General features: G+C 40.6%; 969 protein-coding genes, 13 tRNA genes, 1 other RNA gene, 2 pseudogenes, 6 riboswitches and 7 other annotated features (2 of these 998 running past the window's edge). Of the genes and pseudogenes, 809 read left to right on the forward strand and 176 right to left on the reverse strand.

Annotated elements, in window-relative coordinates:
- Positions 1–695: the 3' portion of a methionine adenosyltransferase gene (metK, locus tag ACE1TH_RS01525; RefSeq protein WP_099301570.1), read on the forward strand. The gene continues 505 nt to the left of window position 1, outside the view; only the last 695 of its 1,200 coding nucleotides appear in the window; its start codon lies off the left edge, out of view; it ends in the stop codon at positions 693–695.
- Positions 696–863: 168 nt separating this feature from the next.
- Here metK and ACE1TH_RS01530 read toward each other — a convergent pair whose 3' ends face one another.
- A complete protein-coding gene (locus ACE1TH_RS01530; RefSeq protein WP_099301569.1) occupies positions 864–1,376 on the reverse strand; it encodes a gamma carbonic anhydrase in 513 nt (170 codons plus the stop codon).
- 89 nt (positions 1,377–1,465) lie between these two features.
- Here ACE1TH_RS01530 and ACE1TH_RS01535 point away from each other — a divergent pair, with 89 nt between their 5' ends.
- Positions 1,466–2,248 carry an alpha/beta hydrolase gene (locus ACE1TH_RS01535; RefSeq protein ID WP_099301568.1) on the forward strand — a complete coding sequence of 261 codons (783 nt, stop codon included), beginning with the start codon at positions 1,466–1,468 and terminating at the stop codon, positions 2,246–2,248.
- Positions 2,249–2,469: 221 nt separating this feature from the next.
- Here ACE1TH_RS01535 and ACE1TH_RS01540 read toward each other — a convergent pair whose 3' ends face one another.
- From ACE1TH_RS01540 to mnmL, 3 genes are read right to left on the reverse strand one after another with little or no spacing between them, the layout of a single operon-like run.
- On the reverse strand, positions 2,470–3,036 hold the full coding sequence (locus ACE1TH_RS01540; protein WP_099301567.1) for a beta-class carbonic anhydrase: 567 nt from the start codon (positions 3,034–3,036) through the stop codon (positions 2,470–2,472).
- Positions 3,037–3,055: 19 nt separating this feature from the next.
- Entirely contained in the window at positions 3,056–3,625 is a 570-nt protein-coding gene (gene mnmM / locus ACE1TH_RS01545; RefSeq protein WP_099301566.1) for a tRNA 5-(aminomethyl)-2-thiouridylate-methyltransferase MnmM, read from the reverse strand.
- Complete coding sequence (mnmL, locus tag ACE1TH_RS01550) at positions 3,622–4,575, reverse strand: tRNA modification radical SAM protein MnmL/YtqA (protein ID WP_255225385.1); 954 nt, start codon at positions 4,573–4,575, stop codon at positions 3,622–3,624. The genes mnmM and mnmL overlap by 4 nt, the downstream gene beginning before the upstream one ends.
- Positions 4,576–4,729: 154 nt before the next feature.
- Here mnmL and ACE1TH_RS01555 point away from each other — a divergent pair, with 154 nt between their 5' ends.
- Positions 4,730–5,929, forward strand: coding sequence for an MDR family MFS transporter (locus tag ACE1TH_RS01555; RefSeq protein WP_099301565.1), 1,200 nt, complete (start codon positions 4,730–4,732; stop codon positions 5,927–5,929).
- 73 nt (positions 5,930–6,002) lie between these two features.
- Positions 6,003–6,220, forward strand: a binding site (T-box leader).
- Between the two features lie 53 nt (positions 6,221–6,273).
- On the forward strand, positions 6,274–8,688 hold the full coding sequence (gene leuS / locus ACE1TH_RS01560; RefSeq protein WP_255223651.1) for a leucine--tRNA ligase: 2,415 nt from the start codon (positions 6,274–6,276) through the stop codon (positions 8,686–8,688).
- Between the two features lie 33 nt (positions 8,689–8,721).
- On the opposite strand, the gene ACE1TH_RS01565 is transcribed toward leuS, so the two are convergent.
- Positions 8,722–9,981: a BaiN/RdsA family NAD(P)/FAD-dependent oxidoreductase gene (locus tag ACE1TH_RS01565; protein ID WP_375078266.1), complete on the reverse strand. Its 1,260-nt coding sequence runs from the start codon at positions 9,979–9,981 to the stop codon at positions 8,722–8,724.
- 134 nt (positions 9,982–10,115) lie between these two features.
- On the opposite strand from ACE1TH_RS01565, the gene ACE1TH_RS01570 reads away from it, so the two are divergent.
- Positions 10,116–11,297: a M20 metallopeptidase family protein gene (locus tag ACE1TH_RS01570; RefSeq protein WP_375078785.1), complete on the forward strand. Its 1,182-nt coding sequence runs from the start codon at positions 10,116–10,118 to the stop codon at positions 11,295–11,297.
- Here the strand turns inward: ACE1TH_RS01570 and ACE1TH_RS01575 are convergent.
- Positions 11,294–11,428, reverse strand: a complete 135-nt coding sequence (locus ACE1TH_RS01575) for a response regulator transcription factor (protein ID WP_099301562.1) — start codon at positions 11,426–11,428, stop codon at positions 11,294–11,296. The two genes, ACE1TH_RS01570 and ACE1TH_RS01575, sit on opposite strands and share 4 nt — an antisense overlap.
- 162 nt (positions 11,429–11,590) lie before the next feature.
- Here ACE1TH_RS01575 and ACE1TH_RS01580 point away from each other — a divergent pair, with 162 nt between their 5' ends.
- The 6 genes from ACE1TH_RS01580 (at position 11,591) to ACE1TH_RS01605 (ending at position 17,903) form a co-directional block, all read left to right on the forward strand.
- A complete protein-coding gene (locus tag ACE1TH_RS01580) occupies positions 11,591–11,992 on the forward strand; it encodes a secondary thiamine-phosphate synthase enzyme YjbQ (RefSeq protein ID WP_255223649.1) in 402 nt (133 codons plus the stop codon).
- A complete protein-coding gene (locus tag ACE1TH_RS01585) occupies positions 11,989–12,855 on the forward strand; it encodes an SMP-30/gluconolactonase/LRE family protein (RefSeq protein WP_375078267.1) in 867 nt (288 codons plus the stop codon). Before ACE1TH_RS01580 ends, ACE1TH_RS01585 begins: the two co-directional genes overlap by 4 nt.
- A gap of 163 nt (positions 12,856–13,018) precedes the next feature.
- Positions 13,019–14,632 carry a putative polysaccharide biosynthesis protein gene (locus ACE1TH_RS01590; protein WP_375078268.1) on the forward strand — a complete coding sequence of 538 codons (1,614 nt, stop codon included), beginning with the start codon at positions 13,019–13,021 and terminating at the stop codon, positions 14,630–14,632.
- A gap of 174 nt (positions 14,633–14,806) precedes the next feature.
- Entirely contained in the window at positions 14,807–15,943 is a 1,137-nt protein-coding gene (gene ftsW, locus ACE1TH_RS01595; protein ID WP_099301558.1) for a putative lipid II flippase FtsW, read from the forward strand.
- A 20-nt stretch (positions 15,944–15,963) separates the two neighbouring features.
- A complete protein-coding gene (gene rodA, locus ACE1TH_RS01600) occupies positions 15,964–17,124 on the forward strand; it encodes a rod shape-determining protein RodA (protein WP_099301557.1) in 1,161 nt (386 codons plus the stop codon).
- A gap of 53 nt (positions 17,125–17,177) precedes the next feature.
- Positions 17,178–17,903, forward strand: a complete 726-nt coding sequence (locus tag ACE1TH_RS01605) for a pseudouridine synthase (protein ID WP_099301556.1) — start codon at positions 17,178–17,180, stop codon at positions 17,901–17,903.
- Between the two features lie 14 nt (positions 17,904–17,917).
- Here the strand turns inward: ACE1TH_RS01605 and ACE1TH_RS01610 are convergent, their stop codons facing one another.
- Positions 17,918–18,136, reverse strand: a complete 219-nt coding sequence (locus ACE1TH_RS01610; protein ID WP_038482055.1) for a DeoR family transcriptional regulator — start codon at positions 18,134–18,136, stop codon at positions 17,918–17,920.
- Positions 18,137–18,525: 389 nt separating this feature from the next.
- On the reverse strand, positions 18,526–19,461 hold the full coding sequence (gene cysK, locus ACE1TH_RS01615; RefSeq protein ID WP_099301555.1) for a cysteine synthase A: 936 nt from the start codon (positions 19,459–19,461) through the stop codon (positions 18,526–18,528).
- A gap of 332 nt (positions 19,462–19,793) precedes the next feature.
- On the opposite strand from cysK, the gene ACE1TH_RS01620 reads away from it, so the two are divergent.
- Together ACE1TH_RS01620 and ACE1TH_RS01625 are read left to right on the forward strand one after the other, a co-directional pair.
- Positions 19,794–20,096 (forward strand): HicB family protein, encoded by a 303-nt coding sequence (locus ACE1TH_RS01620; protein WP_099301554.1) that lies wholly within the window; start codon positions 19,794–19,796, stop codon positions 20,094–20,096.
- A 132-nt stretch (positions 20,097–20,228) separates the two neighbouring features.
- Complete coding sequence (locus ACE1TH_RS01625) at positions 20,229–20,945, forward strand: SDR family NAD(P)-dependent oxidoreductase (protein ID WP_099301553.1); 717 nt, start codon at positions 20,229–20,231, stop codon at positions 20,943–20,945.
- Positions 20,946–21,027: 82 nt separating this feature from the next.
- On the opposite strand, the gene purU is transcribed toward ACE1TH_RS01625, so the two are convergent.
- Complete coding sequence (purU, locus tag ACE1TH_RS01630; RefSeq protein ID WP_099301552.1) at positions 21,028–21,891, reverse strand: formyltetrahydrofolate deformylase; 864 nt, start codon at positions 21,889–21,891, stop codon at positions 21,028–21,030.
- A 393-nt stretch (positions 21,892–22,284) separates the two neighbouring features.
- Between purU and ACE1TH_RS01635 the strand changes: the two genes are divergently transcribed.
- Positions 22,285–23,079 (forward strand): phosphotransferase family protein, encoded by a 795-nt coding sequence (locus ACE1TH_RS01635; protein WP_099301551.1) that lies wholly within the window; start codon positions 22,285–22,287, stop codon positions 23,077–23,079.
- Positions 23,080–23,126: 47 nt separating this feature from the next.
- On the opposite strand, the gene ACE1TH_RS01640 is transcribed toward ACE1TH_RS01635, so the two are convergent.
- Positions 23,127–23,363 carry a YtzH-like family protein gene (locus ACE1TH_RS01640; RefSeq protein ID WP_099301550.1) on the reverse strand — a complete coding sequence of 79 codons (237 nt, stop codon included), beginning with the start codon at positions 23,361–23,363 and terminating at the stop codon, positions 23,127–23,129.
- A 74-nt stretch (positions 23,364–23,437) separates the two neighbouring features.
- Here ACE1TH_RS01640 and trmB point away from each other — a divergent pair, with 74 nt between their 5' ends.
- Entirely contained in the window at positions 23,438–24,076 is a 639-nt protein-coding gene (gene trmB / locus ACE1TH_RS01645) for a tRNA (guanosine(46)-N7)-methyltransferase TrmB (protein ID WP_099301549.1), read from the forward strand.
- Between the two features lie 48 nt (positions 24,077–24,124).
- On the opposite strand, the gene ACE1TH_RS01650 is transcribed toward trmB, so the two are convergent.
- The gene (locus tag ACE1TH_RS01650) at positions 24,125–24,427 is read right to left on the reverse strand and encodes a hypothetical protein (protein ID WP_099301548.1); all 303 of its coding nucleotides are present in this window, start codon (positions 24,425–24,427) and stop codon (positions 24,125–24,127) included.
- A gap of 238 nt (positions 24,428–24,665) precedes the next feature.
- On the opposite strand from ACE1TH_RS01650, the gene ACE1TH_RS01655 reads away from it, so the two are divergent.
- Positions 24,666–25,739 (forward strand): M42 family metallopeptidase, encoded by a 1,074-nt coding sequence (locus ACE1TH_RS01655; protein WP_255223646.1) that lies wholly within the window; start codon positions 24,666–24,668, stop codon positions 25,737–25,739.
- The gene (locus ACE1TH_RS01660) at positions 25,736–26,245 is read left to right on the forward strand and encodes a DUF84 family protein (RefSeq protein WP_099301546.1); all 510 of its coding nucleotides are present in this window, start codon (positions 25,736–25,738) and stop codon (positions 26,243–26,245) included. The genes ACE1TH_RS01655 and ACE1TH_RS01660 overlap by 4 nt, the downstream gene beginning before the upstream one ends.
- 99 nt (positions 26,246–26,344) lie before the next feature.
- Here the strand turns inward: ACE1TH_RS01660 and ACE1TH_RS01665 are convergent, their stop codons facing one another.
- The gene (locus tag ACE1TH_RS01665) at positions 26,345–26,791 is read right to left on the reverse strand and encodes a YtoQ family protein (RefSeq protein WP_099301545.1); all 447 of its coding nucleotides are present in this window, start codon (positions 26,789–26,791) and stop codon (positions 26,345–26,347) included.
- 145 nt (positions 26,792–26,936) lie between these two features.
- Here ACE1TH_RS01665 and ACE1TH_RS01670 point away from each other — a divergent pair, with 145 nt between their 5' ends.
- The 22 genes from ACE1TH_RS01670 to ACE1TH_RS01775 all read left to right on the forward strand — a co-directional run bounded on the left by ACE1TH_RS01670 (position 26,937) and on the right by ACE1TH_RS01775 (position 50,231).
- Positions 26,937–27,947, forward strand: coding sequence for a PTS sugar transporter subunit IIC (locus ACE1TH_RS01670; RefSeq protein WP_099301544.1), 1,011 nt, complete (start codon positions 26,937–26,939; stop codon positions 27,945–27,947).
- A 15-nt stretch (positions 27,948–27,962) separates the two neighbouring features.
- Complete coding sequence (locus tag ACE1TH_RS01675) at positions 27,963–28,289, forward strand: thioredoxin family protein (RefSeq protein WP_099301543.1); 327 nt, start codon at positions 27,963–27,965, stop codon at positions 28,287–28,289.
- Positions 28,290–28,367: 78 nt separating this feature from the next.
- The gene (locus ACE1TH_RS01680) at positions 28,368–29,168 is read left to right on the forward strand and encodes a DUF1444 domain-containing protein (RefSeq protein WP_255223645.1); all 801 of its coding nucleotides are present in this window, start codon (positions 28,368–28,370) and stop codon (positions 29,166–29,168) included.
- A 64-nt stretch (positions 29,169–29,232) separates the two neighbouring features.
- Positions 29,233–29,835 carry a YtpR family tRNA-binding protein gene (gene ytpR / locus ACE1TH_RS01685; protein WP_375078269.1) on the forward strand — a complete coding sequence of 201 codons (603 nt, stop codon included), beginning with the start codon at positions 29,233–29,235 and terminating at the stop codon, positions 29,833–29,835.
- 60 nt (positions 29,836–29,895) lie between these two features.
- The gene (locus ACE1TH_RS01690; RefSeq protein WP_255223644.1) at positions 29,896–32,280 is read left to right on the forward strand and encodes a DNA translocase FtsK; all 2,385 of its coding nucleotides are present in this window, start codon (positions 29,896–29,898) and stop codon (positions 32,278–32,280) included.
- A 173-nt stretch (positions 32,281–32,453) separates the two neighbouring features.
- Entirely contained in the window at positions 32,454–33,761 is a 1,308-nt protein-coding gene (murC, locus tag ACE1TH_RS01695; RefSeq protein WP_099301539.1) for a UDP-N-acetylmuramate--L-alanine ligase, read from the forward strand.
- A gap of 195 nt (positions 33,762–33,956) precedes the next feature.
- Positions 33,957–34,403 carry a DUF948 domain-containing protein gene (locus ACE1TH_RS01700; protein WP_375078270.1) on the forward strand — a complete coding sequence of 149 codons (447 nt, stop codon included), beginning with the start codon at positions 33,957–33,959 and terminating at the stop codon, positions 34,401–34,403.
- 1 nt (position 34,404) lies between these two features.
- Complete coding sequence (locus ACE1TH_RS01705; protein ID WP_099301537.1) at positions 34,405–34,848, forward strand: YtxH domain-containing protein; 444 nt, start codon at positions 34,405–34,407, stop codon at positions 34,846–34,848.
- Between the two features lie 237 nt (positions 34,849–35,085).
- Positions 35,086–36,177: a bifunctional 3-deoxy-7-phosphoheptulonate synthase/chorismate mutase gene (locus ACE1TH_RS01710; protein WP_099301536.1), complete on the forward strand. Its 1,092-nt coding sequence runs from the start codon at positions 35,086–35,088 to the stop codon at positions 36,175–36,177.
- 291 nt (positions 36,178–36,468) lie between these two features.
- A complete protein-coding gene (gene ccpA, locus ACE1TH_RS01715) occupies positions 36,469–37,467 on the forward strand; it encodes a catabolite control protein A (RefSeq protein ID WP_099301535.1) in 999 nt (332 codons plus the stop codon).
- A 217-nt stretch (positions 37,468–37,684) separates the two neighbouring features.
- Positions 37,685–38,848 carry a thiolase family protein gene (locus tag ACE1TH_RS01720; protein ID WP_375078271.1) on the forward strand — a complete coding sequence of 388 codons (1,164 nt, stop codon included), beginning with the start codon at positions 37,685–37,687 and terminating at the stop codon, positions 38,846–38,848.
- Positions 38,849–38,887: 39 nt separating this feature from the next.
- A complete protein-coding gene (locus ACE1TH_RS01725; RefSeq protein ID WP_255301135.1) occupies positions 38,888–40,447 on the forward strand; it encodes a long-chain-fatty-acid--CoA ligase in 1,560 nt (519 codons plus the stop codon).
- Between the two features lie 16 nt (positions 40,448–40,463).
- On the forward strand, positions 40,464–41,339 hold the full coding sequence (locus tag ACE1TH_RS01730) for a branched-chain amino acid ABC transporter permease (protein ID WP_099301532.1): 876 nt from the start codon (positions 40,464–40,466) through the stop codon (positions 41,337–41,339).
- A complete protein-coding gene (locus ACE1TH_RS01735) occupies positions 41,332–42,324 on the forward strand; it encodes a branched-chain amino acid ABC transporter permease (RefSeq protein ID WP_375078272.1) in 993 nt (330 codons plus the stop codon). Before ACE1TH_RS01730 ends, ACE1TH_RS01735 begins: the two co-directional genes overlap by 8 nt.
- Positions 42,321–43,079 (forward strand): ABC transporter ATP-binding protein, encoded by a 759-nt coding sequence (locus tag ACE1TH_RS01740; protein WP_099301530.1) that lies wholly within the window; start codon positions 42,321–42,323, stop codon positions 43,077–43,079. Before ACE1TH_RS01735 ends, ACE1TH_RS01740 begins: the two co-directional genes overlap by 4 nt.
- A 1-nt stretch (position 43,080) precedes the next feature.
- Complete coding sequence (locus ACE1TH_RS01745; protein WP_255223641.1) at positions 43,081–43,785, forward strand: ABC transporter ATP-binding protein; 705 nt, start codon at positions 43,081–43,083, stop codon at positions 43,783–43,785.
- A gap of 20 nt (positions 43,786–43,805) precedes the next feature.
- Positions 43,806–45,005: an ABC transporter substrate-binding protein gene (locus ACE1TH_RS01750; protein ID WP_255223640.1), complete on the forward strand. Its 1,200-nt coding sequence runs from the start codon at positions 43,806–43,808 to the stop codon at positions 45,003–45,005.
- 18 nt (positions 45,006–45,023) lie between these two features.
- Positions 45,024–46,199, forward strand: a complete 1,176-nt coding sequence (locus ACE1TH_RS01755) for an acyl-CoA dehydrogenase family protein (protein WP_099301528.1) — start codon at positions 45,024–45,026, stop codon at positions 46,197–46,199.
- A gap of 13 nt (positions 46,200–46,212) precedes the next feature.
- Complete coding sequence (gene fabG, locus ACE1TH_RS01760) at positions 46,213–46,974, forward strand: 3-oxoacyl-ACP reductase FabG (protein WP_099301527.1); 762 nt, start codon at positions 46,213–46,215, stop codon at positions 46,972–46,974.
- Positions 46,975–47,185: 211 nt separating this feature from the next.
- The gene (locus ACE1TH_RS01765; protein ID WP_099301526.1) at positions 47,186–48,877 is read left to right on the forward strand and encodes a sigma-54 interaction domain-containing protein; all 1,692 of its coding nucleotides are present in this window, start codon (positions 47,186–47,188) and stop codon (positions 48,875–48,877) included.
- A 156-nt stretch (positions 48,878–49,033) separates the two neighbouring features.
- Entirely contained in the window at positions 49,034–49,801 is a 768-nt protein-coding gene (locus ACE1TH_RS01770) for an SDR family oxidoreductase (protein ID WP_099301525.1), read from the forward strand.
- A 19-nt stretch (positions 49,802–49,820) separates the two neighbouring features.
- Positions 49,821–50,231 carry a PaaI family thioesterase gene (locus tag ACE1TH_RS01775; protein WP_176554282.1) on the forward strand — a complete coding sequence of 137 codons (411 nt, stop codon included), beginning with the start codon at positions 49,821–49,823 and terminating at the stop codon, positions 50,229–50,231.
- Positions 50,232–50,269: 38 nt separating this feature from the next.
- Here ACE1TH_RS01775 and ACE1TH_RS01780 read toward each other — a convergent pair whose 3' ends face one another.
- The 3 genes from ACE1TH_RS01780 to ACE1TH_RS01790 are packed head-to-tail and all read right to left on the reverse strand — an operon-like array spanning position 50,270 to position 52,764.
- Positions 50,270–51,439: an acetoin utilization protein AcuC gene (locus ACE1TH_RS01780; RefSeq protein WP_375078273.1), complete on the reverse strand. Its 1,170-nt coding sequence runs from the start codon at positions 51,437–51,439 to the stop codon at positions 50,270–50,272.
- A complete protein-coding gene (locus ACE1TH_RS01785; protein ID WP_255223637.1) occupies positions 51,436–52,089 on the reverse strand; it encodes an acetoin utilization AcuB family protein in 654 nt (217 codons plus the stop codon). Before ACE1TH_RS01785 ends, ACE1TH_RS01780 begins: the two co-directional genes overlap by 4 nt.
- 42 nt (positions 52,090–52,131) lie before the next feature.
- Entirely contained in the window at positions 52,132–52,764 is a 633-nt protein-coding gene (locus ACE1TH_RS01790) for a GNAT family N-acetyltransferase (protein ID WP_099301521.1), read from the reverse strand.
- A gap of 184 nt (positions 52,765–52,948) precedes the next feature.
- Between ACE1TH_RS01790 and acsA the strand changes: the two genes are divergently transcribed.
- A complete protein-coding gene (gene acsA, locus ACE1TH_RS01795) occupies positions 52,949–54,658 on the forward strand; it encodes an acetate--CoA ligase (RefSeq protein WP_099301520.1) in 1,710 nt (569 codons plus the stop codon).
- A 52-nt stretch (positions 54,659–54,710) separates the two neighbouring features.
- On the opposite strand, the gene ACE1TH_RS01800 is transcribed toward acsA, so the two are convergent.
- Positions 54,711–57,206 carry a transglycosylase domain-containing protein gene (locus tag ACE1TH_RS01800; protein ID WP_375078274.1) on the reverse strand — a complete coding sequence of 832 codons (2,496 nt, stop codon included), beginning with the start codon at positions 57,204–57,206 and terminating at the stop codon, positions 54,711–54,713.
- A 105-nt stretch (positions 57,207–57,311) separates the two neighbouring features.
- Positions 57,312–57,518: a binding site (T-box leader), on the forward strand.
- A gap of 44 nt (positions 57,519–57,562) precedes the next feature.
- On the opposite strand from ACE1TH_RS01800, the gene tyrS reads away from it, so the two are divergent.
- The gene (gene tyrS / locus ACE1TH_RS01805; RefSeq protein ID WP_255223634.1) at positions 57,563–58,807 is read left to right on the forward strand and encodes a tyrosine--tRNA ligase; all 1,245 of its coding nucleotides are present in this window, start codon (positions 57,563–57,565) and stop codon (positions 58,805–58,807) included.
- Positions 58,808–58,901: 94 nt separating this feature from the next.
- Here the strand turns inward: tyrS and rpsD are convergent, their stop codons facing one another.
- Positions 58,902–59,504 carry a 30S ribosomal protein S4 gene (rpsD, locus tag ACE1TH_RS01810; RefSeq protein WP_099301517.1) on the reverse strand — a complete coding sequence of 201 codons (603 nt, stop codon included), beginning with the start codon at positions 59,502–59,504 and terminating at the stop codon, positions 58,902–58,904.
- Positions 59,505–59,716: 212 nt separating this feature from the next.
- Complete coding sequence (locus tag ACE1TH_RS01815) at positions 59,717–60,214, reverse strand: GAF domain-containing protein (RefSeq protein WP_255223633.1); 498 nt, start codon at positions 60,212–60,214, stop codon at positions 59,717–59,719.
- 168 nt (positions 60,215–60,382) lie between these two features.
- Here ACE1TH_RS01815 and refZ point away from each other — a divergent pair, with 168 nt between their 5' ends.
- Complete coding sequence (gene refZ / locus ACE1TH_RS01820) at positions 60,383–61,015, forward strand: forespore capture DNA-binding protein RefZ (RefSeq protein ID WP_375078275.1); 633 nt, start codon at positions 60,383–60,385, stop codon at positions 61,013–61,015.
- Here the strand turns inward: refZ and hisJ are convergent.
- Positions 61,001–61,801, reverse strand: a complete 801-nt coding sequence (gene hisJ, locus ACE1TH_RS01825; RefSeq protein WP_099301514.1) for a histidinol-phosphatase HisJ — start codon at positions 61,799–61,801, stop codon at positions 61,001–61,003. The genes refZ and hisJ overlap by 15 nt on opposite strands.
- A 190-nt stretch (positions 61,802–61,991) precedes the next feature.
- Here hisJ and ezrA point away from each other — a divergent pair, with 190 nt between their 5' ends.
- The 19 genes from ezrA to ACE1TH_RS01920 all read left to right on the forward strand — a co-directional run bounded on the left by ezrA (position 61,992) and on the right by ACE1TH_RS01920 (position 80,135).
- Positions 61,992–63,689, forward strand: coding sequence for a septation ring formation regulator EzrA (gene ezrA / locus ACE1TH_RS01830; protein WP_099301513.1), 1,698 nt, complete (start codon positions 61,992–61,994; stop codon positions 63,687–63,689).
- A gap of 108 nt (positions 63,690–63,797) precedes the next feature.
- Positions 63,798–64,934, forward strand: a complete 1,137-nt coding sequence (locus ACE1TH_RS01835) for a cysteine desulfurase family protein (RefSeq protein WP_099301512.1) — start codon at positions 63,798–63,800, stop codon at positions 64,932–64,934.
- Positions 64,934–66,139 carry a tRNA uracil 4-sulfurtransferase ThiI gene (gene thiI / locus ACE1TH_RS01840; RefSeq protein WP_099301511.1) on the forward strand — a complete coding sequence of 402 codons (1,206 nt, stop codon included), beginning with the start codon at positions 64,934–64,936 and terminating at the stop codon, positions 66,137–66,139. Before ACE1TH_RS01835 ends, thiI begins: the two co-directional genes overlap by 1 nt.
- A 76-nt stretch (positions 66,140–66,215) precedes the next feature.
- Positions 66,216–66,410 (forward strand): alpha/beta-type small acid-soluble spore protein, encoded by a 195-nt coding sequence (locus ACE1TH_RS01845; protein ID WP_035393924.1) that lies wholly within the window; start codon positions 66,216–66,218, stop codon positions 66,408–66,410.
- Positions 66,411–66,509: 99 nt separating this feature from the next.
- Entirely contained in the window at positions 66,510–68,096 is a 1,587-nt protein-coding gene (locus ACE1TH_RS01850; RefSeq protein ID WP_255223628.1) for an amidohydrolase, read from the forward strand.
- The gene (gene sppA, locus ACE1TH_RS01855) at positions 68,093–69,058 is read left to right on the forward strand and encodes a signal peptide peptidase SppA (protein WP_375078276.1); all 966 of its coding nucleotides are present in this window, start codon (positions 68,093–68,095) and stop codon (positions 69,056–69,058) included. The genes ACE1TH_RS01850 and sppA overlap by 4 nt, the downstream gene beginning before the upstream one ends.
- 11 nt (positions 69,059–69,069) lie before the next feature.
- Entirely contained in the window at positions 69,070–69,627 is a 558-nt protein-coding gene (locus tag ACE1TH_RS01860) for an RDD family protein (protein WP_375078277.1), read from the forward strand.
- 57 nt (positions 69,628–69,684) lie between these two features.
- On the forward strand, positions 69,685–70,341 hold the full coding sequence (locus tag ACE1TH_RS01865; protein WP_375078278.1) for a DUF2953 domain-containing protein: 657 nt from the start codon (positions 69,685–69,687) through the stop codon (positions 70,339–70,341).
- A gap of 31 nt (positions 70,342–70,372) precedes the next feature.
- Positions 70,373–70,813: a GerW family sporulation protein gene (ytfJ, locus tag ACE1TH_RS01870; protein WP_375078279.1), complete on the forward strand. Its 441-nt coding sequence runs from the start codon at positions 70,373–70,375 to the stop codon at positions 70,811–70,813.
- A gap of 162 nt (positions 70,814–70,975) precedes the next feature.
- Positions 70,976–71,473 (forward strand): thiol peroxidase, encoded by a 498-nt coding sequence (gene tpx / locus ACE1TH_RS01875; RefSeq protein ID WP_375078280.1) that lies wholly within the window; start codon positions 70,976–70,978, stop codon positions 71,471–71,473.
- A gap of 104 nt (positions 71,474–71,577) precedes the next feature.
- The gene (locus tag ACE1TH_RS01880) at positions 71,578–72,567 is read left to right on the forward strand and encodes a class I SAM-dependent methyltransferase (protein WP_375078281.1); all 990 of its coding nucleotides are present in this window, start codon (positions 71,578–71,580) and stop codon (positions 72,565–72,567) included.
- Positions 72,568–72,747: 180 nt separating this feature from the next.
- Positions 72,748–73,932: an acetate kinase gene (locus tag ACE1TH_RS01885; RefSeq protein WP_255223626.1), complete on the forward strand. Its 1,185-nt coding sequence runs from the start codon at positions 72,748–72,750 to the stop codon at positions 73,930–73,932.
- A 105-nt stretch (positions 73,933–74,037) separates the two neighbouring features.
- Complete coding sequence (locus ACE1TH_RS01890; protein WP_375078282.1) at positions 74,038–74,952, forward strand: CMP-binding protein; 915 nt, start codon at positions 74,038–74,040, stop codon at positions 74,950–74,952.
- Positions 74,949–75,713: an EcsC family protein gene (locus ACE1TH_RS01895; RefSeq protein ID WP_099301501.1), complete on the forward strand. Its 765-nt coding sequence runs from the start codon at positions 74,949–74,951 to the stop codon at positions 75,711–75,713. Before ACE1TH_RS01890 ends, ACE1TH_RS01895 begins: the two co-directional genes overlap by 4 nt.
- Before the next feature lie 178 nt (positions 75,714–75,891).
- Positions 75,892–77,103, forward strand: a complete 1,212-nt coding sequence (locus ACE1TH_RS01900) for an argininosuccinate synthase (protein ID WP_099301500.1) — start codon at positions 75,892–75,894, stop codon at positions 77,101–77,103.
- Entirely contained in the window at positions 77,100–78,476 is a 1,377-nt protein-coding gene (gene argH / locus ACE1TH_RS01905; protein ID WP_375078283.1) for an argininosuccinate lyase, read from the forward strand. Before ACE1TH_RS01900 ends, argH begins: the two co-directional genes overlap by 4 nt.
- 134 nt (positions 78,477–78,610) lie before the next feature.
- Entirely contained in the window at positions 78,611–78,751 is a 141-nt protein-coding gene (locus ACE1TH_RS01910; protein WP_176554281.1) for a hypothetical protein, read from the forward strand.
- A 138-nt stretch (positions 78,752–78,889) separates the two neighbouring features.
- Positions 78,890–79,642, forward strand: a complete 753-nt coding sequence (locus ACE1TH_RS01915; protein ID WP_375078786.1) for an SDR family oxidoreductase — start codon at positions 78,890–78,892, stop codon at positions 79,640–79,642.
- A gap of 46 nt (positions 79,643–79,688) precedes the next feature.
- Positions 79,689–80,135, forward strand: coding sequence for a hypothetical protein (locus ACE1TH_RS01920; RefSeq protein ID WP_375078284.1), 447 nt, complete (start codon positions 79,689–79,691; stop codon positions 80,133–80,135).
- On the opposite strand, the gene ACE1TH_RS01925 is transcribed toward ACE1TH_RS01920, so the two are convergent.
- A complete protein-coding gene (locus ACE1TH_RS01925) occupies positions 80,095–81,210 on the reverse strand; it encodes a M24 family metallopeptidase (RefSeq protein WP_375078285.1) in 1,116 nt (371 codons plus the stop codon). The two genes, ACE1TH_RS01920 and ACE1TH_RS01925, sit on opposite strands and share 41 nt — an antisense overlap.
- Positions 81,211–81,323: 113 nt before the next feature.
- On the opposite strand from ACE1TH_RS01925, the gene ACE1TH_RS01930 reads away from it, so the two are divergent.
- The 3 genes from ACE1TH_RS01930 (at position 81,324) to ACE1TH_RS01940 (ending at position 83,728) form a co-directional block, all read left to right on the forward strand.
- Positions 81,324–82,010 (forward strand): metal-dependent hydrolase, encoded by a 687-nt coding sequence (locus tag ACE1TH_RS01930; RefSeq protein ID WP_099301496.1) that lies wholly within the window; start codon positions 81,324–81,326, stop codon positions 82,008–82,010.
- Between the two features lie 98 nt (positions 82,011–82,108).
- Positions 82,109–82,348 carry a hypothetical protein gene (locus ACE1TH_RS01935; RefSeq protein ID WP_099301495.1) on the forward strand — a complete coding sequence of 80 codons (240 nt, stop codon included), beginning with the start codon at positions 82,109–82,111 and terminating at the stop codon, positions 82,346–82,348.
- Positions 82,349–82,417: 69 nt separating this feature from the next.
- Positions 82,418–83,728 carry a DRTGG domain-containing protein gene (locus ACE1TH_RS01940; protein ID WP_099301494.1) on the forward strand — a complete coding sequence of 437 codons (1,311 nt, stop codon included), beginning with the start codon at positions 82,418–82,420 and terminating at the stop codon, positions 83,726–83,728.
- Between the two features lie 123 nt (positions 83,729–83,851).
- Here the strand turns inward: ACE1TH_RS01940 and ACE1TH_RS01945 are convergent, their stop codons facing one another.
- Positions 83,852–84,139, reverse strand: a complete 288-nt coding sequence (locus ACE1TH_RS01945) for a YtpI family protein (RefSeq protein WP_176554280.1) — start codon at positions 84,137–84,139, stop codon at positions 83,852–83,854.
- 83 nt (positions 84,140–84,222) lie between these two features.
- On the opposite strand from ACE1TH_RS01945, the gene ACE1TH_RS01950 reads away from it, so the two are divergent.
- A complete protein-coding gene (locus ACE1TH_RS01950) occupies positions 84,223–85,158 on the forward strand; it encodes a DHH family phosphoesterase (RefSeq protein ID WP_099301492.1) in 936 nt (311 codons plus the stop codon).
- Between the two features lie 25 nt (positions 85,159–85,183).
- On the opposite strand, the gene ytrI is transcribed toward ACE1TH_RS01950, so the two are convergent.
- Both ytrI and ACE1TH_RS01960 read right to left on the reverse strand, forming a co-directional pair.
- Positions 85,184–85,702, reverse strand: a complete 519-nt coding sequence (gene ytrI, locus ACE1TH_RS01955) for a sporulation membrane protein YtrI (RefSeq protein WP_099301491.1) — start codon at positions 85,700–85,702, stop codon at positions 85,184–85,186.
- A complete protein-coding gene (locus ACE1TH_RS01960) occupies positions 85,702–86,037 on the reverse strand; it encodes a YtrH family sporulation protein (protein ID WP_099302146.1) in 336 nt (111 codons plus the stop codon). The genes ytrI and ACE1TH_RS01960 overlap by 1 nt, the downstream gene beginning before the upstream one ends.
- A gap of 100 nt (positions 86,038–86,137) precedes the next feature.
- On the opposite strand from ACE1TH_RS01960, the gene ACE1TH_RS01965 reads away from it, so the two are divergent.
- The 11 genes from ACE1TH_RS01965 (at position 86,138) to mdh (ending at position 100,408) form a co-directional block, all read left to right on the forward strand.
- Complete coding sequence (locus ACE1TH_RS01965; protein WP_375078286.1) at positions 86,138–89,413, forward strand: DNA polymerase III subunit alpha; 3,276 nt, start codon at positions 86,138–86,140, stop codon at positions 89,411–89,413.
- A gap of 141 nt (positions 89,414–89,554) precedes the next feature.
- Positions 89,555–90,757 carry an NADP-dependent malic enzyme gene (ystJ, locus tag ACE1TH_RS01970; RefSeq protein ID WP_099302145.1) on the forward strand — a complete coding sequence of 401 codons (1,203 nt, stop codon included), beginning with the start codon at positions 89,555–89,557 and terminating at the stop codon, positions 90,755–90,757.
- 9 nt (positions 90,758–90,766) lie between these two features.
- Positions 90,767–91,426: a FadR/GntR family transcriptional regulator gene (locus ACE1TH_RS01975; RefSeq protein ID WP_099301489.1), complete on the forward strand. Its 660-nt coding sequence runs from the start codon at positions 90,767–90,769 to the stop codon at positions 91,424–91,426.
- 23 nt (positions 91,427–91,449) lie between these two features.
- Positions 91,450–92,295: an acetyl-CoA carboxylase, carboxyltransferase subunit beta gene (gene accD / locus ACE1TH_RS01980; RefSeq protein WP_099301488.1), complete on the forward strand. Its 846-nt coding sequence runs from the start codon at positions 91,450–91,452 to the stop codon at positions 92,293–92,295.
- Positions 92,296–92,310: 15 nt separating this feature from the next.
- Entirely contained in the window at positions 92,311–93,288 is a 978-nt protein-coding gene (gene accA / locus ACE1TH_RS01985) for an acetyl-CoA carboxylase carboxyl transferase subunit alpha (protein ID WP_375078287.1), read from the forward strand.
- A gap of 141 nt (positions 93,289–93,429) precedes the next feature.
- Positions 93,430–94,389 carry a 6-phosphofructokinase gene (gene pfkA / locus ACE1TH_RS01990; RefSeq protein ID WP_099301486.1) on the forward strand — a complete coding sequence of 320 codons (960 nt, stop codon included), beginning with the start codon at positions 93,430–93,432 and terminating at the stop codon, positions 94,387–94,389.
- A gap of 23 nt (positions 94,390–94,412) precedes the next feature.
- The gene (gene pyk, locus ACE1TH_RS01995; protein WP_099301485.1) at positions 94,413–96,167 is read left to right on the forward strand and encodes a pyruvate kinase; all 1,755 of its coding nucleotides are present in this window, start codon (positions 94,413–94,415) and stop codon (positions 96,165–96,167) included.
- A 57-nt stretch (positions 96,168–96,224) separates the two neighbouring features.
- Positions 96,225–96,623, forward strand: coding sequence for an FxsA family protein (locus ACE1TH_RS02000; RefSeq protein ID WP_099301484.1), 399 nt, complete (start codon positions 96,225–96,227; stop codon positions 96,621–96,623).
- Between the two features lie 347 nt (positions 96,624–96,970).
- A complete protein-coding gene (gene citZ / locus ACE1TH_RS02005; RefSeq protein WP_099301483.1) occupies positions 96,971–98,086 on the forward strand; it encodes a citrate synthase in 1,116 nt (371 codons plus the stop codon).
- Between the two features lie 69 nt (positions 98,087–98,155).
- Entirely contained in the window at positions 98,156–99,421 is a 1,266-nt protein-coding gene (gene icd / locus ACE1TH_RS02010; RefSeq protein WP_099301482.1) for an NADP-dependent isocitrate dehydrogenase, read from the forward strand.
- A gap of 42 nt (positions 99,422–99,463) precedes the next feature.
- Positions 99,464–100,408 (forward strand): malate dehydrogenase, encoded by a 945-nt coding sequence (gene mdh / locus ACE1TH_RS02015; protein ID WP_099301481.1) that lies wholly within the window; start codon positions 99,464–99,466, stop codon positions 100,406–100,408.
- Positions 100,409–100,451: 43 nt separating this feature from the next.
- Here mdh and ACE1TH_RS02020 read toward each other — a convergent pair whose 3' ends face one another.
- Positions 100,452–101,069, reverse strand: coding sequence for a YitT family protein (locus tag ACE1TH_RS02020; RefSeq protein WP_375078288.1), 618 nt, complete (start codon positions 101,067–101,069; stop codon positions 100,452–100,454).
- 149 nt (positions 101,070–101,218) lie between these two features.
- On the opposite strand from ACE1TH_RS02020, the gene ACE1TH_RS02025 reads away from it, so the two are divergent.
- From ACE1TH_RS02025 to ACE1TH_RS02110, 18 genes are all read left to right on the forward strand, one after another.
- Positions 101,219–101,662, forward strand: a complete 444-nt coding sequence (locus ACE1TH_RS02025; protein ID WP_099301480.1) for an Lrp/AsnC family transcriptional regulator — start codon at positions 101,219–101,221, stop codon at positions 101,660–101,662.
- A gap of 100 nt (positions 101,663–101,762) precedes the next feature.
- Positions 101,763–102,482, forward strand: a complete 720-nt coding sequence (locus ACE1TH_RS02030; RefSeq protein ID WP_099301479.1) for a response regulator transcription factor — start codon at positions 101,763–101,765, stop codon at positions 102,480–102,482.
- A complete protein-coding gene (gene pnpS / locus ACE1TH_RS02035) occupies positions 102,475–104,238 on the forward strand; it encodes a two-component system histidine kinase PnpS (protein WP_099301478.1) in 1,764 nt (587 codons plus the stop codon). Before ACE1TH_RS02030 ends, pnpS begins: the two co-directional genes overlap by 8 nt.
- Positions 104,239–104,459: 221 nt before the next feature.
- The gene (gene polA, locus ACE1TH_RS02040) at positions 104,460–107,087 is read left to right on the forward strand and encodes a DNA polymerase I (protein WP_375078289.1); all 2,628 of its coding nucleotides are present in this window, start codon (positions 104,460–104,462) and stop codon (positions 107,085–107,087) included.
- Between the two features lie 14 nt (positions 107,088–107,101).
- Positions 107,102–107,926 carry a DNA-formamidopyrimidine glycosylase gene (mutM, locus tag ACE1TH_RS02045; protein ID WP_375078290.1) on the forward strand — a complete coding sequence of 275 codons (825 nt, stop codon included), beginning with the start codon at positions 107,102–107,104 and terminating at the stop codon, positions 107,924–107,926.
- Between the two features lie 58 nt (positions 107,927–107,984).
- The gene (gene ytaF / locus ACE1TH_RS02050) at positions 107,985–108,608 is read left to right on the forward strand and encodes a sporulation membrane protein YtaF (protein WP_255223607.1); all 624 of its coding nucleotides are present in this window, start codon (positions 107,985–107,987) and stop codon (positions 108,606–108,608) included.
- A gap of 16 nt (positions 108,609–108,624) precedes the next feature.
- Positions 108,625–109,215, forward strand: coding sequence for a dephospho-CoA kinase (gene coaE, locus ACE1TH_RS02055; RefSeq protein ID WP_375078291.1), 591 nt, complete (start codon positions 108,625–108,627; stop codon positions 109,213–109,215).
- A 159-nt stretch (positions 109,216–109,374) separates the two neighbouring features.
- Positions 109,375–110,406, forward strand: a complete 1,032-nt coding sequence (locus ACE1TH_RS02060; protein ID WP_099301474.1) for a glyceraldehyde-3-phosphate dehydrogenase — start codon at positions 109,375–109,377, stop codon at positions 110,404–110,406.
- 206 nt (positions 110,407–110,612) lie between these two features.
- Positions 110,613–111,005, forward strand: coding sequence for an adenosylmethionine decarboxylase (speD, locus tag ACE1TH_RS02065; protein WP_099301473.1), 393 nt, complete (start codon positions 110,613–110,615; stop codon positions 111,003–111,005).
- 123 nt (positions 111,006–111,128) lie between these two features.
- A complete protein-coding gene (locus ACE1TH_RS02070; protein ID WP_255301132.1) occupies positions 111,129–111,539 on the forward strand; it encodes a DUF1499 domain-containing protein in 411 nt (136 codons plus the stop codon).
- Positions 111,540–111,613: 74 nt separating this feature from the next.
- Positions 111,614–112,069: a transcriptional regulator NrdR gene (nrdR, locus tag ACE1TH_RS02075; protein ID WP_099301472.1), complete on the forward strand. Its 456-nt coding sequence runs from the start codon at positions 111,614–111,616 to the stop codon at positions 112,067–112,069.
- A 55-nt stretch (positions 112,070–112,124) separates the two neighbouring features.
- Positions 112,125–113,540: a replication initiation and membrane attachment family protein gene (locus ACE1TH_RS02080; RefSeq protein ID WP_375078292.1), complete on the forward strand. Its 1,416-nt coding sequence runs from the start codon at positions 112,125–112,127 to the stop codon at positions 113,538–113,540.
- Positions 113,541–114,467, forward strand: a complete 927-nt coding sequence (gene dnaI / locus ACE1TH_RS02085) for a primosomal protein DnaI (protein ID WP_099301470.1) — start codon at positions 113,541–113,543, stop codon at positions 114,465–114,467.
- Between the two features lie 120 nt (positions 114,468–114,587).
- On the forward strand, positions 114,588–115,700 hold the full coding sequence (mqnC, locus tag ACE1TH_RS02090) for a cyclic dehypoxanthinyl futalosine synthase (protein ID WP_099301469.1): 1,113 nt from the start codon (positions 114,588–114,590) through the stop codon (positions 115,698–115,700).
- A gap of 139 nt (positions 115,701–115,839) precedes the next feature.
- Positions 115,840–116,706, forward strand: coding sequence for a sporulation protein YtxC (gene ytxC / locus ACE1TH_RS02095; RefSeq protein ID WP_099301468.1), 867 nt, complete (start codon positions 115,840–115,842; stop codon positions 116,704–116,706).
- Between the two features lie 329 nt (positions 116,707–117,035).
- Entirely contained in the window at positions 117,036–118,964 is a 1,929-nt protein-coding gene (thrS, locus tag ACE1TH_RS02100) for a threonine--tRNA ligase (protein ID WP_375078293.1), read from the forward strand.
- A 146-nt stretch (positions 118,965–119,110) separates the two neighbouring features.
- Positions 119,111–120,106: a Gfo/Idh/MocA family protein gene (locus ACE1TH_RS02105; RefSeq protein ID WP_255223599.1), complete on the forward strand. Its 996-nt coding sequence runs from the start codon at positions 119,111–119,113 to the stop codon at positions 120,104–120,106.
- Complete coding sequence (locus ACE1TH_RS02110; RefSeq protein WP_375078294.1) at positions 120,107–121,030, forward strand: aldo/keto reductase; 924 nt, start codon at positions 120,107–120,109, stop codon at positions 121,028–121,030.
- A 115-nt stretch (positions 121,031–121,145) separates the two neighbouring features.
- On the opposite strand, the gene ACE1TH_RS02115 is transcribed toward ACE1TH_RS02110, so the two are convergent.
- Positions 121,146–121,466, reverse strand: a complete 321-nt coding sequence (locus tag ACE1TH_RS02115) for a hypothetical protein (protein WP_099301464.1) — start codon at positions 121,464–121,466, stop codon at positions 121,146–121,148.
- On the reverse strand, positions 121,463–121,999 hold the full coding sequence (locus ACE1TH_RS02120; RefSeq protein ID WP_099301463.1) for a GrpB family protein: 537 nt from the start codon (positions 121,997–121,999) through the stop codon (positions 121,463–121,465). The genes ACE1TH_RS02115 and ACE1TH_RS02120 overlap by 4 nt, the downstream gene beginning before the upstream one ends.
- Before the next feature lie 132 nt (positions 122,000–122,131).
- Between ACE1TH_RS02120 and ACE1TH_RS02125 the strand changes: the two genes are divergently transcribed.
- The 12 genes from ACE1TH_RS02125 (at position 122,132) to ACE1TH_RS02180 (ending at position 130,903) form a co-directional block, all read left to right on the forward strand.
- The gene (locus ACE1TH_RS02125; RefSeq protein ID WP_099302141.1) at positions 122,132–122,503 is read left to right on the forward strand and encodes an OsmC family protein; all 372 of its coding nucleotides are present in this window, start codon (positions 122,132–122,134) and stop codon (positions 122,501–122,503) included.
- Between the two features lie 155 nt (positions 122,504–122,658).
- Positions 122,659–123,381, forward strand: coding sequence for a YIP1 family protein (locus ACE1TH_RS02130; RefSeq protein WP_375078295.1), 723 nt, complete (start codon positions 122,659–122,661; stop codon positions 123,379–123,381).
- Entirely contained in the window at positions 123,382–124,713 is a 1,332-nt protein-coding gene (locus ACE1TH_RS02135; protein WP_375078296.1) for an efflux RND transporter periplasmic adaptor subunit, read from the forward strand.
- The gene (locus tag ACE1TH_RS02140) at positions 124,710–125,381 is read left to right on the forward strand and encodes an ABC transporter ATP-binding protein (RefSeq protein ID WP_099301460.1); all 672 of its coding nucleotides are present in this window, start codon (positions 124,710–124,712) and stop codon (positions 125,379–125,381) included. Before ACE1TH_RS02135 ends, ACE1TH_RS02140 begins: the two co-directional genes overlap by 4 nt.
- A 22-nt stretch (positions 125,382–125,403) precedes the next feature.
- Positions 125,404–126,597, forward strand: coding sequence for an ABC transporter permease (locus ACE1TH_RS02145; RefSeq protein WP_176554278.1), 1,194 nt, complete (start codon positions 125,404–125,406; stop codon positions 126,595–126,597).
- A gap of 60 nt (positions 126,598–126,657) precedes the next feature.
- Positions 126,658–126,780: a sequence feature (ribosomal protein L20 leader region), on the forward strand.
- 66 nt (positions 126,781–126,846) lie between these two features.
- Entirely contained in the window at positions 126,847–127,350 is a 504-nt protein-coding gene (gene infC, locus ACE1TH_RS02150) for a translation initiation factor IF-3 (protein WP_099301458.1), read from the forward strand.
- A gap of 38 nt (positions 127,351–127,388) precedes the next feature.
- A complete protein-coding gene (rpmI, locus tag ACE1TH_RS02155) occupies positions 127,389–127,592 on the forward strand; it encodes a 50S ribosomal protein L35 (protein WP_099301457.1) in 204 nt (67 codons plus the stop codon).
- A gap of 32 nt (positions 127,593–127,624) precedes the next feature.
- Entirely contained in the window at positions 127,625–127,984 is a 360-nt protein-coding gene (rplT, locus tag ACE1TH_RS02160) for a 50S ribosomal protein L20 (RefSeq protein ID WP_255223592.1), read from the forward strand.
- Positions 127,985–128,040: 56 nt separating this feature from the next.
- Positions 128,041–128,298 carry a DUF1294 domain-containing protein gene (locus ACE1TH_RS02165; protein WP_375078297.1) on the forward strand — a complete coding sequence of 86 codons (258 nt, stop codon included), beginning with the start codon at positions 128,041–128,043 and terminating at the stop codon, positions 128,296–128,298.
- Positions 128,299–128,327: 29 nt separating this feature from the next.
- Positions 128,328–128,912 (forward strand): TVP38/TMEM64 family protein, encoded by a 585-nt coding sequence (locus tag ACE1TH_RS02170; RefSeq protein WP_099301454.1) that lies wholly within the window; start codon positions 128,328–128,330, stop codon positions 128,910–128,912.
- A 141-nt stretch (positions 128,913–129,053) separates the two neighbouring features.
- Complete coding sequence (locus ACE1TH_RS02175) at positions 129,054–129,380, forward strand: DUF485 domain-containing protein (RefSeq protein WP_375078298.1); 327 nt, start codon at positions 129,054–129,056, stop codon at positions 129,378–129,380.
- The gene (locus ACE1TH_RS02180) at positions 129,377–130,903 is read left to right on the forward strand and encodes a solute symporter family protein (RefSeq protein WP_099301452.1); all 1,527 of its coding nucleotides are present in this window, start codon (positions 129,377–129,379) and stop codon (positions 130,901–130,903) included. Before ACE1TH_RS02175 ends, ACE1TH_RS02180 begins: the two co-directional genes overlap by 4 nt.
- Positions 130,904–130,961: 58 nt before the next feature.
- Here the strand turns inward: ACE1TH_RS02180 and ACE1TH_RS02185 are convergent, their stop codons facing one another.
- Positions 130,962–131,360, reverse strand: a complete 399-nt coding sequence (locus ACE1TH_RS02185; RefSeq protein WP_099301451.1) for a sigma-w pathway protein ysdB — start codon at positions 131,358–131,360, stop codon at positions 130,962–130,964.
- A gap of 160 nt (positions 131,361–131,520) precedes the next feature.
- Here ACE1TH_RS02185 and ACE1TH_RS02190 point away from each other — a divergent pair, with 160 nt between their 5' ends.
- Entirely contained in the window at positions 131,521–132,597 is a 1,077-nt protein-coding gene (locus ACE1TH_RS02190) for a M42 family metallopeptidase (protein WP_375078787.1), read from the forward strand.
- Between the two features lie 15 nt (positions 132,598–132,612).
- A complete protein-coding gene (locus tag ACE1TH_RS02195) occupies positions 132,613–132,897 on the forward strand; it encodes a hypothetical protein (protein WP_375078299.1) in 285 nt (94 codons plus the stop codon).
- A 7-nt stretch (positions 132,898–132,904) separates the two neighbouring features.
- Here ACE1TH_RS02195 and ACE1TH_RS02200 read toward each other — a convergent pair whose 3' ends face one another.
- Together ACE1TH_RS02200 and sspI are read right to left on the reverse strand one after the other, a co-directional pair.
- A complete protein-coding gene (locus tag ACE1TH_RS02200) occupies positions 132,905–133,087 on the reverse strand; it encodes a hypothetical protein (RefSeq protein WP_099301449.1) in 183 nt (60 codons plus the stop codon).
- Between the two features lie 105 nt (positions 133,088–133,192).
- Positions 133,193–133,399, reverse strand: coding sequence for a small acid-soluble spore protein SspI (sspI, locus tag ACE1TH_RS02205; protein ID WP_099301448.1), 207 nt, complete (start codon positions 133,397–133,399; stop codon positions 133,193–133,195).
- A 117-nt stretch (positions 133,400–133,516) separates the two neighbouring features.
- On the opposite strand from sspI, the gene ACE1TH_RS02210 reads away from it, so the two are divergent.
- The 15 genes from ACE1TH_RS02210 to uvrC all read left to right on the forward strand — a co-directional run bounded on the left by ACE1TH_RS02210 (position 133,517) and on the right by uvrC (position 151,252).
- The gene (locus tag ACE1TH_RS02210) at positions 133,517–134,260 is read left to right on the forward strand and encodes a TrmH family RNA methyltransferase (protein WP_375078300.1); all 744 of its coding nucleotides are present in this window, start codon (positions 133,517–133,519) and stop codon (positions 134,258–134,260) included.
- Positions 134,261–134,573: 313 nt separating this feature from the next.
- Positions 134,574–135,608, forward strand: a complete 1,035-nt coding sequence (gene pheS, locus ACE1TH_RS02215; protein ID WP_099301446.1) for a phenylalanine--tRNA ligase subunit alpha — start codon at positions 134,574–134,576, stop codon at positions 135,606–135,608.
- Between the two features lie 14 nt (positions 135,609–135,622).
- Positions 135,623–138,049, forward strand: a complete 2,427-nt coding sequence (gene pheT / locus ACE1TH_RS02220; RefSeq protein ID WP_375078301.1) for a phenylalanine--tRNA ligase subunit beta — start codon at positions 135,623–135,625, stop codon at positions 138,047–138,049.
- Positions 138,050–138,276: 227 nt separating this feature from the next.
- Positions 138,277–138,513, forward strand: coding sequence for a cell division protein ZapA (zapA, locus tag ACE1TH_RS02225; protein ID WP_099301444.1), 237 nt, complete (start codon positions 138,277–138,279; stop codon positions 138,511–138,513).
- 1 nt (position 138,514) lies between these two features.
- Entirely contained in the window at positions 138,515–139,054 is a 540-nt protein-coding gene (locus ACE1TH_RS02230; RefSeq protein WP_255223588.1) for a CvpA family protein, read from the forward strand.
- Positions 139,055–139,103: 49 nt separating this feature from the next.
- On the forward strand, positions 139,104–140,849 hold the full coding sequence (gene polX / locus ACE1TH_RS02235; RefSeq protein WP_375078302.1) for a DNA polymerase/3'-5' exonuclease PolX: 1,746 nt from the start codon (positions 139,104–139,106) through the stop codon (positions 140,847–140,849).
- The gene (locus tag ACE1TH_RS02240; protein WP_375078303.1) at positions 140,825–143,188 is read left to right on the forward strand and encodes an endonuclease MutS2; all 2,364 of its coding nucleotides are present in this window, start codon (positions 140,825–140,827) and stop codon (positions 143,186–143,188) included. Before polX ends, ACE1TH_RS02240 begins: the two co-directional genes overlap by 25 nt.
- Positions 143,189–143,201: 13 nt before the next feature.
- On the forward strand, positions 143,202–143,612 hold the full coding sequence (locus tag ACE1TH_RS02245; RefSeq protein WP_099301440.1) for a DUF350 domain-containing protein: 411 nt from the start codon (positions 143,202–143,204) through the stop codon (positions 143,610–143,612).
- Between the two features lie 356 nt (positions 143,613–143,968).
- Entirely contained in the window at positions 143,969–145,669 is a 1,701-nt protein-coding gene (locus ACE1TH_RS02250) for a long-chain-fatty-acid--CoA ligase (protein ID WP_375078304.1), read from the forward strand.
- Positions 145,670–145,765: 96 nt separating this feature from the next.
- Complete coding sequence (locus tag ACE1TH_RS02255; RefSeq protein WP_099301438.1) at positions 145,766–146,392, forward strand: fatty acid metabolism transcriptional regulator FadR; 627 nt, start codon at positions 145,766–145,768, stop codon at positions 146,390–146,392.
- Positions 146,393–146,409: 17 nt separating this feature from the next.
- Complete coding sequence (locus ACE1TH_RS02260; RefSeq protein ID WP_099301437.1) at positions 146,410–147,180, forward strand: enoyl-CoA hydratase; 771 nt, start codon at positions 146,410–146,412, stop codon at positions 147,178–147,180.
- A gap of 16 nt (positions 147,181–147,196) precedes the next feature.
- A complete protein-coding gene (locus ACE1TH_RS02265) occupies positions 147,197–147,967 on the forward strand; it encodes an electron transfer flavoprotein subunit beta/FixA family protein (protein ID WP_099301436.1) in 771 nt (256 codons plus the stop codon).
- 14 nt (positions 147,968–147,981) lie between these two features.
- Entirely contained in the window at positions 147,982–148,947 is a 966-nt protein-coding gene (locus ACE1TH_RS02270; protein WP_099301435.1) for an electron transfer flavoprotein subunit alpha/FixB family protein, read from the forward strand.
- Between the two features lie 158 nt (positions 148,948–149,105).
- Positions 149,106–149,420, forward strand: a complete 315-nt coding sequence (gene trxA, locus ACE1TH_RS02275) for a thioredoxin (protein WP_099301434.1) — start codon at positions 149,106–149,108, stop codon at positions 149,418–149,420.
- Between the two features lie 56 nt (positions 149,421–149,476).
- The gene (gene uvrC / locus ACE1TH_RS02280; protein ID WP_375078305.1) at positions 149,477–151,252 is read left to right on the forward strand and encodes an excinuclease ABC subunit UvrC; all 1,776 of its coding nucleotides are present in this window, start codon (positions 149,477–149,479) and stop codon (positions 151,250–151,252) included.
- Between the two features lie 17 nt (positions 151,253–151,269).
- On the opposite strand, the gene ACE1TH_RS02285 is transcribed toward uvrC, so the two are convergent.
- Complete coding sequence (locus ACE1TH_RS02285; protein WP_255301131.1) at positions 151,270–151,692, reverse strand: DUF2507 domain-containing protein; 423 nt, start codon at positions 151,690–151,692, stop codon at positions 151,270–151,272.
- 293 nt (positions 151,693–151,985) lie between these two features.
- On the opposite strand from ACE1TH_RS02285, the gene ACE1TH_RS02290 reads away from it, so the two are divergent.
- The 4 genes from ACE1TH_RS02290 to ACE1TH_RS02305 all read left to right on the forward strand — a co-directional run bounded on the left by ACE1TH_RS02290 (position 151,986) and on the right by ACE1TH_RS02305 (position 155,641).
- Complete coding sequence (locus tag ACE1TH_RS02290; RefSeq protein ID WP_099301432.1) at positions 151,986–152,594, forward strand: succinate dehydrogenase cytochrome b558 subunit; 609 nt, start codon at positions 151,986–151,988, stop codon at positions 152,592–152,594.
- A gap of 32 nt (positions 152,595–152,626) precedes the next feature.
- Positions 152,627–154,393 (forward strand): succinate dehydrogenase flavoprotein subunit, encoded by a 1,767-nt coding sequence (sdhA, locus tag ACE1TH_RS02295; RefSeq protein ID WP_099301431.1) that lies wholly within the window; start codon positions 152,627–152,629, stop codon positions 154,391–154,393.
- Positions 154,390–155,139, forward strand: coding sequence for a succinate dehydrogenase iron-sulfur subunit (gene sdhB, locus ACE1TH_RS02300; protein ID WP_099301430.1), 750 nt, complete (start codon positions 154,390–154,392; stop codon positions 155,137–155,139). The genes sdhA and sdhB overlap by 4 nt, the downstream gene beginning before the upstream one ends.
- A gap of 61 nt (positions 155,140–155,200) precedes the next feature.
- Positions 155,201–155,641 (forward strand): acyl-CoA thioesterase, encoded by a 441-nt coding sequence (locus ACE1TH_RS02305; protein WP_255223581.1) that lies wholly within the window; start codon positions 155,201–155,203, stop codon positions 155,639–155,641.
- A 23-nt stretch (positions 155,642–155,664) separates the two neighbouring features.
- Here ACE1TH_RS02305 and ACE1TH_RS02310 read toward each other — a convergent pair whose 3' ends face one another.
- A complete protein-coding gene (locus ACE1TH_RS02310) occupies positions 155,665–155,889 on the reverse strand; it encodes a helix-turn-helix domain-containing protein (protein ID WP_035398135.1) in 225 nt (74 codons plus the stop codon).
- Between the two features lie 374 nt (positions 155,890–156,263).
- Between ACE1TH_RS02310 and ACE1TH_RS02315 the strand changes: the two genes are divergently transcribed.
- The 12 genes from ACE1TH_RS02315 to ACE1TH_RS02370 all read left to right on the forward strand — a co-directional run bounded on the left by ACE1TH_RS02315 (position 156,264) and on the right by ACE1TH_RS02370 (position 164,825).
- Positions 156,264–156,527: a phosphocarrier protein HPr gene (locus ACE1TH_RS02315; protein ID WP_099301428.1), complete on the forward strand. Its 264-nt coding sequence runs from the start codon at positions 156,264–156,266 to the stop codon at positions 156,525–156,527.
- Positions 156,527–158,242 (forward strand): phosphoenolpyruvate--protein phosphotransferase, encoded by a 1,716-nt coding sequence (gene ptsP / locus ACE1TH_RS02320; RefSeq protein WP_375078306.1) that lies wholly within the window; start codon positions 156,527–156,529, stop codon positions 158,240–158,242. Before ACE1TH_RS02315 ends, ptsP begins: the two co-directional genes overlap by 1 nt.
- A gap of 122 nt (positions 158,243–158,364) precedes the next feature.
- Positions 158,365–158,829: a MarR family winged helix-turn-helix transcriptional regulator gene (locus ACE1TH_RS02325; protein WP_099301426.1), complete on the forward strand. Its 465-nt coding sequence runs from the start codon at positions 158,365–158,367 to the stop codon at positions 158,827–158,829.
- 38 nt (positions 158,830–158,867) lie between these two features.
- On the forward strand, positions 158,868–159,686 hold the full coding sequence (racE, locus tag ACE1TH_RS02330; RefSeq protein WP_099301425.1) for a glutamate racemase: 819 nt from the start codon (positions 158,868–158,870) through the stop codon (positions 159,684–159,686).
- Positions 159,687–159,819: 133 nt separating this feature from the next.
- On the forward strand, positions 159,820–160,059 hold the full coding sequence (locus tag ACE1TH_RS02335) for a DUF362 domain-containing protein (RefSeq protein WP_035398139.1): 240 nt from the start codon (positions 159,820–159,822) through the stop codon (positions 160,057–160,059).
- Positions 160,060–160,224: 165 nt separating this feature from the next.
- Positions 160,225–161,193: an oxygen-dependent tRNA uridine(34) hydroxylase TrhO gene (gene trhO / locus ACE1TH_RS02340; protein ID WP_099301424.1), complete on the forward strand. Its 969-nt coding sequence runs from the start codon at positions 160,225–160,227 to the stop codon at positions 161,191–161,193.
- Between the two features lie 130 nt (positions 161,194–161,323).
- Entirely contained in the window at positions 161,324–162,487 is a 1,164-nt protein-coding gene (locus ACE1TH_RS02345) for a GerMN domain-containing protein (RefSeq protein ID WP_099301423.1), read from the forward strand.
- Between the two features lie 98 nt (positions 162,488–162,585).
- Positions 162,586–163,323 carry a ribonuclease PH gene (rph, locus tag ACE1TH_RS02350; RefSeq protein ID WP_099301422.1) on the forward strand — a complete coding sequence of 246 codons (738 nt, stop codon included), beginning with the start codon at positions 162,586–162,588 and terminating at the stop codon, positions 163,321–163,323.
- A 3-nt stretch (positions 163,324–163,326) separates the two neighbouring features.
- On the forward strand, positions 163,327–163,920 hold the full coding sequence (locus ACE1TH_RS02355) for an XTP/dITP diphosphatase (RefSeq protein ID WP_375078788.1): 594 nt from the start codon (positions 163,327–163,329) through the stop codon (positions 163,918–163,920).
- On the forward strand, positions 163,917–164,438 hold the full coding sequence (locus tag ACE1TH_RS02360) for a metallophosphoesterase family protein (RefSeq protein ID WP_375078307.1): 522 nt from the start codon (positions 163,917–163,919) through the stop codon (positions 164,436–164,438). Before ACE1TH_RS02355 ends, ACE1TH_RS02360 begins: the two co-directional genes overlap by 4 nt.
- Positions 164,439–164,675: 237 nt before the next feature.
- Positions 164,676–164,749 (forward strand) — tRNA-Gly (locus ACE1TH_RS02365).
- Between the two features lie 2 nt (positions 164,750–164,751).
- Positions 164,752–164,825, forward strand: a tRNA-Arg gene (locus ACE1TH_RS02370).
- A gap of 62 nt (positions 164,826–164,887) precedes the next feature.
- Here the strand turns inward: ACE1TH_RS02370 and cynS are convergent.
- The 4 genes from cynS to ACE1TH_RS02390 form a co-directional block, all read right to left on the reverse strand.
- A complete protein-coding gene (cynS, locus tag ACE1TH_RS02375; protein ID WP_375078308.1) occupies positions 164,888–165,355 on the reverse strand; it encodes a cyanase in 468 nt (155 codons plus the stop codon).
- A gap of 107 nt (positions 165,356–165,462) precedes the next feature.
- Positions 165,463–166,143, reverse strand: coding sequence for a glycosyltransferase family protein (locus ACE1TH_RS02380; protein ID WP_375078309.1), 681 nt, complete (start codon positions 166,141–166,143; stop codon positions 165,463–165,465).
- A gap of 10 nt (positions 166,144–166,153) precedes the next feature.
- Positions 166,154–166,708, reverse strand: coding sequence for a CatB-related O-acetyltransferase (locus ACE1TH_RS02385; protein ID WP_099301418.1), 555 nt, complete (start codon positions 166,706–166,708; stop codon positions 166,154–166,156).
- An 84-nt stretch (positions 166,709–166,792) separates the two neighbouring features.
- Complete coding sequence (locus tag ACE1TH_RS02390) at positions 166,793–167,206, reverse strand: hypothetical protein (protein ID WP_099301417.1); 414 nt, start codon at positions 167,204–167,206, stop codon at positions 166,793–166,795.
- A gap of 264 nt (positions 167,207–167,470) precedes the next feature.
- Here ACE1TH_RS02390 and ilvD point away from each other — a divergent pair, with 264 nt between their 5' ends.
- From ilvD to ACE1TH_RS02505, 23 genes are all read left to right on the forward strand, one after another.
- Positions 167,471–169,135: a dihydroxy-acid dehydratase gene (ilvD, locus tag ACE1TH_RS02395; RefSeq protein ID WP_375078310.1), complete on the forward strand. Its 1,665-nt coding sequence runs from the start codon at positions 167,471–167,473 to the stop codon at positions 169,133–169,135.
- 3 nt (positions 169,136–169,138) lie between these two features.
- Positions 169,139–169,362: a binding site (T-box leader), on the forward strand.
- Positions 169,363–169,430: 68 nt separating this feature from the next.
- Complete coding sequence (ilvB, locus tag ACE1TH_RS02400) at positions 169,431–171,170, forward strand: biosynthetic-type acetolactate synthase large subunit (RefSeq protein ID WP_375078311.1); 1,740 nt, start codon at positions 169,431–169,433, stop codon at positions 171,168–171,170.
- Positions 171,167–171,685 (forward strand): acetolactate synthase small subunit, encoded by a 519-nt coding sequence (gene ilvN, locus ACE1TH_RS02405; RefSeq protein WP_375078312.1) that lies wholly within the window; start codon positions 171,167–171,169, stop codon positions 171,683–171,685. The genes ilvB and ilvN overlap by 4 nt, the downstream gene beginning before the upstream one ends.
- Before the next feature lie 17 nt (positions 171,686–171,702).
- Positions 171,703–172,731: a ketol-acid reductoisomerase gene (ilvC, locus tag ACE1TH_RS02410; RefSeq protein ID WP_099301414.1), complete on the forward strand. Its 1,029-nt coding sequence runs from the start codon at positions 171,703–171,705 to the stop codon at positions 172,729–172,731.
- Positions 172,718–174,262, forward strand: a complete 1,545-nt coding sequence (locus ACE1TH_RS02415) for a 2-isopropylmalate synthase (RefSeq protein ID WP_255223479.1) — start codon at positions 172,718–172,720, stop codon at positions 174,260–174,262. Before ilvC ends, ACE1TH_RS02415 begins: the two co-directional genes overlap by 14 nt.
- Positions 174,263–174,272: 10 nt before the next feature.
- Positions 174,273–175,361, forward strand: coding sequence for a 3-isopropylmalate dehydrogenase (leuB, locus tag ACE1TH_RS02420; protein WP_255225376.1), 1,089 nt, complete (start codon positions 174,273–174,275; stop codon positions 175,359–175,361).
- Between the two features lie 12 nt (positions 175,362–175,373).
- Positions 175,374–176,789 carry a 3-isopropylmalate dehydratase large subunit gene (leuC, locus tag ACE1TH_RS02425; protein ID WP_375078313.1) on the forward strand — a complete coding sequence of 472 codons (1,416 nt, stop codon included), beginning with the start codon at positions 175,374–175,376 and terminating at the stop codon, positions 176,787–176,789.
- A complete protein-coding gene (gene leuD, locus ACE1TH_RS02430) occupies positions 176,786–177,391 on the forward strand; it encodes a 3-isopropylmalate dehydratase small subunit (protein ID WP_099301410.1) in 606 nt (201 codons plus the stop codon). The genes leuC and leuD overlap by 4 nt, the downstream gene beginning before the upstream one ends.
- 168 nt (positions 177,392–177,559) lie before the next feature.
- Positions 177,560–178,615 carry a hypothetical protein gene (locus tag ACE1TH_RS02435; RefSeq protein WP_099301409.1) on the forward strand — a complete coding sequence of 352 codons (1,056 nt, stop codon included), beginning with the start codon at positions 177,560–177,562 and terminating at the stop codon, positions 178,613–178,615.
- A 154-nt stretch (positions 178,616–178,769) separates the two neighbouring features.
- A complete protein-coding gene (tig, locus tag ACE1TH_RS02440) occupies positions 178,770–180,068 on the forward strand; it encodes a trigger factor (protein WP_099301408.1) in 1,299 nt (432 codons plus the stop codon).
- Positions 180,069–180,378: 310 nt separating this feature from the next.
- On the forward strand, positions 180,379–181,650 hold the full coding sequence (gene clpX, locus ACE1TH_RS02445) for an ATP-dependent protease ATP-binding subunit ClpX (protein WP_099301407.1): 1,272 nt from the start codon (positions 180,379–180,381) through the stop codon (positions 181,648–181,650).
- Between the two features lie 139 nt (positions 181,651–181,789).
- A complete protein-coding gene (gene lonB, locus ACE1TH_RS02450) occupies positions 181,790–183,460 on the forward strand; it encodes an ATP-dependent protease LonB (protein ID WP_375078314.1) in 1,671 nt (556 codons plus the stop codon).
- A 198-nt stretch (positions 183,461–183,658) separates the two neighbouring features.
- Positions 183,659–185,986, forward strand: coding sequence for an endopeptidase La (gene lon, locus ACE1TH_RS02455; protein ID WP_375078315.1), 2,328 nt, complete (start codon positions 183,659–183,661; stop codon positions 185,984–185,986).
- A 2-nt stretch (positions 185,987–185,988) separates the two neighbouring features.
- Complete coding sequence (gene yihA / locus ACE1TH_RS02460) at positions 185,989–186,588, forward strand: ribosome biogenesis GTP-binding protein YihA/YsxC (protein ID WP_099301404.1); 600 nt, start codon at positions 185,989–185,991, stop codon at positions 186,586–186,588.
- Positions 186,589–186,751: 163 nt separating this feature from the next.
- Positions 186,752–188,125, forward strand: coding sequence for a glutamyl-tRNA reductase (gene hemA / locus ACE1TH_RS02465; RefSeq protein ID WP_099301403.1), 1,374 nt, complete (start codon positions 186,752–186,754; stop codon positions 188,123–188,125).
- A 357-nt stretch (positions 188,126–188,482) separates the two neighbouring features.
- Positions 188,483–189,415, forward strand: coding sequence for a hydroxymethylbilane synthase (gene hemC / locus ACE1TH_RS02470; RefSeq protein WP_099301402.1), 933 nt, complete (start codon positions 188,483–188,485; stop codon positions 189,413–189,415).
- Positions 189,415–190,167: a uroporphyrinogen-III synthase gene (locus ACE1TH_RS02475; protein WP_099301401.1), complete on the forward strand. Its 753-nt coding sequence runs from the start codon at positions 189,415–189,417 to the stop codon at positions 190,165–190,167. Before hemC ends, ACE1TH_RS02475 begins: the two co-directional genes overlap by 1 nt.
- Complete coding sequence (gene hemB / locus ACE1TH_RS02480; protein WP_099301400.1) at positions 190,151–191,131, forward strand: porphobilinogen synthase; 981 nt, start codon at positions 190,151–190,153, stop codon at positions 191,129–191,131. The genes ACE1TH_RS02475 and hemB overlap by 17 nt, the downstream gene beginning before the upstream one ends.
- 15 nt (positions 191,132–191,146) lie before the next feature.
- Positions 191,147–192,439: a glutamate-1-semialdehyde 2,1-aminomutase gene (gene hemL / locus ACE1TH_RS02485; protein WP_375078789.1), complete on the forward strand. Its 1,293-nt coding sequence runs from the start codon at positions 191,147–191,149 to the stop codon at positions 192,437–192,439.
- Positions 192,440–192,624: 185 nt separating this feature from the next.
- On the forward strand, positions 192,625–193,749 hold the full coding sequence (gene spoVID, locus ACE1TH_RS02490; protein ID WP_375078316.1) for a stage VI sporulation protein D: 1,125 nt from the start codon (positions 192,625–192,627) through the stop codon (positions 193,747–193,749).
- A gap of 7 nt (positions 193,750–193,756) precedes the next feature.
- The gene (locus tag ACE1TH_RS02495) at positions 193,757–194,635 is read left to right on the forward strand and encodes a hypothetical protein (protein WP_375078317.1); all 879 of its coding nucleotides are present in this window, start codon (positions 193,757–193,759) and stop codon (positions 194,633–194,635) included.
- Positions 194,632–195,636, forward strand: a complete 1,005-nt coding sequence (gene ysxE, locus ACE1TH_RS02500) for a spore coat protein YsxE (protein ID WP_375078318.1) — start codon at positions 194,632–194,634, stop codon at positions 195,634–195,636. The genes ACE1TH_RS02495 and ysxE overlap by 4 nt, the downstream gene beginning before the upstream one ends.
- Before the next feature lie 136 nt (positions 195,637–195,772).
- Entirely contained in the window at positions 195,773–196,462 is a 690-nt protein-coding gene (locus ACE1TH_RS02505; protein WP_099301395.1) for a hypothetical protein, read from the forward strand.
- A gap of 8 nt (positions 196,463–196,470) precedes the next feature.
- Here the strand turns inward: ACE1TH_RS02505 and ACE1TH_RS02510 are convergent, their stop codons facing one another.
- Positions 196,471–196,683 carry a hypothetical protein gene (locus ACE1TH_RS02510; protein WP_255223476.1) on the reverse strand — a complete coding sequence of 71 codons (213 nt, stop codon included), beginning with the start codon at positions 196,681–196,683 and terminating at the stop codon, positions 196,471–196,473.
- Positions 196,684–196,840: 157 nt separating this feature from the next.
- Positions 196,841–197,061 (forward strand) — a binding site (T-box leader).
- Between the two features lie 48 nt (positions 197,062–197,109).
- Here ACE1TH_RS02510 and ACE1TH_RS02515 point away from each other — a divergent pair.
- The 12 genes from ACE1TH_RS02515 (at position 197,110) to minD (ending at position 210,805) form a co-directional block, all read left to right on the forward strand.
- A complete protein-coding gene (locus tag ACE1TH_RS02515; RefSeq protein ID WP_375078319.1) occupies positions 197,110–199,752 on the forward strand; it encodes a valine--tRNA ligase in 2,643 nt (880 codons plus the stop codon).
- A 54-nt stretch (positions 199,753–199,806) separates the two neighbouring features.
- On the forward strand, positions 199,807–201,093 hold the full coding sequence (locus tag ACE1TH_RS02520) for a bifunctional folylpolyglutamate synthase/dihydrofolate synthase (protein WP_375078320.1): 1,287 nt from the start codon (positions 199,807–199,809) through the stop codon (positions 201,091–201,093).
- Positions 201,094–201,156: 63 nt separating this feature from the next.
- Positions 201,157–201,894 carry a prepilin peptidase gene (locus tag ACE1TH_RS02525; RefSeq protein ID WP_375078321.1) on the forward strand — a complete coding sequence of 246 codons (738 nt, stop codon included), beginning with the start codon at positions 201,157–201,159 and terminating at the stop codon, positions 201,892–201,894.
- 43 nt (positions 201,895–201,937) lie between these two features.
- Positions 201,938–203,005 carry a hypothetical protein gene (locus ACE1TH_RS02530; RefSeq protein WP_375078322.1) on the forward strand — a complete coding sequence of 356 codons (1,068 nt, stop codon included), beginning with the start codon at positions 201,938–201,940 and terminating at the stop codon, positions 203,003–203,005.
- 136 nt (positions 203,006–203,141) lie between these two features.
- Positions 203,142–205,091, forward strand: coding sequence for a S9 family peptidase (locus tag ACE1TH_RS02535; protein ID WP_375078323.1), 1,950 nt, complete (start codon positions 203,142–203,144; stop codon positions 205,089–205,091).
- A 136-nt stretch (positions 205,092–205,227) separates the two neighbouring features.
- Complete coding sequence (locus ACE1TH_RS02540) at positions 205,228–205,809, forward strand: Maf family protein (RefSeq protein ID WP_099301388.1); 582 nt, start codon at positions 205,228–205,230, stop codon at positions 205,807–205,809.
- 14 nt (positions 205,810–205,823) lie between these two features.
- Positions 205,824–206,513: a RadC family protein gene (gene radC / locus ACE1TH_RS02545; RefSeq protein WP_099301387.1), complete on the forward strand. Its 690-nt coding sequence runs from the start codon at positions 205,824–205,826 to the stop codon at positions 206,511–206,513.
- Positions 206,514–206,753: 240 nt separating this feature from the next.
- Positions 206,754–207,785, forward strand: a complete 1,032-nt coding sequence (locus tag ACE1TH_RS02550; RefSeq protein WP_099301386.1) for a rod shape-determining protein — start codon at positions 206,754–206,756, stop codon at positions 207,783–207,785.
- Positions 207,786–207,796: 11 nt separating this feature from the next.
- The gene (mreC, locus tag ACE1TH_RS02555) at positions 207,797–208,702 is read left to right on the forward strand and encodes a rod shape-determining protein MreC (protein WP_099301385.1); all 906 of its coding nucleotides are present in this window, start codon (positions 207,797–207,799) and stop codon (positions 208,700–208,702) included.
- Positions 208,699–209,223: a rod shape-determining protein MreD gene (gene mreD / locus ACE1TH_RS02560; RefSeq protein ID WP_099301384.1), complete on the forward strand. Its 525-nt coding sequence runs from the start codon at positions 208,699–208,701 to the stop codon at positions 209,221–209,223. Before mreC ends, mreD begins: the two co-directional genes overlap by 4 nt.
- 65 nt (positions 209,224–209,288) lie before the next feature.
- On the forward strand, positions 209,289–209,975 hold the full coding sequence (gene minC / locus ACE1TH_RS02565; protein WP_099301383.1) for a septum site-determining protein MinC: 687 nt from the start codon (positions 209,289–209,291) through the stop codon (positions 209,973–209,975).
- 32 nt (positions 209,976–210,007) lie between these two features.
- The gene (gene minD / locus ACE1TH_RS02570) at positions 210,008–210,805 is read left to right on the forward strand and encodes a septum site-determining protein MinD (protein ID WP_099301382.1); all 798 of its coding nucleotides are present in this window, start codon (positions 210,008–210,010) and stop codon (positions 210,803–210,805) included.
- Between the two features lie 71 nt (positions 210,806–210,876).
- On the opposite strand, the gene ACE1TH_RS02575 is transcribed toward minD, so the two are convergent.
- Positions 210,877–211,332, reverse strand: a complete 456-nt coding sequence (locus tag ACE1TH_RS02575) for a cyclic pyranopterin monophosphate synthase MoaC (protein ID WP_099301381.1) — start codon at positions 211,330–211,332, stop codon at positions 210,877–210,879.
- 158 nt (positions 211,333–211,490) lie between these two features.
- On the opposite strand from ACE1TH_RS02575, the gene ACE1TH_RS02580 reads away from it, so the two are divergent.
- Complete coding sequence (locus ACE1TH_RS02580; RefSeq protein ID WP_176554274.1) at positions 211,491–212,024, forward strand: biotin transporter BioY; 534 nt, start codon at positions 211,491–211,493, stop codon at positions 212,022–212,024.
- A 65-nt stretch (positions 212,025–212,089) separates the two neighbouring features.
- Here ACE1TH_RS02580 and ACE1TH_RS02585 read toward each other — a convergent pair whose 3' ends face one another.
- A complete protein-coding gene (locus ACE1TH_RS02585; protein WP_099301379.1) occupies positions 212,090–213,007 on the reverse strand; it encodes an aldo/keto reductase in 918 nt (305 codons plus the stop codon).
- Positions 213,008–213,128: 121 nt separating this feature from the next.
- Here ACE1TH_RS02585 and ACE1TH_RS02590 point away from each other — a divergent pair, with 121 nt between their 5' ends.
- The 10 genes from ACE1TH_RS02590 (at position 213,129) to ACE1TH_RS02635 (ending at position 219,812) form a co-directional block, all read left to right on the forward strand.
- Positions 213,129–213,851, forward strand: coding sequence for a M23 family metallopeptidase (locus ACE1TH_RS02590; protein WP_099301378.1), 723 nt, complete (start codon positions 213,129–213,131; stop codon positions 213,849–213,851).
- A complete protein-coding gene (locus ACE1TH_RS02595; RefSeq protein ID WP_375078324.1) occupies positions 213,844–214,686 on the forward strand; it encodes a M50 family metallopeptidase in 843 nt (280 codons plus the stop codon). Before ACE1TH_RS02590 ends, ACE1TH_RS02595 begins: the two co-directional genes overlap by 8 nt.
- A 70-nt stretch (positions 214,687–214,756) precedes the next feature.
- Positions 214,757–216,238: an Rne/Rng family ribonuclease gene (locus ACE1TH_RS02600; protein WP_375078325.1), complete on the forward strand. Its 1,482-nt coding sequence runs from the start codon at positions 214,757–214,759 to the stop codon at positions 216,236–216,238.
- Positions 216,239–216,293: 55 nt separating this feature from the next.
- Positions 216,294–216,367: a sequence feature (ribosomal protein L21 leader region), on the forward strand.
- Positions 216,368–216,379: 12 nt separating this feature from the next.
- Positions 216,380–216,688, forward strand: a complete 309-nt coding sequence (rplU, locus tag ACE1TH_RS02605) for a 50S ribosomal protein L21 (protein WP_099301375.1) — start codon at positions 216,380–216,382, stop codon at positions 216,686–216,688.
- A gap of 5 nt (positions 216,689–216,693) precedes the next feature.
- A complete protein-coding gene (locus ACE1TH_RS02610; protein ID WP_099301374.1) occupies positions 216,694–217,035 on the forward strand; it encodes a ribosomal-processing cysteine protease Prp in 342 nt (113 codons plus the stop codon).
- A gap of 4 nt (positions 217,036–217,039) precedes the next feature.
- Positions 217,040–217,318 carry a 50S ribosomal protein L27 gene (gene rpmA / locus ACE1TH_RS02615; RefSeq protein WP_099301373.1) on the forward strand — a complete coding sequence of 93 codons (279 nt, stop codon included), beginning with the start codon at positions 217,040–217,042 and terminating at the stop codon, positions 217,316–217,318.
- A 208-nt stretch (positions 217,319–217,526) separates the two neighbouring features.
- On the forward strand, positions 217,527–217,814 hold the full coding sequence (locus tag ACE1TH_RS02620) for an AbrB/MazE/SpoVT family DNA-binding domain-containing protein (RefSeq protein WP_099301372.1): 288 nt from the start codon (positions 217,527–217,529) through the stop codon (positions 217,812–217,814).
- A gap of 57 nt (positions 217,815–217,871) precedes the next feature.
- Positions 217,872–219,023, forward strand: a complete 1,152-nt coding sequence (locus ACE1TH_RS02625) for an amidohydrolase (protein WP_375078326.1) — start codon at positions 217,872–217,874, stop codon at positions 219,021–219,023.
- A gap of 25 nt (positions 219,024–219,048) precedes the next feature.
- On the forward strand, positions 219,049–219,183 hold the full coding sequence (locus ACE1TH_RS02630) for a hypothetical protein (RefSeq protein ID WP_255223468.1): 135 nt from the start codon (positions 219,049–219,051) through the stop codon (positions 219,181–219,183).
- 2 nt (positions 219,184–219,185) lie between these two features.
- Positions 219,186–219,812, forward strand: coding sequence for a uracil-DNA glycosylase (locus tag ACE1TH_RS02635; protein WP_099301370.1), 627 nt, complete (start codon positions 219,186–219,188; stop codon positions 219,810–219,812).
- A gap of 1 nt (position 219,813) precedes the next feature.
- On the opposite strand, the gene ACE1TH_RS02640 is transcribed toward ACE1TH_RS02635, so the two are convergent.
- Together ACE1TH_RS02640 and ACE1TH_RS02645 are read right to left on the reverse strand one after the other, a co-directional pair.
- Complete coding sequence (locus ACE1TH_RS02640) at positions 219,814–220,257, reverse strand: DUF4385 domain-containing protein (RefSeq protein WP_099301369.1); 444 nt, start codon at positions 220,255–220,257, stop codon at positions 219,814–219,816.
- A 141-nt stretch (positions 220,258–220,398) separates the two neighbouring features.
- The gene (locus ACE1TH_RS02645) at positions 220,399–221,613 is read right to left on the reverse strand and encodes an NAD(P)/FAD-dependent oxidoreductase (protein ID WP_375078327.1); all 1,215 of its coding nucleotides are present in this window, start codon (positions 221,611–221,613) and stop codon (positions 220,399–220,401) included.
- A gap of 33 nt (positions 221,614–221,646) precedes the next feature.
- Here ACE1TH_RS02645 and ACE1TH_RS02650 point away from each other — a divergent pair, with 33 nt between their 5' ends.
- The 12 genes from ACE1TH_RS02650 (at position 221,647) to ACE1TH_RS02705 (ending at position 232,662) form a co-directional block, all read left to right on the forward strand.
- Positions 221,647–222,363 carry a gamma-glutamyl-gamma-aminobutyrate hydrolase family protein gene (locus ACE1TH_RS02650; protein WP_255223466.1) on the forward strand — a complete coding sequence of 239 codons (717 nt, stop codon included), beginning with the start codon at positions 221,647–221,649 and terminating at the stop codon, positions 222,361–222,363.
- Positions 222,364–222,402: 39 nt separating this feature from the next.
- Positions 222,403–223,863, forward strand: a complete 1,461-nt coding sequence (locus ACE1TH_RS02655) for an amidase family protein (protein WP_375078328.1) — start codon at positions 222,403–222,405, stop codon at positions 223,861–223,863.
- Positions 223,864–223,935: 72 nt separating this feature from the next.
- Positions 223,936–224,409: a DinB family protein gene (locus ACE1TH_RS02660; protein WP_099301365.1), complete on the forward strand. Its 474-nt coding sequence runs from the start codon at positions 223,936–223,938 to the stop codon at positions 224,407–224,409.
- Positions 224,410–224,600: 191 nt separating this feature from the next.
- Positions 224,601–225,533, forward strand: a complete 933-nt coding sequence (locus ACE1TH_RS02665; RefSeq protein ID WP_375078329.1) for a phosphate ABC transporter substrate-binding protein — start codon at positions 224,601–224,603, stop codon at positions 225,531–225,533.
- A 90-nt stretch (positions 225,534–225,623) separates the two neighbouring features.
- Complete coding sequence (gene pstC / locus ACE1TH_RS02670; protein ID WP_099301363.1) at positions 225,624–226,553, forward strand: phosphate ABC transporter permease subunit PstC; 930 nt, start codon at positions 225,624–225,626, stop codon at positions 226,551–226,553.
- Positions 226,550–227,437 carry a phosphate ABC transporter permease PstA gene (gene pstA, locus ACE1TH_RS02675; RefSeq protein WP_375078330.1) on the forward strand — a complete coding sequence of 296 codons (888 nt, stop codon included), beginning with the start codon at positions 226,550–226,552 and terminating at the stop codon, positions 227,435–227,437. Before pstC ends, pstA begins: the two co-directional genes overlap by 4 nt.
- A gap of 10 nt (positions 227,438–227,447) precedes the next feature.
- Positions 227,448–228,251: a phosphate ABC transporter ATP-binding protein PstB gene (gene pstB, locus ACE1TH_RS02680; protein WP_099301361.1), complete on the forward strand. Its 804-nt coding sequence runs from the start codon at positions 227,448–227,450 to the stop codon at positions 228,249–228,251.
- A 16-nt stretch (positions 228,252–228,267) separates the two neighbouring features.
- Positions 228,268–229,044, forward strand: a complete 777-nt coding sequence (pstB, locus tag ACE1TH_RS02685) for a phosphate ABC transporter ATP-binding protein PstB (protein WP_375078331.1) — start codon at positions 228,268–228,270, stop codon at positions 229,042–229,044.
- A 12-nt stretch (positions 229,045–229,056) separates the two neighbouring features.
- Positions 229,057–229,704: a phosphate signaling complex protein PhoU gene (gene phoU, locus ACE1TH_RS02690; RefSeq protein WP_099301359.1), complete on the forward strand. Its 648-nt coding sequence runs from the start codon at positions 229,057–229,059 to the stop codon at positions 229,702–229,704.
- A gap of 86 nt (positions 229,705–229,790) precedes the next feature.
- Positions 229,791–230,159 (forward strand): hypothetical protein, encoded by a 369-nt coding sequence (locus ACE1TH_RS02695; RefSeq protein ID WP_099301358.1) that lies wholly within the window; start codon positions 229,791–229,793, stop codon positions 230,157–230,159.
- Positions 230,160–230,267: 108 nt separating this feature from the next.
- On the forward strand, positions 230,268–232,223 hold the full coding sequence (locus tag ACE1TH_RS02700; protein WP_375078332.1) for a chemotaxis protein CheW: 1,956 nt from the start codon (positions 230,268–230,270) through the stop codon (positions 232,221–232,223).
- Positions 232,216–232,662 carry a chemotaxis protein CheW gene (locus tag ACE1TH_RS02705; RefSeq protein WP_099301356.1) on the forward strand — a complete coding sequence of 149 codons (447 nt, stop codon included), beginning with the start codon at positions 232,216–232,218 and terminating at the stop codon, positions 232,660–232,662. Before ACE1TH_RS02700 ends, ACE1TH_RS02705 begins: the two co-directional genes overlap by 8 nt.
- Before the next feature lie 96 nt (positions 232,663–232,758).
- Here ACE1TH_RS02705 and asnB read toward each other — a convergent pair whose 3' ends face one another.
- Entirely contained in the window at positions 232,759–234,648 is a 1,890-nt protein-coding gene (gene asnB / locus ACE1TH_RS02710; protein WP_099301355.1) for an asparagine synthase (glutamine-hydrolyzing), read from the reverse strand.
- Positions 234,649–234,751: 103 nt separating this feature from the next.
- Here asnB and ACE1TH_RS02715 point away from each other — a divergent pair, with 103 nt between their 5' ends.
- The 9 genes from ACE1TH_RS02715 to ACE1TH_RS02755 all read left to right on the forward strand — a co-directional run bounded on the left by ACE1TH_RS02715 (position 234,752) and on the right by ACE1TH_RS02755 (position 241,587).
- A complete protein-coding gene (locus tag ACE1TH_RS02715; protein WP_375078333.1) occupies positions 234,752–235,093 on the forward strand; it encodes an IDEAL domain-containing protein in 342 nt (113 codons plus the stop codon).
- Positions 235,094–235,289: 196 nt separating this feature from the next.
- Positions 235,290–236,132 carry a dimethylarginine dimethylaminohydrolase family protein gene (locus tag ACE1TH_RS02720; RefSeq protein ID WP_375078334.1) on the forward strand — a complete coding sequence of 281 codons (843 nt, stop codon included), beginning with the start codon at positions 235,290–235,292 and terminating at the stop codon, positions 236,130–236,132.
- 53 nt (positions 236,133–236,185) lie between these two features.
- On the forward strand, positions 236,186–237,646 hold the full coding sequence (locus ACE1TH_RS02725; RefSeq protein ID WP_375078790.1) for an acyl-CoA carboxylase subunit beta: 1,461 nt from the start codon (positions 236,186–236,188) through the stop codon (positions 237,644–237,646).
- A 133-nt stretch (positions 237,647–237,779) separates the two neighbouring features.
- A complete protein-coding gene (locus ACE1TH_RS02730) occupies positions 237,780–238,328 on the forward strand; it encodes a hypothetical protein (protein WP_099301351.1) in 549 nt (182 codons plus the stop codon).
- 20 nt (positions 238,329–238,348) lie between these two features.
- Positions 238,349–238,729 (forward strand): rhodanese-like domain-containing protein, encoded by a 381-nt coding sequence (locus ACE1TH_RS02735; RefSeq protein ID WP_099301350.1) that lies wholly within the window; start codon positions 238,349–238,351, stop codon positions 238,727–238,729.
- 428 nt (positions 238,730–239,157) lie between these two features.
- The gene (locus tag ACE1TH_RS02740) at positions 239,158–239,418 is read left to right on the forward strand and encodes a hypothetical protein (protein WP_099301349.1); all 261 of its coding nucleotides are present in this window, start codon (positions 239,158–239,160) and stop codon (positions 239,416–239,418) included.
- A 56-nt stretch (positions 239,419–239,474) separates the two neighbouring features.
- The gene (locus tag ACE1TH_RS02745) at positions 239,475–240,251 is read left to right on the forward strand and encodes a prolyl oligopeptidase family serine peptidase (RefSeq protein ID WP_375078335.1); all 777 of its coding nucleotides are present in this window, start codon (positions 239,475–239,477) and stop codon (positions 240,249–240,251) included.
- A gap of 1 nt (position 240,252) precedes the next feature.
- The gene (locus ACE1TH_RS02750; RefSeq protein ID WP_099301347.1) at positions 240,253–241,074 is read left to right on the forward strand and encodes a YitT family protein; all 822 of its coding nucleotides are present in this window, start codon (positions 240,253–240,255) and stop codon (positions 241,072–241,074) included.
- A gap of 15 nt (positions 241,075–241,089) precedes the next feature.
- Positions 241,090–241,587: a BsuPI-related putative proteinase inhibitor gene (locus ACE1TH_RS02755; RefSeq protein ID WP_099301346.1), complete on the forward strand. Its 498-nt coding sequence runs from the start codon at positions 241,090–241,092 to the stop codon at positions 241,585–241,587.
- Positions 241,588–241,615: 28 nt separating this feature from the next.
- Here the strand turns inward: ACE1TH_RS02755 and ACE1TH_RS02760 are convergent, their stop codons facing one another.
- The 6 genes from ACE1TH_RS02760 to ACE1TH_RS02785 all read right to left on the reverse strand — a co-directional run bounded on the left by ACE1TH_RS02760 (position 241,616) and on the right by ACE1TH_RS02785 (position 248,118).
- A complete protein-coding gene (locus tag ACE1TH_RS02760) occupies positions 241,616–241,765 on the reverse strand; it encodes a hypothetical protein (RefSeq protein ID WP_176554272.1) in 150 nt (49 codons plus the stop codon).
- A gap of 15 nt (positions 241,766–241,780) precedes the next feature.
- Positions 241,781–244,744 (reverse strand): DEAD/DEAH box helicase, encoded by a 2,964-nt coding sequence (locus ACE1TH_RS02765; protein WP_375078336.1) that lies wholly within the window; start codon positions 244,742–244,744, stop codon positions 241,781–241,783.
- On the reverse strand, positions 244,716–245,969 hold the full coding sequence (locus ACE1TH_RS02770) for a hypothetical protein (RefSeq protein WP_099301344.1): 1,254 nt from the start codon (positions 245,967–245,969) through the stop codon (positions 244,716–244,718). Before ACE1TH_RS02770 ends, ACE1TH_RS02765 begins: the two co-directional genes overlap by 29 nt.
- Before the next feature lie 135 nt (positions 245,970–246,104).
- A complete protein-coding gene (locus ACE1TH_RS02775) occupies positions 246,105–246,710 on the reverse strand; it encodes a hypothetical protein (protein WP_375078337.1) in 606 nt (201 codons plus the stop codon).
- A gap of 118 nt (positions 246,711–246,828) precedes the next feature.
- Complete coding sequence (locus ACE1TH_RS02780; RefSeq protein ID WP_375078338.1) at positions 246,829–247,284, reverse strand: GNAT family N-acetyltransferase; 456 nt, start codon at positions 247,282–247,284, stop codon at positions 246,829–246,831.
- A 24-nt stretch (positions 247,285–247,308) separates the two neighbouring features.
- Positions 247,309–248,118, reverse strand: a complete 810-nt coding sequence (locus tag ACE1TH_RS02785; RefSeq protein ID WP_099301341.1) for a Cof-type HAD-IIB family hydrolase — start codon at positions 248,116–248,118, stop codon at positions 247,309–247,311.
- Between the two features lie 116 nt (positions 248,119–248,234).
- Between ACE1TH_RS02785 and ctaG the strand changes: the two genes are divergently transcribed.
- From ctaG to ACE1TH_RS02855, 14 genes are all read left to right on the forward strand, one after another.
- Positions 248,235–249,128, forward strand: coding sequence for a cytochrome c oxidase assembly factor CtaG (gene ctaG / locus ACE1TH_RS02790; RefSeq protein ID WP_099301340.1), 894 nt, complete (start codon positions 248,235–248,237; stop codon positions 249,126–249,128).
- Between the two features lie 12 nt (positions 249,129–249,140).
- A complete protein-coding gene (locus tag ACE1TH_RS02795) occupies positions 249,141–249,740 on the forward strand; it encodes an SCO family protein (RefSeq protein ID WP_255301130.1) in 600 nt (199 codons plus the stop codon).
- Between the two features lie 164 nt (positions 249,741–249,904).
- Positions 249,905–250,942 carry an N-acetyl-gamma-glutamyl-phosphate reductase gene (gene argC / locus ACE1TH_RS02800; protein WP_099301339.1) on the forward strand — a complete coding sequence of 346 codons (1,038 nt, stop codon included), beginning with the start codon at positions 249,905–249,907 and terminating at the stop codon, positions 250,940–250,942.
- Positions 250,943–250,955: 13 nt separating this feature from the next.
- Positions 250,956–252,185, forward strand: a complete 1,230-nt coding sequence (gene argJ, locus ACE1TH_RS02805; RefSeq protein ID WP_375078339.1) for a bifunctional ornithine acetyltransferase/N-acetylglutamate synthase — start codon at positions 250,956–250,958, stop codon at positions 252,183–252,185.
- Positions 252,186–252,197: 12 nt separating this feature from the next.
- Positions 252,198–252,962, forward strand: coding sequence for an acetylglutamate kinase (argB, locus tag ACE1TH_RS02810; protein WP_099301337.1), 765 nt, complete (start codon positions 252,198–252,200; stop codon positions 252,960–252,962).
- 15 nt (positions 252,963–252,977) lie between these two features.
- On the forward strand, positions 252,978–254,114 hold the full coding sequence (locus tag ACE1TH_RS02815) for an acetylornithine transaminase (RefSeq protein ID WP_099301336.1): 1,137 nt from the start codon (positions 252,978–252,980) through the stop codon (positions 254,112–254,114).
- A gap of 83 nt (positions 254,115–254,197) precedes the next feature.
- Entirely contained in the window at positions 254,198–255,274 is a 1,077-nt protein-coding gene (locus tag ACE1TH_RS02820) for a carbamoyl phosphate synthase small subunit (RefSeq protein ID WP_255223453.1), read from the forward strand.
- Positions 255,267–258,434: a carbamoyl-phosphate synthase (glutamine-hydrolyzing) large subunit gene (locus ACE1TH_RS02825; RefSeq protein WP_375078340.1), complete on the forward strand. Its 3,168-nt coding sequence runs from the start codon at positions 255,267–255,269 to the stop codon at positions 258,432–258,434. The genes ACE1TH_RS02820 and ACE1TH_RS02825 overlap by 8 nt, the downstream gene beginning before the upstream one ends.
- Positions 258,410–259,381: an ornithine carbamoyltransferase gene (argF, locus tag ACE1TH_RS02830; protein ID WP_375078341.1), complete on the forward strand. Its 972-nt coding sequence runs from the start codon at positions 258,410–258,412 to the stop codon at positions 259,379–259,381. The genes ACE1TH_RS02825 and argF overlap by 25 nt, the downstream gene beginning before the upstream one ends.
- 20 nt (positions 259,382–259,401) lie before the next feature.
- A complete protein-coding gene (locus ACE1TH_RS02835) occupies positions 259,402–259,581 on the forward strand; it encodes a YjzC family protein (RefSeq protein WP_375078342.1) in 180 nt (59 codons plus the stop codon).
- A gap of 132 nt (positions 259,582–259,713) precedes the next feature.
- Entirely contained in the window at positions 259,714–260,367 is a 654-nt protein-coding gene (locus tag ACE1TH_RS02840) for a hypothetical protein (protein WP_099301331.1), read from the forward strand.
- 29 nt (positions 260,368–260,396) lie between these two features.
- Positions 260,397–261,107, forward strand: coding sequence for an NAD-dependent epimerase/dehydratase family protein (locus ACE1TH_RS02845; RefSeq protein WP_099301330.1), 711 nt, complete (start codon positions 260,397–260,399; stop codon positions 261,105–261,107).
- A gap of 95 nt (positions 261,108–261,202) precedes the next feature.
- Entirely contained in the window at positions 261,203–261,862 is a 660-nt protein-coding gene (locus ACE1TH_RS02850; protein WP_099301329.1) for a cobalamin B12-binding domain-containing protein, read from the forward strand.
- Positions 261,849–262,592, forward strand: coding sequence for an STAS domain-containing protein (locus ACE1TH_RS02855; protein ID WP_099301328.1), 744 nt, complete (start codon positions 261,849–261,851; stop codon positions 262,590–262,592). The genes ACE1TH_RS02850 and ACE1TH_RS02855 overlap by 14 nt, the downstream gene beginning before the upstream one ends.
- A 46-nt stretch (positions 262,593–262,638) precedes the next feature.
- Here ACE1TH_RS02855 and ACE1TH_RS02860 read toward each other — a convergent pair whose 3' ends face one another.
- The gene (locus ACE1TH_RS02860) at positions 262,639–264,243 is read right to left on the reverse strand and encodes a peptide chain release factor 3 (protein WP_375078343.1); all 1,605 of its coding nucleotides are present in this window, start codon (positions 264,241–264,243) and stop codon (positions 262,639–262,641) included.
- A gap of 170 nt (positions 264,244–264,413) precedes the next feature.
- Between ACE1TH_RS02860 and ACE1TH_RS02865 the strand changes: the two genes are divergently transcribed.
- From ACE1TH_RS02865 to fabF, 4 genes are all read left to right on the forward strand, one after another.
- Complete coding sequence (locus ACE1TH_RS02865; RefSeq protein WP_375078344.1) at positions 264,414–264,581, forward strand: ComZ family protein; 168 nt, start codon at positions 264,414–264,416, stop codon at positions 264,579–264,581.
- Entirely contained in the window at positions 264,578–264,892 is a 315-nt protein-coding gene (locus ACE1TH_RS02870) for a hypothetical protein (RefSeq protein WP_375078345.1), read from the forward strand. The genes ACE1TH_RS02865 and ACE1TH_RS02870 overlap by 4 nt, the downstream gene beginning before the upstream one ends.
- A gap of 109 nt (positions 264,893–265,001) precedes the next feature.
- The gene (locus ACE1TH_RS02875) at positions 265,002–265,937 is read left to right on the forward strand and encodes a beta-ketoacyl-ACP synthase III (RefSeq protein ID WP_099301324.1); all 936 of its coding nucleotides are present in this window, start codon (positions 265,002–265,004) and stop codon (positions 265,935–265,937) included.
- A 42-nt stretch (positions 265,938–265,979) separates the two neighbouring features.
- Positions 265,980–267,221, forward strand: coding sequence for a beta-ketoacyl-ACP synthase II (fabF, locus tag ACE1TH_RS02880; protein WP_099301323.1), 1,242 nt, complete (start codon positions 265,980–265,982; stop codon positions 267,219–267,221).
- Positions 267,222–267,238: 17 nt separating this feature from the next.
- Here the strand turns inward: fabF and ACE1TH_RS02885 are convergent, their stop codons facing one another.
- The 3 genes from ACE1TH_RS02885 to ACE1TH_RS02895 form a co-directional block, all read right to left on the reverse strand.
- Complete coding sequence (locus tag ACE1TH_RS02885; protein WP_375078346.1) at positions 267,239–269,704, reverse strand: CBS domain-containing protein; 2,466 nt, start codon at positions 269,702–269,704, stop codon at positions 267,239–267,241.
- A gap of 73 nt (positions 269,705–269,777) precedes the next feature.
- The gene (locus ACE1TH_RS02890; RefSeq protein WP_375078347.1) at positions 269,778–270,218 is read right to left on the reverse strand and encodes a hypothetical protein; all 441 of its coding nucleotides are present in this window, start codon (positions 270,216–270,218) and stop codon (positions 269,778–269,780) included.
- Between the two features lie 57 nt (positions 270,219–270,275).
- The gene (locus ACE1TH_RS02895; RefSeq protein WP_099301320.1) at positions 270,276–270,869 is read right to left on the reverse strand and encodes a cell wall hydrolase; all 594 of its coding nucleotides are present in this window, start codon (positions 270,867–270,869) and stop codon (positions 270,276–270,278) included.
- Positions 270,870–271,467: 598 nt separating this feature from the next.
- Between ACE1TH_RS02895 and ACE1TH_RS02900 the strand changes: the two genes are divergently transcribed.
- Positions 271,468–272,124, forward strand: coding sequence for a CAP domain-containing protein (locus ACE1TH_RS02900; RefSeq protein ID WP_255223446.1), 657 nt, complete (start codon positions 271,468–271,470; stop codon positions 272,122–272,124).
- Positions 272,125–272,228: 104 nt separating this feature from the next.
- Here the strand turns inward: ACE1TH_RS02900 and coaA are convergent, their stop codons facing one another.
- Entirely contained in the window at positions 272,229–273,179 is a 951-nt protein-coding gene (gene coaA, locus ACE1TH_RS02905; protein ID WP_375078348.1) for a type I pantothenate kinase, read from the reverse strand.
- A 170-nt stretch (positions 273,180–273,349) separates the two neighbouring features.
- Between coaA and ACE1TH_RS02910 the strand changes: the two genes are divergently transcribed.
- From ACE1TH_RS02910 to ACE1TH_RS02920, 3 genes are all read left to right on the forward strand, one after another.
- On the forward strand, positions 273,350–274,189 hold the full coding sequence (locus ACE1TH_RS02910) for a DUF2268 domain-containing putative Zn-dependent protease (RefSeq protein ID WP_375078349.1): 840 nt from the start codon (positions 273,350–273,352) through the stop codon (positions 274,187–274,189).
- Positions 274,190–274,231: 42 nt separating this feature from the next.
- On the forward strand, positions 274,232–274,978 hold the full coding sequence (locus ACE1TH_RS02915; RefSeq protein WP_099301317.1) for a DUF3603 family protein: 747 nt from the start codon (positions 274,232–274,234) through the stop codon (positions 274,976–274,978).
- Between the two features lie 287 nt (positions 274,979–275,265).
- Positions 275,266–275,742 (forward strand): MarR family winged helix-turn-helix transcriptional regulator, encoded by a 477-nt coding sequence (locus tag ACE1TH_RS02920; RefSeq protein WP_099301316.1) that lies wholly within the window; start codon positions 275,266–275,268, stop codon positions 275,740–275,742.
- 19 nt (positions 275,743–275,761) lie between these two features.
- Here the strand turns inward: ACE1TH_RS02920 and trpS are convergent, their stop codons facing one another.
- Both trpS and ACE1TH_RS02930 read right to left on the reverse strand, forming a co-directional pair.
- Positions 275,762–276,751, reverse strand: a complete 990-nt coding sequence (gene trpS, locus ACE1TH_RS02925) for a tryptophan--tRNA ligase (protein WP_099301315.1) — start codon at positions 276,749–276,751, stop codon at positions 275,762–275,764.
- Positions 276,752–276,813: 62 nt separating this feature from the next.
- Positions 276,814–276,993: a hypothetical protein gene (locus ACE1TH_RS02930; RefSeq protein ID WP_099301314.1), complete on the reverse strand. Its 180-nt coding sequence runs from the start codon at positions 276,991–276,993 to the stop codon at positions 276,814–276,816.
- Positions 276,994–277,025: 32 nt separating this feature from the next.
- Here ACE1TH_RS02930 and ACE1TH_RS02935 point away from each other — a divergent pair, with 32 nt between their 5' ends.
- Complete coding sequence (locus ACE1TH_RS02935; RefSeq protein WP_099301313.1) at positions 277,026–277,550, forward strand: TlpA family protein disulfide reductase; 525 nt, start codon at positions 277,026–277,028, stop codon at positions 277,548–277,550.
- Here ACE1TH_RS02935 and ACE1TH_RS02940 read toward each other — a convergent pair.
- Positions 277,547–278,071 carry an HD domain-containing protein gene (locus tag ACE1TH_RS02940; RefSeq protein ID WP_099301312.1) on the reverse strand — a complete coding sequence of 175 codons (525 nt, stop codon included), beginning with the start codon at positions 278,069–278,071 and terminating at the stop codon, positions 277,547–277,549. The genes ACE1TH_RS02935 and ACE1TH_RS02940 overlap by 4 nt on opposite strands.
- 81 nt (positions 278,072–278,152) lie before the next feature.
- Here ACE1TH_RS02940 and trhA point away from each other — a divergent pair, with 81 nt between their 5' ends.
- The 9 genes from trhA (at position 278,153) to pepF (ACE1TH_RS02985) (ending at position 285,983) form a co-directional block, all read left to right on the forward strand.
- On the forward strand, positions 278,153–278,803 hold the full coding sequence (gene trhA, locus ACE1TH_RS02945; RefSeq protein WP_099301311.1) for a PAQR family membrane homeostasis protein TrhA: 651 nt from the start codon (positions 278,153–278,155) through the stop codon (positions 278,801–278,803).
- Positions 278,804–278,998: 195 nt separating this feature from the next.
- A complete protein-coding gene (locus ACE1TH_RS02950) occupies positions 278,999–279,223 on the forward strand; it encodes a hypothetical protein (protein ID WP_099301310.1) in 225 nt (74 codons plus the stop codon).
- A gap of 24 nt (positions 279,224–279,247) precedes the next feature.
- Positions 279,248–280,480: a putative glycoside hydrolase gene (locus tag ACE1TH_RS02955; RefSeq protein ID WP_255223444.1), complete on the forward strand. Its 1,233-nt coding sequence runs from the start codon at positions 279,248–279,250 to the stop codon at positions 280,478–280,480.
- Between the two features lie 148 nt (positions 280,481–280,628).
- Positions 280,629–281,195, forward strand: coding sequence for a GNAT family N-acetyltransferase (locus ACE1TH_RS02960; RefSeq protein ID WP_099301309.1), 567 nt, complete (start codon positions 280,629–280,631; stop codon positions 281,193–281,195).
- 17 nt (positions 281,196–281,212) lie between these two features.
- Positions 281,213–281,350, forward strand: coding sequence for a hypothetical protein (locus ACE1TH_RS02965; protein WP_176554270.1), 138 nt, complete (start codon positions 281,213–281,215; stop codon positions 281,348–281,350).
- Between the two features lie 318 nt (positions 281,351–281,668).
- Positions 281,669–282,064, forward strand: a complete 396-nt coding sequence (gene spxA / locus ACE1TH_RS02970) for a transcriptional regulator SpxA (protein WP_099301308.1) — start codon at positions 281,669–281,671, stop codon at positions 282,062–282,064.
- A 191-nt stretch (positions 282,065–282,255) separates the two neighbouring features.
- Positions 282,256–282,888 carry an adaptor protein MecA gene (gene mecA, locus ACE1TH_RS02975; protein ID WP_375078350.1) on the forward strand — a complete coding sequence of 211 codons (633 nt, stop codon included), beginning with the start codon at positions 282,256–282,258 and terminating at the stop codon, positions 282,886–282,888.
- Between the two features lie 96 nt (positions 282,889–282,984).
- Positions 282,985–284,139 carry a competence protein CoiA gene (locus ACE1TH_RS02980; protein ID WP_255223443.1) on the forward strand — a complete coding sequence of 385 codons (1,155 nt, stop codon included), beginning with the start codon at positions 282,985–282,987 and terminating at the stop codon, positions 284,137–284,139.
- Between the two features lie 38 nt (positions 284,140–284,177).
- Entirely contained in the window at positions 284,178–285,983 is a 1,806-nt protein-coding gene (gene pepF / locus ACE1TH_RS02985) for an oligoendopeptidase F (RefSeq protein WP_375078351.1), read from the forward strand.
- Between the two features lie 2 nt (positions 285,984–285,985).
- On the opposite strand, the gene ACE1TH_RS02990 is transcribed toward pepF (ACE1TH_RS02985), so the two are convergent.
- The 3 genes from ACE1TH_RS02990 to ACE1TH_RS03000 all read right to left on the reverse strand — a co-directional run bounded on the left by ACE1TH_RS02990 (position 285,986) and on the right by ACE1TH_RS03000 (position 287,634).
- Entirely contained in the window at positions 285,986–286,171 is a 186-nt protein-coding gene (locus ACE1TH_RS02990; RefSeq protein ID WP_141556758.1) for a hypothetical protein, read from the reverse strand.
- Positions 286,172–286,327: 156 nt separating this feature from the next.
- Positions 286,328–287,221, reverse strand: coding sequence for a ClpXP adapter SpxH family protein (locus ACE1TH_RS02995; protein WP_099301304.1), 894 nt, complete (start codon positions 287,219–287,221; stop codon positions 286,328–286,330).
- Positions 287,222–287,238: 17 nt separating this feature from the next.
- Positions 287,239–287,634, reverse strand: a complete 396-nt coding sequence (locus tag ACE1TH_RS03000; RefSeq protein ID WP_099301303.1) for a globin domain-containing protein — start codon at positions 287,632–287,634, stop codon at positions 287,239–287,241.
- A 167-nt stretch (positions 287,635–287,801) separates the two neighbouring features.
- On the opposite strand from ACE1TH_RS03000, the gene ACE1TH_RS03005 reads away from it, so the two are divergent.
- Entirely contained in the window at positions 287,802–288,485 is a 684-nt protein-coding gene (locus tag ACE1TH_RS03005; protein WP_255223441.1) for a lytic transglycosylase domain-containing protein, read from the forward strand.
- A 12-nt stretch (positions 288,486–288,497) separates the two neighbouring features.
- Here ACE1TH_RS03005 and ACE1TH_RS03010 read toward each other — a convergent pair whose 3' ends face one another.
- Positions 288,498–289,073, reverse strand: a complete 576-nt coding sequence (locus tag ACE1TH_RS03010) for a CYTH domain-containing protein (RefSeq protein WP_099301301.1) — start codon at positions 289,071–289,073, stop codon at positions 288,498–288,500.
- A 96-nt stretch (positions 289,074–289,169) separates the two neighbouring features.
- Here ACE1TH_RS03010 and ACE1TH_RS03015 point away from each other — a divergent pair, with 96 nt between their 5' ends.
- From ACE1TH_RS03015 to ACE1TH_RS03045, 7 genes are all read left to right on the forward strand, one after another.
- Positions 289,170–289,547 (forward strand): UPF0738 family protein, encoded by a 378-nt coding sequence (locus ACE1TH_RS03015; RefSeq protein WP_375078352.1) that lies wholly within the window; start codon positions 289,170–289,172, stop codon positions 289,545–289,547.
- A gap of 19 nt (positions 289,548–289,566) precedes the next feature.
- Positions 289,567–290,190, forward strand: coding sequence for a GTP diphosphokinase (gene yjbM, locus ACE1TH_RS03020; protein ID WP_099301299.1), 624 nt, complete (start codon positions 289,567–289,569; stop codon positions 290,188–290,190).
- 20 nt (positions 290,191–290,210) lie between these two features.
- A complete protein-coding gene (locus ACE1TH_RS03025) occupies positions 290,211–291,011 on the forward strand; it encodes an NAD kinase (protein WP_099301298.1) in 801 nt (266 codons plus the stop codon).
- On the forward strand, positions 291,004–291,906 hold the full coding sequence (locus ACE1TH_RS03030) for an RluA family pseudouridine synthase (RefSeq protein WP_375078353.1): 903 nt from the start codon (positions 291,004–291,006) through the stop codon (positions 291,904–291,906). The genes ACE1TH_RS03025 and ACE1TH_RS03030 overlap by 8 nt, the downstream gene beginning before the upstream one ends.
- An 89-nt stretch (positions 291,907–291,995) precedes the next feature.
- Entirely contained in the window at positions 291,996–292,775 is a 780-nt protein-coding gene (gene fabI, locus ACE1TH_RS03035; RefSeq protein WP_375078354.1) for an enoyl-ACP reductase FabI, read from the forward strand.
- Positions 292,776–292,880: 105 nt separating this feature from the next.
- Entirely contained in the window at positions 292,881–293,207 is a 327-nt protein-coding gene (locus ACE1TH_RS03040; RefSeq protein ID WP_099301295.1) for a DUF1360 domain-containing protein, read from the forward strand.
- Positions 293,207–294,271, forward strand: coding sequence for a glycosyltransferase (locus tag ACE1TH_RS03045; protein ID WP_375078355.1), 1,065 nt, complete (start codon positions 293,207–293,209; stop codon positions 294,269–294,271). The genes ACE1TH_RS03040 and ACE1TH_RS03045 overlap by 1 nt, the downstream gene beginning before the upstream one ends.
- Here the strand turns inward: ACE1TH_RS03045 and ACE1TH_RS03050 are convergent.
- From ACE1TH_RS03050 to ACE1TH_RS03060, 3 genes are all read right to left on the reverse strand, one after another.
- Positions 294,264–295,193 (reverse strand): CgeB family protein, encoded by a 930-nt coding sequence (locus tag ACE1TH_RS03050; RefSeq protein WP_375078356.1) that lies wholly within the window; start codon positions 295,191–295,193, stop codon positions 294,264–294,266. The genes ACE1TH_RS03045 and ACE1TH_RS03050 overlap by 8 nt on opposite strands.
- Positions 295,190–295,927 (reverse strand): hypothetical protein, encoded by a 738-nt coding sequence (locus ACE1TH_RS03055; protein WP_375078357.1) that lies wholly within the window; start codon positions 295,925–295,927, stop codon positions 295,190–295,192. Before ACE1TH_RS03055 ends, ACE1TH_RS03050 begins: the two co-directional genes overlap by 4 nt.
- Before the next feature lie 132 nt (positions 295,928–296,059).
- Entirely contained in the window at positions 296,060–296,761 is a 702-nt protein-coding gene (locus ACE1TH_RS03060) for a BMQ_0737 family morphogenetic spore coat protein (RefSeq protein ID WP_099301291.1), read from the reverse strand.
- 439 nt (positions 296,762–297,200) lie between these two features.
- Between ACE1TH_RS03060 and ACE1TH_RS03065 the strand changes: the two genes are divergently transcribed.
- Positions 297,201–298,454 (forward strand): nucleotide sugar dehydrogenase, encoded by a 1,254-nt coding sequence (locus ACE1TH_RS03065; RefSeq protein WP_255223436.1) that lies wholly within the window; start codon positions 297,201–297,203, stop codon positions 298,452–298,454.
- A 10-nt stretch (positions 298,455–298,464) separates the two neighbouring features.
- Positions 298,465–299,427: an NAD-dependent epimerase/dehydratase family protein gene (locus ACE1TH_RS03070; protein WP_255223435.1), complete on the forward strand. Its 963-nt coding sequence runs from the start codon at positions 298,465–298,467 to the stop codon at positions 299,425–299,427.
- On the opposite strand, the gene ACE1TH_RS03075 is transcribed toward ACE1TH_RS03070, so the two are convergent.
- Positions 299,410–299,841: a hypothetical protein gene (locus ACE1TH_RS03075; protein WP_255223434.1), complete on the reverse strand. Its 432-nt coding sequence runs from the start codon at positions 299,839–299,841 to the stop codon at positions 299,410–299,412. The genes ACE1TH_RS03070 and ACE1TH_RS03075 overlap by 18 nt on opposite strands.
- Positions 299,842–299,928: 87 nt before the next feature.
- Between ACE1TH_RS03075 and ACE1TH_RS03080 the strand changes: the two genes are divergently transcribed.
- Both ACE1TH_RS03080 and ACE1TH_RS03085 read left to right on the forward strand, forming a co-directional pair.
- Positions 299,929–301,569, forward strand: a complete 1,641-nt coding sequence (locus ACE1TH_RS03080; RefSeq protein WP_255223433.1) for a glycosyltransferase — start codon at positions 299,929–299,931, stop codon at positions 301,567–301,569.
- Between the two features lie 23 nt (positions 301,570–301,592).
- Positions 301,593–302,681: a glycosyltransferase gene (locus tag ACE1TH_RS03085; RefSeq protein WP_255223432.1), complete on the forward strand. Its 1,089-nt coding sequence runs from the start codon at positions 301,593–301,595 to the stop codon at positions 302,679–302,681.
- Here the strand turns inward: ACE1TH_RS03085 and ACE1TH_RS03090 are convergent.
- A complete protein-coding gene (locus ACE1TH_RS03090; protein WP_255223431.1) occupies positions 302,655–304,037 on the reverse strand; it encodes a glycosyltransferase in 1,383 nt (460 codons plus the stop codon). The two genes, ACE1TH_RS03085 and ACE1TH_RS03090, sit on opposite strands and share 27 nt — an antisense overlap.
- An 83-nt stretch (positions 304,038–304,120) precedes the next feature.
- A complete protein-coding gene (locus ACE1TH_RS03095; protein WP_375078358.1) occupies positions 304,121–306,409 on the reverse strand; it encodes an ATP-dependent helicase in 2,289 nt (762 codons plus the stop codon).
- A gap of 30 nt (positions 306,410–306,439) precedes the next feature.
- On the opposite strand from ACE1TH_RS03095, the gene ACE1TH_RS03100 reads away from it, so the two are divergent.
- The 12 genes from ACE1TH_RS03100 to ACE1TH_RS03155 all read left to right on the forward strand — a co-directional run bounded on the left by ACE1TH_RS03100 (position 306,440) and on the right by ACE1TH_RS03155 (position 309,990).
- Positions 306,440–306,772: a hypothetical protein gene (locus tag ACE1TH_RS03100; protein ID WP_099301283.1), complete on the forward strand. Its 333-nt coding sequence runs from the start codon at positions 306,440–306,442 to the stop codon at positions 306,770–306,772.
- 59 nt (positions 306,773–306,831) lie between these two features.
- Positions 306,832–307,830 (forward strand): ATPase, T2SS/T4P/T4SS family, encoded by a 999-nt coding sequence (locus ACE1TH_RS03105; RefSeq protein WP_176554267.1) that lies wholly within the window; start codon positions 306,832–306,834, stop codon positions 307,828–307,830.
- Positions 307,830–308,873, forward strand: coding sequence for a competence type IV pilus assembly protein ComGB (gene comGB, locus ACE1TH_RS03110; protein WP_255223429.1), 1,044 nt, complete (start codon positions 307,830–307,832; stop codon positions 308,871–308,873). The genes ACE1TH_RS03105 and comGB overlap by 1 nt, the downstream gene beginning before the upstream one ends.
- A gap of 161 nt (positions 308,874–309,034) precedes the next feature.
- Positions 309,035–309,107: transfer RNA gene (locus tag ACE1TH_RS03115), tRNA-Ala, on the forward strand.
- Between the two features lie 7 nt (positions 309,108–309,114).
- Positions 309,115–309,207 (forward strand) — tRNA-Ser (locus ACE1TH_RS03120).
- 104 nt (positions 309,208–309,311) lie between these two features.
- Positions 309,312–309,388, forward strand: a tRNA-Met gene (locus ACE1TH_RS03125).
- A 5-nt stretch (positions 309,389–309,393) separates the two neighbouring features.
- Positions 309,394–309,468, forward strand: a tRNA-Gln gene (locus ACE1TH_RS03130).
- 7 nt (positions 309,469–309,475) lie between these two features.
- Positions 309,476–309,547 (forward strand) — tRNA-Gly (locus ACE1TH_RS03135).
- Positions 309,548–309,632: 85 nt separating this feature from the next.
- Positions 309,633–309,703, forward strand: a tRNA-Gly gene (locus ACE1TH_RS03140).
- 20 nt (positions 309,704–309,723) lie between these two features.
- Positions 309,724–309,797 (forward strand) — tRNA-Ile (locus ACE1TH_RS03145).
- Between the two features lie 14 nt (positions 309,798–309,811).
- Positions 309,812–309,902: transfer RNA gene (locus tag ACE1TH_RS03150), tRNA-Ser, on the forward strand.
- Between the two features lie 6 nt (positions 309,903–309,908).
- Positions 309,909–309,990, forward strand: a tRNA-Leu gene (locus ACE1TH_RS03155).
- Between the two features lie 80 nt (positions 309,991–310,070).
- Here ACE1TH_RS03155 and yidD read toward each other — a convergent pair.
- A complete protein-coding gene (gene yidD / locus ACE1TH_RS03160; RefSeq protein ID WP_375078359.1) occupies positions 310,071–310,331 on the reverse strand; it encodes a membrane protein insertion efficiency factor YidD in 261 nt (86 codons plus the stop codon).
- Positions 310,332–310,492: 161 nt separating this feature from the next.
- Between yidD and comGC the strand changes: the two genes are divergently transcribed.
- The 7 genes from comGC to ACE1TH_RS03195 all read left to right on the forward strand — a co-directional run bounded on the left by comGC (position 310,493) and on the right by ACE1TH_RS03195 (position 312,823).
- Positions 310,493–310,804 carry a competence type IV pilus major pilin ComGC gene (gene comGC / locus ACE1TH_RS03165; RefSeq protein ID WP_099301280.1) on the forward strand — a complete coding sequence of 104 codons (312 nt, stop codon included), beginning with the start codon at positions 310,493–310,495 and terminating at the stop codon, positions 310,802–310,804.
- Entirely contained in the window at positions 310,791–311,222 is a 432-nt protein-coding gene (comGD, locus tag ACE1TH_RS03170) for a competence type IV pilus minor pilin ComGD (RefSeq protein ID WP_255223428.1), read from the forward strand. Before comGC ends, comGD begins: the two co-directional genes overlap by 14 nt.
- 52 nt (positions 311,223–311,274) lie before the next feature.
- Entirely contained in the window at positions 311,275–311,499 is a 225-nt protein-coding gene (locus ACE1TH_RS03175; protein WP_375078360.1) for a hypothetical protein, read from the forward strand.
- Entirely contained in the window at positions 311,483–311,926 is a 444-nt protein-coding gene (locus ACE1TH_RS03180) for a ComGF family competence protein (RefSeq protein ID WP_099301277.1), read from the forward strand. The genes ACE1TH_RS03175 and ACE1TH_RS03180 overlap by 17 nt, the downstream gene beginning before the upstream one ends.
- Positions 311,904–312,266 carry a competence type IV pilus minor pilin ComGG gene (gene comGG, locus ACE1TH_RS03185; protein WP_099301276.1) on the forward strand — a complete coding sequence of 121 codons (363 nt, stop codon included), beginning with the start codon at positions 311,904–311,906 and terminating at the stop codon, positions 312,264–312,266. The genes ACE1TH_RS03180 and comGG overlap by 23 nt, the downstream gene beginning before the upstream one ends.
- A 47-nt stretch (positions 312,267–312,313) precedes the next feature.
- A complete protein-coding gene (locus ACE1TH_RS03190; RefSeq protein WP_099301275.1) occupies positions 312,314–312,508 on the forward strand; it encodes a YqzE family protein in 195 nt (64 codons plus the stop codon).
- A 72-nt stretch (positions 312,509–312,580) separates the two neighbouring features.
- Complete coding sequence (locus ACE1TH_RS03195; RefSeq protein WP_038485837.1) at positions 312,581–312,823, forward strand: DUF2626 domain-containing protein; 243 nt, start codon at positions 312,581–312,583, stop codon at positions 312,821–312,823.
- 50 nt (positions 312,824–312,873) lie between these two features.
- On the opposite strand, the gene ACE1TH_RS03200 is transcribed toward ACE1TH_RS03195, so the two are convergent.
- Entirely contained in the window at positions 312,874–313,506 is a 633-nt protein-coding gene (locus ACE1TH_RS03200; protein WP_255223427.1) for an MBL fold metallo-hydrolase, read from the reverse strand.
- Between the two features lie 126 nt (positions 313,507–313,632).
- Between ACE1TH_RS03200 and ACE1TH_RS03205 the strand changes: the two genes are divergently transcribed.
- Positions 313,633–313,818 (forward strand): DUF2759 family protein, encoded by a 186-nt coding sequence (locus ACE1TH_RS03205; RefSeq protein ID WP_099301273.1) that lies wholly within the window; start codon positions 313,633–313,635, stop codon positions 313,816–313,818.
- A gap of 52 nt (positions 313,819–313,870) precedes the next feature.
- Here ACE1TH_RS03205 and ACE1TH_RS03210 read toward each other — a convergent pair whose 3' ends face one another.
- Together ACE1TH_RS03210 and ACE1TH_RS03215 are read right to left on the reverse strand one after the other, a co-directional pair.
- Positions 313,871–314,671 (reverse strand): YqhG family protein, encoded by an 801-nt coding sequence (locus ACE1TH_RS03210; protein ID WP_255223426.1) that lies wholly within the window; start codon positions 314,669–314,671, stop codon positions 313,871–313,873.
- Positions 314,658–316,334, reverse strand: coding sequence for a DEAD/DEAH box helicase (locus ACE1TH_RS03215; protein ID WP_255223425.1), 1,677 nt, complete (start codon positions 316,332–316,334; stop codon positions 314,658–314,660). Before ACE1TH_RS03215 ends, ACE1TH_RS03210 begins: the two co-directional genes overlap by 14 nt.
- A 158-nt stretch (positions 316,335–316,492) precedes the next feature.
- Positions 316,493–316,589: riboswitch (glycine riboswitch) on the forward strand.
- Positions 316,590–316,745: 156 nt separating this feature from the next.
- Here ACE1TH_RS03215 and gcvT point away from each other — a divergent pair.
- From gcvT to gcvPB, 3 genes are read left to right on the forward strand one after another with little or no spacing between them, the layout of a single operon-like run.
- Positions 316,746–317,837 (forward strand): glycine cleavage system aminomethyltransferase GcvT, encoded by a 1,092-nt coding sequence (gene gcvT / locus ACE1TH_RS03220; RefSeq protein WP_375078361.1) that lies wholly within the window; start codon positions 316,746–316,748, stop codon positions 317,835–317,837.
- 22 nt (positions 317,838–317,859) lie between these two features.
- Positions 317,860–319,206, forward strand: coding sequence for an aminomethyl-transferring glycine dehydrogenase subunit GcvPA (gene gcvPA, locus ACE1TH_RS03225; protein ID WP_255223424.1), 1,347 nt, complete (start codon positions 317,860–317,862; stop codon positions 319,204–319,206).
- Positions 319,203–320,690 (forward strand): aminomethyl-transferring glycine dehydrogenase subunit GcvPB, encoded by a 1,488-nt coding sequence (gcvPB, locus tag ACE1TH_RS03230; RefSeq protein WP_099301269.1) that lies wholly within the window; start codon positions 319,203–319,205, stop codon positions 320,688–320,690. The genes gcvPA and gcvPB overlap by 4 nt, the downstream gene beginning before the upstream one ends.
- Positions 320,691–320,742: 52 nt before the next feature.
- Here the strand turns inward: gcvPB and ACE1TH_RS03235 are convergent, their stop codons facing one another.
- Positions 320,743–321,129 carry a rhodanese-like domain-containing protein gene (locus ACE1TH_RS03235; protein WP_099301268.1) on the reverse strand — a complete coding sequence of 129 codons (387 nt, stop codon included), beginning with the start codon at positions 321,127–321,129 and terminating at the stop codon, positions 320,743–320,745.
- A 114-nt stretch (positions 321,130–321,243) separates the two neighbouring features.
- Here ACE1TH_RS03235 and ACE1TH_RS03240 point away from each other — a divergent pair, with 114 nt between their 5' ends.
- The gene (locus tag ACE1TH_RS03240) at positions 321,244–322,080 is read left to right on the forward strand and encodes a lipoate--protein ligase family protein (RefSeq protein ID WP_099302132.1); all 837 of its coding nucleotides are present in this window, start codon (positions 321,244–321,246) and stop codon (positions 322,078–322,080) included.
- A 78-nt stretch (positions 322,081–322,158) separates the two neighbouring features.
- On the forward strand, positions 322,159–324,462 hold the full coding sequence (helD, locus tag ACE1TH_RS03245; protein ID WP_099301267.1) for an RNA polymerase recycling motor HelD: 2,304 nt from the start codon (positions 322,159–322,161) through the stop codon (positions 324,460–324,462).
- Here the strand turns inward: helD and dat are convergent.
- Positions 324,459–325,313, reverse strand: coding sequence for a D-amino-acid transaminase (dat, locus tag ACE1TH_RS03250; protein ID WP_099301266.1), 855 nt, complete (start codon positions 325,311–325,313; stop codon positions 324,459–324,461). The genes helD and dat overlap by 4 nt on opposite strands.
- A gap of 140 nt (positions 325,314–325,453) precedes the next feature.
- On the opposite strand from dat, the gene splB reads away from it, so the two are divergent.
- The 3 genes from splB (at position 325,454) to ACE1TH_RS03265 (ending at position 327,989) form a co-directional block, all read left to right on the forward strand.
- On the forward strand, positions 325,454–326,482 hold the full coding sequence (splB, locus tag ACE1TH_RS03255) for a spore photoproduct lyase (protein WP_099301265.1): 1,029 nt from the start codon (positions 325,454–325,456) through the stop codon (positions 326,480–326,482).
- Positions 326,483–326,560: 78 nt separating this feature from the next.
- A complete protein-coding gene (mntR, locus tag ACE1TH_RS03260) occupies positions 326,561–326,989 on the forward strand; it encodes a transcriptional regulator MntR (protein ID WP_099301264.1) in 429 nt (142 codons plus the stop codon).
- Positions 326,990–327,092: 103 nt separating this feature from the next.
- Positions 327,093–327,989, forward strand: a complete 897-nt coding sequence (locus ACE1TH_RS03265; RefSeq protein ID WP_375078362.1) for a patatin-like phospholipase family protein — start codon at positions 327,093–327,095, stop codon at positions 327,987–327,989.
- Between the two features lie 18 nt (positions 327,990–328,007).
- On the opposite strand, the gene ACE1TH_RS03270 is transcribed toward ACE1TH_RS03265, so the two are convergent.
- Entirely contained in the window at positions 328,008–328,391 is a 384-nt protein-coding gene (locus ACE1TH_RS03270; RefSeq protein ID WP_375078363.1) for a hypothetical protein, read from the reverse strand.
- A 193-nt stretch (positions 328,392–328,584) separates the two neighbouring features.
- On the opposite strand from ACE1TH_RS03270, the gene ACE1TH_RS03275 reads away from it, so the two are divergent.
- The 3 genes from ACE1TH_RS03275 (at position 328,585) to efp (ending at position 330,849) form a co-directional block, all read left to right on the forward strand.
- Positions 328,585–329,085 carry a YqhR family membrane protein gene (locus ACE1TH_RS03275; RefSeq protein ID WP_255223423.1) on the forward strand — a complete coding sequence of 167 codons (501 nt, stop codon included), beginning with the start codon at positions 328,585–328,587 and terminating at the stop codon, positions 329,083–329,085.
- A 56-nt stretch (positions 329,086–329,141) separates the two neighbouring features.
- Complete coding sequence (locus ACE1TH_RS03280) at positions 329,142–330,206, forward strand: M24 family metallopeptidase (RefSeq protein WP_099301261.1); 1,065 nt, start codon at positions 329,142–329,144, stop codon at positions 330,204–330,206.
- Positions 330,207–330,291: 85 nt separating this feature from the next.
- Positions 330,292–330,849, forward strand: coding sequence for an elongation factor P (gene efp / locus ACE1TH_RS03285; protein WP_099301260.1), 558 nt, complete (start codon positions 330,292–330,294; stop codon positions 330,847–330,849).
- Between the two features lie 48 nt (positions 330,850–330,897).
- Here efp and ACE1TH_RS03290 read toward each other — a convergent pair whose 3' ends face one another.
- Positions 330,898–331,464 carry a shikimate kinase gene (locus ACE1TH_RS03290; RefSeq protein WP_375078364.1) on the reverse strand — a complete coding sequence of 189 codons (567 nt, stop codon included), beginning with the start codon at positions 331,462–331,464 and terminating at the stop codon, positions 330,898–330,900.
- A 146-nt stretch (positions 331,465–331,610) separates the two neighbouring features.
- Here ACE1TH_RS03290 and ACE1TH_RS03295 point away from each other — a divergent pair, with 146 nt between their 5' ends.
- From ACE1TH_RS03295 to ACE1TH_RS03410, 24 genes are all read left to right on the forward strand, one after another.
- Positions 331,611–332,066: a hypothetical protein gene (locus ACE1TH_RS03295; protein WP_375078365.1), complete on the forward strand. Its 456-nt coding sequence runs from the start codon at positions 331,611–331,613 to the stop codon at positions 332,064–332,066.
- A 121-nt stretch (positions 332,067–332,187) separates the two neighbouring features.
- Entirely contained in the window at positions 332,188–333,090 is a 903-nt protein-coding gene (gene spoIIIAA / locus ACE1TH_RS03300; protein WP_099301257.1) for a stage III sporulation protein AA, read from the forward strand.
- A complete protein-coding gene (gene spoIIIAB / locus ACE1TH_RS03305; RefSeq protein ID WP_255225373.1) occupies positions 333,084–333,599 on the forward strand; it encodes a stage III sporulation protein SpoIIIAB in 516 nt (171 codons plus the stop codon). Before spoIIIAA ends, spoIIIAB begins: the two co-directional genes overlap by 7 nt.
- A gap of 29 nt (positions 333,600–333,628) precedes the next feature.
- Positions 333,629–333,835 carry a stage III sporulation protein AC gene (gene spoIIIAC, locus ACE1TH_RS03310; RefSeq protein ID WP_038481281.1) on the forward strand — a complete coding sequence of 69 codons (207 nt, stop codon included), beginning with the start codon at positions 333,629–333,631 and terminating at the stop codon, positions 333,833–333,835.
- Positions 333,836–333,856: 21 nt separating this feature from the next.
- Positions 333,857–334,246 carry a stage III sporulation protein AD gene (gene spoIIIAD, locus ACE1TH_RS03315; RefSeq protein WP_099301255.1) on the forward strand — a complete coding sequence of 130 codons (390 nt, stop codon included), beginning with the start codon at positions 333,857–333,859 and terminating at the stop codon, positions 334,244–334,246.
- Between the two features lie 15 nt (positions 334,247–334,261).
- Positions 334,262–335,449, forward strand: coding sequence for a stage III sporulation protein AE (gene spoIIIAE / locus ACE1TH_RS03320; RefSeq protein WP_255223422.1), 1,188 nt, complete (start codon positions 334,262–334,264; stop codon positions 335,447–335,449).
- Positions 335,450–335,461: 12 nt separating this feature from the next.
- Positions 335,462–336,082 carry a stage III sporulation protein AF gene (gene spoIIIAF / locus ACE1TH_RS03325; protein ID WP_099301254.1) on the forward strand — a complete coding sequence of 207 codons (621 nt, stop codon included), beginning with the start codon at positions 335,462–335,464 and terminating at the stop codon, positions 336,080–336,082.
- Complete coding sequence (gene spoIIIAG / locus ACE1TH_RS03330) at positions 336,075–336,719, forward strand: stage III sporulation protein AG (RefSeq protein WP_099301253.1); 645 nt, start codon at positions 336,075–336,077, stop codon at positions 336,717–336,719. Before spoIIIAF ends, spoIIIAG begins: the two co-directional genes overlap by 8 nt.
- A 4-nt stretch (positions 336,720–336,723) precedes the next feature.
- The gene (locus ACE1TH_RS03335; protein ID WP_099301252.1) at positions 336,724–337,278 is read left to right on the forward strand and encodes a SpoIIIAH-like family protein; all 555 of its coding nucleotides are present in this window, start codon (positions 336,724–336,726) and stop codon (positions 337,276–337,278) included.
- 108 nt (positions 337,279–337,386) lie between these two features.
- Positions 337,387–337,734, forward strand: coding sequence for a hypothetical protein (locus ACE1TH_RS03340; protein WP_099301251.1), 348 nt, complete (start codon positions 337,387–337,389; stop codon positions 337,732–337,734).
- A 127-nt stretch (positions 337,735–337,861) separates the two neighbouring features.
- Positions 337,862–338,353 (forward strand): acetyl-CoA carboxylase biotin carboxyl carrier protein, encoded by a 492-nt coding sequence (gene accB, locus ACE1TH_RS03345; RefSeq protein ID WP_099301250.1) that lies wholly within the window; start codon positions 337,862–337,864, stop codon positions 338,351–338,353.
- Between the two features lie 19 nt (positions 338,354–338,372).
- Positions 338,373–339,734: an acetyl-CoA carboxylase biotin carboxylase subunit gene (gene accC, locus ACE1TH_RS03350; RefSeq protein ID WP_099301249.1), complete on the forward strand. Its 1,362-nt coding sequence runs from the start codon at positions 338,373–338,375 to the stop codon at positions 339,732–339,734.
- 13 nt (positions 339,735–339,747) lie between these two features.
- Positions 339,748–340,152: an Asp23/Gls24 family envelope stress response protein gene (locus ACE1TH_RS03355; protein WP_099301248.1), complete on the forward strand. Its 405-nt coding sequence runs from the start codon at positions 339,748–339,750 to the stop codon at positions 340,150–340,152.
- 117 nt (positions 340,153–340,269) lie between these two features.
- Positions 340,270–340,680, forward strand: coding sequence for a transcription antitermination factor NusB (gene nusB / locus ACE1TH_RS03360; protein ID WP_099301247.1), 411 nt, complete (start codon positions 340,270–340,272; stop codon positions 340,678–340,680).
- Positions 340,681–340,713: 33 nt separating this feature from the next.
- Positions 340,714–342,075, forward strand: a complete 1,362-nt coding sequence (xseA, locus tag ACE1TH_RS03365) for an exodeoxyribonuclease VII large subunit (protein WP_255223420.1) — start codon at positions 340,714–340,716, stop codon at positions 342,073–342,075.
- Positions 342,076–342,094: 19 nt separating this feature from the next.
- Positions 342,095–342,298: an exodeoxyribonuclease VII small subunit gene (gene xseB, locus ACE1TH_RS03370; protein ID WP_255225372.1), complete on the forward strand. Its 204-nt coding sequence runs from the start codon at positions 342,095–342,097 to the stop codon at positions 342,296–342,298.
- Positions 342,295–343,179 (forward strand): polyprenyl synthetase family protein, encoded by an 885-nt coding sequence (locus ACE1TH_RS03375; protein WP_099301244.1) that lies wholly within the window; start codon positions 342,295–342,297, stop codon positions 343,177–343,179. The genes xseB and ACE1TH_RS03375 overlap by 4 nt, the downstream gene beginning before the upstream one ends.
- Positions 343,180–343,343: 164 nt before the next feature.
- Complete coding sequence (gene dxs / locus ACE1TH_RS03380; protein ID WP_099301243.1) at positions 343,344–345,230, forward strand: 1-deoxy-D-xylulose-5-phosphate synthase; 1,887 nt, start codon at positions 343,344–343,346, stop codon at positions 345,228–345,230.
- Between the two features lie 6 nt (positions 345,231–345,236).
- On the forward strand, positions 345,237–346,052 hold the full coding sequence (locus ACE1TH_RS03385) for a TlyA family RNA methyltransferase (protein WP_375078366.1): 816 nt from the start codon (positions 345,237–345,239) through the stop codon (positions 346,050–346,052).
- 189 nt (positions 346,053–346,241) lie between these two features.
- Positions 346,242–346,691: a transcriptional regulator AhrC/ArgR gene (gene ahrC, locus ACE1TH_RS03390; RefSeq protein WP_099301241.1), complete on the forward strand. Its 450-nt coding sequence runs from the start codon at positions 346,242–346,244 to the stop codon at positions 346,689–346,691.
- Between the two features lie 18 nt (positions 346,692–346,709).
- On the forward strand, positions 346,710–348,389 hold the full coding sequence (recN, locus tag ACE1TH_RS03395; RefSeq protein ID WP_375078367.1) for a DNA repair protein RecN: 1,680 nt from the start codon (positions 346,710–346,712) through the stop codon (positions 348,387–348,389).
- Between the two features lie 126 nt (positions 348,390–348,515).
- Positions 348,516–349,802 carry a SpoIVB peptidase gene (spoIVB, locus tag ACE1TH_RS03400; protein ID WP_099301239.1) on the forward strand — a complete coding sequence of 429 codons (1,287 nt, stop codon included), beginning with the start codon at positions 348,516–348,518 and terminating at the stop codon, positions 349,800–349,802.
- Between the two features lie 233 nt (positions 349,803–350,035).
- Positions 350,036–350,827: a sporulation transcription factor Spo0A gene (gene spo0A / locus ACE1TH_RS03405; RefSeq protein ID WP_375078368.1), complete on the forward strand. Its 792-nt coding sequence runs from the start codon at positions 350,036–350,038 to the stop codon at positions 350,825–350,827.
- Positions 350,828–350,967: 140 nt separating this feature from the next.
- Entirely contained in the window at positions 350,968–351,720 is a 753-nt protein-coding gene (locus ACE1TH_RS03410) for a hypothetical protein (RefSeq protein WP_099301237.1), read from the forward strand.
- A gap of 22 nt (positions 351,721–351,742) precedes the next feature.
- Here ACE1TH_RS03410 and ACE1TH_RS03415 read toward each other — a convergent pair whose 3' ends face one another.
- Positions 351,743–351,991 (reverse strand): DUF2627 domain-containing protein, encoded by a 249-nt coding sequence (locus tag ACE1TH_RS03415; protein WP_099301236.1) that lies wholly within the window; start codon positions 351,989–351,991, stop codon positions 351,743–351,745.
- Between the two features lie 154 nt (positions 351,992–352,145).
- Between ACE1TH_RS03415 and ACE1TH_RS03420 the strand changes: the two genes are divergently transcribed.
- The 9 genes from ACE1TH_RS03420 (at position 352,146) to ACE1TH_RS03460 (ending at position 361,203) form a co-directional block, all read left to right on the forward strand.
- Positions 352,146–354,119: a sigma 54-interacting transcriptional regulator gene (locus tag ACE1TH_RS03420; RefSeq protein ID WP_375078369.1), complete on the forward strand. Its 1,974-nt coding sequence runs from the start codon at positions 352,146–352,148 to the stop codon at positions 354,117–354,119.
- A gap of 156 nt (positions 354,120–354,275) precedes the next feature.
- Positions 354,276–355,373 (forward strand): Glu/Leu/Phe/Val family dehydrogenase, encoded by a 1,098-nt coding sequence (locus ACE1TH_RS03425; protein ID WP_099301234.1) that lies wholly within the window; start codon positions 354,276–354,278, stop codon positions 355,371–355,373.
- 15 nt (positions 355,374–355,388) lie between these two features.
- Positions 355,389–356,810 (forward strand): dihydrolipoyl dehydrogenase, encoded by a 1,422-nt coding sequence (gene lpdA / locus ACE1TH_RS03430; RefSeq protein ID WP_099301233.1) that lies wholly within the window; start codon positions 355,389–355,391, stop codon positions 356,808–356,810.
- Between the two features lie 14 nt (positions 356,811–356,824).
- A complete protein-coding gene (locus ACE1TH_RS03435) occupies positions 356,825–357,826 on the forward strand; it encodes a thiamine pyrophosphate-dependent dehydrogenase E1 component subunit alpha (protein WP_375078370.1) in 1,002 nt (333 codons plus the stop codon).
- A complete protein-coding gene (locus tag ACE1TH_RS03440; protein ID WP_375078371.1) occupies positions 357,826–358,809 on the forward strand; it encodes an alpha-ketoacid dehydrogenase subunit beta in 984 nt (327 codons plus the stop codon). The genes ACE1TH_RS03435 and ACE1TH_RS03440 overlap by 1 nt, the downstream gene beginning before the upstream one ends.
- A 12-nt stretch (positions 358,810–358,821) precedes the next feature.
- On the forward strand, positions 358,822–360,078 hold the full coding sequence (locus ACE1TH_RS03445) for a dihydrolipoamide acetyltransferase family protein (RefSeq protein WP_375078372.1): 1,257 nt from the start codon (positions 358,822–358,824) through the stop codon (positions 360,076–360,078).
- A gap of 67 nt (positions 360,079–360,145) precedes the next feature.
- Entirely contained in the window at positions 360,146–360,574 is a 429-nt protein-coding gene (locus ACE1TH_RS03450) for a BrxA/BrxB family bacilliredoxin (protein WP_099301229.1), read from the forward strand.
- A gap of 122 nt (positions 360,575–360,696) precedes the next feature.
- Complete coding sequence (locus ACE1TH_RS03455; RefSeq protein WP_099301228.1) at positions 360,697–361,062, forward strand: hypothetical protein; 366 nt, start codon at positions 360,697–360,699, stop codon at positions 361,060–361,062.
- Positions 361,063–361,130: 68 nt separating this feature from the next.
- Positions 361,131–361,203: transfer RNA gene (locus tag ACE1TH_RS03460), tRNA-Arg, on the forward strand.
- A 73-nt stretch (positions 361,204–361,276) separates the two neighbouring features.
- Here the strand turns inward: ACE1TH_RS03460 and ACE1TH_RS03465 are convergent.
- Positions 361,277–362,053: a Cof-type HAD-IIB family hydrolase gene (locus ACE1TH_RS03465; RefSeq protein ID WP_255223413.1), complete on the reverse strand. Its 777-nt coding sequence runs from the start codon at positions 362,051–362,053 to the stop codon at positions 361,277–361,279.
- Positions 362,054–362,213: 160 nt separating this feature from the next.
- On the opposite strand from ACE1TH_RS03465, the gene ACE1TH_RS03470 reads away from it, so the two are divergent.
- Both ACE1TH_RS03470 and copZ read left to right on the forward strand, forming a co-directional pair.
- Positions 362,214–362,522, forward strand: a complete 309-nt coding sequence (locus tag ACE1TH_RS03470; RefSeq protein ID WP_375078373.1) for a metal-sensing transcriptional repressor — start codon at positions 362,214–362,216, stop codon at positions 362,520–362,522.
- A 29-nt stretch (positions 362,523–362,551) separates the two neighbouring features.
- Entirely contained in the window at positions 362,552–362,761 is a 210-nt protein-coding gene (gene copZ / locus ACE1TH_RS03475; RefSeq protein ID WP_099301225.1) for a copper chaperone CopZ, read from the forward strand.
- 34 nt (positions 362,762–362,795) lie between these two features.
- Here copZ and ACE1TH_RS03480 read toward each other — a convergent pair whose 3' ends face one another.
- Positions 362,796–363,347, reverse strand: a complete 552-nt coding sequence (locus tag ACE1TH_RS03480; protein WP_176554265.1) for a GNAT family N-acetyltransferase — start codon at positions 363,345–363,347, stop codon at positions 362,796–362,798.
- A gap of 149 nt (positions 363,348–363,496) precedes the next feature.
- Between ACE1TH_RS03480 and ACE1TH_RS03485 the strand changes: the two genes are divergently transcribed.
- A tRNA-Val gene (locus ACE1TH_RS03485) sits at positions 363,497–363,568 on the forward strand.
- A 79-nt stretch (positions 363,569–363,647) separates the two neighbouring features.
- Here ACE1TH_RS03485 and ACE1TH_RS03490 read toward each other — a convergent pair.
- Positions 363,648–364,673, reverse strand: a complete 1,026-nt coding sequence (locus ACE1TH_RS03490; protein WP_255223412.1) for an NADH:flavin oxidoreductase/NADH oxidase — start codon at positions 364,671–364,673, stop codon at positions 363,648–363,650.
- A 138-nt stretch (positions 364,674–364,811) separates the two neighbouring features.
- Here ACE1TH_RS03490 and ACE1TH_RS03495 point away from each other — a divergent pair, with 138 nt between their 5' ends.
- Positions 364,812–365,456, forward strand: coding sequence for an SDR family oxidoreductase (locus ACE1TH_RS03495; protein WP_099301222.1), 645 nt, complete (start codon positions 364,812–364,814; stop codon positions 365,454–365,456).
- A gap of 41 nt (positions 365,457–365,497) precedes the next feature.
- Here ACE1TH_RS03495 and ytvI (ACE1TH_RS03500) read toward each other — a convergent pair whose 3' ends face one another.
- Positions 365,498–366,595, reverse strand: a complete 1,098-nt coding sequence (gene ytvI / locus ACE1TH_RS03500; protein ID WP_099301221.1) for a sporulation integral membrane protein YtvI — start codon at positions 366,593–366,595, stop codon at positions 365,498–365,500.
- A 245-nt stretch (positions 366,596–366,840) separates the two neighbouring features.
- Positions 366,841–367,434, reverse strand: a complete 594-nt coding sequence (locus ACE1TH_RS03505) for a copper resistance protein CopC (protein WP_255223409.1) — start codon at positions 367,432–367,434, stop codon at positions 366,841–366,843.
- A gap of 189 nt (positions 367,435–367,623) precedes the next feature.
- On the opposite strand from ACE1TH_RS03505, the gene ACE1TH_RS03510 reads away from it, so the two are divergent.
- From ACE1TH_RS03510 to ACE1TH_RS03545, 8 genes and pseudogenes are all read left to right on the forward strand, one after another.
- Entirely contained in the window at positions 367,624–367,800 is a 177-nt protein-coding gene (locus ACE1TH_RS03510) for a hypothetical protein (protein WP_176554264.1), read from the forward strand.
- Between the two features lie 58 nt (positions 367,801–367,858).
- A complete protein-coding gene (locus ACE1TH_RS03515) occupies positions 367,859–368,959 on the forward strand; it encodes a mechanosensitive ion channel family protein (protein ID WP_099301219.1) in 1,101 nt (366 codons plus the stop codon).
- Positions 368,960–369,112: 153 nt separating this feature from the next.
- A complete protein-coding gene (locus ACE1TH_RS03520; protein ID WP_176554263.1) occupies positions 369,113–370,132 on the forward strand; it encodes an HD-GYP domain-containing protein in 1,020 nt (339 codons plus the stop codon).
- Positions 370,133–370,175: 43 nt separating this feature from the next.
- Positions 370,176–371,051, forward strand: a pseudogene (locus ACE1TH_RS03525) (AEC family transporter); the annotation flags it as partial.
- Positions 371,052–371,114: 63 nt separating this feature from the next.
- A complete protein-coding gene (gene dapD / locus ACE1TH_RS03530; RefSeq protein ID WP_099301217.1) occupies positions 371,115–371,834 on the forward strand; it encodes a 2,3,4,5-tetrahydropyridine-2,6-dicarboxylate N-acetyltransferase in 720 nt (239 codons plus the stop codon).
- A 60-nt stretch (positions 371,835–371,894) separates the two neighbouring features.
- A complete protein-coding gene (locus ACE1TH_RS03535; protein WP_099301216.1) occupies positions 371,895–373,103 on the forward strand; it encodes an aspartate aminotransferase family protein in 1,209 nt (402 codons plus the stop codon).
- The gene (locus ACE1TH_RS03540; RefSeq protein ID WP_099301215.1) at positions 373,100–374,227 is read left to right on the forward strand and encodes an N-acetyldiaminopimelate deacetylase; all 1,128 of its coding nucleotides are present in this window, start codon (positions 373,100–373,102) and stop codon (positions 374,225–374,227) included. The genes ACE1TH_RS03535 and ACE1TH_RS03540 overlap by 4 nt, the downstream gene beginning before the upstream one ends.
- Positions 374,228–374,293: 66 nt before the next feature.
- Positions 374,294–374,545, forward strand: a complete 252-nt coding sequence (locus ACE1TH_RS03545; protein WP_099301214.1) for a YkuS family protein — start codon at positions 374,294–374,296, stop codon at positions 374,543–374,545.
- A 100-nt stretch (positions 374,546–374,645) separates the two neighbouring features.
- Here ACE1TH_RS03545 and ACE1TH_RS03550 read toward each other — a convergent pair whose 3' ends face one another.
- The 5 genes and pseudogenes from ACE1TH_RS03550 to ACE1TH_RS03570 all read right to left on the reverse strand — a co-directional run.
- Positions 374,646–375,440 carry a mechanosensitive ion channel family protein gene (locus ACE1TH_RS03550; protein WP_099301213.1) on the reverse strand — a complete coding sequence of 265 codons (795 nt, stop codon included), beginning with the start codon at positions 375,438–375,440 and terminating at the stop codon, positions 374,646–374,648.
- A 108-nt stretch (positions 375,441–375,548) separates the two neighbouring features.
- On the reverse strand, positions 375,549–377,216 hold the full coding sequence (gene rnjA, locus ACE1TH_RS03555) for a ribonuclease J1 (RefSeq protein WP_099301212.1): 1,668 nt from the start codon (positions 377,214–377,216) through the stop codon (positions 375,549–375,551).
- A complete protein-coding gene (locus ACE1TH_RS03560) occupies positions 377,217–377,426 on the reverse strand; it encodes a DNA-dependent RNA polymerase subunit epsilon (RefSeq protein ID WP_375078374.1) in 210 nt (69 codons plus the stop codon).
- Between the two features lie 285 nt (positions 377,427–377,711).
- Positions 377,712–378,263 (reverse strand): peptide deformylase, encoded by a 552-nt coding sequence (def, locus tag ACE1TH_RS03565; RefSeq protein WP_099301210.1) that lies wholly within the window; start codon positions 378,261–378,263, stop codon positions 377,712–377,714.
- Positions 378,264–378,430: 167 nt separating this feature from the next.
- Positions 378,431–378,502 (reverse strand): annotated as a pseudogene (locus ACE1TH_RS03570) (YjcZ family sporulation protein); the annotation flags it as partial.
- Positions 378,503–378,801: 299 nt separating this feature from the next.
- Here ACE1TH_RS03570 and ACE1TH_RS03575 point away from each other — a divergent pair.
- From ACE1TH_RS03575 to opp4C, 10 genes are all read left to right on the forward strand, one after another.
- Positions 378,802–379,452 carry a YkyA family protein gene (locus tag ACE1TH_RS03575; RefSeq protein ID WP_099301208.1) on the forward strand — a complete coding sequence of 217 codons (651 nt, stop codon included), beginning with the start codon at positions 378,802–378,804 and terminating at the stop codon, positions 379,450–379,452.
- 450 nt (positions 379,453–379,902) lie between these two features.
- A complete protein-coding gene (pdhA, locus tag ACE1TH_RS03580; protein WP_099301207.1) occupies positions 379,903–380,988 on the forward strand; it encodes a pyruvate dehydrogenase (acetyl-transferring) E1 component subunit alpha in 1,086 nt (361 codons plus the stop codon).
- A 3-nt stretch (positions 380,989–380,991) separates the two neighbouring features.
- The gene (locus ACE1TH_RS03585) at positions 380,992–381,969 is read left to right on the forward strand and encodes an alpha-ketoacid dehydrogenase subunit beta (protein WP_099301206.1); all 978 of its coding nucleotides are present in this window, start codon (positions 380,992–380,994) and stop codon (positions 381,967–381,969) included.
- Between the two features lie 98 nt (positions 381,970–382,067).
- Positions 382,068–383,354, forward strand: coding sequence for a dihydrolipoamide acetyltransferase family protein (locus ACE1TH_RS03590; RefSeq protein WP_099301205.1), 1,287 nt, complete (start codon positions 382,068–382,070; stop codon positions 383,352–383,354).
- Between the two features lie 3 nt (positions 383,355–383,357).
- Positions 383,358–384,767 carry a dihydrolipoyl dehydrogenase gene (lpdA, locus tag ACE1TH_RS03595; protein ID WP_375078375.1) on the forward strand — a complete coding sequence of 470 codons (1,410 nt, stop codon included), beginning with the start codon at positions 383,358–383,360 and terminating at the stop codon, positions 384,765–384,767.
- Positions 384,768–384,922: 155 nt separating this feature from the next.
- Positions 384,923–385,942: an ABC transporter ATP-binding protein gene (locus ACE1TH_RS03600; RefSeq protein WP_375078376.1), complete on the forward strand. Its 1,020-nt coding sequence runs from the start codon at positions 384,923–384,925 to the stop codon at positions 385,940–385,942.
- Entirely contained in the window at positions 385,939–386,922 is a 984-nt protein-coding gene (locus ACE1TH_RS03605) for an ABC transporter ATP-binding protein (protein WP_099301202.1), read from the forward strand. Before ACE1TH_RS03600 ends, ACE1TH_RS03605 begins: the two co-directional genes overlap by 4 nt.
- Before the next feature lie 85 nt (positions 386,923–387,007).
- Positions 387,008–388,756, forward strand: a complete 1,749-nt coding sequence (locus tag ACE1TH_RS03610) for an ABC transporter substrate-binding protein (RefSeq protein ID WP_099301201.1) — start codon at positions 387,008–387,010, stop codon at positions 388,754–388,756.
- Positions 388,757–388,833: 77 nt separating this feature from the next.
- Complete coding sequence (locus ACE1TH_RS03615; RefSeq protein ID WP_099301200.1) at positions 388,834–389,799, forward strand: ABC transporter permease; 966 nt, start codon at positions 388,834–388,836, stop codon at positions 389,797–389,799.
- 31 nt (positions 389,800–389,830) lie between these two features.
- A complete protein-coding gene (gene opp4C / locus ACE1TH_RS03620) occupies positions 389,831–390,718 on the forward strand; it encodes an oligopeptide ABC transporter permease (RefSeq protein ID WP_099302128.1) in 888 nt (295 codons plus the stop codon).
- A gap of 40 nt (positions 390,719–390,758) precedes the next feature.
- Here the strand turns inward: opp4C and ACE1TH_RS03625 are convergent, their stop codons facing one another.
- Together ACE1TH_RS03625 and ACE1TH_RS03630 are read right to left on the reverse strand one after the other, a co-directional pair.
- Positions 390,759–391,151 carry a hypothetical protein gene (locus ACE1TH_RS03625; RefSeq protein WP_099301199.1) on the reverse strand — a complete coding sequence of 131 codons (393 nt, stop codon included), beginning with the start codon at positions 391,149–391,151 and terminating at the stop codon, positions 390,759–390,761.
- 117 nt (positions 391,152–391,268) lie between these two features.
- Positions 391,269–392,921: a glycine betaine uptake BCCT transporter gene (locus ACE1TH_RS03630; RefSeq protein ID WP_099301198.1), complete on the reverse strand. Its 1,653-nt coding sequence runs from the start codon at positions 392,919–392,921 to the stop codon at positions 391,269–391,271.
- Between the two features lie 271 nt (positions 392,922–393,192).
- Between ACE1TH_RS03630 and ACE1TH_RS03635 the strand changes: the two genes are divergently transcribed.
- Entirely contained in the window at positions 393,193–394,041 is an 849-nt protein-coding gene (locus ACE1TH_RS03635) for a polysaccharide deacetylase family protein (RefSeq protein ID WP_375078377.1), read from the forward strand.
- A gap of 190 nt (positions 394,042–394,231) precedes the next feature.
- A complete protein-coding gene (locus ACE1TH_RS03640; protein WP_099301196.1) occupies positions 394,232–394,369 on the forward strand; it encodes a GapA-binding peptide SR1P in 138 nt (45 codons plus the stop codon).
- A gap of 43 nt (positions 394,370–394,412) precedes the next feature.
- Here the strand turns inward: ACE1TH_RS03640 and ACE1TH_RS03645 are convergent, their stop codons facing one another.
- Positions 394,413–395,891 carry an aminotransferase class I/II-fold pyridoxal phosphate-dependent enzyme gene (locus tag ACE1TH_RS03645; protein ID WP_375078378.1) on the reverse strand — a complete coding sequence of 493 codons (1,479 nt, stop codon included), beginning with the start codon at positions 395,889–395,891 and terminating at the stop codon, positions 394,413–394,415.
- 111 nt (positions 395,892–396,002) lie between these two features.
- Here ACE1TH_RS03645 and ACE1TH_RS03650 point away from each other — a divergent pair, with 111 nt between their 5' ends.
- Positions 396,003–396,263, forward strand: coding sequence for a UPF0223 family protein (locus ACE1TH_RS03650; RefSeq protein WP_255223401.1), 261 nt, complete (start codon positions 396,003–396,005; stop codon positions 396,261–396,263).
- A gap of 119 nt (positions 396,264–396,382) precedes the next feature.
- Here the strand turns inward: ACE1TH_RS03650 and ACE1TH_RS03655 are convergent, their stop codons facing one another.
- Complete coding sequence (locus ACE1TH_RS03655; RefSeq protein ID WP_375078379.1) at positions 396,383–397,024, reverse strand: YktB family protein; 642 nt, start codon at positions 397,022–397,024, stop codon at positions 396,383–396,385.
- A gap of 161 nt (positions 397,025–397,185) precedes the next feature.
- Between ACE1TH_RS03655 and ACE1TH_RS03660 the strand changes: the two genes are divergently transcribed.
- The 3 genes from ACE1TH_RS03660 to ACE1TH_RS03670 all read left to right on the forward strand — a co-directional run bounded on the left by ACE1TH_RS03660 (position 397,186) and on the right by ACE1TH_RS03670 (position 399,175).
- On the forward strand, positions 397,186–397,374 hold the full coding sequence (locus ACE1TH_RS03660) for a hypothetical protein (protein ID WP_375078380.1): 189 nt from the start codon (positions 397,186–397,188) through the stop codon (positions 397,372–397,374).
- Between the two features lie 107 nt (positions 397,375–397,481).
- Complete coding sequence (locus ACE1TH_RS03665; RefSeq protein WP_099301191.1) at positions 397,482–398,273, forward strand: inositol monophosphatase family protein; 792 nt, start codon at positions 397,482–397,484, stop codon at positions 398,271–398,273.
- Positions 398,274–398,275: 2 nt separating this feature from the next.
- On the forward strand, positions 398,276–399,175 hold the full coding sequence (locus ACE1TH_RS03670; RefSeq protein ID WP_099301190.1) for an NAD(P)-dependent oxidoreductase: 900 nt from the start codon (positions 398,276–398,278) through the stop codon (positions 399,173–399,175).
- Positions 399,176–399,195: 20 nt separating this feature from the next.
- Here the strand turns inward: ACE1TH_RS03670 and ACE1TH_RS03675 are convergent, their stop codons facing one another.
- A complete protein-coding gene (locus ACE1TH_RS03675; RefSeq protein ID WP_099301189.1) occupies positions 399,196–399,378 on the reverse strand; it encodes a DUF5325 family protein in 183 nt (60 codons plus the stop codon).
- A gap of 194 nt (positions 399,379–399,572) precedes the next feature.
- Between ACE1TH_RS03675 and typA the strand changes: the two genes are divergently transcribed.
- Together typA and ACE1TH_RS03685 are read left to right on the forward strand one after the other, a co-directional pair.
- On the forward strand, positions 399,573–401,411 hold the full coding sequence (typA, locus tag ACE1TH_RS03680; protein ID WP_255223400.1) for a translational GTPase TypA: 1,839 nt from the start codon (positions 399,573–399,575) through the stop codon (positions 401,409–401,411).
- 20 nt (positions 401,412–401,431) lie between these two features.
- Positions 401,432–401,785, forward strand: a complete 354-nt coding sequence (locus tag ACE1TH_RS03685) for a YlaH-like family protein (protein WP_255223399.1) — start codon at positions 401,432–401,434, stop codon at positions 401,783–401,785.
- On the opposite strand, the gene ACE1TH_RS03690 is transcribed toward ACE1TH_RS03685, so the two are convergent.
- Positions 401,782–401,985: a YlaI family protein gene (locus ACE1TH_RS03690; RefSeq protein ID WP_099301186.1), complete on the reverse strand. Its 204-nt coding sequence runs from the start codon at positions 401,983–401,985 to the stop codon at positions 401,782–401,784. The genes ACE1TH_RS03685 and ACE1TH_RS03690 overlap by 4 nt on opposite strands.
- Before the next feature lie 215 nt (positions 401,986–402,200).
- Here ACE1TH_RS03690 and ACE1TH_RS03695 point away from each other — a divergent pair, with 215 nt between their 5' ends.
- Positions 402,201–403,520 (forward strand): PhoH family protein, encoded by a 1,320-nt coding sequence (locus tag ACE1TH_RS03695; protein ID WP_099302127.1) that lies wholly within the window; start codon positions 402,201–402,203, stop codon positions 403,518–403,520.
- Here the strand turns inward: ACE1TH_RS03695 and ACE1TH_RS03700 are convergent.
- Positions 403,517–404,029 carry a hypothetical protein gene (locus ACE1TH_RS03700; protein ID WP_099301185.1) on the reverse strand — a complete coding sequence of 171 codons (513 nt, stop codon included), beginning with the start codon at positions 404,027–404,029 and terminating at the stop codon, positions 403,517–403,519. The genes ACE1TH_RS03695 and ACE1TH_RS03700 overlap by 4 nt on opposite strands.
- A gap of 161 nt (positions 404,030–404,190) precedes the next feature.
- Between ACE1TH_RS03700 and ACE1TH_RS03705 the strand changes: the two genes are divergently transcribed.
- Together ACE1TH_RS03705 and pyc are read left to right on the forward strand one after the other, a co-directional pair.
- Complete coding sequence (locus tag ACE1TH_RS03705; protein WP_035398491.1) at positions 404,191–404,469, forward strand: Fpa/YlaN family protein; 279 nt, start codon at positions 404,191–404,193, stop codon at positions 404,467–404,469.
- Positions 404,470–404,600: 131 nt separating this feature from the next.
- Positions 404,601–408,047, forward strand: a complete 3,447-nt coding sequence (pyc, locus tag ACE1TH_RS03710; protein WP_375078381.1) for a pyruvate carboxylase — start codon at positions 404,601–404,603, stop codon at positions 408,045–408,047.
- An 87-nt stretch (positions 408,048–408,134) separates the two neighbouring features.
- Here the strand turns inward: pyc and ACE1TH_RS03715 are convergent, their stop codons facing one another.
- Positions 408,135–409,049, reverse strand: a complete 915-nt coding sequence (locus ACE1TH_RS03715) for a COX15/CtaA family protein (protein WP_306345936.1) — start codon at positions 409,047–409,049, stop codon at positions 408,135–408,137.
- A 362-nt stretch (positions 409,050–409,411) separates the two neighbouring features.
- On the opposite strand from ACE1TH_RS03715, the gene coxB reads away from it, so the two are divergent.
- The 6 genes from coxB to ACE1TH_RS03745 all read left to right on the forward strand — a co-directional run bounded on the left by coxB (position 409,412) and on the right by ACE1TH_RS03745 (position 414,630).
- The gene (coxB, locus tag ACE1TH_RS03720) at positions 409,412–410,446 is read left to right on the forward strand and encodes a cytochrome c oxidase subunit II (RefSeq protein WP_099301181.1); all 1,035 of its coding nucleotides are present in this window, start codon (positions 409,412–409,414) and stop codon (positions 410,444–410,446) included.
- 29 nt (positions 410,447–410,475) lie between these two features.
- Positions 410,476–412,350 (forward strand): cytochrome c oxidase subunit I, encoded by a 1,875-nt coding sequence (gene ctaD, locus ACE1TH_RS03725; protein WP_099301180.1) that lies wholly within the window; start codon positions 410,476–410,478, stop codon positions 412,348–412,350.
- A 1-nt stretch (position 412,351) separates the two neighbouring features.
- On the forward strand, positions 412,352–412,975 hold the full coding sequence (locus ACE1TH_RS03730; RefSeq protein WP_099301179.1) for a cytochrome (ubi)quinol oxidase subunit III: 624 nt from the start codon (positions 412,352–412,354) through the stop codon (positions 412,973–412,975).
- 2 nt (positions 412,976–412,977) lie between these two features.
- Complete coding sequence (locus ACE1TH_RS03735; protein ID WP_099301178.1) at positions 412,978–413,325, forward strand: cytochrome C oxidase subunit IV family protein; 348 nt, start codon at positions 412,978–412,980, stop codon at positions 413,323–413,325.
- A 214-nt stretch (positions 413,326–413,539) separates the two neighbouring features.
- Positions 413,540–414,085, forward strand: a complete 546-nt coding sequence (locus ACE1TH_RS03740) for a DUF420 domain-containing protein (RefSeq protein ID WP_099301177.1) — start codon at positions 413,540–413,542, stop codon at positions 414,083–414,085.
- 23 nt (positions 414,086–414,108) lie between these two features.
- On the forward strand, positions 414,109–414,630 hold the full coding sequence (locus ACE1TH_RS03745; RefSeq protein ID WP_375078382.1) for a TcaA NTF2-like domain-containing protein: 522 nt from the start codon (positions 414,109–414,111) through the stop codon (positions 414,628–414,630).
- Positions 414,631–414,685: 55 nt separating this feature from the next.
- Here the strand turns inward: ACE1TH_RS03745 and ACE1TH_RS03750 are convergent, their stop codons facing one another.
- Positions 414,686–415,039 carry a YugN family protein gene (locus ACE1TH_RS03750; RefSeq protein WP_099301175.1) on the reverse strand — a complete coding sequence of 118 codons (354 nt, stop codon included), beginning with the start codon at positions 415,037–415,039 and terminating at the stop codon, positions 414,686–414,688.
- A 174-nt stretch (positions 415,040–415,213) separates the two neighbouring features.
- Here ACE1TH_RS03750 and ACE1TH_RS03755 point away from each other — a divergent pair, with 174 nt between their 5' ends.
- On the forward strand, positions 415,214–416,308 hold the full coding sequence (locus ACE1TH_RS03755; protein WP_255223396.1) for a CAP domain-containing protein: 1,095 nt from the start codon (positions 415,214–415,216) through the stop codon (positions 416,306–416,308).
- A gap of 91 nt (positions 416,309–416,399) precedes the next feature.
- Here the strand turns inward: ACE1TH_RS03755 and ACE1TH_RS03760 are convergent, their stop codons facing one another.
- Positions 416,400–416,882: a PaaI family thioesterase gene (locus ACE1TH_RS03760; protein ID WP_099301173.1), complete on the reverse strand. Its 483-nt coding sequence runs from the start codon at positions 416,880–416,882 to the stop codon at positions 416,400–416,402.
- Between the two features lie 143 nt (positions 416,883–417,025).
- On the opposite strand from ACE1TH_RS03760, the gene ACE1TH_RS03765 reads away from it, so the two are divergent.
- The gene (locus ACE1TH_RS03765) at positions 417,026–417,517 is read left to right on the forward strand and encodes a YlbD family protein (protein WP_255223395.1); all 492 of its coding nucleotides are present in this window, start codon (positions 417,026–417,028) and stop codon (positions 417,515–417,517) included.
- A gap of 9 nt (positions 417,518–417,526) precedes the next feature.
- Entirely contained in the window at positions 417,527–417,793 is a 267-nt protein-coding gene (locus ACE1TH_RS03770; RefSeq protein ID WP_099301171.1) for a YlbE-like family protein, read from the forward strand.
- Here ACE1TH_RS03770 and ACE1TH_RS03775 read toward each other — a convergent pair.
- Positions 417,790–418,554 carry an ATP-grasp domain-containing protein gene (locus ACE1TH_RS03775; protein WP_375078383.1) on the reverse strand — a complete coding sequence of 255 codons (765 nt, stop codon included), beginning with the start codon at positions 418,552–418,554 and terminating at the stop codon, positions 417,790–417,792. The two genes, ACE1TH_RS03770 and ACE1TH_RS03775, sit on opposite strands and share 4 nt — an antisense overlap.
- Before the next feature lie 121 nt (positions 418,555–418,675).
- Between ACE1TH_RS03775 and ACE1TH_RS03780 the strand changes: the two genes are divergently transcribed.
- Both ACE1TH_RS03780 and ACE1TH_RS03785 read left to right on the forward strand, forming a co-directional pair.
- Positions 418,676–419,116, forward strand: a complete 441-nt coding sequence (locus tag ACE1TH_RS03780) for a YlbF/YmcA family competence regulator (RefSeq protein WP_099301169.1) — start codon at positions 418,676–418,678, stop codon at positions 419,114–419,116.
- 80 nt (positions 419,117–419,196) lie between these two features.
- Positions 419,197–419,475 (forward strand): YlbG family protein, encoded by a 279-nt coding sequence (locus ACE1TH_RS03785; RefSeq protein ID WP_099301168.1) that lies wholly within the window; start codon positions 419,197–419,199, stop codon positions 419,473–419,475.
- 25 nt (positions 419,476–419,500) lie between these two features.
- On the opposite strand, the gene ACE1TH_RS03790 is transcribed toward ACE1TH_RS03785, so the two are convergent.
- Positions 419,501–419,872: a DUF7147 family protein gene (locus tag ACE1TH_RS03790; protein WP_099301167.1), complete on the reverse strand. Its 372-nt coding sequence runs from the start codon at positions 419,870–419,872 to the stop codon at positions 419,501–419,503.
- Between the two features lie 268 nt (positions 419,873–420,140).
- On the opposite strand from ACE1TH_RS03790, the gene rsmD reads away from it, so the two are divergent.
- Together rsmD and coaD are read left to right on the forward strand one after the other, a co-directional pair.
- Positions 420,141–420,716, forward strand: coding sequence for a 16S rRNA (guanine(966)-N(2))-methyltransferase RsmD (gene rsmD / locus ACE1TH_RS03795; protein WP_375078384.1), 576 nt, complete (start codon positions 420,141–420,143; stop codon positions 420,714–420,716).
- The gene (gene coaD / locus ACE1TH_RS03800; protein WP_375078385.1) at positions 420,700–421,182 is read left to right on the forward strand and encodes a pantetheine-phosphate adenylyltransferase; all 483 of its coding nucleotides are present in this window, start codon (positions 420,700–420,702) and stop codon (positions 421,180–421,182) included. Before rsmD ends, coaD begins: the two co-directional genes overlap by 17 nt.
- Before the next feature lie 45 nt (positions 421,183–421,227).
- Here the strand turns inward: coaD and ylbJ are convergent, their stop codons facing one another.
- Entirely contained in the window at positions 421,228–422,406 is a 1,179-nt protein-coding gene (ylbJ, locus tag ACE1TH_RS03805) for a sporulation integral membrane protein YlbJ (protein ID WP_375078386.1), read from the reverse strand.
- A 181-nt stretch (positions 422,407–422,587) separates the two neighbouring features.
- Here ylbJ and ACE1TH_RS03810 point away from each other — a divergent pair, with 181 nt between their 5' ends.
- A complete protein-coding gene (locus ACE1TH_RS03810; RefSeq protein ID WP_375078387.1) occupies positions 422,588–423,370 on the forward strand; it encodes a patatin-like phospholipase family protein in 783 nt (260 codons plus the stop codon).
- Positions 423,371–423,373: 3 nt separating this feature from the next.
- On the forward strand, positions 423,374–424,396 hold the full coding sequence (locus ACE1TH_RS03815) for a SepM family pheromone-processing serine protease (protein ID WP_255223392.1): 1,023 nt from the start codon (positions 423,374–423,376) through the stop codon (positions 424,394–424,396).
- 86 nt (positions 424,397–424,482) lie between these two features.
- Here the strand turns inward: ACE1TH_RS03815 and ACE1TH_RS03820 are convergent, their stop codons facing one another.
- The gene (locus ACE1TH_RS03820) at positions 424,483–425,703 is read right to left on the reverse strand and encodes a nucleotidyltransferase (protein WP_099301161.1); all 1,221 of its coding nucleotides are present in this window, start codon (positions 425,701–425,703) and stop codon (positions 424,483–424,485) included.
- A gap of 180 nt (positions 425,704–425,883) precedes the next feature.
- On the opposite strand from ACE1TH_RS03820, the gene ACE1TH_RS03825 reads away from it, so the two are divergent.
- From ACE1TH_RS03825 to ACE1TH_RS03835, 3 genes are all read left to right on the forward strand, one after another.
- On the forward strand, positions 425,884–426,399 hold the full coding sequence (locus ACE1TH_RS03825) for a YceD family protein (RefSeq protein ID WP_099301160.1): 516 nt from the start codon (positions 425,884–425,886) through the stop codon (positions 426,397–426,399).
- 40 nt (positions 426,400–426,439) lie between these two features.
- On the forward strand, positions 426,440–426,613 hold the full coding sequence (rpmF, locus tag ACE1TH_RS03830) for a 50S ribosomal protein L32 (protein ID WP_099301159.1): 174 nt from the start codon (positions 426,440–426,442) through the stop codon (positions 426,611–426,613).
- 146 nt (positions 426,614–426,759) lie between these two features.
- A complete protein-coding gene (locus ACE1TH_RS03835; RefSeq protein WP_099301158.1) occupies positions 426,760–427,314 on the forward strand; it encodes an RsfA family transcriptional regulator in 555 nt (184 codons plus the stop codon).
- Between the two features lie 33 nt (positions 427,315–427,347).
- Here ACE1TH_RS03835 and ACE1TH_RS03840 read toward each other — a convergent pair whose 3' ends face one another.
- Positions 427,348–427,848: an N-acetyltransferase gene (locus ACE1TH_RS03840; RefSeq protein ID WP_099301157.1), complete on the reverse strand. Its 501-nt coding sequence runs from the start codon at positions 427,846–427,848 to the stop codon at positions 427,348–427,350.
- A gap of 153 nt (positions 427,849–428,001) precedes the next feature.
- On the opposite strand from ACE1TH_RS03840, the gene ACE1TH_RS03845 reads away from it, so the two are divergent.
- The 39 genes from ACE1TH_RS03845 (at position 428,002) to ACE1TH_RS04035 (ending at position 468,745) form a co-directional block, all read left to right on the forward strand.
- On the forward strand, positions 428,002–428,904 hold the full coding sequence (locus ACE1TH_RS03845; protein WP_375078388.1) for a 2-dehydropantoate 2-reductase: 903 nt from the start codon (positions 428,002–428,004) through the stop codon (positions 428,902–428,904).
- Between the two features lie 92 nt (positions 428,905–428,996).
- The gene (bshC, locus tag ACE1TH_RS03850; RefSeq protein WP_176554262.1) at positions 428,997–430,619 is read left to right on the forward strand and encodes a bacillithiol biosynthesis cysteine-adding enzyme BshC; all 1,623 of its coding nucleotides are present in this window, start codon (positions 428,997–428,999) and stop codon (positions 430,617–430,619) included.
- A 152-nt stretch (positions 430,620–430,771) separates the two neighbouring features.
- The gene (gene mraZ / locus ACE1TH_RS03855) at positions 430,772–431,203 is read left to right on the forward strand and encodes a division/cell wall cluster transcriptional repressor MraZ (RefSeq protein WP_099302126.1); all 432 of its coding nucleotides are present in this window, start codon (positions 430,772–430,774) and stop codon (positions 431,201–431,203) included.
- Between the two features lie 36 nt (positions 431,204–431,239).
- Positions 431,240–432,169, forward strand: coding sequence for a 16S rRNA (cytosine(1402)-N(4))-methyltransferase RsmH (gene rsmH / locus ACE1TH_RS03860; RefSeq protein WP_099301154.1), 930 nt, complete (start codon positions 431,240–431,242; stop codon positions 432,167–432,169).
- A 24-nt stretch (positions 432,170–432,193) separates the two neighbouring features.
- Positions 432,194–432,511, forward strand: a complete 318-nt coding sequence (locus tag ACE1TH_RS03865; RefSeq protein WP_375078389.1) for a cell division protein FtsL — start codon at positions 432,194–432,196, stop codon at positions 432,509–432,511.
- A gap of 53 nt (positions 432,512–432,564) precedes the next feature.
- Positions 432,565–434,745, forward strand: coding sequence for a penicillin-binding protein (locus ACE1TH_RS03870; RefSeq protein ID WP_375078390.1), 2,181 nt, complete (start codon positions 432,565–432,567; stop codon positions 434,743–434,745).
- A 177-nt stretch (positions 434,746–434,922) separates the two neighbouring features.
- The gene (locus ACE1TH_RS03875; RefSeq protein WP_099301151.1) at positions 434,923–436,857 is read left to right on the forward strand and encodes a stage V sporulation protein D; all 1,935 of its coding nucleotides are present in this window, start codon (positions 434,923–434,925) and stop codon (positions 436,855–436,857) included.
- Positions 436,858–436,946: 89 nt separating this feature from the next.
- A complete protein-coding gene (locus ACE1TH_RS03880) occupies positions 436,947–438,410 on the forward strand; it encodes a UDP-N-acetylmuramoyl-L-alanyl-D-glutamate--2,6-diaminopimelate ligase (RefSeq protein WP_375078391.1) in 1,464 nt (487 codons plus the stop codon).
- Positions 438,407–439,765, forward strand: coding sequence for a UDP-N-acetylmuramoyl-tripeptide--D-alanyl-D-alanine ligase (locus ACE1TH_RS03885; protein ID WP_375078392.1), 1,359 nt, complete (start codon positions 438,407–438,409; stop codon positions 439,763–439,765). Before ACE1TH_RS03880 ends, ACE1TH_RS03885 begins: the two co-directional genes overlap by 4 nt.
- Position 439,766: 1 nt before the next feature.
- Positions 439,767–440,744 (forward strand): phospho-N-acetylmuramoyl-pentapeptide-transferase, encoded by a 978-nt coding sequence (mraY, locus tag ACE1TH_RS03890; RefSeq protein ID WP_255223387.1) that lies wholly within the window; start codon positions 439,767–439,769, stop codon positions 440,742–440,744.
- Positions 440,741–442,099, forward strand: coding sequence for a UDP-N-acetylmuramoyl-L-alanine--D-glutamate ligase (gene murD / locus ACE1TH_RS03895; protein WP_375078393.1), 1,359 nt, complete (start codon positions 440,741–440,743; stop codon positions 442,097–442,099). The genes mraY and murD overlap by 4 nt, the downstream gene beginning before the upstream one ends.
- A 163-nt stretch (positions 442,100–442,262) precedes the next feature.
- Positions 442,263–443,360, forward strand: a complete 1,098-nt coding sequence (gene spoVE / locus ACE1TH_RS03900; RefSeq protein ID WP_099301146.1) for a stage V sporulation protein E — start codon at positions 442,263–442,265, stop codon at positions 443,358–443,360.
- 228 nt (positions 443,361–443,588) lie between these two features.
- A complete protein-coding gene (locus ACE1TH_RS03905; protein WP_255223386.1) occupies positions 443,589–444,350 on the forward strand; it encodes a cell division protein FtsQ/DivIB in 762 nt (253 codons plus the stop codon).
- Between the two features lie 297 nt (positions 444,351–444,647).
- Entirely contained in the window at positions 444,648–445,943 is a 1,296-nt protein-coding gene (gene ftsA, locus ACE1TH_RS03910; protein WP_255223385.1) for a cell division protein FtsA, read from the forward strand.
- Positions 445,944–445,985: 42 nt separating this feature from the next.
- Complete coding sequence (gene ftsZ, locus ACE1TH_RS03915; protein ID WP_099301143.1) at positions 445,986–447,092, forward strand: cell division protein FtsZ; 1,107 nt, start codon at positions 445,986–445,988, stop codon at positions 447,090–447,092.
- Between the two features lie 178 nt (positions 447,093–447,270).
- Positions 447,271–448,161, forward strand: coding sequence for a sigma-E processing peptidase SpoIIGA (spoIIGA, locus tag ACE1TH_RS03920; RefSeq protein ID WP_099301142.1), 891 nt, complete (start codon positions 447,271–447,273; stop codon positions 448,159–448,161).
- Positions 448,162–448,171: 10 nt separating this feature from the next.
- Positions 448,172–448,885, forward strand: coding sequence for an RNA polymerase sporulation sigma factor SigE (sigE, locus tag ACE1TH_RS03925; protein WP_099301141.1), 714 nt, complete (start codon positions 448,172–448,174; stop codon positions 448,883–448,885).
- A gap of 163 nt (positions 448,886–449,048) precedes the next feature.
- Complete coding sequence (sigG, locus tag ACE1TH_RS03930) at positions 449,049–449,834, forward strand: RNA polymerase sporulation sigma factor SigG (protein WP_099301140.1); 786 nt, start codon at positions 449,049–449,051, stop codon at positions 449,832–449,834.
- A gap of 87 nt (positions 449,835–449,921) precedes the next feature.
- Positions 449,922–450,230 (forward strand): YlmC/YmxH family sporulation protein, encoded by a 309-nt coding sequence (locus ACE1TH_RS03935; protein ID WP_099301139.1) that lies wholly within the window; start codon positions 449,922–449,924, stop codon positions 450,228–450,230.
- Positions 450,231–450,293: 63 nt separating this feature from the next.
- Complete coding sequence (pgeF, locus tag ACE1TH_RS03940; protein ID WP_375078394.1) at positions 450,294–451,124, forward strand: peptidoglycan editing factor PgeF; 831 nt, start codon at positions 450,294–450,296, stop codon at positions 451,122–451,124.
- Positions 451,121–451,825 (forward strand): YggS family pyridoxal phosphate-dependent enzyme, encoded by a 705-nt coding sequence (locus ACE1TH_RS03945; protein WP_375078395.1) that lies wholly within the window; start codon positions 451,121–451,123, stop codon positions 451,823–451,825. The genes pgeF and ACE1TH_RS03945 overlap by 4 nt, the downstream gene beginning before the upstream one ends.
- An 11-nt stretch (positions 451,826–451,836) precedes the next feature.
- Positions 451,837–452,280, forward strand: a complete 444-nt coding sequence (locus tag ACE1TH_RS03950) for a cell division protein SepF (RefSeq protein ID WP_255223383.1) — start codon at positions 451,837–451,839, stop codon at positions 452,278–452,280.
- 27 nt (positions 452,281–452,307) lie between these two features.
- A complete protein-coding gene (locus tag ACE1TH_RS03955; RefSeq protein WP_099301135.1) occupies positions 452,308–452,589 on the forward strand; it encodes a YggT family protein in 282 nt (93 codons plus the stop codon).
- A gap of 3 nt (positions 452,590–452,592) precedes the next feature.
- Positions 452,593–453,354, forward strand: a complete 762-nt coding sequence (locus ACE1TH_RS03960) for a YlmH family RNA-binding protein (protein ID WP_099301134.1) — start codon at positions 452,593–452,595, stop codon at positions 453,352–453,354.
- Positions 453,355–453,449: 95 nt separating this feature from the next.
- A complete protein-coding gene (locus tag ACE1TH_RS03965) occupies positions 453,450–453,974 on the forward strand; it encodes a DivIVA domain-containing protein (RefSeq protein WP_099302125.1) in 525 nt (174 codons plus the stop codon).
- A gap of 191 nt (positions 453,975–454,165) precedes the next feature.
- Positions 454,166–454,798: a TraR/DksA C4-type zinc finger protein gene (locus ACE1TH_RS03970; RefSeq protein WP_255223381.1), complete on the forward strand. Its 633-nt coding sequence runs from the start codon at positions 454,166–454,168 to the stop codon at positions 454,796–454,798.
- 131 nt (positions 454,799–454,929) lie between these two features.
- Positions 454,930–455,394, forward strand: a complete 465-nt coding sequence (gene lspA, locus ACE1TH_RS03975) for a signal peptidase II (protein WP_176554327.1) — start codon at positions 454,930–454,932, stop codon at positions 455,392–455,394.
- Position 455,395: 1 nt separating this feature from the next.
- Positions 455,396–456,304, forward strand: coding sequence for an RluA family pseudouridine synthase (locus tag ACE1TH_RS03980; protein WP_099301131.1), 909 nt, complete (start codon positions 455,396–455,398; stop codon positions 456,302–456,304).
- Between the two features lie 160 nt (positions 456,305–456,464).
- The gene (gene pyrR / locus ACE1TH_RS03985) at positions 456,465–456,995 is read left to right on the forward strand and encodes a bifunctional pyr operon transcriptional regulator/uracil phosphoribosyltransferase PyrR (protein WP_255223380.1); all 531 of its coding nucleotides are present in this window, start codon (positions 456,465–456,467) and stop codon (positions 456,993–456,995) included.
- Positions 456,996–457,135: 140 nt separating this feature from the next.
- A complete protein-coding gene (locus ACE1TH_RS03990) occupies positions 457,136–458,443 on the forward strand; it encodes a solute carrier family 23 protein (protein ID WP_099301129.1) in 1,308 nt (435 codons plus the stop codon).
- A 14-nt stretch (positions 458,444–458,457) separates the two neighbouring features.
- The gene (locus tag ACE1TH_RS03995; RefSeq protein WP_375078396.1) at positions 458,458–459,363 is read left to right on the forward strand and encodes an aspartate carbamoyltransferase catalytic subunit; all 906 of its coding nucleotides are present in this window, start codon (positions 458,458–458,460) and stop codon (positions 459,361–459,363) included.
- 25 nt (positions 459,364–459,388) lie between these two features.
- On the forward strand, positions 459,389–460,666 hold the full coding sequence (locus ACE1TH_RS04000) for a dihydroorotase (RefSeq protein ID WP_375078397.1): 1,278 nt from the start codon (positions 459,389–459,391) through the stop codon (positions 460,664–460,666).
- The gene (locus ACE1TH_RS04005) at positions 460,659–461,744 is read left to right on the forward strand and encodes a carbamoyl phosphate synthase small subunit (protein WP_099301126.1); all 1,086 of its coding nucleotides are present in this window, start codon (positions 460,659–460,661) and stop codon (positions 461,742–461,744) included. The genes ACE1TH_RS04000 and ACE1TH_RS04005 overlap by 8 nt, the downstream gene beginning before the upstream one ends.
- Positions 461,745–461,767: 23 nt before the next feature.
- Positions 461,768–464,956 carry a carbamoyl-phosphate synthase large subunit gene (gene carB, locus ACE1TH_RS04010; protein WP_375078398.1) on the forward strand — a complete coding sequence of 1,063 codons (3,189 nt, stop codon included), beginning with the start codon at positions 461,768–461,770 and terminating at the stop codon, positions 464,954–464,956.
- A gap of 68 nt (positions 464,957–465,024) precedes the next feature.
- On the forward strand, positions 465,025–465,804 hold the full coding sequence (locus ACE1TH_RS04015; RefSeq protein WP_375078399.1) for a dihydroorotate dehydrogenase electron transfer subunit: 780 nt from the start codon (positions 465,025–465,027) through the stop codon (positions 465,802–465,804).
- Positions 465,805–466,743 carry a dihydroorotate dehydrogenase gene (locus ACE1TH_RS04020; protein WP_375078400.1) on the forward strand — a complete coding sequence of 313 codons (939 nt, stop codon included), beginning with the start codon at positions 465,805–465,807 and terminating at the stop codon, positions 466,741–466,743.
- A complete protein-coding gene (gene pyrF, locus ACE1TH_RS04025) occupies positions 466,716–467,435 on the forward strand; it encodes an orotidine-5'-phosphate decarboxylase (RefSeq protein ID WP_255223374.1) in 720 nt (239 codons plus the stop codon). The genes ACE1TH_RS04020 and pyrF overlap by 28 nt, the downstream gene beginning before the upstream one ends.
- Complete coding sequence (gene pyrE, locus ACE1TH_RS04030) at positions 467,432–468,073, forward strand: orotate phosphoribosyltransferase (RefSeq protein WP_255223373.1); 642 nt, start codon at positions 467,432–467,434, stop codon at positions 468,071–468,073. Before pyrF ends, pyrE begins: the two co-directional genes overlap by 4 nt.
- 12 nt (positions 468,074–468,085) lie before the next feature.
- The gene (locus tag ACE1TH_RS04035) at positions 468,086–468,745 is read left to right on the forward strand and encodes a class I SAM-dependent methyltransferase (protein WP_255223372.1); all 660 of its coding nucleotides are present in this window, start codon (positions 468,086–468,088) and stop codon (positions 468,743–468,745) included.
- Between the two features lie 46 nt (positions 468,746–468,791).
- Here the strand turns inward: ACE1TH_RS04035 and ACE1TH_RS04040 are convergent, their stop codons facing one another.
- Positions 468,792–470,498 carry an Rqc2 family fibronectin-binding protein gene (locus ACE1TH_RS04040; protein WP_375078401.1) on the reverse strand — a complete coding sequence of 569 codons (1,707 nt, stop codon included), beginning with the start codon at positions 470,496–470,498 and terminating at the stop codon, positions 468,792–468,794.
- 143 nt (positions 470,499–470,641) lie between these two features.
- Between ACE1TH_RS04040 and ACE1TH_RS04045 the strand changes: the two genes are divergently transcribed.
- The 13 genes from ACE1TH_RS04045 to spoVM all read left to right on the forward strand — a co-directional run bounded on the left by ACE1TH_RS04045 (position 470,642) and on the right by spoVM (position 485,425).
- Entirely contained in the window at positions 470,642–473,359 is a 2,718-nt protein-coding gene (locus tag ACE1TH_RS04045; protein WP_255223370.1) for a cation-translocating P-type ATPase, read from the forward strand.
- A gap of 193 nt (positions 473,360–473,552) precedes the next feature.
- On the forward strand, positions 473,553–473,816 hold the full coding sequence (gene remA, locus ACE1TH_RS04050; RefSeq protein ID WP_035395155.1) for an extracellular matrix/biofilm regulator RemA: 264 nt from the start codon (positions 473,553–473,555) through the stop codon (positions 473,814–473,816).
- Between the two features lie 21 nt (positions 473,817–473,837).
- Positions 473,838–474,449 carry a guanylate kinase gene (gene gmk / locus ACE1TH_RS04055; RefSeq protein WP_099302123.1) on the forward strand — a complete coding sequence of 204 codons (612 nt, stop codon included), beginning with the start codon at positions 473,838–473,840 and terminating at the stop codon, positions 474,447–474,449.
- Positions 474,449–474,676: a DNA-directed RNA polymerase subunit omega gene (gene rpoZ, locus ACE1TH_RS04060; protein ID WP_099301118.1), complete on the forward strand. Its 228-nt coding sequence runs from the start codon at positions 474,449–474,451 to the stop codon at positions 474,674–474,676. Before gmk ends, rpoZ begins: the two co-directional genes overlap by 1 nt.
- Before the next feature lie 91 nt (positions 474,677–474,767).
- Positions 474,768–475,976, forward strand: a complete 1,209-nt coding sequence (gene coaBC / locus ACE1TH_RS04065; protein WP_375078402.1) for a bifunctional phosphopantothenoylcysteine decarboxylase/phosphopantothenate--cysteine ligase CoaBC — start codon at positions 474,768–474,770, stop codon at positions 475,974–475,976.
- Positions 475,973–478,369, forward strand: a complete 2,397-nt coding sequence (gene priA, locus ACE1TH_RS04070) for a primosomal protein N' (protein ID WP_375078403.1) — start codon at positions 475,973–475,975, stop codon at positions 478,367–478,369. Before coaBC ends, priA begins: the two co-directional genes overlap by 4 nt.
- 11 nt (positions 478,370–478,380) lie before the next feature.
- A complete protein-coding gene (gene fmt, locus ACE1TH_RS04075; protein WP_099301116.1) occupies positions 478,381–479,322 on the forward strand; it encodes a methionyl-tRNA formyltransferase in 942 nt (313 codons plus the stop codon).
- Positions 479,309–480,667, forward strand: coding sequence for a 16S rRNA (cytosine(967)-C(5))-methyltransferase RsmB (rsmB, locus tag ACE1TH_RS04080; RefSeq protein WP_099301115.1), 1,359 nt, complete (start codon positions 479,309–479,311; stop codon positions 480,665–480,667). Before fmt ends, rsmB begins: the two co-directional genes overlap by 14 nt.
- A gap of 50 nt (positions 480,668–480,717) precedes the next feature.
- Positions 480,718–481,464 (forward strand): Stp1/IreP family PP2C-type Ser/Thr phosphatase, encoded by a 747-nt coding sequence (locus ACE1TH_RS04085; protein ID WP_375078404.1) that lies wholly within the window; start codon positions 480,718–480,720, stop codon positions 481,462–481,464.
- A gap of 1 nt (position 481,465) precedes the next feature.
- Entirely contained in the window at positions 481,466–483,565 is a 2,100-nt protein-coding gene (gene pknB / locus ACE1TH_RS04090) for a Stk1 family PASTA domain-containing Ser/Thr kinase (RefSeq protein ID WP_375078405.1), read from the forward strand.
- A 41-nt stretch (positions 483,566–483,606) separates the two neighbouring features.
- Positions 483,607–484,491 (forward strand): ribosome small subunit-dependent GTPase A, encoded by an 885-nt coding sequence (gene rsgA, locus ACE1TH_RS04095; protein WP_375078406.1) that lies wholly within the window; start codon positions 483,607–483,609, stop codon positions 484,489–484,491.
- 2 nt (positions 484,492–484,493) lie between these two features.
- Complete coding sequence (rpe, locus tag ACE1TH_RS04100; protein WP_099301111.1) at positions 484,494–485,144, forward strand: ribulose-phosphate 3-epimerase; 651 nt, start codon at positions 484,494–484,496, stop codon at positions 485,142–485,144.
- A gap of 200 nt (positions 485,145–485,344) precedes the next feature.
- Positions 485,345–485,425, forward strand: a complete 81-nt coding sequence (gene spoVM, locus ACE1TH_RS04105; RefSeq protein WP_099301110.1) for a stage V sporulation protein SpoVM — start codon at positions 485,345–485,347, stop codon at positions 485,423–485,425.
- Between the two features lie 39 nt (positions 485,426–485,464).
- Here spoVM and rpmB read toward each other — a convergent pair whose 3' ends face one another.
- Positions 485,465–485,653 carry a 50S ribosomal protein L28 gene (rpmB, locus tag ACE1TH_RS04110; protein WP_035441949.1) on the reverse strand — a complete coding sequence of 63 codons (189 nt, stop codon included), beginning with the start codon at positions 485,651–485,653 and terminating at the stop codon, positions 485,465–485,467.
- A gap of 200 nt (positions 485,654–485,853) precedes the next feature.
- On the opposite strand from rpmB, the gene ACE1TH_RS04115 reads away from it, so the two are divergent.
- From ACE1TH_RS04115 to rnc, 12 genes are all read left to right on the forward strand, one after another.
- On the forward strand, positions 485,854–486,216 hold the full coding sequence (locus ACE1TH_RS04115) for an Asp23/Gls24 family envelope stress response protein (protein WP_099301109.1): 363 nt from the start codon (positions 485,854–485,856) through the stop codon (positions 486,214–486,216).
- Between the two features lie 55 nt (positions 486,217–486,271).
- On the forward strand, positions 486,272–487,909 hold the full coding sequence (locus ACE1TH_RS04120) for a DAK2 domain-containing protein (RefSeq protein WP_176554326.1): 1,638 nt from the start codon (positions 486,272–486,274) through the stop codon (positions 487,907–487,909).
- 19 nt (positions 487,910–487,928) lie between these two features.
- Entirely contained in the window at positions 487,929–488,789 is an 861-nt protein-coding gene (locus ACE1TH_RS04125) for a DegV family protein (RefSeq protein ID WP_099301107.1), read from the forward strand.
- A 63-nt stretch (positions 488,790–488,852) separates the two neighbouring features.
- Positions 488,853–489,515, forward strand: coding sequence for an L-serine ammonia-lyase, iron-sulfur-dependent subunit beta (gene sdaAB, locus ACE1TH_RS04130; protein ID WP_099301106.1), 663 nt, complete (start codon positions 488,853–488,855; stop codon positions 489,513–489,515).
- A 13-nt stretch (positions 489,516–489,528) separates the two neighbouring features.
- Positions 489,529–490,416 carry an L-serine ammonia-lyase, iron-sulfur-dependent, subunit alpha gene (sdaAA, locus tag ACE1TH_RS04135; protein WP_099301105.1) on the forward strand — a complete coding sequence of 296 codons (888 nt, stop codon included), beginning with the start codon at positions 489,529–489,531 and terminating at the stop codon, positions 490,414–490,416.
- Complete coding sequence (recG, locus tag ACE1TH_RS04140; RefSeq protein ID WP_375078407.1) at positions 490,416–492,461, forward strand: ATP-dependent DNA helicase RecG; 2,046 nt, start codon at positions 490,416–490,418, stop codon at positions 492,459–492,461. Before sdaAA ends, recG begins: the two co-directional genes overlap by 1 nt.
- Before the next feature lie 92 nt (positions 492,462–492,553).
- Positions 492,554–493,126: a transcription factor FapR gene (gene fapR, locus ACE1TH_RS04145; RefSeq protein ID WP_099301103.1), complete on the forward strand. Its 573-nt coding sequence runs from the start codon at positions 492,554–492,556 to the stop codon at positions 493,124–493,126.
- A 2-nt stretch (positions 493,127–493,128) separates the two neighbouring features.
- Positions 493,129–494,133, forward strand: coding sequence for a phosphate acyltransferase PlsX (gene plsX / locus ACE1TH_RS04150; protein WP_099301102.1), 1,005 nt, complete (start codon positions 493,129–493,131; stop codon positions 494,131–494,133).
- Complete coding sequence (gene fabD, locus ACE1TH_RS04155; protein WP_375078408.1) at positions 494,126–495,067, forward strand: ACP S-malonyltransferase; 942 nt, start codon at positions 494,126–494,128, stop codon at positions 495,065–495,067. Before plsX ends, fabD begins: the two co-directional genes overlap by 8 nt.
- A 1-nt stretch (position 495,068) precedes the next feature.
- Positions 495,069–495,812 carry a 3-oxoacyl-[acyl-carrier-protein] reductase gene (gene fabG, locus ACE1TH_RS04160; RefSeq protein ID WP_099301100.1) on the forward strand — a complete coding sequence of 248 codons (744 nt, stop codon included), beginning with the start codon at positions 495,069–495,071 and terminating at the stop codon, positions 495,810–495,812.
- A 71-nt stretch (positions 495,813–495,883) separates the two neighbouring features.
- A complete protein-coding gene (gene acpP, locus ACE1TH_RS04165; protein WP_099301099.1) occupies positions 495,884–496,117 on the forward strand; it encodes an acyl carrier protein in 234 nt (77 codons plus the stop codon).
- A gap of 158 nt (positions 496,118–496,275) precedes the next feature.
- Positions 496,276–497,058: a ribonuclease III gene (rnc, locus tag ACE1TH_RS04170; RefSeq protein ID WP_099301098.1), complete on the forward strand. Its 783-nt coding sequence runs from the start codon at positions 496,276–496,278 to the stop codon at positions 497,056–497,058.
- A gap of 43 nt (positions 497,059–497,101) precedes the next feature.
- Here the strand turns inward: rnc and ACE1TH_RS04175 are convergent, their stop codons facing one another.
- Positions 497,102–497,323, reverse strand: a complete 222-nt coding sequence (locus ACE1TH_RS04175; protein ID WP_099301097.1) for a DUF1128 domain-containing protein — start codon at positions 497,321–497,323, stop codon at positions 497,102–497,104.
- Positions 497,324–497,498: 175 nt separating this feature from the next.
- Here ACE1TH_RS04175 and smc point away from each other — a divergent pair, with 175 nt between their 5' ends.
- From smc to ylqF, 14 genes are all read left to right on the forward strand, one after another.
- Positions 497,499–501,062 (forward strand): chromosome segregation protein SMC, encoded by a 3,564-nt coding sequence (gene smc, locus ACE1TH_RS04180; protein WP_255223366.1) that lies wholly within the window; start codon positions 497,499–497,501, stop codon positions 501,060–501,062.
- An 8-nt stretch (positions 501,063–501,070) separates the two neighbouring features.
- Positions 501,071–502,057 carry a signal recognition particle-docking protein FtsY gene (gene ftsY / locus ACE1TH_RS04185; protein ID WP_375078409.1) on the forward strand — a complete coding sequence of 329 codons (987 nt, stop codon included), beginning with the start codon at positions 501,071–501,073 and terminating at the stop codon, positions 502,055–502,057.
- 90 nt (positions 502,058–502,147) lie between these two features.
- Entirely contained in the window at positions 502,148–502,483 is a 336-nt protein-coding gene (locus ACE1TH_RS04190) for a putative DNA-binding protein (RefSeq protein ID WP_375078410.1), read from the forward strand.
- A 19-nt stretch (positions 502,484–502,502) separates the two neighbouring features.
- Complete coding sequence (ffh, locus tag ACE1TH_RS04195) at positions 502,503–503,858, forward strand: signal recognition particle protein (protein ID WP_099301093.1); 1,356 nt, start codon at positions 502,503–502,505, stop codon at positions 503,856–503,858.
- A gap of 90 nt (positions 503,859–503,948) precedes the next feature.
- Positions 503,949–504,221 carry a 30S ribosomal protein S16 gene (gene rpsP / locus ACE1TH_RS04200; protein ID WP_099301092.1) on the forward strand — a complete coding sequence of 91 codons (273 nt, stop codon included), beginning with the start codon at positions 503,949–503,951 and terminating at the stop codon, positions 504,219–504,221.
- Between the two features lie 24 nt (positions 504,222–504,245).
- On the forward strand, positions 504,246–504,473 hold the full coding sequence (locus ACE1TH_RS04205) for a KH domain-containing protein (RefSeq protein WP_099301091.1): 228 nt from the start codon (positions 504,246–504,248) through the stop codon (positions 504,471–504,473).
- Between the two features lie 49 nt (positions 504,474–504,522).
- Positions 504,523–504,933 (forward strand): YlqD family protein, encoded by a 411-nt coding sequence (locus ACE1TH_RS04210; RefSeq protein ID WP_099301090.1) that lies wholly within the window; start codon positions 504,523–504,525, stop codon positions 504,931–504,933.
- Positions 504,930–505,448 carry a ribosome maturation factor RimM gene (rimM, locus tag ACE1TH_RS04215; protein ID WP_255223363.1) on the forward strand — a complete coding sequence of 173 codons (519 nt, stop codon included), beginning with the start codon at positions 504,930–504,932 and terminating at the stop codon, positions 505,446–505,448. Before ACE1TH_RS04210 ends, rimM begins: the two co-directional genes overlap by 4 nt.
- Entirely contained in the window at positions 505,448–506,191 is a 744-nt protein-coding gene (gene trmD / locus ACE1TH_RS04220) for a tRNA (guanosine(37)-N1)-methyltransferase TrmD (RefSeq protein WP_099301088.1), read from the forward strand. The genes rimM and trmD overlap by 1 nt, the downstream gene beginning before the upstream one ends.
- 18 nt (positions 506,192–506,209) lie before the next feature.
- Positions 506,210–508,033, forward strand: a complete 1,824-nt coding sequence (locus ACE1TH_RS04225) for an arginine--tRNA ligase (protein ID WP_375078411.1) — start codon at positions 506,210–506,212, stop codon at positions 508,031–508,033.
- A gap of 131 nt (positions 508,034–508,164) precedes the next feature.
- Entirely contained in the window at positions 508,165–508,512 is a 348-nt protein-coding gene (gene rplS, locus ACE1TH_RS04230; RefSeq protein WP_099301086.1) for a 50S ribosomal protein L19, read from the forward strand.
- 169 nt (positions 508,513–508,681) lie between these two features.
- Positions 508,682–509,146 carry a CHAP domain-containing protein gene (locus ACE1TH_RS04235; protein WP_176554259.1) on the forward strand — a complete coding sequence of 155 codons (465 nt, stop codon included), beginning with the start codon at positions 508,682–508,684 and terminating at the stop codon, positions 509,144–509,146.
- Between the two features lie 72 nt (positions 509,147–509,218).
- Positions 509,219–509,770, forward strand: coding sequence for a signal peptidase I (gene lepB, locus ACE1TH_RS04240; RefSeq protein WP_176554258.1), 552 nt, complete (start codon positions 509,219–509,221; stop codon positions 509,768–509,770).
- Positions 509,771–509,785: 15 nt separating this feature from the next.
- Positions 509,786–510,649, forward strand: coding sequence for a ribosome biogenesis GTPase YlqF (gene ylqF / locus ACE1TH_RS04245; protein WP_099301083.1), 864 nt, complete (start codon positions 509,786–509,788; stop codon positions 510,647–510,649).
- A 52-nt stretch (positions 510,650–510,701) separates the two neighbouring features.
- Here the strand turns inward: ylqF and ACE1TH_RS04250 are convergent, their stop codons facing one another.
- The gene (locus tag ACE1TH_RS04250) at positions 510,702–511,457 is read right to left on the reverse strand and encodes a sulfite exporter TauE/SafE family protein (protein ID WP_255223360.1); all 756 of its coding nucleotides are present in this window, start codon (positions 511,455–511,457) and stop codon (positions 510,702–510,704) included.
- Positions 511,458–511,530: 73 nt separating this feature from the next.
- Here ACE1TH_RS04250 and ACE1TH_RS04255 point away from each other — a divergent pair, with 73 nt between their 5' ends.
- From ACE1TH_RS04255 to ACE1TH_RS04710, 92 genes are all read left to right on the forward strand, one after another.
- Entirely contained in the window at positions 511,531–512,322 is a 792-nt protein-coding gene (locus ACE1TH_RS04255) for a ribonuclease HII (RefSeq protein WP_375078412.1), read from the forward strand.
- A 19-nt stretch (positions 512,323–512,341) separates the two neighbouring features.
- A complete protein-coding gene (locus tag ACE1TH_RS04260) occupies positions 512,342–513,031 on the forward strand; it encodes a hypothetical protein (RefSeq protein ID WP_375078413.1) in 690 nt (229 codons plus the stop codon).
- 62 nt (positions 513,032–513,093) lie between these two features.
- Entirely contained in the window at positions 513,094–513,261 is a 168-nt protein-coding gene (locus ACE1TH_RS04265) for a hypothetical protein (RefSeq protein WP_176554257.1), read from the forward strand.
- A gap of 136 nt (positions 513,262–513,397) precedes the next feature.
- Positions 513,398–514,558 carry an ADP-forming succinate--CoA ligase subunit beta gene (gene sucC, locus ACE1TH_RS04270; protein ID WP_375078414.1) on the forward strand — a complete coding sequence of 387 codons (1,161 nt, stop codon included), beginning with the start codon at positions 513,398–513,400 and terminating at the stop codon, positions 514,556–514,558.
- An 18-nt stretch (positions 514,559–514,576) separates the two neighbouring features.
- Positions 514,577–515,479, forward strand: coding sequence for a succinate--CoA ligase subunit alpha (gene sucD, locus ACE1TH_RS04275; protein ID WP_099301078.1), 903 nt, complete (start codon positions 514,577–514,579; stop codon positions 515,477–515,479).
- A 123-nt stretch (positions 515,480–515,602) separates the two neighbouring features.
- Entirely contained in the window at positions 515,603–516,460 is an 858-nt protein-coding gene (gene dprA, locus ACE1TH_RS04280) for a DNA-processing protein DprA (protein ID WP_099301077.1), read from the forward strand.
- Positions 516,461–516,558: 98 nt separating this feature from the next.
- Positions 516,559–518,631, forward strand: a complete 2,073-nt coding sequence (gene topA, locus ACE1TH_RS04285) for a type I DNA topoisomerase (RefSeq protein WP_099301076.1) — start codon at positions 516,559–516,561, stop codon at positions 518,629–518,631.
- 214 nt (positions 518,632–518,845) lie between these two features.
- Positions 518,846–520,156, forward strand: a complete 1,311-nt coding sequence (trmFO, locus tag ACE1TH_RS04290) for an FADH(2)-oxidizing methylenetetrahydrofolate--tRNA-(uracil(54)-C(5))-methyltransferase TrmFO (RefSeq protein ID WP_099301075.1) — start codon at positions 518,846–518,848, stop codon at positions 520,154–520,156.
- Positions 520,157–520,218: 62 nt separating this feature from the next.
- On the forward strand, positions 520,219–521,124 hold the full coding sequence (gene xerC / locus ACE1TH_RS04295) for a tyrosine recombinase XerC (RefSeq protein WP_255223357.1): 906 nt from the start codon (positions 520,219–520,221) through the stop codon (positions 521,122–521,124).
- 22 nt (positions 521,125–521,146) lie between these two features.
- Positions 521,147–521,686 carry an ATP-dependent protease subunit HslV gene (hslV, locus tag ACE1TH_RS04300; RefSeq protein WP_099301073.1) on the forward strand — a complete coding sequence of 180 codons (540 nt, stop codon included), beginning with the start codon at positions 521,147–521,149 and terminating at the stop codon, positions 521,684–521,686.
- A 31-nt stretch (positions 521,687–521,717) separates the two neighbouring features.
- Positions 521,718–523,121 (forward strand): ATP-dependent protease ATPase subunit HslU, encoded by a 1,404-nt coding sequence (gene hslU / locus ACE1TH_RS04305; protein WP_099301072.1) that lies wholly within the window; start codon positions 521,718–521,720, stop codon positions 523,119–523,121.
- A gap of 22 nt (positions 523,122–523,143) precedes the next feature.
- Positions 523,144–523,923: a GTP-sensing pleiotropic transcriptional regulator CodY gene (gene codY, locus ACE1TH_RS04310; RefSeq protein ID WP_099301071.1), complete on the forward strand. Its 780-nt coding sequence runs from the start codon at positions 523,144–523,146 to the stop codon at positions 523,921–523,923.
- Positions 523,924–524,277: 354 nt separating this feature from the next.
- The gene (flgB, locus tag ACE1TH_RS04315) at positions 524,278–524,673 is read left to right on the forward strand and encodes a flagellar basal body rod protein FlgB (RefSeq protein ID WP_099301070.1); all 396 of its coding nucleotides are present in this window, start codon (positions 524,278–524,280) and stop codon (positions 524,671–524,673) included.
- Between the two features lie 15 nt (positions 524,674–524,688).
- Positions 524,689–525,120: a flagellar basal body rod protein FlgC gene (gene flgC, locus ACE1TH_RS04320; protein WP_375078415.1), complete on the forward strand. Its 432-nt coding sequence runs from the start codon at positions 524,689–524,691 to the stop codon at positions 525,118–525,120.
- 10 nt (positions 525,121–525,130) lie between these two features.
- Positions 525,131–525,430: a flagellar hook-basal body complex protein FliE gene (gene fliE, locus ACE1TH_RS04325; RefSeq protein ID WP_099301068.1), complete on the forward strand. Its 300-nt coding sequence runs from the start codon at positions 525,131–525,133 to the stop codon at positions 525,428–525,430.
- Between the two features lie 22 nt (positions 525,431–525,452).
- A complete protein-coding gene (gene fliF, locus ACE1TH_RS04330; protein ID WP_099301067.1) occupies positions 525,453–527,036 on the forward strand; it encodes a flagellar basal-body MS-ring/collar protein FliF in 1,584 nt (527 codons plus the stop codon).
- 12 nt (positions 527,037–527,048) lie between these two features.
- The gene (gene fliG / locus ACE1TH_RS04335; protein ID WP_099301066.1) at positions 527,049–528,056 is read left to right on the forward strand and encodes a flagellar motor switch protein FliG; all 1,008 of its coding nucleotides are present in this window, start codon (positions 527,049–527,051) and stop codon (positions 528,054–528,056) included.
- Positions 528,049–528,837: a flagellar assembly protein FliH gene (gene fliH, locus ACE1TH_RS04340; protein ID WP_375078416.1), complete on the forward strand. Its 789-nt coding sequence runs from the start codon at positions 528,049–528,051 to the stop codon at positions 528,835–528,837. Before fliG ends, fliH begins: the two co-directional genes overlap by 8 nt.
- Positions 528,818–530,143: a flagellar protein export ATPase FliI gene (fliI, locus tag ACE1TH_RS04345; protein WP_375078417.1), complete on the forward strand. Its 1,326-nt coding sequence runs from the start codon at positions 528,818–528,820 to the stop codon at positions 530,141–530,143. The genes fliH and fliI overlap by 20 nt, the downstream gene beginning before the upstream one ends.
- Complete coding sequence (fliJ, locus tag ACE1TH_RS04350) at positions 530,140–530,583, forward strand: flagellar export protein FliJ (RefSeq protein WP_099301063.1); 444 nt, start codon at positions 530,140–530,142, stop codon at positions 530,581–530,583. The genes fliI and fliJ overlap by 4 nt, the downstream gene beginning before the upstream one ends.
- Positions 530,583–531,128 (forward strand): MotE family protein, encoded by a 546-nt coding sequence (locus ACE1TH_RS04355; protein ID WP_255223353.1) that lies wholly within the window; start codon positions 530,583–530,585, stop codon positions 531,126–531,128. Before fliJ ends, ACE1TH_RS04355 begins: the two co-directional genes overlap by 1 nt.
- Positions 531,129–531,132: 4 nt before the next feature.
- Entirely contained in the window at positions 531,133–532,731 is a 1,599-nt protein-coding gene (locus tag ACE1TH_RS04360; protein WP_375078418.1) for a flagellar hook-length control protein FliK, read from the forward strand.
- Positions 532,718–533,161 carry a flagellar hook assembly protein FlgD gene (gene flgD / locus ACE1TH_RS04365; RefSeq protein ID WP_099301060.1) on the forward strand — a complete coding sequence of 148 codons (444 nt, stop codon included), beginning with the start codon at positions 532,718–532,720 and terminating at the stop codon, positions 533,159–533,161. The genes ACE1TH_RS04360 and flgD overlap by 14 nt, the downstream gene beginning before the upstream one ends.
- 3 nt (positions 533,162–533,164) lie before the next feature.
- Entirely contained in the window at positions 533,165–533,941 is a 777-nt protein-coding gene (gene flgG / locus ACE1TH_RS04370; protein WP_099301059.1) for a flagellar basal body rod protein FlgG, read from the forward strand.
- 10 nt (positions 533,942–533,951) lie between these two features.
- The gene (locus tag ACE1TH_RS04375; RefSeq protein ID WP_099301058.1) at positions 533,952–534,170 is read left to right on the forward strand and encodes a flagellar FlbD family protein; all 219 of its coding nucleotides are present in this window, start codon (positions 533,952–533,954) and stop codon (positions 534,168–534,170) included.
- Entirely contained in the window at positions 534,167–534,595 is a 429-nt protein-coding gene (gene fliL / locus ACE1TH_RS04380; RefSeq protein WP_099301057.1) for a flagellar basal body-associated protein FliL, read from the forward strand. The genes ACE1TH_RS04375 and fliL overlap by 4 nt, the downstream gene beginning before the upstream one ends.
- A 14-nt stretch (positions 534,596–534,609) precedes the next feature.
- Complete coding sequence (fliM, locus tag ACE1TH_RS04385; RefSeq protein ID WP_176554254.1) at positions 534,610–535,599, forward strand: flagellar motor switch protein FliM; 990 nt, start codon at positions 534,610–534,612, stop codon at positions 535,597–535,599.
- The gene (gene fliY / locus ACE1TH_RS04390; RefSeq protein WP_255223351.1) at positions 535,592–536,743 is read left to right on the forward strand and encodes a flagellar motor switch phosphatase FliY; all 1,152 of its coding nucleotides are present in this window, start codon (positions 535,592–535,594) and stop codon (positions 536,741–536,743) included. The genes fliM and fliY overlap by 8 nt, the downstream gene beginning before the upstream one ends.
- A gap of 58 nt (positions 536,744–536,801) precedes the next feature.
- Positions 536,802–537,164: a response regulator gene (locus ACE1TH_RS04395; protein ID WP_099301054.1), complete on the forward strand. Its 363-nt coding sequence runs from the start codon at positions 536,802–536,804 to the stop codon at positions 537,162–537,164.
- Positions 537,139–537,771 (forward strand): flagellar biosynthetic protein FliO, encoded by a 633-nt coding sequence (locus ACE1TH_RS04400; RefSeq protein ID WP_099301053.1) that lies wholly within the window; start codon positions 537,139–537,141, stop codon positions 537,769–537,771. Before ACE1TH_RS04395 ends, ACE1TH_RS04400 begins: the two co-directional genes overlap by 26 nt.
- Complete coding sequence (gene fliP / locus ACE1TH_RS04405; RefSeq protein WP_099301052.1) at positions 537,768–538,448, forward strand: flagellar type III secretion system pore protein FliP; 681 nt, start codon at positions 537,768–537,770, stop codon at positions 538,446–538,448. The genes ACE1TH_RS04400 and fliP overlap by 4 nt, the downstream gene beginning before the upstream one ends.
- Positions 538,449–538,463: 15 nt before the next feature.
- Positions 538,464–538,733, forward strand: a complete 270-nt coding sequence (gene fliQ / locus ACE1TH_RS04410) for a flagellar biosynthesis protein FliQ (RefSeq protein WP_099301051.1) — start codon at positions 538,464–538,466, stop codon at positions 538,731–538,733.
- Positions 538,734–539,513, forward strand: a complete 780-nt coding sequence (fliR, locus tag ACE1TH_RS04415; protein WP_255223350.1) for a flagellar biosynthetic protein FliR — start codon at positions 538,734–538,736, stop codon at positions 539,511–539,513.
- Complete coding sequence (gene flhB, locus ACE1TH_RS04420; RefSeq protein ID WP_099301049.1) at positions 539,510–540,598, forward strand: flagellar biosynthesis protein FlhB; 1,089 nt, start codon at positions 539,510–539,512, stop codon at positions 540,596–540,598. Before fliR ends, flhB begins: the two co-directional genes overlap by 4 nt.
- Before the next feature lie 16 nt (positions 540,599–540,614).
- A complete protein-coding gene (flhA, locus tag ACE1TH_RS04425) occupies positions 540,615–542,654 on the forward strand; it encodes a flagellar biosynthesis protein FlhA (protein WP_099301048.1) in 2,040 nt (679 codons plus the stop codon).
- Positions 542,651–543,637, forward strand: a complete 987-nt coding sequence (locus ACE1TH_RS04430) for a flagellar biosynthesis protein FlhF (protein WP_375078419.1) — start codon at positions 542,651–542,653, stop codon at positions 543,635–543,637. Before flhA ends, ACE1TH_RS04430 begins: the two co-directional genes overlap by 4 nt.
- The gene (locus ACE1TH_RS04435; protein WP_099301046.1) at positions 543,621–544,205 is read left to right on the forward strand and encodes a hypothetical protein; all 585 of its coding nucleotides are present in this window, start codon (positions 543,621–543,623) and stop codon (positions 544,203–544,205) included. The genes ACE1TH_RS04430 and ACE1TH_RS04435 overlap by 17 nt, the downstream gene beginning before the upstream one ends.
- Positions 544,202–544,810, forward strand: coding sequence for a CheB methylesterase domain-containing protein (locus tag ACE1TH_RS04440; protein WP_099301045.1), 609 nt, complete (start codon positions 544,202–544,204; stop codon positions 544,808–544,810). The genes ACE1TH_RS04435 and ACE1TH_RS04440 overlap by 4 nt, the downstream gene beginning before the upstream one ends.
- Positions 544,807–545,418, forward strand: coding sequence for a chemotaxis protein CheC (locus tag ACE1TH_RS04445; RefSeq protein WP_255223349.1), 612 nt, complete (start codon positions 544,807–544,809; stop codon positions 545,416–545,418). Before ACE1TH_RS04440 ends, ACE1TH_RS04445 begins: the two co-directional genes overlap by 4 nt.
- On the forward strand, positions 545,418–545,891 hold the full coding sequence (locus ACE1TH_RS04450) for a chemotaxis protein CheD (RefSeq protein ID WP_255223348.1): 474 nt from the start codon (positions 545,418–545,420) through the stop codon (positions 545,889–545,891). The genes ACE1TH_RS04445 and ACE1TH_RS04450 overlap by 1 nt, the downstream gene beginning before the upstream one ends.
- A gap of 16 nt (positions 545,892–545,907) precedes the next feature.
- Positions 545,908–546,663, forward strand: a complete 756-nt coding sequence (locus ACE1TH_RS04455) for a FliA/WhiG family RNA polymerase sigma factor (protein WP_099301042.1) — start codon at positions 545,908–545,910, stop codon at positions 546,661–546,663.
- 12 nt (positions 546,664–546,675) lie between these two features.
- Positions 546,676–547,116 (forward strand): DUF6115 domain-containing protein, encoded by a 441-nt coding sequence (locus ACE1TH_RS04460; RefSeq protein WP_099301041.1) that lies wholly within the window; start codon positions 546,676–546,678, stop codon positions 547,114–547,116.
- A gap of 163 nt (positions 547,117–547,279) precedes the next feature.
- A complete protein-coding gene (rpsB, locus tag ACE1TH_RS04465) occupies positions 547,280–548,026 on the forward strand; it encodes a 30S ribosomal protein S2 (protein WP_099301040.1) in 747 nt (248 codons plus the stop codon).
- 89 nt (positions 548,027–548,115) lie between these two features.
- Complete coding sequence (tsf, locus tag ACE1TH_RS04470; protein ID WP_099301039.1) at positions 548,116–549,000, forward strand: translation elongation factor Ts; 885 nt, start codon at positions 548,116–548,118, stop codon at positions 548,998–549,000.
- An 85-nt stretch (positions 549,001–549,085) separates the two neighbouring features.
- Positions 549,086–549,802, forward strand: a complete 717-nt coding sequence (gene pyrH / locus ACE1TH_RS04475) for a UMP kinase (RefSeq protein WP_099301038.1) — start codon at positions 549,086–549,088, stop codon at positions 549,800–549,802.
- 2 nt (positions 549,803–549,804) lie between these two features.
- The gene (gene frr / locus ACE1TH_RS04480; protein ID WP_375078420.1) at positions 549,805–550,362 is read left to right on the forward strand and encodes a ribosome recycling factor; all 558 of its coding nucleotides are present in this window, start codon (positions 549,805–549,807) and stop codon (positions 550,360–550,362) included.
- 109 nt (positions 550,363–550,471) lie between these two features.
- Positions 550,472–551,248: an undecaprenyl pyrophosphate synthase gene (locus tag ACE1TH_RS04485; RefSeq protein WP_099301036.1), complete on the forward strand. Its 777-nt coding sequence runs from the start codon at positions 550,472–550,474 to the stop codon at positions 551,246–551,248.
- A gap of 14 nt (positions 551,249–551,262) precedes the next feature.
- Positions 551,263–552,060, forward strand: coding sequence for a phosphatidate cytidylyltransferase (locus tag ACE1TH_RS04490; RefSeq protein ID WP_099301035.1), 798 nt, complete (start codon positions 551,263–551,265; stop codon positions 552,058–552,060).
- Between the two features lie 37 nt (positions 552,061–552,097).
- Positions 552,098–553,240: a 1-deoxy-D-xylulose-5-phosphate reductoisomerase gene (gene dxr, locus ACE1TH_RS04495; protein WP_375078421.1), complete on the forward strand. Its 1,143-nt coding sequence runs from the start codon at positions 552,098–552,100 to the stop codon at positions 553,238–553,240.
- A 19-nt stretch (positions 553,241–553,259) separates the two neighbouring features.
- A complete protein-coding gene (gene rseP / locus ACE1TH_RS04500; RefSeq protein ID WP_099301033.1) occupies positions 553,260–554,513 on the forward strand; it encodes an RIP metalloprotease RseP in 1,254 nt (417 codons plus the stop codon).
- Positions 554,514–554,534: 21 nt separating this feature from the next.
- Positions 554,535–556,232: a proline--tRNA ligase gene (locus ACE1TH_RS04505; RefSeq protein WP_099301032.1), complete on the forward strand. Its 1,698-nt coding sequence runs from the start codon at positions 554,535–554,537 to the stop codon at positions 556,230–556,232.
- A gap of 70 nt (positions 556,233–556,302) precedes the next feature.
- Positions 556,303–560,583 carry a PolC-type DNA polymerase III gene (locus ACE1TH_RS04510; RefSeq protein ID WP_375078791.1) on the forward strand — a complete coding sequence of 1,427 codons (4,281 nt, stop codon included), beginning with the start codon at positions 556,303–556,305 and terminating at the stop codon, positions 560,581–560,583.
- A 202-nt stretch (positions 560,584–560,785) separates the two neighbouring features.
- Positions 560,786–561,256, forward strand: coding sequence for a ribosome maturation factor RimP (gene rimP, locus ACE1TH_RS04515; protein ID WP_099301031.1), 471 nt, complete (start codon positions 560,786–560,788; stop codon positions 561,254–561,256).
- 27 nt (positions 561,257–561,283) lie between these two features.
- Positions 561,284–562,390, forward strand: a complete 1,107-nt coding sequence (gene nusA, locus ACE1TH_RS04520; RefSeq protein ID WP_255223344.1) for a transcription termination factor NusA — start codon at positions 561,284–561,286, stop codon at positions 562,388–562,390.
- Between the two features lie 14 nt (positions 562,391–562,404).
- Positions 562,405–562,680: an RNase P modulator RnpM gene (gene rnpM, locus ACE1TH_RS04525; RefSeq protein WP_099301029.1), complete on the forward strand. Its 276-nt coding sequence runs from the start codon at positions 562,405–562,407 to the stop codon at positions 562,678–562,680.
- Complete coding sequence (locus ACE1TH_RS04530) at positions 562,677–562,985, forward strand: YlxQ family RNA-binding protein (RefSeq protein ID WP_099301028.1); 309 nt, start codon at positions 562,677–562,679, stop codon at positions 562,983–562,985. Before rnpM ends, ACE1TH_RS04530 begins: the two co-directional genes overlap by 4 nt.
- A gap of 13 nt (positions 562,986–562,998) precedes the next feature.
- Positions 562,999–565,167: a translation initiation factor IF-2 gene (gene infB, locus ACE1TH_RS04535; protein ID WP_375078422.1), complete on the forward strand. Its 2,169-nt coding sequence runs from the start codon at positions 562,999–563,001 to the stop codon at positions 565,165–565,167.
- Positions 565,167–565,448, forward strand: a complete 282-nt coding sequence (locus tag ACE1TH_RS04540) for a DUF503 domain-containing protein (RefSeq protein ID WP_099301026.1) — start codon at positions 565,167–565,169, stop codon at positions 565,446–565,448. The genes infB and ACE1TH_RS04540 overlap by 1 nt, the downstream gene beginning before the upstream one ends.
- Positions 565,449–565,557: 109 nt before the next feature.
- On the forward strand, positions 565,558–565,914 hold the full coding sequence (gene rbfA / locus ACE1TH_RS04545; protein ID WP_099301025.1) for a 30S ribosome-binding factor RbfA: 357 nt from the start codon (positions 565,558–565,560) through the stop codon (positions 565,912–565,914).
- 76 nt (positions 565,915–565,990) lie between these two features.
- Entirely contained in the window at positions 565,991–566,908 is a 918-nt protein-coding gene (truB, locus tag ACE1TH_RS04550; protein ID WP_099301024.1) for a tRNA pseudouridine(55) synthase TruB, read from the forward strand.
- 13 nt (positions 566,909–566,921) lie between these two features.
- Entirely contained in the window at positions 566,922–567,878 is a 957-nt protein-coding gene (locus ACE1TH_RS04555; RefSeq protein ID WP_375078423.1) for a bifunctional riboflavin kinase/FAD synthetase, read from the forward strand.
- Between the two features lie 139 nt (positions 567,879–568,017).
- Entirely contained in the window at positions 568,018–568,287 is a 270-nt protein-coding gene (rpsO, locus tag ACE1TH_RS04560) for a 30S ribosomal protein S15 (RefSeq protein WP_099301023.1), read from the forward strand.
- 164 nt (positions 568,288–568,451) lie between these two features.
- On the forward strand, positions 568,452–570,599 hold the full coding sequence (gene pnp, locus ACE1TH_RS04565; protein ID WP_099301022.1) for a polyribonucleotide nucleotidyltransferase: 2,148 nt from the start codon (positions 568,452–568,454) through the stop codon (positions 570,597–570,599).
- A gap of 106 nt (positions 570,600–570,705) precedes the next feature.
- Positions 570,706–571,707 (forward strand): polysaccharide deacetylase family protein, encoded by a 1,002-nt coding sequence (locus ACE1TH_RS04570; RefSeq protein ID WP_099301021.1) that lies wholly within the window; start codon positions 570,706–570,708, stop codon positions 571,705–571,707.
- Positions 571,700–572,944, forward strand: a complete 1,245-nt coding sequence (locus tag ACE1TH_RS04575) for a M16 family metallopeptidase (RefSeq protein WP_375078424.1) — start codon at positions 571,700–571,702, stop codon at positions 572,942–572,944. The genes ACE1TH_RS04570 and ACE1TH_RS04575 overlap by 8 nt, the downstream gene beginning before the upstream one ends.
- 47 nt (positions 572,945–572,991) lie before the next feature.
- Positions 572,992–573,234 carry a YlmC/YmxH family sporulation protein gene (locus ACE1TH_RS04580; protein WP_099301019.1) on the forward strand — a complete coding sequence of 81 codons (243 nt, stop codon included), beginning with the start codon at positions 572,992–572,994 and terminating at the stop codon, positions 573,232–573,234.
- A gap of 206 nt (positions 573,235–573,440) precedes the next feature.
- Entirely contained in the window at positions 573,441–574,328 is an 888-nt protein-coding gene (gene dpaA, locus ACE1TH_RS04585; protein WP_255223339.1) for a dipicolinic acid synthetase subunit A, read from the forward strand.
- A gap of 22 nt (positions 574,329–574,350) precedes the next feature.
- Positions 574,351–574,935 (forward strand): dipicolinate synthase subunit B, encoded by a 585-nt coding sequence (gene dpaB / locus ACE1TH_RS04590; protein WP_099301017.1) that lies wholly within the window; start codon positions 574,351–574,353, stop codon positions 574,933–574,935.
- 98 nt (positions 574,936–575,033) lie between these two features.
- Positions 575,034–576,089, forward strand: coding sequence for an aspartate-semialdehyde dehydrogenase (gene asd, locus ACE1TH_RS04595; protein WP_375078425.1), 1,056 nt, complete (start codon positions 575,034–575,036; stop codon positions 576,087–576,089).
- A 3-nt stretch (positions 576,090–576,092) separates the two neighbouring features.
- On the forward strand, positions 576,093–577,307 hold the full coding sequence (dapG, locus tag ACE1TH_RS04600; protein WP_099301015.1) for an aspartate kinase: 1,215 nt from the start codon (positions 576,093–576,095) through the stop codon (positions 577,305–577,307).
- A gap of 70 nt (positions 577,308–577,377) precedes the next feature.
- Positions 577,378–578,235 carry a 4-hydroxy-tetrahydrodipicolinate synthase gene (gene dapA, locus ACE1TH_RS04605; RefSeq protein ID WP_375078792.1) on the forward strand — a complete coding sequence of 286 codons (858 nt, stop codon included), beginning with the start codon at positions 577,378–577,380 and terminating at the stop codon, positions 578,233–578,235.
- A 489-nt stretch (positions 578,236–578,724) separates the two neighbouring features.
- Positions 578,725–580,398, forward strand: coding sequence for a ribonuclease J (locus ACE1TH_RS04610; RefSeq protein ID WP_099301013.1), 1,674 nt, complete (start codon positions 578,725–578,727; stop codon positions 580,396–580,398).
- A 178-nt stretch (positions 580,399–580,576) separates the two neighbouring features.
- Complete coding sequence (locus ACE1TH_RS04615; protein ID WP_375078426.1) at positions 580,577–581,302, forward strand: ClpP family protease; 726 nt, start codon at positions 580,577–580,579, stop codon at positions 581,300–581,302.
- Complete coding sequence (locus ACE1TH_RS04620; RefSeq protein WP_099301011.1) at positions 581,299–581,520, forward strand: YlzJ-like family protein; 222 nt, start codon at positions 581,299–581,301, stop codon at positions 581,518–581,520. The genes ACE1TH_RS04615 and ACE1TH_RS04620 overlap by 4 nt, the downstream gene beginning before the upstream one ends.
- Positions 581,521–581,605: 85 nt before the next feature.
- Positions 581,606–583,960, forward strand: coding sequence for a DNA translocase FtsK (locus ACE1TH_RS04625; RefSeq protein WP_099301010.1), 2,355 nt, complete (start codon positions 581,606–581,608; stop codon positions 583,958–583,960).
- Between the two features lie 43 nt (positions 583,961–584,003).
- Complete coding sequence (yfmF, locus tag ACE1TH_RS04630; protein WP_375078427.1) at positions 584,004–585,290, forward strand: EF-P 5-aminopentanol modification-associated protein YfmF; 1,287 nt, start codon at positions 584,004–584,006, stop codon at positions 585,288–585,290.
- Positions 585,287–586,579 (forward strand): EF-P 5-aminopentanol modification-associated protein YfmH, encoded by a 1,293-nt coding sequence (gene yfmH, locus ACE1TH_RS04635; RefSeq protein WP_099301009.1) that lies wholly within the window; start codon positions 585,287–585,289, stop codon positions 586,577–586,579. Before yfmF ends, yfmH begins: the two co-directional genes overlap by 4 nt.
- On the forward strand, positions 586,576–587,289 hold the full coding sequence (gene ymfI / locus ACE1TH_RS04640) for an elongation factor P 5-aminopentanone reductase (protein WP_375078428.1): 714 nt from the start codon (positions 586,576–586,578) through the stop codon (positions 587,287–587,289). The genes yfmH and ymfI overlap by 4 nt, the downstream gene beginning before the upstream one ends.
- Positions 587,290–587,358: 69 nt before the next feature.
- On the forward strand, positions 587,359–587,607 hold the full coding sequence (locus tag ACE1TH_RS04645; protein ID WP_099301007.1) for a DUF3243 domain-containing protein: 249 nt from the start codon (positions 587,359–587,361) through the stop codon (positions 587,605–587,607).
- Between the two features lie 159 nt (positions 587,608–587,766).
- Positions 587,767–588,534, forward strand: a complete 768-nt coding sequence (locus ACE1TH_RS04650) for a DUF3388 domain-containing protein (protein ID WP_099302118.1) — start codon at positions 587,767–587,769, stop codon at positions 588,532–588,534.
- Positions 588,535–588,555: 21 nt separating this feature from the next.
- Entirely contained in the window at positions 588,556–589,461 is a 906-nt protein-coding gene (locus tag ACE1TH_RS04655) for a helix-turn-helix domain-containing protein (protein WP_099301006.1), read from the forward strand.
- Positions 589,462–589,765: 304 nt separating this feature from the next.
- A complete protein-coding gene (gene pgsA / locus ACE1TH_RS04660; protein WP_099301005.1) occupies positions 589,766–590,344 on the forward strand; it encodes a CDP-diacylglycerol--glycerol-3-phosphate 3-phosphatidyltransferase in 579 nt (192 codons plus the stop codon).
- An 11-nt stretch (positions 590,345–590,355) separates the two neighbouring features.
- The gene (locus tag ACE1TH_RS04665; RefSeq protein WP_099301004.1) at positions 590,356–591,609 is read left to right on the forward strand and encodes a competence/damage-inducible protein A; all 1,254 of its coding nucleotides are present in this window, start codon (positions 590,356–590,358) and stop codon (positions 591,607–591,609) included.
- Positions 591,606–593,222 (forward strand): DEAD/DEAH box helicase, encoded by a 1,617-nt coding sequence (locus ACE1TH_RS04670; protein ID WP_099301003.1) that lies wholly within the window; start codon positions 591,606–591,608, stop codon positions 593,220–593,222. The genes ACE1TH_RS04665 and ACE1TH_RS04670 overlap by 4 nt, the downstream gene beginning before the upstream one ends.
- Before the next feature lie 197 nt (positions 593,223–593,419).
- Positions 593,420–594,469, forward strand: a complete 1,050-nt coding sequence (gene recA / locus ACE1TH_RS04675; protein ID WP_375078429.1) for a recombinase RecA — start codon at positions 593,420–593,422, stop codon at positions 594,467–594,469.
- A gap of 109 nt (positions 594,470–594,578) precedes the next feature.
- Entirely contained in the window at positions 594,579–595,568 is a 990-nt protein-coding gene (locus tag ACE1TH_RS04680; protein WP_099301001.1) for a metallophosphoesterase family protein, read from the forward strand.
- On the forward strand, positions 595,555–596,988 hold the full coding sequence (locus tag ACE1TH_RS04685; RefSeq protein WP_375078793.1) for an AAA family ATPase: 1,434 nt from the start codon (positions 595,555–595,557) through the stop codon (positions 596,986–596,988). Before ACE1TH_RS04680 ends, ACE1TH_RS04685 begins: the two co-directional genes overlap by 14 nt.
- The gene (locus tag ACE1TH_RS04690) at positions 596,985–597,236 is read left to right on the forward strand and encodes a hypothetical protein (protein ID WP_099300999.1); all 252 of its coding nucleotides are present in this window, start codon (positions 596,985–596,987) and stop codon (positions 597,234–597,236) included. The genes ACE1TH_RS04685 and ACE1TH_RS04690 overlap by 4 nt, the downstream gene beginning before the upstream one ends.
- A complete protein-coding gene (locus ACE1TH_RS04695; protein ID WP_099300998.1) occupies positions 597,229–597,891 on the forward strand; it encodes an OLD family protein in 663 nt (220 codons plus the stop codon). The genes ACE1TH_RS04690 and ACE1TH_RS04695 overlap by 8 nt, the downstream gene beginning before the upstream one ends.
- 134 nt (positions 597,892–598,025) lie before the next feature.
- On the forward strand, positions 598,026–599,603 hold the full coding sequence (gene rny / locus ACE1TH_RS04700; protein ID WP_255223335.1) for a ribonuclease Y: 1,578 nt from the start codon (positions 598,026–598,028) through the stop codon (positions 599,601–599,603).
- A 90-nt stretch (positions 599,604–599,693) separates the two neighbouring features.
- A complete protein-coding gene (locus ACE1TH_RS04705; protein ID WP_255223334.1) occupies positions 599,694–600,485 on the forward strand; it encodes a TIGR00282 family metallophosphoesterase in 792 nt (263 codons plus the stop codon).
- A gap of 113 nt (positions 600,486–600,598) precedes the next feature.
- Positions 600,599–600,859, forward strand: a complete 261-nt coding sequence (locus tag ACE1TH_RS04710) for a stage V sporulation protein S (RefSeq protein ID WP_099300995.1) — start codon at positions 600,599–600,601, stop codon at positions 600,857–600,859.
- A gap of 39 nt (positions 600,860–600,898) precedes the next feature.
- On the opposite strand, the gene ACE1TH_RS04715 is transcribed toward ACE1TH_RS04710, so the two are convergent.
- Positions 600,899–601,705, reverse strand: a complete 807-nt coding sequence (locus tag ACE1TH_RS04715) for a protein-glutamine gamma-glutamyltransferase (RefSeq protein ID WP_176554251.1) — start codon at positions 601,703–601,705, stop codon at positions 600,899–600,901.
- 174 nt (positions 601,706–601,879) lie between these two features.
- On the opposite strand from ACE1TH_RS04715, the gene miaB reads away from it, so the two are divergent.
- The 8 genes from miaB to hfq all read left to right on the forward strand — a co-directional run bounded on the left by miaB (position 601,880) and on the right by hfq (position 611,233).
- Positions 601,880–603,442 carry a tRNA (N6-isopentenyl adenosine(37)-C2)-methylthiotransferase MiaB gene (miaB, locus tag ACE1TH_RS04720; RefSeq protein WP_099300993.1) on the forward strand — a complete coding sequence of 521 codons (1,563 nt, stop codon included), beginning with the start codon at positions 601,880–601,882 and terminating at the stop codon, positions 603,440–603,442.
- Positions 603,442–603,861, forward strand: a complete 420-nt coding sequence (locus ACE1TH_RS04725) for a YlbF/YmcA family competence regulator (protein ID WP_099300992.1) — start codon at positions 603,442–603,444, stop codon at positions 603,859–603,861. Before miaB ends, ACE1TH_RS04725 begins: the two co-directional genes overlap by 1 nt.
- A gap of 194 nt (positions 603,862–604,055) precedes the next feature.
- On the forward strand, positions 604,056–604,622 hold the full coding sequence (locus ACE1TH_RS04730) for an outer spore coat protein CotE (RefSeq protein ID WP_099300991.1): 567 nt from the start codon (positions 604,056–604,058) through the stop codon (positions 604,620–604,622).
- 99 nt (positions 604,623–604,721) lie between these two features.
- Complete coding sequence (mutS, locus tag ACE1TH_RS04735) at positions 604,722–607,313, forward strand: DNA mismatch repair protein MutS (RefSeq protein ID WP_099300990.1); 2,592 nt, start codon at positions 604,722–604,724, stop codon at positions 607,311–607,313.
- Positions 607,314–607,323: 10 nt separating this feature from the next.
- Positions 607,324–609,207 carry a DNA mismatch repair endonuclease MutL gene (mutL, locus tag ACE1TH_RS04740; RefSeq protein ID WP_375078430.1) on the forward strand — a complete coding sequence of 628 codons (1,884 nt, stop codon included), beginning with the start codon at positions 607,324–607,326 and terminating at the stop codon, positions 609,205–609,207.
- A 13-nt stretch (positions 609,208–609,220) separates the two neighbouring features.
- On the forward strand, positions 609,221–609,997 hold the full coding sequence (locus ACE1TH_RS04745) for a class I SAM-dependent methyltransferase (RefSeq protein WP_255223332.1): 777 nt from the start codon (positions 609,221–609,223) through the stop codon (positions 609,995–609,997).
- A 21-nt stretch (positions 609,998–610,018) separates the two neighbouring features.
- Positions 610,019–610,960 (forward strand): tRNA (adenosine(37)-N6)-dimethylallyltransferase MiaA, encoded by a 942-nt coding sequence (miaA, locus tag ACE1TH_RS04750; protein ID WP_375078431.1) that lies wholly within the window; start codon positions 610,019–610,021, stop codon positions 610,958–610,960.
- Positions 610,961–610,999: 39 nt separating this feature from the next.
- Entirely contained in the window at positions 611,000–611,233 is a 234-nt protein-coding gene (gene hfq, locus ACE1TH_RS04755; RefSeq protein WP_099300985.1) for an RNA chaperone Hfq, read from the forward strand.
- Positions 611,234–611,275: 42 nt separating this feature from the next.
- On the opposite strand, the gene ACE1TH_RS04760 is transcribed toward hfq, so the two are convergent.
- Positions 611,276–612,244, reverse strand: a complete 969-nt coding sequence (locus ACE1TH_RS04760; RefSeq protein WP_375078432.1) for a tyrosine-type recombinase/integrase — start codon at positions 612,242–612,244, stop codon at positions 611,276–611,278.
- 197 nt (positions 612,245–612,441) lie between these two features.
- Between ACE1TH_RS04760 and spoVK the strand changes: the two genes are divergently transcribed.
- The 3 genes from spoVK (at position 612,442) to glnA (ending at position 616,192) form a co-directional block, all read left to right on the forward strand.
- Entirely contained in the window at positions 612,442–613,368 is a 927-nt protein-coding gene (spoVK, locus tag ACE1TH_RS04765; protein WP_099300983.1) for a stage V sporulation protein K, read from the forward strand.
- A gap of 82 nt (positions 613,369–613,450) precedes the next feature.
- Complete coding sequence (locus ACE1TH_RS04770; protein ID WP_375078433.1) at positions 613,451–614,719, forward strand: methionine gamma-lyase family protein; 1,269 nt, start codon at positions 613,451–613,453, stop codon at positions 614,717–614,719.
- A gap of 123 nt (positions 614,720–614,842) precedes the next feature.
- Complete coding sequence (glnA, locus tag ACE1TH_RS04775; RefSeq protein ID WP_375078434.1) at positions 614,843–616,192, forward strand: type I glutamate--ammonia ligase; 1,350 nt, start codon at positions 614,843–614,845, stop codon at positions 616,190–616,192.
- A gap of 243 nt (positions 616,193–616,435) precedes the next feature.
- Here glnA and ACE1TH_RS04780 read toward each other — a convergent pair whose 3' ends face one another.
- Positions 616,436–616,918 carry a hypothetical protein gene (locus ACE1TH_RS04780; RefSeq protein WP_375078435.1) on the reverse strand — a complete coding sequence of 161 codons (483 nt, stop codon included), beginning with the start codon at positions 616,916–616,918 and terminating at the stop codon, positions 616,436–616,438.
- Between the two features lie 264 nt (positions 616,919–617,182).
- Here ACE1TH_RS04780 and dinB point away from each other — a divergent pair, with 264 nt between their 5' ends.
- Both dinB and ACE1TH_RS04790 read left to right on the forward strand, forming a co-directional pair.
- Complete coding sequence (gene dinB, locus ACE1TH_RS04785; RefSeq protein ID WP_099300979.1) at positions 617,183–618,292, forward strand: DNA polymerase IV; 1,110 nt, start codon at positions 617,183–617,185, stop codon at positions 618,290–618,292.
- Positions 618,293–618,623: 331 nt separating this feature from the next.
- Entirely contained in the window at positions 618,624–619,832 is a 1,209-nt protein-coding gene (locus ACE1TH_RS04790; protein ID WP_375078794.1) for an MFS transporter, read from the forward strand.
- A 47-nt stretch (positions 619,833–619,879) separates the two neighbouring features.
- Here the strand turns inward: ACE1TH_RS04790 and lexA are convergent, their stop codons facing one another.
- On the reverse strand, positions 619,880–620,509 hold the full coding sequence (gene lexA / locus ACE1TH_RS04795) for a transcriptional repressor LexA (RefSeq protein WP_099300978.1): 630 nt from the start codon (positions 620,507–620,509) through the stop codon (positions 619,880–619,882).
- A 154-nt stretch (positions 620,510–620,663) separates the two neighbouring features.
- Here lexA and ACE1TH_RS04800 point away from each other — a divergent pair, with 154 nt between their 5' ends.
- From ACE1TH_RS04800 to ACE1TH_RS04840, 9 genes are all read left to right on the forward strand, one after another.
- Positions 620,664–620,822, forward strand: a complete 159-nt coding sequence (locus tag ACE1TH_RS04800; protein ID WP_176554250.1) for a hypothetical protein — start codon at positions 620,664–620,666, stop codon at positions 620,820–620,822.
- A gap of 30 nt (positions 620,823–620,852) precedes the next feature.
- Positions 620,853–621,515, forward strand: a complete 663-nt coding sequence (locus ACE1TH_RS04805; protein WP_099300977.1) for a YneB family resolvase-like protein — start codon at positions 620,853–620,855, stop codon at positions 621,513–621,515.
- A gap of 46 nt (positions 621,516–621,561) precedes the next feature.
- Complete coding sequence (locus ACE1TH_RS04810; protein WP_099300976.1) at positions 621,562–621,801, forward strand: DUF896 domain-containing protein; 240 nt, start codon at positions 621,562–621,564, stop codon at positions 621,799–621,801.
- 82 nt (positions 621,802–621,883) lie between these two features.
- On the forward strand, positions 621,884–623,878 hold the full coding sequence (gene tkt, locus ACE1TH_RS04815) for a transketolase (RefSeq protein ID WP_099300975.1): 1,995 nt from the start codon (positions 621,884–621,886) through the stop codon (positions 623,876–623,878).
- Between the two features lie 673 nt (positions 623,879–624,551).
- Positions 624,552–624,980, forward strand: a complete 429-nt coding sequence (gene sirA / locus ACE1TH_RS04820; RefSeq protein WP_255223311.1) for a sporulation inhibitor of replication protein SirA — start codon at positions 624,552–624,554, stop codon at positions 624,978–624,980.
- 93 nt (positions 624,981–625,073) lie between these two features.
- Positions 625,074–625,289, forward strand: a complete 216-nt coding sequence (locus ACE1TH_RS04825) for a YneF family protein (RefSeq protein WP_099300973.1) — start codon at positions 625,074–625,076, stop codon at positions 625,287–625,289.
- 87 nt (positions 625,290–625,376) lie between these two features.
- The gene (locus ACE1TH_RS04830; protein ID WP_375078436.1) at positions 625,377–627,125 is read left to right on the forward strand and encodes an ABC transporter transmembrane domain-containing protein; all 1,749 of its coding nucleotides are present in this window, start codon (positions 625,377–625,379) and stop codon (positions 627,123–627,125) included.
- Between the two features lie 3 nt (positions 627,126–627,128).
- Entirely contained in the window at positions 627,129–628,916 is a 1,788-nt protein-coding gene (locus tag ACE1TH_RS04835) for an ABC transporter ATP-binding protein (protein ID WP_375078437.1), read from the forward strand.
- A 147-nt stretch (positions 628,917–629,063) separates the two neighbouring features.
- Positions 629,064–630,149 carry an alkyl sulfatase dimerization domain-containing protein gene (locus ACE1TH_RS04840; protein ID WP_375078438.1) on the forward strand — a complete coding sequence of 362 codons (1,086 nt, stop codon included), beginning with the start codon at positions 629,064–629,066 and terminating at the stop codon, positions 630,147–630,149.
- A gap of 255 nt (positions 630,150–630,404) precedes the next feature.
- On the opposite strand, the gene ACE1TH_RS04845 is transcribed toward ACE1TH_RS04840, so the two are convergent.
- The gene (locus ACE1TH_RS04845) at positions 630,405–630,878 is read right to left on the reverse strand and encodes a DUF2621 domain-containing protein (protein WP_099302115.1); all 474 of its coding nucleotides are present in this window, start codon (positions 630,876–630,878) and stop codon (positions 630,405–630,407) included.
- A gap of 95 nt (positions 630,879–630,973) precedes the next feature.
- Here ACE1TH_RS04845 and ACE1TH_RS04850 point away from each other — a divergent pair, with 95 nt between their 5' ends.
- Positions 630,974–631,381 (forward strand): hypothetical protein, encoded by a 408-nt coding sequence (locus tag ACE1TH_RS04850; protein ID WP_099300970.1) that lies wholly within the window; start codon positions 630,974–630,976, stop codon positions 631,379–631,381.
- A gap of 65 nt (positions 631,382–631,446) precedes the next feature.
- Here the strand turns inward: ACE1TH_RS04850 and ACE1TH_RS04855 are convergent, their stop codons facing one another.
- Positions 631,447–631,536: a YjcZ family sporulation protein gene (locus ACE1TH_RS04855; RefSeq protein ID WP_035397209.1), complete on the reverse strand. Its 90-nt coding sequence runs from the start codon at positions 631,534–631,536 to the stop codon at positions 631,447–631,449.
- 67 nt (positions 631,537–631,603) lie between these two features.
- Entirely contained in the window at positions 631,604–631,732 is a 129-nt protein-coding gene (locus ACE1TH_RS04860; protein WP_099300969.1) for a small acid-soluble spore protein P, read from the reverse strand.
- A 216-nt stretch (positions 631,733–631,948) separates the two neighbouring features.
- Here ACE1TH_RS04860 and acnA point away from each other — a divergent pair, with 216 nt between their 5' ends.
- From acnA to ACE1TH_RS04925, 13 genes are all read left to right on the forward strand, one after another.
- The gene (gene acnA / locus ACE1TH_RS04865) at positions 631,949–634,666 is read left to right on the forward strand and encodes an aconitate hydratase AcnA (RefSeq protein ID WP_255223307.1); all 2,718 of its coding nucleotides are present in this window, start codon (positions 631,949–631,951) and stop codon (positions 634,664–634,666) included.
- 155 nt (positions 634,667–634,821) lie between these two features.
- Positions 634,822–638,142 carry an efflux RND transporter permease subunit gene (locus tag ACE1TH_RS04870; RefSeq protein WP_375078439.1) on the forward strand — a complete coding sequence of 1,107 codons (3,321 nt, stop codon included), beginning with the start codon at positions 634,822–634,824 and terminating at the stop codon, positions 638,140–638,142.
- Between the two features lie 279 nt (positions 638,143–638,421).
- Entirely contained in the window at positions 638,422–638,550 is a 129-nt protein-coding gene (locus ACE1TH_RS04875; RefSeq protein WP_099300966.1) for an FbpB family small basic protein, read from the forward strand.
- 52 nt (positions 638,551–638,602) lie between these two features.
- Positions 638,603–638,740, forward strand: coding sequence for an acid-soluble spore protein N (locus tag ACE1TH_RS04880; RefSeq protein ID WP_099300965.1), 138 nt, complete (start codon positions 638,603–638,605; stop codon positions 638,738–638,740).
- Positions 638,741–638,845: 105 nt separating this feature from the next.
- Positions 638,846–640,471: a copper resistance D family protein gene (locus ACE1TH_RS04885; protein ID WP_375078440.1), complete on the forward strand. Its 1,626-nt coding sequence runs from the start codon at positions 638,846–638,848 to the stop codon at positions 640,469–640,471.
- Positions 640,472–640,483: 12 nt separating this feature from the next.
- Positions 640,484–642,700: an AAA family ATPase gene (locus tag ACE1TH_RS04890; protein ID WP_375078441.1), complete on the forward strand. Its 2,217-nt coding sequence runs from the start codon at positions 640,484–640,486 to the stop codon at positions 642,698–642,700.
- 164 nt (positions 642,701–642,864) lie between these two features.
- The gene (locus tag ACE1TH_RS04895) at positions 642,865–643,290 is read left to right on the forward strand and encodes an acyl-CoA thioesterase (protein WP_099300962.1); all 426 of its coding nucleotides are present in this window, start codon (positions 642,865–642,867) and stop codon (positions 643,288–643,290) included.
- 314 nt (positions 643,291–643,604) lie between these two features.
- A complete protein-coding gene (gene nadE / locus ACE1TH_RS04900) occupies positions 643,605–644,432 on the forward strand; it encodes an ammonia-dependent NAD(+) synthetase (protein WP_099302114.1) in 828 nt (275 codons plus the stop codon).
- 102 nt (positions 644,433–644,534) lie between these two features.
- Complete coding sequence (locus ACE1TH_RS04905) at positions 644,535–645,002, forward strand: DUF4352 domain-containing protein (RefSeq protein WP_176554248.1); 468 nt, start codon at positions 644,535–644,537, stop codon at positions 645,000–645,002.
- A gap of 127 nt (positions 645,003–645,129) precedes the next feature.
- Positions 645,130–646,047 (forward strand): homoserine O-acetyltransferase MetA, encoded by a 918-nt coding sequence (gene metA / locus ACE1TH_RS04910; protein WP_255223302.1) that lies wholly within the window; start codon positions 645,130–645,132, stop codon positions 646,045–646,047.
- A 48-nt stretch (positions 646,048–646,095) separates the two neighbouring features.
- Positions 646,096–646,950 carry an alpha/beta fold hydrolase gene (locus tag ACE1TH_RS04915; RefSeq protein ID WP_255223301.1) on the forward strand — a complete coding sequence of 285 codons (855 nt, stop codon included), beginning with the start codon at positions 646,096–646,098 and terminating at the stop codon, positions 646,948–646,950.
- A gap of 21 nt (positions 646,951–646,971) precedes the next feature.
- Positions 646,972–648,198, forward strand: coding sequence for an EAL domain-containing protein (locus ACE1TH_RS04920; protein ID WP_255223300.1), 1,227 nt, complete (start codon positions 646,972–646,974; stop codon positions 648,196–648,198).
- A gap of 13 nt (positions 648,199–648,211) precedes the next feature.
- A complete protein-coding gene (locus ACE1TH_RS04925) occupies positions 648,212–648,520 on the forward strand; it encodes an iron-sulfur cluster biosynthesis family protein (RefSeq protein WP_255223299.1) in 309 nt (102 codons plus the stop codon).
- A 46-nt stretch (positions 648,521–648,566) separates the two neighbouring features.
- Here the strand turns inward: ACE1TH_RS04925 and ACE1TH_RS04930 are convergent, their stop codons facing one another.
- Positions 648,567–648,872, reverse strand: coding sequence for a YppG family protein (locus ACE1TH_RS04930; RefSeq protein ID WP_099300957.1), 306 nt, complete (start codon positions 648,870–648,872; stop codon positions 648,567–648,569).
- Between the two features lie 13 nt (positions 648,873–648,885).
- Complete coding sequence (locus tag ACE1TH_RS04935) at positions 648,886–649,305, reverse strand: Hsp20/alpha crystallin family protein (protein WP_375078442.1); 420 nt, start codon at positions 649,303–649,305, stop codon at positions 648,886–648,888.
- Between the two features lie 75 nt (positions 649,306–649,380).
- Here ACE1TH_RS04935 and ACE1TH_RS04940 point away from each other — a divergent pair, with 75 nt between their 5' ends.
- The 6 genes from ACE1TH_RS04940 to ACE1TH_RS04965 all read left to right on the forward strand — a co-directional run bounded on the left by ACE1TH_RS04940 (position 649,381) and on the right by ACE1TH_RS04965 (position 654,490).
- Positions 649,381–650,316, forward strand: a complete 936-nt coding sequence (locus tag ACE1TH_RS04940) for a dipeptidase (protein WP_255223296.1) — start codon at positions 649,381–649,383, stop codon at positions 650,314–650,316.
- A 69-nt stretch (positions 650,317–650,385) separates the two neighbouring features.
- The gene (locus ACE1TH_RS04945; protein ID WP_255223295.1) at positions 650,386–651,261 is read left to right on the forward strand and encodes a chemotaxis protein CheV; all 876 of its coding nucleotides are present in this window, start codon (positions 650,386–650,388) and stop codon (positions 651,259–651,261) included.
- 308 nt (positions 651,262–651,569) lie between these two features.
- The gene (locus tag ACE1TH_RS04950) at positions 651,570–651,866 is read left to right on the forward strand and encodes a HesB/YadR/YfhF family protein (protein WP_099300953.1); all 297 of its coding nucleotides are present in this window, start codon (positions 651,570–651,572) and stop codon (positions 651,864–651,866) included.
- Positions 651,867–651,890: 24 nt separating this feature from the next.
- The gene (uvsE, locus tag ACE1TH_RS04955; protein WP_375078443.1) at positions 651,891–652,769 is read left to right on the forward strand and encodes a UV DNA damage repair endonuclease UvsE; all 879 of its coding nucleotides are present in this window, start codon (positions 651,891–651,893) and stop codon (positions 652,767–652,769) included.
- 6 nt (positions 652,770–652,775) lie between these two features.
- Positions 652,776–653,297, forward strand: coding sequence for a peptide-methionine (S)-S-oxide reductase MsrA (gene msrA, locus ACE1TH_RS04960; protein ID WP_255225368.1), 522 nt, complete (start codon positions 652,776–652,778; stop codon positions 653,295–653,297).
- A gap of 32 nt (positions 653,298–653,329) precedes the next feature.
- Positions 653,330–654,490 carry an alpha/beta hydrolase gene (locus tag ACE1TH_RS04965; RefSeq protein WP_375078444.1) on the forward strand — a complete coding sequence of 387 codons (1,161 nt, stop codon included), beginning with the start codon at positions 653,330–653,332 and terminating at the stop codon, positions 654,488–654,490.
- A gap of 44 nt (positions 654,491–654,534) precedes the next feature.
- Here the strand turns inward: ACE1TH_RS04965 and ACE1TH_RS04970 are convergent, their stop codons facing one another.
- Positions 654,535–654,786, reverse strand: a complete 252-nt coding sequence (locus ACE1TH_RS04970; RefSeq protein WP_375078445.1) for a DNA alkylation repair protein — start codon at positions 654,784–654,786, stop codon at positions 654,535–654,537.
- Positions 654,787–655,047: 261 nt separating this feature from the next.
- Between ACE1TH_RS04970 and qoxA the strand changes: the two genes are divergently transcribed.
- The 4 genes from qoxA to qoxD are packed head-to-tail and all read left to right on the forward strand — an operon-like array spanning position 655,048 to position 658,937.
- Entirely contained in the window at positions 655,048–656,022 is a 975-nt protein-coding gene (gene qoxA, locus ACE1TH_RS04975; protein WP_099300949.1) for a cytochrome aa3 quinol oxidase subunit II, read from the forward strand.
- Between the two features lie 26 nt (positions 656,023–656,048).
- Positions 656,049–657,998 (forward strand): cytochrome aa3 quinol oxidase subunit I, encoded by a 1,950-nt coding sequence (gene qoxB, locus ACE1TH_RS04980; RefSeq protein WP_099300948.1) that lies wholly within the window; start codon positions 656,049–656,051, stop codon positions 657,996–657,998.
- A gap of 3 nt (positions 657,999–658,001) precedes the next feature.
- On the forward strand, positions 658,002–658,616 hold the full coding sequence (qoxC, locus tag ACE1TH_RS04985) for a cytochrome aa3 quinol oxidase subunit III (RefSeq protein WP_099300947.1): 615 nt from the start codon (positions 658,002–658,004) through the stop codon (positions 658,614–658,616).
- Positions 658,617–658,937, forward strand: a complete 321-nt coding sequence (gene qoxD / locus ACE1TH_RS04990) for a cytochrome aa3 quinol oxidase subunit IV (protein WP_099300946.1) — start codon at positions 658,617–658,619, stop codon at positions 658,935–658,937. It begins immediately after the preceding gene.
- Between the two features lie 42 nt (positions 658,938–658,979).
- Here the strand turns inward: qoxD and ACE1TH_RS04995 are convergent, their stop codons facing one another.
- On the reverse strand, positions 658,980–659,261 hold the full coding sequence (locus ACE1TH_RS04995; RefSeq protein ID WP_099300945.1) for a spore morphogenesis/germination protein YwcE: 282 nt from the start codon (positions 659,259–659,261) through the stop codon (positions 658,980–658,982).
- Positions 659,262–659,431: 170 nt separating this feature from the next.
- Between ACE1TH_RS04995 and ACE1TH_RS05000 the strand changes: the two genes are divergently transcribed.
- Both ACE1TH_RS05000 and ACE1TH_RS05005 read left to right on the forward strand, forming a co-directional pair.
- Complete coding sequence (locus ACE1TH_RS05000) at positions 659,432–659,704, forward strand: acylphosphatase (RefSeq protein ID WP_375078446.1); 273 nt, start codon at positions 659,432–659,434, stop codon at positions 659,702–659,704.
- Between the two features lie 19 nt (positions 659,705–659,723).
- Entirely contained in the window at positions 659,724–660,296 is a 573-nt protein-coding gene (locus tag ACE1TH_RS05005) for a TetR/AcrR family transcriptional regulator (RefSeq protein ID WP_375078447.1), read from the forward strand.
- A gap of 49 nt (positions 660,297–660,345) precedes the next feature.
- On the opposite strand, the gene ACE1TH_RS05010 is transcribed toward ACE1TH_RS05005, so the two are convergent.
- Positions 660,346–661,575: an aminopeptidase gene (locus ACE1TH_RS05010; protein ID WP_255223293.1), complete on the reverse strand. Its 1,230-nt coding sequence runs from the start codon at positions 661,573–661,575 to the stop codon at positions 660,346–660,348.
- Positions 661,576–661,688: 113 nt separating this feature from the next.
- Positions 661,689–661,732, forward strand: a riboswitch (PreQ1 riboswitch).
- A gap of 45 nt (positions 661,733–661,777) precedes the next feature.
- Between ACE1TH_RS05010 and queC the strand changes: the two genes are divergently transcribed.
- From queC to ACE1TH_RS05035, 5 genes are all read left to right on the forward strand, one after another.
- Entirely contained in the window at positions 661,778–662,440 is a 663-nt protein-coding gene (queC, locus tag ACE1TH_RS05015; protein WP_099300943.1) for a 7-cyano-7-deazaguanine synthase QueC, read from the forward strand.
- Positions 662,437–662,862 carry a 6-carboxytetrahydropterin synthase QueD gene (gene queD, locus ACE1TH_RS05020; protein ID WP_099300942.1) on the forward strand — a complete coding sequence of 142 codons (426 nt, stop codon included), beginning with the start codon at positions 662,437–662,439 and terminating at the stop codon, positions 662,860–662,862. The genes queC and queD overlap by 4 nt, the downstream gene beginning before the upstream one ends.
- Positions 662,855–663,568, forward strand: coding sequence for a 7-carboxy-7-deazaguanine synthase QueE (queE, locus tag ACE1TH_RS05025; RefSeq protein ID WP_375078448.1), 714 nt, complete (start codon positions 662,855–662,857; stop codon positions 663,566–663,568). The genes queD and queE overlap by 8 nt, the downstream gene beginning before the upstream one ends.
- Before the next feature lie 12 nt (positions 663,569–663,580).
- On the forward strand, positions 663,581–664,078 hold the full coding sequence (gene queF / locus ACE1TH_RS05030; protein ID WP_099300940.1) for a preQ(1) synthase: 498 nt from the start codon (positions 663,581–663,583) through the stop codon (positions 664,076–664,078).
- A gap of 272 nt (positions 664,079–664,350) precedes the next feature.
- On the forward strand, positions 664,351–664,491 hold the full coding sequence (locus ACE1TH_RS05035; protein ID WP_375078807.1) for a hypothetical protein: 141 nt from the start codon (positions 664,351–664,353) through the stop codon (positions 664,489–664,491).
- Here the strand turns inward: ACE1TH_RS05035 and sda are convergent.
- A complete protein-coding gene (gene sda, locus ACE1TH_RS05040) occupies positions 664,459–664,590 on the reverse strand; it encodes a sporulation histidine kinase inhibitor Sda (protein WP_218014780.1) in 132 nt (43 codons plus the stop codon). The genes ACE1TH_RS05035 and sda overlap by 33 nt on opposite strands.
- A 67-nt stretch (positions 664,591–664,657) precedes the next feature.
- Between sda and ACE1TH_RS05045 the strand changes: the two genes are divergently transcribed.
- The 6 genes from ACE1TH_RS05045 to ACE1TH_RS05070 all read left to right on the forward strand — a co-directional run bounded on the left by ACE1TH_RS05045 (position 664,658) and on the right by ACE1TH_RS05070 (position 668,956).
- Positions 664,658–664,891: a hypothetical protein gene (locus ACE1TH_RS05045; RefSeq protein ID WP_375078449.1), complete on the forward strand. Its 234-nt coding sequence runs from the start codon at positions 664,658–664,660 to the stop codon at positions 664,889–664,891.
- A gap of 195 nt (positions 664,892–665,086) precedes the next feature.
- Positions 665,087–666,481, forward strand: coding sequence for a circularly permuted type 2 ATP-grasp protein (locus ACE1TH_RS05050; RefSeq protein WP_375078795.1), 1,395 nt, complete (start codon positions 665,087–665,089; stop codon positions 666,479–666,481).
- Between the two features lie 12 nt (positions 666,482–666,493).
- The gene (locus ACE1TH_RS05055) at positions 666,494–667,405 is read left to right on the forward strand and encodes an alpha-E domain-containing protein (RefSeq protein ID WP_255223291.1); all 912 of its coding nucleotides are present in this window, start codon (positions 666,494–666,496) and stop codon (positions 667,403–667,405) included.
- 22 nt (positions 667,406–667,427) lie between these two features.
- On the forward strand, positions 667,428–668,270 hold the full coding sequence (locus ACE1TH_RS05060) for a transglutaminase family protein (protein WP_099300938.1): 843 nt from the start codon (positions 667,428–667,430) through the stop codon (positions 668,268–668,270).
- Between the two features lie 82 nt (positions 668,271–668,352).
- A complete protein-coding gene (locus tag ACE1TH_RS05065) occupies positions 668,353–668,793 on the forward strand; it encodes an SACOL1771 family peroxiredoxin (RefSeq protein ID WP_099300937.1) in 441 nt (146 codons plus the stop codon).
- Positions 668,777–668,956 (forward strand): hypothetical protein, encoded by a 180-nt coding sequence (locus ACE1TH_RS05070; RefSeq protein WP_375078450.1) that lies wholly within the window; start codon positions 668,777–668,779, stop codon positions 668,954–668,956. The genes ACE1TH_RS05065 and ACE1TH_RS05070 overlap by 17 nt, the downstream gene beginning before the upstream one ends.
- Before the next feature lie 41 nt (positions 668,957–668,997).
- On the opposite strand, the gene ACE1TH_RS05075 is transcribed toward ACE1TH_RS05070, so the two are convergent.
- Positions 668,998–669,627 (reverse strand): lytic transglycosylase domain-containing protein, encoded by a 630-nt coding sequence (locus tag ACE1TH_RS05075; protein WP_099300935.1) that lies wholly within the window; start codon positions 669,625–669,627, stop codon positions 668,998–669,000.
- Between the two features lie 124 nt (positions 669,628–669,751).
- On the opposite strand from ACE1TH_RS05075, the gene ACE1TH_RS05080 reads away from it, so the two are divergent.
- Together ACE1TH_RS05080 and ACE1TH_RS05085 are read left to right on the forward strand one after the other, a co-directional pair.
- Positions 669,752–671,053 (forward strand): FAD-dependent oxidoreductase, encoded by a 1,302-nt coding sequence (locus ACE1TH_RS05080; protein ID WP_375078451.1) that lies wholly within the window; start codon positions 669,752–669,754, stop codon positions 671,051–671,053.
- Between the two features lie 5 nt (positions 671,054–671,058).
- Complete coding sequence (locus ACE1TH_RS05085; protein ID WP_375078452.1) at positions 671,059–672,045, forward strand: class I SAM-dependent methyltransferase; 987 nt, start codon at positions 671,059–671,061, stop codon at positions 672,043–672,045.
- Here ACE1TH_RS05085 and ACE1TH_RS05090 read toward each other — a convergent pair.
- Positions 672,020–672,253 (reverse strand): hypothetical protein, encoded by a 234-nt coding sequence (locus ACE1TH_RS05090; RefSeq protein ID WP_099300932.1) that lies wholly within the window; start codon positions 672,251–672,253, stop codon positions 672,020–672,022. The two genes, ACE1TH_RS05085 and ACE1TH_RS05090, sit on opposite strands and share 26 nt — an antisense overlap.
- 555 nt (positions 672,254–672,808) lie before the next feature.
- Between ACE1TH_RS05090 and ACE1TH_RS05095 the strand changes: the two genes are divergently transcribed.
- From ACE1TH_RS05095 to ACE1TH_RS05105, 3 genes are all read left to right on the forward strand, one after another.
- The gene (locus tag ACE1TH_RS05095; protein ID WP_099300930.1) at positions 672,809–675,646 is read left to right on the forward strand and encodes a 2-oxoglutarate dehydrogenase E1 component; all 2,838 of its coding nucleotides are present in this window, start codon (positions 672,809–672,811) and stop codon (positions 675,644–675,646) included.
- A gap of 14 nt (positions 675,647–675,660) precedes the next feature.
- Positions 675,661–676,917 carry a 2-oxoglutarate dehydrogenase complex dihydrolipoyllysine-residue succinyltransferase gene (odhB, locus tag ACE1TH_RS05100; RefSeq protein WP_375078453.1) on the forward strand — a complete coding sequence of 419 codons (1,257 nt, stop codon included), beginning with the start codon at positions 675,661–675,663 and terminating at the stop codon, positions 676,915–676,917.
- A gap of 68 nt (positions 676,918–676,985) precedes the next feature.
- Positions 676,986–677,186, forward strand: coding sequence for a DUF6501 family protein (locus ACE1TH_RS05105; RefSeq protein ID WP_099300928.1), 201 nt, complete (start codon positions 676,986–676,988; stop codon positions 677,184–677,186).
- A gap of 64 nt (positions 677,187–677,250) precedes the next feature.
- On the opposite strand, the gene ACE1TH_RS05110 is transcribed toward ACE1TH_RS05105, so the two are convergent.
- The gene (locus tag ACE1TH_RS05110; RefSeq protein WP_375078454.1) at positions 677,251–678,300 is read right to left on the reverse strand and encodes an enoyl-CoA hydratase/isomerase family protein; all 1,050 of its coding nucleotides are present in this window, start codon (positions 678,298–678,300) and stop codon (positions 677,251–677,253) included.
- A gap of 322 nt (positions 678,301–678,622) precedes the next feature.
- A riboswitch (FMN riboswitch) is annotated at positions 678,623–678,761 on the forward strand.
- Between the two features lie 123 nt (positions 678,762–678,884).
- On the opposite strand from ACE1TH_RS05110, the gene ribE reads away from it, so the two are divergent.
- The 4 genes from ribE (at position 678,885) to ACE1TH_RS05130 (ending at position 682,169) form a co-directional block, all read left to right on the forward strand.
- On the forward strand, positions 678,885–679,532 hold the full coding sequence (gene ribE / locus ACE1TH_RS05115) for a riboflavin synthase (protein WP_375078455.1): 648 nt from the start codon (positions 678,885–678,887) through the stop codon (positions 679,530–679,532).
- 15 nt (positions 679,533–679,547) lie between these two features.
- Positions 679,548–680,741, forward strand: a complete 1,194-nt coding sequence (locus ACE1TH_RS05120; RefSeq protein WP_375078456.1) for a bifunctional 3,4-dihydroxy-2-butanone-4-phosphate synthase/GTP cyclohydrolase II — start codon at positions 679,548–679,550, stop codon at positions 680,739–680,741.
- 12 nt (positions 680,742–680,753) lie between these two features.
- Positions 680,754–681,224, forward strand: coding sequence for a 6,7-dimethyl-8-ribityllumazine synthase (gene ribH, locus ACE1TH_RS05125; protein ID WP_375078457.1), 471 nt, complete (start codon positions 680,754–680,756; stop codon positions 681,222–681,224).
- A 186-nt stretch (positions 681,225–681,410) separates the two neighbouring features.
- Entirely contained in the window at positions 681,411–682,169 is a 759-nt protein-coding gene (locus tag ACE1TH_RS05130) for a formate/nitrite transporter family protein (protein WP_375078796.1), read from the forward strand.
- A gap of 36 nt (positions 682,170–682,205) precedes the next feature.
- Here the strand turns inward: ACE1TH_RS05130 and ACE1TH_RS05135 are convergent, their stop codons facing one another.
- Positions 682,206–682,667 carry a DUF309 domain-containing protein gene (locus ACE1TH_RS05135; protein ID WP_375078458.1) on the reverse strand — a complete coding sequence of 154 codons (462 nt, stop codon included), beginning with the start codon at positions 682,665–682,667 and terminating at the stop codon, positions 682,206–682,208.
- A 90-nt stretch (positions 682,668–682,757) separates the two neighbouring features.
- On the opposite strand from ACE1TH_RS05135, the gene ACE1TH_RS05140 reads away from it, so the two are divergent.
- The 3 genes from ACE1TH_RS05140 to ACE1TH_RS05150 all read left to right on the forward strand — a co-directional run bounded on the left by ACE1TH_RS05140 (position 682,758) and on the right by ACE1TH_RS05150 (position 685,066).
- The gene (locus tag ACE1TH_RS05140; RefSeq protein ID WP_099300921.1) at positions 682,758–683,519 is read left to right on the forward strand and encodes a segregation/condensation protein A; all 762 of its coding nucleotides are present in this window, start codon (positions 682,758–682,760) and stop codon (positions 683,517–683,519) included.
- Positions 683,509–684,093: an SMC-Scp complex subunit ScpB gene (gene scpB / locus ACE1TH_RS05145; RefSeq protein WP_375078459.1), complete on the forward strand. Its 585-nt coding sequence runs from the start codon at positions 683,509–683,511 to the stop codon at positions 684,091–684,093. Before ACE1TH_RS05140 ends, scpB begins: the two co-directional genes overlap by 11 nt.
- A 106-nt stretch (positions 684,094–684,199) precedes the next feature.
- Positions 684,200–685,066, forward strand: coding sequence for a superoxide dismutase (locus ACE1TH_RS05150; protein WP_375078460.1), 867 nt, complete (start codon positions 684,200–684,202; stop codon positions 685,064–685,066).
- A 40-nt stretch (positions 685,067–685,106) separates the two neighbouring features.
- Here ACE1TH_RS05150 and cls read toward each other — a convergent pair whose 3' ends face one another.
- The 4 genes from cls to ACE1TH_RS05170 form a co-directional block, all read right to left on the reverse strand.
- The gene (gene cls, locus ACE1TH_RS05155; RefSeq protein WP_099300918.1) at positions 685,107–686,567 is read right to left on the reverse strand and encodes a cardiolipin synthase; all 1,461 of its coding nucleotides are present in this window, start codon (positions 686,565–686,567) and stop codon (positions 685,107–685,109) included.
- A 30-nt stretch (positions 686,568–686,597) separates the two neighbouring features.
- Positions 686,598–688,265 (reverse strand): ABC1 kinase family protein, encoded by a 1,668-nt coding sequence (locus ACE1TH_RS05160; RefSeq protein WP_099300917.1) that lies wholly within the window; start codon positions 688,263–688,265, stop codon positions 686,598–686,600.
- Positions 688,266–688,289: 24 nt separating this feature from the next.
- Positions 688,290–688,619 (reverse strand): phasin family protein, encoded by a 330-nt coding sequence (locus tag ACE1TH_RS05165; RefSeq protein ID WP_255223288.1) that lies wholly within the window; start codon positions 688,617–688,619, stop codon positions 688,290–688,292.
- Between the two features lie 125 nt (positions 688,620–688,744).
- Entirely contained in the window at positions 688,745–689,524 is a 780-nt protein-coding gene (locus ACE1TH_RS05170; RefSeq protein WP_375078461.1) for a DUF421 domain-containing protein, read from the reverse strand.
- A gap of 66 nt (positions 689,525–689,590) precedes the next feature.
- Between ACE1TH_RS05170 and ACE1TH_RS05175 the strand changes: the two genes are divergently transcribed.
- The 18 genes from ACE1TH_RS05175 to ACE1TH_RS05260 all read left to right on the forward strand — a co-directional run bounded on the left by ACE1TH_RS05175 (position 689,591) and on the right by ACE1TH_RS05260 (position 704,927).
- Positions 689,591–690,019: a hypothetical protein gene (locus ACE1TH_RS05175; RefSeq protein WP_099300915.1), complete on the forward strand. Its 429-nt coding sequence runs from the start codon at positions 689,591–689,593 to the stop codon at positions 690,017–690,019.
- A gap of 10 nt (positions 690,020–690,029) precedes the next feature.
- Positions 690,030–690,500, forward strand: a complete 471-nt coding sequence (spoVAC, locus tag ACE1TH_RS05180) for a stage V sporulation protein AC (RefSeq protein WP_099300914.1) — start codon at positions 690,030–690,032, stop codon at positions 690,498–690,500.
- A complete protein-coding gene (spoVAD, locus tag ACE1TH_RS05185; protein ID WP_099300913.1) occupies positions 690,500–691,516 on the forward strand; it encodes a stage V sporulation protein AD in 1,017 nt (338 codons plus the stop codon). Before spoVAC ends, spoVAD begins: the two co-directional genes overlap by 1 nt.
- Entirely contained in the window at positions 691,517–691,867 is a 351-nt protein-coding gene (gene spoVAE / locus ACE1TH_RS05190) for a stage V sporulation protein AE (RefSeq protein WP_099300912.1), read from the forward strand.
- Between the two features lie 276 nt (positions 691,868–692,143).
- Positions 692,144–692,335 (forward strand): transposase, encoded by a 192-nt coding sequence (locus ACE1TH_RS05195; RefSeq protein WP_141556751.1) that lies wholly within the window; start codon positions 692,144–692,146, stop codon positions 692,333–692,335.
- A 373-nt stretch (positions 692,336–692,708) separates the two neighbouring features.
- Complete coding sequence (locus tag ACE1TH_RS05200) at positions 692,709–693,854, forward strand: D-alanyl-D-alanine carboxypeptidase family protein (RefSeq protein ID WP_099300911.1); 1,146 nt, start codon at positions 692,709–692,711, stop codon at positions 693,852–693,854.
- Positions 693,851–694,447, forward strand: coding sequence for a nucleoside recognition domain-containing protein (locus tag ACE1TH_RS05205; RefSeq protein ID WP_099300910.1), 597 nt, complete (start codon positions 693,851–693,853; stop codon positions 694,445–694,447). Before ACE1TH_RS05200 ends, ACE1TH_RS05205 begins: the two co-directional genes overlap by 4 nt.
- Positions 694,447–694,980 carry a spore maturation protein gene (locus ACE1TH_RS05210; protein WP_099300909.1) on the forward strand — a complete coding sequence of 178 codons (534 nt, stop codon included), beginning with the start codon at positions 694,447–694,449 and terminating at the stop codon, positions 694,978–694,980. The genes ACE1TH_RS05205 and ACE1TH_RS05210 overlap by 1 nt, the downstream gene beginning before the upstream one ends.
- Before the next feature lie 153 nt (positions 694,981–695,133).
- Positions 695,134–695,862 (forward strand): pseudouridine synthase, encoded by a 729-nt coding sequence (locus ACE1TH_RS05215; protein ID WP_099300908.1) that lies wholly within the window; start codon positions 695,134–695,136, stop codon positions 695,860–695,862.
- A gap of 79 nt (positions 695,863–695,941) precedes the next feature.
- Complete coding sequence (gene resA, locus ACE1TH_RS05220; RefSeq protein ID WP_375078462.1) at positions 695,942–696,469, forward strand: thiol-disulfide oxidoreductase ResA; 528 nt, start codon at positions 695,942–695,944, stop codon at positions 696,467–696,469.
- A 15-nt stretch (positions 696,470–696,484) separates the two neighbouring features.
- Positions 696,485–698,143, forward strand: a complete 1,659-nt coding sequence (gene resB, locus ACE1TH_RS05225; RefSeq protein ID WP_099300906.1) for a cytochrome c biogenesis protein ResB — start codon at positions 696,485–696,487, stop codon at positions 698,141–698,143.
- Positions 698,136–699,326: a c-type cytochrome biogenesis protein CcsB gene (ccsB, locus tag ACE1TH_RS05230; protein WP_099300905.1), complete on the forward strand. Its 1,191-nt coding sequence runs from the start codon at positions 698,136–698,138 to the stop codon at positions 699,324–699,326. Before resB ends, ccsB begins: the two co-directional genes overlap by 8 nt.
- A 179-nt stretch (positions 699,327–699,505) precedes the next feature.
- Positions 699,506–700,222, forward strand: coding sequence for a response regulator transcription factor (locus ACE1TH_RS05235; RefSeq protein WP_099300904.1), 717 nt, complete (start codon positions 699,506–699,508; stop codon positions 700,220–700,222).
- A complete protein-coding gene (locus ACE1TH_RS05240) occupies positions 700,222–701,997 on the forward strand; it encodes an ATP-binding protein (protein ID WP_375078463.1) in 1,776 nt (591 codons plus the stop codon). Before ACE1TH_RS05235 ends, ACE1TH_RS05240 begins: the two co-directional genes overlap by 1 nt.
- A 49-nt stretch (positions 701,998–702,046) precedes the next feature.
- Positions 702,047–702,179: riboswitch (cobalamin riboswitch) on the forward strand.
- Positions 702,180–702,287: 108 nt separating this feature from the next.
- Positions 702,288–703,334, forward strand: coding sequence for a FecCD family ABC transporter permease (locus ACE1TH_RS05245; RefSeq protein WP_375078464.1), 1,047 nt, complete (start codon positions 702,288–702,290; stop codon positions 703,332–703,334).
- A 3-nt stretch (positions 703,335–703,337) separates the two neighbouring features.
- Positions 703,338–704,144 carry an ABC transporter ATP-binding protein gene (locus ACE1TH_RS05250; RefSeq protein ID WP_375078465.1) on the forward strand — a complete coding sequence of 269 codons (807 nt, stop codon included), beginning with the start codon at positions 703,338–703,340 and terminating at the stop codon, positions 704,142–704,144.
- Entirely contained in the window at positions 704,141–704,692 is a 552-nt protein-coding gene (locus ACE1TH_RS05255) for a cob(I)yrinic acid a,c-diamide adenosyltransferase (protein WP_099300900.1), read from the forward strand. The genes ACE1TH_RS05250 and ACE1TH_RS05255 overlap by 4 nt, the downstream gene beginning before the upstream one ends.
- 55 nt (positions 704,693–704,747) lie before the next feature.
- Positions 704,748–704,927 (forward strand): hypothetical protein, encoded by a 180-nt coding sequence (locus ACE1TH_RS05260; protein ID WP_099300899.1) that lies wholly within the window; start codon positions 704,748–704,750, stop codon positions 704,925–704,927.
- 131 nt (positions 704,928–705,058) lie between these two features.
- Here ACE1TH_RS05260 and serA read toward each other — a convergent pair whose 3' ends face one another.
- Both serA and ACE1TH_RS05270 read right to left on the reverse strand, forming a co-directional pair.
- Positions 705,059–706,645, reverse strand: coding sequence for a phosphoglycerate dehydrogenase (gene serA / locus ACE1TH_RS05265; protein ID WP_176554242.1), 1,587 nt, complete (start codon positions 706,643–706,645; stop codon positions 705,059–705,061).
- Positions 706,646–706,702: 57 nt separating this feature from the next.
- Positions 706,703–706,908 (reverse strand) — a binding site (T-box leader).
- 147 nt (positions 706,909–707,055) lie between these two features.
- Positions 707,056–707,310, reverse strand: coding sequence for a ferredoxin (locus ACE1TH_RS05270; RefSeq protein ID WP_099300898.1), 255 nt, complete (start codon positions 707,308–707,310; stop codon positions 707,056–707,058).
- Between the two features lie 116 nt (positions 707,311–707,426).
- Between ACE1TH_RS05270 and ACE1TH_RS05275 the strand changes: the two genes are divergently transcribed.
- From ACE1TH_RS05275 to ACE1TH_RS05290, 4 genes are read left to right on the forward strand one after another with little or no spacing between them, the layout of a single operon-like run.
- A complete protein-coding gene (locus tag ACE1TH_RS05275; protein WP_375078466.1) occupies positions 707,427–708,476 on the forward strand; it encodes a YpbB family protein in 1,050 nt (349 codons plus the stop codon).
- Positions 708,463–709,983 carry a RecQ family ATP-dependent DNA helicase gene (locus tag ACE1TH_RS05280; RefSeq protein WP_375078467.1) on the forward strand — a complete coding sequence of 507 codons (1,521 nt, stop codon included), beginning with the start codon at positions 708,463–708,465 and terminating at the stop codon, positions 709,981–709,983. The genes ACE1TH_RS05275 and ACE1TH_RS05280 overlap by 14 nt, the downstream gene beginning before the upstream one ends.
- On the forward strand, positions 709,976–710,170 hold the full coding sequence (locus ACE1TH_RS05285) for a hypothetical protein (RefSeq protein WP_099300895.1): 195 nt from the start codon (positions 709,976–709,978) through the stop codon (positions 710,168–710,170). Before ACE1TH_RS05280 ends, ACE1TH_RS05285 begins: the two co-directional genes overlap by 8 nt.
- Before the next feature lie 48 nt (positions 710,171–710,218).
- Complete coding sequence (locus ACE1TH_RS05290; RefSeq protein WP_099300894.1) at positions 710,219–710,629, forward strand: DUF2663 family protein; 411 nt, start codon at positions 710,219–710,221, stop codon at positions 710,627–710,629.
- Positions 710,630–710,640: 11 nt separating this feature from the next.
- Here ACE1TH_RS05290 and ACE1TH_RS05295 read toward each other — a convergent pair whose 3' ends face one another.
- Positions 710,641–710,937 carry a helix-turn-helix domain-containing protein gene (locus ACE1TH_RS05295; RefSeq protein ID WP_375078468.1) on the reverse strand — a complete coding sequence of 99 codons (297 nt, stop codon included), beginning with the start codon at positions 710,935–710,937 and terminating at the stop codon, positions 710,641–710,643.
- Positions 710,938–711,092: 155 nt separating this feature from the next.
- On the opposite strand from ACE1TH_RS05295, the gene ACE1TH_RS05300 reads away from it, so the two are divergent.
- The 58 genes from ACE1TH_RS05300 (at position 711,093) to ACE1TH_RS05585 (ending at position 765,307) form a co-directional block, all read left to right on the forward strand.
- On the forward strand, positions 711,093–711,299 hold the full coding sequence (locus tag ACE1TH_RS05300; protein ID WP_099300892.1) for a helix-turn-helix transcriptional regulator: 207 nt from the start codon (positions 711,093–711,095) through the stop codon (positions 711,297–711,299).
- A 236-nt stretch (positions 711,300–711,535) separates the two neighbouring features.
- The gene (locus ACE1TH_RS05305) at positions 711,536–712,381 is read left to right on the forward strand and encodes a helix-turn-helix domain-containing protein (protein WP_375078469.1); all 846 of its coding nucleotides are present in this window, start codon (positions 711,536–711,538) and stop codon (positions 712,379–712,381) included.
- A 273-nt stretch (positions 712,382–712,654) separates the two neighbouring features.
- Complete coding sequence (locus ACE1TH_RS05310) at positions 712,655–713,878, forward strand: M20 family metallopeptidase (RefSeq protein ID WP_375078470.1); 1,224 nt, start codon at positions 712,655–712,657, stop codon at positions 713,876–713,878.
- 170 nt (positions 713,879–714,048) lie between these two features.
- The gene (locus tag ACE1TH_RS05315; protein WP_176554240.1) at positions 714,049–714,945 is read left to right on the forward strand and encodes a MerR family transcriptional regulator; all 897 of its coding nucleotides are present in this window, start codon (positions 714,049–714,051) and stop codon (positions 714,943–714,945) included.
- 101 nt (positions 714,946–715,046) lie between these two features.
- A complete protein-coding gene (locus tag ACE1TH_RS05320; RefSeq protein ID WP_099300888.1) occupies positions 715,047–715,646 on the forward strand; it encodes a genetic competence negative regulator in 600 nt (199 codons plus the stop codon).
- Between the two features lie 74 nt (positions 715,647–715,720).
- A complete protein-coding gene (locus ACE1TH_RS05325; RefSeq protein ID WP_375078471.1) occupies positions 715,721–715,933 on the forward strand; it encodes a hypothetical protein in 213 nt (70 codons plus the stop codon).
- Between the two features lie 127 nt (positions 715,934–716,060).
- Entirely contained in the window at positions 716,061–716,750 is a 690-nt protein-coding gene (locus ACE1TH_RS05330; protein ID WP_099300887.1) for a response regulator transcription factor, read from the forward strand.
- Positions 716,747–718,192, forward strand: coding sequence for a sensor histidine kinase (locus ACE1TH_RS05335; RefSeq protein WP_375078472.1), 1,446 nt, complete (start codon positions 716,747–716,749; stop codon positions 718,190–718,192). Before ACE1TH_RS05330 ends, ACE1TH_RS05335 begins: the two co-directional genes overlap by 4 nt.
- On the forward strand, positions 718,189–718,821 hold the full coding sequence (locus tag ACE1TH_RS05340) for a LolA family protein (RefSeq protein ID WP_141556749.1): 633 nt from the start codon (positions 718,189–718,191) through the stop codon (positions 718,819–718,821). Before ACE1TH_RS05335 ends, ACE1TH_RS05340 begins: the two co-directional genes overlap by 4 nt.
- Positions 718,822–719,061: 240 nt before the next feature.
- Entirely contained in the window at positions 719,062–720,318 is a 1,257-nt protein-coding gene (locus tag ACE1TH_RS05345; RefSeq protein WP_099300884.1) for a Glu/Leu/Phe/Val family dehydrogenase, read from the forward strand.
- A 58-nt stretch (positions 720,319–720,376) separates the two neighbouring features.
- Positions 720,377–721,366, forward strand: coding sequence for a YpdA family putative bacillithiol disulfide reductase (locus tag ACE1TH_RS05350; RefSeq protein ID WP_375078473.1), 990 nt, complete (start codon positions 720,377–720,379; stop codon positions 721,364–721,366).
- A 17-nt stretch (positions 721,367–721,383) separates the two neighbouring features.
- A complete protein-coding gene (locus tag ACE1TH_RS05355) occupies positions 721,384–722,343 on the forward strand; it encodes an asparaginase (protein WP_099300883.1) in 960 nt (319 codons plus the stop codon).
- Between the two features lie 68 nt (positions 722,344–722,411).
- The gene (prsW, locus tag ACE1TH_RS05360) at positions 722,412–723,095 is read left to right on the forward strand and encodes a glutamic-type intramembrane protease PrsW (RefSeq protein ID WP_375078474.1); all 684 of its coding nucleotides are present in this window, start codon (positions 722,412–722,414) and stop codon (positions 723,093–723,095) included.
- A gap of 14 nt (positions 723,096–723,109) precedes the next feature.
- Positions 723,110–723,277: a hypothetical protein gene (locus ACE1TH_RS05365; RefSeq protein ID WP_176554239.1), complete on the forward strand. Its 168-nt coding sequence runs from the start codon at positions 723,110–723,112 to the stop codon at positions 723,275–723,277.
- A 124-nt stretch (positions 723,278–723,401) separates the two neighbouring features.
- A riboswitch (SAM riboswitch) is annotated at positions 723,402–723,501 on the forward strand.
- Between the two features lie 76 nt (positions 723,502–723,577).
- Positions 723,578–724,690, forward strand: coding sequence for a methionine biosynthesis PLP-dependent protein (locus tag ACE1TH_RS05370; protein ID WP_099300882.1), 1,113 nt, complete (start codon positions 723,578–723,580; stop codon positions 724,688–724,690).
- A gap of 5 nt (positions 724,691–724,695) precedes the next feature.
- The gene (locus ACE1TH_RS05375) at positions 724,696–726,552 is read left to right on the forward strand and encodes a bifunctional homocysteine S-methyltransferase/methylenetetrahydrofolate reductase (protein ID WP_375078475.1); all 1,857 of its coding nucleotides are present in this window, start codon (positions 724,696–724,698) and stop codon (positions 726,550–726,552) included.
- Entirely contained in the window at positions 726,549–729,998 is a 3,450-nt protein-coding gene (gene metH / locus ACE1TH_RS05380) for a methionine synthase (RefSeq protein WP_375078476.1), read from the forward strand. Before ACE1TH_RS05375 ends, metH begins: the two co-directional genes overlap by 4 nt.
- Positions 729,999–730,205: 207 nt before the next feature.
- Positions 730,206–731,042, forward strand: a complete 837-nt coding sequence (gene sleB / locus ACE1TH_RS05385; RefSeq protein ID WP_099302103.1) for a spore cortex-lytic enzyme — start codon at positions 730,206–730,208, stop codon at positions 731,040–731,042.
- A gap of 19 nt (positions 731,043–731,061) precedes the next feature.
- Positions 731,062–732,411, forward strand: coding sequence for a germination protein YpeB (gene ypeB, locus ACE1TH_RS05390; RefSeq protein WP_375078477.1), 1,350 nt, complete (start codon positions 731,062–731,064; stop codon positions 732,409–732,411).
- 148 nt (positions 732,412–732,559) lie between these two features.
- Complete coding sequence (gene cmk, locus ACE1TH_RS05395; RefSeq protein WP_099300878.1) at positions 732,560–733,231, forward strand: (d)CMP kinase; 672 nt, start codon at positions 732,560–732,562, stop codon at positions 733,229–733,231.
- Positions 733,231–733,812 (forward strand): lysophospholipid acyltransferase family protein, encoded by a 582-nt coding sequence (locus tag ACE1TH_RS05400; protein WP_255223277.1) that lies wholly within the window; start codon positions 733,231–733,233, stop codon positions 733,810–733,812. Before cmk ends, ACE1TH_RS05400 begins: the two co-directional genes overlap by 1 nt.
- 67 nt (positions 733,813–733,879) lie before the next feature.
- Entirely contained in the window at positions 733,880–735,007 is a 1,128-nt protein-coding gene (gene rpsA / locus ACE1TH_RS05405) for a 30S ribosomal protein S1 (RefSeq protein ID WP_099300876.1), read from the forward strand.
- 185 nt (positions 735,008–735,192) lie between these two features.
- Entirely contained in the window at positions 735,193–735,813 is a 621-nt protein-coding gene (locus tag ACE1TH_RS05410) for a YphA family membrane protein (RefSeq protein WP_375078478.1), read from the forward strand.
- A gap of 64 nt (positions 735,814–735,877) precedes the next feature.
- On the forward strand, positions 735,878–737,191 hold the full coding sequence (gene der, locus ACE1TH_RS05415) for a ribosome biogenesis GTPase Der (protein ID WP_099300874.1): 1,314 nt from the start codon (positions 735,878–735,880) through the stop codon (positions 737,189–737,191).
- A 22-nt stretch (positions 737,192–737,213) separates the two neighbouring features.
- Positions 737,214–737,831 carry a glycerol-3-phosphate 1-O-acyltransferase PlsY gene (plsY, locus tag ACE1TH_RS05420; RefSeq protein WP_099300873.1) on the forward strand — a complete coding sequence of 206 codons (618 nt, stop codon included), beginning with the start codon at positions 737,214–737,216 and terminating at the stop codon, positions 737,829–737,831.
- A 13-nt stretch (positions 737,832–737,844) separates the two neighbouring features.
- A complete protein-coding gene (locus ACE1TH_RS05425) occupies positions 737,845–738,873 on the forward strand; it encodes an NAD(P)H-dependent glycerol-3-phosphate dehydrogenase (RefSeq protein ID WP_099300872.1) in 1,029 nt (342 codons plus the stop codon).
- Between the two features lie 70 nt (positions 738,874–738,943).
- A complete protein-coding gene (locus ACE1TH_RS05430) occupies positions 738,944–739,210 on the forward strand; it encodes a stage VI sporulation protein F (protein ID WP_099300871.1) in 267 nt (88 codons plus the stop codon).
- A gap of 197 nt (positions 739,211–739,407) precedes the next feature.
- Positions 739,408–739,617, forward strand: a complete 210-nt coding sequence (locus tag ACE1TH_RS05435; protein ID WP_099300870.1) for a DUF2768 domain-containing protein — start codon at positions 739,408–739,410, stop codon at positions 739,615–739,617.
- Between the two features lie 14 nt (positions 739,618–739,631).
- Positions 739,632–740,360, forward strand: a complete 729-nt coding sequence (locus ACE1TH_RS05440) for a hypothetical protein (RefSeq protein ID WP_099300869.1) — start codon at positions 739,632–739,634, stop codon at positions 740,358–740,360.
- 204 nt (positions 740,361–740,564) lie between these two features.
- Positions 740,565–742,043 carry a stage IV sporulation protein A gene (gene spoIVA / locus ACE1TH_RS05445; RefSeq protein ID WP_099302102.1) on the forward strand — a complete coding sequence of 493 codons (1,479 nt, stop codon included), beginning with the start codon at positions 740,565–740,567 and terminating at the stop codon, positions 742,041–742,043.
- A 108-nt stretch (positions 742,044–742,151) separates the two neighbouring features.
- A complete protein-coding gene (gene folE, locus ACE1TH_RS05450) occupies positions 742,152–742,706 on the forward strand; it encodes a GTP cyclohydrolase I FolE (protein WP_099300868.1) in 555 nt (184 codons plus the stop codon).
- Between the two features lie 15 nt (positions 742,707–742,721).
- Positions 742,722–742,943, forward strand: coding sequence for a trp RNA-binding attenuation protein MtrB (gene mtrB, locus ACE1TH_RS05455; RefSeq protein ID WP_099300867.1), 222 nt, complete (start codon positions 742,722–742,724; stop codon positions 742,941–742,943).
- A gap of 89 nt (positions 742,944–743,032) precedes the next feature.
- Entirely contained in the window at positions 743,033–743,749 is a 717-nt protein-coding gene (locus ACE1TH_RS05460; RefSeq protein ID WP_099300866.1) for a heptaprenyl diphosphate synthase component 1, read from the forward strand.
- On the forward strand, positions 743,750–744,463 hold the full coding sequence (locus ACE1TH_RS05465; protein WP_099300865.1) for a demethylmenaquinone methyltransferase: 714 nt from the start codon (positions 743,750–743,752) through the stop codon (positions 744,461–744,463).
- A 20-nt stretch (positions 744,464–744,483) separates the two neighbouring features.
- Positions 744,484–745,371: a UbiA-like polyprenyltransferase gene (locus ACE1TH_RS05470; RefSeq protein WP_099300864.1), complete on the forward strand. Its 888-nt coding sequence runs from the start codon at positions 744,484–744,486 to the stop codon at positions 745,369–745,371.
- Positions 745,372–745,591: 220 nt separating this feature from the next.
- Entirely contained in the window at positions 745,592–746,563 is a 972-nt protein-coding gene (gene hepT, locus ACE1TH_RS05475; RefSeq protein WP_099300863.1) for a heptaprenyl diphosphate synthase component II, read from the forward strand.
- 453 nt (positions 746,564–747,016) lie between these two features.
- The gene (gene ndk / locus ACE1TH_RS05480; RefSeq protein ID WP_099302101.1) at positions 747,017–747,460 is read left to right on the forward strand and encodes a nucleoside-diphosphate kinase; all 444 of its coding nucleotides are present in this window, start codon (positions 747,017–747,019) and stop codon (positions 747,458–747,460) included.
- 134 nt (positions 747,461–747,594) lie between these two features.
- Positions 747,595–748,380 carry a CheR family methyltransferase gene (locus tag ACE1TH_RS05485; RefSeq protein WP_375078479.1) on the forward strand — a complete coding sequence of 262 codons (786 nt, stop codon included), beginning with the start codon at positions 747,595–747,597 and terminating at the stop codon, positions 748,378–748,380.
- An 81-nt stretch (positions 748,381–748,461) separates the two neighbouring features.
- Positions 748,462–749,634, forward strand: a complete 1,173-nt coding sequence (aroC, locus tag ACE1TH_RS05490) for a chorismate synthase (protein ID WP_099300861.1) — start codon at positions 748,462–748,464, stop codon at positions 749,632–749,634.
- A 1-nt stretch (position 749,635) separates the two neighbouring features.
- Positions 749,636–750,694 (forward strand): 3-dehydroquinate synthase, encoded by a 1,059-nt coding sequence (gene aroB / locus ACE1TH_RS05495; RefSeq protein ID WP_375078480.1) that lies wholly within the window; start codon positions 749,636–749,638, stop codon positions 750,692–750,694.
- A gap of 21 nt (positions 750,695–750,715) precedes the next feature.
- Positions 750,716–751,084 (forward strand): chorismate mutase, encoded by a 369-nt coding sequence (gene aroH, locus ACE1TH_RS05500; RefSeq protein WP_099300859.1) that lies wholly within the window; start codon positions 750,716–750,718, stop codon positions 751,082–751,084.
- A 209-nt stretch (positions 751,085–751,293) separates the two neighbouring features.
- Positions 751,294–751,479, forward strand: coding sequence for a hypothetical protein (locus ACE1TH_RS05505; protein WP_099300858.1), 186 nt, complete (start codon positions 751,294–751,296; stop codon positions 751,477–751,479).
- On the forward strand, positions 751,469–752,494 hold the full coding sequence (gene trpD / locus ACE1TH_RS05510) for an anthranilate phosphoribosyltransferase (protein WP_099300857.1): 1,026 nt from the start codon (positions 751,469–751,471) through the stop codon (positions 752,492–752,494). The genes ACE1TH_RS05505 and trpD overlap by 11 nt, the downstream gene beginning before the upstream one ends.
- Positions 752,487–753,254 (forward strand): indole-3-glycerol phosphate synthase TrpC, encoded by a 768-nt coding sequence (trpC, locus tag ACE1TH_RS05515; protein WP_099300856.1) that lies wholly within the window; start codon positions 752,487–752,489, stop codon positions 753,252–753,254. The genes trpD and trpC overlap by 8 nt, the downstream gene beginning before the upstream one ends.
- Positions 753,251–753,904, forward strand: a complete 654-nt coding sequence (locus ACE1TH_RS05520; RefSeq protein WP_099300855.1) for a phosphoribosylanthranilate isomerase — start codon at positions 753,251–753,253, stop codon at positions 753,902–753,904. Before trpC ends, ACE1TH_RS05520 begins: the two co-directional genes overlap by 4 nt.
- Positions 753,879–755,081: a tryptophan synthase subunit beta gene (gene trpB, locus ACE1TH_RS05525; protein WP_375078481.1), complete on the forward strand. Its 1,203-nt coding sequence runs from the start codon at positions 753,879–753,881 to the stop codon at positions 755,079–755,081. Before ACE1TH_RS05520 ends, trpB begins: the two co-directional genes overlap by 26 nt.
- Positions 755,078–755,887, forward strand: a complete 810-nt coding sequence (gene trpA, locus ACE1TH_RS05530; protein ID WP_375078482.1) for a tryptophan synthase subunit alpha — start codon at positions 755,078–755,080, stop codon at positions 755,885–755,887. The genes trpB and trpA overlap by 4 nt, the downstream gene beginning before the upstream one ends.
- 69 nt (positions 755,888–755,956) lie before the next feature.
- Positions 755,957–757,051 carry a histidinol-phosphate transaminase gene (gene hisC / locus ACE1TH_RS05535; RefSeq protein ID WP_099300852.1) on the forward strand — a complete coding sequence of 365 codons (1,095 nt, stop codon included), beginning with the start codon at positions 755,957–755,959 and terminating at the stop codon, positions 757,049–757,051.
- A gap of 35 nt (positions 757,052–757,086) precedes the next feature.
- Positions 757,087–758,178 (forward strand): prephenate dehydrogenase, encoded by a 1,092-nt coding sequence (locus ACE1TH_RS05540; protein WP_375078483.1) that lies wholly within the window; start codon positions 757,087–757,089, stop codon positions 758,176–758,178.
- A gap of 302 nt (positions 758,179–758,480) precedes the next feature.
- On the forward strand, positions 758,481–759,734 hold the full coding sequence (locus ACE1TH_RS05545) for a tetratricopeptide repeat protein (RefSeq protein WP_099300850.1): 1,254 nt from the start codon (positions 758,481–758,483) through the stop codon (positions 759,732–759,734).
- A gap of 114 nt (positions 759,735–759,848) precedes the next feature.
- Entirely contained in the window at positions 759,849–760,397 is a 549-nt protein-coding gene (locus ACE1TH_RS05550) for a ReoY family proteolytic degradation factor (protein WP_099300849.1), read from the forward strand.
- Positions 760,398–760,455: 58 nt separating this feature from the next.
- Positions 760,456–760,923 carry a YpiF family protein gene (locus ACE1TH_RS05555; RefSeq protein WP_255225314.1) on the forward strand — a complete coding sequence of 156 codons (468 nt, stop codon included), beginning with the start codon at positions 760,456–760,458 and terminating at the stop codon, positions 760,921–760,923.
- Positions 760,924–761,046: 123 nt separating this feature from the next.
- A complete protein-coding gene (locus tag ACE1TH_RS05560) occupies positions 761,047–761,538 on the forward strand; it encodes a Rieske (2Fe-2S) protein (RefSeq protein ID WP_375078484.1) in 492 nt (163 codons plus the stop codon).
- A gap of 14 nt (positions 761,539–761,552) precedes the next feature.
- Positions 761,553–762,224, forward strand: coding sequence for a menaquinol-cytochrome c reductase cytochrome b subunit (gene qcrB / locus ACE1TH_RS05565; protein WP_035398380.1), 672 nt, complete (start codon positions 761,553–761,555; stop codon positions 762,222–762,224).
- A gap of 34 nt (positions 762,225–762,258) precedes the next feature.
- The gene (locus ACE1TH_RS05570) at positions 762,259–763,044 is read left to right on the forward strand and encodes a menaquinol-cytochrome c reductase cytochrome b/c subunit (RefSeq protein WP_099300846.1); all 786 of its coding nucleotides are present in this window, start codon (positions 762,259–762,261) and stop codon (positions 763,042–763,044) included.
- A 53-nt stretch (positions 763,045–763,097) separates the two neighbouring features.
- Positions 763,098–763,700: a DUF1405 domain-containing protein gene (locus ACE1TH_RS05575; RefSeq protein WP_099300845.1), complete on the forward strand. Its 603-nt coding sequence runs from the start codon at positions 763,098–763,100 to the stop codon at positions 763,698–763,700.
- A gap of 55 nt (positions 763,701–763,755) precedes the next feature.
- Complete coding sequence (locus ACE1TH_RS05580) at positions 763,756–764,535, forward strand: sporulation protein YpjB (protein ID WP_176554237.1); 780 nt, start codon at positions 763,756–763,758, stop codon at positions 764,533–764,535.
- A gap of 127 nt (positions 764,536–764,662) precedes the next feature.
- Complete coding sequence (locus ACE1TH_RS05585) at positions 764,663–765,307, forward strand: zinc metallopeptidase (RefSeq protein ID WP_373454098.1); 645 nt, start codon at positions 764,663–764,665, stop codon at positions 765,305–765,307.
- A gap of 34 nt (positions 765,308–765,341) precedes the next feature.
- On the opposite strand, the gene ACE1TH_RS05590 is transcribed toward ACE1TH_RS05585, so the two are convergent.
- Positions 765,342–766,211 carry a YitT family protein gene (locus ACE1TH_RS05590; RefSeq protein ID WP_099300842.1) on the reverse strand — a complete coding sequence of 290 codons (870 nt, stop codon included), beginning with the start codon at positions 766,209–766,211 and terminating at the stop codon, positions 765,342–765,344.
- Positions 766,212–766,344: 133 nt separating this feature from the next.
- Here ACE1TH_RS05590 and ACE1TH_RS05595 point away from each other — a divergent pair, with 133 nt between their 5' ends.
- The 14 genes from ACE1TH_RS05595 (at position 766,345) to ACE1TH_RS05660 (ending at position 779,803) form a co-directional block, all read left to right on the forward strand.
- On the forward strand, positions 766,345–766,695 hold the full coding sequence (locus ACE1TH_RS05595; protein ID WP_099300841.1) for a nucleotide pyrophosphohydrolase: 351 nt from the start codon (positions 766,345–766,347) through the stop codon (positions 766,693–766,695).
- Positions 766,688–767,482: a 4-hydroxy-tetrahydrodipicolinate reductase gene (dapB, locus tag ACE1TH_RS05600; protein WP_176554236.1), complete on the forward strand. Its 795-nt coding sequence runs from the start codon at positions 766,688–766,690 to the stop codon at positions 767,480–767,482. The genes ACE1TH_RS05595 and dapB overlap by 8 nt, the downstream gene beginning before the upstream one ends.
- A 12-nt stretch (positions 767,483–767,494) precedes the next feature.
- Positions 767,495–767,908 (forward strand): methylglyoxal synthase, encoded by a 414-nt coding sequence (locus ACE1TH_RS05605; protein WP_176554235.1) that lies wholly within the window; start codon positions 767,495–767,497, stop codon positions 767,906–767,908.
- 53 nt (positions 767,909–767,961) lie between these two features.
- Complete coding sequence (locus ACE1TH_RS05610) at positions 767,962–768,444, forward strand: GNAT family N-acetyltransferase (protein ID WP_099300840.1); 483 nt, start codon at positions 767,962–767,964, stop codon at positions 768,442–768,444.
- 11 nt (positions 768,445–768,455) lie between these two features.
- Entirely contained in the window at positions 768,456–769,154 is a 699-nt protein-coding gene (gene bshB1 / locus ACE1TH_RS05615; RefSeq protein WP_099302100.1) for a bacillithiol biosynthesis deacetylase BshB1, read from the forward strand.
- Positions 769,155–769,162: 8 nt separating this feature from the next.
- Positions 769,163–770,314 (forward strand): N-acetyl-alpha-D-glucosaminyl L-malate synthase BshA, encoded by a 1,152-nt coding sequence (bshA, locus tag ACE1TH_RS05620; RefSeq protein ID WP_375078485.1) that lies wholly within the window; start codon positions 769,163–769,165, stop codon positions 770,312–770,314.
- Complete coding sequence (locus ACE1TH_RS05625; RefSeq protein WP_375078486.1) at positions 770,304–771,410, forward strand: CCA tRNA nucleotidyltransferase; 1,107 nt, start codon at positions 770,304–770,306, stop codon at positions 771,408–771,410. The genes bshA and ACE1TH_RS05625 overlap by 11 nt, the downstream gene beginning before the upstream one ends.
- A 17-nt stretch (positions 771,411–771,427) precedes the next feature.
- The gene (locus ACE1TH_RS05630) at positions 771,428–772,399 is read left to right on the forward strand and encodes a biotin--[acetyl-CoA-carboxylase] ligase (RefSeq protein WP_375078797.1); all 972 of its coding nucleotides are present in this window, start codon (positions 771,428–771,430) and stop codon (positions 772,397–772,399) included.
- A 205-nt stretch (positions 772,400–772,604) separates the two neighbouring features.
- A complete protein-coding gene (gene panB / locus ACE1TH_RS05635; protein WP_099302098.1) occupies positions 772,605–773,444 on the forward strand; it encodes a 3-methyl-2-oxobutanoate hydroxymethyltransferase in 840 nt (279 codons plus the stop codon).
- Positions 773,441–774,295, forward strand: a complete 855-nt coding sequence (panC, locus tag ACE1TH_RS05640; RefSeq protein WP_375078487.1) for a pantoate--beta-alanine ligase — start codon at positions 773,441–773,443, stop codon at positions 774,293–774,295. Before panB ends, panC begins: the two co-directional genes overlap by 4 nt.
- Entirely contained in the window at positions 774,295–774,678 is a 384-nt protein-coding gene (panD, locus tag ACE1TH_RS05645) for an aspartate 1-decarboxylase (RefSeq protein WP_099300836.1), read from the forward strand. The genes panC and panD overlap by 1 nt, the downstream gene beginning before the upstream one ends.
- Before the next feature lie 65 nt (positions 774,679–774,743).
- Positions 774,744–775,670 carry a CDC27 family protein gene (locus ACE1TH_RS05650; RefSeq protein WP_375078488.1) on the forward strand — a complete coding sequence of 309 codons (927 nt, stop codon included), beginning with the start codon at positions 774,744–774,746 and terminating at the stop codon, positions 775,668–775,670.
- Positions 775,671–775,697: 27 nt separating this feature from the next.
- Positions 775,698–778,499, forward strand: a complete 2,802-nt coding sequence (gene dinG / locus ACE1TH_RS05655; RefSeq protein ID WP_375078489.1) for an ATP-dependent DNA helicase DinG — start codon at positions 775,698–775,700, stop codon at positions 778,497–778,499.
- The gene (locus tag ACE1TH_RS05660; RefSeq protein WP_375078490.1) at positions 778,499–779,803 is read left to right on the forward strand and encodes an amidohydrolase; all 1,305 of its coding nucleotides are present in this window, start codon (positions 778,499–778,501) and stop codon (positions 779,801–779,803) included. Before dinG ends, ACE1TH_RS05660 begins: the two co-directional genes overlap by 1 nt.
- 138 nt (positions 779,804–779,941) lie before the next feature.
- Here the strand turns inward: ACE1TH_RS05660 and ACE1TH_RS05665 are convergent, their stop codons facing one another.
- Entirely contained in the window at positions 779,942–780,121 is a 180-nt protein-coding gene (locus ACE1TH_RS05665) for a hypothetical protein (protein ID WP_099300832.1), read from the reverse strand.
- Between the two features lie 130 nt (positions 780,122–780,251).
- On the opposite strand from ACE1TH_RS05665, the gene ACE1TH_RS05670 reads away from it, so the two are divergent.
- The 7 genes from ACE1TH_RS05670 (at position 780,252) to ACE1TH_RS05700 (ending at position 787,872) form a co-directional block, all read left to right on the forward strand.
- Positions 780,252–780,431 (forward strand): YpmA family protein, encoded by a 180-nt coding sequence (locus ACE1TH_RS05670; protein WP_099300831.1) that lies wholly within the window; start codon positions 780,252–780,254, stop codon positions 780,429–780,431.
- Positions 780,432–780,439: 8 nt separating this feature from the next.
- Positions 780,440–780,934 (forward strand): cell wall elongation regulator TseB-like domain-containing protein, encoded by a 495-nt coding sequence (locus tag ACE1TH_RS05675; protein WP_375078491.1) that lies wholly within the window; start codon positions 780,440–780,442, stop codon positions 780,932–780,934.
- 89 nt (positions 780,935–781,023) lie between these two features.
- Positions 781,024–782,316 (forward strand): asparagine--tRNA ligase, encoded by a 1,293-nt coding sequence (gene asnS, locus ACE1TH_RS05680; RefSeq protein WP_375078492.1) that lies wholly within the window; start codon positions 781,024–781,026, stop codon positions 782,314–782,316.
- Between the two features lie 134 nt (positions 782,317–782,450).
- The gene (locus tag ACE1TH_RS05685; protein ID WP_375078798.1) at positions 782,451–783,161 is read left to right on the forward strand and encodes a DnaD domain-containing protein; all 711 of its coding nucleotides are present in this window, start codon (positions 782,451–782,453) and stop codon (positions 783,159–783,161) included.
- 10 nt (positions 783,162–783,171) lie between these two features.
- Positions 783,172–783,831: an endonuclease III gene (gene nth / locus ACE1TH_RS05690; protein WP_375078493.1), complete on the forward strand. Its 660-nt coding sequence runs from the start codon at positions 783,172–783,174 to the stop codon at positions 783,829–783,831.
- Entirely contained in the window at positions 783,824–784,327 is a 504-nt protein-coding gene (locus ACE1TH_RS05695; protein ID WP_099300826.1) for a YpoC family protein, read from the forward strand. Before nth ends, ACE1TH_RS05695 begins: the two co-directional genes overlap by 8 nt.
- Positions 784,324–787,872: a dynamin family protein gene (locus tag ACE1TH_RS05700; RefSeq protein WP_375078494.1), complete on the forward strand. Its 3,549-nt coding sequence runs from the start codon at positions 784,324–784,326 to the stop codon at positions 787,870–787,872. The genes ACE1TH_RS05695 and ACE1TH_RS05700 overlap by 4 nt, the downstream gene beginning before the upstream one ends.
- Before the next feature lie 39 nt (positions 787,873–787,911).
- On the opposite strand, the gene ACE1TH_RS05705 is transcribed toward ACE1TH_RS05700, so the two are convergent.
- Both ACE1TH_RS05705 and recU read right to left on the reverse strand, forming a co-directional pair.
- Positions 787,912–790,635 (reverse strand): transglycosylase domain-containing protein, encoded by a 2,724-nt coding sequence (locus ACE1TH_RS05705; RefSeq protein WP_375078495.1) that lies wholly within the window; start codon positions 790,633–790,635, stop codon positions 787,912–787,914.
- Positions 790,636–790,655: 20 nt separating this feature from the next.
- Positions 790,656–791,249, reverse strand: coding sequence for a Holliday junction resolvase RecU (recU, locus tag ACE1TH_RS05710; RefSeq protein WP_099300823.1), 594 nt, complete (start codon positions 791,247–791,249; stop codon positions 790,656–790,658).
- 162 nt (positions 791,250–791,411) lie between these two features.
- On the opposite strand from recU, the gene ACE1TH_RS05715 reads away from it, so the two are divergent.
- Complete coding sequence (locus ACE1TH_RS05715; protein WP_255225304.1) at positions 791,412–792,323, forward strand: DUF2515 family protein; 912 nt, start codon at positions 791,412–791,414, stop codon at positions 792,321–792,323.
- 67 nt (positions 792,324–792,390) lie between these two features.
- Here the strand turns inward: ACE1TH_RS05715 and ACE1TH_RS05720 are convergent, their stop codons facing one another.
- The gene (locus ACE1TH_RS05720; RefSeq protein WP_375078496.1) at positions 792,391–792,504 is read right to left on the reverse strand and encodes a spore protein; all 114 of its coding nucleotides are present in this window, start codon (positions 792,502–792,504) and stop codon (positions 792,391–792,393) included.
- Positions 792,505–792,685: 181 nt separating this feature from the next.
- Here ACE1TH_RS05720 and racA point away from each other — a divergent pair, with 181 nt between their 5' ends.
- Positions 792,686–793,204, forward strand: coding sequence for a chromosome-anchoring protein RacA (gene racA, locus ACE1TH_RS05725; RefSeq protein ID WP_176554234.1), 519 nt, complete (start codon positions 792,686–792,688; stop codon positions 793,202–793,204).
- A 42-nt stretch (positions 793,205–793,246) separates the two neighbouring features.
- On the forward strand, positions 793,247–793,618 hold the full coding sequence (locus ACE1TH_RS05730) for a DUF1798 family protein (protein WP_099300820.1): 372 nt from the start codon (positions 793,247–793,249) through the stop codon (positions 793,616–793,618).
- Between the two features lie 89 nt (positions 793,619–793,707).
- On the opposite strand, the gene ACE1TH_RS05735 is transcribed toward ACE1TH_RS05730, so the two are convergent.
- Positions 793,708–793,905, reverse strand: a complete 198-nt coding sequence (locus ACE1TH_RS05735) for a hypothetical protein (RefSeq protein WP_099300819.1) — start codon at positions 793,903–793,905, stop codon at positions 793,708–793,710.
- Between the two features lie 197 nt (positions 793,906–794,102).
- Between ACE1TH_RS05735 and ilvA the strand changes: the two genes are divergently transcribed.
- From ilvA to ACE1TH_RS05765, 6 genes are read left to right on the forward strand one after another with little or no spacing between them, the layout of a single operon-like run.
- The gene (gene ilvA, locus ACE1TH_RS05740) at positions 794,103–795,347 is read left to right on the forward strand and encodes a threonine ammonia-lyase IlvA (RefSeq protein WP_099300818.1); all 1,245 of its coding nucleotides are present in this window, start codon (positions 794,103–794,105) and stop codon (positions 795,345–795,347) included.
- 20 nt (positions 795,348–795,367) lie between these two features.
- Entirely contained in the window at positions 795,368–795,892 is a 525-nt protein-coding gene (locus ACE1TH_RS05745; protein ID WP_255225303.1) for a type 1 glutamine amidotransferase domain-containing protein, read from the forward strand.
- Positions 795,855–796,835: a ribonuclease Z gene (gene rnz / locus ACE1TH_RS05750; RefSeq protein ID WP_375078497.1), complete on the forward strand. Its 981-nt coding sequence runs from the start codon at positions 795,855–795,857 to the stop codon at positions 796,833–796,835. Before ACE1TH_RS05745 ends, rnz begins: the two co-directional genes overlap by 38 nt.
- Positions 796,828–797,154, forward strand: a complete 327-nt coding sequence (locus tag ACE1TH_RS05755; RefSeq protein WP_375078498.1) for a thioredoxin family protein — start codon at positions 796,828–796,830, stop codon at positions 797,152–797,154. Before rnz ends, ACE1TH_RS05755 begins: the two co-directional genes overlap by 8 nt.
- Positions 797,138–797,569 carry a BrxA/BrxB family bacilliredoxin gene (locus tag ACE1TH_RS05760; protein WP_099300814.1) on the forward strand — a complete coding sequence of 144 codons (432 nt, stop codon included), beginning with the start codon at positions 797,138–797,140 and terminating at the stop codon, positions 797,567–797,569. The genes ACE1TH_RS05755 and ACE1TH_RS05760 overlap by 17 nt, the downstream gene beginning before the upstream one ends.
- Before the next feature lie 41 nt (positions 797,570–797,610).
- Positions 797,611–798,018: a TlpA disulfide reductase family protein gene (locus ACE1TH_RS05765; protein ID WP_375078499.1), complete on the forward strand. Its 408-nt coding sequence runs from the start codon at positions 797,611–797,613 to the stop codon at positions 798,016–798,018.
- A gap of 45 nt (positions 798,019–798,063) precedes the next feature.
- On the opposite strand, the gene ACE1TH_RS05770 is transcribed toward ACE1TH_RS05765, so the two are convergent.
- Complete coding sequence (locus ACE1TH_RS05770; protein WP_099300812.1) at positions 798,064–798,789, reverse strand: metallophosphoesterase family protein; 726 nt, start codon at positions 798,787–798,789, stop codon at positions 798,064–798,066.
- Between the two features lie 143 nt (positions 798,790–798,932).
- Here ACE1TH_RS05770 and ACE1TH_RS05775 point away from each other — a divergent pair, with 143 nt between their 5' ends.
- From ACE1TH_RS05775 to ACE1TH_RS05790, 4 genes are read left to right on the forward strand one after another with little or no spacing between them, the layout of a single operon-like run.
- On the forward strand, positions 798,933–800,048 hold the full coding sequence (locus ACE1TH_RS05775; RefSeq protein ID WP_375078500.1) for a conserved virulence factor C family protein: 1,116 nt from the start codon (positions 798,933–798,935) through the stop codon (positions 800,046–800,048).
- 13 nt (positions 800,049–800,061) lie between these two features.
- Positions 800,062–800,277: a hypothetical protein gene (locus ACE1TH_RS05780; RefSeq protein ID WP_255225300.1), complete on the forward strand. Its 216-nt coding sequence runs from the start codon at positions 800,062–800,064 to the stop codon at positions 800,275–800,277.
- Between the two features lie 49 nt (positions 800,278–800,326).
- Complete coding sequence (locus ACE1TH_RS05785) at positions 800,327–800,809, forward strand: PH domain-containing protein (RefSeq protein ID WP_255225299.1); 483 nt, start codon at positions 800,327–800,329, stop codon at positions 800,807–800,809.
- Positions 800,802–802,289, forward strand: coding sequence for a PH domain-containing protein (locus ACE1TH_RS05790; protein ID WP_255225298.1), 1,488 nt, complete (start codon positions 800,802–800,804; stop codon positions 802,287–802,289). Before ACE1TH_RS05785 ends, ACE1TH_RS05790 begins: the two co-directional genes overlap by 8 nt.
- A 23-nt stretch (positions 802,290–802,312) precedes the next feature.
- Here ACE1TH_RS05790 and ACE1TH_RS05795 read toward each other — a convergent pair whose 3' ends face one another.
- The 3 genes from ACE1TH_RS05795 to ACE1TH_RS05805 form a co-directional block, all read right to left on the reverse strand.
- Positions 802,313–803,329: a DUF2777 family protein gene (locus tag ACE1TH_RS05795; RefSeq protein WP_375078501.1), complete on the reverse strand. Its 1,017-nt coding sequence runs from the start codon at positions 803,327–803,329 to the stop codon at positions 802,313–802,315.
- An 81-nt stretch (positions 803,330–803,410) separates the two neighbouring features.
- On the reverse strand, positions 803,411–804,334 hold the full coding sequence (locus tag ACE1TH_RS05800; protein WP_099300806.1) for a hypothetical protein: 924 nt from the start codon (positions 804,332–804,334) through the stop codon (positions 803,411–803,413).
- A gap of 20 nt (positions 804,335–804,354) precedes the next feature.
- Complete coding sequence (locus ACE1TH_RS05805; protein ID WP_255225363.1) at positions 804,355–805,302, reverse strand: toxic anion resistance protein; 948 nt, start codon at positions 805,300–805,302, stop codon at positions 804,355–804,357.
- A gap of 522 nt (positions 805,303–805,824) precedes the next feature.
- Between ACE1TH_RS05805 and gltB the strand changes: the two genes are divergently transcribed.
- From gltB to kapB, 6 genes are all read left to right on the forward strand, one after another.
- Entirely contained in the window at positions 805,825–810,375 is a 4,551-nt protein-coding gene (gene gltB / locus ACE1TH_RS05810) for a glutamate synthase large subunit (protein WP_375078502.1), read from the forward strand.
- A gap of 67 nt (positions 810,376–810,442) precedes the next feature.
- Complete coding sequence (locus tag ACE1TH_RS05815) at positions 810,443–811,927, forward strand: glutamate synthase subunit beta (RefSeq protein WP_255225252.1); 1,485 nt, start codon at positions 810,443–810,445, stop codon at positions 811,925–811,927.
- An 83-nt stretch (positions 811,928–812,010) separates the two neighbouring features.
- Entirely contained in the window at positions 812,011–812,652 is a 642-nt protein-coding gene (locus ACE1TH_RS05820; RefSeq protein WP_375078503.1) for a YpjP family protein, read from the forward strand.
- Positions 812,653–812,758: 106 nt separating this feature from the next.
- Positions 812,759–813,013 carry a hypothetical protein gene (locus tag ACE1TH_RS05825; protein WP_099300801.1) on the forward strand — a complete coding sequence of 85 codons (255 nt, stop codon included), beginning with the start codon at positions 812,759–812,761 and terminating at the stop codon, positions 813,011–813,013.
- 5 nt (positions 813,014–813,018) lie between these two features.
- Positions 813,019–813,204, forward strand: a complete 186-nt coding sequence (locus ACE1TH_RS05830; protein ID WP_099300800.1) for a hypothetical protein — start codon at positions 813,019–813,021, stop codon at positions 813,202–813,204.
- 14 nt (positions 813,205–813,218) lie between these two features.
- Complete coding sequence (kapB, locus tag ACE1TH_RS05835; RefSeq protein ID WP_099300799.1) at positions 813,219–813,590, forward strand: kinase-associated lipoprotein KapB; 372 nt, start codon at positions 813,219–813,221, stop codon at positions 813,588–813,590.
- A 42-nt stretch (positions 813,591–813,632) separates the two neighbouring features.
- Here kapB and dapA (ACE1TH_RS05840) read toward each other — a convergent pair whose 3' ends face one another.
- The 3 genes from dapA (ACE1TH_RS05840) to ACE1TH_RS05850 all read right to left on the reverse strand — a co-directional run bounded on the left by dapA (ACE1TH_RS05840) (position 813,633) and on the right by ACE1TH_RS05850 (position 815,621).
- On the reverse strand, positions 813,633–814,532 hold the full coding sequence (gene dapA, locus ACE1TH_RS05840) for a 4-hydroxy-tetrahydrodipicolinate synthase (RefSeq protein ID WP_099300798.1): 900 nt from the start codon (positions 814,530–814,532) through the stop codon (positions 813,633–813,635).
- Positions 814,533–814,612: 80 nt separating this feature from the next.
- Positions 814,613–814,788: riboswitch (Lysine riboswitch) on the reverse strand.
- A gap of 52 nt (positions 814,789–814,840) precedes the next feature.
- Positions 814,841–814,993, reverse strand: coding sequence for an aspartyl-phosphate phosphatase Spo0E family protein (locus ACE1TH_RS05845; protein WP_099300797.1), 153 nt, complete (start codon positions 814,991–814,993; stop codon positions 814,841–814,843).
- 97 nt (positions 814,994–815,090) lie between these two features.
- On the reverse strand, positions 815,091–815,621 hold the full coding sequence (locus tag ACE1TH_RS05850) for a hypothetical protein (RefSeq protein WP_099300796.1): 531 nt from the start codon (positions 815,619–815,621) through the stop codon (positions 815,091–815,093).
- 497 nt (positions 815,622–816,118) lie between these two features.
- Here ACE1TH_RS05850 and ACE1TH_RS05855 point away from each other — a divergent pair, with 497 nt between their 5' ends.
- The 3 genes from ACE1TH_RS05855 (at position 816,119) to ACE1TH_RS05865 (ending at position 817,803) form a co-directional block, all read left to right on the forward strand.
- The gene (locus ACE1TH_RS05855) at positions 816,119–816,280 is read left to right on the forward strand and encodes a hypothetical protein (protein WP_176554230.1); all 162 of its coding nucleotides are present in this window, start codon (positions 816,119–816,121) and stop codon (positions 816,278–816,280) included.
- Between the two features lie 115 nt (positions 816,281–816,395).
- A complete protein-coding gene (locus tag ACE1TH_RS05860) occupies positions 816,396–817,010 on the forward strand; it encodes an alpha/beta hydrolase (RefSeq protein ID WP_099300795.1) in 615 nt (204 codons plus the stop codon).
- Between the two features lie 100 nt (positions 817,011–817,110).
- Complete coding sequence (locus tag ACE1TH_RS05865; RefSeq protein ID WP_099300794.1) at positions 817,111–817,803, forward strand: hypothetical protein; 693 nt, start codon at positions 817,111–817,113, stop codon at positions 817,801–817,803.
- Between the two features lie 24 nt (positions 817,804–817,827).
- Here ACE1TH_RS05865 and pepF (ACE1TH_RS05870) read toward each other — a convergent pair whose 3' ends face one another.
- Positions 817,828–819,627 (reverse strand): oligoendopeptidase F, encoded by a 1,800-nt coding sequence (gene pepF / locus ACE1TH_RS05870; protein WP_375078504.1) that lies wholly within the window; start codon positions 819,625–819,627, stop codon positions 817,828–817,830.
- A 160-nt stretch (positions 819,628–819,787) separates the two neighbouring features.
- Here pepF (ACE1TH_RS05870) and ACE1TH_RS05875 point away from each other — a divergent pair, with 160 nt between their 5' ends.
- From ACE1TH_RS05875 to ACE1TH_RS05930, 12 genes are all read left to right on the forward strand, one after another.
- Positions 819,788–822,043: a DEAD/DEAH box helicase gene (locus ACE1TH_RS05875; protein WP_375078505.1), complete on the forward strand. Its 2,256-nt coding sequence runs from the start codon at positions 819,788–819,790 to the stop codon at positions 822,041–822,043.
- A gap of 74 nt (positions 822,044–822,117) precedes the next feature.
- Positions 822,118–823,296 (forward strand): ribonuclease H-like domain-containing protein, encoded by a 1,179-nt coding sequence (locus ACE1TH_RS05880; protein ID WP_375078506.1) that lies wholly within the window; start codon positions 822,118–822,120, stop codon positions 823,294–823,296.
- A gap of 193 nt (positions 823,297–823,489) precedes the next feature.
- Entirely contained in the window at positions 823,490–823,966 is a 477-nt protein-coding gene (locus ACE1TH_RS05885) for a spore coat protein (RefSeq protein ID WP_375078507.1), read from the forward strand.
- Positions 823,967–824,017: 51 nt separating this feature from the next.
- Positions 824,018–824,557 (forward strand): SLOG family protein, encoded by a 540-nt coding sequence (locus ACE1TH_RS05890; protein WP_099300789.1) that lies wholly within the window; start codon positions 824,018–824,020, stop codon positions 824,555–824,557.
- A 102-nt stretch (positions 824,558–824,659) separates the two neighbouring features.
- A complete protein-coding gene (gpsB, locus tag ACE1TH_RS05895; RefSeq protein ID WP_099300788.1) occupies positions 824,660–824,980 on the forward strand; it encodes a cell division regulator GpsB in 321 nt (106 codons plus the stop codon).
- The gene (locus tag ACE1TH_RS05900) at positions 824,977–825,390 is read left to right on the forward strand and encodes a ribonuclease HI family protein (protein ID WP_099300787.1); all 414 of its coding nucleotides are present in this window, start codon (positions 824,977–824,979) and stop codon (positions 825,388–825,390) included. Before gpsB ends, ACE1TH_RS05900 begins: the two co-directional genes overlap by 4 nt.
- Before the next feature lie 48 nt (positions 825,391–825,438).
- Positions 825,439–825,813, forward strand: an RNA gene (gene rnpB / locus ACE1TH_RS05905) — RNase P RNA component class B.
- A gap of 99 nt (positions 825,814–825,912) precedes the next feature.
- The gene (locus ACE1TH_RS05910; RefSeq protein ID WP_099300786.1) at positions 825,913–826,176 is read left to right on the forward strand and encodes a hypothetical protein; all 264 of its coding nucleotides are present in this window, start codon (positions 825,913–825,915) and stop codon (positions 826,174–826,176) included.
- A 12-nt stretch (positions 826,177–826,188) separates the two neighbouring features.
- Positions 826,189–827,325 carry a THUMP domain-containing class I SAM-dependent RNA methyltransferase gene (locus ACE1TH_RS05915; protein ID WP_099300785.1) on the forward strand — a complete coding sequence of 379 codons (1,137 nt, stop codon included), beginning with the start codon at positions 826,189–826,191 and terminating at the stop codon, positions 827,323–827,325.
- Between the two features lie 133 nt (positions 827,326–827,458).
- The gene (locus ACE1TH_RS05920; RefSeq protein WP_375078508.1) at positions 827,459–827,743 is read left to right on the forward strand and encodes a hypothetical protein; all 285 of its coding nucleotides are present in this window, start codon (positions 827,459–827,461) and stop codon (positions 827,741–827,743) included.
- Between the two features lie 17 nt (positions 827,744–827,760).
- On the forward strand, positions 827,761–829,227 hold the full coding sequence (locus ACE1TH_RS05925) for a gluconokinase (protein WP_375078509.1): 1,467 nt from the start codon (positions 827,761–827,763) through the stop codon (positions 829,225–829,227).
- A gap of 77 nt (positions 829,228–829,304) precedes the next feature.
- Complete coding sequence (locus ACE1TH_RS05930) at positions 829,305–829,583, forward strand: DUF2564 family protein (protein WP_255225292.1); 279 nt, start codon at positions 829,305–829,307, stop codon at positions 829,581–829,583.
- Positions 829,584–829,608: 25 nt separating this feature from the next.
- On the opposite strand, the gene ACE1TH_RS05935 is transcribed toward ACE1TH_RS05930, so the two are convergent.
- Positions 829,609–829,926, reverse strand: coding sequence for an iron-sulfur cluster biosynthesis family protein (locus tag ACE1TH_RS05935; RefSeq protein WP_099300781.1), 318 nt, complete (start codon positions 829,924–829,926; stop codon positions 829,609–829,611).
- A gap of 78 nt (positions 829,927–830,004) precedes the next feature.
- Between ACE1TH_RS05935 and ACE1TH_RS05940 the strand changes: the two genes are divergently transcribed.
- On the forward strand, positions 830,005–831,528 hold the full coding sequence (locus ACE1TH_RS05940; RefSeq protein WP_375078510.1) for a carboxypeptidase M32: 1,524 nt from the start codon (positions 830,005–830,007) through the stop codon (positions 831,526–831,528).
- A gap of 33 nt (positions 831,529–831,561) precedes the next feature.
- Here the strand turns inward: ACE1TH_RS05940 and ACE1TH_RS05945 are convergent, their stop codons facing one another.
- On the reverse strand, positions 831,562–832,089 hold the full coding sequence (locus ACE1TH_RS05945) for a hypothetical protein (RefSeq protein ID WP_375078511.1): 528 nt from the start codon (positions 832,087–832,089) through the stop codon (positions 831,562–831,564).
- A gap of 381 nt (positions 832,090–832,470) precedes the next feature.
- A complete protein-coding gene (locus ACE1TH_RS05950; RefSeq protein ID WP_099300778.1) occupies positions 832,471–833,538 on the reverse strand; it encodes a tyrosine-type recombinase/integrase in 1,068 nt (355 codons plus the stop codon).
- A gap of 249 nt (positions 833,539–833,787) precedes the next feature.
- On the opposite strand from ACE1TH_RS05950, the gene fadH reads away from it, so the two are divergent.
- The 9 genes from fadH to ACE1TH_RS05995 all read left to right on the forward strand — a co-directional run bounded on the left by fadH (position 833,788) and on the right by ACE1TH_RS05995 (position 844,813).
- Complete coding sequence (fadH, locus tag ACE1TH_RS05955; protein ID WP_099300777.1) at positions 833,788–834,579, forward strand: 2,4-dienoyl-CoA reductase; 792 nt, start codon at positions 833,788–833,790, stop codon at positions 834,577–834,579.
- 103 nt (positions 834,580–834,682) lie between these two features.
- Positions 834,683–835,729, forward strand: a complete 1,047-nt coding sequence (locus ACE1TH_RS05960; protein ID WP_099300776.1) for an ABC transporter ATP-binding protein — start codon at positions 834,683–834,685, stop codon at positions 835,727–835,729.
- A gap of 71 nt (positions 835,730–835,800) precedes the next feature.
- Positions 835,801–837,354: an ABC transporter permease/substrate-binding protein gene (locus ACE1TH_RS05965; RefSeq protein ID WP_099300775.1), complete on the forward strand. Its 1,554-nt coding sequence runs from the start codon at positions 835,801–835,803 to the stop codon at positions 837,352–837,354.
- A 15-nt stretch (positions 837,355–837,369) separates the two neighbouring features.
- Positions 837,370–837,777 carry a CoA-binding protein gene (locus ACE1TH_RS05970; RefSeq protein WP_099300774.1) on the forward strand — a complete coding sequence of 136 codons (408 nt, stop codon included), beginning with the start codon at positions 837,370–837,372 and terminating at the stop codon, positions 837,775–837,777.
- A gap of 197 nt (positions 837,778–837,974) precedes the next feature.
- Positions 837,975–839,942 carry a DNA topoisomerase IV subunit B gene (parE, locus tag ACE1TH_RS05975; protein WP_099300773.1) on the forward strand — a complete coding sequence of 656 codons (1,968 nt, stop codon included), beginning with the start codon at positions 837,975–837,977 and terminating at the stop codon, positions 839,940–839,942.
- Positions 839,943–842,375 carry a DNA topoisomerase IV subunit A gene (gene parC, locus ACE1TH_RS05980; protein ID WP_099300772.1) on the forward strand — a complete coding sequence of 811 codons (2,433 nt, stop codon included), beginning with the start codon at positions 839,943–839,945 and terminating at the stop codon, positions 842,373–842,375.
- A 134-nt stretch (positions 842,376–842,509) separates the two neighbouring features.
- Entirely contained in the window at positions 842,510–843,433 is a 924-nt protein-coding gene (locus ACE1TH_RS05985) for an ABC transporter ATP-binding protein (protein ID WP_255225364.1), read from the forward strand.
- Positions 843,430–844,194, forward strand: coding sequence for an ABC transporter permease (locus tag ACE1TH_RS05990; protein WP_099300771.1), 765 nt, complete (start codon positions 843,430–843,432; stop codon positions 844,192–844,194). Before ACE1TH_RS05985 ends, ACE1TH_RS05990 begins: the two co-directional genes overlap by 4 nt.
- Before the next feature lie 82 nt (positions 844,195–844,276).
- The gene (locus tag ACE1TH_RS05995) at positions 844,277–844,813 is read left to right on the forward strand and encodes a TraR/DksA family transcriptional regulator (protein WP_375078512.1); all 537 of its coding nucleotides are present in this window, start codon (positions 844,277–844,279) and stop codon (positions 844,811–844,813) included.
- Between the two features lie 39 nt (positions 844,814–844,852).
- Here the strand turns inward: ACE1TH_RS05995 and ytvI (ACE1TH_RS06000) are convergent, their stop codons facing one another.
- From ytvI (ACE1TH_RS06000) to motA, 3 genes are all read right to left on the reverse strand, one after another.
- Positions 844,853–845,983, reverse strand: a complete 1,131-nt coding sequence (ytvI, locus tag ACE1TH_RS06000) for a sporulation integral membrane protein YtvI (RefSeq protein WP_255225286.1) — start codon at positions 845,981–845,983, stop codon at positions 844,853–844,855.
- 139 nt (positions 845,984–846,122) lie between these two features.
- Positions 846,123–846,893 carry an OmpA family protein gene (locus ACE1TH_RS06005; RefSeq protein WP_099300769.1) on the reverse strand — a complete coding sequence of 257 codons (771 nt, stop codon included), beginning with the start codon at positions 846,891–846,893 and terminating at the stop codon, positions 846,123–846,125.
- A complete protein-coding gene (gene motA, locus ACE1TH_RS06010) occupies positions 846,871–847,677 on the reverse strand; it encodes a flagellar motor stator protein MotA (RefSeq protein WP_099300768.1) in 807 nt (268 codons plus the stop codon). The genes ACE1TH_RS06005 and motA overlap by 23 nt, the downstream gene beginning before the upstream one ends.
- Before the next feature lie 160 nt (positions 847,678–847,837).
- On the opposite strand from motA, the gene ACE1TH_RS06015 reads away from it, so the two are divergent.
- The gene (locus ACE1TH_RS06015) at positions 847,838–848,719 is read left to right on the forward strand and encodes a YitT family protein (RefSeq protein WP_373454084.1); all 882 of its coding nucleotides are present in this window, start codon (positions 847,838–847,840) and stop codon (positions 848,717–848,719) included.
- A gap of 112 nt (positions 848,720–848,831) precedes the next feature.
- Entirely contained in the window at positions 848,832–849,419 is a 588-nt protein-coding gene (locus ACE1TH_RS06020) for a YdhK family protein (RefSeq protein WP_375078513.1), read from the forward strand.
- A gap of 42 nt (positions 849,420–849,461) precedes the next feature.
- Here ACE1TH_RS06020 and ACE1TH_RS06025 read toward each other — a convergent pair whose 3' ends face one another.
- A complete protein-coding gene (locus tag ACE1TH_RS06025; RefSeq protein ID WP_375078514.1) occupies positions 849,462–850,676 on the reverse strand; it encodes an MFS transporter in 1,215 nt (404 codons plus the stop codon).
- 137 nt (positions 850,677–850,813) lie between these two features.
- On the opposite strand from ACE1TH_RS06025, the gene ACE1TH_RS06030 reads away from it, so the two are divergent.
- Positions 850,814–851,284, forward strand: coding sequence for a peptide-methionine (S)-S-oxide reductase (locus ACE1TH_RS06030; protein ID WP_375078515.1), 471 nt, complete (start codon positions 850,814–850,816; stop codon positions 851,282–851,284).
- A gap of 82 nt (positions 851,285–851,366) precedes the next feature.
- On the opposite strand, the gene ACE1TH_RS06035 is transcribed toward ACE1TH_RS06030, so the two are convergent.
- From ACE1TH_RS06035 to ACE1TH_RS06045, 3 genes are read right to left on the reverse strand one after another with little or no spacing between them, the layout of a single operon-like run.
- On the reverse strand, positions 851,367–852,146 hold the full coding sequence (locus ACE1TH_RS06035) for a 3-hydroxybutyrate dehydrogenase (protein WP_099300763.1): 780 nt from the start codon (positions 852,144–852,146) through the stop codon (positions 851,367–851,369).
- A 49-nt stretch (positions 852,147–852,195) separates the two neighbouring features.
- Positions 852,196–852,708: a ClbS/DfsB family four-helix bundle protein gene (locus ACE1TH_RS06040; protein WP_375078516.1), complete on the reverse strand. Its 513-nt coding sequence runs from the start codon at positions 852,706–852,708 to the stop codon at positions 852,196–852,198.
- A gap of 43 nt (positions 852,709–852,751) precedes the next feature.
- Complete coding sequence (locus tag ACE1TH_RS06045; RefSeq protein ID WP_375078517.1) at positions 852,752–852,901, reverse strand: hypothetical protein; 150 nt, start codon at positions 852,899–852,901, stop codon at positions 852,752–852,754.
- A 146-nt stretch (positions 852,902–853,047) separates the two neighbouring features.
- Between ACE1TH_RS06045 and ACE1TH_RS06050 the strand changes: the two genes are divergently transcribed.
- From ACE1TH_RS06050 to ACE1TH_RS06065, 4 genes are all read left to right on the forward strand, one after another.
- Positions 853,048–854,481 carry a DEAD/DEAH box helicase gene (locus ACE1TH_RS06050; protein ID WP_375078518.1) on the forward strand — a complete coding sequence of 478 codons (1,434 nt, stop codon included), beginning with the start codon at positions 853,048–853,050 and terminating at the stop codon, positions 854,479–854,481.
- A 69-nt stretch (positions 854,482–854,550) separates the two neighbouring features.
- Entirely contained in the window at positions 854,551–854,847 is a 297-nt protein-coding gene (locus ACE1TH_RS06055) for a hypothetical protein (protein ID WP_255225279.1), read from the forward strand.
- A 63-nt stretch (positions 854,848–854,910) separates the two neighbouring features.
- Positions 854,911–855,204, forward strand: a complete 294-nt coding sequence (locus tag ACE1TH_RS06060; protein ID WP_099300759.1) for a hypothetical protein — start codon at positions 854,911–854,913, stop codon at positions 855,202–855,204.
- A gap of 123 nt (positions 855,205–855,327) precedes the next feature.
- Positions 855,328–855,765, forward strand: coding sequence for a PH domain-containing protein (locus ACE1TH_RS06065; RefSeq protein ID WP_255225278.1), 438 nt, complete (start codon positions 855,328–855,330; stop codon positions 855,763–855,765).
- Between the two features lie 101 nt (positions 855,766–855,866).
- Here ACE1TH_RS06065 and ACE1TH_RS06070 read toward each other — a convergent pair whose 3' ends face one another.
- Positions 855,867–856,106, reverse strand: coding sequence for a hypothetical protein (locus ACE1TH_RS06070; protein ID WP_099300757.1), 240 nt, complete (start codon positions 856,104–856,106; stop codon positions 855,867–855,869).
- Positions 856,107–856,295: 189 nt separating this feature from the next.
- Between ACE1TH_RS06070 and ACE1TH_RS06075 the strand changes: the two genes are divergently transcribed.
- Positions 856,296–857,594 (forward strand): homoserine dehydrogenase, encoded by a 1,299-nt coding sequence (locus ACE1TH_RS06075; RefSeq protein ID WP_375078519.1) that lies wholly within the window; start codon positions 856,296–856,298, stop codon positions 857,592–857,594.
- Between the two features lie 77 nt (positions 857,595–857,671).
- Here the strand turns inward: ACE1TH_RS06075 and ACE1TH_RS06080 are convergent, their stop codons facing one another.
- A complete protein-coding gene (locus ACE1TH_RS06080; protein ID WP_375078520.1) occupies positions 857,672–859,765 on the reverse strand; it encodes an alpha-amylase family glycosyl hydrolase in 2,094 nt (697 codons plus the stop codon).
- A 429-nt stretch (positions 859,766–860,194) separates the two neighbouring features.
- On the opposite strand from ACE1TH_RS06080, the gene ACE1TH_RS06085 reads away from it, so the two are divergent.
- Together ACE1TH_RS06085 and ACE1TH_RS06090 are read left to right on the forward strand one after the other, a co-directional pair.
- Positions 860,195–860,449, forward strand: coding sequence for a hypothetical protein (locus tag ACE1TH_RS06085; protein ID WP_099300755.1), 255 nt, complete (start codon positions 860,195–860,197; stop codon positions 860,447–860,449).
- 107 nt (positions 860,450–860,556) lie between these two features.
- A complete protein-coding gene (locus tag ACE1TH_RS06090; RefSeq protein ID WP_255225275.1) occupies positions 860,557–860,691 on the forward strand; it encodes a hypothetical protein in 135 nt (44 codons plus the stop codon).
- Between the two features lie 54 nt (positions 860,692–860,745).
- On the opposite strand, the gene ACE1TH_RS06095 is transcribed toward ACE1TH_RS06090, so the two are convergent.
- On the reverse strand, positions 860,746–861,372 hold the full coding sequence (locus ACE1TH_RS06095) for a nucleotidyltransferase family protein (RefSeq protein ID WP_255225274.1): 627 nt from the start codon (positions 861,370–861,372) through the stop codon (positions 860,746–860,748).
- A gap of 44 nt (positions 861,373–861,416) precedes the next feature.
- Positions 861,417–862,595 (reverse strand): pyridoxal phosphate-dependent aminotransferase, encoded by a 1,179-nt coding sequence (locus tag ACE1TH_RS06100; protein WP_255225273.1) that lies wholly within the window; start codon positions 862,593–862,595, stop codon positions 861,417–861,419.
- 515 nt (positions 862,596–863,110) lie between these two features.
- Here ACE1TH_RS06100 and ACE1TH_RS06105 point away from each other — a divergent pair.
- The 6 genes from ACE1TH_RS06105 (at position 863,111) to ACE1TH_RS06130 (ending at position 868,111) form a co-directional block, all read left to right on the forward strand.
- Positions 863,111–863,320 carry a hypothetical protein gene (locus ACE1TH_RS06105; RefSeq protein WP_099300752.1) on the forward strand — a complete coding sequence of 70 codons (210 nt, stop codon included), beginning with the start codon at positions 863,111–863,113 and terminating at the stop codon, positions 863,318–863,320.
- A 340-nt stretch (positions 863,321–863,660) separates the two neighbouring features.
- Positions 863,661–863,876 (forward strand): hypothetical protein, encoded by a 216-nt coding sequence (locus tag ACE1TH_RS06110; RefSeq protein ID WP_375078521.1) that lies wholly within the window; start codon positions 863,661–863,663, stop codon positions 863,874–863,876.
- Positions 863,877–864,745: 869 nt separating this feature from the next.
- Positions 864,746–865,246 (forward strand): tubby C-terminal domain-like protein, encoded by a 501-nt coding sequence (locus ACE1TH_RS06115; RefSeq protein ID WP_375078522.1) that lies wholly within the window; start codon positions 864,746–864,748, stop codon positions 865,244–865,246.
- A 477-nt stretch (positions 865,247–865,723) separates the two neighbouring features.
- Complete coding sequence (locus tag ACE1TH_RS06120; RefSeq protein WP_375078523.1) at positions 865,724–865,909, forward strand: hypothetical protein; 186 nt, start codon at positions 865,724–865,726, stop codon at positions 865,907–865,909.
- A gap of 1,017 nt (positions 865,910–866,926) precedes the next feature.
- On the forward strand, positions 866,927–867,754 hold the full coding sequence (locus tag ACE1TH_RS06125) for a tubby C-terminal domain-like protein (protein WP_375078524.1): 828 nt from the start codon (positions 866,927–866,929) through the stop codon (positions 867,752–867,754).
- 84 nt (positions 867,755–867,838) lie between these two features.
- Positions 867,839–868,111 carry a hypothetical protein gene (locus ACE1TH_RS06130; RefSeq protein WP_375078525.1) on the forward strand — a complete coding sequence of 91 codons (273 nt, stop codon included), beginning with the start codon at positions 867,839–867,841 and terminating at the stop codon, positions 868,109–868,111.
- Between the two features lie 212 nt (positions 868,112–868,323).
- On the opposite strand, the gene ACE1TH_RS06135 is transcribed toward ACE1TH_RS06130, so the two are convergent.
- Positions 868,324–870,396 carry an autotransporter outer membrane beta-barrel domain-containing protein gene (locus tag ACE1TH_RS06135; RefSeq protein WP_375078526.1) on the reverse strand — a complete coding sequence of 691 codons (2,073 nt, stop codon included), beginning with the start codon at positions 870,394–870,396 and terminating at the stop codon, positions 868,324–868,326.
- 199 nt (positions 870,397–870,595) lie between these two features.
- Between ACE1TH_RS06135 and ACE1TH_RS06140 the strand changes: the two genes are divergently transcribed.
- The 9 genes from ACE1TH_RS06140 to ACE1TH_RS06180 all read left to right on the forward strand — a co-directional run bounded on the left by ACE1TH_RS06140 (position 870,596) and on the right by ACE1TH_RS06180 (position 877,002).
- On the forward strand, positions 870,596–870,748 hold the full coding sequence (locus ACE1TH_RS06140; RefSeq protein ID WP_375078527.1) for a hypothetical protein: 153 nt from the start codon (positions 870,596–870,598) through the stop codon (positions 870,746–870,748).
- 54 nt (positions 870,749–870,802) lie between these two features.
- The gene (locus tag ACE1TH_RS06145) at positions 870,803–871,222 is read left to right on the forward strand and encodes a hypothetical protein (RefSeq protein ID WP_375078528.1); all 420 of its coding nucleotides are present in this window, start codon (positions 870,803–870,805) and stop codon (positions 871,220–871,222) included.
- 328 nt (positions 871,223–871,550) lie between these two features.
- Positions 871,551–872,312, forward strand: coding sequence for a class I SAM-dependent methyltransferase (locus tag ACE1TH_RS06150; RefSeq protein WP_375078529.1), 762 nt, complete (start codon positions 871,551–871,553; stop codon positions 872,310–872,312).
- A gap of 86 nt (positions 872,313–872,398) precedes the next feature.
- Entirely contained in the window at positions 872,399–872,929 is a 531-nt protein-coding gene (locus ACE1TH_RS06155) for a GrpB family protein (protein WP_375078530.1), read from the forward strand.
- A 53-nt stretch (positions 872,930–872,982) separates the two neighbouring features.
- Positions 872,983–873,468, forward strand: coding sequence for a DinB family protein (locus ACE1TH_RS06160; RefSeq protein ID WP_375078531.1), 486 nt, complete (start codon positions 872,983–872,985; stop codon positions 873,466–873,468).
- A 440-nt stretch (positions 873,469–873,908) separates the two neighbouring features.
- The gene (locus ACE1TH_RS06165) at positions 873,909–874,550 is read left to right on the forward strand and encodes a DJ-1/PfpI family protein (protein ID WP_375078532.1); all 642 of its coding nucleotides are present in this window, start codon (positions 873,909–873,911) and stop codon (positions 874,548–874,550) included.
- 58 nt (positions 874,551–874,608) lie between these two features.
- Positions 874,609–875,640 carry a serine hydrolase domain-containing protein gene (locus ACE1TH_RS06170; RefSeq protein ID WP_375078533.1) on the forward strand — a complete coding sequence of 344 codons (1,032 nt, stop codon included), beginning with the start codon at positions 874,609–874,611 and terminating at the stop codon, positions 875,638–875,640.
- Positions 875,641–875,866: 226 nt separating this feature from the next.
- The gene (locus ACE1TH_RS06175; RefSeq protein ID WP_375078534.1) at positions 875,867–876,628 is read left to right on the forward strand and encodes a hypothetical protein; all 762 of its coding nucleotides are present in this window, start codon (positions 875,867–875,869) and stop codon (positions 876,626–876,628) included.
- Positions 876,629–876,747: 119 nt separating this feature from the next.
- Positions 876,748–877,002, forward strand: a complete 255-nt coding sequence (locus ACE1TH_RS06180) for a hypothetical protein (RefSeq protein ID WP_375078535.1) — start codon at positions 876,748–876,750, stop codon at positions 877,000–877,002.
- Between the two features lie 78 nt (positions 877,003–877,080).
- On the opposite strand, the gene ACE1TH_RS06185 is transcribed toward ACE1TH_RS06180, so the two are convergent.
- Complete coding sequence (locus ACE1TH_RS06185; RefSeq protein WP_375078536.1) at positions 877,081–877,269, reverse strand: hypothetical protein; 189 nt, start codon at positions 877,267–877,269, stop codon at positions 877,081–877,083.
- A gap of 167 nt (positions 877,270–877,436) precedes the next feature.
- On the opposite strand from ACE1TH_RS06185, the gene ACE1TH_RS06190 reads away from it, so the two are divergent.
- The gene (locus ACE1TH_RS06190) at positions 877,437–877,634 is read left to right on the forward strand and encodes a hypothetical protein (protein WP_375078537.1); all 198 of its coding nucleotides are present in this window, start codon (positions 877,437–877,439) and stop codon (positions 877,632–877,634) included.
- A gap of 326 nt (positions 877,635–877,960) precedes the next feature.
- On the opposite strand, the gene ACE1TH_RS06195 is transcribed toward ACE1TH_RS06190, so the two are convergent.
- Positions 877,961–878,626 (reverse strand): hypothetical protein, encoded by a 666-nt coding sequence (locus ACE1TH_RS06195; protein ID WP_375078538.1) that lies wholly within the window; start codon positions 878,624–878,626, stop codon positions 877,961–877,963.
- A 69-nt stretch (positions 878,627–878,695) separates the two neighbouring features.
- Complete coding sequence (locus ACE1TH_RS06200; RefSeq protein WP_375078539.1) at positions 878,696–879,295, reverse strand: TetR/AcrR family transcriptional regulator; 600 nt, start codon at positions 879,293–879,295, stop codon at positions 878,696–878,698.
- A 336-nt stretch (positions 879,296–879,631) separates the two neighbouring features.
- On the opposite strand from ACE1TH_RS06200, the gene ACE1TH_RS06205 reads away from it, so the two are divergent.
- Positions 879,632–879,793 carry a hypothetical protein gene (locus ACE1TH_RS06205; protein WP_375078540.1) on the forward strand — a complete coding sequence of 54 codons (162 nt, stop codon included), beginning with the start codon at positions 879,632–879,634 and terminating at the stop codon, positions 879,791–879,793.
- Positions 879,794–879,943: 150 nt separating this feature from the next.
- On the forward strand, positions 879,944–880,237 hold the full coding sequence (locus ACE1TH_RS06210) for a hypothetical protein (RefSeq protein ID WP_375078541.1): 294 nt from the start codon (positions 879,944–879,946) through the stop codon (positions 880,235–880,237).
- 345 nt (positions 880,238–880,582) lie between these two features.
- On the opposite strand, the gene ACE1TH_RS06215 is transcribed toward ACE1TH_RS06210, so the two are convergent.
- On the reverse strand, positions 880,583–881,440 hold the full coding sequence (locus ACE1TH_RS06215) for a hypothetical protein (protein ID WP_375078542.1): 858 nt from the start codon (positions 881,438–881,440) through the stop codon (positions 880,583–880,585).
- 95 nt (positions 881,441–881,535) lie between these two features.
- On the opposite strand from ACE1TH_RS06215, the gene ACE1TH_RS06220 reads away from it, so the two are divergent.
- From ACE1TH_RS06220 to ACE1TH_RS06230, 3 genes are all read left to right on the forward strand, one after another.
- Positions 881,536–881,844, forward strand: coding sequence for a hypothetical protein (locus ACE1TH_RS06220; RefSeq protein WP_375078543.1), 309 nt, complete (start codon positions 881,536–881,538; stop codon positions 881,842–881,844).
- Between the two features lie 35 nt (positions 881,845–881,879).
- The gene (locus tag ACE1TH_RS06225) at positions 881,880–882,092 is read left to right on the forward strand and encodes a hypothetical protein (RefSeq protein WP_375078544.1); all 213 of its coding nucleotides are present in this window, start codon (positions 881,880–881,882) and stop codon (positions 882,090–882,092) included.
- 375 nt (positions 882,093–882,467) lie between these two features.
- Complete coding sequence (locus ACE1TH_RS06230; RefSeq protein ID WP_375078545.1) at positions 882,468–882,941, forward strand: hypothetical protein; 474 nt, start codon at positions 882,468–882,470, stop codon at positions 882,939–882,941.
- Between the two features lie 202 nt (positions 882,942–883,143).
- On the opposite strand, the gene ACE1TH_RS06235 is transcribed toward ACE1TH_RS06230, so the two are convergent.
- The gene (locus ACE1TH_RS06235; protein WP_375078546.1) at positions 883,144–883,353 is read right to left on the reverse strand and encodes a hypothetical protein; all 210 of its coding nucleotides are present in this window, start codon (positions 883,351–883,353) and stop codon (positions 883,144–883,146) included.
- Between the two features lie 127 nt (positions 883,354–883,480).
- On the opposite strand from ACE1TH_RS06235, the gene ACE1TH_RS06240 reads away from it, so the two are divergent.
- A complete protein-coding gene (locus tag ACE1TH_RS06240) occupies positions 883,481–883,930 on the forward strand; it encodes a hypothetical protein (protein ID WP_375078547.1) in 450 nt (149 codons plus the stop codon).
- Positions 883,931–884,384: 454 nt separating this feature from the next.
- Here ACE1TH_RS06240 and ACE1TH_RS06245 read toward each other — a convergent pair whose 3' ends face one another.
- Positions 884,385–884,543, reverse strand: coding sequence for a hypothetical protein (locus ACE1TH_RS06245; RefSeq protein WP_375078548.1), 159 nt, complete (start codon positions 884,541–884,543; stop codon positions 884,385–884,387).
- Positions 884,544–885,117: 574 nt separating this feature from the next.
- On the opposite strand from ACE1TH_RS06245, the gene ACE1TH_RS06250 reads away from it, so the two are divergent.
- The 16 genes from ACE1TH_RS06250 to ACE1TH_RS06325 all read left to right on the forward strand — a co-directional run bounded on the left by ACE1TH_RS06250 (position 885,118) and on the right by ACE1TH_RS06325 (position 900,211).
- Positions 885,118–885,882, forward strand: a complete 765-nt coding sequence (locus tag ACE1TH_RS06250) for an IclR family transcriptional regulator (RefSeq protein ID WP_375078549.1) — start codon at positions 885,118–885,120, stop codon at positions 885,880–885,882.
- A gap of 19 nt (positions 885,883–885,901) precedes the next feature.
- Entirely contained in the window at positions 885,902–886,675 is a 774-nt protein-coding gene (locus ACE1TH_RS06255; protein ID WP_099300740.1) for an SDR family NAD(P)-dependent oxidoreductase, read from the forward strand.
- Between the two features lie 24 nt (positions 886,676–886,699).
- Positions 886,700–887,167 (forward strand): PPC domain-containing DNA-binding protein, encoded by a 468-nt coding sequence (locus ACE1TH_RS06260; RefSeq protein WP_099300739.1) that lies wholly within the window; start codon positions 886,700–886,702, stop codon positions 887,165–887,167.
- 11 nt (positions 887,168–887,178) lie between these two features.
- Entirely contained in the window at positions 887,179–888,663 is a 1,485-nt protein-coding gene (locus ACE1TH_RS06265; RefSeq protein WP_375078550.1) for a class I adenylate-forming enzyme family protein, read from the forward strand.
- Positions 888,660–889,799, forward strand: coding sequence for a thiolase C-terminal domain-containing protein (locus ACE1TH_RS06270; RefSeq protein WP_099300737.1), 1,140 nt, complete (start codon positions 888,660–888,662; stop codon positions 889,797–889,799). The genes ACE1TH_RS06265 and ACE1TH_RS06270 overlap by 4 nt, the downstream gene beginning before the upstream one ends.
- Positions 889,800–889,802: 3 nt before the next feature.
- Positions 889,803–890,132: a Zn-ribbon domain-containing OB-fold protein gene (locus tag ACE1TH_RS06275; protein WP_099300736.1), complete on the forward strand. Its 330-nt coding sequence runs from the start codon at positions 889,803–889,805 to the stop codon at positions 890,130–890,132.
- On the forward strand, positions 890,120–891,505 hold the full coding sequence (locus ACE1TH_RS06280) for an FAD-binding oxidoreductase (protein WP_375078551.1): 1,386 nt from the start codon (positions 890,120–890,122) through the stop codon (positions 891,503–891,505). Before ACE1TH_RS06275 ends, ACE1TH_RS06280 begins: the two co-directional genes overlap by 13 nt.
- A 65-nt stretch (positions 891,506–891,570) precedes the next feature.
- The gene (locus tag ACE1TH_RS06285) at positions 891,571–892,602 is read left to right on the forward strand and encodes a DctP family TRAP transporter solute-binding subunit (protein WP_375078552.1); all 1,032 of its coding nucleotides are present in this window, start codon (positions 891,571–891,573) and stop codon (positions 892,600–892,602) included.
- The gene (locus tag ACE1TH_RS06290) at positions 892,599–893,117 is read left to right on the forward strand and encodes a TRAP transporter small permease (RefSeq protein WP_176554224.1); all 519 of its coding nucleotides are present in this window, start codon (positions 892,599–892,601) and stop codon (positions 893,115–893,117) included. Before ACE1TH_RS06285 ends, ACE1TH_RS06290 begins: the two co-directional genes overlap by 4 nt.
- Positions 893,118–894,440, forward strand: coding sequence for a TRAP transporter large permease (locus ACE1TH_RS06295; RefSeq protein WP_375078553.1), 1,323 nt, complete (start codon positions 893,118–893,120; stop codon positions 894,438–894,440).
- Positions 894,441–894,723: 283 nt separating this feature from the next.
- The gene (locus ACE1TH_RS06300) at positions 894,724–896,805 is read left to right on the forward strand and encodes a BglG family transcription antiterminator (protein WP_255225259.1); all 2,082 of its coding nucleotides are present in this window, start codon (positions 894,724–894,726) and stop codon (positions 896,803–896,805) included.
- Position 896,806: 1 nt separating this feature from the next.
- On the forward strand, positions 896,807–897,073 hold the full coding sequence (locus tag ACE1TH_RS06305; RefSeq protein ID WP_099300730.1) for a PTS sugar transporter subunit IIB: 267 nt from the start codon (positions 896,807–896,809) through the stop codon (positions 897,071–897,073).
- A gap of 20 nt (positions 897,074–897,093) precedes the next feature.
- Positions 897,094–898,455 (forward strand): PTS ascorbate transporter subunit IIC, encoded by a 1,362-nt coding sequence (locus ACE1TH_RS06310; RefSeq protein WP_255225258.1) that lies wholly within the window; start codon positions 897,094–897,096, stop codon positions 898,453–898,455.
- 366 nt (positions 898,456–898,821) lie between these two features.
- Positions 898,822–899,910 carry a response regulator aspartate phosphatase gene (locus ACE1TH_RS06315; RefSeq protein WP_375078554.1) on the forward strand — a complete coding sequence of 363 codons (1,089 nt, stop codon included), beginning with the start codon at positions 898,822–898,824 and terminating at the stop codon, positions 899,908–899,910.
- Positions 899,907–900,032, forward strand: a complete 126-nt coding sequence (locus tag ACE1TH_RS06320) for a hypothetical protein (protein WP_375078555.1) — start codon at positions 899,907–899,909, stop codon at positions 900,030–900,032. The genes ACE1TH_RS06315 and ACE1TH_RS06320 overlap by 4 nt, the downstream gene beginning before the upstream one ends.
- 47 nt (positions 900,033–900,079) lie before the next feature.
- Complete coding sequence (locus tag ACE1TH_RS06325) at positions 900,080–900,211, forward strand: hypothetical protein (protein WP_375078556.1); 132 nt, start codon at positions 900,080–900,082, stop codon at positions 900,209–900,211.
- Between the two features lie 229 nt (positions 900,212–900,440).
- Here the strand turns inward: ACE1TH_RS06325 and ACE1TH_RS06330 are convergent, their stop codons facing one another.
- From ACE1TH_RS06330 to ACE1TH_RS06375, 10 genes are all read right to left on the reverse strand, one after another.
- A complete protein-coding gene (locus tag ACE1TH_RS06330; protein WP_375078557.1) occupies positions 900,441–901,325 on the reverse strand; it encodes a serine hydrolase domain-containing protein in 885 nt (294 codons plus the stop codon).
- A gap of 73 nt (positions 901,326–901,398) precedes the next feature.
- Positions 901,399–901,545: a hypothetical protein gene (locus tag ACE1TH_RS06335; RefSeq protein ID WP_375078558.1), complete on the reverse strand. Its 147-nt coding sequence runs from the start codon at positions 901,543–901,545 to the stop codon at positions 901,399–901,401.
- 1,327 nt (positions 901,546–902,872) lie between these two features.
- Positions 902,873–903,094 carry a hypothetical protein gene (locus ACE1TH_RS06340; RefSeq protein ID WP_375078559.1) on the reverse strand — a complete coding sequence of 74 codons (222 nt, stop codon included), beginning with the start codon at positions 903,092–903,094 and terminating at the stop codon, positions 902,873–902,875.
- A gap of 156 nt (positions 903,095–903,250) precedes the next feature.
- Positions 903,251–903,643, reverse strand: coding sequence for a hypothetical protein (locus tag ACE1TH_RS06345; protein ID WP_375078560.1), 393 nt, complete (start codon positions 903,641–903,643; stop codon positions 903,251–903,253).
- A gap of 482 nt (positions 903,644–904,125) precedes the next feature.
- Complete coding sequence (locus tag ACE1TH_RS06350) at positions 904,126–904,335, reverse strand: hypothetical protein (protein WP_375078561.1); 210 nt, start codon at positions 904,333–904,335, stop codon at positions 904,126–904,128.
- Positions 904,336–904,596: 261 nt separating this feature from the next.
- The gene (locus ACE1TH_RS06355; RefSeq protein WP_375078562.1) at positions 904,597–905,424 is read right to left on the reverse strand and encodes a carbohydrate ABC transporter permease; all 828 of its coding nucleotides are present in this window, start codon (positions 905,422–905,424) and stop codon (positions 904,597–904,599) included.
- A gap of 10 nt (positions 905,425–905,434) precedes the next feature.
- Positions 905,435–906,361, reverse strand: a complete 927-nt coding sequence (locus ACE1TH_RS06360; protein WP_375078563.1) for a carbohydrate ABC transporter permease — start codon at positions 906,359–906,361, stop codon at positions 905,435–905,437.
- Positions 906,362–907,600 carry an extracellular solute-binding protein gene (locus ACE1TH_RS06365; protein ID WP_375078564.1) on the reverse strand — a complete coding sequence of 413 codons (1,239 nt, stop codon included), beginning with the start codon at positions 907,598–907,600 and terminating at the stop codon, positions 906,362–906,364.
- A gap of 18 nt (positions 907,601–907,618) precedes the next feature.
- Entirely contained in the window at positions 907,619–909,769 is a 2,151-nt protein-coding gene (locus tag ACE1TH_RS06370; protein WP_375078565.1) for a glycoside hydrolase family 3 N-terminal domain-containing protein, read from the reverse strand.
- Positions 909,770–909,931: 162 nt separating this feature from the next.
- Positions 909,932–910,900, reverse strand: a complete 969-nt coding sequence (locus tag ACE1TH_RS06375) for a LacI family DNA-binding transcriptional regulator (protein WP_375078566.1) — start codon at positions 910,898–910,900, stop codon at positions 909,932–909,934.
- 333 nt (positions 910,901–911,233) lie between these two features.
- On the opposite strand from ACE1TH_RS06375, the gene ACE1TH_RS06380 reads away from it, so the two are divergent.
- The 5 genes from ACE1TH_RS06380 (at position 911,234) to ACE1TH_RS06400 (ending at position 914,103) form a co-directional block, all read left to right on the forward strand.
- Positions 911,234–911,410 (forward strand): hypothetical protein, encoded by a 177-nt coding sequence (locus tag ACE1TH_RS06380; RefSeq protein ID WP_375078567.1) that lies wholly within the window; start codon positions 911,234–911,236, stop codon positions 911,408–911,410.
- A 170-nt stretch (positions 911,411–911,580) separates the two neighbouring features.
- Positions 911,581–911,811 (forward strand): hypothetical protein, encoded by a 231-nt coding sequence (locus ACE1TH_RS06385; protein WP_375078568.1) that lies wholly within the window; start codon positions 911,581–911,583, stop codon positions 911,809–911,811.
- Between the two features lie 397 nt (positions 911,812–912,208).
- A complete protein-coding gene (locus ACE1TH_RS06390) occupies positions 912,209–912,439 on the forward strand; it encodes a hypothetical protein (protein ID WP_375078569.1) in 231 nt (76 codons plus the stop codon).
- A 203-nt stretch (positions 912,440–912,642) separates the two neighbouring features.
- On the forward strand, positions 912,643–913,440 hold the full coding sequence (locus ACE1TH_RS06395; protein WP_375078570.1) for a phosphotransferase: 798 nt from the start codon (positions 912,643–912,645) through the stop codon (positions 913,438–913,440).
- 231 nt (positions 913,441–913,671) lie between these two features.
- On the forward strand, positions 913,672–914,103 hold the full coding sequence (locus tag ACE1TH_RS06400; RefSeq protein ID WP_375078571.1) for a DinB family protein: 432 nt from the start codon (positions 913,672–913,674) through the stop codon (positions 914,101–914,103).
- Between the two features lie 106 nt (positions 914,104–914,209).
- On the opposite strand, the gene ACE1TH_RS06405 is transcribed toward ACE1TH_RS06400, so the two are convergent.
- From ACE1TH_RS06405 to ACE1TH_RS06420, 4 genes are all read right to left on the reverse strand, one after another.
- Positions 914,210–914,380, reverse strand: a complete 171-nt coding sequence (locus ACE1TH_RS06405; protein ID WP_176554223.1) for a hypothetical protein — start codon at positions 914,378–914,380, stop codon at positions 914,210–914,212.
- Between the two features lie 18 nt (positions 914,381–914,398).
- Positions 914,399–915,175 (reverse strand): hypothetical protein, encoded by a 777-nt coding sequence (locus ACE1TH_RS06410; RefSeq protein WP_375078572.1) that lies wholly within the window; start codon positions 915,173–915,175, stop codon positions 914,399–914,401.
- A 259-nt stretch (positions 915,176–915,434) separates the two neighbouring features.
- Entirely contained in the window at positions 915,435–915,668 is a 234-nt protein-coding gene (locus tag ACE1TH_RS06415; protein ID WP_099300714.1) for a helix-turn-helix domain-containing protein, read from the reverse strand.
- Positions 915,669–915,956: 288 nt separating this feature from the next.
- Positions 915,957–917,351 (reverse strand): M28 family peptidase, encoded by a 1,395-nt coding sequence (locus ACE1TH_RS06420; protein WP_375078799.1) that lies wholly within the window; start codon positions 917,349–917,351, stop codon positions 915,957–915,959.
- Between the two features lie 283 nt (positions 917,352–917,634).
- Here ACE1TH_RS06420 and ACE1TH_RS06425 point away from each other — a divergent pair, with 283 nt between their 5' ends.
- The 5 genes from ACE1TH_RS06425 to ACE1TH_RS06445 form a co-directional block, all read left to right on the forward strand.
- Positions 917,635–918,327: a GOLPH3/VPS74 family protein gene (locus tag ACE1TH_RS06425; protein WP_375078573.1), complete on the forward strand. Its 693-nt coding sequence runs from the start codon at positions 917,635–917,637 to the stop codon at positions 918,325–918,327.
- Between the two features lie 333 nt (positions 918,328–918,660).
- Positions 918,661–920,007, forward strand: a complete 1,347-nt coding sequence (locus ACE1TH_RS06430; protein ID WP_375078574.1) for an NAD(P)-dependent oxidoreductase — start codon at positions 918,661–918,663, stop codon at positions 920,005–920,007.
- 11 nt (positions 920,008–920,018) lie between these two features.
- Positions 920,019–921,293 carry an NAD-dependent dihydropyrimidine dehydrogenase subunit PreA gene (gene preA / locus ACE1TH_RS06435; protein WP_375078575.1) on the forward strand — a complete coding sequence of 425 codons (1,275 nt, stop codon included), beginning with the start codon at positions 920,019–920,021 and terminating at the stop codon, positions 921,291–921,293.
- A 12-nt stretch (positions 921,294–921,305) separates the two neighbouring features.
- A complete protein-coding gene (gene hydA / locus ACE1TH_RS06440) occupies positions 921,306–922,718 on the forward strand; it encodes a dihydropyrimidinase (RefSeq protein ID WP_375078576.1) in 1,413 nt (470 codons plus the stop codon).
- 9 nt (positions 922,719–922,727) lie between these two features.
- A protein-coding gene (locus ACE1TH_RS06445; RefSeq protein WP_099300709.1) for a hypothetical protein crosses the window boundary here: on the forward strand, positions 922,728–922,746 show its 5' portion. Its footprint extends 191 nt past the window's final position; the window shows 19 of its 210 coding nt (coding positions 1–19); its start codon is at positions 922,728–922,730; its stop codon lies off the right edge, out of view.

The raw sequence follows: 922,746 nt of genomic DNA on the forward strand, positions 1-922,746 counted from the left end.
AAAACGAGACGCTTGACTACTTACGTCCGGACGGTAAGACGCAGGTAACAATTGAATATGATGACAACGATAAGCCTGTTCGTGTCGATACAGTTGTCATTTCAACACAGCATGCACCTGACATTACGCTTGAGCAAATTCAAGCGGATATCAAGAAGCACGTGATTGAAGCTGTTGTACCTGCTGAACTAATGGACAAAAACACAAAGTTCTTTATTAATCCAACTGGTCGTTTCGTAATCGGCGGTCCTCAAGGGGATGCTGGATTAACAGGAAGAAAAATTATTGTTGATACGTATGGTGGTTACGCACGTCACGGTGGCGGCGCATTCTCAGGAAAAGATGCAACAAAAGTAGACCGCTCAGGTGCATATGCGGCTCGCTATGTAGCGAAAAACATAGTCGCTGCTGGTCTTGCAGAATCTTGTGAAGTTCAGCTTGCGTATGCAATTGGTGTCGCTCAACCTGTTTCCATCTCGATTAATACTTTTGGAACTGGAAAAGCGGATGAAGAAACCCTTGTTACACTTGTGAGAAAGCACTTTGATCTTCGTCCTGCTGGCATTATTAAAATGCTCGACCTTCGTCGTCCGATTTATAAGCAAACTGCTGCTTACGGTCATTTCGGTCGTGAAGATGTTCAACTTCCTTGGGAAAAAACAGATAAAGCAGATGCATTAAAAGCAGAAGCTTAAATATAGAAAAGAAGAGCCTGGAAAAAATTCGGGCTCTTCTTTTATCTTATAAAGCATTTCCGATCGTGACGCCGCCATCAGCAACAATTTTTGTTCCGGTACAATAGGAGCTGTCATGGGAATGCACGTTTTCCTTTGATTTTATCATCATACCTTCTGTGTTGTCATTTACATGTCAATGCTTTTGTAGTATTGACCTCTCTCCACATATTCGGTGCGCACGCGCTCCATTTCTTTTTCATCGGCATCTGTTAAGTCACGCACAACTTTTGCTGGGCGCCCTAATGCAAGCGTATGGGGAGGAATTGTTTTTCCTGGAGGCACAAGGCTTCCTGCACCAATAAAAGCACCTTCTCCAATTTCGGCTCCATCAAGAATGGTGGACCCCATGCCAATTAACGCATTTTTACGGATAATGGCACTGTGTAACATCACTTGATGACCAATGGTCACATCATCTTCAATGACGAGGGTACGGTTTGGGCTTTGATGAAGCATGGACTGATCTTGAATATTGACTCGTTTCCCAATTCGAGTCGGTGCAACATCACCGCGAATGACAGTATGGAACCAGACGCTCGATTGTTCCCCAATCTCCACATCTCCAGAAATAACAGCGTTACTTGCAACATAAACAGATGAATCTATAGCCGGTTTTTTATCATAGTATGGTAAAATCATCCGAACATCTCCTTTCCCAATCAGGTTAAAATCAGCTATACTAATTTTATCGTACGAATATAAAAATAGCTAGGTAAGGAGGAGATGTCGTGCGTTATTTTGAAGTCCCAGAAGCACGAGGTGTAGCGGTTATCGTTCATGGAGCTGGTGAGCACAGTGGTCGCTACAATTGGTTAGTGGAGAAATGGAACTTACACGGCTTTGACTGCTTAATAGGAGATTTACCAGGGCAAGGAGAATCAAGAGGGAAGCGTGGGCACATCGATTCCTTTAAACAATACATAAAAACCGTAGATCGCTGGCTCAAGCAAGCTCGTTCCAAACAACTACCGATTGTACTAGTTGGCCATAGTATGGGTGGCTTAATTGCCATAAGAACGTTAATAGAACGCGATAATTCATTTATTGAAGCAGTCGTCCTTTCTGCTCCATGCCTTCAGTTAACTATGCGTGTGTCACCGCCAAAAAAAGCTGCGGCAAAAGTGTTGAACCATGTGGCGCCAACGTTCAGTATGCAGTCTGGGTTGAAACCGGAGCTGACAACGAGGAGTGAGTTGGTACGAGAAGCGTATACAAAAGACCCTTTACGTGTGACAAAGGTTTCAGCGCGCTGGTATCACGAGTTAAGCAAGGCGATGCTAACAACGCGACGGTATCCTGAAAAAATGCCGAATATCCCGATTTTATTAATGGTAGCTGGCGAAGATTATGTTGTTGATAGTCGAGCAGCACTGACGTGGTTTAATCATCTTGATGTGAGTCATAAGATGCTTAAAGAATGGAACGGCTTGTACCACGAGCTTTATAATGAACCTGAAAAAGAAGAAGTATTTCGCTATACGGTCAGCTTTGTGAACATGCTCATTCCATAAAGCTCTTCTATGTTAAAATAGGGATAGAGGAGTGATTCATAATGAGTAAATCCAAAGCAAAGAAGCACCGTGAAAAACGTGTGCGTGAAGGAAAACGAAATCCAGCACTTAATCGTGGTGTGTACGCAATGGCTGATTTAGCGACGAGAAAAACGAAGACAAAACAAGAATCGATCCAAAGACAAAAACATCGTCGCTTTGATGAAAGCGACGATGTTTTTTTAGTTTGGCTGAAGATCTCGTTGAACGACATCAAGTTTCCCTGTTTCTGGACTAATTACAAGCCCGTGAACCGTTACATCTTTAGGCAGTAGTGGATGATTTACAATCATATCAATGCTGTGCTTTACGCTATCTGTTACGTCTTCAAAGCCGGTTAAAAATGTATCAATATCAACGCCAGCGTAGCGTAACGAGTCGATGTGGTCCATTTTAATTCCACGATCTTCCGCTTTTTGAAGAACGTTATCAGAAGAAAGCCCCGTCATCCCGCAACCGTAATGCCCGACAACATAGACTTCCTCTGCGCCAAGCTCGTAAATGGCAACTAAAATACTACGCATAATACTTCCAAATGGATGAGAAATAACCGCTCCCGCATTTTTAACAATTTTGGCATCGCCATTTCGCAAATCCATCGCAGAATGCAACAACTCTGTTAAACGCGTATCCATGCACGTCAGGATGACAATTTTCTTTTGTGGAAACTTGCCGACAGAGAATTGTTCATATTTCTTGTTTTCTACAAAAGATTGATTAAATTCAAGAATGGTATCTAGTTTACTCATTTACTCATACCCCTTTGCTTTAGCGTTTTTCTATAACAACCACAAATGGTGGATTGTTGCGTTGATTGATAAATTGGTAAGAAGCAACATGTGCCTCTTCTTGCGGCAAGTTTGAAACGTAGTGGAGCACATCGTCTTTTTCTATTTTTCCTTCAGGATGTCCATGATAGATCACGAGCACAATGCGACCCTCTTTTGGAAGTTTCAAATAGATTTGTTCAATCGCTTGGATCGTTGTGTCTCCCGTTGTTGTAATCCGTTTATCCCCTCTTGGCAAATAGCCTAAATTAAAAATCGCCGCTCGAATCTGTGCCGTCTGAAAAGAAGGAAGCTGGTTGAGCTGTTCATGGCCGATGTGATGGAGGTCAACACGACCTTCCATCTCTCCGCTTTTCACTCTCGCTCTTGTTGCAGAGATGGCTTCTTCTTGAATATCGCAGCTAATCACTTTGCCGTTTGCACCGACGAGACCCGCTAAGAAGAGTGTGTCATGTCCATTTCCAGCCGTTGCGTCCACCACAGTGTCCCCAGATTGAATGACTTCTTGTAGCAAGGTGCGCGCATACGGTAAAATTCCTTGTACATTCATGATGAAACTCCTTTATAATACTTTCCCTGCCAGCTATTTCGCTTTTGAAATTCTGCTTCAATGCCGTTTAAAACGGACCACTTATTTGTGCTCCACATCGGTCCGATGAGAATATCTGCAGGACCATCACCTGTTAAACGATGAACCGTAATAGACGGAGGCAACACTTCAAGTTGATCGACAACAAGTTTTGTGTAGCTCTCTTGATCCATAAAATCGACGTATCCCTTTTCAAATTGTTTAACCATTGGTGTTTTTTTCAGCAAGTGAAGCAAATGAATTTTAATTCCTTGCACATCGAGCTTGGCTACTTCTTTTGCGGTTTCAAGCATCATCTCTTCTGTTTCAAGAGGTAGTCCGTTAATAATATGAGCGCATACGCGAATACCTTTCGCTCGTAGCTTTGCAACGCCCTGTTGATAACATTCATAATCATGCGCGCGGTTAATGATCTGTGCGGTTTTTTCGTGTACCGTTTGTAACCCTAATTCTACCCATAGGTATGTACGCTCGTTCAATTCAGCTAAGTAGTCAACAACGTCATCAGGTAAACAATCAGGTCTTGTCGCAATGGATAAGCCGACAACCCCTTCTTGCGCTAAAATCGTTTCAAAATAACTTCGAAGCGTTTCAACTGGCGCATATGTATTCGAGTAAGCTTGAAAATAGCCGATATATTTATCGGTTTTCCATTTACGAGCCATTTTATCTTTTTGCATGTGGAATTGCGTAACTAAATCATCTTTTCGGTCACCGGCAAAGTCTCCTGACCCTCGTTGGCTACAAAATGTGCAGCCTCCATACGCAACATTTCCATCACGATTTGGGCAATCAAAGCCTGCGTCTAGCGATATTTTCATTACTTTTGAACCGAAATAATCTTTCAGATGGTCATTCCACGTATAATAAAATTTCCCATTAAGGTTCGTTGGTTTTATATCCTGTACCATTTCAATCACCGTTGCCTTTTAAAGAATAAGCTTAGTGTATCATCTCTTCCATTAGAAGTCTTCCTCTTAAATGGTGTCAACGGAAAGTTGTTGCTAAATTCTTGAATTTCTTCTAAACTGATGAGGGTTTTGACATGATAAAGGAGGCGGGTTTATGCCTAAATCCATTTGGATTCTTATTATTGCGACAGCGATTAATATCACCGGTGCTTCGTTTCTATGGCCGCTTAATGCCGTCATTATGACGCAAATTCTTGGGCAAACGTTAACGGCTTCAGGGTTTGTATTAATGATTAATGCAGGCGCTGGTGTGGTTGGGAGTTTAATCGGTGGACGTTTATTTGATAAATTAGGCGCCTATCGAACGATTTTAATTGGCGCAACGACGTCTGCAAGTGCAGCAATCTTGCTTGCTTTCTTTTTTGAAACGTATGTACTTTACGGATTATTTTTAGCGTGCATGGGCTTTGGTTCGGGGATGATGGCACCGTCCATGTATGCATTAGCTGGAAGCCTGTGGCCAGAAGGAGGCAGACGACCGTTTAATGCGATTTATGTCGCGCAAAATGTCGGGGTTTCCCTCGGGACCGCATTAATTGGTGTGGTGACGCTTGTCCGTTTAACCGATGTGTTTATCGCCAATGCAGGCGTCCATGTCTTCATGCTCGGATTTATTGCTTTTTTCTTTCGCAAATGGGATGGACAACTTGGTCGAACCGCGGATGCTACGCTACAGGTTTCAAAAAAAGTTCCGTTTAAAAAGCAGTATCGTTTACATGCACTTTTTTTGATTTGTGGAGCGTTTCTCATCTCATGGATTGGCTATACTCAGTGGCAAGCGAATGTATCCGTCCATATTCAAGACTTAGGCATTGCGCTTCCTCTTTATAGTTTACTTTGGACCATTAATGGGCTTATGATCGTGTTTGCACAACCTCTGATCGCCTTGATTATACGAAAGTTCCACTTATCCATCAAAGGGCAGATGACAGCTGGCATCATTATTTTTGCCTTGTCCTATTTAGTGTTAACACAAGCGAGTGTCTTTACGATGTTTCTCATTGCCATGCTCATCTTAACCATTGGTGAAATGTTTGTCTGGCCAGCAGTGCCTACGATTGCGAATCAACTTGCTCCTAAAGGGAGAGAAGGGGCTTATCAAGGGATTGTAAACAGCATTTCAACAGGAGGAAGAATGATTGGGCCATTGTTGGGCGGTTTAATCGTTGATTTTTATTCAATTGAATGGTTATTTTTACTTATAAGTGGACTCTTGCTAGTATCAATTCCTCTTGTTCGTATTTATGATCGACCTCTGCAAAAAGAAGAAAAAGCGCAGCAATCCGCTTCATAATAGGAAAAATAGGTATATGTCTGCTTGACATTGGACATAACTTTGCATACAATGACGATAATAATCGATAATGATAACACAACCATAAAGGAGTAGTAGTGAACGCTTGGACAGAAGAGAGCTGACGGTTGGTGCAAGTCAGTCAGATAGCGTAGCGAACTCGCCTTTTAGTGATTAAGAATGAACGTAAAGTAGTTCTTAACGGCACACACCGTTATGTGTAAGTGATTAAGCAATAAGTGCTTAATAAACTGGGTGGTACCGCGGGATCTAACAGCTCTCGTCCCTTTTATAGGGATGAGGGCTTTTTGTGTTTTATCGGATTGGAAAAAGGAGGAAGATCAATGTCATTTTCACATCAACAAATTGAAAAGAAATGGCGAACGTTTTGGCAAGACAATAAAACGTTCAAAACAACAGAAGATCAGAATAAACCAAACTTCTATGCGCTTGACATGTTTCCATACCCATCAGGATCTGGCTTGCATGTAGGGCATCCAGAAGGCTATACCGCAACGGATATTCTTGCTCGTATGAAGCGAATGCAAGGGTACAATGTGTTACACCCAATGGGCTGGGATGCGTTTGGCTTACCAGCAGAGCAATACGCGCTCGATACAGGAAATCATCCTGCGATTTTTACAAAGGAAAACATTGAAACCTTTAAGCGTCAAATCAAAGAACTAGGATTCTCTTATGATTGGGATCGTGAAATTAGTACAACAGATCCAGACTACTATAAGTGGACCCAGTGGATTTTCATAAAACTATATGAAAAAGGCCTTGCTTATGTGGACGAAGTCGCTGTGAACTGGTGTCCAGCACTTGGGACTGTGCTTGCAAATGAAGAGATTGTTGATGGGGTGTCAGAACGTGGAGGTCACCCAGTCGAGCGTCGTCCGATGAAGCAGTGGGTCCTACGGATCACGGAATATGCAGATCGTTTGCTTGATGATTTAGAAGAACTTGACTGGCCTGAAAGTTTGAAAGACATGCAGCGCAACTGGATTGGCAAATCGGAAGGTGCAGAAGTAACGTTCGACATTAACGGTGAAGAGGTACGGGTGTTTACGACTCGCCCTGACACATTGTTTGGCGCAACGTACATGGTTCTTGCTCCTGAGCATAAACTTGTGGATCAAATCACAACAAGCGAGCAGAAAGAAACGGTTGAAACATATAAGAAACAAGTCTCGTTAAAAAGTGACCTAGAACGTACGGACCTTGCGAAAGAAAAGACTGGCGCTTTTACAGGTGCCTATGCAATTAATCCAGTTAATGGGGAAAAAATTCCGGTCTGGGTGGCAGATTATGTGTTGATCAGCTATGGTACTGGCGCGGTAATGGCGGTTCCTGGTCATGATGAGCGTGACTATGAATTTGCACAAACGTTTGAACTTCCGATTAAAGAAGTGGTTGCTGGTGGAGACTTGTCTCAAGAAGCCTACACTGGGGATGGCGAACATGTACATTCTGATTTCTTAAACGGGCTTCATAAAGAAGAGGCAATCACAAAAATGATAGCGTGGCTTGAAGAGAATGGCTCTGGATCGAAAAAAATTACGTATCGCCTGCGCGACTGGTTATTTAGCAGACAGCGTTATTGGGGCGAACCGATTCCAGTGATTCATTGGGAAGATGGATCGATGTCGACAGTGGCTGAAAGTGAGCTACCGCTCATGTTGCCAGAACTTGATGAGATCAAACCTTCTGGTACAGGGGAATCACCGCTTGCTAACGCAACAGAGTGGCTTGAAGTAACAGATCCTAAAACAGGTATGAAAGGCCGTCGTGAGACAAACACGATGCCGCAGTGGGCAGGTAGCTGTTGGTACTACTTGCGCTACATCGATCCAACCAATGAAGACGTGCTTGTGGATCCAGAAAAAGCGAAGGCATGGTTGCCAGTTGATATTTATATCGGTGGCGTTGAACATGCGGTTCTCCATCTTCTTTATGCACGATTCTGGCACAAGTTCTTATACGATATTGGCGTTGTCCCAACAAAAGAGCCGTTCCAAAAATTGTTTAACCAAGGGATGATTCTTGGAGACAACAATGAGAAGATGAGTAAGTCAAAAGGAAATGTAGTCAATCCAGACGATATCCTTGCGACTCACGGTGCTGATACACTTCGCCTCTATGAAATGTTTATGGGGCCACTTGATGCATCGATTGCTTGGTCGACGAATGGACTTGATGGTTCAAGACGTTTCCTAGAGCGTGTATGGCGACTCATTGTAAACGAAGAAACGGGGCAATTAAACGATAAAGTGCAAGATGCAGAGGCAACAGATGTGCTGACACGTACGTATCATCAAACGGTGAAAAAGGTAACAGAAGACTTTACTGAAATTCGCTTCAATACCGGTATTTCACAGCTAATGGTATTCGTTAACGAAGCAAATAAACAAGATATTTTGCCTAAAAAATTGGCAGAAGGCTTCGTGAAGTTGCTTTCTCCGATTGCGCCACATATTGCTGAAGAAATTTGGCAAAAGCTTGGTCATAGTGAATCGATTGCTTATGCGGAGTGGCCGATGTACGATGAGTCCCTATTAGTTGAAAATGAAATCGAAGTCGTTGTTCAAATTAACGGCAAAGTAAAAGCCAAATTGGTTGTAGCAAAAACCGCTTCGAAAGACGAACTCGAAGCAGCTGCCAAAGCAGATGCAAAAGTTCAAGAAGCCATTGGCGACAAAGCGATCCGTAAGATTATCGCTGTTCCTGGAAAACTTGTGAACATCGTTGTTGGATAACGAAAAAGCAGGGTGCTCATGGCACTCTGCTTTTTATTTGCTATTCAATGCCGCTCCAGAACCAGCTGTATAGCCAGTAGAAAAGGCACATGTAATGTTATATCCACCAGTATAGCCATGGATATCAAGTACTTCCCCACAGAAATAAAGCCCTTTTGTTTTCCGAGACTGCATCGTTTTTGGCTCAATTTCTTTCACGCTTACGCCGCCACCTGTAACAAATGCTTTTTCAATTGATAGAGTTCCGTTTGCTTTTAAAGGAAAAGCGGTTAAGGTTTGTGCAAGTTTTCGTAGTGCTTCGTGAGGCGTATTGGCACATACTTCTTGCTCGTTAATGTCTAGATCCTTATAAAGAAACGTGAGCAAGCGTTCAGGAGCAAAACCCTTTAAGACCGTTTTTAATGCTTTTTTTGGCTCAGCTTTTATTAGTGCGACGAGTTGTTGAAACAGGTCTTCATGGGAAGAGCCAGGAAAAAGCTGAATGCTCATCGGTATCCACTGCGCGTTGTATTTCTTTAATGCTTTGACGACATATTGGCTACAACGAAGGGCTGCGGGGCCTGAGATGCCAAAATGTGTGAAAATCATATCGCCTTCATGGGTTTTGATTTTTTTGCCGTTTGGCGCTGTAACCGTTAGTTCAATTTCCCGTAGTGATAGTCCTTGTAGGTCTTTGTTTGCGATAAATGGTTGATCGATTGTGATTGGAACTTCGGTTGGATAAAGCTCTGTAATCGTGTGACCTGCTTTTTCTGCCCACGGATACCCACTTCCATTACTTCCTGTGTGAGGGACAGATTTTCCACCAGTCGCAATAATAATCGCTTTAGTGGCAATCGTTGTTCCATCTTTCAACAAAACAGAATGTGGACCTTCTTCCGAAAAATGCATATCGCTTACTTCGGTGTTCGTACGAATATCTACGTTTAAGGCACGAATGCGATTGAGCAGTGTATCGACAACCGTTTGAGCTTTATCGCTAACAGGGAACATGCGTCCTCGATCTTCTTCCTTTAATTGAATCCCTAAGTTTTCAAAGAAAGTAATAATGTTTTCATTATCAAAAACCGAAAAAGGACTATGCATGAAGCGTCCGTTTCCCGGGATGTGCTCAATTAATTGTTTCCGTTCCATTCGGTTGGTGACGTTGCAGCGTCCTCCACCAGAAATGGCTAGTTTTCGACCTAATTTATTCCCTTTATCGAGTAAAAGGACTTTTGCTCCGTTTTCAGCAGCCGCAACAGCTGCCATTAAACCGGAGGGACCTCCACCAATAATGATGACATCGTACATCTTTTTTCCACCTATCGTTTAAACAGTATCTTTCTATTGTACACATTCTGACGAAAAACAAAAGCATGAAAACATTGCAGGAAATCGTTGAAAAAGAGCGAAAGTGAAAGAAGAAGAGAGAAAGGGTGATGGATATGTTGTTGGAGGCGAAAGAAAAAGTTACGCACGTATTTGAACAAATGGTTATGTGGCGAAGACATTTACACGAACATCCAGAATTATCGTTTGAAGAAGTAGAAACGCCACTTTATATCGAAAAACAGTTAAGAAAATTAGGCATTTCAGATATCACGACTGGTGTAGGCGGCCGTGGTATTGTAGCAAGAATAAAAGGGGCGAAGCCAGGAAAGACGATTGCCTTCCGCGCTGATTTTGACGCCTTACCGATTGAAGAAGAAAATGAAGTGGCTTATGCCTCTAAAGTACCTGGAAAAATGCACGCATGTGGCCACGATGGACATACCGCCGCGTTACTCGGTTTCGCTGCGATTATGAAAGAGCAGGTTGATCAACTAGCCGGGACGATTGTGCTCATTTTTCAACATGCAGAAGAGTTGCCTCCTGGTGGCGCAAGAGAAATGGTAGCGGATGGTTGCTTGGACGGGGTCGATGCGATTTTTGGTGCCCATGTTTCAAGCCATCTTCCTTTAGGCAACATGAGCTGTACGCCTGGTGCAGTTATGGCTGCCGTCGATAAATTTAAAATCCATATCCAAGGAAAAGGGGGACACGGTGCGCAGCCACATACAACCCTTGATTCCATTGTGGTCGGAAGTCAGCTTGTAAATGAACTGCAAACGATTGTAAGTCGGAGAATTGATCCAATGGCACCAGCAGTTGTGACGGTTGGCGTGTTTCAAGCAGGCACCGCTTTTAACGTGATAGCGGATACGGCAACGATTGAAGGTACTGTTCGTACATTTGATTCTGATGCTCGACAAAAAGTGGAAAAGGAAATGCGATCGATTGTGAGTGGAAAAGAGCAAAGCGCTCATGTCTCCACTGAAATCGATTATTTGAACGGCTATCCAACCCTTGTAAATAGTGAAGAAGAAAGCAAGATTGTCCGTCAATTAGCTACTGAAACATTAGGTGAAACTAGTGTAATTATGGCTCCTCCTATTTTAGGTGGAGAAGATTTTGCCTATTATTTAACAGAAAAACCAGGCGCCTTTTTCCATGTAGGCGGGCGAACGGAGGATGAATATACCCAATTCCCTCATCACCATCCTCGATTTGATTTTGATGAGCGAGCGCTTAGAAACATTACGTCATTGTTTCTTGCACTAGCAAATCATTATCTCGTGAAACGTTAAATCCAGCCTTTAGTCATTGCGAGATGCACAGCTTCCATTCGGTTCTTACAATCAATTTTCGTCATTACGTGCGAAAGTTGATTGCGACTCGTTCCTGGAGAGAGGTGCATCTCTTTTGCAATTTCTTTCATTGTTGCGACGAGCTTGTGTTAACAGCTTAAGCGAATTTTTGTCATTGATTGCGCCGAATACTAAGGACGGTGAGGCGTATCATTTCCAATGACAAATGTCACGAAGAAAGGTTAGTTTCAGTTTGTACACGGGTATGGCAGAGAGAAAGGGGCGATAAAAAGATGAAAACGTACATGATCAATACAAATGCGCACAGTGCAATGATTGATATTACCGAAAAGGTGAGATCCGAAATAAAAGATCAGGGAATTCAGAATGGATTTGTCATCGTCCAATCCCTCCATACGACGGCGGGTATTACAGTGAACGAAAATGCAGATCCTGATGTGGTAACAGATTTTTTAAGACGATTAGATGAAGTGTATCCGTGGCATCAAGAGAGCGATTTACATATGGAAGGGAATACAGCCGCTCATTTAAAAACGTCCACTGTAGGTCCATCTCAAACCATTTTAATAAATGAGGGTGACCTTGTGTTAGGAACATGGCAAGGGATTTATTTTTGTGAATTTGATGGACCGCGTCGCAATCGTTCATTTGCGGTAAAAGGAGTCGAAGGATGAAAACGATTGAAGCGAAAAAAGTTTGGGACGGTAGAGCCTTGTTAGGAGAAGGTCCTTTTTGGGATGAGCACGAGCAACGTTTGCTCTGGGTGGACATTGATGGTTACAAGCTACACAGTTATGACCCAGTCCGCGAAAATTTGGACACGTTACCTTTTGCGCAGCATGTAACAGCAGTTGTGAAAACGGACCATGGTGGTTTTGTGCTCGCTATGCGGGATGGACTATATCGGTACGTTGGAGATCGTTTAACGCCTCTTTTTCTCTTGCCTGATGGAGGGGAAGCGGTTCGTTTCAATGATGCCAAATGTGACCCGCAAGGTCGCTTATGGGCAGGGACGATGGCGTTTAATGGCAAAGATAACATCGGCATGTTATATCTACTTGATGAGGACGGAACCATCCATGAGGAAGTAAAAGACTTAACGATCTCAAATGGCATGGCTTGGGATGAGTCGAAGCATCTGTTTTACCATAATGAAACAACCTCAAGCACAACCACCATTTATCGGTATGAAGCTGGGGATACGAGAAATATAACGGCAGTTGGAGCGGTTCCCATCACTTATAGCGATTATGGAGGAAGCCCAGATGGCATGACAATTGATAAAGAAGGGATGCTTTGGGTTGCTTTATGGGGAGCAGGAGCTGTTATTAGAGTTAAGCCGACAACCGGTGAAGTGATCGAAACCGTTACAGTACCGGCTTCTCATACAACATCGTGCACGTTTGGTGGCGAAGATTATCAGACCTTATTTATTACAACAGCAGCGAAAGAAAATGAAGCAGACAGCGGTGGATTGTTTACCGCTAAAGTAAATGTTAAAGGTGTGCGTTCCCACTCATACAAAAGCTATGACTAAATACGGACAGGCTAGTTTATCGACAATTAAATATGTCGTTAAACTAGCTTTTTTTTGTGGAGAATTATTGAATACTTTTTGTCGGCTTGGATAGTTAAGGCAATGGATGTCAAACTATGCTAAAATGCGAAAGAAGTCTTTTTTTGGTTGAACGGGGGAAGTCATGGCTGGTTCAAAATTAATGCAAGGAACAAAAGTGTTAACCCTTGCAACGCTTATATCTAAAATGATTGGATTTCTTTATATTATACCTTTTGCTCCACTGGTAGGTGAACAAGGACTTGGACTCTATACACTTGGCTATCAGCCATACAGTATTATGATTGCGGTCGCTACAATGGGCGTACCAGTCGCTTTATCAAAATATGTTTCAAAATATCATGCGTTAGGCGATTATGATACGGCTCATCGCTTATTTAAATCAGGTATTCCGCTTATGTTAGGAACCGGCTTGGTTGCGTTTTTGATCTTATTTTTAAGCGCACCATTGCTTGCCAATATCGGATATACACCGAGTGAAAACGATCAATACCACTTTGATGATGTTGTATTTGTCATTCGACTTGTAAGCTTTGCGCTACTTATTATTCCAGTGATGTCGTTAATGAGAGGGTATATGCAGGGGTTTCAGCAAATGGTTCCGACTTCTGTTTCGCAAGTGCTGGAACAGATTGTTCGTATTGCCTTTATCTTAATAGCCGCTTTTCTTATTATGAATTTTGGTAGTGGCAATATGCCGCTAGCAGTTGGCTTTGCAACATTTGCTGCATTTTTAGGAGCACTTGGTGGACTAGCAGTTTTGATTTATTACTATCGAAGTCAACGAACGTACATCTTAAAGAAAGTGGAAGAGACGAAACAATCTGTTGAAGGTCGTCAACGGTTGCCTAAAATGTATAAAGAGCTCATTTCATATGCGCTTCCATTATCTTTTGTCGGTTTATCAATACCGCTTTTTCAAATGATTGATGCCTATACAATTGAGCGTGCGATGAACGCAGCAGGTCTTAGTCAAGGAAAGGAATTTATAGGTGTCCTAACAAACATGGCACATAAGATTGTGTTAATTCCGATGGCGCTTGCGACAGCTTTATCAATAACGCTCGTGCCAACGATTACAAGAGCGTATGTTTCTGGTGATCAAACAGTCTTACAAACGTATATAACCCAAACGTATCAAGTGATTTTATTTATTACGATTCCAGCATCATTTGGCATGTTTGTGCTAGCAGAGCCGATTTATTACTTCTTATTTGGTGCGAACGAAAGCTTTGTTCTCGGTGTGGAAACATTACGATACTATGCACCTGTTACGATTCTTTTTGCGGTTTATGCAGTAACTGGATCCATTTTACAAGGGATGAATCGTCAAAAAAATGCTGTGTTAAGCCTTATTATTGGTTTAGTATTAAAACTAAGTTTAACTTATTTATTTATTGTTTGGTTTGGTCCGTATGGTGCGATATGGACAACGTATATCGGATTTGGTGTCGCGCTTGCGTTAAACATTTATGCAATTGGTCGTCATGCCGGGTTTGATTACACGATTATCTTTAGAAGAACGATCCTCATTGCGGTATTTACAACAGCTATGATGATCGCTGTAGGGCTCATTTGGGGAGGCATGCGCGTCTGGTTAGGTGACGATGTAAGTCGAATTGGCGTAGCGGTTCCGCTCTTTATAAGTGTAGGTGCTGGTGTCATTGTCTACTTTTATTTAGGGGTTCGCTCCCATTTAGCAGGAAAAGTATTAGGGGATAAATTTAAGCTTAGATAGAGACGCTATGAACGTGTCTCTTTTTTTCCCACAGCTTTCCCATAATGTAGATGATTTTCGACATTTGTTTCACCGAAAAGCCTCTTTTTCCTGCGGACAAGCTTTGGTATAATGAAGCCAGTTTTATGAGAGTAAGAGACTTGAACATTTTAAACAAGTCAATTAGGAGGACGAATGAATTATTCCTTTCGTAAAGATAATGATTGGCTTTTAATTGGTGCAACCGTAGTGTTGGCATTGTTTGGTTTATTAATGGTCTATAGCGCTAGTTATGTAGAAGGCTATATTCGTGAGAATCCATACCATTATGTAACGAGGCAAGGAATGTGGCTAGGTTTATCAACTGTAGCGTTTATTATTTTAATGCATTTTCAATACAGACATTTTCAGAAAATCACACCACTTATCATTCTCGCTTCTTTTATTTTATTAGTCTTAGTGCTTGTCATTGGAATGGGTGAAGAAGTTGGTTCAAGTCGGTGGATTCGTTTTGGCCCAATTGGATTACAGCCATCTGAATTTGTTAAATTAGGGTTAATTATATATTTAGCACATGTGTATTCTCGAAAACAAGCGTATATCGATGATTTTGTAAATGGTGTCATGCCGCCGTTAATTGTAGTCGGTGTCATGTTTGGCCTCGTCATGCTACAGCCGGATTTAGGGACAGCAACTTCCATTATGTTAACAGCCATTCTACTTGTAATTATTTCTGGTGCAAGATGGCGGCATTTAATTGGTTTAGTCATTGTTGGCGGAGTTGTCTTTTCGGCGTTGGCTTTGCTTGAACCATACCGATTACAGCGATTAGTGTCGTTTATGAATCCGTTTGAAGATTTATCTGGAAGTGGGTATCAGTTGATTCACGGGTATTTAGCGATTTCAAACGGCGGATTCACTGGATTAGGTTTAGGTGAGAGCATGCAGAAGTTGCGAAATTTACCTGAAGGGCATACCGATTTTATTTTAACCATCATCTCAGAAGAGTTGGGCTTTTTAGGTATAGCCCTTGTGTTCATTTGCTATGGCATTATTCTCTTCCGCGGGGTTTCGATCGGGACAAAATGTAAAAGTCCGTTTGGGAGTTTACTTGCGTTTGGGATTGTCTTTTCAATTGCGATTCAAATTATTTTTAACGTAGGTGCCATTTCGGGTATGTTGCCGATAACCGGTGTCACGTTACCGCTTGTATCGTACGGTGGTACGTCTTTACTCGTTACATTGTTAAGTATTGCGATTTTAGCAAATATCCATCAAAACAATGAGCGACAAAAGCGTAAACAAGAGAATGATGAATCACTTAGTGCTTAATTGGAGTTTGGGGGCTTAAGATGGAACGAAAACAACATGGTCTTGATTACACACTTTTGTTCCTCGTATTTTTATTAATGTGTATTAGCTTACTCGCTATATATAGTGGGGCTGGACAATACTTTAATGAAGATCCGACATACTTTGTTGTGAGACAGGTCATTTGGTACGGGATTGGCGCCTTAATTATTGCGGGGGTTATGCTCGTTGATTTTGATCACTTTAAATTTTTAACGATCCCGTTATACGGTATCGGCATGATCCTGTTATTAGCAGTTGAATTTTTTGGGACGGAAAGAAATGGGGCGCAGCGGTGGATTTTTGGCATTCAGCCGTCTGAATTCATGAAGATTTTCCTCATTTTGGCGTTAGCCCATTTGCTTTATCGTTTAACGAGCGAGCGAAGTGATTTTACTGTAAAAGCAGATTTTATTTTGTTGGCTAAAGTGCTTGCTGTGAGTGTTCCACCGTTTTTCCTTATTTTAAAACAACCAGATTTAGGAACAGCGTTAGTGGTAGCGGCGGTTATTGCAACGATGGTCTTAATGTCAGGGATTCGCTGGAAAATTTTGTTCTCCTTAGTGGGGATCGTGGTCGCCTTCTTGGCATTCATGGTGTATATGCATCAAGCTCACTTTGAGTTTTTTAGCGAATACTTAATTGAACCTCACCAACTATCAAGAATTTATGGCTGGCTAACGCCGGATGAGGATACAAGTGGGATTGGTTATCAATTAAACCAAGCCATCCTTGGCATCGGTTCTGGACAGTTGTTTGGTAGTGGGTTTATGGAAGGCTTACAAACACAAGGTGATGCGATTCCTGAAATACACACAGACTTTATTTTCACTGTTATTGGGGAAGAGTTTGGCTTTCTCGGAGCGATGGTGTTGCTCGTTGTTTATTTCTTATTGTTTTATCGCATGATTATGATTGCTTTAACATGCAATAACTTATTTGGCACGTACCTTGTATCAGGCGTTATTGGTCTGCTTGTGTTTCAAGTGTTTCAAAATATCGCCATGACCATTGGCTTAATGCCGATTACAGGTCTTGCGCTTCCGTTTATAAGCTATGGAGGTAGTGCCTTATTAACAAATATGCTAGCGGTAGGGATCGTACTAAACGTCCACTACAGAACGAGAGAATATATGTTTAAAAGCAAAGAAGCGTATAGCTGAAGATAGGGGAACCTCCTTCAGCTATTTCTTTTGAGAAAGAAAGGGTTGTGAACATGAGATTGGATAAACTCCTCGCGAATGCAGGTTATGGATCACGTGCAGAGGTGAAAAAAATACTTAAACACGGCGCTGTTCATGTTAATGGAACACAGGTGAAAGATCCAAAAACTCAGGTCGATCCAGATCAGGACTCAATTCAAGTAAGTGGGGATGAGGTTGAGTACAAAGAATACGTCTACATCATGTTGAATAAGCCAAAAAATGTTCTTTCCGCAACAGAGGACCGTGTGCATAAAACCGTGATTGATTTAGTGTCAGCAGAGTATGGACATTACCCGCTTTTCCCTATAGGACGCTTGGATCTGGATACAGAGGGACTCATCCTATTAACAAATGATGGGCAATATTCCCATGAATTGATGTCACCAAAAAAACATGTAGGGAAACTGTATCGTGCTGAAATTAGAGGAAGCGTTACGGAAGAAGATGTTCGAGCGTTTGAACAAGGCGTAACGTTAAAGGATGGCTACACGACTAAGCCTGCACAATTAGAAATAAAACAAGCGGATGAATGGTCGATCGTACATGTAGAAGTTTCGGAAGGGAAATATCACCAAGTAAAGCGTATGTTTGAAGCGGTAGGGAAACAAGTAATTGAGCTTGAGAGATTAAGAATTGGCTCATTGTGGATGGATGAAAAATTGCCCCGCGGCCATTTTCGTGAATTAACGTCTGAAGAACGTCTCATGGCCAAAACAAACCAAAAAAAAGACCTATAAGGGTCTTTTCTTTTTTATGATACTTTTGTTTTTTTACTTGTTGCTTTCCATTTGCCTCGTGCTGAGCTAACGACCAAATTGTTATATTCAAGTACATTTAAGTCTCGCTGCACGGTTCGTTGAGTGATGCCGAACTCTTCAACTAATTCATTCGTCGTGACAGTTCCCTTCTGTTTGATGTACAAGTAGATGGACTTAATTCGAGTCAGCATACGATCAGTTGAAGTTTGCAAAAAACCACTCCTTCTTTAAATATGAATTCAAATCCCTATACCCAATCCTATGCAAATTGAAAACCATTTAATCCAATGTTGCTAAGTTAGGTGAGGTGATGGTCTTGATTGTCGTGCATCTAATCTAAAAAAGATCGCTCTCTAATTAGACACTTATAGTTTACACCAAAATAAGAAAAAGCGCAAAGAAGAAATCATGTAAATTGTTGGTTAAAATGGAACACCTGCAAGTAAACATCGTTAAAAAGCCGAACGTTTATGAATGTATCGAAGAAATTGTACAGAAAATAAACGGTGATTGCTTTAGCGATGGGATGCTTTACTAACGATTATATAAGAAAATCTTCGTAAATGAGGGTGACTCATTACGAAGATTATTTGAGTGATTGTTAGTCTTCAAACTGAAATAAATCTGTTGATAAATAACGTTCGCCTGTATCGCACGCAATCGCAACGACATGGTCATCAGGAGACATTGTTTTTGCTAGTTCTAGCGCAGCAAAGCAGGCAGCCCCTGATGAAGGACCAACTAGAATGCCTTCTAATCGAGCTAAATCACGTGTCGTCTTGTATGCATTTTCATCATCGATGCGTCTAATTTCATCATAAACGGTTTGATTTAAGATTGATGGAATAAAGCCAGGGCTTGTTCCCACAAGCTTGTGAGGACCAGGTTTGCCACCGGATAATACAGGAGAACCTGCAGGCTCAACAACATGAATAATTGCATCTGGGTAGAATTCCTTTAATGTCTCGCCAGTTCCGGTGATGGTTCCACCAGTTCCTGAAGCAGCGACAAAACCGGATAGGCTAACACCGATTGAATCAAGGCTATGTTTTATTTCATAAGCGGTAGTTTTTCGATGCGCATCCGGGTTTGCTTCGTTTTCAAACTGCATTGGCATGTATGCACCAGGAATTTCTTCAACTAGTTGTTTTGCTTTATCAATGGCACCTGGCATTTTTTTATCGCCTTCGGTTAAAACGACTTCAGCTCCATAAGCCTTAAGCAAGTTTATACGTTCTTGACTCATTGTGTCTGGCATCACTAAAATGGCGCGATATCCTCTGGCGGCTGCATTCATCGCCAGACCAATACCAGTATTTCCTGAAGTTGGTTCAATAATTGTTGAACCTTCTTTTAATAAGCCATCTTTTTCTGCTTGTACAATCATCGAATAAGCTGCACGGTCTTTCACGCTGCCGCTCGGGTTAAACATTTCTAGTTTTAAGTAGACGGCTGCTCCCTTTGAATCGCCTAATTTGTTTAAACGAATTAGCGGCGTTTCTCCAATTAATTCAGCAACATTATTTACGACTTTCATTTTTTCACCTCATTAAATGTCTTCCTCTACGTTACACATTATAAAGGCAATACAGAAGACATGCGAATATTTTTGCTTAATACATACGAAATGACGACTAGTATGAAACGATGTGTATGTATAGATTGACCAATAAATGATCAATTATTTTAACACAATCAATGCGATCTTTACAGATTCTTTAAAATTAATTAGGAAGGGCATTGAAACGTAAAGTCGTAAAGGCTATAATAAAAAGGTCGTGTTATTTTAATGTACGTTATTAATTAACAAAATTTACTAATATAAAACTAATTGTCATTGAGCTGTTCAGAAATAAAGGGAGGTATTTGATGGGCCAGGGCAGCTACATCTCTTTCTATGATTTACGTGTAAGGAAAGTATTTAATTGGCTCGGAGCGACTGAAATGATGGTCGAACTCATGGGGTTAGAAGAATGCGTAGGGTTTGGCGATACGTTTCTAGAAGCCAAAAAAAACCTTAATGAGAGCATTATTGTATGGGAACAAACATATGGGAAAGAGAGTTTCCCTCCACATTTGCAAAGACCGCAAATTATCTGGATTGATGCCCCAATGGATAAATCCGAATTTGCGTTTATTAATCATGAGCTATTAGCGTTAGAACAAGGGTAATGCAAACGTAAAAGCCTCCAAAGCGAAAAGGAGGCTTTTTTTATTTGTATATAACGAGGAACATGAGTAAATAGATCGTTTTTTATTAGAATGAAGAGGGTAAATAGTGGGTACAGGAAAGGATGATGGAACGTGAAAAACCGTTTAGTCGTTGTAACAGGTGGTGCGAATGGGATTGGCAAAGCTGTATCTCAAGCATTTGCAAAAGAAGGGCATCGTGTCATTACGATTGATAAAGAGAAGCAAACATGGGAACAAGAACGTGTAGTACCGTTGCAAGCGGATTTAGCAGATTATGAACAAGTGCAAGCAACTATGAACCACATTTCAGAAGAGTTTGGAACGCCTACTGTATTAATTAACAATGTTGGAGTCTCGACATTTAAAGATTTTTTTGAGTTAACCATTGATGAGTGGAACCATGTGCTGCAAACAAATGTAACAAGTACATTTTTACTCTCTCAAGGGTTTGCAAAAAAGATGAAAAAGGAGGAAAATCCTGCTGCGATCATTAACATTTCATCAACGCGTGCTTATATGTCTGAACCAGATTCAGAAGCATATGCGACCTCTAAAGGGGGGATTGTGGCGCTAACACATGCGATGGCCGTCTCTCTTCAAGATACAACCATCTCCGTCAATGCTATTGCACCTGGATGGATCCATACAGGCGATGTTGAAGAGTTAAGAGAGGTTGATCACCGCCAGCATCCATCGAAGCGTGTGGGTACACCAAATGATATTGCACAGGCTTGTTTATTTTTAGCGGATCCTAAAAATAACTTTATTAATGGTGAAACGCTCACAATTGATGGGGGTATGACAAGAAAAATGATTTATGAGCATTAAGTAAAGCGTAAGAAAAATAGCCTTAAAAAAGAAAGACGAATGTTCATTATCGAGAACATTCGTCTTTGCGTTACTACGTTTATTAAAATAAAATCGTTTTGTTTTGATGAACGATACAACGGTCATCCAAATGCCATTGAACGGCTCGTGCAAGGGCGATTCGCTCAATATTTCTGCCGACAATTCTTAAGTCTTTCGCAGAGTGACGGTGGTCAACGCGAATAACGTCCTGTTCAATAATAGGGCCTTCATCTAAGTCGTCTGTCACGTAATGAGCAGTAGCACCAATTAATTTAACGCCGCGCTCAAATGCTTTTGCGTAAGGGTTAGCGCCAATGAACGCAGGCAAAAACGAATGGTGAATGTTAATGATGCGCTGCGGGAATTGGGAGACAAATGTTGATGTTAAAATTTGCATGTAGCGAGCTAATACGACTAACTCAATATTATGCTCTTTTAACAATGCAATTGCAGCGGCTTCCGCTTCTTCTCTATTTTCTTTTGTTGCTGGAATATGATAAAAAGGAATGCCGTACGATTCAACTTCAGCTTGTGTATCTGGGTGGTTGCTAATCACAAGAGGAATGTCTGCGTATAATTCGCCCGCTTTCCATTTCCATAAAAGTTCAGACAAACAATGATTTTCTTTAGAGACAAAAATGGCCATTTGCTTCTTTCGTTGAGCTTCCTCTAATTTATAAGTGAAATCATGTGTGGCAGCCAACGTTTTGAGCCCTTGTTGGATCGCTTCAAAATGAGCGTGGTCTTTTTGCCATTCGAATTCGACTCTCATAAAAAATCGACCGTGCTCATGGTCAGTGGAATATTGGTCAGATTGAACAATATTGGCGTGATGATTGAAGAGCAATGTAGAAATTGCAGCGACAATGCCTGGTTTATCTTGACACGTTACAAGTAAGATTGCGCGATTTTCGTGATGGTGCACGTTTTGTTCCTCCGTTCTAAACACCTTTTAAACAAGTATATCGTTATATAACTCCCCTATTGAAGCAAACTTATTCGCTTGCTGTCAATCTTTCCTAAAGGAAAAAGCCGATTGACAGAATCATTTTTACTATGAGAAGATTCGATTTCTGCCAAAGGCATTTGGAAATAGTTTTTTTTAATCTCACGTTGACGTTTCTTATAAATTTTTGGTAACATAAGACCTACCTATTGATTGTGATCATGCACGATGCCGCTTCAATCGTAACGATTATAGAGTTGATTGAACAGATGGCAGAGACTTTGCTGTGCTCTGCTTCTTTTAATGGATTTTTTTTAATAGAAAAGCAGTGAGGAAGCGGAAGAAAAGAAAAGGAAATTGAGGGTGAACCTGGTGGAATTGTTTTTAGGAGAAGGCTGGGATGTCTTACCCGCTGGAGGCGCAACTGGTGAAGCATACGTTGCTAGACATGGCGACTATCAATTATTCATAAAGCGAAATTCATCTCCTTTTCTTGCGGTTCTTTCTGCTGAAGGAATTGTCCCGAAATTATTGTGGACGAAGAGGTTAGAAAGTGGTGACGTCATTACGGCACAGCGCTGGATTCAAGGGAGGGAACTTAAAGCGAAGGAAATGAGGAAAGCAAGTACAGCAAAATTGCTTGCAAATATTCATGATTCTGCTGACTTGCTTGATATGTTTACAAGGATGGGGAATAAACCGTTAGTTCCATCTGTAATGATTGAAAACATGCATTTGCAAGTATCGCTTTATGGACTTGATAACCCGTTAATTGATAAAGGCTTAAGCGAACTTGAGCGTTTACTTCAGCGATTAGATGACACTAAGTATGCAGTTTGTCACGGAGATATTAACCATAATAATTGGATGCGTGATGAACATGAGAATTTATATTTAATTGATTGGGACGGTGCGACCGTTGCTGATCCCGCTCTTGATTTAGGTCTATTGTTATATACGTATATCCCTGAAGATGAGTGGGCCGATTGGTTAGCCGTGTATGGCGAGCGGTTAACAGATTCCTTGCGATTAAGAATGTACTGGTATGTTGTGGCAAATAGCATTTCAGAGTTTCTTTGGCACTATAGTCGAAATAACGAAGATCAAGTACGTAGCTATGAAAAAAATTTGTCTTATTTAATCAATAGCTCATCTTATCAGAGATGAGCTATTTGTTTGAGGAGAGATAGCTTATTTCCTAGGAAATAAGCCAATTATAATTGTTCAAGCCAACTATTAATGGTTTGAGAATCGAATGTGTCGGTCTCTGTTGCGCTTGAAATTTGCGAGATCGTATCAGAAAGGCTCGAATCAAGCGATTGATCTTGAGCGACATTTGACAAGAGCTGCGTCAGTTGTTCGTGCTCGTTATGAGTGAGGAAATGCTCGGTTTGCTGACTGAGTAATAAGTCTTTAATTAACGAAAGTTTATGATTTGTTGATAAAGGCATGTTACACCTCCTTCCTTATAGCGTAGCTTGATTGTTTGAAAATTATTCAGAAATGATAAGAAAGAGGGATAGACATGCGTTTAAGACATAAACCGTGGGCAAGAGAGGAATTGAATAAACGACCAACGATTGTCATTCAAGAACCAGCTTTACAAAAAGGAAATTGGAAAGACATTTTTGGAAACAACAATCCAATTCATATTGAAGTTGGAACAGGGAAGGGTCAGTTTATAACGAAGATGGGACAAGCTCACCCCGAAGTGAATTTCATAGGCGTAGAGCGATACGAGAGTGTTCTTATTACAGCAATGGAAAACATAGAAGGCGCTGGGGTTTCAAACGTTAAGCTTTTAAGTGAAGATGTTGGCGATTTAACTGAATTTTTTTCAGCTGGAGAAATTAATCGATTGTTTATTAATTTTACGGACCCTTGGCCAAAAAATCGCCATGAGAAAAGACGTCTGACGCACGAACATTATTTGAGTATGTATCGCGAGGTGCTGGATGCTCAAGGAGAGATTCATTTTAAAACCGATAACCAAAGGCTATTTGAATACTCCCTTCATAGCATGTCTAGCTATGGGCTATCATTTAAAAATGTGAGCCTTGATCTCCATAATAGCGAGATGGAAGGCAATATTATGACAGAATATGAAGAGAAATTTTCTGCTAAAGGTGATCGGATTTATCGGTTAGAAGCAACGTTTTCATAAGCGAAAAAAGAGTCCTGCACCTTGCAGGACTCTTTTTAGTAAAAGGATTTAAATTTGTTCAAGCTTTAAAAGAACACCGCTGTTTATATCGGCAACGAATTCATATTGAACGGGTCCGTCGACTGTTGAACTTGTTAAGCCACCACGATAAGCTTGATACGTAAGACCTAAATGATTAATCGTTTCAGGCTGCATGTGTATCCAAGAGCCATGAATAATGTATTCTTGTTTTACTACTGCTTTCACTTTCTTTAGAACGGTCTCAGGCTTCATTTCATCCGATTGACAAGCTCTAGATGCTAGTACACCTATAAGAACGCCTACGCCAATCCCAATCGATAAACGTTTCAATTTAAACCTCTCCTTATGATAAAAAGTAAGTGGAGCGCCAGTTGATGGGTACAATTCATGATATCCCCTTAAATCAAAGAATAAAAACCATCTCTGTTAGAATCACCACTTACGATACCATAGTTTTGTGTGAAAAGTAAATCTCCTTTACATGACAACTCAATAGAACAAATGAATCGCTAGCTTATCTGAAAGAAATTTTGTAAAATAAAAAAAGAATAGCTTGTGGGAGGTACATATGAACGATCAAACAAAACAATTATTTCAGTCTTTAACCGAACTTGTAGGACCGCCAGGCTTTGAGCATGATGTTCGAGCATTCGTTAAAAAAGAATTATCGAAACATACCGACGAAATTATTCAAGATAAATTAGGCAGCACGTTTGGTGTCTTACGTGGTAATGAAGAAGGCCCAAGAGTAATGGTAGCTGGACACATGGATGAAGTGGGATTCATGGTGACTTCAATCAATGAAAAAGGACTAATTAAATTTCAAACATTAGGTGGCTGGTGGTCGCAAGTCCTTCTAGCACAGCGCGTACAAATCATGACCGATAATGGACCGATTATTGGAGTAATTGGTTCAACACCACCGCATTTGCTGCAAGATTCGCAGCGTTCAAAGCCCATGCCAATTGAAGAAATGTATATTGATATTGGCGCTGATGATCGAGACGATTGTCTATCGATAGGGATTAAGCCTGGACAGCCAATCGCTCTTGAATGCCCGTTTACGCCAATGGCGAACCCTAAAAAAATTATGGCAAAAGCTTGGGACAACCGTTACGGTGTCGGTCTAGCCATTGAATTGTTAAAAGAGCTTAAAGGAGAAACCGTACCAAATTTGCTCTTCTCTGGTGCAACCGTACAGGAAGAAGTCGGTTTGAGAGGTGCAGCAACAGCGGCACATATGATTCAACCTGATTTGAGCTATGTGCTTGATGCAAGTCCAGCTAATGATGCAACTGGTGGAAAAGATGCATTTGGTCATTTAGGCAAAGGTGCGCTAGTTCGGATTCATGACCGCACAATGATTACACATAAAGGGATGCGTGATTTTGTACTTGATACGGCAGAAGCAAATAACATTCCGTATCAGTTCTTCATCTCACCAGGTGGAACGGATGCAGGTCGCATTCATACGTCTGGCGATGGTGTTCCTTCAGCTGTCATTGGCGTATGTGCGCGCTATATTCATACATCTTCATCAATTTTACACATTGATGATTATGCTGCGGCAAAAGAATTGTTAGTCAAACTTGTCCGTTCCACTGATAAGTCAACGTATGAAAGTTTAACGTCGTACGTATGATGACGCTAGCAGTAGGGACAAAAAACCCTGCGAAAGTGCACGCTGTTAAAGATGTACTAATAAAAGAACCTATTCTCATTTCCTCGATTCCATCTCCTTCAGGAGTAAGGGATCAACCTTTATCAAGTGAAGAAACGCGAAAAGGGGCATTGAATCGAGCTGAAAGCGCAAGACAAGCGGAGGACGCTGACTTAGGAATTGGCCTTGAAGGTGGCGTGATGCGCGTTGAAGGCATTTATTATCTTTGCAATTGGGGTGTTTTAGTGACCCGAGATGGTCGTATTTACCCAGCTTCAGGTTTAAGTTTGCCGTTGCCTAAAACATTTAATGATTCGCTAGAGTCAGGGATAGAGCTTTCCCATATTATTGGCATTCAAATTGGTAAAAAAGATGGAGCAATCGGATTGCTAACAAATGGTCGCGTAACGCGTAAACAAATGTTTGCACAGCTTGTAGAGAGTTGTTACGGCATGTATAAATTTGAACAGCGTCCTACACTCCATTGAGGATGTTAAAAGACGAGTAATCCCGGATTACTCGTCTTTTCGTTGTTATCTAGTTATCTGAATCAATTTTACAATAGGGAACAATTATCGTTTTAAGATTTATTGTTCTGCGAAAATATAGGCTAACGTTTGAACCGCTTGTTCAGGTGTCTCGACCACGACTTGAGCTTTATTTGATAATTCTTTTAGGGCGTGGTGAAGTTTCTCTGGACGGATTAGAATAACGGGGATACCGGCTTCAATGGCCCTCGATGCATCCATAGCAGTATTCCATTGCTTGTACTCCTCACCAAATAAAGCGATGACAACGTCTGATTTTTTCATAAGGATTTGAGTTCGTAAATTGTTTATACTTGATGCAGCTTCATCTGTGTGAATGTTTGTCGGTTGCTCTCCTAAAATCATTTCACCAATTTTGTCACTTTTATCATGATTTTCCATTGGCCCATTAAAGGTTAGAGGTAAATCATCTTGCTTTGCTAAATCTTTAATTGTGTCGCGCCAATTTGAATGAATTTCTCCAGCTAAATACACATTTAGTTTCATTATAAAACTCCCTTTACATGTCTTTAGTTTCTATGATAATGGATATCCTAAATGAAGAAAAGTAAACCTACTCAAATTGTCTTGTCACATGAAAAGACATATCGTATTCTTAAAGAAGACAAGATTACTTTTTGGAGTGTGAGACATGAAAGCTTTTTTAGCGAAAAAAGGGGTTCAACCGTCGTTACGTACTTATTTTATTAAAGCGATGGGACAAATGACGTTTGGTTTGTTTGCGACATTAATTATTGGTATTATTATTCGAACAATTGGAGAACAAATTCAAATTGAGCAAATGATTGAACTTGGTCAATTTACGATGGACCTATATGGAGCAGCAATTGGTGCTGCGGTCGCTCTCGCACTGGTTGCACCTAATTTCGTCGTACTAGCAACAATTGTCTGTGGTGCTGCAGGTGCGTTTTATGGAGGGCCTGCTGGCAGTTTTTTAGCAGCTATAGTGGGAGCAGAAATAGGAAAAATTGTTGCAGGAGAAACAAAGATTGATATTCTCGTTACACCGATTGCGACAATTGTATCTGGGTATACCGTTGCATTTCTTTTAGGCGCGCCAATCCAGTTCTTAATGGTGTCGATTGGTGATGCGATTACGTGGGCGACAACTCAGCAACCGCTTATTATGAGTGGTGTTGTTGCGGTTTTAATGGGGTGGGCACTAACGGCGCCTATCTCTAGTGCTGCCATAGCAATCATGCTTGATGTACAAGGGCCTGTCGCCGCAGCTGCTGCGATTGGTTGTGCGGGACAAATGGTCGGTTTTGCGGTTGCTAGTTATCGAGATAATCGAATAAGCGGGCTACTTTCAATTGGTATTGGCACATCGATGCTGTTAGTGCCGCATATTATTCGAAACCCTCGCATTCTCATTCCGCCAACAGTGGCAAGTTTAGTTGCTGCTCCAGTTGGGACAATGGTCTTCGGTTTAATAAATAATGCAGCTGGAGCTGGAATGGGCACGAGTGGGTTAGTCGGACCGATTATGACTTTTACAGAAATGGGCTTTACGTGGTTGATTTTCACTCAAGTTGTAGTATGCTATGTAGGAATACCAGCGGTCGTTGCGCTCGTTGTATCTGAGTGGATGAGAAAAAAAGGCTGGATAAAAAAGAACGACATGAATCTTTTAGAAGGTTAAGATGGGGTGTATACGATGGAACATGTAGCAAGCGTTGAAGAATTTAACAAAATTAAAGAATCGGAGACAGCCGTTTTTCTATTCTCAGCTAATTGGTGTCCAGATTGCCGAGTGATTGAGCCGTTTCTACCTCGACTGGAAGTAGATTACCCGACGTTTACGTTTTATTATGTAGACCGTGACAAACTTATCGATGTTTGCATCGATCATGATGTGTTCGGAATACCAAGCTTCCTTGCTTTTTCAAACGGTGAAGAGTTAGCACGATTTGTTTCTAAAGACCGTAAGACAGAAGATGAAATTCAAACGTTTCTAACAGAAGCAGAAGCAAAAGTAGGCTAGGAGGTGAAATCAACCTCCTAGCTTTTTAGTTTTTAGTCGATTCGTGTTAAACTAAAGTACGAATAAGGAGGGTTAACGTTGAATCTTCAAACCTTTAGAAAACAAATCGAAGACAAATTACAACATGATGGCTGGACCATCCGTTATGACCATAAAGAGAGTACGTTACGTGTAGAAGATCCATCCATTAATAAAGGTGTAACGTTAGCGCTTAAACCATTATTAGCGCGCTGGGAACGAAAAGAGTACGATTCAATTGAAGAAGCGATTCGCCATGTACGAGTTGGGCTTATGTCAATGAAAGAAAGCGTCGCACTTGATGGAAAAGAAAAGCATATTTTTCCGGTTATACGGGCTGCATCTTTTCCAGAAGAAACGTCAGATGGAAAAAAGCTCATCTTTGACGTACACACAGCAGAAACAAGAATTTATTATGCGCTTGATCTAGGTGAAACGTACACGTTAATTGATGAAGCTCGTTTAGCAGACAGCTCTCTAGGGTTAAAAGAATTAAAAGAGATGGCGATGTTTAACATTCGTTCATTAGAGTGTCCAGTGAAGCAAGATGAGGTAGCTGGAAATACGTTTTATTTTGTAAGTGCAAACGATGGCTATGATGCAAGTCGCGTCCTTGATCAATCATTCATTGAAAAAATGGAACAAAAGGTTAAAGGGGAGCTAGCGATTGCAATTCCTCATCAAGATTCACTAATCTTTGCCGATATTCAAAATCACACCGGTTATGACGTTTTAGGACAAATGGCCTTGCAATTTTTCCGAAATGGACGAATCCCGGTTACCGCACTTCCTTTTGCTGTTGAAAGAGGAGAGCTTGAACCTGTATTTATCTTAGCGCAAAAAAAGCCTAAAGACCGATAGTCCAAGTTTAATTAATGAAGTATACTAGAAACGCTACGCTTACGTGTGGCAAGAGGAGCAGACGATGAACGCATTTTATAACAAAAAAGGAATTGGCGATGTCTTATTGCTTGTTAAGGAACAAGCTTCCATTGATGACCGTCTTGTGGAACAGCATGGAGACTTTGTCCAAATAAAAAATCGAACAACAGGTGCGCTAGCTGGTATTAATGTGCTACATGCATCGAATTACGGAGAAGTAGACGGGGAAGGCGCTATTGAATTAACGAAAGATATTGAAGCGCTCGTACAAAAAGCTGCGTCAGAAAATGGACAAACCGTTGATTTAAATTTTGAGCAAAAGCCACTATTTGTAGTGGGTCATGTAGAGAGTTGTGAACAGCATCCGAACGCTGATAAACTATCTGTTTGTCAAGTGGATCTAGGTGATGAAAAATCACAGATTGTGTGTGGAGCACCAAATATTGCTGCAGGTCAAAAAGTCGTTGTGGCAAAGGTTGGTGCCATTGTGCCTAGTGGATTGGTTATTAAAGAAGCAAAACTACGTGGAGAAGCGTCTCATGGGATGATTTGTTCTGCAAAAGAACTAGGGTTAAAAGATGCTCCTGCTGAAAAAGGCATTCTCGTATTGCCAGATGACAAGGAAATTGGATCTGCATATTTATAATTGTTAATAAGGCTGGCTCTTTTTAAGAATGCCAGCTTTTTTACTTCAGGTGGTGAAATCATGAATTTTTTGAACAAATGGTTCAATTACTTCAAAGGACAAGAAGATGAGAATCGAGATGAACCAATACATACATCCACTCATTCAGAGGAAGATGTAAAACGTCCAAAGCAAACCGATCAAAAGCCAGTTGAAGAGTTAGAAGATGCTAGGATGACGTTTTACTATGGCTATTCGTATCATAATCAAGAGAATAACGAAGGACAAAAGGAAAAGAGTCATCCAGAAAAAGCGATTGAGGCAAATTATCAAAAGAAGACTTCAACGCTAAGAACTAAAACACCGTCACGTGAGTCAACGTATTTTCAAGGAACATTTAAGCCTACAACGATTCCTTCGCCAGTACATGGGATTCAAAAAAACATGGTGAGCGATAATAGCGACTATAACTGGTTATTACGCAATACGAGACACGCGCAGCAAAGCTTTATTGAGCGTATGAACGAAAAAGATGATTCGATGTCTAACGATCAAGAACAAACAAGTGAGTCCGTACAGCTTTCACAAATCGTTGAAAAACAATCTGTAGTTGAAACAAATCGATTGATGCTTGCATCTTTAAAAGAGAAACATGTCGCTGACACAGAACCTGAAAATCAAGTTGAGGAGCCGACCGTTGTTCCAAAATCGGAAGAGGTAGTGGAGGATAACGAAAAGCAGCCTGAACTGGAAATGGAGCCGGAGGTTGTCGCCTCAGTCGTTGAAAGTGGTCCAGATGTAGAAACGGCCATTAAAGAGGAGTCAGAAATAGCGGTTATTGCTGAAGAAGAGTCTGTAACGCCAGAAGTGGTGGAGCCGATGGAAGAAGAAAGCACTCGTTTAGAAGAGCATAAAGTAGATGAATCGCCGAAAGAAATCCCAAGAAAGAGCACATCCAGGTCTTCTGAAAAAAAGGAGATTCCTTTTAATGTCTTAATGCTGCCAACAGATCGACGAAAGAAACAGCAGCATTCACGACAGGAAGAGCGAGTGGATCATTATGATGCGCCACCTCTTAAACTGCTTCATTATCCTGAGAGAACGACAGACGATGATAGCGCTTGGCTAGATGAACAAGCTACATTGCTTGAGGAAACATTGCTTAGCTTTCACGTTGATGCCAAAGTGGTGAATCGAACAAAAGGTCCAGCTGTCACTCGGTTTGAAATTCAACCAGCAAAAGGCGTTAAGGTGAACAAGATTACGAATTTAACAGATGATATTAAGCTGTCTTTAGCTGCAAAAGATATTCGAATTGAAGCGCCGATTCCAGGAAAAAATGCAATCGGAATTGAAGTGCCAAATCGAACGTCTACGCCGGTTATGCTCAGGGAAATTTTGCGAAGAGATGTGTTTCGTACTCCATCCTCTCCGCTTACGGCAGCTTTAGGCCTTGATATATCTGGGAACCCAGTTGTGACTGATTTAAAGAAAATGCCCCACGGTTTAGTGGCAGGCGCAACAGGTTCAGGTAAAAGTGTATGCATTAACTCCATTTTAATTAGTTTGTTATACAAAGCTTCACCAGAAGACTTAAAATTGTTGCTTGTTGATCCTAAAATGGTAGAATTGGCTCCTTATCACGATGTGCCTCATTTATTAGCGCCTGTTATTACTGATCCGAAGCAAGCGACTGCATCGTTGAAATGGGTTGTTCAAGAAATGGAGAGGCGCTATGAGCTCTTTAGTAAAACGCGGGTACGTGATATCGAGAAGTACAACGAAAGACACGAAAAGCTACCATATATTCTTGTAGTTATTGATGAACTAGCTGATTTAATGATGGTATCCCCTCAAGACGTAGAAGATGCCATTTGTCGAATCGCTCAAAAAGCGCGTGCATGCGGGATTCATTTACTTTTAGCAACTCAAAGACCATCTGTAGATGTTATTACAGGGTTAATAAAAGCGAACATCCCGACAAGAATTGCTTTTTCCGTTTCGTCACAAACCGATTCACGAACCATTCTGGACATGGGCGGTGCAGAGCGGTTATTGGGAAGAGGCGACATGCTGTTCCATGAAAATGGTGCAGCGAAACCGGTTCGCGTTCAAGGTACATTTGTATCTGACGACGAAATTGAAGCGGTAATCGACTACGCTAAAAAACAAGGATCGCCAAACTATGCGTTTGAAAGTGAAGCGATAGAGAAAGCGTTTGAACAAACAGAACAAGAAGATGAGTTGTTTGAGGATGTGTGTTATTTTGTCGTGGAACAAGGAAGTGGTTCTGCTTCAAGTATTCAACGCCGCTTTCGCGTTGGCTACAATCGAGCCGCTCGACTCGTGGACATGATGGAAGCAAGAGGCGTTATTTCTGGTGCGATGGGAAGTAAGCCAAGAACCGTGTTAGTAACGGAAGATCAGCTAAATCAAACGTTCCATTCAAAGTCAGATCTAGCTTGAACTTGAGAAAAAGACAAAACTTATATATGATATGTAATGGAAAGTGATGGATTGTATAGTGAATGACCGGACCATTTATAGGTTATCGCATATACTAAACATTATTAACGGAAATTTAGCGATTGGATCGGCACCTAGAAACGAACCTAGGGCTTAGATTGGAGGCTTTATCAGTGACAACCTACCATTTTACCGGAATTAAAGGCTCTGGTATGAGTGCGTTAGCGCAAATATTAGATGATATGAAAGAAGACGTTCAAGGTTCAGATATTACAGAAGCCATTTTCACTCAAAAACCTCTTGAGAAAAAAGGCATTCCGCTTCTTCCTTTTTCTGCGGATAATATTAAAGAACAGCAGCATGTCATTATGTCCGCTGCGTATGGAGAAAACCATGAAGAGATTGTTCGTGCACGAGAACTTGGTTTAAAAGTAGACGTGTACCCAGAATTTTTAGGGTCGTTTATTTCTCAATTTACAAGCGTAGCGATTACAGGATCTCATGGAAAAACATCTACAACCGGTTTACTTGCTCACGTCATCGGCTCAATTAAGCCAACCTCTTATTTGATTGGAGATGGCACAGGGAAAGGTACGACTGATTCCGACTACTTTGTATTCGAAGCGTGTGAATATCGTCGTCATTTCTTAAACTATTCGCCTGACTACTGCATTATGACGAACATTGATTTTGACCATCCAGATTATTTTAAAAGCGTGGATGATGTCATTTCTGCGTTTGAAGAAATGGCTCGACAAGTTAAAAAAGCGATCATTGCATGTGGAGACGATCAGCATTTGCAGGAGCTTAAAGCCAATGTACCAATTCTCTATTATGGCTTAAATGAAGATAATGATTTCCAAGCGCGAGACGTGAAAAGCACGTCAGAAGGAACATCTTTTGATGCGTACATCCGTGGAGATCGATACGGAACCTTTCTAATTCCAGGTTATGGCGACCACAACGTAAAAAATGCACTTGCGATCATTACGTTGTGTCATTATGAAGGCTTACAGTATGAAGATGTTGCGAAGCATTTAAAATCATTTGCAGGTGTAAAAAGACGCTTCAGTGAAAAAGTATTCGGCTCGCAAATTTTAATTGATGACTATGCCCATCACCCGACTGAAATTGCGGCAACCATTGAAGCAACAAAAAAGAAATACAAAGACCGTAAAGTAACGGCGATCTTTCAGCCACATACATTTACTCGTACAAAAGCGTTCTTACAAGAGTTCGCTGATGCGCTAAGTCAAGCCGATACGGTTTACCTCTGTGACATTTTTGGATCTGCAAGAGAAGATCAAGGCTCTCTAACCATTGAGCAATTACAACAATTAATTGATGGAAGTCACTTAATGCACGAATCAAAAATAGAACAATTACAGGTCCATGAGCACGAAGTATTACTGTTTATGGGGGCTGGGGATATCCAAAAATATCAAAAAGCCTATGAAATAAGTCAGAAAAAAAGTAGCTAATGCATAGTTTTTGATAAAGAAGGGTATAAGAAGGTAACTAGAACAGTTCTAGTTATCTTTTTTCTTTTTGTAAGATAAACAATTGTGAGCAGGAGATCGATGGGAAATGTCGAATTTGTTTTTGCAGCCCTCTATTTGAATCTTTTGTTTTAAGATTGTAGAATTGGGTAAAGAATTAAGGAGGGGGTATGCTAAGTGGAAGCTTTGTTATACATAAGTGTCTTTATTATAGCTGTAGCGATTGCACTTTTTGTTATTTACGTAATAAAAACACTAAAATCAACAACAAAGACATTAGAGCAAACATCTGCAACGATTAAATCGTTGGAAGGTCAGATGAAAGGCATTACAGCTGAATCAGAAGCTTTGCTTCAAAAAACAAATGCTTTAGCTGACGATGTGCAGCGTAAATCAGATTCACTACAGGTGTTATTTGATTCATCGAAAGACTTGGGAGAATCATTAAAATCCATTAATCATTCGGTGAGACAAGTAACGACAAAAGTGAATGCCGAAACCAGTCGAAATGCTGAAACAGTTTCGCAAGCCGTTCAATGGGGCCAAGCTGTTTTAGATTTCTATACAAAGTTTAAGCAACGAAAACAACAATTAGAACAAAATCAGTCCAAGGAGGAGTTTTAACATGGGAGATATGAATACGAAAGATTTTTTAATTGGTACACTAGTAGGTGGAATCGTTGGAGCGACAACAGCTCTTTTTCTAGCACCAAAATCAGGTAAAGAATTACGTAGCGATATTAGTGAGCAAGCTTATAACGCAAAAGAAAAAACGGCTCAACTAACAAACGACGTTTATGAAAAAGGAAATGAATGGGCAGATCTTGCAAAAGAAAAGTCTACAAACATAGCAAAAACGGTTTCTGATCAATCCCAACAAGTGGTTGATAAAGTGAAGGATTTAAGTTCTTCTGCAAAAGACGAAGCTGAGAATCAAATGGAAGAAGCGAAAAGCTTAGCAAAAGATTTAAAAGAAGATGCTGAAGAAGCCGGAAAAAATATTTCTGAAACGGTAAAAAGCGAAGTAAATGACGCTGAGAAAAAAGCAAAATCATCAGCTAAGAAATAATCTGAATTAAAGAGTCTTTTCATTACTTTAATGGAAGGGCTCTTTCTTTATGATGAAGATACGGAACGAACTGTCTGAGAAGCAAGGTGTGGCGGTTTTAATAGATCATCACGTATAGCATAATGACTTTAGTGCATAAAAGCGTTTAAGTAATAAAGAAAAAAACCGTGACTTTTTTTGATCTCTTCGTTATAATAGACAGAATAAATTAAAGATGCATGGGAGAGGTGGAGAGAAATGAGTCACGAACAGTTAGACGGCTTAAGAGATCAATTAGACAAAGTAAACTTGGACTTGTTAGAACAAATCAACAAGCGAGCGCAGTTAGTAAAAGAAATTGGGGAAGTAAAAAGACAGCAAGGGATTGCGCGATTCGATCCGGTGCGAGAGCGAAAAATGCTCGACCATATTGCTGAACATAATAGTGGACCGTTTGAAACAACAACGCTTCAGCACTTATTTAAACAAATTTTTAAAGCGAGTCTAGAACTTCAAGAAGAAGACAATAGTAAAGCGCTTCTTGTATCAAGAAAAAGGCATCCTGATAACACGACCGTTACTGTAAAAGGTGAGACGATAGGAGATGGCAAGCAGCGTTTCGTATTTGGCCCTTGTGCAGTTGAAAGTTACGAACAAGTTTTAGCTGTTGCAAAAGAAATGAAGAAGCGCGGTCAACGACTCCTTCGAGGCGGGGCATTTAAACCGAGAACGTCTCCCTATGATTTCCAAGGTCTTGGTCTCGACGGATTAAAGATCTTAAAGCGTGTAGCAGATGAACTTGATATGGCAGTAGTCAGTGAGATTGTGACACCGAAAGATATTGAAGTAGCACTCGATTACGTAGATGTCATTCAAATTGGTGCACGTAATATGCAAAACTTCGAATTATTAAAAACTGCTGGATCTGTGAAAAAGCCGGTTCTATTGAAACGAGGTTTATCAGCTACCATTGAAGAATTTATTCATGCTGCTGAATATGTTGTTTCAAAAGGGAACGACCAAATCATGCTTTGTGAAAGAGGTATTCGAACGTACGAAAAAGCGACTCGAAATACACTCGATATTTCGGCAGTACCAATTTTAAAACAAGAAACACATTTACCTGTTATGGTTGATGTTACCCACTCTACAGGAAGAAAAGACTTACTCCTTCCAACTGCAAAAGCAGCACTGGCTATTGGTGCAGATGCAGTGATGGCAGAAGTACATCCAGACCCTGCGGTGGCGCTATCTGATTCTGCACAGCAAATGAATTTTGACGAATTCCATTCATTTATGAATGATCTTGAATCGTCTGGTTTAATTAAACAAGCAGTCAATCAAGCCTAAACGTTCAATAGACACTTCCATTCACATGAATGGAGGTGTTTTTCGTGTTTAAATTTCCTTGAAAGCGGGCACATTAATAATGGTATTGATAAATCTGTTTTCCATAAAAAAGAAAACTGTTTTTCATTTATGAAAATTTTTGTGAACACGTGCTTATTTATTGCACTAAATCTTTGTTTATCGTATCCTTATAAGAAATGAGCTTGAAAAACAGAGTTAATGAACTTAATAATACACATTTTTATGAGAGCGAAAAGGAGGATAACTGCTGAACGTTGGCAGGAATAACATATGAATACAACAATTTATGATGTAGCACGAGAAGCAGGGGTTTCAATGGCAACTGTATCAAGAGTTGTGAACGGAAATCCGAACGTTAAACCAACAACACGGAAAAAAGTATTAGAAGCCATTGAACGCTTAGGCTATCGTCCAAATGCTGTGGCAAGAGGGCTTGCTAGCAAACGAACAACAACGGTCGGTGTGATTATACCTGATATATCAAGTATCTTTTTCTCAGAGCTTGCTCGAGGAATTGAAGATATTGCAACAATGTACAAATATAACATCATCTTGTGTAACTCGGATCAAAATAAAGATAAAGAGATTCACTTGATTAACACCCTTTTAGAGAAGCAAGTTGATGGAATTGTTTTTATGGGTGGCGAAATTACAGACGAGCATGCGGAGCAATTTAAACGTTCGCCTGTTCCGATTGTGCTAGCTGCCACATTAGATAGCGAGAAATCGTTCCCTTCTGTCAATATTGATTATACAAAAGCAGCTGAAGATGTCATTCAATATTTAATCGATAAAGGGCATGAGCGTATCGGCATGCTAAGCGGTTCTTTAGAAGATCCGATTAATGGCTATCAGAAATTTGCGGGTTATCGAAGTGCGCTCGAAAAGAATAACATTGAATTTGATGAAGATTTAATTGTCATTGGTGATTATTCGTATGACTCTGGGATTGAAGCAATGGATTCATTTGTAGAAGTAAGCAAAAAGCCGACTGCTATCTTTGCATCGAATGACGAAATGGCTCTTGGTGTCATTCATGGAATTCAAGATAAAGGCTTAAACGTACCTGGTGATTACGAGGTTGTTGGCTTTGACAATACGAGACTTGCGACAATGGTTCGACCAACTCTTTCAACCGTTGTACAACCGCTATACGATATTGGTGCCGTTTCGATGCGTCTCTTAACGAAATTAATGAATAAGGAAGAAGTATCTGAGTCCACTGTTACGTTGCCTCACCGAATTGAAAGCAGAGATTCAACGAAATAAATGGTTTTTGAAACGTTCCCTCACTGTGCTTATGCGCAGCGGGGGACGTTTTTTTGTTAAAAAAGTGATTTAAAAACGAATTAATTGAGTCATTCTTGCATCATTTCAAGCGTTACTTAAAAAAATCTTAATGAAGTTGCCTATACGTATGGACTTTTTCTTCTTGGCATAGGTCTTGCATATGTCCTTATACGAGATCAGTTAAAGGAGAGATAAAATGGTCGAAGCTGTTATCGTGTCAGCTGTACGTACACCAATCGCACGTTTTGGAGGAAGTCTTGCAAAAATGGAGCCCTATGAGTTTGGCGCCATCGTTATGAAAGAAGCGTTAAAGCGTGCTGAAGTGGATGGAAATGAAGTGGAAGATGTAGTGTTTGGAAATTGTTTAGCCGGCGGTGGAAATATGGCGAGAGTCAGCTTACTGCAAGCAGGTTTACCCGTTGAAGTTGCAGGCTTAACTGTAGATCGTCAGTGTGGATCAGGAATTAATAGTGTTGCTCTTGCTAGTGATCATGTAAAGCTAAATGAACAGCAGATTTACATCGCTGGTGGAACAGAGAGTATGACACGGTCCCCTTATTTAATGGCACCCCAAGAAAAACCATTTGATCGTCTTCCACCTTCGTTTTTAAAACGAAGATTATCACCTGAATCGATTGGCGATCCTCCAATGGGGATTACAGCAGAAACCGTCGCTGATTTCTACAATATTTCTAGACAAGAGCAAGATCAATATGCACTTCAAAGTCAAATGCGGATGGCTCATGCATTGGAAAATGGTTTTTTTGAAGAACAAATCATTTCATTACATGTCCCTTCTCAAAAAGGGTTGACTGTATTTAAAGAAGATGAGCATCCACGACCAAATTCAAACATTGAACGATTAAGTCAATTAAAACCGGTGTTTAAGCAAAATGGAACGGTAACAGCAGGAAATGCTTCTGGTGTGAACGATGGGGCTGCTGCATTAGTTGTGATGTCAGCAACGCAAGCTAAGCAAAGAGGCTTAAAGCCATTAGCGAAAATCGTCAATTGGGTCGTAGCAGGTGTTCATCCAACGATGATGGGAATGGGTCCTGTTCCAGCTATTCAAAAATTACTTCAAAAGACGAATGTGTCATTAGCAGACATCGACTTAGTTGAAATAAATGAAGCATTTGCAGCTCAAATACTTGCATGTAATAAAGAGTTAAACATTGATATGGACAAATTAAATGTCAATGGAGGCGCAATTGCGCATGGTCACCCGATTGCAGCAACGGGATCGATGCTTATCACTAAACTTTGCTATGAAATGCAAAGAAGTGGAGCCAAAAACGGAATTGTAAGCGCTTGCGTTGGAGGAGGGCAAGGTATTGCACTTTTATTAGAGTCTATGTAAATAACAAACGTCTTTAAAATGAAGAAAGGATGTGATGATGTGGATAAGAACGACTTCCGATATGAGGATGTTGTTATTCCAAACATTTCTCTTTCCACCTTGTTTGAGACAGCTGTTCAAGCGTATTCCCAGAACATCGCCCTCACATTTTACGGCAGGACTTATCGCTATGATGAACTTTATCAACAAGTTCTATGCGTCGCAAATGGATTAGCAGAAGATGGTGTGAAGCAGGGGGATCGGGTGGCGTTAATGCTACCGAATATGCCAGCGTACCCGATTAGTTACTTTGCTATTATGTATCTTGGTGCAAGTGTCGTTCAAATTAACCCAATGTATCGACCGAACGAACTGCTCTATATTTTACAGGATGCTAACGTAAGCACGATTATTTTGCATGAATCCTTGCAACCCGTCTTTTCTGAAATAAGAGAGGGTAGTCAAGTTAAACGGGTATACACGACATCCTTTGATAAGCCTTCAAGCTTTGATCGCTTACTTAAAAGCACACCGATTCAACAAAAAAGTGCGTTTGTTCAACCAAAAGAAGATGTAGCAGTGATTCAATATACTGGAGGAACGACTGGTCGATCAAAAGGCGCGATGCTTACCCATTTTAATCTTGTAGCGAACGCCTATCAGTCTTCAGTCACAATGAATACGGATGTGGAAGAAGAAATTGTTTTAACTGCGATCCCTTTATTTCACGTTTATGGCATGACGAGTGCTATGACAACAAGCTTTCTTCGTGGTAGTACGATTTTATTGTTATCGAAGTTTGATGTAGCTGAAATGGCAAAAGTGATTGAAACCGAACGTCCGACTAGTTTTCCAGGTGTGCCGACTATGTATATGGCGCTTATCCAGTACGCGAAAAAATATGGAAGTGATTTCTCTTCAATACAGCGTTGTACAAGTGGATCGGCTCCTCTACCGGTAGAAATGATTTACAAATGGAAAGCGTTAACTGGTGCAGATGTGTTAGAGGGTTATGGCCTTTCAGAGTCGTCTCCAGTCACACACCGCAATCCTTTTAAAGGTGTGCAAAAGCCTGGCAGTATTGGCATTACCGTGTCCAATACTGAAGCAAAAATTGTCGATATGGAAACAGGGCAAAGGGAACGTAAGAATGGTGAAGTAGGAGAACTAATTATAAAGGGACCACAAGTGATGAAAGGGTATCTCGGTATGGAAGTAGAGACTGCTCAAACATTACGAAACGACTGGCTGTACACTGGTGACTTGGCGAAACAAGATGAAGATGGCTACTTTTATATTGTAGGCAGAAAAAAAGAGCTTATTATTGCAAGCGGTTACAATGTATACCCAATCGAGGTGGAAAAAGTTCTTTATCAATTACATGATGTCGTAGAGGCAGCAGTGGTTGGGATACCAGATGCTTACAGAGGAGAGACTGTCAAAGCGTTTATAGTAAAAAAAGAAGGCAGTCTCCTATCAGAGTCAGAAGTGCTTAATCATTGTCGCTTGTACTTATCGCCTTACAAAGTTCCAAAGTTCATTCAGTTTGAAGGAGCTTTCCCAAAAACAGCTGTAGGGAAAATTTTAAAACGAAAGCTAATTGAAGAAGTCAACCCATAGGAGAAGGAGGACGTAAATGGACGTTTTACTCCAACAAATTGTCAATGGTTTAACGGTCGGAAGTGTGTATAGTTTAGTGGCTTTAGGATTAACGCTCGTCTATGGAATTCTGCACATCCCGAACTTTGCGCATGGTGCTCTTTACATGGTCGGTGGTTATATTACATTGCTTTCAATGACTTCACTTGGCGTTCCCTATTTCGTCGCAATGTTTATTGCCATTTTGGTTGTAGGCGTGCTAGCAATGTTGATGCAAAGGCTTGTATTCCATCCTTTACGTCATTCGCCACCTATTCATGACAAGATAGCAGCTATTGGTGTTTTATTATTTTTAGAAGCACTCGTTCAACTTATATGGGGAGCAGAATATCGATCTGTTACAACACCGTTCACCGAGGTCGTCTCCATTCTAGGTATTACTGTCACGCAACAACGGATTTTAATTATCTTTGCTGCAGTCATTGTTATGATTTTACTTCAGCTCTTTTTGAAAAAGACGAAAACTGGATCTGCTATTGTCGCAATGTCGCAAAATCGCGAAGGTGCATTTCTAGTTGGAGTGAATGCAAATAAAGTCGCCTTGTTAACATTTTTTATTTCAGGTGCATTAGCCGCGGTCGCCGCTTCCATTGCATCGCCTATTAATCTTGTGTATCCAGGCATGGGTCATCTTGTCATTTTAAAAGCATTCGTCATTATTATTATCGGTGGAATGGGGAGTATTCCTGGTGCAATCGTTGGTGGCTATATTCTCGGAATTACAGAGAGTTTGGGCGCAACCTTTATTTCAAGTACGTATAGCGATCTAATTGCTTTCGTTTTGTTAGTGTTCATTTTAACGATGCGTCCGCAAGGGTTATTTGCTAAAAAGGGGGCACACGCAAATGCGTAACGCGAAATCATTCGTTCTACCTGGCGTGTTCGTTGGCATTGCTCTCGTGTTTCCATTACTAACCTCGAATCAATATTTCATTTATGTGTTAACCATTGCGTTTATCTGGTCAATCGCGGTGTACGGGATGAATATTATTGGAGGGTATACAGGTCAATTATCGCTTGCTCACGCTGGTTTCTTTGCGGTAGGGGCCTATTCATTAGGGATTTTAACAGTGGATGTCGGCATGCCATTTTGGGTCGCGTTTCTATGTGCAATTGCCATTACAACAACCATTGGTTTACTTGTTGGTTTAGTGGCTTTACGTACAAAAGAACATTTCTTTGCCATTTACACATTATGTGTAGGCTATATTATCTATTTGGTGATCTATCAATGGGATGAATTAACCGGAGGGGTTAGAGGCCTGATTGGTATTCCTGCTCCAACGGCAATTGGACCACTTTCGTTTGATGGTGGAATAGGCACCTATTATTTAGTGTTACTGTTTCTTTTGCTTACAATTTTATTTGTGAAAGGGATCGCTACTTCATTGGTTGGTAGAACGTACATGGCAATCCGCAATTCTGAAGACCTTGCGCAAACAATTGGAATTAATACGATGAAGCAAAAGTTAATTTCCTTTGTCTTATCGACACTATTAGCAGGTGTCGCAGGGGCTTTGTATGCATCGACTGTACGGTTTATTGGTCCGGACCTCTCGTACACGATGATGACATTTGATATGCTCACCTACTTAATCGTCGGTGGAATTGGGACGTTGTTTGGTCCATTAGTAGGGACGCTGTTAATCGTTGTATTAACACAAGGCCTTCAGTTTATGGAAGAGTACCGGATGATCGTATTCGGACCGCTACTCGTTCTTTTAGTTATCTTTTATCCAAAAGGGATTGTTGGCGGGATTCAACAATTTTTACAACGACGTAAAATGCGCAAAAACAAGCAGAAAGCGTATAGCGAGCAAAAGGGGGAATCCATTTGATCTTAGAAACGAAAGGCTTAACAAAACGATTTGGTGGGCTAACGGCTGTTAATCAAATGGATATCGGAGTAGAGGAAAATAAATTAACCGCCATTATCGGTCCCAATGGTGCAGGGAAATCAACCTTATTTAATCTAATGAGTGGCTATTATCCAGTAAGTCAAGGGCAAGTGATGTATAAAAATGAAGACATCACTAAACGTAAACCTCACCAAGTCGCAAAGCTCGGGATTGCACGCACATTTCAGTCAACAAAGCTTTTTGAAAACGCCACAGTTTTTGATAATCTCATCATCGGAAATCGACTACGGACAAAATCAAATGTACTAGATACGATCTTTCGAACCCCTCGTTTAAGAAAAGAAGAAGCTTTATCAAGAAAAAAGGCGGAAGAAGTCTTAGCGTTTGTTGGGTTATTAGATCGAAAAGATCAACTGATTGCTGACATTTCTCAAGAAGCGAAGAAGCGAATTGCGATTGCATTAGCCCTTGCAACGGGACCAGAGATTGTGTTTTTAGATGAACCAGCTGCCGGAGTGAACCCTGAAGAGACGGATGGATTAGCTCAATTAATACGAAAAATGATTAACACAGGCCTGACGGTTTGTTTGATTGAGCACAAAATGAAGATGGTTATGGAATTAGCTGATCATGTCATCGTCATTAATTACGGTAAAAAAATTGCTGAAGGTAAGCCAGAAGACATTCGCCAAAATCCTGCAGTGATTGAAGCGTATTTAGGAGGCGGATCTTAACATGCTTAGGCTTTCAACGATTGCGGTTAAATATGGTCAATATGAAGCACTTAAAGAGATTGAAATGGTAGTGGAGAAGGGAGAACTCGTTGTTCTGTTAGGTGCCAATGGCGCAGGGAAAAGTACGCTTTTTCGAGCAATCAGTGGATTGACTCCACTAGAAGAAGGATTTATTTCGTGGAAAGAAAAGAAGATCTCTGGTCTCTCGCCAAGCCAGCTCGTCAAACAAGGGATTGTCCTTTGTCCAGAAGGTAGGAAGTTATTTCCTGAAATGACGGTATTGGAAAATTTAAAAATGGGTGCTTACGTGATAAAAGAAAAAAAGCAAATGACGGAATCGCTTGCCTATGTGTATCAACTCTTTCCGATCTTGGAAGAGAAAAAAGCAGATCCAGCAGGTTCTCTAAGCGGCGGCCAACAGCAAATGTTAGCAATTGGGCGAGCGATGATGGCTAAACCACAGTTAATTTTGTTTGATGAACCATCCATTGGCTTGGCTCCATTAATTGTGGAGCAAGTATTGGACGTGATCAAAACGGTGAATGAAGCTGGAACAACGGTACTTCTAGCGGAACAAAATGCGAATGCGGCGTTGAAAATTGCCGATCGTGGCTATGTCATTGAAAATGGACGCGTCGTGTTAGAAGGGACAAAAACGGAACTTCTCGCTAATGATGATGTCCGAAAAGCGTATATTGGAGCCTAGCAATGAAAGGAGATCGGTCAATGAAAACGAGAACATGGTTAGCATTAGGTCTAGCAAGTCTCTTCCTAAGCGCGTGCCAAGCAAACGAGGGAGCGGAGGGGGAAGTGGAAGGAGATGTAACCTCAACAACCATTGAAGGAACCGAAGTGATTCATATCGGTTTTAGTGGACCATTATCAGGTTCCGCTGCTTATTACGGTCAAAATGCGTTAAGTGGGTTAACGATGGCAGTTGATGAAATTAATGAAGCTGGCGGAATTGATGTTGCAGGGGAAACGCATTCCTTGAATGTTGTCACGCTAGATGACAAGTATTTGCCGAATGAAACAGGAGCGAATACGCGTAGACTCGTTCAAGAATACGATACACCAATCATTTATGTTCCTCATAGTGGCGGCATTTTTGCAACTCAAGTGTTTAACGAGCAAGAAGAATTTTTATTAGCAGCTTTTTCGAGTGAACCAGATATTACGCAGCAAGACAACGGGTTAACGTATCGTTTACCACCGACCTATGATCATTATGTGGACCCGTTTGCATCATACCAAATGGAACGATTCGGTCCAAAAATAGCGATGCTGCCAACGAATACTCAATATGGTTTAGATTGGGCCGATGAGCTACGTCCACATTGGGAGGCGATGGGCGGGGAGATTGTTTACGACGGAACCGTAGATTTCAGTAAAGATACTGATTTTTTTACAATCGTGACAAATGCTTTGCGTGATGATCCAGACGTATTATTTGTTGGTGGATCATCAGAACCAACAGGTCAAGTGATGAAACAAGCAAGAGAATTAGGATTTGAGGGTGGCTTTCTCATTATGGAGCAGGCAAAGCTAGATGAAATTGCGAACGTTTTTGATGGCGATTTAACTGAATTAGAAGGGTCGGTTGGCGTCGCTCCTCTTAGCTACAATCGTCATGAAGGCAATGCAGCTTTTATTGATAAATATGAAGAACGATACGATAAAGTACCAGGCTCAGAAGCCGGGTATCATTATTTCTCGATATATATTTTGACGGAAGCGATGAAAGCAGCTGGAACAGCAACTGATGCCTATGAAATTCGCGCTCATTTAAATGAAGGCTTAAAAGAAGTTCCGCCAGAATATCAGCTGTATGATGTGCCAGAAATTGATGAAGGTGGTGGAATGGTCACTTCATTTACAATGGCTGTTATTGAAGATGGGGAAGTTGTGTTAACCGTACAAGACTAATAGATGGGGGAATACTCGATGGACTTACGATTAAATGAAGAGCAACGAATGGTTCAACAAACGATCCGCCGGTTTGTAGAGAAGGAATTAATGCCGCTCGAAAACGAAGTACTCCGAAATGAATTAAATGGGAAACCAAGTCTTTCTGAAGAGAAGACAAATGAATTACAAGAAAAAGCAAAACAGATGGGCTTTTGGGGCATTAATACGCCAGAAGAATATGGAGGCGCTAATTTAGGTCAGATGATGCTGGCGCTCTTAACGATGGAGACTTCTAAAACATTCGTGCCGTTTAAATTTGGTGGTAGTGCAGACAACATTCTTTACCGAGCGAATGAAACGCAAAAAAAACAATACTTGCTGCCAACCATTAATGGCGAGAAGAAATCGTGTTTTGCGATGACTGAGCCAGGTGCAGGGTCGGATACACAAAATATTAAAATGACTGCTGTTAAAGACGGGAATGAGTGGATCTTAAACGGTGAAAAAACGTTCATTACAGGTGGAAATGACGCTGATTTTGTTATGGTGATTGCCGTAACTGATAAAGAAGCCCATGAAACCAAAGGGCGTCATGGCGTAACATGCTTTATTGTGGATCGATCCATGGGTTGGACATCTCAATATATCCATACGATGGGAGAATGGGGGCCAGCGTCATTATTTTTTGATAATGTTCGCGTACCTGAAGAAAATATTCTAGGGGACTTACACCGTGGCTATGATTTAGGGCTAGAGTGGATCGGTTTCGCACGCTGGATTGTTGGAGCAAGAGCAGTGGGCGCTTCTGAACGCTTACTAAACATGGCAATTGACTACGCCAACGATCGAAAAACCTTTGGAAAACCGATTGCAACACGCCAAGCGATTCAATGGCAAATTGCAGATTCTGCCGTTGAACTAGAAGCGGCGCGCTGGCTCGTCTTAAACGCAGCTTACACACTTGATCTTGGAGAAGATAATCGCCACTTAGCTTCAATTGCCAAACTTTATGGGGCAACAAAAGGAAACGACATTATTGATCGCGTATTACAGATTCATGGAGGCATGGGGTATACACGAGAATTGCCAATTGAGCGCTGGTACCGCGAGGCAAGATTGTGGAGAATCTATGATGGGACTGACGAGATTCAACGGCTCATCATTAGTCGAAATCTATTAAAAGGGCATGTGAAGCTTGGGGCACATATATAAAGGGGATGAGAGGATGCAACAATTTCACAAACAAACCGCACTCGTTACAGGTGGAAGTCGTGGAATTGGTAAAGCAGTGGCCGAACGGCTTGCGAGCGATGGCGCGAACGTAGTGATTTTTGATGTAAATGAACGTGCGCTAGAAGAAGCGGCTCTCTATTTTGAAAAACGGTCGCTTCATGTTCGAATGATGCACGTTGATGTCACGAACCGAGAGCAAGTGGAGGAAGGGATTGAAGCGATAATCAAGGAATGTGGGACCCTTGATATTGTTGTTAACAATGCGGGGCTTATACGTGACAACATGATGTATAAAATGTCCGATCAAGATTGGGACAGCGTAATGGATGTTCATTTAAAAGGCGCGTTCATTGTGACGCAAGCAGCGCAAACCTATATGGTGAAACAAAAATACGGCCGTATTATTAATTTATCTTCAACATCTGCTCTCGGTAATCGAGGTCAAGCAAACTATGCCACAGCTAAAGCAGGGCTACAAGGATTTACGAAGACGTTGGCAATTGAACTTGGCAAATATGGGATTACGGCAAATGCCATTGCACCAGGTTTTATTGAAACCGATATGACCAAATCAACAGCAAACCGTCTGGGCATTTCGTTTGATCAACTCATTGAAGCAAGTGTATCAAACATTCCTGTTGCTCGAAGTGGACAGCCAGAAGACATTGCACAGGCAGTTGCGTTTTTTGCAGATCAACGTTCAGGCTTTGTAAATGGTCAGGTTTTATATGTAGCAGGTGGACCAAAAGCATAAAGGAGATCTAAGCTTGTGTTTCAACAGGTAATCGGAAAACGATCAGAGCGAATAAAAAATACAAAAGAGATTCCAGGTATGTATACACATATCTGGAATTTTTTATTTTGTGAGAAAACAGGACTAATGAAAAGAAAAAAGAATATACAAGGAGATGGGTTCACTCTAGAGCACGTTCTTTTTACTTAAAGAAAGTGGTGAGGTGAAAGAAATGAAGGAGATTGACATTCATAAGCTACCATTTCCAAGTTTTTTAACGAATGAGCAAGGAGAGTTGCTCACATACAATCGTCTGTTTGAAAAAAAGTTTCATTATTTAATTGGTGATACGGATTGGAAGCGACATGCATTAGGTGGAGAAGATGGAGACCAAATAAAACTAGTTTATCTCGATTCAAACGATGAACATTTCCTCTTTTTAAAAGAAGAAAGTTCCAATGAGCCGGATCAATTATATGTTGGTATACGCGCCACATCTGTACATCCGCTTTTTCAACAATTAAAAGAAGCGGAACATGTGAATCGTGAACTAAATACGATCATTGAAAACTCGTATGATGGCATCTATATTACGGATGCCAATGGAACAACATTAAAAGCCAATAAAGCGATTGAACGGATCACAGGTATTCCACCGAGCTATTATCTCGGAAAGAATGTCGATTCGTTAGTAGAAAGAGGCATTTTAGAGAATTCGGTCACCCATAAAGTGCGGGCACAAAAGCGGGTAGTTTCTGTTGTCCAAAAAAATTTTGAAGGCAAAGAGACACTGTTTACGGGTACACCTGTTTTTGATCAGGATGGTCAGTTAGAAAAAGTCGTGACCAATATCCGCGATCTATCAGAATTAAATGATTTACAAAAGGCGTTGCGCAAAGCAACTGAATTAAATCAATCTTATAAGGTGGCGTTGGACAAATTGAAACATAAACGCCAGTCTGATGATGTGGTCGTGATGAGTCAAAAGATGAAAACAATCTATCAGATGGCTGAACGAATTGCGGATGTTGATGCCACAGTGTTAATTTTAGGTGAAACCGGTGTGGGCAAGGATGTGCTCGCTAAGCATATTTTTAATCAGAGCTACCGAGCAAAAGAAGGAAAGTTTATTAAAGTTAATTGTGGAGCGATTCCTCCAGAATTACTTGAATCGGAACTATTTGGCTATGAAAAAGGTGCGTTTACAGGTGCTAGTAACCGAGGAAAGGTCGGGATGTTCGAGTTGGCGCACAAAGGCATGCTTTTTTTAGACGAAGTGGGTGAGTTGCCGATTCACTTACAAGTAAAATTGCTTCGTGTGTTACAAGAAGGCGAAATTCAAAGAATTGGTGGAACACAGCCAAAAAAAGTGCGTGTACGAGTTGTAGCAGCCACTAATCGAAAGTTGCAAGAGATGGTTGACCAAGGGACCTTTCGCGAAGATCTATTTTACCGGTTAAATGTGATTCCGATTCATATTCCCCCATTAAGAGAACGTACAGACGATATCGTTTCGTTAGTCAATTTGTTTTTAAATCAATTAAACGAAAAATATGGCTTACATAAAACGATGGATCAGTCCCTTAAGCAGTTTTTTATTCAGCATCGCTGGAAAGGAAACGTGAGAGAATTATCAAATCTAGTAGAACGGATGTTATTAACAACAGAGGAACCGGTTATGGGTTTGGCTCATCTTCCTTCTGAATATACGCTAGCAAATGAAGCGAAAGATACAAACACGGTTTCCCTCAAATCAGTCATCGAACAAGCTGAGGAAAAGATCATGCGTCAAGCGGCTGAACAATATGGTTCAACGTATGAAATTGCAGAAGCGCTGAAGACAAGTCAGCCGACGGTTGTGCGGAAATTAAAAAAATATAATTTATCAGTGAATCAGTTTCAGCACACAAAAGCCAGTCTATAACCGAATATAAGTTAAAATTGAATCATTTTATTCAAATTTGAATTAAAAAGATGGTAAGGCTCCTCGTGTCTTAGCGTCTTTTTCACATGTAAAGGGTTTGAGTCAATCTGGCATTATTTTTGCATAGAAAAACAATATGACAAGGAGGAATCGTCTATGCTAGATAGGCTCTTTAATATTGATCAAAAAGTAGCAATCATTACGGGAGGAAGTACGGGTTTAGGACTTCAAATCGCAGAGACATTTGCTCGCGCTGGCAGTATCGTCATTCTTTGTTCAAGAAAAAAAGAACAGTGTGAAGAGAAGGCGAAGTGGCTATGTGAGAAAGGGTACAAAGCATTTGGATACGGGTGTGATGTGACGCAATTGGTTCAAATTGAGTCTCTTCTTACGAACGTTATCGATCAACACGGGAACGTGGATATTTTAGTTAATAATAGTGGCGCCACTTGGGGAGAATCGGTAGAAAAGATGCCGCTGGATGCATGGAATAAAGTAATGAATGTAAATGTAACGGGCACGTTTTTAATGAGTCAGCAGGTAGGAAAAGAAATGATTCGCAATGGTGGAGGCAAGATTATTAATGTTAGTTCAATCGCTGGCATGCGTGCAGAACCTCCAGAAGTGTTAAATGCGATTGGCTATAGTACAAGTAAAGCGGCAATCCTCCATTTCACAAAAGATTTAGCAAGAAAATGGGCAGCGCACAATATTCACGTAAATGCGATTGCACCGGGATTTTTTCCATCTAAAATGACAAGAGGGGTTTTGGAGGAAAAGGAAGCGTTGATTACAGCTAACAATCCGATGAAACGATTAGGCGATGATGAAACATTAATCGGGGTTATGTTATTTCTGGCGTCAGCAGCAAGTGATTATATTACAGGCCAGGTGATTGCGGTTGACGGAGGCAGTTCACTGTAGCATAAAAGGAGGACGATCAGTGGGAAACGAGGAGGAAGCGTCGATTCAATCGACTTTAACTAGAAGTAAGTTCTTTACATCGTTAGGATTTGAATTGGGAGATGATTCAGTAGAGCGACAGCTCCTGTTAACCGTTAGAGAAGACCATTTAAATTTGAATGGCACGATCCATGGTGGGGTCATTGCCACGATGCATGACAATATTGCGGGTATGATCGTTCGCTTTGAAACTAATTTGAATTGCGTAACGGTTGATCTCTCCATTCATTACGTAAAGCCGGCTTTTCAAGGGGAAGACTTATGTGCAACAGGTACCATCATTAATGAAGGCCGGAAAATCGTGATGGTCGATTCTTTTATTCGCACGATGGACGGAGCGTTGATCTCACGCTCAACGGCAACATTGAAAGTATTGTACCCATCCAGTTAAAAACAGAAGGAAAACCAGCCCTTTTGGCTGGTTTATGTTTAGCGTTGTTTATTCTGCTCTCTTCTAATGTGGTAAAGGGCTTTTTCCACAGTGAGACGATTTTTTTCCGTAATTTCTGCTCTGCGTGGAATAGTTGGAAATGCTGGATCAGACCAAGTAGATGGCAGAATTTCAGTTGCTTGGCTTTGCCATTGATCAAGCCAAGATTTAGGGATGTCGCCTTCAGCAAGATGGAGTTGTTCCGTCATCGCAAGCCAAATATAGGACCATGCTCGAGGCACAACACGCCACTTGTCATAGCCACCTCCTCCAATTGCTACCCAACGCCCCTCACAATATTCATGGGCGATTTCATGCACCATTCTTGGGATTTCTCTAAAGGCATCAATCGAAAGGTGAAGATGAGAGAGTGGATCGTAATAATGAGCATCGGCTCCATTTTGCGTCAGAATAAGATCCGGCCGAAAAAATTCGACAGCCTCTCGTAATGACTCTTTATAGGCATGTAAAAACGATTCATCTTCAGTAAATGCGTCTAGCGGAATGTTAATCGAATAGCCAAACCCTTTACCAGAGCCTTTTTCCGTTACATGTCCGGTTCCAGGAAATAAATAACGGCCTGTTTCATGAATGCTTAACGTGCAGACGTCTGGATCCTCGTAAAATGCCCACTGCACACCATCGCCATGATGAGCGTCTGTGTCAATGTAAAGCACACGTGCGTTGTAGGTTTGGCGCATGTATTCGATGGCGATAGAGGAATCGTTATACACGCAAAATCCGGAAGCTCGTCCTCGAAAGCCATGATGTAACCCGCCTCCTAAATGAAAGGCATGTTGGTACCCATCTCGCAAGACCGCATCACAAGCAGCCAGTGTGCCGCCGACTAAATAGGAAGAGGCTTCATGCATGTTCGGAAAGACAGGTGTATCTTCCGTTCCTAAACCGAACGTCTCTGCTTTTCCGTTTTGAAGCGTGCCTGCTCCGCCTTCTTTAACCGCTTCAATAAATGTTGGATCATGAATGAGCGCTAGCTCGTCATCTGTTGCTCGTTTTGGACTTATGGTGGTCGTATTGTCTAGTGCACCCATTTGTTCTAGTAATGAATGCGTAAGCTGCAATCGTAGAGGGTGGAATGGGTGCGTTTCACTAAACTTGTACGGATACGCATCGGCTCCATAAATAAATGCCGCTCGATCTGTTGTCATCGTGCCTCACCTCCCATAGAGGGAAGAGAAGGTCCGTATACATCATACCCGTTGTCTGCTAACTTGCTTATGACATTACGAGGGTCAATCGTCTGTACACGAAACGAAAGCATATGGTAGTTTTCTTTTTGACTAGGGTAAGCAACAGCACTAATGATATTTACCTTCATAGATTTAAAAATCGCGGCAACATCAGCTAGCATTCCAGGATGATTTTGAACGCAAACTTCAACAACGGACGTAGGTCGATCTGCCCCGAGTAATGACGTTAAGCTATAAAGAATATCCGATTCAGAAATAATCCCTGTTAAGCGCTCATCTTTTGTAATCGGCAAACAGCCAATGCGATGTTGGTAAAACAATTTGGCTGTTTCTTGAACATCATCGTCTTCGTGAGCGGTTAAAACAGGAGTGGCCATAATTGTTGTAATCGGTTTCAAAAATAGTGTCTCATCAAAGTCAGGAGACAAAATGGAAGGGCGACAGTCTCGAATATCTCGATCCGATAACATGCCTACCACTTGCATCTCATGAGTGACGATTGGTATATGGCGAATCTGTTGCTTAGCCATTAAATCAATGGCATCTTGAATGGTATCTGTTTCAGACAGTGTATGGACACGTTGTCGCATAATTAAGTGTAATTTCATAAGTGTAACCTGCCTAAGCAGCGAAACCTCCTTTCGTACTAATTAGTACATAAAGCGATTAACAAAACGCAGTTGATCAAATTGTTCCATAGAAGCTTGATCGATATTAGCGCCAATCCGTGCCATTAAGCAGTTAGCTGGGTGAGAACTAATTTCTGGATCATCAGTAGCAAACCAGATTAAGCCTCCTGCATTCATCATTTTCTCCATTACTTTGCGGTATTCCCAAACATCAAGGCCGCTTCCTTTTAAATCCCAATGCCAGTAGTATTCTGTTGTAATAATAATATAGTTTTCCATCGCTGGATCTTTTACGGACAAGCGCAATAAATGCTTTCCTAATCCTTTTGCGCGATACTCTGGTGCGATTTCAATTGCGCCTAATTCTATTAAATTTTCCATTTTCCCTTCTGACCAACGTTCAAGAGGATCAGGGTAAACAAACGTCACATAGCCTACAATTTGATTCTCATCTCGTATAACGTTAATGCGACCTTCTGGAAGTGCTGCGATTTCCATTAATGCTTTTTTTTGTGCTTGAGCTGGTCGAAACGAAACCAATTTCTCATGATAGTCTAAAGCATCAAGGGCTTCTGGTTCTAATGGGCCTTCTAAATAGAGGGTTTTTGAATCAAAAGAAAAGGCTTCTCTTATAAATTTCTTTGGATGGTCCATAGCTTCACCTCAAGTCAACAATCTACACGTACAGTATACTACAGAAAGGTAGCACGTCCCAGTAAAAAGCGAATGATTAGTAATTTAAGCGAACTTTAGAAAGTTAATAAGATTATTCAATTGAAATCGAGACGTTTCTTGTATATAATGAACTAAATTAGAGAAGGAGAGGTGTGAAGCTATTATGAAAGCGCTTCCTGTTATTGATGGACAATACAACCTAAAAAATTATGAAGATGCAAAAGAACAATTTGATTGGGATCAAGTGAAAGAACATTTCTCTTGGAATGATACAGGAAAATTAAATTTAGCATACGAGGCCATTGACCGCCACGCTGAAAACGGAAAAGCGGATCAAATTGCGCTTTACTATAGTGACGCACGTCGAGATGAAAGCTATACCTTTAAAGAGTTAAAAGCGTATTCCAACAAAGCCGCCAATGTGTTAAAAGAAGCGGGTGTAAAAAAAGGAGACCGTGTCTTTATTTTTATGCCTCGATCTCCAGAACTATATTTTGCTTTACTTGGAGCTGTCAAACTAGGGGCAATTGTCGGACCTTTATTTGAAGCCTTTATGGAAGGGGCAGTAAAAGATCGCCTTGAAGATAGTGGCGCAAAAGTACTTGTGACAACGCCGACTTTACTTGAGCGTGTACCGTTTAATGATTTACCAGAACTAGAAGCAGTACTTGTTGACGATAAAAACTACGAAGACAATGGTGCATTTCTTCAATTCAATAAGCGGTTAGAAGCAGCATCGGATGAGTTAGAAATTGAGTGGGTTGATAAAGAGGACGGGTTAATCTTACACTATACGTCTGGTTCAACTGGAAAGCCAAAAGGTGTGTTGCACGTCCATGAAGCGATGGTCCAACATTACCATACTGCAAAAATTGTCTTGGACTTAAAAGAAGACGATATTTATTGGTGCACAGCGGATCCAGGCTGGGTAACAGGTACGTCATATGGAATTTTTGGACCGTGGTTAGCGGGGATTACAAACGTTGTCAGAGGCGGGCGTTTCTCTCCGAATGATTGGTATGAAACGATTCAGCGCTACAATGTAACGGTTTGGTACAGTGCGCCTACCGCATTCAGAATGTTAATGAGTGCAGGGGACGAACTGGTGAAAAAATATGACTTATCGTCATTACGCCATGTATTAAGCGTAGGTGAACCTCTTAACCCTGAAGTCGTTCGTTGGGGAAAAAATGTCTTTGATCAGCGTATTCACGATACGTGGTGGATGACGGAAACAGGGGCGCAAATGATTTGTAATTATCCAGCAATGGAAATTCGTCCAGGATCAATGGGCAAACCGATTCCAGGCGTATACGCTGCGATCATTGATGATAAAGGAAATGAATTGCCTCCAAATCGAATGGGCAATTTAGCGATTAAAGCTGGATGGCCATCTATGATGCGGACCATTTGGAATAATGAGCAAAAGTTTAAAAGCTATTTTGAAATTGCTGGCTGGTATGTATCAGGTGATTCTGCGTACATGGATGAAGATGGCTATTTCTGGTTCCAAGGAAGAATTGATGATGTTATCATGACTGCCGGGGAGCGTGTTGGTCCATTTGAAGTTGAAAGTAAACTTGTGGAACATCCAGCTGTTGCGGAAGCAGGAGTTATTGGGAAACCAGATCCTGTCCGTGGCGAAATTATTAAAGCGTTTATCGCCCTTCGAGATGGGTATGAAGTGACGGATGAGTTAAAAGAAGAGATTCGTCAATTTGTAAAAACCGGCTTAGCTGCACATGCGGCACCGAGAGAAATGGAGTTTCGTTCCTCCTTACCTAAAACTCGTAGTGGGAAAATTATGCGTCGCGTGCTCAAAGCATGGGAGCTTGACTTACCAACAGGTGATTTATCGACAATGGAAGATTAATGCATAGCAAAAGCTCCAAGTGCCTTAGCACTTGGAGCTTTTTATCGATCGATTACTCGTCTTCGTTATCGGTTTCGCTCTCATCCGAAGACGTTTCGTCCGTTTCATCATCTGTTGAAGGATCACTACTGTCTTCCGTATCGTCAGCTGCATCTTCATCTGAACTAGAGTCATCATCTGAGCTAGATTCGTCACTACTGTCTGAAGCGTCATCGTCACCCTCATCATCGGAAGATTGACGTTGTCTTAATTCTTCAAGCTGTCTTTGCATCGTGCTCTTTAGTTCAGATTGGAACGGTGCAAGTCCGTCAATACGAGAAAGCATGTCGTTGTTATACAGGTCGGTTGTGACTAACCCTTCTTCATCACAAACCGCATTAGAAGATCCACCTGTTAAGCCACACACACGTCGCTCGGTTAGTCCTCCTGGACGTTGGAATCGGGTTCCTTCTGCTGTCATTAAGTTCGGTTGAACATTATAAGCAGCATTGGCAAGATTTGCCCAGATGTTTTGCGTGCGTTCACCAGTAGACATTCCGTTGTGTCTATTTAGAAGTGGAGCTTCTGTGCTACCTGAATAGCCATTCCATACGCCTAACGATACGTATGGGTTCGTGGCAATAAACCAAGAGTCAATGTCTTTATTTGACGTCCCGGTCTTGCCTGCCCAATCAGCGCTAAAGTTTAACAAGCCTGGGACGCGGCTCGCCGTTCCACCACTTGTATTAACAACATCGCGCATCATATCAACTAACAGGTAGTTTGTTTGCGGGCTCACGAAGTCAAATTCTTCTTTTTCGTGTTCATATACGACTTCTCCGTCGTACGTTTCGATTTTCTCGATCATATAGGCGTCAGGACGTATGCCGTCGTTTGCAAATGCAGTATAAGCAGACACCATTTGTTCGACGGTTGCCCCACCACCGCCAATAGCGGCTGATTCATATGGCGGCATACCTGGTACACCTGCAGCTTCAATTAGATGATTTTTCATTTCGTCAGGTACATGCCACCAAGCACGAACGGCTGGGACATTTCGAGAGCGTATTAAAGATTCACGTACAGTTAAATTTCCAGCGTGCTGTAAATCAAAATTCCCTATTGGCTGCCCATTTGATCGATACGTATCCGGTGTATCGGGAATGACTAGCCCAGGTTGTGTGACACCAGCTTCCAAAGCGCCGGCAAACGGTAGAATCGGTTTGATCGTTGATCCTGGCGAGCGTAAACGAGTTGTATGATTTAACTGGTTGTCTAAATCTTCTTCTCGACCACCGACAAAGCTCAAAATCGCTCCTGTACGATTATCAATTAGAACCGCACCAACTTCTTCCCGGTCTCCGCTACTATTGTTAGGGCCAAAATAGTAATCCGATTCGCCAGCAGCTTCGTTCATTACCTCATACAGGTCTTCCTCAATCGTAGTTGAAATTTTGTAGCCACCGTTTTCGATGCGATTGCGGACATCGGTGCGCATTTCTTCTTCTTCTAAATTTTGCGCGCTCGCGCTTAGTTGATCCCATCCTTCAAACGCCTCTTTTTCCACAGAAAGAAGGGCTTCAGTAGCGCGGTCAAGAATTTCAGAAGTTAGTCTTGGGTTACGCGCCATTGGATCAGGCGCATATTCAATAAAGTCCGCTGCTAAATCATAGTCAAGTGCTTCATCGCGCTGTTCTTGATCAATGTAGCCACTTTCGTACATGCGGTTCAATACGGTGCGAAAACGATTAAATCCAGGTTGTAAGCCGTCTTCATCTTTTACTTCTGCATCACCTGTAAATGGCGTGTACCCAAACGGGCTTTGCGGCATTCCAGCTAAATAAGCAGATTGTGCAAGGTTTAAGTCTGAAGCTGGTACGCCAAAGATACCCATTGATGCGGCCTGCACACCTTCTACATTCCGACCAGAAGCATTTCGACCAAATGGTACAACGTTTAAATAGGCCTCTAAAATTTCGTCTTTTGTCATGAAGTGTTCTAAGCGCATAGCTAACATGATTTCCGTTGCTTTTCGGTCAAACGAGACTTCATTGGAGAGAACCTGTTGCTTAATTAGCTGCTGAGTCAGTGTGCTTCCTCCCGTTTGGACAGAAGCATTGGAGAGTTCTTGCATCGTTGCTCGAAGAAGTGCTTTAGGGACGATGCCTTCATGTTCATAAAAATGTTCATCTTCTGTTGCGATAATGGCCGTTTTTACATCATCCGCAATATCATCTAAGGTAATAATATCCCGTTCGACATCACTGCGAATTTTCCCTAAATACACGTCGTTCGCTAAGTAAATTTCACTTGTTTCTGTTAACGAGCCAACGTGCGTGCGCAAATCTTCTTCTGTATACTCTTCCTCGTCATGAACAAGAGAGGCGAAATACCCTGCAGCAGTCCCTCCTGCAAGGACAATCAGTAAAAAGCCTATGATAAGTGCTACGAGCAATAAATTCCAAATAACTTGGTAGGTAATGCCTACCTTGCGAAAAAATTGAATGTCTGAGAGCTTTTGATTCATTTGCTCAAAAGACTGCCTTACATTTAATAGAAAAGATTTCATGTTTTCCCCCCTATAATGGTGAGTATACCATAAATAGGATAGCGGGCATACACGTTCTGTTGACTTTGAAAACGAGGTGTGATAAAACTATGCTTATATCTAAATACACAAGCGTTGAAAAGCCGAAGTATGCTTATAAATGGTAGCAATAGAGAGCTAGCGGGTGGTGAAAGCTAGCACGATCGATAAGCAGAATTACAGCTGGGAGCTTTCTTTGTGTTTGACACAAGGACGGGAAGACCGTTATTTATTGAGTGGGAGGTTTATAAACCTTCAACGAGGGTGGTACCGCGACGAATGTTCGTCCCTTTTAGGGAGGAGCTTTTTTTGTGTTTAAAAATAGAGGAGGAAGAGAGATGACGGAAGAAAAACAGCTTACGGCTGAGCAAGCTAGATTAGTGGATGAACAGGTTGAGACCCTTATGCGTGGAGTGGTTGAAATTGTTCCTGAAGAAGCGTTTCGTAAAAAGATTGAAAAAAGTGTTCGCACAGGCAAGGCATTAAAGATAAAACTAGGGATGGACCCGTCTGCACCGGACGTGCATATTGGGCATACGGTTGTCTTACAAAAATTACGTCAGTTTCAAGATTACGGGCATCATATCCAATTGTTAATTGGGGATTTCACTGGGAAAATTGGCGATCCAACTGGTAAATCAGAAACGCGTAAAGTATTAACTGATGAACAAGTAAAACAGAATGCGCAAACGTATGTAGAACAATACGGCAAGGTGCTAGATATGGAGAAAACAGAAATTCTTTACAACTCTCAATGGTTAACCGAGCTTAAGTTTGAAGATGTGCTAAATTTAGCTGGTCAAATGACGGTTGCGCGAATGTTAGAGCGTGAAGATTTTAATAAACGCTATAAGTCAGGTCAGCCTATTTCGGTTCATGAATTTTTCTACCCGCTTATGCAAGGATACGATTCTGTTGCAATGGAAACAGACATCGAAGTAGGAGGAACGGATCAAACGTTTAACCTTCTGATGGGAAGACAGCTGCAAGATGCGTACGGTAAAGAAAAGCAGGTCATGATGACGTTGCCGTTAATTGAAGGACTCGATGGGGTCCGCAAAATGTCGAAGTCGCTGAACAACTACATCGGAATTGATGAAGCGCCAAATGAAATTTTCGGCAAATCGATGTCGATTCCAGATGAGCTAATGGTGAAATACTTTAAGTTAGCCACAGATGTACCAATGGAAGAAGTAAACAACATTGAAGCGGGTTTAAAAGATGGCTCGGTTCACCCACGTGATGCAAAAATGCGTCTTGGTCGAAAACTTGTTGAAATGTACCACGGGGAAGAAGCAGCTAAAGAAGCGCAAAGCTATTTTGAAACGGTCTTCCAAAAGCGAAATCTTCCTACTGATTTACCAGTTGTGGAATGGACTGGCGAACAAACCGTATCATTGATTGATATGCTTGTTGAATTAAAGCTCCAAAATTCAAAAGGTGAAGCGCGCCGCATGATTCAAGGTGGCGGTGTGAAAATCAACGAGGAAAAGCAGGAAGATCTTCAAGCGATGATTACGGTAGAAGATGGCATGATTGTTCAAGTAGGAAAACGAAAATTTGCTAAACTAAGCGTTTCTTAATAGAAGTAAAAAGTGCTGCCCCTCTGGCAGTGCTTTTTTTATACACGAATAAAAAAACGTCCACCTTACTAGGCGGACGCTTCTTACAAACGTATTAACGAGAATACCACTCAACGATAAGCGCTTCTGTGATTTCAGCAGGAAGCTCAGAACGCTCTGGGAAACGTGTGTACGTTCCTTCAAGCTTTTCTTCATCAAATGATACGTATGCTGGTGTGAAGTCATTTACTTCTAGAGATTCTTTTACCGCAGAAAGGGTACGAGAACGCTCACGAAGAGAAATTGCTTGACCAGGCTTTACACGGTAAGATGGGATATCTACACGAGAACCATCTACTGTTACGTGACCGTGGTTAACAAGTTGACGTGCCGCACGACGTGTACGAGCAAGACCTAAACGGTAAACAAGGTTGTCTAAACGAGACTCAAGAAGAACCATGAAGTTCTCACCGTGGATCCCTGACATTTTGCCAGCATCGTTGAAGATACGAACGAATTGACGCTCATTTACGCCATACATATGACGAAGCTTTTGCTTCTCTTGAAGCTGAAGCGCGTATTCGGATAATTTTTTACGTTGGTTTGGACCGTGTTGACCTGGAGCGTAAGGACGCTTAGCAAGTTCTTTACCAGTGCCGCTTAGTGAAACACCAAGGCGACGAGATAGTTTCCAAGATGGACCTGTATAACGAGACATAAGTAGTCTCCTCCTTGTTATTTTGATTTGCAAAATAACAACCTGTCTGACAATCTCTGAATGCAGGTTATTCCATTTTCATGTACCTTCGCTTCGACAGCTAGAAGTTACACAGTACACCTCATACCTTGCAGCCGCGAGGAATGGAATAAAACAAACAACAGTTTGTCTCGGCTGTCTTTCACACCGAATAATCATAACCGAAATACCGTTTAAAAGTCAAGGTTTGCGTTTAAGAAAGGTTCAATCGTTGCAACAAATTGTTCTAAATAGACTTGGTCCTCTTCTGAAAAGCGATCTTTTATTGGGCTATCAATGTCTAATACGCCAATCACGGTGCCGTTTTGACGAACGGGTATGACAATCTCAGAATTCGATGCGGCATCGCATGCAATATGGCCTGGAAAAGCATGAACGTCTGCAACACGCATCGTTTGATTTTTAGAAACAGCTGTCCCGCATACTCCTTTACCAATGGAGATACGTGTGCAGGCTGGTAATCCTTGAAAAGGTCCTAATACGAGCTCATTTTCTTTTAACAAGTAAAATCCAACCCAATTAATATCACCTAAAAATTGTCCAAGAAGGGCACTTGCATTTGCATAGTTTGCGAGTGTGCTTGTTTCGTCTTCAAGCAAGGCCTTTGCTTGTTTTAACAATAATTCATATGCGTCTTTTTTGTTATCTGAGTACGTGTTCGTCGTAAACATGACAGATTCTCCTTTTAATATACATTAATCGCCTTTAAATCACGGGTTTTGTCTAAAAGTATTTGTTCTAAAATCCCAAGCTGAACAGGAGCTCGAGAATAGGAGAGCGAATACAGGTAGGAAGATGAGAAGGGTTTGAAAAAACCAACTTTACTCGGAGGTGACCTAATGAGTGATCAAACCAAAGAGTCCATTAAACATGCGGCTACCCGTTTATTTTATACACATGGCTATCATGGGACGTCGGTTCGAGATATTGCGAAAGAAGCTTCCGTCAATTCTGCGCTCATTTCCTACTATTTTGGAGGGAAACAACCATTATTTGAAACGTTAATGATCGAATTCTTTGAAGGTTATATTCAATCTATAGAAGAAGCCATGTATCAAGCAAATGTTGACGTCGATGCTGTGCTACCCAAATTATTTAAACACGTATTTACGTATCAACAGTCACGCCATTTATTAGCTAGAATGGCTCATCGTGAAATGACGATGGACTCGACCCTTGTTCGTGAAGTGATGAGTACGTATTTAAGGAAAGAGCAGTTCCTGTTAGAACAAATTATTCATGTGTACCTTGATCGGAAGCAACTAAAGCGGATTCCGGTTGACTTAACCGTGCTTCATTTACGGAATATGTTAACACTCCCGTTCTCTTCTCCACAATATTTACGTGAGTTATTTTTACTAGCGCCAGATGATCATTTGTTTATGAAACGGTATGTGTCTCATGCAGAACAGTGGATGAAGTCATTGCTACAGACAAAAGATACGAAGCGCCTTCACTTAGTCCGAGGGTAAAAGCGCCGTTTGACCACTTTGTAGACCAGAGACTGTATGAGCGTCGGACCCGTAAAGAAGTGGAATGCCCATCTTTTTAGCTACACGGGCAATTGGAAGAGGCGGGTACGTTTCTAAGCAATCTGGCTTGTTCATGCCGGCGCCGTTATAATCAAGCTGGAGCCCTTGGGCTTGAACTTCATTCAGGATCTCCATCCATTCCTGTTCAAAAAAATGACTCGCAGGGTATCGTCGTTGATATTTACGACAAAGAGTCATATGGCCGATTCGCTTTGGTTTGTACTTGCCTAAGTTTGCTTTAAGGGAGCGAAAGACTGTCTGATAATACAGCTTATAAACGGCATCGATACTACCTAGTTTGTTAGCGAGTGAAGCAAATGCGTCGGAACTAAAATCCATACAAGTATAGGCTGAATCAGTTTGAAGAAAATGAACCGATAGAATGCTGTCTTCTAAATGTGGACCGAATTCATTTAGCAACTCTTTCGTTTCCTCTTCATAGCCAGCAATATAATCAACTTCCATTCCCGTGAGTATGCGCAGTGAGCCCGCATACTCTTTTTTTAATTGCTCAATCGCAGAAAAGTAGGCACTCACGTCATGTATAGGCATGGCACTATCTTGTTCAGGTGTTGGGTCTACGAAAGTTGAAGGAAGTGGCGCGTGTTCGGTAAATGTTAGCTGCTTGATTCCCTTTTTGATGGCTTCTTCACAATAAGCAGCCATCGTATCATTAGAGCCATGGGGACAATACGGGCTATGAACATGCCCATCGCGTACGTGCATAAGAACCCTCCTTATTCGTGTGTTGTGACGAAGAAATGACTCAAATGTTAAAAATGTGAAATTTGTCGGCGAGCGATGTGTTGAATCTGCACACAAACTGTCGCTTTCATGATATTATAATACGTATTAGATATCGGATAAACTAGAAAGTTAGCAAAGTAGGAAAGAGCTTGTCGGAAGGGAGTCTCCAGTGAATATAATCATAACCATTGTTGTCGTCTTACTAGTCATTATTGTGATTGGCACAGTTGCTGGCATTTTGATTAGGCGAACAATACATAAATCAGTTGATGAATTAGACAATCGTAAAAACCAAATTTTAAATCGAAACATTTCAGAAGAAATATCAAAAGTGAAAAAGCTGAAGATGTCTGGTGAAACGGAACAGAAATTTGAAAGTTGGCGTAAAGACTGGGATGAAATACTTGAATCCATTTTACCTAGCATTGAAGAGCAACTCGTTGAAATTGAAGAACTAGCAGGAAAGTACCGCATTACAAAAGCGAAAGATCAATTGAAATGGGCGGAAAATCGTTTGATTTCTGTTGAACAACAGCTGGACGTAATGGTTGAGGATATTGATAAACTCGTTTCTGCTGAAGAAAAGAATCGAAGCGAGATCGCTTCAATTAAAGAACTTTATCAAGACTTGTCCACTGAACTGTTGAAAAAAAGAGGCTCATTTGGAGAGACGATTCAAGCTCTTGATGAAGTCATGACGAATACGAAACAAGCGCTAGTAGCGTTTGAAGAGTCAACACAAAATGGAAGTTACTTGCAGGCGCGAAAACAACTGCTTGAAACGAAAGACTCTCTTTATAGTTTAAATGAAAAGATGGAGCGGATTCCGTATCTTCTCATGCAAGTAAGATCGACCCTTCCAGGAGAACTGTCTAATCTCCAATTAGGCATTAAAGAGATGGAAGAAGACGGGTATCATCTTGAGACATTCTCGTTTCATTCAAAAATTGCTACGTTCAAGGAAGAAATTGACAAGGCATACATAGCTCTTAAAACGCTAGAAGTGGATGAGGCGGCGGCAACACTTGAAGACGTACAAGCTGAAATTGATAGCATGTATGAAACGTTGGAAAAAGAAGCGACGTATAAGAGTAAGTTACTCGCACAAATTCCTGTATTGAAAGCGGAAATTGAAAAAGCGAATAAGAATATGAAGCAGTTGTTAGATGAGACGACTCAAGTTGAAAAAAGTTATATGATCGCAAGTGAAGAGGTCCAGCTTCAGCAAACCCTTCAAAAAGATTTGCGAAATGTACAAAGTCAGTTAACCGTCATTATGGACGTCTTTGAAAACCAAAAGCAAACATTCTCATCTATTTTTGAGATGACCGAAGACTGGCGTATTCAAATGGAAGAGCTGTCAACCGGCATTGAAGAAAGCATTGATCGGCTTAGAAGACTGCGAAAAGACGAACTCCAAGCTCAAGAGACCGTAAGTCAATTAAGAGAACTTGTGCTTGAGTCAAAGCGCTTGCTCTATAAAAGTAATCTGCCAGGTGTACCTGTTACCTACGTGGAAACACTGGATGAAGCAGAAGCAAAAATTAACAAAGCGCTAGAAGCACTCCAGTCATTTCCCCTTGAAATGAGTCAAGTAGAAGCCCTCGTCCAAGAAGCGTCTGTTGTTGTTGAAAAAAATAGCAACGATATTCGAGAAATGGTGGAAACAGCGCAAATGGCCGAGCTTGCCATTCAATATAGCAATCGTTATCGTGGGCAGGATGAATCCGTGCGAAAAGAGCTTGATGAAGCGGAGCAAGCCTTCTTACAGTATGATTATGAAAAAGCACTGTCGATTGTCCAACATGCAGTTCAACGCTATGAGCCAGACTTAATGAACAAAGTGTCAAAACATATGAGTGCATAAACGAAGCTGAAAAACAGCTTCGTTTTTTGTCTGCAGTAGCTTCATTTCTGTGCTAAGATAAGCTTTGATTGTTCAAGCACAATTGGTTACCAATAAAGGAGTTCGTCCATGATCTATTTAGATAACAGTGCAACAACACGACCATATAAAGAAGTGTTAGACTTATATACAAAAATTTCGTATGACTACTTTGGCAACCCTTCTTCTTTACATTCGCTAGGGATGGAAGCCGAGCAGGTGATGAATCATGCTAGGAAAAAAATAGCACGATTTTTACAGTGCCGAACGGACCAACTTGTTTTTACAAGCGGAGGAACAGAGGCAAATGTACTTGCAATCAGAGGGGTTGTTTCAACGAGTAAACGATCTCACATCATCACAACCACTGTTGAGCATGCATCGGTTTACGAGAATATTCGCCAATTAGAAAAAGAAGGGCATGACGTTACGTATATTCAAGCTGATTCGTTTGGAAGGGTGACGGTGAAGCAAGTAGAAGATGCGATTCAAAAAAACACAATCTTAGTGAGTATTGGGCATGTTCAAGGGGAGCTAGGAACGATTCAGCCGATTGAGGAAATTGCCAAGCTGATTCTTTTGTATCCGCGGATTCACCTACATGTGGATGCCGTTCAAAGTCTGTTGAAAATCCCAATGGATCCCGACATCATAAAATCAATTGATTTTATGACGTTATCTGCTCATAAAATTCATGGAACGAAAGGGACAGGCGTTCTGTACGCTCGCAACCCTTCTGTGCTGACAGCAGTGATGCGTGGGGGAAAGCAAGAACAAGCATTACGACCAGGAACAGAGCATCTTGCAGGTGCAGCTTGTTTTGCAAAAGCATTAGAAATGGGCGAAAACGGTGCAGCAAAAAACCACCAACGTTTACACAGTTTTCGTGACAAGCTTCATAAAGCACTCGCATCGATTGAAGGGGTGTCGATCAATAGCCCGGAGCAAGATGGTGCCCCACATATTCTTAATATGTCGATTCCAAAAATTAAAGCAGAAGTACTTGTACAATCTCTTTCGAAAGAAGGTATTTACGTATCGACTCAATCGGCATGTTCAACGAAGACAGGTGCACCAAGTCGGATTTTACTTGGTGCAGGTCATGATCACGTTCGAGCAGAGTCCGCTATTCGGGTAAGTATGTCTTTTCTTACAACAGAGGAAGAAATTACGACGTTTATTCAGACAATGAAACGACTTGTTCCGTCACTTCAGGAGGTATATTAATGAAAATCGATCATATCGTTGTTCGCTACGGCGAGTTAGCGTTAAAAGGGAAAAACCGAAGCCATTTCGAAAAGCTATTACTGGCAAACATTCGAAAAGTATTAAAGCCGTTTCAAGGCGTTACAGCGAGACGAATTCAAGGTCGAATTATTGTCCACCTGCATGGTGCTGATGAAAAGCCGATTCAAGAAGCGTTGAAACATGTATTCGGGATTTATTCCTTTAGTTTGGCGATGCACGTTGAAAATGACACAAAAGCGATCCAAGAGGGCGCGTTATATTTTATTGAAAAGCTTCACCCAACAGTGAAAACATTCAAAGTTTCTTCAAGACGGGCGAATAAAGGCTTTCCAGTCAATTCACAAGAATTGAATCATGTAATTGGTGGGCATATTTTGCGCGCCTTAGATGGCAACATTAAAGTAGACGTGCATAACCCTGATCTTAACTTATCGATTGATGTTCGCGATGCAGGCACGTATATAACAGGAGGAGCAATTGAATCCGCTAAAGGGCTCCCTGTAGGAGCGAGTGGCAAAATTTTGCACATGCTTTCAGGCGGAATTGACTCGCCAGTAGCTGCCCATATGTTAATGGGGCGAGGAGCAGAAATTGAGATGCTTCATTTTCATAGTCCGCCTTATACAAATGAACGTGCAAAGCAAAAGGTGCTTGATTTAACGAAGGAACTAACAAAATACGGCACAAGTATTAAAGTCCACCTGGTTCCATTTACGGATATTCAAACGCATATTCATAAGGAAGTTCCGTCAAATTTTGAAATGACGATTATGAGACGGATGATGCTACGGATTGCAGATGCATTTGCACAAAAAAATGGTATTTTAGCGATCTCAAATGGCGAGAGTCTAGGACAAGTTGCTTCTCAAACGCTACACAGTATGAACACGATCAATGAAGTAACGAATCTGCCTGTTATTCGCCCTTTGATTGCGATTGACAAAGAAACGACGATTGCATACGCAAAACGAATCGGCACGTACGAAACATCGATCTTACCTTATGAAGACTGTTGCACGATTTTCCTTCCAACCGATTCAAAAACAAAGCCAAAACGAGAAGGTGCAAATAAATTCGAGCAATATGTAGAGATTGAAAAAAAATGTGAAGAAGCATTAAACGCCATTGAGACTGTTCATATCAATGCTTTTGAAGAGAGTTCAGCAATCGAAAACTTATTTTAAAAATTTTCCAGTGAATTTTTGTGTATGTTCTTCCCTCTTTCGCACATTCTAGAAGTACCGAAGGAGGTGAAACAACATGGCAAACACAAATAACTTAGTCGTACCTGGTGTACAACAAGCTCTTGACCAAATGAAATACGAAATCGCTAGCGAATTCGGAGTAAACCTTGGTCCTGATTCAACTGCTCGTGCTAACGGATCTGTAGGTGGTGAAATCACTAAACGTCTAGTAGCTCAAGCTGAGCAACAAATGGGTGGATATCAAAAATAATTTCATAAGATGGCTAGGAGCAGGAATCCCTGCTCCTTTTTCATGTTTTCTTCCGAACACTAATGCTATACTAGTATTGGAATAAAAAGGAGGAGGAAGATGGGGACACTTCTTTATAATGGAACCGTTTATACGATGGAAGCAGAAGGGAAGATCGCTGAAGCTGTCTACATTGAAAATGGAAAAATCGTCGATGTCGGGTTATCTAAATCATTAGAAAAGAAATGGGCAAAAACGGCTCCAGAAATGAAAAACCTTCACGGTGCTTTTGTTTATCCAGGCTTTGTTGATAGCCATCTTCATCTTATTGCTCATGGGCAAAAACGACTTAAGTTAGACCTTTCTGAATCAACGAAACAAGAGGCTCTCGCGCAATTAAACGACCTAACAGCAGGAGAGGAAGAGTGGATTGAAGCGCTTGGCTGGAACGAGCACAATGATCCCAACCATGAGCGATTAACAAGCTTAGATTTAAATCAGATTAGTCAAGAGCGTCCTATTTTTGTTATGCGCATTTGCCGACATGCGGCAATTGTCAATCAAACCGTGCTTGATTTAGCCGGCATTGATAACCATACAAAAGATCCGGTTGGCGGGAGAATTGAACGAGATGATAATGGACATCCGAATGGCATTTTGCACGACGCTGCTGTTCATCATGTGCAGAGCTTTATGCCGCCTATGTCAAAAGCCCAAGTTAAAAAAGCGCTCCAAGTTGCAGTTGAAGATTGTTACACCCACGGATTAACCGGTGGACATAGTGAAGACCTCCACTATTATAATGGACTTATGGAAACATTGGACATTTATCATGAGGTTGTGCGAGAGGAGAGGCCTTTTCGCGCGCATTTGTTAATTCATCATGAAGAACTGGATGCGTACGATCGATCTCCATATGTGGGGAAACAAGAATTAACACCTTACATCGAATTAGGGACCCTGAAAATATTTGCGGACGGTGCCCTAGGAGGAAGAACAGCTGCATTAAGTAAGCCATACCATGATGAGCCGAGCACGTCTGGTTTGCTTATTCACACACAATTTGCCCTTAACGATCTTGTACATAAAGCAAGAGAGCGAAATTTAGGCGTTGCGATTCATGTAATTGGGGATCAAGCGTTGGATATGTCGTTGCAAGCGATCGAACAAAACGGACAAACGAATAAGCGTGATCGACTCATTCATGTACAGGTTGCTCGAAACGATTTACTTGCACGAATGAAGCAACTGCCTTTAATCGTGGATGTGCAGCCGCATTTTGTCGTATCTGATTTTCCGTGGGTAGAGGATCGACTTGGCGAAGAAAGAATGCCTTATGCATTTGCATGGAAAACATTGTTAGAAGCTTCTATTCCGTGTGCTGGTGGATCGGACGCACCAATTGAACCTGTTGAACCCTTGAAAGGTATGCATGCGGCTGTTTTCAGAAAAAATGACCAAGGTGTTTATAATGAAAGTGAAGCACTGACGCCTTATGAAGCAGTCTCTTTATTTACAACAGGGAGTGCTTACGCTATTGGAAAAGAAAAGACCAGAGGACAAATCAAGCCTGGATATGATGCAGATTTGACAATTCTTAATCAAAATCTCTTCACAGGGGATGAAAACGTTTTTGAACAAGCTCAAGTTTTAGCAACGATCATCAATGGGTATACGGTATTTGAAAAAGGAGGAAGAGAGCGATGAAAGCAAGAAGGTGGATTGCGTTAGGGATAGGAGCCTTTGTCCTATTGTTTACGCTTATTACGACGATTACTGTTGCATTTAATACATATTCAGCTCCGGTAATGGGTGGAACAGAACAGACCATTATAAGTGACGGGGACCCAACTGGGCAAATTGCGTTGCTTGAATTAAACGGGGCTATTATTGATTCAGGCGAACCAGGCATTTTTGATACGGCTGGTGGCTATAATCATGCGGCGTTTTTAACGGAACTAGAAACAGCCATGACGGATCGTAGTGTACAAGGCATCATTATTTCTGTAGATTCGCCAGGTGGTGGAATTCTTGAATCAGCAGAAATTCATTCAGCGATCGAAGAAATTCAAGATCAGACTGAAAAACCAATTTACGTTTCAATGGGTGGAATGGCTGCATCTGGAGGCTATTACATTGCAGCACCAACCGACCGTATTTTTGCTACACCGCAAACGTTAACAGGATCAATTGGGGTAATTATGAGTTCATTAAACGTAGCGGAGTTGCTTGATAATATTGGAATCGAAGAACAAGTTTACAAAAGTGGGCCGTATAAAGACATTCTTTCACCAACACGAGAGCCATTAGAAGAAGAAGATGAAATCATTCAAGGTATTGTAGATGAATATTATGAAGAATTTGTCGCAATCATTTCTGAAGGGCGTGACATGCCAGAAGATCGTGTCCGTGAATTAGGTGATGGACGAATCTATACGGGACGTCAAGCGTTAGAGGAAGGTCTTGTAGATGAGCTTGGATCGCTTGAAGATACGATTACGGCAATGCGTGAGGAACTTGGTGCGAATTACCAAGTGGTTTCAAATGAAGCGTTGCCTGGGTTTGGCAATTTATTTGGTTTATCAGTCAAGCAACTATTTGGCAATGACACGGAAATCAAACTAGACTTTAATCAACCGAAGCCATACTACATGTACAATCACGAGTGAGGTGGTGAAAAATGGATCAGACAACAGGATCAATTCGAGTAAAACGACATTTACGAAGAGAAGAGGACTCCATGAACCCAACGAAGAATCATGCTGTTGAAGAAACAGCGTTTGTCCAAAGACGGTATGCAGGTTTTTGGATGCGGTTTTGGGCATTTCTCTTTGATTTACTAATTTTAAGCGGAATAAACGGGGTACTTGTCAATACATGGGCACCATTTATTGCGAGTAGTGACTCTCAATGGTCGTTTTTCTTTACGGCTTTCTTTCTCCCGAGCGTACTTTATGCGATTTTATTTTTTCTCTATTTCGGATTAATGACGCGTTTCTTTAGACAGACGCTTGGAAAGATGATTTTTGGTATCGAAGTCATCTCTGCAAAAGGTGACCGATTAACGTGGGGGCAATTGTTTTTTAGAGAAGGAGTCGGCCGTTTTATACATCAAGCGCCGATTTTGGGGAATCTCACATTACTCGCTTATATTGTTGTTGCCTGTACACCAAAAAAACAAGGCGTGCATGACTTATTTGCAGAAACGTACGTAGTACATGTAGAAGAAACCAGCTAAATTTAGCTGGTTTTTTTTATATTAATTTGCACATAGTAAAGGAAAGGAGGGAAAATCATGCTTTACTGGATTTTAACACCACTTATTAGTTTACTACTGCTTATTTTAATTATCCTATTTATTCCATTAAAAATTCATATGCGTTATGCCCATCATCAAAAAGATGATTTATTAACGGTTTATGTATATTTTTTAAAAATAAAACTTTACACATTAAATGTTCCAGTTGTTCAATTTAACGCATCCACACAAACCGTAACGGTTGAAGAGGATGAAAAAACAGTTAACAACGCTTCTAAAAAGAAAAAGAAGTGGGGAATAGCCGATTTACGAATGCTTTTAAAAAAAGCAAAGCGGTTTGCCGCTCATTTTCCAAAGATGAAACAGTCCTTATACCGGTTTTTATCAAAATTAACGTTTAAACATGTAACGTGGAAAACGGAATTTGGCACAGGAGATGCGGCAACGACGGCTCAAGTAGCAGGTCTTATTTGGACAATAAAAACCTGTTGTCTCGGTTGGGTCCAAGCAAAAGTAAGATGGGATGGGGAACATAAACTAGAGGTAACGCCTCATTTTCAAGCAAAAGGCTATCGCTTGTTCCTTTCATGCATAGTGACGTTCACTTTGTGGCACGCTATCGTTACAATGCTGTTGTTCTTATTCAGCTATAAAAAAGTTGAGAAGCGTTTTAATCAAGCAACGAGTGCGTAAATGCTTACCAATGATAAAGGAGTATGAGAAGATGGAACATCCAATTCAAGGTTTAATGAAAACCGCGATGGAAAACATTAAAGCAATGGCAGACGTCAATACGATTGTCGGAGATCCAGTTGAAACCCCAGATGGAAGTATTATTATGCCTGTCTCAAAAGTAGGCTTCGGTTTTGCGGCTGGAGGAAGCGAGTTTTATACAGAGCATTCCGGTACTTATGCGGAACAAGGCCATCCATTTGGTGGAGGGAGCGGTGGTGGTGTATCGATCACGCCAATTGCGTTCCTCGTTGTGAATCATAAAGGCGTAAACATGGTCCATTTAGATAGCTCAACTCATTTATACGAACGGTTATTGGATTTGGCTCCGCAAGCTTTCGAAAAAATTCAGCATATGATGAAGCATGACGAGCATGATCACCCAGCAGATAATGACCATGAAGAACGACCTTATGAGGATCCAATTGTATAACTCGTTCACCGAATAATGTTTCCTTAATAAAAAATAGATCTTCGTAAGTGCGTGATGTCGCTTACGGAGGTCTTTTTATATTTGAAAAACGACCATGCATTATTTTTGCAATAAAAGCAGGAAAAAAGTTATGATAAAAAGGATAAAAGGAGTGGATGATAAATGACACAAGTTACGTTTAAGCAAAAGCCTGTCACATTAGTAGGGAATCAAATTCAAGCAGGCGATAAAGCACCAGATTTCCAAGTCGTTGCAAATGATTTGTCTAATGTTTCCCTTTCAGACTATAAAGGCAAAGTAAAGTTAATTAGCGTTGTTCCGTCCATTGATACTGGTGTATGTGATGCGCAAACACGTCGTTTTAACGAAGAAGCGGCGAGCTTAGACAACACAGTTGTTTTAACAATTAGTGTTGATTTACCTTTTGCTCAAAAAAGATGGTGTGCAGCAGAAGGAATTGAAAACGTCCAAACTCTATCTGATCATAAAGACGTATCGTTCGGACAAGCATACGGCGTGTTAATTGAAGAATTACGTCTTCTTGCTCGCTCTGTATTCGTTGTAAATGAGCAAGATGAAATTGTTTATGCACAGTATGTGAGTGAAGTGAGCGAACATCCTGACTATGAAGCTGCATTAAACGCAGTGCGCAACAACTAAATCTGATCAACAGGTGAAAACAAAAGTCCACTCTAGAGTGGACTTTTCGTGTGTAAATCTGTACAATACGGATCAGTAAAGTGAGAACAAAAGGGTGAAAAACAATGGAAGAACAATCAAATGTGGCAACATTATATGAATATTTAAATCATAGTGCTCAATTGTTAGAACAAACACTAGAGATCACTTATTTAGACGCTTTAGCAGAAGCAGGGGATAATTTATTTGAGAAAGGTGTTATTCAACCAGTTCCTCAAGATAAACATGCCCAGCTACTTGCATTAATGGAGCCTGTTAAAGAAATTTCTTTTTCAAAAGAAGAAATTCGCAAGGCGTTTCAACTTGCGGTTATTAAAGGGATGAAAGGCGTTGTTCAGCCTCATCACTCTATGACGCCTGATGCTGTGAGTTTGTTTATGAGTTACCTCGTTAATAAACTTCAAGGTACAGAAAAAAAGGGAGATGTTTTGGACCTTGCCGTTGGTTCAGGGAACTTACTTTTTTCAATCTGCAATCACGGAGAAGATCGAATCGGACAAGCGTACGGATTTGAAGTGGACGAAACGCTACTGAAAAATGCATTTGCTAGTGCAAATTTACAACAGCATGAAATACAGCTTTTCCACCAAGACAGCCTTCAATTAAAAGTTCCTAACGTGGATCTTGTTGTTGCTGATCTTCCTGTTGGCTATTATCCAAAAGATGATGTGGCCAGTGGATTTGAATTAAAAGCGGAAACAGGTCATGCGTACATTCATCATTTAATGATTGAGCAAGGAATTCGTGCGTTGCATGATGAAGGGTTTGGTGTACTGCTCGTACCGAATTTCTTGTTTGAAAGTGATCAAGCAGAAAAACTGCATGCGTATTTAAAAGAACATGCGGTTATTTTAGGCTTGCTACAGCTCCCTTCTTCAATGTTCTCCAATGCTCAGCAGCAAAAAAGCATCTTAATGATTCAAAAGAAAGGGAAGAACATGCATAAGCCTCAGCAAGCGCTTCTTGCAGAGCTACCATCCTTCTCGAATGCGAAAGCAATGCAGGACATGATGAGCAGTATTAATAACTGGTTTACAGAACAGCTAGGTCGGTAAAGCTGGAAGGGTATCATGAGGTTCATGGTATCCTTTTTTTATTGAAATGAAATATATGAATTGATGGTATATTTCAACTACTTCAATGTATGCGCTTTACCAATTTTGACCGCTTGAAATGCGTGTTTGAGAATGCTTAAATGATAGAGATGGCTTTAGATAAAAGGAGTGCAAGAAAACATGGCTACAATTATGGCAATTAACGCAGGGAGTTCATCCCTTAAATTTCAACTACTTTCCATGCCTGAAGAGACAATTATTACAAAAGGGCTTGTAGAGCGTATCGGATTAAAAGATTCTGTTTTTGCAATCGAAAAAAATGGCGAAAAGCACGAAACAACATCTGACATTGAAGATCACTCAGAAGCAGTGAAAATGTTGCTTGATAAGTTAACAAGCTTAAACATTATTTCTTCTTTAGATGAAATTGAAGGCATTGGGCACCGTGTTGTTCATGGTGGAGAAAAGTTCAATGACTCGGTATTAATCACAGATGATTTATTAGCTGGAATTGAAGAAGTATCGGAACTAGCACCATTGCACAACCCAGCAAATATTACAGGAATTAAAGCATTTAAAGAAGTATTACCAAACGTTCCATCTGTTGCGGTATTTGATACTGCATTCCACCAAACAATGCCAGAGCATGCGTATTTATACAGCTTGCCTTATGAGTATTATACCGAGTACGGCATCCGTAAGTATGGTTTCCACGGGACATCACACAAGTATGTGTCTGAGCGCGCGGCGGAAATGCTTGATCAGCCAATTGAAGACTTAAAGATGGTCTCTTGCCACTTAGGAAACGGTGCAAGTATTGCAGCGATTGAAGGCGGAAAATCAATTGATACATCAATGGGCTTCACTCCTCTAGCTGGTGTGACGATGGGTACACGTTCTGGCGATATTGATCCTGCTCTTATTCCGTTTATTATGGATAAAACAGGTCAATCTGTAGAAGAAGTGATCTCAACATTAAACAAGCAAAGTGGACTACTTGGAATTACAGGATTCTCAAGTGATTTACGTGATATTGAAAGTGAAGAAGAAAAAGGAAACGAACGTGCAAAAGTCGCCCTTGATGTCTTTACATCAAGAATTCAAGATTACATTGGTTCTTATGCAACACGTATGGGTGGCATTGATGTGCTTATTTTCACAGCTGGTATTGGTGAGAATAGTACAGTTGTCCGCGAGCGTGTTTTAAAAGGACTCGAGTTTATGGGCATTGAAGTTGACCTTTCAAAGAATAATGTACGAGGCAAGGAAACTTTCCTACAAACAGCAGACTCAAAAGTAAAAGTATTAATCGTTCCAACAAACGAAGAAGTGATGATTGCACGCGATACCGTTCGTTTAACGTAAACGATAGTACGCACCTTGCTCGGCTTGCAAAAGCCGTTGCAAGGTGCTTTTTGTGCTTTGCCTTTTACCCATATCTCAGATAAGATAATGATGGAGGTGTTCACGATGGAAGCGCGGTTTTTTATGATTCGAGAACGTGAGATTAAGCAAGCGTCAAACGGCTCGCTCTATGCAAACTTTGTTTTACAGCAGCAACATACCCTCCTTTCTGCTCGATTATGGGATATTACCGATGACCAGCAGCAGAAGTTTTCACCAAAATCTGTTGTAAAAGTTGAAGGGACGCTCGAGACGTTTCGTTCAAAACAAATGTTAACGATTAAAAAGATTCGATTAGCGACAGAAGACGACCATATTAACCGAACCGAGTTAATATCAAAACCTGGGTTATCGAGAGAAGACTTATGGCATGAACTTCGAATGATGATGGATGAGATCCAATCACCGACTTTACAGCAAGTCGTAAAAGAGGTGTACAGCAATCGCGCAATTCGCGAGAAGGTAACGACGTATCCTGCGGCAAAAACATATCACCATGCATATTATGCGGGTTTACTCGAACAGATCGTCGAGTTAATGTCATTAGCGTTGCACGTGCTTCCTTTATATAAAACCATTAACCGTGATACGGTACTAGCAGCGTGCTTATTAGGCGACATTGGCAAAATTCAAGCCCTTCATGATCCGCTTACACCTGAATATACGCAAGCTGGTGAACTCATTGGTCAAGTCATTTTGAGCATTGAAATGATTAATCAAGCGGTACATCAACAAGGGATTGATCAAACCGACCCTCAATTAATGCAAGTTAAACATACAATCCTTGGCCAATATGATCAAACAGAAGAGACGTCTGTTAAACCGAAAACCGCAGAAGCCATTTTGTATTTTTATTTGAAACGTATGAATACGGAATTACGAGCTTTGGAACAAGTGGAAGAGGGATCGTTTCCTTATGTTCCTTTATTTAAACGAAACATGTATGTAAACGCAAATGAGGAAGGAGAGAGTGAAGAGTGACTGAGCTTGAACGTTGGCAAGAGGAGCTACATACATATGAACGTCGACTGAAAAAACGAGCGAAGAAGGAAAGAAATATACATAATGTGGATAACCTGGAAAGATGGACGCAAACGGTCGATCCATTTATGATCCAATTTTATGAGTGGTTTCAAGCAGATCGGTTGCAACCTTCTGTTCAGACCGGTGTAAAACTAGAGTCAACGGATACTGTAGCTGATTGCCTAGAGAAAGAACAGCTCTTACATAAAGACTTAGCGCGTTTACGTTTATATGGGCTCGCGCAAGGTGGAACCAGTATGTATTCAACGACAACAATCCTCACACAAATTCCAGCGGTCCTGTACTTAACAAGAAAAGCAATTGATAAAATTCGTTATTTTTATCAGTTTCAAGAAAAAGGCGAAACGGCTGAAGCGATTTTGTCGCTGCGGTTATTTTTATATACTTACCTCCCCGATTATGCAAAGTACGAAGAATGGGAGTCTTTAAAAGTAGATAGTGCTTACATCGATGAGTCTGAACCGATGTATGTAGGGAAAGAAGATATCTTATCTGAAACAATCGTTATCCAAATGCTTAAACAAGTGACGCGAATGTATATGTATAAACATCTGACTGAAAAGAAGTTCCCGTTAAAACGTCTGGTGCTCGGTACCTATCAAGCAACTCTATCTTATCGCCATATGCAAACCGTCACAGAGGATGCACAAATGTTTTATCGAAAGCGCTGGCTCGCGAACAATCAAGCAAATTTTTAAACAAAAAAATGCCAAAACCTCTTGTCAAATGAAACATTGGCTGTTAAAGTTATGTATATTCATAAGTTAAGAGTTTGGTTTTATACAACTGGAGTGATTGCTCCGGTTCATTTTTCACCCTTTACTGTATAAAAATAATATAAAAAGAATTTTTATTCATAAATTGGAGGAGATTTTTGTGGCGAACGAAAAAGTAGTATTGGCATATTCTGGTGGATTAGATACATCTGTAGCAGTGAAATGGTTAGCGGATAAAGGCTATGACGTAATTGCAGTCGGTCTTGATGTTGGAGAAGGAAAAGATCTTGAGTTCGTAAAACAAAAAGCATTAACAGTAGGTGCAGTTCAGTCATATACAATTGATGCGAAAAAAGAATTCGCAGAAATGTTTGTGTTACCTGCGCTTCAGGCTCATGCGCTTTATGAACAAAAATACCCATTGGTATCTGCGCTCTCTCGTCCACTCATCTCAAAAAAACTAGTGGAGATTGCCGAACAGACTGGAGCAACAGCTGTTGCGCATGGCTGTACAGGGAAAGGGAACGATCAAGTTCGTTTTGAAGTCTCGATTCAAGCACTAAATCCTGATTTAAAAGTACTTGCTCCAGTGCGAGAGTGGGCATGGTCAAGAGACGAAGAAATCGAATATGCAAAAGCGAATCATATCCCGATTCCCATTGATTTAGACAATCCTTATTCAGTTGACCAAAATTTATGGGGAAGAAGCAATGAATGTGGGATTTTAGAAGATCCGTGGGCGACACCGCCAGAAGGTGCATACGAACTAACGGCTCCTTTAGAAAAAACACCTGATACAGCAGATACGTTAGAAATTCAATTTGAAAAAGGTGTTCCAGTTGCGATTAATAATCAAGCGATGGCGCTAGACGAATTGATTCTCTATTTAAATGATGTAGCTGGAAAACATGGTGTCGGACGTATCGATCACGTAGAAAATCGTTTAGTCGGTATTAAATCCCGTGAAGTTTATGAATGTCCAGGCGCAATGACGTTAATTCAAGCTCATAAAGAACTTGAAGATTTAACATTGCCGAAAGAATTAGCTCATTTTAAACCGGTTATTGAAAAGAAATTAACGGAAATTATTTATGAAGGCTTATGGTTTTCAAGCCTTCAGCCGGCACTTCAAGCGTTTCTTAAAGAATCACAACAGCATGTTACAGGTGTTGTTCGCGTGAAGCTCTTCAAGGGACATGCGATTGTTGAAGGCAGAAAGTCTCCGTATTCTTTATATAATGAAAAGCTTGCTACGTATACGCCTGATGATGAGTTTGATCACAATGCAGCAGTCGGCTTTATCTCTTTATGGGGTCTTCCAACGAAAGTGCATAGCATGGTGACGAAAGCGAAAGAGGAGGTCACAACGTGAGTAAGCTATGGGGCGGGAGATTCACAAAATCTGCTGAGGAGTGGGTCGATGAATTTGGTGCTTCGATCGGGTTTGATAAGCAGTTAGTTTTTGAGGATATTCAAGGCAGCATCGCCCATGTGACGATGCTTGCCGCCTGCGAGATTGTCACACAAGAGGAAGCAGATACGATTCTTGAAGGCTTGCAGCGTTTACAGAAAAAAGCCGAAAATGGAACGCTTGCTTACGAAGTGGCACAAGAAGACATTCATTTGAATATTGAAAAACAATTGATCGATGAAATTGGACCAGTGGGCGGAAAACTTCATACTGGAAGAAGTCGAAATGATCAAGTCGCAACCGATATGCATCTTTATCTTCATAAAGAAACAAAAACGATTATGGAAGCGATTCGAGCGATGCAAGAGGCTCTTGTTAAACAAGCGCAGGAACATGTGGAAACGCTCATTCCAGGGTACACGCATCTCCAGCGTGCGCAACCGGTGTCATTTGCTCATCATCTACTAGCTTATTTTTGGATGCTTGAGCGAGACTATAGCCGCTTAGAGGATAGTTTGAAACGTGTAAACCTTTCCCCGCTTGGAGCAGGTGCATTGGCAGGGACGACGTTTCCCATTGACCGTCATATGACTGCGGATTTGCTTGGGTTTGATGGCATTTACGAAAACAGTCTCGATGCAGTGAGTGATCGTGATTTTATTCTTGAGTTTTTATCTGCTTCTTCGACATTGATGATGCATTTATCACGTTTATGCGAAGAGATGATTTTTTGGTCGTCCCAAGAGTGTCAGTTTATTGAATTAGATGATGCATTTGCAACAGGCTCAAGTATTATGCCACAAAAGAAAAACCCAGATATGGCAGAATTAATTCGTGGGAAAACAGGACGTGTATATGGAAATCTCTTCTCGCTGTTAACAACATTAAAAGGGTTACCGCTTGCGTACAATAAGGACATGCAGGAAGATAAGGAAGGTATGTTTGATACAGTTGTCACTGTAAAAGGTTCATTGCGCATTTTTTCTGGAATGATTGCGACAATGACGGTGAAAAAGAAGAACATGGAAGCAGCGGTAAACCAAGATTTTTCCAATGCAACAGAATTAGCGGACTATTTAGCAACAAAAGGGATGCCGTTTCGAGATGCCCACGAGGTTGTCGGCAAGCTTGTGCTCACTGCGATTCAGCGCAACGTTTATTTGCTCGATTTAAACATGGATGAGTATAAACAAGCTAGCTCGTTGTTTGATGAAGAGATTTATGATGTCTTACAACCAAAAACGGTTGTCGCCCGTCGCAACAGTGCAGGTGGCACAGGATTTACTCAAGTTGAAGCGGCAATTGAAAAAGCAACTAGCATATTAAACGATTAACGAAGATGCGACTGGATAGGAATAATCCAGTCGCATTTTTTTGAAGTAGCGAAAGCTTCGCGGTGCTGTACACCCGTCAAATCTTTAATAGTTTACCTATTTTAAGGAATGCTAAGAAAAAGGAGGCGTTTTAAATGGATAAACACGAACAAGTAGCAAACGATCAATCTGGGGAAGAGGTGTCTCACGATCAAATTCTTGCTTCTTATGAACAAGGTACAATTGACGATCAAGTGACAGAACAAAAAAAGAAGAACATCAACGTCACGGAGTAATTCCGTGGCTTTTTTAATTGCGTCGGCTAAAAGCTAGAATAGGATCATTAAAGAAATAGGGAAGGCTTTATTTTGCGTATTACGCTCAAGGTGGTGTATCTTAAAAAGAGATAACTTAGCAGAGTGATGGTGATGAGTATGCGACATGCAATGATAACAGCTGGGACAAAAGGTCTCGGGTTAAAAGTGACGGAAGCTTTTCTTGCCGCAGGCTATCGTGTGACGGTTACTTATTTAAGCGACGAGGAAAGGGCGAAAGCATTAATGGAAACATGGGGAGAGCACCGTGTGCACATTGTGCAAGCCGATGTGACGAAGCGGGATGATTGCAAGCAACTAGTTGATGCTGCGCGTTCTTTTGCTGGTCGAATGGATGTCTTTATACATAATGCAGGGCCGTATGTATTTGAAAAGAAAAAACTTATTGATTATAGTGAGTCCGAATGGAATGACATGATTGATGGCAATTTAACGTCTTCATTTCATTTATTAAAAGAGGTCGTTCCAATTATGCGAGAGCAACAGTTTGGACGAATCGTGTTTTATGGATTTCAAGGAGCGAATAATGCCCCTGGCTGGATTTATCGATCTGCTTATGCAGCAGCAAAAGTTGGGTTAGTCTCATTGATGAAAACCATTTCAATTGAGGAAGCAGCGTATGGAATTACTGCGAATATGGTATGTCCTGGTAATATTATGGGGGAAATGAAAGAAGCGACGATTGCTGAAGCGCGCCAACATAGCGATCACAATACACCAATTGGACGCTCTGGAACAGGTGAAGACATTGCTCGAACGGTGATGTTTTTATGTGAAGATAACGCTGACATGGTGACCGGTACAGTTGTAGAAGTGACTGGAGGAGTCGATGTGATTCATCACTATCGATGAATAAATTGCTTAAAATGACACACGTTAATAAAAAAGAGGTGTCAGCATGAAAAAAGCGATTCTTGTTTTTCTTCTTTTGTTACTTTGCTTGCCATTTAACCTTAAAACAGCTGAGGCCGTTTCTGGAAATGAATTGATGGAGGCTTTCTCTATTCGTGTGACGGTTGTAGAAAACGAGGTCGAGTATCAATGGGAATTTGATAATCCGAGCCATTACGAATATGAACAAGGAACGAAAGTGCTTAAAGGTGACCACGCAAAGGTGCAAGTTGTAAAAATGTTGTCTTTGCTACAGCTAGAGCAAGAGAAAACAACGGAACAATACAAAGAGGTATTGGAAAAATTGTATCCTGCCATGACGAGCTTTGAAATTCGTTGGATGGATGATCAAAGTGAACGATACGTGTGGCGTTGGAAAGAAACTGAAACCAAGGGGAGTGCTCCCCTTGGTTTTATTGCATTTGACGAACGGGAATGGTTACAAGCGTCTTAGGGAAAATGGTCAATGATTCAACCCCATCAGCCGTCACAACAACATCATCTTCAATCCGCACACCCGCTACACCAGGAACGTATATACCAGGTTCAATGGTAAACGTCATGCCTTCTAAAAGAATGTCCGTATTATTCTCGCTCATAGAAGGAAATTCGTGAACATCAATGCCGAGCCCATGTCCTAATCGGTGAGGAAAGTAGTCGCCGTATCCTGCGTCTATAATGATACTACGAGCTGTTTTGTCGAGGTCGCCAATGACAAAACCAGGACGTACAGCCTCAATTGCAGCTTCTTCTGCTTGAAGAACGGTGTGATAAATGTGAACCTGTTCTTCTGATACGTCACCGTAAGCAACAGTACGCGTAATGTCTGAACAATAGCCACCAACAACAACACCTAAATCGAATAGGACAAACTCCCCTTCTTTTAAGGCACGATTTCCTGGTTTGCCATGAGGGGAAGAAGCGTGGTCGCCGAATAAAACGGTTGTTTGAAACGACATCTCTCGTATGCCTTGTTTCTTTAATTCATATTCAATTTCTGCAACAACCTCTAGTTCTGTTATCCCTGTAAAGAGTGCTTTTGCGCCGAACTCAATCCCAGCATCGGCAAAAGCTGCTGCTTCTTGCAAAATGGCTAACTCCTCATCGGATTTAATTAAACGTCTTTGCATGAGCACATGTTCGCAATCCGCAAATGACGTCGATGCACATAATGCTTGCAGGGCTTGAACGCGAGCATACGTCACAATTCGTTCCTCAATTAAGATTGATAAATGCTCACCTAAATCGAGTTTTTCAATACTAGCTGAAATCTTGTCCCACACGTTTTCGTGATCTTGATACGTCAAAAGGTCCCCTTCGTAACCAGCTGCTCGAACGAGTGCTTCTTCCATTTTCGGAACAACGAAAAAGAAGTGGTCTTGAAAAAGAAAGAGTGCCATTAAGCGTTCATGGGGATCGGCACGTAACCCTGTTAAGTAAAATAAATTTTCCTTGCTCGTAATAAAGGCCATTTGGGCGCCTTCTTCTTGTAAATGTTTCTGCATATGTGTCAGATGTGATTGATTCATCGTGTACCGTCCTCCTCTTCTTCTTTATTATAAAACATAAAAGTAGGAATGTTTAGGTTAATTGTAAACAGGTTATGTAAAGGAAATAGAACACGAATTTGGAGGGATCAAGAATGGATGTAAGTTTTCATGGACATTCAGTTGTAAAAATTAAAACAAATGGAAAGACCATACTTATTGATCCATTTATTACGGGAAATGGACAAACCGATTTAAATGCGCAAGAAGAAAACCCAGATGTTATTCTTCTTACTCATGGTCATAATGATCATGTAGGAGACACGGTGGAGATTGCAAAGCGTTCGGGAGCGCTAGTTGTTGCTGTTGCGGAACTTGCGACATATATGGGTTTCCAAGGTGTTGAATCCGTTCACCCAATGTCAATTGGCGGTTCGTATGAATTTGATTTTGGAACAGTGAAATTTACGCAAGCGTTCCATGGTTCTTCGTATACAGAAGAAGACAATCAAAAAATTGTTTATACCGGAATGCCAGGTGGCATTTTATTTACTGCAGAAGGTAAAACGATTTATCACATGGGCGACACTGCCTTATTTAGTGATTTGAAAATGATAGGTGAACGAAACGACATTGACGTGGCCTTCGTTCCAATGGGCGATAATTTTACAATGGGACCAGACGATGCGGAAACAGCAGTTGAATGGGTCAACCCTAAACTCGCTGTGCCGATTCACTTCAACACTTTCCCACCCATTAAGCAAGATGCAAAAGCATTTGTCGAGCGTCTTCCAGAAGGAAAAGGGAAATTGTTAGAAGCAGGAGAAGGAATTCAACTATAAGTTGTTTGAAGCTGATTACAGGATTTTTGCCTGTTTTCAGCTTTTTCTAGTCATGTTTCGGTTCAATGATCATAAAGTAGTAGACAAGGAGGGATACGATGAAACAACGTGGAATCATTTGTCTATTGCTTGCTTGTATTATGGGTGCTTACGCCTTTGAACATTTGCCGTTTAAAGAAGCTGGATTAAGCCAAGTTTTTGCCTTTTCGTGGGTGGGGTTTTGCCTGCTTGTTGTGATTGGAAATGGACTGGCTGTTCTAAAAGCCCAGCGCCTCGAGAAGAAACAAAAGATGACGGTCAAGGCATCTACTGTAAAAAAGTTAAGACAGTATGGATAAGAAGTTGCTAGGGCACCACGTCAAGTCGTATACTTATAAGAAGTGATAGGGTGAAAGCGTGGTGCCAAAGTGACAAAACATGAGCAAATTATTGAATACATTACTCAACTTTCAATCGGAGGGAAAATTTCCGTTCGTCAAATTGCAAAAGCAATGTCGGTAAGTGAAGGTACAGCTTATCGGGCAATTAAAGAAGCAGAATCACAAGGGCTCGTTTCAACAATCGAACGAGTCGGTACCATACGAATTGAAAAAAAGAAGAAAGAAAACATTGAGAAGTTAACCTTCGCTGAAGTCGTCAACATTGTCGATGGACAAGTTCTTGGTGGTCGTTCAGGGTTACATAAGACATTAAGTCGATTCGTTATTGGCGCCATGAAAACCGAAGCCATGATGCGGTATGTATCACCAGGAAATCTTCTCATTGTCGGAAATCGATATCAAGTGCATAAAATTGCGCTTGAAACAGGAGCGGCCGTGCTCATTACTGGTGGATTTGATACGAGTTCTGATGTCATTAAACTTGCGGATGAATTAGAATTACCTGTTATATCCACATCGTATGATACATTTACAGTCGCTGCGATGATTAATCGAGCCATCTATGATCAGCTAATTAAAAAAGAAATTGTCGTTGTAGACGATATTTTAATTCCATTGGAAAAAACCTATTATTTAACAATAGGTGAGTCTGTTCAGGATTGGCAAGAACTGAATACACAAACAGGTCATAGCCGTTATCCTGTTGTAGACACGACGTTAAAAGTCCAAGGAATGGTCGCTGCTAAAGATGTGTTTGATCAATTAAAACAGCAGCCGATTGAAAAAGTCATGACTCAAAACCCTATTACTGTAAATGAAAAAACTTCTATCGCAGCGGTTGCTCATATTATGGTATGGCAAGGAATTGAGCTATTGCCTGTAACCGATGGACAACGAAGGCTGATCGGTGTTGTCAGTAGGCAAGATGTGTTAAAAGCGATGCAAACGACGCAAAGACAGCCGCATGTTGGTGAAACATTGGAAGAAATTGTCACAAGCAGAATGGAACAAGTAACTGAAAACAAACAAGAACCAATTTATCATATTGTGATTAGCCCTCAAATGACGGACCAATTAGGGACTGTTTCATATGGCGTTATGACAACGATTATGATTGAAGGAGCCCGGCGTACGCTACGCATGCATAAGCGTGGTGATATTGTTGTGGAAAATTTAACGCTGTATTTCTTGAAGCCCGTGCAAATTGATACCGAAGTGAAAGTTATTCCACGCTTATTAGAAATTGGACGGAAGCACGGTAAATTCGATGTGGAAGTGTATCGAGAGGGAGAAATTGTTGGAAAAGCGTTATTAACGGCGCAGTTAATTGAAGGGTAGAACAAAAAATAGTAGCATATAAGCGTGTGACACGTAAAAAGACGAATGATCCTATCGGAAATTCGTCTTTCATTATGTATCCTTTTTTCTGAGCGTATAACGACATGATTTTTCTTAATCCTTTTAATGAAGTTGAGCCGTATAGTGTTTGTGCGCACGTACTCCGTGGTACACATTAATACCACCAACTAAGAGAAAAATACCACCAACGATTAGCTGAATCGCAGTGAAATCAGATAGGAAAAGTAAAATAATACTAATGGAGAGTAAAACGCTCCCTAAAGCAAGTTGTGCCCGTGATTCTAAAATCTTCTTTTCAAGTGAGTCGTTTAAACGAAAGGCCTTAATGCGGCTAAAGAGATATAATAGAAAAGCTACGATCGCAATAATAACAAGAATTTGATTGATCATACAGATCCCCCTATAAAACATTCTGCTCTTATTGTACAGTTAATAAAAAGAAAAGACTAGTTCTGATTGAAAGAGGTTATCACATGTTTAAGCATATTATTGAAAAGATTGAGCAGTTCGAAACGATTATTATTCATCGACACGTTCGTCCAGACCCAGATGCATTAGGATCGCAAATGGGGTTAAAAACAATGATCCAACAAACGTTTCCCGAAAAACACGTCTATGCCGTTGGAGAGGAAGAACCTTCCCTTACTTTCTTAGGGAGAATGGACCGTATTGAAGATAGTCGCTATGAAGGTGCGCTTGTCATTGTTTGCGACACAGCGAATACGGCTAGAATTAGCGATGACCGATATGACAAGGGAGAGGTGCTAATAAAGCTCGACCATCACCCAAACGAAGAGCCTTATGGCGATATTGTGCTGGTTGATACAACGGTTAGTTCGACTTCTGAACTTATTGTAGCGTTACAAGAAGATACACCGATTCTTACATTAAATGAAGAAGCAGCCTTCTTACTCTATGCCGGAATTGTTGGAGACACTGGGAGATTTCGCTTTCGAAACACGACTGGCGAAACCTTAAAAAGGACCGCTCTTCTTTTAGATCAAGGAATTGACACTCAGCAATTATTTAACCAACTTTACCGACGTTCTTTACCACTAGTACGATTAGAAGGCCATATTTTACAGCATTTTGAACTATTCGATGACAAAGTAGGGGTCATGCGTTTGCCAAAAGAAACGCTTGAATCATTTCATGTTACGGCGAATGAATCTTCTCTACTCGTTAATTGTTTCTCTGGCGTTGAAGATATTCAAATGTGGGTCTTTTTTGTGGAAGAGGAAGAAAGCATTCGCGTGCGTTTGCGCTCAAAATCCATTGTCATTAATGAGATTGCCAAGCAACATCATGGCGGAGGTCACCCTGTAGCCGCTGGTGCAACAGCTTATTCTTGGGAAGAAGTAGAGGTTATTATTGGTAAGTTAAGAGAACTAGCGAAACAACACATCTAAAAAGCTTATCGACATTATCGATAAGCTAGCGGTTGCTTCTTTGTTCTTCGTCAATGATCTCGACGTCAATCCGAAACTCTGGCAACGCGTAAGTTCGCGTAATTTTTACGGTGTATTGATTGTCGTTTAGTTTATAAACTTTATTTTCAACGGCGCTCTCCATCACTTCTGTTAAACTTGCGATTGTTTCAATATTTGTTCCTTGCAAATGTTGAAGTTCCTTTAGAATTTGTTGGCGGAGTTCGTAGACGTTTAGCTGACTAAGATGATAACGCTCGGCATTTAAAATCGTAACGGAAACGGTTTGAACGATTAATTGTCGAGCATTTTCTTCGTTTTGAAGCGTTAAATCGTTTAAGAACTGGGCATTTTTTTCTTGAAGTTCTTGAATAATAATGTCTTTCTTTCCAATTTCGCTATAAAGGCGATCGTGCTTTTGACCATATTCAGCGATAAAGAAAGACCAGCCAATTAAAACGCCAATCATTATTCCTGAAAAAAAACGGAGCCACCCGGAATGTTTGGAATAATTAGGAACAAACATTAGACAGGATCACCAACGATCCACCTCAGCAAAATGGACCCAGACTGGGCGCCGCAAAAAGCAACGAGCAGCATAGCAAGAGTTCTGTATATATCTTCATGAACGCCGCTAAACAAACCACTTTCAATTTTTGTAATGGCGTCAAAGGAACCGCCAATCGCAGCAACGATCGCCCATATTTTTAAACTGTTTGATAAGCTGAATATTTCACTGAGAACAGGCTTTCCAATTAAAAATGCACCAATACCACCAATTAAGGCACCACCAATCATCACACCAAAGGCGATAAAGAAATTCATTACTAAGTGAGCAAGCATTTCTCTCGTTAAAAGCATCATTCTCACCACCTATTTGTATGTATACTTATATATAAGGACAAACTACTTTTTTTATGACACTATTATTGCAACTAGACATTAAAGGAGAGTGATGGTGTTGAGCACCTTACTTTCAAACATTTATAGTGAACATAGTCTTTTAAAATCAGGATTAACCATTAAAGCCTATGTCCAGCAAGCAAAACAATTAGGTTACAAAAATATTGCCCTAACAGATTATCATACACTAAGCGGCGTCTATCCTTTTATTAAGGAATGCGAAGCGGCTGGTTTAAAGCCTTTAATCGGGATCGAGTGCACGGTTCTTGTAAAAGATGTCCGGATCGTGGTTCGTTTATTGGCTAAAAATGAACAAGGCTACCAGCAATTAATCGAAATCAGCTCAGTGATAGGGTTAAGTAAAGATAAAGGCATTTCTTATGAGCAGTTTCAACTGTATTCAACCGAATGCATCATTTTTTTATCGGAGCAGTCATTTATACAAGCAAAAGATTGGTATAAGCGGTGGCTAGCGCTGACGTCCCATAGTGAGGGGCGATTAGAGGTAAGAGGTGTACAAGATTACCAGCTTGTTGAGTTTGCTGATGCCCATCATCTTTTATGTGTCGCTGCTCCTCCTGTCCGATTCAAAGAGGAGGAAGACTTTTCTTTGTATCGTTTAATACGAGCGATTGGAACAGGAACAACAGTCGATCATGTCGTGATTGAAAAAGAGTTAGAAGACGGGTATTTGTTACGACTAGACAAACGAGCTGAGTCGTTTTCAAAAGCGATGTTACGTGAAACGGATCAAATTGCCGAACGTGTTGAGGCGTTTTCTCTTTTTCATGAACCGATCATTCCTTCCTATGACGGTTTAAGTCGTGAGGACGCTAATCAACTGTTGTATAAAAAAGCGTATCAAGGGATGCTTCGTCGATATGATGATCAACCAACAGAAGAAGCGGTTGAACGTTTACAAAAAGAGCTAGACGTAATTAATGAGCTTGGCTTTTCCTCGTACTTTTTAATCGTGGCAGACTTTATGCAGTTTGCACATCAATCCGCTATACTAACCGGACCTGGCAGGGGTTCTTCTGCCAGTTCGCTAGTAGCATATTCGCTTTTTATTACAGATGTTGATCCACTGAAACATGGACTTTTATTTGAACGATTTTTAAATCCTGAGCGATTATCGCTTCCGGATATTGACATTGATTTTCCTGATTATCGGCGTGATGATGTCATTCAGTATGTGAGAGAGCGATTTGGGGAAGATCGTGTGGCGCAAGTGTTAACGTTTGGTACGTTCGCAGCAAGAGCGTCGATCCGTGATGCAGGAAAAGCGCTCGGGTTAAATAGTAGCTTTGTTGATCGAGTTGCCAAGGCAATGGAAGCCTCTTTGACGTTAGAACAAGCGGAGTCAAAAGGGGTATTTGCAAACTTTGAATCTACAGATCTTCATACGCTTCTTTTATATGCCAAACAGTTAGAGGGCATGCTTCGACATGAATCTACACACGCGGCAGGGGTCATTATTAGCGATCGGCCGTTAAAGGAAAAAGTCGCGCTGCAGTATGGAAGTGATGACCGAATCATTACTCAAGCTGATATGGAGAGCCTTGATGCGCTAGGTTATGTGAAGTTTGACTTTCTCGGTTTACGAAATCTCACGCTGCTCGAACAAATGCTCCATATGATTAAGCAATCCACTGGCCAACACATTGACTTACGCTCAATTCCATTTGATGATGACAAGACATTTGCCTTGTTACAAGAAGGAAACTCAACAGGTATTTTTCAGCTTGAATCAGACGGAATGAGGCGTGTTTTAAAGCAATTAAAACCATCGAGCTTTAACGATATTGTGGCAACAACTTCTCTTTATCGACCAGGCCCAATGGCATTTATTCCAGACTATATTCAGCGAAAGCACGAGCGCAAAACGAAATTCTCTAAGCATGAAGCCATCAACCGCGTGCTGCAATCAACGTTTGGGGTCATTGTGTACCAAGAACAAATCATTCAGTTGATTCAAATTAGTGCAGGGTATAGCCTTGCTGAAGCAGACGTATTTCGTCGAGCAATTAGTAAAAAACAACGTGAACTCATGAATAAAGACGCTTTTGTTGAACGATCTATTGAGCGAGGGTACACAAAAGAAGAGGCAGAGAATCTCTTTTCTCTCATTGAAAAGTTCGCTAATTATGGATTTCCGAAGTCCCATGCGACGGCTTACAGTATGATTAGTTATTGGCTGTCTTATTTGCGTGTTCACTATCAAAAGGCTTTTTTTGCGGCGCTTTGTTCAGCAAACTGGCAGGACCATCAAAAATTATATAACTATATTTACGAAGCTAGAAAAGCAGGTGTTGACGTTCTCCCACCTTCTGTTACGAAAAGCGATGTGCTTTTCACAGTCGAGGATCAAGGGATTCGTTTCGGACTCTTACCGATTTCCATGGTGACGCGACGCGTTGTTGAGAAGATAAAAGAAGGAAGTAATGAGTCGTTTGCAGACTTTTTTGCGTTTGTCGCAAATGTGTATTCACCAGCTGTTAACCAACAAATTTTGACGGCGCTTGTTAAATCAGGGGCATGTGATTTATTCGGAATCTCAAGAGCTGTTCTTCTTGCAAATGTTGATAAAGCGATTGCCTTTGCAAAACAAATTGAAGATTTTAAGCAATCAGCAGGTGGGCTGTTTACGATTAACCCTGTCACACCATCTTACATTGAAATCGAACCGTCTACGAAGATGGAAGAATTAAGTTGGGAAAGAGAAGTGTTAGGCTTTTATTTTTCAGGTCACCCGATTGAAAATGTGAAAGAACGGCTAAGTCAACGTAAACGGACAACGTTACTTGATGCAACCCCGTCAAGAAAAGAAATTCTTATTGCTGTTTTAGTCAAATCTGTGAGGAAAATCACAACAAAAAAAGGAAAAGCAATGGCTTTTTTTGTAGGAAGTGATGAGACAGAGGAATGCGATTGTGTCGTATTTCCTAACGTTTGGCAAGAGATAGAGCAAGTGTTAACGGAAGGAAGTCTTGTGCTGTTAAATGGCGTTGTGGAAGAGCGTGAAGGTAAAAAACAATTTATTGTTCAACAAGCAAAAGACATCAAGCAATTGCCAACTTCAGTAAGAAAAAAGAGTATGTCGATTCATATTGATATTGAGCAAGACACACCAACAAAATTAAGTGATTTAAAATATATATTAAGTCGAGATAGGGGGACGACATCTGTAACCCTTTATCGAAAAAAAAATCAATCAAAAATTAAGCTGCCTGATAAATATGCTGTTGAGCCAAGCAAGCGGACACTTCTGCTGTTAAAACGATTATTTGGCGAAGGGAATGTTCACGTGGAAGAAGAGGATTATGAATCGTAAGCGAAAGAACTTTCAGTCAACCTATTGGCAGATGGAAGCAACGTGTTTATAATAGAAAGCGAACATTAGGTGGTCTGACCAGTCAGGTTTCATTATAAAGGAGAGAGAATCGTGCCTACTACTAGAGAAGAAGCGCTTCATATGCACCGTGTTAATCAAGGAAAATTAGAATCAAAAGCAAAGGTACCTGTTAAAGATGCTCGAGATTTAAGTCTAGCTTACTCCCCGGGAGTAGCGGAACCTTGTAAAGAAATTTTTGAAGATGTTGAATCAGTTTATGAATATACAATGAAAGGCAATATGGTTGCGGTAGTTAGTAACGGTACTGCTGTGCTTGGATTAGGAAATATTGGTCCTGAAGCATCATTACCAGTAATGGAAGGAAAAGCGGTATTATTTAAATCATTCGCTGGTGTGGATGCATTCCCTATTTGCTTGCGTTCAAATGATGTAGATGAGATTGTCAATACTGTTAAAATGCTAGAGCCAACATTCGGTGGCGTTAATTTAGAAGACATTGCAGCGCCAGATTGTTTTGTTATTGAAGAACGTTTGAAGAAAGAAACGAATATCCCAATTTTTCATGATGATCAGCACGGAACAGCAATTGTTACCCTAGCTGGATTAATCAATGCGTTAAAATTAAGCGGGAAAAAGCTTTCTGAAATTAAAGTTGTTGCGAACGGCGCTGGAGCGGCAGGTATCGCAATTATTAAATTGATGCTACGTATGGGTGTGCGCGATATTGTCATGTGTGATACAAAAGGTGCGATTTATGAAGGTCGTCCATATGGAATGAACGGCGTAAAAGAGCAAGTCGCTAAGCGTACCAATCCAAACAAGCAAGAAGGACAATTAGAAGACGTGATTAAAGATGCAGATGTCTTTATCGGTGTGTCTGTTGCTGGAGCTGTGACAAAAGAAATGGTTGAAAGCATGAACGTCGACCCAATTATTTTTGCAATGGCGAACCCAGTACCAGAAATTATGCCAGAAGACGCAAAAGCTGCTGGCGCATCTGTTATTGGAACAGGTCGTTCAGATTTTCCAAACCAAGTGAATAACGTACTTGCATTCCCTGGAATTTTTAGAGGGGCATTAGATGTACGAGCTACGCATATAAATGAAGAAATGAAAGTCGCAGCTGTTTATGCGATTGCGAACTTAGTTGATGAAAAAGACTTAACAGCTGATTATGTCATTCCTGCACCTTTTGATCCACGTGTTGCCCCAGCGGTTGCAGCTGCTGTTGCGAAAAAAGCAATGGAGACAGGTGTATCAAGAGTGAAAGTTGATCCGGAAGATGTTGCGGAGAAAACAAGACAGTTGACGATCATCGATTAAGGAGGCACAATGGCTACCGATAAGCGCTACATCGAAATTATTCGTGCCCTTAGCGAAATTATTCAGCATGATGACTTAAAAAGTGGCGATAAGCTACCGTCAGAAAGAGAATTAAGCGACCGACTTCAAGTCGGTCGCTCCTCCATTCGTGAGGCGCTGCGCGGTCTTGAACTTTTAGACATTATCGAGACTAAAAGAGGCGAAGGGACCTTCATGAAGGCGACTTCAAGCTACCGATTAGTGGATTTGCTGTTATCTTTTATTTTAAAAGACGACCAAGCAAGGAAGGATTTAAGTGAGACAAGGCGAATTGTAGAGTTAGAAGCGTTAAAATTAGCAATTTATCGCATATCAACGGAAGAAATTCAACAACTAGATGAATTCATTACGCACTCAAAATTAAAATGGAGTCATGGCGATTTTCCAGTAGAAGCAGATTATCAATTCCACGAAACCATTGTACGAGCATGTGGAAATGTCTTGCTCTACAATATATGGAAATCGCTTGTCGCGTTTAATAAAGAAGCAATTAAGGAATCTTTAGAACGCAAAGGAAGACCGCCTGAATCCATTAAAGAGCACGAGTTAGTCGTGGAAGCCATTAAGCATCGAGAAGTAGAAGAGGCGTTAGAAGCGATGAGTCATCACTTGAAAAACAGCCGTTTTTAAAGGATATAGCAAGGAGCGATTCCATGTTAAAAGATATGTTTTCAAAGAAAAAGAAGCGATATGCAACCATCCCATCTGAGCGAGCAAAGAAAGAAGTGCCAGAAGGATTAATGACGAAATGTCCATCATGTCGAACCATTATGTACACAAAAGATTTAAAAAAGAATTTAAGTGTGTGCCGTACATGTGGGCACCATCACAGAATGGGCGCGTGGGAGCGGATTGAATCGTTAACTGACGAAGGTACGTTTAAGGAAATGGATGCAGATGTGGTTGGCGGAAACCCACTTGGATTTCCTGATTATGAAAGCAAGCTTGAAAAAGACCGTGAAAAAACGGGCTTAAAAGAAGCATGCATTTCAGGAGAAGGTGAAATGAATGGCTATTCTGTCGTACTGGCAGTGATGGACCCGGATTTTCGTATGGCAAGCATGGGCGCGGCCGTTGGTGAAAAGTTAACGCGAGCAGCTGAACGGGCGCTAGAAACAAACTACCCGCTTATTATCGTTGCAGCATCTGGTGGTGCCCGTATGCAAGAAGGCATGATTAGTTTGATGCAAATGGCAAAAACAAGTGCTGCCCTAGAACGGCTAGATCGAAATGGTGGCTTGTTCATTTCTGTCATGACCCATCCAACAACAGGAGGCGTCTCCGCTAGCTTTGCTTCACTTGGAGACTATAATTTTGCAGAGCCAAAAGCGTTGGTCGGTTTTGCTGGACGTCGAATTATTGAACAAACGATACGAGAAGAGCTTCCGGAAGATTTTCAAACAGCTGAATTCTTATTAGAGCACGGGCAATTAGATCGAGTGATCCCGCGACTTGAAATGAAAGAGACGCTAACAACCGTGTTGGCAATTCACCAGTAGATAGGGGGAGCGAACATGACGACGGAAAAAGAGTTTGAAAAACCAGTAATTGAGCTTCGAAATAAAATCGACGAGCTACGGAAATTTGCAAACGAAAAAGAACTGGATTTAAGTTCTGAAATTCACAAGATGGAGACTCGGTTACGTGAATTAGAAGAGTCTGTATACACGAATATTCAGCCGTGGGAACGCGTTCAAATCGCTCGAGATCATGAACGTCCAACGAGCCTTGACTATATTGAGTTAATGTTTTCCGATTTCTTAGAACTCCATGGTGACCGTTTATTCGGTGATGATAAAGCGATTGTTGCAGGGATTGCTACATTTGATGATCAGCCAGTCACCGTTATTGGCCATCAACGTGGAAAAGATACAAAAGAGAATATTATGCGTTACTTTGGATCGCCTCACCCTGAAGGGTATCGAAAAGCTTTGCGCTTAATGAAGCAAGCGGAAAAGTTTAATCGACCGATCGTTTGTTTTATTGATACAAAAGGGGCGTATCCTGGCAAATCAGCCGAGGAAAGAGGGCAAAGTGAAGCGATTGCACGAAACCTTCTTATGATGGCAGGATTGAAAGTTCCAACGATTAGTATCGTCATTGGAGAAGGTGGAAGTGGTGGTGCACTAGCACTTGGTGTTGCCGACCGCATTTATATGCTAGAAAACTCAACGTACTCTGTTATCTCGCCAGAAGGTGCAGCGGCATTGCTTTGGAAAGATTCTACACAAGCGAAAAGAGCAGCTGAAACGATGAAAATTACAGCGCCTGATTTATATGAGCTGGGTGTCATTGACTCAATCATTGAGGAACCAAAAGGTGGAGCACAACGAGATGTACATGAACAAGCGGCTAGTATGAAACAAATTTTGCGCGATGCATTAGCGGATTTGAAAGCAAAATCTGTAGAATCTCTATTAGATGAGCGGTATGAAAAATACAAGAAAATGGGCCAAATTTCCGATAAACGAATCAAAGCAGAATCAAAATGATTTGGAAGTGCTTTCATTGATATGAAAGCATTTTTTGTAGTGTGGTAACACTTGTGTTCGTGAAATCAAAGTGGTATCTTTACTTGCAGAGACTATGTGAGACAATGTTTTTTGTCTTCGTGTTCGTTAGGAGGAACTGAATTGAAACGTATTGGTGTGTTAACAAGTGGTGGCGATTCACCAGGTATGAATGCAGCGATTCGCGCCGTTGTTCGAAAAGCAATCTATCACGGAATTGAAGTGTATGGTATTTCATATGGCTACCAAGGGTTAATTGAAGGCGACATTAAGAAAATGGAGCTTGGTTCTGTAGGGGATATTATTCATCGCGGTGGTACGATGTTATATACAGCACGTTGTGAAGAATTTAAAACGCTTGAAGGTCAAAAAAAGGGTATTGAGCAGTTAAATAAATTTGGAATTGAAGGGCTTGTCGTGATTGGTGGAGACGGGTCTTATCGTGGCGCTCAAAAGTTAAGCGAGCATGGATTCCCAACAGTAGGTGTCCCTGGAACGATTGATAACGATATTCCAGGAACTGACTTTACAATCGGGTTTGATACAGCACTAAATACGATCATTGACGCCATTGATAAAATTCGCGACACTGCAACGTCTCATGAACGTACGTATGTGATTGAAGTAATGGGTCGTCATGCTGGAGACTTGGCACTTTGGGCTGGTCTTGCAGATGGTGCAGAAACCATTGTGATCCCAGAAGAAGAACATGATATGAGCCTTATTCTTGCTAACATCAAACGTGGTGTTGAACGCGGGAAAAAGCACAGCATTATCATTGTAGCTGAAGGTGCTGGATCAGGTTTTGATTTCGGTGAGAAGATCAGTACGGAAATGAATGTAGAAACTCGTGTAACGGTCTTAGGACATATTCAACGTGGAGGCTCACCAACTGGAGCAGACCGTGTTTTAGCTAGTCGTCTTGCAGCAAAAGCCGTTGACTTATTACTTGAAGGAAAAGCGGGCATGACTGTAGGGATACAGCGTAATGAAATTGTGTACCACTCTATTAATGACATTTTAGATCAACCCCATAAGATTGATACAAATATGTACAAGCTCTCGCAAGAGCTATCTATTTAAGAAGAATTTGTAGGAGGAACAAAATGCGTAAAACAAAAATCGTATGTACAATTGGACCAGCTAGTGAGTCGGTCGACCAACTCGTATCGTTAATTGATGCTGGCATGAACGTAGCACGTTTAAACTTTTCACACGGAGATTTCGAGGAGCACGGAGCGCGTATCCGCAACATCCGTGAAGCTTCGGAAAAAGCAGGTAAGACCGTAGCCATTTTACTTGATACAAAAGGTCCGGAAATTCGTACCCAGACTGTTGAAAATGGTGCGATCGAGCTTGAAAAAGGACAGGAATTAGTTGTTTCAATGGAAGAAGTTGTTGGCACAACGGAAAAGATTTCGATCACATACCCAGGGCTCGTAAATGATGTACATGCGGGCAGCATCTTATTGCTAGACGATGGCCTCATTGGTCTTGAAGTGAAAGAAGTCCGCAATCAAGAACTCGTAACGGTTGTTATGAATAGCGGAACATTGAAAAACAAAAAAGGTGTGAACGTACCGAATGTCAGCGTAAACCTTCCTGGGATGACGGAGAAAGATGCAGCAGATATTACGTTCGGCGTTGAGCAAAACGTTGATTTTATTGCGGCATCATTTGTTCGTCGTGCGTCTGATGTATTAGAAATTCGTGAGCTCCTTGAAAAAAATGGTGCTGCGGACATCGCTATCATCCCTAAGATTGAAAATCAAGAGGGTGTTGATAACATCGATGAAATTTTGGAAGTGTCTGATGGCCTTATGGTTGCACGTGGTGACCTTGGTGTAGAAATTCCAGCTGAAGAAGTGCCCCTTGTACAAAAACAACTGATTGTTAAGTGTAATGAGCTTGCTAAACCTGTTATTACAGCGACTCAAATGCTTGATTCGATGCAACGTAATCCACGCCCAACAAGAGCCGAAGCTAGTGACGTAGCGAACGCAATTTTTGACGGTACAGATGCAATCATGTTATCAGGCGAAACTGCTGCTGGAGATTATCCAGTTGAATCGGTTCAAACGATGCATAACATTGCAAGTCGCACAGAACAAGCTTTAAACTACGAGCAAATGCTTAGCAAGAAGAGTAAAGAGTCGAAGCAAACGATTACGAGTGCGATTGGACAGTCTGTTGCGCATACTGCTTCAAACTTAGATGCGACTGCGATTTTAACAGCGACTGAAAGTGGACATACCGCTCGTATGACGTCTCGTTTCCGTCCAAAATCGCCAATTCTTGCCATTACAAGCAACGAAAGAGCATTCCGTAAGATGGCTTTAGTATGGGGTGTAACGCCTTTACTTGGTAAACAAGCAAGCTCAACTGATGAAATGCTTGATTTAACAGTAGAAGCTGCGATTGGCTCTGGTCATGTTGCCCAAGGAGATCTTGTAGTCATTACTGCAGGCGTTCCAGTTGGTGAAACAGGAACGACCAATTTATTAAAAGTCCATGTGCTTGGTGAAGTGAAAGCAAAAGGACAGGGGATTGGTCAGCGTTCTGGTGCAGGGAAAGTCGTGATTGCTGAAAATGCAGCAGAAGCAAATGCGAAAATGACTGAAGGCGCAGTATTAGTGACAAAATCAACAGATAAAGACATGATTGATGCGTTTGAAAAAGCAGCAGCTGTTATTACGGAAGAAGGCGGATTGACGTCCCATGCTGCAGTTGTAGGCTTAAACTTAAGTACACCTGTTGTCGTTGGCGTTGAAGGTGCACTCGCCTTATTCACAGACGGTGAAGAAGTAACCGTTGATGCTAAAACCGGAAACATTTACAGTGGAAAAGCGCGTGTATTATAATAGAAAGAAAAAGAAGAGCAAAGGCTCTTCTTTTTGCTTATCATCGAGGAGGCACGGATGTTGAAACGACTGCTGTTCCCTATCGCAATTGGTGTTCCTTTAATTGAACTGTTGCTTATTGTGCTATCCGTTCAATGGATTGGTGTATGGTACACCATTTTAGCTATGCTTACAACGAGTATCGTAGGGTTTCTCTTTGCACGCCGACAAGGAATGCAAGTACTGCGTTTGGCTCAATTACAAATGCAGAAACAACAAGTACCAAGTCAAGCGCTGATTGATGGTGCGTGTATTTTTATTGGGGGTGCGCTTTTAATGCTCCCAGGCTTCTTTTTAGATGTAGTAGGCGCATTCTTCTTAATTCCTTGGACAAGAGGAATTATTAAAGCTGGACTGCTTAAAGCCATTCACACAGGGATTGCTAAGGGTCAGTTTATTGTCATAAAAAGAAGATAACTTGTCAAAATATGCTGGTTATAGCCGTAATTTTAAAATTATGGTATGATATGAAGTGCTTAGGTTGTTCGAAAAGCACCTCATATTGTACCTAATGGTTTTAGGGTTTTTAATAATCTTGCTAGTGGGTATAGGAAGATGTAGCTTTTTTATGCAGTCTATAGAAAGTTGTTTTTAAGCTTGGCTTATGTCTAGTCTACTAGACTATGAGCACTTCCTAGATTCATACTCGAATCACGTTCTTTCACAATGAAGGAGATAGGAGAGTTCGCATCCTTTTGCGAAACCGCTTCACTTGGGTACCATACGTCTGGTGAAGGATTTATTAGAGAAAAGGAGAGATATAGGTGACTACTACTCGTGGATTAGAAGGTATTGTAGCAACACAGTCAAGCGTAAGTTCAATTATTGATGATGAATTAACGTATCAAGGCTACGGCATTGATGATTTAGCTGAAAATGCTAGCTTTGAAGAGGTCATTTATTTACTTTGGAACGGCGAACTTCCTACCAAAGAAGAATTGAAATCGTTTACAGAGCAGTTGGCTGCTGAAGCCGAGGTTCCTGAAGAAATTTTCGCTCAAATGAAAGCCTATCCAATTAAAGACGTACATCCAATGGCGGCTTTACGCTCTGCTATCTCAGCACTTGGTTTATTTGACTCAGATGCAGAAAAGATGGACGAAGAAGAAAATTACAAAAAAGCGATTCGTCTTCAGGCGAAAATCCCGACAATCGTTACAGGTTTTGAACGAATTCGCTCTGGTCAAGAGCCAATTCAACCGAACCAAGAGCTTTCCTTTGCCGCGAATTTTCTGTATATGCTGAATGGCGAAACGCCTGATGATCTTTCGATAGAAGCATTTAACAAAGCACTTGTTTTGCACGCTGATCATGAGCTTAACGCGTCAACATTCACAGCTCGTGTATGTGTGGCAACCTTATCAGATGTTTATTCTGGCTTAACTGCTGCGATCGGCGCGCTTAAAGGACCTTTACATGGTGGAGCAAACGAAGCGGTAATGAATATGCTTCTAGATATTAACGAACCAGAAGAAGTAGAGCCTTATCTAAGAAAAGCATTAGACAACAAAGAAAAAATAATGGGCTTTGGTCACCGCGTTTACAAAAATGGTGATCCACGTGCAAAGCACTTACGTGATATGTCAAAACAATTAACAAGTGTTGTGAACGAAACTAAATGGTATGAGATGTCCATTCAAATTGAAGAAATGATTACGAAAGAAAAAGGGTTGCTTCCAAACGTTGATTTTTACTCTGCAACGGTTTACCACAGCCTTGGCATTAAACATGATTTGTTTACGCCAATTTTTGCAGTGAGCCGTACTTCAGGTTGGTTGGCGCATATTTTAGAGCAATACTCAAACAATCGTTTAATCCGACCACGTGCAGAATATATTGGTCCAGATAAACGTTCTTATGTTTCCATTGAATCAAGATAACAACTAGTTTAATGTAAAAATGGACGGAAAATTTCCGTTCTACATATTTTGGATGGAGGGAATAGAAACATGGCAGCAGAAAAAATTCAAACTAATAATGGTGTATTAAACGTACCAAACGAGCCAATTGTACCTTATATTGAAGGAGATGGAACAGGTCCTGATATTTGGGCAGCTGCTTCTCGCGTGCTAGACGCAGCAGTAGAAAAAGCTTACGGTGGCGAGCGCAAAATCCACTGGAAAGAAATTTTAGCTGGTGAAAAAGCATATAACCAAACTGGCGAATGGTTGCCTTCTGAAACGTTAGACGCCATCCGCGAATACTTAATTGCGATTAAAGGACCGTTAACAACACCAATTGGTGGAGGAATTCGTTCATTAAACGTGGCGCTTCGTCAAGAGCTTGATTTATACACGTGCCTACGTCCCGTTCGTTACTTTACAGGCGTACCATCACCTGTTAAACGTCCAGAAGACACAAATATGGCAATCTTCCGTGAGAACACTGAAGATATTTATGCTGGGATCGAGTTCCAAGAAGGTTCTGACGAAGTTAAGAAAGTTATTTCTTTCTTACAAGATGAAATGGGTATTAACAAAATCCGTTTCCCTGAAACATCTGGTATTGGGATTAAACCAGTATCGAAAGAAGGTACTGAGCGTATTGTCCGTGCGTCTATCCAGTATGCATTAGATGAAGGCAGAAAGAGCGTAACGCTTGTTCATAAAGGAAACATCATGAAATATACAGAAGGTTCATTTAAGAACTGGGGCTACGAGTTAGCTGAGCGTGAGTTCGGCGATAAAGTGTTCACATGGGCTGCGTATGACAAGATTGTTGAAGAAAAAGGCCGCGATGCTGCTGATCAAGCACAAAGTGAAGCAGAAGCAGCAGGGAAAATCATTGTGAAAGACTCGATTGCAGATATCTTTTTACAACAGATCTTAACTCGTCCAAAAGAATTTGATGTTGTGGTGACAATGAACCTTAACGGTGACTACATTTCTGATGCACTAGCTGCTCAAGTTGGTGGAATTGGAATTGCACCAGGCGCAAACATTAACTACGATACGGGCCATGCTATTTTTGAAGCGACACACGGTACAGCTCCTAAATATGCAGGCTTAGATAAAGTAAATCCATCGTCTGTTCTTCTATCTGGTGAGTTGCTTCTTCGTCACCTTGGCTGGAATGAAGCAGCAGATATGATTATGACATCAATGGATAAAACAATTGAAAGTAAAGTTGTCACGTATGACTTTGCTCGTCTAATGGATGGTGCAACGGAAGTTTCTTGTTCTGGATTTGCAGATGAACTAATCAAGAACTTGTAAACGTCAATGTTCGAACCACAATTCGAGTAAGGAGATGTTAGCATGGCTATTACACGTAGAAAAATTTCGATTATTGGTAGTGGATTCACTGGAGCAACAACCGCATTAATGGTTGCCCAAAAAGAACTTGGTGACGTTGTTTTGGTTGATATTCCAGACATGGAAGGTCCGACAAAAGGGAAAGCGTTAGACATGATGGAATCAACGCCTGTACAAGGAGTCGATTCTCGCATAACCGGTACGTCGGATTACGCTGACACGAAAGGTTCCGATGTGGTTGTCATTACAGCTGGAATTGCACGTAAACCTGGAATGAGTCGCGATGATTTAGTATCCACAAATGCGAAAATCATGAAATCTGTTACAAAAGAAATTGTGAAACATTCGCCTGATTGCTACATTATCGTCTTAACAAATCCAGCAGATGCGATGACATATACTGTATTCAAAGAGTCTGGGCTTCCAAAAAATCGTGTAATTGGACAATCTGGTGTGTTGGATACAGCTCGCTTCAGAACCTTCATTGCGGAAGAGTTAAACCTTTCTGTAGAAGATATTACGGGATTTGTACTCGGTGGTCACGGTGATGATATGGTACCATTGATTCGTTATTCTGCTGCTGGAGGCGTTCCGCTTTCCACGTTACTTTCTCCAGAGCGAATTGAAGAGATTGTTGAACGTACCCGTAAAGGTGGCGGAGAAATTGTAAGCCTACTGGGTAATGGAAGTGCCTACTATGCACCAGCTGCATCGTTAACACAAATGGTGGAAGCCATTGTAAAAGATAAGAAACGTGTCATCCCTACAATCGCTTATCTAGAAGGGGAATATGGCCAGCAGGATCTTTATCTTGGTGTGCCGACCATTCTTGGTGGTGATGGAATCGAAAAGGTGATTGAACTGGAATTAACAGCGGACGAACAAAGTCAGCTTGAGAAATCTGCTGATTCTGTTCGAAACGTTATGGGTGCTTTACCAACCGCATAAAAACAAAAAAGCCTCTATAGAGGCTTTTTTGTTTTTCTTATGGTTAGGCTCTAGCGACAGCCGGCTTTTTAACCTTTACGGTTTTCTCGTTTTTAACGAAGCTGTTTTTAAATAGGCTAATGACTTTCGATGTAATCACAATTGATAAAATAGAAAGCAAGCCAGGTATAACCCCAATAACGAGGAAGCTAAGCAAGACAACTGTAGCGTCAAAGATAAAATTTGTTTTTCCAGGATCAATGCCCGCTTTTTTCTGTAGAAACAAAGCTAAGATGTTTGCGCCACCGAGAGACGCTTGATTTTTAAAGAGTAGCGTTAACCCTAAGCCGATAGATAATCCACCAAATACTGCACCTGCGAACATGGGGATCGTGAAACTAGGCAAAAACGTATCTACAGCTGTTAGAAGTGATAACAATGTAACCGACAGCGCTGTAATGATGGTGAAGGATAAGCCCATTCGCATGAACGAGAAAATATAAAACGGGATGTTTACTAGGAAAAACAAGAGAGAAAAGGGGAGGCTAATTAAATAGGAGAGCGTTAACGTTAATCCTGCCGTACCTCCAGTAACAAGTCCAGCGTGGCGCAGTAAGAGTACACCAAGTGCAACGATAAAGCAGCCAGCCAAAATGGATGCCATCTTTCGAATAAAGTTCATGTAATCACCTTCATGTTGTTATTATCTTAATTTTATATAACAATGACCGACTTTTGTATAACAACTAGTAGGATCTTCTAAAATGTGGTTTAATAAATGAAGGGAAATGATAAATTATTTGTACAAAATGAAAAAGGTGATCTTTTTTTATGGATAGAATGGATTGCGATATCCTTAAATTGCTACAAGACAATGGAAGAATGACGATTAGTGAATTATCAAAGGAATTAGCGTTAAGTCGACCAAGTATGTCTGAAAGACTTGTCCGTCTTCAAGAAAAAGGCGTTATTCAAGGGTTCACAACAAGAGTTTCGTTAAAAGAAATTGGCAAGGATATTCTTCTTTTAATTCAAGTGAGCGGTTTAAAAGTCTCTTTATCTGATTTTGAACAGATTATAAAAGAAGAGAAAGATATTATTGAATGCCATCGTGTTACTGGAGAAGTAAGTTATTTCTTAAAAGCTGCTGTTTCGGACGTGAACAATATGCGTGCGCTAATTGATCGATTAATCCCTTACGGAACGATCAATACTTCTACTGTATTAAACTCGCCTGTGCCATATCGGACGATTCTTCCTGACATAAAGGAATAGCACTATTTCATATTTTTGCTATACTAAGGAAGAATAGAGAGAAGAGAAAACATAAGATAAGATCGTTCAAACAATAGATAAAGGAGTGTCAACTACCTATATGGCAAAGCGCATTTTAGTAGTCGATGATGAACCATCCATTTCCACTTTATTAAAGTACAACTTAGAACAGGCTGGTTTTGAAGTGGAAACGAGGCTAGATGGTCTAGCTGGGTTTGAACGAGCAAAAGAGGTTCCGTTTGATTTAATTGTGTTAGATCTTATGCTTCCGAGTATGGATGGGATGGATGTATGTCGAAATTTGAGACAGGAACATATTTTTGTACCTATTCTTATGCTTACGGCCAAAGATGATGAATTTGATAAAGTCCTCGGGTTGGAATTAGGTGCAGATGATTACATGACAAAACCTTTTTCTCCTCGCGAAGTATCGGCGAGAGTTCGTGCCATTTTGCGGAGAGTAGAGCAAACCCAAGCTTCCAGAGAGGAAGTAGCGGTAAAAGGAAAAGGGCGTGTCATTAAAGATCTCACCATTTATCCTGATAATTACGAGGTGTATGTTAAGCAAGAATTGTTAACATTAACGCCGAAAGAATTTGAATTACTTGTTTATTTATCCGAAAATAAAGGTCGAGTGCTGACAAGAGATCAGCTTTTAAATGCTGTATGGAACTATGAATTTGTTGGTGATACACGAATTGTTGATGTCCATATTAGCCATTTACGTGAAAAGATTGAACCCAATCCAAAAAAACCGGTCTATATTAAAACGATTCGAGGGCTTGGCTATAAATTGGAAGAACCCATTCTAAATGAATAACGTAAAAAATCGGTTTATTGTTAGTATAATGCTCGTCGTTACCTTCGTTCTGTTAGCTTTAGGTTTAACGTTAGGGGCGTGGTCAAACGAGCAATATGTTAACTTCGTTGAAGAACGTATGAAAAATGAAACAGCTTTAGCAACTTGGACGGTAGCGGAAAATGGTTTCCCTGAACAAGAAGAGGCGCAGGAAATCGCGACGAAAGCTGGGGAAATTTTTGAAGGGCGTTTAACAATTATAGCCGCTGATGGAACGGTGTTTGGAGATTCATGGGCAAACCCAGCACAAATGGAAAATCATTTAAATCGACCAGAAATTGTACGAGCTTTAGCAGATGACGATGTTGAGCTTCGCTATAGCGAGACGATAGGGGAAGATTTGCTTTATTATGCGCAACCTCTTTATGAAGCGGATGAGCTTTTAGGCTACGTCAGAATTGGACTGTCTGTTGAGTCCTTGAATCAAATCAATCATACTGTTTGGCTCGTCATTTCAGTAAGCTTTATTTTAGCATTTTTAATCCTTTTTCTCCTTGTGAGCCGAATTACGAAACAAATTATACGTCCGATTGATCATGCGACAAATGCAGCAATACGATTAGCTGAAGGTGACTATAAGACGAGAACATTTGAAGATCAGCACAAGGAATTAGGTCGACTTGGTCGATCCATTAATATTCTCGCTTATAATCTAGAACAACTCTCTAGACGTCACCAAGTACAACAAGAACAGATGGCAGCGTTGATTGATCATATGGGAAGTGCGCTCCTCTTTATTAATGTTCGTGGGGATGTGGAGTTAATTAATCGAACCACCGAACAAGTTTTTAATGTAGAGGCTTCAAGCATTACAGGAAAACCTTATTATGAAGTCGTACCGAGTGAAGAATTAAGCAAATTCATTCAAACCATTTATATGACAGAAAATAAGCAACGGGGTCAAATCGAATGGACAGATCATTTTTTCACAAAAGTATACGACGTGTACGGGGCGCCTGTTGTCACTAACGCTAGTCGATTAAGAGGGGTGACGATTGTTCTTCATGATATTACAGAACAAAAGAAACTCGAACAAATCCGAAAAGACTTTGTTGCCAATGTTTCGCATGAATTAAAAACGCCTGTAACTTCGATTAAAGGGTTTGCGGAAACGCTGATTGACGGTGCGTTAAATGATCGAGAATTGTCGATGCAATTTTCAGAAATTATTTGGAAAGAAAGTGACCGACTTCAATCACTTATTATGGATTTACTTGAACTATCGAAAATAGAAAATGCTCAATTTTTACTTCATCTAGAAAGCATTTCATTGAAGGAAATTTCTGATGAAGTCGTGACGTTGCTAGCGAGTAAAGTAGATGAAAAAGAGATGACGCTAAGGGTAACCGAAACTGGAAAATCGGTAATAGAAGGGGATGCCCAACGTTTAAAGCAAATTATTTTAAACTTAGTCACGAATGCAATCGCGTATACTCAATCAAAGGGCTCTGTCGCTATTCATCTCATTGAAAAAGAAAATGACGTTGAATTGCATGTGCAGGATACGGGCATCGGTATTAGTACGCCTGAAAAGCTGCGTATTTTTGAACGGTTCTACCGAGTTGACCGAGCAAGAAGTCGTAATTCAGGCGGGACCGGCCTTGGCTTAGCTATTGTCAAACATTTAGCTGAAGCGCATCAAGCGAAACTAGAAGTAGAAAGTGAAGAAGGCGAAGGGTCTACCTTTAAAGTGATCTTCCCTAAAAAACAAGCTTAACAAGATCTTTACACATTGTTTAAATGAACTTCATATAGGTCGCTTACACTATAGGAGAACGGTCTTATCCAGATCGATAATCCTCTGTCGGTCGACTTTGATGGCAAGAGCATCTGCTCTTGTCTTTTTTTTACGTACGCTCGTTCCCATCTGTTTTCTTTTTTATTTATGAGTATGGTACAATACCGATACATGTTAAGTCAGGAAGGGGAAGATCCCGTTTGAAAAAATTAGTTCTAATTGATGGCAATAGTATTGCATATCGTGCTTTTTTTGCATTGCCATTATTGAGCAACGATAAAGGTGAATACACGAATGCCGTTTATGGCTTTACGACAATGCTTTTAAAGGTATTGGAAGACGAAAAACCTACCCATCTTCTTGTCGCATTTGATGCTGGTAAATCAACATTTCGTCATAAAACATACGCAGAGTATAAAGGGACGCGCCAAAAAACCCCCTCGGAGCTTTCTGGTCAAATTCCGATGATTCACCAACTTTTGGACGCATTTTCAATTAAGCGTTATGAAGCGAAAGACTATGAAGCAGATGATATTATTGGGACTCAAGCGGTTGAGGCTGCAAAAGAAGGCTACGAGGTTGTCGTTATAACAGGCGATAAAGATTTGCTTCAGCTTGTAGATGATCATATTGAAGTTGTTTTGACACGGAAAGGAATTACGGAAGTCGATCGCTATAATGAACAAAAAATTGATGAGCGCTATGGATTAAAACCAAAGCAAATCATCGATTTAAAAGGATTAATGGGCGATACTTCTGATAATATTCCAGGTGTTCCAGGTGTAGGAGAAAAAACGGCTTTAAAACTGTTAGCGCAGTTTTCAAATGTAGAAACCGTTTTAGAATCGATTGATCAAGTTTCCGGAAAAAAATTAAAAGAGCGATTAGAAGAGAATAAAGAACAAGCGATTTTAAGTAAAAAACTAGCGACGATTATGACGGAAGTCCCGTTAGATACTCCTTTAAATGAATTACTTTATAATGGCTATGATTATAATCAAGTGAAAGAATTGTTTAAATCGTATTCCTTTCAATCTTTATTAAATCGGATTGGAGCAGATGAAGAGGAGCAAGAAGAGGTATTAGACGACTTCAAATACGACATTGTTACAGATGTCACTTCTGATCACCTTGTCAGCCCTTCAGCTCTAGTCGTTGAGATTTTAGGAGAAAATTATCATCAGTCTGAGATTATTGGGTTAGGATTGACCAATGAAAACGGTAGCTTCTTTATTCCAACTTCGGTTGCAGTCGAATCTGAAGCGTTTCAATCATTCATGGCGGATGAACAGAAAGAAAAATACTTATTTGATGCCAAACGAGCTGTAGTCGCTTTAGCATGGCAGGCTATTGAATTGAACGGTGTAGCATTTGATTTACAAATGGCGTCTTATTTACTTGATCCATCCTTGTCTTCTCATGAAATTAGTGATATTGCTTCCCGAAAAGGAGCAGTGCGTGTGCAAGAAGATGAGACGGTGTATGGAAAGGGCGCTAAACAAGCTGTTCCCGAAGAAGAAAAATTGGCTGAGCACTTGGCGCGCAAAGCGAATGCAATGTTTGTGTTAAAAGATACCCTTGAAGACGAATTAAAGCAAAATGAACAGTATTCGCTATTTGCCGAGCTGGAAATGCCTCTTTCTATCGTATTAGGGAGAATGGAACGAGAAGGAATAAAAGTTGATCGAGAACAGCTACAACATATGGGCGAGGACTTATTGAAGCGTTTAGAAACGTTGGAACAAGCGATTCACAAAGAAGCGGGCGAGTCGTTTAATATAAATTCGCCGAAGCAACTTGGACAAGTATTGTTTGAAACACTTGGGCTTCCTCCTGTGAAGAAAACGAAGACAGGTTATTCGACGAGTGCGGACGTCCTTGAGAAACTTGCCGGTGCGCATCCGATTATTGAGCATATTTTGTTGTATCGACAGCTGGGCAAGCTCCACTCAACCTATATTGAAGGATTATTAAAAGTAGCTGATGAAAAGACAGGTAAAGTCCATACACGATTTAATCAAGCATTAACACAAACGGGTCGATTGTCTTCTACTGATCCGAATTTACAAAACATCCCGATTAGACTTGAAGAAGGTAGGAAAATTCGTAAAGCGTTTGTACCATCGAAAGACGATTGTGCCATCGTCTCTGCCGACTATTCTCAAATTGAACTACGGGTGCTAGCCCATATTTCTGGTGATGAACGAATGAAAGAAGCTTTTTTGAAAAACATGGATATTCATACAAAAACAGCAATGGATGTTTTCCATGTTGATGAAGAGAACGTAACAGACCAGATGAGAAGAAGTGCAAAAGCGGTTAACTTTGGCATTGTTTACGGGATTAGTGATTACGGGTTATCGCAGAATCTCGGTATTACACGAAAAGAAGCAAAAGAATTTATTGACCGTTACTTAGCTAGTTATCCAGACGTTAAAGCCTATATGGAAAACGTTGTGAAAGAAGCTAAAAAAATGGGTTACGTGCAAACGATGTTAGCGAGAAGACGTTATCTTCCAGAACTTTCAAGTAGCAATTTTAATCAAAGAAGTTTTGCAGAACGTACAGCGATGAACACGCCGATCCAAGGGACGGCCGCGGACATTATTAAACAAGCGATGGTTCAGATGAGCGAAGAGCTTGAAAACTCTTCTATTGAAGCGACCATGCTCTTGCAGGTACACGATGAATTAATTTTTGAGGTAGTTAAAAAGGACGAACAAGCGCTAAAGGATTTAGTCACAAAGGTAATGGAGAATGCTCTCGAGCTAGATGTGCCGTTGCAAGTCGATGTGTCGAGCGGTCCTTCTTGGTATGACGCAAAATAAGGAGGAGAAGAGTTGTGCCTGAATTACCTGAGGTGGAAACTGTAAGGCGAACGTTACTCGAACTCGTTCGTCACAAAACGATTCAACAAGTCACGATTCATTGGCCGAAAATGATTAAGGAACCTGATGATGCCCAAGTATTTATGCGGCAAATCGTTGGGCAGACAATTCATGATGTTCGGCGACGAGGAAAATTTTTACTGTTTGAACTAACTGATTTTGTGCTCGTTTCTCATTTACGCATGGAAGGACGCTATGGATTATATAAATCTGACCAAGATGTTGACAAGCATACGCACGTCATCTTTCATTTTGACGATTACACAGAATTACGCTATGCCGATGTGCGAAAGTTTGGGACGATGCATTTGTTTCAAAATGGAACAGAGGAAACGATGCTTCCGCTCTTACAGCTTGGAGTTGAACCTTTTTCAGAACAATTTACAGTCGAATTGTTACAAACGGCTTATGAGCAATCTAAACGAACAATTAAAACGGCGCTACTTGACCAAAAAACGGTTGTAGGTTTAGGAAATATCTATGTAGACGAGGCGTTATTCCGTGCGGCGATTCAACCGGAGCGTCTTGCTTCATCCATAACAGCGGAAGAGATGACGGTGTTGCATCGAGCCATTATCGATACGTTGCAAGAAGCGGTTGATGCTGGAGGAAGCTCCATTAAATCGTACGTGAATGGCCAAGGTGAGATGGGCATGTTTCAGCAAAGTCTTCATGTGTACGGGCGGAAAGATCAACCTTGTCATCATTGTGGAACGCCGATTGTAAAGACGGTTGTAGGTGGTCGAGGTACTCATTTTTGTCCACTTTGTCAACATTAACACTCATGCTGTCCCCTCCATATACTATTTCAAAGATGGAATAGTAAGGAGGGTTTTTTTGTCGTCCTTAATTGTTTTAGCTATGGCATTAAGTTTAGATAGTTTTGGTGTTGGCTTAACATACGGCATGCGAAAAATTAAGATTCCTTGGCATTCGCTCGTTTTTATCGGTTTATGTTCTGGTATCTCGATTTTAATTGCGATGAGTGTAGGGACCACCCTCGCGCAGCTGATTTCTGTGTCAGCAGCGGAAATGCTCGGTGCTTTTATCTTAATTGGCATTGGAGCTTGGGCAGTGTTCGAGTCGTATCGACCTCAAAAAGAACATGTACAGAAGCAACAAAAACAAGAAGTTGATTTTACGATCAAGATGTTTGGGTTTGTCATTCATATTTTACGAGATCCAGAAAAAGCCGACATGGATTCATCAGGAACTGTAACAGGGCGTGAAGCACTTCTACTCGGTTTAGCACTTTCTTTAGACGCATTTGGTGCTGGGATTGCTGCTGCATTAATGGGTTTTTCTCCTCTTGGGCTGGCACTATCAGTTGCTTTTCTTAGTGTAATGTTTGTATTATTAGGGATGGTTGGGGGACACCGTCTTGCTCATGTGAAGTGGGTAAAACGATTATCGTTTCTTCCAGGCATTTTACTTATACTTATTGGGCTATTGAAGCTGTAGTGGAGGGGTAAGCGTCTTGAATATTGGCTTAACTGGTGGAATTGCAAGTGGAAAATCTTTCGTTTCAACATACCTTTCTGAAAAAGGTCTTCCTATCATTGATGCGGATAAAATAGCGAGACAGGTTGTAGAACCGGGAACACCTGCGCTTGAACAGATTGTGAATCAATTTGGTGAAAAGATTTTACAAACAGATGGTCATTTGGATCGAAAAGCTCTAGGCTCGATTGTGTTTGCAAGTGAAGAAAAGCGGAATCAATTAAATCGAATCGTTCACCCAGCGGTCAGAGAAAAAATGTTACATGATGCAGCGGCATATAAAGAAGAAGGCTACGACACGATTATTTTTGATATTCCACTTTTAGTTGAGAGTCATCTCTTTCATTTAGTTGACCAAGTTTGGATCGTTTATGTAGATGAAGAAACGCAATTAACACGACTTATGGAACGGGATGGATCAACGAGAGAAGAAGCGTTACAGCGAATTCGCGCGCAAATTCCGTTAGATCAAAAAATCCAATACGGTGATCAAGTCATCAAGAACTCAGGCACAAAGCAAGAGACAGCTCAACAAATTGATCAGCTGCTACGCGAACTTCAACAATAATAAAAAAAGCGTAAGAGGCTACATGAATGAACCATCATGTACGCCTCTTTTTCTTATTTTACGAAAATAATGGAGTTATCAGGTTCATTTATGTTATACTAATTCATAGAATACTAATAAAAAATATAACACATTTCAGACCGAGAGGATGAAATCCAGATGAAGACAAACATAGCGATCAATGGTTTTGGAAGAATTGGAAGAATGGTATTTCGAAAAGCATTCATGGAAGGCAACGTAACGATTAAAGCAATTAACGCCTCTTATCCAGCGGAAACGTTGGCGCATCTTATAAAATACGATACGGTTCACGGTCCGTTTATGGGAGAAGTATTTGCTCAAGACGGGAAATTGTTTGTGAATGGAAATGAAATCGTTTTACTAGCAGAAAGAGACCCTAAATTATTGCCATGGTCCGATCTGAAAATTGATATCGTCATCGAAGCGACTGGTAAATTTAAAACGCGAGAAACAGCTGGCTATCATTTAGAAGCTGGCGCAAAAAAAGTCATTATTACTGCTCCAGCTAAAGGTGAAGATGTCACAATTGTGATGGGCGTAAACGAAAGCGATTACAAGGATAGCGATGATATTTTATCAAATGCTTCATGCACAACGAATTGCCTTGCTCCTGTAGTAAAGGTATTAGAAGAAACATATGGCATTGAAAGTGGAATGATGACTACAGTTCATTCTTATACAAACGACCAAAAAAATATTGACAACCCTCATAAAGATCTACGTCGTGCTCGTGCTTGCGGTCAATCCATTATTCCAACGTCAACAGGTGCAGCAACGGCTATATCCAAAGTATTACCTGCTCTTGAAGGCAAATTAACAGGGATGGCCCTTCGTGTGCCGACACCAAATGTTTCGCTTGTAGACCTTGTGGTGCAATTAAAAACAGACGTCACGGTTGACGAGATCAATAGCACGTTTGTTCATGCCGCGAACCATTCTATGAAAGGCATTTTAGGCTATACGAGTGAACCTCTTGTATCGATTGACTTTAATGGGGAAGAGCAGTCCGCAGTGATCGATGGTCAGTCAACGACTGTGTTAAATAGTCGTCAAGTAAAAGTGCTTGCATGGTATGATAATGAGTGGGGATATTCATGTCGCGTTGTTGATTTAATGAACTATGTTGCTGAACGATTAACCAATAAAAAAGAAGCATATTCAGCTTCGTAAATGAGTTTCCTTTTATTTCTACAAAATACGGTTGCAATAACGATTTAAAACAAGTATACTGAATCCCGTGAGTTCGTTTAACTACGGGATTCGTTTTTCTTGCAGCATGGGTTAGGACCTCTTTGGACTAACTTTCCCCCCTGTACGAATGCGATCCTACATGCAAAAAAGCTGCATGGCGAATAACGATTAAGGGGGATATCGATATGGATACAATGGGTCGTCATGTCATTTCCGAGCTTTGGGGTTGTGACACTGAGAAATTAAACAACATGGAATTTATTGAAAAAGTATTTGTTAATGCCGCTTTGAAAGCAGGAGCAGAAGTAAGAGAAGTTGCGTTTCATAAGTTTGCTCCACAAGGTGTTAGTGGGGTTGTGATTATCTCCGAATCACATTTAACCATTCATAGCTTTCCAGAGCACGGCTATGCAAGTATTGATGTGTATACATGTGGTCCAATTATTGATCCTAACGTTGCTGCTACGTTTATTGCAGAAGAGTTAGGTGCGAAAACGAGCGAAGTAGTAGAGATTCCTCGTGGAATGGGTCCAATTAAAATCGACAAGAAAATGGAAATGAGTGAAAGTGCTCGTTAATGAATAAAAAGTATTGCATCAGATGCAATACTTTTTTTGTGCGATTCGCACGCTTACTTAGATAAACGAAGCCGTAACATCAAGAAACTTGTGGTATGATAGGAAAAAAGGTGAAAAAGGGAGATGAAGGCTTTGGGCGTTCGGGATACGTTCAATCGAGTATTTAGTACGAGAACAGAAACAGGGGAAATTCATCCAAACAAAGAATTGCAAACGCGCTACTATAAAACGACAAAAGATAAGGCGATGACGGCAATTGAAGAGTTGTTAAAAAAACGTGGTTTTCTAATAAAGCGAAGCGAAGAGGAACGTGGTGAAATCGTTGCGCAATCAGCTAAAGGAAAAAAAGTGCTAATTGTTGTCTCTGTGATCACCGTCAAACCGTTTCGTACGGCTGTTGATTTTTCATGCGCGACAGATACAGCCCTTCCAAGTGATTTTGGAAGTAGTAGAAAACTGACTCTTTCATTGTATCGTGATTTAGATAACACGCTGACTTATATCGGATCTGCGCTTGGAAGTGAATTGCTTTAACCTCTTGCCAGAACGAGTTTTTTTTACTATGATAGACTAAAATGAGTGTATAGGTCGCAAATGGAGATGATGAGATGCGCTGTCCCAAATGTCACCATAATGGTACACGGGTACTAGATTCAAGACCAAGTGACGAAAGTCGATCCATCAAACGAAGACGAGAATGTGAACAATGTATGCAGCGTTTTACAACCTTTGAAACGGTTGAGGAGACGCCTTTACTTGTCATAAAAAAAGACGGGATGCGTGAAGAGTTTAGTAAAGAAAAAATTCTTAGAGGACTCGTGCGCGCGTGTGAAAAACGCCCGGTTCCAATTGAAACACTAGAAGACATCGTCTTAAACGTAGAAAGACACTTGCGTGATGACGGCAAGAAAGAAGTTCAAAGTGAAGATGTTGGGGAACTCGTTATGGGGTATTTGGCAGAAATCGATGATGTTGCTTATGTAAGATTTGCATCTGTCTATAGGCAATTTAAAGATATTAATGTTTTTATTAAAGAACTAACAGATTTAATGAACAAAGGATAAAAGGAGCTAAAGCGAAGCTGCGCTTAAGCTCTTTTTTTCGCTAGGAGGAAAGAATGTGTCTGGACACTGGAAAGACGTTTTACCAGTTGACTCCTATTGTATAAGGCTAGCGGACTTTATTACGGAGGTGGACGCTCATGTGCTCACCTTACTTTATCAACCTTTAATTGGAACAGATGCCGTTGGTCTCTTTAAAAGTCTAGTTGCACAGTTGCCAAATGGAGTCTATGAAGGTGATTTTCATACCCATCAACATTTAAGTTTAATGGTCGGACTATCGATGTCGGATTTGCTTGAAGCACGTAAAAAACTAGAAGCCATCGATTTAATGAGAACGTATCAACGAAAATCATCATCAAAGCGTGCTTTTATATATGAGATCCAACCACCGATGAAGCCGCATCAATTTTTTAATGATGATGTGCTAAGTGTGTTTCTTTACAATAAATTAGGGAAAAATGGGTATCGAGGGATTAAAGAACGATTTAGCTTAAAGCAAATAGAGAGTGACGCGTTTGAAGAAGTAACGGTAGCGTTTTCTGATGTATTCGCATCCTTCCAACACTCAGAGATGCAACCGGCTTTGATGAATCGACAAGGTGATGCAGAACATGACCATCTGGACACGATAGGAAAAGACAAGAAGCAAGGATTGTCTTTTCATACATTTGATTTTGATTTAATGAAACAATCGTTATCAAGCTACGTTGTTCCAAAAGATGTGCTGACAAAAGAACGAATGCAGCTCATTGAAAAACTCGCATTTGTTTATCAAATTGAGCCTCTTACAATGGCGAATCTTGTGGAGCGATCCATCGTAAATGACGAACTCGATGCGAAAAATCTTCGCAAGACTGTTCAGAACTGGTATAAACTTGAGAGTAGTGCAGTTGCACCGGCGCTTGGTTTAAAGACCCAACCTGTAGCAAAGCGAACGGTTCAGGCCGAACCCCAGTCTGAAGAAGAGCGAGTCGTTAAATTTTACGAAGAAACCGCCCCTCTTACTTTGTTGGAATTAAGGCAAGAAGGAGCGGTCGTTTCACCCCCAGATTTAAAGATTATTGAAGAGCTCATGGTTGATTATTTGCTGAATCCGGGTGTTGTTAACGTCTTAATTGACTATAATTTGTTCCAAAACGATATGAAATTGTCCAAGCTTTTCATGCAAAAGATTGCCGGTCATTGGAAGCGGAAAAAAATTAGTACCGTGCCAGATGCAATCCATCTTGTGAAAACCGATAAACAGAAGAAGAAAGAAGGCCAAGCGAATGCCGCTTCTGGAAGGCGGAACAAACGTCAAGATCAATTGCCGAAATGGCTGGTACAAGAAAAAAATGATGGAAAAAAGCAAGAGATGAAAAAAGATACAAACAGTCAGAAAGAAAAAGCGAGTGGCACTGCTGATACGCAAGAGCTTGCAGATTTAATGGCTGAACGTAATCGGCGCCGAGCGCAGAAAGGAGAGTACTAAATGGATTCCATTCAAAATGCTTTTGCTTCAATGGATAAAAATGGACGACTTCAAAAGCAAATTTCCGAGCAAAAGCGGCGTGTTACAACGTCTAAGCCAGTTCAATCCTTTTTACAAGAACATCATGAGGTTACCGAAGACATGATTGATCGTGGTTTAAGTAAGCTCTATGAATTTAAGAAAGAGCGAGAGAACTGCGAAGCTTGCCCGGGCTTGGAAAAGTGTCCTAATATGATGCAAGGGTATCGGCCCACAGTGTATGTGGAAAGAGGTGGTCTTGAGCTAACGTATTCAAAGTGTCCACTTAAAATCGACGACGAAGAAAAAAGTAAGCAACAAAAGCTAATCCAGTCGTTTTATATTCCAAAAGATGTGCTGGAAGCGACATTTGATCATATTGACCAAGATGCTGCGCGGACAAAAGCGATTACAGCAGCCATTAAGTTTGCAGCACAAGCACAACCTGGAGAACATGGAGAAGGTCTGTATTTGTACGGCAAATTTGGTGTTGGGAAATCGTATCTTTTAGGTGCTATTGCAAATGATTTAAAAGAAAATGGAATTAAAAGCTTTTTGATTTACACACCTGATTTCTTTAGAGAGATGAAAGGTGCGATTGGAGACGGTACGTTTCAGGAAAAACTTGAAGCCGTTCGAACTGCACCTGTATTAATGCTAGATGATATCGGTGCAGAAACAACAACAGCGTGGACACGAGATGAAATTTTAGGACCGATTCTTCAATACCGAATGTCTGAACGTCTGCCAACGGTTTTTACATCAAATTATGATTATGAAGAATTAGAAAACCAACTTGCTTACTCTGATAAAGGTGGAACAGAAGAGTTAAAGGCAAAGCGAATCATGGAACGAATTAAGCATTACACAGCGTTTGTGGAAGTGGAAGGAAGAAACCGGCGTAGCTAAGAAGGGAGCGCATCCCTTCTTTATTTATGCCTGTTATGAAGCTGATTGAATTGGAAGTTTAAGATTATCTATGATACGATTAAAGAGACTACTAGACTATTTGTGCTTGGGGGTACAAGAATGAGTGTAGATGCGATTTTAGAAAGAGCTGTAAATGGTGAGCGCATATCTATGGCAGACGCTGTAGAACTATATAAATGTGATGATTTAGATAAACTAGGCCGAGCGGCAGACACAATTATGAAACAATGGCACCCTGAGCCTGTCACAACATTTGTCATTGGACGAAACGTCAATTATACAAATTTCTGTGATACATATTGTTCATTTTGTGCGTTTTATCGTCCTCCGAATCATAAGGATGGCTATGTTCTTGATGATGAGGTGATTTTTCAAAAGATCAAAGAAACGGAAGATGTTGGTGGTACAGAAATCTTGATGCAAGGTGGTACCAACCCGAATTTAAAACTTGATTATTATACAGATCTGTTAAAAGGAATTAAAGAACGGTTTCCAAACATTTGGATGCATTCCTTCTCACCGGCTGAAATTTGGAAGATAGCCGACGTCATGGATATGACTGTGGAGGATGTGTTACGTGAACTGCATGAAGCCGGCTTAGATTCAATGCCTGGTGGAGGCGCGGAAATTCTAACGGAAGAAACGAGAATGCGCGTAAGCCGTTTAAAAGTAACAGCGGATCAGTGGCTTGAAGCGATGAAAGCAGCGAAAAAGGTCGGCATGTTTGGTTCGGCAACAATGGTCATTGGATTTGGAGAATCGTTTGAAGAGCGAGCGCTTCATTTACAGCGTGTTCGCGATGCACAAGACGAAACAGGCTGCTTTACAGCATTTATTTCTTGGTTGCTTCAACCAGAAAATACAGGGTTAAAGCGTTTAGAGAAATTGACGCCTGAAGATTACTTAAAGAACGTTGCGATTTCACGAATCTTCCTTGATAACATTGCCAATTTCCAATCTTCATGGGTAACGATGGGGCCCGAAGTAGGGAAAAAATCGCTTCACTTTGGATGCAATGATTTTGGAAGCACAATGATGGAAGAAAACGTTGTTTCAGCAGCAAATACAACCCACAAAGTGAATTCCAACTTAACGTTAAAACTAATACGCGAAGCAGGGAAAATTCCAGCTCAACGTAATACGAAGTACGACGTCCTTCATCGATTTGAAGGGGACGAAAAGGTTGATAAAGATTTCGTCATGCAAAATTAATAAACCTCTTAAAATACTCTTGAGCGCACACGCTTGAGAGTATTTTTTTGTAGTGGCATGTTTTGTTTATTTTCACATAAGTTAAGAGTAGGTGAAGGATACGTGCAAACGTAGTTGGAATAGTTAGGGGGACTCAAGTTTGCTTGCCATTTATGTTAAAGAAGAAAAAAGTCGTCAAAGGCTTTATATGAAGATGGCTCAATCAATGGGGGAATTAATGAAACTTGGATTAGAGGCGACGGTTGAACAGAGTGAAGAAAATAAAATGGTTCTGTCCTTTATAGAGAAAGACCCGGATCTCACAGAGTCCTATCAATGTTTTCTGGCGGCTCTGTTAACAGAAGATGTTTTGGCAACGTATGAATCAGGTTGGTTAACGGAGGTAGCAAGTGAGAGTTACGAATCGTGTGAAGAAGAGCGCAAACAAATTGTTGCCATTGCACAATCAATCTTGAACGGGGATCGGGAGGACTTACTTTGTAAGCAGCTTGCGAGTAATCGTTGTAGAGCGTTGTACAAAGCGTTTTTTCAACAACTGCTGTCTGAAGAGCCGCTTTATTATGAAGCCTTTCTTACCTTTCGAATAAAAGAATACACGGAATTCTTAATGGATTGTATTGAGCTAGCAATTGATGAATATTGCTCAGAGCAAGAGCATCAAACCACGGTTGATGCGATTCGCCAAACTGTCGCGTTACAAAAGACGAAACGATCTGTTATTTATTTAGTACATAATGAAACGTTTCGAATTTATGATGACTATTTTCGAGAGTTAACAGCAGACGAGTGCCAGTTTTACATTACGGAATCGCTTGAAAATGATGCGTTCGTAGGGAAGATGGAACAACTTATTTTATCACTAATTGAAATGTCCCCTGAATACATCTACGTTTTCACAAAACAACCGGACCACCACACCATTTTGCTTATTCAAACCATCTATCAAGAACGATTGAAAATTTATCCGCTCGAACGATATGTTTCAACAACGCTCGATCCTGTTTAGTAGCAATGAACCTAAATTAGACTTGCAATCGGTAGGACGATCTAGTTATAATAAGAAAAAAGTACAAGAAAAGTCATGATAAGGACAAGATTACTCAAAACGTTGCTCACTAGAGAAAGGGGTCTAGGCTGGAAGCTCCTAAGCAATGCTGAGTCATTACCACCTTTGAACTGCTTCAATGAATTAAGTAGTTGAAGCCGGCCCGCAACCGTTATGTGTATGTAGAGTATTTTAATAGGGTGGAACCACGAAACCACACTCGTCCCTTTTGTTTAAGGAACGAGTGTTTTTTATTTGAAAAAATTGAAAAAGAGGAAGGTTGAACCGACATGGCAGACATGGAGTTTGTATTCCCCGACGGAGCGAAAAAGTCGTTTCCAGAAGGAACATCAACAGAAGATATTGCGGCTTCGATAAGTCCAGGTTTAAAGAAAAAAGCGTTAGCAGGAAAGATTAACGGTGAATTAATTGATTTAAAAACTCCGTTACCTCATAGTGGGGACATTGAAATTGTGACACCACCATCTGATGATGCACTAGAAATTATGCGTCACAGTACGGCCCACTTAATGGCTCAAGCGGTTAAGCGTCTTTTTCCAAATGTAAAACTAGGCGTCGGTCCGGTCATTGAAGGTGGCTTTTATTACGATATAGATGCAGATGAATCCATTACAGCTGAAGACTTGCCTAAAATTGAAAAAGAGATGAAGAAAATTGTTGCTGAGAATCTCGAGATTGTACGGGAAGTAGTTAGTCGTGATGAAGCCATTGCTCGATTCAAAGAAATAAACGATCCCTATAAGCTGGAGTTAATTGAAGCCATTCCAGAAAATGAAGATGTAACCATTTATAAGCAAGGAGAATTTTTTGACTTATGTAGAGGGATTCATATTCCGTCTACAAATAAAGTGAAAGAATTTAAATTGCTTTCTACGGCTGGCGCATACTGGCGTGGAGATTCGAAAAATAAAATGCTACAGCGAATTTATGGTACGGCGTTCTTTAACAAAGAAGACTTAAAAGCGCACTTGCGCATGCTTGAAGAAGCAAAAGAGCGCGACCATCGCAAATTAGGAAAAGAGCTTGGGATTTTTGCATTATCGCAAAAAGTGGGACAAGGTTTACCGATGTGGTTACCAAAAGGAGCAACCATCCGTCGAATTATTGAGCGCTATATTGTTGATAAGGAAGAACGTCTTGGGTATCAGCACGTCTACACACCTATACTTGGTTCTTCAGAACTTTATAAAACGTCAGGACACTGGGAGCACTACAGCGACGATATGTTTCCGCCGATGGAAATGGATAATGAAACGCTCGTATTACGACCGATGAACTGCCCGCATCACATGATGATTTACAAACAAGACATGCGTAGTTATCGTCAACTGCCTCTCCGTATCGCAGAACTAGGCATGATGCATCGTTACGAAATGTCAGGTGCCGTCTCTGGGTTACAGCGTGTAAGAGGTATGACGTTAAACGATGCCCACATTTTCTGTCGTCCAGATCAAATTAAAGATGAATTTGTTCGTGTTGTGCGTCTAGTCCAAGAAGTATATAAAGATTTTGGGCTAGAAAATTATTCGTTCCGTTTGTCTTATCGGGATCCAGAGGATAAGGAAAAGTATTTCGATGATGATGAGATGTGGAATAAAGCACAATCGATGTTAAAAGAAGCGATGGACACACTTGGTGCAGATTATTATGAAGCCATTGGAGAAGCGGCATTTTACGGCCCGAAATTAGATGTCCAAGTTAAAACGGCACTAGGTAAAGAAGAAACACTTTCGACCGTCCAGCTCGACTTCTTGCTACCTGAGCGGTTTGATTTAACGTATGTGGGAGAAGATGGGAAGCAACACCGTCCAGTCGTTGTTCACCGCGGGGTTGTATCCACAATGGAACGCTTTGTTGCGTTCTTGCTTGAAGAATATAAAGGAGCTCTGCCAACGTGGTTAGCGCCTGTGCAAGTGCAGCTCATTCCTGTTTCAAATGAAGCGCATCTGGACTACACGAAAGATGTTCAAGAAACGTTACAAGTAGCTGGAGTGCGGGTTGAGATTGATGACCGTGATGAAAAACTCGGCTACAAAATTCGTGAATCGCAAATGCAAAAAATCCCTTATATGCTCGTATTAGGCGATAAAGAAGTTGAAGCAAATGCAGTCAACATTCGAAAATATGGGGAGAATGAATCAACATCAACATCCCTGAATCAATTTGTCCAGATGATTCAATCCGAAGCACGTAAATAAATGCATACCTCTAAACCGACTTTCAGCTTATGAACTTGCGAAAGTCGGTTTTTTGTTTCGGTACATATATGCAATAAGCAGAATGTTTAGGATTTTATTTCGTTTTTATGCTAGCATAGGTGAAGAACATGTATTGGAGGGATAAGATGAAAACAGTAAAATGGGGTGTTCTAGGTACAGCAACGATTGCGAAGAAGTCGGTAATACCAGGCATTATGGAATCATCACTAGGGGAACTTCACGGAATTGCAAGTCGTACACAGGAGGCAGCGGAAAAAGTCGCAACAGCGTTTTCCATTCCGAACGCATATGGATCTTATGAAGCGTTGCTTGCCGACCCAGAGATTGACGCGGTTTATATTCCTTTACCGAATCATTTACATAAGGAATGGGTACAAAAAGCAGCGGCAGCTAAAAAACATATACTATGTGAAAAACCTTTAGCACTAGATGCAAAAGAGGTAGAAGACATGATGAAAGCTTGTGAAGAAGCGAATGTTCTTCTTGTTGAGGCTTTTATGTATCGTCATCAATTACGTTACAAACAGATCCTAACTGATATCGAAAATGGTGAAATAGGCGAACTAAGAGGCATTCGTGCAGCGTTCTCATTTAACAATTCAGGGGATTATCAAAATTTTCGCATGAAGCGAGAGAACGGTGGAGGAAGTTTATTTGATGTTGGCGTGTACCCACTAAGTTTGGCAAGAATGATTTTTGGAGAAGAACCGAATGCCGTAACGACTCATAGTTTCACGCCGGCTACTCATGATTATGTGGATATGGTTACGGCAGGACTTGTTGAATTTCCAAATGGAAAGTTTTTAACATTTGATTGTGGCATGTGGTCAGCTTTTCGAAACGAGGTCGAAATTTTAGGAACTGATGGCAGGATCGAAATTGCAAACGCTTTTACAGGTGGTAGCGAGGGATATGACCTTTTTAAAGGAGACGAGGGTATCCATAAAGAAGTGAATGATACGAATCACTATGCAAAACAAGCGGACCAATTTGTTCGAGCTGTATGGGGAGAAGAAGCGCCATTATTTTCAAGTGAAGACTCGTTAAAAAATCAACAATTGCTAGACGCTTGTATGAAATCCCAACAAAATCAAACGCGTATTTCTTTAGGAGGCCATTAAATGAGAGCGATTTCAATAGCAGGTGTGCCAAAGCCGATTTCATCGTTAATTATGGGATCAGACTATTTTTCGCCTGATGAGCAAAACCGAGTCAACGAAATAATTGATCAGTTTCTTAGTATTGATGGGAATACGATTGATACCGCCTATATTTATAATGGTGGAAAGAGTGAAGAAGCAATTGGGAATTGGATTGACAAAGGCAATCGTTCTAACATTAATTTGTGGACAAAAGGCGGGCATCCAAATCAAAAGGGCCACACCATTAACCAGTACGAGCTTACTGAACAGTTAAAAGAAAGCTTGGACCGTTTAAAAACCGACAAAGTAGAATTATATGCTCTTCACCGTGACGATCCGACAGTTCCGGTTGGCGCAATTCTTGAATGGCTCAATCGTTTTATTGAAGATGGGTATATCGAAGCGTTTGGAGGTTCAAATTGGTCTGTGGAGCGACTTGAAGAGGCAAATGCCTACGCGACTGAACATCAGTTAAAAGGCTTTTCTTTTTCAAGTCCCAATCTAAGCTTGGCTAAAGCACAAGATCCGTATTGGCCAGGTTGCTTAAGTTTGACAGGGACAGATGTTGATTGGCACAGCAATACGAAACTACCTGTTCTTTCTTGGTCAGCCCAAGCAAGAGGTTTCTTTACTGGTCGCTTTTCGAGAGAAGATCGAAGCAATGAAGATCTTGTCAGGGTGTTTTATAATGATCAAAATTGGGAGCGTTATGACCGTGCAACACGTTTAGCAAAGGAAAAAGGGCTGACTACCATTGAAATCGCTCTTGCTTATGTTATTAATCAATCGTTCCCAACAGCAGCTATTATTGGCCCTCAAAATCAACAAGAAATGATTTCATGTGCGAGAGGGGCCGCGTTAACGCTTTCAAAAGATGAAGTCGATTGGTTAGATTTAAAATAATTTAGTACAAGAAGTGATCTAAATAGATCTGAGCACAATGCTGATCTGAAATTGGCAATGGCCCTATCACAAAGAGGGTCACCGCCGATTTTAGATCTTTTTGGGCTATTTTTACTTAACGTTCAAACTGAATGGTCTCAACCACAATTACTTGTGCGTCTTCTAGTGCAATCGTTTCATGGTTTTCTTTTGCTGTCCACTCAACCATTTGTAAAGGCAGTAGCTCACAAGATTCTTGATTTGATCTTACTTCCACTCGGCCTTGAATACAACATAAACGTTGTCCGGTTTGAGCTTGATGCATGCCGATTTTTTCACCTTTGGCAATGGTTATGAACGAAATGTTTGTCGCTGCGCTAGTTAAGGCTAATGGAAAAGCGAGTGCATTCGAATGATGTTGTGTTAGCTTCTTGGGGGATAGGGTGGATACAATCATAAACCATCTCCTGCTTTTTTTAAGATGGACGCGATAAATGCTTCTTTCCCTTTTGTATACGCTTTTTGATCTGACGGAAATCGTTGAGCTAAATCAATTTTTAATGCCTCGTATCCTTCAGCATCTGAAGGATGTGATTGTAAATAATCACGAAACGTGATGAAAGATTTAAATGTAGGTGAAGCATGCTCAACAATATGAAGAACGACTGATTTTTCTTGTGTTTCAAGACTAGTAAATTTCGCCATAACAAATCTGTCTTTTAAGTTAACGTTTTGCAAACGATAATAGTGATGTTGCTTTAGCTTCTCAAAAGGAAATTGCTCAAAAATCGTTAAAGATTGAATACCTACACATAGATCAAGTAGAGGTTTTGCTCTAATTCCTGGTATGGCTGTTGAGCCAATATGTTCAATCGTAGGTGAAAATGCCCGTAATAGGTGAGTTAATCGCTGTTTTTCTGTTTGAAATGCTTCTGACCAGGCTTTTTGATGAGACAGGAGATACACATCATTGTTTTTTAAACCAAGCAAAAAAAATCACTCCTTCACGTAGTGTTATTCATTTTACTGAATTTTCTCGTCAATCACCAGTCTGTTATTTGTCGCCGCAAAAGGGTATAATACTAGAAGAAATAAGGAGGTATTCTTTTGCTAACGTACAAAATGAAAGACATTGGTTATTCAATTGATTTGCCTTACGGGCAGCTTGATATAAGCGGGGATGAATCAGCTGGTTTTAGACCGTTTCAACTACTTGTTTCATCGATCGCAGTTTGTAGTGGAGGCGTATTTAGAAAAATTTTAGAAAAAAAACGGCTCTCATACAGAAATATTGATATAGAGGCAGATGTTGTTCGTAATGAAAAAAGTGTAAATGAAGTAACGGAAGTTCATTTACGGTTCATTATAGAAGGGGCAGAAGCGAGTCAAGAAAAGCTAGAAAAGGCGTTGGAACTAGCTACAAAAAACTGTCCAATTGTGCAATCGGTGAATGGAAGCATTTTAATTACGGAAACGATTCAAATTAAGTCATAGTGATTGTGAACATCTCGGAGTGAGAAATTCCGAGGTGTTTTTTCTGCGTGCAATTTCAAACGAAAAGAAATTTTCTAAAGTTTTTCTAAAGTGGCACCATTTTACGACATTTATATGTATAATTAAGGAAATAAAAAGAAAAAGGGGATCATGGAATGGAACAAAGAAGTGAGGCGTACGACCTCGAAGAGATTCATACCGTTAAAAAACCAAATATTTTTTCATTTCTGTTTAGCCCAATTAAACAGTTCGATCGAATTCGTTATGAACCTAGAGCGCTAGGTCCAATGTTTTTGATTTTAGCCATTGTATTAATTGGTTTACTTATTCCTCTTTTAGCTGGACAAGGCGGTCTGTTGCCAACTGGGATAGGTGATTCCTATAGTGAAGACATGTATATGGATGAGTATTATTATGAGTCTGATCCACTTTCAAGTATAAACGTTGAATCTTTTATAATGGGAGCGGTTTTATGGATTTCGATTTTAGGAATATTTGCAATTATTCCACCTGCTTTAGCGCTTCTTCTCTTTGCTTTTAGTAAGATGCATAACCGTGAAACAACGTATGGAGCACTTTACTCAATGACGGTTTTCGCTTCGCTTGTGCCAAGCATCGGATTTTTATACATAATGATTATGAATACAATTGCAAGTACGTATGGCTATATCTATACAGCGCCAACGGTATTTGTCAGTGAAGAACATCTTCTCTATCCTTTTTTAGCAAGTTTAGAAGTATCAACCATTCTCTTTATCATCCTTATCGTCATAGGTTTAATGCGCACAGCTGCTTTTGATCGCTTAGTAGCGTTAGCAGTTGGTGTAGGGATGTATGCGGTGGTCTTTATTTTTCAAGTTATAGGAGGCATGTTGTAAGTGAAACTATGGGCAAAGGGAATTGTTGCGGGTCTTGTGGTCGCATCGGTTACCACATTTACGATCTATGGAATGACAACAGGGAGAGACTTAGCCGCGAGCGGGCAAGAAGAGTTATTTGATCTAGTTTCACCGATGTATGAAGACTTAAGTACAACGGTAATGGTGCCTGGTTCCTTAGAGTTAGTAAATCGACAAATCGTACAACCTTCCTCAGATGAAGGGGCGTATGAGATATTAGTTGAGACAGGTGAAGACGTGGAGGAAGGCACACCTATTCTGCAATATAGTACAACAGAAATCGATTTTGAAATTCAAGATATAGAATTGCAAATGCAACAAAGCCAAGCAACCATTACAAGTTTAACGTCATCAGAGGCCGAGATAAACAGGCAAAAATCGAGCCCCGATGTTCAACCGACTTATTTAGAAGATGAGGAAACAGGAGAGCGAATGGAAGTAGAACCGCTCGTATCGATTGCGGAATTAGACGCTCAACTTACTGAACTGGCTCAGCAAAAAAAAGCTGAGAATTTCACTTTAACTCGACTTGAAAACCAGCTAGAGACAGCGAAGAAACAAAAAGAAGAGCGAACGTTGACAAGTTCCATTAATGGAAAGGTTCTAAGCATTAATGATCAGGGAGACACGACCGACGATTTCGGAAATTCATTGCCGTTAATGGAAATTGCGGATACAACACAGTTTACCATTACAGGCAATGTGTCAGAACGTCAATCAATGGACGTTGAGCTTGGTCACGTAGCTTCGATGTACTCAGATTCAATTGAAGATGGATTTTGGACAGGAGAAGTGGTTGATGTGGCCTATTTTCCAGCTGAAAGTGATGAATGGTATGGCGATTCAGCAGGCTCTCAGTATCCTGTTACGATTCAAATTACAGAAGGCGACACAGAGCAATTGCGTCCTGGTTATCAAATGATGGCAGAGATCGTGACGAGTGAGGAAATGGGTTTAACGCTCGATATGGGACTCGTCCTTTATGATGAATTGGGCAGTTATGTGTTTGTGTACGAAGACGGGGTCGCGGTTCGTAGAGATGTTGAAATCGATTATGCAAACGACTATGCTGTCCAAATTTTAGAAGGGTTAACGGAAGAAGATCTTGTTATTGCCGATTATATGGGTATCGTAACAGAAGGCATGCTCATTACACCAAATGAAATCATGGAAGAAAATGATGAAGACGAGGGCTTCGAAGACGGTTTCGAGGAAGAATATGAGATTGAAGATGGAGAATTGTTTGAAGATGACTTTATAGAAGAGGATGACCCTGAACTAGAAGAGCAAGAGGGGGATGATGAGTTGTGATTACGTTAAATCAAGTGACGAAATCGTTTCGATTAGGTCCTACCTGGTCACAAGTACTTGCGCCAATCGAGTTAACGATTGAAAAGGGCAGCTTCATGTCTATTATGGGGCCTTCTGGTTCGGGCAAATCAACGCTTATGAATATTCTAGGTTGTTTAGACAAGCCGACAACTGGTCAATATTCGTTGGATGAAGAAATCATTGGCATGCAAACGCCAAAACAACTTGCTCGAATTCGGAACCGAAAAATCGGCTTCGTGTTTCAACAGTTTCATTTACTTCCACGGCAATCAGCCTGGAAAAATGTTGAGCTTCCACTAATCTATAGTGGAATGAAGAAAAAAGAACGAAAGCAGCGAGCGTTTGCAGCGTTAGAAAAGGTCGGGTTAGCAGATCGCGTACACTATAAACCAACGTCTTTATCAGGGGGGCAAAAACAGCGTGTGGCAATTGCCCGGGCAATAGTAAATAACCCGTCATTAATTTTAGCGGATGAACCGACTGGTGCACTTGATACAAAGACAAGTGAGTCAATCATCCAGCTGCTGCGAGAATTGAATCAAGCAGGTGCAACGGTCGTCATTATTACCCATGAAACGGAAGTTGCTGCGAAAACAGATCGCATCGTTTATGTTCGAGACGGGAAACTTCAAGAAGCTGCATCGTAAGGTTGGGGAAAGGATTGAATCAGTGAATATTATTGAAAACATAAAAATGGCTTTTAGTTCAATCGCCGCTCAAAAGATGCGCGCTATTTTAACGACACTTGGAATTATTATAGGGGTTGCAGCAGTAATCATGGTTGTCGCAATTGGGCAAGGAGCTGAACAAAAGTTAAAAGAACAAATGATTGGCGTTGAGAATATTCGACAAGTTTTCTTTGAGCCTTCAGAAGAAGATCAAATGCAAAACCCGAATATATGGTATGGACAGCAATTTACTGAACGTGATATTGAAGACATTGAGCAACTGTCTGATGTTCAAGCGGTTGTAGCAACAGCCTATGATTATCGAAATTTAACGGTCAATGAACAAGAGAGTGAAGCGGAAATTCTTGGCACAACGATGCACTATTTTGATCTTTATGGCTACGAGGCAATGGATGGAGCATTGTTAACACCTATTGATTTTCTAGCAGGAACAGGAAAAGCTGTTCTTAGCCCATCTTTAGCAGAGATGCTTTTTCCGTATGAGTCGCCAGTGGGGCAATCGATTAAAATTGGGGCATACCCCATTGAAATAGTTGGTGTATTAGCACCTTCAGAGAGCGTGCTTAGCTATGACAGTACACAAGTTATTATGCCCTATGAAACGTGGAAGCAAGTTTTTTTCCGGGAGGGTTATTCAGGGCTTAGCATCCGATCAGAATCTGTTGAGTCTGCTGAGTGGGCAGTAGCTGACACCATTCATACACTGAATACGAATCACGATACAGTAGACGCTTACCAAAGTCATGATTCCAGTCAATATTTAGAAGCAGATGCAGGCATTACACAAATTATTACAATCATTATTGGGGGTATCGCTGGAATTTCCTTGCTTGTTGGCGGCATTGGCGTTATGAATATTATGCTTGTATCGGTTACTGAACGAACAAAAGAAATTGGTATCCGTAAATCAATGGGTGCCACAACAGGGCAGATTATGCTACAATTTCTTGTCGAATCAGTTGTCTTAACTTTTTTAGGTGGAATCATAGGCATTGTTGTTGGAAGTGCTCTCGTGCTTCTAATTGGATCAGGCTTTAACTTAGATGTTGCTTTATCCATCCCAGTAATTGTCATCGCTTCAACGTTTTCAGTTGTTGTAGGAATCATTTTCGGAATCCTTCCGGCAAATAAAGCTGCAAAACTGAACCCAGTTGATGCACTTCGTTATGAATAGATCTACATTCCGTTGACAGGGAAGTTGAATCGTGATATAGTAGCTTTTGTGTTAGTCAAATAAAGCAAGAAGAAGCACCCGCTTCTCACCTGTTGACGTTTGTTGTCAGGTTAGAAACCGTCAGTTTTTTAAATTAAGCTGATTAAATGTGGGTGCCGTGTGTACTCGCATTTTTTTGCGTATCGACGTTTTATATTGCTTTAGCTGCATCACAAAAACCACTGGAGGTGGCTCATTATTAGCAAGGACATGTTGGTCAATGAAGGGATTCGAGCTCGAGAAGTACGTTTAATTGGCGCTAATGGCGATCAAATTGGCGTGAAATCAAAGCATGAAGCACTGGAAATGGCGCAAAAAGTAAATCTTGACCTTGTCTGCGTGGCACCAAATGCGAAACCGCCTGTCTGCCGTATCATGGATTACGGAAAATACCGTTATGAGCAGCAGAAAAAAGAGAAGGAAGCGCGTAAAAACCAAAAAATTGTTACGGTTAAAGAAGTTCGTCTTAGTCCAACGATTGAAGACAATGACTTTAATACGAAATTAAAAAATGCGCGTAAATTTCTTGAAAAAGGCGATAAGGTAAAAGCTTCAATTCGTTTCCGCGGTCGTGCAATTACGCACTCTCAAATTGGGCGTGACGTACTAGAGCGTCTTGCAAAAGAATGTGAAGATGTTGCCACTATTGAAGCTCGTCCGAAAATGGAAGGGCGCAGCATGTTTCTCATTATGGCTCCAAAAGCGGAGAAATAATTATAGTTTTTAGGATTAGTTAAAAGGAGGACGTTATTATGCCTAAAATGAAAACTCACCGTGGCGCTGCAAAGCGTTTCAAGAAAACAGGAACTGGCAAGCTAAAGCGTTCACACGCGTTTACTAGCCATATGTTCCGTAACAAGTCTCAAAAGCAAAAGCGTAAGCTACGTAAGTCTGCGATCGTTCACTCTGGAGACTTCAAACGTATTCGTCAAATGCTAACATACAAGAAAAAATAAACTGTTCGTTCAGATAGAAGGAGGGATTTGCGATGCCAAGAGTAAAAGGTGGATATGTCGCTCGTCGTCGTCGTAAAAAGGTTTTAAAACTAGCTAAAGGATATTACGGTTCTAAACATACGTTATTTAAGTCCGCACAAGGACAAGTAATGAAATCACTTCAGTATGCATACCGTGACCGTCGTCAGAAAAAGCGTGACTTCCGTAAACTTTGGATCACACGTATTAACGCTGCGGCGCGTATGAATGGTCTTTCTTACAGCCGTCTTATGCACGGACTAAAGCTTGCTGAAATTAATGTAAACCGTAAAATGCTTGCTGAGCTAGCAGTGAATGATGAAAAAGCATTCGCTCAATTAGCAGATCAAGCAAAAGCTAGCTTAAATAATTAATAAAAAGTACAGCCCCGTGGCTGTACTTTTTTAAAGTATATAGGGGAAGTTATAGAATGATTATTTATCTATCGCTGCTTTCGGTTTTTACAATGCTGTTAATGGGTATGGATAAGCACAACGCACGGAACCGAAAAAGTCGGGTACCAGAAAAAAGTCTGTTTTTATTAGCACTCATAGGCGGAAGTGTAGGTCTTTTAGCAGGCATGTATGTGTTTCGACACAAAACAAGAAAATCTGGATTTAAATATGGGATACCATCAATCATCCTCATTCAAATAGGGATAGGGTTGTTCATTTACTCGTTATTGTAGCATATACATGAAAAGAAGGAGGCGTAACTATGGAAGGCTTGCTAAATGATACTCTCGCCTATATTGAAGCTGCTGGATGGTACGCACCAATGTTGTTTATCATCCTTCACATTATACGTCCAATCCTTTTTCTACCTGTTTTACTCGTTACATTAGCCGGGGGCTATGTATTTGGCATGTTTTACGGGATGATTTTTTCATATGCTGGGTTAATGGGCGTGAGTCTAACCTTTTATTGGCTGATCGAACGGTTTCCAAGCATCTATGAAAAATTAAAAGGGATTAAAGAAAAGCTTTTTGGTTCAAAAGGGAACGTGAATATTTGGCAACTACTACTACTACGAATTATGCCATTTGTCCATTTTCATGCACTATCATTCTATGTTATGGAAGAATCCAAAAATTATCGTGATTATGTAAAAACGTCGGCAATCATAAATATCTCACCTGCAGTTGTGTATACAGCGTTCGGAGGGTTAATTCATCAACTTCCACTTCCGGGAGTAGTGGCTTTTGCTTTATTTTTACTTTTATTTATGTTCATCTTACGCCCGAAAAAACACGATGACCCAATTCATACAGATGATATAGAGGCCCCAATACTGCAAAAGTAAGGGGTCTTTTGTTCGGAAATAATTTTTAGAAAATTATTAATTGACTTATTGTTAGCGTTTACATAAAATGAGTATATTCACATACGTGAAGGGGGAGTAAAGAAATTAGTCTAAGCGATGAATGAATCGAGGAGGGGTTTTATGAGAAAAAAACAGGATACGTATTATGAGAAAGTTGAGAAAAGTCCTTCATTTAGACAGTTGATGAAAGAGAAAAAAGCATTCTTAATTCCTTCAATTATCTTTTTTATGATCTTTTATTTTTCTTTACCTATATTAGCTGTTTACACGGACCTTTTGACGGGACAGGTCATTGGTGAAATTACGTGGGCATGGGTGCTGGCTGTCGCGCAGTTTATTATGACTTGGACTCTTTGTATTTTATACGTGAAAAAAGCGGCTCGATTCGATAAACTTGCAGACAAAGTCATTGAAGAAAATGAAGAGAAAGAGAGGGTTAGCCTATGAATGCAGCAGTTATCTCTTTATTTTTAGCAATCGTTGCGCTTACCCTAGTTATTACATATTTTGCGGCAAAACGCACAAAAACAGCAAGTGAATTTTATACAGCTGGTGGGGGATTAACAGGTTGGCAAAATGGACTTGCGATTGCAGGAGATTATTTGTCAGCGGCCTCGTTTTTGGGAATAGCAGGGGCCATTGCACTATTCGGCTTTGATGGGTTTTTCTATAGCATCGGTTATTTAGTAGCGTATCTTGTTGTCATGTTCATTGTCGCTGAGCCATTGCGTAATCTAGGTAAATACACGCTTGCGGATATGATCCACTCTCGCTTTGATGCTAGAAAGGTTCGTGGTGTTGCGGCTGGAAGTACAATTACCATCGTTGTTTTTTACATGATTGCACAGCTAGTAGGGGCGGGAGCACTCATTCAATTATTATTTGATATTCCTTACACGTGGGCAGTGTTATTAGTTGGAGTCATGATGACAACGTACGTATTGTTTGGTGGCATGACTGCAACGAGCTGGGTACAGATTGTAAAAGCAACACTTCTCATGATTGCAACGGTTCTCATTTCAATCATGGTGCTGATTCAATTTAATTTCAATATTTTAGAAATGTTTTCGACAGTTAGTGCCAATGAAGGATCTGGTTTTTTGAATCCTGGTGGTCAAGGGAGAGCACCGATTGATTCCATTTCATTAATGCTTGCATTAGTTCTTGGTACGGCGGGACTGCCGCATATCTTAATGCGTTTCTTTACAGTCCGAGATGCGAAAACTGCAAGAAGTTCTGTTGTGACCGCTACTTGGATCGTAGGGATTTTCTATCTATTAACCATTTTCTTAGGATTTGGTGCTGCTGCATTTGTTGGTTCAGAGGCCATTATGGAAGCAAACCCGGCTGGAAATATGGCGGCTCCGTTGTTAGCACAAGAACTTGGTGGTGAACTATTTATGTCGTTTGTAGCCGCTGTAGCTTTTGCGACAATTTTAGCGGTGGTTGCAGGACTCGTTTTATCAGGAGCTTCTGCTTTTGCTCACGATGTTTACGGACAAATTGTTAAAAAAGGCAAAGCGACGCCGAAGCAGGAAGTTGTTGCAGCAAGACTTGCATCTGTAACTGTCGCTATTCTTTCTATTGTGCTAGCCCTTTTCGCACAAAATTTAAATGTGGCGTTTTTAGTGGCATTAGCCTTTTGCGTAGCGGCGAGTGCGAATCTACCTGTTATTGTGTACACCATTTATTGGAAGCGCTTTAATACGGCTGGAGCAATTACGGCGATGCTGTCGGGATTACTGTCTGCTCTCTTTTTAGTCGCTGTTAGTCCAAACGTGATTCGAGCAGATGGTGGGGCTTTTATTACAGGTGAACCGTTAATTGACTTAACGAATCCGGCAATCATTTCTGTACCAATCGGCTTTTTAGGTGGAATTGTCGGTACATTCCTTTCAAAAGAACGGAATGAGCAGAAGTACGCTGAAGTGAAAGTTAGAGCAAACGTAGGATTGAAACAAGCAGAGTAAATCAAATCGCAGTAAATAAGAAGCGTTCGGCTCAGAGTCGATCGCTTCTTTTCCTGAATCAAGTATTGGTAGGGTTTGATTTTTTTAGAAACGCTTTTACAGGTTGGTTCCATTCAATTACAGCTTGTGGATAGCGAATGCGAATTTCTTCCTCAAGAAAGTGGAAATCTTCATAGCGAAAGCCTTTTAATGTATGGGCATCCGTATGCATTTGAATGCGGGTGACGTCGAAGGAATCAGAAGTAGCCTCAAGGTATTTTTCCCCTTCAAACATAAGTCCTTTATACGTAATAAAGAAATTTTTTCTGACGTTATCTTCATCATCGAGAAAATAAAATTCGCGCTTCTCCTGTGCCTTAGAGAGCTTTCTTTCTGGTTTCAATGTATATTTTATGAGGCTATAAGCAATAACAATAATAGCTGTGATCATTAAGATTTGAAACAGAATCACAAGCATAACAAGCAGCTCCTCTCAAAATCGTCCTCTTTTTATCCATACGTGTAAAGAGATCGTTAGGTTTCATTATTAGTTATAAAGTTTCCCGCTGAACTTGTCTACTAAACGTTTGTTGAAAAAAAGAAATTTCGCTATACTACATATAATGATAATTGAAGGAGTGCTAAAAGTGGATCAAACGTTACAGATGTTAAAAGCTTTAACGGATGCGAATGGAATTTCTGGTTTTGAAAAAGAAGCAAGAGATGTGATGACATCATACATAACGCCTTACGCGGACACAATTGAAACCGATCATCTTGGAAGCTTAATTGCGAAGAAAGTAGGAAATGAGAATGGCCCTAAAATTATGATTGCCGGTCATTTAGATGAAATTGGCTTTATGGTAACGTCGATTGATGATAAAGGGTTTATACGTTTTCAAACAATTGGTGGTTGGTGGGGGCAAGTGATGCTTGCGCAACGGGTAACCATTATGACGAAAAAAGGAAATGTAACAGGGGTTATTGGATCAAAACCACCGCATGTTTTAACGCCTGAAGCGAGAAAAAAACCTGTTGATATTAAAGACATGTTTATTGATGTAGGGGCAAGTTCAAAAGAAGAAGCAGCAGAATTCGGTGTTACACCTGGTGATGCGATTGTTCCTGTATGTGAGTTTACTGTTATGAATAATGAAAAGATGCTGATGGCTAAAGCGTGGGATAACCGAATTGGCTGTGCCATTGCCATTGATGTGTTAAAACAACTACAAAACGAACAACATCCAAATATAGTTTATGGGGTCGGTACGGTTCAAGAAGAGGTTGGATTAAGGGGAGCAAAGACAAGTGCCCACGCCATACAACCAGATATTGGCTTCGGCGTAGATGTTGGAATTGGCGCTGATACACCAGGGACAAAAGGAGAAGGGACGCTTGGTAAAGGCCCGCAAATAATTCTGTTTGATGCATCTATGATCCCTCATAAAGAGCTTCGTGATCTCGTGGTCAATACGGCAGATGAAAACAATATCCCGTATCAGTACGATTCACTAGCTGGTGGTGGAACGGATTCTGGCTCTATTCACTTGACGGCAAACGGTGTACCTGCATTATCCATTACCGTAGCAACGCGTTACATTCATACGCATGCAGGTATTCTTCATCGAGACGATTATGAAAATACGGTGAAATTACTCGTTGAAGTCATTAAAAAATTAGACGCAGACACGGTAAAACAGTTAACGTTTGGCTAAAAAGGGAGTTCTATCATGAATGTGTTTGGTAAATGGTCATTTGTTTTAACGTTCATTTCTGCGATTATGTTAAGTGTGTTTACGGTTTTCCTTGTTACAGGATTTGCGACAACGTTTCCTGCATGGGTAACAAATGCATTAGGCTCGATTGCTTTACTCGTTCTTTTTGCAGGGGTAGGATTTAGTTTGGCTTCAATTGGTAAAGGGGAAACAGGGAAGTGGAAATTAGCCCCATGGGTATTAATTGGCATAAGTGTCATTGTGTTAATGATTTTAATGAATGTTGTTTACATGAATTAATAAATCATTATTGGTACGATCGATTACGAATTAAGTCAATTCCATATAAAAAAATACTGACATGGAGCATGAATAGAAAAAAACGAAAACCACGAAAGCCGTATGTATCCATTGGATGTTGAAACATAAACCATACACTATAAGCGAGTAATACAAGCGCAACAAGTGAAAAAAACCACCGATAAAGCATAGGATCTTCCTTTCGAAGACAGACATGCTTCCATCTTATGCGCTTGTCACATTGAATAGTCGCCGCAAAAGCAATAGAAAAAGCGAGCGGAATCGCTCGCTTTTTTTAGTTCAACCCTTTACTGATTTCAGAACAGAGCTGATCTTTACTCGATTCATCGGCTTGTTGCCAATAAACTTCAAAGAGAACCCCAAGGCCAGGAAGCATTTTTTCTTCGCCGCTTTGAATGGCGTCTAAAATCGTTGCTTCAACATCTTCTTGACTTGAACCTTGGATATTAGACATAATTGCACCACGTAAATTAAATCCCATTTGACAACCTCCTAAAGTAAATGAATCATGGATAGTATGGCTTAAATGGGCTAGTAATTATGTACAAAACCAGCTATTCTTTAGTTAGAAGTGATTGGATAAAGTGAGGGCAAATGCTTGAAAACGATTGAATCAACAAAAAATGAACGAGTAAAAGCTTGGAAGAAGCTTCATACAAAAAAGGGACGAGAACAAAGCGGATTATTTTTAATTGAAGGAGAGCATCTTGTAGAAGAGGCGATCGCGGCAACTTTTGACTTGGAAGCGATTATCACGACTCGAGAGGAATGGCGTACGTCTTTTGCTGGCGATGTATTCTATGTCACTCCTGGGGTGATGAAGGAATTATCGCAAACAGAAACTGCACAAGGCGTAATGGCGGTTTGCAGAAAAAAGAAATGGAAAGAGCCTTATTCTTTAACAGGAACGTATGTATTTCTAGATCGTCTTCAAGATCCTGGGAATGTTGGTACTATCATTAGAACGGCTTTGGCGATGAATGTAACAGCGGTTGTATGTGGACATGGTACCGTTGATTTATATAATGACAAGGTCATTCGTTCTACTCAAGGAGCGCTGTTTCATCTGCCTGTTTATCATGGCGATTTACACCAGTGGGTAGATGCTTGTAAAGACGTGAATACACCAGTTATTGGGACAGCTCTGACAAATGCTAAGCCATTAAATAAAAACGTCACGTACGAATCGTTTGCTTTGCTTGTTGGAAATGAAGGTGAAGGGGTTCAACCTTCTTTGCTTGAAAAAACCACAGAGAATGTGTATATCCCGATACATGAACGGGCAGAATCGCTAAACGTTGGCATTGCAACTGGGATCTTATTGTTTTCTTTACAAAGGTAACCTTGCAAGTGACGTGTAAGTTGATTATAATAGAGGACAATTAAATACAATGAAAAGCAATGATGGAGAGTAGTACGTTTAAGACCACCTTACAGGGAGATGTTGCCATGACTGGGAGCAACATCAAGGAACGGATGAGCTGAATTCACTCTTGAGCTGTCGTCTTTAAAGGATGAATCCGGTGTTGAGCCGTTATAAGAATGAAGTCAACGTTTTACGTATGTAAACTAAGGGTGGTACCACGAGCTTTCGTCCCTTTCCATGGGGATGGAGGCTCTTTTTTTGTGTCTTGAACTATAAAGGAGGCTATACGATGCGAGATCAATTAGAGGCTTTAAAACAAGAAGCGTTAACAAAAATTGAAGGCGCGCAATCAGAAAAAGAACTACAAGAAGTGCGCGTCGCATACTTAGGAAAAAAAGGACCGATCACGGAAGTATTACGTGGGATGGGCAAATTATCGGCAGAAGAACGTCCTGTTATAGGTGCGCTAGCAAATGTTGTCCGAGACGACATTAAAACAGCGATAGATGCGAAGATGGAAACAATGGCTTCTGCGGCAATGGAAGAAAAGCTGAAGTCAGAGACCATCGATGTCACGTTACCTGGAAGAGAAGGGAAACAAGGGACTGTGCATCCGCTTAACAGTGTTGTGAAGGAGATTGAAGACATTTTCCTTGGAATGGGTTTCTCAATTGGTGAAGGACCTGAAATTGAAACGGATTATTACAATTTTGAAGCGTTGAATTTACCAAAAGAACACCCTGCTCGTGATATGCAAGATTCTTTCTATATTACGGAAGAGATGCTGTTACGCACACAGACATCACCAGTACAAGCGAGAACAATGGAAGCTCATGAAGGAAAGGGCCCTGTCAAAGTAATCGTTCCCGGAAAAGTATTCCGTCGTGATGATGATGATGCCACTCACTCCCATCAATTTATGCAAACTGAAGGATTATATGTGGATAAAGATGTACGCATGAGTGATTTAAAAGGCGTGTTAGAGTTATTCGCCAAACAATTTTTCGGACAAGATCGCGAAATTCGTCTACGTCCAAGCTTCTTTCCATTTACAGAACCGTCTGTTGAGATTGACGTTTCATGCGGTATTTGCAAAGGACAAGGATGTCGTGTATGCAAGCAATCTGGATGGATTGAAGTATTAGGTGCCGGAATGGTCCATCCACGTGTATTAGAAATGAGCGGTTTTGATCCAAACGAATATAGCGGCTTTGCATTTGGAATGGGCGTAGAACGACTAGCCATGCTTAAATATGACATTGATGACATTCGTCAGTTTTACACGAATGATGTGCGGTTTTTACAACAATTTCAAACAAAGTGAGGGGAGAGAGATAAATGTTAGTTTCATACGATTGGTTGCAGGAGTACATTGAGCTTCATGATGTCACGCCAGAAGAGATTGCTGAGAAAATGACGCGGAGTGGGATCGAAATTGATTTTATTCACGATCGGAATAAAGGCGCAAGCAACGTTGTGGTCGGGTACGTGACCACAAAAGAACAACATCCTGATGCGGACAAGCTGAATGTATGCCAAGTAGACATTGGTGAAGAGGAGCACGTGCAAATTGTATGTGGTGCGCCAAATGTTGATGCAGGTCAGTACGTTGCAGTCGCAAAAGTAGGGGCACGTTTACCAGGAGATGTGAAGATTAAGAAGGCGAAATTAAGAGGTCAGCTTTCTCAAGGGATGATTTGCTCGTTACAGGAGTTAGGAATAGAAGGGAAGCTTGTTCCGAAGCGCTATGCAGAAGGCATTTATGTTTTCCCGGAGGCAGCAGAAGTAGCGCCTGGCGACGATGTTTTATCCGCTATGGCTTTACACGATCGTGTGCTTGAACTTGATTTAACAGCGAATCGTTCAGACTGTATGCATATGATTGGCGTGGCCTATGAGTTAGCGGCATTGTACGATCGACCTGTGAAAATGCCTAAAATCAAAGTGCGCGAAATTAAAGAAACGGCGGAAGAGCATATTCGTGTACAAGTAGAAGATGCTGAAGATACACCGTATTATCAAGCTCTTGTTATTAAAAATGTAACCATTGCTCCGTCCCCAGCCTGGCTTCAAAATCGTTTGATGGCAGCGGGTATTCGTCCGATTAGCAATGTGGTCGATATTACGAACTATGTACTGCTTGAATATGGACAGCCTCTACATGCTTTTGATTTTCATGCGCTTGGAACAGGTGAAATTCACGTTCGCCGCGCAGCAGAAGGTGAAGCGTTTACGACATTAGATGGGATTGAAAGAACGTTAGCGAGCGAACAGCTTGTGATAACAAACGGGAAAGAGCCCGTTGCTTTAGCAGGAGTTATGGGAGGACTGGATTCTGAAGTAACAGATGCGACGACAACGGTTGTATTAGAAGCAGCTTCATTTTCACCTGCCCTTGTTCGAAAGTCTTCGAAACTAAGCAATGTTCGAAGTGACTCAAGTGCACGATTTGAAAAAGGAATCAATGAAGGCAGAATTGGAGAAGCAGCTAGAAGAGCCGCTTATTTAATCCAAGAACTTGCTGGTGGACAAATTCTAAGTGGCGAAGTGACTCAAGATCATCGCGATAAAAAAGAAACCACGATTTCGTTAAACTTAGAGCAAATGAACCATCGCTTAGGAACAGAATTAACCATTTCTGAAGTGGCTAGTATCATGGGTCGGCTCCAGTTACCTTGTGAAAAAGTGGACCAAGATCTTGTTGTTTCGATTCCACAGCGTCGAAAAGACCTTGTCATTAAAGAAGATTTGTATGAAGAAGTGGCGCGGATTCATGGGTACGATAACATCCCTTCAACGCTCCCACTGGGAACGACAACGCAAGGAAAGCGTTCTTGGAAGCAAGCTGTCCGTTCACAAATTCAACGTGCCCTTAGCGGTGCTGGGCTATCAGATGTAATCAGCTATTCATTAACGAGTCCGAAAAAAGCAGCTCGTTTCGTTGAGGATGGTTATGAGCCAATTCGAATCGATAAGCCGATGAGTGAAGAGCGCAGTGTAATGCGTACAAGTTTGTTGCCACATTTATTTGATATTGCAGCACATAATCGGAACCATCGCAATCAAGACCTTTTCATCTATGAATTAGGATCCGTGTTCTTAACGGAAGAAACAACCTTGACGGAAATACCTAAAGAAGAAGAACGGTTAGCAGGTTTAATAAGTGGCACGTTTCTTAACCATATGTGGCAAGCAGAGAAGAAACAAAGCGATTTCTTTTTATTAAAAGGGATGTTGGAGCAAGTGTTTGTTGAGCTCGCTTTAATGGATCGCATAGCTTTTAAGCAAACAGAGCAACAAGATTTTCATCCAGGACGTACAGCTGAAATCTTGTTTGACGGCATTGCGATTGGCGTAATTGGTCAGGTTCACCCTGCTCTACAAGCGGAGTGGGATATCGATGAAGCCTACGTGTTTGAGTTAAAACTTGAAGGACTTGTAACTTCAGCGAACCAAACGACTGTTTATCAAGGCGTACCGAAATTTCCAGCAATTGTCCGTGATATTGCACTTGTTGTTGATAAAACGATTCCAGTTGCTGACCTTACAACAGTCATTCGTTCGACTGGAGGCGATTTATTAAAGCACGTGAAGTTGTTTGACTTATACGAAGGCGAACATCTAGAAGACGGGAAAAAATCCGTTGCGTTTTCATTAACCTATCGACATAATGAACGGACATTAACAGATGAGGAAGTACAAGCACAGCACGATCAGGTACTTCAAGCGTTAACGGACACGTATCAAGCGAAACTACGCTCATAAAGACTAAAAGGAACGAGCTCTCTTGTCTTCAAGAGGGCTCGTTTTGCTTTGTCACCTATTAATGCAAGGTCAATGAGGGAAGCTTCTATTTATAAATTCAATCAATTTTTACCTAAAAAGCGAATGAGCATGGGATTGACTGGATTTAGCAGTTTCCAATTTTAGTGCGACATGGTATCATGAAGATTAGTTTCAACTAAATGCCTTAACGGTTTGGAGGTTCTCTCGTGGAAAATGATGACAATAAAACGAGGACGACAGTCCGTATTCAAGGTCAAACGTATAATGTGGTGAGTGAAGAACAAACTGCCCATGTCAAAGCGGTTGCCAAATATATAGACGGAAAAATGGATGAATTAAAAAAGAGAAATCCATATTTAGATACAACAAAATTATCCGTTTTAACAGCGTTAAACATTGCGGATGACTATTTAAAATTAAAGCGAGATATTGAAGGAGAGTAAGATGCTCAGTTTAGTGATTCTTGTATTGTTGCTTTTTGGCTTCTTTATAGGGAGACGTAGAGGATTTATTCTGCAGTTAATCCATTTAGTGAGCTTTTTTGTAGCAATTTTTATTGCGTGGCGTTATTATGAGCCATTAGCGAATACCATTCGATTATATATTCCCTATCCGGATTTTTCGAGCGACGGTACAATTGGGATGATTATTCAATCATTTGATGCAGAAAGTGTTTATTATTCTGCCATTGCGTTTGCGATCCTATTTTTCGTTACCAAAATTATCTTGCATATTATAGGTTCGATGTTAGACTTCGTTTCGCATTTACCAATCTTAAAAACCGTCAATCGGCTATTAGGTGGCGTATTAGGATTTCTAGAAATTTACCTTTTACTATTTATTTTGCTATTCGTCGCAACCGTAGTACCAGTTGAAGGTGTTCAAAGCGCACTTCAATCGTCTGTTGTTGCAGGAATGATGATTGAACATACACCTTATTTATCAGATTGGTTAAGTGAATTATGGGTAAGGCCTTCATTTTAATGACAGCTCGCGCATAGCGAGCTTTTTTTTGTAAAGGAGCGACAAATAAATGGATAAGAAACAAGTTATTAAAGCGCTTGAAGACATTGCGCTTTATCTTGAAATTAAAGGAGAAAACGCCTTTAAAATATCAGCGTATCGCAAAGCGGCTCAAGCACTCGAAAAAGATGAACGTCCCCTTCAAGAAATGGAGAAGCCGCAGGATCTACCGGGAATTGGAAAAGCGACAGCAGAAGTCATTAAAGAACTTAAGGAAACGGGTCAATCGACTGTTCTTGTTGAATTACAAGAAAGTTTGCCTGCCACTTTAGTAGAGTTAATGCATGTTCCTGGTCTCGGAGGGAAAAAAGTAGGTCGCTTATATCGCGAGCTAGGAATTGAAGACAAAGATGGACTGCTTCAAGCTGCCCAAGCAAATAAAATTCAGGCGTTAGAAGGTTTTGGTGCTAAATCAGAAGAAAAAATCATTCAAGTAATTGAAACGTGGAGTGTGCGGCCAGAGCGACTTCCACTAGCGGCTGTTTTACCGATTGCAGCGAACATTGAAGCGCAGTTAAACGATTGTACAGGGATTATCCGCTACGGCCGAGCAGGTAGCTTAAGACGTTTAAGAGAAACTGTCAAAGATTTAGATTATATTATCGCTACAGATGAGCCTGCAGTTGTTAAACAACAGCTGCTCGAATTAACTGGCGTGACAGATGTTATCTCTAAAGGGGATACGAAAATTTCGCTCGATATAAAAATAGCGCACCATACAATTTCCGTTGATTTTCGGCTAGTAGAGGATGATGCTTTTGCGACGGCCTTGCACCATTTTACAGGCTCAAAAGATCATAATGTTCGAATGAGACAGTTAGCAAAACAACAAGGGGAGAAGATTAATGAGTATGGTGTAGAAGTGTTGGAGTCAGGTGACCTTTTAACGTTCAAAGATGAAACGTCCTTTTTTAAACATTTTGGTCTTGGCTACATTCCTCCAGAAGCAAGAGAAGACGGAACGGAAATCGACCTTGACCCTCAAGCATTTTCTTATGAAATGAAGTCGGACCTCCATATGCATACAACGTGGAGTGATGGCGCACAATCGATTGAAGAAATGGTTGAGGCTGCAGGAGAAAGAGGCTATCATTATATAGCGATTACGGATCACTCGCAGTTTTTAAAAGTAGCCAATGGACTTACAATCGAACGTTTAAACCAACAGCATCAAGCTATTCGTCAATTGAATAAAGAAAACAAGCATGTGCATGTGTTTACCGGTGTTGAGATGGACATTTTACCTGATGGTCGTTTGGACTATCCGGATGATGTCATAGCATCCGTTGATTTCGTTATTGCGTCCATTCATTCATCGTTTTCACAAAGCGAGGAGCAAATCATGGCTCGATTAAAAGCAGCTATGTTCCATCCGGCAGTTGATTTAGTTGCCCATCCTACAGGGCGTCTTATTGGAAAGCGAGAGGGATATAGCGTTGATGTCGAGCAGCTCATCCAGTGGTCAAAAGAAACGGGTACCGCACTTGAGTTAAATGCTAACCCAAATCGACTTGATTTAGAAGTGAAGTGGTTGAAACGAGCGGCGGAAGTAGGAATACCGATTTCCATAAATTCAGATGCCCATCGGATTACAATGCTTGATGATGTGAAATATGGATACGGACAAGCAGCGAAAGCGCGTTTAAACCAAAATCAGATCATAAATACTTGGTCAAAAGAGAAACTATCCGCATGGTTAACTATGAAAAAGCAAGATAGGAGGCTTTCATCATGGAGCACGTTCTCCGAGTACTAGAATATGGCAAGATGAAGTCACAGCTAATGACGTTTGTGGCATCGAGCCTTGGAAAGCAACAAGTACAGGCGCTAAAGCCATCGATAAATATGGAAGACGTTCAACTTATGCAAAATGAGACTGGTGAAATGAGTACAGTCATTCGCCTTAAAGGTCACATTCCTTTAGGGGGAATTAGTGATATAAAACCGCATGTAAAGCGAGCTGCAATTGGCGGAGTTCTTTCTGCTAGTGAGCTAACTGAAATAGCTGGAACGCTATACGGGAGTAAGCAACTAAACTATTTCTTCGAGGAAATTGAGGAAGAAGGGCACATCGAGATCCCGCTTCTTCAAGAGTTGATTCAAGAGCTAGAGCCTCTATCTCCACTTGAAAAAGAAATTAAACAATGTATTGATGACTACGGTGCGGTTTTAGATCAGGCTAGTCAATCATTGCGTACAATTCGTCATCAGATCCGAAGCTTTGAATCAACAATTAAATCAAAATTAGAATCCATAACCCGTGCAAGCGGGACGAGAAAAATGTTGTCGGATGCAATTGTGACGATTCGTGGTGACCGTTACGTGGTTCCTGTAAAGCAAGAATATCGTGGTAGCTTTGGTGGGATTGTTCACGATCAATCGTCGTCAGGAGCGACATTGTTTATAGAACCATCTTCTATCGTGACGCTAAATAACCAGTTAACGGAAGCAAAAGCGAAAGAGAAAAGAGAGATTGAGCGAATTTTAACAGCCCTGTCTGCCCAGGTAGCAGAAGAAGCAGATCAATTGCTAACGAATGTAGAGATTGTAGCAAAAATAGACTTTATTGCAGCAAAAGGATATTACGCGAAATCAATGAAAGCCGTCCAGCCGAAGTTAAATGACCAAGGTGTAATTGATTTGAGGCAAGCACGCCATCCATTATTACCTGCTGATGAAGTGGTACCAAGTGATATCGCAATGGGCAACGAGGTTCGTTCACTTGTTATTACTGGACCAAATACCGGAGGGAAAACAGTCACGTTAAAGACAATTGGCTTGCTTACCTTAATGGGTCAGTCTGGTCTGCATGTTCCTGCGAATGAAGAAACGGAGCTTGCGGTGTTTGAACATGTATTTGCAGATATCGGAGATGAGCAATCGATTGAACAGAGCTTAAGTACCTTTTCATCTCATATGAAAAATATCGTTTCAATCCTTGAAGATATGAATGCTCAAAGCCTTGTATTATTTGACGAGCTTGGAGCAGGGACCGACCCAACCGAAGGGGCTGCCCTCGCCATTTCGATTCTCGATCATGTGTACAAAAAAGGAGCGTTAGCAGCGGCCACCACCCACTATAGTGAGTTAAAAGGGTATGCATTTAACCGTGAAGGGGCTATTAATGCAAGTGTGGAATTCGATGTGGAAACGTTAAGACCAACATACCGCCTGCTTGTTGGTGTACCTGGACGAAGCAACGCATTTGCGATTTCAAGGCGATTGGGTTTAGCGGAAGGTATTATTGATGAGGCGAAATTACAAATTGATAGTGATTCTACCCAAGTCGAAAATATGATCTCTTCTCTTGAAGATAGCCGGAAATTGTCGGAGCGAGAGTGGAGCGAAGCATCGAAAATCCGTTCTGAAGCAGAGCGTTTGCGATCGGATCTAGAGAAAAAACTTGAAGAATTTGAAGCCATGAAAGAAAAAGTAATGGAAGAAGCAGAAGCAAAGGCGGCAAAGGCAGTTGCAGATGCTCAAGAAGAAGCAGAAGTAATTATATCCGAATTAAGGGATATGCAAAAAGAAGGATACCGTGTGAAAGAGCATCAGCTCATTGATGCCCGAAAACAGCTATCAGAAGCAACGCCAAAGCTGAATAAAAAACAAAAGCAAGTGAAAAAAGCGGCAGAAAAAGCTAAAAAAACCCCGCAAGCTGGTGACGAGGTAAAAGTCATTAGTTTTAACCAAAAAGGGACAGTGCTTAAAAAAATTAATGAAACGGATTATCAAGTTCAGCTAGGTATCATGAAAATGACGGTTGCGCTAGATGACATGCACGTACTTGATCAACCGAAAGCACAAGAACCTCAGAAAACCATTACAACCATCCGCGGCAACGACGCACATGTGAAATCAGAATTGGATTTACGAGGTGTCCGTTATGATGAAGCGATGAATAAAATTGAAAAATACATTGATGATGCTTTGCTTGCTGGTTATCACCAAGTCTCAATCATTCACGGAAAAGGTACGGGTGCTTTACGTAAAGGAGTTAAACAGCTTGTCGCAAATCACCCTCGAATTAAATCATCTAGAGATGGTGGCATGAATGAAGGCGGGATCGGCAATACGGTAGTGGAATTAAAATAGGGGGCTCGTGTAAATGGAACGCTTATTGTCAAATGAATGGATCTTGACGATTGCAAACTACAGTGTAACCATTTTAATGCTGATCGTTTTTTTAGCCATTTTCGAAACGGTGACAAAGTACAATAACTGGGAAGAAATAAAAAAAGGCAATGTTGCAGTAGCAATGGCAACAGGAGGGAAGATGTTTGGTGTCGCCAACATCTTCGCGACTGCCATTCAGCAGTCAGAATCCCTTATTACGATGCTTTTATGGGGTGGTTTTGGCTTCACGCTTTTACTGTTTAGCTATTTTATATTTGAATTCTTGACACCGGGATTTAATGTCGATGAGGAAATCGGAAACGATAATCGTGCAGTTGGTTTGTTGTCACTTCTGCTTTCGGTCGGGTTGTCATTCGTTATTGCAGCGGGAATAAAACAATAGGGGTTTGTTTATGAAACTTTTAATTCGAATACTATATATTTGTTGCGGCATTTTTGCGCTTGCTGGGATCATTTTTTTACTCATATATGCTTAAGAAAAAGAGACGGGTTTTCCCCGTCTCTTTTTTATAGGTACGTTCAAGTTGATTGATGGTTTATGAGTAGATTCATGCAGTTTTTAATTGATCATGGTTCCATATTTTTAAGAGTTGCACTAAAAAAAGAGACGTTTTGAAGAAAAGTGAAATTTTTTAGAAAAAATAAGAAAAAACATTTGGAAACTGTAAGCGATTACAATACAATGGAAGGGAGGAGAATGCATTTCTATTGTGAGGAGCCTGATCAAGGAGGAGAACGATGGAGACTGTTGAAAAAAGATGGACGAAGCACTATCCAACGAGTGTGAAAGAATCAATCAATTATGATGAGCATCCATTGCAATATTTTTTCACTGAATCTGCCAAAAAGTATCCTGAACATGAGGCTGTTCATTTTCTAGGTAAGTCAATGACATATGAAGATTTGCATAATCAAGCATTAAGATTTGCAAATCAACTTGTGAAACTGGGGGTGAAAAAGGGCGATCGTGTGGCTGTCATGTTGCCAAATTCGCCGCAATCAATCATAAGCTACTATGGCATTTTAATGGCAGGTGGTATTGTTGTTCAAGTGAACCCATTGTATGTGGAAAGAGAGCTACAGCATCAACTTTCCGACTCTGGGGCTAAACTTATTCTTTGTTTGAATTCCGTTCTTCCCCGTGTGCAAAAAGTAATGGATCAAACGCCCGTTGAGCTCGTAATTGTAACAGGTATACCTGACTACTTACCATTTCCTAAAGGGCTATTGTTTCCGCTTGTTCAAAAAAAGCAAGGGATTCCAAAAGTGAAGGTTGAGTATTCTGAACGGATATTAAGCTTTACTAAGCTGATTAAAGAAGGCAAGGCAGAAGATCCCAACGTTGCTGTTTCGAGTTCTGACCTTGCGTTGCTTCAATACACAGGTGGTACAACAGGATTAGCGAAAGGTGTCATGCTTACACACTATAATCTAGTTGTGAATGCACAGCAATGCGATGCATGGCTTTATAAAGCCGAGCCTGGAAAAGAGAGAGTGCTCGGGGTGATGCCGTTTTTCCATGTATACGGAATGACGACGGTGATGAACGTTGCGGTGATGAAAAGTCAAACGATGGTTCTATTACCTCGGTTTAACCCTAAAGACGTGCTAAAGACGATTGAAAAGCAAAAAGTAACCCTCTTTCCAGGTGCGCCAACTATGTACATTGCTTTGTGCAAACAAGACGATATCGGCGAGTATGATTTAACGTCTGTTAATGCCTGTATTAGTGGGGCCGCAGCGCTTCCGCAAGAAGTCCAGCAGAAATTCGAAAAACTAACAAATGGCCGAATTGTTGAAGGATATGGTTTGACAGAAACCTCTCCTGTTGCATGTGCAAACCCAATTTGGGATAAGCGGAAACCAGGGAGTGTCGGCATTCCTTGGCCAGACACAGAAATTATGATTTATTCTGCAGAGAAAGATGGCCCGGCGGAAACAGGGGACATTGGTGAAGTATTTATAAAAGGCCCTCAAGTCATGACTGGGTATTGGAATCGACCAGAAGATACGAGTCAGACATTCCATGGAGACTGGTTTAAAAGTGGCGACATGGGCAAAATGGATGAAGATGGCTATGTGTATATAGTAGACCGTAAGAAAGAACTAATTATTGCCAGTGGTTATAATATTTATCCACGGGAAATTGAAGAAGTATTATACGAGCATGAAGAGGTTGTTCAAGCGGCGGTTGTCGGTGTTCCAGATGAATACCGAGGCGAAACAGTTAAAGCGTTTGTTGTGTTAAAAGAAGGATCAACAATGACAGAAGCAGATTTAAAAGCCTATTGTGCGAAGCGGATGGCAGCATTTAAGCTACCGAAGCTCTATGAATTTCGAAGTGAACTGCCCGCTACATTAACAGGTAAAATATTAAAGAGAGTATTATTAGATGAAGAACGAACAAAGGAAGACTCGCAGAAAAAAAAGCAAGCCTAGAGAAAATGGTTTCTTTGCTCAGCGAGTGGCGAGCAAGGAAACCTTTTCTTAGATCATTTGACAATAGAGCTCTCATTTATTATAATCAAATTATGAATGAATATTCATTCATGTTTGTTGCAGGGAGAGATTGTATTGAGTAAACGTAAAGGTCAAAAATTTGATCAAATCATTGATGCTGCTGTTCTCGTCATAGCGAAGCATGGGTTTCATCAAGCGCAAGTTTCTAAAATTGCAAAAGAAGCCGGAGTAGCAGATGGAACGATCTATTTATACTTCAAGAATAAAGAAGACATTTTGATTTCTTTATTTGATGAAAAAATGGGCGCTTTTGTGGAGACAAGCAAGCTCAAAATTGAAAAAGAAAAAACAATTGAAGACAAGCTGAAGGTTTTAATTTCGTCTCATTTCTCTCAACTAGAAAAAGATTATCATCTAGCTGTTGTGACCCAGCTGGAATTAAGGCAGTCAAAAGTAGAATTGAGACAAAGAATAAATCAAGTTTTAAAAGGATATCTTCTCTTAATAGACGAAATAGTACAAGAAGGGAAAGAGCACGGCACGTTTTATGTCGACTTAGATCCTTTATTGGCGAGACAAATGATCTTCGGCACACTTGATGAGGTTGTATCAAATTGGGTGATGTCTGAAGGGAAGTTCTCGCTTAAAAAACAAACACATACAGTCCAAAAAATGCTCTTACACGGGTTAACTGGACGCTAGGAGAGGAGTTGAAAAGAATGGAGAATGTTGCGTGGAAGGTTGAGGATGGTGTTGCGGTTGTAACGTTGACCCGTCCTCCTGCCAACGCACTGTCACGAGCAGTGATGGCAGAATTAGACGAGATTTTTGAAAACGTATACAAAGATGAAGAGATTAAGGTAGTTGTGTTAAACGGAGAGGGAAGGTTCTTCGCGGCAGGCGCAGATATTAAAGAATTTACAGACGTTAAAGACGATCAAGAATTTGCTCAACTCGGTCGAACCGGGCAAGAAACGTTTTCAAAAATTGAAAACGCACCAAAGCCTGTTATTGCAGCTATTCACGGCGCAGCGCTAGGTGGAGGACTTGAACTAGCCCTAGCTTGCCACATCCGTCTAACAGCGAAGGGAACTAAGCTAGGCCTGCCAGAATTAAACCTTGGCTTAATTCCTGGTTTTGGAGGGACGCAGCGCTTGCCGAAATTAATTGGGAAAGCAAAAGCGACTGAACTTATGCTAACGAGTGAACCTATTGGCGCAGAAGAAGCGTATCTTCTCGGTCTTGTAAATCACGTCGTACCAGAAGAAGAACTTTTTTCACATGCCATGTCCCTCGCTAGAGTCATTGCAACGAAAAGCCCTTTAACGGTTGAAAAAACATTATCCCTTGTACATGAAAGTGATAATGAGTTAACCGTAGGCTTAGAAAAAGAGCGGGATGCGTTTGCGGAAGTATTTAAGCGCGAGGACCGTAAAGAAGGCGTTCAAGCGTTTTTGGAAAAAAGAAAACCTGTTTTTAACGGGAACTAATAGAGGAGGTTCAAGCATGAATATTTATGTTATTTTAAAACGCACATTTGACACAGAGGAGAAAATTTCAATTTCAAATGGTCGAGTACAGGAAGATGGAGCTGAATTTATCATTAATCCTTATGATGAATATGCAGTTGAAGAAGCGCTTGTACTTCGTGATGAGCACGGTGGCGAAGTAACGGTTGTGACAGTCGGAGAAGAAGACGCTGAAAAGCAGTTACGTACGGCATTGGCGATGGGTGCTGACAAAGCAGTTTTATTAGATCGTGAAGATGTAGAAGAAAGCGATCCATTTACGACGGCATCTTTGCTACACGCTTACTTTAAAGATCAAGAATTTGACATTATTCTTGCAGGAAACGTTGCGGTTGATGGTGGGTCCGGTCAAGTTGGACCACGTTTGGCTGAACTATTAGATATTGCTCAAGTAACGACTATTACTGATCTTTCAATTGACGGGCAAACAGCGACAATCGTACGTGATGTTGAAGGGGACGAAGAAAAGCTTGAGGCGCAACTCCCTCTTCTTGTAACAGCACAGCAAGGGTTAAATGAGCCTCGTTATCCATCGCTTCCAGGGATTATGAAAGCAAAGAAAAAACCACTTGAAACGCTCGATCTTGATGATCTAGATGTAGATGAAGATGATGTTGAAGCAAAAACAACGGTGAGCGAAGTGTACTTGCCACCTGAAAAACAAGCCGGCAAAAAATTAGAAGGTGAACCAAACGAGCAAGTGAAAGAACTCGTTTCATTATTACGATCTGAAGCAAAAGTGATATAAGGAGGGCACACGACATGAGTAAAAAAACACTTGTCATTGCAGAAGCAAAAAATGGGGAATTACGAAATGTTTCTTTTGAATCGATTGGCGCAGCAAAACAACTTGCTGACGGTGGCGAAGTTGTAGCAGTTTTAGCTGGAGATGCGATTAAAGACCTAGCAAAAGAATTATTTGCATATGGAGCGGATCGCGTCATTGCAGTTGAAAACGGTGACTTAAAACATTACACGACAGATGGATACAAGCAAGCACTGCTCCAAGTGTTTGACAAAGAAAGTCCAGATGCGGTTGTACTAGGTCATACGTCAATTGGTAAAGATATTTCTCCACGTCTAGCAGTAAAGATGGATGCGGCGCTTTTCTCTGACGTTGTTGGCATCGAGGATGGTCAATTTACAAGACCGATTTATTCCGGAAAAGCGTTCGAGAAACGTACAACGGAAAATGAAAAATTGATTGTAACGATTCGTCCAAACAATATAGCCGCTCCAGAAAAAACTGAAGGCAGCACAGGTGAGGTTGAGACCCTTTCTGTCGATATTAAAGATTTACGAACGATTGTAAAAGATGTTGTGAAAAAAGCAACTGGTGGAGTCGATTTATCTGAAGCCAATGTCATTGTTGCTGGCGGTAGAGGCGTTAAAAGTGAAGATGGCTTTAAACCTCTTGAAGAATTAGCCGAGCTTCTTGGTGGCGCAATTGGTGCCTCTCGTGGTGCATGTGACGCGGAATATTGTGATTATTCGCTTCAAATCGGGCAAACGGGGAAAGTCGTAACGCCAGATCTGTATTTTGCGATTGGTTTGTCTGGAGCTATCCAGCATTTAGCCGGAATGTCAAATTCAAAAGTCATCGTTGCGATTAATAAAGATCCTGAAGCACCAATTTTTGATGTTGCGGATTACGGCATAGTTGGCGATTTATTTGAAATTGTGCCGCTTCTGACAGAAGAATTACGCAACGTACTCGTTACAAACTAATCATAAAGTCACTTGCGTGAGCAAGTGACTTTTCTTTTTAATCTTTATCGTTTATCATAAATCAACAGTGGGCACTCTAATTAACGAGCATATTGTTTTCTTGCTTTAAACTGGAGTGTTATACTTTAAGTACGTTTTTATGGAAAGGGGATTTTAAAATGGCAATTGTAAATGCAACTGATCAAAATTTCGCAGATGAAACAAAAGACGGAGTCGTTCTTGTAGACTTTTGGGCACCTTGGTGTGGACCTTGTAAAATGATTGCACCTGTTTTAGAAGAGTTAGATGGAGATCTTGGCGATTCAGCAAAGATTGTAAAAGTCGACGTTGATGAAAACCAAGAAACAGCTGGCAAATTCGGCGTCATGAGCATTCCAACATTACTTGTTCTTAAAGACGGTGAAGTAGTCGATAAAGCAGTAGGCTTCCAACCAAAAGAAGCACTAGCTGAACTTCTTAACAAACAAATGTAAAACGATCCGCCTTCTTTTAAAGGGAGGCGGTTTTTTTACACGTAGGGGGATTGTTTATGACGGATACCATTCAAAATAAACTTCCGCTTCTTCCTGATAAACCCGGTTGCTACTTAATGAAAGATAGGCAAGGCACAATTATTTATGTAGGAAAAGCGAAAGTGTTAAAAAATCGCGTTCGCTCATACTTTACCGGAAGTCATGATACGAAAACACAGCGTTTGGTTTCAGAAATTCATGATTTTGAATACATTGTCACCTCTACTAATATTGAAGCGTTAATCCTTGAGCTGACGTTAATAAAAAAGCACGATCCTAAGTATAATGTTTTGCTGAAAGACGATAAAAGCTTTCCATACATTAAAATCACGAATGAAACACACCCACGCCTTGTCATTACGCGACAAGTAAAAAAAGATGGTGGAAAGTATTTCGGTCCTTATCCGAATGCTGGAGCCGCTTCAGAAACGAAAAAGTTGTTAGATCGGCTTTACCCACTAAGAAAATGCCGGAAAATGCCTGATTCCGTTTGTTTGTACTACCATATCGGTCAATGCCTCGCGCCTTGTGTATATGAAGTGACAGATAAACAAAACCAAGAAATGATTCAAGAAATTACGCGGTTTCTAAAATATGGTCATACGGAAATTAAAGAAAGTTTACAAACGAAGATGACGGAAGCGGCGGAAAAGCTTGATTTTGAACGCGCCCAAGAACTGAGAGATACGCTTATTCACATGGACAAGGTCATGGAGAAACAAAAAATGTCGTTCACCGATCAATCAGACCGGGATGTATTTGGCTTTACCTATGATAAAGGCTGGATGTGCGTACAAGTATTCTTTGTTCGTCAAGGGCGATTAATTGAGCGAGATGTTTCGTTATTTCCGATTTATCAAGAGGCAACCGAAGAGCTACTCACGTTCATTGCCCAATTTTATTTGGAAAAAAATCACGTCAAGCCTAAAGAAGTGTTTGTGTCTGAGACTGTAGATGCTGACTTACTTACAGAGCTTTTAGAGATCAAAGTAACACAGCCAAAAAGAGGGCAAAAAAAATCTTTGCTTGATTTAGCGGAAGAAAATGCTGCGATTGCGCTGAAGGAAAAATTTTCGTTAATTGAGCGTGATGAGGAACGGACGATTAAAGCCGTTGAACGTTTAGGAACGGCGATGAATATCCATCCACCTTATCGAATTGAGGCGTTTGATAATTCAAATATTCAAGGAGTTGATCCGGTTTCTGCGATGGTCACGTTCATCGATGGAAAGCCAGCACGTAAGCACTACCGCAAATATAAAATAAAAACGGTAGAAGGTCCAGATGACTACGGATCGATGCGAGAAGTCGTCCGTAGACGCTATCTTCGCTTGTTAAAAGAAGAGGCTCCATTACCAGATCTCGTCGTCATTGATGGAGGGAGTGGGCAAATTTCTGCTGCAAAAGAAGTACTGGAAGACGAGCTTGGGCTAACCATTCCTGTTTGCGGATTGGCGAAAGATGCGAAGCACAAAACGTCACAACTATTAATGGGGAATCCTCCTGAAATTGTGCCCTTAAAGCGAGACAGTCTTGAATTTTACTTGCTACAACGTATTCAAGACGAAGTCCATCGATTTGCAATTACGTTTCACAGGCAAACACGATCAAAAAGTTTCTTTCAATCGCAGTTGGACGATATACCTGGAGTCGGTGAAAAGCGTAAGCGAACGCTTTTAAAAGCATTTGGTTCAGTAAAAAAAATGCGTGAAGCGGACATGGCGCAATTGGAAGCATATGTGCCAAAATCAATCGCAAAACTAGTATATGAAAAACTGCAGTCTGAATCATAAACTGCAGTTTTTTTAATTTACACCGCTAACGTATCTTTATGGTCGAAATGAACCGTGAAGCGAACTGTCTTCCCTTTTTTCACAAAAGTAGCTGCCGTAGCAATGGCAAAATGGGTTTCAAGGGTTTCTGCTAGAAAACCTGCTTCTAGTTGATAAGAACGCTCATCATTCTTCGTCATCCAGTCTCCGCTTAAATCAAAATGCCATTCATTTTTTTTCTGTTTGGAAAGATGCAATTCTCCCCAATAAACTTGTTCAAAAAACGTATGTAATTCTTCTACTTTTTCTAATTTGTATTTACGCGCTAACGATTTTCCTACCCAGTATAATAGTTGATCATGCTCTTTGCCGAGAACGAGCTGCAGCACATCATTTCGAATTAAGTCGTAGCCTACAAAATCATTGGTTGATTCACTCATAACAGCACCTCTTTGTTTCAAAAATTGCTCCTTCTATAGTACATTTCTTTGCCTCGTTTGTCAGCCTTTTTAAAAATCCAATTCGATTGAAGATTCAAAACCCTTTTAAATCAATAAGAATTGAATCCGTTTTCTTGACTCGAAAATGCCCTCGGAGTAAAATGAAAGTGTTCTGTTTGTTTCATAGTTTTATTGATTTTGTGAAAATAGGCGCGAAATGAAGTAGGAGGTACTGCTATACGAAAGAGATAGAAATTTTCATTCATTTCTAAAAGGGGTAAGAAACTGGAAAACATTTGTGGAGGGAAACGTGTATGCCGAGTAATTTAGAGTATTTTAATCGTAGACTGCATTCGTTATTAGGAGTTATTCCTATTGGTATTTTCTTAATTCAGCATTTTGTGATCAATCATTTTGCAACTAGAGGTCCTGAGGCGTTTAACCAAGCGGCGCACTTTATGGAAAGTTTGCCATTTCGTTATGCGCTTGAGATTTTCGTTATCTTTTTGCCAATTATGTTCCACGCAGTTTATGGTATTTACATTGCGTTTAAAGGAAAGAGCAACACAAGCCGTTACGGATTTTTTAGAAACTGGATGTTTTTACTTCAACGTATATCAGGTGTCTTTTTAGTCATTTTTATTGCTTGGCATGTGTGGGATACAAGAGTTCAAGCAATGCTTGGTCAAGAAGTGAATTACGAAATGATGGCAGATATCTTACAAAATAACTGGATGTTTGCATTTTATATAGCTGGTATCGTTGCAGCGACATTCCATTTTGCGAATGGATTATGGTCGTTTGCCGTATCTTGGGGAATTACAGTAACGCCGAAATCACAAAAAATCATGACATACGTATCAATCGCAGTATTTATCGCACTTACATATGTAGGCGTCGCTGCGGCTCTAGCATTTGTGTAAAAAAGACATGCAACGTGTAGGGAGTGGACTTAATGAGTAAAGGTAGAATAGCTGTAGTGGGCGGCGGTCTAGCCGGATTAATGGCCGCAATAAAAGTAGCTGAAAAAGGGGTTCCAGTTGATCTGTTTTCAATTGTACCTGTAAAACGTTCGCACTCCGTTTGTGCGCAAGGTGGAATTAACGGAGCTGTAAATACAAAGGGGGAAGGCGATTCACCAGCCTTACATTTTGATGACACGGTATACGGAGGCGATTTCTTAGCAAACCAACCTCCTGTAAAAGCAATGGCTGACGCCGCGCCGTCGATTATTCACTTAATGGACCGTATGGGCGTTATGTTCAACCGTACCCCAGAAGGATTACTAGATTTCCGTCGTTTTGGTGGGACGCAACATCACAGAACGGCATTCGCAGGTGCGACAACGGGCCAACAGTTGTTATATGCATTGGATGAGCAAGTTCGTCGTTACGAAGTGCAAGGTCTTGTTACGAAGTACGAAGGTTGGGAATTTTTATCTGCCATTGTTGATGATGGCATTTGTCGTGGACTAACTGCACAAGAATTAAATTCAGCAGAAATTCGAAGCTTCCCAGCGGATGCTGTCATTATGGCAACTGGTGGACCGGGAATTATTTTCGGAAAATCAACAAATTCCATGATTAACACTGGCTATGCAGCTGCAAAGCTTTATGAGCAAGGTGTCGCGTACGCTAATGGTGAGTTTATTCAAATTCACCCAACGGCGATTCCAGGGGATGATAAATTACGTCTCATGAGTGAATCGGCTCGTGGTGAAGGTGGACGAGTTTGGACATATAAAGACGGCAAGCCTTGGTATTTCTTAGAAGAAAAATATCCAGCGTACGGAAACCTCGTACCTCGTGATATTGCAACACGAGAAATTTTCCATGTATGTGTAGACGAAGGTTTAGGCATTAACGGAGAAAACATGGTCTACCTTGATTTGTCTCATAAAGATCCAAAGGAACTTGACATTAAGCTCGGTGGGATCATTGAAATTTATGAGAAATTCATGGGTGATGATCCTCGTAAAGTACCAATGAAAATTTTCCCTGCTGTTCACTATTCGATGGGTGGCATGTGGGTTGATTACGATCAAATGACAAATATTCCTGGATTGTTTGCTGCAGGTGAGTGTGATTATTCACAGCACGGCGCGAATCGATTAGGTGCAAACTCGTTGCTATCGGCGATTTATGGCGGAATGGTTGCTGGACCGAAAGCACTTGATTATATTAACGGCTTAGAGCACGCTGCGGAAGACTTATCTTCTTCAATGTTTGAAAGAGAAGTGAAAAAAGAGCAAGATAAATTCGATTCGATTCTTCGAATGGATGGGAAAGAAAATGCATACGTTCTTCACAAAGAGCTTGGCGAGTGGATGACAGACAACGTTACGGTTGTTCGTTACAATGACAAGCTATTAAAAACAGATGAAAAAATCCAAGAGCTTATGGAACGTTTCAAAAACATCAACATTAACGATACTTCTCGTTGGTCCAATCAAGGAGCATCGTTTACTAGACAACTTGAAGGCATGTTAAATCTAGCGCGTGTCATTACAATTGGTGCCTACAATCGTAATGAAAGCCGTGGCGCTCATTATAAACCAGACTTCCCAGAGCGTAACGATGAAGAGTTCTTGAAAACAACAAAAGCTTGGTACAATCCAACAACTGGAGCTCCTGACTTTGAGTTTGAAGACGTCGATACTTCATTGATTAAACCTCGTAAGCGTGATTACACTCAAAAAAGTAAAGGAGCTGGAGCGAAATGAGTGAAATGATTACGATCATTATCTCAAGACAAGATGGTCCGGATGGCGGAGCATACGAAGAAGAGTTTAAACTTCCTTATCGTCCTAACTTGAACGTTATTTCTTGCTTAATGGAAATCCGTAGAAACCCTGTAAACGCTAAAGGGGAACATACAACGCCTGTTGCGTGGGATATGAACTGTCTTGAAGAAGTATGTGGTGCTTGTTCGATGGTTATTAACGGCAAGCCACAGCAATCATGTACAGCGTTAATCGACAAACTGGAGCAGCCGATTCGATTAGAGCCAATGCGTACGTTCCCGATCGTTCGTGACTTAATGGTTGATCGCAGCCGTATGTTTGACTCGTTAAAAAAAGTGAAGGCTTGGATTCCAGTAGATGGAACGTACGATTTAGGTCCTGGACCGAGAATGCCTGAAAAACGTCGGCAGTGGGCTTATGAATTGTCTAAATGTATGACATGTGGTGTATGTTTAGAGGCTTGTCCGAACGTAAATTCAAAATCCGAATTTATCGGACCGGCTGCGCTGTCTCAAGTTCGACTTTTCAATGCTCATCCAACTGGTGAAATGAACAAAGAAGAACGTCTTGAAGCTTTAATGGATGAAGGTGGTCTTTTGAACTGCGGGAACTCACAAAACTGTGTGCAGTCTTGTCCGAAAGGAATTCCACTAACAACTTCTATCGCTTCTCTAAATCGCGCAACAGCGCTTCAATCATTCAAAAACTTCTTCGGTAGTTTCTAAAAATTAGAGAGAAGGGCTGTCTTTCTTAGACAGCCTTTTTTTTATAAAAGGAGAGACCTCAATGCGTTTACCAGACTATATAGAAAATCTAGAAAGTTGGAAAAAAGAATTTTCTTATTTTACCGATATCCGTGTTCGTTTTTCGGAAACGGATGCATTTGGTCACGTCAATAATACAGTAGCGTTTGTTTATTTTGAGCAAGCTAGGCTAGAATTTTTTGAAAGTAAAGGGTTAATGGAAGAATGGATGAAAGGTCAAGGCTTAATCATTGTAACAGCAGATTTACATTGTGATTATGTAGCACAAATTAAATACGGTGACACTGTTCAATTAGGTGTGAAAATTCATCGAATGGGCTCGTCATCAATGGATGTACATTATGTCGGATTAGTGAACGGCAAACCGGCATTGTTTGGCCGCGGTTCTCTCGTTCAAATTGATGCATATTCAGGAAAAGCGTCTCCATTCCAAACAACGTTTAAAGAAAAAATCCACGCATAAAAAAAGCCCTTTGCAGGCTTTTTTTATATTTGAATTTCCCCAAGTCGAATAAGCTCAATAACTGCTTGAGAGCGCCCCTTAACTCCCAATTTCTGCATTGTGTTCGAAATGTGGTTACGAACAGTCTTTTCACTGATAAAAAGATGATTAGCTATTTCTTTTGTCGTCTGATCTTGGACAAGTAGTTCGAATACTTCGCGTTCCCTCTTTGTAAGCAAGGGTTTAGGTCCGAAGTCTGCTCCTTTCAATATGTTCACTCCTTCATGCCGGGCTAAGAGATGGTTGTCATCACCAGAAAGGCTTTAGTCAAAACAGTATATGTATAAAGATTGGAAGGTGTGAGCCTTCATGTAAAAACTTATCGATAAGATTGTTAGATGAAGCTTTTGAGCAATTTATGTCGTAATTAGTCAAAATACAAAGAAACGAGGATTCTTTTGTGTTGAAAGGGGAAAAAGGGCATGCTATAATGACGATGTTTTAATCGAAGGTCTAAACAACAGTAATGTTTAGTTTTTTTTATGAAACATCTTGTTATTTATTGATCATTCGGGGTAAGAAGTTTAGAAAGATCAAACTTAGACACAACTAAAAATTATTCTATAGAAAAGAGGAAACAATTATGCCAGAAAAAACATTTAAAATTACGGCGGAAACAGGTATTCATGCACGTCCAGCTACGCAATTAGTTAACAAAGCAGGTCAATTCTCTTCTGATATCACGTTAGAGTACAAAGGGAAATCTGTTAATTTAAAATCAATCATGGGTGTTATGTCACTCGGTGTAGGTCAAGGTGCAGATGTAACGATTAAAGCTGAAGGATCTGACGCTGATGATGCACTTGCAGCAATTGAAGAAGTTGTAAAAGAGGGATTAGGCGAATAATGAGTAACAACTTAACAGGAATCGCTGCTTCAGCTGGAATAGCGATTGCTAAAGCGTTTGTTCATGAAGAACCTGACTTTACGGTGAAACAAAAAGAAGCAGCGAATAAAGAGACTGAAGTAGAGCGTTTAACGGCTGCGTTAGCGCAATCAACAAAAGAACTTGAGCTAATTAAAGAAAAAGCGCACAAAGAACTTGGCGAAGACAAAGCGGAGATTTTCTCTGCTCATTTACTCGTTTTAAGTGACCCAGAACTTATTGATGCTGTCAAAGCTAAAATTAATGAAGATGGTGTTACAGCAGAGTTTGCGCTAAATGAAGTAGCGGATATGTTCATCACAATGTTTGAAAACATGGACAATGCCTACATGAAAGAGCGTGCTGCGGATATTCGTGACGTCTCTAGACGTGTATTGGGACATCTTATGGGCATACAAGTCGTTTCTCTTGCCGCGATTGCAGAAGAAACTGTTATTATTGCTCATGATTTAACTCCTTCTGATACGGCGCAACTGAATCCAGAAGTGATTAAAGGGTTTGCAACGGATATTGGCGGACGTACGTCTCACTCGGCAATTATGTCTCGTTCTCTTGAAATCCCTGCTGTTGTTGGGACAAAAGAAGCAACGAAATCCGTGAGCAATGGCGATATTATTATCGTTGATGGAATTGATGGTAACGTCATTATTAATCCATCTGAAGAAGAACTTGCAGCTTACAAAGAAAAGCAAAGCAAATTTGCTGAACAAAAAGCAGAATGGGCGAAGCTTGTTAATGAGAAAACGTTGACACAAGATGGCGTTCATGTTGAGCTAGCTGCAAATATCGGCACGCCTCAAGATCTTGATGGTGTAATTGGTAACGGCGCTGAAGGAATTGGGTTATATCGAACAGAGTTTCTTTATATGGGCAGAACAGAACTTCCAAGTGAAGAAGAACAGTTTGCAGCGTATAAAGAAGTAGTTGAGCGTATGGAAGGTAAACCTGTTGTGATTCGTACATTAGACATCGGTGGCGACAAAGAACTTCCTTATCTTGACCTACCTGAAGAGATGAACCCATTTCTAGGTTTCCGTGCCATTCGTCTTTGCCTAGAAAAGCAAGATATGTTCCGAGATCAGTTACGTGCTCTTCTTAGAGCAAGTGCATTCGGGAATTTGAAAATTATGTTCCCAATGATCGCAACGATTGAAGAACTAAGAGAAGCAAAAGAAATCTTAGCTGATGAAAAAGCAAAACTTCAAGCTGAAGGTGTTTCGGTTTCTGAAGAACTTGAAGTAGGGATTATGGTTGAAATTCCGTCTACAGCTGTTGCTGCACCACAGTTTGCAAAAGAAGTTGATTTCTTTAGTATCGGAACAAACGATTTAATTCAATATACAATGGCTGCGGATCGTATGAATGAGCGTGTTTCGTATCTTTACCAACCATACCACCCGGCTGTATTAAGACTAATTGATATGGTTATTAAAGCAGCTCATGCAGAAGGTAAGTGGGTTGGCATGTGTGGCGAAATGGCTGGAGATGAGATCGCCATTCCATTGCTTCTCGGACTTGGTTTAGATGAATTTAGTATGAGTGCGACTTCGGTATTGCCGGCTCGTAGTCAGCTAAGTAAACTTTCAAAAGAAGAATTGAGCGATTTTGCTCAAAAGGCGCTACTTGAAAGCACATCGGAAGCAGTCGAAAACTTAGTGAAAAAGCATTACGCTTAAAAAGGAAGCCATTTTTGGCTTCCTTTTTCTTTTGATTAATTGGCTGGCTGTTGCGAGAACGTGAAGGAGTTAGGTACAATAGGAGAAAGAGAACTGTTCGACTATCTATGGAGGTGTTTTGATTGGAGAAAGCTTATGACGTACATGATCGCCAATTTGAGGATATTGAAAGGTCTTTACGAAAAGTAGCGGATTTAGTAAGGCAGAAAGGGAGAGAGATTTTAACGCATTTCCCTATTACGCCTCCGCAATTTGTGGCACTACAATGGCTCAATGAATACGGGGACATGACCATAGGAGAACTTTCTGATCGTATGCACCTTGCATGTAGTACAACGACAGATTTAATTGATCGAATGGAAAAGAACGAACTTGTCACACGTGTACGTGACGAGTCAGATCGTCGTGTCGTTCGTATACACTTAAAGAAAAAAGGACAAGAGATCATTTTAGAAGTCATTAAAAAGCGGCAGCACTATTTAGCTGAGATGCTTGAAGACTTCTCTTGTGAACAAGTTAACATACTTGAAGAAAATTTAAGCATGTTGTTAGAAACAATGAAAACCAAACGAGAGATTCGTTCATAATATTGTAGGAGCGACAGTTCAGTTGAGGAGAGAACACTATGGATAAACCGATCGGCATTATCGATTCGGGTTATGGTGGTTTAACGGTTGCAACGGAAATGATGCGACAGTTGCCAAAAGAAAGTATTTATTATGTTGGAGATTCAAAGCGATGCCCTTATGGACCAAGAACGGTTGAGGAGGTTCGTCGTTTTACGTGGGAAATGATTAATCATTTACTTGAGTATGAAGTGAAAATGCTCGTGATTGCCTGTAATACAGCAACAGCGGTCGTTCTTCATGAAGCGCGCGAAAAACTATCGATTCCAGTTGTTGGTGTGATTCAACCAGGGGCAATTTCAGCAATGAAAGTAACGAATAACCAACATATTGCTGTTATTGGAACATCCGGGACGATTAAGAGTAATGCCTACCCGTATGCGCTGGAAGCAATTAGCGAGAACGTAAAAGTAGAAAGTTTGGCGTGTCCACTATTTGTTCCGCTAGTTGAACAAGGGATCGTAGCTGGAGAAGAAGCAGAAGGCATTGTAGAGGAATCCCTTGCACCAATTAAAAATGGTCAATTCGATACGTTAATATTAGGCTGTACCCATTACCCATTGTTAAAGCCGGTAATTGAAGCGTATCTCCCGTCTCACGTTAACGTGATTTCATCAGGCGAGGAAACGGCGAGAGAAGTGAGCAGTGTATTGTTCCACCAATCATTAAATCGAAAAGCGGCTGAGGCGCCGACGCACCAATTTTTCACAACTGGGGCAGCAAAGCCGTTTGAAGAATTCGCTCGGAAGCGACTTCATCTTTTCCCAGCAAAAGTGGAATCAATTACATTTGAACATCGTTTAAAAATTGAGCGTTAGGGTACAAATAAGGTAAGTTTTTTGAGTGAAATGCTTTATGTTTTTGGGAATCGAGTGTATGCTAGTACTATAGTGAACCACTAAATTTTGAAGTAAACAAGCTTCAGTTAAATAAAAAGGAGTGTAACAACGAATGGCTTTTGTAATTTTAAGTCCATGTATTGGCGAAAAAGCTGGCGAGTGTGTTGACGTTTGTCCGGTAGATTGTATTGAAGAGGGAGAAGATCAATACTACATCAACCCTGATATTTGTATCGATTGTGGTGCTTGTCAAGGCGTATGTCCAGTAGATGCCATTGTAGAGGAATACGAAATGGCCCCTGAAGATGAAAAGTACTTAAAGAAAGCTGAAGCATTCTTCGGTGTAGAATAAATAAGCTAGAAGAGCCTGAGGTTCAATCAGGTTCTTCTTTTTTATATGCTAGACATTTGGTGATTTTTTTGTATAATATGTAGTGGAAACCATGAAGCACAGATGTGATTAATAAGGTAAGCCACCTGCAAATTGTATCTTGCAAATATAAGGAGATAGGTGAACATGGAAAAAGAATATCGCGTATTGTTGTATTATTACTACACCACGATTGAAGACCCGGAACAATTTGCTATCGATCATTTAGCATTTTGTAATAGCCTTGATTTAAAAGGAAGAATATTAGTTGCGAGTGAAGGAATTAATGGAACGGTATCTGGATTAAAAGAACAAACAGATCAGTATAAAACAGCACTGGAGTCAGATCCGCTTTTTAAAGGGATTGTGTTCAAAGAAGATGTAGAAGACAAGCATGCGTTCAAGAAAATGCATGTTCGTCCGCGAGAAGAGCTCGTGACATTACGTCTTCATGAAGATGATGTAAACCCGTTAGAAATGACAGGGAACTATCTTTCTCCTTCCGAGTGGAAAGCAGCGATGCAGGAAGAGAACACCGTTGTGATTGATGCCCGCAATGACTATGAGTATGACGTTGGTCATTTTAGAGGTGCGGTTCGACCAGATATTAAGACATTTAGAGAATTACCTGAATGGATTCGTGAAAATAAAGAGCAATTTGAAGATAAAAAGATCTTAACATACTGCACAGGCGGTATCCGCTGTGAAAAGTTTTCAGGCTGGTTAAAGCAAGAAGGATTCGAGGATGTATCCCAACTACATGGCGGTATAGTCACATATGGCAAAGACCCTGAAGTGCAAGGTGAGCTATGGGACGGTCAGTGCTATGTCTTTGATGAGCGCTTGACTGTACCAATTAACCAAGTAGATCCCAAAATAATCGGGAAAGATTATTTTGATGGTGAACCGTGCGAGCGCTATGTGAATTGCGCAAACCCAGAGTGTAATAAACAAATTCTTGCTTCTGAAGAGAATGAACACAAATATGTACGTGGATGTACGCCGGAATGCCGTGTTCACCCACGCAATTTATATATTAAAGAACAGCAGTTGTCACCTGAACAACATCAAGAACGATTGGACGTTTTAGGTGAAAAACTACCTGTTCGATCGTAAATAGCAGCTCTACTGCAAAAGCTTATTGACTAAGTCGATAAGCTTTTTTTTATTTTCTTTGAACAAGCTGGTCTAAACGATCGAGGATGCTCGTATACATGAAAGTACAACCATTCTGGGAGGGAAAGCAATGCGGAAATTAATTGGAATTAGTGCGCCTCTAATTGTCACACTCACTTTGGCGGTTGGGTGTTCAACAGGAGCAGATGAGCCTGTAAGTTTAGACGAGCCGGAAATCACGTACACGAATGAAACGGAAGAAGTCGATCCTTCCTTGATTGATGAAAGTGAAGCTGGGGAAGAAGCAGCAGATGAGGACGAAGATGAAGATGCTTCTGATGCAGACGAAACAGATGAATCAGCCGAAGGTGCTGAAGGCTCTGAAGAAACAGAGCAAACACCTGACCAAGATGTAGATGCGCAAAATTTGCGTCAGCTCTATTTATTCGATAGCAACGGTATGGTCGTACCTCAAACGATTGAATTGCCGAAAACAGATACAACGATGAAGCAGTCGCTCGAATACCTTGTGGCAGATGGACCTTTACAAGATGTATTGCCAAACGGGTTTAGAGCTGTCTTACCTGCAGGCACAACGGTGGATGTTAATCATCTAAAAGAAGATAAAATTGCAGTTGCGAACTTTTCAAACGAGGTAGAAGACTACAATTTAGAAGATGAAAAAGGCATGTTTGAAGCCATTACTTGGACGTTAACTCAATTTGATGATGTTGACGAAGTGAAAATTGAAGTAAATGGGGTTGAGCTTGAGCAACTACCGATGAGCGAATCGCCAATTGTCGGAAACTTTAGCCGAGAAGATGGCATTAATATTGATTATGGCAATGTTGTTGATTTTACAAATAGCCAAGATGTAACGGTATACTTCCTCGGTTCTCATGAAAATGAAACCTATTACGTTCCAGTAACGCGACGAGTCGCAGAAACAGAAAATGAAATAGCTACGGTTGTCAATGAACTAATTGATGGTCCTTCCATAGGTATGCGAACGTTGCTAACGGAGATGAATGATGAAATCGAGTTGTTAAATGAACCGGAAATCAAAGATGGGGAACTCGTTTTGGACTTCAATGAAGCGATACAAACGATGGTTGGGGAAGACGCTTATATTGAACAATCGATTATTGAATCGATTGCCCTATCGTTAACGGAACATCGTGATGTAGAGAAAATTTCGATCTTGGTAAATGGCCAAGAAGACATCTTCTCAGAATCGGGAGAAGCGGTAGAGACCATTCAACGTCCCGCGCATGTAAACAAAAATCCACTATAAAAAATTGGGCACCTGTTCCTACAGGTGCTCTTTTTATTATGTTATACTATACGACGAACTAAGAGAAAATCTTCTGGATAAGAAGAGGGGTTAAAAGTATGAGAGTGGATCAACGAAGCGAGAATCAAATTCGACCAGTGGAAATTATACCGCATTTCACGAAGCATGCGGAAGGGTCAGTTTTAATTACAGTTGGCGATACAAAAGTTATTTGTACAGCAACGATCGAAAATAAAGTGCCGCCTTTTCTGCGGGGGCAAAAAAAAGGTTGGCTTGCAGCGGAATATGCCATGCTCCCTAGAGCGACAGAACAACGAACGATCCGTGAAGCAGCGAAAGGGAAGCTTAGTGGAAGAACGATGGAGATTCAACGTTTAATTGGCCGTTGCCTGCGCACAGTCGTCGATTTAGACAAGCTTGGCGAGAAGACGATTTGGATCGATTGCGATGTCATCCAAGCTGATGGAGGTACACGTACAGCCGCTATTACAGGGGCATTTGTCGCAATGGTGTTGGCTTTACAAAAAACTTCCGGATTAAATGCGATTCCCGTAAAAGACTATGTTGCAGCGATATCAGTCGGAATTGTTGATGAGCACGGAGCGATTTGTGATTTAAACTATCAGGAAGATTCCAATGCTGATGTAGATATGAACGTAGTGCAAACAGGTGCTGGTCAATTTGTTGAAATTCAAGGCAGTGGAGAAGAAGCTGTATTTAGTCGAGCCCAATTAAATGAACTGTTAGATCTGGCTGAAGAAGGAATTCAACAGCTAATTGAGGTCCAAAAATCAATCGTGGGAGATTTGTTTTTGCCTAATTCAAAGGAGGCATGAATGATGAATGAAGTCATAATCGCAACAACGAACAAAGGAAAAATAGAAGATTTTAAAAAGTTGTTTCAGGGCACGTATGAAGTAAAATCTCTTTTAGACTTACCATCGTTTCCTGAAATCATAGAAGATGGTCAAACGTTTCAAGAGAATGCTAGAAAAAAAGCAGAAGTGCTTGCAAAAGCTATGGGTCAACCTGTCATTGCTGATGATTCAGGTCTTGTCATTGATGCGTTGGATGGAAGACCAGGCGTGTTTTCAGCACGCTATGCTGGTGAAGATAAAAACGATCAAGCCAATATTGAAAAAGTGCTAGAAGACTTGAGGGGCGTGTCCGAAAGAGATCGTACAGCACGGTTCGTATGTACGATTGCTTTTGCAGATCCAGAAAAAGAAACATCTTTTTTTGAAGGAACGTGTGAAGGTCTTATCGCTCATGAACAAGCAGGTGAGCATGGATTTGGCTATGATCCTATTTTCTATGTTGCCGATAAAAATAAGACGATGGCTCAATTATCTCTTGAGGAAAAGAATAAAATGAGTCATCGTGCAAAGGCGATTCAAAAGTTAAACGAGTATTTGTTAGGAGCGTCTTCATGAAAATTCTAGTCATAAGCGACACGCATGGTTGGGAACAAGAGCTTGAATCATTTTTGCAGCCTTTACGTGACCAAGTTGATTTGATTTTACACGCAGGTGACTCGGAGCTACAGGCTGATTCAAGTCAATTAAAGGACGTTGTGACCGTAGCAGGAAACTGTGACGTTTTTTCTTCGTTCCCTTCAGAAAGATTACTCGAAGCAAGTGGTTTAGTTATTCAGTTAACCCATGGCCATTACGAAGGCGTCAAAAGTTCATTAACTGAATTAGCACAGAAAGCACAAGAGAATAAAGCCACAATTGCGGTCTATGGTCATACCCACATTCCAAAAGTGCAGCGGTTCGGAGAGGTCATAACGATCAATCCGGGTAGCTTACGACTGCCAAAAGGCAAGTATGCAGGCTCTTATTGCGTGGTAGACATAACCGACGAGGCAATTCAAATTAACTATTTCACGATGGACGGTACGGCAATTGAAGCGCTCGAAGCAACCTTTAACCGAAATGACGTCTCTTAAGAAAAAATTGTTAAGAAGTAGTTGACACATTTTATTTAATCATGTATATTTATAAGCGTCGCAATTGTTGTTGTGGCGCTTATACATAATGTAGTTTAGTGGTAAAACCTCAGCCACGAGCGACGCTTTATGAAATGCGACGAGTTGTTCCGACGCATAATACTTCCTTGATAAGCGAGAAGAGGAAGGAACATGATTGTAGGGTGCGGAATAAAATGAGGATAATCTAAAAATAATGCGGGTGTAGTTTAGTGGTAAAACCTCAGCCTTCCAAGCTGATGATGTGGGTTCGATTCCCATCACCCGCTCCATTGTCCCAGTAGCTCAGCAGGATAGAGCAACGGCCTTCTAAGCCGTCGGTCGGGAGTTCGAATCTCTCCTGGGACGTTCAATAAGCGATAGACGAAAAACCTCTTACAGATGTAAGAGGTTTTTTTTATACACGCCGTTTACCACTTATTATAGGGGAGGAATTTTCCATTCATTGTGACAACAACTCGATTACCTTTTGGATTTTCTTCCTTTTCAATATCAAGTGTGAAATCAATGGCACTCATGATGCCATCACCCATTTTTTCTTGTATGACTTCTTTAAAAGTCGTTCCGTATACTTGAATAATTTCATGGAATCGATAAATAAGCGGATCGGTGGGGATCGTTTGGTCGAGCGACCCCTTTGTAGGATAAAGTTGAAGAGTGTCCGAGATGGAATCATCTAATTCTAAGCATTTTACCAATGCATCCGCTTCTTCTTTGTTTAACGTGTTTTGTCCCATAATTGCGGAGGCGATATATACGGGATGAAGGTTTGTTGCTGCCGCTAAATCATCATAGGTGAATCCTTTTTCTCTTTTTGCTAATAAAATGGCATCTGTTGCTTCTTCTTTTTGAAAGCGTTGATACGTTCTTTGCTCCACAAGTCATCTCTCCTTCTTGATTTCCTAATTCATTGTTTAAAGGAAAGCGTACCAAAGATGTAAAAAATGTTCAGGGAGGCTGTGAACCTTTCTTACATCTTTTTTTATTATGTCTTTGTAGATTCTTCAATAAGACTGCGCCATTTTTGAAAAGCGGGTAATGCGTCATAGTACCCTTTCATTGTTGAGGTTTTGCAATAATGAATGACCCAAGGACTTGGTTGATGAGCAATGCCTACATCGTAATCGTGTGTTGAAAAATGTAAGCATTGAGCCGTATCGTAAAAGTGCCACCCTTTTATCGCTTCTGGCCAAGAGAGATCATATTGGGTAGCCATTAACAGACCATCAACACATGCCGCTTTTCCATACATATAAGTGGTTTCCATACACGTTGTTTGCGTATACGTATCACGAACTTCTATGATTTTTCCTATTTTATTTTCATAAGGACTTTGCCACCACATGCCATGGTCTGGAAGCTGGCGAGCGCCAATGACGCCAAATAATCCTAACTTTTTATTATTGTGAAATAAAAAGAGGAGGTCATAGAGAAAGGATTGGTTTAAAATGAATGCATCTTGATGAAGGTACACTTTGTATGTACCTTTAGCTTTCTTCATACCCTCATTATATCCAGCTGTCATGCTAGTTGCGTTATAAATAGGCACGGTTTCAATTGATATATCAGAAGGAATCGAAAGTTGCTGAATATGAGCAAGGCACTGTTCATACAGCGTTTCATTGCTGACGCAACTAATAAAGCTAATGGTTGTTTCTGAAATCATGTTGACCTCCTTATTTATTTCGATTTTTAGCGTATAAAAACAGTTCATTCAATCGGTTTGATTGCAAAAGAGGAGAGATTTGTTTTACTTCGTCGTCTGGCCAATGCCACCATTGAATGGCTAAAAGACCTTGTCGTTGTTCTTCAGTAAAGCGTTCGCTAATCTGTTTAGCGGGGTTTCCAGCAACGATCGTATATGGGGCTACATTTTTTGTCACAACAGCATTGGCTGCAATAATGGCTCCGTCTCCAATGGTAACCCCGGATAAAATAACAGCGCCGCTCGCTACCCAAACATCATTGCCAATGATAATATTCCCTTTACTTGTTGGGTGCTCATTTGTTTTTGCTATATCAGGATAAAGAACGTTGAATGGATAAGTCGTCACCCAGCCTACTTGGTGATCAGCACCTAAAAGAATTCGAATACCGGCGGCGAAAGAACAATATTTTCCTATTTTTAACGTAACTTCTGGAACGAGGTGAAGAAGATCGATAGGGGACCCGTATGAAAAAGAACCGATGTCAAAGCCTTGTAAATTTGGGTGGTCATTTAAAAAAAACATAAGTTACCCCTCTCCTTGATTCTCTAACATTCTATTCAGCGATATCATCGCCTATGAAAGGGGCCAAAATAAAAACGCCCTTATTTATTGCGAATAAGAGGCGTTGTTAAGCGTATGTGTTTGGTTTTGGAAAGCATATAAAAAAGAATGAATGTCCTCGTTTTTATAGTCTTCAGAAATGGAATAAACCGTCCAACCTTTACGCTCTAAAGAACGTATCTTTTTTTTATCTTTAAGAAAGTCTTGTTGCTTCAAAAATGCAACACGATACGGAACAAGTGCAACATAAACAGCTATTTGGTCAACAACATAATCCGGAGAGGCATAAAAGCCGCGTTCTTTTAGAGAACGACAAAGATTTTGTTGTGACTCATTTTTGCATTCGTTCCAGTGATTCGTAACAAGCACGAGAGAAGGACGTTTAATAGGTTTAAAGAAATGAAAGAGAAACGAAAAAGGAGTGAACAAACGTTTCTTTTTATTTCGGTTTGTCTGCATAGGATCACCTCTTTGTTTACTATCCCCGTTTTTTAAAAAAATATAGCCATTTTTCAAAAGAAATTTTCTGACGAATAATCCTTAATCCCCTGATACTGTAAGCGTATACAAATGACAGAAAGATTAAAATTCTTTTTAAAAAAGGGTTGACCTGCATTTTTAACAGGCGTATAGTAAGTCTCAATAAAGATAAACGAAAAAACAAATGTGTTTTTCAGGTGGATACAATTTCGCTTGAAGAAACGGAAATAAGGGGAGATTAGCATGAGAAGCGACATGATCAAGAAAGGAATTGATCGCGCACCTCATAGGAGTCTTCTTCGTGCGGCTGGTGTAAGTGAAGAAGATATGGATAAACCTTTTATCGGGGTTTGCAATTCATATATTGACATTATACCTGGGCACATGCATCTCAATAAGTTTGCAGAAGTAGCAAAGCAAGCCATTATTGATGCCGGAGGGATTCCGTTTGAATTTAATACAATAGGTGTAGATGATGGGATTGCAATGGGGCATATTGGGATGAGGTATTCATTACCAAGTCGAGAAATCATTTGTGATGCGGCAGAAACTGTTATTAATGCACATTGGTTTGATGGTGTTTTTTATATTCCAAACTGCGACAAAATTACGCCAGGTATGCTTATGGCATCAGTTAGAACGAATGTACCATCGGTTTTTGTATCAGGTGGTCCGATGGAGGCAGGAAGAACAAAAGATGGGCAAAGCCTTTCACTTGTTTCTGTCTTTGAAGGCGTAGGCGCATTTTCGTCAGGAAAACTGACAAGAGAAGAATTGCTTGAAATCGAACAGCAAGCATGTCCGACATGTGGTTCTTGTTCAGGAATGTTTACAGCAAATTCTATGAATTCTTTAATGGAAATGTTAGGCCTTGCGTTGCCTGGAAATGGTACTCTCGTTGCTACTTCACAAGCACGCCATGACTTAATTAAAGATGCGGCTAAGCACCTCATGAATTTAATTGAAAAAGATATTCGTCCACGAGACATTGTCACAGAGGAAACGATTGATGATGCATTTGCATTAGATATGGCGATGGGTGGCTCAACGAACACCGTGCTCCACACACTAGCCATTGCGAATGAAGCTGAAATTGAATACGACATGACGCGAATTAATGAAGTGGCAGAACGGGTACCTTATCTTTGTAAGGTAAGTCCAGCCTCTGATTATTCAATGGACGATGTTCATAAAGCTGGTGGCGTTGCGTCTATTATAAAAGAATTAATCCACATGGGTGCGATTAAAGGAGAACGGTTAACGATAACTGGTCAATCTCTTTACGATACCGTTGCCCATGCAGAAATTACAAATACAGATGTCATACGAACTCGTGAAACGGCATATAGTCCGGTAGGTGGCTTGTCTATCTTATATGGCAATATTGCTCCAGATGGTGCTGTTATAAAAGTCGGAGCCGTTGATCCGTCAATCAAAATCTTTGAGGGTGAAGCGATCTGCTTTAACTCACAAGAAGAAGCGCAGGAACAAATTAATAAAGGCATGGTTACAGAAGGGCAAGTTGTCATTATTCGATATGAAGGCCCTAAAGGTGGACCGGGTATGCCGGAAATGTTAGCGCCGACTTCTGCAATTCAAGGTCGAGGGTTAGGTACAAAAGTAGCGTTAATGACAGACGGTCGCTTTTCAGGTGCTTCTAGAGGGATTTCAATTGGTCATATTTCGCCTGAAGCTGCTGAAGGAGGCCCAATAGCCTTTGTCGCAGACGGAGATCAAATTACAATTAATCTCATTGACCGCACGATTCATTGGGACGTGGCAGATGAAGAACTAGCTCGTCGACGAGAAGGCTGGATTGAACCAGAACCGAAAGTGAAAAAAGGCTATCTTGCTCGTTATTCAAAACTTGTTACGTCCGCCAATACAGGCGGTATTATGAAAATTTAATAGACGAATACGTTGAGAAGGAAAGTAGCGTTCATTTTTATCTACAGAGAGCCGTTGGTAGCTGGAAAACGGTGATAAACGATACGTGAAACTCACCTTCGAGTACGACTTTGAAAAAAGAGTAGGAGTCGTCGGATGATTGAAGAAAATCATTCGTTATCAAAAAATGAGGCTAATGCATTATTAGTGAAAAGGGTGGTACCGCGAGAGACTTTCTCGCCCCTTGTATGACGATCATACATGGGGTTTGAGAAGGTCTTTCTTTTTGTATATAGGCGGAAGGGAGAGAAGACAAATGCTACATGCGAGTGAAAAAACAGACGAGAAAAATAAGGATTTGCAAGAGAAAAGCGGCCCGTGCAGTGGCGCTGAAATTTTGCTAAGGTCGTTAGCGAAAGAAAACGTCGACGTAATTTTTGGTTATCCTGGAGGGGCAATCCTTCCTACCTATGATGAGATTTATAAGCTAGGTATTAACCATATTCTAGCGCGTCATGAACAAGGTGCGATACACGCGGCAGAAGGGTATGCACGGGTAACAGGGAAGCCAGGTGTTTGCATCGTTACATCAGGGCCGGGGGCAACAAATGTCGTAACCGGCATTGCAGATGCAATGATCGATTCGTTGCCATTAGTTGTGATTACCGGTCAAGTTGGAACAAAAGTTATTGGAACCGATGCTTTTCAAGAAGCGGATATGCTCGGAATTACAATGCCAATCACAAAACATAACTACCAAGTTCGTTCTGTAGAGGAGCTATCGCAAACGGTAAAAGAAGCATTTCATATTGCTCAAAGCGGTCGACCAGGACCTGTTTTGATTGACTTGCCAAAAGATATCTCTCAACAAGAGACGCTGTTTTCTTATAATAAACCTGTTTACTTACCTGGGTATCAGCCAAACGCCAGACCGAATAAGCAGCAAATTCGAAAGGTTCTGGAATCAATTCGAGCAGCTAAAAAACCTGTCTTGCTTACAGGTGCAGGTGTCCTACACGCTGGAGCTGCTGAAGAACTAACCGCGTTCGTTGAAGAAACGAATATTCCGCTTGTATCAACATTACTTGGTTTAGGTTCTTACCCGGGAAATAATCAGAATCACTTAGGGATGGCTGGCATGCACGGAACGTATGCGGCGAATATGGCGCTACATGAAGCAGATTTTCTCTTAAATATTGGTTCACGATTTGATGATCGCCTGACTGGGGTTTTAGAACATTTTGCTCCAGATGCTAAGATCGCACACATTGATATTGATCCTGCTGAGATTGGAAAAAATATTCATGTTGATATTCCAGTTGTAGGCGATGCAAAGGCAGCTTTAACGTTGTTGCTAAAAGGCAACCTTGGCTCCCTTTCACAGCATGATGACTGGCGTGAACAAACGCAACGGTGGAAGAAGGACTATCCACTCTGGTATAAGCTAGATAAAGAAACGATAAAACCACAAGAACTTATCGAAAAATTGTACGAAGAAACCGAGGGAGAAGCGATTGTTACAACAGATGTTGGTCAACATCAAATGTGGGCGGCGCAATTTTTTTCCTTCAACAAACCTAATCGCTGGGTCACTTCTGGGGGGCTCGGGACAATGGGCTTCGGTTTCCCTGCAGCGATTGGCGCACAAATTGCTGAACCAGAGCTTCCGGTCATCGCGATTACAGGGGATGCTGGGTTTCAAATGACACTCCAAGAAATGTCGATCTTACAGGAGTTGCAGCTTCCAGTAAAAATCGTCATTGTAAATAATGCATCACTCGGAATGGTTCGGCAATGGCAACAACTTTTCCATGGTGAAAGGTATTCTCATTCTCTTTTTCCGATTCAACCAAACTTCACAAAATTGGCAGAAGCTTATGACATCAAAGCAATAAAAGTTGACAAACGGTCAAAATTAGGAGATGCCATTAAAGATACGTTTACCCATCAAGGTCCTGTTTTGCTCGAAGTGTGTGTCGCACAAGAAGAAAATGTTTACCCAATGATTTGTCCAGGGCAAGGTCATCATTGTATGGAGGGAGTTGAGCCACTATGAAACGGACGATAACGGTTCTCGTTCAAAATCGCTCAGGTGTATTGAACCGCATTACCGGTCTTTTTGCTCGAAGGCAATACAATATTGACAGCATTACAGTCGGCGTAACCGATAACCCAACCGTTTCGCGAATGACATTTGTTGTTGTAGCGGATGCAATGGAAAACATTGAACAAGTGATGAAGCAACTTCATAAGCAAGTGGATGTTTTAAAGGTAAAAGATGTAACGGACGAAGCAACAGTATCTAGGGAACTTGCACTTGTGAAAATTTCCGCAACTGCTGAGCAAAGAGCAGAAATAGGCTCTTTAGCTGAAACCTTTCGTGCACAAATGATTGATGTTGGAAGAGACTCGCTAACTTTGCAAGTTACTGGACATACAGACAAGGTAGAGGCTTTTATTGAATTAATCAAAACATACGGCATCCAAGAAATTGCCCGAACAGGTGTAACAGCTATTAATCGAAGCGTGAAGTCGCAAACAGAGGCATCTCGTTTAACACTTATTCATTAAAAAAGGGAGAGATTATCATGGCAAAAGTTTATTACAATGGTGACGTGAATGAAGGGTTTTTACATGAAAAGACGGTTGCGGTTATTGGATATGGTTCTCAGGGACACGCACATGCGCAAAATTTAAAAGAATCCGGTGTAGATGTAATCGTTGGACTCCGTCAAGGAAACTCTTGGGAGAAGGCAAAGGAAGATGGTTTTAACGTTTATTCCGTACAAGAAGCGGCAGAAAAAGCGGAAGTCATCATGGTTCTATTACCAGATGAACAGCAGCCAGACGTCTATAAAGAATCAATTGAAAAGGAATTAACAGCAGGTAAAGCCCTAGTGTTTGCCCATGGTTTTAATATTCATTTTAATCAAATTGTTCCTCCAAGTCATGTAGATGTTTTCCTTGTAGCCCCTAAAGGACCGGGTCATTTAGTTCGCCGAACGTTTACAGAGGGAGCAGGTGTACCAGCATTGATCGCTGTTCAACAAGACGCAACTGGAGAAGCGAAGAATCTTGCGCTTGCTTATGCGAAACAGATTGGTGCAGCCCGAGCTGGTGTGCTAGAGACATCGTTTAAAGAAGAAACGGAGACAGATCTATTCGGAGAACAAGCGGTTCTTTGTGGCGGAACTTCCGCGCTTGTAAAAGCTGGATTTGAAACGCTCGTGGAGGCTGGGTATCAGCCAGAAATTGCTTATTTTGAATGTTTGCATGAACTAAAGCTCATTGTTGATTTGATGTATGAAGGTGGTCTAGAGTATATGCGCTATTCCATTTCAGATACAGCGCAATGGGGAGATTTCCAAGCAGGGCCACGCATTGTAACTGACGAAACGAAGAAAGAAATGCGTGCGATCTTAGATGATATTCAAAAAGGGAAATTTGCGAAAGGTTGGATTTTAGAGAATAAGCTAAATCGTCCTGAATACAACGCGATTAATACAGCAGAAGCGAATCATCCTCTTGAAGTGGTAGGACGCGAACTTCGAGAAATGATGCCATTTGTAAAACAATCTAAATCGAAAAAAGGAGCCGTTGGACATGGGCAAAGTTAATATTTTTGATACGACTTTGCGAGATGGAGAGCAATCTCCAGGGATTAATCTTAATCACAGAGAGAAGCTGGATATTGCGTTTCAGTTAGAGCGTCTGGGAGTAGATATTATTGAGGCTGGGTTTCCAGCCTCCTCAAAAGGAGATTTCCAGTCGGTTAAAGAGATCGCTACACAAATTAAAGCCTCATCGGTAACAGGTTTAGCTCGTTCGAAGGAAAGCGACATTGATGCATGTTGGGAAGCGCTGAAGGCAAGTGCTGAACCAAGAATTCACGTATTCCTTGCGACCTCTCCTATTCACATGCAATACAAGCTGAAATTAACGCCAGAACAAGTGATTGAACAGGCGGTAGAAAGCGTCAAGTATGCAGCAAAGAGATTCCCACACGTTCAATTTTCAGCAGAAGATGCAAGTCGTTCTGACTGGGGGTTTTTAGCAAAAATAATCGAAGCAACGATTGACGCGGGTGCTTCGGTTATTAATCTACCAGATACAGTTGGGTATACGATGCCAAAGGAAATATCCGAATTATTTGAATATATTAGCCAGACTGTACCAAATATAGATCGAGCCATCCTTTCGACCCATAATCATGATGATCTAGGTATGGGTGTGGCGAATTCATTAGCTGCTATTCAAGGTGGGGCGCGACAAGTCGAATGTACCATAAACGGGATTGGTGAACGGGCAGGAAATGCTTCACTTGAAGAGATTGCGGTCGGGTTACACATTCGTTCTGATTACTATGAAACAGGGACGAATATCCAGCTTAATGAATTGAAGCGAACAAGTGCCTTAGTAAGTCGGTACACATCCATGCCTATTCCAAAAAATAAAGCTGTTGTTGGGTCAAATGCGTTTGCGCATGAATCAGGTATTCATCAAGACGGAATGTTGAAGCATAAAGAAACCTATGAAATTATTACGCCAGAATTAGTAGGAGCAACGTCTTCAAATCCACTTGGAAAACATTCTGGACGACACGCGTTTCAAGAAAAAATGAAGGCGCTTGGTTTTAAAGGATCTTCTGAAGAATTGATCACGCTTTTTAACGCGTTTAAAACGTTAGCAGATAAAAAGAAGATGGTTACGGAAGATGATTTATATGCGCTAATGATTGATCAAGGCGACGAGGATCAAGAACATCAGTACAAACTTGAAGCGCTACAAGTTTCTTATGGAACGAATCAAACACCAACTGCAACGATAAAATTAAAGCATGTCAAAGGAAGCGAATATACAGAGGCGAGCACAGGGTCAGGCAGTGTAGAAGCCATTTACAATACACTAGCCAAATTGACCGATTTTCATTATCGATTGAAAGACTATCGGATTCAATCCATTACAGAGGGAGAAGATGCGCTAGCTGAAGTACACGTTAATCTATCAAAAAACGATCGATCTCATTCAGGTCGAGGCGTCGCCAATGATGTATTAGAAGCATCAGCAAAAGCGTACATTCACGCTGTAAATCGATTTTCACATGAAGAAAAACGACTACAAGAACCATCGACTTCAACAGTAGGCTAGGAGGCAAATGATGAATAAAACAATTACGCTACTAGCTGGGGACGGCATTGGACCAGAGATTGTAAAAGCTGGTAAGGAAGTGCTGGAAGCTGTTGCCAATCGCTTTGGTCACCAGTTTACTTTTCAAGAAGCACATATTGGAGGGGCGGCTCTTGATGCTACAGGAGAACCGCTCCCAAAAGAAACCATTCAAAAGTGTAAAAACGCTGATGCTTGTTTACTCGGAGCCGTTGGTGGGCCGAAATGGGACGAAAATCCTCCACACCTTCGTCCTGAAAAAGGGTTATTGGCTATTCGACAAACCCTTAATCTTTATGCAAACTTACGGCCTGTTCAAGTGATGGATGCCCTCGTCGACGAATCTACACTTAAAAAAAATGTCATTCAAGGGGTAGACGTTCTCATTGTCAGAGAATTAACTGGCGGAATTTATTTTGGAACGCCTCGTGAACGTCGGCAGATCGATGGGAAAGAAGGGGTAGTTGATACACTTGTTTATAAAAAAGAAGAAATTGAACGGATTCTCCACCGTGCCTTTCAATTCGCTCAATTAAGAGGGCGTCATGTAACGTCTGTAGACAAAGCGAACGTCCTCGAGTCAAGCAGAGTATGGAGAGAATGTGCAGCAGAAATTGCGCAACAATATCCGGATGTTACCCTTGAGCACATGCTCGTCGACAATGCGGCCATGCAGCTTATTCGAAATCCAAAGCAGTTTGACGTGCTTGTAACTGAAAACTTATTTGGTGACATTTTGAGTGATGAAGCTTCTATGATAACAGGATCGCTTGGAATGTTGCCATCTGCGAGTTTAAATTCATCGTCGTTTGGTCTTTATGAACCTGTTCATGGATCAGCACCTGAACTAGCTGGACTCAACGTTGCGAATCCACTGGCGACGATCTCCTCAACGGCTATGCTATTACGCTATAGTTTTGAAATGTCTGAAGAAGCAGATTGTGTGGAACAGGCAATTCGTACCGTATTAAATAAAGGCTATCGAACAGCTGATTTAGCGCATAATCGAGCGACCGCCTGTTCAACGAGTGAAATGACGGCTGCTATCATTAACGAAATCAACGTTGCGATACATTCTTAGGAGGCTTTGAAGATGGGAAAAACGATTATTGAAAAAATATGGGAGAAACATACGATTGTTTCCGAAGCGCAGAAGCCAGATTTACTTTATGTCGATCTACACATGGTGCATGAAGTAACGTCTCCGCAAGCTTTTGAAGGTCTAAGAATAGCAAATCGTAAGGTCCGCAGGCCGGAAAGAACATTTGCGACCATGGATCATAATGTGCCAACTTTTAATCGTTATGACATTCAAGACCAAATTGCCCGCTTGCAAATGGAAACGTTAGCTGACAACTGTCGGGAATTTGGCATAGAAATTGCCGATTTAGCGCACCCCGATAATGGCATTGTGCATGTAATCGGTCCAGAGCTTGGTCTTACACAACCAGGTCATGTCATTGTATGTGGCGATAGTCATACGTCGACCCACGGTGCATTTGGAGCACTTGCATTTGGAATTGGAACGAGTGAAGTGGAGCATGTACTTGCGACGCAAACGGTTTGGCAATCCCGCCCTAAAACGTTACAAGTTCATATTACTGGGCGATTAGGTACCGGAATTGCTGCAAAAGATGTCATCCTTGCGATTATCTCAAAATTTGGCGTGAATGTTGGTACTGGCTCAGTCATTGAATTTACGGGAGAAGCGATACGTGGAATGACAATGGAAGAGCGAATGACGATTTGCAATATGTCTATTGAAGCAGGGGCAAAAGCAGGATTAATAAGTCCAGATGTTGTAACGTATGATTATTTGCGCGGTCGAAGTCGTGTACCTGATGGAAAAGAATTTGAAGAACTTGTTGCATACTGGTCAACGTTAGCAACCGACCAAGATGCCACATACGATCACTCTGTTACCATTGATGCAAGTGAAATAGAGCCAATGGTTACGTGGGGAACCAACCCTGGTCAAGGACTTCCGATTTCAGCAGTGGTTCCAGATCCAAGTATGGCTGTAAATGAAACGGAGCAACGAGCCATTTCCCAAGCGTTAGCTTATATGGATTTAGAACCGCACACGCCACTAAATGAGATAGCCATTCAGCATGTGTTTATTGGCTCATGTACGAATTCTCGTTATAGTGACTTGGAAGCAGCGGCTCGAATTGTTAAAGGGCGAACCGTTCATAAAACAGTTACGGCAATGGTCGTTCCTGGTTCTGAAAAGGTAAAGCGAAGAGCAGAAGAAGAAGGGTTAGACCAAGTCTTTATTGAAGCCGGTTTTGAATGGCGTAGTTCCGGCTGTAGCATGTGTCTTAGTATGAACCCGGATCGAGTACCTGAAGGCGAACGTTGCGCGTCGACGTCTAACCGAAATTTTGAAGGACGACAAGGAAAGGGTGCGCGCACTCATCTTGTCAGTCCACCAATGGCCGCAGCTGCAGCGATTAGTGGAAAATTTGTTGATGTACGTACATTTGATATAAGGAGTGATGTAACATGAACCCGATCCGCCTTCATATTGGCAAAGCAGCGGTGTTAGATCGTGTGAACGTGGACACCGACCAAATCATTCCAAAGCAATTTTTAAAACGAATTGAACGAACAGGTTTCGGAAAATTTTTATTTTACGATTGGCGGTATCAGGCTGAAGGAGTGGAGAACCCTCATTTTGAGTTGAATAAACCTGACGCCCAAGGAGCAAGCATTTTAATAAGTGGTGACAACTTTGGCTGCGGCTCTTCAAGAGAGCACGCCCCGTGGGCTTTATATGATTATGGATTTAAAGTTGTCATTGCACCGAGTTTTGCGGATATTTTCTATAATAATTGTGTGAAAAATGGGCTTCTACCTGTTAGGCTTTCAAACGAAGAAGTAAAGCGGTGGATGGAAATTGCAAAGGAAGAAAAAGGTCAACTAACTGTTGATTTAGTTGAGCAGAAAGTAACGTTTGAAGAAGAGGTTTCTTCCTTTACCATTGATGAGCATTGGAAAAATATGCTGATAAATGGTTGGGATGAGATTGATTTAACGTTGAAACTAGAAGAAGAGATCACCGCTTTTGAACGAAAATATACGGCATCCTCGACAGCTAGATTCGGGTAGCGAATACGATTTTTCGACACCCTTTACTCCTTAGTGTTAAACTAAGGAGTTTTCTTAGGTTTTGAAAGAAAGGGATTAGGGAAGGAATAACGAATAAAAACATGGAGACCTTTTGGATAAGGAAAACGTACGTGTTAAAGTAAGGGATAAGGAAAGCAGGCGATAAAATTGGAACAGGATAAGCAAAAAAAGAATAATGTCATTTTATTTCCTGGTTTAGTGAAGCGTTTAGTAGAAGAAGGAATGAATGAGCTTAAACAAAAACAGGCAACGAAAGCCCATCAGTTGTTTAAAGAAGCTGCCTCACATGACGAAACAGATCCACAAGCACGGTTTGGCATTGTTTTAAGTCTAATAGAGTTGGAACGACAGGAAGAAGCGGTCCAAGAAACAGAAGTGTTGCTGAATGAAGGAATTGGAAATTACTTTGAAATTTTGCAGGTTCATGTTTCTTTACTTGTTCAACTTTCGCACTATGATCAAGTTGTTCATTTATTAGAGGCCGTATTAAGCGAAGATAAAATTCCAGCTAAAGACGCCGAAATGTTTTATGAACTTCTTCATTTTAGTAGACAGATGAGCGAGTCGAAAAACTATGATGCCAAAGTGTTAACGGATGATAATCAGGAAGAGACAATGATGGAACTCAAAGCAGGACTTCAAGCTGCAAATGAACCAGCAAAATGGAATGCTTTGCAAAGTGTGCGGAAATTAGGTTTAACTTCGCTACAAGGCGAGATCCGTAAATTTGTGGAAAATAAGCAAACGAATCCGCTTATGCGTACATATGCACTTCAACTTTTGCACGAGTGGGGCGACTCCAAGCCACTGACGTACGAACGAGAAGATCAAGCGATTATTGTTACACCAAGTGAACTTGAAGAGCCTGGAAAACGACAGGTTGATCAAGCTATTCGAGCAGCGCTTGAAGGGCAGCTAGAGCAAGATGATCCAACCTTATTACATATGGCAAAGCAGCTTCACCACTCATATTTATTAATGACGTACCCATTTGAACTCAACCCTGAGAATCCTCAAGCATGGGCATGCGCGTTTCATCTTGTCGCTGCAGAACAATTAGGATTAGATACGGATGAAGCAGATATGGTGCAATGCTATGGCTGCGAACGATTTGATGTTTTGTCTGCATCCAATGAAATCGAAGCGCTTGAACAAGATATTTTAATTGAAGCACAAAATCAAAATGACTGGTTTCATACATAATGAAGGAACATGATTTGTATTATATTTAGGAATGTAGTGTCGGTTAATTTAAGGAAGAGGAAGACATTGAAAGATAAAATCGATATGTTATAATGGAATGGTTGTCAAAAACGTGATAAAGTAGTGTAGAAATTACATGTTGGAGGGAAATATTATGTCTGCAAATTGGGAAAAAACAGAACAAAATACAGGCGTCTTAACGTTTGAAGTTGAAGCAGATAAAGTCAACGACGCTTTAGATAAAGCTTTTAAAAAAGTTGTACAGAAAGTGAATGTACCTGGGTTTCGTAAAGGGAAAATGCCTAGAAGTCTTTTTGAAAAGCAATTTGGTGTTGAGTCTTTATACCAAGATGCCATTGACCTTATGCTTCCAGAAGCATATTCAAATGCTGTAGAAGAAACAGGAATCTTTCCGGTTGATCGTCCAGAAGTGGACATTGAGTCAATTGGCAAAAACGAAAAAGCGGTATTTAAAGCGACGGTAACGGTTAAACCAGAAGTGAAACTTGGAGACTACAAAGGATTAGAAGTAGACGTCCCAAGTACAGAAGTGACAGATGAAGACGTTGAAGAAGAAGTAACAAAACTTCAAGAACGTCATGCTGAGCTTGTTGTTGTTGAAGACGGAGAAATCCAAGACGGCGATACAGCTGTTCTAGATTTCGAAGGCTTTGCGAACGGGGAAGCATTTGAAGGCGGAACGGCAGAGAACTATTCACTAGAAATTGGTTCTAATTCGTTTATCCCAGGTTTTGAAGAACAACTTGTTGGTCTAAAAACAGGCGATGAAAAAGATGTAGAAGTAACGTTCCCTGAAGAGTACCACGCAGAAGACTTAGCTGGTAAGCCAGCAACGTTTAAAGTGAAAATTCATGACGTTAAGCGTAAAGAGCTTCCTGAACTTGATGATGAATTTGCAAAAGACGCTAACGAAAATGTTGAATCTTTGGACGAGCTTAAAACGGAATTACGTAAGACGCTTGAAGACCAAAGAAAGACTGATTCAGAAAATGCAGTACGTGACGCCCTTCTAGAAAAAGCTGCTGATCAAGCTGACATTACTGTACCAGAAGCGATGGTTAATTCTGAAGTTGATCGTATGCTACAAGAATTTGGACAACGTCTCCAAGCTCAAGGCATGAACTTAGAAATGTACTTCCAGTTCTCTGGTCAAACAGAAGAAGATATGCGTAGCCAGTTCAAAGAAGACGGAGAAAAGCGTGTACGTGTAAACTTAACGCTTGAAGCGATCTCTGAACAGGAAGACGTTCAAGTATCGGATGAAGAAGTGGAAGAAGAAATTCAAAAAATGGCTGACATGTATCAACGTTCAGCTGACGAAATTAAAGCATTGTTATCTGCACAAGGTGGTCTTGATACAGTGAAAGGTGATCTTAAAATGCGTAAAGCCATTGACGTATTAGTTGATCATAGCAAAGAAGCGACAGCTTAATGTGAAAGGTGCGGGCTAACTCCCGTACCTTTTTCAATTATCAAACGTCATCCTGCATGAAAGCAGTCCTATATTCATATGCTTAGTATGATTGCCCTTTAAATTGAACAAAATGATAGTAGCTTAAAAAAAGGATTTTTTGATTTAAGCTTGAATTGTACTCAGAGAGGGTAGAGGAATAGCAATCTGCTTGAACTCGTACATAAAATGCATATTTCTAGTTTGTTGAATTAGTCTATGCTAAAATGATTTGACATTACAGTTTAATTGTATTCAAATCGAAAAAAGAAATCCTGTAAGGGGTGAGGTTATGTTTAAATTTAACGAAGAAAAAGGGCAGTTGAAATGTTCTTTTTGCGGAAAAACACAAGATCAAGTGAGAAAGCTAGTAGCTGGACCTGGCGTCTATATATGTGATGAGTGCATCGAGCTTTGTACAGAGATTGTGGAAGAAGAGCTTGGAACGGAAGATGAAGTGGAGTTAGAAGAAATCCCGAAGCCAAGTGAAATTTGTGTCATTCTTGATGATTACGTTATTGGTCAGCGTGATGCAAAGAAATCATTAGCCGTTGCAGTCTACAACCACTATAAGCGAATCAACTCAATGGCTCGCTCTGAAGATGTAGAGCTGGCGAAAAGTAATATCACGCTCATTGGACCAACAGGAAGCGGTAAAACATTACTTGCACAAACACTTGCTCGAATTTTAAATGTGCCGTTTGCTATTGCTGATGCGACTTCATTAACAGAAGCTGGTTATGTAGGTGAAGATGTAGAAAACATTTTACTCAAACTAATTCAAGCGGCTGATTATGATGTGGAAAAAGCGGAAAAAGGGATTATTTATATTGATGAGATTGATAAAGTTGCTCGTAAATCCGAAAATCCATCAATTACACGAGATGTTTCCGGTGAAGGTGTTCAACAAGCACTATTGAAAATTCTTGAAGGAACAACAGCGAGTGTACCGCCACAAGGTGGTAGAAAGCATCCTCATCAAGAATTTATTCAAATTGATACGACGAATGTTCTCTTTATTTGTGGTGGAGCATTTGATGGAATAGAACAAATCATTAAAAGCCGTTTAGGTAAGAAAATCATTGGCTTTGGCTCAGATGATTCAAAACAAGAAGAGCTAAAACCAGGCGAGTACTTATCAAAAGTGCTTCCAGAAGATCTTCTTAAATTTGGCTTAATTCCAGAATTCATCGGACGTCTTCCGATTATTTCAAGTCTTGCTCCTCTTGATACAGATGCCCTCGTTGAAATTTTAACGCAGCCAAAAAATGCGCTCGTTAAACAGTATCAAAAACTACTTGAGCTTGATGAAGTTGAGCTAGAGTTTACAGAAGAAGCATTGAAAGAAATTGCGAAAAAAGCAATTGAACGTAAAACAGGTGCTCGTGGACTTCGTTCCATCATCGAAAGCATTATGCTTGATGTAATGTTTGATCTTCCTTCAAGAGAAGATGCAGTGAAATGTATCATTCATGAAGGCTGTATTACCGATGGTGCGGCGCCGATTATTAAATCAGCTGATGGAACAGAGCTGTCTTTAAACAAACCGAAAGAAAGTGCGTAAGAGAAACCACGTTGGCGATGAGCTAACGTGGTTTTTTTGCATCGTGTTTAGAATTGGAAATAATGCGCTTCGATGTTTAAGACTAATGGCTTGCCTCAAGGTCATACTAACGACAACATACTATTTAGGAGGCATACAAATGGGCTTTACAACGATTGCATTATTTGTCCAATTATTTTTTGGCATTATCATCGGAGTTTATTTTTGGAACTTGTTAAAAAACCAGCGTAGTCAAAAAACGTATATTGATAAGGAATCTAAAATCGAATTAGATAAAATGAAAAAATTACGAGCAATCCGATTATCAGAACCGTTAGCAGAAAAAGTTCGTCCGAGATCATTATCAGAAGTTGTTGGACAAGAAGATGGGCTTAAAACATTAAGAATGGCATTATGCGGCGCAAATCCGCAGCATGTCATCATTTACGGTCCTCCAGGAGTCGGGAAAACAGCCGCAGCTCGACTTGTACTCGACGAAGCGAAAAAAAGTGACCAGTCGCCGTTTCAGTCAACGGCGGTTTTTGTAGAAGTAGATGGCGCTACGTCAAGATTTGATGAAAGAGGGATTGCCGATCCGTTAATTGGTTCTGTACACGATCCAATTTATCAAGGAGCTGGCGCAATGGGCCAAGCTGGTGTTCCCCAACCTAAGCCAGGAGCTGTGACAAAGGCACATGGTGGAATTTTGTTTATTGATGAAATTGGTGAATTACACACGATCCAACAGAATAAATTATTAAAAGTGCTTGAAGATCGAAAAGTTTTTTTAGAGAGTGCCTATTATAGTTCAGAAAACGACCAAATTCCTTCCCACATCCATGATATTTTCAGACGAGGCTTACCAGCAGATTTTCGCCTAATTGCTGCTACGACGAGACAACCAGAAGAAATGCCACCTGCGATTCGTTCTCGTTGTTTGGAAGTGTTTTTTAGAGGATTAGATCCGTCTGAAATTGAAGAAATCGCACAGCGAGCAGCTGAAAAAGCAGCGATGACCCTTACTACTGAAGCCTCAAAAAAGATCGCTTCTTACGCCACGAACGGTCGTGAAACCGTTAATATGCTCCAAATCGCTGTTGGTGCAGCCCGTGCAGATGGTCGTCAAGAAGTTCAACTGCAAGATATTGAGTGGGTGGCGCATTCAAGTCAAATGGCACCGAGACCTGAGCGACAAATTCACGAAACCCCTGCGATCGGGTTAGTAAACGGCTTAGCTGTTACAGGGCCAACCAGTGGTGCATTACTTGAGATTGAGGTTCTCGTTCACGAAAACGTAGGTCATGGGAAGCTGACGATAACTGGAATTGCAGAAGAAGAACAATCCGGGTCACAAGTTCGCTCTATTAAGCGGAAAAGTATGGCTCGCTCCTCGGTTGAGAACGTCATTTCTGTTTTAAAACGGAAAGGTGTACCAACGAATGATTATGATATCCATGTTAATTTTCCAGGTGGAACTCCTGTAGACGGACCGTCAGCCGGTATAGCGATTGCGACAGGGATTTATTCAGGGATTGAACAAGTACCTGTATCAAATGAAATCGCCATGACAGGTGAGTTAAGTATTCATGCAAAAGTAAAACCAATTGGTGGTGTCATTGCAAAAGTAAAGGCAGCAAAAATGGCTGGTGCAAAAACCGTCATTATTCCAAAAGAAAACGAACAAGCGATATTAAAGAAAATTGATGGAATTGAAGTGATTGCAGTTACAACACTAGATGAAGTCTTTGATTTAGCGTTCTGCAAGGAGGAAGATGATGAAAATGTCATTCCTGCACAAACCTTCTCAACTGGAGGAATTGTTCCAATCTAATTAATGGACAACAAAGCCCTTCGTAAGCTAGAATGAGTAGATGGTTAACAAAAGCGAAAATGGATGATTGAAGCGTCACTCTTCTAAGAATGGCGCTTTATCCATTGTGTATATCATCGTTTTAAATTTTCAGCATAGAAATAAGATGATTAGACATAATGAATTTTTTATAAAGATAAAGGCGGAGGTGTCATGCGGATGGTTGACCAATTACAAGAACGCCGAGTTCCGCTCCTTCCTTTGCGTGGTGTATTAATCTTCCCAGGGGCAATTATGCACTTAGACGTAGGTCGTGAAAAATCGGTAAAAGCATTAGAAGAAGCTAAACAGAACGATCAATATTTATTTTTAGCAACACAAAAACAAACGACAAAAGAAGATCCAACGGAAGAAGATTTATATAGAGTAGGAACGTTTGCGAAAATTGTGCAGTCCACGAAGCTTGCGAACGGAACAGTTCGTGTGCAAGTCGAAGGCGTACAGCGTGCCGAGCTTGTCACATTTAATGACCATGGAGATGTGTTAGTTGCAGATGTTACTTTGTTCGATGAGGATACAAAAGCAGATTCTGAAACAGAAGCGTTAATGCGAACACTGCTTTCCATGTATGATCAATTCTCGAAGCAATCAAAACGTGCTTCTCAGGAAACTTTAGCAACATTAAAAGAAACAACGGTTCCCGAGAAATTTGCTGATTTAATCTCTGCAAATTTAACGTTAAAATTAGCACAAAAACAAACGCTACTTGAGTTAATCGATGTAAAAGAGCGGCTAAAAAAGCTAATCGAATATCTTGGGAATGAGCAAGAAGTATTAGGATTAGAGAAAAAAATTGGCCAACGCGTTAAGAAATCAATGGAAAAGACGCAAAAAGAGTATTATCTTCGCGAGCAAATGAAAGCTATTCAAAAAGAGCTTGGTGATCGTGAAGGAAAAACAGGTGAAATCGCAGAGTTAAAAGAAAAAATTGAAGCTGCGGAAATGCCAGAACATGTGTATGAAAAAGCATTAAAAGAATTAAGTCGTTACGAGAAAATGCCTGCAAATGCAGGTGAGAGTTCCATTTTGCGAACGTACTTAGACTGGCTCGTCCAGCTTCCATGGACCACTCAAACAGAAGATCAGCTTGATGTGAAAAAAGCAGGCAAAATTCTTGATGAAGATCACTATGGATTAGAAAAAGTAAAAGAGCGTGTGCTTGAATATTTAGCTGTTCGAAAACTTACGAATTCGATGAAAGGACCGATCCTTTGTCTTGCAGGCCCCCCAGGCGTCGGAAAAACGTCGTTGGCTCGCTCAATCGCGCGTTCGTTAAATCGTAAATTTGTACGGATGTCGTTAGGTGGCGTTCGTGATGAAGCAGAGATTCGAGGTCATCGTCGAACGTATGTCGGAGCCATGCCAGGTCGCCTCATTCAAGGAATGAAGCGTGCGGAAACGGTAAATCCAGTATTCCTTTTAGACGAAATCGATAAAATGGCGAATGATTTTAGAGGAGATCCAGCGTCAGCATTACTTGAAGTATTGGACCCTGAACAAAACAATACATTTAGTGATCATTATTTAGAAGAAGCGTATGATCTATCCAACGTCATGTTCGTCACAACCGCAAACAATATTGGCACGATTCCTGCGCCGTTACTGGACCGAATGGAGATCATTTCGATTCCTGGTTATACAGAGCTTGAGAAAAAGCAAATTGCACGGAACTATTTACTACCGAAACAAATTAAAGAGCATGGTTTAACAAAAGCGCAAATGCCAGTAAAAGACGAAGCGCTCACAAATATCATTCGGTATTATACGCGTGAAGCAGGTGTCCGAAACCTTGAACGCCAATTAGCGACAGCGTGTCGAAAAGCAGCCAAAATGGCTGTGATGGAAGAACGTAAACGGGTAACGGTTACGGAAAAGCTAGTAGAAGAGATGCTCGGGAAGCCAAGGTTCCGCTACGGCATGGCAGAACAAGAGGATCAAATCGGTGCTGCGACAGGATTAGCTTATACAGCCGCTGGAGGTACAACACTGGCGATTGAAGTGTCTGCCGTTAAAGGAAAAGGCAAGTTAACGTTAACAGGAAAACTTGGTGACGTGATGAAAGAGTCTGCCCAAGCGGCGTTTAGCTACATCCGTTCCCGCTCGGAAGAATTGTCTATTGCGGCTGATTTTAATGATAAGACTGACATTCACATCCACGTTCCAGAAGGGGCAACGCCAAAAGACGGCCCATCAGCAGGTATTACGATGGCGACAGCGTTGATTTCTGCCTTAACTGGTCGAAAAGTGAAGCGTGAGGTCGGAATGACAGGCGAAATTACGTTAAGAGGCAGGGTTTTACCAATTGGTGGGTTAAAAGAAAAAGCAATGAGCGCCCATCGAGCAGGTTTAACAACGATTATTATCCCGAAAGACAACGAAAAAGACATTGACGATATTCCTGATAGCGTTCGGGAAGAGCTAACGATTGTGTTGGTTGAACACTTGGATCAAGTGTTGGAAGTCGCATTGAATGAGAGTGAAGAATAAAAATGAAAGTAACAAAAGCTGAACTAGAACATGTAGCAGTTAAACCGGAACAATATCCAGCAACGCGTTTACCAGAACTTGCGCTAGCAGGTCGATCTAACGTTGGAAAGTCTTCGTTTATTAACAAAATGCTTAATCGAAAAGGGTTGGCCAGAACGTCTGGTCAACCTGGTAAAACCCAAACTCTTAATTTCTATGAAATTAATGAAATGCTGTATTTCGTTGATGTTCCAGGTTACGGATATGCAAAAGTATCAAAATCAGAACGTGCAGCATGGGGGCGAATGATTGAAACGTATTTGTCGGAAAGAGAAGAGCTTAAAGCTGTTTTACAACTAGTGGATGCTCGTCATAAGCCGTCTGAAGACGATAAGCTAATGTATAACTGGATGAAACATTTTGAGATTCCTGTTATTATTGTCGCAACAAAAGCAGATAAAATCTCAAGATCTAAATGGCAAAAGCACTTAAGTATTATAAGCAAAGAACTTGATCGTGACCCAGATGATCCGCTGCTTTTATTTTCCTCAGAAAGTGGTTATGGAAAAGAAGAAGCTTGGAAAACGATTCAATCTCATTTACAGTTGGCGAAAAATAAGTAGTGTATGCACTGCTTATTTTTTACTTGTTTTGATTGTCTCTGATTGTTCACAAAAAAATTTTGAGTCCTTATTTAGACATGTTATAATTTAGGCATGATATAATGAGAATTGGATAAATTAGAAGAAAGAGATTGGAAACGTACAGCTTTAGGGGGCTTTTTAAATGCATACGATTGTCGTAGGAGTGAATTATAAGTCTGCCCCGGTGGAAATTCGCGAGAAACTAGCTTTTGATGAAGAGCAATTGCCAGCGGCACTTGCCCAGTTGCGTTCAGCGAAAAGTATTATGGAATGTGTGATTCTTTCAACGTGTAATCGCACAGAGCTTTATGTTGTTGCAGATCAAATTCATACCGGAAGGCACTTCACGAAAACTTTTTTAGCAAACTGGTTCTCCATTAATAAAGATGAATTAACGTCATATTTGACGATAAAAGAAAATGATCATGCGGTCGAACATCTTTTTCGAGTAGCGTGTGGTCTTGATTCAATGGTTATTGGCGAAACACAAATTTTAGGTCAAGCCAAACAAGCGTTTCAACTTGCCCAGTCATTGCAAGTGACGGGAACGGTGTTTAATCAATTATTTAAACAAGCCATTACACTCGGTAAACGAGCTCACAGTACGACGGCGATCTCCTCTCAAGCCGTTTCAGTTAGCTATGCCGGTGTCGAGCTGGGGAAAAAAATCTTTGGAAGCTTTGAAGGAAAGCGTGTACTCATTGTGGGTGCAGGTGAAATGAGTGAGCTTACCGCAAAGCATATACATGCGAATGGAGCCGCTTCCATCGTTGTGATGAACCGTAGTCTTGATAAAGCGGAAGCGCTTGCGAATCAGTTTAACGGGGAAGCCGTGTCCTTTCAATATTTAACTGAACAATTAAAGCAAGCAGATGTGGTGATTAGTTCCACAGGTGCAAGGGAATTTGTGCTTACCCAAAACAATACGTCAGATGCGTTACAGGAACGAGAAGATCGTCCTTTATTTATCATTGATATTGCTGTTCCCCGGGATGTCGACCCTGTGTTAAATGAATGGGAAAATGTTCATATTTACGATATTGACCACTTGCAGCATATTGTCGAGTCAAATAAACAAGAGCGTGAGAAAGAAGCAGAAAAGATTTCTCTCATGATTGAAGAAGAAATTGTGGAGTATAATACGTGGGTAAACACACTTGGTGTCGTTCCTATTATTACAGCTTTACGAGGAAAAGCATTACAAATTCAAGGGGATACGATGTCAAGTATTGAGCGTAAACTACCTCATTTAACTGAACGAGAGTTAAAGGTGTTGCGTAAGCATACAAAAAGTATTGTGAATCAATTGCTTCGTGATCCGTTAACAAAAGTAAAAGAACTTGCTGCTGAACCAGATGCGCAGTCTTCTTTACAATTGTTTACTGATATCTTTGCGCTTGAAGAATCTTTGGAAGAACAAAAGGATCGTGAACGACAAAGTGAGATGAAAGCATTATGGAGACAGGAAAGTGGATCATTCACCGAATTAGATGAAAGCATTGCACTTCGCTCATAAACCTTTCTAAAAGATGTTTACAACCAGTTAGTTGGCGGGAATAATTGATGAAAGGTAATGACAAGAGATCGTCTCTTAAGAAAGCCATTTCACACTAAATGAAAATTGTACGAGCAGCAAGCATAAGAAATAAGCGCATCAGTCGGCGACCTTAAGAGAAAGGAAGTAGGTGGACATCTTGAGCGTAAGATAGCTGTCTAATTTCTTTTTTTATGAAAACATCGGTTCTCGCAAATGCGTGAACACGTGTTGAGGAGAACGTCGTCGTTGCGCTTTTTTCATTCACTTTGACGTGAAACAAGTGAATACATAACGATAAATACATAAACGAACGACAGCTGTTTTAGGAGGAAAAGGATGAGAAAAATTGTACTTGGTACAAGAAGAAGTAATCTTGCCATGACGCAAACGAACTGGGTCATTGACCAGTTTAAACAAATGAATGCACCGTTTGAGTTTGAAATAAAAGAAATTGTAACAAAAGGCGATCGCATTTTAGACGTCACGCTTTCCAAAGTTGGTGGAAAGGGGCTTTTCGTAAAAGAAATTGAAGAAGCTTTACGCACAGGGGAAATTGACGTGGCTGTCCATTCTATGAAAGATGTACCGTCAGAAATTTTGCCTGAATTTGATTTGAGTGCCATTACTGACCGTGAAGACCCGAGAGATGCCATTATTAGTGAAAATCATGTTCCTCTTCACGAACTGCCAGAAGGTGCAATCATTGGGACGAGCAGTTTAAGAAGATCTGCCCAAATTTTACACATGTATCCGCATTTAAAAGTTCAGTGGATTCGTGGCAATGTAGAAACGAGATTAAGAAAATTAAAGGAAGAATCCTTCTCTGCCATTGTACTAGCCGCTGCTGGTTTGAATCGTTTAGGGTATGAAGAAGGCACTGTAACCGAGTATTTGCCTGCAGAAGATTGTATTCCAGCGATTGGCCAAGGTGCGCTAGGGTTAGAATGTCGACAGGATGACGATGAAGTGAAAGCCCTTCTTAATCGGATTAATCACCAACAAACAGCCTTAGCCGTTAGAGCGGAACGATCGTTTTTACACAAGCTTAATGGTGGATGCCAAGTGCCTATTGGCGGGTTTGCAACTGTTGATACTGATGGGGAGATTTCGTTAACAGGGTTAGTGGGCTCACCTGATGGAAAAGTGATTTTAAGAGAATCATTAACAGGTCGCGATCCTGAAAAAATGGGACAAGACTTAGCTGAGTTGCTTTCGGCTCAAGGAGCGGAAGATATTTTAAACAAAGTGAGAGAGAATTTAGATCAGTGATGCAACGGTTGCAAAATAAACATATTTTGCTTACACGGGAAAAAGAAGATGCAAAGCTGCTTGCGAAAAGAATTACGGAAGCAGGAGGTACCCCTCATTATTTACCGTTAATCAACATTGTGTATCGTGAATCGTCAGAAGAAATCTATTCACATATTGCTGAATATGATTGGCTTGTGTTTACAAGTGCGAACGGGGTTCGTTCATTTTTTTCTAATTATAAAGATGGTCCGATTCAAGGGAAGATTGCGGCTGTTGGAAAAAAGACAGCGAAGGTCCTTGAGTGTTTTCACCAAAATGTAGCGGTGATTCCCAATGTACAAATAGCGGAATCGTTAGCGCAAACCTTATTAGACCATATTACGCAACGTGATAGCGTGTTAGTGGTAAAAGGTCAACTAGCGGGACAAGTTCTGATAAAAACGCTAACTGCTGCCAATATAGATGTTGACGAACTTGTTACATACGATACCGTCATGCCTAATGATGTCTATGAACAAGCCGCTCGTCTTCCGAATGTTACATTTGATTATGTCACATTAACGAGTGCTTCGACGGCGACGCATTTTCATGATGTGCTACAGAAGTGCCCTTTATCATATAAAACATTTGCCTGTATCGGTCCAAAAACAAGGAGTAGAGCTGACCAGCTAAGGTTAACACCAACGATAACCGCTCAGTCTTATTCAGCTGAGGGATTATTTCATGCGATTATGATGAAGGAGGAACAAACGGATGAACACAACATTTAATCGTCACAGACGATTACGCAAAACGAGTGGAATGCGGGCGATGGTTCGAGAAACGACACTATCTGCTAATGATTTTATTTACCCTTTATTCGTTACAGAAGAGGAGAATCAAAAAAACGAAGTCTCGTCCATGCCAGGCGTCTACCAATATTCATTAGATCGTTTAAATGAAGAAGTTGAAGAAGTACAAAAGCTAGGCATTCATGCCATTATCCTATTCGGTTTGCCGCATCATAAAGACGAAATTGGTTCAGAGGCATTTGCTAGTCATGGTGTCATTCAACGAGCCACTAAACAAATAAAAGAAGTTTTTCCAGACATGTTAGTGATTGCAGATACATGTTTATGCGAGTTTACTGATCACGGTCATTGTGGCATTATCCGCGATGGAGATGTTGTGAATGATGAGAGTCTTGAGCTTTTAGTTCAGACCGCTGTTTCTCAAGCTGAAGCAGGGGCTGATATTATTGCCCCTTCAAATATGATGGATGGCTTTGTGGCAGCGATTCGAAAAGGCTTAGATGAAGCGGGATATGTTGATATACCGATTATGTCTTATGCCGTGAAATATGCGTCTGCTTTTTACGGACCATTCCGTGATGCTGCGAATAGCGCACCAGCATTTGGTGATCGAAAAACGTATCAAATGGATCCTGCTAATCGTGAAGAAGCATTACGAGAAGCCGCATCTGACCTTGAAGAAGGAGCAGATTTTTTAATTGTTAAACCGGCACTGTCTTATTTGGATATTGTTCGAGATGTGAAAGAACGGACAAATGTGCCAATTGTCGCTTACAACGTTAGTGGTGAGTACGCCATGGTGAAAGCAGCTGCACAAAATGGCTGGGTAAACGAAAAAGCGATCGTACTTGAAAAGTTATTAAGCATGAAGCGAGCAGGTGCTTCACTCATTTTAACGTACTTTGCAAAAGATGCTGTTAAATGGTTACAAGAAAAGAATTAGGGGGGAATGGAAACAATGGCCAACTATGAGAAATCAAAGCAAGCGTTTGAACAAGCAAAGCCGCTAATGCCAGGTGGAGTAAATAGTCCAGTACGTGCATTTAAATCGGTTAATATGAACCCGGTTTATATGAAACAAGGAAAAGGATCAAAAATAACGGATTTAGATGATAACCAGTACATTGATTATGTTCTATCATGGGGACCGTTAATTCGCGGTCATGCGGATGATATGGTTGTAGAAGAATTAAAAAAAGCAACAGAGCTTGGTACGAGTTTTGGTGCGCCTCATGAACTGGAAACAAAGCTTGCTGAATTAGTTATTGAGCGTGTCCCTTCAATTGAAGTCGTGCGAATGGTGAACTCTGGTACGGAAGCAACAATGAGCGCCTTACGTTTAGCTAGAGGCTATACAGGACGCAATAAAATCTTGAAGTTTGTTGGCTGCTACCACGGACACGGCGACTCTTTACTAATTAAAGCAGGATCCGGTGTCGCTACCCTCGGTCTACCTGATAGTCCAGGAGTGCCAGAATCTGTTGCAAAAAATACGTTAACGGTGCATTACAATGACCTGGATAGTGTGAAGTATGTTTTTGATCACTATGGAGATGATTTAGCCGCTGTTATTATTGAACCTGTTGCTGGTAATATGGGTGTTGTGCCTCCTGAACCTGGATTTTTAGAGTCGCTTAGAGAATGGACAACGGCTAACGGCACCGTGCTCATTTTTGATGAAGTGATGACTGGTTTCCGCGTAGGCTATGAGTGTGCGCAAGGCGAATTAGGTGTGACACCTGACTTAACGTGTCTTGGCAAAGTGATTGGCGGAGGACTTCCTGTTGGTGCCTTTGGTGGAAAACGTGAAATAATGGAACAAATTGCGCCAAGTGGTCCAATTTATCAAGCTGGAACCCTTTCTGGGAACCCGTTAGCTATGACAGCAGGGTACTATACGTTGTCACAGCTGACAAGAGAGGATTACGATACGTTCCGTCGACAAGGGGAACGTCTAGAACAAGGGCTTGCAGAAGCAGCATCAGCTCACGGCATTCCTCATACGATAAATCGTGCCGGTTCAATGATTGGTTTGTTCTTTACGAATGAGAAAGTAACCAATTTTGAGCAAGCAAAAACATCAGACTTAGATTTATTTGCAAACTATTTCAGAGGCATGCTTGCAGAAGGAATTTCGATTGCGCCTTCACAATTTGAAGGGTTGTTCCTTTCCACGACGCACTCTGATGAAGATATTGAAGAAACGATTGCTGCTGCCAATCGAGTGTTTGCGTCCCTTGCATCGAAATAAATAGAATGCACACGGAAGAAATCTTCTTGAATGAAACGATCATTCAGGAAGATTTTTTTTGACTACATGTTTATCGTTCTGTCAATTTCATAACGAATGAGAAAGGTAGCATATTCATCGTCGCGTGCACATAGACGTAATAGTGTACGTGTACAACGGATCACGGTGAAAAAGGAGGAATTAAATTGTCTCAAGAACAGTCGTCAGCATTAACGTTTTCAATTGAAGACTCTGTTTGGCTTAATAAAGGACAACAAATTGATGAAATTATTGGGATGTCCCTCACACCTGAAATTTCTGTCATGCAAATGGATGATCACGTCACGATTCAAGGTGGCCTTCGTTTTGTTGGTGAGTACAAAATGATGGAAGAAAACAGACAGATGGATGAGGAAGAGATGGATGAAGATGAAGATTCTTCATTTACAGCTCTTAGTGATTTCCGTAACTCTGGTGATATTCAAAAAGAGACAGAAACAGGCACTGGACAAATTGAGCATGTGTTTCCAATTGACATCACAATTCCAATGACTCGCATTCAGCATGTAGATGATATTTATGTAGAAGTGTCTAGTTTTGATTACGATTTACCAGAAAAAAGTTGTATTCAGCTTACTGCTGATGTTTCAATTAGTGGCGTAAAGTCAGACGAGCAACAGCGTGAAATTGAATTGATTGATGCAGAGTATGATTATGAAGAAACAGAAGAAGACATTGAAACGGTCGTGCAGGAAGAAGAAGCGCAAGAAGAAAGCACTGCATTCCAATTTGAAGCGTATAAGTCTCACCAAGAAGAGCCTGAAGAAGAGGCTGAAGAGGTGCAAGTCGCTTATGAGCCAAAAGAAGAGGCGCCTTCATATGAACGCAATCGTTCAATGGAGCAAGATATAATTGAGACATTTCAGCAATCAGACTGGCAGGAAGAAGATCATCAAGTGGAAGCTCAATCAGATCCTACCACATACTCAAATCAAGATGTGGAAGAAGCTCCGGCTTATCGATATGTAACAGAAACAGAGCAAATGGATGTCCATGAAAGCTATGAGCCTGAAGAAGTGGATATTGAAGAAGAAGTACAAGAAGCCGTCAAAAAAGAAAGAGATAGTGCTTCTTACTTAACGAGTATGCTTCGAAACGAAGACGAGCAGTTTTCAAGATGGAAAATGTGTATTATCCAAGAAGAAGAAACGCTTCAAGTCATTGCCGATCGCTACGAACTTTCCACTAGCCAACTTACGCGATACAACAACTTAGATAGTGAAAAAGTTGAAGAGGGGCAAATTATCTATATACCTTCGAAGAGTAAGTAGGTGACCTATGATTGAGCGCTTAAAAAATGAGTACGGGTTTAAGGAAGCATCTTCTATCGAGGGAAACCAGCTTGAGACGGATAAAGGGGTAAAACAGCTTTGCTACTGGAAAGATGAGGACTGTTTGAAATGGCATATAGCATGGCGTGACCACTGTAGTGTCGCGCCTTATGTGATTATGAATCGTATGTTGCGAACAAAAAAAGGCTCTGCTTATATTCAAGAGGGAGATGCTTATATTAGTGTACATGATGTGATCCGCTCAAATGAGAGAGAAAAAGGAAGCGAAGCACATTGGGGAGAACTAGTGGGCGTAATGATCATAAATGGGCGGGAAGATCGAACCGTTAAACCGTTATCGGGAAACATTGAACAGGAGTATCCATTTTTAGAACAAGCCAATCGGCAGCAAAAATTGTTTTTTTATACGTTTCTTCAAGAAGCCAATCGTCGCTTAAATCAAGCAAAAAAAGTCTTGCGTGCTGACGAAATCGAGGTTCCTAAAATGGCGAATATAAGCAATCTTAGAGGGGAAATCTATGGATCACTGTTTGTTGTTGAAGGGGGTACGGAAAGGCCCGAATACGGCTATGATTCCTTGAATGCTTTTCTAAAAGAATGGTATTTAAATGAAGGAGAGCAGTCCCTTGAGGCTCTATTAGACGCAGTTGACCAAAAAGCACAACTTACTGCTTACGAACGAAAAGCCATTATGGCGACGGTATTACTTCCAGATGAGGTAAAGAGACTAAACCAGGAATCGGAGACGATGAATGAAGCAGAAGTAAGCGAGGTCATTGCTCAGTTGAAAGAAGAGTGGGATCGGACTCAGTCTTTTGCTTCAACCTTAGCAAAATGGCTTGATTCAAAGAAGGTGAAGAAATGAATGCGTTTATAGAAGCATTACTCTATTATTATGATTTAATGCCAACTGCGATTGAACAAAAAGGCAAGATTTATCGAGTGGAGACGGAGCAAGGGGTCTTTGCTTTAAAAGAGTCGAGTATGGATCCTGTACAGGCAGAAGAGTGTATTCATGCTGTTAGAAAACTGGCGCGACTTAAATATCAGTCATTTGTTCCCATCGTGCCAACAAAATTTGGGGAACATTCCTTATTTATTTCTGGGAAATCCTATTATTTAATGCCGTGGATTGAAACGCAAGATTATCAAGGAAGACAGTCTGTTGAAGAAATTATGGCAGATTCAATTGGGACGATTCATCGAATGACGGTAAAATCTCAAACCGCAACGAAAGAAGTCATTGATCAATCTTGTGAACGATTACTATCAAGGTGGGAGATGCATTCTCTTGAATTAGCTCGATTTGCAGATGAAGCTGAAATGAAACCTTATTTATCTCCATTTGAACTGTCGTTTCTGACTCATTTTAAAATGTTTGAACAGTTAGCTGATGAAGCAACGACTCACTTGGAGAAGTGGTACAAGACTACTGTTGACAAAGGATCTTATCGCAGTGTCTTAACCCATGGTCGCTTATCGAGGAGCCACTTTTTGCATGCGACGAATGGACAACATTTATTTATAAACTTTGAACGGGCAAGTTTGGATACGCCTGCAAGAGATTTAGCGACATTGTGTCGTCACGGCTTTCCGCATTCCCTATGGGATGAAGATGAAGTGCTGCGCTGGTTTGCACGGTATGAACAACACTTACCATTAATTAACGCAGAAAAGTATCTAGTGAGTGCTTATCTTTTGTTTCCTGAACCGATTTACTATACGATGATGAATTATCGTCAAGGTGGGAACGAGCTTGAATTAACGCAAAAACTTGAGAAGCGCATTTATGCGCTACGTAAAGTTCAGCGTTTTGTTCCGAAAATTGTGCCGCAAGATGAAGAACAGGCAAGTAATCAGTCCTAAGCTGATGCTTGCTTTTTTATGATTTTACACTTGAAAAAAAGAAAAAAATGGCATTAAATAGATAGAAGAATGCGTAGTTTAGGACGATGCGGGTATGCTTAAAGTAACAGCAGACGTGAGGGAGTAGGTGTAAGGGATGAAACAAGGAATACCTTATGAAAAGCTTGAAGAAAAAAAGAGTAAGCTTAGCGCTGAAAAAAAAGTGCTTTTTGAAGAGGTCGTCCACTATATGGAAGCCGCAAGCTTTTCGAAACGGAAGCGATACCAACTGCTACATCAAGTGTTAGATGAATGGATCTATGCTGAAAAACATAATCTTGAATTAGCTCTTAATCAAAAAAATATTTATACGTATTGTGAGAAGCGAACAAAGGGACTTCCTCAAATGTCAACAGCGTTAAAAACAGCATTATTGCTGAGAGGCGGAGTTTTTCTTTTTGTTATCTATTTTGTCTTACAGCTTATTATTCAAACAGTAGGATTATTTGAGCCGAATATCCAAGCAGCGTCCTTTTCATTTCTGCCAATCTTATTGCTAGCAGGATTTGGTTTATTAGGTGTCTATGTATTTGACAAAAGTAGTCAAAAAGAAAAGACCTTTATGTGGAAGATGTCAGGTATTCTTCTACAAGCTGCTGCTTTTCTACTCTTTTTTGCAAGTATGCGATTGTGGGATGGTGTGCTAACGATTCAATTAAACTTGTTGAATTCATTTATTCTCGCACTCTTTTTTACTGTTACGTTTTTTCTAGTTGGAAAATGGAAGCAACAACTTGAAGAAAAAGAAACGGAAAGGGATCAAAATGATGTCATCTTATTTTCCTAAGATGAGTCTTAGACGATCCCAAAGAACAAGCAGATAAAAAAGACGATCATAAGGGTTAAAAGGAATAAATCAACCGCTGTTGGTAAAAGCAACGTGCGAATGAGCTGAAACACTAAAATCGGCGGTAAACATTGCAAACAAATGAACTTAAAGCGACCAAATTTTTTAGGCGGACCAGGTGGGGGACATGGGGGTGGAAACCCTTGAAATCGTTTCGCCATCGTGTCAGTTCCTCCTTAATCGTATTGTTTCTGTAGTGTATGCACAGCGCCTAAAACTGTTGCAAAAACAGTTGAAGATGTATAGACTATAGAAAATAAGCCAAAGCTGTTATTGACGAAAGTGAAAGCAAACGATAAAATACGAACATAACCTATAAAACAAGCTATGATCAGGAGGAGTAAAGAAACTGCTTCTTTAGAGAGGAAAGACCTCGGCTGAAAGTCTTTCTAGAAAGTAAGTTCTTGAAAGTCGCCTGTAAGCTTTTCTGTTGAACGATGAAGTAAGCAGAAACGGACCGAACCGTTATTCGATTTGAGTTGCACAGAGATCGTTCTGTGAACAAAGGTGGCACCGCGAACAATCCCTTCGTCCTTTGAGACGGAAGGGTTTTTTTGTATTTTATTTTAAAGAAGGAGGACTGTTTAATGACGGAACAGCATGCAATGCCGACAAAATATGATCCGAGTGAAACAGAGAAGAAATGGTATGATTATTGGAAGAAAGGCGGTTTTTTTACACCTACTGATGATCCGGATAAGGAACCGTATTCAATTGTTATTCCTCCACCAAACGTAACTGGAAAGCTACATTTAGGCCATGCGTGGGATGCGACGTTACAAGATATTCTTGCTCGTACAAAGCGTATGCAAGGGTACGATACACTTTGGCTTCCGGGAATGGATCATGCCGGAATCGCAACGCAAGCAAAAGTAGAGGCTCGACTAAAGGAACAAGGAATTTCCAAGCATGATCTAGGCCGAGAAGGGTTTCTTGAGAAGTCATGGGAATGGAAAGAAGAGTATGCAGAATTTATTCGCCAGCAGTGGGCTAAAGTCGGAATCTCTGTTGACTATTCAAGAGAACGATTTACGCTTGATTCTGGTTTATCAGATGCCGTCAATGAAGTGTTCGTTTCTCTTTATGAAAAAGGACTTATCTACCGAGGCGAGTATATTATTAACTGGGATCCACAAACAAAAACGGCGCTTTCTGATATTGAGGTTATTCACCAAGACGTCCAAGGTGCGTTTTACCATATGGAATACCCGTTAGTAGATGGTACAGGGTCAATTAAAATTGCAACGACTCGTCCTGAGACGATGCTCGGTGATACCGCGGTAGCCGTTCATCCAAAAGACGAGCGTTATAGCCATTTAGTCGGCAAAAGCGTTAAACTTCCTATTGTCGGGCGAGAAATTCCGATTGTTGCAGACGATTATGTTGATCGTGAATTTGGTTCTGGCGCTGTAAAAATTACACCTGCGCATGACCCGAATGATTTTGAAATTGGTAATCGCCACGATCTTCCTCGCGTCTTGGTTATGAATGAAGATGGTACGATGAATGAACATGCAGGCATCTACCAAGGACTTGACCGATTTGAATGCCGTAAAAAAATTGTCAAAGACCTTCAAGAAACAGGCGTCCTATTTGAAATTGAAGAACACTTGCATTCAGTTGGTCATTCTGAACGAAGTGGTGCCGTTGTTGAACCGTATTTATCCACACAATGGTTCGTGAAAATGCAGCCTCTTGCGGAAGAGTCACTTAAGATGCAAGAAGATGAAGAGACGAAAATTACGTTTGTGCCAGAGCGCTTTGAACATACGTATACACGCTGGATGGAAAACATTCGCGACTGGTGTATTTCAAGACAGCTTTGGTGGGGCCACCGTATCCCTGCTTGGTATCATAAAGAAACCAATGAACTGTACGTAGGAAAAGAAGCGCCAGCAGACAGCGAAAATTGGGTACAGGATGAAGACGTGCTTGATACGTGGTTTTCCTCTGCGTTATGGCCATTTTCTACAATGGGCTGGCCGAATGAAGACGCAGAAGATTTAAAGCGATACTATCCAACAGACGTTCTTGTAACAGGCTACGACATCATTGAATTCTGGGTATCACGAATGATTTTCCAAGGAAAAGCTTTTACGAATGAACGACCGTTTAAAGATGTGCTAATCCATGGCTTAATTCGTGCAGCGGATGGCAAGAAAATGAGTAAATCACTTGGAAACGGTGTTGATCCGCAAGACGTCATTGAAAAGTATGGCGCCGATTCCCTTCGTTTCTTCTTAGCAACCGGGAGTACGCCAGGCAATGACTTACGTTTTTACTGGGAAAAAGTCGAATCGACGTGGAACTTTGGAAACAAGATTTGGAATGCGTCTCGCTTTGCCTTGATGAACATGGAAGGCTTAAGCTATGACGAGATTGACATAACGAAAGAAAAAACAATTGCGGACAAATGGATCTTGACACGTCTTGGTGAAACGGCAGAGACCGTGACCCGCTTAATTGATAGCTATGAGTTTGGTGAAGCAGGACGGACGCTGTATTCCTTTATTTGGGACGATGTATGTGATTGGTACATTGAAATGGCGAAGTTAACGCTTTACGGGGAAAATGAAGAAGCAAAAGCTACGACACGTTCGGTTCTCGCCTACGTGTTGGACCATACGATGCGTATGCTCCATCCGTTTATGCCGTTTATTACAGAAGAAATTTGGCAGCACTTGCCGCACCAAGGAGAGTCGATTACGGTTGCGGAATGGCCAGCGTTTACACGTTCCTTTAACAATCAAGAAGCGGTTGAAGATATGGAGACGTTAAAGACATTAATTCGTTCAATTCGAAACACCCGTTCAGAACTAAACGTGCCGATGAGTAAGCAAATTGAACTGTTCATTCGCCCTTCAGATGATGCGATGAAAGCTCGATTAGAGCGCGGTTCGCTTTACATTGAGAAATTCGCCAATCCAAGTCAACTGATCATTCAAAAAGACCTAGAAACACCGGAAAAAGCGATGTCTCATGCGTTAACAGGAATGGACATTTTCTTACCGCTTGCAGGTTTATTAGATATAGATGCAGAAATTGCCCGTCTAGAAAAAGAAAAAGAGAAGTTAACGAAGGAAGTTGAACGGATCGAGAAAAAATTGGGCAACGAAGGCTTTGTTGCGAAAGCACCAGCTCATGTCGTTGAAGAAGAAAAAAGCAAAAAAGAAGACTATGAGTTAAAACGCAAAAAAGTCATCGATCGAATTGAAGAATTAAGTGCCTAAACAAATTGAGCTCAAGCGAGTATACGCTTGAGCTTCTTTTAAGGAGGAAGTACATTGAAAACGAGTAAAGAGGCGATTGAGTGGATTCATTCTCTTTTACCTTTTGGCATAAAACCAGGTCTAAAGCGAATGGAATGGATGCTTGAACAACTGAATAACCCCCACAAAAAGCTAAAGGCCGTTCACATTGGCGGAACAAATGGAAAAGGGTCTACCGTCAGCTTTTTACAACATATGTTGATGGAAAAAGGCTGGCAAGTAGGTACGTTTACGTCACCGTATATTGAACGTTTTGAAGAACGAATCTCGATTAATGGAGAACCCATCTCAGAAAAAGACCTTGTTTGGGGAGCAAATCAAGTACGTCCGCTTGTAGAAGAACTTGCAGAGACTGAGCTCGGTTCGCCGACCGAATTCGAAGTAATTACCACAATCATGTTCGTTTATTTTGCTACGCGAAAGCAACCTGATCTTTGTTTAATTGAAGTTGGACTAGGTGGTCGATTTGATTCAACCAATGTACTTGAACCGCTCGTATCCATTATTACAATGATTGGACACGATCACATGCATATTTTAGGAGACACGTTAGAAGACATTGCATATGAAAAAGCAGGTATTATAAAAAAAAGCACGCCTGTTATTATTGGTGATGTAAAAGGTGAGCCAAAACAGGTCATCGCCAATCAAGCTGCTACTCAAGATGCGGCTGTATACTTATTAAATGAAGACTTTTCTTATGAAACAGTTAAGTCCGACCAATTTAGTTACCACGGAACTACGTTTGGCTCGTACCGCTTATCTATGCTTGGGACGCATCAGCATCATAACGCAACCCTTGCATTAAAGGCGATTGAAATACTGGATGACGTGTGCGAAATGTCGACTTCACCTGAAGAAAAAGCAAAGGGGTTACTACGCACAACGTGGCCCGGGCGATTGGAGGGGCTTTCCAATCAGCCAGCACTAATCGTTGATGGTGCTCATAATCAAGAAGGATTTTTAGCACTTGCGGACACCATTCAGCATCAGTTTCATGAAAAACGAATTTCGCTGTTTATCGGAGTTACGGAAGGTAAAGATGTGACGCCGCTAGTAAAACAACTAAAAGAATTAATGGTTACGTACTATTGTTGTTCCTTTTCATTTTTCCGAGCAGCTCCTGCGCAACAACTATATGACCAAATTGAACACACTACAGAAAAACTGCTTGTTGAAAACTGGAAGCAGGCGTTAAAAGATCGATATGAAACAGCTACTGAGGACGAATTAATTATTATTACAGGTTCGCTTTATTTTATTGCCGACGTTCGTCAATTTGTGCAGCGTTTAAATAACTAGCAGGTAAATGACCAATTTTGTTGAATCATAGAACAGTCCCATAAAAAAGGAGGCGTTGCGGGATTGGATGATTCACTATTCATTAGTATTTATTTGACGATTGTCGGCATGGTAGTAGGCTCTTATTATCTAGCTTTTATCTCAAGAGGTTCATTTAAACAGTCCGTAGCGGGGCGATCGCGCTGTGCAAGCTGCAAACGTCAATTGCGAACTAAAGACCTTGTGCCAGTGTTATCGTTCCTGCTTTTAAAAGGAAGGTGCCGGTATTGCGCTCATAACCTGCCTCGTCATTTTCCTCTTGTTGAAGCCGGAACAGGTGGACTATTTTTCCTCGCTTCGATTCATGCAGAAAGCTTATCAGAACTCTTCATGTCAATTCTTCTCGTTTCATTATTAGTCCTCATCACTTTAACCGATATTCAATCGTTTCGTATTCCGAATCGGATTCTGTTGCTTTTTTCGATTCCGCTGCTTCTTCTTCGTTTTATGAATCACCCCTACTCATTTCAAGGCTTTTCCTTCACTATTGGTCTTGTTCTTTTATTTATCTTACTTTATGCTTATCAAAAAGGGCAATTAGGTGGCGGAGATGTAAAACTATTTGTCGTGTTCATGGTTTTACTGGGGATTCAGTCTACGCTCCTTATTATCATGATTTCTTCAATGGTCGCACTTTTATACACCGTGACTCGGCGTTCCGTGTGGGCAAACTTTCTAGAACAAAAACGCATCAAGCTTCCGTTTGCGCCATTTATTAGCATTGCGACCATAATTGTTTATTTTTCACCTAATCTGGTCTAAATGAAGACAAGCCTCATAGTATAGTAGAAAGGGGTGTTTATTCATGAGTGATCAAAAGCATACGATGAATTTTAAATTCTCTCAATCAAACAAAAAATCAAATCGTCCTGCACCCGACAATGAATCGCATAATCCAATTGAAGTTTGTAGTTGGGATGAACCTACTGACGAAGAGCAGGTACCAAATCAGCAAGACGACGATTTCGAGCCAAAAAGAGATAAAGTCATTGATTTTACGGACAAGTTAAAAACAAAGAAAACGGGCAACGAACCGTTTTGGGATGATGGGGATCGTTCGCGAGCGCCAAAACTTCCACCTAAAAACCGAAAAAATAAAATTCAGCTCAACCTTCCTTGGCCAATCATTGGTGCAGTGATGTCTGCCGTAATTGTTGGGTTAGGGTTAGGCGTAGTGGTTTTTCAATTTTTTATTAATGATGATACGGGCTATAGCGAAGCTGCTTTGCCAGCGCAAGCAACAGTATACACCGATGTTTCCTTTCCTAGCCTTCATGTTGATGTTGTTCAAGGAGCCGCGTTTACCGATATAGATACCGCTCAACAAGTCGTAGATGAAACAAAGGATAAAGGATTCCCCGCTGTCTTAATTCCTGGTGCAGAGAGTCAATACATGTTCTTAGGTGTGGCGAATGATCAAACAAAAGGAACGAAATTAAGCGATTATTTTGGCGATAACGGTCAGGAAACTTATGTAAAAACGTACACAGTTGAAGGAGGAGAAGTGACTGTTGGTGGGGAAGATGCAGCTACTTGGTATACAAATGCAAATGCGGTTTACCATTTCTTAAGCAGCGTCTCGTCTGAATTAATGGTCGCAAACGAAAGTGGATCCATTAATGAAGACAATCTATCACAATTAAATCAATCTGTTGAACAATTGCGCAATTCACGAGACGTGGCTTTTTCACAGATGAATGAATTAGCAAAAGAAAATAGTTTACGTTACGCGGATACGTTATTTACCGCTGCGAGTGCGCTGAACGACTATCAAGCGTCAAACAATCATGAAGCACTTGAACATGTCCAACAAGGACTGCTTGAGCTCATTGTGGAGTATGAAGAAGTGCTAACATCAATTAATGAAGTCTAAACAAATAGCGTTTTCGATAACATCTTGTAAAGGGCTGATTATCGGAGCGCTTTTTAAATTGCATGACTTTTGAGAAAGGTTTTTCTTTCGTCAGCCGAAAGATTTCGGTATACTCAATAAAAAGGGAGGGAAACCAGTGAAAGAATTAACCGCAAGTTCATTGTATCAGTTAAAAACCGTTACAAATCCCGTTATTTCTCCAGACGGCAACCAAGCGATAGTCGTTGTGACGGAATTAAAAGAAGAAGAGAATGCATATGAATCGCATTTATATGTTGTAAATTTAAAAACGAGTGAAAAACCAACGCAATTAACTTTTGGAAAAGGAAGTTACGTCTCGCCAAAGTGGTTACCATCCGGTGATGGCTATACATATCTCGCCAGTGTAGATGGCAAGAAAAAGCAAGTGTTTGTGAAACGAGGTTTGGCACAAGAAAAACAAGTAACCGATGAAAAGCAAGGGGTACAAACGTATGCCTTGGCAGCAGATGGTAGATCGATTGTTTATTCCGCTTTGTATAAAGAAACGACAAAAGAAGAGAATAAGCCACAACCACTTGTTGTTGATCGGATGAAGTATAAATCCGATGCAAGAGGCTTGTATGATGAGAGCACTGTTCGTATCGGTCACATTGATTTGACAACGAATAAGCAGCAATGGTTAACAAGTGAAAAAGAAGATAGCCAGCTACTCGACTATTCCGCTGATGGAAAGCATCTTTTGTTTACAAGTGACCGTTTGGATAACAAAGATTTTTCGTTTACTTCCCATGTCTACATGCTAAATATGGATACAAATGAGGAACAACAAGTGACGAAAGAACCTCACGTCATTACAGGTGGGGCATTTTCTCCAGATGGACAAGCAGTGGCATTGCTTAGTCATCAACGTGAATATGAAAATGCAACATTGCCGAATCTCGTTATATATCATTTAGAGACAGGAACTGTTTCGAATGTAACGGAAGATTTTGATCAGTATTTAGGTGATGGTGCAATTGGTGATTTTCTTCAACAGAACGGATCAAATGGGATTCGATTTTCTAATGATGGGGATGCCGTTTACAGTTTGGTTTCTAACAGAGGAGCCGTCAATGTGTGGCGCTTTGCTTTATCCGGTGAAAAAGAAAAACAAACGAGCACGGATGCGCATATTAACGGCTTTGATTTCTCTGAGAATGAATTATATGTAACGCATAGTCGTGTTGAGGAACCGAGCGAATTTTATCATGTCAATCAACAAGAGGAAGAGTTAGAACGACTAACAACCTTTAATCAGAAGGTCGAGCAGACGACTTCCTTCTCTGTTCCTGAACCGTTTCATTTAAATCGTGAAGATGGTTCGTTTGTAGAAGGTTGGTTAATGAAGCCAATCAATTATGAAGATGGACAACCGTATCCTTTAATCGTAGAAGTGCACGGTGGCCCGCATGCGATGTATGCCAATACGTATTTTCACGAGTTTCAAATGCTAACGGCGAAAGGATATGGTGTGCTCTATACAAATCCACGCGGAAGTCATGGCTATGGTCAAACCTTTGTTGATGCGGTAAGAGGAGACTATGGAGGTGGTGATTACAAAGATCTTATGGAGATTCTTGATCACGCTGTTGAAACCCATACGTGGATTGATCAAGCAAGGATAGGTCTGACCGGCGGGAGTTACGGCGGGTTTATGACAAACTGGGCTGTCGGACATACGAATCGTTTTAAAGCAGCAGTGACACAACGCTCGATTTCTAATTGGATCAGTTTTTATGGTGTTAGTGATATTGGTTATTATTTTTCCGATTGGCAAATAAAAGCAGAACTAGATGACATCGAAACGTTGTGGAATCATTCTCCCTTAAAATACGTCGCGCACGTTGAAACGCCGTTGTTAATTTTACATGGCGAGAACGATTTAAGGTGTCCAATTGAACAAGGCGAACAGTTATTTATCGCGTTAAAGCGTCTTGGGAAAGACACACGATTGATACGTTTTCCTGAAGCAAACCATGAATTATCGAGAAGTGGAAAGCCTAATTTAAGGATTGAGCGATTAGAAGCCATTCTCGGCTGGTTTGAGCGCTATTTAAAAATATAAAGAATTGTGTAGCAAGGAGGCTTATTGAGTCTTCTTGTTTTTTCATTTTCTGGAAATGATGCTTGTTTTTTATACGCAATTATTGGTAAACTAATGCTAACACTTGTACAATAAAGAAAAAAAGTAGAGGTGTCCCATGAATCCATCCCTCCTATTAGCTTCAAGTTCCCCAAGGCGAAGCGAACTCCTTAAGCAATGTCGTATTCCATTTACCGTATTTTCAAGTGATGTTGATGAAACGCTTCATGAACATCAAACGGTTGAAGAAGCAGTCTGTACGTTAGCAAAAAGAAAAGCAGAAGCGGTCGCGAACCAATTTCCTCAACACGTGGTTCTTGCTGCAGATACAATTGTTTCGTTAAATGGCGAGCATTTAGGGAAACCAAAATCAAAGCAAGAAGCCAAGCATATGCTACAGGCTTTATCTCATTCAACTCACGCTGTGTCTACTGGTGTAGCCATTATAAGTCAAGATCATTCGGTCCATTTTTCAGAAACCACATCTGTGACGATGACGACGATCGATGAATCCTTTTTAGAGCGTTATTTACAAACGGATGAATGGATAGATAAAGCAGGTGCTTATGGGATTCAAAGTTTAGGTGCATTATTTGTTTCAGAAATAAAAGGCGATTATTACACGGTTGTTGGCTTACCTTTAGTAAAAACAATTCAAGCATTGTCCGCGTTTCACATTTACCCCAACATTCCTTCGTAAAAGGAGCGATCAGCGTGTCGATTATTATTCGTGATGTTCCACTTCAAGAACGCCCCCGAGAACGATTCCTTCGAGAGGGGGCAAAAGCACTCTCAAACCAAGAAATACTTGCCATTATGTTACGAACCGGTACGAAACACTATTCTGCACTACACGTCGCTTCAACCTTGCTTTCAACGTATAAAACACTGACTGCATTAAGCGAGGCGTCTCTAGAAGAAATGAAGCTCGTAAAAGGAATTGGTGAAACAAAAGCGATTGAGTTATCCGCCGCCATTGAACTAGGCAAACGCATCTTACGTGAGGGAAAAGGTGAAAAACGAGTGGTTTCTTCACCAGATGATGCGGTGCAGCTAGTGGTCGATGACCTGGTGGGCATTCATCAAGAGCATTTCGTTGTGCTTTATTTAAATACAAAAAATTATGTAATAAAGCAAAAAACTGTTTTTATTGGCAGTTTAAATGCAAGTATTGTCCACCCGCGAGAAGTATTTAAAGAAGCGCTTCGTACTTCTTCCGCTGCTGTTATTTGTCTTCATAATCATCCTAGTGGGGATCCTTCACCGAGTCCAGAAGACATTAGTGTGACAAAAAGGCTGTATGAAGCTGGGAAAATTCTCGGTATTACTTTATTGGATCATATTATTATTGGCGACGAAGCGAACTTTATTAGTCTAAAAGAACGAGGTTTTATAAGTATGTAAAAATAACGACAAACATGAAATGATTTTTTTTTGCCTGGGGAACTTTAAGGCTATTTTTTTTGCGTACATTTCGATATAATAAAGGGTATGAGTTTAGGTTATAGTGATGTCAAAACGTAGCGAAAGCACGCGCATCATTTATAAATGGATTGAGAAACCACGAACCTACGTGAAATAAAGGGAGGATATCTGTCTATTTTTAGGTCGCATTGATAAAAGCGGAAGAGACAGTATACATACATGTTTGGAAGCAGAGATATTGGAATTGATTTAGGTACAGCAAATACACTTGTTTATACAAAAGGAAAAGGGATTGTTCTACGTGAACCATCTGTTGTTGCGTTACGAACAGACACAAATTCGATTCAAGCTGTTGGGGATGATGCAAAAAAAATGATTGGTCGAACACCTGGGAACATTGTGGCAGTTAGACCGATGAAAGACGGCGTAATTGCAGATTTTGATACAACAGCAACGATGCTTAAACATTTTATTCAACAAGCGATGAAAAACAGTTCGATGTTTAGCCGTAAGCCTGCGGTTATGGTTTGTGTTCCGTCGGGGATTACTGCAGTTGAAAAACGTGCAGTTGAAGATGCGACGAAGCAAGCAGGGGCAAAAGAAGCGTACACACTAGAAGAACCATTTGCTGCGGCAATTGGCGCAAATTTACCAGTATGGGAACCAACAGGAAGTATGGTTGTTGATATTGGTGGCGGAACAACGGAAGTCGCAATTATTTCATTAGGTGGGATTGTAACAAGTCAATCAATTCGTGTGGCAGGCGACGAAATGGACGATGCGATTATCCAATATGTGAAAAAGACGTACAACCTAATGATCGGGGAACGCACAGCAGAAACGCTTAAATTAGAAATTGGTTCGGCAAGTTCTGATGATGAAGAAAACCAAGATATGGACATTCGCGGTCGCGACTTGTTAACAGGCCTTCCTAAAACCATTTCGGTAACGTCAGCAGAAATTTCTGGTGCTTTATCAGATACAGTTGATACGATTATTGAAGCTGTAAAAGATACGCTTGAACAATCTCCGCCAGAGCTTGCTGCTGATATTATGGATCGTGGTATTGTTCTAACAGGTGGAGGGGCTCTCCTGAGAAACTTGGACAAAGTGTTAAGTGAAGAAACAAATATGCCTGTAATTGTTGCTGAAGAGCCGCTTGATTGTGTAGCAATCGGAACGGGAAGAGCGTTGGAGAATATCCATTTATTCCGTACTAAAGCAGGTTCAGCTCGATCAAATTGGAAATAGAGGGATAGGGAATGCGATCTTTTTTCTCTAACAAAAAGCTTATCGTCCTATTAGTGAGTATCATTTTTTTAATGGCGCTAATTGGCTTTACAATGAGAGATGACCGAAATTTATCCCAACCTGAACAAATTATGCGCGATGCGGTTGGTTGGGTTCAAAACCTTGTGTCGGCTCCTGCACATTTTTTCGGGGGGATCTATGAAAACGTAAGTGAAATCATCCACGTATATGACGAAAATCGCTTACTACGCACAAGACTAGAGGAATATGCGCAACTATCGGTTCAGAAAGATTTACTAGATGAGGAAAATGAGCGGTTAAGAGGAATGTTGGAAATCGACGAAACGCTAAGTGACTACTCGCGTATTTCAGCAGTTGTCATTAATCGCTCTCCAGATGCGTGGGAACAGTATATTGGCATTAACCGCGGTGAAACAGATGAAGTAACAGACGATATGGCTGTAATTGATTCGCAAGGTGGGCTTGTTGGGAAAATCAATGATTCAAGCAAATTCACCTCATATGTACAGTTATTAAGTGATAATGACCCAACAAATCTTGTGTCTGCACAAGTATTGGTTGAAGAGGGCGATCAAGATCCGGCAATGGGCTTTATCGAAGGCTATGATGTAGCAGAAGACCGATTAATTATGCGGAAAGTTGACATTGACGTGGAAATTTCAGAAGGTGAGATGGTCACAACTTCTGGTTTAGGTGATGTGTACCCTTCAGGGTTGTTAATCGGTGAGGTGGTTGAAGTAGAAGTAGATGAATTTGGCCTTTCGCAAAACATTTACATTGAACCGACTGCTGATTTCTCAACGCTTGACTACGTGTTTGTGGTACAAAGACATTTGCCAAGTATGGATACAGATATAGAAGAGCTAGAAGAGGACGAAGAAGGTGACGGAGAATGAGTCGAACGTACTTTTCGATCGTCCTTGTTTTTCTATTCGTTATAGAAGGTTCTCTCCTTCCATATATGCTCGCTAATTACACAGAGGCGACGCAATATGTTGTTCCAAGGTTAGTGTTAATGACCATTGTTTTAGTAGGCTTATATTCTGGAAAGCAAGTCGCGTTAATCTATGGACTTGCTTTCGGCTTACTTTACGATGTGGTCTATACAAATTACTTAGGTATCTACATGTTTGGATTTGCTTGTCTAGGATATTTAGCAGCCGTTCCTTTAAAAGCAGTGAAAGAATCGGCGCTATGGGCCGTTCTACTATGTGTGTCAGCTGTGTTTCTATTTGAGTATTTTCAGTATGGTTTATTTTATATTTTAAGTGTAACGTCAATGACAGGTGGAGATTTCTTTTTGAATCGATTAATTCCGACCCTTGTCTTAAATAGTGCATTTGCAATCTTACTTGTACTACCGTTTAGAAAATTAGCGGACTATGTCAATGAGCAAGCGAGCTTTCGTAATCGTTAAAGCAGGAATTATGTGTTGAACGTGGAATCTATTGTTACAATGGGAGTTAGTAGAGGTGAATGTGAATGTCACAAGTGAAATCACTGGTAACAATTAAAGGAACAAAGGATGGGCTTATTTTCTTATTTGATGATCGTTGTTCATTTGAGCAGTTAATTGACGATTTACGTGAAAAACTGTCCTCTGATTATTATAAGAGTGAGAAAGATGATCCAATTGTTTACGTACAAATTGATTTAGGGAACCGTTTATTGACAGAAGCCGATCGCAAGATTATCGAATCCATCATTACTTCTAATAGTCACTTACGCGTACATCATTATCATTCAAATGTTATGACTGTCGAAAAAGCGAAAGAGATGCAAGAAGAAGTGCAAACGGCGACACTTACGAGAATGATTCGATCAGGTCAAGTCGTCAAAATGAAAGGGAACGTTTTGTTAATTGGTGATATTAATCCTGGCGGCTGCTTAATGGCTACTGGTAATATTTATATTATCGGTGAATTAAAAGGGAAAGCACACGCAGGATATGAAGGAAAAACAAGCGCGTTCATTTGTGCAAGCTATATGTCGCCAACAAGCTTACATATTCATGAACAGATGATTCACTTTGCAGATGAAGTCGTTGAAGATACAAGCATGCAAGCAGCATATATTGAAGACGATAGTGGTGAGATTGCATTAACAAAAGTTCAACGATTATTTGATGTTGAGATTAGAGGTTTAAAAGAAGCAGAAGCTGTTTCTTAATTTGAATCGTACGAGAGAAAGGGGATATAAGCGTGGGCGATGCAATTGTAATTACAAGTGGTAAGGGCGGTGTAGGTAAAACAACTACATCTGCAAACATTGGAACTGCGCTTGCTCTAGAAGGAAAAAAAGTTTGTTTAATTGATGCGGATATCGGCTTACGAAATCTTGATGTTGTAATGGGTTTAGAGAACCGAATCATTTTTGATTTAGTTGACGTTGTTGAAGGAAATTGTGATTTGCATCAAGCGCTTATTAAAGATAAACGTTTTGATGGCAACTTATATTTATTGCCAGCAGCGCAAACGAAAGATAAAACGGATATCTTGCCTGAACAAATGAAACGTCTTGTAGATGAATTGAAACAAGAATATGATTTTGTTATTATCGATTGTCCAGCAGGAATTGAACATGGTTTCCGGAATGCAGTAGCAGGTGCGGATAAAGCAATTGTTGTCACAACACCAGAAGTTTCCTCCGTCAGAGATGCGGATCGAATCATTGGACTTCTTGAGCAAGAAAAGATTGAACGACCGAGGTTAGTTATCAACCGTATTCGAACCCATCTAGTTAAGAACGGCGAAATGCTTGATGTTGATGAGATTACGAAAATCTTAGCGATTGATTTAATTGGCATTGTTGTTGATGATGACCAAGTGATTAAACATTCGAATAAAGGGGAGCCAATTGCGCTTCATTCTACAAGCAAAGCGTCTATTGCCTATCGCAATATTGCACGACGCATTTTAGGTGAAACAATTCCTCTTATGTCACTTGAAGAATCGACAACGATGTTTACGAAAATAAAACGATTGTTTGGTGTACGATAGATAAGTTTAGAAAAAGCAGCTACTGAGGAGAATCCTCGGCAGCTGCTTTTTTCAAAAAAATAAAGAGCGCTTTACGCTCTTTGGTTTCCTTTTCGAGAGAGGTAAGTTGGACCTAAGACGATCGATTGAGAGTCCTGTTGACAAAGATCGTAAACAGCCAAAGCCGAAATCGAAGCCGCGGTCATTGCCTCTGTGTGAACCGGTAAAGCATGTTTTGCCTTTACTTCGACTTCAATAATGAGTTCCCAGCTGCCTGAATGTACTTCCCAATGAAACGAAATATCTATGTACGTTAACGCTTTTGAGTGATTATTAGGAAGAAGCGTTGATGTATGTTTAGCAGCCATAATGCCAGCAAACCGCGCGTTTTCTAAAACTTGTTTATGTTTCAGATCGCCATGTTGTAATTTTTCGTAAAGCTCTTTATCGATCTGAACGCTTGATTTTGCAAACGCATGTTGTTTTGCTGAAGTCATTGAAGAAATATCAATAAAGCCACTATGATCTACTTCGTGCCTTCGCCTCATCCTACCCCTCTTTTCTCGACGTATCTATACCTATTATGATAATCGACTTAACCAGCTGGCGTCAAGATAAGCCCCTCATTGTTAACCTTATAAAAATTAAGTTGACAATAAAACGTCAATTCGATAATGTAAAAGAAAAAAGAATGAGGAAGATTGCGATGGGGATTAAAGATTTAACAAAAATTTCTATGATGACGGCTGTCCTTGCTGTCTTAGGGGTTATACCACCTATTCCGCTACCTATTTCTCCGGTACCGATTACAATTCAATCAGTCGCACCAATGATGATTGGTGGGGTGCTAGGTGGAAAACGTGGCGGTCTATCCGTACTGTTATTTATTTTTCTGGTTGCTTGTTCGCTTCCGTTACTAGCCGGTGGACGAGGAGGGATTGGATTTCTCTTTGGTCCGACTGGTGGGTACATATTTGGATGGGCTGTTGTGGCTTTTGGAATTGGTTTCTGTGTGACAAGGCTGAAACATAAGTCGTTTATCAAGGTGTTTAGCATAAACCTTTTGTTTGGCCTAGGCGTTTTATATGTATGTGGAGCAAGTTACCTTGCTGCTACTTCTGGGATGGGCTTTGGAGAAGCGCTCTGGTTAAATGTCTTTTACATTCCTGGAGATGTGGTAAAAGCGCTATTGGCAACCGTTATCACGCTACGGGTGTTAAAAGCAATGCCAACAATATAACAATTGAATACAAAAAAACTTCCTCTGACCGAAATCAATGAGGAAGTTTTTTGTCTTAACCGTTCTTAAACGCGGTGTTGTGAATACTCGTCTTGTTTGGTTATCCGCGCAAGATTATCGATTTCTTTTTCTGTTAATGATTCACTTTGAGCAGCTTGAACATTTTGGCGAACTTGTTCAATGCTGCTTGCACCTGCAATGACGCTTGCAACAGGTTTATGAGATAAGCAATAGTTGAAAGCCAGTCCGTTCATGGAATGTGCACGTGCGTAGTTCTGCATAAGAATATCTTTTAACTGAGCGAGTTCTTTAGTGGAGTACGATAAATATCCATCTTTTGCAGCATCCACCGACTTCAACGTTCGATCACTCAAGATTCCTTTTGCAAGTGAGCCTCGCGTAATGACGCTTACGTCATTTTCCTGTAAATAGGAGAAGTACTCTTCCGGACGGCGGTCTAATAAACTATACTGCATCATCACGGAAACAATCGAAGAACGTTCAACATACTCTTTAATGACATTGGGTCGAATCGACGAAATACCATATTCACGAATATATCCTTCTTTTTTTAATTCATCGAAAGCGGCGATGGTTTCGTCGATCGGGTCATCGATAGTACCACCATGTAATTGGTAGAGGTCAATATAATCAAGCTTTAAGCGAACCAAGCTATCTTTTGCAGCTTGTTTGATATGGGCTTTTGAAGGATCCCACTCCCAACCATCTTTTCCTTTCTCAAATCGATTGCCTGCTTTTGTGCCAATAATGAGCTGGTCTCTTTTCCCTTGAATGGCTTGACCAATAATGCTCTCGTTCTCGCCAAAATCATATAAATCCGCTGTATCAATGTAATTCACGCCTAAATCAATTGCTTCATCTACAATGGCAGTTGCTTTGTTCCAATCTGTCCCGAGCGACATGCCACCTAATCCTAATTCACTAATAAATAGAGAAGAGTTTCCTAATTGATTTTTTTTCATACGATCACTCCTTATGGAAGAACTATTCCCCAATTATTTTAGTATTAATCTGAATAGATGAACAGGACAAGTCATAAGATGGAATGTATAGATTTGCGATAAGTAACGGGGAGGGTTCTAAGTGGATCGAAGAAAACAAATTGAAAAACAAATTGCTTCCAAACAAAAACAAAAAGAAAGCGCTCCAAATACTTCTTCAGCAACGCGTCCTGGCTTAGACAAGTTCGCTGAACAAAAACCTGAATCAACTCGTTTCCATAAGGTTCTACTACAGCTTGTGATTGCTGGTTGTTTATTCTTTGCGATAGGGATTGTGTATGACGGCAACCATCGAAATTTAGACAGTGTACAGGCGGTAGTAGACCAGGCGTTTGAGGAACATTTTCAGTTTGCGGCGGTATCTTCATATTTTGAAAGCGTGTTTGGTTCTCCTTTAGCGCTACTTCCTGATCAAAGAATGCAAGAGGGATCGGATGATGTGGTCAATTATGCCTTGCCAGCTTCAGGGACGATTAAGGAAAGTTTTTCTAAAGACAGAAAAGGCATTTTACTTGAAACAGGCCTAGGAGAAGACGTTAAAGCTGTTAAAGGCGGTCATGTCATCGAACTTTACGAGGGAGAGGATGCCTCAGGGCAAGTTGTAGAACTTCAGCATCAAGATGGAACTGTTTCAGTGTATGGGATGCTAGATGATGTGAATGTACGGCCTTACGACATTCTTTCAAAAGGAGCAGTTATTGGCTCTGTTGTTGAAGCGGATGAAGAGCAAGCGGGCATGTTTTACTTTGGTTTAAAACAGGATGGCGATTACATTGATCCGAGCACAGTGATCAACTTTGATTAATCTCTTAAAAAAAGTCCACATTCATCCGCTTTTTTGGCTCATTATTGCAATGGGTGTCATAACTGGACGATTTAAAGAGGTCGTAATGCTTCTTGTGATTGTACTTATCCATGAAATGGGTCATGTCTGGATGGCGCATCGCTTTGGGTGGAAAATCTTAAAAATAGAATTATTACCTTTTGGTGGTGCTGCTGTGTTAGAACCAAAAGGTATTCCACCTGCTCGAGAAGAATGCTTTATTGTTCTTTGGGGACCAGCACAACATATTTGGATGATTGCTTTGTCCTATGGCCTGTATCATTTTTCTGATGTTTGGCTTTATCAAGATCATCAACTTTTTGTTAGTCATAATATCGCGATCTTACTCTTTAATTTAATCCCTATTCATCCGCTAGATGGTGGAAGACTAATTCAACTGCTTTTTTACAAGTTGGTTCCTTACAAACAAGCGATAAAACTTTCTTTCGTAACATCAAGTATTTTTTTGTTTAGTGGGTTTCTTTTCGTCGTTTTTTATTCCATGCAGCTCAATCTCATCATGATTTTCTCTTTTTTACTCCTTACACTCATTTTAGAGTATAAGCAAAGAGAATATCGGTTTATCCGTTTTTTAATGGCGAAAAAAGAGGATTATACGTCGAATCACGCTGTCCCTATCCTTGTTGAGAAACAGGCGACGATCAAAACCGTCGTTGAAAAAATTAAAAAAAATGCAGTACATACAGTCGTCGTAAAAGACGGAACCAATCAAACAACCTTTTCACTGCAAGCTTTATTAGATGTCTACTTTCGTGAAGGCGGTCACGTGCCTTTGCATACCATTCCGAAAAGCTAGCGGAGAGTGTTGTCCTTTTTTTTATCATCCTTTAAACTGAAAGGGAGTGAAAAAGGAGCAACGATTGGATATGACGAAAACGATTTTAATGAAACAAACAGCTTTAAAAAGAGAAGCAGTTTTGGTTGATCAAGAGAAGGCTGTGGAGTGGACGATTGAGAGTGAGTTCATTCCTCATCTTATCGGTTCAGTTTATAAAGCGAAAGTAGAGAAAGTTATACCGAATATGCAGGCAGCATTCATTGATATCGGAAGCGATAAAAATGGCTTTTTACATCGAGACGAGCTTTATGCTTTTCAAAAAGATCAACGTGAGGGAAAAGACGAGCTGTCTATCGCCCAATACTTAAAAGCAGGGACAGAATTAATCGTTCAAGTAACAAAAGAAAGTGACGGGACAAAAGGACCAAGATTAACCGAAATCATTTCCTTACCTGGCCATGGGATCGTCTACTTACCAGCTGGTCAAGAAGTGTCGATATCAAAAAAAATTGACGATGAAAACAAAAGACAAGAATTGAAAGAGAAAATCTCGCCATTATTAAAAGAAGGTGAAGGGGTTATCGTCCGTACGCAAGGAAGCGGTACCTCGATTGACGAAATAAGCGAGGAATTAAGGTTTTTACGCGCTTTGTGGCAGAAGACACAAACCCATCAAGATCAAATTCCGTATCGACTGTATCAAGGATCATCCCTAATTGAACAGTTAGTGAAACGTCAATCGAAAGAAGAACTCCATGAGTGGGTTGTTGATCATTATGATGATTTTAAGCTCGTCCAGCAGTTGCTCCCTGCTTCGTTAAAAGATCGAGTCCGTTTAGTTCCAGGCAACGAGGATGTTTTTTCGACAGTTGAGAAGCAGCTGGACAAAGCATTAAGGCGTCATGTGTGGCTCAAAAATGGTGGTTACTTAATTTTTGATGAGACCGAGGCTCTAACCGTTGTAGATATTAACTCTGGCAAGTATAAGAAAAAAAAGGATAAGTTCGCTATGGCCATTGAAGTGAACCAAGAAGCGGCGATAGAAATTTGCCGTCAATTACGGTTGCGCAATTATAGCGGAATGATTTTAATTGATTTTATTGAAATGGAAAACGAGCGTGCGCAAAAGAGAATCGTGACACTAGTGGAGAAAGAGCTTGAACAAGATTTAGTGAAGACGAGTGTTAAAGGGTTTACAAAGCTTGGCATGCTTGAATTAACGAGAAAAAAAACAGCGCGACCGATAGCAGAAGGAATGCAAGAACCATGCCCAACCTGTCATGGGAGCGGACGCGTTCTCACGGATTTTGGTCACGCATTTCAATTAGAAAATGAATTAGTCGGCTATCGTGGTGAAGCGTGTATCATTATTGGGGCTCATTCATCGATTAGGGAGCTTTTTTATGAAAACGATGAAGCTGTGTTAAAACGATTAGAGGCATGGATGGATGCACGCATTTATTTCGTGGAAACCCATTCGTTAAGCAGCAGGAAACCATATGAAGTAATGTTTCACGGAGATTATGAATCTGCGAAGGAACGACTTAAAAGCCTTGCGATCAGTGATTGACAGTGGATCAAATCTTATGCTATGATGATGTGTGTTAGTGATTTGGTAGCACCCAATGAACTTACAACCGCGCGGATTAGGTGTTAAATGGACGTGTTCCTGCCTAAAATGGCGAGTCTTATGTTATGAGGAGGTGCAGAGATGTACGCAATTATCGAAACTGGTGGGAAACAAATCAAAGTAGTAGAAGGTCAAGAGATCTATGTTGAAAAACTAGATGCTGAGGCTGGAGCAGAAGTAAGCTTTGATAAAGTTCTATTTGTAGGTGGCGACTCAGCTAAAGTCGGCGTTCCATTTGTAGACGGTGCATCTGTTACAGGCACGGTTGAAAAACACGGTCGTAACAAGAAAATTATCGTATACAAAATGAAAGCAAAGAAAAACTATCGTCGTAAGCAAGGCCATCGTCAACCTTATACAAAAGTTGTTATTGGCAAAATTAACGGGTAAGACCGATGATACGTATTCAATTTAACCATGATCAAGAAGAGAACATTACCATGTTTACAATGAGTGGCCATGCCGAAGCAGGACCACATGGACAAGATATTGTTTGTGCAGGTGCTTCAGCCGTTTCAATTGGAGCGATTAATGCTGTTCATGCGTTGTGTGGAGTGGATCTTGTTGTTGATTTGGCTGGTTCAGAAGGTGGCTATTTACACTGTGAAGTTCCAGAAAATCTGGATACCAAAACATATGATGATGTTCAATTGCTTTTGAAAGGGATGGAGCTATCCCTTCAATCAATGGAAGAATCATATCGCTCATTTATGAGTATTGAAACCGACAGGAGGTGACGATATGTTAAGAATGGACCTTCAATTTTTCGCTTCGAAAAAGGGAGTAGGTAGTACGAAAAACGGTCGTGATTCTCGTTCAAAACGCCTTGGTGCTAAACGTGCCGATGGTCAAGCTGTAACGGGAGGATCAATCCTTGTTCGTCAAAGAGGTACACGTGTTTACCCTGGAACCAACGTTGGTAAAGGTGGAGACGACACACTATTCGCGAAAGTGGACGGTGTTGTTAAATACGAGCGTGTTGGCCGTGACCGTAAACAAGTAAGTGTATATCCAGCATAAAACCTTGCATTCGCAAGGTTTTTTTTGTCGAAAATCATTATCTGAAAAATGATCAAAAAGTACTACATAAGCTAGCAGCTTTTGGAATTCAGGTGCGACTTAACACTAATTTTGTCGAAATACACTATAAAAAAAGGAAAAGATGAAGTAAACTAGAATGGTGAATAAATAGGTAAAATTAGGAATTAGTTAAGGAGGACTCGTTGAAGTGAAATCAACAGGTATTGTAAGAAAACTAGATCAGCTCGGACGAATTGTTATTCCAAAAGAATTAAGGAGCATGTTGAATATAGAAATTAAAACACCGCTTGCGATTTTAATTGATGGTGACCAAATTGTGTTAGAAAAGTATCAACCCTATAGCGCATGTTTGATTACTGGGGAGAGTTCAGATGAGAACCTTATGCTTGCAAATGGTAGTATTTGTTTGAGCAAAGAAGGCGCTGAACAATTGATTAAAGAATTGCAAGATCGAATGGATTCCAAACACCGTTAGCCAAAAAGAAGGCAACGGTTTTTTTGTGTCGAAATCATACACTAGGGGGAATAAAACATGACAAAAACACTTATTGTAAATGGGAAGGTTTGGACAGGAACCCAAGAAGAGGTTGTGCTGTTCGACATTCTTGTAGAAGGAACAAAAATTGTAAAAGTAGAAAAAGAAATTGATCGACAAGCTGATTGGCTAGTCATTGATGCGAAAGGGGGATGGGTGACACCTGGAATGATTGACGTCCATACGCATCTAGGGGTCTATGCACAAGACGTAGGAAAAGCTGGTCACGATTTTAATGAAACTACAAAACCATGTACACCGGAAGTTCGGGCACTAGATGGCATTCACCCAGAAGATAGTGGATTTGCTGATGCGAGAAGAGCAGGAATTACGACTGTGCAAGTGTTGCCTGGCAGCGCAAACGTCATTGGTGGAGAGACATGTGTCATTAAAACAGTGGGAAATACGGTGGAAGACATGATTGTGCAGTCGCCATCAGCGATGAAAGGGGCGCTCGGTGAAAACCCGAAAAATATCCACGGCCCTAAAGGGAAAATGCCTCTTACGAGAATGGGCGTTGCAGCTGTACTTCGTCAAGAATTAATGAAGGCTCAAGATTATGGGAAACAAAAAGAGCAAGGCACACTCACCATGAGAGATTTAGGGATGGAGCAATTGCTTCCTGTTGTAAAAGGGGAACTGCCAATGCGAATTCATGCCCACCGAGCGGATGATATTGTGACAGCCATTCGAATTGCAAAAGAATTTAACCTAAAAATGACCATTGAGCATGTAACGGAAGGGCATTTAATTGTAGATGAACTACGTGCGAGTGGGCATCGTTTTACAATTGGACCAACATTTTCGGCGCGGTCAAAACAGGAGTTAGCGAATAAAAGCTGGGATACAGTGAAACGATTTGCCGATATCGGTAGCCCCTTTACAATTACGACGGACCATCCCGTTATTCCAATTGAGCATCTGATTACAACAGCATCTCACGCCTTGAAACATGGTGTGAGCGAGAACACGATGCTAAAAGCATTAACCGTTTATGCGGCAGAGCATTTACAAATAGAAGATCGATTAGGTACGCTGGAGGAAGGCAAAGATGCCGATATCGTCATATGGAGCGAGCATCCTCTTGCGATGACTTCAGTCGTCCAACAAACGATTATAAATGGTGAGGCGGTCTATACTAAGCAGTAAAGACTAAGTAGGGAAGTAGGTTTGAATGGTGAATCGTGATCAAAATCGGATTAACGAGCTTTATCAATCGATTTGGTGTGCGGCTAATGATGGTGAACGGAAACGGTATATTACAAAATTAGCTTTGCTACAAGCGCAAGTAAAAACTAGAAGAGGATAACAATGTATAAAGAAGAGACGATAAAAGAAGCGAAACGACGAATGCATCCATATGCATGCGAAGGCTTTTTAGAAGGCGCGGGAAACGAGCAAGCAGACGTTTTATTTGTAGGAGAAGCACCAGGCAGAACGGAAATTGTCACAGGAAAACCTTTTTCAGGTCAATCAGCAGAAAGTTTCCAAACCTACCTGCAATCTATTCAGCTAACGCGGGAAGAGATCTTTGTTACGAGTGTGGTTCGAAGCAGGCCGTATAAAACAGACCTCAAAAGTCAGCAAAAGCCGATTGAAGAGAGAGGGAATCGAACGCCAATCAAAAAAGAGATAAACGCCCACGCAATCCTTTTAGATGAAACAATTGACCACATTAACCCCAAAGTTATTGTGACGCTAGGTAGAATTGCGCTCGAGCGAATTGTTGGTTCGTCGTTTAAAGTGAACGAACAACATGGAAAGCCTTTTTGTAGTAAAATTTTACGTTATTCAAAAGAAGGCGTTTACGAACGCAGCAACAATTGGTTTATAATCTTTCCCACATATCATCCGTCCTCTGTATTTTATCGGCAGCATTTGAAAGAAACAATTGCAGCGGATATGCAAGGTCTGAAGCAACTACTAACCGTTGATTAAGTTAGCCATAACGGTCTTGGTGTTGCTTTTTCTTTTTTAAATAGTCTTGGTCTTCCCGCGCTTTTATCCATTTCTCTTCGAAATAAGACGCTGCTTTTGCTTTTTCATCATCAATATCTCGGTCATTCAGGTTCCCGTCTTTATCGTACTTTTTGCCTCCAGGGTAATTTGCATATCTTCTAGCTCGCGTGTAGCCCATCTGCAAAAATTTTCTTGCCATATCCATGCCGACCAAATCATCCGCTTTTTTATAAGCGAGAAACTGTTCATAGATTGTTTCAGAAGATTCTTTCGCGACATCAGGAGTTTTAAATCGCCAATTTGGGAGAATTTCACTTTTATATGGTTCAATCATTAATACGCCTTGTTCTCCACGCCCGACACGATACTTCTCAGGCTGCTTTCGATGATCCGCGTCTTTGTCCATCTGGTCATAGTAACTCATTGTCATCCCTCCATTTCATTTTCATACCCGATTTAAGCAACTGTAAGCAAAAAAGACTCGAGTTTCGTTCAACTCCAACGTTTCTTTTAAAAAAAGATGAGTAATCACTACTGGATTAATCATCTCTTGTGCTCGAGCCTTTTATGGTTTAATAATTGATTGGACGTTAAATAAAGTATCGGAAAGGGGAACCTCTCGTCCTGCAAGACATTCGGCGAGTGCGTAGCCAATATAAGGTCCAGCTGTTAAACCAGTAGAACCGAGACCGTTCGCAATCCACACGTTTTCGTAGTTTGGCATTCTTCCGAAAAGCGGCATGTGGTGTGGGCCAACAGGTCGAAACCCCACTTTTGTTTCTACATACGATGCGGTTCGTAATCCTGGGGCAACGGAAAACGTTTCATGTAGTAAGGTGTGAACCGCATCGGCAGTCACGGACGGATTAAAATTCGTATGATTTTCATACGTAGAGCCAGCAACAATCTTCCCGTTAGGAAAAGCTAACAGATATTGATTTCCAGGAGGGATGACCACAGGCCATTGGGATGTATCTTGGTCAATTTGTAAATGAACTATTTGTGCTTTTTGATCGCGAATATCTACTGCGATGGAAGTCCGTTCGAATAGCGGCTTCACCCAAGCGCCATTCGTAATTATTAATTCGTCGTATTCAAGCTCGCCTTCTGAAGTGAAAACGGCTAACCGCCCGTTCGCTTGCTCTTCAATTGACGCTTTTTGATGAATAATGGTTGCGCCTAGACGTTGTGCGGCTTGCTGCATGGAGTGATTTAACGATTGACCGTCAACACGCCCAGCTCCTTCTACGAATACACCATAATAGCGTGTATCGAGAACAGGGAATCGCTGCTGTATGTCGTCCCCTTCAAGATAAGTCAGTTCACCAATTTCCGGGGCGTCTTGTCGTTTAATTTTTGCGCGTTCGATGGTATCAAGAACATTTTCTTTTTTTTCGTGAATCCAGAGAGCACCGGTTCGTTTGAAACCAGTATCTTCGCCGCCGAACGAAGCCAGCGTTTCTACAAACGATGGGTAGTAGGCTGCACTGTTTTTCACGAGCTGGTACCAAGCTTGGTTTCGTCGTTTCGATAACCAAGGACACACAATTCCAGCAGCGGCATTTGTTGCTCGATTTGGATGCTTGTCATCAACGAGAACGACATCGTACCCTTGCTTTGCTAAATGAAATGCGGTGGAGCTACCAACAATGCCTCCACCAATTAAAACCATTCGTTTTCTCATAAAATAATGCCTCACTTTTTGCGTATCAATCATTAGAAAAGCGTAGCGAATCAAAGCAAAAATGTCAATTTCAGCATTGACATCATTTTTTTTCATACGCATAGTGTAAAGAAAAAGGAGGCGGATAACATGCTAACCATCGGCATCACTTCTTCGATTGTTGACGCAGGGAGACTAAGTACGGCGCTAGATAATATTGCGGCTATCAATGGGAAACAAGTTCTGCCATTTGTGCTTCCAAATATTGAACCAACGAAAGCTTGGTCATACGTAAAGCAACTAGATGGTGTGTTAATGACAGGTGGAGGCGATATTAATCCAACGCTGTTTCATGAAGACCCTCATCCTCAACTAGGGAGTATTACACCAGAGCGAGATTTATTTGAGATGGCACTTGCAAAAGCGGCTTTAGCAGAAGAGAAACCGGTGCTTGCGATTTGTCGAGGCATGCAAATCTTAAATATTGCGGCTGGAGGAGATATGTATCAAGATTTACCGAGCCAATTTCAAAGCGAATTAATTCAGCATCAGCAACGAGCTCCGAGAGAGTATGGTAGCCATCAAGTCCAAATGAAGGATTCTTCTATACTCGCATCAATTGTTGGAACACAAACCATGTTTGTAAACAGTTTTCACCATCAAGCGGTTAGACAAGTATCTTCCCCTTTAGCGGTGGTCGGTTGGACAAATGACGGTGTTATAGAAGCGATTGAACACGAAACACACCCTTTTCAAGTAGGCGTTCAATGGCACCCTGAAAATATGAAGGATGAGCATTCAAAAAAGCTTTTTCAAGGTTTTCTCAAAGCTTGTGAGTCATGGAGAAGCAGATCAAAAGCAAATTAATGTGCGTTCTTTTATACTGAAGAAAAGGAGGCAGACTACATGGATTTTCGTGAATATAAGCAATACGATGGGGTGGCGTTAGCAGACTTAATAAAAAAACGGAGTATTCAACCGTTAGACGTCCTTCAAGCTTGTTTAGAAGGGATGAGGGCTCATCAACAATTAAATGCAGTCGTCTCAACTCGGGAAAAACAAGCAAGAGAAGAGTTAAAAGATCTCCATGGGGAGCAACTCTTTAAAGGCGTCCCGTTTTTATTAAAAAACTCGTCTCAAGCGTTAAAAGGGGAGGAACTAAACGGTGGGAGCGCGTTATTAAAAGGATCTGTTGCGACAGAGTCCAGTCATTACACGAAACGCTTGCAACATGCTGGGTTTATTATGATGGGTTATACGAATTCTCCTGAATTTGGTTTGAAGAATATCACGGAACCGAAATTGTACGGGGCAACCAAAAACCCGCATAATGATTCATATTCTCCAGGTGGTTCGAGTGGTGGAGCTGCAGCGGCGGTGGCGAGTGGGATCGTCCCAATTGCTGGAGCAAGTGATGGAGGGGGTTCCATACGTATTCCTGCTTCGTTCACAGGGCTTGTGGGCTTAAAACCAACACGAGGTCGTACACCTGTCGGACCTGGTGCAGGACGTCAGTGGCAAGGAGCAGCGATTGATTTTGTCTTAAGTCGGTCGGTACGGGATAGCGCACGGGCACTAGATGTGCTGCAAACGTATCAACCAGAAGCGGCCTTTCATACACCTTTATTTGTAGAAGGGTTTGAAGAGACGATGCATCAAGCACCACCTATGCGTATTGCGTACTCCTATGAGTCGCCAGTTGGTACACCTGTTTCAGACGATGCGAAAACCGCACTGATGCAAACGGTTCAGTATCTTGATTCTCTTGGGTATGAGATAGAAGAAGCGTCTCCATCCATTGATGGTCGTTATTTAATGCAGCAATACTATTTAATGAACGCTGGCGAAATGGCAAATATGCGTAGGCGTTTAGAGAAAACAATTGGTAGAGCTCTTCGTGAAGAGGAGCTGGAAACGGAGTCGTTTGTTCTCTCGGAGGCTGGAAGACATGTGTCGGCAGCTCAATATGCCAGTAGTCTGACTGCATGGGACGAGCATGCAGCAAAAGCGATGGCTTTTCATCAAAACTATGATTTGTATTTAACACCAGGAACTGCATCGATTGCACCGAAAATTGGTGAGCTCACGCCATCTTTAGAAGAAGAGCAGAGGTTGAAAGACTCAGTGCAGAGACTTGGCGCTCAGGATCAGCTTGATCTTGTTTATGAGATGTTCTTACCAAGTTTGACGTACACCCCTTTTACACAACTTGCAAATTTGACCGGGCAACCAGCGATGAACATCCCTGTATATCAAACGAATCAAGGTATGCCTATCGGTGTTCAAGCGATAGCGTCTAAAGGAAATGAAGCGTCACTAATACGCTTAGCGGCAATGCTTGAACAAAGTGATTTGTGGCAAGGATAAGGTCGTCTTACTTGTATGTTTTTGATCGTTTTTACTATACTAAGAAGTGACGTAGAAAAGGAGCTGGTAAGCATGTATCGCAAAGTAGAAGATTTTATTCAAGAATGGAAACAAGAATCTTATTTAACATCAGCGGTTTTAGACGCTGTGTCAGATGAAAAATTAGGACAAGCGATTGAAGAAGGACACAACACTTTAGGTTGGTTAGGTTGGCACTTGACGACATCTCCTGTCTTTTTTGTAGGACAACTAGGTGTGAATCTTGACGTAGAGCTTGCGGAAAAACAGCCGAGCAGTGCGAGTGTTATAAAAGATTCATATGATCGCGTAAGTCAGGCGTTGCTTCAAGCAATGGAAAAGATCGAATCAGACAGCTTTATGGAAGAAGAGCTCGAAGCCTTAGGTGCAACGATGACAAAAGGAACGATGCTACGTATGCTCGTTAGCCATCAAACGCACCATCGTGGGCAAATGACGGTTCTCCTTCGTCAAGCAGGGTTAACGGTACCTGGAGTCTATGGGCCAACAAAGGAACAAACAAACTAAGAAAATAATCGTGTAGATGTGAAACGTACTGATCATGATCAGTACGTTTTTTTTATGTTCATTTGTAAAGGTGGTCTTCATGCTTTTTACAAAAGCTTTACACGAGCCATATATGAACTTAATACTTGCCATCTATACTTGGGCTTGTAAGAACGATACCGAATGCTTAACAAATAGGGGGAAACAAACAGATGAAGAAGTTAAACCTTGGAGCAGTTTTTGCAGCATTTCTATTAACAGCAGCTGCATGTGGATCAGATGAGGGAACGAATGGTGATGGTGACAACGCATCAAATGGTGGAGATAGCTCCAATGATAATAATACAGAAGAAGTATCAGGAAGCATTCTTGTAGCAGGATCAAGCGCAATGGAACCGCTTGTAGCCGCGGCAAGTGAAGTGTTTATGGAAGAACATCTGGAAGCAAGTATCTCTGTACAAGCTGGTGGGTCTGGTCAAGGACTTTCTTCCATTGCAAGTGAACAAGTTGACATCGGGAACTCGGATGTATTTGCGGAAGAGAAAGACGATATTGATGCAACCAATCTTGTTGATCACCGCATTGCGGTTGTAGGAATGGGTCCAGCCGCTCACCCTGAAGTCGGTGTAGACGATCTATCAACGGAAGACATGATTAATATTTTTACAGGAGAAGTAACGAACTGGAGTGAAATCGGTGGCGCAGATGAAGAGATCGTTCTTGTCAACCGCCCAGATTCTTCTGGAACGAGAGATACATTTGTAAAATATGGCCTTGAAGGAAATGAGCCTTCATCTGATGCAATTACAGAAGATTCATCAAGTACAGTGCGTCAGATTATTAGCGAGACACCTGGTGCAATCGGCTACCTTGCTTTCTCGTACTACGATGACCAAGGTTCGGTTTTACCGTTAGCAGTAGATGGCGTTGAGCAAACCGATGAAAACGTCATGTCAGGAGATTTCCCAATCTGGGCCTATATGCACTCTTATACAAATGGAGAGCCTGAAGGGTTAACAAAAGCGTTTATCGACTTTCTGTTCAGCGAAACGGTTCAAGATGGTGTCATTCCAGAAATGGGCTACATTCCTGAAACGGGGATGCAAATAGAACGAGATGCTGAAGGAAATGAAACAGCAAAATAAAGAGAAGAAAAGGGGGCTTTGGTTAAAAAGGCCGAGCCTCTTTTCAAACATTGATTTTCATTGAGGAGAAGATCAAGGAGGAACGTATTCATGCCAGCTACCCAATCTGTAGCAGACCGTTTGCTAGATAAAAAGAAAACAATAAAAACAGAACGCAAAGGGAAATTGATTGTTTACACATGTGCAACCATTATTATTTTAACAACTGTATCGATTACACTTTTCCTAGTCTTTCGCGGAATGCAAGCTTTTGTTGCTGACGGCGTTAGTCCGATTGAATTTTTAACTAGTCTAGACTGGAATCCGGCCCGGAGTGCCGATCAAGGCGGACCAGCTTATGGTGCTTTACCTTTTATTGTCGGCTCGTTTGCCGTAACCATTTTAGCTGCGTTAGTGGCTGCGCCGCTTGGAATTGGTGCTGCCATTTACATGACTGAAATTGCGCCAAGTTGGGGACGGAAAATTCTCCAACCAGCAGTAGAGCTATTAGTCGGAATTCCATCAGTTGTTTATGGGTTTATTGGCTTAACGCTCATTGTTCCTTTTATACGTGAAAATGTTGGTGGACAAGGATTTGGCTTATTAGCTGGAATGGTCGTATTATCCATTATGATTTTACCGACTGTGACAAGTATTGCGACCGACGCGCTTCGATCTGTTCCAAATGGGATTAGAGAATCATCGCTCGCTTTAGGGGCAACGAGATGGCAAACGATTCGCCGCGTCATTGTGCCAGCTGCTGGACCGATGCTATTAACGGCGATTGTTTTAGGAATGGCCCGTGCCTTTGGTGAAGCACTCGCTGTACAAATGGTAATCGGAAATTCTCGAACCATTGCAGAATCTTTACTTGATCCAACTGCAACATTAACGACGATTATTACATTAAACATGGGACATACGGTACCTGGAAGCACGGAAAACAACGTGCTCTGGTCATTAGGATTAATTCTTCTAGTGATGTCTTACTTGTTCATTATCATCGTTCGTTTCTTGTCATCTAGGAGGCGTTTTTCATGAATAAACGATGGACAGATCGATTAGCGACATCCGTATTTACACTGATTGCGCTTCTCATTGTAGCCGTATTAGCAAGTTTGATTAGTTATATATTGGTACGTGGGATTGGCCAACTTGATTTTAACTTTTTAACAAGTCCGCCGAGCTCATTTCGTGAAGGTGGAGGAATTGGTCCACAACTATTTAACTCTTTTTATATTCTTGTTCTAACGATGTTATTTACTGTTCCTCTTGGTCTTGGTGGCGGGATTTACATGGCTGAATACGCAAAGCCTGGCAAGGTAACAGATTTTATTCGTACATGTATTGAAGTATTAGCGTCCCTTCCATCCATTGTTGTAGGTCTTTTCGGTTTACTTGTCTTTGTACAATTAACCGGCTGGAGCTATTCAATCTTAGGCGGTGCCCTTGCGTTAACAGTCTTTAATTTACCTGTCATGGTGCGTGTCGTTGAGGATTCCATTACAAGCGTTGCCCGTGAACAAAAAGAAGCAAGCTTAGCTCTTGGCATTACGCATTGGGATACGATTCGGACGATTATTTTGCCAGCGGCATTCCCAGGAATTTTGACAGGAGTTATTTTATCAGCAGGACGTGTGTTTGGTGAAGCGGCTGCGTTATTATTTACGTCTGGCGTGACGACACCACGACTTGATTGGGCAAACTTTAATCCATTTTCAGAGACATCACCATTAAACGTGTTTCGACCAGCAGAAACGTTGGCTGTTCACATTTGGAAAGTAAACACTCAAGGGCTTGTTCCCGATGCTAGAGATATTGCTGACGGTGCGGCGCTCGTACTCATTATTGCTGTTCTGTTATTCAATTTAATGGCCCGACTTCTTGGACGCTATGTACACAAAAAATTAACGTCTGCAAAATAGGAGGAATTCCATGTCAACTTTAACCGTTCGAAAAGAAGAACAACAGACTGAGATTGTAACGGAAAACACGTTACTAAAAGCAGAAAACATTAACATTTATTATGGAAAGAACCACGCTGTTAAAGACCTTTCTTTAGCAGTCAATCGCAATGAAATTCTTGCGTTAATTGGTCCTTCAGGCTGTGGGAAATCGACATTTTTAAGAAGTATTAACCGGATGAACGACTTGATTCCATCAGCAAGCGTTACAGGGAAAATGATGTATGAAGATGTGAATTTGTTGAGTGACGCGGTTAATGTAGTGTCGCTTCGAAAAGAAATTGGGATGGTGTTTCAAAAAGCAAACCCATTCCCAAAGTCGATTTATGATAACTTGACCCACGGACTCCGTTTTCACGGTGTGCCGAAGAAAGAATGGAAAGGCATCGTGGAAGAGTCGTTAACGAAAGCGGCTTTATGGGATGAAGTGAAAGACCGTTTGCACGAGTCTGCACTTGATCTTTCCGGAGGACAGCAACAGCGCTTATGTATTGCGCGCACGCTCGCTTTAAAGCCAGAAGTCATTTTACTAGACGAACCAGCTTCAGCACTAGATCCGATCGCCACTGCAAAAGTAGAAGAATTAATGATCGAGTTAAAGAAACAATATACGGTTGTTGTTGTAACGCATAATATGCAGCAAGCTTCTCGTGTATCGGATCGAACGGCATTCTTTTACAACGGTGAATTAATTGAAACAAACGCTACGGAGAAATTATTTAGTAATCCTGATCATAAGCAAACGGAAGCCTATATTTCTGGTCGATTTGGTTAAGGAGGAGAGATCCATTATGGTGGCAACATTGGAAGAAACGCGAGCTGTGTATCAAGTGAAAGATTTTAATTTATGGTACGGACAAAATCATGCGTTGAAAAATATTAGTTTAGCGTTAAATGAAAAAGAAGTGACGGCGATTATTGGTCCGTCCGGTTGCGGAAAGTCGACGTTTATCAAAACATTAAACTTAATGTCAAAGTTAAATCCAACGATTAAAATGTCGGGAGAATTGAACTATCACGAACAGAATCTGTTGCATACATCAATGGACTTAGCGGATCTTCGTAAACAGGTCGGAATGGTGTTTCAGAAACCGAACCCGTTTCCAAAGTCAATTTATGAAAATGTCGCCTATGGTCCACGTGTTCATGGTGTTCGTAAGAAAAAAGAATTGGATGAAATTGTTGAAACTAGTTTAAAAGGTGCGTTCCTTTGGGATGAAGTGAAAGATCGACTAAGTAAAAACGCCATGGGCTTATCAGGTGGGCAACAGCAGCGCTTATGTATTGCTCGTGCGCTAGCAACAAAGCCAGAAGTATTATTAATGGATGAGCCAACGAGTGCGCTTGATCCATTATCAACAACAAAAATTGAAGAACTAATTACGTCTTTAAAAGGAACGTATACCGTTGTAATCGTGACACACAACATGCAGCAGGCGGCACGGATTTCTGACAAGACCGCATTTTTCTATATGGGTGAACTGATTGAAATTGACGATACAAGAAAAATATTTTCAAATCCTGAACATAAGCGGACTGAGGCTTATATTTCAGGTCAATTCGGTTAAGGGGCGAAGCATATGTTACGTAGCATGTTTGTGCAACAGCTTGAAGAATCCGTCACGCATATTCAGGAATTAGGAGAGCGAACCCTTGTGCAGCTCGATCGGGCCATTGCTTGCTTTGAGACAGGGGATACGAGTAAAGTAGATGAGATTATAGCGAATGATAAGAAAATTAATAAGCGAGAGCTTGAATTAAATGAGCAAGTTTTTGATATTATTGCGCGTCAACAACCTGTAGCAAGTGATCTTCGTAAGCTAATTGTTGTGATGAAAATAAGCGGCGATTTAGAACGAGTTGCTGATTTAGCGGTTGATATGGCAAAAGTATCGCGACGGATTTCAGCAGTAGACGATGACACAATTAGCGAGCTTTCTTCATTGGCAAAAGATGCTCGGGCTATGGTCGCAAAAGCACTCGTCGCCTATAAAGAGAAAGATGTGTTTGCAGCCCAGCAGCTAGCGAAGGAAGACGACGTAATTGATGAACGGTTTGGAAAGTTTATTAAGCGTTTGTTCAGACAAGATGTGAATGAACAAAATATTGAAGAAACCACGCAACTAGCTTTTATCGCTCGGTATGTGGAGCGGATTGCAGATTATGCGACGAATCTATCAGAGTGGATTATCTATGAAGCGAATGGGCACCATTTTGATTTAAACTAGCGAGAACCTCGGTTCTTGCTAGTTATTTTTATGCTATACTAGAAGGGTGAATTGAAACCTATTCTATTGCTAGAGGAGGGCAACGTGTGATTCCTGCCCAAACCTTTTTACCATACTTACAGTTTCATAATCATGTATGGCCGCTTTTCTTTATCGGAGCAGCCGTATGGTTGATCCTCACGTGGTTTGATTTGCAAACAGGCAGAAAGCTTATTGCCGTGTTTGTCAGGTTAACACAAGTTCTTTTACTGTTAACAGGTGTCGTGATTTTATATATGTATCAATTTACCCCTTATTATAGTGTGAAAGGGGCAATTGCCCTTTTACTGTTTATCTTTTTTGAAACGAGTCGACTGGCATTAAAGCGGAAGAACTATTCTTTATTTGCGCTACATATAAGCATCTTTCTATTTTCTGGATTAATGGTTTGGCTGTTAGGGATAAATGGTCGTTAGCAGTTCTGGAGTATTTCTAAATGGCTATCAACTTTCATTAGAATAAATCCGATAAAGAATACGAGAGCACTTGCGCTCGTATTCTTTTTTGCTAAGGTGGAGAATGTGTTGAGTCAAAACCAGTACTTAACGATGTTTATTGAAGAAGGTCATGAACATCTTTCACTTATAAATGAACAACTGCCTCAACTATCAGAAGAGGACAATCAAACGACTACGCTTAACGATGTCTTTCGGTCGGCACATACAATTAAAGGTATGGCCGCTTCAATGAATTTCACTGTTATGGCCGATGTTACACACCAATTTGAGAATATACTAGACGATTTAAGAACAGGGAATGTGTCTTTAACGGATGAGCATATGAATCTCTTTTTTATGATTGTCGACTTTCTTGATAGTTCGCTTGAATCGATTGAGGAAAATGGAACCGAACTTCCTTATGGGAGAGAGTTAGAACAACAACTTCAGTGCATGAACCAAAATGAAGTCGGTCCGCTTGAGCAAGCTGATATAGATAGCTATACGTTGCGGATGCTGGAACAAGCGCTTGAAGAGGGGATTCCACTTAAAACGGTTCATGTTGAAGTGGATGAGCAAGCGATGCTAAAAGGCGTTCGTGCATATATGGTGGTGAATGAACTTAGTAATTTAGGAGAAATTTTACATACAAGTCCAAATACTGAAGCTCTTGAAGAAGGCTTGTTTGATCGTAGTTTTCAAGTGATTGTAGCAACAGGGTCAGAGGCTCACGCCGTTGTTTCAATCATAGAAGGGTTAAGCGAGATTACAAGCGTAAACGTGAAAGATTTCGTACTTGAGCAAACCGAATCAACTGCAAGCGTGAATAGGAAGGAACAAAAGGTTGTTGAAAAAGGAGAGCCAGCAGATGCACGTGTGCAGAAATCCATTCGTGTGCAGCTATCTAAATTAGATGACTTAATGTATATGTTTGAAGAGCTTGTAATTGAAAAAAGTAGGTTAGCGCAATTAGCGAAACAAATTGATCAGCCCGATTTAACGGTGACGGCAGAGAAAATGAATCGGAGCATTAGTCATTTGCAATCTGTGATGCTCTCTATTCGAATGATGACGTTAGATACGGTATTTACTAGATTTCCAAAAATGGTCCGCAAAATTGCAAAAGAAGTCGACAAAGACATTCATTTTGTTATGGAAGGCGGGGAAACTGAAATTGATAAGGCTCTGATTGATGAATTAAGTGATCCTTTGCTCCATTTATTAAGAAATTCGATTGATCATGGCATCGAGCATCGTGACATACGAAAGGCTCATCACAAAGCGGAAAAGGGAACCATCACGCTACGCGCTTTTTATAAAGGTAGCCGGGTTGTGATTGAAATTGAGGATGACGGAGGTGGCATCGACCGGGAACGAGTGTTGCAAAAAGCGTTGTCTCTTGATTTGCTAACCGAAGAGGATGCAGCAAATCGAACCGATGAAGAAGTCTTTCAACTTCTCTTTCAATCTGGGTTTAGTACAGCTGACACAGTAACCGATTTATCAGGTCGAGGAGTTGGTTTAGATGTTGTTAAGACAAATTTAGAAAAGATTGGTGGAACCATTGAAGTCGCTTCTCGACCAGGCGAAGGATCTACCTTTTTCATTTCACTACCATTAACGGTTTCAATCATGGAAGCACTACTTGTCCGTGTTAACAACGACACATTCGCTATTCCGGTCTCTGCTGTACTAGAAACTGCAACAATCAAAACGGAAGACATTCACTATTCGCAACATCAAGCAATGATTGATGTCCGTGGTCTCTATACTCCCGTAGTCTCTTTGCGAACGTTTGTGGGAATAGAGGTGGATGAGCAAGAGGAGTGGTCGGTGGTGATCTTATATCAAAAAAATAAGTTAGTCGCGTTACGTGTAGATGATTTCGTTGGCCACAGTGAAATTGTCTTAAAGTCTCTCGGCTCATTATTAAAAGGAACGACGGGGTTGTTAGGGGCCACCATCCTTGGAGATGGAAAGATTGCAATGGTTTTAGATACCTCCATGTACTTCCAGAATGAGTGGAGGATGAATCATGAGTAATCCATTAGAAAAATTGCTCCTTTTCACAGTAGGCGAGCAAGACTATGGCATGCATTTGCAAAATCTCCTTTCAATCGAACCTGTTAACGGGATTGCTTCTGTTCCAAATACGGCGAAAGTCATAGAAGGGGTTGTCCTCGTTCGTGGAGAGCTGATTGCTGTCGTAGATATGAATCAAATTTTAAACGGCACAAAAGCAACGATTACAAGGCATTCCCGGTTATTAATTTGTACCTCGCAAGAGAAAGACGTTGCGCTACTCGTTGATCAGGCGAGCGACATTTTACGTGTCGAGGCTGAGGCATTTCAAGACACAAATGATGTTCAGTCTAAAACACCATTTATTCATCAGTTTGTACAAGCGGAGACTGGTCTCGCGTCAATGATTGATCTTCACGAGCTGCTGACGTACATTGAAACCAATAAAGCTGTAGTGTAATGGTTCAAAAATCTTTATAGACAAATAAACGAAAGTACTAAAAAAAGAATCTTCCTGAAAGACGTTGCGATACGCCTTCAAGAAGATTCTTTCGCGTTATATGACAATTTTGCTTACTTTCTCGCTTTTGCTTTTGTTAGCAAGATGAAGATCATGCCACATCATGAAGCAAAGAACGGTCCATAATTTTCGACTGTAGTCTGCTTTTCCTTGGCGGTGATCTTCTAACATTTGCAGTAAGAAGGATTTATTGAAATATTCATCCGCACCGCTCGTTTTAATCGTTTGTTGTGCCCAGCTGTACAGCTCGTCTTTAAGCCATACGCGGATCGGTACAGGGAAACCGAGTTTTTTACGGGAAACAATGGAGTCTGGTACGATCTCTTTCATCGCTTCTCTTAGAACAAACTTTGTTGTATTGTTTGCTAATTTTAAATCTGTTTGCAATGAGCGGGCAAATTCAAAGACTTCTTTATCAAGAAATGGCACGCGTAATTCAAGCGAGTGGGCCATTGTCATACGATCCGCTTTAACAAGAATATCACTAGCAAGCCACGTATGCATGTCCACATACTGCATCTTTGTGGAATCGTCATAGTGACGGACCGCATCATAAAGCGGACGTGTCACATCCGTATATGGATGGGACGCATCATATGAATGAAACAGCTCTTTCTTTTCCTCTTCATTGAAAATAAACGCGTTCCCGACATAACGTTTTTCAATAGGTGTTGTTCCTCTTAATAAAAATCCACGCCCTTTAACAGACGAAGGTAAACGTTGCGCAAATCGGTTTAAAGCTGGGTGCAAGCTTCTTGGTATTTTATCAAAGAATTTTAAATCTAACGGCTCGCGGTAAATCCGATAACCACCAAATAATTCATCAGCACCTTCTCCGGATAAAACAACTTTTACGTGCTTCGCTGCTTCCTTTGCAACAAAATAGAGGGGAACAGCTGCTGGATCGGCAACAGGCTCGTCCATATGCCACATAATTTTAGGGAGTTCCTCTAAAAATTCCTCTGGCGTAATTAATTTTGAAACATTCCGGACGCCTAATTTTTCTGCGGAGTCTTGAGCTAAATCAATCTCGCTATAGCCTTGTGTTTCAAAGCCGACTGTAAAAGTTAATAGTTCTGGGTGTCGTTCTTTGGCAAGCGCGACAATTGCGGTAGAATCAATGCCACTTGATAAGAATGAACCAACAGGAACATCTGAACGCATATGTTTCTCTACGGAATTTGTTAACACGTCTTTCGTTTCGTTTACTAACGACTCAAGCGATTGATTGCGAGAGTGCTGGTAGAACGAGCGATCGCTGTAGCTTGTAACGTCGATTGATAAATGCTCATCAATGGTTAAGTAGTGACCCGGTAATAGTTTTTCCACATGATTTGTTAATGTATGTGGTTCTGGTACATATTGAAACGTTGCATAATGCTGTAACGAATCTGTACGTATTTGCACTTCATCAATGTAAGGCATAAGAGATTTTTGCTCTGAACCAAAATGAAGACGGCCATTGTCTCTCATGTAATAAAACGGTTTAATACCGAAACGGTCGCGACCACAGAAAAGGATTCTTTCTTCAGTATCCCAGATTGCAAAGGCAAACATCCCGCGCAGTTTTTTGATCATGTCTTTGCCTTCATGCGCATACATCGCAATGAGTACTTCGGTATCCGAGTGCGTGCGGAACGTTACTCCTCGCTCTTGTAATGCTTCTCGAAGTTCAATATAGTTGTAGATCTCGCCATTAAACACCATTTGATAGCGACCTTCTTGATAAGAAAAAGGCTGTGAGCCGTTTTCTAAGTCAATGATGCTTAAGCGTTTAAAGCCTAGTCGAACAAACTCGTCTTTATATTCGCCTGTTTGGTCAGGTCCACGATGGTGGATCATCTCTAAAGCTTCCGTCCACGTCTGATCATCAGCGTGGTTGTTTTCGTTATGTTTGTGTAAGAGCTCTCCAATAAAACCACACATAAGTGAGGCACCTCCGAATAAGTAGGGTGAAAAAATGGCATGAAAAAATGGGTTGGAAGATCCAACACCCTCAGGTTTATGACCATTCTTTTCAGGGTAAAACATGAGTAAATTAAACGATATCATCATAACAGATGGAGGGAGAACAATGAAAGAGCCATTTGCCATTGATAAGAATGTCCTGAAGCAGTTGCACATTATTAACAGTTTAGAAGTTCGTACTGATCTTACTGTTCAATCTCTCTATGCTCGTGCTGTTCTTACGTATTCAAGTTATTACTTTAAAGAACAATATTTAAGAAAGCAAATTGATCAATCGCTTGAATGTCGTGATAAGGAAACATTTTATATTCTTACTTCAGAGCTCTCGTCTCACATCGAAAGTCATAAAAATGGAAAGACCATTTCTGAAAATGGCTATAATTTATTTTTGACTTTTCATTAAGATCAGGCCAAGTATGTTGGTCTGATTTTTACGTTTTTATGATTTATCTTTTAAATGGATAAGATATCCTTATTGTAGTATACACTTAGGAAAAGGTATACGAATATATAAAAATATAATGGAAAAAATTGATTTTTACAATCCTCTATGCAAATCTTAATAAAGAATTGATTCAAAAGATAGGAGTCATTCACTCATGAAAAACGAAACCGTTTATTGTCAATCTGAATTTGATACATTAACAGAAGTGATTGTGTGCGAACCAACGTATATGACAATTAAAGAACCGATCAACGAAACGCAACGGAAGTATATGAAAGAGAATATTGATAAAGAATTAGCTTCTTCCCAGCACCGTACGCTTATAGAAACGATGCGGGCTGAAGGCGTTAATGTGCGAATGTTGCCGCCTCAAGCATCCTTTCCTGAACAAGTCTTTATGCGCGATAGCGGATTTACGATTGAAAACGTATTATATGTTGCGCGAATGGAAAGCGAAATTCGACAAGGTGAGGAAAAAGAGCTTGCGAATTTTTTAAAAGCGATAGATCGTCCGTTTCAACCTATTCAAGAAGGGACAATTGAAGGCGGAGATGTCATCGTCACGGAAGATGTTATTTATGTCGGTGCGAGTGGTCGTACATCCTCAAATAGTTTATCCATGTTAGAGCAGAATCATGGTAGTAAACAATTTCAATGGGTGCCGTTTGATCATAAGTACTTGCACTTGGATTGTGTGTTTCAACCAATCTCGAAACATGAAGCACTCGTATATCCGGAAGCCATTGATTCCGAGGCTTATCAACTGCTGTCTGAACGTTACGATTGTATTGAAGTTTCAAAAGAAGAACAATTTAATTTAAGTGTTAATGTACTGTCGATAGGAGAAAAGCGCATTTTAGCGCTGCCGCAAAACAAAAAAACGAACCAAGCGCTACGAGATCGTGGATATACGATTATTGAAGTTGATTTTTCAGAGATTATCAAATCAGGTGGTTCATTTCGATGTGTCACCTTGCCTATTCACAGACAGCCTTAACGCATAGCGTCACCCTTTTTGGTTACATTACAACAAGAACCTAAAAAGGGTGGATCGCAATGGACAATCAAGAAGAACAAGAATACGAGAAACGATTAAAGATCATTTCATTAGGCGGCGGAATTGATAAGCAAGAAGCGCAAAAGAAACGGGGGAAGCTATTAGCACGAGAGCGGATTAGTCAGCTTGTTGATGCGAATAGCTTCTCTGAGTTGGATCGATTTGCATCAGGTTTAGACGGTCAACCAAGCGATGGTGTCATTACTGGTATTGGCAAAATAAATGAGCAAGATGTTTGTATTTATGCACAAGACTTTACAATTGTCGGTGGTACGCTCGGAGGCATGCACGCACAAAAGATTTGCTCATTAATGGATCTAGCATACAAACATCGGATGCCGATTATTGGCTTGCTTGATTCAGGGGGGGCACGTATTCAAGAAGGCATTGAGGCGCTGCACGGTTATGGAGAAATATTTAAACGAAACGTTCAGTACTCAGGCGTAATTCCTCAGCTATCGGTTATGCTTGGACCATGTGCAGGAGGATCTGCTTACTCTCCAGCATTGAGTGATGCGATCTTTATGGTCCGATCGATCAGCCAAATGTTTATAACAGGACCGAAAGTTCTCCAAGCAATAAGTGGAGAGACGCTATCGCCTGAAAGTCTTGGCGGTGCAGATATACATGCAACCAAAAGCGGACTAGCTCATTTTGTTGCCGATACAGAGCAAGAAGTGTTTTTACAAGTGAAAGAGTTTTTATCTTTTTTAGAAAATCAAAAGACGCCAGATGGGTCTAACATCGCTACAACAACAGGAATCGAAACGTGTTTACCAAAAGATGAGCGTGAAGTATATAATGTGAAAGAAATTATTGCGTGTCTTGCAGACCAACAGCATTTGTTTGAATGGTCAAAAGGATTTGCAAAAAACATCGTGACGGGTTTTATTCGTTTAAATGGAAAGACGGTCGGTGTTTTAGCAAATAATCCGCTTCATTTAGCTGGTTGCATTGATATTGATGCAAGTGATAAAGGTGCACGGTTTGTTCGTTTCTGCAATTGTTTTCACATTCCATTGCTCGTGTTAGAAGATGTTAGTGGATTTATTCCTGGAAAAGATCAAGAATACAAAGGTTTATTGCGCCACGGTGCTAAACTTATTTACGCATTTGCTGAAGCATCTGTACCGAAAATCACCGTCGTACTTAGAAAAGCATACGGAGGTGCGTTTGTCGCATTAAATAGTAAAGGAATAGGTGCAGATCTAGTGGTTGCTTGGCCGTGTGCATCTATTGCTGTTATGGGGCGGCAAAGTTCAAGAGCGATCGTGGAGGAAAAGTCTAGTATTGATGTAGAAAAGACGGATTCTCCCTATTATGCTGCAAAAAAAGGGTATATTGATGATGTGATTTTGCCAAGGGATACCCGTTCGTTTTTAATTCGTTCGTTTCGCTATTTAAATGCCAAACCTGTTGAGGAATCAAGAAAACAAGGGAATATGCCAATGTAAGGGCTAGGAACTAATAGAAAACAATCATAAATTCTTCTTCGATTTAACGCTTTTTCGTTTTTAAATGGACGCTCTTATGGTACGATACGAATGATTAACGAACATTATTGTACGAGAAAGAGAGTCGTTTTAAATGGTGATCTTATCTGAAGGCTGGTTTCAGTTTATCCTTATTACTAGCTGCATTGTTTTACTAGCAGTGACCCTCTTTATTGTCCATCGTAACATTCAAAAGAGAAGTGGGGATACAAGAGGTAGAGAAAGGACAAGTTCCTTTTTAGTCTTTATAACAGTGTTGACACTATACTTTGCTATTTCTGTTTTTGTTCCAACGGTATATAGTGGCGATGTTGTTATTGCAGACAATCAAGAAGAGCATATTGAACAAGAACAGGCGCGTTACGTAAGTTTAGGATCGGTTTATCGCGTTCATGCAATTGATACGAGAGACTATACGAGAGATATTCAAGATAGAACGGTAGCCTTTCAGATTCAATCGTTTCAGCCTCTTTATGAGGTTGTATCTGAACATGATGATTTCATTCGGTCTGATGGTACGATTGATGTAGCAAGCTACATTGATGACGTGGTTTTACCTGTCTTTGAACAATTGGAAGCTGAAGAAGTGACGTTAACGCAGCTTCGAGAGTCGTTGCCGCATATTGACATAACGATTGAATAAGCGAAAAACTGGAGGTTGCTATGAGTAAAAGTGAAGATGGTATTTTACAGATATCTACAGATGAATTGAAAGACGAGTTACAAAACAAAAAACCTCAAGACGAGCCTATTGTTATTGATGTTCGCGAGGTAACTGAATATGAAGATGGACATATCCCAGGGGTTCCACTTATTCCGATGAATGAAGTGCCATCCATGCTTAAAGAAATGGATGAAGACAAGAGCTATATTTTGGTTTGCCGAAGTGGACGAAGAAGTCAAAATACAGCAATGTACATGAAGGAACAGGGGTTCAACAATGTCCGTAATTACGATGGTGGGATGTTAGACTGGGACGGCGAGCGTTCTTTTGGTCAAGAATGGATCGTTAAAGAGCCGAAAGAACTGTACACAAAGAAATAAGTTTTAGTTTGTTGAATGGAATTAGAATGAAAAGAATCTTTATGAGTGTGCTATGAGCACTTATAAAGATTTTTCTTGTTTTTTTGTTGAAACAGTTTTTATTTAGATTTTTATTTTTAAATTCGTGACATTTGTTGTAATCCGATGACGTTTTGCCGACCTCCAAGGAAACAGTGCGTGTTTGAAAACGTTGGAGCGTAATTTTACGCATAAATGGATAAAACGTGTCCGAGGAAAAGAAGACACCATGAGCGTAAATAAACGCGCAGTGAAAATAAATGTCGCCAATGTGCCTGTGGTAAACGATCGCTTTTGTGTAACGCTTAGGAATAATGAAATTGAATCATTCTTTTAGGTTTATGAAGTGTCATTTAGGGAACATACTATAAGGAGAATCGTTGATTTTGTTTAGAGAGGGGTTTTTTGTAATGGATGCAAAGAAAACAATTGTTGCTGTAGCATCGGCAGCCGTAGCAGGAGCATTGACGGTTTACTTAGTAGATGGTGATAAACGAGCAGATTTAAAAGAAAAGAGTCAAGACTTTTTAAACAAAGTGACAGGGAAATCAAAAGATGAAAAAATTAAATCTTTCCAATTGGGGAACCCTAGACCCTATACGGAAGACAGCAAAATGGTTGACGAAGGATCTTTATACAGTATCCAGCGTTATAACGAAAAGTATCAATAATTTTGTAAAAGCTGCCTTCTTGGCGGCTTTTTTGAACGTAGGAGTGGATCAAAGAAATGCGAATTCAAGAAGATGTGATACATAACATTCCTTTACTGATTGTCGAGGAAGAAGAACGTGGTGAAAAACCAACGTTGTTTTTTTATCATGGCGTCACAAGCGCAAAAGAACATAATTTACATATTGCGTATACGATTGCAAAAAAAGGATTCCGAGTGGTATTGCCAGATGCGCTTTATCATGGTGTCCGACAGCCAGGAGAGGGCTCGAAAGACCCGTACCTACATTTTTGGACGGTTGTCCAACAGTCAATTGAAGAGTTTCCGCATCTTGTAGAGGCGATTCATGAACGATTTCAAACCGATGAGAACCAGCTTTTCATTGGTGGTACCTCGATGGGCGCAATTACTTCATATGGGATTTTGCAGCAATATGATTGGGTCAAGCATGCATGTTTGTTTATGGGAGCACCTCAATACGAAGAATTTGCAAAATTAATGTTTGAGATCGCTACAAAACGTGGTATGAACATAACAGAGGAACAAAAAGAAGCCACTTTAGAACAGGTACGTATGTATGATTTATCGCGGGATGTACAGGTACTTGAAGATCGTCAGCTATACATCTGGCACGGTATGGAAGATCAGACGGTTCCTTATCAGTTCGCTCACGATTTTATTGCACAACTAAAAGCATCTTCTATCGTTCAAGACAAGCAAGTGACATTCTATCCTGAAAAAGGGGCGGATCACAAAATAACGCGAAGTGCTATGCTCGATGCTGCGAATTGGTTTGAAAAACAAGTGGAAAGCCAGAACCGGGTGACGATGTAAAATGATTCGTAAACTTGGAAAAATCTTCATTGTTATTATTGGTTCGTTTTTACTTGCAAGTTCACTAAATTTCTTCCTTCTACCAGCTGATGTATTTGCGAGTGGCTTTACGGGTGTCGCCCAGCTTTTATCCTATGTTGTGCCATTATCTACAGGGATTCTATTATTGCTATTAAACATCCCAGTCGCAATCCTTGGCTGGCTTAAAGTTGGAAAAAGCTTCACGATCTATAGCTTTGCAAGTGTTGTGCTGACAACAATCTTTTTAGAAGTGTTGCCTGTTTATGCCTTTTCTGAAGACATTATGTTAAATGCCGTCTTCGGTGGGGTTATCGCTGCAGGTGGCGCAGGATTGCTTCTTAAATGGGGCGCATCTTCAGGTGGTTTGGATATTATTGTACTCGTGTTAGCGCGAATGTCCGACCGGCCTGTTGGCAGCTTTTTCTTTATTTTAAATTCAATCATTGTTGTGGCATCAGGAATTATGCTAGATCCTGAAAAAGCATTATTTACGTTAATTTCTATCTATGTAACCTCTCGCTTTATCGATGCCATCCACACTCGCTATGTAAAACTGACTGCAATGATTGTAACAAAAAATGCAGATACACTTAATAAAGCCATTCATCAACGTTTAACAAGAGGGATTACGCGTATACCAGCTAAAGGCGGGTATACGTTTGAGGAAAAAGAAATGTTAGTGATTGTTATTACGAGGTACGAGCTGTATGAGCTGAAAAATATTGTTGAAGAAGTCGATCCGGCTGCGTTCACGAACATTGTTGAGACAGCGAACATCTTCGGGTTGTTCCGGAAAGATTAATAGGAGGAATTTGTTTTGAAAACGTTGAATGTACTAATGGGCCTGACGTTTGCTTTTACATTAGCAGCTTGTGGTGGCCAGGCTGAGGAAGAAGAAGATCAGAATATTCCAGCTGGAGGAGATTCTACTATGTCTGAGGAGTGGGTATTTACAGTTGATCATCAACTTTCAGATGATATGCTATTTGTAGACATGTACATTGAAAACGGAACAGATGAAGCACAGACGTTAACCTTTCCATCGCAACAATTATATGAAATCACACTTGTGAATGCACAAGAAGAAGAAGTATTTCGTTACTCGGATGAGCATATGTTTGCTCAAAGCGTAACGGAAAGAACGTATGAGCCAGGCGAAATTGAAGACGTGCGAGAAGAGATTTCTACAGAAAATATGCCAGCAGGAGCGTATATGATGACAGTGGAGCTTTTAGTTGACGAAAGTATTGTTGAATCACTAAGCGATCCAAATACGTTTACACGGTCTGTTGAAGTAGAAATTAGTGAATCGTAATAAAAAGAAAGAAGGTAGAGACTCGTCTCTACCTTCTTTCTTTTGCTTTTTGCTGGATACGTTCTTTTAATGCTTTCCACTCTGGCGTTCCAGCTTCCGTTTGCGGAATGGTAACGGTCTTGGTGTCTTCTTCACGCTCAGTGGTTTTCCAAAAAGACTCAAATGGCTGTTTCATCATGATTTCACCAACCTATTAACTTAATCGTAATAAAGAAAGTAATTCTTCATCGCTTAGTTCTGTTACTTGTGAGGAAGAGGCTAAAATGCCGTCGGCCAAATGTTGCTTGCCTGTAATCATTCGATCAATTTTTTCCTCAATTGTCCCTTCTGTTAGCAACTTGTAAACATGAACTTCGTCTGTTTGGCCAATTCGATAGGCGCGATCGGTTGCTTGGTTTTCAACTGCTGGATTCCACCATCGATCGTAGTGAATGACGTTCGTCGCTTTTGTTAAATTTAAGCCAACGCCGCCTGCTTTTAGTGATAAAACAAAGAAGGAAGGGCCTTCACGATCTTGAAAGGTTTCAATCGCTTCTAGTCGTTGTTTCTTTGTTAATCCTCCATGTAAAAAAGAGGTTGCACCATACGTTTCTTCTAGATAGGAACGTATGAGTTTGCCCATTTCTTTATACTGGGTAAAAATGAGTGTACTTTCTTTTCGCTCATAAATTTCATGAATCAATGTTTGGAACGTTTCCCACTTACCGGAACGATGCGCTTCAATAGGTGCTTTTAAAAATTGAGCTGGATGGTTACAAATTTGTTTTAAACGCGTGATTGTCCGTAAGATAAGTGCGCGCCGCTCCATTGTTGAAACCGAATGAATTTGGTCTTCAATATCATTGACAATTGCTTGGTATAAGCCTACTTGCTCAATCGTTAATGGAACGTGCTTCAACTCCTCATGTTTTGCAGGTAAATTTAATTCTGAGTCCGTTGTTTCTTTTGTACGTCTTAAAAGAAACGGATGAATCACTGTTCGTAGCTGTTGCTGGCGCTCGTTGTCTCCGTCTTTTTCGATTGGTTTAATGTACGTTGCATAAAACTGCTTATAGTTGCCAAGTAAGGACGGATTCAGTAAATCCATTAATGACCATAGTTCCGTTAATCGATTTTCAATCGGCGTTCCAGTTAACGCAATTCGATGTGTCGCATGGAGCTTGCGAATGGCTTTACGCTGTTTGGTTTCTTTATTTTTTATATGCTGGGCCTCATCTAGAATAAGGCCATTCCAATTGTACTCGTGAAGTAGACGTTCATCTCGTAATGCAAGGGTATAAGATGTAATGACTAAATCGTATTCACTCAGTCGTTTATCTTTTTCAAGAATTCGATCGTTGCCATGGTGAATAAATACGTTTAGTTCAGGAGCGAATTTTTGACATTCTGCTTCCCAATTATAGAGCAGGGAAGTCGGACAAATGAGTAAAAAAGGCTCCGCTTTTTGCTGTTGTTGCTCAAGTATATAAAGGAGGTAAGCAATGGTTTGAATAGACTTTCCTAAGCCCATATCATCTGCTAAACATCCTCCAAACCCAATTTGGCGCAAGTGAACGAGCCAACTAAAGCCTTGTTGTTGATACATGCGTAAGCTGCCTTGGAGTGTGGAAGGCACAGGTACAAGAGCAGGTTCGCGTCGGTACAATTGTGGTAGCTTCTCTTGAACTTTTTCCGACCACTCAATAGAAAGGTCAATGTCATCAAGTTCTTCAAGACCGTCCTCTTCTTGATCTAGGCGCCATGCATCTAAATACGTATACTGATCTTGAATTTGATCCAAAAAGTTCTTAAGCCGTTCTGCAAGGTTTGGATCCCACACAAGCCATTGATTATTAAGATGCAAAAGTGATTTTTGTTCACTTACGTACGTTTGAAATTCTTCTTGTGACATTTCTTGAGACCCAACCATGATTGAATAATCAAATTGTGACAGACTGTTCCAATTCAAGATAGGGTCAACACCGCTATAACGATCTTGCTGCATGTCTTTTAATTTCACTTTGATAGATGGTGTTTGTTTTAACTGGTTAGGCACGATTAAGGTTACACCAATTTGCTCAAATCGATCATGTTGCATAAACAGCTCAAATGCCTCTTCGCTCGTAACCGTAACAGTTGGTGCCGATAAGCTAATAGCCGATAGCGTATGGAAATCATCTTGTATTTGCGACAAATCTTTCTTTAATTGAGGAATGGGGTTTGTCAGCCAAGGGTGGTCCCCTGTTAACAATTGTTTAACCGGAATTACTTGCTCACGATTTGTTCGATCAATTAAGGCAAGGGAAAGCGTCCAGTCCACTTGGTTTTCCTTTGGTTCATTTAATACAATGGCTGTTTTAAACGGTTCTCGTTGCTTTACCCCTAACCGGTCTTGAATCGCATGGGGTGACCAATTTTCTTTCGTTGTCATTGGGGTTCTCGTTTTTAATGTTGATAGAAGAGGCTGTAATGGTTCTTCAACAGACTGCTTCCATTCATCATAGAGGACCGTGACCTCTTCTTCTTGTAATAACTCACGAATTGTGCAATCAATCAATGCTTCCATAATAGATTTACGCTGAGCATAGTGCTCCTCTTCCTCTTGCTCCATGGATTGATTTTCTTGACTGGTGGCGATGGAGAACGATGACATTGGTATCGACGAAGCCCAATTTATATACCACTGTTCTTTTACTTTTAAAACCCATTTTCCAGATTGATTCGGTTCAAAATAACCCTCTTCAATTAAAGTGTAAACGTCATCCATAAACCGGAGCCAAATGTTAAAATCGTCTGCTAGCTGGAAATCTGTTTTCCATGTGCGAAACAAAGGTAGGAACTGAACAAATTCTTCTAAAGTGAACGAAATGCCTTCTATTGGAAAAAAATGTGTTTTCCATGAATCGGCCGATTGATAAATAATTGTCGATCCGACATAGGACTGAAATTCACGTTGAACGAGAGGGACGTGAATAATTGACCGTGATAGTGTTAAAAACGTTCCGTAAAAAGAAATAGGATCGTTTTGAAACAGTCGTAACTTTAATTCGAAAGGGGAGTAGAGAAAAGGATAAATAAACCCGCTTTTCGCTTGATTGGTTTGACCTTTTGCCTCTGCCCAAACGAAAAAGGACTGATTGACCCAGCCACTATGAATCCATATGGATGATTGGTTCACGACGTTTCAACTCCTCAATAAACGCTCGATACGATTGATATCGTTTATATAATGCTTGTTTGTATTGCTGATAACGCTCGGTTTTGTTCATACGCTTATAGATAGAAGCAAGTTTTTCAACGTACTCAGCTGCTTCCACGTAATATTTTCGTGTGCGTTTTTCTGCCAATCGAATGATAAATTGATGAACAACTGGTAGTGAAAGAGCTGGTCTCTCTTGTACAAGCTGCTCTAATAACTGTTGCTTTTGCTCATGCAAATCAAGTGGATTTGTTTCATGTTGCAAGAAATATTGCTGTGTACGATCATAATCAGGGTATTGAATTAAAATCTGTGCATAAACGAGCTTATTCGCTTCACTAAAGAGCCGTCGCTCCAAAGGGGGGAGCAAATAATCTAACACAAGTTCTTTTTGTTGCTCCGAATAATGACTCATCAACGTCTGAAACCGTTTAAAAGAAGGGGCCTTTAACCAACGATCCCATGTCTCATATTGAATAGACGATGAATGATGCAAAGAGGCAGATTGATCATAGTAGTCCTGCAAAACACCTAGCTTATCTGTTTTGTTAGGAAAAAATGTCTCAAACCATGATAATACTTGCTCATATCGTTCTCGATGGGTCAATAAAGACAGGTGTGCAACGGCTTCATCAGGTGTTAATGGTTGAGCTTGCTGCATTAACGACTTTGCAAGTGATTCTTTTCCGATATATAAGAAGAAGTAGCTCATCGTTATGCTAAATGAGCGAGACGCTTTCTTCATATCATGCTCATGAAAATAATGATCGAGCTTATCAATTTGATCTGCAGAGAATGCTTTCATAAACGTATAGAACAATCTCGAGTAAGGAGCGTGTTCGTCTTCCATTGAAGCAATCAATGATGACCCTAATGTTTTAGCAAAGCGGGTCTTTAATTTTTTTGATTTAGAAAACGACGACTCATACATCTGGTGGGTGACAGTATCAAAAAATTGATTGAACCGTCTCTCGAGTGACGCCCACTGGCCATCTCCTTTTGCTTGTCCATATAAAAAATCAATGATAATAAAGCACCCATTGAGTTGTTCATCTTCTTTAAATGTATGTAAGTGATCTCGTACCTCGAGCCCATATGACTCGATTTGAGCTGGTGCGAGGTAACGGGAAGATCGAAGTTTGCGATTCAATCCTTTTAAATAAGGTTCCATTTCTGTGCGCAAGCGCCGATAAGCGTTAGACAATTTTTCACCTCATGATAAAACAGTATCTCTCTATTTTACCTTTTTTACTGAGGAAAAAAAAGTCTAGCTAAGGATTTGAGCAAAAACCGTTAAACTCAAAAAAAAAGCACAAGATGTGCTATCAATAGAAGTGCGCTAAAGCTTTAACAGTTTTTCTACTTGTGAGCGACGGTTTACCAGTTTTTTTAGTCGATGTTTATGTTCGACCATCGCTTCTTCATTCTTTACTTCCATTGCCTCAAAAAGCTCCATAAGGATGTAATTGATTTCTAGATTCATCACATTAATCATCGTTTTCGGGCCAAGCGATTTTCCATTTTCCTTATATTGAATCATCGGTACATTTTTATTCGCCATCCCTTGCTCACTCCCTTCAATTTCTACTGTAGAGGCAATATCTCCGTGCTCATAGGTTGTGACATAATGTGGGCCTTCCGTCATTCGCTTCACAATGCCTGTTCCTTTTTCAGATTGCAATAAATGTTCCAGTACATCAGAAAGAGTAGCATCGTACACATAAAGTTTTTTGGCTGTCATGGTCAAAAAATGATCGTTTCGGATAAAAGGAAGTTCATGAACCAAGTCTTCAAATTCTATAATAAGATAAATAAAATTTGAGTCATAGCGCCAGTGAAGTTCATACTCATTTGCCATCATTTTTTTTATAAACTGATGTAGCGCTCGTTTTGTGATTTTAATTGAAAGTTCTTGAAATTCTGTCGGCCAAGGAATTGCAGTCATATTCTTACACTCCTTTTACAAAAGGCACTAAATGAGAGATTGCTTTAGTCTATGTAAAATCGCAAAAAAAAAGAAGCTATACGCCTAGTTATGGAAGAAAATAGGCATATAACTTCAATTAAAAACGGAAGGAATACCGTTTGGACACAACATCATAAAAACCGAGGGAATTATATAAAGATTTTGTGGCTTCATTATTTAAACCAGTTTCGAGCTCAATGCCTTTAATATTACGTGTTTCAGCCCAGTAAATAATCCGAAGCAACAGTTTTTTTGCGATGCCTTGGTTCCGGTACTCTTCTTCAACATAAATCTCGTTGAGCCAAATGTACTGTCCGCCTTTTTGAAAGCTAGTCATTGTATTGAAAAAAGCAAATGCAACTGCTTGACCTTCGTAGCGTGCAATAAAGAAATACGTTTTTGATTGAGGGAGAAGGGCTTCATTCAAAAGGTGTTCAATTTGCATCATCGCCTTTTTACCAGCAATGTTGTGAAGCTGTTTTTCAAAAAGATAGGTCAGTTCGCGTTTTGTTTCAGCCGTTGTATCCGCTGAAAGTTCATCAATTTCAACCATGAGGTCCCCTCCCAAAAATAGAAATTAAAGTGTCAAGGCTTTTTCAAGATACGCAGCAATGCCATCTTCTTCGTTTGAATCGGTAACTGCATGTGCAATGTCTTTTAACTCTGGAATCGCGTTCCCCATTGCAATCCCTTGTCCGGCAAACTGAATCATTTCTAAGTCATTTTCCTCGTCGCCAAACGCGATAATATGCTCAGTGTTAATGTTGTAATGTTTTGCTACTTCATGTAAAGCGGTCGCTTTCGTAACATGGTTCGGGGCAATCTCAAGAACAGATACGTGGCTTTTCCACCAACGCTGTAACGTTGTTTCGGTATTTGTTTGGTCGAGAGTATCGCGCAATGCTTGTACGCGGTCCACTTGAGGTTCAACTAGAATAGCAGTAGGTGGTTCTGTTAACAATGATTCTATTGACCCTGAAGCAATGGGCTCAATGCCGTCAGTTAAAAAATTTGCAAAAAACCCTTCATTTTTCATCATATAAAAAGAGTCATTCATTTCAACCATCATATTTTCAATGCCGACTTCTTTACAAATCGAAATAAGGTGAAGGCTTGTCTTAAGATCGATGGTTTCTTTTGTAGTCGGGTATTGTTTATCAAGAGGATGATGAACACTCGCACCATTAAAATTAATAATAGGTGACGTCAAATTTAGCTCTTCGTAGTAGCGTTTGCTTGCTCTGTAAGGTCGCCCAGTTGCAATAGCAACAATATGGCCTGCTCTTTTCGCTTTTAAGAGCGCTTCTTTTGTACGCGGGGAAATCGTTTGATTTTCTGGAAGTAATGTGCCGTCTAAATCTAAGGCGATTAAATGTCTTTGTTTCATAAGCGCTCCTTTATTTAAATTAGTAACAAAAAATACACGGAAGCACATTTGGATTCAACTATAGATGTGCTATGATGAGTACGTAAGAGAGATCCTGCTTGAAAGGAGTAATAAATATGGAAACGTTTGCCTCAAGCTTGGGATTCCGCGCATTATGGACACCAGAGTTGCTTGTAACGATTGTCGTGATAGCCATTTTATATGGCTTACTTGTGCGAAGAACAAAAACTGGCACAGTGAAAAACATGATTTTCTTCATGAGTGGTTTGCTAGCGCTTTATTTAGGCTGGGGAAGTCCACTTTATGTATTTGGGCACGTCATGATGACGATCCATATGTTACAAATGGTTTTTGCTTATTTTATCGCAGTGCCTTTGCTATTACTCGGTATTCCGAGGCAATGGTATGAAGCATTTTTAAATAGTAAATGGGCGTTTCGACCGCTACGTTACATCTGGAATCCAATTGTTGCACTGCTCTTATTTAATGGTCTATTTTCATTCTATCACGTTCCGCTCATGTTTGACACGCTTATGCAAGCACCGTTCTTACATAGTCTTTATCAGTGGGTATTACTTATTGCGGCGGCGCTAATGTGGTGGTATATTTTAGCTCCTGTGCCGAGCACGTACAAGCTTCCTGAGTTACGACGTATTTTTTATATTTTTGCAAATGGTTTATTAATTACACCTGCTTGTGCACTCATCATTTTTGCTCCTAATGCTATGTATGCTGTATACACCGACCCGTTAATTTGGGCGAATGTCATGGCGTATTGCTTACCTGGGGGAGCAGGACCAGAAGCATTGCTTACAGCATTCGGAAGTCCTGAGGCACTTCAGTTTCTCGATGCTCGGACGGATCAGCAATTAGCTGGTGTTTTAATGAAAGTATTTCAAGAAATTGTTTATGGGATTGCCATTGGCTATGTCTTTAAACAATGGTTGAAAAAAGAAAAAATGCAAGATGGTGAATTAACCATTAGCGATATTCCCCAATCTCAAGGGTGAAGGGTGGTTTCTTTGAAAGTAATTGGAGCGATATTCACAGTATTGATGCTATCAGGGTGTGGATGGATGTATGAAATGGGTCAGAATTCTGAGTTTGATATCTCGGAAGCTGACATTACGATTCCTGCTTTTACATTTGTGAATCAAGAGAATGAAGCAGTTGGCTCTAGTGATTTGGAAGGTGACTATTGGCTGGCGAATTTTGCCTTCACAAACTGTACGACCGTTTGTTTAACGATGATGCCAAATATGAACCAGCTTCAAAATGATTTAGAGTCAGAAGGTCATAATGTTCAATTTGTTACATTTACCGCAGACCCGATTGCGGATACGCCGGAACAGCTGAATCAATATGCACACAACATCGGAGTAGAAAATAAAAATTGGGATTTCTTAACAGGATATTCAATTGAAGAGCTTGAAACATTTTCAAATGAAGCGTTTCGAGTTCCTTATGCACACGGTGAGCAACCGGAAGATATTATTCATTCTACGAGTTTCTTTTTAATGAATACAGAAGGACACGTTGTAAGAAAATACAACGGTCTGGAGATGAATCAGGAAGAGATGCTTGAAGATATTATCGCGACGATCTCCCAAGAAAATATGTAATAAGCTAGCATCTAGCCTTTGGCTAGGTGTTTTTTTGATTTCATCACTTATATGCTTCAATAAACATTACCTGAGTAAAAATAAAATAAAAATACAGTTGAATTTATTTTTATTCATATTTATAATAGGTAAATATCAAGAAAAATCGTTTCGGGAGTGAGAGGATGAAGGTTGGTATTATCGGCGCTAGTGGATATGGTGGCATAGAGTTATTACGGTTTTTACATGAACACCCTCAAATTCAATCTATTAATCTTTATACATCAAATGATGATGGTCGGCCATTGACTTCACAATATCCGCATTTGTTAAACGGGAATAAATATACATTGAGGCCGTTGGAAGAAGCCGAGTTGATGGACGACATTCATACTGTCTTTTTAGCGACTCCTCCAGGTGTTTCTAGTAAGTGGAGTGGCTGGTTACGCAATCAAGGTATGCGTGTGATTGATTTGTCAGGAGATTTACGGCTTGCATCTCCAGCAGTCTATGAAACTTGGTACAAAAGAGAAGCGGCGCAAAAGGAGCTACTTGAACAATCAGTATACGGGCTAAGTGAATGGAAAAAAGAGCAAATAAAAAATGCCTCTCTCGTAGCCAACCCAGGCTGTTTTCCAACGGCTATTTTATTGGCACTTTTGCCCGTTTTGAAAGCGAATTTCATTCAAACTCAGTCTATTATTATCGATGCCAAGACAGGAACGTCTGGTGCAGGGAAGAGCCCTTCATCGATCACCCACTTTAGTGAAATGAACGAGAATTTTAAAATATACGGCGTAACGTCACACAAGCATACGCCTGAAATTGAGCAACAGTTAATGGACGTGGTTGAGAAAGAACTGACCGTTAGTTTCCAACCACATCTAGTTCCAATGTCGCGGGGAATTATGGCAACCATGTATGCCACTGGCACAAATGGAGTGGATGCTCAGCAACTACATACTTGTCTAACGAGCGCATATGAACACGATCCATTCGTTCGAATACGAGATATTGGAGATTTTCCAGCGACAAAGCATGTGTACGGAAGCAATTATTGTGACATTGGTGTGGCTTACGATGAGCGCACAAACCGGGTTATCCTCGTATCAGTTATTGATAATTTGGTAAAAGGAGCTGCAGGTCAGGCGATACAAAATTTCAATATTATGAATAACTTTGAAGAAAAAACAGGGTTAGGGATGCTGCCTATTTACCCGTAAATGAGGTGAAACAATGTTTGTTAGTGAGCAAATACACACGGATGTAAAGGTAATAGAGAACGGTTCAATTGCTGACGTAAAAGGCTTTTATACCACAGGCGTTCACTGCGGTTTAAAGAAAAATAAATTCGATCTTGGCCTTATCTATTGTGATCGTCCAGCAGAAGCGGCAGGCGTTTTCACACTGAATCAAATTCAAGCTGCCCCACTTAGGTTGACGAAACAGGCTTTAAAGAAAAGCGGCCAATTACAAGCGGTCATTGTTAACAGTGGCAACGCAAATGCAGTAACAGGCAAGCAAGGAGAAGCAGATGCAAAAGAAATGCAACAGTTACTAGCTAAAAAAATAAATGTATGTGATGAATTTGTTGCGGTTTCTTCTACAGGTGTAATTGGAGAGAAGCTGCCAATGACTAAAGTAAGAGCAGGCATTGATGCATTATCTATTCATACTCAACCATCTGCATTTGCGGAAGCGATTTTAACAACAGATACGGCAACAAAGGAAATCTGTGTCGAAGTGATCATTAATGAACAAGTTGTACGCATTGCAGGTGTAGCAAAGGGTTCAGGAATGATTCATCCAAATATGGCGACGATGCTTGGCTTTTTGACGACGGATGCAACCATAGAGGCACCAGCTTTACAACAACTATTAAGTGAAGTCACAGATCAAACATTTAATCGAATTACTGTTGACGGTGACTGTTCAACAAATGACATGGTACTAGCCCTTGCATCAAAAGCGGTAGATCATCAAGTGTTATCCAAACAACACCCACAGTGGGAAACGTTTAAACAAGCATTTCAACGATGCGCCACGTCGTTGGCAAAGATGATTGCGCGAGACGGAGAAGGCGCGACGAAGTTAATTGAAGTGAATGTGAGTGGCGCAGCATCGGATGAAGAAGCAGGTCAAGTGGCAAAGACGATTGTTGGTTCAGATTTAGTGAAAACAGCTGTGTTCGGTAAAGACGCGAACTGGGGCAGGATTATCGGTGCGATTGGGTATAGCGGTTGTACAATGTCGCCAAATAAAATTGATATTGAAATTGGACCATATCCAACACTAGTAGAAAGCGAGCCTTGTGGAACAAATGACGCCGCCATTACTGCTTATATGACGGAAGAAGAGACGATTGTGCTTACGGTTGATTTACATATCGGCGATGGAACAGGAAAAGCTTGGGGTTGCGATTTATCCTATGATTATGTCCGAATTAACGCAGGTTATCGTACTTAGGAGGTTGTCAATATGAGCAAACGAACAGTAATTAAAATTGGTGGCAGCATGCTTGCTGAGTTAAGTGCGGACTTTTACAAGGGCTTAGCTGAACGACAGCGGGCAGGCGAGGAAATCATTATTGTGCATGGTGGAGGACCCGCTATTAATGAACAACTCGTTAAAGCAAAGATTACGATTGAATTTGATCAAGGTTTACGAAAAACAACAGGCGAGGTACTGGCGATTGTAAAAGATGTATTGTTTGAGCAAATGAACAAGGGCATCGTCAAGACGCTTCAGCAAACAGGTGTTGAAGCTGTTTCATTAAGTGGATTTAAACATGCATGTATCCAAGCAGAACTAATCGATGAAGCACGATTAGGATTTGTTGGCGCTGTTACGTCGGTTCAAACAAAAATAATTGAAGAAATTTTGTTAAAAAATGCGATTCCGGTAATCGCGCCACTTGGACTGACTTCATGTGGAAGGGAAGTCAATATTAATGCAGACACTGTTGCTGCTTCTATAGCAAAAGCATTAGCGGCAGACGAGTTTATCGTCGTAACGGACGTTGATGGCGTTTATATTCAAAAGCAAAAAAAAGCAAAATTAAATGAAATTGAAATCAATCAATTTATTGAGCAAGGTGAAATTACCGGAGGAATGATTCCAAAAGTGACAGGCGCATTAAATAGTTTGTCGGATCATCTAACCTGTGTTCGAATCGTGAGCGGAAAAGAAAAATTAACCTTAAACAGCGGTACAATGATTGAGAAAGGGACACTTGTTCCATAAAGAACGGAGTCGAATATGAGCTATTTATTTCCTACTTACACGAAAAAAGAAATCCAGTTAACACAAGGAAAAGGATCATACGTATATAGTCAAGACGGAACACGCTATCAGGATTTTATGTCCGGTATAGCCGTGACAAATTTAGGACATGGTCATCCTGCCATTGTTCAAGCGTTACACAAACAAGCAGACTTACTCTGGCATGGATCGAACCTTTTTCATTATGAGATCCAGGAGCAAGCTGCTAAAATGCTGGTCGAAAAAAGTGTTTGTGACGCTGTGTTCTTTTGTAACAGTGGAGCTGAAGCAAATGAAGCAGCCATTAAGCTTGCACGCAAAGCATCAGGAAAATCGCATATCATCACGATGAATCAATCGTTTCATGGTCGCACACTTGGTTCAATGGCGGCGACTGGACAGGAAGCCGTTCATCAAGGGTACGGTCCAATGCTCGATTCATTTACGTACGTGCCATTCAACGATTCCGAAGCGCTTGAGTTAGCGGTTCAGCCTGAAACAGCTGCGATTATGATTGAAGTGGTTCAAGGTGAAGGCGGTGTGCACATTTTAAGTGAACAATTTGCCAGCACCATAATGAAGCTAAAAAAAGAAAAAAACCTTCTCGTCATTATTGATGAAATCCAAACAGGCATCGGACGAACAGGTACATTTTTTGCATATGAGCATTATCAACTTGACCCTGATGTGATTACGGTAGCCAAAGGGCTTGGGAATGGATTTCCGGTAGGGGCGATGCTTGGTAAGTCCAATCTAATAGAACATTTTCAAGCAGGTGCTCACGGGTCGACTTTTGGAGGAAATCCGTTAGCGATGGCAGTTGTTAAAGCGGTTTTAGAAACGATGAGTCAGCCGCAATTTTTACAAGAAATAAAAGACAAAGCCGATCGATTTAATGACACGCTGCGACAAGAGCTCTTAGCATGTGCGAGTGTGAAAGACATTCGAGGAAGTGGGTTTTTAATTGGGATTGAGACGACCGTTCTTGCACAAGAGGTTATTGACGCGTGTGAAAAGAAAGGACTGTTGCTTTTACCAGCAGGGAAACACGTCACCAGACTTTTGCCCTCACTTTTAATAGAAGAACAGGAGTGGAATGAAGCAGTATCGATTTTAAAAGCGGCTCTTAATTGAAGTGGAACAACCAATTTTTTTTGCAAGTTAATGTATTTTTATCCGAATTAAAGAATATTTATTCTTCATTGAGGTGATGAAAGTTGAAAGGATACGTTTTGTTAGAAAGCGGAGAACAGTTTGCAGGAAACTGGCACGGCAAGGAACCAGTTAACGGGGAGATTGTCTTTTTTACAGGCATGACTGGCTATCAAGAGGTGATAAGCGATCCATCATTTAAAGGTCAAATTGTTGTCTTTACGTATCCGATGATTGGAAATTATGGAATAAACGAACATGATTTTGAAAGCAATGGACCGCAAGTAGAAGGGGTTGTCTTAGCGGAAGTAGAGCAATCTCCTTCTCATCATAGTCAAATGGAAAGTTTTTGTTCGTATTTAGAAAGGCACGATATTCCGTATGTCACAGGAATTGACACACGAGCAATCGTGAAACGAATCCGTAAACATGGAGATATGAAAGCGACACTTACATCAAATAAAATGACAAAGAAAACAGGGGAAGAATCATTGGAACACCAAGAAGTTGTTCCGCTCGTAAGTGTTCAAAAAAACAAAGTGTATAATCCTCATGGAAAGCAGCATGTCGTGTTAATTGATTACGGCTATAAACATTCTATTGCTCGAGAATTATCGACAAAAGGAATGAAGGTGACGGTGGTTCCTTACCAAACCTCAAAAACAGAAATTGAGCGCTTGCAACCAGATGGTCTTGTTCTTTCAAATGGACCTGGAAACCCAAAGAAGCTACACGCCCATCTTGAAGAGATTCGTGAGCTGGCACGCATCTATCCGACTCTTGGCATTTGTTTGGGGCACCAGCTACTCGCCTTAGCATTTGGCGCTGAAACAGAAAAGTTAGGATTTGGGCATAGAGGGGCCAATCAACCGGTGCTCGATTGTCATACGAATCAAGTGTACATGACGAGTCAGAATCATAGCTATGTAGTAAAAGAAGGTTCTATCCAAGAAACAGACTTCACCGTCCGCTATATCAATATCAATGACAAGAGTGTAGAAGGGCTCATGCACAACCATTTACCGATTCTAACCGTTCAATTCCATCCAGAAGCAAGTCCAGGGCCAGTCGATTCAAACGCCATTTTTGACACATTTATACAACAGCTTCCTGTAAAGGAGAGAGATCATTTATATGCATAAACAATCAATCAAAAGTGTCCTTGTCATCGGGTCTGGACCGATTGTCATTGGTCAGGCCGCTGAATTTGATTACGCTGGCACCCAAGGTTGTCTAGCTTTAAAAGAAGAAGGCATTCGTGTCATTCTTTTAAATCCTAATCCTGCAACGGTTATGACAGATGAGCATTGTGCAGATGTTGTCTATTTCGAACGCTTAACTGCAAAAACCGTTGAAGACATTCTTGTAAAAGAAAAACCTGACGGCTTGCTTGCAACGTTAGGAGGCCAAACAGGATTAAATTTGGCGTTAAAGCTTCATGATGAAGGGACTTTAGACAAACATGGCGTGCAGTTACTTGGTACACCAATTGAATCAATAAAAAAAGGTGAGGATCGTGAATTGTTCCGGGATCTAATGAATGAGTTGAACGAACCTGTGCCAGAAAGTGACATTATTCATACAGTCCAAGAAGCGGTGACGTTTTCACAAACAATTGGATTCCCGATTATTGTACGACCTGCCTACACCTTAGGAGGTTCAGGAGGCGGAATTGCCAAAAATGAAGCAGCGTTACGCACAATTGTTGCAAATGGTCTTAAGCAAAGTCCGATCAATCAATGTTTAATAGAGAAAAGTATAGCTGGATTTAAAGAGATCGAGTATGAGGTAATGCGAGATAATAACGATACGTGCATCACAATTTGTAATATGGAAAATATCGATCCGGTCGGTATTCATACTGGTGATTCAATCGTGGTTGCACCTTCTCAAACGTTATCAGATCGTGATTATCAAATGCTTCGATCTGCTTCAACGAAAATTATTCGAGCACTAGGAATTATTGGCGGGTGTAATATTCAATTTGCTCTTGACCCTCATAGTGATCAATATTATTTAATTGAAGTAAACCCTCGTGTTAGTCGTTCTTCAGCGTTAGCATCTAAGGCAACAGGGTACCCGATTGCGCGGATTGCGGCGAAATTGGCAGTTGGTTATCACTTACATGAGCTCTTAAATCCAGTCACCGGACACACATACGCGAGCTTCGAGCCGGCGCTTGATTACTGTATTGTGAAATTTCCTCGTTGGCCTTTTGATAAATTTTACAATGCAGACCGCAAGTTAGGTACTCAAATGAAAGCAACAGGCGAAGTGATGGCGATCGAGCGCTCTTTTAATGCTGCGCTCCAAAAAGCAGTCCGATCATTAGAAATTGGCTATTATGATCTTGGTAAAGGTGAGTTTTCCCATGAAGACGATGCGACATTATGGAAAGCAGTAGTGGAAGCAGACGACCAACGATTGTTTAGACTGTTTGAACTTTTACGCAGAGGCACAACGATTGAAGCGTTACATCAGCAGACGAAAATTGATGCGTTCTTTTTACAGCGATTCGCTCAATTAATAGCGTTAGAAAAAGACATTGAACAAGTGTCTCTAAAACGTGTAACAACTGCGCAAATGAATGATTATAAAAAAGCAGGGTTCTCGGATGCGACGTTAGCTTTTTTATGGGAAGAAGACGTAAATAACGTTCGAAACGTTCGTCAACAAATGAACATTAAACCGGTTTATAAAATGGTGGATACGTGCGCAGGAGAATTTGAAGCACAGACGCCTTACTTTTATTCCAGTTACTTTGGTGAAAATGAAAGCGTGCCGTCAACAAACAAAAAAATTGTGATTATCGGTTCGGGTCCGATCCGAATCGGGCAAGGAATTGAATTTGATTATTGCTCTGTACATGGAGCGAACACCGTAAGAGAGCTAGGTTATGAAGCTATTATCATCAATAACAATCCTGAAACCGTTAGTACAGACTATATGACGGCTGATCGTCTTTATTTTGAGCCACTTGCACTAGAAGATGTGCTAGCGGTTATCGAAACAGAGGCTGTTGCTGGCGTCATCGTAACGTTAGGTGGCCAAACAGGCATTAAGCTGACAAAAGAGTTAGAGGAGGCAGGGGTGCATGTCTTTGGCGTCTCCGCAGCGACTGTCGATCAATTAGAAGAACGTGATTCTTTTTACGATCTTCTTTCATCGATTGATGTTGAACCAATCCCTGGAAAAACCGTAGCTTCGATGGAAGAAGCGATTGCTTCATGTGAACAAATGACCTTTCCAATTTTAGTTCGTCCTTCATTTGTAATTGGAGGGCAGGGGATGGCGATTTTGCATTCAAAAGAACAGCTGGAGGAATATTTAGTCAACCATCCTTATAAAGGGTTATTTCCACTTTTAATGGATACGTATGTGCAAGGCATTGAAGTGGATATGGATGTCTTGACTGATGGAAAATCAATTCATGTTGCTGGAATATTTGAGCATATTGAACAAGCTGGCGTTCATTCTGGAGATAGCTTAGCAATTACCCCGCCGTTTCGACTTAGTGAAGCGATTAAGCAACAAATGGTGGACATGGCTAATAAGCTCGCTCAGGCAATGACATTTAAAGGGGTTTTTAACATTCAATTCGTTCTACAAGACGAACGTGCGTACGTGATTGAAGTGAATCCTCGAGCATCACGAACGGTTCCTTTACTCGCCAAGCTTTCTGGTGAACCATATATTCATTATGCAACGCGTTTAATGGTCGGGGAAACGTTGGAACAATTAAATGTCAAAACGGGCAAACTCCCTTACTTTGCAGCCAAAGCACCGGTTTTTTCTTATGGGAAACTAGCGGGGCTCGATCCGAAATTAGGGGCAGAAATGAAGTCAACTGGTGAATTACTGATGATTGGCAATACACCGGAAGAAGCATTGGCGAAAGTGAGTGCGCCGTTTGAAACTCTCCCTGCGCTATTTGAAAAAGAAGAAGAAAAGTCGATTTTCTATTGTGTGGAGCCTGCGCTTGAAAAAGCTTGTAATCCCTTTATCGAACAGTTAGAAAGAGAAGGGTTTACCATTGTGAAAGCGGATTTTGATCAATGGGTTTCTTCTCCAGAAGCCAAAGCGCTGATTGATATTTCTTATCCAGGTCAAAATGGAAATGAAGGCAATCGTCACAAAGCATTGGCAAATCAACTTACAGTTCTAACGGAAGTGGAAACGTTAGGTGCGTTTCTCCACTATTTTTATCACCCGTCATTCTCGTTACAATCGATTCAGGAGTGGCGTTCAAAAACGTTTGAAAAAAAGGAGTCGATCTCATGCAAAGCACTGCCGTCAATTTAACGGGAAAACATCTGTTAACGTTATTCGATTATTCGGTTGAAGAAGTGACTTATTTACTTAGTGAGGCAGCCAAAGGGAAAAAAATGTTTCAAAACGGCGAAAGTTCGTCAGTATTAAAAGGAAAATCACTAGGAATGATTTTCGAAAATGCGTCAACAAGAACAAGAGTCTCGTTTGAAGTAGGAATGACGCAATTAGGAGGCCATGCGTTATTTCTAAGCCCTAAGGATTTACAAATAGGACGTGGCGAGCCGATTAAAGATACCGCTAATGTATTATCTCGTTACGTAGATGCGATCATGATACGTACAAATTCACATCAGACTGTAGAAGAGTTAGCTGCGCATTCATCCGTTCCTGTTATTAATGCACTAACGGATGCTTACCACCCTTGCCAAGCGCTTGCGGATGCATTAACAATTCAAGAAAAGAAGGGAAAGCTTGCTGGTCTGTCACTTGTTTACGTAGGAGATGGAAATAATGTGGCGCATTCACTCATGGCTGTCGGTGCAAAAACAGGCATGAATGTGACGATTTCAAGTCCGAATGGATATGAAGTAGACCCAATTATTTTAAAGCATGCGCAAGATGCCGGTAAGCAAACAGGAGCAGTGATTTCACTGCAGGCCGACCCACATTTAGCCGCAAAAGGTGCTGATATCGTTTATACAGATGTCTGGACAAGTATGGGGTATGAAAATGAACAGAGCAAGCATATACAAGATTTACAAGCCTATCAAGTTAATGACGAGCTGATGGCTGCTGCGCATAAACAGGCCATTTTTATGCATTGTTTACCTGCTCATCGAGATGAAGAGGTAACAGGCAGCGTCATTGATGGAACCCAATCTGTTGTATATGACCAAGCTGAAAATCGTCTTCATGTGCAAAAAGCGATTCTGCGTTCGGTAATTGCACATAATGGTATCACTTTCGGGGGACTCTAATCCGCAGAGGTGGTGGAATCATGGGTCAAAATAAACAATTCACTCCAGGGCAAAAAGCCCCTAATAACGGCATGTACGTTGAGATTGGGGAAACGGGAAGCATGGTAACGAGACCGAAATCGGTTCATTTACATGCTGGAGACGAATTTCCTGAAACAACAAATGACGATCGAAAATGGACACAACAGCGGAAACCATAAACTAAGAGGCTACACACAATGTTGCATACATGTGTGTAGTTTTTTTAGTGGAATGATAAAAAATCACTTTCACATTTATGAAATTATACATAAGCTATAACGACTATCAACTATTCAGGAGAGATGAACGACATGCCTGTTTATGTCCGTTATATAGACTTAAATGGCTGTAAGAATAGCTATTGTATTCCAGAAAAACCAAATGGATATGCGCTTTTTATGCTGCTTGATTACCGATTATTAACACCTGACACTGCAGAGCAATTAATTGAGACATTTGTAAAAAAAGGCTACACCGTATTTTCATCTAATTTGCTGTTAGCTGAATGGGGTTCCAAAAAAGCGGTCAAACATGCTGAACACTTAATTCAACTCCTTTTACGGCAAGAGACGATTAATGAACGTATATTTTTATGTGCAGAAGGAACAGGTGCACTTATTGCACAGCAATTGTTTACAAAAGAAACGATCCAAATTCGAGCAGCTACATTTATTCATCCCTTTTTATCGTTACAGGACTGCTTGCATGCTTATAAAAAAGACGAACTAGCGTTAAAGCGATTTAAAAAAGAAATGCGTTCTCAATACGGCATAAGCCAACTCCAACCAGCGTCGTTAAAAGCCATTGATCAAACGTTATTTGCACCTTGTACATTACCTGTTTTACATTTTTCGGAAAACGAAATCGTGAAGGACGAATCAAAAAAAGAGTTGCTTAGTGAACAATCCCGTCTATTTAGTGAAATGAGTCGTTTTTATCAAGCTTTTATTTCAAGAGATCGGTGAATGTCAGAACAACGTAAGGAGTCGTGATAATGAAGAAAGTTACCGTGATTGGCGGACTAGGTTTTTTCGGAAGCCATCTAAGCAATCGTTTCTTAGAAGAAGGTTGGGAAGTAAACGCGATTGATTCAATGGAGAAGAATGCCGAAGAGAAAAAAGCGATTGACATGACCATGGGTAGAAATGCTAATTATACATGCTTTCCCGATGCTGCGAGCAATTGCATAGACCGTGCAAAATCGTCATGTTATATTTACGCAGCTAGATCTTCTAGAGTTGAAGAGGTTGTCGCGGTTGCCGAAAAATTAGATAAGGATGACCTTTTTGTGTATCTCTCTATGTCAGAAGCTCACTATCTTTACAGAACAGGTAATGACTCTCAATATGAAGAAGAGGTTGTTTCAATTGAAACAGCATTATTGAAAGTAGCAACAGACCGTTCGTTTTCAATTTTAATTTTACGTGCGCCGTTAACGTACGGACTTCATAGCGATATACCTCTTTCCTATGTTGCTGAGAAAGTCGAGTCGAACGAGGAACTTTTATACATCGATGATTTTGTGACGTATATTTTTGAAACAATTCAATCGTCTATCGCATCTTCTGCTTTAGAAGAAAAGAGGAATCATACGATTGATCGAGATGAAATTCTACACGATTCAGCAACAACATCGATCAATGAAGGATATCTCCTTTATAAAGAAGCACAAAAAAAGTGGATCCGACAAAATGACTTAAAATAACTAGTTTTCCATCAGTTTCTCGTACTTGCGTTCGCTTACTAAAAACGTTACTCTTAATATAAGGTTCAATAGGGTAAAAGGAGGCGGAACAAGTTATGGAACAGTCATGGGAAGTTTTAGTTGATGCATTACTCGTCGGGGATGAAGATGCTGCCTGGGAATGTGTCCGTCGCCTTTCAGATGCTGGATATGATAGTATTTGGATCTATGAAAACCTACTAACGAAAGCGATGGCGCATACAGGTGTGTTGTGGGAACAAAATAAAATTACAATTGCAGATGAACACTTAGCGACATCGACATGTGATTTCGTGTTAACGCGCTATTATCATTATATTCGTCAGTGGAAAAAACCTAAAAATGGGAAAAGCATGATGTTTTTATGTTTAGATCAAGAACAACATGACTTAGGAATAAAAATGTGCGCTTGTTTACTGGAAGAATATGGATGGACGACGCGCTTATTAGGCGCAAGTGTTCCGCTAGAACAAGCGGAAATGATGGCGAAAAAATGGCAGCCAGACGCTATTGCCATTTCAGTTTCTATTCCATACCATGCTCGGAGCTTAGATTTATATATTGACACATTAGAAAATTTACCACATAAACCAACCATTGTTATTGGCGGGCGCCTTGTTTCAATGTATGATTTAAGTCCGTTATGTAATGAGCAGACCGTTTTAATCGGCACTTTAACACAATTAGCTGAATGGCAAGAAAGCCAATTAGGGGTGAAGGCGGATGTCCGAAACTAATCAATTACCTGTTCCCTACTTTGAGCTAGATGAAACGTATAAAATTGTTACACGTTCAACGCAAGCAAACCAAGCATTTAAGCAAGCAGAATCTTTCTTGGAACTTTTAGATATAGGAAGTGTGGAGAAAGTGAAACGCTTTTTTTCTAGTCGAGAAAGCGGAAAGATTGAAATGAACATGGATACCATTGAAGCACCTTATGTGTTGCATAATATGTTCGTCAATTGGGATGAGAGTCGAATTCATGTTATCTGTATTAAACAAGATGGAAATTTAACGGAGCTTATTGAAAAAGTACAAAAGCAAAGTCGGCGTTTAGCGCAAACGGACTTTGAATTACTTGAGAAAAAAGAAGAGCTAGAAGAGTCGCTAAGTATGATTAAACAATTGTCTGCTCCGTTTATATCCATTTCTTCAGAACTTGCGTTTGTACCGTTTTTTGGTGACTTAGATGAGCATTTAATCAAACAAAACCAAGAAATCATTTCGAAAAATGTGTATCAAGCAAATTTTGACTACCTCTTTTTTGATTTTAGTGGTGTTGGAAACGTCACGAGTTTAGGAATGAGGGAGTTGTTACGTTTAGTCCAAGCTTTACAAATTATGGGGATTGAAACACGCGTTATTGGTCTTAGGCCAGAGCATGCTCAACTTGTTCATGGAAATGACATTCAAAAACGCGCTGAGTTTAACGGAAGTTTAGCAGAAATGATTCGCAAACATATGTAAGAAAACGCTCAGAGAGAAGCCATCTCTACTGAGCGTTTTTTTGCGGTTATTCAACCGTTTTCTTATAAAAAGAGTTTTCGTAGAACATGAGGTTCGGGTATTTCTCTTTTGCCGTTCGCATTTGAAATTCATTTTCAAATAAAGCAACAATCCGACCTTCTTTATCGATGACGAGATTACGCTGTTTGTCTTTAAAGAGATTCATATCTTTTTCTTCTCCGTCAATCCAACGTGCAAAAGAGAATGGTTGACGATCCATTTGGATGTCGACATGGTACTCACTTTTTAAGCGATGTTCAAGCACTTCGAACTGGAGGACGCCGACCACACCGACAATTTGTTGTTCGATATATTTATTATAGGTGCGAAATAGTTGTATGGCGCCTTCTTCTGTTAATTGTTGCAAGCCTTTTTCATAAGACTTATGCTTTAGCGCCTCTTTAACGGTAATTGCTGAAAAATGTTCTGGCGAGAAGTGAGGCATCTCACTAAACTCGAACGATTCTCCTTCAACAAGGGTATCACCGATTCGGAAATGACCAGGATCAAACAAGCCAATAATGTCACCAGCGTATGCTTCATCAACAATGCTACGGCTCTGAGCCAAGAACTGAGTCGGTTGAGAAAGTTTTAATGGTTTATTTGTTCTTACATGTTTAACGGCCATCCCCCGTTTAAATGTACCAGACGTAATTCGTAGAAACGCAACTCGATCTCGGTGTTTTGCATTCATATTCGCCTGTACTTTAAAAATGAAGCCTGAAAACTGTTCACGTTCCATCGGATCAATTGTTCCAATGGAGCTGTCTCGCGGACTTGGTGCAGGTGACAAATTTAAAAAGTGGTCAAGGTATGTTTGAACCCCAAAGCTTGAAATCGCCGAGCCAAAAAAGATTGGTGTTAGTTCACCTTTATTAATTTTGTCGAGATCATAGTCATCCCCTGCAACATCTAGTAGTTCCAATTCTTCACGAAATTGTTGTATAAGCTCTTCATCTCCAACAACTTCATCAATTTTAGGATCATCGGGACCAGTGACGGAGATAATATCAATATCTTTCGGATTGTTCGGGTTAAAAAGTTCTAATCGTTTATTGATCCGATCATATACGGCTTTAAACGATTGCCCCATGCCGATTGGCCAGCCCATTGGAAACGAGCGAATACCTAATAGGTTTTCAAGTTCTTCCATCAGTTCAAATGGATCTCTCCCTTGACGGTCAAGCTTATTAATGAACGTAAAAATTGGGATTCCACGAAGCTTACAAACTTTAAATAACTTTTTCGTTTGAGCCTCGACCCCTTTCGCTGCATCAATTAACATCGTCGCAGAGTCAGCTGCCGTTAATGTGCGGTACGTATCTTCTGAGAAGTCTTCGTGACCTGGCGTATCTAAAATATTGACGTGATAGCCGTCATACAAAAATTCAAGCACTGAGCTTGTGACGGAAATACCACGTTGTTTTTCAATTTCCATCCAGTCACTTGTTGCGTGTTTGGCATTTTTTCTGCCTTTAACCGTACCGGCTTCGCGAATGGCTCCACCAAACAACAAAAGTTTTTCTGTTAAGGTTGTTTTCCCTGCATCAGGGTGGGAGATAATCGCAAAGGTTCGTCTTGAATTAATTTTATCTGTTATTGTTCCGTTCATGTTCATCCTCATTTCCAAACGTCGATTTCCCTATTATAACAAGTTTTTCTTTGTGTTTCACTTTCCTTTTTGAATTAGGGTCAATTCACTTGATTATAAAAAACCAATCAGTTACGTTAATAAAGATATGAAGGAGGTTTTTAACAAAATGACTGAACAAGAAAAAAAACATGGCGTTTATGCAAATTGCAATGAAATACGTACCTGAAGCGAAAGAAATGTTAGAAGCAAAGGGGATCGAAATAGGTTTCGATGATCTTCAGCCGATGTTAGCTTTGTTTACAAAAGTAATGAACGAGGCATATGAATTAGGTCAAAAGGATGAGGAGCAAAAATGACACAGCAGCCGTTAACGACATTTATGAAACCGGTCCAAGAAGGGATTGGCTACATAAAAGATGGTCACTATGAACAAGGATTGGAAAAAATGAAGCCTTTTATTAAGATGGTGGAAGAAGCAAAAACGTTACCGATCCAAATTTTTTACTATTATGCAGTAGCCCAGTTCAAATCAGGAGACGTTGAAGGGTTTATGTCCACATACGAGTTAATGAAGATGCAAGAAGCAGCAAATGGAGCTGAAGAAAAGATGAAGGCTGATTTAGATGCTTGGTTTGAAGCGTTGCTGAACGGATTAAACGAGCAATAAAAAGGGTTCGTCCTATGAAAAGCGAAATAGTACTAGACAGCTTCTTAAATTGTTTGCTAATATTAGTATCAGGTACTAATTTCTGTTTGAGATGGAAGGGGATTCATCCATGGCAAAAGCAGGCTTACTCGGTATGGGACGCTATGTTCCTGAAAAAGTAGTCACAAATAAAGATTTCGAAGCATTTTTAGAAACATCTGATGAATGGATTCGTTCGCGCACAGGAATTGAAGAGAGACGTTTCGCTGAAGATGTAGAAACGTCAGAAATGGCTTTTCAAGCAGCTCGACAAGCGTTAGAGATGGCGCAAGTAGAGGCTGAAGATATTGATTTAATTTTAGTTGCAACGGTGACACCAGATATGCCGTTCCCAAGTGTCTCTTCAATGATTCAACATCGATTAGGTGCGAAAAAAGCAGCCGCAATGGATATAAGCGCTGCCTGTGCTGGGTTCATCTACGGGATCGCCACGGCGCAACAATTTATTGAAACAGAAGCTTACACCAATGTTCTTGTTATTGGCGTGGAAAAACTAACAAAAGTGACAGATATAAATGATCGGAATACAGCGGTTTTATTCGGGGATGGCGCAGGCGCTTGTGTGGTTGGACCAGTTTCTGAAGACCGCGGAATTTTAGCGTTTGATTTAGGTTCGGATGGATCAGGCGGCATGCATATTAATAAAAAGAATGAATTTATTGAAATGAATGGTCGAGAAGTATTTAAATTTGCTGTTCGCCAAATGGGAGACGCCTCTATTCGAGCGTTAACAAAAGCGGGCTTAACGAAGGAAGATGTAGACTTTCTTGTTCCTCACCAAGCGAATATCCGCATTATGGAAGCTTCTCGTGAACGACTTGAATTACCGAAAGAAAAAATGTCAGTAACCGTCAATAAATATGGAAACACGTCTTCTGCTTCCATTCCGATGGCGATGGTTGAAGAGATTGAAGCCGGTAAAATTAAAGACGGAGACTTGTTAGTCCTTGTTGGATTTGGTGCTGGTCTTGTTTGGGGTTCAGTTGCTTTACGCTGGGGCCGGTAAGCGAAAACTAGGAAGTAGAACGAATTAAAGGAGCGAACTATAGTGGAAAAACGACGAGTGGTTGTAACAGGGATCGGTGCTGTTACACCTTTAGGACTTCATGCAGCAAGCTCTTGGGAAGCCGCTATTGCAGGCAAATCAGGGATCGGATATTTGACGCGAATTGATGCAGATTCGTATCCAATGAAAGTGGCTGCCGAAATCAATGATTTCGATCCAGCCGATTTTATGGATAAAAAAGAAGCTAGACGAATGGATCGATTTACACAATTTGCTGTTGCATCAGCAAAGCAAGCGTTAGAAGACTCTGGCTTAGAAATTAACGAGGACAATGCGGCACGTGTTGGCGTATGGATTGGTTCAGGTATCGGTGGAATGGAAACCTATGAAAATCAATTTCGTACGTTGCTTGAAAAAGGGCCAAGACGCGTTAGTCCATTTTTTGTACCAATGATGATTCCAGACATGGCAAGTGGTCAAGTATCCATTTTTACAGGTGCAAAAGGACCAAATTCTTGTTCGGTAACAGCATGTGCATCAGGAGCAAATTCAATCGGCGATGCGTTCAAAACGATTCAACGTGGCGATGCAGATGCAATGATTGCTGGAGGAAGTGAAGCACCTATTACAAATATGGCTGTTGCAGGCTTTTCCTCAGCAAAAGCCATTACGACCACAGATAACCCGGAAAAAGCATCACGCCCATTTGATGTTAATCGTAGTGGATTTGTAATGGGAGAAGGTGCCGGTATCTTAATTCTCGAAAGCCTTGAGTCTGCAAAAGCCCGTGGCGCAAAGATTTATGCAGAAATTGTTGGCTATGGCTCTACCGGCGATGCTCACCATATGACCGCGCCTGCTCCAGATGGAGAAGGTGGGGCTCGTGCAATGGCAGCAGCGATTGCAGATGCAGGGTTGAAAAATGAAGAGATTAGCTACATTAATGCTCATGGTACGAGCACTGATTTGAATGACCCATTTGAAACGCAAGCGATTAAATCGGTTTTAGGTGATTATGCGTATGATGTTGCGATCAGTTCAACAAAATCAATGACAGGCCATTTATTAGGAGCGGCAGGGGCAGTTGAAGCTATTTTTTCTGTCAAAGCAATTGAAGAGGGGATTGTGCCGCCTACCATTAACCTTGAGGAGCCGGATCCAGAGTGTGATTTGGACTATGTACCGAATGAGGCACGGAAAATGGATGTTCAAGCGGTTTTAAGCAATTCATTAGGCTTCGGTGGACACAACACGTCATTAGTATTTAAACGATTTGTCGAGTAAGAAAAACCAGTATGAGACTAGATCTCATACTGGTTTTTTTGATGTGTAATCCAGTGTAACGCTTCTTCTTTTGTGCTGAATCTGTTGAGTAGTTGCTGTTTTTCAATTTCAAAAAGCAACCGTGAAAATTGTTGACCAGGTTCAAAGCCAGCCGTAATCAGATCACTCCCTGTAACAAGCGGTAGGAGCTGTTGACGCCTCTCTACGTACTGAATGAGTGAAGGGTTTTTAACACTCGGCAACGAGGCAATAAAAAGAATGGCTTCATCTTCTGCTGTAGCAAGCGCATCATGGAGTGTAAGGAGTGACGTAAGATGTGTTGCACGCTCGGCTCTTTGAATATCGTTTAATAATTTTCTTTGCCTCTTCGTCAGCGCAAACGGCTCCACTTTTTTTGCGTAATGTCCGTGTTGCTCGTATGCAATAGCGATTAACGATAAATAGAGAACCTCGTTAAGCTGTAAGTTAAACAGCGTTTTAATATGTGCCATTTTTGAGGTGTCGAGTTCATTTCCAAAAAGGAGCATCCACACATTAAAATGATCAAGTGTCTTAAATTGATCAGGAAATTGCTTTTCTTGTAACATAAGCTCAAGTTCGTGGTACAGGCGCTGTTTGCTAATATGCAATAAAGCATCGTTCATGTTTGTAGCTTGTTTCATGGTGTTATGATCGAAGTGAAACCCAAGTCTTGTGGCAAGTCGAACGCCACGAAAAAGACGGGTCGGATCTTCAATAAAGCTTAATGGATGTAAAATCGTGATTTCTTTTTTGGTGATTTGTTCACGACCTTTAAATGGGTCAATAATTTTGCCGAAATGTGAAGGATTAAGCTGGACGGCAATGGCGTTGATGGAAAAATCACGTCGAGCTAAATCCTCTTTAATGGACCCTGCACGTACTTCTGGAAGGGCACCCGCTCGTTTATAAAACTCTTTTCTTGCTGTGACAAGATCAATTTCATATTCATGAGACCACGTTGTAGTTAAGAATGAAGCATGACTGCGTACGTGACCACCAAATGCGTCTGCAAGGGATTCAGCAAATTCAATTGCGTTGCCTTCTATAACGAAGTCCATGTCTTTAAACGGTCGTTGTAGAATAAAATCACGGATAATGCCGCCGACTAAATAAATTGACACCCCTTTATCATCAGCGAACTGACCCATTTTTTGAAGGAATGAAAAGCGTTCATGACCAAAAAAGCGCGCAAGATCGTCAGAAGAGTACGACTCGCTTGTGGACTGTTGGCTGTGAATAAGATCACTCCGTGTAATGATGCCAATGACGTGTTGATTCGAGTCAATCACAGGAATACGGCCTATTTGGTGGTCAATCATTAGCTGCTTGACGCGCTCAATTGACTCTGTTGCTTCAACAGATATGACTTGTTTTGTCATGTATGAGGAAAGAAGCTTTTCTCCTAGATGGAATTGCTCCGCTTTATGTAAATCTTGTTTTGTCATAATCCCTGAAAGTCGACCATTCGTATCTACAATGGGAAAACCAGAATGATGAATGTGGCTACTGGTAGCAACTGTTTCCTTGATTGTCGAATGTTCTGAGTACGTGTGAACAGGCCATGACATAATTGATGAAACAGGGTCTTGAATGCGAATCATGTCTTCAAGTGCTTGTCGCACAAATGGTAAGGACTCTTGTAATCCTTGGTGTCGACAAATGGCGGAAGCGGCGTAAGGATGTCCGTTTCCACCTAACTGTTTAGCAAGTGTATGCACAGGCACATCGTTGCTGTTTGCTCTTGCAATGACATAGGTATGCTTGTGTAATTGGCATAAAACAATCGTGGCATCTGGCGCAAACAGGCGATGAATTTCCTCTGCTACAATTGAGACATCTGATATGTAGGTATCAGCAACACAAGTGGTAAGGGCGACCGTTTTACCGTGTACCGTTTCAAACGTAACATTTTCATAGAGGGTATCAAAAAGTGGATGCTCTCCAGCCGATGAACGTAAAAATTCGCCTATCAGCTTCAGGTCCATCTTGTTCGTTAATAAAAACGCAGCGGCATTAAGGTCGTTAGGTGTTACGGTATCGTTTGTTAATAAGTTTGTATCACTATATAAGCCAAGTCCAAACAGAGTTGCCTCAATCGCTGATAAGGAAATGTCCTGTTGTTCTAATTGCTTTACGAGTAGCGTAATGTTTGCACCTGTTTCCCCGGTATGATGATGATCAATGGATTTACTAGGAATGGTTCTATTCTTTACATAATCGGTTATCCCTGCTCGTTCAGGAGTGGCGCAATCAACATATGTAATGTGCGTTACGCAATCCCAGTTCATCTCTTCATAGCTCTGCCAGCCAAACGCATCTGCATAAAGATGTAAAAATTGCTTAACGCGCGCTCCTAGTTGGGGAGAGAGGCAAACGTTGGCTTCTGGTTGCAATTTTTTTGTAGCGAATAAGGAGGCAAGGCCGTCAAAGTCAAGGTTTGTATGGCTGACAATAATTTGCACACCAAGACTCCTTTCTCATTGGTTTGTCATTAGTATAACAAAAAAACAACAGCTTTAGCCGTTGTTTGCTTGTTTATCGGTATACATCAAGGACGAAACCTTGGCGCATATAGGATGCCAATGCAGATCTCTTGCTCGATTTGCGAAGATGGTGAGACAATGCTTCTATATCTTTAGTAGAAGCGTTTTGTCCGGTTAGCGCATCAATAGATGGTTCGATGGCTTGGTAAAGTTGACGAAAAATATAGTGTGTTTTTAAAAAATGTAACGGTTGTTCAGCAGGAGGGTGGGACTGATTAGGTGCGATTTGCTCATCTTGCTTATGATACGCAAAGCCGTAACTATAAATCTCATTTTCAGATACATCACGTCCTGTAGCCAATGTAGGGATAGCATGACGGACCCGTTCAATTGAATCAACCGACTGAGGATTTGAGCGGCTGTGAATGGCTGAAGTCACCATGCGGTCATAGCGAGCGTTACGTTCCAATGTGATCACCTCTTCTTTATCCATACCCATATCTATGAAAAAAACACATTGCCTTTGCAGACAATGTGTTCTGTCGCGCATTTATTTAGCGAAAACATGATTGCCGATGACAATGGTCTGTTCTCTTGTTGCGACCCAACCACTTGTAGCTGTAACTGGGTTATAAAAATAAATGGATTGTTGACCTAGACCGCGGTACGTAATCGCTTCATTAACAGCTTGGCGTGATTCTTCATCGGCATCGTTATGAATCGCACCGTCTAATACAGGTGAAAAAGCATAATGACCAGACGGCGTCACTTGATGAATAACGTCGTACATGGTATCAGGGTAATCATCGTGGTCCAAACGATTTAACAGGACAGTCGCCACGGCAACTTTCCCCTCGTAGGACTCGCCTCGAGCTTCTGCATATACGAGCTGAGCCATTAACTCACGATCCGCTGCCGTAATGGCTGTTGGGATTGCTAATGTCGTGCCAGCTTCAATTTGGTCAGAGGCCAAGTGGTTCAAGCGTTGAATGGATGCTTCCGATACACCGTAACGCTCACTAATGGTATATAACGACTCACCTGTCTGCACAGGATGCTTTAAGCTTTTACTTTCTGAAACAGCTGTTGAAAACAAACTAAAACCAAATAATGCAACGAATGAAAGAGTTATTCTTTTAATCATAACGTGATTCACTCCTAATAAAAGTTAAATTTAATAAATGCACGTGAATGAATTTCATCATAGGTAGCAATAGTCATTTTGCGAATGTGACATTCTTTATATTAAATAGTGACGACTCCTACGGGAACAGCGCGTGTCCGAAGACAATGGAGCGGTTTTCGCGTAATGGCTGAGGCTGTGCCCGAGAAAAGCGTTCGCCAATTTTAATAGAGGGCTCGCCTTTTTCGCATCAATTTGAAGGTATGAAATTGACTCACGTAAATACTTTAACAAAAAATGATGAAGAGAGAACTAGGAATGTTTTCCAAACTCTTTTGAACTCGATACAGACAACGATCAATTAATTATGACAATGATGTAACAGATAAAACAAAGATTACATCTTGGTAACAAAACCTGTTTATTTTCCAGGTGAATTTAATCGAATCCGACTCGATGAAACGTTTTAAACCGTGCGCCAACCGTATGTTACAAATCATTGCAAGATGGATATAGATGATAATTTTTCCATCGTTTATCAAAAAAAGCTATGCTAGGATTGCCTTGTGCTCAAGACGTTGGGCGAAAAAAATTCACATTTTCTTAGGAGGAAACCGGAATGAAGAAACTTGCGATTACCACATTTGTAGCAACACTAGCGTTAGGGTTTACTCAGGTTGATCAAGCAGAAGCATCATCTGGTCATCAATATAAAGGAACACCAATTCAATGGAGCAGTGACTGTTTTGTCATGGATCAAAACGGTTCATATGGTGAATGGCAACAGCCAGGGAATGGTCAAATAGAGGAAGAACCAGAAGTACCTGTAGAAGAGCCGATCGTTGAAGAAGAGGAAGAAGTAGCTGAAACAGAAGAGGTTGCAGATTCTGGAGATGTTAGTGCAGAAGAACAGCAAATGGTTGATTTAGTGAACTCAGAACGTGCTCAAAATGGACTTGCACCACTTGAAATTGACGAAGAACTAACAGAAGTTGCGCGCGTGAAAGCACAAGATATGATTGACAACAATTACTTTGCTCACGAATCACCAACATACGGTTCACCGTTTCAAATGATGGATCACTTTGGTATTACATACCAAACGGCAGGTGAAAATTTAGCGGGTAATCAAACCGTTGATCGTGCCCACACATCTCTTATGAACTCTCAAGGTCATAGAGAGAATATTTTGAGTAGTAACTATTCTGAAGTAGGAATTGGCATCGTGGATGGTGGCCCTTACGGAAAAATGTTTGTTCAATTGTTTAAAGGATAATCAATTGGGTAACACTCTGATCCTCAACTAGTCTTAAAGGCTAGTTGAGTTTTTTTGTAGGAAAAGCCTCAAGAAGTCCTGTCTTGAGGCGGTTAAACGGGCTATTATTTACGCAGTTGAATTTGTTCCACGCGATGTTCTTTCCCTTTTGTCAAAATTAAATCTGCACGTAGCCGAGTTGGTTTAATGTTTTTATCTAAATTGACTCCGTTAATGGATTGCCAGATTGATTTTGCCATCTCTGTAGCTTCTACATCACTTAAATCTTTGTAACGATGAAAATAAGAACTAGGGTCTTGAAAGGCTGTATTCCGTAATAAATGAAATCGTTCAACGTACCACGAGATAATATCTTCTTCATCAGCATCAACGTAAATACTGTAGTCGAAGAAATCTGAAACGAATAAAGGTGGCATTCGTTTCCCTTTTCGATTTACTTGTAATACATTAATCCCTTCTACAATGACAACGTCTGGTTGCTCGATCTTTTGAGATTGATCGGATTCAATATTGTACGTCAAATGAGAATACACAGGCGCTTCTACTTCTTTTACACCAGATTTTAGCTCAGTAAGAAATGAAATTAAACGACGAATATCGTAACTTTCTGGAAATCCTTTTCGTTTCATCAAGCCTCGTTCCTCTAGCACTTCATTCGGATATAAAAATCCATCTGTCGTGACAAGCGAGACTTTCGGCTGATTTGGCCAACGTTCTGCAAGTGTCTGAATTAAGCGAGCCGTTGTGCTTTTTCCTACAGACACGCTACCTGCAATGCCGATAATAAAAGGAACGCGCGTCCGGCTTCGCTGAAGAAATTTATTCATATCTTGATGTAATTGAACATTGTGATACATACGTTTATAAAGCAATTCTGATAATGGTAAATACACATCATTAACTTCTGAGGAAGAAATGGTCTCATAAATACCTTCAATATTTTTTCTTTCTTGTTCTGTTAACGTTGCATTCAATCCTTTATTTAAAGAAGCCCACTCTTTGCGGGAAAGGGAAGTAAATGCGTCTAACGTTTTTGTCAGCTCATCCGTTGTCATATGGATCTCCTTTGCGACAGTTCTATACGAGTGTGTAACAGAAGCGTAGCACGGTAGCACGCGATAATCAAGATTGGCGTCTTCCTTGCATAGTGTAAATGAAAGCGTCTTTTTTTATGCGAAGGGCATTTAATCTAATTAGGATACCGGTTTTAAATAAGGAGGAGAAGATGGCTGTCATTCGAACAAATAAATGGATTCAATTGTTCCTAAAACATGCAGATTCACAACGTGAGCTAGAATCTACGTATTTACGATTATTTGTTAATCCATTGCAACCTCTTTTTCAATTTCAAAACGATGAACAGTTAGCCGCTTATTTGCAGAAGGTCGGTCTTTTTACAGTAAATGATAGGGAGCAGTTACCGGCATTTATTGACCATGATTACTGGTCAATCTTGCAAGCGCAATTTCTGAAGTTAAAACAAGCGTGGAATGGACCGAATGTGCCAATTTATGTACTTATGGCGAATCAATCACTGGAAAATAGACAAGATGATGTAAGAGGAATGATGGGATTAAGTTTTGAAAACGGAATTTTGCTACTCATTCCAAGCTCAATTGAACAAAACCATTTGCGTGCGCTATTAACTCATGAATATCATCATGTATGTCGCCTTTCTCATACGAAGGAATCTGAACAGTCGATTACACTTTTAGAGTCAATGGTAATGGAAGGGTTAGCTGAACTCGCAGTGAAAGAATACGTTGGTGAATCCAGTATCGCTCCTTGGGCGCTAAAGCAAAAGAGCAATTGGAAAACGATGTGGAATCAATATTTATTCGAAAAAACGCTTGTCATTAAAGGACGGAAAGAACATAAAGATTTTCTATACGGAAGTCGAAAAAAAAGAATTCCCTACATGATGGGCTATACGCTCGGCTATTGCCTTTGCAAAGAAGCAGCCTTACAGTTAGGTGAAAAATCCGTCACGCTATTAACGACTCCAGCAGAAAAAATCTATCGACATGGATATATAGAAAATGGGTTTAAGAACAATGAGCCATGACCATACTGATTCCAAGAGCAACCTACCAGGGAGGAATAGAGTATGGTAATGATGCGAGATGTATGGGTAAATTGGTTTGAAGGCGAAGAAAATGGCTATAACGTCTGTGAGTTTCATGAATGGAGAAGTGAAGATCGTGTTGAGGTTCTGGACCAAGTGAAATTAATACGAAGCAGTGTGGATCTTTTTTCTTATATTGAAAATCAATTGCTTGATCTACCTCAAGATTTGTTAGATTCCGTTCACCAAAAAAGTTATTTACGAAAAAATATGTCGCGAATTCAATTGGATTATTGCTTTATTGTATCTGATGGCACGAGAATTATAGCGGTTGACACAATGGGCTACAAGACGCCTATTCGAAAAAGTCGACTAACACCAAGACAAGAACAATTGGTTTATGAAGCGCTCAACGATCAAGAAGTTGAATATTATGAAATTTTAGAGCCGTTACCTGAAAAGGATTATCACATGCTTTCACTAAGTCCTAATGAGTTACAAGGACTTACCCGCCGTGAACGAAGTTTGAAGCAATTATTGTTTACCGTGCTTGATCAGCTTTATACAACGGCTTCCGATGCAGAGTTAATTTACTGGTGTACGGAATGGGATCCAAATGCATATGAACAATTGAAAAATAAATCACGAGAAGATGTATGGGCCTATTTAATAGCTGGTGTGGAAGCAGGATGGTCTCAAGAGCATTACCAGTTATGTAAAGCGATGGTAAAAGGGCATACGTTCTTTGAGAAGTTGTGGGAACTTGAACACCCAGAACGTGTAAAGTAAGGGTTTGTTAAAGCGTTTTATTTACATCAATTCGGCTTTCTCTTATAATAATAAGTAAAAAGGAGGGAAAGTCGGATGGATACAAATGATTTAGCTTACTTGATTATGCAAATCTTTACGGTCATTTTATTAGTAGGAACACTCGGTCTATCTTTTTTCGTTGGGAAAGTATTGAAAAAACAAAACGGCTATTAAGTGAAATAAAAGGGTTCCATCTAAGGAAGCCTTTTTTTCATCACGAGCACTCATACATAATCTGAACGGTGTAACTCAAAGGATGTGGTGACTTGAAAAGTTCGCTTATAGAAGCCATGGATGTTTTTAAAGATGTATTTTTTTATGGCCATCAAATTATTGAAGAAGAACTAACTCACGAATTTCGTGAGCTCTCACCTGAGCAGCTAGCTGTACTAATTATTATTGATTTATCGGGGCCATTAACGTCAAAAGAGATTGCGGCTTTTCAAAGAACCCATAAAAGTGCAGTATCAAATCGATTAAAAAAGCTTCAGCAAAAGCAATTAATTCAGTTTAAAGAGAGCGAGCAGGATAGTCGACTCAAATATGTTTCCTTTACAGAAGAAGGGGAAGCAAAAATGAAAGCCTATCAAGATGAAGTTCATGCCTATTTTACAACGTTATTTTCGGATTTTGAAACGCAAGAGATTGCTCAATTTTACCAATTAATGAATAAAATTCGAGATCGACTTCGCCATTATAGTTCCGTAAAGATCGCTGAAAATAAGCGCAAAAGAACACGCTAAAGGCGTGTTCTTTTTAATGCTATTTTCTTTTACGACCAAGTCCCATCGCATTTTCCGCTTTTTTCAACGTTTTATTTGCTATTTGCGCCGCTTTTTCAGCACCAGCATCTAAAATATCGTCAAGTTCGCTTGAATCAACCAACTCATAATAACGTTGTTGAACGGGTTCAAGGGTTTGAATAACAGCTTCCGCAAGGTCAGATTTAAACGGGCCATAGCCGGATTGTTGATAACGGTTTTCAAGTGTTTCGATGCTTTCATCCGTGCAAAGAGAAAAGATGGACAGCAAATTGGAAACAGCCGGTTTATTTTCGGGATCAAAGCGAATCGTCCCATCAGAATCTGTAACCGCACTCTTCATTTTTTTCTCAATCGTTTTCGGATCGTCCAATAGAGAAATATAGCTCTTTGGCTGTGGGTTTGACTTACTCATTTTTTTACTTGGATCATTAAGAGACATAATGCGAGCGCCGACTTTAGGAATTTGTACTTCTGGCACTTTGAAAACATCCAAATATTTATTGTTAAAGCGCTCAGCAAGGTTACGTGCTAATTCTAAATGCTGTTTCTGGTCCTCTCCAACAGGCACAATATCGGTTTGATACAATAAAATGTCTGCAGCCATTAAAGGTGGGTATGTAAGTAAAGCTGAAGATACGCCATCTTTGCCAGCAGATTTGTCTTTAAACTGTGTCATACGTTCCAATTCACCGATATAGGAAAGGCACTGCATCATCCAACCTAATTGAGCGTGGGCGGGCACTTCTGATTGAATAAATAATGTTGATTTATTCGGATCAATGCCTGATGCGAGATACAGTGCTGCGAGACTGCGAATTTGTTGACGTAATTTTAATCGATCTTGGGGTACCGTAATGGCATGTTGGTCAACAATGCAAAAATAACTATCATAGTCATACTGCATTGCTGAAAAATGTTTCAGTGCACCTAAATAATTTCCAAGCGTTAACACACCGCTCGGCTGAATTCCGGAAAATACCGTTTGCATAACGTTCACTCCTGTTCATCTACTCCTAAATTATCCTAATTCAGAATTCATATAAATGCAACTTACTCCTCAAGAGATGATTCTTTTTGTTTTGATTTTTTCTTCCGCACGATAAATACGCCAATATTTAGTGCGAGTAAAAGGGAAAACCATAAGAAGGAATAAGGTATATCTTGAAACAAGATGACAAATAGTAAAAAAGCAAGAACGGCAATAAACTGTAAAAGTTCTAATCCTTTCATAATCGTACTCCTAACTTCGAAAGAGGGATATCATGACGTTCTCTAAATGGCTAAGCCAATGTTTAATTATTTGTATACTAGTACTGGCAACAACGGAAGTTCTTGCTGTTCCAAACGAAGTAAGCGTTGAAGGTCCATATATGGAACAAACCTTACCTTCGTTTTCAGGCTCCACGTTAAACGGCGATCCTATCGCTTATGAAAAGGGGACGCATCATAAAACGGTCATTCATTTCTTTGCAACGTGGTGCTATCCATGTCAAGAAGAGATGCCGGCTATCGCTGCGCTTAGCAATGTTCTGCAACAACAAGAAGGAAGCCAATTTATTCCCGTTAATTTAACAAGTTCCGAACGGAGTAAAAACGACATCGCGCCTTTTTTACAACAGTACGAAGCTCAGTTTGACCCAATCCTTGATCTTAATGGAACCTTACAAAAGCAGTTTCAAATTTTTGGTGTTCCAACAACGATTGTGGTTGATCAAGATGGAATCGTTACTCAACGAATCAATGGCCCAATAACAAAAGATGACTTTCAACTTATAAGCGAGCCTTAACCTAGCTGTTTTTTTATGACAGCATCGACTTGAACATCTAACTCTATAAGCAGCTGACGCGCACGATCCATATCAATCGTCCGATAATGATGATCGCCACCAGGTTCCTCATCTAAAGTGTCTGCTTTTGCGACAATATTTTGTAGCGGTGTTAAAGCAAGGTCGTGAGAGGGCAGGTAAGAATCTGTATGAAGTAAAATCGCGACAGCAATCTCTTTTGCTTTTCTAGGATGTTCCCCAAGTCGAATGAGTAATTTGTGCGCTCGCTCTGCGCCTTTTATAGGATGAATGTCGAATGCTTTGTATAAACTATAATCCCATTTTCCATTTTTGTACCACATATAGTGACCAATGTCGTGCAAAAAGGCGGCTTTTGTAGCTAAGTCAACGTCTACTTTATGGTCAATCGCTAGCGCATAGCCATGGTAAGCAACACGAATGGCGTGCGCCATCCCGGAACGGTTAATGTATTTTTGTGTAATATGATGATCAAACACTTGTGTTAATGTAACATCTCTCATATTTTCACTCCTTTTAAGCAATATGCAGTTTTAATTACCTATGCTATAATGGTTTAAAGCGTTTGTAAAGGAGAGGTTTAATTGGCGGAAACGCATATTTTCACGAAACGAGAAGAAGTTGCAAACGCGGTTACACACGGAATTGGAACACTGCTTAGTATAGCAGCTTTAACGTTACTTATTGTGTATTCGAGTTTGTATGGTACAGCTTGGCATGTCGTGACCTTCACGATTTATGGAGTAAGCATGCTACTTCTTTATGTTTCCTCTACAATGGTTCACAGTTTTCCACCAGGTAAAGCAAAGGACGTATTTGAAATTTTGGATCATGCAGCGATTTATGTATTCATTGCCGGAACGTACACACCCATCGCGCTTATCTTAATAGAAGGTGCATTAGGGTGGACGATGTTTGGTATTGTCTGGGGTCTTGCAATTGGTGGAACGATTTTTAAAATTTTCTTCGTAAAGAAATTTTTATTTATCTCTACGCTCATTTATTTAGCGATGGGGTGGCTAGCAATGATCGCCATCGTCCCAATTTTTAATGCGCTATCTACAACTGGTTTATGGTATCTAGTCATTGGTGGGTTGTTTTATTCAATCGGCACCATTTTTTATATGTGGAGAGGCTTTCGGTACCATCACGCAGTTTGGCATTTATTTGTTATCGCGGGCTCCGTCTTTCATTTTTTCCTTATTTTGCACCACGTCTTGCCTGTCGGTGTTTAAATGTACGAACACGAAGCGTGCTCACACTTGTCGTGAACATGCTTTTTTTTGTGTGTTCACTCAAAGTTTGATTCTTTCTTTAGATGCAATTTGGGAAAAAAGGAAGCTTCTTGAAAAAAATTAGAAGTTTTTCTAGCATTTTGATAGCAATAATGAAGTAAGAACGTTATACTTTATGTCGAGGAGGCTCGTTATTTGTATATTACGTTAGATCAATTGTCCACCTATCTAGGACTTACGGAATCGTACATAAAAGAACAGCTTCTTTTAGGAAATGTTAAGGGTGTCTATGACGGTAAACAATGGCTTTTCAACAAAGAACAATTTGCTATGCAAAAAGATCAGCTTGAGCATAAGCGAAGACAGCTTCTGAAAGAGTTAGAGCTAGAAGAGGACTGGGACGCTCGGGACGAAGATTAACGATAAAAAACGGGGAGTGTAAGTATGAACACATTTATGAAACGAACATTCTTTACCATCGGTGCTGGAGCACTAGGTTCTGCTCTGCTTTTAGCAGCGACGACTACAGAAGCAAAGGCTGACTCAGGTGTTGCCCTCATGCATTCGCAAAAAGTTGCAAACGAAAATAATGGATTTGAAATCCCTTCTTCTTCTGCACGTTTTGTGTACCAATCTGGCTACCATTTTGACTATCCAGAAGATGGGGTAAGAGGAATTTTCCTAACCGCTCATTCAGCAGGTGGTTCACGATTAAATACATTAGTTGATTTTGTTAATGAAACAGATATTAATTCAATGGTTATTGATATTAAAGATGATACCGGAAATATTACGTATATGCCTGATGAAGACTCCCCTTTTTATGATATTGCTAAAAATTATATCGATGATCCGGCGGAAATGATGTCAGTGCTTGAAGAAAATGAAATTTACCCTATTGCTCGTATCGTTGTTTTTAAGGATTCTGTTCTTGCAGACTTAAAGCCAGAATTGTCGTTTAGAGAAAGTAACGGCGAATTATGGAAAAACCGTAACGGTGATGCATTTGTGAATCCATTCTTAGAAGAAGTATGGGATTACAATGTTGAAGTTGCGAAAGAAGCAGCGAAAATGGGCTTTAGAGACGTGCAATTTGACTACGTTCGTTTCCCAGAAGGATTCTTAAATCGCTCTGATAGTTTAACTTACGGTTTAGGTAATTACGATGATGGGGAAGGGGATACAGTAGATAGCAGAATTGACGCTGTAGCTGATTTCGTTGGATATGCGCGTGAAGAATTACAACCATTTGATGTTGAGGTATCTGTTGATATTTTTGGAGCTGCAGCACGTGGATTTGAAGAAAACGTTGGACAAGATTTCGTGAAAATTTCTGAAAATGTAGATGTTATTTCGTCTATGCCTTATCCGAGTCACTGGGGACCATTTTCAATTGGAAATATTGATAAACCAGATCTATATCCTTATGAAGTAATGGATGAGTATTCACAGTTAGAAAACGATGTTCTTGATGAGTTAGGCGATGAGAAACCTACGCAAAGACCATGGTTACAAGACTTCACTGCTAGTTACTTAGGTGCAGGGAACTATACAAATTATGGTGTAAATGAAATTGAAGCGCAAATTCAAGCGCTCTATGACAATGATATTCATGAGTTTCTATTATGGAACGCAAGCAACACGTATACTGAAGGTGTTGACTACGTTAACCCATAAATTACGTAAAACCGGTCGATTGGTTGCAAAGCCAAATGACCGGTTTTTTGCATGAAATGATTTGCGTCTGTTTGGGTACACTAGCGGAAACAGGTTTTCTTTTAGCGGAATAACGGTATAATAAGTGATAAGACGAGGAGGAATGAATATGAAAACATGGTATGATAAGCTAGCGGAATATTTTCCAATTGAAGAAATGAAGTCTGAGGAACATATGAAATTGCTGTTAAAGGAAAAAGGAGATGTGTACCACAAAGATGAAAGTGACAAACATGTCCTAATGTATGTCGAAACCGATGAGTTTGTTTTTGTTGATTATTTATTTGTGTCCAGTCATGCTCGAGGTGAAGGACTAGGGAAAAAATTATTGGACCAATTGAAAAAAAAGCAAAAGCCAATTATACTTGAGGTAGAACCAGTTGATTATGAAGATACCGATACAGAAAAAAGACAGCGGTTTTATGAGCGAGAAGGGTTTACTCACGCAAAATCGATTGGCTATCGTCGGCGTTCTCTAGCGACAAATGAAGTAAATGAACTAGAAATTCTTTTTTGGTCACCAGAGAACGATGATGAAAATACGATATATGAGCAAATGAAACATACGTATGAAACGATTCACACGTACAAGGATGAACATTTGTACGGAGAATCGTATGAACCAGTAAATAAAGTGTTGACGTATGATGAACAAAGCAAACCAGTTAAACCTTAAAAAAGGTGGTGTTTGTGGTGCATAAAAAGAAAAAGCAAAAAAATAAAAAGAAACGACGTATTTGGGAAGATTTATTAAAAAAACGTTTCGGCCGATTTCGAAAACGTCGGTTAAACGATAACCCTTATCCGCAATCAAAAAAATGCAGTGCATAATAAAAAACTCTTTCTATAAGCGCTTTACGTGGCGCTTTATAGGAAGAGTTTTTTTATGTTGTCCATGTGAAATTGTCGCACATAGAGATACGTAAATAAGTTTTTTCGTTATTAGGTTTAAAAAAGAATCCTTCAGGGTACTTATACCTATAGTTGTAGTCTTTCACATATTTTTGTTTAATCTTTGTATAAGTTTTACCGTTCAACCCTATACAACTATTAGACAAACTTGTATAATAAGAATTGTGATTAAGTGAACGAATGCACATAGAATGTAAATCTAATTTGATTATTTACGTAAAGGAGAGATTCAATAAGATGGTCACACTACTAACATCCCCTAGTTGTACATCTTGTAGAAAAGCAAAAGCATGGTTAGAAGAGCACAATATTCCTTTTGAAGAACGGAATATTTTTGCAGCACCACTCTCTGTAGAAGAAGTTAAGCATGTTGTACGTATGACAGAAGATGGGACAGATGAAATTATTTCAACGCGCTCAAAAGTTTTTCAAGAGCTGGATGTTGAATTAGAATCTCTTCCATTACAAAAATTGTTTACAATAATCAGTGATAATCCTGGTTTGTTACGTAGACCGATTATATTCGACGAAAAGCGTCTTCAGGTTGGTTATAACGATGCGGAGATTCGTCGCTTTTTACCGCGGAAGGTTCGTACATTCCAACTTCAAGAAGCACAACGTCTTGTAAATTAATGACCTTCTGTTCAATGCAGAAGGTTTTTTCTTGACTTTTAAAAATAAATAAGAGAAAATTATAAATCAATAATCTCGCCGAAAAGATGCAGATTCATTTCATTTTTTTCGTATCTATCATACAATAGAGATAGAGGATCTGCTCACTTCTTGAGTTGAACAACCATTATCCGTTAGGAGGGGGAGCGAGAATGGAGATTGAACGCGTAAACGAGTCAACAATCCGATTTTTTATTACGTATAAAGATATTGAGGAACGTGGTTTCGAACGTGATGAGATCTGGTATAATCGTGAACGAGGAGAAGAACTCTTTTATGACATGATGAATGAAGCAAGCGATCGTGATGATTTTGAACTTGACGGTCCATTGTGGATTCAAGTTCATGCACACGACAAAGGCTTAGAAATTCTCGTGACACGTGGCCAAATTTCTGATGGGAATATGAAGCTTGAAATTCCAGTTAAAGAAGACGACTTGGAAGACAAAGACGTCGATCATCTTGATGAGATAAATAAACAAGTGGATTCTCAGTATGATCAGCTTGAAATTATTATTGGCTTTAGAGAACTAGAAGATGTCATTTCATTGAGTCATTCTGTTCAGCCTGATCATGTGCCAAATAGTTTATACCACTATGAAGGGCGTTACTTCTTGCACATCCATTTCAGCAATGATCATTATACTGAGGATGAACAAGATAATTTGTTAAGTCGAATGCTCGAATATGGGTATGAGTCAGAATTGACGATTTATCGTTTAAAAGAATACGGAAAAGAAATTGCTGTTGACAATGCACTAGATGTAATGAAGACAGCGTTTTAATAAGAACGTCTGCGGGCGTTCTTTTTTTGTTTTTTTGCAGGAGTTTGGTGATAAATACAAGAATGTATGAAAGAAAGAGCTGCGAGGAGGGATTATGTGTATACTGCACGAAATCGAGCGAACGAGCCGATTTACATTAGCAGAGCCTATTCGAAACAGTATTGGGTATCAAAAAGAGAAAGAGAGTTGTTTTTCTGTCCTGTCTGCGATCGCGAGGTTGTCATAAAATTAGGGAGTAAACGGAGCTGGCATTTTGCTCATCGCGTGTCGACATCGTGTACGGGAAAAGCAGGTAAAGAAACATTGTTACATGAACGAGGAAAGAAGATGCTTTACACCTTTTTTGAAAAAAGTTTTCCGCGAACAAAACTCGAATCGTATTTACCCCAAACAAAACAACGTCCAGATATTTTGATAGAAGCCAATCAATTCGTTATTGAATACCAATGTTCTGTCATCAGTGTAGAGCAAATCGTAAAGCGGAACGACGATTACCACGCGCAACGATTAAAACCAATTTGGGTTTTAGGTTCAAATCGATTAAAACGTCTCGGAGCGAGTATGTTTCGGCTTCAGGAATATGAATATTATGCGATTTTTACGAACAATCAACAGCGATTCCTTTACTATTTTGACCCCGACATCCAAACCTTCTGCCTTCTTACAAATTTAATCAGCCTACACAAAAACCTTATCTTAGCAAATTGCCAATTTATAAAAATGGACCAACTTACACCTGCAAACTTCTTCTTACCTGCATCTAGCCAAATAACAGCTATTGCGCGTGTATATGATGCGTTTCGAAAAAAAGCTTCAACACGAACACTTCTCCAATTTCCACATTTGTTAACGTATTATCTACAAATGCAGCGTGAACAAACACCTCCAATTGTTGGCTGGTCTCTTCCAGCACAACTCTATTTCCTTCCTTCTCCATATGAATGGCAAACCTTTTTTATTTTTGAAGGTCTTGAGACACTTCCACTCCATCATAAAGTTTCACGATCGACCATCTTAAAGCAATTTCAATCCATTTACGACCGATATCAATGGCGCGTCAGGACTCGATGTACACGTGAAACAGTACAGGTGCTTATTGTATCGCAATATATAGATTTACTGGTTTCGTTTGGATATTTAAAACGACATAGCGATGGCGTTTTAGAACGGGTTTCAAACGCGATGGACATCAGTGAAAAAAATATAGCGTTAATGAAAAAGTGGACAGAAACATGCGGTAATTTTAAATAGTTGTTATAATAGGAAAACAATAACGAGGAGGCTAAATCATGTCAAACGGCAAAATTTTAAAGCGCGCTGAAATTCCTGAAGCATCCACTTGGGATTTAGAATCGATTTTTTCAACGGTTGAGGAATGGAATCAAGCCTGTACTGAAGTACAAGTTGAATTAAATACGTATCAATCATTTAAAGGGAAGGTAACTGAATCAGCATCGAACTTGTATCAAGCGCTTGAGAATTACTATGAACTGGAAGTGAAGGCATCTAAGATTCTCGCTTATGCCCGTCACGATAGTGATGTAGATAAAACAAATGCTACTATGCAGGAACGTAGTGAAAAAGCGATGCAGCTGTATATTTCCTTTCAAGAGAAGACCGCTTTTCTTGAACCGGAAATTGTGGGACTTGATTCGAAAACACTAAAAACGTATGTAGAGCAACATGAACCACTGGGTAAATATGACGCGTATTTTTCGTTTATTGAACATCGTAAGGAACATATTTTATCAGAACATGAAGAAGCTTTGCTTTCTCGTCTCAAAGAGCCTTTTCACGCTTCAAGTCATACGTATTCCTTATTAACAAATGCAGATCTAACGTATCCGTCTATTAAAGGTGAAAAGGGCGAAGAGATTGCTGTGACGTCAGGACGTTTTTTAACATTGATGGCACACCCTAATCAGTCTATTCGTAAGCAAACGTATGAATCCTATTATCAAACGTATGAACAATTTAGCCATACAATTGGCTCTCTATTAAATGGAGAAGTAAAAGCGAAGCACTTTGAAGCGAAGATGAGAGGTTATCGCAATGCAAGGGAAGCCGCTTTGAACGAAACCTTTATTCCAGAACGAGTGTATGATCAACTTGTAGACACTGTAAATGATCATCTTCCTTTGCTTCATCAATATATGAAGTTGCGGAAAAAACAACTCCACCTTGAAAAACTCCACATGTATGATGTTTATACACCGATCGTGAAAGATGCTGAATTAACGTTTACATACGAGGAAGCAAAAGAGACGATGCTTGCTTCGCTTGCGCCACTCGGAGAAGAGTATGTATCGATTGTAAGAAAAGGCTTAAACGAGCGTTGGGTGGATGTTTATGAAAATAAAGGGAAAGATAGCGGTGCGTATTCTGGAGGGAGCTATGCAACAAAGCCGTTTATTTTAATGAACTGGCAAGATACCCATAGTAGCTTATCCACCTTAGCGCACGAATTCGGGCACAGTGTTCATAGTTATTATACAAGGAACACGCAACCTCCAGTCTACGGTCACTATACGATTTTTCTAGCTGAAGTCGCATCAACGTTAAATGAATTATTGCTTCATCGTTATTTAATGCAAAAAGAGCAAGAGAAACAGAAGAAGATTTACTTGCTTAACCAATTGCTTGAAAGTATTCGAACGACAGTGTTTAGGCAAACCATGTTTGCTGAATTTGAACACATTTTGCACATGAAACATGAAGAAGGAGCAGGTGTGACAAAAGATTCATTAGCAGCAGCTTATAAGGCTCTTAACGAAAAATACTATGGGCCAGATGTTGTCACAGATGACTTAATTGCTTATGAATGGGCAAGAATCCCGCATTTCTTCATGAATTATTATGTGTATCAATATGCGACTGGTTTTAGCGCGGCTGTTGCGTTATCGGAACAAATTTTAACGGAAGGAGAGCCTGCTGCTGAGCGCTTTGTTTCATTTTTAAAGTCAGGTATAACCGAATTTCCAATTAACGTATTAAATAAAGCAGGGGTAAATATGACGTCTGCGGAACCTGTGCAAGCAACCATGAAGCGGTTTGAAGAAACGCTTCATGAACTAGAGCAGTTGCTTGAGCAATGAGGTTAACCACGTGATCGGTAGCCTTTAAAACGATGTTTTTTTTGAGTGGGTTTAAAGAAATAATAGCTAGCAAAAAACAATAATGGCGCGGCAAGCCAAATCGGGAATAGATGCAGTAAACTGAGCAAATATAGACCGAATGCGATAAGCAAAATGGCAAAACGTATAAGAAAAACACTCTTTTTCAATGGTGATACACCCCTTATATGTAAAAGAACTGTCACATGACGTTGAAGGTTCTACTTGCTTTCTTCTTTCATTATACGTTAAGATAGATTTTGCATGTCACATTCCTTTTGAAAAAATAAAGAGCGACGCCTCCTTAACTGGGGGCGTCGCTTTTCTTATGCGATCCATTTCCAAAACGTACCATATTTAAATGGGACAGCTTCTACTTTTTGTTGCAACATCAAAGTTTTTAACGAACGTTCTACTTCCTCAGGGCTTTTATCAAGCACAGTCGCAATTTCTGATGTCGCTAGAAAGCCGTAATGGCGCAAAAATACTTCTAGCTGAGGGTGAGACGCTCGTTCTGGTTTATGCCCCAACATGTCTTCTAGCAATTGTTCATAAATGTGATAAGGGTAACTGCCAGAGACTTTTATGCCCGCTTCCTCAGAATTGCCGTTAAAGAAAACAAGGCTTGGAACGGATTCAACATCCATTTCAGACGTTGTTTGAATATCACATTGAAGCGCCTTTGTTGCCGTAGCTGAATGAAGATCCGCTAAAAAGACATCTTCATCAAGTCCAGCTTCTCGAGAACATTCTTTCAAAATCGCCTCGTCGGTTACGTTGCATTTTCTTAGAAATAACGCTTCACGTAGCTTTCTTAGAAAGCGATGTCCTGCACGTGGACCTTGTAGTTCAGCAGCTTTTACTGCCATAAACGCATTATATGGGTGAAGGTCCATTTTATTTAGTTCAACGTTTCCAGCACAGCACATGGTTGGATCGAGTGTTTGCTCTCGTTGGCTTCTCTTTTTAAGAGAGCGGTCAAAAGCATTCCAATGTGAAAGTTTACCGGCTAGTAAGATGCGGACTTTAAAATAATGACCATACTCGATTTGTAGCTTTTTTATAATTGGTTCCATGGACCAACACTCTTGACAAAGTGGGTCGATAAAAAGATAAATTTCAATCGGTTTTTTTAATGGCAATCGTTCGCGTGAGTCGGAGATGCCACAAATACCCAGTTCTTGATTACATTCTTCAAAGGAATGACGTTTAAGGTTCATGGTACAACTCCTTTCTTTTATCTTGGTGTTGATGCGTGATTCACCATATGATGGGCGGTAAGTGTAAGGCGCTGCATCATAAAATCACGAATGTCACCTGATAAATGCACGTCGTCCATCGCCTGTTCCATACAGGACAACCAAGCCTCCGCTTGGATAGGGGTAATGACAAAAGGCATATGTCGCGCTCGAAGCCTAGGGTGACCGAACTCCTCAGTGTATCGTTGAGGACCACCAAAGAACTGCGTTAAGAATTTTTTTTGCTTGTCTTTGGTTTCTGTTAAATCATCAGGAAATAAATGTTGTAGATCGCTATGCTGCTTAACGTAGTCGTAAAACGCTTCAACGAGTTGGTCGAGTTTTTCTTCGCCACCAATTAAAACGTATGGACGCTGATTTTCTTCGTCAGACACCTTTACCTTCGCTCCTTTTAATTCAATACCATATATCTATTGTAGCAACGATTAAGAAGTTGGGCAAATCATGTGTTTTATAATAGAGAAATAGGGTAATCTATATTGTCTAAAATTAGCGATCCTTGTACAATAAAAGAAAATGATATCGGGAGAAGGTGTTGGAAATGACGATTCAATTCTGGCCAGGAGTAACTACACACGCACAGTCTTCTGTAAATCAACCAAGCCAAACAAAACAACATGACTTTAACTCCTTTTTATTTAAAGCGATGCAGCAAACGCTTTCGACTCAAACATCGGGACTGCCTATGCCGTTTCTAATGCCGTTTTTAAATAGCCAACAAATGCTACAGCCAAATGGAACAAATCAAGCAAGTCAAGCAAATGGAGCGAATCAAGCGAGTGTAGAAACGGTGTACCCAACTTCAAACCAGGCTTCTTCGCTTAAAACGGTCAGTGATGCCAATGCTCAACCTTATTTATCGCTCATTGAACGGATCTCGAAAGAACATCAAGTGGATCCGAACTTAACGTTAGCGATTATAAAGCATGAATCAAACTTTAATGAGAAAGCGGTTAGTTCGGCAGGCGCGAGTGGATTAATGCAGCTTATGCCTGGGACGGCACGGGGGCTTGGTGTTACATCTATTTTTGATCCCGAGCAGAATATACGTGGTGGTGTCCGCTATATTAAAGATATGTTAACCCGTTACAATGGAGATGTCTCTTTAGCACTTGCGGCGTATAATGCTGGCCCGGGAAATGTAGATAAATATGGCGGCATACCTCCATTTAAAGAAACGCAGGCGTATGTGCCAAGAGTATTACAGACATTTAAGCAGCTGTAAAACAATGTTGCTTTACGAAAGGTAAGGCGATGTAGCAAAGAATCGAGCGACTTTGTTTTTAGCTGGTTTATACTCGATATGTTGATCCTGTAAAAGTTCAAATAAAACAGTTGTTGCTTGAGTCATAGACGTTCCTTCATATTCAATTTCAAAGTCTTCTCGATTGTTGTACACACTATGATCAAGGCAGATGATTCCATCTTTATAAGGGTAAGTCGAGCGATGGGTCGTTAACTGTCCATAATGGTGAAAAGAAGGAACGTTTCCTAGCAAAGCTTCAATCGCTGTTTTTACGGCACCATCGGGAAGGGTGCCTGTGTTTAATAGTGCCAATTCTTCTGCATGTAATGATTGATGTGTTTCCACCATTCCTTCCTCCGTTTGCTGCTTTAATGTGAGCGTAGCCTTTTGTTCTTTCGTACGGACGCGTAAAGCGGCAGTTTGCTGCTTTAACATGAACGCTTCTGTATCGTAGTAGTCATTCATTTGCGTAACAGCTTTCTTTTTACCAAACCATTGTTGTAAGGTTTGATATTCTTCGTTTGTTAAAAGGGATTTTGCCTCGTATTCCATTTCAGTTGTCATCATGTTCGCTCCTTCATTATCTATTCTCTCATCGTGTGTGTTTTAGATCCTTTTTATGATAAAATAAAATCGGAAAAAGAGGCAAGTTGGAGGTTTTGGATGAATTATTTACACGTAAAGGCTGTTGAAGTAGAAGAGGAAGTTGCAACCGTATATTTAGAGCAAGAACTAGATGAACGTCTTGGAAAAGAAATGAAAGATGGAGAACGAATTCTTGTGGATTCAGATCAGTTTGCTTTTATTTATATCATAGAAGACGAAGAAGGTTTTTATGGAATTCGTTTTGATGAGCAGGTTTGGCCACAGCTAAAAGAGGGTTTTAACAAAGGAACGACTTATTTTCTTAAGTTAAATGAGATGACCCGATTAACATTAGCTGAATTTAATGAAGAAATGACCTTTCTGCTAGAAAATATCCGAGGAAATGGAAACTATGGAGAAGCGTTCGAACAAACAGTTAAAGCCATGTTTGAATAGCGAAAAGTAGGTGATAAAAGTGGATTGGGATTCTTTTTTAACGCCATATAAACAAGCAGTAGACGAGCTTAAAGTGAAATTTAAAGGGATACGTGAACAATACCAAAAAACATCGCTTCACACACCGATTGAGTTTGTAACAGGTCGTGTCAAACCAATATCGAGCATATTGAATAAGGCAGAACGAAAGCAAATCCCGCTTGACCGCTTGGATGATATGCAAGATATAGGTGGTGTGCGCATCGTCACGCAATTTGTAGAAGATATTGATAAAGTCATAGATTTAATTCGATCACGGACAGATTTTGAGATTGTTTCAGAACGCGATTATGTGAAAGAAAAAAAACCAAGTGGGTATCGCTCATACCATATGATGCTACGGTATCCAGTGCACACGATAAAAGGAAGCGAGCATGTTATTGTGGAGCTCCAAATCCGAACGATGTCAATGAACTTTTGGGCCACTATTGAGCATTCATTGCGATACAAGTACAGTGGTGAAATTCCCGATGATATTAATATGAGGCTGCAGCGTGCATCGGAAGCAGCGTTTTGGCTAGATGAAGAAATGTCGATTATACGTGATGAAGTGCAAGAAGCCCAACGTATTATTACGGCTAAACAGCGGCAAAATAGAGGGTAAAACAGGGGGGGGCGAATGGCTTGAAATTTACAGTTGCTTCGAGAGGGGATCACCTCTCGAATGAATTGTGCGAATCCATGAAAGAAAAGCTGTTAAAAGCAGATTTGATTCTTGACCATGAGGCGCCAGACATTGTCATTACAGTAGGTGGAGATGGCACACTACTCGAAGCGTTTCACTTATACGCACACCGTTTGGAAGAAACGGCTTTTGTTGGTATACATACAGGTCATTTAGGCTTTTACGCGGATTGGGTTCCTGAAGAAGCGGATCATTTAGTGACACATATTATAAAAACACCATATCAAATTGTTGAATACCCTTTATTAGAAGTTGTTATTCGTTATCGAGATGGACGAGCTTCTCGACGTTATTTAGCATTAAATGAGTCAACGATCAAAAGTTCAGAAGGATCTCTCGTTTGTAATGTAGAAATAAAGGGAGAAGCGTTTGAAACATTTAGAGGGGATGGCTTATGTATGTCCACGCCATCTGGCAGCACAGCTTATAATAAAGCGTTAGGTGGAGCTATTTTACACCCATCGCTCGCGTCGATCCAGCTGTCTGAAATGGCTTCAATTAACAATCGGGTATACCGTACGCTCGGTTCACCGCTCGTCTTACCACAACATCATACATGTTTACTTAAGCTTTTAAACGATGTCTCTGTTCAAGTGACGATCGATCATTTTAATGTTCCTATTTATGAAGAAAATGTCGACACTGTTCAATGCCGTGTTGCAGAAGAAAAAGTTCGGTTTGCTCGCTTTCGACCATTTCCTTTTTGGAAGCGAGTGAAGGAGTCGTTTATTAGTGAATAGAACACAATTTATTTGGCGCGTACAAAAAAGTGAGCATACTCTCTCACTACGCGCTTTTTTACGTGAACGAAAAAATCTTTCAAAACGTCTTCTTTCCGCGATAAAGTTTCAAGGGGGAGGGCTCTATGTTAACGATTGTCCCGTTAGTGTGAGGTCGGAACTGAAAGAAGGAGACGAGGTTCGGATCTGTTTACCTGTTGAAGAAGTGAGTCCATCCTTAAAACCGCAAAAAGGCAGATTTACGATTTATTATGAAGACGCCGATGTGCTTGTCGTTCATAAACCGGCAGATGTTGCGACGATCCCTTCAAAGGACCATCCAGATCATACACTAGCAAATTCGATTATGCATTATTATCACGAAAACGGGATTCACGCTACGTTCCATGCTGTAAACCGTTTAGACCGGGGAACGAGCGGTCTGTTGCTTGTTGCCAAACATCGATATGCTCATGATTTGCTTTCAAAGGCACAGAAACAAGGAGCATTAAATCGAACTTACGCAGCATTGGTAACAGGTGTGCCGCCAAGTGAAGGGACGATTTCAGCTCCAATTGGAAGGAAAGAGACGAGTATCATTGAACGAGAAGTACGTGACGATGGAAAGCCTGCTGTTACCCATTACAAACGCATCGCAACGAACGGTGAATGGAGCCTCGTCCATTTAAGACTCGAAACTGGAAGGACTCATCAAATCCGTGTTCATCTTAAAACGAGTGGGTACCCCATCATAGGTGATGGGTTGTACGGCGGGGACCAACGTGTATTTACACATCAAGCGCTTCACTGCTTCCAAATTCATTTCACACAACCGCTCACAAATGAAAAAAAGATCATTCAAAGTGATCTTCCGAGCAGTTGGGATTTCTATACGAACGCAATGAAAGAAGATTAATAGAGGATTCTTAAGCCGTAAGCTAGTTGCACAATAAAAAATGTGATAAACTATTAGTACCTGATAATAAAAAATGGAGGATGATTCCGATGAAATCAATTGACTTAACAGGCCGTACGTATGTGGTAATGGGTGTTGCGAATAAACGAAGCATCGCATGGGCAATTGCCCGTTCGTTAGATGAAGCAGGGGCAAAAATTATTTTTACATACGCTGGTGAGCGATTAGAAAAAAACGTTCGTACGCTTGCTGAGTCTCTTAGTGGAGAGCATCTCGTGTTGCCTTGTGACATAACGAGTGATGAAGAAATTGATGCGACATTTGCGCAAATTAAAGAACAAGTAGGGGTAATTCACGGTGTTGCGCACTGTATAGCGTTTGCTAATAAAGAAGAATTAGAAGGCGAATATTTGAATGTAACCCGTGAAGGTTACTTAATGGCACAAAATATTAGTGCGTACTCGCTAACGGCTGTTTGTAAAGCTGCCCGACCACTTATGACAGAAGGTGGAAGTGTGATTACAATGACGTACTTAGGTGGCGAACGAGTAGTGAAAAACTACAATGTCATGGGCGTTGCAAAAGCGGCACTAGATGCAAGTGTGAAGTATTTAGCGAATGATTTAGGAAAAGAAGGTATTCGTGTCAACGCCATTTCTGCTGGTCCGATTCGTACGCTAGCAGCTAAAGGAATTGGCGGTTTTAATGAAGTCTTAAGAGAAATTGAAGAAAAAGCTCCGTTACGAAAAACGACCACGCAAGAAGAAGTTGGCGATACAGCTTTATTCCTAGTAAGTGATTTGGCTCGTGGCATCACTGGCGAAATGATCCATGTTGATGGTGGTTATAGCACATTATCTTTAGTTTAGACAAAAAGGGCGTCCGGAGGGGCGCTCTTTTTTTCGGTGTGACATTTTTGTCTCTTCATATTTAAGTGAAGCCATTCATAGAATGGTTGGATAGGAGGGATGAGGATGACTTGGTTTGAATGGATAATCTTAATCATGGCAACAGGAAGAATGACGCGTCTTCTTGTGACGGACGAGATCATGGAATGGTTTCGACAACCGTTTATTGAGTTAAAAGAAGAAGGAGATTCACTTTATGCGTACCCAAAAGGAAGAGGCTTACGTAAATTTATTGGGTCGCTTCTTTCATGTTATTGGTGCACAAGCGTGTGGGTGGCTCTCTGCTTTTTTGTAGGATTTATCGTGTTTCCTGCTTTCTTTTTCCCTGTCTTTCTCTGCCTCAGTATTGCATATGGCGCAGCGATTTTTGAAGCTGCCAGCAGGCGCCTCTAATGTATACACTTTTAATCCACCATAATGGAGGAGGCGGTGTTAGCCAATTCCTAAAAACTCGAAAACATACGTTTACAATAGAATGTATGCCACTTGCGCGAGGATACTGGCTTCTATTTCAAGCAAAAAAAGAACGCTATTTAACGATGAAAGCGATCGTTCAACGACTGCGTCGGCTCCCAATACAGCACATAGAAGTTCATCATGTGTGGGGGTTTCGTATAAATGAGATACAGGCGTTACTAGAAGAACTGTCAGTGCCTTATGACGTTTTTCTGCATGATTATTATGGCGTTTGTCCAGCTGTTTTCTTTTTAAATGATCACAATCGTTATTGTGAAATGGAGAAAGATCCACTCGTTTGCCAGCGTTGTTTAGAAAATCAACATAAATCGAAACGATTACTTACATTTGGGCCACCGCCACATACGGTTGAAGCGTGGCGAGCGTCATTCAACCTGCTTTTTCAGCGCGCTTCTCTGATCATTGCACCGAGTGAATCCACTAAACAAGCTTATCTTACATACTTTCCAGTCTTATCAATTGCTGTTCAACCTCATCCACTTCCCTCCATAAAAAAAAGTGTGCATAAGCAGTCAATACGGCGTAACCAAACTCTACATGTAGCCGTGATTGGATCGATTTATCAACATAAAGGAGAAGCGGTCCTGCTTGAATTGTTGAATAGAATGGAACAGGCTACTGCACCCTTACCACTCAGTATTTATTCTTATGGAAGTCTTGCCCCAGCGCTTTCGGAAAAAAGAATGATTCACGAAAGAGGGACGTATGAGATTGACAATCTTGCGGATCTGCTTCTGGAAGATGCCATTGATCTCATTTGCATTCCTTCCATTGTCCCAGAGACGTTTTCCTATACTACTCATGAAGCGATGCTACTAGGCTATCCTGTGCTTGCGTTTAACCTAGGAGCGCAAGCGGAAGCAATAAAGACAAACCGTGCGGGCTGGCTAGTGGAGTCGACTACTGGAGAAGCGTTGTATAAAAAATTAAAAGAATTATGTGAAGCGAAACAAAAAGAGCTGGAATCGGAGCTTACCTAGATTCCAGCTCTTTGTATATAGTATATGCACGATCGGAAAAACGATGGCCATGTATCCGTTGACGACTTCTATATGCATGGTCTTTTCTTAAATCTGAATCATTTAGAAGGGTTTGCACGGCATGAAGCAACTGTGAAGTATCGGTGAACGTAACGATTTCTTGATTCGGAAAAAATGTCTCAATTCCTTCGCGGTATTCACTTAGCTGACATGCTTGAGAAGCAGCGATGTCAAATGTTCGATTATTAATACTGGTTGCCATGATTCCATCATGTGCAGTACGGTAGCTATTTAAAACCATTTTTGCTTGTCGATAGAACGCACCTATTTCTTTAGGGGCAAGCCAGGTTGCTTTGTGATAAGCGTTAGGCGGACATTGATCTGGACGCCACGGACCCACAATCGCTAAAGTTAAGTCGATGTTTTTGGCGATAGCATGTAACCATTTCACTCGATTTTCATATGGATAGCCTGCAAATACAAGATCATACAGAGGTGAACTTTCTGCAGGATAAAACCAGTCCTCTTCAAAACCGAGAGGTAAGAAATCTACATGATCGTACTGATGCTGTTGACGGTACAGGTCAACTGCAGCGGTATCAACGGACCAAGCTTTTGTTGCAATCGAGAGAATGTCCATTGAAGGTGAAACATAATACGGGTCTTCGGTTAGCCAGACTGCTAAAGGTGGAAGATGACCAGCGCAAAAAAGCTCTTTTTCATCTTTCGAAAAAAAATAGCCATTGAACGTAATGATCCAATCAATCTGGTGTTGTCTGCAAAACGAAACGAGTCGGTTATTTTTAAATCGATTGTAAGGTTCATCAACTACTGTGCAATGGCGTCTTAATCCTTTTGTTAGAGAACGCTCAAAATCGCTATAAATGCCACCGTAGGGTGCTTTTAGCAATAAAATATTCATGATACTGTAAGCGTAATCGTGTTTAAGGAAGCTTTTCCTTCTGGTAGTTCAGCTCCATAAACATATCCTGATACTTGTAAAGAAAGCGATTTGTCCTGAGCTTGTGTCGGGATAATAATTTCAAAATCAGAGAATGTAATGGTTGATTGTGCTGGAATTTCATCAATTGGAGGGGTTAGCCAGAATTGGCCTGTTTCTTTCGCTTGCTTATCATCCTTATCTTCTACAAATCTCCACGTGTCGGTCACACCATCTCTAGAAACCGAATATTGATTTAAATTTGTTTTTGAGCGCTCAATGCGTCCAGACAAATTTGCAAGCGCTGGTTTGTTAAAACTTAAACAAATAACTGGATTAATAAAGGAAGAAGAACTACGATTTTCTATGACCATATGTCCTTTAATAACAAATGGCTCGTCATCCTTTGTTTCAAAAGGTGCCATAATTGCGTAAGTGAAATAAGAATCAATTTGAATGGTGGGTTCTTCCACTTTAAGATTCGCTTCGCTTTTTAAAGGCTCAGCTACTTCTTCTTGGATAGCAATCGCAGGATTGTTCGCCAACTCTTCTATACGCGCGGTTAGTTCATGAATGACTTCATCTTGATCAAGCAGTCGTTTGTGCTGATCAGCAAGGATACGATCTTGCTTCACAACTTCAGAACGGTAATGAAGAAGTTTTTGGTTTAACTGAATCATTTTTTTATCTTGTGTGTTGCTTCGCTCTTCTGTCAATTGAACCGCCTCACTTTTTGATAGCCTTCGTTTATTCTATGAGAAAGCAATCGATTTAAGAAGAGAAAGCTACACATTCGCTAGACAAGACAACGCAAAAAGCCGCACGATTAGGTGCGACTTCCATCCTGTTTATTTTACGGTTGATTTTTTCCCGAACCCTTTGCCAGGGAAAACAACTGGACATTGTGGCGGGAATTTATTTTCGCTGCAAATGACATCAGAAACAGGAAACTCATGTCTTGGTTTGCAGTATGCTGCTTCAATTTCTAAGCGAACATCTGCGAAGACGTGTACATCTAGACAGAATGAGAAGGAGATGTCTAGTTGTGAGAAGTTTGTATCGCAAACAACTTCTGCATCACATTGACCTGCAGAAATAAAAGCATCTACAGATGTTCCTTCAGGTGCGCAAAGATAGAATGTTTGAATCGTTGCAAAGTCGATTGGATCAGAAGTACAGATAAGGTTCCCAAGCTCATCTAAAATATCAACTTCAATTAATCCTTTTGCTAGTACTTTTACTTTCTCTAAGCAAACATCTTCGCCATTCGGTAGCGTAACTTCAACTTCCGTACGACCGAAAGGATTTGTCACTTCGTTTGTCAAAAGAGAATTTTCAAGTACACGACAAACAGTTTGGTAATTTGGGAATGCTTGTAGTAATGCGCATAAAGAGCCTGGTCCCGGTGTTGGACCTGTGCAATCTGGGAAAAGCGTCGATAATTCTGGCTCTCTGAAACTAAGTGTTGGTAAATCAACTTGGCGTGTTACCCAATCAAATACTTTAGGAACACTGATGCAAACATTGTGTTTTTCATGGTCGTGACTCATGGAGGGACCTCCTTTTAATTTTAACCGTTAGTCAGCTTTAGAAAAAAATGAACAAAGCAACTAAAGGCGTTCGGACTACTGTATATTATGACTATTGTCTAAATATGTGCGGCTTATTTTGAAACCTTAAACAAACTTTCTTCAATCTGCATAGAATACATCGAGCCATACTTTCTATATAAGGAGAGAATAAGATGCAGTACAAAAAAAATCCTCAAGGATACTTTGTGACGAAAAAGCCAGTTGCGAAACCTGTATCAGATAAAAAGCACAACACCGGCTGTTGTGGAAAAAAAAGACCATAGGTTCATCTATAAACCCACACCATTCTATTCTATAGATTGGTGTGGGTTTTTGTTTTGCTGAACATTTTGGTTTTCAAATGAATAGTGTAAACCAATAGGCAAATGTGTAGGGAGAATGAATAAAGGAGTTTAATATGAAGAAACAAAAAATTGCCATTATTGGTTTAGGGTTTGTAGGGCTACCTTTAGCATTCGAATTCAGTAAAAAAGGCCATGATGTTATTGGCATTGATTATGATGAAAATAAAATCGCGCAATTAAACCAGCGTCAATCGTATTTAAGCGAAATGACAGATGAAGCCATCGTTGAATTAATGAGCTTTCCTTTTGTTGCAACGACTGTTTATGAAGAAATCAATCAAGTTGATGTCATCCTTATCTGTGTACCAACCCCTTTAGCAAGCACAGGATCGCCAAACCTTTGTTATGTACAAATTGCTTTAAATCAAATGCTGCCATTTTTACAAGAAGGGCAGCTACTGGTTTTAGAAAGTTCTACCTTTCCTGGAACAACCGAAGAGATTGTCGTGCCGATTGTTGAACAGGGAGGCTTCGTCGTAGGAGAAACCATTTTTATCGGCTACTCGCCAGAGCGATTGGACCCTGGGAATAAAAAGTTTCATTTAAGGAATGTGCCGAAAGTCATTAGCGGGATAACATCCAATTGTTTAGCTGAAGTAAAGCGCCTGTACGAGACGTTGTTTCACGAACTAATTCCAGTGAGTTCAACACGAACCGCAGAGGCAGTGAAGATGGTTGAAAATGCGCAACGCTTTATTAACCTTTCGTTCGTTAATGAAATGGCACGGGTGTGTAATGAACTTGATGTGGACATTTGGGAGGTTTTGCAAGCTGTCGAAACAAAGCCATATGGCTTTTCAGGATATCGACCTGGTCCAGGAGTAGGTGGACATTGCATACCAGTTGATCCCCTTTATTTAAAATGGAAGGCGAATCAAGCAGGAAGTCCAACTCATTTTATTGATGTAGCTAAAGCGATTAATGATGAGCAGCCTGAATATATTGTCAATCGAGTCCGTTCGCTTATACACCCCCTTGACCAAAAAAGCATCTTACTGATCGGCTTAAGCTACAAAAAAAATAGCAAAGATGTGAGGGAATCAAAATCAATTGTTGTAGCGGAACAGCTAATTCAAGCTGGCTGTCAAATTTCTTATTATGATCCATTTGTTTCAATGTGCTCGTTAAATGATCGTCTGTACCATTCAATTGATTTAACGAAAGAAGGATTGGCGTCATTTGATCTAGTTGTCCTTTTGACCGATCATGATCAATTGGATTACGACTTTATTATGCAGCATAGCCAATTGATCTTTGACACGAGAAATCGACTAAATGGAAACACGCCGCATCTTTTTACGCTTTAGGAGGAAACGAATGAATATTTTAGTGACCGGAGGAATTGGTTTTATTGGCTCTCATTTAACAGAGCTGCTTCTAGCGGAAGGCTTTCAGGTTTGTGTGATTGATCAAGATAATACTGACTCTGTTATGAATCAGTTCAAGCGATCGGCGAATTTTAATTTCGTCCATGGGAAAGTAGAAGATGAGGCAGTAATGGAGAAGTGGGTTGGTTGGGCAGATGTTGTGTTTCATTTAGCTGCCTCTTTAAGTGTAAAGCGCTGTGTTGAAGAACCTGATTTTATTATTAATGGTAACTTAATCCCTGCTCAAGTTGTATTAAATAAGGCGTTGAAATTTAAGAAAAAAGTCGTATTTGCCTCTACTTCTGAAGTGTACGGAAAAAGTGAAGCCATTCCGTATCAAGAGGACGGGGACAGATTATTAGGCGCAACCTGTACACATCGCTGGTGCTATGCAACGGTGAAGGCTTTAGAAGAGCATATGTTTTTAGCGGCAGCAAAAAAAGGGCTACCCGTCACGATTTTACGGTACTTCAATGCATACGGACCTCGGGCGAAGTCAGGTTTATATGGAGGGGTTATTCCCATTTTCATCACTGCTGCCTTGCGGAATTCCCCTCTGTACGTACATGGTGACGGGTTACAGTCAAGGTGCTTTACGTATGTGAAAGATACTGTTGCGGCAACACGGTTTGCCGTAAATCATACGTGTAATGGGGAAGTAATAAACGTTGGTTCTGCTAATGAAATGTCGATTTTACAACTTGCAAAAGTCATTATTGACCTAACTAATAGTAAATCAGAGATTCAATTTACCCCCTATAAAGAAGTCTATGAAAGTGGCTTTGAAGACATGAAGAAACGTATACCGTGCACAAAAAAAATGGAGCAGTTGTTACATTATCATGCTCAAACACCTCTTAAGGAAGGGTTAACTGAGACGATTGATTACTATCGGTTACTTCTTGGTTCGTGATTTTATGCTTCGAGAAAACCAATTGGTCGTGTGATCGTCTGTTTCAGGCGAATCTTGCTCCTCTTGTTCAGGAAGTTTTGCTTTGCTTGAAAAAAAGATGGACTCATCTGCTGGGAGTGTCGTTCGACTTGTTTCAGTGACCTTTGAAGACGTCTCTTTCTGCTGAGTCGAGTGAGGTGTAGTGGAGTTCGGCATGACTGGCTCATTTTTAGTAGGAGGATGTGACTGTTGCTTCAATGCAGTAATTTCTTCAAGAAGTTTTTCATTTTCCGTTAGCAACTCATCAATCATATTGTAATGATAATCATTTTTATAGCGATTAAGCTCTTTCGTTAATCGAGTAATTTCTGATTCTGCATGAATTAACCGTTGATGAAGCTGTACGGGTGTAAGTCGTGAAGTGGATGATGACATAGCGTTCAGTCCTCTCAACTAGCTTTTCTATAACCATATGAAAGAACGATGTTAATCATGATGAAAAAAGAAGAAAGGAGCTGACAAATGCAATATTTTCAGCGCAAAACTCAACGTGCGTATCAAAAGCAAGTGCATACAGAAAAAAAGCGACCGGTGCACCGAAATCGCTCGTTTCGATTAGCGGTAATCGTTCCAGCAATGAACGAAGAGGATACACTTGGGGGCGTGCTTGATGAAATTAATCGGCTAGAACCGGATGACCTTATTGTCGTGGTAAACGGGTCGACAGATCAAACCGCAGCGATTGCCCAGTCTAAAGGAGCGAGAGTTGTCCACTATCAATATCCACTCGGAAACGATGTTGGTCGAGCAATTGGTTTGAAGGAGGCCCAGGCAGATATTTATTTAATAACAGACGCCGATATCATTATAAAAGCGGAGCAATACCTCCCGTTTATTAAAGCGATTGAACAAGGCGAGGATGCTAGCATAAACTCAATTGATTGGATTACCCATTATGAAAAAGCGGATACAATCTCTGCAGCACGTTATTTTCTAAATGAAGTGCAAGGACGATCCGATTTAAGAGCAGAAAATCTATTAACCATTCCTCATGCTATTAGTCATTCTTTAAAAGAAAATATGGGGGTGAGCGCATTTGCAAATCCGATGCTAGCGACGAGCGTCTGTTTAGAAAAAACGAAAAAAGTAAATTCACCTTATGCCATCGATGTATTAAAAATGAATAAGCCAAGAAAGAACCATGTCGCTAGAGGAACGGAGATTCTATCTCTCGCCATGCAAAGGATGCAAGGAGATGCGCTAGAAGCAATTGCTTACTATGTTAGCGAAGCGAGTCAGCCGGTTATAGAAACGGAGATCAGCTATAGCGAAAGCGATCGAAACCATTGTCGAGAACAATGGTGGAGTGGGCATGAAGAAAAACCAGTCTCTTTCATTGTTTATTTCGATCAGTCATACGACCCAAGCATGGTGACCACGATCGCTCAATTACAGCGTAATGAAACGATTGAAGTGATTCCCATTGTTGTAGAAGAGTGTTCCGTTCTATGCTGGCAATTTCAACAAATGAAGCAGCCGTATATTCGGCTAACGAATAGCGATAAGCTGGGCCATGCTTATGAAATGGGCCGCTATTTAGCTAGAGGGCAGTTTTGTCTGTATCATCATGGCTTCATCCCGCTAGCGGTTTATCAGATCGCTCAATTCGTCGACCAAGCAACGGCTAATCCTGATGCTTTCATTGTGAATGATCAAGAAGACCATTTTACAACGCTTGAACAAATGGACAGTTTTTTTAAAGGACAACAACTTGTAACGATGTTAAATCCATCTGTAAACATTCATTTATCAAGTGTGCTCCTCCCACCGTTTTTGTTGCCGACATCGTTCGCATGCGAGGTACGTTCGCCTGAAAACCTTCAAATTGATCTTTTTGTCGATCAAGTGCCTGTCGTAAAGGGTGCGAAAGTAGATGTGCGTGCCTACTTGCAAAACAAACAGCAGGATTTGCTCCGTGATTTGCTTAATGGATTTAACCATTTATTTTTAAAAACGAATCGACGTGGTGGATTTACGGATGAAGGAAGAAGGCGGGAACTCTTACCATCATTATCATTTGCTGACTGTTTAAAGCAAGTACAGGTGAAAAAAGCAAGCGTGTCCTATATTCATACAGGCACAACACAGCCTGAGCGCACATAAACTGGGCTGTGGAGGTGGTGCACGTGATTGAAATCAGTTTGTGTTTGATTGTAAAAGACGAGGAACAAGTTTTAGCGCGTTGTTTGGAAAGCGTAAAAGAAGCGGTGGACGAAATTGTTATTTTGGATACAGGCTCAACCGACCGAACAAAAGAAATCGCGTCGACTTTTACGGACCACGTGTTTGATTTTAAATGGGTCAATCACTTTGCAAAAGCGCGTAATCAAGCATTTTCCTATGCGACAAAACCATATGTGATGTGGCTCGATGCCGATGATGTCTTAAAAGAAGACGATGTAAAAAAACTCATTCACTTAAAATCAACGCTCCCTAAAAAAGTCGATGCGGTATCCATGGATTATCATTTAGCTTTTGACGAAAGTGGTCGTCCTAGTTCAAGTATAAGACGGTTTCGAATTGTAAGGAAAGACCGTGGGTTTGTCTGGCATGGAGCCGTTCATGAGTATCTTGAAGTATTCGGCGAACTTTACCATAGTGACATTGCTGTTACGCATTTAAGTGTTGACGATGGGCACGATCTTACGCGAAACCTAGATATTTATGAGCAAATGAAAGCATCTGGAGAAACGTTTACACCAAGGGACTTATTATATTATGCAAATGAGTTAACGGACCACAGGCGATTTGAAGATGCGATTGAGTATTATTTGAAGTTTGTTAAGACGGAAAAAGGGTGGTCCGAAGATCTCATTCGAACGTGTCACAAACTGTCCGATTGTTATTTAAATTTAGGCGTGCCAAAACAAGCGAAAGAATGGGTGTTTCGTGCATTAGAATACGGAAAACCAAAACCGGAAACATGCTGTCGAATCGGACATTTATTTTTAGAAAAGCAAGCATTTGCAGAAGCGACTTTTTGGTATGAGCTAGCAATTGCAAATAAAGAAGAAAATGCTTACTTTCAAAATGTTGCTTGTGAGACGTGGATTCCGCACCTACAGCTTGCGGTTAGCTATGATAAACTTGGCATGGTTGAAAAAGGAAATGAGCATAATGAACAAGCTGCAACGTATTTACCGAATGACAGTCGGATTGAGTACAATCGTACGTATTTCAAAGAGCAATTAAAGCTTCTTGAACAAAACGACTGATTGGTACGTTCGAATCGCGTCTGTAAGTCCATCTAAATCAAAATCGAATTTTTTGCCGAGTAAGCTAACTTCATTAAAAAACGTACTTACTTTTGCGTCAATTGGCACATGGGTTGAAAATTGTTGCCGGATTGAAAACTGATCAGTTGGAAATAACGTATACAACGTTTGTGGTGTGAAAAAGCGTAAATGCGTTTTATCGAGAATGCCAGCGTCTCGATAGTCAAAGCGACCTGATAAGAGCGGTAAAAGAGCTTCTGCATGACCAATATTCGGAATACTTGCGATGATGGCGCCGCCTTTTTTTAAAAAGGCTGCATACTGTTGAACGATTTTCCATGGGTCTTTTAAATGTTCAAGGATATCTGCAAATAGAATGACATCAAAGGACTCTTGCTTTAAAGGCGGGACTGTTTCGTCAAGATTAATGGCATAGACAGCTTTGTAATAACTACGAGCGATCTGTGCCATTTTTTCATTTCCTTCCACGCCTACAAGTTCACTATTTTGACGGTTGATAAGCTGCAAACCAGTAGCGCCAGCACCACAGCCGATATCGAGTATCTGCTTGGCATCTTGAGGGACAAGTTGTACAAGTTCAGGTCTACCGTGCATAAAGTAGGAAAGATCTTCTCCCCATTTTTGAACGTAGCGCTGATAATTATCCAAATACGTTTGATTAAAATTAATTTCAGGGCTACCGGTAAACGTTGCGTGACCATGATGATGGACGTGGACGTCTAAAGCAATCGCTAATCGGTAGCCGGACTGTACGGCTCTTAAACAAAAATCATCGTCTTCAAAAGAGCCGATTTCGAAACGTTCATCAAATCCGCCAATATCTTCTAATACCTTTTTTCTTACGAGTAGACAAAAGCCCACTAACCGCATAACGTATGCTTTTTTTTCATGGAAACGTTTGTGTCTTGTTTCAACGTAGGCCTCAATTTCTTCTAGTGAATGGTAGGGATCTTGAATAAGCTGTTCACCACTTACATAGTTACTCATTGGACCTACTAAGCCTATTTTTTGATCAGAATCAAGAATTTTCCTCATTCGTGTTAACCATTCTTTTGTCACAATCGTATCGTTGTTTAAAAACAAAACCTCATTCCCAGTAGCAAGTTCAGCGCCTTGATTACAAGCTTTTGCGAAACCTTGATTGCTTTCATTTGCCACGAAGATGATTCGTGACTCTTTTGTAAGATGGGCTACCGTGTCATCGGTTGAACCATTATCAATGACAATCACTTCAATCTCTTCTGGATTCGTGTGAGTAAAGAGACTTTCTAAACACATCTTTGTTAACGCCCACTGATTGTAGGTTAAAATCACGATACTCGTTTTTCGTCTCATTTGCCTTGCCACCTTTCCATGTTCATGTCCTTTAGTACTCTATGTCATGAAAAGGTTGTACTAGTCCTGAGGAAAAAAGCCGCTCACGAGCGTGAACGACTTTGTAATAGCGGAAGCAAAAAGCGTGAGACAAAGCTTTTATGTTCAAAGTAATAAAGAGGGGCGGACAAATAAAGAAAGGATTTTGCACGAGTCATCGCAACATACATTAATCGTCTTTCCTCTTGAAGCGGTCCCTCATCTCCATCTTTTAAAGCGTCAAGTGCATAATCGTGAGGAAGGGAGCGGTCAACGCAACCGATCACAAAAACTTGTTCGAATTCAAGCCCTTTTGCACGGTGAATGGTTAACAGACGAACGCCTTTTTTATTTGTTGACTGCTTATGTTCATTTACTTTTTGCGTCATCGCATCAATATAGTGTAGAAATGAAGCGACTGTCTCATGTTGACGGGCAAGCGCTTTTAACTGCTTAAATGCGTCACTGCCTTTATCAAGCTGATTGCCTTCTTGTGCTTGTTTTTTTAAGGTATCTTTAAAACCGATATCTTGCTCAATACTTTCTAATGCTTGAATTGGCGTAAGAGCTGTTAACCTACGACATAACCCAGGGAGTTGATGCAACTTTTTTTTCTGAAAGGGTTGTGTATTTGTTAAAAAGGGAAAAGCTTCTAGTAACGTACAACCGCGTTGTTGCTGTAATTCGAAAAGTTCACGCTGCTTGTCTGCTTTTAAGAAAAGTGCTTGCAAGGCATAGGGCGCTGCTTCAACGTGGTCTTCATAGAGAGCGAGCCGTAAAAAAGCGAGAGCCTTTTTGACTATGGGTTTCTCATAAAAGGTCCCTATCGATTGATCCATTAAAAAAGGAATGTCAGCGTCAATGAGTCGTTCTAGTAACGCTCGAACAGACGCTGTTGTCCGAAACAAAATAGCAATGTCATCAATGACTTGTCCATCTGATTGTTTGCGAAGAATCTCTTCAACGATAATGGATGCTTCTTCTTCTTCATTATAAGGATAAAACAATAATGGCTTTTGTTTCGCTTCACTTCGCTGTGCGTGCAAAGTTTTTTGTAGACGACTTGAATTTTTTTTAATGACAGTATTTGCAGAAGCAATAATTTCGTGTGTGGAACGATAATTTTGCTCTAATGAAACAACAGTCGCATTAGGATAATAGGATGTAAATTGTTGAATGAAGTGAGGGTCACTCCCTCGAAAAGCATAGATGGACTGATCGTCATCGCCAACCACACATAAGTTCCGCTGTTTTGCAGACAGCATGCGGACAATTTCAAATTGAAGAAGATTAATGTCTTGAAACTCGTCAACGGATAAATAAGTAAATCGCTCTTGATATCGCTCAAGTAAAGGCGGGTTTTCTCTAAGCAACTGAAAGCACCCTAATAAAATATCGTCGAAGTCATAAAGCGTCTGACGCTGTTTTTCTTCTTCATAAGTCACATAAATGGATTTCACCTTTTTTTCAAAGTTTGTTTTTGTTGTAACCTCATCTGGTTGTAGCATATGGTTCTTCCAATAGCTAATTTGTGTGACAGCTGAATCGTATGCAAATTCGTTTTCGTCGTAGCCGAAGCTTAATCCAATCTGCTTAATTAGCGGCAGAGGGGATTGGAGTAACCGAGAGTGGTGCCATTGATCAGGGTGATGATGTTTGAGCATTTGTAAAAAAAGACTATGGAACGTGCGGATCAATAATTGCTCACCCATTTTTCTTGTAATATTTGGGTAGAGCATCATGCGTTCTTTCATTTCTTTTGCCGCTTTAGACGTAAAGGTGACAAGGGCCATTCGGTTTATTGGGATATTGAGCTCGGTTAACATATAAGCGGCTCTTGCAGTGATTACACGGGTTTTTCCGCTTCCTGCACCTGCGAGAATAAGTAATGGACCATTAATTTTTTTTATACTGTTCCATTGTTCTTGATTAAAGGTTAATGAGGCTGCCTCTAGTGTCGATCTGTATGGATCATGGTCGTGCGTTTGCTCTGTATCTGGTTGAAACGATTGCAGACCAGTTAAGGATTCCGCTTCTTTCCAAATCGTTTCTGTTTGTTCGTTTCCGCCAATTTGGTTGTTTTTCGGTAGACTAAAGCCAGCAAATTCTTTTGGCTTTTCTATTGGTGCTTTTGTTGGAGGGGATGCAAGTTGATTTTTCCGACAGGCATCCTTCACGGGTTCCGGATGAATAAATAAAGGTTTATCTTGAATGAATAACGTCATGCGCATAGGAGCTTGACAATAAGTACAAGTAAGATTGCCTTGTTTACTTGCCAAATACAATTTATTCCACTCAGAACGTTCAAGAGTGTGTAAGTCAATTTGTTGGTTAAAATAACGTGCGATATGCATGAGAGCTCCTTTCAATCTCTTATCGTATCAATGAAAGGGAAAGAACTCAATAAAAAGCTGGAGGCGACAAAAGTGAAACAGGAGACTTGTGAACTATGTGAGCGTAAAGGAGTGCGAACGACGGTTCATCATTTAACACCAAAAGAAGAAGGGGGAACGTTTAAACCGACGGCAGATCTCTGTGTGCCTTGTCATAAACATATTCACGCGGTCTATACAAATAAAGAGATTGCTTCTAGGTTAACAACAATAAAAGAGTTAAAACGAGATGAGAAAGTAAGTAAATTTATTAAATGGATTCGAAAACAACCGGCGGAAACAATCCCAAAAATAAAAAAAGCAAATAGACGCAAAAAAAGATGAGAAGGAAATGGGAAAACGATGTCGAATGGGTTATACACATAAAAGGAAAGGAGGGTATTATGCTCGAAACATCCCATTCGTTTATAAGTGATACTTTACTAAGTAAAGCATTAGAATTACAAGCCTCTGACGTTCACCTTATTCCGAATCAGCATGGCTATGATGTGCATTTTCGTATGGTAGGAACTTTAACGTTTGTGTACACGATGAATACAGATGAAGCAAAAAAGATTTTAAACCATCTGAAGTACATTGTAGGCATGGACATAAGCGACCGGCGTCAATCACAAAGCAAAGCATTTGAGTACATGTGGAACGAACAACCAATTGCGATGAGAATCTCAACGCTCCCCACAACCCCGTTAGAAAGTATTGCGATTCGAATTTTAAACAGTTCTTCCATCGTCCCGCTACAGTCCCTTTCCCCTTTCTTAAAAGATACCCATCATTTCAATCAACTCTTATCGGCACTCCCTGGCTTGTTTTTAGTAACCGGTTCAACAGGCTCTGGCAAAACCACCACCATTTATTCATTTGTAAAACAACTTGTTCAAATTGGAGGCTTTCGAATTATCTCTGTCGAAGATCCAGTCGAGCATCGATTGCAAGGCATAACGCAAGTTGAAATTCAATCAAGAGGAGGCTTAACGTTTGAACGGGCATTACGAGCAATTTTACGACATGATCCCGATGTTATTGTCATTGGAGAAATAAGAGATAAAGAAACGGCAGCTCTTGCAGTTCAAGCGGCCATTACAGGTCATTTTGTCATTGCTAGTCTTCACGTGACAAATTCAGCCTTAACCATTGATCGATTAAGAGATCTTGGCATTGGTGGGAACCTATCTTGTCTTCAAGCAATTGTGTATCAGAAATTGATTGCACAAAAAGGAGCTGATCAAAGACTCGCCGTTTTTGATTGGCTGTTGGCACATCAATTAAAAGAAGTAGGAGAAGGGAAGCGAAAGCCTCGCCCTTTCTTAAAAAAAGCTGCAAAAGCATGGGCAGTAGGAATTCTTGACGACGATGCGTGCATTCGTCTCAGTAGGGTGGAGTAATGATGTTTCGTTCAGTGTGGAAAAAACGAAACAAACAAGCCGACATTTCATTTATACAAAAACTAGGTGAATTGTTGCAAAGCGGCTATAGCGCAGATCAAGCATTATCCTTTTTATCGGTTCAAGTAAATGATGATTGGAAAGAGATGATTCGTTCAATTAAACAACAACTAACAATGGGCCAGCCGCTCTCAAAAAGTTTGCAAGCATTAGCGTTACCAAGTGATGTTCAATCATATATCTTTTTTTATGAAGAGCAAGGGCAAGTGGCAGACGGGTTAATGGAAGCAGCAAAACTTTATCAAAAACGGCTTAAAACGACACTGCAGCTGCAAAAACTATTACGGTATCCGCTCGTATTAGCATTTGGTGTAATGATGGCTTTGCTGATTTTAAATCTGTACATCGTTCCACATTTTCAATCTCTTTTTTCAACGTTAAATCAATCCCCACCACGTTTTATTCTTTTTTTCTTTTCTTTCCTAGAGAATCTTCCATATGTGTGTATCGCCTTCTTGCTTTTAGCGAGTATTGGATACGTGAGCAGCAAACGCTATATTCACCATTTAACCCCACATGAAAAAGTTCACATTTTATTAAAGTGGAAACTTTCGCAAACGATTATGAAGCAGGTAATTACATTTTATTTCTCGCTACAGCTTGGGAAATTGCTGCAAACAGGAATGTCCATCAATGAGGCATTAAATATTTTTGAAAAGCAGTCGTATTTGCCTTTTTTTAAAGATGAAGCACGAAAAATGAATCAAAGTTTAAAGCAAGGAAATAGTTTAGCATCGTATATGCGACACCAACCTTATTATTTAAGTGAACTCCCAATTGTCGTGGAGAACGGTAGCCGAACAGCCAAGTTAGCGCTAGACTTACAATTTTTTAGCGAATGGATTATTGAAGAGTTAGATCGGAAATTGGAAAAGCTGCTGCAAATAATACAGCCGATTTTGTTTGTATGTATAGGTTGTTTTATCTTTTTCTTGTTTTTAATGATCATGCTTCCCATGTATGAAATGTTTGATCTCATGTAAGCAAAACTTGCATGAGATCCAATTAATCGGTAAAATAAAACCATTAATTCGTTTTCCAGAAAAAAGTTTATAAAAAACACTTGTGCTTTTATAAAAGCTGTGATATATTATTAAATGTCGCTGAGGTAATCACTTGAGACGACATACATATACGAATTTATGGGGCCTTAGCTCAGCTGGGAGAGCGCCTGCTTTGCACGCAGGAGGTCAGCGGTTCGATCCCGCTAGGCTCCACTTATACGGAGGAATACCCAAGTCCGGCTGAAGGGATCGGTCTTGAAAACCGACAGGGGTGTCAAAGCCCGCGGGGGTTCGAATCCCTCTTCCTCCGCCATATTTACTCTTCAGCAACAATAGATGCCTACGCTTCTTTGAAAGACGAGAAGAGGAAGATGTTGGACATCATTGGATAATCATCATCTAAATACTTTGTAACGACGCGGGGTGGAGCAGTCTGGTAGCTCGTCGGGCTCATAACCCGAAGGTCGGTGGTTCAAATCCGCCCCCCGCAACCAAACTTTGGGCTATAGCCAAGCGGTAAGGCAACGGATTTTGATTCCGTCATTCCCTGGTTCGATCCCAGGTAGCCCAGCCATTTATATGCGGAAGTAGTTCAGTGGTAGAACACCACCTTGCCAAGGTGGGGGTCGCGAGTTCGAATCTCGTCTTCCGCTCTTTATTTGAAATAAAGAGCGTTTAATGTTATACTTAATTCATATTGTTTAAGTGAATACGTTAGTAAGATTTTATTTTTACCATGCGGGTGTAGTTTAGTGGTAAAACCTCAGCCTTCCAAGCTGATGATGTGAGTTCGATTCTCATCACCCGCTTTTTTATTTTGTGAAAAAAGGGGCCTGTAGCTCAGCTGGTTAGAGCGCACGCCTGATAAGCGTGAGGTCGGTGGTTCGAGTCCACTCAGGCCCATCCCTATATATTACGGAGAAGTACCCAAGTGGCTGAAGGGGCGCCCCTGCTAAGGGTGTAGGTCGTGTAAGCGGCGCGAGGGTTCAAATCCCTCCTTCTCCGCCAGAAATCGCGGGTGTGGCGGAATTGGCAGACGCGCTAGACTTAGGATCTAGTGTCTTATGACGTGGGGGTTCAAGTCCCTTCACCCGCATAAAACAAATACGTTAAAACAATGGAGATGTTCTCCATTGTTTTTTTATGCATTGAGCTACAATCGTGAATGAAAATCCATTAACGATGGATATGTTCTTTCTTTTTTACCTCGGGTACATGGTCAAAGCCTCCAGGGTGAAAGGGATGACACTTTAGAATGCGCTTAATGGTTAAATAACTCCCTTTTATTGCTCCGTGCTGTTCGATTGCTGTTAAACCATACTGAGAACAAGTCGGATAAAAGCGACATCTTGGTGGAAGTACGGAGGAAATATATTTGCGATAAAAACGTATGATGGCTAATAAAATTGATTTCACAGTAAAGATCCTTTCATCCATATTCCCTCTATTATATCAAAAAGAGTGCTAAGAAAAAAAGAGCCAAGAAATTTCAAAAAGTAGTCAAATTTAGCAGGAGTTTGTAAGGATTTGTCAAATAAAGTAGAGACACATAAAGAAAGGAGGTTCAGGATTATTTAATCTGTCTGATGAGGTGATTTATGATAAAGCGCTTAAAGAAAGATGATGGCTTCACGTTAATTGAAATGCTCGTTGTGTTAATGATTATTTCCGTTTTACTGCTTATTGCACTTCCTAATATGAGCAAAAACACGGATATGGCAGGTGGAAAAAGCTGTGATGCGACAAAGAAACTTGTGCAAACTCAAGTTGGCGCTTATGAAGTCGAACACGGAAAAATTCCTGCCTCACTTGATGTCCTCGTATCTGAGGGCTATGTGGACCAAATCACATGTGCTTCAGGCAAGAAATTAGTTTTAAATGGAAAGCAAGTTCTTATTGAAAACGAATGAAGGTTTTTCGCTCATAGAGCTCCTCTTTACACTTCTTCTTATATCCGTTTTTCTTCTTCTTCCAATCCTTTACATTCAATCACAAGATAAAAAAATCGAACAACAAACGATTGAGCAGTTAAAACATGATCTTTTATATGCCCAACATGTTGCCATGACAGAAGGTAAAGTGACGTCTGTCCAATTTGAAGACAATACGCTGATTATCTATGTTGAACAACAAGAAAAAACGCGTGTCCAGTACCCAACTTCTTTGGAAATGGAACCAGTAACCCTTGCCCTTCAAGACGTTTCATTTTTGGCAAATGGTCATCCTCGTAAGTCCGGTTCATGGGACGTGCGCACGCATTATCATCATGTACGTTTTACAATCCAAATTGGAAAGGGGCATATTGTCTATCGCCAACAGGAGTCATGATGAAGGTTTTATACTGCTAGACGCTATAGGTGCTTTTCTATTAATTAGCCTCATGAGTTTAAGTTTAATACCTGCTTGCATTTGGCTAATAGAAGAAAGGCGAGCAATTGATGAAGAACTCTCACTCTTGTACGATTTAGAGAAAAGTCGTCTTTCCTATCATTCTGGTTCTCAAAAAGCATGGGAACAAATAGGAGATGATTCAATGTATAGGAAGTGTCAAGAAAGTCATTTAAAACGAAGTAAAGCACTATGTGTCTATGTGTTGGAAAAATGATACAGGGTTTACGTACCTTGAACAGTTAATTGGATTAAGCTTATTAAGCCTAGTTGTCCTCGTTTTGCCGAATATCTTCCTTGTTGTCACAACAACTGAAAATGCCGGTAACGATGATGTGATTCGCTTTTTTAATCATGTTTCTCAAGAAGCAAAAGAAGCAGATGCAATAAGATGGAAAGACAATGAATTAGAATTGTTTATAGACGATACGGTTATTTCCTATGAAATGAGGCTAGAAACAAGAATTCAACGGTTTAGAGACAAAAAAGGACATGTCGTCGTATTAGAAGGGGTAGACTCCTTTTCATGTTCAATAAAAGACGTACACTATACATGTAGCCTGACAATGAACACCGGCAAAATGTACGAGAAATTGATTGTATCAATGAAAGAGTGGGTGCATGATTATCAAACAGTCAGATGAAGGGCTGGTTTTTCTACCAACCCTCTTTTTTCTTCTTCTGCTAACGATCTTTTTATTATGGCAACTGAATCAATATCAACGTGAACATGCTTATCTGATTCAACAGCATGAGTATATGCAGCTTGAAAACTTACTACATCTTGGTTTGCAACAAGCCCTTGATGATTACGAAGATGCCTTCCACATTTCGGTTGATATCGGAGAGGTTAGCGTGCAAATGGTTCAAAAAGATGAGAAATTAATCAAACTGACAGCTGTTCTTAAAAATGGAAAAAAACGAACAGCGACATTTACGTTAGAAAAATCTGGTGATATCAGCTCATATAAAGAAGGATTATAGGATAAAACAAATTGAATTTGGAAAGACTGGTAGCAAGAGGTGACAGGATGTCTTTTCAAGATTTACTTAAATTTGCAACGCAAGAAGCGGTAAAAAAAATTGATGAACCAAAATCTGAACGTCATCGAAAGCGCGAGGAAAAGAAAAGCGAGCAAGAACCACTTTCCCATTGGGCTTTTGGAATCATCCCGTTTGCACTCTCCGTATTTAAACGACAAAGAAAGAACGAACGGCATAAGTAAGCATTTACAAAAAATCATCTTCTCGTATATAATGAAGAGGACAGCCGTCTAAGATAAGGAGGGGTAGACATGATGGATCGCATGTATCGAGGCCTAGGTTTTTGGACAGGAATTTTTGCAGTTTTATTTTATATTGGAAATATGTATAATATGTCACTCCTGTTCTTTGCTCAAACGTTTATTTTAATTGCGCTTGGCTACCTAAAGCTGTCTGAACGTGTATATGTGTATATTTTTGCTGGCTACTGTACTGTATTTTTCGTAGGGTTTACGTACTACGCTTTATTTATTAATGTACCAAGCTTTGGCCACTAGTATATACATACATTAAACCGCCGCTTAACATTTGTAAGCAGCGGTTTCTTTTAATAACCTGTTAGAAAAGGATTATGGTCCATTTCTTGACCAATGGTTGTCAACGGACCGTGACCAGATGCAACGGTGGTCTCTTCTGGTAAAGGAAGTATTTTATGATGGATAGAGGATAGTAATTGAGCATGGTTTCCGCCATGGAGATCTGTTCGACCAATTCCTTGCTGAAATAACACATCGCCAGAAAATAGGATAGCTTCTTCTTTGTAATAAAACGATACACTTCCTGGGGAATGACCTGGTGTATGAAGCAACGAAAATGTAAAAGAGCCTATCGTTAATTCTGTTTCATCTTCAAGATCATAGTCAGCCGGTTTGGCAGTTGTTAACGCTCTGCCTGTTAAGCGAGAAGAACCATTTAAAGAGGGATCGCCAAGCCAAGTATGTTCCTCTGTATGTAAATAGACAGGAATATCAAAAGCGTTTCTCACTTCATCCACAGCGCCAATATGGTCAAAATGAGCATGTGTTAACAGGATGGCGAGCGGGTTTAACTGTTCATTGTTTATCCAGTGTATAAAGGCTTCTGCGTCGCCACCAGGGTCAAAGATAACAGCCTCTTTTTTATCGTTATATAGGACGTAGGCATTCGTTTGAATCGGTCCTAAAGGAATTTGTTTAAACATAGGGGCTACCTCCTTTTCTTGTGAGTTAAAGTGTATCACAGCCCATTCGAATAGAAAAGAAGAGCGCTCGACAAACGCAATGAAAACGAGTACAATAAGATCAAATACATACTGGAGGAAAAGCTCATGGTTTTTGCAGTTATGGCATTATTTGTTGCAATTTTTTCTTTTGCAGGTGCAATTGTAAGTTTAAAAAGAAAGAACTTCTTTGCAGTAGGATTTAGCGGGGTTTCTGTACTAGTGTTTGGGTTCTTCTCCATTGCAACGATTTATAGTTATCTCGTTCACGGTGGAGGTGTTCCGCTCGAATAGAATGGAGCGGAATCTAAAAGAAGCAAGCTGCCAACGCAGCTTGCTTCTTTTTTTATGATTGAAACATTTGTTGGTGCAAATAAAAGATGCCGCCATTGACAATGGATACATGTATGTGTGGCTCGTATCGTTCTTGTAACGCATCTTTTTCAGCGAAGTAGCTTTCTGGTTTATCATCAGTTCCTTCGTAAAATGATTCTAATAGTTGTTCATCGTTAGCCCATCGTGTATGTGCAGCAGCAGCCCAGTGCGTTGGTTCATTCTCAATATACGTTTTCATAACTTTTTGCAGTCGCTTTAACCCCGATTCCAATTTCACGAGAGGGGAGAGGGTGAAGCAGTAGTCTGGTATTTTAGGCGTGAGCGTGAGCTGATCAACTTTATCAAAAAATTGTGGAACAATTTGCCCGTTAATTAAATTTAACCCAAGGGACAGCAAAACATCTTTCTTTCGATCGCATTGGAAAGAAATGTTTGCATTAACCGCTAACCACGGGTGTAGCGGATGCGAACCAGTTGTCAGATTTGGAGCTGATTCATACATGCGAATGAAGGCCCCAAGTTCATTTGCTGAATCAAAGATCTGTGATAAGCGAGGAGAGCCAAAGTGGATCACTTCACCTTGCAAATCTTCTGGAATGCGATTTTGATCAGTGATGAGCGTTATCGTCATTGGATTAGGTTCGGACCCGATTTTTTCTTGATAGTGCCAATAAAACGGGCGATTCATTAACGCTTTATCTAGCTTAATTGACAGCTTAACCGTTAAATGAGCAGGGGACTCTTCAACGATTGAACTATCGTGAGCAAGAAAATAACGTTTTAAATACTGGTGAATATCAAGCTGATTCATGATCTTCCTTCTCCTCATTTTCTGACTTGAGTTCCTCTTGCGCCTCATTAATAACAGCTGCGAGATGATCGAATTTAATCTTCATTTCACCGTCTGAAGACGATTGTTCAATAATGTTATTTACATGTTCATCTAAATCTGGAAGTTCGATTTTCGCAAGAATGTCGTCTAATTGTCCGATCACCGATTCAAACAAATGTATTTTATCGTACAGCAAGTCGAGAATTTTTTGCTCAATGGTTTCTTGAACCGCAAAATTGTATATCTGAACATCATGCTGTTGACCTAAGCGATGGAGCCGACCAATTCGCTGTTCGATTCGCATTGGATTCCAAGGTAAATCGTAATTAATGATGTGGTGACAAAACTGTAAGTTGATTCCTTCACCGCCAGCTTCTGTTGCGATAAGCACTTGCGCGTGGTTGCGAAATAATTCACGCATCCAGTCTTTTTTTCCTCGCTTAAATCCACCGCGAAAGGGAACTGAACTAATATTGTGTTGTTTAAAAAACCATTGTAAGTACATTTGAGTGGCGCGGTATTCCGTGAAAATAATGACTTTGTCATCTATGGATTGAATCAATTCTAAAGCTTTTTCCGCTTTTGCGTGCCCTTCAATGGTTGCAGCTTCATTGAGCAGCGCGACTGCATTACTCGGGTCATTACCATTTTCCTGTGCTTTTTCGATTGTGTTTTTAAGCGTCATAAATACAGCTTCGCGACTTGAACACAATTCTCGTTTTAACGTTAGCAATGTAAAGTGATTCAGCCCCGCTTGATTATGCTCAAGCTTTTCATAAAATTGTCGTTCACTATTGCTGAATTGAATCGGAATGGTTTGCACAACACGTTTTGTCCACTCAATTCCCGTATCTTCACGACGATTACGCACCATTACTTGTTGAACGAGAGAGCGTAATTGTTCATCATTTTTTGCTGATCGTTTATCGGCACGGAAAGCTTTATCGAAACTCTCGATATTTCCTAAATGTCCTGGTTTTAAAAGAGAGACAAGGTTAAAGATTTCCTCAAGTTTGTTTTGTACCGGGGTAGCGGTTAACAATAAGCAGTATTTTTTCTTTAATAAACGAATGAATTCATAGTTTTTTGTTTTAGGATTTTTTAATTTATGTGCTTCATCAATGATCACCATGTCGTAAGGTTGATCCAACACAATCTCCCGGTGGGGAGGACGTTTTGCGGTATCAATTGAAGCAACCACGACATCACATTGTTCCCATACGTATGCTTTTTTTTGAGGGATCGCTGGTATATAAAACTTCGAATTGAGTTCGTTTGCCCACTGTGAAACTAATGAAGCAGGCACTAAAATAAGTACTTTTTTTACAAGACCGCGAATCATATATTCTTTTAATACAAGACCAGCTTCAATGGTCTTACCAAGGCCTACTTCGTCAGCAAGAATCGCTTTTCCGTGCATTTGCTCAATGACTGTTTCTGCCGCTTCAATTTGATGTTGAAACGGTTCGAGTTGAGGCAGATATCGTGGTGCTACCAACCCACTAAACTCTGGTATTTGTAAATGTTTTTGCGCTTCAAAAGCAAGTTTATAGGTTTCAAAGTCTGACCACGGGCCATCTTGAGCGATTTTTTCTAAAAACCGAACATTCCAATCATTATCAAAGTTAATGTTAATATCCAACGGGTTCACATCCTTTATATTTCGAAAAATATGCTGAAATTCAGAAAAATTTGTTGCGTAATTCATTGTCCGTTGGTAGGATTAGAAGTATTAACAGACTTTTTTTAGTATGTACCAAATCTGAGGTTTTAAAACGATTGTTTAATTGAATAAAGCGGGTGATGGTAAAGGGAGAGACTATGGCCAATCCGGTACATAGCGCCGAAGGAGCAAACAAATGTGAATCTCTCAGGCAAAGAAGACTTTTACTTGACGCATCTCTGGAGAGTGCTTGAGCAACGAAGCCACCTACGAAGACAATTCAGAATAAAATGAGTTCTGAATGAAACTTTCTGGTTCAAAGGACAGAGCAGACACACTGGTGTTTGCTTTGTCCTTTTTTTATTGAGAAGAGCCTTGAGGAGGGTCATAATGACGTTAAAACGAACACCTTTATTTTCTTACTATCGAAATCTTGCGAAAACCGTAGATTTTGGTGGATGGGAGATGCCAGTATCTTTTAGTGGAATTAAAGCTGAACATGCTGCCGTTCGAAAAGCTGCCGGTTTATTCGATGTTTCGCATATGGGAGAACTAGAGGTAGAAGGAACAGATGCAGAAGCGAATTTACAACGACTTTTAACGAACGATATTATGAAAATGAAAGATGGCCAAGCGCAATACAATGCCATGTGTACCGAATCAGGTGGGACGGTTGATGATCTCATTGTGTATCGACGTTCTGAAAACGCGTATATGCTTGTTTTAAATGCTGCAAATATTGATTCGGATATTGCGTGGATTAGCGATCATGTTCAGGGAGATGTAACGTTAAAGAATGTGTCTGAAGAAATGGCTTTACTTGCTATTCAAGGCCCTAAAGCGATTGAGATTGTCCAGTCTAAAACAGACGTCGATCTAAATGAAATCAAACCGTTTCGTTTTCAAGAACACGTCATGCTTGGGGCGGTCTCCGCATTTGTTTCGCGAACAGGTTATACAGGTGAAGATGGATTTGAACTTTATGTATCGAGTCACGACGCTGGAACGCTTTGGAAGGATCTATTGGAAGCAGGTGAACCATTTGGTTTACTTCCATGTGGCTTAGGGGCTCGGGATACGCTACGGTTTGAAGCAAAACTTGCGTTGTATGGGCAAGAATTAACTCGAGAGATTTCACCTATTGAAGCAGGGATTGGTTTTGCTGTCAAAGTGGATAAAGCAACCCCATTTATCGGTCAGGACGTATTGAAAGAACAGAAACAAGTTGGACCGAGTCGTAAGTTAGTTGGCGTTGAAATGGTGGGCAGAGGGATTCCGCGTCATGGTTATGACGTCTATAAAGAAAACGAAAAAATCGGATTTGTCACATCGGGCACACAATCGCCAACACTCGGAAAAAACGTCGGCCTCGTGTTAATAGAGGCAGCTTATACGACATTAGACACGGAAGTTGAGATCGATATACGTGGAAAACGGGTTCTAGCAAAGGTCGTTAAAACCCCATTTTACAAACAAAGTTAAAAGGCTGAAGGAGGAATTATAAGTGGAAGCACATCGCTATTTACCAATGACCGAGCAAGACAAACAAGATATGCTAGCAGCAATTGGTGTTCAATCTATTGACGAATTGTTATCTGATATCCCACATGAGACACGATTCACACGCAAGCTTGCCATCGAGAAAGCGTTAAAGGAGCCGGAGCTCTTATCTTTTTTTCAAGGATTGGCAAACGATAATACGTCAATTAAAGACTTTCCATCTTATTTAGGTGCTGGTGTGTACGAACATTATATTCCATCAATCGTTGATCATGTCATTTCTCGTTCAGAATTTTATACAGCGTATACCCCGTATCAACCTGAAATTTCGCAAGGGGAATTGCAAGCAATCTTTGAATTCCAGACGATGATTTGTGAACTAACAGGCATGGATTTAGCCAATTCATCTATGTATGATGGTCCGACAGCGTTAGCAGAAGCAGCGATGTTGTCTGCTGGACATACTAAAAAGAAAACCATCCTCGTTTCAAAAGCGGTTCATCCGGAAGCGAGAGATGTGTTGCGTACGAATGCGTATGGTCAAAATTTAGAAGTGAAAGAAATCGATACTAAAAATGGAACAACAGACATAGAAGCGTTAAAAACGATGCACGGAGATGATGTTGCTTGCGTGATTGTGCAACATCCAAACTTCTTCGGTAGTTTAGAATCTTTGGCGGAAATAGAAGAAATTACGCATACATCTAAAGCACAATTTGTTGTTTCAAGTAACCCTCTTGCCCTAGGCCTATTAAAGCCACCTGGTGCATTTGGCGCAGACATCGTTATTGGCGATGCGCAGCCATTTGGGATCCCGACTCAATTTGGTGGACCTCATTGTGGTTACTTTGCGACAACAAAAAAATTGATGCGAAAAGTACCAGGTCGTTTAGTTGGTCAAACGGTTGATGAAAATGGGCACCGTGGTTTTGTGCTTACATTACAAGCGCGTGAGCAGCATATCCGCAGAGATAAAGCGACATCGAATATTTGTTCAAATCAAGCGTTAAATGCGCTTGCTGCGTCCGTTGCTATGACAGCTATTGGCAAAAAAGGCGTTAAAGAAATGGCGACACAAAATGTGCAAAAGGCAAATTACTTAAAGAAACAGTTAAATAACGAGGGCGTTCTTGTTCAGCAAAACGGCGCAACCTTTAATGAATTTGTTGTCGAGCTAAACCAACCCGTTTCAACTGTCAATCAATCGTTGTTTAAAAAAGGGATTATCGGTGGATTTGATTTAGGTGAGGTGGATAAGGATCGTACTCACCACATGCTCATTTGTGTAACAGAACTTCGAACAAAAGAAGAGCTAGATCAATTCGCAAAAGAACTGGGGGCGTTTGCATGACAATTCAACATGGTGGGATGGCACTGATTTTTGAAGAGAGTAAGGAAGGTCGTTTAGGTCATAGCTTACCAGAATTAGATATTCATGAAGAGGAGATTTCCTCTATCATTCCTGAAGCGTTTTTACGAGTTGATGAGCCAGAACTTCCGCAAGTATCAGAGTTGCAAATTATGCGTCATTATACAGCTTTATCGAAGCGAAATCATGGGGTAGACTCCGGCTTTTATCCATTAGGTTCTTGTACAATGAAATACAACCCTAAAGTGAATGAAGATGTGGCTAGAATAGAAGGACTTAGTCACGTTCATCCTTATCAACCGGCTTATCAGGTTCAAGGTTCGTTAAAAATGCTTTACCAACTGCAAACGTCTCTTGCTGAAATTACAGGTATGGATGAAGTCACACTGCAGCCAGCAGCTGGAGCGCACGGGGAATGGACTGGATTAATGATGATTCGCGCCTTTCATGAAGCGAATGGCGATCATAAACGAACAAAAGTGATTGTGCCAGACTCCGCACACGGGACCAATCCAGCCTCTGCAACCGTAGCTGGTTTTGATTCCGTAACCGTAAAAACAAATGAACATGGGCTAGTCGATTTGGACCATTTACGAGAAGTTGTAAATGAAGAAACAGCTGCCTTAATGTTAACAAACCCGAACACCCTCGGTTTATTTGAAGCAGATATCGTAGAAATGGCGACAATTATTCACGAAGCAGGTGGAAAGCTTTATTATGATGGAGCGAATTCAAATGCGATACTAGGCATTACGCGACCTGGAGACATGGGCTTTGATGTTGTTCATTTAAACCTTCATAAGACCTTTACTGGTCCTCATGGCGGAGGTGGACCAGGTTCAGGTCCTGTTGGAGTGAAAAAAGAGTTAATGCCGTTTTTACCAAAGCCAATTTTAACAAAAGTAGACGATTTTTATACGTTTGATTATGATCGTCCGAAATCAATCGGTCGTGTAAAGCCTTACTACGGAAATTACGGCATTAATTTACGAGCGTATACGTACATTCGCACGATGGGCGCAGATGGGTTAAGGCTTGTTTCCGAATATGCTGTTTTGAACGCGAACTATATGATGAGACGTTTAGCGCCTTATTATGATCTTCCGTATACTCAGCATTGCAAACATGAATTTGTTTTATCCGGTAAACGTCAGAAGAAGCTTGGCGTGCGAACCCTAGATATTGCAAAACGTTTGCTAGATTTTGGCTATCATCCACCGACTATCTATTTTCCTTTAAATGTAGAGGAATGTATGATGATTGAGCCAACGGAAACAGAATCAAAGGAAACGCTGGATGAATTTATTGAAGCGATGATTCAAATTGCCAAAGAAGCAGAAGATACACCTGAAATTGTTCAGGAAGCGCCTCACCATACCGTTGTGAGCAGATTAGATGAAACGTTAGCAGCGAGAAAACCTGTTTTAAAATATGAGCAACAGCACGGAGAAGCGGTGCATTCTTAAAAAATCGTAAAAAGAAAAGCAGCTGTGAGCGACAGCTGCTTTTTCGATGCGATTATTTTTTCTTCTTTACTTTGCCTGTCCATTTACGGAAACCGCCTTTTAAATGCGAAATATCTCCAGCGCCCCGTTTCTTTTTGATCACTTTTGCTGCTTGTTTGCTACGGGCACCGGATTGACAATAAATATAGACTGGTTGATCTTTACGAATCTCATTTTGTCGCTGGCGAAGTTGAGACATCGGAATATTCCGGGCGCCTAAGATATGCCCACCATCAAATTCACGGGTTTCTCGAACATCTATAAGTTGCGCTTTTCGATAGCCTTTAATAAACTCGTCTTGAGAAAGTGTTTTTAAATATTTTGGTGTGCGTAAGCGAATCACAATAAACGTTACTAACGCTATTGTCAGTACAATAAGAATAATTGTTTGTAATTCCATAATTCTAGCGAACTCCCCTTCAATGATTCATCTTTCTTTATTATATCGAGAGGGAGCGTGTTTTTCAATCTTAAGTATGTAAGAACGAAAACTACAACAAGAAGGATGCGATTCATAATGAACGAAACGTGGCGTTTTATAAACTCAGGAAACAAAAGTCCAGCATATAATATGGCGTTAGATGAAGCTTTATTAACATGGCATAGTCGTGGAGATATTCCTCCGACGATACGGTTCTACGGTTGGAATCCAGCGACACTTTCCATTGGCTATTTTCAACAATTTGAAAAAGAAATTAATATGAACATGGTAAAGGAAAAAGGGCTAGGATTTGTTCGTCGACCGACAGGTGGAAGAGGGGTTCTTCATGAACATGAGCTAACGTATAGTGTGATTGTCTCTGAGGAGCACCCATTTATGCCGGCTTCGGTTACGGAAGCGTACCGCGTGATTTCAACGGGTTTACTAGAAGGGTTTAAACAGCTAGGATTAGAGGCGTATTTTTCTGTACCTGAAAGCGCAAAAGAAAAGGAAGCGCTCAAAAATCCCCGCTCGTCTGTTTGTTTTGATGCCCCATCGTGGTATGAGCTCGTTGTGGAAGGTAGAAAGATTGCCGGCAGTGCGCAGACGAGGCAAAAAGGGGTTATTTTACAACATGGTTCCATTGTGTTCGATTTTGATGTAGACAAGCTGTTTGACTTGTTCCATTATCGATCCGATCGCATCCGTGAGCGCATGCAGCAACAATTTCTGAAAAAAGCCGTTGCAATTAACGAGTTAAGGTCCACGCCGGTTTCAATGGAAGAAAGCATTGTCGCCTTTAAACGAGGATTTGAAAAAGGGCTACATATCACGCTTCAGCCATATACATTAACGGATGAAGAAGAAAGAGAAGTCCTGCAACTTGCTAAGGAACGTTATGAAAATGATGAATGGAATTTTCGACGGTAAAAGCTTGAACTGGCAATTTCGATTATGCTACGATAGTCGATACTGTTGAAAAAGGAGTTCGCGAAAGGACGTGTTTCTTTGCAATTTGAATTTGAACGAGCTGCTTTTATTCATGCATTTATTCGTACAAAACAAACATTAATTAAACAACAGCTTGAAGGCGTGACGGAAGACGAAAAAGAAATAAAAGAAACGTTTTGGGATAACGTAACAATGAATTTTTCCAATGCGGAAGATGCGGAAGAGACAATTTCAAGTATTCGTCAGCAAGCTGAGCTTTTACATGAACGGGAACGTAGCGAAGAAGTACTGAAAAAACAAATGCGCACGTTACGTCGACTAGCGCACGCACCTTATTTTGGGCGCATTGATTTAAAAGAGCAGGGACAGTCACAAGCTGAGCCCATTTATATTGGGTTAGCCTCTTTAATGGATGAGTCTGAAGAAGACTTTCTTATCTATGATTGGCGTGCGCCTATATCGAGTGTTTATTATGATGCTGAAATCGGTTCGGTTTCCTATGAAGCGCCTGCTGGAACAATTAAAGGGGAGTTAACGGGAAAGCGTCAGTACGTGTTTCGGAGAGGGCACTTGAAGGCGATGTTTGACACATCCTTGGCAATTGGCGATGAGCGTTTAAAAGATGCGCTAAGCGATCAAGCTTCAACGTCAATGAAGACCATTGTAGCGACGATTCAAAAAGAACAAAATAAAGCGATTCGAAATGAAAAAAATCGTTTTCTGATCGTTCAAGGTGTAGCAGGTAGCGGGAAAACATCTGTTGCGATGCAGCGAGCAGCCTATTTATTATTTCGTCATAGAGAACAGCTCGACGCACAACAATTAATTTTATTTTCCCCGAATGAACTGTTTTCGAGCTATGTCTCAACCGTATTGCCTGAACTTGGTGAAGAAAACATGACCCAGCAGACGTTAAAAGGGTATTTATATAAACGCTTAGGACATAAATTTACAGTTGAAAATCACTTTGAACAACTTGAATACATCTTGTCTAATGAACAAACCGACCGTTTTCGAACGCGTAAACGAAGCATTGAGTTAAAGTCTAGTCCGAGTTTTAAAGAACGGTTAGATGAGTGGATCGGTGCCCTCCAAATGGAAGGAGTCCTCTTTAAAGATTTACGCTTTAAAGGAAGAACGATTGTAAAAAAAGCGGACATCCAAACGTATTTTTATTGTTTGAATAACGAGGTTTCTTTACAAAATCGTTTGAAATTAACGGCGGAGTGGTTGTTAAAGGAGCTAGCTAAACAAGAAGGCAGAGAGCGATCCAGTGAATGGGTTGAGCAGGAGCGAGAGTTAGTTGATAAAGAAGCGTTAATGAAGACGTACCATCAAGTTGATGGGAAGTATCCAAATGAAGATCTGTTTGATTTAGAAGACCAACAAGAAAAGTTACTTGAGAAACAAATTGTAAAAGAAGCCTTTCGCCCACTTCAAAAACAAGTACGTTCGTTTTCATTTTTAGACATTGATCGTATGTATGAACAATTTCTCATGTCGGACATTCATGCAAATGTGGAGGGTTTTTCTCAGGTGGCTCTTTTTACGGTTCATGAACTAAAGCACAATCGGTTGCTCTATGAAGATTCTGCACCTTATTTGTACTTATTGGATCAGTTAAAAGGATTACGAGTGAATCGATCGATTAAACATGTATTTATTGATGAAGCACAAGATTACTCGTCCTTTCAGCTCATGTATTTACAAATGCTGTACCCTCGAGCTCGCTTCACGATTGTAGGTGATTATTCGCAATCGTTGAATCACCAAACTGGCACAACGGCAGATCTCTTGTCAGGCACGGGGCTGCCGCAAGAGTCAACGTATATAGAATTTCATAAAAGCTATCGGTCGACGAAACCGATTATGTTATTTTGTCGAGAGCTCTTGCCGAAACCGGAAGTAGTGGAGCCGTTTGATCGGGATGGCAAGCAGCCTACTGTTGTAAAGGCAAGCAATCAAATGACCATGATTCAACCGATGGCGGAAACGATTGAAGCGGCTCAAGACAGCGGGTATCAAACGATAGCTGTATTAACAAAAACGGCCCAAGAAGCGAAAAAAGCACACGCTGCTTTAAGTGAGTGGCTCCAAATTCAGCTCGTAACAGAAGATCACCACGAGTATGAAACCGGTATTGTTGTATTGCCAACGTACTTAGCAAAAGGGATTGAATTTGATACGGTCGTCGTTTTTAACGCCTCAGATGAAAATTATCAAACAGAACAAGAACGGCTTCATCTTTATACAGCTTGTACGAGAGCGATGCATGAGCTTACGTTGTTTACGGTTGGCGCTCCATCACGTTGGATGGAAGGCATTTCGACTTCATTCTATAAAAAACAAACGCTATCCTAGACGGAAGCGTTTGTTTTTTTTGTAACGCGTTCTTGAAATGCGTGCTGAAGTTTTTTGGTTACTGGACCAACGTTTAACGTCGTTTCAATGTCACCTTTAAATGAATGAATAGGAACAATTTCAAGTGAAGTGCTTGAAATGAAGGCTTCTTCTGCATGTAACAGCACTTCTTTTGGAAACGGTTCTTCAATAACAGTGAGTCCCAAGTCAGAAGCAATTGCTACTATTTCTTGTCTCGTAATCCCATTTAAAATGAGGTTGTTTGCAGGATGTGTATAAAGGGTTTGGTTGTTTACGAGAAATAAATTAGAAGATGAACCTTCCGTCACCCCTGTATCACGATAAAGAATGGCTTCATCGCAATCATGGTCGAATGCTTTTCGCTTTGCCATGACGTTGCCAAGCAAATTAATTGATTTGATGTCGCATCGTAACCAGCGAACATCTTCCGTCACGTATGCAGCGACACCTTGTTCTTGTTTTTGGCTGACCCCTTTATCAGGTAAATCGAATCCGAGAATGACTGGTTCTTCGTTTTTCGTATAAAGGTGGTTTCGATCCGCTACGCCACGAGTTATTTGTAAGTAGATGGATCCATTTACGGTTTGAACTTTTGTTTTGTAGTCGTGAAGCAATTTTTTTAGAATTTCTTTTTCATAAGGGATCGCTAGTTCAATCTTTGCTGCACTTTCATAAAGACGATCAATATGTTCATCTAATGTGAAAAATTCTTCGTTATAAACCCGGATGACCTCATAGACGCCATCCCCGAAATGGTAGCCGCGGTCTTTGTACGAGATGGCTACATCCGCTTCATCAAGGATTGAATCATTAAAGAGAACGTATGTCATTAAGGTGCCCTCACTTTTTATCGTATTTACTTTATTATTTTCCGTAATCCTTAACAATTTGTCAATATTGAGCAAAAGCTTTGTATGAAATTGTCTATTTTTAAGCACGCTAACACTATTCAAGTTGGAAAGGAAGTTAAATTGTGAAGCCGTTTTACCCACAACTCGTCTACATTGAGCCGAAAGCATTGGATTATCCACTAGGAAAACAATTATATGAAAAGTTTAAAGCAGAAGGGGTCGAAATTCGCGAAACCACTTCCCACAATCAAGTAAGAAATATTCCTGGCAAAAATGATAATCAAAAATATCGGAATGCAAAATCAACTCTTGTTATTGGTGTACGGAAAACGTTAAAGTTTGATACGTCTAAACCATCGGCTGAATATGCAATCCCGTTAGCAACAGGGTGTATGGGACATTGTCATTATTGCTATTTGCAAACGACCCTTGGAGATAAACCGTACATTCGAACGTATGTGAACCTAGAAGATATTTATGAATCAGCTGAAACATATATTAAGGAGAGAGCGCCCGAAACAACGCGATTTGAAGCGGCGTGTACATCTGATATTGTTGGGATTGATCATTTAACCCATTCGTTAAAAAAGACGATTGAATTCATGGGAGAGCGTGACCACGGTCGACTTCGATTTGTGACAAAATACGGTCACGTTGATCATTTGCTTGATGCCAAACATAACGGGAATACACGCTTTCGGTTTAGCGTGAACTCAGCTCACGTTATTAAATACTTTGAGCCAGGAACCTCATCTTTTTTAGAAAGAATTGAAGCCGCTGGAAAAGTAGCAAAAGCGGATTATCCGTTAGGCTTTATTGTGGCGCCAATTATTTGGCATGAAGGGTGGGAAGAAGGCTATCTTGAGCTGTTTGAACGTTTAGAAGCAATCTTACCTACGTATGCAAAAAAAGACCTTACGTTTGAAATGATCCAACATCGGTTTACGAAAACCGCTAAGCGAATTATTCAAAAACGCTACCCAAAATCAAAGCTTGAGATGGAAGAAGAAGAACGAAAATACAAATGGGGTCGTTACGGTCGAGGCAAATATGTTTATCAAGATCAACAAGCAGGTGAATTGCGTGACACGTTAACCGAATACATTGACCGTTTCTTTCCGCAAGCGAAAATTGAATACTTCACGTAATCTTCCTTGGTTCTTCCTCATCTTTTATAGTAAGATAGGATAGAATGGATATTGTCCGCTTTGGATTGGGGGGAGTCTATGCCAACACCGAGCATGGAAGATTATTTAGAACGAATTTATATGTTGATTGAAGAAAAAGGCTACGCCCGTGTATCTGATATTGCGGAGGCGCTTGAAGTCCACCCTTCTTCCGTAACGAAAATGGTTCAAAAGTTAGATAAAAGCGATTATCTTGTTTATGAACGATATAGAGGCTTAATATTAACGGCAAAAGGAAACAAAATTGGCAAACGTTTAGTATATCGCCACGAGTTACTTGAAGACTTTATGAAAATTATTGGCGTCAACGATGAACATATTTATCAAGATGTAGAAGGAATCGAGCATCATATTAGTTGGGATGCCATTGATCGAATTGGCGACCTCGTCCAATATTTTCAGGAAAAAGAAAGTCGGATCGAGACATTACGAGATATTCAAAAGAAAAACGATCAGAATGAGAATTAAACGTGCAACAAAGGTGTTTGGATCACAATCCATGCACTTTTTTTGCGTTATAGAAATGAGCCAACCCTCTTGCTACATACATTTTTAAAAAGGAGGGATTGCCTTGAAGGTGGATGCTGTTTTTGCGGGCGGAGGGGTAAAGGCCTTCGCCTTCGTAGGCGCAATTGAGGAAGCAGAACAGAGTGGACTAGAATTTGAGCGCATTGCAGGTACAAGTGCAGGTTCAATTGTCGCTGCATTTTTAATGGCTGGATATACAAGTGAGGAAATTAATCACTTATTAAACTCATTAGATGTATCGACGTTTCGAGATGAACGGCTTGCTTTCGTTCCGTTAAAAATAGCCAAATGGCTAAATTTATATTTTCGAATGGGTTTATATAAAGGAGATCGACTAGAGGAATGGCTAAAGGAACAGCTTCACCAAAAAGGCGTTGCGACCTTTAATGATTTGCCTCCAGGTTCACTTAGAATTGTTGTATCGGATGTAACGAGAGGCCAAATGGTTGTTCTTCCTGACGACTTGCCTAAGTATGGACTTGATCCAAATCGTTTTAGTGTTGCAACGGCGGTGCGGATGAGCTGCAGCATTCCTTTCTTTTTTGAACCTGTAAAGTTAAAAAGTCAAATGGTTGGCAACAATTCTTCGTATATTGTTGATGGCGGCTTGTTAAGTAATTTTCCAATGTGGATTTTTAAAGATGGTAAGCGAGGTGGCTACCGAAGGCCAGTGATTGGGTTTCAATTAGCCCCCCAAAATGGAGATAAGCATGGAAACGATATTCATAACGCCCTTGATCTTTATAAAGCGATTTTTGAGACGATGACCCATGCACACGATGCACGCTATATTAGCAGTGAGCATGCAAAAAACATTGTCTTCATTCCGGTTGAGCATATTAAGTCGACTGATTTTGACGTCACGATTGAAGAAAAACAAACGATGATTGATTTAGGAAAAGAAAAAACAGCACGGTTTCTAGCTAGTTGGACTGGATAAAAAAAGAAAAAAGCATCGCTATGCTTTTTTCTTTTTTTTAGCGTTTTTCCCTTCAATGACTGTCAAGTGTGGAGAAGAACGCCGTTTTGGTACTTTTTTAAGTTGTTTTTGATTTAAGTCTCGTTGTTTTGAAGAGGATGGCATCGATTTTTTCGTTGGCGGCTTCACCGTGCTTGTTCGCTGTGCTTTTCGGATTTGAGACCGATTGGGCGCTTTAGAGGACCCTTTTTTCACTGGAGTCCCATATCGTTTAGATAGGTAAAGGCGATACCCTAAGTAAAATACGCCTACAAATAAAGCCATCCCGCCGATCGCACTTAAAAAGTAAGGAATGTTTGAAAGAATTTGAATAAAAGCCAGTAAGCAAATGATTGGCACTAAAATCATAAATAATTTTTTCATAACGATCCCCTTCCTATAGCGTAACGCAAACGTCGTTTATTTCTACTCTTAGTATAAAGTGTTAGGCACCGTGCAATCAAGTCTATGATTCATTTCTATTTAGTATGGCTTTTAAAAAGAATTGTAAACAACCGAATAAACCAATCATGTTTTGTTTATTTTAGGACACCCTAGAACTGGAGGTGTCTTAGTAGTGAACAAAACAGATAAAGAGATTATGGATACGAAGCAGATGGGATTTCCAATGAAAGTCGTGTTGATTGGTTTTTTTGGTGGCTTAATATGGTCATTTGTCGGCTACGCCTGTTATTATTTCCATTTAACGGAAGTGGGGCCTTCTTTTGTCTTGTTGCCATGGGCATTAGGAGATTGGAAAATTGGTCATACTGGTCAAGTAGTAGGGATGGCTGTCATTGCCGTACTATCAATAGGCATTGCTTTTTTATATAAAGTTCTTTTACAAAAGGTAAATAGTATGTGGCCAGGCGTCGGATTTGGAGTCGTACTTTGGGTGATTTTGTTTTATATTCTAAATCCATTTATCGTTGATTTAGATCCTGTCCAAAGCTATTCATTAAATACAATTGTCACGACGCTATGTTTATTTATTATTTATGGATTATTTATTGGCTATTCCATTTCTTATGAGTATGCTGAACAAAAAAGTTCGATGACCCAGGGTGAGTCCGTTTAAAGCTTGTTAAAGTTGTGCTACAATTTTCTTATACGATAAAGAAAAGAGGGAATTGCATGACGATTATTCAATCTCTACAAAATAAGCTAAATGAATACAATCTTGATGGATTTCTTGTAATGAGTAGTGTGAACCGCCGCTATATTAGTGGGTTTACAGGAACGTCTGGCGCGGTTTTACTTACAAAAACAAAGGCGCTCTTCATTACAGACTTTCGTTATGTTGAGCAAGCGGAATCTCAGGTGAAAGACGCTCAAATTGTCAAGCAAACGGGAACGTTAATGCAAGAAATTTTCACTCAGGTAAACGCATTACAACTAAACAAACTAGGGTTTGAAAAAACAAAACTTACATACGCAGAATATGAACAGCTTGATGAGTTCCTTGCAGAAGTAGAACTCGTGCCTGTGGAAAACATTGTTGAATCGTTACGTCTCTTTAAAACCGATGCAGAAATTGAAACAATGAAAGAAGCGGCAGCGATTGCTGAAAAAGCATATGAACATATTCAAACGTTCATTAAACCAGGTGTAAAAGAAATCGATGTATCAAACGAGCTTGAAATGTTTATGCGTAAGCAAGGCGCCGTTTCTTCTTCATTTGACATCATTGTCGCATCAGGAGCTCGTTCAGCGTTACCCCACGGTGTCGCCTCAGATAAGGTGATTCAGTCTGGTGAACTTGTTACGCTTGATTTTGGCGCCTATTATAATGGCTATTGTTCGGATATAACGCGAACATTAGCAGTCGGTGACGTATCAGAGGAATTAAAAAACATTTACGAGATTGTTCGTGTAGCGCAACAGCGCGGGATTGATGAAATCAAACCCGGAATGACTGGTAAAGAAGCGGATGCATTAACGAGAGATTATATTACCGAACAAGGCTATGGCGAGTATTTTGGTCACTCAACTGGACACGGGTTAGGAATGGAAGTCCATGAGGCTCCTGGTGTGTCCCTTAAGTCAGACGTTGTGTTAAAACCTGGTATGGTGGTCACTGTAGAACCGGGTATTTATATACCTGGCGTTGGTGGCGTTCGTATTGAAGATGACATTCTCATTACTGAATCAGGGAATGAGCGCTTAAATTATTCAGCAAAAGATTTGATCGTGCTCTGAGAAGGAATCGGAAAAGGCGAAGACACACTCAGAAAGCTGTGGTATAGTAACTATTGGAAATAACCGCGTAAATGGAGGACTTTGAATGATTTCAGTAAACGATTTTAAAACAGGTTTAACAATTGAAGTGGATAACGGCATTTGGCAAGTTATGGAATTCCAACACGTGAAACCTGGAAAAGGTGCAGCGTTTGTACGCTCAAAACTTCGTAATCTACGTACAGGCTCCGTTCAGGAAAGAACGTTCCGCGCAGGTGAAAAAGTTGCCAAAGCGCATATCGAAAATCGTCGTATGCAGTATCTTTACGAAAGTGGCGATATGCATACATTTATGGACAACGAAACGTATGAGCAACTAGAACTACCAACGAAACAAATCGAGCACGAATTAAAATTCTTGAAAGAAAACATGGAAGTTCATGTTATTACGTTTGAAAGCGAAACGCTTGGTGTTGAGGTGCCAAATACAGTAACGCTTGAAGTTACCGAGACTGAACCTGGTATAAAAGGGGACACGGCTTCTGGTGGTACGAAACCAGCGACAGTGGAAACTGGTTTAACGGTTCAAGTGCCTTTCTTTGTAAACCAAGGAGATAAACTGATTATTGATACACGTAATTCGTCTTACGTTTCTAGAGCATAAGGAAAAAAGGTTTACGCTTAGCGTAAACCTTTTTATTTTAAGCGCGTCTTATTTTTCGAGCTCGTATGCGGTGATTAACGACTCTTTTAAATACACAGCAACTTCCTCTGCCGTTAACGAGTCTGTATGCATTTGCGAGTGGTTTAGAGCATAGGCTTCCTGTCGAGCTGTGTACAACTCTTGTAATTCTTCCGTAGATTTTCCTTTGAGTATTGGTCGATTCCCTGCTAGCATATGAATGCGATCTTGCCAAGAATCAAATCGAATATCAAGAAAGATGACTAGACAATGCTTTAAACAATAAGAGCGAATGTCTTCCTGAGTAAAAGCACCACCACCAAGGGAAATCACTTTCATTTTTCCAGCACTTTCACGCAATACATGGTCTTTCTCAAGTTGACGAAAGTAAGGTTCTCCATATTGCTCAAATAATGTAGGAATGGACATGCCTTGTGTTCGCTCAATTTCAGCGTCAATGTCAATAAAGTCACGATAAAGTTTTTTAGCAAGTAAACGACCAACAGTTGTTTTTCCAACGCCCATAAAACCTACAAGGACGATATTTCGTTCAATTAAGGGTAAATGATTCACGGTACAACACTCACTTTTATTCATTATGCTTTAGTATAGCAAGAAATGATCGGTTATGCTTGAAGAAATTACACGAATATTCTTGTTGCAACTTTAGATGGAATCGAGTAAACTAATATTACATTAATTCCGATAAAGTAGATAAGAATAATAAGAAAGGGGTATTTGTGATGAAAACGAAAATGATCGTAGGTCAGTCTCATCAAGCTGAGGGCTTAGCGAGCTACGTCGAACAGAAATTTGCGTCAGTAGAACGCCATCGGCTTGATACGCTATCCGCAGCTGAAGTGGATGATTGGAAGACCGAATCGACTCACATTCTTTTTATTATTCCAGCAAAAAAAATACCGTATCTTCAATTAAAACGTTTGTTAAGTAACATGCCTAAACAGCATAAAACGACAGCTGTTACGTTAATGACAACCGATGGGACGACAGCCCATCACGCGATTATTCAAATGTCGCTAAGGGGGCATTTCCCTTGCTATACACATATTCAACTACCAGAGTATTCAGTGCAGTTAAAAGTAAATGGACAGTTGATTGAAAATGACAAGTTTTTAAAACGGCTACGACCGTTACAGCAAATGTTTCAATCCTATACGTTCACAAAAACGGTCTCCTAAGCAGGAGGCCGTTTTATTTTGGATAACATGAGTTCTGAACTTGTCTACTTATACATAACGTAATACAAAACCTATGAAACATTTTAGGTCAAACGATTTTCCATAAGAGAGGGAAGAGCAGATGCATTCCATTCTTAATTTGCTGCCTGAACACGTAGAGGCGTACGTAAGAGACATGATGGTAAAAGATGAAAGTATAGAAGAGATTCGGTTGCGGATTCACCAACCGATTGAATGTTTATTTGCAAATGATGCGCAGTTTTCTTCAATCCGCTTCACGGAGCAAGATGCAAATTTCTTTTTGAATCAGTTAAGCGAGTACTCGTTATACGCATTCGAAGAAGAGCTTCAAAAAGGCTATATCACGATTGAAGGGGGCCATCGTGTTGGCTTAGCTGGAAAAACCATTCTTGATCAAGGGAGAGTTAAATCGATTCGGCCCATTCGTTCGTTCAATATTCGAGTCGCAAAACAAAAGTTAGGTGTGTCCGATAAACTTGTTCCTGAACTTTATGATAGCAAGACAGGGTGGCGAAATACGTTAATTGTTGGGGCGCCTCAGACTGGTAAAACAACGTTATTGCGTGATTTAGCACGAAATATAAGTGCAGGCTCAAAAAGAATCCCTGCTAGCAAAGTGGCGATTGTTGACGAACGTTCCGAGATAGCTGGCTGCATGAACGGTGTTCCACAGCACGAATTAGGAACAAGGGCAGACGTATTAGATGGCTGTCCAAAAGCAGAAGGCATGATGATGATGATTCGATCAATGTCGCCGCAAGTCATGATTGTGGATGAAGTAGGTCGAGAAGAAGATGCATATGCCATTCTAGAGGCAAGGCATGCAGGAGTCGTGTTAATGGCGACTGCACATGGTCGTTCATTTGAAGAAGTCTATAAGCGTCCAATTTTTAAACAACTTCTAAATGAACAAGCGTTTGATCGAGTGGTTGAAGTCGGGCGCACGCCCTATCCAGGTGCGATTAATAAAATTCGAATACCAACATTGGTTAAGCCATCATGAGATGGCTAGGTGCACTTTTAATTATCGGTTGTACGACTATATACGGGTTTTATCAAGCTCGTTTATTACAAGAGCGACCGCGCCATATTCGCCAGCTACGGTCTGCACTCCAGTCTCTTGAAGCGGAGATGTTGTACGGGCAGACGCCTTTGGCAAAAGCTTCACAAAATATTGCTGAGCAATTAAAAGGTCCAGTTGCCGCTTTATTTGCAACGTTTTCTCGCCGTTTAGCGGAAAAGAAAGCGACAGCAAAAGATGCATGGGAAACAGCGATTCATGATACGTGGAAAGATCTTTCTTTACAAGAAAAAGAAAAAGAGGTCTTGCTACAATTCGGTGCGACTCTTGGAACGATGGACAGGGTTCATCAACAAAAACAGTTAAAACTTACGCAGACACATTTAGAAAGAGATGAAGAAGAGGCGAAAAGCATCCAAGCGCGTTACGAGAAAATGTATAAAGCATTAGGCGTTTTAGCTGGTTTGTTAATCGTCATTCTCATGATGTAGTGGAGATGGACTAAAGGAGGAACAGTGACGTGGCCTACGATGTAAATACAATCTTTCAAATAGCTGGAATTGGCATTATTGTCGCCATGCTCCATACAGTACTTAAACAAATGGGAAAAGAAGACTGGGCTCACTGGGTGACGTTAATTGGATTCGTTGTCGTCCTTTATATGGTGGCGACGATTGTCGATGATTTATTTCAAAAAATTAGAAGCGTGTTTTTATTTCAAGCTTAAGAAGAGCGGAGGGGATCAGCGATTGAAATCGTACAGATTGTCGGTTTAGGTCTTATCGCCACGTTCTTAGCTTTAATTGTGAAAGAACAGAAGCCTGTTTTTGCGTTTCTGTTAACGATGTTTGTAGGCGCGCTCATCTTTTTATTTTTACTAGATGAAATTGCGAGTGTGATTCAGCTTATTCAAGACTTGGCCGCACAAGCTAATATTCATACAGTTTACTTGCAAACAATTTTAAAAATCATTGGAATTGCCTATATTGCAGAATTTGGTGCGCAAATTTCACGGGATGCTGGTCATGCAGCGATAGCGAGCAAAATTGAATTAGCTGGAAAGATTTTTATACTCGTTCTCGCGATTCCAATCATTAAAGCAGTGATTGAGATGATACTCGCTCTACTCCCGTCGTAAGGAGGACAAGCATAATTGAAAATCAAAGCCGCTTTTATCATTGTCATTCTTATGCTTTTTTTTCCTGTTTTTCAGCAGACAGCATTCGCCGCTGAAGAAGACCCGAACGAGGCGATCAATGAACTTGTTGAGGAACAAATCGACTTATTAAAAATGGATGAAGTGCAAGCGTACTGGAATCAAATTGTTGATGAGTACGGTGGTTTTTTACCTGAAAGTCAAAAAGGTTCTTTCACTGATTTTTTAACTGGTGAAAAGACGTTTGATTTAAAAGAATGGTTTATCGGTTTTTTGAAGTATTTGCTGCATGAGCTTATTTTGAACGGGAAATTACTCGGAATGATTTTATTGTTGACGATTTTTTCTTATATCCTGCAGTCGTTTCAAAATGCTTTTGAACAACATACTGTTAGCAAAACCGCATATGCTGTCACCTTACTCGTGTTATGCATGATCGCTATGAACGGGTTTCATAGTGCCATGACCTATGCCATAGAAGCGATTGATACAATGGTCCATTTCTCCATAGCCCTCTTACCGATGTTAATTGCGTTAATGGCTTCGTTAGGCGGGCTATCGAGTTCGGCGCTGTTTCATCCTGTCATCATTTTTCTCGTGCATACGAGCGGCATTCTAGTTAAAACGTTTGTCTTGCCGATGTTGTTTATATCAGCTGTGCTTGGGATTGTCAGCACCTTTTCAGACGATTATAAAGTGACAAAATTAGCGACTTTATTTCGAACCGTTGCTTTAGGTTTACTTGGCGTCTTTATGACCGTTTTTCTTGGAGCAGTTTCCGTTCAAGGGACGACGGCTGCAGCAGCAGACGGGTTGACGCTTAGAGCCGCTAAATTTATAGCAGGTAACTTTATCCCTGTAGTTGGACGGATGTTCACAGATGCGACAGACACGGTCATGAGTGCTTCATTATTACTGAAAAATACGATTGGCATGGGCGGCTTAGTGATGTTGCTCGCAATTTGTGCATTCCCTGCAATTAAAGTTCTGTCGATCGCCTTGATTTTTCAACTATCGGCAGCGGTTTTACAACCATTAGGAAATGGAGCCATTATTGAGTGTTTATCTATTATTGGCAAAGCGGTCATGTATATCTTTGCAGCAATGGTATTAATTGGGTTTATGTTTTTTCTAGCGATTACGATTATGGTTGCGGCGAGTAATATTGCATTTATGATGCGGTAAGGGAGTGATGACATGGACTTTATTAATGAGTGGATCACGTCGATTGTCATTCTGATCATTTTAGCGGTTGTCTTAGAAATGGCTTTACCGAACACCAACTTAAAAAATTACGTAAAAATAACGGTCAGCCTGTTGTTGCTCCTTTTCTTACTGCAACCTGTGTTAAAAATTTTTTATGAAGACCCTGATGAATGGCTACATACCGTTATTCAACAAGACTTAAGAGCGGAAATGGATATGGAGGAAGAAATAAATTCTCAAAAAAAAGATATAGAAAAGTTCTTTGATGCATATACATCTGAACAAGTGGCTGTCCAATTAAAAGACCAAGCAAGTAAAGACTTGAAAGATGAACTAGATGTCATGGTCACGGACCTTTCTCTGGTGCAAGGTAACGATGGGGAATTCACGCATATCGAAGTGGCCATCGCCCCTTATCAAGAAGGCGAGGGTACAAGCACAGCGCAATCAGGGGATGTTAAACCAGTTTCCATTGTTATTGGGGAGACGGAACCTGAGGAAGAAGCACGGTCTTATGAAGATGAGGACGTAATCTCCATGTTAGCAACCATTTGGGAAGTGCCGAGTTCAGTCATTACGCTTAGAGAGGAAGGGGGATGGGTGAATGAATAACGAAGCGAAAGATACGGATTGGTTTAAGAAATGGTTGCCGAAACAGCCCGATAAAAAAAAACGCAAAATTTCGCCCAGGTATATTTTACTCTTAGGCGGCATAGGCGTCCTGTTCATGCTTTTCGGTCAACTGTATCAACCAGATTCAGGTGACATTCCAACTGTTGCACCTGAAGAGGACGAAGAAGCAGTACCAACGTTTGCAAGGGAATCAGAAAAAAACTCAATGGAAGATTATGAGATGCGTTATGAAAACGAGTTAAGGGATTTATTAGCTGAAATTGTTGGCGTAAACGCTGTTTCGGTTAATGTGAATCTTGCTGATTCAGAAAGAAATGTGTACGAGACCAACGTTCGATCAGGAAAACAAACAACTTCAGAAACGGATCGAGAAGGCGGTACTCGTCAAGTAGAAGATGTACAGGAAGAAGAATCCGTTGTGATTATCCGAAACGGAGATAAAGAAGAAGCGCTCATAAGTTCTACGGAAAAACCGACAGTCGCAGGCGTACTTGTTGTAGCTGAAGGCGTGGAGAATGTTCAAGTGAAAGCGTTTGTTATTGAAGCCGTCACACGCTTACTAGACGTTGCGCCACATCGTGTCTCCGTATTACCAAGAAAAATCGAGGAGGAATAAAGAAATGGTCTTAAAAAAACAAACAGTCTGGTTGCTAACAATGTTAAGTTTAATGCTTGTACTAGGTGCTTATTACGTCATAAATGATTCAGATGATCAAGCAAGCTCTGGATCGATGATGGATGAAGCCCGTCAAATCGTTGATGAACTTGGTGATGAAGAAGGGGAAGACGAAACGAATGATGATCTTCTTAGCCAAGTGTCTGGTAGCGATACAATGACTGAAGCGCGTTTAAAGCGTGATGAAGTGCGTTTAAAAGAAGCAGAACAATTTTCTCGTGAAGCGTCGAGTGAAGAAAGTTCAGCAGATGAAGTAGTGGAAGCAAACGATCGTGCGCTTGACGTTCTAGCATTTACAGATGTGGAAGAACAGCTTGAAGAATTAATTAAAGAAATTGGCTATTCAGATGCGCTTGTTATGACAGCGGATGATAAAGTAGAAATTATGGTGCAAGCCGATGCTCTTTCCAAAACGGAAGCTCTTACCATTATGTCTTTAGCTCGTGAAGAACTAAGTTTAACTGAACAAGATCAAGTATTAGTCAAACATGGAGAATAAAGGGAAGAGAGCTTGAAGCAATTCAAGCTCTCTTTTAGATTGAGCATGCAATCACTCTTCACACATGGTATAATACAGCAATGTAGAATGAAACAAGGAGAGATTGTAATGGATTGGTCCGATTTAACTGAAGGGGCAAAGGCTGTCCTTGAGCAAACAAGAAACATTAAAAACGATCACATACAAATTGTAGAATTTGAAGTAGGGTTCGCAGAAGAAGTGGAAGATGAAGATGGGGACTCCTATAAAGTGTCTATTCAAGAAGAAGACTACGCAAATTTAAAACAGTATACGCAAGAAAATGAATATGGCGATAAGTTCCATATGGCAAGAAATAAAAATATCGTCAAGATTATTGTGCTTGAAAATGGAAAGATTCCGGACAACCTCTCCGAATTTCCAGTATTTCGCCAATATAAAAGTGAAGCAAACAATCCAACAGAACCAGCTGAGTAAAGAGGGGAAACCCTCTTTCCTCTTTGTTTACAATGAGAAAGATACATAAAGGAAATGACGTTGCTAATAGAGAAGTAGTAAATTGAGTTTGTTCAATGATATGAACGAAATAAGGAGTTGTATTGCTATGTTAAAAGTTGAAGAAATTAAAAGTTTAATAGATGCACTGCATGAATCGTCCATTAATGAGTTAGAATTAGAACAAGACAATGTGAAACTTTCATTAAAAAAACAAGTCGCTGTTCAAGTTGCCGAACAACCTCTCCAGGTTGCAGCTCAACCGTCTGCTAAAAGTGTACCGACTCACGATACACGAGTGGTTGAAGAGACAAATGTTGAGACAGAAACGGTAGTGGAAACAAAAGAAGACAACAAAAATTTAATTACCGTGACATCGCCTATGGTAGGAACGTTTTATTCGGCGCCTTCTCCAGATGCCGACCCTTATGTACAAGAAGGAGATGCGGTTAATGAAGATACTGTCGTCTGTATTGTAGAAGCGATGAAGCTAATGAATCCAATCGTATCTGAAACAAAAGGGAAAATTGTAGAAATCGTTGCCGAAAACGGTGAGCTTGTAGAGTATGGTCAGCCATTAATGGTTGTGGAACGTCAATAACTAGGGGCGAGGACACGTTATGATAAAAAGAGTCTTAATTGCAAATCGAGGAGAAATTGCGGTACGTATTATCCGCGCATGTAAGGAGCTAGGGATTGAAACCGTTGCAGTCTTTTCTGAAGCAGATGCAGATGCATTACACGTGCAATTAGCAGATGAAGCATTTTGTATCGGACCGACGGCCTCAGCAAAAAGCTATTTAAACTTTACAAACTTAATGAGTGTCGCAACGCTTACAGAGACGGACGCGATCCACCCAGGTTATGGATTTCTTTCGGAGAATGCCAATTTTGCAGAAATCTGCGGGGATTGCAACATTACGTTTATTGGGCCGAGTCCTTCGGCAATTAGCAAAATGGGGACAAAAGATGTCGCGAGAGAAACGATGAAAGCTGCTGGTGTACCAGTTGTTCCCGGTTCTGAAGGAATTGTTGAATCATACGAAGATGCCAAAGAAGTTGCGAATACCATTGGATACCCAGTGATTATTAAAGCGACTGCTGGCGGTGGCGGAAAAGGGATTCGCGTAGCTCGTGATGAAAAAGAATTGAAATCTGGGCTTGAAGTGACGCAACAAGAAGCAGCTACTGCTTTTGGAAATCCTGGCGTTTATTTAGAAAAATATATTGAAGATTTTCGTCACGTAGAAATTCAGGTTCTAGCAGATAATTTTGGGAATACGATTCATTTAGGTGAGCGCGATTGTTCGATTCAACGTCGATTGCAAAAACTTGTTGAAGAAACCCCGTCTCCTGCACTAACGTCAGAGAAACGTGCGGAAATGGGAGAAGCGGCAGTAGCGGCAGCAAAAGCGGTAGAATACTCAGGCGCGGGCACTGTCGAATTTATCTATGACCACCATACTGGGAACTATTACTTTATGGAAATGAATACTCGGATACAAGTTGAACATCCGGTAACCGAAATGGTTACAGGAATAGACTTAGTAAAAGAGCAGATTCGCATAGCAAACAATGAGACACTTTCCGTCAAACAAGAGGAAGTAACGTTTAAAGGTTGGTCCATTGAATGCCGAATTAACGCCGAAAACCCATTTAAGAATTTTATGCCATCTCCTGGAACGATCCAAGACTATTTAGCACCTGGTGGATTTGGCGTGAGAGTTGATTCAGCAGCTTACCCTGGCTATAAAATTAGTCCGTTCTATGATTCTATGATTGCCAAAGTGATTACTCATGGTGAGACAAGAGAAGAGGCGATCGCCAAAATGAAGCGAGCTCTTGAAGAATTTGAAGTAGACGGAGTGGACACAACGATTCCATTTCATTTACATTTGTTTAATCATGAGAAGTTTATTTCAGGGGATTTCAATACGAAATTCATTGAAGAATATGAAGTGATGCCAGCGAAACAATCGTAAAGGAGTGTTAAAGATGGAAGATCATCAGTTATTAGAATTAGATGAAGAAAAAAGCGGGTTAGGGAAAGTCGAAATTTCACCTGAAGTGATTGAGGTCATTGCAGGTATTGCTACTCAAGAGATTGAAGGCGTAGCGGCATTACGCGGCAATTTTGCTGCTGATGTTGCAGAGCGTTTAGGCCGTAAGAATCATGGTAAAGGTGTAAAAGTAGATTTAAATGAAGAAGGCATTAATGTTGATGTTTCCATTGTTATTGCTTATGGAGCATCTGTACCTGAAGTCGCAAAGTTAATTCAATTAAACATCCAGCAAGCCCTTGAAACGATGACTGCGATTCAGCTTACAGAAATTAACGTTCATGTCGTAGGCGTGTATTTTGATACACCAAATGCACCAATTGAAGAAGAAGTTGAATAACGATTCACCGATGATATGGAGAAGAGAATCGACCATGGTCGATTCTCTTTCTCTGTGTTTTTACGTATAGCAGGTTTTACGTTATAATGAAAAGCATAAATGAAAAAGGAGTTAACTATGAACAGACGTGTGGCAAGACTTCGAGCCGTACAAGCTCTCTATCAGCTTAGCCTTGTTTCAACTTTGGAAACAAGTCAAGCAATTGAGAACACGCTCAACCATGAAGAACAAGCAAGTGACTTTTTCCTCCAATTGTTGGAAGGGACGTTACAGTACAAAGAACATTTAGATGAATTGCTTAGTCAAAATTTAAAAGGCTATACGATTGACCGTCTAGGTCATGTTGATCGTTCTATTGCGCGAATGGCCTTATACGAAATGTTATATATAGATGATATTGAAAAAAATATTACATTGAATGAAGCAATTGAATTAGCAAAAGCATACGGAGGTCAAGAAGCGGGGCGTTTCATGAATGGCGTTCTTTCTGGTGCGTATGAAACAGCATTAAAAAAAGATCATCAATAGGTTGAAATGAACCAAGAGGGAAGGAGGGCTACGATGGAAGCATGGTCCGTAAGTGAAGCAACGAGATACATCAAACGACTAATAGAAAGCGACTCTCATTTAATTGAAGTATGGATTAGAGGAGAACTCTCTAACTTCAAACGCCATTCTAGAGGGCATATGTATTTCACAGTCAAAGACGAGAATGCTCGTATGCAGTCTGTCATGTTTGCCGGATACAATCAGCATTTGCGCTTCTTGCCAGAAAACGGGATGAAAGTGCTTTTACGTGGGGAAATCAACGTGTATGAACCTTATGGACAATATCAATTTTACGTAAAAGAAATGCAGCCAGATGGTATTGGAAGTTTACATGTGGCGTTCGAACGGTTAAAACAGCAGTTAGAAAACGAAGGATTGTTTGCCCAAGAGCGCAAAAAACCTATTCCCGTCTATCCTAATCATATTGCAGTGATTACCTCTCAGACAGGAGCGGTCATACGAGATATTTTAACAACAGTAAAAAGACGGATGCCGAATGTGCGTGTGACGCTTTTACCTGTTGCGGTTCAAGGTGATTTCGCACCAGCTTCAATTGAACGAGCGATACTTCAAGCAAATGAAGCAGCTATTTTCGATGTCATTATTGTTGGTCGAGGAGGCGGCTCGATTGAAGAACTCTGGGCGTTTAATGAAGAGCGTGTTGTTAGAGCGATTAGTGCTTCAACCCTCCCAATTATTTCAGCAGTAGGGCATGAAACAGATTATACCATTAGCGATTTTGTGGCAGATTTACGAGCCCCTACGCCAACAGCTGCAGCTGAAATGGCTGTTCCCGATATTCGCGAGAAATTAAATCAAGTGCATACTTATCAGCAACGAATTGTAAGAGCGATGGAACAATTGGCTGAAAAAAAACGCGCCCAACTTCAGTACCTTAAGCGCTCATATGCGTTTCGCTCACCCAAACAGATGGTCGAACAAAAAGAGCAGCAGCTTGATCAAGCTGTAGAGCGTATGAACCGAGAGATACAGCGAAGCATCAAAGAAAAGCAAATGATGTTTCACGCAACTCATCAACGCCTTTTACGAAATCAACCAGCTACACTGGTCAATGCGCAGAAAAAAGACCTCGAGCGACTGGACCAAAGGCTAATACACGCTCTTGAAACTCAAATGAACGAAAAGCAGAAGCAACTGGATTCCCTTCTTGCTCAGCTCGAACTTCTTAGTCCATTAAAGATCATGAATCGTGGGTATTCGCTAGTGTATAAAGAAGACAAACTTCTAAAATCTGTTGATGAGCTAGAGGAAAATCTTGAAGTTCGCCTTCTTTTTAAAGATGGCCGGGCTACTGGAGTTATTAAAGACATTAATCACGAAGGAGTTGACCAAGGTGGAGAAACAACAGAATGATATTCCTTTTGAAGAAGCAATGAAACAGCTTGAAGAAATTGTAGAAGGTCTTGAGCAAGGTGACGTTGCACTGGAAAAGGCGATTGACTTATATAAAAAAGGAATAAATCTATCCAAAACTTGCCATGATAAACTTGTCTCGATTGAAAAGCAACTGGATCAAATTATGACAGAAGACGGTGAAATGTTAGAGCTTAATATGAAGAAGGAGGAAAGTGAGTGAACCATACATTTGAATCGTTTTTAAATGAAACGAAGCAATTGATTGAAAGGGAATTACCTGAGTACGTTCGCTCGCTTGATGCTGAACATCGTTTAAAAGAAGCGATGTTGTATTCTTTAGAAGCAGGTGGGAAGCGGGTACGTCCTGTTTTATTAATGGCTGTTTTAGATGCATATAATTGCCCGATTAAAGATGGAATTGAAGTAGCCTGTGCATTAGAAATGGTTCACACTTATTCCCTCATTCATGACGACTTACCTGCAATGGATGACGATGATTTACGACGTGGAAAGCCGACGAATCATAAAGTGTTTGGGGAAGCAACGGCCATTTTAGCAGGAGATGCGCTCTTAACCCATAGCTTCTCCCTTCTCGCTGAAGTGAAGCACTTGTCTGCGGAAACAAAAATTCAGCTTGTTTCATTATTTAGCAAAGCAGCAGGCGCAAGAGGAATGGTCGGTGGTCAATTAGCTGATATGATCGCTGAAGGAAAGTCTCTTGATGTTGACCAGCTTGCATCGATCCATAATCGGAAAACAGGAGAATTGCTTGCTTTTGCAGTTAAAGCAGGGGCAATCATCGCAGGCGCATCAGAACACGAGACTAAATTGTTGAGTGCATACGGAAAAGAAGTTGGTTTATTGTTTCAAATAAAAGATGACATTCTCGATTTAGAAGGTAGCGTTGAAGACATAGGAAAGCCAGTCGGCAGTGACGTACATAATGACAAGAGCACCTATCCTGGCATATTAGGTTTGGACGGAGCCAAAACAATGTTGTCTAATCATTATGAGCAAGCATTACATTACCTGGATGAACTTGGATTAAGGGATACATTATTAGAAGATATGGCCACTTATATTGTTGATCGGGATCGTTAAAGAACCAGCACCGTTTGGCTGGTTTTTTTTGTGAGAATAGTGTATGGTTCACAATACAGGGTATTACTGTTCTAGATAGACTTGTTTTTGTTATAATAATGATACATACGATAACATTGACGAGATAGACGGATAAAAATGATTAGTAAATGGAGGTTTCGTTTATGAACCTTGAAGAAATAAAAGACCCAAGCTTTCTTAAACAATATTCAAATAAACAGCTTGAAGAATTAGCAGCAGATATTCGACAATTCCTTATTGAGAAGCTATCTGTGAACGGAGGCCACATCGGCCCAAACCTTGGTGTCGTTGAATTGACATTAGCTTTGCACCAATTGTTTGACAGCCCAAAAGATAAATTTTTATGGGATGTGGGCCACCAAGCTTATGTACACAAAATATTGACGGGTAGAGCGGATCGCTTTGATACGATGCGTCAATATAAAGGATTATGTGGATTTCCTAAGCGCAATGAAAGCGAACATGATGTATGGGAAACTGGGCACAGTTCAACGTCCTTGTCAGGTGCAATGGGGATGGCAACGGCTAGAGATTTAAAAGGAACAGATGAAAGTGTTGTTGCGATTATTGGTGACGGCGCGTTGACTGGTGGGATGGCTCTTGAAGCTTTGAATCATATTGGTCATGAGCAAAAGAACTTAATTGTTGTTTTAAATGACAATGAAATGTCCATTGCACCAAACGTAGGCGCTCTTCATCATATTTTAGGAAAGCTTCGTACTGCAGGAAAATATCAACGTGCAAAAGACGACATGGAATGGTTGGTACGAAAAATTCCGGCATTTGGCGGAAAGCTTGCTGATACAGCAGAGCGTGTAAAAGATAGTTTGAAATACATGGTCGTTTCTGGCATTTTCTTTGAAGAAATGGGCTTTACGTATCTCGGACCTGTCGATGGTCATGACTTAGAAGATTTAAAACATAATTTAAACTATGCAAAAAAAGTGAGTGGTCCTGTTCTTGTTCACGTTCTAACGAAAAAAGGAAAAGGTTATAAACCGGCTGAAGAAGATGCAACAGGTGCTTGGCACGGTACTGGACCTTATAAAATTGAAAATGGTGAGATGGTGAAAAAAGCCGGACCGCCTAGTTATCCAAGTGTGTTTGCAAATACACTAAAGACAATTGCTCGTGAAGATGATCGTGTAGTGGCGGTTACGCCAGCAATGCCAGGTGGCTCAAAACTTGATTTATTTGCGCAAGAGTTTCCAGATCGAATGATTGATGTAGGGATTGCAGAGCAACACGCAGCGACGATGTCTGCTGGACTAGCTACACAAGGAATGAAACCAGTGTTTGCTGTTTATTCAACGTTTTTACAGCGTGGATACGATCAAGTCGTTCATGATATCTGTCGTCAAAACTTAAATGTCTTAATTGCAATTGATCGTGCGGGCCTTGTAGGTGCTGATGGTGAGACGCACCAAGGAGTGTTTGATATATCGTTCTTAAGAGCGCTACCAAATATGGTCATCTTGAATCCAAGAAATGAAAACGAACTACAGCACATGCTTTATACAGCTGTAAAATATGATGATGGTCCAATCGCTGTGCGTTATCCAAGAGGAAACGGTACAGGCGTGAAAATGGATCAGCAATTAAAACAGCTGCCAATTGGTAAATGGGAAGTGCTAAATGAAGGAACCGATGCGGTCATTTTAACATTTGGTACGATGATTCCAGTAGCGGAAAAGGCAATTGAGACAATGACTGCTCAAGGTTATAATGTACGTCTTGTCAATGCGAACTCTGTTAAACCACTGGATGAAGACATGCTGCGTACGATTGCAGAAGAAAAGCTGCCAATTTTAACAATTGAGGAATCCGTTCTTCAAGGTGGGTTTGGTAGTGCGGTAATGGAATTTTATAACGAAGAGGCGCTTCAAGTAGATATTAAGCGACTAGGTATTCCAGATTGGTTTATTGAACATGGAAGTGTGAAAGAACTTTATGAAGAAATTGGCTTAACGTCAGAACGAATTTCTGATTTATTGCTTTCTGAACTTCCACAAAAAAAGAAAAGAGCTTAATGGCGCATGGGAAAAAAAGAAAGGCTTGATGTCCTTCTTGTCGAAAGAGGTTTAACTGACACGAGGGAAAAAGCGAAAAGAAGCATTATGGCGGGGCTTGTGTTTAGCGAGCATGAACGACTTGATAAGCCTGGTTTAAAAGTCGATTCTGATCTGCCAATACGAATTAAAGGCGATACGTTGAAATATGTAAGTCGCGGTGGGTTGAAGCTAGAAAAGGCCCTCGAAGTCTTTGAACTAGAAATTAAAGATAAAGTGGGACTTGATATTGGTGCATCCACAGGCGGGTTCACTGATTGTGCCCTTCAGAACGATGCCAAATCAATGTATGCGGTGGACGTCGGCTATAATCAACTTGCATGGAAAATTAGGCAAGATGACCGTGTAACGGTGATGGAGCGAATGAATTTCCGCTATGCGACACAAGCTGACTTTACGAACGAGCGCCCGCAATTTGCTTCAATCGATGTATCCTTTATATCGCTAAAGTTAATTTTGCCTCCGCTATTTGATATTTTATCTGATGAAGGAGACGTCATTGCGTTAATTAAACCTCAATTTGAAGCAGGAAGAGAACATGTTGGAAAAAAAGGCATTGTTCGCGATCCACTTGTTCATAGAGACGTAATTGAAACGGTTTTATCAACTGCTCATACGATTGGATTTAGTTCATTCGGTCTTGCGTTTTCCCCGATCACAGGTGGAGATGGGAATATTGAGTTTTTGCTTCATTTAAAGAAACGAGCAACCGTTGAAAAACTAGACGATGAAGAAGTGAAGCGAATTGTCGACGCGTCACAAGCGCTTCGAAAAAAAGAATAACAATCTGGACCCTCTCTTTAGCAAATACTTGAAGTGACTGCTTATGCAGTTCATGTCATGTAAATAAAGGAGGGTTCTTTTACAGTGATGTTAAATGCAATGGTTCCAACCTTGCTCAATTAGGGTAAACTGTAGATAATAGAAGAAACACCGTCGGAAAATGAATCTGTTAGAAGGTTAGGTGATGGCATGACTAAAGGACAACGCCATATAAAAATTAGAGAAATTATTACGAATGATGAAATTGAAACGCAAGATGATTTAGTCGATCAATTAAGAAATGATGGCTATAATGTTACACAAGCAACAGTTTCAAGAGATATTAAGGAACTTCATTTAGTGAAAGTACCCATGCAGGATGGACGCTATAAATACAGTTTACCGGCTGATCAAAAATTTAATCCTCAGCAAAAACTTAAACGAATGTTAACGGATAGCTTTATTAGTATTGATCAATCAGGCAATTTAGTTGTGATGAAAGCGATGCCTGGGAATGCAAATGCAATAGCGGTGTTAATTGACAATTTAGATTGGCCAGAACTAATGGGGACCATTTGTGGAGATGATACCATTTTAATTATTTGTCGAACGGAAAAAAATGGCGAAACCGTGACAGAGCGATTTTTAAATATGCTTTAGAAGGGTGGACTTGCTTGTATGTTAATGGAATTAACCGTTAAGAATTTTGCGATCATCTCTTCTCTTACCATTCCATTTGAAAAAGGGTTAACCGTTTTAACTGGAGAGACGGGAGCCGGGAAATCAATCATTATTGATGCAATCGGTTTGCTTTTAGGTGGGCGAGGATCGGTAGAATTTGTTCGTCACGGAGAGAAAAAAGCGGAAATTGAAGGCTTATTTATTATTGAAGATGCCCGTCATATTGAAGCGAAATTAGAATCATTAGGAATTGACATGGAAGACGATATGCTCATTATGAGGCGAGAAATTACCCATACAGGAAAAAGCATTTGTCGCATAAATGGAAAGCTTATGACGATCGGTACATTGCGAGAAATCGGACAGGCCCTTGTTGATATCCATGGTCAACATGAACACCAAGCGCTCATGCGCGAAGACGAGCACCTTTCATTATTGGATCAATTCGGTGGAGATACGCTCAAAAAAGCGCTAAATGAATACCGAAAGCTTTTTACGAAACTGGAAACGACAAACAAACGAATCAAAGAATTGGATCAAAACGCACAAGAAATTGCGCAAAAGACCGATTTGTATACGTATCAACTTGGTGAAATTTCCAAAATAAATTTGCAGGTTGGAGAAGACGATCAGCTTTTAAAAGATCGTAACAAGCTTGCCAACAGTGAGAAATTATTTGAGTCTCTGACGCGTAGTTATGAACATTTATACGGTGAAGACAAAGGGCTCGATTATCTAAGCGGAATGCTTAGTCATCTTGAAAGTGCCGCTGGCATTGACGAAGACCTGCAGCCTCTCTTTGAACAAATGTCGTCAAGTTACTATTTAATTGAAGAAGCTTCTTATTCAATTCGCGAGGCATTGGATCAAGTTGATTTTAACCCCTCCTTACTCGAAGAGGTAGAAAATCGTTTAGCAGAAATTGAGAAGTTAAAGCGGAAATACGGCTCATCGGTAAAAGACATTCTTACATATGCAGAAACCATTGAGCGCGAATTAGAGGAAATGGAAAATAAAGATATTCATTTAGAGGACTTGCAAGATACAAGAAACGCCATCATCGAAGACTTAACAATTGAATCTGAAACCATAACGAAAATCCGAAAACAATTAGCACAGCAGTTAGAGGCAGCTTTGATGACGGAATTAAGCCAACTTTACATGGAGAAGGCATCCTTTCATGTTGAGTTAGAGCAAACAGATTCCTTTTATAAAAATGGACAAGATCAAGCTGCTTTTTTAATTTCAACAAACCAAGGCGAACCATTAAAATCATTAATTAAAGTGGCTTCCGGCGGAGAAATATCACGAATTATGCTAGCGCTAAAAACGATTTTTTCGGCTTCTCAAAACCTTACTTCTGTTATTTTTGATGAAGTGGACACAGGCGTAAGTGGTCGCGTTGCACAAGCCATCGCTGAAAAGATGTATCATATTTCTGTTGGTTCACAAGTACTATGTATTACACATTTGCCGCAAGTTGCTGCAATGGCTGATCAACATTTATTTATTAGAAAAGAAAATAAAGCAGACCGTGTAAAAACAGAAGTGATTTCATTAAATGAAGAAGAAAAAACAAATGAACTTGCTCGAATGCTTTCTGGATTTGAAGTAACGGACATTACTAAAGAAAATGCAAAAGAATTATTAGCATTAGCAAGTCACAAAAAAACGTAATTGGAAAAAGCGACCTTGATTAGGTTGCTTTTTTCTTTTATTTACAGTTATATTTCCGTCTACTCAAGGCAACATTAATAGTACAGCCAGCATGGAGGTGTAGGTTGGGAGTGAGGAGTGAAAAGGTTGAAAAAAGAGGGTGTACGGTATGTGATTGGGGTCTTGTTTGTAGTTTGTCTACTTTTTTTAGGATTTAATCAGCAATTCAAACAATTTATTGAAATTCCTACATCAATGGTTTTATTTGAAGGAAGTGAAGAGGTTATAGAAGCAAGTGGCTTCGTGATCGATGATTCTTCACATGTGCAGATGGATCAAGTAGAGAGCCAAACCATTTTTCAAGGCATCAAAACGGGGAAAACGAACGTTACAGTCCAGCATGGAAACTGGCCAACGAAGAAGATTGATGTCTCCGTTTTACCGGAGATAAAAGTTGTTCCTGGTGGTCAATCCATTGGCGTAAAGCTTAATACTGAAGGTGTATTAGTAGTCGGCCATCATAAAATTGATACTAAAGCAGGCCAGAAATCTCCAGGCGAATTTGCAGGCATTGAAGTTGGTGATATGATCACAGATATAAATGGGGAGAAAATGCATACCATGAGTGAAGTTTCGCGGCTTGTGCAGCTTGCTGGAGAAGAAAATGAAAATTTAAAAGTAAAAGTGTTGCGTGGCGAAAAAGAAATTACAACGGTTTTAACGCCGGAAAAGGCAAAAGGGGATCATTTATACCGACTAGGTTTATATATTCGAGATTCTGCAGCTGGCGTTGGGACAATGACATTTTATGATCCTGAGAGTAAGCGTTATGGTGCTTTAGGCCACGTGATTTCTGATATTGATACAAAAAAACCTGTATCGGTATTAAATGGACAGTTATTGCGCTCATCTGTGACCTCCATTTCTAGAGGATTGAACGGGGAACCTGGTGAGAAGCTTGCGAGTATATCGAAAGACCGTGAAATATTAGGCACCATTAATAAAAACAGTTCATTGGGCATATACGGCACACTAAACGACAAAATCGAATTGAAAAACAAAGCATTTGATCAACCAATGCCTATTTCAACATCAGCAGAGGTTAAAAAAGGTCCTGCTAAAATTCTTACAGTTGTAGATGGAGAAGAAGTAGAGCAGTTTGATATTGAAATTGTATCTAATACGCCTCAAGATCGTCCTGCAACAAAAGGGATGGTAATAAAAGTGACGGATGAACGGTTGCTTGATAAAACAGGTGGAATTGTTCAAGGGATGAGTGGAAGTCCAATTATTCAAGGAGACAAGATTGTCGGGGCTGTTACCCATGTGTTTGTGAACGATCCAACATCTGGATATGGATGTCACATAAGCTGGATGCTTGAAGAATCAGGAATCCATACAGGTTTAATTAAACATCAAGCTAAAGCGAGTTAATCTCAGCTTTGCTTGATTTTTTTTACATAAAAGTCTTTCAAGAATCGCCACATCCTTCATTGCGATATGGTATATTAAAGAAAAGTGACATAGAAAAGTTGTCGAAAACCATAAGAAACACTAGAAAAAAGTAGGATTTGCTATAATTAAATTCTAAATGAATTATTTAAAAGGATTGTTTGCATCTTTGTCGAATCGGTTACATACAACAAAAGGAACTGGGGGAAAACATAATGAGTCAAATTAACGTTTGTATCGCTGATGATAACAGAGAATTAGTGCATTTATTGAGTGAATACGTAGGTGCGCAACCGGATATGGAAGTAGTCGGAACCGCTTTTAATGGACAAGAATGTTTAAGTTTAGTTGAAGAAAAAGAGCCAGATGTGCTGCTATTAGATATTATTATGCCGCATTTAGACGGATTAGCTGTGTTAGAACGTTTAAGTCAAAAAAGTAATCGCCCGCAAATTGTGATGTTAACAGCTTTCGGTCAAGAGGATGTAACGAAGCGAGCAGTTGATTTTGGTGCCGCTTACTATGTCTTGAAACCGTTTGATATGGAAGCGCTCATGTCTAAAATTCGAGAAATTGCTGGCAATCAACAAGTTCGTGTACCGAAAACGACGTCAATGTCTTTTGCATCAGTACCAAGAAAAGAAGGAAAACAAATTAATCTTGATGCGAGCATTACAAGCATTATTCATGAAATTGGTGTCCCAGCGCATATTAAAGGTTATATGTACTTAAGAGAAGCGATTTCAATGGTTTACAAAGACATTGAATTGTTAGGTTCCATCACAAAAGTACTGTATCCAGATATTGCGAAGAAATTCAACACTACGGCAAGTCGCGTTGAACGAGCAATTCGTCATGCGATTGAAGTGGCATGGAGCAGAGGGAATATTGATTCCATCTCGAACTTATTTGGTTATACAGTCAGTCATTCAAAAGCAAAGCCGACCAATTCAGAATTTATTGCAATGGTTGCGGATAAGCTACGCATTGAGCATAAAGTAAGTTAAGTAGAAAAGAGTAAACATGGTGAAGCATGTTTACTCTTTTTTTGAATGGATTTGATTGTTTATCTCATACTAAAGATGACCCTTTTCAATCTTTAGCGTTTAAACGTGGATAAACAATAAAAGATGTTGGTGATGAAACGATGATTCCTGTTTTATTCTTATCGCTGCCAATTATTGCGGTAGCTCTGATGTATGGCTTTCATGATATGCGCTGGCATGAACATAAAAAGCCTTATGCAGTCCCGTTTAGTTTAGGGGCATTTATTCTATACGCGTATCTTGCGTTAAGTTCTTTGTTAGTCGGCCGACATTTTTTCTTTTCTTATATCGCAATGGGCTACATGATGGTCTCTTGGGCGTTAGGCTTTTATCTTGATGTCAGTCAAAAAAAGTTTTACTTAAAAACGGTTAAACAAGCCATCTTAAAAAATGGCGTAATCGTTAGTTATTTGCTCGCACTAGGTTTTTTTTCCTATTTGTTAGCTTCAGGTGAGGGGAAGTCATTTTTCATTGTTAGTTTGCTTTTTCTAGTGTTTCCTATTTCGGCTTACTTTGCAAATAAAGTCCCGTATCGCTTAATGATGTATTTCATTGTTTTAGCGGTTATTGGTTGTTTTTTTATTGTGACCCCAACCTTTATTGATGTGCTTTACTTATTGACAATCATTTATATTGCCATCGTGCTTGAAGTAGAAGATCAAGCAAGCTATGGGTTTAATGGTTCCTTTGTACTTGGCGCAATCATCGCTTTCTGGGCTGTAGCGGTTCCTGAAGAACCTGTGCAAATCATGTTTCTTATTTTAGGACTAGCCGGATTAACCGTTTTTATCTTTTGGCCACTTATGAAGATAGCGATCGGAAAGTGGCTTAAGCAAACCGATATCGCAAAATAAAAACAGCTGTAGAGCTTTAACTCTATAGCTGTTGATCATTTTTTAAAAAGGTTTCAGAAACTTTGCCTCGTTTTTTATCTCTATGGAATATAAATCCTGCCATTAATCCTAATCCAATAAGAAAGAAAAGAAGACCAGCGATAAATTGAACCCATAAAGTAGGGTAAGGAAAAAGCTCAACGAGAAAGAATGCGTCTCGCATTAATTTAATACCGTAGCCAGCACCAACAATCGGGATAAGTACAATGAATAAAGCAATTATTCTGCCCATAGAACAGTCCTTTCTTGAACATACTCCACATCTATTGTAGACTAAAAAAACCTTTCTGGACAAGTTTAATCTTGCATAAGCTTGTTAATTGTACGATACTAAAAAGAATGGCAGCAGCATTTATGACCAACTACTAAAAATTTAGAGGTGCGAGATGGAAAAAATCCTGTTTATTGATGACGGTCCTGATGCATTTGCCTTATTAAGATGTTTAATTCATATGCCCATGTTTTCAGTATCTGCCATTTGTTCTGAAAACCAGGAAACGCAATCGTTAGCTCTGGACCATCAGATTGCTTTAATTGATACAATTCCTCGAACTCATCATTATGACACGGTCTTGCAGGCAAGTAACTCGCATCAATCGAATCAGCTCATTATGACGTATGAGGACGCATGGTCTGTCATTAGTAATGAGCTTGATAAACAAACTTTTATGCATAAAGCCATTGATTCCATTGATGATGGGGTTCTTATCGTTCGGGCAGACAATACTGTACTGTATCTTAATGACTCTGCTGCTAAGATGGCAGATGTTCAACAACAAGAAAGTATGGGGATGCAAATCCAAACGTTATTACCAAATAGCGGTTTGCCAAGAGTGATTGAAACCGGGCAAGCCGAACACAATCAACTGCAGACCTTTATGAATGGTACTAAAATTGTCACGACCCGTATACCTTTGCACGCAAATGGACTCATTACTGGTGCAATTGCTGTCTTTAAAGATGTCACAGAAGCAAAACAAATGGCTGAGCAAATAACAGATTTAAACCGGATGAGAGAAATGCTTGAAGCGATCATAAACTCTTCAAATGATGCCATTTCTGTGGTTGATGAATATGGCGTAGGTTTGTTAATAAATCCTGCTTACAAAAAAATAACAGGTTTAACGGAAGATCAAGTAATTGGGAAGCCTGCAACAACGGACATCTCTGAAGGTGAAAGTATCCATATGCAAGTGTTACAAACCCAAAGGCCAGTGCGAGGTGCTCGTTTGAAATTGGGACCGAATAAACGGGATGTAATCGTAAATGTGGCACCTGTAGTTGTAGATAAAAAGTTAAAAGGTAGCATCGGTATTATTCACGATGTATCAGAGTTAAATCTGCTCATGGGTGAACTAAAGCAAGCAAAGAAAAAAATCGCGAGTCTAGAAGCACGATATTCTTTTCAAGATATACTCGGTCAATCAAGCGGCATTCAGCACGCGATTGCACAAGCGAAATTAGGAGCTAATACAGCCTTGCCTATTTTACTTCTAGGTGAAACTGGTACCGGAAAAGAATTGTTTGCACATGCGATTCATCATGAAAGTAAACGAAGGGATAAACCGTTTGTCCGTGTAAATTGCGCGGCTTTAACGGAGTCCTTACTGGAAAGCGAGTTATTTGGCTATGAACAAGGTGCTTTCTCTGGCGCATTAAGAACAGGAAAAAAAGGGTTGTTTGAAGAAGCTGGTGAAGGCAGCATTTTCCTTGATGAAGTCGGAGAAATGTCTCTTCAAACCCAAGCAAAGCTCTTACGCGTGTTGCAAGAAAATGAAGTGGTACGAGTTGGAGGAACAAAGCCAGTAAAAATAAAAGCTCGGGTAATAGCGGCGACAAATGTAAATTTACAAGTTTTATTATCTACAAAGCAATTTCGAGAAGATTTATACTACCGCTTAAATACATTACCTATTTATATTCCGCCTCTACGAGAGCGCTCAGAGGATATTCCAACCATATCGTTAAGCTTAATAGAGAAAATTAACGAAGATTACGGTCGTAATATAAGAAGAATTAGCCATGAAGCGCTCAACCAATTGCAACACTATCCATGGCCTGGGAACATTCGTGAACTTGAAAATGTATTAGCGCGTGAAATGATTTACAAAAACTTAGGTGAAACTGAAATTGAAACAGTCGCGCTTACAGAGCCGAATGAGTCGCAAGATGAGATTGAGCAGGGACTACAGTCGAATGTAGAAGCCGAGACGCTTGACCATTTTTTGGCAGAAAAAGAGCGCTCATTTCTTTTACAAACGTTAGAACGAGTTGATTATGTAAAAACGGAAGCGGCAAAGCGGCTTGGCATTTCTGTTCGCTCATTATATTATAAATTAGAAAAACATAAGATTGAATGATGTTGCATGCAATATTTTTCAGGGGAGTGCAAGAATTTGCACAATGAAGGTGTGGAAAACCTTATTCCTTAAGATTAATAGTTGGCATTGTTTTTGCATGAAAAGAGAAAGAAACCATGTCTAAGACTAGCTAGAATTCTTATAGGGGGATTTAAAATGAACTTATTTACAAAGATGCAGGAAAAAGATTATGAACAACTTGTGATTTGCCAAGATCAAACGTCAGGATTAAAAGCGATTATTGCCATTCATGATACGACGCTTGGGCCAGCACTTGGAGGCACAAGAATGTGGAATTATAAAACTGAAGAAGAAGCTTTTGAGGATGTTTTACGTCTTTCAAGAGGGATGACGTATAAAAATGCTGCCGCAGGATTAAATCTAGGTGGCGGAAAAGCCGTAATTATTGGTGATGCACGAACAGATAAAAATCCAGAAATGTTTCGAGCGTTCGGACGCTACATACAAGGCTTGAATGGCCGCTATATTACGGCAGAAGATGTCGGTACGACCGTTGAAGATATGGACACAATTCATGATGAAACCGATTATGTTACAGGGATTTCACCTGCTTTTGGTGCTTCAGGAAACCCTTCGCCTGTGACTGCTTATGGTGTGTATGTCGGAATGAAAGCCGCGGCTAAAGCAGGACTAGGTACGGAAGACTTAGCGGGTAAAACAATTGCTGTTCAAGGTGTTGGAAATGTATCGTATAATTTATGTAAGTATTTACACGAAGAAGGCGCGCAATTAATTGTGACAGACATCTATAAACCATCCGTTGAAAAAGCTGTCGCAGAGTTTGGTGCTAAAGCAGTTGATCCTGATGATATTTACGAGCAAGATTGCGACATTTTTGCACCGTGTGCTTTAGGAGGCGTCATTAATGATGAAACGCTTTCGAAATTAACAGCAAAAGTAATTGCTGGAGCCGCAAACAACCAGTTAAAAGAAGAGCGTCACGGCCACCTTCTTCAAGAAATGGGCATTGCGTACGCGCCAGATTACGTGATTAATGCTGGAGGCGTCATCAATGTTGCCGACGAATTAAATGGATACAATCGTGATCGTGCATTTAAAAAAGTAGAAGGCATTTACGACAATGTCTCTCGTGTATTTGAAATTGCTAAAGCGAAACAAATCCCAACGTCTCAAGCAGCTGATAAGATGGCTGAGGAACGAATTGAACGTATGCGTTATGCAAGAGGCACGTTTTTACAAAATGAACACCATATTCTTTCACGTAAAAAATAATGGAGGCAAACAACCATGGCAGAGAATTATGATCTCGTGATCGTGGGAGGCGGAACAGGCGGTTATGCAGCCGCCATCCGCGCCTCACAATCAGGGTTAAAAACAGCACTTGTTGAGGAACAATTGTTAGGAGGCACATGCCTTCATAAAGGGTGTATCCCTAGTAAAGCGTTGCTTAGAAGTGCAGAGGTTTTTCGTTTAGCGAAGGAAGCTGCTTCATTTGGCGTGACGGTTGGAAAGGCCGAGCTAGATTTCACTAAAGTTCAAGAACGAAAGCAAAGCATTGTTGATCGTTTAGCGACGGGTGTAAAGGGATTAATGAAAAAAGGAAAAATTGATGTATACGAAGGAAGAGGTACGCTGCTAGGGCCATCCATTTTCTCGCCAACACCTGGCACTGTGTCGGTAGACTTAGGTGACGGAGAAAATGAAATGTTAATTGGCTCCAACGTTATTTTGGCAACAGGCTCTTCTCCAAGAACTTTACCACAAACACCATTTAACGGATCATCAATAATCAGTTCAGAAGAGGCGTTAAACTTTGAAGCGTTGCCTTCATCGATCGTCATAGTTGGCGGAGGTGTGATTGGCGTTGAGTGGGCATCGATGCTCATTGATTTTGGTGTCGAAGTAACAATTGTGGAAGCTGGTGATCGAATTCTTCCAACTGCTGACAAAGATATTTCCAAGGAAATGATGAAACAGCTCCAAAATCGAGGTGTAACCATCTATACACGAGCAACGCTTAATGAAGCGGACTTGAAAATAGAGGATCATTCCGTGACCGTTTCGGTTTCGTGTCAAGACGAAACCTTATCGATTCCTGTTGACAAAATGATGGTATCGATTGGTCGATCAGCAAATGTAAAAAACATTGGCTTAGAGAACACAGACATTGTTTTGGAAAGCGGTTACATAAAGGTGAATGAATACGGTCAAACGAAAGAATCCCACATCTATGCGATTGGAGACTGTGTTGGGGGGCTTCAACTTGCCCATGTGGCTACTCATGAAGGACTCATTGCTGTTGCTCATATGACACGTGAGCCAGTTGAACCGTTAAATCCAACAATGGTACCTTCTTGTATTTATAGCTTTCCCGAATCTGCTCAAGTTGGATTGACAGAGCGTGATGCGAAAGAGCAAGGCTATCAAATTAAAGTGGGAACATTTCCATTTGCGGCAGTCGGCAAAGCGCTCGTTCAAGGAGAAGAAGAAGGGTTTGTTAAAGTGATTTCTGATGAGAAAACGAAAGATGTTCTTGGTGTTCACATTATTGGCTCTCATGCAACGGATTTAATAAGTGAAGCGGCACTAGCGAAATATTTAGATGCTGCGCATGTTGAATTAGGAGACATGATTCATCCGCACCCGACCATGTCGGAAGCAATCGGTGAAGCCGCATTATTAATTGATAAACGCGCAATTCATATGTAATAGGAGGGATTCATATGGCAAAACAAAAACATGAGCAGCTCGGTTTGACCGATGCAGAAGCCATTGATATTTATAGAACGATGTTACTTGCCCGTAGAATTGACGAACGGATGTGGTTATTAAATCGGGCTGGAAAGATTCCTTTTGTCATTTCATGTCAAGGGCAGGAAGCGGCGCAAGTAGGTGCAGCGTTTGCGCTTGATCGAGATAAAGACTATGTACTGCCTTACTATCGGGATATGGGCGTTGTCCTTACATTTGGCATGACTGCGAAAGATTTAATGCTGTCTGGCTTTGCAAAAGAAGAAGACCCGAATTCCGGTGGACGCCAAATGCCAGGTCATTTTGGTCAAAAAGTAAATCGCATTGTGACAGGATCATCACCTGTTACCACTCAAGTCCCTCACGCTGTCGGGGTTGCTTTAGGTGGTCGCTTAGAAAAGAAAGACTTTGTTACGTTTACAACGTTTGGAGAAGGATCCTCCAACCAAGGAGATTTTCACGAAGGAGCGAATTTCGCAGGAGTGCACAAGCTACCTGTTATCTTTATGTGCGAAAATAATAAATACGCCATTAGTGTACCGATTGAAAAACAACTTGCTTGTGAAAAGGTTTCAGACCGAGCGATTGGTTATGGGATGCCAGGTGTCACGGTGGATGGAAATGATCCTCTAGCTGTGTATGAAGCTGTGAAAGAAGCCGCAGACCGAGCGAGAAAAGGAGAAGGGCCGTCTTTAATTGAAACGGTTTCGTATCGCCTTACACCTCATTCAAGTGATGACGATGATCGTGCGTATCGTTCACGGGAAGAAGTGGCAGAAGCAAAAGCGAAAGATCCTGTTCATACATACGCCACATATTTAATGGATGCTAACTTATTAAATGAAGAAAAGCTGAAAGAAATGGAAGAAGAAGTGAAGCAGCTCGTGAATGAAGCGACAGAATATGCGGAAGAAGCGACGTATGCGGATCCAAGCACAACGTATTTACATGTTTATGGCGAGGAGGGGAACTAATGGCTGTTTTATCTTATATTGAAGCCGTAACGAAAGCGCTGCATGAAGAAATGAAGCGGGACCAAAAAGTCTTTGTTTTAGGTGAAGATGTTGGAAAGCGCGGCGGAGTGTTTCGCGCAACGGCAGGTTTATATGAACAATTTGGAGAAGCACGTGTCATTGATACGCCACTAGCAGAATCGGCTATTGCCGGCGTTGGTATAGGTGCGGCGATGTATGGAATGCGTCCTGTTGCCGAGATGCAGTTTGCCGACTTTATTATGCCAGCAGTCAATCAAATTGTGTCTGAAGCGGCGAAAATCCGCTACCGTACAAACAATGATTGGACGTGTCCGATTACTATTCGTGCGCCTTACGGTGGAGGAATTCATGGTGCACTCTATCATTCACAAAGTGTTGAAGCGATGTTCGCGAATACACCAGGATTAAAAATTGTCATGCCCTCGACACCTTATGATGTAAAAGGTCTTTTAAAAGCAGCAATACGATCAGACGATCCGGTTCTATTTTTTGAACATAAGCGTGCGTATCGCTTAATTAAAGGCGAGGTTCCAGATGAGGAGTATACACTTCCAATTGGAAAAGCGGATGTGAAGCGTGAAGGAGACGATGTCACCGTTATTACGTATGGGTTGGCTGTACATTTCGCGCTACAAGCAGCGGAGCGTCTTGAAAAAGAAGGGGTTCAAACCCACGTACTTGATTTGCGAACGGTGTATCCGCTTGATCAAGAAGCGATTATAGAGGCAGCTAAGAAAACAGGGAAAGTGTTATTAATTACCGAAGATAACAAAGAAGGAAGCATTATCAGTGAAGTTAGTGCAATCATTGCAGAACACTGTTTGTTTGATCTGGATGCGCCAATTAAACGCTTGGCTGGTCCAGACGTGCCAGCTATGCCGTATGCACCGACATTAGAAAAAGAGTTTATGATTAACCCTGATAAAGTCGAGCAAGCCATTCGCGACTTAGCAGAGTTTTAAAGGAGGGATACAATGGCGACAAAAATGACAATGCCTCAGCTTGGTGAAAGTGTCACAGAGGGAACGATAAGCAAATGGCTTGTGGCACCTGGGGACAACGTAACGAAGTATGAACCCATTGCTGAAGTAATGACGGATAAAGTGAGTGCAGAAATTCCGTCTTCCTACACAGGGGTTATCCAAGAACTCCTTGTCGAGGAAGATGACACGGTTTCAGTCGGTACAGAAATTTGCTCCATTCAAGAAGAAAGAAGCAAAGAGGCAAAAGAAGGCTCAAACCAACAAGAGAATCAGCAAGTTGAATCGGAAAAACCAGCAAACACGACTGAAGCAACGGATCAACGGAACCGCTATTCTCCTGCTGTTCTTCGATTATCACAAGAGTACGGCATCTCATTAGATGATGTTGCAGGATCTGGAAAAGGGGGCCGTATTACAAGAAAAGATGTTGAAGCGCATCGGAAGAATGGATCATCCTCGACAGCTCAGCCTGATCAAGCACCCGTTAAAGTGGAACAACCGAAAACAAAAGCTGAAGACGTACAGGTTCAAAGCTCCGCTGGAGATACAGAAATTCCAGTATCAGGAATCCGTAAAGCGATTGCCGCAAATATGGTAAAAAGCAAAACAGAAGCGCCTCATGCTTGGACGATGGTTGAAGTTGATGTAACCAATCTTGTTAAGGTACGTCAACGTCAAAAAGATGTATTTAAAGAAAAAGAAGGATTTAACCTTACGTATTTGCCTTTCTTTATGAAGGCATGTGTCGAAGCGTTAAAGGAATATCCTGAAGTGAATGCGCAGTGGGCTGGCGACAAAATTATTCGCAAAAAAGATGTTAACCTATCGATGGCTGTTGCAACAGACGACGCACTGTTTGTACCAGTAATTAAAGATGCAGATGAGCTGACTGTTAAAGGATTAGCGAAACGTACGAATGAGTTAGCAAAAAAAGTAAGAGCTGGTCAATTGAAAAGCGAAGATATGAGCGGAGGAACGTTTACCATTAATAATACAGGTTCGTTTGGCTCCATTATGTCTCAGCCTATCATTAACGCACCTCAAGCAGCGATTATGTCTGTTGAGTCAATCGTCAAGCGTCCTGTTGTGATGGATACAGAAGCAGGTGAAGTTATTGCGATTCGGCACATGGTCAATCTCTGTCTATCCCTTGATCACCGCGTGCTAGATGGTTTAATTTGTGGGAAATTTTTACAATCAATTAAAACAAAACTTGAATCAATCGATGAGACGACGTCGATCTACTAAGTTTGATTTTAAAAACTTGTGCAAACCAATCGTTTCCCCTAAAATATAAGGGAAGGAGGGTGATTTCATGCAACAATTTAATTTTTTCATGAATGATGTCGTACAAGATGCGAGAAATGATATGGTTCAAGCAGGCTATACGCAATTACAAACAGCCGAGGACGTTGAGCAATCGTTAACAGAAAAAGGAACAACGCTCGTTATGGTGAACTCAGTCTGTGGGTGTGCCGGTGGTATTGCGCGTCCTGCTGCCGCTTATATGAAGAATTATGAGGCAACACCAGATCGTTTTGTGACTGTTTTTGCTGGTCAAGATAAAGAAGCGACTGCTCGAGCAAGAGAGTTCTTTAAAGGATATGGTCCATCTTCCCCTTCATTTGCGCTTTTAAAAGATGGCGAGATTCAAATGATGGTCGAGCGTCATGAAATTGAAGGTCATGAGCCGATCCAAGTTGTTCAAAAACTTGAACAAGCATTTGATGCTCACTGTAAATAAGACCACAGGACTTGCCCCAAGGAGGAGTTTTCTCCTTTTTAGGGGGAGTCCTCTTTTTTTCGATACAGTCGCATGCCAAAGTTTCCTATGGTATAATAGCCAAGAGCAAAGGGGGTAAAATCATGCAAGAACAATATGATAAAATTCAGCATTACTTGAACATGGAAGATGACATTACGTTTAAAGAATTTCAGCAATTCTATAAAGAGGTTGTTGACGAGTTAAGCACCATTCACCAAGGAATGGATGAAGAGACACTATGGAAAGCGTTGTTTGTTGTGGAAAATGTGATTTCAAATGCAGACGGTCGTGCTAGTGAAGTAAAAGGTACAGAAGCAAAGAAATATAAAAAGATGTCACAGCGTCTTCAACTCTATGCGAAGAATTTTGGCGTTCGTCTTGGACAAGCAGGGTATAAGGAAGAAGACATTAACGAGCGTTTTAAAGTGATGTTTGCTGAGGGCGAAAAGAACCATCAATCTTCTTAATTATGGCTAGAGGGAGATTTTATAATTGACAACTCCCTCTCATTCAAGTATATTTATACGTGTCGTTGGCGCCTATGGTGAAAGGGGATATCACACGAGATTCCGGTTCTCGCGTTGTGGGTTCGAATCCTGCTAGGCGCGTTTGAAAGATGTTTACATAAGCACGAAAGAAAGAGCACGCTCCTGCGTGCTCTTTTTATATACCTTTGGCGTGTTAATTCAGTAACCCAACAAGGGAAAGGCCATGCTTGATGCCATCTTCATTAACATGTTTCGTAATGTAACGAGCTTGCGATTGTACTTCTTGAGGCGCATTTCCCATCGCTACGCCATGTTCAACATAGGAGAGCATCTCAAGATCATTTAATTGATCACCGAATGCGTAAACACTTTTTAAATCAATCCCTGCGTGTGCAATAAATTTCGAAATCCCAATTGCTTTCGAACCGTTAACTGGGAGGACGTCTACGGATAGAGGATGCCAGCGTACGAATTTAAAATCTGGAAACCGCTCACGGTAGTCTGCTTCTTCATCTGGTTTACAAAATAACAAGGCTTGATGTAAATGGCTTTGTTCATAATAATTAGGGTTATAAGTGGGTAAATCTAATTTTAAAGATGACATACTTTCTCGAATATCAGGATGATCCGCGTGATTTGCTGTAAACGCATCTGCAGACATAAAAATGAGTGGATGATTAGACGTTGAGGCATAGCGCTCGAAGCGACTAAATGTTGTTGGGTTTAAAGTATCTTGATAAATGAGCTCGCCTTTATAAACGACGTATTGTCCATTAAAACAAATGTAGGAATCAATGTTCAGCTCATCTCGTAATTCTTTAAAAAAATAAGGGGCTCTACCCGTTGCGATTGCAACATGATGCCCATCCCGTTGTAGCTGTTTAATCGATTCTTTTGTCGATGAAGGCAATTCCTTGTTGTCATCTAAAAGCGTCCCATCAATATCAAAAAAAATCGTTGCTTTCTCCATAGTTCCACTCCCAATACATTGATAAATTCGTTTTTCTCTCTTGTAAGATCTTCTACATCAAAAAGATATCGCATTGGCTGTAGCGTGTCAATGATGAAACCCTTGTTTTTACAATCAAACATGGATCTTGTATACTAAAAGAAAGATCGGGGTGAGTGTAATGCATAAGCAACAATCCGTGACAACGGAGCAAAAGACGCATCGACATCATGATGAAAAGACATCATTAACGAATCGTTTAAAGCGCATTGAAGGACAAGTGCGAGGGATTCAAAAAATGGTTGAAGACGATCGCTATTGTGTGGATGTACTCATTCAATTGTCAGCCATTCAAGCGGCTTTAAGAAAAGTGAGTATGACCTTGTTGGAAGATCATTCCAAGCATTGTGTGTCTGATGCTATTAAAAATGGAAATGGTGACGAAGCAATTGCGGAATTAATGGATGTTATCAGTCGGTTTTCGAAATAAGCCTGTTTTAACTAAGAGGAGGTAAGAAAATGGAACAATCAATTATTAAAGTAAGCGGTATGTCTTGTCAACACTGTGTAAAGTCAATTGAGCAAGCCTTAGGGAGCCTTGATGGAGTAGAGCAAGTTGATGTTGCTTTAGATAAGGAAGAAGTGAGTGTTCGCTATAAAAAAGACCTTGTTAGCCTCGACGGTTTGGAAAATGAAATTGAAGAGCAAGGGTATGATGTGAAGAAGTAAAAAAACCGTTCGCCTCGTAAGGCGTTCGGTTTTTTTAGCGAAGGGATGAATCAAGTTCTTCAGATAAAATGGAGAAAACAAGTTGATCCACAAATTTATCCCCTTTTTTTAATGCGCCGCGTAAGCGCCCTTCATGCATAAAGCCGAGTTTATGTAAAGCATGGTAGGATCGATCATTTTCTGGCTCAATTCTTGCTTCAATTCGGTGTAGGCCCAGACGAGTGAAGCCGTCTTTAATAATCTCAAATAGCGCCTCAGAAGCGTAGCCTTTTCCCCAGCACGTTTTACTTAACTCGTAACTAATAGTGCCGCTTTCGTGCTCGCTATGGAAACGATCAAAACCGCATGTGCCAATTACCGTATTTGTATCTTTTAATATAATAGCGTATCGGGAAGATTGGCCAGCTTTAACTTGACTTTTTAATAAAGAAATAAGCTGTCGTGCTTCCTCTTCTGTTGTTAATCGGTCAATTTTCATGTATCGGGTTACTCGGATGTCAGACCAGATTGGTAAAAGCGAAGGGGCATCATCTAACGTCAGTTCACGTAAAAGTAGTCTAGGGGTACTAAAGCTTTCAGAATCCAACAGCTTTCACCATCTCTCTATCGTATTACTCGTATTCTAGCATGTAGTCGACATATTTGTACAATGAAACTAACAGATAATAAAAGAATAGTTGACTTCTTTAAAATGATTTGCTACTATAATATTTGTTGATCATACATAATGATTAGGCGCTGTTAGCTCAGTGGGAGAGCACTTGCTTGACAGGCAAGGGGTCACAAGTTCAAATCTTGTACAGCGCATCTAAATAAAAACTCGTCATACAGCCGATGTATGACGAGTTTTTTTATGAAATAAATGGAGGCGTGTTCTCAAATTTTGTTAAAAGGTTGCTTGTTCATATTGTTTTGGTGCATGGATGTCTAAATTGAGTTGTTTAGCTGCTGAGAACGTCCAGTACGGGTGAGAAAGCAGTCCGCGACCGATGGCCACTAAATCAGCATCATTTGAGCGAATGGCGGCGTTCGCGATTTCTGGATTTTCCAGCATACCAACTGCCATAACTGGCACGCCAATTTCTTGCCGTATTTTTCGAGCGAAAGGAAGCTGGTAACCAGCGTAAGGTTTCTGAAAACGTGCTGAACTAGGCTTGCCTTCACCACCGGAACTAACATCAAACATGTCAACTCCTGCTTCTTTTAACGTACGGGTAAAGGCAACTGCATCACTTAATTCATACCCTTCCTCTACATACTCCACGGCAGATATTCGCATAATAAGCGGCATATCTGTAGGCATAACAGCTTTCATCGCTTTAATGACTTCTACTGCAAATAATGTCCGCTCTTCTCCGTAACGATCTTGACGCTGATTGGTATAAGGAGATAAAAATTGATGAATTAGATATCCGTGAGCACCGTGAAGTTCAATGACATCAAATCCAGCTTCTACTGCCCGACGTGCTGCATCTTGATAGCCAGTCACTAAACGTTTAATATCGCTTTTTGATGCTTCATAAGGTGTTTTAAACGTTTCATCGTAAGCGATAGGAGATGCTGAAATAGGTGAATCCGTATCTTCAGCTTTTCTGCCAGCATGGGCAATTTGAATGCCTATCTTCGCGCCGTGCTTGTGTGCTTGTTCAACGATAGGTTTGAAAGCATCACGGTGTGCATCTGACCATAAGCCTAAACAGTAATCAGAAATCCGACCATCTTCTTCTATATTTGTCATTTCAACTAAGATCAATCCAACACCACCTACAGCTCTTGTTGTGTAGTGGTGCAAATGCCAGTCTGTGGGCATTCCATCTTTTCCAACCGCTGAATACTGACACATGGGCGACATGACGATGCGATTTTTTAGTTCAAGGTTTCCAATTGTATATGAAGACATTAAGTGATTCATATTTTCTCCTCCTTTTTCATTATTAACGGTAATGCCCGAACGATCTGGAAGCAAGCAATCTGCTTAATGCGTTGATGTTTTTATTCTATTGACTAGGGGTAATATATAAGTAGTAGAAGCAAGAAAGGATGAGAATACATGAACGTTTTTGTCATTGGTGCAAATGGACAAATTGGTCGTCATTTAGTGCAGAAATTAGAAAAACATACGAATCATACGCCGACAGCAATGGTTCGCAAAACGGAACAATATGAAAATTATCAAGATCTAGGAATTCATGCTGTAATCGGTGATTTGGAAGGACAACCAGAAGATCTTACTTCATTGATGGAAGGCATGGATGTCGTTGTTTTTGCAGCAGGGTCTGGTGGCCATACTGGAGCTGATAAAACAATGATGATCGATTTTGACGGTGCGATTAAGTCAATGGAAGCTGCTAAACAAGCAAATGTTGATCGCTTTATTATTGTGAGTGCCATCGGCGTTCATAATCGCGACAACTGGATGTCTAAAGCCCCTTACTACAGTGCTGCGAAACATTATGCCGATGAATGGCTGAAAAATAGCGGATTAGCCTATACAATTATTCGTCCAGGCGGATTGACGAATGAAGATGGAAACGGAAAAGTGAAAGTGGCGACAGAACTTGAGCGAGGCGATATTCCAAGAGAAGATGTCGCGAATGTGATTGTCGCTTGTTTAGAAGATGATAGTACGGTTAATCAAGCCTTTGATTTAACGAGCGGAAATCATTTAATTGAGGATGCATTAAAGCAACTATAATATAAAAGAAGCTGCATGGAGTATGAATCCACGCAGCTTTTTTAATCAGGAGTCGTTTTTGGCGTTGAAACGGGTGCTTTTTCAGCGGTTAATTGAAACAGTCCTGCTTCTTTTGCTGAACGAATGGCGATATAAACAAATGGACCTAAAATCAGACCGAGCACTCCGAAGAAAACAAACCCAAAGTACATCGACAAAACAGTCGGTAACGCATTTAAGCCAATCGAATCACCTAGTACTTTCGGTTCGATGATCCGGCGAATGATTAATAAAACGAGCGCAAGAACGATTAATTGAACCCCTTGTGCAGTACTGCCAATAATCATCGCAATCAATCCCCATGGGACAAGGATTAATGCTGGGCCGACATAAAGAGGAATAATATCGACTACCCAGATGAGAATGGACATAATGAGCGCGGGTCCAGGAGCGATAAATAATAAACTTATGTAACAGACAAGAAACACGCCGACACTTAAAATAAACTGAGCTTTCCAGTATCCTAAAAACACTTTTCCCATACGTCGAAACACGAATTGTAATTTTTGTGAAGTGTCGTCTTTAAATAAATTAAATGTATTTGTTAACAGGCGTGGTAAGTCCAAGCTAAATAAGAAAAGAGTGATCACGTAAATAAGCGCAACAAAGAGCAAATTCGGTATCGATTGTAGCCACGATGCAACGGACGTGATCACAGTCGCGGTAATACCTAGTACAGCGTCAACCATCGTAGTGGACAACCGCTCTAATTCTGCGACAATGGCTGTACCTTGTGGAATGCTCTCAAGAGTTGTTTGAAACCCATCAATCATGTCGTCGGCAAACTGTTGTACTTCAAAGGCATATTGAGGGATTTGCAAAGACCAGCTGTAAATTGATTCTACAAGATAACGGATCGATACATAAAGTAGAATCCCGCAAATAAGTAAAAAGGATAAGAAAACGATCGTAACCGGTAAAAGTCTGCGTTCACTTTTCATTTTACGCTTTAAGTATTTTACAAATGGCTCAAAAATCATGGCGGTTAATAGAGCCAAAAGAATGGGCATAAAAGCAGAAAAATTAAAGTATACAAATAGCGCCGCCGCAACAATCAGTAAGAAGATGATCAGTTTCTTTAAAACGGGGCGATTAAGCATAAAATAAGACAACCTCCTCTAATACAACACAGCACATGATTTTAGTGTAGCCAAGCATACTTTTTTAAAGAGGGCTATCTTTTTCATCAAATTAATTGTGCTGACATTCAGTATCTTCTTCTTATTATAGCTGAAACTTTATCATCTCAAAACGAAAATTTATGTATTTCTTTTATTTTTGTATGAATTTTGCATGAGATTAGTAAAAAAACAAGCCATGTTTTATACATGACTTGTCAACACGGTTATTTCTTTTTATTACGTGAAACAACAAATCCAATTAAACCACCAATGAATAAAATGGCTAGAATGATTGAGATCCATAGGACGGCAGAACCTGAATCAGCATTGTCTGTTTCTGACTGCTCATCTTCAACATTTGTTTCTTGTTCAGAAGCATCATCAGTAGACTCTTCTTCAGTCGCGTCTTCATTGGTTGTGTCTTCTTCTGATGTGCCTTCTTCTACCTCTTCTTCAGGAACGTTCACGGTAAATGTAAATTCACCATCAATGTGGTGCGTGTCGTCTCCGATATTTTCCCAATAAACGATGTATTCGCCGTTTGGAAGCGGCTCATCAAATTGAGCTGTAATGACAGTAGACTCTACTTCAACAGAAGCAGGCTCGATTTCTTCATTCGTTGTATTGTTTGTCACTTCAATATCTCCGTTAGCGATCCCAGCATCAAATGTAACGGTAATTTCATCTACTGGTTCCGTGACCTCTTCATTCTCACTTGGTGAAGTAGACTCTTGATGAGAATGAGCGAATGCCACATTTGTTGGCAAAGCAAACATAAAGGCTAAAAGTAGGATAAAGCCTGTTAGTAATTTTTTCATTTCGAAACCCTCCAAATCGTTTTCTCGCTTTTATCATAACAAGAAAATGTGTGTTTTTAATGAACTCTACGTTTGTCTACAAAATCGTCACGATTACTAGTATAGACGGATTTTAAGTTCAGGAATCATTTTATGAAGAAATAAAAGGTGGCTCATTTCACATACTAACAAAAAAGGAGTATGGAGACCGTGAAAGAAAAACGAATTGATTTGATTTTATTGATAAGTGTAGTCATCTGCATCTGTTTTGCTTGTTCGTATACAATTCGCTCGAGGCCAATGGTTTATGTTGAGAACCGACCAACGTTGTATACAATTAGTCAAAAGTCCAAACTTGGTCGTTTATTTCGCATTCTTTTACAATAGCCTATTCGAAAAGTCCATGCTAGAATACGGTTAGAGTAATTGTAAGAGGAGATGAACCATGAATGCAATTTGGGATTCAATTGTAACATTTTTTGTAGAATTTCCATGGCTATCCCTTCTAATAGCGCTAGGAATTTTTACCTTATTTCTTCTATTTCGGAAGATCTTTATTACGTATTTGTTTAAAATTATTTTAGGCTTATCACGAAAAACACATGCTACATTGTTGACGCAGCTTTTGCTTTCTTATGAGAAGCCGCTCCGTTTTCTCTTTGTGATTATTGGGGCGCGTGTAGCGCTAACGTATTTTGGCGTTGAGTTTTCGGATAATGTTGCGTTGATGCGACTGTTTAACGCCAGCTTGATCATTCTAGGTGGTTGGGGATTGTATAATTACGTGTCCACCCACGGAACATTCATGGCTTTCACAAAAAAGAAACTACAGTTAAGCGATGACCATATGTTGCTTCCCTTTATTTCAAACATTTTGCGGTTCGTCGTGATTGCTTTGACATTTGTAACCGTCTTGTCAAGCTTTGGTGTTGATGTCAATGGCTTTATCGCAGGGTTAGGTCTTGGGGGCTTAGCTTTTGCTTTGGCTGCTCAAGAAACAGTGGCGAACTTTTTTGGTGGAATTGTCATTATTACGGAAAAGCCATTTAAAAAAGGAGACTGGATTTCGTCTGCTTCTGTTGAAGGGACTGTAGAGGACATTACATTCCGCAGTACAAAAATTCGAACCTTTGATGACGCCATTGTGGTTGTTCCGAATAAAACGTTGTCTAATGAAGCGATTACGAACTGGTCGGAAATGAACATGCGTAGAGTAAATTATTCAATCGGTGTCGGCCAAGAAACAACCCGATCTGAACTAGAGCATGCTGTACAAGAAATTAGGAAGCTTGTGATCAGTCATCCTGGTGTGGTGACGGATACGGTTATGATCTATTTTGATGAATTTGGTGAGACGAGCTACAACATTTTCATTTATTATTTTACAAAAACCGTTGCTTGGTCTGAATGGCACGACGTAAAAGAAGAAATTAACTACGATATTCTTGATATCTTATCAAAAGAAGGCGTATCTGTTCTAAAACCTATTGTGGTGTTTGATTCCCATGAACACGAACAACACCAGCTAGAAAAAGCAGAGAGTTAAGTGGAGAGTAAATGAATAGCTGCGACCGAGATCTTTATGAATGAGAAACGACATTCATAAAGGTCTTTTTCACGTTGTCGATCATAAATAGTCTTTCTAAAAAAGAATTCATTCGCTATAATAATGAAAGCGTTACGATGGGGAGGAACGTGTATGGAACTACATGGTGATATGAAATACGTGCGTTTACAAGAAGTGCTGCCTGGCGCATTATTAGGAAAAGAAATTTTTTCTGTTGATGGACAGATTCTTTTGCGAGAAGGGGCGTCGTTAACTACCTTGCATTTAAAGCGCTTAAAAAAATTTGGAATCGATGTCTTACCACTTCAAGTGCCAAAAAAACAAGCGAAATCGTACGATCATTTACATGTATACATGGCCAATCTGAAAACGATTGTAGAAGAAAAATCGGTTACTTGGAAAAAAAGATTCGAAACGCTCTTCAAACAGGTTATAAAAGACCCGCAATTGCAAGAATGTTTGGCTTATTTAAAGGCGAGAAGTGACTCAATTTACGTTCACTCGCTAAGTGTCGCCTTCCTTTCAACGAGCATGGGATTTCAACTAGGCTATAAAGACAAAGACTTAGAACGCTTAATTCGAGCAGCGTTGCTTCATGATGTCGGAAAAGTGGTTTCGCATCAGTATACACAAAAAGGGGTAGCGTTTGGTCATGACCATACGTGGAGAGGGTATAATTATTTACAGTCATTAAGCCATGTTGATCAATTAACTTCAATTGTTGCGCTAACCCATCATGAAACCGTGGATGGGAGTGGGTACCCTAGACAATTAAACGCCCACATGCTCCATGATATAACGCAAATTGTAGCAATAGCAAATGTATACGATCAATTAACTCATCAACGAAATATAAAGTCGCTCATGCCTCCGTCTGATGCGTTAGAATTTATGCTCGCATTTACGTCTAAACGATTTAATCCGATAGGTATGGCAGCTTTAATGGATTGCATTGCTTTATTTCCGACGGGCAGCCAAGTGATTCTTTCAAATGGTGGGGTCGGAACGGTCGTTGCGCAAAACCGTGGCTTGCCTCATCGTCCGATTGTGAAACTGATTTACATAGACAACCAGAGTGAAGAGGAATTGAACGTGGAAACCGTGGATTTAGCAAAAATACTCACTCTTTTTGTGACGCAATTTGTTTCTTAACAGGTAGAAAGGTTGAATGTTGTGACCATTTTTTTTTCAAGTAGTCTTGCCTGTCTTTCTTATTTTTGGCGCAGGCTTTCTCTTGCAACGCGCAAGTATGCTCGATATCCGTTCGATTTCAAATTTAGCGATTTACATTCTTACTCCGTGTCTTGTTTTCCGTACCTTCTATACATCTCCTCTTAATATGGACTATTTATTTATGGTCATTTTTTCATTGGTACTAATGACTGTCCTTATTAGTATAACGAAACTTTATGCAAAAATAAGAAAGCTTTCTGTTCAAGATGAAAGCGGAATGATTTTGTCGACTGCTTTTATGAATGTTGGTAACTATGGCACGCCTATTATTTTATTTGCATATGGACAAACGGCTTTTGATTTAGCCATAACCTTCATGGTTCTTCAGTCAATCATTATGAATATTTTCGGAGTTTATTATGCGGCGCGAGGGAAAGCATCAATGACGTTTGCAGTAAAAGCAATTTTTAAAATGCCAGCTACGTACGCGACAGTCGTAGCACTCGGGCTTAATGTTTTTTCTATTCCGTTTCCGCAACCGTTCTTTTCCACGATTGACCTAGTAGCCGAAGCGGCGATTCCAGTCGTTATGCTTATACTAGGGATGCAGCTAGCGATGATTGAGTGGAAAGCATTTGATTGGGAAAAAATTAGCGTAGGTGTATGCATTCGGATGATTTTTTCACCTCTATTGGCATACGGGATTACATTATTCTTACCAATTGATGAATTGCTCCGAAATGTTCTTGTTGTTGCTGCAGCGATGCCAAGTGCTGCAACAATTGTCATGTATGCGGTTCGGTTTGATGCAAAACCGAAGTTGGTTTCGACGATTACGCTTGTCACAACACTAGTCAGCTTAGTCTCAATTACATTTATTATTTGGATTTTAAGCTAGTTCATTGCATTTTTTCGTAACACACTTTATCATAATGAACAGTGATAAAAGGAGGCAATACAGATGAACATGATGGATGCAAACGAGATTATTCAATTTATTTCAAAAGCAGAAAAGAAAACCCCTGTTAAGATACATATTAAAGGTGAGTTAGACAAGCTTTCTTTTGATCAAGCTGTACAAACATTTTTCAATGGTCAGACAGGCGTTATTTTTGGAGACTGGGCATTAATTGAGCCTGTTTTAAAAGAAAACGAAGCAAGCATTGAAGATTATGTTGTTGAAAATGATCGCCGCTATTCTGCTATTCCGTTACTAGATCTTAAAGACATTGAAGCGCGTATTGAGCCAGGCGCGATTATCCGTGATCAAGTTGAGATTGGTAAAGGTGCAGTTATTATGATGGGCGCCAGCATTAATATTGGTTCCGTTATTGGTGAAGGAACAATGATTGACATGAATGCTGTACTAGGCGGACGTGCAACAGTAGGGAAGAATTGTCATATTGGTGCAGGTTCTGTATTAGCTGGTGTGATTGAACCGCCTTCCGCTTCCCCGGTTGTAGTGGAAGATGGCGTTGTTGTTGGTGCGAATGCAGTTATTCTAGAAGGTGTTCGTGTTGGAGAAGGAGCGGTTGTAGCGGCAGGAGCGATTGTAACAGAAGATGTGCCAGCTAATACAGTCGTTGCAGGAACACCGGCAAAAGTCATTAAAGAGATCGATGAAAAAACAAAAGGTAAAACAGAAATTAAGCAAGAACTACGTCGTTTAAACGAAGATTAATTCAATCGTGCAGCTTTGCCTTTTGGGCAAAGCTGTTTTCATAAAAAAGGAGTCTTTGAAATGGATTGGCTTAAAAGAGATGAACAGGCTTTAATGAACACATACCGTCGCCTTCCGATCGTTATTAAAGAAGGTCAAGGAAGCTATTTAATTGATGAAGAAAATCGCCGTTATTTAGATTTCATTACGGGGTTGGCTGTTAATATTGTTGGCCATTCTCATCCTGCTATTATGGAAACCTTACAAGAACAAGGTACAAAATTTTTACATATCTCAAACTTATACGTAAACAAGCCCGCGGTAGAGCTTGCTGAGAAATTATCTGAAAAAACAATTGGTGGAAAAGTGTTCTTTGCCAATTCTGGAGCAGAGGCAACAGAAGCGGTTATTAAACTTATTCATAAATGGAGTAAACAACAAGATTTTGCAAAAAAAGGTGTTGTTGTGTTAAAGAGAAGTTTTCATGGACGAACGCTAGGTGCCATGAAACTTACAAGGCAAGAGGGAGTGTATCAAGATTTTCCGCTACATGATTTACCGGTTTATGAAGTGGAGCCTGAAGATGTGCATGGGTTAAAAGAAGTTTTAGAACAGTATCAGCCTGCCGCAGTTTTACTGGAACCTGTCCTTGGGTCTGGTGGGGTTGTCCCGCTGTCACATGACTATTTACAACAAATTGAATCCCTCTGCAACGAACACGATGCATTATTTTGTATGGATGAAATTCAAACAGGGATGGGGAGAACAGGCACTCTTTTTGCATATATGCAAGCGACCGTGACACCAGATGTAGTGTTATTTGCAAAAGGAGTTGGAGGGGGCTTGCCGCTCGGTGGTATGATCGTGGACCCACGCTTAAATGATTTATTTGCTCCTGGTGATCACGGGACGACATTTGCACCATCGCCATTAAGCTGTGCGTTAGGGTTGACTGTGCTGGATCTTTTAGAAGAGGGGTTATTAGCGCATAGTCGAACAGTCGCTTCACATTTACAAGAGTCACTCGAAACGCTACAAAAAGAGTTCCCTTCTTTGCTTGAATCTTACCGTGGTAAAGGTATGATGATGGGACTTCCGACAAAATTAAGTGCGCAACAAGTTGCTACAATCCAACAAAAAATGATAGCAAAAGGTGTGCTTGTAGATGTCACCCAGGGGACGATTATTCGACTGCTTCCCCCGCTTATTGTTTCACAGGAAGAAGTAAATGCGTTTATCGCTTGTTTCAAAACCGTATTAGATGAAATGGAACAGGAGTTAAATGAATGAAAAAAGACGAGTTAATTCAATTAAGACGACAATTCCACCAAATTCCGGAATTAGGGTTTGAAGAATTTAAAACACAGGCATTAATTTTAGAAACAATCGCAGGGATGCGACAGGAGCGTTTAACCGTATCGACGTGGAAAACAGGGGTACTTGTTAAAGTTGAAGGCGAAACACCCTATACGGTTGCTTATCGAGCAGATATAGACGGTTTACCTCTACATGAAGACACGAATCTTTCCTATGAATCTCAGCACAAAGGCAGTATGCACGCTTGCGGGCATGATCTTCACATGACGATTGCGCTAGGCATGTTGCAACATTTTAGTGAAACGAAGCCTCCAACATCCTTATTATTTATTTTCCAACCTGCTGAAGAGGGGCCAGGTGGAGCAAAGCCGATGTTAGAAGAAAAGATCTTGGACCAATGGCAGCCAGATGAAATCTATGCGCTACACATTGATCCGAATTTACCAGTTGGGACGATCTCAACGAAGCCTGGCCTTCTTTTTGCCAATACTTCTGAACTATTTATTGATTTTAAAGGAACTGGCGGCCACGCAGCTTACCCGCATACGGCGAACGACATGGTCGTAGCGGCAGCGCACTTTGTTACGCAACTGCAATCCATTGTCTCTCGTAATATCGATCCGCTCGATTCTGCTGTCGTCACAATTGGCGTGATACAAGGTGGGACAAAGCAGAACGTGATCGCAGGACAAGCAAGAGTAGAAGGAACGATTCGCACGCTGTCAATGGAAGCGATGCAAAAAGTAAAAGAGCGGATTGAAGCGTTAACGAACGGCATTAAAGTCAGTTTTTCTTGTGAGGCGACGATTGATTATGGTTCTAACTATTGCGAGGTTCGGAATCACGAAGCGTTAACGAACGCATTTATTCAATTTAGCGAGAACCAGCCTAACGTTCACTTCACTCTCGCAAAGGAAGCCATGACAGGAGAAGATTTTGGCTACTTTTTAAAAGCGTATCCGGGAATGATGTTTTGGCTAGGTGTCGACAGCTCATTTGGTTTACACGATGCACGACTGAATCCAAATGAAGATGCCATTGAAGTCGCAGTTAGGCATATGTGTGCATTTTTAGAACAAAAGTCTACTACTTTGTAACAAAGGCTGAATAATTCATTTAGTCAACGCGCATACTACCTCTGAATGATAGAAGGAGGGTTTAGTATGGCGAAAATTGGTGTTCAGTCTGGTCTAACAGATATTGAAAACGAGCTACAAACGTTAGGACATGATGTGGTTCATGTTCAGAACGAAACGGATGCAAGTGGTTGCGATTGTTGCGTCGTATCTGGACGTGATGCAGATGTTGCAGGAATGAGTCCTCAAGGCAATATGAGTATTGTTTCAGCAGACGGTTTAAGTGCACAAGAAGTTGGACAACGCGTGGAACAAACATTAAGCAATCAAAATGGATAGAAAAAAGGTGCTGTTACGTATAACAGCACCTTTTCTTATTTACGAGCGACATAGCCTACACTATGATATTGACAGCCTAACTATTAATAAACTTTGTTTATCACGGTGATTCCTGATTAGCGTCTTGTTGCTGATTTTCAAAGTAGTCGCGAATAACTTTTCTTAACTCGCGCTCAACGGCCCATTGCTGCATATTTTCGGTCTTTGCAATTACGCGAATAACGGTAGCAGCAAGGTCGTTTGTTTCTACACCAATGACTTCTGGCTTCGTAATAAGAGCCGGATGAGAAAAGGATTCAATGGCTGTTTGTATTTTTTGAATGGAATCTTCTGTTGTTTCTCCAGCAGGTATCGTTAAATCAACAAGTGCACGCATATTTCCTCGTGAATGGTTGTCTACATTTGTAATGTTTCGATTTGGAATATAGTGAAGGGTACCGTCAAATCCTCGAATCATCGTTGTTCGGAACCCAAGTTCTTCGACAATTCCTTCAATGCCGGCTGCGCTTACATAGTCTCCTACTTCTAACTGTCGCTCTAAAAGTAAGAAGAATCCAGTCACGACATCGCTAACCAATCCTTGTGCACCAAAACCAATCGCTAAGCCAACGACACCGGCAGCTGCAAGTAATGGTCCTAAATGAAAGCCAAGTGTGTCGAGAATATTAAAAGCGATAATAAAAAATAGAACATAGGAAAACACGTTAAGCAATAGTTTTTCTAACGTTTGAAGTCGAGCAGGTGAAACTTGTTTCTCTTGTTTTTTGTTAAACACTTTTTTAATGAGCTTTTTCCCAACGGAGCGTACAATAAAATAAATAATAATGGCAAAGAGGATTTGCCATAACGTTTGGGTAATGGGATGATAAAGCACGTCATTTACATTCTCTAGCATCGTGTCATTCCTTTCGTTACTTTATGCAAAATTGAGCGTACCATATTTACGGAAAGATCTCAAAAGCTTTACGATAAAAAACGCTGCAATATGCTGCAGCGTTTTTTCTTATACTTCCATGATGATTGGTAAAATCATTGGCTTCCGTTTTGTTCTTTCGTATAAAAACGGACCGAGCAAATCGGATATTTCGTTTTTGATTTCGGACCATTGATTGGTCTTTCTTTCCATTACTTGATGAAGGTGAGCGGTTAATAATTTCTGTGCTTCGTGGATGAGGTCTCCTGATTCACGCATATAAACAAAGCCACGTGAAATAAGATCCGGTCCTGCAGTCACCTTAAATTCTTTCATATCAAGACTAACTACGACAATGACTAACCCTTCCTCTGACAAGATTCTTCTGTCACGTAAAACAATGTTGCCAATATCGCCAATGCCGTTTCCGTCAACGTACACAGAACCAGATGGAATCTTTCCTACAACGCCAGCTTCATTCGGATGTAAGGCTAATACATCGCCATTGTCCATAATAAAGCAGTTATCTTTTGCGACGCCACATTCTTGAGCTAATTTAATGTGCGTTTTTAACATCCGGTATTCACCATGAATCGGCAAGAAGTACTGTGGCTTCATTAACCGTAGCATAAGTTTTTGTTCTTCTTGTCCACCATGACCAGACGTATGAATATCATTTAATGGCCCGTGAATCACATTTGCACCAGCTCGATAAAGTTGGTTGATAATTTTCCCAACTGACAAGGTATTGCCAGGAATAGGGGAGCTTGAAAAAACAACGGTATCCCCAGGAATAATTTGAATTTGACGGTGAGTGCCAAACGCAATACGAGACAAGGCAGCCATTGGTTCCCCTTGACTACCAGTACAAAGAATTGTTACTTGATGGTCAGGGAGTTTATTTAGCTGAGAATGCTCAATAAATGTGTTTTTTGGCGCGTTAATATATCCTAGCTCTTGTCCGATCGCAATGGCAGAATCCATCGAACGTCCAAATACACATACTTTTCGATTGTTGGCAACTGCTGCGTCAATGACTTGTTGCAAACGGTGGATATTTGAAGCAAATGTAGCGAAAATGATGCGGCCATCGACTTTGCGGAAGATGTTGTTAATGCTATCGCCGACTTTTCGTTCAGACATAGTGAAGTCAGGAATTTCACTATTTGTACTGTCTGAGAGGAGGCATAACACACCTTCTTCTCCGATTTTAGCCATTTTCGTTAGGTTCGCTGGCTCTCCAACAGGTGTAAAGTCAAATTTAAAGTCACCTGTATGTACAACATTTCCAGGAGGCGTTTTAACAACAACACCATAAGAGTCAGGTATGCTATGGGTTGTCCGAAAGAACGATACTGATGTTTTCGTAAACTTAATTACTTGGTCTTCGGAAATGGGATGTAGCTTAGCGTTACGAAGTAGGCCATGTTCTTCTAATTTTCCTTTGAGCAGACCAAGAGCTAGCTTTCCTCCATACACATCAATGTTTAATTCTCTTAATAAATAAGGAATTCCACCAATGTGGTCTTCGTGACCATGTGTAATAAATAGCCCTTTAATCTTATCTTTGTTCTTCACAAGATACGTATAATCGGGGATCACATAATCAATTCCAAGTAAATCGTCTTCCGGAAACATAATTCCAGCATCAATAAGAATGATTTCATCTTGAAACTGAACACCGTACGTATTTTTCCCGATTTCACCCATTCCTCCGAGAGCAAATACGGCGGTTTGATTATTTTTTACTTGTTTCATTTACGCATTCACAACCTTAAAATCTTCACGTTGCTGCTCATACTCTAAGAATGAACCAGTGAGCGGTGTAATGTATTCAATATTATAAGGCTCATCTACAAGCTTAGCACGAACATCACTAACACTCTCTGCCTCAATATATAAAGATTCTGTACGTTCTCTTACAGGGGCTTGCGAAAAATCTTCTTGAATAAATACTTTAAAAATCATGATTAAACCTCTCCTTTTACTACCATTGTTTATCTATTATATAGGAAATGAGGCTTTTTAGAAATGCCAAAAAGCCAACCCGTATAAATAATACTGGATGGCTTACAGTCTTGCCACTTTAAAGTGGTCTTACACATCAAGAAATAATGACTTTGGTAAAAGATCTTTGCACCGCTTTAAGAGTTTTTCACGCCATTTTTTTAACAAAAGAAAAACCCCCTCTCTACTTGTTTTGCTCTTAGTTTGTAGTAAAGCTAAGAAAAAACACGAGGGGGTTTTTGGGAATTATAGCGCATAACCAGGTACGGGTTGTTTAAACGGATCTTCTAGTCCTTCTATGCGATCATAAAACATGACGCCATCTAAATGGTCGAGTTCATGTTGAAAAACAATGGCGATGTATCCGCGTAAACGTAATGTTACTTCTTCATTGTTATGATCGATTCCTTTAATTGTTAAACGGGCGTGTCTCGGGACAATGCCTTCAACTTCACGATCAACGGAAAGGCATCCTTCTCCATTTTCTAATTGATTTTGTTCAACTGAATGGCTAATAACTTTAGGGTTTGCAATTCCTAAACTATATAGTTTATCGTTCTCATCCATCGCGTGTACAGCAAACAAACGTTTTGAAATACCGATTTGTGGCGCAGCAAGACCAACCCCTGGGCGCAAGTCGTACTTCTCCGCCAACTCAGGGTCTTGGCTATTCTGTAAAAATTCAAGCATAGATGTAAGCGTATGGCGGTCTTCATCACTTAATGGAATGCTGACTGGTTCAGCCACTTTTCTTAAAACAGAATGTCCTTCACGAACAACATCATTCATCGTAATCATATAAGTACCACTCCTTTCCCTTTCTTTCAATAGTTTAAGGATTATTATTCTTATGTGCAAGCAGAAAAAAGCGACACGATTTCCTCGTGTCGCTTTTTCGCTTAAATTTCTTATTTTTTCGGACCGTGACCAGGACCTGGACCACAGTCTGGACCTTCGTCAACGCCGCCGGCGAACCAAGATGCACCAACGATAATTAATAGAATGAAAAGAACAACGATTAGTGCAAATCCTTTACCACCACCGCCACCGCAGTTCTGTTGCGTGTAGCCATATCCGTATCCATAAGGCTCACAGCATTGATCGTAACCATAGTTATATCCGTATTTTTCAGCGTAGCTCATGTTTGAAATTCCTCCTTTAATAACCACCACACTAGGCGATTTATATAGCTATCCTATGCAGAAGTTGAAAAGATGTTTGGATAAATGCCTATTTATTTTTTAAAATAAAAGTAAATGCTTGCCAAATACCTATTTGTTAGATATTGTGAGAGAAGAGAAAAAGAAGTTGAGAAAACTCGAAGGAGGAGAGGTTTTTGTCGAAAAAGTTTATTGCTACTGTAGCCTTTTCAAGCTTGTTTTTAGCAGCTTGTGGTCAAACCGCTACAGAGTCGATTCATAGCTCGTTAGAAGAAGCCGCTGAAATAGAAAATGAAGGTTTTGATGAGCTACAGCAACCAATGTTAGATGCCGAGGAGCAAGAGGCAGAGCTTTATTCGCAAATTGTCGATTTAGATATGGATGCTTACGATGAAATCGTTGAATTATCGGATCAAGCAATTGAATCTGTTAACGAACGTCGCGAGCTGCTTGCAGAGGAAAAGGAAAGCATTGAAGAAGGGTATAGTGCGTTTGAAGATGCAGCAAGTGATTTTTCCGAACTAGAAGATGATAATTTAGTTGATTTAGCAAATAATGTTCAAGAAGCGATGGATAATCGCTATGCAAGCTATCAAGACTTACATACCATTTATGAAGAATCGTTAGACTTGGATGAACAATTATATGAAATGCTTAAAGATGAAGAACTAGATGCAGAAACGTTAACCGCACATATTGAAGAAACAAACCAAAAGTATGAAGACCGTCGTGAAGCAACGGAGCAGTTTAACGAATATACGACAGCGTATAATGATGCGAAACGCGAATTTTACGAAGCGTCTGATTTAGAAGTAAGTTTTGAATAAGCTTTAGCTTGTCGACAAAGTCGATGAGCTTTTTTAATGTAAAAAAGGCGCGAGGGAAGTGTTTTGATTGATTGCGGTTACATGAGAACATTTAAATTCGATCTGTACTAGTTCAGAATTTACGTATACTATAACACATGGATTTTTGAAGCGTTTCCAAAGATTGTTAGTGGATATCGCGATTAATAAGTGTGCAAAAGGATTGACGATTGTTAGGTCGTTCATGTAGACTAACAATCAGTAGGGAGTTGTACTACTAGATATTCCATTTCATTGTAACAGATGACCGCATGTTTCTTACGTAAACAACAGTCTGGTTTAACAACGTCTTATTGCGGTTATGTAATCTTTAGGATTGGGCATGCTAACAGTGCATTTTTCATATGAAAAACGTATACAAGCAAGAATTCACATACCGCTTTTAACTAACTGAAAGGATTGGTGAACAAATTGAGTACAAGAACAATTGATCAAGTTGAAGAACAATTTGAGACCTTCCAGATTCTTAATGAAGAAGGAGAAGTCGTGAATGAATCAGAAATGCCTGATTTAAGCGACGAACAACTACAAGAATTAATGCGCCGTATGGTCTACACGCGTATTTGGGATCAGCGTGCGATCTCGCTAAACAGACAAGGACGATTAGGTTTCTACGCGCCTACAGCGGGACAAGAGGCATCTCAACTTGGTTCTCACTTTGCGCTTGACCAACAAGACTGGATCTTGCCAGGGTATCGCGATATCCCACAAATTGTTTTCCATGGTTTGCCATTACACCAAGCGTTTTTATGGTCTCGTGGCCACTTTAAAGGAAGCCAGTTTGAAGATGGACTAAATGTTGTTGTACCACAAATTATTATTGGTGCACAAATTATCCAAACTACAGGTGTTGCGCTAGGACTTAAGCGTAAAAAGAAAGATAACATTGCGATCACGTATACAGGTGATGGCGGTGCGTCACAAGGTGATTTCTATGAAGGAATTAACTTTGCTGGTGCGTATAATGCTCCTGCAGTATTCATCGTTCAAAATAACCGTTTTGCCATTTCTGTACCAGTTGAAAAACAATCTGCTGCGAAAACAATTGCGCAAAAAGCAGTTGCTGCTGGAATCGAAGGCATTCAAGTAGATGGAATGGACGTACTTGCAGTATACAAAGCAACACTTGACGCTCGTAAGCGCGCGTTAGCTGGAGAAGGTCCTACATTAATTGAAACATTAACATATCGTTATGGTGCTCATACAATGGCTGGTGATGATCCAACTCGTTACCGTACATCTGAAGAAGATGACGAGTGGGCGAAGAAAGATCCACTTATTCGTTTCCGTAAATTCCTTGAAGGCAAAAAGCTTTGGAGCGAAGAGAAAGAAAACGAAGTCGTTGAACAAGCAAAAGAGGAAATCAAACAAGCGATTAAAGATGCAGATAAAACACCTAAGCAAAACGTTACAGATTTGCTAGGATTTATGTTTGAAAACCCTCCAGTGAACATTCGTGAACAATTGGAAGAGTATACGGCAAAGGAGTCGAAGTAACCTATGGGTAATTGGACAATGGCGCAAGCGATTACGGATGCCATGCGTAATGAGCTTAGCAAAGATGAAGATGTACTCGTTTTTGGTGAAGATGTCGGCCAAAACGGCGGCGTTTTCCGTGTAACAGAAGGTTTACAAAAAGAATTCGGTGAAGAGCGTGTATTCGATACACCACTTGCTGAGTCTGGTATCGGTGGTTTAGCAATTGGTTTAGCCCTTACTGGACATCGTCCTGTAATGGAAATTCAATTCTTCGGTTTCGTATTTGAAGTATTTGATTCAATTGCAGGTCAAATGTCGCGCTGGCGTTTCCGTTCAGGCAATAAGCAAACAATGCCTGTTACTGTTCGCTCTCCATTTGGTGGCGGTGTAAAAACACCTGAAATGCATGCAGACTCATTAGAAGGTTTAATGGCGCAAACACCTGGACTTAAAGTTGTTATTCCATCTAACCCGTATGATGCCAAAGGTCTTTTAATTTCAGCGATTCGTGATAACGACCCCGTTGTATTTCTTGAGCACATGAAATTGTACCGTTCATTCCGTCAGGACGTTCCTGAAGATGAATATACAATTGAGCTAGGAAAAGCTGATACGAAGCGTGAAGGAAAAGATATTACGATCATTGCTTATGGTGCTATGGTACAAGCTTCGATGAAAGCAGCAGAAGAGCTTGCTGAAGAAGGTATTGAAGCGGAAGTAATCGATTTAATGACTGTAAGCCCATTTGATGTGGAAACCGTTGTCGCTTCTGTTGAAAAAACAAACCGTGCAATCGTTGTACAAGAAGCGCAAAAGCAAGCTGGAATTGCATCACAAATCGTGGCAGAAATTACAGAGCGTGCGATTCTTTCGTTAGAAGCTCCTGTACTTCGTGTCACTTCACCTGACACCGTTTATCCATTCGCTGCAGTTGAAGATGCATGGTTGCCTAACCCAGCAATTATTGTTGAAAAGGCGAAAGAAGTTATTAACTTTTAAGTAAGGAAATGAAGAAAGTGACGAAGCTAGTCGAAAACTAGGTCGTTCTTTCTTTTATAGAGATTGAATTCGAGTTATAATGAAGGAGGCGCTTAGCCGTGGCTTATAAATATAAACTGCCAGAAGTGGGCGAAGGAATCCATGAAGGCGAAATTGTAAAATGGTTTGTTAAAGAAGGCGACGAAATTAAAGAAGATGATATCCTTCTTGAAGTACAAAACGACAAATCTGTAGTGGAACTGCCATCTCCAGTTGATGGGAAAGTACTTGAAGTAAAAGTAGACGAAGGCACGACAAGCTACGTTGGAGACGTTATCTTAGTCATTGATGATGGTTCTGAAGACGATGGGGAAGAAGAAAGCGGTGGCGAAGAGTCTGGAAAAGACGAAAAAGCAGAAGCTTCTTCTGATGAAGAAAAAACAGAAGAAAAAGCAGCTCCGTCAGCTGATTCAGATTCAAGCGACAACGCTCGTGTCATTGCGATGCCATCTGTGCGTAAATATGCACGTGAAAAAGGCGTGACGATTTCAAGTGTAAAAGGCTCTGGTAAAAATGGCCGCGTTGTAAAAGAAGATGTGGATGCATTCTTATCTGGCGATCAAAGCGAAGATACGTCTTCTGCTGATCAACAAGAAGAAAAAGAATCAAAAGCGACAACTTCTGCGCCAGCTGCTTCTAATGAACAATTAGAAGAGCGAGTACCGTTAAAAGGTATCCGAAAAGCAATTGCCAAAGCAATGGTGAAGTCGAAGCAAACAGCACCTCACGTTACGCATCTTGACGAAATTGATGTAACAGCACTAGTTGCTCATCGTAAACAGTACAAGCAAATTGCAGCTGATCAAGGAACGAAGCTAACGTATCTTCCTTACGTTGTAAAAGCGTTAACGTCTGCAATCCGTAAGTACCCTGCAATGAATGCGTCAATTGATGACGAAGCAGGCGAAATTGTTTACAAAAAGTACTTTAACATTGGAATCGCAGCAGACACGGATCAAGGTTTAGTTGTTCCAGTTGTTAAAGACGCAGACCGTAAATCAATCTTCCAACTGGCAGATGAAATTAATGAGCTAGCTGGAAAAGCCCGTGATGGTAAACTTTCTGCTGCAGATATGCAAGGCGGATCAGCAACAATTTCCAACCTTGGTTCTGCAAGTGGACAATGGTTTACGCCAGTAATTAACCACCCAGAAGTAATGATTCTTGGTATTGGTCGAATTGAAGAGAAGCCAGTCGTAAAAGATGGCGAAATTGTTGTGGGCACAATGCTATCACTATCAATTAGCTATGATCACCGTTTAATTGATGGTGTAACAGCGCAAAGTGCATTAAATCAAATCAAGCGTTTGCTTAATGACCCACAATTACTATTGATGGAGGGGTAAGACATGGTTGTAGGAGATTTCGCACAAGAAGTAGATACGCTCGTAATTGGTTCTGGTCCAGGAGGCTATGTGGCTGCTATTCGCGCAGCCCAGCTAGGACAAAAAGTAACAATCGTTGAAAAAGATAGCATGGGTGGTGCTTGTTTAAACGTTGGATGTATTCCATCAAAAGCGTTAATTCAAGCAGGTCACCGTGCGCATCAAGCTAAATCTTCTGAAGATATGGGGATTATTGCTGAAAACGTTACGGTTGATTTTGACAAAGTCCAAGAATGGAAGGGCTCTGTTGTTAATAAATTAACTGGCGGCGTTGAAGGATTGTTAAAAGGAAATAAAGTCGAGATCATCCGTGGAGAAGCTTATTTCTCTGGTGAGGATTCCGTTAAAATTATGGATGAGAAGAACTCAAGCACGTACAAGTTCAAGAACTGTATTATTGCTACAGGTTCACGTCCAATCGAAATTCCTTCGTTTAAATATACAGACCGCGTTATTAACTCAACTGGCGCACTTGCATTAAAAGAAGTGCCGAAGAAAATGGTTGTTATTGGCGGAGGCTACATCGGTATCGAGCTTACAGGTGCATACGCAAACCTAGGTACTGAAATTACTGTATTAGAAGGTTCTAAACAAATTTTACCTGGCTTTGAAAAGCAGATGGCGAAATTGGTTGAGAAGAAGCTTAAAGCCAATAATGTTACTTTCCATACAGAAGCAATGGCTAAAGGCGTGGAAGAAACAGATAAAGGCGTTAAAGTAACAGCTGAAGTAAAAGGTGAAGAAACAGTCATTGAAGCGGACTATGTTCTTGTAACTGTAGGCCGTACACCAAATACGGATGAGCTTGGTCTTGAAGGTATTGGAATTGAGATGACGGATCGCGGAATCATCAACATTGATAAGCAGTGTCGTACAAATGTGAAAAACATTTATGCGATTGGGGACATTGTCCCAGGTCCAGCGCTTGCTCACAAAGCTTCTTATGAAGCGAAAATTGCTGCTGAAGCGATTAGTGGTGAAGCATCTGAGATTGACTATTTAGCGATTCCAGCTGTATGTTTCTCTGAGCCTGAACTTGCAACAGTTGGTTATACAGAAGCAGAAGCAAAAGAAGCAGGCTATGATGCGAAAGCAGCGAAATTCCCGTTTGCAGCAAATGGTCGTGCCCTCTCTCTTAACGATACAGAAGGCTTCATGAAGCTTGTTACGCGTAAAGAAGATGGGTTAGTAATCGGTGCTCAAATTGCTGGGCCAAATGCTTCAGATATGATTGCTGAAGTAGGTCTTGCAATTGAAGCAGGTATGACTGCTGAAGATATTGCGTTAACGATTCATGCTCACCCATCTCTTGGTGAGATCACAATGGAAACAGCAGAAGTAGCGCTTGGAACACCAATTCACACAATGCAATAAATTTAGAAGTCCTTTATGTGATGTAAAAGTCATATAAAGGGCTTTTTTTGCGTAAATAAAATACTGTAAGAAATTCTTTCAAAAAAAGATTGGCAAACGTACTTTTTGTGCTATAATTATCAAAAAATTAGCAAATTAAAACAGCGGAGGTTGAGATGGGAAAGCCATTACTGGAGCTTAATAATGTTAAAACGTATTTTCAAGTAGATAAAAATCGCTTAGTTAAAGCTGTAGATGGCGTAAGTTTTCATATTGCCCAGAATGAAGTTGTCGCGCTTGTCGGTGAATCTGGAAGTGGGAAAAGTATGACCTCCATGTCTATTATGGGCTTAGTCGATTCCCCAGGAGAAGTGTCTGGTGAGATTGTACTAAACGGAACAAACTTAAATGGATTGTCTGCAAAAAAATTAGACAAGTATCGCGGAAAAGACATTGCAATGATTTTCCAAGAGCCTATGACGTCGTTGAATCCCGTTTTTTCAATCGGAAATCAGATTATTGAAACAATAAGAAAGCATACACGTACATCAAAAGCACAAGCGAAAGAACGAGCAATTGAATTGCTAAGGCTGGTTGGATTTAGCCGTGCTGAAGAAAGTTTAAGCGAGTTTCCACACCAGTTATCAGGTGGCATGCGACAGCGTGTGATGATTGCGATTGCAATGGCATGTAACCCAAAATTACTAATTGCAGATGAACCAACAACCGCTCTAGATGTAACGATTCAACAGCAAATTTTAGACTTAATGCTTAAAGTGAAAAATGAGTTTCAATCATCCATTTTATTAATTACACATGACTTAGGTGTCGTAGCCGAAACAGCGGATCGTGTACTCGTGATGTACGGTGGACAGATTGTTGAAGAAGCACCAGCCTATGAATTATTTACAAATCCTAGCCATCCTTATACACAAGGCCTTTTAAAAAGTATGCCAAACTTAGAAGACGATAAAGAACGGTTAGATGCCATTCGAGGAATGGTCCCTCCCGCTCATCGGTTTCCATCAGGCTGTCGCTTTGCTTCAAGGTGCGATTTTGCCACAGAATGGTGTGCCGATAAGATGCCTGAACTGATTGAAACAGAGGGTGGTAGAAAAGTTCGTTGCCTTTTGTATGAAGCTGGATCGCTTACACCTGACGAACAACGTCTTCAAGAGAGAGAGGTTCATTTATGATGGATGTTCTTGTAGAAGCAAAAGACATTAAGATGCACTTTCCAATAAAACAAGGTGTCATAAAACGAACGGTTGGACATATAAAGGCAGTAGATGGGATTTCATTAAAAATCTTTGAAGGAGAATCACTTGGAATTGTAGGCGAATCTGGTTCTGGAAAATCAACTTTAGGAAGAATTTTGATGCAGTTACAAAATCAAACGAACGGTGACGTTTATTTCCGTGGGGAAAAGATATCCGGCATCTCAAATCGAAAGTTAAGACCGTATCGTCGCGATATGCAAATGGTTTTCCAAGATCCATACGCTTCGTTGAATCCAAGAATGAGTATTGGGGAACTAATTGAAGAGCCGCTGCTTATTCATAAAACAGTCGAAACAAAAGCGGAGCGAAAAAAAAGAGCCGAAGAATTACTAGAAACCGTCGGCCTGCCAAAACAATCGTATGACAAGTATCCACATGAATTCTCTGGGGGGCAAAGACAACGAATTGGCATTGCCAGAGCGTTAAGTACGAAACCGAGTTTAATTATTGGTGACGAGCCTGTTTCAGCTTTAGATGTATCGATACAATCGCAAGTCTTAAATTTAATGAAAGATTTACAAGACGAATTTAAGCTTACATATGTGTTTATTGCTCATGACTTAAGTGTTGTCAAACATATTAGTTCAAGAGTAGCGGTGATGTACCTAGGAAGAATTGTCGAAATTGCCAATAAAACTGATTTGTACGAAAATAAGCTTCATCCTTATACCGAAGCATTAATTTCCGCTGTGCCATCTACAGATGTAACGTTTCAGAAAGAAAAAATTGTCTTAAAGGGAGAGTTGCCGAGTCCAGCGAATCCACCTGTAGGCTGTGCGTTTCACACTAGATGTCCACACGTGCATGACCGCTGTAAACAGGAAAGACCGGAGCTAGTGGAACATACGCCAAATCATTTTGTCGCTTGTCATTTGTATACAGAGAAAAGCGAATAAGCGTGAATTTTATAGAGGAGGTGAGGCTTCTACATACGAAGGTCTTACCAATAAAAAGGGTGAACACACATAAGGGGGAAGATGAATGAAGAAAAAGCCGTTTTACACATTTTTAGCAACGGCCGTATTTGCAACAGCTTTAGTGGCTTGTAACGGTGGAGATTCAGAAACAGGAACAGATGGTGAAGAAGGAGAAGGCGGAGGAGAAGCGGTTGAAGGTGGATCTATAACGCTCGGAATGACATCTACACCAGAAAATCAATTTAATCCAATCATTTATTCATCTGTTTATGATAACAACATTATTACGTTTGTAAATGAAGGTTTAACGACACAAAATAGTGAGCTTGAATTTGAGCCAGGCTTAGCAAGTGAATGGGAATTTAGTGACGACATGCTAGAGCTTACGTACCATTTAGAAGAAGGCGTAACGTGGCATGACGGTGAGCCGTTTACAGCAGATGACGTTGTCTTCACGTTCACTTCTATTGCTGATCCAGGCTATACAAGCACAGGAGCAACTCGTCACTCTTACGCCAGTTCGTTAGTTGGCTATGAAGAATATTCAAGTGGTGAGTCAGATACGTTTGAAGGGGTAGAAGCGATTGATGAGCATACAGTTCGCTTTTATTTCAAGGAGCCAAACGTAAAAGCATTAGCGGATACAGCGATTGGCATTTTCCCGCAACATAAATTTGAAGGAGTAGCGGTAGAAGACTTCCCGAATCACGCTGCTTCAACTGATGCTGGAGAAGTAATCGGAACAGGACCATTCAAATTACAAAGTGTATTAGAAAATGAGTCTTATGAACTTGTTGCCAATGAAGATTATTGGAAAGGTGCACCGGAACTTGATGCGATTACATGGCGTGTTGTTGATGCAAGTGTAGCGGCAGGAATGCTTGAACAAGGTGAGCTTGATTTTATGCCGAATTATTTCCCGGCAGCTGATTATGATCAAGTTGATGCAGTTGAAACATTGAGTATTAATGAGCAGCCAGCACTTGGTTATCAACATATGTCATTAAAAATGAATCACGGGCCAAACGATGATTTGATTAATCCAGATGCTTGGACACCTAATGAGAAATTTGAAGATGTCCGATTCCGTGAAGCGATTTTTAGCGCTGTTGATCGTCAGTTGTTTATTGATAGTTTCTTACGAGGACATGGCGAAATGTTAGATGCGCCGTTTGCTGAAGCTTCATGGGTGTATGATCCAGAAGGAGTCGAAGGGTTCACGTATGATCCTGAACATTCAAAAGCGCTCTTAGAAGAAGCTGGCTATGAGGACACAGATGGCGATGGATTTGTAGAAGACCCAGACGGGAATGAGCTTGTTTTAAATATCGACTATCCACTTGGAAATCCTGTTCGTGAGCGTGTGGCGCCGGTTGTAGCAGAGCAGTTAGCGGAAGTTGGGATTAACACAAATGTTCGAAATCCAATGGAAGCTGGCGTTTACTTTGATAACATTCAAAACAATGAAGATGAGGATTTAGATATTTACCTTGCAGGTTGGAGCTTAGGTTCTGGTGACCCGGATCCAGGAGATTTATATCGTTCAACGGCAATGTTCAACTATACGCGTTTCCAAAGTGAAGAGCAGGATCAGCTACTTTTAGAAGCGGTTGACCCAGACCAAGCTTTTGATAATCAGGAGTTTAGACAAGAGAAGTATATGGAATGGGCACAGTTGTTTATTGATAACTCGTATGTTCTTCCTCTCTATGCAGAAAGTGAAATCTCTGTCTATAATTCTCGTTTACAAGGTGTAGAGTTCTTGCCACATACGTACACAAACGATACGCATTTATGGTACGTAACGGAGTAGGCGGTATGTAAAGAGGGCAGCAACGAGTATCTGCTGCTTTCTTTTCTTCATTTGTTAGGCAGACAGGAGGAAAAACGATGACAAAATTTATTATCCGGCGACTACTTTTATTTATACCGATGCTTGTCATTGTAACGATGGTTGTTTTTTTCTTCGCATGGTTAGCTCCAGGTGATGCATTAACTGGAGAAATTGTTGACCCATCTTTACCTGCAGAGGTTTTGGAACAACAAAGAGACTTGCTAGGCTTAAATGATCCTTTCATTGTTCAATACTGGAACTGGTTGTCAAACATCGTTCAAGGGGATTTAGGTCAATCCATGAGTTTTAATGGAAGAGACGTAAGTGATTTAATTTTACAACGTTTAGATAATACGTTTTATTTAGGTGTTTTCTCGTTGTTTATCACATTGTTGTTTGCTATCCCAATTGGTATTTATTCGTCAAGAAAAAAATACTCTGTTTTGGACTATAGCGCAACAACATTTGCGTTTTTAGGATTAGCAACACCCAATTTCTTTGCGGCGTTACTAGGAATTTATTTATTTTCATTTACATTAGGTTGGCTACCCACTCAAGGGTCAATGGCTTCACCAAGTTTAACAGGTTGGGATGCGTTTATTAGTCGACTTCATCACTTAATATTACCAGGTATTACGTTAGGGCTCTCTAGTACAGCCGTCTTTTTACGTTACTTACGATCAGAAATGCTTGATTTAAAAGGTAGCGATTTTATTCGAACAGCACGTGCCAAAGGAGTTGGCTCAAATTCAGTTCTGTACAAGCATACATTGCGAAATGCCTTAATTCCGATTATTACGTTGCTAGGTATTGAATTTGGGACGATCTTAAGTGGGGCAATTATTATTGAAACCGTGTTTGGTTACCCAGGAATTGGGACGCTATTTGTTTCATCACTAGCAAATCGGGATTATCCAGTTATTATGGCAATAAACTTAATTGCAGCGATGACAATCTTAGTTGGAAATTTATTGGCAGACATATGCTACGCGATAGCAGATCCACGAATTCGATTAGACTGAGGTGAGACCATTGGAACCAAAACGAGTAGATATGCAGCCTTCACCGCCTCAATTCACGCAAGTAGAGGAAAAAAGCTTAAGTCCGACACGTTTAGCATTTAACCGTTTCAAAAAAAATAAATTAGCGATTACAGGAATTGTGTTCCTTGCACTGATGGTTCTAGTCGCAATATTTGCTGATGTTATTGCCACCCACGACCCAACACAAAGTAATTTAGCAAAAGTAGAAGCAAATGCAGATAGTGAAAACATTCTTGGTACAGATCAATCAGGTCGAGATAACTTTTCTCGCTTGGTGCACGGTGCCCGTATTTCGTTGACCGTCGGCTTTTTTGCAATGCTTTTTACCGTACTAATCGGTGGGAGCTTAGGATCAATAGCTGGATATTATGGAGGGAAAGTTGACTCTGTTATTATGAGGGTAACGGATGGGATGTTAATTTTTCCGTTCTTACTATTATTTTTAACGATTGTTGCTGTGTTACAAAATATTACCGTTCCAATTTTCATATTCGTTATTGCGTTAACATCGTGGACTGGAATTTGTCGGATGTTACGTGGCACGTTTCTTTCTATTCGAGAAAAGGAATACATATTAAGTGCAAGAAGTATTGGTTGCTCAGACTTAAGAATTATTCGTAAGCATTTTATTCCCAATGCTGTAGGTCCGATCATTGTTAATGCAACCATAATGATGGCTTCAATGATTGTGGCTGAGTCGGCATTAAGTTTTATTGGCTTTGGTATTCCTCAGCCAACACCAACGTGGGGTAATATGTTAACAGAGGCGCAAAGTGTGAGGATTTTACGGAATAACCCAGAAGCTTGGATACCGCCTGGTTTATGTATCGTTTTAACTGTTCTGGCCATTAACTTTATTGGAGATGGTTTACGAGATGCGTTTGATTCAAAATCATAGCACGAAATAAGAGGGGATAAGTGTTCATACTTATCTTCTCTTATTTTGTAGATTGGCGAATTTCACGAACAACTTGGTCGAAGTCTTGTTTGCCAGATAGTCGTAAAATCTCTTCTTCCCCCTTATAAATGAGCAGACAAGGGAATGTGTCAATATCAACGTCATAATAAGAAACAGAACGCCGATCTGTTGATTCTTTAAAGATAAATTCGTGAAAGGAGAAATGATGATTCATTTGTAAGTGTTGAATAGCGTTATAGTATACACGCTCTTTGGCAAGCTTGTTCTCATCGGAGAATAAAATAAGCACGACTTGACTGGTTTCACTGGAATGAGCTTTTCCTGTAGTCGTTGAACCAGGTATCAAGGAAAAAATCGCAATGAGAATGATGGCACTAAACGTAATCGTAAAGACAATATGACGTTTTTTCATGCTTTACCATCCTCCCTTTAAAATTTCCATTACGTTTCCGTACCCGTATCAAACAGGAAAAAAACGTAAAATCTTGAAAATAAAACAGCACCTTCAATTGGAAGGTGCTGTTTGGCTTTACTCTTTATCTTTGGTGTCGTCGCTTTCTACTTCATCGTTTGTGTTTTGCAGACGACGACGTTCTCTCTTAAGCAGTTGTTGTTCGCGTTTGACGCGCTCACGTTCGTTACGTAAAGCAAGTCGCTCTTGACGAAGGCGTTCTCGGCTAACGGTTAGCGTTTCCTTCTCATTTCGTAACTCTTTAAAGAGAGAGACAATCATGAGAATGATAATGATGGCAAACGGGAAGGCGCCAATAATCGAGGCAGTTTGTAAGGCATCCAAACCTTCTTCACTCGTCACGAGTAAGACACCCGCTGTACCTGCAATAATTAATCCCCAAACTAATTTTACCGAATTTGGTGGGTTTAAGTTACCGCCAGTTGTTTGCATCCCTAATACAACTGTTGCTGAATCGGCAGAAGTAATAAAGAAAGAAGCAATTAGTAAAACCGTAATGAGTGCGACAAAGAAGGTGAGTGGGAACTGTTCAAGTAAGGCAAATAATGCCATTTCAGTTCCGCCTTCTTGCATTTGCGCGTACAAGCCACCGCCATTATTTTCAAAGAAAATGCTTGATCCTCCGAAGACACTAAACCAAAAGGCTCCGAATAACGAAGGAAGAGCAATGACGCCAATAACAAACTCTCGAATGGTACGTCCTCGTGATACGCGGGCAATAAAGGCGCCTACAAATGGTGCCCAAGAAATCCACCAAGCCCAGTAGAAGAGGGTCCAATCTTGCACCCAAGAAGAGTCAGGGTCATAAACGTCCATACTAAAGCTCATCCCAAAAAAGTTTTGAACGTAGCTTCCAATTCCTTGCGTGAAAACACCCATAATGTAGCTGGTCGGTCCGAGTAACAAGACGAATGCCATTAATAAGATGGCTAAACGAACATTTAAGTTACTCAAAATTCGAATGCCTTTATCAATACCAGTTGTTGCTGAGATTGAGAATAATACCGTTACAATGAGAATAACTGCAATTTGAAACACATTATAATCAATTGCATCAAGAGATGGGAATAAGTAAATGAGTCCCGCCGTAATTTGAGCAGCCCCAAAACCTAATGATGTTGCCGTCCCAAAGATTGTGGCAAAAACAACAAAGACATCAATTGTTTTTCCAATTGGACCGTGTACCCGATGACCGATAAGAGGACGGAACGTAGAACTAAATAGTGCAGGTTCGTCTTTTCGATATTGGAAATACGCAAGCGTTAATGCCACCACTGAATAAATGGCCCAAGGGTGTATGCCCCAGTGGAAAATGGAATAACGCATCGCTTCAGCAGCAGCTTGCTGTGTGCCAGGTTCTGCATTAGCAGGTGTGAAAAAGTGCGATAATGGTTCAGCGGAACCCCAAAAGACTAGTCCGATCCCCATTCCGGCTGTAAATAAAAACGCGAACCAGGTTAAATATGTATATTCTGGTTTTTCATCTGGTTTTCCTAGACGAATACTTCCAAATGGACTTACAATTAAATAAATCCCGACCGCCACATAAAATGTAGCAGATAGTAAATAAAACCATCCTAATTCAGTTGAAATAAAACCTTGAATGTTTTCTGTTACTTCAAGCATATTTTCTGGAAAAACAACACCCCAAAAAATGAATGCAAGAGCAACGGCCACAGAAATATAAAATACCGACGTTGCTTGCTTCATATTGATTGTCAACCTTTCCAAATGATTTTCTTTTTTAAAAACAAGACAAAATCATACCATAGATAACTTTAATGTGCCAGAGTTCATCTTGATAAAGACAACGTTGTTTACCCTAATCTGCTGATTAATAAACCTGTTTGTAGTATGAAAAAAAAGAGGAATTTTATACATATGTCAAATTGATGGCTTTTTTTCAAATTGCTTTTTCACTGTCGAAATAAGGAAAAAAATGTTATGATGAGTCAAGAACATTCTGAGAGGGGTCAATGTAATGAAGAAATGGCTTTTAGTACCTGCTGTAAGTTTACTTGCTTTATCAGCTTGTGGATCTGATGAGACTGACAATTCATCTGAATCCGTTAATGTAGATGGGGACGAGCAAACGGAACAAAATACAGAAGTAGATAGTGAAACAGAAGCTACAGAAAATGAAGCGGATGAGAATGAAGATACAGCTTCTGCCGATGAAGGTGAAGATGAAGAAGTAGAAGTTGTTTACGAAATTAACCCAAATATGTGGACAGTAGAACCAATTGAAGGAACAGACGCAGATCCAGAAGTGGTTTTACTTACGATTGATGATGCACCAGATAAGCATGGGGTTGAGATGGCAGAAACATTGAAAGAACTTGATGCTCCGGCAATCTTTTTTGTGAATGCACACTTTATAAATACAGATGAAAAAGCTGACGAATTAAAACAAATTCACGAAATGGGCTTTGAAATTGGAAATCATACGATGAGTCATCCGAACTTAAGAGAAATCTCTGAAGAAGAACAATATAATGAGATTGTTGGTTTAAATGATAAGATTGAAGATATTATTGGAGAACGACCAAGATTTTTCCGTGCGCCATTTGGTGCGAATACGGATTATGTAAAAGAAGTTGTGGAACAAGAAGATATGACGCTTATGAACTGGACGTATGGCTATGACTTTACTGAAGGTTATATGACAGAAGAAGCAATTGCGGATATTATGGTGAACGCACCAGAACTAGGTAATGGCGGTAATCTTCTTATGCACGATCGAGAGTGGACAAATGCTGCCCTTGAAGACATTGTTACGGGTCTGCAAGATAAAGGGTACGGCTTTGTTGATCCTGATCAATTAAAGTAATATCAAATGAAACTCTTGCCTTTTGGCAAGGGTTTTTATTATATGTTCGGCTGTATCTAAATATGATCATTAATGAGGCGAATAAAAAATAATTGTGACACACTAATTAAAGGTTGACGAATACAATAAGACATACTATTATAGGTAGTAAGGAAACGAAAGCGATTACAATTACTGAGGAGGATGTATTGTGGGAACATTCATATGTCAAGTTTGCAGCCAGACATTAGGTCACTTTGAGGGAGAAAAAGTAAGTCGCCTTTATGCTGTGTCAAACTGTACGCACTGCCAGGCAAAATCCGCAAAGCCATCTTCATCACAAAAATAAATAAACATAAAAACAACGTAGCGTCTCTCGCTACGTTGTTTTTTTATACGATGGCTGATTGTTCTTTAATGACTTTTAAAAAAGCAAGTGTTTGATCTTCTGGTCCTTGAACAGGTAAGCCAGCAGCCATATTTTCTTTTACATAGTCTAAATTCTCTTGGGTAATGAGCTCGCCTGGACTTAGAATCGGAATTCCAGGCGGATACACCATGATAAATTCAGCGATTATTCTCCCTGTAGACTCTTGAAAAGAAACAAATTCTGTTTGTGCATAAAACGCATCCCGAGGAGATAAAGCAAGAGTAGGAATGTCTGGTACTTTCACATCAAGCTGAACGGTTTGCTTTTCCGATTGTTTAAAGGAATGGGCTAATTCCGTTAATGCGTTCAAAAGCAAATCAACCTTCGTCTGGTCGTCACCAAGCGTAATAATACAAAGAATATTATAGAGGTCAGAAAGTTCTACCTCAATTCCATAGTTGTCACGCAACCAAACCTCGGCTTCGTACCCACTAATTGATAACTCGTTTAACGAAATAAAAAGTTTCGTTGGATCGTGAGCGAATGTCGCAGATGACGTTAAGCACTCTGCGCCTACACAATGGATGCCATCAATGGAATTTAATCGTTTGCGAGCAGAATGAGAAAGATCAATGACTCGAGCGAGCTCAGATCGACCTTTTGTTGCCAAATGTTTTCTTGCAACATCTAGAGAAGCTAGTAAAAGATACGACGTTGATGTTGTTGTTAACATACTCATAATAGCGGTTGTGTGGTCAACCGATACAAGTCCAGATTTAACATTTAATACGGAGCTTTGAGTGAGCGATCCACCTAGCTTATGGACGCTTGTTGCAGCCATATCGGCACCAGCTTCCATGGCACTAATAGGCAGGTCCTCTGAAAAATGGGTGTGAACCCCGTGTGCTTCATCAACAAGTACAGGTATTGATGCGCTGTGAGCTATTTTTACAATTTCTTTTAAATCACATGCAAAGCCGTAATATGTTGGGTTAATGACGAGGACGGCTTTTGCATCGGGGTGAGCCTCGACGGCACGCTGAATCGATTCTGTTGTAACGCCGTGCGCAATTCCATGTGTACGGTCAACAACTGGGTGAACAAACACAGGCATGGCGCCTGAAAAGATAATGGCAGACATGATCGATTTATGGACGTTCCGGGGAACAATGATTTTATCGCCAGGTTTGCAAACACTCATAATCATCGTCATAATGGCACCACTTGTACCTTGTACCGAAAAAAAGGTATAATCTGCACCGAAAGCATTTGCTGCTAATTGCTGGGCTTCGTGAATAAAACCATGTGGATGATGAAGGTCATCTAGTGGCGCAATATTAATGAGATCAATTGATAATGCATTTTCTCCAATGAAATCTCGAAAAGACGGCTCCATACCTTGTCCTTTTTTGTGACCGGGAATATGGAAAGGAGTTGGATTTTTACTTGCATATTGTTTAAGCCCTGTAAATAAAGGCGTTTTTTGCTGATCAAATTCCATGAAACGAACACCTCATTTCTTTAACACACATGCGTCTAATTTTACGCAAGCAAGAAGAGTATAGCAAATGAAGGTCGATTTCGCTATTAAAAAATGAAAGGATGAGAAAGAATGAATATTCCAATCCGTTACGAGTGGAGTCAACAAGAAATTGTCGACGTCGCTGAGTTTTTTGATTTAATTGCTCAAGCGCAAGAGAAAGGTGTTGAGGCAAAAAAACTTCGAGAAGCGTATGCGATGTTTAAAAACGTTGTACCGTCAATGTCAGAGGAAAAGCAAGTATTTCGAGAAGTTGATGAACAGCTCGGTTTATCGTGCTACAAATTAGTCAAACAAGCAAAAGAACATGATGGCATAATTAAAGCTAATTAATAGTGAAAAGGTTGATTTTTACTTAGTAGACAACCACGCTTTCCCCGCTAAAACCAAAACGATTAATCCTAGGATTAATCGTTTATTTGTGGTGTTCATTGTTTCTTGTTCGTGTCTGTTTATTCGATTGACTGTTCGTTTAGTGCTGTGTAGGAAAGCTTGTACAAGGGCAGAAGCGTATCCATTGTCGTTTTGATTTCGATCATTAATGCTTCGCCATCTTGAACAAGCGGATCATTAGAAGAAATGTGCTTCCCAACAAGGAATTCAGCTTTTTTAACATCGCGAAAACGCTCAAGGCTGGCGGTTAAGTCTAACGTTTGAAATGATTTTGCAGGTTTTTTCGTGTGGTCAAGGGAAACAACGTAATCTTGAGGAATCGTCGTGTTCAAATCCTCTTCATGCTCAAGAAATAACTTCGCGATCTCCTGCTTACCGGGAAGTTCGTAAATATAAGCGAGCCAGATAAAAAGGTGATCATCAAATAAACCGACTTGAAAATGAGGGTGTTTTTTGTAGCCTCTTTTATTGGAAGCGACAGCTAACCACGTATCATTTGGTGGATTTGTCGTACGTCGAGCATGCTGAGCAATGTGTAGGTGCATATCTGTATCAAGGGCTTGGGCCAAATGTGCTCGAAGCTCTTCACCAATAATTTGAAATTTAGGTTGGATGGAAGACCGAATTGCTTCCATTCGAGGTTCTAACCCTTCGATTGTAAATGTATGAAAATCTTCTTTTGTGAAACCAACATGTGTCATGATTCATGCTCCTTTCAATCTATTACCTAAGCTTAGCGAACTTTTTCTAAAAGATCAAACCGCATTGATTTACGAAATCCTCTAGGCGAAACCCATTATGTATGGTATAATATCTGAAAATTTAAAAACATGTGCCGACCGGTACAAAAGGAGAGCCGCAGATGAAACAAGTCCTTCCGTCTTTTCAATCACTTGAACCTGAGAACCGTTTGTCCGTCTTGCGCCTTGAAATTGATTACCAATTAATGACGTTGTATGACGCGATTTTAGCAGAAAACAACGAAATGATGAATCAAAGTAAAGCATTATTAGATGAATATAGACAAGAAATGTTAAGCCTTCAAGCGTAAAAGAAAAAGTGCATGTGTGCTTTTTCTTTTTTTTTGAAGTGGAAGAACTTTGTATTCAAAATTGTTTATGAGATAATGTACAGGAATGAAGCTTGTAGGAGGTAAACATGGACGTGACATGGAGAGAAATTGAACAGCAAGCAAAAGAGTGGATTTTTCAAGCAGGGGAACAAATAAAAGACGCGTTAAATGGCTCATTCGCCATTGAGACAAAATCTAACCCCGATGATCTTGTTACAGATATTGATAAGTCGACGGAGGCATTTCTTTATAAAAAGATTCGCCATACATATCCAGAGCATCGTTTTTTAGGTGAGGAAGGAGTTAGTGAAGCGATTGACCATCTCGATGGGATTGTCTGGATTGTTGACCCAATTGATGGAACAATGAATTTTGTGCATCAGCGACAGAATTTTGCTATTTCCATCGGTATTTATGAAAATGGGATTGGAAAAATTGGGCTGGTCTACGATGTTATGAAAGGAGAACTGTTTCATGCGAATGATCAAGAAGGGCTATTCATTAATGAAGAGAAAGTAGATAAACAAACAGAACGGCCTCTTCATGAAGCGATTATAGGGCTTAATTCCAACTGGCTGCTTGAAGAACGTCAATATCAAAAAGCATTAGTCGAAGTAGCGAGAAATTGTCGTGGAACAAGGTCTTATGGTTCTGCAGCGTTAGAAATGGCTTATGTTGCTGTAGATCGAATAGACGCGTATATTAGCTTGAACTTGTCACCTTGGGACTACGCCGGGGGAGCAATTTTATTAAGAGAAGCTGGGGGCATATCAACACGGTTAGACAACCAAGAGCTATCGTTTCTAAAGAAAGGAACGGTTCTAGCTGCTAAGAAAGAGCTCCATCCAACTATCATCGAACATCTTCAGGAGGGATAATCGTGAGAATAGGTTTTATTGGACTTGGGACAATGGGATTACCGATGGTCAAGCATCTCGTAGATGCTGGATATGAAACGTATGTAGTCAGTCGAAGTAGAAGTCCGATCGAAACAGCTGTTGCGTATGGGGCTGTTGAAAAAGAATCGCCTAGGCATTTAATGGAAGCCGTTGATATGGTAATGACGTGTTTGCCAACACCTAGTTCCATTAAAGACGTTTATGATGGTGAAGACGGATTGATCGCTGGAGCTTCAAGAGGGAAAATCATTATAGACCATTCAACCGTTGATCCAGCTACGAATGAATGGGCGTACAAAGCAAGCGCACAAAAAGGGACAGCATTTGTTGATGCGCCAATTAGTGGGGGGCCCATGGGGGCAGAAGCTGGTACTTTAACGATTATGTGTGGATGTGATGAAGAAATATTTCCAGCGATTCAGCCTGTTTTAAAAGCTTTCGGAGACTATATTGTTCGTGTTGGAGAAGTCGGAAGTGGTACAACAGTTAAATTACTAAATAATATGCTCATCGGTGTGCACCAATCTGCTCTAGCTGAATGTTACGTGATGGCGGAAAAAGCCGGAGTGGATCCTGCAATTGCGTACGACGTAATTAAAAGAAGTGCAGGCTTCTCAAAAAGTATGGATTGGGCGGTAGACGCAATTCTTGATCGTAATTTTGATGCACGCTTTTCCATTAATTTATTGGACAAAGACATTAAATTAGCGCTAGGATTAGCTGATGAACTGAATATGCCTCTTGAACTCGTGCAGTTAGGAGCAAGTAAAGTCGCTCACGCAAAAGAAAAATATGGACATCAAGATGTGAGTGCCATTATACGTCCTTTAGAAGAAGCAACCAATACAATTGTCAAAAGACGAACAAAGGAGAACCATTAATGGCTCTCCTTTTTAACAATTTAATTATGGCTATTCACGTTTTTTTTTCGTAATCCAAACCCAAGTCCCATGGAGACAACAATTCCGACGATAGAGATAATGGCGATTAAAAGACTACGTTCAGCAACCGCAACGCCGATCCCCATAATACATAGTACAGTTATAATGGATAGTGTTAGGAATATCACATTTTCTTTATTCAAAACCTGTCTTACCCCCTCTGTTCACTAATAAATAGTGTAACGCTTTCTCGTGCTGAGGGAAAGTATTACGTGTGACAAAAAGGGAAACATTTTTTTATGTGGAACGTTTTTTAAATAAAATAGGAACTGATTCAACTTTATGCTATACTTAGACAGTTGAACATCTCTATGGTGGAAATAAAGGAGAGAATAAAATGAACGTACGTGAAGATATAAGAAATATTGCGATCATCGCTCACGTTGACCACGGAAAAACGACGTTGGTAGATGAATTGTTGAAACAATCTGGAACGTTCCAGCAACATGAAACAGTTCAAGAGCGCGCAATGGACTCCAATGCTTTGGAAAAAGAACGAGGTATTACCATTTTAGCGAAGAATACAGCGATTAATTACGCAGATAAGCGTATCAATATAATGGATACTCCAGGGCACGCTGACTTCGGTGGTGAAGTGGAGCGAATCATGAAAATGGTTGATGGTGTGTTGCTTGTGGTTGACGCCTACGAAGGCTGTATGCCGCAAACTCGTTTTGTATTAAAAAAAGCACTTGAACAAAAGTTAACACCGATTGTTGTTGTGAACAAAATTGACCGTCCAGCAGCAAGAGCAGCTGAAGTGGTTGATGAAGTGGTTGATTTATTTATTGATTTAGGAGCAGATGAAGATCAGCTTGATTTCCCAGTTGTCTATGCATCTGCCATTAATGGAACATCTTCTATGAACCCTGATAAGCAAGAAGATTCAATGGAAGACTTATTTAAAACGATTATTGAATCAATTCCTGCACCAGTTGATAATAGTGATGAGCCACTTCAATTTCAAATTACCTTACTAGATTATAACGATTACGTTGGTCGGATTGGTGTTGGTCGAATTTTTAGAGGAACCATGAAAGTTGGCGAGCAAGTTGCGTTAATGAAGCTTGATGGTTCTGTGAAGCAATTCCGCGTAACGAAAATGTTTGGTTTCCTTGGCTTAAAACGTGTCGAGATCAACGAAGCCAAAGCAGGCGATTTGATTGCTGTTTCAGGAATGGAAGAAATTAACGTTGGTGAGACAGTTTGTCCTGTTGATCAACAAGAAGCGCTACCGACATTACGAATTGACGAACCGACGCTTCAAATGACATTCCTTGTAAATAATTCGCCATTTGCTGGAAGAGAAGGCAAGTTTGTGACAAGCCGTAAGCTAGAAGAGCGTTTGAAATCTGAATTAGAAACAGATGTAAGCTTGCGTGTTGAGGATACTGATTCTCCAGATGTGTGGGTTGTTTCAGGTCGTGGTGAGCTCCACTTATCGATTCTGATTGAAAACATGCGCCGCGAAGGGTATGAACTTCAAGTATCAAAACCAGAAGTAATCATTCGTGATATTGATGGGGTTAGAAGTGAACCGGTTGAACGTGTGCAAATTGATGTTCCTGATGAGTATCAAGGTGCTGTTATGCAGTCGATTGGTGAACGTAAAGGTGAGCTTGTTAATATGACAAACACTGGAACAGGACAAGTTCGACTTGATTTCTTAGTTCCTGCTCGTGGGTTAATTGGTTATACTACTGAGTTCCTTACGCAAACACGCGGTTATGGCATTATCAATCATTCATTTGATTCGTATCAACCAATGGTTGCTGGTCACGTCGGTGGTCGTCGTCAAGGGGTTCTTGTTTCAATGGAAACTGGAAAATCGACGCAATACGGCATTATGGGTGTTGAAGATAGAGGAACCATTTTCTTAGATGCTGGTACTGAAATTTATGAAGGTATGATTGTCGGTGAACATACAAGAGAAAATGACTTGACTGTCAACATTACTAAAATGAAACAACAAACAAATGTTCGTTCAGCGACGAAAGATCAGACGGTTACGATGAAGCGTCCACGTATTTTAACGCTAGAAGAAGCGCTTGAATATTTAAATGACGATGAGTATTGTGAAATGACGCCAGAATCCATTCGTTTACGTAAGAAGATCCTGAATAAATCAGAACGTGAAAGAGAAGAGAAACGTAAAAAGCTAGCTTCGAATTCATAAGATGAGCGAAGGGGGGCATCATGATGCAAAACGAGGAAGAGATGGTACCTGTTGAAAGTTTGTCTTGGTTAATGCAGGCTACCTATGAGCAGCCTTGGATTGGGTTTGCAGCTTTTGTTGTCACAACATTGCTTACTGTTCTCGTTTTTAACTTAGGGTTTGCTCGAAAGTTACCAGTGTTAAAAATGGTCGTTGTGTATATTATGCTTATCATTGGAAGCTTTGGCCTATGGTTTTTAGAATTTGTGTTTGGGGCGCCAATTATGGCAGTACTCGCAATTTCTGCTTTAGTACTGGGGATTTATCGTTTTCGTTTGTTTATGCATCGAAAAGAAAAAGCACGATCCGAAGAAAATGGAGGGAGCGTTGGTTAAGGCCAATCGCTCTCTTCTTTTTGTCTATGGGGAACTGAAAAATTTCCTGTCGCTTTCCGCTCGTCTGTTCGCTTCGTAATTCGCTCTTGGCAATGCTCGCACATATACGTGTGAATCGGGCGATTGCGGAGTTTTTTTGCTATTACACTATAATCATCAATATCTTCTATTTTATCGCAAATCACACATTGTACTTTCATCTTACGTCTTTTACGACCTACACCTCTCTTTACCTCTATCTAGTCTTAGTGTATCGAATTACAGGACAAAAAGAAACTCTCATAATAATCAATAATCACTCGTCTAAGTTGTTGTCTTCATTCATACGATTAAAAGGAGAGGAAGCTTGCTTCATTGAAAGGCAAATTCTTGACGCACTTACTTAGGAGGCGTTTTTTTGACTAATGCCAAGAAAATGTATGTTCTTGATACGAATGTATTATTACAAGACCCGTATTCGCTCTACCAATTTCAACCTCATGACGTCATTATTCCAGCAATTGTTCTTGAAGAAGTGGATTCAAAAAAGAAAAACATGGATGAAGTAGGTCGGAATGCTCGTATGATTGCGAGAATCATTGATCAATTAAGAGAAGATGGAAAGCTTCATACCGGAGTGGCGTTAAAAGAAGGAGGATCCGTTCGAGTAGAACTAAACCACCGTTCATTTCAGCATTTAAAGCATGTGTTCGCTGAAATGACGAACGATAATCGCATTATTGCGGTGGCGCTAAATTTACAAATGGAAGAAAACGAAAAAGCAAATGGACGAGATGTTGTGCTCGTAAGTAAAGATGCACTCGTCCGAGTGAAAGCAGACTCGTTTGATTTACTAACGGAAGATTTTTTGAATGACCGGGTCATTGAAAGCGACGAAGGTTATAATGGGTATAAAGATTGCTATACAAATCAGGAAGTCATTAATGCATTTTATCAAAATGGAGAAATTTCCGTTGATGAATTAGAGGTTGGTCAGCTGTACCCAAATCAATTTGTTATTTTAAAAGATTATACGCAAGCTTCAAGTTCCGCTATTGGAAAAGTTGACTTATTAGGAAAGAAAGTAAAGCCTTTAATTGGTGAATATGATCATGTATGGGGGATAAAGCCGCGTAATGCTCAGCAAAAGATGGCATTCGAGCTGTTGCTTCGAAATGATTTGCCGCTCGTCACGTTAGTCGGCAAAGCAGGTACCGGCAAAACACTGCTTTCATTAGCGGCAGGCTTGTTGCAAACGGAAGATTTACACCTGTATAAAAAGCTCATTGTCGCTAGACCTGTTGTCCCACTAGGAAAAGACATCGGCTATCTACCAGGTGAGAAAGAGGAAAAATTAAAGCCGTGGATGCAGCCAATCTACGATAATTTAGAGTTTTTATTTGATACAAAAAAACCTGGAGAATTGGATCGTATTCTTGCTGGCATGAGTTCAATTCAAGTGGAGGCTCTTACGTATATTCGCGGTAGAAGTATACCTGATCAATATATTATTATTGATGAAGCACAGAATTTAACGAAGCATGAAGTGAAAACGATTTTGACGCGAGTAGGTGAGCGAAGCAAAGTCGTCTTGATGGGAGATCCGCAACAAATTGATCATCCATATCTTGATGAATATACAAATGGGTTAACGTATGCGGTCGAAACGTTTAAAAAAGAAGCGCTGAGCGGCCACATTAAATTAATTAAAGGGGAACGTTCAGCGCTTGCACAATTAGCGGCAGATTTACTTTAAACAAATTTGAGTTGCTTCACGCGCTTAATAGCTGTTTTGCTCGTACCGTCTGCCACGTAAAGGTGTACAGGTCCATCTTCTTTTAAAGGCTGTCCGTGATCAGAAAAAGCAGCAACTAGAAAATCCGCTTTTTCAATCGGTAGGGTTACGTGTTGATTCTCCGTTGTTTCAACTAGAATGGACTGAGCGTCATCATAAGGTGCAGCGTTGCGGATAAATGAGCGCAACGGCATGCCGAAAGAACCGTTAATCAATTCTTGGCGATCATATTTGATTCGATTTGAATCACGGTTTGGGTTTGGTGGCTCAGAACCTTGAAGCATTTCTTTATCAAATTGCTTTGAAATTTTTTGTGTATAATTTGCTAAATCATTATCATCCTCAAGCTGGATCGTGGATTCAAAAAAAGTTTGCAAATCAATCTTTCTTTCATCAAAAATCCAAACAGTTGGATCAATGGTTAATGGTTTCTTCACTTTACCAGAAATAAAAAAAACAAATTCTTGCATGGAATCCCTCCAAAAGTATGTACGATAGTGAAAAGTATACGCCTTCATTTGATATTTGTCACGATTAGAAACTTATTGAGCGTAATGAAAATGATTGCATTTTGACGCAAATGTCTATAGTATGGAAAGTAGGACACTAACTCAGACGAGGAGGGGATAATTTGACGTTACATGCTGTGACAAGCCAAAGTGAAAAAGCGTACAGTTTACTTCAAGAAGATGCGGAAAAAATCCGTCAGCTTATTGAGGTTCAGCTTGAAAACTTAACAATGCCGCAATGCCCCCTCTACGAAGAGGTTTTAGATACAAGAATGTTTGGTTTATCAAGGGAAATTGATTTTGCCATTCGACTTGGGCTTGTTGAAGAAGAAAAAGGGAAAGGGATCTTAAGTGAGCTAGAAAGAAAACTAGCGTTGCTTCATGATTCTTCTCTAAAGTAGTAGTACCAAACCGGGACGCTGATGCGCCCGGTTTTTCTAAAACCTTTTTATGCATATTAGTTGCGAAATTTAGAGAAATCAGTCAAAGTAAAGATAAAATACTTAAATGCTTGAGGAGAGGGAATACGTACATGAATGGACTACATAACATTAATAAAGTTTTAGTAGCAAATCGTGGTGAAATTGCTATTCGGATTTTTCGTGCATGTTCTGAACTAAATATCCGTACTGTTGCGATTTATTCAAAGGAAGATACAGGCGCATTTCACCGTTATAAAGCGGATGAGGCTTACTTAGTTGGAAAAGGAAAGAAACCGATTGATGCTTATTTAGATATTGAAGACATTATCGCTACAGCAAAAGCTCATGATGTAGACGCCATTCATCCAGGATACGGCTTTTTGTCAGAGAATATTGAATTTGCTAAACGTTGTCATGAAGAAGGCATCCGTTTTGTTGGTCCGGAGCTCGAGCATTTGGAAATGTTTGGCGATAAAATTCAAGCTAGAGAGCAAGCGTTAAAAGCAGGTCTTCCGGTCATCCCAGGTAGTGATGGACCTGTAAGTAATTTAGACGAAGTGAAATCATTTGTTCAAGAACACGGCTATCCGTTTATTATTAAAGCATCTTTAGGCGGTGGCGGTCGTGGAATGAGAATTGTTCGTACGGAAGAAGAATTAAAAGAAGCATATGACCGTGCAAAATCTGAAGCCAAATCGGCGTTTGGTAATGATGAAGTCTATGTTGAAAAATTTGTTGAGCGTCCGAAGCATATTGAAGTTCAAATTTTAGCGGACAAGCATGGCAATATTGTTCATTTACATGAGCGTGATTGTTCTGTCCAACGTCGCCACCAAAAAGTGGTCGAGATTGCACCGAGTGTTTCGTTAACGGATGAAGTGCGAAACAAGATCTGTGATGCTGCTGTTCAGTTAATGGAAAATGTCCAATATGTCAACGCTGGTACAGTGGAATTCCTTGTAACCGATGACGGAGCTTTTTACTTTATTGAAGTAAATCCTCGTGTTCAGGTTGAGCATACGATTACAGAAATGGTAACAGGCATTGACATTGTACAATCACAATTAAAAATTACAGCAGGATACAAATTACATGAAAAAGAAATTAACATTCCTGCTCAGAAAGACATTCATTGTTTTGGCTTTGCGATCCAGTCGCGTGTCACAACGGAAGATCCGGCTAATGGGTTTATGCCAGATACAGGTCGTATTAACGCCTATCGTTCAAGCGGCGGATTTGGTGTTCGTCTCGATGCAGGGAATGGATTCCAAGGTGCCGTTATCAGCCCTCACTACGATTCACTCTTGGTAAAGGTGTCGACGTGGGCATTAACGTTTGAAGATGCTGCCCTGAAAATGGTTCGGAACCTCAAAGAATTCCGAATTCGAGGCATTAAAACGAATATCGCTTTTTTAGAAAACGTTGTAACGCATGCTCAGTTTTTAAATGGCGAGTACAACACAGGTTTTATTGATCAAACACCAGAATTATTCGTTTTCCCTAAGCGTAAAGACCGTGGTTCAAAAATGCTGTCGTTTATTGGGGAAACCGTTGTAAATGGGTACCCAGGTTTGCAAAAAGGAGAAAAGCCTCTCTTTGATACACCTGTGCTACCAAGCTTTGACCAAAGCGAAACGGTGAAACCTGGCACGAAGCAAATTTTAGATGAAAAAGGTCCGGAAGGTTTAGCTCAGTGGGTAAAAAACGAGAAAAACGTGCTTTTAACCGATACAACGTTCCGAGATGCTCATCAATCCTTACTTGCTACTCGTGTGCGGACACATGATTTAAAGAAAGTAGCAGAACCGACTGCTCATTTATTGCCAGATCTTTTTTCAATGGAAATGTGGGGTGGTGCAACGTTTGATGTAGCCATGCGATTCTTACATGAAAATCCATGGGAAAGACTGCTCGTGTTGCGCGAGAAAGCGCCAAATATTTTATTCCAAATGCTCCTCCGTGCATCGAATGCGGTTGGGTATACAAGCTATCCCGACAACGTCATTTATGATTTCGTACAAAAATCAGCCGATGCTGGAATCGATGTGTTCCGAATCTTTGATAGCTTAAACTGGGTGGAAGCAATGAAACCGGCGATTGATGCGGTGAGAGAAAGTGGGAAAGTTGCGGAAGTAGCGGTTTGTTATACAGGAGATATTCTTGATAAAAACAAGACAAAGTATGATCTTGCTTATTACAAAAAAATGGCGAAAGAGCTCGAAGCTTCTGGTGCACATATTTTAGCCATTAAAGACATGGCAGGTCTCTTAAAACCTGAAGCGGCCTATCAGCTCGTAAGTGAACTGAAGCAAACGATTGATATTCCAATTCACTTGCATATGCATGATACAAGTGGCAACGGCGTCTTCTCCTATGCACGTGCAGTTGAAGCTGGTGTAGATATCGTCGATGTGGCTGTTAGCTCAATGGCAGGCTTGACCTCGCAACCGAGTGCGAATAGCCTTTATTACGCATTAGCAGGAACGGAACGCCAACCGAAAATGAACATCGAAACGTATGAAAAGCTTGATCAATTTTGGTATGATACGCGCAAGTTTTACCAAGGATTTGAAAGCGGCATGAACGCTCCGCATACAGAAGTTTACGAGCATGAAATGCCAGGGGGACAATATAGCAATCTCCAGCAACAGGCAAAAGCTGTTGGACTCTATGAAAAATGGAATAACGTCAAAAAAATGTATCGAACGGTCAATGACATGTTCGGAGACATTGTCAAAGTGACGCCATCTTCCAAAGTCGTAGGTGATATGGCGCTTTACATGGTACAAAATGAGCTGACAGAAGAAGACTTGTATGAAAAAGGGGCAAGTTTGGATTTCCCTGATTCTGTGGTGGAGTTTTTCCAAGGACAGCTAGGAAAGCCGTATCAAGGGTTTCCTGAAGAATTGCAGCGCATTATACTAAAAGGAAAGATGCCAATTGAAGGGCGTCCTGGTGCTGAGTTAGAACCGGTTGATTTTAAAGCAGTGAGCAAGCAGTTATATAATGAACTGGGTCGTCAAGTTACGAGTCACGACGTGTTGTCGTATTTGCTCTATCCGAAGGTGTACAAAGAATATGAAGAATTTAGCGAACGATTTGGTGATGTTTCAGTGCTTGATACGCCAACGTTCTTCTACGGGTTAGATCTTGGAGAAGAAGTGGAAATAGAAATCGAACAAGGGAAAACCTTAATTGTAAAATTAATTTCCGTTTCAGATCCACAACAAGACGGTACCCGAATTGTGTATTTTGAGCTTAATGGGCAGCCCCGTGAAGTAAATATTTTTGATTTAGATGTAAAAACAGATGCCGTTCTCCGTCCAAAAGCTGAGAAAAATAATTCGAGTCATATTGGAGCATCTATGCCTGGTACAGTTGTAAAAGTGCTTGTTTCTGAAGGAGATGAAGTGAAAAAAGGTGATCACCTCATGATTACAGAAGCGATGAAAATGGAAACAACCGTGCAAGCTGCAAAAAATGGCGTGGTAAAGAAAGTCCATGTGAAAGATGCCGAAGCGATTTCGACTGGAGATCTATTAATTGAAGTAGAATAAGGAGTGAAAGCTTGCTGATTCGTTACGTTCAGCAAGCTTTTTTGCCGAAAAAAACCTTCATGATCGATTCATCATGAAGGTTTAATCTTATTTTTGTCGATGGCGAAGAACGAGCATTACCATATAACATAAAACGGTAAAGAGTAGTGAAATAAGTAATGCGTGGAAAATACCAATGGTTAGCGTCGAATTTTCTGTTAACACAACCGCGATACCAGAGGCTGCTTGTCCAGCAACAAGAATAATCGTTAGTACAGAACAAAACACCAATACTGCTTGAGATCGATACGTTTTTAATGTCCAAATGAATAAGATTACTAGTAGCGCAACGAGAATCATTGCCGCCCCGCGGTGTAAGAGTTGGACCGCGATTCCGCTGTGAAAAATCGATGGAATGAGCTCCCCATTACAAAGTGGAAAACCGGAGCAAGCGAGTGTTGCGTCACGATGTTTGACATAAGCGCCGGTGTAAATCGCTAAGTAAGAATAAATGGTTGTCCCAATTACAAACCACTTGTATGACTTTGAAACAATTGGTACATAATGTCTTTTAGGGTTGCTGTCTTCAAAGGCAAGTCTTGTAAGTAAGACAACAGAGGCAAAGGATAGGGCTGAGAATCCGAAATGAAGGGCCATAATTAAGTCAGATTGACCAAAAACAACCGCGCCTGCTCCTAATAAGCCTTGGAAAATAATCATGAAAACGGAGATAATCGCTAGAAATTTTGTTTCTTGGAGATGTTTTAATGTTCTCCACGACCAAATGGCCATTAGAATAACGAGCATCCCGACAATGCCTGCAATTAAGCGGTGAGAAAATTCAATAACAGTTTCAGGTGGTGGATCAATCGGGATCACTTGTCCAAAACAAAGGGGCCATGTTTGGCCGCACCCTTCACCCGAACCAGTGTTTGTTACAACGGCTCCTTGTATCAAAACAAGAAGTACACCTAATGAGGTGAATACGCCAAATCTTTTTAGTCCTTTATGCAATCGTTTCACCTTTCCTTCTATAAACTTGTTGAAAAGTATGATAAAGTTAGTATGGGTCTTATAATGTACTTTCTCCATGATAAGAAAATGAACAGGGTAAAGTCAATTTTTCAACTGCGAACAATTTTTGAAGATTGTAAATGTGAAAATCGTGTGAACAAAAGGAATTTGATGAAACCGCCCACATTTTCGGTTATAATCGATATTGTGGGAGAATGTAAGAATATGTGTGTAAGTAAATATACATATTCCGCCATGAATAAAAAAGGTTGTATCCGTTTTCGAATCTTGTAAACTGTTCAACCATTTTGTTATTCACGCCGCTGTTTGAAAAGGCCAAGACAATTACATAGAAAGTGAGGGAAACGAACATGTTAAAAAACCTACTGTGGCGCTTAACACCTGCAGCTCTTGTGCTTGTTTTTTTATCAGGCTGTCTTGGTGAAGAAAACCTAACTGCTCTTGATCCAAAAGGAGAAGCGGCACAATGGATCTACGATAACATGGTCTTGTCATTAATTATTATGACATTTGTATCCGTTGTCGTGTTTGCAATTTTCTTCATTATCGTCGTGAAATTTCGTCGAAAAGAAGGCGATGATGAATTACCGGAACAAGTTCACGGAAATACAGCGATGGAAATTACCTGGACTGTTATCCCTGTGCTCTTACTCATCATCTTATTTATTCCAACCGTAACAGGAACGTTTGAATTCCATGTGGATGCTGATCCAGCTGAACATGAAGATGCGGTATACATAAACGTTACTGGGCACCAGTACTGGTGGCAGTTTGATTACGAAGAAGGCTTTACCGCTGGCCAAGAAGTGTATATTCCTGTTGGAGAACGTGTAGTATTTGAACTGAACGCAGAAGATGTGATTCACTCCTTCTGGGTACCCGCATTAGGTGGAAAAATTGACAATATTCCTGGAATTTCGAATGCCCTATGGTTACAAGCAGATGAACCAGGTGTTTACCTTGGAAAGTGTGCTGAATTATGTGGCCCATCTCACGCCCTTATGGACTTTAAAGTTATCGCGCTAGAGCGTGACGAATATGACCAGTGGGTCGAGGACATGCAAGGCGTTGAAGCAGAAGAAACAGCCGCGAACGCAGAAGCAGGATATGAAGTGTTCCAAGAGAATGCATGTATTAACTGTCATGCGATCGGTGGAGAAGGAATGGCAACAGGCCCAACATTAACAAACTTCGGTGACCGTCAAAAGTTTGCCGGCGTTTACGATATGGATGACGATGAAGAGCTTGCGAATTGGATTCGTAATCCTGAAGAGTTAAAGCAAGGCAATAACATGCCGGCTCATGATATCAATGATGAGGATATGGAAGACTTAATCGAGTACTTACGCTCACTACAAGTCCGTCCAGCAAATTCGGATAATTAAAAGGAAGATTGGGTAAAGGAGGGTCTTGATTGGCTAGTTATAAAAAAGAAAAAGGCGTCATTTGGGACTGGCTAACAACGGTTGACCATAAAAAGCTCGGCATCATGTACTTGATCGCCGGGACGCTTTTCTTCTTAAAAGCTGGACTAATGGCTGTTTTCATGCGAATTCAGCTCATTATACCTGAAAATAGCTTTTTAACCGGACAAACGTTTAATGAATTTATTACGATGCACGGAACCATTATGTTGTTCTTGGCAGCCACCCCGCTCTTATTTGCATTTATGAACTTTGTTATACCGCTTCAAATCGGTGCTCGAGATGTTGCGTTTCCGTTCGTCAATGCATTAGGATTCTGGATTTTCTTATCAGGTGGTTTATTACTATCAACAAGCTGGTTTTTTGGTGGAGGGCCAGATGCAGGTTGGACTGCTTACGTTCCGCTATCACTAAATGAAGAACAGCTAGGACTTGATTTCTATGTACTTGGACTTCAAGTATCAGGGATTGGTACGCTAATCTCAGCAATTAACTTCTTAGTAACTATTATCAACATGCGTGCACCAGGAATGACGATGATGCGCTTGCCTTTATTTGTATGGACATCATTTGTTACATCAACGCTCATCTTGTTTGCATTTACACCACTTGCTGCAGGACTTGCGCTTCTTATGCTCGAACGGATTTTCGACGCGCAGTTCTTTAACCCGGCAGCTGGGGGGAACGTTGTCATTTGGCAACATATTTTCTGGATCTTTGGTCACCCGGAAGTATATATTCTCGTATTGCCAGCATTTGGGATTATCTCTGAAGTTATACCAGCATTTTCAAGAAAACGCTTGTTTGGCTATACGGCAATGGTTTTTGCCACTATGATTATCGCGTTTCTAGGATTCATGGTTTGGGCTCACCATATGTTTACAGTTGGTATAGGACCAGTAGCAAACTCCATCTTTGCGATTGCGACGATGACGATTGCGGTACCAACCGGTATTAAAATCTTTAACTGGCTCTTCACGATGTGGGGCGGGAAAATTACTTTTAATACAGCGATGTTATTTGCATCATCCTTTGTGCCAACCTTCGTACTTGGTGGGGTAACAGGGGTCATGCTTGCAATGGCACCTGTCGATTACTTATACCATGATACGTACTTTGTTGTAGCGCATTTCCACTACATCATTGTTGGTGGGATTGTCCTTGCGCTTTTTGCCGGTCTCTTTTACTGGTATCCAAAAATGTTTAATCATAAGTTAAATGAAAAATTAGGTGTTGTTTTCTTTATCCTCTTCACCATTGGTTTCCATTTAACATTCTTCGTTCAGCATTTCCTCGGATTAATGGGAATGCCGCGCCGTGTGTATACATATTTAGGCGGTCAAGGACTGGATGAATTTAACATGATTAGTACAATCGGAACATTCTTTATGTCAGCTGCAGTCATTGTCCTTGTGATTAACATTGTGTACTCAGCGATTAAAGGAGAGCGTGTTATTGGGATTAATGACCCTTGGGATGCACGTACGTTGGAGTGGGCTACACCAACACCTGTTCCAGAATATAACTTTGCTCAAACACCACAAATTCGTTCACTTGACCCACTTTTTTATGAAAAAGTACACGGGGACGGAACGATGAAACCGGCTGAACCTGTTGATGAGATTCATATGCCAAACGGTTCCATTTTGCCATTGATCATTTCAGTTGGTTTGTATTTCTTAGGCTTTGGTCTAATTATGTTAGAAATGTCAGAGCCATTTATTAGCCCGTGGATCGTTGTTGCTTTAGGTGGTTTACTCACATTTGGTGGGATGGCTGCTCGTTCTATTAAAGACGATCACGGTTATCACATTCCGAAAAGCGTCATTCAATCGGATCTTAAAAAGCAAGGAGGTGGCAAATAATATGGCTGGTGCAGTTGATACATCCAAAGGTTTACCATCTCACCCGGAAAGGGCGACGCTGGAAGGAAAGAATAAGTTCTTAGGTTTCTGGTTCTTTCTAGGCGGGGAAACCATCATGTTTGCCACTTTCTTCGGAACGTATTTAGGGTTACGTAATGGTGTTGGAAGTGGTCCAGCTTCTGATGAAATTTTTGCACTTCCGCTTGTGTTTATCATGACAATGATTCTTTTAACGAGCTCGATGACAAGTGTATTGGCAATGTTTGCGATGAAGAAAAACCAATTTAGAAAAATGATGACGTGGATGATTATTACAGTCGTTCTAGGTGCTGTTTTCTTAGGGTTAGAAATTTATGAGTTCCAGCATTACGTTCATGATTATGAATTTGGTTTTACAACAAGTGCATTTTCGTCTTCATTCTATACACTTGTTGGTTTACATGGTGCTCACGTGTTGTTCGGTCTTTGTTGGATCACGTTGCTTATCATTAAAAACATGCGCACAGGTATTACGTTAACGAATGCTCCGAAGTTCTATGTTGCAAGTCTTTACTGGCATTTCATCGACGTTGTTTGGGTATTTATCTTCACCGTCGTTTACTTAATGGGAGCAGGAGGTTATTAATTATGGCTGACGACCACTTAAGCAAACCGTTTGAGAAAAGTTCACTAACAGCTGCTGAAAAGCGTGAAATGAAGCGAGATATTAAAAAACAGTTTATCGTGTTTATCTTACTCCTGTTTTTAACGGTTCTCGCGTTTGTCGCTGTAGGTGCAGACCTTATTCCAAATAACTTTGCGGTACCATTTATTTTAATTCTTGCGATCGTGCAGCTACTTCTGCAACTTTTGTTCTTCATGCATATGAAAGACAAAGACCATGCTTGGGCAACGGTATTTATGATTACTGGTATTTTTGTAACCATGCCGACGATTGTGGCATTAATGCTGTTAATTGGTGTTGTAAAGTATTAGGAAGAATGAAGAACGGCTAAAAGAAAAAGCGGGTATGGACATGACGCCATATCCGTTTTTCTTTGTGTATGATCAATTTGTTTAGTAGATAGAAGTTGTATGTTTACGTTTATTGTTCACTAGATTGTAAATACTAGAGCTAGTGTGGGACGGTATCACTTTGTAGTATACTTAGACTATACAGTTGAGAAAGTTTTGCTAAGGAGTGACAACTATGGATAATGGTTTTGACAAACCAATAAAAAAACGAAATTACAAACCAGCTATTATTATTATTTCGATTGTTTTAATTGGCGCGATTGGGGTTTTAGCTGGTTTGCCAGGCGTTGATGACTTTGATGCGTTTGATGTAACGATTCTTCCGCTAATGAATGCCATCTTTAATACATTTACATTTTTGTTTTTAGTCGGTGCATTAATTGCAATTATGAAAGGAAAAGTACGCATTCATAAGCGTTTTATCTATGCTGCATTCGTTACAACAACCTTTTTCTTGTTTACGTATGTTGGGCACCATTTCTTAGCTGAATCAACAGCGTTTGGTGGAGAAGGCTTTGCAAAGTACTTTTATTATTTCATTTTGATTACACATATCGTGTTAGCCGCGGCAATTGTTCCGTTAGCACTCACAAGCGTTGCGAGAGCTTGGAATGGCGAGAATCAAAGGCATAAGAAAATTGCTCGGTGGACGATGCCAATATGGCTTTATGTGAGCTTTACAGGTGTATTAGTTTACATCTTGATTTCACCTTACTATTAAAGGTTCCCCTCCATTTAGAACTTTTGTATACTAATGAAAGACAGGGTGGACAGAAAGGGTTTGTTGTGCGAACAACTAAACATGTACTTCCTCTATTGGTAATGATGCTATTCCTTGCCGCGTGTGGGTATAGTGAACCAGAAAACTTGGAAGAAATTAACGATGAAGAAGTGGTTGAATCGATTACGACATTCGTGCATGATTATAAGGATGAGATGTTGTTAGCGATTAATGAGAACCAAACGGAGCGGTTAGAGGAAGAGTTTCTTATTCCAAACACATCGTTTTATCATGCTTTACATCGGTTAAAAGAAGATTTACAAAAAAATAATTCACGTAAAGAGCTCGTTTCGTTAGAAGTTGACGACATTTGGTTTGAACCTGAAGAAGGAGATTACTACGCGGACGCACATGAACACGTTCAAGTTGTGACAGGTGATGATGTAGAAGATATTGAACGAGAAATTCGTTTTCATATTATCGAAGGTTCAGATGGGACATACCGTCTATATACCATTATTAATGAGAATGAAGAAAGATATTAAAGACAAATGAAAGTTGCTTGCTATAAAAAAGAGCCGTCGCAAGGGACAGCTCTTTTTATAGTTCATCTTCAATTCGTTTAGCTAACAACTCTAGCTTCTTTTTTGATTTTTCGACGATGGCGTCAGGGAATGTCTCTCCTTCATATTCTACGCCATGTGGATAATAGTGCTTTCCTAAAACAGGACTCATAATTTGGACGATGGTTGATTGAGCTGGGATATCCCCCTTCACCGCGTAAACAGGTACTCTTAAGTAAAAGGTTCCTTCGTGGTGCACCATTTTGTAGTCAAACATTGCGCGCTCGTAATCCCACTGATCGGCATGAACGAAGCCAACTGATTCTGCTGAGTCATGTACGAGTGTAAATTTAATTTGATGGTTTTCTAGACCTGTTTCCGTGAATTTCAAAAGTATTCCTCCTTAACTAGCTGTTTCACACTTCTTAATCATAGTATGAAACGCTTTCTTATGCAACGTTTTAACAGATCTTTTCCTCTGACCCTGTTGGAAGATGAAAGGTTTTATTCAAGTGAGATGATCGAACAGCGATATCCTACAGGATAAAGGAAAGAGTGGTGCTTCGTGTATAAACGTCTCGGTCTATTATCCGTACTATTAGTTATTTTATTTATTTTAATCAATGAATATCGCCAACTCCCGTCAGAAGCGGTGGTTGGTTATGAGTTATCAACAAAGCAGCCATCTTTACATATGGACTATACGAGTCGAGCAATCCCTTCTTTTTTAGAACAAGATGAGATGAATCCCGATGCGGAACGAAATGAGGCGGTACCGTTTTCTTCTAATATTGGTTCGCTTATGGGCTTAAATACCGAAGAAATTGTTGACGCGCTTGGAGATCCGAAGCGTATTGATCCTTCAGCGTTCGGCTATGAATCATGGATTTATAACAATGTTGAGGCAGGGTATTTAACAATTGGCGTAAAAGATGACCAGGCTGCAACTGTAGTCGCACAAGGTTCTCCCATTCATGCGTTTTTAGGGGAAGGCGAGCTTAGCTTTGAAGCGTTAAATCGGATGTTCTTGTTCAATGAGACGGTTCCACTTGAAACAGAAACAGGCTTGTTTACATTTCAGTTATCGGAACAAGACTTGCAAATGAGACCAATCGCACAAGTGGGCGATTATTATATTCAATTTTATATGGATATCCATACAAATACATTGGCTTCAGTTCGGTTAATGACAGACGAAGTATTGTTAAATCAGCGTCCTTATTCATTCCGATACACAAACGACCTACCTGAAAAAGTGTCGCTCAGTCAATCTGATATGGAAAAAATTGATGAAGCGAATGAAAAGCAAATTTTTGAACTAACAAACGCAATTCGAACAAGCTACGGTTTAAAGCCGTTTACTTGGTCCGATGATGTTGCTCAAGTTGCGTACAACCATAGTAAAGATATGCACGATGAAGAATATTTTGATCATGTTTCGCCTATACATGGGACGCTATTAGATCGTTTTCACGCTGGACATGTTTCGTTTGCGGAGGCAGGGGAGAATATTGCTTTTAACTATGTTGACGGTATTGCAGCTGTTGGTGGTTGGTTAAACAGTGATAGTCATCGCGTGGTGTTGCTTCATGAAGAATTTACTGATCTTGGAGTAGGTGTGCACGACTCGTATTACACACAGAACTTTTCGGTTGAATAAAAGGAAAAGGTACGGATCGACCATTGTCTTTCCGTACTTTTTGTATGAAAAAAAGCCCATCAACCAACGGGCTAACGAGCTATACAAGCAATTATTTGCGCGGAATGACATAAAACGTTCCAGTAGCCTTTGCGATTAATTTCTGTTCATTATTATAGGCGTTCCCTTCAACAATGATAAGTTGCTTTCCAGCATGAACAACGGTCGCAAAACATTCTAAGTATTCGCCAACGCCAGGTCGTAAATAATGAATATTTAATTGAGATGTTACAGCTGTTAAATCATCAGGTAACGCTTCCATTGCAGCGCCACCCATAGTAGAGTCAAGAAGTGTTGCCGTCATTCCACCATGAACAATTTCTAGTGGATTATGAATAAGCGGGGTAATCGGTACACGAATCGAAAATGTGTCTTTAGACGGTATGGATGCTTCTGCTTTCGTAATCCCCGATAAATACGTTAATTGTTGTTTCTGTTGCTTAGCTAAAAAACCATCAATGACTTGCTCTAGAACCGTTTGTTCTTCTTCTGATGCGTTGTTCATAAATGTACGAATTTTGTCTTCTACTGTCACTATTTTCACCTTTTCATTTCTTTATATTGCGGACAAGTATTAGTGTATCAAATCTAACGAATAAATAGCAAAAAAACATGAACATTGGACCAGACTATTGTATACACTACTTATATATAAGTCTATAAAAGGGGATGAGTCAGATGAATCAAACCAATCTGCATCCTTCGGTTCGGCAATTTAAAGTTTTTGTGCGAAATCATCCAGGTTTAGTAACGGAAGTGAAGGATGGGAAGCGGACATTACAAGATATTTATGAGGAATGGTCGATTTTAGGTGAAGAGCATGAGCAGTGGCAGCCATTTCTTTATGATGAAGAGATTCAATCGGGCCAACAAGTAAACGATCAACAAGAGCAAGAAGAGGTTCAGGAGGAGCAAACATCAACAAATGCAGCGGAATCGACTACTTCAAGCGATGCGACTGAAGAAGAGAGTGCAGCAGGTACAGGAGAGTTTCTAGGTCAGTTAATGGGTTTAGTAAAAAAAATGAATGTCCAAGATTTACAATCTCATTTAACACAGTTTAGTTCAGTACTTGGGAATGTACAGAACTTAATGCAGACGTTTCAAAGACCACAGGAGCCTACCCGTTCGTCGGAAAGTGAATCGCCTTTTTCGTTTAGGCGTGACTAAGGAGTGCTTATGAGAGAAGATATTCGCTTAAAAATGATGCAGGATGCAAAATTACGTGAATTTATGCGTTATCATCCGGAATGGTACCGTACCTTGTCTCGAAATCCGCAGCGATTAAATGAAATGGAAAAAGAGTCGAATTACTTTTATGGTAAGACGTTTCCTCAGCGTGTAGAGCGCATGCAAAATAATGTGAGTATGATGGTGATGCTAATGGAAATGATTAAAATGGGTCAGAGTACAGTTTCAGAAACCGTGCAGTCTGTAACGAATTAACTCGTTACAGACTTTTTGATATGCGCGTAAATGTAATCTTCAACGCGTATACCTTGAGCTAAGAACCCTTGATTTCCGAATAACGTATTGAATTCTAAAATATAAAATTGGCCATCTCTGACAATAACGTCAAAGCCAACATGATCCAATGAAAGTTTTTTTGCCACTCGTTCAACGAGTATAATAGCCTCTTGAGGAATCGATTCGAACGAGATCACCCCGCCTTGCGCAACATTGTTTTTGAAACCACTGCTTTCTCGCCAATAGCTATTCACGACTTTATCACCAATAACGCATAGTCGAAGGTCTCGGTTTGACTCGATGTACTCTTGCACATACAAAACATCATGATTCGATGCATAGGCGTGAAAATCTTCTTCGTTTTGAATAAGAAACACACCTCTTCCCATTGATGAGCGGGTGGTTTTCGCTACGAAAGGAAAGGCGAATGTGTCGAGCACATCTTGTACGGTTTTTGAGCTTGATCCTAAGATGAGTGTATAGGGAATGTTTGTCGGACAAATTGTCCATAGCGCTCGGGTCATTTCAATTTTGTTATAGCCGAGGTGGATACTCTCGATACTTGGGAATATTTTCTTTTTTAAGCCGTAAACAAGGCTGTTCACTTGCCAATTTTCTGGAAATAAACAAAGGTCGGCTTGCTCAATTCGATTTTGATCTTTAAACATATTTTCTGGTTTTACATAGTCAATACCAGGAAGTCCAATCGTTCGAAACGGGTTGAACGTAATTAAATTCATGTAAGCGTCCTCCAGTGTGTGTCGAAAGAATTATATGGAAGAAACCTGTCCTTGTCAAATTGAAAAAAACCTTTCGATCTACTAAATACCCATGATACAATATGCTAGAGGAGGTGCAGCCGTGATAGCTACATTAGATACTGTTGAACTACTTAACGCCTCTGATGAACTCGCATCCGTTGTTCTTCAATCAGAGCTGTTCGCACAGTATATCGAAGCGCGTGATCGCCTTAATCGTGATACTGAAGCTCAACAAAAAATTGAACGGTTTTCTAATTTAAAAGTTGCGCATGAAGAAGTGCAACGGTTTGGGAAATACCATCCTGATTATAAAACCGTATCAAACGATATACGTACAGCAAAGAGAGATTTGGATCGAGACGAATCTGTTGCTGAGTTTAAAAAAGCTGAAACGGAGCTTGAAGATTTATTAAATGAATTGAGTGGCGTGCTTGCCCATACGGTTTCGCCATCAATTAAAGTACCAACTGGAAATCCATTTTTTGATTCGATGTCATGTAGTGGTGGATGTGGTTCTGGTGGTGGATGTAGTTGCGGATAACGCAGCTACATTCTTTTACATAAAAAAAGAAAATTGTGGTAAAATAAAGTAATGATTTTTTAAAAAGAGGGGTATGAGCTATGTTAAGTCCAAGTCGTCAAGGGATTGTTGTTTGGCTTACATCACTAAAGTATGCAAGGCAGTTACGACGCTTTGGCCATGTTCAATACGTATCAAAAAAAATGAAGTATGTCGTGTTCTACTGTGATCAAGAGAAAGTAGACGACATTATTGATAAATTGCAGTCGTTTCATTTTGTGACTGATGTGAAGCCTTCTATGCGACCGTTCGTGAATACCGAGTATGAAGATGCAAAGCCTGATAAAGCGAAAGAATATGATTATAAGCTAGGGATTTAAACCAGACGTTCGTCTGGTTTATTTTTTAACTCATAGGGGGGATAACTCGCTGTGATCGTAACAGTCCGATTAGGTAACGAGCATATTGCTCTTCATCAAAAAATTGGTTAAGTGCCTTTACAGCAACTGTATGGACAGTGAGGTCTTCTTGGTGTGCAAAGGCTGTAAATTGTTGTACTCTTTTACTATCTGGTTTAAAGCCTTCAAGACAAAGGTAAATGGGCATAAAGGTAGACGGATGACGAGCAGGCTTGAAAACAATGCCGAGAGACAAGCGGTCTTCTAACGTTTGAAGCTGAAAACAAGCAAGTAAACGAGCTTTGTTTGATGACGCAAGTTCCATCAGTTCAAAGAAATCAGCGTGACCATTACCTAGTTTAATGACGCGTTGGTTCATCTTTTCTTCCTACTTCCTTCTCTAGAATCGCTTGCATCATACCATGTCTTTGGACGAGTGTCGATAAAAAAAGGCATTCTTCACGAAGAAGAATGCCTTGCCATGATCCACATGGCAATGGGAGAGGAGAAACCGGAGGAAGATCTTATGGGGAAATGTAAGTCTTCTCCGCGGTTGTCGCAACACGATCTGTGTTGCTAGATTTAGTATGTACAAGAAACGCATGCGTTATACATGTATTCATTAATTCATAGGATAGGGTGATAATGTGAGGGTAATCTCAGGTGAACAAGGTGGATTAAAACTTAAGCCTGTTCCTGGTAAACAAACAAGGCCAACAACAGATAAAGTGAAAGAATCAATTTTTAATATGATTGGCCCTTATTTTGAGGGGGGACAAGTGCTTGATTTGTTTGCAGGCAGTGGAGCGCTTGGAATTGAAGCGATAAGCCGAGGGATGGATAAAGGATTTTTTATTGAAGCGCAACATCAAGCCGTGCAAACGATTCAAACGAATTTAACCCATACAAAATTAAGTGATAAAGCAACTGTTTATAAAAATGACAGTTTGAGAGGTCTAAAAGCAGTTATTAGCCGCGGTGAAACCTTTCAACTAATAGTAATTGATCCTCCATATGCTAAGGCAGAGTTATACATAAAAGATGCATTAGAAAAAATTAATGGTAGTGAGGTCTTGGAGCGAGGAGGCCTCATCGTTTGTGAAACAGCCGCATCAAGCGAACTGCCTCATTTTGAACATTTATCTATTATTCGCTCGGAACGATATGGAGAAACCAAAATAACGATATATGAAAGGGTGAATGTAGTTGAGGAAAGCAGTTAGTTCAGGTAGTTTTGATCCAGTTACAAATGGACATATTGATTTATTTGAACGAGCGGCAAATCAGTTTGACGAATTAATCATTGTTGTGTCTGTAAACAGTAAAAAAACGCCGCTTTTTTCCTTAGAAGAGCGGGTTGAATTATTAAAACGAGCAACAGCTCACATCTCTAATCTAACAGTGGAGCCTTTTACAGGTTTACTTGTTGATTACGCAAAAAATAACGGCGCCTCAGCCATTATACGGGGGTTACGCTCGAGCACGGATTATGATTACGAACATAATATTGCTGCAATGAATAAAACCATTGTTCCAGATGTGGACACGCTTTTTCTAATGACAAAACCTGAATATAGTTATGTGAGCTCTACGATCGTAAAAGAAGCGGCGAGCTACGGCGGAGATGTGTCCTCGCTCGTGCCCGCGGCTGTGGCTGACGCGTTAAACCGTGTGTATGCAAAAGAATAAGGGATCGTCGCCTAACGCAATTGAAGTGTCTAATTCATTAGATTTCTAGCTTAAGCGATCGTCTTTTTTTACGTGAGGGATTTTGAGCACGATAAACAAGCTTAGGAAGAAAAATGTTATGTATGGTGACCAGTCAAGAAACGAATGCCATACAGTTTCTGCAAATGTTGGGAGCATCCTACTGTCAGGACCGCTCACTTCATCTGTTAACGGTTTATATAATAAATGATAAAAAACAACGACAAGACCAGCTGCTGCAATACCTTGTAATAACCGTGCTAAAAGAAATGGGCGAAAGCGGATGTCTGATTCAGCAAGTATGCTGGCAACTTGTGCTTGAATAGAGAATCCACCAAAGCCAAGAATAAATGAAACAACGATAATTTGAGATAAAAAATCAGCGGATGTTGTTTCACTAATAATTTGCGCCCCAATTGTGATTTCGAATAAACCAGAAATAAAAGCGTGAGCTAGTTCTGGAGACAGACCAATGTGGCCAAAAAGATGACTGACGAAAAATGCAATGATCGCTATAACCCCTAATAAGCTTAATAATTGATTTAAAACGGAGAACAAAATAATAAATCCACCAATCAACAGTAACGTTTCAATGGATGATCGAACGGCATCTCCAAGGAGTTTTCCAATGGTCCGACCATCCTTTATCCGTTCTTGGTGGAGGGCTGCGAATGCATCGGTGATGTGTAAACGCTTCTTACCATGTGTACGAGGTAACGTTTCCGTTTCTTTTCCGTAGAAGCGAAATAAGAAACCAACAAATAAATTGCCAACATAATGAGCAAGCGCGAGAATCATACCTAAAGCCGGATTATGAAAAAAACCTACGGCGATTGCGCCAAAAATAAATAAAGGATTAGAAGAATTGGTAAAGCCTGCAAGCCGTTCTCCTTCGATACGCGTAATCTTTCCCAGTTTACGCATTTGCACAGCTAATTTAGCGCCAGCAGGGTTTCCGCTTGCGAGGCCCATCGCCCAAACAAAGCCACCAATTCCCGGTACTTTAAAAAGGGGGCGCATAAGCGGTTCAAGAACAACGCCGAGAAACGCGACAACGCCAAATCCGATAAGTAGTTCTGATACAATAAAAAAAGGCAACAATGATGGAAAGACAACGTTCCACCACATATCTAGTCCTCGTGTGGATGCGTCAAGAGCCTCTTTCGGAAAAAGAACGAGTGAGAGAGCTAAAATAATTGCTGCCATAGCAAAGATGGCGGATTTAATAAGAGAGGTTTTTCGCGCTTCATGCATGCATTCAGGACTCCTTTACTGTGGCTAGCAAACAAAAGCATGTCCCTATAAATATACGCATACGGATTTTGTTTAGACCATAAGATTAAAAGCAGATGTAAGGAAGTGCATCAGGAGAAAAGGAGGGGCTCATGTGGAAGCGAATCGCCCTAGAATTGGACTTGCATTAGGCTCTGGTGGCGCACGAGGTTTTGCGCATATTGGCGTACTACGTGCACTTGAGAAGGCGGGGATTCACATCGATTTTCTCGCAGGAAGTAGCATGGGTGCTCTTGTAGCAACGATGTATGGAGTCGGTCATTCCATTGAGCATATGGAGCGTTTTGCAAAGCTATTTAAAAATAAATTTTACTTAGATTTTACCGTTTCCAGGCAAGGGCTAATTGCGGGTGATAAGATTGAAAGTTTAGTACGTATATTAGCGAAGCAAAAAACGTTTAAAGAGCTCAATAAAGAGGTTCGGGTCGTGGCGACAGATTTGTTAACTGGAAATCGAGTCATTCTAGCTGATGGCGATGTGGCAAAAGCAGTCCGAGCGAGCATGTCGATTCCAGGTATTTTTGTACCGGTCAAATGGGGCGATCAACTCCTGGTTGATGGTGGAGTGGTGGAACGCGTGCCTGTGTCGGTGGCGCGCGAAATGGGTGCCGACATTATTATTGGCGTGGACGTATCTTTTTTTCGTTCCCATTTAAAAACGTCGTCTATTCATGAAATTGTTATGCAAACGATGGATATTATGGGTAGAGAACTAGCTCGCAAACAAAAGGAACAAGGGGACATTATGATTCGTCCAATTATTAAACATTCTTCTCCGTTAGATTTTTCCGAAACGGAGAAACTGATTGAACAGGGTGAGCAGGCATGCCAAAACGTATTGCCTGAAATAAAGGATAGAATGAAGCAGTGGAGGTAAAGAATGGAACAAAAGCGAAAGTCATTTCCATGGGTAAAATGGCTCGTCCTTGTCGTTGTCTTACTTGTAATCGTTCGTCTTGAACTGCCGTACTATTATAGTCAACCAGGATTGGCGCAATCTGTAGAAGAGATGGTCGATGTAAGAGATGGAAATAAAGATGATGAAGGAACGTTTATGTTAACGACAGTGAGAAGTGCAAAAGCGACACCGGCATTAATGGCGTGGTCGTGGTTTAGTGAATTTCGGTCTCTGAATCCAGCACCGTCTGGTATGACAGATGAAGAATATGACCAGCGACAACAGTTGTTAATGTCAAACTCTCAAGATGATGCAAAAATTGCAGCCTTTCAAGCATCTGAAGCTGGGGAAGTGGAGATTGAATATACCGGCGTCTATGTTGTAGGTACCACTGAAGGCATGTCCGCTGATGAACAGCTGGAGCCTGGTGACATTATTACCCACGTTGATGGGGAAGCCATTGAGACAAGTGAAGCGCTGATTGATACACTAGCGATGTATTCTGAAGGGGATATTGTCACACTGACGTTTGAACGAGAAGAAGAAACCCTTATGAAAAACCTTGAATTTTCTTCGTTTCCGGACGAGTTAAACATGGATCGTGACCGCGTTGGCGTAGGAGTATCAGTAGAAACGGTTCGAACAACGACCTTTACTCCAGAAGTCGACATTGCTGCAGGGGCAATAGGGGGGCCTTCAGCGGGTCTTATCTTCGCATTGGAAGTATATAGTCAATTAGAAGATATTGATTTAACTGCTGGCTATCAAATTGCTGGAACAGGAACGATCAATGAAGATGGGGACGTAGGGTCCATCGGTGGTGCAAACCAAAAAGTAGTCGCTTCCGATCGAGCAGGAGCGGACTATTTCCTCGTCCCAACAAGTGGAAATAATTATGAAGATGCACGTGCAGCGGCTGAATCCATTAACACAGATATGGAAATTGTGCCAATTCAAACGTTTGAAGAAGCATTGAGCTTTTTAGAAACCTTACAAGATGAATAGTACGGGTTAAAAAAATCGTCGCACTGATCCAAGCTAAGGGTTGTGCGACGATTTTAAATGAGAGAGATGAACATTGTGTTCCAGTGTTATTCATCTTTTATGTAAACTGGTGTCGCTTTAAATTCACGCTCGATCGTGTTTGCATGAAGGGATGCTGGTTTTGTTAACCAATAGCAATTTGTTGCTCGTTGGTCAAGAGCACCTAATGTACCGTAATGCTTTAGTTCAGCTTCTCTTGTAATGATAGGGAGGGTGAAGCTTTTTTTATGCTCATTTAAGTATTGTCTTCCCTTTTGACTCATGCCAAGTAAACGAATGTAAGAATGGTCGGCTTCTAAACGTGCTGCTTCGACTTGTTTTTTCGTTGTTCCAGTTAATAAATGGACAAACAAACGTTGTAGCCTTGTGCTCGTATACCGTTTTGTTTTCAATCGATTGAGCCAGTCTTGAAAAGTGGTTGCTACTTTTCCAGTCTCAATTAATCGGTATTCCAAGCCTTCTTCACATTCAGCAATCTCTTTTAACTCTTCAGGGCTGCGGGTTAAAATTTGATAGTTGAGATAAGGAAAATAGGCTTCCCAAAAGTGAAACTGACCATGTTCTTCTTTATAATTGTCTAACAATAATCTTGAATAAGGAGGTAAAACGTGTTCAGTTGTTTTGTTTTGGTTAAGCGCGTGGCGAATACTTGTGGCGCTTGCAATTGAATGGGTTCCGAGATCTTCGTCGTGATAGTTTGCTACAATACGTTTTGTTGTAAAAGCTTGCATTGATGTATGTTGGGCATAGAGTTGCTGAACATAATGGAACCCAAGAATATTATTTGGCTGGTTTAACGGTAGCTGCTTGTCAGAACCAACTAAAGATGAAAAGGCCTCGGCGCTTGCTTTAGGGTATGAATCGCCTTGTTTTAAATAGTGTCGTACATAAGCGTCATATTCAGCCTTATGGGTACGGATAAAAGTCGCAAGATCTGTAAAACGCTTGATTTCCCCTTCTTCACTGCCGAAGTGAAGCGAGGAGCAGCACAACGCTGACAGAATTCGAACCGCACCTTCTGCGAAATAGGGAGCGGTTTGAACCGCGTATCCATAAGGTAGTTCAACTACAACATCAACGCCTGTTCGGAGCGCCATTTCCGCTCGAACCCGTTTAGAAAGTAGTGCTGGTTCTCCTCTTTGTAAAAATGATCCGCTCATAACGGCTACTACTACGTCCGCTTGTGTATCTTCTTTTGCTTTTAACACGTGATGCAAATGACCATTATGAAACGGATTATATTCAACTACAAGACCGACGGCTTTCATTCAAACCCTCCTTTTTTTGCATGAAAAACGTTCTCGTGATAAACTAAATGTTAGTCGTCTGTGGCTACATTATACAAGAATAACGGCAGAGAATAAAAGGCTTTTGCTGTAAAGAAATAAGGTTGACATTCCTGTCGTTGAGACTTATAATGATTTTTGTTGCCTATGAGGTGAGGATACATGAAATGGACCGTTCAAGCTCTTCAACAAGCGCGAAATGAATCGTTTCATTTTGATGAAAATGTAACGTTGGAAGATCAATTAAAAGAACACCAGGATGTTCGAGCCGCAAGTCCTGTTTCCTTTAAAGGGACAGCAAATGCAAGTCGAAACGTGTTTTCATTTGATTTTGCTGTGAAGGGGCATTTGGTTTTACCTTGTTCCCGAACATTAGCGGATGTCGAATGGCCATATGATATAAAAGGTCAAGCTCATTTTGTCCCAGAAGGTGAAATGCCTCCTTCCCATTTAAGAGAAGAAGATGTTTTCACGTATGCGGGTGATGTGATTGATTTATCTCATATGATACAAGAGCGCATTCTTGTAGAAATTCCTATGCAAGTGTTCGCTGATAAACCAACCGAAACACCTGCTCCTTCTTCTGGGAAGGATTGGGAATTGGTTTCAGATGAGAAGAACAGTGACCAAATTGACCCAAGGCTAGCAGACTTGGCGAAATTCTTTGATGAAAAATAAGCGCTATTCTTCGACTTAATTTTAAGGAGGTGTAATAAACATGGCAGTTCCATTTAGAAGAACATCTAAGACTAGAAAAGCGAAGCGTCGTACGCATCTTAAACTAGAAGTACCAGGTATGGTAGAATGCCCAGATTGTGGAGAGTACAAACTTTCTCACCGCGTCTGCAAAGAGTGTGGTTCTTACAAAGGTGAAAAAGTAGCTTCAAAATAAAAAGAAAGCCATTCGATGGCTTTCTTTTTTTTTGTATAAGCAAGAGTAGACTTGGAGATGATGTTTTAATAGAAACGTCTATTTCTGTAAATTGGAGCATAGACTTAACTACGGTTTAAGTGGATAAGGAAAGGGAGGGGCTAAACATGACGGCAAATCGTCAAGATGCATGGTCGCATGAAGATGATTTACTTTTAGCTGACACCGTATTGCGTCATATTAGGGAAGGAAGTACGCAGCTAGCAGCATTTGAAGAAGTTGCAGACGCACTTTCTCGAACGAGTGCAGCGTGTGGATTTAGATGGAATTCAACAATCCGAAAAAAATATACAGCAGAAGTAAATATGGCGAAGAAAAAACGTACGGTATTAAAGAAGGAAAAAGCAAAGTCAGATTCAGAAATGGTGTATCAGCATGAGCCAGAAGAAATTCAAGCAGCACCAATTGATCATGTAGAAGAGGTTTCACAAGAAAAGCCATTAGACTTAGATGCAGTCATTGATTACTTACAATCAATGAAAGCAAAGCAAGATGTTGACGATGCAAGCATGCTTAAAGCGGAAAATGAAATGCTAAAAGAAAAGCTCGAAAAAGTAGAGAAAGAAAAGAATGTCATCACGCAGGACTATCGCTCTCTTCTAGAAATTATGGATCGTGCTCGGAAGTTAACCAATCATAGTTTGCTTGAAAAGACATTATAAAACAGCCGCGTGAAAACACGAGGCTGTTTTTTCTTATTCTTGGGATTGTGTTTGTTTCGGTTTTGGCTTCTTTTGTTCAAATACGCCGGAAGGGAACCAAACGTAAGGACTTTCGCCACGGTCACGCTCTTCTTGATACGTAATCGGTTCAAAACCGAGCTTTGACCAAAATTCGCCTGTGCTTTGGCGGGCGTTTGTTTTAACCGGAATTTCAAAGCTTTTAGCAAAATCAATTAAGGCACGTCCGTACCCTTGACCGCGATAAGGCTCTAGCACTTCAAGCTTCCATAATTCTAGATAATCTTGTGGAGGGTCAAAATACTGATCGAAGTTTCCGTCAATTTGATACAGACTCATCCGTGCAACAAGTTTTTTCCCGTAATAAATGCCATAAAAAGGAGACTCGCTATCATTCTCAACGATGCTTTGATTTAAATCATCTTTCATCGAAAGCTCAGCTGCGCCATAATCACGAAAATTCCTAAACTCTTCTAAAGTCTTATAATTAATTAGTAGTCGTTCAACTTTAATCATTGTGTATAAAACCTCCTGCTCCACTGATGTGTTCTTCTTTATTTTACTATAAATTGAATGGAAGCGCATTAAAAACAAACATGTTTGTCAATTTAAAAATCAACGATCACCACGTATAATGGGAAGTATTCAAAAAGTAGTGGTGGTGGAAGGATGAAAATTGCTGTGATCGGAGCGGGTGCAGTTGGATTGTTTATAGCTGCAACGCTACGAAGTGAAGAGGTTGACGTGTCTTTATTTATGCGAAGCAAACAAACTGCTGCTCTCATAGAAGCAGACGGGGTTAACGTGAAGCGAAAAGACCAAGACTTTAATGCGAGGGACTTCTTGATAAACAGGTCGTTAAACGAAACGTATGATGTCATTATTGTTTGTGTGAAGTCCTACCAAGTTAAGCAGGTAGTAGAAGAATACCGTAGGCTTGATGTAAAGGGGACAAACTGGCTATTTTTGCAAAATGGAATGGAGCACTTGCAAACTATTGAACAGCTTTCAGAGCCTGTCTACGTTGGAATTGTTGAATATGGATTACTGAAAGACGTAGATAAACCTAATCTTGTTTCTGTGAAAGGGGAGGGGAGAGTGAAAATCGCTGCTTTTCGTAATGGATTTGCAGGTGGAACGCTTGACTTCACTACTCTTATTGCACCCAATCGGTTATCGTTTGTGTGGCAGAACGACTATAAAGATATGCTAGAATCAAAGTTAATTATGAATGCGTGCATCAATCCGTTAACGGCATTATTAAACGTAAAAAATGGAGCATTAATCGCCAATCCTTTTTATGAGCAAGTGATGGAGCGGTGTTTTTTAGAAGTGATGCTGGTGTTAAACCGATGTGATCGAGATGAAAAGTGGCGAGAAGTAAAGCGCATTTGCGAACAAACGAAAGAAAATCAATCGTCGATGTTAACGGACTTACGACAAGAACGCCCGCTAGAGTTGGATGGAATTGTTGGATACCTTTTAAAGAAAGGAAAGGAGCGTCAACTTCCAATTCCGCTGCTTTCTTTATTGTACGAGCTGTTGCAAGGAAAGCAAGCGATGTACAAATAGGAGATGATGAAGCAACTTATTTGGTTGTGTCACCTGTTTTTGCTATGATGGTAAGCGGATATGGAAAATGGCTGATGAGGAGAAGATTTGCTATGAAAATTGAGGAGCTTAGTGAGAATACCTTAAAAGGCTTCGCCGCCGATTATGAGAAAAGTCAAGAGCAAATGGCTGACTTTTTTTCTTACATCCCATCGGATAAGCAATGGTTACAAAAACGATGTCAAGATTTAACGGACCGTCGTTTTACGCATAAACAAGATGTTATTACGTATTTGGAACGGAATATGGAGAGCCTTCCGAATCGAAAAAAAATCGAGGAGCAATTACATAAATTAAAGCAAGAAGATGCGATGGTTGTTGTAGGTGGACAGCAAGCTGGCTTATTTACTGGCCCTTTATACAGTGTTTATAAAGCAATCACCGTCATTGTACTTGCGAAATCCTATGAAAAAAAGCTAGGCCGTCCCGTTGTACCGTTATTTTGGATTGCAGGGGAAGACCATGATTTGGATGAAGTGCGAACAATCTATAGACCTGAAGCAACGAAATGGAAAAAACGATTGCTTGCGGATGAAGTGGATGGGACATCTGCTTCCAAAAAGGTTTTACCACAAGCGGAACTACACGACCTAATTAGTGAGTTATTTTCAGCGCTACCCGAAACGAGCCATACGGCTGAATTAAAAGGAAAAGTTGACCATCATGCAAAACATGCCCGTACATATGTCGACTTTTTTATGACGATGATGCACGACTTGTTTGCAGAAGAAGGCTTGCTTTATTTAGATAGTGATGATGAAGCGTTAAGAGCCATTGAAAAGCCATTTTTCAAAAGCCTTATTGATCGTGTGGAAGACTTGCAAACGGCTTACATCGATGGAGAAACTCGATTTGCAGAGCAAGGCTATCAGAAACCGATTGATACAGATCAAGACAATGCCCATCTTTTTTATACAGTCGATGGAAAACGTCATCGACTTAACTATAGTGACGAGATCTTTTACATTGCAGAAACGTCAATACGATTCTCGAAATCGGAATTACTAGCAGAACTTGATGAACATCCTGAAAGGTTTAGCAACAATGTAGTAACAAGGCCGCTTATGCAAGAATGGTTGTTGCCTTCGCTTGCTTTTGTAGGCGGACCAGGAGAGATTGCGTATTGGGGCGCGTTAAAAGATTGCTTCTCATGCTTTGAATTTAATATGACGCCTGTTGTGCAACGATTTTCAGCAACGATTGTACCAAGATCTGTTGAAAAACATTTAGCCGACAAAAACGAAGACCCTGCAGCCTACATTAACGGGAATGGTCCACAGTTAAAGCAACAATGGCTTGATCGCCAGCATTCATTTGAGATTGAAGAGGAGATTCAGCGTGCCCAGCAGCAAATGGAAGTCGCTCATCTTCCGTTACGAGAGCTGGCGAAAGAAATGGATCCAACAGTTTATGACCTAAGTTTAAAAAACAAAGCCTTCATAGAAGATCAATTAGTTCGTCTCAAAGCATTTATGAATAAAGAAATGAACCGTCGCTACGAAACAGAATTGAGAAAATATGATGAAGCAATTCGCTGGTTGCATCCTTTTTCTAGTTTGCAAGAACGAATTTTAAACCCAATTATTCTGTTAAACCTTGCAGGGACCGACAGCATCCAACGCTTCATAGATGAATTAGATGGAGATTCATATCGTCACCTTTTAATTTACATCTAATCCTGTCAGTGCTTGTCAATAAAAAAATCAACGGAAAATCCTGTAGGAATGCAGGATTTTTTTTTATTTCGTGGAAATGTGCACTTCAGAGTGGTACAAAGTGGGGGTTTGTGGTAAGTTTAGGGGAGAAAGTGGTGGGAGGTTGGCAGCGTATGTTTTTAGGCGAATATCGGCATACCATTGATGATAAAGGCCGCATGATCGTTCCTGCCAAATTCAGAGAACCGCTCGGCGCTTCGTTTGTTGTAACAAGAGGCTTGGATCACTGCTTATTTGTCTATCCAAAAGCAGAGTGGGACAAGCTTGAAGGCCAATTAAAAGAACTCCCTTTTACTAAAAAAGATGCCCGTGCGTTCACTCGATTCTTTTTTTCAGGTGCTGCAGAGTGTGAATTGGATAAACAAGGAAGAATAAATGTTCCGAATCACTTACGAGAGTATGCTAAATTAGAAAAAGAGTGTGTAGTCATAGGCGTGTCAAGCCGAGTAGAAGTATGGAGTAAGTCTCTTTGGGAAGACTATGTGTCAGACTCGGAAGACTCTTTCGCAGAAATTGCGGAGAATCTCGTTGACTTTGATCTATAGCTCTAAAGCAAATTGAAAAAAGGAATTAGGTGCAAGATGTTTTTACATACAACTGTGTTAAAAGAAGAATCGGTTCAACAATTGGACATTAAAAAAGATGGAATCTACGTGGACTGTACCTTAGGTGGTGCAGGTCACTCGAAACGAATTGTTGAGCAGCTTGATCAAGGCCATCTGTATGCGTTTGACCAAGATGAAAAAGCAATTAATCATGCAAAAGAAGTGTTGCAAGATCAGCTCCATAAAGTGACATTCATCCGAAGTAATTTTCGTTTTTTGAAAGACGAGTTAGCAGAGCATGGTGTTCATGAAGTAGATGGGATTCTGTTTGATTTAGGTGTCTCTTCTCCGCAATTAGATGAAGCGGAAAGAGGGTTTAGCTACCATCAAAACGCGCCACTCGATATGCGGATGGATCAGCGTGCAGAGCTTACCGCTAAACAAGTTGTGAATGAGTGGACCTTTCAAAAATTGATGGCGATTATTTCTCGCTATGGGGAAGAAAAATTTGCTAAACAAATTGCGAGAAAAATTGAAGCAGTGCGAGAAAAAGCTCCAATTGAGACAACCGATGAATTAGTTGAGATTATAAAAGATGCGATTCCAGCTCCTGCTCGTCGGGCTGGAGGTCATCCGGCAAAACGAACGTTTCAAGCGATCCGCATTGCCGTTAATGATGAATTAGGTGCATTTGAAGACGCTCTTGTTGATGCGCTCCAGTTGTTAAAGCCAAGTGGGCGCATAGCGGTTATTACGTTTCACTCTCTTGAAGACCGTTTGTGTAAACAAGTGTTTAAAGAGAAGACGTCGATTCCTGATTTGCCAAAGGGATTACCGATTATACCAGATGATAAGCAAGCGCCATTCAAATTAGTGACGAGAAAACCCATTGTTGCGTCAGACGAAGAGCTGAATGAAAATAATCGCTCTCGCTCAGCGAAATTACGTGTGATTGAAAAAAGGTAGGCACGATTAAAAGGAGGATAAAGGATGTTAGCTAGACAATCGTACACACAGCCACAGGAACGCCCGATTCACAAGGAAAAACAAGTCATTCGTTACCGTGCAAGAATTACACTAGGTGAAAAAATGATTGCCACGTTGTTCGCAATCGTTGTATTTGCTATGCTGTGTTTGATTGTACATAATTACTCGAACATTTACGGATTAAGCACGTCTGTTCAAAGTGAACAAACGAGAGTAACTGAATTGACAATGGAAAATGATGGGCTAAAAACAATCCTTGCTGAAGAGAGTGCGCCAGTGAATGTCATGCGTCGAGCGAAAGAGATGGGGATGCAACCATGACTAGTTCAAATTTGAACTAGTTTTTTCTTTAGATTTTTAAAGGAGGAACCGAATTGGAAATAAAACGCGCCGTTACAAACAAGCGAGCTGTTGTCCTACTGTTTATTTTCTTAGCGGTATTTGCTGTTTTAGTAGGGCGAATCGCTTATATACAACTTGCAAAAGAAGTAAAAGGAAATGATTTGGTTGCAATGGCAGAAGAGCGTTACAACCAATCGGAAGTATTGCCGAGTGAGCGAGGCTCCATTTTAGACCGAAATGCAAGCGTGTTAGCTGAGGATGTTCCAGCCTATCATGTGCTTGCGGTATTGTCAGAAAATCAAGGCGAAGGAAATTATATCAAAGATACCGAGGCAACAGCTGAGCAACTGGCTCCTTATGTTCAATTAGAAGTGGATGAATTGGCGAGCATGCTGAACAAAGGAAAAGAAGAAGGACGCTATCAAATTGAATTAGGGCCAACGTCTCGATACTTGCCGTATGAAACAAAGGAAGACATTGTTGAACTACAGTTACCAGGCATTCAAATGGAAGAAACGACACGCCGTTATTATCCGAAACAAACGTTTGCTTCTCATGTGATTGGTCAACAGAGTGTCAATGAAGAAATCAATAATATCGGTTTAGAAGGTCGATTAGATGAGTATTTAGCTTCAGAGGATGGCGCAATTGAATATAGTCGATTAGGCAAAGTGAATTCACCAGCGGAAAATATTACGTTGCCTCAAGATGGAGCTGATATTCAGTTAACCATTGATACAAGAATTCAAGCCTCAATGGAACAAGCGATGTCTCAAGTAGAATTAGAATATGCGCCAGAAAAAATGACCGCAATTGCTGCGGACGCAAATACAGGCGAGATCTTGGCGATGTCAAACCGTCCGAGTTTCAATCCGAACCAATACGGACAAATTGAAAATTATTTGAATTACGCAGTTACCGACGCGGTTGAGCCAGGTTCAACCTTGAAAATGTTTACCGTTGCTGCGGCCATTGAAGAAGGATATTTTAATGATGAGCAAATGTTTAAATCTGGTAATTATGAAATTGACATGAACAGTAAGATCCACGACGTTAACCCTGACGGTTGGGGGGAGATCACGTATGAGGAAGGGTTCCATCGTTCATCTAATGTGTTAATGTCTAAGCTTGTTTTAGAAGATTTAGGGATCGAACCATTTTATCAATACTTAGAAGCATTCGGCTTTTCACAGCCAACTGGCATTGACCTTGACCAAGAAAGCCCTGGTCGACTTGAAAAAGGAAGACGGCTTGATGCTGCAACAACAGCGTTTGGACAAACGTCGACGATGACGCCGATTCAGCTTATTCAAGGAGCGACGGCAATTGCCAATGGTGGCACGATGATGAAACCGTATATCGTCCAAGAGATCCGTGATGAAGAGGGTGAATCGTTGCAACAAGGAGAAAGTGAAGTGGTGGGAGAGCCGATCTCAGCAGAAACGGCTGCTCACGTACGTGACTTGCTCCGTGGCGTTGTAACAGAAGAGCACGGAACAGGAAATAAATACAATATTCAAGGTCTTGAGGTAGCTGGAAAAACTGGGACCGCGCAAATTGCTGAACAAGGTGGCTATTTAAAAGGGAACGGTCAGTATTTGTATTCGTTTCTTGGAATGGCTCCATATGACGATCCGGATATCGTTGTCTACGTATCCGTAACAAAGCCTAATTTAAGCTCAGATCAATCTGGAAATGACCCTGTGTCGACTATTTTTAATGCCGTAATGCAAAGTAGTATGGCGTACCTTGACTTAGAGCCGAATGACGAAGAATTACAAGAAGAAGCAGAAGATCAAGGGTTCCATATGATTGAAGCAATTGGAGAACGGACGTCTCAAGCGACCGAAACCCTTGCGGACAAAGATGTCGTTGTAATCGGTGACGGGGATACAATCGAACATCAAGAACCGGAAGCAGGCACGCGATTACTAGAAGATGAAACCGTCATTCTTATTACAAATGGTGATGAAAAAACCATTCCTGATATGAGCGGATGGTCAAGAAGAGACGTATTAAAAATGGTCCATTTACTTGATTTAGAGTTAGATTACTCAGGCAGTGGCTATGTTGTTCAGCAAGAACCGATTGCAGGCACAGCGATAGCTGAAGGAGATGCTGTTTCCGTAACCCTTGAATCAACGCCGCCACAAGATGTAGATGAGACGGAAGAGGAAACCGAAGCGAGCGAAGAAGACGCAAGTGATGAGTAAATGTAGTCAATTTAAGCTTAAGAAACCGATAAACACCTCGAGATTCCTAATCTCGGGGTCTTTTTTTGTAAAAGCCCTTATTTAGTTGTTCACAGACAGCTCGTTCTAAATTTAGTGATTGCCTCATAGGGTTAACCATAGGACAGGATGCTAATGAATAGAAGGTGGGGAAGAGCCGTGCGAGTTTCAAATGTGACCGTTAGAAAACGGCTTCTATTGTTATTTGCTGTAGGATTTGTTGTGTTTACAGTAATTGGAGCGCGTTTAGGATATGTGCAGTTCGGACAAGGATTATGGTTAACAGAAAAAGCAGAGGATTCTTGGGGTCGAGACATTCCGTTCCAACCAAAAAGAGGAGACATACTGGATCGTGATGGTGTAGAACTCGCAACGAATATTAGTACGCCTTCGATTGTGGCGTTTCCTAGACAAATTACAGATCCTGTTGATGCTGCAGAGAAATTAGCCTCTGTATTAAAAGGGAATCAAGAAGAGATTTACAAAACTATTACGAAGAGAGAAAGTAAAGTATACATTCGGCCAGAAGGTCGGAAAATGGATCAAAAAGTAGCGCAAGAAGTTCGACTGTTAAATTTAGAAGGCATCTACATTGCCGAAGATTCAAAGCGCCACTATCCGTTTGGTAGTTACTTGTCACATGTTTTAGGATTTGCTGGCATTGACAATCAAGGACTTACAGGACTTGAATACGTATACGATGATAAACTAAAAGGAAAAGAAGGCTACGTTTCGTTTTATTCAACAGCAAAAAATACGAAGATGCCGAATTTGGCAGATGAATATACAGCGCCGATTAACGGATTAAATTTAAAATTAACGATTGACAGTGAAGTGCAAACGATTATGGAACGAGAGTTGGATATTGCCGAAGCAAAGTACGATCCTGACGGGGCTATGGCGATCGCCATGAATCCGAAAAACGGGGAAATTTTAGCGATGAGCAGTCGTCCCCACTTTAATCCTGAAAATTATCGCGACGTTCCTGCAGAAATTTACAATCAAAACAAACCAGTATGGATGCAGTATGAGCCTGGATCAACGTTTAAGTTAATCACCTTAGCGGCAGCACTAGAGGAAGATCTTGTAGATTTAGATAACGATCATTTTTATGACCCAGGGTATGTGGATGTGGCAGGTACAAAGCTTCACTGTTGGAAACGAGGAGGCCACGGTTCGCAAACGTTTTTAGAAGTCGTGCAAAATTCCTGTAACCCTGGGTTTGTCGAGCTCGGGCAGCGTTTAGGGAAAGATCGATTGTTTGACTATATTGAAGACTTTGGTTTCGGGCAAAAAACAGGCGTTGACTTACAAGGAGAAGCAAAAGGAATTTTGTTTAATCGTGATCGAGTAGGACCGCTAGAGCAAGCGACGACTTCTTTCGGTCAAGGGGTGGCAGTGACGCCAATCCAACAAGTTGCGGCCGTTGCAGCAGCGGTAAATGGGGGCTATTTGTATGAGCCTTATATCGCCAAAGAATGGGTTGATGATGTAACGGGAGAAGTAGTGGAACGTACGAACCCGGTGATGAAACGACAAGTCATTTCGCCAGAAACATCTGAGCAAGTTCGCTATGCAATGGAACACGTCGTTGCGCAAGGGTCTGGGGTAAAAGCGTTTGTTGATGGGTATCGTGTTGGGGGGAAAACGGGAACCGCACAAAAAGCAAAAGACGGTCGCTATTTAGAAAACAATTACATTCTTTCTTTTCTTGGCGTTGCACCTATGGATGACCCGGAAATTATCGTTTATGTTGCGATTGATAACGCGACTGCTCCCTTACAGTATGGAGGTCAAGTTGCGGCACCAATTGGCGGTAAAATTATTGGCGATAGTTTAGAAGCGATGGGTGTAGAAAAACGAAACGATCAAATTGAAAAAAAATTAACTTGGGATGAAGAAGGTTTAGTGGAAGTTCCGAATCTACTTGGTCGAACGACAAGAGACATTTATGAATCGCACTATGAACTGCGTCTTTCTGCCTCTGGAGAAGGGGATGTCGTCGTTCGTCAAGCCCCGGAACCAGGTTCTAGAGTGCCAAAAGATTCAACAATCCGTGTATATATGGGTGACAAAACGAGTGAGAACGACTAAAATAAAAGACGTGTGTTTATTACTCATTCATCTTTAAACAACTAGAAACGTGGATAAGATTGATTGTTGAACGTTGGAGGCAATAAAAAATGAAATTAGAAGAATTGCTTCACCAAATTAGAGGCATAAAAATAGCAGAAGAGAAAGAAGCGGCGATTGAGATTGATCATTTAGAGATGGATTCTCGAGAAGTGCGTGCTAAAACATTGTTCTTCTGTATTAATGGCTATACGGTAGACGGACACGATTTTGCTAAAAGCGCGTATAACAATGGAGCTGTCGCTATTATCGCAGAAAAGGAGCTTGACCTGCCTATTCCTGTATTTGTCGTTCGTGATACAAAGCGAGTGATGGCACAGCTTGCGAATCGATTTTATGATAACCCGACAAAAAAATTACAATTGATTGGTGTAACAGGAACAAACGGCAAAACATCTGTCACGCACATTTTAGATCAACTTTTTAGACAAGAACAACGCACAACGGGCTTGATTGGAACGATGTATACGAAAGTCGGCGACGAAGTGATTGAAACGAAAAATACGACGCCGGAATCGCTCGTATTGCAGCAACGATTCCAAGCGATGGTTGATCAAAAAGTCGATACAGCATTGATGGAAGTGTCTTCTCATGCTCTTCACTTAGGGCGTGTGCGTGGATGTGACTTTGATATTGCGATTTTTACAAACTTGTCGCCAGATCATATCGATTATCACCAAACGATGGATCACTATATGTATGCAAAGAGTTTACTGTTTTCACAACTTGGTAACACTTATGATGGGAAAACAGCCATTTTTAATAGTGATGATCAAGTGGCGGATCAACTGATTCAAATGACAACAGCAGATATTATTACTTATGGAATAAAAAAACCAGCAGATATCATGGCTTCCGATGTTCGCATTGAATCTAACGGAACGACTTTTACCCTTACGGTCTTCGGAGAATCGGTCGAAATTAAAATGAGTTTAATTGGCTTATTTAATGTCTATAACGTGTTAGCAGCAGTGTCTGCGGCATATGTATCAGGATTCTCGCTTTCATCGATTCAAAAAGGGTTAGCGCACATCTCAGGAATTGCAGGTCGGTTTGAGCCTATAGACTCTGGTCAGGATTTTGCCGTCATTGTAGACTATGCCCATACACCGGACAGCTTGGAAAATGTATTAAAAACGGTTCAAGACTTTGCAAGCAACAAAGTTCGTGTTGTGGTTGGTTGTGGTGGAGATCGTGACAAATCGAAGCGACCAGTTATGGGAGAAATCGCGGTAAGATACGCAGATGAGACGATTTTCACGTCTGATAACCCTAGAACGGAAAATCCTTCAATGATTTTGCAAGACATGACGGCAGGGCTCGATCGTGATCAATATCGTTTAATTGAAGATCGGACGGAAGCGATCCATTACGCCATGAATCAAGCCGAGAAAAATGATATTATTGTCATAGCCGGAAAAGGACATGAGACGTATCAAGAAATCGGTCGAAACCGTACGTACTTTGATGACCGAGAAGTGGCAAGGACAGCGTTAAAGGAGCGAGTAAAATGATTGAATCAAAAATGGTTGAATCCGTTGCAAAACAAGTGAACATTCAACAGGACGTTCGATCTTTTGAATGTGTCACAACTGATTCAAGAAAACAAGCGAAGCATGCGCTGTTTATTCCGCTCGTTGGCGACCGTTTTAATGGTCATCATTATCTTCAAGCAGCTATCGATTCTGGCGCTACAGGATCGATTTGGCAAGAGGATGAACCCATCCCAACGTGGCTACCTGCTGATTTTCAACTTTATTTTGTTGAAAACTCGCTAGTGGCGCTTCAAAAACTGGCTCAAGTTTATCGCGATGCTGTTAATCCTTATGTCATTGGCATTACGGGTTCAAATGGAAAAACGACAACAAAAGATATTGTTTTCCAACTCTTAGGTGGGGAACCGTATGTCCATCGTACTGCTGGGAATTTAAATAACCATATTGGTTTGCCCTTGACGCTGCTTTCAATGTCGCGTGACTGCAAATTTGCCGTTGTTGAGATGGGCATGAATCATGCAGGAGAAATTTCGCTTCTTTCCAAACTAGCGCGACCAGATTTGGGCATTGTAACAAATATTGGGGAAGCGCATATTGAACATTTAGGTTCAAGAGAAGGTATCGCAAAAGCGAAAATGGAAATGCTAGATGGTTTAAAACCGAACGGAGCGCTCGTAATGGATGGAGATGAACCGTTGCTAGAATCGTTTCAGCAGCAAGAAACGATTTCAATTGGTTTTGGCGCTGCTGCAACAGAAACCATTTCTGACGTGAAACAAACAAACGAGGGGTATACCTTTTCGTTTTTAGGTGAATCGTTTTGGCATTTGCCTCTACTTGGCAAGCATAATGTAAAAAATGCGGCGTATGGCATGTGGATCGCACAGCGACTAGGTGTACCAGATAGCTTGATAAAAGCGCGTCTAGCGCAAACGGCGATTACAGGTATGAGGCTTGAACGAGTAGAAGGTCCTGAAGGCTCGATCTTTATTAACGACGCCTATAATGCGAATCCTAGTTCGATGAAAGCTGCAATTGAGACGGTAAAATCAATGTCTGGTTTTCACAAGAGAATTGCGGTACTAGGAGATATTTATGAATTAGGACCTGATGAAGAAGCTCTTCATCGAAGTGTAGCAGAAGCCATTGATGCACCGATCACCGATGTTATCTGTGTCGGAGAAAAGGCATTTTGGATTTACGATGAATTAAAGAAACAGCATGGGTCAGTAGCGATTGACTACGTAGAAAAAGTCGAAGATGTAGCCGCGTTAATACGACCACATTTGAAACATGACACCGTTGTATTGCTAAAGGCATCACGACGTCTTGCTTTGGAGCAAGTGTTATCGGCTGTCAAAGGAGGCGCTTAAAATGGAAGAATGGACGTTACTGATCGTCCTCTCGGTGTCCTTTTTATTTGCGGTCATACTCTCGCCGATTTTTATTCCTTTCCTTAGAAGGTTAAAGTTCGGACAGAGTATTCGTGAGGAAGGACCGAAATCACATCAAAAGAAAAGTGGTACACCGACAATGGGTGGTATTGTCATTGTCTTGTCCATTCTTGTAACCTCATTATTAATTGGCTTTGTCTTTTTTGAGTTTACACCTGAATTACTATTGTTGATGCTCGTAACAATTGGCTACGGGCTCGTTGGCTTTTTTGACGATTATTTAAAAGTCGCGCGTAAACATAACCTAGGGTTAACGTCTAAGCAAAAACTAGTCGGTCAGCTCATTATTGCAGGATTGTTTTACGTTGGACTGCTCTATATTGATTTAGACACGATGATCTCTATTCCAGGAACAGAGATTGGAATTGACTTAGGATGGTTTTATGCAGTTCTCGTTGTTGTCATGCTGCTAGCAGGAAGCAACGCTGTGAACTTAACCGATGGCCTTGACGGTCTTTTAGCAGGAACAGGTGCGATTGCGTTTGGTGCATTTGCGATCTTAGCGTGGAGCGCTGGATTTATTGATGCAGCACTTTTTTCAACTGCGATTACTGGTGCGGTACTCGGGTTTCTTGTATTTAATGCCCATCCCGCAAAAGTTTTTATGGGTGATACCGGCTCCTTAGCATTAGGCGGGGCGATAGCGGGTATTGCAATTTTAACTAAAATGGAATTAATGCTGATCATTATCGGTGGCGTTTTTGTGATTGAAACCCTATCCGTTATTATTCAAGTCATTTCGTATAAGACAACAGGTAAACGTGTATTTAAAATGAGCCCTCTACACCATCATTATGAGTTAGTTGGTTGGTCTGAATGGCGAGTTGTTGTGACGTTTTGGTTACTAGGCATGGTGTTTGCCATTATGGGGATTTATATTGGAGTGTGGTTAACATGAAGCCCTTTTCAAGTTTAACGAACAAACCAGTTCTTGTTGTGGGCCTTGCAAAAAGTGGAATGGCAGCTGCACTGGCACTTCATAAACTTGGTGCGATTGTCACTGTGAATGATGGAAAGCCTCGTGAGGAAAGCAAAGAAGTTGAAAGCTTGGAAGAGAAAGGGATAACGGTTGTAAGTGGTGGTCATCCATTGCATTTATTAGACGAAACAAGCCTCATCATTAAAAACCCCGGAATTCCATACTCGAACTTGCTTATTTCGGAAGCCGTCCAGCGTGACATTCCAGTTTGGACAGAAGTGGAGCTTGCTTATCATTTATCTGAAGCTGAGATCGTTGCGATTACAGGCTCAAATGGAAAGACGACAACGACTACACTCGTGCACGCGATGCTAATGGACTCAGAAAAAACACCTTTAATAGCTGGGAACATTGGTACAGTGGCTACGGGGGTTGCGTTAGAAGCAACGGCGGACGATATCATCGTCCTAGAGCTATCTAGTTTTCAACTTATGGGCATTGATCAATTCAAACCTAAAGTTGCAGTTTGGCTCAATTTATTTGATGCGCATTTGGACTATCACGGGACAAAAGAGTTATACATAGAGGCAAAGGCTAAAGTGTATCAGAACATGACAGAATCAGATTATCTCGTCTATTCAGCGGATGATGCCATTGTGTCAAGTTACGTTCAGAATGCTTCTACAACACTCGTCCCTTTTTCAACAACATCCACCCAACCAACAGGTGCCTATGTGAAAGACGGGGCCATCTATTTCAAGGAAGAAATGATTTGTGCGCTAAACGAAATTGTATTACCAGGAGCGCATAACTTAGAGAATATGCTTGCTGCTGTAGCCGCTGCTAAATTAGCAGGTGCGAAAACGACACAAATTCAAAACGTCCTGACTACTTTTACAGGTGTGAAACATCGTCTACAATACGTAGGAAATGTTCAGGGGCGTAAGGTATATAATGATTCAAAAGCAACAAATGTATTGGCTACACAAGCTGCACTTACATCGTTCTCAAAGCCTGTTGTCTTATTAGCAGGCGGGCTTGATCGTGGCAATGATTTTGACGATTTAGCACCGAGCTTGTCTCACGTTAAAACAATGATTGTATTTGGTGAAACAAAAGACAAGCTCGCGTCCCTTGCTACCCGTCTAGGCATTGATGTTGTACAGGCTGTTGATGTTCGTGACGCTGTAAGAGAAGCGTTTATTCATTCAGCAAAGGAAGACGTCATCTTGCTTTCGCCAGCGTGTGCAAGCTGGGATCAATATGCAACGTTTGAAGAACGTGGGGACGCCTTTTTGGCGGCTGTGTCACAAGTGAAAGAGTTACAGGGATAGCGTGAACTTGCTTATAGAGTTACTTAAAAAACGGATGCCTTTATGGGATCCGTTTTTTTGTTGAGTTCGGAAAAATTGGAAGAGTCAGAGGCAATGTTTTGGACATGTTTTCCCCTTCTTGTTCATATAGTGAGGAAGAGAAGGTACATGCTGGGGGTGAACAATGAACAAAGAAAGACAGGCGCCCGACTATATCTTAATTGTTGCAACCATCGCATTGCTCGCAATTGGATTAATTATGGTATACAGCGCAAGTGAAGCGTGGGCAACCTACCGCTTTGATGATTCATTGTTTTTTGCAAAGAGACAATTTTTCTTTGGAAGTGTAGGGGTCCTGTTAATGTTCTTCATATCAAGAGTTGATTATTGGACTTGGCGCACCTATTCAAAAGTATTGTTAATCATTTGCTTTGTGTTGCTCGTCCTTGTTTTAATTCCAGGAGTTGGATTAGTGCGTGGAGGTGCAAGAAGTTGGTTAGGAATTGGTGCATTCTCCATCCAGCCGTCAGAATTTATGAAGATCGCAATGATTATTTTCTTGGCCAATTTTTTAGCTGTTAACCAAAAGCGAATTGTTTTATTTCGAAAAGGGCTATTGCCAGCATTAGGTTTTGTTATGGTTGCCTTTGCGATGATTATGTTGCAACCAGACTTAGGGACAGGCACGGTCATGGTAGGAACATGTGTGGCGATGATATTTATCGCTGGCGCTCGTGTGAAGCATTTTATGGGCTTGTTTTTAATTGGCGTAGCAGGGTTTGTTGTGTTAATCATTAGTGCGCCTTATCGAATAAAACGAATTACTTCCTTTCTTGATCCGTGGGCAGACCCAATGGAAAGTGGTTTTCAGATCATCCAATCTCTTTTGGCTATTGGTCCTGGTGGATTGTTAGGAATGGGGCTAGGAGAAAGTCGACAAAAGTATTTTTATTTACCCGAACCACAGACCGATTTTATTTTTGCGATTTTAGCAGAAGAATTAGGTTTTATGGGTGGTGTGTTCGTTTTACTTTTATTTGCCGTTATTTTCTGGCGTGGAGTCCGAATTGCGCTAGGCGCCCCAGATTTATTTGGTAGTTTTCTAGCGGCAGGTATCGTCACCATGATCGTCATTCAAGTGATGATTAATATTGGGGTGGTTACAGGGTTGATGCCTGTAACCGGGATCACGCTTCCGCTTTTAAGTTATGGTGGTTCATCCTTAACGTTAATGCTAATGTCTATCGGGATTTTAATTAATATTAGCAGGCATAATCGGTAAACCAATCGTAGTTTTTCGTCGATACATGTAGAGAGAGGGGGGTTTCCCTTCTCTCTTTTTATTATTAATAGAATCAAAAAGGGGATTTATGATAAAATGCAGAAAACATAACGATAATTGGTTTTGTTTGATAATAAATAGGGAATAGAAGCAAGTCTAGCATCTTTTTTATTTTATAGAATTGCTTGTGTTCAATCATCAACTGATGAATTCGTTGGAGGAATGAATGTGAGTAGAGATGAAAAAGTGGTATCTGTAAACGAACGAATTCCCACTTTACAAGAAAAACGACGTCGTAAAGCGAACAAACGCTTATTGAGTATTGTGATTGTGTTTTTCTTTTTAATTATGGTGCTCGTTTATTTTCAAAGTCCGCTTAGTGAAGTGAAAGCGATTCATGTAGAAGGAAATCAATTGCTTACGGAAGAGGAAATTCGTCAAGCGAGTGGACTAAGTGAAGGTATGAATATATGGAACATTGATAAGGACCAACGCATTAATCAAGTCGCTCAATTAAAAGAAATTGAATCTGTAGAGATTCATCGTACCCTTCCTTCGTCGGTCCAAATTCGAGTGGAAGAGTATCCTCGTGTTGGGTATGTGTATAGCGATGAAGGTTATTTACCCCTTCTGCAAAATGGACAAACGCTTGATACCGTACACGAAAGTCAGTTGGTTGGCGATGCGCCCATTTTAGTTGATTTTGAAGACGAAGAAACCCGTGCAATAATCGGTGATCAATTAATGAATACGGCTCCGGAAATTGTTGGACGAATATCAGAAATTATCTATACGCCAACAGAAGAAGCACCGGAAGAGTTAACTTTGTATATGACGGATGGGATTGAAGTTCGGACAGATTTATCGTCATTTGCAGAATACATGCAACCGTATCCGCAAGTTCATGCACAAGTAGATTCATCTCGATCAGGTGTACTTTATATGAAAATGAGTCCATATTTTAGAGAGAACGAAACGGCTGAAGAGTAGGGATTTGGAAGGATTTTTTTGCTCTACTTTTCTTCCGACACACGATATGAAGCGGTTCAAGCCGTTGATGAACACGTTTATTTCATTATGTAACACATTCTTAATAGAGGGTTGCGAAAGGTTTTATCTTTTCACCTGCAGAAACATGGTGTAGACTAAAGAACAAGAGCCTTAAAACATACATAATGCTACGAGATTTAAAAGGATTCTATTAACGCTTGTCGAATACTGTTTGTGTGATAAAAAATTGAAACTATGAAAGTTGAACACCATGATTGTGCAGATGAGGAGGTGCCATTGGTGAGTAATGAAACATATGTAAGTTTAGATATTGGAACATCTTCAGTAAAAGTCGTTGTGTCGGAGATTGCTGGAGGTTCAATAAACATTTTAGGTGTCGGCAGTGTTCCTTCTGAAGGAATTAAAAAAGGAGCCGTCGTCGATATAGATGAGACGGTAAAATCAATTAAACGAGCGGTCGATCAAGCCGAGCGCATGGTCGGCATTCAAATTGAGCATGTTGTTGTCGGCGTGAATGGAAGTCACATTGAATTAACGCCTTGTCACGGTGTAGTAGCAGTTTCTAGTTCAGATCGAGAAATTGAAGTAGAAGATGTACGTCGTGTAATCGATGCTGCGCAAGTGATGTCAATCCCGCCTGAGCGAGAAGTGATTGATGTCATTCCAAAACAATTTATTGTTGACGGTTTAGATGAAATTACAGATCCTCGCGGAATGATTGGCGTTCGTTTAGAAATGGAAGGAACGTTAATTACTGGGTCAAAGACGGTCTTACATAATTTATTGCGATGTGTAGAGCGTGCAGGGTTGTCAATTGCTGAAATCAGCATTAATTCACTAGCTACGGGTTCAGTCGCTGTGTCAAAAGACGAGAAAAGTTTAGGTGTATGTGTACTCGAAATTGGTGGAGGTTCAACGACTGTTTCCGTTTTTGAACAAGGTTCGCTCGTTGCGCTGTCGGTGTTACCAATCGGTGGCGATCATATTACAAATGACTTAGCTGTTGGGTTAAAGTTGACAACGGAAGAGGCTGAGCGAGTAAAATGTAAACATGGACATGCTTTTGTTCCAGAGGCATCAACAGAAGAACAAATTACTATCCAGAAAATCGGCTCGAACGAAAGACATACCATTACGCAACAAGAATTAGCAAGTATTATTGAACCGAGAGTTGAAGAGATCATTGAGCTATGTGCACGGGAATTGGTACGATTAGGCTTTAAACAGTTCCCAAGTGGGTTTGTACTAACAGGTGGAGCTGTTATGATGCCTGGTGTACTAGAGTTAACGAAAGACATGCTCGAAGGTAATGTTCGAGTTGCCATTCCGAATTATATCGGTGTACGCGAGCCACGCTACACGGTAAGCATCGGATTGATTCACTTTGCACACAAAAATGGCCGTGTACAAGGAAAAGAAATTGCAGCTGCTTTTTCGTCAGCTGAGCAGGTTCCTGAAGAGGCGAAAGCCGCACCTGTTGCCAAGCGAAGTAAGCGAAAAGAAACCGAAACGGTGCAAGATGAGAAAAAAGAATCCAAGATGAAATCTTGGTTTAAGACATTTTTTGATTAATGAAGAGAAGCTTACTGCCAGTATGGTTAGGGGGACAAATAAATGTTTGATTTTGAAATGGACATGGAACAATTAGCACAAATTAAAGTCATCGGCTGCGGTGGCGGCGGTTCTAATGCTGTAAACCGTATGATTGAAAATGGATTACAAGGTGTGGAATTTATTGCCGTTAATACAGATGCACAAGCGCTGCATCTTTCAAAAGCTGAAAAGAAATTACAGCTTGGAGGCAAATTAACAAGAGGTCTAGGTGCTGGAGCCAATCCAGATATCGGCAAAAAAGCTGCTGAAGAAAGCCGTGAGCAGCTAGAAGAAGTGCTAGGTGGAGCGGACATGGTCTTTATTACCGCTGGAATGGGCGGTGGTACTGGAACCGGTGCTGCACCTGTAATCGCTGAAGTCGCAAAAGAAATTGGTGCCTTAACAGTAGGGGTTGTTACAAAGCCATTTACATTTGAAGGTCGGAAGCGTCAAAACCAAGCGCTTTCAGGAATCGTTGCGCTTAAAGAAAAAGTCGACACGTTGATTGTCATTCCAAATGACAGATTGTTAGAGATTGTTGATAAAAATACACCGATGCTTGAAGCGTTCCGTGAAGCGGATAATGTTCTTCGCCAAGGTGTACAAGGGATTTCAGATTTAATTGCTACACCTGGTTTAATCAACCTTGATTTCGCTGACGTAAAAACGGTCATGAGTGAAAAGGGATCTGCGCTTATGGGCATTGGGATTGCTACTGGTGAAAACCGCGCGGCTGAAGCGGCGAAAAAAGCGATTTCTAGTCCGTTACTTGAAACGTCAGTGGACGGCGCGCAAGGCGTGTTAATGAACATCACTGGTGGAACAAACCTTAGTCTTTATGAAGTGCACGAAGCAGCGGAAATTGTTTCTGAAGCATGTGATGAAGAAGTAAATATGATTTTTGGTTCTGTTATTAACGAAAACTTGAAAGATGAGATTGTTGTGACGGTCATTGCCACAGGTTTTGAAGAAGCGGAAAGAAAACCTCAACCGCGTCCATCTACACAAAAACCAGCGCAATCTAAGCAAGTCGAATCAAAATCATCAGAAAAGCAAAAGCCAAGCAACGACGAACAATCGGATACACTCGATATTCCAACGTTCTTACGAAATCGTAGAAATCGTTAAATAGGCTAAAAAGACCTGTTACCAGCTTCATAGGGTAACAGGTCTTTTTTTGTTGTTCGCAGAAAGGACAACGTTTGGCAAAAGCTTTCAAAATAACAGGCTTGTCCTTGCCACGAAGTGACAGACTTCCTTCTTCGTATCTACTATACTAAGTTTTATCACTATAGGGGGAGCCTTCATGACCGTTTATCTAGACTTAATTTGGTTACTGAATCTAGGAATTGATTTTCTTTTAATCATAGGAACGGCTCTCTTGTTAAAACGAAAAAAAAACTATGTGCGTATGGGGGCTGCTGCTTTTTTCGCTTCTCTCGTTGTGTTTTTTATGTTTACGCCTTACGTTTCCATCTTTATGAACCCAATTGTTAAGTTTATTTATTCTTGTTTTATTGTATTCATTGCTTTCGGATACATACGTTTTACTTTTTTTCTGCAAAATCTAGCCGGTTTTTTTTTCCTTACTTTTGTTACTGGCGGCGGGCTGTTTGCGATGCATTATTTTTTTCAAACTGATGTTGATTTAATGGCTCATTTACCAGGACATGGACTCGGTGGTAGTACAATAAGCTGGGCGTTTGTGCTTATTGGTTTTCCCCTGGTGTTTTGGTTTAGTAAACAACAAGTTGATACCTTCAAGATAAAAAAAGTACATGCAAGTGAAATGGCAACAGTGAAAATTGAAATTGAAGACTTTACATTTGAAACAAGGGGGCTTGTCGATACTGGAAATCAATTAAAAGATCCACTCACTCGAGCGCCAGTGATGATTATTGAAGCACATCTACTTCATCCGTTACTTGGAAAACAACAGACCGATGACATGCTCAATATGGAAACGAAAGAAAATCATCCATTTATGCATCGAATTCGCCTCGTGCCGTATAAGGCGGTAGGGCAAAAACAACCGTATTTAACTGCATTTAAACCTGATCAAGTGACCATTTATTATGGCGATGAACAGTTTGTGACAAAGCGTGTGTTGTTAGGGCTGTATGGAGAAGCGTTATCGGCTGAGGGGCAGTATCAAACGATTATCCACCCTCAGCTAGTTATTTCACAAGTGAGCTAAGGAGGAAGCGATGATAAAAATGAAATGGAAGTTACTTATAGTTCGTCTACTGAAAAAGTTTGGGATGAAAGAAGATGAAATTTACTACATTGGTGGGAGTGAGGCATTACCTCCGCCATTATCAAAAGAAGAAGAAGCTGAACTACTTCAAAAACTACCAAATGGAGATGAAGCAGTAAGGTCTGTCTTAATTGAGCGTAATCTTCGACTTGTTGTTTATATTGCAAGGAAGTTTGAAAACACCGGCATCAACATTGAAGATTTAATTAGCATTGGTACGATTGGACTCATTAAAGCCGTGAATACCTTTAATCCAGAGAAAAAAATTAAACTAGCGACGTATGCTTCACGTTGTATTGAAAATGAAATTTTGATGTATTTACGTCGTAACAATAAAACTCGCTCAGAAGTGTCGTTTGATGAGCCGTTAAATATTGATTGGGATGGGAATGAATTACTCTTATCAGATGTCCTCGGAACAGAAGAAGACATTATTACAAAAGGAATTGAAGAGCGAGTGGACCGTCGGCTTCTCGTAAAAGCGCTGCATACCTTGTCTGCCCGTGAAAAACAAATTATGGAGCTACGCTTTGGGTTAACAGGTACAGAAGAAAAGACACAAAAAGACGTTGCGGATATGCTAGGAATTTCACAATCGTATATCTCTCGATTAGAAAAACGAATTATTAAAAGGCTACAAAAAGAATTTAACAAAATGGTTTAAAAATGAAAGCGATGAGCAGAAAAAATTATTTCTAAATTTTAGCAGTGTCGTGACAAGGGTAAGTCTCCGTTTTCCGATTTCCAAACATAAAACGAGTGCATAAAATTTTTTTCCCAGGGAGATACTTTTTTTGACATCATCTTCCGTTTAGGGGGTAAAGAATTTGACTCGTAATAAAGTAGAAATCTGTGGCGTTGATACATCAAAGCTACCCGTTTTAAAAAATGCTGAGATGCGGGAACTTTTCTCGCAGCTACAGTCAGGGTATGAGCCGGCAAGGGATACATTAATTAATGGCAATCTTCGGTTAGTCCTTAGCGTTATTCAGCGTTTTAATAATCGCGGTGAGAATGTCGATGACTTATTCCAAGTCGGATGCATTGGGTTGATGAAATCCATTGATAATTTTGATTTAGGTCAAAATGTAAAGTTTTCAACTTATGCGGTTCCGATGATTATTGGAGAAATTCGACGATACTTAAGAGATAATAATCCGATTCGCGTATCTCGATCATTACGAGATATTGCGTATAAAGCGTTACAAGTTCGGGATCAGATGATGGCAGAAAAGAAAAGAGAAAATGAACCAACTGTTCAAGAAATCGCGGCGGTATTAGACGTACCAAAAGAGGATATTGTGTTTGCACTGGATGCAATACAAGATCCAGTTTCTTTATTTGAGCCGATTTACAATGATGGTGGTGACCCAATCTTTGTGATGGATCAAATTAGCGATGAACGAAACAAAGATGTAAATTGGGTAGAAGAGATCGCTTTAAAAGAGGCAATGATTCGATTGAATGATCGTGAAAAAGTCATTTTAAATATGCGTTTTTTCCAAGGGAAAACACAAATGGAAGTAGCTGACGAAATAGGGATCTCCCAAGCACAAGTGTCACGTCTAGAAAAAGGTGCCATTCAACAAATGAATAAGCATATCGAATCGTAAAAAAGTCGTTGCTGTTGCAACGGCTTTTTTTCTTGTTCATAAATGATTCTAGGAGAAGCATATAGTAAGATAAAAGGAGGGAATGTGATGATTAAAATATCTGAACTCTCGTCGAAAGACATTGTGAATATGGAGAATGGGAAGCGTCTAGGTCATTTAAATGATTTAGATATTAACTTGAATACAGGTAGAATTGAAGCGATTATTATTTCAAGCCAGGGAAAGATGATGAATTTATTAGGAAGCAGAGATTCAAATGAAACCATCATTCCTTGGAAGAATATACTGAAAATTGGTTCTGACGTCATTTTAGTAGAGCTACCTGAACGTTACAAGCAAAAGCAAATGATTACGGAATTGGAGCAAGAGCCAGAAAGAAAAGAACCGCAACGGTAAACATTTCTTCTCCGCAGGCATTATGGTAAAATAAAGCGAGGAATACAAAAAGGAGTCACAACGATGAAAGCAAACTGGCAGTTACTCACAGAACGAGTAGAGTATGAAACCAATTTTAATTCTTTAGACCAAGGGTTGTTCGCCGGTTTTACAACACGTCATGGCGGTGTGAGCAACTCACCCTATGATTCGTTGAACATGGGCTTTCATGTTGAAGATTCTGCTGATGCGGTTGTACATAATCGTGAGCGCGTTGCTCACGATATCGGTTTTGCTCTTGATGCTTGGATCGGTTCTGAACAAGTTCACCATGCAACGATAGCGGAAGTGACGGAACACGATCGAGGAAAAGGGGCGCGCCAGCTTAATACAGCTGTTCAGGGAACAGATGGGCTTTATACAAGCGATCCAAATGTTCTGTTGACAAGCTTGTATGCAGATTGTGTCCCGCTTTATTTTTTCTCGAAAAAGAGCAAAATGATTGGCCTTTGTCATGCAGGTTGGAAAGGGACAGTGGCGGAAATTGGGCCTAAGCTAGTGAAAATTTGGGTTCAAGAGCACGCTGTTGATCCTCATGATATCTACGTTCTAATCGGTCCTTGTATTTCCAAACAAGCGTATGAAGTCGATCACCATGTCATGGAACAGGTAAAAACGCTCTTACCTGGAGACAACATGAACATCTTTACGCCCACTCAGAATCAGCGCTATTTACTTGACTTACCTGCTTTAAATCGATTGTTATTAGAGCGTGCGGGTATTCTCCCTGAGCACTTGATTGAATCTGATCGATGTACCTATGGGGAGGAGCGTTATTTCTCTCATCGACAAGCAGAGGGTAAAACAGGTAGAATGATGAGTATGATAGGCTTAAAGAAGGTGAAAGAAACATGAAGACAAACGTAGAAGAGAATCGTGCTGCACTACGTTCTCGTATTGAAACTGCTGCGACTAAAGTGGGTCGGTCGTTAGAGGATATCCAAATTATTGCTGTAACAAAGTATGTTTCAGTCGAAACGGCTAAAGCCGCAATAGATGCAGGCATTTCTCATATAGGTGAAAACCGCATAGAGGGTCTGCTTGCGAAAAAAGAAGCGCTCGATACAGAAGATGTTGACTGGCACTTCATTGGCTCGCTGCAATCGAGAAAAGTGAAGGACGTTGTCGGTGAAATATCGGTACTCCATTCGCTTGATCGCTTAAGTTTAGCCAAGGAAATTCAAAAACGTTTAAATCAGCAAGATCAAACGCTACGATGTTTTGTGCAAGTAAATGTGTCTGGAGAAGAATCCAAAAGTGGACTAGCTCCTGGTGAAGTTGAGCCATTTATTGAAAAGCTAGAAGCGTATGACCGCATAACAGTGGTGGGTCTTATGACAATGGCGCCGTTTGTTGACGATGCTGAAGAAACGCGTCCCTATTTCAAAACGTTAAAACAACTGCAACAATCGATTGCCGATAAAAACTATGAGCACGCTCCTTGCACAGAAGTGTCGATGGGCATGTCGAATGACTTTGAAGTGGCAATAGAAGAAGGTGCTACGTATATACGCATTGGAACCATTCTAGTAGGCAATGAACACGTGTCTGAATAAGGAGGATGGAAATGGGCTTTAAATCAAAGTTTAAAACGTACTTTAATTTAGATGACCATGTCGAAGAAGTCGAACGTTATGTAGACGAGCCTGAAGAAGATGAGGGACGAACAATGCCAAATCGATTTCAAGGAAATGAAGCAAAAGAAAAAGAAACGCAATCGAATATTGTGAGCTTAAAAAGTGTTCAGCAACATGCGAAAATGACGCTGATTGAGCCACGTTCATATGATGAAAGCCAAGACATTGCGGATCAATTAAAGAATCGGAAAACAGTCGTTATTAATTTACAGAGAATGGAACACGATCAAGCATTACGGGTAGTAGATTTTTTAAGCGGAACCGTATATGCTATTGGAGGAGACATTCAAAAAATTGGTGCGAGTATTTTCATATGTGCACCAGATAATGTGGAAATATCAGGGTCGATTAGTGATATTGCTAATCAATTTTGATTTTACAAGGTAGGTGATGAGAGCAAGATGGAATTGTTTGTTAACTTTATATTTAACCTGATACGTTACTTAGCGCTAGGGTACTTCTTTGCGATTTTAATTTACATCATCATGTCATGGGTAGGTGGAAGAGATTCCGCTTTTGGCGAATTCCTCGGCAGTATTGTTGAACCGTATTTAGGAATTTTCAGGAATATTATCCCACCAATTGGCATGATCGATTTATCGCCGATTGTTGCGATCTTCCTTTTAAACTTAGCGGTTCGTGGTTTAGGGCCAGTTCAACAGTGGATTATGGGGCTATTCTAGACGATGTACGAACATTTTCGAAAGGAAGAGCACCCTTTTGTTGATCAAGTCCGCGACATGATTGAGTCCGTCACCTTGTTTCATCAAGAACGGCTGACGGATTTTCTTGACCCAAGACAGCAAGATATTTTGACTTCGATTGTAGGAAAAAATGAGGAGTGTGAGCTTCTCTTTCATGGTGGCGCTCAAGGCTGTGAGCGAAAGCGGGCTCTTTTGCGACCGATTTATTTACAGGATGAGCCGCCAAAATGGGGAATTACATTTTTGTACGCTTCGTTTTCCTCAAAATTTGTAACGATTTTGCATCGTGATGTATTAGGTGCACTCATGAATACAGGGTTAAAACGTGAGAAGTTTGGTGATATTGTTGTAGGCGATGACTTCTTTACGTTTGCAACAGCGACAGATACAGCAGCTTACATACGAATCTCGCTTGATTATGTCGGAAAAACCTCGATTTCATTGGAAGAAACAGATACAATGGAATTAGAAGAAGAACATTGGCAAACAGAGCAGGTGCTTGTTTCCTCGATGCGATTGGATGCTGTTCTTTCTTCTGTGTACGGTTTATCCCGTTCAAAAGGGGTTGAAGCGATTTCCAAAGGATATGTAAAAGTGAACTGGCGATTGGTTGATCAACCAGCTTTTACATTGGCAATTGGTGATTACTTGTCTCTGCGTGGCTACGGTCGTGGAAAAGTCATGCATTCAGACGGGACAACCAAGAAAGAAAAAATTCGTTTAACAGTAGGACGAAAGAAGTGATTTTGCCTTGACGGCGAAATTTGTTGTTTTTAGAAGGTATTTTTCGGGGAATGTCGAATGAAGAAAAGAATCAAGATTTCATGGAGGTGGGACGGTTGCCATTAACGCCGTTAGATATTCATAATAAAGAGTTTACACGCTCGTTTCGCGGGTATGACGAAGATGAAGTAAATGAGTTTCTTGATCAAATTATTAAAGATTATGAAGCGGTCCTTCGAGAAAAAAAGGAATTGTTTGAACAAGTGAACAATCAAGATGAAAAACTTTCACATTTCCACAATATCGAAGAAACCTTAAATAAATCCATTATGGTTGCGCAAGAGGCTGCAGATGAATTGCGTAACAATGCTCACAAAGAAGCGCAGTTAATCGTGAAAGAGTCGGAGAAAAATGCAAACCGAATTGTTAACGAAGCGTTAAGCAAGTCAAGAAAAGTAATGATGGAAATGGAAGAGCTTAAAAAACAAGCGTCTGTTTATAAAATGCGGTTTAAAATGCTAATTGAGGCGCAGATGGAAATGCTTCAGACAGACGATTGGGAACAATTTGCTGGCAGCGAAGATAACTTTAACGAAGAAGAACTGCTTAAAGAATTTGAAGAACAAGAGAGCAAATCGTAAGGTACATTTTACATACAAGATGTAACGGTTTATCTGCGTTATTGAAATAAGGATTTTAAATGAAGCATCGACTCACGTTCCGTAGAGATCGATGCTTTTTGCATGAGAAACAATGCTCTTTAAGCTGGTTTTATTTGGCGCTCAATGAATACGTAGAACGGGTCATCCTACGTATAAGGAGTGATTCTAAAATGGATACAACGTGGTATAAAAGTAAGCTGATTGAACGAAGAGAACAACTCGTAAAACATCAATCTTCTCATGATCCAAAACAACAACAGGCGGAGTTATCAAATTATGATAATCATCCTGCTGATAATGCGACGGATTTATTTGACCGAGAAAAAGATGAAGCATTATTTCAACACGCGGAGCATGAACTTCATGCAATCGACGATGCGTTGGAAAAAATTGATCATGGTACGTATGGCTTTTGTGAAGTGACGGGGGAACCCATTCCTGAAGAAAGACTTAAAGCCTATCCAGAAGCACGAACTGTTGCCTCGGTGGCTCCCCAATCTGTTCCCACGGATCGACCTGTTGAAGAAGAGGTTGTACAAGGGTTTGAAGCGTATAATAAGGACCATGATGAAGATGAAACAGAGTTTGATGGAGAAGATGCCTATCAAGCAGTTGCTCGTTTTAATGATACGTCGTTGGAATACGATGAAGAAACAGGAGATACCGACTTGTACGGCGCAAATGGTGTGGAGGATTTTGAAGGATTTCTTTCCACAGGAATTGATGGGTATCATGGTCCGGACAGTGTGACGGTTGAGCAAAATGAACATTATAGTGCTTATCGAAAACGAGACCAGACGTAATAGTGGTTCGCGCTTAATACGGAGGTTTTATACCTCTGTATTCCTTTTTTATATGAACGTAATTGCTCAGTGGAGAAAGAACAGACATTTATTTGTATTTATGCTACACTAATCCTATTACATAGTGGAGGATACGGATGGCTTACATAATTGCGTTACTTATTATCGGACTTGATCAGTTAACCAAATGGCTTGTTGTTGAAAATATGGTTATCGGTGAACGCATCACAGTCATTGAAAATGTTTTTTACATTTTCTCTCATCGGAATTCTGGTGCGGCGTTTGGCATTTTGCAAGGGCAGATGTGGTTGTTTTACATCATTACCGTCATTATGGTTGGTGTGATTATTTATCTGATTCAAACGGAAGCTAGAAACCATACGTTATTAAAATGGGCTTTAGGCCTTATTTTAGGTGGCGCGATCGGGAATTTTATTGATCGGCTTTTTCGTCAAGAAGTGGTTGATTTTATTGATACATTTGGAAACTTCCCGATCTTCAATATTGCTGACTCGGCTTTAACAGTCGGAGTGGGGTTATTTTTGATAAATTTAATTTTAGAAGCTAGGCGTGAAAAGAAGGAGAGCAAGAACTAATATGAAACAATGGACAATCGATGAAACACAAATAAATGAGCGAATTGATAAGATGATCGTTCTATTACATGGTGATACATCACGAACCCACGTACAAAAATGGATTCAAGACGGTCTAGTGACTGTGAATGAACAAGTAATTAAAGCAAATTATAAAGTTCAACAAGGTGATGTGATTGACGTTTCGGAACCAGAATTAGTGTCAACGGAAGTGAAAGCTGAAAATATCCCCTTAGACGTTGTCTATGAAGATGCAGATCTCATTGTCGTCAACAAACCGAGAGGCATGGTTGTACATCCAGCACCGGGGCATTCAAGCGGGACACTCGTCAACGCGCTTCTTTACCACTGTACCGATTTGTCAGGCATTAATGACGAAGTTCGACCTGGCATCGTACATCGAATCGATAAAGATACGACAGGTTTAATTGTTGCCGCAAAGAATGATCACGCTCATGAACATTTATCCAAACAATTAATGAACAAAACAACAAAGCGTCAATATAAGGCGATTGTACATGGTGTGCTTTCTCATAAGAAAGGAACCATTGATGCGCCAATCGGTCGAGATTTAAAAGACCGTCAAAAGATGGCGGTAACGGATAAAAACAGTAAGCAAGCTGTTACACATTTTACGTTGGAAGAAACGTTTCGCGCTTTTTCTTACGTGACGTGTGAATTAGAAACAGGGCGGACTCATCAAATTCGCGTACATTTTCAATATATTGAACATCCATTGGCAGGAGATCCGAAATACGGCTATAAGAAAACATTGCCGATTGCTGGACAAGCGCTACATGCAGAAACCCTTGGCTTTGTTCATCCGAGAACAAATGAAGAACTTTTGTTTACTGCACCAGTGCCTGAAGACATGGAAACATTATTGCAAGATTTACGAAAACAAGATTGACAAATCCTTTCGTGTGATGCATACTACAATAGAAGATTATAGGTCCTTTAAGCATAGTCCTGTGAGGCTATCAAGGAGTCGGTGAATTAGGATACGTCTATCTAAATCCCTAGCTGCTCCTTTTGGACAGGTAGGGATTTTTTTGTGAGGAGGTTCGACGATGGCAAGAATGATCATTGATGAAGATGCGATGCGCCGCGCAATAACGAGGATGTCACACGAGGTGATTGAGCGAAACAAAGGCGTAGAGAACTGTGTGTTAGTCGGGATTAAGACACGAGGCATTTATCTTGCTAATCGGTTGGCTCAACGAATTAAGGATATTGAAGGACAAGATATTCCGGTCGGTGAAGTGGATATTACGCTTTATCGTGATGATTTAACACCTAAAACAAGCGATCAGCAACCTGTTTTACAAGGAACCGATATACCGGTTGATATTACCGGCAGAACCGTCATTCTTGTAGACGATGTACTTTATACAGGAAGAACGGTGCGATCTGCGCTTGATGCGTTAATTGATTTAGGAAGGCCTTCATTAATACAACTCGCTGTATTAGTTGATCGAGGGCATCGTGAACTGCCAATTCGACCTGATTATGTTGGGAAAAATGTGCCAACTTCGAAGCAAGAGCGCATCTCCGCTAAGCTTAAAGAAGTAGATGAATTAGACGAAGTCACAATTGTATAGCTCCTCTTTAATCGTAGTCCTGTGAGGCTGGCAAGAGGAATAAGAATGCACGCAAAGCAATACGTTTGTGCTTCTTTCTTGCCGCCTCCTAGACTCTAGGGGGCTTTTTATATGAAGAAAAAGGCAAAAGGAGAAAATTGATGAAACAACCAAAAATGAGATTAGGCATCCAAGAAATACCTCGAGCGGATCAATGGCTCTTGTTCAGTTTACAACACTTATGCGCAATGTTTGGCGCAACGGTACTCGTTCCATTTTTAATTGATATGAGTCCAGCAACGGCTCTTTTATCAAGTGGACTAGGGACATTGGCATTTATCCTCATTACAAAGGGGCAAGTACCAGCCTACTTAGGGTCATCGTTTGCCTTTATCGCTCCGATCTTGTCCGCACAAGCAATTGGAGGTACGGAAGGAGCGATGATCGGAAGCTTCTTCGCTGGAATCATTTATGGAATTGTAGCACTCATTATTAAAGCGGCAGGAACAAACTGGATAACAAAACTTTTACCACCAATTGTTGTAGGTCCAGTTATTATGGTAATTGGTCTAAGCTTAGCAACGACGGCAGTGGATAATGCCATGTATTTACCGGGAACGGACGAATATAGTCTTGTTCACATCATAACAGCAGGTATTACATTAGGGGTTGCTGTCATTGCGACGATGTACTTTAAAGGGTTTTTAAACTTAATACCGATTTTACTTGGTTTAATTGCAGGTTACGCATTCGCGCTCACACAAGGCTTAATTGATTTAAGTCCGATTCGAGAAGCAAACTGGTTCGCAGTTCCTGAATTAATCATTCCATTCTACACGTATGATCCATCCTTAAACTGGGCAATCATTGCCATTATGGCGCCTGTTGCGTTAGTGACATTGGCGGAACATACAGGACAATTAATGGTGTTAAGCAAGATTTCTGGAAAGAACTTTTTGCAAAAACCAGGCATGCACCGAACGGTCATGGGTGATGGTGTAGCGACGATCATAGCAGCGAGTATCGGTGGACCACCGAATACCACATACGGTGAAAACGTTGGCGTCATTGCGATTACTCGAGTGTTCAGCGTCTTCGTGATAGCAGGTGCGGCAGTGTTGGCGATTACATTCTCGTTTATTGGAAAAGTGGCCGCGTTAATCAGCTCGATTCCTGAAGCGGTAATGGGCGGCATCTCCATTATGTTGTTCGGGATTATCGCTTCTGCTGGTATACGCATGCTCGTCGATAATAAGCTTGACATGGGTGAAAAAAGAAATATGGTCATTGCATCGATTATTCTCGTAGTGGGGATCGGTGGCGCAACTGTACGCTTCTCCGACACATTTGAAATTGCAGGTATGTCACTCGCCACCATTATTGGTTTAGTCCTACATGCTGTCTTGCCAAATAAAAACGTTAGCTACGGTGAACAAAACATGTTTGAAGAAAATCCGGAACAACACTAAAGGAGGATGTACGAATGACGGTTCAATTATATGGCTCTCGCAATCAGAGCCTCTATACGATGACACAATTACACGTAGACGAGGTGTACGAGATTCTTCAGCAAGCTGAGCGATTTGCAAACGGGGAAACGTGGCAATCAAGAGAACAAACCTTTATCGCAAACTTATTTTTTGAACCGAGTACACGTACACGATTTAGCTTTGAAGTAGCGGAACGCCGACTAGGTTTTGACGTCTTACAATTTGATGGGGCGTCATCAAGCACTCAAAAAGGAGAATCTTTATACGACACTGTGCGAACACTGCAATCCATAGGTGCAAGCGCCGTCGTGATCCGTCATTCAAAAGATGAATTTTATGAAGAGTTAAAAGAAATAAACATTCCGGTTCTTAATGCTGGAGATGGGTGCGGCAATCATCCAACCCAATCGCTTTTAGATTTGCTAACGATTAAGCAAGAGTTTTCCCGGTTTGAAGGGCTGACGGTCACGATTGTAGGGGATCTTCAACATAGTAGGGTAGCGCGCTCAAACGCTGAGATTCTTCAACGGTTAGGGGCAACGGTAACCATTGCTGGTCCGATTGAATGGATGGGGGATTTCCAGACTCGCTATCGATATCTCTCAATGGATGAAGCAGTTAAAACTGCAGATGTGGTCATGTTGCTCCGAGTCCAGCATGAGCGCCATGATGATGCGTTTCCTTTTTCCAAAGAAGACTATCATCAACGTTACGGCTTAACGACTGAACGTGAAAAAAAGATGAAGCAAGACAGCATTATTATGCACCCAGCCCCAGTAAATCGTGATGTTGAAATAAGTAGTGCATTAGTTGAATGTGATCGTTCTAGAATTTACAAGCAAAGCGAGAATGGTGTGGCCATTCGCATGGCGGTGTTAAAACGAGCGTTACAACGTTAAGTTTAAAAAAGGGGATGAAGACAAAATGACACTAAAAATTAGCAACGGATTTATCATAAACGCGGCAGGCGAGAAAGAGCAAAAACATTTGTTTGTACGGGATGGCCATTTTGTAGAGGAAACAACTGAGGTTACAAAAGAAGTTGACGCCGATAACCTGTTGATTACGCCAGGTTTTGTTGATCTTCACATCCACTTAAGAGAACCAGGTGGCGAAAAGAAAGAAACGATTGAAACAGGTACAAAAGCAGCAGCGAGAGGGGGATTTACGACAGTAGCCGCGATGCCGAACACAAGGCCAGTTCCAGATACAGCTGAAACGATGACTGCATTAATGGCACGAATTGCTGAAAAAGCACATGTGCGCGTGCTTCCTTATGGCTCCATTACAACGAGACAACTAGGAAAAGAGTTAACAGACTTCTCAGCTCTTAAAGATGCAGGCGCCTTTGCGTTCACAGATGACGGGGTCGGCATTCAAGACGCTGGCATGATGCTTGCGGCGATGAAAGAGGCAGCAAAGCATCAAATGGCTGTTGTCGCTCATTGCGAAGATAATACATTGATCAACGGTGGTTCTGTGCACGAAGGACAGTACGCCAAGCAAGAAGGCTTAAACGGGATTCCATCAGTATGTGAATCTGTACATATTGCAAGAGACGTGCTGCTTGCAGAAGCGGCAAATTGTCACTACCACGTTTGCCACGTGTCGACGAAAGAGTCTGTACGTACGATTCGAGATGCAAAAAAAGCAGGGATTCGGGTAACCGCAGAAGTAACGCCGCATCACCTGCTCTTAAGTGAAGAGAACATTCACGGTCAAGATACAAATTTTAAAATGAATCCGCCGCTTCGATCAAAAGCGGATCAAGAAGCGTTGATTGAAGGATTACTCGATGGAACAATTGACTTTATCGCAACAGATCATGCACCGCATACTCAAGAAGAAAAACAAACGAGCATGGATCGAGCGCCGTTTGGCATTGTCGGACTCGAAACGGCTTTCCCATTATTGTATACCCATTTTGTCGAGTCGGGATCGTTTCGCTTAAATCAGCTCATTGATTGGCTGACCACAAAACCAGCAGAAACATTTGATCTTCCATATGGAACATTAAATGTCGGAGCTCCAGCCGATTTTACGCTAATTGATTTACAAGCAACGGAAACGATTAACCCTGAGACATTTTATAGTAAAGGTACAAACACACCGTTTGTAGGGTGGACGTGTACAGGAATTCCACATGCTACTTATGTAGCAGGCGAGGCGGTTTTTACAAAGGAGCGAGTAAACCATGGATAAACAACTGATCTTAGAAGATGGCACCGTATTTATTGGTGAAGGTTTTGGAGCTGACGTAGAAATAAGTGGCGAAGTTGTGTTCAACACGGGAATGACTGGCTATCAAGAGATCTTGTCTGATCCATCCTACTGTGGGCAAATTGTGATGCTAACGTATCCGCTAATCGGGAACTATGGCATCAATCGCGATGATTTTGAATCCCTTGACCCGGCCATCTCTGCCTTAATCGTGCGAGAAGTAGAGGATGAACCAAGTCACTATCGAGAACAAGAATCGCTCCATGAGTTACTCGTTGCAAAAGGAATTCCAGGGTTAGCAGGAATCGATACACGTATGTTAACGAGAAAGATTCGCGCACGCGGAACAATGAAAGGCTATGTGTGCTCGTTATCAGTAAAGGTTGAAGATGTGGTCGAAGAGCTCCAGCGCATGCCCCTTCAGACGACGCAAGTATCGCAAGTATCAGTAAATACGGCTTATCATGTCCCAGGAAAAGGAAAGCGCGTTGCATTAATTGATTGCGGGATGAAACATGGCATTTTACAGTCGCTCATTGAACGACAATGCGATGTAGTCGTTGTGCCATACAACACAACTGCACAAGAGATCAAACGCCTCGGTGTTGATGGTGTGCTTGTTTCAAACGGTCCTGGAAATCCTGAAGATGTTCCTGAAACGATTGAAACGGTACGTGCTCTGGTAGGAGAAATCCCGCTATTCGGAATCTGTTTAGGCCACCAACTTTTAGCACTAGCAAGTGGTGCAACCACGAGCAAATTGACATTTGGTCATCGTGGATCGAATCATCCTGTGCGGGAATTGGAAACAGGTCGAATTGATATTACAGCGCAAAATCACGGGTATACCGTTGATCTCGCTTCTTTAGAAGGAACAGAATTACTGTTAACGCACGAAGCGGTTAACGATGGCACAGTGGAAGGATTATCCCATAAACGAGCAGCTGCCTTTAGCGTTCAGTATCATCCAGAAGCAAACCCAGGACCGCATGATGCAAATGATCTCTTTGATCGTTTTGTCGAGATGATGAAAACAGTAAAAACAAACGTACTTGTTTAATAGGAGTAGGGGAGAGTGTTGTTATGCCAAAGCGTACAGATTTGAAAAAAATTCTTGTGATCGGATCAGGTCCGATTGTAATCGGTCAAGCAGCTGAGTTTGATTATGCAGGGACACAAGCGTGTCAAGCGTTAAAAGAAGAAGGATACGAGGTTATTCTCATAAATTCAAATCCTGCAACGATCATGACAGACACAACGATGGCAGATCGTGTCTATATTGAGCCGCTCACGCTCGATTTTGTAACAAGAATTATTCGGAAAGAACGTCCAGACGGACTACTGCCAACGCTAGGAGGGCAAACAGGTCTCAACATGGCGCTTGAATTGAAGAATGCGGGCGTGCTTGAACGCTACGACATTGAGCTACTTGGAACAAAATTGAGCGCAATTGAACAAGCAGAGGATCGTGAGCAATTTCGCGCGCTTATGAACTTACTAGGTGAGCCGGTTCCTGAAAGTGAAATTGTCCATACGCTAGCCGAAGCGGAAAAATTTGTTGCGCATATTGGCTTCCCAGTGATCATTCGACCCGCCTACACACTTGGTGGTACAGGTGGAGGCATCGCTTATAATGATGAAGATTTACAAGAAATTGTTGCGAGTGGGTTAAAATATAGCCCAGTTACGCAATGTTTAGTGGAGAAAAGTATTGCGGGCTTTAAAGAAGTAGAGTACGAAGTCATGCGCGATGCACAAGATGAAGCAATCGTTGTTTGCAACATGGAAAACTTTGATCCCGTCGGTGTTCATACAGGAGATTCGATCGTATTCGCTCCTAGCCAAACCTTATCTGATCGCGATTACCAAATGTTACGGAATTCCTCTCTTTCCATTATTCGCGCACTTGGAATCGAAGGGGGCTGCAACGTACAGTTTGCCCTCGATGCACATAGTGATCAATACTATATCATTGAAGTAAACCCGCGAGTCAGCCGTTCATCTGCTTTAGCATCAAAAGCAACAGGCTATCCAATTGCCAAAATTGCCGCGAAAATCGCAGTAGGCTACCATTTGGACGAGTTAAAAAATCCAGTAACAGAAACAACGTATGCAAGCTTTGAACCAGCGTTAGACTATGTTGTGTCGAAAATTCCACGCTGGCCTTTTGATAAATTTGAAAGTGCCAACCGTACATTAGGGACGCAAATGAAAGCAACTGGTGAAGTGATGGCGATTGGACGTTCGCTAGAAGAATCGCTTCTAAAAGCCGTTCGATCACTTGAAGCAGGCTATGACCATATTCAAGACGCAACGCTAGACATGCAGTCTGAAGAAGATTTGCTCAAGAAAATATCGAAAGCAGACGATGAGCGCCTGTTTGCGATTGGTGCGCTGCTTCGAAAAGGAACATCTATCGAAACAATCTATCAAACAACGAAAATTGATCGTCTCTTTTTGCAGAAACTAGCGCGGATCGTCGCATTAGAGGGACAGTTGACCGAGGCAAGAACGAACGAAAAGCTGTTCCGAAAAATCAAAAGAGCAGGATTTGCCGATTCGTTTATCGCCAAGAGATGGGAGACGGAGGAGCAAGCTGTATTTGAGTTAAGAGATGCAGCGGGAATTAAGCCGGTTTTTAAAATGGTCGATACATGCGCAGCAGAATTTGCTTCGGCTACACCATATTTTTATAGCACGTATGAACGTGAGAATGAATCCGAGGTGACTGAAAGAGAGAGCATCCTCGTTCTAGGCTCAGGTCCAATTCGAATCGGTCAAGGCATTGAGTTTGACTATGCAACCGTTCATACTGTTTGGGCGATTAAAGAAGAGGGGTATGAAGCGATTATTATGAATAATAATCCGGAAACCGTCTCGACAGACTTTTCTACCTCTGACAAACTTTATTTCGAACCTTTAACGATTGAAGATGTCATGAATGTCATTCACCTTGAAAATCCAAAAGGGGTCATCGTGCAATTTGGTGGGCAAACGGCGATCAACCTTGCTGCGGATTTAGCTGCTCGAGGCGTGAAAATTATTGGCACTCAGCTAGACGATATGGACCGTGCTGAAAATCGGGATAAATTTGAGCAAACGTTGATGAATTTAGCGATTCCACAACCATTAGGCAAAACGGCAACCTCGGTCGAGGGTGCGGTAACGATTGCCAATGAGATTGGTTATCCCGTTCTAGTGCGTCCATCGTATGTATTAGGCGGACGGGCGATGGAGATTGTCTATCATGAAGAAGAGCTTCTTCGCTACATGCAGTCAGCTGTTAAAGTAAATCCGAAACATCCAGTGCTCGTTGATCGTTATTTAACAGGGAAAGAACTTGAAGTCGATGCGATCTCAGACGGGAAAGATGTCTATATACCAGGCATCATGGAACATATTGAACGAGCAGGGGTCCATTCCGGTGATTCCATCGCGGTTTACCCGCCTCAAACGGTTCCAGAATACTTAAAAGAACGGCTGATTGAACGAACGACTAAAATTGCCCGTGGATTAAACATTATTGGACTTCTAAACATTCAATTTGTGTGGCATCAAGATGACGTCTTTGTACTAGAAGTAAATCCACGTTCTAGTCGTACGGTACCGTTTCTAAGCAAAATAACAGGGGTGCCAATGGCAAATGTTGCAACTCGCGTTATGCTAGGAGAAAGCCTTGCATCACTCGGTTATGGCACAGGCTATCATCCTGAAGCAAAAGAAGTCTCGGTGAAAGTTCCAGTCTTCTCGTTTGCGAAGTTACGTCGAGTCGACATCACTCTTGGACCGGAGATGAAGTCAACGGGAGAAGTTATGGGGCGTGACCGTACATTAGAAAAAGCGTTATATAAAGGACTTGTAGCATCAGGTATGAATATTCCTACTCACGGATCGGTTTTGTTCACCATCGCTGATAAAGATAAGCAAGAATCGATTGAGATTGCGAAACGCTTCCATGAGATAGGCTTTAGCATTATGGCGACTTCTGGAACAGCAACCTTGTTAGAGATGGAAGGGATTCCTGTTCGTGTCGTTAATAAAATTAATGAAGGCAAACCTCATTTACTTGATCTTATACGCCAAGGGGAAGCCCAGTTTGTCATAAATACTCTTACAAGAGGAAAACAACCAGCTCGGGATGGCTTTAGAATTCGCCGCGAGTCCGTTGAAAATGGTGTTGTTTGCCTCACATCGATTGATACAGCAGCAGCTTTGTTAAGCGTACTTGAGTCAATTACGTTTGCAGCAGAAAGCATGCCGCAGCCGGTATAAATTGTGAAAACGGGTCACGGCCACAGGTGCGTGACTCTTTCCATGAAAACATCAGAGGGGGAATCAAGATGAGAGATCGCTATGGCGCATTAACAGTTGTTGAGCAAACATTACTTGCAAAAGACAGCTATCAGCTTGTTTTGCAAGGGGAAACGGTTGCGCAGATGACGCAACCTGGACAATTTTTACATGTTCGTGTAGGGCATTCGGAAGATCTACTTTTACGTCGCCCAATTAGCATTGCTGACGTTGATGTAAACAAACAGCAAGTAACGATGATTTATCGCGCTAGTGGCGAGGGAACATCTCGACTTTCACACTATGAAAATGGAAAAACGTTAAACGTCATGGGTCCCCTCGGAAAAGGATTCCCTGTTGAAGAAGCACAAACAGGTGATGTTGCACTACTTGTTGGAGGCGGTATCGGTGTGCCGCCACTCTACTATTTAGCAAAACAACTCGTAAAAAAAGGGGTTCGCGTGATTAGTGTGCTAGGCTTCGCTTCAAAACAAGATGTCTTTTACGAAGAAGCATTTAAAGCACTCGGTGATGTGTATGTGACGACGGTTGATGGTTCTCACGGCGTCCACGGTTTTGTGACAAATGCCATTGACGAATGCGAGCTCAAGTGTGATGTCCTTTTTGCATGCGGTCCGACACCAATGTTAAAAGTGATGTCCGAGCGATACCGAAACCAAAAAGCGTTTATTTCGTTGGAAGAACGAATGGGTTGTGGAATCGGTGCTTGCTTTGCCTGTGTGTGTGCGGTTGAAGATGGAGATGCCCATGAATATCGTAAAATTTGTTCGGATGGACCGGTATTTCCAGTCGGGGAGGTTGTACTATAAATGAATCGATTAGAAGTGAATTTACCAGGGTTATCGATGAAAAATCCAGTCATGCCAGCTTCCGGTTGCTTTGGATTTGGCGGCGAGTATGCGGAATTCTTTGATTTAAATCAACTAGGGGCCATTGCAATAAAAGCAACGACGCCAGAACCGCGATTCGGAAACGCTACACCTCGTGTTGCCGAAACAAAAGCAGGTATGCTCAATGCAATCGGCTTGCAAAATCCCGGATTAGCTGGGGTAATTAAAAAAGAATTGCCTCGGTTTGATCGCTACGATGTGCCGATTGTAGCAAATATTGCAGGTTCAACAATGGGCGACTATATTGAAGTCGCCGCCCGATTATCGGCAGAACAAAACGTACACGCGTTAGAGCTGAACATCTCATGTCCGAACGTCAAACAAGGTGGAATTGCATTTGGAACCGTACCTGAAACCGCCGCCGAATTAACAAAAGAAGTTAAAGCTGTTTCTAAAGTACCGGTATACGTCAAGCTGTCTCCGAATGTTACGGATATCGTAGCGATGGCAAAAGCAGTTGAAACAGCTGGTGCAGATGGACTGTCGATGATTAATACCCTGCTCGGCATGCGAATCGATCTTAAAACACGTCAACCGATTTTAGCGAATACATACGGTGGATTATCGGGTCCAGCAATTAAACCAGTCGCATTACGCATGATTCATCAAGTCAGCCAACAAGTCGACATTCCGATCATTGGAATGGGCGGCATTCAAAATGCGCAAGATGTCATTGAGTTTTTACTAGCTGGTGCGAGCTGTGTTGCGGTAGGAACAGCGAACTTCGTCGATCCGTACACATGTCCAACGATTATTGACGAATTGCCACAGTACTTAGATGAGATGGAAATGAACAGCATTACGGACATTATTGGAGGGAGCTGGAAATCTTGCAAAACCCACTCTTTATCGCGCTAGATTTTAATCATCGCGGAAAACGAAGACAATTTCTTGAACATTTTTCAAACGAAACGATTGATGTCAAAGTCGGTATGGAACTTTTTTACCGTGAAGGGTTGAAAGTGATTGAAGAATTGAAAGAGGCACAGCACGATCTTTTTCTTGATTTAAAACTTCACGATATCCCAAATACAGTGAAACGAACGATGCGTGTGCTCGCAGAAATGGAAATTGATATGGTGAACGTACATGCTGCCGGTGGGCAAGCCATGATGGAGGCTGCAATTGAAGGATTAGAAGCAGGTACACGTCCAGGAAAAGAACGACCAAAATGTATTGCTGTGACACAGCTAACAAGTACAAACGAAGACATGCTCAAACAACAGCTTCACATCGATCGACCTTTAAAAGATGTTGTCTGTTCTTACGCACAGCTAGCAAAAACGTCTGGTTTAGACGGAGTCGTTTGCTCAGCCAAAGAAGTGCCATTTATTCATGAAGAATGCGGCCAAGACTTTTTAACAGTTACCCCTGGAATTCGTCGAGCAGAAGACGATAAGGCAGATCAAATGCGTATCGTAACTCCTGGCGAAGCAAGACAATTAGGAAGTTGGGGAATCGTTGTCGGTAGAAGTTTAACGATGGCAACAGATCCTCTACATGTTTATAAAGACATGCATTCGGAATGGAAGGGAGTGACTCTTACATGAGTCAAACAATTGCTAATCACCTACTCGATATTCAAGCTGTTACATTATCACCAAACGAACCGTTTACGTGGAGTTCAGGATTGAAATCACCCATTTATTGTGACAATCGCTTAACGATGTCGTATCCACGTGTACGAAAGGACATTGCAAAAGGACTGGCTCAATTGATTAAAACCTATGCGCCAGATGCGGATGTTGTGGCCGGAACGGCTACCGCAGGAATTCCTCATGCCGCATGGGTCGCGGAAGAATTACAGCTACCGATGATCTATGTACGAGGTAGCGCAAAAGGTCATGGGAAGAAAAATAAAATTGAAGGACATTTACCGGCTTCTAGCAAAGTAGTCATTATTGAGGATTTAATCTCTACAGGAGGCAGCTCGATTGCTGCTGCCGATGCTGTTCGAGAGGCTGGAGGAGAGGTTTCCTTTGTTGCTGCCATCTTTTCTTACCAATTAAATGCAGCTGAACTAGCGTTTAAGCAGGCAAATTTAGACCATCACGTTCTCTGTGCATATAGTGAATTAATTGAACAAGCAAAGGAAAGAGGGTTTATTTCTGTGCATGAGCAGCAAAAGCTAACCTTATGGCGAGAAAATCCACATAATGAAGATTGGCTTACCGTTCGTTCATCATAAGAGGAAGGTAGGATGTCTATGCGTAAAATGGAAGGCAGTGAATTTGATCCGTTAGTCAATTTCTTTGACGAGATGGTCCAAACGGATTGGCTGTCCGCAATTCATGCGGAATTAAAGCTGTTCTCAAGTTCGTGGGAAAACAAGCGGGTGCTTGATGTTGGCTGTGGTACCGGACGATTTCTGCTTAGAGGCGTAAAAGAAGCGAAAGAATTGGTCGGTGTAGATATTTCCGGGGAAATGGTTAAGCGAGCAAATGACTTATTCACAAATGCCAAAGTCGATGATAAGGCCCATGCAAAAGTTGGGGATGCACTAGCGCTTGCAGAAACAGACGCGTCCTACGACCGTGTCTTCTCAACGTGCGCATTGTTTTTATTGCCTTCAATCGAAATTGGAATCGCTGAATTACGAAGGGTGACAAAACCTGATGGTGAAGTGTTTCTCTTAAATCCTGCTCCCCATATGTCGATTGCAACAGCTTCAAGCTATGCCAAAGCCTATGAATTTTCTGATAACGAAAAAGCATTTTTACTGAAGTGGGCAAGCGTATCGGAACGACGTCATCGTAAAAGCGAAACAGAATTAACCCGTCTTTTAACAGATGCAGGCTTTTCACAAGTGGAGCATCGAAACGTGTTAAATGGTCTCGGGATGATGACAAAAGCCTATTAAAAAAGAGTGAGCGTATGGAAGAGTTTTCTCCATACGCTCATTTTCGTTATGCTTTCAATTGTCGAACCTTTTGTTCATTAGGAGTGACGAATAATGTCGTTTGATTGTCGTATGTCACGTAGCCGGGCTTTGCGCCATTTGGTTTTTTAACGTGGCGAATTTTTGTGTAATCAACAGGCACCGAACCAGAGTCTCGCGCTTTCGAGAAAAACGCAGCAACAAGAGCAGCTTCAGCTAACGTAGTGTCGTCGGGTTCTTCCGCACGAATGACAACATGAGAACCTGGAATATCTTTTGTATGCAGCCAAATGTCGTTTTGACGGGCAAGACGATTGGAGAGATACTCATTTTGACGATTGTTTTTACCGACAAGAAACTCGATTCCTGTCGATGATTGGTACCGTTCGAGTGTAGGTGTTGTGGCTTGTTTTTTCTTTTTCTTGCCTTGCTGAAGGCGTTTTTTTAAATAGCCTTCTTCCATTAATTCCTCACGAATTTCTTCAACGTCACGAGGAGATGCTGAATCCATTTGCTGAATGAGGGTGTCTAAGTAAGCTAATTCTTGTTTGGTTCTATTCATCTGCTCGACTACTTCTAAACGTGCGGTTTTTGCCTTTTGGTATTTTTTAAAATACCACTGTGCATTTTCTGAAGGCGTTTTTTGCGGGTCTAGTTCAATCGCGACCATTCCACCAGTTTCATCGTAATAGTCAACTACTTCAATTTGAGTATGACCTCGCTGAACGAGATGCATATTTGCTGTCAGCAACTCGCCTAATTTTTGAAACTTCGACGCTTCTTCTGCTTGTGTTAATGTTTGTTCTAGTTTTTTTTGTTTGCGAACATTTTTTTGGTATTCGTTTTTTAACAATCGATCCAAATCATGCGCTTGCTGTTTCACTCGATCGCGCTCTGCTTTTCCGTAATAAAATGAATCTAGTAGTTCACTTGCACTTGAAAAAAGCTGCCGTTCACCTTCCACATGTTGCAAAGAGACATAAGAGAACGTTTCTTTTTTCCCTTTTACATATTCGAATGAATACTGATGCTCACGAATTGCTGCCATAATTGCTAAAAATGATTCCGGTAAGGATGTTTGATTTGCAAACGGAGCGCGACTGACAATTTCTTTCGTTAAAAGTGGTGACAGTCCAGCAAACGCTGATACAAGCTGCTTATCTAATTTCCCGGAATTAAAATCAATTTGCTTTAATACATCATCCGCATTGGCTTGAAGCGGATCTTTTTTATCTTGAGCAGGTGGAGCTTTATACGTTTGACCTGGACCAACTGTTCTGTAGCTGCTTTGGTCAAAGCGCACATGTTTAATACTATCCAAGATCCCTTCTGTATGCGGGTTCAATAAAATGATATTGCTATGGCGTCCCATAATTTCAAAGACAAGCGTTCGTTCTGTTTGGTCGCCAAGCTCATCTTTATTGGCAACAGTCATACGAACGACACGGTCAAACCCATCTTGGGTAATCGATTGAACAAAGCCACCTTCAAGATGCTTACGAAGCAACATACAAAACATCGGAGGCTCGCTTGGGTTATCGTATTTTTCTTCTGTTAAATGAAGCCGAGCAAATTGAGCATTTGCTGAAGCAAGTAAGGCGTAATTTTTCCCTTTTGCCCGGATCGTTAAAATTAATTCCGTTTTAAACGGCTGATGAATTTTTGAAATTCGTCCGCCAATTAAGTGTTGAAGTTCATGTGTAATCGCTCTTGTCATCATGCCATCGTAAGACATGTGATCACCTCTTTACTTTCTGCGAATCGTTTCCTTGATAAAGTATAGCATTTTTTTGGGACTTGCTGAATAAGATGGCTTGTAAGTATAGCATGTACAGTTTATGAGGACAAAGGGTGGATGTAGATGTGTGAGGTGTATTCATGAAATGGTATAGCATGAAGCCTGAAGAAGTGGAACACAAGACGAATGCAAGCATAACGAAAGGTCTTACAGACAAAAATGTCAAAAAACGCGTCAGTACGTATGGATTGAACAAGCTTAAAGAAGCAGAAAAGGCATCAGCGTTGGCGACTTTCCTCGCTCAATTTAAAGATTTTATGGTGCTCGTCTTACTGGCAGCAACGTTGATTTCTGGTTTAATTGGTGAAATGCTTGATGCGGTCACGATTATGGGTATTGTGTTTTTAAATGCCATACTTGGGTTTGTTCAAGAACGCAAGGCCGAGAAATCCCTTGATGCATTAAAAGAACTTTCAGCGCCACAAATGAACGTGAAACGAAATAATGAATGGACGAAAGTATTATCAACTGAAATTGTTCCAGGCGACTATGTGAAAATAAGCGCTGGGGATCGGGTTGGTGCAGACTTACGTCTCATCTCTGTATCAGGTTTACGGATTGATGAAGCTTCTTTAACCGGTGAATCGGTTCCGACCCATAAACATCACCATCCCATTGAACAGCAAGACGTTTCTCTCGGTGATCAGGAAAATATGGCGTTTATGGGAACAATGGTTACACAAGGAAGTGGAACAGGCATTGTTGTTGGCACTGGAATGAAAACAGAAATGGGCAAAATTGCACATCTTCTTCAAGAAACAACCAATGTCGTCACCCCCTTACAGCGTCGTCTTGAACAACTAGGGAAGACCTTAATTGCGGTTGCGTTGCTTCTAACTGCCCTAGTCGTAGGCATTGGGGTTATACAAGGCCATGACGTGCAAACCATGTTTATTTCCGGGGTATCACTAGCTGTTGCGGCGATTCCAGAAGGCTTGCCAGCGATTGTAACGGTTGCGTTAGCGTTAGGCGTTCAGCGGATGATTAAGCGTCGCGGTATTGTACGTAAGCTTCCTGCCGTCGAAACATTAGGGTGTGCATCGGTCATTTGTTCCGACAAAACTGGAACTTTAACGCAAAACAAAATGACCGTTAAAGAATTATGGACAGCAAATGAGCACGTTCACGTTACTGGAAATGGGTTTGAAACAGAAGGGACGTTTAAAGAACACGATGCTGTTGTATTACCAGATAAAAAACCAACTTTAAGCCGACTGTTAAGTTATGGCGCTCTTTGTAACAATGCCTCTTTTGTTAAAAAAGACGTGCGTGAAAAGCGTAAAACGAAACAAAAACTTGTATTAGATGGAGATCCAACGGAAGGGGCGCTCCTCCTTTCAGCCATGAAAGCAGGCTATTCAAAAGAAGGTTTACACGAGCAGTACAGCCGAGTAATAGAGTTTCCGTTTGATTCGGCCCGGAAAATGATGACCGTCGTCATAAAGGATAAAAAAGGCCAATCGTACGTAATTACGAAAGGGGCACCAGATGTTGTCCTTGCTCATTGTGAGCGCATCCGCAAAGGGGCGATGGATGAACAGTTAACCCAATCCACACGTCAGCGAGTAAATGAGACTGTAGATGAAATGGCAAGTAAAGCGTTGCGAACCATTGCCATTGCGTATCGTCCGTTACGCTTAGGGGAAACGGTTCAAACAACAAAAGAAGCAGAAACGGATTTAACGTTAATCGGCATTCAAGGCATGATCGATCCTCCGCGGGAAGAAGCGAAACAAGCGATTCAAGAATGTCGAGAAGCCGGTATTAAAACAGTCATGATTACAGGGGACCATAAGATTACGGCCGCAGCCATTGCAAAAGAGCTTACGATATTGCCACATGGTGGACTCGTGATTGATGGAAAAACCCTTGATAGCCTTTCAGTGGACGAACTGCAAGAAATGGTGGATGACATTTACGTCTATGCGCGGGTGTCGCCTGAGCATAAGCTGAAGATTGTTCAAGCACTTCAAAAGAAAGAACATATTGTGGCAATGACTGGGGATGGCGTGAATGATGCGCCTGCCATTAAAGCGGCGAATATCGGCATATCTATGGGTATTACCGGGACAGATGTGGCAAAAGAAGCATCAGAACTCGTGCTTGCTGACGATAATTTCTTAACGATTAAAGAAGCGATTAAAGAAGGGCGAAACATTTATGAAAATATTCGTAAGTTTATTCGCTATATGCTCGCTTCAAACGTAGGCGAAATTCTCGTTATGCTGTTTGCAATGATTTTAGGCATGCCGTTGCCGCTCGTAGCAATTCAGATTTTGTGGATTAATCTCGTAACAGATGGACTGCCAGCTATTGCGCTTGGCATGGATCAAGCGGAAGGCGATGTGATGAAACGGAAACCTCGAAAACAAAATGAAAGTGTTTTTGCTCGGGGTCTTGGCTGGAAGATTATCAGCCGTGGCATTATGATTGGGGTCGTGACGATTGTCGCGTTTGCATTAACGTATAATAATGATCCTGAACAGCTTATCCTAGCGCAAACTGTTGCATTTTTGACGCTCGTTATGGCACAATTAATTCATGTTTTTGATTGTCGAAGTGAGTATTCGATTTATCACAGAAATTTATTTGAAAATAAATACTTAGTTGGGGCTGTGCTAATCTCGGTCATCCTTATGGTCGCCGTTATCTATGTACCGCAACTACAACCGATTTTCCATACTGTGCCTCTTGGTTTACAAGAGTGGCTTCTAGTAATGGGAATGGCAGCGATTCCTACTGTTGTACTTGGTGGATTTCAGTTATTCAAGAAACATGACGTCCGTTCAGCCGCATAAATACACCCGAAGTCCTTGTCTATTCATAGATAAGGGCTTCGTGATCTTTACGGCACATGCGAAATAAGGTAAAATTAAGTTTACACGAATCTTGTACGAGTTTTAAAAACCATTTTATCCGTATAACAAAAGAGAGATTTGGTATAATGAATGATAGAATAGCAGCTCGTTTACTTTTTTGGAGGATTGAAGAATGACCATTAAATTAATTAATATTGGCTTCGGCAATATTGTCTCCGCGAATCGAATTATTTCGATTGTCAGTCCAGAATCAGCACCGATCAAGCGCATTATGCAAGAAGCTCGGGAGCGAAATATGTTAATTGACGCGACATATGGAAGAAGAACACGAGCTGTCATTGTTACAGATTCTGACCATGTAATTTTAAGTGCGGTTCAACCAGAAACCGTTGCCCAGCGATTACATACGAAAGACGAAGAAGCTGACGAGGCTTAAGCAGGAGGGTAAACCATTTTGATGAAGAGAGAAAAGGGGCTGCTAATTGTTCTGTCAGGTCCAGCTGGAGTTGGCAAAGGAACGGTTTGTGGGGCTCTTCGAAAACAAGATACAGCCATTCAATATTCTGTTTCAGCGACAACGAGAAAACCACGAGCTGGGGAAGAGCATGGTGTTAACTACTTCTTTAAATCAAGAGAAGACTTTGAACAAATGATTAAAGATGAAGCTTTATTAGAATGGGCGGAGTACGTAGGAAACTATTATGGAACACCTGTTGAATACGTTAGGGAAACGATTAACGCTGGAAAAGACATTATTTTAGAAATTGAAGTTCAAGGCGCACAGAAAGTACGTCAAGCGTTCCCAGAAGGTGTATTTATCTTTTTAGCACCGCCAAGTTTGAAAGAATTACGTGATCGAATTGTTGGTCGTGGAACGGAAACCGAAGCGATTATAAATGAGCGTATGCATGTGGCAAAAGAAGAAATTGACTTGATGCGCATGTATGATTACGTGGTTGAAAATGATGAGGTTGAGCTTGCGGTGGAGCGAATTAAGTCGATTGTCACAGCTGAGCACTGTCGAAGAGAACGATTAAAATACCAAGAATTAGTTGAGGTGAAAAAATAATGCTATATCCATCCATTGATAGCTTATTAGAAAAATTAGACTCGAAATACTCCCTTGTCACTGTCTCTTCAAGACGAGCAAGAGAAATGAAAGAAGTGCCAAGCCGCACACCGCTTGTTCCAGATGCAAAATCATACAAGTTTGTTGGCTTAGCGCTAGAAGAAATTGTTGGAAATCAATTAACACACCGTGTTCTATCAGAAGACGAATTAAATAATAAAGAGTAAATCGTAAGCTGTCTTCGTAGACTAATCAGCATGTTTTGTGTCAACAACGTGCTAGTAGAGGAGACAGCTTTTTTTATGTGGGGTGATGAACGTGTTGAAGAATAAAACCATTGTTATTGGCGTAAGTGGGGGAATTGCGGCGTTTAAAAGTGCGGCGTTGGTTAGTAAACTAACACAAGCTGGGGCAAACGTCTATGTCGTTATGACTGAATCAGCAAAGCAGTTTATCGCGCCGACAACGTTTCAAGCACTTTCAAGAAATGAAGTGTTTACAGATACGTTTTATGAACCAGATGCAACAAAAATTGCTCATATTGATGTAGCGGATCGAGCTGATTTAGTGCTCGTGGCACCAGCAAGCGCCAATACGATTTCAAAATTAGCGAATGGAATCGCTGACAATATGTTAACGACGCTATTACTCGCGACAAAAGCACGAGTTGTTATTGCGCCTGCGATGAATGTCAATATGTATGATCATCCAGCAACGCAGCGTAATTTACAACAATTAAAAACGTATGGCTATCAGTTGATTGAACCAAATGCGGGCTACCTCGCTTGCGGCTGGGTAGGAAAAGGCAGAATGGCTGAACCAGAAGATTTGCTCGAGCTCATTCAATTGATGATGATTGATAAGACCATTTTTACAGGAAAGAACGTTCTCATTACAGCCGGTCCGACGAGAGAAAAAATTGATCCGGTTCGCTACTTGTCAAACTATTCATCGGGAAAAACAGGCTATGCGCTAGCGCTTGAAGCAAGAAATCGTGGTGCTCACGTTACGCTTGTTACCGGTCCAACAGGGTTAACGCCACCAACAGGCGTAGAAGTGATTTCAATTCAATCCGCAGAAGACATGTATCGAGAAGTCACGGCTCGCTACGATAAAATGGATATTGTAGTCAAATCTGCAGCAGTAGCCGATTATGCAGCGGAAACGGTTTCCGACCAAAAGCGAAAAAAACAAACAGAGGATTGGTCTCTTTCTCTTACAAAAACAAAAGATACGTTAAAACGTCTTGGGGAATTAAAGCAGCATCAACTATTAGTCGGATTTGCTGCAGAATCGGAACATGTTGAGCAGTATGCAAAATCTAAGCTTGAACGCAAAAATTTGGATATCATTGTCGCGAACAATATTACAGCTGAAGGGGCTGGTTTTGATCACGATACAAATATTGTGACAATTTATGCGAAAGATGGCCAAGAACGAAGCTATCCTTTAGCGACAAAATCAGAGGTGGCTCGCCACATTTTTGATGAAATGGAAGATTATTTGAATAGAAGAGATGCTTTGTGATTGCACGTATTATTGTTGATGTACCAACGGCCCAGACAGATCGGCAGTTTGACTATCTCGTGCCTCAAGCGTGGACAACGGTCGTGCAGCCAGGCGTTCGGGTTGTTGTGCCATTTGGCCCTCGTAAAATTCAAGGCTTTGTCGTTGAACTTGTCGAAGTAAGTGATGTGAAGAAATTAAAAGAAATAACGGAAGTGCTAGATCCAGTTCCTGTTTTAAGTAAAGAGTTGTTAGCGCTAGGAAAATGGCTCGCAAACTCAACGATTTGTTTTCAGGTAACGGCATTTCAAGCGATGCTTCCTGCCGCATTGAAAACGAAAGTATCAAAAAAAATTAATTTACTTGCAGATCGATCGCAGCTAACGCATACGCTTCAAGCATTATTCCAGCAGGATCAGCTCGATTGGGATGACGTAAAAAAACAATCGCCACAACATCTCGTTGATATTAAAAAAGCGATGGAAGCTGGGCTAGTAGAATTAGATTATGCAACAAGTGCCCACACAAAAATGAAAACACAGCGTGTCGTAGAGTTTGTACATGGGACGGAAGAAGATTTAAAGGAACTCCAACGAAAAGCCAAAAAGCAATGGGTGTTGCTCACACATTTAAAAGAGAACAAGCAAGTTCCGACGCAAGAACTGTTAATAAAAACGAACACAAGTCGAGCGTCGTTAAAAGCATTAATCGATAAAGGATTTGTGCGAGAGTGGGACCAAGAAGTCTATCGTGATCCAACGTTAAACGAAACGTTTAAAAAGACGGCACCGCTATCGTTAACAGAAAACCAACAGCTTGTTTTAGACGAGATTTCCGAACCGATTGATAAGGAAATCCACACAACCATGCTTTTACACGGCGTAACAGGAAGTGGAAAAACGGAAATTTATCTTCAGGCGATTGCCAAAGTGTTAGAAAAAGGGCAGCAAGCGATTATGCTCGTACCTGAAATTTCGTTAACGCCACTTATGGTTGATCGTTTTAAAGCGCGATTTGGAGATTTAGTTGCGATCATGCACTCTGGATTATCAAATGGAGAGAAGTACGATGAATGGCGAAAGATTCATCGAAAAGAAGTGAGTGTCGTTGTCGGTGCCCGATCTGCAGTATTTGCTCCTTTTGATCAACTGGGTATTATCATTATTGATGAGGAGCATGAGACGAGCTATAAGCAAGAAGAGGCGCCACGCTATCACACGAGAGATGTAGCCATTTATCGTGGGGAATCTCATCGAGCACCAGTGATTTTAGGGAGCGCCACACCATCTATTGAATCGTTTGCTCGTGCAAAAAAAGGCAATTATAAATTGCTCTCACTAGGTGAACGAATTAACGCCAGACCGATGCCGGACGTCACGATTGTGGATATGCGGCAAGAGTTACGTAACGGGAACCGGTCCATGTTCTCGACTGCCCTTCTCGACGGTTTAAAAGAGCGTTTAAATCGAGGCGAGCAGACAGTTCTTTTCTTAAATCGCAGAGGCTATTCCACGTTCGTGATGTGCCGCGATTGTGGGTATGTGGCCACATGTGATTACTGCGATATTTCTTATACGTATCATCGGAAAGGGCATGCACTTAAATGTCACTATTGCGGCGACGAAAAGCCGATGCCGACGAAGTGTCATGAATGTGAAAGTGAGCATATTCGCTTTTTCGGTTCAGGGACGCAAAAGGTGGAGGAAGAGCTTTATAAGTACTTTCCTGAAGCGAAAGTGATTCGTATGGATGTCGATACAACACGGAAAAAAGGCTCTCATAAAGCGCTTTTAGATGCATTTGGGCAAGGGAAAGGCGACATTTTGCTAGGAACGCAAATGATCGCAAAAGGACTAGATTTTCCTAATATCACGTTAGTAGGTGTGCTTGCTGCAGACTCCATGCTTCATATACCTGATTTTCGAAGTGCTGAACGAACGTTTCAAGTCCTTGAGCAAGTAGCTGGTCGAGCTGGTCGTGCTGAATTAACAGGAGAAGTGATTGTTCAGTCCTATACACCTGATCACTATAGTATCCAACTTGTGAAACAACACGATTATGAGCAGTTTTATGCTAATGAGATGCAAATTCGGAAACAAGGTGGGTATCCGCCTTATTACTTTATGGCGTTAGTCACGATTTCGGATGAAGATTTAGCATCAGTCATTAAAGCATCAGGTAAGATTGCTGCATACTTTAAACAAGCTCTTTCAGATGAAACGATTATCCTCGGCCCAGTTGTCTCGCCGATTGCTCGGATCAAAGATAGATATCGCTATCAATGCGTGATAAAATACAGGCATGAACCAAAGCTACACGATACGCTAGAAGCGGTGTTAAACCACTATCAGCGAGATAAAACAAACAAAAGGTTAGCCATTAGTATGGATGTCCATCCGTACTTTTTTATGTAAGAGTAGGAGTGATGAACGTGAACGTAGTTTTTATGGGGACGCCGGAATTCTCGGTGCCTGTTTTAAAGAAATTAATGGAGCATCATCGCGTGATGGCCGTTGTCACGCAACCAGATCGACCTGTTGGAAGGAAGCGTGTTTTAACGCCAAGTCCTGTTAAAGTGGAAGCGCAAAAACACGATATTCAAGTGATCCAGCCAGAGAAAATTCGAGAGAACTATGAAGAGATTGTCTCGTTAACTCCTGACATTATCGTTACGGCAGCTTACGGGCAAATCGTTCCTCGTGCTTTGTTGGATGCGCCTAAATACGGTTGTATTAATGTCCATGCTTCATTGCTTCCGAAATATCGTGGTGGAGCGCCTATTCACCAAGCGATTATAGATGGGGAAAAAGAAACTGGTATTTCCATTATGTATATGGAAGAAAAACTAGACGCAGGAGATGTATTAGCTCAACAAGCAACGCCGATTGAAGCAGACGATGATGTTGGAACGATGCATCATAAACTAAGTGAAATTGGAGCCAATTTGCTTATCACAACAATGGAAGAAATTCAGTCAGGGCAGGCAAAAGCCGTTCCTCAAGAAAGCGATCAAGTCACGTTTGCGCCAAATATTCGTCGTGAACAAGAAGAACTGAGCTGGCAAAAGCCGGCGCAGCAGCTTGCGAATCAAGTACGCGGCATGCGCCCTTGGCCAGGCGCGTTTACATGGTTCGAAGGCAAGCGTTTAAAGGTGTGGGCAGCCACTGCCACAACCGAAACGACTTCCATCAAGCCGGGAACGGTGCTACGGAGCAATAAAGAAGGCATTTTTGTTGCTAGTGGAGAGGGGACAGTTCTCTGCTTAACCAATGTGCAGCTAGCAGGAAAAAAAGCAACGAATGCTGGTCAGCTCTCGCAACAATTTTCTCAATCCATACAACTAGGAGTACAGCATGACGAAGGATAACGTAACCGTACGAGAAGTCGCGCTTGATGCACTAATAAAAATTGAAAAAAACCAAGCATACAGTCATTTACTCGTTAACCATACGCTAAAAGAAGCAGGATTATCGCAACAAGATACAGGACTTTTAACAGAGCTTGTCTATGGGACAATTGCTCGTCGACTAACCCTTGATTATTATTTAAGTCCATTTTTACAAACAGGCAAAAAGAAGCGCGAACTTTGGGTTGATGTGCTATTGCGCCTGTCTGTTTATCAAATGGTTTATTTAGATCGAATCCCCGATCGTGCCATTGTGCATGAGGCTGTAAAGATCGCAAATAAACGAGGTCACAAAGGGATTAGTGGATTAATTAACGGCGTCCTCCGCTCTATTCAACGTGAAGGGGTGCCAGCTATTACGGCAATTGAAGATGAAATTGAGCGTTTAGCGGTTGAGACAAGCCATCCAGAGTGGTTAGTGAAAAAATGGGTTGCGCAGTATGGTTTTCAAGATGCTCAAGCAATGGCATTGCAAAACAATCAACCACCAGAAACAAGTTTGCGTGTGAATCAAATGAAAGTGACGGTTGCTGAAGTCATCGCTCAGTTTGAAACGGAAGGTATCGAAGCCGTTCCATCAAGCATTCTTCCAGAGCTGGCTGTTACGATCAAAAAAGGAAACCCCTTTTCAACAGCGGTTTATAAGACGGGTCTTGTTACCGCACAAGATGAAGCATCTATGTTGGTAGGGGTGCTAGCTGGTGTAGAAGAAGGTATGGATGTACTTGATACATGCGCAGCTCCTGGAGGAAAGACAACCCACTTAGCCGAAGCGTTAAATGGAACTGGAAGTGTGACGTCTTTTGATTTACATAAACAAAAGATTCGTCTTATCCAGGAACAAGTGGATCGGCTACAGCTTTCGAACGTAAAGGCTGCTATGCAAGATGCAAAAAAATTAACGGAGCGTCTAGATGGTTCTTATGATCGGGTTCTCGTTGATGCTCCTTGTACAGGTTTAGGCGTGATTCGTCGGAAGCCGGATATCCGCTGGTCCAAAACCGAAGAAGATACGGTTCGTATTGTTGATACACAACGTACGATTTTAGAGAATGCCAGTCAATTTGTTCATCAAGGTGGTACGCTTGTTTATAGTACCTGTACAGTTGATCATGAAGAGAACGACCACGTTGTAGAAGCCTTTTTAGCCTCTCATGAGTTTGAAGTCGATACGAATGCGTATGAGCGATTGCCTAGTCGTGTACGAGAAGAAGGGCGCTTTGGTCCTTATGGATTAACGATTTTGCCCCAAGATTTTAAAACAGATGGCTTTTTCATGGTTGCGTTAAAACGAAAAGAAAGCTAGACTATCCCGTCTATAAAACGTCATGATAATGAACAAATGAGGTGAAGTTTTTGGTCGAAAGCACTGCTTTTTTAACGGATATAGGAAGAGTTCGCTCAAACAATGAAGATAATGGTGCGATTTTAACATCAACGAACGGCACGCTTGCTTTTGTAGCTGATGGGATGGGCGGGCATTCCGCTGGCGATGTAGCGAGTGCAATTGCGCTCCGTATTATGAAAAAAAAGTGGGGCGATTTATCACAACCGATGACTGCTATGGAAGCAGAGACGTTTTTACAACAAACGTTTGTTGAAATGAATGAAGCTATTTATACCCATGCCAAAGAAAACAAAGAATGTGACGGGATGGGAACGACGGCTGTTGCTGCTTTTTGTACAGATGAGTATGTAGCCGTCGCTCACGTAGGAGACAGTCGGCTGTATGTAGTAACAGATCAAGGGCTTAAACAACAGACGATGGATCATTCACTTGTTGCTGAACTCTTGAAAAATGGGCAATTGTCTCCGGAAGAGGCAGAAGATCATCCCCGCAAAAATGTTGTGTTACGCGCACTTGGTACAGAAGTGGACGTAAAGGTTGAGACAGAAACGATAGCGGCAGATCCGATTAAACTTTTAATGATTTGCTCAGACGGTTTATCGGATAAGGTAAAAGACAATGAGTTGGCCATTGAATTGGAACGAGAGGATGAGCTGTCCCTAATTGCTAAATCGCTCGTTGCACGTGCAAATGATCGCGGAGGCGAAGATAACATTACAGTCGCTTTAGTACGATTCACTGAGGAGCTACAATAAAATGATTGGAGAACGTATTGGTGACCGCTACGTCGTTTTGGACAGCATCGGCGGCGGTGGTATGGCAAATGTGTATTTAGCATTAGATGTCATTTTAGATCGTCATGTAGCGGTAAAAGTCCTTCAACCTCAATTTTCAAAAGATGAACAGTTTATTAAGCGGTTTAGAAGAGAAGCGCAGGCGGCTACAAGCTTGACCAATCCTCACATCGTCAATATTTTTGATGTTGGTGAAGAGGAAGATCTCTATTACATTGTGATGGAGTATGTGAAGGGTCGAACGCTGAAAGAAGTCATTCAAGAAGATGGTCCTTTAGATGTTGCAACTGCGCTTGATTATTTTAAGCAAATTTTACATGGTGTTGGCCATGCCCACGCGATGCAAATTGTACATCGGGATATGAAGCCACAAAATATTTTGATTAGCGAGGATGGAGAAGCAAAAGTAACAGACTTTGGTATTGCACGAGCCATGACATCGACAACGATTACCCATACAAACTCTGTGATGGGCTCTGTTCATTATTTGTCTCCAGAGCAAGCTCGTGGTGGCCATGTGACGTACCGCTCTGACCTTTATTCCCTCGGGATCGTTTTGTTTGAAATGGTCACAGGGAAGATTCCTTTCTCTGGTGATACGGCTGTGTCGATTGCGATTAAACATTTGCAAAACGAAATTCCGTCTGCAAGAGAGCTTGTACCGAGCATTCCGCAAAGTGTTGAAGACATCATTAAAAAGGCAACGATGAAAGATCCGAATTTACGGTTTAACGCAGCGGAAGATGTGATCTGGGCTTGTGACGTGGCGTTGGATCCCAATCGAGAATCGCCCATTTTGACAGATGATCAAAGTGAAGACCTCGACCAAACAAAAGAACTGCCGCTTGTAGCTGGGTTTGTAGCGAACGAAGATGAGGAAAAAACAATTGAAATTCCTGCGCAAGTAGAAGAAAAGCCTGAAGAAGCGACAGAGGGAGCAGAACATCAAAAAAGCGCTGCTCCTGTCGGGAAAACGAAAAAGAAAAAGAAGAAAAAATGGTTATGGGCGAGCATCATCGGTCTCCTCGTATTAATTGGCTCTCTTATTCTTGTGTTTACCGTATGGAGTGAAGTATTTTTCGTCGAAGAAAGGAATATTCCTGATGTGGTCGGCATGGAAGAGGCAGATGCGATTGCCGAGATTGAAGAGAACCAGCTTGAAGCAAGTACGGAACCAATTTCCAGTGAGGATTATGAGCCAGGGCAAGTGGCAAATCAGTCTCCACGAGCAGGAAGAACGGTAAAAGAAGGTTCGGAAGTGACGCTTTATATTGTTGCGTCCCGTGAAGAAGTGACGCTTGATGATTATTCAGGTTATACCTTTAGTCAAGCAGAGCGCTTGCTCGATCAGCTAGGGTTTAGTGTAGAAGAACAAGCTAGAGAAGATAATAGCGCTCAAGAAGGCACGGTTATTTCACAAAGTCCTTCCTCAGGCTCCAGCGTTGTGCCTGCGGATACAACGATTGTGTTAACAGTGGCTGTGCCTGAAACGATACAGCTTGATGATCTTGTTAATCAAACAGAAGAAGACGTGCGTGCTTATTTTAACACAGAAGGATTAAGGGGAACGTTCGAGCGTGAACACGATGAAGATATTCCAGAAGGGCGTGTGATTCGTCAATCACCAGAACCACTTACTTCTATGAATCAAGGAGACCGTGTTGAAATTGTGCTTTCCCGTGGGCCAGAACCGAGTGAGCCAGATGAATCTGCAGACGTACCACAACAGCCTGAAGGTGAAGTGGAAGACCCGGTGGATGCAGATCCAGTGGAGGATCCAGTTGATGAAGAAGAGCCAAGTTCTGTGTATCGTGTCACGCAAACCGTTGTTGTGTCAGAAGAACATTTAGCTCAAGAACGGAGCTTTGATGTCCGTATTGTAGCTACAGATGCGAATTCACAAGGGGATGAGCGCGTCGTCGTTGAAGAAACCATTTCGGAAACGACGGAATTTACGATTGATTTACGCGTCAGCCCAAGTTATCCAGGCTCCTATGAAGTTTACATTGATGGAGAGTTCAACCGCGAATCGGACGTGTACGAATATGAAGATGATGAGTAGAAGCTGTCTTTCATGACAGCTTCTCTTAAAGGAGGAATGGCATGCCAAATGGACTAATTATAAAAGCGTTAGCCGGCTATTATTATGTATATGATAAGGGAACAATCACCCAATGTCGCGCAAGAGGTGTCTTTCGCAAGCAGAAGCGTTCTCCTCTTGTTGGGGATCAAGTAGAGTATCAAGCAGAAAACGAGACGGATGGATATGTAATGGACATTATGGAGCGCAGCAACGAGCTCGTTCGCCCACCCATTGCAAACGTTGATCAAGCATTCTTAATATTTTCGGCGAAAGAGCCTAATTTTTCAACAACGCTGCTTGACCGCTTTCTCGTCCATGTCGAGCGACAAGAGATTTTGCCGATTATTATCATTACAAAAATGGACTTAGTTCACCAACAAGATGAAAAAGTTGACATAGAAACGGTGGTGTCGCTCTATAAAGAAATCGGCTACACGGTTTTATATGCGTCTTCTAAAGAACAATTAGATCCATCCACACTTACACCATATATTGAAGGGAAAGTAACGGTCATTGCTGGTCAGTCTGGTGTAGGGAAGTCGTCTTTCTTAAATACGTTGAAGCCGGGGATGAATTTAGAAACAAATGAAATCTCAAGCCACTTAGGACGAGGAAAACATACAACTCGACATGTTGAACTTATCGAAATTGAAAAAGGCTTAATTGCTGACACACCAGGGTTTAGCTCACTAGATTTTGAAGATATGGAACAAGAAGAGCTACGCTTTTATTTTCCAGAGTTTGTTGAGCGAATGGATGGTTGTAAATTTCGAGGCTGCTTACACGATAAGGAGCCAAAATGTGCGATAAAAGACGCTGTGAAAGACGGACAAATTCAGGCATCTAGACACGAACACTACCTTCAATTTTTAGAAGAAGTAAAAAGTCAAAAAAGGAGATATTAATGATGACGAAAATTGCCCCTTCCATTTTAGCAAGCGACTTTTCAAGAATGGGGGAGAACATTAAAGAGATGGAACATGCTGGAGCCGACTGGATTCACCTTGATGTGATGGATGGTCAATTTGTACCGCCGATTACATTCGGTCATCAGATGGTAGAAGCCATTCGCCCTTTTACCAATTTACCGCTTGATGTCCATCTTATGGTTGAAAAACCAGAAAATCAAATCGATTTTTTTGTGAACGCAGGTGCAGATTGTATCAGTGTCCATGTAGAAGCAACAAAGCATGTACATAAGACGATTCATTCTATTAAAGAAGCGGGTTTAAAAGCGGGCGTTGTTTTAAATCCTGGTACTCCGGCACAGGCCATTATGCCTGTTCTACACGATGTGGATTTTGTTCTTCAGATGACCGTTAATCCTGGTTTTGGTGGCCAATCGTTTATTCCGACTACGTTAGAGAATATTAGACAGATACGTGCTGTTATTGATGAACAACAGCTTCCTGTTGACATTCAAGTAGACGGAGGAATCAATGCTGAAACGGCAAGAGCTTGCGTGGAAGCTGGAGCTACCATTCTTGTTGCAGGTTCATCGATCTTTAAAGCAGAGAACTATGAGAAGGCAATTGCTGAAATTCGAGGCGGAAATTAGGTCTGATTTTCTTTTCTCCAGCATACGCTAGAGTAACGACGGGTGGACACGTTTGCTTGTAGGAATGTTCTATTAAAATGAGTAGAGGTCAAAGAGATTGTAGCCTTCGTTTTAATACGGACTCCCCCTATATGTAACGTGTGCTCGATTGATATTCTTAGAGCTAGGGCCGGTTTGAATGCTCTTTAGGAGGAGGATCTATGAAATTCTATACGATCAAGCTACCGAAGTTTTTAGGGGGATTTGTAAAAGTAATGCTTGGCTCGTTTAAAAAAGACTAATCAAAAAAACGCCTTGCGCATGCAAAGGCGTTTTTTTGATTAAACACGTTCTACTTTTCCGGATTTAAGTGCACGAGCAGAAACGTATACACGTTTAGGTTTTCCATCTACCATGATACGAACTTTCTGTACGTTTGCACCCCAACGGCGCTTTGTTTTATTCATTGCATGAGAGCGCTTGTTTCCAGAACGCGCTTTACGACCAGTAATATAACATTCACGAGCCATGTCAGTGGCACCTCCTTAAAACAGTCTCGTTTTTCATCACGATGACTTAGTCACCCAAGTATCTTAGCATAGCCTTTAAAAGAAAGCAATAAGTAAAGACAAGTAAATCTCCTTGACTAAAAAATGACTTTTAAAATAGTGGGTGTTATAGTAAAATATTGATACGTATGCACATTGTATTTTATTGAAGGAGGCAAACCATGACTATTGAATTGAAAACACAATTAGGCACAATTGATGTGTCTCAAGATGTTGTTGCGACCATTGCTGGAGGAGCCGCAATTGATTGCTACGGAATTGTTGGAATGGCCTCACAGAAACAATTTAAGGATGGATTAAGCGATTTATTAGGAAGAGAAAATTTCCGCCGCGGAGTCATTACACGTGAAGAGGAAGAAGAACTTCATATAGATATGTACATCATCGTCAGTTACGGTACGAAAATATCTGAGGTTGCGCATAACGTCCAATCAAAAGTAAAATATCATTTGGAAAAAATGCTTGGTCTTGAAGTGGAATCTGTAAATATTTTTGTACAAGGGGTTCGTGTGACGAATCCATAGGATTAAGGGGGAAGACAAGGTGACAAAGAAATTGAAAGGTCAAGAGCTCGCTCATATGTTTATTGAAGGGGCGAATGAGCTCGGGAAAAAAGCGGACGTCGTAGATTCGCTTAACGTATTCCCTGTACCTGATGGCGATACCGGTACAAATATGAATTTAACGATTACTTCCGGTGTTAAAGAAGTGCGTCAACAAGCAATTGAAGAAGCAAGCAAAGTTGCTGGCTCGTTCGCAAAAGGATTGCTTATGGGGGCACGAGGGAACTCAGGTGTCATTTTATCTCAACTTTTCCGAGGTTTCTCAAAAGAAGCCGAAGGGAAAACGGAATTAACAACAGAGCAATTTGCACAAGCAATGGATGCAGGGGTTAAAACGGCGTACAAAGCTGTTATGAAACCGGTAGAAGGAACAATTTTGACCGTTGCAAAAGATATGGCAAAACATGCTGTGAAAATCGCGAAGAAAGAAACAGCTTTTGAAGGATTTTTAACGTCTATTATTAAAGAAGGGGAGCGCTCCCTTGCAAAAACACCTGATCTACTTCCTGTTTTAAAAGAAGTAGGTGTTGTTGACTCTGGTGGACAAGGCTTATTATATATTTATGCTGGGTTTCTACAAGCGCTTACAGGCGGCGAAACGATTCGTATTTTACAAGAGCCTAAAATGGACGAGATGATTCGCGCTGAGCATCACCATGACGGTCATGGCGATATGGATCCGAGTGACATTGAATTTGGCTATTGTACAGAAGTGATGGTGAAATTTGACGCTGAGCAACTTTCACAAAATCCTTACGATGAAGATAAGTTTCGCTTGAAACTAAGCGAATTTGGAGATTCTTTATTGGTCGTATCCGATGATGATTTGTTAAAAATTCATATTCATGCGGAGTACCCCGGACAAGTGGTTACAGAAGCGCAAGCATTTGGATCACTCGTACAGGTAAAAGTAGAGAATATGCGCGAACAGCAATCGAATTTATCAGATTCTCACGCGATCAAAAAATCAGAAAAAGCATCCAAGCCGAAAGAACAAGCTGAATTTGCTATGGTTGCTGTGTCAGTCGGTGCAGGGATTGAAAAGATCTTTAAAGGTTTAGGCGTCAATGAAGTCGTTGCTGGTGGACAAACGATGAATCCAAGTACAGAAGATATTGTTCAAGCGATTAAGCATGTACATGCGAAAAATGTTATTATTCTGCCAAACAACAGCAACATCGTCATGTCTGCAGAGCAAGCAGCAGAAGTAGCTGATGTGAATTGTGTCGTCGTACCAACCAAAACGGTGCCTCAAGGTTTAGCCGCTTTACTTGCTTTTAATCCTGGACGTTCTGTAGAAGAAAATGCTTCGGCGATGGAAGAAGCAATGAAAGATGTCAAGACCGGTGAAGTAACCTATGCAGTTCGCGATACAGAAATGGATGGTCAATCGATAAAAACAGGCGATTACATGGGTATTTACAACAAGAAGATTGTTGCATGTGGTCAAGATGTATTTGAAACGGCTCAAGGGTTGCTAAACGATATGCTAGAGGATGATTCAGAAGTTGTAACAATTATCACTGGGGAAGATTCAAAAGATGATGTAACGAAACAACTAGAAGGTTTTCTAGAAAATCATAAAGCTGATGTAGAAATTGATGTAGTGGAAGGCGGACAGCCTCTTTATTCCTATATCTTTTCTGTTGAATAACGAAATGGGAGGGAATGCAATGGCGAAAGTAAAAGTTGTGACCGACTCAACAGCAGATATCCCAAATGAACTCGTTGAGCAATTAGGGATATCTGTCATTCCGTTAAACGTTCATTTTGGTGATGAGCAATTTGAAGACGGTGTAACCTTACATCCTAGTGAATTCTACAAACGCTTAAAAGAAACAGACGTGATGCCAAAAACATCACAGCCTTCTCCGCAACAATTTGAAGACTTATATCGGTCGATCGCGACGGACGAGACAACTGAGATTTTGTCGATTCATCTTTCTTCAAAAATGAGCGGAACGACGCAAGCGGCCCTTATTGCAAAAGATGCGTTAGCAGATGAACTATCCATTCACGTATACGATTCAAAGCGTGCTTCGTACGCGATTGGAATCGTTGTGGTAGAAGTAGCGCGACTAGCTGCACAAGGAGCAGATTTAAAGACTTGTCAAGCTCGTCTCGATCAACTTCTTAATGATGCAACCGTTTATTTTATGGTTGATACACTTGAATTCCTTCAAAAAAATGGGCGGATTGGCAAAGCATCAGCTTTACTCGGTTCTCTTTTAAAAATGAAGCCAATTCTTTCATTAACGTCTGAAGGAGAAGTGTATCCGCATGAAAAAGTTCGTGGACAGAAAAAAGCGGTGTCGCGATTAATGACGCTTTTACACGATCAATTTGGTGAGAATCTCGTCCAAGTTGGCATTTCTCATGCCGTTAATGAAGAACTTGCACAAGCATTAGCTGAAGATGTAAAACAAGAATTTAACGTTGAATCAGTGGTCATAACTGAAATTGGAGCTGTAATTGGAGCCCATGTTGGACCAGGAACGGTTTCTTTATCAATGACAAATGTAGATCCAAATTAACGAGAAGGTTGCCAACTGTCATTGATGGCAACCTTTTCGTTCGATTGCTGGAGGGATTGAAAAATGAAATATAGAACGGTTTTTGATATTATTGGACCGGTGATGATTGGACCATCAAGTTCACATACAGCCGGAGCCGCTCGAATTGGAAAAGTAGCGCGAACGCTATTTGGAAAGCAGCCTGATCATGCTGATTTGCATTTTTATGGTTCGTTTGCCAAAACGTATAAAGGACACGGCACGGATGTAGCGGTTATTGGAGGATTACTTGATTATGAAACCGATGATGAGCGGATTCGAGAAGCGTACAAAGAAGCAGAACGAGCAAATTTAACCGTTTCCATTTTTGAAGAAGGCCAGATTGATCATCATCCAAATACGGTCCGAATTAAACTTTATAAAGAGGATGAGACGTTTGAGCTTGTTGGTGTATCCATTGGTGGAGGAAAGATCGAGATCATTGAATTAAATGGCTTTGTTCTTCGCTTATCTGGTAATCACCCTGCTATTCTCGTTGTTCATCAAGACCGCTACGGGGTGATTGCTGCTGTCAGCAATTTGCTCGCAAAACACGAGTTAAATATCGGCCATATGGAAGTGTCACGAAAAGAAAAAGGCGAACAAGCGCTAATGGTGATTGAAGTCGATCAAAATGTGGATGCTTCCATTCTTGAACCGTTAGAAAATTTACCAAATATTACACATGTAACGAAAATACACGATTAAGGAGGGAATGGATATGTTTCGTAACGTATCAGAATTGCTTGCTCTAACAGAAGAGAAGCAGTGTTCCATTTCCGAAGCGATGATTCAGCAAGAAATTGAAGTCACTGGAAAATCCAGAGAAGACATTTTATCTAAAATGCGGGTGAATCTTGAGACGATGGAAGCTGCCTCTAAACGAGGAATTGAAGAAGATGTTGTATCTGTTTCTGGTTTAACCGGTGGTGACGGCAAAAAACTTGCAGAATATATTCGTAAAGGGCAGTTTATTGGAGGAGAGACGACTCTTCTTGCTGTTGCGAATGCGATGGCAACCAATGAAGTGAACGCAGCAATGGGAACGATTTGTGCAACGCCTACTGCCGGGTCAGCTGGGGTCGTACCGGGGGTGCTATTTGGAGTTGAAGGGAAATTAAACCCGACTGAAGAACAGAAGCTTGCGTTTCTTTTTACAAGTGGCGCGTTTGGCTTTGTTGTCGCAAACAATGCATCGATCTCTGGTGCTGCTGGTGGATGTCAAGCGGAAGTAGGGTCGGCGACTGGGATGGCGTCCGCTGCTTTAGTAGAATTAGCTGGTGGGACGCCTAAACAATCTGCTCATGCGATGGCGATTGCCTTGAAAAATATGCTCGGGCTTGTGTGTGATCCTGTTGCTGGGCTAGTTGAAGTGCCTTGCGTGAAACGAAATGCAGCTGGTGCGTCTCTAGCAATTACTGCTGCGGATATGGCGCTAGCTGGGATTGAAAGTCGAATTCCGTGTGATGAAGTAATTGAAGCAATGTATCGAATTGGTCAAACAATGCCCGAATCTCTAAGAGAAACTGGTGAAGGTGGCCTTGCAGCAACACCGACAGGACGCCGTTTGGAGGCAGCTGTATTCGGAAAGACAGCTGAACGAGACTAGTGGATTTAACAAAGCTACGTGTAGACACTGTAAAAGGAATTGGGGAAGAAAGCGCAAAAGCTTTGGGAGGTCTTGGAATATATTCGGTCCAAGACCTTTTGGAATTTTTTCCATTTCGATATGAAGATTACTCGTTAAAATCACCAACAGATGTAGCGCATGAAGAGCGCGTCACGATGGTCGGTACTGTTCAAAATGAACCGTCTGTTCGTTATTTTGGAAAGAAAAAAAACCGTTTATCGTTTCGAATGGTCGTGGATGGCGTGCTTGTACAAGTTATTTTCTTTAATCGTGCTTTTTTAAAATCAAAGATAACTGTGCAGGCACCAGTCACTGTAACCGGGAAATGGGATGCGCATCGATTAACGATCACAGGAAACGAGCTTAAATTTGGTGAAGTAGAGCGAGAAGGAAATGTAGAGCCTGTTTATCACGCAACGAGCACGATTTCAAGTAAACAATTACAGCGCTGGATAAAAGTAGCTTTAGATACTTATGCGGATCACTTGGTAGAACCACTCCCTTTATCGATACGGGAACGCTACAAATTGATGAATAAAAGTGAAACAATCCGTCATCTCCATCACCCGCTGCATCCAGAAAAAGTAAAGCAGGCAAGACGACGATATGTTTATGAAGAACTCTTATATTTCCAGCTCCGCATGCGCGTATTTAAGCAGATGAATCGAGAACTGCAATCAGGTAAACGTTTGGATGTTCATCATGAACACATCACCCCATTTTTAGAAAGATTGCCATTTACATTAACCGGTGCACAAGATCAAGCAGTGAAGGACATTTTAACAGACATTGCCTCTCCTTACCGGATGAATCGTTTATTGCAAGGGGATGTAGGATCAGGTAAAACCGCGGTTGCGGCAGCTTGTATGTATGCAGTGGTCAAAGCTGGTTCGCAAAGTGCGCTGATGGCACCAACGGAAATTTTAGCAGAGCAACATGCTAAGTCTCTTGTAGATTGGTTTGAACCACTAGGCATTACTGTCGCCCTTTTAGCGGGATCGGTGAAAGGCAAAAAACGTACGCATTTACTTGAACATATTGCCTCTGGCGATGTTGATATTGTCGTCGGAACGCACGCACTTATTCAAGACGATGTTTCTTTTAATGCGCTCGGTCTTGTGATTACGGATGAACAGCACCGTTTTGGTGTTGAACAGAGAAGGGTGTTGCGTCAAAAAGGAGAAAGCCCCGATGTTTTATTTATGACAGCAACCCCAATTCCTAGAACGCTTGCGATTTCTGTCTTCGGCGATATGGATGTATCTGTGCTTAATGAACTTCCAGCTGGACGAAAGCCAATTGAAACCTATTGGGTCAACCATGATTTGTTTGAACGTGTGTTAACGTTTATCGAAAAAGAAATTAAGGCTGGGCACCAAGCGTACGTGATCAGTCCGCTTATAGAGGAATCAGAAAAACTTGATGTGCAAAATGCGATTGATCTACATACGATGTTGGCGCAGCACTATAACGGGGCTGTTAACGTTGGTTTGATGCACGGACGTTTGTCAGCAGCGGAAAAAGACGAGGTTATGAATGCTTTTGCAAAAAATGAAACGCAATTACTTGTGTCTACAACCGTTGTTGAAGTAGGTGTAAATGTGCCAAATGCGACGGTCATGGTTATTTATGACGCAGATCGATTTGGGCTTGCGCAACTACACCAATTAAGAGGGCGAGTTGGTCGTGGAGAAGCACAATCAACATGCATATTAGTAGCGAAACCGAAATCTGAAGTAGGCAAAGAGCGAATGCGCATCATGACTGAAACGACAGATGGATTTGAGCTATCTGAAAGGGATTTAGAGCTTCGTGGCCCTGGGGACTTTTTCGGCTCAAAACAGAGCGGATTGCCAGATTTCAAACTAGCAGACGTGGTTCATGATTATCGAACCCTTGAAACAGCTCGTCAAGATGCAGACGTCATTATTCGTTCAAATGTGTTAGAGCAAGATCCTGAATATATCCATTTAGCTACCTATTTAAACAGGGTAGGCGCTTACACTGGAGAAAAAATTGATTAAGACTTGAATGAAATCGAAAAGAACTTTATACTAGTCTTAGTACCTAGTCATAATATAAATGATAGATAGACAGATGGATGGAGTAACGAACGATGCGAATAAAGAAAAAGGAACGGCAAGTACAACTTACCAAACTGCTAAATGAAAATCCATTTATGACAGATGAAGCCTTATCTGAGCATTTTTCCGTTAGTATTCAAACCATACGTTTAGATCGAATGGAAAAAAACATTCCGGAATTACGAGAGCGCATTAAAGATGTTGCCTACCAGCATCGGGATACGGTCATCTCGTTATCCCCAGATGAAATCATTGGTGAAATTATTGATCTTGTTTTAGAGAAACAAGCGATATCAATTTTTGAAGTGAATGAAGAGCACGTATTTGCCCGTAATGGAATTGCTCGTGGCCATCACTTATTTGCGCAAGCCAATTCATTAGCAGTTGCGTTAATGAATAATGAGCTTGTATTAACAGCTAAAGCAGATATTCATTTTAGACGCCCTGTTCGGCTAGGGGAGCGAGTAATTGCAAAAGCGGAAGTGAAGGAAACCCAAGGTGAACGAACGAAAGTCACCGTTACGAGTAAAGTGAATCAAGAAATCGTATTTGATGGTGAATTTTTTATGTTTAAGCAAGTAGAATCGGAAGAAAAGGGCGATTGATCATGAGAATAGCAATTGATGCAATGGGTGGCGATCACGCCCCGAAAGCACAAGTAGATGCCGCTATTCGAGCGGTGAAAGAATTCAGCGACCTTGAGGTAACGTTAATTGGCGATGAGGAAAAAATAAAGCCTCTCTTATCTGAAGTGAACAAACAAATAACGATTATGCATACAGTAGAGTCGATCTTAGATACAGATAAACCGACAACAGCTGTTCGTCGAAAAAAAGATGCTTCAATGGTGTTAGCAGTGAATGAAGTAAAGCAAAATCGTGCAAGTGCTGCCATTTCATCTGGAAATACAGGTGCCTTGATGACGGCGGGCTTACTTTATGTTGGACGGCAAAACGGCATTGATCGTCCAGCGCTATCTCCAATGCTGCCGACTAAAAATGGTAACGGCTTTTTGCTTTTAGATGTTGGTGCGAATATGGAAGCGAAACCTGAACACCTTCTTCAATATGCGGTTATTGGAGATGCCTATATGCAAAAAATTCATCAGGTGGAGCAGCCGCGCATTGGTCTTTTAAATGTCGGTACCGAAGCAGGAAAAGGAACAGAACTAACAAAAGAAGCGTATAAACTACTAGATGAAAGTTCGCTTCATTTTGTAGGGAACGTTGAAGCTAGAGACTTACTAGACGGTGTCTGTGATGTCGTTGTCTGCGATGGCTTTTCAGGAAATTTAGTCTTAAAAACCATTGAAGGAACAGCGAAAATGCTGTTTTCAATGTTGAAATCAGAATTAACGAGTTCATTTTCAGCAAAGCTTGCGGCGGGCGTGTTAAAGCCGAAACTAACAGGATTAAAAAACAAAATGGATTACTCCGAATACGGTGGTGCAGGTTTGTTTGGCTTAAAAGCACCTGTGATAAAAGCACATGGTTCTTCAGATGCAAATGCGTTCTTCCATGCAATACGCCAAGCCAAGCTTATGGTCGATCAAGACGTTGTTTCCGTCGTTGAAGCGAATATCACAGCAAATAGGAGGTCTGAACATGAGTAAGGTTGCGTTTTTATTTCCTGGTCAAGGCTCGCAAAAAGTTGGCATGGGAACGGAATTTTTTTCATCCAACGAACGAGCTAACGCGATTGTGGAACAAGCAGATCAGGCGCTAGGCTTTTCGTTGCGAGAGTTAATGAAAGAAGGTCCTGAAGAGACTTTAAAACAAACTGCTTATGCGCAACCTGCCCTTGTAACGATGAGCACGGCAGTTCTGCAATTATTTCATGAGCAAGGCATTCAACCAGATTATGTGGCAGGACACAGTTTAGGGGAATACGCAGCTCTTGTTGCGAGTGACGCGATATCGTTTGAAGAAGCGGTTGTGCTTGTGCACGAGCGAGGAACATTAATGGAGCAAGCTGTTCCAAATGGTCAAGGCGCTATGGTGGCGGTGCTAGGACTTGAACAAGAGACGCTACAGTCTATTTGTACGGAAGTGACAGACGGCGGGGAAGTCGTTGATCTTGCAAATTTAAACTGCCCTGGTCAAATTGTGTTGTCTGGGACAGCGGAAGGAATTCAACAAGCAAGTGCGCTTGCTAAAGAAAAAGGGGCAAGACGAGCGCTCCCACTTGCTGTAAGTGGTCCATTTCACTCTTCATTAATGAAGCCTGCAGCAGAACAATTTGAAGCAAATTTACATCGTGCTACAATTACGATGCCAATGGTGCCTGTTGTCGCAAACGTGACCGCTGACGTGGTTCACGCGCCGGAAGTCATTCGAGCGCTTCTTGCTGAGCAGTTGTATTCTCCGGTCCGGTTTGAAGAAAGCATTCAGCGTATGATTGATTTAGGTGTTCAAACGTTTATTGAAATCGGAGCTGGCAATGTTTTAACTGGATTAGTAAAAAAAATAAACCGTGATGTACAAGCGTATGCGGTGAATGACGAAGCATCGTTTAATAAAGTCGTTGAGGTGCTGAAAGGGGAATAACATGTTCACTGGACAAACAGCAATTGTAACAGGTGCTTCTAGAGGGATTGGAAAAGCGATCGCGCTAGAATTAGCGAAAAATGGCGCTAATATTGTTGTGAATTTTGCAGGAAATGAAGCGAAAGCTGAAGAAGTTGTAAGTGAAATTAACGCGTTAGGTCGAGAAGCAATGGCCATTCGAGCGAATGTAGCGGTTGAAGATGAGGTAAAAGGTATGATTAAAGAAACCGTTACGCGTTTTGGCTCTGTTGACATTCTTGTTAACAACGCAGGGATTACCCGTGACAACTTAGTGATGCGTATGAAAGAATCAGATTGGGATGAGGTATTAGCCATAAACCTTAAAGGCGTATTCCATTGTGCGAAGGGTGTTAGCCGTCAAATGATGAAACAACGGTCTGGACGGATTATTAATGTCGCATCTGTTGTAGGAGTGTTAGGAAATCCTGGTCAAGCGAATTATGTCGCTGCCAAAGCAGGAGTAATTGGTCTGACAAAAACATTGGCAAAAGAATTTGCTTCTAGGAATATTCTCGTAAATGCGGTGGCGCCAGGATTCATTACAACGGATATGACAAATGAACTAGAAGGCGATACGAAGGATGCGCTCTTAGGCCAAATTCCACTTGCGAAACTTGGTCAGCCAGAAGATGTCGCTCGTGTTGTTCGTTTTTTAGCAAGTGAAGATGCTGCCTATATGACTGGACAAACGTTACACGTCGATGGCGGGATGGCAATGCCATAAAATGTGTTGACATGCAATCGATGTGTCAGTACAATTTCATTTGCTGACACTTTTGAGAGGAGGTGACTTGTGTGGCTGATGTAATGGAGCGCGTAACGAAAATCGTCGTTGACCGTTTAGGTGTTGAAGAATCAGAAGTAACGCTTGAAGCGTCATTTAAAGATGACTTAAAAGCTGACTCACTTGATGTGGTGGAGCTTGTGATGGAACTCGAAGATGAGTTTGACATGGAAATTGCTGATGAAGATGCAGAGAAAATTGCAACGGTTAAAGATGTTGTCGACTACATAAATAACAACGTATAACCGATTGAAGAGAGCCCTTTCAGCGACCCTGTCAGGGCTCTTTAACACATCTTTACACATATAGAACAGAAAGAATCTGTTAAAATGATGACAGGAGAAAGAAATTACAAGAGTTTGTGCTCTTACATTTTTTAAGCTCCAGCATCTGGAGGTAGCATATGGTACAACCATCAAAATATCAACGAAAATCAAAACCACAAGATCGAAAACGAACGCAACGTCGCTTAGAACTCACGGAACAACAAAAGCGTCAATTTGATGATCTACTCGTACGTACGTCACTAACATTTGAAAATCGCAAACTGTTGATTCAAGCATTTACACATTCATCCTATGTGAATGAACAGCGTATTTTTTCTTCTTCGGATAATGAACGCTTGGAATTCCTTGGTGATGCGGTGCTAGAACTTGCTGTTTCACAGTATTTGTTTAAAACATATAAAGCAATGAGTGAAGGCGACATGACGAAGCTAAGGGCGTCCATTGTATGTGAACCATCACTTGCTACATTCGCTGAAGAATTAAACTTCGGAGAACTCGTTTTACTTGGAAAAGGGGAAGAAGTAACCGGTGGGCGAACGCGGCCGGCTTTATTAGCGGATGTGTTTGAGGCTTTCATTGGCGCACTATACCTTGACCAAGGTTTGGATGCTGTTTTCTTATTCTTATCACGTTTTATGTACCCGAAGATTAAAGAAGGGGCATTCACCCATAAGATGGATTTTAAAAGTCAGCTACAAGAATTTGTCCAGCGTGATAATCGTGGTCAAATCAAGTACCAAATCGTGCAAGAACGAGGTCCTGCACACGACCGTGAATTTGTCTCGAATGTGCGGTTAAATGAAGAAACGATTGGGACCGGTACAGGACGTTCAAAGAAAGAAGCGGAGCAATTGGCTGCGAAACAAGCACTCGATGCGTTAAATTGGAAAAAAAGCTAGAGAAAAGAAGCAATTAGGCTCCTTTTTTCTAGCTTTCTTTTTATTACGTTTCACGAAGTTGTCCCAGCTCTTGAACAATTTCATCCATTTCACTAATAGAAAAAGACGGCTGTCTCATCACATGTGTATGTAAAGCGATTAAATCGTCATGTTTAGTAGGTGAAACACTATTGGCTTTAATGACGCTAGCATTGACAACGTTTAACTTCTTTTTAATCTCTTCAACTAATGTTTCTACTTCATTTGAAGATAAAGATTGACCCATCGAAACCCCTCCTTTATATGAATAAACTTACGATAACACGTTTTCGAATGAAACAAAACTCTGAAGAGATTTTCCACATGTCACAAGGTTTTTTTATGTGATAGAATAGGATGGTTCATAGAATAAATGATTAAGAAGTGAAGATTAGTATTGAGTATGAAAGCAGGGAAGGTTTATGTTCCTTAAACGGATAGAGGTCAAAGGGTTTAAATCCTTTGGCGAACCGATACAGGTTGATTTCGTCCAAGGTGTAACAGCTGTTGTTGGACCAAACGGTAGCGGGAAAAGTAATATTGCGGACGGTATTCGATGGGTATTAGGTGAACAAAGTGCACGTTCGCTTCGAGGGGCGAAAATGGAAGATGTCATTTTTGCTGGGAGTGATACGAGAAAAGCGGTAAATGTCGCAGAAGTATCGCTTATCTTAGATAACGAAGATGAGCACTTAGCGATTGATTATAGTGAAGTTCGCGTAACGCGACGCCTGTATCGTTCAGGAGAGAGCGAGTATTTATTGAACGGAACGACGTGTCGATTAAAAGATATAACGGATTTATTTTTAGATTCTGGCCTTGGGCGCGAAGCTTATTCGATTATTGGTCAGGGGAAAATTGAAGAAATTTTGAGTAGCAAGGCGGAGCAACGACGGTTAATTTTTGAAGAAGCCGCTGGCGTTTTAAAATACAAAACAAGAAAGTTAACTGCTGAAAAACGATTAAATCAAACAGAAGAAAATTTGCATCGTGTCAATGACATTTTAAATGAGCTTGAAGATCAAGTTGAGCCATTGCGCGAACAAGCAGCTGTTGCAAAAGAGTACAATCGTTTAAAAGAAGAATTAGAACAGCTAGACGTGCAAGTGATAACAGAAGAAATTTCTCATTTACATACAGAGTGGGAAAGCCAATCGCTGGAATTAGCAAACTTAAAAACACTCATTGAAAAACAACGAACTCAACTGGCCTCTAATGAAGAAGAACTAGAGACAATACGACAACAACAGCGCTCTAGTCGTGAAAAAAGTTCAGACGTTCAGCAGCGTTATTTGCAGATTAGTGAAGAGCTTGAAAAAAACGAAGGCCGAAAAGGCATTTTAGAAGAAAAACAACGAAGCAAACAAAAAGATGAAGAACAAAGTAAACAAGCATTGGCTCAAAAACAAGAAGAGAAAGACCGATTGGCGCTAAAGAAAGCAGAATTAGAAAAAGAAAATGAGACGCTAACGCAAAAGAGTCGCGCTATAAATGAAGCCTATCAAAAGCTAGAAAAAACCCTTTCGCAATCAAAAGAAACGATCGCAGCTCATATTGAAGATGCAAAAGGAGACTACATTGAGTGGTTAAATGAGCAAGCGTCTCTTCGAAATGAACGTCGTTACTTAAATGAACAAGTCGAGCAAAAACAACGCTATTCAGATAAAAATCAGTCTGAACTAGCCTCTCTTGATGAAACGCTTCTTGAAGGTGAACGCGAATTAAAAAAACAAAAAGCGGAACTGGATGCGATTCAATCAAAAGTAGAGAAGCAAAAAGAGGAATTATATGCTCTTCGTGAAACGGAAGAATCGGAAAAAGAAGCGCTGTTCAAAAAAGAAACGAAGCTGTATGAAGCCTATAAAATCATGCAAAAAGTGGATGGGCGCAGAGAAGCTTTGCAAGAAATGGAAGAGGATTTCTCTGGCTTCTTTCAAGGTGTAAAAGAAGTATTAAAACAGCGGAATCGATTAACAGGCGTCATTGGAGCGGTTGCAGAATTAATTCATGTTCCGCAAAGAGTGGAAAAAGCGATTGACATCGCCCTTGGTGGACAAGCACAGCACGTGATTGTGGAAGACGATGCTGCCGCTCGGGCTGCGATTGGGTATTTACGCGATCAGCGAGCTGGACGGGCGACATTTTTACCTGTTAAAACGATTAAACCTCGGGTTATTCCAGAAGCGGTCGTAGGAGCCCTTAGCCGGGAACAAGGATTTGTTAGTATTGCTTCGGATGCTGTAAGTGTCAATGAAAGCTACCAGCATGTGATTCAGTCTTTGCTTGGGACGACAATTATTGTAGAAGAACTAAAAGCAGCCAATCGAATTGCTAAACAATTTAACCACCGTTATCGGCTCGTAACCCTTGAAGGAGATGTCGTGAATCCTGGTGGTTCGATGACAGGAGGAAGCGTCAAACAAAATCAATCATCGCTGATAAGTCGAAAGCGTGAAAAAGAAGAATTAGATGAGAAAAAAGCACAGCTAGACGAAGCGATTGCTTCCTTAGAACAACAGGTTGCTACCTTTAAAACAGCTCGAGATGAAAAACAGGGTCACATTCAAGTGTTACAAGAGAAAGAATCGGCGTTGGTGCATGACTATGAACAAATCAAACAAGCTTACCAAAGTAAAGAGCTTGAGGTTACACAATTAAAACGCGAACATGAGCGGCTAGAACGGTTAAAAGCGTCAGATGAACAAGAAGGCGACGTAACGAAGAAACGCTTATCTGACATTGAGCAAGCTGAGCAACGTGCCGTGCAAGAAGCAGCTCAATTAGAGAAAAAAATTGAAGAGCTTCAGCTTCAGCTCGATCATGAGCAAGTAGCGAAAGAAAAAGCGCGGGCGGAGTTAACGGAATTGAAAGTGCAGCGAGCAGAAATTCGTCAGCAGCTCAATTATAACCAAAGTCAACTTGAAGAAACGACAAGACAATTCGAGCAGGTCGTACAAGCGCTTGAATTGGAGGTAGAAAACTATCAATTGCTCCATTCAAGTTCTGGTGAGCAGACGCTAACAAAAGAGTCGCTAACAAAATTAATTACAGACGGCACCAACGAAAAAGCGTCTCTTGCAAAACAATTAGACTTATTAAATGACGAAGAGACGAAGTACCATGAAAAATATGAACGCCTTGGCAAAGAAAATAAGCACAATCAAGAGGAACTGGAGACGATTTTGACGAAGAGTCAAACGTTAGAAGTGCGAGTGAATCGTCTTGATGTCGATTTGGACTATCGCTTAAATCGCTTAAGAGAAGAGTATGAGCTGTCTTACGAAGGAGCGAAGCAACGGTATCCCATGTCAGAAACGCTTGATGAGGCGAAAAAGAAGCTGACGCTGACAAGGCGTTCAATTGAAGAACTAGGTGTCATTAATCTTGGTGCGATAGACGAATATGAAAGGATTAATGGTCGATACCAATTTTTAACGGCGCAGCGAACAGACTTGCTTGACGCCAGGCAGTCGCTTGATCAGGCAATTGAGGAAATGGATGAAGAGATGAGCAAACGATTTATGACGACTTTTGCGCGTATTCGTACTCATTTTCAAGAAGTGTTTGTGAAGTTATTTGGCGGCGGCGATGCGGATTTAATCTTAACGGATGAAAACGCGCCACTGACAACAGGCATAGATATTGTGGCTCGACCTCCTGGAAAGAAAAAACAGCAGCTTGGCTTGCTTTCTGGCGGAGAACGGGCGTTAACGGCCATTGCGCTCTTGTTTGCGATCCTCCAAGTGCGCCCAGTGCCGTTCTGTGTGCTAGATGAAGTCGAGGCGGCGTTAGATGAAGCGAACGTAAGTCGCTTTGCCCAGTATTTACGCGATTTTTCCACTCGCACTCAGTTTATTGTCGTAACGCACCGTAAAGGGACGATGGAAGGTGCTGACGTCCTGTACGGGGTCACAATGGAAGAGTCAGGCGTATCAAGAGTCGTTTCTGTTCGGTTAGAAGAATCAAGACAAATGATTGAAAGTTAGGTGAGCCAATGAGCTTTTTTAAAAAATTAAAAGATAAGATGACACAGCAAACAACCGATGTATCAGAAAAATTTAAGAGTGGTTTAGAGAAAACGAGAACGAGCTTCTCAGGAAAGATGAACGAACTTGTTGCTCGCTACAGGAAAGTCGATGAAGACTTTTTTGAAGAGCTAGAAGAACTGTTAATTAGTGCAGATGTCGGTGTGACGAATGTAATGGAACTTGTTGATGAGTTAAAAGATGAAGTTCGTCTACGCAATATTAAAGACACGGTCGAAATCCAGCCAGTTATCTCAGAAAAGCTTGCTGGCCTGCTTGAAAAAGATGGAGACGATGCAGGGTTAAACCTGAAAGAAAACGAGTTGTCTGTTATTCTCGTTGTTGGTGTGAACGGAGTTGGCAAGACAACGTCCATTGGTAAACTGGCGCATCTTTTAAAGAGTCAAGGGAAATCCGTTGTGCTAGCAGCTGGCGATACGTTTCGAGCTGGGGCGATTGAACAACTCGACGTTTGGGGAGAACGAGTCGGTGTGCCTGTCATTAAACAGCAAGCCGGGTCAGACCCAGCAGCGGTCATGTATGATGCGGTGGCAGCGGCAAAATCAAGGCAAGCGGACGTGCTTATTTGTGATACAGCTGGGCGACTACAAAACAAAGTCAATTTGATGAACGAACTTGCAAAAGTGAAACGTGTTATTGAGCGAGAAGTGCCTGGCGCGCCTCACGAAGTCTTGCTCGTGCTTGATGCGACCACAGGTCAAAATGCTTTAGCACAAGCAAAAGCATTTGGACAATCGACGGATGTGACAGGCTTAGTTCTTACAAAACTCGATGGAACAGCCAAAGGGGGAATTGTTATTGCAGTTCGGCAAGAACTCGACATCCCTGTTAAATTTATTGGGCTAGGTGAGCAAAAAGACGACTTACAGCCATTTGATGCGGAACAGTTCGTTTATGGCCTTTTTAAAGACATGATTGAATCGAACGAAGCGTAGTTAATTATGTTGTTAAGATAAAAACTTGACAGCAGAACGTTGATGTTGTAACATGTTTAATCGTAAAGGGAATTGACTTAACAAGGAGAAATGACCGTGCTCGATAAGACGTTACGCATGAACTACTTGTTTGATTTTTATCAGCCCTTATTAACGGAAAAACAGCAAAACTACATGACCCGTTATTATTTAGATGACTATTCGCTTGGTGAGATTGCTGATGAATATGAAGTGAGCCGCCAAGCAGTGTATGATAACATTCGACGAACGGAAACGATGCTTGAAGATTATGAGGCAAAGCTTGGTTTGTTAGAAAAGTTTGAAGCCCGTCGTTCGATTGTATCGCGTTTACGCGAATACGCTAAAGAGGACGATAGAGAGCAGCTGTTGAATGAACTGACGGATCAATTAGAGAAACTTGATTAGGACGTAGGAGGCGATTTTATTGGCATTTGAAGGACTCGCCGCACGCCTGCAAGATACGTTAACCAAAATCCGCGGAAAAGGAAAAGTAAGTGAACAAGACATCAAAGAAATGATGCGTGAAGTTCGCTTAGCTCTTCTTGAAGCAGATGTTAACTTCAAAGTCGTGAAGCAGTTTATTGCGAGTGTGAAAGAAAAAGCGTTAGGTCAAGAAGTCATGAAAAGCTTAACGCCAGGGCAACAAGTCATCAAAGTGGTGAATGAAGAGTTAACGGCATTAATGGGCTCTGAACAGAGCAAAATTGCAGTTGCCTCAAAAGCACCAACGATTGTGATGATGGTTGGGTTGCAAGGTGCTGGTAAGACAACAACTACGGCAAAACTTGCGAACCATCTACGCAAAAACCACAATCGTAAGCCACTTTTGGTTGCTTGTGATGTCTACCGTCCTGCCGCAATTAAGCAGTTAGAAACGCTTGGTAAACAGCTTGACATGCCTGTGTTTTCACTAGGCGATCAAGTAAGTCCCGTTGAAATTGCGAAACAAGCGGTTCAAAAGGCAAAAGAAGAGCACCATGATTATGTTCTTCTTGATACTGCTGGGCGCTTGCATATTGACGAAACGTTAATGACCGAGCTCTCGGACATTAAGGAAACGGTCAAGCCTGATGAAATTTTACTTGTGGTTGACTCCATGACAGGTCAAGACGCTGTCAACGTAGCGGAAAGCTTTAATGAGCAGCTAGATGTGACAGGCGCAGTCTTAACGAAGCTTGATGGCGATACCCGTGGAGGTGCCGCAATCTCGATTAAAGCGGTAACGAACACGCCGATTAAATTCGCAGGTATGGGGGAAAAGATCGACCAGCTCGAAGCGTTCCACCCAGAGCGAATGGCATCCCGGATTTTAGGGATGGGAGATGTTCTTTCTCTTATTGAAAAAGCACAAACAAATGTAGATGAAGAAAAAGCAAAAGAACTAGAGAAGAAATTGCGGACAATGGACTTTACATTTGATGACTTTTTAGAGCAGTTAGAACAAGTCAAAAGCATGGGCCCGTTAGAAGATTTACTTGGTATGATGCCAGGTATGAACAAAAAGGGTATGAAAGATTTAAAAGTTGATGAAAACCAACTTGTTCGAGTTGAAGCGATTGTTAAATCAATGACCCCCCTTGAAAAGCGTGATCCCGCTGTGATTAATGGAAGTCGTCGGAAGCGAATTGCGAAAGGAAGCGGTACGACCATTCAGGACGTGAACCGCTTATTGAAACAATTTGAAGATATGAAGAAGATGATGAAACAAATGTCGGGTATGCAAGCTGGAAAAGGGAAAAAACGAGGTAAAGGTCTCGGTGGGTTTAAACTCCCATTTTAAATCGTACTGATTTAAAAAAACCTTGTCCGAACGTATCATTAATGATATGATTAAAAATTGTGTTTAATATTATTTGGAGGTGTACAGCTAATGGCTGTTAAAATTCGATTAAAGCGTATGGGTTCTAAAAAAGCCCCATTTTACCGTGTAGTAGTTGCAGATTCTCGTTTCCCACGTGATGGACGATTCATTGAAGAGATTGGAACATATAATCCAATCGCTCAACCTGCTAAAGTGGAGATCAAAGAAGATAAAGCACTTGAGTGGATGTTAAAAGGTGCGAAGCCTTCTGATACAGTTCGTAACTTGTTCTCAAATGCAGGTCTTATGGAAAAGCTTCACAACGAAAAAAACGCTAAATAATCACTCCTAAGGAGGATCAAATGGATGAAAGCTTTGGTTGAACATATTGCGAAATCATTAGTGGATTACCCTGATGCTGTGCAAGTCGAAGAAGCGCAAGAGGAAAGAACAACGGTTTTACGTCTTTCTGTCCATCCAGATGATATGGGAAAAGTGATTGGAAAGCAAGGCAAAACAGCGAAGGCGATTCGTTCAGTGCTTTATGCTGCAAACAAACAACATGAGCGGGTACGACTCGATATTGCTGATTGAAAAGGGAGAGGGAAACCTCACCCTTTTTTTTGCATAGGAGGAATGTGTGATGAAATGCATCCGGAAAGCATCTGTCAAACACGTATTGACTGAAAAGAAACGTCAGGAATTGGCACAATCATTCCAAGAGGAACAAGCGCAATATGAAAAAGAAGTGAAGCAGCTAGAATTTCAACTTCAGCGTGCCCAAAAAAAAGCATCCGCACAAACAGCACCTTCACTGAAAGAAAGATTCGATTCAGAAATTAAAAAACGGCAAGATAAGCTACAGTCAATCCAGTTTAAATCCGAACAACTACATCATTTAGCGGACGGCACAGAAGTATTTGTTGAATACACAGATGTGTTAGTCGATGTAGCTGTAGGTGAAAAGTGGGTTTCAGCACAAGCGCCGTTGACGATTGTTGTAAAAGATGGCATGATACATGAAATTAGAGAAAGCGAGAACAAAGACACATGACACAATGGTTTAATGTTGGAAGACTTGTAAATACACACGGTGTTCGTGGAGAAGTAAGAGTATTAGCAAATACTGATTTTGGAGAAGAGCGATTTGCAATTGGATCGCAACTAAAAGTAGCCGGTCGACCAGAAGAAAAAGGAACGATGCTACAAGTCGCAAGCCATCGTAAGCATAAGACTTTCGATTTGCTGACGTTTGAAGGCTACACGAATATAAATGAGGTAGAGGGCTTTAAAGGAAACTACCTGTATGTATCTGAAAAGCTCTTAAGTGAACTTGAAGAGCACGAGTTTTATTACCATGAGATCATCGGCTGTCGGGTTACTGATGAAGAGGGAAATGATCTGGGGACGATTACAGACATTATTGAAACAGGGGCAAATGATGTGTGGGTAGTACAACGCTCAGGCAAAAAAGACTTACTTCTTCCATATATTGAACAGGTGATAAAAGAAGTCGATCTTGAAGCAAGCGTTGTGAAAGTTCACGTAATGGAAGGGTTAGACGATTGATGAAAATTGATATATTAACATTATTCCCGGAAATGTTTTCAGGGGTGTTTGGATCATCAATTTTAAAACAAGCACAAGAAAAAGGCGTTGTTTCCTTTCGCGCAATTGATTTTCGCGGATTCACTGAAAATAAGCACAAGAAAGTGGATGACTATCCGTATGGTGGTGGAGCTGGAATGGTGCTGACCCCCCAGCCGATATTTGATGCTGTGAATCAGATTACGGAGCAACAGGAAACGAAACCGAGAGTTGTGTTGCTTTGTCCGCAAGGCGAGCGATTTACTCAAGCAAAAGCTGAAGAATTTGCAAACGAAGAACATCTAGTGTTTCTGTGTGGGCACTATGAAGGATTTGATGAGCGCGTACGGCAATTCCTCGTAACGGACGAAGTATCAATTGGAGATTTTGTCTTAACTGGCGGTGAATTAGGTGCGATGGTTATTGCAGATAGCGTTACACGTTTACTTCCTGGTGTGCTCGGAAATGATGATTCTGCCATAACCGATTCATACTCTACGGGGCTTTTGGAGCATCCTCATTATACGCGACCCGCTACATTTCGTGGCATGGATGTACCAGACGTATTGTTATCTGGCCATCACGAAAAGATTGAAGACTGGCGCAGAAAAGAGTCTTTACGGAGAACGTTTCATCGGCGCCCAGATTTACTTGACGTCTATTCATTAACGAAGGAAGATGAGGCATTTATTCAACAGCTAAAAGACGAGCAAAACAAACCATAGCATAAAGGAGAAACAACGATGAACATAGGGCAGGTTTTACAACAAGCGATTGACGATATTGTCGCTTCTTACTCTACAGAGATCCAGATTGAAATCGAACAACCCGCGCAATTATCCCACGGCGATTATGCTACAAATATTGCGCTGAAGCTTGCGCGAGTCGCACGAAAAAATCCATTTGATCTTGCTCATGAGTTGAAATTGAAGTTAGAAGAAAAGCAGTTACCTGTTAAGCAAATTGATGTTGTAAAGCCTGGATTTATTAATTTTTTTGTCGCTTGGGAACAAGTCACATTTGACATGAACCAACTTAAATCAGATCAACAGCGAAAAGTTGTGATCGAACATACGTCCATTAATCCAAATAAATCTGCTCACATTGGTCATCTTCGTAACGCTTGTATCGGTGACACTCTTGCACGCATGATACGATATGATGGAAACCAAGTTGAAACCCATAACTATATTGATGATTTAGGTAATCAGCTTGCAGATACATTAACGGCTCTCCTACATATTGAATCAGATAAACCTGCTGTCCGTTTTGGCGACTATTGTTGGGATGTCTATTCATCTTTGAACCAACTGTACGATAAAGGAGAGCGCTCGACCGAAACGAGAGATGACGTACTACATAAGCTTGAAGAAGGGAATAACAGCGTGTCGTGGCTCGGTTATGCAGTGGCCGACAAACTATCTATGGAGCATGTAGAAGAAATGGGTCAATTCGATATTTCATACGATTTGCTCGTATGGGAAAGAGACATCGTCCGCAATGGTTTTTGGCAAAAAGCGTTTGAAACCTTGCAAACAACAGATGTGTTTTTTAAGCAACAAGAAGGGACGCAAGCAGGTTGCTGGGTCATTCGAACAGGAGAAGAACAAGATGACCACTCATCTGAGTATCTAGCTGATAAAGTGTTAGTACGGTCTAACGGAGTATTGACGTATACAGCTAAGGATATTGCGTACCATATGTGGAAGTTTGGCTTGCTAGAGAACGACTTTTCTTATAAGAAAAAAACAGATACGTTATGGACAACCGCGGCCGATGGACAAGCGCAATCTTTTGGACGCGCTGATACAGTCATTAATGTCATTGATTACCGTCAAGAATACCCGCAAAAAGTCGTAAAACAAGCATTGCATGCAGTTGGCTATGAACAACAAGCAGATCAACTGAAGCATGTTTCTTACGGTGTAGTCTCTTTAAGTAAAAAGACAGCATCCACTTTAGGCCTTGAAACTGTAGAAGGTAAAGATGTATACGCAATGTCAGGACGAAAAGGCATCGGTATTAAGATAAGCGAATTGATTGAAGAAATGAAAGAAGCGATTCGCACTCAAAGTCCGCAAGCGAACGATGCAACAATCGAAGCCCTTACTTTTGCCGCTATTCGTTACAATATGCTTCGCTACAACACAACGTCAGATATTGTATTTGACTTAGAGGAAGCAACGCAAGTAACTGGGAATACAGGGATCTATTTAATTTACACTTATGCTCGGGCAAACAGCATCACGCAAAAAGCACAACAAGAGGGACTCAAGTCTCAAGGGTATTCATTTGTCGAAGCAGAAGATACGGAACGAGCGATTTTAAAACATCTTGCTGGTTGGACTTTGGCTATGGAGCGTGGTGTTAGTGAACTAGAGCCAAATTTACTTTGTACGTATGCATTCGAATTAGCGAGTCTTTACAATCGTTTTTATGCGCAATGTCCAGTCATAAAAGCGTCGCCAGAGCAACAAAAAAGAAGACTGAAACTAACGGGACTGGTCATGGCACAACTAGAAATAATCTTTTCTATTTTAGGGCTACCAAAACTTCAAAGAATTTAACAGACTAGTTGTTTCCAATCGGTGTTTATGCTATGATGATTGTTGTGACTAATGATGAATCATTAGTAAGATTACGATATTCCGCTGCTTTATGAAGCATGAGTGTCTGTTGGGAAGGAGGGAACGATACGATGAGCAACCTGATTAAAGAAATCACTACTGAGCAGTTGCGTACTGATCATCCTGATTTTCGTCCTGGTGATACTCTTTCAATTCACGTAAAAGTTGTTGAGGGTACACGTGAGCGTATTCAGTTATTTGAAGGTGTTGTCATTAAGCGTCGTGGTACTGGTATCAGTGAGACGTTTATTGCACGCAAAATCTCTTATGGTGTAGGTGTTGAACGTACATTCCCACTACATTCACCGAAGATCGAAAAGATCGAAGTGAAGCGTCAAGGACGCGTACGTCGTGCGAAACTTTACTACCTACGTAACCTACGTGGTAAAAAAGCACGTATTAAAGAAATTCGTCGCTAATCAAAACGTTATAACGGCATGCCGTGCTGTAAACGAAAAGAACGTTCCTTCTAGAAGGAACGTTTTTTTGTCGGGTATAAAACTGCTAATAGGTAAAAGGACAGGCATATTAACCGCTTCTGCATACACTAAACCGATGAAGAACGTTTATGTGAAACGGAGGGAAAAGATGTCAAGTGTACAAACTGTTTTATCAATTGCACAGTCACAAATCGGGTTAGAGGAAGAACCAATTAATCAAATCAAATACAATGACTGGTACTATGGCTCGGTTAAAAATGGAGACGAGTATCCATGGTGTGCGACTTTTATTTCTTGGGTGATGCATCAAGCAGGAATATTGTCGGCGGTCTATGGAAAGTATGCCTCATGCCGTCAATTATTTTCAGCTTTAGAAAAACGAGGACGGGTGGTAGACAGCCCTCGAAAAGGGGATCTCGTATTTTTCTGTTGGACCGGAAATGACTTGCTGACCCACATAGGTTTGATTGAAGATGTGTCACTTCTGTCCTTTAGCTCAATTGAAGGAAATTTTTCAGATTGTGTACAGCGAATGGAACGACCGTTTCTTTCCTATGAATACGAAGTTTTTTTTGCTCGGCCAGCGTATGAAGACATGGTTTCGCATTTGTGAGTGCTTCTTTCATATAACCGATGACCAGCGCATAATAAACATGGTATGATAAAGGCAAGGGAGGGGCGCGATATGAAGAGTCGCACAAATCTTGTTGAGTGGGCGAAGATACTCACTATTGCATTAATGACTACCGTTGTTGTCCGCATGTTTTTGTTGGCGCCGATTGTGGTAGATGGCCACTCGATGCAGCCAACGCTTGATTCGGGAGACAAGATGATTGTCAATCAAATCGAATATACCTTCTCGCAGCCAGATCGATTTGATATTATTGTCTTTCATGCCCCTGAAGGAAAGAATTATATTAAACGCGTAATTGGCTTACCAGGAGATGAGCTTGTCTATCGTGAGGATACCTTATATATTAATGGAGAAGCTGTGGAGGAACCTTATTTAGACAGTCTTAAAGGAACCCTTTATCACGGTCAACCGTTAACAGGTGATTTCACGCTCCAAGAGATTACTGGTGAAGCTGTGATTCCAGAAAAATTTTATTTTGTAATGGGAGATAACCGTCGTTTAAGCAAAGACAGTCGAGCCATTGGACTTGTATCGGAAGAGGATGTCATTGGCAAAGCAAATGTCATTTTTTATCCATTTGAAAATATATCAATTGTAGATTAGTAAGTAGGTGTAATGATGAAAACCATTCAATGGTACCCAGGGCATATGGCAAAAGCCCGCAGAGAAATAAATGAAAAGCTTTCAATGATTGATGTGGTCATTGAATTGTTAGATGCGCGAATTCCTTTGTCTTCGCAAAACCCTGTTATTGATGAACTTGTTCAAAATAAACCACGCCTTATTTTATTAAATAAATCGGACTTAGCCGATCCGAAGCAAACAGAGCGTTGGAAGCAATATTTCGAAAGCCAAGGCCATGCTGTTGTGGAAGTAAATTCGCAAACAGGGCAAGGAGTAAAAAAAATTGTCCCTGCATGCCAGTCGTTAGCAAAGGATTTATACAAAAAATGGGAAGCAAAAGGGATGAAGCCAAGAGCGTTACGAGCCGTTATTTTAGGAATACCAAATGTTGGTAAATCAACATTTATTAATCGTCTTGTTAATAAGCGGCAAGCAAAAGTAGGCGACCGTCCTGGTATAACAAAGCAGCAACAGTGGATTAAAGTGGGAACGAGTTTAGATTTACTCGATACACCAGGGATTTTATGGCCGAAGTTTGAAGATCAGGAAGTAGGTTTTCGACTAGCCGCTACAGGTGCAATTAAAGATGAAATTCTTGATTATGGTGATGTGGCAGCATTTGTGCTCCGTTTCTGTATGCAGGCGTATCCTGCGCAGTTGCAAAAGCGTTACGATATTAGTGAAGACGTAGACACGGAAGATATTGGGGCGTTGTTTGATGAAATTGGACGCAAAAGAGGCTGTATTCTACGCGGAGGTCTGATCGATTATGACCGCACGGCAGAGCTTGTTCTGCGGGAATTACGAAGCGGCACGATTGGACGGATGACGTTGGAAAACGTCCCTGAACATGAATAGCTAGGAAAAGAAAAAAGCACGAAGGTCAATGGACCAACTGTGCTTTTTTTCTTTACGAGAAAAATTCAACCATTAAGCGAATCGCCAAAATAAGAACAGTGACGATCAACACAATGCGAATCCACTGTGTATGCTTCCCTAACACCATCCGACTTCCGAGAAACGCACCACCAATGTTTCCGATAGCCAAAACAATTCCAACTAGCCAATTTACTTGGCCATTAACAGCGTAGATAACAAGGGAAAGCGAGACAGAAATTCCAACAATCATGATTTTGATTAATGTTGCTTCAGCGAACGATTTTTTATATAGTAAGATTGCTAGAATCATAATATAAAAGCCGACACCAACTTGAATAAAACCGCTGTAAAACCCAATAAATCCAAATAAAGCGAGACCAATAAAAGAAATAATTGGAGTGAGGACAACAGATTGATCTACTGCTTGAATCGGATTCCAAATTAAAAAAACAATCGATGTAATCATAGTAAGCGCTAAGATTAGGATAAAGACTTGGTCACTTATGGACAAAGCCGATAATGCCCCAAACGCTGCTCCGGTAGCAGCTGCGATGTAAATCGCTGCATGTCGCTTTAATTGAAGCGACTGTTTTTGTTTAAATGTGATGATCGACGTGATGCTTTGCGCGACAATAGCTACGCGATTTGTTGCATTGGCTTCTGTAGCAGGCAGCCCGACAAAAAGTAGTAAGGGGAGTGTTAATAGAGAGCCTCCTGCAGATACGGTGTTTATAATACCGGCAATAAAGCCGATCAGGATAAGGATGATCCCTTCTGTTAAGGCCATACATATGAACTCCTATTCTTAGAATCTTGTTTTACTATAGCATATATTTTGAATGATTAAGGGGCAAAAACACGTGATTTCGATTTCAACGATAAAAGAACAATTAAATAATGAAGAACTAACAAATGAAGAGGTAAACCGTCTGCGACTAGACGAACGAAAAGGTGTGCAAGCGTTACTAAAAAAATACGATCGAGCGTTGGCGCAAACAAAACAATTGGAGACCATGCACGTTGAAATGAGCCTTCATGAACAAGAATTAAGGGATAATGGGTATGCGTTGATCTGTGGTGTAGATGAAGTAGGACGAGGTCCTTTAGCTGGTCCCGTTACAGCAGCGGCTGTTATATTGCCAGCTGATTTTAAACTGTTAGGGTTGACCGACTCAAAAAAATTATCGAAAGAAAAGCGCGAACAATACGCTGTCTACATAAAACAACATGCAATCGCCTATCAGATCGTCAGCGTGTCCGCACAAGAGATTGATGAAACAAACATTTTATTAGCGACAAAAAAAGCAATGACCGAGGCGATCCAACAACTACAGGCAGCAGCGGATTTTCTTCTATTAGATGCGATTGAACTTAAGCTTGACACACCGCAGCGATCATTAATAAAAGGGGATGCAAAAAGTATCTCAATCGCTGCTAGCTCGGTATTGGCAAAAGTCTGGCGCGACGGTTATATGGAGGAACTGGCGAAAACCTATCCGGAATATGGGTTTGATGATCATGCTGGATACGGAACAAAAAAGCATTTAGAAGCGCTCCAGTCGTACGGACTAACGCGTGAACATCGCCGTTCTTTTAAACCGGTCCTAGAGCGGGCAGGTTCGTTGATTCATTCAAAGGATGTGGCTGAATAAAGGAGGTAGTGAAAGCGACATGCACGACATGACTAGTCAGTGGGCCGTTAATCAATATATTGTCGGTACGGTTACGATGCTTTATCCAAAAGAAAAGCTTGCGGCTATAACGATTCAACATCAACGACTTGTTGCTTCTTTAGATGCATCTTTAGAAGTAGACAAGCGCTATTGGTTTCGTATCAAACACGTGACACCTGTTTTAACGCTACAAATGGTTGTGCCATCCGACTCTATTTCGGTTTTAAGCGATTATTTAAAGGTGAATAAAGAACTATTAACGGTTTTTCATTATACCCATACACCTTTCACTCAGCAGCTGTTGGACGAGCTAGAATCATTAAGAAAAAAAGAGCGCCGAACCCGTAAACAACTATGTGAAGCCGTAGTAGCGTGTAAACGTCATTGGAGTGTATCGGTAACCCCGGAACATCTCAAATGGATTTGGTTAGTGGGAAACCAGACTCTAAATGTTCAGACGATGACAAATAAGCTACAACAATGGCTCAAGCAACAAAATATCTTCGAAAAAAGCGTGAATAAGGACGGAAACAGAAGTGATGAGCAGCAGAGTGGTGCCATGTTTCAGCTAGTAAAAAGGTATCAAAACGACTATGCCAATGACCCTTCTTTCCAAATTATTTATGCTTATTTCGCTTTGAAAAATGAACAGAAAAAACATCGACGTCCAATTGATATCAAGCTGTAAAAGCGCTACATAAATGCCCCTATTTTGCTCATATTAAGAGGAGAATAGGAGGCGTTTTTCGTATGACAAAAAAACAAAAGCATCAAGAAGAGTTTTCAGGTGAATTCGGTCACCTTCAACCGAGCGTTCAACAAGATCAGCAAGCAAAGGGATTTAAAAAGCTGTTTGAAAAGAAAGACAATAATGAGAAAAAAAGCGAAAAAAAGGAGAATAAAGAAGAAAAGAAATGAAATTGTCGGAATGATAGCGTTTACCCCTCCACAAGAACGAAAAAAAGTGCTAAAATGAAAAAGGATTTCGTCTTAGTAACGAAAATTCTCGTACATGAGCGTTGGATGTACGATATAACAGGAGGCTGGAGAGAGAATGAATATCCATGAGTATCAGGGTAAAGAAATTCTTCGTTCTTACGGAGTTGCCGTTCCAAACGGTAAAGTAGCATTCTCTGTTGACGAAGCAGTAGAAGCGGCAAAGGAACTTGGTTCTTCTGTATCTGTCGTAAAAGCGCAGATTCATGCGGGCGGACGTGGAAAATCCGGTGGCGTTAAAGTCGCAAAAAACTTGGATGACGTTCGTACATATGCGGATGACATTCTAGGGAAAACACTTGTTACACACCAAACAGGACCAGCAGGAAAAGAAGTAAAGCGCTTACTAGTTGAAGAAGGCTGCGACATTAAAAACGAGTACTATATTGGACTTGTAGTTGATCGCGCTACATCAAGCGTTGTGCTAATGGCTTCTGAAGAAGGTGGAACAGAGATTGAAGAGGTTGCTGAAGCGACACCTGAGAAAATCTTTAAAGAAGTGATTGATCCAGCTGTTGGCTTACAAGGATTTCAAGCAAGACGTGTTGCCTTTAACATAAACATTCCAAAAGAACTTGTTGGTCAAGCGGTTAAATTTATGATGGGCTTATATAAAGTCTTTGTTGATAAAGACGCATCCATTGCAGAAATTAACCCTCTTGTTACAACAGGTGATGGCAAAGTTATGGCGCTTGATGCGAAATTTAATTTTGACTCAAATGCCCTTTACCGCCATAAAGACATCGTTGAACTACGTGACTTGGAAGAAGAAGATGTAAAAGAAATCGAAGCTTCTAAGCATGATTTAAACTATATTGCATTAGACGGTAACATCGGCTGCATGGTGAATGGTGCTGGCCTTGCGATGGCGACAATGGACATCATTAAACATTATCATGGTGATCCCGCAAACTTCCTTGACGTAGGGGGCGGTGCGACAGCTGAAAAAGTTACAGAAGCATTCAAACTAATCCTTTCTGATGAAAACGTAAAAGGAATTTTTGTTAATATTTTTGGTGGTATCATGAAATGTGACATCATCGCTGAAGGTGTCATTACTGCTACAAAAGAAGTCGGTCTTGATATCCCATTAGTTGTCCGCTTAGAAGGAACAAATGTGGAACTTGGTAAGCAGCTTCTAAAAGATTCAGGCTTAAACATTACAGCCGCTGATTCAATGGCTGATGGCGCACAAAAAATTGTAGCTTTAGTGAAATAGAAGGGTGGAGCTAGACGAATGAGCATCTTAATTAATAAAGAGACGAAAGTCATTGTTCAAGGAATTACTGGCGCTACTGGTTTGTTTCATACGAAGCAAGCGCTAGAATATGGTACGAACATCGTTGGTGGCGTGACACCTGGTAAAGGTGGAACAGAAATCGAAGGCGTTCCAGTATTCAACACGGTTGAAGAAGCAGTGAAAGCAACAGGTGCAAATGCAACGGTTATTTATGTGCCACCAGCGTTTGCAGCAGATGCAATCATGGAAGCAACGGATGCGGAGTTGGATCTTGCAATCTGCATTACAGAAGGCATTCCGGTAATCGACATGGTGAATGTGAAACGTTACATGGACGGAAAGAAAACGAGATTAATAGGGCCAAACTGTCCTGGTGTCATCACTCCAGACGAATGTAAAATTGGCATTATGCCTGGATACATTCACAAAAAAGGTCACATTGGTGTGGTTTCTCGTTCTGGTACCCTTACGTATGAAGCGGTGCACCAACTTTCTACAGCTGGCATTGGTCAGTCTTCTGCTGTTGGAATTGGTGGAGACCCTGTAAACGGTACAGACTTCATTGATGTCTTATCACTTTTTAATGATGATCCTGATACGTATGCGGTTATTATGATTGGTGAAATCGGTGGTACCGCTGAAGAAGAAGCAGCAGAGTGGGTTAAAGCAAATATGAACAAACCTGTTGTTGGATTCATTGGTGGTCAAACAGCTCCTCCAGGAAAGCGTATGGGCCATGCTGGCGCAATTATTTCTGGTGGTAAAGGAACAGCTGAAGAGAAGATTAAAACAATGGAAGCATGCGGCATTCGTGTTGCAGCAACACCATCTGTTATGGGTGAAACACTCATTGAATCTTTGAAAGCAAACGATATCTATGACAAAAGTGTCACGCACTAAGACGTCTTTGAAACTCCTTGCGATCTTGCAAGGGGTTTTCTCTACTAATTTCAGAAAGGACTGAATCGAATCGACCCTCGCTTAATTCGCCTTGTCCACGTAAATGCAGTGCTTTATAACCAAATGGCTTGTTGGAAACGTTTATTAACATGGGACCCCAACATAACGAAAATCTATACAGCCTCAGTGGCAACAATTCGTAACGTTCTTCAAGTAAAAGAGCCAACACTCACAAAACTCCTGCACTGGATCGCCCACTCAACCCCTGAAGCATATGTTTCGAAGCTCCAACAGCAAGATATCCACGTTCTCCAACTAGATGATCCTTCTTACCCCTCATTATTAGCAGAGATTTATGATCCTCCTGTTCTTCTGTATGGCAAAGGAAACCTTCAGCTTTTAGCTACAAAAAAAATTGCGCTCGTAGGTTCACGTTCACCTACAAGCTACGGGGCACACGCAGTCGAATCTTTAACAAAGGTATTGACCGAAGCAAACGTGACGATTGTGAGTGGCATGGCACGGGGAATTGACGCTCATGCACACCGTTTTGCAATAAAGGCAGGTGGTTCGACCATTGCAGTGACTGCGTCTGGTTTTGAGCACCCTTACCCAGTTGGGAGTAAATTATTTATGGAAGAATCCCCATCTACAGCCCTGCTAACGATCTCTGAGTATCCTCCACACGTTAAACCGCAAAAATGGCATTTCCCTATGCGGAACCGCATTATAAGCGGTCTCTCCTATGCAACAATTGTAATTGAAGCCAAACAAAAAAGTGGTTCCCTTATTACCGCAGACTGTGCACTTGAACAAGGAAGACATGTTTTTGCTTTACCTGGCTCCATTTATTCTTTAGAATCTGAAGGGGCGAATTGGTTAATTAGCCAAGGAGCTTATTGCCTCTATCATGAAAGGGCTTTATTTGAATGCATGCCGAGCTTTATGTCGAATTCTATCGAAGAACAACGATTTTGTTAATTGTAGGAAGTTCGGTTTGACAAACGGGGAAAGTCTGTTTAATAATGAGGAAGATTTAATTCATAAATAGAGAAACTAAGATGAGGGAGTTGCTTTACATGTCCGATTATTTAGTAATCGTGGAATCTCCCGCTAAAGCCAAAACCATTGGTAAGTATTTAGGTAAGAAGTATGTCGTAAAAGCTTCTATGGGTCATGTGAGAGATTTACCTAAAAGCCAAATGGGCGTTAGTGTAGAAGAAAATTATGAGCCTCGTTACATTACAATACGCGGAAAAGGTCCAGTGTTAAAAGAATTAAAAACAGCGGCAAAAAAAGCCAAACGCATTTATCTTGCGGCTGACCCGGATCGTGAAGGGGAAGCCATCGCATGGCATTTGGCCCACAGTCTAAATATAGATGAACATTCCGATTGTCGTGTTGTATTTAATGAAATCACTAAAAATGCGATTAAAGATGCGTTTAAACAACCAAGACCCATTAATATGGACTTAGTGGATGCGCAGCAAGCAAGACGTATTTTAGATCGATTAGTAGGCTACAACATTTCACCTTTATTATGGAAGAAAGTAAAAAAAGGATTGAGCGCTGGCCGTGTGCAATCTGTAGCCGTTAAACTCATTACGGATCGTGAAAAAGAAATTCAATCTTTTACACCGGAAGAGTATTGGAGTATTCAAGGCCAATTTATGTATGGCAAGGAACAATTTGAAGCGCGATTCCACAGTATAAAAGGAAACAAAGAAACATTAGCAACCGAAGATGAAGTGAACCATGTATTAAACACACTTAATGGAAAAGATTTTCGTATAGCGGAAGTGAAAAAACGTGAGCGTAAACGAAATCCCGTCGCTCCGTTTACCACGTCATCGCTTCAACAGGAGGCTGCTCGAAAACTTAATTTCAGAGCAAAGAAAACCATGTTAATCGCGCAGCAGTTGTATGAAGGGATCGACTTAGGCAAGCAAGGTACTGTTGGTCTTATTACGTATATGAGAACAGACTCAACAAGAATATCAGACACTGCTAAACAAGAAACGTATGACTATATTCAACAAACGTATGGCGAAGAGTATACGAAAAAAGAAGCACAAAAGCAGAAACAAGATAAAAAAACGCAAGATGCGCACGAAGCCATTCGACCAACGTCTGTTTTGCATGAACCAAAGCAAGTGAAAGAGTATCTATCCCGTGATCAACTGCGTTTATATCGCTTGATTTGGGAGCGTCTTGTAGCCAGTGAAATGGCTCCAGCCGTGATGGATACGATGACGGTTGATTTAGAAAACAACGGCGTTCTTTTCCGAGCGAATGGGTCAAAACTAAAGTTTCCTGGTTTTATGAAAGTGTATATTGAAGGCAATGATGATAATAAAAAAGAAGAAGATCGCTTATTGCCGGATTTAAAAGAAGATGAAACGGTACAAAAAGAAGAGCTCACGCCTAACCAGCACTTTACACAGCCACCGCCGCGCTACACAGAAGCAAGGCTTGTAAAGACTTTAGAAGAACTTGGAATAGGACGGCCATCTACGTACGCACCAACCTTGGATACAATTCAACGTCGTGGTTATGTCGCTTTAGATGAAAAGCGATTTGTACCGACTGAATTAGGCGAAATCGTCTTAGACTTAATCGTTGAATTCTTCCCGGAAATTCTCGATGTTGAATTCACTGCAAAGATGGAAGAAGATCTTGATAGCATTGAAGATGGTCGAGACAATTGGATTGAGATTATTGACCAATTTTACAAGAGCTTTGAGAAAAGACTTGAAGTTGCGGAAGAAGAGATGGAAGAAGTCGAGATTAAAGATGAACCTGCAGGGGAAGATTGCGAAAAATGCGGGCATGAAATGGTCTACAAAATGGGGCGCTACGGCAAATTCATGGCATGTTCAAACTTCCCAGATTGCCGAAATACAAAAGCAATTGTAAAAGACATTGGCGTCACATGTCCGACCTGTAAAGAAGGCAATATTGTTGAACGAAAAAGCAAGAAACGCCGAATCTTTTACGGATGTGACCGGTACCCAGAATGTGAATTTGTCTCATGGGATAAACCAATTGCACGACCATGTCCGAAGTGTGAAAGCTTGCTAGTCGAAAAGAAATCAAAAAAAGGTGTATTCGTCGCCTGTACTTCATGTGATTATGAGGAAGAAAAACAGTAAAATGTCGAAATTTATCGTTTTGTAGTAGCTATTAGTTGAAATCAATGAGTAAAGATACTATGATATGAGTACGATCAAATGATGAGCCTTCACTCTACCGAGGAGTGAAGGCGTTTCTATGAATGAATAAATGTGAGCGGTATACCTTTACGCTGACAAACGTTACGTTATTGAATGTTTATTCACGAGTTTTTTCGTTTAAAGGGGAATGAAGATGACAGATCAAAAAGAAATACACGTAATTGGTGCAGGACTTGCTGGAAGTGAAGCGGCGTGGCAAATTGCAAAGCGCGGTGGCAAAGTCCGATTGTATGAGATGCGACCAGTCAAACAAACGCCTGCGCATCATACGGACAAGTTTGCTGAACTTGTATGTAGCAATTCATTAAGAGGAAATTCACTAGCTAATGCAGTTGGTGTACTTAAAGAAGAAATGCGTCGTTTGGATTCAGTTATTATTAAAGCGGCCGATGAAGCAGCGGTTCCTGCTGGTGGCGCACTGGCTGTGGATCGACATGATTTTGCTGCTCGCGTAACAAATTATGTAAAAGAGCATCCAAATGTCACTGTTGTAAACGAAGAACTAACAGAAATTCCGGATGGCCCAACGATTATTGCAACAGGTCCACTAACATCGAAAGCGTTATCGGACCAATTACGTGCGTTAACAGGTGAAGAATCGCTTTATTTTTATGATGCAGCAGCACCTATTCTTGACGCTGAAACCATTGACCGTGACAAAGTTTATTTAAAAAGTCGATACGATAAAGGTGAAGCAGCTTATTTGAACTGTCCAATGACAGAAGAAGAGTTTAATCGCTTTTACGATGCACTCATCGCAGCCGAAACGGTTCCTTTAAAAGAATTTGAAAAAGAAATTTTCTTTGAAGGCTGTATGCCAATTGAAGTTATGGCAGGTAGAGGACGAAAAACCATGCTTTTTGGACCGCTTAAGCCTGTAGGTTTAGAGGATCCGAAAACAGGGAAGCGTCCATATGCGGTTGTTCAACTGAGACAAGACAATTTGTCTGGAACGTTGTTTAATATCGTCGGATTCCAGACTCATCTAAAATGGGGACCACAAAAAGAAGTGATTCGAATGATTCCAGGCTTGGAGAATGTGGATATCGTTCGTTATGGTGTGATGCACCGTAATACGTTCTTGAATTCACCGAAATTATTACGTCCTACTTACCAAACGAAACAGCGTGACGATTTATTCTTTGCTGGGCAAATTACTGGCGTAGAAGGATATGTTGAATCGGCCGCTGCAGGTTTAACAGCTGGGATTAACGCGTATAAACAAAGCGTTGGTGAGACATTAGTACCGTTTCCTGAAGAAACGATGATTGGAAGTATGGCTGCTTATATTACAACAGCAAATCCAGATAACTTCCAGCCGATGAATGCGAACTTTGGACTTGTTCCTCCGATGAATGTTCGGATAAAAGTGAAAAAAGAACGCTATGAAGCATTGGCAGAGCGGGCATTAGGGTCAATTCAGAATTTTATGAAAGATATGTGACTTTTGTTGCCTAACGTTCCGCAATTGTGTTAGAATTTATAAGTTCTAAGAGGGAGGACAAAATGGTGGAATCCAAGGAAGCGCAATGGCTGAGTTGGTTTGTTCGTTATCTTGAAGTAGAGAAAAATTGTTCTTCATGGACAGTTACGCATTATACAAAAGATATTGAGCAATTTTATACCTATTTGTCTACACATGATTCAAAACGTTTACAAGAGCTGGTTCATCAAGATGTACGCTATTTTATTAGCGAACTTGTCGATAAAGGGTATTCAAAACGTACAATAGCTCGAAAGTTATCATCCCTACGTAGCTTTGGTAAATTTCTCGAACGAGAGCACGTTCTTTCCGATAATCCTTTCTTACATGCTCATACACCAAAACAAGAGACGAAGCTCCCCCGGTTTTTATATGAAGAAGAGATGGATCAATGGCTTCGGCTACTTCCAACGACTACGCCATATGATTTCCGTGATAAAGCCATTATTGAACTGCTTTACGCAACGGGAATTCGTGTGTCAGAATGTAGTTTGTTACATCTTGAACAAGTGCATTGGCAGTCTGGGACTGTGCGTGTTTTTGGAAAGGGTAGAAAAGAACGATACGTTCCATTCGGAAAAAAAGCCGAAGCAGCTTTACATGATTATTTGCAACAAGCGAGACCTAAACTGTTAACGGAAACAAGTGTCACCGAAGCGCTGTTTCTAAATAATAGAGGAAACCAATTAAGTGATCGAAGCATTCGGAAGATTGTGGCAAAACGAATACAGCAAGCAGCTGTTCAAAAAAGAATTAGCCCCCATGACATACGCCATTCTTTTGCGACCCACTTGTTAAATGGTGGAGCAGATTTAAGAACGGTTCAAGAACTGCTTGGTCATGAATCTTTAAAGACAACGCAAATTTACACTCATGTCAGCAAAGAACGGCTATATTCTGTCTATAAAAATTTTCATCCAAGAGCCTAGTATGAAAAAGGAGCGTTGAGAAATGGAATCTTTTCACGCAACAACCATTTTTGCTGTTTCGCATAACGGACAGTTTGCTATGTCTGGTGATGGTCAAGTTACACTTGGAAACGCAGTCGTCATGAAGCATACAGCCCGAAAAGTGAGAAAGCTTTACAGAGGAAAAGTTGTCGCAGGCTTTGCAGGTTCTGTAGCAGATGCATTTACATTGTTTGAAAAATTTGAAGCAAAGCTGGAAGAATACAACGGCAATTTACAACGTGCTTCTGTAGAGCTTGCAAAAGAGTGGCGCAGCGATCGAGTGTTAAGAAAGCTTGAGGCGATGCTCATTGTTATGGATAAAAACGACCTCCTTTTAGTGTCAGGTACGGGTGAAGTCATACAGCCTGATGACGGGATTTTAGCCATTGGTTCTGGAGGGAATTACGCATTAAGTGCAGGACGTGCGCTTAAAACCTTTGCTCCACAATTAACGGCAAAAGAAATCGCCGAAGCGGCTTTAAAGACAGCAGCGGAAATTTGTGTGTATACAAACGATCAAATTATTGTAGAAGAGCTTTAACTATAATCATGACAAAGGAGTGCACGTAGGAATGACTAGTTCACTAACGCCAAGTCAAATTGTGGAACGATTAAATCAATATATTGTCGGGCAACAAGGAGCAAAACGGTCTGTTGCGATCGCACTTAGAAATCGTTATCGTCGAACGCTCTTGGACCAAGACATGCGAGATGAGATTACCCCAAAAAACATCTTGATGATTGGACCAACTGGGGTCGGCAAAACGGAAATTGCGCGGCGGTTAGCCAAGCTCGTTGGTGCGCCTTTTATAAAGGTGGAAGCGACTAAGTTTACTGAAGTAGGGTATGTTGGTCGTGATGTTGAATCAATGGTTCGTGATTTAGTGGAGTCGAGTGTTCGACTCGTTAAGGAAGAACGGGTGGCTCTTGTCAGAGAACAAGCGAAAGAATTAGCCGATAAAAAATTGATAAACTTACTTGTTCCTTCATTGAAAAAGGAAAGCAACTACAAAAACCCTTTTGAAATGTTGTTTCAATCTCCAGGTAACGAAGAAGCTGATCAAGAGGAAGAGACCGATGAAGAAGATTTAAACCGGGCTAACCTTAAGAAGAAAATGTACGAGAAGCTCGTTCATGGAGAGTTAGAAGATCGAACTGTAACGATTGAAGTGTCTGAACAGTCACAAGGATTTATGGATCTTTTTCAAGGTGGAGCGGGCATGGAACAAATGGGCATGAATATGCAAGAAATGCTCGGGAATATGGTGCCAAAGAAAAAGAAAAAAAGACGAATGTCTGTTGCAGATGCTCGGGTAGTACTAACAGAAGAAGAAGCACAGAAACTAATCGATATGGATGACGTTACGCAAGATGCGATTAAACGAACCGAGCAAGTGGGCATGATCTTTATTGATGAAATCGATAAAGTCGCTGGGAAAAATGATCAAGGTGCAAACGTGTCTAGAGAAGGGGTCCAGCGTGATATTTTACCAATTGTTGAAGGATCAACAATCGTTACAAAATATGGCGCAGTAAAAACCGACCATATTCTCTTTATTGCAGCTGGAGCATTTCACATGGCAAAACCTTCTGATCTTATTCCGGAACTGCAAGGGCGTTTTCCGATCCGTGTTGAACTTGGCAGCCTTTCGGTTGATGATTTTGTCCGTATTCTTGTAGAGCCTGATAACGCGTTAATTAAGCAATATAAAGCTCTTTTGCAAACAGAAGGTATAGAAATTACGTTTTCAGACAAAGCTGTTCATAAGATTGCGACGATTGCGAGTCAAGTGAATCAAGAAACAGAGAACATTGGTGCTAGACGACTTCATACACTTTTAGAAAAATTATTAGAAGACTTGTCTTTTGAAGCGCCAAATGTAAATATGGAACGTCTCGAGATTACGGAACAGTACGTTGAAGAAAAGCTCGGAACGATCGCAAAGAATCAGGATTTAAGTCAATTTATACTTTAAATTTTAAGGAGAAGATGAAAAAATGGATTTATTAACAAGAACAAGGAAAATTAACGAGATGCTTCAAAAGACAAGCGGTCAGCATGTTAACTTTAGAGAAATGGCGATTACATTGCGCGAAGCAATTGGATCAAACGTTTTCGTTGTAAGTAGAAGAGGAAAGCTACTTGGTTTTTCAATTGAAGAAGAGATTGAAAATGATCGTATGAAAAAAATGCTTGATGATCGTCAATTTCCTGAAGAGTATACAGAAGGACTATTTAAAATTGAAGAGACGTCAGCAAATATTGATGTAGATAGCGAATACACGGCATTCCCTGTTGAAAATCGCGACATTTTCAAAAATGGTTTAACGACGATTGTGCCAATTAAAGGTGGCGGTCAGCGTCTAGGTTCTCTTATTCTTTCTCGTCTAGAAAATCATTTTAGTGATGATGATCTTATTTTAGCAGAATATGGTGCTACGGTAGTTGGAATGGAAATCCTTCATGAAAAAACACAAGAAATTGAAGAAGAAGCTCGTAGCAAAGCGGTTGTGCAGATGGCTATTAGTTCATTGTCGTACAGTGAACTTGAAGCAGTTGAGCATATTTTTGAAGAGCTTGACGGCAGAGAAGGGCTTCTTGTAGCAAGTAAAATTGCCGACCGTGTAGGCATTACACGTTCTGTAATTGTAAATGCGCTTCGTAAGCTTGAGAGTGCAGGCGTTATCGAATCTCGTTCTCTAGGAATGAAAGGGACGTATATTAAAGTATTAAATGACAAGTTTTTAGTAGAATTAGATCGTTTAAAAGAAAACTAAATCGATATCGTCAGGACGTGCTCGAATCAGAAATGATTCAAGCACGTTTTTTTGTTGCTAAAGTCTTTGGAATAGGGGAGGGTGTTTTTCCAATCATCTAGTACAATTTCCATTCTTTTAGTAGAGATAGAAAAAATTATCTAGGTTAAAAGGTATGCTCTATGATTTATTTATAGGCATATAGTCTATATTAAACATAAAATCATTAGTGCTTTGGGCTCAAAATCAAAAATATTTGAAAAGTGCTTAGACAAAAGCATAAATAACTAGTAAAATTTTATCATGTATAAATGGACTGGTAAAATATGCTTAAATTCGGGACGGATGATCTTTCCGAATGGATAGGAGGCAAACATGTTTACCACACAATCGATATCAGTTTTAGAAGGGGCGCTTCAGTACGCGACAGATCAGCAAAAAGCGATCTCTTCAAATATTGCTAATGTTGACACACCGAACTATAAAGAAAAGTCAGCATCGTTTCAACATGTCCTACAAACGGCTCAGGCGAATGGAAGTGAGTTTGTGGCTCGTAAGACGGACGATCGTCATATGACGTTTCCATTGCCGCATATAAGTCAAGAAAACATGAAGCAGCAACTGCAGCAATACAATCATAACGGAAACAGTGTAGACATTGATAAGCAAATGAGTTTGATGGCTGAAAATCAACTTTACCATCAGGCACTCGTTGATCGATTAACGAGTAATTTTCAATCATTAGAAACGGCAATTCGAGGAAGTAGATAGAGGAGGGATTCACGCATGTTTGATAGTATGAATGTTTCTAGCTCTGCTTTAACATTGCAACGATTAAGAATGGATGTATCATCGAGTAATATTGCGAATGCGGATACGACAAGAGGTCAGCTTGTAAATGGTGAATGGCAGCCTTATCAACGAAAAATGGTTGTTCAACAACCGCAATCATTTGCGAACCATCTTCAACAAGCGAAAGCGCAATTGAATGAAGGGGTTGTTGCACGTGTGATTGTCAATGACGGGACACCACCAAGCCTTATTTATGACCCTGTACACCCAGATGCAAATGAGCTTGGTTACGTTGCGAAGCCGAATGTGGACATTGCGCGAGAGATGGTGGATATGACAAGTGCTACTCGATCATATGAGGCGAATGTAACGGCACTACAAGCGAGTAAAGGGATGTTAATGAAATCGCTAGAGATCGGAAGGTAGGTAGAAGATCATGCAAATTCAATCCGTTCAATCTCCTTTTCAAATTGGACAAGCGCAGCGCACCGAAGTCAAACCAGAAGTCGCAGGTGAACAATCGTTCCAACAAGCTTTAACGACTGCGTTAGAAAAAGTCAATGAAGCCCAGTTACAATCTTCAGCAGCAACACAAGCGATGGCTCGTAAAGAACCAATTGACTTACATGATGTGATGATTACAGCGAATAAGGCTTCTGTTGCATTGCAAGGAACGCTTGAAGTGAGAAATAAAGTCGTGGAAGCATACCAAGAAATGATGCGTATGCAAGTCTAAGGTATGTCTAGATGGAGGCGTCATGAGCGAGAAAGTAAATGAGTTAATATCAAAAATGAAACTTCTTTGGAATGAGCGTTCAAAATTACAAAAAAGTCTACTTATTGCAAGTTTTATTGTCATTATGCTAATTATTGCTGTGCTAATTGCATTAAGTTTTCGGACGAACTACGCGCCATTATATAGCAATCTATCACTTGCTGAAGCAGGTCAAATACAAGAAGAGTTGGAAGGTCGAGGGATTACGACAGAAGTCGCAAACGATGGCACAACCATTCTTGTTCCTGAACAAGAGGTGGACCGTTTAAAAGTTGAGTTAGCTGCTGAAGGTTTACCACAAAGCGGCAGCATTGATTATAGTTTTTTCCAAGAACAAATGGGCTTTGGCATGACAGATAATGAATTTACTGTTATTGAGCGGTCTCTTATGCAAACGGAATTAGCTGAATTAATTCGGAGCATCTCTGGTGTGCAACATGCAAATGTTGTCATTACGTTAGCCGAAGATAGCGTATGGTTAAACGCTGGTCAAGAGGAAGCGACTGCTGCAGTTGTGTTAGATTTAGCGGCTGGAACAACATTAGATCAAAATCAAGTAAAAGCGCTTTACCATTTAATTGCGAGAAGCGTACCTAATTTACCATTAGAAAACATTGTCTTATCTGATTCAAACTTTACGAATTATACATACCAAGAAGAAGAACAGTCACCGACGGGGTCTTATCAATCTCAACGTGAAATCAAGCAAGAAGTTGAAGCGGATTTAGAACAAACTATTATGCAGCTGCTTCATGCAGTCGTAGGTCCGAATAATGCAATCGTCTCTGTCACAACCGACATTGATTTTACGCAAGAACAGCGCACGGAAGATTTAGTAGAACCAGTTAATGAAGAAGATATGGAAGGTTTAGCTGTTAGTGCAGAACGTGTAACAGAATTTTATGAGGGAACTGGGGCTAGTGAAGGTGGCGTCACCGGGACAGGAGATGAAATCCCGAATTATACGGGAAGCTTACCTGGCGGTGATAGTGAATCTGAGCGTACTGAAGAGCGGGTTAACTATGAGTTTAATCGCATTCATAAAGAGATTGTAGAAAGTCCTTATCGAATAAGAGATTTAAGTATTCAAGCCATGATTAACCCGCCAGAAGGGGTTCAACAATTGCCGGCACAACAAATGGAAAACATTACTGCGATGTTGGATACAATCGTGCAAACAACAATTCCAGCATCAGCGGATGGAGAAAATGAGCCTATTGCGAACCGAGTGTCGATTTCTTCAATCCCATTTGCAGAGACCGCTCAAGCAGAAGCACCAGAAGAAGCGCAAGGTCTTCCTCTTTGGATGATTATTGTTGCTGGGGTGTTAGGATTGTTTATCATCGTGCTAAGTATGGTCTTGCTGAAGACGCGTAAACAAGCTGTTGATTTAGCTGTTGATGAGCAACCAGAACGACTCGATCATGAAGAATTTGATTCGGTACCGTTTCAAGAAAGAGAAGAGCGAAATGATCAAAAACAAATGAAAGAGTTGAATCATTTAGCTAATCAAAACCCAGAAGAATTTTCAAAGTTACTTAGAACATGGTTATCTGAGGATTCGTAAAGGAGTGATCACTTGGCCATTGTAAGATTAACAGGAAAACAAAAAGCCGCAATATTATTGATCTCACTTGGTCCTGATTCAGCTGCTCAAGTATATAAGCATTTAACCGAAGAAGAGATTGAACTATTATCGCTTGAAATTTCCGCTGTTCGAAAAGTCGATAAAGACATTCAAGCTACTGTTTTAGAAGAATTTCATGCGATTGTCAGTGCACAGGATTACATTGCTCAAGGTGGAATCGCTTATGCGCGGTCGATCCTTGAGAAAGCATTAGGTGAAGAAGGCGCTGCGTCAATAATGGAACGGTTAACGTCAACGATTCAAGTACGTCCGTTCGATTTTGCACGTAAGTTAGATCCTTCACAAATTTTAAATTTTATTCAGCATGAACATCCACAAACAATTGCTGTTATTCTCGCTTATATTCCTTCAAAACAAGCAGGACAAATCATTTCATCTCTACCAGAAATGATTCAAACCGATGTGGCTCGTAGAATTGCGATGATGGATCGGTCATCTCCAGAAGTCATTTCTCAAGTTGAGAGAGTGCTTGAAGAGAAGCTATCACAAACGATTTCACAAGACTATACAGAAGCTGGTGGGATTGAAGCCGTCGTTGAAGTATTGAATGGTGTTGATCGATCGACGGAGCGAACGATTCTAGATGGTTTGTACATACAAGACCCAGAGCTAGCAGAAGAAATTAAAAAACGAATGTTCGTGTTTGAAGATATCGTTACGTTAGAAAAACGAGCTATTCAACGCGTCATTCGTGAAGTGGAGAATGATGACCTACAGTTAGCGTTAAAAGTTGCGAGCGAAGATGTAAAAGAATCTGTGTTCTCAAACATGTCGCAAAGAATGTCTGAAGCGTTTAGAGATGAAATGGAGTATATGGGGCCAGTACGTTTACGTGATGTAGAGGAAGCGCAATCACGAATCGTTGCAAAAATTCGCGACCTTGAAGACATCGGTGAAATTGTGATTGCGCGAACGAATGGAGAAGACATCCTTGTCTAAGATTATTCGAACCCATACAGCCACAGCCCTTAATCGCTCGATTCGTATTCAGCCGATTCAAGAAGGATCAATACAATCTTTTGAAAGTACCACTACAGATGAAAGAAATCAGAATGCTGCCTCAGTCGATTTTCTGAAGGAAGAACAAAGAAAAGCTAGACAAGAAGCAGAGCAGCTGCTTGAGAAGGCTAAAGCAGAAGCGCAAAAAATGGAAGAAACGCTCGTAATACGCAAAGAAGAACTTGAACAAGAAGCTGAAAAGCAAAAGGCGCAAGCGCAACTTGACGGGTACGAGGCGGGCTTTGCTGCTGGGGAGTCACAAGCCTCTGCTATCTATGAAACAAAGCTTGCAGAAGCCCAGCGTATGCTCGAGCACGCTCAAGCAGAAGTTCAAAACTCGATCGAAAAGAATGAACCTTTTTTAATCGACTTGGCGATGACAATTGTAGAGCGTATTTTAGGTCAAAAGTTAGCGGAAGCGGATGTCATCTTTGCTATGATGAAGCAAATTTTACAAGAAGTTCGTGAATTTGAAATCGTTAAAGTTTATGTTCATCCTCATTGGTACGAGCAATTAGTTTTTAGAAAAGAAGAATTGTATCAATGTCTAGTGAGCTGTAAAGATTTTCAAATCATTCCTGATATCCATAGCCCCGAATCGAGTTGCGTCATTATGACGAACGCTGGTCGATTAGATGCTTCGTTGGATACGCAATTAAAAGAATTGAAACATCAATTAACGAGTGTGATAGGTAGAGAACATGTGGACACAACTTATTAATCACGTCGAAAAAAGCAGCATGTATAAATGGTATGGTCAAGTAAAAAAAGTTACGGGTTTAACGATCGAATCTTCAGGGCCGAGATCATTCGTTGGAGAACTTTGCTACATTTGGACTGGTCGTGAAAAGAAAACGAAGATACTCGCAGAAGTGGTTGGTTTTCAAGATGATCGTGTGCTGTTAATGCCTTTAGACCGAATTGAACATATTGAATTAGGAAGTATGGTTGAAACGACAAACAACGCTCTTACGATTCCCGTAGGACCATCATTAATTGGAAAGCTGCTAGACGGTGTAGGTACACCCCTTGAGTTAGAAAGTAGCACAGTGAACGTTGAAGCGATGTACCCAACCGATCAGGATCCTCCTTCACCAATGAGCCGGCCGCGCATCACGGAAGTCATGAGTGTCGGTGTAAAAGCGATCGACAGTATGTTAACGATGGGAAAGGGACAAAGAGTAGGTATTTTTGCTGGAAGTGGTGTAGGGAAAAGTACACTTATGTCCATGATTGCTAGACAATCAGACGCAGACATAAATGTTATTGCGCTAATTGGTGAGCGTGGCAGAGAGGTAAGAGACTTTGTTGAAAGAGATTTAGGTGAAGACGGTTTAAAGAAATCGGTTCTCGTTGTTGTTACGTCAGATCAACCGCCTCTACAACGAGTAAAAGGCGCATTAACGGCGACAGCTATCGCTGAATATTTTCGTGACCAAGGGCTGTCGGTTAATTTGATGATGGATTCCGTCACTCGTTTTGCAATGGCTCAGCGAGAAATTGGGTTAGCAATTGGCGAGCCGCCAACGACAAAAGGGTACCCACCCTCCGTTTTTGCGAAGCTACCGCAATTATTAGAACGGACAGGAACGAGTGCAAAAGGAACCATCACAGCGTTTTATACGGTTCTTGTTGATGGGGATGATATGAATGAACCAATTGCAGATGCTGTCCGAGGGATTTTAGACGGGCACTTTATTCTAGATCGACAGCTAGCGAATAAAGGCCAGTTTCCAGCCCTAAATATCTTAAAAAGTGTGAGCCGCTTAATGAATGAGCTTGTTTCACCAGACCACAAAGCAGCAGCTAAAGAAATGCGTAAGTGGCTCGCTGATTATGAAGAGTCAGAAGACTTAATTCAATTAGGAGCATACAAACAAGGTGCCTCACCTTCTATTGATCGAGCAATAGAAGCCATGCCGTACTTGTTGCAGTTTTTGTCACAACAAACTGACGAAACATGCACGTTCGAATCGACCTATAACGAAATGTTGCATGTAGTGAAAGGAGTGAGCCGTGACGGATGACGTTTTCATTCTCATTACAACAAGCGATGAACGTGAAAAACCGTGAAAAACATCAAGCGAGAAAACGGTTTGACGATGCTCAAAGAGAATTTGAAGTAGTGGCAACATCTTTTTATGAGCTGTTAAAAGAAAAAGAACGACTCGAACGAAACATGGAAGAACGCCAACTTACAGGTGTGAGAATAGATCAATATGTTAGTCAAAACGTCTATCTTTCTCGCTTAGAAAAAACCATTTCTGAGAAAAAAGTAGAGACGGACGGGGCGCGAAAAAAGATGCTAGAGCAAGAAATTGAATATAAAGTGCGTGCGAAATCATATAAGCAATTTGAGCGCTTAAAACAAAGACAAGCGCAGCAGCACGAAGCTGATGAACGAAAACGAGAGCAGCAACAGATGGATGAAGTAAGTATAAGTCAATTTAACCGAGCGTTTGTCTAATGAAAAAACAAAAGAAAAAGCAATCACGACTTCTCGTGTTTTCATTCGTTACGCCAATTATTCTTATAGTGGTTATTGGATTTATCTATGTAGGCCCTCTGTTTGGCATGCCAAGCATGAGTTCATTTTTCAATTCTTCCAGCGATACAAATTCGGAAGCGGTTATTGCTGAACTTGAACAAGAAGTCATGACGCTACAGGATCAACTAAGAGAGTTAGAGAATGAATTCGTTGTCAAGGAAGCTGAATGGCGTTCATTGGAAGAGGAACGAGCAAGCGAATTGCAGCAAACGGAAGAAAACGAACCTGTTTCAATAGAAACCGCAACGAACAACGATGAGGTAGATGGATTACAAAACGTCATCAAAACCTACCAACAAATGTCATCGAAGCGAGCAGCTGCCATTATCGATGAATTGGCAATCGATGTCGCCTATGAACACGTTCGTTCAATGGATGAATCACTAAGAGCGAGTATCGTAGGGCGATTACCCGCCGATAAAGCAGCACAACTCTTAGAACAGTTAGCAGATGAAGGCGGGTGACCGTATGATTCAATTATTGAGTACAACGTCCGAAAATCGTTCTTCATACAATTCTTCTAATGGGAAACATCATGAGAAGACTGCATGTTTAAATACTAGTTTATTCGCTCAAGCAATCGCAGCCACGCTACAGGAAGCTATTCATGAGCAAGAAAGCGACGTTGTAAAAGAAGGCCTTAATCAAGAAGCAAATCTTTCTTATGATTCGAGCAAGAAAGCAAACGAAGATCTACTTGCTGAAGAACGGGTTATGTTTATAAATGAAGGAGAACATACTCTTCAACATAGTGAACGGCAAGAAACAAACACGAATCAACCTACAAGCAGCTCTTATGAGCAAGAGGAGCAGAACGATTTACACAACAGCGTTTTTGGCGAAGAAAGTCGATTGGCAATAAACCCAAACCTTGATCGTAGCAAAAAATTGGATCAGGGGACGATGATTTCCAGAGAACGCTACCATAGTGTGGAAGGTCAAGACATTGAAGGGCAACCTATTCGCTCTTCTCTTCAAAAAGAACATCTGTTTCGCCATGAAACGGAAGAATCGATTTCTTTGAATAAAGATGGGTCAGAAGAAAAAATGGAAGGCAACGCATCGCTTTTTCTACATACAGCTAATGAGTCTTCCCATCATTCCAACAAGTTGTCGCCGCTTTTTAATGAGAATCGCGAGACGGAGAATACATACCAGCAAGAACAGCAAGAACTTCCTTACGAACGCCAAGCGTTCCTTACGAACAGTCAAGATAAGGCAAAAATACAAGCAATCGTCTTCGAGCAAGAAACGGGTGATAAACAAGCACCCGCTCATAAGCAAGAAATGGACGCTCAGCAAGCATCCGTTCATAAGCGAGAAATGAAAGATCAACAAATACCCGTTCATAAGCAAGAAGTTGCTGACAAACAATTAGACGAGCATCTTGAAGGTGAGGGAAAGCCAAGTATACAAAAAACCAATCAGCTTCACTTACAGCCTAGAAGCGAGCAAAACCAGTCACAAGAAAGTTCGACGTTTAGCAGTGAGCGTTTACCTGATGCGAATTATGAGCGGGGGCTTCCTGCACTTAACGGAGAAACTCAAAAACATGGTTGGGTCTTTGAGTTAAAAGAAGAGGGAGTCGATGCGCCTCAAGAAATACGCTCAACTTCATTTCTAGGGAAACAACAAGAATCAGTCGATTCGTTATTAGCGAGGCAACTGCTGCGCATTTTACGGGCAGCAAAGACCACTTATTCAAATGGACGCCAGCAACAAATAATGTTGAAGCTACATCCTGAATCACTTGGACGTGTCAATATACAGTTTATTCAACAAGCCCAAGGCTATATGGTTCGTATTTCCGCTGAGCGATCGTATGCAAAAGAGGCAATTGAACGTTCGCTGCCACAACTTCGTCAATTGGGAGCTTTGCAAGATACGAAAGTTGAAGTGCTGCAAATCGAAGACGAGTTACCTGAAGAAAATGAGCACCATAGCCAACAGGAACAAGATCGAAAAGGACAGCAAGTTGAACAGTTAGGAAAGAAATCGAAAACGAATTTTAAAGAATGGATGGCGGCAATCTTACAAACAGAGGTGAAGCAAGATGACGCAAATTGATCCAAGTCTGTACCTTTCATCACAGCAACAGCAAACGAAAGGACCGGCCAATCCGTTAGGGCAAGAAGCGTTTTTGCAGTTGTTAATTACGCAGCTTCAACATCAAGATCCGACAAATCCAATGGAAGATCGAGAATATATCGCTCAGTTAGCTACTTTCTCTCAACTTGAGCAGTTAACTCAGCTCAACGCTACCATGCAATACATGTATATGGATCAAAAAAGCCAGCAGTTGATGAACTTAAGTGAAATTATCGGCAAAGACGTTACATGGAAAAAAGAAAGTGAAGAAGGTCAAGGGAAGGTTACAGCTGTAAAGTATGCACAAACGGGAGAAATGATTGTTGAAATCGACCGGGATAACTGGATAGAAGCTGGTCATCTGTTAGAAATACGTGAACACACTCAAACAAAAGAACAGGAGCGGTAAATAATGATTCGATCAATGTACTCTGGTATTTCAGGTATGAAAGGGTTCCAAACAAAATTAGATGTAATTGGAAACAATATTGCAAATGTAAACACACACGGATTTAAAAAAGGACGTGTCATGTTTGAAGATTTAATGAGTCAACAGATGCAGTCTCCTCTTGCTCCTGGAGCAAATCAAGGTGGGGTAAATCCACAACAGGTTGGGACTGGTTCAACTGTAGGCGCAATAGATACAGTTCACGGTGAAGGACCTGCTCAAAGTACAGGGCGCTCACTTGATTTAATGATAAATGGCGACGGGTTTTTTACAGTTTCTTCAAATGGTGAAACGTATTACACAAGGGCTGGGAATTTCTATATCGATGCAAATAACAATATTGTCAACAGCTCTGGCGCTTACTTGTTAAATAATGCTGGCAACCCAATTCAAGTTCCTGCAGATGCAACAGATGTGACAATTGATTCAGCGGGAAACATGAATTTTATCGGTTCTGACGCAGCTGGGACGGCACTACGATTAACAACATTTGCGAATCCTGATGGCCTAACAAAAGCAAGTGGTAATCTCTTTGCTGCTACAGCTGCATCTGGAGCGCCAAACTTTGCTGCTGGTAATGGTGCTGGTACAGTACAAAGTGGCTTTTTGGAAATGTCGAATGTGGATTTAACAGATGAATTTACAGAGATGATTGTTGCGCAAAGAGGGTTTCAAGCTAACTCACGAGTGATCACAACGTCAGATGAAATTTTACAAGAAATTGTGAATTTAAAAAGGTAGGCGAGCGTAAATGATTTCGGTCACGCGATTAAATGGACGCTCCATGTTATTAAATCTATTGTTAATTGAACACGTTGAAGCGCTCCCTGATACAACGATAACACTTGTAAGTGGAAAGAAAATAATCGTTGCAGATTCGTTAGAAGACGTAGGCAAAGCGATTAATCAAAGAATGCGAGAGATCGGTCTCGTCGGGACATATAAACAGCAGGAGCTTGATAAGGAATGAAAAAACGACTTCTAGGAGTTACATTAAGTTTAATCATTGGTGCCGTCCTCTTAATTGGAGGACTGTACGTACTGAATATTGGTCCGTTTGAAGAATCTACAGCAGATGCGGGCACTTCCATTGACGAGATCAACAAGCGTTCGTTTGATACGGAAGAAATGACAACGAATTTAAAAAGTGGTGAGTTCATACGGGCACAATTTCGAATCCAGCTTGATGAGCCACAAACATTAACAGAGTTAGAAAAGCGAGATTTTCAAGTGAAACATGTCGTATTGCTCGCGCTTGCAGAGATTTCAGCAGATCAATTGATCGGTTCAGAAGGCATAGAAGAATTAGAAGAACAGATTCAAACACAATTAAACCAACACCTTGACTCAGGGCGTGTGGAGGCTGTGTATACCACGACTAAAGTTGTGCAATAAAAAGAGGTGTGCTTATGGCAGATGTATTGTCACAAGGGGAAATTGATGAGCTTCTTTCAGCATTAACAACAGGTGAAATGAATGCAGAAGATTTATTGAAAATGGAGGCCGATAAAAAAGTACGCACGTATGATTTTAAACGAGCATTGCGTTTTTCAAAGGATCAAATGAGAAACCTTTCACGTATTCATGAAAATTATGCGCGTATTTTAACGACTTATTTTTCGGCAAGGCTTCGGTCTCTCGTTCAAATTCAAGTTGCTTCCGTTGAACAAGTGCCTTATGAAGAGTACATTCGCTCGATTCCGTCGATGACGTTTTTAAATGTCGTTGAACCGAGGCCGCTTGAAGGTCGCTTTTTACTCGAAACCAATCCCAATATTGCGTATGCAATGTTTGATCGCGTACTCGGTGGTAGGGGGACGAGCATTAACAAAATTGATAACTTAACAGACATTGAAAAAAATATTCTTTCGGGTTTATTTGATTCAATGGTTCGTAGTTTTGCAGAGGCATGGACATCTGTTGTAAAGCTTGAACCTGTTTCAGAAACGACAGAGGTAAATCCTCATTTTTTACAAATGGTTTCACCAAATGAGACCGTTGTCGTCATTTCGTTGTCAACGAGCATTGCTGAAACGTCTGGACTAATGACGATTTGCTTGCCTCACGTTGTGTTAGAGAGCGTCTTACCGAAATTAACAAATCATCACTGGTTTCAAGAACAGCGCAGAACCATGTCTCCAGAAGAAGAGGACGTGATGAATCGACAGCTTAAAAAAACATCGATTGATGTCGCTGTGGAACTAGGGGATGCTGACATTACGATCGAGGAATTTTTGAAATTAAGTGAAGATGACGTTATCCCGTTAAGTCAAGCGATTACTTCCGCTTTAAACATTAATGTTGGCGGCGCGTTAAAGTTTAAAGGGCAACCGGGTTTACAGCGAGAACGAATGGCTATTCAAGTGACTGAAATTGTAGGAGGAACGGAAGATGAGTGAGAAACCTCTTTCTCAAGATGAAATAAATGCCCTCTTAAAAGGGTTAAAAGAAGAAGAGCCTAAAACGGATACTTCATTAAATGATGAAGTGAAGATTGAAGACATTTTAACGCCGATGGAACAAGATACAATTGGAGAAATTGGAAACATTTCGTTTGGCAGTTCAGCTACCGCTTTATCGACATTGTTAAATCAAAAAGTGGATATTACCACACCCACTTTGTCTTCCATAAACAAAGCAACGTTAAATGACTTATTTCCCCATCCCCATGTAGTCGTATATGTTGATTATACGGAAGGGTTTGAGGGTTCGAACTTATTTGTGATAACGATAAAAGATGCAGCGATTATCGCAGATCTCATGCTTGGAGGATCTGGTGAAAACCCGAACGAAGAATTAACTGAGATGCACTTAAGTGCGGTTCAAGAAGCGATGAATCAAATGATGGGTTCAGCATCAACATCAATGTCAACATTATTTAATCGTCGTGTAGATATTTCCCCACCTCGTGTTCAAATTGTTGATTTTAAAGAAAAAGAACGACCTGATTATGTACCTGATGGTGACCATCTTATTGCAATCTCATTTTCTTTAAAAGTAGGTCATTTAATCGATTCAAAGCTTCTGCAAATTATCGGAGTTCCTTTTGGCAAGAGCTATGCGCAAGCTTTACTTGGTGAATCACAAGCACCAAGCAGTGAAAATGACGGAGTAGTTGAAGCTAAGCAAGTTGAGCGAGAACCGTCACCAGTTCGTGAAGAAAGTGTAAACACGAGTGATCGACCTGCACAAAGTCAGCGAAAGGCTATGACGGAAAAAGAACATGTTGTCGAGAAAGCTATTTTTTCTAATTTTGAAAAGCCGAGTTTGCCAACTAGTGAGATGAAAAATCTCGATATGCTTCTCGATATTCCTCTGGAAGTAAAAGTGGAATTAGGTCGTACGAAGAAAACAATCCAAGAAATTTTAAGTATTTCTCAAGGGTCTATTATTGAATTGGACAAGTTAGCCGGAGAGCCGGTTGATGTACGGGTAAACGATCGTTTAATTGCAAAAGGTGAGGTTGTCGTCATTGATGAAAACTTTGGCGTACGCATTACTGATATCGTAAGTAAAAAAGAACGGATTAATCACTTAAATTAAGCACAGTACATACGAACGGATACGCTCGAATGAATTGACGAAAAGGGAGAACATGTAAATGGGGAAACAAATTTTAATTGTAGATGACGCGGCTTTTATGAGAATGATGTTAAAAGATATTTTAGAAAAGAACGGGTACACGGTTGTGGCCGAAGCAAATGATGGCAACGAAGCATTTGAGAAATACAAAGAAACGTCACCTGATCTTGTAACGATGGATATTACGATGCCTGATAAAGATGGCATTAGCGCGCTTAAAGAGATCAAAGAGTATGATCCAAACGCCAAAGTCATTATGTGTTCAGCGATGGGACAGCAAGCGATGGTAATTGATGCGATTCAAGCAGGGGCAAAAGATTTTATTGTTAAACCGTTTCAAGCTGAACGAGTGATTGATGCGATTTCAAAAGCAATCGGTTAAGGTTCTTATATTTGTAGTAGTCGTGCTTTGCTTTGCCCTGGCAGAGCATGAGCACGTCTTTGCGAAAGATTGTAGCGTGCAAGAAGCTATGGTCGCAGAAGACTGCTCGACCTCTACGACTGAAGAAGAAAATCAAGATGGTGTTGTGACGACGGAGTCTCCTTGGCTAAGTGGCTTAAAAATGATCGGAGCACTCTTAGTCGTAATCGTTCTTTTGCTCACGATTTTAAAATTTATTAATAAGCGATCTCGTTCGTTTCAAGAGTCAAAAGGGTTGTCGCTGCTATCAGGAGTTTCATTAGGAGGGAATCGATCGATTCAACTCATTAAAGTGGGGGAAAAGCTGCTCGTTGTTGGCGTAAGTGAACAAGTGCAGTTATTAGATACGATTGAAGACCCTGAAGAGATTGAAGCTATTTTGAAAAAGCATCAGCCTGATATAAATCAAAGCGGAATCAATCATGTATTACCGTGGTTTCGTTCAAATGAAAAGAAACGGCAAGTTCCGGTATCGTTCCAAGATATTTTAGCAACACGCTTACACATATCGGAACAAGGATTAGATAAAGCGTCTAGAATTGGTTCGAAAGGGCCGAAGTCTCCATGATTGATGGAATTGTCCTATCTTTTTTGTCGGTTGATTTTTCAAATGAAGGAACGATTGCAACAACGTTACAGATCGTATTGCTTATTACGATTTTGTCGATTGCTCCAGGTATTCTTATTTTAATGACTTGTTTTACAAGAATTATTATTGTGTTGTCTTTTGTTCGTCAAGGATTAGCAACTCAGACAACACCCCCTAATCAGGTTTTGATTGGGTTAGCGCTTTTTATGACATTTTTTATTATGGCTCCTGTGATACAAGATGTGTATGAAACGGCCTATGTTCCCTTAACAGAGGGAGAGTTAACAGGTGAAGAAGCGCTAGATACAGCCATTGTACCGATAAAAGAATTTATGGCACAGCATACCCGTGAAAAAGATTTGGCATTATTTATGGGCTATGGAGGGTACGATCAACCTGAAACATTGGAAGATGTGCCGATAACCGCGTTAATTCCAGCCTTTGCGATTAGTGAGCTCAAAACAGCGTTTCAAATTGGTTTCTTAATTTTTATTCCTTTTCTTGTGATCGATATGATCGTTGCTAGTGTATTAATGTCGATGGGGATGATGATGCTGCCACCAGTTATGATTGCCTTGCCGTTTAAAATTCTTTTATTTGTTCTCGTGGATGGCTGGTATCTTGTTGTTCAAAGTTTACTCATTAGCTACCAATAGGAAGGAGCGTGTGAAATGAGTCTTGAAACGGTAACAAATCTTGCTCAAAGTGGTGTTTGGACCGTACTACTTGTTGCGGGCCCTTTATTATTGATTGCCTTAATTTTAGGTTTAGTCGTAAGTATTTTTCAAGCGACCACACAAATTCAAGAACAAACGCTTGCATTTATACCGAAAATCGTTGGCGTACTCGTTGGGTTGGTTATTCTTGGCCCGTGGATGTTATCGCAACTTACAGAGATGACCTACAGCATTTATAGCAATTTGTTTAGGTATATTGGCTAGATGGAGTCGTTTATTCAAGTTTATCCAGCTTTTTTACTCGTTTTTATTCGGATTGCATCGTTTTTTATTGTGCTACCTCTATACAATTATCGAACAATTCCAATGCCGTTTAAAATCGGTGTAGCAGGAGTGGTGGCGCTGTTGCTTGTTTTCTCAATTGACTTTCCCGCCATAACGATTGATGGCTTCTATGCGCTATTAATTATAAAAGAGGCCCTTCTTGGCGTGCTGACCGGGTTAGTGGCAATGATGTTGCTGTATGCTGTTCAAATTGCAGGGGGATTAATTGATTTCCATATGGGGTTTATGCTTGCAAATGTTGTTGATCCACAAACAGGTGCACAAAGCCCGTTAACAGGTAGTTATCTATATATATTCGCACTTTTATATTTACTCTTAATTGACGGCCATCACTTATTACTAGATGGAGCCGTCTATAGTTTTCAATTTGTACCGATTGACCAATTATTTTTACCACTATCATCAGCGTCTGTTATTGAGCATGTTGCCATGTTAATGGGGTTTTTATTTGCTTTTGGCATATCAATGGCTTTTCCTGTTGTTGGTTCACTGTTTCTAGTTGACATTGCATTAGGTATTGTGTCGAGAACGGTTCCGCAAATGAATGTGTTTGTTGTCGGTTTGCCTATTAAGTTAATTGCAGGATTAATCATTCTCTTTATCTATATCGGCGTTTTCTTCATGAGTATGAACTATTTATTTAAAGAAATGATTTTAGCAATGCGAACGTTGCTAGAACTGTTTGGAGAAACCATATGAAACGTAGACTAGAGATGAATTTACAGTGGTTTGCTGATGAGAAAACGGAAAAGGCTACGCCTAAAAAACGTCAAGATTCACGAAAAAAAGGCCAAGTACCGAAGAGTCAAGACGTAAATACGGCACTTATGCTATTCATTGCATTTATCGTCCTATGGTTATTCGCTGGACCAAGTGTGTTTAAAGGGCTGCAAGGCATGATGTCCGATATGTTTTCCCGTTTTCTTCATTTACAAGTTACGGAAAGCACGACAGCAAGTTTATTTCGTGAACTAACATGGCATATGGCCATTATCGTGCTGCCGATCATGGCTATCACTGTGTTCGCTGGTGCGTTTGGAAGCTTTTTACAAGTCGGTTCACTTTTTACAACGGATCCTTTGAAATTAAAGCTAGAAAAGCTCGATCCGATAAAAGGAGCAAAGCGGATTTTTTCTGCTCGTGCTTTAGTTGAGTTAGCGAAGTCAATCTTAAAAATCGTTTTCGTGGGCTCCGCTGTTGTCATTGTGCTTTATCTTAATATAGAAGAAGTCTTAACATTATCGCAAAAGAATATTGAAGTAAGTGCCGTTACGGTCGGTGAGCTTGCTATGCTTATGGGCATTGTGGCTTCGATTCTATTATTAATTTTGGCGATACCTGATTATCTTTACCAACGTTATGACCATGAGAAACAAATTCGAATGTCAAAAAAAGACATTCGTGATGAGCACAAAACGAGTGAAGGGGATCCGAAAATTCGAGCAAGAAGAAAGCAGAAACAGCTCGAAATGTCGATGTCCCGCTTGGCGCAGGAAGTACCAAAAGCAGATGTGATTATTACGAATCCAACTCACTTTGCCGTTGCAATTGCTTACGATCAAACGAAGGCTGACGCGCCTTATGTTTTAGCGAAAGGAATGGACTATGCTGCAGAGCGAATTAAATCGATTGCGAAAGATCATGACATTCCGATGGTAGAAAATGTTTGGCTCGCTCGTTCTATGTATGCGCAGCTAAATGTAAACGACCAAGTTAATGAAGAAATGTTTCAAGCTGTTGCAGAGGTTCTCGCTTACGTGTATCAATTAAACGGCGCTCATTAAACAAGGAGGGGAAAAAGTGAAAGCAAAAGATCTTAGTATACTTGTAGGTGTGATATTAATTATTGTCATGCTTATCATTCCGCTCCCTCCATTTATCTTAGATGTACTCATTATCTTTAATATCTCGTTATCTTTGCTTATTTTATTAGTCGCTTTAAATACGAAAAATGCTTTACAATTTTCTGTATTTCCAACGATGCTCTTGCTTGTCACACTCTTTCGACTTGGACTAAGCGTCTCGACAACACGCTCCATTTTAGGGGAAGCTCACGCAGGAAACGTGATTGAAACGTTCGGAAGTTTTGTAATCGGCGGGAATGCGGTTGTAGGTTTTGTCGTCTTTTTAATTCTCGTTATTATTCAATTTCTTGTTATTACAAAAGGAGCAGAGCGTGTATCAGAAGTAGGGGCGCGATTTACTCTTGATGCGATGCCAGGGAAACAGATGAGTATTGATGCTGATTTGAACGCAGGATTAATCTCCGATCGTGAGGCAAAAGCGCGACGCGAAAAAATTGAAAATGAAGCTGACTTTTATGGTTCGATGGATGGTGCGAGTAAATTTGTAAAGGGAGATGCCATTGCGAGCATCATCATTGTTATTATTAATCTAGTCTTTGGACTGGTTATCGGCATGATGCAAATGGGAATGGATTTATCGACCGCTGCAAGTACGTATACGCTTTTGACAGTTGGAGATGGTCTTGTCACGCAAATACCAGCGCTCTTAATCTCTACAGCAACAGGTGTCATTGTAACAAAAGCTGCATCGGAAGGAAATTTAGGGAATGATTTAACGAAACAGCTACTTGCTTATCCAAAGCTTCTTTATGTGACCGCAGCAACGATTTTCTTATTAGGAATTACGACGCCGATTACAAAGGTTGTGACGTTTTCAATTGCAGGTTTATTAGCATTTGCTGGATACCGATTATCACAAGCCCATGATGAAGAAGAAGAGCTTGCGGAAAAATTAAACGATCACGTGCCGGAACCAGTTGAACCTACTGGCCCAGAATCCGTGTTGGGCTTAATAAAGATGGATCCGATCGAATTTGAATTCGGGTATGGACTCATTCCTCTTGCAGATGCCAATCAAGGCGGCGATTTGCTTGATCGTGTTGTGATGATTCGTAAGCAAATGGCGCTTGAACTAGGAACGATGATTCCGGTTATTCGCATTCGAGATAATCTTTCATTAGAGCCGAATGCATACACAGTTAAGATCAAGGGCGATCTTGTTGCGAAAGGGGAGATTTTGCTCGATCACTACATGGCGATGAGCACTGGAATAGAAGATGAATCGATAAACGGCATTCCAACGGTAGAACCGGCATTTGGTCTTGAAGCAATCTGGATAACAGAAGACGTTAAAGATGATGCTGAGCTTTCTGGTTACACCGTTGTTGACCCGCCAACGGTTATCTCAACTCACTTAACAGAACTATTAAAAACATATGCGTACGAGCTTTTAGGTCGAGAAGAAACAAAAGCGTTAATCGAGCACATCAAAGAAACGTATCCAACCCTTGTCGAAGAGGTGACGCCTTCACCGTTAACAATTGGTGACATTCAAAAAGTACTAAAGAATTTATTGCGAGAGCAACTGTCGATTCGTAATCTACCAATTATATTTGAAACGTTAGCAGATTATGGCTCACGTACAAAAGATATGGATATCGTGACTGAGTATGTTCGACAATCGCTGTCTCGACAAATTTCGGAACAATTAACCGATGAAAATCGGAAACTCTCCGTTATTACGTTAGCAAGCGACGTTGAAAAACGACTTGTTGATGCGGTTGGACAAAATGAAAATGGAAGTTTCTTAGCTTTAGCACCAGCAGATTCACAGGCCATTTTGCAGCAAACGGCGACTGAAACAACAAAGCTTGCGGAAATGGGGCAACAAGCCATTATTTTATGTTCACCGGCTGTTCGCATGTATATGCGACAACTTATTGAGCGCTATTTACCTCAAGTACCAGTTATTTCATACAATGAACTGGACTCAAGTGTTGAGGTGCAGAGTGTTGGGGTGGTGAGATTACAATGATCATAAAAAAAATAAAAGCGCCAACCTACGAAGAAGCTGTCGAAGAGGTGAAGCAAAGCATGGGAGAGCGGGCAGTTATTCTCCATAGTCGCTCGATGAAAGAAGGGGGCTGGCTTGGCTTTTTTCAAAAAGAGTTTGTTCAAGTCACGGTTGGAATGATGGAAGAAACGAACAAGCGCGCTCCGGAAAAAGAGAAAACCTCGACGTTGCCTGTTTCTGTCTCGCGTCAGATCGATCAGCTTGAAGTCACGCCAGCAGTGAAAAAGCGCTTATTGCTAACGGCAAAGATGATTCAAGACCGTGGAGAAACAGATCCTCAGCGTATTTTTAACGGTGTGCTAGATGCTACGTTAAAGCCTAAAACGACTAAATTAGGAGAAAAGCGCATTGTTTGTCTTGCAGGACCAACAGGTGTTGGGAAAACAACGACATTAGCAAAAATTGCTGCTAAAGCGCTGTATGAAGATGGGAAGTCGCTCGCATTTATTACCCTTGATACGTACCGGATTGCGGCAGTTGAGCAGTTAAATAAGTATAGCGATATTTTAGGGTGTCCTTGCTATGTTGTCTATGATCCAGAAGAATTAGATGCGCTTTGTGAAGAAATTGCGGCCGATATGATTTTAATTGATACAGCAGGAGATAATTATCTTCATTCAACGTTGTCACCACAATTAACGCAGTTTCTAAATAACCGATCCGATGTTGAATGTCATTTAACATTAAGTTTAACAATGAAAACAAGTGATGTGCATCGAATTTTCACGCAGTTTCGTGATGTGGCGTTACATGGCATGATTCTAACGAAAAAAGATGAGACGCGAACATTATCATTATTGGCAGAATTGCTCTATCAGCAATCTGTACCCATTTCCGGTGTGACGACCGGGCAAACTGTACCGAATGATATCTGCTTTCCGCATGCAGAAGAATTAATAAAGTGGTTACGTTTTGGGGGAGATCAACATGGATCAAGCGCATAATTTGCGAAAGCGATCAATTGAACATTCATTACATAAGAGAAAAGCCCTTCACCTATTTATTTCGAATGCAGATGACGCCTGCATCGTTGAACGATTGATTCATTCCTTGAGTGATTACGGGTATGAAGCGTGCGGCATTTCTACATCAGCAGCAAAGGCTCACTTTCGAGTGAAATTTCAAGATCAGTTACTACATTCAGATCAGGTGAAGCAATTAACAACAATTCGTATTGATGTGCTGTTATATATTCAAACTTGGACTGATTCCTTAATTCAAACAGCTGATCTTCCTCGCTTGTTTTTTCTTTCTGCAAACGAAGACCAGTTAATTAAAACGTATCAAAAAATAAAACAGCGTCCTTTTCTGCGAACATATGTAATTGGGACAGGTAATCCTGAGGAGAGAAGGAATCAACAGGTGCTTGAGAATCTAAAAGACACGGTAAAACAATATGTGCAAGTGGATGTGGTTGACCTTGGCTGGCTCGAGCGCTCTCGAGAGGATTTTACCGATGGAATCTATGAAACGACTAGTTTGCTTATTCAAGATTGGCTGGTCACCGTATGAAAACTGAAATGAGTGGGGCTACAGCGAATTCAAGCGAGCTTGTTGTCGTAATTGGTTGTTCTACAGGTGGACCGAGTGCTTTACAACGCGTATTTGAACAATTTCCACATACGTTTCCTTATCCAATTGTTGTCGCCCAACATATGCCAGCCCACTTTACAGCTTTGCTTGCCAGTCGTTTAAATGAGCGTTTCCCATTTACAATCAAAGAAGCTCAACACGGGGAACGTTTAAAGAATAGCACGATTTATATTAGTCCTGGTGGTCAGCAAACGATGCTAATAAAAAAAATGAATGGCGCCTATATAAAGATTGTTGAGCCTCAAACAGGTGATCTTTATCATCCGTCAATTAATGACTTATTTGCTTCCACCGTATGGTTTAAGAAAAAAGTGCTTATTATTTTGTCAGGCATGGGAAATGACGGATCAGCGTCGTTAGCTCGTGTAAAGGAATCGGGATCATGTGTCATTGTTGTCGAATCCGTTGAAAGTGCAGTAATAGCTGGAATGCCAAATGCCGCACAAAAAACCGGTTATGTAGACGAGGTGTTGACGAGTGAGGAAATTGGAAAATGGATTATTTCGAAAGGAGCGTTCTTGTGATCAATCAAGCTGATATGCTAAAAGAAGTAGCTAATATAAGCACAGGGTACGCAGCCACAGCGCTATCCACTTTGTTAAATGAAAAAGTAACAATGAATGTACCAGAAATCGACGTTCGCGCAATAGAAGATTTACCTCGCTTGCGCGTGTATCATCAAGAAGCGTGTGGCGTTGTATTTTCTCCTTTAGAAGGAGAGATTCGGGGAACAATCTTTTTTTTAACTAACATTGATACAGCTATTCAATTGACGAACAAATTGCTACCTCTTGAAAAACAAGTGAGTGATTTGTTGGAACAGCCGCTAGCTCAATCCGCATTTCAAGAAGTTGGAAACATTATGATCGGCTCATATATTTCTGCAATTGCGTCATTAACAAACGTACAAGCTTACCCACTTGTGACAGAACTTAGTCTCGACATCGGTAGTGCTGTGCTAGCAGAAGCGACATATCACCTTGTTGATCACGAAACATTTGTTTTTATGGAAACGACGATGACCATTGTAAATGACCTACAAAAATTAGAAGGGGTATTGATTTTTCTACCCGACAAAGCTTCTATTCACGATCTTTCTGCGGCACTGCAGCGTTTAAACGGATCAAGCTAATGGAGACGATTTCGATTGGTGAATGGAAAATACTAACAGGTACAGGCACACTGAGGACATGTGGTTTAGGTTCGTGTATAAGTGTCGTTCTTTATGACCGTGCACATGGAATAGCAGGGATGGTGCACATCATGCTTCCGGATGCTTCGCAAGCACGAAAAGGGCCATTTAATCCTTGGCGCTATGCGGATACTGCACTGAATCTTTTGCAAGAAAAACTCTTAAAGGTAGGTGCGACCAACCTTCAAGCAAAAATGGTTGGTGGGGCTCAAATGTTTCGCTATGTGATGCGAGAAGAATTTATGCAAATTGGAAAACGAAATATTGAAGCTACGACGACTTGGTTGGAACAGGCGCATATCCCGATTTTGGCAAGAGAAGTCGGTGGAACAGTCGGAAGAACAGTAGAATTTGATTTGCCAAGCTGTACGATGCGTGTACGGACGGCAAATAAACCCATTAAATTGCTTTAGACAGGAGAGGAAGAGAATGAAGTCAGAAGCTGAACTGTGGGCATTGTGGATCGAGACAAAATCAAGTGCAGCCATTGAAGCTTTAATTCAGCACTATTTACCTCTCGTTCATTTCCATGTCCAGCGAGTGTCAAAAACATTACCGATTTCAGTGACGAAAGATGAATTGAAAAGTCACGCTTTGGAAGGTCTGTTTGACGCGATCCAAAAGTTTGACGCCAATCGAGATTTAAAGTTTGATACGTATGCATCTTTTCGGATACGGGGAGCGATGATTGATGGCTTAAGAAAAGAAGACCGTTTGCCGCGCACGGTTCGCGAAAAAATCAAGCGAATGGATACAGTTGTTGAGCAGCTTGAGCAATCTCAAGGTCGATCTGTTGCTGCGAGTGAGATTGCGCGCGAAATGAATGTTACGGAAAAGGAAGTATCTTATCTTAAATTTGAGCAATTAAATAGTACAAACCTTTCGTTTGATGATGTATTATCAACCTCGACCGATGTTTCTTATCACGTCCAAGTGCGCGATGAACAAATGGAGCAACCAGGTGAAGCGTTAATTCATTCCGACACAAAGCGGGAACTTGTTGAACGAATTAAAGCTTTGAATGAAAATGAACAGCTTGTTATTCAATTAAGCTATTTTGAAGAATTGTCGTTAACGGATATTGGCAAAGTGCTCGATTTATCAACATCAAGGATTTCGCAAATTCACGCAAAAGCAATTAAAAAATTAAAACAAGGATTTGCTGAAAAAGCGTTTGTCCGTTAATAAGGAGGATTTATGGTTGTCACGCTATTGCTTTTACTCATCGCAATTGGTTATCTTAGTATAAAAGTTGCAAAACTTCAGCGAGACGTAAACGAGCGTTTAACAAAAGAAGAACTAGAGGCATCGCTTGAACGCTTTCTACAAGATGTTAAGGAAGACAATGAAGCAGTTGTTCACGCCGTTCAAAACAAACACGTACATACAGAAACGCCCCCTCCGGACTCTAAACAGCGTTCAGTTTCAAACATTCTTCCTTTTGAACACCGGTTAAAAGAAGGGCCGATAGAGCCTGTAGTCTCTGAGCAACTGAACGTGGAAGTAGATCACATGCATAAAAAGGTGCATCAGCTTAAAAGTGAAGGCGTTTCTTCAATAGAAATTGCGAAAGAACTAGCCATGGGTGTAAGAGAAGTAGAGCTTATCTTGAATCTTACGCAGCGTAAACAAAAATAATTGTCGAGTCGTCTTGCTTATCCCTCTTGGATGTGATACGATAATTGACGGTGTTAAATACACACGCAGGAGGATTTTGGCGAAGGTGCTCTTATCATTGATAAGTGTGTCGTCAAGAAATGAATACTGCGGAGGATAAAAAAACCTTAAGGAGGTGTTTGGTGTGGCAGTTATCTCCATGAAACAATTACTTGAAGCAGGTGTTCACTTCGGTCATCAGACTCGTCGTTGGAACCCGAAAATGGATCGCTACATCTTCACAGAAAGAAACGGTATTTATATTATTGACCTTCAAAAGACGGTCAAAAAAGTCGAGAGTGCGTACAACTTCGTTCGCGATCTTGCAGCTGACGGAGGGAAAATTCTTTTCGTTGGTACAAAGAAACAAGCACAAGATTCAGTTCGTGACGAAGCGATTCGTTCGAACATGTACTTCATCAACCAACGTTGGTTAGGTGGAACATTAACAAACTTTGAAACGATTCAAAAGCGTATTACGCGTCTTAAGAATCTTGAAAAAATGCAAGAAGATGGCACATTTGATGTCCTTCCTAAAAAAGAAGTTATCCTTCTTAAAAAAGAAATGGATCGTCTTGAGAAATTCTTAGGCGGTATTAAAGACATGAATAGCATTCCTGATGCGTTATTCGTTATTGATCCTCGTAAAGAGCGTATTGCAATTGCGGAAGCACATAAATTAAACATTCCGATTGTAGCAATTGTTGATACAAACTGTGATCCAGATGAGATTGACTATGTGATCCCTGGTAACGATGATGCGATTCGCGCAGTTAAGTTGCTAACTGGAAAAATGGCTGATGCTGTAATTGAAGCAACAGCTGCTGAAGAAGAAGTTTTAATGGAAAATACGGATTCAGAAGAAGACGTTGAGGAAACGACGACAGCATAAATGTTGGACTCCAAAAAGGGTGGTGAAGGGAGATTAACCCTTTCCCACCCTTTTTTTGTGAAAAAGATGTGTAAACAGGAGGAATTACAATGGCAGTTACAGCGAGTATGGTAAAAGAACTTCGCGAAAAAACAGGCGCTGGTATGATGGATTGTAAAAAGGCGCTTGTAGAAGTTGACGGAGATATGGACAAAGCGATTGACTTCTTACGTGAAAAAGGAATTGCAAAAGCAGAAAAGAAAGCGGATCGTGTCGCAGCAGAAGGTTTAACATCTGTTGTAACGAACGGCAATAAAGCAGTAATTGTTGAAGTAAACTCTGAAACGGATTTCGTTGCAAAAAACGAAAACTTCCAAGCGCTTGTAAAAGAATTGGCAGAGCATGTTTTAGCTGAAAATCCAGCAACAGTGGAAGAAGCGTTAGAGCAAAACTTCAAAGGCGGTAGCGTGACAGTATTATCGCACATTAATTCTTCAATCGCGAAGATTGGTGAAAAGCTTTCACTACGTCGTTTTACTGTTGTTGAAAAAGAAGATGGCGATGTTTTTGGTTCTTACCTACACATGGGTGGACGCATTGGTGTACTTACACTAATCGGCTCTTCAAGCGACGAAGAACTTGCTAAAGACGTTGCGATGCACGTTGCGGCAATTAACCCAACTTATGTTTCTCGTGATGAAGTAACAGGTGACGTGGTTGACCGTGAGCGTGAAGTGCTTAAGCAACAAGCGTTAAACGAAGGCAAGCCTGAAAACATCGTTGAAAAAATGGTTGAAGGTCGCTTAAGCAAATTCTTCGAGCAAGTTTGTTTATTAGATCAGCCATTTGTGAAAGATGGCGATCAAAAAGTTGGCAAATATGTACAAAGCAAAAATGCGTCTGTTAAAACGTTCGTTCGTTATGAAGTTGGAGAAGGTATTGAAAAGCGTGAAGATAACTTTGCTGAAGAAGTTATGTCTCAAGTGAAAAAATAACAAACCCATTAAAAGGGACACAACATTCGTTCGTGTCCCTTTTTCACAAGAAAAGATCTGGAAGAAAGCAAATTCGGAGGTCACAATGAACAAATACAATCGTGTCGTTTTAAAGCTTAGTGGAGAAGCGTTAGCTGGAGAGCAAGGGTATGGAATTGATCCAACAATTATTAATTCCATTGCTCATCAAGTAAAAGAAATTGTTGAACTTGAAGTTGAAGTTGCTGTTGTTGTTGGAGCAGGGAACATTTGGCGTGGAATGGCTGGGAGCGCACAAGGGATGGACCGGGCAACAGCCGATTATATGGGCATGCTTGCGACAGTGATGAATTCATTAGCGCTACAAGATAGTCTCGAATCAATTGGTGTAGAGTCTCGCGTCCAAACATCAATTGAAATGAGACAAGTGGCAGAACCATATATTCGACGAAAAGCGATTCGTCATTTAGAAAAGAAGCGCGTCGTAATTTTCGCTGCGGGTACAGGAAATCCTTACTTCTCTACTGACACGACTTCAGCATTACGAGCAGCTGAAATTGAAGCAGAAGTCATTTTAATGGCGAAGAATAATGTAGACGGCGTATATAACGCTGATCCTCGTACAGATAAAAATGCAAAAAAATATGACACGATTACGTATATGGATGTGTTGACCGATGGACTTCAAGTAATGGATTCAACGGCTTCATCCCTATGTATGGACAACGACATTCCACTTGTCGTATTCTCTATTATGGAAGAAGGCAACATTAAGCGTGCCGTTTTAGGTGAAAAAATTGGAACACTTGTCAGGGGGAAATAACCATGTCAAAACAAATTCAAGATGATGCAAAAGGAAGAATGGATAAAGCGATCGAATCGCTTAATCGTGAATTAGCTAAATTGCGTGCAGGTCGTGCAAACCCAGCGCTTCTTGACCGAATTACAGTTGAATATTATGGTGCAGAAACACCTTTAAATCAAATTGCTTCTGTAACGGTTCCAGAAGCACGCCTTCTTTTAATTACGCCTTATGACAAAAGCGCAGTCGGTAATATTGAAAAAGCGATCATGAAATCTGATCTGGGCTTAACGCCTTCAAGTGACGGACAAGTCATCCGTATCATTATTCCGGCACTAACAGAAGATCGTCGAAAAGAATTAGGTAAAATTGTATCAAGAACAGCAGAAGATTCAAAAGTTGCAGTTCGTAACATCCGTCGTGATGCAAATGACGATTTGAAGAAGTTACAAAAAGATGGCGAAATGACAGAAGATGAGCTTCGTAGCGAAACGGATAACGTACAAAAATTAACAGATTCTTATATTAGTAAGATCGATGCACGTGCAAAAGAAAAAGAAGAAGAAATTATGGAAGTCTGATCGAATTACGTGTATGATAAAGAAAAGTAGGAGACCCTCTTTTATAGGGGGTTTTTTACACTTTTAAGCAAGATGAAGGGCGAACCGCTAGTGAGACGGAGGGCGAAGAATGCTCGAGAAATTTTCAAAATGGAAGCAAGCTTTTCATACTGATGAAGAAAAGCAGTTTGATATAGACCTTGATTTAAATCGAATTCCGAAGCACGTGGCGATTATTATGGATGGAAATGGTCGTTGGGCATCAAATCGTGGCTTGCCTCGAATTGCTGGTCATCGCGAAGGCATGAAAAATGTAAATAAGATCGTGCGAGCAGCGAATGAACTGAACGTTGAAGTTCTAACCCTTTACGCCTTTTCTACTGAAAATTGGATGCGTCCAAAAGCGGAAGTCGATTTCCTTTTAAGCTTGCCTGAACGTTACCTTAAAAGTGAACTGCCAACACTGATTAAAGAGAATGTCCAAGTACGTATTATGGGGATGAAAGATCAACTGCCGATTCACACATTAAATGCAGTCGATGAAGCGATCGAAAAAACAAAGCACAATACAGGTTTAGTCTTGAATTTTGCTTTAAATTATGGGAGTCGTACGGAGTTGGCTGATGCTGTTAAGCAAATTGCTGCAAAAGTAGAGACAGGTAGCCTATCGACAGAGGAAATCAATGAAGACGTCATTGGCGCCCATCTTATGAGTAGTCAGCTACAGGATCCTGATTTACTCATTCGTACAAGCGGTGAAATAAGATTGAGTAATTTTATGCTCTGGCAACTCGCTTATAGTGAGTTTTGGTTTACAAATGTCCTTTGGCCTGATTTTAATGAAAATCACTTCCATGAGGCGATAGGTACCTATCAAAATCGTGGCAGACGATTCGGAGGATTATAGGAAGGGCGACGTCAATGAAAACTAGAATTGTTACAGGTTTATTTATTGGAATCGTCATTTTAACGTTTGTTTTTCTTGGCGGCTGGTGGTTTTCCATGTTTGTTTCACTAATGGCAACCATCGCAATGATTGAACTATTGAAAATGAGGAAAATTCAAGCTTTATCGTTAAGAGGAATCGTTGGACTTATTTCCATGTGGCTTCTTCTTATTCCGACGGCTTGGTATGATCAATTCATTCCAATACAATATACAAAAATAGAATTGTTTATTTTTCTTATCCTCATCCTTTTAATGTTAACCGTATTAACGAAAAATCAATTTACATTTGACGAAGTGGGCTTTATTGTTCTCTCTAGTGTATATGTTGGGTTCGGTTTTCACTTTTTAATTGAAGCAAGAGGTATCGCGGAAATTGGGTTATGGCTTGTATTATTTGTCATCGTTTTAATCTGGACCACCGATTCTGGTGCTTACTTTGTTGGAAAGGCTTTTGGGAAACATAAGCTCTGGCCAGAAATCAGCCCGAATAAGACGATTGAAGGATCACTTGGTGGAATTGTGCTTGCAGTTGTCATCGGGAGCTTGTTTTTCTTCTTAACACCAGCATTTACTTCATACATAACGGCTGTATTCATTATGCTCGCCACCGCAGTCTTTGGACAGATTGGCGATTTGGTCGAGTCTGCTTTAAAACGACACTATGCTGTGAAAGATTCTGGGAATGTATTGCCAGGACACGGCGGGATCCTTGACCGCTTTGACAGTTTACTTTTTGTTATGCCGCTTTTACATCTTTTACAGTTAATTTAAGAAAAAGATGCTTGGTTAGAAAATTGGAGGATGCACGATGAAAAAAGTTAGTTTACTTGGTTCGACGGGATCAATCGGTACACAAACATTAGATGTGATCCGTGAGCATCCGCAAGCTTTTTCGCTAGTGGCGATGTCATGCGGAGCAAACATTGAACTTGCACGAAAGCAAATTCAAGCGTTTAAGCCGAAGCTTGTATCCGTTGCAAAAGAAGAAGATGCCAAAAGTCTTCAAAGGGAATTTGGAAAAGAAGTTGAATTACATTATGGAGAATCAGGATTAAAAGAAGTTGCGCGAATGAATGAAAGCGATGTTGTGGTCACTGCGATTACAGGGTCGGTCGGTCTTCTGCCAACATTAGCTGCGATTGAAGCAGGGAAACCTGTTGCAATTGCAAATAAAGAGACACTCGTAACGGCAGGTCATCTTGTGATGGCAGCAGCGAAAAAACATAATGTGCCTCTTATACCGGTAGACAGTGAGCATTCCGCTATTTTCCAAGCATTAAATGGCGAACCGGCTAAAGCGATTGATCGTTTGATCCTCACTGCTTCAGGAGGGAGTTTTCGCGATCAATCAAGAGATGAGTTGCAACATGTGACGGTTGAACAAGCGCTTTCTCATCCAAACTGGTCCATGGGAGCTAAAATTACCATTGATTCGGCAACGATGATGAATAAAGGCCTAGAAGTGATTGAAGCAAATTGGTTATTTAATATCGACTATGACCATATTGATGTAGTAATCCATAAAGAAAGCATCATTCATTCCATGGTTGAATTTGTTGACCGAAGCGTAATCGCGCAACTTGGAACACCGGATATGCGCGTGCCGATTCAATACGCACTTACATATCCTAACCGCTTAGAGCGGCTAGAAGGCGACCGATTAAATCTTGCTGAAATTGGCAAACTCCATTTCAAAGATTTAGATTTTGACCGTTATCGTTGCATGAAGTTTGCTTATGAAGCTGGCAGGAGTGGTGGAACGGTGCCAACTGTGCTGAATGCGGCAAATGAAGTAGCCGTTGCACAGTTTTTAAAAGGGGAGATTACGTTCTTGCAAATTGAAGACGTCATTGAACAGGCATTACATTCACACGCGATGCAATCAAATCCTTCATTGGATGAGATCCTTGCAGTTGACCAAGCCGTTCGTGCACGTGTAATGAACAACTAACAGGAAGGCGGTATGGCTGTTGAATACGTTACTGGCTTTTATTGCTATATTCAGTGTGCTCGTGTTTGTACACGAATGGGGTCATTTATTTTTCGCAAAAAGAGCGGGGATTCTGTGTTATGAATTCGCGATCGGAATGGGGCCGAAACTTTTTGCCTTTGAGAAAAACGATACGATCTATACGGTTCGCCTATTGCCAATTGGTGGATATGTTCGAATGGCTGGAGAAGAGCCTGAACAAACGGTTATTCGACCAGGCTATGAAGTAGGATTAGTCTTTGATAACGATCAAAAGGTAACCGAGATTATTATTAATAACAAATCGAAACACCCTGAAGCACACGTTGTACAAGTTGAGCGCATTGATCTCGTACATGAACTCTTTATTGAGACTATGGACGAAGAATCAGGTGAGCTCGTACGATATGAAGTCCATGAAAAAGCGATGATTGTTCAAGATGAAATGGCGCAAATGAACGCACCTTGGCATCGTCAGTTTGGTTCAAAATCGTTACCGGCACGGGCGATGGCGATTTTTGCCGGACCACTCATGAATTTCATTTTAGCGTACGTCCTTTTGTTAGGGTTGTTTTCGATTGCAGGCTTCTCCACAAATCAAATTGATCCAATTGCAGGCTCTCCTGCAGAACAAGCGGGTCTTCAGCAAGGTGATTTAATTGTAGCCGTAGATGGCGTTGAAACAGAACGCTGGCAACAAATGCAAGAAGCGATTGGTGAACGACCAAATCAAGACGTTGTGATTACGTTTGAGCGTGATGGATCAGAGCAAGATGTGACGTTAACAACAAGTTCAAACTACGTTTCTGAAATCGATGAGGAGCTTGGTGTCATCGGTGTTGCCCCGCTAAGAGAATCAGGGTTTGTCCCAGCTATTGGCGAAGCAGCGACAACATTTGTTGATTTTGCTACTTCTATCTTTCAAACGCTTGGACTGATTTTAACAGGTGAATTTTCGCTTGATTATATTTCAGGTCCTGTTGGCATTTACAACATTACCGATTCAGCAGTTGCGGCTGGAACGTATCAAGTCTTTTTCTTTGCTGCGCTTTTAAGTGTGAACTTAGGCGTTATAAACCTCTTCCCAATCCCTGCTTTAGACGGTGGACGCTTAATGTTTCTAGCTTATGAGGGAATACGAGGGAAACCGGTCTCTCCTGAAAAAGAAGGGGCGATTCAGTTCGTTGGATTTGCTCTCGTGATGTTGTTAATGATTGTGGTAACCTGGAACGATATTAGTAAGCTATTTTCATAATGAAATTGAGGAAGTGAAGCGATGAGACAATCAACTTATTTAGTACCAACTATGCGGGATCTTCCAGCTGATGCAGATGCGTTGAGTCACCAGCTGATGCTTCGTGCTGGGATGATGCGCCAAATTGCTTCAGGTGTGTACGCCTATCTTCCATTAGCAAAACGAGCGATGACGAAGATTGAAGCAATTATTCGAGAAGAATTAGATGAGATTGGTGCTCAAGAACTAACGCTACCAGCTCTTCATCCAGCGGAATTATGGCAAGAGTCTGGCCGTTGGGAAGATATGGGAAACGAGCTTATGCGGTTAAAGGACCGTCATAATCGCGATTTTGCTCTCGGGCCAACGCACGAAGAAGTAATTACGACAATTATTAAAGACGGCATTACATCGTATAAGAAATTACCGTTAAATGTATATCAAATTCAAACGAAATTTCGTGATGAACGTAGACCTCGTTTTGGGTTATTACGTGGGCGCGAATTTATTATGAAAGATGCGTATTCATTCCACGATTCGGAAGAAAGCCTTAATGAAACCTATTGGGCGATGCATGCTGCGTATACACGAATTTTCACACGTGTCGGTTTAACCTTCCGTCCAGTTATTGCGGATTCAGGTACAATGGGTGGAAAAGATACGCATGAATTTATGGCGCTAGCAGGTGTTGGAGAAGATACAATTGCCTACTCCGATGGTTCCGATTATGCGGCAAATCTAGAGATGGCGTCTAGCCTGGCGCCGGAACCACCGCAAGCGCAAATGTACGGAACCCTTGCCAAGAAAGCGACTCCTGAAGCTAAAACCGTAAACGATGCCGCTGAAGCACTAGGTGTAGATCCAGACCACATTTTAAAAGCGCTAGTTGTGTTTGTAGATGGTGAGAGTGCGCTGTTGCTTCTACGCGGGAATGATGAACTGAATGAAGTGAAAGTTCTTCATGAGCTTGGTGTAAAAGAGCTACGGATGGCGACAGAAGAAGAAGTAGTTGAGCTATTTGGTGCGACACCTGGGTCAATTGGTCCAGTCAACGTAACCGATGTGCCAATTTATGCTGATCATCGCGTCCACGGTATGGAGACCATTGCTTGTGGAGCGAACGAGACGGGTTACCACTTTATGAATGTCGGTCCTGGTAAAGACTATCAAGCTACAGCTTATAGAGACCTTCGTACGGTAAAAGAAGGAGATCCTTCACCAGACGGGACAGGCACCCTTCGTTTTGCGGAAGGCATTGAAGTTGGTCAAGTGTTTAAGTTAGGTAAGAAGTATTCCGAGGCTCTACATGCAAAGTACCTTGATCAAAATGGGAAAGCACAACCGTTCTTAATGGGTTGTTACGGCATTGGTGTCTCGCGAACGATTGCTGCAGTCATTGAACAACATCATGATGAAAACGGGATTGTCTGGCCAACGGCAATTGCACCATTTCGCGTTCATTTACTCGCATTAAACGTAAAAAATGATGAACAGCGCGATTTGGCAGAATCGATTTACACCGAATTGAAAAAAGCAGGCGTAGAAGTGTTATTTGATGACCGCGCTGAACGCGCAGGTGTGAAGTTTAAAGACGCAGATTTAATTGGTTTACCAATTCGAATTGCAGTTGGCAAGCGAGCAGCTGAGCGCATTGTAGAAGTGAAGGTAAGAAAATCAGGCGAACAGCTTGAGCTATCAAAAGAAAATCTTGTACAATGGGTAAAGGAATTTGCCAATTGACGAAGGATGGACTGGCCAATTGGTCAGTCCATTTCCTTGCACGGGGGAGTGATTTTTAGTGAACAACGACATGGGATCGAGAGAAGAGCGTCTTCGATTATTACTCGAACAATTACAGATCCCAACAGACGGACATGCTTATTTTGAAAATGGCTATATTAAAAAGCTAGTGATTTCGAGAGAAACAAAGTCGTGGCATTTTCATATTCACCTTAAGCAAGTCTTACCAGCGGAACTTGCCCAGCTTTTCACGAGGAAATTAGAGGTGACGTTTAAACAGATTGCAAAAGCAACCTCTACATTTACGTATGATGAGAATGAGATGTCAGCAGAATCGTGGAAAGGGTATTGGCCAATTATTGTTCAAGAATTTGCTTTATTGTCGCCACCGCTTGCTGCAGCGCTTCATAAACAAGCACCAGATATGAGCAATAACACGCTTGCCCTTGTCGCCCAAAATGATGCGGAAGGTCAGGCGATGAAGCGAAAGCTCGTGGAACCCTTTAAAGAAATATGTGTTCGTTACGGTTTGCCATTGATTGCGCTACAAATTTCTGTTGAAGAGTCGAAAGAAGCCTACGACGAATTCGTGCGCAAACGTCAAGAAGAAGATCATTCAAAAGTGGTCGAAGCGATGCTCGAGAAGAAGCGGATGGAAGAAGAGATGACGAAGCAAGTAACAGATGCTAATCTCTCGATGGGGTATCCGATTAAAGATGATCCGGTTCCATTAGAGGCGATCGTTGATGAAGAGCGACGAATCACCGTTCAAGGGTATGTGTTTGCAGCAGAAACACGTGAACTCCGTAGTGGTCGAACCTTATTAACGTTTAAAATAACCGATTATACCGATTCAATCCTAGTAAAAATGTTTTCGCGAGATAAAGAAGATATCCCTATTTTACAAGCTGTAAAAAAAGGAATGTGGATGAAGGTCCGAGGTGGCATACAAAACGATACGTTTGTCCGTGATCTTGTTATGATCGCGAATGATTTTAATCAAATTACACCTAAAGCGCGAATTGATACAGCAGAAGAAAAACGAGTTGAGCTTCATACCCATTCAACAATGAGTCAAATGGATGGAATGGTCTCCGTTGGTCAATATGTCGAACAGGCAGCAAAATGGGGACATAGCGCCATCGCGATTACCGATCACGGCGTTGTACAAGCATTTCCAGAAGCGTATAATGCGAGCAAAAAACATGGTATTAAAGTCATTTACGGGATGGAAGCGAACATTGTGGATGATGGGGTACCGATTGCCTATAACTCAGACCACCGTTCTCTTTTAGATGAAGAATACGTCGTATTTGACGTGGAAACAACAGGACTTTCAGCTGTTTACAATACGGTGATTGAGCTAGCTGCAGTTAAGATTAAGAATGGCGAAATCGTTGACACCTATGAATCGTTTGCTGATCCAAAAGAGCCATTGTCAGCAACGATTATCGATTTAACAGGAATTACTGATGATATGTTAGTAGGTGCTCCCGATCCATTAGACGTTTTAAAGCAATTTAAAGAATTTGCTGGCGACGCAACCATTGTTGCCCACAATGCAAGTTTCGATATTGGCTTTTTAAATGTAGGCTATAAAAAAATGGGTTTTACGGAAGTACAGAATCCTGTAATTGATACATTAGAGTTAGGACGATTCCTTTATCCTGAATTAAAAAATCACCGTTTAAATACATTGTGTAAGAAATTTGATATTGAATTAGTTAGTCACCACCGTGCTATTTATGATACACAGGCCACGGCGTATCTTTTGTGGAAAATGGTAAAAGATTCCGCTGAAAAAGAAATTATGTATCACGATGAGCTGAATAATCATATGGGACAAGGAAATTTTCACCGCCAGCGTCCGTTTCATGCAACAATACATGTGACCTCGCAAGAAGGGTTGAAAAACTTATATCGTCTTGTAACGATGTCCCATGTAAACTATTATTTTCGTACACCACGTATTCCACGTTCAGAGCTTAATAAGCATCGTGAAGGTTTATTAATTGGCTCTGCTTGCGATAAAGGTGAAGTGTTTGAAGGCATGATGCAGAAATCCGCTGATGAAGTGGAAGGAATTGCTCGTTTCTATGACTTTTTAGAGATCCAGCCACCTGGAAACTATCGTCATTTAATTGAGCGAGAACTCATTAAAGATGAACAAGCGTTGCAAGAAATTATCGGGAAAATCGTGCAGTTAGGTGAACAGTTGCAAATTCCAGTTGTTGCTACAGGAAATGTGCATTATGTTAATGAAAACGACGCGATCTACCGGAAGATTTTAATTGCCTCTCAAGGCGGAGCGAATCCACTAAATCGGCAAGAACTACCGCTCGTCCATTTTCGGACGACAGATGAAATGGTAGGAGAGTTCACCTTTTTAGGTGAAGAAAAAGCGCAAGAGCTTGTTGTAGCGAACTCCAACGAAATCGCTAATCGAATAGGTGACGTTCATCCGATTCCAGACGAATTGTATGCACCAAAAATTGAAGGTGCAGATGATGAGATGAGGGAAATGAGCTACGGACGGGCAAAAGCGATTTACGGTAGCCCGTTGCCTGAGATCGTTGAGGCGCGGTTAGAAAAAGAATTGAGTAGTATTATTGGCCACGGTTTTGCGGTTATTTATTTAATTTCACAAAAGCTCGTGAAGAAGTCTCTTGATGATGGTTATCTAGTTGGCTCTCGAGGATCGGTGGGGTCTTCATTTGTTGCGACGATGACAGAAATTACCGAAGTTAATCCACTTCCACCGCACTATGTTTGTCCGAACTGTCAACATTCCCACTTCTTTGATGATGGTTCTGTTGCTTCGGGATATGACTTACCTGATGCGAATTGCCCAGAATGTGGCTCGTATTATCAAAAAGACGGACAAGATATTCCCTTTGAGACGTTCTTAGGTTTTAAAGGAGATAAAGTACCGGATATTGATTTGAATTTCTCTGGTGAATATCAGCCACGAGCGCACGCCTATACAAAAGATTTATTTGGAGAAGAGTATGTCTATCGTGCTGGAACGATTGGTACCGTTGCTGAAAAAACCGCATATGGCTTTGTAAAAGGCTATCAAAATGACCACGACCTCTTAATGAGAGGGGCAGAAATCGATCGACTCGTGTCAGGTTGTACAGGCGTAAAACGTACAACAGGTCAGCACCCTGGTGGTATTATTGTTGTGCCAGATTACAAAGATATTCATGACTTTTCACCAATTCAATTCCCGGCAGATGATAAAAATGCAGAATGGAAAACGACGCATTTTGATTTCCATTCCATTCATGATAATTTGCTCAAACTTGATATTCTTGGACACGATGATCCGACTGCAATTCGGATGTTGCAGGATTTATCTGGGATTGATCCAAAGACAATTCCAACCGATGATCCAGACGTAATGAAAATTTTTGCGTCACCGGAAATTTTAGGTGTAACGGAAGAACAAATTATGTGTAAAACCGGGACGCTTGGCATTCCTGAATTTGGCACACGCTTTGTACGACAAATGCTTGAAGAAACGAAACCAAGTACATTTTCTGAGCTCTTACAAATATCTGGACTTTCCCACGGGACAGACGTCTGGTTAGGAAATGCAAATGAGTTAATATACAATGGCACTTGTGAGCTTAAAGATGTCATTGGTTGTCGTGATGACATAATGGTTTATTTAATTTATAAAGGGCTCGAATCTTCGCTTGCCTTTAAAATTATGGAGTTCGTTCGAAAAGGAAAAGGATTGCAACCAGAGTGGGTTGAAGAAATGAAAAAGCATAATGTGCCTGATTGGTACATTGATTCATGTACAAAAATTAAGTACATGTTCCCGAAAGCCCACGCAGCCGCTTATGTGTTGATGGCTGTTCGAATTGCTTATTTCAAGGTCCACCACCCTATTCTTTATTACGCGACATACTTCACGGTTCGAGCAGATGACTTTGAAATGGATGTAATGATCAAAGGTTCGAGCTCAATCAAAGCAAAAATTGATGAAATTAACGCCAAAGGTTTAGACGCTGCTCCAAAAGAAAAAGCCGTATTAACGGTTCTTGAACTTTCCTTAGAAATGTGTGAACGAGGGTTCGGGTTCCAGAAAGTAGACTTATATAAATCGTCGGCAACTGAGTTTATCGTTGATGGCGATACGCTACTGCCGCCATTTAATTCATTAAATGGTGTCGGTACAAACGCTGCTTTGAACATTGTGAAGGCTCGTGAAAACGGTCATTTCTTGTCAAAAGAAGATTTACAACAACGAGCAAAATTAACAAAAACCGTTGTGGAAAATTTATCGGACCATGGTTGTTTACATGAACTACCGGAGTCAAATCAACTATCGTTGTTTTAGGAACGAGAACAAGCCTTGCGTGAGACCAATTCATGTGATAAAATCGTTTATGGTAATAGTTAGCATACGAAGTGATGAAAGAGTGGGGCAACCCACTCTTTTTGTTCGCAAACTCGCTAGGCGCATGAAAAGTTGGATATGCCTGATACGTATGCTTATGAGTGGTATACGTTTTTTATTATGTATAAGGAGGGACAGATGTTTGAGTAAAATCGTCTCTAGTAAAGTAGAACAATTGGTCCTTCCAATTGTAGAAGAATTACAGCTTGAGTTAGTAGAAGTAGAATACAAAAAAGAAGGACCGAACTGGTTTTTACGCGTTTATATTGATTCTGATAAAGGCGTCGATCTAGATGACTGTGAAAAAGTCAGTGAGAAGCTTAGTGAACAGTTAGATGAAGCGGATCCGATTACAGAAGCCTATTTTCTTGAAGTATCTTCTCCAGGTGCAGAACGACCGCTTAAGAAAAAAGCTGATGTAGAAAAAGCAGTTGGAAAAGGCGTTTACGTGACGACCTATGAACCTCTAGATGGAGAAAAGGCGTTTGAAGGTGTACTATCTTCGTTTCAAAACGATGAATTAACGATTGAAACGAAAGTGAAAACTCGTACAGTCATTAAAACGATTCCATATGAGAAGGTTGCAAATATCCGTTTATCGATTCTGTTCTAGGTGAAGAAAATGAAGGAGGTGCTATCCATGAATAGTGAATTTATGGAAGCTTTAACTACCCTTGAAGCTGACAAAGGGATAAAAAAAGAAGTCATCATTGAAGCCATTGAAGCGGCACTCATTTCTGGTTATAAGCGAAACTTCGGTCAAGCACAAAACGTTCGTGTTGATGTGAATCGTACGAACGGCAGTATTCGCGTATTTGCGCGAAAAGTTGTTGTTGAAGAAGTGTTTGATAAACGGCTTGAAATATCAGAAGATGAAGCACAGGTCATCAATCCAAACTATGAAGTGGATGATGTTGTGGAGATTGAAGTGACGCCGAAAGACTTCGGGCGAATTGCAGCACAAACGGCAAAACAAGTTGTAACACAACGAGTGCGTGAAGCCGAACGTGGTATTATTTATTCAGATTTTATTGATCGTGAAGAAGATATTATGAACGGAATTGTTCAACGACAAGACCACCGTTTTATTTATGTTGACCTCGGAAAAGTAGAAGCGCTACTGCCGCTAACAGAACAAATGCCGAATGAAGTGTATCGACACAACGACCGCATTAAAGCGTATATTACAAAAGTCGAAAAAACAACAAAAGGCCCACAAATTTTAATTTCCCGTACGCATCCAGGTTTATTAAAACGTTTATTTGAGCTTGAAGTACCGGAAATTTATGATGGAACGGTTGAAATTAAATCCGTTTCAAGAGAAGCTGGCGATCGCTCTAAGATTGCAGTTCATTCTGATAATCCTGAAGTGGACTCTGTTGGTGCATGTGTTGGGCAAAGAGGACAACGAGTGCAAACCATCGTGGATGAATTGAAAGGCGAGAAAATTGACATTGTCCAATGGTCTGAAGATCCAGTTGTTTATATTGCAAACGCGCTTAGTCCGGCAAAAGTTATGCGCGTAAATGTAAACGAAGATGAAAAGATGACTCAAGTGATTGTTCCAGATTATCAACTCTCTTTAGCAATTGGAAAGCGCGGGCAAAACGCACGCTTAGCAGCAAAATTAACCGGTTGGAAAATTGATATCAAGAATGAAACAGAAGCAAGAGAACTAGGCTTGCTTGATGGTGATGAGGAATTGACGGACGTTCTTTTAGAAGAAGAATTGGATGAACTAAAGTAAGGCGGGAGATGTCGATGAAGCAACGGAAAATACCGCTTAGAAAATGTATCGTCACAAATGAAATGAAACCTAAAGGTGAACTGATTCGAATTGTTCGTACACCTGAAGGAACTGTAGAGCTTGACCCGACTGGTAAGAAAAACGGTCGAGGAGCCTACCTATCACACAATGAAGACGTATTTGAGATGGCGAAAAAAAGAGATAGTTTGACACGACACTTACAAGTGAAAGTGTCGGCAGAAGTGTACGATCAGCTTTTAGCCGATTTGAAAAAGGTTAAAAAGAAATGAACCCAAACCAACGATATTTATCTACACTCGGACTTTGCATGCGCGCAGGAGAGCTAGTAACAGGGGAAGAACTTACGTTAGAAGCTGTCCGTAAAGGCAATGTGGCCATTGTATTACTAGCAAATGATGCAAGTGCGAACACTGAAAAAAAAGTACGAGATAAATGTAGCTATTACAACATTCCAGTTTACTCACCAAATGACCGCTATGAACTCGGGTCAGCAATTGGAAAAGAAGCACGTGTCGTTATAGGTATTCGAAGTAAAGGGTTTGCTAAGAAAATTGCTGCATTACTGAACCAATAATGGAGGTATGTATATGTCAAAAATGCGAATTCATGAATACGCAAAAGCAAATCAAGTTCAAAGCAAACAACTGATTGAAAAACTGAAAGCCATGGGTGAAAACGTGTCAAACCATATGTCGACTGTGGAAGAGGAGACATTAAAGAAAGCCAATCAACAAGTACAGGCTTCTGGAGGAAATGGAGATCAAAACCGTATGAATAAAAAAACAGACGATCGACCGAAAGATAAGAAACCCGCAGGACAACAAGGAAATGTTAGTCAAGGTAGCGGAAATCGCAACCAATCGAACCGTAATCAAGGTAACCGTCCAGGCGGTGGCCCTGGAAACCGCAATCAAGGTAGACCAGGGAATAACAACCGTCGTCATCAAGGGCGAGGGAAGAAACGTGGCGGACCACAAAATCGTCCGAACCACCAGCAAATGCCTTTACCTGAAAAAATTATGATTTCTGGTAGCTTATCCGTAAGTGAACTTGCTGCGAAGCTTCACCGTGAAGCGTCTGAGCTTATTAAGAAATTAATGAAGCTTGGTGTTATGGCAACGATTAACCAAGAGTTAGATAAAGATACAATTGAGCTTCTTGCTGCTGACTATGGAGTTGCTGTAGAAGAAGAAGTGTTTGTGGATGAACTTGATATTGAGCTATACGACAGTGAGGATAAAGAAGAAGAACTTCAAGAACGACCGCCTGTTGTAACGATTATGGGACACGTTGACCACGGGAAAACGACGCTTCTTGATTCAATTCGTAACACAAAAGTAACGGCTGGAGAAGCTGGCGGCATCACGCAGCATATTGGTGCCTATCAAATTGAGCAAAACGACAAGAAAATTACTTTCCTTGATACACCGGGTCACGCCGCGTTTACAACGATGCGTGCACGAGGTGCTCAAGTTACGGATATTGCAATTATTGTTGTCGCTGCAGATGATGGCGTTATGCCGCAAACGAAAGAAGCGATTAGCCATGCGAAAGCAGCAGAAGTACCAATTATTATTGCTGTTAACAAAATGGATAAAGAATCAGCAAATCCTGACCGAGTGATGCAAGAGTTAACAGAATTTGAATTAGTCCCAGAAGCATGGGGCGGAGAGACAATTTTTGTGAATGTGTCTGCATTAAATGGGGACGGGATTGATGAGCTAATTGAAATGATTCTACTTGTATCTGAAGTAGAGGAATTAAAAGCAAATCCAGAAAAACTTGCAACAGGTACAGTTGTTGAAGCACAGCTAGACAAAGGTAGAGGACCAGTTGCAACCCTTCTCGTTCAAAGCGGAACGCTTAATGTAGGGGATGCAGTCGTTGTAGGAAGCACATTCGGTCGCGTACGTGCCCTTGTTAACGATCTTGGCCGCCGCGTTAAAACGGTTGGACCTTCTGCACCAGTTGAAATTACCGGGTTGAATGATGTACCACAAGCTGGTGATCGTTTCCAAGCGTTTAAAGATGAGAAGAAAGCACGTCAAGTTGGGGAAGGATTAATGGCACGTTATCGTGAGCAAAATCTTTCAGAAACATCAAAAGTAAGTCTTGATGATCTCTTTAATCAAATCCAGCAAGGCGATATTAAAGATATCAACGTCATCATTAAAGCGGACGTACAAGGTTCTGTTGAAGCGATGAGAGGCTCTCTTGAAAAAATTGACGTAGCCGGTGTGAAAGTGAACATTATACACACAGGTGCGGGTGCCATTACGGAGTCTGATATTATTCTTGCTTCTGCATCAAACGCAATTGTGATTGGCTTTAACGTTCGTCCTGATGTGAACGCTAAGCGTGTTGCAGAAGTTGAAAATGTAGATATTCGTTTGCACCGTGTTATTTATAACGCAATTGATGAGATTGAACAGGCAATGAAGGGTGCATTAGACCCAGAATTTGAAGAAAAAGTAATCGGGCAAGTTGAAGTCCGTACGACGTTCAAAGTATCAAAAGTCGGTACAATTGCTGGTTCTTACGTAACAGAAGGAAAAATTACCCGTCACTCATCTGTTCGCTTAATTCGCGATGGCATTGTCGTGTATGAAGGTGAATTAAATGCGTTGAAACGTTTTAAAGACGATGCAAAAGAAGTAGCTGCAGGCTATGAGTGTGGAATTACGCTTGAGAAATTCAACGACATTAAAGAAGGCGACATTATTGAAGCTTACGTCATGGAAGAAATTAAGCGCTAATGCACGTAGCGGTTGTCCGTTGTGAGTGCTTTATCTTTATGGCGCAGTCGTTAAAGGAAAAGCGGTCTGTATTGAAAAGCATCGTAACGAGAATGCGGCAGCGATTTAATGTTAGTGTTGCTGAGACCGATCATCAACATTTATGGCAACGAGCAGAGCTAACGATTGCCGCCGTTAATTCGTCAAAACAAAGCTTGGAAGCAGAGATACAGAGAGCGCTCCACCTAATTGATCAACACGATCAGGTGGAGCGAACACAAACAGACTGGGAATGGGTTTAATCTTTTTAAGAAAAGGGCATCCCATAAATGGGTAGGAAAAACAAGAGTAGAACTACCGACATGTAGTTCGGAATTGTTGTCTATAGTCAGAGAGATAGAGGTGTAGATCATGGCGAACAATCGTGCTGAGCGAGTCGGCGAACAAATGAAAAAAGAACTTAGTGATATTCTTCTACGTGAAATTAAAGATCCTCGAGTGAAATTTGTTACTGTGACAGGTGTCGATGTAACGGGAGATTTACAACAAGCGACAGCATTTATTACTGTACTTGGTGACGATGAAGAACAAAAAGCAACCCTTGCTGGTTTAGAAAAGGCGAAAGGTTTTATTCGCTCTGAAATCGGAAAGAGAATTCGTCTTCGAAAAACCCCAGAACTAAGTTTTTCAATTGATGAGTCGATTCAATACGGCAATCGAATTGAGTCGCTTTTACGAGAAGTAAAAAGCGATAACGAAAATCAGTAAAAAAATGTGGGGATGGCAATTCAGTTGCTATCCCCTATTTTTGTCATGAAGACTGTAAGGAGAGGAATGGGCACGTATGAATGCAGGGATTTTAGCTTTATATAAACCAAGAGGCATGACCTCTCATGACTGTGTCAATCGCATTCGCCGTTTATTTAAAACAAAAAAAGTTGGTCACACAGGAACCTTAGACCCTGAAGTGGATGGCGTATTACCAATTTGTATTGGGCGAGCAACAAAAGTAGCGGAGTATATGTCCGATTTTGATAAAACATACATAGGCGAAGTGATGATTGGCTCTTCAACAACTACAGAAGATGCCCACGGAGAGGTAGTGGAGACTCAAGCGGTATCCCACACGATTTCACAAGTTGAGTTGAAAGCAGTGATGAACGAATTTAGCGGGTCTATTCAACAAACACCGCCGTATTATTCAGCTGTCAAAGTAAATGGTAAAAGACTTTATGAATATGCACGAAAAGGCATTGAAGTGGAGCGCCCAACTCGAAACGTGACGATCCACGAATTAACGTTGACGAATGTGGAAGAGGCTTCTAATGGGCAACAATCATTTTCGTTTACTGTTCGATGTAGTAAAGGGACGTATATTCGAACGTTGGCAGTCGACATCGGCGCACGTCTTGGCTATCCAGCACATATGTCGTCACTTACGAGAATTGCATCAGGTTCCTTTGAAGATCATCATACGGTGACATTTGAAGCGTTGGAAGAGATGACGGTAGAAGAACGCTATGACAAGCTTTATGCACTTGAACATGCATTAAGTCATTTTCCTCGAAAATTTGCAGATTCAGAGCTTGAAGAACGGATTAAAAATGGTGCCGTGATAAACAATGAAGATCAAAGTTTTGGAGCGGAGCGCTTTTTATTTTATAATGAAAAGGGAGAGTGTCTTGCTTTATATCAACCTCACCCTAAAAAGGAAGGCTGGATTAAACCAGAAAAGCTTTTCACTCAGGCAGCAGGACTTTAGGAGGGTTTTGAAATTGAAGCTAGTAATGATTGATCTCGATCATACAGACAAACAGGATTGGATGAAAGAAGCCGCTCGCTCTGTAATGGCCATTGGCTATTTCGACGGTGTGCATAAAGGCCATCAAACTGTGATTCAACACGCCATCGATGAAGCGAATAAAAGAGGTGTGGAGAGTGCGGTCATGACGTTCTTTCCCCATCCAAAAGAAGTGCTTGGAAATCCGGAGAAACCAATGCGGTATTTAACGCCATTCGAAACAAAGATTGACAGAATGAAAGCACTAGGTGTAGATCGAATTTATGCCGTTCGTTTCACGCCGTCGTTTTCAAAATTAACACCAGAACAATTTGTAGATGATTTTATCGTTTCACTACAAGTGGAACACGTCGTGGCTGGGTTTGATTTTACATATGGTGTAAAAGGTGCGGGTACGATGGGTCAGCTTGGAACCTATGCAAAAGATCGCTTTACGTATACGATTATCGAAAAAGTGACCGATGAAGAGGAGAAAATATCCTCCACTCGAATTCGCGAAGAACTCGAACAAGGAGACGTGCAAAAAGCATCCGCTTTGCTTGGATACGCGTATAAAGTGAAAGGAGAAGTCGTACATGGAGATGCTCGGGGACGCTTATTAGGGTTTCCGACTGCCAATGTAGCAACTTCTGAACGGTTTCATATTCCAAAAACAGGTGTATACGTTGTTGCGTTTTACGTACAAGGAAAGAAATGGACTGGAATGGCGAATGTCGGCTATAAACCAACATTTGTGGACAACTTACCCGAACCAAGTGTCGAAGTGAATCTCTTTCATTTTTCAGAAGATATTTACGGAGAAATGGTAGAAGTGGAGTTTCTAGAATGGATTCGTGCCGAACAAAAATTTAATGGCATCGATGAAATTAAAGCACAACTTGGACGCGATCGAGAAACAAGCCTCCAATGGCTTGAAAAGCATGCGCAGTAAGACACTTGCAATTTTATAAATTAACGTCTATAATAGCTAATGTTCACTGAAGTTATTCAAGTGGACATCCCGCTTCTTGGCAACACGATTCACCAACGTTTGCTCGGAAAAAGGGGTACATTATAAGGAGGTGGCTCTAATGGCTTTAACACAAGAGCGTAAAAATGAACTAATTTCAGAATTTAAAACACATGATACGGACACTGGTTCTCCAGAGGTTCAAGTTGCAATTCTTACTGAGCAAATTAATTCATTAAACGATCATTTACGTACACACAAAAAAGATCACCACTCACGTCGCGGTCTTTTGAAAATGGTTGGACAACGCCGTAATTTGTTAACTTACTTGCGTAATAAAGATGTTACGCGTTACCGTAACTTAGTTGACAAGCTTGGCTTACGTCGATAAGGATTGTAAAAGCGGGGGATGTTCTCCCGCTTTTTTCTTCATGCGAACATATGAATGAATCTAAAAAACAATGAAACGGTTGTAATTCACTCTTTTAAACTTGCGCCGTTTCGGTCATAATAAAGAATGAGACTTTTTTAGATGTACGAGAGGAGTACACATACATGGAACAAGAGCGTCACGAGTTTACAATCAACTGGGCGGGCCGCACGTTTACCGTTGAAGTTGGTCAACTCGCAAAACAAGCAAATGGTGCAGTTCTTGTCCGTTATGGTGAGTCTGCAGTTCTATCGACAGCTACTGCTTCGAAAGAGCCGAAAGATCTACCATTCTTTCCACTAACGGTCAATTATGAAGAGCGATTATACGCAGCAGGAAAAATTCCTGGAGGATTTATTAAACGAGAAGGGCGTCCAAGTGAGCAAGCGATTTTGACAAGTCGTTTGATTGACCGTCCCATTCGCCCACTTTTCCCTGATGGATTCCGTAATGAAGTACAAGTGATTAGCATTGTCATGAGTTCGGATCAAAATGCATCGTCGGAAATGGCTGCAATGATCGGTTCATCACTAGCATTATCAGTATCGGATATTCCGTTTGACGGACCGATTGCAGGTGTAACGGTTGGTCGTGTTGACGGTGAGTTCATTATGAACCCAACGCCTGCACAACTAGCAGAAAGTGATATTGAATTAACGGTTGCTGGAACAAAAGAAGCGATTAACATGGTTGAAGCAGGTGCAAAAGAAGTACCTGAAGAAGTAATGTTAGAAGCGATTCTAGCTGGTCATGAAAATATTAAAGAAATGATTGCCTTCCAAGAAAAAATTATTGAAGCGTGTGGAAAAGAAAAGAGAGAAATTAAACTAAAAACGTTTGATGCTGATCTTGAAAATACGCTAAGAGGTTCTGTAGAAGAGCAAATGAAAGAAGCCGTTCGAGTAGAGGAAAAACATGCTCGCCAAGACGCAATTGATACCGTAATTAAAGCGCAAGTGGAACGCTATGAAGAAGACGAAACAGTCGAAGTAAGCGAAGTTAAAGCGATCTTACAAATGTTCGTCAAGGAAGAAGTTCGTCGTCTGATTACGGTTGATAAAGTACGCCCTGATGGCCGTGGTGTAGATGAAATTCGTCCGCTTGATTCACAGATTCACATGTTACCTAGAACCCATGGATCAGGCTTGTTCACACGTGGACAAACCCAAGCGTTAAGCATTTGTACATTAGGTGCACTAGGCGATGTTCAAATCTTGGACGGTTTAGGGATTGAAGAAACAAAACGCTTCATGCATCACTATAATTTCCCGCAGTTTAGCGTTGGAGAAACAGGTCCAATCCGCGCACCAGGACGTCGAGAAATTGGTCATGGTGCATTAGGAGAACGCGCACTTGAGCAAGTGATTCCTTCAGAGCAAGAGTTTCCTTATACGATTCGTCTCGTATCTGAAGTACTAGAATCAAATGGCTCTACATCTCAAGCAAGCATATGTGCGAGCACCCTTGCGATGATGGATGCTGGTGTTCCAATAAAAGCGCCAGTAGCCGGTATTGCGATGGGCCTTGTTAAACAAGGTGAGCATATGACTGTCTTAACCGACATTCAAGGGATGGAAGATGCTCTTGGTGATATGGACTTTAAAGTTGCAGGTACAGCAACGGGAATTACAGCCTTACAAATGGACATTAAGATTTCGGGTATTAACCGTCAAGTGTTGGAACAAGCGCTTGAGCAAGCAAAACAAGGGCGGATGAAAATTCTTGATAATATGCTTACGGCCATTCATGAGCCTCGCACAGAGCTTTCTGAATATGCACCTAAAATCTTAACACTAGCGATTAATCCAGATAAAATCCGTGATGTAATCGGTCCAAGTGGAAAAGTCATTAATAAGATCATCGAAGAAACCAATGTTAAAATTGACATTGAACAAGATGGTACAGTGTACATTTCTTCACTTGATGCCACAATGAATGCGAAAGCGAAGCAAATTATTGAAGACCTTGTACGCGAAGTTGAGGTAGGCAAAACGTACACAGGGAAAGTAAAACGAATTGAAAAGTTTGGAGCATTCCTTGAAATCTTTAAAGGAAAAGACGGGTTGCTTCATATCTCGCAAATTTCCGAAGAACGGGTAAACAAAGTAGAGGACGTTCTTAAACTAGGTGACGACCTTGAAGTACGTGTTACTGAAGTGGATAATCAAGGGCGCGTAAACCTTTCACGCAAAGTGTTACTAAAAGAACAGCGTGAAAAAGAAGAACAAGCCCAGCAAAGCGAAGAAGAAACCCCATCTGAACAAGAGCAATAAAACGGGACTAGGAGAATTCCTAGTCTTTTTTGTTTGTGTATTCTAGTCTCCTTCTCTAAAACATAGACATGCTAAGAGAAGCTTTTATGGTTTAGGAGGGAAATAGATGAAGCGTAAGATGGTTCATATGATCCTGTGCTGTACAGTTGTGATACTCGCTTTAGGTGCTGTTCAAAATCCATTTGCAACACAATATATTGAAACAGTGAAGCTAAACGCCTCGATGATGGTTGAAGCCGTTGAAGATCCGCTGTACGAGTCTATTGTAGATCATGCGAATAAAGTGAATATTCCTGCAATAGATGCGAAAATTGATCGTGTCTGGAAGGCAATGCCCGGTTACAACGGACTAGAGGTTGACGTTGAAAAATCCTATGATAAGATGAAAGAATCTGGCACATTTAACCAGTCCATGTTGATTTTTAAAGATACAAAACCGAGCATTCATTTAAGTGATTTAGACCCTGCTCCAATCTATCGAGGCGTGTCCGAAAAACCGATGACCGCCTTGTTGATCAATGTCGCATGGGGCAATGAATATTTACCTGATATGCTTAGCACATTGCGCGAGCATCAAGTGCAAGCAACCTTTTTTTTAGATGGTTCTTGGGTGAAGAAAAATCCTCAAATGGCGATTATGATTAAAGAAGAAGGGCACGAAATTGGGAGCCATGCTTATTCACATCCACAAATGAGCAAGTTAACAGAAGCGAGAATAGATGAAGAACTCTCAAAAACAACCGACGTTATTGAAGCAACTCTTGATGAAACACCGATCTGGTTCGCCCCGCCAAGTGGTGACTATAATCAGCTTGTCATTGAGCGTGTTCATGCACATGATATGCAAACAATCATGTGGACAGTTGATACAATTGATTGGAAGAACCCTGAAGTCAATTCGATGATTTCACGGGTTGTCCCTAAAATGGAAGCGGGGTCGATGTTACTCATGCACCCAACAGAATCATCAGCAAAAGGGCTAGATGCGATGATTACAGGGATTAAAGAGAAGAATTTAATGTTAGGTACGGTTTCAGAACTTATGAATGAAACGAGGTTACCAAGAAACATGGAAGTAGACATCAATGGGGGTCCAAGTAGTGATTAATAAAAAAAAGCTAGAAAATGGTGTCCGCATCATGGCTGAAAAAAATGACACAGTTCGTTCTGTGGCCATTGGTATATGGGTGAAAACCGGTTCTCGTAACGAGGGTAACGCTGAAAACGGGATGTCGCATTTTATTGAACATATGCTGTTTAAAGGAACTAAAACAAGGTCTCCACAAGATATAGCGGAAGCATTCGATCGCATTGGTGGACAAGTGAATGCTTTTACCGCAAAAGAATATACCTGTTATTACGCAAAAGTATTAGACGAACATGCTCATATTGCTGTAGATGTTCTTCAAGACATGTTCTTTAACTCCGTGTTCGATGAACAAGAAATTGAACGAGAAAAAAATGTCGTCCTAGAAGAAATCCGTATGGTAGAAGATACCCCTGATGATCTTGTCCATGAATTGTTAAGTGAAGCATCATTTGGCTCATCTACGCTGGCTAATCCAATCTTAGGTACAGAACAGACGTTGGCATCGTTTACAAGAGAGCAAATTTTAGCGTATATGGACAAATTTTATGTTGGGGAACATGTGGTCATTTCGGTTGCAGGTCATTATCAAGAGGAATTACTGTCGCAATTAGAAGATATCTTTTCCGCGGTTAAGGCTGCAAAAGCTTCCTATGAGCCACCGGAAGCATCTTTTATTCCAGTTCAAAAATACCGTCAAAAAGAAACCGAACAAGCGCATCTTTGCTTAGCTTATCCAGGTCTTGAAGTAGGCTCAGACCAGATGTTTAACCTCATTCTTTTGAACAACGCATTAGGGGGAAGTATGTCGAGTCGACTATTTCAGGAAATTCGTGAAGAGCAAGGGCTCTGTTACTCCGTTTTTTCCTACCATTCGGCTTATGAAAAAATCGGCTCGGTAACCGTGTACGCAGGAACCCAGATGAACCAACTTCAACAGCTGTCCGAATCAATGGCCTCGATCGTAAAACAGGTTCAAGCGGACGGATTAACGAAAAAAGAGTTAGAGAATGGCAAAGAACAGCTTAAAGGAAGCATCATGCTTGGATTAGAAAGTACGAGTAGCCGAATGAGTCGAAACGGAAAGAATGAACTTCTCTTAAAAAAACACCAAAGTTTAGATGAACTCCTTGATCGAATTAACGATATTTCTTTAGAAGAAGTGAACGACTTAGCTGCAACGCTTTTCAAAGATGACCCTGCATTATCAATTGTTTCCGTAAGTGACCAGATGCCAGAGACAATCTTTACGAAATAGTCTAGAATAGCGACAAGCCTCATACGATGTATAAAGAGGTGATTCCAGTGCGATTAAGCGAAATTGCAAACAAAGAAATTATTGATTTTGAAAAAGGGGAACGTCTCGGTATTCTCGGTCAAACGGACGTGTTACTTGACGAGCAATCTGGCGATATCCACGCTTTTGTCGTGCCAGTATCAAAGTGGTATCAATTCAACCGCAAAGACAAAGAAGTAACGGTTTACTGGCAACAGATTAAAAAAATTGGTCAAGATATGATTATTATTGACACAACGAATTTGACGTAGTGATCCTCTTTTGCTCAAGAAATAGACATGTATACGTAACCTTGCCTTCATAAGATTAAAAAAACGTATGAAAAGCCTGTCATTGTGACAGGCTTTTTCTTTTGCACGGAATTGTTTTTCTAGACATATGGTAAAGAAGCACGAGTAGGGATGTCGTTCTTAACTAAATCAAGCTACAGAGCACTGAGAGAGTAGGAGGATCAAGCATGCTAACGGGGATTCATGTTGTGATGATTGGTGGCGATGCAAGGCAGATTGAAATTGTACGTAAGTTATCAACACTAGATGCGAGGGTTTCACTCGTTGGTTTTGAACAAATAGATGTAGGATTTATCGGGGTTAGCAAACAAGAAATGGAAGATATTGATTGGAAAACAGTCGAAGCCATTTTGCTTCCGGTTGGAGGAATTGGCAACGATGGGTTTATTAACAGTGTGTTTTCATCAGAAAAAATCAAACTTGAAACGAAACATCTTAAACAAACACCGGATAACTGCACGATCTATACAGGTATTACATCAAGTCGCTTAGATAAAATGTCTAGTCAAACAAAGTGTCAAGTCGTTGTGTTAATGAATCGGAACGATGTGGCCATTTATAATTCCATTCCAACCGCAGAAGGGGCAGTTATGCTCGTTATTCAACATACAGACTCCACGATCCATCAGGCCAATATTGCTGTACTTGGACTCGGAAGAATTGGAATGACAATCGCTCGAACCTTTAAGGAGCTAGGTGCACATGTATCGGTCGGGGATCGAGATTCAGCTTCTTTAGCTCGTGCGTTTGAGCTTGGCTTAAAACCGTTTCATTTAGATGAAACCAAGCAAGCGTTAGAACAGGCTGATGTTGTAATTAATACGATTCCAGCAAAAGTAGTCACGTCAAGTGTGTTAACAGAAATGAAGCAACACGCCTTTTTACTCGATTTAGCTTCAAAACCAGGTGGAATTGACCACGATTATGCTGAGAAACGCGGTTTAAAATCCATGCTTGTTCCCGGGCTTCCCGGAATGGTTGCTCCGAAAACAGCAGGAAAAATACTTGCAAATGTGTTAAGTGATTTGCTGCTTGAACAAACACGGACCCAATAAGACGGAAAAAGGAGTTACGCACATGTTAAAAGGTAAACATATCGGCTTTGGTTTAACAGGCTCTCATTGTACGTATGAAGCCGTCTATCCACAAATTGAAAAGCTCGTACAGCTTGGTGCAAAAGTCTCACCATTTTTAACGTATACGGTGGAACACACTGATACGAAGTTTGGCGATAGTGACGACTGGATGACACGCTTGCACAGCATTACGCCAGAACCGTTTGTCAACTCGATGGTAAAAGCAGAACCATTTGGACCGAAAACACCTTTAGATTTAATGATTATCGCACCAATCACAGGCAATTCTATTTCGAAATTTGCCAATGCCATGACCGATTCTCCTGTATTGATGGGCGCGAAATCAACGTTACGAAACGGGAAGCCAGTCTTACTTGGAATTTCAACTAATGACGGACTCGGTTTGAATGGTGTCAACATTATGAGACTAATGGCGACAAAAAACATCTTTTTTATTCCTTATGGCCAAGATGATTTTAAAAAGAAACCAAATTCCCTTGTAGCAGATATGAATCAACTGATTCCAGCGGCAGAAGCGGCACTCACATACACTCAACTTCAGCCCGTTCTTACGACAGAAGGATAAAAATAGGCGCAGGACAGTTGCGTCTTGCGCGCAAATCCCGTAAAGTTTAGTAGAGGATAAAGAGATAGAGTGCTGAACTTTAGGGAGGAAGAAAAATCATGACAAAGCAAAACTATCAAGTAGCTGTAGTAGGCGCAACAGGCGCTGTTGGACAACAAATGTTAAAAACACTAGAAGAGCGACAATTCCCAATTTCGACATTAACGCTTTTGTCGTCAAAACGTTCTGCAGGGAAATCCCTTTCTTTTCAAGGGAAAACGTATACAGTGGAAGAAGCAACACCTGAGTCATTCGAAGGCGTAGACATTGCATTATTTTCTGCAGGTGGCTCAGTTTCTAAAGCGTTAATTCCAGAAGCGATTAAGCGTGGCGTCGTGTGTGTGGATAATACGAGTGCGTTTCGCATGGATGAAGGCGTTCCTCTCGTAGTGCCTGAAGTGAATGAAAACGATCTACGAAACCATAAAGGCGTCATTGCCAATCCTAACTGCTCAACGATTCAAATGGTCGTAGCGCTTGAGCCAATTCGCCAAGCATATGGGTTAAACAAGGTGGTTGTCTCTACGTATCAAGCTGTTTCAGGAGCTGGTCTTGATGCGGTTGAAGAGATGGAAGAACAAACAAAAGCGATTCTAGCAGGGGAAACGGCAGAAGCGAATGTGCTACCAGTATCAGGCGATAAAAAGCATTATCAAATTGCTTTTAATGCCATTCCACAAATTGACGTCTTCCAAGATAATGGGTTTACGTACGAAGAAATGAAAATGATCAACGAAACGAAGAAAATTATGCATTTACCAAACTTAGAAATAGCGGCTACGTGCGTGCGTTTGCCAATTGAGACTGGCCACTCTGAATCAATTTATTTTGAAACGGAGCAAGCAGGTGCGACGGCAGCAGACGTGAAAGCACGTTTAAGTGATGCGGCCGGCGTAACCCTTCAAGATGATCCGACCAATCAAGTATATCCGATGGTGACAACAGCTGTTGGCAAACCAGATGTATTTGTTGGGCGCGTACGCCAAGATTTAGATCGAGCGAACGGCTTTCACGCTTGGGTCGTTTCTGACAATCTATTAAAAGGTGCAGCATGGAATTCTGTTCAAATTGCAGAAAGTCTAATTAAATTGAACTTGTTAGAAAAGCAGGCATAAAAGATGAAAATTATTGTACAAAAATTCGGTGGTACATCCGTAAAATCAAAAGAATCAAGAGATCACGCGATCAAGCACGTACAAAAAGCGGTTAATGAAGGCTATAAAGTGGTTGTGGTTGTATCGGCAATGGGACGAAGTGGCGATCCGTATGCAACCGACACATTGCTCTCTTTAGTTCATAAAGCACACATCTCAAAGCGCGAACAAGATTTACTTGTTTCTTGTGGAGAGACGATTTCTTCGGTCGTATTTTCAGAGCAATTAAATGCTCATGGTGTGCATGCTGAAGCCATGACAGGTGCAAAAGCAGGTTTTGTGACGAACGAAGAGTTTCAAAACGCAAAAATTAAAGAAATGAAATGTGATCATCTTTTAAAGACGTTGGAAGCATGCGATGTTGTGGTTGTGACCGGCTTTCAAGGTCAGTCGAAGAGCGGTGAGACAACAACCCTCGGTCGAGGTGGAAGCGATACATCTGCCACGGCGCTAGGTGCAGCCATTCAAGCAGAATATGTTGATATTTTCACAGATGTTGAAGGGGTTATGACCGCAGACCCTCGAATTGTTGAAGATGCCCGTGCTCTTGAAACAATGTCTTACAATGAGATTTGTAATATGGCGTATCAAGGGGCAAAAGTGATACACCCGCGTGCAGTGGAAATTGCTATGCAAGCTAAAATTCCGATTCGTGTGCGTTCGACTTATTCTGAATCAGAAGGAACGCTCGTGAATTCAGGAATGTTAAGCCAAGGAATGGATATCCATGAGCGAATGATTACGGGAATTGCTCATGTTGCCAATGTTACGCAAATTAAAGTCTCTGCAAAAGAAGGGCAGTTCGATTTACAAGAAAATGTGTTTAAGTCGATGGCGAAAGCTGGGATTAGTGTTGATTTTATTAATATAAGTCCTAGCGGTGTCATGTACACGGTAATGGACGAAGCGGCTGATGATGCACTAGAGATTTTAACGAATTTAGGATACAAACCGCAGCTACAAAAAGGCTGTGCAAAAGTGTCGGCAGTAGGGGCTGGTATGACAGGAGTGCCTGGCGTAGCTGCTCGTATTGTTTCTGCGTTAAGCGGAGAAAATATTCAAATTCTCCAGTCCGCTGATTCACATACAACGATTTGGGTTCTTGTGAAAAATCAAGATATGAGTAAAGCAGTAAATGCGCTACACAAGATGTTTCAGCTAAACGAAGTCATCGCGTAATTCCGTTACACATCAATTGGAGGGATTGCAAGTGAAACCTACAGGGAAGTATGGACCTCTATGGACCGCCATGGTCACGCCGTTTGATGAAAAAGGAGAAATCGATTTTTCAGCATGTGAACGGTTGATTGATCATTTAATTGCAACAGGAACAGATGTGTTAGTTGTCGCCGGAACAACGGGAGAATCTCCTTATTTGACCGCCGACGATTGCCAAAAACTTTTTCATTTTTGTGTGGAGTATGTTGCTGGTCGTGTGCCTATTGTCGCTGGTACAGGAACAAATTCAACAAAATCAACTGTTGAGCGCACACGAATGGCAGATGCTGCAGGTGTAGATGCGATCATGCTAGTTACACCATACTACAATAAACCATCACAAGACGGACTTTATGCACATTTTGAGCATGTTGCCTCAAAAACATCCCTTCCGGTAATGCTTTACAATGTTCCTAGTCGAACAGGCTGTCATTTACAAGCGGAAACCGTTATACGTCTAGCCGAAATTGAAAACATCGCAGCTATTAAAGAAGCGAGCGGGGATCTTGAACAGATTGCAGCGATTATTGAGAGAACGCCTGATTCATTTGCTGTTTATAGTGGAGATGACGGCTTAACACTTCCAGTCCTAGCTATTGGTGGAGATGGAATCGTTTCAGTCGCCGCGCACGTAATTGGTGATGAGATGAAGCAAATGGTTGAAGCCTTTCTGTCTGGTCAAAAAGAAGAGGCAGCAACCGCTCATCGTCAATTGCTACCAGTCATGAAAACGATGTTTTTGGCACCAAACCCTTCATGTGTCAAATATGCATTAAATCAAATGGGGGTAGCGGTAGGTGAGGTACAGCTACCACTCATTCCTTTAAATGATATAGAAAAAAAGCAAGTTGACATGGTGCTAGGATCCTTGTCGACAATAAAAAAATAATAAAGAAAAACGTTGGTCAGCAAAACGAGTGACCAGCGTTTTTTGTTTTTTGCTGATCCGATACGAACCACAAAGAGCGTCTTGTCGAATCACCGTCTATTTACACGGCTTGTTTCATTTTTTGTCGGAGAAACGCCGATAACCGAAAGACTCTTGTTTTTAACTAGAAAATTAAGGTATACTAGTTTTCAAGTGATGCGTTCGGGTAAGGTGAAAAAGATCACCATTTATTCTTTTTCTCATAGTTAGCTGTAACTTCAAGAAAGACTGCGTGACTTTCTTTTGAAGCTTATCAAGCATGAACATTGCCGTTTTCGTGCAGGCGTTCCAGGCAAATGCTGATAAGGATTTCTTAAGTTGTGTATCGTTGCTCTTTCCACGGTGTTTGATGCTATGAACATAATAATGAACCTAGTATACGCGTGATTACGTTTTAAAAATAAATACAACTAGACTGAATGTTTATTTTATATTTAGGAGGATGAATCATTGTCTAAGCAAGAAATAGATAAAGGAAAAGTGCGGGTATTCGCCCTAGGTGGCGTTGGAGAAATTGGAAAGAATATGTACGGAATTGAAGTAGATGAAGACATCGTTGTTGTGGATGCTGGATTAATGTTCCCAGATGACGACATGCTTGGTGTTGATATTGTCATTCCAGATGTTTCGTATCTTGTTGAAAATGAAGAAAGAGTAAAAGGAATTATTTTAACACACGGCCATGAGGATCACATTGGAGGATTATCTTATGTCCTTAAAAAAATTAATGTACCTGTTTATGGCACGAAACTAACATTAGGCCTTGTGGAGGAAAAATTAAAAGAAGCAGGCATTCATAAAGAAACAACGCTTCGTTTAATCGATTCTAATTCAAGAGTGAAATTAGGGAAGACGCCTGTTACATTTTTCCGTACAAGCCATAGTATTCCGGATTGTGTAGGTGTTTGTGTAGAAACCCCGCAAGGTGCAGTCGTACACACTGGAGACTTTAAATTTGATCAAACGCCTGTAGACGGAAAACATGCTGAAATTGGAAAGATGGCTGCGATTGGCCAAAAAGGTGTGCTTTGCTTGTTGTCAGATTCAACAAATGCGGAGCGTCCTGGTACGACAAAATCAGAAGCTGAAGTAGGTGTAGGCATTAAAGATGTATTTGCTCGTACTTCAGGTCGGTTAATCGTCACCTCATTTGCTTCGAATGTGCACCGCTTACAGCAAGTGATTCAAGCAACGGTGGCTGCTAATCGTAAACTCTCCATTGTTGGAAAGAGTATGGTGCGTGTTATTACGATTGCATCAAAGTTAGGGTATTTAAAAATGCCTAAGGATTTAGTGATCGATATTGACGAGGTGAATCGCTACAAGCCTGAACAAGTTGTTATTTTAACAACGGGAAGTCAAGGCGAACCTATGTCTGCTTTAACAAGAATGGCACGAGGTGCACACCGTCATATTACGATTACCGACAATGACACTGTCATTATCGCAGCTTCTGCGATTCCAGGGAATGAAAAAAGCGTTTCAACTGTGATCGATCAACTTCATCGAATTGGTGCAGATGTTGTATACGGTTCGCAAGCGGTGCATGCTTCAGGTCACGGTTCTCAGGAAGAGCTGAAGTTAATGCTTAACTTGATGCGTCCGAAATTTTTCTTACCGATTCATGGTGAAATTCGTATGCAGCACGCACATCGAGAGTTAGGTGTAGGTGTAGGAATAAAACCTGAACGCATTTATATCGTGGAAAAAGGAGAAGTTGTTGAGTTCTCGAACAAGCAAGCACGTCGCGCAGGCAAGGTCCCTTCTGGTCATGTATTAATTGATGGCTTAGGCGTCGGCGATGTTGGCAACATTGTTTTAAGAGATCGTCGTTTGCTTTCAAAAGATGGTATTTTAGTTGTGGTCGTCACGCTTAATAAAAAGACAAGCACGATTGTATCAGGACCGAACATAATTTCACGTGGATTCGTTTATGTGAGAGAATCAGAGGCCTTGTTAGAGCAATCGAACGAACTAGTTTCATCCATTTTGCAAAAATGTGTGACGGAAAATGTGAGTGAGTGGTCGAGCTTAAAGAGCAACATTCGTGAAGGATTAAGCCGATTCCTATTCGATAAAACAAAACGTCGTCCGATGATTTTGCCAATCATTATGGAAGTGTAAAAAGCTAACTGAAAGGTCCTTGTGTCAAACAGGGATCTTTTTTTGTGCCACTTTAATCGTACAAAATCATCGTTATGTTTTTTTGACTAAGGAGTCGCTTGCGTTTGATTCAGCGCACATAATAACGTAGAGACCGTCCATACTACTCGTATGATAACGAAAAGGAAGTGTGGATGTAATGGCAGATGAACAACAACCAGCAGCAGAACCAACCAAATCAAAAGAAGAAAAAGGTTCCTTGGTGGAGAAAATTCAAGCATTAGGTCAAACCGGCGTGCCAGACATGGGTCAAACGAATATTCATTGTATGACAGTGGTTGGACAAATTGAAGGGCATATGCAGCTGCCCCCGCAAAATAAAACAACAAAGTATGAGCATATGATTCCGCAACTTGTTGCAGTTGAACAAAACCCGAAAATTGAAGGATTATTGATTATTTTAAATACAGTCGGTGGGGATGTCGAAGCAGGGCTTGCTCTTTCAGAAATGATTGCATCTATTTCAAAACCAACCGTTACCTTGGTGCTAGGTGGAGGACATTCTATCGGTGTGCCAATCGCAACGGCAGCGAATTATTCATACATTGCCCAAACTGCAACAATGACGATTCATCCGGTTCGATTAACAGGACTTGTTATTGGTGTACCGCAAACTTTTGAATACCTTGATAAAATGCAAGACCGCGTGATTAACTTTGTTACTCATCATTCCTCGATCACGGAAGATAAGTTTAAGGAATTAATGTTCTCAAAAGGGAACTTAACACGTGATATTGGCACAAATGTAATCGGAACCGATGCGGTCGAATATGGCTTAATTAATGAAGTCGGCGGAATTGGTCAAGCAATAAAAAAACTAAACCAATTAATTGATGAACAAAAATCATCGGAGGTCGTGCAATGATTTTGTATACAATGACGCCTCCAGAACAAGTTTTTGCAACCGACCAAGAAGCGTATAACAAGCAAATGACGGTACCTTGTGAAGCAGGATCATTAATGGTTGAACAACAAGAAGATGGTGAGTATCGCATCATTCGCTTGCTTTCAAGTGACCCTAATGCTTTTTTAAATCCTGCCTATGAACCAGGGACAATTTTATCCAGTACCCTACGCTATTAAAAAGCAGATATGTTATACTAATAGGGATGAAACAAGCAGTCTACATTTAGACTGCTTGTTCGAGTATGACGTAGAAGGTGACAAAATGGCAAAACGTAAGAAACGAAAAAAAACACAATGGAAATCACAATTAACGTTTGAGTTGGTTGGATTAGGTCTCCTTGTCATCTCTCTTGTAACACTCGCTCGTTTAGGAAGTGTCGGAGAAGCCTTTGTTCGCTTATTTCGCCTATTCCTTGGAGAGTGGTTTATCTTACTCGCTCTCGGATTTTTAATAACGGCGCTTTACATCATGATAAAACGAAAAAAACCGACTGTATGGAATCGACAATTAAGTGGGATGTATACCGTTGTGCTTGCCCTCGTCATCATTGCGCACGTAAGCTTGTTTAGACAATTATCAGTTGAGGGTACATTAGAAAGTGGATCGGTTATCCAAAGTACGTGGGCGTTATTTTGGCAAGAGCTTACAAGCGGTCAAACCGAAGACTTAGGTGGAGGAATGCTTGGCGCAGTAGGGTATGCCGTTAGCCATTTTCTATTTGACAATGCTGGAACATACTTACTTTGCTTAATGCTCGTTATAGTTGGAGCGATTTTAATATCTGGTCGTTCGTTAAGTGATATGATTGGCAAAGTTTATCGTCGGAGTTATTTATTTATTACTGATTTTATAAAATCAACATGGTCTGACTTCATTCAATGGAGAAGAGACGCGAAAGAAAAAATGGATGATGAGCGACGAGATAAACAAGCGCGGACAAAACAGAAGCATGAAGAGCCTGAACAAGAAACAAGAGACCCTGATCGATGGGACAGTAAACAAGAACCGGAAATTGTCGATTTTTCTCAGCGCGAACAACCAGCTGACGAAGTACCTGAGCAAGCAAGCACTGGTGCAAAAGAAAAAGCGGCTAATCAAGCAGTTTCTAGCGATCAGAGTAGTGAAGAAAAAGAACCGAATGAAATGGCGTTATTATCGACTGATTTGGTTAACGAAGCGCTATCGAACGAAGCCTATACATTACCGGAATTTGACTTATTACATACGCCCGTAAAGCCTGATCAGCTTTCGGAAAAACAACAATTAACGTCAAATGCTCGGAAGTTAGAGAAAACGTTGGAAAGTTTCGGAGTAAAAGTTCGTGTGACGAAAGTTCATTTAGGACCAGCGGTCACGAAATATGAAGTGAATCCAAATGTTGGAGTGAAAGTAAGTAAAATCGTAAACTTGGCAGATGACCTAGCGTTAGCATTAGCGGCAAAGGATATACGAATTGAAGCGCCGATACCAGGAAAGTCCGCAGTAGGGATTGAAGTACCGAACCAAGAAGTTGCCATTGTGTCGTTAAAAGAAGTGTTAAGTGGTTCAATGGAACGTCAACACGAAGTATTGTCGGTTGGACTTGGTAGAGATATTTCCGGCGAGCCAGTACTTGCACCATTAAACAAAATGCCCCATCTTCTCGTTGCCGGTGCAACTGGAAGTGGAAAAAGTGTATGCATTAACGGGATTATTACGAGTATATTGATGAAAGCAAAACCTCATGAAGTCAAATTGATGATGATTGACCCTAAAATGGTTGAATTAAATGTATACAACGGTATTCCTCATTTACTAACACCCGTTGTGACAGAACCGAAAAAAGCGTCGCAGGCGTTGAAAAAAGTTGTTGCTGAGATGGAACGACGCTATGATTTGTTTTCTCATTCAGGAACACGAAATTTGGAAGGCTATAATGAGTACATTAAGCGGCAAAACGAACAAAATGAAGCGAAACAACCAGAGTTGCCTTATATTGTTGTGATTGTCGATGAACTTGCTGATTTAATGATGGTTGCCTCTGGAGACGTAGAAGATTCGATTGCAAGACTTGCACAAATGGCGCGGGCAGCAGGCATACACATGATCATCGCCACCCAACGCCCTTCAGTCGACGTTATTACAGGGGTTATTAAAGCAAATATTCCTTCCAGAATTGCGTTTGGTGTGTCTTCTCAAACAGATTCACGAACAATTTTAGATTCAGGCGGGGCTGAAAAACTGCTTGGTCGTGGTGACATGCTTTATTTACCAATGGGCGCTACAAAACCAACACGGATACAAGGGGCCTTTTTATCAGATGATGAAGTCGAGAAGGTCGTGTCTTATGTCGTCTCGCAACAAAAAGCCCAATATGTAGAGGAAATGGAGCCTACAGCGGTTGAAACTCAAGCAAGTGCTCCAGAGGACGCTCTTTATAACGACGCAGTTGATCTCGTTATTGAAATTGGGACTGCATCCGTTTCGATGCTACAACGACGGTTTCGGATCGGGTATACACGAGCAGCTCGAATTGTCGATGAAATGGAAGCGCGAGGCGTTGTTGGTCCGTATGAAGGCAGTAAACCTAGAGAAGTACTGATTCAGAATAGATCTGATGAAGAGGCGACATCCTAAGTAAAAATGGTAGCACGAGAAGGATACGGAAGGAAGATGACAATTGACGGATATACAAGTAAAATCAATGGAACAAAATGGTCTGCACCTTCATTTAGGTGCAACAGATAAATTTAAAACCATCAGTATGATGCTTATGATTCATGCACCTCTGGAGGAAGAAACCGTTACAGCACGGGCGTTAATTCCGCATATTCTTCAAGGTGGCACGAAACATTATCCAAATCGAAAAAAATTAAAGCAAAAGCTTGAAGACATGTATGGAGCGACTCTAACGTCTGATGTTCAGAAAAAAGGGGAGAATCAAGTCATTACGTTTCGACTTGATGTAGCTGCCGAACAATTTTTAAGCGATAATTCTACTTCATTGTTTGAAGAAGCGCTAAGCCTATTGCACGAGTTATTGTATCAGCCTGTGCTTGAAAAAGGTGCATTTCTTTCTCAAATCGTAGATCAGGAAAAACGAGCGTTAAAACAACGAATCGCATCAATTTATGATGACAAAATGCGTTATGCGAATGTACGAATAACAGAAGAGATGTTTAAACATGAGTCTTACCGCTTAGCTCCATACGGGAGAGAAAAAGATCTAGCGTCATTAACACCACAGTCGCTTTATGAAGCGTATGAAACAATGATGGAACGAGATCGTTTTGATTTGTATATTATTGGCTCGTTTGCGGAAGATGACATTAAAGAAAAGGTACGTGAAGTATTTATAGCGTCACGCCAACTGAGCGGGGAAATGATTCCGACAACAGCAAGTGAACATGTGAAAGATGTTAATGTTGTGCACGATGCTCAAAAAGTGAAGCAAGGAAAACTACATCTTGGGTATCGTACTCATTCCACGTTCCGTGATGACGATTATGAAGCAGCTCGGGTAGGAAATGCACTATTTGGAGGCTTTCCGTCTTCGAAATTATTTATGAATGTACGGGAAAAAGAAAGTCTTGCTTACTATGCTGCCTCACAAATTGAAAGCCACAAAGGCGTGTTAATGGTGCTTTCAGGCATTGAATTTGATAAATATGAGCGCGCGGTAGAAATTATTCAAGAACAAGAGCAAGCGATGAAAAATGGAGATTTCACCGATGAGGAAGTCGAACAAGCAAAAGGGATGTTGCTGAATCAAGCTTTTGAAGCGATGGATGCCCCTAGAGGAATTGTTGAACTCTCGTATCATGAAATTATTGCAAACCATAAAAGGTCGATTCAAGAGCGAATTGAGAACATAAAAAAAGTGACGAAAGAAGATGTTGTCCGCGCAGTGAATAAGTGGGAACTTGACACCATTTACTTTTTAAAAGGACAGGGGGATGAAGCATGAAACCAATTGAATATAAACAGTTAGAAGAGACGCTTTACCATGAGCAATTAGATAACGGGTTAGATGTGTATATATTGCCGAAAAAGGGTTTCCATAAAACGTTTGCTACATTCACAACGAAATATGGCTCAATTGATAACCACTTTACACCGCTTGGTGAAAAAGAGCGCGTTCGTGTACCAGATGGGATTGCCCATTTTCTAGAACATAAAATGTTTGAAAGCGAAGAAGGCGATGTCTTCCATACATTTGGCAAACAAGGGGCATCGGCGAATGCGTTCACGAGTTTTACCCGAACAGCTTATTTGTTTTCAAGTACGACAAATGTCAATGAAAATTTAACGACGCTATTAGATTTCGTTCAGCACCCTTACTTTACTGATGAATCGGTAGAAAAAGAAAAAGGAATTATCGAACAGGAAATTACGATGTATGACGATAACCCTGATTGGCGTGCGTATTTCGGTACCATTGAAAATATGTACAAAGCCCACCCTGTAAAAATTGATATAGCAGGAACGGTGCCTTCTATTAACGACATTACAAAAGAAGATTTGTACACATGCTACCATACGTTTTACCACCCAAATAATATGCTTCTTTTTATCGTTGGTTCGGTTGAGCCTGAAGAAGTGATGAAACTTGTGCGCGACAATCAAAGCAGCAAGTCGTTTCCAGAACCAGAGTCTATTGATCGTGCCTTTCCAGATGAGCCTACAGAAGTTGATCAAGGGACGAATGTTTTGCATATGCCTGTTCAAACACCAAAGGTATTTATCGGCTTTAAAGAAACAAAACCTGATCGTCAAGGGCAAGAATTGCTTCAATATGAGCTGTCTTTAAATGTACTATTGGATCTTATGTTTGGGCCGAGCTCAGAAGCTTACGAGCGCCTCTATGAACAAGGTATAGCAGATGATTCGTTTTCATTTGACCATACTTCTGAAAAAGGGTTTGGATTCTCCATTATTGGTGGAGAAAGTCAACAGCCTGAGGAGTTGATTGCTCTTGTCGAAGAGACGATTGCATCTTTTAAAAATGGGTCTTTAAATGAGGATGATACTGGGCGCGCATTGAAGAAAAAAATTGGCGGGTTTCTAAAAGCATTAAATTCTCCTGAATTCATTGCAAATGAATTTACACGCTACCGTTTTAACGACATGGATTTGTTCGAAGTTCTACCAACTTTAGAACGTCTGACAGCAAAAGATCTTGAAGAGGTTTTACACGCCCATTTTCGTGATGAAACAAAAACAACATTGATTGTGAAAGATGATCAACAAAAATGAAACGTATTCTCGTAGTTGGAGCGACAGGGGCAATTGGTGAAGCCATCTGTCGCTCTTTACAATCACCGTCAACTTGTTTGTACGTACATTATTTTCGCAATCGAACAAAAGCACAAGCTATTTGTCAATCGCTAACTGGTGACGCCTATCCTGTTCAGGCAGATTTAAGTCAAGCAAGTGGTGTAGGTACTCTGATGAAACAACTCTTCCACGCTCCAGATACTGTAGTTTATTGTGCAGGTCAATCATCGCCCCAGCTTCTTCAAGATGTAACCGACGAGGAAATCGATAAAACGCTATGTCTTCATTTAACGAATGTAATCAAGCTCACACGTACTGTTCTCCCGCAAATGATCCGAAACCAAGCCGGCGTCATTACCCTTGTTACCTCCATATGGGGACTTGAAGGTGCGAGCATGGAAAGTGTGTATGCCGCTGCAAAAAGTGGCGTGCATGGGTTAATAAAAAGTGTAGCGAAAGAAGCAGGTCGTAGTAATGTGCGCATTAACGGTGTAGCCCCTGGCGCCATTCAAACAGACATGCTCTCCATTTATTCAAAAGAAGAGCTGGTTGAACTAGCCGAAGACATTCCTGCTGGACGACTAGGCAAAGCGGAGGAAGTTGCAGACGCTGTTTCATTTTTAAGTCAAGCGCGAGCTTCTTACATAAATGGACAGATTTTATCTGTTAATGGCGCGTGGCATTGTTAAATGTATAATTCATTTTAAGCAAGGCATACTAGGTGTGAATCTTTTTTAAAACTTAGAGGAGGGATTCACATGTCTGTATTAGATAACTGGGATCATTGGAAAGAATTTTTAGGAGAACGTCTTGATCAAGCTTCACACGAAGGGATGAACGAGAATATTGTGAGCGATGTTGCTTACCAAGTCGGTGAGTATCTAGCGGAGCAAGTTGAGCCTAAAAATGAGCAAGAGCGTGTACTTGCTGAACTTTGGAAAGTGGCTGATGAGAAAGAGCAACACGCCATTGCAAACATGATGGTGAAACTAGTCGGTCATAAATAAGTGGAACTGCTTGTTCGTAAACACGAACAGGCGGTTTTTCTTTTTGTAGTTTTATGTTTTCTAATGGAAAAAGCTTTTCTTTTAAAAGTGAATCCTATATCATTAAAGCCAAGAAGATTAGCTTTATTTGTCAATTTTTTAGAGAAAGGGAGTGGCACGGTGAAAGAATGGTATTTTGAGTACCAACTACATGAAAACCGGCCAGGAATTCTTGGAGATATTTCTTCTCTTCTTGGTATGCTTTCAATCAACATTGTAACGATTAACGGCATTGATGATACACGAAGAGGCATGTTACTTCGAAGTTCTGATGATGACAATGTAAAACGATTTAAAGCAATCTTACATACGATTGGCAGCGTAACAGTAACAAAGTTTCGCGAGCCGCGCGTGCGAGATCGATTAGCGATTCGACACGGACGCTATATTGAACGGAATGTAACGGAAAAGAAAACGTTTCGCTTTATTCGGCGGGAATTAGGTCTTCTTGTTGATTTTATGGCCGAGATGATGAAACGAGACGAGCACTACTTGATTGGAATTCGCGGAATGCCAAGGGTAGGTAAGACAGAATCAGTTGTAGCAGCAAGCGTATGTGCGAATAAGCGATGGTCCTTTATTTCCTCGACGTTGCTTAGACAAACCGTGCGAAGCCAGCTAGCTGAAGATGAAATGGATGGAGACAATATTTTCATTATTGATGGAATTGTCTCAACCATGCGGGCAACGGAAAAACATCGTTTACTCGTTGATGATATTATGCGCTTACCGGCTGTAAAAGTGGTAGAGCATCCGGATATTTTTATTCGCGAGACAGAGTATGAACTTGAAGACTTTGACTGTATCATTGAGTTACGTAACGATGATAATGAAGAAATCACGTATGATGTCGTTGAACCAGGTTTTTCTTCATTTGATATTAGTTAACGTTTTTAGGTAGGTGTAAAGATGTCAGAACTAGGTAATTATTTAAAAGAGAAACGTGAAGAAAAAGAAATGTCGCTTGATGATTTGCAGCGAACAACAAAAATTCAAAAGCGTTATTTAGTGGCAATTGAAGAAGGGAATTTCGATACTCTCCCAGGAATTTTTTATGCTCGCGCTTTCGTGAAAACGTACGCTGAAGCGATCGGTTTAAATGCAGAAGAAGTCCTTCACACGTATAGAAACGAATTACCAAATACTCAAAGTGAGACGGTTGATTTGCCTTCACGTGCAGAGCGTACGAAACCAGTTAAGTCAAGCAACAGTCCATCAAAAAATGGGGGTCGCCCTTTAAGTGCGATTCTTGTCCCGATCTTAATCTTACTTGTCATTGGAGCGATTGTTTACTTCGTTTGGAATCTCGATTTTGGAACGAATAATAATGAGCCAAACGAAGAGGCGCAAGAAGGGTCTACGTATGATGGTCCTTCTCCGGATGAAGAAGAGGCCAATGATGATGAGGCAAGCAATGAAGAAGATGATGCAGAAGGTAATGAAGAAGATGAAAACAATGATGCAGCCGAAGAAGAGGCGACTGATTCTGAACTCGTATTAGAAGATGAGCGTGCAACAGCTCAGACATTTACGCTAACAAATGCGGATGCGTTTGAATCACTTGTCATTGAAATGAATGATGAGGGCACCTATGTTGAAGTGCGTGAAAGCGAAGATACAGGAACTGTTGAACAGAACTATCCACCTTTTGGGGAAACCTTTAATCCGGATGTGTCGGAATTAGACTCGCTTTATGTTCGAATTGGTTTTGGAGCGGAAGTAGATACATTTCTTGTCAATGATCTTGAAATTGAGCTTTTAGATACATCGAGTGTTCAAGTCATTGAAGTTTTACTTGATGACGAAAGTGAGTAAGACGTAAAGGTTCTATTGTAGGTTGACCCCTTTTTTATAAACGATATTGATGATGCCCCCTCCCACGTGGACACGAAAAAAGTGAAAACGTAGGAGGGTTTTTTTGCTTAAAAAACGAACACTAAAGCAAATGGTTCTACGTTAAGCGCGCTTAAGTCTTCGCCAGCACCGTTACAATGTCGAGCGTGTTTCTGTGAAAAAAACGATCGCCACGTCTTTTTTGAGCTCGATTTTTTCAGTAAGGCTACGACTGTGTTACAATATATAAGGATTCGCTTATCGTCGTTGGAAAGAAGGGAAGAAATTGAATTTACCTAACAAGATTACAATCGCGCGCATTTGTTTAATTCCTATTTTTATGCTGTTTTTGCTCGTCGATTTACCTTTAGGAGAGGTAGAGCTATTAAATGAAACGATTTCTGTGTCTGTTTTAATTGCGGCATTTATTTTTATCATTGCGGCTGGCACAGACTGGCTAGATGGCTATTACGCTCGTAAATTAAATCTTATAACAAGCTTCGGTAAATTTATTGATCCTCTAGCTGACAAATTGCTTGTCACGGCTGCATTAATTGGTCTTGTAGAAGTTCAATTCATTCCAGCGTGGATTGCTATTGTGATTATTAGCCGTGAATTTATCGTAACGGGAATACGTTTAGTAGCAGCAGCTGAAGGAGATGTGATCGCGGCAAGTAATTTAGGGAAATGGAAAACACTGACACAAATGATTGCGATCATTGCTACGTTACTACATAATATTCCTTTTTCAGCGTTATCATTTCCTTTCGCTGATTTGATGTTGTATGTCGCTGCTATTCTTACGATTTGGTCTGGTGTTGATTACTTTATGAAAAACAAACATATTCTTTTAAAGTCAGTATAGGGGTTGATCCTATGAATGCAGAAATTATTGCTGTTGGTTCAGAATTATTGCTTGGGCAAATTGCGAATACAAACGGGCAGTATATTTCGAAACAGTTAGCAAGTGTAGGTGTTGATGTTTACGCTCATTCCGTAGTTGGGGACAATGCAGATCGGCTGTATAAAACCATTAGCGATGGTTTTCATCGTGCCGATCTAATCATTCTTACTGGTGGGTTAGGGCCTACAAAGGACGATTTAACTAAAGATACGGTCGCAAAGTTTTGTGAGCGACAACTTGTGTACGATGAGGAAGCGTTAGCCCATATTGAAGCGTATTTCAAACGACACAATCGAACGATGACGCCGAATAATAAAAAGCAAGCGTATGTCATTGAAGGCTCACATGTACTCGCAAATCGTTATGGAATGGCACCGGGCATGGTCGTCCAACTAATGAACAATAAACGAATCGTTCTCTTACCTGGGCCACCAAGTGAGATGAAACCGATGTTTGAAAATGAACTCTTGCCTCTCTTATTAGGTACAGATGAAAAAACATCGATTACCTCCAGAGTCCTTCACTTTTTTGGTATCGGAGAATCACAGCTCGAAACGGATTTAGAAGACTTAATCGAAAACCAAGTGAACCCAACCATTGCACCGTTGGCAAGTGATGGAGAAGTGAAATTACGTCTTACGGTTAAGCACGATAATCAGGATGAAATCAAGCGTTTGCTTGATGAAACAGAATCCCTTATCATGGCACGGGTAGGAACGTATTTATATGGCTATGATGAGACGACCCTTGTAAAAGAAGTATCTCGGTATTTACATGAGCAACAGCTTACATTGGCAAGTGCAGAAAGCTTAACAGGCGGGTTATTTTCAAGTGAGTTGATTGCATTACCTAGTGCTTCCGCAATTTTTAAAGGAAGTATTACGGCATATACTAATGATGCAAAACAGGCACTGCTTTCTGTTTCACCGCAAACATTAAATGAAAAAGGCGCAGTCAGTGAAGCTTGCGCGATTGAAATGGCAGCTGGCATACAAAAGCATTTGCAGTCAGACGTTGCCATTTCGTTTACAGGAGTAGCTGGTCCAGACACACAAGAGGATTTGGAGCCAGGGACCGTTATACTTGGATTAGCTATGCCAGGACAAGAGATACGGGCAATTAAGCTTTCATTATCTGGTGGCAGAAACGCTGTTCGTACCCGAGCAGTGAAATACGGATTTTTCTATTTGTTGGATGAATTAAAAAGGAGAAATGGTAGTAAATGACATTTTTTTCAGACTTCGAGATCTCAGATCAAGTAAAAAAAGCAATTCAGGATATGGGCTTTGAGGAACCATCTCCGATTCAGGAAAAAGCCATTCCGGCGATTTTGACTGGTGGAGACGTCATTGGCCAAGCGCAAACAGGAACAGGAAAAACAGCAGCTTTTGGTATTCCAGTTGTTGATAAAGTGACTACTGATCGTGCCATTCAAGCGCTTATTTTAACGCCGACTAGAGAGCTTGCGATTCAAGTTTCTGGTGAGTTACAAAAACTATCAACTCATAAGAATATTCGGACGTTACCAATTTACGGTGGTCAATCGATTGGTCATCAAATTAAAGCCTTAAAGCAAGGCGTGCAAGTTGTTATCGGTACACCAGGAAGAATGCTTGATCACCTTCGTCGCGGAACCTTAAAGCTACAGTCTGTACACACGGTCGTGCTTGATGAAGCAGATGAAATGCTCGATATGGGCTTTGTTGAGGATATTGAATCAATTTTAAAAGAAGTGAATGACGTTAGACAAACGCTTTTATTCTCGGCTACAATGCCACCTGCAATTCGTAAACTTTCACGTAAATATATGAACAATCCTGCCACGGTGACAATCAACAAAGGAGAAGTGACGGCACCTTCCATTGACCAGGTTTATTACAAAGTGTTAGAGCGAAATAAAGTCGATTCTCTTTGTCGCATTATTGATAGCGACGATGTGGAGCTTGGCATCTTATTTTGCCGAACAAAAAAAGGTGTGGCTGAGTTAACGGAAGCATTACAAGCGAGAGGCTATTTGGCGGATGGATTACACGGGGATTTAACCCAGTCACAGCGTGATGTGGTCATGAAAAAATTCCGTGATGCTTCAATTGAATTTTTAATTGCAACAGATGTAGCAGCTAGAGGGATTGACGTGGAAAATGTTAGTCACGTGATTAACTTTGATATTCCGCAAGATCCAGAGAGTTATGTGCACCGTATAGGCCGTACAGGTCGTGCAGGACGTACTGGTGTTGCGATTACGCTTGTTACGCCGCGGGAGATGAAGCACTTACGTTCTATTGAAAAAGAAATAAAAATGCACGTTCCTTCTCAAGAAGTGCCAACGATTGAAGATGTCGTTGAAAAACAACAAAACTCTTGGAAGAACTTGATTAAAGAAACGATTGAGACTGGTGGAAAAGAAATGGAGTTATTCCGCCCTCTTGCAGATCAAATGTTAGCGGATGAAGAAGATCCAAAGGAAATTATCTCTGCTTTACTTAAATTAAAATTCTCTACTGAAACAGCAACGGAAGACGCTGGGTACAGCTTTGGAGAAACCGGTGGAGCAAAAGGCATGGTTCGATTCTTTATTAATGTTGGTCGAAATGTGAATTTAACACCGAAGATTTTAGGGGAAGAAATTAGCCGATTAATTGGTATTCCTGTAAAAACAATCGGTCGGATTGATATTTTTGATAATTTTTCTTTTGTGGACGTACCAGAAGAGAGTGCACCTTTTGCTTACGAAGGACTACGTTATTCAAGAATTAATGGTGCAAGAGTGAATCTAGAGCCAGCGAAACCACGACCAAAACGAGAGCGTCGCCCACAAACTGCTACTCGTCGTTCATAAAAATATGGCAAAAAGATCGGGTTTCGTTCCCGATCTTTTTCTATTAAAAAAATACCGAATAAATGTTCGTAAAACCTATTGGCAAACGGCTAAAAAAGAGGTATGATAGAACAAGAAAGTTAACGAGTAGATCAACATGACATGAACGTCGTATGTCTGAACAAATACATGAAGATGAACATGAAGGAGATGGAAGAATGAGTGATCGTAAACAAGCGCTAGATATGGCATTACGCCAGATTGAGAAACAATTTGGAAAAGGCTCGGTAATGAAGTTAGGTGAGCAAGCAGAACAGCGAGTTTCAACCGTTTCCAGTGGTGCACTCGCACTAGATATTGCATTAGGTGTAGGCGGCTACCCGAAAGGGAGAGTTATTGAAGTTTACGGTCCGGAATCTTCTGGTAAAACAACTGTTGCCCTTCATGCAATTGCAGAAGTTCAGCGTCAAGGTGGTCAAGCTGCCTTTATTGATGCTGAGCATGCATTGGACCCGGTCTATGCTGGAAAACTTGGCGTAAATATTGATGAATTGTTACTGTCTCAACCAGACACAGGCGAACAAGCATTAGAGATTGCAGAAGCGCTTGTACGAAGTGGAGCTCTTGATATGATTGTAATCGATAGTGTCGCTGCTCTTGTTCCAAAAGCAGAAATTGAAGGGGAAATGGGCGATTCGCACGTCGGTCTTCAAGCCCGTCTTATGTCGCAAGCGTTAAGAAAACTATCTGGTGCGATTAATAAATCAAAAACTGTGGCAGTCTTCATCAACCAAATCCGTGAGAAAGTCGGCGTCATGTTTGGGAACCCAGAAACAACACCAGGTGGACGAGCGCTTAAATTCTATTCATCTGTTCGTTTAGAAGTTCGTCGTGCGGAAGCGTTGAAGCAAGGGAACGACATTGTCGGAAACCGTACGAAGATTAAAGTTGTTAAAAACAAAGTTGCGCCACCGTTCCGTTTAGCAGAAGTGGATATTATGTACGGGGAAGGGATTTCTCGAGAAGGCTCAATCCTTGATATTGGGACTGATCTGGAAATTGTTGATAAGAGCGGTGCATGGTATTCCTATAACGGAGATCGTTTAGGCCAAGGTCGTGAAAACTCGAAGCAATTCTTAAAAGAAAACAGTGAAATCACATTAGAAATTGAACGGAAAATCCGCGACAGCCACGGTCTTGATGGCGATGTGAAAGTGGAAGAAGAAGACAAGGAATCATTTGAGGATGTTCCACTAGATTTAAAATAAGAAGCTGACAAAGACTTTCCTCTTCCAAGGAAAGTCTTTTCTTTTAAAAAGGGGTGTTTATCCTTTACACTAAAAGAGAATGAAGCGATGAAAGGGACGGAGCATAGAAATGATTAAATTTCTATATTTTACAGATACACATATACGTGGAACCACGCCTAAAAATCGGTTGGATCAATTTCCGGATACGATAAAAGGGAAAATCGAACAGATTATTACTTTGGCCAATGAACACGAGGTTGATTTTTTGCTTCACGGAGGTGATGTGTTTGATCGCCCTGATCTATCTCCGAGCACAGTAGGGCAGTTTGCGCAAGTTTTCCGGCAAGCGCACGCCCCGATCTATGCCATTTCCGGTAACCACGATACGTTTGGACATAACCCTGCGACGGTTACGCGCACCATGTTAGGGCTGTTAGATGCGTTTGGCATCATGACGCTTATTCATCCAGACCAACCGCGAGTCGTTGAGAAAGATGGTGTACGGGTGCAGTTATCTGGTCAACCATATCACTATGACCTTGACCAGCGTGATCCAAAGCTCGACTACTATCCGGTTAATCAAACAGACGCAACGTTCCTTATTCATGTTGCCCACAGCATGCTTGTTGAAAAAGCGTTACCAGAAGGAATTCCGCATACGTTGATCGATCATATTTGGGGGACAACTGCGGATGTGTTGTTTACAGGTCATTTTCATAGTGGGTTTGGCATTAAAGAGCGAGATGGAAAATATATTTGCAATCCAGGTGCCATTGCGCGTATTAACAACCATTGGACTGAAATGGAACGAATGCCGACAGTTGTGATTGGTGAAGTGCGAGAGTCGGGCATTCAATTGACTGAGCATCGACTTCAGGCTGAAAAAGGTGAGCACGTCCTGGATCGTTCTTATGTGGAAAAAGCAAGTCATCAAGAAGAAAAGCTTCATGCCTTTGTGCAACAAGTAAAAGAAAAAGCAAATTTTGAAACGTTGCAAATGGGAGATATTATTAAAGAAATCGCCGCAATGTCAAACGTTGAGGAAAAAGTAAGAGAAGAAGCATTAAGACGGATGACAGTCATTGAAGAGCGTTGGGAGCGTGATGATTCTGAATAATATTGTATCCGTCAGACTGGAAAATTTTCAGTCCCATTTAGACACAAAAATTGAGTTTTCTAATGGGTTAAATGTTGTTGTGGGTCAGTCTGATAGCGGAAAAACGGCTGTGTTAAGAGGTGTTCGCTGGGCGTTATTTAATCAGCCAAGAGGAACAGATTTTTTAAAAGTAGGCGCAGATTTTGTGCGCGTCACGCTTGTTCTAGCTAATGGAGCAACAATCGTTCGGGAGCGGACATCATCTAAAAATCGGTACATCATTAAAAAGGAAGAGGAAGAAGATCTTGTGTTAGAAGGATTTGGTTCGATCGTTCCTGAAGAAGTGATGAATGCCCATCAAATGCGGCCATTTCGAATTGATGCGGATCATGAATGGCAGCTACAAGTGTCGCAGCAATTAGAAGGACCGTTTTTACTTGAGCAAACAGGCTCTATTCGGGCAAAAACAATTGGAAGAATGAGCGGTGCCCATTATTTAGATATGGCCATTCGCGACACGTCAAAGGATGTATCGCAGCTTTCGCAAAGAGTAAAATGGAAAGAAAATGAATTAGATGAAGCCACGAAAGCGCTAGAGCCTTATAAACCGTTAAATGATGCAAAAAAAGCGCTGGATCAAGGATTTTCTTTATTAGCAGACGTGAAAAAGCAGCAACAGCGCGTTCAAGCCCTTAAGCAACGAAAGGAACAAGTCAGTCAGCTAAATGCGCAAGAACAGCGGCTTAAGCAGTCATTAGAAACGGTCAAAGCGCTTGACACATGGGAACTTCTTTATCAAACCTTGCAGCAGCTTGTTTTAAAACGACAGCAGTTACGTTCAGTCCAGACCCAGTGGCAACGCGTCATAAAAGATTTACAGACCTGTCAATTATGGCTTGATAAAACAAAAGACCTAGCGGAAATAGAGCAACAGTCACGCTCTGTTCAAGATCGTTTAACGGCGTGGGTTAAACTTGATCGCTTGCAAAAACAATACAAGCAGCTTTCTGCCAACATGGCTGACGCATCCACTCGTTTAGAAAAAACACAGTTTTTACAAACGTTTAATGGGACCCAGCTGCAGCACATCAGCGAGCAAGCTTCTGTCTGGAGACAACTAATTACTCATGCTAAACGTTTAAAGCAAATGGAAGACGAGGAGCAGCGGTATTTAAAGCAAAAAAACGATGTAGACGGGGTGTTGGATGCACAACAAGTAACAGAAACGGTTGCGCAAACATCAAAACGTCACGAGACACTTATAGCGTTTAAAGAGAAAGTACAAGCGCTCACAAAACGTTTAGAAGAAGGAACGGCGTTTGTCAAGCACTCAAAGCAGCAGGAAGAAGAACAGTTGAAGCGCTATAATGAAGCGTTAACTGCACTGCCAATTTGTCCGACTTGTGGACAACCGCTACATACAGAGGAGGAATCGCATTGAAACCAGTAGAGCAAGATTTAGACAAGATGAAGCAAGCGATAGATAAAGCAAAGGATCTTCGCTATCGAGCGGAAGCAAAACTAGAAGAGCTAGAGAATCAAAAAAAACGCTTACTTGAAGAATTAGATGAACTTGGTGTCAAGCCGGAACAGCTAGATGAAGAGATTGTGAAACTAGAAACTGAAATTGAACAAACAATGGAGAGAGCATGGTCGCTCATTCCAAAAGAACTGATTGCCCGTGACTAATCCGGATACAGTGGAAGCGCTTGAGCGCGCGTTAAGAGAGAAAGAAGAGCAGTGGACCCGTTTAGATGAGAAACGAAATGTCATTCAAGAGCGAGTAAATGACGCCAAAGTCGCTTTGGAAGAATATGCAGAGACTCTTGATACGTATGAAAAAGCGCGGATCTTGCTGCAGCAATCCGCTGAATATGCAAGAAAACAAGCAAAACAACAAATGGAAACGCTCGTTACAAATGCACTACAATATGTATTTGGACCAATGATCTCGTTTGAAATTGAATTAGAAGAGCACGGGAATCGAGCTGTTGCTGAGATGTATGTCGTATCTGATTATGATGGTATGAAAGTGAAAACAAAACCACAAGATGCCCGTGGAGGTGGAGTAGTAGACATTGTTACGCTTGCATTACGAGTTGCGTTAATGGAAACCACCCAGCCAAAGCAAGCTGGTCCGCTGTTACTTGATGAACCTGGAAAACATGTGTCCGGTGAGTATACACACTACCTCTATGAATTTCTTAAGTCACTATCGACGATGTTTGGACGACAGATCATTATGATCACTCATAATCATCACTTAACAGAATCAAGTGATCGAGCGTTAATGGTAACAATTCGAGACGGAATCAGTCACGTTGAGGAAGCGACGAGCCCTTGACATTAAAAGGTGTGAAGCGTAAAATAATGGATGATACCAATGTATCACTGTTGTATTTTTATGTATATATTCATTATTGATTAACAAATGTGAAACATTTAAACCAACAATTGGATAGCAAGGGAGGTGTAACGATGCCAAGCATAGAATTAAATCTCTTGGTTCTGAGCCTCATTGTACTTGCTGTCTCTGTAGTTTTTGCAGTTGTTGGATATCTTGTTCGAAAATCAATCGCTGAACGAAAAATTTCAAGTGCGGAGCAAGCAGCGAAGCAAATCATTGATGATGCGACGCGTGAAGCAGAAACGAACAAAAAAGAAGCGATACTCGAAGTAAAAGACGAGGTGCACAAGCTAAGAAGTGATGCAGAGCGCGACGTACGTGAGCGAAGAAATGAGATTCAGAAACAAGAGCATCGTTTGGTTCAAAAAGAAGAGATTCTGGATCGTAAAAGTGAAACTCTCGATAAGAAAGAAGAATCATTAGAGAAACGAGAAGAATCTCTCGCCAAAAAACAACGACAAGTTGAAGAGATGGAAAGTAAAATGAGCCAGCTGCTGCTGGACCAAAAACAAGAATTAGAGCGAGTATCTGGTTTAAGTCGTGAAGAAGCACGCATGATCATTCGCCAAGAAGTAGAGCAGGAAGTTGCCCAAGAATCAGCACTTTTAGTAAAAGAAAAGTTAGCTGAAGCGAAAGAAACGGCGGACAAGCGCTCCAGAGAAATTCTTTCCCTCGCCATTCAACGTTGTTCAGCAGATCATGTTGCAGAGACTACGGTTTCTGTCGTAAATTTACCGAATGACGAAATGAAGGGACGAATTATTGGACGTGAAGGCCGAAACATTCGTGCGTTAGAAACACTAACAGGAATTGATTTAATCATTGATGACACACCGGAAGCAGTCATTCTCTCTGGATTTGATCCAATTCGTCGAGAAATTGCACGTTCGGCTTTAGAGAAGCTCGTGCAGGATGGTCGTATCCACCCGGCTCGAATTGAAGAAATGGTTGATAAATCAAGAAGAGAAGTAGATGAGACGATTCGTGAGTACGGCGAACAAACAACGTTTGAGGTTGGCGTTCACGGACTCCACCCTGATTTAATTAAAATTTTAGGTCGTCTTCGTTTCCGTACAAGTTACGGTCAAAATGTTTTAAAACATTCCATTGAAGTGGCGCATTTAACGGGGTTAATGGCTGCGGAACTTGGTGAAGATGTTAAACTAGCAAAACGTGCTGGCTTACTACATGATATTGGGAAAGCCATTGATCATGAAGTAGAAGGAAGTCACGTTGAAATTGGCGTTGAACTAGGAACGAAGTACAAAGAGCACCCAGTTGTCGTGAACGCGATTGCTTCCCACCATGGTGATGTAGAAGCAACGTCTATTATCTCGACGCTTGTTGCAGCAGCAGATGCATTATCCGCTGCACGACCTGGTGCGAGACGTGAAACCCTTGAAACATACATTCGTAGACTTGAGAAGCTTGAAGAAATTTCTGAGTCATTTGATGGTGTTGAAAAGACGTTTGCGATTCAAGCTGGTCGAGAAGTTCGCATTATGGTAAGGCCTGACGTAGTGGATGATACGCTTGCTCATAGTCTGGCAAGAGATATTACGAAAAAAATTGAGCAAGAACTAGATTATCCAGGTCATATACGCGTTACGGTTATTCGCGAAACTCGTGCAGTCGAATATGCAAAATAAAGTGGCGAAAGCCACTTTATTTTTTTGAGGTTTCATTTGATCATAAACGAAAGAAAACGAGTTTTAAATGAATGAGAAAGTAGGGGTTTTTTGAAAATCTTATTTATCGGCGATGTGGTTGGCTCTCCAGGAAGAGACATGATTACCGAGCATATCAAACAGTTAAAGCAAGAATATAAACCAACGGTCACGATCATCAATGGTGAAAACGCGGCGCACGGAAAAGGCATTACGGAAAAAATTTACAAAAGCTTTTTAGCTCAAGGTGCACAAATGGTGACGCTTGGAAACCACACATGGGACAAGCGGGAGATTTTCTCCTTTATTGATGACGCAACCTCTCTTGTCCGACCAGCGAACTATCCAGAAGGGGCGCCTGGTGTTGGCTACCGCATTATTAATATAAACCAAGTGAAATTGGCTGTTATCAATTTATTAGGTAGAACGTTTATGAATCCTGTTGATTGTCCGTTTCAAAAGGTTGACGACATTTTAAAAGAAATTGATGGGCAAGCAGATGTGATTTTTGTTGATTTCCATGCTGAAACGACGAGTGAAAAACAAGCAATGGGTTGGTATTTAGATGGACGAGTGAGCGCGGTAATTGGGACACACACTCATGTACAAACTGCTGATGAGCGGATTTTACCTGGTGGAACCGCTTATTTATCGGATGTCGGGATGACGGGTCCTCTTGACGGCATTTTAGGAATGGATCGTCAAGCTGTGCTGCACAAATTTTTAACAAGCCTTCCTGCAAAGTTTGAGGTAGCAGAAGGAAAAAGACAGCTAAATGCTTGTCTAATTACGATTAATGATAAAACCCTCAAAGCCACTCAACTCTCGCGAATCACACGTACAGACGAGCAAGTCATTTATTAAGGCATATCTGTCCCTCCCTGTAAATATAGATGTAATAAGGCAAATCGCCTGATTGCTATCAAGCATTCATTCTTGAAGTGATTGAACTGTTATTTGCTAAAGGAGGGGTAGAAATGGAAGTGTTAAAAGTATCAGCAAAGTCGACACCAAATTCAGTAGCAGGAGCTTTGGCAGGCGTTATTCGTGAGCGAGGAGCTGCAGAGATTCAAGCCATCGGTGCAGGCGCACTAAATCAATCCATAAAAGCAATTGCGATCGCCCGAGGGTTCGTTGCCCCAAGCGGAATTGATCTCATTTGTGTTCCAGCATTTACGGATATAGAGATTGACGGAGAAGAACGAACAGCCATTAAATTAATTATTGAACCAAGATAAAAAGAGAGAAGGTGTCCCAACGACATCTTCTCTCTTTTTTTACGTTAAATGGGACCGTCCGCTGTGACGAACGTGAATCGCGGAATCAAGTGACGTGCGCGGGGTATAACCACTACGTGAAAATGTTCGCACGAGTCTAAAGTTTAATCGTGTTACTTGGGGAAGCAAATGAGCAGGCCTTCTCGAGCCAGGGCGACGTAGTCGATTTAAGTGATAAACAATTTCTTCTGCTGTTCGAATCGCAATCCCATGACCATAATACAAGTTTTGATCGAGCTTAATGACGTTTTCCCCACGCCAAACAGAATGTTGCGGTGCGAAATCAGGGTTGTCAAAGTAGAGACAGTCGCCAATCACATAATCGGTTCCTGGGCGGGTCTCCAGCTGCAAATCTTCATCATGTTCCCACGAATATAAATAGAGTTGTTGAAACAACTGATCGAACGATTGTTGATCGATTGAGTCTTTAACGGCTTTATAGAAAATCATAATAATTGCCGTTGCGCACTCAAATCCGTAAAGCTGTCCATTGCGAAAAATATCGTCAATCGCATCAGATGGGCTCACGAAAGGTTTTAATTGAAAGGCACCATTAGGCATTCGGTTCCAATAGTGAGGATTGCAATAGGAGCGCATAAATGATTCAAAACGCGCGCCACTTTGTAACAATTGAATCGAAGCTTGGATGGTATGTTTACGTAGGGCTAGTTCAAAGCTTAAATCGCGAATGCTTGAGTAGTCGTACGTTACATTTTGAGCTGATAAGCTTTGTATAATAGCTGTTTCCACGGTTGATAAAGCGGGTAAGGTTGTTACGTCTAGCGGGTCTCCCCCAATCGTAATCATGATGTTCCCTCCAATGCAGTAAGAAAGATTACTACTAATCAATGATAGAAATGCAGGAATTATGCGCATGAACAATAGGAGCAGATGAAAATACGTGTTGTCATTGTGTTCTACTGCTTTGCCACGTATAATATGAAGGGTATGGATTGTTTGCAAGGAAGGAGATTAATTGAAATGACTGATCAAAAGAAGGCGAAAGATTACAGCCATTACTTTGATTTTAGTGATGCACGAATTGTTTCAGAAGACGATGAAAAGCAAGTCGTGAAAATAAAAGGTCGTGAAATAGCGATTTACGATCAGCCGAACTATCGGTCAGGTCGAAAGCGTAAGCGTGAAGACGTTCAAGTGATACGTCCCGATAAAATTGTTCCGGATGAATTAGCCAATCTCGGAGCAGGAAAGAAATTCATGATACGTACATATGGATGTCAGATGAATGTACATGACTCTGAGAACATGTCAGGTATGTTGCTCGAGATGGGTTTTGAAGAAACGACAGAAACAACAGAAGCAGACGTCATTCTTCTAAACACATGCGCGATTCGGGAAAACGCGGAGAACAAAGTCTTTGGTGAAATTGGCCATCTAAAACCACTAAAGCTTGAAAAACCCGAACTGATTATTGGTGTTTGTGGCTGTATGTCGCAAGAAGAATCGGTTGTGAATCGCATTTTACAAAAGCACCATCACATTGACTTAATTTTTGGCACGCACAACATTCACCGTTTGCCGAACCTTTTAGAAGGCGCCATTTTCGGAAAAGAAATGGTTGTTGAAGTATGGTCTAAAGAAGGCGACGTAGTAGAAAACATGCCGCGAAAACGTCAAAATAAAACCCAAGCTTGGGTAAATATTATGTACGGGTGTGATAAGTTCTGTACGTACTGTATTGTGCCTTATACAAGAGGGAAAGAGCGCAGCCGTTTACCGGAAGATATTATTCATGAAGTGCGTGACTTAGCTCGTCAAGGTTATAAGGAAGTGACGTTACTCGGTCAAAATGTCAATGCGTATGGCAAAGATCTTCCTGGTGATTACGGTGGCCTTGGTGAATTAATGGATGCCATTCATAAAATTGATATTCCGCGCGTCCGTTTCACAACAAGCCATCCGCGCGATTTTGATGATCACTTAATTGACGTGTTGGCGCAAGGTGGAAATCTTGTTGAGCACATTCATTTACCGGTTCAACACGGGAATAGCGATGTTTTGAAATTAATGGGTAGAAAATATTCTCGTGAAGAGTATGAAATCCTTGCGAAGAAAATTAAAACAGCCATTCCAAACGCTTCATTTACAACCGATTTAATTGTCGGCTTTCCGAATGAAACGGATGAGCAATTTGAAGACATGCTTACATTAGTGGAAGAGATGCAGTTTGATGCTGCATTCACGTATATTTATTCCCCACGCGAAGGAACGCCGGCAGCGCGGATGGAAGATAATGTGCCGATGGAAGTGAAGAAAAAGCGTTTGGCTCGTTTAAATGCATTGGTAAACGAGATTTCGGAAAAGCGTAACTTAGATTATCAGGATAAGATTGTGGAAGTGCTTGTTGAAGGTGAGAGTAAAAAGAATCCAGACGTATTGGCTGGACGAACACGTACAAATCGATTGGTAAACTTTGTTGGACCGAAGTCAGTCATTGGCGAAATTATTTATGTACAAGTAACCGAAGCAAGAACATGGTCCCTAAATGGAAAAATTGTGGAAACGGCGGAGGTGCGTGCTTGATGAGCACACTATACACAAAAAAGGATATCCGTGCAAAAGCGAAAGAATTAGCGACAATGCTTGCGCAAACGGAAGAAGTGGATTTCTTTAAAAAAGCAGAGAAGCAAATTAATGAACATTTACGTGTACAAGAAATGATTGCAGAAATTAAACGACATCAAAAAGAAGCCGTTAATTTACGACACTACGGAAAAATGGAAGCATTAAAAGAAGTAGAAGCGAAAATTGACGAGCTTCATAACGAGATTGATGATATTCCACTTGTTCAAGAGTTTAAACGAAGCCAAGTTGAAGTAAATGAGTTGCTGCAAATCGTTACGAATACTGTATCTAAGCGCGTGACAGATGAAGTTGTCCGTTCAATGGATGGCGATGTTATGCGTGGGACTACATCCAAAAGCCCTTTCCATAGCTGTTAGTAGCAGGCACGCTTTATGTTAGACTCGTTCTAACATAGGCGTGTTTTTTAATGGTCTAAACAAGTTCTCCATCACATAGCTTAATAGAGAAGCGTCTATTGAAAGCCTTGCACCTTTTTAGTGCCATGTGCATACGGTGTGGAATTAGGACGTTTGCCTATTTGATTAGGTGAATTGTGAATGGAGGGAACAGGATGGCTGATCCAAGGAGTTATCGTGAAATTATTACGAAAGCAGTCTGTGGAAAAGGGCGGAAATTTTCAGAAGCGACGCATCATATTCGACCAACAGAACGTCCGTCAAGCATCTTAGGTTGTTGGATCATTAATCATACGTATAGTGCGAAAAAACGAGGAGATACGATTGAAGTAAGCGGTACGTATGACATTAATGTGTGGTACTCTTACGGAAACAACACAAAGACAGAAGTAGCCACACAAACCGTTTCCTATACGGATATTGTGCCTTTAACGATGAAAGACGAAAACGTTATTTCAGAAGAACTTGACGTTGTGGCGAAAGCGGTACAGCAACCAAACACGTTAGAAGCCGTTATTAGTGAAAACGGACACTCTGTTGATGTGCAAGTCGAAAGAGAGTTTGTTGTAGAGTGTATTGGTGAAACAAAAGTCGCTGTCGCTGTAAACCCTGAGGGTGTGATTGAAGAATACCCATTGGATGCCATTTCAGGTGATCTATCAGATGACGATTATGAGCAAATTGATCCGAATTTCTTACAAGAAGAAGTCGATAAGTCTTAAGCCATGCTGAATTGTACAGCTGGCTTTTTTTTCTTGAATGAAGGAGAGGGCTTTACTATGATATAATAACGTAAGATTTTAGGATTAACGGAGGCAGTTATGAGTATTACGCCAATGATGAAACAATATTTAGCTATAAAAGAAAACTATAAAGATGCGATTCTCTTTTTTCGTTTAGGCGATTTTTATGAAATGTTCTTTGACGATGCACAAACAGCTGCGAAAGAATTGGAAATCACGTTAACAGGGCGAGGGCAAGGAGAGGACCGCATTCCGATGTGTGGTGTCCCCCATCACTCTGCTGAAAGCTACATGACGCAATTAATTGATAAAGGGTATAAAGTCGCAATCTGTGAACAAGTGGAAGACCCAAAGATGGTAAAAGGGGTTGTCAAACGTGAAGTGACAAAACTGTTGACTCCTGGAACGTTAATGAATAGTAAACTTCTGGCTGAGCGAGAAAACAACTACTTAGTAGCAATTGCTGTGGAAGGGGACACTTACGGGTTTGCACGCTGTGATTTATCAACAGGTGAGAGTGATGTCACGCTTATAAATGGTTCTCTCGATGAATTAATGCAAGAAATCGTCACAAGTCAGTCAAAAGAGATTGTTGCGCCAGTGGATGTTGATGAGAAACTTAAAACAATGTTAGATGCAAACAAATCATTTCTCGTTTCGTATCGTCAGGAAGAAGAACCGCTGCCAGAATATGCCCACCTCCTGCAATCAATTCAGCACGAGGTATTATGTAAAGCGTATTATCGTTTGCTTCATTATTTAGTGGAAACACAAAAACAGTCACTCCATCATATTCAAGAAGCCGTTTATCTTTCAACGGATGACTATTTAAAACTTGATATCCATGCTAAGCGCAACTTAGAGCTAGTGGAGACATTAAGAGAAAAGAAAAAACAAGGGTCATTGTTATCGGTTATTGATCAAACTGTCACGTCAATGGGAGGACGTTTATTGCGTCAATGGATCGACCGTCCTTTAGTCCATGCCAACGAGATTCGAGCACGCCAACAGCTTGTGTCGCAATTCTACGATGCTTTCTTTCAGCGCGAAGCTTTACGAGATTTGCTAAAAGAAGTGTATGATATTGAACGCCTTGCAGCTCGAATTGCATACGGGAGCGTGAATGCTCGTGAGCTCGTTCAGTTAAAACGGTCTCTAACGAAGCTACCAGCCATTAAAGAGCAGTTAGAAGAAATGGACATAAAAAAAAGCTGGCTATCCGCAATTGATTCTTATGACGAGCTTGTTACGCTTTTATCAAAAAGTATTGTGGAAGATCCACCTTTATCACTCACTGACGGAGGCATCCTTGTAGACGGCTATCATGAAGAACTTGATCGCTTTCGTGATGCGAGTCGAAATGGCAAGCAATGGATTGCTGAACTTGAGCAGCAGGAGCGCTCATATACCGGTATTCGTTCTTTAAAAGTTGGCTACAATAAAGTATTTGGCTATTATATCGAAGTATCGCGAGCGAATACCCATTTGCTTCCTGAGGGAAGGTATGAACGAAAGCAAACGTTAACGAACGCAGAACGCTACATTACGCCTGATTTAAAAGAAAAAGAAGCGCTTATTTTGGAAGCGGAAGAGTCCTTAACTGCGTTAGAGTATGAACTGTTTATTGCGATTCGCACGACCGTCCAAAGCTATGTGCCTTCCTTACAGAAACTTGCCACTGAAATTAGTGAAATGGATGTGCTGGCAAGTTTTGCGACAGTCGCTGAAACTCAAAGCTATGTGAAGCCAACAGTGACAGAAACACGCGATATTGATATTGTCCAAGGCCGCCACCCTGTCGTGGAGACGGTTATTCAGCGTGGAACCTTTGTGGAAAATGAAATTAATTTAACGAAAGACAGAGATATGTTGCTTATTACAGGACCGAATATGGGCGGAAAATCAACGTATATGCGGCAGCTTGCATTAAGCGCCATTTTAACGCAAATTGGTAGCTTCGTTCCGGCTGAACGGGCAACCATGCCTATTTTCGACCGTATCTTTACGAGAATTGGTGCTGCGGATGATTTAGCGAGCGGTCAAAGCACGTTTATGGTTGAAATGATGGAAACAAAAGATGCGTTGACAAAAGCAACGGCGAACAGCTTAATTATTTTAGATGAAATTGGTCGAGGAACGTCCACTTATGATGGGATGGCTTTGGCGCAAGCAATCATTGAGTATATTCATGAATCAATTGGTGCGAAGACGTTGTTTTCCACACATTATCATGAATTAACGGCGCTAGCGAACACAATCGAGACATTGAGAAATGTGCATGTTTCTGCAGTAGAAGAAGACGGTACAGTCGTCTTTTTACACCAGATTATCGAAGGTGCAGCAGATCGAAGTTACGGCGTATATGTGGCAGAATTAGCAGGTTTGCCTAAATCGGTTACGGATCGAGCGAATGTTTTATTAGAAACGTTCGAAGCCAAAGAAACGACTGAAGTCCTACCGGAAACGGCTGCAAAAAAAGAAGTGGCGGCGATTCGTGAAGAGGCAGAACAATTAAGTCTGTTTCCAGTAGCTGATGAAAAAAAGCAAAAGACGTCCAAAAAAGAGCAAGCCATCATGAAAGCTATTCAAGAGGTCGATCTTATGAATATGACGCCTTTTGAAGCCATACAAAAAATGAATGAATGGCAAATGGAACTAAAACGAAAATGAGGTGAATCACATGCAAACCATACGGCAGCTCCATGATTCATTATCAAATAAAATCGCTGCTGGAGAAGTCGTAGAGCGACCAGCATCAATTGTAAAAGAATTAATCGAAAACGCAGTTGACGCTGGGGCAACTCAATTATTAATTGAGATTGTAGAAGGTGGCATGGAGTCCATTCGAATTGTTGATAATGGACATGGCATTAAAGCAGACGAAGTAGACACCGCATTTTTACGTCACGCTACTTCAAAATTACAACATGATCGCGATCTGTTTTCCATCCGCACATTAGGATTTCGAGGTGAGGCGCTACCAAGTATTGCTTCCGTTTCGACCGTGACCATGCAAACGAGTACAGGGAAGCAGGGAGTTGAACTCACACTTCATGGTGGAGAAGTGGTGGATCGCCAGCCTTCAAGTGCCAAAAAAGGGACAAGCATTTTCATTAAAGATTTGTTTTACAATACGCCAGCACGGTTAAAATATTTAAAAACGAAACTGACAGAGTCTGGACATGTGAGTGATGTCGTTAATCGAATGGCGCTCGCATATCCAGCTATCGCGTTCCACTATACAAGTGATGGAAAGACGATTCTTAAAACGACTGGAAACGACCGATTGCTACAGGTGATCGCAGAAGTGTACGGTCGACAAACCGCGTCAATGATGGTACCAGTCGAGGGCGAATCCCTCGATTATCAATTAACAGGATATGTAGCAAAGCCTGAATTAACAAGAGCGAGTCGGCAGTATATGTCCATTTTTATTAACGGCCGCTATATTCGAAATTACAAATTAGCGCAAGCGATTCAACAAGGCTTTCATACGCTGTTACCAATTGGTCGATACCCGTTAGCGATCTTAAAATTACAAATGGACCCAACGTTAATTGATGTCAACGTTCATCCTGCAAAACTTGAAGTTCGCTTAAGTAAAGAAGAAGCGTTAGCGGACGTCATTACCCGTTCCATTAAAGATGTCTTTGCGAAGGAAACGCTCATTCCGCAATCAACGAAGCAACCAGCTCCTGATAAAAAACCGTCTGAGCAACTTTCGTTTTCACTCAATTATCCGGTCCAGCCTAAACAAGAGCACGTCACAGAGTCGGAAGCGCCGATCATTTACGAACCAAAACCGAACTATGTGGAAAACGATCAGCCTTCGCTAAAAGAGACAATTCAAAGCGACATTTACGAACCTGAAGAGTTTAAGGAAGTAAATGAGTTGGATCGAGAGACTTTGGAGAAACAAGGTCGAGCCACAGAATCACCTATTGAAGACGTGAAGCAGGTGGCCGTGGCAGAGCGTGTATCAACGGTCCCACCTCTTTATCCAGTAGGGCAAATGCATGGGACGTATATCGTTGCGCAAAACGAGAATGGGATGTATCTCATTGATCAACATGCGGCGCAAGAGCGCATTAAGTATGAGTATTTCCGAAAAAAACTGCATGAACCAATCTCCATAATCCAAGATTTACTTGTGCCATTAACACTTGAATTCACTGCAAGAGAAGCGGCAGTCATTGAAGAGTCAACGGAAAAATTAGAGGCGGTTGGACTGATCCTCGAGCCGTTTGGCATTCATACGTATATGGTACGGTCTCATCCGACATGGTTTCCAAAAGGAGACGAAGAATCGTCTATTCGCGAAATCATTGACCAGTTGTTACAAACAAAACAAATCAATCTTTACAACTTACGAGAAGAAGCTGCCATTTTAATGAGTTGCAAAGCGGCGATTAAAGCAAATCGCCACTTGCGTCACGACGAAATGTTTGAGCTGTTAGAAACTTTAAGAAGATGTGAAGAACCGTATACATGTCCGCATGGACGACCAATTATTATACATTTTACCACTTATGAATTAGAAAAAATGTTCAAACGTGTGATGTAGAGGAGCAACAAATGTGATCGTAACAACCGCAAGAAAACAAGTGGATCGATTAAAAGAAGAAGCACAAGCCTATGTCGCACAGTTTAATGGCGTTTTTATTGACAGGCAGCAGCGTTCTCTTGAAGATTTTTACCGCGAGTTCGGTGCACAACCGCTGTTAATTGTAGCGAAAGATAAGTTAATTCTGCATCGGGACCCCCACGCAGCACCATTTTATTACCATCCAAATGCAGCTTTATTACGATATAAACAGTGGAAAAAAACTGGGCATGACCCCTTTTTATCAGTTGTCGGACTATCAGAAGGAGAGACGATGATCGATGCAACGTTAGGGATGGCTGCTGATGCGATACTAGCCCAAGTTGCTGTTGGCGCTTCTGGGAGTGTAATCGGGCTGGAGGCCAATCCTTACATTGCTTTTATTGTGAAACACGGCTTAGCAAATTGGTCTGAGGGAGACGATCAGTTTACGAGATCCCTTCAAAACATTCACGTCGTTCAAACAGAGAATGTGGCTTATTTAAAAGCGTGCCAGTCTGAAAGCGTCGACGTTGTCTATTTTGATCCGATGTTTGAGGTGAGGATACACTCCCCAGGTCTTGCTGGTTTAAAACAGTTTGCATCTTACCAATCGTTAACAGAAGAAGTGGTGGAAGAAGCGAAACGAGTGGCGAAACACAAGATCGTCCTCAAAAATCCGACGTCTAGTTCGTTGTTCGCTCGTTTAGGATTCTCCGTCCACTATCGACCACATGCATCCTTTCAATATGGGATCATTCAAAAGAAATAATAAAGCTTGGAAGGAAGAAACATGGTGAAGAAAGATCCAATTATCGCTGTTGTTGGTCCAACTGCAGTTGGAAAAACAGAGTTAAGCATTCGATTAGCTAAAAAACTAAATGGTGAAATCATTAACGCGGATTCGATGCAAGTGTATCAAGAAATGTCCATTGGAACGGCAAAACCGTCAATTGATGAAAGAAAGCAAGTGCCGCACCATCTAATTGATCTCTTGCCTCCATCAGAACCGTGGACAGTTTCTAGTTTTCAAAAACGAGCGTTGCACACGATTGCCGACTTAAAATCCAGACAAAAAATGCCGATTATGGTTGGCGGAACAGGGCTTTATGTTCAAGCTATTACCCATCATCTTTCTTTTTCAAATGCAGAAACCGATCCTGCTTATCGCCTTACATTAGAACGTCTTGCGCATGAATTAGGGGCGGAAGTTTTGTATGATCAGTTAAAAGAACGTGATCCTGTAGCAGCAGAATCGATTCATCCAAATAACGAGCGCCGCGTCATTCGGGCCCTTGAAGTCCTCCATACAACTGGGAAACGGTTTTCGGAACGAGAACAAGAACAATCAATACCCCGATTTAACTATGCCATAATCGGATTGAATATGGATCGAAACATGTTGTATGCGCGTATTAATCAACGGGTGGAGCTTATGATGGAGCAAGGTTTGCTGGACGAAGTGGAGAAACTGTATCGTGCAGGCATTACGGGTCAAGCAATTCAAGCGATCGGGTATAAAGAATTATATGAGTACTTTGATGGAGACGTATCATTAGCTGAAGCCGTTAAACGAATTAAAGCCCGATCGAGACAATATGCAAAAAGGCAAATTACATGGTTTAAAAATAAAAGTGATGTGGAATGGTTTGATGTAACAAGTCAATCTATGGATGAAATCTTAACGAAAGTCGTCGATTTTTCTTGCAGGAAATTTAAAAGTGAACTCGAATAATTAAGAGTAGAAACACTTAGAGAGAGAGGGGCTATCGTCATGAAGGCAACTGTGAACATTCAAGATCAATTTTTAAACCAATTAAGGAAGGAATCGATTCCCGTCACGATGTTTTTATTAAATGGCTTTCAACTGCGTGGCACAATAAAAGGGTTTGATAACTTTACGGTTATTATTGAGACGGAGGGAAAGCAACAGCTTGTTTATAAGCATGCAATCTCAACGTTTGCACCGCAAAAAAACGTGCAGCTAAAAAGCGAAACAGAAGTATAGAAGAAAAAAAAGATCTCGCGACCATTCGGTTCCGAGATCTTTTTATATGGTCGAACTGAGAAGAGCTTGTTGATCTTGTTTTGTTAAATGAGCGAGGGTTAACACATATCTTCGTAACGATAACGGACTTTTTAAGCCTAAATGTTGTTGCAGATCTTGTTTGCTAAGTGGATCAAGCAAGGTACGTAGTAAATAAGCATTCCGAAAATGTTGCGCTGAAATGCCTTTGCGTAACCCGGATCGTGCAACTTCCGTTCGAATCATTTTTTGCAAAGCGATGGCTGTTAACGCTTTTGGCGCATCCTTTTCATAGGACCAGTGATACGTTCTTCTCGTAAAATCAAAAGCAACGAACAACGGATCGCTTGTATGAAGTCTTGGGCGAACCGCCTCAGGGATACTGCTCCAGTAAATGTAAAGCTGTTGCGAATGATCTGATGCGAGCATGACGGTCCGTTCTACGCTATCTTTTATTTGTACGGTTTGCTGCACGAATGACGTATCGTTCATCGTAATCGTACATGCTTCGCTCAATGTGATGCCATATTCCGTTAAAAGTATCAAGATGGCGTAATTTCGTTCAGTTAAGTGAGGGCGAGCGATAAGTTGATTTTCTGTTAAGCCTTTTTCTGAATGTGTTGTTTGCAAAAGAATGTCCATTTCACGCTTACTAATCCACTCTTCTCGAGTTAATGGTTCAAGGGTGAGCAATGGTGGCTCGTGATGAAGCAATGGGTGATCTTGAAGGACATTCTCTTCCACTAAAAATAGCGTAAAGCGACGAAGAACAGAAGAAATTCGTCGAACAGTACGAACTTGATAGGTGCGTGTCACCATTAAATGTTGATAAAACGATTCAATCTCTTTTGTCGTTAAATCGATGAATGAACGATCGTTTAACCATAGAAAAAAGTCGTTCAAATCATAGTGATAGCGTTGAATCGTTGTAGCCTTACGACCTTTGAGAAAGAGTTGGTTTAAAAATGCTTCTTTTAGCTGGTTCTGTTCCATAAACGCCCTCCTCTTCCTTAAATTCTATCAAAAATAGTGAGATTGTCCATCGTAATCAAATCAAGACATCGAGGAATGGTTTTTAACGATGAACCATAAGATAGATAAGAAGAATATAGATCTGGGTGTTTATCACGTTTTCTCTTCTTACACGTATAGTAAAAGTGATAAGGGTTTAGAGGGAGGTCTCACTAGCCATGTCGAATCATCATACAAAAAATAATGCGCGGATAAGCGTCGTATTAAATAAATCTCCTGAAAAGCGTGCAAGCACGGATTGGTTTGTTTCTGTTGAAGAAAAAGAAAAACATGAAATTCTCGTTCGTTTTGAAAATAAATTAGCAAACTACATCGGATTAAAAGAAATTAAATCACTCGTAAAAGAATTGTACGCATGGATTTATATAAGCGAGCGGCGTAAAGAGGTAGGGTTGAAGTCGCCTAAACAAGTGCTTCACATGATCTTTAAAGGCAATCCTGGGACGGGAAAGACAACCGTTGCACGATTGATTGCCTCGTTTTTACATGAAATGAAGGTGTTGTCAAAAGGGCATTTCATTGAAATGGAGCGGGCTGATCTCGTCGGTGAATACATTGGCCATACCGCACAAAAAACAAGAGATGTCTTAAAGCAGGCTCAAGGTGGCGTGCTATTTATTGATGAAGCCTACTCTCTCTCCCGGGGTGGAGAGAAAGATTTCGGAAAGGAAGCAATTGATACGCTCGTCCGAGGGATGGAAAATCACGCAAATGAATTTGTGTTGATTTTAGCAGGCTATTCCAAAGAAATGGATTTCTTTATGTCGCTGAATCCAGGTTTACCTTCGAGATTTCCTATTTCCATTACGTTCCCAAATTATGCCGTAGAAGAGCTAATTGAAATGTTAATTGGTATGGCAAAAGAACGGGATTACATTATTGAAAAAGATGCTTTAAATCGCTGTCGAGACCAAATTAAACATGTATTGGCTGAAGAAGCGTATTCATTTAGTAATGGACGCTACATGCGGAACATGATTGAAGAGGCGATTCGTTTACAAGCAGTAAGGGTGTTAAAAGAAGATAAATTTACAAAATCAGAACTAGAAACGTTACGAAAGGAAGATTTTACGTTTAAGAAATAAAGTGAGGACGGAACTCATTTTATTTCTTTCTTTAACGTGATAAGCTAGAACTGATTGAATTTAACTAGGAGAGAAGCAAAACATGGAATCACTTTTTTCAACAGACATGCGCCAACTCGTAGAGCGCGCAGAAGAAAAAATTCATCCTATTCATCAAAAAGTTGATCAGATTGCATTGATGAATCAAAATCGTGTGATGGAAAGTTTTTCAGATCACCAAGTTGCAGATTTTCATTTTACACCAACAACTGGTTACGGCTATGATGATACAGGAAGAGACACGCTTGAAGCGATTTATGCAGACGTCTTTGGTGGAGAAGCAAGTTTAGTGCGACATCAAATCGTCTCAGGTACACATGCGATTGCCGTTGCCTTATTTGGCGTCTTGCGTCCTGGAGATGAGCTTTTGTATATTAGCGGGACACCGTACGATACTCTTGAAGAGATTGTAGGGATTCGTGGCAATGGCAAAGGTTCTTTGCGTGATTATCAAATTGATTATCAAAAAGTCGATCTTGTAGATGGGAAAATGGACAAGATTGGTATACATGCTGCCATTCATGAGCGAACAAAAGTCATTGGGATTCAACGATCTCGTGGCTATGGCGATCGTCCATCTTTTACAATTGCTGAGCTAGAGGAAATCATTTCGTTTGTTAAATCAATTAAAGAAGACGTGGTTGTTTTTGTCGATAATTGCTATGGGGAATTTGTGGAAACAAGGGAACCCTGTCACGTTGGCGCTGATTTAATGGCAGGCTCATTAATTAAAAATCCAGGTGGCGGCATTGCAAAATCAGGTGGGTATATTGTTGGAAAACAAGAATACGTTGAGCTTGCGTCTTACCGACTTGCTGCACCAGGAATTGGCGCAGAAGGAGGCGCGACGCTGGGAACATTGACTGACATGTATCAAGGATTCTTTTTGGCTCCTCACGTCGTCGCACAAAGTGTAAAAGGGGCACATTACAGTGCTTCGTTGCTTGAAGAAGTAGGGATGCAGACATCGCCGAAATGGAATGAAACCCGCACAGATTTAATTCAAGCTGTCTATTTTCAAACAGCAGAACAAATGGTTGCTTTTTGTCAATCGATTCAACAATCTTCCCCAGTGAACGCTCACGTTAAACCAATGCCAAGCTACATGCCAGGTTATGAAGATGATGTCATTATGGCAGCTGGTACGTTTGTGCAAGGCGCGAGTATTGAATTAACAGCGGATGGACCACTACGTCCACCATATACAGCTTACGTGCAAGGAGGGCTTACGTATGAACATGTCAAGCTCGCTGTCACAAAAGCTGTACAAAAGACGTTTATGAATCAAGAAGAAGAGGAACATAAAGAATAAGGACTTTTCTTGACGAACAAAAAAGCCTTTAGTACGATACTTACATAGTAATCGTAATTCATCATGTGAAAAGGATGTCATTCCTTATTTACATAGACAAGCAGAGTGAGAGGAGCAAGCACGTTGCCAAATTATACAAGAGAAGATATTGTGCGTATTGCACAAGATGAAAACGTACGTTTTATTCGTTTACAGTTCACAGATTTACTTGGAACGATTAAAAACGTTGAGATCCCTGTGGATCAGTTGTCAAAAGCGCTCGATAACAAAATGATGTTTGACGGTTCTTCCATCGAGGGATTTGTTCGAATTGAAGAATCGGATATGTATCTTTATCCAGATTTAGATACATGGGTCATTTTCCCTTGGACACCAGAAAAAGGAAAAGTCGCTCGACTCATTTGTGATATTTACCAGCCTGGGAAACCTGGTGAAGAGCCAACGCCATTTGAAGGGGATCCACGTGGAATTTTAAAATCCGTGCTTAAGCAAGCTGAAGAGCTTGGATTTACTGGTTTTAACATCGGACCAGAACCTGAATTTTTCTTGTTTAAAAATGACGAGAAAGGCGAACCAACGTTAGAACTAAATGATAAAGGTGGCTATTTCGACCTAGCTCCAACAGATCTTGGAGAAAATTGTCGACGTGACATCGTTTTAGAATTAGAAGACATGGGCTTTGATATTGAAGCTTCACATCACGAGGTTGCTCCAGGGCAGCACGAAATTGATTTTAAATATGCAGACGCAATTACAGCGTGTGATAATATTCAAACGTTTAAGCTTGTTGTAAAAACCATTGCTCGTAAGCACGGTCTTCACGCAACGTTTATGCCAAAACCTTTATTTGGTGTGAATGGATCGGGCATGCACTTGAACATGTCATTATTCACAAAAGACGGCAATGCGTTTTACGATGAGAAAACAGAAAGCCAATTAAGTAAAACAGCGATGCAATTCTTAAGCGGTATTTTGGAACATGCGGAAGGATTCACGGCGATTACAAATCCAATCGTGAATTCGTACAAGCGTTTAGTGCCAGGTTACGAAGCACCAGTTTACATCGCATGGTCGATGCGTAACCGTTCACCACTTATTCGAATTCCATCTTCACGCGGTGTGTCAACACGTGTTGAAGTTCGTAGTCCAGATCCATCTGCTAACCCGTACCTTGCTATGGCGGTGATGCTTGCATCTGGTCTAGATGGCATTAAGCGTAAAATGACGCCTCCAGAAGCGACGGATCGCAATATTTATGTGATGAGTAAAGAAGAACGTGTTGAAGAAGGCATTAAAGCGCTACCGGCATCACTTGGCGAGGCACTTGAGAGCCTTGTAAAAGATGAGGTGCTTGTTAAAGCGCTAGGCGAGCACGCAGTTGAACACTTTATTGAAGCGAAAGAAATTGAATGGGATATGTTCCGTACGCAAGTCCACCCGTGGGAACGCGAACAGTTCATGCAGAACTACTAAAAGAGGAAGCCCTTGACACATCTTGTGTTGAGGGTTTTTTTTTAGGGACAAATGACACGTTGAACCTAGTTTGAGATAATCGACTGTTAAATAGATTCCTTACAGAAATAACTTTATGTAACCGTAAAACCCCGCTTTTTAGCGAGGTTTTAAAGGGAAATCTACAAAGAAATCCGTTAATTTAGATGTGGGGAGTCATGTACACGAAAAAGTACTCTTGTAGCGCAATCCACTTTTTTATATTTAGAAAAAGAATGGTGGATAAAAATACGGGAAAAAGCCTATACCGCCGAACCTTCCATATGGGAAAAACCTCGGTCGATAGCGACGGTATCTCCAACCACCAAATTGTCGAGCTTCTTCCTGATGAATGTCTTCACCAATCAACAGCGTAATGCCATCCTCGCGAACTTCTGTTAAGATGCCGTCCAACATTTGACCATCAGACATTTTTAATTCGACATGGTGATCTTTCATTTGTTGACATTGATCTTTCATATTGCCATAAAGATGCTGGCTATTCGTTTGAACATACGGATGTTGATTCGACTGTAGAGAAGCGTAATCATTGTTATTTTGCTGCATCTGCTGATACTCATTTGTTTGATGAGGCACGAATCCATTAAAACCATTTATTGCGTCATGAGAATGTCGATTCGAATGATAGTGTGGCATGCCCGTCTGATAAGGGTATTGAGGAAAATACCCATTAGAATAAGTATTCATCTCTTTCACTCCTTTTTCTAAAGCCAGTGTATTCACCTACAGCTTGTTAGGTACGTGTTCTAAAAGGTTTTTTAATGATTAAAACGGCTAGGTGGGAAGGATTACCTTAAATACAGTAGGTGTAAGTAAAAACGTTTAAATGAATCCACTTACAATAAGAGCGGGTATAAAAGCCTCGTACAATCAGGTTGTTTTATTGACTTCGATCATACGTTCGTATATACTAGAATTGTATACAACGAGAATGAAAGAGGCGTCGTTTTTATGGATGAGCAAGATTTTAAGCTTCCAGAACCGAATCGAGACACCACTCGTAAAATCATTCACATTGATATGGATGCCTTTTTTTCGTCAGTAGAAGAACGAGATAATCCGGCGCTAAAAGGCAAACCGGTTATTATTGCGAAGCACCCTCGAACCACTGGTGGAAAGGGAATTGTATCCACCGCTAATTATGAAGCAAGAAAATATGGCATTCACTCTGCGATGAGTGCGTATGAAGCTTACAAACGTTGTCCTGAAGGGATTTTTATAAAAGGCAATTACAAAGCTTATCAAAAAGCTTCTCTCGCTATCCGGGAAATTATGTTTACTTATACGGAGTTAGTAGAACCCATGTCCATTGATGAAGCTTATTTAGATGTGACGGATAATCATTATCATGAAAAGAGTGCGAGTAAATTAGCCCGTCAAATTCAGCTTGATATTTGGGAGAAAACGGGGCTAACAAGTTCTGCAGGCGTATCCTATAATAAATTTTTAGCTAAAATTGCGTCCGATGTCAAAAAGCCTGCTGGACTCACTGTCATTCCACCAGACAAGGCACTGACGTTTATAAAAGAACTAGCCGTAGAGAAGTTTCCAGGTATCGGGCCAAAAACTGCTGAAAAAATGCACAGTCTGAACATCTATGTAGGCGATGATTTATACAAGATGACTCAGCTTGATCTTGTTCATCATTTCGGAAAAGCTGGTTTATCTTATTACAAACGAGCAAGGGGCATTGATAACAATCGGCTGAAACTGCATCGTGATCGAAAATCGGTTGGAAAAGAACATACGTATGCACAACCACTTGTAACCGATGAAGATGTTTTATTAAAACTAAGACTTTTAGCAGATGAAGTGCAAGCTTCCCTTGAACGAGTAAAAAAACAAGGGAAAACTATTGTCTTGAAGATTCGCTATCGATCATTTGAAACGATAACGAGGCGGATTAGTTTACCTGATTACGTTCACACAAGTGAAGCGTTATATCAGTATGTGCAAGAATTGTGGTTTGAATATGGAGAGATCCGTCACCAAGTTCGTTTGCTTGGAGTGAGTGTAACGAATTTAGTTGAAATACGCTACCAAACACTTTCGCTTTTTTGAAGCGGTTAAAGATAAAATAAAATAATTCCTACAATGACAAGTAACAAAAACAGGACAAGAATGGTGATAAGCAATACCATTTCATCTGAAAGATCCATTCCATTCGCCTCCTATGTATGGGTTATAGTCATCCTATGAAATTTTTTCGGATGTGTGAAAAGAGAATGAAATGAAAGAAAACGGGCTGTTTAGACTCTTTTCTTACAGATTTAGCTAGGAGAGAGCGTTTGACGGCTGTTTTTTTTTCGCATATATTTAGAGTTGCGAAATAAACAAGGAAGATCTTTAGACAACGAAGGTGATCAGTATAAAAGCGGAAAAGCGTAATTTAATGATTATGTGGTTTGCCAACTTGTTTGTTGGTGCAAGTATGACAATGGTCATTCCATTTTTATCTCTTTACATTGAATCGTTCGGACAATATTCAGGTGAAGATGTTCAAAGATGGTCTGGCTTTGTTTTCGGTATTTCTTTCTTAGTTGCTTTTCTCGTTGCGCCAATTTGGGGACGAATTGGAGATCGTTACGGACGAAAAAAAGTACTCATTGGAACTGGTTTTGGGATTGCCATCTCGGTATTTCTTATGGGGTATGTTCAATCTGTTGAGGCATTGTTTGTTCTGCGTGCTTTCATGGGGCTTGCGACAGGGTTTATCCCTGCATCAATGGCTCTAATTGCAGCACAAAGTAGTAAGCGTACAGCAGGAGAAACGCTCGGAACTTTACAGACAGGTACTGTTTCTGGAGGTTTACTAGGACCTTTGTTTGGAGGTCTGATCGCAGATACTGTTGGAATGGAATTAACGTTTGTATTGACCGCGTCAATCTTAACCCTCGCATCACTACTTGTTGTTTTTGGGGTAAAAGAAGTGATTTATGAAGAAAAAGGTGAGAAAAAGCGGAAATATGCAGCAAAAGAGGTACTGGCATTTATTGTTCGTTCCCCTATGCTAATCATGGTAATGGTTGTAGCGCTCATTATTCAAATGGCATTGTTTAGCGTCCAGCCACTTTTAGCTCTATTCGTTAATGATTTAGTCGGGCCAGTTGAAAATATGGCATTTTTAGCCGGTTTAGCGTTTTCAATAACCGGTTTAGGGAACTTATTGTCAACTCGAAAATGGGGACAGCTAGGTGATCGAATGGGCCATGAAAAGGTAATGCTCATTTTACTTATTTTGTCTGGTGTGTTTTTCATTCCGCAAGCATTCGTTGATTCACTCTGGCAATTAATTGTGTTACGCTTCGTCTTTGGTTTAGCGGTAGGAGGATTAATTCCTTGCACGACAGCGTTTATTCGCCAAGCGTGTCCAGTATCGATGCAAGGGGAAGTGCTCGGTTATAATCAAAGCTTTCGTTTTTTAGGAAACGTATTAGGACCGGTCTCAGGCGGTTTAATTGCAGCGAGTTTTGGTATTCCGTATGTATTTATTAGTGCCGGCGTCTTGTTTCTTCTGACCGCGATTGTTTTAAAAATCATGTTAAATAGTGAAAGTAAAAAAGAAGAGAATGAGGCTGACAGTCAAGCCCATCATCAATAAAGGCGTAAAAAAAGAGCACTGGGTTTTCCGGTGCTCTTTCTTTATGTTTAATGGATCGTTCGGAAAACACCAATGACTTTTCCTAAAATCGTACAATTGTCTAGTATAATCGGCTTCATTGTTGAATTTTCAGGCTGAAGGCGAATGTAGTTCTTTTCTCGGAAAAAACGTTTGACGGTGGCTTCATTTTCATCAGTCATCGCAACAATAATATCACCATTATCAGCACTTTGCTGTTGCTTCACAATGACTTGGTCCCCATCGAAAATACCCGCTTCGATCATACTTTCACCTTGAATAACTAAGGCATACACTTGTTCATGACCAGACATATGATCTGGAAGGGGGAGGTAGTCATCGATATTTTCAATCGCTGTAATTGGACTACCTGCTGTAACCTTACCAATTACAGGAATATAGCGTGCACGTTCACGAATAATGGAAGGCTCGTCCAGTGCTTCTTCAAGCGAAAGCACTTCAATTGCTCGAGGTTTCGTAGGATCACGACGAATGTATCCTTTCTTTTCAAGACGAGCAAGATGACCATGTACGGTTGAGCTTGATGCTAAACCTACTGCTTCCCCAATTTCACGTACGGAAGGCGGATAGCCTTTCTTTTTTACTTCATCTTTAATAAATAATAAAATTTCTTCTTGTCTAGTAGATAATTTAGACACTCCTCTTCACCTGCTTTATCTATGTATTCGTTATCTTTACTTTAGCACATCGAACATACGAACGCAAACATAAGTTCTAAAAATGCTTGACACGAACAAAAGTTCGAAGTATCTTAGAGTAAGAACAAATATTCTTACGAACGGGTGATCGATAATGAAGAAGAATCAAGAAAAAGGAATTATTATTGCTGGTATTATTACTGTTTTATTTATGTTTAGTAGTTTGTTATCCTTTGATGGTGATGAGAACGAGCAAGTAGAGGATCGAAACAGCAATACGGACAGTCACGTAATCCTTTTAAATGATCGTTAGTCGCTGAAACATTGCAGTGGGAGGTACAGTATGAAACGAAATAAAGCCATTTTATATTGTCGAGTTAGTACGGATAAAGAAAGTCAACAAACGTCTTTAGCTCGTCAAGAAGATGAATTAGTGAAAATGGCTCATCAACATGGAATAGAAGTGAGCGATTGTCTTTCTGAGGTTGCTAGTGGATATGACTTGGATCGCGATAATCTTCTATTTCTTTTAGATCAAGCAAAAAAACAAACGTTTACGCATTTGCTTGTAACAGACGAGACGAGAATTGGTAGGGGAAGAGCGAGGACTGCTATTCTATATCAACTTCAAAAGTATGGCATTACGATTTATACATGTCACAACGATGGTGCATTACATTTATCAGAAGCAGACGAGATGGTTTTTGAAATCGTAGCCATCGTGGAAGAGTACCAGCGAAAATTACATAACTTGAAAATCAAACGCGGGATGAGAAAAGCGATTGAAAAAGGGTATCATCCGGAGCGCAACTTAAAAGATACAGGTAGTGGGGGACGCAGTAAAAAAGACCTCCCAATTGAAGAAATTGTTAGATTGCGAGAGAAAAAGCTAACGTTTCATGACATTGCGATAACGTTAAATGGGTTAGGTTATCATTGTTCAAAAGCAACGGTACATCGGCGTTTTCAGCAATACGAGCAAACAAAATCAGATGAGTTGATCTAATGAAATGAAGATGCTATGATGACAACCGAAGGATAGGTGATTGACGTTGTTATCAAAATCAAAATTAGACCGAATCAATGAACTGTCTCAACTAGCGAAGACATCAGGATTAACGAAGCAGCAAAAAGACGAACAGCAAGCGCTTCGAAAAGAATATTTAAATACGTTCCGCTCCACATTTAAAAATCAACTACATTCCGTTAAAGTTGTTGATGAAGAGGGTACGGATGTGACACCGCAAAAGCTAAAAGATAGTAAAGCACAAAAACAAAATCCACCACACTAAATGTACAAGCTCCCGTCAGGCTTGTACATTTTTTTTATTTTGTTTATGATGGAAACGTACGAAGAATGAAAGGGTGTAACAAATGAAAAACAATATTGAAGAATTAGCGGTAAATACCATTCGAACACTTTCAATTGATAGTATTGAAAAAGCCAATTCAGGTCACCCTGGGATGCCAATGGGCGCAGCGCCAATGGCGTTGGATTTATGGGCAAATCACATGAATCATAACCCAGCAAACCCTGAGTGGACAAACCGAGATCGTTTTGTCTTATCAGCAGGACATGGTTCCATGCTTTTATATAGCCTTCTTCATTTGACAGGTTATGATGTGACGTTGGATGATTTGAAATCATTTCGTCAGTTAGGAAGTCGTACGCCAGGACACCCAGAATATGGTCATACGGCAGGCGTTGAAGCAACAACAGGTCCACTTGGGCAAGGTGTTGCAATGGCAGTAGGGATGGCAATGGCGGAGCGTCACTTAGCTGCGACATACAATACAGATGACCATGAAATTGTTGATCATTTCACGTATGCGATTTGTGGAGACGGTGATTTAATGGAAGGTGTGTCTGCAGAAGCAGCGTCACTTGCGGGTCATTTAAAATTAAATCGTCTTGTTGTTCTTTATGATTCAAATGATATCTCGTTAGATGGAGATTTACATGAGTCGTTTTCAGAAAGTGTTGAAGATCGTTTTAAAGCTTATGGCTGGAACGTTATTTTTGTTGAAGATGGCACGAATCTAGCTGAAATTAATAAAGCGATTACGGAAGCAAAAACATCTGATCGCCCGACATTAATTGAAGTGAAGACAGTAATTGGCTTCGGTTCACCAAATAAATCAGCCAAATCTGCATCCCATGGTGCGCCGCTTGGATCTGATGAAGTAGCCCTTACTAAAGAAGCGTATAAGTGGACGTACGAAAAAGATTTCCATATTCCTGAAGAAGTAAGTGAGTTTTTCACATCTGTTAAGGAACAAGGTCAGAAACAAGAAGATGAGTGGAACGAGCTTTTTGCTGCATATAAAGAAGCGAATCCAGAGCTAGCAAAACAGTATGAGCGTGCATTTTCTGGTGATTTGCCAGAAGGATACGATCAAGCGTTACCGAGATATGAAGCGGGTAAAAGTCTAGCAACGCGTGCATCTTCTGGAGAAGCATTAAATGCGCTTGCAAAACATGTTCCTGAATTATTTGGTGGGTCTGCAGACTTAGCTGGTTCAAATAAAACCAATTTAAATAACGAAAGCAACTTTGGGCGAGACAACTATGCTGGTCGCAATATCTGGTTTGGTGTTCGTGAGTTTGCGATGGGTTGTGCATTAAACGGAATGGCGCTTCATGGTGGCTTAAAAGTATTTGGAGGAACGTTCTTTGTATTCTCTGATTATGTAAGACCAGCGATTCGTCTATCAGCGTTAATGGGCGTTCCTGTCACATACGTATTAACTCACGACAGTATTGCTGTAGGAGAAGATGGTCCAACCCACGAGCCAGTTGAACAGTTGGCTGCATTACGTGCGATGCCAGGCTTATCGGTTATCCGTCCTGGTGATGGAAATGAAACCGCTGCTGCATGGAAGCTGTCTCTTGAATCACAAAAAGAGCCAACTGCACTTGTATTAAGCCGTCAAAATGTTGATACGCAAGAAGAAACAACGACGAAAGCTTATGAAGGCGTGAAAAAAGGTGCTTATGTTCTTTCTCAAGCGAATGGCGAGCCAGATGCGGTTTTAATTGCTACAGGTTCAGAAGTCCAGCTTGCTATGAAAGCAAAAGAAGCCCTATCGAAAGAAAAGATTGATGTATCTGTTGTGAGCATGCCAAGCTGGGATCGCTTCGAAGCTCAACCGAAAGAATATAAAGACGCGGTCATCCCTAAAAACGTGAAAGCGCGCCTTGCAATTGAAATGGGTGCTTCATTAGGATGGGCGAAGTACGTTGGCGATGAAGGCGATACGTTAACAATTGATACGTTCGGTGCTTCTGGCGCGGGAGATCAAATTATTGCTGAATATGGCTTCACCGTTGAGAATGTTGTGAACAAAGTCAAAGCTTTGCTTAAGTAATTTGCGTAAGCTGAAAATAAGGTAACATCCATCAAACACGTGTGATGAGGGTTTTCCACCGGTAAGCATTGGCGCTATAAAAAGCCTCAGATGTGAAACTGCTGATGAAGAGCCTCGTCAACGTGTTTTTTAATCGTTTGAAATTAGTTTTTTATAGTAAAGTGAATGGAACTAGTGTATATGTAAACTTTATTTTTCTCTCCTGGCTCACTCATTAGCGCAGATGGCGACTCCGAGGGGAAAAGCAACAGCCCGAAAGTCCAAGAGTGACGTTTTCGAAGGAGTTGAGGCGTTGCCCGCGGAAAAGAAAAGCGCAAGTAATAACGTAGCGCAAACGGATGTCGCGCTTGTGCCTGTGGTGAAAGCGTCCATCCGCGTGATAAAGGATGGATATCATTTAAATTGAACGTTCCTATTTTTTGGATATAGGATGACAGTCTTTAGAAAGACCGAATTAAATGATAAAAGCAGGGTATCGTGATTTTAGACAGAAATGTGGCCTTGGCGGAAATTTTTGTACTGAAAAGGGCAATTAATTAAAAAAAGAACTGCTTTTCACGCAATTCGACAAAACTAGTGAGCTTCTCCCCGATGAATTGACAGTATATTTTAAAAAAACGGGTATAATAAAACTAAATATTTCCTAATGTTCAATTGCCGGAGGAGAAAATAGATGAGATACTATGAACTTTTTAATGTTACGGAAGATGTTGCATCCTCTTACCTTGGAAAGGAAATGAAGTTGTTTCAGCTATTTGAAGAAAGGGAAAAAGCACGGGCACATACTCAGCCGATTTACGATCGTCAAATTAATTATATTACGACATCTATGCCAGAAGAACAAATTAAACAGTTGTTCACGGCAAAGTACAAAGAAAAAGCGGCGAATCAGTATGTAGCTGCCTCAAAAAGTAATCCAGATAATCAATGTGCTTTAATGATTGATGCAAAGAAAATTTGCCTAGAAGCAGAAGGCGATTTACAAGCGGAGACGGATGTTTTCGATGCGCTCCGCGATGTAGAGGGATTTTTCTTTGCAGTAAATATTCACGATCGCCGTTTTGGATGGTTAAAACCGTATGAAAAACAAAGCGTGCTGTAAAGCATGCTTTTTAAGTGCTTTAAAATCAACGCTTGCTCGTGTATAATAGATAAGGTTCAGTAGAAGTAGAACGTGTGAGAAGGAGGTTTAACATTGATTTGGCATATTATAGGGTACACCGTTGCGGTTTTAGCAGGTGTAGCAATTGGCTTTTTTATTGCTCGTAAAACGATGATGTCTTATTTGAAAAAGAACCCACCGATTAATGAGCAAATGCTACGCGTGATGATGCAGCAAATGGGGCAAAACCCATCACAAAAGAAAATCACTCAAATGATGAAAGCGATGCAAAAGCAACAGTCTAAATAAGTACAGGCACTTCGTTAGAAGCGGAGTGCCTGTTAAACTGTTTGTTATTGTTAGAAAATTTTTTCGATTGATAAGAGAGGGAAAGATATGCGGATTTTTATTGATTTAGCATGGTTTTTTAAAACCCATTGGAAAGCATATGTCGGGGGTTCGCTCATCTTAGCGATTGTATCGTTATTATCTCTCGTCCCGCCGCAAATCATTGGCCGTGTTGTCGATTTCATTCAAACAGATACGTTAACGCAAACGATATTAATTCGTTACATCGCTATTATTTTAATTATTGGACTCCTTTTATATGTGTTACGGTTTTTGTGGCGCCTGCTTATTTATGGGGCATCGTTTAAACTTGCTCGACAGCTACGGAATCAGCTGTATCATCATTACACGACCATGCCAATATCGTTTTATCAAAAACGGTCAACAGGCGATCTTATGGCTATCTCAACAAATGATGTGCGTGCTGTTCAGGCAACAGCAGGTGAAGGCGTATTAACCATTGTGGATGCTGTGCTGCTTGGTGGAATGGTCATTGGGACGATGGCGCTTACGCTTAGCTGGGAATTAACGCTGATTACATTGATTCCTCTTCCGCTAATGGCAATATTAACAAACCTTTACGGTGCGATGTTGCATAAACGGTTTGGATCTGCACAAGCGGCTTTCAGTTCCTTAAATCAAACGGTTCAAGAAAATATAAACGGCATGAAAGTGACGAAAGCGTTCGGTCAAGAGGAAGAAGAAAATCAAAAATTTCAGAATGAATCTGCTATGGTTGTTGAGAAAAATATTCGCGTCGCAAAAGTTGATGCATTATTTGATCCAACGATTACTGGTGTAATTGGATTGTGTTACCTACTCGCTGTATCGTTTGGCGCAACGTTTGTTATAGACGAAACCATGACTCTCGGACAGTTAACCACCTTTGTGTTTTATTTAGGTTTATTAATTTGGCCGATGCTGGCATTAGGGATGTTTTTTAATGTTGTGGAAAGAGGGCGCGCCTCATATGAACGGATTATGGCGCTTTTACATACAGAGTCAAGTTTACAGCCTGTTAAACAACCGGTAAAACAAACGTTAACAGGAGAAATCGACGTGTCCATTGACACGTTTCAATATGAAACAGCCGCTAAGCGAACGCTTGAGCACATCTATTTTCAAGTCAAGCAAGGAGAAACCATTGCTTTAGTTGGAAAAACAGGCAGTGGAAAATCAACGTTGATGTCTTTGTTACAAAGAGAGGTGGATGTATCAACAGGTTCAATCAATTTTGACGGTATAGAAAGTAAGGAACTACACCCTGTCTGTATAAAAGAGTTGTTTGGGTATGTGCCGCAAGATCACTTTTTGTTCTCCGCAACGATTGCAGAGAACGTTGCATTTACAAACCCGAATGCCTCGTTTGCTGATATTGTAAGCGCGTGCCAGCTTGCCTGTGTGCATGACGATATTAGTCGTTTCCCTGAAGGCTATGAAACCGTTGTAGGTGAGCGCGGAGTAACCCTTTCAGGTGGTCAAAAACAGCGTATTTCAATAGCGCGAGCGATTTTAAGCCGACCGAATGTTTTGCTGCTCGATGACTCATTATCAGCAGTTGATGCGAAAACAGAAGAAGCAATCTTATCTGGATTGAAAGAAAAACAGGCGGATCAAGGGTTGATTATGAGTGCACATCGATTAAGCGCAGTGAGTCATGCAGATCTCATCCTTGTCCTTGATGAAGGGACGATTAAGCAAAGAGGCACGCATCGGACGTTGATGGAACAAGGTGGCTGGTACAAAGAAATGTACGAACGCCAACAGCTCGAATCGATTGTGGAGCAAGGGGGCTAGAGATTGAAACATACAGATGAAGTACTTTCAGGCAAGCAGCAGCGGGCTATTTTCTTAAGGCTATTACGTTATGCAAAAGGTCATAAAAAAATGTTAAGTGTCGCATTTATTATTATGATGATCGCTGCAACAGCAGAATTGCTTCAGCCAATATTAATTGCGCACTTTATTGATACGTATTTAACAACAGGAAACTTTCCAACTGAACCGCTCGCATGGCTAGTGTCAATTTTTATTTGCCTCTTACTCGTCGCCATTATTAGTCAATATATACAAAGTCTCTTTTTTCAAAAAATCGCTTTGCGAATTATTCAAACATTACGGGTAGATGTCTTTAAAAATGTGCAAAAACTAGGGCTGTCTTTTTTTGATAAAATGCCCGGTGGTGGACTTGTATCACGTATTACAAACGATACAGAATCAATTAAAGAGTTATATGTAACGGTGCTAGCCGTATTTGTGCAAAATGGCATCTTCATGATCGGCACCTTTGTCGCCATGTTTTATTTAAATGCAACATTAGCGCTCTACTGTCTCATTTTTTTGCCATTTTTATTTCTTGTTTTTCGAGTCTATCGAAAAATAAGCTCTTCATTCTATGAAACGGTCAGTGCAAAAGTAAGTGAAATCAATGCGAAAATGAGTGAATCTGTACAAGGGATGCGAATTATTCAAGCCTTTCGACAGGAAAAACGAATGAAAAAAGAATTTGCAGAAATGAATGAAGCACATTATCAAGCTGGAATGAAAGCGATGAAAGCTGATGCGCTATTGTTGAGACCGATTGTTGATATTTTAAGTTTAATGGCCATTTCAATTGTCTTGCTTTATTTTGGTTTTCAATCCTTTGTAGGACCTATTGAATTTGGCGTACTCTATGCGTTTGTTAATTTACTTGACCGTTTTTTTGAACCTGTTAATCAAATCATGCAACGGCTGTCGTTGTTTCAGCAAGCAATTGTTTCGGCTGGAAGAGTTTTTCGTTTAATGGATCGTGAAGAGTACGCGCCAGGAGCCACTTTTAACGAAAGTGAAAATGCTAATGAACAAGGTGGTTCAATTGAATTTAAAGATGTATCGTTTTCATACGACGGTACAACAAACGTACTTCATCACATTTCCTTTCAAGCGTCCCGGGGTGAAACGATTGCACTAGTAGGGCATACGGGAAGTGGGAAAAGCTCAATGATTAATTTGTTGATGCGCTTTTATCCGTTAAAACATGGGGAAATAAATATAGATGGTCGACCCCTCTATTCCTTTAGCGAGGATACGCTAAGAAAACGAGTAGGACTCGTGTTGCAAGATTCATTTTTATATAGCGGAACGGTCGCCAGCAATATTACGTTAGGACGTAAAGGCTATACAAGAGATGACGTACGAGCAGCTTGTGAATTTGTCGGCGCGGGTCGGTTTATAGACGCATTACCTAATGGGTACGATACGCTTATTGGGGAACGGGGGACAACGTTTTCAAGTGGTGAACGCCAGTTACTCTCGTTTGCGCGAACAATGCTCGGAAACCCTGACATTCTCGTTCTAGATGAAGCAACAGCTAGTATTGACACTGAAACAGAGGAAACGATTCAAAAAGCGTTAGAAAAAATGCAGCAAAATCGAACGACTATTGCGATTGCGCATCGGTTGTCAACGATTAAACATGCTCAGCTTATTTTAGTACTCCACCAAGGTGAAGTAGTTGAACGTGGCACCCACGAAAACTTGCTTAAGCGTGAAGGTTTGTACCATAAAATGTATTTGCTACAAGCGAGAGAACAAATTACGGCATAATGGCTATAAAAAAAGCTTGTTTAGTTGAAGAATACCGACTAAGCGGGCTTTTTTTCTTTTTGAGAAAGAGAATGACATCACCCTGAAGGAATAAATAACCTTTCTATACATATAGTGGGTCTTGTGGGTGAAAAAGGAGGGATATATATGGAAGAAACGAACGTTAGGTTCATTAAATTCAAAGACGATTATAGGCATGTAGAAGGGTTTTCTAACGTAGGAATTGTGTATACAACGGAAGGTATTGTCATCATTGATACGAATATTGATCCTGGACTTGCGGAGCAAATTTACAAAGCGATTCGACAAGAGACATCCCTGCCTATACGTTATATGATCTATACTCATGGGCATTACGATCACTTGATCACGGCAAATGCGTACTTAGAAAAAGGAACGACCATTATTGCGCATGAAGCTGTAAACGATCGCTTTTTAAAATATCAGAAACTCGCAGATCATACAAATCGAATCAATCAAATTCAATTTCAAGGTCAACTTCCTATTAGAGATCATAATGAAGCAGTTCCACCTGACGTGACCTTTCATAAGACCTATTCGTTTACGCTAGGAGATAAGACGTTTCACTTAATTCATGGAAAAGGAGAAACCGACGATCATTGCTATGTATGGATTCCAAAAGATAAGGTTGTCTATAGCGGAGATTTCATGATCTCTTCTTTCCCGAATATTGGAAATCCATTAAAAGTCAATCGATTTGAACGTGAATGGTTTGAAACGTTAGAAGATATTCAGAAACTCCAGCCGAATGCCTTATTCCCCGGACATGGCTCCCTTATTCAAGGAAACCGACAAATTATGGCTGCCACTCAAGATGTAGTGGACGCATTGAAGCTTGTCTATGACGAAACATCGCGCTGTCTTAACGAAAATCGACCTCTTGAAGATGCGCTTGAGCAAATTACCTTACCCGAACATTTAGCGAAAAGTCCGTATCTACCGCAAAATTATGGGAGCTTGGATTTTGCTATTAAAGGTACGTATCGACGCTATACCGGCTGGTTTAGTGGAAACCCAACTGATCTTGAGCCTCTTAAAAAGCTAGACGTTGCAAAAGAATATATTGCTCTTATTGGTGATAAAGAAAGCATTTTAGATCGCTGTCGGGCTCTTTTTCAAGCAGGAGAGTATCAAATGGTCATGCATATAGCAGATGTGTTAATTTTTGCAGAGAATAATGCGGAAGCAATTCAATTAAAAAAGATGCCATAAATAAGAAAAAAGAAACCGTCACGAATTTCATTTCAAAAAACATATATAACTACTATGGTTCTTAAATGATGGTGCAAACACGCACACCTCTTTCTCCATAAAGGTATGAAAGTTAATAAAGTGATCGTTCCTGTAACAGTCTTTTTAACAAACCGTTCATGTAGACGGTTAATGGTCCTTCTATGAGACCAATCAAAAAATGCTCCTTCCATTGTGTGCACGTTGTTAAGTGTCTACTTTGAAGGGAGCATCTTTTTAAATCGTTTTCTTTTTCTCAACTGCTTCTTGAAACTCTTTTTTGCTACGTGATTTTGATTGTCGATCGAGCAGATGCTCGTACGGTGTTAAATCAATTTGTTTTTGTTTAAGTTTTTTTATGAGAAACCGATGGTCCTTCTTAGGAGTTGCCGTTATATATCCACGAATAATCGTATCGAGTGTTAGGCTAGACGCATTTTCTCTTAACGCAATCTCACTAATCTTCCCAGCGATTTTTTCTTTAGCGACATCGCGAAAGAGCTCAGGAACAGGCTCGACAAGTTCATTAAGTAATTGTCGCTGCTCATCTTGCCATAAAGGAAGCGCTTGATTTATGTAGTAATCTTGCCAATCTAAGATCGATTTTCCGTCTTCTTTCGGCATTCGTTTAAGAAATTTTCGAAACATAAAAAAGCCACCAATAAACATCAAGCCGAGCAAAATAAATGTCCACAAGACAATCAGGTTCATAAACCAGTCACCCACATTTAGCCCTCCTTTTCACTTGTTCTTAGCTGTTACTTTAGCATAAAATAAGAAGGGTTTCTATGGAGGGGGAGAAAAAGGTGTCTCAAATTATTCTTTTTGCGACTCATATGTTTAGTTCACTTGTTTTATTCCTATGTATACCGTTCCCATTTTTATATTATGCAGCAAGGCTTGAAGAAGGCGGACGATTCAAAGAAAAATTATTAAATATCTATCGAGTCCTGTTTGTATTCGCACATATTGGCTTCGTGTTACTTATTGCTACAGGGATTCCGCTTGTCTTTAATTGGGGGTCTTGGTGGACTTGGGGCGTCGTTGTCTTAACACTTGCTATCGGCGTGAGCTTAGGAATCACAAGTAAGTCGCTTCGACTCATGAAAAAGGGCGATATAAATGTGGAAGATTCGTTGAGGAAAGCGAGTCTTATTCTTGCCATCAGTATTGGTGCCATGTTTTTGCTAAAGTATAGTCGCTATCTTATGTAAATGAATGACAGTACTCAAAAACGGGCTCATAAAAAAGAAAAAAGGACTGCGATGCAGTCCTTCTTTTAGAACCAGCTTGCTCCAACAATTACTAAAAGAATAAATAGAACAACAATTAAAGCGAAACCTCCGCCTGTTCCGAATCCACCGCTCATTGTGTAACCTCCTTTTGTTCCGGTATGATTACAGTCTATGCGGTGGCTTCAAAAAGGTTTGGGCTATTTAGCCTTCTCCGTTTGTTTGGCTAACATGGTTGGCTTTTTTTGTTTTATGAGAACCGCTTTGTTTCTGTGGTTGATTGCTTTCAGGATGCTGTGGTTGATTGCGTCTCGCCTTTGAATTCCCCTTCATTTTTCGTCCACCTCGCTTTCATTCTTCAGTATATGGAGTCAACTTTTTCTTATCCTTTTTTAAAAAATTGTCGAAAAAAGATTTAAACTTTCGTCAACTTTTGATATTCTAATGAAGGGCAATTATATCGCTTACATTAAAAGCGCTTACTCAAGTGCGTTCCTTAGACAAGTTGGGAACAATGCGATATGATGAAGTTGATAAGGAGGGTCTTAGATGTCAAAAAACTTAGATGTGTTTAAAGCGCGGTCTTCTTTTGAGTCAAATGGAAAAACGTATCATTACTATGCACTTGATGCGTTAGAGAAAGCAGGTTATGGGAACGTTAGTAAACTACCATACTCTGTAAAGGTATTGCTAGAATCAGTTTTACGTCAATATGATGATTATGTTATTAAAAAAGAGCACGTAGAAAATTTAGCGAAGTGGGGAACAGCTGAACAAAAAGAAATTGATGTTCCATTCAAACCATCTCGTGTTATTCTTCAAGATTTCACAGGGGTGCCAGCAGTTGTTGACTTGGCGGCGTTAAGAAAAGCAATGGCTGATTTAGGTGGAGACCCGGATCAAATTAATCCGGAAATTCCTGTAGATTTAGTTATCGATCACTCTGTACAAGTGGATAAATTCGGTACAGATGATTCCTTGCTTTATAACATGAACCGTGAGTTTGAGCGAAACGGTGAGCGTTATGAATTTTTAAGCTGGGCTAAGAAAGCGTTTGATAATTATAACGCCGTGCCGCCAGCAACAGGAATTGTTCACCAAGTCAACTTGGAGTACATAGCAAATGTAGTCCATGCTGTAGAGAAAGATGGCGAACTGTTAACATTCCCTGATTCACTCGTAGGTACGGATTCTCATACAACGATGATTAACGGCCTTGGTGTTCTTGGTTGGGGTGTTGGTGGTATTGAAGCAGAAGCTGGAATGCTTGGTCAGCCATCTTACTTCCCAGTACCAGAAGTCATCGGATTGAAATTTACCGGCTCACTTCCAAGTGGAACAACGGCAACAGATGTGGCGCTTAAAGTAACACAAGTACTCCGACAAAAGAACGTTGTTGGGAAATTTGTTGAGTACTTCGGTCCAGGGTTAGCAGATATGCCACTTGCAGACAGAGCAACAATTTCAAACATGGCGCCTGAATATGGTGCAACGTGCGGGTTCTTCCCAGTAGACGAAGAAGCCATGAACTACATGCGCTTAACAGGTCGTTCTGAAGAGCAAATCGATTTGGTTCGTGCTTACTGTCAAGCAAATGGACTATGGTATGTTCCAGGCGAAACGCCAGATCCATCGTACACCGATGTGGTTGAAGTTGACTTATCGCAAATTCATGCAAATCTTTCTGGTCCAAAACGTCCACAAGATTTAATTGAACTTCCAAAAATGCAAAAATCTTTCCAAGAAGCTGTTGTAGCACCAGCAGGCAACCAAGGTCTTGGACTTGATCCGTCTGAATTTAACAAAACTGTTAATGTTACGTATAAAGATGGACGTAAAACAAGCATGAAGACAGGTGCAGTGGCGATTGCAGCAATTACGAGCTGTACGAACACGTCTAATCCATATGTGCTTGTGGCGGCAGGGCTAGTCGCAAAGAAAGCAAGTGAACTAGGGCTAAAAGTGCCTGAGTATGTAAAAACATCTCTTGCACCAGGTTCAAAAGTCGTTACTGGTTACTTGAACGATTCAGGGTTAATGCCTTACCTTGAAGACATGGGCTTCCATCTTGTAGGGTATGGTTGTACGACTTGTATCGGGAACTCCGGTCCTTTAGAAGAAGAAATTGAAGATGCGATTGCGGAAAACGATTTAACTGTAACTTCCGTTTTATCAGGTAACCGAAACTTTGAAGGTCGTATTCACCCGCTTGTCAAAGCAAACTACCTTGCATCGCCACCACTTGTTGTCGCATATGCACTTGCCGGAACAGTCAATGTTGACTTGTTAAATGATCCAATTACAACAGATAAAGATGGTAAGCCTGTATTCTTTAAAGATATTTGGCCTTCTACGGAAGAAGTTCGTGCGATTGTCGATCAAACTGTTACACCAGAACTATTCCGTCGAGAGTATCAAGATGTCTTTACTAGTAATGAGCGCTGGAATCAAATCGATACAACAGATGATGCGCTTTATAAATGGGATGATGAATCCACTTATATTGCGAACCCACCGTTCTTTGAAGGGCTCGCAAAAGATCCAGAGGCGGTTAAACCACTTTCAGATCTTCGTGTTGTTGGGAAGTTTGGTGACTCTGTTACGACTGACCACATTTCTCCAGCAGGAGCGATTGGAAAGAATACGCCAGCAGGCAAATTTTTGATTGAAAAAGGTGTTGCACCTAGAGACTTTAACTCATATGGATCTCGTCGAGGAAACCATGACGTGATGATGAGAGGGACGTTTGCGAATATTCGTATTCGTAACCAAATTGCTCCTGGGACAGAAGGTGGCTTTACGACTTACTGGCCAACTGGTGAAGTAATGTCCATTTATGATGCAGCAATGAAATACAAAGAGGATAACACTGGTCTTGTTGTGATCGCTGGTCAAGACTATGGTATGGGCTCTTCTCGTGACTGGGCTGCAAAAGGAACAAACCTACTCGGAATTAAAACGGTTATTGCAGAAAGCTACGAGCGTATTCACCGTTCTAACCTTGTCTTGATGGGTGTGTTGCCACTTCAATTTAAAGCTGGAGAAAGTGCAGAATCACTTGGTTTAACTGGAAAAGAAAGTATTTCTGTTGCAATCGATGATACTGTAAAACCTCGTGATCACGTGAAAGTGACAGCTGTAGCTGAAGATGGAACAAAAACAGAGTTTGACGTACTAGTACGTTTTGATAGTGATGTCGATGTTGATTACTATCGTCACGGCGGTATTTTACAAATGGTGCTTAGAGATAAACTACAGCCAGCATAAACCGTATAATGAGACTTGCTTGATTCACATCAAGCAAGTTTTTCTTTTATAAAAATAGTTTAGAGGTCTAAATTGTTTTTGCTTGCTTTTTAACCTTCGTTTTGTGTAAGGTGTGTATAGCAAATAAAAAGACTTGGGATGATGGAGGAACCAACGTGACAAATTTTTCGATTCGCCGGCCCGTGTTTACGATTGTCGGAATGATTTTCTTTATCATTATGGGAATTGTTTCGTTAACACGATTGCCACTACAACTCTTGCCGGAAATTGACCCGCCTGTTGCCGCTATCGCAACGAGCTATCCAAACGTAAATCCGCAAGAAGTGCAAGACCAAATCACGATACCGATTGAAAACAGAATGGCAAGCATATCAGGCTTGCAAAACATGACATCAAACTCCCAAGAAGGATCATCCATTGTTCTCCTTGAATTTGATTGGAGTAGCTCGATTGAAGATGTTGAGCTTGATATCATAAACGCTTTACAGCAAATCGATTTACCAGATGGTGCTGGAGAGCCAAGCTTTTTAAAGTTTGATCCATCAATGTTTCCAATGATGCAGCTTGCAATTACTTCTAATGAAGAAATTGAAGCGTTTCAAGATGATGTAATTGATTTAGAACAAGAGATTCTTCAAGTGCCAGGAGTGGCAAGTGTGAATGAATCTGGAACCATCACGGAAATTGTATCGATTGAACTCGATCAAGATGACATGATTGACGCCGGTGTCAATCAAGATACGGTTGTGAGTGCGCTACAAGCGAATAATGTCACTGTTCCAGGTGGTGTGGTCGAACAAGATGATCTAAGTTTAACGACGCGTATCATCCATGAATTAACAAGCCTTGAAGAAATTGAAGACCTTGTTATAGGTGTGAATCAAGAAACAGGTGAAGAGATAACATTAGATAGCATCGCGGACATTGCCATTGATTCAGAGGATTTAGAAACGTTAACAAGAGCAAATCAAGAGCCTGCTATTAGTTTATCAATCATGCAAGAGTCTAGCGCAAATACGACTCAGACTTCAAATGCTGTGAACGAGCGCTTAAGCGAACTGCAAGACGATGTTGACTATGAAGATCTTGATGTTGTTGTTCTCTATGATGAAGGAGACTTTATCAACTCAGCGATTCAAAGTGTCGCAACTGCCCTTATCATAGGTGGTGTGTTAGCGATGGTTGTTTTATTTTTCTTTTTAAGAAATCTTAAAACACCATTAATCATTGGCTTGGCGATACCATTTTCTGTCATCGTTACATTTGCCTTTATGTATTTCCTTGATATTGGCTTAAACATTATGACACTGGGAGGGCTAGCACTTGGAATTGGTCTAGTCGTCGATAATGCCATTGTTGTTATTGAGAATATATACCGCCACTTATCAAAAGGTAAAAATGCCAAACAAGCGGCTTCAGATGGAACAAAAGAAGTCATGGCAGCTATTTTTGCATCAACATTAACAACCATCTCTGTCTTTTTACCAATTGTCTTTATTAGCGGGATTGTTGGAAATCTATTTAGAGAGTTAGCATTAACCGTTTCATTTAGTTTACTTTCATCTTTCGTTGTAGCGATTACAGTTGTTCCAATGATTGCGAGTCGGGTTTTAAAACCATCACAAGCAAATGATGAGTCAAAACGACGCGAAACGAAGACAATGCGCGGCTTAGAGAAAATGACGCATTGGTCATTAGGCCATCGCAAAACGGTTATTGCTAGTACGTTTGGTTTACTTTTAATTGGTGGGATTGGTTTAACAACCGTCGGCCTAGAATTAATACCGGAAAGTGATCAAGGCTCGTTTACTGTCGAAGTAGAGATGGAAACAGGCACAAGTTTGTCTCGAACAACCGATGCAGTTGTGGAAATTGAAGACGTTCTTTCTGATTACCAAGAAGTAAATGATTATGTAAGTGTGATTGGTTCAAATGGCCAACCAGGTCAATCCGGAGGAGCGCATACTGCTCAAATCACTGTTGCGATGACGCCGTTAGACGAGCGCTCCATTTCGACGGCTGAATTCATCGAAACGATTGAACGAGATTTAGAGCGTGCTGACGACGCAGCTGAAGTACGTGCGTTCACGCAAACTGCTGCTATGGGTGGAGAAGCGAATACCGTTCCATTTACCGTTACGTATTCCGATCGAAATACGCTCTATGACACGGTTTATGAGTTAGAGGAAGAGCTTCTTGATTCATCACTCGTTCGTGAAGTGCAATTAAGTATTGAAGATCAAGTTCCTGAAATTGTAGTAGATGTAGATGCAGAGGAAGCAAGAGGCCTTGGGTTAACCCCAGCGGAGATTGCAACGCAAGTGAATGGCGCTACACGTGGAGAAACGGCCATGACCATTCAATTGTCTAGTGATGACGAAGAAGCACAATTTTATGAAGTGCAGGTCGGGCTTGCTCCAGAGTATACAGAGACGATTGAAGAACTAGAGAATTTACAAATTGTTTCCCAAGAAGGCACAACTGTTGAACTTAGTGAAGTTGCTGATATTGCGGAAGGTGAATCACCAGCCTCTATTCAGCGTGCCGACCAAGAAGAAGCAGTTGAGTTTACCGTTGGCTATACAACAGAAGCGACATTAAGTGATGTATCCACACTAATTGAAGATTCCGTTGATGAAATTGATTTTCCAGATGGTGCGCAATTCTCGTTCGGTGGGGAACAAGAGATTCTTGAAGATGCAATCGGGAGTATGGTTTTAGCTCTTGTTTTAGCGATTGTCTTCATTTACTTGATCATGGCAGCGCAATTCGAATCCTTTAAGCTTCCGTTCATTATGCTTATGACGGTACCACTCGTATTAATCGGAGTTACGCTTGCGCTTACGATTACACAAACAGCGATTGGTGTCACCACCTTCATTGGAATTATCATCCTTGTTGGTGTTGTAACGAACAACGGGATTGTGATGCTTGACTTTGTAAATCAACAGAAGAAAAAAGGCATGTCCACTTATAATGCTCTAGTGGAGTCTGTGCAACTAAGAACACGTCCAATTGTGATGACATCAATGACGGCAATTCTTGGTATGGTGCCAATTGCTTTAGGATTTGGTGAAGGCGCTGAACTGCAGCAACCAATGGCGATTGCGGTTATCGGTGGACTTATTAGTAGTACGGCGCTAACGTTAATTTTTATTCCAGTTCTTTATAGCCTGTTTGATAAAGAAACACGTTCAAAGAAAGGCACGCCTCAAATGGTTACGATTGATGGCGAATACTATGAAGTAGACGAAAACAATCAAGCTGTAAAAGCATTGCCAGAAGGTGAAGAAAACGAACAGTCTGCAGATGAAAGATATGATTCGAATGAAGATGTTGGTCACGCAAATCAACAAGTAAACGATGAAGACTCTTCGTCTAAGGCTAAAGACAAAACAGAATTAAGCCGAGATGAAATTGTTGAGTTGCTTGATTCTATTGTTTCAAGAACAAAGAAAGATGACGATAAGCAGTAAGTGACAAAAACCCTCTTCGGTTAAAATCGAAGAGGGTTTTTTAATTAGCTAGTGCGTTGTTGTTGCGTCATCCACTGTATAAGTTGGCGCTCTTTTTCTTTCAGTGGTCGCTTTAATTCCTGTTCAAATTCTTGTATTAATCGGCTTTCTGTCATCTGTCTCACTCCTTTTTAAAAACTATGTGCAAAATTTGTTGAATATTCATCTTTTTGTAGAGAAAGAAGGTTTAAAAGATTTAAATTGGTGAAATACTAGAAGTAAAAACGAGGTGAAAAAACTATGAGACGAGTCGGACGATTGCCTTTTAGTGAATTGGTCAAGCAAAATAAAGAGCGTTTAACCCAAGATCAGACGGAAGTGAACCGTTTAGAGGAGCGTTTTGAACAAAAGCATGCCCTTCCAAAATAAACTAAACTAAAAACCCTTTCTTGTGGAATAGTAAGACAGAGGAGGGGTGTTCATGAGTGAGAAAAATCGATTTGCCCAATATACACCGGATCATTTAGGAACGCAGCCACGAAAATCGACCCGAAATAATGGGAAGAAAGTGGCAAATAAATCAAATCGTCAACCTGATTATATTCCTCCCAAAGGATAAACCGTCGAGTTCTCGACGGTTTTTTGTCATTTAAGCAAAACCATATTCAAATCGTGCTTCGCCTGTTAGGATAAGAGTGATTATCGTTTTTAAGAGGAGAAGATCATGCTGGAGATCGTTTTAAATAGTTTTATGTATACATGTCTGGCTTTATTAGCTGGTTTAATTATTATTCAAATGGTACCGAGAGAACGTGGGTTAGATCGAGTCATACCGAATCGATTTATGCTCATTGTTGCGATGTTCATTCCGCTTATTCAATTAGGATATCTAATTGGGTTAGGAAGAACGTACGCTAATTTCTTTTCGATCTCGTTGCTCGATGGGATTGTGACTGCAATGGGGGAACATATCTTAGGAACAAGTTTCTTCCTTGTTTTGCTGTTTGCGGTGCTTATTCTTATACTTATTATCTTTACGCAAAAACTAAACCGATTTGTTCGATCAGGTCTGCAGTTTATTTTATTTTTAGGTATCATCTTTGCCGTAAGTCTGTCTAGTCATAGCGCGTCTTTAACAGACGGATATGCATCAGGCGCCATTTCAAATGCCATTCATCTTCTCTCGATGGCTTTATGGACAGGCCCTTTATTTATTGTCAGTCTGTATGCAAAACATTTAACAAACGGAAAAAAATTTCATCAATGGTTTTCAGCACTTGCTGTATTTAGTTTATTGCTTGTGTCCACAAGTGGATTTGTCATGATGGGAGAAATCGCACCTGAATACGTAAATAGCTGGATGCTAACGTACGGTCAGCTTCTCGTCATAAAACATATTCTTATTGCACCTTTACTCATTTTTGGGTTTCGACATCTACTTGCCTTAAGTGGAAAAGGAGCGAGCTTATCAATTGAAGAAAAACAACGGTCTTTTCGATTTGAATCCATTTTTGTGTTAGCGGTATTCATTGTAACGGCGATGTTAACAGAAAGTGAGCCTCCTCATAATGTGCTGCGTACTTTACAAAACGAACCATTCAGTCCAATTATGAACGCTTTTTTAACGGAGCCTCTAATTGAAAATCAACTAATCGCATTTTCCCCTTCCGTTTGGTCTGGACTCCTGTTAGGAGCTGCGGCTTTCCTATTCTTTGGCGGCTTATTTGTCGCTTGGTGGTTTAAACGAACATGGGTAACAGTAACCGTATCGATTGCCTTTGTACTCAGTTTTTATGTCGGCCTAATGACAAGTACGGGACCTGGAGACATCCCTGTAAATTTAACCGTTCATGAGACGGTTGAGGAAGCGATAAACGTCAATCGTGAAGACGAGGAGCTGGAACCAATAACGACGTGGCCATTAACAGATGAGTCCTTTGCGGTCATATTTATGGAAAATGAACGTCATCTTGTCGCTGAACGGTTAAAAGAAGAGCCTGACGGGTATCGAAAATATTTAGATGCTGAAGTCGAGATTGAAAATGGCTTCTTAACTGGTGGTGACCAATTTATGGATACGTTTATGTTTATTGAAAATGACTGGGTAGATGTAGAAACCATAAGTACTTATGTCACGCTAGGATATGTAACAGAAGAAATTGAAGAGGTAAGGATTCATTTTGCTCATGAGACGGTGGAAGTGTCGGTAGAAGATCAAGTCTTTTTCTACGTGCAAAGTATGAATCAAACCCTTGAGGAAGCGCATGAATACGAGTTGCTTGATGGAGACGGAAACGTTGTTCAGACAGTTGAAAAACGCCAATTTGTTCATGAGGGGCACGTTCACTAGGAGGAAAGACAGATGACAGCAACAACAATTGATCACATGTTGAAAGAAACCAATCTGTGGAGAGAACGATTAGAAAAAGGCACAGAGGCTGTATCGACGAAAGAAGATGCAGCCCAGCTGGCTCAATTAGTGTCGCTGCGGTTTGAACGCAAAGAGAAGGTTGATCTGTTTACAGAAAAATGGAAGCAAGAACTTGAATCTTATCCTGGGTTTGAATCGTTCTTAAATGAGCTGACTCAAAAGCAAACCCTTATTTCGTGGGCATATGACGAATGGATTCGAAGTTCGTGGGCGCAAATAAGAGAAACGGATCAAGCGCGCGTGAAAAAGCAAAAAGTCGAAGAAATGGAAGCACGTATTAAGGAATGGTTGAAACGTGTGGAAGGAAAAGAGCATGATCTTGCTAGTGGTCATGTTCACGTATTAATCGATCGTTTAAAAGAACTGCAAACCTTATGCCAACAATTTTTGGATAGCTTTCAAGGAAATTATTATTCAAAGAGTCAATTTGCGCAATTAAAAGAAATGATCGATCAAGTCAATGAACATCAAGCACGATTTAATAATGAAATTGATGAGGCGATCGGACAAAAAGCACCGAATGCGCTAGAACAATTAGATGAAATGATTGGACTTGAGCACGTGAAAGCGCGAGTGAAAAAGCTATACTCATTTTTAAAATACCAGCGAGAACGTGAAGAAATCGGACTCTCAACGGAAAATTTGCTGAATTTAAATATGGTCGTAACAGGGAATCCTGGAACTGGCAAGACGTCGATTGCCCGTTTGTTAGCTTCCATCTATTATGAATTAGGTATTTTAGAAAAACCGACTGTTTATGAAGTGGACCGAGCATCGTTAGTGGCAGGCTATGTGGGGCAAACGGAAGAACAAACGTTGAATGCCATTGACCGAGCTGTAGGAGGCGTCTTGTTCATAGATGAAGCGTATAGTTTGAAGCGAGAAGGACAGTCTGGAAATGATTATGGACAAGCTGTTATCGATACGCTTGTTTCTGCCATGACAAGTGAAGCGTATGCCGGGAAATTTGCGGTAATCCTTGCAGGTTACCCAAATGAAATGCGTGAATTTATTCGAGCGAATCCTGGATTGTCAAGTCGATTTCCTGAGCAAAATCATTTTGATTTACCGAATTATAAGGAAGAGGAGCTTTTGCAGATTGCAGAAAAAAAGGCGCTTCAATTTGATTTTGTGTTCACAAAACCGGCGTTGCAAAAAGTGAAATCGGAGATCGGGCGATTAGAAATCGATCAATCATTTGGCAATGCTCGTGCCGTTGAGGACATCGTGAAAAAAGCGATTTTCGAAAAAGGCTCTGAAGGTCATCAACAAACAGAAAAAGACTTTGTGCTTTTAGAAGAAAAGCATATTCAAACGAACCAATCGTCTAAAAACGGACAAGCACTTCAGCGATTACAAGACTTAATTGGCTTAGATAAAGTAAAAGTGGAGTTAAATAAATTGACCTCATTTGCAAAAGTGAAAGAGTCTAGGCAGCGAATGGATTTACCCGTTCCTCCTATGCCGCTCCATACCGTATTTGTGGGTCCGCCTGGCACGGGAAAAACAACGGTTGCTAAGCTGTATGCAGAAGCGTTAAATGAAATTGGGCTGTTAAAAAGAGGTCATCTTGTGACGGTGTCAAGGAGCGACTTAGTCGGTGGCTATGTAGGTCAAACAGCGATAAAAACCGATCATATGATTCAAGATGCGCTCGGAGGCGTCTTATTTATTGATGAAGCCTACGCCCTTTCTCAAGGTGGCGAGAATGATTTCGGAAAAGAAGCGATTACGGCGATTACACAAGCGATGACCGAACATGAAGAAAATCTCGTCGTTATTTTTGCAGGCTATAAAAGTGAAGTAGATACATTGATCAAAAGCAATCCTGGTTTGCGTTCGAGAATTCGTAAGGAAATTGAATTTGAAGCGTACACGAACGAAGAATTGTTTGCTATGCTGCAGCAAAAAGCCCACTCTTACGGGTACAATTGGTCAAAAGAAGCTAGTGTTGCTGTAAAAGAACATTTGCAAAACGAGATAACGGTGGGTAATGGTCGGTATGTGGATTGGTTTTTTGAAGAATTGATTCAAGCCCACGCTTTGCGTGTAGATGAATATGACGAATTTACATCTGCACAATTTACGATTGATCAAACGGATGTGCAAGCTGTTATTCAATTAGAAAAAAACCGAGTCGAAGCATAATGTGTGAACGGTGTTAGATGAACATCTGTGGCATTTTTGGACTACGTTCAACCAGAAAGTGTGTAGCATAAGCGGGTATTTCGATTGTTATAACCGCTTATGCTATAATTGACGTGATTACCAAGTGTTAGGATGAGGTATAACAAAAATGAGGAGGGTGAGCATTGCCTTATATAGTGAAAAAAGATCTAATTCCGCAATACGCGGACACGGACATGATGGGTGTTGTTTACCATGCAAACTACATAAAATTTTTTGAATTAGGTAGAACCGCTTTTATTCATGAGGCTGGCTATAGTTACGTTGAAATGGAGCAAGCGGGTTATTACGCACCTGTTTACGATGTGTATGCAACATATAAAAAACCACTTGTGTACGGAGACGAGGCGACGATTTCGACATGGCTTTCCTTAAATGATGGAATTAAAACGATCTATCAATATGAAATTACAAATCAGACAGGGGACGTGTGTGTAACAGGCTATACGACCCATGTAATTGTAAAAAAAGACTCGTTTAAGCCGGTGCCCTTTAAACGAGCATTTCCAGCATGGTATGAAACGTATAATCGTTTAATGGAGAACCAGTAATGGCATTTGGGATTAATCGACGCGATTTGGCAAAGTGGAAACAAGATGCAAGAAATGGTAAAATTGCATTTATCACGCACTATTGGTATGATCCGCGATTTCCATATGCTACAACAGTGACAAAAGTAGCGTGTGAAGACAAAGAAAAATTAGTACGTTGGGGAAAGCAGTACGGCTTAAAAAAAGAATGGATACACAAAAGAGATGAATTGTCTCATTTTGATTTATTGGGAGAGACGCAAGAAACGATCTTGCAGAATGAGGGGTTCGCATCGCAACTTTCTCAATTCAATAAACGGATGGAGTGTTCACAGATGAACGTCAATCAAGATACAATTCGAGAAGATTTATATTCAAAAGAAACGATACAAGCAGATCAAGAAATTCGCGCGCGTGTGGAATTTTTAAAAACGTATGCGAAGAAAACAAAGACAAAAGGCTATGTATTAGGGATTTCTGGGGGACAAGACTCCTCTTTAGCCGCTAAACTCGCACAAATGGCCGTTAAAGAACTGAGAGAAGAAGAGCAAGATGAGGCGTATCGCTTTTATGCTGTTAGACTCCCTTATGGCGAACAGCATGATGAAGAGGATGCGCAGTTGGCTCTTTCATTTATTGAAGCGGATACGGTTCTTACAGTAAATATTAAAGAAGCAGTAGATGCGTCTGTTCAAGCATTTAAAGACGCCACAAATGAAGAACTTTCGTCGTTTTTAAAAGGAAATACAAAAGCTAGAGAACGCATGAAAGTCCAGTTTGATTTAGCCGCTCATTATCAAGCGCTAGTTATTGGAACGGATCATGCAGCAGAAGCGGTAACGGGCTTCTTTACAAAATTCGGCGATGGTGCTTGTGATGTCGCTCCTTTATTTGGATTAACGAAACGCCAAGGGAAACGCTTGCTTCAAGAGCTATCAGCTCCTGAATCGTTATACACAAAAGTACCGACGGCAGACTTAGAAGACGATAAGCCTGGTTTACCAGATGAAGAAGCGCTTGGGATCTCTTATGATCAAATAGATGACTATTTAGAAGGTAAAAAGGTAGACGAAAACATTGCGAAAATGATTGAAGAACGTTACGAACGGACGGAGCATAAGCGACAAACCCCTGTTACAATTTATGATCATTGGTGGGAGTAATTCGTCTGATTTACTCTTTTACGAAACATATGTATGATTGATCAGTTCCAAACATAGGGTAGAGAATGTAGACTTGTACATATGTTAAGGAGAGGGAACGTAATGAAAAGCAAAATTCTCGTTTTATTAAGCTTGCTAGCGTGCTTATTGATTGTCATGGTTTTTGCTTTAGAATCAACGAACCAATCATCGACACCAACAGTTTCAGAACAACCTGTTGAGCTTGAGACGCAAGAGCTAAATGGCGTATTCGTAACAGTAAACGGTGTAACGGTTACGGAACATAATGACGATGAACAAATTGTAAAAGTGGATTTAACTGCTGAAAATACAAGAGAATCGAATATTAGTTTTTTACCAATAAATCTTACGCTAATGGATGACGATCATTATGCGTATAGCCATACGGATCAAGTAGATACGAAAGGGATTATTGGTGGGCAATTAAATAGCGGACGTTCGGTTTCAGGGGAAGTTGCTTTTATCGTTCCTAAAGAAGAGACATTCGAACTGGTTTATAGTGATCATTTTCGAGGCGGACAAATTGTTTTTCCACTAGACTTACCGTAAGAGCGTTTACGATTACGTCATGAAGAGGAATGCGAAAAGCATTCCTCTTTTGTTGAAATTAGAAAATTCATACGGTAAGATGAAGGAAAAATCAAAATAAGGAGTTTCCGCTTAGGAGAGAGACATTATGCCAATAAAAATTCCTGATCATTTACCAGCAAAGAAAAAGCTATTAGAAGAGAATATATTTGTTATGGATGAATCTCGTGCTTACCAACAAGATATTCGTCCTTTGAAAATATGTATCTTAAATTTAATGCCGACAAAACAAGAGACAGAAACACAATTAATTCGCTTGTTAGGGAATACGCCCTTACAAATTGATGTGTCATTGCTTCATCCTAGTACGCATCAACCGAAGAATACGTCTAAAGAACATCTGCAACAATTTTATAAAACCATTAGCGAAATTAAAACATTGAAATTCGATGGGATGATTATAACTGGAGCTCCAGTTGAAACACTTCCGTTCCACGATGTGCGCTATTGGGATGAAATGAAGTCGATTTTAGACTGGACGACAACTAACGTGACGTCAACGCTTCATATTTGTTGGGGGGCGCAAGCGGCTTTGTATCATCATTACAACATTTGTAAACGTCCGCTTAATACGAAGTTATTTGGGGTTTATAACCATAGCGTAAATGTACCAAACGTCAATCTGCTACGCGGGTTTGATGACTTTTTTTTAGCGCCTCATTCACGCCATACCACGATTCATCGGGAAGATATTGAAAACATTGATGAATTAGACGTGCTTAGTTCTTCTGAAGAAGCCGGTGTTTATATTGCTTCTTCAAAAGATGGACGACGGATTTTTGTAATGGGCCATGCGGAATATGATGCCCATACACTTAAAAAAGAATATGAGCGTGATCTTCATCAAGGAGCAGAGCCTCAACTTCCGGCGAACTATTTCCCTGATGAAAACCCAACCGCATTGCCACCTCTGCAGTGGCGAGCCCATTCGAATTTGCTTTTTTCAAACTGGCTAAATTATTATGTTTATCAAGAAACACCTTATCATTTAGACGTATCGGAGTAGTTATGTTTTCACATTTCTCGTACATCCTATAAGGATGGAGTGATGAGAATGTCAAGAAAATGTAAACCGAATGATGCATCATTTTTGCATATTCAATCAGCTAGTATTTATTATGAATGGTTTAAAAGCCTGCATCCTAAAAAAGGAACGCTTTTGTTAGTGCACGGTATTTTTGCTTCGGTTCACTGTTTTTACCGTGTGATTCCGGCATTACGTCAACATTACGATGTGATTTGTTGTGATTTACCGGGGTTTGGGCGTAGTTCAAAAGGGAATGGATCAGTCTATTCATTTACATCTTATGCGCAGCAACTCAATGAATTGATGGAACAGTTTAACGTCTCTTCTTACCATGTAATTGGTCATTCGATGGGCGGACAAATTGCACTTTATTTAGCTTTACGCTACCCGCATAAAGTGAAAAGTATTTCTTTGTTAGCAAGCTCAGGGTACTTGAAACCGGTGAAAAAGCAACTTCAGTTCGCAACATATCTTCCTTACTTAGAGCAAAGCTTGACGTGGTTTATGCATTATAAAAAACCTAGAGTAAAGCAGATGTTACGAGATGCGGTTTACAATCAACGTTGTTTAACAAAGGATATGATTACCCATTATGAACGACCGCTAATGGATCCTTTATTTATTAATGGGCTCATTCAATTAACAAGACAGCGAGAAGGGGATTTATCAAAAGAACAATTACAGCAAATACATCAGCCGACGCTTATTCTCTCTGGTGTGAATGATCCATTAATTTCTGTGGAGACAAGTTATGCGCTTCAACGTGATTTAGGCAACAGTCGCATACGTGTCATTAAACACTGTGGGCACTTATTATTAGAGGAAAAACCAAAGCAAGTGCATCAGCACATAAACCATTTTTTACAAGAGATCATGTTGTAACTTCATAAAGGAGGCGAGGAAGTGGACCCTCTTGATATTATGATGAATAAAGACCATGTTGTTCCATATTTTTCTCCTATTATTAGTGCCGATACGCAGAAAATAATCGGCTATGAAGTGGAAGCATATTGGACGGAGCATCTTAAGCCAATAAATATTAACTGGTTTTTCGGTGATCATGATATCCCTAGAGAATACCGAATTGAAATAGAAGATCATTTGCAAGCGAAAGCATTCGAGAGTCTTCAAAAAGAAGACAGGCTGGGAGATCAGCTATTGCTGTTTTTTCATTACAATGTAAAGTTGCTGCAAGTCGATAATGGAGAAACGTTAACGGCAAGATTGGCACAAATGGTAGAACAAGGTATGACGTACAAACAAATTGTCATTATTATCGGGTTTGATCAATCTTTAGAAGAAGTCATCAAAATGAAGCACGCGTTAATGTATATACAAAGTCTAGGCATCCAGATTGCCCTTGATGCGGAAGATACAACAACCTCTCAATTAGAATTTATTAGTCAGATTCGCCCAAACGTTATTCGAGTAAGCTGTTCGTTTTTACAAGACCACTCGTTGCCGGGCATGTACCGCGATATTCATCATTCGTTGTCTTCACTTGCTCGAAAAATTGGCTCGACGCTTTTGTTTAATGGCATCCACTCATTTTCGCAATTAAATTATGCATGGCGGAATGGAGGGCGCTATTATCAGGGGCGGTATTTACACAAACCAAATCCGTTTTATGTAGATGAAAAAAACCAAGAGCCTCAGCTCGTAAAAGATATGAATCATTTTATCCAGTTCGAACGAAAAAAAGTCGAAGCCCAACTGCATCTTTCAAATCAATTAACGGCTTCGTTAAAACACGTGTTAAAAACAGTCGCAAATAGTGAATCGCTAGATGACATTGTTTTGACGATTGCCAAGGCGTTAACGAATTATACGTTCCGTGTTTATATTTGCAACGAAAATGGGTATCAAGAATCAAGTAATGGTGAAAAAAATGAGAGTGGAAAATGGTTTTTACGTCCTGAGAGTAAAGCGAAGAATTGGAGCTGGCGGCCATACTTTTTAGAAAATATTGTCCGTATGAACGTAGAGAAAAAAGGAATTCTATCGGATTTGTATACGGATATTGATAAAGATGAACAAATCCGAACGTACTCTTATCCTTTGTCGGAAGCTCTCTACGTATTTATCGATATTCCCTACGTGTATTTATTTGACCAAGATGATCTACTATAAGGAGTTTTTAATTATGAAAATTGATGTAACGAACGAAGCGCTTGAACATTTTAAAGAAAAACAACTATCTAGTATTCGTATTGTCGCAAGAGATACATTTGAATGTAGCACGATGGTGGAATTTTATTTGCAAGTTGGCAAGAAGACAGGTGAGGATCAAGAAGTCGTTATTCATGACATTTCATTTTTATATGATGAAAAAGCGGAAGAAGACATTGGCGAAGCGATAAAAATCGATTTTGTTCACGCTCAAGGTCTTAAGTTACTAGCACCTAGAGGCACACTCGCTTATGCGCAAAAAGTAAAATCAGCAGATAGCTAATCAATACGCGTATCGTTAAGCCATGGAGCCAGGCACAAACCTGACTCTATGGTTTAAAAAAGCGACTCACTTTTGAAACGTAAGGAGTTACTTGTTGGAATGTTTTGACGAACTGGTCAACGGAAGAAGCGGTTCTTGATAAATCGAATCGTCCGTCGTCGTTTGTAAAAGGAGCGGACCACGCTTTTTTTCTTTTTGGTTGTTGTTGGTACTGTTGAGGCATTTGTTGAGGATGAAACTGCTGCACACCATGGTATCTTTGCTGAGGGTGAGGCGGTCTACCTTGTCTTTGTTGATTGTGAGGTCGTTGCATCATACCGGGATGCTGATGGCGCCTAGGTTGTTGAAACATTCTTATCAGCTCCTTAATCAATAAAAATTTGCTTTTGTTTATTTTCAATCGTGACTGTTAACTGTCCATTTGCATAATGGGCTCGAATATCTTCTTCAGAAAACAAAAACGGTACGGGAATCTCTCGTTCACGAATCGAAATAGATTGTTGCTCAGAGACGGTTTGCCCCGATTCGTCCAAGGTGGATAACTGGTCTGTTTGCTCTACTGTTAAGACAAGTGATTGGTATCGACAGCGTAAATGAATGGCTTGTTTATCAATCCCGGGAAGATCCGCAGTGATGATGAGCGCTTCTTTGGTTTCATCGACGCGAACAGGGATAATCGCTTGCGAAAACGCACGCGGTAGGTGTTTAAACGTTTGTTGAAAAAAGTGGTCGATAGAGCCTAATAAATTGACTTGACCACTTTCTTTTGAAAACGGATTTTTCAAATTAGAACCCTCCTTCTAGGCTAACAACAGGTACAATTGGTTTATCATATGTACAGATGATAGAAAGGTGATACGATGAAAGTAATCGATACGCATTGTGACGCATTGTTAAAGTTGTGGAAACAACCGTCGCTTTCTTTTGAAGATGGGGCACTCGATACGAATATACAAAACTTGAAAAAAGGACGAGTTCAGGTACAATTTTTCGCAATTTGGATACCAGATACGGTTCCGATGGAAGATAAATTCTCCGTTGTACAGCGACAAGTGAATCAATTTTATGAGCGCGTTTTAAGTCATCCACAAATGGTGCATCTACGTTCATTAGCAGATATTGAGCAATTGAAAGAAAATGAAATTGGAGCAGTTTTAACAGTTGAGGGAATGGATGCAGTTGGTCACGATGTAGGTAAGGTACAATGGTTGTATGAACAAGGGGTGCTATCTATTGGCTTAACGTGGAACGGAACAAATGCCTGTGCAGATGGAATTGGTGAAAAAAGAGGGGCTGGGTTAACGGCATTTGGCGAAGAAATACTCGCGTTAAACAATGAGCATCAAATCATCAACGATGTCTCTCACTTAAGCATAGCGGCTTTTTGGGACGTGTTGCCACGCTCGCGTCTGACGATTGCAAGTCATTCAAATAGTTATACAGTTTGTCCACACGATCGAAATTTGCGTGATGATCAAATAAAGGCCTTAATAAAAAAAGATGCATTTATCGGCATCGTCTTTTTTCCGAAATTTACAAAAGATGAAACTGGTGCAACGATTCAAGATTTACTCACACATATAGACTACATCGGTAGTCTAGGGGGAATTCAACATATTGGGTTCGGGTCAGATTTCGACGGAATCAATCAACATATAGAAGGCTTAGAAAATGCAAGCAAGTTTCCTCATTTATTGGAACAATTAAGCCGCTATTATAGCGATCAAGAGTTAAACGGATTCTGTAGCGAAAATTTCAAACAGAAGGTCGTTGCGAAAATAAAGCCTGAACTATAAAAATCGTACTGTATTTAACCGATATAGTATAAGAAGCTATCATTCATGTTTGTACGGGAGTTGAATATCGTGACCCTATCGATTTTTACGACGCCAGAGGAAGTGTTTAGTCAAGAGATTCTTGTTTTTACTTTAAATCAACAGTGGTATGGGTTAAATGTATTAAAAATAAAAGAAATTATTCGACCGATGCCAATTCATCCATCACCGAATCAACATACGATTGTTGAAGGCGTCATTCGCTTGCGAGAACAAGGCATTCCGGTCTTGAATACGTACAAGCTTCTACAAGTAGAAGAAGAAAAAGCAAATTATTTTATTATAGTTGAGCATGGGAAGAAAACCTTTGCGTTAAAAGCGACAGACGTGTCAAAAATTGAACAGATTCAAGCGAAAGACATGTATGTACCTGCCGACCTCTCTCAAGACAAAGATGCGTTTGTTTCAAGTGTGGTGACGTTTAAAGACGACGATATTCTTTATTTGTTCGATGTGGAACGAGTCATTCACGGGATTCATCCTACTCATTTTGAAGACGATTTTTCGCAAAAGCAACGCCCTGAGCGAAAAACCTATTCACTCATGTTGATTGAGGATTCACAAACGATGCAAGTCATTACATCAGAGGCGCTACAAGATGCGGGTTACAACAACATTTCTATTTACGAAAATGGAGAAGAGGCGTTGCGCGCGCTCGAAAAGTCTCCTGACCGAATTCACTTGTGTATAACCGATATCGACATGCCCATCTTGAATGGGCTTGATTTCACGAAAAAAATACGGGAACGAGAAACAACGAATCGTTTGCCCATTATTTCCTATTCTTCCTTACACGCTACTGTGATGGAACGCAAAGGAAAACAAGTTGGCGTAGATGCACACGTTGAAAAGCCGAATATTAAGGAACTTTTGCAGACCATTGACTCATTGCTCTTAAAGGGTTAAAAAAGACTTATCATCTTATGAGGGACTCCCTCATTTGATTGATAAGTCTTTTTAGCTAGTCGGCTGTTTCAAAGCACGTTTCTCGATGACTGGTTTTTATACAGCTCTAGTTGTTTTTCTGATAGTAATTTCAGTTTACAAAAAAGATGCACATAAGCTGTCGTATGATTTTTTAACATTATATTTGCTCCTTTTTTAAATAGAATATGCATAGAGGAAACAAAGTTGCATTAAAGAAACAATGAACATCATATTTGTGCGAATTCATCGTTTACTGGTAAAATAGCAACAATAAAGGAGTGGAGAAGATGAATGTAGAAGTAACCAAACCAGCAATTACATGGTTTAAAGAGGAATTTGGGGAAGAGGAAACGCTAATTCCAATTCGATTGTATGGACGGTACGGTGGATGTGGCTCTTTACAAAGTGGCTTCTCTCTTGGAATTAGTCAAATTGAACCGGTGGAACCGCTGTTAAAAAAAGAAATCGATGGTTTTTTATTTTTTGTAGAAGAACAAGATGGATGGTATTTTAATGATCATTCGGTAAAAATTAAATATAGTAGAAAATATGACGAAATTGAATTTGTTTACGATGACGTTTAAATAAATTTTTGAGGAGCAGCTAGAATGAGATTTGGATATGCATGTTTGAATGTAACGCTTGGTGTGAAAATGCGAACCTGTCGCTTACAAACGATGAGAAATGAAGGCATGACGAAGATAAAGGAATTAACGTTGCATAATTTGCATCTTGTACGTGACATGGTCGAATGGAATCGAGCGAACCAAATCTTATTTTTTCGTTTATCCAGTGAAATTATTCCTTTCGCTACTCATCCTGAAATGGACTGGGATTGGCAAAACGATGAAGACGTGCTGCCTCTTTTTATTGATATCAAACGAATCGGACGTGAAGCAAAAATGCGGTTTTCTATGCACCCAGCACAGTTCACCGTATTAAATTCACCTCGTAAACAAGTGGTTGAAAATGCGATAAAAGATCTCGAGTATCACTACGCTTTTTTAAGCATGGTCGGTGGGACGGATATCATCATTCATACAGGTGGCGCTTACGGCGACAAAGAAAAGGCAAAAACAAGTTTTGTTAAAACGTTTCAAACGCTTTCGCCTGAGCTGCAGTCGACCATTCGATTAGAAAATGATGATAAAACGTTTCGTACAAAAGATGTATTAGACATTCATGATCAATGTGGGGTAACGGTATGCTTCGATATTCACCATGAGCGCTGCTTTTACACAGAGGAAGAAGAATTAAAGTCGTTATTTCAAGCTGTGCATGCTACGTGGACAGACAAGCCAAAAGTTCATATTAGTTCAGGTCGGGATCACGCTGCCGATCCTAGGCATACTGACTATTTACGAAAAGAAGATGTTGACCTATTATTACGCGTACTTGACGGTGTCGATGTCGATGTTATGATTGAAGCGAAAGCAAAAGAGAAAGCACTATTGGCACTAAAAGATGAAAGAGAAGGGGAGTTGTAAATGGCGATAGAAACAGCAACATTTGCTGGGGGTTGTTTTTGGTGCATGGTCCAACCATTTGATGAACTGCCAGGAATTCAATCGATCGTCTCAGGCTATATGGGCGGGACAACCGATCACCCTACGTACGAACAAGTGAAAACCGGACAGACTGGTCATTATGAAGTTGTGCAAATAGCGTTTGATCCTACACGTTTTTCATACGATCAACTGTTAGAGTTGTATTGGCCGCAAATTGATCCAACAGATGATGGCGGACAATTTCACGACCGGGGAAGTCAGTATCGAACCGCTATTTTTTATGCGAACGATTTGCAAAAAGAGCGGGCAGAGGCAACGAAGCTTCAACTGAGTGAAAGTGGGCGATTTAAAGCGCCTATTGTTACAGCGATTTTACCTGAAATGACTTTTTATGAGGCTGAGCCAGAACATCAAGATTTTTATAAAAAGCAACCAAAGCACTACAAAAAAGACCGAGAAGAAAGTGGTCGCGATACGTTTATTGATTCTCATTGGAAGCAAGTGTAAGCTCACGCTAACAGGATAAGGGGATTAAGGTTATGAACAGTTCGAGAAAGCATCGTGTGTTGTTTTTTATCGGCTCTCTTAGCTTAGTTCTAATTGTGAGTTTGCTTATTGCCATGGTTGTTATTCAATCATGGCGCTATACAGAAGCAGGTAAGGTGCCTTTAAAAACAGGCGTTATCTTGCATGCAGTCAATGAACAACTATTACCTGAAGGCTTGTCAACGCCGTCTTTCTTTGTTCGCCCGGTTGCGCCTACTATTGAACGGCAAGATCGTTTAATGGAAACAAGTGATGGGGAGGAAATCGCCGTGCGCACGTATTCTCCTGTTCAAGCGGGTCCTCATCCAGTAATCGTCTATTATCACGGTGGTGCGTTTATGGAGGGATACGGAAATATTGAAACCCATGATAATATTCTTCGAGCTCTTGCAAATCGAACAAATGCGATTATCGTGGCGCCGAATTATCGGGTTGCACCAAGCTATCATTTTCCGACTGCCTTAAATGACAGTTTTGAGACATTAGAGTGGGTCATGAACCATGCATCAGAGCTTGATGCAAATATGGATCAAGTTGCTGTTGTGGGGGATAGTGCAGGAGGCAACTTAGCTGCCTCGGTTATCATGAAAGCAAAAGAAAGTAATCTTTCCGTGCATAGCGGTGTATTTCTCTACCCATTAACAACGTTTGAAGATCTTCCGTTCGCTTCAAGAGATCTTTACTCGAGTGGCTATTATTTTCTATCCCGCTCTGTCATGGAAAAAGCGCGTTCAGCCTATACGCCCAATGAAGAAGACTGGTTAAATCCTCTTGTTTCTCCATTGTTAATGGATGATTTACGTGGATTTCCTGATTCTCTTGTTGTTACAGCTGAATTTGATCCCCTAAGAGATGAGGGAGAAGCATTTGCTGAACGACTGTATGATGCTGGAAACAACGTCGAAGCGGTCCGATTTAAAGGTACGATGCATGGGTTTGTTTCTTTTTATGAAGTAATGGGCAGAGCAGATTATGCGCTGCAGTACGTGAGCGATTTTTTAAAAGCTTCATTTAATGGATCAAGGGGCTTTGTTTCTCAACCGTTCCAAGTTGTTGAAATGGATGAGGGGGATACCCTTCAAGATGAAGTAGAAGCTTATGGTATGGGTATGTATCTGTTGTGGCAAAAGTTGACGCGCTTGGTCTCGTCTTAGATAAAAAGAAGGCTTCGCACATAATGCGAAGCCTTCTTTTGTTGTTATGAAAGGGGGCTATTTTTCGCAAAAGCAACAAATGTTTCTTCTGCTTCATTTAGCCCACAAGCGCCACACTGGATGCGAATAGCTGGCCCGTTGTAATGCATATGGATAGGTGTTAACGTTTCTTCCTCAAATGTTTCTACGATTTCACCGCTTCTCGGATCTAATTTAACCGGTAAAGCCGCTTGGTCAATTTGATGGAAACGAGTACGGTTTGTTTTGCATTTCGGACATAGATACGCTTCTGTCATGGAAAAGCACCTCCTTACGTTTACTATTCGCCAATTAAGGGTATTTCATGATTGCGTTAACAAGAAAGTCTTGGTAAAGATGTGTCTGCTTCGTAACTTTTTTTTGTCTAATTTATGATAATTTATGTTCACAAGAAGTTATTTCCCCCATTTTCTTAAAGAAAGTGGTAGGATGGAAGCATCTAAGTTGCACGTTCATTGTTTCACATAGTTAACGCGCAATGAATTTATTATGCCAAAAGAAAGGTGATATTATTGGGTATGCCATCCTCTTTTTTTAAATGGATTTCGTTAGCGATGGTCGCTGTCTTTCTGAGTGGCTGTGGAAGTTTAACGGTACTTGATCCACAAGGGCCAGTCGCTGAACAGCAAAGTGATTTAATCTGGCTATCAATATGGTTTATGATTTTTATTGTATTAGTTGTATTTGTTCTATTAACGATCATGCTTGTTAAATATCGTGATCGAGGAAATAACGACAACTATGATCCTACTATTGAAGGTAGTCATAAGCTCGAATTTATTTGGACAATTATTCCTATTGTCATTGTAACAATCTTATCTATTCCAACTGTTATGACGATTTACAGTTTGGAAGAAGCGCCTGAAATTGAGGAAGTCGATGCACAGCAGGAACCGCTTGTAATTCACGCAACAAGTGCAAACTGGAAGTGGATTTTCAGCTATCCAGAACAAGGGATTGAAACTGTGAACTACATTAACATTCCTGAAGATCGACCGATTTTATTTAAATTGACCTCTGCCGATGCCATGGCTTCATTCTGGGTACCGCAGCTTGGTGGACAGAAATATGCGATGTCAGGTATGGAAACAGAATTGTACCTCGCTGCGACTGAAGTTGGACAATATGAAGGTCGGAACGCAAACTTTACAGGTGAAGGGTTTGCTGAACAGCGGTTTACGGTAACAGCTCAAACCGATGAAGCGTTTGATGAGTGGGTTGAAGAAACACAAGAAAACGCACCGTCGTTATCTGAAGAGGAGTACATGCACTTAATGGTTCCTGGTCATTCAGAAGAAATGACGTTCTCATCGACACACCTTGAATTCGTTAATCATGCATATGACGCAACATACTCGTTGGAAAAACGAGCAGAGCTTGGTTATGAAGCGCACAGCCCTCATTCAAGAGAGGGAAAAGCGTTTGACCTGCCACTCTTAACTCAGCCAATTGACACAGATAAAACGTACGAAGTGGAGTTGGATGATGAGTAAGATGAATCAAGCGCAAGAGAGGGGATATACCGTTGAGGTGGGATGAATTTATTGTAACGGGTGACCCGTTTATCCTAGTTGCGCAGATCTCAATTGTGCTTACTAGTATAATCGCTGTAGTTGCCCTCACATATTTTAAAAAATGGAAGTACGTATGGAATAACTGGGTTACGACAGTTGACCATAAAAAAATTGGGATTATGTACATTGCCTGTGCACTTCTAATGCTCTTTAGAGGTGGCGTGGATGCGATGATGATGCGTACTCAATTAGCTGCACCAGAACTAGATTTTTTAAGTGGTCAACACTATAACGAAATTTTCACTACACACGGAACCATTATGATCATCTTTATGGCAATGCCATTCTTGATCGGATTAATGAACGTGGTTGTTCCTTTACAAATTGGAGCACGTGACTTAGCCTTTCCATTCTTGAATAACTTGAGTTTTTGGACGTTCTTTTTCGGGATGGCACTCTTTAATATTTCATTTATTATTGGCGGATCACCGTCAGCAGGTTGGACGTCTTATTTCCCACTTGCATCGAATGATTTCAGTCCAGGCGTAGGGCAAAACTATTACGCACTAGGAATTCAGTTATCAGGTATTGGTACGCTTGCAACAGGAATTAACTTTATTGTAACGATTTTACGCATGCGTACAAAAGGCATGTCGCTAATGAAGATGCCGATGTTTACATGGACTGTCTTCATTACGTCTCTAATCATCGTATTAGCATTCCCGGTATTGACCGTTGCTTTAGCGATGATGACGTTTGACTTACTGTTTGGCACACATTTCTTTACCTTGCAAGGTGAAGGGCTCGATATGCTCTGGGCAAACTTGTTCTGGATATGGGGACACCCCGAAGTATATATTGTTGCCTTACCAGCGTTCGGGATATTCTCAGAAATTATTTCAACGTTTGCTCGTAAAAAACTGTTTGGCTACAATGCGATGGTGGCATCCATTGTCGTGATCTCAGGTTTAAGCTTCCTTGTATGGGTTCACCACTTCTTTACAATGGGGAACAGTGCAGCAGTGAACTCATTTTTCTCCATTACAACGATGGCGATTTCTGTACCAACTGGGGTGAAAATCTTTAACTGGTTGTTTACGCTACACAAAGGGAAGATTCGCTTTACATCACCAATGCTTTGGTCATTAGGATTTATTCCGAACTTTGTTGTCGGTGGTGTAACAGGTGTAATGTTAGCAATGGCTGCGGCCGATTATCAGTATCATAATACGTATTTCTTAGTGTCTCACTTCCACTACGTATTAATTGCTGCGACTGTGTTTTCATGTTTTGCTGGTTTAATCTACTGGTATCCAAAAATGTTTGGTCACCGTATGAACGAACGTATTGGGAAATGGGTATTCTGGATCTTCATGATCGGATTTAACGTATGTTTCTTCCCGCAATACTTCTTAGGATTAGACGGGATGCCGCGTCGTATTTACACGTATTTAGAAGGCGATGGCTGGTTTACGTTAAACTTTATCTCAACAATTGGTGCATTTATGATGGCAGCTGCCTTCGCATTGTTTGTCTATAATATTTACTACAGCTGGCGCTACGAGAAGCGCGATACAACAGGAGATCCGTGGGATGGTCGTACGCTCGAGTGGGCAACATCATCAGCGATTCCTCCTCATTATAATTTCGCGCATCAGCCGGAAGTATCCGAAAGAGATGCATTCTGGGATATGAAAGAAAAAGGCATTGATTTAAATGCTTCTACGGATTACGAGAAAATTCACATGCCAAACAATACGTGGCTAGGACCTGTGATGGCGTTCTTCATGTTTACGGCATCGTTTGCCCTCGTATTTAGCTGGTGGATTCCAGCGATCTTAAGTGGTGTTGCGATCTTTGTTTGTATGATTTTCCGTTCGTTTGATTACAACGATGGTTATTATGTAAGTGTTGAAGAAATTGAAGAAACTGAAAAAAAAGCGAAGGAGGCGTAACCGATGGCAGCAAATGAATCAATTGATCCGAATCAGCCGCTAGAGTATCAATCAGCTGAAGGTAAAAATAATATCCTTGGGTTTTGGATTTTCATCGGCGCTGAATTCGCCTTGTTTTCAACGCTTTTCGCTTCTTACTTTGTATTAGTTGACCGAAATGCATCAGCGATTACGTCAGGTGAGTTGTTTGATCTTAATCTCGTCCTAGCGATGACGTTCTTACTTTTAACAAGTTCATTTACAGCTGGCATAGCGATTCATGAAATGCGTGCAGGACGTGTCAATCGAATGCTCATCTGGGTTGGATTAACGCTATTGCTTGGACTTGGGTTCCTAGGATTTGAGATTTATGAGTTCGTCCATTACGCTCATGAAGGAGCAACTTTATCAGCAAGTGCACATTGGTCAGCATTCTTTGTCTTATTAGGAACGCATGGTCTTCACGTTGCAATTGGTATTGGTTGGATGATTCTTTTAATGATTCAAATTAAACAGCGTGGTTTAACGAAGCGAACGACGTCGAAGTTCTTTATCGCAAGCTTGTACTGGCACTTCCTTGATGTTATCTGGGTAATCATTTTTACAGGCGTATACTTGCTCGGAATGGAGTGGATGTAAATGGCTAATCAAAATGAAGCGTCATCGCACGACCACGACCACGGATTTCCATGGAAGCACGTTGTTGGATTTGCTTTATCAATTGTGTTAACACTTCTTGCGGTTTGGGTAATGTCACAAACAAATCTCGCTTGGAGTATTCGAGTGATTATCATCTTCGCTTTCGCTTTTATTCAAATGGGTGTACAGCTATTTATGTTCATGCATATAGGTGAAGGAAAAGACGGGAAATGGCAAATTGGACATACGGTTTTTGCCATTGCGATCGCGGTTATTATTGTTGTAGGTTCTTACTTTGTTTTAATGACAGGTCACCTATAAAAAACAAAAAAGCGTATCTCGGCTAACGAGATACGCTTTTTTTTATTCAGATGTTTCGGTTATACGTTTTGTTTTATTTGCCACATGTGGGGAAGCATATAAAATAAATGCAGCCGCATGTGCAATCACAACATTTATTAATACAGCGACAACAAAAGTGGATTCAGTAATGTGGAATAAGAAGCCATCAAATAAAAAGCCTACCGCAAGTGTCCACATAATGAGAATAAACGGAATACTAGTAATGGCTATTTTTCTGTGTTCGAGCCATAGAAACAATGGAGTGGCGCTCGCAACAAACATATAAGCAAAAAACATATCCATAGATGACACTCCTTTTTATAAAGTGTATGGTCGTACAATTTGTATTGTGTCTGTTTTGTGTCTTTTTATTATATTATCACAAAAAATTCATAATTGAAAGCGTTTCAATTTTATTTTTTTGTGTTTTCTTTTTTGTTAAGAAGGGAAAAGAAACTGTTGAGGTGATGGAGATGAAACGATTGAGTGTAATGGTAAAAGGTCATGTTCAAGGAGTAGGCTTTCGATCATTTGTTGAAACGGAAGCATCTCATTATAAGGTGACAGGAAACGTTCGAAACGAAGACAATGGCAATGTCGCCATTCAGGTTCAAGGGGAAGAAACCGACTTACACTCGTTTTTAGAAACGATAAAACAAGGCAATCGTTTTTCTACTGTAGAAGAGCTTTCTTCTACAGAGGTGGATACTGAAGCGAATGAGCAACATTTTCGCACAGTGTATTAAAGGAGAGGAAAACGTATAGATGGCGAGAAGGAAGCTAAATAAAGAAGATATCTTTGCGGCAACCGATACTTTATTACAGGAATCGGGTTATGAAGGCTTTCATTTTAAGCCATTAGCATCGATGTTAGAAGTAGGAAGAAGTACAATTTACGAGTATTACCCGAACAAAGAAGATTTGCTCGTCGCGTATATGTCCCATATTATGGAGGCTTTTCTTATAGATCAAAAAGAAATCCCTTTAAATGCGCCAGTATGTACGCAATTAGAGCAACTCATTTACTTATTTATGAAGCATGATCGCATTTTACTTGCAATCGATTTAACCCCGCACGTAGAGAAGAGAGGAAATGAGCAAGTTCAACTAGTGTTAAAGCAACTTTGGAAACACCATAAAGAAGTCTTTCACTATATTCATACGCTAGTGGAAAACGGCATACAACTAGGTGAAATACGAAAAGATTTGCCTGCTCATTTAATTGAAACATTGATTTTTCAATCGATCTCATTAAACAAAGCGAGGAAAGAAGAGACGAAAGATCAATGGGCTGCTGCAATTAGTGATTTAATTCTAAAAGGAATACGTCCGCAATAAAAAAGGAGTAAAGCCACGCACTAGCGGCCTTTACTCCTTTTAACATTCGTTAAAATGCCCATTCACCGTTTCTGAAGATCGGTTCTTTTGAACCATCTGCATGAATACCGTCAATGTTCATTTCTGCTGAACCCATCATAAAGTCAACGTGTGTAATGCTTTGATTAATACCTGCTTTTTTCAACGCATCTTCGTCCATCTCTTTTCCGCCTTCAATATTAAACGCATAGGCGCTTCCTAAAGCAAGATGGTTCGATGCATTTTCATCAAAGAGTGTGTTGTAGAAAATAAGATTTGTATTCGAGATAGGGGAGCGGTGCGGAACGAGCGCAACTTCTCCAATTGAACGTGACCCGTCATCTGTATCCAATAACCGTTGTAAGGTTTCTTCGCCTTCCTCAGCTGAAAAGTCAACAACGTTTCCATCTTTAAACGTAAGCGAGAAGTTTGTAATAAGGGTTCCACCATAATTCAATGGTTTTGTACTAACAACCGTTCCATTGACTCCATCTTTTTTAGCGGCGGTAAAGACTTCTTCTGTTGGCATATTCGCAACAAAATCTACCCCTGCTTTACTTGTAGAACCTCCAGAAGCCCAAATATGAGTCGGTGGCAGTTCTATGGTAAGGTCAGTTTGATCAGACGTATAGTGAAGGGCATGGAAACGTTTGTCGTTTAAAGCAACCATTTTCTCGTCTAGTGTTGCTAAATGTGCCTGCCATGCAGTTACTGGATCTTCTTCATGGATACGCGTTGCGGCAAAAATAGCTTCCCATAGCGAGTGAATCGCATCTTCACCTTCTTTATCAGGAAATACCTTCTCCGCCCATTTTTCTGAAGGGACCGCAACAATGGACCAGCTCACTTTATCAGACTGAATGTACCGTCTAAATGTGCTGTTAGCTTGACCAGAAGCTTTATTTGCAGTTGCAATTCGCTCTGGATCGACTCCTTTTAGTAAATCAGGATCAGAACCAGCAATATTTAAAAACGCTGCATTATGCTCGGCTTCTTTTACGAGAACGTCCGCTTGCCACTGTGGAAAGTCACTAAATGCTTCTTCAGGTGCATATTGATATTTAATCTTCGTTAATTCTTCGTCGCTCCATTCAACCCGAACATGTTTGGCACCTGCTTCATACGCTTTTTTCGCAACTTCGCGAACAAACGGTGCCGCATGCATCGGCGTTCGAATGTATAGAGTTTGATCTTTTTGAATATTAACGCCAACCCGAACAGCTAAATCTGCATAGTTTGCTAATTTTGTTTCAAAATCCACTAGAATCACCTCATTGTCAAATTCGTGACGATACCTTTGTAGAATAACGAACAAATTCATGTTTTGCAAACAAATCACTTTTGTTAAATGGTACAATGAACGTTCATTAAAAATTGAAAGAGGTTCGCGAACTCCCTCTATAAAAAACTAAACAAGTTTCAGGAGTGATCGAATGCTCGTTCTCAAAAAGGAGAAATGAAGCATGAAAAATGAAAAAGCGATTGTTGTTTTTAGTGGTGGACAAGATAGTACGACGTGTCTTTTTTGGGCACTCAAACAGTTTAGCGACGTTTCTGTACTAATCTTTGACTACGGTCAGCGCCATAAACAAGAAATTGATGTTGCCAAAGCGATTGCAAATGATGCGGGTGTTCAGGCAAGAGTGATTGATTTGCAATTACTCTCACAGTTGAACGCTAACGCCTTAACGAATCCAGAAATGAGCATTGATGAAGGAGGAGACGGCGGGTTGCCGAACACATTTGTTCCTGGTCGAAATCATCTCTTCCTTTCCTTTGCAGCGATCGTCGCAAAAGAACTAAGCGCAAAACATATTATTACTGGCGTCTGCGAAACAGATTTTAGTGGGTATCCAGATTGTCGTGATATGTTCATTAAATCACTGAATGTAACGTTAAATCTTGCAATGGATGACCAGTTTGTTATTCATACGCCATTAATGTGGTTGAATAAAGAAGAAACGTGGGCACTTGCTGATCAATTAGGAAAATTGGCATATGTGCGAAACCAAACCTTAACATGTTATGAAGGGGTAATAGGTGACGGTTGTGGCGCATGCCCTTCTTGTAAATTAAGACGCCGTGGTCTCGAGTCTTATTTACAAAATAAGGAGGCGCACGTATGATACAACAAATTTATCCTAGTACACCGCATCCCTATACATTTGAACTAAACAAAGATATGCACGTGGCGGCCGCGCATTTCATTAATCATAAAGATGCAGGGAAATGCCAACACGTCCATGGACATACGTACATGATAAATGTAACCATCGCTGGAGATGAATTAGACGAAGCTGGTTTTCTCGTTGATTTTAAGCAGTTAAAAGAAACGATTCATGACCGCTTTGATCATCAGTTGTTAAATAACGATAGTCATTTTCAAGATACGCCACCGTCAACTGAATTTGTGGCCAAAACCATTTATGATCTTATCGAAACAAAATTACAACAACTAGACAATCGCCCGACATGCATACAAGTATTTGTTCGTGAAACACCAACAAGCTATGTTGTGTATCGACCGAAACGAGCTTCTCATGAGTAAGCCTATTCCTGTATTAGAAGTGTTCGGACCAACCATTCAAGGAGAAGGAGCGGTTATTGGTCAAAAAACAATGTTTGTGCGGACTGGAGGTTGTGATTACCGTTGTTCATGGTGTGACTCTGCTTTTACTTGGGACGGAACAGGTAAGAGTGAAGCATTAACACCAGAACAAATTTTGGATCGGTTGGAGAGTTTAGCTCCTAATGCCTTTGGTCATGTGACGATTTCAGGTGGAAATCCGGCTCTGCATAAAGGGTTAGGTGATCTTGTTTCTCTTTTAAAAAGCCGTGGTATTCAAACTGCCGTCGAAACCCAAGGATCGATTTGGCAAGACTGGTTAAAAGAAATTGATGCGGTAACGATTAGCCCTAAACCACCTAGTTCTGGCATGGAGACCAATTGGCAACAGCTTGAAAACCACTTAGCAAACTTACATACACAACAAGTAAGTTTGAAAGTGGTTGTGTTTAATCGTGAAGACTATGCGTACGCTAAGCACGTTCACGCTCTATTTCCTCAGTATGATTTTTATTTACAAGTTGGAAATGAAGATCCTCATTTACTAGATGATCAAGAACTTTTACAAACGTTATTGCAGCAATATGAGCAACTCATTGAATGGACGATGCATGATCAAGCTATGAAGCATGTACGCGTTTTACCCCAACTTCACACGTTTTTATGGGGAAATAAACGAGGCGTATAGGAGGAAGAAGAGATGGCAGGAAGAAACGAAGAAACATTAAATGATGTGACGCTTCTCGGAAATCAAGGGACCGCGTACTCATTCACATATCATCCAGACGTACTAGAAACATTTGATAACCAACACCCAAACCGAGACTATATGGTGAAGTTTAACTGTCCTGAGTTTACGACATTATGCCCGAAAACGCATCAGCCAGATTTCGCTACAATCTATATAAGTTATATACCGGATGTGAAAATGGTTGAAAGCAAATCGCTAAAACTTTATTTGTTTAGTTTTCGTAATCATGGCGATTTTCATGAAGATTCCGTTAATACAATTATGAATGACTTAATCAAATTAATGGACCCACGATACATTGAGGTCTGGGGAAAATTTACTCCAAGAGGAGGCATTTCCATTGATCCTTATTGTAATTATGGGAAAGCCGGGACGAAGTTTGAAGAAATGGCGAACTATCGTTTAATGAATCATGACATGAACCCAGAGACTATCACAAATCGATAATTGGATTGTAGCGTGGGGTGAATCCATGCAAACCACTAGGGCTAAGAAAAGTCTTCAACTGTTGAAGGCTTTTTTTCTTGCATAATGTGATGTGGGTTTAAAAGTGACAGTGAGGAAACGGTGTCGTATTTGCCTGTGTGAAAGCGTTCTCTACTTCAAATCGATTGAATAAAAATAAAAAGGACTTTATCAGTCCTTATGTAAAAAGGTTTAAATATAGAATAATTGGGAATATTGTCTATAGATGTCGATTGAATGAATAGAAAGATGTGATGATGTTGAAGATAGATGCAGAACAAACGTTCCGAATTCTAGTTGTTGAATTTAAGGAAAAGTTAAACCGTGAATTAACTGGGCAAGAAAAAGAGATTATTTTCGCTTTAGCTCGAGACACCCAAACCTCTTCGTTCTAATTCATTTCTTAACAACTCTATAAAATCATGATTAAGTTTTCTTTCCTCGGCAAGTTCACAAGCCTCGATTAACAGTTGATCATTTAATTGTTGTATCATGTATATCCCTCGCTTTTTGCAATTTACTATACACCCTTGTTCCCGTTTTCTTAACCTTTAAACCTGTATGTTAAAAAAAATTAAAAAATATTTTATCTATACAGAAAGCACTTTGAATGAACCAACTTCAACATTGCGAAGTGATGCGAAAAAGACGTACGATCGATTTGTAAGGCGAACGCTCTCCACAGGCACGGACACAGCCATTCCGAAAAAAACGCTCTATTTTCTTCGGAAGCGTGTTGTTCCCATAAGAGTCAGACGAATGTTACAAATGATCTTGCTAGTACCATTCGTGTAAAAAATCTTCATTTATTTACAATCTTTTAAAACACTTATCGACATGATTAAGAAGTTTTTTTACTATTTTACAAAAAAATAGGTTTTATTTTCTTATTTTTAAGGAATAAGGAACTAGAAATAAAAAAAGAGTAGTGGAGGAGCATATGCATTGATAAAGCTCGAGTACAACAATGGGACAAAATATTTCGATGAAATGTTTGGAGAGAGCGGAACTGTAAAAAAACATTACAAAGACTTTCACGATATTCTTTCAGACTTTGATTTGGAACAACTTCAAGAGAAGAGCGAGCAAGCGCAAGCATCATTTCTTAGGCAGGGAATTACATTTACTGTTTATAAAGATTCTGAAGGTACCGAGCGGACGATGCCGTTTGACTTCATTCCGATTATCATGCCAAATGGTGAATGGGAAATGATTGAAAAGGGCATGAAACAACGTGTTAAAGCACTAAATTTGTTTTTAGAAGATTTATTTAGTGAACAGCGAATTATAAATGATAATGTTGTACCTTCTTCATTATTAGCTGACAATTTAACTTTTTTAAATGCTTTACACAAAACAGAGGTGCCGTTAAAACAGCGTATTTTTTTAGCTGGTATTGATTTAATTCGCGATCAGCATGGAACGTATCGTGTGCTTGAAGATAATTTGAGAAATCCTTCTGGATTGTCATATGTGTATCAAAATCGATTTGTTATGCGTCAAGTTTACCCTGAATTTTTCGAAAATTACCACTTATACACGCTCGAAGATCAGTTAAATCATTTACGCGACGCACTATTAGACTATTCTCCGCGAAAAAAAGAAGACAAAGCCGTTGCCGTTCTTTTAACACCAGGTGTGTATAATTCAGCCTACTATGATCATGTCTTTTTAGCTCAACAAATGGGCATCGATTTAGTGGAGGCACCGGATTTACTTGTAGAAGATCAACATGTATATATGCGAACAATTTATGGATTGAAGAAGGTAGACGTTATTTACCGAAGAATTGATGATGAGTATTTGGATCCAACTGTCTTTTTAAAAGAGTCAATGTTAGGTGTACCAGGATTAATTGATGTTTATAAAAAAGGAAATGTGGCGATTCTAAACGGAATCGGTAATGGATTAGCTGATAACAAAGCAATCTATGCGTACGTCCCGAAAATTATCTCTTACTACTTAGGCGAAAAACCGATTATTCCAAACGTAGATACGTATCTACTAGATGACGATTCTCAAAGAGACTGGGTACTTGAACACCTATCGGAACTTGTGATCAAAAATGTGGGTGCTTCAGGTGGCTATGATATGTTAATCGGTCCACACGCTTCAGAAGATGAAAAAGAACAATTTAAAGCGAAAATACGGTCCACACCTTCTCAATATATTGCACAACCGACCATTCAATTATCGCGGGCGCCTGTTTTTCAGAAAAATGAATTTTACCCAGCACATATTGATTTACGCGTATTCGTTATTAACGGAAAGAAAACGCATGTCATACCTGGAGGGCTTTCCCGAGTGGCGTTAAAAAAAGGATCGCTTGTCGTTAACTCATCTCAAGGTGGCGGTGGAAAAGACACGTGGATTTTAAAATCGTAGGAGGCGTATATAATGTTAACAAGAACGGCTGACTCCTTATACTGGATGTCCAGAAATATAGAACGATCGGAAAAAATTGCAGGGTTACTTGCTACAGAATTAACGACCGTTTTAGAAACATCTAATCAAGAAGAGATCATTAAAAGTGAACTTGAAACAATTGTATCGATTTCAGCATCTGAAGAAGATGCATTCCGTGTAGCAGAACAAAATCAGCTCAATGTGACGGATGTAACAAACTTTCTACTTTTTTCAGAAAAAAACCCGAATTCTATCTATAACTGTGTACGAATTGCTCGTGAAAATGCACGCACCACACGGGATCACTTAAGTGATGACTTTTGGATGATTATTAACGGGTTTCATCTATTAATGAACGAAAAGAAACACCTTAATATCTCAGCTCCGGAGATTCAACATTTGTTGCATCAAGTGAAAATGACTTCATTATCCGCCCAAGGCATTATTGAGTCAACGGTCACACGGGGAAATGATTACCGAATGATCAAAATTGGTAAGTGGATTGAACGAGCAGATTTCACTGTACGAATTTTGCTTGCCCTTTGCAAAAAATCTAAAGAAAATCCAGAGTTGTCGGGGTATTACATGACGCAAGCGTTACAATTTGTAAATGGTTCTGCTGCATATCTTCGTGAACATCAGCCAATTATGCATCCTTCGTATGTCATTGAGTTTATATTGAACAAGTCGAATTTCCCGTGCTCAATTCTTTACTGTGTTGAGAAATTACTTGTTTCGATTAAACGAATCGATAAGGAAAGCGGAACAAGCTATTCTTATTTTCTTACTCAACAAATTAAAGATATTACGGACGGTTTAAAAGAATTAGAGGATATGGAAATGGAATTATCTTCTTGTATTCTTACGTTTAACCGTCATTATGAAAAGCTTCAAGTGAGTTAGTAGAAAAGGTGGGTATCCATTCGTGATATTTCAAGTTAATCACGTAAGTTTGTTTCGGTATCAATCATTATCAAGTGCAAGTCATAATTATGCACGACTTAAACCTAAGGAAGACGAGGGGCAACAAGTACGATCGTTTCATCTATTTATCGATCCAGTGTTTCGGCAAACCCACTATCAAGATATTTGGGACAATAGCGTTACAGAATTTTATGTGTCGGAACCACACCACTCATTAACGGTTCGTGCGGAATCCATTGTTTCTGTTAACAGAAACGAATTTAACGAGGGGAACGACATGCCTGTAAGATCTTATTTACCGCTGAACGAGCCGTTACGATTGAAATGCAGTCCGTTTTTACAACAATCTTATTTAACGCAACTGCGTTCTGATCAAGTGAAAACGATGATGAGCGCTATCAATGTGACGAATGATATTTTCACAATTATAAATGATGCTTTAGACTGGGTGTATGCACAGATCGACTACAATAAAAGCAGTACGAACGTAAATACAAGTGCTGAACAATCATTTGATTTAAAGAGTGGTGTTTGTCAAGATAAGGCCCATATGATGATTGGCTTTCTTCGGGCACTAGGCATACCAGCACGGTATGTGAGTGGGTATGTATACTCGTCTGACCGCGCGTCTGTTTTGGATACGGATGAAAGTCATGCGTGGGTAGAAGGCTATGTACCTGGATATGGTTGGGTAGGATTTGATCCTACAAATGGTGAACGGGTATTAAATCATCATATCCGTGTAGCGTGTGGGCGAGACTATTTAGATGTTTCTCCACTAAAAGGAACGTATAAAGGAAGCGGTAATACAATTACGGTATCCGTTAAAATTGAAGCTTTATAAATATAAGGATTATCAATTGTTTATTTCATTATGTGCGTGCTATGCTATGGATAGAATGTAACGCATGTAAGGATGTGTAAATATGCTGCATCAGTTTTTTCTTGAATGCACATGGAATGGTGGACGGAACAGTACAGGTGAAATTAAAACAGGTGCTCTTCAATCGACTATTTCAATCCCAAAAGAAATGAATGGACCTGGAGAAGGAACAAACCCTGATGAAATGTTACTTGGAGCGGCGGCAACATGCTTTGTCATCACCTATGCGGCAATGTTAGAGCGCGCCCATATTGAAAAAGCTTCATTAACACTTTCTTCAGAAGCAAAAGTTGACGTAAGCAAGCAAGTGTTTACGTTTAAGGAAATCATTCATAGACCAGTGTTAACAATTATAAACGAGCATGATCGAGCTCAGGCGCTAAAACTTGCGTATGCTGCAGAACAATCATGTATGATTTCAAAAGCTTTGCATGGGAACGTCACAATTACTGTGGAGCCTAGTATTAATGAACAAAAAATGTAAAAGCCGTCTTTTTTTACTTTGGGTCCCTGTGGTATGTGCGCTTTTGTTTTTAAGTGCTTGTGAAGAAGAAACAGATTCAACCACTTCTAGAGAAAAACCAGCAAGCTATGTGCCTTCATCGCCAGTGGAGTTTGTTGAAGAAGAGTCAATTACGATTCAATAAAAAAGGTTGTCCTTTCTGCTGAGACAGAGAGGACAACCTTTTTAATTCGCTTCATGTGATTCTTGATTGCCATTTAGTTCAATCGGTTCGTAACTCTCTTTATACGTTTCAAAATAATGCATGACTTCTTCTACGTATGCATCACTGCGATTATAAGAGAAAAGCGCTTCTTCATACTCGCCGTCTATTGCGCCATGTTCAGATAAAAAACGAGCAGCCGCATGAGCTGAATCGTGCAAATTAAACGGATCTGCCTCGCCATTGCCAGTGGCATCTGTTCCATAGCCATTGTGTTCTTCAATTAATGCAACATCTGTAATGTCAACGTGATCATCTACATTACCAATATCATCTACACCGGGATAAGTCCATCCAATCCATGTTCGTGGCATGAACTGAAAGTGACCAAGTGCACCGACTGGACTTTCCATCGGATCCATAGTAGAAAAGATGGTTTCAACACGGTGGACCGATGCAAGAAGTTCCCATGGAATTTCATACGTTTTTCCAGCTTCTTGATAAACTGGAATATAGCTTTCAGGAATTTGGTCTTCAGCAATCATCGCTGTGTATAACCCTTGTCGAAAACGATCATTTTGTTCAAACAATAGAACCGCTACCCCAATAAGGACTACAAACACAATGATAAAGGAATAGAGCCATTTTTTCATCGTTTAACCTCTTCCACTGGAAAGTTCTTGTCCATTTTACCACGAGTAGGAGAACTGTAACAATGACTATCGTTTGGTTTTGAGAAATTAAGGGAATGAGGAAGACAGTAAAAGAGGTGGGGTCATGAAAACAGATGTGTTAATTATTGGTGGAGGCGTCGCTGGACTCACATTGGCATTAAAATTAGTCCAGCATGGAATTGACGTGATTGTTGTAGAAAAAAGCCCACATCTGGGGCATGTTTATAAAGGAGAATTAATTCAGCCAAAAACCATCCAGTTACTGAAACGTTTAGGTATTTATGAAATTTTCTCAGAGAAATGGAATCCATTCTCAACAATCAATACAACAGAATTAAATGAGTCGCTTTCACCTATGTTTCGTTCTTCTATGAGCTATGAGCAATTGCCTTCTCCTTATAACTATGCGGCTATGTTGCCTCACAGTGAAATTAAACAACTATTGTTAAACGAAGCAAAATCCTATGCAGCTTTTACACTACTTCAGCCAGCCCGTTTTGAAGAAATGATCTCAGAAAATCACGCGAGAATAAAGCAAAACAAAACATTCATTGACGTGGAAGCTACATACATTATTGGAGCTGAAGGCATTACGTCAAAAGTGCGTGAGTACATGAATGTTCCTGCAAAGCGTCGTTTGTACCAACATGATTTTTTAACTGTATCGTTCCCAGCTCCTCCTGAAATGAAGGATGGACAACTTCTTGCGACGAAAGATCGTTTTTTAGGCTTGTTTCCTTTACCAGAAAATCGTGTGCGCACGGTTTATTTAATACGTAAAGGAGAATTTAAAAAGTGGCGTAAAGGGTCGTTAACTCATTTTTACGAGCATTATACATCCCTCTGTCCGAAACTAGATGGCTATGTGCAGGCTATTACAGACTGGAAGGATATTCAGCTCATGGTCCCAATTCGCCAACATGCCGATCAATATGTCAAAGGTCGTTATGCGTTAATTGGAGATGCTGCTCATAGCGTGCATCCGATGGCTGGGGAAGGAATGAATTTGGCGATTCAAGGTGCCGATGTTCTTGGGGAATTGTTAAAAGATGTCTATCAAGCTGGACGGCAGCATGAAGAGAAATGGCTCGACTATTATGAGCGTGTGCATCGTAAAAGAGTAAAAGCGATTATGAATTTATCACATGTAGGTGGGCTGGTGTATGAGAAAGAAGGGAAAGCTTGGCAAAAAAGCCGAACGCTTGCGTTGAAACAACTTTTAAACAATGAGCGTCTTCTAACAAAATATATTTTTAATATTTCAGGTTTAGGGTCTTGGCCATTTTCCGTTAAAGATAGTGTAGCGCTTATGAAACAAAGCAATACAGAAAGTCTTCAGCAACAAATGCAGCAGCATACGTACGGTGAAAATCAAGATTATCCGTGGAAACAACAGATGAGGTGAAGAGAATGGCTGTAAATGATTTAAGGAAAATGTGGCATGCGAGAAAATGGATGAAACAAACGGAACCTTTTTTAATGACGTGGCATGCTCACTTGGGCTATAGCTTGAATTTATTTAGCTATTTTAAAAAACCGACGACAGTCGAAGAGGTTGCATCTAAACATCAGTTAGACGAAGTACTGTTAAAACGATGGGTTGACGTTGGTTTAACCGTGGGTCATCTTAAAAAAAAGCGCCGAAATAAAGTGAAAAGCAGTCGACAGATGGTGACGTATTTAACGAAAACGAGCAAACGCTCTGTCGGTATTTTACTAGAAGAAATGTTTGAACTCCATATACCGACATTACTCACGTATAAACATGAATTGCCAAAAGGTGATCATCAAGAAAAGACGCCAGTTGCGAATATGGTGGCCGAAACCTCCACACTTTTAGAAGCGGTAACTCTTCCTAAAGTGGCAAGCAGGTTAAACAAGCAGAAAAGCAAACGTGTTTTAGATGTAGGCTGTGGTTTGGGGGGATACATCAAGAAATTAGCTGAACAATTCCCATCGATTCAATTTCATGGAATTGAAATTGACCAAGATGTTTGCCAGCGTGCGAATGATGAAAATGGCTATAAGAATGTCACGATTGAGCAAGGTGACTTTAAAGATATGCCATTTCAACAGCCGTATGAAACGGTTATGATGAATAATATTTTATATTATTTCACGCTTGTGGAACGAATTGCGTTAATAAAAAAAGCAGCGGATGTCCTTAAGCGAAAAGGAGAATTAATGATTATAACGCCTTTAGCGGATGGGAAGCATGGAAGACGTTTTGCTAGTGCATTTAATAGTTTTATGACTGCACATAAAGATATGAATGCATTGCCAACGAAAAAAGAACTCCAATATATAGCCAAGCAAGCGAATCTAAAAATAGTGGAGGAACGTGCTTTAATTAAAGAAGGCGGATGGTACCTCATTCGCTTAAAGCGGAAGACTTAAGTTGGATGAGCATTGAATGAAAGTCATCGTGACGAACAAAGTCGTTTGCATGCCACTCTTGTTCAACCCACTGTAGAAGTTGGTCAAGATTTTGAAATACTTCGCCGCTCGTATCAAATGTGCGAACAGCAAATCGGTTAGACACGTCATCAGCAACAAGATAACAAGGAATGCGGCTATGTACCGATTCCAATTCAAATTCGTACATGTTAATCACCTCTCTCATAGAATGGTCAAATTCTGGTGATCTATGCAGTAACGATGTACACGAATGGATCTGCCGTGTTCGCTATCTTCAAAAACGGGTTCAAAGGCGACGTTAGCATGGCGATGTTGCCCTTGCGCTCACCTTGCGTACGTGAATCTTGTACAAAAATAATCAAAAGGCTACCAAATGATTTTAAGGCAATAAGCAGGGAAAAAAATGAGTTCATGTTCAAACTTACGATCAAAATATTTCAGAACATGCCTACACCGCGCTGCAATTTCGTAAATAGAAACGTCAACTTAATGCGTTTCGATTGGTGGAAAGTAAAAAAGAAAGCGCTTTTTGGCGAAATTGCGAGAATCATCGTTAAAAAGGCTAGATTTTATTGCGCAAAAGCGCTAAAATTTAAGTGACCGTTTTTATTGGATTAAAAAAAAGTTGAAAGCGAATTTTTTGAGTAAACCAGTAGGAAATGGTACTATATTTCTGTAAGCGCTTGAAAATAGACGTTTGCGCGATTTGATGCAAACTATTGTCTTAGGAGGTCTATCACACATGTCCAGCAAGGAAAACAGCCCGGAAAAGCCATGGCAAGGATTCTATGGTCCGAACATTGGCGTTGTTATAGAGCTGTATGAGCAATATGCGGAAGACCCAAACTCCGTTGATGAAGAAACTCGAGCACATTTTGAAAAATGGGGTCCACCTTCTTTAGATGAAACCGTTCATTCATCTGTAGACAGTGGAAGGAATGAGATCGGCTCGGACATGATAAACACAGTTGTGGGTGCCGTGAAGCTGGCGGATTTTATTCGAGCCAAAGGTCACTTAGCATCTGACATTCAACCAATATGGAAAAGTCATAAAAATGATGACCTTATTAGTTATGATCGTTTTAACGTAACAGAAGAACAGCTTAAGCATGTTCCTGTGGATTATATTTGTCCGCAAGCACCTTCGCATGTAAAAAATGGTCTACAAGCAATTGAACATTTACGTAATGTGTACTCCAATACGATGGCATTTGAATTTGGTCATGTGCAAGATGAAGATGAACGAAAATGGTTAAGAGAAAAAGTAGAGTCGGAAACATTTGCAAACACGTTATCTTCTGAAGAAAAAAGAAGTTTACTTGAGCGTTTAACATCTGTGGAAGGATTCGAGAAATTCATCCACCGTACCTTTGTCGGTCAAAAGCGATTTTCGATTGAAGGTGTCGATACGCTTGTGCCGATGCTCGATACGGCTATAAACGAAGTGCGAAAAGAACAAACCGATCATGTTATGATTGGTATGGCGCACCGTGGTCGATTAAATGTGCTCGCTCATACATTAGGAAAGCCATTTAAAGCGATTTTTGCAGAATTCTTGCAAGCGCCCCATAAATTAATTGCGCCTTCTGAGGGCTTAGGAGAAACCTATTCTGGGTGGACAGGAGATGTGAAGTATCATTTAGGTGCGGATCGTCAAATTGTTGATGATGAGCGTTCTGAAACGATCGTGTCATTAGCGAATAACCCTAGTCATTTAGAATTTGTTTCGCCGATTGTGGAAGGGTATGCACGCGCAGCCCAAGAAGATCGAAGCAAGAGTGGTGAGCCAGTACAAGATGCTAGTAGAGCTTACTCCATTCTGATTCATGGCGATGCTGCTTTTCCAGGGCAAGGAATTGTAACAGAAACATTAAACTTAAGTCGCTTAAACGGCTATCAAGTTGGTGGTTCTCTTCATATTATTGCCAACAACAATATTGGTTATACAACGGAAGCTTATGACTCTCGTTCTACTACATACGCAAGCGATCCTGCGAAGGGATTTGAAATTCCGATTGTTCATGTGAATGCAGACGATCCAGAAGCGTGTGTAAAAGCGATTCAGTTTGCGGTTGAATACAGAAGACAATTTAAAAAAGATTTTCTCGTTGATTTAATCGGCTATCGTCGCTTCGGTCACAATGAAGGGGATGAGCCTGCTGTCACGCAGCCAGATCTTTACACGATCATTCGAAAGCACCCTACAGCTAGAGCCCTTTATGCTGATCAATTACAGCAAGAGCAAGTTGTAAGCGCAGATGAAGCGAAGAAGCTTGATTCAGACATGTACGATTTTCTGCTAGAAGAGTATAACAAAGTAAACGCAGATAAATCAGAAAGAAAATACGAGTTAAGCCCACCTGATTTCATTGTGGATGGGTTACCTAAAGTGAAAACTAGTATTGAAAAGGAAAAACTGGAGTCATTTAATGAGCAAATGCTTGACTGGCCAGAGGATTTTAATCCAAATGAAAAGCTTAAGAAAATCCTTCAGCGTAGAGCGAATGCGTTTGATGGTGATGGAAGTGTAGATTGGGGCTTAGCAGAAGTGCTTGCATTTGCTTCGATTATTCATGATGGCACACCAATTCGTTTAAGCGGTCAAGATACAGAGCGTGGAACCTTTGCTCACCGTCATCTTGTTTTACACGATCGCGAAAGCAACGAAACGTACACACCGCTCCAGTCATTTGACGATGCAAATGCTTCATTTGCGGTTTACAATAGCCCGTTATCTGAACAAGCTTGTGTCGGTTTTGAATACGGTTATAATGTATTCTCGAAAGAAACTCTTGTGTTGTGGGAAGCGCAGTTCGGCGATTTCGTAAATGGCGCACAAGTCATGTTTGACCAGTGGGTATCAGCAGGACGTGCTAAATGGGGACAAAAGTCCGGTTTAGTGGTTCTTTTACCGCACGGCTATGAAGGCGCAGGTCCAGAGCATTCGAGCGGACGTGTTGAACGTTTCTTAAACTCGGCTGCTGAAAACAACTGGACAATTGCAAACTGCACATCTGCAGCGCAGTATTTCCATATTCTACGCCGACAAGCGAAGATATTGCAAAAAAATACGGTTCGTCCATTAATTATTATGACGCCAAAAAGCTTGCTACGTAACCAAGCAATTGCTTCAACGACAGAGACTTTTACAAATGGTGAATTCCAACCAATTCTAGAAGATCCGCTGTTAGGAAAAGATCCTGAAGCAGTTAAGCGCATCGTGTTGACGAGTGGGAAGCTAGCGATTGAACTTCAAGACCATATTAAAAAACATGATGAAGACTGGAGCTGGCTACACATCATCCGTGTAGAAGAACTTTATCCGTTTCCACGACGTGCCATTCGTGAACGATTAAAAGAGTTTCCTAATTTAGAAGAAGTAAAATGGGTTCAAGAAGAACCGAAAAATATGGGAGCGTGGTCCTTTATGGAACCACGAATTCTAGAAATTTTACCGAAGGATGTTCCGTTAAGCTACATCGGCCGAACATTCCGTTCTAGTCCAGCAGAAGGTGTATCGAATGCACACAAAGTGGAACAAAAACGTATTATCACTGAATCCGTGACGCGCAAAAATTAAGGAGGCATTTTACATTGACTGACGTAAAAGTACCAGAGCTAGGTGAATCAATTACAGAGGGAACGATTTCGCAGTGGTTAAAGCAAGTCGGCGATTATGTTGAACAAGGAGAATTTATTGCAGAGCTTGAAACCGATAAAGTAAATGCAGAAATTCCAGTAGAAACATCAGGTGTGATTAAGGAATTTAAGCGTGAGCCAGGTGATACCGTTGAGATTGGAGAAGTCATTGCCGTTATTGATGAGAGTGGTCAAGCTGGTGGGTCTTCATCAGAAAGCTCAGAATCCACATCTGCTGAACCAGCTCCAGAAAAACAAGAGGAGCCAAAAACAGCAGAAAAGCCAATTGAGCAGGAAGAGACACAATCAACGAACCGTCCGCTTGCTTCACCTGCGGCTCGTAAATTAGCCCGCGAAAAGGGAATTTCTCTTGATTCCATTACGCCGACAGATCCGACTGGGAAAATTCGTCGCCAAGACGTAGAAGCGTATCAAGAGAAGCCAGCAAAAGCGTCTAGCGGGTCTTCACAAAAAGCAGCTTCTGCACCAGCGCAATCAGAGGATCCTACAAAACCAACTGAGCGCGAGAAAATGTCGCGTAGACGTCAGACGATTGCTAAACGTTTAGTAGAAGTTCAACAAACGTCAGCGATGTTAACGACGTTTAATGAAGTGGATATGTCAGCTGTTATGGACTTACGTAAACGTCGTAAAGATGCGTTTCTTGACAAAAATGGTGTGAAGCTTGGATTCATGAGTTTCTTTACAAAAGCGGTTGTTGGCGCGTTAAAAGAATTCCCGCTATTAAATGCAGAAATTCAAGGTGATGAGCTTTTAATTAAAAAATACTACGATATCGGTATTGCGGTATCAACAGATACTGGATTAGTCGTTCCAGTATTAAGAGATGCAGATCGTCTTGGATTTGCAGGCATTGAAAGTGGTATTGGGGAATTAGGTAAAAAAGCGCGTGACAACAAGCTGCAGCTAAATGACATGCAAGGTGGCACATTTACGATAACCAATGGTGGTGTATTTGGATCACTATGGTCAACGCCAATCTTAAATGCCCCACAAGTAGGGATTCTCGGTATGCATAAGATTCAAATGCGTCCAGTTGCAATTGACAACGAACGTTTTGAAAATCGCCCAATGATGTACTTAGCCCTTTCCTATGATCATAGAATCGTAGATGGAAAAGAAGCAGTTAGTTTCTTAGTGAAAATTAAAGATTTAATTGAAGATCCAGAACAGTTGCTGTTAGAAGGGTAATGTGAAGAAGGCTAGCATGCTAGCCTTCTTTCTTGTACAATAAAAGCGATAAAGGAGGAATGTTTGAAATGATTCACCATACATGGACGGAGACACCAACCCTTCGCACCCTGACGTGTGTTCATACTGACGCCAAAAAATATGTGGTCAATGACGTGTTAACAGTGGGGAAACAATATGAGTTGAAAAATGAAACCGATGAGTTTTATTTTGTTATTGATAACACGGGGAAAATGGCTGGATTCTACAAAGAATATTTTGAAGGCTAAATAGAGCGACGACAATAGACAAAAACCGGTAAGCACGGGCTTACCGGTTTGTTTATCGTCACGCTTAATGTTCGCGAAAAAACGAAAGCGCAAGCTCATCTGGGACTTCATCAACCGTCCGATATTTATAATTTGGTACATGAGACTTGTCAATTAAAACGGAATAAACACCTTCGTAAAAGTCATTGCACTGGAGAAAGTGTTTCGCCAGCGTTTTGTCTGTTTCGTATGTTTCTTCCAATGAAGACGATTTTGATTGTTTTAAGTGAGCGAGTGTGACTTTTAATGAGATAGGTGATTTTGCATGAAGGAGCTTGTAAGTCGCTTGGGCAAACTCACTTGCATCCCCACGTAAAGAGTTCAAGATGTCTTCAATTGTTTTGTAGGAGAAATGTTTAAGAATTTTGTCGTTTACCGTCATTAATTGACTTTGTGGTGGTTCCTTTATAAAGGATTGTAAAAATAAATGAACCGTTTGTTGGCTCATCTCTTCATAGTCAAGCCAATGATGGTTGATCATTTCTTGTTTACAGGTTTTAAGTGCTTCGCTGTCAATGTAATAATCGGCACAACCAATTGAAATTGCATCAGATCCAGTCAAAATTGAACCTGTTAAAGCAGCGTAACGTCCTGTATAATCAGGGGTTTGACTAAGAAAGTAGCATGCGCCTACATCGGGGAAGAAGCTTATATTTACTTCAGGCATCGCCCACTTTGTTCGTTCTGTTACGATGCGATGACTCGCCCCATAAGACAAACCAACGCCACCACCCATAACAATACCGTCCATAAAAACGACGATTGGCTTTGTGTAAGTAGAAATGTAAAGATCGAGTTCATACTCAAGTTTAAAAAATTCATTTGCTTGATCAAATGCTTTTTTATTATCTTTTGCTTGATAAAGTGCTTTAATATCGCCTCCAGCACAGAACGCTTTTTCTCCGGTACTTTCGAATAGAACGAGTTTTACGGCCTCGTCTTCATCCCATTGCTTCAGCTGCTCATATAAAGAAGCAACCATTTCAAACGTTAAGGAATGCAGTGCTTTTTCTCTTGAAAGCGTAACAATGCCAACACCGTTTTCGGTTTTAGAAAACACGATATGTTCAGTCATTTTTCTGTGCTCACCTCGTATGAATGAAATCGTTTACTTCTTTATTTTGACGTATTTCTTCAAGAAATGCAATAAAAGCGCGAAAAGAGTAAAGAACGTTGCAGAAATGCTCAGTTTACTAGAGGCATATGTCTTGCAATCTTGAATTGACAATGCTATTATCATGACAAGTTCGAACATTCTTTTTCCTGCTCCGGACGAGTATTATTGGTAGGGAAAACGAATTAATATGGATATTTACGAAAGAAACAATTGCCAACACAGTTGAAAAATCAACGTTTAAGCAGCAGTGATGAATAATTGTAACAATACCAATTTAATATCTTAACTTCGGGGCAGGGTGAAATTCCCTACCGGCGGTGATAAGGCTTAGCCTTTTAGTCCGTGACCCGTATTCAAATACGGTGGATCTGGTGTAACTCCAGAGCCGACAGTGAAAGTCTGGATGGGAGAAGTTTATTGCAAAACATGAGGAATGTGATGTTTATTTGCGTATGGTTTTTTGAAAATACGTAAAGACATGATGTTATTTAATGAACCCCTGAAGAACGTTTCAGGGGTTTTTTGTATGGAGGAGGGCTAAGATGTTTACTGGAATTATTGAGGAAAAAGGTACGGTAACCGAAATCAAAAAACAGGATCAAGCGATGCAAATTGTCGTTAGAGGGGATAAGGTTCTAAGCGATGTGGCATTAGGAGATAGTATAGCAGTTAACGGCGTTTGCTTAACGGTTACAGCATTTACGGATCACACTTTTTCTGTTGACGTTATGCCAGAGACCTTTCAAGCAACGACATTAAACCAGTTAAAGACACATTCTGCTGTGAATTTAGAACGTGCGATGTCGCCGATGTCACGGTTTGGTGGTCACATTGTTTCCGGACATGTTGACGGGAAAGGAACCGTTGTTTCTCGACGACGTGTTGAAAACGCCGTTTATTTTGATATTCGTGTCCAGCCTGAACGAACAAAGTACATTGTGCAAAAAGGTTCTGTTGCTGTAGATGGCATTAGCCTAACGGTCTTTTCAATTAAAGATAATCAATTTACTATTTCCATTATTCCGCACACGCTAGATGAGACGATCATCGGTAGCAAACAAGTCGGTGATGAAGTGAACATTGAATGTGATGTCATAGGAAAGTATGTTGAACGATTATTAACAGCTAACGATACGTCGATTCCAAAAGGAAATTTAACAGAAGTCTTACAAGAAAACGGGTATATGTAGAGAGGGGATGGCTCCGTGTTTGACTCAATAGAACATGCGCTTGCTGCTTTAAAAGCAGGAGGAATGATTATTGTTTGTGATGACGAGGATCGTGAAAATGAAGGTGATTTTTTAGCTTTAGGAGAAAAGACGACGGCTCAGACAATTAATTTCATGGCAACACATGGAAGAGGATTGATTTGTACACCAATCACAAAAGAAAAAGCACAAACCCTCCAGCTTAATCAAATGGTGACACACAATACGGATTCACATGAAACAGCTTTTACCGTAAGCGTGGATCATCGTAACACCACAACTGGAATTTCTGCTCAAGAGCGGGCAGATACGGTTCAAGGGCTAGTCTCTAAAGATGCAGTAGCAAGTGATTTTAAACGACCTGGACATATCTTTCCACTTGTTGCAAAAGAGGGTGGTGTATTAAGACGAACCGGCCATACGGAGGCGGCAGTTGATTTTGCCACATTATGTGGGGCGGATCCTGTAGGTGTTATTTGCGAAATTATGAATGAAGATGGAACGATGGCTCGTGTACCGGAATTACGTAAAATTGCAGATGAACATGGTCTACCAATGGTGACGATTAAAGATTTAATTGCGTATCGTCGTAAAACCGAATCGGTCATTCATCGGGAAGCGGAGATTCAATTACCAACGGAATTTGGGACATTTCGAGCAATTGGCTACACCAACACTTTAGATGATAAAGAAAGTGTCGCACTTGTAAAAGGGACAATTGAAGAAGGAGAACCGATTCTTGTGCGAGTGCATTCTGAATGTTTAACAGGCGATGTGTTTGGCTCGAAGCGATGTGACTGTGGGCCTCAACTTCACGCTGCTTTAAAACAAATTGAGGAGGCAGGTAGCGGAATTTTGCTTTATATGAAGCAGGAAGGAAGAGGCATTGGTTTAATCAACAAGTTAAAAGCATATGAGCTTCAAGAAAAAGGGTTTGATACAGTTGAAGCAAATGAAAAATTAGGATTCCCAGCAGATTTGAGAGATTATGGCGTTGGCGCTCAGATTCTTAAAGATTTAGGGATTAAAGAAATGAAGATTCTAACGAATAACCCTCGTAAAATTGCAGGACTGGAAGGGTACGACTTAAAAGTTGTGGAGCGCGTGCCGCTTCAACTTGAAGGATTTGCTGAAAATGAGCGTTATTTAAAAACAAAAAAAGATAAGTTAGGGCACATGCTGCACCTTTAGGAGGAACTAGATATGGGAACGGTTTATGAAGGACATTTAGTTGCAACGGATTTGAAAATCGGAATTGTTGTCGGGCGGTTTAACGATTTTATAACGAGTAAACTTTTAAGCGGTGCACAAGATGCATTTGTCCGTCATGGAGCAGAGGAGCGTAATGTGGATGTTGCGTGGGTGCCAGGCGCATTTGAAATTCCATTTGCAGCAAAACAAATGGCAGACTCAGGCAACTATGATGCAATCGTAACATTAGGTACAGTGATTCGAGGTTCAACTCCTCACTTTGATTATGTGTGTGGGGAAACGGCCAAAGGTGTATCAAACTTAAATATGACAAGTGGCATTCCTGTTATTTTTGGTGTATTAACAACAGATACAATTGAGCAGGCGGTTGAGCGAGCTGGTACAAAAGCTGGAAATAAAGGATGGGAAGCTGCAACGGCTGCCATTGAAATGGCGAATTTAGCAAAACAATTTAATAAATAACCTTCTACAGTTGCCCCTATCACTTTAGTAAGTGGTAGGGGTATTTCCATTTAATGGATTGCGAAAATTGTCATATAATCGTTCTCATTAAGGATATTCATAAGCTACAATTAAGAATGGTCAACTTAGAGAAAGTAGGGGAGAACGATTTACAAAGAAACATTAACTGAACTAATTACGTTAGCGATTAAGAAAAAGACATTGCTTGCAACGAGTAAGCTTGCGTTTTTATTATCTGCCATGCTTGCAGGTGGCTACGTTGCGATTGCTGTTGTACTTGTATACATTATCGGTGATCCGATTGTACAAAGCTTCCCAGCCTTTACACCAATTGTTATGGGACTAGCTTTTGGTGTAGCACTGTTGCTTGTTATTTATGCTGGATCTGATTTATTTACAGGTAGTGTGCTGTACTATACAGTGTCCACGTTACAGAAAAAAACATCGATTAAAGATACGTTAACAAACTGGATTTGGACCTATGGCGGAAATTTACTAGGTGCCTTATTTATAGCAGGACTCATTTATATGACGGGCATTTTTGCTGGTATAACAGAAGATCATTATTTGTTACAAGTGACGGAGAAAAAAATGACCACCGACACAATGGAGTTATTTTTTAGAGGAATCTTTTGTAACTGGCTTGTGTGCTTAGCAATTTGGACACCGATGCGTTTAAAAAACGAGATGGCGAAATTGTTTGTTGTTTTTATTATTATCTTTGCATTCTTCGCATCTGGTTATGAGCATAGTATTGCGAATATGGGATTGTTCCACTTAGCCCTTCTTCATAATCCTGGAGTTGAAGCAATTTCACTTGCAGGCTATGCAGCGAACATGATTCCTGTTACACTTGGAAACATTATTGGTGGAAGTGTGTTTGTCGGTATGGTTTACTATTACATTTCGAAAAAAAGTGAAATACAAGGAAATGAGCCGAAATAAACGCTAGGAAGTGAACCAGCTCTGGTTCCTTCCTTTTTACGTTTTTCGAGTGCGGAGAAGGTGCTTATGGACAAGCTGTTCTTCGTTTAATGGGCTTTTTTTTCCCCATTCTCCCTGTGCATGCCGTTTGCATGTTGCGAGGAGCTGCTTATCAATGAGGGGGAGGTCGTAATCAATAAACGGTCTAGTGCCGATTTGATTGAAGTGATCTTGTAAATCAAGTTGGAGCTGTTGTTCGTCAATCCCTAGTTGATTGAGCTGAAATGAACGTGTTTGTAAACGAGTTAGCACGCGATGAAAAAGAATTTTAGCCCCTTTTTCATTTCCTCTCCTTTCATGGTAAAGCGCAACGGCGGTTTGGATGAGAACGACATAAGGTGACAATCGGTCTGGGTCAGGCTGTTTCTTCCATTCATGTTCCAAAACTTCATGGCATTCAAAATAATCACGGTCGACATGGAAATAATGGAGAAACGCTAAATAATTGCTGGGATACAATTCTTTTCGACTCCTTTCGAGTTATTTCTTGAAAAAAGCCCTCCTAATCGATTATGGTATACTTAACAAAAAATGATTGGTGAGAAGAAAATGACGATTTATAACGTAAAAACACCGTTATTCGAGGGGCCACTTGATTTATTATTGCATTTAATCTCACAAGCTGAAGTAGATATTTATGATATCCCAGTTGCGACGATAACGGATCAATATTTAGACTATATCCATACAATGCAGGAACTCGAGTTAGATGTTGCGAGTGAATACCTTGTAATGGCTGCAACGTTACTGCAAATTAAGAGTCAAATGTTGCTTCCAAAACAAGAAGAATTGTTTGATGAAAATGAGCAATGGTTAGAAGAAGATCCTCGAGATGAACTGATTGAACAATTAATTGAGTATAAAACCTATAAAGAAGCAGCCAAACATTTAAAAGATCAAGAAGAAGTACGCCATTCTTTACATACGAGAAAACCTGAGGAATTACAGCATTTTTTGTCGGACGAGGAAGAACGGCAGCTACAAATTCAACACGTAACCCTTGTGGACATGCTGGGCGCCTTTCAAAAGATGCTGCAGCGAAATGCTTGGAATCGACCTAAAACAAAAGTGGTCCATTCTGAGGAGCAATCGGTTGAAAAACGAATTGTTGAGCTGTTAAATCAGATTGAAAGAATGAACGGGCCAACACAATTTTCTACATTGGTCGAGCGAGAAGATCGCTCTTCTATGATTGTCTCGTTTTTAGCAATCCTTGAGTTAATTAAAACATCAACAATCTATTGTGTTCAAGATCAAAGTTTTGAAGAAATTATGATTTTTATACGGGACGGAGAAATAAATGGACGCTGAAACATTGGCAAAAATTGAAGGACTGTTATTTGTAGTTGGAGACGAAGGCATTTCTATATCAGAACTAAAGGATTTAATTGAGCTTGAAGATGACGTGATTGAAGCTGGATTAGAACGGTTAAAGCAAGACATGGAACAAACAAATCGTGGCATTCGTATCGCGAGATTAGGGAATCGCTTTCGTTTAACGACAAAAGTTGAGCACGCACCCTTATATAAAAAGTTAGCCGCTTCACCGATTCAAGGAGGTTTATCAAGAGCAGCACTGGAAACATTGGCGATTATCGCTTATAAACAACCGATTACAAGAGTGGAAATTGATGATATTCGCGGTGTGAAATCAGATAAAGCAATTCAATCTCTTTCATCAAAATTATTAATTGAAGAGCAAGGACGTGTGGCTGGAACGGGACGAGCGATTTTATTTGGAACCAGTCAGTATTTTCTTGATCATTTTAACTTGGAAACGTTAGATGATTTGCCGAGTCTGTCTGAATTAGATTTAACTAGTGATGTTCTTGAAGAAGATACTGACTTGTTTTTTGAACAGTTGAATGAGCTTGAAGAAGAATAAACGAAGAAGATAAATGCCTTTAAAAAGGATTTATCTTTTTTGTGATGCAGGCTTTTATCACGGAAACAAGTGTAGTTGCATATTGTTTTTTAGGAGAGGCGAGGTGATGATCATCGATACACATATGCGTTCGGTTCGAGAATGGTGTCAGCAGTTAGAACAATTATGGCAAGAACAACAAGATTACCTGATTGAACAAGTAGATTCTAGTACCATGGAGCAGTTTTTTCATGCACGCGAGCGATTACAGCATGCATTAACGTATGAATCAATGGATGTTGATGATGCAGCAGCAAATATTTATAACCTATGGCAAGGGATGAACGAGCAAAGTCAACAGCGCCAATCAAGACAGGTAGGCACACATACATTACCGAGTTTATCGTATCCATATAACGGCTTGGAGCCGCATATTGATGAAAAAACGATGCGTATCCATCATTCGATTCATCATAAGAGTTATGTAGATGGTTTGAATAAAGCAGAGAAAGAGCTGGAAAAGGCAAGACAAACGGACCAATTTGAATTGATTAAACATTGGGAACGTGAGCTAGCTTTTCATGGTGCGGGTCATTATTTGCATACGTTATTTTGGGAAATGATGAAGCCTAACGGTGGCGGAAAGCCGACGGGACCTTTATTGAGAGAGATCGAACGTTGCTTCGGTTCGTTTGAAAAAATGAAGCAACAATTTACGATGGCTGCCGATAAAGTGGAAGGAGCGGGCTGGGCGCTACTCGTGTGGTCGCCAAGAGGGCACCAACTAGAGATTTTGCAAGCAGAGAAGCATCAGCAACTATCACAACAAGATCAAATTCCTTTGCTTGCGATTGATGTTTGGGAGCATGCCTATTACTTAAAGCATCAAAATGAGCGAAAGGCGTATGTCGATGCTTGGTGGCATGTTGTAAATTGGAAAGCGGTGCAAGAGCGGTATCGAATAGCGAACCAAGTGAAATGGAAAAAAAGTTAAGGCTAACGCACATGGATTGTGCATTAGCCTTTTTTATGGTCTAAAGAATAGGTGAAAGTAAGCGAGAGATCGACTCCTTAAAGCGGATTCGTTTGCCTCTTGCTTCATACAACTCGTTCGTTAAAAGCGTCGATACGTTTACGTCTTCTGCAAAATCTTGAATTAATTGCTTTGCGATTATAGGATCATAGATAAAAGCGTTCACTTCAAAATTTAATTTAAAGCTTCGTTGGTCAATGTTTGCTGTTCCAACAGAGCTAACTTTTTCATCCACGATCAGTACTTTGTTATGAATAAAGCCATTTTCATAGATATAAATTTTTGCGCCTGCTTTTAACATTTCACCAATATGGGACGTAGTTGCCCAATAAACAAACATATGGTCAGGTTTATTAGGGATCATTATTTTCACTTCAATCCCTGTTTGGGACGCGACTTGCAGGGCATCAAGTAACGTTTTATCTGGGATGAAATAAGGAGTCTGAATAATAATCGATTTCCTTGCATCCATAATCATTTTTAAATAGCCGTTTTTTATTTGTTCGAACTCTGAGTCAGGGCCACTCGAAACAATTTGCATTGGCGTATTTCCCTTTGATTCAACTTCTGGGAAATAGCGATTATGATAAGAGATGTGATAATCTTTTGCTGCTTGATTCCAGTCTAAAATAAAACGTGTTTGAATGGCAGCTAAAGCAGGCCCTTCAATTCTCAAGTGTGTATCACGCCAGTAACCGAACTTTTTTTTCTTTCCTAAATATTCATCTCCAACGTTAAAGCCGCCAACATACCCGCATTTGCCATCAATATTCACGAGTTTTCTATGGTTTCGAAAGTTGAGACGGAGGTTAACAATGGTGAATTTAGAAGGGAAAAAGATCCCCACCTCGCCGCCAGCTTCTCGAAAGGCTTTTAAATACTTTTTTCGCATCGATCTTGAACCTAGATCATCGTAAAGTAAGCGAACTTTAACGCCTTCTTTTGCCTTTTCAGTTAACGCATCAACGATTTCTTTTCCAAGTCCGTCATAGCGAAAAATGTAATATTGGATGTGAATAAATGTCTGTGCGCTACGAATATCCGCAAGCAACTGTGAGAATTTTTTTTCGCCGTCTGAATAAATGGTAACGTGGTTTTCTTTCGTTAAGATCGCATCGTTATTCATTAAATGCATATAGATCAAATCACGATTATTTTCGACAGTCGTGCTGTTATATCGAAAATCCGGGTTGAGAACGTCTTCCTTTTGTTGATCAATTAAATGATCGAGCCCAACTTTTTTTATTCCTTCCCACTGGAACATTTTTCTTCGTGTTAACGTCTGCCCAAGCAAGATATAAATAATAAAACCGACGAGGGGGATGAAAAACAAAATGAGTAGCCATGCCCAAGTTGCTTGTGCATCTTTTCGTTCAATAAAAATTAAAATGGCTGCAAATAAAATATTAATGACTAGAAGTGCAGCAATGAGGTACGTGGGCATTGCAAATTCAATAAACATAAGTATCAACCTACAACTTTCTTTCTGTTTCTAAAACCTGCCTGAACGGAATATTGCCCATATAATCCATAGAAACATGAGCGATGTAATGGTTAAACCAATTTCAATTGCCGGAATTTGCAATAAGATTGTTGGTTCAGCAGTGAGCGATCCACCAATAATGACGCCAGCCATTATAATACTAAAAGACAGTAACACAACGGAGAAAGCGAGTTTATTGCTAATGCGGTCTACTTTTTTAATTAAGTCTTTTATTTCCCCAATCGAAATGGATACTTTTAATTTTCCATCACGAATTTCCTTAAGCGTATTGCTAACGTCCTTTGGTAATAAACGAATCGTATGAAAGCTATCCTGCGTTTCTTTTTGAATCTTGCGAGCATATCGACGAGGATCATAGCGTTCTTTTATTAAGATTCGACCAAACGGTTCAACAATATCAATAATTGCAATCGATGGTGCAAGATGGGAAACAATTGATTCTACCGCTAAAAGCGCTTTTCCAAGCATGGTTAAATCTGGCGGGATTAAACAATCATGTTGGTTCGCAACGGCGAACAAGTCTTGTACTGCTTCGCCGATTGAAATCTCCGCCATCGGCACATCATAATATTTTAATCGCAAGTAATCCAAATCATCGTGCAAACGTGGTCGGTCGACATCTTCATGCACAATATCCATTGCAAATAATGCTTCCATCACACGGTCGGTATGTCGACTTTTTAATCCTTGAACTAACAGCGCTAAGCTATGGCGCATGTCGTCTGATAAGCGGCCAACCATGCCGAAATCGATTAAGATAATATCATTGTTTTTGGTGACGAAAATGTTTCCTGGGTGCGGATCACCATGGAAAAAACCGTGAACAAAGATTTGCTCAAACATACCTGTAGCAAAGCGTTCAGCGACTAATTCTTGATCATATCCTTTTTCGTATGTAGCTTCTGTAATTTTGGTTCCCTCTACTTTTGACATCGTCAGCACTTTCATTGATGAGTAAGCAGAATAGATAATCGGAGAGTACATGGTGGTTTCATCTTTTGATTGACGTTTAATTCGCTCTGCGTTTTGCGCTTCGTTTTTATAATTAATTTCTTGTTTTAACGCGCTAGCAAATTCATGAAACAAGTCAATTAAGCGAAATTTTTTCACCCACGCAATGCGATCTTCCGCTAGTTCTAATAAATCTTCAAGAATAGCTAAATCAGTTTCAATTGTATGCTGAATATGAGGGCGACGAATTTTAACAACTACCGATTCACCAGTAGGTAGTTCGGCTTCATGTACTTGCCCAATTGAAGCAGCCGCAAGGGGTTCTGGATTAAAAGAGCGAAAAAGTTGCTCGATTGGAGCATCAAGTTCTTCTTCTAAAATCTCTTTCGCTTCACGGTAAGAAAAGCTCGGAACATTATCTTGAAGCTCTTCCAACTCATTAAGCACGTGCTGAGGGAAAAGATCAGCACGTGTACTCGCTAGTTGACCAAGTTTAATAAATGTGGGTCCTAACTCTTCCAAAAGTAGACGTATCCGTTTTGCTACTGTGAGATCAGAGTCTTTTTTCGTTTTATTTTTTGAACGTGTTCGCTTTCGTCGTTCAAGTAAACCCATGTCTCGGACAATTTGACCAAAGCCATAGTGATAGAGCGCTGTTATAATGTCTTGATACCTTGAAAGGTACCGCATTCTTTTTTTCAGCATTGGTGAATTGTCCTTTCTTACATGTTAATCATTTTTTGATTCGGTTTGTTCTTTTTCATTCATCGTTTTCTCTAAAATTGCAACTCGCGCTTTTAAGGCGTCTACTTCCGCTTGCGTTGCCACATCCATCGAGACTAAATATTGTTTTACCCGTTCGCTAATCATCGATTCAATTTCATTTTGCGCTTTTTTTCCTTTTTCCATTAAATCATCAACGAGTTGATTGGATTCAGACCGCTTTACTTCTCCTCTTTGCACAAGGTCGTTAACCGTTCTTTCAATTTGTTCTTTACTTGCTGAAGCTGCTCCGACCCCTAAAGAATAAACATTATTTAATACATCTCTCATTGCCATGATGTTTTCCTCCTCCAATTCGTGTCATCTTTTTCTATTGTATACAAAGAAAGGAGATGAACACAATTATATTATCGTTTTATACCCTTTTTACGCATTTGTTAATCAAAAGTTTCACATGTTTCTTATGGCGTATAGTTCTGCATATAAAGTGGTTGATCATCAAGCCACTCTGCATAGAAAATCGCTTGATGGCTTAAAAAACCTCGATGCTCAATTTGTTTTTTTAACCATTCTTCCGTTTGATTAATTTGTTTCAATCCTTCATAAATAATTTCGCCATCCATAATTAACGGAACAGGGAGACTAGGCTCTTCATCATAAATTTCGAGTTGCTGGTTTACCGGTGTATTGTAAGCCTGTTTGCGCTGGATGTTAACCGTGCCGTTTGTTTCTAAAATGCCGTACTGAACTTCTCGAATGGAGAAGACCCCTTTTTCTCTCATAAGGTGCTGCAATTGATTCAAGTCTAATTTATTCTTCCGCAATTCATCATACTGAATACGTCCTTTTGCAATAATAATGGAGGGAGATCCTTCAAGTAACCCTCGTGTGAATCGAAATTTTTGAGTGATCATTTCAATTGAATAAATTAAAGAGCCCCATATAAAAATGGCGTATAGCACATAAACAAGATTAATGTTTTCATCATAAATCGCATTTCCTAAGAGTTCCCCGACTACGAGAGCGGAAATGAAATCAAACGGAGTAAGCTGGGTAATTTGGTTTTTTCCAAGTACTTTCGATAAGATTAAGAGCGCAAAAAAACCAATGATCAACTCGGTTGTTAAGGATATATAGCTATGCATCATGTCGTCACCTGATTTGTTTGAGGTATCGTTTATCTCACTAGTTTCTGTTTCAACGGCTGAGCTATTCTGGCAAATGAATGTCAATAATTTCATGTGTAAAGTCTTCTATCTGATACACCCTAACTAGCAAACAACTGCTACTTAACGGGGGGTGAACAAATGTTTAAAAAAGGACTAGCACTTATACTTATCATTTTCTTAACTGCATGTACGGCTTATGAAGATGAGCAAGGGCAAGCATTTATGTTGCAAGAGTCAGCAGGAAAAGGACAAGAAGCGTCCGATCGAGCAAAAGAAGAATTAATTAAGATGGACGAAGTATTAAGCGTGAGAGGAATTCAGCATCGCGATGTAATGATTATGGCCCTTCATGTTAAACAAAAAGATCGTTTTCATTTGAAAGATGTACGCAAACAAGCATTCGATGCGGTTAAATCACTTTATCCAGATTCAACCATTCATATTTCTACAGATAAGAAAATTTACAAAGAACTAGCTGAAGCTGAAGAAAAGATTAAAAGCGATCACTTATCAAATGATGAAGTAGAAAAGGAACTAAAAAAAGTTGAGGCACATGTAAAAGAATAGGGGGGTAATCATGGCTAAGAAAAAACTTACAGAGGATCAACAGCAGTACCAAACGTTGGCAAAACAATATGAGAAAAAACGCCCAGTCTTGAAAAATAGCATCATTGCTTTTTTAATTGGGGGCTCGATTTGTTTAATTGGTCAATGTTTACAAGTATTTTATTACACGTTCTTTGATTTTACAGAAAAGACCGCGAGTAACCCAACCGTAGCCACGTTGATTTTCGTTGCTACACTTATCACTGGCTTAGGATTTTATGATCGAATTGCTCAATTTGCGGGTGCAGGTACAGCGGTTCCTGTTACAGGCTTTGCAAATTCCGTTGCTTCAGCGGCGATTGAGCACCGGACAGAAGGCTATGTGTTAGGTGTAGGTGGAAACATGTTTAAATTAGCAGGTTCTGTTATCGTTTTTGGAACAGTGGCTGCTTTTGTCATTGCTCTTGTCAAAACACTCTTAATAAAAGCAGGGGTGATGTAATGTTAGTGGGAAAACAAAGCTGGCGGTTTGATTCTCATCCAGTCATTGTATCAACAGGTACAGTAGGTGGACCGTTTGAAGGAAATGGAGCAATTCCGGAAGCGTTTGATTTGCTTCATGATGACATGTGGATTGGCGAAAAATCATTTGAGAAAGCACAAACGATGCTTGTTGAAGGCGCCGTCACGACCGCATTAAAAAAAGCATCAGTAAAGAAAGAAGATGTAAATTTTTTGCTTGCTGGAGATCTTGTGAACCAGTTGACGCCTTCTAGTTTTGCTGGACGTTCACTTGCCATTCCTTATTTAGGAATGTTTGGGGCATGTTCAACATCAATGGAAGGTTTAGCACTAGGGTCTTTTTTAGTAAATGGTGGTGGCGCGAATCAAATAGTTAGCGTGGCTTCTAGTCATAATGCTGCAACAGAAAAACAGTTCCGCTATCCAACCGAATATGGCGGTCAAAAACCGCCAACCGCTCAATGGACTGCAACAGCTGCAGGTGCGGCTTTAGTAGCGAAAACAGGTGATGGTCCGATCGTAACCGGAGCGACAATGGGCAAGGTAATTGATATGGGCTTGTCGGATCCGTTTAATATGGGTGGCGCAATGGCTCCAGCGGCAGCAGATACCATTGAAGCTCATTTTAAAGAATTTAATCGTGGACCAGATGACTATGATTTAATTGTTACTGGAGATTTAGGCCAGATTGGTTTGCCGATTTGCCGTGACTTACTTAAGCAAAAAGGATATGAATTAGGTCATGATCGCTTTCAAGACTGTGGATTAATGCTTTACAAAGAAAATCAACCTGTCATTGCAGGTGCAAGTGGACCAGGATGTTCAGCGGTTGTCACATACGGGCACTTGCTAAATCAAGTGAAATCCGGTCAACTCAATCGTCTACTCGTTGTGGCGACTGGCGCGCTATTGTCTCCTCTATCTTTTCAACAGAAAGAATCCATTCCGTGCATCGCTCATGCGGTCGTAATTGAATCGCAAAAGGGGGCACATTAAATGATCTTCTTATGGGCCTTTTTAATTGGTGGAACGATTTGTGTCATTGGACAATTATTAATGGATGTGTGTAAATTAACGCCGGCACATACGATGTCAACTCTTGTTGTAAGTGGGGCTGTATTAGCAGGGTTTGGTTTATATGAACCCCTCGTTGACTTTGCAGGTGCAGGTGCAACGGTTCCCATTACGAGCTTCGGGAACTCCCTCGTACAAGGAGCGATGGAAGAAGCGGATCAAGTAGGATTAATCGGAATTATAACGGGAATTTTTGAAATCACAAGTGCGGGGATATCCGCTGCAATTATTTTTGGGTTTATTGCCGCTCTTGTATTTAAACCAAAAGGATAAAATGAAAGACCGTGCGTTTTGACATTTAGGTGAAGCGCAGCGGTTTTTTTGTTGTGTAGGGGGAGATCTTAGATAGAGTCCACATAATTGGGTGAAAAGGATCATATGACTAGCCCAATATCGTACACAGTTTTTACATCACTAAAAATGTACCAGGAGGCAATTCCTATGACCCAGATACAGATGACAATTAAGAGAAGAGATACAAGGCTTCATTAACACTTCTGTAAGTGACCAACTGCCAAGTCCATTCTCACAACCATCTTTCATCAACTGATGGAAGAACAGCGAATGGTTTATTTACAAGCTGGAGATTACGAGCGATCAAATGAAGAAATCAGACGCCAAGAAACAGTCATTCGTATGTTTTCAAATAAGGAATCCGCCAATCGTTTTATCGATGCAGTGCTCATGAACATCCATAAAAATGGGTTTGGCTCTACTAAGAAATATAGTGAGTGGAACTAGGGTGTATGTAAATTATATTCTTCTCGCATATCTTACTTATTAGCGTTGATGGTGACTCCGACGGGAGAAGCAACCGGCCGAAATTCCAAGAGTGATGTTCTCGAAGGAGTTGAGGCGTTGCCCGTGGAAATTGTGTCCATCCGCGCGATAAGAAATGACGATCAATTGAATTGAACGTTTAATTTTCAAGGAAAAAATGTCGTTTTTAGACAGACCTATTTAAATTTTAAAAGCAGTGTATCGCGGTTTTACACAGAGATGTGGACTTGATTAAGATATCGATCCTTTCTATCATGAATTTAAAGAAGCTTGTCATAATTAGGGCTTGTTCGCATAAATTTTTATATAAACTGTGCGGGAGTTGAGCCGATCCATGATAAAAAAAGGCATGATTAGCATCATTATCTGTTGCTTCTTATTACAAATACTAGCCAGCAGTGTGTATGCAAAAGAGCAAGTGACTTTTCCAATATCCGGACAGGCTGCTGTTTTAATGGAGCAAGAATCTGGTCGTGTTCTTTATGGGAAAAATGAACACCAGCCTTTGAAAATCGCTAGTATTACAAAGATTATGACGGCCATTTTAGCGATTGAATCTGGCAAGCTAGATGAAACAGTTCTCATATCAAAAAACGCTGAGGGAACAGAAGGGTCGTCTCTTTATTTAGTCTCAGGGGAAAAAATGAAACTTGAAGACTTAGTCTACGGTTTAATGATGAGAAGCGGGAATGACGCAGCGATGGCTATTGCTGAACACGTTGGGGGAAGTGTAGAAGGATTTGTGTATATGATGAATGAAAAAGCTGAAGAGATTGGGATGTCTCATACACTTTTTCGGAATCCACATGGATTAGATACACATGAAGATCATTTATCAAGTGCGTATGATATGGCGCTTTTAACCCAATATGCAATGGAAAATGAAACGTATCAAACAATTTCCTCAACAAAAAAATACCGTTCACAAGGAGAGAATGTTCGTGTGTTTCACAACAAAAATCGGTTGCTTACTGAAAAGTACGATTATTCAACTGGCGGGAAAACAGGTTATACAAAATTAGCAAAACGAACGCTCGTGTCAACGGCGAGTAAAGACGGCCTTGATTTAATTACGGTGACGTTAAATGACCCTAATGATTGGGACGACCATATGAATTTATTTAATTGGGGGTTTCGTCACTTTCAGCTTCATACATTAATTGAAGCTGGTCCTGTGCAAGTAGATACTAAGGATGCTTATACCGATCATTTAACTATTAAACACCCAGTTATTTACCCATTAACGACTGAAGAAAGAAGCGCAATTCAACCAAAACTTGAAATTGTACATCCTCCTACCCAGCCGCTAAGTGACGAGGAGCGGACGAAGCCAGTAGGTACATTGAAATTTATCGCGAATGGCGAAGAAATGGAAAGCACTCCGCTTTATTATGAAGAAGGCGAGGAGGAGAAAGAACGATCGTTTTGGGAGAAAATTAGGCAGCTATTTTCCATTGTCGTTGGAGCTGGTTCAAGATGATTAATTATATTTGGGCCGGGATGCTTCTTATCGGATTGGTGTACGCAGCGGTTAATGGAACGATGAGTGAAGTGACGGAAGGTGTGTTTAATGGGGCAAAAGAAGCGGTCGCCATTTGTATTGGTCTTATTAGTGTTCTGACGTTTTGGTTAGGCTTGATGAAAGTCGCCGAGAAAGCAGGTCTTTTAACGCAATTAGCAAAAATGGTACATCCGATTGCTAGAAGAGTGTTTCCAGACGTACCGAAAGATCACCCGGCAATGGGTTATATTTTATCAAACTTAACGGCAAATGTATTTGGATTAGGAAATGCGGCTACGCCGATGGGGATTAAGGCAATGGAAGAATTGAAAAACTTAAATGGTGGCAAAGATGAAGCGAGCCGTTCCATGATTACGCTGCTTGCGCTTAATACAGCATGCTTGACCCTTGTCCCCACGACAGTCATTTCAATTCGGATGTCTTATGGTTCTGAGGCGCCAACAGACATCGTTAGTACAACAATTTTTGCATCTGGATGCGCGATGATTGGCGCCATTTGTATTGACCGCTTTTTTTACTATTTGCGTAGTCGAAAAGGGAGGTCGTCTTAATGGAATGGTTGACGGCACTATCCGTTTGGATGATTCCACTACTGATCGGGATGGTAATCCTCATTGCTACCATCCGTAAAGTCCCTACTTATGAAGTATTTGTATCTGGCGCGAAAGAAGGATTCGGTATGTCTATCTCGATTATTCCTTATCTTGTCGGCATGCTTGTCGCGATTTATGTATTCCGTGCATCTGGAGCGATGGAAGCCCTTGTGTCGGCGATGGCACCAGTTCTATCATGGGTAGGCGTTCCAGCTGATATTGTTCCGCTTGCTCTACTAAGGCCGATTTCAGGTACAGGTGCGCTCGGTTTAATGACGGATTTAACAGCTGTCCACGGGCCCGATTCTTATGTCGGGCGACTTGCAGCAACGCTTCAAGGAAGCACAGACACGACATTTTACATCTTGACCGTTTATTTTGGAGCGGTCGGAATTAAGAAAATGGGGGATGCTTTAAAAGTTGGACTGCTTGCTGATTTGGTTGGAATTATTGCCGCAATTTTTATTGTTAGCTTATTATTCGGTTCATAATAATTGAGAGCCACATCTTATTAACTCTTGTTGATAAGGGAGGCTTTTTTTCGTTTTTATGCGTTAGGCAATGGGTTGAGCTAGAAGGAAACTTAGAACGTACACTTGTAACACAATCGAAAACTCGTTATGATGATGCAAGAGGTGAGAAAGATGGAACGATTACAGAAAGTCATCGCTCAAGCAGGCGTGGCATCAAGAAGAAAAGCAGAAGAATACATTACAGCTGGGCGAGTAAAGGTAAACGGAAAACGTGTAACAGAACTAGGGGTAAAAGTGAACCCGAATAAAGATCAAGTAGAAGTGGATGGCGTCCCATTAGATAAAGAAGAACCAGTCTATTACTTACTTTATAAACCAACAGGCTTCATTTCAACATCAAACGATGAAAAAGGTCGAAAAAAAGTAACCGATCTTATCGATGTCCCGCAACGGATTTATCCTGTAGGCCGTCTTGATTACGATACATCAGGGTTGTTGTTATTAACCAACGATGGTGATTTTGCCAATTTGTTAATGCATCCAAAATTTAAGATTGAAAAAGAATACGTTGTAAAGATAAAGGGCATACCTGATCGCAAGGAGCTAAAACAACTTGAGACAGGCGTGAAGCTTGATGATGGTGTAACAGCTCCAGCGAAAGTGAAGTTGCTTTCAAGCGATCGAAAGAAAAACACATCGATTATTCGAATCATTATTCACGAAGGGAAAAACCGTCAAGTTCGTCGAATGATGGAAGCGTTTGGCTACGAAGTAGAAAAACTAAAGCGAGAGCGATTTAGTTTTTTAACGTTAGGCAACTTAAATCCAGGTGAGTACCGTGCAATAAAAGCCATTGAAATCAAACAACTAAAAGATTTGGCTGTCACGAAACCGTCATAAAAAAGATAAAATTCACTTCTTTCCCACGTTATAATAGAAGTGTACGAAAACGTTCACAAAAAGAAGGGGGGCGCATCCGTTGAGCAAAAAAAAGCGTACAATAACTCGTCTTGCGATCTTGCTAGTTATTGCGGGTGCAATTGGCTATACGTTTTATGCCAATTCTCAATCAAATGATGGGGTCGTTCGTGCAGGGGATCAAGCTGAAAACTTTGCTTTGCGTGATTTAAATGACAATCGTTTTGAAATGGCGCAACAAGAAGGCAAAGGGGTCTTCGTAAATTTTTGGGCCACGTATTGTGAACCGTGTGAGCGCGAAATGCCGCATATTGAATCCATTTATAAAGAATACGAAGATGATGTTGAAATGATTGCGATTAATGTGGACGAGTCTGAGTTAACAGTCGATTCGTTCGTTTCTCGTCACAATTTAACGTTTCCCATTGCAATCGATAGTAGACAAGAAGTAACCCGTGCCTATGGAATTCGTCCATTGCCGGCAACACTTGTTATTGATGAGCATGGTGAAGTCCAGCACTATTATCAAGGGGAAATGACAGAAGCAATGGTAAGGGATTTATTTGAAAAGGTAGTACCCGAGGGGTAAGACGGGGGTGAGAAGATGAAAGAAGAGCACGTGACGTGTGAATGTGGTCATGTCAATAAAAAAGGAACGGACATGTGCGCGGCATGTGGAAAGCCTCTAACGGAAGAGGCAAAAACCGAAGGCGTCAATATGCGTTATGAGGGAGCCGCGATTCGTTCAAAGAAGCAAAAGCGCACAGTATTAGATCGAATTTGGGCATTTTTTTCATCGGTAAAAGTTGGCATTTGGCTGATTGTCATTTTGTTAGTTGCGTCGGCGGTTGGTACGTTATTTCCACAAGAAAACCTACGTCCTGGTCTTGAAGAAGCAGCAACGTTTTACGAGCGAGAATATGGATCGCTTGGATTGCTTTACTATAACCTTGGCTTAAATGAGCTTTACAGTTCTTGGTGGTACATAACGCTTATCATTATGTTAGCAGTCTCAATTATTGTAGCAAGTTTTGATCGTGGGATTCCGCTTTATAAAGCATTAAAAGCACAGCGGGTCACAAGACATCCGCACTTTATGACAAGGCAAAGACTATTTGCCACGACCGAAACAACGCAAGCGGCGTCTGCCGATTTAGAAAAAGTAAAGCAAAACTTAATAAAAAAGCGCTACAAGGTTCGTGAAGAAAATGGCAATCTTTTAGCAGAAAAAAACCGCTTTGCTCGTTGGGGTCCTTACGTAAATCACGTCGGGTTAATTCTCTTTCTAGCGGGCTGCCTCATGCGCTATTTGCCAGGGATGTATGTGGACGCAACGATGTGGGTGCGAGAGGGAGAGCGGGCACCAGTGCCAGAAGCATCCGAATACCTTGTTGAGAACCGTGGTTTTTCAATCAGCTATTACGATGAAGAGGACGAGCGCTTTCAAGAATCGTTTGAGCAAGGCAATTCAATTGTAACAGAGTCCTTTGAAACCGATGCCGTTCTTTATAAGCGCTCAGGAATCTTGGGCGACGATTCCATTGAACAAGTAAAAGAAAAAAACATTCTCGTTAATGATCCGTTACAGTTTGATTCATTTTCCCTCTATCAAACCGATTATCGCGAAAATGAACTTCATGAGATGACGTTTACGCTAGAGCATAAAGAATCAGCTGAAACCTTTGGTGAATTAACCATTAATTTAATTAATCCAGAAGCCGATTATGATTTAGGTGATGGCTATGCTGTTCGGCTAGTGAATTATTTCCCGAATTTCTATATGAATTCGAATAATGAGCCGTCCACCTTAAACAATATTCCGGATAATCCTTATTTTATTTTCGAGATGACAACACCAGAAACGCCTGAAGGAGAAACAAGTGTCGTCGGTATCCAGCAAAATCTTGAACCGTTAGAAGATAATGAGTATAAGATGACGTTTGTTGATGTTGATTTGGCAAATGTAAGTATTTTAACGGTACGAAAAGATGAAACGTTGCCGCTGTTAATTGCTGGAGGAAGTATTTTTATTATTGGTCTTGTACAAGGTTCGTATTGGGCTCATCGACGCATTTGGATCCAGCAGACGAACGATAAAATTTGGGTAGCAGGTCATACAAATCGAAATTGGATGTCGTTCCAAAAGGAAATGAATGAAAGCCTTCAGGACACGAATGTAAACACTCCGATTGACCAAGAAGAGCAGAAAGATTCGGAAAGCTCGAATGAAGATTCGGGGAAAAGAGGAGATAAACATGCTTAGTTTAAGTTTTAATTTACTGCTTGTTGCGTTTTTTGCGTTTTTAACGGCAACCATTTTCTTTGCTTTTTCTTTGTCGAAACAAAGAAAAGAGCAGACGCATACGCAAACAAAAGCAAGCAAATGGGGGATCGTGTTTTCAATTATTGGACTTGCGCTTTCCCTCGGTTATTTCTTTGCAAGGTGGTCTGTTTCCGGTCATGCACCAGTTAGTAATATGTTTGAATACATGACCGCATTAGCGATTGCGATTGCCCTTGCGTTTTGCATCATTTATTTTATTTACCCAAACCGAGCGGATGTTGTTGGCTTATTTACGATGCCAACGGTCATGCTGCTTATCGTGTATGCATCGACGTTTTCGACAGCGGTTGCACCTCTCGTGCCTTCGCTGCAAATGCCGCTTATGTTGAAATTACATATCATAACAACAGTAATTGGACAAGGCTTGCTCGCAATCGGTTTTGCCGCGGGTCTTGCCTATTTATTACGAACCCTTGATTTAAAGCAAAAAAGTTGGAAGCCGCGTATTATTGAATTAATGATGTACGGATTGCTTTGCGTTGTGGCTCATGCTCTTGTCGCGCACGGTTTCTCTGCAGCGAACTATGAAGCAACGTTTAGCTACATCGATGAAAATGAGCAAGAAGCAACGGTCGTGTATGAGGTGCCGCCTTTGATTGGTCCGAATGAAGGAGAGCTTCAAACAGAAGGGGCGATGGAACCACTCTTTACGGTACCAGGAAACATTGAAGCGAGTGATCTTAACACGCTAATTTGGGCTTTTGCAGTTGGTGTCGTTCTATACTGGCTCATTCGCTTGCTGCTACGTAAAAGAATTGGACTGGCGATTCAGCCGCTTCTTAAAGTGTCAAATCCATCCACTCTTGATGAATTTAGCTATCGCGCAATTGCGATTGGTTTTCCAGTTTTCGCGCTAGGTGGATTAATCTTTGCGATGATCTGGGCACAAATTGCCTGGTCAAGATTTTGGGGCTGGGATCCTAAAGAAGTATGGGCACTTATTACATTTTTGTTTTACGCCGCATACTTACACTTACGTTTAAACAAAGGTTGGCATGGAGAAAAGTCAGCTTGGCTTTGTGTTATAGGGTTTGCTATTATTATGTTTAACCTAGTGTTTGTAAACTTGGTCATTGCAGGTTTGCATTCTTACGCTTCATAATGCATCAACTATGACGGAATTGTTACAATTGTATTGTAGCAATTCTTTTTTTTCACGAATTTGTGTTCCATGATTGGCGTAATGTTTTTCAACCGTGATAGACTAAAATGGATCGCAATAAATAAAACCGCTCATGCATGTTTATAATGAAAAGAGAAGTGCACTATAGGAGGTTACTAATGGATTATCAACCAAGTATTCTTATCGTTGATGATGAAGACCGTATTCGTCGATTATTAAAGATGTACCTTGAAAGAGAAGAGTATCAAATAGATGAAGCAACAAATGGAGAAGAAGCGTTGCATAAAGCGCTAGAAGTCGATTACGATTTAATTTTGCTTGACGTTATGATGCCTGGTATGGATGGAATTGAAATGTGTCAGGAACTTCGCAAGTCAAAAGCGACGCCTGTTATGATGTTAACCGCTAAAGGCGAAGAAGCGAATCGTGTCCAAGGATTTGAAGTTGGCGCAGATGATTATATTGTAAAGCCATTCAGCCCAAGAGAAGTTGTTTTACGTGTTAAAGCACTGTTAAGACGCGCATCAGCCACACAATTTGTGCAAACAGATACGCATACGAAAGACATGCTTGTATTTGGTCCGCTTACAATCGATAATGATGCGCATCGTGTTAGTGTAAACCAACAGGAAATTAACTTAACGCCGAAAGAATATGAGCTACTCTTTTATTTAGCGCAATCACCGGATAAAGTATTTTCTCGTGAACAATTATTAAAAGATGTTTGGAATTATGAATTCTTTGGTGATTTACGAACGGTTGATACGCATATTAAGCGGCTACGTGAAAAACTAAATCGTGTCTCGCCGGAAGTATCGTCAATTATTTCAACGGTTTGGGGTGTAGGCTATAAATTTGAGGCTGTTAGCGGCTGATGCTTTGGCAAAGTGTCGTTGGAAAGCTTTGGTTAACGATTTTGCTTCTTGTCACAGTTGTCTTAACCGTTCTTATGGTCATGATGCTTCGATTTACAGAAAATAATTCGATTGAAGAAGCGGAAACGAGATTAAATAGCTATGCCAACATGGCAATATCGACTTTGGAGGGCCATGAAGAGCTTGACGGTACGTACGAATATTTAGAAACGATTAGCCGAGAATTCTCTGTCAATCTCTTGTTAGTGGACCCACAAGCTGGTGTGTGGAGCACTGCAGATGGACGAGAAGGGGAGCAAATTGCCGCTGAACTAATTCAAAATTGGTCGACGTTCGATGAGCGAGTCATTGAAACGGATAGCTACTCATTGGCAGGATCAGAGGATGAAAAAACAGAAATGATTATCTTAGGCGCACCGATAGAAGCCGGTGAGTCAGAGGCAATGATCTTTTTGTATCAGCCGTTATCGGCAATTGAAGAAGCAGCTTCTGAAACACGTAGTTTAATTTACTTGTCAGCTGGCATTGCGCTCGTTTTAACGACCATTTTTGCGTTCTTTCTCTCGTCTCGTATTACCGCACCTTTAAGAAAAATGAGGCAAGCCGCACTTGAAGTGGCACAAGGGAAGTTTCATACGAAAGTGCCGATTTTAACGCAAGACGAGATTGGTCAACTGGCCATTGCGTTCAATCGAATGCGTCGAGAGCTGAATCGCAATATTTCTGAACTGAATCAGGAAAAAGAACAACTTTCACGCATTTTACTTAGTATGGCTGATGGGGTTATTACGTTTGATAAGCATGGCCTTGTTCGATTGACAAACCCTCAAGCTGATCAAATGATGCAAATGATGTTATTTGAAGAAGGCGAAACGGATACATCCGTTAAAATGAAAGTGCCTGCACTGTTACAGCCATTGTTTGAACGAGTCGTAGAACAAGAGCATGAAGAATTGCAGGAAAAAACCGTCCAAGGACGAAGCATGGCAATCTTAATGGCGCCGCTGTATGAGGGTCAATACATTCGAGGTGCGGTTGCCGTTGTTCGTGATGTTACTGAAGAACGCAGACATGACAAGTTACGTAAAGACTTTATTGCAAATGTATCCCACGAATTACGAACGCCGATTTCGATGTTGCAAGGATATAGTGAAGCGATTGTCGATGGCGTAACGTCAACAGAAGCGGAACAAAAAGAAGTAGCGCAAATCATTTATGATGAATCTTTACGGATGGGACGCTTAGTTAATGAGCTGCTTGATTTGGCCCGTATGGAAGCAGGTTATATTGAATTAAACCTTGATGAGCTGGAGCTTCATGACTATTTAGACCGGATTGTACGGAAATTTTCTAGCTATGTAAAAACGGAAGAAATCGAAATCCAGTTGTTTCACAATGAAGGAAATTCAACCGCATCGTTTGATCCAGATCGAATTGAGCAAGTGTTAACAAACTTAATCCATAACGCTATTCGTCATACAGAAAAAGGTGGATTTGTCCACTTGAATTATGAAAAAGATGCCCAATCTCATTTATTCTCGGTGCAAGACTCTGGTTCCGGCATACCTGAAGAAGACTTACCATACGTCTTTGAACGATTTTATAAAGCTGATAAAGCGAGGACGAGACAACGAGGTGGGACTGGTCTTGGCCTCGCGATTGCGAAGAACATTGTGGAAGCCCATGGTGGAACGATCACAGTCCAAAGCAAGTTAGGAGAGGGCACTACATTTCGCTTTACAATACCTCGAAAAATTGAAGGCACTGACGAATAAAGGCGATATTTATTGTTCCATAAGAAACAAAAGAATGGTAAGCTTATCTACAAAGATTAGCTTGTATGGATGCAGCCTATAGACTGCTTAACAGGGGAAGCTAGTGAAAATCTAGCACGGACCCGCCACTGTAATTACACATGTGTAAAAGTCAGAGGACCTGCCATAAAAGTAAGCGGATTTTCTTTCGTGGACTAAAGAAACCATTGTTTAAATGAGCAATGTCATGCTGCACATGAGTTCACATGTGCAGCTTTTTCTGTCCTTCAAGGAAGGGTAAGGAGTAGAGAATGGGTCAACCTGTAACATGGATAAGGAAAGTAGGACCTTATCTTATTACCATTGCAATTGTCTTGTTTATTTTTTTATTGTCTATAAGTTATGGGAGTGTTCAAATACCGTTGCGGACCGTTTTTTTAACGATCTTACAACAAGGACTTCACATTCCTTTTAATGTTCCGTTAAATGAAGCACATACACAAATTATTATGCAAATCCGGTTGCCTCGTGTGTTGCTGGCTTTTCTTGTAGGTGCTTCGCTTGGCATGGCTGGAGCGGCGTTTCAAGGGCTATTACGAAATCCGTTAGCAGATCCATTTACGATTGGGGTATCATCAGGTTCTGCTCTAGGTGCTGTAACGGTAATTTTTTTTCAATTTTCCTTCATAGGTATGTGGACGTTACCCGTTGTCTCCATTCTATCAGGGTTAGCTACATTAATAATCGTTCTTACGTTTACACGCCTTGTGCAACGTTCCTTTGCGACAGAGACGATTATATTAACAGGGATTATTGCTAGCTCATTTCTGGGTGCTTGGCTTTCCTTAATTGTGGCATTGTCGCAAGAAGAACTTCGGCACATTATGAATTGGCTAATGGGAAGCGTCGGCATGCGAGGGTGGTCCTATGTCTACTTAATTCTGCCTTTTTTGGTTGTCGGTGCTATTCTAGTGTGGATTTGTCGAATTGAACTTGATGCCCTTATGTATGGTGAAACAAGTGCCCATCACTTAGGTGTATCAGTCAAACGAAAAAAGTTTACCATTCTTGTTGCCGCAACGTTATTAACCGGAAGTGCTGTAGCCGTTTCAGGAACAATTGGCTTTGTTGGCCTCGTCATCCCGCATATGGTTCGATTGATTTGGGGACCAAGTCATCAACGGTTATTGCCATTGGCAGGATTAACAGGCGGTGGGTTTTTAATTCTTGCGGATTTAACAGCACGCACAGTGGTTTCACCAGCTGAACTGCCAATTGGCGTCATTACAGCACTGGTCGGTTCGCCATTATTTGCATGGTTGCTTTATCGACAGAACCGCAGACGAAAAGGGGCATAAAGAATGCTAGAAGTTCAAAATCTAAACGTCGCGATTAATAAACAGCCCATTCTAACAGATCTCTCTTTTTCGGTGCAAAAAGGAGAGCTGCTTGGTGTGATTGGAGAAAACGGAAGTGGCAAAACAACGTTACTTCATAGCATAACAGGCGTTGTTCCGCATCAATCTGGAGCGATTTATTATGAAGGCCAACATCTATCTAAGATGAAAAATCGAGTTCGAGCACAAAAAATGGCTGTGTTGTCTCAAGATCGCTCGAATATGTTTCAAACAACTGTACGCAGTGTGATTGAGTTAGGACGCTATCCCTATTTAACAGGTTTACTTCCACAACGATCTGAAGACGATGAGACAATGATTAACGAGGCGATGAACGAAACTGGTGTCGCAGGCTTTGCCGATCGAACTATGGGTACGTTAAGCGGTGGGGAGCGACAACGCGTATGGTTAGCGCGCGCATTGGCGCAAAATCCAGACTTACTTTTGCTAGATGAACCGACAAACCATTTGGATTTGGCCCATCAAGTTTCCTTAATGGACCATTTGCATAAGCTTGTAAAGAAAAAACAGCTAACGGTTATGTGTATTTTACATGATGTAAATTTAGCAAGTTTATACTGTGATAAAGTGTTGTTGTTAAAAGAAGGACAAGTTCAAGGGGTTGGTCAAACAAAGGATTGGCTGACTAGCGAACAACTAACAACTCTTTTTGGAACAGCATTTTCTGAAACCATCGATTCACAAACCGGCTGTAGACAATTTACAGTCTTACCTTATTTCACAAATCAATGTAAGGAGGATTTAACATGAAAATCTATACCCGTGGTGGAGATAAAGGAAGAACGAGTGTATTAGGTGCAAGAGTGGAAAAGACGGACAAACGAATTGAAGCAATTGGATCAATTGACGAGTTGAACAGTGCAATCGGGCTAGCCATTTATCATGCAAGGCAGGAGCAACTAGCAGACATTGTGGCGGATTTAACCGTCATCTCGCATCAGTTGTTTGACTATGGTGCTGATTTGGCGAATGTGAAAGAAGAGATCCCGTTTAAAATCACCACACAACATACAACGCAACTTGAAGCAAAAATTGATGCGTATACGGAGATTGTCGGACCGCTAACACAGTTTGTTTTACCTGGAGGATGTCTAACGTCTTGTTCCCTTCATCTATGTCGAACGGAAGCAAGAAAAGCAGAACGTCGTTTGAACGAAATGAACCCGTCGGCTTCGGCAGTATTAAAAACTTATATCAATCGCTTATCAGATTATTTGTTTACGGGGGCACGATTAGCAAACAAACAAACAGGTATAGACGATGTCGCCTACGAAGGTGAAAAACAGCTAGAATCATAAAGCGATTGTTTTTATCATATAGTTCCCATGGAGTAAGAAGATATGGGAGGCTGTTATGACGGCAATTGTTGATTTTGTTAAGCGGTTAAGTATCGTATTTGTGTTAACATTTGTGATCGGTTTACTATTCTTCAGTGTAAAACTGATTGTGGAAGAAGAACGGTTTGTGCACGTAAAACAAGGAATAGGGAATCACAGTGTATTGGAAAAATCAATCGAAATTGTGCAAATGTAACAAAAGGTGGATCACTTATTTTAGCTTGTGATCCACCTTTTACGTTATGGACTACCATGATGAAATGAATAGGCCGCTTCAAAAATGATTCAAACTGATAAGTCGAGAAAGTTCTTCTCTATTCGATTCCATTATAAATCGATAACATTGACTAGTTTAATTTCCTCGAACTGCAGTAATTCATGAACAATCGTCTCTTCCACGTGCTTATCAACGTTTACTAACATAATGGCTTCGCCGCCAATTGATTTACGTCCCACTTGCATCGTTGCAATGTTCAGTTCATGTTGTGCAAGCAGCTGGCCCATTTTACCGATAACGCCGGGGCGGTCATAGTGTTGAATGTAAAGAATGTGACCTTGGGCAACGATGTCCACAGAAAATTCATTTAATGAAACAATTCGAGGACCATAATCCTTTATATACGTCGCTTTGATTTCAAACGATCTTTCTTCGCCTATCGCAACCGCATGAATTAAGTTTTCATAGCCAAAATGATCGGTTAGTTGTTTTTCCCCATAATTAATCCCGCGCTCACGAGCTATTAGCGAGGCATTGACATCATTCACCGCTGCATCCACTCTAGGTTGTAAGAAACCAGATAATAAACTGCGCGTTAATATACTTGTGTCTGTTTGCGTGGCAGAGCCACTATAATAGACGTTTATTTCTTGAACAGGAACGCGCATCAATTGTGATAAGAGCGAGCCCATTGTTTTTGCTAAATCATATTGAGGTTTAATTTTTTCATAAACTTCTTTTGATAAAGTCGGTAAGTTGATAGAATTTCGTGCTGGTTCCCCTTGTAAAAACGCTAGTACTTCCTCAGAGACTTGAGCGGCTACGTTTAATTGAGCTTCTTTCGTTGAAGCGGCAATATGAGGGGTAGCTACAACGCGCGGATGTTCAATTAATCGAACATCGGTTACTGGTTCTTCAGTAAAAACATCGAGTGCCGCGCCTGCAATATGTCCATTCTCTAAGTAATAGAAGAGCGCTTTTTCATCGATAATACCACCGCGGGCACAGTTGATCAGGTATACACCTGGTTTTGTTTGGGGAATCGTGTCCATATTTAATAACCCAGTTGTTTCCTTTGTTAAAGGAGTATGGACGGTAATAATGTCAGCCTGGCGTAAAACATCCGGCAGCTCCGCTTTTTGAATCCCTAATTTTTCGGCTCTTTCAAGGGTTAAGAACGGATCATAAACAATTACCTGCATCTCAAATGCTTTTGCCCGCTTTGCTAGCTGGGTACCAATTCGACCAAAACCAATTATACCTAGTTGCTTTTGATTTAATTCTGCACCTTGAAATAATTTTCTTTCCCATTTCCCGGCCTTTAACGATGCATTTGCTTGAGGAATATTTCGTAATAAGGAACACATCATCGCAAACGTATGCTCTGCTGTGGAAATCGTATTTCCGTCAGGAGCATTAATAACAACAACGCCATGTTTCGTTGCTGCTGGGATGTCGACGTTATCAACACCTACGCCGGCTCTTGCAATTATTTTCACATTCGGCATTCTTGTCATTAAATCTTCAGTTACAGTGGTCCCACTCCGAATGAGGAGGGCGTCATAATGATCGAGGGCATCTTCCTCGTGAATACTTTTTTGCTCAACGACAACATTCGCAGCATTTAATAGAGGTGCTAATCCTTCTTCACTCATAGAATCTGCCACTAAGACATACAACGGTTTCTCTCTGTTCATTTTCTGCTTCTCTCCCTTTAAAAAGAATAAAAAAAAACACAGCTCTCCAAGAAAGCTGTGAGGGGCGATTTAGCGCGGTACCACCCTCATTTTTATGTAAAATAACATTTACATACTCATTTATAACGGAAAACCGGAACTTATCTACTAACATTCAATAAGCCTACTTAGAAGTGCTGTTCAAGAGGGTTTCACTGATTTTCACCAACCATCAGCTCTCTGGATTCACCGGATTCTTGTTATGTCTTCATCATTGTATTTGAACTATTTAGTTTTTAGTACTGTACCATATAAAAGTTAATTGCGTCAATATAAAAATGTTCGTAAATCTACAGTTTTATTTATAAACAAAGTGATCAGTTATTAAATTTGAAGGGAAATACGAAAGCTAAGATTATGTGATGCTTTAATTATTCGTATTTTAATGGATCGCCATGAAACGGTTCTTCAGCTAACTTAATGGAATCAGTCGGACAACCATTTTTTGCATCGATGACATCATCAACGAAAACCTCAGGAATAAGCGTAATGCCTTTATTGTTATCTAAATAAACGTAAGCTAATCCTTCATCGTTATAGTCGTATACATCAGGTGCTACAGCCCCGCAAGCGCCACAGGCGATACATGTATCCATATCCACGATGGTATAGCATTTCTCTGTCATATTTGGAACTCCTCAAATACTATGTTGCTTTATATTGTAGCAGAAAATGAGCGGTTAACAATGAAAAAGCATTCGACGTTTGCTAAACTAAAGAAATGAATCCTATGGAGGTAAGCATGAAACAATCCCTTATCTTAGCCGCGCTCACTTCTTTTCGAGGCGAGCGCTCAGCAAAAGCATCGTTTCATTTGTTAAACGGGAAGCGAACCATTCAAACTGTGCAAGATGGAACATTTTTCAATAATTTATTTCTATTTGATGTGCTACCACAGTTAACGATTGAGGCGTTTCAGCAGTCCCTCGACATGCTTAAACAAGAGCAATTTATTTATGAAGAAGACCGTTTATGTCTGCATACAGAGAAAGCCAAGCGCGAAACCGAGGCATTTTTAGCGAAACATCCTTATCTCTATGCCTTAAAAGGCTGGCAATACGGGAAAGTAGAGCGTCATTTTTGGGAACGATTTGCTTTGCTCGTGCAATCCATTAGCTATTTACACGATCAACAAACCTTTGCACCAACAACATTTAACGTCTGGAACCAGCAATGGGTCCGTAAGATCTTGAAACGTCATTTTCATGATTTAGCGGCTTTACGTCAACAGCTTTATCAAGAATGTGAGACGCTGTTAACAGATGTAGAGGATCTTGATGCTAATTTATTTGTCCAGCAGTTATCACGACCAGGAAAAATCGGCTTAACGAAAGCCCAAATTGCAAGAGAGATGGGATTGGACGAAAGTGAGGTCCAGTTACGTACAAAACGATTGATTCATCGATTTTGTCAATCAGGCTATCAAGAACCTCATCGTTATCCAGTGTTAGCCACATGTTTTGATCCTGAAGAAATCAATTTACTAACTTTAACTGCTACTAAGACAGCGCACTTATACAAACAGCATCAAGACCTTGATGTGATTGCTAAAATAAGACGATTAAAGCGATCAACCATTGAAGATCACATTGTTGAAATGGTAATGGTGGATCGGTCCTTTTCCATTGCGCCGTTTGTTGATGAATCCGTTCAAGCACAAGTTGAAGCGATTGTGGCGAATCAGCAAGTGAGGTTAAAGGCGATTCGGAATCAATTAGATGATAGCGTAAGTTATTTTCAAATTCGTTTAATCCTAGCAAAGAAAGAAGGTGATACCCATGTTAGAACGTGATTTACAAAGACTATTTGGATTTACTGGGTTCAAAAAAGGGCAAAAAGAAATAATTGAATCGTTAATGGCTGGTCACGATGTGTTTGCCATGTTGCCAACAGGTAGAGGGAAATCCTTATGCTATCAACTCCCGGCTTTTCTTTCACCTGGTTTAACAATCGTCGTTTCCCCTTTACTTTCTCTCATGGAGGACCAAGTGACGCAATTAAAAAAAATAGGCCGAAAAGAGGGGGTGGCAATGAATAGCTTTTCTTCAAGAGAAGAGCGAAAAGCCATTTTACAATCACTCGATTCCTTCAAACTCATCTATTTATCGCCAGAAATGCTTCAATCGAAAGAAGTATTTGCAGCATTAGCGGATCAAAAGATTTCCTACTTCATTATTGATGAAGCACATTGTGTGTCGTATTGGGGTCACGATTTTCGAGCTGATTATTTACGATTGCGAGATGTAAAGGCATCTTTGGGGAATCCTCCCACTTTAGCAATTACTGCAACAGCAGATGAAAACGTCAGGAGGGATGTGATCAAGCAACTTCATCTTCGTGACCCGATTCACGTTCTTGATGAAGTGAACCGAAGCAATATTGCCTTATTTGTAGAGAAGGTTGAGTCTGAATATGAAAAGGTAATAAGGGTTAAAGAGCTGCTTGCTCGCTATCAGCTTCCAGGCCTCCTTTATACGCAAACGAGAGCACAAGCAGAGTGGTACAGTGAACAATTGCAGCACCACCATTCAGATTTAAAGATTGGTTTCTATCATGGTGGTATGGACAGCATGGATCGTATGCTCGTCCAAGAACAATTTATAAATAACCAATTAGACGTCATTTGTGCAACAAATGCGTTTGGCATGGGCGTCAATAAACCAGATATTCATTTTATTATTCATTTACAGCAACCTCTTGATATTGCTTCTTATGTACAAGAAATTGGTAGAGCTGGTCGCGACGGTTCGCCAAGTTTTGCCCTGGTGTTTGTTTCTCCTGAAGACCGTCACCAAGCAACGCGATTGATTCGTAATCAAATTGAAGAGCATATGAGTTTAGATATGCTGCCGCAACTGCTAGCACAACCATTTGATTCTGATAAGGAGCGCAAAGAACAATTGAAGTCAAGTTATGGCGAACAAGGTCAAACCATCTTGTTTTTACTTGAAAAATGGGGAGTAATCATAGATGATAAAGGAAGATCGTCAATCGGAACATCGATTATTGAGAAATTAAAAGTTTACTTTGAACAGCAAGAACGTATACGCCAGCAACGTTTAGGTACCATGATGGCCTATATTGACAACGACCAATTCTGTAGACGTGAGCTTTTACTACGTTCATTTAATGAATCTGTGGCTGTTCAAGCAAATTGCTGTGATCAGTGCGGGGCAACCCTTTCTCACTATAAAAAAAGGGAAGAGGTTTTACACGGGAAAAGCTTGCATTGGAAACAGGAACTTGCTCTATTGTTTCATCAAACCCAAAATCGGAAAGAAGGCGACATAAGTGAATGAACGAAAAGTAGAAGAAATCAATGAACCTCGTGAAGATCAATCGCTGCCTTCTCGTACGAATGTTCACAAGCGCAAACGAGTAAAAACGAAAAAAAAGACAACGATTTTTCTTCCACAAGTGTTATTTACACTATTTTTTGGTTTGGTAGGTTCCATATTAGTACTAGCATTCCTCTTCTTATTCTAATTCTTTTTCATTAGACATACCCTTATATAAAGGAGGGGGAGTGTTTAGGTGAGTTCAGAAACGTTTGCGACGATAACGAAAGAGTTAATTATGCGAAAGCAAAAGATGACTCAAACTGAAAAAAAAGAAAAACGGTACGCGCAATTAACGTTAGGCGCGAGCGTGTTATTCGCGGTTATGTTAAGTCCACTTGTTCGAACAGACTCCCTTTCATTGTCATCGTTTACTGCCGCGCCCCTTCAAATGGCCCTCGCAGCGGCAATTTTTGTGTTTACAGTGCAAATGATTGCTAGTAAGAGACATGCAGACAAGAAAGAAGGAGAGTTCGAAGATTTAAGACAAGAGTTCATTGATCGGCATGAAGAATTGTGGCCGGAAAAACTTTCTCAATCTGAGAAAGATGCATATTTAAAAGAAATGAACCAACGCTATGACATTAACCTATACTACCGATGTTAACGATTTAACATTTATCGCTTTTTTCTGAGATCGCGCAAATGTTCTCGTAACAACTGTTCTTCTTTTTCTGTTAAATCTGTTTCATAAAGAAAGAGTGGTTTTTTACGGTCTGTTCGCCCAAACAAATAATCAGTCGAAACATCAAACACATCAGCAATGCGATTAATTGTATCCGTGTCAGGCGTTCGATTTCCGTTTTCATAGCCTGAAATAGATACTTTCGTTACGTTGATTAATCGACCAAGTTGCTCTTGAGTTAGTTTTTGTTCTGTACGTAAGTGTTTAAGTCGTTTTGACACAATCGCCATAGCACACTTCCTTTCCATGTTTGTCCTCTCATTATAAGTTAACAAATCGCTAACGAAAATGATTGTTAACTAAATAGAAACTTATGATTTACAAATTTACCAATAGATAGTATAATCGAGTTAACTTATGGTTAATTAAAGATCGAGGTGAGCATATGCAGCGGACTAAATTAAAACAAGTGCGGTTAGAACATCATATGACTCTGGAACAAGTGGCAAAACAAATTCACGTCAGTACACCGTTTTATTGGCAAATAGAAAATGGGAAAAGAGGCTTATCCTATGAGCTTGCAGTTAAAATTGCAAACGTCTTTTCTACAACTCCTGATGCATTATTTTTAGATGAATTAAATAAAGACTAGCCTGTTTGACCTTTTTTAAAAGGTTTTTTTTTAGATTATTTCGGGTTAAAAAACCTCTATTAATATCCGATCCTTCATAAAGTAAAGTAATTACAGGTGCTGGAAAATCCGTTTTATATTTTTTTAAAAAAAGATAGGAATTCTAGACAAGAGGCTTTATAATCAGGAAGAAAGAACTTTTTCCAAAATTAAACATTATAACCGCTTTTTTACCTTATGTCTGGAGGTTTTCTAATATGAAAGGGGAAATTGCTCGTAAAGTTCAATTCCTGAGGAAAAGAGAATCGCTAACGCAAGCCGAGCTGTCTAAAGGAATTTGTACGCAAGCTCAAATTAGTAATATAGAAAAAGGAGTTTTAAATCCCTCTAGTCTTACGCTTTTCCACATTGCCCAGCGCCTTAAAGTTGATATGAATTATTTCTTTTATCAACAGCTTGATTACCCAACTCATTCTCAAGTAATTCAGAACAATTTGAGACTTTTAGCTTTAAAAGAAGATTTTCAAGCAATTCGCGATCAATTAAATACGTTACATGAAACAAATGAGGACCCATTTGCTTTATGGCATGAAGCGCTATGTCTTTATTACCTGGATGGCTTTTATGAAAAAGCGATAGAACAATTAAGCAAAGCCTATGAAAATAGTACAATGGCGAAACGATATCAGTTAAACATGTTATCGGATTTAGGGTTTATGTACGTGCAGTTAAACATTTTTGAAGAAGCTTTTTTCTGTTTTGACACATTAAGTCAAGAACTAAACAAGCAAGATGGAAACGTTGAATGCAAACGTTTATTGATTTGTGCCAATTTGGGGAAAGCATACGTCTTGTTTTCAACGCATCAATATGGTGAAGCAGAGGAATGCTGTTTAGTAGGAGAGGGTTTATGTATAGACTACAAGATTTTAGCAGGATTAAGTGAATTGTTTGATCTTCACGGTAAGAGTTTACTCAAACGTGGTGAGTATACCAAGGCATACGCGTACATAAGTAAAGCTAGAAATGTATATGCAATTGAAAATAAACAAGAGGAAATGGCTAAAATGGAGGCGTTATTAACCGTCTGTCAAAATGCATAAGTACGCATACTACCTTTGAAACGAACTGGTATTATGCTATACTAAACGTGTGAAGAAAATGCTTTCAAGGAGTGAAAGAAGGAATGAGCATGAGTGCGGGTCAATTAATTGCAATCCTAGGAATCGGTTTAACAGCTGTTGTATTAGCAATTGTCATGGCGCTATTGTTATTAAAAATGTCTCAGAATTCAGATTGAGTGCAATATGAATAGATAAAAAGAGCGGTATTCCTCAGTGGGATACCTTTTTATTTCATCCAAGGAGGAAATGGACATGCTGCATGCAATCAGTGATCGATTAGAAGCGCTTTTTCCAGAAATGGTTCAGTTAAGACGTGAGTTTCACGCGGAGCCAGAGTTATCTTACGAAGAGGTACATACTCCGAAAAAAATTGCGGAATATTTACAGAATATTGATTTAACCGTGCGGACACAAGTTGGGGGACGCGGAGTCGTCGCGACTCTCGTTGGAGAACAACCAGGAAAAACGGTCGCGCTCCGAGCTGATTTTGATGCTTTGCCGATTCAAGAGGAAACGGGCCTTCCGTTTGCTTCAAAGTACCCTGGAAAAATGCATGCTTGTGGTCATGACGGTCATACAGCAACCTTGCTTGTGCTAGCTAAAGCGTTAGCTGAACGAAAAGAAGAGCTTGTAGGAACGATTGTGTTTATTTTTCAATTTGCGGAAGAACTTGCTCCAGGAGGCGCCATTGCGATGATTGAAGACGGCTGTTTAGAGGGGGTTGATATGATTTTTGGCACACATTTATGGACGCCGATTGAAGTTGGAAAAGTAGGGTTCTCTTATGATCGTTTAATGGCAGCGGCAGACCGGTTTGAAATCAAAATAAATGGATCTGGAGGGCATGGCGCAATGCCACATCAAACAGTCGATGCTGTTGTTGTAGGCTCGGCAGTGTCACTTGCACTTCAACAAGTCGTGAGTCGAAATGTTGATCCACTTGAGCCGGCTGTAGTTACTGTCGCTTCTTTTCACGCAGGCGGGGCATTCAATGTTGTGAGCGATGTCGCGCAACTAGAAGGCACAGCGCGAACGTTTAGTACAGCAGTGCAAGACCAAGTTATCAAGCGAATGGAAGAAGTCATTAAAGGTGTTTGTGAAGCTTATGGCGCAACATATGAGTTCACGTATATAAAAGGCTATCCAGCCGTTGTGAATCATCGAATACAAACTGAATGGCTGACGCAAGCTGCAGAAGGGCTAAAAGACGCAGCAAAGATGGTTGAAGTCGCGCCTGTTATGGGAGGAGAAGACTTTTCGTACTATTTGCAAAAAGTTCCTGGTGCGTTCTTTTTCACAGGGGCAGGTAATGAGAATGAAGCTGCTATATACCCTCATCATCATCCTAAATTTACAATTGATGAAAAGGCAATGCTCATTGCAGCAAACCATTTAGGTGCAGCTGCGCTCTATGCATTATCACAGCTTAACGAAACGTCTTCTGCTGTGAAGTCAGCCAGTTCGAATGAAAGTTAAAATCGCTTTTGTGGGTTCTGTTCATTGAATATGTTATGATACTGCTATACTTTTTGTTTAGCAGTATTTTTTTATGTAAAAAATGGTTAATGAATAGGAAAAAAGGATATTAGAAGTACCAATTACAGCTGAAGTTGAAACGGTTGAACTGTCTAAGGAGCGAAATGGATATGACCTTTAAAGAAGGGAATTATAATATAAAGGCTGTCTCAAAAAAGCTCGGAATTAGACCAGGTACATTGAGAGCCTGGGAACGTCGGTATCACGTTGTGGCACCTCTTCGTAACGACAGTGGACATCGATTATATAGTGAAGAACAAGTCTTGAAACTTCAAACGATTATAGAGAAGATTAATGAAGGGTTTACGGTTAAACAAGCAGTGGAATCCTTAGAATTAAAAGGGACAAGCGAATGGCCGTATCAAGAAACAAATCATTATATAGGGCAGACGGCAAGAGAACTGACGGATGCACTGATTTCGTTTGATGAAGATAAGGCGCAAACGATTTTAAATCAAGCTTATAGCATGTATTCATTAGATCGCGTAACTATTGATTTATTTTTACAAGTAGAAAAACGCTTAAAGGAAATGGACAACTTGTCTATGCTTGATCTTCATACACAATTTATGTTCCAAATACTTGGAGCTAAGGTGAAAAATGTATCCTTAAGTCTACCATTTAGTGCTAGCATGCCAAAAGCTTTGTTGCTTACCTATAATGGTGATGCGTATTCGATTCTGTTACGCGTATTTTCATTTTATCTTAAACGAAAAGGTGTACAAGTCATTTGTTTGGATGGAGGGATTTCCGAGCAAGATGTGGAACTAGTACTTAAGAGTATAAACCCTAATCTGCTTATTCTTTCTGCAACGGATCCACTCTTTTTTGATCAAGCTGTTGAGCAGGCAAAAAAAGCGGTTCTTGAACACGGATCAATTAATCATGCAGGAATTATTGGAGACGCATTTAATCATCTCTCTGATGGAAATAAAAAACTTTATGCCGATTTCTATATTGGGAAATCAAGAGCTGACTGGGAATTATGGCTTGAGCATTTGAATTAAGTTTGAATTCAGCTAAAAACGTTGAACCATCTACTGTGCTCAGACATAAGGTATCGTATAAATGTTGAGATGGGATAGCCTGGTCATAAGGAGGTATAGGAATGCGATTAGAGCGTTTGGCTGTTGATAAGTTTAAGGTTTTTCTGACCTTTGATGATATGGAAGAGCGAGGAATAACAAAAGAAGATTTATGGCAGGATGTACCTAAAGTGCATGACTTGTTTCGAGACATGATGTTGGAAGCAGATGATGAACTAGGATTTAAAGTGGATGGCCCCATTGCAGTCGAAGTATTTGCTATGCCGGCACAAGGAATGGTTTTTATTGTAACAAAAGGATCGCAGTCCGATGATTATGATACGGATGATTTTGAAGACGGCTTTATTGAAATGCAATTGACTCTTGATGAAATTGATGAAGTGTTTTATGAATTTAAGCGTTTTGAAGATGTAGTCGGTCTCATTCCACGTTTGAAAGCCATTGATTTAGATGGTGGAGAACTTTATTCTTATCAAAATCGTTTCTTTCTGAAATTGTCTGATGAAGACTTAGAGCATGTAAATGAAGAGTCTTTGGTTGCTATTTTATCTGAATTTGGTAGCCCGGCGACAATTTCATTTCACCGCATTGCTGAGTATGGAAAGAAATTAATTGAACGCAACACGATTCACTATTTATATGCAACGTTTTATAAAAATTGACATCGAAATTCGTAAAGCTTGTTGACATGAATGTCTGCGAGCTTTTTTAGTTTATACACAGCTAAATCAATTTCATGTTCGAGTTAGATGCGAAAATGACGTACAATCGATTTAAAATGGCGAACGCGTTTGCTACAAGCGCGGCATCCGATTGGGCAGCGGATATGGCTTTAACCATTTCTGCAAATAAACAACCCCCATTGTCTTCGTGCATTAGCTTTTCTGAAGGGAGTCTTTTCCATTTAATAAGACAAATGGTGAAACAATCTTGCATATATCATTCGTGATAATGACTACTACTACTTATGACGATATTTACTCAGCTAGTAAAAAATTAAAATGAAACGGAAAGAATCTATATTTAGTTACAGAATTTTGGTAAAATAAAATAAAAAACGCACATGGGGTGGGTCTATGGATGTGCTTTTAGTTGAAGATGATCAAGCAATTGCACAAATTATCATTGATTTTATTATGAAAGAAGGTTTACATATTACATGGTGTGAAGATGGAGAAGAAGGGTTTGAATATTTGCAAAAATACCACTATAAAGTCGCAATCATTGATTTAATGTTGCCTAAGCGCGATGGTTTTTCATTATGTAAAGCGGTACGAAGATTTTCAGATATTCCGATTATCGTCGTTAGCGCCAAGCAAGCTGATGTGGATAAAATTGAAAGTTTAGAAATTGGGGCAGATGACTATGTTACAAAACCATTTAGCCCATCAGAATTAGTCGCTCGTGTAAAAGTTCAGATTAGGCGGCATCATGCATCTTATGCGTCATACTCAAGTCAGCATATACGGTTTCAAGACGTGACGATCGACAAGCGAGGTATGCAGCTGACTATAAACGATACACCTGTCATTTTAACCGCAAAAGAATATCAACTGTTTTTGTTTCTTGCTGAAAACAGAGGGATTGTATTTACAAAAGAAGAGCTATACAAACGAATCTGGAATGGTGAAAGTTTCGATAATCGGACGGTAACGGTCCACATTAAAAACTTAAGAGATAAATTAAATGACCGCAAAAAAGCGCCGCGTTTTATTGAAACGGTTTGGGGTACAGGCTATAAATTTATTGCGACGCCTACGCAATGAAACTTCGCGGACAATTAAATTTACTGCTCATCGTAACAGCAATTGTTCCGTTTATTACGACAAGCTTATTTAGTATTCAAGTTCAATATGCGGTCCAAGATCAATCTGAACTGTATGTTGAAGCGATAACGAAAGCGAAAATGATTGGCAGTAGTGTCGTCAAACAAATTGACCAAATGACAGAGCCAACGAATGAGACAATTGAAACCTTACATTATTACGGTGAGGGTGTTGAAGTGGGGTTCTATTCCTTTGATCGTCAGCTTCTTACGCAAACAGAACGTGGTTCATTTCCGACGTATCTGATGCCAACAGATCTTTTAAGCAACTTATATGAACTACAAGCAAAAGAGGGTGTATTTATTTACAAAGAACCGGTCTTTCAAGGAGATGGGTTGGAAGGGTTTTATGAAATTCGATTCATTCAAGGCGACATGCAACGAGATGCTTTGTTCATCTATACGCTAACATTTCTATTTTTTATTTGTAGTAGTGGCATTACGTTTTATATGGTTCAGCATTGGTTCAAAAAGAATATGCTCATTCCATTTACATGGATGAAAGAACAAATGCAAAGTATCGGGGATGGAAACCATGATGTGACAATGCATGGCTCTACGCATAAGCGTACGGAAGTGGGCGTACTGCTAGATGATTTTGCCATTATGACTGCTCAACTTAATGAAATTGAACAGGAAAAACGTCGAGTGGAAGGGAATCGGCAAAAGCTCATAGCGTCGATTTCTCATGATTTGCGAACACCACTCACATCGATTCACGCGTATGCGGAAGGCATGTTAGCGAATGCTGGAAAGCGTGATGAATACGCTTCCGTTATTTTATCAAAAACAAGGTATATGCAGCGATTAATAGAAGATTTACTTATGTATTCACACATACAAGCTACTAGCTTCTTGCTTGATTTACAGCAAGTTGATGCGGAAGAGCTGGCTGACACTCTTTACGACGGCTACAAAGATCAATGGACAGAGCACGAGTTTCACATTCAACTTGATCATGCGCATGTAGAACTTCTCGTCGACGTCGATCGACTGATTCAAGTCGTTGATAATCTAGTCGTGAATGCGGTTCGCTATACGCCGAAGAATGGTGCGATTACTCTTGTTGCTACGGATGATTCGCATGTGCTGGGCAAATACGGCGTGAAGCGAATGGCTGGTTATTTTTATTTCCTAGTTGTAGACACAGGCGCAGGCATTTCAAAAGAAGAACAAGCGCATGTATTTGATTCCTTTTATCAAGTCGAAAAAGCGAGGAATCAATCAAACGAAACAGGTGTAGGTTTAGGTTTAGCGATTTGTCGAGAATTAGTTCAAAAGCACGGCGGTTTAATGGGCGTTCATTCTGTCTTAGGAAAAGGGAGTGCTTTTTTCTTTTCACTTCCAATCGTCAATACCGAACAAAATGAGGGGATTACGTGAAAACTTGTTTGATGGTCTTCAGTGCTGCAGCGATCTTATTACTAGGAGGCTGTATGCTTCCTTCAAAGGATGCGCAGACACTTTTAGAAGATGCGTTTAATACAGATAGCGAGTTTATTCCGTTCGAACTAATATTAGAAGATAGTCAAGGATGGAGAACACATATTTTTGCAGCGAGTGAAACCACGCAGCGCATTGACTATTATAGAAAAGATTCGTTACGCTATACAGAACTATATGATGGGCATCGTATCTATGAAATTGATTACGAAACGAATGAAGTGATGCAGTTTGAACGCGACGGCAACATTTCAACAGGGCGTAATTATCTAGTGAATGAGATTGACTTTCTTGCAGCCACTCATGAAATTAAATATGTCGCAAGTAAAAAGAACAAATGGCTTAATCGAAAAGTTTTTCATATTGAGTTTTATCAACACGATCAGCTAGATTACGAACTTTGGGTCGATAAACACTCACTTGTTGTATTAAAACAAATTTCCCATATGAATGGTGAAACGTGGGAAATGGAAGCTACTTATTTTAAAATGAAGCCTGAATTTCCTGAAGAACTATTCGACCTTAACGACCATAATTATACAGTCGTTCAACTTGAAATGGGTAAATGACTAATCGTAAAAACAATTTTCTCGTAAGAAGAGTTGATTCGTGAAGCGGCTTTTGTTTAGAAATAATTTTTAAAAAGACGATTGGAATGGCGTGAATGTGGAATACATAGAAGGAGTAAGGCGCTAAAAGACAATGTATTAAAGGGAAATGATAAAAATAAGGGTGGCATTCCCTGTCATGTTTCATTATCATAAGAAGTGTTCAACGAAAAAAGGATAATTCCGTGAGGTGACATAAAAATGGACGAAAGCGCGAATCGAACGAATGATGTTCTAGCGTCAACTCAATCCATTATACATACTGCATTAAGTAAATTAGGCTACCCGGAAGAAATGTACGAATTATTAAAGGAACCAATGCGAATGATGACGGTTCGAATTCCTGTAAGAATGGATGATGGATCAACGAAAATCTTTACTGGCTATCGTGCACAACATAATGATTCTGTAGGACCGACTAAAGGTGGCGTGCGGTTTCATCCAGATGTGACAGAAAAGGAAGTTAAGGCGCTGTCGATCTGGATGAGTCTTAAAGCGGGGATTGTGAATCTTCCATATGGCGGTGGAAAAGGGGGCATTATTTGCGACCCTCGAACAATGTCATTCCGCGAAGTCGAGCGACTAAGTCGCGGATATGTTCGCGCAATTAGTCAAATTGTCGGACCGACGAAAGATATTCCTGCGCCAGATGTGTTTACCAATTCACAAATAATGGCGTGGATGCTTGATGAGTATAGTCGCATTCGTGAATTTGACTCTCCAGGATTTATTACAGGAAAACCACTCGTCTTAGGCGGTTCCCATGGCAGAGAATCCGCTACCGCAAAAGGAGTCACCATTTGTGTGAATGAGGCAGCGAAAAGACAAGGCGTCGATATGGATGGCGCGAAAGTGATCATTCAAGGGTTCGGAAACGCTGGAAGTTTCTTGGCGAAATTTATGTCCGACGCAGGCGCAACAGTTGTAGGTATTGCAGATGCGTACGGTGCGTTATACGATGAAGAGGGACTTGATATTGACTATTTATTAGATCGACGTGATAGTTTTGGAACGGTAACAAAACTTTTTAAAGACACCATAACAAATGAAGAGTTGTTGGAAATGGATTGCGATATTTTAGTGCCAGCAGCAATTGAAAATCAAATTACCGCCCGTAATGCAGGGAACATTAAAGCATCAATCGTGGTTGAAGCGGCAAATGGACCGACAACACTAGAAGCGACAAAGATTTTGTCTGAACGAGGAATTCTGCTCGTACCGGATGTATTGGCGAGTGCGGGAGGCGTAACCGTTTCGTATTTTGAGTGGGTCCAAAATAATCAAGGGTTTTACTGGTCTGCGGATGAAGTGGAAGGCAAGCTACAATCTGTACTCGTAGAAGCATTTGACCATATCTATCAATTAGCTAAGCGTCGGAAAGTGGACATGCGTCTAGCTGCTTATATGGTTGGTGTTCGTAGAATGGCAGAAGCTTCTCGTTTTCGAGGCTGGGTCTAACTTGATATACGATTGAAGAAAACCCTTGTGTATAGCGTTATGCACAAGGGTTTTGCTGATGAATAAGGATGAAGAAGAGGATGATCAACAGATGTATGATGTAATCATAATTGGTGGAGGGCCGTGCGGATTATCTGCCGCAATTGAGTGTGATGAGAAAGGGTTATCGACACTTGTAATCGAAAAAGAAAATATTGTAAATGCAATCTATCGCTACCCAACACACCAAACGTTTTTTAGCACGAGTGAACGGCTAGAAATTGGTGGTGTACCGTTTATAACGGAAGAGCGAAAACCGAAACGAAATCAAGCGCTTGTCTATTATCGAATGGTGACAGAGCGCAAGCAAATAAATGTACATGCCTATGAACAAGTTCAAGCCGTGCATAAGCAGACTGATAGCACATTCCAAGTGCAAACATCAAAACGTACGTACCAGGCGCGAAATGTGGTGGTTGCAACAGGTTATTATGATTCGCCGAACCTGATGAATATTCCTGGTGAAACAAACAGCCATGTCATGCATTACTTCAAAGAAGCGCACCCGTACTTCAATCATCATGTAGTAGTGATCGGCGGTAAAAACTCAGCTGTTGATGCTGCCATTGAGCTCGAAAAAGCAGGCGCACATGTTACCATGCTGTATCGAGGTTCCGATTATTCTGCTAGCGTGAAGCCATGGATTTTACCTGAACTCGTTTCTTTAGTGAAAAACGAGCGCATTAGCCTTGCTTTTAACGCGCATATTAATCAAATTACGGAAGAAGCGGTTCACTATACAGTAAATGGAGAAGAGGCAGAAGCGAAAGCTGATTTTGTTTTTGCTATGACAGGCTATCATCCTGATCATACTTTTTTACGAAACATGGGTGTCGAAGTAGACGATGTGTCTGGTCGGCCAACCTTTAATCCAGCAACAATGGAGACAAATGTTGCGAATGTCTATATTGCCGGTGTCATAGCAGCGGGTAACCATGCAAACGAAATTTTCATTGAAAATGGCAGAGAACACGGAAAAAACATTGCAGAAACGATAAACCAAAAGTAGAAAATGGAGGAAAAACATTGAGGCACGTCGTACTTTTAACTACAGGTGGAACGATTGCAAGTACCACAGGTGATAACGGAAAATTAGTTGCTGGCGAATTAACAGGGGAAGAATTAGCTAATTTATGTGGGTTACCAACGGATATTAATGTAACGGTGCGCTCCGTTTTGCAGAAACCAAGCGTCCACTTGACGCCGGAAGATTGGGCTACCCTAGCTTATGAAGTGAAAAAAGCTTTTCAAGCAAATGATGTAAACGGGGTTGTTGTTACCCACGGTACAGATACATTGGAGGAAACGGCCTATTATTTAGATTTAACAAATGTAGATGAAAGACCAGTCGTTGTAACAGGTTCACAACGGGGGCCAGAGGAAACAGGCAGTGACGCATTTATGAACTTAAGGCACGCGATATATGCGGCATGTGAACCAGATTTACAAGGTACAGGGTGTGTGGTTGTATTCAATGAACGGATCTTTTCCGCACGTTATGTAAAAAAAGAACATGCGTCCAACATTCAAGGCTTTAATGCTTTTGGATTTGGTTATTTAGGGATTATTGACAATGATGTTATTTTTACGTATCAAAAGCCAATCCGACGGGAAATGTATATGGTAAAGGAACCCACATTTCTTGAGATCGGAATTGCAAAAATTTATTTAGGGATGTCTGAACAAACGCTACGTGCCATGCTGGATACTGTGGATGGGCTTGTTATTGAAGCCGTTGGTCGAGGTCAAGTGCCGCCACAGTTAGTTGCCCCTATTAAAGAGGCGTTGCAAAAGAAGAAGCCTATTATCTTAACAACGTCATCTGAAGAGGGGAAAGTGTATCCGACATATGATTATAAAGGAAGTGCACACCACTTAGAACAACTTGGCGTCATTTTAGGGTCTGATTACGATAGTAAAAAAGCAAGAATTAAAGCGCTCGTTTTAACGGCAGCTCACCAGGATCTTGCCGTTGGGTTTTCATAAGCGGTGAAACTTGAGTCTCATTAATGTGAGGCGTATACTGGATTATGTAGCGGACGTCCTTTTAGAGAGTGGGTCGACAAGCGTTGATTTCTTTTATTCTTGCGGCTCTGGCTCCGGCCATGGCATTGTTCTCTTATGTGTATTTACGCGATTCCTTTAGTCGAGGTGCCATGTTTTTAGTCCTAAGAATCTTTATTATTGGCGCCTTGCTCGTCTTACCAATTTCAGTCATTCAATTTGCTTTCACAGAAGAAGCCATCTTAGCTCATTCGTTTTTAAAAGCTTTTTTGCTTTACGGATTGATAGAAGAGGGTTTAAAATGGCTGATGTTGTTCATATTTGCTTATCAACATGGTCAACTCAAGCAACCAATTGATGGAATCGTTTTTGGCGTAGCGTTATCTCTTGGTTTTGCTTCCGTTGAAAATAGTTTATATATGATTGCATATGGGTTTGATCACGTACTTCCGAGAACGTTATTACCGACAACGGCTCATGCTGTTTACGGAATAATTATGGGTTACTACGTGGGAAGAGCCAAATACCATCCTTCAAAAAAACAACTATTTCTTTTTTTAGCGGCTGTACTACCAATGATTTTGCACGGAAGTTACGACTACATTCTAATGGATTTTGGACATTATTTCTTATATTTAATGATTCCATTTATGATTGCGCTGTGGCTATTAGCAATATGGAAAATAAAAAAGGCGAACAAACTAGATGAAGATGAAAAGAGCAATCTGAACTAAAGGAGGAGGATAGCGTGACAACAGCGAATCGTTATCGAATTGTCATTCGTTGCCCTTTATGTGGAGAGAAATACATTTTACGTGGAAAACGAAATGAAAACGGAGAGTATGAAACAGGCTTTAAACAGTGTGTATGTGGAAATGAAGATCAACTAATTATTGAAGCGTCACCTGAAGCATGAACGTGCGAAAAACGTACAGCTATGTAAGACAAGCTGTGCGTTTTTTTATGCATTTTCAATGCTACGGGTTGCAGAATCATTTGTTTTGCGTTAAAGTTGTGACAATAGCAAATAAACTTAATAGATCTTATCAAGAGAGACGGAGGGACATGGCCCGACGAAGTCTCAGCAACCAGCTTTAATTGGCAAGGTGCTAAATCCAGCAGAAATCTGCAAGATAAGAGAATCGTTCGCAACCTTTCTTCTTACATCTTGAAGAAAGGTTTTTTATGATTGTACCGTTTTTAAGGGGGATAAAAAATGACAACACATGATGAATCAATCCTAGCGCAAATTGGAAATCGTCGAAATGATGCAACTGGCGCTGTTAATGCACCGGTGTATTTCTCTACTGCGTATCGTCACGCAGGAATTCAAGAATCTACAGGGTACGATTATGCTCGTACTGGAAATCCAACTCGAGAAGTGCTCGAACAAGCCATTGCAAATTTAGAACATGGAAACCAAGGGTTTGCAACAAGTTCTGGCATGTCAGCCATTCAACTCGTGTTTTCACTTTTTGGGCAAGGCGATCATATTTTATGTTCAGATGATTTGTACGGTGGTACCTACAGATTGTTTGAAGGTGGATGGACAAAGTGGGGGCTGCGCTTTGACTATGTAGATATGGCTGATTTACATGCCGTTGAACGTAAATTAAAAGCCGAGACAAAGGCGATTTTTGTGGAAACACCTACAAATCCATTAATGAAAGAAGCCTCCATACAGGAGCTAGCGACTCTTGCCAAAAAAGCAAATGTACTCCTTATCGTCGACAATACGTTTTTAACACCGTTGTTACAAAAGCCATTAGTGGATGGAGCAGATATCGTCATCCATTCAGCGACAAAATATTTAGGTGGCCACAATGACGTTGTCGCTGGGCTGGTTGTTGCAAAATCAGCGGAATTGAGTGAACAATTAGGCTACTTTCACAATGGAGCAGGTTTCATTCTCGGTGCATTTGATTCCTGGTTATTAATGAGGGGCATGAAAACATTAGCGCTGCGAATGAAACAACATGAAATCAATGCAAAACAAATCGTTTCGATGTTAGAGGAAGAGCCTCTCGTGCGTGACGTTTTATATCCGGGAAAAGGTGGCATGTTGTCATTTCGTGTGACTGATGAATCCTACATAAATCCCATACTCAAAGCACTTCAACTAATTTCTTTTGCAGAAAGCTTAGGAGGAGTGGAAAGTTTAATGACGTATCCGGCTACGCAAACCCACGCTGATATTCCGGAAGAACTTCGGATTGAAAAGGGCATCGATCAGACGTTGTTACGGCTTTCGGTCGGAATTGAACATAGCGAAGATTTAATCGCTGATCTAAAACAAGCATTTGAACAAGCAACGAATCAAGGGAGGTGAGGTCCATGAACTTGAGAGAGGCTGTAACGTCTTCTGTTATTGTCGCTGATGGCGCAATGGGAACGGTTTTATATGAGGCGGGCTATGACTTATGTTTTGAAGAATTAAATCTTTCTAAACCAACCGAAGTGATTTCGATTCATCAAGCGTATTTACATGCTGGAGCAACTGTTATTCAAACGAATACGTATGCAGCAAACGGCCATAAATTAGCACGTTATGGACTACAAGAAGACATGGAGGCCATAAATGAAGCAGCGGTTGAGCTTGCCAAACAAGCGGTGAATACAAGTGAGAAGAAGCAGGCGTTTGTCGTTGGAACAGTCGGTGGGATTCAAGGGTTTCAATATGAACAAATCGATCGAAATGAATGCGTCCAATCGTTAAATCAGCAAGTAGATGTGCTGTTAAAAGCGGGTGTGGATGGCTTATTGTTTGAAACGTTTTATGATTTTTTTGAAATAAAAGAATTGGTTGTCGCGACACGCAAAAAAACAGATTTGCCGATCATCGCAAACGTATCGCTTGGTGACATTAGTGTGTTAAAAGGAGGCATTCCTCTTAGTCAAGGTTTAACAGAACTGTATGAAGCAGGAGCGGATGTTACAGGGTTAAATTGCCGCATGGGACCTTATCATATGCTTCGATCCATTGAGGAGCTTGAACTACCTTATGATATACCGTTAGCTTGTTATCCAAATGCAAGTTTACCAGGCTATCGAGATGGGCGCTTTGTCTATGCGTCGAATACAGACTATTTCACATCAATGTCAGAACGATTTATTAATGAAGGGGTGCATGTGATAGGGGGATGCTGTGGCACGACGCCAGCCCACATCGAAGCAATTAAACAGGCCGCAAGTGGGCGCTCGCCTGTTAAGCGAACGATTCGAAAACATGCAAGACATACAGAGTTGGTTCCTCCGTCTGAAACAAAACAATCGATTAAAGATGTTGTGGAGCAAAAACAAACCATTATTGTTGAACTTGATCCGCCGAAAAAATTAACAATTGATACATTTATTGAAGGGGCAAAAGCGTTAAAAGCTGCTGGGATTGACGCATTGACATTAGCGGATAACTCGTTAGCAAGTCCAAGAGTTGATAATCAAACGTTGGCGATGATTGTAAAAGAAGAAGTGGGTCTTCAAAGTCTTGTCCACTTAACGTGTCGTGACCGAAATTTAATTGGCTTGCAATCTCATTTAATGGGACTTGATTTAGCTGGGTTATCTGATTTGCTGCTCATTACAGGTGATCCGAGTAAAATTGGCGATTTTCCTGGAGCGACTTCTGTTTACGATGTATCGTCGACAAAACTGTTGCCGCTCATTAAACAAATGAATGAAGGGATTTCATTTTCAGGTAAGTCTCTCGGAAAAAAAACATCGTTCACGACAGCAGCAGCTTTTAATCCGAACGTGAAACATCTTGACAAAGCCGTCAAGCGTTTAGAAAAAAAGATTGAAGCGGGAGCCGATTACTTCCTTACTCAACCAATTTTTGATGAAAGTCAGTTTAAACAGATTTATGAGGCTACGAAGCATTTAAACGTTCCCATTTTTGTTGGAATTATGCCGTTAACGAGCAGCCGAAATGCAGAGTTTCTTCATAATGAAGTGCCTGGGATTTCGCTTTCTGATGAGACGAGAGCACGAATGGCGCGAGCTGGAGAAGACGTTGTTAAAGCGGAACGAGAAGGACTTGCGATTGCAAAATCGTTAGCTCGAGAGGCTGCAACTTATTTTAATGGAATTTATTTAATTACGCCATTTTTGCGTTATCACTTAACCGTTGAACTGGCCACATACTTACGAGAACAGACAACCGCACCGTTGCATAAAGAAAGGGAGTTACAATGAGACATAATCAGATTGTTGAACAGCTTAAGAAGAAAATTGTCGTTTTAGATGGTGCAATGGGCACGATGATTCAAGATGCGAATTTAGAGGAAACACATTTCGGTGGCGCTGCTTATGACGGATGCAATGAATATTTAAATCTTACGGCTCCAGACATTATTTCCAGTATTCATCAAGCGTATTTAGAAGCAGGCGCCGATGTGATATGCACAAATTCGTTTGGCTCTTCTAGTATAGTGCTGGATGACTATGAACTAGGGCACCTTGCTTATGAGATCAGTCGGAAAGCCGCTGAATTAGCGGTAGAAGAGGCACGTAAATGGCACACGGATTTAGAACCTCGTTTTGTGGCAGGGGCGATGGGACCTACAACAAAATCTCTCTCTGTCACAGGGGGAACAACGTTTAATGAATTAATTGCGACTTATGAAGAACAAGCGATTGGTTTAATTGACGGTGGTGTGGATCTGTTGCTTTTGGAAACAAGTCAGGATATGCGTAATGTTAAGGCTGCTTCCATCGGCATACAGCAAGCGTTTAAAAAAACCAACGTCACGCTGCCTCTATTTATTTCAGGAACCATTGAACCAATGGGGACAACATTAGCTGGACAAACCGTTGAAGCATTTTCCCTCTCTGTTGAACATCTTCAACCACTTGTGGTCGGATTAAATTGTGCAACAGGACCAGAATTCATGCGGGATCACATTCGCTCGCTGTCAGAACTGGCGGAAAGTTATGTTAGCTGCTATCCAAATGCTGGTTTACCGGATGAAGACGGACGCTACCATGAGACACCGCACTCGTTAGCGAAAAAGCTTGAAGGTTTTGCAGAAAAAGGCTGGCTTAACGTAGTAGGTGGTTGCTGTGGAACAACGCCTGCTCACATTCGTGCGTTAAAAGAAATGGTGCAAACCTATTCACCGCGAACAGAAAACACGCGGCATCAGCACGCTGTTTCTGGCTTAGAGGCACTCATTTATGATGATTCAATGCGCCCTCTTTTTGTGGGCGAGCGAACAAATGTAATTGGTTCACGGAAATTTAAACGGTTAATCGAAGAAGGGAAGTATGAAGAAGCGTCAGAAATTGCACGTGCACAAGTAAAGAAAGGCGCCCATGTTGTGGACATTTGCTTGGCGGATCCTGATCGTGAGGAAGCAGATGATATGGCTGCTTTTCTAACTCATGTAACAAATAAAGTGAAAGTTCCGCTCATGATTGATTCAACCGATGAAAATGTCATTAAAGAAGCTCTTACGTATTCGCAAGGAAAAGCGATTATTAATTCCATAAATCTTGAAGATGGCGAAGAACGGTTTGAAGCGATTCTCCCTCTAGTCAAGCAGTTTGGTGCGGCGCTTGTCGTAGGAACGATTGATGAAACGGGAATGGCGGTTACGGCAGAACGAAAGCTAGAAATTGCGAAGCGCTCGTTCAAGTTATTAACGGAGAAGCATGGCATTCCAGCACATGATATTATTTTTGATCCACTTGTGTTTCCAGTTGGAACGGGCGATGCCCAATATTTAGGGTCAGCTACAGCGACTGTAGAAGGAATTAAGCTCATAAAAGACCACCTGCCGCAATGCTTAACGATTCTAGGGGTGAGTAACGTATCATTCGGTTTACCACCTGTAGGAAGAGAAGTGTTAAATTCGGTTTATTTGTACCACTGTACACAGGCGGGTCTTGATTATGCAATCGTGAATACAGAGAAACTTGAACGGTTTGCCATTATCTCAGATGAAGAGAAGGCATTAGCGAATCAATTGCTTTTTGAAACGGACGACCAAACGCTCGCGGACTTCACCGCTCATTATCGTGGAAAAAGTTCGAAACAAACGATCGAGTACGAAGGATTGTCGTTAGAAGAACGATTAGCTTTATATGTGGTAGAAGGAACGAAACAGCGCTTGGACGTTGACTTAACTCTTGCCTTGCAAACGTATCCCACGCCTCTTGATATTATTAATGGGCCGCTGATGGACGGAATGGATGAGGTCGGTCGGCTGTTCAACAATAATGAATTAATTGTGGCGGAAGTGTTGCAAAGTGCAGAAGTGATGAAAGCAGCTGTATCTTTTCTTGAACCGCATATGGAGAAAAGTGATCATGAATCTAGAAAAGGAAAGATCTTACTAGCAACAGTAAAAGGTGACGTTCACGACATTGGAAAAAACTTAGTCGATATTATTCTTAGCAATAATGGATTTGAGATTGTTAATTTAGGCATTAAAGTGACGTCTAATGAGTTAATTGATGCCATTAAGAGAGAACAGCCGACTGCGATTGGTTTATCGGGGCTATTAGTAAAGTCGGCGCAACAAATGGTGTTAACGGCTCAAGACTTAAAGCAGCAAGCAATTTCCATCCCTGTGCTTGTAGGAGGAGCAGCGTTAACGCGGAAATTTGTTGATACACGTATTGCCCCAGAATACGAAGGACTCGTTATTTACGCCAAGGATGCGATGAATGGATTAGAGTTAGCTAATCGCATAACGAGTGAAGAAAAGCGTGAGGTGCTAGCTGCTGAATTAAGTGAACAGCGCAAGCTAAAAGCAGAACACTTAGCAAAACGGGTGACGCCTACAGCTTCTGCTACCAAAAGTAGTGAAGAGGGAAAATCAACAATCGCACACCATCATCAGGTGATACAGCCTGCAGATTTACGTCCACATATCGTGAAAAATTATAATGTGGAACATATTTATCCTTATGTGAATATGCAAATGCTGCTTGGTCGTCATCTAGGCGTCCAAGGAAGAGTCGATCGTTTACTCCAGGAAGGACATGATAAAACCGTTGAATTAAAAGAAAAAGTGGATAAACTTTTTTCTGATGCAAATCAATTGAAGACGTTGCAAGCGAATGCGATGTATCAATTTTTCCCAGCCCAGTCAGATGGAAATGATTTAGTTATTTACGATCCTTCCAATCCTAATAACGTGCTTGAACGCTTTACCTTCCCGCGGCAACGGGTCAAACCTTTCTTATGTTTAGCAGACTTTGTCCGTCCAGTTGGCTCTGAAATGGACTATGTTGGCTTTTTAGCTGTCACTGCCGGAAAAGGAGTACGCGCTTTAGCTGAGAAAGCAAAGGAGAGCGGAGAATTTTTACAAAGCCACCTTGTGCAAGCAGCAGCGTTAGAAACAGCAGAAGGATTAGCGGAACGTCTTCATGAACAAATGCGTGATCGCTGGGGCTTTCCAGATACGGCTGACTTCACGATGAATGATCGTTTTGCTGCGAAATATCAAGGCATTCGCGTTTCGTTTGGCTATCCAGCATGTCCCAATTTAGAAGACCAAAAAAAATTATTTGATTTGTTACACCCTGAAAAAATTGGAATCGACTTAACCGAAGAGTTTATGATGGAGCCTGAAGCAAGTGTGACGGCGCTAGTGTTTTCCCATCCGGAAGCTCGTTATTTTAATGTGACATGACCTACTATATCCGTTTAAATAAGCGTGAAAACCCTCGAGCGAACAAACTCGAGGGTTTTTTCGTGTGTACATGTTAAATGGAATCGCTAGATTGAGTGGTATAAAAAATTTGGAATAACAAAGACTACCGTTAGCTAGATCAAAATCGTCAATTATGAAGGAGGAAAACCCTTGTTTATCCGCAAGAATACATTTCTAAAATACGGTATGGTCATTGCTGTAGGACTACTTTCATTCTTATTTTTTGAGTCTGAGGCAGAGGCATTTTCAGAACAAGTCATTCAAAAAGGGGCTACTGGAGATGATGTGGTTGAGCTTCAAGCAAGACTACAATATGTAGGCTATTACAACGGAAACATTGATGGGGTCTTCGGCTGGGGTACATACTGGGCTGTTCGAAACTATCAATACGAGTACGGGATTGATATTGACGGCTTAGTTGGGCAAGAGATGAAAGGAAAGCTTGTTGAGACAACTAGCTTTGATCAACAATATGTCACAAATGCATTAAATGAAGGTCGGTCTTTCTCGCACTATGGCGGCACGTCAAAAGAGAATCAAAAAGGGCAAGCACCGCAAAATGATCAGTCTGGAAATGGGTCAGAAGATCCCCAATCAGCTGATGACAACGCATCTGGAGATGATGGAGAGCCTATTATCGAAAAAGCACAAAATGTTCCTTCAGGCTATTCAAGTAACGATATTCAGCTAATGGCACAAGCGGTTTATGGAGAAGCGCGAGGCGAACCATATGAAGGGCAAGTAGCAGTTGCAGCAGTTATCGTCAATCGCTTAAATTCAGCAACGTTTCCTGATACGGTTGCTGGTGTTATTTATGAAGAACGAGCATTTACAGCTGTAGCAGATGGTCAAATCAATTTAGGTGCAGATGAATCTGCTCGCAATGCCGTGCTTGATGCTCTAAACGGTCAAGATCCATCAAACAATGCACTGTATTATTTTAATCCTGATACAGCAACGTCTGCTTGGATTTGGACGCGTCCACAAATTAAACGTATCGGGAAACATATATTCTGTTATTAAACTGTTGGAGGTGGAGTAAGTGATTCGGAATGTCATGATTGGAGCCCTCGCTGTTGCGGTTGTTGGCACAGGAGTTTGGGGCTATCAACAAAAAAATGAAAAAGATCAATTAGCTCAAACGGCGGAAAACATGTACGAACGAGCGTATCATGATTTAAGTTTCCATATTGATCAAATTGAAGATGAATTAGGGAAAACACTAGCGATGAATAGCCAGAGGCAACTATCGCCGGCTTTAGCGGATGTATGGCGTGTGACGAGTTTGGCTGAAAAAAGCCTAGCGGAATTGCCCGTGCAAGGATTGAATATGGAAGATACAGAAAAATATCTATACAAAATTGCTGATTTCACGTACCGTACTTCGGTTAGAGATCTAAACGAAGATCCTTTAACTGATCAAGAGTATGCAACACTCGAGCAACTATACAATCAATCAGCCTCTATCCGACAATCAATGCGTGAAACACAAGCAATGATGATGAATGCGGATATGCCTTGGTTAGCTGAGCGAGAAAGAGATGAAGAGGAACCAGCTGAATATTCGTTTGCAGGACACTTTGAACGAATGAATAAATCTGTTCAAGGGTTTAGCGAAGTGGAATGGGGCGCAACAGACTCTTCCATCCGCAATTTAAATGGCGAATTAAAAGAGGCGCTCAGTGGTCGTGAAAAAATTACAAAAGAAGAAGCAAAACAAAAGGCGCTTGACCTTCTCCAGTTAGGGAAAGGTGCAACGGTTCAAGTGGACGATGCAAGCGACGCCATCGAATACCCGGCTTATTCACTTGTAGTGGACGATCCCGAAAATAAAGCAAATTACAATATGGATATGAGTGTTGAAGGTGGAGAACCGATTTGGTTTATGCAAAGCCGGAAAATTGAAAAGCAAACGATTGGTTTAAATGATGCGGTAAAAGAAGCGGAAGCCTTTCTTGAGCGAGCAAATAAGTCGGATATGGAGCTTGTTGATAGTACACAGTATAATAATATGGCTGTTCTTGAATTTGCTTATGTAGAAGAAGGCGTTCGTATTTATCCGGATTCCATTACCATAGAAGTGGCGCTAGATGATGGGGATATCGTTTCTTATGTAGGGCGAGGTCATATCATTCATCATGACGACAATCGAGACATCCAATCGCCGTCGGTAACAAAAGAAGAAGCACAGGCGATGATCAATCCTCATATTGACGTAATGGAGGACCACATCGCGATTATTGAAAATGACATCAACGAAGATGTGCTCGTCTATGAATTTTATGGAACAAAAGACAATGATACGTATCGAATCTTTATTAATGCAACGAACGGGAATGAAGAAAAAGTAGAACGAATGAAAGACACAGAACCGGATTACGATGTTTCATAAAGTAAGGGCCCTCGCTTAGTCATGCGAGGGTTTTTTCGTTGAAGCGATGCTTGCCATCTTTTGAAAATATGAGATAATAGGAGCAGCGCTTTTAGCCAAAATTGGCGCATGAGATGACAAGTTTTAAAAGAAAGTGTGTGAAGAATGAATGACGAGTTTTAATGTAGCAATTGATGGTCCTGCAGGGGCAGGGAAAAGTACAGTAGCAAAAAAAGTAGCTGAGAAACTAGGTTTTTTGTATATTGATACAGGAGCGATGTATCGAGCATTAACGCAAGCTGCTTTAGCTACAAATGTTGATTTATACGATGAAAAGGCGTTAAACAACCTTTTAATGGAGAGTGAATTAGAACTTTCGCCATCGTCAACAGGCACAACCGTTTTTTGGAATGGAGAAGACATAACGGAAGACATTCGTTCAAATAAAGTAAATCAAAACGTATCACTTGTATCAAGCTATAAGCAAGTACGTTTAAATATGATGGAAAAACAACAAAAGTTAGCTAGTGAAAAACATGCCGTGCTTGATGGACGTGATATTGGTACGCATGTACTGCCAAAAGCCGATGTAAAAATTTTCCTAACCGCCTCCGTTGACGAGCGTGCGAAACGTCGCCATTCGGAACAAATAAATAAAGGCCTTCAGTCTAATTTAGAAGATATCAAGCGGGATATTGAAAAAAGAGATGAGCTTGATTCAAGCCGTGCATTCGCGCCATTAAAAAAAGCGGACGATGCGCGTGTTTTAGATACGACGAAAATGGATATAAACCAAGTAACGGATGCGATTCTCGATTTTGTAAAGGAGCACTCTATTTAATGAAGCTGTATCGGTTTGGACAAGCAGTGTGTCGGTTCGTACTACGACTGCTATTTAAAGTAGAGATTAGAGGAAAAGAAAACATTCCTGAAGAAGGCGGCGTCCTTCTTTGCTCCAATCATATTAGCAATTTTGATCCGCCTCTTTTAGGTGCCTTCATTAACAGGCAAGTGCGCTACATGGCAAAAAAAGAATTGTTTGATAAGCCAGGTGTTGGAAAATTATTAAACGGTCTAGGTGCGTTTCCTGTAAAGCGAGGAGGTAGTGATCGAGAATCATTACGAACGGCACTGAAGATTTTGAAGCAAGGCGACATGGTTGGATTATTTCCTGAAGGAACACGTTCCAAAACAGGTGAAATCGGGAATGGGTTAGCAGGAGCTGGATTTTTTGCAGGGAAAAGCGACGCTTATGTTGTACCGTGCGTCATTATTGGACCCTATAAATTTCGCAAACGTGTGATCATGGTATATGGGAAACCGATTGATATGGAAGCTTACCGGATAGAACGTGTTTCAGCGAAAGACATTACCGAGAAAATTATGACTGAAATTCAGCAGCTTAAAGATACGCATCAGTAATACGTGATGCTCTCATATGACGAACATAAAACGTGTTACGTGTAAATGATAAAAGGAGGAGAACTTAATGGCTGAAGAAATGAATGTATTTTCAGTAGGAGACCTTGTAAAAGGTACGGTCACAAAAGTGGAAGACAAGCAAGTTTTTGTGGATGTAGGATTTAAAGTGGATGGAATTGTTCCAATTAGTGAATTGGCTACTTTGCATATCGAGAAAGCTGGCGATGTGATTGCTGTAAACGACGAAGTAGAGCTCCAAGTTACGAAAGTGGAAGATGATGAATTAATTTTATCAAAAAAAGCAGTACAAGCAGAAAAAGCATGGCAAATGCTTGAAGATGTGCAGCGCAAAGATGAAGTGATTGAAGCTGTTGTCGCTGAAATTGTAAAAGGTGGACTCGTTGTTGATTTAGGTGTAAGAGGATTTGTACCTGCTTCACATGTAGAACGACACTTTGTTGAAGATTTCTCAAGTTACGAAGGAGAAACACTTCGAGTAAAAGTCATTGAATTAGATAAAGACAATAACAAGCTAATTCTATCTCAACGCGCTGTGCAAGAAGATGAAGTTGAGCACAAGAAAAAACAAACGCTACAATCGATTGAAGTCGGCTCCACATTATCTGGAACGGTACAACGCTTAGCGACATTCGGGGCATTCGTAGATATTGGCGGTGTTGATGGTTTAGTTCACATCTCGCAAATTGCCCATGAAAGAGTCGAAAGCCCTCAGGATGTTTTAAGTGAAGGCGATACGGTAACCGTGAAAGTGCTTTCGGTTGACATTGATAACGAGCGAATCTCCCTATCTATTAAAGAAACATTACCTGGGCCTTGGGCAAATGTTGGTTCCACGTTAAACGTAAATGAAGTGGTCTCTGGTAAAGTGAAACGACTCGTTAACTTTGGTGCTTTTGTTGAAGTATTGCCTGGTGTTGAAGGACTTGTGCACATTTCACAAATTTCAACACGTCATATTGGAAACCCAGCGGAAGTTTTAGAAGTCGGCGAAACTGTTAAAGTGAAAATTCTTGAAGTGAACGAAGTCGATAATCGGATTTCGCTTAGTATTCGAGAAGCACAAGAAGACGAGACTCGCAGCCAAACAAAGGCGTATGAAAAAGAACACCAAGAAGAATCTTCAGGATTTTCTCTAGCTGATATGATTGGTGATCAACTGAAAAAATATCGTTAGTAAAATGTAGACTAAAAAGATGCTTACGAGAACTCCATGTATGGATCCATACATGGAGTTTTTTTGTTTTGGTTCTTAGCGAACACCGGTTCAGTCGTCTATTTACCTCACCAATTTGCTTAATTGTAAAAGTAGACGTCTATTTTAGTAGATTTCCGTCCATAATCATGTAGAGGTGATTGACGATGGAGGGATTTTATTTTTACTGGCTCGGATGGATGTTTTGGGGGATTGTGACGTTCTTCATGCCAAAAACAGCTTCGCGAGCAATTTTTAGTGTCATTTTGTTAACTGTCCTTATTTTTGCGCCATTAAATTGGACGTTCGGTCCTTATACCGTTAGTTTTGGCCTCTTTTTCTTCCTTATTTGTTGCTATGCTGTAATTGGAAGATTGCCAATAGCACAATTAGCGTATTCGATATTCGTGTCTATACTCATTGCGACGGTCCATGTAAGCACGCAAGCGTTTATTCAAATGGATCCGATTATTTTATCAGTCGGGCCGTTTCTGGTCCAAGTGGTGCCTTCATTTATCTTAGCAGTCTTGCTTATTCGACGTCCAATTCGCACGGTTGTACTTGGAATCGGAATGATTCATGGAGAGATATTGAATCAAATTCGTCAAGCAAGTGAATGGCCTGTTTCAATTGGCTCATTTGCTTTTTGGGATCTACTTGCCCTCGCTTGTGCGTTAAGCATTGGGGTTTCTGCAATGATGTATAGTATTCAATGGGTTGAAAAACGTACAATCGAACGATACTTCCGTCCTAAACCGTTTGGAAATAGGATAGACAAGCATGCATGAGTTTAGTAAACTAATTGAGTTAGACAAAAATTTTTGATGTACGATGTAGGAAGGGTGTGAGATTGTGACAAAACCAGTCGTTGCAATCGTTGGAAGACCAAACGTAGGAAAGTCAACGATCTTTAACCGAATTGTCGGGGAACGAGTTGCTATTGTTGAAGATATGCCAGGTGTAACTCGAGATCGTCTTTATAATAATGCGGAATGGTTAAACCATGAATTTAATATAATTGATACAGGTGGAATTGAACTTGGAGACGAACCGTTGCTTACGCAAATGCGTCATCAAGCAGAGATTGCAATAGAAGAGGCTCATGTCATTATTTTCTTAGTAAGCGCAAAAGAAGGAATTACAGCAGCCGATCAAGAAGTGGTTAATATGCTGTTTCGCTCAAAGAAGCCTGTTGTTTTAGGCGTCAACAAAGTGGACAATCCTGAAATGAGAGATCAACTGTATGAATTTTATGCGTTAGGAATTGGCGAGCCATTCCCAATTTCAGGGGCACACGGATTAGGGTTAGGCGATCTACTTGATGAAGTCGCGCAACATTTCCCTACGGATTTAGAAGTACCATACGGAGAAGACGCGATAAAAATGGCGTTAATTGGCCGACCAAATGTCGGGAAATCTTCACTTGTGAACGCACTTCTTGGTGAAGAACGCGTGATCGTGAGCCAAATTCCAGGCACAACACGAGATGCAATTGACACAACGTTTACAAAAGATGAGCAAGAATATGTGGTCATCGATACGGCAGGCATGCGCAAACGAGGTAAAGTGTATGAAGCGACAGAGAAGTATAGCGTAATGCGTTCGTTAAAAGCAATTGAGCGGTCTGATGTCGTCTTGGTCGTGATTAATGGTGAAGAAGGTATTATTGAACAAGATAAAAAAATCGCAGGTTATGGACATGAAGCTGGTCGAGCTGTTGTGATTGTTGTAAACAAATGGGATGCTATTGAAAAAGATCATAAGACGATGCAGAACTTTGTTGAAGACATTCGTCAAGAGTTTCAGTTTCTTTCGTATGCACCGATTGTTTTCTTATCTGCTAAAACAACGCAACGTCTCCATTTATTGTTACCTGAAGTAAAAAGAGTGTCAGAGAATCATCATCTTCGTGTGCCGACGCATGTATTAAACGATATGATTATGGATGCGGTAGCCATGAATCCAACACCAACGGATAAAGGAAAGCGTCTCAAGATTAACTATGTGACGCAAGTAGCGGTTCAGCCGCCGACGTTTGTATTTTTTGTGAATGAACCGGAGTTAATGCACTTCTCATATCGTCGTTTTCTTGAAAATCGTTTACGTGCAACATTCGATTTTGAAGGCACGCCGATTCATATTATTTCACGTAAAAAAAATGATTAATGATGTGTAGAGGGGGAAACACATGATTATCACGACGGTTTTAATTGTAGGATTAAGTTATTTACTTGGTTCAGTAAGCTTTAGCTACTTGATTGCCAAGAAGATCAAGAAAATTGATATTCGTAAAGAAGGAAGTGGAAACGCTGGCGCCACCAACACATTGCGCGTGCTTGGAGTGGGTCCAGCTGTTTCGGTCCTTTTACTTGATGTGGGAAAAGGAATTTTACCCGTTGTCAGTGCGATGCTCATAACGGATGCTGCGCTTGTGCATGTATTGGCAGGGTTAGCCGCCATCCTAGGGCATAATTGGCCAATTTATTTTGGTTTTCGAGGTGGGAAAGGTGTTGCTACATCGATTGGTGTATTGGCAACCCTTGTGTTTCTCCCGTCGCTTCTCGCTGGCGTAATTGCCATTGCAAGTATTTTTATTACGAGGTATGTATCGCTCGGATCTCTATTATTTGCTATTTTAACACCTGTTGCTTTAGGAATCCTTTTACTTATTCCAAGTTTTACCTATCCGGTTGAATACAGCTTGTTTACAGTCGTTTTGGCGTTGATGTCGCTTTGGCGCCACCGTACTAACGTGAGTCGTCTCATGTCAGGGACTGAGAATAAAATTGGTAGAAAGCATGCTTAAGGAGTGATTCAAGTTGAAACAAACGATTGCCGTAGTCGGAGCAGGAAGCTGGGGCACAGCCCTAGCGATTGTTCTTGCTGATAATGGTCATGATGTACGCTTAGTGGCGAGAAGACAAGAACAAGTAGAAGAAATAAATACGCACCATACGAATGAAAAGTATTTACGTAACGTCGAGCTACCTAAACATCTTCACGCTTATCATCAAATGAAAGATGCGGTGAAGGATGTTGATGCGGTGCTACTCGCTGTGCCTTCAAAAGCAATGCGAGAGACGGTTCAAGAATTATTACCCGTATTGGAGAAAGCTGTGCCTGTGATTCACGCAAGTAAAGGAATTGAACCTTCTACATATAAACGGGTATCAGAAGTCATTGAAGAGGAAGCGAAAGATTCAGACAAGATCGCTTCGATCACGGTGATATCTGGCCCAAGCCATGCGGAAGAAGTGGCGTTACGACAGCCAACAACCGTAACCGTTGCTTCACAGAAGGAAGATGCTGCCGCTTATGCGCAAGGGTTATTTATGAACCAACAATTTAGAGTCTACACCAATCCAGATTTAATCGGCGTTGAAATTGGTGGCGCTTTAAAAAACATTATTGCGTTAATTTGTGGCGTAACAAACGGCTTAGGTTATGGCGATAATACGAAAGCGGCAATTATGACAAGAGGGTTAACGGAAATCGCTCGATTAGGTGTTCATATGGGGGCACAACCGTTGACTTTTTCAGGGTTAACAGGTCTTGGGGATTTAATTGTGACGTGTACGAGCGTTCATTCTCGTAATTGGCGCGCAGGACATATGTTAGGAAAAGGGATGTCGATGGATCAAGTTCTTGAAGAGATGGGCATGGTTGTAGAAGGGATACGTACAACGCAAGCAGCGTACGAACTCGCAACTAAAGAAGAAATCAATATGCCTTTAACAGCGGCACTTTACTCTGTTTTATTTAAAGGCATTGATCCTGTGAAAGCGGCAGAAGATTTAATGGGCCGAGTGAAGCGAAATGAAGTGGAAGAACTGTATCATTTGAATTAAACTCCACGTTTGCACCATTTTTCTGCCTCCTGCATACGATAAAAGGAACGTAAGCATGAGGAGGGATTGGATGTTTAAGAAAAATGATTCGTTTTTCGATCAAGTCCAAAAAAACACGAAAGTTCGACCTGATGAGTTACTTAAGCTCGCGAACTCTGTTAGTCAATCCAATTTAAAAGATGAAGCAACCTTACGCGACTTAATTAGCCGTGTAGCGGCGATGGCGAACAAACCTGTTTCAAAAGAGAAAGAAGACCAAATTGTCGCTGCGATTTTGAATAATAATATGCCATCTGATTTGTCGTCGTTAACAAAAATGTTTAACAACAAAAACTAGAAAAATAGTCAAACATCCAAACAAAATTTCGAAGCCTGCATATACTGCAATAGAACACCTACTATTATCAGGGCAAGAAAAAAAGGATTTAGTCAAGCTAGAGAGGAGAGCCCCACTCCTGTCTAGCTTTTTAACTGTTGTGGTGGTTTTGATTGTGCTATAATTAGTAAGATGGGAAAGATAAGTGAGGTGTAGCAATGTCTTTAGCAATGTTAAATATGTACATATCGTTCGCTGGAATTATTTTAATGTTTGTTTCCGCTGGAACAGCTTTTTTAGCGAGAACGCGATTGAGCGGAATTTTGTCTAAAATTGTTTTATCGTTTTCATTTATCTGTATGGTCGTGGCTGGTCTGATTGTCGCTTATATCGTTTTAGGTGGGCCAACGTCAAACTTTATGAGATAAAGGGGTAATATAGCATGAAGGTATTTTCGTTTCTTAGCGCTGCTTGTATCGTCATTTTTTTAAGCGGTTGCATGCTGCCTGATCAAGAACGTGCAGAAAATCAAGTTCCTTATGCAGATCAAATGGCTAGTGTTCAAACAGCTGTTCAACAATTTCAAGAAGATACAGGCGTATTGCCTATCAATACATTTGATGAGGATACGAACTTGTATCAGCGCTACGTCATCGATTTTCGGCAGCTAATTCCTACATATATGCAGGAGGCACCAGGATCATCGTTTGAAAATGGTGGTGTCTATCAATATGTGTTAGTTAATGTCGAAGAGGAGCCAGAAGTGAAAGTGATCGATGTCCGTGTGATGAATGAAATCAATACATTGACGCAACGAATTAATGATTATCGACGAGAACATACATACGCGCCGATTAAAGAAGCGCTTGATCACAATTTGTTTGCGCTTGATTTTAGCGCTTTAGGATACGATGAAGATCCATATATTGATAGTCCTTATAATGAAACACGGTTGCCGCTACTTTACACAAATAGTGGAGAGATTATCATTGATTATCGTGTTGATTTAATTGAACGAGAAGCGGAGATGGACGCGCCGTTTGAAACGGATACAGACTTGCGATCTTACTTGTATGAGGATGCGCCGTTCGTTCCTGTTTTCTCTGTTCCTTACACGTATGATCATGAAGATGGAATCCAATACGATACAAAATTCTATGAAAATGAATAAAATAGGTCTAGTTTGCCCCTTCCAGTCGTAAGATAGAATTGGAAGGGGCATTATCTTTATCGTCTCCCCTTTCAAGAGTCGATGCAGAAAAATAATCACCGCAGTCAGTCATATTAATAGGACAATGTCATAGAATTGGTAGTGGTTAGAGGTATAAGACTCGGCTGCATCATATTTTACTTGACCGGGAGGGGAATGATCTTGTTGGAAAAAGTAGATATCTTTAAAGATATCGCGGAGCGAACAGGTGGCGACATTTATCTCGGTGTCGTTGGAGCGGTTCGCACGGGAAAATCGACCTTTATTAAAAAATTCATGGAACTTGTGGTGCTTCCAAACATTGAAAACGAAGCAGATAAGAATCGAGCTCAAGATGAGCTTCCACAGTCTGCGGCAGGTAAGCAAATCATGACGACGGAGCCGAAATTTGTGCCGAATCAAGCGGTGTCCATTCATGTTGACGAAGGCTTAGATGTAAACATTCGTTTAGTGGACTGCGTTGGGTATGCTGTACCTGGTGCGAAAGGGTATGAAGATGAAAATGGACCGAGGATGATTCACACCCCTTGGTATGAAGAACCGATCCCATTTCAAGAAGCAGCTGAAATCGGGACAAGGAAAGTGATTCAAGAGCATTCAACGCTTGGAGTAGTGGTGACAACAGATGGCACAATTGGAGATATTCCAAGAAGTGATTACGTTGAGTCAGAAGCGAGAGTCGTTGAAGAGCTAAAAGAAGTGGGCAAACCGTTTATTATGATTGTTAACAGCGTAAGGCCACACCATCCAGACACGGAACAACTGCGGTCTTCGCTTTCAGAAGAATATGATATACCGGTTCTTTCAATGAGTATTGAAGGGATGAATGAGCACGACATTAACAGCGTGCTAAGAGAAGTTTTATTTGAATTCCCTGTTCATGAAGTGAACGTCAATCTTCCTAGTTGGGTCATGGTTTTGAAAAACGATCACTGGCTTCGTGAAAGCTATGAAGAATCGGTTCGTGAGACGGTGAAAGATATTAAACGGCTTAGGGATGTGGATCGGGTTGTTAGCCAGTTCACAGAGCTCGAATTTATTGATCAAGCAAAACTTGCTGGAATTGAAATGGGTCAAGGAATTGCAGAAATTGACCTATATGCTCCAGACGAACTGTATGATCAAGTATTAAAAGAAGTTGTAGGTGTTGAAATTCGAGGCAAAGATCATCTACTCTCCCTTATGCAAGACTTCGCTCATGCGAAAACAGAGTATGATCAAGTTGCAGATGCGCTGCGAATGGTCAAACAAACCGGTTACGGAATCGCTGCTCCTTCTTTGACCGACATGAGTTTGGATGAGCCCGAAATCATTCGCCAAGGCTCCCGCTTTGGAGTTCGACTGAGAGCAGTAGCGCCATCCATTCATATGGTGAAAGTAGATGTAGAGTCGGAGTTCGCCCCAATTATTGGAACTGAGAAACAAAGTGAGGAACTCGTTCGTTACTTAATGCAAGACTTTGAAGAAAACCCACTTTCCATTTGGAACTCAGACATTTTTGGTCGGTCATTAAATTCAATTGTGCGAGAAGGGATTTCTGCAAAGCTATCGCTAATGCCTGAAAACGCGCGCTACAAGCTGCAAGAAACTCTTGAACGTATCATTAATGAAGGATCCGGCGGTTTGATTGCCATTATTTTGTAAATGAAAGAACTCTCTCCACTGGAGTGAGTTCTTTTTGCTTTTCCTCTATAGTTTTGCTAATCTTTACTAGAGATAATTAGTGGGAAGCACGATGATGGAGGGACGATCATGGTTGATCAAGATAAAATACAAACAGCAGTAAGAATGATTTTAGAAGCAGTTGGAGAAGACCCAGAGCGAGAAGGGCTCCTCGACACACCAAGAAGAGTAGCGAAAATGTATGAAGAGATGTTTAGTGGATTACATGAGGATCCAAAAGCTCATTTGCAAACAGTCTTTACTGAAGATCATGAAGAGTTAGTACTTGTAAAAGACATGACGTTTTATTCGATGTGCGAACATCATTTAGTTCCTTTTTTTGGTAAGGCGCATATTGCATACATTCCAAATAACGGAAAAGTTACTGGTTTGAGTAAATTAGCGCGGACATTGGACGGAATCGCAAGACAGCCTCAAGTACAAGAACGAATGACAAAGTCAATTGCCGATGCGCTGGAAGAAACATTAGGTGCAAAAGGTGTCATGGTTGTTGTATCAGCTGAACATATGTGTATGTCCATGAGAGGGATTAAAAAGCCTGGTTCTAAAACCGTTACATCGGCAGTTCGCGGAACATTTAAAGAAGATGCTGTCGCTAGGCAAGAAGTGTTATCTCTTATTTAAAAAAGGAGGATGGATATGAGTAAAAGTGACGATTTTTTTGTAATTAAAGCAAAAGACAATGGGGTTCAAGTGATTGGCTTAACACGTGGATCAGATACACGCTTTCACCATTCTGAAAAACTTGATAAAGGTGAAGTCATGATTGGTCAGTTTACCGAGCATACATCAGCAGTGAAAGTAAGAGGCAAAGCTGTTATACAAACGAGCCATGGTACTATGGATACAGAGGAAGACTAATTTAACGAGTAATAGTGTTTATGATTGAAGCGCTGTGCTATACTTGGGAAAGAAATTCTGTATAGTAGGCGAAAGAAGGGAAAGTTTGTATGAGAGAAAAAGGGGCGGTAGTTATTTCAAATGCTACTGAACTGAAACAGCATTTTGACCAACTTGTTCGACATGACTATTTACAACAATATATTGATGATACGAGGCCAGATCAAGATGAACTATGGCTAGCGCACCAGTTGATTCGTGACGTAGAGCAGCAAGAACGGACCCTAGCGATCTCATTGGCGTGGGGCTTTGTTCATGCTGGCGTGATGATTCATGACCTCGTATCTTTACATAATAAGGAAGACGATACGTTAAAAAAGAGAAGACAGCTGAACGTGCTTGCTGGAGATTTTTATAGTGCACGTTATTATCAATCCCTAGCTCGCGTCAATGCAGTGGATATGGTAGAGCTGTTTGGCAGTACGCTACAGGATATTTATGAATTAAAAATGACTCATTATATGGACAAGTCGTTAACGGAAGATGAATTACTGCACCGAAAAACAGCGATTGATGCATTGCTTTTATTAAGAATTCTAGGGAAGGAAGAAGAGGAGTCTTATGTAGAGAGACTTCATCTATACTTTCTTAGTAAAAAAATAACGAGGCTATTAAAAAGTGAAGCATCAGATGTTGACACGACACGTTTGCGCGAAAAACAACAAACTTGCGAAGAGAAGCTAAAGCAGTCGATTGATACTACACGCAACGATACACTTGACCAATTTTTGACTGATTTTTTTCGTTTGACTGAGGAGGACCGTTAAATGAACCACCCTAAGGAAGAACGGGTTCATCGTGTCTTTCAATCCATTCACAAGAGATATGACATGATGAATTCTGTTATTAGCCTTCAACGGCATAAAGCGTGGCGCAAAGATACGATGACACGAATGGCGGTTAAAGAAAATAGTTCGGCTCTGGATGTCTGCTGTGGAACTGCGGATTGGTCCATTGCACTAAGTGAAGCTGTTGGTGATGGCGGTAAAGTCGTAGGACTCGATTTTAGTGAAAATATGTTGCTAGTAGGAAAAGAAAAAGTCGAGCAACAAAACATAAAGAACGTTGAGCTTATTCAAGGAAATGCAATGGAGCTTCCATTTGAAAACGACACATTTGATTATGTAACAATTGGATTTGGACTACGAAATGTACCAGACTATATGCAAGTGTTAAAAGAAATGGTTAGAGTAACAAAGCCAGGTGGGAAAATTGTCTGTTTAGAAACTTCGCAACCGACTATTCCCGGGTTTAAGCAGCTTTATTTCTTTTATTTTAAACATGTGATGCCTCTTGCTGGCAAAGTTTTAGTGAAAAAGTATGATGAATACGCATGGTTACATGAATCAACACTCCAATTTCCAGATCGAGAGAAGCTTGCAAAAATGTTTCAAGAAGCTGGCATGACTGGAATTGAAGTGAAGAGCTATACAGGTGGTGTCGCATCCATGCATTTAGGACAGAAACCGAAGTCTAGCTAGTAAGAGGGGAAGACAAAATCATGGGAACTGCAGTAGGATCAAAAACAAAAACATTTATGCGAATGATAAAAATTGAACATACGATTTTTGCGCTTCCATTTGCTTTTTTTGCGATGTTGTTAGGGAGTCTCGTTGTGAATGGACAATTTCCAACGCTATGGCAATGGTTTTGGGTAACAATTGCGATGATTGGAGCAAGAAGTGCGGCTATGTCATTAAACCGCGTGATTGATGCGAAAATTGATAAGCATAACCCGCGGACTGCGTCACGAGAGATTCCGGCTGGATTATTATCCAAAGCAGATGTATGGATTTTTATCGTTGCATCGTTTGCGCTTCTTTTTTTAGCGGCGTTTAATCTTAATTTACTATCAGTCTATTTATTACCGATTGCCGTGTTTTTTCTCGTATTCTATTCTTATACAAAGCGTTTTACTTGGCTATGTCATGTCGTATTAGGAATTACAATCGGGATTGCGCCTCTCGGTGGATGGGTAGCAGTGACGGGAGAACTTTCGCTAACGCCATTTTTACTATTTGGTGCTGTTCTTTTCTGGTTAGCTGGATTTGATACAGTGTATGCTACGCAAGATGCAGACTATGATGCAGCAAACGGGTTGCATTCAATACCGAGTCGATTTGGGGTTGCGAAAGCGCTTATGATTGCTAGAGGATTTCATGTTGTAAGCTTTCTTTTTTTTGTTTTATTGTTTTTCAATTCTCCTCTTAGCTGGTTTTATTTAATAGGTGTTCTTGTTGCTGGTATCATTATGATTTATCAGCATTCGATTGTAACAAAGGATGATCTGTCGCGCGTTCAATTGGCATTTTTTCCTATGAACGGGACGTTATCTGTTCTCCTTTTTGCATTTGCATTTGTTGATATGTTGCTGTTGCGCTTTGGGTGATTTGATCATCTGATTAGCACGAAAGGGTTTCGGTTAAAATATAGGCAAGGTAAGTGTCAAAGAAGTGAAGGCTGAATAACGTGTTTTGAGTGTGAGGAGCAATGATTTTCGCTAGAAAAGAAAGACTTTATTGAACATCCCGTACTCATATTCACCAAGTGGTGAAAGCAAGATTTGATTTAAAATTAGCAGTCTTATTAGCTGCGTAAGGGTGGCGTTCATGAAGTTAGCAGATATATATAAAGAATTTCAAACAGATATTGAATACATTGAATCCATATTAGAGCGTACGCTGTCGGCTGAACACCCAGTTTTAACTGAAGCTTCCACAGACTTATTAAAAGCTGGCGGAAAACGTATCAGACCGGTGCTAGTCCTGTTAGCAGGAAAGTTTGGGACGTATGATTTAGAACAGTTAAAACATATTGCAGTTTCGCTTGAACTTATTCATATGGGCTCTCTTGTACATGATGATGTGATCGATAATGCATCTCTTCGCAGAGGAAATGAAACAGTTATGGCAAGATGGGATAACCGCGTTGCTATGTATACTGGGGATTATATTTTTGGACATGCAATTGAAACAACGAAAGCGTTTCAAGAAAAACAAGTCCATGTCATTATTTCGGATGCGATGCATCAAATGTGCCTTGGTGAGGTAGAACAGATCCGCGATCAATATAACTGGGATCAAACGATTCGGACATACTTTAGACGAATTAAACGAAAAACTGCGTTGCTTATTGCTGTTAGTTCCCAACTTGGAGCAATTGCGGCGAATGTAGAAAAAGAGCTACAGCAGCAAATGTATTATTTCGCCTATTTTCTTGGCATGTCTTATCAAATAATGGATGATATTTTAGATTTTGTTGGAACAAAAGAGCAGCTTGGAAAACCTGCAGGCGGGGATTTGAGACAAGGAAACGTAACCCTCCCAGCACTTTATGCTATGGAAACGAATGAAACGTTCAAAGAAGCGCTACGATCAGCATTGACAAAAGAAACAGCAAAAACGATTGATATGGAGCCGTTTCTTCAAGATGTGAGAGACTCTGGTGGGATCGAATACGCGCAAGATTTAAGCGATCGCTACTTAAACAAAGCGTACACACTGTTAAATGAGTTTCCGGATTGCGATGCAAAAAATCAATTAAAACAAGTTGCGGCTTATATCGGACGCAGAAAATATTAAGAACGAATGATGCGCTAAAGGACGACAACCCTTTAGTGCTTTTTTATGTGGAAATGAACGTGGAACATGTATAGGTTAAAGGAATATCCGTTTAATTCATATTATATTCGTCACTCATCGCGCGGGTGGACGCTTTCTGCGGGCAACGCTTCAACCCTTTCGATAACATCACGCTTGGATTTTCGGACTGTTGCTTTTCCCGTCCGAGTCGCCATTAGCGCGAATGAGAAAGACATGAGAGAAAAATAAGGTTTACATACCCCTAGTTCCATTCACTATATTTCCTAGTAGAACCAAGCCAGTTTTCGGATTAAACGATTCATTTTTCCAGAAAAACGTCAAAATCATTGAAAAAACGAATATTTTCGCTATTTTTATTGTTAGCGCTTACTTGTTTTGCTATACTAAAAGAGCAAACAGAATATCAAATAAAGATAAAGTGGGGTAGGAATGTTGGAACGTACATATATCATGATTAAACCAGATGGAGTTCAGCGTAACTTAATTGGAGCGATTGTTTCTCGTTTCGAGCAAAAAGGATTTAAACTAGTCGCTGGAAAGCTCGTCACGTTAAGCAAAGAAACAGCAGAAACACATTATGGCGAACATCGAGAAAAGCCGTTCTTTAACGAACTAGTGAGTTTCATTACGTCTGGACCTGTTTTTGCGATGGTGTGGGAAGGGGATCAAGTTGTAAAAATCTCTCGTCAACTAATTGGCGCAACAAACCCAGCGGAAGCAGCACCAGGTTCGATTCGCGGTGATTATGCTGTACAAGTTGGAATGAACATTATTCACGGTTCTGATTCAACAGAGAGTTCAGCGCGTGAAATGTCGATTTTCTTTTCTGAAGACGAATTATCGACGTATGAAAAAAATTCAGACGTTTGGGTGTAAATAATGTTTGTCAACCTTCAAGGTGAAAGCCATGAAGGTTTTTTGTTTTTTTCAAACCAATACTCACGTAACAATTCCGATCAAACCGAGTTTCATGTTACACTGTTAAATAAAATGAAAGTGAAGGTACAGTCATGCATGCTAACGATGACTATTTGGTGTTTTCAACGATCTTTGAAGAACTAACAGGGATTCAGCTTAACGCCTACAAGCGCTCGCAAATGGAGAGGCGATTGCGATCGTTAAGCGTCAAGCATAAAATGCCAGATATGGCTATGTTTGGACAAGCGGTAAAAGAGCGACCAGATTTATTGCGTGAATGCAAGGAAAAGATGACGATAAACGTCACATCGTTTTTTCGTAATGCGGATCGTTGGGAGACGTTTGTTCACTTGCTTCAGTCCCATTACAAGCAGCACAATCAACCTTTGCGCATTTGGAGTTCAGCTTGTTCTTCTGGAGAAGAAGCTTATACAGTGGCGATGCTTTGCAAATCAAACAATCTCCCTCTTGAGAATCAACGTCTTTTTGCATCGGACTTAGATGAGTCGATCATCGCAAAAGCGAAAAATGGGGTTTACTCATTTCAAACAACACCTCCGTTCGATCAGCAACTTCATTCTGAATATGTGAGTAAAAAAAGCGATGGATTTCATGTGTCAAATGAACTTAAAAACAGGGTGTCTTTTTCGATCATTGATCTTATTCATGATGACTATCCAGAGCAAATGGACGTCATCATCTGTCGAAATGTTTGCATTTATTTCACGGAGGAAACGAAGCAAGTTATTTTCAGGAAACTGAGTAATGCGTTACGACAAGGAGGCCTCTTGTTTGTTGGAAGCACGGAACAAATTTTTCACCCTCATACATATGGCTTAACAGCGGTTGCTCCGTTTTTTTATAAAAAATCAATTTGAAAAATAGATTCATAGTTGGTATAATTTTAGATAATTTAGCGCGTAAAAGTGATAAAGTGAATGGTTGAAGGAGTGGAAAGAATGAGGTTTTTGACAGCGGGAGAATCACACGGGCCGCAGCTAACAACAATTATAGAAGGGGTTCCTGCACAATTACGTCTTGTGGAAGACGATATTAATCGGGAACTTGTGCGAAGACAGGGTGGCTATGGTCGAGGACGCCGCATGCAAATTGAAAAAGACCAAGTGAAAATTTTGAGTGGGGTCAGACACGGGTATACAACTGGGGCGCCGATTACGTTTGTCGTTGAAAACAACGATTGGAAAAACTGGACAAAAATTATGGGCTCAGCGCCGATTTCAAAGGAAGAAGAAGAGAAAATGCGTCGTCGTTTAACTCGACCCCGTCCAGGTCATGCTGACTTAAATGGTGCCATTAAATATGGTCATCGTGATATGCGGGATGTTCTTGAGCGCTCCTCTGCTCGAGAAACAACGGTGCGGGTAGCATGTGGTGCCCTAGCAAAAGTAATCCTAAGGGCAATTAACGTTGACGTTGCAGGGCACGTTCGAATCATTGGTGGAATTGAAGCGAATGTTGAAGAGCATCTTTCTGTTAAGGACATTCAGGAACGTTCTGAAGTATCGCCTGTCCGCTGTTTAGATGAACAGGCCGGCGCAAAAATGATGGAAGCCATTGATCAAGCTAAACAAGATGGTGACAGTATTGGTGGGGTCGTTGAAGTCGTTGTTGAAGGGCTTCCGATCGGGTTAGGAAGTCATGTTCACTATGACCGCAAGCTTGATGGTAAAATCGCCGGTGCAGTCATGAGCATTAACGCGTTTAAAGGCGTGGAAATTGGCTTAGGGTTTGAAGCGGCGAACCGTCCAGGTAGTCAAGTCCATGACGAAATTATTTGGAATCAAGAGGAAGGCTACCGACGTCGTACCAATAACCTCGGTGGCTTTGAAGGTGGTATGACAAACGGTATGCCAGTCATTGTCAAAGGCGTCATGAAGCCGATACCAACTCTTTATAAACCATTAAAGAGCGTAGATATTGAAAGCAAAGAAGCATTTGATGCTGGGGTTGAGCGTTCAGATAGTTGTGCAGTTCCGGCAGCTTCGGTTGTATGCGAGAACGTAGTGGCGTGGGAAGTAGCTTGCAGTGTATTAGATACATTTCCTGCTGATCAAATAGAAGATTTACAACAAGCGGTCTCCCGTCAAATGGAGAAAGCAAAGGGATTTTAATATGAATATTTCTGTCCAAACGAGTGAAAAAACCTATGAAGTGATGATTCGGTCTGGTCTAATAAACCAGGCTGGGCATTACATAGAAAAGATGATCCCTGCTTCAAGCTACCTTGTGATCGTTGATCAACATGTCGCTTCTTATTACTTAGAGGCGTTTTTACAAACATTTCATACAGCGAATATACACGTTTCAGTTGTGCCAAGTGGAGAACAATCTAAGTCGTTTCAACAGTATGAACAGCTACTAAATGATTGCTACGCTTTTGGGTTAGATCGATCTTCTGTCATCATTGCTTTTGGGGGTGGCGTTACGGGAGATCTTGCTGGGTTTGTTGCGGGTACGTATATGAGAGGCATTCGCTTTGTCCAAGTGCCAACGACTCTGCTTGCCCACGATTCAAGCGTTGGGGGAAAAGTGGCGATTAACTTAGCAAAAGGAAAAAATATCGTGGGATTGTTCCACCAACCGGAGTTGGTCCTATATGATCCGGATCTTTTACGAACATTGCCAAATCAAGAATGGCGGTCTGGTTTTGCTGAAATTGTAAAAATGGGGTTTATTGCGGATAAAGACTTTTTGCTATGGCTTAAAGCGGAAGTTGCGCAGTTGCCGATTCAAGACGAAAAAAAACTTGAGTATATGATCGGAAAAGCAGTCGCTTTAAAAGCGGACATTGTTCAACAAGACGAGAAAGAAATGGGGATTCGTGGCATCTTGAATTTTGGTCATACTCTAGGCCACGCAATCGAAGGTGAAATGGGCTATGGAGCACTCACACACGGAGAAGCGGTTGCAATTGGAATGGCTTTTGCGCTAAAAGTGAGTGAACAAAAAAAAGGTCGTGATTTTTCATCATCCGTCTATCTTGAATGGTTAGCGTCACTTGGTTATCGCCTCACGGTACCGCAAGTATTAAAGAGTGAGAATTTACTCGCGCAAATGATGAAGGATAAGAAAGCGCGTCATGGAACGTTAAACTATGTTCTGCTAGAGGCAGTTGGAGACGCTTCAATAGAGGCAATTGATGCGACCGAGCTAAAAACGTTTTTTGATTGAAATTGAAGGGGGCGATTTGTTGTGATAAGAGGAATTCGAGGAGCTACAACAGTAGAAAACAATGAAGCAAAAGAAATTGAAGTCGAAACAGAACGTCTTTTAAGAAAGATGGTCGCCGAGAACGGCATCGATGCACCTGATATTGCACAAGTGCTTATCACGGTGACAGCAGATATCAATGATTGCTTTCCGGCAAAAGCATTACGAAATTTAGATGGGTATGATTATGTTCCCGTCATGTGCGCACGAGAAATCCCAGTAAAGGGTAGTTTGCCTCTTTGTATTCGCATCATGATGACGGCCCAAACAGTAAAACAACAAGAAAACATTCAACATATTTTTTTAAATGGAGCGACTGTATTACGTCCAGATTTAGTCAATAACGGGTAATGAAAATGGTTGACGCCGATCCTATTTTACGTTAGAATACGTGCAAGTAATAGTTGAGTAGAGTTTAGAGTAGAGACTAGTTGAGAATGAGTAGAGCGGAGCGAATAGAGACGAAGTAATATAACCCCTTCTAAATAAAATATATGCTTACGGAGAAGCGTCAACCTCCAACCGCTCTTCATTTTCACATCACAAGGAGTGAGTGATAAATGAAGGTAATTTCCCCTACACAAAAAACAAATCGTAAATTGAAGAAGTCTGTTGTGATTGCTTGTATGCAAACAAAGCGACTTCACTCTTCACCTTTAAATGAATCCAAACAAAAACCATATGTAAATAAAGAAGTTCTTTATCATGCTTGCTATAGAAATGAAGGTGCTCGCGATGATAAATGAATTGTTAAACCGTTGCTTAAACCACGAGACATTATCAGAACATGATGCTGAATTATTAATGTCTGAGATTATGCTTGGACGATTAACAGATAGCCAAATTGCTAGTTTCATTACACTGTTACGCTTCCGTGGCGAAACAGTAGATGAGCTTGTTGGCTTTGCCCGTGCGATGCGTAACATGGCAGAACCATTTCCTCTACAAACGGAACGGACCATTGATACGTGTGGAACAGGTGGCGATGGTTTGTCCACGTTTAATATCTCGACGGCGACTGCAATCGTATTAGCGTCAATGAATATACCAGTAACGAAACATGGCAATCGCTCTGTATCATCCAAGACAGGCAGTGCGGATGTATTCGAAGCACTCGGAATTGATATTCAGTCGACCGTTACAGAAGCTGCAGAAAAGTTAAAGCGACAATCTCTTTGTTTTATGTTTGCGCCACTTTATCATCCATCGATGAAACATGTGATGAAAACAAGAAAAGAGCTCGGGTTCCGAAGTATTTTTAACTTGCTTGGTCCGTTAACAAACCCTGCAGGAGCACAACATCAGTTGCTTGGCGTAAACAGCCGCTCGACTGCTGACCAAATTGGTCAAGTGTTAAATCGATTAGGAACAGCTCATTCGATCGTTGTGAGTGGTGCCGATGGTCTTGATGAATGTGCAATACACGGGAAAACGTATCTTGTTGATGTAAAAGCAGGAGAAACACACTCTTATGTGATTCAACCTGAAGACTATGGTTTGAAACAAGGATCATTATCGGCTATACAAGTTCACTCATCCTATGAAAGTGCCCAGTTAATTAATCAAATTTTGCTTAATGAAGCACCAAGTGAAGCGATTGATATCGTCGTGTTTAATGCAGGTGTCGCTCTGTACGCTGGTGATTATGTCGATTCGATCCAAGCAGGCGTGGACCGGACAAAAGCAGCTCTTTTAACTAAACAATCATTCACTTATTTAACGTCCATTCAAAATGAAAACAGGGGGATAAAACATGCTTGATGAAATTATCGCATCAAAAAAAGAAGAAGTACGAACGCTGCAAATGCCTGAACGTGAAAGCGTGAATCGAACAAGTCTAAAACAAGCGTTGATGTCTTCTTCATTTGATCTCGGCTTAATTGCCGAAATCAAGCAAGCGTCTCCATCAAAAGGATTGCTCGTTACTGATTTGAATGTTTCTAAGATTGCGCAAACGTATGAAAATGCTGGAGCTTCAGCCATTAGTGTATTAACCGATTCTCCTTTCTTTAAAGGGGAGAAGCGCTATATCAAACAAGTGAAAGACCTTGTTCATCTTCCTGTTTTAAGAAAAGATTTTATTATTGATGAAAAACAAGTAGAGGAATCGTATCGCTTAGGTGCAGATGCGATCTTATTAATTGCAGGAGTGGTAAGCAATGAAAAACTTCAATCGTTATATGAACAAGCTTATGACCTTGGAATGGAGTGTCTAGTTGAAGTTCATAACAGTGAAGAAGCTTTATCGTTGCTAGACCATGTACAACCTGAGATGATCGGAGTGAATAATAGAGATTTAAAAACCTTTCGAACAGACATTACTCATACAGAAACGATTTTGAAGCATTTGCCTAAGCAGTCGCTTGTTGTTTCTGAGAGCGGTATTCGCACGAGAGCAGATTTATCCTATTTAAAGCAACTCGGGGTACAGGGTGTGTTAATGGGCGAAACGTTAATGAAAGCAGACGATCAAGCGAAAGCGATACAGTCTCTTTTTGCAAATGAGAAAGCATTGCGATGAAAACAAAATATTGCGGAATCGGCTCAAAAGAGGAACTACAAGTGGTAGCGAATGCAGGTTGTGCGTACATCGGCTTCGTATTTGCTGCTAGCAAGCGGCGTGTTGAGCTTAGCGACGTTATTTCTTGGCTTCATTCTGTTGAATATAACCAAGAAATCGTTGCGTTAGTCGTACACCCAACGTTAGAAGACGTAAAGGCACTTTATGAAGCGAAAGTCTTTTCAATCCTGCAGCTTCACGGCAATGAGACAGTAGAAGATGTAAAAGAGCTTCGTGCTCATTTTCCTGCTTTAAAGATTTGGAAAGCCGTCCATGTGGATGAAGAGGCAAACAAAAAGCTACACGCGTTTGCGCCTCATGTTGATGCTCTTTTGCTTGATACAAAAACAAGTCACGCATGGGGAGGTACGGGCAAAACGTTTGAATGGAGAAAAATCCCTGGTTTTATAGATGTACTAAGCCCCTACAAGAAACCTCTTTTGATTGCAGGAGGAATTAATCGTACGAATGTTCAAGCGCTATTGCAGTATGACGTATACGGACTTGATCTCTCGAGTGGGATCGAGCGAAATGGAAAAAAAGATCAACACGCCATTGAAGAATTAGAAGAGGTGATGGAGCAATATGAAAACAGACGTTTACCCTACTAAACAAGGTCGATTTGGAGAATACGGCGGACAGTACGTTCCGGAAACATTAATGAGCGCGATTGAAGAGTTAGAATTGGCCCTTGATGAGGCGTTAGAAGATGAGCAATTTCAGGCAGAGTTGGATAACCTTCTTCAACAATTTGCTGGTCGAAAAACACCGATCACCTATGCGGATCAATTTAGTAAGGCCCTTGGTGATGACGTAAAGATTTACCTCAAAAGAGAGGATCTTTTGCATACAGGGGCTCATAAATTAAATAATGCTCTCGGGCAAGCCCTTCTAGCAAAACGGATGGGGAAGACAAAAGTAGTTGCCGAAACTGGCGCTGGTCAGCATGGAGTCGCAACCGCAACGGTAGCGGCAAAATTCGGTATGGAATGCCTCATTTATATGGGAGAAACCGATATGGAACGACAAAAGCTCAATGTATTTCGAATGGAATTGTTAGGAGCAAAAGTAATTCCGGCTGTAAGCGGAAGTCGGACATTAAAAGACGCGACGAATGAAGCGATTCGTCATTGGGTGACGCATGCTGAGGATACCTTTTATATTATCGGGTCTGTGGTAGGTCCACACCCTTACCCGAAGATGGTGCGCAATTTTCAACGCATTATCGGCGATGAAGCAAAGGAGCAGATGGTTACAGAATACGATTCGTTACCTGAAACAATCATTGCTTGTGTTGGTGGCGGGAGCAATGCAATCGGTATGTTTTATCCTTTTATTGACGAAGACGTTGAACTAATTGGTGTGGAAGCAGCAGGTTACGGCGTAGAGACGAACCAGCATGCTGCAACGATTACAAAAGGAACAAAAGGAATCATTCATGGTTCTTTAACGTATTTACTTCAAGACGAGGTTGGTCAAATTACAGAACCGTATTCAATTTCTGCAGGCCTCGATTACCCAGGAGTCGGTCCAGAGCACGCTTATTTAGCAGATTCAAAGCGTGTACGCTATGAAGCGGTGACGGATGAAGAGGCGCTTACGGCCCTTCGTATGCTGGCAGAGCATGAAGGAATCATTTGTGCTTTAGAAACGGCCCATGCGGTTGCGCAAGCGATTAAAGAAAGTAAAGCTAGTAAAAAAAGCGCAATCTTAATTTGTCTTTCTGGACGTGGAGACAAAGATATGCACACACTATACAAAAACTTCGAGGGAGGAGAATCCAATTGAATCGATTACGTTCTGCATTAGAAAAAGATCAATTGTTTATTCCGTTTATTACAGCTGGTGATCCTTCACTAGCTGTCACAATGGAGCTGATGCTTTCTTTACAAAGGAGTGGAGCTGACGTTATTGAATTAGGCGTTCCTTATTCAGATCCACTAGCAGATGGTCCAACCATTCAAGCGGCTTCTCTACGAGCGATTAAAGGCGGGGCTACTTTGCCAAAAATTTTACAAATTGTACCCGAAGCCCGTAAGCGAGGACTGACGATTCCTGTTATTTTGTTTACGTATGCCAATCCTCTTTATCAGTATGGGTTCCAACGATTTGTGGATGAAGCTGCTTCATTTGAAGTCGATGGTGTTCTCGTTCCAGATCTTCCTTTTGAGGAAGGACAAGAATTGACGTCCCTATGTACAGCAAAAGACCTCTCGTTTATCTCAATGATTGCGCCGACGTCCCATGAGCGAATTGAAAAAATTGCTTCCGCAGCTAGCGGATTTTTATACTGCGTATCATCTACTGGAGTTACAGGAGTTCGAGATGAACTTCCTGCACACTTGCATGAATTTATTACAGCGGCAAAGCAACATGCACGTGTGCCCTGTGTTGTCGGATTTGGCGTCCACAAACGGGAACAAGTGGAAATGATTCAACACTATGCGGATGGGGTTGTCATCGGAAGTGCGATTGTGAAACAGATTGAGCAAAAAGGAGAGCGTTTGTTACAGCCGGAAGAACAAAGCGCAGCATTAATGGAGTTTGAAGACTATATTAAAGAATTACGTGGGATAAACGTTCATTCTGTTTAAAAAGAACCTTGCTCATCTGCAGCTTTTCTCGTAGGATAACTAGTAAGACTATCGAAAGTAGGTGTAGGCATGTACGTAAAAAAACAAATTAGAGGGTTGCCTGCGTATGCACCTGGGAAACCAATTGCAGACGTAAAACGAGAGTATGGATTAGATCGCGTGATTAAAATGGCTTCGAATGAAAATCCTTACGGAGCGTCTCCAAAAGTTGCAGAACGCATTGCAAGTGTAGCATCTGAAACGTCTATTTATCCAGATGGCTATGGAACTGAGCTCAGATCAGCGTTAGCGTCTAAACACCAAGTAGATGAAAAACAGATCATTTTAGGGAACGGCTCTGATGAAGTCATTCAATTTCTATGTCGAGCCTTTTTATCGACTGGTACAAATACAGTCATGGCCACACCTTCTTTCTCGCAATATAAATTGAATGCAACGATAGAAGATGCTGACATTATTGAAGTGCCCGTGACGGAAAGTGGCGACCATGATTTAGATCGAATGCTTGCAGCGATTAACGAAAAAACAAGAATTGTTTGGGTCTGTAATCCGAATAATCCAAATGGAGTGGCAATCGACCAGAATCGTTTTAGCGAATTTTTGAAACAAGTACCAGAAGGGTGTCTCGTTGTGTCAGATGAAGCGTACTATGAATATGTCACATCAACAAGTTTCCCAGAGACCGTCTCGCTTCTTGAAGAATACCCGCAATTAGTTGTTTTACGCACTTTTTCAAAAGCGTATGGACTAGCTGGTTTGCGCGTTGGATACGGTATTACGAGTCAAGTCATTGCGCAAGCGATTGATCCTGTTCGCCCACCATTTAACAATAATTCTATCGGTCATCAAGCTGCTTTGGCCGCGCTAGAGGATGAAGCATTTATTCAGTCATGTAAAGAAAAAAACAAGGTTGAAATGAATCGCCTAGAAGATTTTTTTGAAAGCCAAGGGTTCTATGTCTATCCTTCTGAAACAAATTTTTTAATGATTGAAACGGGTATACCTGGAAATAAAGTGTTTCAAGCATTTCTTGAAAAAGGCTTCATCCTTCGCTCTGGTGAAGCACTAGGTTATCCGACTGGCATTCGTATTTCCATAGGAAGTCAAGAAGAAAACGATGCGTTTTTAGAGGTGGCTTCGCAAATTTTTGCCTCTTTTAATTAAGCATAGTAACAAAAACGTCTTAGGAAGGAAACAACATGAAGAACATCTTTATCGTCGGTATGGGTCTTATAGGTGGATCCTTGTCGCTTGCACTAAAGAAAGATGAGTCGGTTCAACTAATTGGATTTGATATCTCTGAACAAGAAATGAATTTGGCACATCAACTAGGTGTCATTGACCAAAAAGCGGCATCGATTGAGGCAGGGGCAAAACTGGCTGATCTCATTATATTAGCAACGCCAGTTGGAGTAACGACAGAAATAATTGAGCGTTTAAGCACAATTACGCTAAAAGATAATGTAATCATTACAGATGTCGGTTCAACAAAGCAAACGATTGTAGAAAAAGCTCGCGCATTGTTGCCAAATTATTGCTTTATCGGAGGCCATCCGATGGCTGGATCCCATAAAACAGGGGTAACCGCAGCCCAAGCACATTTATTCGAGAATGCGTTTTATTTGTTAACGCCAATACATGCTTCAAGAGACCAGTTGATTATGTTGAAAAATATGTTAAAGTCCACAAATGCCCAATTTATTGAACTAGACGCGCAACGTCACGATCGACTTGTTGGCGTAGTAAGTCATTTTCCGCACATCGTCGCGGCAGGCCTTGTTCATCAGTTAGAGAAAATGGAAGCAGACGATGCACAAGTTACCGCACTTGCAGCAGGAGGATTCAAAGATATTACGCGAATTGCTTCGGCAAGTCCTGTGATGTGGCGTGATATTTTATTACATAATAAAGACGAAATGATTCGCTTAATTGATAATTGGCAACAAGATATGAATGACGTGCGCCAATTTGTTGAAAATGAGGATCATGAACAAATCTATCGTTTTTTCGCCCAAGCAAGACAGTTTCGTGAAGGGCTACCACAAAAATCCCGTGGAGCAATTCCTGCTTTTTATGATTTGTACGTGGATGTACCCGATCATCTTGGTGTCGTTTCAGATGTTACGTATGTGTTGGCTGAAAATAAAATTCATCTTACAAATATCCGAATTTTAGAAGCAAGAGAAGATATTATGGGTGTTTTGCGGTTGAGTTTTCGCTCTGAAACCGATCGTGAGCAAGCGAAACAGGTTCTTATTGAACGTCACTATACCATTTATGAACAATCATAGAGGATACGTCCCCCTTTCTTGTTAAGAGAAATTTTAGCAGATAGGGGGTTTTTTGCGGTAAAAAAAACTCCTTTGAAAACGTAAGCGTTTTCAAAGGAGTTTAGCTATAAAAAGCTAAAATGTATGGATAGGAGTGGAGAGAAACCATACGCTAATTAGAATATAAAAGAAAACGCTTTCAAAGTCAATACTATTCATAAAAATCTTTTGTTTTTTTTACGAAACCCAATGGTTGATCATGAAACGGTCCATCATATAAACTATAGATAGTAACGATTGTAAATGAAGGAGCCAACCTATTTATGTTGAAAGAAGATGTATTTTCAAAAATAGAAGCAGGGAATATTGAAGAAGCGTTAAGCATGCTTGCTAGTCGTGCTACATCTGATGACCATCAAGTTCGATTTGAGGTTGCGGAGTTGTATTATGAACTTGGTCATATAAAAGAAGCAAGGCAGATTGTTGAAGATCTTCGCTCGCTCTATCCCGATGAAGGCTCCCTTGCTATTCTTTCAGCAGAAATGATGATTGATGAAGATGAAGAGGATGAAGCCATTGAAGCACTTTTAGAGGTAGGCGTAGAAGATGATAGTTATGCACAAGCACAATTGTTACTCGCTGACCTATACCAGCTTCAAGCATTAGATGAAGTAGCAGAACAAAAATTACTAGCTGCCTTGCAAAAAGATCCTGATGAAATGATTCTCGTCTATGCTTTAGGCGAATTTTATTTAAACCAAGGGGCTTACAATAAAGCAATACCTTATTTAAAACAGTCGTTATATGCGGACTTAGGCGAAGTAAATGTAGGTTTGTCTTTAGCGGAAGCTTATAGCGGAAACGGTCAATTCGAAGATGCGTTGCAGCTTTATCATCAACAACAAACGAATAAAATGACGCCAGATCAGCTGTTTAGCTTTGGTTTTACCGCATATCAGCAAGGGGACTATCCAGTCGTTATTGAACAATTAGGCGCTGTGAAAAGCCTTGATGCTGATTTCACGAGCGTTTATATGCCGCTTGCAAAAGCATACGAAGCTGAAAATCGTTTAGACGAGGCGTTTGAAACCTTGAAAGACGGTATTCGAATGGATGAATTTAACGATCAGCTTCCTATGATGGCTGGTCAAGTTCTAACGAAAATGAATGATCTTGTAGGAGCAGAGCAATTTTTTCGGCAGTCTCTAGCCTTGAACCCATCTAACGTTAAAAGTGTTCAAGCGTTTGCAGCGTTGTTAAAAGATGAAGAACGGGCAGATGATTTAGACGAATTGATTCAGTATGTGCAAGAACATGGCGAAAGTGATCCACTTTTAACATGGTTCCAAGCGTTTGCTAAAGCGAACTTAGAAGAATTTGAAGAAGCGCGGTTGCTTTATAAAGAGGCAATGCCTGCTTTTAATGAAGACGCAGACTTTTTAATTGAATACGGCTACTTCTTAATGGAGGAAGGAGATCGAACGCAAGCGAAATCGCTGTTTGAGCAGGCGCTGCTCCTTGATCCGACACGATCAGACTTAACGGAACTTATTGAAGAACTTAATTACGAGGAATGACAAGATTTGTTGAAAGAATTCAAGCTTGATTAAAAGGGAATGCTCTAACATAAGGCGAAAAGTACAGTAAGATTTAAATGTGGTGCTTTAAAATAGGGAAAGGGGAGAAAGCAATTGGGTAGTATTATTCCTGTAATGGATAAAAAGTCTTTTTTGCGAAGTTTCCTCAAACGACATCAGTTAAAACGCCGTGAGTGTGCATGGCTATTAAATTATCTAATGAACGATGATGGGTTAATGGAGCGTGTTCATTTCTTAGATCGTTCAGATGAGACGCCAAAAGCACTTGTTATTTCCGCTCAAGGAATCGACACAATCCCATTTTCGTTTCGAAAGCAACACCATGTGACGACTGATTGTGAAAAAGCATTCCATGACATACGCCTTAATCATACAGAAGAAATTTATATTGAACTTCACTTTAAAGACCAAGATCTATATGCACAGTACTTGGCTGTCCTTGAAGACAATCCGTATTTGCCAGAGACAAAAGAACGGAAGCAACGTTTTGAACATGAGGCAGAAGAAGTTCTAGATGAAAGCATTCGACGTTTTCAGTTAGACCAATTACATGCTGATATTAACAAGGCGCTTGATGATCATGATAAAGAATTGTTTTTGACGTTAACAGCAAAACTTAACAATTTACTAAAAAACTCTTAAAACAGAGCTCGAGAGCTCTGTTTTTTTTGTTATAATGAGACTGAAAGGAAGTGGAACCATGCGATTTAAAACAGCAGATACAGATACATATTTACAATCACGTGATTATGTCGATACAGCCATTGTCCCGTTACTAAAAGCGTCTGTATCAACTCAGCTAAAATCAACCATCCAAGCTGCAGAATTTACAACGATTTTGAGTGATGAAATGGAACGTCAATTTAGAGGACGTGTGATGCTTTTTCCACCATTTAGTTATAGTGAAGAAGAGTCGATTGAAGCAAATCGAGAGCGGTTACGTATGTGGGAAAAAGATTTAGGGAACGCTGGTTTTAAACATATTATTTTATTGACTTCAGATTCTGTTTGGAAGCCAATTGAGGAGCAATTAAAGCCGCTGCAATTATTTTTTGTCCCTTCAATTGCTCTTGAATATATTGATCAAAAGAACAGAAAAAAAGTCATTGATGATCAAATGCAGCAAATTTTACCGTTAATTACAGGGTTGTGGCAGCAAAATCGCTGAAAGCGCTATTCTAACTCATATTGCTTAATGTATGCGGTTATAGTATGATAGTAACGTCCTAGTATTAATCTGTATGAGTCCAAGCTAGACTTGGTCGATTTTGAACTGTTAGGAGGTTTAGAAGTGAGCGAAAGAGAGCACAAAGTTTCGAGACGGCAATTTTTATCGTACACGCTCACAGGAGTAGGCGGATTTATGGCAGCTGGTATGTTAATGCCCATGGTTCGATTTGCCCTTGATCCTGCTTTAAAAGCAGGGGCTGAGTCTTCTTTGGAACCGGTATGCGAGCTGGATGATTTAACCGATACGCCGCAGCGATTCACATGGAGCTTTAGTCAACAAGATTCTTGGTATGAATCAACTGTGGAGCAAGAGGCATACATCTATTTAGATGGCGATGATGTTATTGCGCTTTCATCTGTTTGTACCCATCTAGGTTGTACAATTGCCTATAATGAGGATGAGAGTGAATTCGCATGTCCTTGCCACGGTGGTCGATTTACTGAAGACGGCACAAATGTGGCTGGTACGCCACCGCGTCGTCCGTTGGATGTTTTTGAAGTCAGTGTTGAAAATGGAACGGTATATCTTGGAGAGGTCAACCGAAGAGACTAGGAGGGGCGCAGAAAATGCTACAAAAAATTTATGATTATGTGGACGAGCGTCTAGATATTACTCCTATGTGGCGTGATATTGCGGATCACGAAGTGCCAGAGCATGTTAACCCAGCTCATCACTTTTCGGCGTTCATCTATTGTTTTGGTGGATTAACGTTTTTTGTAACGGTTATCCAAATCCTGTCAGGTATGTTCCTGACGATGTATTACGTACCAGATATTGTTAATGCCCACGCATCTGTTTATTTCTTACAAAATGATGTGGCAATGGGACAAATCGTTCGAGGAATGCACCACTGGGGCGCGAGCTTAGTTATTGTCATGATGTTCTTACATACTTTACGTGTATTCTTTACGGGATCCTATAAAAAGCCGCGTGAGTTAAACTGGGTTGTTGGGGTATTAATTTTCTTTGTTATGCTTGCTCTTGGTTTAACAGGTTATTTGTTGCCTTGGGATATGAAAGCGTACTTTGCAACTGTCGTAACACTTGAAATTGCTGAAAGTGTACCAATTATCGGCGATTTCACAAAAGCCTTGCTTGCTGGTGGGGATATCGTTGGTGCAGCAACACTAACGCGTTTCTTTGCGATCCATGTCTTCTTTTTACCAGCTGCATTACTAGGTCTTTTAGGCGCACACTTTATTATGATTCGTAGACAGGGGATCTCTGGACCTCTATAAGGTAAACAACACTTGATAAAAAGGAGGGAAATTCATGCATCGAGGCAAAGGGATGAAATTTGTCGGTGATTCTCGTGTAAAAGCAGATGGTCGTAAAGCGAATGTACCGAAAGATTACTCGGAATATCCGGGGAAAACAGAAGCTTTTTGGCCAAACTTCTTACTTCGAGAATGGATGGTTGGTGCAGTTTTTCTAATGGGGTTCTTATGTTTAACCCTTGCCCATCCAGCTCCTCTTGAGGCAATTGCCGATCCGCTAGAAGCATACATACCATTACCAGACTGGTATTTCTTGTTTTTATATCAGTTGCTCAAATATGAGTTTGCTTCTGGTGACTTTAATACATTAGGAACGGTTGTTATTCCTGGTGTGGCATTTGGTGCGTTGCTACTTGCACCTTGGCTCGATACATCAAAAGAACGTCGTCCACACAAGCGTCCGATTGCAACAGGCCTTATGTTGCTTGGTGTTGCTTCTGTTATTTTCTTAACATGGGAATCAGTGGATCAACACGATTGGGAAACGGCTGCTGAACAAGGTCAGCTAGTTATTGCGGAAGACGCAGACATTGATGTAGAAGCGGAAGGATACGAAATTTATTCCAATAATGACACATGTATCCAGTGTCACGGTGACCAAATGACTGGTGGAGCTGGTGCGCCAAGTCTTCTTGAAACAGAAAGGTCACCGGAAGAAATTATGGATGTAATTCAAAATGGTGTAGGCGCAATGCCTGCTGATCAATTTGAAGGTTCGGATGAAGAGTTAGAAATTTTAGCTGAATTTATTGCAAACCATGGTCAAGAACCTGAGGAATAAGTAAAGGAAAGAGCCACCACAAAGGTGGCTCTTTTTACATAAGGGTGATACGAATGCTCGCATATTTATTTGGCTTTCTAACGAGAAAGTCAACACTATTATTGTTATTAATCATCAACGTCGTTGGAACGGTTTATGGATTTATTTGGTATGGCAATCAACTAGAGCAAACGCCATGGCAGTTTGTGATATTTGTTCCAGATAGTCCGACAGCTAGTTTCTTTTTTGTCTTTGTGTTAATTGCTTTTCTTATGAAGAAAAACGTTGGTTTAATTGAGGCTTTCGCAGCTGTGACGCTTATTAAATACGGCGTTTGGGCGGTTGTTATGAATACGTTTCAAGTGATGGAAGGGGCGCCGATGCACTGGCAAATCATCATGCTCAACCTTTCTCATGCGGGTATGGCGTTGCAAGCGCTCTTGTTCTTACCTTTTATGCGGATTAAACGCTGGCATTTGGCTGTCGCATTAGCCTGGACGGTCTTAAATGACGTCATTGATTATTTTTTTGGCATGCATCCATGGTTGAGTAACGTTATCATCCCATATATCAATCAAATCGGGATCTTTACATTCTTGTTAGGTTTAACTTCGGTTGCGCTAGTTTATCTATTAAACGTTCGAAAAAACGCATTACGTTTAAACTTGCCTAAATAAGGTCTACTCTTGTCCTCCCTCTCATATAATGAAAAATCAGAGGGGGGAACGCGTGATGCGGCGAATGTTTTTATTCATAATGGCCTTAAGCGTCATAGTGATGTTGCCTGTGTATGGCTACGCAGTAGAGGACAATGACCCGACTTGGAGTGAGTTTGATGGTTTAGCTGGAACGTTACTTCATCAAATTCAACAAGGAGAAATAGATCAAGCGCAAAAAACAGCTGAAGCTTTTTCGAATGAAATGGAACAGTTTCCTTTTTCAGATGAAGAATGGACATTGTCTTCCATGCGTACACTAATGACAACGTTTGAGTCTGCTTATGATGCGCTGTTTGCAGAAGATGTTTCTCCTGAAGAGCAGTTACGTTTAGCGATGGCACTTCGGTTAAGTACAGACGCTGTTCAACAAGTGAATCAGCCGCTATGGAATCAAATGGATCGACAAATGCTTGATAGTTTAGACCGGATTGGTGCCGTTAATGATCCATTTCAATCGCAACAATTTAGCTATGAAGTGAATCGATCCCAACAGTTGTATGAAACCGTTCGTCCAGCTGTTTTAATTTCAAAAGGTTACGAGCAAGTAAATGAACTTGATGACATGCACAATCGCCTACAGCAACAGCAGTTGTCTGAGGCGGAGATTGATAATCATTTGGATACAATGCGTCATGAATATCTGTCATTATTTGCTTTTACATCTGTCGAAACGGTTGACCCGACCTTATATTTAGTTATGTTTATGATTGGCACACCGGTTGTGGTATCGCTCGGCTACGTAGGCTTTAGAAAATTTAAGGGCGAGCGAAAAAAAGTAAAGCAAGAAGAATAAGACAAGGCCTCTTGTTTGACTTATTTTGACGTTCACTTTATGATGGGAATATAATCAATAAAGAGGTGATTTTAACGTGAGTTTGACTGGATATTTGATCTACCTCGCGCTGCTTCTTATCATCCCGATGATTGCGCAAGGGAAAGTGAAGAGCGCCTATAATAAATACTCACAAATTCGTAACTCGTCAGGTATGACGGGAGCAGAAGTTGCAAGAAAAATTTTAAATGATAATGGTTTAAATGATGTGACGATTGAAGAAACAAAAGGGGAGCTTTCCGATCACTATGATCCGAAAGCAAAGACCGTTCGTTTATCAACGGATAATTATCATAAGCCATCTGTTGCCGCAGCGGCAATTGCTGCACATGAAGTAGGACACGCTATCCAAGATGCGGAAGATTATGCATTTTTGAAGTTTCGTAGTGCGCTTGTTCCAGCTGCGCAAATTGGTACGTCATTAGGTCAATGGCTTATCATGATTGGGTTACTAATCACCGTTTTTGGTTCATTTTCACCAGTTATTTTATTAGCTGGTATCGTCATGTTCTCTGCAGCCGTATTATTCCAAGTGGTGACATTGCCTGTTGAATTTAACGCTTCAAATCAAGCGATGGCGCAAATGGTTTCAAGTGGAATCATTCGCAATGATGAAGAACGTGAAACGAAAAAAGTGTTAAATGCCGCAGCCATGACTTATGTTGCCGCAGCGCTTGTAGCTGTTATGGAGCTTGCACGATTGATTTTAATTTATTTATCTCAAAGAGATTAAAGAAAACGTGCCTACACAACGTAGGCACGTTTTTTTAGTCAACTCGAAGCGGCTTCTTATTATCATCGAGGGTAAAGCCTTCTCCTGCTGCTTCAGTAACATCATTGATCGCCATAAATGCGTGCGGATCAATGCGATGAACAATGGAGCGGAGGCGAACCGTTTCATTTCTAGCTACCACACAGTACAAAATTTCTTTTTCGTTGCCAGTAAACGATCCTTTCCCTTTTAAAGCGGTGGCGCCGCGGCCCATTTCTCTTAGAATTGTCTCGGAAATTTGCTCCAAGTCGTCGGAAATAATAAAGGCGGCTTTGGCGGAATAAGAGCCTTGCTGAATAAAATCAATGACTTTTGCTGCGATAAAGACATAGACGATTGTATACATCGCTTGACGTAAACTGAGTTCAAAAATAAGTGAAATCGCAATGACCGATGAATCAAAAAGTAAAAACGTTTTACCAATACTCCAGCCAAAATAGCGCAAGCATAGTTTAGCAAGAATATCTGCGCCTCCTGTTGTACCGCCAAAGCGAAATACAATGCCAAGGCCTACTCCAACGATAGCGCCAGCAAACAAGGCTGCGAGCATGATGTCGTCAGCGAGATCGATGGCAACTGGTATGCGCTGAAATAAATCTAAAAAAAGAGACAAACTAAATGTACCAACTAATGTGTACACAAACGTTGTTCGACCTAGCATTTTCCAGCCGATGAAAAATAACGGGATGTTAATAATTAGGTTGGAAATAGCTGGATTGAATGAAAACAGAAAAAAGAGCAATAACGTAATCCCGGTGACGCCACCATCTGCTAAATTGTACTGCATATTAAAATAAACTAACCCAAAAGACATTAACGCTGTCCCGAACAAAATAAACAAAATGTTTTTAGCGTGTCTGGCCATAAACAGTTCTCCTTTACAATCAATGCTTTATTAGTGTACTCAACCTGAATAAAAAAAGATAGAAGTCAGTGAATTTTAATTGCAGATTTATTGTGGATTCGCTACGATAAGAAAGAAGAAAGGAAGTGGACCGATGAAACATCCAAAATCAATGGCACAAATGCAACAAGAAGTGGATGATTATATAAGCCAATTTAAAGAAGGGTATTTTAGTCCGCTTGCGATGATGGCTCGATTGACAGAAGAGTTAGGGGAATTAGCGCGTGAAGTAAACCATACATATGGAGAAAAACCAAAGAAAGCAACGGAAAAAGAAAAAGCAATGGAAGAAGAAATGGGCGACGTATTATTTGTGTTAATTTGCCTGGCGAACTCGCTTAATATTGATTTAGACGAAGCCCACTCACGAGTGATGACTAAATTTACTACGCGCGATGCAGATCGCTGGACAAGGATTGAAGAAGGAGAGCAAAACCATGATTAAGATTGTCGTTGCAGGACCAAGAGGGAAAATGGGGTACGAGGCAGTTCAACTTTGTGAGCGTGATGAAGAGCTTCAGCTCGTAGCGGTTGTTGATTCAAAGCATGACGGTCAAACGCTACAAGACCTTAAAGGCTATGGAGACTTAGAAACACCAATTTATTCGGATATGGAACAATGTTTTTCAAATCATGATGTAGATGTGCTTGTAGATTTAACAACGCCAGCATTTGGAAAGAAACATATGGAGATTGCTCTTGCACATGGGGTTCGACCTGTTGTAGGAACGACAGGTTTTACGAACGATGATATTGAGCAGTTAAGAAAGCTTACTGAAGAAAAAGAACTTGGGGCGATTATTGCGCCGAACTTCGCGATTGGTGCGATTTTAATGATGAAGTTTTCGCAGCTAGCCGCTCGTTATTTAACAGATGTGGAAATCATTGAGCAGCATCATGATAACAAATTGGATGCACCATCTGGCACAGCAATGAAAACAGCTCAACTTATTGCACAAGAGCGTGAGCAAAAGCAGCAAGGACATCCCGATGAAAAAGAAGATTTACCAGGCGCGAGAGGCGCTGAGTTTGAGGGGATGAGGATTCATAGTGTCCGACTTCCAGGCAGAGTGGCACATCAAGAGGTCCTCTTTGGTGGAGAAGGACAGCTGTTGTCCATTAAGCACGATTCTCTTAATCGACAAAGTTTTATGCCGGGTGTCAAACTTTCAATTGAACACGTATTAAAGCTTGATACACTCGTTTATGGACTTGAAAACTTAATTGATTAAGAGGTGATCACGATGAAAGTGGCGTTAATTGCTCATGACAAGAAGAAACAGCAAATGGTAAATTTTTGTGTAGCGTATGAACATATTTTGAGCGAACATGATTTATATGGAACTGGTACGACAGGGACGCGAATCATGGAGGCTAGCTCTTTACAGGTGACTCGATTTAAATCTGGCCCACTTGGCGGGGACCAGCAAATCGGTGCGCTCGTTGCAGAAGATGAATTTGATCTTATTTTATTTTTCCGTGATCCGTTAACAGCACAGCCTCATGAGCCAGATGTTACGGCTCTAATACGGCTTTGTGACGTAAAAGCGGTTCCTTTAGCAACGAATATTGGAACAGCAGAGGTTCTTATAAAAGGGCTTGAGCGAGGCGATTTTCAATTCCGTTCTGTTCAGAAAGAGAATCGAACGTCTTTGTAAGGAGTCTGTTTTTAGGCTCCTTTTTTTAAAAGAATGCGTGGAGAGGTGACTTTATGAAGATTAGAAAAGCAGTATTAAACGATCGTGAGGACATTGCTTCTCTCGCTGCACGTTCATGGGGTTTTGCTTATGAAACGCTTATTCCTCAGCATGTTCAACAAACATTTCTCGAAAAAGCGTATTCTTTTGCGATGCTGGAGCAAAAATTGACGAATTCTGCTTTGTTTTTAACTGCTTATTCAGATAAAAAACAATTACTTGGATTTGCACAGTTAACGCGTAATGAAAAAGAAACAGAATTAGCGGCAATCTATGTTGATCCAGACGCTCTCGGTAAAGGAGTAGGCACATCTCTTTTTCAAGAAATAGTATCAAATTTATATCCAGAGGAACGTTTAGTTGTTTATGTGGAAGAAGGAAATCGCCGTGCGGAACAATTTTACATAACGCAAGGTTTCCGACATGTAGAGACATTTTCCGAGACAATGTTTGATCATACATTTCATACTGTTAAAATGAGTAGAGAGAGGGTGTGAGCCACATTCGGATGACGAACAATACATGTGATTTGTTAGCAGTTGGTGCGCATCCAGATGATATTGAAATTGGCATGGGCGCAACCATTGCGAAATATGTGGCGGAAGGCTATACGTGTCAGTTCCTTACTTTAACGAAAGCAGAATTGTCTTCTAATGGTGATGTAGAAACGCGTCAATTAGAGGCTCAAGCAGCTGCTGACACATTAGGAGTTAAAAAGCGCGAGCAGCTAAGCTTAAAGGACCGAGGTTTGGCATCGATTTCACCGGCGGAAAAGTTGGATCTTGTTCGTCGGATTCGGGAATGGAAGCCAAGGTTTGTATTTACTCCACTACCAGACCGCCATCCTGATCATGGTGCGTGTGCTGCGATCATGAAGGACGTACTTTTTGACGCTGGGATTCGAAACCTTTTGCCGGAGTACGAACCGCATAAAGTGGATGCGCATTTTAGTTACTTTATAAATGGCTTTTCAAACCCAGACTTTGTCATCGATGTCGCGCATGTTTATGAGAAAAAGGTTGCGGCTTTACAAGCGTATCAGAGTCAGTTTCAGCCTAAAGCAGGGGTATCTACTCCGCTAACGGATCAATATATTGAGTCTGTTATCGCTCGAGACCGTATGTATGCGAAAGAAGTGGGTTTAACGTACGCAGAGGGATTTAAGACTTATCGTCCTCTAAACGTAACAAATTTATTTGAAAGGTGAAATAGATATTGAAACCAAAAAAAATAGGGATTAGCTGTTATCCTACAGTTGGTGGATCTGGAGTGGTAGCGACAGAATTAGGGAAACAGCTTGCTTCAAGGGGACATGAGGTCCACTTCATCACAACTGAAATCCCCTTTCGCCTTGATGATAAAGTGTATCCAAATATCTTTTTCCATGAGGTTGAAGTGAATCAGTATGCAGTATTTAAGCATCCACCACATGACTTGTCTGCTGCGAGTAAGATTGCAGAAGTCATTCGTAGCCATGAACTGGATTTTCTTCATGTGCATTATGCGGTTCCTCATGCTGTTTGTGCCATATTAGCAAAACAAATGAGTGGAAGAGACATAAAGATTATGACAACGTTGCACGGTACAGACATTACGGTGCTCGGATTTGATCCTTCTTTACAGCCTTTAATTCGGTTCGGAATAGAACAGTCGGATATTGTTACGGCAGTTTCAAAAGATCTTGTTCGACAGACTCAGGAATTAGTGGGTACAGCTAAGCCAATTGAAACGGTTTATAATTTCGTTGATGAAGAGGTGTACTACCCGAAGCCAATTGAAGGGTTAGCGAGTCATTATGGGATTGCTCAAGATGAACATGTCGTCATCCACATCTCAAATTTTCGACCTGTAAAACGCATTCTGGATGTGTTAAAAAGCTTTTCCCTCATTTTACAGGGGGCAAAGGCTAAGCTTTTATTAATAGGGAATGGTCCAGAGCTTCCGGTTGCTAGGCAGTATATTAAAGAAAACAAATTGGACGACCATGTGCTTGTTCTAGGCAATCAAAAGCATATTGCCGAGTTGTTATCAATGAGCGATGTCATGCTTTTATTGAGTGAAAAAGAAAGCTTCGGTCTAGTGGCGTTAGAAGCGATGGCGTGCGGGGTTCCTGTAATTGGCACAGATATTGGCGGCATTCCAGAAGTGATTGAAGATCAAAAGAGTGGTTTTCTCGTCCCTGTTGGTGACGTTGAGCTAGTGGCACAGCGGGCACTTGAACTGTTAACGGATGCTCATCATCATCAGCGCTTTAAAGAGCAGGCGTTAAAAAGAGCGAAGCAAGAATTTTATTCACAGCGAATTGTGAGTGAATACGAGCGCTTATACGAAAAAATGCTTCTAAAGGATATCGCCAATGATTCCTAAGGAAGTGAAAGCGTGTTTGCGTGAATTAAACGAAGCAGGCCACGAAGCCTATCTTGTTGGCGGAGCGGTTCGAGATTTGTTACTAAAGCGGGATGTTCATGATTATGACATCGCAACGAGTGCATCCCCTCAACAAATTGAAGCCTTTTTCAAGAAAACGTTTCGAATTAACGAACGATTTCAAACGGTAAGTGTACATCTTCATACTATTCAAGTTGAAATCTCAACGTTTAAAGGGGCTTCACTCGTTGAAGACTTGCAGGAAAGAGATTTTACGGTCAATAGTTTAGCCATGACCGCTTCTGGTGATGTGATGGATTATACAAACGGACAAAAGGATTTGCAGGAGCGTATCCTTCGTTCGTATTACCCAGAACGTGTGTTTAAAGCAGATCCTTTACGAGTTTTGCGCGCGGCACGATTTATAAGTAATCTTGGCTTTAGCGTTGACGAGCAGACGATGCGTGCTTGTAGCGATGCGCTATCTCTCTTTTCAACGATTGCCCGTGAGCGAATAGCCCATGAATGGGTAGGCGTGTTAAAAGGAGCATATAAAGGTGACGCATGTTTGTTTTTAGAACAGATTCAAGTGGAACGGGCTCTTCCGTCTCTTCTTTTAAACGAGACCATTTATGAGCAGCTTCATCGTTTGTCATCTATTGTATGGGAGACCGATGAGTGGGCGTGGGCAGAGTACAGCGTACTTGTAGGAAATGAACATGTGATCTCCTCGTTTCCGGTTTCGAATCAGTTAAAAAAACAAGTTAAACAGCGCTATGTTTTTTTTCAAGAACGACAGACATCGAACTGGACGCCTTGGATGCTTTATCGAGCAGGGGTTTCTGTTGCCTATGATGTAGAGCGAATGCGCCATGGAAGAGACTGGTCGTTTCTCAGTCATTCTCAACTTGAGGAAGCTTATCATCAATTGCCGATTCATTCTAAAGACGAACTTGCGATAACGGGAGCGGACTTATTAGAGAAGACAGCGGCGAAACCAGGACCCTGGATTAAGGAAAAGCTGGAGAGATTGGAGAAAGCGGTTGTTGAAGGAGTGCTTGAAAATAAGCGAGCTTGTTTGTTAAAGCAAGTATGAGCGGGAAAGGACAAATGATGAAGGCATTATTAGTAAAGCTTTTACGATCAGGCGAGTATGTGTCAGGTGAAGCAATAAGTTCCGATTTGAATGTTAGCCGGACCGCAATTTGGAAGCAGATTAAGGCATTAAAAGAACAAGGGTATACAATTGAATCAACGACGAATAAAGGATACCGTTTGCTTCATAGCCCTGATACAGTGCGTGCACACGATATTATAGGACGAGTGTCGACGGATTCATTTGGTAAAACCGTATTTGCTTATGATTCTGTAGAATCCACCCAGCCGCTCGCCCATCAAGTGGCTACAAATAAAGGTGACGAAGGAACACTTATTGTCGCAAATGAACAAACCCAAGGGAGAGGGCGACTTGGGCGGAAGTGGCTCGTAGGAGAAGGGCAAACCATTTCCATGTCTTTAATTTTGCGGCCGACTATTCCAATTGCACAAACGCCACAACTTACGTTAGTCGCTGCCGTTGCAGTTGTAAGAGCGATCGAAAAAGTGACCGGAATCGATTGCGAAATTAAATGGCCAAACGACTTATTGGTTAAGGGGAAGAAGCTTGTCGGTATTTTAACCGAGATGGCGGCAGATCCTGACCAACTTCATTACGTTATTGTCGGAATGGGAATTAATTGTCAACAGTCTGTCGCCGACTTTCATGAGGATGTCAAAGGTATCGCTACATCGATTTATCAAGAAACGGGAAAAACTGTTCATCGCGCGACGTTAATTGCAGAAGTGATGAATGAATTTGAATGGCTTTATCGTTGTTATCAAGAAGAAGGTTTCCGTGTCATTAAGCCTTTATGGGAAGCTCGGTCGATCTCACTACACAAAAAAATTCATGCACGAACAGCCAAACAAGTGATTACTGGTTATGCTAGTGGGCTAACAGATGAGGGACAGTTATGTATAACCGATTTAAATGGGACTACTCACCTTATTCACTCAGGAGATATTGAACTCGACACAACCTCCTGACCCTTGTTATACTAGTGAATGCAAGGGCTGTATCTGCTAGAACGGCACCCGATAAATGGATGGGAAAAGCCATCGTTAGCTTCGATTCGAACGAAGAACGGAGACTAAAGATGATGTGCTTTTACACGCCCCCTTGCGATAAGCAAGGGGGCAAAGCCGTTTCATGCAGTTCAAATTTGAACACATGAAACTGGAGGCGTTTAACATGAAAACGACAAAACAATTTTTACAAATGAAACAGAAGCAAGAACCAATTGCGATGCTCACGGCCTACGATGCACCATCAGCTAAGCTTGCAGAACGTGCAGGCGTAGATATGATTTTAGTCGGTGACTCTTTAGGGATGGTTGTATTAGGGTACGATTCTACGGTACCTGTTACGGTTGACGATATGGTCCTCCACACAAAAGCGGTAAAACGTGGTGCCAGAGACACATTTGTTGTAACAGACTTGCCATTTTTTACGTATCACAGTTCTTTTTCGGAAACTGCGCATCATGCTAGACGATTGTTGCAAGAAGCTGGGGCCGATGCTGTGAAGCTTGAAGGTGGCGTTGAAATTGCCGATACAGTAAAAAATCTTGTTTCTGCTGGTGTACCTGTTGTCGGTCATATCGGTTTAACACCACAATCTGTTGGCGTGCTAGGTGGCTACGCGGTTCAAGGTAAAGATCAAGAAACAGCAGAACAATTGCTTGTTGATGCAAAAGCCATTGCTGAAGCAGGGGCTTTTGCAATCGTAGCTGAATGCATCCCGCATCAACTCGGCACAGCTTTGTCTAATCAACTGTCAGTTCCGATTATTGGAATTGGCGCTGGAAATCAAACAGACGGTCAAGTGCTTGTGTACCACGATGTCATTGGCTATGAATCAGAACGAGTCGCTAAATTTGTTAAACAATATGTGACCATCTCGCATACGATTCAAGATGGTCTGGCACAGTATGTCCAAGAAGTAAAAGCACGAGATTTTCCAACTGAACAACACCAATATACGATGAAAGATTCGGATTGGTTGTCGTTATACGGTGGGAAAAGCGAATGATCGTTGTAAAAACGAAGCAAGAATTGCAGCAAGCGTTAAAGCCGTTTCATTTACCAACGCACTCAATTGGCTTCGTGCCAACAATGGGTGCGTTGCATGAAGGCCATGTATCATTAATGGAGGCAGCAAACGCCAATCATTCAATTGTTGTTGTGTCTATTTTTGTAAATCCGCTGCAGTTCGGACCAAATGAAGATTTTGAAACGTACCCTAGACAGCTTGAAGCTGATCAAAAGGTAGCCCGTGAAGCAGGTTGTGACATTCTCTTTTGTCCGTCGGTTGAAGACATTTATCCAGATGGATTTCCGCAAATTGTCCATGTACAGCAAGGGGCGAACGTCATGTGTGGAAAAAGTAGACCTGGTCACTTTGATGGCGTTGCAACTGTAGTGTTAAAATTATTCTCGCTTATTCGACCGGAAGCCGCTTATTTTGGCGAAAAGGATGCACAGCAACTAGCCATTATTAAACAGCTCGTAAATGAGTTTTTTATGCCAATAAAGGTGGTAGGCTGTAAAACGGTTCGAGAAGAAGATGGACTAGCTCGAAGCTCTAGAAACGTTCATTTAACAAAAGCAGAACGACAGTATGCGCCGCTTTTATATAAGGCGTTACAACGAGCAAAAGCGTCTAACAACCGAAACGTTCCAGAGTTAATTGAACTAGTCCGTGTATCGTTAGCTCAAATTCCGAGCGGCTCCATTGACTATATAGAAGCATATGAATACCCGTCACTAAAACAAGTAGAGGTTGCGACAGGACGAATCATTTTAGCTCTTGCTTACCAGTTCTCGCACGCTCGACTTATTGACCATGTTCAAATTGACTTTAGCAACCGAGGTGAAGCGTAATGTACAGAACAATGATGAAAGCAAAATTACACCGCGCGCGTGTAACTGAATCAAATTTAAATTATGTTGGCAGTATTACGATTGATGAAGATCTTCTAGATGCCGTCGATTTAATTGAGAATGAAAAAGTCCAAATCGTCAATAACAACAACGGTGAGCGTTTCGAAACGTATATTATTAAAGGAAAACGTGGTACAGGAGAAATTTGTTTAAACGGTGCTGCTGCACGAAAAGTTCAGCCTGGAGACGTTGTCATCATCTTGAGTTATGTCATGCTTGAAAATCAAGAAGCGCTTACGCACACCCCTAAAGTGGCGATTTTAGACGAAACCAATACGATTGTAGAAATGTTAGGAACAGAACCAGCTTCTACCGTCCTATAACTCGAATATTCCCTCCCGTAAACATGCAAACTGTGAGTAGAGCAAATTGCTGGGAGGGGATTTTTTTGAAAGAATGGTTAAACGAATGGTACAGCTTATATGAATCAGTATGGGCGCTACCGCTTAAACAACAATCGAAACAAATGGATACGTTAGAGGATAAGGTTGAACTGCTATTGACCACATGGGGATCACTGGATGAGTCGATGCAGGAGTTAAAACGCAAAGTCAAAGAGGAAGCGCATTTATATCAATACCAATCAAAAGGGACGATTTTATTCGATCAAGGCCAGTTTCAAGAAGCGTGTGCGCAATTAAAGCAAGAAGAGCATGTGGAAAAGGATGGAATACGCTGTTTGTATGTCGGCTATGCTTCCTTGTATCAAAGTGATTTAGTTGAGAGTGAAGCGCAATTTCAATATGTGTTATTCTTACAAACACCAGCGTTAATAACCCATTTGGCATATAAAGGGTTAGGATTGATCGCCATTGTTCAACATGACATGGAGAAGGCTATTCATTATTTAGAAAAAGCGCAACCCTTAGCAGAAAATCATGAACTCATGTATAATTTAGGGGTCTGCTATTTTACGTTAGGAAATTACGAATATGCAACGACATGTTTTCGGCAATATGCTTATCATGTAGAAGATGTTGATGGCCTTTACGCGTTAGCGTTGGCACTTGTTCAAGCAGGTGAACTAGAAGAAGCTCGGGCAGCATTTTTGCAAGTCATTGAAAATTTGCATGAGCAATCAGCGCTAGTCGCTGTAGCGCACTTAGTAGAATGGATTGGCGAACATGAGCTAGCATGTTATGCATATGAGCATTTAATGATACAATCAGGCAAAGAACAACGCTGGCTACATGGATTTGCTTGGAATAAAGCATTATCAGGTGATAAAAGAGCCGTTCATTTATTGAGTGAACTAAGCCATACCGACCCGGAAGCGAAAAAATCGTATGAATGGATACAAGCAACAATGAAGTAAGACCGGGTTTTGAATTGAGGTGCAAAAGTGTCACAGTCTTATGTCGTGCTTGATTTGGAGACAACAGGGAATTCTCCTGATCAGGGAGCACGTATTATCCAAATTGGAGCTGTAAAGGTGGAAGATCATCAAATTACAGATCGATTTTCAACGTTTGTCGATCCGCTTTGTGATATTCCACCTTTTATAACCGAGTTAACGGGAATTTCTCAAGAGCATGTAAAAGGTGCGCCTACATTTGAAGAAGTAGCTGTTGAGATCCTTTCATTTTTAGAAGGAAGTCATTTTGTTGCGCATAATGTTCCGTTTGATAAAGGGTTTTTAAAGAAGCAGTTGGAACGTGTTGGCTATTTATTTCCAACCTGCTTTACTTTTGATACGGTGGAATTAAGTCGAGCCTTGTTACCTACATTAGATAGTTATAAATTGTCTGATCTAACCGTTTATTTTGATATGGATCATTCAAGGCCTCACCAAGCCGACAGTGACGCTGAAATGACGGCGGAACTGTTTATCTTCTTACATAAAAAGCTTTTACAGCTTCCATTAATTACGTTACAAGTCTTAAAGAAAGTAACGCTGTCTTTAAAAAGTGACTGGGCTTTTTTAATTGAGCAAGGAATAGACCGTGCTTTAAAAGAAGTAAACCAAGAAGATCAGACAGTGGATGTGTTTAGACAGCTTGCCTTAAAACGAGTCCAACAGGATGAAGAAGAAAAAGAGAAAGAGAAAGAAGCTTTGCCGAGTACATTTGAAGCATTTGAACAACAACTTTTCTCAAAAGACGGATCTCTTGCAAGACAGTTCGAGCATTATGAAGTCCGTGTTGGTCAAGAGGAAATGGCGAGAGCTGTCCATGACGCATTCACCGATTACGCGCACGCGCTAATTGAAGCAGGAACAGGTACAGGCAAAACATTAGGGTATTTAATACCAAGTATTTACTACGCAAAACAGACTCAAAAGCCGGTCGTTCTTTCCACATATTCGATCCCTTTACAAGAGCAATTGTTGAAAAAAGACCTTAAACTTATAAAAAAAGCGTTAGGCATTTCGGTAAACGTGGCAGTGTTAAAAGGAAGGCAGCATTATGTAGATTTAAGAAAGTTTGAAGAGGCGATTTTAGATCGTGAAGACGGATCATATGATGTCCAATTAACAAAAGCACAAATGCTAATTTGGCTTTTAGAGACGTCGACAGGTGATGTGGAAGAGTTAAATTTATCAAGCGGTGGTCAATTATTTTGGCGCACAGTGCAAAGCGATGCCTCCTCTGATTTAGGTCGGTTTAATCCTTGGTTCTCGCGGTGCTTCTTTCATCGTTCACGAAAAGTAGCGAAAGAAGCAGATGTCATTATTGTTAACCATGCGTTGTTAATGACAGATGTGCATCAAAAAAGAGCCATTATCCCCACCTATAGTCACGCAGTTATTGACGAAGCCCATCATCTCGAAGAAACCGCTATTGATTATTTTGGATTGTCGGTTAATCATTTATCCATTGGTTTTTCGTTATCGCGTTTGCTACAGTTTTTCAGCCAACATCAACATCATGAGACATTTGTACAAATGGAGAAAAATAGCTTAACCGTTTTAACAGAGATAAAAGAGGATGTGGAAGAGTTGTTTCGCATGCTCCATGCTTTTGTGAACGAAAGACAAACAGAAGCAACCGATATCGGACGCGTAAGTTATGTGTATAAAAGTTTTAACGAAGAAGGCGTGCTCTGGCAAGGTATTTTAGAATGTGCGATGCGGGTTCAACTGAGTAGTCAATCGATTCTTAAACAATTTCGAACGCAGCTCAATCAAGAAACGGATGATGAGCTTGCCTATCAACAGCAGTCAGCTGTAGCCAACTTTAAATCGATCATCGCTTCGTTTGAAGAAGAAATCACCCAGTTGTATGAATTGTTATTGGAATACGATGAGGACTATGTGTATTGGGTTGAAGTTGAGCCAAAAGGAGCAAAAAATGCAACGTATTTGTACGCAAAGCCGATTCGCATTCATGATCGCTTAGCGGATGAATTTTTTGCGAAAAAGAAAAGTGTCGTGCTAACGTCGGCTACGTTAACAATAAAACAATCATTTGATTATGCGTTAAAACGCTTGGGCCTTGAGGATTTTGGCGTGCGAACGAAGCAAATAGCATCGCCGTTTTCTTATGAAAAACAATTGAACGTGCTTATTCCGACAGATATTCCTGATGTTCGAGGTCAAAATGATCAATTGTTTATTCAAGATGTTGCCATTAAACTGTGGCGATTAACGGATGCGACACATAAAAAGTCACTCGTGTTGTTTACGTCCTACGATATGCTTAAACAAGTTTATCAGTATGTAAAAGATCTAGATGATGACCATAGTTTTACGCTGATCGGTCAGGGGATTACGAGCGGTTCACGATCACGCTTATTAAAGTTATTTAAACAAACAAGTGGTTCGAGTATTTTATTTGGTACAAATAGCTTTTGGGAAGGCATTGACTTAGCAGGTGATGCACTTGAACATTTAATTATTGTGCGTTTGCCGTTTTCACCTCCGAACCAACCGTTAACTCGTGCGCAAATTAATGCGGCAAAAGAAAATGGCGAAAATCCATTCACAGATCTATCTTTACCGCAAGCCGTTATTCGTTTTCGCCAAGGGTTTGGTCGATTAATTCGAACAACGACTGACACCGGCAATTTCTTTATTTTTGATAGACGTGTTGTTACAACGCGATATGGAAAAACGTTTTTAGAATCATTGCCGACAACACCGGTTTATGAAGGGAAATTTGAGCAGCTACTTCAAGAGCATGTCAATAATCAGGAGGAACGATAGTGGATACACTCATTTTTAATGCAAAAATTATCACGATGGATCATGAGGAAACAGTGATTGATCACGGCTACATTCGGTTTAATCACACTGAAATCGTAACGATTCGTTCAGGCGACCCTTCAGCTCAAGAAAAAGAAGCAACATCTGTTATAAATGCGAATGGAAAATGGTTAATGCCAGGATTGGTAAATACCCACGGTCATCCTGGCATGTCGTTGCTTAGAGGAATAAATGACGATCAGCCATTACAAGATTGGTTAGAACAGTCGATCTGGCCAAATGAACGGCAATTTGATTCACAGACTTTAAAAGTAGCAAGAGACGTAAGCATGATTGAAATGATTGAGTCGGGTACAACCTCTTTTGTTGATATGTATCATCTAGGATTACCAGCTTTTGCTGAGGAAATTGAAAAGGTAGGATTACGTGCTACTTTAATGCGATCGGTTATTGGACTTTGTTCAAAAGAAGAACAAGATGAAAAATTAGCCGAGTCGTTAGCGTTTGCGACTTCTTATCGAGGAGCAGGAAACGGCCGCATTCAAACGATGTTAGCGCCTCACGCGCCATATACATGTCCGCCGGATTACATTGAACGTATTGTAGAAGCTGCACGGAATGAACATTTGCCTGTTCATATGCATCTTGCTGAAACAAGAAAAGAAATTCACGATTATATGGATCAACATGGTATGCATCCGTTAGAGTTATTAGAAGAGCGACGTTTGTTAGAAGGTACAGACTGGTTATTCGCTCACTGTGTTCATATGTACGAGCAACATTTTGAACTCATTCAGAAGCACAATGCCATGATTTCTCATAACCCGATGAGCAATTTAAAATTAGGCTCTGGCGTCGCGCAAGTAGCGTCAATGCTAAAGCATGACATTCCAGTTTCACTTGGAACAGATTCTGTTGCGTCAAATAACCATTTAGATTTGTTTGAGCAAATGCGTTTCGCTGTCTTGCTACAACGAGGGGTTAACGAACAAGCGGATCTAGTTACAACGTACGAAGGATTACAAATGACAACGGTCAATGGTGCAAAAGCTTTGTTTCAAAAGAACGTGGGTGCTTTAGTGGAAGGGCATGAAGCTGATTTTATTATGCTTTCACCACATCAAGCTCACTTTTTACCGGAAGAAAATCTTGTATCCCATCTCGTTTTCTCGGCGAAAGGAACAGATGTAACCGATATGTACGTTCAAGGAAAGCCACTATACGAAAACAAATCGTTTACAACGATGGATAAAGAAAAAGTTCTGTTTGAAGCAAAACGTCACATTCAAGCAAAAAAAGGATAAAGATCTTGCTGCTTTGGCTTGAAAAGCATGAGCTCCTTTGGTACATTCTCCATAGATCGTTTGAAAAAAAGCTTATCGACCTTGTCGATAAGCAAAACGCTACCGTACGTAGCGTCGTGAGGTGTAGGTAGAAGGTTTTTAATCGATTTCAGCCTGCATATCCTCTGCACTTGCAGCTGTTGGATAAAAGACAGCAGGAAACACTGTTTGCTTTAATGGAAAACAGCATATGTCTTCCAACGTTTGGTTTCCTCTGCGAAGTAAGGACCATTCGTCCTTATGTTGCTGAAACCAATCGGCTAAGCCGTTTTGTTCCATATAAACGCCCCCCTTCTGCTGGCGTAGTACTATTTTGCCACGAAGAAGACAGGCTATGTTTAGTAATGTTTGTGGAGAAGTCTAGATATTGGTTGGTATACTTTAACGTGGAGAGGCGAGTGAAGAAAAAATGGAAAATGCGGATACGAAAATGAAAGTTTTATCAACGGTTACGATTGATCGTACTGATGATTTTTATAAGGTGGTTGATCAATTAAATCGTACTTTAAAAGACAAAGGCTTAACATTTGGGTTTGCGCTCGATGAAAAAGATCAAGAAAAAATTGTGTTTACCATTTATGAAGTGTAGAGGGAACTATGAGACGTAAAGGCATTTATATTGCTTTAATAGCGGGGATTTTTCTTGTAAGTGGGTTAAGCATTTGGCTGTACCAAACGATTCGATCTCCTTTGTTAGCAGAAGCAGAAGATGGTGCATCACTTGCGTTAAGCGAAGATTTGTTAGCGCAAGTGGATGACGTTTCCTATTATCATGGTGGAGAAAGCTATTGGGTCTTAACAGGCGTGAATGAAGAAAACGAACATCAACTGTTATTTATGAACCAAAATTGGGAAGAAACAGAAGAATATTATCTATTTAACCAAGAAGATGGTGTAGAAAAAAATGAAATGGTTGATACTGTATCACAAGAGTTAAATGTATCGTCGTTTGAATCCATTCAACTTGGTATTGAAAATGCACAACCAGTGTATGAATTCACGTACGTAACAAATGGTTCACGAGTATTTTATTACACATTATTTGAAACAGGTGAGTATTTAAAAAGTTACAGCATTCATACAGCTCCTTAAAAGGCGTACTATCGACTTTTAAGAAGCGCTCAGTTATAATGTTAGTCGGAAATAAAGGAAGAATTGTACGTTCAGGAGGACTGAAGGATTTGAAAACAACCATTGCCCAGGTGGGTCAATTTGTAGAACAAGAAGTGACAATTGGAGCGTGGCTCGCTAACAAACGCTCGAGCGGAAAAATTGCGTTCTTACAACTTCGAGATGGAACAGGCTTTATGCAAGGTGTCGTTGTGAAAGCCGATGTAGAAGAAGCGCTGTTTCAAAAAGCAAAAAGCTTAACGCAAGAAACATCGCTCTATGTGACAGGAGTTGTTCGTGAAGACGATCGATCTGCATTCGGCTACGAATTAACCGTAACAGATCTTCAAGTCATTCACGAAGCAGAAGGGTATCCAATTACACCGAAAGCGCATGGAACAGAATTTTTAATGGATAACCGCCATTTATGGATTCGTTCAAAAAAACAGCATGCGGTCATGAAAATCCGTAACGAAATTATTAAAGCAACGTACGAGTACTTTTTTGCAAATGGGTTTACAAAATTAGACTCGCCTATTTTAACGGGAAGTTCACCGGAAGGCACGTCGGAATTGTTTCACACGAAATACTTTGACGAAGACGCGTTTCTTTCGCAAAGTGGACAACTTTATGCTGAAGCAGGTGCAATGGCGTTAAACCGTGTGTTTACATTTGGACCAACATTCCGAGCGGAAAAATCTAAAACCCGTCGTCACTTAATTGAATTCTGGATGATTGAACCAGAGATGGCGTTTGTGGAGCATGAAGAGAGTTTAGATATTCAAGAATCGTATGTGTGTCACTTAGCAGCGCATGTGTTAAGCCACTGTGAGTTGGAGCTTGATCTTCTTGAACGTGATAAAGACAAGCTTGCTGCAATTAAAGGACCATTCCCACGAATTAAGTATGATGATGCCCTTGCACTTTTACATAAAAAGGGCTTTGATGACATTGTGTGGGGCGATGATTTTGGTTCGCCACATGAAACGGCGCTTGCAGAGCATTATGACAAGCCAGTATTTATAACGCATTATCCAAAATCGTTAAAACCGTTCTATATGCAGCCGGCTCCAGATCGTGATGATGTTGTCCTATGTGCCGATCTCATTGCGCCTGAAGGATACGGTGAGATTATTGGTGGCTCTGAAAGAATCCATGACTACGATTTATTAAAACAGGAAATTGAAGCTCACGGATTACCATTAGAAGCGTATCAATGGTATTTAGATCTTCGTAAATATGGATCCGTGCCGCACTCTGGTTTCGGTTTAGGTCTTGAGCGAACCGTTGCTTGGATGTCAGGCATTGAACATGTAAGAGAAACGATTGCGTTTCCACGATTATTAAATCGTTTATATCCATAAAAATGGCTGAACCCTTTAACGTATTTGATTACGTTGAAGGGTTTTTTTTATGATTGTGCGCTCTGCTTTTCTACTGCCTAGAGGCAGAAAAACGTGTTATACTTAGGAAGTTAGAGGTGGTAACTGTGAATGAAATGGTAGCATTGAAATGGGTTCAGCAAAAACAAGTAACTGTGCCTCATCTTCTTTTAGAGCATTATACAAAATTGAACATTAACGAGACAGAGCTCGTTCTTTTAATACAAATTCAACGCTTAATTGATAGTGGTGATTCATTTCCCACTCCACAAACGTTAAGTGAACAAATGACGCTTTCGGTAGAAGACTGTGCCGAAAAAATTGGACAGCTTGTACGAAAACGACTTTTACTTATAAAAAATAGTCGCGATGAAGAAACGAATATGATGTATGAATACTGTTCGCTTGAACCACTTTGGATGTTGCTCATTCAGCATTTGGAAACAAAGGAAAGCGAAAAACATGGAAACAAAGCAGCTGAACAGGAAGGTCAACTTTTTCAACAGTTTGAACAAGAATTTGCGCGCCCTTTATCTCCTATTGAAGTTGAGACCATTTCCATGTGGATTGATCAAGATACACATACAATAGCACTCATTCAAGCTGCCTTAAAAGAAGCAGTCATTTCAGGTAAATTAAATTTCCGTTATATTGACCGTATTTTATTTGAATGGCAACGGAATGGAATTAAAACCGTAGAGCAAGCGCATGCCCATAGTGAGCGGTTCAGAAAAAAAACACCGATTCCAACGAAAGAAAAAGAGCGCAGACAAGCACCAACACAATCCGAGAACATTCCTGGATTTAATTGGTTAGAAAATTTGTAAGGAGCAGAAGATGTTATCAAAAAAAGATACCCAATATGCGGTTGATCAAATGGGAGAGATGTTTCCGGAAGCTGAATGTGAATTGGTTCATGAAAATCCATTTGAACTGCTTGTCGCGGTAATGTTGTCTGCGCAATGCACAGACGCACTTGTGAACCGTGTCACGCCGGCTTTGTTTGCTAAATATAAGACACCAGAAGATTATGTCGCTGTTGATTTAGAAGAATTGCAAACGGATATTCGCTCTATTGGGTTGTATCGAAATAAAGCAAAAAACATTAAAAAAATGGCGCAATCGCTCATTGACGACCATGGTGGCGAAGTGCCTGCTGCAAGAGAAGCGTTAGAGGCACTTGCTGGAGTAGGTCGAAAAACAGCAAACGTCGTGACAAGTGTTGCTTTTGATATACCTGCAATTGCTGTTGATACACATGTTGAGCGCGTCTCTAAGCGCTTAGGCATTTGTCGTTGGAAAGATTCGGTTAAACAAGTGGAAGAAACGCTTGAGAAAAAAATTTATAAACAGGATTGGTCCGATGCTCATCATCGAATGATATTTTTTGGGCGCTATCATTGCAAGGCGCAAAACCCACAATGTCAACAATGTCCACTAGCGTTTATGTGTCGAGAAGGAAAGAAACGGTTGAAAGGGGTGGAGGAACATGGATAAAATCGTTCCTCCGTCTTTCTGTGTCCAGCCGTTTTATAAAAAGGGTGCGCACATATCTATTCATCCGTCTCATACATTTTTGGAGCGTCAGTGGGCGCATCCATTCTCTGAAGACATTACGATGTTAACGAAACCTTGGCAGACTGGTGCGACGGAAGCGATTCGCATTTTGGTCGACTCGTTTGAGAGTAATCAAGCTACGTATAAGGTTTACTTTAAAGAAGGCAAAGCAAAAGAAATTGCGCATGAACAAAATGTCATGAAAGCGATGATGGTGCAGGCACTATTTTGGCTAAACGGTCAAAATGTTGATTTAATAAACCTGAAGCAAGCCATATCTTCATTTGCTTACACGCCTTTGAATACGCAAGATCGATTGGTTTTTATTTTATCTCATCAAAATGATCGAGCATTCGTTCAATTATGTTCCTTTATGGATGACCTTAAAAAATTGAATGAACGAGTCAATCTGTTAAAGAGAGGAAGTCAACTGTGAATAATACGAAAGAGCAGCTGGATTTAACGGAATATGAAATCAAGCAATGGCATCGAATTCAAGAAAAACAAACATTATCGATTGCGTTAAGTGGCCATTTTTCTGCTGGGAAATCATCGCTTATTAATCATCTAACAGGTGTTTCCATTTTACCTACTAGCCCAATTCCGACGAGTGCAAATCAGATCACGATCGCTTACGGGGATTTAGAGGTAATCGTTGTTCATGTTGATGGTTCAGAAAAATCATTTCGTGGTGAAATCGATTGGGAGGCAATTAAACGTTATGCAATGGATGGCGCCAATGTTGAAAAACTCAATATTTATGCCCCGATTCCATTTTTAAAACACGCTGGTAGCTTAGTTGATACGCCAGGGGTCGATTCAACGGATCCAACTCACCAAAATATGACGCTTGAAGCGCTTTTTACAACAGATATTTTACTTTACGTGATGGATTATAATCATGTAAAGTCCGAAACAAACCTCGGTTTCTTAAAGCAATTATCAGACGAAGGAAAGCCTTTGTTTATTGTTGTAAATCAAATTGATAAACACAATGAAGAGGAACTCTCTTTTCAAAGCTATAAAGACAGCATCATTGAAACGTTGGCCAACTGGTCGATCCAGTATCAAGGTTTTTATATGACAACGATTAAAGACTCTCCTCATAATGAGCTTCATCGTTTAAAGGACGCGTTATTTTCGCTTTTTTACTACGGGCGTGACTTAGTTCAAGCCGGCAAAAAAAAGATTGAATATAGTTTTTATAAATCCATCCAGCGCAGAATTGAAGATGATTGGGAAGAAGAGCGTGCTTCCCTTGAAGAAACCATTCAATCGATTGGATTTAAGTTGGATGATGTGGACATGTATCAGCAACGTTTAGAAGCATTTAAAGAAGCAGAAGCTGGATCAACTAATCGGCAGCAGCGGATATTGAAGGAATGGGACGATTTATTTCGGCAAGCAACGCTTTTTAATTCGACGCTAACGGAAAAAACACTCCACTGGTTGCACGCAATGCGCCCGAATTTTAAAATGGGGTTTTTATCGTCAAAACGGAAAATTATGCAGGAGCGACAACGGCGTCAAGCAGAAGTTATTGAGGAATTAAATGATCAAATAAATAAACAAGTGGTGTTCCATTTAAAACAAACATTGCAATCGCTTCCACTTGCTGAGATGTCAAACCAGCAGCGTTTTTTAAATGCGGTTCATGATGTGGCGTTTACTGTTTCTCCTGCTTTTTTAGATGAAGGAGTCCCAAACTCAACTTTTGCAGATTCTTTTGTGTATCAATTTACGAAAGATCGTACAGAAGCGATTAAACGGCATTTAAAACAGCGCGCAGTTGATGCGCTTGATGATGCAAATGAACAATTAATAGCGTATGATCAACAGCAGAGTGAACAGGCACAAGCGCAATACCGAGAAATGAAAGAGCTTGAACCTTATGTGGCCCATTATGTGGCGAAAAAAGACAAAAAAGAAGCATTAAAGCGCTTAGCAGACAAAGAAGCGAGTGAACGAGATGATCGCGGAGCGTTTGCCAAAGTATTAAAACAGAAAATAAACGAAAACGTTATCTTTGAAGAAGAAGATACGATGTGGAAAAATCAAGTAAAAGCAAGTGTTGGCAAGACGATCTTAACATCAGTAGCAAAAAAAGAACATATAGCGGATCGTCCGCTAGGCGTTTCAGACGAAGATATTCATCGGTTGCAGGCAGAATTAAAGCGGTTAAACAAAAGCGACGTCACACAAGATTGGCACCAGCGACTTCAAACGGAAGCTGAACACATTACAACAGAACAATTTACCCTATCGCTATTCGGCGCTTTCAGTGCAGGGAAATCAAGTCTGGCCAATGCTCTGTTAGGCGGAGTGGTTTTGCCATCGTCCCCGCATCCAACAACGGCAACTGTGACGACTGTGACGCGTCCTACAGATGCTCACGGTCATGGTGATGTTCATATTCAATATAAGTCTTATGAGCAACTTAGGGGAGAGCTCGCGTCAATCTCGCAATTGCTTGAAGCGACTGTGACTCTTGAACAGCTTCAACGGTTTCGAACGCAAACGTACCGAGTGACGACAGCAGCAAAAAAACAAGCACTCGCATACATTGAAACGTTGCAACATAGCATGAAAAAGTATGAATCGTGGTTAGAACAAGAAGAAATGGTATCAATGAATGAGTTGAATGAAAAAATTGTTCATGAAGAAGTTGCTTGTTTTATTTCCCGAGTAACGATTTATTATGAATGTGAATGGACTGCAAAAGGATTAACGTTAGTCGATACGCCTGGTGTAAATTCGATTAATGGACGACATACGAATGTTGCGTACGACCAAGTTAAAGCATCAGATGCAATTCTGTATGTAACCTATTACAACCATTCATTTTCACGAGCCGATGCACAGTTTATCGAGCAGCTTGGAAAGATGAATCAACACGTTTCTTCTAAAAAGCTTTACTTTGTTTTAAATGCCATTGATCTAGCTGCAAACGAAGAAGAGCGGCTAGGGGTAGAATCTTTTGTGACCCGTTCATTAGAAGAAGCGGGAATTGATCGACCTGCATTATTTTCGCTTTCTAGTAAAGAAGCTCTCATGAAAGAGTCTTCAACTGATTTTCAACAATTTCAACAAGAATTATATGGACCGATGCTACGCGCTCTTAAAGATGCGAATCGAACACAGTTTGTTGAACATGTTAAGCAGTATGTAATTTATTTGCAAGACGTGCAGTCCTTTGCTACTATGGCAGATCATGAAAAATCGACACAGCTCGTTCGGTTTGAAGAAAGCCTGATGGAGGCGCAGCAAGCGTTTTATAAGGATGAAGCAGCATCGTTATTTATGGAAGTAGAGCAAGAGGCGAGTGAATTATTTGCGTACTTACGTGAACGAACGCCATATATTAGTCGGGATCGCTTTATTGAATTTGTAAATGTGGCGACCATTGTAGGTTCTTCGAGAAAAAAACAAAAAGAAGCACTTGAACAGCAGCTGTTGTCTTGGAATGAAGATAGTCTGTTTTATGTAAATCAAGAGCTAAAAGCGACGAGAATTCGACTTTCCCTAGAGTTACAGCGTTCGTTTGAACAGTGGAAAAAGGTGTGGCAACAAAGCTTTCAGTCAGGTATACCAGGTTTTCCATTTCCGAAAATGAGAAAAAGCTTTTCCTCTCAACTGTCACCTGATTTGTTGACAAGTACGCTTTCTATTCACTCACACGTGAATCAATTTTCGTCATTAAAAACGTTCTTTGAACAGCAGCAAGTGAAGCAAGTGAAAGAACAGCTGGTTGATGAGCTTGTCCAACAAATTCGCTCAGGATTAAGAGAAGAAGAAGGAAAGAGTAAGGAATGGCTCAAGCAAGAAACAAATGATGCATTTAAAGAGTGTAAAGCAATGCTCGACCAGCAAATAACCCTTGAACGTGCAAAGAGAAAGCAGTTAAATACAAAAGCAATTCAACAGGATTTGCAAGCGGAAATCGACGTTATAAAAGCTTGGCTACATGAAAAAAAAGCGTAGGGTTCGCGAAACCCCTACGCTTTTTCTCTGTTTTATTTCTTATTCTTCATCCGTTTCATCAGGTTCAGAATCAGAACCATTTCCATTTCCAGAGTCTGGAGTGGTGTCTTCGGAGTTTCCTGACTCATTGTCTGGGCTGCCGGAGTCGTCTTCACCATTGCCACCTTGATCCGAAGATCCTTCATCTGGAGATGTGTCAGTATCGGTAGAATCTTCATCGTTCGAATCATCACCCGTATCGCCACCATTGTTGTCATCGCCACCGCTTGGATCTTCATCTTGTTGTGGCTCTTCTTCCGCTGGCTCCTCTTCAACCGGTTCTTCTTCTACTGGTTCTTCTTCTTCAATCTCTTCTTCCTCTTCTTCTCCTTCATCTTCAATCGTTGCTGTTACAGAAACTGAAGAGCTTGCGCCATCCGTACCGTCTGTTGCCCGTGCCCTGACACTAAATGTATAGGTTCCAGGCGTAACATTCGAGACGGTGGCACTCAAGGAATCAGATGAAACATCTAAAGAACCAGAGCTAACACTCGTTTCAAATTCGACGTCATCTAATACGTCAGCAGGATAGGACCATGTGAATGTAATGGTTTCCGCTTCTTCATTGTAGCTATAGTCAAGGCCACTAGGGTCTGGAATATCTTGCGCAAATTCTTCCGATACTTGAGATGGGCCAGATCCGCGCACAAAGAGTTCTGAAACAATTTCGCTACTCGGTGTTCCTGCACTTGGCAATTGACCTGTTCCACGCTCAACGCTAATCCGTTCAACAGAATCAGGCATTGTGAAATCAGACGTTTGAACCCCTTCATGCATCCCTGTCATAATGTGACGGAATAAATTACGGGTAATTTGATTGTGCTCACTCGTTAAATAATTGTCGCCGCGTCGGTCAGTAAAGCCAATCCATGTGGATAGCGTATATTCCGTACTATAGCCGGTAAATGCAGATGTTGGGTAGGCGCCTGCATTTTCGCCTATATTTAAATTGGCATAATCAGCTGGTGAAAAGTTTGATGTTCCTGTTTTACCGGCTATAGGAACGTTTGGTACTTGAGCCGTTGTTCCCGTTCCATCAGTCATGACCGATTTCAACATGTCGGTAACCATGTAACCAGTGTAGTCTTCCATTACTTGTTCTGTTTCTGGCTGGACGTTAATTTCTCGTCCATCAGGATAGACAATTTTTCGGATTGTATACGGTTCTGTATGAGCACCGTTATTTCCAAATGCTGCATAAGCACCAGCGATTTCTTTTGTCGAACCTTGTGCAGGTCCTAATATACCAGATTCAACTTGATCGCCACCAGGTTCAAACATTCGCTCTAAAAATTCATAGGCGTTTTCTTGTCCGGCTTCATTTAATGCTTTAACCGCCGGTACATTACGTGATTCTGCTAATGCTTGGCGCATGCGCATATTGCCTTTATATTGACGATCAAAATTTCGAACAGGTGTATCACTTTCAGTCGCGTAATTGTACGGTTCATCGGCAATAATATGACCGGTTGACCATTGCTCATTTTCAATAACAGGACCATAGCCAAGAAGAGGCTTCATCACCGAACCATGGTTCGTTTGAATGGACGCGTAGTTATTTACCCGTGCATCGTTTTCTTCTGTTCCGTTCCCCATCGCACGTACAGCACCGGATTCGGTATCAAGGAGTGTTACGCCAACGCGGAAGTCTTCATTATCTGGGAACGGCAATCCTTCGTATTCACCAGATTTCAATACAGAATCAACTAAATCTTGTGCGTCTGTATCAAGAGTCGTGTATACACGTAAGCCCGAGTGGTAAATTTCGTCTGTTGTAAACCCTAAATCGTCAAGCTCTTTTAACACTTCATCATAGAACGTGTACCAGCCAGAGTCTTCTGTTTCTGTATAGTTAATTTGTTCGTTAATGTCAGTATTACGAGCTTCTTCTGCTTCTTCGGCAGTAATGAAATCTTCTCGCTCCATTCGATCAATAACGATGTTACGACGTTGTTCATTGTTTTCAGGATTTCGAACTGGATCAAAATCTCTTGGACGTTGAGGGATCGCAGCCAACACAGCAGCATCCGCAACGGTTAAGTCTTCTAAGTTCGGTTTATCAAAATACGCTTCTGAAGCAAGTTGAACGCCGTAGCCAGCAGAAGGTCCTAAATTAATTTGATTTAAATACATTTCTAAAATCTCATCTTTCGAATACATGCGCTCGAGCTGAATGGCGAGATACGCTTCTTGAATCTTTCTCGTTAGCTGTTTATCTTGGGATAAGAATAAGTTTTTCACAAGCTGCTGGGTAATGGTTGAACCACCTTCAGCGCCAAAGCCTTCACGTAAGTTGGCGACAACAGCACCACCTAATCGACGTACATCTACGCCAAAATGTTCGCGGAAGCGGTGATCTTCAATCGCTAGGAAAGCGTTTTGGAGATGGTCGGGCATATCGTTAATGTCGGCATTAATTCGATTTTCCCCACCTGTTAAGGTAAACACAAGCTCATCGTCCATGTCGTGTACTTGTAATGATTGCGGAAGCATTAGCTTCTCTCGTTCAATATCTGGTGCGCTTGCAACAATTACACCGATTGCCACTCCGCCACCAATTAAGCCAACCCCAAAGAGAATAAGTAACGTAATCAGAATTTTTTTAAACAGTGGTTTTTTAGGTTTTTTTCCACCGCCGCTGCCACCATTTTTTGGCTTCTTTGGTTTTTTATCGCTCGTTTGCGCATGTTTGCGCTCTTGGCGTGATTTATATTCATCTGCCATATTTTTCTCCCCTTTTGGTGCTAGTTAATATAGAGTTCATCAACTGTCCGTAAATAATCAATAAATGGCTGATAGCCAGTGTGAACATGGTGTCCATAAGTCATAATATCCGCTTTTTTAATCGATTTCCGTTCCGTTTGATGATCATAAAAAGAAATAAGTACAGTGGCATCTAGTAAAAAAACTTCTTTCGTATCTTGGAACCGAATTAAAAGAAAACAGATCCCGTTTTGCTTCACCACATTACGCATGTGATCAACTTGATGTTGGTGAATGTTTTGTAAGGGGAAGGATGTCTTATTCTTCGTTTCCTTTGCTTCGAAATCAATATAGTGACCTTTGTATACACCATTATAATCTGTTGTTGATGCTTGTTTAAAGTACGCTTCTTTGATGACCGCCGCGCTACGCTTGGGATAATCAACATTTACAATTTGGATCGGCGTCGGTTTTTTATGGATGACCGCTTGTTCTTTAAGTAAGTAATACGTATTTGATTCGTCAATATCAGACTCAAAAGACATCCCTCTCCCACCATACGCGATCGATGTTTTGGTAGAGCGTGATGACGAATTCGATCGATAGCGTTTGCCATTAGGGTACTGAATGGACATGTTCTCACAACCTTTCCAATAAATTTGTCCGCATGTTTTTGAGTTAATCGAGGAAAGGTAAATGATGAGCCAATATATAGTTTAACACACAATGGAAAAAAGTAGCGGAACAGAACACGCGATCTGTTGAAAATTTAATGAAAAAATGAGGGAAACCATGAAATGGACCGGCAAGTATTATGGGCAAATGTAGATAATATTGCTCGAACAAAAGCGTACGAGCAGTTTGGAAAGCGGCAACCTGAGATACGCTGGGCGCGACTAGCAGGAATTGTTTCTCGAAATGCAGGCTGGAATTTAACAGATTTAACTACGTCCGCGTTCCAGGCGGTGTTGCCATATACGACCCGGCAAAACATTGCTTGGATTTATGAGCGTGCGAACTGGTTAATTTTTCGAGATGCATACCCGCAACTGCTTTGCTATCAACAGTATAAAACGACAGGGATATGGGATTGGTCAAATGTCAACCGGTATGGCGTGTCTACCTTTATGGACAAAGAATGGCGACGCTTTTTACAAGAAAAGGATGAGTGGCGATTAATGATTGCCCTTATCATTAACGAGCAGATGATGATTGAGCAACAATTGTTTAAAAGCTCTGAAGTACAGCAATTTTTTAAATCAGCTTTATATAAAATGGAAGAGTTGCTTCATTTTAGTCATGTGCTTTTTCCACACTGGCCATTGACGAATCACGTTAGATACGGAGAAGTTGTTCAGCATTTTGCGCAACCTAAAAAAAGAATTCAACTAGGGGTAAACTTAGCACATTTGCTTTATGATCCGGACTTACACTATTGTTTTCTGCAATTTATGGAAGAAGTTGAACCGACAGGCTCTCGTAAAGACTATGATAAGTCGGAGAAGGGTTTACCGTTACGCGTTGTGTATCCACGAATTTCTCACAAGCCAACAATCGCGGTAGACTGGTATGAACAATATGACAAAGACGAAGTTGAAAAGTTGTTTCAACCATTAAAGGAGTATCGACCAAAAAAAATGAATGTGACGCTGGCTAAAGCAGAACTTGCATGTTTGGAATGGTTTGGCAGAAAAACATCGAAGTCATAAAAAATCCCTCCAATTTAAGTAGGTTTTGGAGGGAGCTAATCGTTATCTATTTGCTTATCTTCGTAAATTATTCAGCAGGACGATTTGGTCCACCTAATTTTTTGTCTAATCCAGGAACTGTATTTTCACGTTTAGGTGTTTTCTTTGTATCTTTTTGTCGTTGTTTATTCTCTTTCAACAAAATCACCCCCTTCTTAACAGTATGAGGCATTTTGGCTCCGTTTATCCGTCGAAAAAAGGGGAGATCTATGCATTCCTACAATCTTTGTTGAATGGCAACTAGTTTTGTCAGCCGTGTAGGAATAATGAATTGAGTAGAGAACATGTATAGCAACGAAATCATGTTGAGGAGTGAACGGAAAATGGCTCAATATAAAACAAAAGAAATGTCAGTCGAACTTGGTGTGAATCCTACGACAATTCAACGGTGGACAAAATTTTTTAAAATCTCGTGCGAAGTGAATGAACAAGGCCATTTTTTATATACAGATGAACACGTGCCTTTATTTAAGAAGATACAAGATCAATTAAAAGAGGGAAAGAAATTAAAGGATGTTACGATTGAACAGAAGCAAGCAAAGGCCGTTCCATCTGTTCCAAAAAAGCAATATGACGCAAAGCTTGAACAAATGTATCATCAAGTGAGTGTGTTAGAGCAAAAACTCAATACAAAAGCGGATGATGTTGTGAGTTATCAGTTATTAAAACACCGCTCTGAATTAGACGATATGGTGAATGTGCTTGATCGACTTGAACAACGATTGAATCAAATGGAAGACCGCTATCAAACAGAAAAAAAGGGCTTTGAAGAACCTCAGCGAGGCCAAAGACGATTTCCGACTAAAACGTGGAAAGCGATCTTGTCGTTTTTTAGCTTTTAAAATTTCCTTAACCTTGCTACACTCGAACATGAGGTGTAGAGAATGGAAAAGCTTAAACAGTTAACAACTGCATTATTGTCTTTAACAAAAGAAGCCGAAGCGTTTTATATTGATGTTGTAAAGCAAGATAAAGCGTATGAGGTAGACTTCTATGGCAAGGTAAAACCATTTGCTGATCGTGTTCAGCCTCTTGCACAGGAATGGGCGAGTGAGGTAAAACCTTTCTTGATGCAACATTACACGAAGCTTGTTCACATTAGTCAAGTGGAGCAAACGGTAGAAAATTTAGATGTTGTAGCCATTAAGTCATTTTATCCATCATCAGGGATGCGGCGTCAAAGAGAGACGTTTAAATCAGTACGGTTTGTACTGGAAAATGTATTGGAAGAAATCAAAATCGCACAAGCTGATTGATCATGATGAAAACAAAAAAGCGCACACAGCGCTTTTTTTATGCGGGAAAATAAAAACAACCAGCTATCTAGCTGGTTGTTTTGTTCGGTTTAGCTGCGGTCAAAAATGATTAGGTACGACAAAAATCCAAGTGTGGCTACTGAAAGGATATTTAGTGTCCATCGTAAAAATGTGTCAGGGCTATCGCCATCTCCAGCTTCTGCAGCTGCTGCTAGAGCGTTTGGTTCAAATACGGCAATGGAAAGAACTGCAATCATAATAAGAGCAAACAAACTTTTTTTGAACATTGTATGACCTCCTTTATCGTTCGTTTGAAAAATATGTATAAGGGACGTGCAAACGTTCACACATCTTATTATAAAAGATGTCAATCCCATGTGCAAGCGGACTATTCCTTTTCTATTTGAACGACACTATGTTAAGATTATTTCATTATTACTAGTATTTTATGTGTGTGGATGTTCATGCTGAAAGGACGTATAGAATGGCAACAAACTTACAAGACATTATTCGAGCAAATCAAATGCTAAAAGATATTATTACTCACACGCCATTGCAAAAAGATCAAGTCTTATCTGAACGGTATGATTGCACGGTCTATTTAAAGCGAGAAGATCTTCAAGTTGTTCGCTCATTTAAAATAAGAGGGGCTTATTATCAAATTTCTTCATTATCTAAAGAAGAGCTAAAGGCGGGAGTCGTATGCGCGAGTGCAGGGAATCATGCGCAAGGTGTCGCTTATTCGTGTCAAGCGCTTAAAATAAAAGGTGTGATCTTCATGCCGTCAACAACGCCTAAACAAAAAGTAGCGCAAGTAGAATTTTTTGGCCGTAACTATGTTGACGTTCGTTTAATTGGCGATACTTTTGATGATTCCTATGCTGAAGCAATGCGGTACCGCGATGAGCATCATATGGCGTTTATTCATCCTTTTAACCAAGATCATATTATTGCTGGGCAAGGAACGGTCGGATTAGAAATTTTAAATGATTTAGAAGAAACACCAGACTTCATCTTCTCATCTATTGGTGGAGGCGGATTGATTAGCGGAATTTCTACATATATTAAAAGCATAAGTCCTGCCACAAAGATGATTGGCTGTGAACCAGCTGGAGCTGCCTCAATGAAAGAAGCCCTTAAACAAGGAGGCGTCGTAGAGCTTCCTGAAATCAACAAGTTTGTGGACGGTGCGGCGGTAAAGCGAGTAGGGGAAAAAACCTATGAAATCTGCAAACAATATCTTGATGATATTGTGCTAGTACCAGAAGGGAAAATTTGTACAACCATTTTAAAGCTTTACAATGAAAATGCCATTGTGGCTGAACCTGCAGGGGCGATGCCAATCGCCGCGCTTGATTTCTATAAAGATCAAATAAAAGGCAAATCGGTTGTGTGTGTCGTAAGTGGGGGAAATAATGACATTGGACGCATGGAAGAAATTCGTGAACGCTCTCTCGTTTATGAAGGATTACAGCATTACTTTATTATTCAATTCCCACAACGAGCAGGTGCGTTGAAAGAATTTATTTTAAACGTTCTTGGTCCCCAAGATGATATTACACGGTTTGAATACACAAAGAAAAACAATAAATCAAATGGACCGGTATTAATTGGAATAGAGTTGAAATCGAATCAAGATTATGATGGGTTAATTCAACGAATGGACGAGCTCGGATTCGGTTATGAAGAAGTAAACAAAAATCAAAGTTTGTTTAGCTTGTTGATTTAACGAGAGGTAAAGGTGAAAAAATGAGATTAGAAGGAAAAAAAATTCTTGCTGCTGTTGACGAAGAATTTGAAGACTTAGAGCTTTGGTATCCAATTCTACGCTTGCAAGAAGAAGGTGCAACGGTTGACCTCGTTGGGTTGGAAAAAGGAAAAACGTATATTGGAAAATACGGTGTACCAGCAAAAGCTGACTACGCATTTGCGGATGTTCAAGCAGATGACTATGATGGCATTCTTATCCCAGGAGGATGGGCACCAGATAAACTTCGACGTTATGAGGATCTGTTGACAATTGTAAAGAAGATGGACAAAGATGAGAAGCCAATCGGACAAATCTGCCATGCGGGCTGGGTGTTAATCTCAGCGAATATTTTACAAGGGCGACGTGTAACGAGTACACCTGGTATAAAAGATGATATGGTGAATGCTGGTGCAGAATGGCATGATGTGGCAGTTATCGAGGATGGCCACATTATTTCGAGTAGACGACCACCAGATTTGCCACCTTATGCAAAAGCATTTGCAGATCGGCTGGCGACACGCTAAGATGGAATTTCACTTTTTAGGAACAGGAGCAGGTGTACCAGCAAAAAAACGGAATGTTAGTGCACTTGCGCTCCGATTTTTGGAACATAAAGGAGACGTCTGGCTATTTGATTGTGGAGAAGCTACGCAACACCAGTTTCTTCATTCAAAATTAAGTATTCCGGCGATCTCAACAATTTTTATTAGTCATCTCCATGGCGACCATTTATATGGGTTACCAGGATTGTTAAGTAGCCGCTCTTTTCAAGGAGGAAGGACGCCTCTTACGGTTTATGGTCCAGTTGGGATAAAAACGTATATTCAAATGTCATTGGCAACGACAAATACGTCGCTGAAATATGAGCTTCATATTATCGAACTAGAAGAAGCGAGTTCGTTTCAAATAGGGGCATGTACGGTTTCGGTATTTATGCTACAGCATCCTGTTCAAAGTTTTGGATTTAAAATTGAAGAAGCAGCACAGCCTGGTCGGCTTCATGTTGAAGCATTAAAACAAAAAGGCGTGTCTCCTGGTCCTTTGTATGCAGCGATAAAAAAAGGGGAAACGGTTCAGCTTGAAACCGGTGAGTGGTTAGATGGCAATGAATATGTAGAGGCACCAACAGCAGGTAGGACGGTTGTTATCTGTGGGGATACGGCACCGACTGAAGCAGTGATCTCTTATGCAAAAAATGCGGATGCCCTTATTCATGAAGCGACATTTGCATCTGATCAACAAGAACATGCGAGTGATTTTGGTCATTCCACGATTCAAGATACTGCCACTCTCGCTAAAGCGGCGAACGTCCGTAATCTCGTGTTTACTCATATTTCTTCACGGTACGCCAGAGATGAAAATCAATATGTGATGGAAGCAAAATCATCGTTTGAAAAGGTGTTCATTGCCTATGATTTTCTTGTGTTAACGTTGTCTAAGAAAGGTGAGTTATCTTGTCATGAATGACGTAACGGTCGAGCAGCTAGCAAGTCAGTTAGAGGAAGGCTGGACAGGTTGGGTATATGCTTCATCTCCATTTTGCGGGACGTGTCAATTAGCCGAGCAAATGCTACAAATTGTTGAACAGCTAGAAGAGATAGAAGGGATCTCTAAACTAAACATTCAGCTTGCACCTCAATTTGCGCAAAGCAATCAAATTGAAAGTGTGCCCGCTATGATTTATTATAAAGATGGAAGACTTCAAAATCGAACGTATCGATTTGATTCTGTTGTCGATTTACAGAGACTTTTAAAGGAGGGAACACAAGATGTCAACGGCCTATGAAGAATATATGCGCCAAGTTGTGTTACCAATGAGAAAAGAATTAACAGATGCAGGTTTTCAGGAGTTGAACACAGCTGATGAAGTCGATCAATACATGGGGAACGCAGAAGGTACAACCCTTGTATTTATTAACTCTGTGTGTGGATGTGCAGCTGGGCTTGCTCGTCCGTCTGCCATTTATTCACTTCAACATGACCGAACACCAGATCAACTTGTGACGGTATTCGCAGGTCAAGATCGTGAAGCGACGGCTCAAATGCGAGCGAAATTTCCAGAATACGCGCCGTCATCACCTTCAATGGCACTGCTTAAAGGAAATGAAGTCGTTCATTTTATTCCTCGTGAACAAATTGAAGGTGTAGAGCCAGAAGACATTATTCGTAATTTAGCTACTGCGTATAATGAACATTGCTAAACGTTCTTTTATAAGAACGTTTTTTTCTTAGGAGTGTAAAGATGAATTTCGAATTAAAAGAGTTAGGAAGTAAGCGAACATGGACCCTTTACGAGGAAGCGAAAGATCGCCCGGTTATGATTACATTCTGGACGTCTTGGTGTCCAGATTCCTATCGCGATTTACATGATAAGCGCGCTCTTTACCAGACGATGGATGAAGATCAACTTTGTTTTGTGACCATTAATGTCACCGGACGAGAAGGAGATGTTGATCTACAGCAGTGGTTAAAGCAGCATGATCATAACTTTCTAGTGTTACAAGATGACGGCACAAAAGTGTATGACCAGTTTGGGTGCAAAGGTGTGCCAACAACCGTATTGCTCGATCGGCGCGGACAGGTTACGAAAACCTACGGCGAAGACACAGCTATTTCAACAATCATGACAGGGTTAGCGACAGTGATTTAAAAAGAATAAAGCTTGTCCCTCATAGGGACAAGCTTTATTCTTTTATTATTTTGGCTGCACAGCGTAGTAGATCACCGCACCCATTTCTTCAATATTAGGATAGCCACTTTGTTTATAAATTTCAACAACATGTTCACGATTATAAGGCACACGCTTTAATTGAATGGAGTGATTCCCGTCTTCAATGTCGATAATAATGTAAGAGGAAAGGGGATGTCCGTCAAACGGCATACCAACTGATCCAGTATTGACAACGTTCTTTCCGTGAATACTACGAACGTAAGGATGATGTGTGTGACCATAAATATAAATATCCGCTTCATCACGAATCATGATTTCATTCTCAATCTTGCTAGAATCGTCTAATGGCACAACATCAAAAAGGCTGGATGGTGTTGCGTGAAAGGCGTGAACAATTAAATCTTGACCATCATCAATAACAAATTCCGTTGGAAGATTTTTGAGATAGTCTAAATCTTCTTGATCTAAACGGCTTAATGTCCAGTCTCGTTCTTTTTGAAATAGGTCAAGACGTTCTTTAGGAATTTCGCCATCTTTAAACCCACGAATGAGCCATTCATCCGCATTTCCTTTTAACACCTTTGCCCCTGAACCTTGGATTAGTTCGATAACACGCTTTGGTTCTGGACCCCGAAAGCATAAGTCACCTAGTATGTAAATCTCGTCAATTTGTTGGGTTTGCAAATCATTTAAAACTGCTTCCAAAGCGGTAGCGTTTCCATGAATATCAGATAAAAAAGCAAATCTCATCGTTATGAAGCCTCCTTTCTTGTATTGTAACAGATGCAGGAGCAGTTAGGGAACTAGAATGAATAGAAGGAGGCATTCGGCTGGTAAAGGGCAAATAGACATGTTAAGATTTAGCTGAGAATAAAGCCTCAAGGAGGAAAATCATGTTTATCCGTTCGATTGAACCAACACCGAGTCCAAATACGATGAAATTAAATTTAAGTGAATCACATGGAGGCGCAAGTACAACGTATAACGAAAAAAACAAAGATCAAGCGCCTTCATTTGTCCAAGCGATTCTTGGGCTAGAGGGAATTAAAGCCGTTTATCATGTAGGAGATTTTTTAGCAGTTGATCGCTATCCAAAAGCGGACTGGAAAGTGGTCCTTCCGCAAATTCGTGCTTTATTCGGAGAAGCATCTGAACAGAGCCAAGAGGGAATCGTTCAAGATGGTTTTGGTGAAGTACAAGTCCAAGTACAAATGTTTAAGAACATTCCGATGCAAGTGAAAGTAACCGATGATGAACGTGAGGTCAGAAGAGCGTTGCCAGATCGATTTGTCCAAGCGATTGCCGATGCTGAGCAACCTGGCGATAACGTAGTGTTAGAGCGAAAGTGGGCTGATCAAGCGCCTCGATATGGTGAACTTGAGCACGTTGCGGATGAAGTGACAGCGGAGCTTGAAGCTGCCTATACAGAAAGTCGCCTTCATAGCTTAGTGAAACTTGCACAAGGGGAAAAAGAAGCTGCAGAAGCATTTGCGGCTCGTTTTAAAGAAGTAACGATAGAGATGCTCCAAGATCCGGACTGGAAAAACCGCTATGCTTCATTAGAACAAATGGATCCGAAAGAAAAAGATATTCCTGTTTTAGAGGTGGCGTTAAAAGATGAAAAAGCATCGGTTCGTCGTTTAGCAACGATGTATTTAGGCATGATCGAAACAGAAAGCGTACTACCGCTTCTAGAACAAGCTTTAACCGATCCATCTGTCACCGTACGTCGAACTGCAGGAGACTGCATGTCGGATATTGGATCTGAAAAAGGAATCCCCGCGATGGTCGCTTCTTTACAAGATCAAAGCAAAATTGTTCGCTGGCGTGCGGCTATGTTTTTGTATGAAGTAGGAACAGAAGAGGCAATTCCAGCTTTGCAAGCAGCAGAAGATGATCCAGAATTTGAAGTTGCGCTACAAATAAAAATGGCGCTAGAACGAATTCAAGGTGGAGAAGCTGCCAAAGGTTCTGTTTGGAAACAAATGACAGAAGCACGAAACAAATAAAAGGAGCACAATCATGACACCGACCATTACGGTTCTTAGAGAAAAGTTAGAAAAAGAAGGAAAAGAAGATCTAGTTGAAATGATTGATGACGCTGCTTCAGGTCATTTAGAAGAAGTGGAGATTGTCCCTTCAATCGGCTTGCTTTATGATCAAGAAGAAAATAAGCAGCTGTTAACATGGCTTGAAGAAAAAGGCGTTACGATTACGCATATAACGGATGAAGAATAACGTGTCTTGACGACACGTTATTCTTTCAATTATCTATAGGAGGGATGGTATGCGAAAGCAACCAGAATTACGCTTACCGAAAAAAGCTATTCAAGTATGGCGCATTCAAAATTCGATTGATACCTTGTTTTTTGCTCTCGTTCCAGTTGTTTATTATTTTGTACAGCTATACATATTTGAATCGTTCTACGCTTGGCTGACTTGGGCTTTTGCTGGTTTTGTTATTTTATATGGAACGATTCGTATTCTAATTTGGCCAAAAATTCAATGGTATCGTTTTCGTTATGAAGTGTTTGATGACGAGATCGATATTCAACAAGGTGTGATTATTGTTAGAAGAACCCTTGTACCGATGGTCCGCGTTCAGCATGTTGATACAGAGCAAGGACCAATTTTACGACGCTACAAAATGTCGGCAGTCTCCATTACAACAGCAGCTACAACGCACCAGATTCCAACTCTCTTTATTGATGATGCAGACGCGTTGAGGGATCAAATTGCGGCGCTTGCATCGGTGCATGAAGATGAATGAGTTAAAACGCCAACATGCCGCGGCCATCTTTATTAACGCTGCTCGAGGTCTAGTTCAACTTGCGGTTCCATTTGCCATTATCGCTTTTTTTCAAGGACTTTTATGGATCTTTTTTATCGCATTTGCGGCACTCATCCTTATTTCTGTCGGATTTAGCTGGCTAGGCTGGTATAAATTCCGCTATTCTCTTGTTGAAGGCGAATTGTATATTGAACAAGGTGTATTCATAAAAAAGAAACGTTACATTCAAAAAAAACGCGTTCAAGCCATTAATATTTCCGCAGGTTTGTTGCAACGTATGTTTGGCTTAGTGAAAGTAAACATTGATACGGCTGGGGGAGGAATGGAAGCTGAGGCTGAACTTGTCGCGGTAACACGGACCGAAGCGAATCATATTCGTGCCTTGTTATTAAAAGAACCAGCACGATCTGCTGAACCTAATGAAACCGATGAAGAGGAGATAGCGTACGGCGAAGAACAACAAGAGGAAGAGGCGCCGTTTCTTGAACAAGAACCTGATTCTGTTTGGCGTTTAGGAAAGAAGCGACTCATCTATACTGCATTAACGTCAAGTAGTGTCGGAATTGTACTTTCCGCTGTAGCCGCGCTTCTCTCGCAAACCGCTCAGTTTATTCCAGATTCTTTTTATGAAGACACATTTGATGCAGTAGTCAGTTTAAGTGTTTTATTTCTCATTTTTATTGCGATAGCTGTTATTTTGCTTTCATGGCTTATATCGAGCTTGATTACAATCGTAACGTACGGAAATTTCACAATCGAAACGTACGAAAAAGAATTAGTCATTCAAAGAGGCTTACTCGAAAAGCGTCAACTTACGCTTGCATATAGCCGCATCACAGCGATACGGGTGATTCGTAGCGTCATTCGTCAACCATTTGGCTTTGTTTCGGTTTATGTTGAATCAGCTGGCGGTGGGAATAATAATGAGCAAGGTTCAACGTTACTCGTTCCGTTGATTCATCAACGTGACTTACATCAGTTTTTAGCAACGATTGTTCCGGATTATGCGATTGAAACGCCGTTAACTTCCGCTCCAAAACGTGCGGCAATTCGATTTTTTATTCGCATGCTTATCGTTCCAGTGATTGTAACAGGTGTTGCAATTTATCTTTGGGGATTAATCGGACTTATTGGTCTCCTTGTCATTGCACTTGCGGCTTTATTTGCTTGGTTGCAATACAAAGATGCCGGTGCTGGTGCTGGTGGTTCATATGTATGGATGCGGTATCGAACCATTGGGCAATCATTGATTATCTCTCGCAAACGAAAAATACAGTCCGCTACGAAGCAAGTTTCGCTCTTGCAAAGAAGGAAAGACTTGGCCACGTTTGAATTAAATGTTCAATCAAGCATGGCAGGGAAATCGTTCGCGGTTAAAGATATTAGTGAAGAGACAGGCGATCAACTCTATGGGTGGTATTCCTATCAAGACGAACATGACGACATACAAAAAGTGTAATCCAGTTGGATTACACTTTTTGTTTATTGATACGCATTTGTATAAAGAGCGATCGTACGCTTTCCTTTATCAGTTGTAAATTCAAACCGATCGTACACCGTATCTTGCTTGTTGCTGGAACTTGCACCAAGTTCACGTTTAAAGTGATGCTGTACCAACACAAATTGCTCATCGGTTTGATAGGTTAAAAAATTGACGCCTTGAAACGTAGAAATGGCATTTGAATGAAACAGCTGATCAATTAAGGAATTGTAGCAGTGAACCAAATCTTTATGGGATATCTGGTGCAAAGCGAGATTGTGTTCAAACCCTTGTAATGCGGCTGGTTCAAGTTCAGTTTTGAAGATGGAATAAGGATTAAACTGTTCCTTATCGATTAAAATCAAGTCCCCTTCATTTGGGATAAACCGACTGCCATTTTCGCGAATAAAAATGCCATCTCCTTCGTATTTTCCTGTTACGAGGTGACCTTGTTGATCCCAGGTATAGTCAAAGTGTGTAGCAGTGAGTGGGAGTTGGTCTCCTTTAGAGTCTTGCAGGTAATAGTCTTGACCATCAGCGTGAAACGTATATTCAACATAAGCGGGAATGGTGGCTTCTTCCGATTGATCATTCTGCGTTAACGAACGATTTTTCTTACGCTTTTGACTCGTCATTGTTTTAATATACACTTCTAATGCTTCAAGTTCAGCTGATGACGGCGATCCGTCATTTTTTAAACGAATGTGACGACGTTTTAAGTCCGTTAAAATTGAATCAATATAGGATTCAATATGAGTATGCGTTGATTTTGTTTTTAAATATTGACTAGCAAATGTATCCACATCATCTTCCGCATATGGAATCTCGTGAATGGCGATTGTGTCGTTTTGGAAAATAAATTCAGGTAATGTTAACACTGCTTTAATTCGAACGTTGCCACGCCAAGGTTTCTTTGGCTCGGTCAGGACTGAAAGCAGCTCGCCTAAATACATTCCGTTTTCACCGAGATCGATGACGAGAAGTTTGCCAATATGTTGTTGCGCTTCATACCGATCCATTTCATCCTCACCTTTATCAAGTAATCTTATCGCTATTATAACGAACAGCGCCACACTCCTGCAAGTGTAGCGCTTCATTCTTTATTCATCCTTTTGTAAATCTGTTTTTGATCCGTAGCGTAATTCTTGCAAACGCATCACGTGATCCATGCGTTCCACTTTGGTTTTTTCCAAATGCTCAGTTAAGCGAATCAGTGACAGCTCCATTTTAGAAAGCGAAACAAATACGTTATCACGCTGTTCCATCTGATTCTTTTTTGACAAGGCGAAAAAAGCACCCATTAAATTTGGGATATCTTCACGTAACAAGCGACGTACTGTATGTTTGTCTTCAAAATCAAATAAATGAAAATCGTCTTCAAGTTTGCCAACATGCGTTAATATTCGCTGCAATCGATTATCAAGCATGGGATCGATGGAAAGAGTGTCCATGGCTTGCACATATCGATTTGCTTCTTGAACAAGTACACGAATATCGTTCGCTTGTTCACTTTTTAGCTGTTGTTCATGCCCACTCAGTCGTTCTAATGAAACTTCTGACGTTTTCGTACCAACATATGCAAGGTCTAACTGGTGTATACCGTATAATATGCCTTTAAAGTGCGAGACGTTCAAAAGGGAGCGCACATGCATCCGTCCATCTTTTAAATAATGGATCGTCGCTTCTTTCACTTTTCCCATACCGTTAGAAGACTTAATATATTTTCGATGACAAACGATCCGAAGTCGTTTATGAATCGGAGAGCGGGAATTTTTAGTGTCAGAAACAATCAATCGAATGTAGTTATAGTTAATCTTGACTCGGATATCCCAGTCTTTTTGACGTCGGCGGATATTTTTACGCTCATTCTTGCCTGTTGCATTATCAGTCATTCGTTTTAACAATCGTTCCGTATCATTAATTAAGCGGGTCGTTGTTTCGTCTTGAATAATATGATCGTCAACAGGCTTTTTATAAGCAGGTGTGAAGAAATCAAGTAATCCCGTTGTAGAAAATAATTTCACACATCTCTACCTCCTGTTGCTTATCGGTTTAAAAGCTTTGTTTGCATCTCAGAGTTTAATTTATCCATCTCTTCAATAAATTGTTTACCGCTCGTGACAATGCGCTCATTCGATTCTTCAGTCAGTTCAATCGCTTTATACACATTATCGTATGCTTTCCGAAATGCGTCTAAAGCAATTGCTGGTTCTTCTAATGTTTTTAACGTTTCTTCTGTATTTTGCTTTAATAATTCTGCATTTGAAAGCAGCATGGATTCAGTTGCTTGATTGACGTTTTGAACGGCTGATATTACTTTCTTCTGATTTGTTAACGCAAGCTGAATCGATGCGGTAACCGTAATAATGTTTTTCGTCATAGTAATGGCATTAAAAATGGCTTCTTCAAGCTTTTCGTTGTTTTCCATTATAAGGTCAACAGACGCGAGAGATTGTTGCAGAACCATTACCGCTTGCTGCATATTTTTCATTCTTGTAGTCACTTTTACTTGACCTTTTTTCAATTCATTGGCGTTGTCAGCCCATTTTTCAGACGTCATTTCTTTTTCTAACATTTCATGAAGCTCTTGCCCCATAGAAATTTGCTCGTTTAAATTTGTAATTCTTTCTTTGGCAACGACTTTAAGTTCTTTAAGCATGACATTATCTTCTTGTAATTTATCTTTACCAGTGAGCAATCCCTCAACAATATGATCGACCTGAGCCTCTACCGTTTGATACCGACGAACATACTGCTCAACAGGGTTACGGCGAATGACGCGATTAAATAATTTTTTCAGCTGCGAATCTTTTAAATGATCGGGCTCGAGTTGACCGACAACTTCTCGTAGTTCATGTAGCTGTTTTGGCAAGGTGTTGGAATCATCACCCATCATTTCACGTACTGGCCGCTTTAATGCTTCTAATGATTCCCCAGCTTCACGCTGTTCTACCTCACCTAAGTTATCAAGTTTCTTAAGAAGTTCATTCATATCGGTTTCAGTTTCTAATGATGGAACATCAGATGTAGGCGAGCTGGTTTGTTGATCTTCAGCAGTGTCTGAAGGGGAGGAAAGGGATTCCTCAGTATGTTGATCTTTTATTTGTTTATCACTCATGAATGGAACCTCCAACAGAATAATAGATTCGATTATTTTTATATACGTTAACGAATTAAAAACGTTTCAATCTCTTGCTTTCTATTATGAACGAAAATGGATTGTTAAGCAATTTATTTGAAGGCAAATAGCGGTTTCTCTTAACAAAAAAGAAGTTCAATCTTGACGAATAACAAAATAATCGCTAAACTTCTAACACGGAATATTTTTTTAGGTTATTTTGAAATGTTCGTCTTTACACAATTGTGTGTTCAAGGCGAACAAGTATTTTATTAAGCAAGCTTGAATTTTTATTCATTTTAATTGTTTATTATGCAAACTCAGAAGAGGACAAAGCGATGACCGCTTGTCCAAAAAGAAGATTGTTGGAGAGAGTATGAGAGAGAGGGTGAAACCATGCGAGGTACACACTTACCACGTAAACAAGGGTTATATGATCCGGATTTTGAGCACGACAACTGTGGCATTGGTTTTTTAGCGAACATAAAGGGAAAGGCTACCCATAAAACGGTCAAAGATGCACTTCTATTATTAGAAAATCTTGAGCATCGCGGGGGCCAAGGAGATGAAGAAAACACTGGTGATGGCGCAGGAATTCTTACTCAAATTCCTCATTCGTTCTTTCAGAAGCAAGGCATCATTAACGTTGAGCAAGGTTCGTATGCAGTAGGTATGGTGTTTTTGCCTTCAAATGAAGAAACAAGAAATACAGTAAAACAGAAGATTGACAGCCTTTTACAGCAAGAAGGATTTGAACGTTTGTGCTGGCGGAAAGTTCCGACAGATGCTTCCATGCTTGGTAATGCGGCATTAAAATCAATGCCCTATATTGAGCAACTGTTTGTTCAACCAGTAACTCAGCTAAAAGGCATGGATTTAGAGCGGAAATTATATGTTGTTCGTAAAAGAGCGGAACATGAGATACATGTGGCGTCTGAGCATTCATTTTATTTTGCTAGTTTTTCTAGTCGGACTATTGTGTATAAAGGCATGTTAACAACGGCACAATTAACAATGTTTTATTTAGATTTAAGCGATCCTGCTTTTAAATCTGCCTTAGCGCTTGTTCATTCAAGATTTAGTACGAATACTTTTCCAAGCTGGGAACGAGCCCATCCAAATCGCTACATGATCCATAATGGGGAAATTAATACGATAAAAGGAAACGTCAACTGGATGCATGCGCGAGAAGCGAAATTTGCTACCCCAGCGTTTGGTGACGATTTAGCAAAAGTACACCCGATTATCGATCAAAACGGTAGCGATTCGTCCATGTTTGATAATACACTTGAATTCTTATCATTAACTGGTCGATCGCTTGCTCACGCTGCCATGATGATGGTGCCTGAGCCTTGGCAAAATAATGAGCAAATGGATGATCAACGTCGTGGGTTTTATCGATATCATAGTACGCTAATGGAACCTTGGGATGGACCAACTGCTATTGTTTTCACCGATGGACAAAAAATCGGTGCAACGCTCGATCGAAATGGTTTACGACCATCACGTTATTACGTAACGAGTGATGACATGATTGTGATGAGTTCAGAGGTTGGTGTCCTTGATATTCCTTCACATACGATTGTCAAAAAAGAACGGCTTCATCCAGGTCAGATGCTATTAATTGATTTAGAACAAGGACGTCTTATTCCTGATGAAGAAGTGAAGCAAACGATTGCCTCAGCCCATCCTTATGAAGAATGGGTAAATGAAGGGTTAATGCATATTGATGATGTGAGAGAAACAGCAGAAGTGAAGGAAACAGAATTTGAGCAAATCCGCTTGCGCCAATTTATTTTCGGCTATACGTACGAAGAATTAAATAAAATGATTATGCCACTTGTGAAGGAAGAAAATGATCCTGTTGGTTCAATGGGCTATGATTCTCCACTTGCTGTGCTGTCACAAAAACCACAATTAGTTTATAACTATTTTAAACAGTTGTTTGCCCAAGTCACGAATCCGCCGATTGATGCAATTAGAGAAAAAATCGTTACGGCGCAAAGTACGACAATTGGAAAAGAAGGTAATTTATTAGATCCTAGAAAAGATTGCTGTCGACATATTCAGTTGGACACGCCGATTTTAAATAACGAAGAGTTAGCAAAACTACGGTTTAATCAAATAAGCGAATTTAAAGCGGAAACGATTCCGATGCTATTTAAAGCGAATGAACAAGCTTTAGAGCAAGGGCTAGAAAATATGTTTGCCCATGCAGATGAAGCGATTAAAGCTGGAAAAACGTTTCTTATTTTAAGCGATCGCGACGTAACGAAAAACGATGCACCGATTCCGGCTTTGCTCGCTGTCTCAAGTTTGCACCATCATTTGATTCGTACGGGTAAACGAACAGATGTAAGCATTCTTGTTGAGTCTGGGGAGCCAAGAGAAGTTCACCACCATGCACTTTTAATTGGGTACGGTGCAGAGGGGATTAACCCTTATCTTGTGTTTGATACAATTGATGAATGGATTCAAGATGGCTTGTTAACGGAGTATCATTATGTGGAAGCATGTCGTCGCTATGTAAATGGTGTTACAAAAGGATTAATGAAAGTTTTATCAAAAATGGGGATTTCAACGATTCACAGTTATAGAGGAGCGCAAATTTTTGAGGCTGTTGGGATTCATACAGACGTCATTGATAAATATTTTACGTGGACCCCTTCTCGTATTGGTGGAATAAAGCTAGAAGATATGGCCAAAGAAGTTTTATTGCGACATTCCCGTGCATTTACAGATCGCCTTGGTGATGACGATCAGCTCGATTCAGGAGATGATTTACAATGGAGAAGAGACGGTGAACCGCATCAATACAATCCACATACGATTCATATGCTGCAACAAGCGTGTCGAACAGAAGATTATTCACTATTTAAGCATTATACGGCAGCGATTAATCAGCAAGACAAAAAACAAACAACGTTAAGAGGGTTATTGACCTTTAAACCGACAACCGCTATTCCAATTGAAGAAGTGGAGTCAGCGTCAACCATTGTAAAACGATTCCGAACGGGTGCGATGTCGTTTGGATCGATTTCTAAAGAAGCCCACGAAACGTTAGCTATTGCGATGAACCGGTTAGGTGCTAAAAGCAATACGGGTGAAGGTGGGGAAGATCCGGCACGGTTTATAGAGGATGAAAATGGAGACCTAAGAAGAAGCGCAATTAAACAGGTGGCTTCTGGTCGGTTCGGTGTCACAAGTCACTATCTTGTGAATGCAGATGAAATTCAAATAAAAGTGGCACAAGGAGCTAAGCCAGGTGAAGGTGGACAATTACCTGGTCAAAAAGTTTACCCGTGGGTAGCTGAAGTCCGAGGCTCTACAACAGGTGTAGGTTTAATATCGCCGCCTCCTCATCATGATATCTATTCAATTGAAGATTTGGCAGAATTAATCCATGATTTAAAAAATGCGAACCCTTCAGCAAAGGTTAGCGTTAAACTTGTTGCAGGAACAGGGGTTGGGACCATTGCTGCCGGAGTAGCAAAGGGGAGCGCAGACGGCATTATCATTAGTGGTTATGATGGCGGAACAGGTGCCGCAGCGCGAACAAGCATTAAACATACAGGGTTGCCTTGGGAAATTGGGCTTGCAGAAACGCATCAAACGCTATTATTAAATAACTTACGAAATCGAGTTACGCTTGAGACTGATGGCAAACTCATGACGGGTAAAGATGTTGTGATTGCGGCTTTATTAGGTGCGGAGGAATATGCATTTTCAACTGCCCCTCTTGTCGTGCTTGGCTGTGTTGTTATGCGTGTGTGCCATCTTGATACATGCCCTGTTGGTATTGCGACGCAAAACCCTGAATTACGAAAAAAGTACACAGGTGAAGCGGATCAAATCGTGACATTTATGACGTATATTGCAGAAGAAATGCGCGAAATTATGGCCGATTTAGGTGTAAGAACAGTTGATGAACTTGTCGGTCGTTCGGATTTGTTACAACAAAACAAAGAAACCATTAATCAAAAAGCGAACAAGCTGGATTTAACAAGCCTATTGTATCGACCGATCCAAACAAAATCGCGTCAAACGAAACAAGTGGAACAAAATCACAAATTAGAGCAATCGCTAGATGTTCGAGAATTGCTTGAAGCAGCTAAACCGGCCATCGAACAGCAACAACCAATTACCTATGCAACCTCAATTCGTAATACTGACCGCGTTGTTGGAACCATTGTTGGAAGTGAAGTTAGTAAAGCACACGGATTAAAAGGGTTACCAGCTCATACGATCCAGTTTCAATTCAAAGGATCTGCTGGTCAGAGCTTTGGTGCGTTTGTCCCTAAAGGTATGACGCTCACTCTTGAAGGAGATGCCAATGATTATACTGGAAAAGGGTTATCTGGTGGTCAACTCGTAGTACGTCCACCGAAAAATGCTGCGTTTGTGGCAAAAGACAATGTCATCATTGGAAATACATCTTTTTATGGTGCCACGAGTGGTAAGGCGTTTATAGCAGGCCAAGCAGGCGAGCGGTTTGGGGTTCGAAATTCTGGTGCTCAAGTGGTGATTGAAGGGATGGGTGATCACGGGCTTGAATATATGACCGGTGGCATCTGTGTCAATATCGGTTCAATGGGCAAAAACTTTGCAGCTGGGATGTCAGGCGGTACCGCATACGTCTATGATCCAGCACAAATCATTGCTGAAAGAAGTAATCACGAAATGATTTTATTTGAAGCATTAACAGCTGGAGATGAAGTTATTGTAAAAAGCTTGTTAGAAGAACATGTCGACTACACGGACAGTGTTCAAGGAAAGACCATTTTAGCGGAATGGGGAACGATGAAACACCATTTTGTTAAAGTCATTCCAAAAGACTACAAGCAAATGCTTGCTTCCATTGAAAAAAGAAAGCAAGAAGGCCTGAATGAAGCTGATGCGGCATTAGCGGCTTTTGACGAAAAAATTACAAAGCTTTCAAATGTATAAATAGAGAGAAAGAAGGACGTTTGATCAAAACGTCCTTTCTAAAAAAGATGTGAGGAGTGAGCGCAAAATGGGGAAGCCGACAGGATTTATGGAGTATAAACGTGAAGTACCTAAGAAAAAAGATCCAATGGCGAGGGTGAAAAATTGGCAAGAGTTTCAAATTGTTGTACCCGAACAGCAACTTCAGCGACAAGGCGCACGCTGTATGGATTGTGGCATTCCTTTCTGTCAAGCAGGAACGTCGATGGCAGGTTCCGGTGAAATCGGTTGTCCTGTTTATAATTTAATTCCGGAATGGAACGATCTTGTTTACCGAGGAAAATGGAAAGAAGCATTAGACCGACTGCATAAAACGAACAATTTCCCCGAATTTACAGGACGGGTTTGCCCAGCGCCTTGTGAAGGATCTTGTACGGTTGCGATTAGTGATGAGCCAGTTACGATAAAATCAATTGAGTTTAGCATCGTAGAAAAAGGATTTAAAGAAGGTTGGATTCAGCCGAATCCGCCTAAGCAACGTACCGGTAAACACGTTGCCGTTATTGGTTCAGGTCCTGCAGGTTTAGCAAGTGCAGCCCAGTTAAATAAAGCAGGGCACACGGTTACCGTTTTTGAACGAGAAGATCGGCCTGGAGGCTTACTAACGTACGGTATTCCTGATGTGAAATTAGCTTATGAAGTCGTGAATCGACGCATTGCATTATTAAAAGAAGAAGGCGTTTTATTTCGAACGAATGTAGCTGTTGGAGAAGACGTTACGGCTGAAGAGCTAGATGAACAATTTGACGCCATTATTTTAGCGACTGGTGCGACAAAACCAAGAGAAGTGGATCAAGAAGGGCGCGATTTAAGCGGGATTCATTATGCGATGGACTTTTTGACAGCTAATACGAAGAGCTTGCTTAATTCGAAACATCAAGATGGTGAATACATTAGTGCAAAAGATAAAGACGTCATTGTAATCGGTGGAGGAGATACAGGTGCAGACTGTATTACCACATCAATCCGCCACGGTGCACGTTCCGTAACGCAATTTGACATTAATGAACAAAAACAAGCAATTCGCCAAATTAACAACCCTTGGCCATTATATCCGAATGTTTATGCGGAAGAAGATGCTCATAAAGAAGCAAAAGCCGTATATGGGACAGATCCTCGTAGTTACAAACTGCAAACGTCGAAATTTGTCGGAAACGAATCCGGTCAATTGGTAGGTTTGGAAACCATTCAAGTTAATACTGCTTGGAAAGATGGAAAGAAAGTCCGTACACCGATTGAAGAATCAGTGAAAAGATGGAAGGCAGATCTTGTGCTGCTCGCGGTTGGTTTTTCAGGAACGGAAGGAAAATTACTTGACCAAATGCAAGTAAAACAAACTGCTCAACAAACCGTTGAAGCAGAATATGGCCACTATCAAACGAATAAACCGCATATTTTTGCAGCAGGGGATAATCGCCGTGGTCAAAGTTTAGTTGTATGGGCGATTCACGAAGGGCGAGAAGCAGCTCGAGAATGTGACCGTTATTTAATGGGCACAAGTCAATTACCATAATGTTTCATTTTTCAAAAATGTTCTAGACCATCCTGCGCTAGTCATGGCATAATAGAGAAAACAATGACGCAGGGATGATGCGCATGATAATGATTTATGTGAAACAACTCATGATGGTCCTCATCGGTTTCTTTTCTATTAATCTCTCAATTGTTGATCATTGGTTAGATAAAGCGGAAGTCGAGAATGGGTCATCTATAAAAACGATGCAGTGGAGCGATACAAAAGCAAACGTCTATCAAACAAATGACCAAGAATATACGCTTTTGCCTTTTGTAATTGGCGCACCGAATCAGTACGAACATATTCAGCTAGAACCACATTGGTTAACCGAAATTATGATTATGGATGAAGCGTATCGCCAAGGAATGAAGAAATTTGGCCAGCGAATCGGTGATAAAATCGAAACGGCTTACAAAAAAGAGATCTTACCTGAATTAAAGCAAGTGGTCGCACAAGTTTTAGAGACAGATGATCAGGTTTCATGGCAAGATATTCGGATAACAGAGGCTTCCTTAACGGGACGTGGTGAAAAGATCTTGCATCTTATTAATGGCAAAACAGGTGATGATCTTCTTCGCTTTCACGTACGATTAGACCGCCCGCCAAAAACGGGTCATGTTTTTCAGTTCCACTATCATTCCTATGAAGATAATTTTAACGGTCATTATCCTCTTGGTTCTATATACTGGGGCAAGAATGAACCTCCGCTTTTTCGGGCGTGAGGTTCCTTTTTGTAAAAAAAATGTCGTTCTTTTTTCGCATTTTCCTTCTCGCTTTGGACGAACTTTTGTTAAAGTAGAAGTATAACAACTTAAAGGAGTATGGTTCATGGAAGCGGAAAATAGAGGCAAAAAACAGAAACCTATGTGGCTTAAGTGGCTCCTGCGTATTTTATTTGCCTATATCGGTTTATTAGTTCTCGTTCTTGCCTCGGCAATCGTGACGATGACGGGAACATTTACGCTCATTGTATTGGAATTATTTGTTGATCATGATGGATTAAGAAGTATTAATGAAAATTATTTTGTTCCTGCGTCTGAATTTTTATGGGATTTATTCACGCGACTCGTGCCAGGGCTATAGAAGGGATGAATAGTCAAGAGTTGCTCGTCGTTGGTCTTTTTATGCTCTGCTTTGTTATTGCAGGAATTTTTGGCGGAATTGCGTTGGCAGCAGTAATGAAAGGAAAGAAAAGACCTCTTTACTGGAGTGTTCCTTTAGCAATCGTTAGCGCTATTTTATTTATTATTATGATGTTTGTTACGCTCTTATAAAAGGTTGGTGTGAAATGAGTTTCGTAAAAGCGAAGTATAAAACAGGTATTTATATTGGAAAAGTTATTCAAATCGAAGAAGAACAAAACCGAGCGTTGTTCCAAGTGTTTGCCGTTGAAAGCCACCCGAAACAAGGGGATCTACACAACCCAAAGCAAGTTGATGTACCGTATTTCCATCAACGAAAAGCGCTTTCGTATTTAGAAAAAACATGGGTTCCCTATACAACAGTTAAACCGTATGAAGGTGATGACGTTCCAGATTACAAAGAATCTTTAGAACGTGCCTGGACCTCATCGTATGAAGCTTTGCTGAAAGACGATTCTGAATGGGCGAAAAAAAGCTTGCCTCTGCTTGAAGAATTAAAAATGGAGTATCATTTATAAAAAAAGCGTAGCTCTTAAATGAATAAAGAGCTACGCTTTTGTTTATGAATTTGCATATAAAGTTGTCTGTGGTAAAAACGGCTCTAAAAGATGATAAAGGCGCGTTTCTTCGTCTTCCGTTAGCGGAATAAGCGGAAGGCGAACAGAGCCTGCTGGTAATTGAAATGCTGTTAAAGCCGCTTTTACTGCGGTAGGATTAGGCGCCATAAACAAACCAGTCATAATCGGATAAAGACTCTGATGAATGCTTTGTGCGTGCTTGAGATTTCCGCTTGTTAAAGCAGTCATCATTTCTTTCATTTCGCTGCCAACGATATGGGAAGCAACGGAAACAACACCTGTAGCTCCAACGGCCATCATCGGTAATGTTAATGAATCATCTCCACTATAAACGAGAAAATGATCAGCGGTTTGAGCAATAATTTCTGTTACTTTATCGACATCTCCACTAGCTTCTTTTAATGCAACGATATTTGGAACAAGAGATAAACGAATCGTTGTTTCAACAGACATATTCGCTCCTGTTCTACCTGGTACGTTGTAAAGCATGACAGGGAGGGAAACAGCCGTAGCAACTTGTAGCATATGTTGATAGATGCCTTCTTGAGAAGGTTTATTATAGTAGGGTGTAACCACCATAATTCCATTTGCACCGAGTGCCTCTGCTTCTTTGGCCATTTCAATCGAGTGGGTTGTATTATTTGAACCAACACCGGCAATCACATTCATCCGCTTGTCTGCAGCTTGAATGGCTAAAGCGAGCATTTCTTTTCGTTCTGCAGCAGTGAGTACAGGCGCTTCTGCTGTTGTTCCGTTAATCACAAGCGTGTCTGTACCTGTGTTTGCGAGATGTTGAATAAGAGCGTATGTTCCTTCTTTGTCGATCGAACCATCTCTAGAAAACGGTGTAATCATTGCTGTTAGTAATTGGCCAAAATGCATAAAAATCCTCCTTATGAACAGTTGAGAGGAATAAAAAAACAACAATGAAGAATCCATTGCTGCATAGGTCGTACCTACTTCTTTCATGTAGCCCCCCATACAAATGTATGACAGTGCTGTTCTTGTTAAGAAACAGCCCCAATAAAGAATGAAAATAGGTCACCCTTTATTTCGGCAGTCGCACCTTTTCATTTCACCTCAACAGGCCTACACCCTTAGTGAATGTACTGATTGCGCATGCACCTCTACTGTAATTCTGTTCAATTATTATGGCTTTACCATATCAAATTTTTTCCTATAAATCAAGGTTAACGTCTGAATTTCCCTCTATGTTGTTGTAAACAATTTAACAGTAAATCAAGCTCTTGTGAGCATTTAACCGTTTTTTTTGCACCAAGACCAAATTTTTTTGCGATCAGATGCATTTCGTTTCGTTTGACTTCTATATCAATATGAATCATGGTTTCACTCCGCCCATGGAATTAGTACAAGGAGTATTATAGCGTGAATTGATTAGAAGAAAAAGCTTTATTCAAAACTAGTCAAATACTTCTTTTCTTAGTCAAATCTCGACAAGTTTGGAGCTTCTGCTTTTATGCCATATTCAGACAGTAGAGATTGATATTCCATTGCATACAGGCGAGCGGTTAATGTTGCATAGCTGTAATGCAGGCGTTCATCGTTTAAATTGTCATTCGCAATGGCATGGTCCAGCTCTTGAAGAGCGACTAAATAAGAGTGGTGCAAATCAATGAGCTCATTAAACGGCTCAACAGGTTGGGACGTTTCAAATGCTTCAGCGTGAGCAATCAATTCGGATGTTTGTTCACTTGCTTCAGAAGAATGTTCTTCAATGTTCTTTCCTAAATCTGAAAAATAGGGAAAGATTATACCTAAATACGTTGAAATTTCATACGCGTATGCTTCACTTTCAGGAGTTTGTTCTAATTTATAATGGTTCACATCTTGGCGATTTGATAATTTCTTTATTTCATCATCTTGCGCTTGAGGTGTGTTCCCGTCTACGCAACCAGACATAAGTAGACATAGAACAGAAAAGACAAGGCTTATTTTTAAGATCTTATTCACGGGACTCGCTCCTTTTTTACGATAGTGTGCGTGAATCAACCTATTTTATGCGAGTTATACGGCTGAATAAAATGGAATCAATAAATGATTGTTATAAAACAAATAAAAAAACTATTGACTGTTATAATACAATCGCATATAGTAAATAGTAAGCACAAAACAATTTGAGGAGGAGATGACATGGTACCGGAAAAAGAACAGCAACATGTGGATCACCAAGAAGAGGAAATGTCAATTTTAGATATGATTAATACGTATCATGCCTAATGAGCCTCTTGGCTCTTTTTTTTTGTGCTAGTACAGATAATAGTCATTTCTTGTTTTTAAAACAGATAGAACGGGTAAAGAAGAGTGTCCACAGAAAAAGGAGAGGTGCTATTTTGACTTCAATAACTTGCGGTGTATTTTTTTCAATCGTGTGGCTCGGTCAAGGAACCGTAACGATAGGTGAGAGGTAGGGCACTTATTGTTTGAAAAAAATGAAGGAGGAAAAAATAATGAGCGTAACGCCTTCTAAAGAAGAATACCGATATAAAATTGATGAAATGAGAAAAGAAGAAGAACAATATCGACGTGAAGCTTTCATTGAGATTTATGAAGAGTATGTTTCTGTGCTAGAAAAAGAAATTAAACAGCTGCAAGAAGAAAAAAGGAATTAGTCTAGTGGCTAGTTCTTTTTTGCTTAAATAAAGAAGAATAGAGAATACAGTTTCGTGGTAAACTGTTTAAGAATTTGTTATAGTGAAAGCAAGAACGTAGTATGGAGGGATTTAGATGACGGAACATATTCATATGTATAAAGAAAATAAAAAAGAAGGACCTACATTTGTTCTTTTACACGGAACTGGGGGCAATGAAGAAGATTTACTTCCCCTAGCGGAAATCATTGATCCTGGGGCAAACGTCCTTGGGGTACGAGGGAATGTGTCAGAAAATGGCATGCCGCGTTTCTTTCGCCGCCTTCAAGAAGGTGTCTTTGATATGGAAGATTTAAAAAAACGTACAGATGAACTTCATCAATTTATTAAACAAGCTGCTCAAGAATATCAGTTTAATGACCAAGAAATCTATGCGCTAGGCTATTCAAATGGAGCAAATATTGCAGCAAATATGATGTACGAACATGGATCAGTATTTAAAGGAGCCTTTTTATTTCATGCCATGGTACCGCAAGAAAAAAACGATCGACCAACATTAACAAACACATCTGTTTTCATAGGTGCTGGCAAAAATGATCCAATGATTCCAGCTCGAGAAACTGAGACATTGATTCAAGATTTAACAGATGCAGGTGCGGCCGTTGAAAGCTATTGGACAAGTGGTGGGCATCAATTGCTAAGAGAAGAGTTAGAAGCAGCGAAAACCTGGTATGAAGCGTTAAAAGCATAATAGATAGAAACGAAGAGCCCTTTCTGTTTAAAGTGGACAAAAAAACGAAATTTCGTTACACTGCTTTTAAGAAAAGCAGCATGGAGAGGTTGAATCTAAGTTGAAAGAACAAAGAAACAGTTGGCTATATGCACTTGCTGGTGTGGGGTTAGTTGGTGTATTTTGTTTAGCATTACTTAGCAATCTTTTGTATCAAATTGTTGTCCTTTCAGCGTTAATTGCATTGTTTGTCTTTCTTGTGTTGAAAACAAAACGATTGGAGCAAAAGCTTGACCAATTTTTACAAGAAGATGAAGTAAAACAGACGCAATTGGATGACGAACAAGAGAAAACAAAAGAACACGACCTAGAAGCCTTGCAGGAAAAGGAATTTCAACTACAAAAGCTTGATCTTGATCGAACACAACTGTTTGAAGAATTATTAAGCAAAACGGAACTAGAAGAACTGGAAAAAGAAAAGATTCGCGAACGATTAGAACAAACGGATACTGAAACGTCAAAAGTTCGTCAAGAATGGTTAAATGCGTCAAGTCGCTTAATGAACGTAGTAAAAGGAACAAAGAAACTGTTTGTTAAACAATCACCAATGCGTGAAATTGCAGCCTCAATGGATCCAGATATTCTTGAGTCAGGGTCGTTCGCTGCATTAAATCATGAAATTCAGCGTTTATTGCCTCGTCTATCAAAAGACAGCAATCATTCACTAGCAAATTCGAATTTTATTGACGACGATAACCAGCTTACTAGGTCTGGTTACAAAGCCTTGCTGCAGGCAAGTGAAGAAGATAAATAAAAAAGTGTGCTGTAGCACACTTTTTTATTTATAACTATTTACAAGGTCGTTAATAAGAGTTCCTACATAAGCGACAGCATCTTGTATTGTTTTTTTACTCTCCATATCAACGCCACTTTGTTTAAATAAATCAAGGGGAGCGAGTGTTCCGCCAGCTTGAAGCATGTCCAGCCACTTATCAATTACTGGTTGCCCTTGCTCTTGATAAAGGGTATAAGCCTTTGTCGCGGCTGTTAAACCTGCTGAATAGGTATACGGATATAACCCCATATAATAATGCGGTTGACGCATCCACGTACGTCCTGCTCGTTCGTTAATTTCAACAGAGTCCCCCCAAAAACCAGTTAAAACAGCTTGTTTCGTTTCGCGTAATTTAATGGCTGTAAGCGGGATTCCTTTTTCCGCAAGAGCATACACACGCCGTTGAAATTCACCTTCTAGTAAATGTGTAACAAAATTATGATAGTATGTCCCGATAAATTGCAGTGTAATCCAGCGTTTCATTCGCGGATCATCTGTTTTCGTCAGTAAATGATTGCCGAGAAATAATTCATTCATCGTAGATGGTGCTTCAATACAATAAGTAGATGGCCGTGTTGCGTGAAGAGGTTGAGCTGCATTGGCATGATAAAAATGTCCAGCGTGACCGAGCTCATGGGCTAGAATAAATGCTCCTCGCATCGTATCTTTCCACGTTAGCAAAATATAAGGATGCGAGCCATATGGACTTGCGCAAAACGCACCAGTTGCCTTCCCAACGTTGTCAGCGCGATCCACCCAGCGCTCTTCTTTTGCTCGTTTTAACATCTTACCGTATTCCGCACCTAATGGCTTGAGAGCTTCAATGATCGTGTCATACGCTTCTTCATATGATGTAACTGGCTCAAAATCAGGATCTAAAGGGGCTTTTAAGTCTGAGAAGCCAAATGTGTCTAACCCTAAAACGTCTTTTTTTAGTTTTGCATATCGTTGCATGTGCGGAGCTAATTCTTGATAGATCGTGTCGAGTTGATTGTGGTACATCGCTTGCGTGACGTTTTGCGAATGAAGTAACATCTGTTCTGCTGACTCGTAACCGCGTAACCGTGCGAGCGTCACTTGTTTTGTAACTTCACTCGCATAGAGCTTTGCATATGTATGCTCGTACTTTTTTAACGTGTCATCAAAGGCTATAAATGCGTTTCTTCGTTCTTCTGTATGCGGGGACAATTCATATTGGTCTTCAAAGCGGGCAAAAGAAAGAGGGAATTCTTCGCCGTTTGCGCCAGTGAAAGTAGGAAACGCCATATCCGCTGATTTGCTTGTTAAATACGTTGAATAAGGGCTTGTGAGAATAGGAGATAAGGCAGCAAGCACTTCTTCTGTTTCACTAGATAGTGCGTAAGGGCGAGTGTCAGTCAATTTATCTAAATATACACGAAACGATTGTAGTTCTTCTTTTTCTGTTTGAAATTGTTCCATAATAGCAGGTGGCAATGTTAAAATTTCGGCATCAACTTTGGCCACTTCTGCTTGAACGATAGCTTGTGTACCTTGTGCTAAACTAGAATTTCCTTGAGCGACTGCATCTGTACCGTCACTTGAGAGAGAAAGAGAAGCATACGTCATCACAGGCACAAGTTTCTCTAAAACGGCTTCTCGAGCTTCTAAAGCATGAAGGAGGTTTTCTGCACGTTCCCCGATTTTTTCAGTAAATAAAGATAATTTAGCTGCTGCTTGTTCTACCTCTTGGCGTGCTTCGTCCCATTCTTCCGTTGAAGAAAAAAGATCGCGTAAATTCCACGTTTCTTTAGTGGGGATATCTTGGCGTTTTGTTAATTCCATCTTTTCTACCTCCTAAACTTCGTAAAACGAAATATCTTTTATTATACATTAAATTTGAATGATTGGCACTAATCTAGCAAAAAGTGTTGAGAAATTCATTGTAGCCAACAGAACAACCATTCGCTAAAATAGAAGAAAGACCCTTTTTGAGGTGGAAATTATGTTTAAACAAACATTACAACAAAAATTACTAGAATTAAAACAAGATCAAAATGTTACCTATTGGCGCGAGATTGAGCCGAAAGAGGCCAAAACTGCATCATTTCCGAACTGGCTTGATATTCGGATTTGTCACGGTCTACGAAAACGCGGCATTAGTGAACTATATACACATCAACGAGAAGCCCTTACCTATGGTCATGAGCGTAAGCATTTTGTTACCGTTACACCGACAGCATCTGGAAAGTCGTTATGCTATCACTTACCTGTCTTAAAAACGTTTATAGAAAACCCTTCAAGTCGAACGTTATATTTGTTTCCGACAAAAGCCCTCGCGCAAGATCAAATGGCGGAATTAAATGAAATGATTGCGGATATTGGCATCGATTTAAAATGCCATACGTATGATGGCGATACGCCACCACAAATTCGGACTAGCGTTCGCGAAGCAGGTAATGTTGTTATTACAAATCCTGACATGCTTCACTCGGCGATTTTACCTCACCATACGAAGTGGGTGGCATTTTTTGAGCAATTAGACTATATCGTCATTGATGAACTTCACACATACCGTGGTGTGTTTGGTAGCCATGTCGCGAATGTCGTTGAGCGATTAAAACGAATTTGCGCTTACTACGGTTCAAGCCCAACTTTTATTTGCACGTCTGCTACAATTGCTAACCCAAAAGAATTAGCGGAAACATTAATTCGCGAGCCGTTTCAAGTAATAACAGAAAGCGGAGCGCCGAGTGGCAAAAAGCATTTTATTTTTTATAATCCACCTATTGTGAATGAACCGTTGCAAATTAGACAAAGTGCGATGCGATCAGCGCAAGAATTAGCAGAAGGGTTTTTACGAGAAGGTATTCAAACCATTTTATTTGCAAGAAGTCGTGTCCGTGTTGAGATTATGTTGAATAAACTCCAACAATTAATTAAACATCAATTTGGAAAAGCAACGATTGCTGGCTATCGGGGAGGGTATTTACCAAACCAACGTCGAGAAATTGAAAAAGGCTTACGTTCAGGTGAAGTCATTGGGGTTGTGTCAACGAATGCCCTTGAATTAGGTGTAGATATCGGACAATTAGAAGTGTGTATTCTAACTGGGTATCCAGGATCCATTGCGAGTGCATGGCAGCAAGCGGGACGAGCGGGTCGTAGACAAAATGAAGCGGTTGTAATTATGGTAGCTGCGTCTACGCCTATTGATCAATATATTATGAATCACCCTGCATATTTCTTTGAACGCAGTCCTGAAACAGCACGAGTAAACCCGCTAAATTTAATTATTTATTTGGATCACCTTAAATGCGCTGCCTATGAACTTCCTTTTCGAAGCGGGGAAACGTTCGTAGGAGAAGTTGTTGATGAATATTTAGACTATCTAACAGAAAAGCAAGTTCTTTTACAAAAAAAGGACCGCTGGTATTGGATGACCGATGCTTTTCCAGCTCACGGCATTAGTTTACGGTCGGCATCGCAAGAAAATGTTGTTATTATTGATCAGAGCGATGTAACAGCTCACAAAGTCATTGGGGAAATGGATCGATTTAGCGCCATGACACTACTTCACGACGAAGCCATTTATCTCCATCAAGGTGTTCAATTCCAAGTTGAATATTTGGATTGGGATGAAAAAAAAGCGTTTGTCCGCGAAGTGAAAGTTGATTATTTCACAGATGCTAATTTAGCCGTTTCCTTAACGATTCTTGAAGAAGACAATAAAAAAACTCTCGAGCTCGCCACATTGTCCTACGGCGATGTTATGGTGACAGGAAAAGTAACGATCTTTAAAAAAATTCGTCTTGCCACGATGGAAAACATCGGTTCTGGGCCGGTTCATTTACCAGAAGAAGAAATGCATACGAACAGTATGTGGCTTACATTTCACTCTTTAAACATGGAAAGAAAGGCGACGGAAGCGTTTCTTGTTAGCTTTGCGGCGCTTATTCATCACGTTGCACCACTTCACTTAATGTGTGAACGCAGTGATATTCACGTGACGCCACAAGTAAAAGCAGATGTGACGGGAGAGCCGACTGTATTTATTTATGATGCTTATCCAGGTGGGATCGGATTGGCAAAAGAGCTTTATTCTCAAATGGGCAGTGTATTGGACCATATGCAGAATTTAATTGAACACTGTCAATGTGCTTATGGCTGTCCGGCTTGTATTGGAGAAGTAAAAGAAGACGAGTCGTTTAAGAAAAAACTAAGCCAGTTTATTCGTAGTCTTAAAACAAATGTTCAATAATTTCACATACCGTATTAAAAAGGGAAAGTGATAAGATGTCATTAAAAGCAAAGCTAAAACGAATGGAAGTTCACATGAAACAAGAACCTCTGCAGGAAGAGCCAACAAAAACAGCTACAAATGCAGAAAAAAGTGCAGGCAATTGGCATGAATTTGGATTGATTCCGCATCATTTTGAGGATCAAGTATGCTACATACGTGAAACAAAGCATGCTCTTGATTCAACATACGGTGAAAAAACGTTTCGCCAGTATCAAGATGACTTACTGAAGTGGGAGTCAACGTCGTTTTCTCATCCGTTATCAAGTAAAGGAATTCCGTTAAAGAAATTAATTTTTTTTGATACAGAAACAACAGGATTAAGTGCAGGTGCCGGAACACAAATGTTTTTACTTGGCTTTGCCTGTTTCGAAGAAGAGGAAGTTGTTGTACGCCAATATTTTTTACCGTCTCCTGATTCCGAATCTGCTTTATATCATTATTTCCTCCATGACGTTGGAAAACTTGATCATTTAGTTAGTTTTAACGGCAAGGCGTTTGACTGGCCTCGCTTAAAAACAAGGCATGCATATTTACGTGATACGGTGCCGAAGCTCCCACAATTTGGACATTATGACCTGTTGCATGCTGCGAGGCGACTATGGAAACATTCATTACCATCTTGCCGGCTAGGTGTATTGGAAGGAGAGATTCTTGGAATAAAAAGATCAGAAGATACGCCTTCTCATTTAATTCCTTTGTTATATTTTGATTTTGTACGTGAGCAGAAGCTAGAGTTCATATCAAGTATTTTCGAACATCATGAAAAAGATGTGCTGTCATTAATCGCGCTCTATGCACGTTTAACTGAGAAAATAACCGGTTGGGAAGAAGAGACGTCATTAGACGAACGGTTGCAATTAGCGAAATGGGCTCAGGCGAATGGTGCATACCCGCTTGCACATGACATGTTTACAAGCATCATTAATTCTGGCACGTCTGATGAAAACGATTTGCTCGAGGCACGGTATTTGAGGGGACATGGCTTAAAAAAAAGCCAATATTATCAAAAGGCAACGGTTGACTTCAAAGAATGCTTGTTAAGCGAGCGGTTCAGATGGCAAAGTGCAATTGAACTAGCTCTAATGTATGAACACTATGTAAAAGATATCAACCAAGCAGCTCATTATGCCCAGCTTGCTCTATCGTTTGCAAAAAATGAGCGAGAACGAAACGATGCAATAAAACGAGTGGAGCGACTGAATAAGAAATAATGAATTATTTCCTGGGGAAGCGCATAACTCGACTAAAATCGTGTGATTCAGTAAGAAAAATCGACGCTATTCGTGCGCGCTACTTTAAATACGTGAAGAAATTAACGCAAAAAATGGGTCAATCAACTAGTACACCTAGGTGGGTATGAACATAAGGTAATAGTGACTTAAAATTAAAGGAGGACTTTAACTTATGTTTCATAAAAGACCACAACATCATTGTTGCCCACCACAACCTATGTGTGACCCGTGTGGTGGCAACCATAAGCCAAGCATGACGATGCCAACTTGTTCGCAAGAATTACCTGCTGTTGTTCATCCAACTCAGCACAATGTTGTCGAAAGTACGCAAGAATATATTGTTCCAGAAATCCACCCTTCACACACAACGCATGTGAAAAACCATGTTTATAAGCACATTCATCAATATCCACATACGGATAGCGTGCAAGAGCACGTGATGAACGAGCAGTATTGTGAAAAACCAATGAACAATAATATGCCTTCAAATGTATCACCATCAAATATGAAACCAAACAACATGGCACCAATGAACAATATGAAGCCGAACAATACGGCTCCAATGAGCAACATGAAACCAAACAACACAGCACCTATGAGCAATATGAAACCGTCAAATGTATCACCGTATAATGGCTTTAAGAAATAAGTAATAGCGAGCGGGCTAAACAGCTCGCTCTTTTATTAAGGAGGATACAACATGAATGCCGTCCTCGTAACAGGATATAAAATGCATGAGCTTGGCGTCTTTAATGAATCACATGAAGGGGTTCAATGGATTAAACTCGTGCTGAAAAAACGAATCATTGCGCTCATTGAGGAAGGTGTAACGTGGTTTATTACAAGTGGACAGCTTGGAGTAGAACAGTGGGCAATGGATGTAGTGAGTGATTTACAAGAATCTGACTACCCAACCATTCAGCTTGGCTTATTAACCCCATTTGAAGAGCAAGAGTCGAAGTGGAATGAGCGCCTGCAGGAACGCTACCATGAACGGCTAGTGAAAGCAGATTTTGTTGACTCTATATCAAAACGTCCTTATGAAAACCCGGTACAGTTAAAAGTGAAAAATGAATATTTAGTTCAAAAGACAGATGCCGTATTGGTTTTATATGATGAAGAAAAGGAAGGATCGCCAAAGTATTACATAAACGTGGCAAGATCTTTGGACAAGCCAATCTTTATGATTTCTCCAGAAGAAATTGAAGAAGCAAGAAGAGAAGCACTTGATGATTTTTAAACAGATTTCTTAAAAATATCAAAACCGCACTGTTTAAATTGACTTTGCGTAAGTAATTTGGAAAAATAGACTGTAAGGTGGAATCGAACAAGAGGTGATAGAATGAGTACAGTGGAGATTAAGTTAAATGCCAAAGAAATTCTAGATAAAGATTTTAAAACTGGCATGAGAGGGTATAACCAAGATGAGGTTGATAAGTTTTTAGATGTTGTCATTCAAGACTATGAGGCGTATCAACGTAGAGTTGACCAGTTGATCAAAGAAAATGAAGAATTAAGACAAGAAATGAAACGTCAAAATGATCGACCGTCAAGAAGTCAGAGTGCACCACAACCACAATCAGCAGGTAGTACGAACTACGATATTTTACAACGACTTTCAAATTTAGAGAAAAAAGTATTTGGAAGCAAAATGTACGAATGAACCGTCTAGCAATTGACGGAGCTAGTGCAGGAAACCCTGGACCATCGGGTGTAGGCATACTAATTGTTTACGAAGATGGCCAAACAGATGAACATCGCTATCATATTGGGATAAAAAACAATCACGAGGCTGAATTCGAAGCATTAGTGATCGCTTTATCGTTAGCAAAAAACAAGCAATTGTCGCATCTGTTCATTCAAACAGACTCAAAACTTGTAAGTGAAGCTGTCGAAAAAGGCTACGTGAAACGGAAGCAGTTTGAACCTTATTTGGCTAAGGCTCAGCGCTTGCTCGATTCATTTGAGTTATTTTTTATTAAATGGGTACCTAGTAAGCAAAATAAAAAAGCGGATGAACTTGCGCGATTAGCTATTCGAGAACCAAAACGAACGTTTAAAGAGTTATTGTAAAATCTTAGCTTTTGCGCTATAATGAACAAGTCGTTTATGAATAGTCATGTCATGAGACAATCGCTGCACATTGTGTAGAGGAAAGTCCATGCTCGCACTGGCTGCGAAGCTAGTAGTGATCGTGCCTAGCCAATAAATAAGCTAGGGCAGTTGTCATAACTGACGGCAAGAGGCTTCCCTAAATCGTTTAACGACACGGGATACACTCTTTGAAAGTGCCACAGTGACGAAGTCTGCTTGGAAACGAGTAGAGTGGAACGAGGTAAACCCCACGAGCGAGAAACCCAAACAATGGTAGGGGCATTTTGTAGTCCGAAATTGAACGGAACTATAAGGACGGTAATTCGTAGATAGATGATTGTTACTGGAGTACGAGGTTCATCACCGTTTGCAGTACAAAAGGACAGAACATGGCTTATGATTGACATGATGATGAATTTATAAACGTGTAAAAACCCTTTTGAGGGTTTTTTTATTTTGTTTCTGGTACACTAACATAAAAGACAGAAATGAGGGAAGCAGATGACACAAGAAAAAGTGATGTACGGTCTAGGAGCCGTTTTATTTCTTTTAAACGTAATTGGTTTTGGCATACAAGGCTACTTGTTCGGATTAGGAGGAATCTTTTTAATAACGGTGTTCGCATTTTATGGCGTTGCTGTATTTCTTTATCATCGCTCTGAATCAGCAAAAAGAGTGGGCACTTTACTTGTCTTGGCGTTTGGATTTGTAGCGATTGTTGGTGCATTTTATGCAGAATCGCAAGGCGGCGTCATTTGGTATTAAGGGAGGAAAAGAATGAGTAAGGTCACGTTAATAGCAACAACGACAATGGGATTAGAGGCAATATGTGCCCGAGAAGTAAAGGCACTTGGTTATGAAGATGTAGCGGTTGAAAACGGCAGAGTCGTCTTTACATCAACGGTAGAAGCAATTCCACGCGCAAATTTATGGTTAAGAACTGCAGATCGTATAAAAATCTTAGTTGGCTCATTTAAAGCGGTCACGTTTGATGAGCTATTTGAAAAAACAAAAGCGTTGCCGTGGGCTGATTTATTACCACCGCATGCAGAATTTCCGGTAATTGGCCGTTCGGTTAAATCGACATTATTCAGCGTTTCTGATTGCCAAGCTATTGTAAAAAAAGCGGTCGTAGAAAGTTTGAAAAAACAATACAAACGTGGATGGTTTGATGAAGATGGCCCACTATACCGCATTGAAGTCGCGTTATTGAAAGATCAGGCGCAGCTTACGATTGATTCAAGTGGCGTCGGACTACACCAACGTGGATACCGAGCGTTACATAACCAAGCACCGTTAAAAGAAACGTTGGCGGCTGCGATGGTTCAACTCACCACATGGAATGTCGATCGACCATTTGCAGATCCGTTTTGTGGATCAGGAACACTCGCAATTGAAGCAGCACTTATTGGACAAAACATTGCGCCTGGATTTAATCGCGATTTTGTATCGGAAGACTGGCACTGGGTCGGACAAGATTATTGGAATAAAGCACGGCAAGAAGTAGAAGATTTAGCAAAGTATGATCAGAAACTAGATATTGTTGGTTCAGATATTGATCACCGCTCGATTGAATTAGCAAAAAACAATGCTGCTGAAGCAGGATTTGCCGATCTTATTTCGTTTAAACAAATGCAAATCAGTGATTTTAGTCACCGAGGACGTTACGGTGTGCTTGTTGCAAATCCACCATACGGAGAGCGAATAGGGGAACAAGAAGAAGTTGAAGCGATGTACAAAGATATGGGGCGCATCATGCAATCATTTGAAACGTGGTCCGTATATGTATTGACATCGCATGAAGACTTTGAAACACTTTACGGAAAAAAAGCGAGTAAAAAGCGGAAATTGTATAATGGCAACATAAAAACCGATTATTATCAATTTTTCGGACCAAGACCACCACGTATTTAAGCGTCGCAGGCAGCCCAATTAAAAAAAGGCTGCCTTTTTATCAAAAACAATATAATTTCATATACCGTATTAGTATTCATAAAAATTCCTTAAAAAGATAAACTAACAAAAAGACATTTAAGGAGTGAGTTCATTGAAAGATGGTTCTTGGATTTATATTCAAAGAGGGATGAAAAAAATTTTAGGATGGATTGAAAAAAATCCTTCATGTATTTGCCAAGAATTAATGTATCAGACGTATTTTTTTTATACAATAGACAAGAGTCGTTCTAAGGAACCGATTTTAATCTATTATAAAGACATCATGCCCGTGGACAGTCATCTATTAGATATCGATTATCAAGCCTTACAATTAGTGGCATTAGATCGCAATGATTTCTCATGGTTTCGTGACTTAGGGTATAAACGGATGCTTTAACGTAAAGGAGTTACAACATGTATTCACTAGCTATTGATATTGGAACAACAAGCACAAAAGTCGTTTTATTCTCACAAGACTACCTTCAGATTGCTGAGCATGAAACGAGCTATCCGTTAATCCAAGAAAAACCTTCTTATGCAGAACAAGATCCAGTCGCCATTCGAGAAGCCGCTTTACATAGTATGAGACAACTGCTTACCAAAACAAAAATTGCTCCAGCTGATATAACAAACGTATCCTTTTCTTCAGCGATGCATTCTTTAATGGCTATAGACAAATCAGGTACACCATTAACAAACTTACTAACTTGGGCAGATACCCGCTCACAAACGATTATAAATGCGTTAAAAGATACGGAACAAGGAAAAGAATTTTATGCAAATACTGGTACACCAATCCATCCAATGTCTTGGATTGGGAAACTAAAATGGATGAAAGAACATTGGCTAGAACTTTTTTCAAAAACGTATAAATTTATTTCTATAAAAGAATTTATTTGTTTTCATTTATTTGGTGAATTCGTCGTAGATCAATCTTTAGCGAGTAGTACAGGGATTTATAATTTGCACACAAAGCAGTGGGATGTTCGTATTCTATCATTCTTGCAGCTCGACCAAGAAAAACTATCATCAATCGTGCCTACCGACTATTGCTTTTCTCAAAGAACGGAAATTCTTCAAGCGTTTTCATTTGCAGATTCATGTACATTTACAATAGGTGCCAGTGATGGGGTGCTCGCAAATGTCGGTGCTGGTGGGCTAATTGAAAACGTTGCAACACTGACGATTGGAACAAGTGGTGCTGTGCGCATGACAACGTCCCAACCGTTAACCGACGCAGATATGAGAACGTTTTGCTACGTGCTAGATGACTCAACGTGGATCGCTGGTGGGGCAACAAATAACGGTGGTATTGCATTGGAATGGTTTATTGAGCATTTTGCAAAAGGGGCCACTGTGAATGAAATCATTGAAGAGGCATTTACCGTACGACCAGGGGCAGATGGTCTACTATTTTTACCGTTTTTAAATGGAGAACGAGCGCCTTACTGGAATGGAGAGGCAAGTGGAGCTTTTATTGGGATGAGACGAACGCATACCCGTGCTCACTTTAGTCGTGCTGTGTTAGAAGGGATCCTTTACAGTTTACAATCCGTTTTAACATCTTTGGAAGAATCGGTTGCACCTATTGATCGTATTCAAGCGTCTGGCGGGTTTGCCCGATCAAAAAAATGGGTCCAGCTACTTGCGGATATTTCAGGAAAGCCGGTTCGCCTTCAAGAAACACATCATGCTTCTGCATTAGGAGCAGTAAGACTAGCCCGTGGTGCGTTAGAAAAACAGAGTCAAGCATTTAGTGAGCAGTTTGAACCGAACGAAACGGATCACCATATCTATGAGAAGCAATTCAATTTGTATGAGATGCTCTATAGACAACTGGAACCAGCTTTTCCAAAATTAAATCCTAATGAGAGTAGTTAACCATATAAATATTATGTAAACTCATGTATAAAAAACAACTCTTTTGTTTATAGTAAAACAAAAGGGAGGTTGACTGCATGAATCAATATTCAAACCAAGAAGATGGCTATCGCAATTTAGAACAAATTGAACTGGCGATTAAAGCCGCTCAACATATGATCGGACAAGCCACACGAAGCATGGATGGACAACAGTTAGAAGCAGCAACGCAAGCACTCGAACAAGCGGAGGAACAATTTAAACAAGCACTGGCTTATCAAGGAAATATTGACGAAGCTTTTTTCGCCCATTCTTCAGCGCTTCTCGATCAAGCTAGTCATCAGCTCGATGAAGCGCAAGACAACGAGTATAGTTAAATGAAAAACATGAGCCAACGCTGGCTCATGTTTCTTTTATGAATAAAGGATGATCTAAGTTATCAAATTTTGATTGGGTAAACATGACCATGTCACGATCGTCATCATAATCAATTTTCATGCCGTCAATGTACCATAAATCATCTTTAGCAACAAAGAACTGAATTCCTTTTTTCTCAATCATCTCATAATGATGTCCTTCAATTTCTCTCGTAATACCAACAGAGAAACCTCCTGAACCTACTCCGCCAACTCGCACAAATAACCGTAGTTGATCGCCTGCTGTTAAACTCATTTCATTTTGATAAAACGCTACTGCCGCATCAGTAATTTCAACATTCATCTTATCACTCCTACGAGATTAGTGTATCACAACTTCAATCTCGCGTCTTTTGTCTTGTCCTACGAGCAATTTAGACGTATGCTAGAACAGAAGGGTGGCGATAATATGACTCAAACCGAGGAGAAATTTCTTGAATATTTAAAACGGAAAAATCATTTCGGACAAATGCTTGGCCTAGTAATTTGGGATGCACGAACTGGGGCACCGGCTGGTGGTGTTGCACAACGTGCTGAATTAATGGAAACATTATCGAGTGAATTGTACGGGATGACAACATCGGCTGATTTAAAAGAGCTAATCGATGAATTAAAAACGGAACAAAATCAAACGGAAGTATTAAGTCGAGCCGTTGAAGAAGCAGAAAAAGCATATAACCAGAACACAAAAATCCCAGTCGATGATTATTTAGCATTTGTGAAGTTGCAAACGAATGCGGAAGTCAAGTGGGAAGAAGCAAAACAAAAAAATGATTTTGAACTCTTTAAACCTTATTTGCAGGAGATTGTCGCATTTAAAAAACGTTTTGTTCAATATTTAGGCTATGAACAACATCCATACAATACTTTACTGGATCAATATGAGCCTGGTGTTTTCACGGACACCCTTGATGGTGTATTTGCAACATTAAAAGAACATCTCATCCCTTTAATTCAGAAAGTCATAGATGCATCTGACCAACCTGATACATCGTTTCTTTTTAAATCATTTCCAAAAGAAAAACAAGAAGAACTAAGCCAATCTTTTTTAAAGACGATGGGCTACAATTTTAACAAGGGTCGCTTAGATGAAAGTGTGCACCCTTTTGCGATCGGTATAAACCCAAGTGATGTGCGCGTAACAACGAAATATAATGAAAAAGATTTTCGCGTAGCGCTGCTAGGAACCATTCATGAAGGAGGACATGCGCTTTATGAGCAAAATATCTCTGAAGAGTTGATCCCATATGGTTTAGCAAGTGGAACATCAATGGGTATCCATGAATCACAATCCCTTTTCTGGGAAAAATTCATTGGACAATCGTATCCATTTTGGGAAGCGATGTATGCGGACTTAACGACATTTGCGCCAGCTCAATTTGGAGATGTCTCGTTACAAGACTTTTATTTCGGTTTAAACGAAGCAAAACCGTCAATGATTCGTATAGAAGCAGATGAATTAACATACTGTTTACATATTATTCTTCGTTATGAACTTGAAAAAGGGTTATTTGAGGGATCAATAGAAGTTGAAGATTTACCAAAGCTATGGAACGAAAAAATGGAAGAATACTTAGGAATTGTGCCAACTAACGATGGTGAAGGGGTTTTACAAGATGTACACTGGTCATCTGGAGATTTTGGCTACTTTCCGTCTTATGCTCTTGGATTTATTTATGCAGCACAAATAAACGAAGTGTTAAAACAAGAATTCCCGAATTTAGAGGAATTAATTCGAACAAAACAGCTAGAGCCAATCCGTGTTTGGCTAACGAAACAGATTCATCAATATGGAGCAATAAAAAAGCCAAAAGACCTTATTGAAAGCATCACAGGTGGCGGAATTGATCCAACACCTCTCATTCAGTATCTAACAGACAAGTATACAAAGCTTTATCGCTTATAAAAAAAGACTTGGAACATTTCCAAGTCTTTTTCCTTATGAAGCACGCTGATCAATGACACTTAGCACGTCCATAAAACCGAATAACAGCATTTCAAGTGCAAAGAAAGTTAAAATTAGCCCTGTAAATTTCGTTACAAAGAAAAGGGCACGATTGTTTAATTGACCGTATATCCAACAAATAAGGAGGTGAAGAGCATAAGATACACAGTATACAGCGAAAAATGCTAAGTATGTAACGTAAGCCGTTATCGATTTAGGTTGATTTGCCGTTAATTGTTTAACAGAATGAAGCATTTCTTCAATGCTCGAAAATCCATCTTCAAACGATGTGTGAAACCAGTCTTTCCAATTCGATGAAATCGGACTGTTCTTCCGCATTAAGGTAATCGCGATTGATAAAATAACAAGACCGCCAAGCATTTGCATAAATCCAATAGGGACATAAGCCCAAGAGAATATAACTTGGGCGACAAGAAGAATAAAGATGCTTATGGCTACAGTGAACAAGACTGTGCCGGAAACATATTCTTCACCATCAACCGTTTGCTTCGGTTTACTCATATGATTAAAAAAGATCGGATAAGTGACAGAAAAAATCGATGCAAAAGAATGGATAAAAAAGGAAAACATTAGACTCACTCCTTTTTGCGCATATTCTACGTTCGTTATCTTTGGAAGTTGCTTGTAGTTTGTCCGACAAAAATGAGACTATACATGATTTATTAAAATTAATAGGAATAAGTTATGTATGATTGTGTAATAAAAACATGCACCTATTAAGTTTACATACTATTTATTATGTAAACTTAATTCGTTATGAATATACGAAAGGGATTGGGACTAAACGTAAGTTTCATTTTGTAACACGAACAATGATAATTCGTTTTAACACAAGCAGTAGAAGATCACACAAAAAACGATTTATCCAGGGACAAATCGTCTTTACCACGAATGAATCGCTTTAATTTTCGCTTCATAGTCTACATGCGCATATACTTGGGTTGTCGCAACAGATTCGTGGCCTAATAACTGTTGTAACGTCAATACATTTACACCATTCCGAATTAGCGCCGTTGCAAAACTATGACGAAGTTTGTGTGCCGTAATCGTTCGATTTTCAAGAGAAGGGATTGTCATCTTTGCACGATCAATTAGTCGTTGAATCATTTTTTGCAGTGCGCTTACACCAATGGAGGATGTATACGTCATCGTCCGAAAGTCAAAACCGACCAAAAGGGGAGCGTGTTGGTTAGGTCGAGCATGAATAGGCAGACTCTCGATGTATTGTTGAATAACTTGCAAAACTTCTTCGGACAATGGAATTGTCCGCTGTTTATTGCCTTTGCCAAGTACACGCATTTCCTGGTGAGAAAAATCGATGTTGGCATGTTGAAGAGACGCTAGTTCAGACACCCGTAATCCGGTACGCACAAGAAGCATGATTGCTGTATAATCCCGCATCCGCAGCAACTCGTGATACTTTTTTTGCCTTGTGCTTAAGCCTTCCTCACTTAATGCAAGGTTCACAATTGCTTTCATTTCTTCAATTGATAAATATACCGGTTCTCGTTTTTTTACTTTTGGTCGTGTCACGGCTAAAACAGGGTTATCTGAAAGTCCATATTGTTTTATTAAATAATGAAAGAGGGATTGAAGAGCAGATAGTTTTCGGTTAATCGTTTTCGCTTCATTTTCTAACTCCATTGCTAGAAACGAAACATAGTGTTCAATCCCTTGTTGGTTTAATTGGGCAAAATCATCTAGCTTGACCGACGTTGATGAAAATGTTTCTTCACCACTTTGTCGCTGGACAAAATTAAAAAAATCGACGTAATCGTAAATATAGCGTTGAATGGTTGAATGACTATAACCTAACGACAAAATATATTGAACATAGCCTTGAATAAAATCAGGCATTTCATCTAAACGTCGGAACGTGTGCTTGTCATGGTTAATCTGCTGCTGATCCTTTCGAGAATCGTGATGATTAATTTTAGCGAATATCGACATCTTGGTCACCTCAACTCTAGTTTAACGTAAAATAAACGTTCTGTGAAATGATTATTTCATGGAACGTTTATTTTGCAGTTAATACTGAAAGGCTGAGTAATTGCCTTTCCCGTTGCAAAAATCCATTACTCACGTTCTGCTGAGAAATAAAGTAAACTTTTGTTTTTGTAAACCCTTTCAATTTTCTGTGATTTTCTTCATAATGAAAGGGAGGAGAACGATTTGCATGAGGCAGGAGGTCAGGTCAATATGGAAAATGAAGTGATTGTTGTTACTGGCGGTAGCAGCGGAATGGGAAAAGCCATGGTTAAACAATTTGCCCAAGCAGGTGCACGTGTTATTGTTTGCGCGCGGAATGAAGAACGACTTGCACAAACAAAGCAAGAACTCGAAACATTTCCTGAGCAAATTCAAACGTTTGCTTTAGATGTACGAAACCGTGAGGATATCGAAAAAATGGTTCAAGACGTCTATGATCACGTCGGGCCAATTACAGGTGTTGTGAATAATGCCGCTGGAAATTTTCTTTGCCCGTCCGAAGATTTAAGTGAAAACGGTTGGCATGCTGTCATTGACATTGTTTTAAACGGAACATGGCATATGACGCAAACAATCGGAAAACGTTGGATTAGCGATAAGCAAGCAGGATCAATGGTAAATATTGTGGCCACCTACGCTGAAACAGGAGGACCAGGAGTTGTTCATTCAGCCAGTGCCAAAGCAGGTGTGCTGGCGATGACGAAAACCCTCGCGGTAGAGTGGGGCGCTTCATACGGCATTCGCGTCAATGCGATTGCGCCAGGACCAATCGAAAATACTGGTGGTGTTGACAAGCTGATTCAAAGTGAAAAGGCACACAAAATGGCATTAAAAAGCGTTCCGTTGCAGCGTTTTGGCAAAGGAGAAGAAGTTGCTCGTTTAGCACAATACTTACTATCACCTGAAGGATCATATATAAATGGAACGTGCGTCACAATCGACGGTGGACAATCAATCGGACAATCTGGGTTCCTTACTGGAGCGGCAGCATTTCAACGATAACACGCGAATATTTTCGCGTGTTTTTTTCATGAATGTAAGGTTAACTAGGCATGATAACGGGTATGAATAAAGAGCGTTTTTGTTAAAAGGGGTGTAGGAAGTATTGATTACATTTAATCACGTATCAAAAGAGTACGAAGACGGAACAAAGGCTGTAGCTGAAGCAGATTTCACGATTGAAAAAGGGGAGTTTTTTGTCTTGATCGGACCAAGTGGGTGCGGCAAAACAACCACTTTAAAAATGATCAATCGGTTAATTTCGCCAACTACAGGAGAGATTTTAATTGATAATAAGAATACAGGAAATGGTGATATTCATCAATTGCGTTGGAATATAGGATATGTGCTGCAGCAAATCGCCTTATTTCCCCATATGACGGTCGCAGAAAACATTTCCATTGTTCCTGAATTAAAGGGGTGGAAACGAGACGACACGATTGCTCGGATTGATGAACTGCTAACCTTAGTCGGCCTGGAACCAGAAACGTATCGAGACCGTTTGCCTGAAGATCTGTCTGGTGGGCAACAGCAGCGTGTCGGTGTGGCAAGAGCATTGGCTGCCGATCCTGATATTTTGTTAATGGACGAGCCATTTAGTGCACTTGATCCCATCTCAAGAGCATCTCTACAGAAAGATATTAAAGCATTGCAACGAGAAATTAAAAAGACCATTGTCTTTGTAACACATGATATGGATGAAGCAAAATTGTTAGGTGACCGTATTGCAATGATGGAAAGCGGACGAGTCTTACAAATCGGTACCGTTCAGCAACTTCTTGCAAATCCTGCTTCTGAATCAGTCGCGCAATTTTTGGCGAAAGCGAACTCGGAGCACAACCCAACCATCAAAACGGTGCTTTCTTCTAATGAAGAAAGCGAGTTTGTCAATGAAATTCTAGACGAAGGAAGACAAGAATTACAGTTTATTGTTTCTGAATCTGGTGAATTAGAGGGTGTCTTTTACTTTGGACAACCGATTATCAACTATCAAACGGTCGCCGCTAACGCAACGATCGAAGAAGCATTTCAACAATTAGAAGAGCGAAATTTGCCAGCACTTCCTGTCATCGAGAATGGAAAGTGTATTGGAAGCGTCTCGTACCAAAACCTAGCTAAATTAGCGATTCAACCATCACTTCATCACGCATAACCCTAATGTAATTGAAAGGACAAGTGAATCGTTAGGGTTCGTGCAGACGATCGATTCCACTTAATTCACGTATGACATCTTTTTGGGAATCTTATTTTACACTTTTTGAAGAACGTTCAGACTTATTGCTTCAATCGTTTTGGGAGCATCTACAACTTTCACTTATCTCGTTATTAATTGCCGTTGCCATTGCAATTCCAATTGCGATTTTACTCACACGGTATACGCGTTATTCTGAATTTGTAATCGGAATTGCGGCGGTTTTACAAACCATACCTTCACTAGCATTACTCGGATTTTTAGTTCTATTTGTAGGGATCGGCATTACACCTGCAATTGTTGCACTCACAGCGTACGCGCTCTTGCCAATATTGCGAAATACGTATACAGGGATAAAAGAAGTTGACCCTGCGTTAATTGAAGCAGCAAAAGGAATGGGTATGAACGGGCGTAAGCGATTGTTGAAAGTTGAGCTACCTCTTGCTATGCCAACCGTCATGGCAGGTATTCGTACGTCCATGGTTTTAATAGTAGGAACGGCCACGCTAGCTGCCTTAGTAGGTGGAGGTGGACTTGGTCAAATTATTATGCTCGGAATCCAGCGTACAAGCAATGAGTATATTTTATTTGGCGCCTTACCAGCTGCTTTACTCGCGCTTTTCTTTGACTTTATTTTGCGCTTTACAGAACGTCGCACAAAGAAAAAAGGAGCTGGGTCTTATAAGCCTATAATGGCTGTTGTCGTATTAGCTCTATTAATCGTTCTCGTTCCACCAACGGTTAATGCCGTACGTGGTGTAGGACAAGCCGATATCGTCATCGGTGGCAAAATGGGGCCTGAGCCCCCAATCTTAGCAAATATGTACAAGCATTTAATTGAACAAGAAACGGATTTAGAAGTCGAAGTCATTGCACCACTTGGGACAACAAGTGTAAACTTTAATGCATTAGAAGTTGATGATATCGCGATATACCCTGAATTTACTGGAACCGTACTCGCGGATCTATTAAACATTGAAGACTTTAGTTATGATGAGCGTGAATCGTATGAGCAAGCTCGCGACGGTATTTTTGATGAAACAGGTGATATCTTGCTTGAGCCAATGGGCTTCCAAAATACGTATGCACTTGCCATGCCACGAGACTTGGCAGAAGAACTAGAAGTGGAGACGATCTCTGACCTTGCTCCTTATGCCAACGAATTAGATGTCGGTTTTACGTTTGAATTTGCTGATCGTGAAGACGGGTATGGTGGCTTTGAAGAGGTGTATGGGTTTGAATTCGACAACGTCACAACCATTGATGTTTCTACCCGCTATCAAGCAATTTCAAATGGCAGCATTCAATTGAGCGATGTCTTTTCAACCGACCCACAAATTGTGGAGTATGATATGGTTGTGTTAGAAGATGACGCTACACTTTTCCCACCTTATCAAGCCGCGCCGCTTGTTAGTGGCTTTGCGATGAATCAGTATCCTGAACTAGAAGACATTTTAAATCAACTAGCGGGCATTGGTACGGAAGACGAAATTTCTGAACTTAATTACCGTGTTGACATCAACGACGAAGATCCAGCTGATGTTGCACGTGAATTTTTACAAGAAAAAGGTCTACTAAACGAATAAAAGGAGTGTACAGACATGAAAAACCCATCTGATCAACGAATAAAAGAAATCTTAGACACGAAAAAGCGTATTGCAGTAGTTGGATTATCAGATAATCCCGATCGTACAAGCTATATGGTCACACAAGCCATGCAAGATGCAGGGTATAAAATTGTACCGATCAATCCTAATGTCGAGCATGTTTTAGGTGAAAAGTCATATCGCTCGATTTCAGACCTAGATGTAGAAGTTGATATGGTAAACATCTTCCGCAGGAGCGAATTTTTACCTGAGCTTGCAAAGGAAACCGTGGAGGCTGGCATTCCTATATTCTGGACACAGTTAGGTGTTGTTGATGAGGGGGCATATGACTACCTGCAAGAGCATAACGTGGAAACCGTTATGGATCGCTGTATTAAAGTGGAGCACGCAAAATTTAAATAAACAATACCCGTACTGCAAATGGTTGTGGTACGGGCTTTTTATGGAAAAATTTGCAGTGGTCAAACAGTCGTGATAAGGTTTTAATAGAAAAAAACTGTTGCATCAAGGAAAACATTGACTAAAATAAAGATGGAGTATATTCTTTTTACAGAACACTTGTACTCATATGTGGGCTGCTAATAAGGAAGGGGAACGGAATGGCAAAACAACATGAATATAATGATGATTCCATCCAGGTACTTGAGGGGCTCGAGGCAGTCCGTAAAAGACCAGGAATGTATATTGGTTCTACCGATGCACGTGGGTTGCATCACCTCGTATATGAAATTGTCGATAACGCCGTAGATGAAGCGTTAGGAGGGCATGGGGCTTCCATCTATGTCACGATCCATAAAGATGGGAGCGTGTCCATCCAAGATGAAGGAAGAGGAATGCCAGTCGGCATGCACCGATCTGGCAAGCCGACGCCAGAAGTTATTTTTACCGTTTTGCACGCTGGTGGTAAATTTGGTCAAGGGGGCTATGCAACAAGTGGCGGCTTACACGGCGTAGGTGCTTCTGTTGTTAATGCCCTTTCGAGTTGGTTAGAAGTAGATATTAAACGGGATGGCCACCGTTATGTACAGCGATTTGAAAAGGGCGGGAAACCCGTTACAACGTTAGAAAAAAAAGGTAAAACAAGAGGATCTGGGACGATCGTTCGCTTTAAACCGGATGAGTCCATTTTTTCAAGCGTAAATTTTAATACGGAAATGCTTTCTGAACGATTAAAAGAAGCGGCATTTCTATTACGCGGTGTTGCGATTACGTTAAAAGACGAACGAACAGGAAAAGAAATGGAAGAACTCTTTCAATTTGAAACCGGTTTGGAAGCGTTTGTTGATTATTTAAATGAAGGAAAAGAACCGTTACATCCTGTTGTGTCATTTTCAGGGCAAACAAACGGGATTGAAATGGACTTTTCCTTTCAATTTCATGATGCGTACACTGAAAACGTCTTATCCTTTGTCAATAATGTTCGGACACGTGATGGTGGAACTCATGAACTTGGTGCAAAGACGGCCGTAACAAGAATGATGAACGAACATGCGAAAAAAGTCGGCTTACTTAAAGAGAAAGATAAAAAACTGGATGGTTCAGACATTCGTGAAGGCTTTACCGCTGTCATTTCGGTTCGTGTGCCGGAAGCGAAACTTCAGTTTGAAGGTCAAACGAAAAGCAAGCTCGGGACTGCAGAAGCCCGACCAGCAGTCGATGCCATTATTTCAGAGCAGCTCTCTTACTACTTAGAAGAGAATCCAACGGTTGCGACTTCTTTAATCAAAAAGTCCATTAAAGCAGCTCAAGCACGGGAAGCCGCCCGTAAAGCTCGTGAAGATGCTCGGAATGGAAAGAAAAACAAGCGAAAAGATGTATTGTTGAGCGGGAAGTTAACGCCTGCACAATCTCGAAACCCTGAGCGAAATGAGCTTTATTTAGTCGAGGGAGATTCAGCTGGTGGTTCAGCAAAGCAAGGACGGGATCGGAAATTCCAAGCTGTACTACCATTACGAGGCAAAGTCATTAACACAGAAAAAGCAAAACTTGATGATATTATGAAAAACGAAGAAATCCGTACAATCATCCACACGATTGGCGCTGGTGTTGGCGCTGATTTTGACTTATCAGATTGCAATTACGACAAAATTGTGATTATGACGGATGCAGATACAGATGGAGCGCATATCCAAGTATTGCTGCTAACGTTCTTCTATCGCTATATGAAACCTCTCCTTGACAGTGGCAAAATTTACATTGCGTTGCCACCTCTCTATAAAGTGAGCAAGGGTTCAGGGGCGAAAGAGAAAGTCGAATATGCGTGGGAAGAAACTGAACTTCAAAAAGCGTTAAAGACGATTGGAAAAGGTTCAACGGTTCAACGCTATAAAGGTTTAGGCGAAATGAATGCCACACAGCTTTGGGAAACAACGATGGATCCTGAGACACGCACACTCATCCGCGTTCGATTAGAAGATGCTGCTCGTGCAGAAAGACATGTAGCAACCTTAATGGGTGACAAAGTAGAACCCCGACGGAAATGGATAGAAAGCCACGTCGCATTTGGTTTAGAAGAAGAGACGAACATCTTAGAAAATGAAAACCTTCATGTAGGGGAGGAAGCATAAATGGCAAAAGCAGAAAAGTACCTTGATCTCCCCTTAGAAGATGTCATCGGAGATCGCTTTAGTCGATATAGTAAGTACATTATTCAAGAACGAGCGCTACCTGATGCAAGGGACGGGTTGAAACCAGTGCAGCGTCGTATTTTGTATGCGATGTATACAGATGGAAATACCGCTGACAAACCTTATCGAAAAGCGGCAAAAACCGTCGGAAATGTTATTGGGAACTATCATCCTCATGGTGATAGTTCTGTCTATGATGCAATGGTTCGTATGAGTCAAGATTGGAAAGTACGCCAACTTCTCATCGATATGCACGGGAATAACGGTTCGATCGATGGCGACCCACCCGCGGCGATGCGTTATACAGAAGCTCGTTTATCAAAAATTAGCGCCGAACTGATGCGGGATCTGGACAAGGGAACGGTAGACTATATTCCAAACTTCGACGACTCCATTGAAGAACCAGTCGTGTTGCCTGCCATGTACCCAAATCTTTTAGTGAATGGTTCAACTGGGATCTCCGCAGGGTACGCAACGGATATCCCTCCTCATCATTTACCAGAAATCATTGATGGCGCTGTTCGTTTAATGGAAAAACCAGATACAACGATTAATGACCTTTTGACAATTATTAAAGGGCCTGATTTTCCAACCGGCGGAATCGTCCAAGGCTTGGATGGCATTCGCAAAGCGTACGAAACGGGAAAAGGGAAAGTCGTTGTTCGTGCGAAAACCGCTTTTGAAGAAGTACGAGGCGGCCGCACACAAATCGTGATCACTGAACTCCCATATGAAGTCGTAAAAGCCAACCTTGTTAAGAAAATGGACGAAATCCGCTTTGATAAAAAAGTAGATGGCATCGCCGAAGTAAGAGATGATACCGATCGGACAGGCATGAAGATTGTCGTGGAATTAAAAAAAGAAGCGGAACCAAATGCCATCTTAAACTACTTGTTTAAGCATACCGACTTGCAAGTGATGTATCATTTTAATATGGTGGCGATTTATAAAAAAACGCCACAACTTATGGGTCTTAAACCACTGTTGCAAGCATACATCGACCACCAAAAAGACGTGTTCACAAGAAAATCGCAATTTGAGCTAAAAAAAGCACAAGAGCGTGCCCACATTGTCGAAGGCCTCATCAAAGCTGTTTCCATTCTAGATGAAGTCATCACGGTCATTCGCGCATCAAAAGATAAAAAAGATGCAAAACAAAACCTTCAAGACCAGTTTGCCTTTACCGAACCGCAATCAGAAGCGATCGTTAATTTGCAACTTTATCGTTTAACAAATACTGATATTACAACGCTTGAGCACGAAGCAGATGAACTAAAAAAGCGTATCGCTGAACTGGAAGCGATTCTTGCAAGTGAGAAAAAATTAATTAGCGTTATAAAAAAAGAGCTCCTACAAGTGAAGAAGCAGTTTCATTCTGAGCGTCGAACTGTTATTAAAGAAGAAATCGAAGAACTAAAGATTGATATGGATCAGCTCGTTGCCACAGAAGATGTACGCGTCACGATTACGCACTCAGGATATGTGAAACGGACAAGCCTTCGTTCTTATACAGCATCAAGCAAAGATGCACCTGGTATGAAAACAGGTGATACGGTGCTACAATCCCAAGTCGCATCTACGACAGATGTCCTTCTTCTCTTCACAAAAAAAGGCAACTATCTCTATTTGCCAATTCATCAGCTCCCGGATATACGCTGGAAAGATGATGGTCAGCATATTGCCAATTTAATTCCGATTGATCCCGATGACGAACTGGTTGAATCGATGATCGTTTCATCGTTTGATACAGAAGAGTCATTACTGTTTATAACGCGTAATGGGATGATTAAACGATCAGAATTAAAATTATATCAAGCCCAACGTCATTCAAAACCACTTATGGCGCTGAAACTTAAAGAAGATGACGCGTTAGCTTCTGTGGAAAAAACAAATGGCAAGAAAGAACTTTTCGCAGCAACACATTTAGGCTATGGCTTATGGTTTTCGGAAACCGATGTATCTCTCGTTGGACAACGAGCAGCTGGTGTGAAGGGAATGAACGTAAAACCTGATGATTTCATCGTTGGTTTTGAAACGTTTGAACTGGAAGACACGGTTGAATTCCTTTGTGTTACACAAAGAGGATCGGTTAAGCGCATGCCGATTACCGAATTTGAAAAATCAAGTCGAAACAAACGCGGTTCGGTTTTACTGCGAGAATTAAAATCAAACCCACACCGCTTAGTCGGCTTTAAAAAGATTACACCAGAAACAAAACAATTTATGATTCAAACCGATCAAGATGAGCGTGTGCTGGTTGACCCTAGCACGTACCGCCGCGCCGATCGCTATTCGAACGGTTCCTACGCATATGATGAGAATGAACGAGGAAAAGCACAACAGTTAAAAGTCGTCATTGATACAACAGAGTAAGAATAGATATACAGAAAGCACGATTGTAGCAACAAGCTGCAGTCGTGCTTTTTTGAGCCGTCTTTCTGTACGTCAAGTGAAAAGTGTGCGTATAATGACTGTAATTGGAAATGAAAGGAGTGTACATGATGGAAATGAATGCGTACCCTTTGGTCGTTGAACATTTAAGTAAGTCACTCGGTGGAAAGCCTGTGATTCAAGACTTATCCTTTTCACTGGAACGGGGTAAAATCTATGGATTCTTAGGACCAAATGGATCTGGAAAAACGACGACCATTCGGATGATGGTTTCTCTCATTAAGCCAGATGACGGGGAGGTTTATATTGAAGGGAATAGCTTATCTTTAAATCGCGAGCAAGCGTTAGAACATGTCGGCGCCATTGTTGAAAATCCGGATTTATATACCTATTTAACAGGCATGCAAAACTTGCAGCATTTTGCTGATATGAGCCCACGGCCTATCACGAAAGAACGAATGGAAGAAGTCGTAAAACTTGTAGATTTAGAACATGCAATACATAGAAAAGTAAAGTCTTATTCACTAGGAATGAAACAACGCCTAGGCATTGCCATTTCAATTTTGCATCGCCCGAGCGTTTTGCTTTTAGACGAACCAACGAATGGGTTAGACCCTCAAGGCATAAGAGATTTACGGGACTACCTAAGACAACTTGCTACGAAAGATGAAGTAACATTACTTGTTTCGAGTCACCAGCTAAGTGAAATTGAGATGTTGTGTGACCGTGCCGTCATTATTAAAAATGGCCAGCTCGTCGATGAAGTAAGTGTGAAGGCAATGAAAGAAGAATCGGAAACCGTCACAGTCTCAATTGAAGTACAGCCGCTTCTAGAAGCCGAACAGCTTTTAAAAGAAAAGTGGGACGTGACACAGATCGAGCAACATTTAGAGATTAAGAATGTATCGTTTCAAGAGATTCCAAACGTTATTCATAAACTCAGTCAAGCATCGTTATCGGTCTACAGCTTATCGTATAAGAAACGCTTAGAAGATGCGTACTTCTCCTTAACAGAAGAAAAGGGAGGGACGTCATTATGATGCTTTCATTAATGAAAAATGAGTTTAAAAAAGCGTGGTATGGACGAAAAATATGGATCTTTCTTATCGTCCTCTTTGGAAGTCTATTGCTAGGAACCGGCCTTACGCTACTGGCAGATTCGTTTGCTGGAACTGTTTTGTTAGGTCAACTTTTTCTCGTTCTTGGTTTTACGACACTTGCGCAAATGATTAACATTTACGTTGTAATACAAATGACAGGTGCTGTTGCAGGGGAGTTTCGCTCTGGAACGATTAAACAGTTATTAATCCGTCCTGTTTCGCGTCACACCCTATTATTTGCAAAATGGTTCACAACTCTTTTAATTGGTGTAGGACTCTATCTCGCTATGAGTCTCGTCATCTACCCCGTGCATATGATTCTCTTTAACGGTGATTCTAGCTTGTCGTGGGGAGAAGGGTTTCTAACAACCCTTCGATTTATGTTGTATTCTTTACCTGGGATGACTTTTTATTTTACACTTGCCCTTTTAATTGCGACACTGACTCGAAACACAGCTATTACGATTGTCGTTGCGCTTATCCCTTATTTTTTTGGTGGTATTTTTACGACTCTGAACGAGTTTTTCGAATGGCCGAAGTGGGTTGTCTTAACCCATGTTGATTTAATTAATATCTTTGAACTGCAAATGTTCTCAGCGCCGTTTGATGGTTTATGGCAATCGGTTCTCTTTATACTAGGACATAGCATCCTTTTCCTCATTCTTGGGCACATTCTTTTCAAAAAGCGTGATGTCATTTAATGTCCGTCGTCTTCCCATGTCTATTTGTTTGAACAAAGAATGATCAGGGAACAGTAGACTATATACGATAGGAGGATGGCTTATGTCATTAACGAATGATCAATTAAAATTTTTGAAAAAAGAATTGGAATCAATGAAAGCATCAATAGAAAATCGAACGTCGACACCTGAAGGAGAAATGTCTGAAACCCGTGGTGATATTGCCAGAGGTGTGGATAATCATTTAGCTGAAACAGCTTCAGAATATGAAGACCGTGTACGGACGCAGACGATTAACGAAGCGGATGAACAACGTCTTTCAGAAATAAATGAAGCCTTAGAGCGCATGGAAGAAGGAACGTACGGGATCTGTGTGGATACTGGAAAAGAAATCCCGTATGAGCGGTTAGAGGCACTTCCTTATGCAAAACGAACAACGGAAGCCCAGGAAGAAGCGGAAGAGCCCTTCGCTGATAGTAGTGAAGAAGATCGCGCAGTAGGATTGCATCATGCACAACTTGATCGTGATACAGAAACAACCAGAGAATTAGAACGCGAACAAGATGCAGATGAGCATTCCGGAGAAGCTGATGCCGATCACCATTATGATGACAAAACAGATGAACAAAGCAATCAATAACAAAAAAACAAGCCACTCCGGTTAGTGAGTGGCTTGTTTTTAATTTGCTTTTGTATCATCAAAACCGAAACGAATAAAATGAATAACCGTTCGAAAAAAGCCGATGTCATTGAGGATGACGATTAGCACGAGTAATACCGGACCTAAGAAAAGTCCAAAAGCGCCAAACAACTGCAGTCCGGCAAAAAGTGAAATTAAAACCGCTACGGGATTTAAATTCATATTTGTCGACAAAATCTTCGGTTCGAGCATTTGCCTAATGATCACGATGATGACATATAGAATAGCGATGCCTAATCCCCCTGAAATATCTCCTGTTACGAAAAGATACACAAACCACGGAATTAATATGGTCCCAGTTCCTAAATAAGGCAGCAATTCAGCAATCCCAACAACAATCGCTAGCATCCAAGCGTTTTCCACGTTGAGGATCAGCAAGCCTACAAACACAATCACCGCTGTAACCATCATGAGAATGATTTGAGCACGAATAAATCCGAACAAACGAATCCGTGTTGCTTGTACAAACTCTTTTCCTTTAGTACGAACTTTACGAGGAATGTGACGATCGTAGACCGATTGGTAAAAACTCCAGCTTTTTCCCATAAAATAAATGCTTAAGATAATAAACAGAAAAGCAACTAGAAAACTTGGAAGACCAATAAGAATGTTTCCAATAAGATCTAGCGCAGCCTGTCCGAGATCACCGACAAGATTACTAATCGAGGTCCCTAATTGATTAATCCCTTCTGAGAGTGGACTAGTGCCACCTGCATCGAACTGATCGAACGTTTGAAGGAATTGGTGCCATAACGGCAAAATCGTTTCATTAAAGAAGATCTGTATCTTTTCAGCACCTTCTTCAATCCAAGTTGGAACTTGTTCGAAAAACTGGCGCAAACTAAAGTACACAAGAAACACAATTCCTGTTAGAACCGCACTTATTGCTAAGATGCCACCTAATAAACCAAATAAACTTGCAAATCCTTTGTTAAATTTCAATTTATATTGAAAAAAACGGGCAACCGGTTGGAGCATCCATGCAAATAATGCCGCAAACCAGAATGGATATGTAAGGGAAAACAGTCTAGCAACGAGCCAGCCAAACAAAATAAGAGAAAGAATGATTATGAATGTACGTAAAACCATCCAACCAACTTCTTTAGACAAAGACACACCTTCTTCCAACGACAAGTAAGCTTTCTTTTATCTTATTGTATAAGAGCGCTTATTTTACTGTCAAATCTATACAAGAACACCTAGACATCGCGCGCATAACATTCACGTAGCGAGATCTAGGTGTTTTACATTACGATGATTCTACTTCAGTTAAGTTTTCCAATGGAAGGACCAAAATTTCAACGCGTCGATTTTGTTCTCTTCCTTCTGTCGTGTCATTTGACGCTACTGGATGATATTCACCGTATCCTGTATAAGAGAGTTGATGCGCCTCTAAATAATTTGATTCTAAGAATAGCTTCATTACATTATATGCACGAGCGCCACTTAAATCCCAATTAGATTCAAAAGTTGCTCCTGCCATCGGAACATTATCGGTATGTCCAGATACTTGTATATAGCGGGGAGGGTCAGAAGCAAGCATTGCAGACAATTGTTCCATTAGCTCATGAGAGTTTTGTCGTAGCTCGGCGCTTCCAGAATCAAACAAAATGCCGTCGTTAATCGTAATAAGCAACCCGGATGCACCGAGCTCCGTTTGCAAACGGTCAGCCAGTGCTTTTTCCTCTATGTAGCCATTAAGCTGGGATTGCAGTTGCTCCAGTTCGGATTTCTCAACTTTCGCTGCTTCGCTTAATAGCTCTGTCGAGATGGTTGAATCTTCGGTAGGGCTTTCGTCTTCAACGATCGAATCTTGGTAATCAAGAATGCCTTTGCCACCGAGGGTTTCAGAAAGGACAACGCGTAATTCATCATATTTTGCTTGATCGACTTGACCCATGGCAAACAACACAATAAACAACGCAACTAATAACGTTAGCATATCAGCATAAGGTAGAAGCCACGATTCATCCACATGCTCATCTTCAGACCGCGATCTAGATCTCCGCTTCTGCAACATTTTTACTCTCGACTCCTCCCTTTACGCGATGTTGTTTCTTCTCTTCTAGATACACACTTAAGTATTCTTCGATTGAACGAGGAGAGCTTCCGTTAATAATCGCAATCGTGCCTTCAATAATCATATGTTGATGTAAAACCTCAACCTTTGACTTTCGTTTTAATTTGTTTGCAAAAGGGTGCCAAAGTACGTAACCGAAGAAAATTCCGAGCAGCGTAGCAACGAAAGCAGCGGCAATTGATTCCCCTAGCATCGTAATATCGTCTAAATTTCCTAAAGCAGCAATTAAACCGAGCACTGCTCCTAAAACGCCTAAGCTTGGCGAGTACGTGCCAGCTTGACTAAAGATAGCAGCTCCTGAAGCATGTCGCTCTTGCATTGCATCAATGCGCTCGTGCATCGCATGACGAATAAAATCAGGATCTTGGCCATCAATCATCATACGAATCGCTTGTCTAAAAAAAGGATCCTCAATCTCGTCGATTTTGCCTTCCAACGCAAGCATGCCATCTCGTCTAGATATGGATGCATACTCAACAAAATGTTCAATGATCTCCTCTTGGGTTTCGTCTTTTCTATTTGAAAAAAGAACGCGGAAAAGCTTTGGAATTCGTTTAATATCGTCAAAAGGAAACGCAATGAACACACAAGCGAACGTTCCTAGTAAGATGATGACAATTGCTGCAGGATTTAGTAAAACTTCAAGACTTGACCCTTTTAAAAGGATACCAAGTACGATTGTGCAAAAACCTAGAAAAATACCAATGTATGACGACTTATCCATGAATGTCTCCTTTAGTTAAAAATATAAGACTTGCCTTACTCATTAAATCGGTTCAATCCATTCGACATTGAAGTAAGAACACGAATTTCATCATTTGTTCACATGAATTGAGTCTAAAGGATGATCCATACATGGGTAATATTGCATAATAATTCTCCAATTGACCATAGTAAAAGAGAGGGAGGCGTTTACGTTGAGATCTTACTCTTCAGTTCGATGGCTACTTGTGATTGTAGGTGCTATTTTTGCTGCTGTCGCGATTGAATTATTCTTATTACCAAATAACATTATCGACGGTGGAATTATTGGGATATCTTTAATCTTAAACCGCATAACGTCAATTAATTTCGGATTACTCGTCTTTCTCTTGAACATTCCTTTCTTATACATAGGCTATAAACATTTAGGAAAATCTTTTTTCGTCTACTCTCTTCTCGGAATCATTGGATTAGCCGCAACCGAGGCGATCTTACATCAGTTTCACTTTGCGCCCATTACAGATACCCCTTTATTAGCAACCATTTTTGGTGGGCTGTTATTAGGAATTGGAGTTGGGATCGTCATTCGAAATGGCGGTGCCATGGACGGTACAGAAATTTTATCCTTACTTATCACAAAACGATTGCCGTTCACAGTCGGTGAATGTGTCCTCGTTTTTAATATCTTTGTCTTTGCATGGGCAGTGTTTGTATTTGGTATAGAGAATGCGATGTACTCGGTGCTGACGTACTATGTTGCTGCGAAAGCCATTGATACCGTTGTAGAAGGGTTAGATTCAACAAAAGCGGTCATGATCGTATCAAGTCACTACGATGAACTAACAAATATTCTCACACAGCGATTAGGAAAAGGAGTCACAAGGTTAAAAGGACAGGGCGGTTACGAGGGTGACGAAAAAGATGTGCTTTATGTTGTCGTGAAGCGAATGGAAATTATGCAGCTCAAAAAAGCCATTTATGCGGTAGACAAGCATGCCTTTTTCACGATCATTAATGCACATGAGTCCAGGGGATCAACATTTAAACGAAAAGACGATCATTAACTGTCATTCTATATGGCTTGCACTAGTGATAAATCCTCATTTTTAATAATCCATCTTATAATACTATACGAGGGTATGGTATATTTATGAAAATACTTTAGGAGGTTTACATATGCGAAAAAATAACTCTATAGTGGCAGCAACACTTATCGGACTAACCTTTACCCTTGTTGCATGTGGAAATGGAGAAACAGACGATACCTCTGAAACCGCTGAGAAACATGACACGCATGATGAAGCGAGCGATGAACATGCTGGGCATGAAATGGATTTATCAAGTTCAGGCGAAATACCCGAAGGCTTAGAAGAGGCTGAAGATTCGTTGTTTCCAGTTGGAACGACAGCTTATATTGAAGACGGGCATATGCCGGAAATGAACGGTGTTGAGGTCGTAATAACAGGAGCGTTTGATACGACCGTCTATACGGTTTCTTATGATCCGACAGATGGCGGTCAACGAGTGGAAGATCATGAATGGGTCGTACATGAAGAATTTGTAGAAGTGGGGGAAGAGCCTCTCGAAATCGGTGAAGAAGCATCGATGGACGCCTCTCATATGACAGGGATGGAAGGTGCTGTAGCGGAAATTGATTCAGCACAGAGTACAACCGTTTATATGGTTGATTTTACCACAACAGATGGAGAAGAAGTTCAGAATCATAAATGGGTCGTTGAAGAGGAATTAACGGCTGTCGAATAAGGATAGATGATGTAGAAAAAAGTGAGCTTTTGCTCACTTTTTTTAATAGATTGATTTATGTTTTCGATAGGTTTTGCCTTTCCATAAAAGGAGAAACGCAATGAATAATCCAATAAGTGAAAACGTGAGAATAATCGATTGAATATCAATCCCTCTGGATACTAGAAATGTCACACCCGCGTACGCAAGAGGATCAAATCCATTCATAGCAAGAAAGACAATACTCATGACCCTGCCCATAATGCGTGGATCTGTATCTTCTTGAGCCGACGTAAAGAAAGGAATGGAAACAAAGGTCATTGAAAAACCAAGTAAAAATGCAAGTGCCGTTAACACAGCTAAATTTGGAATCTGGCTAAAAGCAACGGCTACGACAAGTGTCGCAATTAAGCCGAGGATCGACGTCAAGCCGCGACGGCGAATTTTTACCGTTCCGATAATGGCTGTACTGACAAGCATACCAATTCCTAAGCCCGCTTCAATATAACTTAAATTAATAGGCGTTCCACCATATGTTTCTACAAGAATGGGAATGGCAATAGAAATCGCTCCAAAAGCAAAAAAGTTTAGCGTAATTAAAATAAGAATACCTGTAACTAAAAATTTACTCGCTTTTACATAAGAAAACCCTTCTAGTAAATCTTTAAGCGGCGTTTGTTTGACCGTATTATCTACTGGACCTTCTTTTAAGAATGGTGGAAACATAAAGAAAGCAGACAAGAGCACAATGATCGCAGCAACGAGATAGCCTGTTGTTACCCCGCCAAATTCCATCACACTTCCTGCAATGATAGGACCAACGACAAAACCAATTTGACCAAGCCCTTGAATGATGGCGTTCGCTTGCTTAATTTGGCTTTTTTGAACCAATTTCGGTATAAGCGATGTACCAGCAGGTCCTGAAAAAGCATCTAATGTACCAAAAATAAGCCCTAATCCAAGAAGATATTCAAAGCGTAATTCACCTGCTTGATGAAAGAAAAACACGATTAATACGGATATCCCTTGAATGAAACTTGTGCTAAACATAATAGTCGTTTTCTTAAATTTATCTGCAATGACCCCACCAAACGCCATCATGACAATTCTTGGGACCGTCATCGCAATTAAAATGATTCCTAATGAACGCGCTGACCCAAGATCTGAAATCACAAACCATGTCGTTGTCATAAAGAACATGCTATAGCCAATAATCGCTAAAAAACTTGCCATAAACAAAAAGATAAAGGGGCGATTTTTAAAGAGTGATTGATTCATTTCATTCATCCTTTCAACATGAAGATACACTAAGCATAAGGTGTGACGTAAAGTCACACGCAAGAGCTTTTTACTGAAAGGTAGCAGAATGAGGGTTGTGCATGTACAATGATAAAAAAAGTGGGAGGCGTAGACAGATGGAAGTCATCTATTTTGCCGGGGGCTGTTTATGGGGTGTGCAAGCATTCATTCAAACATTACCTGGCGTCACATCAACTGAAGCTGGAAGAGCAAATGGCACAACGCAGACGTTCGCAGGACCTTATGACGGTTATGCAGAATGTGTCAAAACAACATACGATCCCTTTACAGTCACTGTTCACGAATTAATGGGTTATTTTTTCGAAATCATTGATCCATATAGCCTTAATCAACAAGGACAAGATGTCGGCAAAAAATACCGCACAGGCGTTTATAGTGAAAAGATTGCTCATCTTGATCAAGCGAAAGCGTTTATCCATACAAGAGAGGATAAAGGTTCGATCGTAGTGGAGGTTTTACCACTGACAAACTACATACGCAGCGCAGAGGAACACCAAAATCGATTGACTCGATGCCCAGACGATTATTGCCATATCCCTGAGACGCTTTTGAAAAAGTATCTGTAGGAAATGTTGGTGCCAGAAGAATGATAGGGGTACAATCCTACCATTCATAATTATCTTTTCAAATTGGTATAAAAATTTACTTTTATTGCACCGTATAGCCACCATCTATGACCATCGTTTGCCCGGTAATGCCTCGGGCTTCTTCCGTTGATAGGTAAACAGCCATGCTTGAGACTTCTTCAACGGTGATTAAACGTTTTTGGGGAACAAGCGGGTAGATGACATCTTCTAACACCTTTTGTTCATCCACGCCGCGCGCTCGAGCCAAATCTTTCATTTGATTACGTACGAGTGGGGTGTCGATATACCCTGGTGCAATGCAGTTCACCGTAATGTTGGACTCAGCACATTCTAAAGCAGCTACCTTAGACAAGCCGATGATGCCGTGTTTTGCACTATTATAAGCGGCTTTTCCTGCAAAACCTATTAACCCATTAATAGAAGACATATTGATAATGCGTCCAAAACCTTGCTCTTTCATAATCGGCAGAGCATATTTAATCGCTAAAAACGGTCCAACAAGCATAATCTCAATAAGCAAACGGTACCGTTCCACTTCAAATTCTTCAATTGGAGCAACGTGCTGCATGCCAGCATTGTTTATTAAAACGTCTAACCGTCCGAATTGATTGACGGTCTTTTCAATCATTTGTTGCACATCTTCTTCTTGTGTGATGTCAGTAAGAACAACACTTGCTGTATAACCTTGCTCGTTAAAAAAGGCTTTGGCACGTGTTAATCCAGCTTCATCACGGTCAGCCAACATCACCTTTGCACCATTTGAGGCAAAGCGTTTTCCAATTTCAAAACCAATTCCACTTGCGGCTCCTGTTATTAAAACCACTTGATTTGAACGTGTCATAAAGGATTCCTCCAGATTCATCTACCATAGAATGTAGAATTGATGTAGATCATGTTCTTTGAATTTTCACCGCAATGTTCTTACACTTCTTTAACGCCCATATATAATGACTCAACGTATTCGCGGCAAAATATGTATGCAAACTACTGGTTTTTGTCCACTTGTAGTACTTTTTCGTCATGAGTTCTTCTTCAGTGTGGCGTTTAATTAAAGCCGTCACTCTCTCATGGCTTAATGTTACTTTTTTAAGCGCTTGCTTCAAGGTCACCTCTTGATACGCCTCCCATATCTGTTGATTGAGAGAGTGTAGATTGCGCCATTTGAACCCAGGTGCGGGCATGAAAGGGGAATCGTCATCCATGCCTTCACGATACCAGCGCTCGAGCATTGCCTGCCATTCATATACGTGCATGATGACGTCTCGAAAATTTTTATCACGATCACTGGAATCCACAGATAACGTTCTTTTTCGAGCGGGTACAGATTTTATAAGGTTTAAAAGAGCTTCAAACTGCATTTCATTATCCGCTAGTAGTTTTTCTTTTAACATGCCTTCACTCATGTAACAGTCCACCTTTTACTAGTATATAGACAAGTTTTCGCCACTATTTATTTGGTCGTACTTGTTGAAACAACTGAATTAATTTTTTAAATAAAGCAAAAACGATCCGGACAATGATACGGATAAGCGCAAACATCAACACGATAAAGGCAATCGCTACTAGTAAAAAGGGTCCTTGTTGTATGCCTTCCATGAAAAATCACCTAACCTTTTGTAACGTAGTTGACATTCCCACACGTAAATTCTGTAGTCAATCCTGAAATTGACTATTATAAAATGAACAGGATCGCTTTTCTATTTAGCGATAAATAGAGTATGCTTAAGGGTGTGAGGTGTCGTATGAATAAAAAACTATTTTCTCAGTATCCATTAAGTAGCGAAATTAAACGTGCTCTATCTTTCTTACACTATACTAGTCCAACTTCTATTCAGCAAATGGTGATTCCGTTGCTGCTTCATAAAGAAAAACAGGATCTTGTTGCTCAATCGCAAACAGGAAGTGGTAAAACAGCAGCCTATGGCATTCCTTTATGTGAAAAAATAGATTGGGATGAGAATAAAGTACATTCTTTAATTTTAACACCAACCCGTGAGCTGGCGGATCAAGTGAAAGAGGATCTAACTGCAATCGGGCGCTTTAAACGGCTCCAGATTAAAGCCATTTACGGAAAACAGTCTTATGAAAAACAAAAATTAAGCCTAAAGCAAAAAACTCATGTCGTTGTTGGAACACCAGGCCGTGTTCTTGACCATTTACAAAAAGGAACACTGGATGTATCGAAGCTTCAATATGTAGTCATTGATGAAGCGGACGAGCTTTTTAATAAAGGGTTTCTAGAACAAGTCGATGCTATTTTTGAACGATTGCCGAAAGAACGAACGCAACTGTTGTTTTCTGCTACGTTCCCAGAAGAAGTGGAAACTCTCATTGAGAACATAATGGAAGACCCTGTGTATGTGAAAAACGAAGAAACAAATGACACCCCTGCTATTCAGCATATGGCGGTTCAAGCGACACGGCAAATAAACGATGTAATCCTTGATGTGCTACACAAGGAAGAGGCAGACAATGCGCTCATTTTTTGCGAAACCCAACGAGATGTTGACCACCTTTTTCAAAAAATGAAAACGACGACGCCATCGCTTGCAAAGCTGCATGGTGGCATGAGGCAGGAAGAGCGCTTACGCGTGATGAATCAATTTAAATCTGGCCACGTTCGATATTCGCTATCAACAAATCTCGCAGCGAGAGGAATTGATGTTCATAATCTAGCTCTTGTCGTTCACGCAAGTTTCCCTCAATCGATTGAACATTATATTCATCGAACTGGACGAACCGGGCGTAATGGCGCGGTCGGAAAATCGATTTTACTTGTGACAACAGACGAGCTAAGAGCGTTGGCTGAATTTGAACAACAACTAGGCTTTTCCTTTCTTTTTCAAGACATTCCACATGCTTCGATTAAACAAAAACAGCAATTTTATCGAGATAAAAACGTTACACATGTAAAAGAAGAAAAGAAAAAAATTAATGAAGGCATTATGAAGCTTTATTTAAACGGGGGAAAGCAAAAGAAAATCCGTGCTGGTGATTTGGTCGGGACGATTACGTCCATTCCGAACGTAGACGCAAGCGATATCGGCATTATTACCGTTGAGCAGAACGCGAGCTTTGTGGAAATTTTAAACAACAAAGGAACACATGTGCTCGAACACTTACGTAAATCGACAGTCAAAGGAAAACAGCTAAAAGTACATCAGGCAAAGAAATAAAAGAAAGAACCGTTTTCGTGGGAAACGGTTCTTTGCTTCATTAATTGGAAAGGAGAAAGGTGGAAGCCAATGAAAAATAGAGAATGTAACCATTGTAGGGAAGAAATCGCGGTGCTAAACGTCTTAAGAGGAGAATTCACCCAAGTAAGATGCCCTCACTGTCATAAAAAAAACGAGCTAAGTAAGCGCTGCAAACAGAAAAACATTGCTTTATCGAGTGTATGGTTTATAAGTATGGTCTTCACGTTCATATATGTTGAGCAAATGGTTTGGCGGGTTGCAGTTCTTATAGGTCTACTCATTTCGGTTTATTTGATCTATTGCCTTCATTTTGAGGTAGAAGAGGCAGGAGCAATGGGAGAATAACGATTCAGTAGTACGTTTCAACCATCAAGACGCGGGTACCCTTATTAAAAGAGGAGGAATACGATGTCTGATGATCTAATTGGCATAATTCTAGGGATTGCTTTTGTATTAATTGTTTATTTTATTGTTTACGCCATCCAAAAAAGAAAAAGCTCAAAAGTAGGCTGGAAACCAGAGGGAATTACTTTTTTAACTATCGCTAGTATGGGCATCATAACTGGAATAGTATTAGGCGGTCTTTACGGTCCGTGGGGGATGATGGCACCAATACTGCTTTCTTTCGGCGTTGTCCCAGCACTGATTGTAATCGTCATCATAAAAAGTTTTTTCTTATACGTGTTGAAAAAAGATCTTTAACCATAATGTACTGTCACAAATTACGAATCAAATAAGACCCCTACATTCTTAGTATTATAAAATGTCTACTAGCACACACATCGTAGCAAAATAAACACGCACATAGTCAGAGGAGCGATTTGATTGAAATTTAAGGCAAGGAAAGACTGGTATAGTGTGTTAGTCCTATTAATCGGAATCATTTGCCTGTACATTAGCATCTCTTATCCGTTTATACATACAAGCCATCAAAATGACGACATAACGGTCATACTCATATATGGTTTCATACTCCCACTAGGAATTTACACCATTTGGACGCGGTTTGGAACGTCATACTTACTAACTGAAAAAAAGCTAATCGTTAAACAAGGACCCATCCGTATAGCGATTGAGCTTCATGATATTGAAGTGATAGAGAAAAGTTCACAACCGCTAGTGAACAATACAACGCTTTCTGCAAAGAACTTCACTGTTCACTATAGGCAGAATAAAACTATTCGAATTGCACCGAAACATATGGACGTGTTTATTAATGAAATCCAAAAATCTAACAGTCGTATTCGATTTCATAACCACTAAAAGGATACGTTTAAAAATGCCGTTTGATTTAAACGTTTATACCTCTACGTTTTAAAGAGAGATCAATAGCGGAAAAATCTAGACAAAAAACCCGCATCTACTTATGCGGGAGTAACTTCAGTTTCTTTTACAACATAAGTGGTTTTCCCATTTAGGTTTTCAAACGGATAGACTTCAATTCGTTTTACAACAAAACCTTTATGATTAATACCTTCAAAAGTTGACACTAAGTTTTTAGAGTCTAAAACAGGGTCAGACCAATTTAAATCGGGAGAATTCTTATCTTGAAAAAGCTTTTGTTGCGCTAAGCTTTCATTTTTTAAACTAGCCAATTTATCCATGTTCTTCACTCCTTTAATCATTGTCATTACAAGTCTTATATAACCTAGTTTAGCAAGAGTTAAACAAATTCATTTGCCCAATCGTTTTCTTTAATGGAAAAAAGCCTTGATAAGGATGGAAATACTCGCTATAATGTCCTTTATAAATAGACAAATGTTTTTACAGAGAGAACAAAAGGTGGTATGGTCATGGAGAGAGCGATACAGATTGGATTGTTAGGGTTAGGTACGGTTGGAACAGGAGTCGCATCGATTATTAAGCAGCATCAAGAAACATTATCTCATCAAATTGGACGTCCGATTGAAATCAAGCGCGCATTTGTTAAGGACTTACACAAATCTCGAGAACCTTGGCTATCTTCTCTAGAATTAACGGAAGATGTTAACGCAATTATTCAAGATCCGTCCATTGACGTCGTAATTGAAGTAATGGGGGGGATTGAAGAAACCTATCAATACGTAGAGCGTGCCTTAAAGGAGAAGAAACATGTCATAACGGCGAATAAAGATTTAATGGCTGAATATGGGTCAACCCTTTTACATAAGGCGAATGAATTGCATTGTGATCTATTCTATGAAGCTAGTGTAGCGGGTGGAATACCAATCATTCGTACAATTACTGATGGGCTATCAGCAGATAAACTGACAAAAGTAATGGGCATTGTTAATGGTACAACAAACTACATGCTAACTAAGATGACAGAGGAAAAGCGAACGTTTGATGATGTGTTAGATGAAGCGCAGACACTTGGTTATGCGGAAGCAGATCCAACTGCAGATGTAGATGGACTTGATGCGGCTCGAAAAATGGCGATCCTTGCGACACTCGCGTTTTCCACGCAAGTTCATATTTCTGATGTATCTGTTAAAGGAATTCGGACTGTTTCTGATATTGACTTATCGTATTGCGAGCAGTTCGGTTATACAATGAAATTAATCGGGCTAGCTCAAAAAGACGAGGGACAACTTGAAGTCCGAGTAGAACCAACGCTCTTGCCAAATACGCATCCATTAGCCAATGTTCACAATGAATATAATGCGGTGCTTGTAGAAGGTGAAGCGATGGGGGAATCGATGTATTATGGACCAGGTGCAGGGTCGTTACCTACAGCAACAGCGGTTGTCAGTGACCTAGTAACGGTAGCAAAAAATATCCAGCGACGTGTCCACGGTATGTCTTATCAAACGCCAATGTTTCAAACAACATTTAAACAAGAGAATGAAATTCAATCACCTTATTTTATTCGCTTACATGTATACGACAGGGCTGGCACGTTTGCTGCAATTACCACTCTTTTTGCTCAACATGATGTTAGTTTTGAACGATTAATTCAGCTACCTCTTGCAGACCAGCAGGAGCAAGCGGAAGTTGTTCTAATCACACATACGACCACGGTAGCTATTATAAAAGAATTAGTAGCGAAATTAAAACAGCTCGAAGCGGTTGCTGACGTTGCAAGTTACTATCGGGTTGAACAAAAAGGTTAACGTTTCAGTGCGTCGCTTATTATTAAAGGACGATAAAAAGACCCGATGTCTGCAGCACCAAATCGGGTCTTTTTTCATTACCAATCCGTTCTAACGGTATCAGTACCTGAATTAGGCGTTGTATAAGAGCGATTATTGCCACTTTGCCAAACAACGTTGCCATTTTGATCTTTTTTAATATATTTATACTCCACTTTTTTTCCTGCAGGGACACTAATGTCATAGTACCAAGTCGGGTATTTATAGATCACTTGATTAAACATTGGGCCAATGGCTTTGTTCGGATCCCAATTTCCGAGCTCACTAACATTTCCAACGATATAAAGATTGGTTCCAGCATTTGTCGTAGCGCTGTTCACCGCAAAGCGAACGCTAACTTGATCACCCGTTAACACCTCAAATTTGCTATAAACAGGACTTTTTTTGTTCGTCGCACTTACAACGGAAAGATCGACGTAGCCAGCTGTCACATTTGGAACCTTGACTTCTATTTTTGTATTTGACCAAGACACCACTTCAGAGGACGAAGAGCCAAAAAGAACGCTACCTTTTTTATCGCCAAAACCTTCGCCACTTATCGTGACCGTATTTCCGGATTTCCCCATCATTGGACCAACATGACCAATTAAAGGAGAAGAAATCGGTTTCGTGACCTGCCAGACGGATACACTGTTTGGACGTAGTTGAAAGGCATTCACGGACCCATTTGCTTGAACAGAAATAGAATGACCATCCAAACGCTGTTGCAGCTCATCGGCGTAGTTTCCTTGAGGTAAAGAAGTGTTGAGGCTATTTATGGAGTAGTTCTTACTACTACTGTTTACAGCCGTTAGCACAACATGATTGCCAAATGTTCTTTCATAAATATAGACATCTGCGTTGATCCATCGTTCAGTTGTTTCTCCGTAGCCTAAAGCAGGATTGGTTTGTCTTAACGAAGCCAACTTTTTAATCAGCTGATAGGAATTCGTCGAACGATCAAACGTTTTCATCGGCTTGCGATTTTCAGGATCATTTCCTCCTGTTAAGTATTGTTCCGTTCCATAATAAATCGTTGGAACACCTCGAGATGTAAGCATAACCGCTAACGCCAGATCCGTTTGGCGCTTTGATTGGTCCACAGTGAAACGACTCATGTCATGATTGTCGATAAACGTGACTTGATCGATTACTTCATTATAATCATTTTCAGTGCTCTCAATCATCGCGTGAAAATCATACCAGTTGCTGCTTCGATCTTTTAACACGCTTCGAATGGTTTGACCAAATCGAAAGTCTAATAAACTCATGCCGCTTTCATTCGCAAACTGATGATTTTGAGGATCAACTTCTCCAGCTCCTAAAAACCATTCACCAAATGTAAAAACCGGTTTATGCGTATAAATGTCGCTCATCAAGGACGTCTGCCAACCTTCTGACATATGTTTAACAGCATCAACACGAATGCCGTCAATCCCTTCATCTAGCCATAGCTTAATCGATTCTTTTAAATATTGATCCATGACGTTGTTGTTTAAATTATAATCAGCTAAATCATATAAATTGCGGTAAATGCTGTCTTCATATGACGAGAAATCCGTTCCGCCGTTATGATGAAATAATGTGTTCGGATCATTTGAATACGTGCCTAATCGTACGCCATTGTTATAGATGGCTCCATTTTCAGCGTAGCTAGGATTGGTTTCAAGGGCTGGTGATGAATGATTTGGCGTGAAGTCCATAATGATTTTAATTCCTTTGCTATGTGCAGTTTGAATTAATCGGTCAAAATCAGCGAAGCTTCCATAGTATGGGTTTGTTTTTTTGTAATCACGTGCCCAGTAGCCATGGTACGATGTATACCCACTCGGATGAAGGGCATGAACATTTTCTACTGGCTGTGAAATCCAAATGGCTGTAATGCCTAACTCCGTTAAATAGCCATCATTCATTTTGTTAATGATTCCTTGCCAGTCCCCACCACAGTATTTATGCAAATCACTACACGTTTGACTGAAGATGGCTCCAGAAGGGTTATTCGCTGGATTTCCATCAGAAAACCGATCGGTGACAATTTGATAGATTACATCTTGAGAATAATTGACTTTATTTGTTACGTCAGCCTGAACAATTTTAGGTGAAGAAAGTAGAAAGAAGAATAAAAAGCTGATTGATGCCACTCTTATAATCATAGTAGAACCTTTCAAAGATGTTCCCTCTCTAAAAGAATGTAATAAATAAAACAAACCCCGCCCTTTAAATGGTTAAAAGACGGGGTTGTTTGGGAAAAACCAAAAGCATTGCCCTTATGAATGAGGAAAGTTGTTCTTTTAGTTTTAGTTGATGGACAATTAGTTCGTAAATGGGTAATTGGAACGAATATCCATACAGCCAATCAAAAGTTTTAAGATGATTGTAAAAAAAGGTGAACCAACGTTTATGTTAAATCAAAGTTGGGTAGGGAGGAATAATGAATATGTATAAGGGAGGAGGGGGCTCTTATTAGTAGAACCGTTCGGTTATTAAATAATCTTCCGTTTCATTTAAACGAAACGGGTAAAGCCACAGTATTTGAAAATGATATTATTTCATATCTTTGCAAGGACGATTTAACGCTCTTCATGGAATATTATATCGGCGCCACTTATATGAATCAGCACCGAGATAAAGAAACTTACGCTCTACATACGCTAATTAAACATTCTGTTATGGTTTATGATTGGCTTCAATTAGGGGACAAACCATCCAGCTTAAATGAAGTGACATTAAAATTTCAATTAATGCATGTGGCTAAATTAATGAGAAAGATTTCAGAAACAAACGTCAGCTCGCCAGCTGAGTATTTGGAAAGACTGATTATTTTAGACCGTTATTAATTATTCGCTCGTGCATATTGTAACGATTAATTAAAACCTATGGCTAATACTTGAATTTAACCGTTGATATGACTATGATAAAAGAAGCCTTTGTAAAGGAGGGGAGTATGGAACAGACAAAAGATGAGATGTTAATTCTCCTCATTCGTGATTGTGAGAAGAAACTCAACAGACCTTTAAAGAGGGCAGAGATTACTTTACTTAAAGCCGTTTTCAGTAAAGAACCGAAATCTCTTCAATAGCGCATAGCCACTTCGCTATCTCTTATCTGTTCCATTCCTTTTTCTTTCATTCTCTTAAAGTTCTTGTCTTTTTAACACGTTTACCACGAGTTCATAGTCTTCAGGTGTATCAACATCTTGAAATGCAACATCATCTTTATATTGAATCCGCGTAACGCTCTTTTCTTCCGTTTGAACGATTACTTTTTTTGCCCCTTCTTCTCCAACTAATGATAATAAATCGATAAATCTTCTCTTATTACAAAAAATAGGTGGTTGAATGACGCCATTATGCTCGCTTACGACAAAATCAATCTTGTCATGTTTTTCGTCCTGACGAAATGCCTCAATCAAGCGATTAATGTGTTTAGGTGTTAGTAAAGGTTGATCAGCAAGTAGAAAAATCAACCCATCGAATTGAGCCTTCATCGCCATTTTTGCGCTTAATTTTATAGATGCAGATTGACCTTCCTTCGCAAGAGGATTCATTATGTATTGTAAGCGATCTGTTTTGTTTAAATGAGTGTAAAACGGGATTTCCTTGTCTTGCACAAGCACATACACATGGTCAACTTCGCTTTGCAATGCTGTTTTAATCGAACGTAAGCCTAAAGGTTCTTCACCAAGTGGAAGCATCAATTTGTCTTGATTCATTCGCCTTGAAAACCCCGACGCCAAAATAAACGCCGCAATTTTTCCCATTTTTTCACCTCCGTATGTTTGACTCTTGCTTACTATTTTTATGGTTAACATGCATTTATCTTTAGTTTGGCTATTCTTTTAATTGCCTCTTCTAAACGATCTTCATCAGCTAATAAACCGACTCGCACATATCCCTCACCTTGTTCTCCAAACCCGTTTCCTGGTGCAACGACAAGATGTGCCTCAGTTAATAGGTAATCTGCAAATGATTCCGAGGTAAAACCTAATGGGATCGGCATCCAAACGAAAAACGAGCCTTTTGGCGCTTCCACTTCTAATCCAATCCGTTTTAAGCCATTAATAAATACATTTCGACGTTTCTCATAACGAGCCGAAAGCTCTTTCGTTTCTTTTTGATCGGATAAAAGCGCTGTTGCAGCAGCATGCTGAATGCCACCAAATAAACTAACGTAAAGGTGATCTTGAAGCAAGTTAATCGCATTGATCACGGACGCATTTCCTACCGCAAAACCTACACGCCAGCCTGCCATATTATACGTTTTCGAAAGAGTGTACATCTCTACACCTGTTTCTTTTGCACCTTCTGCTTGTAAAAAGCTCGGTGGTTTGACGCCGTCAAAGCCGATTGCTCCATAAGCAAAATCATGCACAACACAAATATGATTTGCGCTAGCAAATTGAACCGTTTCTTCAAAAAATTCATGGGTGGCAACACCTGCTGTCGGGTTGTTTGGGTAATTTAAAAATAAGAGCTTCGCCTTTTCAACATCTTCAGAAGGAATGGCTGAATAATCAGGTAGAAACTCATTTTCAGCAAGAAGAGGAAAAAGAACACTTTGCGCTTGAGCCAAAGCAATACCTGATGTGTAATCTGGATAACCTGGATCAGGAAGCAACGCGACATCACCAGCATTCAGAAGACATTGACTAATTTCCACAAGCCCTGTTTTCGCGCCAAACAAAACCGCTACTTCCGTTTCTGGATTAAGGGTTACGTTATATTCACGTTTATAGAATGTCGCAACCGCTTCTTTTAGAAACAAATGTCCACTAAATGGACCGTACTGATGATAAAGTGGGTCAGATGCTGCCTCTTGCAAAGCTTTTACGATGAAAGAGGGAGTAGGTAAATCAGGGTTTCCTTGCCCAAGATTAATGATATCGTGTCCTTTTGCAACTTGATCTCGCACTTTTGCTGTTAATTTTGCAAAGAATTGGTCAGGTAATCCTTGCAAAAGTTTGGATTGTTCAAATTTTTGCATATGTAAGTTCCTCCAGTAAAACAAGGATTTTAGAAACCGAAAGCATATGTACAACTTCCTGTTAGTATCGCATATTGTGATTACGAAAGCTTGAACTTTTATGATCTCGATCGATCATTTGAGGGGCCAGTGTGATTAGAATGCAGTTTAGTTCCAATATTACCACATTCATGAAACTTCATCGAAAATGTAACGTAAATACAATTAATGATCGATACCATTATGAGTAAAGGGGATTGAAAAGATGGATATTCAACTTGTGATGATGGTAATTGTGGGCAGTTTTTTAGCTCTGATCGGTTTTTACTTTATGTATAAGCACTTAAAAAAGTCATAATGCTGTATCATGTGAATTGACTTAATTTTTCACTTATTAGACTTTACCTAAACGAAGGATAGGATTTAGGTTTTATTGCAATCCGGGTAGGCTAATTAAACGTAATCATACTGTAGCTAATTATGCTTCAAGCACTTGAAGAGGAAATACGTAGAAAGTAAAGCGGGAGTTGGTTTTAATGAGACGAATTTATGATTATCTATCTATTGAACAAAAAATAAAGGTCGTTGCCGAGTTAAAGAGCGATCTTCAAGAATTGGTTGAAGAGTTAATGCAAAACAAAGAGTATACGAAGCTTGTACGTGACATTCTTTACAGCACTAAAGATAGTTGGACTATAGAAATACATGAATTAGAAGAAGAGATAAAACGGAGTACAAACAATTAAAGTTAAAAAGCTATAAGCTGATTCTCAACACAGTTTATAAATCATCACAAGCAATTTTTTAATGTAGGAAGGAAGAAAAATTCAATTCAACTGGCCCCATCATATTAGGTAACCATACTCTTATTACAAGAAAATAACCTAAAATACCTACGGCAACTCCAATAGCAATTACGATAAGGGCTTTCTGGTTTCTCGACATTTATTTCACCTCATACTTACAATAACATAAAATATGCCATCGTGAAGTGCTAGTTTTTCACGATTCTCAATACATCACTGTTGAAATTGGACATGTAGTAACTTTAGTTTTATGAGGATTGAATGGTATGGAGGTTTCACTATGACAAAGAGTCGTTTATTTGATGCGCTCATTGCATTCATGGCGGTAGCGACGGGAAGTTATTTAGGTATGTTCATCATTGAAGGGAGAGACTATAGTTTTACTGACAACTGGCTTCAACACGCTTTATATGGCGTTGGCTCAGCGCTCGTGTTTTTGATTTTCTTCCCCTTGTTTACGAAGAGAGAGAAAACCAATCGCACTCAGAAAAAGTAAATAAGAGTATCATTCATTCAGTCGATATTCAATTCACAGCATAAAAGAACATGGCATAAATTCATAAGTGATGAGGGGGTAGCTTTCGTGCGTACAGATTTCTCTTTTATTAAAAATGAACGTCATGTTAATGGTACAATTTCAAGGTAATTATTACCGTTCTGGTTATAAATACCATAAACTGTTCGTAAAATCCTTGCACTTATGTTAACTTTAATTGAAAATAGGTTAACAATAAGGGTGGGATAAAATGAATGCCGTACGATTAACGATTTACTCAGTAGCAACAATACTTTTTGTTACATATGTATTTTTGCACTACATCGATGTCTGGTCTTCAGAACAATTTATTGAAATTATTTTTTTCTTCATAATGATAATTTCAATATCTACTGTTGGTTATCATTATTCAAGATTTAAGAGCAACAAATAATTTAAATGGTATAATAGATGCGTTCGCATGGATTGACTAGTTTTTATTTTTAATAGATGCTCGAAATATCAAAACTGTTCAAAAAGGACGTTTTTAAATGAATAACCCGAAAGGATATATCAAAATCTCTTTCATTACATATTTATTCTGTTCTTTCATTTTTTTTACGCTTGAGTACGCTGCTCCAGCCTATGACTGGTCATTTTTCATCACTGCAAGTTTTCTTTATTGGCTAGTTGTTCAGGAGAATATCAGCGAAAGTTTCGTAGAAAGGCTACACCTTAAAGCTTCCAATAGGGGGCTTTTTTATTGGCTAGTGTTATGGATACGTGAAACCTGATTCTTAGTCCGAAAGGTTTTAGTTTTGCTAACTTTATTGTAGAATGACTATCGCACAACTTACATTGTTGCAAATCTTGAATTAGGTGTGATTAGGTTGGAAGACTTTGATTATTATTATGAAATGTTGGTCAATGTTAATTCAAAAACAGAGCAAGTTGTTTTTAACGATAGTCTTGAAAAAATATATACCCTCAGACGGTTTAATGACAATATTATTGATAAGCTCTTGGCTTATAGAGAGCCAAAATCTTGTGTAAATATCTTATTAAGGGACGAATTGGGTAAATCCCAAGTCACTGTTACAGAATCCTGGAGTTTCAAACGGAAATTCAATATTAAGTCTCAGGCTACTACTGAACCAATCTCTGCAAAGGCTAACCCTCAACTATTTGAGGTGAGATTCGGCAGAGAAACCTACAGTATTGTAAAAAGTGACGATAGCATTAGAATCGTATACAAAGATAATCAAAAGGTACTAGAATCAAGGATAAAAAGAAAAGGGCTCTCATTAAATCATTACATCAAAATCTATAATCAAGAGATTGACATCGAGCTAGTGATAGCATGCTTACATACTTTTATTATTGCTTATTAGCAAACGCTAGTCACTTTAAATATAAAGCCAGAATAAATATAATATTCTTCGCAGTTTATGGACTTCTTTGGGATTAACTGTACGGTAGGACCACATTAAGATGTTATTGTGAATAACAACATATACATAGGAGTTGCTTTTATGTTGAGTATCTTTGGAAACCACTACCGATTGAACAGCTTATTACTCTATGTAGTTTTTTTCTTGAGCATAGGAATTATAAGTTTGAATTTACTCTACAAACTAAAATTTGGAGCAGATCTGATATCTGTCAACATGGGTATTGGTGTTGTTCTCCTAGTTTATTCTAGTTCTAATTTGTTCTTTAAATAACTAGAGTACCTTCAATCAGTTTGAGCGGTTTAGTACAGATTAACTTTACCGCTCGGTTTATGGACTGGAATCGTCTGTATCCAATCACTTAAAATGGTGGATATTAAAAATATCAAAACTTCGTTAATTAAGGAGTTGTAAATTATGTCCAAAGGTATAATCGCTTTAATAGCTCTAACTTCAGCTGTTGTATGGTATTTTGTATCCAGAGAGGCGATGGAGTCATCTAAAGATATAAACTGGCAAAAATTAATGCTCCTATTATTAGCGGGGTCTGTTACGACACTAATTATAAACATCTTACTATTTAGAAACTTGTCGATTTTTTAGAATGGAAGTAATGAAAACAGAAGCAGCCTGTAGAGTAAGAATATCCTTAATCTGTTTATTAAAACGATGATTAAAAGGATGGTTTAGATGTCGAAGTACAACACTATACCACTAATTAACGCTCATATTATTTCAGATTACCCAGTTTATTTAACGATCACTATGGATAATACCGACCATTCTTTTAATGTTCAGCAATAAAGCTGAAGTAAAAGAATCAATTTATCAGGTAAACTTGCAGAAGGAGCAATCAAATGAGGAAGACTTATTTAATTGCATTAATCATTTTTCTATTACTAAGTAGTACGATAATAATATTTAATCCTAATCCTTTAATCTATATCCAATTTATTGGACTATCTATATGTTATTTACTGCATTACGTCATGAGTAAAAAGAAAACTAAAAATAGAGCAGATGAGTAGGCTTATCGTATTCTCAGAACTTTTTATGCTAGCTTTCAGGATAATAACTTTCTTTGTACCTAGTCAACTTATAGGTAACATATCTTTTTAAACTCAATGATCGTAAAAGAAGGTGGCGTAAGTATGAAAAAGAATATACTCTTAGTTTCAGGAGTTTTCACAGTCAGTCTTAGTGTTATAATGTTATTTTTTGCTTCAATTTTCTCCTCATTAAGTAACAATACTCTTTTAACTACAGTATGTTTCTTGGGGATAGCAGGCTCCATCCTTGGACTTTCCAGTCTCTGAACCAATGATCATAGTTAAAAGGATACGTTTCCAAGAACTAAAAGGCATTTATATAAGATGTCTTATTTTTCATGCATTTTATGGATACTGCGAAGTTCGCCTTATTTTATGTCGCTAATCGTACACGTTAGTGAGACAAGAAGGCTTCAAACTGGTTGAAAGCGTAATTTGATTTACATTTTAAATAAAAACCATTACCTTGAGATTCACTATAATAGCACATTACCTTTCATTATGAAGTTTGAGCTAGGTCATTTAAAGGGATAGTTTAGAGGAAGGAAAAATTTACAAGGAGTTGTCGTTTATGAGCCCACGAATGTTAGCAATATTCATAGCTGCTATCCTATTTATAGTAGCAGAGCCAATACGTTCCTTCATACAAAATGAACCCCTCTCAGATATTTATCTAACAGTTATCTCCCTATTAGGTGTCATTATTGTTATTACAGCTATCAGTTTTTACTTTAGATCCCGGTCTCGAAAACAAGCACTTGAACGAGCACATAAGGAAGATCAATTAGAACAATTAACAACTGAGACGCTGAATCAAGGGGAATATGCGTATCAAGAACCGTATTGGATGATGCATAACCACCCTGTACAAATTTATAATGGGAGTAAGCAAGCCATTGCAAGTTTTCAATTTCGGTTTAGAAACCGCTATGAAAAATGGGTATCATTATTAGGCTTTATTGACTATCGTAACGTAGAAGTCAAAGATCACGTCTCAGGAGATATCGTTTATTTTGAACATATACCTATGAGAAAATCGCTTTGGCGCGACAAGTGGATTGTCTACAAAAATAATAACAAGCATGGAAGCTTCGAAGTGGCAAAACTATCACGAAAACAATTGGAAAATCAATTGTTATTCTCTTATAAACCGGAAGACGGGACTCAGTACGAGGTGATAAGCCCAAGACTTAGCAGAGAAACTAAGGTGAAAGAAATAAATGATGGTCCTGTAATTTTAATGGCAAACCGTACGTTACTTGAGATAAAAGGAAAAGGGAGAGAGGGCAACCGTGGTCGGAAGCACGAGTTAGACGACCAGTTACCTGAACGCCTTTCTTTTATCGAAAAAGTAGGCATCTATCAACAAGCAATTGTTAAAGTTGAGAATAGTCGATAAAACCTTTTCAAACATTATTAGGTTATAATATTCTAATTAACGATCGAGAGCTTTCCTTTAAAAGAGGAAAGCTCTTTTATCATATTGCCAAAGGACCAGGTTCGTTTATCTCGTTTTAAGGAGTCTTCTATGATTCATTTTGTCGCAGCTTTTGTAACCGTCCTCGTAATAGGGCTTTTGGTTGCGAGTCCATCTTTGTTTGCCACACCCGAACCCGGTGTGTATCAATTTGATTTCTCTGAACGGTTTTTCTTTGTCGCGATCTATTTTTTGCCCGCCTATGTTGTGCTTGGAGCCCCAGCATCCTACATCATTCGTAAACTATTAAGCAGATGGCCAGACCTCAATACTTACTGAACTTATTTTTTTATGCTTTGACAGGCGGAATGGCGGGGATCATCGTGGTCCTTCTATTCGGTCAGCCCCAGTCATTAATGGATTACATCGCCATATTTGTTATAGGCTCTGTCGCTACTATTTTTTATTTTCATGTATATCTTTTGACTGAATCCATCTGGAAACGAATCAAAAAACCGCGACCTCATTGAGGATTGCGGTTTTTCGGATGACTATTGGCACTTACATCTGCAGCAACACTTGCAGCGCTTCAGTTGCTGGCAACGGGCGAAAAACTGAGGGGAGTAAGGTGGCGCGACACGGGCGAAGCGAGCGATAAAAACAAGATCGCCGGTTGTCCCTACTGGAATGACTGTTACTTGGTTGCCAGCCTGATCAAACCAGCCAACGAAGCGGAACCCTGGGACTCTGCCTGGATTTTGCAGGACGATTGGTAAATCCTCTGGTCGATAGCTTGGTGGATTTGGATTAGATGCGCCCATCAAATTTAAATAGGTGATCCGAAATGCTGGATCAAATACGAGCACGACTTGATTGTTCAGCAAGCGAACAACCCAATCATCAAATCCCGTTACTGGTTTCGCGAATTGGTCGGCATCGCTCTGAGCTAAAGTCGGATATTGTGGTGTCGGAACCCCAACAACAATCGGACTGTTAGCCGGGTCTGGAAAAACATAGTCGGTTTGATCAAGTTGAATGATTGATCCAGGTAAGAGTGGCTGTGTAACCTGGACAACGTTATCAATACTAGGAATAAACACGCCACTTGTCGCATTTGTTGTATCTTGTGCATTCAAAGTACCACCATTAAAAATACCTGGTGCAATTGCAGCAGAATTGTTGTCGGGTACACCAATTGATGTTGTTCCAGAAATAGTCAACGTCCCGAGGTTGTTTATCGCGCCTCCTATTTGAGCGGCCGAATTACCAGAGAATATGTCATCTTGTTCATTAAATGTGCCAGTTGGATTAATTTGAACAGCGCCAGCATCCCCTGTACTTGTATTGCCGATAAATTGAGTATTGTTAGAACTGTTTAGTGTGGCGCCATTGTTGATAAAAATGGCGCCTCCAACAGCGGATTGATTTTGGGCGAGTAAAGAGAAAGTTGTGATTGCGGTGGCACCTTCGTTAATGAATAAGCCGCCCCCTCCACCGGTTGTGGAATTGTTCGTCAAAGAAGAGTTGCTAAATGTTGCTACCGTGTTGGCATTCTGGAAAACCCCACCGCCACCACCGTCTCCTGCTTGATTCCCTTGGTAAATGTTGTTGTTTCCACTAAAATTAGAGTCAATGTTGATGAACAAGCCGCCACCAGCTTGGCTTGCTGTATTTGTTATAAACGAGCTGTCAGTAAGCGTTGTATCGCTGTCGTTAATAAATAATCCACCACCATTAGTAGAGAAATTACTTTCAAACGCACAACCTGTGATTGGGGTGTTGCCAACTAATTGGTTCAAATAGAGACCGCCGCCATCACCGCCTCCTGAATTTTCGCGAAACGTCGTGTTAGCGACGCTTGCGATACCACCTCCGTTTAGATAACAGCCACCACCATCAACGGCGCACTGATTTCCTACGAAGGATGATCCTGTGAGAGTTGTTGAGACATTATTATTTGAAAACAAACCGCCTCCAAACCCGTTTACAGCGTTATTCCCTCTGAACGTACAGTCTGTTATGTTTCCAACGACCGACGTATTTAAGAAAAGACCAGCACCATTCTGTTGAGAAGTGTTGTTTAAAATCGAGCAACCAGTAGCTGTCATGCTCGCATTGGCATTTACATATATACCGCCGCCTTCAAGTGCTGTGCTGTTTGCGACTGTGCAATCCGTAAGTGTCGCTGTTCCGTTTGCATTGACAAAAATGGAACCACCTTGAGCACTTGATGAATTTGTCGTAAAAACTGAATTGGTACAAGTTAGTGTTGTTCCAATATCGGCAAAGACCGCGCCACCAACTGAAGTAGCATTATTGTTCTGTAGAACCGAATTAGAAATAGTTAAATTCCCTGTTGAAGTCACTAAAGGGGATGCGGTTGCTCCCTGACCGTCAATCGTTAACGAATCAAGTGTGACAATTCCGGCGGGCTGAATTGCAAATAATGGACCGCTGAAACCAGGCGCTCGAGTTAATGTAATAGCCGAACTACTGCCACGGATAATGGTTTGGTAATTAAGAAAAATCGTCGCAGGAAAGGCAAGGTTTTCAGCAATCGTAATATCAGGGTCTAGTACAGTGACAGCCGCTTGCAGTTCTGCAAAAGTCGTTACTGTAGCCATAAAAAAACTCCTTTCATTATTTTTTTTTGCCATTCATTTTATGCTTGGAAGGGGAGGAATGCTTGTATGGGTGGAGAGCGAGATCAAGCTTCTGATGTCATTGAAGTCGGCAATAATAAAAATAAGAAGATTAAGATTTGTTTTTACATATGTAAACACATTTGATAATTTAAGAGTATCAACATTAGGAGGTGTACCGTTGGCAGATTACCGTAAGCGAATGTTCAGAGGTTCTAAGATTGAAGATTGTATCCTTGACTTTATTGAGATGGAAAAGACATCAAATAAGCAATTGAGCGATAATGATAATAATCAGCAGCTTTTTGCTAAAGGAATGAATAGCGCTTATTGATTCGTTGTCAATCGGATGGTAAGAGATTTCGATTATAAGAAGGAGAAATTACTTTTGAAAGAACGCCTTAAAGAATTAGAAAAAAGCTTTAGGAGATTGGCTGAAAACAATCGAGAACAAAGCAAAAAAGATTTATACCAAACCGTAAACGAAAGCTTTTATAAAGAAGACATTCCTCATGAAGCATTGGATGAATTAAAGACCCTGTCTCCCGATTTCCAAAAAGGGCTGTTTGATGGGTTGGCATTTTCGCATGAACAAGTGGCTAATTACTGTCAGCTAGTAATGGAAACGTCGAATCTTATTAATGAAACGGTTATTCATCAATTGGTACATAGCATGAAGAGTCATCGTTCTTTACAAGAAGCTAAGATAAACAGTGATGAGTCCACGTATCAGGGCGGATTCTCACAAGGAATTAAAGCAGGCTTTAACTCAAGTATTATTGAAGTTCAATCAAAATGTAACGTTTAACAACTCCGATATTCTTCGTCAACGAGTGAGGAACGATCTAACATGGTATTTTTAGCATTTGTTGTGGCTGGCATAAGCTTCGTTATTGTTTTAGTTGATATTGTCTTGAACATTGGTGAAGCAGAACAGGGTTTTATCAGGTTAATCGTTAGCATAACGAGAGTTTTATTCTGGCTTAGCTTATTATACGCACTTATTGATAGTGTGAAACATAACAGAAAGACCTAGATGACAGTAGTAGTGGAGAACGAACATGAAAGCTTATTTGCAAAAAATGTAAGCACTCATAAAGATAGATTCATAAACAAGCAGGTACGGAGGGATTAAAATGAATCAATACAGTCAAACAGAAGAAGCAATTAAAAGATGGAATCACTTCGCAGATACCTATGCAGCACAGCATACCGAACAAGGAGACCTTCATAAGGAAGTGTTCTTAAATCCTACTTTGCTGTCGCTTATGGGAACGGTTAAAAATAAACACGTTTTAGATGCTGGCTGTGGTGAAGGGTATTTAAGCAGAATTTTAGCCAATTCTGAAGCGCATGTAACGGCTGTGGATTATTCATCTAGAATGATAGAAATTGCTAAAGGAAGAACGCCACAGCATCTATCAATTGAGTACAAACATGGAAATTGTGAGGATTTGGATTTTCTCGGAGACGAACGTTTTGATTTAATCATTTCTAATATGGTTATTCAGGATCTTCCTAATTTCGAAAAAGCATTTCAAGAAATGTATCGATTGTTAGTAGATGGAGGCTGTTTTATCTTTTCCATTTTACATCCTTGTTTTATTACCCCAGAAAGCGGTTGGGAGAAAACAACAGACGGTGAAAAGTTGCATTGGAACGTAGATCATTATTTTTATGAAGGGGCGTATGAACAACGATTAGGAGAAACTGAAAGAATGTTGCTGTTCCATCGAACATTAACAACTTATCTAAATACTTTAATTAAAACCGGCTTTGTTTTGGATTGCATCGAAGAACCAAAGCCATCAAAAGAGATGTTAAAGAAATACCCTTCATTCGAAGAAGATTTTAGGTGTGCTGATTTTATAGTTTTCAAACTAAAAAAGGGACATTAATGCTACTTGTATTCACCAATTAGCTTTACATTTACTAGGGATCAAGCCGACAAGGGATACAAAACGTACTGAGGGGGAGAGCGTGCTTGCGAAAAGTAGAAGTCATGGCATACAACGAGAGATGGGCTCGAATGTTCTCAGAGGAAGAGGCAAGGTTAAATGATATTTTTGGAAATGAAATCATTGCTACCTATCATATCGGCAGCACCTCGGTTGTTGGATTAAGTGCTAAGCCGGTCATCGATATTATGCCAGTTGTTCGTGATATCAACCATGTTGACGAATTCAATGAAAGCATGGTTAATATTGGGTACAGTCCTAAAGGTGAGAACGGCATAGCAAAGCGCAGGTATTTTGAAAAAGGTGGCGACAATCGAACTCACCATGTTCATATTTATCAAAGTGGGAGTCATGAAATAATGCGACACTTAGCTTTTAGAGAGTTCTTAAAAGAACATCCAAATGCCTTGAAGGCATATAGCCAAATGAAAGAGCGTTTAGCAAAAGAATTTCCTCATAATATTAAAGCCTACATAAACGGCAAAGATGAATTTGTTAAGGATTTAGAAATGAAAGCATTGGCATGGTATGGAGTTAATGAACTAGACAATTTATGAAGGTTCTGACTTACGGGTTAGACTTATTAAACGGAATACCTAATACATCATTGATGAAAGAATCTAACCCCTTCATTATGGTGGTGCTGAATTTTCAAGAGGTTAGAAGAAGAAGTATTTTAGTATGGAGCTCCATACCACGTGAAAAACTTGATTGGAGACCAGATAGTCAAGCTCTCACTTGTTCGGAGATGATCAGACATGTACTTGAGGCTGAGTTTTTATATCATAATTTATTGGTCTCAGGTGGTTCTAGTGGTAGTGAAAACATAGATAACCCATTTATGCTTAAAGAATTCACCTCTTTAAAAGATGAATTAACTTTTATACAACCATTTAGAAATGATTTTTTAAAGTATATTGGAGCTCTTTCTGAAAAAGATTTAGATGAGAAAAAAATTAATCGTGAAGATGTAGGTTATACTCGTACACTGGGAGATATGTTATTACGAATTGCCTACCACGAATCCGTCCACACAGGGCAACTATTAGATTATATGAGACAAATGAAGCTAGAAAGACCGAACATTTGGGATTGAACATTTTTAAAACAATTTCTATAGGTACTTATTTTGAGTTAATATGATTGAATATTGTATCTTTTTAATGAATGTTTTAAACTAAAAATAAGCTAAGAAAAGGAGGTCGTTATGTCGACTAAAAAGCAACATAAACACGATAAAGTAGAATGGGCAGCTGCAATTGGAGAAATTCTTTTTTTCTTTGCTCGTCCTATCGTTTATGTTTTCAAAGCCATCTTTACTTAGTTAAAGAGGTCAAATGACCTCTTTTAAAAATTAAATGATTTTGGACATGCTGTACTTTTGCAATGAACGTTATAAACTGTATATGTCTTTTAATGAAGTTTAAAATAGGCCTTCAGTTAATTATTTATAAGACTTCTACGATACTTTTAAACAGAGGTTTTCTATCTTGGCCAAAATACATATGAGTATATTAAGTTTAGGGAGGTGGTTAGGTGAAACATCACTATCATGTTGGCATTTTATTGTTTGATTATGTCGATGCTTTAGATTTTGCAGGTCCTTATGAAGTCTTTAATTTAACTACTTACACAAATGAAGATGTACATAAGCTTTTTGCAAACAAATTAACAGAAAAACCTTTTACTGTTAGCACTGTAACGCATAAAGGAGAACAAATTACCGTACATAATGGGTTGCAAGTGATTCCTAACTACAGCTTCTCCAATGCTCCAGAGTTCGATATTATTGTCATTCCTGGTGGTCCGTTAAAAGCATTAAAAGAAGTTGGGAAGAATGTAGAAATTATAAATTGGATAGAAAGCCATAAAGAAAAAACTGTCGTTTCCGTCTGTACAGGGGCATTCTTCTTAGCACAAGCAGGTTTGCTTAATGGAAAGAAAGCAACAACAAATAGAGTAGCGCTGGGATTATTAGAAAAAAGCTATCCAAATATTGATGTCATACGAAATGTAAAGTTCGTTGATCAAGATACGATTATTACATCAGCTGGAATCTCAGCAGGGATTCAAATGTCTATACATGTGGTTAGTAAGCTGTTTGGCGAAGAGACTGCGAAGCGAACCATTCACACAATTAAATTAGACTATGATCCATTTGAGAATAGGAATTATTGACATAATACAATTTCAATTCTTCTGTTAACAACCACGGCATTGGAGGAGGTCGAGGGTTATGTTTCAAAAAAAAGATAAAATGAATTTATTTGAACCTGTACATACTCATGTAGTGACAACTGCTAAGGAACTAGGTTCAAGTGGTGGTGCTTTCTATGTCATTCATAATGACAGAGTTGGAATAGAAGCCTATTTTGGAAAACAATCTCAATCTAAAGATGCGCGAGCAGTTCAAGCCGATACTCAATTTCATGTTGCGTCTGTAAGAAAGGCTTATATTGGATTTGCTGCTGCTTATGCAATATACAACGGCTACTTTTCTATTGATGATCCCATCAAATCCTTTGTTAAAGATAATCATTTATCCGCCTATGAGGGTGTGACCTTTCGTCACTTATTAACTTATACGAACGGACTTAAAATCGTCAATGATGAGTTAATAAGTGAATTTGTACCAGGAGAATCATGGAGATATGTTGGTCCAAATATTGATTTATTAACAACAATTATTAAAAATACAACAGGCCAATCTGTTGCTGAGATTGTTAAGACACTCGTTTTTGAGCCTATGGGTTTTCAATCGACTGAATGGATTAACATGCTTCAGCCGCATTCAAAAATTGCAGACACGATTCGAGATGATATGGATTCTCATTGGGAAGAATTCGATGTGGTTGATGGTTCTAGAATGAATATGTATACGTCAGCTAGAGAGCTTGCTTTATGGGGAAATCTCCATTTAAAGAGAGGAAAATGCGAAGGAAAGCAGCTTATTCCTCAAGAGATTATCCAAATGTCTACAGCTATCCAAACCCCAAACCCAACATTACCGATTCAAACAAATGGTTTTTTATGGTTTGTCAAAGGGGCTGAGCGTCCCTGTAATCAGATAGGAGATAGCTTGCCAAAAGGCTCCTATCAGCTACTTGGTTACACGAACGTTGCTTTACTCGTCATCCCAGAAGAAAACCTTGTAGCTGTACGAATGTTGAACCGATTTGGATCCGATGAAGGTTTCAATTACTTGGAAAACATTCGATCTTTTGGAGACACGGTTTACAAATGTTCTTTAGGGGCACGTGTAGTTTAATCATAAAGAATGTTACATGCATGTATTCTTTTATGGGATAAGTAAAGTAATCCCATACATAATTGAGAATTATAATAAGCTTATTATTAAAGATTTTATTGAAATTGACGTTAGGAACAATTCATATAAGGGATTGGGTTTATCACGGATACATAGGGGCTACGTTCTAATAGTAGTTCTTTAATCTTTTGAGTCATTGAGGACATAACAATTAAGGGGGAGAAGAATGGCTAATGTTGTAGAACGAATTGATCACTTATTAATAACTACAGAAATGCCTCATGATGGATTTCGTTTTTTTACTGATGTTCTTAAACTTCCTGAAGCGTGGCCGATGACTTCATATGGAGGTTATTTTTCAAGCGGAGGCATAGCCATTGGTCCTATTAAATTTTTCAAACGATTAGGTTTAGCTCCTAGTGCAGACGGCATTTTAGGCATTGCTTTTGAGCCGAGAAATGATTTAAATGAAGTTATAAAACAATTACAGGAAGAAAAATTAAAATATTCACGTCCCCGAGAGTTTCGTTCCAAGGGAGAACACATGTGGACAAACGTTAGCTTAAAAGGTTTTTTACCTAGAGCTTGGATATTTTTTTGCCAATATGAATTTGATAGTAATCAAGAAAAAGAAAAAAATAATGAAGAATTGTACAAACGAAAGGGTGGTGCATTAGGAATAAAAAGGATTGAAGAAATTACAATTCATTACAAGAATAAAAAAATACTGCGTAATTGGGAAACGTTGTTGTGCAATAAAGCTGAGAAGACGGAAAGTGAGTACAGATTTAAATTAAATGATGGAGTAAGTATAAATCTGGTTCACTCAAATAAAAATGTCATAACCTCATTCACTTTAAAAGTAGAAAAGTTAGAGGCGATTAGACATTTTTTAGTCAATCATTCTATTCGCTACAAGGATTATGGAAAAACCATATCAATCTTTCCTCATGCTTTAACCGGAACAAAAATTAGATTTGTTGAATAAAAGAAACGAGAGTGAGATTTAAGTATCAAAGTTAATCATTAGATATGTTAAATTAGCAGTACTATAACATGGCAGGCTTGCGCTTTTTGTATGATAACATTTGCACAAGGGGTGAGAGCATGAACTTAGTAGCACGAAGGGTATGGCCGTTGTTTGGATTTATAGGTTTAATCGTGGTAATTACTCGTTTTTTTTCAGAATCAATTTGGTTGGATATCGCCTTTAATTTTTCTGTTGTCTTAACGTTTACCTTTTTAGCCATTAACATGTTTTACGAAGAGAAAGAGAGCAGAAGATGGCAAATTGCGATAATTGGGTTTTGCGTTCTGGTATTTTTTGTTGAAGGTATCATTAATTTATTATCTATCGTCTAAAGATCTGCTTATACGCGGAGCTTTTTTATAGACAAGCCTTACATTTTAAGGAATTGTTCTTTTATTCCTTTTAAAGATCTACTTGTTATAAGGCTTAAATACAAACACAATGAATTTAATAAGTTGCCCAATTAGAAAAGACCAGACGAATGATGCCGCTGCCAAAATCGTTATATCAATTGTAGTTATTGAATCTACAGATAGCAAAGTAGTAATTACTAAAAAAACAAAGATAAAAAACGTTCGAATTAAGTAAACATTAGACATCAACTAATCTCCCTTCGCTTACAGTAATTATACAATCAGAGGGGATGTTATGACAGCTGAAATACCCTTTTTTATGCTGTATTTAAGTTTATGTGCTGTATACAGTCGGTGGTGGTGCGGGTGTTACTGCAGTAGTACATTGATTTAATTTCCTGTGAGGTGTTTAGATGAATAAAGTTTTAGCTTTTTCTATTTTAGGAATGAGCCTTGCGGCAGCGGTATTAATTATTGTAACACCTATGTTGTTTGATCCACCGCTTGAAAATGGTTTAAAGATGGTTACCGCAGGCTCATCGACAGTATTTGTTATCTTCAGCATAGTGACACTAACGTTACGCCGTCGTTTGGACCACGAAAAAGAATAAATTCACCATAGTTATTCCAGGAAGTAGACAAATGTCTACGGACTGTAACCAGCCTTTAAGGCTGGTCCTAATTGTTGTTTTCCTCGCATGATGAACGTCGATTTTTTGTTCATCATTTGCTAAAGATAGCTGCCAATGTCGTTATTATCTCTCGTTGTTTGGTGTATTCAGTGTCTCCTGCTCCGTCATGACTAGATATTGTTTGGTGAGTCAGTCGTAGGCGCTGACTAGGTATTGGAACAACCGGTCAAGAGCGTAAACAGGGCGATGAAACTAAAAAGTGGTCGTTTTTTAAACAGGCAACAACCATCCTATTCTGTTTTCAATTAGTCTTCAATTGAACCGCCTGTTTCCATATCAATTAACCAGTGACTGCGCAACATAAGGGCACGTTCAGTTGCGGCAAAACCAGTGGCTAAGCCAATCGCGACATTTAGCCAGACTGGGAGATTGATCGGAGACTGAAAAGTACCTATATGTTCAGCTATCCAAGGGATTTCAGAAATTTGCTCAACGATTTGCGGCAACCCTAGCGCGAGTGATGCTAATAAAACCAAGATGGCTAACAACCCGAGGCAGTTGCTGATGACGGGGAAGTGTCGATGCATACCAAGGCGCCAGCCTCTGACCGATCGTTTGTCTGGATAAATGGAAAACGTTTCTGCTTTATCTGTTCGATAGCGAATCTGATTAATTCCACTCCCACCGCTTTTCACTTCAAGAATGCCGTTCTCAATCGGGATCGAGGCTGGAAGAGTCGAGTAGGCGACATGAGTCTTGCCATGGTATAAATCAACGCTCGAATCATCGGCGAAATACCGTGATTTTAAAGCATAATGGACTTGCTCGTTGTTTTCTTTCGTAATCGTAATGTGAAACAAGGAATGGGTGAAGATATGCCAAAGGCGGTACGGCTTGAGCGTATGTCCATCTCCCGCTTTCACTTTCTTGATGGCCAAGCGACGTTTTTGTTGGCGAAAAAAACGAAACATAAGGCTATACCTTCCTTTCCTTTTTGAAAGTGTGGGTAGCAAGAAGAAGCTACATGACTTAATAAATGATTAGTTAATCATCTTCAACACGCCCCGAATCAACTTCTCGCTGAATGCTTCAAGTGTTAACCCTTTTTCATGTTTAGGTAAGGACGCAACGGATGAAAGTGCAGCACGAATCATAATGGCCGTCACGTGAGGATCAAAATCAGCAAACTCCTTCTCTTCTTTTCCTTTAGTAAGAATGTCGATAAGCAAAGCCTGCAGTTCTTCACGTTGATCGATTTCTGCCATGTAATACGGAACATTGTCAGACGTTCGGCCATTAAACACAATTTCTAGCATCGCGTTTGTATTAGTACTATTCGTTCCTTGATAGGTGATGCCCGCTTCGATAAATGCCAGAAGCTTTTCCTGATAACTTTGCTTCTCTTCTACCTTTTCTTTCACAAAGGCTCGCTCTTTTAAGACGAGATACATGAGCGTATGACGCATGAGGTCTTCTTTGCCAGAAAAGTGGTAGGAGATGAGACCCGTGCTAATATTTGCTTTTTTTGCTATTTTTGAAAGGCTGGTATTGATGTAGCCCATCTCGGTTACAACGGCGATTGCTGCCGTGATAATCTGTTCTTTTCTTGCATCTGCAATGAAGTATTGTTTGTTGTCCAATAGTTGTTCACCTCAAACCGAACTGAATAATCGTTTTTTATTTTGATCGACCAATCAGTTTTTATCATATAACCTTCATTTTCATTTGTCAAATGTCAAACCTTTAACTTGTTGGGATTTTATTCGACATTTGCACCTCCTTGCCTATATTTAGAATTGGAAATGAGAGACTACCATCACCAGAGCACTTAGGGATCTAAGGATCGCACTACTTGCGAGATTAACATTTTCCATCTCAGAAAAAGTTTACTGCGCTAACCTTAATGAACCTGTTTTATTTTCGTTTTTAAGGGTAAGGGGATGAACAATTGTATTGAATAAAAGAGAGGTGCTTAAATGAAGATTCTATTTTTTGCGCTCGCCATTTTTTTCTTAGTCTACGGCACAATTGAATGGATTTCAGGCTCAGAATCGTTAATAAAATATCTTTACTTAGTGATTGGAATAGCGTTTATTATAGTTGGGACCACACATGAAGCTAAGAAAAAAGAGGTTTAGCAAAAGAGGCTGTTTTTACATGAGCTTCGAGCGGTAAAGTGTCATTACGACAAGAACATCATAGGTTTAATTCTTATCAACGACAAACGTTACTAAAAGGGATTAAGAGATTTACATTATTCACTAACTCTAAAAGAACGGAGGTGTTTTATGGAATTCATCGTTCCGATAAGTTTAGCCCTATTACTGGTTGGGAGTGTCACCCTTGTGGCATGGACCCTATCCAAAAAAGCTCTGAACCTGTTAGTAAAGTTTATACCTGTCCTATTCTTAGAATTTGCTGCAATTGCGTTTATTGTTTATGGCTTAGTGATAAATGTTGAAGACGGCCAAGCGTATTCAATCCTAGGGATCAGTATGATTTTACTAGCAATCATTCCTTTGCAAATCACTTTACGATTCCATCAAAGGCAAACGAAAGGTCAGAACAAAAATTTGAATTAAGCCATCATCTGTTTACTAGCCGGTTTGAATTTTTAATAAAGGAAACGAGTTTTAAAATGAAGAAATTGGAACAGAGCGGTTAGTAACCATTCAGGGAAATCAAAGAAAGCACATGAATTAACTCATGTGCTTGTTTAATCCAGACAGCCATAGCTAGGAATTAATCGTTCAAACCTAAACCAGGGGATTCGAAAATAACCATCTAATATGTAATTTGACTTATCGACACTAGCACTGACTTGCGCTGCGTTCAACCTGTTCACCGAGAGGGGAATTTTGTCCATTTATTAGAACTTATTATAAACAATTTGCATTTGATAGACATACGAAATGATAAAACCTGATTTAAGCTAACGGAAACTTCTCGTGTGCGTTTGTTGCACGATCATGCATTTTTTGAACAGGCACTACCTGAGGGTGAACAACTTTATTTCCAATAGCCAAAACATATTCGCACGTACTCCACTTTTCTAATTTTTCCTTATATAGCACATCCCATTTTGCTAATGAATCTTTTTCGTTCTCATTTCGATAGGGGTAACGAACGGGAATTCGATCCATTCCGAAGCGCCAAGGCTTTGGAGTGAGCCTTGCGCGAAAACTATTCTGTACCTTACATAAGACACGATAGCTCGGATCACAACCAAGTAGTTCGAGGATTTGCTCTGTTTCCTTCCCACTAGGTTCAAATATTTGATGTGTGATCATGTAACGAAGTCCGCCGTATGTGCGATAAACGGTAGCACCACGTTTGTCGTCCTCATTTATCCAACGCTTCAGCTGATTTATCGCTTGTGTCTCTGGAGAATCTTCCCTTACAGCTTTCTTTTTCCGAGAAAATAAGCCTTTTAACCCTTTAAATAAGCTTACGTCGGTCTTTTGTTCAAAATCAATATCTACAAACATAACATTCTGTGTGTTTAAAATAAACGACCCATATAAATTACGTGTAATAATATAACTTAGCTCATCATGAGTAGAAATAATTTCTTCACGAACGGGATAATGGCCATATGAGTATTTGTGCTGGAGTGGTTCCCCTTGCTCGATTCTTACTTTCAGTTCCTTCGCTGCTTGATCAGACTTAGACTGAGCTACTTCCTCGCTTTCATCAGACCAGCGCCAAACAGAGGTAACGACTCGTTTTCCAACCGGATCAAATGCATCTACTTCAGATTCTGCCCAATATTTAGGAATGTCCATACTTTTAAGTTCCTCCTGAATATAAGTCTGTGGTACATTAAACAAAACATTCGAAATAAAATGTATTAATGGATTCTTTAAAAGGAGAACTACACATGAAAAATAAAAACGATTTAAGGAAGAAACGGAGCCTCATAAAATATTTAGCTTTAATTATTGGCATCGCATGTTTGTTTTTAACTTTCGTCACTCCTACAAGAGTAGTGTTAATTGGTTCAAAGTATGGTGATTACATTGTTCTAGCCCTTACCGCAATTGGTGTAATTCTTTCAATTGTTTCATTGAAAATAGAAGCAAGAAAATTTCTACCTATCTTATCCTTAATCCTATCTTTGTCCTATCCAATCTTCGTTGTACTCTTACTGATCTTACTTTTTACTGGCGTAATTGATTTTGCACCGTGATTAAAGGCTGTATTTACCAGCGTTATTTTTTGAACATGTTAAAAATAGAAGCGCGCAGCTTATGGAAACTACAGAGCATCAATCCATACTCTAAACGCTGTACTCTTGTTGTTAATGAGGCAGGTAGTGAAGGGTTATTTAGTATTATAGAGAATGCTAATAAAAGAGGAGGTACCTCTTACTATAAAGGTTTATTTAAAGTAGATCTAAATTTGAAAGTAGATGGTAATATGAGACCAGACGAATGAGACCGCGGCAAGTATCGTTACATCAATTATGGTTATTGAATATGCAGATAGCAACGTAACAATAACTAAAAAAACGTTCTAATTATGTAAACGCTAGACATTTACATATCTCCTTTCAATTACTGTTATTATACAATCAGAGGGAAAAGGGGAGCCACTTCTTTTCTTTATTGCCACTTTTTAGAAGGGGTCCTCGATAATGGAAAAACTGCTGAAAACCGCCATCAATACATTCTATGTTTCTTCATTAACCAATGTTTTGGCGTTTTATCTCCGAATTCTGGGTTTTATAGTAGTATTAGTTCAAAAATGCTAAGTTGATAAATGTAGGGTTTTATGAAAAACGTTACTTTTAATAAAGGTGGAATCGAACTTTTGAGAAGAAATTTGATATTCGTTTTTTTAACTTTATTTATCGTAGGTTGTTCTGAAGATGAAAGCACTTCGGAAACAAATGAAGTGTTTGACAGTTGGTCTGAATTAACTTCGTATCTATCTGACACTCATGATTCTACACTTATCATAAAACCTGAGAATAATGAGGAATGGTACGGAACTCAAATTTCGAATAAAGGGTTTAGACCGATTACAATCACAGAATTTGAAGATGGTTACCAACTAGAAATTGTGGGCGCCTATAATGACACACCTAGTGTTCAACTCCAATTTACAAGTGATGCTGACGTTAAATATGAATTACAGATTGCTCAAAAGGATTCTGACACATTTGAGAATCTGGATTATTCAATGGATGAGGATTATGTATTTAACTTGTTTATGCATGATAAAGTAACGTCCGCTAAACTGTCAGTAGTGGAGTCATACGAGGTAATTTCGAACAACAATTAACATTGGTTCTCCATTTCAAACACACCCATTAATGGATGTGTTTTTCTCTTTTTACACAAAGCTCTATCCTGAATTAAGTAGAAGGATTGATTTTAAAGCGGCTAGTAGAAAAAAATATGGATTTAACTGACGAACGTGATATCGTAGAACTTGGCTAATGTTTAGATGGGCTCAAAATATATGCGAAACCTCACGTATTCATTCATTTTGCTTCTTGAACACACATAAACGAATACGTTAGGTTTAATAAGCCTTTTTCGACATGAATGATCCCATTGGCTCGAAGGCATTCTTCACTGGCTGCAGTAATTTCTTGACTATTAAAATAGACTCTAGCAATCAACAGCATAGTGAAACAGATTATAATTGTTGCAACGATTACCCCCAATATATAATGCTTTTTAATTGTCATTATAACTGCCCCTTATATTAAAATGGTCTCTTTACGTTTTTTTGACAAGATGTTTAATTAAACGTTATAGCATTACTGGACCGAGCTGTAATTACTATGAATTTACAAAGAAAAAGGGGATAAGACTATGAATGCTGTTTCACTTTTACTAAAAGAAAATCATTATACAAACGCTAATAGACTCATTCAAACCATAGGATTCGAGAGTTTTTTAAACGAATTGTTAGAAAGCGCATACCAGGAAGAATCTATTAACCACTATACTTTTGTTACTGGATGGCTAGTAGAGGAGGAGACATACGAGAAGCATATGTTAGCCATTAACCTTCTGTTCCATCCACTTTGCCACGTGAAAGGTGCTTATCAAGCGTCGGTTTATCATGTGAGAAGATGTATGTACTTGTCACAACAGGATGACTTGTGTAGCTTAGAGAATTTGTTATTTTTGAATGAAGTGCCTGAAAAAGTGGTTTCCGATCAAGAAGCTCAGAAAGTTGCAAGGGCTATTCTAAACATAAAACCTCATCACAAACTAGCAAAACAGGTTATCCAACATTTAAAAAAGGGGAGGAATTAAACCATGCGCAATCAACAGTGTTCACACTGTAATCATGAAATGTCGCGTTGGAGTGCATTAAGAAAAATTGGTAACCGCGTTAAATGCTTGAACTGCAGAAAATATAATAAGATGTCTGCAAAACTATTTACTTCAGTATGGTTCGTCATCTTTGTCACCATCATGGTATTAATTTTTATCGGAGTTGAACCTATCGTTGTTTCGAGGATACAATTTAGCTCCTTACTATTTTTATTTTTAATTGATGTGCTCACATTCAACATAAAAGAACAATAAGTAATGAGGACTCGCTTTAAATGGTTCTTCATATATAAGGTAGTGCTTTTAATAAGTGAGCCTAAGTACATAATAAGTTTGGATTTCTCCTACCTCCAAATGATTTTTAATTTGGCGATTGCTCCAGCAAGTACCCCGATAGCATCTTAAAACGCCGCCTAACAAGCGGTTTTTTCCGTTATTTTATTTTTTCCATCACGACTAGAATAAATGTTGCAAAGGGACCAAATAGGAGTGAAAGGAAAAACCAATTCAGTCCAGAACGGTTCTTTCCTTGCGCGATCCCTGCATTGATGAGTGCCAATGTTCCCCAGCCAACAAAGTATTGACCATCCATTAAACAACCCCCTCCGAATTGTTCTTTATTTTACATTATGAAATAATGTTTGTTTTAAGCAAAATTTGCTCCAAAATAAGCAAAAAAGAAAAATAGAAGCACGATTATACCTAAAAAAACAATCGCAAACGTTGCTATAAACCGGTTCTCATTTTTTGTAACAAAGCTAACTATTATCAAGCTGATGATTAGAATGATTGAAAGAGGGATGAACCATACATATACGTTCCAAAGCACACTATCGTATACGAAACTATTTCGAGAAACCGCATCTAAGAAACGAGGTTAAAGGTTAAAAGTAGAACCAACACAAGAAGGGAGATGGACCTCCGAGTCATCTGTTTCATCTCAAAAAAGCAACCGACGACATGATGTTCCACGTTTTTTTATTACTCACACCTTAGACTCACGCTTCTGAAGAACTCGGTATAGAGGTTATCATAACGGGAAAGCCAGATAAGTTCCATTCATTTTTATAAAAAGTTCAGAATTTTTCGTTGACAGCGTTTTTTATTTGGAGTATGGTTTTCACATAAAGAAAATTAACTTTCACTATATGAAAAGAGTGTTGAATATGCAGTACCAAAACAAAAGTTTGGGAAAAGCTTTTGATATTATCAATGTGTTGTGCAAAGAACCAAAAACCGCTACAGAATTATCTCGTGAATTAGATTTAAATCAAACTACGGTACATCGGTTTTTAGTGACACTAACTGAGATGGGTATTATCGAAAAACTTCCTAATAACAAGATTCGCATGTCTTATAAATTTATTGATATGGGCAAAATGGCAGAGAATCATTATGACCTTGTTGGCGATTCAAGACCTTTTTTGGAAGCGCTCGCAAAAGAAACAGGGGAGAGTGTTCTAATCTCAACGTTTCAGAATTATTCTGTTTCCTACTTGTCAAAAGTGGAAAGCTCTCAAACCGTTCGCATTGTGTTAGGTCCTGGTGATCGCGCTCCGTCGTATACCGTGGCTTCAGGAAAATTGTTTTTGGCTCACTTAGATGAACCACTCTTGCAAAAGTACTTATCAAAGACGAAGCTTGAAAAAAAGACTAACAACACGTTGATCGTAAAAGAAACCCTCCTACAAGAATTAGCAACGATTAAAGCACAGGGCTTCGCCATCGATCACGAAGAGTACCTTTTAGGCCTAAAAGGAATGGCAGCACCTATTTATGATTCAACTGGAAAAGTTGTGGCAGCACTAAGTGTAGCGGGAGTCGCACTGAGACTTGATGAAGAAAAAACCCAAATGACAATTAATCAGTTATTATATTATGCTCAAAAGATTTCGAGCACACTTGGTTGGAACAAAGAAGTGCTAAATTAACCAAATAGGAGTTGAGGAAATGGCAAGTTTACAAGGAAAAGTAGCAATCATTACTGGTGCATCTCGTGGAATTGGAGCTGCATCGGCTCGGGCTCTCGCAAAAGAGGGGGCGCACGTCGTCCTGGTCGATATTCTAGATTGTCATGAAACAGCCAGTTTAATTGAATCCACTCAAGCTAATCCAGGAGGAGACGTAATGAGTGTCTGTATCGACATTCAAGATCGTGGCGTGATTCAACAATTGATGAAGGATGTTTATTCTCGCTTTGGTTCCATTGATATCGTTGTCAACAATGCAGGGACTTGTTCACGACTCGACCTAGAAGACATAACAGAAGAGATGTGGGAACGGGATATCAATACGAATTTACGAGGAACCTTTTTTATGACCAAAGAGGCGATTTACCCGTATATGAAAGATCAAGGAAGTGGAAAAATCATTAATGTTAGTTCCATTTCAGGAATTATGGGTGGACCGTTATCGTTTCATGACGGAAAGAAATCAGCTCGTTCTGGACCCGCTTACGCTGCGTCCAAAGGTGGGGTAATTGCCTTAACAAAGTGGGTGGCCAAAGAAGTTGGTGCATTAGGGATTACGTGTAATAGCATTGCACCAGGGCCAATAAAAACAGAAATAACAAAAGATCTTGACTATCCACTGAGTAACCAAGTCATTAATCGGATGGGGGATCCTGAGGACATTGCCGGAGCGGTCGTCTATTTCGCATCTTCCTATTCAGATTATGTGACCGGTGAGGTGCTAAAAGTATGTGGAGGTTCTGCAATTGGCTAAGTATGAACGGAGGAGGACACGAAAATGAGTGTACAAATGACGACCAACAACCACGTTTTATACGGGTCTTTACTCGTGGGAGAAGACTTGATGGATGGTATTCTAAGGATTTGTAAAAGCAATCAAATCCATTCAGGAATGGTAACATGCATTGGTTCGCTAGACAAAACGGGTTTTACCGTCTTTAAAGTGAATCAACACAACAGACCAGATGGCTATGCGCCCGCCACAACGATCGAAGAACCAGTGGAACTTATTCAAGCAACGGGCTTTATCTGTAAAGATGAGCAAGGTGAGCTGGATATGCATTTACATGGCATCGTAGAACGAATGGATGGCCGTATTCAAGCTGGCCATTTTTTAAGAGGCTACAATAAAGTTTGTATTACAGTAGAATTTACCGTCATTTCTTCTCCAGAGGTAACCGCAGTACGAGCGTACGATGAGCGTCTCACCTATAAGACCATTCGATTCGATGCCGCACCACTATAAAGGAGGATAAAATGATAACGCTTTCTAGTTTAGCTAAAAAGGCTTTTATGCAGCATGCAGAAAAAATTGCCCTTGTTGATGAGCGTCGTCGTATGACTTATCAAGCATTAAAAGAAGAATCGTGTCGTCTCACATCTGCACTTACAGCAAAAGGACTTCAAAAAGGGGATCGGATTGCTATACTTGCTTCTAACCGTGTGGAACATATTGTCATGGACCTAGCTGTCGCGATTGGTGGTTTCGTGAAAGTTCCTATTAATATCAAATTACATCCAAAAGAAATAGATTTCATTTTGCAACACTCCAAGGCATCTGTACTAATAGGAGAAAAAGCGTTAACGGATGTGGTTGAGTCTAGCATTGTGACGATAACGCTTGAAGAAGATTACAAAGACTTTATATCTAAATACGACATAAAATACCCGAATATTTCGTTATCAGAGCGTGATCCATTTGCAATTATGTACACGTCAGGCACAACAGGAAGACCAAAGGGCGCTGTCTTGTCACACCGAGCGATTATTGCATCGGCACAATCCCTTATGATGGCTTGTGAGATCGGTTATGACGATATTATTGGTCACGTCGCGCCGTTAACGCACGGAAGCAACTTTCTCGCTCAATGCGCACTCTTTTTTGGCCTTAAACAAGTCATTTTTGACAAATTTGATTCTGAACGCACACCGCATCAACTGGAACAGCAACGAGTAACCACTATTTTCATGGTTCCAACAATCGTCAATTTAATGGTTCAAGAAGAAGGATTTAATCCTAAGAAATTAAAATTCTTGAAAAGCATTAATATGGCGGGAGCGCCTATTGCTTCTGAGAAATTGCAGGAGGCTCTTCAACAACTTGGTCCGATTTTTGCGGAAACTTACGGATTGGTTGAAGCCCCAATGGCCATAACGATTATGCCAAAAAATAAATTGCCACAACATATGTCCTCATGTGGGGCAGTTGGCCCAATGGTAGACATGGTGATTCGAGATGAAGCAGGTGTTGAAGTACCTCAAGGAGAAGTTGGGGAAGTAACCTGTAAAGGTCCTTTGGTCATGGATGGATACTGGGAGAATGAAGAAGCGACGAGAGACGCGATAAAGGACGGCTGGTTTTTTACTGGTGATTTAGGATGGACAGATGAGCGTGGTTATCTTCACCTGATTGATCGGAAAAATGATGTCATTATAAGCGGAGGGATGAACATTTACCCTAGAGAAGTTGAGGAAGCCTTGAACGAACATGAAGGGGTAAAAGAAGTCTGTGTGTTTGGTGTTCCTGATGATAAATGGGGTGAAACCACTTACGCTCATGTCGTCTTAAAGCATGGATTTACCACTGACGCTGCTCAATTAATTTCACACTGTAAGGAACATGTTGCGAGCTATAAAAAACCCGCCCATATTGAGATTGTGACGGCTCTTCCAAAGAGTCCTTATGGAAAAATATTAAGACGAGAACTTAAAAATTTGTATAGCGAAAAGGTGAGACGATGAGCAGAGTAGCCGTAACAGGAGTTGGCATGACCCGTTTTGGAAAAAGCAACGATTCACTCAAGACGTTACTGTTAAAAGCGTCTCGACAAGCTTTAATCGATGCAGGTAGACCCAAAGTAGACGCAATCATCGTCGGAAACTTTATGGGGGGACCTTTAGCACAACAAGAGATTTTAGGCAGCATTCTCGTAACCGAACTCGGGCTCGGACACATTCCATCCATGAAAACTGAAGGAGCATGCGCATCAGGCGGAATTGCCTTTCGCCAAGCTTATCAATTGTTAAAAGCCGGTGCATACAACTCTGTGCTTGTGGTTGGTGGCGAAAAGATGACCCACATTCAAACAAATCACGTCATATCGGCTGTTAATCATGCGATGGATAACAGTAGCATGGAATCAAAAACCGGCTTGACGTTTCCAGGTTATTTTGGTGTAGTCGCCAATCGCTACATGTATGAATATGGAGCCACGAAGTCTCATTTAGCCATGGTTGCTTTTAAGAACAGAAACTATGCGAGGCAAAACCCGTTGTCGCAGTTTCAAGCAGCCACGTCACTAGAAGAGATTCTTTCAGCACGCATGATTACTGACCCTCTTGGTTTGTTTGATTGCTCTCCGATATCCGATGGGGCCGCAGCTGTTGTTGTTCAGAATGTAGCAAGAGAAGGAGTAGAAGTCATCGCTTCAGGGCAGGCATCTGGTACACCAATCATGCAAGAAGTTGACGATTTAACCCGTATTCCAGCCACTGAAGAAGCAGCAAAACAAGCCTATTCACAAGCAGCTATGGGACCAAACGATGTTGATGTTTTGGAGTTACATGACTGTTTTTCCATGACAGAGATCATTGCCATTGAAGAATTAGGTTTCTTCGAAAGAGGTACGGGCTTTGAGGCGGTTGAAAAAAAATTAACGAACCACGGTGGTGATATACCTGTCAATACGAGTGGAGGACTATTATCAAAAGGGCATCCCATTGGCGCGACCGGGATCGCACAAATCGTTCATATCGTTGAGCAATTAAGGGGAACCGCACCGAACCAGGTGGAACATGCTCGAGTTGGGATGGCTCAAAATCTAGGCGGTACCGGAGCGTATTCACTCGTTCATTTATTTAAAAAGGAAGGTGCATAAAACATGGAAATTCCGCTCTATACATGCCAACATTGCAAACATTGCTGGCTTGAAGAAAAAATCTATTGTTCACGTTGCTTAAGCGAGGAGTTTACGGAAACGTTTGTAGAAGGGAAGGGTACAGTCTATTCGCATACAACCATTCATGCAGCGCCTGATGCCTATCAATCACTCTCTCCATATGTTATTGCACTCATTGATATACGGGACCATACACGTTTGTCCGTCCGTTGTACCGATCAACAGATTCAAATAGGAGACATCGTCAAAATCATTCAACAAGTAGAAGGCGCTTACCTTGCCACAAAGGAGGACGTTCCATGTCAACTGTAAAACCTTCTCCCATTGTGCAAGAATTGCGGTCGAAACTAAACCACGATCAAGTATACGTTAGTGAGTCACAGCGCTCACTCCATAGTAGCGATGAATCTTATCACCAATCAGCTATGCCAGATATCGTCGTCTATCCATCATCAACAGAAGACGTCGCCACCATCGTTCACCTTGCCGCAGCTTATAATGAAAAAATATATCCCTATGGCTTGGGTACAAGTTTAGAAGGGCATGTCATTCCTTACGAAAAAGGCATTGTTATTGATTTTAGTCTCATGAATGGCGTGTTAGCAATTGATGAAAAGGATCTGTTAGTGACTGTACAACCAGGTGTCACCCGAGATCAACTAAATAAAGAGCTGAAAAAATACGGCCTTTTCTTTTCCGTAGATCCTGGAGCCAATGCCACTATAGGCGGTATGGTGGCCACCAATGCAAGTGGGACGAACTCTGTTAAGTATGGAGTGATGAGGGACCAGGTTCGTGATTTGGAAATTGTGCTGGCGAACGGAACAATCATTCATAGTGGAAACCGCGCTGCCAAATCTTCTTCTGGCTACGATTTAAACAACTTATTTGTTGGAGCAGAGGGCACACTCGGCTGTTACACCGAAATCACGATTAAAGTGTATGGCATTCCTGAAAAAATAATAGCCGGTCGTGTGCAATTTCCGTCTATCCATGATGCGGTATCTTCTGTTTCAGCCGTTTTACAATCAGGGATTCCCATAGCTCGTATTGAATTGATTGATGCGTACTCCATGGAAAAAATTAATCAGCACAATGACACTGGATACCCATTAAAACCAACATTGTTTCTAGAATTTCATGGGAATGCTTCCTCCATTCATCATGATCTATCTTTTTGCGAGAGCATCATGCAAGATTATCACGCGAGTCAGTTTCACGTAGCTCAAAGCAATGCAGAACGCCAAGAACTCTGGCATGCGCGCCATAATTTGGCCTATGCCTTTACACATAGTGAACCTAAGAAAAAACTGATGGTAACCGATGTATGCGTCCCTATTTCTGCTCTCGCTGAAGCTGTTTCCCATGCACGAGACACGGCATTGGAACAACGTATAGAGGCTGGTATTGTCGGTCATGTCGGAGACGGAAATTTTCATGCCTTGTTATTAGTAGACCCCCTAGATAAAGAAGAACTTGAGAACGTAGCATCCTACAACGAAACCATCGTCCGTTTTGCACTAGCAAAAGGAGGCACATGTACTGGCGAACATGGCATTGGAATAGGCAAAGTAAAGTATTTAGAAAAAGAACATGGCGATGCGCTTCACGTAATGAAAGCGATCAAGCGCGCACTTGACCCAACGAATCTGTTTAACCCCAATAAAAACATTTTTATATCATGACGTCTGTGAAGGACGTCATGAAACCAACCAAAAAATGTAAGCGCTTTAATTAAAAGGAGGGCGACATGGCTAAACCATATGTACAACTATGCCTGCTTTTGCTTTCGATCATAGGAGTGGCTGGCTGCAGCAGTCATGCCACAACACAGGAAGAGGTTTATGAGTGGAAGATGAGCGTAACCGTAGGGCCAGGCTCAACCTGGTATGAAGGGGCCATAAAGTTTGCCGAAGACTTGAAAGAACAAAGTAACGGTCGCTTCCTTGTTGATGTGTATACCAATGAACAACTGTCTGCTGGGAATCCTGAGGCAGGCGTTGAACAACTTATGGATGGCTTGAAAGATTTTTCCTACAACTCAAGCATTATTTATGCGGGCATTGACCCACGATTCGGCGTCTTAAGTGCTCCTTTTTTAATTAATGACTTTGATGACGCAGAGCGCGTGTTACAAGGACAAAGCGGAAAGATTATTAATGAAATGTTACGAGAGAGGGGCGTTGAACCTCTTGGGTTTGGTGAAAGTGGGTTTCGTCAAATTACCAATGATACACGTGCGATCACAAGTCCTGAGGACCTGGATCATCTTAAAATTCGAGTTCCTAGTATGGGTGTTTTCACGAACTTGTATCGTACTCAAGAAGCGGATCCGATCACAATGGCTTTTTCCGAAGTCTATACCGCACTGCAACAAGGAACCATTGACGGGCAAGAGAACCCCGTGGATGTTACTTATTCGGCAGGCTTAATAGAAGTACAACAATACATGACGATGTGGAACTATGTGTATGATGCGCTCGTGTTCGGCATGAATAAAGAGCTATTTGATTCTTTACCACCTGAGGACCAAGCACTCATAAAAAAAGTTGCTGCGGAGGCAAATGCCTATCAAATTAACCGGACTAGAGAAAAAGAACAAGCACAATTGACAGAACTAGAAGAGAAGGGCACGGACATTTATTATCCAACCGATGACGAAATTGGACAATTTCGAGAAAGTTCTCAGCAAGTATATGACGATTTTCGTGACGTATGGGGTGCGAAAAACTTAGAAACCTTTTTACAAGAAGCCAATGGGAGCGAGGAGGACGCACAATGAGGATCTTAACGTATTTAGAGCATGCCATCGTTATGTTCTCTTTAGCTGGAATGGCCCTCATAACATTTGCAAACGTACTTTCCCGTTATTTATTTGATACATCCTTTGCATTCGCTGAAGAAATAACGATTAACCTGTTCGTGTTAAGTACCTTTGTTGGCGCATCCATTGCCATTAAACGCCAAGCTCATTTTGGATTTCAATATTTCTTCGATAAATTTAAACCTGAAGTCCAGCGCGGCCTCATTTTAGTCACGAGCCTTTTGATGCTAACTTTTTTGAGCTTAACATTTGTCTTTGGGTTAGAACTCGCTCTTAGTCAATGGGAACGGGGAAGGGTGACACCTGCTTTATCCATTCCTCAATCGTTATTTACGCTAGCCATCCCGATAGGATCGCTATTCTGTATCATTCGTACCTTTGAAATGATGATTCATCGTTTAAAAAAGCGTACAAAAGGTGCGCGCAGCATTGATTCGAATTCGGATAATGAATCGAAGGAGGCGAAAGTATAAATGTTAACGGCCATCATGTTCGCGGTCTTTTTCCTCTTGATTTTTATCAATCTGCCCGTAGCCTTTTCATTGGGAATCGCAGCTATCATTGTACTGCTACTAGATTCAGGCTGGTCTTCGCTAGGACTGCTTCCCAGTATCATGTATTCATCAATCTCCTCATTTACCTTGTTGGCCATTCCTTTTTTTGTTTTAGCTGGGGTCATTATGGGGTATTCAGGGATTTCCAATCGTCTCATTGATTTTGCTTACTTGGCTTTCGGTCACCGGAAAAATGGCATCGTGATTGTCACAATCGTTGCTGCCTTTTTCTTTTCTGCCATATCCGGATCAGGACCGGCTACAGTTGCCGCTATGGGTGCCATCCTAATTCCTGCCCTCGTGAAGAATGGTTTTAAAGCCCATTCTGCCTCTGCATTAGTAGCAAGCTCAGGTTCACTAGGTATCATTTTACCACCAAGTATTGCCTTTATTGTATTTGGCGTGATTGCCAGTGACTTTATCAGTATATCAATTGGACGTTTGTTTATTGCAGGGATTGTTCCCGGGATTCTCCTTGCCCTAAGCCTTTTAATTGCAAGCATGATCGTTAATAAAAAAAACCAACAATTACAGCGTGAAAATGAAGAAATTGCCATTACCGTTGAGAAAGCCCGCGGTGTCGAGGTGTTAAAAGCATTTCTTAAAGCTTCATTAGGTCTATTGATTCCCGTCATTATATTAGGAGGGATCTATTCAGGAATTTTCACTCCCACCGAAGCGGCTGTTGTAGCAGTATTTTATTCCCTTGTGGTTGGTTTTTTCTTCTATAGAGAATTAAAGTTCCAGCATATTCCAAAGATATTGGTAGATGCGTCAGTTCAGTCAGCAGTCATCATGCTCATTATTGGGGTTGCCTCTCTCTTTTCTTACATTATCACAACACAAAAAATTGCAGCCAGCCTGACTTCAACGATCTTACAGCTCACTACGAACCCTCTCATTCTGTTGCTACTTGTGGCCGTTATCTTGCTCATCGTAGGTGCTTTTATTGACACCATATCAGCTTTTTATATCTTTATTCCTTTACTCATGCCAGTTTTATTAGAGGTAGGAGTAGATCCCACGACCATTGGAGTGATGATGACAGTTGGTTTAGCCATCGGTCTATTTACTCCACCGGTCGGATTGAATCTCTTTGTCGCTAGTGGCATCTCAGGGGTCTCGTCAGAAAGTATCGTTCGAGGAATAGGACCTTATTTGATTGCAAGTATTCTTGTCTTACTTCTTGTTATGTACTTTCCAGCGATTTCAAATACATTACCAAATTTATTAGGTGTGTAAGATAGTAAGAGCGGGTGCGCACGTGTTGAACGTAAAAGAGGGTAAGCCCGATATCGATCAAAACCCAGAAAAGAGTAACGTTTTAACGTTATTCTTTTTTTAGTTTCAATGATTCTACTCTCGATTGTTGCATAATTTTTCTTCATCAGCGTATACTTTTTCAAAATTGAATTGTACGTTTATTGCATAATCAAAGCTATTAACACCTTTAACAATTGCGTATATACTCCAGATATGGCTTTGAGATAATGTGCAAAATTGAATTTTGTAAGGAGCGACCTTTGTGGTTTTAGATCAAAGAAGAATCGCCATTCTATCTTATCTTCACTCATTAACGTCACCGATTCACCCGGTCGAGTTAGCGGAGAATCTCGGTGTGTCAAAACGTACGCTATACCATGATTTAAATGAAGTGGACCATTGGCTCATTGAAAATCACGTTCCAGCCATTCAACGGAAATATGGAGAAGGATTATTTTTAGAGCATGCAACAAAAGAACGATTATCCACATTAATTTCGTTAAAAGACCAATGGGCCTATCGCTTGAGTCAGGAAGAACGACATTATGTTCTTTTAGCGCATTTGTTCCTTCAACAGTCGTTTGTTTCTTCAAAACAATTGATGGACATCGTTCAAGTGAGTCGAGGGACAATTTTTAAAGACCTTGCGTCACTTTCTGAGCAACTCCAAAAGGATGGCATCTTGCTTACGTACGACAAACAAAAAGGATATCAGTTAACTGGTAGTGAGTATGCGCTGTGGCAAAAGATTCAACAAATCCTTCAAACAGTGACAGATGATGCTTTTGATGAAGTGAGAAAGATGCTCTTTCATCAAGTCCATTCGACCACAGAGCATGTAGAAGTGGTTTTACAGAAGGAGATTAAAAAGCTTGAAATGGCTTTAGCGATTACATTTAACCAGCAAGTACGCCTCGCCTTGGGGCTTACACTCTTGTTCATTTATCAACGTCCGCTACATGAACTATGGATTGAACAAGCTGAACAAGATGTTTTGATTCAAAGCCCTGCTTTTAAAGCTGTGACAGAATTAAGTGCTCGCCTACAGCGTAAAGGGTTTCGGTTGTTATCACATTCCGAGTGCTTTTTGCTTGTTATTCGCATACTAAGTTCTCGTGTAACAGATGCATCCACGCGTCTTAATCAAACTGAACAAACGGACATTTCGCAAATCACCAAAGACATCATTGCCCAGTTTGAGTACAACAGTGGCGTGAATTTTCAAGACAAAGACCGTTTATACAAGAATTTAGTTGCTCACATTAAACCAGCCTATTATCGATTAAAATATGACCAAACATTAAGTAACCGGTATTTACCCTTTATTGAACAACAGTTAAAAGAAGTGTATACATTAACGGAACAAGCGTTACAGCCACTGCAACAATACGTAAACGTCGAGATCCCAAGAGAAGAAATTGCTCTTATCGCCATGCACTTTGGTGGGTGGATTAATAAGAAAAGAGAGAAGCGCCACAAAGCCTATAAAGCGGTCGTCATTTGCGAGAACGGGATTGCGGCTTCGTCAATGCTTTTTTCACAGCTCGAGGGGTTATTGCCGGAAGTTGAGTTTTTGAATTACATCCCGGTGCGGTCGTTTAAATCGTATGAACCTAACGTAGATATTGCTTTTTCGACGACCTACATCAGTCAATCGACTATTCCGGTTATCTATGTACCAGCCATTTTAGGAGAATCAGAAAAGGCGACCATCTTTCGAGAGTTGCAACAATTTATGGATCCGGCGCGGTTGAAGCGTTCTGATTTTGAGAGTGTCATGCAAATTATTGAACAATATACCGACATTCAACAAAAGGAAGAATTAACTCGTAAATTAGAACCGTACTTTCGCCCAACGAGTATTAGATTTGAGGTGTACAAACCATTGTTACATGAACTATTAGATAAAAGTATGATTGCGGTTCAGCAAAAGGTTTCGTCTTGGCAAGATGCTATTTCTGCAGCCGCTCAACCGCTTTTGAAAAAAGAACACATCGATGACTCTTATATCGATGCGATGATTAGAAACGTCATGACAAACGGTCCATACATTGTCATTGCGCCACTCATTGCCATGCCTCACGCTAGGCCTGAAGAGGGCGTGAAAAAGTTAGGCATTAGTATGTTGAAGGTCAATGAGGCGGTCCCGTTTTCAAATGAAGCCAAACATGACGCACGATTAATTATCGTATTAGCTGCGATCGATAATGAGACTCATTTAAAAGCACTATCGCAATTATCAGAGCTTCTCTCTGATAAAAAAAATGTAAACCGTATTTTAGAAAGCTCAACAGCCGAAGACATTGAAATCGTTCTTCACCAGAAGAATGAAGGAGGAAATTAAAATGAAAAAAGTATTAGTAGTATGTGGAAATGGTTTAGGAAGTTCTATGATTGTGGAGATGAACGCCAAGCAAATCTTGAAAGACTTGCAAAAGGAAGCTGATGTTTCACATACAGATTTGACGACAGCGAAAACTGAGCAAGCAGATTTGTATATTGGATCTGAAGACATTGTTTCGAATTTACAAGATGGGTCTCGTCATGTAGTAGGCCTGAAAAATCTTTTAGACAAGAATGAATTGCGTGCAGCTCTTGACCAACACGTATAACAGAAAGGGGGTCCATCACAATGATTGATTTCATCATGAACGATCTCTTAGGTACACCAGAATTACTGGTTGGTCTTTTTGCACTCATCGGCTTGCTCGCCCAACGCAAAGCAGTGGCTGATGTGGTGTCTGGGACGTTAAAAACCGTACTCGGCTTTGTTATTTTAGGAGCCGGTGCTATGGTCATTACTCAATCACTTGACCAATTTAGCGCCATGTTCAACCACGCTTTCAATGTAAACGGTGTCATTCCTAATAATGAAGTCATTGTTGCCATCGCCCAAGATGCGTTTGGAACCGAAACAGCCATGATTATGCTTTTTGGGATGGTGGCAAACATTCTATTTGCTCGTATTACGCCATTTAAATATATCTTTTTAACAGGGCACCATATTATGTTTATGGCGTGCCTCATAGCGGTTATTTTAACAACAGCTGGAATGTCTGGCGTTCCATTAGTAGCACTTGGGGCCATTATCCTAGGGTCATTAATGGTCTTACTTCCAGCGATGCTTCAGCCGTTTACTCGTGAAATCACAGGATCTGACGACATTGCAGTTGGTCATTTTGGTTCATTCGGGTACTATGCTTCTGCAACTATTGGAAAATGGGTTGGAAATAAAGAGAAATCTACAGAAGAAATTACAGTACCAAAATCACTTGGCTTTTTACGAGATACCACTGTTGCTGTTTCCTTAACTATGGTTATCTTATTCTTAGTGGTCGCCTTCTTTACAGGAAGTAGCTTTATTGAAACCCAATTAAGTGATGGCCAGAATTTCTTAGTTTTCTCACTTATGCAAGGTCTAACCTTCGCAGCCGGTGTCTACATTATTTTAACCGGTGTAAGAATGTTGCTTGGTGAAATCGTTCCAGCCTTTAAAGGCATCGCAGATAGAATTGTTCCAAATGCGAAGCCAGCTCTTGATGCACCAGCGGTTTTCCCGTTTGCCAACAATGCGGTCATCATTGGCTTTCTATTCAGCTTTGCTGCTGGATTAATAAGCATGATGTTCCTTCCACTATTTGGGTTAGCGGTAATTGTACCTGGTCTTGTTCCACATTTCTTTACCGGTGCAGCAGCAGGCGTATTTGGAAATGCGACAGGAGGCAGAAGAGGGGCCATTATTGGTGCAATGGTGAATGGCGTATTCATTAGTTTCCTACCAGCTCTTCTCTTACCAGTACTAGGCGACCTTGGCTTCCAAAGTACCACATTTGGGGATTCGGACTTCGGGGTGATTGGGATCGCACTTGGCTTACTGAGCCAGCAAATTAATTCAACTATCATCTTTGCGCTCATAATCCTTGCGCTGCTTGCTTTGTTCTTCTTTATCGGTATTAAGACGAGAAAAGAACCTGCTGATTCAAATCACTCATAAAGAAACATCGTAAGTAAGTTAAATACATGACATATGAAGGCCAGGTTCAGTATGAATCTGGTTTCTTTATCAATACACGTGTGCAATTACATTTGATTGACTTCAGCTGTCGGACTTCGTAGATATAGAGATAGATGGAAAGTTAGAAGGGAAGACATTAACCTTGATTCGTACAAAAGGTATAGAATTACAACATGATACAAAACAATTAAGTTTAAACTATTTGCTTAATTGTTCTTTTTTTGCCTTTGCATCAGTATTTCCCAACATTTATGTTCAGGTTGGGAAATATAGATAATTCGACACAACTTGTTAATCTTATGGTAATATTATCCTATATTAGAAAAATCAAAAAAGTAGGTGATTGTGTGTACAAAAAAAATTCCCTCGGCAAAAGTGGGGGCAAAAATTGTAGAATGGTATAGCTGTATTCTTTCCAGTTCCTATGAAGAGGCGACTTTACTTAAACACGAAGTCGAACAAATGCTAAAAAGAATGGAGGAAGATGACAAGATATTGGCGTACTATTCTTTAGTTGCATATAGGCACGATAATATGATGGATGGAGATAATCGCAGTATATCGTTGGAAGAGGAATTAAATCATGTTGAAAAAGACATGGATCAGTATCTGAAGTATTTATACTACTTTGTGAGTGGACAAAATGAATATAACAATCAGAGGTATCGTTCTGCTGTTAAGCTTTTTCGAAAAGCCGAACGAATGCTAGAATTCGTGGATGATAAAACAGAAGAGTATGAATTTTATATGTACATGGGAATCGCTTATTATCGTATAAATCAATATTTACTGGCGACAAGTTATCTTGAACAAGCAGAAACCGGCTTTAGAAGACTTAATTTTCCTAAGAAGTATTTGAATAGTAAACAAGTATTAGGAGCAATTTATTCTGAATTAAAGGAATATGATAAGGCTGAAGATATTTTAAATGAAGCTCTACAAGAGTGTACATTCCCTCTATATTCCGGAATTATTCTACGTACACTAGGCTTAAGTATGTTCAGTCAGAAGAAATACGATTCTGCAGTTAGTTTTTTTGAGAAATCGTTAGATCTTGAAGAATATAACGATTCTATCTTTGGTATGAGGTCAAGGACAGAACTTGCGCATACACTATTTAAGTTAAATAAACATGAAGAAGCTCAAAAAATATTAAAAGGAGCAAAAGCTTCTGCAAATTACTATAATGAATTAGAATTTAAAGTAAGATGTCAATTCATTGAGGGTACATACGTATGCAATGACCAAAAAATGGTTGATAATGCTATACAGCAATTAAACAAAGCTGGTTTACACTTTGAAGTATGTGAATTATCAGAAGAATTGATTGAAATCTACGAAGAAAAAGGTGATAATAAGAATATAATTAAATACTTCAAATCTGCATACCAAGGAAAAATCAATCAAACTTTATTAGGAGATGATCAAGTATGAAAAAAAGAGTTTTTCTAATTATGACAGTCTTAGCGTTATCTCTATCAACTTTATCAACAAATTTTGCGGATGCTGAAGATCCCATTCAAACAAGAGGGAAAACTGATATTGGCCAATCATAGCATTTAAGACATAACCAATGTTAAAATTCGATTGGAGATGGTCAACAATGAAGAAGTATTTGATTGCACTATTTACGATTACTTTATTAACAGTGACACCGATCTCGATGAATATGAATGCAAGTTTAAGTGACAACACAACGATTGAAACAAACGGTAAAACTGATATTTATGTTTAGGAGTATCTAGTGAATTTTTGTGAAATTAAATTCCGTCTCAAAACTTTAAGTATTCTTAGATATTGAGACGGATCTTCTTGTTTTTATTTATGTTCCTGTAATGTATATTATGTAAACTTATAAATTAAATTCTTTTCCCGCTACTGTGTTTGTGTTCAAGAACAAAAAACTATATACAAATGATACACGAAAGTTTTTATAAACTTTGATTGATTTCTCGTTTACCCTTCTAAGGGTCTAATAGATAGTCCTTAAAATATTGCAAAGGTCTTGTTGCACCATCTTTAAAACTACTTGTAAAAACCGTTACCAATTGATACTCAGGTGCGACAATAATATACTGGCCTTCATGTCCAATCGCCAAAAAAATTCTACCTACTTGATTGTCGGATGTTATGTTCCACCAATGATATGCGTATGAATAATGATCATCAGTCTTGATCTTTGAACTTGTAGATTCCTCAATCCAACGATATGGCACGATTTGTTTCAATTTCCATACTCCATTGTTTAAATATAGCGTACCGATTTTTAACATATCAGCCGTTTTCATTGTTAATCCGAATCCACCGATAGCTATCCCTTGAGCATCTCGGTTCCACTTGTAATCTGTTATTCCTAGAGGTGTAAATAAATACTTTTTAGCAAAGTCTTCAGTATTTAATCCTGTAGCCTTTTGTAAAATCGCACTTAGCAACTGTGAAGAACCACAACTGTAAACCATTTCATTTCCAGGAGGATATTTAATGTCCTGCTGCAGTACAAATTTGACCCAATTTTTACTCGGTATCATACCATTATTACCAGGCCAGTGTAGTCCTGTAGTCATTGTTAGAAGATGCTTAATTGTAATTCTCTCATTTTCTTTACCTTTATTAAATTCCGGAAAGTAATGAATTATTGGGGTATTAATATTTTCGATAAACTTTTTGTCAATCGCAATTCCAATCAGTGCGGATAGGATGCTTTTTGTAACAGAATATATTTTATGTTTTTTTTCTTTCATCTTTTGGTTTCGATAATACTCAAAAATCATGGTATTATTCTTCTGTACAAGGACACTATCAATTTTATCTTTTTTTATTATTTTTTCAAAATCGGTTAAAGATTTCACTCGCCTGAGATTCCTCCCTTATATATTTACCCAATAGCTTTTTTCTTTTTTCTTAGTTTTAAAGCCAATAGATTTACAAAAGTTTTAATGCAGATTCAATTTTTTCAACGAGAATCTTTATGTAATCAAGATTGCATTTTTGTAAATGACGAATCCCTTCTATTTTTAAGTCTTTTCTCATTTGCCTCCTCCCAAGCCATAACTCTTCCGTTGATTTCATCCTTGTAAAAAGCAGTCATTGAAATCCATTATGGATTACTCTTATATTCATAGAGTGTTCATATTCCAAAGCACTAAACAAATAAACCTTCCTTTTTAATTTAGGACTAGATGAATACCATCTGTTGTTTCCGAAACGCTTACTTCGATCAGTTATTACTGGGGTGTACATATTTCATCGCCTCCAGAAACAACACTCTTTTTGTATGTTTCATTATAATAAACTTCGTGTCAAAATATATTTCTGCTTAATTTTCAAAAAACAAACTTTTTTTGTTTCTTTACAGCAAGAAAACAAATGAAATAAACCAAGAAAACACACCAAACAGTATTAAAACCATTATTAGACTCTCGAACCGTGTGAGTTTCCTTTTCTGTCTAGCTCTCTTAAGCCTCCTATAAAAAATAAATGAACAAAACAATAGCACTAAATGACTGAATGCTGATATGCCCTCCAAGAAACCGATCATATAGTTCACTCCAAACTTAATGGAAAGTAATGGTTTACAATTTGAAATTGATTCTTTGTGCTATAGCACAATCTTATTGAATTATCTCAATGGCTTTATGAGTTTTTCATACATTTCTAGTTTGTTAGAAAGCCTAAGTGACAATAATATAACTCCATAAATGGTTTGTATTACAGCTACTATTATGCCCCCATTAATAATAGGCTCTAGAGTGTACTCTTCGATAATTGGTTGACCGTTTCGAACGAATGCAAATAAAATTGTAAAAAGTAAAGTAAAAAGATAACCACCTAAGTATTTAACGTCCAGTGGTTTATGATTAAACTTTTCGGACGAGTAATTTAGAACAAAATTATATATTCGGATATAAATTAGTATCTTTTTATATGCTTTATGAGCAGCAGAAATCTTTTGAAAGAAAGACCTCTTCTTTTTCTTCCAATTAATACACAATCATCTATATAGGTCGGTTCAAACCTTCTTTCAAGCTTCCGAATATGCTGTTGGCTGAAACCCGTCTTTTTTGCTAACTCCCCTGCTAATCCTGTCGAATTTCCTGTTGAAACTGATCATCTCAAGCATGTGTTGTTTTTCTGCATCACTTAGCATTTTCATTAAATTCCCTCCAAGTTTATAGAAGGCCCTTAATACCTATTTGATTTTTCAAACAATAATGCCACTATTTATTGTATCGAATAGACACTTATAAGGAGCTGCTTAGATGACTAAGGAGAAAAAAGAGTTAATCATGGTTATCGTCACTATTCTATTAGGGTTTGTTGGTTTGTTGAATGTTTCTAACCTTGTTGATTTTATTTCAGGATAATTTTAGCCTCCTGTAAAAAACATGCATTCCAACTAAGGTTCCATTTTGTCATTTTCTTCGATTTTAATTTCAATTGCCTTCAAATTCTGCCATGTCGTTTTAGAGAAAACATCCTCACTGTTAGTAACTTCAATACTTTTATTGTCTTCAATATTATGAATCATATTATATAAAAAACCTATCACATGAGTGTTTTTTCCTTTTGGACTTGCCATTTCTTTAATGCCATTTTCAAAAGTTAACTTGATCTTCATCCAACCCCTCCAGATATTAAGTTCTCTTACCTTCTCTATTATATCAAAAAAATTCTAATAATTAAAAAAGTTATATTTACACTTATATTATCCCTTATTGCCAAAAGATAAGCTATTGCACCGAAAGCCCTCCCAAATTAAGTTGGAAGGGCTTTATTACTCACTTGAAGGCTGATGCATAGCTGTCGAAACAAGCTTGCTCAAAAATGTTTGCATCGGTTTTTCACTAGTAATAGCTGTTAGCTCTGCCTTAAAGAAGCGTAAGGATTGCTCGAGCTCACGTTCTTCTTCATTTTTATCATTCGTGTCTGAAAGTGTTTCAGAAACTGCATAAGCTGTGTTCAGTACATTGATGAGCGGATATTTGCCATCAAACTCAAATACAGCTAAATATGCCTTGTAATAGAAATGTTTTTTGAACAGAGCTTCGTTTCCTTTACAGATTGTTTGAATAATATCTTCCTCGAAGCAAAAGGCACTATTAATCTTATTAATATGAAATGGTAAGTGGTTTAACGTCGCTACGTGACTGCTATATGCTATTTGCATGTGAATCCCCTTTTATAGATCGAACTTTTATTACGTCTGCTACTTATCCTTACTCTGGTGCATTTCTTTTTTAATAATAAAGGATCTCTATTCTGTCTGCAATAAAATAGGCAATCTAAAAATGACTACCTACACTCGCGCCAATTGCATTTTATTATATAGCTCTACCCATCCAATCTTCCAAAATTGTTCCACCTCCAACTTATAAAAAACATAAATACGGCTTACTTCTTTTCCATCATTACTTGCTGGTACATATCTGGTTTTTCAATAAAAAACATTTGTTTTTTCATCACTGTCAGTTACCTCGTGCTTCCTTTCTCTCAATCCATCATCGAAGTTCTTAACTTCGTCATCGTTCTGTAAATCTCAGCAATTCTTTCTCTTCTAATGAAAAGGTGATTATTCCATTGTTTTTAATAAACGTTGCAGTATCTATAAACTAAACATTTAAAAAACCATTCGACGTGAATGGCTTTGTGTCATGATTCATCTGCGGGATTTTTTCCTTTGAAAGAAACAATAAGTACTATTAATCCGACAACAAATGCACCTAGAGCTAGCCATGACAGCGTATTAGATACTGGAATAACGTCTAGTAAACCGAGAACAGCAATAATAGGGAGTACAAAAATAGTACCCATTATGCCTTGGAACCTTGAATGTCGAGCTCTTTCTTTAAAAGAAGCCATAAAACATCCTCCATCATCGCGACTTATGGATGATATTCCCAAAAAGCAAAAAACAAAACACGCTCATGCTCAGTCTGACCGAATCGAGTCCATACTCTACTAGACAAAGAAAAAGAGAACGATCCATATGAAAAACAGTCACTTGCCGCTTCCCATATTCGCGATCATTCTCTTCATCAAATGACGTCACACTTCGTTTCACATAATCCTTGACCAACACATTGAACTGTTTCAGTCTTATATTCGTTTAAAACACTCTCGCTATTTAATGCCTGACATGGTAAACCCGTCGACAATATACTTTTGAAAAATCGCAAAGATGATTAAAATCGGCACGACCATCACTGCGGAACCCGCCATTTGCAAGGCGTAGTTTTCCCCTGCCTGTCCTTGCAAGAGCGCAAGTCCGACTGAGAGGGTGTAAAGTTCTTGTGAGTTGGCCACAATGAGAGGCCAAAGAAAGCTGTTCCATGCGCCAATAAAGGCCAAAATTCCTTGCACGGCGAGAATCGATTTGGCCATCGGAAGCACCAACTTAAAAAAGATAAAAAACTCCCCCGCTCCATCAAGTCTAGCCGCCTCTAATAAGGCATCCGGAATGGTGGTCATAAACTGTTTGAATAAAAAGATGCTAAATGCGGCCACTAGACCAGGTAAAACGATGCCGGGCATGGTATTCGTTAACCCTATTTGATTAAGGATGAGGTAAACTGGAATCATCGTCACTTGTCCGGGAATCATCATGGTCGCAAGCACTAGGAAAAACAAAGGTCGGTTGCCTTTAAAATCAAACTTCGCAAAGCTATAACCTGCCATTGCATTGAAGATCAGTCCGACCAGAGCACATCCAACTAAAATCAATGTATTCCGTAGATAGGTACCAAAATTCATCTCTGTAAAGAGACGAGTAAAGTTTTCAAATGTCCATGTTTCTGGGAAAATGCGAACCGGTATTTGGATAAGCTCTGGATTCGGTTTAAACGCCGAGAGAAGCATCCAAATAAACGGAATGGATAGAATAAACCCGATTAATATGAGAAGAACGGATACAAAACCTTTTTCGACTTTTGAGCGTTGTTTCGTTGCCATGGCCTCCTCCTTACATCTCGCCTTGTTTGCGGCGTAGTTTAAACTGTATTAATGTCGCGATGATAATAATAATAAAGAGTACAAAGGACGCAGCGGCAGCATAGCCAAAATTGCTGTAGCTAAAACCTGCTTGATAGATATAAAGTGCAATCGAGATTGTGCCATCTAATGGTCCCCCTTCTGTCATGACGAACGGTTCTTCGAAAAATTGCAGCCAGCCAATGAGCGTCGTCACGGTAATGAAGAATGTCGCAAACCCTAACAGTGGAAACGTAATTTTGAAAAATTGCTGAACGCGACTCGCCCCATCAATCGTTGCCGCCTCGTAATAATCTTTTGGAATTGACTGAAGCGCGGCTAAGTATATCAACATATTAATCCCAATGCCTTTCCAAACAGCTAACAGGATCAGCGAGAGCTTGGCGATTGTGGGATCTTCTAACCACGGAATCGGTCCTGCGTTAAAGACGCTGAGCATTTGGTTGAACAACCCGTAGGAGACGTTATAGAGAAATCCCCAGATCACAGCAATCGCGACAATATTGGTGATTGCCGGCATATAATAGATGACCCGAAAAAAGCGAAACAATTTCGTTGCACTATAATTCAACAATAAAGCGGCCCCTAACGAGCTAAAAATGACAAGCGGCACGCCAATGATCACATAGAAAAACGTATTATACATAGCGGTCCAAAAAATCGGATCGGCCATTAAGACACGATAATTTTCAATTCCGACAAAGGAAATGTTGGCCCAGTTCGAAATCCCACGCAAATCCATGTCTGTAAAACTAATGCCGAGCGCGATGATGATGGGAAGCACTGCAAAAACGATCAGTAAAAGTACAGCCGGCGCAATAAACACATAGGGAACAGAAGAAATAGGACGTTTTCCCTCATGGGATGGTTTGATTGCTTTCTTTCGCACAATTTCCATTTAATTGGCCTCCTCGCCATCATCGGTTATAATCATTGGTTCGATGCGCGATCGAAAATCTTCAATCTCTTCTTCCACGTCGGCTCCCGCTCTCGTTATTCGTTGCTCTGAACGCTTCCATTCATCATTGATTCGGTTCCAGTTTAAGACTTGCGGCTGCGCCCTGGCGTTTTGAAGCTGTTCATAGTATGTGTAAAACCGCTCATCTTCTTGTAGTGCAGGATCGTCCCACGCATCAATGCGCGGAGGCAGCACACGAACATCGGTAAAATAATCAATCTGCGTTTGGCGATCGGTTAGAAACGAAAGAAATTTAACCGCTTCTTCTGGATGGTCGGTCCATTCAAAGATGGCCATATTCGACCCACCAATGACAGACAGGTTATTTTGCTTCCCTGGCATCATTCGTGTATCCCAATCATCAAAGTCCGGGTAGTTGTCAATGAGCTGTTGGTAGCGAAATGGCGGTTCAAACGTCATCGGTTGAATGCCGTCTACAAACGATTGCATCGGGTCTAAACCGAGGCCAAGTGGCGCAAGGTCTTCTTTAAAAAATCGCGTATAAAAATCGACGGATTCAACGAAAGCAGGATCCGAGAAGTCGACGCCTTTATCAGCTGTTTCAAACTCAACCCCGTTTTGCCAAGCAAAAATATACGGAAGAGTGTCGTCATTTTCGGGCAAGGTCATGGCGTACAATCCATCACCTCGATCGTATAAAGCTGTTGCCGCATCGTATAACGCCTCCCAAGAATCTGGTCCTTCAGGATATCCAACCTCTGCGAGTAAATCGGTTCGGTAGAAAAGAACGCGTGTTTCGACGTACCAAGGAACGGCGACGAGCTCTCCGTTGTATATCGATGAATCGACTGCACCTTCAAAAAAATGATCAGGATCTAAGTTTGGGTAGTCCTCCACATAAGCATCCAAAGGCAAAAACGCCCCTGTGCTCGCGAAATCAGCCATGTAGGATGTCCCCATTTGCACAACATCTGGACCATTGCCAGATGCGACTGCGGTTAGCAAATTATCATAGATGTTTCCCCACGGAATGGCTTGCAAATTCACGGTGACACCTGGGTTTGCGTCTTCAAATCTTTGAATATAGCCTTCGTTGACAAGCTGTTCTGCTTCCCAACCAATCGCCCAAACGTCTAGGGTTACCCTCTCATCCTCTGCTGTGGAACACCCAGCCAACATCAAAGCATACCCGGCCAATCCGAAAATACGGTTTTTCACTGCTCATACCCCTCTCTTTTAAGACGTGTGAAGCGTAAACGTCAATTTTTCCTCGTCCTCACAGACACTACTTCCATCCATCCACACATGAAACAGCCCAGGGTCACTCGCATAAGACAAATCACTATGGTGGTAACGAAGCATCTCCGAATCGATCTTAAATGAAACGGTTTTCGTTTCATTCGGTAAAAGCGAGATTTTCTTAAATCCTTTTAATTCTTTTATCGGCCGCACGACTTCACCGACCACATCTTGGATATAGAGCTGAACCACTTCTTCGCCTGCCATAAGACTTGTATTGGTTACATCGACTGAAACGATTAACGTAGACGATGGATCCAAATCCGACTGACTGATTCGGCGATTGCTATAGGTAAACGCTGCATAGCTCAGTCCAAAACCAAACGGGTAAAGCGGTTCGTTTGGAATATCAATGTAGCGCGAATAAAAACGCTCTTCACTGCCTTCAGGTAATGGGCGACCGGTTTTATAGGCATTATAATAAACCGGAATCTGCCCAGTGGCACGTGGAAACGACATCGTTAATTTTCCGCTTGGGTTACTCTTTCCGCACAACACATTCACGACAGCCTGTGCTCCTTCAGAACCAGGGTGCCAACATTCTAATATCGCATCAGCATAAGGTTCTACGTCACTCAGATCTAATGGTCGTGCGTTAAATAGTGTCACAACTACCGGCTTCCCTGTCTCATGTGCCTTTTGAACAAGCTCAATTTGACAAGGCGCAAGCGTAATCGATGCCCGACTTCTCGCCTCGCCACTTCGATCTCGCCCTTCTCCTAAAGCAAGCACGATCACATCTGCCTCTGTCATGACGTCAAGAGCTTCTAGAAGCAGCGTTTCTTCCCGGTGATAAAGCGCCGATCCTTGCGCATAACGTGCGTCTGACAAGCGATCTTTTAACGTCTTGGTCTCCTCCACATTGCCAAAAATGGACCATTCTCCAAGCAAATCGGGGTTATCCGCATAAGGACCTACAAGCGCAATCGTGCTGTTTTGTTCTAGCGGGAGAACGTTCTGATTTTTCAACAACACCATGCTCTTCTCTGCCGCTTCACGTGCTAATTTTCGATGCTCTGCTGCATTGAGCACGGCTTGCTCATTGGTTACACTCATTCCACGATACGGATCTTCAAACAAACCAAGCTCATTTTTTAATTGAAGCACGCGGAGAACGGCTTCATCGAGAAGAGACGCATCAATGAGGTTTTCTTCCACAAGGGTCGTTAACGAGCGCGCGTAGGAAAGACTCATCATATCAATATCGACCCCAGCTTGTAGCGCTTTTTGTGCCGCAACGGCTTCGTTTTCTGCAACCCCGTGCGCCACCAGCTCTTCCACAGCGCCAAAATCTGAAATGATGACGCCATCAAAGTGAAGTTCATTTCGTAACATCCCTCGTAACAATGGCTCATTCCCGCTTGCCGGCATGCCATTCACCGTATTAAAAGCCGTCATCACTAGTTTTGCGCCTGCTTGAAGAGCCGCTTTATATGAAGGTAAGTGCATCTCTCTTAATTCTCGTTCTGACAGATCCACCGTATTATAGTCACGTCCGCCTTCTGACAACCCATACGCCGCAAAATGCTTCACACATGCGCCAACATGATTCTTCGAAATCGTCTCGCTTCTGCCTTGAAGGCCACGGACGGTTGCCGCAGCAAAAAGTCCATTTAAATAAGGATCTTCTCCAGTTGATTCCATAACCCGCCCCCACCGAGGATCGCGCACTAAATCCGCCATTGGTGCGAAGCTTACGTGTAAACCTGCGCTTGATGCTTCTTTTGATGCAACCGCTTGCAATTTTTCAATAAGCGATGGCTCCCATGTCGCCCCAAGTCCTAAGGGGATCGGAAAGATGGTCTGAAAGCCGTTTATTACATCCGCCATAAACAACAACGGAATCCCGAGTCGGCTACGATGTAAATGGTTTTCTTGAATGGCTTGAACTTTTTCAAAGCCAGCAATCCCTAAAACGGAGCCGCTAACATCAAGCATGTCGTCCTCTACTGGAAATTCAATTCGTCCCGTCACCGGGGTGCCATCGCCGTGTTTCATATAGAAGGCTCCTGCAAACTGTGTGAGTTGACCTACTTTCTCTTTAACGGTCATCCTTAAAAGCAATTGTTCTAGTTGTTCTTGTTTCATACGTACACCTCATACCTTTTTGGTGAAACGTTTCACCTTATGTATAAAAAAATAGAATAACCAATTATTTTCATCAAGTTTAACGTTTCACTTTCTGTGTTGTGACTAGTATACGTCTGAATGAAAACAGAATGCAAGAGAAATTTTAAAGGCCTCAACACATTATGTATGGGTAGAGGCCCGTATCATTAACGTTGTTGCGATAAGGGAATCGTGCGCTTCTTCTTCAGCAATTAGCGCCATCAAAACGTGAGCAGCTTCATTTCCCCACTCTTTTGTTGTATAATCCACCGTCGTTAATGGCGGCGTAATATACTGGCTTAGTAAACTGTTATCAAAACCGGCCAGTTTGATATCTTTTCCGATCATCAATCCGTTTTCTTGGAAATAGCGCTGCATCCCGACCGCTGTGCTATCTGACAGCGCAAAAACACGGATCGGTTTGCCGTCCCATTGAGCGTAAATACGCTCGGCGGCGTCCAGCCCACCATCTAGCTCAAACTCCGCTTCCAGAATCTCAATTGGATACGTAGGTGCACGTTCAATAAAGAATGCTTGTACCGCTTTTAATCGTTCTTGACTATCAAAATTGTTCGGGCTCCCTGTAACTATAAAGGTTTTCTCGCCTTGAAGCGCCTGAAGATGAGCGATCATTTGCGTAGCACCCTTTTGATTGTCCAGCAACACTTGTCGCACATGTTTGTGGTAAAACGTGCGATCGAGCACAACGATTTTCTTCCCACCATCTGCAAGTCTCATAATTTCCTCTGAGGTGATCAAATCATCCATAATAATGCCCCCGTCCACTGAACCATCTGCCAGTGCATCGGTCGCATTATCGCCCGTGCACACAACCGTATCAAAGCCAGCTTGAGCACTCGTTTCGATGATCCCCGCTAAAATATCCCCGTAGAAAATCCCTTTGTTTTCTTTAATAAAGACGCCTAGTTTTTTCGTTTTTCTTGCTTTGAGTGTACGGGCAGCGGCGTTTGGACGGTAGTTTAACTCTGCGGCAATTTGCTTAATGTGTGCCGTTGTTTTCTTCGATACTTTTGGATTATCGTTTAACGCATACGAAACAGATGTCATAGAGACACCTGCTTTTTTTGCAATGTCTCGAATGCTTACCATGTACGCATGTCCCCCTTTTTCATTGGTATCGCTTCTATGTTACAGCAGTTTAGACCGTTGTCAATGTTTGGCATTCCACAAAAGCTCCTTTAGCCCTAATAAGTTCGTCTTAAAAACCGTTTTAAAGATTTCACATCTGAGACTTAAACCATCTCTTCGTGACGTGATCTTAGCACTTTCTGTATTCTTTGAATTAGGATAAGCTTCCGTAGACAAATTGAGTTGACTTATCCTATTTAAGAAAGAACGTTTGACTTGTTTCTTACAGGGAACCTTGATGAAGAATCAATGATTCATAATTAAAATGATCATTCTAAGAAAAGGGGCCAAGAAATGGAGAAAACATTTGAAATCAATTATGAAGATCATCATATTTTAGTGATAAACACCTGGGTAAGCGGCGAAAAGTTATTCATTGATGGGGAATTACAAGATGAAAATGTCGGGCTTGCTTTACGAGGCACGTTAAATGGAAGCCTTGTGAATAACCATAATGAAGTAAAAACGTAAAGGTTTCTATTGGTGGCACCCTTTCAATTAAATGTATCATTTTTGTCGATAACGTTCAGATCTATCCAAATCAAAATTAATTTAAGTAGACAGAATCTTTCGCCAAAATTGTTTTATGAGCTCACGCTAGGGGTACTATTCAAAATAAGACAATAATTAGGAGGATCAAGATGTCTAATTTCAAATTCGGAATGAAAAAATCACGGTACACCTCTATTCTCACATCTGTGATTACCTTTCCGATAATTGCTATTCTTACGTTTTTAGATGTTATTCCTCTCGATCCAATATTTGGCTGGATTGCTGTTGGAGGCTTTGTAATCGGTTTGATATTACTGCTCACGAAATTCAAAAATGCCAAACTAGGTATGGATAAGGGCGACGAAGAAAACATTTCTTAATCGGGTAAACATGTGCTATGTTTCCCATATTCATTATGACTATGGAAATTCTTCAGTTAAAAATGAACCTACCTCAAAAGGAGTGTAACAAATTATGAAAACGTTTTTTAAAACTTTAGGCGTTTCTTTATTAGGCATAGTAGGTGCTTACATACTATCTTTAATGGTGACCGCTACAGGTTTCCCACCGATTACAGCAACGATTTTCTTATCAGGTATCATTATCGGACTTCTCTCAATCGTAATCAAGAAACTGAATGAATTAGCTACATCTATTAAAAAAAATCAAACTCTCCGGAATAGGTCCTTTAAGGAATGATCAGCAGCTATCACGTAGTACTATCCTTTTCATAATCATTAATAAAAGTACTGATCGAGAGAGAATGGGGGTGTAACATTGGGTAAAATGTTAAGTGGCGCTATATTCATTCTTGCATCAGTTATCATTTTTGTTTCAAGATATTTAGTAACAGCAGTAATCTCCAACGGACAGAATGGGGGTCATCAAAATTTTTATGAAATCATGAATCAATATAGCTTCTCAAGTACCTTTCTAACCCTTTCTATTATTCTCGCTCTTATAGGTGTGTCTCTAGTAGGATGGGGAGTTCTAACGAAAGAAGCTTAAGACCTTTATGTTAAACCTCTTCTTAAAAGAGGTTTTTAAATCCCTCACAGTTTATTCGCTTATCTTAGGTCTTGCATCAATTAAGGGACTCAAGGTGTGACCAAACATTATTTGGCACACACTTTTGTACGTCCGTTAGTATTAAAGAAAGTTCATCAGTATTAAATTAATCAAAAATTCCCTAAATATCCGGAGTGATTAAATTGAAAAGTCAGGACAAAAACGAAGAGTTGCTAACAGGAGGAAATGTTTCAAATGTATATCGTTTAGGTGATACTGTACGTCGAGAATTAAAATCTGACAGTTTTAGAATTCATCATTTACTTCAGCACTTGGAAAGTAAAGGCTTTAAGGATGCACCGAAATTTTTAGGTATTGATGAAAAAGGCCGGGAGATCTTAACATTTATTGAAGGAAGAGCTGGTAACACCCCTTTAGAAACATTTACGTGGTCTGATGATGCTTTAAAAGAGATAGCGACTATGCTTAATCGTTATCATGATGCTGTGAGTGATTTTCCAATTGAAGAGGATTGGCAACCCATTGACAACACCCCCCAGCCATTTGAAGTGATCTGTCACAATGATTTCGCGATCTATAATATTATTTTTAACAATCAAAAACCAGTTGGTATTATTGATTTTGATCATGCCGCTCCCGGTCCAAGACTTTGGGACATAGCCTATACGCTATACACCTGCGTTCCATTAAGTAGGTTTTATCATACTGGAACAGGAGAGGTCATTCACTATGATCCATTAAAGGATGCAGACCGTGTAAAACAAAGAGTGAAATTATTCTTTGAATCCTATGGTACAGAGGAAATTGAAAAAGAATTCTTAGAAATGGTGTTGTTACGATTAGAAGGTTTATGTAAAACCATAAAGAGAAAAGCCGCAGAAGGTGATATGGCGTTTCAAAATATGATCATTGACGGGCATCTTGAACATTATCAGAAAGAAATTAGATTCATTCGTAATTATGGAGAAGATTGGATTTGAAAGACTTTCATAAAATCACGAGCTTTTCGAAATTAGGAAAGGCTCTATCTATAGAAAAATTTTCAGTTATTAAGATAAGGCGCTACTGCACAATTAGACTTCTCTCCAAATTCTTTTAAAATTTGTTAATCTCAGTCCATCAACGCCGACGTTTTAAAGGTTTTTTTGTGGTTTTTATAGAAAATATAGTCTTTAAGAAGTGCATGACATCAGAATAGAAGGAATGATCCATTGGAAACCAAAGGTCTTGAATATGCAATGAAAATGACTAACGAACTAGCATTTTCGATAAAAAAAGAATATTGGAACTTAGCGTTTGTTGATCACTTAGGTACTTTGGAAAAACTGTTTATTCATTTAATAAGAGTACGTTCCATCTATAGCAATGGATTAAAATCTGGTATAATTTCTTTTCCAGGTCACCTTCCTTCGCCTGATTTAAACATAAAAACAGAATTAACGAATAGCTGTATTACATTACTAGAAGCCTTCAAGTTTTGCAATTACAATACTTTAATTTTTAATGGAAGTAAATTAACAGTTGAAGAAGTATACGGTATGTCTATTCAACATGAAGGAATTCATCAGGGGCAGTTTTCAATTGCGCTTAGGGCAAACAAGATTCCTTTGCCGAAAATGTGGGTCTCTGACTGGCATTTATAAATTCTTCATTATGTTCGAATCGAGTTTTTAATAATCTCCCCTCTACAATTATCCCCACCCTAAAAAAGAACTTGGTTTCGTAAACCAAGTTCTTTGTAAGATAGTCTTATACTTTCTCTACTCGCCAGTAGTCTGAATCAAGTAAGATTAAATCTAAATTCAATTTTCTGGCTTGTATTTCAGCAGTAGCATAATCATCAAAGTAATTTTCCAGATGGCTAGTTGCATCCTTTAACGTTTCGGTTACCCCATCTACATTTCGCACAACTTTAAACATTGGGGCTTACACTCCTTATCACTTCTCAGGTTGAGTGTGATCGTCACGTTCTTTTTCATCTCGATCTCGATTTTCTTTTGTCTCTTCTTGAGAATCGGTATAACTTCGCTTCGTTTTTGTATCCTGTTCCTGTTTAGTAAGGTTATCTTGTTCTTCTTTTTCTTCTTCGGTTTTTTCAGGATTTGTGTGGTCGCCGCGTTCTTGATCATCTCGATCACGGTTTTCCATCGTATCTTCTTGTGCTTCCGTATTACTACGCTCTGTTTTCGTTTCTTCAGTATCTGAATGCTCATTTTCTTCCTTTTCTAATCGCAGCTTTTTATAGTCTGAGCGTTCACCGTGCCAAATTAGGTCAAAAATCGCTCTGCCATTTGTCGGCTGTCCATCTGGTAAATAGACAGGTATCACATCAAAAAGCATGTAATAGAAACAGTAGAAAATAAACGTGGTCCAGAATATATTAGCTGGTAGCACTTCACTCATCACAAGTGAGTTAACGACAACCGCAAAGCTTCCTGTCGTAATAATCGGTGCAGCATAGATTAACCCATGCCAAATGCGGTTACTAGGCTTTAATTCGTCGTACTCCATCCAACTAAACATAAAGAAATATCGTCTCACTTCTATTGTAGGAATCTTGAATAACGTGGGGCCACTACCAATAATTAAGTGCTTGTTTTCGCCTCTTAACAAGGTTGCTGCCAAATAATAGCCGGACTCCCGAATAACCGTTACGATTGGAAGAATAAAAAGCGCTGCCATAAACAGGCGAAACCAATCGGTTGGACTAAACAATTCGTTCTCCTTTCTAAATATGTGTCGTATTCTATTGTCTATATGATCATCTATAACGTTTGTTCATTTAATAAGTGACGGATGTTCAACTCTACAGGATTTACAGACAGGAATCAAATACCAAATTTTATTTTTAGGTTTTTTTAGGTTTTGTTCGCCTATTTAAGGGTAAGAAGTCCCACAATCGCTTCTCTTTTTCTAGAAAAAGCATAAAAAAAGAAAGCATGGCCATACCATCCTTTCTCTCAGCAACGGTGTTTTAAAGCACACCTTTTTTCAAATCATTCTCAAGCATTTCCATTGTTAGGACATCAACAATTTTTAAGTAATCATAGGCGTACGTTCGATTTAGACTTGTTTCCATTTTTCTAATAATTCGTTGATTAAGGCCTGTACGCTTCGATAATTCTGCGCGGCTTATCCCTAGTTGCTTCCTCATTTGGACCATTTTCTCAATCATGACTTGCAAATCTTGTTCTGTAATTTTTTCCATTTACATCCCTCCAAGATTTAGAATGATTCGTCATATTAAGATAATTGTACCACTTTTCCCTTTTACGGAATGTTAAATTTGTTTAAACTCGTTTTCTTTTTGTTAATTTGTTGTCGGGTTTTGGATGACTGATACCGTTATGGCGATACTTATTATGAAAAGTAAAAAGATGATTAATCCACTTAACGTCAGGAATTTTGTCTTTTGTTTCATCGTAACCCCCCCAATCATGAAACCTCCCTTTAGTATAACGTAAAAAAACCTGCTCATAAATAAGCAGGCTCTTGTTTATTTAATTTCTGTGTAAATCTCTTCATCTTGAAGGTTGTTGATTTCGCCACGTTTTCCTTTGTTCCATTTAAAGTCTTTTTTAATCGTACTAATAACCGCTTGTCCCACAATTTCCCCTGCTACTTGTAGTCGATCAACGCTTATATTCTCAACTGTATCAAAAGGTGTGTGATACCATGGCTCTAATGATCCAGTAGCACGCTCTTGGCGGATATAGTTAGCAGAAGGAATGCCGACTTCATGAAACGCAACATGGTCAGATGAGCCGCCTCGTTTTAATCCGATTTCGTTCTCATAGCCTAATTTTTGCGCTGCTTTTTGCGAAGCTTCCCAAACGAGATTTGGTTCACCATCTGTTACGTTTACAAACAATGTATCGGCTCTCTCCCAGTTCGTACCAACCATATCCATATTAAAGTTTGCGACGCTTCGCTCAATTTCTTTGTCAGAAAGTTGATTAACGTACTCTCTCGCACCGACTAAGCCAATTTCTTCAGCACCAAAACCAATAAAACGAATTTCTTTGTCAATTGGTAAGAACTTTAATACACGAGCCATCTCAAGCATCGTACCTGTTCCCGATGCGTTGTCATTTGCTCCCGGTGCACCAGGAACACTATCATAATGCGCTGTGATATAGACAATCTCTGGGTTAGGTTTAGAAATTAGCGGTTTTCGAGTTGCGATTACATTTGTTGACGTTTGGTTTGTTAACGCTTCTAATGTCATTGTTGCTTCTTGCTCTTGTAACAGATTTTGTCCATCTTCACGACTAACGCCTACAACAGGAATTGCGATTTCTGTCCCTGCAAGGTTTGGCGTCAACGGAACGAGACTGTCAACGTTATTATAAATGATCACGCCGACGGCTCCAGCATTTACAGCGTTGGATGCTTTCTCTGCAAATGTCGTACCTCCTCGCGATATGACTGCAATCTTTCCTTCTGCTTCTTCGCTGAACTCTTCAGGCGCGCCTAATCCTGCATCATAGAGTGCTGCCGTTAATCCTTCTTCACTTGTAGGTGCCGCTCCTGTCGCAGTACCAATCGCAAGGTTCTCTCCATTGACTTCTAATGTACCTTGCAAACGATCAGGAATGGAAAACTCTTGCTCTTTCACAACATACAAGTTCTTGCGGAATTCCCTTTTTAAATACGCAGCTGCCGCTTTCTCTTCCTCACTGCCCGCTACTCTCGGTCCAATCGTTTCACTTAAATGATAAATATGATCGTAGGTGTTCTCTGCGTTAAAATGTTTTAAAAATAACTTGTCCAAATCGAACTGGTGCAGAGAAGCCTCGACTGTCTGTCCTTTACTACTAGATGCATCTGCTTGCGGGCTTGAAACAGATCCACCAGTAAAGAGAAGTGCTGTTAGTGCAACGACGGCCATTGATTTTTTTAAACGTTTCAATTCATCATCCTCCTTCAATCTCCCTTAAGCATTTCGTTTTATTTAGAGAATATCCTTTTGGGAAATAGGTTGAAGTACGATTTAGAAAATAAACGTTTTTCTTGAAATACAACACAATTTCCACCTATAAAAATGAGGCGAAAATCATGTATTTCCCAATAAGATTGTGTATTGGTCAGATCGTTCGTTTGCTTAAAGCAGAATCTTTCGTCATACTATTCTTAAGAAAACGAAAACGATTCCATATGAAGGAGTGATGTTTATGCAATTACTTGCAGAACAACTGTTTATGTTAGCGATCGATCCTAAAACAAATAAACCTTATGCGAGAACAACAACGTCTTTACCCTATTCTTTAGCAGGTGCTCTACTTGCTGATCTTATGTTACATGCCTATGTTGAAGTACAGGAGAAGAAAATTGTGATCTTACAAAAGGATGCTGAAGATCCCCTTCTGAATGAGACGCTAGCACTTATGAATGAAAAAAAGCCGAAATCCGCAAAACATTGGGTGTCGTCATTGCCTTCCACTTACAAGAATATGCCATTTAAGATTGGCGAAAAGCTCGATCAGTCTAGTTATCTTACGTTAAAAGAAAAACGTGTCTTTGGTTTATTCCCATCGTATTCGTATCATTTTGAACAAGGAAATTTACTTGAACTTGTACAAAATCGTTTTTCCGAAGTGATTGCTAAAACGGAACAAAACGAGGCTCTTAATAAAGAAGATGAGCGAGTAGTGACGCTTTTATCACTCGTACATTCAAGTCAATTGATTCATATTATTTTTCCTGACCGTAAACAAGCAACCGACATTGAAAAACAAATTAAACGACTTACGCATGACTTACCCGTCTCAAAAGCAGTCAAAGTCACGACAGATACGATTCACGCATCACTAGGTGTTGCATTAACAACGGCTGTTATTTCTTCTAGCTCTTCTTCAGATTCTTAGACAGGTTGAACGCTCTCGACCTGTCTCCTTCTCATGACAAGTCATATCGTTTCGCCTAGATTTTCATGCTTGTCTATGGTTATACTAGATGTATTCATCATGACCCCCCTTCAATCGTTTCACACATCCCTCAATGTTTCCATCAACATGATGCATTCCCTACTACTCATGAAAGGAGGCACATGTCCAAACTCATTTTTCACGTTTTGTAACATATAATCTAACATCGTTGTTGAATTTAGAATTTTCGGCTTATAAGCTATGGAGAGAGCTTCATCCAACAACGGCAAGATGTAACAAGTCTTTGTAATGTTATAAAAAGGAGGCGTTTACATGCGATTGTTAGACAAGTTACAGCTCAATTTTGAAGAAGTCGAACCACCCCTTTCCAACCAAGAAGCAATGGATGAAGCGACAAGATGCCTTTACTGTTATGACGCACCTTGTATCACGGCTTGTCCTACTGGCATTGATATTCCTACGTTTATTAAAAAAATTACAACTGAAAATTTACTTGGATCGGCTCGAACTATTATGGAAGCAAACCCTGTTGGTGCAAGTTGCGCACGGGTCTGCCCTACGGAAGAATTATGTGAAGGAGCCTGTGTATTAAATCACTCTTCTAAAGCCATATCCATAGGAAAATTGCAGCGTTTTGCCACTGATTGGGCAATTCATAATGAGAAAATCCTTTTTAAAGCAGGTAAACAAACTCATAAAAAGGTTGCAATTGTTGGGAGTGGCCCTGCTGGATTATCGGCTGCACGAGAACTCGCTTTACTTGGGTACAGCGTTACCATCTTTGAAAAAGATGCCGAAGCTGGCGGATTAGATACGTATGGTATTGTCTCGTTTCGTCTACCAAAACGAATCTCCTATTGGGAAGTGGAACAAGTGAAGTCAGTCGGTGTGACCATTCAAACTAATACAACCGTTGGACAAGATATCTCGTTAAAAGAATTACAAGACTCCTATGATGCTGTCATTTTAGCAGTTGGCATGGCGAATGTACCAACACTAGGCATCCCTGGAGAAGATGCGCAAGATGTGTATGATGCAATTGACTTTGTTAAAGCGACTAAATCTGGAACTCTATCAGAAGACATTAACGGGAAACGCGGTGTCGTGATCGGCGCAGGAAATACTGCTATTGATGGTGCAACATGTGCGGTTCGCTTAGGAGCGAGTAACGTCAAGATTCTTTATCGCCGGACAGAAGCAGAAATGACTGCTTATGATTTTGAATATACATTTGCCAAACAAGATGGAGTGGAATTTAGGTGGCTTCACTCTCCTACTCAAATTCTCCAAGACGAAAATGGACATGTTGTTGCGATTGAATGTATGGAAATGACGTTAGGAGATCCAGCTGAAGATGGTCGACGCCGCCCTATTCCAACCGGGAATGTGAAAAGAATTGAAGTCGATTTTATCATCAAAGCGATTGGACAATCTCGCTATGACTGGCTTGATCATGCTGAAGTGATGACCAATAAAGGTGTGATTACGATTGATAAACACTATCAAACAACCGCTGTAGGGATCTATGCATGTGGCGACGTCATTTTCGGTGATGGTCAAGGTGAAGCAATGGTTGTTTCTGCTGCTGAACAAGGAAAACAAACGGCATACGCGATTCACGAACAACTACTTGGAAAGCGCACAGAAACAAGCGCATAAGGAGGCAAATGATGGCTGATCTATATAGCAATCTTGCAGGAATTTCGTCCCCGAATCCATTTTGGCTTGCAAGTGCACCACCTACAAACTCTGGTTATCAAGTTCAACGCGCGTTTGAAGCTGGTTGGGGTGGCGCGGTCTGGAAAACGTTAGGTGAACCGATTATTAATTCTACCTCTCGCTTTGCGGCTGTTCATTTTAATGGTCAACGTGTAGCGGGTTTTAACAATATTGAATTGATTTCTGATCGTCCTCTGGAAACAAATCTACGGGAAATTGAAGAAACGAAAAAGCGGTTTCCAAACCATGCGATTGTCGCATCATTGATGGTCGAACCACAGCAAGACAAGTGGCACGAAATCGTGAAGAAAGTAGAATCAGTTGGTGTAGATGGATTAGAACTGAACTTCGGCTGTCCGCACGGCATGGCAGAGCGTGGAATGGGTGCTGCATCTGGTCAAGTTCCAGAACTAGTGCAAAAGCAAACAGAATGGGCAAAAGAAGTCGCGCAAACCCCTGTCATCGTCAAGCTAACACCAAATATTACCGACATTACCGTGACCGCCGAGGCAGCGGTTCAAGGTGGCGCCGACGCTGTAAGTATGATTAACACGATAAATAGTCTTGCTGGCGTGGATATCTATTCGTGGCAAACCGTTCCAAATGTTGATGGACGTGGCACCCACGGCGGATATTGCGGGCCAGCCGTCAGGCCAATCGCCTTACACATGTTAGGAGATTGCGCTCGTAACCCTAACGTTCATGTTCCAATCTCAGGAATTGGTGGCATTTCTACTTGGCAAAACGCAGTTGAATTTTTATTAATGGGCGCCACCAATGTACAAGTTTGTACCGCCGCTATGCACCACGGGTTTCGTATCGTTGAAGATATGATTGATGGTTTATCCAATTATCTTGATGATATGGGCCTTGCGTCTGTACGAGATCTTACAGGAAAATCCGTTCAAACCTACTCAGATTGGGGCAATGTCAATTTAAATCATCAAGTTGTTGCCAATATCCATACGGACGTGTGTATCAATTGCAACAAATGTCATATCGCTTGCGAAGACACTGCCCATCAATGCATTGAACGTCTAACAGATGAAAACGGTGCGCCGTATTTAAAAGTAAACGAAGACGAGTGCGTCGGTTGTAACTTATGTTCCATTGTCTGCCCGGTAGACGGCGCGATTGATATGGTCGTTAAAGAAAATGGACTCCCACCTATGTCTTGGAATGAACGCCAACACACACTCGCCTCTCTGAAAACCTCTCAATCTTAAGGAGTGATAACCGTGAAAAAACTGATTAAAAACGGCACAATTGTCACCGCTTCAGAAACGTATCAAGCAGATCTTTTGCTTGAAAACGACAAAATTGCAGCCATTGGAGAAGTCGCTGCGCTTGGCACCGTGGATGAAACGATTGACGCCGCTGGTTGTTATGTATTCCCAGGTGGCGTTGATCCCCATACCCACCTCGACATGCCTTTTGGGGGTACCGTAACGAAAGATAATTTCGAAACAGGCACAATTGGTGCTGCATTTGGAGGCACAACAACCGTTGTTGATTTTTGTTTAACGGAAAAAGGCAAACCACTCCAAGAAGCAATTCAAACATGGCATGACAAATCATCAGGAAAAGCAGCGATTGATTACAGCTTTCACTTAATGATTGGCGAAATGACAGATGGCGTTTTAAAAGAACTTCCTGACGTGATTGCCAATGAAGGTATAACATCTTTCAAAGTGTTTATGGCATATAAAAATGTGTTTCAAGCAGATGACGCCACGTTATTTGAAACGTTGATCAAAGCTAAGGAATTAGGGGCGCTCGTCATGGTTCATGCGGAAAACGGGGACGTCATTGATTATTTAACAAAACAAGCCCTCGCACAAGGCAAAACCGATCCGATTTACCATGCCCTCACCCGCCCTGTTGAAGCGGAAGGTGAAGCGACTGGACGAGCGTGTCAATTAACTTCATTAGCCGGCTCTCAGCTATATGTTGTACACGTTACATGCGCAGAGGCAGTTAAACAAATTGAAGAAGCTCGAAAGCAAGGTGCTGATATTTGGGGTGAAACGTGTCCACAATATTTAGTTCTTGATGAAGATGATTTACGAAAACCAGATTTTGAAGGAGCGAAGTACGTATGGTCCCCTCCTCTCCGCCCGAAAGCGCATCAGGACGTTTTGTGGAATGCATTAAAAACAGGTGCACTACAAACAGTCGGAAGTGATCAATGTTCATTTGATTTTGATGGGCAAAAAAGTCTCGGTAAAGAGGATTTCACTAAAATCCCTAACGGTGGTCCGATCATTGAAGACCGTATGAGCGTCATTTACTCAGAAGGTGTAGAAAAAGGAAGAATTAGTTTAAACCAGTTTGTCGATGTGACGTCTACGAGAGCAGCAAAATTATTCGGTTTGTACCCGAAAAAAGGAACCATTTCAGTTGGTGCTGACGCAGATATTGTTTTATTTGATCCATCAGTCGAACGAACGTTATCTGCAAAAACGCACCATTTAGCTGTTGATTACAACGCATTTGAAGGGATGAGCATAAAAGGCTTACCGAAAACAGTCCTATCACGCGGTCAAGTGATTATCCAAGACGGGACATATATCGGCTCCCCAGGTGATGGGTCGTTTATTAAGCGAGCGCGATATGGCGCTACCCTCTCGAATGAAAAAGTGGAGCAATAGGAGGCACATATGGCAGAACATATTCACT

Origin of the sequence: Shouchella sp. JSM 1781072 (assembly GCF_041949915.1) — a bacterium.
Taxonomy (GTDB): Bacteria; Bacillota; Bacilli; order Bacillales; family Bacillaceae_D; genus Shouchella.

What these genes read in the sequence shown, in the direction of transcription:
- ACE1TH_RS01530 (WP_099301569.1), bottom strand. Translation starts at nt 1,376, where the DNA reads ATGATTTTACCATACTATGATAAAAAACCGGCTATAGATTCATCTGTT.
- ACE1TH_RS01540 (WP_099301567.1), bottom strand. Translation starts at nt 3,036, where the DNA reads ATGAGTAAACTAGATACCATTCTTGAATTTAATCAATCTTTTGTAGAA.
- mnmM (WP_099301566.1), bottom strand. Translation starts at nt 3,625, where the DNA reads ATGAATGTACAAGGAATTTTACCGTATGCGCGCACCTTGCTACAAGAA.
- mnmL (WP_255225385.1), bottom strand. Translation starts at nt 4,575, where the DNA reads ATGGTACAGGATATAAAACCAACGAACCTTAATGGGAAATTTTATTAT.
- ACE1TH_RS01555 (WP_099301565.1), top strand. Translation starts at nt 4,730, where the DNA reads ATGCCTAAATCCATTTGGATTCTTATTATTGCGACAGCGATTAATATC.
- leuS (WP_255223651.1), top strand. Translation starts at nt 6,274, where the DNA reads ATGTCATTTTCACATCAACAAATTGAAAAGAAATGGCGAACGTTTTGG.
- ACE1TH_RS01565 (WP_375078266.1), bottom strand. Translation starts at nt 9,981, where the DNA reads ATGTACGATGTCATCATTATTGGTGGAGGTCCCTCCGGTTTAATGGCA.
- ACE1TH_RS01570 (WP_375078785.1), top strand. Translation starts at nt 10,116, where the DNA reads ATGTTGTTGGAGGCGAAAGAAAAAGTTACGCACGTATTTGAACAAATG.
- ACE1TH_RS01575 (WP_099301562.1), bottom strand. Translation starts at nt 11,428, where the DNA reads ATGAAAGAAATTGCAAAAGAGATGCACCTCTCTCCAGGAACGAGTCGC.
- ACE1TH_RS01580 (WP_255223649.1), top strand. Translation starts at nt 11,591, where the DNA reads ATGAAAACGTACATGATCAATACAAATGCGCACAGTGCAATGATTGAT.
- ACE1TH_RS01585 (WP_375078267.1), top strand. Translation starts at nt 11,989, where the DNA reads ATGAAAACGATTGAAGCGAAAAAAGTTTGGGACGGTAGAGCCTTGTTA.
- ACE1TH_RS01590 (WP_375078268.1), top strand. Translation starts at nt 13,019, where the DNA reads ATGGCTGGTTCAAAATTAATGCAAGGAACAAAAGTGTTAACCCTTGCA.
- ftsW (WP_099301558.1), top strand. Translation starts at nt 14,807, where the DNA reads ATGAATTATTCCTTTCGTAAAGATAATGATTGGCTTTTAATTGGTGCA.
- rodA (WP_099301557.1), top strand. Translation starts at nt 15,964, where the DNA reads ATGGAACGAAAACAACATGGTCTTGATTACACACTTTTGTTCCTCGTA.
- ACE1TH_RS01605 (WP_099301556.1), top strand. Translation starts at nt 17,178, where the DNA reads ATGAGATTGGATAAACTCCTCGCGAATGCAGGTTATGGATCACGTGCA.
- cysK (WP_099301555.1), bottom strand. Translation starts at nt 19,461, where the DNA reads ATGAAAGTCGTAAATAATGTTGCTGAATTAATTGGAGAAACGCCGCTA.
- ACE1TH_RS01620 (WP_099301554.1), top strand. Translation starts at nt 19,794, where the DNA reads ATGGGCCAGGGCAGCTACATCTCTTTCTATGATTTACGTGTAAGGAAA.
- ACE1TH_RS01640 (WP_099301550.1), bottom strand. Translation starts at nt 23,363, where the DNA reads ATGCCTTTATCAACAAATCATAAACTTTCGTTAATTAAAGACTTATTA.
- trmB (WP_099301549.1), top strand. Translation starts at nt 23,438, where the DNA reads ATGCGTTTAAGACATAAACCGTGGGCAAGAGAGGAATTGAATAAACGA.
- ACE1TH_RS01655 (WP_255223646.1), top strand. Translation starts at nt 24,666, where the DNA reads ATGAACGATCAAACAAAACAATTATTTCAGTCTTTAACCGAACTTGTA.
- ACE1TH_RS01660 (WP_099301546.1), top strand. Translation starts at nt 25,736, where the DNA reads ATGATGACGCTAGCAGTAGGGACAAAAAACCCTGCGAAAGTGCACGCT.
- ACE1TH_RS01665 (WP_099301545.1), bottom strand. Translation starts at nt 26,791, where the DNA reads ATGAAACTAAATGTGTATTTAGCTGGAGAAATTCATTCAAATTGGCGC.
- ACE1TH_RS01670 (WP_099301544.1), top strand. Translation starts at nt 26,937, where the DNA reads ATGAAAGCTTTTTTAGCGAAAAAAGGGGTTCAACCGTCGTTACGTACT.
- ACE1TH_RS01675 (WP_099301543.1), top strand. Translation starts at nt 27,963, where the DNA reads ATGGAACATGTAGCAAGCGTTGAAGAATTTAACAAAATTAAAGAATCG.
- ytpR (WP_375078269.1), top strand. Translation starts at nt 29,233, where the DNA reads ATGAACGCATTTTATAACAAAAAAGGAATTGGCGATGTCTTATTGCTT.
- ACE1TH_RS01690 (WP_255223644.1), top strand. Translation starts at nt 29,896, where the DNA reads ATGAATTTTTTGAACAAATGGTTCAATTACTTCAAAGGACAAGAAGAT.
- ACE1TH_RS01705 (WP_099301537.1), top strand. Translation starts at nt 34,405, where the DNA reads ATGGGAGATATGAATACGAAAGATTTTTTAATTGGTACACTAGTAGGT.
- ACE1TH_RS01710 (WP_099301536.1), top strand. Translation starts at nt 35,086, where the DNA reads ATGAGTCACGAACAGTTAGACGGCTTAAGAGATCAATTAGACAAAGTA.
- ccpA (WP_099301535.1), top strand. Translation starts at nt 36,469, where the DNA reads ATGAATACAACAATTTATGATGTAGCACGAGAAGCAGGGGTTTCAATG.
- ACE1TH_RS01720 (WP_375078271.1), top strand. Translation starts at nt 37,685, where the DNA reads ATGGTCGAAGCTGTTATCGTGTCAGCTGTACGTACACCAATCGCACGT.
- ACE1TH_RS01730 (WP_099301532.1), top strand. Translation starts at nt 40,464, where the DNA reads ATGGACGTTTTACTCCAACAAATTGTCAATGGTTTAACGGTCGGAAGT.
- ACE1TH_RS01735 (WP_375078272.1), top strand. Translation starts at nt 41,332, where the DNA reads ATGCGTAACGCGAAATCATTCGTTCTACCTGGCGTGTTCGTTGGCATT.
- ACE1TH_RS01745 (WP_255223641.1), top strand. Translation starts at nt 43,081, where the DNA reads ATGCTTAGGCTTTCAACGATTGCGGTTAAATATGGTCAATATGAAGCA.
- ACE1TH_RS01750 (WP_255223640.1), top strand. Translation starts at nt 43,806, where the DNA reads ATGAAAACGAGAACATGGTTAGCATTAGGTCTAGCAAGTCTCTTCCTA.
- ACE1TH_RS01755 (WP_099301528.1), top strand. Translation starts at nt 45,024, where the DNA reads ATGGACTTACGATTAAATGAAGAGCAACGAATGGTTCAACAAACGATC.
- fabG (WP_099301527.1), top strand. Translation starts at nt 46,213, where the DNA reads ATGCAACAATTTCACAAACAAACCGCACTCGTTACAGGTGGAAGTCGT.
- ACE1TH_RS01765 (WP_099301526.1), top strand. Translation starts at nt 47,186, where the DNA reads ATGAAGGAGATTGACATTCATAAGCTACCATTTCCAAGTTTTTTAACG.
- ACE1TH_RS01770 (WP_099301525.1), top strand. Translation starts at nt 49,034, where the DNA reads ATGCTAGATAGGCTCTTTAATATTGATCAAAAAGTAGCAATCATTACG.
- ACE1TH_RS01780 (WP_375078273.1), bottom strand. Translation starts at nt 51,439, where the DNA reads ATGACAACAGATCGAGCGGCATTTATTTATGGAGCCGATGCGTATCCG.
- ACE1TH_RS01785 (WP_255223637.1), bottom strand. Translation starts at nt 52,089, where the DNA reads ATGAAATTACACTTAATTATGCGACAACGTGTCCATACACTGTCTGAA.
- ACE1TH_RS01790 (WP_099301521.1), bottom strand. Translation starts at nt 52,764, where the DNA reads ATGGACCATCCAAAGAAATTTATAAGAGAAGCCTTTTCTTTTGATTCA.
- acsA (WP_099301520.1), top strand. Translation starts at nt 52,949, where the DNA reads ATGAAAGCGCTTCCTGTTATTGATGGACAATACAACCTAAAAAATTAT.
- ACE1TH_RS01800 (WP_375078274.1), bottom strand. Translation starts at nt 57,206, where the DNA reads ATGAAATCTTTTCTATTAAATGTAAGGCAGTCTTTTGAGCAAATGAAT.
- tyrS (WP_255223634.1), top strand. Translation starts at nt 57,563, where the DNA reads ATGACGGAAGAAAAACAGCTTACGGCTGAGCAAGCTAGATTAGTGGAT.
- rpsD (WP_099301517.1), bottom strand. Translation starts at nt 59,504, where the DNA reads ATGTCTCGTTATACAGGTCCATCTTGGAAACTATCTCGTCGCCTTGGT.
- ACE1TH_RS01815 (WP_255223633.1), bottom strand. Translation starts at nt 60,214, where the DNA reads ATGTTTACGACGAACACGTACTCAGATAACAAAAAAGACGCATATGAA.
- refZ (WP_375078275.1), top strand. Translation starts at nt 60,383, where the DNA reads ATGAGTGATCAAACCAAAGAGTCCATTAAACATGCGGCTACCCGTTTA.
- hisJ (WP_099301514.1), bottom strand. Translation starts at nt 61,801, where the DNA reads ATGCACGTACGCGATGGGCATGTTCATAGCCCGTATTGTCCCCATGGC.
- ACE1TH_RS01835 (WP_099301512.1), top strand. Translation starts at nt 63,798, where the DNA reads ATGATCTATTTAGATAACAGTGCAACAACACGACCATATAAAGAAGTG.
- thiI (WP_099301511.1), top strand. Translation starts at nt 64,934, where the DNA reads ATGAAAATCGATCATATCGTTGTTCGCTACGGCGAGTTAGCGTTAAAA.
- ACE1TH_RS01845 (WP_035393924.1), top strand. Translation starts at nt 66,216, where the DNA reads ATGGCAAACACAAATAACTTAGTCGTACCTGGTGTACAACAAGCTCTT.
- ACE1TH_RS01850 (WP_255223628.1), top strand. Translation starts at nt 66,510, where the DNA reads ATGGGGACACTTCTTTATAATGGAACCGTTTATACGATGGAAGCAGAA.
- sppA (WP_375078276.1), top strand. Translation starts at nt 68,093, where the DNA reads ATGAAAGCAAGAAGGTGGATTGCGTTAGGGATAGGAGCCTTTGTCCTA.
- ACE1TH_RS01860 (WP_375078277.1), top strand. Translation starts at nt 69,070, where the DNA reads ATGGATCAGACAACAGGATCAATTCGAGTAAAACGACATTTACGAAGA.
- ACE1TH_RS01865 (WP_375078278.1), top strand. Translation starts at nt 69,685, where the DNA reads ATGCTTTACTGGATTTTAACACCACTTATTAGTTTACTACTGCTTATT.
- ytfJ (WP_375078279.1), top strand. Translation starts at nt 70,373, where the DNA reads ATGGAACATCCAATTCAAGGTTTAATGAAAACCGCGATGGAAAACATT.
- tpx (WP_375078280.1), top strand. Translation starts at nt 70,976, where the DNA reads ATGACACAAGTTACGTTTAAGCAAAAGCCTGTCACATTAGTAGGGAAT.
- ACE1TH_RS01880 (WP_375078281.1), top strand. Translation starts at nt 71,578, where the DNA reads ATGGAAGAACAATCAAATGTGGCAACATTATATGAATATTTAAATCAT.
- ACE1TH_RS01885 (WP_255223626.1), top strand. Translation starts at nt 72,748, where the DNA reads ATGGCTACAATTATGGCAATTAACGCAGGGAGTTCATCCCTTAAATTT.
- ACE1TH_RS01890 (WP_375078282.1), top strand. Translation starts at nt 74,038, where the DNA reads ATGGAAGCGCGGTTTTTTATGATTCGAGAACGTGAGATTAAGCAAGCG.
- ACE1TH_RS01910 (WP_176554281.1), top strand. Translation starts at nt 78,611, where the DNA reads ATGGATAAACACGAACAAGTAGCAAACGATCAATCTGGGGAAGAGGTG.
- ACE1TH_RS01915 (WP_375078786.1), top strand. Translation starts at nt 78,890, where the DNA reads ATGCGACATGCAATGATAACAGCTGGGACAAAAGGTCTCGGGTTAAAA.
- ACE1TH_RS01920 (WP_375078284.1), top strand. Translation starts at nt 79,689, where the DNA reads ATGAAAAAAGCGATTCTTGTTTTTCTTCTTTTGTTACTTTGCTTGCCA.
- ACE1TH_RS01925 (WP_375078285.1), bottom strand. Translation starts at nt 81,210, where the DNA reads ATGAATCAATCACATCTGACACATATGCAGAAACATTTACAAGAAGAA.
- ACE1TH_RS01930 (WP_099301496.1), top strand. Translation starts at nt 81,324, where the DNA reads ATGGATGTAAGTTTTCATGGACATTCAGTTGTAAAAATTAAAACAAAT.
- ACE1TH_RS01935 (WP_099301495.1), top strand. Translation starts at nt 82,109, where the DNA reads ATGAAACAACGTGGAATCATTTGTCTATTGCTTGCTTGTATTATGGGT.
- ACE1TH_RS01945 (WP_176554280.1), bottom strand. Translation starts at nt 84,139, where the DNA reads ATGATCAATCAAATTCTTGTTATTATTGCGATCGTAGCTTTTCTATTA.
- ACE1TH_RS01950 (WP_099301492.1), top strand. Translation starts at nt 84,223, where the DNA reads ATGTTTAAGCATATTATTGAAAAGATTGAGCAGTTCGAAACGATTATT.
- ytrI (WP_099301491.1), bottom strand. Translation starts at nt 85,702, where the DNA reads ATGTTTGTTCCTAATTATTCCAAACATTCCGGGTGGCTCCGTTTTTTT.
- ACE1TH_RS01960 (WP_099302146.1), bottom strand. Translation starts at nt 86,037, where the DNA reads ATGCTTTTAACGAGAGAAATGCTTGCTCACTTAGTAATGAATTTCTTT.
- ystJ (WP_099302145.1), top strand. Translation starts at nt 89,555, where the DNA reads ATGCACCGTGTTAATCAAGGAAAATTAGAATCAAAAGCAAAGGTACCT.
- ACE1TH_RS01975 (WP_099301489.1), top strand. Translation starts at nt 90,767, where the DNA reads ATGGCTACCGATAAGCGCTACATCGAAATTATTCGTGCCCTTAGCGAA.
- accD (WP_099301488.1), top strand. Translation starts at nt 91,450, where the DNA reads ATGTTAAAAGATATGTTTTCAAAGAAAAAGAAGCGATATGCAACCATC.
- accA (WP_375078287.1), top strand. Translation starts at nt 92,311, where the DNA reads ATGACGACGGAAAAAGAGTTTGAAAAACCAGTAATTGAGCTTCGAAAT.
- pyk (WP_099301485.1), top strand. Translation starts at nt 94,413, where the DNA reads ATGCGTAAAACAAAAATCGTATGTACAATTGGACCAGCTAGTGAGTCG.
- ACE1TH_RS02000 (WP_099301484.1), top strand. Translation starts at nt 96,225, where the DNA reads ATGTTGAAACGACTGCTGTTCCCTATCGCAATTGGTGTTCCTTTAATT.
- icd (WP_099301482.1), top strand. Translation starts at nt 98,156, where the DNA reads ATGGCAGCAGAAAAAATTCAAACTAATAATGGTGTATTAAACGTACCA.
- mdh (WP_099301481.1), top strand. Translation starts at nt 99,464, where the DNA reads ATGGCTATTACACGTAGAAAAATTTCGATTATTGGTAGTGGATTCACT.
- ACE1TH_RS02020 (WP_375078288.1), bottom strand. Translation starts at nt 101,069, where the DNA reads ATGAACTTTATTCGAAAGATGGCATCCATTTTGGCTGGCTGCTTTATC.
- ACE1TH_RS02025 (WP_099301480.1), top strand. Translation starts at nt 101,219, where the DNA reads ATGGATAGAATGGATTGCGATATCCTTAAATTGCTACAAGACAATGGA.
- ACE1TH_RS02030 (WP_099301479.1), top strand. Translation starts at nt 101,763, where the DNA reads ATGGCAAAGCGCATTTTAGTAGTCGATGATGAACCATCCATTTCCACT.
- pnpS (WP_099301478.1), top strand. Translation starts at nt 102,475, where the DNA reads ATGAATAACGTAAAAAATCGGTTTATTGTTAGTATAATGCTCGTCGTT.
- ACE1TH_RS02060 (WP_099301474.1), top strand. Translation starts at nt 109,375, where the DNA reads ATGAAGACAAACATAGCGATCAATGGTTTTGGAAGAATTGGAAGAATG.
- speD (WP_099301473.1), top strand. Translation starts at nt 110,613, where the DNA reads ATGGATACAATGGGTCGTCATGTCATTTCCGAGCTTTGGGGTTGTGAC.
- ACE1TH_RS02070 (WP_255301132.1), top strand. Translation starts at nt 111,129, where the DNA reads ATGAAGGCTTTGGGCGTTCGGGATACGTTCAATCGAGTATTTAGTACG.
- nrdR (WP_099301472.1), top strand. Translation starts at nt 111,614, where the DNA reads ATGCGCTGTCCCAAATGTCACCATAATGGTACACGGGTACTAGATTCA.
- dnaI (WP_099301470.1), top strand. Translation starts at nt 113,541, where the DNA reads ATGGATTCCATTCAAAATGCTTTTGCTTCAATGGATAAAAATGGACGA.
- mqnC (WP_099301469.1), top strand. Translation starts at nt 114,588, where the DNA reads ATGAGTGTAGATGCGATTTTAGAAAGAGCTGTAAATGGTGAGCGCATA.
- thrS (WP_375078293.1), top strand. Translation starts at nt 117,036, where the DNA reads ATGGCAGACATGGAGTTTGTATTCCCCGACGGAGCGAAAAAGTCGTTT.
- ACE1TH_RS02105 (WP_255223599.1), top strand. Translation starts at nt 119,111, where the DNA reads ATGAAAACAGTAAAATGGGGTGTTCTAGGTACAGCAACGATTGCGAAG.
- ACE1TH_RS02110 (WP_375078294.1), top strand. Translation starts at nt 120,107, where the DNA reads ATGAGAGCGATTTCAATAGCAGGTGTGCCAAAGCCGATTTCATCGTTA.
- ACE1TH_RS02115 (WP_099301464.1), bottom strand. Translation starts at nt 121,466, where the DNA reads ATGATTGTATCCACCCTATCCCCCAAGAAGCTAACACAACATCATTCG.
- ACE1TH_RS02125 (WP_099302141.1), top strand. Translation starts at nt 122,132, where the DNA reads ATGAAAGACATTGGTTATTCAATTGATTTGCCTTACGGGCAGCTTGAT.
- ACE1TH_RS02130 (WP_375078295.1), top strand. Translation starts at nt 122,659, where the DNA reads ATGGAACAAAGAAGTGAGGCGTACGACCTCGAAGAGATTCATACCGTT.
- infC (WP_099301458.1), top strand. Translation starts at nt 126,847, where the DNA reads ATGTTGGTCAATGAAGGGATTCGAGCTCGAGAAGTACGTTTAATTGGC.
- rpmI (WP_099301457.1), top strand. Translation starts at nt 127,389, where the DNA reads ATGCCTAAAATGAAAACTCACCGTGGCGCTGCAAAGCGTTTCAAGAAA.
- rplT (WP_255223592.1), top strand. Translation starts at nt 127,625, where the DNA reads ATGCCAAGAGTAAAAGGTGGATATGTCGCTCGTCGTCGTCGTAAAAAG.
- ACE1TH_RS02165 (WP_375078297.1), top strand. Translation starts at nt 128,041, where the DNA reads ATGATTATTTATCTATCGCTGCTTTCGGTTTTTACAATGCTGTTAATG.
- ACE1TH_RS02170 (WP_099301454.1), top strand. Translation starts at nt 128,328, where the DNA reads ATGGAAGGCTTGCTAAATGATACTCTCGCCTATATTGAAGCTGCTGGA.
- ACE1TH_RS02175 (WP_375078298.1), top strand. Translation starts at nt 129,054, where the DNA reads ATGAGAAAAAAACAGGATACGTATTATGAGAAAGTTGAGAAAAGTCCT.
- ACE1TH_RS02180 (WP_099301452.1), top strand. Translation starts at nt 129,377, where the DNA reads ATGAATGCAGCAGTTATCTCTTTATTTTTAGCAATCGTTGCGCTTACC.
- ACE1TH_RS02185 (WP_099301451.1), bottom strand. Translation starts at nt 131,360, where the DNA reads ATGCTTGTGATTCTGTTTCAAATCTTAATGATCACAGCTATTATTGTT.
- ACE1TH_RS02195 (WP_375078299.1), top strand. Translation starts at nt 132,613, where the DNA reads ATGAATGTGTTTGGTAAATGGTCATTTGTTTTAACGTTCATTTCTGCG.
- ACE1TH_RS02200 (WP_099301449.1), bottom strand. Translation starts at nt 133,087, where the DNA reads ATGCTTTATCGGTGGTTTTTTTCACTTGTTGCGCTTGTATTACTCGCT.
- sspI (WP_099301448.1), bottom strand. Translation starts at nt 133,399, where the DNA reads ATGGGATTTAATTTACGTGGTGCAATTATGTCTAATATCCAAGGTTCA.
- pheS (WP_099301446.1), top strand. Translation starts at nt 134,574, where the DNA reads ATGCGAGATCAATTAGAGGCTTTAAAACAAGAAGCGTTAACAAAAATT.
- pheT (WP_375078301.1), top strand. Translation starts at nt 135,623, where the DNA reads ATGTTAGTTTCATACGATTGGTTGCAGGAGTACATTGAGCTTCATGAT.
- ACE1TH_RS02230 (WP_255223588.1), top strand. Translation starts at nt 138,515, where the DNA reads ATGCTCAGTTTAGTGATTCTTGTATTGTTGCTTTTTGGCTTCTTTATA.
- polX (WP_375078302.1), top strand. Translation starts at nt 139,104, where the DNA reads ATGGATAAGAAACAAGTTATTAAAGCGCTTGAAGACATTGCGCTTTAT.
- ACE1TH_RS02240 (WP_375078303.1), top strand. Translation starts at nt 140,825, where the DNA reads ATGGAGCACGTTCTCCGAGTACTAGAATATGGCAAGATGAAGTCACAG.
- ACE1TH_RS02245 (WP_099301440.1), top strand. Translation starts at nt 143,202, where the DNA reads ATGGAACGCTTATTGTCAAATGAATGGATCTTGACGATTGCAAACTAC.
- ACE1TH_RS02250 (WP_375078304.1), top strand. Translation starts at nt 143,969, where the DNA reads ATGGAGACTGTTGAAAAAAGATGGACGAAGCACTATCCAACGAGTGTG.
- ACE1TH_RS02255 (WP_099301438.1), top strand. Translation starts at nt 145,766, where the DNA reads ATGAATATTCATTCATGTTTGTTGCAGGGAGAGATTGTATTGAGTAAA.
- ACE1TH_RS02260 (WP_099301437.1), top strand. Translation starts at nt 146,410, where the DNA reads ATGGAGAATGTTGCGTGGAAGGTTGAGGATGGTGTTGCGGTTGTAACG.
- ACE1TH_RS02265 (WP_099301436.1), top strand. Translation starts at nt 147,197, where the DNA reads ATGAATATTTATGTTATTTTAAAACGCACATTTGACACAGAGGAGAAA.
- ACE1TH_RS02270 (WP_099301435.1), top strand. Translation starts at nt 147,982, where the DNA reads ATGAGTAAAAAAACACTTGTCATTGCAGAAGCAAAAAATGGGGAATTA.
- trxA (WP_099301434.1), top strand. Translation starts at nt 149,106, where the DNA reads ATGGCAATTGTAAATGCAACTGATCAAAATTTCGCAGATGAAACAAAA.
- uvrC (WP_375078305.1), top strand. Translation starts at nt 149,477, where the DNA reads ATGACGGATACCATTCAAAATAAACTTCCGCTTCTTCCTGATAAACCC.
- ACE1TH_RS02290 (WP_099301432.1), top strand. Translation starts at nt 151,986, where the DNA reads ATGCCGAGTAATTTAGAGTATTTTAATCGTAGACTGCATTCGTTATTA.
- sdhA (WP_099301431.1), top strand. Translation starts at nt 152,627, where the DNA reads ATGAGTAAAGGTAGAATAGCTGTAGTGGGCGGCGGTCTAGCCGGATTA.
- sdhB (WP_099301430.1), top strand. Translation starts at nt 154,390, where the DNA reads ATGAGTGAAATGATTACGATCATTATCTCAAGACAAGATGGTCCGGAT.
- ACE1TH_RS02305 (WP_255223581.1), top strand. Translation starts at nt 155,201, where the DNA reads ATGCGTTTACCAGACTATATAGAAAATCTAGAAAGTTGGAAAAAAGAA.
- ACE1TH_RS02315 (WP_099301428.1), top strand. Translation starts at nt 156,264, where the DNA reads ATGCCAGAAAAAACATTTAAAATTACGGCGGAAACAGGTATTCATGCA.
- ptsP (WP_375078306.1), top strand. Translation starts at nt 156,527, where the DNA reads ATGAGTAACAACTTAACAGGAATCGCTGCTTCAGCTGGAATAGCGATT.
- racE (WP_099301425.1), top strand. Translation starts at nt 158,868, where the DNA reads ATGGATAAACCGATCGGCATTATCGATTCGGGTTATGGTGGTTTAACG.
- ACE1TH_RS02335 (WP_035398139.1), top strand. Translation starts at nt 159,820, where the DNA reads ATGGCTTTTGTAATTTTAAGTCCATGTATTGGCGAAAAAGCTGGCGAG.
- trhO (WP_099301424.1), top strand. Translation starts at nt 160,225, where the DNA reads ATGGAAAAAGAATATCGCGTATTGTTGTATTATTACTACACCACGATT.
- ACE1TH_RS02345 (WP_099301423.1), top strand. Translation starts at nt 161,324, where the DNA reads ATGCGGAAATTAATTGGAATTAGTGCGCCTCTAATTGTCACACTCACT.
- rph (WP_099301422.1), top strand. Translation starts at nt 162,586, where the DNA reads ATGAGAGTGGATCAACGAAGCGAGAATCAAATTCGACCAGTGGAAATT.
- ACE1TH_RS02355 (WP_375078788.1), top strand. Translation starts at nt 163,327, where the DNA reads ATGAATGAAGTCATAATCGCAACAACGAACAAAGGAAAAATAGAAGAT.
- ACE1TH_RS02360 (WP_375078307.1), top strand. Translation starts at nt 163,917, where the DNA reads ATGAAAATTCTAGTCATAAGCGACACGCATGGTTGGGAACAAGAGCTT.
- ACE1TH_RS02380 (WP_375078309.1), bottom strand. Translation starts at nt 166,143, where the DNA reads ATGATTTCAGAAACAACCATTAGCTTTATTAGTTGCGTCAGCAATGAA.
- ACE1TH_RS02385 (WP_099301418.1), bottom strand. Translation starts at nt 166,708, where the DNA reads ATGTTTTTTTTAAATGACCACCCAAATTTACAAGGCTTTGACATCGGT.
- ACE1TH_RS02390 (WP_099301417.1), bottom strand. Translation starts at nt 167,206, where the DNA reads ATGCAGACAAACCGAAATAAAAAGAAACGTTTGTTCACTCCTTTTTCG.
- ilvD (WP_375078310.1), top strand. Translation starts at nt 167,471, where the DNA reads ATGAGAAGCGACATGATCAAGAAAGGAATTGATCGCGCACCTCATAGG.
- ilvB (WP_375078311.1), top strand. Translation starts at nt 169,431, where the DNA reads ATGCTACATGCGAGTGAAAAAACAGACGAGAAAAATAAGGATTTGCAA.
- ilvN (WP_375078312.1), top strand. Translation starts at nt 171,167, where the DNA reads ATGAAACGGACGATAACGGTTCTCGTTCAAAATCGCTCAGGTGTATTG.
- ilvC (WP_099301414.1), top strand. Translation starts at nt 171,703, where the DNA reads ATGGCAAAAGTTTATTACAATGGTGACGTGAATGAAGGGTTTTTACAT.
- ACE1TH_RS02415 (WP_255223479.1), top strand. Translation starts at nt 172,718, where the DNA reads ATGGGCAAAGTTAATATTTTTGATACGACTTTGCGAGATGGAGAGCAA.
- leuB (WP_255225376.1), top strand. Translation starts at nt 174,273, where the DNA reads ATGAATAAAACAATTACGCTACTAGCTGGGGACGGCATTGGACCAGAG.
- leuC (WP_375078313.1), top strand. Translation starts at nt 175,374, where the DNA reads ATGGGAAAAACGATTATTGAAAAAATATGGGAGAAACATACGATTGTT.
- leuD (WP_099301410.1), top strand. Translation starts at nt 176,786, where the DNA reads ATGAACCCGATCCGCCTTCATATTGGCAAAGCAGCGGTGTTAGATCGT.
- tig (WP_099301408.1), top strand. Translation starts at nt 178,770, where the DNA reads ATGTCTGCAAATTGGGAAAAAACAGAACAAAATACAGGCGTCTTAACG.
- clpX (WP_099301407.1), top strand. Translation starts at nt 180,379, where the DNA reads ATGTTTAAATTTAACGAAGAAAAAGGGCAGTTGAAATGTTCTTTTTGC.
- lonB (WP_375078314.1), top strand. Translation starts at nt 181,790, where the DNA reads ATGGGCTTTACAACGATTGCATTATTTGTCCAATTATTTTTTGGCATT.
- lon (WP_375078315.1), top strand. Translation starts at nt 183,659, where the DNA reads ATGGTTGACCAATTACAAGAACGCCGAGTTCCGCTCCTTCCTTTGCGT.
- yihA (WP_099301404.1), top strand. Translation starts at nt 185,989, where the DNA reads ATGAAAGTAACAAAAGCTGAACTAGAACATGTAGCAGTTAAACCGGAA.
- hemA (WP_099301403.1), top strand. Translation starts at nt 186,752, where the DNA reads ATGCATACGATTGTCGTAGGAGTGAATTATAAGTCTGCCCCGGTGGAA.
- hemC (WP_099301402.1), top strand. Translation starts at nt 188,483, where the DNA reads ATGAGAAAAATTGTACTTGGTACAAGAAGAAGTAATCTTGCCATGACG.
- ACE1TH_RS02475 (WP_099301401.1), top strand. Translation starts at nt 189,415, where the DNA reads ATGCAACGGTTGCAAAATAAACATATTTTGCTTACACGGGAAAAAGAA.
- hemB (WP_099301400.1), top strand. Translation starts at nt 190,151, where the DNA reads ATGAACACAACATTTAATCGTCACAGACGATTACGCAAAACGAGTGGA.
- hemL (WP_375078789.1), top strand. Translation starts at nt 191,147, where the DNA reads ATGGCCAACTATGAGAAATCAAAGCAAGCGTTTGAACAAGCAAAGCCG.
- ACE1TH_RS02495 (WP_375078317.1), top strand. Translation starts at nt 193,757, where the DNA reads ATGATTGAGCGCTTAAAAAATGAGTACGGGTTTAAGGAAGCATCTTCT.
- ysxE (WP_375078318.1), top strand. Translation starts at nt 194,632, where the DNA reads ATGAATGCGTTTATAGAAGCATTACTCTATTATTATGATTTAATGCCA.
- ACE1TH_RS02505 (WP_099301395.1), top strand. Translation starts at nt 195,773, where the DNA reads ATGAAACAAGGAATACCTTATGAAAAGCTTGAAGAAAAAAAGAGTAAG.
- ACE1TH_RS02510 (WP_255223476.1), bottom strand. Translation starts at nt 196,683, where the DNA reads ATGGCGAAACGATTTCAAGGGTTTCCACCCCCATGTCCCCCACCTGGT.
- ACE1TH_RS02515 (WP_375078319.1), top strand. Translation starts at nt 197,110, where the DNA reads ATGACGGAACAGCATGCAATGCCGACAAAATATGATCCGAGTGAAACA.
- ACE1TH_RS02530 (WP_375078322.1), top strand. Translation starts at nt 201,938, where the DNA reads ATGAGTGATCAAAAGCATACGATGAATTTTAAATTCTCTCAATCAAAC.
- ACE1TH_RS02540 (WP_099301388.1), top strand. Translation starts at nt 205,228, where the DNA reads ATGAATCCATCCCTCCTATTAGCTTCAAGTTCCCCAAGGCGAAGCGAA.
- ACE1TH_RS02550 (WP_099301386.1), top strand. Translation starts at nt 206,754, where the DNA reads ATGTTTGGAAGCAGAGATATTGGAATTGATTTAGGTACAGCAAATACA.
- mreC (WP_099301385.1), top strand. Translation starts at nt 207,797, where the DNA reads ATGCGATCTTTTTTCTCTAACAAAAAGCTTATCGTCCTATTAGTGAGT.
- mreD (WP_099301384.1), top strand. Translation starts at nt 208,699, where the DNA reads ATGAGTCGAACGTACTTTTCGATCGTCCTTGTTTTTCTATTCGTTATA.
- minC (WP_099301383.1), top strand. Translation starts at nt 209,289, where the DNA reads ATGTCACAAGTGAAATCACTGGTAACAATTAAAGGAACAAAGGATGGG.
- ACE1TH_RS02575 (WP_099301381.1), bottom strand. Translation starts at nt 211,332, where the DNA reads ATGAGGCGAAGGCACGAAGTAGATCATAGTGGCTTTATTGATATTTCT.
- ACE1TH_RS02580 (WP_176554274.1), top strand. Translation starts at nt 211,491, where the DNA reads ATGGGGATTAAAGATTTAACAAAAATTTCTATGATGACGGCTGTCCTT.
- ACE1TH_RS02585 (WP_099301379.1), bottom strand. Translation starts at nt 213,007, where the DNA reads ATGAAAAAAAATCAATTAGGAAACTCTTCTCTATTTATTAGTGAATTA.
- ACE1TH_RS02600 (WP_375078325.1), top strand. Translation starts at nt 214,757, where the DNA reads ATGACGAAAACGATTTTAATGAAACAAACAGCTTTAAAAAGAGAAGCA.
- rplU (WP_099301375.1), top strand. Translation starts at nt 216,380, where the DNA reads ATGTACGCAATTATCGAAACTGGTGGGAAACAAATCAAAGTAGTAGAA.
- ACE1TH_RS02610 (WP_099301374.1), top strand. Translation starts at nt 216,694, where the DNA reads ATGATACGTATTCAATTTAACCATGATCAAGAAGAGAACATTACCATG.
- rpmA (WP_099301373.1), top strand. Translation starts at nt 217,040, where the DNA reads ATGTTAAGAATGGACCTTCAATTTTTCGCTTCGAAAAAGGGAGTAGGT.
- ACE1TH_RS02625 (WP_375078326.1), top strand. Translation starts at nt 217,872, where the DNA reads ATGACAAAAACACTTATTGTAAATGGGAAGGTTTGGACAGGAACCCAA.
- ACE1TH_RS02630 (WP_255223468.1), top strand. Translation starts at nt 219,049, where the DNA reads ATGGTGAATCGTGATCAAAATCGGATTAACGAGCTTTATCAATCGATT.
- ACE1TH_RS02635 (WP_099301370.1), top strand. Translation starts at nt 219,186, where the DNA reads ATGTATAAAGAAGAGACGATAAAAGAAGCGAAACGACGAATGCATCCA.
- ACE1TH_RS02640 (WP_099301369.1), bottom strand. Translation starts at nt 220,257, where the DNA reads ATGAGTTACTATGACCAGATGGACAAAGACGCGGATCATCGAAAGCAG.
- ACE1TH_RS02645 (WP_375078327.1), bottom strand. Translation starts at nt 221,613, where the DNA reads ATGAAAAAAAATGATGTCAATGCTGAAATTGACATTTTTGCTTTGATT.
- ACE1TH_RS02650 (WP_255223466.1), top strand. Translation starts at nt 221,647, where the DNA reads ATGCTAACCATCGGCATCACTTCTTCGATTGTTGACGCAGGGAGACTA.
- ACE1TH_RS02655 (WP_375078328.1), top strand. Translation starts at nt 222,403, where the DNA reads ATGGATTTTCGTGAATATAAGCAATACGATGGGGTGGCGTTAGCAGAC.
- ACE1TH_RS02660 (WP_099301365.1), top strand. Translation starts at nt 223,936, where the DNA reads ATGTATCGCAAAGTAGAAGATTTTATTCAAGAATGGAAACAAGAATCT.
- ACE1TH_RS02665 (WP_375078329.1), top strand. Translation starts at nt 224,601, where the DNA reads ATGAAGAAGTTAAACCTTGGAGCAGTTTTTGCAGCATTTCTATTAACA.
- pstC (WP_099301363.1), top strand. Translation starts at nt 225,624, where the DNA reads ATGCCAGCTACCCAATCTGTAGCAGACCGTTTGCTAGATAAAAAGAAA.
- pstA (WP_375078330.1), top strand. Translation starts at nt 226,550, where the DNA reads ATGAATAAACGATGGACAGATCGATTAGCGACATCCGTATTTACACTG.
- pstB (WP_099301361.1), top strand. Translation starts at nt 227,448, where the DNA reads ATGTCAACTTTAACCGTTCGAAAAGAAGAACAACAGACTGAGATTGTA.
- pstB (WP_375078331.1), top strand. Translation starts at nt 228,268, where the DNA reads ATGGTGGCAACATTGGAAGAAACGCGAGCTGTGTATCAAGTGAAAGAT.
- phoU (WP_099301359.1), top strand. Translation starts at nt 229,057, where the DNA reads ATGTTACGTAGCATGTTTGTGCAACAGCTTGAAGAATCCGTCACGCAT.
- ACE1TH_RS02705 (WP_099301356.1), top strand. Translation starts at nt 232,216, where the DNA reads ATGAGTAATCCATTAGAAAAATTGCTCCTTTTCACAGTAGGCGAGCAA.
- asnB (WP_099301355.1), bottom strand. Translation starts at nt 234,648, where the DNA reads ATGTGTGGTTTTATTGGAGAGCTCTTACACAAACATAACGAAAACAAC.
- ACE1TH_RS02715 (WP_375078333.1), top strand. Translation starts at nt 234,752, where the DNA reads ATGAGTAAATTAAACGATATCATCATAACAGATGGAGGGAGAACAATG.
- ACE1TH_RS02720 (WP_375078334.1), top strand. Translation starts at nt 235,290, where the DNA reads ATGAAAAACGAAACCGTTTATTGTCAATCTGAATTTGATACATTAACA.
- ACE1TH_RS02730 (WP_099301351.1), top strand. Translation starts at nt 237,780, where the DNA reads ATGGTGATCTTATCTGAAGGCTGGTTTCAGTTTATCCTTATTACTAGC.
- ACE1TH_RS02735 (WP_099301350.1), top strand. Translation starts at nt 238,349, where the DNA reads ATGAGTAAAAGTGAAGATGGTATTTTACAGATATCTACAGATGAATTG.
- ACE1TH_RS02740 (WP_099301349.1), top strand. Translation starts at nt 239,158, where the DNA reads ATGGATGCAAAGAAAACAATTGTTGCTGTAGCATCGGCAGCCGTAGCA.
- ACE1TH_RS02745 (WP_375078335.1), top strand. Translation starts at nt 239,475, where the DNA reads ATGCGAATTCAAGAAGATGTGATACATAACATTCCTTTACTGATTGTC.
- ACE1TH_RS02750 (WP_099301347.1), top strand. Translation starts at nt 240,253, where the DNA reads ATGATTCGTAAACTTGGAAAAATCTTCATTGTTATTATTGGTTCGTTT.
- ACE1TH_RS02760 (WP_176554272.1), bottom strand. Translation starts at nt 241,765, where the DNA reads ATGATGAAACAGCCATTTGAGTCTTTTTGGAAAACCACTGAGCGTGAA.
- ACE1TH_RS02775 (WP_375078337.1), bottom strand. Translation starts at nt 246,710, where the DNA reads ATGACTGCAATTCCTTGGCCGACAGAATTTCAAGAACTTTCAATTAAA.
- ACE1TH_RS02780 (WP_375078338.1), bottom strand. Translation starts at nt 247,284, where the DNA reads ATGGTTGAAATTGATGAACTTTCAGCGGATACAACGGCTGAAACAAAA.
- ACE1TH_RS02785 (WP_099301341.1), bottom strand. Translation starts at nt 248,118, where the DNA reads ATGAAACAAAGACATTTAATCGCCTTAGATTTAGACGGCACATTACTT.
- ctaG (WP_099301340.1), top strand. Translation starts at nt 248,235, where the DNA reads ATGGAAACGTTTGCCTCAAGCTTGGGATTCCGCGCATTATGGACACCA.
- argC (WP_099301339.1), top strand. Translation starts at nt 249,905, where the DNA reads ATGAAGGTTGGTATTATCGGCGCTAGTGGATATGGTGGCATAGAGTTA.
- argJ (WP_375078339.1), top strand. Translation starts at nt 250,956, where the DNA reads ATGTTTGTTAGTGAGCAAATACACACGGATGTAAAGGTAATAGAGAAC.
- argB (WP_099301337.1), top strand. Translation starts at nt 252,198, where the DNA reads ATGAGCAAACGAACAGTAATTAAAATTGGTGGCAGCATGCTTGCTGAG.
- ACE1TH_RS02815 (WP_099301336.1), top strand. Translation starts at nt 252,978, where the DNA reads ATGAGCTATTTATTTCCTACTTACACGAAAAAAGAAATCCAGTTAACA.
- ACE1TH_RS02825 (WP_375078340.1), top strand. Translation starts at nt 255,267, where the DNA reads ATGCATAAACAATCAATCAAAAGTGTCCTTGTCATCGGGTCTGGACCG.
- argF (WP_375078341.1), top strand. Translation starts at nt 258,410, where the DNA reads ATGCAAAGCACTGCCGTCAATTTAACGGGAAAACATCTGTTAACGTTA.
- ACE1TH_RS02835 (WP_375078342.1), top strand. Translation starts at nt 259,402, where the DNA reads ATGGGTCAAAATAAACAATTCACTCCAGGGCAAAAAGCCCCTAATAAC.
- ACE1TH_RS02840 (WP_099301331.1), top strand. Translation starts at nt 259,714, where the DNA reads ATGCCTGTTTATGTCCGTTATATAGACTTAAATGGCTGTAAGAATAGC.
- ACE1TH_RS02845 (WP_099301330.1), top strand. Translation starts at nt 260,397, where the DNA reads ATGAAGAAAGTTACCGTGATTGGCGGACTAGGTTTTTTCGGAAGCCAT.
- ACE1TH_RS02850 (WP_099301329.1), top strand. Translation starts at nt 261,203, where the DNA reads ATGGAACAGTCATGGGAAGTTTTAGTTGATGCATTACTCGTCGGGGAT.
- ACE1TH_RS02855 (WP_099301328.1), top strand. Translation starts at nt 261,849, where the DNA reads ATGTCCGAAACTAATCAATTACCTGTTCCCTACTTTGAGCTAGATGAA.
- ACE1TH_RS02860 (WP_375078343.1), bottom strand. Translation starts at nt 264,243, where the DNA reads ATGAACGGAACAATAACAGATAAAATTAATTCAAGACGAACCTTTGCG.
- ACE1TH_RS02865 (WP_375078344.1), top strand. Translation starts at nt 264,414, where the DNA reads ATGGCGTTTATGCAAATTGCAATGAAATACGTACCTGAAGCGAAAGAA.
- ACE1TH_RS02870 (WP_375078345.1), top strand. Translation starts at nt 264,578, where the DNA reads ATGACACAGCAGCCGTTAACGACATTTATGAAACCGGTCCAAGAAGGG.
- ACE1TH_RS02875 (WP_099301324.1), top strand. Translation starts at nt 265,002, where the DNA reads ATGGCAAAAGCAGGCTTACTCGGTATGGGACGCTATGTTCCTGAAAAA.
- ACE1TH_RS02890 (WP_375078347.1), bottom strand. Translation starts at nt 270,218, where the DNA reads ATGGATAAAGAAGAGGTGATCACATTGGAACGTAACGCTCGCTATGAC.
- ACE1TH_RS02895 (WP_099301320.1), bottom strand. Translation starts at nt 270,869, where the DNA reads ATGATTAAAAGAATAACTCTTTCATTCGTTGCATTATTTGGTTTTAGT.
- ACE1TH_RS02900 (WP_255223446.1), top strand. Translation starts at nt 271,468, where the DNA reads ATGAAGAAACTTGCGATTACCACATTTGTAGCAACACTAGCGTTAGGG.
- coaA (WP_375078348.1), bottom strand. Translation starts at nt 273,179, where the DNA reads ATGACAACGGATGAGCTGACAAAAACGTTAGACGCATTTACTTCCCTT.
- ACE1TH_RS02910 (WP_375078349.1), top strand. Translation starts at nt 273,350, where the DNA reads ATGGCTGTCATTCGAACAAATAAATGGATTCAATTGTTCCTAAAACAT.
- ACE1TH_RS02915 (WP_099301317.1), top strand. Translation starts at nt 274,232, where the DNA reads ATGGTAATGATGCGAGATGTATGGGTAAATTGGTTTGAAGGCGAAGAA.
- trpS (WP_099301315.1), bottom strand. Translation starts at nt 276,751, where the DNA reads ATGCAAACGGTATTTTCCGGAATTCAGCCGAGCGGTGTGTTAACGCTT.
- ACE1TH_RS02930 (WP_099301314.1), bottom strand. Translation starts at nt 276,993, where the DNA reads ATGAAAGGATTAGAACTTTTACAGTTTATTGCCGTTCTTGCTTTTTTA.
- ACE1TH_RS02935 (WP_099301313.1), top strand. Translation starts at nt 277,026, where the DNA reads ATGACGTTCTCTAAATGGCTAAGCCAATGTTTAATTATTTGTATACTA.
- ACE1TH_RS02940 (WP_099301312.1), bottom strand. Translation starts at nt 278,071, where the DNA reads ATGAGAGATGTTACATTAACACAAGTGTTTGATCATCATATTACACAA.
- ACE1TH_RS02955 (WP_255223444.1), top strand. Translation starts at nt 279,248, where the DNA reads ATGAACACATTTATGAAACGAACATTCTTTACCATCGGTGCTGGAGCA.
- ACE1TH_RS02960 (WP_099301309.1), top strand. Translation starts at nt 280,629, where the DNA reads ATGAAAACATGGTATGATAAGCTAGCGGAATATTTTCCAATTGAAGAA.
- spxA (WP_099301308.1), top strand. Translation starts at nt 281,669, where the DNA reads ATGGTCACACTACTAACATCCCCTAGTTGTACATCTTGTAGAAAAGCA.
- mecA (WP_375078350.1), top strand. Translation starts at nt 282,256, where the DNA reads ATGGAGATTGAACGCGTAAACGAGTCAACAATCCGATTTTTTATTACG.
- pepF (WP_375078351.1), top strand. Translation starts at nt 284,178, where the DNA reads ATGTCAAACGGCAAAATTTTAAAGCGCGCTGAAATTCCTGAAGCATCC.
- ACE1TH_RS02995 (WP_099301304.1), bottom strand. Translation starts at nt 287,221, where the DNA reads ATGAACCTTAAACGTCATTCCTTTGAAGAATGTAATCAAGAACTGGGT.
- ACE1TH_RS03005 (WP_255223441.1), top strand. Translation starts at nt 287,802, where the DNA reads ATGACGATTCAATTCTGGCCAGGAGTAACTACACACGCACAGTCTTCT.
- ACE1TH_RS03010 (WP_099301301.1), bottom strand. Translation starts at nt 289,073, where the DNA reads ATGATGACAACTGAAATGGAATACGAGGCAAAATCCCTTTTAACAAAC.
- ACE1TH_RS03015 (WP_375078352.1), top strand. Translation starts at nt 289,170, where the DNA reads ATGAATTATTTACACGTAAAGGCTGTTGAAGTAGAAGAGGAAGTTGCA.
- fabI (WP_375078354.1), top strand. Translation starts at nt 291,996, where the DNA reads ATGAAATCAATTGACTTAACAGGCCGTACGTATGTGGTAATGGGTGTT.
- ACE1TH_RS03040 (WP_099301295.1), top strand. Translation starts at nt 292,881, where the DNA reads ATGACTTGGTTTGAATGGATAATCTTAATCATGGCAACAGGAAGAATG.
- ACE1TH_RS03045 (WP_375078355.1), top strand. Translation starts at nt 293,207, where the DNA reads ATGTATACACTTTTAATCCACCATAATGGAGGAGGCGGTGTTAGCCAA.
- ACE1TH_RS03050 (WP_375078356.1), bottom strand. Translation starts at nt 295,193, where the DNA reads ATGAATATTTTATTGCTAAAAGCACCCTACGGTGGCATTTATAGCGAT.
- ACE1TH_RS03060 (WP_099301291.1), bottom strand. Translation starts at nt 296,761, where the DNA reads ATGAGTCACGACCATGAAAAACACAATGTTTGCATCAGTGTTCCTAAA.
- ACE1TH_RS03065 (WP_255223436.1), top strand. Translation starts at nt 297,201, where the DNA reads ATGAAGAAACAAAAAATTGCCATTATTGGTTTAGGGTTTGTAGGGCTA.
- ACE1TH_RS03070 (WP_255223435.1), top strand. Translation starts at nt 298,465, where the DNA reads ATGAATATTTTAGTGACCGGAGGAATTGGTTTTATTGGCTCTCATTTA.
- ACE1TH_RS03075 (WP_255223434.1), bottom strand. Translation starts at nt 299,841, where the DNA reads ATGTCATCATCCACTTCACGACTTACACCCGTACAGCTTCATCAACGG.
- ACE1TH_RS03080 (WP_255223433.1), top strand. Translation starts at nt 299,929, where the DNA reads ATGCAATATTTTCAGCGCAAAACTCAACGTGCGTATCAAAAGCAAGTG.
- ACE1TH_RS03090 (WP_255223431.1), bottom strand. Translation starts at nt 304,037, where the DNA reads ATGAGACGAAAAACGAGTATCGTGATTTTAACCTACAATCAGTGGGCG.
- ACE1TH_RS03095 (WP_375078358.1), bottom strand. Translation starts at nt 306,409, where the DNA reads ATGCATATCGCACGTTATTTTAACCAACAAATTGACTTACACACTCTT.
- ACE1TH_RS03100 (WP_099301283.1), top strand. Translation starts at nt 306,440, where the DNA reads ATGAAAGGGAAAGAACTCAATAAAAAGCTGGAGGCGACAAAAGTGAAA.
- ACE1TH_RS03105 (WP_176554267.1), top strand. Translation starts at nt 306,832, where the DNA reads ATGCTCGAAACATCCCATTCGTTTATAAGTGATACTTTACTAAGTAAA.
- comGB (WP_255223429.1), top strand. Translation starts at nt 307,830, where the DNA reads ATGATGTTTCGTTCAGTGTGGAAAAAACGAAACAAACAAGCCGACATT.
- yidD (WP_375078359.1), bottom strand. Translation starts at nt 310,331, where the DNA reads ATGGATGAAAGGATCTTTACTGTGAAATCAATTTTATTAGCCATCATA.
- comGC (WP_099301280.1), top strand. Translation starts at nt 310,493, where the DNA reads ATGATAAAGCGCTTAAAGAAAGATGATGGCTTCACGTTAATTGAAATG.
- ACE1TH_RS03175 (WP_375078360.1), top strand. Translation starts at nt 311,275, where the DNA reads ATGAGTTTAAGTTTAATACCTGCTTGCATTTGGCTAATAGAAGAAAGG.
- ACE1TH_RS03180 (WP_099301277.1), top strand. Translation starts at nt 311,483, where the DNA reads ATGTGTTGGAAAAATGATACAGGGTTTACGTACCTTGAACAGTTAATT.
- comGG (WP_099301276.1), top strand. Translation starts at nt 311,904, where the DNA reads ATGATTATCAAACAGTCAGATGAAGGGCTGGTTTTTCTACCAACCCTC.
- ACE1TH_RS03190 (WP_099301275.1), top strand. Translation starts at nt 312,314, where the DNA reads ATGTCTTTTCAAGATTTACTTAAATTTGCAACGCAAGAAGCGGTAAAA.
- ACE1TH_RS03195 (WP_038485837.1), top strand. Translation starts at nt 312,581, where the DNA reads ATGGATCGCATGTATCGAGGCCTAGGTTTTTGGACAGGAATTTTTGCA.
- ACE1TH_RS03200 (WP_255223427.1), bottom strand. Translation starts at nt 313,506, where the DNA reads ATGTTTAAACAAATTCCTTTAGGACCGATTCAAACGAATGCCTACGTC.
- ACE1TH_RS03205 (WP_099301273.1), top strand. Translation starts at nt 313,633, where the DNA reads ATGGTTTTTGCAGTTATGGCATTATTTGTTGCAATTTTTTCTTTTGCA.
- ACE1TH_RS03210 (WP_255223426.1), bottom strand. Translation starts at nt 314,671, where the DNA reads ATGAATCAGCTTGATATTCACCAGTATTTAAAACGTTATTTTCTTGCT.
- gcvT (WP_375078361.1), top strand. Translation starts at nt 316,746, where the DNA reads ATGACGTTAAAACGAACACCTTTATTTTCTTACTATCGAAATCTTGCG.
- gcvPB (WP_099301269.1), top strand. Translation starts at nt 319,203, where the DNA reads ATGACAATTCAACATGGTGGGATGGCACTGATTTTTGAAGAGAGTAAG.
- ACE1TH_RS03235 (WP_099301268.1), bottom strand. Translation starts at nt 321,129, where the DNA reads ATGGAATTACAAACAATTATTCTTATTGTACTGACAATAGCGTTAGTA.
- dat (WP_099301266.1), bottom strand. Translation starts at nt 325,313, where the DNA reads ATGACATACGTTCTCTTTAATGATTCAATCCTTGATGAAGCGGATGTA.
- mntR (WP_099301264.1), top strand. Translation starts at nt 326,561, where the DNA reads ATGCCAACACCGAGCATGGAAGATTATTTAGAACGAATTTATATGTTG.
- ACE1TH_RS03270 (WP_375078363.1), bottom strand. Translation starts at nt 328,391, where the DNA reads ATGAAAAAATTATTTATGATTTTAGTGCCAATCATTTGCTTACTGGCT.
- ACE1TH_RS03280 (WP_099301261.1), top strand. Translation starts at nt 329,142, where the DNA reads ATGACGATTATTCAATCTCTACAAAATAAGCTAAATGAATACAATCTT.
- efp (WP_099301260.1), top strand. Translation starts at nt 330,292, where the DNA reads ATGATTTCAGTAAACGATTTTAAAACAGGTTTAACAATTGAAGTGGAT.
- ACE1TH_RS03290 (WP_375078364.1), bottom strand. Translation starts at nt 331,464, where the DNA reads ATGAATAAAAGTGAGTGTTGTACCGTGAATCATTTACCCTTAATTGAA.
- ACE1TH_RS03295 (WP_375078365.1), top strand. Translation starts at nt 331,611, where the DNA reads ATGAAAACGAAAATGATCGTAGGTCAGTCTCATCAAGCTGAGGGCTTA.
- spoIIIAA (WP_099301257.1), top strand. Translation starts at nt 332,188, where the DNA reads ATGCATTCCATTCTTAATTTGCTGCCTGAACACGTAGAGGCGTACGTA.
- spoIIIAF (WP_099301254.1), top strand. Translation starts at nt 335,462, where the DNA reads ATGGACTTTATTAATGAGTGGATCACGTCGATTGTCATTCTGATCATT.
- spoIIIAG (WP_099301253.1), top strand. Translation starts at nt 336,075, where the DNA reads ATGAATAACGAAGCGAAAGATACGGATTGGTTTAAGAAATGGTTGCCG.
- ACE1TH_RS03335 (WP_099301252.1), top strand. Translation starts at nt 336,724, where the DNA reads ATGGTCTTAAAAAAACAAACAGTCTGGTTGCTAACAATGTTAAGTTTA.
- ACE1TH_RS03340 (WP_099301251.1), top strand. Translation starts at nt 337,387, where the DNA reads ATGGATTGGTCCGATTTAACTGAAGGGGCAAAGGCTGTCCTTGAGCAA.
- accB (WP_099301250.1), top strand. Translation starts at nt 337,862, where the DNA reads ATGTTAAAAGTTGAAGAAATTAAAAGTTTAATAGATGCACTGCATGAA.
- accC (WP_099301249.1), top strand. Translation starts at nt 338,373, where the DNA reads ATGATAAAAAGAGTCTTAATTGCAAATCGAGGAGAAATTGCGGTACGT.
- ACE1TH_RS03355 (WP_099301248.1), top strand. Translation starts at nt 339,748, where the DNA reads ATGGAAGATCATCAGTTATTAGAATTAGATGAAGAAAAAAGCGGGTTA.
- nusB (WP_099301247.1), top strand. Translation starts at nt 340,270, where the DNA reads ATGAACAGACGTGTGGCAAGACTTCGAGCCGTACAAGCTCTCTATCAG.
- xseA (WP_255223420.1), top strand. Translation starts at nt 340,714, where the DNA reads ATGGAAGCATGGTCCGTAAGTGAAGCAACGAGATACATCAAACGACTA.
- xseB (WP_255225372.1), top strand. Translation starts at nt 342,095, where the DNA reads ATGAAACAGCTTGAAGAAATTGTAGAAGGTCTTGAGCAAGGTGACGTT.
- dxs (WP_099301243.1), top strand. Translation starts at nt 343,344, where the DNA reads ATGAACCTTGAAGAAATAAAAGACCCAAGCTTTCTTAAACAATATTCA.
- ACE1TH_RS03385 (WP_375078366.1), top strand. Translation starts at nt 345,237, where the DNA reads ATGGGAAAAAAAGAAAGGCTTGATGTCCTTCTTGTCGAAAGAGGTTTA.
- ahrC (WP_099301241.1), top strand. Translation starts at nt 346,242, where the DNA reads ATGACTAAAGGACAACGCCATATAAAAATTAGAGAAATTATTACGAAT.
- recN (WP_375078367.1), top strand. Translation starts at nt 346,710, where the DNA reads ATGTTAATGGAATTAACCGTTAAGAATTTTGCGATCATCTCTTCTCTT.
- spo0A (WP_375078368.1), top strand. Translation starts at nt 350,036, where the DNA reads ATGAGTCAAATTAACGTTTGTATCGCTGATGATAACAGAGAATTAGTG.
- ACE1TH_RS03410 (WP_099301237.1), top strand. Translation starts at nt 350,968, where the DNA reads ATGATTCCTGTTTTATTCTTATCGCTGCCAATTATTGCGGTAGCTCTG.
- ACE1TH_RS03415 (WP_099301236.1), bottom strand. Translation starts at nt 351,991, where the DNA reads ATGGGCAGAATAATTGCTTTATTCATTGTACTTATCCCGATTGTTGGT.
- ACE1TH_RS03420 (WP_375078369.1), top strand. Translation starts at nt 352,146, where the DNA reads ATGGAAAAAATCCTGTTTATTGATGACGGTCCTGATGCATTTGCCTTA.
- ACE1TH_RS03425 (WP_099301234.1), top strand. Translation starts at nt 354,276, where the DNA reads ATGAACTTATTTACAAAGATGCAGGAAAAAGATTATGAACAACTTGTG.
- lpdA (WP_099301233.1), top strand. Translation starts at nt 355,389, where the DNA reads ATGGCAGAGAATTATGATCTCGTGATCGTGGGAGGCGGAACAGGCGGT.
- ACE1TH_RS03435 (WP_375078370.1), top strand. Translation starts at nt 356,825, where the DNA reads ATGGCAAAACAAAAACATGAGCAGCTCGGTTTGACCGATGCAGAAGCC.
- ACE1TH_RS03440 (WP_375078371.1), top strand. Translation starts at nt 357,826, where the DNA reads ATGGCTGTTTTATCTTATATTGAAGCCGTAACGAAAGCGCTGCATGAA.
- ACE1TH_RS03445 (WP_375078372.1), top strand. Translation starts at nt 358,822, where the DNA reads ATGGCGACAAAAATGACAATGCCTCAGCTTGGTGAAAGTGTCACAGAG.
- ACE1TH_RS03450 (WP_099301229.1), top strand. Translation starts at nt 360,146, where the DNA reads ATGCAACAATTTAATTTTTTCATGAATGATGTCGTACAAGATGCGAGA.
- ACE1TH_RS03455 (WP_099301228.1), top strand. Translation starts at nt 360,697, where the DNA reads ATGCAAGAACAATATGATAAAATTCAGCATTACTTGAACATGGAAGAT.
- ACE1TH_RS03465 (WP_255223413.1), bottom strand. Translation starts at nt 362,053, where the DNA reads ATGGAGAAAGCAACGATTTTTTTTGATATTGATGGGACGCTTTTAGAT.
- ACE1TH_RS03470 (WP_375078373.1), top strand. Translation starts at nt 362,214, where the DNA reads ATGCATAAGCAACAATCCGTGACAACGGAGCAAAAGACGCATCGACAT.
- copZ (WP_099301225.1), top strand. Translation starts at nt 362,552, where the DNA reads ATGGAACAATCAATTATTAAAGTAAGCGGTATGTCTTGTCAACACTGT.
- ACE1TH_RS03490 (WP_255223412.1), bottom strand. Translation starts at nt 364,673, where the DNA reads ATGAATCACTTAATGTCTTCATATACAATTGGAAACCTTGAACTAAAA.
- ACE1TH_RS03495 (WP_099301222.1), top strand. Translation starts at nt 364,812, where the DNA reads ATGAACGTTTTTGTCATTGGTGCAAATGGACAAATTGGTCGTCATTTA.
- ytvI (WP_099301221.1), bottom strand. Translation starts at nt 366,595, where the DNA reads ATGCTTAATCGCCCCGTTTTAAAGAAACTGATCATCTTCTTACTGATT.
- ACE1TH_RS03505 (WP_255223409.1), bottom strand. Translation starts at nt 367,434, where the DNA reads ATGAAAAAATTACTAACAGGCTTTATCCTACTTTTAGCCTTTATGTTT.
- ACE1TH_RS03515 (WP_099301219.1), top strand. Translation starts at nt 367,859, where the DNA reads ATGAATGCAATTTGGGATTCAATTGTAACATTTTTTGTAGAATTTCCA.
- ACE1TH_RS03520 (WP_176554263.1), top strand. Translation starts at nt 369,113, where the DNA reads ATGGAACTACATGGTGATATGAAATACGTGCGTTTACAAGAAGTGCTG.
- dapD (WP_099301217.1), top strand. Translation starts at nt 371,115, where the DNA reads ATGAACATGATGGATGCAAACGAGATTATTCAATTTATTTCAAAAGCA.
- ACE1TH_RS03535 (WP_099301216.1), top strand. Translation starts at nt 371,895, where the DNA reads ATGGATTGGCTTAAAAGAGATGAACAGGCTTTAATGAACACATACCGT.
- ACE1TH_RS03540 (WP_099301215.1), top strand. Translation starts at nt 373,100, where the DNA reads ATGAAAAAAGACGAGTTAATTCAATTAAGACGACAATTCCACCAAATT.
- ACE1TH_RS03545 (WP_099301214.1), top strand. Translation starts at nt 374,294, where the DNA reads ATGGCGAAAATTGGTGTTCAGTCTGGTCTAACAGATATTGAAAACGAG.
- ACE1TH_RS03550 (WP_099301213.1), bottom strand. Translation starts at nt 375,440, where the DNA reads ATGCTAGAGAATGTAAATGACGTGCTTTATCATCCCATTACCCAAACG.
- rnjA (WP_099301212.1), bottom strand. Translation starts at nt 377,216, where the DNA reads ATGAAACAAGTAAAAAATAATCAAACCGCCGTATTTGCTCTCGGAGGA.
- ACE1TH_RS03560 (WP_375078374.1), bottom strand. Translation starts at nt 377,426, where the DNA reads ATGATTTTTAAAGTATTTATTCAAGAAGATTTTTCGCAAGCCCCTGTA.
- def (WP_099301210.1), bottom strand. Translation starts at nt 378,263, where the DNA reads ATGATTACGATGAATGATGTTGTTCGTGAAGGACATTCTGTTTTAAGA.
- ACE1TH_RS03585 (WP_099301206.1), top strand. Translation starts at nt 380,992, where the DNA reads ATGGGTAATTGGACAATGGCGCAAGCGATTACGGATGCCATGCGTAAT.
- lpdA (WP_375078375.1), top strand. Translation starts at nt 383,358, where the DNA reads ATGGTTGTAGGAGATTTCGCACAAGAAGTAGATACGCTCGTAATTGGT.
- ACE1TH_RS03600 (WP_375078376.1), top strand. Translation starts at nt 384,923, where the DNA reads ATGGGAAAGCCATTACTGGAGCTTAATAATGTTAAAACGTATTTTCAA.
- ACE1TH_RS03605 (WP_099301202.1), top strand. Translation starts at nt 385,939, where the DNA reads ATGATGGATGTTCTTGTAGAAGCAAAAGACATTAAGATGCACTTTCCA.
- ACE1TH_RS03610 (WP_099301201.1), top strand. Translation starts at nt 387,008, where the DNA reads ATGAAGAAAAAGCCGTTTTACACATTTTTAGCAACGGCCGTATTTGCA.
- ACE1TH_RS03615 (WP_099301200.1), top strand. Translation starts at nt 388,834, where the DNA reads ATGACAAAATTTATTATCCGGCGACTACTTTTATTTATACCGATGCTT.
- opp4C (WP_099302128.1), top strand. Translation starts at nt 389,831, where the DNA reads ATGCAGCCTTCACCGCCTCAATTCACGCAAGTAGAGGAAAAAAGCTTA.
- ACE1TH_RS03625 (WP_099301199.1), bottom strand. Translation starts at nt 391,151, where the DNA reads ATGAAAAAACGTCATATTGTCTTTACGATTACGTTTAGTGCCATCATT.
- ACE1TH_RS03630 (WP_099301198.1), bottom strand. Translation starts at nt 392,921, where the DNA reads ATGAAGCAAGCAACGTCGGTATTTTATATTTCTGTGGCCGTTGCTCTT.
- ACE1TH_RS03635 (WP_375078377.1), top strand. Translation starts at nt 393,193, where the DNA reads ATGAAGAAATGGCTTTTAGTACCTGCTGTAAGTTTACTTGCTTTATCA.
- ACE1TH_RS03645 (WP_375078378.1), bottom strand. Translation starts at nt 395,891, where the DNA reads ATGGAATTTGATCAGCAAAAAACGCCTTTATTTACAGGGCTTAAACAA.
- ACE1TH_RS03650 (WP_255223401.1), top strand. Translation starts at nt 396,003, where the DNA reads ATGAATATTCCAATCCGTTACGAGTGGAGTCAACAAGAAATTGTCGAC.
- ACE1TH_RS03655 (WP_375078379.1), bottom strand. Translation starts at nt 397,024, where the DNA reads ATGACACATGTTGGTTTCACAAAAGAAGATTTTCATACATTTACAATC.
- ACE1TH_RS03660 (WP_375078380.1), top strand. Translation starts at nt 397,186, where the DNA reads ATGAAACAAGTCCTTCCGTCTTTTCAATCACTTGAACCTGAGAACCGT.
- ACE1TH_RS03665 (WP_099301191.1), top strand. Translation starts at nt 397,482, where the DNA reads ATGGACGTGACATGGAGAGAAATTGAACAGCAAGCAAAAGAGTGGATT.
- typA (WP_255223400.1), top strand. Translation starts at nt 399,573, where the DNA reads ATGAACGTACGTGAAGATATAAGAAATATTGCGATCATCGCTCACGTT.
- ACE1TH_RS03685 (WP_255223399.1), top strand. Translation starts at nt 401,432, where the DNA reads ATGATGCAAAACGAGGAAGAGATGGTACCTGTTGAAAGTTTGTCTTGG.
- ACE1TH_RS03690 (WP_099301186.1), bottom strand. Translation starts at nt 401,985, where the DNA reads ATGAAAGTACAATGTGTGATTTGCGATAAAATAGAAGATATTGATGAT.
- ACE1TH_RS03695 (WP_099302127.1), top strand. Translation starts at nt 402,201, where the DNA reads ATGTATGTTCTTGATACGAATGTATTATTACAAGACCCGTATTCGCTC.
- ACE1TH_RS03700 (WP_099301185.1), bottom strand. Translation starts at nt 404,029, where the DNA reads ATGCAAGAATTTGTTTTTTTTATTTCTGGTAAAGTGAAGAAACCATTA.
- pyc (WP_375078381.1), top strand. Translation starts at nt 404,601, where the DNA reads ATGAATGGACTACATAACATTAATAAAGTTTTAGTAGCAAATCGTGGT.
- coxB (WP_099301181.1), top strand. Translation starts at nt 409,412, where the DNA reads ATGTTAAAAAACCTACTGTGGCGCTTAACACCTGCAGCTCTTGTGCTT.
- ACE1TH_RS03730 (WP_099301179.1), top strand. Translation starts at nt 412,352, where the DNA reads ATGGCTGGTGCAGTTGATACATCCAAAGGTTTACCATCTCACCCGGAA.
- ACE1TH_RS03735 (WP_099301178.1), top strand. Translation starts at nt 412,978, where the DNA reads ATGGCTGACGACCACTTAAGCAAACCGTTTGAGAAAAGTTCACTAACA.
- ACE1TH_RS03740 (WP_099301177.1), top strand. Translation starts at nt 413,540, where the DNA reads ATGGATAATGGTTTTGACAAACCAATAAAAAAACGAAATTACAAACCA.
- ACE1TH_RS03765 (WP_255223395.1), top strand. Translation starts at nt 417,026, where the DNA reads ATGAATCAAACCAATCTGCATCCTTCGGTTCGGCAATTTAAAGTTTTT.
- ACE1TH_RS03770 (WP_099301171.1), top strand. Translation starts at nt 417,527, where the DNA reads ATGAGAGAAGATATTCGCTTAAAAATGATGCAGGATGCAAAATTACGT.
- ACE1TH_RS03775 (WP_375078383.1), bottom strand. Translation starts at nt 418,554, where the DNA reads ATGAATTTAATTACGTTCAACCCGTTTCGAACGATTGGACTTCCTGGT.
- ACE1TH_RS03785 (WP_099301168.1), top strand. Translation starts at nt 419,197, where the DNA reads ATGTTAAGTCCAAGTCGTCAAGGGATTGTTGTTTGGCTTACATCACTA.
- ACE1TH_RS03790 (WP_099301167.1), bottom strand. Translation starts at nt 419,872, where the DNA reads ATGAACCAACGCGTCATTAAACTAGGTAATGGTCACGCTGATTTCTTT.
- ylbJ (WP_375078386.1), bottom strand. Translation starts at nt 422,406, where the DNA reads ATGGCAGCAATTATTTTAGCTCTCTCACTCGTTCTTTTTCCGAAAGAG.
- ACE1TH_RS03815 (WP_255223392.1), top strand. Translation starts at nt 423,374, where the DNA reads ATGGAACAAAAGCGAAAGTCATTTCCATGGGTAAAATGGCTCGTCCTT.
- ACE1TH_RS03820 (WP_099301161.1), bottom strand. Translation starts at nt 425,703, where the DNA reads ATGAAAGCCGTCGGTCTTGTAGTTGAATATAATCCGTTTCATAATGGT.
- ACE1TH_RS03825 (WP_099301160.1), top strand. Translation starts at nt 425,884, where the DNA reads ATGAAATGGACCGTTCAAGCTCTTCAACAAGCGCGAAATGAATCGTTT.
- rpmF (WP_099301159.1), top strand. Translation starts at nt 426,440, where the DNA reads ATGGCAGTTCCATTTAGAAGAACATCTAAGACTAGAAAAGCGAAGCGT.
- ACE1TH_RS03835 (WP_099301158.1), top strand. Translation starts at nt 426,760, where the DNA reads ATGACGGCAAATCGTCAAGATGCATGGTCGCATGAAGATGATTTACTT.
- ACE1TH_RS03840 (WP_099301157.1), bottom strand. Translation starts at nt 427,848, where the DNA reads ATGATTAAAGTTGAACGACTACTAATTAATTATAAGACTTTAGAAGAG.
- ACE1TH_RS03845 (WP_375078388.1), top strand. Translation starts at nt 428,002, where the DNA reads ATGAAAATTGCTGTGATCGGAGCGGGTGCAGTTGGATTGTTTATAGCT.
- bshC (WP_176554262.1), top strand. Translation starts at nt 428,997, where the DNA reads ATGAAAATTGAGGAGCTTAGTGAGAATACCTTAAAAGGCTTCGCCGCC.
- mraZ (WP_099302126.1), top strand. Translation starts at nt 430,772, where the DNA reads ATGTTTTTAGGCGAATATCGGCATACCATTGATGATAAAGGCCGCATG.
- rsmH (WP_099301154.1), top strand. Translation starts at nt 431,240, where the DNA reads ATGTTTTTACATACAACTGTGTTAAAAGAAGAATCGGTTCAACAATTG.
- ACE1TH_RS03865 (WP_375078389.1), top strand. Translation starts at nt 432,194, where the DNA reads ATGTTAGCTAGACAATCGTACACACAGCCACAGGAACGCCCGATTCAC.
- ACE1TH_RS03880 (WP_375078391.1), top strand. Translation starts at nt 436,947, where the DNA reads ATGAAATTAGAAGAATTGCTTCACCAAATTAGAGGCATAAAAATAGCA.
- ACE1TH_RS03885 (WP_375078392.1), top strand. Translation starts at nt 438,407, where the DNA reads ATGATTGAATCAAAAATGGTTGAATCCGTTGCAAAACAAGTGAACATT.
- mraY (WP_255223387.1), top strand. Translation starts at nt 439,767, where the DNA reads ATGGAAGAATGGACGTTACTGATCGTCCTCTCGGTGTCCTTTTTATTT.
- murD (WP_375078393.1), top strand. Translation starts at nt 440,741, where the DNA reads ATGAAGCCCTTTTCAAGTTTAACGAACAAACCAGTTCTTGTTGTGGGC.
- spoVE (WP_099301146.1), top strand. Translation starts at nt 442,263, where the DNA reads ATGAACAAAGAAAGACAGGCGCCCGACTATATCTTAATTGTTGCAACC.
- ftsZ (WP_099301143.1), top strand. Translation starts at nt 445,986, where the DNA reads ATGTTTGATTTTGAAATGGACATGGAACAATTAGCACAAATTAAAGTC.
- spoIIGA (WP_099301142.1), top strand. Translation starts at nt 447,271, where the DNA reads ATGACCGTTTATCTAGACTTAATTTGGTTACTGAATCTAGGAATTGAT.
- sigE (WP_099301141.1), top strand. Translation starts at nt 448,172, where the DNA reads ATGATAAAAATGAAATGGAAGTTACTTATAGTTCGTCTACTGAAAAAG.
- ACE1TH_RS03935 (WP_099301139.1), top strand. Translation starts at nt 449,922, where the DNA reads ATGATTAAAATATCTGAACTCTCGTCGAAAGACATTGTGAATATGGAG.
- pgeF (WP_375078394.1), top strand. Translation starts at nt 450,294, where the DNA reads ATGAAAGCAAACTGGCAGTTACTCACAGAACGAGTAGAGTATGAAACC.
- ACE1TH_RS03945 (WP_375078395.1), top strand. Translation starts at nt 451,121, where the DNA reads ATGAAGACAAACGTAGAAGAGAATCGTGCTGCACTACGTTCTCGTATT.
- ACE1TH_RS03950 (WP_255223383.1), top strand. Translation starts at nt 451,837, where the DNA reads ATGGGCTTTAAATCAAAGTTTAAAACGTACTTTAATTTAGATGACCAT.
- ACE1TH_RS03955 (WP_099301135.1), top strand. Translation starts at nt 452,308, where the DNA reads ATGGAATTGTTTGTTAACTTTATATTTAACCTGATACGTTACTTAGCG.
- ACE1TH_RS03960 (WP_099301134.1), top strand. Translation starts at nt 452,593, where the DNA reads ATGTACGAACATTTTCGAAAGGAAGAGCACCCTTTTGTTGATCAAGTC.
- ACE1TH_RS03970 (WP_255223381.1), top strand. Translation starts at nt 454,166, where the DNA reads ATGGATACAACGTGGTATAAAAGTAAGCTGATTGAACGAAGAGAACAA.
- ACE1TH_RS03980 (WP_099301131.1), top strand. Translation starts at nt 455,396, where the DNA reads ATGAAACAATGGACAATCGATGAAACACAAATAAATGAGCGAATTGAT.
- pyrR (WP_255223380.1), top strand. Translation starts at nt 456,465, where the DNA reads ATGGCAAGAATGATCATTGATGAAGATGCGATGCGCCGCGCAATAACG.
- ACE1TH_RS03990 (WP_099301129.1), top strand. Translation starts at nt 457,136, where the DNA reads ATGAAACAACCAAAAATGAGATTAGGCATCCAAGAAATACCTCGAGCG.
- ACE1TH_RS03995 (WP_375078396.1), top strand. Translation starts at nt 458,458, where the DNA reads ATGACGGTTCAATTATATGGCTCTCGCAATCAGAGCCTCTATACGATG.
- ACE1TH_RS04000 (WP_375078397.1), top strand. Translation starts at nt 459,389, where the DNA reads ATGACACTAAAAATTAGCAACGGATTTATCATAAACGCGGCAGGCGAG.
- ACE1TH_RS04005 (WP_099301126.1), top strand. Translation starts at nt 460,659, where the DNA reads ATGGATAAACAACTGATCTTAGAAGATGGCACCGTATTTATTGGTGAA.
- carB (WP_375078398.1), top strand. Translation starts at nt 461,768, where the DNA reads ATGCCAAAGCGTACAGATTTGAAAAAAATTCTTGTGATCGGATCAGGT.
- ACE1TH_RS04015 (WP_375078399.1), top strand. Translation starts at nt 465,025, where the DNA reads ATGAGAGATCGCTATGGCGCATTAACAGTTGTTGAGCAAACATTACTT.
- ACE1TH_RS04020 (WP_375078400.1), top strand. Translation starts at nt 465,805, where the DNA reads ATGAATCGATTAGAAGTGAATTTACCAGGGTTATCGATGAAAAATCCA.
- pyrE (WP_255223373.1), top strand. Translation starts at nt 467,432, where the DNA reads ATGAGTCAAACAATTGCTAATCACCTACTCGATATTCAAGCTGTTACA.
- ACE1TH_RS04035 (WP_255223372.1), top strand. Translation starts at nt 468,086, where the DNA reads ATGTCTATGCGTAAAATGGAAGGCAGTGAATTTGATCCGTTAGTCAAT.
- ACE1TH_RS04040 (WP_375078401.1), bottom strand. Translation starts at nt 470,498, where the DNA reads ATGTCTTACGATGGCATGATGACAAGAGCGATTACACATGAACTTCAA.
- ACE1TH_RS04045 (WP_255223370.1), top strand. Translation starts at nt 470,642, where the DNA reads ATGAAATGGTATAGCATGAAGCCTGAAGAAGTGGAACACAAGACGAAT.
- remA (WP_035395155.1), top strand. Translation starts at nt 473,553, where the DNA reads ATGACCATTAAATTAATTAATATTGGCTTCGGCAATATTGTCTCCGCG.
- gmk (WP_099302123.1), top strand. Translation starts at nt 473,838, where the DNA reads ATGAAGAGAGAAAAGGGGCTGCTAATTGTTCTGTCAGGTCCAGCTGGA.
- rpoZ (WP_099301118.1), top strand. Translation starts at nt 474,449, where the DNA reads ATGCTATATCCATCCATTGATAGCTTATTAGAAAAATTAGACTCGAAA.
- fmt (WP_099301116.1), top strand. Translation starts at nt 478,381, where the DNA reads ATGAACGTGAACGTAGTTTTTATGGGGACGCCGGAATTCTCGGTGCCT.
- rsmB (WP_099301115.1), top strand. Translation starts at nt 479,309, where the DNA reads ATGACGAAGGATAACGTAACCGTACGAGAAGTCGCGCTTGATGCACTA.
- pknB (WP_375078405.1), top strand. Translation starts at nt 481,466, where the DNA reads ATGATTGGAGAACGTATTGGTGACCGCTACGTCGTTTTGGACAGCATC.
- rsgA (WP_375078406.1), top strand. Translation starts at nt 483,607, where the DNA reads ATGCCAAATGGACTAATTATAAAAGCGTTAGCCGGCTATTATTATGTA.
- rpe (WP_099301111.1), top strand. Translation starts at nt 484,494, where the DNA reads ATGACGAAAATTGCCCCTTCCATTTTAGCAAGCGACTTTTCAAGAATG.
- spoVM (WP_099301110.1), top strand. Translation starts at nt 485,345, where the DNA reads ATGAAATTCTATACGATCAAGCTACCGAAGTTTTTAGGGGGATTTGTA.
- rpmB (WP_035441949.1), bottom strand. Translation starts at nt 485,653, where the DNA reads ATGGCTCGTGAATGTTATATTACTGGTCGTAAAGCGCGTTCTGGAAAC.
- ACE1TH_RS04115 (WP_099301109.1), top strand. Translation starts at nt 485,854, where the DNA reads ATGACTATTGAATTGAAAACACAATTAGGCACAATTGATGTGTCTCAA.
- ACE1TH_RS04120 (WP_176554326.1), top strand. Translation starts at nt 486,272, where the DNA reads ATGTTTATTGAAGGGGCGAATGAGCTCGGGAAAAAAGCGGACGTCGTA.
- ACE1TH_RS04125 (WP_099301107.1), top strand. Translation starts at nt 487,929, where the DNA reads ATGGCGAAAGTAAAAGTTGTGACCGACTCAACAGCAGATATCCCAAAT.
- sdaAB (WP_099301106.1), top strand. Translation starts at nt 488,853, where the DNA reads ATGAAATATAGAACGGTTTTTGATATTATTGGACCGGTGATGATTGGA.
- sdaAA (WP_099301105.1), top strand. Translation starts at nt 489,529, where the DNA reads ATGTTTCGTAACGTATCAGAATTGCTTGCTCTAACAGAAGAGAAGCAG.
- fapR (WP_099301103.1), top strand. Translation starts at nt 492,554, where the DNA reads ATGCGAATAAAGAAAAAGGAACGGCAAGTACAACTTACCAAACTGCTA.
- plsX (WP_099301102.1), top strand. Translation starts at nt 493,129, where the DNA reads ATGAGAATAGCAATTGATGCAATGGGTGGCGATCACGCCCCGAAAGCA.
- fabD (WP_375078408.1), top strand. Translation starts at nt 494,126, where the DNA reads ATGAGTAAGGTTGCGTTTTTATTTCCTGGTCAAGGCTCGCAAAAAGTT.
- fabG (WP_099301100.1), top strand. Translation starts at nt 495,069, where the DNA reads ATGTTCACTGGACAAACAGCAATTGTAACAGGTGCTTCTAGAGGGATT.
- rnc (WP_099301098.1), top strand. Translation starts at nt 496,276, where the DNA reads ATGGTACAACCATCAAAATATCAACGAAAATCAAAACCACAAGATCGA.
- ACE1TH_RS04175 (WP_099301097.1), bottom strand. Translation starts at nt 497,323, where the DNA reads ATGGGTCAATCTTTATCTTCAAATGAAGTAGAAACATTAGTTGAAGAG.
- smc (WP_255223366.1), top strand. Translation starts at nt 497,499, where the DNA reads ATGTTCCTTAAACGGATAGAGGTCAAAGGGTTTAAATCCTTTGGCGAA.
- ftsY (WP_375078409.1), top strand. Translation starts at nt 501,071, where the DNA reads ATGAGCTTTTTTAAAAAATTAAAAGATAAGATGACACAGCAAACAACC.
- ACE1TH_RS04190 (WP_375078410.1), top strand. Translation starts at nt 502,148, where the DNA reads ATGACCGTGCTCGATAAGACGTTACGCATGAACTACTTGTTTGATTTT.
- rpsP (WP_099301092.1), top strand. Translation starts at nt 503,949, where the DNA reads ATGGCTGTTAAAATTCGATTAAAGCGTATGGGTTCTAAAAAAGCCCCA.
- ACE1TH_RS04205 (WP_099301091.1), top strand. Translation starts at nt 504,246, where the DNA reads ATGAAAGCTTTGGTTGAACATATTGCGAAATCATTAGTGGATTACCCT.
- ACE1TH_RS04210 (WP_099301090.1), top strand. Translation starts at nt 504,523, where the DNA reads ATGAAATGCATCCGGAAAGCATCTGTCAAACACGTATTGACTGAAAAG.
- rimM (WP_255223363.1), top strand. Translation starts at nt 504,930, where the DNA reads ATGACACAATGGTTTAATGTTGGAAGACTTGTAAATACACACGGTGTT.
- trmD (WP_099301088.1), top strand. Translation starts at nt 505,448, where the DNA reads ATGAAAATTGATATATTAACATTATTCCCGGAAATGTTTTCAGGGGTG.
- ACE1TH_RS04225 (WP_375078411.1), top strand. Translation starts at nt 506,210, where the DNA reads ATGAACATAGGGCAGGTTTTACAACAAGCGATTGACGATATTGTCGCT.
- rplS (WP_099301086.1), top strand. Translation starts at nt 508,165, where the DNA reads ATGAGCAACCTGATTAAAGAAATCACTACTGAGCAGTTGCGTACTGAT.
- ACE1TH_RS04235 (WP_176554259.1), top strand. Translation starts at nt 508,682, where the DNA reads ATGTCAAGTGTACAAACTGTTTTATCAATTGCACAGTCACAAATCGGG.
- lepB (WP_176554258.1), top strand. Translation starts at nt 509,219, where the DNA reads ATGAAGAGTCGCACAAATCTTGTTGAGTGGGCGAAGATACTCACTATT.
- ylqF (WP_099301083.1), top strand. Translation starts at nt 509,786, where the DNA reads ATGAAAACCATTCAATGGTACCCAGGGCATATGGCAAAAGCCCGCAGA.
- ACE1TH_RS04250 (WP_255223360.1), bottom strand. Translation starts at nt 511,457, where the DNA reads ATGGCCTTAACAGAAGGGATCATCCTTATCCTGATCGGCTTTATTGCC.
- ACE1TH_RS04260 (WP_375078413.1), top strand. Translation starts at nt 512,342, where the DNA reads ATGCACGACATGACTAGTCAGTGGGCCGTTAATCAATATATTGTCGGT.
- ACE1TH_RS04265 (WP_176554257.1), top strand. Translation starts at nt 513,094, where the DNA reads ATGACAAAAAAACAAAAGCATCAAGAAGAGTTTTCAGGTGAATTCGGT.
- sucC (WP_375078414.1), top strand. Translation starts at nt 513,398, where the DNA reads ATGAATATCCATGAGTATCAGGGTAAAGAAATTCTTCGTTCTTACGGA.
- sucD (WP_099301078.1), top strand. Translation starts at nt 514,577, where the DNA reads ATGAGCATCTTAATTAATAAAGAGACGAAAGTCATTGTTCAAGGAATT.
- dprA (WP_099301077.1), top strand. Translation starts at nt 515,603, where the DNA reads ATGGCTTGTTGGAAACGTTTATTAACATGGGACCCCAACATAACGAAA.
- topA (WP_099301076.1), top strand. Translation starts at nt 516,559, where the DNA reads ATGTCCGATTATTTAGTAATCGTGGAATCTCCCGCTAAAGCCAAAACC.
- trmFO (WP_099301075.1), top strand. Translation starts at nt 518,846, where the DNA reads ATGACAGATCAAAAAGAAATACACGTAATTGGTGCAGGACTTGCTGGA.
- xerC (WP_255223357.1), top strand. Translation starts at nt 520,219, where the DNA reads ATGGTGGAATCCAAGGAAGCGCAATGGCTGAGTTGGTTTGTTCGTTAT.
- hslV (WP_099301073.1), top strand. Translation starts at nt 521,147, where the DNA reads ATGGAATCTTTTCACGCAACAACCATTTTTGCTGTTTCGCATAACGGA.
- hslU (WP_099301072.1), top strand. Translation starts at nt 521,718, where the DNA reads ATGACTAGTTCACTAACGCCAAGTCAAATTGTGGAACGATTAAATCAA.
- codY (WP_099301071.1), top strand. Translation starts at nt 523,144, where the DNA reads ATGGATTTATTAACAAGAACAAGGAAAATTAACGAGATGCTTCAAAAG.
- flgB (WP_099301070.1), top strand. Translation starts at nt 524,278, where the DNA reads ATGTTTACCACACAATCGATATCAGTTTTAGAAGGGGCGCTTCAGTAC.
- flgC (WP_375078415.1), top strand. Translation starts at nt 524,689, where the DNA reads ATGTTTGATAGTATGAATGTTTCTAGCTCTGCTTTAACATTGCAACGA.
- fliE (WP_099301068.1), top strand. Translation starts at nt 525,131, where the DNA reads ATGCAAATTCAATCCGTTCAATCTCCTTTTCAAATTGGACAAGCGCAG.
- fliF (WP_099301067.1), top strand. Translation starts at nt 525,453, where the DNA reads ATGAGCGAGAAAGTAAATGAGTTAATATCAAAAATGAAACTTCTTTGG.
- fliI (WP_375078417.1), top strand. Translation starts at nt 528,818, where the DNA reads ATGTGGACACAACTTATTAATCACGTCGAAAAAAGCAGCATGTATAAA.
- fliJ (WP_099301063.1), top strand. Translation starts at nt 530,140, where the DNA reads ATGACGTTTTCATTCTCATTACAACAAGCGATGAACGTGAAAAACCGT.
- ACE1TH_RS04355 (WP_255223353.1), top strand. Translation starts at nt 530,583, where the DNA reads ATGAAAAAACAAAAGAAAAAGCAATCACGACTTCTCGTGTTTTCATTC.
- ACE1TH_RS04360 (WP_375078418.1), top strand. Translation starts at nt 531,133, where the DNA reads ATGATTCAATTATTGAGTACAACGTCCGAAAATCGTTCTTCATACAAT.
- flgD (WP_099301060.1), top strand. Translation starts at nt 532,718, where the DNA reads ATGACGCAAATTGATCCAAGTCTGTACCTTTCATCACAGCAACAGCAA.
- flgG (WP_099301059.1), top strand. Translation starts at nt 533,165, where the DNA reads ATGATTCGATCAATGTACTCTGGTATTTCAGGTATGAAAGGGTTCCAA.
- ACE1TH_RS04375 (WP_099301058.1), top strand. Translation starts at nt 533,952, where the DNA reads ATGATTTCGGTCACGCGATTAAATGGACGCTCCATGTTATTAAATCTA.
- fliL (WP_099301057.1), top strand. Translation starts at nt 534,167, where the DNA reads ATGAAAAAACGACTTCTAGGAGTTACATTAAGTTTAATCATTGGTGCC.
- fliM (WP_176554254.1), top strand. Translation starts at nt 534,610, where the DNA reads ATGGCAGATGTATTGTCACAAGGGGAAATTGATGAGCTTCTTTCAGCA.
- fliY (WP_255223351.1), top strand. Translation starts at nt 535,592, where the DNA reads ATGAGTGAGAAACCTCTTTCTCAAGATGAAATAAATGCCCTCTTAAAA.
- ACE1TH_RS04395 (WP_099301054.1), top strand. Translation starts at nt 536,802, where the DNA reads ATGGGGAAACAAATTTTAATTGTAGATGACGCGGCTTTTATGAGAATG.
- ACE1TH_RS04400 (WP_099301053.1), top strand. Translation starts at nt 537,139, where the DNA reads ATGCGATTTCAAAAGCAATCGGTTAAGGTTCTTATATTTGTAGTAGTC.
- fliP (WP_099301052.1), top strand. Translation starts at nt 537,768, where the DNA reads ATGATTGATGGAATTGTCCTATCTTTTTTGTCGGTTGATTTTTCAAAT.
- fliQ (WP_099301051.1), top strand. Translation starts at nt 538,464, where the DNA reads ATGAGTCTTGAAACGGTAACAAATCTTGCTCAAAGTGGTGTTTGGACC.
- fliR (WP_255223350.1), top strand. Translation starts at nt 538,734, where the DNA reads ATGGAGTCGTTTATTCAAGTTTATCCAGCTTTTTTACTCGTTTTTATT.
- flhB (WP_099301049.1), top strand. Translation starts at nt 539,510, where the DNA reads ATGAAACGTAGACTAGAGATGAATTTACAGTGGTTTGCTGATGAGAAA.
- ACE1TH_RS04430 (WP_375078419.1), top strand. Translation starts at nt 542,651, where the DNA reads ATGATCATAAAAAAAATAAAAGCGCCAACCTACGAAGAAGCTGTCGAA.
- ACE1TH_RS04435 (WP_099301046.1), top strand. Translation starts at nt 543,621, where the DNA reads ATGGATCAAGCGCATAATTTGCGAAAGCGATCAATTGAACATTCATTA.
- ACE1TH_RS04440 (WP_099301045.1), top strand. Translation starts at nt 544,202, where the DNA reads ATGAAAACTGAAATGAGTGGGGCTACAGCGAATTCAAGCGAGCTTGTT.
- ACE1TH_RS04450 (WP_255223348.1), top strand. Translation starts at nt 545,418, where the DNA reads ATGGAGACGATTTCGATTGGTGAATGGAAAATACTAACAGGTACAGGC.
- ACE1TH_RS04455 (WP_099301042.1), top strand. Translation starts at nt 545,908, where the DNA reads ATGAAGTCAGAAGCTGAACTGTGGGCATTGTGGATCGAGACAAAATCA.
- ACE1TH_RS04460 (WP_099301041.1), top strand. Translation starts at nt 546,676, where the DNA reads ATGGTTGTCACGCTATTGCTTTTACTCATCGCAATTGGTTATCTTAGT.
- tsf (WP_099301039.1), top strand. Translation starts at nt 548,116, where the DNA reads ATGGCAGTTACAGCGAGTATGGTAAAAGAACTTCGCGAAAAAACAGGC.
- pyrH (WP_099301038.1), top strand. Translation starts at nt 549,086, where the DNA reads ATGAACAAATACAATCGTGTCGTTTTAAAGCTTAGTGGAGAAGCGTTA.
- frr (WP_375078420.1), top strand. Translation starts at nt 549,805, where the DNA reads ATGTCAAAACAAATTCAAGATGATGCAAAAGGAAGAATGGATAAAGCG.
- ACE1TH_RS04485 (WP_099301036.1), top strand. Translation starts at nt 550,472, where the DNA reads ATGCTCGAGAAATTTTCAAAATGGAAGCAAGCTTTTCATACTGATGAA.
- ACE1TH_RS04490 (WP_099301035.1), top strand. Translation starts at nt 551,263, where the DNA reads ATGAAAACTAGAATTGTTACAGGTTTATTTATTGGAATCGTCATTTTA.
- dxr (WP_375078421.1), top strand. Translation starts at nt 552,098, where the DNA reads ATGAAAAAAGTTAGTTTACTTGGTTCGACGGGATCAATCGGTACACAA.
- ACE1TH_RS04505 (WP_099301032.1), top strand. Translation starts at nt 554,535, where the DNA reads ATGAGACAATCAACTTATTTAGTACCAACTATGCGGGATCTTCCAGCT.
- ACE1TH_RS04510 (WP_375078791.1), top strand. Translation starts at nt 556,303, where the DNA reads ATGGGATCGAGAGAAGAGCGTCTTCGATTATTACTCGAACAATTACAG.
- nusA (WP_255223344.1), top strand. Translation starts at nt 561,284, where the DNA reads ATGAATAGTGAATTTATGGAAGCTTTAACTACCCTTGAAGCTGACAAA.
- rnpM (WP_099301029.1), top strand. Translation starts at nt 562,405, where the DNA reads ATGAAGCAACGGAAAATACCGCTTAGAAAATGTATCGTCACAAATGAA.
- ACE1TH_RS04530 (WP_099301028.1), top strand. Translation starts at nt 562,677, where the DNA reads ATGAACCCAAACCAACGATATTTATCTACACTCGGACTTTGCATGCGC.
- infB (WP_375078422.1), top strand. Translation starts at nt 562,999, where the DNA reads ATGTCAAAAATGCGAATTCATGAATACGCAAAAGCAAATCAAGTTCAA.
- ACE1TH_RS04540 (WP_099301026.1), top strand. Translation starts at nt 565,167, where the DNA reads ATGCACGTAGCGGTTGTCCGTTGTGAGTGCTTTATCTTTATGGCGCAG.
- rbfA (WP_099301025.1), top strand. Translation starts at nt 565,558, where the DNA reads ATGGCGAACAATCGTGCTGAGCGAGTCGGCGAACAAATGAAAAAAGAA.
- truB (WP_099301024.1), top strand. Translation starts at nt 565,991, where the DNA reads ATGAATGCAGGGATTTTAGCTTTATATAAACCAAGAGGCATGACCTCT.
- rpsO (WP_099301023.1), top strand. Translation starts at nt 568,018, where the DNA reads ATGGCTTTAACACAAGAGCGTAAAAATGAACTAATTTCAGAATTTAAA.
- pnp (WP_099301022.1), top strand. Translation starts at nt 568,452, where the DNA reads ATGGAACAAGAGCGTCACGAGTTTACAATCAACTGGGCGGGCCGCACG.
- ACE1TH_RS04570 (WP_099301021.1), top strand. Translation starts at nt 570,706, where the DNA reads ATGAAGCGTAAGATGGTTCATATGATCCTGTGCTGTACAGTTGTGATA.
- dpaA (WP_255223339.1), top strand. Translation starts at nt 573,441, where the DNA reads ATGCTAACGGGGATTCATGTTGTGATGATTGGTGGCGATGCAAGGCAG.
- dpaB (WP_099301017.1), top strand. Translation starts at nt 574,351, where the DNA reads ATGTTAAAAGGTAAACATATCGGCTTTGGTTTAACAGGCTCTCATTGT.
- asd (WP_375078425.1), top strand. Translation starts at nt 575,034, where the DNA reads ATGACAAAGCAAAACTATCAAGTAGCTGTAGTAGGCGCAACAGGCGCT.
- dapG (WP_099301015.1), top strand. Translation starts at nt 576,093, where the DNA reads ATGAAAATTATTGTACAAAAATTCGGTGGTACATCCGTAAAATCAAAA.
- dapA (WP_375078792.1), top strand. Translation starts at nt 577,378, where the DNA reads ATGGTCACGCCGTTTGATGAAAAAGGAGAAATCGATTTTTCAGCATGT.
- ACE1TH_RS04615 (WP_375078426.1), top strand. Translation starts at nt 580,577, where the DNA reads ATGGCAGATGAACAACAACCAGCAGCAGAACCAACCAAATCAAAAGAA.
- ACE1TH_RS04620 (WP_099301011.1), top strand. Translation starts at nt 581,299, where the DNA reads ATGATTTTGTATACAATGACGCCTCCAGAACAAGTTTTTGCAACCGAC.
- ACE1TH_RS04625 (WP_099301010.1), top strand. Translation starts at nt 581,606, where the DNA reads ATGGCAAAACGTAAGAAACGAAAAAAAACACAATGGAAATCACAATTA.
- yfmH (WP_099301009.1), top strand. Translation starts at nt 585,287, where the DNA reads ATGAAACCAATTGAATATAAACAGTTAGAAGAGACGCTTTACCATGAG.
- ymfI (WP_375078428.1), top strand. Translation starts at nt 586,576, where the DNA reads ATGAAACGTATTCTCGTAGTTGGAGCGACAGGGGCAATTGGTGAAGCC.
- ACE1TH_RS04645 (WP_099301007.1), top strand. Translation starts at nt 587,359, where the DNA reads ATGTCTGTATTAGATAACTGGGATCATTGGAAAGAATTTTTAGGAGAA.
- ACE1TH_RS04655 (WP_099301006.1), top strand. Translation starts at nt 588,556, where the DNA reads ATGTCAGAACTAGGTAATTATTTAAAAGAGAAACGTGAAGAAAAAGAA.
- ACE1TH_RS04665 (WP_099301004.1), top strand. Translation starts at nt 590,356, where the DNA reads ATGAATGCAGAAATTATTGCTGTTGGTTCAGAATTATTGCTTGGGCAA.
- ACE1TH_RS04670 (WP_099301003.1), top strand. Translation starts at nt 591,606, where the DNA reads ATGACATTTTTTTCAGACTTCGAGATCTCAGATCAAGTAAAAAAAGCA.
- recA (WP_375078429.1), top strand. Translation starts at nt 593,420, where the DNA reads ATGAGTGATCGTAAACAAGCGCTAGATATGGCATTACGCCAGATTGAG.
- ACE1TH_RS04680 (WP_099301001.1), top strand. Translation starts at nt 594,579, where the DNA reads ATGATTAAATTTCTATATTTTACAGATACACATATACGTGGAACCACG.
- ACE1TH_RS04685 (WP_375078793.1), top strand. Translation starts at nt 595,555, where the DNA reads ATGATTCTGAATAATATTGTATCCGTCAGACTGGAAAATTTTCAGTCC.
- rny (WP_255223335.1), top strand. Translation starts at nt 598,026, where the DNA reads ATGCCAAGCATAGAATTAAATCTCTTGGTTCTGAGCCTCATTGTACTT.
- ACE1TH_RS04710 (WP_099300995.1), top strand. Translation starts at nt 600,599, where the DNA reads ATGGAAGTGTTAAAAGTATCAGCAAAGTCGACACCAAATTCAGTAGCA.
- ACE1TH_RS04715 (WP_176554251.1), bottom strand. Translation starts at nt 601,705, where the DNA reads ATGATTACGATTGGGGGAGACCCGCTAGACGTAACAACCTTACCCGCT.
- miaB (WP_099300993.1), top strand. Translation starts at nt 601,880, where the DNA reads ATGACTGATCAAAAGAAGGCGAAAGATTACAGCCATTACTTTGATTTT.
- ACE1TH_RS04725 (WP_099300992.1), top strand. Translation starts at nt 603,442, where the DNA reads ATGAGCACACTATACACAAAAAAGGATATCCGTGCAAAAGCGAAAGAA.
- ACE1TH_RS04730 (WP_099300991.1), top strand. Translation starts at nt 604,056, where the DNA reads ATGGCTGATCCAAGGAGTTATCGTGAAATTATTACGAAAGCAGTCTGT.
- mutS (WP_099300990.1), top strand. Translation starts at nt 604,722, where the DNA reads ATGAGTATTACGCCAATGATGAAACAATATTTAGCTATAAAAGAAAAC.
- mutL (WP_375078430.1), top strand. Translation starts at nt 607,324, where the DNA reads ATGCAAACCATACGGCAGCTCCATGATTCATTATCAAATAAAATCGCT.
- miaA (WP_375078431.1), top strand. Translation starts at nt 610,019, where the DNA reads ATGGTGAAGAAAGATCCAATTATCGCTGTTGTTGGTCCAACTGCAGTT.
- hfq (WP_099300985.1), top strand. Translation starts at nt 611,000, where the DNA reads ATGAAGGCAACTGTGAACATTCAAGATCAATTTTTAAACCAATTAAGG.
- ACE1TH_RS04760 (WP_375078432.1), bottom strand. Translation starts at nt 612,244, where the DNA reads ATGGAACAGAACCAGCTAAAAGAAGCATTTTTAAACCAACTCTTTCTC.
- spoVK (WP_099300983.1), top strand. Translation starts at nt 612,442, where the DNA reads ATGTCGAATCATCATACAAAAAATAATGCGCGGATAAGCGTCGTATTA.
- ACE1TH_RS04770 (WP_375078433.1), top strand. Translation starts at nt 613,451, where the DNA reads ATGGAATCACTTTTTTCAACAGACATGCGCCAACTCGTAGAGCGCGCA.
- ACE1TH_RS04780 (WP_375078435.1), bottom strand. Translation starts at nt 616,918, where the DNA reads ATGAATACTTATTCTAATGGGTATTTTCCTCAATACCCTTATCAGACG.
- dinB (WP_099300979.1), top strand. Translation starts at nt 617,183, where the DNA reads ATGGATGAGCAAGATTTTAAGCTTCCAGAACCGAATCGAGACACCACT.
- ACE1TH_RS04790 (WP_375078794.1), top strand. Translation starts at nt 618,624, where the DNA reads ATGATTATGTGGTTTGCCAACTTGTTTGTTGGTGCAAGTATGACAATG.
- ACE1TH_RS04800 (WP_176554250.1), top strand. Translation starts at nt 620,664, where the DNA reads ATGAAGAAGAATCAAGAAAAAGGAATTATTATTGCTGGTATTATTACT.
- ACE1TH_RS04805 (WP_099300977.1), top strand. Translation starts at nt 620,853, where the DNA reads ATGAAACGAAATAAAGCCATTTTATATTGTCGAGTTAGTACGGATAAA.
- tkt (WP_099300975.1), top strand. Translation starts at nt 621,884, where the DNA reads ATGAAAAACAATATTGAAGAATTAGCGGTAAATACCATTCGAACACTT.
- sirA (WP_255223311.1), top strand. Translation starts at nt 624,552, where the DNA reads ATGAGATACTATGAACTTTTTAATGTTACGGAAGATGTTGCATCCTCT.
- ACE1TH_RS04830 (WP_375078436.1), top strand. Translation starts at nt 625,377, where the DNA reads ATGCGGATTTTTATTGATTTAGCATGGTTTTTTAAAACCCATTGGAAA.
- ACE1TH_RS04840 (WP_375078438.1), top strand. Translation starts at nt 629,064, where the DNA reads ATGGAAGAAACGAACGTTAGGTTCATTAAATTCAAAGACGATTATAGG.
- ACE1TH_RS04845 (WP_099302115.1), bottom strand. Translation starts at nt 630,878, where the DNA reads ATGAACCTGATTGTCTTGTGGACATTTATTTTGCTCGGCTTGATGTTT.
- ACE1TH_RS04855 (WP_035397209.1), bottom strand. Translation starts at nt 631,536, where the DNA reads ATGAGCGGTGGATTCGGAACAGGCGGAGGTTTCGCTTTAATTGTTGTT.
- ACE1TH_RS04860 (WP_099300969.1), bottom strand. Translation starts at nt 631,732, where the DNA reads ATGAAGGGGAATTCAAAGGCGAGACGCAATCAACCACAGCATCCTGAA.
- acnA (WP_255223307.1), top strand. Translation starts at nt 631,949, where the DNA reads ATGTCAAAAAACTTAGATGTGTTTAAAGCGCGGTCTTCTTTTGAGTCA.
- ACE1TH_RS04875 (WP_099300966.1), top strand. Translation starts at nt 638,422, where the DNA reads ATGAGACGAGTCGGACGATTGCCTTTTAGTGAATTGGTCAAGCAAAAT.
- ACE1TH_RS04880 (WP_099300965.1), top strand. Translation starts at nt 638,603, where the DNA reads ATGAGTGAGAAAAATCGATTTGCCCAATATACACCGGATCATTTAGGA.
- ACE1TH_RS04885 (WP_375078440.1), top strand. Translation starts at nt 638,846, where the DNA reads ATGCTGGAGATCGTTTTAAATAGTTTTATGTATACATGTCTGGCTTTA.
- ACE1TH_RS04890 (WP_375078441.1), top strand. Translation starts at nt 640,484, where the DNA reads ATGACAGCAACAACAATTGATCACATGTTGAAAGAAACCAATCTGTGG.
- nadE (WP_099302114.1), top strand. Translation starts at nt 643,605, where the DNA reads ATGAACGTCAATCAAGATACAATTCGAGAAGATTTATATTCAAAAGAA.
- ACE1TH_RS04905 (WP_176554248.1), top strand. Translation starts at nt 644,535, where the DNA reads ATGAAAAGCAAAATTCTCGTTTTATTAAGCTTGCTAGCGTGCTTATTG.
- metA (WP_255223302.1), top strand. Translation starts at nt 645,130, where the DNA reads ATGCCAATAAAAATTCCTGATCATTTACCAGCAAAGAAAAAGCTATTA.
- ACE1TH_RS04915 (WP_255223301.1), top strand. Translation starts at nt 646,096, where the DNA reads ATGTCAAGAAAATGTAAACCGAATGATGCATCATTTTTGCATATTCAA.
- ACE1TH_RS04925 (WP_255223299.1), top strand. Translation starts at nt 648,212, where the DNA reads ATGAAAATTGATGTAACGAACGAAGCGCTTGAACATTTTAAAGAAAAA.
- ACE1TH_RS04930 (WP_099300957.1), bottom strand. Translation starts at nt 648,872, where the DNA reads ATGTTTCAACAACCTAGGCGCCATCAGCATCCCGGTATGATGCAACGA.
- ACE1TH_RS04940 (WP_255223296.1), top strand. Translation starts at nt 649,381, where the DNA reads ATGAAAGTAATCGATACGCATTGTGACGCATTGTTAAAGTTGTGGAAA.
- ACE1TH_RS04950 (WP_099300953.1), top strand. Translation starts at nt 651,570, where the DNA reads ATGAATGTAGAAGTAACCAAACCAGCAATTACATGGTTTAAAGAGGAA.
- uvsE (WP_375078443.1), top strand. Translation starts at nt 651,891, where the DNA reads ATGAGATTTGGATATGCATGTTTGAATGTAACGCTTGGTGTGAAAATG.
- ACE1TH_RS04965 (WP_375078444.1), top strand. Translation starts at nt 653,330, where the DNA reads ATGAACAGTTCGAGAAAGCATCGTGTGTTGTTTTTTATCGGCTCTCTT.
- ACE1TH_RS04970 (WP_375078445.1), bottom strand. Translation starts at nt 654,786, where the DNA reads ATGACAGAAGCGTATCTATGTCCGAAATGCAAAACAAACCGTACTCGT.
- qoxA (WP_099300949.1), top strand. Translation starts at nt 655,048, where the DNA reads ATGCCATCCTCTTTTTTTAAATGGATTTCGTTAGCGATGGTCGCTGTC.
- qoxC (WP_099300947.1), top strand. Translation starts at nt 658,002, where the DNA reads ATGGCAGCAAATGAATCAATTGATCCGAATCAGCCGCTAGAGTATCAA.
- qoxD (WP_099300946.1), top strand. Translation starts at nt 658,617, where the DNA reads ATGGCTAATCAAAATGAAGCGTCATCGCACGACCACGACCACGGATTT.
- ACE1TH_RS04995 (WP_099300945.1), bottom strand. Translation starts at nt 659,261, where the DNA reads ATGGATATGTTTTTTGCTTATATGTTTGTTGCGAGCGCCACTCCATTG.
- ACE1TH_RS05000 (WP_375078446.1), top strand. Translation starts at nt 659,432, where the DNA reads ATGAAACGATTGAGTGTAATGGTAAAAGGTCATGTTCAAGGAGTAGGC.
- ACE1TH_RS05005 (WP_375078447.1), top strand. Translation starts at nt 659,724, where the DNA reads ATGGCGAGAAGGAAGCTAAATAAAGAAGATATCTTTGCGGCAACCGAT.
- queC (WP_099300943.1), top strand. Translation starts at nt 661,778, where the DNA reads ATGAAAAATGAAAAAGCGATTGTTGTTTTTAGTGGTGGACAAGATAGT.
- queD (WP_099300942.1), top strand. Translation starts at nt 662,437, where the DNA reads ATGATACAACAAATTTATCCTAGTACACCGCATCCCTATACATTTGAA.
- queE (WP_375078448.1), top strand. Translation starts at nt 662,855, where the DNA reads ATGAGTAAGCCTATTCCTGTATTAGAAGTGTTCGGACCAACCATTCAA.
- queF (WP_099300940.1), top strand. Translation starts at nt 663,581, where the DNA reads ATGGCAGGAAGAAACGAAGAAACATTAAATGATGTGACGCTTCTCGGA.
- ACE1TH_RS05035 (WP_375078807.1), top strand. Translation starts at nt 664,351, where the DNA reads ATGATGTTGAAGATAGATGCAGAACAAACGTTCCGAATTCTAGTTGTT.
- sda (WP_218014780.1), bottom strand. Translation starts at nt 664,590, where the DNA reads ATGATACAACAATTAAATGATCAACTGTTAATCGAGGCTTGTGAACTT.
- ACE1TH_RS05045 (WP_375078449.1), top strand. Translation starts at nt 664,658, where the DNA reads ATGTTAAAAAAAATTAAAAAATATTTTATCTATACAGAAAGCACTTTG.
- ACE1TH_RS05050 (WP_375078795.1), top strand. Translation starts at nt 665,087, where the DNA reads ATGTTTGGAGAGAGCGGAACTGTAAAAAAACATTACAAAGACTTTCAC.
- ACE1TH_RS05055 (WP_255223291.1), top strand. Translation starts at nt 666,494, where the DNA reads ATGTTAACAAGAACGGCTGACTCCTTATACTGGATGTCCAGAAATATA.
- ACE1TH_RS05065 (WP_099300937.1), top strand. Translation starts at nt 668,353, where the DNA reads ATGCTGCATCAGTTTTTTCTTGAATGCACATGGAATGGTGGACGGAAC.
- ACE1TH_RS05070 (WP_375078450.1), top strand. Translation starts at nt 668,777, where the DNA reads ATGAACAAAAAATGTAAAAGCCGTCTTTTTTTACTTTGGGTCCCTGTG.
- ACE1TH_RS05075 (WP_099300935.1), bottom strand. Translation starts at nt 669,627, where the DNA reads ATGAAAAAATGGCTCTATTCCTTTATCATTGTGTTTGTAGTCCTTATT.
- ACE1TH_RS05080 (WP_375078451.1), top strand. Translation starts at nt 669,752, where the DNA reads ATGAAAACAGATGTGTTAATTATTGGTGGAGGCGTCGCTGGACTCACA.
- ACE1TH_RS05085 (WP_375078452.1), top strand. Translation starts at nt 671,059, where the DNA reads ATGGCTGTAAATGATTTAAGGAAAATGTGGCATGCGAGAAAATGGATG.
- ACE1TH_RS05090 (WP_099300932.1), bottom strand. Translation starts at nt 672,253, where the DNA reads ATGTACGAATTTGAATTGGAATCGGTACATAGCCGCATTCCTTGTTAT.
- ACE1TH_RS05095 (WP_099300930.1), top strand. Translation starts at nt 672,809, where the DNA reads ATGTCCAGCAAGGAAAACAGCCCGGAAAAGCCATGGCAAGGATTCTAT.
- ACE1TH_RS05105 (WP_099300928.1), top strand. Translation starts at nt 676,986, where the DNA reads ATGATTCACCATACATGGACGGAGACACCAACCCTTCGCACCCTGACG.
- ACE1TH_RS05110 (WP_375078454.1), bottom strand. Translation starts at nt 678,300, where the DNA reads ATGACTGAACATATCGTGTTTTCTAAAACCGAAAACGGTGTTGGCATT.
- ribE (WP_375078455.1), top strand. Translation starts at nt 678,885, where the DNA reads ATGTTTACTGGAATTATTGAGGAAAAAGGTACGGTAACCGAAATCAAA.
- ribH (WP_375078457.1), top strand. Translation starts at nt 680,754, where the DNA reads ATGGGAACGGTTTATGAAGGACATTTAGTTGCAACGGATTTGAAAATC.
- ACE1TH_RS05140 (WP_099300921.1), top strand. Translation starts at nt 682,758, where the DNA reads ATGACGATTTATAACGTAAAAACACCGTTATTCGAGGGGCCACTTGAT.
- scpB (WP_375078459.1), top strand. Translation starts at nt 683,509, where the DNA reads ATGGACGCTGAAACATTGGCAAAAATTGAAGGACTGTTATTTGTAGTT.
- ACE1TH_RS05150 (WP_375078460.1), top strand. Translation starts at nt 684,200, where the DNA reads ATGATCATCGATACACATATGCGTTCGGTTCGAGAATGGTGTCAGCAG.
- cls (WP_099300918.1), bottom strand. Translation starts at nt 686,567, where the DNA reads ATGTTTATTGAATTTGCAATGCCCACGTACCTCATTGCTGCACTTCTA.
- ACE1TH_RS05160 (WP_099300917.1), bottom strand. Translation starts at nt 688,265, where the DNA reads ATGCTGAAAAAAAGAATGCGGTACCTTTCAAGGTATCAAGACATTATA.
- ACE1TH_RS05165 (WP_255223288.1), bottom strand. Translation starts at nt 688,619, where the DNA reads ATGGCAATGAGAGATGTATTAAATAATGTTTATTCTTTAGGGGTCGGA.
- ACE1TH_RS05170 (WP_375078461.1), bottom strand. Translation starts at nt 689,524, where the DNA reads ATGAAATTATTGACATTCATTTGCCAGAATAGCTCAGCCGTTGAAACA.
- ACE1TH_RS05175 (WP_099300915.1), top strand. Translation starts at nt 689,591, where the DNA reads ATGTTTAAAAAAGGACTAGCACTTATACTTATCATTTTCTTAACTGCA.
- spoVAC (WP_099300914.1), top strand. Translation starts at nt 690,030, where the DNA reads ATGGCTAAGAAAAAACTTACAGAGGATCAACAGCAGTACCAAACGTTG.
- spoVAD (WP_099300913.1), top strand. Translation starts at nt 690,500, where the DNA reads ATGTTAGTGGGAAAACAAAGCTGGCGGTTTGATTCTCATCCAGTCATT.
- spoVAE (WP_099300912.1), top strand. Translation starts at nt 691,517, where the DNA reads ATGATCTTCTTATGGGCCTTTTTAATTGGTGGAACGATTTGTGTCATT.
- ACE1TH_RS05195 (WP_141556751.1), top strand. Translation starts at nt 692,144, where the DNA reads ATGGAAGAACAGCGAATGGTTTATTTACAAGCTGGAGATTACGAGCGA.
- ACE1TH_RS05200 (WP_099300911.1), top strand. Translation starts at nt 692,709, where the DNA reads ATGATAAAAAAAGGCATGATTAGCATCATTATCTGTTGCTTCTTATTA.
- ACE1TH_RS05205 (WP_099300910.1), top strand. Translation starts at nt 693,851, where the DNA reads ATGATTAATTATATTTGGGCCGGGATGCTTCTTATCGGATTGGTGTAC.
- ACE1TH_RS05210 (WP_099300909.1), top strand. Translation starts at nt 694,447, where the DNA reads ATGGAATGGTTGACGGCACTATCCGTTTGGATGATTCCACTACTGATC.
- ACE1TH_RS05215 (WP_099300908.1), top strand. Translation starts at nt 695,134, where the DNA reads ATGGAACGATTACAGAAAGTCATCGCTCAAGCAGGCGTGGCATCAAGA.
- resB (WP_099300906.1), top strand. Translation starts at nt 696,485, where the DNA reads ATGAAAGAAGAGCACGTGACGTGTGAATGTGGTCATGTCAATAAAAAA.
- ccsB (WP_099300905.1), top strand. Translation starts at nt 698,136, where the DNA reads ATGCTTAGTTTAAGTTTTAATTTACTGCTTGTTGCGTTTTTTGCGTTT.
- ACE1TH_RS05235 (WP_099300904.1), top strand. Translation starts at nt 699,506, where the DNA reads ATGGATTATCAACCAAGTATTCTTATCGTTGATGATGAAGACCGTATT.
- ACE1TH_RS05240 (WP_375078463.1), top strand. Translation starts at nt 700,222, where the DNA reads ATGCTTTGGCAAAGTGTCGTTGGAAAGCTTTGGTTAACGATTTTGCTT.
- ACE1TH_RS05245 (WP_375078464.1), top strand. Translation starts at nt 702,288, where the DNA reads ATGGGTCAACCTGTAACATGGATAAGGAAAGTAGGACCTTATCTTATT.
- ACE1TH_RS05250 (WP_375078465.1), top strand. Translation starts at nt 703,338, where the DNA reads ATGCTAGAAGTTCAAAATCTAAACGTCGCGATTAATAAACAGCCCATT.
- ACE1TH_RS05255 (WP_099300900.1), top strand. Translation starts at nt 704,141, where the DNA reads ATGAAAATCTATACCCGTGGTGGAGATAAAGGAAGAACGAGTGTATTA.
- ACE1TH_RS05260 (WP_099300899.1), top strand. Translation starts at nt 704,748, where the DNA reads ATGACGGCAATTGTTGATTTTGTTAAGCGGTTAAGTATCGTATTTGTG.
- serA (WP_176554242.1), bottom strand. Translation starts at nt 706,645, where the DNA reads ATGAACAGAGAGAAACCGTTGTATGTCTTAGTGGCAGATTCTATGAGT.
- ACE1TH_RS05270 (WP_099300898.1), bottom strand. Translation starts at nt 707,310, where the DNA reads ATGACAGAGAAATGCTATACCATCGTGGATATGGATACATGTATCGCC.
- ACE1TH_RS05275 (WP_375078466.1), top strand. Translation starts at nt 707,427, where the DNA reads ATGAAACAATCCCTTATCTTAGCCGCGCTCACTTCTTTTCGAGGCGAG.
- ACE1TH_RS05280 (WP_375078467.1), top strand. Translation starts at nt 708,463, where the DNA reads ATGTTAGAACGTGATTTACAAAGACTATTTGGATTTACTGGGTTCAAA.
- ACE1TH_RS05295 (WP_375078468.1), bottom strand. Translation starts at nt 710,937, where the DNA reads ATGGCGATTGTGTCAAAACGACTTAAACACTTACGTACAGAACAAAAA.
- ACE1TH_RS05300 (WP_099300892.1), top strand. Translation starts at nt 711,093, where the DNA reads ATGCAGCGGACTAAATTAAAACAAGTGCGGTTAGAACATCATATGACT.
- ACE1TH_RS05305 (WP_375078469.1), top strand. Translation starts at nt 711,536, where the DNA reads ATGAAAGGGGAAATTGCTCGTAAAGTTCAATTCCTGAGGAAAAGAGAA.
- ACE1TH_RS05310 (WP_375078470.1), top strand. Translation starts at nt 712,655, where the DNA reads ATGCTGCATGCAATCAGTGATCGATTAGAAGCGCTTTTTCCAGAAATG.
- ACE1TH_RS05315 (WP_176554240.1), top strand. Translation starts at nt 714,049, where the DNA reads ATGACCTTTAAAGAAGGGAATTATAATATAAAGGCTGTCTCAAAAAAG.
- ACE1TH_RS05320 (WP_099300888.1), top strand. Translation starts at nt 715,047, where the DNA reads ATGCGATTAGAGCGTTTGGCTGTTGATAAGTTTAAGGTTTTTCTGACC.
- ACE1TH_RS05325 (WP_375078471.1), top strand. Translation starts at nt 715,721, where the DNA reads ATGTTCGAGTTAGATGCGAAAATGACGTACAATCGATTTAAAATGGCG.
- ACE1TH_RS05330 (WP_099300887.1), top strand. Translation starts at nt 716,061, where the DNA reads ATGGATGTGCTTTTAGTTGAAGATGATCAAGCAATTGCACAAATTATC.
- ACE1TH_RS05335 (WP_375078472.1), top strand. Translation starts at nt 716,747, where the DNA reads ATGAAACTTCGCGGACAATTAAATTTACTGCTCATCGTAACAGCAATT.
- ACE1TH_RS05345 (WP_099300884.1), top strand. Translation starts at nt 719,062, where the DNA reads ATGGACGAAAGCGCGAATCGAACGAATGATGTTCTAGCGTCAACTCAA.
- ACE1TH_RS05350 (WP_375078473.1), top strand. Translation starts at nt 720,377, where the DNA reads ATGAATAAGGATGAAGAAGAGGATGATCAACAGATGTATGATGTAATC.
- ACE1TH_RS05370 (WP_099300882.1), top strand. Translation starts at nt 723,578, where the DNA reads ATGACAACACATGATGAATCAATCCTAGCGCAAATTGGAAATCGTCGA.
- ACE1TH_RS05375 (WP_375078475.1), top strand. Translation starts at nt 724,696, where the DNA reads ATGAACTTGAGAGAGGCTGTAACGTCTTCTGTTATTGTCGCTGATGGC.
- metH (WP_375078476.1), top strand. Translation starts at nt 726,549, where the DNA reads ATGAGACATAATCAGATTGTTGAACAGCTTAAGAAGAAAATTGTCGTT.
- sleB (WP_099302103.1), top strand. Translation starts at nt 730,206, where the DNA reads ATGGTCATTGCTGTAGGACTACTTTCATTCTTATTTTTTGAGTCTGAG.
- cmk (WP_099300878.1), top strand. Translation starts at nt 732,560, where the DNA reads ATGACGAGTTTTAATGTAGCAATTGATGGTCCTGCAGGGGCAGGGAAA.
- ACE1TH_RS05400 (WP_255223277.1), top strand. Translation starts at nt 733,231, where the DNA reads ATGAAGCTGTATCGGTTTGGACAAGCAGTGTGTCGGTTCGTACTACGA.
- rpsA (WP_099300876.1), top strand. Translation starts at nt 733,880, where the DNA reads ATGGCTGAAGAAATGAATGTATTTTCAGTAGGAGACCTTGTAAAAGGT.
- ACE1TH_RS05410 (WP_375078478.1), top strand. Translation starts at nt 735,193, where the DNA reads ATGGAGGGATTTTATTTTTACTGGCTCGGATGGATGTTTTGGGGGATT.
- plsY (WP_099300873.1), top strand. Translation starts at nt 737,214, where the DNA reads ATGATTATCACGACGGTTTTAATTGTAGGATTAAGTTATTTACTTGGT.
- ACE1TH_RS05430 (WP_099300871.1), top strand. Translation starts at nt 738,944, where the DNA reads ATGTTTAAGAAAAATGATTCGTTTTTCGATCAAGTCCAAAAAAACACG.
- ACE1TH_RS05435 (WP_099300870.1), top strand. Translation starts at nt 739,408, where the DNA reads ATGTCTTTAGCAATGTTAAATATGTACATATCGTTCGCTGGAATTATT.
- ACE1TH_RS05440 (WP_099300869.1), top strand. Translation starts at nt 739,632, where the DNA reads ATGAAGGTATTTTCGTTTCTTAGCGCTGCTTGTATCGTCATTTTTTTA.
- folE (WP_099300868.1), top strand. Translation starts at nt 742,152, where the DNA reads ATGGTTGATCAAGATAAAATACAAACAGCAGTAAGAATGATTTTAGAA.
- mtrB (WP_099300867.1), top strand. Translation starts at nt 742,722, where the DNA reads ATGAGTAAAAGTGACGATTTTTTTGTAATTAAAGCAAAAGACAATGGG.
- ACE1TH_RS05460 (WP_099300866.1), top strand. Translation starts at nt 743,033, where the DNA reads ATGAGAGAAAAAGGGGCGGTAGTTATTTCAAATGCTACTGAACTGAAA.
- ACE1TH_RS05465 (WP_099300865.1), top strand. Translation starts at nt 743,750, where the DNA reads ATGAACCACCCTAAGGAAGAACGGGTTCATCGTGTCTTTCAATCCATT.
- ACE1TH_RS05470 (WP_099300864.1), top strand. Translation starts at nt 744,484, where the DNA reads ATGGGAACTGCAGTAGGATCAAAAACAAAAACATTTATGCGAATGATA.
- hepT (WP_099300863.1), top strand. Translation starts at nt 745,592, where the DNA reads ATGAAGTTAGCAGATATATATAAAGAATTTCAAACAGATATTGAATAC.
- ACE1TH_RS05485 (WP_375078479.1), top strand. Translation starts at nt 747,595, where the DNA reads ATGCATGCTAACGATGACTATTTGGTGTTTTCAACGATCTTTGAAGAA.
- aroC (WP_099300861.1), top strand. Translation starts at nt 748,462, where the DNA reads ATGAGGTTTTTGACAGCGGGAGAATCACACGGGCCGCAGCTAACAACA.
- aroB (WP_375078480.1), top strand. Translation starts at nt 749,636, where the DNA reads ATGAATATTTCTGTCCAAACGAGTGAAAAAACCTATGAAGTGATGATT.
- ACE1TH_RS05505 (WP_099300858.1), top strand. Translation starts at nt 751,294, where the DNA reads ATGAAGGTAATTTCCCCTACACAAAAAACAAATCGTAAATTGAAGAAG.
- trpD (WP_099300857.1), top strand. Translation starts at nt 751,469, where the DNA reads ATGATAAATGAATTGTTAAACCGTTGCTTAAACCACGAGACATTATCA.
- trpC (WP_099300856.1), top strand. Translation starts at nt 752,487, where the DNA reads ATGCTTGATGAAATTATCGCATCAAAAAAAGAAGAAGTACGAACGCTG.
- ACE1TH_RS05520 (WP_099300855.1), top strand. Translation starts at nt 753,251, where the DNA reads ATGAAAACAAAATATTGCGGAATCGGCTCAAAAGAGGAACTACAAGTG.
- trpB (WP_375078481.1), top strand. Translation starts at nt 753,879, where the DNA reads ATGAAAACAGACGTTTACCCTACTAAACAAGGTCGATTTGGAGAATAC.
- hisC (WP_099300852.1), top strand. Translation starts at nt 755,957, where the DNA reads ATGTACGTAAAAAAACAAATTAGAGGGTTGCCTGCGTATGCACCTGGG.
- ACE1TH_RS05540 (WP_375078483.1), top strand. Translation starts at nt 757,087, where the DNA reads ATGAAGAACATCTTTATCGTCGGTATGGGTCTTATAGGTGGATCCTTG.
- ACE1TH_RS05545 (WP_099300850.1), top strand. Translation starts at nt 758,481, where the DNA reads ATGTTGAAAGAAGATGTATTTTCAAAAATAGAAGCAGGGAATATTGAA.
- ACE1TH_RS05555 (WP_255225314.1), top strand. Translation starts at nt 760,456, where the DNA reads ATGCGATTTAAAACAGCAGATACAGATACATATTTACAATCACGTGAT.
- qcrB (WP_035398380.1), top strand. Translation starts at nt 761,553, where the DNA reads ATGCTACAAAAAATTTATGATTATGTGGACGAGCGTCTAGATATTACT.
- ACE1TH_RS05570 (WP_099300846.1), top strand. Translation starts at nt 762,259, where the DNA reads ATGCATCGAGGCAAAGGGATGAAATTTGTCGGTGATTCTCGTGTAAAA.
- ACE1TH_RS05575 (WP_099300845.1), top strand. Translation starts at nt 763,098, where the DNA reads ATGCTCGCATATTTATTTGGCTTTCTAACGAGAAAGTCAACACTATTA.
- ACE1TH_RS05580 (WP_176554237.1), top strand. Translation starts at nt 763,756, where the DNA reads ATGCGGCGAATGTTTTTATTCATAATGGCCTTAAGCGTCATAGTGATG.
- ACE1TH_RS05585 (WP_373454098.1), top strand. Translation starts at nt 764,663, where the DNA reads ATGATTGCGCAAGGGAAAGTGAAGAGCGCCTATAATAAATACTCACAA.
- ACE1TH_RS05590 (WP_099300842.1), bottom strand. Translation starts at nt 766,211, where the DNA reads ATGGCCAGACACGCTAAAAACATTTTGTTTATTTTGTTCGGGACAGCG.
- ACE1TH_RS05595 (WP_099300841.1), top strand. Translation starts at nt 766,345, where the DNA reads ATGAAACATCCAAAATCAATGGCACAAATGCAACAAGAAGTGGATGAT.
- dapB (WP_176554236.1), top strand. Translation starts at nt 766,688, where the DNA reads ATGATTAAGATTGTCGTTGCAGGACCAAGAGGGAAAATGGGGTACGAG.
- ACE1TH_RS05605 (WP_176554235.1), top strand. Translation starts at nt 767,495, where the DNA reads ATGAAAGTGGCGTTAATTGCTCATGACAAGAAGAAACAGCAAATGGTA.
- ACE1TH_RS05610 (WP_099300840.1), top strand. Translation starts at nt 767,962, where the DNA reads ATGAAGATTAGAAAAGCAGTATTAAACGATCGTGAGGACATTGCTTCT.
- bshB1 (WP_099302100.1), top strand. Translation starts at nt 768,456, where the DNA reads ATGACGAACAATACATGTGATTTGTTAGCAGTTGGTGCGCATCCAGAT.
- ACE1TH_RS05625 (WP_375078486.1), top strand. Translation starts at nt 770,304, where the DNA reads ATGATTCCTAAGGAAGTGAAAGCGTGTTTGCGTGAATTAAACGAAGCA.
- ACE1TH_RS05630 (WP_375078797.1), top strand. Translation starts at nt 771,428, where the DNA reads ATGAAGGCATTATTAGTAAAGCTTTTACGATCAGGCGAGTATGTGTCA.
- panB (WP_099302098.1), top strand. Translation starts at nt 772,605, where the DNA reads ATGAAAACGACAAAACAATTTTTACAAATGAAACAGAAGCAAGAACCA.
- panC (WP_375078487.1), top strand. Translation starts at nt 773,441, where the DNA reads ATGATCGTTGTAAAAACGAAGCAAGAATTGCAGCAAGCGTTAAAGCCG.
- panD (WP_099300836.1), top strand. Translation starts at nt 774,295, where the DNA reads ATGTACAGAACAATGATGAAAGCAAAATTACACCGCGCGCGTGTAACT.
- ACE1TH_RS05665 (WP_099300832.1), bottom strand. Translation starts at nt 780,121, where the DNA reads ATGGAACAAAACGGCTTAGCCGATTGGTTTCAGCAACATAAGGACGAA.
- ACE1TH_RS05670 (WP_099300831.1), top strand. Translation starts at nt 780,252, where the DNA reads ATGGAAAATGCGGATACGAAAATGAAAGTTTTATCAACGGTTACGATT.
- ACE1TH_RS05675 (WP_375078491.1), top strand. Translation starts at nt 780,440, where the DNA reads ATGAGACGTAAAGGCATTTATATTGCTTTAATAGCGGGGATTTTTCTT.
- ACE1TH_RS05685 (WP_375078798.1), top strand. Translation starts at nt 782,451, where the DNA reads ATGGTAGCATTGAAATGGGTTCAGCAAAAACAAGTAACTGTGCCTCAT.
- nth (WP_375078493.1), top strand. Translation starts at nt 783,172, where the DNA reads ATGTTATCAAAAAAAGATACCCAATATGCGGTTGATCAAATGGGAGAG.
- ACE1TH_RS05695 (WP_099300826.1), top strand. Translation starts at nt 783,824, where the DNA reads ATGGATAAAATCGTTCCTCCGTCTTTCTGTGTCCAGCCGTTTTATAAA.
- ACE1TH_RS05705 (WP_375078495.1), bottom strand. Translation starts at nt 790,635, where the DNA reads ATGGCAGATGAATATAAATCACGCCAAGAGCGCAAACATGCGCAAACG.
- recU (WP_099300823.1), bottom strand. Translation starts at nt 791,249, where the DNA reads ATGTCCATTCAGTACCCTAATGGCAAACGCTATCGATCGAATTCGTCA.
- ACE1TH_RS05715 (WP_255225304.1), top strand. Translation starts at nt 791,412, where the DNA reads ATGGACCGGCAAGTATTATGGGCAAATGTAGATAATATTGCTCGAACA.
- racA (WP_176554234.1), top strand. Translation starts at nt 792,686, where the DNA reads ATGGCTCAATATAAAACAAAAGAAATGTCAGTCGAACTTGGTGTGAAT.
- ACE1TH_RS05730 (WP_099300820.1), top strand. Translation starts at nt 793,247, where the DNA reads ATGGAAAAGCTTAAACAGTTAACAACTGCATTATTGTCTTTAACAAAA.
- ACE1TH_RS05735 (WP_099300819.1), bottom strand. Translation starts at nt 793,905, where the DNA reads ATGTTCAAAAAAAGTTTGTTTGCTCTTATTATGATTGCAGTTCTTTCC.
- ilvA (WP_099300818.1), top strand. Translation starts at nt 794,103, where the DNA reads ATGGCAACAAACTTACAAGACATTATTCGAGCAAATCAAATGCTAAAA.
- ACE1TH_RS05745 (WP_255225303.1), top strand. Translation starts at nt 795,368, where the DNA reads ATGAGATTAGAAGGAAAAAAAATTCTTGCTGCTGTTGACGAAGAATTT.
- rnz (WP_375078497.1), top strand. Translation starts at nt 795,855, where the DNA reads ATGCAAAAGCATTTGCAGATCGGCTGGCGACACGCTAAGATGGAATTT.
- ACE1TH_RS05755 (WP_375078498.1), top strand. Translation starts at nt 796,828, where the DNA reads ATGAATGACGTAACGGTCGAGCAGCTAGCAAGTCAGTTAGAGGAAGGC.
- ACE1TH_RS05760 (WP_099300814.1), top strand. Translation starts at nt 797,138, where the DNA reads ATGTCAACGGCCTATGAAGAATATATGCGCCAAGTTGTGTTACCAATG.
- ACE1TH_RS05765 (WP_375078499.1), top strand. Translation starts at nt 797,611, where the DNA reads ATGAATTTCGAATTAAAAGAGTTAGGAAGTAAGCGAACATGGACCCTT.
- ACE1TH_RS05770 (WP_099300812.1), bottom strand. Translation starts at nt 798,789, where the DNA reads ATGAGATTTGCTTTTTTATCTGATATTCATGGAAACGCTACCGCTTTG.
- ACE1TH_RS05775 (WP_375078500.1), top strand. Translation starts at nt 798,933, where the DNA reads ATGTTTATCCGTTCGATTGAACCAACACCGAGTCCAAATACGATGAAA.
- ACE1TH_RS05780 (WP_255225300.1), top strand. Translation starts at nt 800,062, where the DNA reads ATGACACCGACCATTACGGTTCTTAGAGAAAAGTTAGAAAAAGAAGGA.
- ACE1TH_RS05785 (WP_255225299.1), top strand. Translation starts at nt 800,327, where the DNA reads ATGCGAAAGCAACCAGAATTACGCTTACCGAAAAAAGCTATTCAAGTA.
- ACE1TH_RS05790 (WP_255225298.1), top strand. Translation starts at nt 800,802, where the DNA reads ATGAATGAGTTAAAACGCCAACATGCCGCGGCCATCTTTATTAACGCT.
- ACE1TH_RS05795 (WP_375078501.1), bottom strand. Translation starts at nt 803,329, where the DNA reads ATGGATCGGTATGAAGCGCAACAACATATTGGCAAACTTCTCGTCATC.
- ACE1TH_RS05805 (WP_255225363.1), bottom strand. Translation starts at nt 805,302, where the DNA reads ATGAATGAACTTCTTAAGAAACTTGATAACTTAGGTGAGGTAGAACAG.
- gltB (WP_375078502.1), top strand. Translation starts at nt 805,825, where the DNA reads ATGCGAGGTACACACTTACCACGTAAACAAGGGTTATATGATCCGGAT.
- ACE1TH_RS05815 (WP_255225252.1), top strand. Translation starts at nt 810,443, where the DNA reads ATGGGGAAGCCGACAGGATTTATGGAGTATAAACGTGAAGTACCTAAG.
- ACE1TH_RS05820 (WP_375078503.1), top strand. Translation starts at nt 812,011, where the DNA reads ATGATAATGATTTATGTGAAACAACTCATGATGGTCCTCATCGGTTTC.
- ACE1TH_RS05825 (WP_099300801.1), top strand. Translation starts at nt 812,759, where the DNA reads ATGGAAGCGGAAAATAGAGGCAAAAAACAGAAACCTATGTGGCTTAAG.
- ACE1TH_RS05830 (WP_099300800.1), top strand. Translation starts at nt 813,019, where the DNA reads ATGAATAGTCAAGAGTTGCTCGTCGTTGGTCTTTTTATGCTCTGCTTT.
- kapB (WP_099300799.1), top strand. Translation starts at nt 813,219, where the DNA reads ATGAGTTTCGTAAAAGCGAAGTATAAAACAGGTATTTATATTGGAAAA.
- dapA (WP_099300798.1), bottom strand. Translation starts at nt 814,532, where the DNA reads ATGCATTTTGGCCAATTACTAACAGCAATGATTACACCGTTTTCTAGA.
- ACE1TH_RS05845 (WP_099300797.1), bottom strand. Translation starts at nt 814,993, where the DNA reads ATGATTCATATTGATATAGAAGTCAAACGAAACGAAATGCATCTGATC.
- ACE1TH_RS05855 (WP_176554230.1), top strand. Translation starts at nt 816,119, where the DNA reads ATGAGCGTAACGCCTTCTAAAGAAGAATACCGATATAAAATTGATGAA.
- ACE1TH_RS05860 (WP_099300795.1), top strand. Translation starts at nt 816,396, where the DNA reads ATGACGGAACATATTCATATGTATAAAGAAAATAAAAAAGAAGGACCT.
- pepF (WP_375078504.1), bottom strand. Translation starts at nt 819,627, where the DNA reads ATGGAATTAACAAAACGCCAAGATATCCCCACTAAAGAAACGTGGAAT.
- ACE1TH_RS05875 (WP_375078505.1), top strand. Translation starts at nt 819,788, where the DNA reads ATGTTTAAACAAACATTACAACAAAAATTACTAGAATTAAAACAAGAT.
- ACE1TH_RS05880 (WP_375078506.1), top strand. Translation starts at nt 822,118, where the DNA reads ATGAAACAAGAACCTCTGCAGGAAGAGCCAACAAAAACAGCTACAAAT.
- ACE1TH_RS05885 (WP_375078507.1), top strand. Translation starts at nt 823,490, where the DNA reads ATGTTTCATAAAAGACCACAACATCATTGTTGCCCACCACAACCTATG.
- ACE1TH_RS05890 (WP_099300789.1), top strand. Translation starts at nt 824,018, where the DNA reads ATGAATGCCGTCCTCGTAACAGGATATAAAATGCATGAGCTTGGCGTC.
- gpsB (WP_099300788.1), top strand. Translation starts at nt 824,660, where the DNA reads ATGAGTACAGTGGAGATTAAGTTAAATGCCAAAGAAATTCTAGATAAA.
- ACE1TH_RS05900 (WP_099300787.1), top strand. Translation starts at nt 824,977, where the DNA reads ATGAACCGTCTAGCAATTGACGGAGCTAGTGCAGGAAACCCTGGACCA.
- ACE1TH_RS05910 (WP_099300786.1), top strand. Translation starts at nt 825,913, where the DNA reads ATGACACAAGAAAAAGTGATGTACGGTCTAGGAGCCGTTTTATTTCTT.
- ACE1TH_RS05915 (WP_099300785.1), top strand. Translation starts at nt 826,189, where the DNA reads ATGAGTAAGGTCACGTTAATAGCAACAACGACAATGGGATTAGAGGCA.
- ACE1TH_RS05925 (WP_375078509.1), top strand. Translation starts at nt 827,761, where the DNA reads ATGTATTCACTAGCTATTGATATTGGAACAACAAGCACAAAAGTCGTT.
- ACE1TH_RS05930 (WP_255225292.1), top strand. Translation starts at nt 829,305, where the DNA reads ATGAATCAATATTCAAACCAAGAAGATGGCTATCGCAATTTAGAACAA.
- ACE1TH_RS05935 (WP_099300781.1), bottom strand. Translation starts at nt 829,926, where the DNA reads ATGAATGTTGAAATTACTGATGCGGCAGTAGCGTTTTATCAAAATGAA.
- ACE1TH_RS05940 (WP_375078510.1), top strand. Translation starts at nt 830,005, where the DNA reads ATGCTAGAACAGAAGGGTGGCGATAATATGACTCAAACCGAGGAGAAA.
- ACE1TH_RS05945 (WP_375078511.1), bottom strand. Translation starts at nt 832,089, where the DNA reads ATGAGTAAACCGAAGCAAACGGTTGATGGTGAAGAATATGTTTCCGGC.
- ACE1TH_RS05950 (WP_099300778.1), bottom strand. Translation starts at nt 833,538, where the DNA reads ATGTCGATATTCGCTAAAATTAATCATCACGATTCTCGAAAGGATCAG.
- fadH (WP_099300777.1), top strand. Translation starts at nt 833,788, where the DNA reads ATGGAAAATGAAGTGATTGTTGTTACTGGCGGTAGCAGCGGAATGGGA.
- ACE1TH_RS05965 (WP_099300775.1), top strand. Translation starts at nt 835,801, where the DNA reads ATGACATCTTTTTGGGAATCTTATTTTACACTTTTTGAAGAACGTTCA.
- ACE1TH_RS05970 (WP_099300774.1), top strand. Translation starts at nt 837,370, where the DNA reads ATGAAAAACCCATCTGATCAACGAATAAAAGAAATCTTAGACACGAAA.
- parE (WP_099300773.1), top strand. Translation starts at nt 837,975, where the DNA reads ATGGCAAAACAACATGAATATAATGATGATTCCATCCAGGTACTTGAG.
- parC (WP_099300772.1), top strand. Translation starts at nt 839,943, where the DNA reads ATGGCAAAAGCAGAAAAGTACCTTGATCTCCCCTTAGAAGATGTCATC.
- ACE1TH_RS05985 (WP_255225364.1), top strand. Translation starts at nt 842,510, where the DNA reads ATGAATGCGTACCCTTTGGTCGTTGAACATTTAAGTAAGTCACTCGGT.
- ACE1TH_RS05990 (WP_099300771.1), top strand. Translation starts at nt 843,430, where the DNA reads ATGATGCTTTCATTAATGAAAAATGAGTTTAAAAAAGCGTGGTATGGA.
- ACE1TH_RS05995 (WP_375078512.1), top strand. Translation starts at nt 844,277, where the DNA reads ATGTCATTAACGAATGATCAATTAAAATTTTTGAAAAAAGAATTGGAA.
- ACE1TH_RS06005 (WP_099300769.1), bottom strand. Translation starts at nt 846,893, where the DNA reads ATGTTGCAGAAGCGGAGATCTAGATCGCGGTCTGAAGATGAGCATGTG.
- motA (WP_099300768.1), bottom strand. Translation starts at nt 847,677, where the DNA reads ATGGATAAGTCGTCATACATTGGTATTTTTCTAGGTTTTTGCACAATC.
- ACE1TH_RS06020 (WP_375078513.1), top strand. Translation starts at nt 848,832, where the DNA reads ATGCGAAAAAATAACTCTATAGTGGCAGCAACACTTATCGGACTAACC.
- ACE1TH_RS06025 (WP_375078514.1), bottom strand. Translation starts at nt 850,676, where the DNA reads ATGAATCAATCACTCTTTAAAAATCGCCCCTTTATCTTTTTGTTTATG.
- ACE1TH_RS06030 (WP_375078515.1), top strand. Translation starts at nt 850,814, where the DNA reads ATGGAAGTCATCTATTTTGCCGGGGGCTGTTTATGGGGTGTGCAAGCA.
- ACE1TH_RS06035 (WP_099300763.1), bottom strand. Translation starts at nt 852,146, where the DNA reads ATGACACGTTCAAATCAAGTGGTTTTAATAACAGGAGCCGCAAGTGGA.
- ACE1TH_RS06040 (WP_375078516.1), bottom strand. Translation starts at nt 852,708, where the DNA reads ATGAGTGAAGGCATGTTAAAAGAAAAACTACTAGCGGATAATGAAATG.
- ACE1TH_RS06045 (WP_375078517.1), bottom strand. Translation starts at nt 852,901, where the DNA reads ATGGAAGGCATACAACAAGGACCCTTTTTACTAGTAGCGATTGCCTTT.
- ACE1TH_RS06050 (WP_375078518.1), top strand. Translation starts at nt 853,048, where the DNA reads ATGAATAAAAAACTATTTTCTCAGTATCCATTAAGTAGCGAAATTAAA.
- ACE1TH_RS06055 (WP_255225279.1), top strand. Translation starts at nt 854,551, where the DNA reads ATGAAAAATAGAGAATGTAACCATTGTAGGGAAGAAATCGCGGTGCTA.
- ACE1TH_RS06060 (WP_099300759.1), top strand. Translation starts at nt 854,911, where the DNA reads ATGTCTGATGATCTAATTGGCATAATTCTAGGGATTGCTTTTGTATTA.
- ACE1TH_RS06070 (WP_099300757.1), bottom strand. Translation starts at nt 856,106, where the DNA reads ATGGATAAATTGGCTAGTTTAAAAAATGAAAGCTTAGCGCAACAAAAG.
- ACE1TH_RS06075 (WP_375078519.1), top strand. Translation starts at nt 856,296, where the DNA reads ATGGAGAGAGCGATACAGATTGGATTGTTAGGGTTAGGTACGGTTGGA.
- ACE1TH_RS06080 (WP_375078520.1), bottom strand. Translation starts at nt 859,765, where the DNA reads ATGATTATAAGAGTGGCATCAATCAGCTTTTTATTCTTCTTTCTACTT.
- ACE1TH_RS06085 (WP_099300755.1), top strand. Translation starts at nt 860,195, where the DNA reads ATGGAATATTATATCGGCGCCACTTATATGAATCAGCACCGAGATAAA.
- ACE1TH_RS06090 (WP_255225275.1), top strand. Translation starts at nt 860,557, where the DNA reads ATGGAACAGACAAAAGATGAGATGTTAATTCTCCTCATTCGTGATTGT.
- ACE1TH_RS06095 (WP_255225274.1), bottom strand. Translation starts at nt 861,372, where the DNA reads ATGGGAAAAATTGCGGCGTTTATTTTGGCGTCGGGGTTTTCAAGGCGA.
- ACE1TH_RS06100 (WP_255225273.1), bottom strand. Translation starts at nt 862,595, where the DNA reads ATGCAAAAATTTGAACAATCCAAACTTTTGCAAGGATTACCTGACCAA.
- ACE1TH_RS06105 (WP_099300752.1), top strand. Translation starts at nt 863,111, where the DNA reads ATGAGACGAATTTATGATTATCTATCTATTGAACAAAAAATAAAGGTC.
- ACE1TH_RS06110 (WP_375078521.1), top strand. Translation starts at nt 863,661, where the DNA reads ATGACAAAGAGTCGTTTATTTGATGCGCTCATTGCATTCATGGCGGTA.
- ACE1TH_RS06120 (WP_375078523.1), top strand. Translation starts at nt 865,724, where the DNA reads ATGTCCAAAGGTATAATCGCTTTAATAGCTCTAACTTCAGCTGTTGTA.
- ACE1TH_RS06125 (WP_375078524.1), top strand. Translation starts at nt 866,927, where the DNA reads ATGAGCCCACGAATGTTAGCAATATTCATAGCTGCTATCCTATTTATA.
- ACE1TH_RS06135 (WP_375078526.1), bottom strand. Translation starts at nt 870,396, where the DNA reads ATGGCTACAGTAACGACTTTTGCAGAACTGCAAGCGGCTGTCACTGTA.
- ACE1TH_RS06150 (WP_375078529.1), top strand. Translation starts at nt 871,551, where the DNA reads ATGAATCAATACAGTCAAACAGAAGAAGCAATTAAAAGATGGAATCAC.
- ACE1TH_RS06160 (WP_375078531.1), top strand. Translation starts at nt 872,983, where the DNA reads ATGAAAGAATCTAACCCCTTCATTATGGTGGTGCTGAATTTTCAAGAG.
- ACE1TH_RS06170 (WP_375078533.1), top strand. Translation starts at nt 874,609, where the DNA reads ATGTTTCAAAAAAAAGATAAAATGAATTTATTTGAACCTGTACATACT.
- ACE1TH_RS06175 (WP_375078534.1), top strand. Translation starts at nt 875,867, where the DNA reads ATGGCTAATGTTGTAGAACGAATTGATCACTTATTAATAACTACAGAA.
- ACE1TH_RS06180 (WP_375078535.1), top strand. Translation starts at nt 876,748, where the DNA reads ATGAACTTAGTAGCACGAAGGGTATGGCCGTTGTTTGGATTTATAGGT.
- ACE1TH_RS06185 (WP_375078536.1), bottom strand. Translation starts at nt 877,269, where the DNA reads ATGTCTAATGTTTACTTAATTCGAACGTTTTTTATCTTTGTTTTTTTA.
- ACE1TH_RS06190 (WP_375078537.1), top strand. Translation starts at nt 877,437, where the DNA reads ATGAATAAAGTTTTAGCTTTTTCTATTTTAGGAATGAGCCTTGCGGCA.
- ACE1TH_RS06195 (WP_375078538.1), bottom strand. Translation starts at nt 878,626, where the DNA reads ATGTTTCGTTTTTTTCGCCAACAAAAACGTCGCTTGGCCATCAAGAAA.
- ACE1TH_RS06205 (WP_375078540.1), top strand. Translation starts at nt 879,632, where the DNA reads ATGAAGATTCTATTTTTTGCGCTCGCCATTTTTTTCTTAGTCTACGGC.
- ACE1TH_RS06210 (WP_375078541.1), top strand. Translation starts at nt 879,944, where the DNA reads ATGGAATTCATCGTTCCGATAAGTTTAGCCCTATTACTGGTTGGGAGT.
- ACE1TH_RS06215 (WP_375078542.1), bottom strand. Translation starts at nt 881,440, where the DNA reads ATGGACATTCCTAAATATTGGGCAGAATCTGAAGTAGATGCATTTGAT.
- ACE1TH_RS06220 (WP_375078543.1), top strand. Translation starts at nt 881,536, where the DNA reads ATGAAAAATAAAAACGATTTAAGGAAGAAACGGAGCCTCATAAAATAT.
- ACE1TH_RS06225 (WP_375078544.1), top strand. Translation starts at nt 881,880, where the DNA reads ATGTTAAAAATAGAAGCGCGCAGCTTATGGAAACTACAGAGCATCAAT.
- ACE1TH_RS06235 (WP_375078546.1), bottom strand. Translation starts at nt 883,353, where the DNA reads ATGACAATTAAAAAGCATTATATATTGGGGGTAATCGTTGCAACAATT.
- ACE1TH_RS06240 (WP_375078547.1), top strand. Translation starts at nt 883,481, where the DNA reads ATGAATGCTGTTTCACTTTTACTAAAAGAAAATCATTATACAAACGCT.
- ACE1TH_RS06245 (WP_375078548.1), bottom strand. Translation starts at nt 884,543, where the DNA reads ATGGATGGTCAATACTTTGTTGGCTGGGGAACATTGGCACTCATCAAT.
- ACE1TH_RS06250 (WP_375078549.1), top strand. Translation starts at nt 885,118, where the DNA reads ATGCAGTACCAAAACAAAAGTTTGGGAAAAGCTTTTGATATTATCAAT.
- ACE1TH_RS06255 (WP_099300740.1), top strand. Translation starts at nt 885,902, where the DNA reads ATGGCAAGTTTACAAGGAAAAGTAGCAATCATTACTGGTGCATCTCGT.
- ACE1TH_RS06260 (WP_099300739.1), top strand. Translation starts at nt 886,700, where the DNA reads ATGAGTGTACAAATGACGACCAACAACCACGTTTTATACGGGTCTTTA.
- ACE1TH_RS06265 (WP_375078550.1), top strand. Translation starts at nt 887,179, where the DNA reads ATGATAACGCTTTCTAGTTTAGCTAAAAAGGCTTTTATGCAGCATGCA.
- ACE1TH_RS06270 (WP_099300737.1), top strand. Translation starts at nt 888,660, where the DNA reads ATGAGCAGAGTAGCCGTAACAGGAGTTGGCATGACCCGTTTTGGAAAA.
- ACE1TH_RS06275 (WP_099300736.1), top strand. Translation starts at nt 889,803, where the DNA reads ATGGAAATTCCGCTCTATACATGCCAACATTGCAAACATTGCTGGCTT.
- ACE1TH_RS06280 (WP_375078551.1), top strand. Translation starts at nt 890,120, where the DNA reads ATGTCAACTGTAAAACCTTCTCCCATTGTGCAAGAATTGCGGTCGAAA.
- ACE1TH_RS06285 (WP_375078552.1), top strand. Translation starts at nt 891,571, where the DNA reads ATGGCTAAACCATATGTACAACTATGCCTGCTTTTGCTTTCGATCATA.
- ACE1TH_RS06290 (WP_176554224.1), top strand. Translation starts at nt 892,599, where the DNA reads ATGAGGATCTTAACGTATTTAGAGCATGCCATCGTTATGTTCTCTTTA.
- ACE1TH_RS06295 (WP_375078553.1), top strand. Translation starts at nt 893,118, where the DNA reads ATGTTAACGGCCATCATGTTCGCGGTCTTTTTCCTCTTGATTTTTATC.
- ACE1TH_RS06305 (WP_099300730.1), top strand. Translation starts at nt 896,807, where the DNA reads ATGAAAAAAGTATTAGTAGTATGTGGAAATGGTTTAGGAAGTTCTATG.
- ACE1TH_RS06310 (WP_255225258.1), top strand. Translation starts at nt 897,094, where the DNA reads ATGATTGATTTCATCATGAACGATCTCTTAGGTACACCAGAATTACTG.
- ACE1TH_RS06320 (WP_375078555.1), top strand. Translation starts at nt 899,907, where the DNA reads ATGAAAAAAAGAGTTTTTCTAATTATGACAGTCTTAGCGTTATCTCTA.
- ACE1TH_RS06325 (WP_375078556.1), top strand. Translation starts at nt 900,080, where the DNA reads ATGAAGAAGTATTTGATTGCACTATTTACGATTACTTTATTAACAGTG.
- ACE1TH_RS06335 (WP_375078558.1), bottom strand. Translation starts at nt 901,545, where the DNA reads ATGAAATCAACGGAAGAGTTATGGCTTGGGAGGAGGCAAATGAGAAAA.
- ACE1TH_RS06340 (WP_375078559.1), bottom strand. Translation starts at nt 903,094, where the DNA reads ATGAAGATCAAGTTAACTTTTGAAAATGGCATTAAAGAAATGGCAAGT.
- ACE1TH_RS06345 (WP_375078560.1), bottom strand. Translation starts at nt 903,643, where the DNA reads ATGCAAATAGCATATAGCAGTCACGTAGCGACGTTAAACCACTTACCA.
- ACE1TH_RS06350 (WP_375078561.1), bottom strand. Translation starts at nt 904,335, where the DNA reads ATGGCTTCTTTTAAAGAAAGAGCTCGACATTCAAGGTTCCAAGGCATA.
- ACE1TH_RS06355 (WP_375078562.1), bottom strand. Translation starts at nt 905,424, where the DNA reads ATGGCAACGAAACAACGCTCAAAAGTCGAAAAAGGTTTTGTATCCGTT.
- ACE1TH_RS06360 (WP_375078563.1), bottom strand. Translation starts at nt 906,361, where the DNA reads ATGGAAATTGTGCGAAAGAAAGCAATCAAACCATCCCATGAGGGAAAA.
- ACE1TH_RS06370 (WP_375078565.1), bottom strand. Translation starts at nt 909,769, where the DNA reads ATGAAACAAGAACAACTAGAACAATTGCTTTTAAGGATGACCGTTAAA.
- ACE1TH_RS06375 (WP_375078566.1), bottom strand. Translation starts at nt 910,900, where the DNA reads ATGGTAAGCATTCGAGACATTGCAAAAAAAGCAGGTGTCTCTATGACA.
- ACE1TH_RS06380 (WP_375078567.1), top strand. Translation starts at nt 911,234, where the DNA reads ATGGAGAAAACATTTGAAATCAATTATGAAGATCATCATATTTTAGTG.
- ACE1TH_RS06385 (WP_375078568.1), top strand. Translation starts at nt 911,581, where the DNA reads ATGTCTAATTTCAAATTCGGAATGAAAAAATCACGGTACACCTCTATT.
- ACE1TH_RS06405 (WP_176554223.1), bottom strand. Translation starts at nt 914,380, where the DNA reads ATGTTTAAAGTTGTGCGAAATGTAGATGGGGTAACCGAAACGTTAAAG.
- ACE1TH_RS06415 (WP_099300714.1), bottom strand. Translation starts at nt 915,668, where the DNA reads ATGGAAAAAATTACAGAACAAGATTTGCAAGTCATGATTGAGAAAATG.
- ACE1TH_RS06420 (WP_375078799.1), bottom strand. Translation starts at nt 917,351, where the DNA reads ATGGCCGTCGTTGCACTAACAGCACTTCTCTTTACTGGTGGATCTGTT.
- ACE1TH_RS06425 (WP_375078573.1), top strand. Translation starts at nt 917,635, where the DNA reads ATGCAATTACTTGCAGAACAACTGTTTATGTTAGCGATCGATCCTAAA.
- ACE1TH_RS06430 (WP_375078574.1), top strand. Translation starts at nt 918,661, where the DNA reads ATGCGATTGTTAGACAAGTTACAGCTCAATTTTGAAGAAGTCGAACCA.
- preA (WP_375078575.1), top strand. Translation starts at nt 920,019, where the DNA reads ATGGCTGATCTATATAGCAATCTTGCAGGAATTTCGTCCCCGAATCCA.